This is a genomic window from Pseudomonas sp. NFX1 (genome assembly GCF_051123555.1).
In the GTDB taxonomy this organism is placed as follows: Bacteria; Pseudomonadota; Gammaproteobacteria; order Pseudomonadales; family Pseudomonadaceae; genus Aquipseudomonas; species Aquipseudomonas capeferrum.
Genome location: NZ_CP169366.1, coordinates 3,296,690 through 4,150,000 on the forward strand (window position 1 = coordinate 3,296,690; position 853,311 = coordinate 4,150,000).

At 63.0% G+C, this 853,311-nt stretch carries 769 protein-coding genes, 16 tRNA genes, 5 rRNA genes, 4 pseudogenes and 3 riboswitches (2 of these 797 only partly in view); of the genes and pseudogenes, 316 read left to right on the top strand and 478 right to left on the bottom strand.

All coding sequences use genetic code 11. The annotated features are described in order from the left end of the window. The 3 genes in view from DJ563_RS14780 to DJ563_RS14790 are tightly spaced (each overlapping or abutting the next) and all read left to right on the top strand, a layout consistent with a single transcriptional unit that may run on beyond the window. Window positions 1–461: the 3' portion of an HlyD family secretion protein gene (locus DJ563_RS14780; RefSeq protein WP_274099921.1), read on the top strand. It extends 604 nt beyond the left edge of the window; only the last 461 of its 1,065 coding nucleotides appear in the window; the start codon falls outside the window, past its left edge; the stop codon is at window positions 459–461. Then, window positions 458–2,029 (top strand): DHA2 family efflux MFS transporter permease subunit, encoded by a 1,572-nt coding sequence (locus tag DJ563_RS14785; RefSeq protein WP_434517946.1) that lies wholly within the window; start codon window positions 458–460, stop codon window positions 2,027–2,029. The genes DJ563_RS14780 and DJ563_RS14785 overlap by 4 nt, the downstream gene beginning before the upstream one ends. After that, complete coding sequence (locus DJ563_RS14790; RefSeq protein WP_274099922.1) at window positions 1,999–3,345, top strand: TolC family outer membrane protein; 1,347 nt, start codon at window positions 1,999–2,001, stop codon at window positions 3,343–3,345. Before DJ563_RS14785 ends, DJ563_RS14790 begins: the two co-directional genes overlap by 31 nt. On the opposite strand, the gene pcaQ is transcribed toward DJ563_RS14790, so the two are convergent. The 4 genes from pcaQ to DJ563_RS14810 form a co-directional block, all read right to left on the bottom strand. After that, entirely contained in the window at window positions 3,336–4,268 is a 933-nt protein-coding gene (gene pcaQ, locus DJ563_RS14795) for a pca operon transcription factor PcaQ (RefSeq protein ID WP_434517947.1), read from the bottom strand. The genes DJ563_RS14790 and pcaQ overlap by 10 nt on opposite strands. 147 nt (window positions 4,269–4,415) lie before the next feature. Then, window positions 4,416–4,778 carry a nitrite reductase small subunit NirD gene (nirD, locus tag DJ563_RS14800; protein ID WP_434517948.1) on the bottom strand — a complete coding sequence of 121 codons (363 nt, stop codon included), beginning with the start codon at window positions 4,776–4,778 and terminating at the stop codon, window positions 4,416–4,418. Next, window positions 4,778–7,330 (bottom strand): nitrite reductase large subunit NirB, encoded by a 2,553-nt coding sequence (nirB, locus tag DJ563_RS14805; RefSeq protein WP_434517949.1) that lies wholly within the window; start codon window positions 7,328–7,330, stop codon window positions 4,778–4,780. The genes nirD and nirB overlap by 1 nt, the downstream gene beginning before the upstream one ends. Before the next feature lie 241 nt (window positions 7,331–7,571). Next, window positions 7,572–11,603 carry a molybdopterin-dependent oxidoreductase gene (locus DJ563_RS14810; RefSeq protein ID WP_434517950.1) on the bottom strand — a complete coding sequence of 1,344 codons (4,032 nt, stop codon included), beginning with the start codon at window positions 11,601–11,603 and terminating at the stop codon, window positions 7,572–7,574. A gap of 278 nt (window positions 11,604–11,881) precedes the next feature. Between DJ563_RS14810 and map (DJ563_RS14815) the strand changes: the two genes are divergently transcribed. After that, on the top strand, window positions 11,882–12,658 hold the full coding sequence (map, locus tag DJ563_RS14815; RefSeq protein ID WP_274098563.1) for a type I methionyl aminopeptidase: 777 nt from the start codon (window positions 11,882–11,884) through the stop codon (window positions 12,656–12,658). Window positions 12,659–12,805: 147 nt separating this feature from the next. Here map (DJ563_RS14815) and DJ563_RS14820 read toward each other — a convergent pair. Together DJ563_RS14820 and DJ563_RS14825 are read right to left on the bottom strand one after the other, a co-directional pair. Further along, window positions 12,806–12,882 (bottom strand) — tRNA-Asp (locus DJ563_RS14820). 13 nt (window positions 12,883–12,895) lie between these two features. Beyond that, window positions 12,896–12,971: transfer RNA gene (locus DJ563_RS14825), tRNA-Val, on the bottom strand. Window positions 12,972–13,188: 217 nt separating this feature from the next. Here DJ563_RS14825 and rdgC point away from each other — a divergent pair. The 3 genes from rdgC to sugE all read left to right on the top strand — a co-directional run bounded on the left by rdgC (window position 13,189) and on the right by sugE (window position 15,610). Continuing rightward, window positions 13,189–14,109, top strand: coding sequence for a recombination-associated protein RdgC (rdgC, locus tag DJ563_RS14830; protein ID WP_274098562.1), 921 nt, complete (start codon window positions 13,189–13,191; stop codon window positions 14,107–14,109). Between the two features lie 103 nt (window positions 14,110–14,212). After that, window positions 14,213–15,178, top strand: a complete 966-nt coding sequence (locus DJ563_RS14835) for a bile acid:sodium symporter family protein (protein ID WP_033700778.1) — start codon at window positions 14,213–14,215, stop codon at window positions 15,176–15,178. A 114-nt stretch (window positions 15,179–15,292) separates the two neighbouring features. Beyond that, on the top strand, window positions 15,293–15,610 hold the full coding sequence (gene sugE / locus DJ563_RS14840; RefSeq protein ID WP_033700779.1) for a quaternary ammonium compound efflux SMR transporter SugE: 318 nt from the start codon (window positions 15,293–15,295) through the stop codon (window positions 15,608–15,610). Between the two features lie 10 nt (window positions 15,611–15,620). Here the strand turns inward: sugE and DJ563_RS14845 are convergent, their stop codons facing one another. Continuing rightward, on the bottom strand, window positions 15,621–17,498 hold the full coding sequence (locus tag DJ563_RS14845) for an MFS transporter (RefSeq protein WP_033700780.1): 1,878 nt from the start codon (window positions 17,496–17,498) through the stop codon (window positions 15,621–15,623). 143 nt (window positions 17,499–17,641) lie between these two features. Between DJ563_RS14845 and DJ563_RS14850 the strand changes: the two genes are divergently transcribed. Both DJ563_RS14850 and DJ563_RS14855 read left to right on the top strand, forming a co-directional pair. Continuing rightward, entirely contained in the window at window positions 17,642–18,820 is a 1,179-nt protein-coding gene (locus DJ563_RS14850) for an MFS transporter (protein ID WP_434517951.1), read from the top strand. A 132-nt stretch (window positions 18,821–18,952) separates the two neighbouring features. Beyond that, window positions 18,953–22,429, top strand: a complete 3,477-nt coding sequence (locus tag DJ563_RS14855) for a hybrid sensor histidine kinase/response regulator (RefSeq protein WP_033700781.1) — start codon at window positions 18,953–18,955, stop codon at window positions 22,427–22,429. Here the strand turns inward: DJ563_RS14855 and rmuC are convergent. Both rmuC and DJ563_RS14865 read right to left on the bottom strand, forming a co-directional pair. Then, on the bottom strand, window positions 22,401–23,774 hold the full coding sequence (rmuC, locus tag DJ563_RS14860; RefSeq protein WP_434519729.1) for a DNA recombination protein RmuC: 1,374 nt from the start codon (window positions 23,772–23,774) through the stop codon (window positions 22,401–22,403). The two genes, DJ563_RS14855 and rmuC, sit on opposite strands and share 29 nt — an antisense overlap. A gap of 213 nt (window positions 23,775–23,987) precedes the next feature. Continuing rightward, a complete protein-coding gene (locus DJ563_RS14865) occupies window positions 23,988–24,407 on the bottom strand; it encodes a tetratricopeptide repeat protein (protein WP_033701508.1) in 420 nt (139 codons plus the stop codon). Between the two features lie 952 nt (window positions 24,408–25,359). Here DJ563_RS14865 and DJ563_RS14870 point away from each other — a divergent pair. From DJ563_RS14870 to DJ563_RS14880, 3 genes are all read left to right on the top strand, one after another. Then, complete coding sequence (locus DJ563_RS14870; RefSeq protein WP_033700783.1) at window positions 25,360–25,584, top strand: hypothetical protein; 225 nt, start codon at window positions 25,360–25,362, stop codon at window positions 25,582–25,584. A gap of 249 nt (window positions 25,585–25,833) precedes the next feature. Further along, window positions 25,834–26,316, top strand: a complete 483-nt coding sequence (locus DJ563_RS14875; RefSeq protein WP_047581696.1) for a hypothetical protein — start codon at window positions 25,834–25,836, stop codon at window positions 26,314–26,316. Between the two features lie 146 nt (window positions 26,317–26,462). Beyond that, entirely contained in the window at window positions 26,463–27,728 is a 1,266-nt protein-coding gene (locus DJ563_RS14880; protein ID WP_434517952.1) for an OmpP1/FadL family transporter, read from the top strand. Window positions 27,729–27,769: 41 nt separating this feature from the next. Here DJ563_RS14880 and DJ563_RS14885 read toward each other — a convergent pair whose 3' ends face one another. Continuing rightward, window positions 27,770–28,699, bottom strand: coding sequence for a LysR family transcriptional regulator (locus tag DJ563_RS14885; protein WP_274098559.1), 930 nt, complete (start codon window positions 28,697–28,699; stop codon window positions 27,770–27,772). Between the two features lie 115 nt (window positions 28,700–28,814). On the opposite strand from DJ563_RS14885, the gene DJ563_RS14890 reads away from it, so the two are divergent. Beyond that, entirely contained in the window at window positions 28,815–29,075 is a 261-nt protein-coding gene (locus DJ563_RS14890) for a DUF2798 domain-containing protein (RefSeq protein WP_033700788.1), read from the top strand. Between the two features lie 15 nt (window positions 29,076–29,090). Here DJ563_RS14890 and DJ563_RS14895 read toward each other — a convergent pair whose 3' ends face one another. From DJ563_RS14895 to DJ563_RS14970, 16 genes are all read right to left on the bottom strand, one after another. Next, window positions 29,091–29,642, bottom strand: a complete 552-nt coding sequence (locus DJ563_RS14895; protein WP_434517953.1) for a glutathione peroxidase — start codon at window positions 29,640–29,642, stop codon at window positions 29,091–29,093. A 46-nt stretch (window positions 29,643–29,688) separates the two neighbouring features. Next, window positions 29,689–29,811: a hypothetical protein gene (locus tag DJ563_RS14900; protein WP_274098558.1), complete on the bottom strand. Its 123-nt coding sequence runs from the start codon at window positions 29,809–29,811 to the stop codon at window positions 29,689–29,691. Beyond that, window positions 29,808–31,010, bottom strand: a complete 1,203-nt coding sequence (locus tag DJ563_RS14905; RefSeq protein WP_434517954.1) for an MFS transporter — start codon at window positions 31,008–31,010, stop codon at window positions 29,808–29,810. The genes DJ563_RS14900 and DJ563_RS14905 overlap by 4 nt, the downstream gene beginning before the upstream one ends. A gap of 62 nt (window positions 31,011–31,072) precedes the next feature. Next, window positions 31,073–31,477 carry a MarR family winged helix-turn-helix transcriptional regulator gene (locus DJ563_RS14910; protein WP_274098557.1) on the bottom strand — a complete coding sequence of 135 codons (405 nt, stop codon included), beginning with the start codon at window positions 31,475–31,477 and terminating at the stop codon, window positions 31,073–31,075. A gap of 59 nt (window positions 31,478–31,536) precedes the next feature. Beyond that, window positions 31,537–32,718, bottom strand: a complete 1,182-nt coding sequence (locus DJ563_RS14915) for a glycoside hydrolase family 5 protein (protein WP_434517955.1) — start codon at window positions 32,716–32,718, stop codon at window positions 31,537–31,539. A gap of 108 nt (window positions 32,719–32,826) precedes the next feature. Further along, window positions 32,827–33,561 carry an adenosylcobinamide-GDP ribazoletransferase gene (locus tag DJ563_RS14920; protein WP_434517956.1) on the bottom strand — a complete coding sequence of 245 codons (735 nt, stop codon included), beginning with the start codon at window positions 33,559–33,561 and terminating at the stop codon, window positions 32,827–32,829. A 1-nt stretch (window position 33,562) separates the two neighbouring features. Then, window positions 33,563–34,129, bottom strand: coding sequence for a histidine phosphatase family protein (locus tag DJ563_RS14925; RefSeq protein WP_434517957.1), 567 nt, complete (start codon window positions 34,127–34,129; stop codon window positions 33,563–33,565). Further along, the gene (cobT, locus tag DJ563_RS14930) at window positions 34,126–35,181 is read right to left on the bottom strand and encodes a nicotinate-nucleotide--dimethylbenzimidazole phosphoribosyltransferase (RefSeq protein ID WP_434517958.1); all 1,056 of its coding nucleotides are present in this window, start codon (window positions 35,179–35,181) and stop codon (window positions 34,126–34,128) included. The genes DJ563_RS14925 and cobT overlap by 4 nt, the downstream gene beginning before the upstream one ends. After that, window positions 35,178–35,699, bottom strand: coding sequence for a bifunctional adenosylcobinamide kinase/adenosylcobinamide-phosphate guanylyltransferase (gene cobU, locus DJ563_RS14935; RefSeq protein WP_033700796.1), 522 nt, complete (start codon window positions 35,697–35,699; stop codon window positions 35,178–35,180). Before cobU ends, cobT begins: the two co-directional genes overlap by 4 nt. 1 nt (window position 35,700) lies before the next feature. Continuing rightward, window positions 35,701–37,155 carry a cobyric acid synthase gene (locus tag DJ563_RS14940; protein ID WP_274098553.1) on the bottom strand — a complete coding sequence of 485 codons (1,455 nt, stop codon included), beginning with the start codon at window positions 37,153–37,155 and terminating at the stop codon, window positions 35,701–35,703. After that, window positions 37,152–38,144 carry a threonine-phosphate decarboxylase CobD gene (gene cobD / locus DJ563_RS14945; protein WP_434517959.1) on the bottom strand — a complete coding sequence of 331 codons (993 nt, stop codon included), beginning with the start codon at window positions 38,142–38,144 and terminating at the stop codon, window positions 37,152–37,154. Before cobD ends, DJ563_RS14940 begins: the two co-directional genes overlap by 4 nt. Then, a complete protein-coding gene (gene cbiB, locus DJ563_RS14950) occupies window positions 38,137–39,045 on the bottom strand; it encodes an adenosylcobinamide-phosphate synthase CbiB (RefSeq protein WP_033700800.1) in 909 nt (302 codons plus the stop codon). Before cbiB ends, cobD begins: the two co-directional genes overlap by 8 nt. After that, window positions 39,042–39,692, bottom strand: a complete 651-nt coding sequence (gene bluB / locus DJ563_RS14955) for a 5,6-dimethylbenzimidazole synthase (RefSeq protein WP_186654565.1) — start codon at window positions 39,690–39,692, stop codon at window positions 39,042–39,044. Before bluB ends, cbiB begins: the two co-directional genes overlap by 4 nt. Then, window positions 39,689–40,984, bottom strand: a complete 1,296-nt coding sequence (locus DJ563_RS14960) for a cobyrinate a,c-diamide synthase (protein WP_434517960.1) — start codon at window positions 40,982–40,984, stop codon at window positions 39,689–39,691. Before DJ563_RS14960 ends, bluB begins: the two co-directional genes overlap by 4 nt. After that, on the bottom strand, window positions 40,981–41,601 hold the full coding sequence (gene cobO / locus DJ563_RS14965) for a cob(I)yrinic acid a,c-diamide adenosyltransferase (protein WP_434517961.1): 621 nt from the start codon (window positions 41,599–41,601) through the stop codon (window positions 40,981–40,983). The genes DJ563_RS14960 and cobO overlap by 4 nt, the downstream gene beginning before the upstream one ends. Before the next feature lie 120 nt (window positions 41,602–41,721). Further along, a riboswitch (cobalamin riboswitch) is annotated at window positions 41,722–41,943 on the bottom strand. A gap of 162 nt (window positions 41,944–42,105) precedes the next feature. Then, on the bottom strand, window positions 42,106–44,652 hold the full coding sequence (locus DJ563_RS14970) for a dermonecrotic toxin domain-containing protein (RefSeq protein ID WP_434517962.1): 2,547 nt from the start codon (window positions 44,650–44,652) through the stop codon (window positions 42,106–42,108). A gap of 145 nt (window positions 44,653–44,797) precedes the next feature. Here DJ563_RS14970 and DJ563_RS14975 point away from each other — a divergent pair, with 145 nt between their 5' ends. Next, a complete protein-coding gene (locus tag DJ563_RS14975) occupies window positions 44,798–46,114 on the top strand; it encodes a PQQ-dependent sugar dehydrogenase (RefSeq protein ID WP_434517963.1) in 1,317 nt (438 codons plus the stop codon). Window positions 46,115–46,154: 40 nt separating this feature from the next. Here DJ563_RS14975 and DJ563_RS14980 read toward each other — a convergent pair whose 3' ends face one another. The 5 genes from DJ563_RS14980 to DJ563_RS15000 form a co-directional block, all read right to left on the bottom strand. Next, complete coding sequence (locus DJ563_RS14980) at window positions 46,155–46,691, bottom strand: C40 family peptidase (RefSeq protein ID WP_274098892.1); 537 nt, start codon at window positions 46,689–46,691, stop codon at window positions 46,155–46,157. 138 nt (window positions 46,692–46,829) lie between these two features. After that, on the bottom strand, window positions 46,830–47,471 hold the full coding sequence (locus DJ563_RS14985; RefSeq protein WP_274098893.1) for a C40 family peptidase: 642 nt from the start codon (window positions 47,469–47,471) through the stop codon (window positions 46,830–46,832). 127 nt (window positions 47,472–47,598) lie between these two features. Further along, complete coding sequence (gene hda / locus DJ563_RS14990; RefSeq protein ID WP_027595859.1) at window positions 47,599–48,306, bottom strand: DnaA regulatory inactivator Hda; 708 nt, start codon at window positions 48,304–48,306, stop codon at window positions 47,599–47,601. Between the two features lie 150 nt (window positions 48,307–48,456). Further along, window positions 48,457–49,530, bottom strand: a complete 1,074-nt coding sequence (locus DJ563_RS14995; RefSeq protein WP_434517964.1) for an AI-2E family transporter — start codon at window positions 49,528–49,530, stop codon at window positions 48,457–48,459. A 12-nt stretch (window positions 49,531–49,542) separates the two neighbouring features. Next, window positions 49,543–50,598, bottom strand: coding sequence for a DUF2066 domain-containing protein (locus DJ563_RS15000; protein WP_434517965.1), 1,056 nt, complete (start codon window positions 50,596–50,598; stop codon window positions 49,543–49,545). Between the two features lie 385 nt (window positions 50,599–50,983). On the opposite strand from DJ563_RS15000, the gene purM reads away from it, so the two are divergent. From purM to DJ563_RS15020, 4 genes are all read left to right on the top strand, one after another. Further along, window positions 50,984–52,042: a phosphoribosylformylglycinamidine cyclo-ligase gene (gene purM, locus DJ563_RS15005; RefSeq protein ID WP_033700811.1), complete on the top strand. Its 1,059-nt coding sequence runs from the start codon at window positions 50,984–50,986 to the stop codon at window positions 52,040–52,042. Beyond that, a complete protein-coding gene (gene purN, locus DJ563_RS15010; protein ID WP_095064095.1) occupies window positions 52,042–52,695 on the top strand; it encodes a phosphoribosylglycinamide formyltransferase in 654 nt (217 codons plus the stop codon). The genes purM and purN overlap by 1 nt, the downstream gene beginning before the upstream one ends. A gap of 8 nt (window positions 52,696–52,703) precedes the next feature. Beyond that, window positions 52,704–53,414: a DUF3108 domain-containing protein gene (locus tag DJ563_RS15015; RefSeq protein ID WP_033700814.1), complete on the top strand. Its 711-nt coding sequence runs from the start codon at window positions 52,704–52,706 to the stop codon at window positions 53,412–53,414. Window positions 53,415–53,587: 173 nt separating this feature from the next. After that, on the top strand, window positions 53,588–53,770 hold the full coding sequence (locus tag DJ563_RS15020; RefSeq protein WP_033700816.1) for a hypothetical protein: 183 nt from the start codon (window positions 53,588–53,590) through the stop codon (window positions 53,768–53,770). A gap of 45 nt (window positions 53,771–53,815) precedes the next feature. On the opposite strand, the gene DJ563_RS15025 is transcribed toward DJ563_RS15020, so the two are convergent. From DJ563_RS15025 to DJ563_RS15055, 7 genes are all read right to left on the bottom strand, one after another. Further along, window positions 53,816–54,355, bottom strand: coding sequence for a DUF2058 domain-containing protein (locus DJ563_RS15025; protein ID WP_033700817.1), 540 nt, complete (start codon window positions 54,353–54,355; stop codon window positions 53,816–53,818). Window positions 54,356–54,379: 24 nt separating this feature from the next. Continuing rightward, the gene (mazG, locus tag DJ563_RS15030; protein WP_434517966.1) at window positions 54,380–55,213 is read right to left on the bottom strand and encodes a nucleoside triphosphate pyrophosphohydrolase; all 834 of its coding nucleotides are present in this window, start codon (window positions 55,211–55,213) and stop codon (window positions 54,380–54,382) included. Window positions 55,214–55,273: 60 nt separating this feature from the next. Further along, a complete protein-coding gene (gene relA, locus DJ563_RS15035) occupies window positions 55,274–57,514 on the bottom strand; it encodes a GTP diphosphokinase (RefSeq protein WP_033700819.1) in 2,241 nt (746 codons plus the stop codon). Window positions 57,515–57,610: 96 nt separating this feature from the next. Beyond that, window positions 57,611–58,969, bottom strand: a complete 1,359-nt coding sequence (gene rlmD, locus DJ563_RS15040; protein WP_274098897.1) for a 23S rRNA (uracil(1939)-C(5))-methyltransferase RlmD — start codon at window positions 58,967–58,969, stop codon at window positions 57,611–57,613. After that, window positions 58,970–59,869, bottom strand: a complete 900-nt coding sequence (gene cysM, locus DJ563_RS15045) for a cysteine synthase CysM (protein WP_274098898.1) — start codon at window positions 59,867–59,869, stop codon at window positions 58,970–58,972. An 87-nt stretch (window positions 59,870–59,956) separates the two neighbouring features. Next, the gene (locus DJ563_RS15050) at window positions 59,957–61,354 is read right to left on the bottom strand and encodes a sensor histidine kinase (RefSeq protein WP_274098899.1); all 1,398 of its coding nucleotides are present in this window, start codon (window positions 61,352–61,354) and stop codon (window positions 59,957–59,959) included. 3 nt (window positions 61,355–61,357) lie between these two features. Further along, the gene (locus DJ563_RS15055; protein WP_434517967.1) at window positions 61,358–62,074 is read right to left on the bottom strand and encodes a response regulator transcription factor; all 717 of its coding nucleotides are present in this window, start codon (window positions 62,072–62,074) and stop codon (window positions 61,358–61,360) included. Between the two features lie 195 nt (window positions 62,075–62,269). Between DJ563_RS15055 and DJ563_RS15060 the strand changes: the two genes are divergently transcribed. From DJ563_RS15060 to DJ563_RS15075, 4 genes are read left to right on the top strand one after another with little or no spacing between them, the layout of a single operon-like run. Continuing rightward, a complete protein-coding gene (locus tag DJ563_RS15060; protein ID WP_434517968.1) occupies window positions 62,270–65,026 on the top strand; it encodes a response regulator in 2,757 nt (918 codons plus the stop codon). Between the two features lie 48 nt (window positions 65,027–65,074). Next, complete coding sequence (locus DJ563_RS15065; RefSeq protein WP_274098901.1) at window positions 65,075–66,064, top strand: 2-hydroxyacid dehydrogenase; 990 nt, start codon at window positions 65,075–65,077, stop codon at window positions 66,062–66,064. A gap of 31 nt (window positions 66,065–66,095) precedes the next feature. After that, the gene (locus DJ563_RS15070) at window positions 66,096–66,533 is read left to right on the top strand and encodes a hypothetical protein (protein WP_033700828.1); all 438 of its coding nucleotides are present in this window, start codon (window positions 66,096–66,098) and stop codon (window positions 66,531–66,533) included. Then, window positions 66,530–66,934, top strand: a complete 405-nt coding sequence (locus tag DJ563_RS15075; protein ID WP_033700829.1) for an META domain-containing protein — start codon at window positions 66,530–66,532, stop codon at window positions 66,932–66,934. The genes DJ563_RS15070 and DJ563_RS15075 overlap by 4 nt, the downstream gene beginning before the upstream one ends. Before the next feature lie 33 nt (window positions 66,935–66,967). On the opposite strand, the gene DJ563_RS15080 is transcribed toward DJ563_RS15075, so the two are convergent. Then, the gene (locus tag DJ563_RS15080) at window positions 66,968–67,432 is read right to left on the bottom strand and encodes a TlpA disulfide reductase family protein (protein WP_434517969.1); all 465 of its coding nucleotides are present in this window, start codon (window positions 67,430–67,432) and stop codon (window positions 66,968–66,970) included. Between the two features lie 85 nt (window positions 67,433–67,517). Between DJ563_RS15080 and arsC the strand changes: the two genes are divergently transcribed. From arsC to DJ563_RS15095, 3 genes are read left to right on the top strand one after another with little or no spacing between them, the layout of a single operon-like run. Then, window positions 67,518–67,871, top strand: coding sequence for an arsenate reductase (glutaredoxin) (gene arsC, locus DJ563_RS15085; protein WP_434517970.1), 354 nt, complete (start codon window positions 67,518–67,520; stop codon window positions 67,869–67,871). Next, on the top strand, window positions 67,868–68,473 hold the full coding sequence (gene wrbA, locus DJ563_RS15090) for an NAD(P)H:quinone oxidoreductase (protein ID WP_434517971.1): 606 nt from the start codon (window positions 67,868–67,870) through the stop codon (window positions 68,471–68,473). The genes arsC and wrbA overlap by 4 nt, the downstream gene beginning before the upstream one ends. Next, the gene (locus DJ563_RS15095; protein WP_274098904.1) at window positions 68,466–68,879 is read left to right on the top strand and encodes a DUF2069 domain-containing protein; all 414 of its coding nucleotides are present in this window, start codon (window positions 68,466–68,468) and stop codon (window positions 68,877–68,879) included. The genes wrbA and DJ563_RS15095 overlap by 8 nt, the downstream gene beginning before the upstream one ends. 30 nt (window positions 68,880–68,909) lie before the next feature. On the opposite strand, the gene DJ563_RS15100 is transcribed toward DJ563_RS15095, so the two are convergent. Then, entirely contained in the window at window positions 68,910–69,581 is a 672-nt protein-coding gene (locus DJ563_RS15100; RefSeq protein WP_047581654.1) for a DNA-3-methyladenine glycosylase I, read from the bottom strand. 4 nt (window positions 69,582–69,585) lie between these two features. Beyond that, entirely contained in the window at window positions 69,586–70,410 is an 825-nt protein-coding gene (ttcA, locus tag DJ563_RS15105; protein WP_033700837.1) for a tRNA 2-thiocytidine(32) synthetase TtcA, read from the bottom strand. Between the two features lie 262 nt (window positions 70,411–70,672). Here ttcA and DJ563_RS15110 point away from each other — a divergent pair, with 262 nt between their 5' ends. Together DJ563_RS15110 and DJ563_RS15115 are read left to right on the top strand one after the other, a co-directional pair. After that, on the top strand, window positions 70,673–71,272 hold the full coding sequence (locus DJ563_RS15110; protein ID WP_033700838.1) for a Yip1 family protein: 600 nt from the start codon (window positions 70,673–70,675) through the stop codon (window positions 71,270–71,272). A gap of 140 nt (window positions 71,273–71,412) precedes the next feature. Continuing rightward, a complete protein-coding gene (locus DJ563_RS15115; protein ID WP_274098906.1) occupies window positions 71,413–71,907 on the top strand; it encodes a SprT family zinc-dependent metalloprotease in 495 nt (164 codons plus the stop codon). A gap of 92 nt (window positions 71,908–71,999) precedes the next feature. Here the strand turns inward: DJ563_RS15115 and fpr are convergent, their stop codons facing one another. After that, window positions 72,000–72,779, bottom strand: coding sequence for a ferredoxin-NADP reductase (gene fpr, locus DJ563_RS15120; RefSeq protein WP_033700840.1), 780 nt, complete (start codon window positions 72,777–72,779; stop codon window positions 72,000–72,002). Window positions 72,780–72,899: 120 nt separating this feature from the next. Here fpr and finR point away from each other — a divergent pair, with 120 nt between their 5' ends. Then, window positions 72,900–73,826, top strand: a complete 927-nt coding sequence (gene finR, locus DJ563_RS15125) for a LysR family transcriptional regulator FinR (RefSeq protein WP_033700841.1) — start codon at window positions 72,900–72,902, stop codon at window positions 73,824–73,826. Here the strand turns inward: finR and DJ563_RS15130 are convergent. The 3 genes from DJ563_RS15130 to DJ563_RS15140 form a co-directional block, all read right to left on the bottom strand. After that, entirely contained in the window at window positions 73,823–74,185 is a 363-nt protein-coding gene (locus tag DJ563_RS15130; protein WP_027595832.1) for a diacylglycerol kinase, read from the bottom strand. The two genes, finR and DJ563_RS15130, sit on opposite strands and share 4 nt — an antisense overlap. Before the next feature lie 73 nt (window positions 74,186–74,258). Beyond that, window positions 74,259–74,909, bottom strand: coding sequence for a response regulator transcription factor ErdR (gene erdR / locus DJ563_RS15135; protein WP_274100168.1), 651 nt, complete (start codon window positions 74,907–74,909; stop codon window positions 74,259–74,261). Window positions 74,910–75,132: 223 nt separating this feature from the next. Continuing rightward, window positions 75,133–75,843: a tRNA-uridine aminocarboxypropyltransferase gene (locus DJ563_RS15140; protein WP_033700842.1), complete on the bottom strand. Its 711-nt coding sequence runs from the start codon at window positions 75,841–75,843 to the stop codon at window positions 75,133–75,135. 217 nt (window positions 75,844–76,060) lie between these two features. Between DJ563_RS15140 and DJ563_RS15145 the strand changes: the two genes are divergently transcribed. Then, complete coding sequence (locus DJ563_RS15145) at window positions 76,061–76,480, top strand: quorum-sensing-regulated virulence factor family protein (RefSeq protein WP_274100167.1); 420 nt, start codon at window positions 76,061–76,063, stop codon at window positions 76,478–76,480. A gap of 8 nt (window positions 76,481–76,488) precedes the next feature. On the opposite strand, the gene DJ563_RS15150 is transcribed toward DJ563_RS15145, so the two are convergent. Beyond that, on the bottom strand, window positions 76,489–76,701 hold the full coding sequence (locus DJ563_RS15150; protein ID WP_033700845.1) for a hypothetical protein: 213 nt from the start codon (window positions 76,699–76,701) through the stop codon (window positions 76,489–76,491). 304 nt (window positions 76,702–77,005) lie between these two features. Here DJ563_RS15150 and DJ563_RS15155 point away from each other — a divergent pair, with 304 nt between their 5' ends. Beyond that, entirely contained in the window at window positions 77,006–78,124 is a 1,119-nt protein-coding gene (locus tag DJ563_RS15155) for an LOG family protein (RefSeq protein WP_274100166.1), read from the top strand. Between the two features lie 203 nt (window positions 78,125–78,327). Here the strand turns inward: DJ563_RS15155 and recX are convergent, their stop codons facing one another. The 4 genes from recX to DJ563_RS15175 form a co-directional block, all read right to left on the bottom strand. Beyond that, on the bottom strand, window positions 78,328–78,798 hold the full coding sequence (gene recX, locus DJ563_RS15160; RefSeq protein WP_186662981.1) for a recombination regulator RecX: 471 nt from the start codon (window positions 78,796–78,798) through the stop codon (window positions 78,328–78,330). Window positions 78,799–78,820: 22 nt separating this feature from the next. Continuing rightward, window positions 78,821–79,888: a recombinase RecA gene (gene recA / locus DJ563_RS15165; RefSeq protein WP_434517972.1), complete on the bottom strand. Its 1,068-nt coding sequence runs from the start codon at window positions 79,886–79,888 to the stop codon at window positions 78,821–78,823. A gap of 103 nt (window positions 79,889–79,991) precedes the next feature. Further along, a complete protein-coding gene (locus DJ563_RS15170; protein WP_434517973.1) occupies window positions 79,992–80,474 on the bottom strand; it encodes a CinA family protein in 483 nt (160 codons plus the stop codon). 53 nt (window positions 80,475–80,527) lie between these two features. After that, window positions 80,528–81,595, bottom strand: coding sequence for a hypothetical protein (locus tag DJ563_RS15175; protein ID WP_434517974.1), 1,068 nt, complete (start codon window positions 81,593–81,595; stop codon window positions 80,528–80,530). Window positions 81,596–81,779: 184 nt separating this feature from the next. Between DJ563_RS15175 and mutS the strand changes: the two genes are divergently transcribed. Both mutS and fdxA read left to right on the top strand, forming a co-directional pair. Then, window positions 81,780–84,353, top strand: a complete 2,574-nt coding sequence (gene mutS / locus DJ563_RS15180) for a DNA mismatch repair protein MutS (protein WP_434517975.1) — start codon at window positions 81,780–81,782, stop codon at window positions 84,351–84,353. Between the two features lie 140 nt (window positions 84,354–84,493). Next, on the top strand, window positions 84,494–84,817 hold the full coding sequence (gene fdxA / locus DJ563_RS15185) for a ferredoxin FdxA (RefSeq protein WP_027595821.1): 324 nt from the start codon (window positions 84,494–84,496) through the stop codon (window positions 84,815–84,817). Window positions 84,818–85,317: 500 nt separating this feature from the next. Here the strand turns inward: fdxA and rpoS are convergent, their stop codons facing one another. The 8 genes from rpoS to DJ563_RS15225 all read right to left on the bottom strand — a co-directional run bounded on the left by rpoS (window position 85,318) and on the right by DJ563_RS15225 (window position 92,464). Beyond that, window positions 85,318–86,325: an RNA polymerase sigma factor RpoS gene (gene rpoS / locus DJ563_RS15190; protein ID WP_033700853.1), complete on the bottom strand. Its 1,008-nt coding sequence runs from the start codon at window positions 86,323–86,325 to the stop codon at window positions 85,318–85,320. Window positions 86,326–86,433: 108 nt separating this feature from the next. Next, complete coding sequence (locus DJ563_RS15195; protein ID WP_047581647.1) at window positions 86,434–87,291, bottom strand: peptidoglycan DD-metalloendopeptidase family protein; 858 nt, start codon at window positions 87,289–87,291, stop codon at window positions 86,434–86,436. Between the two features lie 193 nt (window positions 87,292–87,484). Then, a complete protein-coding gene (locus tag DJ563_RS15200; RefSeq protein ID WP_162181156.1) occupies window positions 87,485–88,123 on the bottom strand; it encodes a protein-L-isoaspartate(D-aspartate) O-methyltransferase in 639 nt (212 codons plus the stop codon). Between the two features lie 35 nt (window positions 88,124–88,158). Next, complete coding sequence (surE, locus tag DJ563_RS15205; RefSeq protein WP_274099758.1) at window positions 88,159–88,908, bottom strand: 5'/3'-nucleotidase SurE; 750 nt, start codon at window positions 88,906–88,908, stop codon at window positions 88,159–88,161. Then, window positions 88,896–89,954, bottom strand: a complete 1,059-nt coding sequence (gene truD / locus DJ563_RS15210; protein WP_274099757.1) for a tRNA pseudouridine(13) synthase TruD — start codon at window positions 89,952–89,954, stop codon at window positions 88,896–88,898. Before truD ends, surE begins: the two co-directional genes overlap by 13 nt. Then, window positions 89,951–90,424 carry a 2-C-methyl-D-erythritol 2,4-cyclodiphosphate synthase gene (gene ispF / locus DJ563_RS15215; protein WP_274099756.1) on the bottom strand — a complete coding sequence of 158 codons (474 nt, stop codon included), beginning with the start codon at window positions 90,422–90,424 and terminating at the stop codon, window positions 89,951–89,953. The genes truD and ispF overlap by 4 nt, the downstream gene beginning before the upstream one ends. 64 nt (window positions 90,425–90,488) lie before the next feature. After that, on the bottom strand, window positions 90,489–91,343 hold the full coding sequence (gene fghA, locus DJ563_RS15220) for an S-formylglutathione hydrolase (protein WP_274099755.1): 855 nt from the start codon (window positions 91,341–91,343) through the stop codon (window positions 90,489–90,491). A gap of 8 nt (window positions 91,344–91,351) precedes the next feature. Continuing rightward, window positions 91,352–92,464, bottom strand: coding sequence for an S-(hydroxymethyl)glutathione dehydrogenase/class III alcohol dehydrogenase (locus DJ563_RS15225; RefSeq protein WP_033700860.1), 1,113 nt, complete (start codon window positions 92,462–92,464; stop codon window positions 91,352–91,354). 107 nt (window positions 92,465–92,571) lie between these two features. Between DJ563_RS15225 and DJ563_RS15230 the strand changes: the two genes are divergently transcribed. After that, entirely contained in the window at window positions 92,572–93,468 is an 897-nt protein-coding gene (locus DJ563_RS15230) for a LysR substrate-binding domain-containing protein (RefSeq protein ID WP_186654503.1), read from the top strand. Window positions 93,469–93,470: 2 nt separating this feature from the next. Here the strand turns inward: DJ563_RS15230 and ispD are convergent, their stop codons facing one another. From ispD to rpsB, 23 genes are all read right to left on the bottom strand, one after another. Continuing rightward, entirely contained in the window at window positions 93,471–94,178 is a 708-nt protein-coding gene (ispD, locus tag DJ563_RS15235; RefSeq protein ID WP_274099754.1) for a 2-C-methyl-D-erythritol 4-phosphate cytidylyltransferase, read from the bottom strand. Beyond that, window positions 94,175–94,456 carry a cell division protein FtsB gene (gene ftsB, locus DJ563_RS15240; protein ID WP_004375443.1) on the bottom strand — a complete coding sequence of 94 codons (282 nt, stop codon included), beginning with the start codon at window positions 94,454–94,456 and terminating at the stop codon, window positions 94,175–94,177. Before ftsB ends, ispD begins: the two co-directional genes overlap by 4 nt. 169 nt (window positions 94,457–94,625) lie before the next feature. Beyond that, window positions 94,626–95,915, bottom strand: a complete 1,290-nt coding sequence (gene eno / locus DJ563_RS15245; protein ID WP_274099753.1) for a phosphopyruvate hydratase — start codon at window positions 95,913–95,915, stop codon at window positions 94,626–94,628. 154 nt (window positions 95,916–96,069) lie between these two features. Continuing rightward, the gene (gene kdsA / locus DJ563_RS15250) at window positions 96,070–96,915 is read right to left on the bottom strand and encodes a 3-deoxy-8-phosphooctulonate synthase (RefSeq protein WP_033700864.1); all 846 of its coding nucleotides are present in this window, start codon (window positions 96,913–96,915) and stop codon (window positions 96,070–96,072) included. Between the two features lie 3 nt (window positions 96,916–96,918). Continuing rightward, a complete protein-coding gene (locus DJ563_RS15255; protein ID WP_033700866.1) occupies window positions 96,919–98,547 on the bottom strand; it encodes a CTP synthase in 1,629 nt (542 codons plus the stop codon). 268 nt (window positions 98,548–98,815) lie between these two features. Continuing rightward, window positions 98,816–100,099, bottom strand: coding sequence for a tRNA lysidine(34) synthetase TilS (gene tilS / locus DJ563_RS15260; protein WP_434517976.1), 1,284 nt, complete (start codon window positions 100,097–100,099; stop codon window positions 98,816–98,818). Window positions 100,100–100,154: 55 nt separating this feature from the next. Next, entirely contained in the window at window positions 100,155–101,102 is a 948-nt protein-coding gene (locus DJ563_RS15265) for an acetyl-CoA carboxylase carboxyltransferase subunit alpha (protein WP_033700869.1), read from the bottom strand. A 105-nt stretch (window positions 101,103–101,207) separates the two neighbouring features. Beyond that, window positions 101,208–104,732 (bottom strand): DNA polymerase III subunit alpha, encoded by a 3,525-nt coding sequence (gene dnaE / locus DJ563_RS15270; protein ID WP_434517977.1) that lies wholly within the window; start codon window positions 104,730–104,732, stop codon window positions 101,208–101,210. A gap of 84 nt (window positions 104,733–104,816) precedes the next feature. Then, entirely contained in the window at window positions 104,817–105,440 is a 624-nt protein-coding gene (gene rnhB, locus DJ563_RS15275) for a ribonuclease HII (RefSeq protein ID WP_434517978.1), read from the bottom strand. 1 nt (window position 105,441) lies between these two features. Then, window positions 105,442–106,569 carry a lipid-A-disaccharide synthase gene (lpxB, locus tag DJ563_RS15280; RefSeq protein ID WP_434517979.1) on the bottom strand — a complete coding sequence of 376 codons (1,128 nt, stop codon included), beginning with the start codon at window positions 106,567–106,569 and terminating at the stop codon, window positions 105,442–105,444. A 1-nt stretch (window position 106,570) separates the two neighbouring features. Beyond that, window positions 106,571–107,347, bottom strand: coding sequence for an acyl-ACP--UDP-N-acetylglucosamine O-acyltransferase (gene lpxA, locus DJ563_RS15285; RefSeq protein WP_033700874.1), 777 nt, complete (start codon window positions 107,345–107,347; stop codon window positions 106,571–106,573). After that, complete coding sequence (gene fabZ, locus DJ563_RS15290) at window positions 107,344–107,784, bottom strand: 3-hydroxyacyl-ACP dehydratase FabZ (RefSeq protein ID WP_008094893.1); 441 nt, start codon at window positions 107,782–107,784, stop codon at window positions 107,344–107,346. The genes lpxA and fabZ overlap by 4 nt, the downstream gene beginning before the upstream one ends. A gap of 113 nt (window positions 107,785–107,897) precedes the next feature. Further along, window positions 107,898–108,953: a UDP-3-O-(3-hydroxymyristoyl)glucosamine N-acyltransferase gene (gene lpxD, locus DJ563_RS15295; protein ID WP_033700876.1), complete on the bottom strand. Its 1,056-nt coding sequence runs from the start codon at window positions 108,951–108,953 to the stop codon at window positions 107,898–107,900. A 1-nt stretch (window position 108,954) separates the two neighbouring features. Then, a complete protein-coding gene (locus DJ563_RS15300) occupies window positions 108,955–109,458 on the bottom strand; it encodes an OmpH family outer membrane protein (RefSeq protein WP_027595800.1) in 504 nt (167 codons plus the stop codon). 44 nt (window positions 109,459–109,502) lie between these two features. Beyond that, on the bottom strand, window positions 109,503–111,851 hold the full coding sequence (gene bamA, locus DJ563_RS15305; RefSeq protein ID WP_274098293.1) for an outer membrane protein assembly factor BamA: 2,349 nt from the start codon (window positions 111,849–111,851) through the stop codon (window positions 109,503–109,505). A 74-nt stretch (window positions 111,852–111,925) separates the two neighbouring features. After that, window positions 111,926–113,278 carry an RIP metalloprotease RseP gene (rseP, locus tag DJ563_RS15310; protein ID WP_274098292.1) on the bottom strand — a complete coding sequence of 451 codons (1,353 nt, stop codon included), beginning with the start codon at window positions 113,276–113,278 and terminating at the stop codon, window positions 111,926–111,928. A gap of 60 nt (window positions 113,279–113,338) precedes the next feature. After that, entirely contained in the window at window positions 113,339–114,529 is a 1,191-nt protein-coding gene (gene ispC, locus DJ563_RS15315; protein WP_033700880.1) for a 1-deoxy-D-xylulose-5-phosphate reductoisomerase, read from the bottom strand. Beyond that, the gene (locus DJ563_RS15320) at window positions 114,526–115,341 is read right to left on the bottom strand and encodes a phosphatidate cytidylyltransferase (protein WP_186654483.1); all 816 of its coding nucleotides are present in this window, start codon (window positions 115,339–115,341) and stop codon (window positions 114,526–114,528) included. The genes ispC and DJ563_RS15320 overlap by 4 nt, the downstream gene beginning before the upstream one ends. Beyond that, complete coding sequence (gene uppS / locus DJ563_RS15325) at window positions 115,341–116,096, bottom strand: polyprenyl diphosphate synthase (protein ID WP_033700882.1); 756 nt, start codon at window positions 116,094–116,096, stop codon at window positions 115,341–115,343. Before uppS ends, DJ563_RS15320 begins: the two co-directional genes overlap by 1 nt. Before the next feature lie 15 nt (window positions 116,097–116,111). Then, window positions 116,112–116,669, bottom strand: a complete 558-nt coding sequence (frr, locus tag DJ563_RS15330; RefSeq protein WP_274098291.1) for a ribosome recycling factor — start codon at window positions 116,667–116,669, stop codon at window positions 116,112–116,114. After that, window positions 116,666–117,409 carry a UMP kinase gene (gene pyrH, locus DJ563_RS15335; RefSeq protein ID WP_016392310.1) on the bottom strand — a complete coding sequence of 248 codons (744 nt, stop codon included), beginning with the start codon at window positions 117,407–117,409 and terminating at the stop codon, window positions 116,666–116,668. The genes frr and pyrH overlap by 4 nt, the downstream gene beginning before the upstream one ends. A gap of 176 nt (window positions 117,410–117,585) precedes the next feature. Further along, the gene (gene tsf, locus DJ563_RS15340) at window positions 117,586–118,449 is read right to left on the bottom strand and encodes a translation elongation factor Ts (RefSeq protein ID WP_033700885.1); all 864 of its coding nucleotides are present in this window, start codon (window positions 118,447–118,449) and stop codon (window positions 117,586–117,588) included. A gap of 186 nt (window positions 118,450–118,635) precedes the next feature. Then, window positions 118,636–119,373 carry a 30S ribosomal protein S2 gene (gene rpsB, locus DJ563_RS15345; protein WP_027595792.1) on the bottom strand — a complete coding sequence of 246 codons (738 nt, stop codon included), beginning with the start codon at window positions 119,371–119,373 and terminating at the stop codon, window positions 118,636–118,638. Window positions 119,374–119,719: 346 nt separating this feature from the next. On the opposite strand from rpsB, the gene map (DJ563_RS15350) reads away from it, so the two are divergent. The 3 genes from map (DJ563_RS15350) to dapC are packed head-to-tail and all read left to right on the top strand — an operon-like array spanning window position 119,720 to window position 124,461. Beyond that, on the top strand, window positions 119,720–120,502 hold the full coding sequence (map, locus tag DJ563_RS15350; protein ID WP_274098290.1) for a type I methionyl aminopeptidase: 783 nt from the start codon (window positions 119,720–119,722) through the stop codon (window positions 120,500–120,502). A gap of 37 nt (window positions 120,503–120,539) precedes the next feature. Further along, window positions 120,540–123,242, top strand: a complete 2,703-nt coding sequence (locus DJ563_RS15355) for a [protein-PII] uridylyltransferase (protein ID WP_274098289.1) — start codon at window positions 120,540–120,542, stop codon at window positions 123,240–123,242. A gap of 22 nt (window positions 123,243–123,264) precedes the next feature. Further along, window positions 123,265–124,461: a succinyldiaminopimelate transaminase gene (gene dapC / locus DJ563_RS15360; RefSeq protein ID WP_274098288.1), complete on the top strand. Its 1,197-nt coding sequence runs from the start codon at window positions 123,265–123,267 to the stop codon at window positions 124,459–124,461. A gap of 37 nt (window positions 124,462–124,498) precedes the next feature. Here dapC and DJ563_RS15365 read toward each other — a convergent pair whose 3' ends face one another. Further along, complete coding sequence (locus tag DJ563_RS15365) at window positions 124,499–126,145, bottom strand: Na+/H+ antiporter (protein ID WP_434517980.1); 1,647 nt, start codon at window positions 126,143–126,145, stop codon at window positions 124,499–124,501. A 365-nt stretch (window positions 126,146–126,510) separates the two neighbouring features. On the opposite strand from DJ563_RS15365, the gene DJ563_RS15370 reads away from it, so the two are divergent. From DJ563_RS15370 to DJ563_RS15385, 4 genes are all read left to right on the top strand, one after another. Continuing rightward, window positions 126,511–126,858, top strand: a complete 348-nt coding sequence (locus DJ563_RS15370) for an ArsC family reductase (protein WP_274098297.1) — start codon at window positions 126,511–126,513, stop codon at window positions 126,856–126,858. Window positions 126,859–126,900: 42 nt separating this feature from the next. Beyond that, window positions 126,901–127,935: a 2,3,4,5-tetrahydropyridine-2,6-dicarboxylate N-succinyltransferase gene (gene dapD / locus DJ563_RS15375; protein ID WP_186654464.1), complete on the top strand. Its 1,035-nt coding sequence runs from the start codon at window positions 126,901–126,903 to the stop codon at window positions 127,933–127,935. Between the two features lie 78 nt (window positions 127,936–128,013). Continuing rightward, window positions 128,014–129,219, top strand: coding sequence for a cysteine desulfurase (locus DJ563_RS15380; protein WP_274098286.1), 1,206 nt, complete (start codon window positions 128,014–128,016; stop codon window positions 129,217–129,219). After that, entirely contained in the window at window positions 129,216–129,626 is a 411-nt protein-coding gene (locus DJ563_RS15385) for a SufE family protein (protein ID WP_274098285.1), read from the top strand. Before DJ563_RS15380 ends, DJ563_RS15385 begins: the two co-directional genes overlap by 4 nt. Before the next feature lie 119 nt (window positions 129,627–129,745). Here the strand turns inward: DJ563_RS15385 and tcdA are convergent, their stop codons facing one another. Further along, on the bottom strand, window positions 129,746–130,555 hold the full coding sequence (gene tcdA / locus DJ563_RS15390; RefSeq protein WP_095064085.1) for a tRNA cyclic N6-threonylcarbamoyladenosine(37) synthase TcdA: 810 nt from the start codon (window positions 130,553–130,555) through the stop codon (window positions 129,746–129,748). A gap of 133 nt (window positions 130,556–130,688) precedes the next feature. On the opposite strand from tcdA, the gene DJ563_RS15395 reads away from it, so the two are divergent. The 4 genes from DJ563_RS15395 to DJ563_RS15410 all read left to right on the top strand — a co-directional run bounded on the left by DJ563_RS15395 (window position 130,689) and on the right by DJ563_RS15410 (window position 135,732). Then, window positions 130,689–133,280 (top strand): glycosyltransferase, encoded by a 2,592-nt coding sequence (locus DJ563_RS15395; protein WP_274098284.1) that lies wholly within the window; start codon window positions 130,689–130,691, stop codon window positions 133,278–133,280. A gap of 93 nt (window positions 133,281–133,373) precedes the next feature. Further along, entirely contained in the window at window positions 133,374–134,525 is a 1,152-nt protein-coding gene (dapE, locus tag DJ563_RS15400; protein WP_033700897.1) for a succinyl-diaminopimelate desuccinylase, read from the top strand. Beyond that, window positions 134,525–135,337, top strand: coding sequence for a putative RNA methyltransferase (locus tag DJ563_RS15405; RefSeq protein WP_186662968.1), 813 nt, complete (start codon window positions 134,525–134,527; stop codon window positions 135,335–135,337). Before dapE ends, DJ563_RS15405 begins: the two co-directional genes overlap by 1 nt. Before the next feature lie 17 nt (window positions 135,338–135,354). Next, window positions 135,355–135,732 (top strand): hypothetical protein, encoded by a 378-nt coding sequence (locus DJ563_RS15410; RefSeq protein WP_434517981.1) that lies wholly within the window; start codon window positions 135,355–135,357, stop codon window positions 135,730–135,732. Between the two features lie 90 nt (window positions 135,733–135,822). Here DJ563_RS15410 and DJ563_RS15415 read toward each other — a convergent pair whose 3' ends face one another. Then, on the bottom strand, window positions 135,823–136,032 hold the full coding sequence (locus DJ563_RS15415) for a cold-shock protein (protein ID WP_027595776.1): 210 nt from the start codon (window positions 136,030–136,032) through the stop codon (window positions 135,823–135,825). A 233-nt stretch (window positions 136,033–136,265) separates the two neighbouring features. On the opposite strand from DJ563_RS15415, the gene plsB reads away from it, so the two are divergent. The 3 genes from plsB to DJ563_RS15430 all read left to right on the top strand — a co-directional run bounded on the left by plsB (window position 136,266) and on the right by DJ563_RS15430 (window position 139,950). After that, window positions 136,266–138,752, top strand: a complete 2,487-nt coding sequence (gene plsB / locus DJ563_RS15420) for a glycerol-3-phosphate 1-O-acyltransferase PlsB (protein WP_434517982.1) — start codon at window positions 136,266–136,268, stop codon at window positions 138,750–138,752. A gap of 76 nt (window positions 138,753–138,828) precedes the next feature. After that, the gene (locus tag DJ563_RS15425) at window positions 138,829–139,227 is read left to right on the top strand and encodes a YbaY family lipoprotein (RefSeq protein ID WP_434517983.1); all 399 of its coding nucleotides are present in this window, start codon (window positions 138,829–138,831) and stop codon (window positions 139,225–139,227) included. A 33-nt stretch (window positions 139,228–139,260) separates the two neighbouring features. Beyond that, window positions 139,261–139,950: a DUF4197 domain-containing protein gene (locus DJ563_RS15430; protein WP_033700903.1), complete on the top strand. Its 690-nt coding sequence runs from the start codon at window positions 139,261–139,263 to the stop codon at window positions 139,948–139,950. 76 nt (window positions 139,951–140,026) lie between these two features. Here DJ563_RS15430 and DJ563_RS15435 read toward each other — a convergent pair whose 3' ends face one another. Then, window positions 140,027–143,092: an efflux RND transporter permease subunit gene (locus DJ563_RS15435; protein ID WP_434517984.1), complete on the bottom strand. Its 3,066-nt coding sequence runs from the start codon at window positions 143,090–143,092 to the stop codon at window positions 140,027–140,029. A gap of 6 nt (window positions 143,093–143,098) precedes the next feature. Then, window positions 143,099–144,199, bottom strand: a complete 1,101-nt coding sequence (locus DJ563_RS15440; protein ID WP_274098281.1) for an efflux RND transporter periplasmic adaptor subunit — start codon at window positions 144,197–144,199, stop codon at window positions 143,099–143,101. 233 nt (window positions 144,200–144,432) lie between these two features. Between DJ563_RS15440 and DJ563_RS15445 the strand changes: the two genes are divergently transcribed. Continuing rightward, window positions 144,433–145,074 carry a TetR/AcrR family transcriptional regulator gene (locus tag DJ563_RS15445; protein ID WP_434517985.1) on the top strand — a complete coding sequence of 214 codons (642 nt, stop codon included), beginning with the start codon at window positions 144,433–144,435 and terminating at the stop codon, window positions 145,072–145,074. A gap of 35 nt (window positions 145,075–145,109) precedes the next feature. Here the strand turns inward: DJ563_RS15445 and DJ563_RS15450 are convergent, their stop codons facing one another. Continuing rightward, a complete protein-coding gene (locus tag DJ563_RS15450) occupies window positions 145,110–145,886 on the bottom strand; it encodes a class I SAM-dependent methyltransferase (protein ID WP_274098372.1) in 777 nt (258 codons plus the stop codon). 103 nt (window positions 145,887–145,989) lie between these two features. On the opposite strand from DJ563_RS15450, the gene DJ563_RS15455 reads away from it, so the two are divergent. After that, window positions 145,990–146,610, top strand: a complete 621-nt coding sequence (locus tag DJ563_RS15455) for a hypothetical protein (RefSeq protein WP_033700909.1) — start codon at window positions 145,990–145,992, stop codon at window positions 146,608–146,610. 12 nt (window positions 146,611–146,622) lie between these two features. Here the strand turns inward: DJ563_RS15455 and DJ563_RS15460 are convergent, their stop codons facing one another. From DJ563_RS15460 to ppc, 7 genes are all read right to left on the bottom strand, one after another. Beyond that, a complete protein-coding gene (locus tag DJ563_RS15460) occupies window positions 146,623–147,312 on the bottom strand; it encodes an extensin-like domain-containing protein (protein ID WP_434517986.1) in 690 nt (229 codons plus the stop codon). 6 nt (window positions 147,313–147,318) lie between these two features. After that, window positions 147,319–148,149 carry an isocitrate lyase/PEP mutase family protein gene (locus tag DJ563_RS15465; RefSeq protein WP_274098370.1) on the bottom strand — a complete coding sequence of 277 codons (831 nt, stop codon included), beginning with the start codon at window positions 148,147–148,149 and terminating at the stop codon, window positions 147,319–147,321. A gap of 28 nt (window positions 148,150–148,177) precedes the next feature. Next, entirely contained in the window at window positions 148,178–149,047 is an 870-nt protein-coding gene (locus tag DJ563_RS15470; RefSeq protein ID WP_434517987.1) for a DUF72 domain-containing protein, read from the bottom strand. A gap of 3 nt (window positions 149,048–149,050) precedes the next feature. Next, window positions 149,051–149,347, bottom strand: a complete 297-nt coding sequence (locus DJ563_RS15475) for a hypothetical protein (protein ID WP_274098368.1) — start codon at window positions 149,345–149,347, stop codon at window positions 149,051–149,053. Between the two features lie 131 nt (window positions 149,348–149,478). Next, a complete protein-coding gene (gene tsaB, locus DJ563_RS15480) occupies window positions 149,479–150,153 on the bottom strand; it encodes a tRNA (adenosine(37)-N6)-threonylcarbamoyltransferase complex dimerization subunit type 1 TsaB (protein ID WP_274098367.1) in 675 nt (224 codons plus the stop codon). Between the two features lie 86 nt (window positions 150,154–150,239). Then, on the bottom strand, window positions 150,240–150,890 hold the full coding sequence (adk, locus tag DJ563_RS15485; protein WP_033700916.1) for an adenylate kinase: 651 nt from the start codon (window positions 150,888–150,890) through the stop codon (window positions 150,240–150,242). 257 nt (window positions 150,891–151,147) lie between these two features. Continuing rightward, window positions 151,148–153,775 carry a phosphoenolpyruvate carboxylase gene (ppc, locus tag DJ563_RS15490; RefSeq protein WP_274098365.1) on the bottom strand — a complete coding sequence of 876 codons (2,628 nt, stop codon included), beginning with the start codon at window positions 153,773–153,775 and terminating at the stop codon, window positions 151,148–151,150. Between the two features lie 181 nt (window positions 153,776–153,956). Between ppc and DJ563_RS15495 the strand changes: the two genes are divergently transcribed. The 3 genes from DJ563_RS15495 (at window position 153,957) to DJ563_RS15505 (ending at window position 155,825) form a co-directional block, all read left to right on the top strand. Next, window positions 153,957–154,301, top strand: a complete 345-nt coding sequence (locus DJ563_RS15495; protein WP_033701512.1) for a pilin assembly protein — start codon at window positions 153,957–153,959, stop codon at window positions 154,299–154,301. A gap of 271 nt (window positions 154,302–154,572) precedes the next feature. After that, entirely contained in the window at window positions 154,573–154,986 is a 414-nt protein-coding gene (locus DJ563_RS15500) for a DUF4398 domain-containing protein (RefSeq protein ID WP_027595759.1), read from the top strand. Between the two features lie 50 nt (window positions 154,987–155,036). Then, entirely contained in the window at window positions 155,037–155,825 is a 789-nt protein-coding gene (locus DJ563_RS15505) for an OmpA family protein (RefSeq protein ID WP_274098364.1), read from the top strand. 94 nt (window positions 155,826–155,919) lie between these two features. Here the strand turns inward: DJ563_RS15505 and DJ563_RS15510 are convergent, their stop codons facing one another. The 15 genes from DJ563_RS15510 to DJ563_RS15580 all read right to left on the bottom strand — a co-directional run bounded on the left by DJ563_RS15510 (window position 155,920) and on the right by DJ563_RS15580 (window position 171,957). After that, window positions 155,920–156,246 carry a hypothetical protein gene (locus DJ563_RS15510; protein ID WP_033700920.1) on the bottom strand — a complete coding sequence of 109 codons (327 nt, stop codon included), beginning with the start codon at window positions 156,244–156,246 and terminating at the stop codon, window positions 155,920–155,922. Further along, window positions 156,243–157,166, bottom strand: a complete 924-nt coding sequence (locus DJ563_RS15515) for an alpha/beta hydrolase (protein WP_274098363.1) — start codon at window positions 157,164–157,166, stop codon at window positions 156,243–156,245. The genes DJ563_RS15510 and DJ563_RS15515 overlap by 4 nt, the downstream gene beginning before the upstream one ends. Then, complete coding sequence (locus DJ563_RS15520; protein ID WP_033700922.1) at window positions 157,138–158,415, bottom strand: flavohemoglobin expression-modulating QEGLA motif protein; 1,278 nt, start codon at window positions 158,413–158,415, stop codon at window positions 157,138–157,140. Before DJ563_RS15520 ends, DJ563_RS15515 begins: the two co-directional genes overlap by 29 nt. Window positions 158,416–158,448: 33 nt before the next feature. Beyond that, on the bottom strand, window positions 158,449–158,997 hold the full coding sequence (locus DJ563_RS15525; protein ID WP_274098362.1) for a hypothetical protein: 549 nt from the start codon (window positions 158,995–158,997) through the stop codon (window positions 158,449–158,451). Between the two features lie 30 nt (window positions 158,998–159,027). Further along, a complete protein-coding gene (locus DJ563_RS15530) occupies window positions 159,028–159,732 on the bottom strand; it encodes a TetR/AcrR family transcriptional regulator (RefSeq protein WP_274098375.1) in 705 nt (234 codons plus the stop codon). Window positions 159,733–159,855: 123 nt separating this feature from the next. Then, window positions 159,856–161,358 (bottom strand): lysine--tRNA ligase, encoded by a 1,503-nt coding sequence (gene lysS, locus DJ563_RS15535; protein WP_274098361.1) that lies wholly within the window; start codon window positions 161,356–161,358, stop codon window positions 159,856–159,858. Between the two features lie 72 nt (window positions 161,359–161,430). Continuing rightward, window positions 161,431–162,526, bottom strand: a protein-coding gene (gene prfB / locus DJ563_RS15540) for a peptide chain release factor 2 (RefSeq protein WP_274098360.1) whose coding sequence is annotated in 2 segments (ribosomal slippage) — window positions 161,431–162,453 and window positions 162,455–162,526 — 1,095 coding nt in all. Because the reading frame shifts where the segments join, the coding sequence is not laid out codon by codon here. A 170-nt stretch (window positions 162,527–162,696) separates the two neighbouring features. Next, window positions 162,697–163,701, bottom strand: coding sequence for a Wsp signal transduction system regulator diguanylate cyclase WspR (wspR, locus tag DJ563_RS15545; protein ID WP_274098359.1), 1,005 nt, complete (start codon window positions 163,699–163,701; stop codon window positions 162,697–162,699). Between the two features lie 51 nt (window positions 163,702–163,752). Next, window positions 163,753–164,766 (bottom strand): Wsp signal transduction system protein-glutamate methylesterase WspF, encoded by a 1,014-nt coding sequence (wspF, locus tag DJ563_RS15550; RefSeq protein ID WP_434517988.1) that lies wholly within the window; start codon window positions 164,764–164,766, stop codon window positions 163,753–163,755. Then, window positions 164,763–167,054, bottom strand: coding sequence for a hybrid sensor histidine kinase/response regulator (locus DJ563_RS15555; RefSeq protein ID WP_274098357.1), 2,292 nt, complete (start codon window positions 167,052–167,054; stop codon window positions 164,763–164,765). Before DJ563_RS15555 ends, wspF begins: the two co-directional genes overlap by 4 nt. Then, window positions 167,051–167,716 carry a chemotaxis protein CheW gene (locus DJ563_RS15560; RefSeq protein WP_186662961.1) on the bottom strand — a complete coding sequence of 222 codons (666 nt, stop codon included), beginning with the start codon at window positions 167,714–167,716 and terminating at the stop codon, window positions 167,051–167,053. The genes DJ563_RS15555 and DJ563_RS15560 overlap by 4 nt, the downstream gene beginning before the upstream one ends. Further along, window positions 167,713–168,987, bottom strand: coding sequence for a CheR family methyltransferase (locus tag DJ563_RS15565; protein ID WP_434517989.1), 1,275 nt, complete (start codon window positions 168,985–168,987; stop codon window positions 167,713–167,715). The genes DJ563_RS15560 and DJ563_RS15565 overlap by 4 nt, the downstream gene beginning before the upstream one ends. Further along, a complete protein-coding gene (locus DJ563_RS15570; RefSeq protein ID WP_274098355.1) occupies window positions 168,984–169,502 on the bottom strand; it encodes a chemotaxis protein CheW in 519 nt (172 codons plus the stop codon). Before DJ563_RS15570 ends, DJ563_RS15565 begins: the two co-directional genes overlap by 4 nt. Before the next feature lie 5 nt (window positions 169,503–169,507). Further along, on the bottom strand, window positions 169,508–171,130 hold the full coding sequence (locus tag DJ563_RS15575) for a methyl-accepting chemotaxis protein (RefSeq protein WP_434517990.1): 1,623 nt from the start codon (window positions 171,128–171,130) through the stop codon (window positions 169,508–169,510). A 128-nt stretch (window positions 171,131–171,258) separates the two neighbouring features. Beyond that, a complete protein-coding gene (locus DJ563_RS15580) occupies window positions 171,259–171,957 on the bottom strand; it encodes a tellurite resistance TerB family protein (RefSeq protein WP_274098353.1) in 699 nt (232 codons plus the stop codon). Between the two features lie 217 nt (window positions 171,958–172,174). Here DJ563_RS15580 and ydcS point away from each other — a divergent pair, with 217 nt between their 5' ends. From ydcS to DJ563_RS15605, 5 genes are all read left to right on the top strand, one after another. Further along, window positions 172,175–173,326, top strand: a complete 1,152-nt coding sequence (gene ydcS / locus DJ563_RS15585) for a putative ABC transporter substrate-binding protein YdcS (RefSeq protein WP_434517991.1) — start codon at window positions 172,175–172,177, stop codon at window positions 173,324–173,326. Window positions 173,327–173,413: 87 nt separating this feature from the next. Continuing rightward, on the top strand, window positions 173,414–174,454 hold the full coding sequence (locus tag DJ563_RS15590; RefSeq protein WP_274098352.1) for an ABC transporter ATP-binding protein: 1,041 nt from the start codon (window positions 173,414–173,416) through the stop codon (window positions 174,452–174,454). A gap of 1 nt (window position 174,455) precedes the next feature. Next, window positions 174,456–175,388: an ABC transporter permease gene (locus DJ563_RS15595; RefSeq protein WP_434517992.1), complete on the top strand. Its 933-nt coding sequence runs from the start codon at window positions 174,456–174,458 to the stop codon at window positions 175,386–175,388. Continuing rightward, window positions 175,378–176,184: an ABC transporter permease gene (locus tag DJ563_RS15600; RefSeq protein WP_434517993.1), complete on the top strand. Its 807-nt coding sequence runs from the start codon at window positions 175,378–175,380 to the stop codon at window positions 176,182–176,184. The genes DJ563_RS15595 and DJ563_RS15600 overlap by 11 nt, the downstream gene beginning before the upstream one ends. 17 nt (window positions 176,185–176,201) lie before the next feature. After that, on the top strand, window positions 176,202–177,626 hold the full coding sequence (locus DJ563_RS15605) for a gamma-aminobutyraldehyde dehydrogenase (RefSeq protein WP_434517994.1): 1,425 nt from the start codon (window positions 176,202–176,204) through the stop codon (window positions 177,624–177,626). Between the two features lie 122 nt (window positions 177,627–177,748). Here the strand turns inward: DJ563_RS15605 and DJ563_RS15610 are convergent, their stop codons facing one another. From DJ563_RS15610 to DJ563_RS15620, 3 genes are all read right to left on the bottom strand, one after another. Next, window positions 177,749–178,855, bottom strand: a complete 1,107-nt coding sequence (locus DJ563_RS15610; protein ID WP_274098348.1) for an NADH:flavin oxidoreductase/NADH oxidase — start codon at window positions 178,853–178,855, stop codon at window positions 177,749–177,751. Between the two features lie 272 nt (window positions 178,856–179,127). Then, window positions 179,128–180,837, bottom strand: coding sequence for a single-stranded-DNA-specific exonuclease RecJ (gene recJ / locus DJ563_RS15615; RefSeq protein WP_033700945.1), 1,710 nt, complete (start codon window positions 180,835–180,837; stop codon window positions 179,128–179,130). Between the two features lie 12 nt (window positions 180,838–180,849). After that, window positions 180,850–181,392 (bottom strand): YaeQ family protein, encoded by a 543-nt coding sequence (locus DJ563_RS15620; RefSeq protein WP_274098346.1) that lies wholly within the window; start codon window positions 181,390–181,392, stop codon window positions 180,850–180,852. Between the two features lie 132 nt (window positions 181,393–181,524). On the opposite strand from DJ563_RS15620, the gene DJ563_RS15625 reads away from it, so the two are divergent. Further along, a complete protein-coding gene (locus tag DJ563_RS15625) occupies window positions 181,525–182,724 on the top strand; it encodes a CaiB/BaiF CoA transferase family protein (RefSeq protein ID WP_274098345.1) in 1,200 nt (399 codons plus the stop codon). Between the two features lie 15 nt (window positions 182,725–182,739). Next, the gene (locus DJ563_RS15630) at window positions 182,740–183,615 is read left to right on the top strand and encodes a TIGR02285 family protein (protein WP_274098344.1); all 876 of its coding nucleotides are present in this window, start codon (window positions 182,740–182,742) and stop codon (window positions 183,613–183,615) included. 160 nt (window positions 183,616–183,775) lie between these two features. Here DJ563_RS15630 and DJ563_RS15635 read toward each other — a convergent pair whose 3' ends face one another. The 6 genes from DJ563_RS15635 to xerD all read right to left on the bottom strand — a co-directional run bounded on the left by DJ563_RS15635 (window position 183,776) and on the right by xerD (window position 189,380). Next, window positions 183,776–184,057, bottom strand: a complete 282-nt coding sequence (locus DJ563_RS15635; protein ID WP_033700949.1) for a DUF3509 domain-containing protein — start codon at window positions 184,055–184,057, stop codon at window positions 183,776–183,778. 79 nt (window positions 184,058–184,136) lie between these two features. Then, complete coding sequence (locus DJ563_RS15640; protein WP_274098343.1) at window positions 184,137–184,553, bottom strand: response regulator; 417 nt, start codon at window positions 184,551–184,553, stop codon at window positions 184,137–184,139. A gap of 160 nt (window positions 184,554–184,713) precedes the next feature. Then, window positions 184,714–186,123, bottom strand: a complete 1,410-nt coding sequence (thrC, locus tag DJ563_RS15645) for a threonine synthase (RefSeq protein WP_033700952.1) — start codon at window positions 186,121–186,123, stop codon at window positions 184,714–184,716. Window positions 186,124–186,182: 59 nt separating this feature from the next. Next, complete coding sequence (locus DJ563_RS15650) at window positions 186,183–187,487, bottom strand: homoserine dehydrogenase (protein ID WP_274100435.1); 1,305 nt, start codon at window positions 187,485–187,487, stop codon at window positions 186,183–186,185. Window positions 187,488–187,569: 82 nt separating this feature from the next. Further along, window positions 187,570–188,331 carry a thioredoxin fold domain-containing protein gene (locus DJ563_RS15655; RefSeq protein WP_033700954.1) on the bottom strand — a complete coding sequence of 254 codons (762 nt, stop codon included), beginning with the start codon at window positions 188,329–188,331 and terminating at the stop codon, window positions 187,570–187,572. 152 nt (window positions 188,332–188,483) lie between these two features. After that, window positions 188,484–189,380: a site-specific tyrosine recombinase XerD gene (gene xerD / locus DJ563_RS15660; RefSeq protein WP_186654342.1), complete on the bottom strand. Its 897-nt coding sequence runs from the start codon at window positions 189,378–189,380 to the stop codon at window positions 188,484–188,486. A gap of 68 nt (window positions 189,381–189,448) precedes the next feature. On the opposite strand from xerD, the gene DJ563_RS15665 reads away from it, so the two are divergent. Continuing rightward, window positions 189,449–191,275, top strand: coding sequence for a cation:proton antiporter (locus DJ563_RS15665; RefSeq protein ID WP_274100437.1), 1,827 nt, complete (start codon window positions 189,449–189,451; stop codon window positions 191,273–191,275). 3 nt (window positions 191,276–191,278) lie between these two features. On the opposite strand, the gene DJ563_RS15670 is transcribed toward DJ563_RS15665, so the two are convergent. The 6 genes from DJ563_RS15670 to ffh form a co-directional block, all read right to left on the bottom strand. Further along, window positions 191,279–191,686 (bottom strand): acyl-CoA thioesterase, encoded by a 408-nt coding sequence (locus tag DJ563_RS15670; protein WP_009683444.1) that lies wholly within the window; start codon window positions 191,684–191,686, stop codon window positions 191,279–191,281. A 100-nt stretch (window positions 191,687–191,786) separates the two neighbouring features. Continuing rightward, entirely contained in the window at window positions 191,787–192,137 is a 351-nt protein-coding gene (gene rplS / locus DJ563_RS15675; RefSeq protein ID WP_008094487.1) for a 50S ribosomal protein L19, read from the bottom strand. A gap of 43 nt (window positions 192,138–192,180) precedes the next feature. Beyond that, a complete protein-coding gene (trmD, locus tag DJ563_RS15680) occupies window positions 192,181–192,933 on the bottom strand; it encodes a tRNA (guanosine(37)-N1)-methyltransferase TrmD (protein ID WP_033700958.1) in 753 nt (250 codons plus the stop codon). A 3-nt stretch (window positions 192,934–192,936) separates the two neighbouring features. Next, the gene (rimM, locus tag DJ563_RS15685; RefSeq protein WP_016501231.1) at window positions 192,937–193,473 is read right to left on the bottom strand and encodes a ribosome maturation factor RimM; all 537 of its coding nucleotides are present in this window, start codon (window positions 193,471–193,473) and stop codon (window positions 192,937–192,939) included. Window positions 193,474–193,478: 5 nt separating this feature from the next. Then, window positions 193,479–193,730, bottom strand: a complete 252-nt coding sequence (rpsP, locus tag DJ563_RS15690) for a 30S ribosomal protein S16 (protein ID WP_016501232.1) — start codon at window positions 193,728–193,730, stop codon at window positions 193,479–193,481. A 235-nt stretch (window positions 193,731–193,965) separates the two neighbouring features. After that, complete coding sequence (gene ffh, locus DJ563_RS15695) at window positions 193,966–195,342, bottom strand: signal recognition particle protein (RefSeq protein ID WP_033700960.1); 1,377 nt, start codon at window positions 195,340–195,342, stop codon at window positions 193,966–193,968. A 262-nt stretch (window positions 195,343–195,604) separates the two neighbouring features. Here ffh and DJ563_RS15700 point away from each other — a divergent pair, with 262 nt between their 5' ends. The 3 genes from DJ563_RS15700 to DJ563_RS15710 all read left to right on the top strand — a co-directional run bounded on the left by DJ563_RS15700 (window position 195,605) and on the right by DJ563_RS15710 (window position 199,210). Further along, on the top strand, window positions 195,605–196,414 hold the full coding sequence (locus tag DJ563_RS15700; protein WP_033700961.1) for a cytochrome C assembly family protein: 810 nt from the start codon (window positions 195,605–195,607) through the stop codon (window positions 196,412–196,414). Window positions 196,415–196,423: 9 nt separating this feature from the next. After that, window positions 196,424–197,629 (top strand): transporter associated domain-containing protein, encoded by a 1,206-nt coding sequence (locus DJ563_RS15705; protein ID WP_033700963.1) that lies wholly within the window; start codon window positions 196,424–196,426, stop codon window positions 197,627–197,629. A gap of 279 nt (window positions 197,630–197,908) precedes the next feature. Then, on the top strand, window positions 197,909–199,210 hold the full coding sequence (locus DJ563_RS15710) for an MFS transporter (protein WP_339465833.1): 1,302 nt from the start codon (window positions 197,909–197,911) through the stop codon (window positions 199,208–199,210). Between the two features lie 38 nt (window positions 199,211–199,248). Here the strand turns inward: DJ563_RS15710 and purT are convergent, their stop codons facing one another. The 5 genes from purT to DJ563_RS15735 form a co-directional block, all read right to left on the bottom strand. Then, window positions 199,249–200,430, bottom strand: a complete 1,182-nt coding sequence (gene purT / locus DJ563_RS15715; protein ID WP_434517995.1) for a formate-dependent phosphoribosylglycinamide formyltransferase — start codon at window positions 200,428–200,430, stop codon at window positions 199,249–199,251. Window positions 200,431–200,506: 76 nt separating this feature from the next. Continuing rightward, a complete protein-coding gene (locus DJ563_RS15720; RefSeq protein WP_033700966.1) occupies window positions 200,507–200,974 on the bottom strand; it encodes a VUT family protein in 468 nt (155 codons plus the stop codon). Between the two features lie 79 nt (window positions 200,975–201,053). After that, the gene (locus tag DJ563_RS15725) at window positions 201,054–201,260 is read right to left on the bottom strand and encodes a DUF1289 domain-containing protein (protein WP_033700967.1); all 207 of its coding nucleotides are present in this window, start codon (window positions 201,258–201,260) and stop codon (window positions 201,054–201,056) included. Then, entirely contained in the window at window positions 201,253–201,777 is a 525-nt protein-coding gene (locus DJ563_RS15730; protein WP_033700968.1) for a gamma carbonic anhydrase family protein, read from the bottom strand. The genes DJ563_RS15725 and DJ563_RS15730 overlap by 8 nt, the downstream gene beginning before the upstream one ends. A gap of 57 nt (window positions 201,778–201,834) precedes the next feature. After that, window positions 201,835–202,434, bottom strand: coding sequence for a CoA pyrophosphatase (locus DJ563_RS15735; RefSeq protein ID WP_033700969.1), 600 nt, complete (start codon window positions 202,432–202,434; stop codon window positions 201,835–201,837). A 125-nt stretch (window positions 202,435–202,559) separates the two neighbouring features. On the opposite strand from DJ563_RS15735, the gene DJ563_RS15740 reads away from it, so the two are divergent. The 4 genes from DJ563_RS15740 to DJ563_RS15755 all read left to right on the top strand — a co-directional run bounded on the left by DJ563_RS15740 (window position 202,560) and on the right by DJ563_RS15755 (window position 210,082). Beyond that, window positions 202,560–203,111, top strand: a complete 552-nt coding sequence (locus DJ563_RS15740) for an NUDIX hydrolase (RefSeq protein WP_274098198.1) — start codon at window positions 202,560–202,562, stop codon at window positions 203,109–203,111. A gap of 21 nt (window positions 203,112–203,132) precedes the next feature. Next, entirely contained in the window at window positions 203,133–203,687 is a 555-nt protein-coding gene (locus DJ563_RS15745; RefSeq protein WP_274098199.1) for a L,D-transpeptidase family protein, read from the top strand. 161 nt (window positions 203,688–203,848) lie between these two features. After that, a complete protein-coding gene (locus tag DJ563_RS15750; protein ID WP_434517996.1) occupies window positions 203,849–205,528 on the top strand; it encodes a ShlB/FhaC/HecB family hemolysin secretion/activation protein in 1,680 nt (559 codons plus the stop codon). Between the two features lie 27 nt (window positions 205,529–205,555). Next, window positions 205,556–210,082 (top strand): hemagglutinin repeat-containing protein, encoded by a 4,527-nt coding sequence (locus tag DJ563_RS15755; protein WP_434517997.1) that lies wholly within the window; start codon window positions 205,556–205,558, stop codon window positions 210,080–210,082. A 207-nt stretch (window positions 210,083–210,289) separates the two neighbouring features. Here the strand turns inward: DJ563_RS15755 and gspN are convergent, their stop codons facing one another. The 12 genes from gspN to DJ563_RS15815 are packed head-to-tail and all read right to left on the bottom strand — an operon-like array spanning window position 210,290 to window position 220,750. Beyond that, window positions 210,290–210,949, bottom strand: a complete 660-nt coding sequence (gene gspN, locus DJ563_RS15760) for a type II secretion system protein N (RefSeq protein ID WP_434517998.1) — start codon at window positions 210,947–210,949, stop codon at window positions 210,290–210,292. Beyond that, entirely contained in the window at window positions 210,946–211,332 is a 387-nt protein-coding gene (gene gspM, locus DJ563_RS15765; RefSeq protein WP_434517999.1) for a type II secretion system protein GspM, read from the bottom strand. The genes gspN and gspM overlap by 4 nt, the downstream gene beginning before the upstream one ends. After that, window positions 211,329–212,414 carry a GspL/Epsl periplasmic domain-containing protein gene (locus DJ563_RS15770; protein ID WP_434518000.1) on the bottom strand — a complete coding sequence of 362 codons (1,086 nt, stop codon included), beginning with the start codon at window positions 212,412–212,414 and terminating at the stop codon, window positions 211,329–211,331. Before DJ563_RS15770 ends, gspM begins: the two co-directional genes overlap by 4 nt. Beyond that, a complete protein-coding gene (locus DJ563_RS15775; protein ID WP_274098205.1) occupies window positions 212,411–213,001 on the bottom strand; it encodes a type II secretion system protein in 591 nt (196 codons plus the stop codon). The genes DJ563_RS15770 and DJ563_RS15775 overlap by 4 nt, the downstream gene beginning before the upstream one ends. Beyond that, the gene (locus DJ563_RS15780; RefSeq protein ID WP_434518001.1) at window positions 212,998–213,366 is read right to left on the bottom strand and encodes a type II secretion system protein GspI; all 369 of its coding nucleotides are present in this window, start codon (window positions 213,364–213,366) and stop codon (window positions 212,998–213,000) included. The genes DJ563_RS15775 and DJ563_RS15780 overlap by 4 nt, the downstream gene beginning before the upstream one ends. Beyond that, a complete protein-coding gene (gene gspH, locus DJ563_RS15785; protein ID WP_434518002.1) occupies window positions 213,363–213,800 on the bottom strand; it encodes a type II secretion system minor pseudopilin GspH in 438 nt (145 codons plus the stop codon). The genes DJ563_RS15780 and gspH overlap by 4 nt, the downstream gene beginning before the upstream one ends. A 2-nt stretch (window positions 213,801–213,802) precedes the next feature. Further along, window positions 213,803–214,237 (bottom strand): type II secretion system major pseudopilin GspG, encoded by a 435-nt coding sequence (gspG, locus tag DJ563_RS15790; protein ID WP_434518003.1) that lies wholly within the window; start codon window positions 214,235–214,237, stop codon window positions 213,803–213,805. A 17-nt stretch (window positions 214,238–214,254) separates the two neighbouring features. After that, window positions 214,255–215,457 carry a type II secretion system inner membrane protein GspF gene (gene gspF / locus DJ563_RS15795; RefSeq protein WP_274098208.1) on the bottom strand — a complete coding sequence of 401 codons (1,203 nt, stop codon included), beginning with the start codon at window positions 215,455–215,457 and terminating at the stop codon, window positions 214,255–214,257. 3 nt (window positions 215,458–215,460) lie between these two features. Next, a complete protein-coding gene (locus tag DJ563_RS15800; RefSeq protein ID WP_434519730.1) occupies window positions 215,461–216,909 on the bottom strand; it encodes a GspE/PulE family protein in 1,449 nt (482 codons plus the stop codon). Then, complete coding sequence (gspD, locus tag DJ563_RS15805; RefSeq protein ID WP_434519731.1) at window positions 216,909–218,666, bottom strand: type II secretion system secretin GspD; 1,758 nt, start codon at window positions 218,664–218,666, stop codon at window positions 216,909–216,911. The genes DJ563_RS15800 and gspD overlap by 1 nt, the downstream gene beginning before the upstream one ends. A 21-nt stretch (window positions 218,667–218,687) precedes the next feature. Continuing rightward, window positions 218,688–219,113, bottom strand: coding sequence for a pilus assembly protein PilZ (locus DJ563_RS15810; RefSeq protein ID WP_095064066.1), 426 nt, complete (start codon window positions 219,111–219,113; stop codon window positions 218,688–218,690). Then, on the bottom strand, window positions 219,110–220,750 hold the full coding sequence (locus DJ563_RS15815; RefSeq protein WP_434518004.1) for a lipoprotein UxpA: 1,641 nt from the start codon (window positions 220,748–220,750) through the stop codon (window positions 219,110–219,112). Before DJ563_RS15815 ends, DJ563_RS15810 begins: the two co-directional genes overlap by 4 nt. A gap of 225 nt (window positions 220,751–220,975) precedes the next feature. On the opposite strand from DJ563_RS15815, the gene DJ563_RS15820 reads away from it, so the two are divergent. Then, window positions 220,976–223,054: a PhoX family protein gene (locus DJ563_RS15820; RefSeq protein ID WP_274098210.1), complete on the top strand. Its 2,079-nt coding sequence runs from the start codon at window positions 220,976–220,978 to the stop codon at window positions 223,052–223,054. 141 nt (window positions 223,055–223,195) lie between these two features. Here DJ563_RS15820 and gspK read toward each other — a convergent pair whose 3' ends face one another. Then, window positions 223,196–224,161: a type II secretion system minor pseudopilin GspK gene (gene gspK, locus DJ563_RS15825; RefSeq protein WP_434518005.1), complete on the bottom strand. Its 966-nt coding sequence runs from the start codon at window positions 224,159–224,161 to the stop codon at window positions 223,196–223,198. A 147-nt stretch (window positions 224,162–224,308) separates the two neighbouring features. Between gspK and tatA the strand changes: the two genes are divergently transcribed. From tatA to tatC, 3 genes are read left to right on the top strand one after another with little or no spacing between them, the layout of a single operon-like run. Continuing rightward, entirely contained in the window at window positions 224,309–224,542 is a 234-nt protein-coding gene (gene tatA, locus DJ563_RS15830; RefSeq protein ID WP_434518006.1) for a twin-arginine translocase TatA/TatE family subunit, read from the top strand. Then, window positions 224,542–224,832 carry a Sec-independent protein translocase protein TatB gene (tatB, locus tag DJ563_RS15835; protein WP_274098213.1) on the top strand — a complete coding sequence of 97 codons (291 nt, stop codon included), beginning with the start codon at window positions 224,542–224,544 and terminating at the stop codon, window positions 224,830–224,832. The genes tatA and tatB overlap by 1 nt, the downstream gene beginning before the upstream one ends. Next, a complete protein-coding gene (gene tatC, locus DJ563_RS15840) occupies window positions 224,829–225,587 on the top strand; it encodes a twin-arginine translocase subunit TatC (RefSeq protein ID WP_434518007.1) in 759 nt (252 codons plus the stop codon). Before tatB ends, tatC begins: the two co-directional genes overlap by 4 nt. 43 nt (window positions 225,588–225,630) lie before the next feature. Here the strand turns inward: tatC and DJ563_RS15845 are convergent, their stop codons facing one another. Together DJ563_RS15845 and purL are read right to left on the bottom strand one after the other, a co-directional pair. Next, window positions 225,631–225,942 carry an NGG1p interacting factor NIF3 gene (locus DJ563_RS15845; RefSeq protein ID WP_110741613.1) on the bottom strand — a complete coding sequence of 104 codons (312 nt, stop codon included), beginning with the start codon at window positions 225,940–225,942 and terminating at the stop codon, window positions 225,631–225,633. Between the two features lie 3 nt (window positions 225,943–225,945). Continuing rightward, window positions 225,946–229,845, bottom strand: coding sequence for a phosphoribosylformylglycinamidine synthase (purL, locus tag DJ563_RS15850; RefSeq protein ID WP_434518008.1), 3,900 nt, complete (start codon window positions 229,843–229,845; stop codon window positions 225,946–225,948). A gap of 298 nt (window positions 229,846–230,143) precedes the next feature. Between purL and mltF the strand changes: the two genes are divergently transcribed. Further along, on the top strand, window positions 230,144–231,601 hold the full coding sequence (mltF, locus tag DJ563_RS15855; RefSeq protein ID WP_033701000.1) for a membrane-bound lytic murein transglycosylase MltF: 1,458 nt from the start codon (window positions 230,144–230,146) through the stop codon (window positions 231,599–231,601). 55 nt (window positions 231,602–231,656) lie between these two features. Here the strand turns inward: mltF and tadA are convergent, their stop codons facing one another. From tadA to DJ563_RS15890, 7 genes are all read right to left on the bottom strand, one after another. Further along, complete coding sequence (gene tadA / locus DJ563_RS15860; RefSeq protein WP_186654254.1) at window positions 231,657–232,136, bottom strand: tRNA adenosine(34) deaminase TadA; 480 nt, start codon at window positions 232,134–232,136, stop codon at window positions 231,657–231,659. Then, window positions 232,136–233,518 carry a multicopper oxidase family protein gene (locus DJ563_RS15865; protein WP_274098216.1) on the bottom strand — a complete coding sequence of 461 codons (1,383 nt, stop codon included), beginning with the start codon at window positions 233,516–233,518 and terminating at the stop codon, window positions 232,136–232,138. Before DJ563_RS15865 ends, tadA begins: the two co-directional genes overlap by 1 nt. Window positions 233,519–233,665: 147 nt before the next feature. Beyond that, window positions 233,666–234,703, bottom strand: a complete 1,038-nt coding sequence (locus DJ563_RS15870) for an NAD(P)/FAD-dependent oxidoreductase (protein WP_434518009.1) — start codon at window positions 234,701–234,703, stop codon at window positions 233,666–233,668. A 136-nt stretch (window positions 234,704–234,839) separates the two neighbouring features. Further along, window positions 234,840–236,417 (bottom strand): glutamine-hydrolyzing GMP synthase, encoded by a 1,578-nt coding sequence (guaA, locus tag DJ563_RS15875; protein ID WP_027595681.1) that lies wholly within the window; start codon window positions 236,415–236,417, stop codon window positions 234,840–234,842. A 119-nt stretch (window positions 236,418–236,536) separates the two neighbouring features. After that, on the bottom strand, window positions 236,537–238,006 hold the full coding sequence (gene guaB, locus DJ563_RS15880; RefSeq protein ID WP_027595680.1) for an IMP dehydrogenase: 1,470 nt from the start codon (window positions 238,004–238,006) through the stop codon (window positions 236,537–236,539). An 86-nt stretch (window positions 238,007–238,092) separates the two neighbouring features. After that, window positions 238,093–238,650 (bottom strand): hypothetical protein, encoded by a 558-nt coding sequence (locus tag DJ563_RS15885; protein WP_033701006.1) that lies wholly within the window; start codon window positions 238,648–238,650, stop codon window positions 238,093–238,095. Window positions 238,651–238,696: 46 nt separating this feature from the next. Further along, complete coding sequence (locus DJ563_RS15890; protein ID WP_434518010.1) at window positions 238,697–239,452, bottom strand: sulfite exporter TauE/SafE family protein; 756 nt, start codon at window positions 239,450–239,452, stop codon at window positions 238,697–238,699. 97 nt (window positions 239,453–239,549) lie between these two features. Between DJ563_RS15890 and DJ563_RS15895 the strand changes: the two genes are divergently transcribed. The 4 genes from DJ563_RS15895 to leuA all read left to right on the top strand — a co-directional run bounded on the left by DJ563_RS15895 (window position 239,550) and on the right by leuA (window position 244,816). Next, window positions 239,550–240,452 carry a LysR family transcriptional regulator gene (locus DJ563_RS15895; protein ID WP_434518011.1) on the top strand — a complete coding sequence of 301 codons (903 nt, stop codon included), beginning with the start codon at window positions 239,550–239,552 and terminating at the stop codon, window positions 240,450–240,452. A gap of 112 nt (window positions 240,453–240,564) precedes the next feature. After that, window positions 240,565–241,944: an exodeoxyribonuclease VII large subunit gene (gene xseA, locus DJ563_RS15900; RefSeq protein ID WP_033701011.1), complete on the top strand. Its 1,380-nt coding sequence runs from the start codon at window positions 240,565–240,567 to the stop codon at window positions 241,942–241,944. A gap of 3 nt (window positions 241,945–241,947) precedes the next feature. Continuing rightward, a complete protein-coding gene (locus DJ563_RS15905; protein ID WP_434518012.1) occupies window positions 241,948–242,775 on the top strand; it encodes a peptidoglycan DD-metalloendopeptidase family protein in 828 nt (275 codons plus the stop codon). A gap of 367 nt (window positions 242,776–243,142) precedes the next feature. Continuing rightward, entirely contained in the window at window positions 243,143–244,816 is a 1,674-nt protein-coding gene (leuA, locus tag DJ563_RS15910; RefSeq protein WP_033701014.1) for a 2-isopropylmalate synthase, read from the top strand. A gap of 252 nt (window positions 244,817–245,068) precedes the next feature. Here leuA and DJ563_RS15915 read toward each other — a convergent pair whose 3' ends face one another. Genes DJ563_RS15915 through zwf form a run of 3 tightly spaced genes read right to left on the bottom strand, consistent with a single transcriptional unit; the run spans window position 245,069 to window position 247,930 of the window. After that, the gene (locus DJ563_RS15915; protein ID WP_033701015.1) at window positions 245,069–245,743 is read right to left on the bottom strand and encodes a bifunctional 4-hydroxy-2-oxoglutarate aldolase/2-dehydro-3-deoxy-phosphogluconate aldolase; all 675 of its coding nucleotides are present in this window, start codon (window positions 245,741–245,743) and stop codon (window positions 245,069–245,071) included. 17 nt (window positions 245,744–245,760) lie between these two features. Then, window positions 245,761–246,474, bottom strand: a complete 714-nt coding sequence (gene pgl / locus DJ563_RS15920) for a 6-phosphogluconolactonase (RefSeq protein ID WP_434518013.1) — start codon at window positions 246,472–246,474, stop codon at window positions 245,761–245,763. Then, on the bottom strand, window positions 246,461–247,930 hold the full coding sequence (gene zwf, locus DJ563_RS15925; RefSeq protein WP_033701019.1) for a glucose-6-phosphate dehydrogenase: 1,470 nt from the start codon (window positions 247,928–247,930) through the stop codon (window positions 246,461–246,463). Before zwf ends, pgl begins: the two co-directional genes overlap by 14 nt. 211 nt (window positions 247,931–248,141) lie before the next feature. Here zwf and hexR point away from each other — a divergent pair, with 211 nt between their 5' ends. Further along, the gene (hexR, locus tag DJ563_RS15930) at window positions 248,142–249,005 is read left to right on the top strand and encodes a DNA-binding transcriptional regulator HexR (protein WP_172960401.1); all 864 of its coding nucleotides are present in this window, start codon (window positions 248,142–248,144) and stop codon (window positions 249,003–249,005) included. On the opposite strand, the gene DJ563_RS15935 is transcribed toward hexR, so the two are convergent. The 11 genes from DJ563_RS15935 to edd form a co-directional block, all read right to left on the bottom strand. Beyond that, on the bottom strand, window positions 248,998–249,852 hold the full coding sequence (locus tag DJ563_RS15935) for a D-hexose-6-phosphate mutarotase (protein WP_047581462.1): 855 nt from the start codon (window positions 249,850–249,852) through the stop codon (window positions 248,998–249,000). The genes hexR and DJ563_RS15935 overlap by 8 nt on opposite strands. A gap of 117 nt (window positions 249,853–249,969) precedes the next feature. After that, the gene (locus DJ563_RS15940) at window positions 249,970–251,313 is read right to left on the bottom strand and encodes a carbohydrate porin (protein WP_434518014.1); all 1,344 of its coding nucleotides are present in this window, start codon (window positions 251,311–251,313) and stop codon (window positions 249,970–249,972) included. Window positions 251,314–251,354: 41 nt separating this feature from the next. Next, entirely contained in the window at window positions 251,355–252,509 is a 1,155-nt protein-coding gene (locus DJ563_RS15945) for an ABC transporter ATP-binding protein (RefSeq protein ID WP_434518015.1), read from the bottom strand. Window positions 252,510–252,512: 3 nt separating this feature from the next. Continuing rightward, window positions 252,513–253,358 (bottom strand): carbohydrate ABC transporter permease, encoded by an 846-nt coding sequence (locus DJ563_RS15950; protein WP_274098110.1) that lies wholly within the window; start codon window positions 253,356–253,358, stop codon window positions 252,513–252,515. Then, a complete protein-coding gene (locus tag DJ563_RS15955; RefSeq protein WP_434518016.1) occupies window positions 253,351–254,259 on the bottom strand; it encodes a carbohydrate ABC transporter permease in 909 nt (302 codons plus the stop codon). The genes DJ563_RS15950 and DJ563_RS15955 overlap by 8 nt, the downstream gene beginning before the upstream one ends. Before the next feature lie 72 nt (window positions 254,260–254,331). Continuing rightward, window positions 254,332–255,618: an ABC transporter substrate-binding protein gene (locus tag DJ563_RS15960; protein ID WP_274098112.1), complete on the bottom strand. Its 1,287-nt coding sequence runs from the start codon at window positions 255,616–255,618 to the stop codon at window positions 254,332–254,334. A gap of 104 nt (window positions 255,619–255,722) precedes the next feature. Next, window positions 255,723–256,949: an AGE family epimerase/isomerase gene (locus DJ563_RS15965; RefSeq protein WP_434518017.1), complete on the bottom strand. Its 1,227-nt coding sequence runs from the start codon at window positions 256,947–256,949 to the stop codon at window positions 255,723–255,725. Between the two features lie 102 nt (window positions 256,950–257,051). Further along, window positions 257,052–258,506, bottom strand: a complete 1,455-nt coding sequence (locus DJ563_RS15970; RefSeq protein WP_274098114.1) for an ATP-binding protein — start codon at window positions 258,504–258,506, stop codon at window positions 257,052–257,054. Further along, window positions 258,487–259,212, bottom strand: a complete 726-nt coding sequence (gene gltR / locus DJ563_RS15975; RefSeq protein ID WP_274098115.1) for a two-component system response regulator GltR — start codon at window positions 259,210–259,212, stop codon at window positions 258,487–258,489. The genes DJ563_RS15970 and gltR overlap by 20 nt, the downstream gene beginning before the upstream one ends. A 77-nt stretch (window positions 259,213–259,289) precedes the next feature. Further along, window positions 259,290–260,249, bottom strand: coding sequence for a glucokinase (locus tag DJ563_RS15980; protein WP_434518018.1), 960 nt, complete (start codon window positions 260,247–260,249; stop codon window positions 259,290–259,292). Continuing rightward, entirely contained in the window at window positions 260,246–262,072 is a 1,827-nt protein-coding gene (edd, locus tag DJ563_RS15985) for a phosphogluconate dehydratase (protein WP_434518019.1), read from the bottom strand. The genes DJ563_RS15980 and edd overlap by 4 nt, the downstream gene beginning before the upstream one ends. 263 nt (window positions 262,073–262,335) lie before the next feature. Between edd and gap the strand changes: the two genes are divergently transcribed. The 6 genes from gap to DJ563_RS16015 all read left to right on the top strand — a co-directional run bounded on the left by gap (window position 262,336) and on the right by DJ563_RS16015 (window position 268,991). Then, entirely contained in the window at window positions 262,336–263,337 is a 1,002-nt protein-coding gene (gene gap, locus DJ563_RS15990; protein WP_274098118.1) for a type I glyceraldehyde-3-phosphate dehydrogenase, read from the top strand. A gap of 136 nt (window positions 263,338–263,473) precedes the next feature. After that, entirely contained in the window at window positions 263,474–263,986 is a 513-nt protein-coding gene (locus tag DJ563_RS15995) for an RNA polymerase sigma factor (RefSeq protein ID WP_186657139.1), read from the top strand. A 91-nt stretch (window positions 263,987–264,077) separates the two neighbouring features. Next, window positions 264,078–265,040 (top strand): FecR family protein, encoded by a 963-nt coding sequence (locus DJ563_RS16000; RefSeq protein WP_274098119.1) that lies wholly within the window; start codon window positions 264,078–264,080, stop codon window positions 265,038–265,040. A gap of 150 nt (window positions 265,041–265,190) precedes the next feature. Continuing rightward, complete coding sequence (locus DJ563_RS16005; RefSeq protein ID WP_274098120.1) at window positions 265,191–267,779, top strand: TonB-dependent receptor; 2,589 nt, start codon at window positions 265,191–265,193, stop codon at window positions 267,777–267,779. 150 nt (window positions 267,780–267,929) lie between these two features. Next, a complete protein-coding gene (locus tag DJ563_RS16010) occupies window positions 267,930–268,523 on the top strand; it encodes a biliverdin-producing heme oxygenase (protein ID WP_033701040.1) in 594 nt (197 codons plus the stop codon). A gap of 54 nt (window positions 268,524–268,577) precedes the next feature. After that, complete coding sequence (locus DJ563_RS16015; RefSeq protein ID WP_274098121.1) at window positions 268,578–268,991, top strand: YbaN family protein; 414 nt, start codon at window positions 268,578–268,580, stop codon at window positions 268,989–268,991. Here DJ563_RS16015 and arcD (DJ563_RS16020) read toward each other — a convergent pair. Continuing rightward, window positions 268,971–270,398, bottom strand: coding sequence for an arginine-ornithine antiporter (gene arcD, locus DJ563_RS16020; protein WP_033701042.1), 1,428 nt, complete (start codon window positions 270,396–270,398; stop codon window positions 268,971–268,973). The genes DJ563_RS16015 and arcD (DJ563_RS16020) overlap by 21 nt on opposite strands. Before the next feature lie 435 nt (window positions 270,399–270,833). On the opposite strand from arcD (DJ563_RS16020), the gene arcD (DJ563_RS16025) reads away from it, so the two are divergent. From arcD (DJ563_RS16025) to gltS, 7 genes are all read left to right on the top strand, one after another. Beyond that, complete coding sequence (gene arcD / locus DJ563_RS16025; protein WP_186657128.1) at window positions 270,834–272,261, top strand: arginine-ornithine antiporter; 1,428 nt, start codon at window positions 270,834–270,836, stop codon at window positions 272,259–272,261. A gap of 32 nt (window positions 272,262–272,293) precedes the next feature. Continuing rightward, window positions 272,294–273,547, top strand: coding sequence for an arginine deiminase (arcA, locus tag DJ563_RS16030; RefSeq protein ID WP_033701046.1), 1,254 nt, complete (start codon window positions 272,294–272,296; stop codon window positions 273,545–273,547). A 70-nt stretch (window positions 273,548–273,617) separates the two neighbouring features. Further along, window positions 273,618–274,628, top strand: coding sequence for an ornithine carbamoyltransferase (locus DJ563_RS16035; protein WP_016485079.1), 1,011 nt, complete (start codon window positions 273,618–273,620; stop codon window positions 274,626–274,628). A gap of 127 nt (window positions 274,629–274,755) precedes the next feature. After that, complete coding sequence (arcC, locus tag DJ563_RS16040) at window positions 274,756–275,685, top strand: carbamate kinase (protein WP_033701047.1); 930 nt, start codon at window positions 274,756–274,758, stop codon at window positions 275,683–275,685. 56 nt (window positions 275,686–275,741) lie between these two features. Then, on the top strand, window positions 275,742–276,110 hold the full coding sequence (locus DJ563_RS16045) for a DUF5064 family protein (RefSeq protein ID WP_274098122.1): 369 nt from the start codon (window positions 275,742–275,744) through the stop codon (window positions 276,108–276,110). A 99-nt stretch (window positions 276,111–276,209) separates the two neighbouring features. Then, a complete protein-coding gene (locus tag DJ563_RS16050; protein WP_274098134.1) occupies window positions 276,210–277,718 on the top strand; it encodes a sigma-54-dependent transcriptional regulator in 1,509 nt (502 codons plus the stop codon). 137 nt (window positions 277,719–277,855) lie between these two features. After that, window positions 277,856–279,034, top strand: a complete 1,179-nt coding sequence (gene gltS, locus DJ563_RS16055; protein ID WP_434518020.1) for a sodium/glutamate symporter — start codon at window positions 277,856–277,858, stop codon at window positions 279,032–279,034. A gap of 78 nt (window positions 279,035–279,112) precedes the next feature. Here gltS and DJ563_RS16060 read toward each other — a convergent pair whose 3' ends face one another. Both DJ563_RS16060 and DJ563_RS16065 read right to left on the bottom strand, forming a co-directional pair. Continuing rightward, window positions 279,113–280,285: an MFS transporter gene (locus tag DJ563_RS16060; protein ID WP_274098124.1), complete on the bottom strand. Its 1,173-nt coding sequence runs from the start codon at window positions 280,283–280,285 to the stop codon at window positions 279,113–279,115. Beyond that, window positions 280,278–281,090, bottom strand: coding sequence for an alpha/beta fold hydrolase (locus tag DJ563_RS16065; RefSeq protein ID WP_274098125.1), 813 nt, complete (start codon window positions 281,088–281,090; stop codon window positions 280,278–280,280). Before DJ563_RS16065 ends, DJ563_RS16060 begins: the two co-directional genes overlap by 8 nt. 122 nt (window positions 281,091–281,212) lie before the next feature. Here DJ563_RS16065 and DJ563_RS16070 point away from each other — a divergent pair, with 122 nt between their 5' ends. From DJ563_RS16070 to DJ563_RS16125, 12 genes are all read left to right on the top strand, one after another. Then, entirely contained in the window at window positions 281,213–281,719 is a 507-nt protein-coding gene (locus DJ563_RS16070; RefSeq protein WP_033701052.1) for a MarR family winged helix-turn-helix transcriptional regulator, read from the top strand. Between the two features lie 25 nt (window positions 281,720–281,744). Further along, on the top strand, window positions 281,745–282,683 hold the full coding sequence (locus tag DJ563_RS16075) for a LysR family transcriptional regulator (protein WP_033701053.1): 939 nt from the start codon (window positions 281,745–281,747) through the stop codon (window positions 282,681–282,683). Between the two features lie 127 nt (window positions 282,684–282,810). Then, on the top strand, window positions 282,811–283,743 hold the full coding sequence (locus DJ563_RS16080; protein WP_274098126.1) for a TauD/TfdA family dioxygenase: 933 nt from the start codon (window positions 282,811–282,813) through the stop codon (window positions 283,741–283,743). Next, on the top strand, window positions 283,740–285,221 hold the full coding sequence (locus DJ563_RS16085; RefSeq protein WP_274098127.1) for an AMP-binding protein: 1,482 nt from the start codon (window positions 283,740–283,742) through the stop codon (window positions 285,219–285,221). Before DJ563_RS16080 ends, DJ563_RS16085 begins: the two co-directional genes overlap by 4 nt. Before the next feature lie 10 nt (window positions 285,222–285,231). Then, window positions 285,232–285,831, top strand: a complete 600-nt coding sequence (locus DJ563_RS16090) for a thermostable hemolysin (protein ID WP_434518021.1) — start codon at window positions 285,232–285,234, stop codon at window positions 285,829–285,831. Window positions 285,832–285,879: 48 nt separating this feature from the next. Beyond that, window positions 285,880–287,073 carry a multidrug effflux MFS transporter gene (locus tag DJ563_RS16095; RefSeq protein ID WP_274098129.1) on the top strand — a complete coding sequence of 398 codons (1,194 nt, stop codon included), beginning with the start codon at window positions 285,880–285,882 and terminating at the stop codon, window positions 287,071–287,073. A 294-nt stretch (window positions 287,074–287,367) separates the two neighbouring features. Further along, window positions 287,368–287,751, top strand: coding sequence for a glycine cleavage system protein GcvH (gene gcvH, locus DJ563_RS16100; protein WP_434518022.1), 384 nt, complete (start codon window positions 287,368–287,370; stop codon window positions 287,749–287,751). A gap of 11 nt (window positions 287,752–287,762) precedes the next feature. After that, window positions 287,763–290,618 carry an aminomethyl-transferring glycine dehydrogenase gene (gene gcvP / locus DJ563_RS16105; RefSeq protein ID WP_434518023.1) on the top strand — a complete coding sequence of 952 codons (2,856 nt, stop codon included), beginning with the start codon at window positions 287,763–287,765 and terminating at the stop codon, window positions 290,616–290,618. Window positions 290,619–290,679: 61 nt separating this feature from the next. Further along, entirely contained in the window at window positions 290,680–292,056 is a 1,377-nt protein-coding gene (locus DJ563_RS16110) for an L-serine ammonia-lyase (RefSeq protein WP_434518024.1), read from the top strand. 27 nt (window positions 292,057–292,083) lie between these two features. Further along, a complete protein-coding gene (gene gcvT / locus DJ563_RS16115) occupies window positions 292,084–293,205 on the top strand; it encodes a glycine cleavage system aminomethyltransferase GcvT (RefSeq protein WP_434518025.1) in 1,122 nt (373 codons plus the stop codon). Between the two features lie 357 nt (window positions 293,206–293,562). Further along, the gene (locus tag DJ563_RS16120) at window positions 293,563–293,775 is read left to right on the top strand and encodes a cold-shock protein (protein WP_033701061.1); all 213 of its coding nucleotides are present in this window, start codon (window positions 293,563–293,565) and stop codon (window positions 293,773–293,775) included. Between the two features lie 96 nt (window positions 293,776–293,871). After that, window positions 293,872–294,360, top strand: coding sequence for an RDD family protein (locus DJ563_RS16125; RefSeq protein ID WP_033701063.1), 489 nt, complete (start codon window positions 293,872–293,874; stop codon window positions 294,358–294,360). 43 nt (window positions 294,361–294,403) lie between these two features. Here the strand turns inward: DJ563_RS16125 and lptG are convergent, their stop codons facing one another. Both lptG and lptF read right to left on the bottom strand, forming a co-directional pair. Continuing rightward, the gene (lptG, locus tag DJ563_RS16130; RefSeq protein WP_033701064.1) at window positions 294,404–295,465 is read right to left on the bottom strand and encodes an LPS export ABC transporter permease LptG; all 1,062 of its coding nucleotides are present in this window, start codon (window positions 295,463–295,465) and stop codon (window positions 294,404–294,406) included. Next, complete coding sequence (gene lptF / locus DJ563_RS16135; protein ID WP_274100645.1) at window positions 295,458–296,573, bottom strand: LPS export ABC transporter permease LptF; 1,116 nt, start codon at window positions 296,571–296,573, stop codon at window positions 295,458–295,460. Before lptF ends, lptG begins: the two co-directional genes overlap by 8 nt. 301 nt (window positions 296,574–296,874) lie before the next feature. Here lptF and DJ563_RS16140 point away from each other — a divergent pair, with 301 nt between their 5' ends. The 5 genes from DJ563_RS16140 (at window position 296,875) to rlmF (ending at window position 303,325) form a co-directional block, all read left to right on the top strand. Continuing rightward, entirely contained in the window at window positions 296,875–298,368 is a 1,494-nt protein-coding gene (locus DJ563_RS16140) for a leucyl aminopeptidase (protein WP_047581429.1), read from the top strand. 50 nt (window positions 298,369–298,418) lie between these two features. After that, window positions 298,419–298,847 carry a DNA polymerase III subunit chi gene (locus tag DJ563_RS16145; RefSeq protein WP_434518026.1) on the top strand — a complete coding sequence of 143 codons (429 nt, stop codon included), beginning with the start codon at window positions 298,419–298,421 and terminating at the stop codon, window positions 298,845–298,847. A 5-nt stretch (window positions 298,848–298,852) separates the two neighbouring features. Then, a complete protein-coding gene (locus DJ563_RS16150) occupies window positions 298,853–299,218 on the top strand; it encodes a hypothetical protein (RefSeq protein ID WP_033701069.1) in 366 nt (121 codons plus the stop codon). 146 nt (window positions 299,219–299,364) lie between these two features. Continuing rightward, complete coding sequence (locus DJ563_RS16155; protein WP_434518027.1) at window positions 299,365–302,211, top strand: valine--tRNA ligase; 2,847 nt, start codon at window positions 299,365–299,367, stop codon at window positions 302,209–302,211. A gap of 163 nt (window positions 302,212–302,374) precedes the next feature. After that, entirely contained in the window at window positions 302,375–303,325 is a 951-nt protein-coding gene (gene rlmF, locus DJ563_RS16160; protein WP_274100418.1) for a 23S rRNA (adenine(1618)-N(6))-methyltransferase RlmF, read from the top strand. 52 nt (window positions 303,326–303,377) lie between these two features. Here the strand turns inward: rlmF and DJ563_RS16165 are convergent, their stop codons facing one another. Then, entirely contained in the window at window positions 303,378–303,659 is a 282-nt protein-coding gene (locus tag DJ563_RS16165) for an HU family DNA-binding protein (protein ID WP_003255106.1), read from the bottom strand. 394 nt (window positions 303,660–304,053) lie between these two features. On the opposite strand from DJ563_RS16165, the gene yejK reads away from it, so the two are divergent. Then, window positions 304,054–305,061 (top strand): nucleoid-associated protein YejK, encoded by a 1,008-nt coding sequence (gene yejK, locus DJ563_RS16170; protein WP_033701074.1) that lies wholly within the window; start codon window positions 304,054–304,056, stop codon window positions 305,059–305,061. A gap of 18 nt (window positions 305,062–305,079) precedes the next feature. On the opposite strand, the gene DJ563_RS16175 is transcribed toward yejK, so the two are convergent. The 4 genes from DJ563_RS16175 to DJ563_RS16190 all read right to left on the bottom strand — a co-directional run bounded on the left by DJ563_RS16175 (window position 305,080) and on the right by DJ563_RS16190 (window position 307,980). Beyond that, a complete protein-coding gene (locus DJ563_RS16175) occupies window positions 305,080–305,361 on the bottom strand; it encodes a GIY-YIG nuclease family protein (RefSeq protein WP_274100419.1) in 282 nt (93 codons plus the stop codon). A 17-nt stretch (window positions 305,362–305,378) separates the two neighbouring features. Further along, the gene (locus DJ563_RS16180) at window positions 305,379–305,867 is read right to left on the bottom strand and encodes a nuclear transport factor 2 family protein (protein ID WP_274100420.1); all 489 of its coding nucleotides are present in this window, start codon (window positions 305,865–305,867) and stop codon (window positions 305,379–305,381) included. Between the two features lie 168 nt (window positions 305,868–306,035). Further along, window positions 306,036–307,316, bottom strand: coding sequence for a CynX/NimT family MFS transporter (locus DJ563_RS16185; protein WP_274099529.1), 1,281 nt, complete (start codon window positions 307,314–307,316; stop codon window positions 306,036–306,038). 13 nt (window positions 307,317–307,329) lie between these two features. Then, window positions 307,330–307,980 carry a FadR/GntR family transcriptional regulator gene (locus DJ563_RS16190; RefSeq protein WP_434518028.1) on the bottom strand — a complete coding sequence of 217 codons (651 nt, stop codon included), beginning with the start codon at window positions 307,978–307,980 and terminating at the stop codon, window positions 307,330–307,332. Between the two features lie 138 nt (window positions 307,981–308,118). On the opposite strand from DJ563_RS16190, the gene DJ563_RS16195 reads away from it, so the two are divergent. After that, window positions 308,119–309,300, top strand: coding sequence for an alkaline phosphatase family protein (locus DJ563_RS16195; RefSeq protein ID WP_434518029.1), 1,182 nt, complete (start codon window positions 308,119–308,121; stop codon window positions 309,298–309,300). 87 nt (window positions 309,301–309,387) lie between these two features. Here DJ563_RS16195 and hisC read toward each other — a convergent pair whose 3' ends face one another. The 10 genes from hisC to DJ563_RS16245 form a co-directional block, all read right to left on the bottom strand. Continuing rightward, window positions 309,388–310,434, bottom strand: a complete 1,047-nt coding sequence (gene hisC / locus DJ563_RS16200) for a histidinol-phosphate transaminase (protein WP_274099532.1) — start codon at window positions 310,432–310,434, stop codon at window positions 309,388–309,390. Window positions 310,435–310,436: 2 nt separating this feature from the next. Beyond that, a complete protein-coding gene (hisD, locus tag DJ563_RS16205) occupies window positions 310,437–311,762 on the bottom strand; it encodes a histidinol dehydrogenase (RefSeq protein ID WP_274099533.1) in 1,326 nt (441 codons plus the stop codon). Window positions 311,763–311,898: 136 nt separating this feature from the next. Beyond that, window positions 311,899–312,534 (bottom strand): ATP phosphoribosyltransferase, encoded by a 636-nt coding sequence (hisG, locus tag DJ563_RS16210; RefSeq protein WP_033701084.1) that lies wholly within the window; start codon window positions 312,532–312,534, stop codon window positions 311,899–311,901. A 171-nt stretch (window positions 312,535–312,705) separates the two neighbouring features. Continuing rightward, complete coding sequence (gene murA, locus DJ563_RS16215) at window positions 312,706–313,971, bottom strand: UDP-N-acetylglucosamine 1-carboxyvinyltransferase (RefSeq protein WP_033701085.1); 1,266 nt, start codon at window positions 313,969–313,971, stop codon at window positions 312,706–312,708. A 23-nt stretch (window positions 313,972–313,994) separates the two neighbouring features. Next, complete coding sequence (locus DJ563_RS16220; protein WP_003255121.1) at window positions 313,995–314,234, bottom strand: BolA family protein; 240 nt, start codon at window positions 314,232–314,234, stop codon at window positions 313,995–313,997. Window positions 314,235–314,353: 119 nt separating this feature from the next. Next, window positions 314,354–314,656 (bottom strand): STAS domain-containing protein, encoded by a 303-nt coding sequence (locus DJ563_RS16225; protein ID WP_274099534.1) that lies wholly within the window; start codon window positions 314,654–314,656, stop codon window positions 314,354–314,356. Further along, window positions 314,653–315,300, bottom strand: a complete 648-nt coding sequence (locus DJ563_RS16230) for an MlaC/ttg2D family ABC transporter substrate-binding protein (RefSeq protein WP_274099535.1) — start codon at window positions 315,298–315,300, stop codon at window positions 314,653–314,655. The genes DJ563_RS16225 and DJ563_RS16230 overlap by 4 nt, the downstream gene beginning before the upstream one ends. Window positions 315,301–315,309: 9 nt before the next feature. Next, entirely contained in the window at window positions 315,310–315,795 is a 486-nt protein-coding gene (mlaD, locus tag DJ563_RS16235; RefSeq protein ID WP_016501327.1) for an outer membrane lipid asymmetry maintenance protein MlaD, read from the bottom strand. Then, entirely contained in the window at window positions 315,795–316,592 is a 798-nt protein-coding gene (mlaE, locus tag DJ563_RS16240; protein ID WP_033701089.1) for a lipid asymmetry maintenance ABC transporter permease subunit MlaE, read from the bottom strand. Before mlaE ends, mlaD begins: the two co-directional genes overlap by 1 nt. Continuing rightward, window positions 316,592–317,401 (bottom strand): ATP-binding cassette domain-containing protein, encoded by an 810-nt coding sequence (locus DJ563_RS16245; protein WP_033701092.1) that lies wholly within the window; start codon window positions 317,399–317,401, stop codon window positions 316,592–316,594. Before DJ563_RS16245 ends, mlaE begins: the two co-directional genes overlap by 1 nt. A 248-nt stretch (window positions 317,402–317,649) precedes the next feature. Here DJ563_RS16245 and DJ563_RS16250 point away from each other — a divergent pair, with 248 nt between their 5' ends. From DJ563_RS16250 to DJ563_RS16295, 10 genes are all read left to right on the top strand, one after another. Then, window positions 317,650–318,624 (top strand): KpsF/GutQ family sugar-phosphate isomerase, encoded by a 975-nt coding sequence (locus tag DJ563_RS16250; RefSeq protein ID WP_274099536.1) that lies wholly within the window; start codon window positions 317,650–317,652, stop codon window positions 318,622–318,624. Further along, window positions 318,625–319,149 (top strand): KdsC family phosphatase, encoded by a 525-nt coding sequence (locus DJ563_RS16255; RefSeq protein ID WP_033701094.1) that lies wholly within the window; start codon window positions 318,625–318,627, stop codon window positions 319,147–319,149. It begins immediately after the preceding gene. A gap of 8 nt (window positions 319,150–319,157) precedes the next feature. After that, window positions 319,158–319,730: an LPS export ABC transporter periplasmic protein LptC gene (lptC, locus tag DJ563_RS16260; RefSeq protein WP_033701095.1), complete on the top strand. Its 573-nt coding sequence runs from the start codon at window positions 319,158–319,160 to the stop codon at window positions 319,728–319,730. After that, on the top strand, window positions 319,717–320,241 hold the full coding sequence (lptA, locus tag DJ563_RS16265) for a lipopolysaccharide transport periplasmic protein LptA (RefSeq protein ID WP_274099537.1): 525 nt from the start codon (window positions 319,717–319,719) through the stop codon (window positions 320,239–320,241). Before lptC ends, lptA begins: the two co-directional genes overlap by 14 nt. Further along, window positions 320,242–320,967, top strand: a complete 726-nt coding sequence (gene lptB, locus DJ563_RS16270; RefSeq protein ID WP_033701098.1) for an LPS export ABC transporter ATP-binding protein — start codon at window positions 320,242–320,244, stop codon at window positions 320,965–320,967. 175 nt (window positions 320,968–321,142) lie between these two features. Further along, window positions 321,143–322,636: an RNA polymerase factor sigma-54 gene (locus DJ563_RS16275; protein WP_274099538.1), complete on the top strand. Its 1,494-nt coding sequence runs from the start codon at window positions 321,143–321,145 to the stop codon at window positions 322,634–322,636. Window positions 322,637–322,715: 79 nt separating this feature from the next. Further along, window positions 322,716–323,024 carry a ribosome hibernation-promoting factor, HPF/YfiA family gene (hpf, locus tag DJ563_RS16280; protein ID WP_274099539.1) on the top strand — a complete coding sequence of 103 codons (309 nt, stop codon included), beginning with the start codon at window positions 322,716–322,718 and terminating at the stop codon, window positions 323,022–323,024. A gap of 12 nt (window positions 323,025–323,036) precedes the next feature. Continuing rightward, window positions 323,037–323,501, top strand: a complete 465-nt coding sequence (gene ptsN, locus DJ563_RS16285; protein WP_033701102.1) for a PTS IIA-like nitrogen regulatory protein PtsN — start codon at window positions 323,037–323,039, stop codon at window positions 323,499–323,501. Window positions 323,502–323,503: 2 nt separating this feature from the next. Then, window positions 323,504–324,358 carry an RNase adapter RapZ gene (gene rapZ, locus DJ563_RS16290; RefSeq protein ID WP_033701103.1) on the top strand — a complete coding sequence of 285 codons (855 nt, stop codon included), beginning with the start codon at window positions 323,504–323,506 and terminating at the stop codon, window positions 324,356–324,358. 20 nt (window positions 324,359–324,378) lie between these two features. Next, the gene (locus tag DJ563_RS16295) at window positions 324,379–324,651 is read left to right on the top strand and encodes an HPr family phosphocarrier protein (RefSeq protein ID WP_033701105.1); all 273 of its coding nucleotides are present in this window, start codon (window positions 324,379–324,381) and stop codon (window positions 324,649–324,651) included. Window positions 324,652–324,656: 5 nt separating this feature from the next. Here DJ563_RS16295 and DJ563_RS16300 read toward each other — a convergent pair whose 3' ends face one another. The 6 genes from DJ563_RS16300 to pmbA form a co-directional block, all read right to left on the bottom strand. After that, window positions 324,657–325,550 carry a ZIP family metal transporter gene (locus tag DJ563_RS16300; RefSeq protein ID WP_099452996.1) on the bottom strand — a complete coding sequence of 298 codons (894 nt, stop codon included), beginning with the start codon at window positions 325,548–325,550 and terminating at the stop codon, window positions 324,657–324,659. Window positions 325,551–325,561: 11 nt separating this feature from the next. Beyond that, window positions 325,562–326,173: a superoxide dismutase gene (locus DJ563_RS16305; protein ID WP_434518030.1), complete on the bottom strand. Its 612-nt coding sequence runs from the start codon at window positions 326,171–326,173 to the stop codon at window positions 325,562–325,564. A 1-nt stretch (window position 326,174) separates the two neighbouring features. Continuing rightward, on the bottom strand, window positions 326,175–326,636 hold the full coding sequence (locus tag DJ563_RS16310; protein WP_033701108.1) for a hypothetical protein: 462 nt from the start codon (window positions 326,634–326,636) through the stop codon (window positions 326,175–326,177). 21 nt (window positions 326,637–326,657) lie between these two features. After that, on the bottom strand, window positions 326,658–328,034 hold the full coding sequence (locus DJ563_RS16315; RefSeq protein ID WP_434518031.1) for a class II fumarate hydratase: 1,377 nt from the start codon (window positions 328,032–328,034) through the stop codon (window positions 326,658–326,660). After that, complete coding sequence (locus DJ563_RS16320) at window positions 328,027–328,428, bottom strand: hypothetical protein (RefSeq protein WP_033701111.1); 402 nt, start codon at window positions 328,426–328,428, stop codon at window positions 328,027–328,029. Before DJ563_RS16320 ends, DJ563_RS16315 begins: the two co-directional genes overlap by 8 nt. 137 nt (window positions 328,429–328,565) lie before the next feature. After that, a complete protein-coding gene (gene pmbA / locus DJ563_RS16325) occupies window positions 328,566–329,912 on the bottom strand; it encodes a metalloprotease PmbA (protein WP_274099582.1) in 1,347 nt (448 codons plus the stop codon). 108 nt (window positions 329,913–330,020) lie between these two features. On the opposite strand from pmbA, the gene yjgA reads away from it, so the two are divergent. After that, complete coding sequence (yjgA, locus tag DJ563_RS16330; protein WP_033701114.1) at window positions 330,021–330,542, top strand: ribosome biogenesis factor YjgA; 522 nt, start codon at window positions 330,021–330,023, stop codon at window positions 330,540–330,542. A 34-nt stretch (window positions 330,543–330,576) separates the two neighbouring features. On the opposite strand, the gene tldD is transcribed toward yjgA, so the two are convergent. The 8 genes from tldD to mreB all read right to left on the bottom strand — a co-directional run bounded on the left by tldD (window position 330,577) and on the right by mreB (window position 341,692). Further along, window positions 330,577–332,016: a metalloprotease TldD gene (gene tldD, locus DJ563_RS16335; RefSeq protein WP_274099581.1), complete on the bottom strand. Its 1,440-nt coding sequence runs from the start codon at window positions 332,014–332,016 to the stop codon at window positions 330,577–330,579. Window positions 332,017–332,018: 2 nt separating this feature from the next. Then, window positions 332,019–332,870, bottom strand: a complete 852-nt coding sequence (locus tag DJ563_RS16340) for a carbon-nitrogen hydrolase family protein (RefSeq protein ID WP_434518032.1) — start codon at window positions 332,868–332,870, stop codon at window positions 332,019–332,021. An 8-nt stretch (window positions 332,871–332,878) separates the two neighbouring features. Beyond that, window positions 332,879–336,700, bottom strand: a complete 3,822-nt coding sequence (locus DJ563_RS16345) for a YhdP family protein (RefSeq protein ID WP_434518033.1) — start codon at window positions 336,698–336,700, stop codon at window positions 332,879–332,881. 82 nt (window positions 336,701–336,782) lie between these two features. Further along, the gene (gene rng, locus DJ563_RS16350; RefSeq protein WP_274099578.1) at window positions 336,783–338,240 is read right to left on the bottom strand and encodes a ribonuclease G; all 1,458 of its coding nucleotides are present in this window, start codon (window positions 338,238–338,240) and stop codon (window positions 336,783–336,785) included. 54 nt (window positions 338,241–338,294) lie between these two features. Continuing rightward, window positions 338,295–338,906, bottom strand: a complete 612-nt coding sequence (locus DJ563_RS16355) for a Maf family protein (protein ID WP_274099577.1) — start codon at window positions 338,904–338,906, stop codon at window positions 338,295–338,297. 33 nt (window positions 338,907–338,939) lie between these two features. Beyond that, a complete protein-coding gene (gene mreD, locus DJ563_RS16360) occupies window positions 338,940–339,428 on the bottom strand; it encodes a rod shape-determining protein MreD (protein WP_274099576.1) in 489 nt (162 codons plus the stop codon). Further along, the gene (mreC, locus tag DJ563_RS16365; protein WP_434519732.1) at window positions 339,428–340,459 is read right to left on the bottom strand and encodes a rod shape-determining protein MreC; all 1,032 of its coding nucleotides are present in this window, start codon (window positions 340,457–340,459) and stop codon (window positions 339,428–339,430) included. Before mreC ends, mreD begins: the two co-directional genes overlap by 1 nt. 195 nt (window positions 340,460–340,654) lie before the next feature. Then, window positions 340,655–341,692: a rod shape-determining protein MreB gene (gene mreB / locus DJ563_RS16370; protein WP_003255163.1), complete on the bottom strand. Its 1,038-nt coding sequence runs from the start codon at window positions 341,690–341,692 to the stop codon at window positions 340,655–340,657. A gap of 204 nt (window positions 341,693–341,896) precedes the next feature. Between mreB and gatC the strand changes: the two genes are divergently transcribed. The 5 genes from gatC to DJ563_RS16395 all read left to right on the top strand — a co-directional run bounded on the left by gatC (window position 341,897) and on the right by DJ563_RS16395 (window position 346,760). Next, entirely contained in the window at window positions 341,897–342,184 is a 288-nt protein-coding gene (gatC, locus tag DJ563_RS16375; RefSeq protein ID WP_027595588.1) for an Asp-tRNA(Asn)/Glu-tRNA(Gln) amidotransferase subunit GatC, read from the top strand. 15 nt (window positions 342,185–342,199) lie between these two features. After that, window positions 342,200–343,651, top strand: coding sequence for an Asp-tRNA(Asn)/Glu-tRNA(Gln) amidotransferase subunit GatA (gene gatA, locus DJ563_RS16380; RefSeq protein WP_434518034.1), 1,452 nt, complete (start codon window positions 342,200–342,202; stop codon window positions 343,649–343,651). Between the two features lie 11 nt (window positions 343,652–343,662). Then, window positions 343,663–345,108, top strand: coding sequence for an Asp-tRNA(Asn)/Glu-tRNA(Gln) amidotransferase subunit GatB (gatB, locus tag DJ563_RS16385; RefSeq protein ID WP_033701124.1), 1,446 nt, complete (start codon window positions 343,663–343,665; stop codon window positions 345,106–345,108). A 174-nt stretch (window positions 345,109–345,282) separates the two neighbouring features. After that, window positions 345,283–345,657, top strand: a complete 375-nt coding sequence (locus DJ563_RS16390; protein ID WP_033701125.1) for a septal ring lytic transglycosylase RlpA family protein — start codon at window positions 345,283–345,285, stop codon at window positions 345,655–345,657. 59 nt (window positions 345,658–345,716) lie between these two features. After that, a complete protein-coding gene (locus DJ563_RS16395; RefSeq protein WP_274099882.1) occupies window positions 345,717–346,760 on the top strand; it encodes a calcium/sodium antiporter in 1,044 nt (347 codons plus the stop codon). A gap of 51 nt (window positions 346,761–346,811) precedes the next feature. On the opposite strand, the gene DJ563_RS16400 is transcribed toward DJ563_RS16395, so the two are convergent. The 4 genes from DJ563_RS16400 to DJ563_RS16415 form a co-directional block, all read right to left on the bottom strand. Beyond that, on the bottom strand, window positions 346,812–348,173 hold the full coding sequence (locus DJ563_RS16400) for an amino acid permease (RefSeq protein WP_274099875.1): 1,362 nt from the start codon (window positions 348,171–348,173) through the stop codon (window positions 346,812–346,814). A gap of 56 nt (window positions 348,174–348,229) precedes the next feature. Then, a complete protein-coding gene (locus tag DJ563_RS16405) occupies window positions 348,230–349,171 on the bottom strand; it encodes an AEC family transporter (RefSeq protein WP_033701128.1) in 942 nt (313 codons plus the stop codon). A gap of 172 nt (window positions 349,172–349,343) precedes the next feature. Then, window positions 349,344–349,904, bottom strand: coding sequence for a response regulator transcription factor (locus DJ563_RS16410; RefSeq protein ID WP_033701129.1), 561 nt, complete (start codon window positions 349,902–349,904; stop codon window positions 349,344–349,346). Continuing rightward, entirely contained in the window at window positions 349,904–351,160 is a 1,257-nt protein-coding gene (locus DJ563_RS16415) for an ATP-binding protein (protein ID WP_033701130.1), read from the bottom strand. The genes DJ563_RS16410 and DJ563_RS16415 overlap by 1 nt, the downstream gene beginning before the upstream one ends. A 201-nt stretch (window positions 351,161–351,361) precedes the next feature. Here DJ563_RS16415 and DJ563_RS16420 point away from each other — a divergent pair, with 201 nt between their 5' ends. The 8 genes from DJ563_RS16420 to DJ563_RS16455 all read left to right on the top strand — a co-directional run bounded on the left by DJ563_RS16420 (window position 351,362) and on the right by DJ563_RS16455 (window position 361,344). Beyond that, window positions 351,362–352,078, top strand: a complete 717-nt coding sequence (locus tag DJ563_RS16420) for an SIMPL domain-containing protein (protein WP_274099876.1) — start codon at window positions 351,362–351,364, stop codon at window positions 352,076–352,078. Window positions 352,079–352,407: 329 nt separating this feature from the next. Further along, a complete protein-coding gene (locus DJ563_RS16425; RefSeq protein ID WP_434518035.1) occupies window positions 352,408–354,033 on the top strand; it encodes an ABC transporter substrate-binding protein in 1,626 nt (541 codons plus the stop codon). Between the two features lie 280 nt (window positions 354,034–354,313). Next, window positions 354,314–355,693, top strand: a complete 1,380-nt coding sequence (locus DJ563_RS16430) for an OprD family porin (protein ID WP_274099878.1) — start codon at window positions 354,314–354,316, stop codon at window positions 355,691–355,693. Between the two features lie 84 nt (window positions 355,694–355,777). Continuing rightward, window positions 355,778–357,373, top strand: coding sequence for an ABC transporter substrate-binding protein (locus tag DJ563_RS16435; protein WP_434518036.1), 1,596 nt, complete (start codon window positions 355,778–355,780; stop codon window positions 357,371–357,373). A gap of 76 nt (window positions 357,374–357,449) precedes the next feature. Continuing rightward, a complete protein-coding gene (locus DJ563_RS16440) occupies window positions 357,450–358,460 on the top strand; it encodes an ABC transporter permease subunit (protein WP_016485006.1) in 1,011 nt (336 codons plus the stop codon). Window positions 358,461–358,470: 10 nt separating this feature from the next. Beyond that, window positions 358,471–359,397 carry an ABC transporter permease subunit gene (locus DJ563_RS16445; RefSeq protein ID WP_274099880.1) on the top strand — a complete coding sequence of 309 codons (927 nt, stop codon included), beginning with the start codon at window positions 358,471–358,473 and terminating at the stop codon, window positions 359,395–359,397. Window positions 359,398–359,407: 10 nt separating this feature from the next. Then, entirely contained in the window at window positions 359,408–360,376 is a 969-nt protein-coding gene (locus DJ563_RS16450; protein ID WP_033701138.1) for an ABC transporter ATP-binding protein, read from the top strand. Beyond that, on the top strand, window positions 360,376–361,344 hold the full coding sequence (locus DJ563_RS16455; RefSeq protein ID WP_434518037.1) for a peptide ABC transporter ATP-binding protein: 969 nt from the start codon (window positions 360,376–360,378) through the stop codon (window positions 361,342–361,344). Before DJ563_RS16450 ends, DJ563_RS16455 begins: the two co-directional genes overlap by 1 nt. 213 nt (window positions 361,345–361,557) lie before the next feature. Here the strand turns inward: DJ563_RS16455 and DJ563_RS16460 are convergent, their stop codons facing one another. Continuing rightward, a complete protein-coding gene (locus DJ563_RS16460) occupies window positions 361,558–362,451 on the bottom strand; it encodes a hypothetical protein (protein WP_434518038.1) in 894 nt (297 codons plus the stop codon). Window positions 362,452–362,651: 200 nt separating this feature from the next. On the opposite strand from DJ563_RS16460, the gene DJ563_RS16465 reads away from it, so the two are divergent. The 4 genes from DJ563_RS16465 (at window position 362,652) to DJ563_RS16480 (ending at window position 366,438) form a co-directional block, all read left to right on the top strand. Then, window positions 362,652–363,461: a helix-turn-helix domain-containing protein gene (locus tag DJ563_RS16465; RefSeq protein ID WP_434518039.1), complete on the top strand. Its 810-nt coding sequence runs from the start codon at window positions 362,652–362,654 to the stop codon at window positions 363,459–363,461. 64 nt (window positions 363,462–363,525) lie between these two features. Continuing rightward, on the top strand, window positions 363,526–364,932 hold the full coding sequence (locus tag DJ563_RS16470; protein WP_434518040.1) for an NAD(P)/FAD-dependent oxidoreductase: 1,407 nt from the start codon (window positions 363,526–363,528) through the stop codon (window positions 364,930–364,932). Window positions 364,933–364,964: 32 nt separating this feature from the next. Next, the gene (locus DJ563_RS16475; RefSeq protein WP_434518041.1) at window positions 364,965–365,306 is read left to right on the top strand and encodes a cupin domain-containing protein; all 342 of its coding nucleotides are present in this window, start codon (window positions 364,965–364,967) and stop codon (window positions 365,304–365,306) included. Between the two features lie 52 nt (window positions 365,307–365,358). Continuing rightward, window positions 365,359–366,438 carry a polyamine ABC transporter substrate-binding protein gene (locus tag DJ563_RS16480; RefSeq protein ID WP_274099790.1) on the top strand — a complete coding sequence of 360 codons (1,080 nt, stop codon included), beginning with the start codon at window positions 365,359–365,361 and terminating at the stop codon, window positions 366,436–366,438. A 125-nt stretch (window positions 366,439–366,563) separates the two neighbouring features. On the opposite strand, the gene DJ563_RS16485 is transcribed toward DJ563_RS16480, so the two are convergent. The 3 genes from DJ563_RS16485 to DJ563_RS16495 all read right to left on the bottom strand — a co-directional run bounded on the left by DJ563_RS16485 (window position 366,564) and on the right by DJ563_RS16495 (window position 368,895). Beyond that, a complete protein-coding gene (locus DJ563_RS16485; protein WP_033701146.1) occupies window positions 366,564–368,147 on the bottom strand; it encodes a peptide chain release factor 3 in 1,584 nt (527 codons plus the stop codon). Between the two features lie 102 nt (window positions 368,148–368,249). Next, the gene (locus DJ563_RS16490; RefSeq protein WP_033701147.1) at window positions 368,250–368,579 is read right to left on the bottom strand and encodes a helix-turn-helix domain-containing protein; all 330 of its coding nucleotides are present in this window, start codon (window positions 368,577–368,579) and stop codon (window positions 368,250–368,252) included. Next, complete coding sequence (locus DJ563_RS16495) at window positions 368,563–368,895, bottom strand: type II toxin-antitoxin system RelE/ParE family toxin (protein WP_258714449.1); 333 nt, start codon at window positions 368,893–368,895, stop codon at window positions 368,563–368,565. The genes DJ563_RS16490 and DJ563_RS16495 overlap by 17 nt, the downstream gene beginning before the upstream one ends. Window positions 368,896–369,330: 435 nt before the next feature. Here DJ563_RS16495 and DJ563_RS16500 point away from each other — a divergent pair, with 435 nt between their 5' ends. Genes DJ563_RS16500 through DJ563_RS16515 form a run of 4 tightly spaced genes read left to right on the top strand, consistent with a single transcriptional unit; the run spans window position 369,331 to window position 372,773 of the window. Next, window positions 369,331–370,044: an ABC transporter permease gene (locus tag DJ563_RS16500; RefSeq protein ID WP_033701148.1), complete on the top strand. Its 714-nt coding sequence runs from the start codon at window positions 369,331–369,333 to the stop codon at window positions 370,042–370,044. Between the two features lie 13 nt (window positions 370,045–370,057). Beyond that, a complete protein-coding gene (locus DJ563_RS16505) occupies window positions 370,058–370,969 on the top strand; it encodes a glycine betaine ABC transporter substrate-binding protein (protein ID WP_095064044.1) in 912 nt (303 codons plus the stop codon). After that, window positions 370,966–371,619: an ABC transporter permease gene (locus DJ563_RS16510; RefSeq protein ID WP_008090677.1), complete on the top strand. Its 654-nt coding sequence runs from the start codon at window positions 370,966–370,968 to the stop codon at window positions 371,617–371,619. The genes DJ563_RS16505 and DJ563_RS16510 overlap by 4 nt, the downstream gene beginning before the upstream one ends. Continuing rightward, window positions 371,616–372,773, top strand: coding sequence for an osmoprotectant ABC transporter ATP-binding protein OsmV (locus tag DJ563_RS16515; protein WP_033701154.1), 1,158 nt, complete (start codon window positions 371,616–371,618; stop codon window positions 372,771–372,773). Before DJ563_RS16510 ends, DJ563_RS16515 begins: the two co-directional genes overlap by 4 nt. 111 nt (window positions 372,774–372,884) lie before the next feature. Here DJ563_RS16515 and DJ563_RS16520 read toward each other — a convergent pair whose 3' ends face one another. From DJ563_RS16520 to DJ563_RS16530, 3 genes are all read right to left on the bottom strand, one after another. After that, on the bottom strand, window positions 372,885–375,314 hold the full coding sequence (locus tag DJ563_RS16520) for a TonB-dependent siderophore receptor (protein WP_274099789.1): 2,430 nt from the start codon (window positions 375,312–375,314) through the stop codon (window positions 372,885–372,887). 107 nt (window positions 375,315–375,421) lie between these two features. Beyond that, window positions 375,422–376,384 (bottom strand): FecR family protein, encoded by a 963-nt coding sequence (locus tag DJ563_RS16525; protein ID WP_434518042.1) that lies wholly within the window; start codon window positions 376,382–376,384, stop codon window positions 375,422–375,424. Window positions 376,385–376,404: 20 nt separating this feature from the next. Further along, window positions 376,405–376,890: a sigma-70 family RNA polymerase sigma factor gene (locus tag DJ563_RS16530; protein ID WP_274099787.1), complete on the bottom strand. Its 486-nt coding sequence runs from the start codon at window positions 376,888–376,890 to the stop codon at window positions 376,405–376,407. Window positions 376,891–377,396: 506 nt separating this feature from the next. On the opposite strand from DJ563_RS16530, the gene DJ563_RS16535 reads away from it, so the two are divergent. Continuing rightward, window positions 377,397–378,560: a type III PLP-dependent enzyme gene (locus DJ563_RS16535; protein WP_434518043.1), complete on the top strand. Its 1,164-nt coding sequence runs from the start codon at window positions 377,397–377,399 to the stop codon at window positions 378,558–378,560. Between the two features lie 153 nt (window positions 378,561–378,713). Here DJ563_RS16535 and DJ563_RS16540 read toward each other — a convergent pair whose 3' ends face one another. Together DJ563_RS16540 and DJ563_RS16545 are read right to left on the bottom strand one after the other, a co-directional pair. After that, window positions 378,714–379,463 (bottom strand): tetratricopeptide repeat protein, encoded by a 750-nt coding sequence (locus DJ563_RS16540; RefSeq protein WP_274100473.1) that lies wholly within the window; start codon window positions 379,461–379,463, stop codon window positions 378,714–378,716. A 3-nt stretch (window positions 379,464–379,466) separates the two neighbouring features. Further along, the gene (locus DJ563_RS16545; RefSeq protein WP_095064040.1) at window positions 379,467–380,147 is read right to left on the bottom strand and encodes a Fe2+-dependent dioxygenase; all 681 of its coding nucleotides are present in this window, start codon (window positions 380,145–380,147) and stop codon (window positions 379,467–379,469) included. Window positions 380,148–380,368: 221 nt separating this feature from the next. Between DJ563_RS16545 and DJ563_RS16550 the strand changes: the two genes are divergently transcribed. Next, the gene (locus tag DJ563_RS16550; RefSeq protein WP_434518044.1) at window positions 380,369–382,681 is read left to right on the top strand and encodes a TonB-dependent receptor; all 2,313 of its coding nucleotides are present in this window, start codon (window positions 380,369–380,371) and stop codon (window positions 382,679–382,681) included. A 102-nt stretch (window positions 382,682–382,783) separates the two neighbouring features. Then, a complete protein-coding gene (locus tag DJ563_RS16555) occupies window positions 382,784–385,339 on the top strand; it encodes a PepSY domain-containing protein (protein ID WP_434518045.1) in 2,556 nt (851 codons plus the stop codon). Window positions 385,340–385,436: 97 nt separating this feature from the next. Here the strand turns inward: DJ563_RS16555 and DJ563_RS16560 are convergent, their stop codons facing one another. From DJ563_RS16560 to trmJ, 21 genes are all read right to left on the bottom strand, one after another. Beyond that, the gene (locus tag DJ563_RS16560) at window positions 385,437–386,228 is read right to left on the bottom strand and encodes an amidohydrolase (RefSeq protein ID WP_434518046.1); all 792 of its coding nucleotides are present in this window, start codon (window positions 386,226–386,228) and stop codon (window positions 385,437–385,439) included. Further along, entirely contained in the window at window positions 386,216–387,364 is a 1,149-nt protein-coding gene (locus tag DJ563_RS16565; protein ID WP_033701171.1) for a pyridoxal phosphate-dependent aminotransferase, read from the bottom strand. The genes DJ563_RS16560 and DJ563_RS16565 overlap by 13 nt, the downstream gene beginning before the upstream one ends. A 118-nt stretch (window positions 387,365–387,482) precedes the next feature. Beyond that, entirely contained in the window at window positions 387,483–388,946 is a 1,464-nt protein-coding gene (der, locus tag DJ563_RS16570; RefSeq protein WP_033701174.1) for a ribosome biogenesis GTPase Der, read from the bottom strand. A gap of 117 nt (window positions 388,947–389,063) precedes the next feature. Next, on the bottom strand, window positions 389,064–390,206 hold the full coding sequence (bamB, locus tag DJ563_RS16575; protein ID WP_033701523.1) for an outer membrane protein assembly factor BamB: 1,143 nt from the start codon (window positions 390,204–390,206) through the stop codon (window positions 389,064–389,066). Between the two features lies 1 nt (window position 390,207). Beyond that, window positions 390,208–390,849 carry a tetratricopeptide repeat protein gene (locus tag DJ563_RS16580; protein WP_033701175.1) on the bottom strand — a complete coding sequence of 214 codons (642 nt, stop codon included), beginning with the start codon at window positions 390,847–390,849 and terminating at the stop codon, window positions 390,208–390,210. Window positions 390,850–390,888: 39 nt separating this feature from the next. Next, window positions 390,889–392,178, bottom strand: a complete 1,290-nt coding sequence (hisS, locus tag DJ563_RS16585) for a histidine--tRNA ligase (RefSeq protein ID WP_186656982.1) — start codon at window positions 392,176–392,178, stop codon at window positions 390,889–390,891. A gap of 25 nt (window positions 392,179–392,203) precedes the next feature. Continuing rightward, the gene (ispG, locus tag DJ563_RS16590) at window positions 392,204–393,313 is read right to left on the bottom strand and encodes a flavodoxin-dependent (E)-4-hydroxy-3-methylbut-2-enyl-diphosphate synthase (RefSeq protein WP_033701177.1); all 1,110 of its coding nucleotides are present in this window, start codon (window positions 393,311–393,313) and stop codon (window positions 392,204–392,206) included. A gap of 3 nt (window positions 393,314–393,316) precedes the next feature. Then, on the bottom strand, window positions 393,317–394,354 hold the full coding sequence (locus DJ563_RS16595; RefSeq protein ID WP_274098482.1) for a RodZ domain-containing protein: 1,038 nt from the start codon (window positions 394,352–394,354) through the stop codon (window positions 393,317–393,319). Further along, on the bottom strand, window positions 394,351–395,112 hold the full coding sequence (gene pilW, locus DJ563_RS16600; protein WP_274098483.1) for a type IV pilus biogenesis/stability protein PilW: 762 nt from the start codon (window positions 395,110–395,112) through the stop codon (window positions 394,351–394,353). Before pilW ends, DJ563_RS16595 begins: the two co-directional genes overlap by 4 nt. A gap of 14 nt (window positions 395,113–395,126) precedes the next feature. Beyond that, window positions 395,127–396,272, bottom strand: a complete 1,146-nt coding sequence (gene rlmN / locus DJ563_RS16605; protein ID WP_033701180.1) for a 23S rRNA (adenine(2503)-C(2))-methyltransferase RlmN — start codon at window positions 396,270–396,272, stop codon at window positions 395,127–395,129. A gap of 28 nt (window positions 396,273–396,300) precedes the next feature. Continuing rightward, complete coding sequence (gene ndk / locus DJ563_RS16610; RefSeq protein ID WP_033701183.1) at window positions 396,301–396,726, bottom strand: nucleoside-diphosphate kinase; 426 nt, start codon at window positions 396,724–396,726, stop codon at window positions 396,301–396,303. Window positions 396,727–396,816: 90 nt separating this feature from the next. Next, the gene (gene iscX, locus DJ563_RS16615; protein WP_003248529.1) at window positions 396,817–397,017 is read right to left on the bottom strand and encodes a Fe-S cluster assembly protein IscX; all 201 of its coding nucleotides are present in this window, start codon (window positions 397,015–397,017) and stop codon (window positions 396,817–396,819) included. Window positions 397,018–397,027: 10 nt separating this feature from the next. Beyond that, window positions 397,028–397,369, bottom strand: coding sequence for an ISC system 2Fe-2S type ferredoxin (fdx, locus tag DJ563_RS16620; protein WP_258714445.1), 342 nt, complete (start codon window positions 397,367–397,369; stop codon window positions 397,028–397,030). 3 nt (window positions 397,370–397,372) lie between these two features. Beyond that, window positions 397,373–399,235, bottom strand: coding sequence for a Fe-S protein assembly chaperone HscA (gene hscA, locus DJ563_RS16625; RefSeq protein ID WP_434518047.1), 1,863 nt, complete (start codon window positions 399,233–399,235; stop codon window positions 397,373–397,375). 42 nt (window positions 399,236–399,277) lie between these two features. Then, the gene (hscB, locus tag DJ563_RS16630) at window positions 399,278–399,799 is read right to left on the bottom strand and encodes a co-chaperone HscB (RefSeq protein ID WP_274098485.1); all 522 of its coding nucleotides are present in this window, start codon (window positions 399,797–399,799) and stop codon (window positions 399,278–399,280) included. An 8-nt stretch (window positions 399,800–399,807) separates the two neighbouring features. Continuing rightward, window positions 399,808–400,131: an iron-sulfur cluster assembly protein IscA gene (gene iscA, locus DJ563_RS16635; protein WP_033701188.1), complete on the bottom strand. Its 324-nt coding sequence runs from the start codon at window positions 400,129–400,131 to the stop codon at window positions 399,808–399,810. Window positions 400,132–400,159: 28 nt separating this feature from the next. After that, window positions 400,160–400,546 carry a Fe-S cluster assembly scaffold IscU gene (iscU, locus tag DJ563_RS16640; RefSeq protein ID WP_003248539.1) on the bottom strand — a complete coding sequence of 129 codons (387 nt, stop codon included), beginning with the start codon at window positions 400,544–400,546 and terminating at the stop codon, window positions 400,160–400,162. 46 nt (window positions 400,547–400,592) lie between these two features. Beyond that, the gene (locus DJ563_RS16645; protein ID WP_033701189.1) at window positions 400,593–401,807 is read right to left on the bottom strand and encodes an IscS subfamily cysteine desulfurase; all 1,215 of its coding nucleotides are present in this window, start codon (window positions 401,805–401,807) and stop codon (window positions 400,593–400,595) included. Between the two features lie 47 nt (window positions 401,808–401,854). Then, window positions 401,855–402,346 carry a Fe-S cluster assembly transcriptional regulator IscR gene (gene iscR, locus DJ563_RS16650; RefSeq protein ID WP_027595541.1) on the bottom strand — a complete coding sequence of 164 codons (492 nt, stop codon included), beginning with the start codon at window positions 402,344–402,346 and terminating at the stop codon, window positions 401,855–401,857. A 179-nt stretch (window positions 402,347–402,525) separates the two neighbouring features. Beyond that, a complete protein-coding gene (gene cysE / locus DJ563_RS16655; RefSeq protein WP_033701190.1) occupies window positions 402,526–403,311 on the bottom strand; it encodes a serine O-acetyltransferase in 786 nt (261 codons plus the stop codon). A gap of 3 nt (window positions 403,312–403,314) precedes the next feature. Then, window positions 403,315–404,070 (bottom strand): tRNA (cytosine(32)/uridine(32)-2'-O)-methyltransferase TrmJ, encoded by a 756-nt coding sequence (gene trmJ / locus DJ563_RS16660; RefSeq protein ID WP_274098486.1) that lies wholly within the window; start codon window positions 404,068–404,070, stop codon window positions 403,315–403,317. A 151-nt stretch (window positions 404,071–404,221) separates the two neighbouring features. Between trmJ and suhB the strand changes: the two genes are divergently transcribed. Next, window positions 404,222–405,040 carry a type III secretion system regulator SuhB gene (gene suhB / locus DJ563_RS16665; RefSeq protein WP_033701193.1) on the top strand — a complete coding sequence of 273 codons (819 nt, stop codon included), beginning with the start codon at window positions 404,222–404,224 and terminating at the stop codon, window positions 405,038–405,040. Window positions 405,041–405,163: 123 nt separating this feature from the next. Here the strand turns inward: suhB and DJ563_RS16670 are convergent, their stop codons facing one another. Further along, a complete protein-coding gene (locus DJ563_RS16670) occupies window positions 405,164–405,757 on the bottom strand; it encodes an acyl-homoserine-lactone synthase (protein ID WP_186662908.1) in 594 nt (197 codons plus the stop codon). A 138-nt stretch (window positions 405,758–405,895) separates the two neighbouring features. On the opposite strand from DJ563_RS16670, the gene DJ563_RS16675 reads away from it, so the two are divergent. Next, a complete protein-coding gene (locus DJ563_RS16675; protein WP_027595536.1) occupies window positions 405,896–406,126 on the top strand; it encodes a hypothetical protein in 231 nt (76 codons plus the stop codon). 3 nt (window positions 406,127–406,129) lie between these two features. Here DJ563_RS16675 and DJ563_RS16680 read toward each other — a convergent pair whose 3' ends face one another. After that, a complete protein-coding gene (locus DJ563_RS16680) occupies window positions 406,130–406,846 on the bottom strand; it encodes a LuxR family transcriptional regulator (protein ID WP_052040694.1) in 717 nt (238 codons plus the stop codon). Window positions 406,847–407,185: 339 nt separating this feature from the next. Between DJ563_RS16680 and DJ563_RS16685 the strand changes: the two genes are divergently transcribed. After that, window positions 407,186–408,607, top strand: a complete 1,422-nt coding sequence (locus tag DJ563_RS16685) for a class I adenylate-forming enzyme family protein (protein WP_434518048.1) — start codon at window positions 407,186–407,188, stop codon at window positions 408,605–408,607. 55 nt (window positions 408,608–408,662) lie between these two features. Here the strand turns inward: DJ563_RS16685 and DJ563_RS16690 are convergent, their stop codons facing one another. The 6 genes from DJ563_RS16690 to queA form a co-directional block, all read right to left on the bottom strand. After that, the gene (locus tag DJ563_RS16690) at window positions 408,663–409,211 is read right to left on the bottom strand and encodes a glycine zipper 2TM domain-containing protein (protein ID WP_274098488.1); all 549 of its coding nucleotides are present in this window, start codon (window positions 409,209–409,211) and stop codon (window positions 408,663–408,665) included. A gap of 119 nt (window positions 409,212–409,330) precedes the next feature. Further along, a complete protein-coding gene (gene secF / locus DJ563_RS16695; RefSeq protein ID WP_274098489.1) occupies window positions 409,331–410,239 on the bottom strand; it encodes a protein translocase subunit SecF in 909 nt (302 codons plus the stop codon). Window positions 410,240–410,249: 10 nt separating this feature from the next. Then, the gene (gene secD / locus DJ563_RS16700) at window positions 410,250–412,112 is read right to left on the bottom strand and encodes a protein translocase subunit SecD (protein WP_033701200.1); all 1,863 of its coding nucleotides are present in this window, start codon (window positions 412,110–412,112) and stop codon (window positions 410,250–410,252) included. Between the two features lie 64 nt (window positions 412,113–412,176). Then, window positions 412,177–412,512, bottom strand: a complete 336-nt coding sequence (yajC, locus tag DJ563_RS16705) for a preprotein translocase subunit YajC (RefSeq protein WP_027595530.1) — start codon at window positions 412,510–412,512, stop codon at window positions 412,177–412,179. Window positions 412,513–412,554: 42 nt separating this feature from the next. Continuing rightward, window positions 412,555–413,670, bottom strand: a complete 1,116-nt coding sequence (tgt, locus tag DJ563_RS16710) for a tRNA guanosine(34) transglycosylase Tgt (RefSeq protein WP_077068621.1) — start codon at window positions 413,668–413,670, stop codon at window positions 412,555–412,557. A gap of 14 nt (window positions 413,671–413,684) precedes the next feature. Then, window positions 413,685–414,734, bottom strand: coding sequence for a tRNA preQ1(34) S-adenosylmethionine ribosyltransferase-isomerase QueA (queA, locus tag DJ563_RS16715; protein ID WP_033701201.1), 1,050 nt, complete (start codon window positions 414,732–414,734; stop codon window positions 413,685–413,687). 107 nt (window positions 414,735–414,841) lie between these two features. On the opposite strand from queA, the gene DJ563_RS16720 reads away from it, so the two are divergent. The 4 genes from DJ563_RS16720 (at window position 414,842) to DJ563_RS16735 (ending at window position 417,859) form a co-directional block, all read left to right on the top strand. Next, window positions 414,842–414,926, top strand: a tRNA-Leu gene (locus DJ563_RS16720). 352 nt (window positions 414,927–415,278) lie between these two features. Further along, window positions 415,279–416,160, top strand: a complete 882-nt coding sequence (locus DJ563_RS16725; RefSeq protein WP_434518049.1) for a hypothetical protein — start codon at window positions 415,279–415,281, stop codon at window positions 416,158–416,160. Between the two features lie 482 nt (window positions 416,161–416,642). Next, a complete protein-coding gene (locus DJ563_RS16730) occupies window positions 416,643–417,290 on the top strand; it encodes a serine protease (RefSeq protein ID WP_274098501.1) in 648 nt (215 codons plus the stop codon). Window positions 417,291–417,379: 89 nt separating this feature from the next. Then, on the top strand, window positions 417,380–417,859 hold the full coding sequence (locus tag DJ563_RS16735; RefSeq protein WP_274098492.1) for a GNAT family N-acetyltransferase: 480 nt from the start codon (window positions 417,380–417,382) through the stop codon (window positions 417,857–417,859). A gap of 11 nt (window positions 417,860–417,870) precedes the next feature. Here DJ563_RS16735 and DJ563_RS16740 read toward each other — a convergent pair whose 3' ends face one another. Beyond that, window positions 417,871–418,167 carry an addiction module antidote protein gene (locus tag DJ563_RS16740; protein WP_274098493.1) on the bottom strand — a complete coding sequence of 99 codons (297 nt, stop codon included), beginning with the start codon at window positions 418,165–418,167 and terminating at the stop codon, window positions 417,871–417,873. Then, on the bottom strand, window positions 418,164–418,457 hold the full coding sequence (locus tag DJ563_RS16745; protein ID WP_434518050.1) for a type II toxin-antitoxin system RelE/ParE family toxin: 294 nt from the start codon (window positions 418,455–418,457) through the stop codon (window positions 418,164–418,166). Before DJ563_RS16745 ends, DJ563_RS16740 begins: the two co-directional genes overlap by 4 nt. A gap of 221 nt (window positions 418,458–418,678) precedes the next feature. On the opposite strand from DJ563_RS16745, the gene DJ563_RS16750 reads away from it, so the two are divergent. Further along, on the top strand, window positions 418,679–419,569 hold the full coding sequence (locus tag DJ563_RS16750; RefSeq protein WP_274098495.1) for a bestrophin family protein: 891 nt from the start codon (window positions 418,679–418,681) through the stop codon (window positions 419,567–419,569). Between the two features lie 29 nt (window positions 419,570–419,598). Here DJ563_RS16750 and phnE read toward each other — a convergent pair whose 3' ends face one another. Genes phnE through DJ563_RS16770 form a run of 4 tightly spaced genes read right to left on the bottom strand, consistent with a single transcriptional unit; the run spans window position 419,599 to window position 422,838 of the window. Beyond that, entirely contained in the window at window positions 419,599–420,366 is a 768-nt protein-coding gene (gene phnE, locus DJ563_RS16755; RefSeq protein WP_434518051.1) for a phosphonate ABC transporter, permease protein PhnE, read from the bottom strand. Further along, window positions 420,363–421,190 (bottom strand): PhnE/PtxC family ABC transporter permease, encoded by an 828-nt coding sequence (locus DJ563_RS16760; protein ID WP_274098496.1) that lies wholly within the window; start codon window positions 421,188–421,190, stop codon window positions 420,363–420,365. The genes phnE and DJ563_RS16760 overlap by 4 nt, the downstream gene beginning before the upstream one ends. Beyond that, window positions 421,184–421,987, bottom strand: a complete 804-nt coding sequence (locus DJ563_RS16765; protein WP_434518052.1) for a phosphonate ABC transporter ATP-binding protein — start codon at window positions 421,985–421,987, stop codon at window positions 421,184–421,186. Before DJ563_RS16765 ends, DJ563_RS16760 begins: the two co-directional genes overlap by 7 nt. Beyond that, window positions 421,984–422,838: a putative selenate ABC transporter substrate-binding protein gene (locus DJ563_RS16770; RefSeq protein WP_274098498.1), complete on the bottom strand. Its 855-nt coding sequence runs from the start codon at window positions 422,836–422,838 to the stop codon at window positions 421,984–421,986. Before DJ563_RS16770 ends, DJ563_RS16765 begins: the two co-directional genes overlap by 4 nt. Window positions 422,839–422,965: 127 nt before the next feature. Between DJ563_RS16770 and selD the strand changes: the two genes are divergently transcribed. Together selD and mnmH are read left to right on the top strand one after the other, a co-directional pair. Next, window positions 422,966–424,000, top strand: a complete 1,035-nt coding sequence (gene selD, locus DJ563_RS16775; RefSeq protein WP_434518053.1) for a selenide, water dikinase SelD — start codon at window positions 422,966–422,968, stop codon at window positions 423,998–424,000. Continuing rightward, window positions 424,000–425,097, top strand: a complete 1,098-nt coding sequence (mnmH, locus tag DJ563_RS16780) for a tRNA 2-selenouridine(34) synthase MnmH (protein WP_274098500.1) — start codon at window positions 424,000–424,002, stop codon at window positions 425,095–425,097. Before selD ends, mnmH begins: the two co-directional genes overlap by 1 nt. A 105-nt stretch (window positions 425,098–425,202) precedes the next feature. Here the strand turns inward: mnmH and DJ563_RS16785 are convergent, their stop codons facing one another. From DJ563_RS16785 to hmpA, 14 genes are all read right to left on the bottom strand, one after another. After that, the gene (locus tag DJ563_RS16785) at window positions 425,203–425,586 is read right to left on the bottom strand and encodes a lysozyme inhibitor LprI family protein (protein WP_434518054.1); all 384 of its coding nucleotides are present in this window, start codon (window positions 425,584–425,586) and stop codon (window positions 425,203–425,205) included. A 20-nt stretch (window positions 425,587–425,606) separates the two neighbouring features. Next, a complete protein-coding gene (locus DJ563_RS16790) occupies window positions 425,607–426,146 on the bottom strand; it encodes a hypothetical protein (protein ID WP_274100545.1) in 540 nt (179 codons plus the stop codon). 135 nt (window positions 426,147–426,281) lie between these two features. Further along, a complete protein-coding gene (locus tag DJ563_RS16795) occupies window positions 426,282–426,845 on the bottom strand; it encodes a GNAT family N-acetyltransferase (RefSeq protein ID WP_274100544.1) in 564 nt (187 codons plus the stop codon). 196 nt (window positions 426,846–427,041) lie between these two features. After that, window positions 427,042–427,497 carry an REP-associated tyrosine transposase gene (locus DJ563_RS16800; protein ID WP_274100543.1) on the bottom strand — a complete coding sequence of 152 codons (456 nt, stop codon included), beginning with the start codon at window positions 427,495–427,497 and terminating at the stop codon, window positions 427,042–427,044. A gap of 250 nt (window positions 427,498–427,747) precedes the next feature. Then, window positions 427,748–428,131 carry a YkgJ family cysteine cluster protein gene (locus tag DJ563_RS16805; RefSeq protein WP_274100542.1) on the bottom strand — a complete coding sequence of 128 codons (384 nt, stop codon included), beginning with the start codon at window positions 428,129–428,131 and terminating at the stop codon, window positions 427,748–427,750. Window positions 428,132–428,301: 170 nt separating this feature from the next. Then, window positions 428,302–429,429 carry a hypothetical protein gene (locus DJ563_RS16810; RefSeq protein WP_434518055.1) on the bottom strand — a complete coding sequence of 376 codons (1,128 nt, stop codon included), beginning with the start codon at window positions 429,427–429,429 and terminating at the stop codon, window positions 428,302–428,304. 114 nt (window positions 429,430–429,543) lie between these two features. After that, entirely contained in the window at window positions 429,544–430,752 is a 1,209-nt protein-coding gene (alaC, locus tag DJ563_RS16815) for an alanine transaminase (RefSeq protein ID WP_434518056.1), read from the bottom strand. Between the two features lie 337 nt (window positions 430,753–431,089). Continuing rightward, window positions 431,090–431,977 (bottom strand): heme o synthase, encoded by an 888-nt coding sequence (gene cyoE, locus DJ563_RS16820; protein WP_047583869.1) that lies wholly within the window; start codon window positions 431,975–431,977, stop codon window positions 431,090–431,092. An 11-nt stretch (window positions 431,978–431,988) separates the two neighbouring features. Next, complete coding sequence (gene cyoD, locus DJ563_RS16825) at window positions 431,989–432,321, bottom strand: cytochrome o ubiquinol oxidase subunit IV (RefSeq protein WP_033701225.1); 333 nt, start codon at window positions 432,319–432,321, stop codon at window positions 431,989–431,991. After that, complete coding sequence (cyoC, locus tag DJ563_RS16830; protein ID WP_033701226.1) at window positions 432,321–432,944, bottom strand: cytochrome o ubiquinol oxidase subunit III; 624 nt, start codon at window positions 432,942–432,944, stop codon at window positions 432,321–432,323. Before cyoC ends, cyoD begins: the two co-directional genes overlap by 1 nt. Window positions 432,945–432,947: 3 nt before the next feature. Then, on the bottom strand, window positions 432,948–434,966 hold the full coding sequence (gene cyoB, locus DJ563_RS16835; protein WP_274100228.1) for a cytochrome o ubiquinol oxidase subunit I: 2,019 nt from the start codon (window positions 434,964–434,966) through the stop codon (window positions 432,948–432,950). A gap of 3 nt (window positions 434,967–434,969) precedes the next feature. Next, a complete protein-coding gene (gene cyoA, locus DJ563_RS16840) occupies window positions 434,970–435,914 on the bottom strand; it encodes a ubiquinol oxidase subunit II (RefSeq protein WP_274100227.1) in 945 nt (314 codons plus the stop codon). A 558-nt stretch (window positions 435,915–436,472) separates the two neighbouring features. Beyond that, window positions 436,473–436,979, bottom strand: a complete 507-nt coding sequence (locus DJ563_RS16845; protein WP_033701229.1) for a disulfide bond formation protein B — start codon at window positions 436,977–436,979, stop codon at window positions 436,473–436,475. 353 nt (window positions 436,980–437,332) lie between these two features. After that, a complete protein-coding gene (gene hmpA, locus DJ563_RS16850; RefSeq protein WP_156310420.1) occupies window positions 437,333–438,511 on the bottom strand; it encodes an NO-inducible flavohemoprotein in 1,179 nt (392 codons plus the stop codon). 154 nt (window positions 438,512–438,665) lie between these two features. Here hmpA and norR point away from each other — a divergent pair, with 154 nt between their 5' ends. The 15 genes from norR to DJ563_RS16925 all read left to right on the top strand — a co-directional run bounded on the left by norR (window position 438,666) and on the right by DJ563_RS16925 (window position 481,841). Continuing rightward, on the top strand, window positions 438,666–440,216 hold the full coding sequence (norR, locus tag DJ563_RS16855) for a nitric oxide reductase transcriptional regulator NorR (protein WP_434518057.1): 1,551 nt from the start codon (window positions 438,666–438,668) through the stop codon (window positions 440,214–440,216). A gap of 186 nt (window positions 440,217–440,402) precedes the next feature. After that, window positions 440,403–464,744 carry a BapA/Bap/LapF family large adhesin gene (locus DJ563_RS16860; RefSeq protein WP_434518058.1) on the top strand — a complete coding sequence of 8,114 codons (24,342 nt, stop codon included), beginning with the start codon at window positions 440,403–440,405 and terminating at the stop codon, window positions 464,742–464,744. Between the two features lie 64 nt (window positions 464,745–464,808). Next, on the top strand, window positions 464,809–466,245 hold the full coding sequence (locus DJ563_RS16865) for a TolC family outer membrane protein (RefSeq protein WP_274098672.1): 1,437 nt from the start codon (window positions 464,809–464,811) through the stop codon (window positions 466,243–466,245). Continuing rightward, complete coding sequence (locus tag DJ563_RS16870) at window positions 466,242–468,404, top strand: type I secretion system permease/ATPase (RefSeq protein ID WP_047582717.1); 2,163 nt, start codon at window positions 466,242–466,244, stop codon at window positions 468,402–468,404. The genes DJ563_RS16865 and DJ563_RS16870 overlap by 4 nt, the downstream gene beginning before the upstream one ends. Continuing rightward, window positions 468,401–469,585 carry an HlyD family type I secretion periplasmic adaptor subunit gene (locus DJ563_RS16875; protein WP_033701238.1) on the top strand — a complete coding sequence of 395 codons (1,185 nt, stop codon included), beginning with the start codon at window positions 468,401–468,403 and terminating at the stop codon, window positions 469,583–469,585. The genes DJ563_RS16870 and DJ563_RS16875 overlap by 4 nt, the downstream gene beginning before the upstream one ends. A 117-nt stretch (window positions 469,586–469,702) precedes the next feature. Continuing rightward, on the top strand, window positions 469,703–470,602 hold the full coding sequence (locus tag DJ563_RS16880; protein ID WP_274098671.1) for a chemotaxis protein: 900 nt from the start codon (window positions 469,703–469,705) through the stop codon (window positions 470,600–470,602). Window positions 470,603–470,690: 88 nt separating this feature from the next. Then, on the top strand, window positions 470,691–471,002 hold the full coding sequence (locus tag DJ563_RS16885) for a hypothetical protein (protein ID WP_033701241.1): 312 nt from the start codon (window positions 470,691–470,693) through the stop codon (window positions 471,000–471,002). Next, complete coding sequence (locus tag DJ563_RS16890) at window positions 470,999–471,733, top strand: YkgJ family cysteine cluster protein (protein ID WP_434518059.1); 735 nt, start codon at window positions 470,999–471,001, stop codon at window positions 471,731–471,733. Before DJ563_RS16885 ends, DJ563_RS16890 begins: the two co-directional genes overlap by 4 nt. A gap of 160 nt (window positions 471,734–471,893) precedes the next feature. Continuing rightward, the gene (locus tag DJ563_RS16895) at window positions 471,894–473,057 is read left to right on the top strand and encodes an efflux RND transporter periplasmic adaptor subunit (protein ID WP_434518060.1); all 1,164 of its coding nucleotides are present in this window, start codon (window positions 471,894–471,896) and stop codon (window positions 473,055–473,057) included. Then, window positions 473,054–476,146 carry a multidrug efflux RND transporter permease subunit gene (locus DJ563_RS16900; RefSeq protein WP_274098668.1) on the top strand — a complete coding sequence of 1,031 codons (3,093 nt, stop codon included), beginning with the start codon at window positions 473,054–473,056 and terminating at the stop codon, window positions 476,144–476,146. Before DJ563_RS16895 ends, DJ563_RS16900 begins: the two co-directional genes overlap by 4 nt. Window positions 476,147–476,155: 9 nt before the next feature. Further along, entirely contained in the window at window positions 476,156–476,830 is a 675-nt protein-coding gene (locus tag DJ563_RS16905) for a heavy metal response regulator transcription factor (RefSeq protein WP_274098667.1), read from the top strand. Continuing rightward, window positions 476,805–478,217: a heavy metal sensor histidine kinase gene (locus DJ563_RS16910; RefSeq protein ID WP_434518061.1), complete on the top strand. Its 1,413-nt coding sequence runs from the start codon at window positions 476,805–476,807 to the stop codon at window positions 478,215–478,217. The genes DJ563_RS16905 and DJ563_RS16910 overlap by 26 nt, the downstream gene beginning before the upstream one ends. A 130-nt stretch (window positions 478,218–478,347) precedes the next feature. Then, entirely contained in the window at window positions 478,348–478,572 is a 225-nt protein-coding gene (locus DJ563_RS16915) for a hypothetical protein (protein ID WP_033701248.1), read from the top strand. A gap of 204 nt (window positions 478,573–478,776) precedes the next feature. Next, window positions 478,777–480,111: an OprD family porin gene (locus tag DJ563_RS16920; RefSeq protein WP_434518062.1), complete on the top strand. Its 1,335-nt coding sequence runs from the start codon at window positions 478,777–478,779 to the stop codon at window positions 480,109–480,111. A 233-nt stretch (window positions 480,112–480,344) separates the two neighbouring features. Continuing rightward, the gene (locus tag DJ563_RS16925) at window positions 480,345–481,841 is read left to right on the top strand and encodes a diguanylate cyclase domain-containing protein (protein ID WP_434518063.1); all 1,497 of its coding nucleotides are present in this window, start codon (window positions 480,345–480,347) and stop codon (window positions 481,839–481,841) included. Here DJ563_RS16925 and DJ563_RS16930 read toward each other — a convergent pair. Beyond that, a complete protein-coding gene (locus DJ563_RS16930; RefSeq protein ID WP_274098663.1) occupies window positions 481,838–482,314 on the bottom strand; it encodes a ferritin-like domain-containing protein in 477 nt (158 codons plus the stop codon). The genes DJ563_RS16925 and DJ563_RS16930 overlap by 4 nt on opposite strands. A gap of 201 nt (window positions 482,315–482,515) precedes the next feature. Between DJ563_RS16930 and DJ563_RS16935 the strand changes: the two genes are divergently transcribed. Then, window positions 482,516–482,737, top strand: a complete 222-nt coding sequence (locus tag DJ563_RS16935; RefSeq protein ID WP_095064025.1) for a DUF3820 family protein — start codon at window positions 482,516–482,518, stop codon at window positions 482,735–482,737. Window positions 482,738–482,772: 35 nt separating this feature from the next. On the opposite strand, the gene DJ563_RS16940 is transcribed toward DJ563_RS16935, so the two are convergent. The 3 genes from DJ563_RS16940 to ptsP are packed head-to-tail and all read right to left on the bottom strand — an operon-like array spanning window position 482,773 to window position 488,308. After that, window positions 482,773–484,512: a PTS fructose-like transporter subunit IIB gene (locus DJ563_RS16940; RefSeq protein WP_274099288.1), complete on the bottom strand. Its 1,740-nt coding sequence runs from the start codon at window positions 484,510–484,512 to the stop codon at window positions 482,773–482,775. Continuing rightward, window positions 484,509–485,456 carry a 1-phosphofructokinase gene (gene pfkB, locus DJ563_RS16945; RefSeq protein ID WP_434518064.1) on the bottom strand — a complete coding sequence of 316 codons (948 nt, stop codon included), beginning with the start codon at window positions 485,454–485,456 and terminating at the stop codon, window positions 484,509–484,511. The genes DJ563_RS16940 and pfkB overlap by 4 nt, the downstream gene beginning before the upstream one ends. Next, window positions 485,456–488,308, bottom strand: coding sequence for a phosphoenolpyruvate--protein phosphotransferase (ptsP, locus tag DJ563_RS16950; protein ID WP_434518065.1), 2,853 nt, complete (start codon window positions 488,306–488,308; stop codon window positions 485,456–485,458). Before ptsP ends, pfkB begins: the two co-directional genes overlap by 1 nt. A gap of 287 nt (window positions 488,309–488,595) precedes the next feature. Between ptsP and cra the strand changes: the two genes are divergently transcribed. Both cra and DJ563_RS16960 read left to right on the top strand, forming a co-directional pair. Beyond that, complete coding sequence (cra, locus tag DJ563_RS16955) at window positions 488,596–489,591, top strand: catabolite repressor/activator (RefSeq protein WP_162525082.1); 996 nt, start codon at window positions 488,596–488,598, stop codon at window positions 489,589–489,591. A gap of 2 nt (window positions 489,592–489,593) precedes the next feature. Next, window positions 489,594–490,370: a TatD family hydrolase gene (locus DJ563_RS16960; RefSeq protein WP_047582730.1), complete on the top strand. Its 777-nt coding sequence runs from the start codon at window positions 489,594–489,596 to the stop codon at window positions 490,368–490,370. A gap of 19 nt (window positions 490,371–490,389) precedes the next feature. Here DJ563_RS16960 and ampE read toward each other — a convergent pair whose 3' ends face one another. From ampE to DJ563_RS16975, 3 genes are all read right to left on the bottom strand, one after another. Then, on the bottom strand, window positions 490,390–491,220 hold the full coding sequence (gene ampE, locus DJ563_RS16965) for a regulatory signaling modulator protein AmpE (protein ID WP_274099293.1): 831 nt from the start codon (window positions 491,218–491,220) through the stop codon (window positions 490,390–490,392). Next, on the bottom strand, window positions 491,217–491,783 hold the full coding sequence (ampD, locus tag DJ563_RS16970) for a 1,6-anhydro-N-acetylmuramyl-L-alanine amidase AmpD (protein ID WP_047582731.1): 567 nt from the start codon (window positions 491,781–491,783) through the stop codon (window positions 491,217–491,219). The genes ampE and ampD overlap by 4 nt, the downstream gene beginning before the upstream one ends. Before the next feature lie 86 nt (window positions 491,784–491,869). Further along, the gene (locus tag DJ563_RS16975; protein ID WP_434518066.1) at window positions 491,870–494,035 is read right to left on the bottom strand and encodes a DUF1631 domain-containing protein; all 2,166 of its coding nucleotides are present in this window, start codon (window positions 494,033–494,035) and stop codon (window positions 491,870–491,872) included. A gap of 242 nt (window positions 494,036–494,277) precedes the next feature. Here DJ563_RS16975 and nadC point away from each other — a divergent pair, with 242 nt between their 5' ends. Beyond that, window positions 494,278–495,126, top strand: a complete 849-nt coding sequence (gene nadC / locus DJ563_RS16980) for a carboxylating nicotinate-nucleotide diphosphorylase (protein WP_186660227.1) — start codon at window positions 494,278–494,280, stop codon at window positions 495,124–495,126. A 63-nt stretch (window positions 495,127–495,189) separates the two neighbouring features. Here the strand turns inward: nadC and trxB are convergent, their stop codons facing one another. Further along, window positions 495,190–496,152, bottom strand: a complete 963-nt coding sequence (gene trxB, locus DJ563_RS16985; RefSeq protein ID WP_033701267.1) for a thioredoxin-disulfide reductase — start codon at window positions 496,150–496,152, stop codon at window positions 495,190–495,192. Window positions 496,153–496,481: 329 nt separating this feature from the next. Between trxB and cysZ the strand changes: the two genes are divergently transcribed. Further along, on the top strand, window positions 496,482–497,210 hold the full coding sequence (gene cysZ, locus DJ563_RS16990; protein ID WP_186660229.1) for a sulfate transporter CysZ: 729 nt from the start codon (window positions 496,482–496,484) through the stop codon (window positions 497,208–497,210). A 141-nt stretch (window positions 497,211–497,351) separates the two neighbouring features. Here cysZ and DJ563_RS16995 read toward each other — a convergent pair whose 3' ends face one another. Continuing rightward, window positions 497,352–497,783 (bottom strand): methyl-accepting chemotaxis protein, encoded by a 432-nt coding sequence (locus DJ563_RS16995; protein ID WP_371925420.1) that lies wholly within the window; start codon window positions 497,781–497,783, stop codon window positions 497,352–497,354. A gap of 156 nt (window positions 497,784–497,939) precedes the next feature. Continuing rightward, a pseudogene (locus tag DJ563_RS17000) lies at window positions 497,940–498,668 on the bottom strand (PAS domain-containing protein); the annotation flags it as partial. Window positions 498,669–498,846: 178 nt separating this feature from the next. On the opposite strand from DJ563_RS17000, the gene DJ563_RS17005 reads away from it, so the two are divergent. Continuing rightward, window positions 498,847–500,064 (top strand): glycosyltransferase family 4 protein, encoded by a 1,218-nt coding sequence (locus DJ563_RS17005; RefSeq protein ID WP_274099296.1) that lies wholly within the window; start codon window positions 498,847–498,849, stop codon window positions 500,062–500,064. Window positions 500,065–500,073: 9 nt separating this feature from the next. On the opposite strand, the gene DJ563_RS17010 is transcribed toward DJ563_RS17005, so the two are convergent. Both DJ563_RS17010 and DJ563_RS17015 read right to left on the bottom strand, forming a co-directional pair. Then, window positions 500,074–500,556, bottom strand: coding sequence for a glutathione peroxidase (locus DJ563_RS17010; protein WP_274099297.1), 483 nt, complete (start codon window positions 500,554–500,556; stop codon window positions 500,074–500,076). A gap of 145 nt (window positions 500,557–500,701) precedes the next feature. Then, window positions 500,702–501,187, bottom strand: a complete 486-nt coding sequence (locus tag DJ563_RS17015; RefSeq protein ID WP_016501463.1) for an FKBP-type peptidyl-prolyl cis-trans isomerase — start codon at window positions 501,185–501,187, stop codon at window positions 500,702–500,704. Between DJ563_RS17015 and DJ563_RS17020 the strand changes: the two genes are divergently transcribed. After that, window positions 501,186–501,488, top strand: coding sequence for a DUF3565 domain-containing protein (locus DJ563_RS17020; protein WP_095064021.1), 303 nt, complete (start codon window positions 501,186–501,188; stop codon window positions 501,486–501,488). The genes DJ563_RS17015 and DJ563_RS17020 overlap by 2 nt on opposite strands. A gap of 32 nt (window positions 501,489–501,520) precedes the next feature. Beyond that, the gene (gene pta, locus DJ563_RS17025) at window positions 501,521–503,608 is read left to right on the top strand and encodes a phosphate acetyltransferase (protein ID WP_274099298.1); all 2,088 of its coding nucleotides are present in this window, start codon (window positions 501,521–501,523) and stop codon (window positions 503,606–503,608) included. A gap of 42 nt (window positions 503,609–503,650) precedes the next feature. Here the strand turns inward: pta and DJ563_RS17030 are convergent, their stop codons facing one another. The 10 genes from DJ563_RS17030 to DJ563_RS17075 form a co-directional block, all read right to left on the bottom strand. Then, on the bottom strand, window positions 503,651–504,370 hold the full coding sequence (locus DJ563_RS17030) for an OmpA family protein (RefSeq protein ID WP_047582740.1): 720 nt from the start codon (window positions 504,368–504,370) through the stop codon (window positions 503,651–503,653). 109 nt (window positions 504,371–504,479) lie between these two features. Then, entirely contained in the window at window positions 504,480–505,124 is a 645-nt protein-coding gene (locus DJ563_RS17035) for an MBL fold metallo-hydrolase (protein WP_274099299.1), read from the bottom strand. An 8-nt stretch (window positions 505,125–505,132) separates the two neighbouring features. Continuing rightward, window positions 505,133–505,480 (bottom strand): type II toxin-antitoxin system ChpB family toxin, encoded by a 348-nt coding sequence (locus tag DJ563_RS17040; protein ID WP_434519733.1) that lies wholly within the window; start codon window positions 505,478–505,480, stop codon window positions 505,133–505,135. Beyond that, complete coding sequence (locus tag DJ563_RS17045; RefSeq protein ID WP_434518067.1) at window positions 505,477–505,755, bottom strand: AbrB/MazE/SpoVT family DNA-binding domain-containing protein; 279 nt, start codon at window positions 505,753–505,755, stop codon at window positions 505,477–505,479. Before DJ563_RS17045 ends, DJ563_RS17040 begins: the two co-directional genes overlap by 4 nt. Before the next feature lie 182 nt (window positions 505,756–505,937). Further along, window positions 505,938–506,630: a sensor histidine kinase gene (locus tag DJ563_RS17050; protein WP_033701279.1), complete on the bottom strand. Its 693-nt coding sequence runs from the start codon at window positions 506,628–506,630 to the stop codon at window positions 505,938–505,940. Continuing rightward, complete coding sequence (locus DJ563_RS17055) at window positions 506,627–508,234, bottom strand: tetratricopeptide repeat-containing response regulator (protein ID WP_033701281.1); 1,608 nt, start codon at window positions 508,232–508,234, stop codon at window positions 506,627–506,629. Before DJ563_RS17055 ends, DJ563_RS17050 begins: the two co-directional genes overlap by 4 nt. Before the next feature lie 172 nt (window positions 508,235–508,406). After that, on the bottom strand, window positions 508,407–511,124 hold the full coding sequence (locus DJ563_RS17060; protein ID WP_274098194.1) for a LuxR C-terminal-related transcriptional regulator: 2,718 nt from the start codon (window positions 511,122–511,124) through the stop codon (window positions 508,407–508,409). A gap of 278 nt (window positions 511,125–511,402) precedes the next feature. Continuing rightward, window positions 511,403–512,767, bottom strand: coding sequence for a DUF1329 domain-containing protein (locus tag DJ563_RS17065; protein ID WP_033701284.1), 1,365 nt, complete (start codon window positions 512,765–512,767; stop codon window positions 511,403–511,405). Window positions 512,768–512,792: 25 nt separating this feature from the next. Further along, window positions 512,793–514,679: a DUF1302 domain-containing protein gene (locus DJ563_RS17070; RefSeq protein WP_274098193.1), complete on the bottom strand. Its 1,887-nt coding sequence runs from the start codon at window positions 514,677–514,679 to the stop codon at window positions 512,793–512,795. Window positions 514,680–515,012: 333 nt separating this feature from the next. Further along, window positions 515,013–516,695 (bottom strand): fatty acid--CoA ligase, encoded by a 1,683-nt coding sequence (locus DJ563_RS17075; protein ID WP_434518068.1) that lies wholly within the window; start codon window positions 516,693–516,695, stop codon window positions 515,013–515,015. 216 nt (window positions 516,696–516,911) lie between these two features. On the opposite strand from DJ563_RS17075, the gene DJ563_RS17080 reads away from it, so the two are divergent. The 3 genes from DJ563_RS17080 (at window position 516,912) to DJ563_RS17090 (ending at window position 519,783) form a co-directional block, all read left to right on the top strand. Further along, window positions 516,912–517,877: a 2-hydroxyacid dehydrogenase gene (locus DJ563_RS17080; protein ID WP_274098191.1), complete on the top strand. Its 966-nt coding sequence runs from the start codon at window positions 516,912–516,914 to the stop codon at window positions 517,875–517,877. A gap of 54 nt (window positions 517,878–517,931) precedes the next feature. After that, a complete protein-coding gene (locus tag DJ563_RS17085; protein ID WP_274098190.1) occupies window positions 517,932–518,930 on the top strand; it encodes a class I SAM-dependent methyltransferase in 999 nt (332 codons plus the stop codon). 39 nt (window positions 518,931–518,969) lie between these two features. After that, window positions 518,970–519,111, top strand: a riboswitch (yybP-ykoY riboswitch). 90 nt (window positions 519,112–519,201) lie between these two features. Continuing rightward, window positions 519,202–519,783, top strand: a complete 582-nt coding sequence (locus tag DJ563_RS17090) for a TMEM165/GDT1 family protein (RefSeq protein ID WP_177326489.1) — start codon at window positions 519,202–519,204, stop codon at window positions 519,781–519,783. A gap of 60 nt (window positions 519,784–519,843) precedes the next feature. On the opposite strand, the gene DJ563_RS17095 is transcribed toward DJ563_RS17090, so the two are convergent. The 4 genes from DJ563_RS17095 to DJ563_RS17110 all read right to left on the bottom strand — a co-directional run bounded on the left by DJ563_RS17095 (window position 519,844) and on the right by DJ563_RS17110 (window position 521,838). Next, a complete protein-coding gene (locus DJ563_RS17095; RefSeq protein WP_033701292.1) occupies window positions 519,844–520,659 on the bottom strand; it encodes a M48 family metallopeptidase in 816 nt (271 codons plus the stop codon). A gap of 97 nt (window positions 520,660–520,756) precedes the next feature. After that, window positions 520,757–521,377: an SOS response-associated peptidase gene (locus DJ563_RS17100; RefSeq protein WP_274098189.1), complete on the bottom strand. Its 621-nt coding sequence runs from the start codon at window positions 521,375–521,377 to the stop codon at window positions 520,757–520,759. Between the two features lie 15 nt (window positions 521,378–521,392). Continuing rightward, window positions 521,393–521,653: a putative signal transducing protein gene (locus DJ563_RS17105; RefSeq protein WP_274098188.1), complete on the bottom strand. Its 261-nt coding sequence runs from the start codon at window positions 521,651–521,653 to the stop codon at window positions 521,393–521,395. After that, window positions 521,653–521,838, bottom strand: coding sequence for a CPXCG motif-containing cysteine-rich protein (locus DJ563_RS17110; RefSeq protein WP_033701296.1), 186 nt, complete (start codon window positions 521,836–521,838; stop codon window positions 521,653–521,655). Before DJ563_RS17110 ends, DJ563_RS17105 begins: the two co-directional genes overlap by 1 nt. Window positions 521,839–521,960: 122 nt before the next feature. Here DJ563_RS17110 and DJ563_RS17115 point away from each other — a divergent pair, with 122 nt between their 5' ends. Continuing rightward, the gene (locus DJ563_RS17115; RefSeq protein WP_434518069.1) at window positions 521,961–523,130 is read left to right on the top strand and encodes a 1-acyl-sn-glycerol-3-phosphate acyltransferase; all 1,170 of its coding nucleotides are present in this window, start codon (window positions 521,961–521,963) and stop codon (window positions 523,128–523,130) included. 33 nt (window positions 523,131–523,163) lie between these two features. On the opposite strand, the gene DJ563_RS17120 is transcribed toward DJ563_RS17115, so the two are convergent. Next, window positions 523,164–523,424: a hypothetical protein gene (locus DJ563_RS17120; protein ID WP_274098186.1), complete on the bottom strand. Its 261-nt coding sequence runs from the start codon at window positions 523,422–523,424 to the stop codon at window positions 523,164–523,166. 160 nt (window positions 523,425–523,584) lie between these two features. On the opposite strand from DJ563_RS17120, the gene DJ563_RS17125 reads away from it, so the two are divergent. Continuing rightward, window positions 523,585–523,791, top strand: coding sequence for a hypothetical protein (locus tag DJ563_RS17125; protein ID WP_033701299.1), 207 nt, complete (start codon window positions 523,585–523,587; stop codon window positions 523,789–523,791). A gap of 65 nt (window positions 523,792–523,856) precedes the next feature. Here the strand turns inward: DJ563_RS17125 and DJ563_RS17130 are convergent, their stop codons facing one another. Further along, window positions 523,857–524,441, bottom strand: coding sequence for a YajG family lipoprotein (locus DJ563_RS17130; protein ID WP_274098185.1), 585 nt, complete (start codon window positions 524,439–524,441; stop codon window positions 523,857–523,859). 144 nt (window positions 524,442–524,585) lie between these two features. Here DJ563_RS17130 and DJ563_RS17135 point away from each other — a divergent pair, with 144 nt between their 5' ends. Together DJ563_RS17135 and mqo are read left to right on the top strand one after the other, a co-directional pair. Further along, the gene (locus tag DJ563_RS17135) at window positions 524,586–524,819 is read left to right on the top strand and encodes a hypothetical protein (protein WP_033701301.1); all 234 of its coding nucleotides are present in this window, start codon (window positions 524,586–524,588) and stop codon (window positions 524,817–524,819) included. A gap of 602 nt (window positions 524,820–525,421) precedes the next feature. After that, window positions 525,422–526,927 (top strand): malate dehydrogenase (quinone), encoded by a 1,506-nt coding sequence (gene mqo / locus DJ563_RS17140; RefSeq protein WP_434518070.1) that lies wholly within the window; start codon window positions 525,422–525,424, stop codon window positions 526,925–526,927. A 63-nt stretch (window positions 526,928–526,990) separates the two neighbouring features. Here the strand turns inward: mqo and DJ563_RS17145 are convergent, their stop codons facing one another. From DJ563_RS17145 to DJ563_RS17160, 4 genes are all read right to left on the bottom strand, one after another. Continuing rightward, window positions 526,991–527,281, bottom strand: a complete 291-nt coding sequence (locus DJ563_RS17145) for a PA4642 family protein (RefSeq protein ID WP_434518071.1) — start codon at window positions 527,279–527,281, stop codon at window positions 526,991–526,993. 68 nt (window positions 527,282–527,349) lie between these two features. Next, on the bottom strand, window positions 527,350–527,820 hold the full coding sequence (locus DJ563_RS17150; RefSeq protein ID WP_274098183.1) for a hypothetical protein: 471 nt from the start codon (window positions 527,818–527,820) through the stop codon (window positions 527,350–527,352). A gap of 65 nt (window positions 527,821–527,885) precedes the next feature. After that, complete coding sequence (locus DJ563_RS17155; RefSeq protein ID WP_186660257.1) at window positions 527,886–528,359, bottom strand: WbuC family cupin fold metalloprotein; 474 nt, start codon at window positions 528,357–528,359, stop codon at window positions 527,886–527,888. 2 nt (window positions 528,360–528,361) lie between these two features. Beyond that, on the bottom strand, window positions 528,362–528,919 hold the full coding sequence (locus DJ563_RS17160) for a hypoxanthine-guanine phosphoribosyltransferase (protein ID WP_033701308.1): 558 nt from the start codon (window positions 528,917–528,919) through the stop codon (window positions 528,362–528,364). Between the two features lie 160 nt (window positions 528,920–529,079). Here DJ563_RS17160 and upp point away from each other — a divergent pair, with 160 nt between their 5' ends. After that, window positions 529,080–529,718, top strand: coding sequence for a uracil phosphoribosyltransferase (gene upp / locus DJ563_RS17165; RefSeq protein WP_033701309.1), 639 nt, complete (start codon window positions 529,080–529,082; stop codon window positions 529,716–529,718). Between the two features lie 2 nt (window positions 529,719–529,720). Further along, entirely contained in the window at window positions 529,721–530,986 is a 1,266-nt protein-coding gene (locus DJ563_RS17170) for a uracil-xanthine permease family protein (RefSeq protein ID WP_033701311.1), read from the top strand. 51 nt (window positions 530,987–531,037) lie between these two features. Here the strand turns inward: DJ563_RS17170 and hemH are convergent, their stop codons facing one another. Beyond that, window positions 531,038–532,051, bottom strand: coding sequence for a ferrochelatase (hemH, locus tag DJ563_RS17175; RefSeq protein WP_434518072.1), 1,014 nt, complete (start codon window positions 532,049–532,051; stop codon window positions 531,038–531,040). Between the two features lie 13 nt (window positions 532,052–532,064). Further along, entirely contained in the window at window positions 532,065–532,970 is a 906-nt protein-coding gene (locus tag DJ563_RS17180; protein WP_274098180.1) for a TIGR01777 family oxidoreductase, read from the bottom strand. Window positions 532,971–533,156: 186 nt separating this feature from the next. Here DJ563_RS17180 and DJ563_RS17185 point away from each other — a divergent pair, with 186 nt between their 5' ends. The 5 genes from DJ563_RS17185 (at window position 533,157) to DJ563_RS17205 (ending at window position 538,235) form a co-directional block, all read left to right on the top strand. After that, window positions 533,157–534,143 carry an NAD(P)/FAD-dependent oxidoreductase gene (locus DJ563_RS17185; RefSeq protein WP_274098179.1) on the top strand — a complete coding sequence of 329 codons (987 nt, stop codon included), beginning with the start codon at window positions 533,157–533,159 and terminating at the stop codon, window positions 534,141–534,143. A gap of 106 nt (window positions 534,144–534,249) precedes the next feature. After that, a complete protein-coding gene (locus DJ563_RS17190) occupies window positions 534,250–535,218 on the top strand; it encodes a YbgA family protein (protein ID WP_274098178.1) in 969 nt (322 codons plus the stop codon). Next, window positions 535,208–536,107, top strand: a complete 900-nt coding sequence (locus tag DJ563_RS17195) for a MerR family transcriptional regulator (protein WP_434518073.1) — start codon at window positions 535,208–535,210, stop codon at window positions 536,105–536,107. Before DJ563_RS17190 ends, DJ563_RS17195 begins: the two co-directional genes overlap by 11 nt. Continuing rightward, window positions 536,098–537,540, top strand: coding sequence for a deoxyribodipyrimidine photo-lyase (gene phrB / locus DJ563_RS17200; protein ID WP_434518074.1), 1,443 nt, complete (start codon window positions 536,098–536,100; stop codon window positions 537,538–537,540). Before DJ563_RS17195 ends, phrB begins: the two co-directional genes overlap by 10 nt. Continuing rightward, window positions 537,537–538,235 (top strand): SDR family oxidoreductase, encoded by a 699-nt coding sequence (locus DJ563_RS17205; RefSeq protein WP_434518075.1) that lies wholly within the window; start codon window positions 537,537–537,539, stop codon window positions 538,233–538,235. Before phrB ends, DJ563_RS17205 begins: the two co-directional genes overlap by 4 nt. 68 nt (window positions 538,236–538,303) lie before the next feature. Here DJ563_RS17205 and DJ563_RS17210 read toward each other — a convergent pair whose 3' ends face one another. The 6 genes from DJ563_RS17210 to hemA all read right to left on the bottom strand — a co-directional run bounded on the left by DJ563_RS17210 (window position 538,304) and on the right by hemA (window position 543,654). Next, the gene (locus DJ563_RS17210; protein ID WP_274098175.1) at window positions 538,304–538,822 is read right to left on the bottom strand and encodes an acyloxyacyl hydrolase; all 519 of its coding nucleotides are present in this window, start codon (window positions 538,820–538,822) and stop codon (window positions 538,304–538,306) included. A 106-nt stretch (window positions 538,823–538,928) separates the two neighbouring features. Continuing rightward, window positions 538,929–539,726: a glutamate racemase gene (gene murI, locus DJ563_RS17215; RefSeq protein ID WP_274098174.1), complete on the bottom strand. Its 798-nt coding sequence runs from the start codon at window positions 539,724–539,726 to the stop codon at window positions 538,929–538,931. Then, on the bottom strand, window positions 539,719–540,474 hold the full coding sequence (locus DJ563_RS17220) for a molybdopterin-synthase adenylyltransferase MoeB (RefSeq protein ID WP_033701323.1): 756 nt from the start codon (window positions 540,472–540,474) through the stop codon (window positions 539,719–539,721). The genes murI and DJ563_RS17220 overlap by 8 nt, the downstream gene beginning before the upstream one ends. Then, a complete protein-coding gene (prmC, locus tag DJ563_RS17225) occupies window positions 540,468–541,298 on the bottom strand; it encodes a peptide chain release factor N(5)-glutamine methyltransferase (protein WP_434518076.1) in 831 nt (276 codons plus the stop codon). The genes DJ563_RS17220 and prmC overlap by 7 nt, the downstream gene beginning before the upstream one ends. Next, on the bottom strand, window positions 541,298–542,380 hold the full coding sequence (gene prfA / locus DJ563_RS17230) for a peptide chain release factor 1 (RefSeq protein ID WP_186660275.1): 1,083 nt from the start codon (window positions 542,378–542,380) through the stop codon (window positions 541,298–541,300). Before prfA ends, prmC begins: the two co-directional genes overlap by 1 nt. Then, entirely contained in the window at window positions 542,377–543,654 is a 1,278-nt protein-coding gene (gene hemA, locus DJ563_RS17235) for a glutamyl-tRNA reductase (RefSeq protein WP_033701328.1), read from the bottom strand. Before hemA ends, prfA begins: the two co-directional genes overlap by 4 nt. A gap of 333 nt (window positions 543,655–543,987) precedes the next feature. Between hemA and DJ563_RS17240 the strand changes: the two genes are divergently transcribed. The 8 genes from DJ563_RS17240 (at window position 543,988) to ychF (ending at window position 550,776) form a co-directional block, all read left to right on the top strand. Continuing rightward, window positions 543,988–545,709, top strand: a complete 1,722-nt coding sequence (locus tag DJ563_RS17240) for a tetratricopeptide repeat protein (protein ID WP_274098172.1) — start codon at window positions 543,988–543,990, stop codon at window positions 545,707–545,709. 4 nt (window positions 545,710–545,713) lie between these two features. Beyond that, window positions 545,714–546,331, top strand: coding sequence for a lipoprotein insertase outer membrane protein LolB (lolB, locus tag DJ563_RS17245; RefSeq protein WP_033701330.1), 618 nt, complete (start codon window positions 545,714–545,716; stop codon window positions 546,329–546,331). Window positions 546,332–546,334: 3 nt separating this feature from the next. Then, window positions 546,335–547,195 (top strand): 4-(cytidine 5'-diphospho)-2-C-methyl-D-erythritol kinase, encoded by an 861-nt coding sequence (gene ispE, locus DJ563_RS17250; RefSeq protein WP_274098170.1) that lies wholly within the window; start codon window positions 546,335–546,337, stop codon window positions 547,193–547,195. 19 nt (window positions 547,196–547,214) lie between these two features. After that, a tRNA-Gln gene (locus DJ563_RS17255) sits at window positions 547,215–547,289 on the top strand. Between the two features lie 47 nt (window positions 547,290–547,336). Next, window positions 547,337–548,278, top strand: coding sequence for a ribose-phosphate pyrophosphokinase (locus tag DJ563_RS17260; protein ID WP_003247410.1), 942 nt, complete (start codon window positions 547,337–547,339; stop codon window positions 548,276–548,278). A 118-nt stretch (window positions 548,279–548,396) separates the two neighbouring features. Further along, window positions 548,397–548,990, top strand: a complete 594-nt coding sequence (locus tag DJ563_RS17265; protein ID WP_274098169.1) for a 50S ribosomal protein L25/general stress protein Ctc — start codon at window positions 548,397–548,399, stop codon at window positions 548,988–548,990. 79 nt (window positions 548,991–549,069) lie between these two features. Next, window positions 549,070–549,654 carry an aminoacyl-tRNA hydrolase gene (gene pth / locus DJ563_RS17270; RefSeq protein WP_008099045.1) on the top strand — a complete coding sequence of 195 codons (585 nt, stop codon included), beginning with the start codon at window positions 549,070–549,072 and terminating at the stop codon, window positions 549,652–549,654. Window positions 549,655–549,675: 21 nt separating this feature from the next. Continuing rightward, the gene (gene ychF / locus DJ563_RS17275) at window positions 549,676–550,776 is read left to right on the top strand and encodes a redox-regulated ATPase YchF (RefSeq protein ID WP_033701333.1); all 1,101 of its coding nucleotides are present in this window, start codon (window positions 549,676–549,678) and stop codon (window positions 550,774–550,776) included. Window positions 550,777–550,914: 138 nt separating this feature from the next. Here the strand turns inward: ychF and DJ563_RS17280 are convergent, their stop codons facing one another. The 4 genes from DJ563_RS17280 to DJ563_RS17295 form a co-directional block, all read right to left on the bottom strand. Next, the gene (locus tag DJ563_RS17280) at window positions 550,915–552,213 is read right to left on the bottom strand and encodes an MFS transporter (RefSeq protein ID WP_274098195.1); all 1,299 of its coding nucleotides are present in this window, start codon (window positions 552,211–552,213) and stop codon (window positions 550,915–550,917) included. 91 nt (window positions 552,214–552,304) lie between these two features. Continuing rightward, window positions 552,305–552,778, bottom strand: a complete 474-nt coding sequence (locus DJ563_RS17285) for a RidA family protein (RefSeq protein ID WP_274100658.1) — start codon at window positions 552,776–552,778, stop codon at window positions 552,305–552,307. Window position 552,779: 1 nt separating this feature from the next. Continuing rightward, window positions 552,780–554,408 carry a hydantoinase B/oxoprolinase family protein gene (locus DJ563_RS17290; protein ID WP_274100659.1) on the bottom strand — a complete coding sequence of 543 codons (1,629 nt, stop codon included), beginning with the start codon at window positions 554,406–554,408 and terminating at the stop codon, window positions 552,780–552,782. A 10-nt stretch (window positions 554,409–554,418) separates the two neighbouring features. After that, window positions 554,419–556,506: a hydantoinase/oxoprolinase family protein gene (locus DJ563_RS17295; protein WP_410926878.1), complete on the bottom strand. Its 2,088-nt coding sequence runs from the start codon at window positions 556,504–556,506 to the stop codon at window positions 554,419–554,421. A 235-nt stretch (window positions 556,507–556,741) separates the two neighbouring features. On the opposite strand from DJ563_RS17295, the gene DJ563_RS17300 reads away from it, so the two are divergent. Further along, entirely contained in the window at window positions 556,742–557,446 is a 705-nt protein-coding gene (locus tag DJ563_RS17300; protein WP_274100039.1) for a FadR/GntR family transcriptional regulator, read from the top strand. A gap of 21 nt (window positions 557,447–557,467) precedes the next feature. On the opposite strand, the gene DJ563_RS17305 is transcribed toward DJ563_RS17300, so the two are convergent. From DJ563_RS17305 to ycaC, 7 genes are all read right to left on the bottom strand, one after another. Next, a complete protein-coding gene (locus DJ563_RS17305) occupies window positions 557,468–558,520 on the bottom strand; it encodes a DUF2955 domain-containing protein (RefSeq protein ID WP_434518077.1) in 1,053 nt (350 codons plus the stop codon). Next, window positions 558,510–559,607: an HlyD family secretion protein gene (locus DJ563_RS17310; RefSeq protein WP_274100041.1), complete on the bottom strand. Its 1,098-nt coding sequence runs from the start codon at window positions 559,605–559,607 to the stop codon at window positions 558,510–558,512. Before DJ563_RS17310 ends, DJ563_RS17305 begins: the two co-directional genes overlap by 11 nt. Then, entirely contained in the window at window positions 559,604–561,124 is a 1,521-nt protein-coding gene (locus DJ563_RS17315; RefSeq protein ID WP_434518078.1) for an efflux transporter outer membrane subunit, read from the bottom strand. The genes DJ563_RS17310 and DJ563_RS17315 overlap by 4 nt, the downstream gene beginning before the upstream one ends. Window positions 561,125–561,137: 13 nt before the next feature. Then, on the bottom strand, window positions 561,138–562,235 hold the full coding sequence (locus DJ563_RS17320; protein ID WP_186662868.1) for an AI-2E family transporter: 1,098 nt from the start codon (window positions 562,233–562,235) through the stop codon (window positions 561,138–561,140). 39 nt (window positions 562,236–562,274) lie between these two features. Continuing rightward, on the bottom strand, window positions 562,275–563,471 hold the full coding sequence (locus tag DJ563_RS17325; protein WP_434518079.1) for a monovalent cation:proton antiporter-2 (CPA2) family protein: 1,197 nt from the start codon (window positions 563,469–563,471) through the stop codon (window positions 562,275–562,277). Window positions 563,472–563,506: 35 nt separating this feature from the next. Continuing rightward, a complete protein-coding gene (gene ppk2, locus DJ563_RS17330; RefSeq protein ID WP_033701341.1) occupies window positions 563,507–564,325 on the bottom strand; it encodes a polyphosphate kinase 2 in 819 nt (272 codons plus the stop codon). 111 nt (window positions 564,326–564,436) lie between these two features. Then, entirely contained in the window at window positions 564,437–565,057 is a 621-nt protein-coding gene (gene ycaC / locus DJ563_RS17335; RefSeq protein WP_033701343.1) for an isochorismate family cysteine hydrolase YcaC, read from the bottom strand. Between the two features lie 453 nt (window positions 565,058–565,510). On the opposite strand from ycaC, the gene DJ563_RS17340 reads away from it, so the two are divergent. The 4 genes from DJ563_RS17340 to DJ563_RS17355 all read left to right on the top strand — a co-directional run bounded on the left by DJ563_RS17340 (window position 565,511) and on the right by DJ563_RS17355 (window position 570,367). After that, the gene (locus DJ563_RS17340) at window positions 565,511–565,900 is read left to right on the top strand and encodes a YybH family protein (RefSeq protein WP_434518080.1); all 390 of its coding nucleotides are present in this window, start codon (window positions 565,511–565,513) and stop codon (window positions 565,898–565,900) included. A gap of 92 nt (window positions 565,901–565,992) precedes the next feature. After that, window positions 565,993–567,492 (top strand): purine-cytosine permease family protein, encoded by a 1,500-nt coding sequence (locus DJ563_RS17345; protein ID WP_434518081.1) that lies wholly within the window; start codon window positions 565,993–565,995, stop codon window positions 567,490–567,492. 13 nt (window positions 567,493–567,505) lie between these two features. Continuing rightward, complete coding sequence (locus DJ563_RS17350; protein ID WP_434518082.1) at window positions 567,506–568,936, top strand: aldehyde dehydrogenase family protein; 1,431 nt, start codon at window positions 567,506–567,508, stop codon at window positions 568,934–568,936. Between the two features lie 213 nt (window positions 568,937–569,149). Then, on the top strand, window positions 569,150–570,367 hold the full coding sequence (locus DJ563_RS17355) for a DUF3422 domain-containing protein (RefSeq protein WP_434518083.1): 1,218 nt from the start codon (window positions 569,150–569,152) through the stop codon (window positions 570,365–570,367). 29 nt (window positions 570,368–570,396) lie between these two features. On the opposite strand, the gene DJ563_RS17360 is transcribed toward DJ563_RS17355, so the two are convergent. The 3 genes from DJ563_RS17360 to DJ563_RS17370 are packed head-to-tail and all read right to left on the bottom strand — an operon-like array spanning window position 570,397 to window position 574,589. After that, entirely contained in the window at window positions 570,397–572,799 is a 2,403-nt protein-coding gene (locus DJ563_RS17360) for a DUF3772 domain-containing protein (protein WP_434518084.1), read from the bottom strand. 56 nt (window positions 572,800–572,855) lie between these two features. Continuing rightward, window positions 572,856–573,914: a bifunctional DNA-binding transcriptional regulator/O6-methylguanine-DNA methyltransferase Ada gene (gene ada / locus DJ563_RS17365; protein ID WP_274099970.1), complete on the bottom strand. Its 1,059-nt coding sequence runs from the start codon at window positions 573,912–573,914 to the stop codon at window positions 572,856–572,858. A 48-nt stretch (window positions 573,915–573,962) separates the two neighbouring features. After that, window positions 573,963–574,589 carry a DNA-3-methyladenine glycosylase family protein gene (locus tag DJ563_RS17370; protein WP_033701352.1) on the bottom strand — a complete coding sequence of 209 codons (627 nt, stop codon included), beginning with the start codon at window positions 574,587–574,589 and terminating at the stop codon, window positions 573,963–573,965. 172 nt (window positions 574,590–574,761) lie between these two features. Here DJ563_RS17370 and DJ563_RS17375 point away from each other — a divergent pair, with 172 nt between their 5' ends. Together DJ563_RS17375 and DJ563_RS17380 are read left to right on the top strand one after the other, a co-directional pair. After that, on the top strand, window positions 574,762–575,277 hold the full coding sequence (locus tag DJ563_RS17375; RefSeq protein WP_274099971.1) for a sigma-70 family RNA polymerase sigma factor: 516 nt from the start codon (window positions 574,762–574,764) through the stop codon (window positions 575,275–575,277). Next, the gene (locus DJ563_RS17380) at window positions 575,264–576,220 is read left to right on the top strand and encodes a FecR domain-containing protein (RefSeq protein ID WP_434518085.1); all 957 of its coding nucleotides are present in this window, start codon (window positions 575,264–575,266) and stop codon (window positions 576,218–576,220) included. Before DJ563_RS17375 ends, DJ563_RS17380 begins: the two co-directional genes overlap by 14 nt. Before the next feature lie 11 nt (window positions 576,221–576,231). On the opposite strand, the gene DJ563_RS17385 is transcribed toward DJ563_RS17380, so the two are convergent. The 3 genes from DJ563_RS17385 to DJ563_RS17395 form a co-directional block, all read right to left on the bottom strand. After that, window positions 576,232–577,389, bottom strand: a complete 1,158-nt coding sequence (locus DJ563_RS17385) for an MFS transporter (RefSeq protein ID WP_033701357.1) — start codon at window positions 577,387–577,389, stop codon at window positions 576,232–576,234. 78 nt (window positions 577,390–577,467) lie between these two features. Beyond that, on the bottom strand, window positions 577,468–577,611 hold the full coding sequence (locus DJ563_RS17390) for a hypothetical protein (RefSeq protein WP_167334465.1): 144 nt from the start codon (window positions 577,609–577,611) through the stop codon (window positions 577,468–577,470). 138 nt (window positions 577,612–577,749) lie between these two features. Next, on the bottom strand, window positions 577,750–578,964 hold the full coding sequence (locus tag DJ563_RS17395) for an MFS transporter (protein ID WP_033701358.1): 1,215 nt from the start codon (window positions 578,962–578,964) through the stop codon (window positions 577,750–577,752). Between the two features lie 183 nt (window positions 578,965–579,147). Between DJ563_RS17395 and DJ563_RS17400 the strand changes: the two genes are divergently transcribed. Both DJ563_RS17400 and DJ563_RS17405 read left to right on the top strand, forming a co-directional pair. Beyond that, on the top strand, window positions 579,148–580,080 hold the full coding sequence (locus DJ563_RS17400) for a FecR family protein (protein WP_434518086.1): 933 nt from the start codon (window positions 579,148–579,150) through the stop codon (window positions 580,078–580,080). A gap of 95 nt (window positions 580,081–580,175) precedes the next feature. Next, window positions 580,176–580,252: transfer RNA gene (locus DJ563_RS17405), tRNA-Met, on the top strand. Between the two features lie 116 nt (window positions 580,253–580,368). Here DJ563_RS17405 and DJ563_RS17410 read toward each other — a convergent pair. Further along, window positions 580,369–580,986, bottom strand: a complete 618-nt coding sequence (locus DJ563_RS17410) for a LysE family translocator (RefSeq protein ID WP_033701361.1) — start codon at window positions 580,984–580,986, stop codon at window positions 580,369–580,371. Between the two features lie 120 nt (window positions 580,987–581,106). On the opposite strand from DJ563_RS17410, the gene DJ563_RS17415 reads away from it, so the two are divergent. Next, complete coding sequence (locus DJ563_RS17415; protein ID WP_434518087.1) at window positions 581,107–582,024, top strand: LysR substrate-binding domain-containing protein; 918 nt, start codon at window positions 581,107–581,109, stop codon at window positions 582,022–582,024. On the opposite strand, the gene DJ563_RS17420 is transcribed toward DJ563_RS17415, so the two are convergent. From DJ563_RS17420 to DJ563_RS17435, 4 genes are all read right to left on the bottom strand, one after another. Then, a complete protein-coding gene (locus DJ563_RS17420; protein ID WP_434518088.1) occupies window positions 581,964–582,548 on the bottom strand; it encodes a D-Ala-D-Ala carboxypeptidase family metallohydrolase in 585 nt (194 codons plus the stop codon). The genes DJ563_RS17415 and DJ563_RS17420 overlap by 61 nt on opposite strands. 75 nt (window positions 582,549–582,623) lie before the next feature. Then, entirely contained in the window at window positions 582,624–583,262 is a 639-nt protein-coding gene (can, locus tag DJ563_RS17425) for a carbonate dehydratase (RefSeq protein ID WP_033701363.1), read from the bottom strand. 51 nt (window positions 583,263–583,313) lie between these two features. Further along, the gene (gene rimI / locus DJ563_RS17430) at window positions 583,314–583,769 is read right to left on the bottom strand and encodes a ribosomal protein S18-alanine N-acetyltransferase (RefSeq protein WP_274099977.1); all 456 of its coding nucleotides are present in this window, start codon (window positions 583,767–583,769) and stop codon (window positions 583,314–583,316) included. Continuing rightward, window positions 583,766–584,551 carry an energy transducer TonB gene (locus tag DJ563_RS17435; RefSeq protein ID WP_274099978.1) on the bottom strand — a complete coding sequence of 262 codons (786 nt, stop codon included), beginning with the start codon at window positions 584,549–584,551 and terminating at the stop codon, window positions 583,766–583,768. Before DJ563_RS17435 ends, rimI begins: the two co-directional genes overlap by 4 nt. 236 nt (window positions 584,552–584,787) lie before the next feature. On the opposite strand from DJ563_RS17435, the gene mksB reads away from it, so the two are divergent. From mksB to mksF, 3 genes are read left to right on the top strand one after another with little or no spacing between them, the layout of a single operon-like run. Next, the gene (mksB, locus tag DJ563_RS17440) at window positions 584,788–586,077 is read left to right on the top strand and encodes an Mks condensin complex protein MksB (protein ID WP_434518089.1); all 1,290 of its coding nucleotides are present in this window, start codon (window positions 584,788–584,790) and stop codon (window positions 586,075–586,077) included. After that, entirely contained in the window at window positions 586,067–586,774 is a 708-nt protein-coding gene (mksE, locus tag DJ563_RS17445) for an Mks condensin complex protein MksE (protein ID WP_033701368.1), read from the top strand. Before mksB ends, mksE begins: the two co-directional genes overlap by 11 nt. After that, window positions 586,771–589,602 (top strand): Mks condensin complex protein MksF, encoded by a 2,832-nt coding sequence (gene mksF / locus DJ563_RS17450; RefSeq protein WP_186660311.1) that lies wholly within the window; start codon window positions 586,771–586,773, stop codon window positions 589,600–589,602. The genes mksE and mksF overlap by 4 nt, the downstream gene beginning before the upstream one ends. 127 nt (window positions 589,603–589,729) lie before the next feature. Here the strand turns inward: mksF and DJ563_RS17455 are convergent, their stop codons facing one another. From DJ563_RS17455 to rplU, 5 genes are all read right to left on the bottom strand, one after another. Further along, window positions 589,730–590,191, bottom strand: a complete 462-nt coding sequence (locus DJ563_RS17455; RefSeq protein ID WP_047582786.1) for a CreA family protein — start codon at window positions 590,189–590,191, stop codon at window positions 589,730–589,732. Next, window positions 590,188–591,306 (bottom strand): glutamate 5-kinase, encoded by a 1,119-nt coding sequence (gene proB, locus DJ563_RS17460; protein ID WP_434518090.1) that lies wholly within the window; start codon window positions 591,304–591,306, stop codon window positions 590,188–590,190. Before proB ends, DJ563_RS17455 begins: the two co-directional genes overlap by 4 nt. A gap of 85 nt (window positions 591,307–591,391) precedes the next feature. After that, on the bottom strand, window positions 591,392–592,618 hold the full coding sequence (gene cgtA, locus DJ563_RS17465) for an Obg family GTPase CgtA (protein WP_033701372.1): 1,227 nt from the start codon (window positions 592,616–592,618) through the stop codon (window positions 591,392–591,394). 188 nt (window positions 592,619–592,806) lie between these two features. Beyond that, entirely contained in the window at window positions 592,807–593,064 is a 258-nt protein-coding gene (gene rpmA, locus DJ563_RS17470) for a 50S ribosomal protein L27 (protein WP_008092023.1), read from the bottom strand. 38 nt (window positions 593,065–593,102) lie between these two features. Beyond that, the gene (rplU, locus tag DJ563_RS17475; RefSeq protein WP_003247466.1) at window positions 593,103–593,417 is read right to left on the bottom strand and encodes a 50S ribosomal protein L21; all 315 of its coding nucleotides are present in this window, start codon (window positions 593,415–593,417) and stop codon (window positions 593,103–593,105) included. Window positions 593,418–593,662: 245 nt separating this feature from the next. Here rplU and DJ563_RS17480 point away from each other — a divergent pair, with 245 nt between their 5' ends. The 3 genes from DJ563_RS17480 to DJ563_RS17490 all read left to right on the top strand — a co-directional run bounded on the left by DJ563_RS17480 (window position 593,663) and on the right by DJ563_RS17490 (window position 595,489). Then, window positions 593,663–594,631: a polyprenyl synthetase family protein gene (locus tag DJ563_RS17480; RefSeq protein ID WP_033701373.1), complete on the top strand. Its 969-nt coding sequence runs from the start codon at window positions 593,663–593,665 to the stop codon at window positions 594,629–594,631. 119 nt (window positions 594,632–594,750) lie between these two features. Next, entirely contained in the window at window positions 594,751–595,092 is a 342-nt protein-coding gene (locus DJ563_RS17485) for a zinc ribbon domain-containing protein YjdM (protein WP_274100704.1), read from the top strand. Between the two features lie 151 nt (window positions 595,093–595,243). Then, window positions 595,244–595,489, top strand: a complete 246-nt coding sequence (locus DJ563_RS17490; RefSeq protein ID WP_003256316.1) for a PA4570 family protein — start codon at window positions 595,244–595,246, stop codon at window positions 595,487–595,489. Between the two features lie 26 nt (window positions 595,490–595,515). Here DJ563_RS17490 and DJ563_RS17495 read toward each other — a convergent pair whose 3' ends face one another. From DJ563_RS17495 to DJ563_RS17515, 5 genes are all read right to left on the bottom strand, one after another. Beyond that, entirely contained in the window at window positions 595,516–596,133 is a 618-nt protein-coding gene (locus DJ563_RS17495) for an FKBP-type peptidyl-prolyl cis-trans isomerase (RefSeq protein WP_033701378.1), read from the bottom strand. Window positions 596,134–596,218: 85 nt separating this feature from the next. Beyond that, on the bottom strand, window positions 596,219–596,524 hold the full coding sequence (locus DJ563_RS17500; RefSeq protein ID WP_033701379.1) for a DUF6482 family protein: 306 nt from the start codon (window positions 596,522–596,524) through the stop codon (window positions 596,219–596,221). 109 nt (window positions 596,525–596,633) lie between these two features. Then, entirely contained in the window at window positions 596,634–597,122 is a 489-nt protein-coding gene (locus DJ563_RS17505; RefSeq protein ID WP_016501546.1) for a TIGR00645 family protein, read from the bottom strand. 178 nt (window positions 597,123–597,300) lie between these two features. After that, on the bottom strand, window positions 597,301–597,639 hold the full coding sequence (locus DJ563_RS17510; protein WP_274100358.1) for a hypothetical protein: 339 nt from the start codon (window positions 597,637–597,639) through the stop codon (window positions 597,301–597,303). A 162-nt stretch (window positions 597,640–597,801) separates the two neighbouring features. Beyond that, complete coding sequence (locus DJ563_RS17515) at window positions 597,802–600,240, bottom strand: Lon protease family protein (protein ID WP_274100357.1); 2,439 nt, start codon at window positions 600,238–600,240, stop codon at window positions 597,802–597,804. A gap of 254 nt (window positions 600,241–600,494) precedes the next feature. Between DJ563_RS17515 and DJ563_RS17520 the strand changes: the two genes are divergently transcribed. The 4 genes from DJ563_RS17520 to DJ563_RS17535 all read left to right on the top strand — a co-directional run bounded on the left by DJ563_RS17520 (window position 600,495) and on the right by DJ563_RS17535 (window position 603,911). Beyond that, window positions 600,495–600,983, top strand: a complete 489-nt coding sequence (locus DJ563_RS17520; protein WP_033701382.1) for a DUF3015 domain-containing protein — start codon at window positions 600,495–600,497, stop codon at window positions 600,981–600,983. Window positions 600,984–601,058: 75 nt separating this feature from the next. Continuing rightward, window positions 601,059–602,912: an Lnb N-terminal periplasmic domain-containing protein gene (locus DJ563_RS17525; protein ID WP_033701384.1), complete on the top strand. Its 1,854-nt coding sequence runs from the start codon at window positions 601,059–601,061 to the stop codon at window positions 602,910–602,912. A gap of 78 nt (window positions 602,913–602,990) precedes the next feature. Beyond that, window positions 602,991–603,347, top strand: coding sequence for a hypothetical protein (locus DJ563_RS17530; RefSeq protein ID WP_274100359.1), 357 nt, complete (start codon window positions 602,991–602,993; stop codon window positions 603,345–603,347). Window positions 603,348–603,413: 66 nt separating this feature from the next. Then, window positions 603,414–603,911, top strand: a complete 498-nt coding sequence (locus tag DJ563_RS17535) for a GreA/GreB family elongation factor (protein ID WP_434518091.1) — start codon at window positions 603,414–603,416, stop codon at window positions 603,909–603,911. A 67-nt stretch (window positions 603,912–603,978) separates the two neighbouring features. Here the strand turns inward: DJ563_RS17535 and gdhA are convergent, their stop codons facing one another. The 3 genes from gdhA to DJ563_RS17550 all read right to left on the bottom strand — a co-directional run bounded on the left by gdhA (window position 603,979) and on the right by DJ563_RS17550 (window position 607,970). Next, entirely contained in the window at window positions 603,979–605,319 is a 1,341-nt protein-coding gene (gene gdhA, locus DJ563_RS17540; protein ID WP_186662856.1) for an NADP-specific glutamate dehydrogenase, read from the bottom strand. A 324-nt stretch (window positions 605,320–605,643) separates the two neighbouring features. Continuing rightward, entirely contained in the window at window positions 605,644–607,311 is a 1,668-nt protein-coding gene (ettA, locus tag DJ563_RS17545; protein ID WP_027594531.1) for an energy-dependent translational throttle protein EttA, read from the bottom strand. 260 nt (window positions 607,312–607,571) lie between these two features. Beyond that, the gene (locus DJ563_RS17550) at window positions 607,572–607,970 is read right to left on the bottom strand and encodes a hypothetical protein (protein ID WP_047582799.1); all 399 of its coding nucleotides are present in this window, start codon (window positions 607,968–607,970) and stop codon (window positions 607,572–607,574) included. 271 nt (window positions 607,971–608,241) lie between these two features. On the opposite strand from DJ563_RS17550, the gene DJ563_RS17555 reads away from it, so the two are divergent. The 4 genes from DJ563_RS17555 (at window position 608,242) to DJ563_RS17570 (ending at window position 615,253) form a co-directional block, all read left to right on the top strand. Next, the gene (locus DJ563_RS17555; RefSeq protein ID WP_434518092.1) at window positions 608,242–612,072 is read left to right on the top strand and encodes a sensor domain-containing protein; all 3,831 of its coding nucleotides are present in this window, start codon (window positions 608,242–608,244) and stop codon (window positions 612,070–612,072) included. Between the two features lie 171 nt (window positions 612,073–612,243). Beyond that, on the top strand, window positions 612,244–613,497 hold the full coding sequence (glyA, locus tag DJ563_RS17560; protein WP_274099808.1) for a serine hydroxymethyltransferase: 1,254 nt from the start codon (window positions 612,244–612,246) through the stop codon (window positions 613,495–613,497). 142 nt (window positions 613,498–613,639) lie between these two features. Next, window positions 613,640–614,230: a hypothetical protein gene (locus tag DJ563_RS17565; RefSeq protein ID WP_274099807.1), complete on the top strand. Its 591-nt coding sequence runs from the start codon at window positions 613,640–613,642 to the stop codon at window positions 614,228–614,230. A 69-nt stretch (window positions 614,231–614,299) separates the two neighbouring features. Next, on the top strand, window positions 614,300–615,253 hold the full coding sequence (locus DJ563_RS17570; protein WP_274099806.1) for an arsenic resistance protein: 954 nt from the start codon (window positions 614,300–614,302) through the stop codon (window positions 615,251–615,253). 100 nt (window positions 615,254–615,353) lie between these two features. Here DJ563_RS17570 and DJ563_RS17575 read toward each other — a convergent pair whose 3' ends face one another. The 4 genes from DJ563_RS17575 to DJ563_RS17590 form a co-directional block, all read right to left on the bottom strand. After that, on the bottom strand, window positions 615,354–617,711 hold the full coding sequence (locus DJ563_RS17575) for a TonB-dependent siderophore receptor (RefSeq protein WP_274099805.1): 2,358 nt from the start codon (window positions 617,709–617,711) through the stop codon (window positions 615,354–615,356). A 117-nt stretch (window positions 617,712–617,828) separates the two neighbouring features. Next, on the bottom strand, window positions 617,829–618,758 hold the full coding sequence (locus tag DJ563_RS17580) for a FecR family protein (RefSeq protein WP_434518093.1): 930 nt from the start codon (window positions 618,756–618,758) through the stop codon (window positions 617,829–617,831). A 5-nt stretch (window positions 618,759–618,763) separates the two neighbouring features. Next, complete coding sequence (locus DJ563_RS17585) at window positions 618,764–619,261, bottom strand: RNA polymerase sigma factor (RefSeq protein ID WP_274099803.1); 498 nt, start codon at window positions 619,259–619,261, stop codon at window positions 618,764–618,766. A 127-nt stretch (window positions 619,262–619,388) separates the two neighbouring features. Then, window positions 619,389–620,318, bottom strand: a complete 930-nt coding sequence (locus DJ563_RS17590) for a malate dehydrogenase (RefSeq protein WP_274099802.1) — start codon at window positions 620,316–620,318, stop codon at window positions 619,389–619,391. Window positions 620,319–620,548: 230 nt separating this feature from the next. Here DJ563_RS17590 and DJ563_RS17595 point away from each other — a divergent pair, with 230 nt between their 5' ends. From DJ563_RS17595 to DJ563_RS17605, 3 genes are all read left to right on the top strand, one after another. Further along, window positions 620,549–621,055, top strand: coding sequence for a sigma-70 family RNA polymerase sigma factor (locus tag DJ563_RS17595; RefSeq protein WP_274099801.1), 507 nt, complete (start codon window positions 620,549–620,551; stop codon window positions 621,053–621,055). Beyond that, on the top strand, window positions 621,052–622,008 hold the full coding sequence (locus DJ563_RS17600) for a FecR domain-containing protein (RefSeq protein WP_434518094.1): 957 nt from the start codon (window positions 621,052–621,054) through the stop codon (window positions 622,006–622,008). The genes DJ563_RS17595 and DJ563_RS17600 overlap by 4 nt, the downstream gene beginning before the upstream one ends. Before the next feature lie 564 nt (window positions 622,009–622,572). Continuing rightward, the gene (locus DJ563_RS17605; protein WP_434519734.1) at window positions 622,573–624,918 is read left to right on the top strand and encodes a TonB-dependent siderophore receptor; all 2,346 of its coding nucleotides are present in this window, start codon (window positions 622,573–622,575) and stop codon (window positions 624,916–624,918) included. A gap of 183 nt (window positions 624,919–625,101) precedes the next feature. Here the strand turns inward: DJ563_RS17605 and DJ563_RS17610 are convergent, their stop codons facing one another. Then, window positions 625,102–625,329 (bottom strand): hypothetical protein, encoded by a 228-nt coding sequence (locus tag DJ563_RS17610; RefSeq protein ID WP_274100608.1) that lies wholly within the window; start codon window positions 625,327–625,329, stop codon window positions 625,102–625,104. A gap of 579 nt (window positions 625,330–625,908) precedes the next feature. Here DJ563_RS17610 and DJ563_RS17615 point away from each other — a divergent pair. Together DJ563_RS17615 and DJ563_RS17620 are read left to right on the top strand one after the other, a co-directional pair. Beyond that, window positions 625,909–626,469, top strand: coding sequence for a hypothetical protein (locus DJ563_RS17615; RefSeq protein ID WP_274100607.1), 561 nt, complete (start codon window positions 625,909–625,911; stop codon window positions 626,467–626,469). Between the two features lie 292 nt (window positions 626,470–626,761). Beyond that, complete coding sequence (locus DJ563_RS17620) at window positions 626,762–628,021, top strand: IS256 family transposase (RefSeq protein ID WP_434518095.1); 1,260 nt, start codon at window positions 626,762–626,764, stop codon at window positions 628,019–628,021. A 409-nt stretch (window positions 628,022–628,430) separates the two neighbouring features. Here the strand turns inward: DJ563_RS17620 and arfB are convergent, their stop codons facing one another. Continuing rightward, window positions 628,431–628,844: an alternative ribosome rescue aminoacyl-tRNA hydrolase ArfB gene (arfB, locus tag DJ563_RS17625; protein WP_401075087.1), complete on the bottom strand. Its 414-nt coding sequence runs from the start codon at window positions 628,842–628,844 to the stop codon at window positions 628,431–628,433. Window positions 628,845–629,733: 889 nt separating this feature from the next. On the opposite strand from arfB, the gene DJ563_RS17630 reads away from it, so the two are divergent. From DJ563_RS17630 to DJ563_RS17640, 3 genes are all read left to right on the top strand, one after another. Continuing rightward, on the top strand, window positions 629,734–631,566 hold the full coding sequence (locus DJ563_RS17630; RefSeq protein WP_434518096.1) for an AAA family ATPase: 1,833 nt from the start codon (window positions 629,734–629,736) through the stop codon (window positions 631,564–631,566). Between the two features lie 516 nt (window positions 631,567–632,082). Next, window positions 632,083–633,798, top strand: a complete 1,716-nt coding sequence (locus DJ563_RS17635) for an Eco57I restriction-modification methylase domain-containing protein (RefSeq protein WP_434518097.1) — start codon at window positions 632,083–632,085, stop codon at window positions 633,796–633,798. A gap of 40 nt (window positions 633,799–633,838) precedes the next feature. Then, window positions 633,839–634,600, top strand: a complete 762-nt coding sequence (locus tag DJ563_RS17640; protein WP_434518098.1) for a PaeR7I family type II restriction endonuclease — start codon at window positions 633,839–633,841, stop codon at window positions 634,598–634,600. A gap of 234 nt (window positions 634,601–634,834) precedes the next feature. Here DJ563_RS17640 and DJ563_RS17645 read toward each other — a convergent pair whose 3' ends face one another. The 6 genes and pseudogenes from DJ563_RS17645 to DJ563_RS17670 all read right to left on the bottom strand — a co-directional run bounded on the left by DJ563_RS17645 (window position 634,835) and on the right by DJ563_RS17670 (window position 641,257). Continuing rightward, complete coding sequence (locus tag DJ563_RS17645) at window positions 634,835–635,653, bottom strand: hypothetical protein (protein ID WP_434518099.1); 819 nt, start codon at window positions 635,651–635,653, stop codon at window positions 634,835–634,837. 1,035 nt (window positions 635,654–636,688) lie between these two features. Next, a complete protein-coding gene (locus DJ563_RS17650) occupies window positions 636,689–637,546 on the bottom strand; it encodes an HNH endonuclease (protein WP_434518100.1) in 858 nt (285 codons plus the stop codon). A gap of 5 nt (window positions 637,547–637,551) precedes the next feature. Beyond that, the gene (locus DJ563_RS17655) at window positions 637,552–639,078 is read right to left on the bottom strand and encodes an AAA family ATPase (RefSeq protein ID WP_434518101.1); all 1,527 of its coding nucleotides are present in this window, start codon (window positions 639,076–639,078) and stop codon (window positions 637,552–637,554) included. A 172-nt stretch (window positions 639,079–639,250) separates the two neighbouring features. Beyond that, window positions 639,251–640,403: pseudogene (locus tag DJ563_RS17660) on the bottom strand (IS3 family transposase). 297 nt (window positions 640,404–640,700) lie between these two features. Next, window positions 640,701–640,776: transfer RNA gene (locus tag DJ563_RS17665), tRNA-Thr, on the bottom strand. A 70-nt stretch (window positions 640,777–640,846) separates the two neighbouring features. Continuing rightward, window positions 640,847–641,257 carry a pilin gene (locus DJ563_RS17670; RefSeq protein WP_033701422.1) on the bottom strand — a complete coding sequence of 137 codons (411 nt, stop codon included), beginning with the start codon at window positions 641,255–641,257 and terminating at the stop codon, window positions 640,847–640,849. Between the two features lie 217 nt (window positions 641,258–641,474). Between DJ563_RS17670 and DJ563_RS17675 the strand changes: the two genes are divergently transcribed. Genes DJ563_RS17675 through yacG form a run of 4 tightly spaced genes read left to right on the top strand, consistent with a single transcriptional unit; the run spans window position 641,475 to window position 644,372 of the window. Then, complete coding sequence (locus DJ563_RS17675; RefSeq protein WP_434518102.1) at window positions 641,475–642,683, top strand: type II secretion system F family protein; 1,209 nt, start codon at window positions 641,475–641,477, stop codon at window positions 642,681–642,683. 2 nt (window positions 642,684–642,685) lie between these two features. Beyond that, window positions 642,686–643,552, top strand: a complete 867-nt coding sequence (locus DJ563_RS17680) for a prepilin peptidase (protein ID WP_434518103.1) — start codon at window positions 642,686–642,688, stop codon at window positions 643,550–643,552. Then, the gene (gene coaE / locus DJ563_RS17685; protein WP_047582819.1) at window positions 643,552–644,175 is read left to right on the top strand and encodes a dephospho-CoA kinase; all 624 of its coding nucleotides are present in this window, start codon (window positions 643,552–643,554) and stop codon (window positions 644,173–644,175) included. Before DJ563_RS17680 ends, coaE begins: the two co-directional genes overlap by 1 nt. Further along, complete coding sequence (gene yacG, locus DJ563_RS17690) at window positions 644,172–644,372, top strand: DNA gyrase inhibitor YacG (RefSeq protein ID WP_047582821.1); 201 nt, start codon at window positions 644,172–644,174, stop codon at window positions 644,370–644,372. The genes coaE and yacG overlap by 4 nt, the downstream gene beginning before the upstream one ends. 186 nt (window positions 644,373–644,558) lie before the next feature. Here yacG and DJ563_RS17695 read toward each other — a convergent pair whose 3' ends face one another. After that, window positions 644,559–645,242, bottom strand: coding sequence for an energy-coupling factor ABC transporter permease (locus DJ563_RS17695; RefSeq protein ID WP_434518104.1), 684 nt, complete (start codon window positions 645,240–645,242; stop codon window positions 644,559–644,561). Window positions 645,243–645,352: 110 nt separating this feature from the next. Here DJ563_RS17695 and DJ563_RS17700 point away from each other — a divergent pair, with 110 nt between their 5' ends. The 4 genes from DJ563_RS17700 to DJ563_RS17715 all read left to right on the top strand — a co-directional run bounded on the left by DJ563_RS17700 (window position 645,353) and on the right by DJ563_RS17715 (window position 648,155). Then, window positions 645,353–645,784: a hypothetical protein gene (locus DJ563_RS17700; RefSeq protein WP_434518105.1), complete on the top strand. Its 432-nt coding sequence runs from the start codon at window positions 645,353–645,355 to the stop codon at window positions 645,782–645,784. 55 nt (window positions 645,785–645,839) lie between these two features. Continuing rightward, window positions 645,840–646,469 (top strand): DUF1780 domain-containing protein, encoded by a 630-nt coding sequence (locus tag DJ563_RS17705; protein ID WP_013970766.1) that lies wholly within the window; start codon window positions 645,840–645,842, stop codon window positions 646,467–646,469. A 132-nt stretch (window positions 646,470–646,601) separates the two neighbouring features. Then, window positions 646,602–646,775 carry a DUF3094 family protein gene (locus tag DJ563_RS17710; RefSeq protein ID WP_013970765.1) on the top strand — a complete coding sequence of 58 codons (174 nt, stop codon included), beginning with the start codon at window positions 646,602–646,604 and terminating at the stop codon, window positions 646,773–646,775. A gap of 84 nt (window positions 646,776–646,859) precedes the next feature. After that, on the top strand, window positions 646,860–648,155 hold the full coding sequence (locus DJ563_RS17715) for an NAD(P)/FAD-dependent oxidoreductase (protein ID WP_033701435.1): 1,296 nt from the start codon (window positions 646,860–646,862) through the stop codon (window positions 648,153–648,155). A gap of 142 nt (window positions 648,156–648,297) precedes the next feature. On the opposite strand, the gene DJ563_RS17720 is transcribed toward DJ563_RS17715, so the two are convergent. From DJ563_RS17720 to rluD, 6 genes are all read right to left on the bottom strand, one after another. Continuing rightward, a tRNA-Lys gene (locus DJ563_RS17720) sits at window positions 648,298–648,373 on the bottom strand. A gap of 6 nt (window positions 648,374–648,379) precedes the next feature. Further along, a tRNA-Pro gene (locus DJ563_RS17725) sits at window positions 648,380–648,456 on the bottom strand. Window positions 648,457–648,460: 4 nt separating this feature from the next. After that, window positions 648,461–648,536 (bottom strand) — tRNA-Asn (locus DJ563_RS17730). Between the two features lie 422 nt (window positions 648,537–648,958). Then, complete coding sequence (gene clpB, locus DJ563_RS17735) at window positions 648,959–651,523, bottom strand: ATP-dependent chaperone ClpB (RefSeq protein ID WP_274099678.1); 2,565 nt, start codon at window positions 651,521–651,523, stop codon at window positions 648,959–648,961. Window positions 651,524–651,683: 160 nt separating this feature from the next. Beyond that, window positions 651,684–652,424 (bottom strand): peptidoglycan editing factor PgeF, encoded by a 741-nt coding sequence (gene pgeF, locus DJ563_RS17740; protein ID WP_274099677.1) that lies wholly within the window; start codon window positions 652,422–652,424, stop codon window positions 651,684–651,686. Beyond that, window positions 652,421–653,383, bottom strand: coding sequence for a 23S rRNA pseudouridine(1911/1915/1917) synthase RluD (rluD, locus tag DJ563_RS17745; RefSeq protein WP_033701534.1), 963 nt, complete (start codon window positions 653,381–653,383; stop codon window positions 652,421–652,423). The genes pgeF and rluD overlap by 4 nt, the downstream gene beginning before the upstream one ends. 147 nt (window positions 653,384–653,530) lie before the next feature. Here rluD and DJ563_RS17750 point away from each other — a divergent pair, with 147 nt between their 5' ends. The 10 genes from DJ563_RS17750 (at window position 653,531) to DJ563_RS17795 (ending at window position 663,284) form a co-directional block, all read left to right on the top strand. Then, entirely contained in the window at window positions 653,531–654,550 is a 1,020-nt protein-coding gene (locus DJ563_RS17750; protein WP_033701439.1) for an outer membrane protein assembly factor BamD, read from the top strand. Between the two features lie 94 nt (window positions 654,551–654,644). Next, window positions 654,645–654,875, top strand: coding sequence for a PP0621 family protein (locus DJ563_RS17755; RefSeq protein ID WP_033701440.1), 231 nt, complete (start codon window positions 654,645–654,647; stop codon window positions 654,873–654,875). Between the two features lie 254 nt (window positions 654,876–655,129). Beyond that, complete coding sequence (locus tag DJ563_RS17760; protein ID WP_186660609.1) at window positions 655,130–655,894, top strand: FadR/GntR family transcriptional regulator; 765 nt, start codon at window positions 655,130–655,132, stop codon at window positions 655,892–655,894. Between the two features lie 90 nt (window positions 655,895–655,984). Further along, on the top strand, window positions 655,985–657,187 hold the full coding sequence (locus DJ563_RS17765) for an ABC transporter substrate-binding protein (RefSeq protein ID WP_274099676.1): 1,203 nt from the start codon (window positions 655,985–655,987) through the stop codon (window positions 657,185–657,187). Between the two features lie 65 nt (window positions 657,188–657,252). Then, window positions 657,253–658,113, top strand: coding sequence for a branched-chain amino acid ABC transporter permease (locus DJ563_RS17770; RefSeq protein WP_033701444.1), 861 nt, complete (start codon window positions 657,253–657,255; stop codon window positions 658,111–658,113). 2 nt (window positions 658,114–658,115) lie between these two features. Further along, window positions 658,116–659,135, top strand: a complete 1,020-nt coding sequence (locus DJ563_RS17775; RefSeq protein WP_033701446.1) for a branched-chain amino acid ABC transporter permease — start codon at window positions 658,116–658,118, stop codon at window positions 659,133–659,135. Next, window positions 659,135–659,887 (top strand): ABC transporter ATP-binding protein, encoded by a 753-nt coding sequence (locus DJ563_RS17780; RefSeq protein WP_033701448.1) that lies wholly within the window; start codon window positions 659,135–659,137, stop codon window positions 659,885–659,887. Before DJ563_RS17775 ends, DJ563_RS17780 begins: the two co-directional genes overlap by 1 nt. Further along, the gene (locus DJ563_RS17785; protein ID WP_186660615.1) at window positions 659,887–660,582 is read left to right on the top strand and encodes an ABC transporter ATP-binding protein; all 696 of its coding nucleotides are present in this window, start codon (window positions 659,887–659,889) and stop codon (window positions 660,580–660,582) included. Before DJ563_RS17780 ends, DJ563_RS17785 begins: the two co-directional genes overlap by 1 nt. A gap of 13 nt (window positions 660,583–660,595) precedes the next feature. Further along, complete coding sequence (locus DJ563_RS17790; protein WP_434518106.1) at window positions 660,596–661,873, top strand: Zn-dependent hydrolase; 1,278 nt, start codon at window positions 660,596–660,598, stop codon at window positions 661,871–661,873. Window position 661,874: 1 nt separating this feature from the next. Beyond that, window positions 661,875–663,284, top strand: coding sequence for an amidase (locus tag DJ563_RS17795; RefSeq protein WP_434518107.1), 1,410 nt, complete (start codon window positions 661,875–661,877; stop codon window positions 663,282–663,284). A gap of 71 nt (window positions 663,285–663,355) precedes the next feature. On the opposite strand, the gene thiO is transcribed toward DJ563_RS17795, so the two are convergent. From thiO to DJ563_RS17820, 5 genes are read right to left on the bottom strand one after another with little or no spacing between them, the layout of a single operon-like run. After that, window positions 663,356–664,453, bottom strand: a complete 1,098-nt coding sequence (gene thiO / locus DJ563_RS17800) for a glycine oxidase ThiO (protein ID WP_274121930.1) — start codon at window positions 664,451–664,453, stop codon at window positions 663,356–663,358. A gap of 55 nt (window positions 664,454–664,508) precedes the next feature. Beyond that, window positions 664,509–664,898, bottom strand: coding sequence for a type IV pilin protein (locus DJ563_RS17805; protein WP_434518108.1), 390 nt, complete (start codon window positions 664,896–664,898; stop codon window positions 664,509–664,511). Between the two features lies 1 nt (window position 664,899). Continuing rightward, on the bottom strand, window positions 664,900–665,364 hold the full coding sequence (locus DJ563_RS17810) for a hypothetical protein (protein WP_434518109.1): 465 nt from the start codon (window positions 665,362–665,364) through the stop codon (window positions 664,900–664,902). Further along, window positions 665,361–666,008, bottom strand: a complete 648-nt coding sequence (locus DJ563_RS17815; RefSeq protein WP_274099834.1) for a PilW family protein — start codon at window positions 666,006–666,008, stop codon at window positions 665,361–665,363. Before DJ563_RS17815 ends, DJ563_RS17810 begins: the two co-directional genes overlap by 4 nt. After that, window positions 666,005–666,211 (bottom strand): prepilin-type N-terminal cleavage/methylation domain-containing protein, encoded by a 207-nt coding sequence (locus tag DJ563_RS17820; RefSeq protein ID WP_033701457.1) that lies wholly within the window; start codon window positions 666,209–666,211, stop codon window positions 666,005–666,007. Before DJ563_RS17820 ends, DJ563_RS17815 begins: the two co-directional genes overlap by 4 nt. Before the next feature lie 109 nt (window positions 666,212–666,320). On the opposite strand from DJ563_RS17820, the gene DJ563_RS17825 reads away from it, so the two are divergent. After that, window positions 666,321–666,812: a GspH/FimT family pseudopilin gene (locus DJ563_RS17825; RefSeq protein WP_274099833.1), complete on the top strand. Its 492-nt coding sequence runs from the start codon at window positions 666,321–666,323 to the stop codon at window positions 666,810–666,812. On the opposite strand, the gene ispH is transcribed toward DJ563_RS17825, so the two are convergent. The 6 genes from ispH to murJ all read right to left on the bottom strand — a co-directional run bounded on the left by ispH (window position 666,813) and on the right by murJ (window position 674,148). After that, window positions 666,813–667,760 carry a 4-hydroxy-3-methylbut-2-enyl diphosphate reductase gene (gene ispH / locus DJ563_RS17830; RefSeq protein ID WP_274099832.1) on the bottom strand — a complete coding sequence of 316 codons (948 nt, stop codon included), beginning with the start codon at window positions 667,758–667,760 and terminating at the stop codon, window positions 666,813–666,815. A gap of 14 nt (window positions 667,761–667,774) precedes the next feature. Beyond that, the gene (gene fkpB / locus DJ563_RS17835; protein WP_033701461.1) at window positions 667,775–668,212 is read right to left on the bottom strand and encodes an FKBP-type peptidyl-prolyl cis-trans isomerase; all 438 of its coding nucleotides are present in this window, start codon (window positions 668,210–668,212) and stop codon (window positions 667,775–667,777) included. Further along, window positions 668,205–668,720, bottom strand: coding sequence for a signal peptidase II (gene lspA, locus DJ563_RS17840; RefSeq protein WP_019473244.1), 516 nt, complete (start codon window positions 668,718–668,720; stop codon window positions 668,205–668,207). Before lspA ends, fkpB begins: the two co-directional genes overlap by 8 nt. After that, window positions 668,713–671,544 carry an isoleucine--tRNA ligase gene (ileS, locus tag DJ563_RS17845; RefSeq protein WP_156310587.1) on the bottom strand — a complete coding sequence of 944 codons (2,832 nt, stop codon included), beginning with the start codon at window positions 671,542–671,544 and terminating at the stop codon, window positions 668,713–668,715. The genes lspA and ileS overlap by 8 nt, the downstream gene beginning before the upstream one ends. Continuing rightward, window positions 671,541–672,491, bottom strand: a complete 951-nt coding sequence (gene ribF / locus DJ563_RS17850) for a bifunctional riboflavin kinase/FAD synthetase (protein WP_033701465.1) — start codon at window positions 672,489–672,491, stop codon at window positions 671,541–671,543. The genes ileS and ribF overlap by 4 nt, the downstream gene beginning before the upstream one ends. Before the next feature lie 118 nt (window positions 672,492–672,609). Next, window positions 672,610–674,148: a murein biosynthesis integral membrane protein MurJ gene (murJ, locus tag DJ563_RS17855; protein ID WP_274099830.1), complete on the bottom strand. Its 1,539-nt coding sequence runs from the start codon at window positions 674,146–674,148 to the stop codon at window positions 672,610–672,612. Window positions 674,149–674,396: 248 nt separating this feature from the next. Between murJ and rpsT the strand changes: the two genes are divergently transcribed. Next, entirely contained in the window at window positions 674,397–674,675 is a 279-nt protein-coding gene (gene rpsT, locus DJ563_RS17860; RefSeq protein ID WP_003247625.1) for a 30S ribosomal protein S20, read from the top strand. A gap of 116 nt (window positions 674,676–674,791) precedes the next feature. On the opposite strand, the gene DJ563_RS17865 is transcribed toward rpsT, so the two are convergent. The 10 genes from DJ563_RS17865 to DJ563_RS17910 form a co-directional block, all read right to left on the bottom strand. Continuing rightward, a complete protein-coding gene (locus tag DJ563_RS17865) occupies window positions 674,792–677,092 on the bottom strand; it encodes an MlaD family protein (protein ID WP_434518110.1) in 2,301 nt (766 codons plus the stop codon). Then, the gene (locus DJ563_RS17870; RefSeq protein WP_033701470.1) at window positions 677,085–677,708 is read right to left on the bottom strand and encodes a paraquat-inducible protein A; all 624 of its coding nucleotides are present in this window, start codon (window positions 677,706–677,708) and stop codon (window positions 677,085–677,087) included. Before DJ563_RS17870 ends, DJ563_RS17865 begins: the two co-directional genes overlap by 8 nt. Continuing rightward, window positions 677,695–678,354, bottom strand: coding sequence for a paraquat-inducible protein A (locus DJ563_RS17875; protein ID WP_033701471.1), 660 nt, complete (start codon window positions 678,352–678,354; stop codon window positions 677,695–677,697). The genes DJ563_RS17870 and DJ563_RS17875 overlap by 14 nt, the downstream gene beginning before the upstream one ends. A 150-nt stretch (window positions 678,355–678,504) precedes the next feature. Beyond that, window positions 678,505–678,620: ribosomal RNA gene (rrf, locus tag DJ563_RS17880) — 5S ribosomal RNA — on the bottom strand. A gap of 132 nt (window positions 678,621–678,752) precedes the next feature. Further along, window positions 678,753–681,644, bottom strand: a 23S ribosomal RNA gene (locus DJ563_RS17885). Window positions 681,645–681,888: 244 nt separating this feature from the next. Then, window positions 681,889–681,964, bottom strand: a tRNA-Ala gene (locus tag DJ563_RS17890). A gap of 26 nt (window positions 681,965–681,990) precedes the next feature. Beyond that, window positions 681,991–682,067: transfer RNA gene (locus DJ563_RS17895), tRNA-Ile, on the bottom strand. A gap of 86 nt (window positions 682,068–682,153) precedes the next feature. Further along, window positions 682,154–683,690: ribosomal RNA gene (locus tag DJ563_RS17900) — 16S ribosomal RNA — on the bottom strand. Together the 16S, 23S and 5S rRNA genes with 2 tRNA genes alongside form the textbook arrangement of a ribosomal RNA operon. A 725-nt stretch (window positions 683,691–684,415) precedes the next feature. After that, a complete protein-coding gene (locus DJ563_RS17905; RefSeq protein ID WP_033703351.1) occupies window positions 684,416–685,909 on the bottom strand; it encodes a CoA-acylating methylmalonate-semialdehyde dehydrogenase in 1,494 nt (497 codons plus the stop codon). Window positions 685,910–685,982: 73 nt separating this feature from the next. Beyond that, on the bottom strand, window positions 685,983–687,329 hold the full coding sequence (locus DJ563_RS17910) for an aspartate aminotransferase family protein (protein WP_274100464.1): 1,347 nt from the start codon (window positions 687,327–687,329) through the stop codon (window positions 685,983–685,985). 118 nt (window positions 687,330–687,447) lie between these two features. Here DJ563_RS17910 and DJ563_RS17915 point away from each other — a divergent pair, with 118 nt between their 5' ends. The 6 genes from DJ563_RS17915 to DJ563_RS17940 all read left to right on the top strand — a co-directional run bounded on the left by DJ563_RS17915 (window position 687,448) and on the right by DJ563_RS17940 (window position 693,276). Continuing rightward, window positions 687,448–688,365: a LysR family transcriptional regulator gene (locus tag DJ563_RS17915; protein ID WP_186682074.1), complete on the top strand. Its 918-nt coding sequence runs from the start codon at window positions 687,448–687,450 to the stop codon at window positions 688,363–688,365. A 90-nt stretch (window positions 688,366–688,455) separates the two neighbouring features. Beyond that, window positions 688,456–689,118, top strand: coding sequence for a TetR/AcrR family transcriptional regulator (locus tag DJ563_RS17920; RefSeq protein ID WP_186660716.1), 663 nt, complete (start codon window positions 688,456–688,458; stop codon window positions 689,116–689,118). Window positions 689,119–689,127: 9 nt separating this feature from the next. Continuing rightward, window positions 689,128–689,712, top strand: a complete 585-nt coding sequence (locus DJ563_RS17925) for an IMPACT family protein (RefSeq protein WP_033703355.1) — start codon at window positions 689,128–689,130, stop codon at window positions 689,710–689,712. 370 nt (window positions 689,713–690,082) lie between these two features. Beyond that, window positions 690,083–690,769 carry an SDR family oxidoreductase gene (locus DJ563_RS17930; protein ID WP_033703357.1) on the top strand — a complete coding sequence of 229 codons (687 nt, stop codon included), beginning with the start codon at window positions 690,083–690,085 and terminating at the stop codon, window positions 690,767–690,769. A 120-nt stretch (window positions 690,770–690,889) separates the two neighbouring features. Further along, the gene (locus DJ563_RS17935; protein WP_434518111.1) at window positions 690,890–692,245 is read left to right on the top strand and encodes an 8-oxoguanine deaminase; all 1,356 of its coding nucleotides are present in this window, start codon (window positions 690,890–690,892) and stop codon (window positions 692,243–692,245) included. Window positions 692,246–692,328: 83 nt separating this feature from the next. Beyond that, window positions 692,329–693,276 carry an adenosine deaminase gene (locus DJ563_RS17940; RefSeq protein ID WP_434518112.1) on the top strand — a complete coding sequence of 316 codons (948 nt, stop codon included), beginning with the start codon at window positions 692,329–692,331 and terminating at the stop codon, window positions 693,274–693,276. A gap of 19 nt (window positions 693,277–693,295) precedes the next feature. Here DJ563_RS17940 and DJ563_RS17945 read toward each other — a convergent pair whose 3' ends face one another. Then, window positions 693,296–694,009 (bottom strand): transcriptional regulator, encoded by a 714-nt coding sequence (locus tag DJ563_RS17945; RefSeq protein WP_434518113.1) that lies wholly within the window; start codon window positions 694,007–694,009, stop codon window positions 693,296–693,298. Between the two features lie 528 nt (window positions 694,010–694,537). Between DJ563_RS17945 and DJ563_RS17950 the strand changes: the two genes are divergently transcribed. Then, window positions 694,538–694,735 (top strand): hypothetical protein, encoded by a 198-nt coding sequence (locus DJ563_RS17950; protein WP_033703362.1) that lies wholly within the window; start codon window positions 694,538–694,540, stop codon window positions 694,733–694,735. Here the strand turns inward: DJ563_RS17950 and DJ563_RS17955 are convergent. Together DJ563_RS17955 and DJ563_RS17960 are read right to left on the bottom strand one after the other, a co-directional pair. Next, complete coding sequence (locus DJ563_RS17955; protein WP_033703364.1) at window positions 694,686–695,867, bottom strand: multidrug effflux MFS transporter; 1,182 nt, start codon at window positions 695,865–695,867, stop codon at window positions 694,686–694,688. The two genes, DJ563_RS17950 and DJ563_RS17955, sit on opposite strands and share 50 nt — an antisense overlap. 103 nt (window positions 695,868–695,970) lie before the next feature. Beyond that, window positions 695,971–696,168 carry a heavy-metal-associated domain-containing protein gene (locus DJ563_RS17960; RefSeq protein ID WP_033703365.1) on the bottom strand — a complete coding sequence of 66 codons (198 nt, stop codon included), beginning with the start codon at window positions 696,166–696,168 and terminating at the stop codon, window positions 695,971–695,973. 142 nt (window positions 696,169–696,310) lie between these two features. Between DJ563_RS17960 and DJ563_RS17965 the strand changes: the two genes are divergently transcribed. The 5 genes and pseudogenes from DJ563_RS17965 to DJ563_RS17985 all read left to right on the top strand — a co-directional run bounded on the left by DJ563_RS17965 (window position 696,311) and on the right by DJ563_RS17985 (window position 701,671). Next, a complete protein-coding gene (locus tag DJ563_RS17965) occupies window positions 696,311–696,697 on the top strand; it encodes a hypothetical protein (RefSeq protein WP_274100030.1) in 387 nt (128 codons plus the stop codon). A 52-nt stretch (window positions 696,698–696,749) separates the two neighbouring features. Beyond that, the gene (locus DJ563_RS17970; RefSeq protein ID WP_434518114.1) at window positions 696,750–699,149 is read left to right on the top strand and encodes a heavy metal translocating P-type ATPase; all 2,400 of its coding nucleotides are present in this window, start codon (window positions 696,750–696,752) and stop codon (window positions 699,147–699,149) included. Beyond that, the gene (gene cueR / locus DJ563_RS17975; RefSeq protein ID WP_033703368.1) at window positions 699,146–699,556 is read left to right on the top strand and encodes a Cu(I)-responsive transcriptional regulator; all 411 of its coding nucleotides are present in this window, start codon (window positions 699,146–699,148) and stop codon (window positions 699,554–699,556) included. Before DJ563_RS17970 ends, cueR begins: the two co-directional genes overlap by 4 nt. Before the next feature lie 327 nt (window positions 699,557–699,883). After that, window positions 699,884–700,813 (top strand): annotated as a pseudogene (locus DJ563_RS17980) (HAMP domain-containing protein); the annotation flags it as partial. A 129-nt stretch (window positions 700,814–700,942) separates the two neighbouring features. Continuing rightward, complete coding sequence (locus tag DJ563_RS17985) at window positions 700,943–701,671, top strand: methyl-accepting chemotaxis protein (protein WP_371856447.1); 729 nt, start codon at window positions 700,943–700,945, stop codon at window positions 701,669–701,671. 64 nt (window positions 701,672–701,735) lie between these two features. On the opposite strand, the gene DJ563_RS17990 is transcribed toward DJ563_RS17985, so the two are convergent. Then, complete coding sequence (locus tag DJ563_RS17990) at window positions 701,736–702,515, bottom strand: AraC family transcriptional regulator (RefSeq protein ID WP_274100028.1); 780 nt, start codon at window positions 702,513–702,515, stop codon at window positions 701,736–701,738. 71 nt (window positions 702,516–702,586) lie between these two features. Beyond that, window positions 702,587–703,864, bottom strand: coding sequence for an acetyl-CoA C-acetyltransferase (locus DJ563_RS17995; RefSeq protein WP_274100027.1), 1,278 nt, complete (start codon window positions 703,862–703,864; stop codon window positions 702,587–702,589). Window positions 703,865–703,982: 118 nt separating this feature from the next. Here DJ563_RS17995 and DJ563_RS18000 point away from each other — a divergent pair, with 118 nt between their 5' ends. From DJ563_RS18000 to DJ563_RS18035, 8 genes are all read left to right on the top strand, one after another. Next, window positions 703,983–705,335, top strand: a complete 1,353-nt coding sequence (locus tag DJ563_RS18000; RefSeq protein WP_434518115.1) for a 3-oxoacyl-ACP reductase — start codon at window positions 703,983–703,985, stop codon at window positions 705,333–705,335. Between the two features lie 2 nt (window positions 705,336–705,337). Then, window positions 705,338–706,189 (top strand): MaoC family dehydratase, encoded by an 852-nt coding sequence (locus tag DJ563_RS18005; protein WP_274100524.1) that lies wholly within the window; start codon window positions 705,338–705,340, stop codon window positions 706,187–706,189. 87 nt (window positions 706,190–706,276) lie between these two features. Then, complete coding sequence (locus tag DJ563_RS18010; protein ID WP_274100525.1) at window positions 706,277–706,582, top strand: MazG-like family protein; 306 nt, start codon at window positions 706,277–706,279, stop codon at window positions 706,580–706,582. Continuing rightward, window positions 706,579–707,328 (top strand): methyltransferase, encoded by a 750-nt coding sequence (locus DJ563_RS18015; protein ID WP_033703375.1) that lies wholly within the window; start codon window positions 706,579–706,581, stop codon window positions 707,326–707,328. Before DJ563_RS18010 ends, DJ563_RS18015 begins: the two co-directional genes overlap by 4 nt. Before the next feature lie 22 nt (window positions 707,329–707,350). Then, window positions 707,351–707,986 (top strand): DUF4136 domain-containing protein, encoded by a 636-nt coding sequence (locus DJ563_RS18020; RefSeq protein WP_434518116.1) that lies wholly within the window; start codon window positions 707,351–707,353, stop codon window positions 707,984–707,986. A 19-nt stretch (window positions 707,987–708,005) separates the two neighbouring features. Then, window positions 708,006–708,575 (top strand): DUF4136 domain-containing protein, encoded by a 570-nt coding sequence (locus DJ563_RS18025; protein WP_434518117.1) that lies wholly within the window; start codon window positions 708,006–708,008, stop codon window positions 708,573–708,575. 196 nt (window positions 708,576–708,771) lie between these two features. Beyond that, window positions 708,772–709,242, top strand: coding sequence for a prepilin peptidase (locus DJ563_RS18030; protein ID WP_434518118.1), 471 nt, complete (start codon window positions 708,772–708,774; stop codon window positions 709,240–709,242). Between the two features lie 119 nt (window positions 709,243–709,361). After that, a complete protein-coding gene (locus tag DJ563_RS18035) occupies window positions 709,362–710,138 on the top strand; it encodes a response regulator (RefSeq protein ID WP_434518119.1) in 777 nt (258 codons plus the stop codon). Between the two features lie 41 nt (window positions 710,139–710,179). Here DJ563_RS18035 and DJ563_RS18040 read toward each other — a convergent pair whose 3' ends face one another. Beyond that, complete coding sequence (locus DJ563_RS18040; RefSeq protein ID WP_434518120.1) at window positions 710,180–711,853, bottom strand: ShlB/FhaC/HecB family hemolysin secretion/activation protein; 1,674 nt, start codon at window positions 711,851–711,853, stop codon at window positions 710,180–710,182. 93 nt (window positions 711,854–711,946) lie between these two features. Next, window positions 711,947–714,301, bottom strand: a complete 2,355-nt coding sequence (pbpC, locus tag DJ563_RS18045; protein WP_434518121.1) for a peptidoglycan glycosyltransferase PbpC — start codon at window positions 714,299–714,301, stop codon at window positions 711,947–711,949. A gap of 77 nt (window positions 714,302–714,378) precedes the next feature. Here pbpC and DJ563_RS18050 point away from each other — a divergent pair, with 77 nt between their 5' ends. Further along, the gene (locus DJ563_RS18050) at window positions 714,379–714,672 is read left to right on the top strand and encodes a hypothetical protein (protein ID WP_033703383.1); all 294 of its coding nucleotides are present in this window, start codon (window positions 714,379–714,381) and stop codon (window positions 714,670–714,672) included. Between the two features lie 203 nt (window positions 714,673–714,875). Here DJ563_RS18050 and DJ563_RS18055 read toward each other — a convergent pair whose 3' ends face one another. After that, complete coding sequence (locus tag DJ563_RS18055) at window positions 714,876–719,786, bottom strand: alpha-2-macroglobulin family protein (protein ID WP_434518122.1); 4,911 nt, start codon at window positions 719,784–719,786, stop codon at window positions 714,876–714,878. Window positions 719,787–719,951: 165 nt separating this feature from the next. On the opposite strand from DJ563_RS18055, the gene DJ563_RS18060 reads away from it, so the two are divergent. Then, complete coding sequence (locus tag DJ563_RS18060; RefSeq protein ID WP_274097465.1) at window positions 719,952–721,289, top strand: MATE family efflux transporter; 1,338 nt, start codon at window positions 719,952–719,954, stop codon at window positions 721,287–721,289. Between the two features lie 87 nt (window positions 721,290–721,376). Here the strand turns inward: DJ563_RS18060 and DJ563_RS18065 are convergent, their stop codons facing one another. The 6 genes and pseudogenes from DJ563_RS18065 to DJ563_RS18090 all read right to left on the bottom strand — a co-directional run bounded on the left by DJ563_RS18065 (window position 721,377) and on the right by DJ563_RS18090 (window position 726,685). Continuing rightward, on the bottom strand, window positions 721,377–721,832 hold the full coding sequence (locus DJ563_RS18065) for an REP-associated tyrosine transposase (RefSeq protein ID WP_434518123.1): 456 nt from the start codon (window positions 721,830–721,832) through the stop codon (window positions 721,377–721,379). Window positions 721,833–722,086: 254 nt separating this feature from the next. Next, window positions 722,087–722,260: pseudogene (locus DJ563_RS18070) on the bottom strand (REP-associated tyrosine transposase); the annotation flags it as partial. A 152-nt stretch (window positions 722,261–722,412) separates the two neighbouring features. Beyond that, window positions 722,413–724,326 (bottom strand): arginine decarboxylase, encoded by a 1,914-nt coding sequence (speA, locus tag DJ563_RS18075; RefSeq protein WP_434518124.1) that lies wholly within the window; start codon window positions 724,324–724,326, stop codon window positions 722,413–722,415. A gap of 152 nt (window positions 724,327–724,478) precedes the next feature. Beyond that, complete coding sequence (locus DJ563_RS18080) at window positions 724,479–724,850, bottom strand: translation initiation factor Sui1 (protein WP_186660677.1); 372 nt, start codon at window positions 724,848–724,850, stop codon at window positions 724,479–724,481. 231 nt (window positions 724,851–725,081) lie between these two features. Continuing rightward, on the bottom strand, window positions 725,082–725,615 hold the full coding sequence (locus DJ563_RS18085) for an NUDIX hydrolase (RefSeq protein WP_274097464.1): 534 nt from the start codon (window positions 725,613–725,615) through the stop codon (window positions 725,082–725,084). A 2-nt stretch (window positions 725,616–725,617) separates the two neighbouring features. Beyond that, window positions 725,618–726,685 (bottom strand): DUF2333 family protein, encoded by a 1,068-nt coding sequence (locus tag DJ563_RS18090; protein WP_274097463.1) that lies wholly within the window; start codon window positions 726,683–726,685, stop codon window positions 725,618–725,620. 249 nt (window positions 726,686–726,934) lie between these two features. Here DJ563_RS18090 and DJ563_RS18095 point away from each other — a divergent pair, with 249 nt between their 5' ends. From DJ563_RS18095 to accC, 6 genes are all read left to right on the top strand, one after another. Beyond that, window positions 726,935–728,296, top strand: coding sequence for a diguanylate cyclase (locus tag DJ563_RS18095; RefSeq protein ID WP_274097462.1), 1,362 nt, complete (start codon window positions 726,935–726,937; stop codon window positions 728,294–728,296). 1,315 nt (window positions 728,297–729,611) lie between these two features. Then, entirely contained in the window at window positions 729,612–730,391 is a 780-nt protein-coding gene (locus DJ563_RS18100) for a methyl-accepting chemotaxis protein (RefSeq protein WP_371856448.1), read from the top strand. A 130-nt stretch (window positions 730,392–730,521) separates the two neighbouring features. Beyond that, a complete protein-coding gene (locus DJ563_RS18105; protein ID WP_274097460.1) occupies window positions 730,522–732,300 on the top strand; it encodes a protein-disulfide reductase DsbD in 1,779 nt (592 codons plus the stop codon). Between the two features lie 179 nt (window positions 732,301–732,479). After that, complete coding sequence (gene aroQ / locus DJ563_RS18110) at window positions 732,480–732,932, top strand: type II 3-dehydroquinate dehydratase (protein WP_033703396.1); 453 nt, start codon at window positions 732,480–732,482, stop codon at window positions 732,930–732,932. A 99-nt stretch (window positions 732,933–733,031) separates the two neighbouring features. Further along, window positions 733,032–733,490: an acetyl-CoA carboxylase biotin carboxyl carrier protein gene (accB, locus tag DJ563_RS18115; RefSeq protein WP_274097459.1), complete on the top strand. Its 459-nt coding sequence runs from the start codon at window positions 733,032–733,034 to the stop codon at window positions 733,488–733,490. Between the two features lie 17 nt (window positions 733,491–733,507). Next, window positions 733,508–734,863 (top strand): acetyl-CoA carboxylase biotin carboxylase subunit, encoded by a 1,356-nt coding sequence (gene accC / locus DJ563_RS18120; protein WP_033703398.1) that lies wholly within the window; start codon window positions 733,508–733,510, stop codon window positions 734,861–734,863. A gap of 149 nt (window positions 734,864–735,012) precedes the next feature. Here the strand turns inward: accC and DJ563_RS18125 are convergent, their stop codons facing one another. Beyond that, a complete protein-coding gene (locus DJ563_RS18125) occupies window positions 735,013–736,866 on the bottom strand; it encodes a sigma-54-dependent Fis family transcriptional regulator (RefSeq protein WP_434518125.1) in 1,854 nt (617 codons plus the stop codon). Between the two features lie 283 nt (window positions 736,867–737,149). On the opposite strand from DJ563_RS18125, the gene DJ563_RS18130 reads away from it, so the two are divergent. From DJ563_RS18130 to DJ563_RS18155, 6 genes are all read left to right on the top strand, one after another. Beyond that, window positions 737,150–738,205 carry an ATP-NAD kinase family protein gene (locus tag DJ563_RS18130; protein WP_434518126.1) on the top strand — a complete coding sequence of 352 codons (1,056 nt, stop codon included), beginning with the start codon at window positions 737,150–737,152 and terminating at the stop codon, window positions 738,203–738,205. 22 nt (window positions 738,206–738,227) lie between these two features. Continuing rightward, the gene (locus DJ563_RS18135) at window positions 738,228–739,205 is read left to right on the top strand and encodes a thiamine pyrophosphate-dependent dehydrogenase E1 component subunit alpha (protein ID WP_033703401.1); all 978 of its coding nucleotides are present in this window, start codon (window positions 738,228–738,230) and stop codon (window positions 739,203–739,205) included. Window positions 739,206–739,238: 33 nt separating this feature from the next. Then, the gene (locus DJ563_RS18140) at window positions 739,239–740,261 is read left to right on the top strand and encodes an alpha-ketoacid dehydrogenase subunit beta (protein ID WP_434518127.1); all 1,023 of its coding nucleotides are present in this window, start codon (window positions 739,239–739,241) and stop codon (window positions 740,259–740,261) included. Beyond that, a complete protein-coding gene (locus DJ563_RS18145) occupies window positions 740,258–741,364 on the top strand; it encodes an acetoin dehydrogenase dihydrolipoyllysine-residue acetyltransferase subunit (RefSeq protein WP_434518128.1) in 1,107 nt (368 codons plus the stop codon). Before DJ563_RS18140 ends, DJ563_RS18145 begins: the two co-directional genes overlap by 4 nt. 185 nt (window positions 741,365–741,549) lie before the next feature. Then, window positions 741,550–743,283: a C13 family peptidase gene (locus tag DJ563_RS18150; RefSeq protein ID WP_274097453.1), complete on the top strand. Its 1,734-nt coding sequence runs from the start codon at window positions 741,550–741,552 to the stop codon at window positions 743,281–743,283. A 27-nt stretch (window positions 743,284–743,310) separates the two neighbouring features. Next, window positions 743,311–743,955 (top strand): oxidoreductase, encoded by a 645-nt coding sequence (locus DJ563_RS18155; protein ID WP_274097452.1) that lies wholly within the window; start codon window positions 743,311–743,313, stop codon window positions 743,953–743,955. 9 nt (window positions 743,956–743,964) lie between these two features. Here DJ563_RS18155 and DJ563_RS18160 read toward each other — a convergent pair whose 3' ends face one another. The 4 genes from DJ563_RS18160 to DJ563_RS18175 form a co-directional block, all read right to left on the bottom strand. Then, window positions 743,965–744,252, bottom strand: coding sequence for a YceK/YidQ family lipoprotein (locus DJ563_RS18160; protein WP_033703407.1), 288 nt, complete (start codon window positions 744,250–744,252; stop codon window positions 743,965–743,967). Beyond that, window positions 744,249–744,878 (bottom strand): flavin prenyltransferase UbiX, encoded by a 630-nt coding sequence (gene ubiX / locus DJ563_RS18165; protein WP_033703408.1) that lies wholly within the window; start codon window positions 744,876–744,878, stop codon window positions 744,249–744,251. Before ubiX ends, DJ563_RS18160 begins: the two co-directional genes overlap by 4 nt. Beyond that, entirely contained in the window at window positions 744,875–746,224 is a 1,350-nt protein-coding gene (gene mpl, locus DJ563_RS18170; protein WP_434518129.1) for a UDP-N-acetylmuramate:L-alanyl-gamma-D-glutamyl-meso-diaminopimelate ligase, read from the bottom strand. Before mpl ends, ubiX begins: the two co-directional genes overlap by 4 nt. Window positions 746,225–746,290: 66 nt before the next feature. After that, entirely contained in the window at window positions 746,291–748,213 is a 1,923-nt protein-coding gene (locus DJ563_RS18175; protein WP_434518130.1) for a sigma-54-dependent Fis family transcriptional regulator, read from the bottom strand. Window positions 748,214–748,468: 255 nt separating this feature from the next. On the opposite strand from DJ563_RS18175, the gene exaC reads away from it, so the two are divergent. The 9 genes from exaC (at window position 748,469) to DJ563_RS18220 (ending at window position 757,611) form a co-directional block, all read left to right on the top strand. After that, window positions 748,469–749,989, top strand: coding sequence for an acetaldehyde dehydrogenase ExaC (gene exaC, locus DJ563_RS18180; protein WP_274097450.1), 1,521 nt, complete (start codon window positions 748,469–748,471; stop codon window positions 749,987–749,989). A 175-nt stretch (window positions 749,990–750,164) separates the two neighbouring features. After that, window positions 750,165–751,613 carry an ethanolamine permease gene (gene eat, locus DJ563_RS18185; RefSeq protein ID WP_434518131.1) on the top strand — a complete coding sequence of 483 codons (1,449 nt, stop codon included), beginning with the start codon at window positions 750,165–750,167 and terminating at the stop codon, window positions 751,611–751,613. Between the two features lie 49 nt (window positions 751,614–751,662). After that, complete coding sequence (locus tag DJ563_RS18190; protein ID WP_033703413.1) at window positions 751,663–753,057, top strand: ethanolamine ammonia-lyase subunit EutB; 1,395 nt, start codon at window positions 751,663–751,665, stop codon at window positions 753,055–753,057. 8 nt (window positions 753,058–753,065) lie between these two features. Next, entirely contained in the window at window positions 753,066–753,884 is an 819-nt protein-coding gene (gene eutC / locus DJ563_RS18195) for an ethanolamine ammonia-lyase subunit EutC (RefSeq protein ID WP_274097447.1), read from the top strand. 108 nt (window positions 753,885–753,992) lie between these two features. Then, complete coding sequence (locus DJ563_RS18200) at window positions 753,993–754,451, top strand: GNAT family N-acetyltransferase (protein WP_274097446.1); 459 nt, start codon at window positions 753,993–753,995, stop codon at window positions 754,449–754,451. A 189-nt stretch (window positions 754,452–754,640) separates the two neighbouring features. Then, window positions 754,641–755,288 (top strand): DedA family protein, encoded by a 648-nt coding sequence (locus DJ563_RS18205; protein WP_033703417.1) that lies wholly within the window; start codon window positions 754,641–754,643, stop codon window positions 755,286–755,288. A gap of 8 nt (window positions 755,289–755,296) precedes the next feature. Continuing rightward, window positions 755,297–756,112: a zinc-dependent peptidase gene (locus tag DJ563_RS18210; RefSeq protein WP_033703418.1), complete on the top strand. Its 816-nt coding sequence runs from the start codon at window positions 755,297–755,299 to the stop codon at window positions 756,110–756,112. A gap of 92 nt (window positions 756,113–756,204) precedes the next feature. Beyond that, window positions 756,205–756,732 (top strand): inorganic diphosphatase, encoded by a 528-nt coding sequence (gene ppa, locus DJ563_RS18215; RefSeq protein ID WP_016497835.1) that lies wholly within the window; start codon window positions 756,205–756,207, stop codon window positions 756,730–756,732. A 177-nt stretch (window positions 756,733–756,909) separates the two neighbouring features. Next, complete coding sequence (locus tag DJ563_RS18220; protein ID WP_274097445.1) at window positions 756,910–757,611, top strand: LexA family transcriptional regulator; 702 nt, start codon at window positions 756,910–756,912, stop codon at window positions 757,609–757,611. A gap of 287 nt (window positions 757,612–757,898) precedes the next feature. On the opposite strand, the gene DJ563_RS18225 is transcribed toward DJ563_RS18220, so the two are convergent. Beyond that, complete coding sequence (locus DJ563_RS18225) at window positions 757,899–760,838, bottom strand: TonB-dependent receptor domain-containing protein (RefSeq protein ID WP_434518132.1); 2,940 nt, start codon at window positions 760,836–760,838, stop codon at window positions 757,899–757,901. A gap of 188 nt (window positions 760,839–761,026) precedes the next feature. Here DJ563_RS18225 and DJ563_RS18230 point away from each other — a divergent pair, with 188 nt between their 5' ends. From DJ563_RS18230 to DJ563_RS18265, 8 genes are all read left to right on the top strand, one after another. Next, the gene (locus tag DJ563_RS18230; RefSeq protein ID WP_033703427.1) at window positions 761,027–761,566 is read left to right on the top strand and encodes a sigma-70 family RNA polymerase sigma factor; all 540 of its coding nucleotides are present in this window, start codon (window positions 761,027–761,029) and stop codon (window positions 761,564–761,566) included. Beyond that, window positions 761,559–762,503 (top strand): FecR domain-containing protein, encoded by a 945-nt coding sequence (locus DJ563_RS18235; protein ID WP_274097443.1) that lies wholly within the window; start codon window positions 761,559–761,561, stop codon window positions 762,501–762,503. Before DJ563_RS18230 ends, DJ563_RS18235 begins: the two co-directional genes overlap by 8 nt. Before the next feature lie 29 nt (window positions 762,504–762,532). Next, window positions 762,533–763,423, top strand: a complete 891-nt coding sequence (locus tag DJ563_RS18240; RefSeq protein ID WP_434518133.1) for an alpha/beta hydrolase — start codon at window positions 762,533–762,535, stop codon at window positions 763,421–763,423. A gap of 161 nt (window positions 763,424–763,584) precedes the next feature. Continuing rightward, window positions 763,585–763,726: riboswitch (FMN riboswitch) on the top strand. A gap of 80 nt (window positions 763,727–763,806) precedes the next feature. Then, the gene (gene ribB / locus DJ563_RS18245) at window positions 763,807–764,457 is read left to right on the top strand and encodes a 3,4-dihydroxy-2-butanone-4-phosphate synthase (protein WP_434518134.1); all 651 of its coding nucleotides are present in this window, start codon (window positions 763,807–763,809) and stop codon (window positions 764,455–764,457) included. 369 nt (window positions 764,458–764,826) lie between these two features. Beyond that, on the top strand, window positions 764,827–765,069 hold the full coding sequence (locus DJ563_RS18250; protein ID WP_033703432.1) for an exodeoxyribonuclease VII small subunit: 243 nt from the start codon (window positions 764,827–764,829) through the stop codon (window positions 765,067–765,069). Continuing rightward, window positions 765,066–765,953, top strand: coding sequence for a (2E,6E)-farnesyl diphosphate synthase (gene ispA / locus DJ563_RS18255; RefSeq protein ID WP_274097440.1), 888 nt, complete (start codon window positions 765,066–765,068; stop codon window positions 765,951–765,953). Before DJ563_RS18250 ends, ispA begins: the two co-directional genes overlap by 4 nt. Window positions 765,954–766,049: 96 nt before the next feature. Then, window positions 766,050–767,945: a 1-deoxy-D-xylulose-5-phosphate synthase gene (gene dxs / locus DJ563_RS18260; protein ID WP_274097439.1), complete on the top strand. Its 1,896-nt coding sequence runs from the start codon at window positions 766,050–766,052 to the stop codon at window positions 767,943–767,945. Window positions 767,946–768,072: 127 nt separating this feature from the next. Further along, a complete protein-coding gene (locus tag DJ563_RS18265) occupies window positions 768,073–769,947 on the top strand; it encodes a TonB-dependent receptor domain-containing protein (RefSeq protein ID WP_434518135.1) in 1,875 nt (624 codons plus the stop codon). Here DJ563_RS18265 and DJ563_RS18270 read toward each other — a convergent pair. The 12 genes from DJ563_RS18270 to nrdR all read right to left on the bottom strand — a co-directional run bounded on the left by DJ563_RS18270 (window position 769,925) and on the right by nrdR (window position 778,658). Beyond that, window positions 769,925–770,737, bottom strand: a complete 813-nt coding sequence (locus tag DJ563_RS18270) for a cobalamin-binding protein (protein WP_274097437.1) — start codon at window positions 770,735–770,737, stop codon at window positions 769,925–769,927. The two genes, DJ563_RS18265 and DJ563_RS18270, sit on opposite strands and share 23 nt — an antisense overlap. Continuing rightward, entirely contained in the window at window positions 770,737–771,156 is a 420-nt protein-coding gene (locus DJ563_RS18275; RefSeq protein WP_434518136.1) for an MFS transporter, read from the bottom strand. Before DJ563_RS18275 ends, DJ563_RS18270 begins: the two co-directional genes overlap by 1 nt. Beyond that, complete coding sequence (gene ribA / locus DJ563_RS18280) at window positions 771,153–771,770, bottom strand: GTP cyclohydrolase II (protein WP_033703440.1); 618 nt, start codon at window positions 771,768–771,770, stop codon at window positions 771,153–771,155. Before ribA ends, DJ563_RS18275 begins: the two co-directional genes overlap by 4 nt. A 160-nt stretch (window positions 771,771–771,930) precedes the next feature. Continuing rightward, complete coding sequence (locus DJ563_RS18285) at window positions 771,931–772,674, bottom strand: substrate-binding periplasmic protein (protein WP_274097436.1); 744 nt, start codon at window positions 772,672–772,674, stop codon at window positions 771,931–771,933. Window positions 772,675–772,690: 16 nt separating this feature from the next. Next, window positions 772,691–773,194 (bottom strand): phosphatidylglycerophosphatase A family protein, encoded by a 504-nt coding sequence (locus tag DJ563_RS18290; RefSeq protein WP_033703443.1) that lies wholly within the window; start codon window positions 773,192–773,194, stop codon window positions 772,691–772,693. After that, the gene (gene thiL, locus DJ563_RS18295) at window positions 773,191–774,159 is read right to left on the bottom strand and encodes a thiamine-phosphate kinase (protein WP_186661107.1); all 969 of its coding nucleotides are present in this window, start codon (window positions 774,157–774,159) and stop codon (window positions 773,191–773,193) included. The genes DJ563_RS18290 and thiL overlap by 4 nt, the downstream gene beginning before the upstream one ends. 18 nt (window positions 774,160–774,177) lie before the next feature. Beyond that, the gene (nusB, locus tag DJ563_RS18300) at window positions 774,178–774,678 is read right to left on the bottom strand and encodes a transcription antitermination factor NusB (RefSeq protein ID WP_033703445.1); all 501 of its coding nucleotides are present in this window, start codon (window positions 774,676–774,678) and stop codon (window positions 774,178–774,180) included. Beyond that, window positions 774,675–775,151 carry a 6,7-dimethyl-8-ribityllumazine synthase gene (ribH, locus tag DJ563_RS18305; RefSeq protein WP_003255395.1) on the bottom strand — a complete coding sequence of 159 codons (477 nt, stop codon included), beginning with the start codon at window positions 775,149–775,151 and terminating at the stop codon, window positions 774,675–774,677. The genes nusB and ribH overlap by 4 nt, the downstream gene beginning before the upstream one ends. Before the next feature lie 91 nt (window positions 775,152–775,242). Beyond that, complete coding sequence (ribBA, locus tag DJ563_RS18310) at window positions 775,243–776,334, bottom strand: bifunctional 3,4-dihydroxy-2-butanone-4-phosphate synthase/GTP cyclohydrolase II (protein ID WP_033703446.1); 1,092 nt, start codon at window positions 776,332–776,334, stop codon at window positions 775,243–775,245. A gap of 18 nt (window positions 776,335–776,352) precedes the next feature. Then, the gene (locus DJ563_RS18315; RefSeq protein WP_033703448.1) at window positions 776,353–777,018 is read right to left on the bottom strand and encodes a riboflavin synthase; all 666 of its coding nucleotides are present in this window, start codon (window positions 777,016–777,018) and stop codon (window positions 776,353–776,355) included. Window positions 777,019–777,060: 42 nt separating this feature from the next. Then, window positions 777,061–778,191 carry a bifunctional diaminohydroxyphosphoribosylaminopyrimidine deaminase/5-amino-6-(5-phosphoribosylamino)uracil reductase RibD gene (gene ribD / locus DJ563_RS18320; RefSeq protein ID WP_274097434.1) on the bottom strand — a complete coding sequence of 377 codons (1,131 nt, stop codon included), beginning with the start codon at window positions 778,189–778,191 and terminating at the stop codon, window positions 777,061–777,063. Window positions 778,192–778,193: 2 nt separating this feature from the next. Further along, window positions 778,194–778,658 carry a transcriptional regulator NrdR gene (gene nrdR / locus DJ563_RS18325; protein ID WP_016393425.1) on the bottom strand — a complete coding sequence of 155 codons (465 nt, stop codon included), beginning with the start codon at window positions 778,656–778,658 and terminating at the stop codon, window positions 778,194–778,196. A 105-nt stretch (window positions 778,659–778,763) separates the two neighbouring features. On the opposite strand from nrdR, the gene DJ563_RS18330 reads away from it, so the two are divergent. Genes DJ563_RS18330 through trxA form a run of 3 tightly spaced genes read left to right on the top strand, consistent with a single transcriptional unit; the run spans window position 778,764 to window position 780,780 of the window. Then, a complete protein-coding gene (locus tag DJ563_RS18330; protein WP_274097433.1) occupies window positions 778,764–779,216 on the top strand; it encodes a YbaY family lipoprotein in 453 nt (150 codons plus the stop codon). Next, the gene (locus tag DJ563_RS18335; protein WP_186661117.1) at window positions 779,217–779,876 is read left to right on the top strand and encodes a class I SAM-dependent methyltransferase; all 660 of its coding nucleotides are present in this window, start codon (window positions 779,217–779,219) and stop codon (window positions 779,874–779,876) included. 31 nt (window positions 779,877–779,907) lie between these two features. Continuing rightward, the gene (gene trxA, locus DJ563_RS18340) at window positions 779,908–780,780 is read left to right on the top strand and encodes a thioredoxin (RefSeq protein WP_033703453.1); all 873 of its coding nucleotides are present in this window, start codon (window positions 779,908–779,910) and stop codon (window positions 780,778–780,780) included. A 16-nt stretch (window positions 780,781–780,796) separates the two neighbouring features. Here trxA and DJ563_RS18345 read toward each other — a convergent pair whose 3' ends face one another. Beyond that, window positions 780,797–782,347 carry a hypothetical protein gene (locus DJ563_RS18345; RefSeq protein WP_434518137.1) on the bottom strand — a complete coding sequence of 517 codons (1,551 nt, stop codon included), beginning with the start codon at window positions 782,345–782,347 and terminating at the stop codon, window positions 780,797–780,799. A 99-nt stretch (window positions 782,348–782,446) separates the two neighbouring features. Then, on the bottom strand, window positions 782,447–782,791 hold the full coding sequence (locus DJ563_RS18350; RefSeq protein ID WP_047583494.1) for a hypothetical protein: 345 nt from the start codon (window positions 782,789–782,791) through the stop codon (window positions 782,447–782,449). Window positions 782,792–782,924: 133 nt separating this feature from the next. On the opposite strand from DJ563_RS18350, the gene DJ563_RS18355 reads away from it, so the two are divergent. From DJ563_RS18355 to DJ563_RS18375, 5 genes are all read left to right on the top strand, one after another. Further along, entirely contained in the window at window positions 782,925–783,494 is a 570-nt protein-coding gene (locus tag DJ563_RS18355) for a DUF2796 domain-containing protein (RefSeq protein WP_434518138.1), read from the top strand. Further along, window positions 783,495–784,205, top strand: coding sequence for an ATP-binding cassette domain-containing protein (locus DJ563_RS18360; protein ID WP_434518139.1), 711 nt, complete (start codon window positions 783,495–783,497; stop codon window positions 784,203–784,205). Beyond that, window positions 784,205–785,470: an ABC transporter permease gene (locus DJ563_RS18365; protein WP_434518140.1), complete on the top strand. Its 1,266-nt coding sequence runs from the start codon at window positions 784,205–784,207 to the stop codon at window positions 785,468–785,470. The genes DJ563_RS18360 and DJ563_RS18365 overlap by 1 nt, the downstream gene beginning before the upstream one ends. Before the next feature lie 8 nt (window positions 785,471–785,478). Next, on the top strand, window positions 785,479–786,051 hold the full coding sequence (locus DJ563_RS18370) for a DUF3299 domain-containing protein (protein ID WP_434518141.1): 573 nt from the start codon (window positions 785,479–785,481) through the stop codon (window positions 786,049–786,051). A gap of 109 nt (window positions 786,052–786,160) precedes the next feature. Continuing rightward, window positions 786,161–786,844: an OmpW/AlkL family protein gene (locus DJ563_RS18375; protein ID WP_014589498.1), complete on the top strand. Its 684-nt coding sequence runs from the start codon at window positions 786,161–786,163 to the stop codon at window positions 786,842–786,844. On the opposite strand, the gene DJ563_RS18380 is transcribed toward DJ563_RS18375, so the two are convergent. After that, window positions 786,832–788,055, bottom strand: a complete 1,224-nt coding sequence (locus tag DJ563_RS18380; protein WP_434518142.1) for an MFS transporter — start codon at window positions 788,053–788,055, stop codon at window positions 786,832–786,834. The genes DJ563_RS18375 and DJ563_RS18380 overlap by 13 nt on opposite strands. 99 nt (window positions 788,056–788,154) lie before the next feature. Here DJ563_RS18380 and DJ563_RS18385 point away from each other — a divergent pair, with 99 nt between their 5' ends. After that, a complete protein-coding gene (locus tag DJ563_RS18385; RefSeq protein WP_274097425.1) occupies window positions 788,155–788,598 on the top strand; it encodes a winged helix-turn-helix transcriptional regulator in 444 nt (147 codons plus the stop codon). 35 nt (window positions 788,599–788,633) lie between these two features. Here DJ563_RS18385 and DJ563_RS18390 read toward each other — a convergent pair whose 3' ends face one another. From DJ563_RS18390 to DJ563_RS18400, 3 genes are all read right to left on the bottom strand, one after another. Continuing rightward, window positions 788,634–789,566: an NAD-dependent epimerase/dehydratase family protein gene (locus DJ563_RS18390; RefSeq protein ID WP_033703465.1), complete on the bottom strand. Its 933-nt coding sequence runs from the start codon at window positions 789,564–789,566 to the stop codon at window positions 788,634–788,636. After that, window positions 789,559–790,443, bottom strand: a complete 885-nt coding sequence (locus DJ563_RS18395) for a sugar nucleotide-binding protein (RefSeq protein ID WP_033703467.1) — start codon at window positions 790,441–790,443, stop codon at window positions 789,559–789,561. Before DJ563_RS18395 ends, DJ563_RS18390 begins: the two co-directional genes overlap by 8 nt. A gap of 119 nt (window positions 790,444–790,562) precedes the next feature. Continuing rightward, a complete protein-coding gene (locus DJ563_RS18400; protein WP_033703468.1) occupies window positions 790,563–791,372 on the bottom strand; it encodes a helix-turn-helix domain-containing protein in 810 nt (269 codons plus the stop codon). 178 nt (window positions 791,373–791,550) lie between these two features. On the opposite strand from DJ563_RS18400, the gene DJ563_RS18405 reads away from it, so the two are divergent. Both DJ563_RS18405 and DJ563_RS18410 read left to right on the top strand, forming a co-directional pair. Next, entirely contained in the window at window positions 791,551–792,993 is a 1,443-nt protein-coding gene (locus DJ563_RS18405; protein ID WP_033703469.1) for an alanine/glycine:cation symporter family protein, read from the top strand. A 72-nt stretch (window positions 792,994–793,065) separates the two neighbouring features. Then, window positions 793,066–794,085 carry an asparaginase gene (locus tag DJ563_RS18410; protein WP_434518143.1) on the top strand — a complete coding sequence of 340 codons (1,020 nt, stop codon included), beginning with the start codon at window positions 793,066–793,068 and terminating at the stop codon, window positions 794,083–794,085. Between the two features lie 2 nt (window positions 794,086–794,087). On the opposite strand, the gene DJ563_RS18415 is transcribed toward DJ563_RS18410, so the two are convergent. The 10 genes from DJ563_RS18415 to DJ563_RS18460 form a co-directional block, all read right to left on the bottom strand. Continuing rightward, window positions 794,088–794,183, bottom strand: a tRNA-Sec gene (locus DJ563_RS18415). A 6-nt stretch (window positions 794,184–794,189) separates the two neighbouring features. Then, window positions 794,190–796,112 (bottom strand): selenocysteine-specific translation elongation factor, encoded by a 1,923-nt coding sequence (gene selB, locus DJ563_RS18420; protein ID WP_434518144.1) that lies wholly within the window; start codon window positions 796,110–796,112, stop codon window positions 794,190–794,192. Continuing rightward, window positions 796,109–797,536, bottom strand: a complete 1,428-nt coding sequence (gene selA / locus DJ563_RS18425; protein WP_274100711.1) for an L-seryl-tRNA(Sec) selenium transferase — start codon at window positions 797,534–797,536, stop codon at window positions 796,109–796,111. Before selA ends, selB begins: the two co-directional genes overlap by 4 nt. A gap of 144 nt (window positions 797,537–797,680) precedes the next feature. Continuing rightward, window positions 797,681–798,607 carry a formate dehydrogenase accessory protein FdhE gene (gene fdhE, locus DJ563_RS18430; RefSeq protein WP_047583468.1) on the bottom strand — a complete coding sequence of 309 codons (927 nt, stop codon included), beginning with the start codon at window positions 798,605–798,607 and terminating at the stop codon, window positions 797,681–797,683. Window positions 798,608–798,611: 4 nt separating this feature from the next. After that, window positions 798,612–799,268: a formate dehydrogenase subunit gamma gene (locus DJ563_RS18435; RefSeq protein ID WP_434518145.1), complete on the bottom strand. Its 657-nt coding sequence runs from the start codon at window positions 799,266–799,268 to the stop codon at window positions 798,612–798,614. Then, the gene (gene fdxH, locus DJ563_RS18440) at window positions 799,265–800,215 is read right to left on the bottom strand and encodes a formate dehydrogenase subunit beta (protein WP_033703475.1); all 951 of its coding nucleotides are present in this window, start codon (window positions 800,213–800,215) and stop codon (window positions 799,265–799,267) included. Before fdxH ends, DJ563_RS18435 begins: the two co-directional genes overlap by 4 nt. Then, complete coding sequence (gene fdnG, locus DJ563_RS18445) at window positions 800,215–803,283, bottom strand: formate dehydrogenase-N subunit alpha (RefSeq protein ID WP_434518146.1); 3,069 nt, start codon at window positions 803,281–803,283, stop codon at window positions 800,215–800,217. The genes fdxH and fdnG overlap by 1 nt, the downstream gene beginning before the upstream one ends. A 666-nt stretch (window positions 803,284–803,949) precedes the next feature. After that, complete coding sequence (locus DJ563_RS18450) at window positions 803,950–804,723, bottom strand: SDR family NAD(P)-dependent oxidoreductase (RefSeq protein ID WP_274098734.1); 774 nt, start codon at window positions 804,721–804,723, stop codon at window positions 803,950–803,952. Between the two features lie 22 nt (window positions 804,724–804,745). Continuing rightward, window positions 804,746–805,531: a sulfite exporter TauE/SafE family protein gene (locus tag DJ563_RS18455; protein WP_033703479.1), complete on the bottom strand. Its 786-nt coding sequence runs from the start codon at window positions 805,529–805,531 to the stop codon at window positions 804,746–804,748. 31 nt (window positions 805,532–805,562) lie between these two features. Continuing rightward, complete coding sequence (locus tag DJ563_RS18460; protein ID WP_274098735.1) at window positions 805,563–806,588, bottom strand: TauD/TfdA family dioxygenase; 1,026 nt, start codon at window positions 806,586–806,588, stop codon at window positions 805,563–805,565. A 443-nt stretch (window positions 806,589–807,031) separates the two neighbouring features. On the opposite strand from DJ563_RS18460, the gene DJ563_RS18465 reads away from it, so the two are divergent. Continuing rightward, window positions 807,032–808,420, top strand: coding sequence for a PLP-dependent aminotransferase family protein (locus DJ563_RS18465; protein WP_434518147.1), 1,389 nt, complete (start codon window positions 807,032–807,034; stop codon window positions 808,418–808,420). Window positions 808,421–808,548: 128 nt separating this feature from the next. Continuing rightward, the gene (locus DJ563_RS18470) at window positions 808,549–809,043 is read left to right on the top strand and encodes a GlcG/HbpS family heme-binding protein (RefSeq protein ID WP_077068794.1); all 495 of its coding nucleotides are present in this window, start codon (window positions 808,549–808,551) and stop codon (window positions 809,041–809,043) included. 110 nt (window positions 809,044–809,153) lie between these two features. Here DJ563_RS18470 and DJ563_RS18475 read toward each other — a convergent pair whose 3' ends face one another. Both DJ563_RS18475 and DJ563_RS18480 read right to left on the bottom strand, forming a co-directional pair. Next, window positions 809,154–809,705 (bottom strand): single-stranded DNA-binding protein, encoded by a 552-nt coding sequence (locus DJ563_RS18475; protein ID WP_033703483.1) that lies wholly within the window; start codon window positions 809,703–809,705, stop codon window positions 809,154–809,156. Between the two features lie 9 nt (window positions 809,706–809,714). After that, window positions 809,715–811,109, bottom strand: a complete 1,395-nt coding sequence (locus tag DJ563_RS18480) for an MFS transporter (RefSeq protein WP_274098737.1) — start codon at window positions 811,107–811,109, stop codon at window positions 809,715–809,717. A gap of 129 nt (window positions 811,110–811,238) precedes the next feature. Here DJ563_RS18480 and uvrA point away from each other — a divergent pair, with 129 nt between their 5' ends. Next, window positions 811,239–814,073 (top strand): excinuclease ABC subunit UvrA, encoded by a 2,835-nt coding sequence (gene uvrA, locus DJ563_RS18485; protein WP_274098738.1) that lies wholly within the window; start codon window positions 811,239–811,241, stop codon window positions 814,071–814,073. Window positions 814,074–814,141: 68 nt separating this feature from the next. On the opposite strand, the gene bfr is transcribed toward uvrA, so the two are convergent. The 52 genes from bfr to DJ563_RS18745 all read right to left on the bottom strand — a co-directional run. Next, complete coding sequence (gene bfr / locus DJ563_RS18490; RefSeq protein ID WP_434518148.1) at window positions 814,142–814,606, bottom strand: bacterioferritin; 465 nt, start codon at window positions 814,604–814,606, stop codon at window positions 814,142–814,144. Between the two features lie 162 nt (window positions 814,607–814,768). After that, window positions 814,769–816,208, bottom strand: a complete 1,440-nt coding sequence (locus tag DJ563_RS18495; protein WP_274098739.1) for a catalase — start codon at window positions 816,206–816,208, stop codon at window positions 814,769–814,771. Window positions 816,209–816,380: 172 nt separating this feature from the next. Further along, the gene (gene rplQ / locus DJ563_RS18500; protein WP_003255451.1) at window positions 816,381–816,767 is read right to left on the bottom strand and encodes a 50S ribosomal protein L17; all 387 of its coding nucleotides are present in this window, start codon (window positions 816,765–816,767) and stop codon (window positions 816,381–816,383) included. Window positions 816,768–816,809: 42 nt separating this feature from the next. Beyond that, window positions 816,810–817,811, bottom strand: a complete 1,002-nt coding sequence (locus tag DJ563_RS18505) for a DNA-directed RNA polymerase subunit alpha (RefSeq protein ID WP_003255452.1) — start codon at window positions 817,809–817,811, stop codon at window positions 816,810–816,812. Window positions 817,812–817,833: 22 nt separating this feature from the next. Next, on the bottom strand, window positions 817,834–818,454 hold the full coding sequence (gene rpsD / locus DJ563_RS18510) for a 30S ribosomal protein S4 (RefSeq protein ID WP_009681977.1): 621 nt from the start codon (window positions 818,452–818,454) through the stop codon (window positions 817,834–817,836). Between the two features lie 15 nt (window positions 818,455–818,469). Then, complete coding sequence (rpsK, locus tag DJ563_RS18515) at window positions 818,470–818,859, bottom strand: 30S ribosomal protein S11 (protein ID WP_003255454.1); 390 nt, start codon at window positions 818,857–818,859, stop codon at window positions 818,470–818,472. An 18-nt stretch (window positions 818,860–818,877) separates the two neighbouring features. Beyond that, window positions 818,878–819,234, bottom strand: a complete 357-nt coding sequence (rpsM, locus tag DJ563_RS18520) for a 30S ribosomal protein S13 (RefSeq protein WP_003255457.1) — start codon at window positions 819,232–819,234, stop codon at window positions 818,878–818,880. A gap of 131 nt (window positions 819,235–819,365) precedes the next feature. Continuing rightward, on the bottom strand, window positions 819,366–819,482 hold the full coding sequence (gene rpmJ, locus DJ563_RS18525) for a 50S ribosomal protein L36 (protein ID WP_002555468.1): 117 nt from the start codon (window positions 819,480–819,482) through the stop codon (window positions 819,366–819,368). Window positions 819,483–819,510: 28 nt separating this feature from the next. Beyond that, on the bottom strand, window positions 819,511–820,842 hold the full coding sequence (secY, locus tag DJ563_RS18530; RefSeq protein WP_003255459.1) for a preprotein translocase subunit SecY: 1,332 nt from the start codon (window positions 820,840–820,842) through the stop codon (window positions 819,511–819,513). Further along, complete coding sequence (rplO, locus tag DJ563_RS18535; RefSeq protein WP_003255461.1) at window positions 820,843–821,277, bottom strand: 50S ribosomal protein L15; 435 nt, start codon at window positions 821,275–821,277, stop codon at window positions 820,843–820,845. 3 nt (window positions 821,278–821,280) lie between these two features. Beyond that, window positions 821,281–821,457, bottom strand: coding sequence for a 50S ribosomal protein L30 (gene rpmD, locus DJ563_RS18540; RefSeq protein WP_008089798.1), 177 nt, complete (start codon window positions 821,455–821,457; stop codon window positions 821,281–821,283). A 2-nt stretch (window positions 821,458–821,459) separates the two neighbouring features. Continuing rightward, a complete protein-coding gene (gene rpsE / locus DJ563_RS18545) occupies window positions 821,460–821,960 on the bottom strand; it encodes a 30S ribosomal protein S5 (protein WP_003255465.1) in 501 nt (166 codons plus the stop codon). Between the two features lie 3 nt (window positions 821,961–821,963). Then, the gene (rplR, locus tag DJ563_RS18550; RefSeq protein ID WP_008089801.1) at window positions 821,964–822,314 is read right to left on the bottom strand and encodes a 50S ribosomal protein L18; all 351 of its coding nucleotides are present in this window, start codon (window positions 822,312–822,314) and stop codon (window positions 821,964–821,966) included. Window positions 822,315–822,324: 10 nt separating this feature from the next. Continuing rightward, window positions 822,325–822,858: a 50S ribosomal protein L6 gene (rplF, locus tag DJ563_RS18555; protein ID WP_003255469.1), complete on the bottom strand. Its 534-nt coding sequence runs from the start codon at window positions 822,856–822,858 to the stop codon at window positions 822,325–822,327. Window positions 822,859–822,870: 12 nt separating this feature from the next. Further along, on the bottom strand, window positions 822,871–823,263 hold the full coding sequence (gene rpsH / locus DJ563_RS18560) for a 30S ribosomal protein S8 (RefSeq protein ID WP_027594873.1): 393 nt from the start codon (window positions 823,261–823,263) through the stop codon (window positions 822,871–822,873). 209 nt (window positions 823,264–823,472) lie between these two features. Further along, the gene (gene rpsN, locus DJ563_RS18565; RefSeq protein WP_012316516.1) at window positions 823,473–823,778 is read right to left on the bottom strand and encodes a 30S ribosomal protein S14; all 306 of its coding nucleotides are present in this window, start codon (window positions 823,776–823,778) and stop codon (window positions 823,473–823,475) included. Between the two features lie 13 nt (window positions 823,779–823,791). After that, complete coding sequence (rplE, locus tag DJ563_RS18570) at window positions 823,792–824,331, bottom strand: 50S ribosomal protein L5 (RefSeq protein ID WP_003255474.1); 540 nt, start codon at window positions 824,329–824,331, stop codon at window positions 823,792–823,794. Between the two features lie 20 nt (window positions 824,332–824,351). After that, the gene (rplX, locus tag DJ563_RS18575) at window positions 824,352–824,666 is read right to left on the bottom strand and encodes a 50S ribosomal protein L24 (RefSeq protein WP_003255476.1); all 315 of its coding nucleotides are present in this window, start codon (window positions 824,664–824,666) and stop codon (window positions 824,352–824,354) included. A gap of 11 nt (window positions 824,667–824,677) precedes the next feature. Then, window positions 824,678–825,046 carry a 50S ribosomal protein L14 gene (gene rplN / locus DJ563_RS18580; protein WP_002555479.1) on the bottom strand — a complete coding sequence of 123 codons (369 nt, stop codon included), beginning with the start codon at window positions 825,044–825,046 and terminating at the stop codon, window positions 824,678–824,680. A 23-nt stretch (window positions 825,047–825,069) separates the two neighbouring features. Beyond that, window positions 825,070–825,336, bottom strand: coding sequence for a 30S ribosomal protein S17 (rpsQ, locus tag DJ563_RS18585; protein WP_023534981.1), 267 nt, complete (start codon window positions 825,334–825,336; stop codon window positions 825,070–825,072). Between the two features lie 2 nt (window positions 825,337–825,338). After that, window positions 825,339–825,530: a 50S ribosomal protein L29 gene (gene rpmC, locus DJ563_RS18590; RefSeq protein WP_002555481.1), complete on the bottom strand. Its 192-nt coding sequence runs from the start codon at window positions 825,528–825,530 to the stop codon at window positions 825,339–825,341. After that, window positions 825,530–825,943, bottom strand: a complete 414-nt coding sequence (rplP, locus tag DJ563_RS18595) for a 50S ribosomal protein L16 (protein ID WP_003255479.1) — start codon at window positions 825,941–825,943, stop codon at window positions 825,530–825,532. Before rplP ends, rpmC begins: the two co-directional genes overlap by 1 nt. A gap of 12 nt (window positions 825,944–825,955) precedes the next feature. Then, window positions 825,956–826,642, bottom strand: a complete 687-nt coding sequence (gene rpsC / locus DJ563_RS18600; RefSeq protein WP_003255481.1) for a 30S ribosomal protein S3 — start codon at window positions 826,640–826,642, stop codon at window positions 825,956–825,958. A 13-nt stretch (window positions 826,643–826,655) separates the two neighbouring features. Beyond that, entirely contained in the window at window positions 826,656–826,988 is a 333-nt protein-coding gene (gene rplV, locus DJ563_RS18605; protein ID WP_003103908.1) for a 50S ribosomal protein L22, read from the bottom strand. 11 nt (window positions 826,989–826,999) lie between these two features. Then, window positions 827,000–827,275 carry a 30S ribosomal protein S19 gene (gene rpsS, locus DJ563_RS18610; protein ID WP_003255482.1) on the bottom strand — a complete coding sequence of 92 codons (276 nt, stop codon included), beginning with the start codon at window positions 827,273–827,275 and terminating at the stop codon, window positions 827,000–827,002. Between the two features lie 16 nt (window positions 827,276–827,291). Beyond that, the gene (rplB, locus tag DJ563_RS18615; protein ID WP_008089816.1) at window positions 827,292–828,116 is read right to left on the bottom strand and encodes a 50S ribosomal protein L2; all 825 of its coding nucleotides are present in this window, start codon (window positions 828,114–828,116) and stop codon (window positions 827,292–827,294) included. Window positions 828,117–828,130: 14 nt separating this feature from the next. Continuing rightward, complete coding sequence (gene rplW / locus DJ563_RS18620) at window positions 828,131–828,430, bottom strand: 50S ribosomal protein L23 (protein WP_003255484.1); 300 nt, start codon at window positions 828,428–828,430, stop codon at window positions 828,131–828,133. Then, on the bottom strand, window positions 828,427–829,029 hold the full coding sequence (gene rplD / locus DJ563_RS18625; protein WP_003255485.1) for a 50S ribosomal protein L4: 603 nt from the start codon (window positions 829,027–829,029) through the stop codon (window positions 828,427–828,429). The genes rplW and rplD overlap by 4 nt, the downstream gene beginning before the upstream one ends. 12 nt (window positions 829,030–829,041) lie before the next feature. After that, window positions 829,042–829,677, bottom strand: coding sequence for a 50S ribosomal protein L3 (rplC, locus tag DJ563_RS18630; RefSeq protein WP_027594871.1), 636 nt, complete (start codon window positions 829,675–829,677; stop codon window positions 829,042–829,044). Window positions 829,678–829,757: 80 nt separating this feature from the next. Continuing rightward, a complete protein-coding gene (gene rpsJ / locus DJ563_RS18635; RefSeq protein ID WP_003186070.1) occupies window positions 829,758–830,069 on the bottom strand; it encodes a 30S ribosomal protein S10 in 312 nt (103 codons plus the stop codon). A 141-nt stretch (window positions 830,070–830,210) separates the two neighbouring features. After that, window positions 830,211–831,404 carry an elongation factor Tu gene (gene tuf / locus DJ563_RS18640; protein WP_434518149.1) on the bottom strand — a complete coding sequence of 398 codons (1,194 nt, stop codon included), beginning with the start codon at window positions 831,402–831,404 and terminating at the stop codon, window positions 830,211–830,213. A gap of 27 nt (window positions 831,405–831,431) precedes the next feature. Then, entirely contained in the window at window positions 831,432–833,579 is a 2,148-nt protein-coding gene (gene fusA, locus DJ563_RS18645; protein WP_274099795.1) for an elongation factor G, read from the bottom strand. Between the two features lie 30 nt (window positions 833,580–833,609). Next, entirely contained in the window at window positions 833,610–834,080 is a 471-nt protein-coding gene (gene rpsG, locus DJ563_RS18650) for a 30S ribosomal protein S7 (RefSeq protein ID WP_008089143.1), read from the bottom strand. Window positions 834,081–834,186: 106 nt separating this feature from the next. After that, window positions 834,187–834,558, bottom strand: a complete 372-nt coding sequence (gene rpsL / locus DJ563_RS18655; RefSeq protein ID WP_003255492.1) for a 30S ribosomal protein S12 — start codon at window positions 834,556–834,558, stop codon at window positions 834,187–834,189. A gap of 211 nt (window positions 834,559–834,769) precedes the next feature. Then, on the bottom strand, window positions 834,770–838,969 hold the full coding sequence (gene rpoC / locus DJ563_RS18660; RefSeq protein ID WP_033703491.1) for a DNA-directed RNA polymerase subunit beta': 4,200 nt from the start codon (window positions 838,967–838,969) through the stop codon (window positions 834,770–834,772). A 64-nt stretch (window positions 838,970–839,033) separates the two neighbouring features. Further along, entirely contained in the window at window positions 839,034–843,107 is a 4,074-nt protein-coding gene (gene rpoB, locus DJ563_RS18665; RefSeq protein ID WP_047583916.1) for a DNA-directed RNA polymerase subunit beta, read from the bottom strand. A gap of 220 nt (window positions 843,108–843,327) precedes the next feature. Then, window positions 843,328–843,693 carry a 50S ribosomal protein L7/L12 gene (gene rplL, locus DJ563_RS18670; protein WP_033703494.1) on the bottom strand — a complete coding sequence of 122 codons (366 nt, stop codon included), beginning with the start codon at window positions 843,691–843,693 and terminating at the stop codon, window positions 843,328–843,330. A gap of 78 nt (window positions 843,694–843,771) precedes the next feature. Further along, window positions 843,772–844,272, bottom strand: a complete 501-nt coding sequence (gene rplJ, locus DJ563_RS18675) for a 50S ribosomal protein L10 (protein ID WP_027595468.1) — start codon at window positions 844,270–844,272, stop codon at window positions 843,772–843,774. A gap of 197 nt (window positions 844,273–844,469) precedes the next feature. Further along, window positions 844,470–845,165, bottom strand: a complete 696-nt coding sequence (rplA, locus tag DJ563_RS18680; protein ID WP_033703496.1) for a 50S ribosomal protein L1 — start codon at window positions 845,163–845,165, stop codon at window positions 844,470–844,472. After that, window positions 845,165–845,596, bottom strand: a complete 432-nt coding sequence (gene rplK / locus DJ563_RS18685; RefSeq protein ID WP_003255500.1) for a 50S ribosomal protein L11 — start codon at window positions 845,594–845,596, stop codon at window positions 845,165–845,167. The genes rplA and rplK overlap by 1 nt, the downstream gene beginning before the upstream one ends. Window positions 845,597–845,715: 119 nt before the next feature. Continuing rightward, window positions 845,716–846,249, bottom strand: a complete 534-nt coding sequence (nusG, locus tag DJ563_RS18690; RefSeq protein ID WP_003255501.1) for a transcription termination/antitermination protein NusG — start codon at window positions 846,247–846,249, stop codon at window positions 845,716–845,718. Window positions 846,250–846,258: 9 nt separating this feature from the next. After that, window positions 846,259–846,627, bottom strand: a complete 369-nt coding sequence (gene secE, locus DJ563_RS18695) for a preprotein translocase subunit SecE (protein WP_027595465.1) — start codon at window positions 846,625–846,627, stop codon at window positions 846,259–846,261. Window positions 846,628–846,671: 44 nt separating this feature from the next. Continuing rightward, a tRNA-Trp gene (locus DJ563_RS18700) sits at window positions 846,672–846,747 on the bottom strand. A 54-nt stretch (window positions 846,748–846,801) separates the two neighbouring features. Further along, entirely contained in the window at window positions 846,802–847,995 is a 1,194-nt protein-coding gene (gene tuf / locus DJ563_RS18705; RefSeq protein WP_028614144.1) for an elongation factor Tu, read from the bottom strand. 78 nt (window positions 847,996–848,073) lie between these two features. Further along, window positions 848,074–848,149 (bottom strand) — tRNA-Thr (locus tag DJ563_RS18710). A 29-nt stretch (window positions 848,150–848,178) separates the two neighbouring features. Beyond that, a tRNA-Gly gene (locus DJ563_RS18715) sits at window positions 848,179–848,252 on the bottom strand. A gap of 24 nt (window positions 848,253–848,276) precedes the next feature. Further along, window positions 848,277–848,360 (bottom strand) — tRNA-Tyr (locus DJ563_RS18720). Window positions 848,361–848,512: 152 nt separating this feature from the next. Further along, on the bottom strand, window positions 848,513–848,938 hold the full coding sequence (locus tag DJ563_RS18725) for a hypothetical protein (protein WP_434518150.1): 426 nt from the start codon (window positions 848,936–848,938) through the stop codon (window positions 848,513–848,515). A 7-nt stretch (window positions 848,939–848,945) separates the two neighbouring features. Continuing rightward, window positions 848,946–849,695, bottom strand: a complete 750-nt coding sequence (locus DJ563_RS18730; protein WP_274100717.1) for a pantothenate kinase — start codon at window positions 849,693–849,695, stop codon at window positions 848,946–848,948. Then, complete coding sequence (birA, locus tag DJ563_RS18735) at window positions 849,685–850,644, bottom strand: bifunctional biotin--[acetyl-CoA-carboxylase] ligase/biotin operon repressor BirA (protein WP_274100716.1); 960 nt, start codon at window positions 850,642–850,644, stop codon at window positions 849,685–849,687. The genes DJ563_RS18730 and birA overlap by 11 nt, the downstream gene beginning before the upstream one ends. Before the next feature lie 155 nt (window positions 850,645–850,799). Beyond that, window positions 850,800–850,915 (bottom strand): 5S ribosomal RNA (gene rrf, locus DJ563_RS18740). Between the two features lie 132 nt (window positions 850,916–851,047). After that, a 23S ribosomal RNA gene (locus DJ563_RS18745) occupies window positions 851,048–853,311 on the bottom strand; it runs 629 nt beyond the window's last position.

The window sequence follows — 853,311 nt, forward strand, 5'->3', positions numbered from 1 at the left end:
CCGAATCGGCCTTGGCCCTGGCCCGTATCGAGCTGCAGGATACCCGGCAGGCCTCGCCCCGGGCCGGGGTCATCGTGCACAAGGATGTGCAGCCTGGGCAATTCGTGGTGGCCGGGCAAAAGCTGCTGAGCCTGGTCAGCACCGAGCGCATGTGGGTGGTGGCCAACTTCAAGGAAACCCAGATCGGCCGAGTACGGGTCGGCCAACCGGCACGCATCAGCGTCGACGCCTTTCCGGGGCAACAGCTCGAGGGTGTGGTGCACAGCCTGGTACCGGCCACCGGTGCGCGGTTCTCGCTGCTGCCGCAGGAGAACGCCACCGGCAACTTCACCAAGGTGGTGCAGCGCATCCAGGCACGGATCGAGTTCCGGCAACTGCCCACGGCCATGCAGCAGGCACTTAGCCAAGGCATGAGCGTGTTCGTCGAGGTCGATACCCGCGACAGCGGGCAGGCACTATGAAGTCGCCCTGGCTGGTGGCCGTGACGGTGACCTTGATCTCGATGATGGAGCTGCTCGACGTGACCATCGTCAACGTCGCCATTCCGAGCCTGATGGGCAGCTTTGGCGCGTCGGTGGACGAAATCTCCTGGATCTCTACCGGTTACATCGTGGCCAATGTGGTGATCCTGCCAGCCAGCGGCTGGCTGTCTGCCTGGTTTGGCCGGCGCCGCTACTACCTGGTGTCGTCGGCGCTGTTCGTGCTGGCGTCGCTCGGTTGCGCCGTGTCCCAGGAGCTCTGGCAACTGGTGCTGTGGCGCGTGATACAAGGCCTGGCCGGGGGCGGACTGCTAGGCATCTCGCAGGCGATCATCTATGACGTGTTCCCCAAGGAGAAGGTCAGCTCAGGCATGGCCTTGTATGGCGTCGGGGTGATGATGGGGCCGACCCTCGGCCCGTCGGTGGGGGGCTACCTGATTGATGAGTTCTCCTGGCACTGGATCTTCCTGATCAACCTGCCCATTGGTGCGCTGGCCCTGCTGCTGGCCTGGCTGTGCGTGGGCGACTCGCCCAACGAGCGCCGCCCGCAGAGCATCGACTACCTGGGCTTCCTGTTGCTTGCCGTCGGTGTCGGCAGCTTGCAGATCCTGCTGGAGCGCGGCGAGCACTGGGACTGGCTGGAGTCGGACCTGAGCCTGCTGTGCCTGGCCCTGGCGCTGCTTGGCCTGGTGGGCTTCTGTTACTGGGAGCGGCGGGTGAGCAACCCGATCGTCAACCTGGCGCTGTTCAACAACCGCGAGTTCCTGCTGGGTTCGGTGTGCGCCTTCTGCGTCGGTTTCGGCCTGTACAGCACGCTGTTCATGGTGCCCCTGCTGCTGCAGACGCTGCTCGAACAAAGTGCCTACCAGAGCGGCCTGGTGATCTTCCCTGGGGCCCTGGCCAGCGCGGTAAGCACCCTGGTAATCGGCAAGCTGTCGCAGGAAAACCGCATCGATGAGCGCTACTTCATCTGCGTGGGCATCCTGGTCTACGGCTACGCCATGTACCTGCATACCCAGTTCACCCTGCAGAGCAACCCCGACACACTGTACTGGCCGCTGATCATCCGGGGGTTCGGCCTGGGCATGATCTTCGTGCCGCTGACCAACCTGGCCATGCGCCAACTGCCGGTACAGCTGATCTCGGTAGGTTCCGGCGTGCTCAACCTGATGCGCCAGCTCGGTGGCAGCGTCGGTATCGCCATCGCCGCCACCCTGCTCACGCGTTTTTCCTGGGCGCGCTACCGGCAGCTCGCCGAGCATGTCGACGAAAACCGCCTGGTCACCAGTGGCTGGGACCTGGCCAGCCTCGACCCGCGGCGGCTCTCCACCGAGCTGCTCGGCGCTGACCAGGCCAACGCCCTGCTGGCCTTCGTCCAGGCCCGGGAGCAGGCGCAGATGCTCGGTTTCAGCATGCTCTTCGGCCTGCTCGGTGCAGTGATGCTGGTCGGCGTCCCGATGGTGCTACTGATGCGCAACCCCCGCCAACACAAGCCCTCACTTGCAAAGGAGTCCGCGACGTGCTCGGACAATGCACACGAATCCGCCTAGCGGTGCTGATACTGGCGCTGGTCTGCGCCAGCCCCGTACAGGCCCGCGACCTGTACCAGACCTACCAGCAGGCCCTGGGGCATGACATGGCCTATGCCGCCGCCCAGCAACGCCAGCTGGCGGCTGCACAAAAGGCCCCGCAGGGGTTGGCCACGTTGCTGCCGCACCTGTCCCTGGAAAGCGGCGCAGCCTGGGTCGACCGCGAACACAGCGGGGCGGCCAGCCGCAACCGCGACAACTCCAATGCCTACGCGCTGGTATTGATCCAGCCCCTGCTGCGCTGGCAGAACGTCATCGGCCATGAACAGGGCAAGGCCCTGGCAACGGCGGGCGAAATCGACCTGCTGGCCGCGCGCCAGGACCTGATACTGCGCGTGGCCGACGCCTACTTCGAGCTGTTGCTTGCCGAAGACCAACTGGGCACCAGCCGCCAGCAGGTGCAGACCCTTGGCCAGCAACTGGACAAGGCACAGCGCTTTCGGCGCGAGGGCTCGGGGACCGAAAACGAAGTGCAGCGCATCCAGGCCCGCTACGACCTGGCGCTGGCCGAACAGATTGCCGCCGGTAATGCCTTGCGCCTCAACCAGCAGGCATTGGCGAGGCTGACGGGCAGCACGCCGGGCGAGTTGGCCAGGCTCGACGACGAGGTGGCGTTCAGTGGCCCGCAACCGGCACGGCTGGATGCCTGGACCGACCAGGCACGCCAGCACAACCTGAAGGTGCAGGCCGCCGAGGTGCGCCAGCTGATCGCCGAGCAGGAAGTGGAAAAACAACGAGCCGGCCACCTGCCGACCCTCGACCTGGTGGCCGCGCATGGCCGGTTTGCCTCGGTCGGTGGCAGCCTTTACGACGTTACCGTACCCGAGGAGAAATACACCCAGACGGTGGTTGGCGTGCAACTGAGCGTGCCGCTGTATGCCGGTGGCGGTACTCAGAGCCGTACCCGCGAGGCGCGTGCCCTGCAGGGCGCGGCGGAAGATGAACTGGAAGATGCACGGCGCGAAGCTGATTTCATGGCGCGCCAGGCCTACCTCAACCTGACGGGCGGCATCAGTCAGTATCAGGCCCTGCAACAGGCCATGCGCTCCAGCCAGAGTGACCTGCGGATCACCACGCACGCCTTCGAGGCAGGCGCGCGCATCAGCAGCGACGTGCTGGATGCCGAGCAGCAGCTAACCCGCACCCGCCTGCAACTGGCCCGCCAGCGCTACGCTATCTTGCAGGCGCAGCTACGCCTGATGGCGGCCAGCGGCAGCCTGAGTGATGACAACCTCAAGGCGCTCAGTGCCCTGCTGACAGCACGGGTTCAAGGGTAGCTACCCTCGCGGTACTGCCCCGCCACCTCGCGCAGCACCTCGCACACCCACTGCCCCGGCAGGCTCTGCGGCGAGGCGGCATTGCGACAGATGCCGACCGAGCCGCCCGGCTCGCGCACGCCCAGGTCGAGTTCGACCAGTTCGCCACGGCCAAGGTCGATCAGCACGGCGTCGCGCGGTGCCACCCACACGGCATCACTGCCCAGCAGATAGCGGCGGCTCAAGGCCAGCGACAAGGTCTCCAAGCGTTGCGCCGGCAGCTGCACACCACATTGAACGAACAGGCTGTCGGCGTGCTGGCGAATGGTGGTGCCGGGGGGTGGCAAGACCAGCGGATAGCGCCCCACCTGCGCCCGCTCCACTGGCGTGGTGGCCAGCAGCGGGTGCCCCGGCCGCACGACCAGGCTCATCGACTCGCTGTACAGGTGCTCGAACGACAGGCCTTGAATCTGCGGGCTGTCGGTCATGCGCCCGACCACCAGCTCCAGCTCACCCAGGCGCAATTGCCCGAGCAACTGCGCACTGGCCCCGGTCACCACGCTGATCAGCAACGCCTCATGACGCTGATGCAGGCGGCACAGCACTTCGGGCATCAACAAGCCCTCGACGGTAGAGAGCACGCCAATGCGCACTTGCGACGGCGCCCGTGCTTCGCCGCGCAGGCTGCTCACGCCATCGCGCAAGGCCTGTACGCTGGGCCCGGCGTAGCGCATGAAGCGGGTGCCGGCCGGGGTCAGTTCGACGCCGTGCCGGCTGCGTTCGAACAGGCGTGCTTCCAGCAGCTCTTCGAGTTCCTTGAGGGTCTTGGAAATCGCTGGCTGGCTGATCGCGAGGCTGTCGGCAGCCCTGGCCAGGCTGCCCTGCCGGGCGATCTCCAGGAAGCACAGCAGGTGGCGGTACTTGATGCGGGTGTCGAGGTTCATGGCCTGAAGCTTACCGCATTGGGGGGGTGGGCAGTGCTCGCCGCAGCGTTTTTGTCGCCTGGGAGATCGAGCGCCGCGCGGGCGGCGCTCGATCTCCCATACGGCGAAAATCCAACGGCGAACAGCATCCGGGGCTTCAACAATTCATCACGCCACCGCCAGCTCCACCGCTTCACCATTGATCCGCACCGGCCACACCCGCAGCCGCTGCGCGGCATCCTCCAGGCAATGCCCGCTGTGCAGGCTGAAATGCTGCTTGTAAAGCGGCGCCGCCACCACCAGCTGGCCCTGCACACTCCCCACCAGCCCACGGCCGATGATGTTGGCCCCCGAGCGCGGGTCACGGTTGTCCAGCGCATACAACGCCTGCTCCTGCCCTGGCAGATAGAACAGCGCCACCTGGGCACCCTCGTGCCACACCACCACGCCGGAATCGGCAACCAGGTCGCGGGCCTGGCAGACCGTTTGCCAGTTGGGTTGGTGCGCTACAGCAGTACTGGACAGGTTCATCAGACAGCCTCCTCGGCAGTGGGGATCAGGTGCAACGCTGCAGCAGGGCGGCGTTGTTCGCGCTCGCGGACGAAGTGCACGTCCGGGTCGGCGCGGTGGTCGTTGACGAAGGTGCGGAAGCGCTTGAGCTTTTCCGGGTCGTTGAGGGCGTTGGCCCATTCGCATTCATAGTGATCGACCACATGCTGCATCTGCGCTTCCAGTTCGGCTGCCAGGCCCAGGCTGTCGTCGAGGATCACCTGCTTGAGGTAGGCCAACCCGCCCTCCAGGTTTTCGCGCCATACCGAGGTGCGTTGCAGCTTGTCGGCGGTGCGGATGTAGAACATCAGCACGCGGTCGATCAGGCGTACCAAGGTCTCGTCGTCCAGGTCGGTGGCGAACAGCTCGGCGTGGCGCGGGCGCATGCCGCCGTTGCCGCAGACGTAGAGGTTCCAGCCCTTGTCGGTGGCGATCACGCCGATGTCCTTGCTTTGCGCCTCGGCGCATTCGCGGGTGCAGCCGGATACCGCGAACTTGAGCTTGTGCGGGCTGCGCAGGCCCTTGTAGCGGTCCTCCAGGCGCAGGGCCATGGCGACGCTGTCCTGCACGCCATAACGGCACCAGGTGCTGCCCACGCATGACTTCACCGTGCGGGTCGACTTGCCGTAGGCATGGCCCGTCTCGAAGCCGGCCTCGATCAACTCGCCCCAGATCAGCGGCAGTTCGTGCAACTGGGCACCAAACAGGTCGATGCGCTGGCCGCCGGTGATCTTGGTGTACAAGTCGTACTTCTTGGCCACCTGGCCGATGACGATGAGCTTGTCGGGGGTGATTTCACCGCCCGGTATGCGCGGCACCACCGAGTAAGTGCCGTTTTTCTGCATGTTGGCCATGAACGTGTCGTTGGTGTCCTGCAGCGGTACCAGCGCCGGGTCCATGATCGGCTGGTTCCAGCACGAAGCAAGGATATTGCCCACCGCCGGCTTGCAGATAGCGCAGCCGACATGGCCTTTGCCATGGCGCACGAGCAGGTCATGGAAAGTGCGGATACCGCCAACCCGTACCAGCCCGTAAAGCTCCTGGCGGGTGTAGGCAAAGTGTTCGCAGAGGCTCTTGTCGACCGTCACGCCGCGGGCCGTGAGTTCGTGCTCGAACACTTGCTTGAGCAGGGCTGCGCAGCCGCCACAACCGCTGGCCGCCTTGGTGCAGCCCTTGACCGAGGCAAGGTCGCTGCAGCCGCTGTCGATAGCGGCGCAGACCGCGCCCTTGCTGACGTTGTGGCACGAGCAGATGGTCGCGCTGTCGGGCAGGGCGTCGGCACCCAGGGCCGGCGCGCCGCCCGTTTGTGGCAGGATCAACGCGGCCGGGTCGGCAGGCAGGGCTATACCGTTCTGCGCGTACTGCAACAGGGTGTCGTAGTAGCTGTTGTCACCCACCAGCACCGCGCCCAGCACATGCTTACCGCTGGCATCCACCACCAGCCGACGGTAGGCGGCGTTGGCTTCGTCGATGAAGCGGTAGCTGCGCGAGCCTGGCGTGGCGCCATGGGCATCGCCGATCGAGCCGACATCCACGCCCAGCAGCTTGAGCTTGGTCGACATGTCGGCACCGGTGAAGGCAACCGCAGCATCCCCCGCCAGCAGCGCCGCCAGGTTACGGGCCATGCTGTAGCCCGGCGCAACCAGGCCGAACACGCTGCCGTTCCACGAGGCGCACTCGCCGATGGCGAAGATGCGCGCATCGCTGGTGCGACAGTGGTTGTCGACCACCACCCCGCCTCGCGCGGCTATGTCCAACCCGCATGCGCGGGCCAAGGCGTCCTGCGGGCGGATACCGGCGGAGAACACGATTAGGTCGGTTTCCAGGTGTTCGCCGCCGTCGAAGTTCATGCGGTAGCGATAGCCCTCACCGGCACTGATCGACTGGGTGGCGCGGGACAGGTGCACGCCCACGCCCAGGGCCTCGATCTGTGCCTTGAGCGCCGCACCGCCCTCGCTGTCCAGCTGCACCGGCATCAAGCGTGGGGCGAACTCCACGACATGCGCTTCCAGGCCCAGGGACTTGAGTGCATTGGCCGCCTCCAGGCCCAGCAGGCCGCCACCCACCACCACACCACGCTGGGCATTGCTGGCGGCGGCGCGGATTGCATCGAGGTCGTCGAGGGTGCGGTAGACCAGGCGGGCGTTGCCGCTGGACCCTTCGATCGGCGGGACGAACGGGTAGGAGCCGGTGGCCAGTATCAACTGGTCGTACGCGTAGCGGCCTTGGGTGGTAACCACCTCGCGGCGCGTGCGGTCGATCTCCACCACCGCTTCGCCCAGGTGCAGGTGCACGCCTTGGCTGGGGTAGAAACCCTGCTCGCACATCGCCAGGGTCTCGGCGCAGCTGCCGCCGAAGTATTCGGAGAGGTGCACACGGTCGTAGGCACGCTGGCGTTCTTCACCGAACACCCGCACCTCGAAGTGCTGCAAGGCGCCACGCTCGATCAATTGCTCGACGCAGTGGTGGCCGACCATGCCGTTGCCGACAATCACCAGTTGCTCTCGTTGCCTGCCGTTCGCTGTTGCCGTCATAGCCGATCCTCGATCAAAAAAAAACGCCTGGAGCGGAAGCTCCAGGCGCCTTTGCCTGTACTCATCAGGGTGTGCCCCTGGTTGATCGCCGTTGATCAGTGGGGCGTGTTGTGAACGTGATAAAGCAGGGAATGTGCCAAATGCTGTATCGCCTGTTTAAACGCGACAGGGCCAGAAAAGTCATCGGACAGCCCAGAAAAAACCGCACAGCCAAGGTGCACCCCTCCCCATCCCGGTGCACTCAGTACACATCGCGCCGATAACGCTTGGCCTTGCTCAACCCCTCGACATACGCATCCGCCGCGGCCTCGCTCATGCCCCCGTGCTCGGCGACGACCCTGCGCAGCACGCTGTCCACATCCTTGGCCATGCGCTTGGCATCACCGCACACATAAAAGTACGCACCCGCCTCCAACCAACGCCAGAGGTCAGCGCCCTGCTCGTGCAGGCGCTGCTGCACATAGATTTTCTCGACCTGGTCGCGGGAGAACGCGGTATCCAGACGCAAGTGGCCTGTCGCTTGCCATGTCTGCAACTGTGCCTGGTAATAGAAGTCGCTGGCCGCATGCTGCTCGCCGAAAAACAGCCAGTTGCCCCCGCGTGCCCCACGCGCTTCTCGTTCTTCGAGAAACGCCCGAAACGGCGCGATGCCGGTGCCCGGCCCAACCATGATCACCGGCACGCTATCGTCCTCGGGCAGGCGAAAATGCTTCGATGCCTGCGGAAAAATCGCCACCTTGATGCCGTGCGCGCGGTCGGCGAGGTAGGTCGAGCAGGCCCCTTTGCGTTGTCCGTAACGCACCGTCGAGACGGTCAGGTGAACCTGGCCAGGGTGCGCCAACGGGCTGGAACTGATCGAGTATAGGCGCGGCTGCAAAGGTTTGAGCAGGTCGAGCCAGGTGGCCAAGGGCAGGTCCTGGGGAAACTCGCGCAGCACATCCGCCAACTGCCGCCCCCACAACCAGTTTTGCAGCTCGGCCTTGTGCTCGGGCTGGAGCAACCGGCGCAGGGGCTCGGCGCTCTGGCTGAACACCTGCAACTGCGCCGGGGTGACCTTGGCGATTTCCAGGTGCGCCTCCATGGCATCGGCCAGCGGCAGTGCGGCCTGGCCTTTGACCTCGACCAGGGTCTGGCCATCGAGCCGCATCAGCGCCAGCAGCTCTTCAACCAGCGCCGGGCAGTTGCGCGGCCATACGCCGAGGGCGTCGCCCGCCTGGTAGCTGAAAGTGCTGCCGGCCAGGTCGAACACCAACTGGCGCGTCTCCTTGCTGGCACCCGGAGCATTGAGCACGCGGTTCTCCAGCAAGGTGGCCGACCATGGCTGCTGCTTGCTGCAAGCCTGCGCAGGCGAAGGCGCGCCGCTGGCCTGGGGCGCGGCGGCGTCAGCCAACTGCGCCAACAAGGCGTCGAGCCAGGTGGCGAATGCCTCATCGTAATCCGGCTCGCAATCCACCCGTTGCAGCAGCCGCCGCCCACCCAGCTCGGCCAGGCGCTGATCAAGCTTGCGGCCAAACCCGCAGAACTGGTCGTAACTGGAATCGCCCAGGGCCAATACGGCATAGGGCACATCGGCGCAGTGGCCGCCCTCCTCGCCTTGCAGTGCCTGCCAGAACACCGCCGCGCTGTCGGGCGCGTCGCCATCACCGAAGGTACTGGCGATCAGCACCACACTGGCAGCACCGCGCAACTGCTGCGGGCTGAGTGTATCCATGCAGTTCAGGTGCACCGCCAAGCCAGCACCACGCAGGCGCTCGGCACAGCGCTCGGCCAGCGCTTCGCCGTTACCGGTCTGCGAGGCCCACAGCACCTGGTGCTGCGGCACCTCCAGCGCCCGGCTGGGCAGCGCCGAAGGCTGCGCGAACACGCCCGCCAGCAGGCCATCGACGAACAACCGCCGGTTGGCGGCCAGTGGCGCGCTGGCTGGCAGGCTTGGCACACCCTCGGCGCGGGCTTGCTCCAGGCCGAGCAAGAAGCCCTGCAGGTAATGGCGCTCTTGCTCGGCCAGCGCCGGGGCCGGCAGGTTGTCCAGGCCAAGCAGACGAGACAGGGTGGCGGTGGGCATGCGGGCAAGCTCCGGGTGGGCAGTGGCGCCGCTCAGGTCGAGGGCGTCGATACGTTCGCCGGCAACCCGCTCAAGGGCCACGGCGCAGTGTTTGAAGGCGGGCTGCAGCGACAGTGGGTCGACCGCATCACAGGTGACGGCATTGATGGTCAACTGCTCGCCGATCAGGTCGTTCCAGTGAAACGGCGCGAAGCAATTACCTGGCATGACCCGGTCGCTGATGCGCGCCGGCAGCACGGCCTGACCACGGCGCGAGCGAATGGCCACCTGGTCCTTTTCGGCGATGCCAAGCCGTGCGGCGTCCTCGGGATGCATTTCGATGAAAGGGCCAGGCTCCAGCTTGTTCAGCGCCGGCACCTTGCCGGTCTTGGTCAGGGTGTGCCACTGGTGCTGCACGCGGCCGGTGTTGAGCACCAGGGGGTAGGCGTCATCCGGCAACTCCGCTGCCGGCAACCAGGGCCGGGCGAAAAAGCGTGCCTTGCCGCTGGCGGTGGGGAACGCCAGCGCCGGGCGCTGGCCCTGGGCGTCGTGCAGCAGCGTCTGGCTGCTGCCATCGTTCAGGTAGCGCAATGGGCTGCGGGCGCTGTCACGCCCTGGTGCGCATGGCCACTGGCGCGGCTGCGCACGCAGGTCGGTGTAGCCGATGCCGCGCAGGTCGTAGCCGGTAGCGGGGTTATGGAAGCGGCGAATCTCGTCGTACACCGCTTCGGCATCGGCGTAATCGAACGCGTCGGCATAGCCCATTGCGCAGGCCACCCGGGCGATGATCTGCCAGTCCGGCAGGCTCTGGCCAGGAGGCGCCACGGCGCGTGGCATCAAGGTGAGGTTGCGCTCGCTGTTGATCATCACGCCCTCACCTTCGGCCCACAGTGCCGCAGGCAGGAGGATATCGGCGTAGCGGTTGGTCTCGGTGTCGAGAAACGCATCCTGGGAGATCACCAGCTCGGCCTGGCGCAGGCCGTCGATCACCTGCTGGCGGTTGGCGACGCTGGCCACCGGGTTGCTGCAGATGATCCAGCAGGCTTTCACGTCCCCTGCTTTCAGCTGTTCGAACAGCGCCACCGTACCCTCGCCGCCTTCGCTGCGCAGGCTGCCTGGTGGCAGTTGCCACTGCTGTTCGACGAACGCGCGGTCGCCTTCCACCAGCGCCGAGCGCTGGCCTGGCAGGCCGGGCCCCATGTAGCCCATCTCGCGGCCGCCCATGGCGTTGGGTTGGCCGGTCAGCGAGAAAGGCCCGCTACCGGGGCGGCAGATAGCGCCGGTGGCCAGGTGCAGGTTGCACAGGGCGTTGCTGTGCCAGGTACCGTGGATGCTCTGGTTCAGGCCCATGGTCCAGCAGCTCATCCAGTCGTTGGCACGGCCGATCCATTCGGCGGCCTTGATGATGTCGGCCTCGGCCAGCCCGGTGATGGCGGCCACGCGCTCGGGGCTGTAGTCATCGAGGAAGGCTGGCAGTTCGTCCCAACCGTCAGTGTGGCGAGCGATGAACTCGGGGTTGGTGTGGCCGTTGCGGTGCAGCAGATGCAACAGGCCGTTGAGCAAGGCCATGTCGCTGCCGGGGCGTACCTGCAGGAACAGGTCGGCCTTGTCGGCGGTGGCGCTGCGCCGCGGGTCGACGACGATCAGCTTGGCGCCGGCCTTGACCCGGTCCAGCAGACGCAGGAACAGAATCGGGTGGCAGTCGGCCATGTTGGCGCCGATTACCAGGAATACGTCAGCGTGCTCGAAGTCCTGGTAACTGCCAGGTGGGCCATCGGCACCGAGCGACAGTTTGTAGCCACTGCCGGCGCTGGCCATGCACAGGCGCGAGTTGGACTCGATATGGCGGGTGCGGATAAAGCCCTTGGCCAGTTTGTTGGCCAGGTACTGGGCCTCCAGCGACATCTGCCCGGACACATACAGCGCCACGGCATCCGGGCCGTGCTGGTCAACGATGCCGCGCAGGCGCGCGGCGGTGGCCGCAATGGCCTGGTCCATGCTGGTGCGCACCGGCGGCTGGCTGCGCTGCTGACGCAGGTAGGCATCCTCCATGCGCCCGGCGGCGGTCAGCGGCACGTGCGCGGTCAGGCCCTTGGTGCACAGGCGGCCAAAGTTGCTGGGGTGCTGCTTATCGCCGCTGATCTTGCTGACCTTGCCATCGGCAACGCGCATGACGATGCCGCAGCCGACGCCGCAATACGGGCAGACACTGCGAACTTCGCTGCTGCTCATGGGCCGGTCTCCTTGGGGAAACGCAAAAGGCGCCGGCTGCCCCGGCTTGCATGGCAAGCGGGGCAACACGGCGCCTTTGTCGTGAAGAGGTGTGGGCAATCGGCATTGATTGCCCTGGGTAGGGGTCAGTCAGCAATTAGCGGGCCAGCTGTGCGGGCCTCTTCGCTGGCGGCCCGCGCGCCCGTGCGGGGCCGGTTTGCCGCACCATGCGGTGGCACCGCGAAGGCCCATGGCGCTATGCTGGGGCACATTTCTGCCAGAGTTACTGCCTTCTCCCCATGTCCCAGGTGATCCTCAAAACCCCCGCCCAACTCGACCTGATGCGCAACGCCGGCCGGTTGCTGGCCCAAGTGTTCGCTGAACTCGATGGTTTCATACGCCCCGGCGTGACCACGATGCAGATCAACGACCACGCCGAGCGCTATATCGTCGAAACGCTCAAGGCTCGGCCGGCAAGCAAGGGCCAGTACGGTTTCCCTTACGCTCTGAATACCTCGGTGGACCACGTGGTGTGCCACGGCATGCCGAAGGCGGATGAGGTGCTCAACGAGGGGTCGATCATCAATGTCGACATCACCCTTGAACAAGGCGGCTACATCGCCGATTCGTCGAAAATGTACTGCATTGGCTCGATCAACGACGAGGCGCGTCGGCTGGTCGAAACGACCTACGACGCCCTATGGAAAGGCATCGAGCAAGTGCGCCCCGGAGCGACACTTGGCGACATTGGCCATGCCATCCAGGTACATGCCGAGGCTGCCGGCTATAGCGTGGTGCGCGAGTATTGCGGCCATGGCATTGGCCAGCAGATGCACGAAGGGCCCGAGGTGCTGCATTTTGGCCAGCGCGGCATGGGTATGAAGCTCAAGCCCGGGATGGTGTTTACCATCGAACCGATGATCAACCAGGGCGGGCGTGGCACTCGGACCTTGAAGGATGGTTGGACGGTGATTACCCGCGACCATGCGCTGTCGGCGCAGTGGGAACATACGGTGGCGGTGACCGAAGCAGGGGTTGAAGTGCTGACGTTGCGCGAGGAAGAACGCATGCGTTGATGCGGCATTGCACCGCCAACGCCGGCCCGCTACCACAGGGGCCGTGCTGTACCGCAGAACGTCTAAAAAAGCAGAAACAAAAAAAGCGACCCTAAGGTCGCTTTTCCTGTAACTTCCGGGTGTTCAGTGGGCCCTGGAAGTTGAATATGGCGCAGCGGACGGGACTCGAACCCGCGACCCCCGGCGTGACAGGCCGGTATTCTAACCAACTGAACTACCGCTGCGCTATACATCGAGTGGTGGGTGATGACGGGATCGAACCGCCGACCCTCTGCTTGTAAGGCAGATGCTCTCCCGGCTGAGCTAATCACCCTTTCGTCTCGGTGTGGCGCGCATTCTACGGATGAGCCCCCACCCTGGCAAGCACTTTTTTCGACTTTCTTAAAAAAAATTTCGAAGCCTTTCAAAGACCTAGCAACGCTGGTCTTTTCTTCTTCTATATATAGGTGCTGGCCCTCTGACAGGGTTGGACGGGAACCACTGCTCGGAGAATAATGCCCGCCTCATGCATTAAGGAGAGATTGCCCCCCATGTGGTTCAAGAACCTGCTGACCTACCGCCTGACCCAGGATGTTCCATTCGAAGCCGAAGCGCTGGAAACCGCCCTGGCCAGCAAGCCGGCCCGTCCCTGCGCCAGCCAGGAGCTGAACACCTATGGCTTCGTCGCGCCGTTCGGCAAGGGCGAAGACGCTCCCCTGGTGCACGTCAGCGGCGAGTTCCTGCTGATCGCCGCGCGCAAGGAAGAACGTATCCTTCCAAGCAGCGTGGTCAATGACGCCGTCAAGGAAAAGGTCGAAGAGATCGAGACCGAGCAGATGCGCAAGGTCTACAAGAAGGAACGCGACCAGATCAAGGACGAGATCATCCAGGCCTTCCTGCCGCGTGCCTTCATTCGTCGCTCTATGATCTTCGCCGCCATCGCGCCGCGCCTGGGCATGATCCTGGTCAACTCGGCCAGCGCCAAGCGTGCCGAAGACCTGCTGTCGACCCTGCGTGAAGTGATGGGCTCGTTGCCGGTACGCCCGGCAACCGTGAAGATCGCACCCGTTGCCACCATGACCGACTGGGTCAAGTCGCAGCAAGCCGCCGAAGGCTTCTATGTACTGGACGAGTGCGAACTGCGCGACACCGCCGAAGACGGTGGCATCGTGCGCTGCAAGCGCCAGGACCTGACCAGCGAAGAAATCCAGCTGCACCTGAGCACCGGCAAGGTGGTCACCCAGCTGGCCCTGGCCTGGCAGGACAAACTGTCGTTCGTGCTGGACGACAAGATGGTCATCAAGCGCCTGAAGTTCGAAGAGCTGCTGCAAGAGCAGGCAGAACAGGATGGCGGCGATGAAGCCCAGCAGCAGTTCGATGCCAGCTTCCTGCTGATGATGATGACCTTTACCGAATTCCTGCCGGTGCTGTTCGAGGCATTGGGTGGGGAGGAGATTCCGCAAGGGGTCTGAGTGGCATGAAATGTCGGGGCTGGGCTGGGACGTATTCTCAGCCAGTACCGCCCCGCGAAGAGGCCCTCGAAAACTACATCTCTATAAGTACAAGGACCTGCCCATGCGTGCCCTCGCCGCCCTCAGCCGCTTCGTCGGCAATACCTTTGCCCTCTGGGTGCTGGTGTTTGCCGTGCTGGCCTTCCTGCAACCGCAATGGTTCATCGCCCTGAAAGTGGCCATCGTACCGTTGCTGGGCCTGGTGATGTTCGGCATGGGCCTGACCCTCAAGCTCGATGACTTCGCCGCCCTCGCCCGCCAGCCCTGGCGGGTGATGCTGGGGGTGGTGGCGCACTTCGTGATCATGCCAGGCATGGCCTGGCTGCTGTGCCAGCTGTTCCACCTGCCGCCCGAGATTGCCGTGGGCGTGATTCTGGTCGGCTGCTGCCCTAGCGGCACGGCTTCGAACGTGATGGTCTGGCTGTCCAAGGGCGACCTGGCGCTGGCGGTGGCGATTGCCGCCGTCACCACCCTGCTCGCCCCGCTGCTGACCCCGGCGTTGATCTGGTTCCTGGCCTCGGCCTGGCTGCCGGTCTCGTTCATGGACATGTTCTGGTCGATCCTGCAGCTGGTCATGCTGCCGATCGTGCTCGGCGTGCTGGCCCAGCGCCTGCTGGGCGCGCGGGTGCAGGCGGCGGTGCAGGTGCTGCCACTCGTGTCGGTGGTGAGCATCGTCATGATCGTCTGTGCGGTGGTGGCGGCCAGCCAGGCGAAAATCGCCGAGTCGGGCCTGCTGATCATGGCCGTGGTGATGCTGCACAACAGCTTCGGCTACCTGCTGGGTTACCTCACCGGCAAGCTCTGCAAACTGCCCCTGGCCCAGCGCAAGTCGCTGGCACTGGAGGTGGGCATGCAGAACTCAGGGTTGGGGGCAGCCTTGGCGGCGGCGCATTTCTCGCCATTGGCGGCGGTGCCGAGCGCGCTGTTCAGCGTTTGGCACAATATTTCGGGGGCGCTGCTGTCGACCTGGTTCCGCCGTATGGAAGCGCCTTTGCCGGTAGATGAACGTGGCGAACCTGCCAGGCACTGACTTGCCCAGCCATCAGAAAATGTGCACCCTATTGCCCACTGTGGGGACGGCCTCACGACGCACCGCGTGACCATTCCGGGGACGGCCCCATCGTTGGCAACAATGGAGGCACCTATGTCCTGGATCATCCTGTTTTTCGCCGGCCTGTTCGAGGTCGGCTGGGCGGTAGGCCTGAAGTACACCGACGGCTTCAGCCGCCCGCTCCCCACCGTGCTTACCGTCGGCGCCATGGTCATCAGCCTGGGCCTGTTGGGCCTGGCCATGAAAGAACTGCCACTGGGCACCGCCTACGCCATCTGGACCGGCGTTGGCGCCGTGGGCACGGTGATCGCCGGGATCATCCTGTTCGGCGAGTCCATGGCCCTGGTACGGCTGGTCAGTGTGGCGCTGATCATCTGTGGCCTGATCGGCCTGAAAGTCAGCGCCAGCTGACCACGCCCGTTTAACGCAGGTCGCCGCGCAAGCGGCTGACCTGCTCGCGCAACAACTCAGGCTGCGCTGCTTCCACCGGGACTGCGGCGCCGGCCACGATGGTCACCCGCGACCACAAGCGCTTGAAAAAACCCTTGCCCGGATCACGGCTGAAAAAGCTGCCCCACAGCCCCTGCAACGCCAGGGGAATCACCGGCACCGGGGTTTCACCGAGAATCCGGCTGACCCCACCCTTGAACGCATCGATCTCGCCGTCGCCGGTCAACTTGCCCTCCGGGAAGATGCACACCAACTCACCCGCCGCCAGGTATTCGGCGATGCGCGCAAAGGCGCGCTCGTACGTGCCCTCATCCTCGCTGCGCCCGGCAATCGGGATGGCGCCTGCGGTGCGAAACACGAAGTTGAGCACCGGCAGGTTGTAGATTTTGTAGTACATGACGAAGCGGATCGGCCGGCGGATCGCGCCGCCGAGCAGCAGGGCGTCGACGAACGAGACATGGTTGCACACCAGCAGCGCCGCACCTTCGTCGGGGATGCGTTCGAGGTCGCGGTGCTCCACGCGGTACATCGAGTGGCTGAGCAGCCAGATCAAAAAGCGCATGGTGAACTCGGGCACGATGCTGAAGATGTAGGCGTTGACCGCGATGTTGAGCAACGACACCACCAGAAACAGCTGCGGGATGCTCAGCTCGGCCAGCCCCAGCAGCACGATGGTGAGCACCGCCGACACCACCATGAACAAGGCATTGAGGATGTTGTTGGCAGCAATTACCCGGGCCCGCTGGTCCTCGGCCGTGCGCGCCTGGATCAGCGCATACAGCGGCACGATGTAGAAGCCGCCGAACACCCCGAGCCCCACGATCGACAACAGAATCCACCAGGCCTGGCTCATGCCCAGCAGCGCCAGCCAGTCGTGCGGCACAGGCGCAGCCGGCACATCGCCGGAATGCCACCACCAGAGCAGGCCGAACAGGGTCAGGCCAAACGAGCCGAACGGCACCAGGCCGATCTCCACCTTGCGCCCGCTCAGCCGCTCGCACAGCAGCGAACCCAGAGCAATGCCCACCGAGAACAGGGTCAGCACCAGAGTGACCACCGTGCCGTCGCCGTGCAGCCAGTCCTTGGCGTACGCCGGGATCTGGGTCAGGTAGATGGCGCCGACGAACCAGAACCAGGAGTTGCCGACGATCGAGCGCGACACCGCAGGCGTCTGCCCCAGGCCCATGCGCAGGATCACCCAAGACTGCTTGAAGATGTTCCAGTCCAGTTGCATCTGCGGCGACACGGCGGCGGCCCGTGGGATCCAGCGGCTGGCCAGGTAGCCCAGCACGGCCGTGCCGACCACGCCACCCGCCACCACCGTGGCATAGCTGCCCGACGACATCATCACACCCGCGCCGATGGTGCCGGCCAGGATGGCCAGGAAGGTGCCCATCTCCACCAGCCCGTTACCGCCCACCAGCTCTTCTTCACGCAGGGCCTGGGGCAAGATCGAGTACTTCACCGGCCCGAACAGCGCCGAATGGGTGCCCATGCCAAACAGGGCTACCAGCATCAGCGCCAGGTGGTTGGTGATAAAGCCCAGCGCGCCAATGGCCATGATGCCGATCTCGGCCAGCTTGATCGCACGGATCAGCGCGTCCTTGGCGAACTTCTCGCCAAACTGCCCACCCAGTGCCGAGAACAGAAAGAACGGCAGGATGAACAGCAAGGCGCACAGGTTGACCCAGATCGAACGGTCACCGTCGCCCAGGCTGAGCTTGAACAGGATCGCCAGGATCAGCGACTGCTTGAACAGGTTGTCGTTGAACGCACCCAGCGACTGGGTGATGAAAAACGGCAAGAAGCGCCGCTTGCCGAGCAAGGTGAATTGCGAGGGATGACTCATCGTCCTTGTTCCTGAGGGGCTTTTAGCGTTGGAGGCGCGCCGGGCGCAGAAAGCCACAAATCTGCAGGGTAAAGCCTACTGCTGACAAGCCCCCTGCAGACTTATGCTGATACCCGGCAACCCCCAACGACAAGGAAGTGGCAATGCTCGCCGCCCTCAAGCGCTACCCAGCGGCCGTACGCCTGCTGCTCGCCACCACCTTTGCTTTGACCCTGGCCCGCGCCCTTACCCTGCCCTACCTGGTGGTATACCTGGCAAACAACTTCCAGCTGTCGGTGAGCGAGATCGGCCTGTTGATTGGCGGCGCGCTGATCATCGCTTCGCTGCTGAGCTTGTATGGCGGCCACCTGGTGGACACCGTACGCACTCACACGCTGGTGGTCGTCAGCACCCTGGTGTTTACCCTGGCGTTCGTCGGCGCCATGGCCAGCCGCTCGGCCGCGTTGTTCTTCCTGTGTCTGGTACTGATCAACCTGGCCCTGGCCGTGGTCGACATTGCCGCCAAGGCGGGCTTTTGCGCGCTGTTGCCGGTGGCAGAACGCGCCGAGGTGTTCGCCATCAAGTACACCTTGAGGAACGTCGGCTACGCCGTCGGCCCGTTGCTGGGGGTGGCCATGCTGGAGCTGGACGACCACCTGCCCTTCGTCGCCTCGGCGTTGATCGGCCTGGGGACGGGCCTGGCCTACCAGCGCCTGGGCGACCGTGGCCTGCAGGCCGCGGCCCCGGCACAACCGCGGGCCGCTTTTGCGCAAGTAGCGCTGGGCCTGGCCCGTGACCGGCGGCTGGTGTACTTCACCTTGGGCGGTGTGCTCAGCGCCGTGGTGTTCGGCCAGTTCGGGGCCTACCTGTCGCAGTACCTGATGGTGACCACCAGCCCGGCCGAGGCGGCGCGCCTGGTCGGCTACCTGGTGACGACCAACGCCGTCACGGTGATCGCCCTGCAGCACCTGATCGGCAGGCGCATCAGCCGCCAGCACCTGATGCCCTGGCTGCTGGCCGGCATGGGCCTGTTCATCGCCGGGCTGCTGGGCTTTTCGCTGGCAGACTCGGTGCTGGCATGGTGCCTGGCAATGCTGGTGTTCACCCTGGGTGAAATCATCGTGATCCCCGCCGAATACATGTTCATCGACCTGATCGCGCCGGAGCACCTGCGCGGGGTGTATTACGGCGCGCAGAACCTGTCCAACCTGGGCACGGCGCTGGGGCCGGTGATGGTGGGCATTGCCTTGGGCCAGTGGTGGCCAGGGGCGATCTTCTACCTGCTGGTAATGTCGGTGATACTGGCGGCAGTGTTCTACTGGATGGGCACCCGCAGGCATTGATTTTGGCGCTGCCGCTTGAGCAACGCCCTGCGACGACTCGCCACTGCGACCATCGTCTGCGCTGACGAACCGCCGCCTGCGTGCCAGACTGGTTGATCGGGACCGCGTTATCTTTTTTGCTCCGGAGTTTTCATGTCGTTGTCCAGCGGGCTGATCGCCGTGGTCGCCCTGGCCTATATGGCCATCATGTTCGCCATCGCCTTTTACGGCGACCGCCGCAGCACACCGTTGCCGCCGAAGCTGCGTGCCTGGGTGTACAGCCTGTCGCTGGCCGTGTACTGCACCAGCTGGACCTTCTTCGGCGCGGTCGGCCAGGCCGCCGAACAGCTTTGGGCATTTCTGCCGATCTACCTGGGCCCGGTGCTGCTGATGATCTTCGCACCCTGGGTACTGCAGAAGATGGTGCTGATCAGCAAGCAGCAGAACATCACCTCGATCGCCGACTTCATCGCCGCGCGCTACGGCAAATCACAGACCCTGGCGGTGGTGGTGGCGCTGATCTGCCTGGTCGGCGTGCTGCCCTATATCGCCTTGCAGCTCAAAGGCATCGTGCTGGGCGTCAACTTGCTGATCGGTGCCAATGCCGATGCCACCGGCACCCGGGTGCAAGACACCGCACTGGTGGTGTCGCTGGTGCTGGCGCTGTTCGCCATCGTCTTCGGCACGCGCAGCCTGGATGTGACCGAGCACCACCGCGGCATGGTGCTGGCAATCGCCTTCGAGTCGTTGATCAAGCTGCTGGCCTTTCTCGCCGTGGGCATCTTCGTGGTGTTCAACCTGTACGACGGCTTCGACGACCTGTTCAGCCAGGCACGCCAGTCGATCCAGCTGGAAAGCTATTGGCAAGAGACCATCAATTGGCCCTCGATGGTGGTGCAGACCGCAGTGGCCATGATGGCGATCATCTGCCTGCCGCGGCAGTTCCATGTCACCGTGGTGGAGAACATCGAACCGCAGGACATGCGCCTGGCCCGATGGGTGTTCCCGATGTACCTGGCCCTGGCCGCGCTGTTCGTGGTGCCGATCGCCCTGGCCGGGCAGATGCTGTTGCCCGGTACGGTGATGTCCGACTCGTTCGTCATCAGCCTGCCTCTGGCCGAAGCCCACCCGAGCCTGGCCCTGCTGGCCTTCATCGGCGGCGCCTCGGCCGCCACCGGCATGGTCATCGTCGAGGCCGTGGCCCTGTCGACCATGGTTTCCAACGACATGCTGCTGCCCTGGCTGCTGCGCCGCAACAATGCCGAGCGGCCATTCGAAGCCTTCCGCCACTGGATGCTCTCGGTACGGCGGGTGACCATCGTGGTCATCCTGCTGCTGGCGTATGTCAGCTACCGCCTGCTGGGCTCCACCGCAAGCCTGGCGACCATCGGCCAGATCGCCTTCGCCGCGGTGACCCAGCTCACCCCGGCCATGCTCGGCGCGCTGTACTGGAAGCAGGCCAACCGGCGCGGCGTGTTCGCAGGCCTGGCCGCCGGCATCTTTCTGTGGTTCTACACCCTGGTGCTGCCCATTGCCGCCCACAGCGTGGGCTGGTCGCTGGCGCTGTTCCCGGGCCTGGCGTGGCTGCATGGCAACCCGCTGAACCTGCCGATCAGCCCGCTGACCCAGGGCGTGGTGCTGTCGCTGGCGGGTAACTTCACGCTGTTCGCCTGGGTTTCGGTGCTGTCGCGCACGCGGGTGTCGGAACACTGGCAGGCCGGGCGCTTCATCGGCCAGCAGACCAGCGCCCGGCCCAGCAGCAAACCGCTGCTGGCCGTGCAGATCGACGACTTGCTGACCCTGGCCTCGCGCTTCGTCGGCGAAGAACGTGCCCGGCAGAGCTTCATCCGCTTCGCCTACCGCCAGGGCAAAGGCTTCAACCCCAACCAGAACGCCGACGGCGACTGGATCGAACACACCGAACGCCTGCTCGCCGGTGTGCTTGGCACCTCGTCGACCCGCGCCGTGGTCAAGGCCGCCATCGAAGGCCGCGACATGCAGCTCGAAGACGTGGTGCGCATCGCCGACGAAGCCAGCGAGGTGCTGCAGTTCAACCGCGCGCTGCTGCAAGGCGCTATCGAAAACATCAACCAGGGCATCAGCGTGGTCGACCAGAACCTGCACCTGGTGGCCTGGAACCGCCGTTACCTGGAGCTGTTCAACTACCCTGACGGGCTGATCAGCGTCGGCCGGCCGATTGCCGACATCATCCGCTACAACGCCGAACGCGGCCTGTGCGGCCCGGGTGAAGCGCAGGTGCACGTGGCCCGACGTCTGCACTGGATGCGCCAGGGTCGCGCGCATTCTTCCGAGCGGTTGTTCCCCAACGGCCGAGTCATCGAACTGATCGGCAACCCGATGCCCGGCGGCGGCTTCGTCATGAGTTTTACCGACATCACCCCGTTCCGCGAAGCCGAACAGGCGCTTCGCGATGCCAACGAGGGCCTGGAGCAACGGGTGGCGGAGCGCACCCATGAGCTATCGCAGCTCAACCAGGCGTTGTCCGAAGCCAAGAGCCAGGCCGAAGCCGTGAGCAAGTCCAAGACCCGCTTCCTGGCCGCGGTCAGCCACGACCTGATGCAACCGCTGAACGCCGCGCGGCTGTTCTCCGCCGCCCTGTCGCAGCAGGCCGAAGGCATGAATGACGAGGCCCAGCAACTGGTGCAGCACATGGACAGCTCGCTGCGCTCGGCCGAAGAACTGATCAGTGACCTGCTGGACATCTCGCGCCTGGAGAACGGCAAGATCACCCCGGACGCCAAGCCGTTCGCCCTCAATGAGCTGTTCGACACCCTGGGCGCCGAGTTCAAGGTACTGGCCGCCGAAAAAGGGCTGGAATTCCGCCTGCGCGGCAGCCGCCTGCGGGTCGACAGCGACATCAAACTGCTGCGCCGGGTGCTGCAGAACTTCCTGACCAACGCCCTGCGCTATGGCAAAAGCCCGATTCTGCTCGGTGCCCGTCGCCAGGGTGAGCGCCTGTGGCTGGAAGTCTGGGATCGTGGCCCCGGCATCGCCGACAACAAGCTGCAGGAGATTTTCCAGGAATTCAAACGCCTGGACAGCCACCAGACCCGCGCCGAGAAAGGCCTGGGCCTGGGCCTGGCGATCGCCGATGGCCTGTGCCGGGTGCTCGGCCATTCGCTCGAAGTGCGCTCGTGGCCCGGCAAAGGCACGGTGTTCCGCGTCAGCGTGCCGATTGCCCGCCAGGCGGCACCCGCACCGAGTGCGCCGGTGGAACAGTCTGGGCAGCCACTGGCCGGGCTGAACGTGCTGTGCATCGACAATGAAGACAGCATCCTGATCGGCATGAACAGCCTGCTCAGCCGTTGGGGCTGCCAGGTCTGGACCGCGCGCAACCGCGCCGAATGCGAGGCTTTGCTGACCAAGGGCATGCGCCCGCACCTGGCGCTGGTGGACTACCACCTGGACGACGGCGAGACCGGCACCGAATTGATGGGCTGGCTACGCGCACGGCTGGGCGAGCCGGTGCCTGGGGTGGTGATCAGCGCCGACGGCAGTAAAGAGACCATCGCCCTGGTGCATGCGTCAGGCCTGGATTACCTGGCCAAGCCGGTCAAGCCGGCCGCCTTGCGCGCCCTGCTCAATCGGCATCTGAGCCTGGTTCAGTAAGCGCTTCGCCCGCCGGGGTTTCATCGGACAGCGCCCGTTCCAGCAGGTCTGCCGGCAGGCTCTTGCTGGCACGGGCGCCAAGCAACTTGAGCTGTTCGCTGCGGCTGACCAGGTTGCCACGCCCCTCGCACAGTTTGTTGCGCGCTGCGGCATAGGCCTTGTCTACCTGCTGCAAGCGGCTGCCCAGTTCGTCCAGGTCCTGGATGAACAGCACGAACTTGTCGTACAGCCAACCGGCGCGCTCGGCAATCTCGCGGGCGTTCTGGCCTTGGCGTTCCTGCTTCCACAGGCTGTCGATCACCCGCAGGGTGGCAAGCAGCGTGGTCGGGCTGACAATCACGATGTGCCGGTCGAAGGCTTCCTGGAACAGGTTGGGCTCGGCCTGCAGGGCTGCCGAGAAGGCGGCCTCGATGGGCACGAACAGCAGCACGAAATCCAGGCTGTGCAAGCCTTCAAGGCGGCTATAGTCCTTGCTCGAGAGGCCTTTGACGTGGCTGCGCAACGACTGCACGTGCTGCTTGAGCGCGGCCTCGTCATTGCTGCCGACGAACTGCTGGTAAGCCGTGAGGCTGACCTTGGCGTCCACCACCACCTGCTTGTCGCCAGGCAACATGATCAGCACATCGGGCTGGAAGCGTTCGCCATCGGCGCTCTTGAGGCTGACCTGGGTCTGGTATTCGCGGCCCTTCTCAAGGCCGGCGTGCTCCAGTACCCGCTCAAGGATCATCTCGCCCCAGTTGCCCTGGGTTTTCTGGCCCTTCAAGGCCTGGGTGAGGTTGGTGGCTTCATCGGACAGGCGCTGGTTGAGCTGCTGCAAGCGCTCCAACTCTTTGCCCAGCGAGAAACGCTCGCGTGCTTCCTGCTGGTAGCTTTCCTCGACGCGCTTCTCAAAGGCCTGGATGCGCTCCTTGAGCGGGTCGAGCATTTGCCCCAGGTGCTGCTGGCTGGTCTGGGCAAAGCGTTGCTCGCGCTCGTCGAAGATTTTCGTGGCCAGGTCGGAGAACTGCGCGCGCAGGGTGTCACGGGCCTCTTGCAGGTCATCGAGACGCTGTTGGTGGCTCTCCTGCTGCTCGCGCAGTTCGGCGTCCAGCCGTGCGGTCTGGGCTTCCAGGCGCCGTAGCTCGGCTTCACGGTTGGCGCGTTCAAGGCTCCAGGCGTGGGCGGCATCGCGGGCGTTGTCGCGGTCGATCTGCAACAGTTCCAGTTCACGGCCCTGGGCTGCCAGCTGGGCTTGCTTGACGGTGTTGGCTTCGCTGAGGTCACTGATCTCGTCGCGACCGGCCTCCAGTTGCGCCTGCAGCCCGGCCAGGGACAGTTGGGCGGCGTTGAGGCGCTCTTCGAGCAGGGCCTGTTCACCCTGCCGGGACGCCTGGCGACGCTGCACCTGCATGAGCCAACCCAGGCAGGGCACTGCACCCACCACCAAGCCCAGCAGAATGCTGGCCAGATCCACTGTCATGGTTACCCCGATCGAACCTTGATGAATGCTGCGCAGCTTATCAGCCTGAGAAGCAGGTTGCCTGTGCCTGCAACAGGGCCGCTGGCGGCAATGCAGCGTTCAACCTGAAAACCACTGCCCCAGCAGCCGCCGCGCTTCCTGCGAGCCCTGCGCCGCCGCCAGTTCCAGCCAGTAGCGGGCCTGCTCGGGCGCGTTGGCCTGGCATAACCTTGCATACTCCAGCTGTGCGCGCCGATCACCGGCACGGGCGGCTTGACGCAGCAGTTCGTGGCCGATGCGCCGGTCCCGGGCGTTGCCGCAATCACGGCACAGCATCTGCCCCAACCGGCTCTGGGCTACCACGACGCCTTGGCGGGCCGGCTGTTTCAGCAGGCGACCAGCCAGGTGCTTGACCTGAGGCTTGTCACCCAGGCGCGGGCTGTCGAGCAGCCACAGGGCCACTTTCAGGGAAAAGCGTTTGGGTGGGGGCACTGACGACGCATCAGCCGGGTTGGCGAGGTGTTTACTGCGAAACTTCATGAGCAACAGGAAAGGTAACTCGAAAGGCGCGCCACTCTACTCCATTTTTCCTGGCGTGGCCTGTCGATTTATGGAGGATTGAAAAATAATTTCGATGATCTTTTCTTGACGTTTTCAAGTGGATGACCAACCGGTCTACGGGCGCCCGAAGATTGTCAGACAGTTCCCTGGCTTGCTGGCACGCCCGTCCTAGAGCAAGCGCTCGGGACAATCCACAGTTCCTGTGGATAACTCGGTGGACAACCCCCTTCGGTGGCCCCAAAACCCCCGTGAATTGGGGGCTCCAGTCAAACTGACGATTTTTTCACCAGCAAAAATTAGTGTTTTTTTTCATTGACTTAGCCCCCCAGTCAAGTCATTGGCGAGGCTCTCAGCGCCTGTTGCCGCCGTGTTACAGCTTGCGCGCCAAATGTGCACAAGTGCACCACAAGCCCTCATTCGAGTGCACAAAATGAGTACATCCACGGCAATGCCAGCCATTTGCCCCTCTTCACAGCATGCGAAAGAAGCGCCATACTGCTCGGCTAACCTGCACCCTTGCAGAAACATTTGCCAAACCGTTCTATTCTCGGTAAGGTGTGCCTCGTTAGTACCAAGCTGAAAGTCAATTGGCCTTAAGCGTCCTTGCAGAATCGCTCCCCCAACAGCGAAGCCTGCTGAAACCAGGACCGGCCCACTCGATGATTCCTTCGCCAGCCATACGCTGCCCAAGCTCGAATCACCTAGCAGATTGATCAGGATCCCACCCCGATGGCCTAGAACCTTGGCCCCGGTGTGCTGCCTGCCCTCTTAAGTACCTACCAGTCAGCCCAAGCGCCCACTATTTGATTGCGCTCCCTCTGGCTGCTTTGTTCCAGTCAGGTTCGTTCGTCCCTTAATAAAGGCGTCACTGGAACGTTTCTATCATGCACGGATCATATCCTCCGTGTTTAAAGCAGGAACCTCCAATAATATGCAAACTCATCCGCACATTCAGGCTGCCATTGGCACCCTCTCCCAGGCCTTCTCGCCGTTGAAGTGCCTTATCGTTGCCCCTCGCAAGGGCAGCTTCAGCTTTACCCTGGTGGACGAACACGGCGTCGCCTGCCACACCGAACGCCTGTACGCCGATCAGTACAGCCGCAAGGAACCCCTGCAGGCGGTAATCGCCCGGACGCGTCAGTCGCTCACTGCGTGAGCGGCGAATACCTCGGTATTCAAGCGCTGAATCGCTGTTTCGACACCCTGCCCGATCGTTCTTGGCGTAATTGCCGCACGGCATATAGCCAAGGACGTCAGGCAGCAATCGATTTAAAAACAGCTCTTTACACCACGATTATCACACTACACTTCAACTCGAGCGGTGCTAACCGCTTCCGGCGGGCCTGATCATTCACCAGCTGCCAAGCTCCAGCGCCCGTCCGGCCCTTACTTGCTCGAGGGCATTATGGGTATCGCTGCGAATGAATTGTGTCTGTATGTGATCCGGCCAACCCTGGTCTACCTGAACCGTCACTGCCCTAGCGCCGAAGCGTTGTTACTGGGCATTGCCGCCAGCCAGTCGGCACTCGGCTCAGCCTTGCACGACCGACGTGGCCATGGCCTCTACCGCATCGGCGAAACCCGCCACCAGGCGCTCTGGGACGAGTATCTCGCCCGCGACCCGGACCTCGCCAGCCTGGTCCGTGGCCTGGCCAGCCAACACGCCTTTCTCGGCGGCCCCCACCTGGAACTCACGGTAAACCTGCGCTACTCCACCGCCATTGCCTGGATGCTGGTCGAAGCCCAAGCCACGGCGCTGCCGGCGGCTGACGACCTGCTGGGCCTGGCGCGTATCTGGCGGCAGGTTTTCCACCCCCAAGGTCGCCTGCGTGACTTCACTCAAGCCTGGCACACCTGCATAGATCAGAGATTGCCTCAGGCATCTTAGGAAACGCCCTACAGCATTACTGGAAAAAATGGAATTTTGGTCGGATTGTCCTACAAAACCGCTCTATCTCCTGTGATTGAGGCTATAGCGCGGCGCGCGATTTGTTGGTAGCTTTTCGCCCCGGAGATCCCAAGGAGTTTCTAATAATGAAAAAAGTAATGCTCAAAACCTCCCTCGGCGTAGCCGTTGCGCTTGCTTCCAGCCAACTGCTCGCCAGCGGCTTTGCCCTGAACGAACAGAGCATCAGCAGCATGGGGACAGGTTTCGCGGGACGTTCTTCTTCTGCCGATGATGCCAGCACCGTGTTTGGCAACCCGGCCGGCATGTCCCGCCTCAAACGCGAACAGATCACCGTGGGCGGCGCCGCCGTCATCGCCAAGTCCGATATCTCGGGCCGTGGCAGCAACCTCGGGGGGGAAACCGACGGTGACATGGTGCCGCTGGTCGGCGTACCGATGGGGTACTACGTCAAGCCGATCGATGATCACTGGAGCGTCGGTTTCGGCGTCTACGTGCCCTTCGGCCTGGTGACCGACTACGGCAGCGACGATGCCGCCCGCTACTGGGGCAAAAAGAGCCACGTCGAGGTCGTGACCTTCCAGCCAACCATCAGCTACGCCTTCAACGACAAGGTCTCGATCGGTTTCGGCCCAACCATCAACCGCATCAAGGGTGAACTGGGTTCGAGCCTGATCAACCCCTTCACCCCTGGCCGCAACGATGGTGAAGTGAAGATCAAGGGCGACGACACCGCCGTGGGTTACAACATCGGTATCCTGGTCCAGGCCACCGACAGCACCCGCGTCGGCCTGACCTACCACTCGATGGTCGACTACAAGCTCGAAGGCAAGACCCGCGTCAGCACCCCGCTGATCGGGCCGTTCAACGGTAACAAGTTCGACGCCACCCTGAAGATCAAGACGCCAGAGTCCGTTGACCTTTCGGTCACCCACGAACTCGACGACCAGTGGACCCTGTACGCAGGCAGCACCTGGACCCGCTGGAGCCGCCTGAAAGACATCACCGTGCAAAACGATGTGCCAGCGCCACTGGCCGGCTCCGCGTTCCAGACCATTACCGAAGAGCAGAACTGGCACGACACCTGGGCACACGCCATCGGCGCGTCCTACAAGGTCAACAAGGAGTGGGTACTGCGTACCGGCTTCACCGTCGACCAGTCGCCAACCAACAACCACGACCGTTCACCGCGCATCCCGACTGGCGATCGCAAGGTGTTCAGCCTGGGTGCGGGTTGGAGCCCGAGCGAAGACATGACCATCGACGTGGCCTACTCCTACCTGTGGGAGGAAGACACCAAGGTCAACCAGGTCAGCGCGACCAAAGGCAGCTACCAGGCCAAGTACGAAAACAGCGCTCACGGCGTCGGTGCCTCCCTCACCTACCGCTTCTGAGTCATCCCGCGCATGGAGAAACCGCCCCTGTGGCGGTTTTTTCATGCCTGGACCTGCCAGCTGTCACCCAGGCATTCGCGCAGGTAGTCCGTGAAGGCACGTACCTTAGCGGTCATGGCGAAACGATCGGCCAGGCACAGGTAGATATCCATCGGCTCGGCCTGGGCATAGGCCTGCCCGCTGTCGCTGTATTCGAACAAAGGCACCAGTTCACCCGTGGCCAGGTAAGGCTGAACGATGAAGGCTGCCAGCCGGGTGATCCCGCCATCGTGTAGCGCCATCTGGGTCAGGGCATCGATATCGTCGCTGATCAGCACGGTGCCGAACTCTGCCTCGAAACGCATGCCGTCGCGCATGAAGCCCCACCGCAGGAAGCGGCCATCCACCGGGTAACGGAACACCAGGCAGCGGTGCTCGCGCAGGGCCTCGGGCGTGGCAGGTACACCGGCGCTGGCCAAGTAACCGGGCGAGGCGCAGCAAATGAAGGGGATACGCGCGATGTGCCTGGCCAGCAGCTGGTCTTCCAGTTGCGGGGCGATGCGCAGGCTGACATCCACATCTTCGCGCGCGTGGTTGACCCGTCGATCAGTCGTTACCAATTCTATCGAAAGCTGCGGGTAACGGGCACTGAATGCCGGGATCAACGGCGCCAGCACATGGCGACCGAAGGCGGAGGTCGACGCAATGCACAGGCGGCCCTGGGGCTCACTGTCGGGCGTGGTGACGGCGAGCTCGGCCTGGGCCAGATCACGCTCTACCTGCCTGACCCGCTCGTAATAGAGCGTACCCGCCGGCGTCAGCGCCATGCTGCGCGTGGTACGGCTGAGCAAGCGCACCTGCAGATGCGCTTCAAGCCGTGCCAGGTTCTGGCTCACTGCCGCCGGGCTGAGCCCCAGGGTGCGCGCACCCGCAGCGATGCTACCGGCTTCGACTACCTTGATGAAGCTGCGAATAGCATTGAGCAGGTCCATGTTGCGCCCTTTGGATTCGTAAGAATCTCTTTATAAAGAACTCAACCACGGTGGTCTACAAGCCCGGCAGAGGTGATTGCTAACCTGCGCCCTCACTTACTGTTCTGGAGTTCGCATGAACGACCTGTCCCCGACACGCAGCCGGCGCAAACTGCGCCCCAGCGCCACACCCTACGTTTTCGCGTTCTACATGTCATCGATCATGGCGCTGCTGATGTGCTTTGTGATCACGGCCGCCAATGCTGGGGTGAATCCGCAGTACCTGGGCAATGTGCTGAAGGCGTACCAATTGGCCATGCCGGTGGCGTTTGTCTGCGTGTTGATGGTCAGGCCGCTGGTGGTGCGGCTGGTGGCGATCACTGTTCACCCTCATTGAATCGAAGGAAAAGCACTACGGCTGCGATGCGATGGCCTTCTCGATCGCAGCCCTGAAGGCAGGGTCATCCGGCTTGGTCAGGCTGGAAAAATTGCCGATCACCTTGCCCTTGCGGTCCACCACGTACTTGTAGAAGTTCCACTTCGGCGCACTGCTCTGGTTTGCCAGCTCGCTGAACAGCGGTATCGCATCCTTGCCGCGTACTGCCTGGGCCTTGGTCATGGTGAAGGTCACGCCATAATTGGCGTAGCAGACGTTGGCAATTTTTTCGCTATCGGGGTCTTCTTGCTTGAAGTCATTGGAGGGTACACCAAGCATCTCCAGCCCCTGCTCGTGGTACGCCTTGTACGTTGCCTCCAACCCCTCGAACTGCGGCGCGAACCCGCAATAGCTGGCCGTGTTGACCACCACCAGCGGCTTGCCGGCAAAGCGCTGACACAGGTCGACCTGCCCCTTGCCACGCAACTCCGGCAGGCTGCCCTGCAACAAGGCAGGGCAATCTCCGGCCCAGCTCGACGTGGCGGCAAGCAGGCCCAGCACAGGCACCATCAACCAATGTGCACGCATCGTTCGTTTCTCCGGCAAGACAATCCATGAACTTGCAGGGTAGCGCTTAACAAACGCTCATGCCCAGTTGCATCAACGCCAGCCCACCCTTGTGCCAGCCCCACCATACCAGCGCCAGCAGAGCGACAGCGGCAGCGGCCAGCAGCCCCTGGGCCAGATAGCGATTCATGCGGCCTGGGCCTGCAGGCGGGCGACCGGGCGCTCACGTACCGGCCAGCTGAGCGCCGCAGCCAGCAGGCTGAGCAGCACCGAAATTTGCCAGACGAGGTCGTAGTTGCCCGTGCGGTCATACACCACCCCGCCCAGCCAGCCACCCAGGAAGGCGCCCAACTGGTGGAACAGGAACACGATGCCGCCCAGCATCGACAGGTTGCGCACGCCAAACAACGTCGCCACCGTGCCATTGGTCAGCGGTACGGTAGACAACCAGAGCAAGCCCATGGCGATGCCGAACAGGTAGGCACTGACCTGGGTCACAGGCGCCCAGAGGAACAACACGATCACCACCGCGCGCAGCAGATACAACCCAGTGAGCAAGCGCGGCTTGGACATGCGCCCACCCAGCCAGCCGGCGGTGAAGGTGCCGACGATGTTGAACAGGCCAACCAGTGCCAGCACCGTGGTACCAGTGGTGGCAGCCAGGTGCTGATCGACCAGGTAGGCCGGCAGGTGCACCCCGATGAACACCACCTGGAAGCCGCAAACGAAGAAACCCAGCGCCAGCAACCAGAACCCCGAATGCGAGCAGGCCTCACGCAGGGCCTGGCCCAGGGTCTGCTCAGCGCCATGGCTAGGCAGCGGGCGGTCGCGCAACATGCCGACCAGGGGCACGATCAATGCCACCAGCAGGCCCAACACCAGCAGCGCAGCGGACCAGCCCAGCCACTCGATCAGGCCAAGCGTGCCTGGCAACATGGCGAACTGGCCGAATGAACCGGCAGCACTGGCAATACCCATCGCCATGCTGCGTTTCTCGGCAGGCACGGCGCGCCCGACCACACCCAGGATGACCGAGAATGAGGTGCCGGAAAGGCCGATGCCGATCAGCAGCCCCGCACTCAACGACAACGACCAGGGCGAATCGGCCATGCCCATCAGGACCAACCCGACGGCGTACAGGATGCCGCCGATGATCACCACCCGCGCCGCCCCCAGGCGGTCGGCCAAGGCACCGGCGAAAGGCTGCGCCAGCCCCCACACCAGGTTCTGCAAGGCGATGGCGAAGGCGAACACCCCACGCCCCCAGCCAAAGTCGGCGCTCATCGGCCCCAGGAACAGGCCAAAACCGTGTCGCACACCCAAGGACAGCGCCAGAATCAGCGCTGCCCCCATCAATACCCACCCGCTGGTTCGCCACACCGAAGTCATTGTCGTTATCTCCAGCACTTCGCAAGGTTTACGGGTATATACCCGTTTATAGTCGTATCACTTCAGGCCAGCTGTTCCAGCAAACGTACCAACTCATCGCGCTGCCCAACACCCAGGCGCTCGACCAGCAGTTCTTGAGCCTGCTCCCAGGCCGGGTAAGCCGCCTGCAACAGCGCCTTGCCTGGCTCGGTCAGCAGCACCACACGGTTGCGCTGGTCATCGCCGTCAGCCAAGGCCACCAGGCCATCGGCTTCCAGCACCCGCAGGTTGCGCCCCAAGGTACTGCGTTCAAGGCCCATGGCCTCGGCCAAGGTGGTAATGCTGGGGCGGTCGAGGCGCTGCAAGTGGCGCAACAGGGAAAACTGGGCGACATTGACGCCGAAGCCGGCAAGGGCCTCGTCATAATGCCGGCTCACCCCACGGGCGGCTCGACGTAAATGGGTGCAGATGCATTCACTGGTCAACATGGATACGTGTATATACCCGCATCATGAGTGTTGCAAGAAATTTCAACTATCAGCGAAAGTCATTCAGGCTTCAGGCGTTTGCTGATCGGCTCGAACTCCGCCGTAGCCTTGCGTGCCAGAGGGTCCGGCGCGCCCTGATCAATGGCTTGCCAGTAGCGCCACGGCACCTTGGCACTGCCCAGCTCGTAGTCCATGCCATCCCAACTGTCTTCACGGAAGCTGTAGAACGCCCAGTGCAACTGGTTGCTGTCTAGCACTGTAAGAACGTCTTCCAGGTAGCGCTGGCAGCCTGGCAACCGGCGCATGCAACCGAACTCCCCCACCACCAGGCGTGAGCGTGGCACGTGCATCGCTTCGCTCCAGGCCAGCGGTTGTTGCAGGTATTGCTGTACACGCTGGCCATCCCACTGCTGCGTCTGCCCGGCGAACGGTACAGGGCCGGGGTAGGCAAAGGGTTGCTTGCGCGTCATGTTCGGCGCACTGGTGGCGGAATAGGGTTCGTACATGTGTACGCTGTACAGCACCCGGCTGTCTGTCAGCGGCGCGGGCCAGTAACCAAAGGCATCGGCGGCGGCATACCAGCCTGCATCGACCATGATCGGTGTGTCTGGGTCCTGTTCACGGATGGCCGCCACCAACTGCTCATACAGCGCTGGCAAGTCACGGGCGGTACCTTGCGCTTGTGCATACCAGCGCTTCATCTGCTCAGGGGCAGCATGTTCGGCCAGGCCACCGTGTTGTTCGGGGGCGGGTTCATTGATCAGGTTGTAGGCCGCGATGGCGGGATGGTCCTTCAATTCACGCGCCAGGTCCCGCCAGAACGCAGCGGCCTGCGACCAGTAGCGTTTGTCTTGCCAGAGGCGGTCGTCAAACTGGCCCTGGTTGTTCTGCGACCATCGCATGCCAGGCAGGGAAAGGGGGGCAATGACGACCTTGAGCCCGGCCAGATGAGCACGGTCGAGCACAGCACGCAGTTGAACCACATCGGTTGCGGGCAGGCCTTGATAGTCATCAGCGCTACCCAGCAGGAAGTCGCGCTGCGCCGGCTGCCACTTGTCATAAGACAGCCGAACCCAGGTAGCGCCATAGGCACGCAAGGCATTGAAGTAGGCTTGGTCGGGAGCCAGCCGATTGAAACTGTTGCCGCCGTGGCGGGGCGTATCCCAGAAGCTGATCAGATCAGCAGCGGTGACGGGCAAGGCGAGAAAAGCAATCAGGCTGGCAAAGATCCAGTGGCGCATAAAGGGCCTCCCTGGCCGCGTGAATGGGAGGCCGATGATAAACCCAAGTCTATGATGGGCGTGGCTGCGGTTACGTTGCTGGAAGTTTCTTCGCCCTGCTGCAGTCGCTCAGAGAGCGAGTGCCAGCCCCATCACCACGGTCAGCTCCAGCAACTCCAGCATCGCCCCGGCGGTATCGCCGGTCGTGCCACCCAGACGCCGGCACATGACATGCCGCAGCCAGGCGAACACGCCCAGCACCGCCACCAGTACCCAGATCACGGGCCAACCCCCAACGGCAAGGCACAAGACGGCGCTACCCGACAAGACCCACCCGGCAGCAGCACGTGGCAAATGCTCGGCCAGCGCCTGCCCCAACCCCCCGGGCCTTACATAAGGCGTGCAGAGGAACAAGCCAAGCATCGCCGCCCGGCCAACCACCGGCGCCAGGATCAGTTCCACCCCCACCCCATACTCGACCAATGCCCACAAGGCGCAGAATTTCAGCAGCAGCACCAGCACCAGGGTCACCACGGCAATCGGCCCGCTGCGGGGGTCTTTCATGATCTGCAGCGTGCGTTCACGGTCATCGAAACCACCGAGCCAGGCATCGGCGCTGTCGGCCAAGCCGTCCAGGTGCAGTGCGCCGCTGAGCAACACCCAGAGCGTCAGCAGCATTGCTGCATGCAGGGCCGTGGGCGCGCCGTACAGAAGATGGTTGGCCAGCCACAGCAGCAGACCGAACAGCAGCCCTACCAGGGGGTAGCACAACAGCGAGCGGCCCACTTGGCGTGGCTCGGGCATACCGGGCAAGCGCACCGGCAGGCTGCTGAGGAACTGCAAGGCAATCCAGAACGCCAGCATTTCAGTGCGCCTCGGCCCATTGGCCGTCGTCACGCAGCACCAGGCGGACCAATGCGCCGTGGGCAACTTCCACCTGCAGCAAGTGTTCCCTGGGCATGCCACGCGCCCGGGCCAGCAACAGGCGCATCACGCCGCCGTGGGTGACCAGCAGCACACGCTTGCCGGCATGCTGCTGGCCCAGCCGCTCGACGCCAGCCAGAACGCGCTCGGCAAACGCCTCGACCGGCTCACCATTGGGCGGCGTACACGCGTAAGGGTCGGCCCAGAAACGCCCGAGGGCGTCGGCCTGGTCTTCCATGATCTGCGCCGCGCTGCGCCCTTCCCAATCACCGAAATGCAGCTCCTGCAGATCAGCCTCGCGCTGTACCGGCAGGTGTAGACGCGCCCCCAGCTCGTCGGCAAACCGTGCACAACGCTGCAAGGGCGAGCTGACCAGCACCTGCCATGGGCCAGCCTCGGCGACGGCGTCACGCATCTGCGCCCAGCCCTTTTCGGTCAGGGCATCGTCAAGGCTGCCACGCAGGCCACCTTGCTCCGTTTCGCCGTGGCGCAGCAGGTCGAGGATCATGCCGGGCGGTCCGCCACGGCGGCCTCGGCAAATGTCGCCATCTGCCCGTGCAGTGCGCAGGCCAGGCGCAACAAAGGCACCGCCAGGGCGGCACCGCTGCCCTCACCCAGGCGCAGGCCCAGCGCCAGCAGCGGTTCGGCCTGCAGTGCTTCGAGCAGGGCCTTGTGCCCTGGCTCCGCGCCCTGGTGGGCAAACAGCAGCCATGCCCGGGACTGCGGGTTGAGGCGCACCGCCACCAGTGCGGCGACACTGCAGATGAAGCCGTCCACCAGCACCGCAATACCTTCTTGCGCGCAGGCGATGTAGGCGCCGGCCAAGGCGGCGATCTCGAAACCACCAACGCATGCCAGCGCCTGCAGCGGGTCGTCCGCGCGCAGACCATGCAGGATCAGCGCTCGCTCGATGACTTCGGCCTTGTGCCGCACACCGGCGGTGTCCAGGCCAGTGCCCGGGCCGCTCAGCTCACGGGCCGGGCAACCCAGCAGGTTGCTGGCCAGGGCGGCGGCAGCTGTGGTGTTGCCGATGCCCATTTCGCCGCCGATGAACAACTGCGCACCCTGTTCGGCCGCCCGCAGGGCGCTGTCACGGCCCGCCTCAAGCGCGGCCTGCAACTGGCGCTCGGTCATCGCGGGGTGGCGGGCGAAGTTGGCGGTGCCGGCGCCCAGGCGCAAATGCCTCACGCCGGGCAGCTCCAGCGCAGGGTCGATGGTACCGAGGTCGACCACTTCCAGGCTGGCGTGCAGCTGGCGAGCCAGCACGCTGATCGCCGCGCCACCGCCGACGAAGTTGCGCAGCATCTGCCCGGTCACCGCTTGCGGGTAGGCTGAAATGCCTTCCTCGACCACGCCGTGGTCACCGGCGAAAATGGTGATGGTGAGCTGGTCCAGTGCGGGCCGCTCACGGCCTTGCAGGCCCGCCAGGTGCACAGCCAGGCCTTCCAGCTGGCCGAGCGAACCGGCAGGTTTGGTCAGCTGCTGCTGACGGGCGCGGGCCTGGTCCATGGCGGCGTTGTCGAGGGGTTGGCAGGCGTCACGCCACCAGGCTTGAGTCATAGTGCAGGTCCTTTGAGCATAAGGGGCAGGCCAGCCACGGTCAGTACCACGCGCTGACAGCGTTCGGCAACGGCCTGGTGCAACCAGCCGGCCTGGTCGACATAGCGCCGGGTCAGTTCGCCCATGGGCACCACACCCAGGCCGGTTTCGTTGCTGACCAGAATGAGGGTACCCGGCAACTGCTCAAGGCAGTCGAGCAGCGCATCACGCTCCTCGGCCAGGCGCTGGTCGTCGTCGAGCATCAGCAGGTTGGTCAGCCACAGGGTCAGGCAATCCACCAGCAGGCAACGCCCTGCGGCTGCTTCGCGGCGCAGCACGGCAGCCAGCGCCAGGGGCTCTTCAATCAGCCCCCAGTCGGCAGGCCGGCGCTGGCGATGCAGGCGCACGCGTTCGTTCATTTCGCCGTCCAGCGGCTCGCTGGTGGCGATGTAGGTCACCGGCAGGCCGCTGTCGCTGGCCAACTGTTCGGCCAGGCGGCTCTTGCCGGAGCGCGCACCACCAAGGATCAGGTTGCGCATTTCAGGCGACTCCACACAGTGTGCGCAGGTGCGCGGTGTCCAGGTGCTTTTCCACCAGGTCCGCCAGGCGCTCGATGTCACGTTCGCGCAGGGCCTGATAGTCGATGGTCTGTGCGTCCGCCAGCCCGGCCCAGCGCAACAGCGCGGCGCACGACTCGCTGCCTTCGAACAGGCCATGCAGGTACGTGGCGAGGACCTGCCCGTCGGCACTGATGGCACCGTCGCAGCGCCCGTCATCAAGCTGCACGGCAGGCTGTTCCAAGGCCGCGCCTTGGGTGACGCCGGCATGGATCTCGTAGCCGGACACCGGCGCCTGTTCCAGGGTCAGGGTACCGGTGACGTTGCGCAGTTGCTTGTCGGCCTCCAGCACCGTGGCGTATTCGAGCAGCCCCAGCCCTGGGCTGGAGCCCGCCGGCCCTTCCAGACCCAGCGGGTCGTGCACCTGCGCCCCGAGCATCTGCAAACCGCCGCAGATACCAATCAGCTTGCCGCCGTAGCGCAAGTGGCGGGCAATGGCGGTATCCCAGCCGCGCTCGCGCAACTGCGCCAAGTCGCCACGCACGCTTTTCGAGCCGGGCAGGATGATCAGGTCGGCAGGCGGTATCGGTTGGCCCGGCCCGATGAATTGCAGGTCCACTTGTGGGTGCAGGCGCAGCGGGTCGAAGTCGGTGTGGTTGCTGATGCGCGGCAGCACCGGCACGATCACCTTCAATACACGCTCATGCTTGGCTGCCTGGCGTACATCTATGCCGTCCTCGGCCTCCAGGTGCAGGTCGGTGACATAAGGCAACACACCCAGCACCGGCTTGCCGGTGCGCGCTTCCAGCCAATCCAGGCCTGGCTGAAGCAGAGCGATATCACCGCGAAAGCGGTTGATGACAAAGCCCTTGACCCGTGCCTGCTCACTCGGCGACAGCAATTCGAGGGTGCCGACAAGGTGCGCGAAGACCCCGCCGCGATTGATGTCAGCCACCAGAATCACCGGGCAGTCCACCGCTTCGGCAAAGCCCATGTTGGCGATGTCGCCGGCACGCAGGTTGATCTCCGCAGGCGAGCCTGCGCCTTCGACCATGACCACCGGGTACGCAGCGCTCAGGCGCTGGTGCGAGGCCAGCACGGCCTGCATGGCGATGGCCTTGTAGTCGTGATAGGCCACTGCATTCATGCTGGTGACCGCGCGCCCGTGGATGATCACCTGGGCGCCGGTGTCGCTGTTGGGCTTGAGCAGCACCGGGTTCATGTCGGTGTGCGGCACCAATCGGCAAGCCTGGGCCTGTACGGCCTGGGCCCGGCCAATTTCGCCACCATCGGCGGTAACCGCGCTGTTGAGCGCCATGTTCTGCGGTTTGAATGGCACCACGCCGACGCCCTGACGCAGGAGCCAGCGGCACAGCGCGGTCACCAGCGTGCTCTTGCCGGCATCGGAGGTGGTGCCTTGCACCATGAGCGTGGTCATGCCGTTTCCTTTTGATAGTCGGTCAGGGCCTGGGCCAGGCGTTGTTCGTCCGCAGTGCAGGCAGGCAAGCCCAGGCGCACGGCGGCTGGCAGCGCGAACAGGCGAACCAGGATGCCGCGCCGGGCGAGAAAGTCATGCAGGTGCGCGGCACGTTCGCTGCGCACGTACTGGAACAGGTCGCAGCCACCGCTCGGGGCCAGGCCGGTGCTGCGCAACAAGGCAGCGAGCCGCTGGCTGCTGGCGGCGCAGCGGTCGATCTGCAACAGGTGGGCGGTGTGGTCGGCAAAACAGGCCTGAGCCAGCACCCGCGTCGGGCCACTGATAGTCCAAGGGCCAAGCAGCTCTGCCAGGCGCTGCAGCAGGCTTGCTTGAGCCGCAACGAAGCCCAACCGGACACCGGCCAGGCCAAAGAACTTGCCAAACGAACGCAGCACGATCAGCCCTGGCCGCTCGGCGCAGTCGACCACGCTATGAGCGGGGGTGTTGTCCATGAACGCTTCGTCGACCACTAGCCAGCCTCCGCGGGCTGCCAGGCGGCCATGCCAGTTGAGCAGGCGCTCGCGGCTGACCTGGCGGCCGGTCGGGTTGTTGGGGTTGACCAGCACCAGCACATCGAGGCTGTCGAGCGCGCCCTCGACCTCAGCTTCATCCAGCTCCAGCAACTGATGCCCTGCCCGCTGCCAGGCGTGCAGATGCTCGGCGTAGCAAGGGGTCAGCACGCCGACCCGGCCAGCCGGGCGCAACAACGGCAAGGCCTGGATCGCGGCCTGCGAGCCGGCTACCGGCAGTAGCTGGCGAGTGCCGTAATACTGCCGCGCGGCCTCTTCCAGGCCGTCTTCGGTCTCCGGCAGGCGCGCCCAGGCGTCGAGGGGAATCGGCGGGATCGGGTAAGACCAAGGGGCGATGCCGCTGGACAGGTCGAGCCAGTGTTCACGCGCGATGCCGTATTGATGCACCGCACGTAGCAGACGACCACCGTGTTCAAGCATTCCAGTAAGCCCCCAGGCAAATCACCAGTACCCACAGCCACACACCTCGCTGCACCAGGCTCCAGCCGCGCTCGATGGCGTCGGCATCGGCCATCGGCCCTTCGCCCAGGCGTGGCCGCTCGTGCAGCTCACCGTGGTAAACCGCCGGGCCGCCGAGTTCGACCGCCAGCGCGCCGGCACCGGCCGCCATCACCGGGCCTGCGTTGGGGCTGTCCCACAGTGGCCCCTGGTTGCGCCAGCAGGCCAGGGCCAGGCGGGTCTTGCCGAGCAGCGCGTAGGTCAGCGCCACCAGCCTTGCGGGAATATAGTTGAGCACATCGTCGATACGCGCCGCGCACCAGCCAAACCGCTCGAAACGCTCGTTGCGATAGCCCCACATGGCATCCAGGGTATTGCTCAGCCGGTACAACACCACACCGGGCGCGCCAGCCAGCACAAACCAGAAGAGCGCGGCGAACACAGCATCGCTGCCGTTCTCCAGCACCGATTCGGTGGCTGCCCGGGCCACGGCGGGCTCGTCCAGCTCGCGGGTTTCGCGGCTGACCAGGTAGCCGACCCGCCGCCGTGCCTCTTCCAGGTCGCCTTGGCGCAACGCGTTGGCCACCGGCAACACATGTTCGCCAAGGCTGCGCAGCCCCAGGGCGCAATACAGCGCCAGCACGTCCACCAGCCAGCCGATGTACGGCAGCCAGGACAGGATCAATGCGACCAGGGTCAGCGGCACCACGGCAATGAACCACGCGCTCACCCCGTGGCTGCGCCAACCGCGCCCGCCAGCGTTCAGGCGGCGCTCCAGGTTGGCGGCCATGTTGCCGAACGCCACCAGTGGATGACGCCGTTGCGGCTCGCCCAGCAAGGCATCCAGGGCCACCCCGGCCACGGTCAGCAAGGCAACGCTCATGGCCGCTCTCCCCATTGGTTGTGATAAAGCATGTCACTCAAGGGGCGTTGTTCGGCCCAGTTTTCCTGCACCAGCATTGGCGCCGGATAGAATTCGGTCACAGGCCCCAGGCACAGCACGGCCACCGGCTTGGCGCCGGCAGGCATGCCCAGCAGCTCGGCCAGGGCCAGCGGGTCGAACAACGACACCCAGCCCATCCCCAGGCCTTCGGCTCGCGCCGCCAGCCACAGGTTCTGGATGGCACAGGCCAGCGAGGCGAGGTCCATTTCCGGCAAGGTGCGACGGCCGAAGATGTGCGGCTCGCGCTGGTCCATCAAGGCGGCCACCAGCAGCTCGGCACAATCGTTGATGCCTTCGACCTTGAGGGCCATGAACGCATCGGCTCGTTCACCCAGGGCATCGGCGGTGCGTACCCGCTCCTCCTCGACCAGCGCCTGGATGCGCTCGCGCAGGCCACGCTGGGTGATACGGATGAACCGCCAGGGCTGCATCAGCCCGACGCTGGGTGCCTGATGCGCCGCGGCCAACAGGCGGCCAAGCAGCGCCGGGGCCACCTCGCCACCGGCGAAATGACGCATGTCGCGGCGCTCGCCGATGGCCCGGTACACGGCGGCGCGCTCGGCGTCGCTGAAAGCGTGTTGGCTCATGGTCGCAGCAGCGCCGCCGCCGCGTCAGGGTTGGAGGGGAAGTAGAAGTGCACGTAGGATGCCGTCAGGCGTCCCAGGCGATACACCGCCTCGTTGCCACGCCCGCCGTTGGGGCTCAGGCCACGCGCGATCGGCGTCAGCTCGGTGCTGGTCAGGGAGTGGTGGTAGGTATGCCCGCGCAGGGTACCTTCCGGCAGCTCCACGGCCTGCAAGGCCAGGGCTGCAAGGCGTTTCTGCATGGTCGCCTCGCCCGCCAGCAAGCCGAGCAGTTCGGCACGCTCCCCCGCCACATCGGTCAGTGCGTCGAGCAGGTAGAGCATGCCGCCGCATTCCGCCAACAAGGGCTTGCCCTGCCCGTGATGGTCACGGATCGCCACGCACATGGCGGTGTTGGCCGCCAACGCGTGGTGGTGCAGTTCGGGATAGCCGCCCGGCAGGTACAGGCTGTCCACGGTTGGCAGTTCACGGTCATGCAGTGGCGAGAAAAACACCAGTTGCGCGCCCAGGTTGCGCAGCAGGTCGAGGTTGGCACCGTAGGTGAAGGCAAACGCCTCGTCCCGGGCCACGCCGATGCGCACACCGGCCAATGACGCGGCGGCCGGCTGTAGCTCGGGCTCGGCAAACGCCACCGGTGGCGGTAAAGCAGCATCGCAACTGGCACCCAGCGCTTCGGCCGCAGCATCCAGGCGGGCATCCAGGTCGTTCAGTTCGCTGGCTTGGACCAACCCCAGGTGGCGGCTGGGCAGTTCGATACCCCGCTCACGCGACAAGCCGCCATACCAGCGCAACCCCTCGGTCAGGCTGCCTTCAAGCAGTTGCGCATGGCGCAGACTACCGACCCGGTTGGCCAGCACACCGGCGAACGGCAGGTCGGCCTGGTAACGAGCCAGCCCCAAGGCCAGGGCACCGAAGGTCTGGGCCATGGCCGTGCCGTCGATTACCGCCAGCACCGGCACGCCGAAGTGGCGCGCCAGGTCGGCGCTCGACGGAGTACCGTCGAACAGCCCCATGACCCCTTCGATCAGGATCAGGTCGGCCTCCCCGGCTGCGTCCCACAGCAGGCGGCGGCTTTCCTGGGCGCCGATCATCCACAGGTCGAGCTGGTAGACCGGCGCGCCGCTGGCACGTTCGAGGATCATCGGGTCGAGAAAGTCGGGCCCGCATTTGAACACCCGGACCTTGCGCCCAAGGTTACGGTGCAGGCGGGCCAAGGCGGCGGTGACGGTGGTCTTGCCCTGGCCGGAAGCCGGCGCTGCAATCAATACCGCCGGGCAGTGTCGCACTTGAGTCACAGTTCGACGCCTTTCTGCGCACGGATACCCGCCTGGAAGGCGTGCTTGAGCATGCCCATCTCGGTGACGGTATCGGCCAGCTCGATCATTTCAGGCTTGGCCGCGCGGCCGGTGACGATCACGTGCTGCATCGGCGGGCGGGCCTGGATGTCGGACAGCACCTGGTCGAGGTCGAGGTAACCATGCTTGAGGGCGATATTGAGTTCATCGAGCACCACGAACTGCACGGTCGGGTCCTGCAGCAGCTGGCGCGACACCGCCCAGGCGGCTTCAGCGGCGGCAATGTCACGCTGGCGGTCCTGGGTCTCCCAGGTAAAGCCTTCGCCCATCACGTGATAACGCACCTGTTCGGGGAAACGCCGGAAGAACAGCTCTTCGCCAGTGCTGTTGCGGCCTTTGATGAACTGCACCACGCCGCACTGCATACCATGGCCCAGGGCACGGGCGAGCATGCCGAAGGCCGAGCTGCTCTTGCCCTTGCCATTGCCGGTCAGCACCAGCAGCAGGCCGCATTCGTTGGGGGAATTGGCGATACGCTCGTCGATGATCGCCTTTTTGCGCTGCATGCGCGCCAAGTGGCGTTCGTCGCGTTCGGTGGGTTCGGTGGGTTCGCTCATCAGGGGTCTCCGCAGGCTGACGCCACGCGAACGGCGGCGACAGGTCGATAGGCAGGCAGACACAGAGCGCGCAGGAGCAGTGGCCGTAGGCCACGGTGCACCGCGCATCACCCTCCGTGATGCCGTTGGCTGTATCAGGCCGGTCTCCGGGCTTGCGAGCGGGCCTTGGCCCGGGCCTGCGCGCCTTCCCGGATGCTGGCATCCAGTGGCTGTGCGCGACCTTTGACTCACCTACCGTTGCGGGGGCAGCGCCGGAATCGCGCCTTTGCTGGCGCCCACCGGCTTCCCAGTTTCACCCTGCTCAGTCGAGGCTGGCAGGGCACCTGAAACACGCCGCGAAGGTTAGAGGGTTGGGCCGGGAGCGTCAATCGCACGGGGGGGATTTGGGTGGGCGGTTTGGCTTGAGTGGTTGCTGAGGCATAAATCGAGCGCCGCCCACGCGGCGCTCGACCTTACAGGCGCTGAAAAACCATCGCCACGCACCCGCGAACGGCAATCGCCCCCTCACTCTGGGAAGAATCGGTCCACCAATGCCGGTGTCCTGACCTGCGCCCTATATTCCGCCAGATCAAAATCAAGCCCGGTACGCAGATCATAAACCGGCCCCAAGGCAGGCCTGATCGTCTGCTTCAAGGTGACTTTGATAAAGCGGTAGTTATCCCCATAAACCTGCTGCAACCCGTCGATGCGAAAGTAATTGCCAGGCAGGAACAGCGTTTCGACCTCTTCCGGAAAAGACGAAAAGGCGCTGATCGGGGTTGCCCCGTGGTACTCCCCAGCAGGCAACTCGAACACCACTGAACTGTCATCGAACAGCCCTGACACGCCCCCCGGCACATTCGGGTAAGGCAAGCATGCGAACTCGGTCACCATGTAAGGGTTTTCGGTAAACGAAGTGAAGTCGGTATTGACCAGCACATCCCCAACCCGCAGCTCCCCGTTTCGATAGCGCTCCCCACCCGTACCCCGCGACCGATGGCCACCCCGGTAAAGCCTGACGTGGTTACTTTTGGGCAATTGCTCGATGCTATCGGCAAGGTGGGCGATATAGTCATCCTCATCGCCATAGCGATAGCTGCCCGAACGGAACACATCGTTCACTTTCGACTCATCGCTGGTGTAATAGTCGATCACCGCATTGAAGTATTCAGGGCCGTAGTGATAGGAGTAGTGCGTGCGACCCGCGATCTTCACACAATCCAGGTTCCGCTCATCGATGTCGGGTGCCCGACCGCGCGGCAGTTCAACGATTGGCCATGACTTCAACAACGCCTTCTGCCGCTCCAGCGCAAAACCGGACAACTTCTTGCTCTGCGGCCCATTCGCCAGCGTGTAGCTATCCCAGAACGGTGAAGCCGTGCTCTGCATACCCTCCACCGCTGGCGGCGCACCGCCGAGCAACCGCGGCGGTGCCAACAGCTCCCATTCGCCCGCTTCGTTCAAACGCACGGGGTGAAGGGGACTGAAGGCAAACGGATTATCCGCCGGAACCACCAACCACACCGTCAGTTCATGGCTGTATCGCACACGGTAAGGCTGACTCTGCAGGGTAATCCAGCAACTGCCATCGGCATTCACATGAATGCCACGCAAGCGGCCCGCCTCGGCCGCCTCCGCGGTGAGCACGGTGTTGGCCTCTTGCAACTCCACCGGCAGGGTGGTCAAGTCCGCCACCTGCCAGTGCGCAAGTGACACGCCGGTTTCATGGGGAGGCGCCTCATAAGACAAAGAGGCGAAACTCGACTGGAAGCTGATATCCAGCAGGTTCATGCTGGCGAACACACTTTCGAGCATTGCCGCGCGCAGTGCGTACTTGCGGCTCTGTTCATCGCCGGCGTGCAGGGCTTCATCCACATCGAACGCCACCTTGCCAGCACTGGCACCGAGCAGCATCAGCGACATCGGCCAACCCAAAGGCGCAAAGCTGCCAAACACTTTCAGAAACGCCGAAAGATAACCACTGAACATGGCCCTGCGCAGCCCGGCATTGTCCTGCATCAAGCGCGCATTGGCCTGCATCTCGAGCTTTGCCTGATCGGCCAGGTAAGTGAAACAATCCATGCCGAGCGAGCGTTTGAACAGCGTCAAGGCGATCGCCGCAGCTTCATCCGAACGGCTCCCGGCGATCCCTTGCAGGTGAACCTTTATCAACTGCCTGGCGGAGGAATCGTGCGGGTTACTGTGTGCCCCCGCGACAAACGCATCGAGCGTGTCGTTCGACTGCAACTGCAAGCAGAGCCAACCCGCCATGGCAACGTCAGAATCGAACCCCTTCAACGCTTCGCCGGACCAGGGCATATAGGCCAGGCACCGACCGTCTGCGGCGACCAGGCTGAAAAGACAGTACCTGTCACCTGCACCGAACGCATAGCGATTGACCGTCAAGACGTTGCGCGTTGCATCCCGTTGAAGACTGGCAAGCGTTGGCAACTCATCATCGGCCAAATCGTCGGCCGCCATTGCGCGCAAGCGCTCCCAATCGAGGGGCGTTATCCTGCCTGCACCCAATGCACCAGCCCCCTGCGCCAACAGGTTGACCTTGGCCAGCACACGAAAATTGCCTGTGTAGTCTGACCAGAACCGCTCGATGCCCTCGCGGTAGCGCACCGCAAAATCCAGCGCCCACAAGTCCTTCTGGACTTCACTGCCCAGCATCGGGACCTCATTGCGCTCGTCGTAGAGAACCGCATGCGGGCCCTGACGATAGAAACCGCCGCGCAGGTCGAGTTCGTCGCTGGCGTCCTGAAAGTAAAGGTCGAACCGATTGATCAGCAGCTCTTGCAACACCATGGACTTCTGTGGCGGCCCATTGTGCTGCCAACCGGTGAACGCACGGGGGCTGGAACTCTCGCTATTGAACTGATGCCACCAGACGAACCGCGGGTCCATCTCCCTCCCTGTATGCTTGCGCAACAGTTGCGCGGCATGCCTGCTCGACAACGCATAGGGGTCTGGGTAGTCGCGTACGATGTCATCCACCAACTGTACCAGGGGCCGTGTTGCATCCAGCACTTCGAGACTGCGGATCGCTTTCTGGTGAATTTCGCTCATGGGCTACTCCTGACCTTGATTGTCGAGCCCCTATCCTTGCTGCCCGCGCCCACCCAGAGTGGTAGTTACCTGCCGCCTATGGCTGAACCAGTCATGCTGCGCCGTGCTCTGAATAATGAGAGATCATCTTCTGAGGGCGGCGAACATGCGGCATATCGGTTACGTCTTACCTTGGGCGCTGAGCGCCTGCATGGTGGGCTGCGGCGACACAGCTCTGTTGAACGTCAGCGAAGGAAGCGGCCCCTCGCCGCAGTTGCCCGAACCCAATGCAACGCTGATTCCGACCATCAACATCGCCCCTGCCATCGGCTGGCCGGACGGCGGCAAGCCCAAGGCTGCAACGGGCACGCAGGTAGTGGCCTTCGCCGACAAACTCGACCACCCACGGTGGCTCTATGTACTGCCCAACGGTGACGTGCTGGTAGCCGAAACCAACGCGCCGCCAAAACCCGAGGACGGCAAAGGCCTGCGCGGCTGGGCCATGGGCAAGGCGATGAAACGTGCCGGCGCCGCTGTACCCAGCGCCAACCGCATCACCCTGCTGCGCGATGCCGATCATGATGGCGTCGCAGAAATTCGCAGTACCTTCCTGCAAGGCCTGAATTCCCCATTCGGCATGGCGTTGGTAGGCAAGGACTTCTATGTGGCCGACACCGACAAGCTGCTGCGCTTTCACTACGAGCCCGGGGCCATGCAGATACGCGACAAGGGCCAGCAGGTGGTCGAGCTACCCGGCGGGCCGCTCAACCATCACTGGACCAAGAACGTGATCGCCAGCCCAGATGGCAAGAAGCTCTACGTGACGGTTGGCTCCAACAGCAATGTGGGGGAAAACGGCCTGGACAAGGAACAAGGGCGGGCGGCGATCTGGGAGGTGGACCCTGCCAGCGGCCAGCAGCGCTTGTTTGCCAGCGGCCTGCGCAACCCCAATGGCCTGGCGTGGGAGCCACACACCGGCGCACTGTGGACGGCAGTCAACGAGCGTGACGAAATCGGTAGCGACCTGGTGCCGGACTACATTACCTCGGTCCAGGACGGCGGCTTTTATGGCTGGCCCTATAGCTATTACGGCCAGCACGTTGACCAGCGGGTCCAGCCTCAGGCACCGCAGAAGGTCGCCCATGCGCTGGTGCCGGACTATGCCGTCGGCCCGCACACGGCCTCATTGGGGCTGACATTCGCCGAGCCAGGTGTGCTGCCAGCGCCTTTCGGGCAAGGCGCATTCGTGGGCCAGCACGGGTCATGGAATCGCAAGCCACACAGTGGCTACAAGGTGATTTTCGTGCCGTTCGACAGTAGCGGCAAGCCTGCCGGCAAGCCCGTCGACCTGCTCACCGGGTTTCTGGATGGCAATGGCAAGGCCATGGGCCGACCGGTGGGCGTGATCAACGATCAGCGCGGTGGGGTGCTGGTGGCGGATGACGTGGGCAATATGATCTGGCGGGTGAGCGCTGCGCGGTAACGGTGAGTCAAGGCGGCCTTGCCGGGCCGCCTTCAGGCGATCAGGGGTTTTGCGCCAGATGACCCTGGGGAATCACCCGCTTGGCCTGCAGGTAAGCCTTGGCCCAGTAACTGTTGGACAGGTAGTCCAGGCGCACCGTGCCACCGGTGGACGGTGCGTGCACGAAACGCCCCTCCCCCACGTAGATGCCGGCATGGCTGACCTGCGACCCGCCACTGGTGGCAAAGAACACCAGGTCACCTGACTGCAGCGCCTTCGCATCCACAGTCGGCGCGCGCATGACGATCATCTCCCGCGTCGAGCGCGGCAAGCTGATACCGGCGGCATCACGGTAGACATACTTGATCAGGCCACTGCAATCGAACCCGGAGTCGGGCGTATTGCCGCCCCATCGGTAAGGGGTGCCCACCAGCCCGATCGCGCGGATCAACACGTCGTCGGCAATCGGCGAAGCATCAGGCTGTTGGCTGTAGGAGACCTGCGGCTTGACCACAGGAGCCGGCGCAGGCGCGCGGCTGGAGCAGGCAGCAAGCAATGCCACCAGGGAAAGGAATGCGAAGCGCGCCATCATTACCATGGCCAGAACATCCTGTCTGAGACCGCTGGACCGCAGCCGAAAAGTGTTGAGAATTTAGATTAGACGCTTTCTGTAAATGCGCACGGCGGCGAGCTTTTTTAAAGCATCGCCGCCGTGGCACGGTACATCATCGGGGTATCAGTTGCGCGCGATGTTGGTCGGCGCCATCGCCAAGGCTCGCTTGGCTTCGATGAAGGTCTTGCTCCAGTAGCGATCACCGAGGCTGTCGATGCGCACACCACCGCTGCGGCGGCTGCTGGAGTGGATGAACTGGTTGTCACCCAAGTAGATGCCGGCATGGCTGACCCGGCCGCGGCCATTGGTGCTGAAGAACAGCAGGTCGCCTGGCTTGAGCTTGTTACGGGCCACTTTCGGGGCATCGACGTTGATCATTTCACGCGTCGAACGCGGCAGGGTCATGCCGGCTTCTTCGCGGAACAGGTAACCGATGAAGCCGCTGCAATCGAAGCCTGACTTCTCGGAGGTACCACCGAAGCGGTAGCGGGTGCCGATCAACGACATGCCGCGCTCGAGAATGCTGTCAGCCAGAACCGGCAGCTGATAAGGCTTGCTGTTGCTGGAGAAGGCCTCCAGGTCATCTTCGGTGGCCAGCTCTTCCGGTTCGCCGAATACGGACGAAGGCGAGGCTTTGGCCTTGAACGCCGATTGTGCGGCGATCGGGGTGTGTTCCTGGGGCTGGGATACCGGGCCTTGGGCCGCGCAGCCGAAAAGCAGGGTCACGAGTGCGAGGGGCACGAGGGGTGCGAAGCGCTTTAGCATGGGCACGACCGTGTCTGTAATCCTTTAGAAGGGGGAAACTATGCCCTCTATCATGGCCATTTGCAAATTTTATCGAAAAAGATGTGACTTTTTCGTTTTGCCGCTCTAGCCCAGGATTTTCAGGGGCTTACCAGCCCAGGGTTTCTTTCAGGAAAGGGATGGTCAGCTTGCGCTGCGCCTGCAGGGATGCCTGGTCGAGGCGTTCGAGCAGATCGAACAGTGCGCTCATGCTGCGGGTACCGCGGGTAAGGATGAAATGCCCAACCTCATCGGTGAGGTGCAGGCCACGGCGCGAGGCCCGCAGTTGCAGGGCACGCAGCTTGTCTTCATCGGACATGCCACGCATCTGGAAGATCAGTGCCAGGGTCAGCCGCGACTTGAGGTCGGCCAGCTTGATGGGCAGCTCGCGCGGCGAGCTGGAGGCCGCCAGCAGCAAACGACGGCCACTGTCACGCAGGCGATTGAACAGGTGGAACATGGCCTCTTCCCAGTCGGCTTTGCCGGCAATTACATGCAGGTCGTCAATGCACACCAGCTCGTACTGTTCGAGGTGATCGAGCAATTCGACACCGCGCTCGAGCAGTTGCGCCAACGGCAGGTAGACGGCGGGTTCGCCCAACTGCTGGAAGCGGTGGGTAGCGGCCTGCAACAGGTGGGTGCGGCCGACACCCTGCTTGCCCCACAGGTAGATGAGGCTCTCGGTCCAGCCGGCGTCGGCTTCGCATAGGCGCTCGACGTAGCCCAATGCCGCAGCATTGGCGCCCGGATAGTAGTTGATGAAGGTGGCGTCATCGCGCAGGCGCACACCCAGGGGCAACTGGATCGGTGGTTTCATGCTCGCGGGTGGTCGCTGGGACCACAGGGGGCCTTTGGTGGACAGTGTGCAAAGTCTATACCCGCAACGCGGGCGGCACAATCAGGGAGCAGAAGAGCACAAGCAAAATCAACGGCTTGCGACCTACTCTGCTCGGTCTGACTGGGTAATTTACAACTGCGGATCGACATCGGCGTCATATATGTCCGACTCTTTGTACAGATCATGTACATGACGTAGCAGCACCATGATCACTGCCGCCACCGGCAGCGCCAGCAGCACACCGGTGAAGCCGAACAACTCGCCACCGGCAAGAATGGCGAAGATCACCGCCACCGGGTGCAAGCCGATACGGTCGCCCACCAGCAACGGCGTCAGCACCATGCCTTCCAGCGCCTGGCCGACCATGAACACCGCAACGATGCCCAGCATCGGATACAGCTCGCCACCGAACTGGAACAGGCCGGCGACCAACGCCGCACCAATACCGATGATGAAGCCCATGTACGGCACGATGGCTGCCAACCCCGCCAGCATGCCGATCAACAGGCCGAGTTCGAGCCCCACCAGCATCAGCCCTGCCGAGTAGATGACGCCCAGCGCGAGCATCACCATCAATTGGCCGCGGACGAACGCGCCCAGGACTTCATGGCATTCTTGCGCCAACCCCACTATTTGCGACTCGCGCTGGCGCGGCAGCAGGCTGCGCAGCTTGGCCATCATCAGGTCCCAGTCACGCAGCAGGTAGAACCCCACCACCGGGATCAGCACCAGGTTGGCCAGCCAGGCCATCAAGGCCAGGCTCGAAGCCGTCGCCTGGGACAGCACGATGCCGACGATGTCGGTGGTCTGGCCCATGTGCTCGCCAATGGCAGCCTTGATCTTGTCGAACTTCCAGAAGCCATCGGCCAGGCCAAGGCGGTGTTGCACCCAAGGCAACGCCTGGTGCTGCAGCCAGTCGAGCATCTGCGGCGCCAACTCGTACAGGCGCACCAACTGCTTGGCCAACATCGGCACCAGCACCAGCAGCAGGGCCATGAACACCAGGGTGAAGAGGCTGAACACCACCACCACGCCCCAGGTGCGTGACAGCCCCAGGCGCTCCAGGCGGTCAACCAGAGGGTCTGCCAGATAAGCCAGCAGAATGCCGATCAGAAACGGGGTAAGAATGTTGTGCAGGCTATATAACAGCACGGCGATCAGCAGTGCCGCACCCAGCCAGATCCAGCGGCGCATATCGGTCACGGTCGGCACTCCTTACCAGCGAAAACGCAGGCCGTCGAACGGCTTGGGTACTGCGGGCTGCTCCGCGGCAGCGCCAGGTACGGGCGCGGGGGCCACGGGTGCAGCGGGAGCCTGCTCGGCCGGCACTTCCTGCAGCTTGGCCAGCCCCAGCTGGGCACGCAATTGTTCGCGGTTGGCGGTGACACCGTAGGTCAGCGTGCTGCCTTCGGCCATCTTCAGTCGCGCGCCGTACGGTTCGAGCACCCGGCTCAATTCGGCGTAGCGCTGCAGGTTCATTCCCTGCACCTGGAGCTGCAGCTGGCTGCTGGCGCCAGGGCGGGTTACATAGCGCGGCGCCAGGCGGCTGCTCACCGCCAGCATCACCGCGTCGGCCAAGGCCGCCTGGTCGGCGCCCTCGGCATTACCCTGCTCGCGCTGGTCGCCCACCCACAGCTGCCATTTGCCTTGCCATTTGCCATCCGCTTCATGGGCGTGGACCGCCAGCAGTGCATCGGCCGCGTAGCGCTCGGACGCTTCGCGCAGCGGCGCTGGGTCACTGGCCTCGATCTGCTTGGCGTTGGCCACCAGTTGCTCCTGCAGGTCGGCCAGCGGCAAGCGCAATGGCAAGCCTCGGTGCTGGGCCGCACGGCGCAGCGGCTGGGCAGTGGCCTGGCCGTCGCCGACCAGGTTGCTACCGTCGACGCTGTCGTTGAGCCACCAGCCGATGATCGACGGCCGGTTGCTGCCCCACAGGGCCAGGCCGGCCTTGCGCAAGGCACGTTCGGTACTGCCGGGGTCGAACTCGACCAGCACCGATTCGGGCGGGCCGGCTTCGGTACCGACCTGGTTGATGATTTGCTGCGGGTCCTTGCGCAACTCCGCCAAAGCCGGGTTTTGCGCCGCTTTCGGGTCGCCGGTCAGGCGCAGAATCAAAGTATCGAGGGCCTTGCCGGTTGCCTGGGTACGGGCTTCGGCGCCCTGCCCTGCAAGCGGCTCACGCACTTGGTAGAGCCCGGAGACGGTTTCGGCCTGGGCGGCGACAGCCATCAGGGCAAGGCATCCCGCTGCCAGATGTTTGAGAAGATGCATGAAGGATTCCTGTCCAGAAACTAGGTGAAACGGGCCGTTAACGTGCAGGTTGTGACCGCGGTGGAACGAAAAATGCTCCTCTATGGCTACACCTTATACAGGGGGGCGCGTGACTGCCAGGCGCAGGCCGTGGGAATTTGTAGACCACACAAACCTCAAACCCTACCTCTGCTCCCAAAAAACCCAAGCAAGCCCCCTACCCCCATCACCTTTTTAACGCTTTCGACCCCTGCCCGTCGGCCTGAGGATGGCCGCTGCACGGCAACCCTGATAAAATCGCGCGCCTTCGCAGACCTCTGACGTTTCAGGCAGCCGCCGCTTACACAGCCGGCCTTGGCCGTCATGGTCGTTTTTAAGAATCCCTCCCTCCTAAAGGCCTGGATCAATGAGCAAGCAACCCTCCCTGAGCTACAAGGACGCCGGTGTAGACATCGACGCCGGCGAAGCACTGGTCGAACGCATCAAGGGCGTGGCAAAACGCACCGCACGCCCTGAAGTCATGGGTGGCCTGGGCGGCTTCGGCGCCCTCTGCGAGATCCCGGCCGGCTACAAGCAGCCGGTTCTGGTCTCCGGCACCGACGGCGTCGGCACCAAGCTGCGCCTTGCCCTGAACCTGAACAAGCACGACAGCATCGGCCAGGACCTGGTCGCCATGTGCGTCAACGACCTGGTGGTATGCGGTGCCGAGCCACTGTTCTTCCTCGACTACTACGCCACTGGCAAGCTCAACGTCGACGTCGCCGCCACCGTGGTCACCGGCATCGGTGCCGGCTGTGAACTGGCCGGTTGCTCGCTGGTCGGTGGCGAAACCGCCGAGATGCCTGGCATGTACGAAGGCGAAGACTACGACCTGGCCGGCTTCTGCGTCGGCGTCGTGGAAAAGGCCGAGATCATCGATGGCTCCAAGGTCGCCACCGGTGACGCGCTGATCGCCCTGCCATCTTCCGGCCCGCACTCCAACGGCTACTCGCTGATCCGCAAGATCCTCGAAGTGTCCGGCACCGACATCGAGAACACCCAGCTCGACGGCCAGCCACTGACCGACCTGCTGATGGCGCCGACCCGCATCTACGTCAAACCGCTGCTGCAACTGATCAAGCAGACCGGCGCAGTCAAGGCCATGGCCCACATCACCGGTGGCGGCCTGCTGGACAACATCCCGCGCGTACTGCCAAAGAACGCCCAGGCCGTGGTCGACGTGGCCAGCTGGCAGCGCCCGGCGGTATTCGACTTCCTGCAGGCGCAAGGCAACGTTGACGAGCATGAAATGCACCGCGTACTGAACTGCGGCGTCGGCATGGTCATCTGCGTGGCCCAGGACCAGGTTGAAAACGCCCTGAACGTGCTGCGTGCAGAAGGCGAACAGCCTTGGGTCATCGGCCGCATCGAGCAGGCCGCCGAAGGCGCCGCCCAGGTCGAGCTGCAGAACCTCAAGGCACACTGATGCCGAGCAAGACCTGCAATGTAGTGGTACTGCTGTCGGGTTCCGGCAGCAACCTGCAAGCCCTGATCGACAGCTGCCGCAGTGAAGACAGCCCGGTGCGCATCCGTGCGGTGGTTTCCAACCGCGCCGATGCCTACGGCCTGCAGCGCGCTGCAGCCGCTGGCATCGATACCGCCGTACTGGACCACACCGGCTTCGACGGCCGCGAAGCCTTCGATGCGGCGCTGATGGCACGCATCGACGGCTTTGCACCCGACCTGGTGGTGCTGGCCGGTTTCATGCGCATCCTCAGTGGCGGTTTCGTGCGCCACTATCAGGGCCGCCTGCTCAATATCCACCCGTCGCTGCTGCCCAAGTACAAGGGCTTGCATACCCATCGCCGGGCCCTGGAGGCAGGCGACGCCGAGCATGGCTGCAGCGTACACTTCGTCACCGAGGAACTCGATGGCGGCCCACTGGTCGTACAGGCTGTGGTACCGGTGACGTCGGACGACACCGCTGAAAGCCTGGCCCAGCGGGTTCACCACCAGGAACACCAGATCTACCCGCTGGCGGTGCACTGGTTCGCCGAAGGACGCTTGCGTCTGGGTGAACACGGTGCGTTACTGGATGGCCAGCCTCTGGCGGCCAGCGGTCACTTGATTCGACCCTAGGAGAATTTATGCGTCGCGCCCTGCTCTTGGCTCTCGCCGTGCTCGCCCTGCCCCTCCAGGCAGCTGATCTGAAGCCTTTCTCGGCCAGTTACACCGCCGACTGGAAGCAGCTGCCCATGAGCGGCACCGCCGAACGCAGCCTGGTCAAGAATGCCAATGGTACCTGGGACCTCAATTTCCGGGCTTCCATGATGATCGCCAGCCTGACCGAGCAAAGCACCCTGCGCCTGGAAAACGACACCCTGCTGCCGCAGAAGTATCACTTCGAACGTGGCGGCCTGGGCAAGGCGAAGAAGGTCGACCTGAACTTCGACTGGAACAGCAAGAAAGTCACCGGTAGCGACCGTGGCGATGCCGTCAGCCTGCCGCTCAACCGCGGCGTGCTCGACAAGTCGTCCTACCAGCTGGCGCTGCAGCATGACGTGGCCGCCGGCAAGAAGAGCATGACCTACCAGGTGGTAGACGGTGACGAGATCGACACCTACGACTTCCGCGTACTGGGCACCGAGAAGGTCACCACCAAGACCGGCCAGGTCGATGCGGTCAAGGTCGAGCGCGTGCGCGACCCGAGCCAAAGCAAGCGCATCACCGAGCTGTGGTTCGCCAAGAACTGGGACTACCTGCTGGTGCAACTGCGCCAGGTCGAAACCGATGGCAAGGAGTATGTGATCGTGCTGCAGGATGGCACGGTCGATGGCAAGGCGGTGAAGGGTAACTGATCAACCGCAGCCTGAAGCACCTGCAGCCCCGCCTTGTGCGGGGCTTCTTTTTGCCTGGCCGCCCTTACATGAAACTTGTTTCATGCCCGGTTTATTTACTTAGGCTGCTAACAAACTCTATAAAGAAGACCTGCGACACAGTGCCGCAGCCAACTGAAAAGTGGAGTTTACCGATGACAGTCCAAGTAACCGAACGCGACGAATCGAAAATGTCCCACGAAGGCCTGGCCGCTGGCGTGCGGATCTGGGATGTGCACCAGCAGGGCCAACTGGTCGGAATGTTCCACAACGAACATGAAGCCCACCAGTATCGGGTAGAGCTCGAAGACCTGGAAAACCTACGCGCCACGCAATGACACCGCCTTCAAAAAAAAACCCCGCCTAGGCGGGGTTTTTCATGCTTACCACATCAGGTCGTCAGGGATCTTGTAAGCCGCATAAGGGTCATCCTCGTTGGCCTCTTCGACGTGGGTGTTGAGTAGCAGCACGCGATGCGGGTCGCGCTCCTGGATCTTCACCGCCGCCTCACGCGGAATCACCTCGTAGCCGCCAGCGAAAGAGACCACCGCCAGCGAGCCATTGCTCAGCTTGCTGCGCATCAGGGCATTGACGGCAATGCGCTTGACCTTCTTGTCGTCGACGAAGTTGTAGTAGTCCTCGCTGTTGAGCTTGGGCAAGCGAGTCGCTTCGATCAACTGCTTGACCTGCGCGGCGCGGGCCTTTTGCTCGGCCTTCTCCTGCTGCTGGCGGTTCAGCTCCTGGTCACGCTTGGCCTTGTCAGCCATGGCTTCCTTGGCGAGGCGCTGCTGGGTGTCATCCACCTCGACCTGGCCTTTGTGCTCCAGGCGCTTTTGTTTCTTTTCGGCTTTGTTGGTCTGCGAGACCTGTTTCTGGTTGACCAGACCGGCTTTGAGCAATTGGTCGCGAAGGGAAAGGCTCATGAATTCACTCACTTATGCAACAGCTCAGCCGCAGCTGGGCAGGTTCTTTTCCTGACGTTTGGCTTCACCCCAAAGGGCATCCAGCGCGTCAAGGCTACAATCTTCGATGGGCCGACCGCTGTCGCGCAATGCCTGTTCGATAAAGCGGAAACGTCGCTCGAACTTGCGGTTGGCGCGGCGCAGGGCATGCTCCGGGTCTTGCTTGAGGTGGCGGGCCAAGTTGACGGTGGCGAACAGCAGATCGCCGACCTCGTCTTCTAGCGCATCGGCATCACCGTCGGCCATGGCCTGCAGGACTTCATCCAGCTCCTCGCGGACCTTGTCCAGCACCGGCAATGCGTCAGGCCAGTCGAAACCGACCGTGGCCGCACGCTTCTGCAGTTTGGCTGCCCGCGACAGCGCCGGCAATGCCGCTGGCACATCATCGAGCAGCGACAGCTGTTCAGGCTCGCTCTTTTCGGCGCGCTCTTCGGCCTTGATCTGTTCCCAGCGCAACTTGACCTGGGCCTCGCTCAAGCTGGGCGTGCCCACCGGCGCGTACAGCTCGCCGGTGGGGAATACGTGCGGGTGGCGGCGGATCAGCTTGCGGGTGATGCTGTCGACCACCCCGTCAAAGGCGAAGCGCCCCTCTTCCCGGGCCAGTTGGCTGTAGTAGACCACCTGGAACAACAGGTCGCCCAGCTCACCCTGCAAGTGCTCGAAATCGCGGCGCTCGATGGTGTCGGCGACCTCGTAGGCTTCTTCGAGGGTGTGCGGGACGATGCTGGCGTAGTCCTGCTGCAAATCCCACGGGCAGCCATGTTGCGGGTCACGCAGGCGGGCCATGAGGTGCAGCAGGTCTTCGAGGGTGTAGGTCATTAAGCAGATCCTTCGGTGGTGGCTGCTCGCGGGTAAACCCGCGAAGCTGCCACCACAGTCTCAAGGCGTACGGTTACGCCGCGTCTCGATGATGTTCGGCAACTGCGAGATCCGCCCCAGCAAGCGCCCGAGCGCATCCAGGCCCGGAATTTCGATGGTCAGCGACATCAACGCCGTGTTGTCTTCCTTGTTCGAGCGGGTGTTGACTGCCAGCACGTTGATCTTCTCGTTGAGCAGCACCTGCGACACGTCACGCAGCAAGCCTGGGCGGTCGTAGGCACGGATGACGATGTCGACCGGGTAGGTCTGCACCGGGATCGGCCCCCAACTGACCTGGATCATCCGCTCCGGCTCCTTGCCTGCCAGTTGCAGCACCGAAGCGCAGTCCTGGCGGTGGATGCTCACACCCCGGCCCTGGGTGATATAGCCGACGATGGCATCACCTGGCAGCGGCTGGCAGCAGCCGGCCATCTGCGTCAGCAGGTTGCCGACACCCTGGATCTGGATATCGCCGCGCTTGCCGGTACGCGGGCCGGTGGGCTTGCGTTGCACCAGCTCGATCTGCTCGATGCGCTCAGGCTCGAGCAATTGCTGGGCGGCGTTGACCAGGTGCGCCAGGCGCAGATCACCCGCACCCAGCGAGGCGAACATGTCTTCGGCAGTCTTGACGTTGGTCTTCTCGGCCAGGCGCTCGAAGTCCACCTGGGGCAGGCCCAGGCGGCTGAGTTCACGTTCGAGCAAGGTCTTGCCGGCCGCCACGTTCTGGTCGCGTGCCTGCAGCTTGAACCAATGGACGATCTTCGCCCGTGCCCGCGAGGTGGTGACGTAGCCCAGGTTGGAGTTCAACCAGTCACGGCTGGGGTTGCCGTGCTTGCTGGTGATGATCTCGACCTGCTCGCCCGTCTGCAGGCTGTAGTTGAGCGGCACGATACGCCCGTTGATCTTGGCGCCGCGGCAGTTGTGACCGATTTCGGTGTGCACCCGGTAGGCGAAGTCCAGCGGTGTGGCGCCCTTGGGCAGGTCGATGGCATGGCCGTCGGGGGTGAACACGTAGACCCGGTCCGGCTCGATGTCGACCCGCAGCTGTTCGGCCAGGCCACCGATGTCACCCAGCTCTTCATGCCACTCGAGCACCTGGCGCAGCCAGGAAATTTTCTCTTCGTAGTGATTGGAGCTGGGCTTGACGTCGGTGCCCTTGTAGCGCCAGTGCGCGCACACGCCCAGCTCGGCTTCCTCGTGCATGCCATGGGTACGGATCTGCACCTCCAGTACCTTGCCCTCGGGGCCGATCACCGCCGTGTGCAACGAGCGGTAGCCGTTCTCCTTGGGGTTGGCGATGTAATCGTCGAACTCCTTGGGGATGTGCCGCCACAGGGTATGCACGATGCCCAATGCGGTGTAGCAGTCGCGGATCTCCGGGACCAGTACGCGCACTGCGCGCACATCGTAGATCTGGCTGAATTCCAGGCCTTTGCGCTGCATCTTGCGCCAGATCGAATAGATGTGTTTTGCCCGGCCACTGATATCGGCATTCACGCCGGTAGCCAGCAGTTCGTTCTGCAGCTGGTTCATCACGTCGCTGATGAAGCGCTCGCGGTCCAGCCGGCGCTCATGCAGGAGCTTGGCGATCTGTTTGTACTGGTCGGGTTCGAGGTAGCGGAAGGACAGGTCTTCCAGCTCCCACTTGATGTGACCGATACCCAGGCGGTGAGCCAGTGGTGCATAGATGTCGAACACCTCGCGCGCGACACGCAGGCGTTTATCGTCGTCGGCAGCCTTGACCGCGCGGATCGCACAGGTGCGCTCGGCCAGCTTGATCAGCGCCACGCGCACATCGTCGACCATGGCCACGAGCATCTTGCGCAGGTTCTCGACCTGCGCCTGGGAGCCCAGCACCAACGATTGGCGTGGGCTAAGGCTGGCGCTGATGGCCGCCATGCGCAGCACGCCATCGATCAGTTTGGACACCACCGGCCCAAAGCGCTGACTGACTTCGGCCAAGGTGACTTTGCCTTCGCGCACCGAGCGGTAGATGACGGCCGCTACCAGCGAATCCTGGTCGAGCTTGAGGTCGGCGAGAATTTCGGCGATCTCCAGGCCCGCCTGGAAACTGGACGTACCGTCGGCCCAGGAATGCTTGGCAGGGTTACCCTTTCTCTCGACTTCGTGAGCGAACTCGCAGGCTTCTTTGAGCTCCGCGCGATTCAGGGCCGAATCGACGCTTACTACATGATCCAGCCATGCTTCGAGATTGATACTGCCGTCGGTGTTGACCGGCTGGTGCACTCTCACCTGTACCATCTTTGTTTTACCTTTCCATACAGCGCACCACGCGGGTACGCAGGCTTCCACCGTGTGGCCGCCATTCCCTGGCAACCGCACCAACGGGCCAGTTTGCTAGCCCGCTTCGAATAACGCCATGGCCTCGACATGCGCCGTCTGAGGAAACATGTCGAGAATCCCGGCCCTTTTTAACCGGTACCCCTGACCGACCAGCACCTGGGCGTCTCGCGCCAGCGTGGCCGGGTTGCACGATACGTAGACCAGCCGCTTGGCCTTGAGGCGGGCGATATCTCGCACCACCTCGAAAGCACCGTCGCGCGGTGGATCCAAGAGTACCGCAGAAAAGCCTTCGGCGGCCCATTCGGCACCTGCCAAAGGCTGCGATAAATCGGCCTGAAAAAACCGTGCGTTATGCACATTGTTGTTCCGGGCATTGGCCGCGGCCCTATCGACCATGGCCTGCACACCTTCCACCGCCACCACTTCACGGGCCTGGCGAGCCAACGGCAGGGCAAAGTTGCCCAGGCCGCAGAACAGGTCCAGCACACGCTCATCGGCCGTGGGTGCGAGCCAGGCCAGGGCCTGCTCGATCATCGCCGTGTTGACCTGGGCGTTGACCTGCACGAAGTCGCCGGGGCGCCAGGCGAGTTCCAACTGCCAGGGCTCAAGGGCAAAGCCCAGTTTCGCGGCCGTGTCCATGGGCGCCGGCTCACCTTCGCCCTGCAGCCAGAGCTGCGCCCCGGCCTCGCTGCAAAATGCCTGCAGGCGTGCCAGGTCATCTTCCGCCAGCGGCGCGACATGGCGTACCAGCACGGCTTCGGCAGTGCCGCTGAACAGCTCGACATGGCCGATTACCTGCGGTTTGCTCAACGCACGCAAGGCGGTCGGCAAGTGACGCAGAATCGACTGCAAGGGCTGTACCAGCACCGCGCATTCGTCGATGGAGATGATCTCCTGACTGGCTTCGGCACGGAAGCCGACTTCCAGCTGACGCGCCTTGATGTCCCAGCGCACGGCTACCCGCGCCCGGCGTCGGTAGCCGAATTCCGGGCCGCTCAGCGGGGCGGCCCATGCTTCGGGTTGTACGCCGGCAACCCGCTGCAGTTGCTCGGCCAGCGTGCGCTGCTTGAGCGCCAGTTGCCCTTCGTGGGGCAAATGCTGCAGGTTGCAGCCACCACAGCGGGCATAGTGCCGGCACGGCGCCTCGCGCCGTTCGGGGCTGGCCTGCAGCACGCGTTCCAGGCGCGCCTCCACCACCTTGCCGCGGGCATTGAGCACGCGGGCCTCGACGGCCTCACCGGCCAACGCGCCGCTGACGAACCAGGTACGCCCTTCATGGAATGCGATGCCACGGCCGTCACCGGCCAGGCGCTCGATATCCAGGCGCTGTTTCTTGCCCACGGGAACTTGGGGGCTACGGTTGCCACCGGCTGGCTGGAAGCGCAGGCCGCTGTTGCTTTTCTTCTTGGACATTTAGCTCGGGTCAAACAGGCCAGTGGACAGGTATCGGTCACCACGGTCGCAGATGATTGCGACCATTACCGCATTTTCCACCTCGTGGGACAGGCGCAGCATCGCCGCGACTGCACCACCGGAAGACACGCCGCAGAAAATGCCCTCTTCACGGGCAAGGCGGCGGGTGATGTCTTCGGCTTCCTGCTGCGACATATCGACCACGCGGTCCACGCGGCTGGCGTCGAAGATTTTCGGCAGGTATTGCTCCGGCCACCGGCGGATGCCCGGGATCGCCGAGCCTTCCATCGGCTGCAGGCCGATGATCTGCACCGCCGGGTTCTGCTCCTTGAGGTACTGCGAGCAGCCCATGATGGTGCCGGTGGTCCCCATGGAGCTGACAAAATGGGTGATATTGCCCTGGGTCTGTTGCCAGATCTCCGGGCCGGTGCTGTTGTAGTGTGCGATCGGGTTGTCGCCATTGGCAAACTGGTCGAGCACCAGGCCGCGGCCTTCGGATTGCAGCTTCTCGGCGAGGTCACGGGCACCTTCCATGCCCTCCTCCTTGGTCACCAGGATCAACTCGGCGCCGTAGGCCGTCATGGCGGCCTTGCGTTCGGCGGTGGAGTTGTCCGGCATGATCAGGATCATCTTGTAACCCTTGATCGCTGCCGCCATCGCCAGGGCGATACCGGTGTTGCCCGAGGTGGCCTCGATCAGCGTGTCGCCAGGTTTGATCTGGCCGCGCAGTTCGGCGCGGGTGATCATCGACAGCGCCGGGCGGTCCTTGACCGAGCCGGCGGGATTGTTGCCTTCGAGCTTGAGCAGGAGCGTGTTGCTGGTCTCTCCGGCAATGCGCTGCAGGCGAACCAGGGGCGTATTGCCGACGCAATCGGCGATGGTTGGGTACTGCAAGGTCATGGCGTATTTCACAATCCGGACGGCAGGGGCGCCTATCATACCGGCAAACCTTTCCCGGCCATATCACGCAATCTGTGATGCATATAGCTACACGCTATAAGCGGGGCGCTGCGGCCGCTTGTCGCCCTGTTCGCGGGCAGCGGGTTCATGCAAGGGCAGGCGCATCCACAAGCGCAGGCCACGCTTGCCATTCTCCGCCCACAAGGTCCCACCTTGGCGCTGGATAGCGCTGCGTGCAATGCTCAAGCCCAGGCCGAACCCGCCGTCGCCGGGGCGCGAACCATCCAGCCGGGAAAACGGCGCGAAGATCCGTTCCAGGTCCTCCTCGGCCACGCCCCTGCCTTCATCCTCCAGCCACAGCCACCAGTGGTTGCCCTCGCGCTGCCCGCCGAGGCGTACCAGGCCGTCGGCCGGCGAGTGACGGATGGCATTGCGCAGCAGGTTTTCCAGCGCCTGGGCCAGGTAATTGAGATTGCCCTGCACCCAGCAACTGGCGGGCAGTTCGCAGCGCAGCCGCGCGGGTGACCAGCCGCTTTCGTAACTGGCATCTTCGGCGAGCAGGTCCCACAGCGCCTGGACCTGGATCGGCTCCAGGTTCATCGGCGCGCGCTCGGCGTCTTGCCAGGCCAGTTGCAAGGTGCCCTCGACCAGTTGCTGCATGCAGTCCACCTCACGCGCCAGCCGCTCGCGCAGGCCCTGCAGGTCGGTTTCGCCATCACAGGCCACACGCAGTCGGCTGAGGGGGGTGCGCATTTCGTGGGACAGGTCGCGCAACATCTGCTGCTGCAGGGCCACCGTGCCCTGCAGCCGGTCGGCCATCTGGTCGAACGCCCGGGCCAGTTCGCCAAGCTCGTCATGCCGGGCAATGGTGCGCGGGTCGAGGCGCGCCGACAGTTGGTCGGCGCGCCAGGCATTGGCCTGCTCACGCAACTGGTTGAGCGGCACGATCAGCATGCGGTAAAGGCCCACACACAGCAGCAAGGTGAACAGGCCAGGGATGATGCCGTTGGTCACCACCCGCCACAGCACACGGTACTGGCCGGGGTTGAGGCGCTCGGGCAGCTCGATCACCAGCATGCCCTGCTCCGGCGCCCCCGGGAATGGAATGCGCAGCCAAGGTTGGTCGACACTGCGCCGGCTCATGGGCCAGTCGACGCTGCGCAGGCGCGTCAGCCTTTGCATGATGTCGGAGCGCAGGGTGGCGCTGTCGAGCGGCCGCAAGTTGCTGTCGAGCACGCCGACCCAGCCGCGCTCGCGCTGGTGCATCTCGCCCACCCACTGGTCCAGCCCTGCTCGCCCACCGCTGCGCCAGGCCCGTTCGGCCTCCGCCGCGTAGCCGCGCAGCAACTGCCGCGCCGGCTCGGAAAGGAAGGCGTTCTGGGTTTCCATGTGCCGGCCCCAGGTGTAGCTCAGGCCGATCATCAGCAGGCAGAAGCCCACCAACAGAATGGCCAGCTTCCAGAACAGTGAATGGCGGTCGAGCATGGCTTACTCCATTTCGCTGGCGCTAAGCACGTAGCCCTTGCCCCAGACGGTGCGGATCTGCCGCTCCTGGTAGCCGATACCCTTGAGCTTGCGGCGGATCTGGCTGACGTGCATGTCCAAGCTGCGATCATGCCGCGAGTAACCCCGCTGCAGAACCTGCTGATAAAGGAAGGGTTTGCTCAGCACCTCATCCAGGTTGCGGTTGAGGATCTCGAGCAGCCGATATTCGCTCGGGGTGAGGCCGGCCAGGCGCCCTTCGAGCCGCACATCGCTGAGCGCTTCGTCGAACTGCAAACCGCCTGAAACGGCTTCCTGCTGCGGCTGATGACGCCGCTCCAGGGCCACACGCCGCAGGATCGCCTCGATGCGCACCTGCAGTTCGGCCATGCTGAAGGGCTTGGGCAGGTAGTCGTCGGCGCCCCGCTGAAAACCGCTGATACGATCGGCCTCGGCGCCCAGCGCCGACATCAGGATCACCGGCGTGGCGCTGCGCAGGCGCAGCTGGGCCAGTGCATCCAGGCCGTTGAGCCCGGGCAGCAGGATGTCCATGAGCACCACATCGAAGGCCTGACGGCCTGCCGCTTCAAGGCCTTCGAGGCCATTGCGGCACCAGGTCACCTGGAAGCCACCCCGCTGCAGCTCTTCGTGCAGATAGGCGCCCAGTACCGGGTCATCCTCGATGGCGAGGATGTTGGAAGTGTGAATAGCTACGGGATTCATTGGCAACTGTCATGCATTCTCAATTGCGCAATTATTGAGCATCCGCTCGGCTGTAAGCAACCGCCCTGCGACCAATGCCTTGCCAAGGCCACGAAAAGACAGACAAATGAGTGCAATACCTGAACAGGCGGAGTAACTTCCCGGCTTGGTCCGTCACGCGGTTGACGGCGTCCAGGCACATGACAGGAGCCAAGTGTGCTCGATCGTTTGGGAATCAGAAGCCGGGTCCTGCTGTTGGCCCTGCTGCCTGCCGGCCTGATGGCGCTGGTACTGGGCAGTTATTTCACCTGGTTGCAGCAAAGCGATTTGCGCACCCAGCTGCTGCAACGCGGCAAGATGATCGCCGAGCAACTGGCGCCACTGGCTGCGCCCGCCATGGCCCGCCTGGCGCCCGCGCAACTGGAGCGGATTGCCGCACAGACCCTGGAGCAGGCCGATGTGCGCGCCGTCGCCTTCCTTGCCCCGGACCGCACGCGCCTGGCCCATGCCGGCCCGAGCATGCTCAACCAGCCGCCAAGCGGCGGCACCGGCACCCAGTTGCTGCAACGCACCGGCAATGATGCCACCCGCTACCTGATGCCGGTCTTCGGCCACCACCGCGACCTGGCCACCGATGCGGTGCCGGCCGAGGCCGAACGCCTGCTGGGTTGGGTCGAAATCGAACTGTCGCATGACGGCACCCTGCTGCGGGGCTACCGCAACCTGTTCACCAGCCTGTTGCTGATCCTCGCCTGCCTGGCCCTCAGCGGCCTGCTGGCCCTGCGCATGAGCCGCACCATCAACGACCCGATCAAGCGCATCAAGCACACGGTCAATCAGCTCAAGGACGGCCACCTCGACGAACGCCTGCCGGCCATGGGCAGCCATGAGCTGGACGAGCTGGCCCGCGGCATCAACCGCATGGCCGAGACCCTGCACAGCGCCCATGAAGAGTTGCAGCACAGCATCGACCAGGCCACCGAGGACGTGCGCCAGAACCTGGAAACCATCGAGATCCAGAACATCGAGCTGGACATGGCCCGCAAGGAAGCCCTGGAGGCCAGCCGGATCAAGTCGGAGTTCCTGGCCAACATGAGCCACGAGATCCGCCCCCCCCTCAACGGCATCCTCGGCTTCACTCACCTGCTGCAAAAAAGCGAACTGACGCCGCGCCAGCTGGATTACCTGAGCACCATCGAGAAGTCCGCCGACAACCTGCTGGGGATCATCAACGAGATCCTCGACTTCTCCAAGATCGAGGCCGGCAAGCTGGTGCTCGACAGCATTCCGTTCAACCTGCGCGACCTGGTCCAGGACACCCTCACCATCCTCGCCCCTGCCGCCCACGCCAAGCAGCTCGAACTGCTCAGCCTGATCTACCGTGACACCCCGTCGTCACTGATCGGCGACCCGCTGCGGCTCAAGCAGATCCTCACCAACCTGGTGAGCAACGCCATCAAGTTCACCCGCGAAGGCACGATCGTCGTGCGCGCCATGCTCGAGGACGAACGCGAAGACAGCGCACAGCTTCGCATCAGCGTGCAGGACACCGGTATCGGCTTGTCTCCGCAGGATGTGCGCACCCTGTTCCAGGCCTTCAGCCAGGCCGACAACTCGCTGGCTCGCCAGCCCGGTGGCACCGGCCTGGGCCTGGTGATTTCCAAGCGCCTGATCGAGCAGATGGGCGGCGAGATCGGCGTCGACAGCACGCCGGGTGAAGGCTCGCAGTTCTGGATCAGCCTCAACCTGCCCAAGGCCCACGACGATGCCGAAGACCTGCCGCTGCAACCGCTGCTGGGGCGGCGCGCGGCCATCGTCGACAGCCATGAGCTGGCGCGCCAGGCACTGGAGCATCAGCTTGAGGACTGCGGCCTGAGCGTCAGCCTGTTCGCTTCTTTCGATCAGTTGCTGCATGCCGTGCAGGCCGCCCACCAGGCTGGCCACCCGTTCGACTTCGCGGTGCTCGGCGCCAACCTGGGCAACCTCACACCAGAGCAGCTCGGGGAATATCACCTGCACCTTGAGCGCTACCAATGCCAATGCGTGGTGTTGTGCCCGACCACCGAGCAGGCGCTGTATCACCCCTACCTGCCCAATGGGCATGGCCAGTTGCTGTCCAAACCGACCTGTACGCGCAAGTTGCGCCGGCTGTTGCTGGAGCTGGTGCAGCCACGTCGCCCGCTCGGCGAACCAAACGTCCACAGCGGCCAGCGTCAGCCGAAGATCCTCTGCGTCGATGACAATGCGGCCAACCTGCTGCTGGTGCAGACCCTGCTCGAAGACCTCGGTGCCGAGGTACTGGCAGTGGACAATGGCTATGCGGCGGTGCAGGCAGTACAGGACGAGCCGTTCGACCTGGTGCTGATGGACGTGCAGATGCCCGGCATGGACGGCCGCGCCTGCACCGAGCAGATCCGCCTGTGGGAAAACGCCCAGAGCGGCAGCCCGCTGCCGATCGTCGCCCTCACCGCGCATGCCATGGCCAACGAGAAACGCGCCCTGCTGCATGCTGGCATGGATGACTACCTGACCAAGCCGATCAGCGAGCGGCAGTTGGCCCAGGTGGTGATGAAGTGGACCGGCCTGAGCCTTGGCATGCCACAGCAGGAGCGCCTGGCAGAACAACTGGCCAACAGTGACGAACTGAAGGTGCTGGACCCTGAGGAGGGCTTGCGCCTGGCAGCCGGCAAGCCCGACCTGGCGGCCGACATGCTGGCCATGCTGCTGGCGTCGCTGGAGTCCGATCGCGAGGCGATACGCGCTGCGCGTGAAGCGCACGATCACACCACGCTGATCGAGCAGGTACACCGCCTCAACGGCGCTTCGCGTTATTGCGGCGTGCCGCAATTGCGGGCGGCATGCCAGCGCAGCGAGACCTTGCTCAAACAGGAGCATCCGCTTGCGCAGCAGGCACTGGATGAGCTGGACAGCGCGATCAACCGGCTGGCCTGCCAGGCTCACCTGAATGCCTGACAGGCCAGGCGGCTACAATCCCCAGACCCTCGCAAAGGAAGCCCGACCATGCGCGCCCTGTTGTTCAGCAGCCAGCACTACGACCAGGAGAGCTTCACCCAGGCCGCCGTCGGCACCCCATTGGACCTGCACTTCCAGCCTGCCCGCCTGACCCTGGACACCGCGCCCCTCGCCGATGGCTACGAGGTGGTCTGCGCCTTCATCAACGATGAACTCGACGCCCAGGTGCTGGCGCGCCTGGCTGCGGGCGGCACGCGCCTGATCGCCCTGCGCTCGGCGGGCTACAACCATGTCGACCTGAACGCCGCCCAACGCCTGGGCCTGGCCGTGGTAAGGGTACCGGCCTACTCGCCACACGCCGTGGCCGAGCACGCCGTGGCCCTGATCCTCGCCCTCAACCGGCGGCTGCACCGGGCCTACAACCGCACCCGCGAAGGCGACTTCACCTTGCACGGCCTGACCGGCTTCGACCTGCACGGCAAGACCGTCGGGGTGGTCGGCACCGGCCAGATCGGCGTTGCCTTCGCCCGCATCATGGCCGGCTTCGGCTGCCAGTTGCTGGCCTACGACCCCTACCCCAACCCGGAGCTGCTGGCCCTCGGCGCCCGCTACCTGGCACTGCCCGAGTTGCTGCGCGAGGCGCGCATCATCAGCCTGCATTGCCCGCTGACCGAGCACACCCGGCACCTGATCAACGCGCAGAGCCTCGCGCAGTTGCAACCCGGGGCGATGCTGATCAACACCGGCCGTGGAGCCCTGGTCGACACCCCGGCACTGATCGACGCGCTCAAGAGCGGCCAACTCGGCTACCTTGGCCTGGATGTGTACGAGGAAGAGGCCCAGCTGTTTTTCGAAGACCGCTCCGACCTGCCACTGCAAGACGACGTGCTGGCCCGGCTGCTGACCTTCCCCAACGTGATCGTCACCGCCCACCAGGCCTTCCTGACCCGCGAAGCCCTGGACGCCATCGCCACCACCACGCTGGACAACATCAACTGCTGGATGGCTGGCAATCCACAGAATCTGGTATTGGGTTAATGCTAGGATACGCGGCATTTCTGGAGGACCCATGGTCGAGCACGATTTCCGCTACACCCTATTCAACCCGCAACACACCCTGATCGAGTGCCGCGCCCTGGTACCCGGCCGCTATCAGGTGACCGGCAACGGCGGTTCGATGCACAAGGGCGACACTTTGCTGGTCACCCTCAAGGGCAGCAAGGACTTGTCCATGCGCCTGTCCGTGGAAAGCGTGCGACACCTGATCAACCCGCGCGGCCAGTGGGTCGCCGTGGCCAGCGGCCCGGTGTTCAACGAACTGGAAATCCTCAACTGGCAGGTCGCGTGCGACCAGTGCGACGCACTGCTGGATTTCGAGTTCGCGGTGGACGCCAAGCTCGGCAAGAAAGCCCGCCAACCGGCTGCCAGCGCACGTATCGCTGAGCTGGGCTGGGCCAGCCGTGGCGAAAAGCACCTGTGCCCGCGTTGCCAGGAGAGCGCTGCGTGAAAAATCTGCTGACCGGCGTGCTGATTGCCACCGGCCTGCTCGGCTGCGCCGCGCAACCGTCGAAGCTGCAGCAGGAGCGCAGCTATGTGCTGGAGTGGATCGGCGAGCGCCCGCTGATTGACTACAGCCACCTCACCCTGACCCTGGCCAGTGATGGTCGCGCGTATGGCAATGGTGGCTGCAACCACTGGTTTGCACCCTATACGCTGGACGGCGAGCAGCTGAGTTTCGGCAAAGTCGGCAAGACCCGCAAACTGTGCGCACCGGCGCTGATGGAGCAGGAAAAACGCTTCTTGCAGGCGCTGGAGACCGTACAGCGCTGGGATGTGTCGCCGGTTGAGCAGATGCGCTTCTGGCCGGCCGAGGGCAAGCCATTGCGGTTCTGGCCTGAGGAAGGCTGAAGGTAATGGGGCTGCTGTGCAGCCCCATTTACATCAAGCGCCCTTCAGCGCCTTGATCTTGGCCTGCAGCCCTTCCAGGGTCTGCTCACCCATCAGTTGCTCACGCACCTTGCCCTTGTCATCGATGATGTAGGTCACCGGCAGCGCCTCGCTGCGTGGCAGCTCATAACGCTCGGCCGGGTCCTGCGCCAGCACCGTAAAGCCGATGCCCAAGGTGTCGGCAGCCTGCTTCAGGTCCTGGCCCTGCAAGCCATCGAAGTTCACCCCAACCACCTTGATACCATCCGCTGCCCATTGCTTGGCCGCCGCGTTCAGTTCAGGGATTTCGGTACGGCACGGGCCGCACCATTCGGCCCAGTAGTTGAGCACCAGCCAGTGCCCCTCGACCTGCTCGGCCTTTACCGTGTTGCCGTGTTGGTCCACGCCGTAGTCGGCACCGCAACCACCGAGCAAAAGGCTCGCGGTGATGGCCAGTACTGCTGCCAAACGCCTTGCCATGGGTCAATCCTTCTCGAAGTTTCAAGCAAATGGTTCAGTCGCTGCGGTTAGAATAGCCGCCACACCCAGCTGGATGCGACCCGACATGACTGACCTGACGCTCTATCATAACCCGCGCTGCTCTAAATCCCGCGGCGCGCTGGAACTGCTCGAAGCCCGCGGCCTGGCGCCAACCATCGTGCGCTACCTCGAAACACCGCCGGACACCGCCACCCTGGCGGCCCTGCTCGGCAAGCTGGGGATCGCCCCGCGCCAGCTGCTGCGCACCGGCGAAGACGAATACAAGGACCTGAACCTGGCCAACCCGGCCCTGACTGACGCGCAACTGATCGACGCCATGGCCCAGCACCCCAAGCTGATCGAACGGCCGATCCTGGTGTCCGGCGACCGCGCCGTGATCGGCCGCCCACCGGAGAAGGTGCTGGAGATCCTTCCGTGAACCAGCCCTTCATCCTGGTGTTGTATTACAGCCGCCATGGTTCCACCAGCGAGATGGCCCGGCACATCGCCCGCGGTATCGAAATGGCCGGCATGGAGGCACGCCTGCGCACGGTGCCGGCGATTTCCACCGAATGCGAAGCCGTAGCCCCGGACATCCCGGCCAGCGGCGCGCTGTACGCCACCCTCGACGACCTGCGCCATTGCGCCGGCCTGGTGCTGGGCAGCCCGACCCGCTTCGGCAACATGGCCGCGCCGCTGAAGTACTTCCTCGACGGCACCAGCAGCCTGTGGCTGGGCGGTGAGCTAGTCGGCAAGCCGGCTGGGGTGTTCACCTCCACCGCCAGCCTGCACGGTGGCCAGGAAACCACCCTGCTGTCGATGATGCTGCCGCTGATGCACCACGGCATGCTGGTGATGGGCCTGCCCTACAGCGAATCGGCATTGCTCGAAACGCGTGGCGGCGGTACACCGTACGGCGCCAGCCACCATGCCGGTGCCGACGGCAAGCGTGAGCTCGATCAGCACGAAATCACCCTGTGCCGCGCCCTCGGCCAACGCCTGGCAACCACGGCCAAGGCCCTGGAGGCCGCGCGTGGCTAGAAAGCCCAAGGTGTTGCCGCCACTAGACTGGCTGGCACCGCGCCTGCGCCTGACGCGGGCGTTGAGCCTGGCCTGCTTTTTTGGGCTGATGGCGTTGCTGGTGGCGAACAACCTGTGGTTCGCCAACTTGCACGGGGCACGGGTCGAGGTGATTCTGGCGGTCGAGCTGGTGCCGCTGCTGTTGCTGCTGCCGGGTATGCTCACGGGCAGTGCCCGGGCGCATGCCTGGACCTGCTTTGTGGTGAACATCTACTTCATCAAGGGGGTGCTGGCGGCGTTCGACCCGGCGCGGGCGGTGTTTGGCTGGATTGAGGTGATCGTGAGCCTGGGGCTGTTCGTCAGCGCGCTGCTGTTCGTGCGCTGGAAGTTCCAGCATGAGCGGCGCCTGGCGGGCGAAGGGGCTTGAGTTCAGGGCTGCTTTGCAGCCCCCGCAATTTCAGTGGTTGACGGTATGCGCCAGCATCACCGACAACTGGCACAACGGCCGCCCGCTCTCTTCGTGCCACTGGTTGAACGCCTGCTGCACCAAGGCCAGGTCTCGCTGGCTGGTCGGTTGCTTGTCAATCACCTTCTGCGCAATCAGCGCGGCGGCCATGTCGTCGGTCGGGATAAACGTATCCTTGCCGACCATGCGCAAGAACCGCGGTGCCGACAAGCCGCCCAACTGGTTGCCCTGCTTGGCCAGATACTTCCACAAGCCGACGATGTCGGTCACCGGCCAGTCGGCGATGAACGCGCCGAAACTGCCCTTCTCCTTTGCCACATCAAGCACCATCTGCGCATTGCGCGGCACGCTCTTGAGCTTGCCCAGGTGGCGGATGATGCGCTCGTCCTGCATCAACCGCTCCAGGTGCTCGGCGCCCATCAGCACCACCTTGTGCGGATCGAAGCCAAAGAACACTTGCTCGAACGCCGGCCACTTGGCATCCACCAGGCTGTGCTTGAGCCCGGCGCGGAACACGCGTAGGGCCAAGGTCGACAGGTAGCGATCGTCACTGATGTCACGCAGTTGCGCAGGCGTGCGTGGCTGCGGCAGAAAGGCCTCAAGGGCCTGGGCCGAGCCGAAGCGGTTCAGGCAGTACTCATGCAGCCACTGGTAATCGCGCATGGGGTCAGATATTCAGCACGTCAAGAAAACGCGGCGTGGCGCTTTCGTCGATCTTCAGGCTGGTGAAGTCGAACAGGTTGCGGTCCGCCAACTGCGACGGCGCGACGTTCTGCATGGCGCGGAAGATGCTCTCGGTACGGCCCGGGTGCTTGCGCTCCCACTCCACCAGCATGTCCTTGACCACTTGGCGTTGCAGGTTTTCCTGCGAGCCGCACAGGTTGCACGGGATGATAGGGAATTCGCGCATGTCCGAGTAGGCCTGGATGTCCTTCTCGCTGCAGTAGGCCAGTGGGCGGATCACCACGTTACGGCCATCGTCGGCACGCAGCTTGGGTGGCATGCCCTTGAGCGAGCCATTGAAGAACATGTTGAGGAAGAACGTCTCGACCATGTCGTCGCGGTGGTGCCCCAGCGCCATCTTGGTCGCGCCGATTTCGTCGGCGAAGGTGTACAAGGTGCCACGGCGCAGGCGCGAGCACAGCGAGCAGGTGGTCTTGCCTTCGGGGATCAGTTCCTTGACCACCGAGTAAGTGTCTTTCTCGACGATGTGGTACTCGACGCCCAGGGTCTTGAGGTAGGCCGGCAGCACGTGTTCGGGGAAGCCGGGCTGCTTCTGGTCCATGTTCACCGCCACGATCTCGAACGAGATCGGCGCCACCTTCTGCAGGTGCAACAGAACGTCGAGCATGGTGTAGCTGTCCTTGCCGCCGGACAGGCAGACCATGACCTTGTCGCCATCCTCGATCATGTTGTAGTCGGTGATGGCTTCGCCGGCGAGACGACGCAGGCGTTTTTGCAGTTTGTTCTGGTTGACCGAGAGGGTGCCCATAGCGCTTGGATCCGCGAGGTGTGACAAAAGCCGGCTATTTTACGCACAAACCGCGCGGCGCTGTAGGCATTCCGATAAAGACTTCAAGGTAATCAGCAGGCGCCCTTACAGCGCAATTTGCTCTAAAAAGCGCGGTTTGTGCAGGTAACGGCTTCCTATACTGCGACATAAGGCCACATTACCGCTTGCATTGGTGTTCGGGCCTCGGGCCGCTTGCGCTCCATCTGGGGGGCGTTTGGCAACATTGAGAGGAGTGATCGGCATGATTCATCACGTTGTGGGGCTGTTTACCCATCCCGATCAGGAATGGCGGGAAATTCGTGGCGAAGAAGAATCCATCAGCCACATGTACCTGACGCACACCTTGATCCTGGCGGCGATCCCTGCCGTTTCCGCATTCATCGGTACCACCCAGGTCGGCTGGGTGATTGGCGACCGGCCGGCAGTGATGCTGACCATGGAAAGCGCCATCTGGATGAGCATCATGTCCTACCTGGCGATGCTCGCCGGGGTGGCGGTAATGGGCGCGTTCATCCACTGGATGGCGCGCACCTACGATGCCAACCCGTCCATGGCGCAGTGCATTGCCTTCGCCACCTACACCGCCACGCCGTTGTTCCTCGGCGGCCTGGCGGCGCTCTACCCGCACCTGTGGCTGGGCATGCTGCTCGGCACTGCAGCCATCTGCTACACCGTGTACCTGTTGTATGTCGGCTTGCCGACGTTCATGAACATTCCATCCGATGAAGGCTTCCTGTTTTCCAGCTCGGTGCTGGCGGTAGGCCTTGTGGTACTGGTGGCGATCATGGCCGCGACCGTGATCATCTGGGGACTGGGCGTGGGGCCCGTCTACACCAACTAGAGCAGCCCAACGAGATCCAACCAACACTGGGGCATCAACCAGAGGCCGCCGCAAGGCGGCCTCTGGCTGTGCGCTGACCGGTGGCTCGGCAAGCCGCCAAGGCTTGCGGCATAATGCCGGGCAAGGAGAATTGCCCCGCCATGCCAGAGCTGCTCAGACAACGCGTCGAAACCTGTTACCAGCAAGCCGAAACCTTCTTCAAACGCCCCTTCCCGCGCCCGGAAGTCAGCTTCAAACTGCGCGGCCAGAAGGCCGGCGTTGCCCACCTGCACGAGAACCTGCTGCGCTTCAACCTGCAGCTTTACCGCGAAAACCAGGACGACTTCCTGCGCCAGACTGTTGCCCACGAGGTGGCGCACCTGGTGGCTCACCAGCTGTTTGGCGAGCGCATCCAGGCCCATGGCGAAGAGTGGCAACTGATCATGCGTGGGGTGTATGAGCTGCCACCCAACCGTTGCCACAACTATGAAGTGCAACGGCGCGTGGTAACCCGCTACATTTATCGCTGCCCGTGCCCGCAAGGTGATTTCCCGTTTACCGCACAGCGGCACAAGCTGGTGCGCCAGGGGCGGCGGTATCTGTGCAAGCGGTGCCGGGAGATTCTGGTGTACAGCGGCGAGACGCGCGTCGAATAGCCCACACCGACCTTCCCCCCACAAACAGCACCTCCCTCAGCAGCAATAAAAAAGGCGACCCGAGGGTCGCCTTTTTCGTACCAGCCTGCGCCTTACTTCTCGACGAAGGCACGCTCGATCAGGTAGTCACCCGGCTCGCGCATACGGGCGGAGACTTTCAGGCCGAAGCTGTCCAGCACTTCGCTGGTCTCATCCAGCATGCTTGGGCTGCCGCAGATCATCGCACGGTCGTCCTGCGGGTTGATCGGCGGCAGGCCGATGTCGCTGAACAGCTTGCCGCTGCGCATCAGGTCGGTCAGGCGGCCCTGGTTCTCGAACGGCTCGCGGGTCACGGTCGGGTAGTAGATCAGCTTGTCGCGTACCGACTCGCCGAAGAACTCGTTCTGCGGCAGGTGCTCGGTGATGAACTCGCGGTAGGCCACCTCGTTCACATAACGCACGCCGTGAACCAAGATCACCTTCTCGAAGCGCTCGTAGGTTTCCGGGTCCTGGATGACGCTCATGAACGGCGCCAGGCCAGTGCCGGTGCTCAGCAGGTAGAGGTGCTTGCCCGGGTTCAGGTCGTCAAGGACCAGGGTGCCGGTAGGCTTCTTGCTGATGATGATCTCGTCGCCTTCCTTCAGGTGCTGCAACTGGGAAGTCAGCGGGCCGTCCGGCACCTTGATGCTGAAGAATTCCAGGTGCTCTTCCCAGTTCGGCGAGGCGATGGAATAGGCGCGCATGAGCGGGCGACCGGTTTCCTGCTGCAGGCCGATCATCACGAACTGACCGTTCTCGAAGCGCAGGCCCGGGTCACGGGTGCACTTGAAGCTGAACAGAGTGTCGTTCCAGTGGTGCACACTGAGGACACGTTCGTGGTTCATGTTGCTCATCGATGGGGCTCCTGAAGAAAGACGCAGCGCGCGCAAAACGCGCAGTTGCGCGATAGTTTAGGGGCAGCGACAATATCTGTTAACTGAATTATCAAGATATGTGTTATCGGTTATATAGATATGCGATTCACACTCCGTCAGCTTCAAGTCTTCGTCGCCGTGGCCCAGCATCAAAGCGTCTCTCGAGCCGCCGGCCTGCTGTCGCTGTCGCAGTCGGCTGCCAGTACCTCCATCACCGAGCTTGAGCGCCAATCCAGCTGTCAGCTGTTCGATCGCGCCGGCAAACGCCTGAGCCTCAACGCCCTGGGCCATCAACTGCTGCCGCAGGCCGTGGCCCTGCTCGACCAGGCCAAGGAGATCGAAGACCTGCTCAATGGCAAGTCCGCCTTTGGTTCGCTGGCGGTCGGCGCCACACTGACCATCGGCAACTACCTGGCGACCCTGCTGATCGGCAGCTTCATGCAGGTGCACCCGGAAAGCCAGGTCAAGCTGCACGTGCAGAACACTGCGCATATCGTGCACCAGGTCGCCCACTACGAAATTGATCTGGGTCTGATCGAAGGCGATTGCAACCACCCTGACCTTGAAGTTCAGCCCTGGGTCGAGGACGAGCTGGTAGTGTTCTGCGCGCCACAACACCCCCTGGCGACGCTAGGCCACGCGGATATCCAGACATTGTCCCAGGAAGCCTGGATTCTTCGCGAGCAAGGCTCCGGTACACGCCTGACCTTTGACCAGGCCATGCGCCATCATCGCGCCAACCTCAACATCCGCCTGGAGCTGGAACACACCGAAGCCATCAAGCGCGCGGTGGAGTCAGGCCTGGGCATCGGCTGCATCTCGCGCCTGGCCCTGCGCGATGCGTTCCGCCGCGGAAGCCTGGTACCGGTGGAAACGCCGGAGCTGGACTTGATGCGCCAGTTCTACTTCATCTGGCACAAGCAGAAGTACCAGACGTCGGCCATGCGCGAGTTTCTTGAGTTGTGCCGCAACTTCACCGCAGGCTTTACCCGCAGTGACGAGATCGTGCTGCCACCAATCGCCTAGAGCAGAATCACACCCCAGACCAGGGCAACCATGGTCAGCGCCACCAGTTGCGCGGCGCTGCCCATGTCCTTGGCGTTTTTCGACAAGGGGTGGCGCTCAAGCGAGATACGGTCGATGGCGGCTTCCACCGCCGAGTTGAACAGCTCGACGATCAGGCCCAGCAGGCACACCGCGATCATGATCGCCCGCTCTGCGCGGCTGACCGGCAGCCAGAAGGCCGTCGGGATCAGCAGCACGTTGAGCAGTACCAGCTGGCGGAATGCGGCCTCGCCCTTGAAGGCGGCGCGCAAGCCGTCCAGCGAATAGCCGGCGGCGTTGAAGATGCGTTTGAGGCCGGTCTGGCCTTTGAATGGCGACATGTGCGTCACTTCACCGATAAAAGGCCGGCAGACTAATCCAGCGTGGGTCAAAAAAGCGTGAAGAAGCAGCCAGTTAGTGGCTGGCAACCGATTCAAGTTGTTGCAGCAACAAGGCTGCCTGGGTGCGAGTACGCACGCCCAGCTTGCGGAAGATCGCCGTCACGTGGGCCTTGATGGTGGCCTCCGAGACGCTGAGCTCGTAGGCGATCTGCTTGTTCAGCAAACCTTCACAAACCATGGTCAGTACGCGGAACTGCTGCGGCGTGAGGCTGGCCAGCCCTTCGCTGGCAGCCTTGGCCTCGGCCGAAACGTCGACTTTCTCGAACGCCTGCGGTGGCCACCAGACCTCGCCGTCCAGCACCTTGCGCACGGCGTCCTGAATCACTTCCAGCGGGCTGGACTTGGGGATGAAGCCACTGGCGCCAAATTCGCGCGACTTGACCACAACCGCTGCTTCTTCCTGCGCCGATACCATCACCACGGGGATCTGCGGGTATTGCCCACGCAGCAGGACCAGCCCGGAAAAGCCATAGGCGCCCGGCATGTTGAGGTCCAACAGCACCAGGTCCCAGTCGGCTTTTTCGCTCAGGCGGCTTTCCAGTTCGGCAATACTCGCAACCTCAACCAGGCGTACATCGGCGCCAAGGCCCAGGGTAACAGCCTGGCGCAGGGCGCCACGAAACAGCGGGTGGTCATCGGCAATCAGGATTTCGTAAGTGGCCATCGATCTAAGGATCCTGTTTTGTGCCAGGCGCGTGCGGGGTAGTCAGGGCGCTTGGCGGAAAGGCACGGCAAAGTCCGGGGTAACAGCATTTTCGGCGTGCCCGAATCGGCGCCAAGGATGCCGAGCACGGTCGGGGTGGTCAAGCCAATTGCCCTGCCGTCCTCGCCCACCCTGGCTGCCAGCCCCGTCATTATGAACCAATCCGGCGTCACTGCCCCTTGGACTATAGGAAGGTATGCAAACGCTGATGCGCGTCGTCCTGCTCGTCCAGCGGCAAATGCCGCTTGGCGCTCAGGTAGTGCAAGCTGAACACGTCCAGGTAGGCGTCCAGGGCCTGCGAGGCACGCTGATCGCCAGCCAGCTCCAGGCACATGGCGGCCACTTCCGCCGTGCAGAAGTGGTCGTCACGCTTGGAACGGCGCAAGCGGTAGCGCGACATCTGTTCGGCTTCAAGGCTCAGCACCGGGAAGCGGTCCAGGTACGGGCTCTTGCGAAACATCTTGCGCGCCTCGGTCCAGGTGGCGTCGAGCAGTATGAACAAAGGCCGTTTACCGGGCTCGCGCACCACCTGGTTGACTACCCGCTCCTGGGCAACGAACTCGCCGGGGAAGACGATATAGGGCTGCCATTGAGGCTGTTCGAGCAGCGCCAGCAGGTTGTCATCGACTGCTGTGCGCTGCCAGCCGAAGGCCGAGGTATCCTCGACCAGGTCGGCAATCAGCCAACCGGTGTTGGTCGGCTTGAGTGGCTCGGTGTCGTGCATCAGCAGGCACACACCCGACTCCGCCGGCACCCGGGGCTTCCAGGCACACAGGCAATGGCTGGCAATGACCCGGCATTGCGGGCAACGGACGGCCCGAGAACCCCGGGCAATGAACGGCTTGTTGCTGCGGGCCAGGCGTTCGGCGCGCAGGCGCGCTACCGCGTGGCTCATGCTGGCAGGCCTTTGGAAAGGTTGAAGATGAACACTGCGAGGGCTCGGAAACACAAAACGCAAGTCTACCAGAGCGGGCGTCATTTGCCGTGCAGCGGGACTGGCCGGGCCCTTATAATCGACACTTTGGCGTACCCGACCAGCCGTCAAGCGCCCCTCAGGGAACGCCACCTGCCGGCGCATGTCAAACCGCCAGTCAATGAACCAGGAGAGATACATGCTGCGCCTTATCGTCCCGACCCTGAGCCTTTTGCTCACCCTGCCCCTGGCGGCCCAGGCGGCGTCCAAGCAGGACTACGATCTGAACAAGATGCTGCAGAAGGTCGCCAAAGAGAGCAGCGTCGGCACGCCCCGCGCCGTCAACGAAGACATCCTTGACCAAGGCTACACCGTAGAAGGCAAGGCCCTGGTCAACCACCTGAGCGTGCGCCAAAGCCATGCCGAGCGCATGCAGGGCAACCCGGACCAGGTCCGCAGCCAGTTGGGAGACAGCGTTTGCCGTAACAGCGGTTACCGCAACCTGATGTCCAAGGGCGCTGTGATGGTCTATCGCTTCACGGTGTACAAGACCAACCAGCCAGTCATGGACCAGGCATTCGATGCCGCCAGCTGCGTTGCGGGCAACAAAAAGAAGTAACCGATGACCTAGACCACCCGCTGGTCATCAGGCGCGCGCCACTGCTCTTCTTCGGCATCGGCGCGCAATTCTGCCAGAAGCGCCTGCAGGTAGCGTGACTGGCACTCCAGCTCCGAAAGCCTGCGACGACACTCTGCCTCAAGGCTCAGGTGGTGCACCTGCGCCGCATTTTCCAGCTGCTGATAGAGCTGCTGGTCCACCTCGATGATCAAGCGATGCATACCGCCACCTCCTGCATCGATACGTTTCGCTTCCCCAGTTAACCAAACCCTCAGCACCATTGGGTGCGCGCCGACCAGCGGCTGCTGCAATGACTGCGGCACGATCAGGCGCGAGGGTCTAGATTGATATCGAGTACACCCGAATCGACGAGATGGATTGATTGCCACTGCACCCTGGCCTTGAAGGCCTACTGCAACGCTCGAACTGCACACTCGAGCATCAGCAGCCAGCGACGCATGCAGTGTCGCGGCCGGGACACACCATCGACCCGGTCAGAGGTTTTGCTGCAAAAGGAGACGTTGAATGCCTTTCCAACCCAATGAGCTGTTGTTCAATCATTTCAGGGACAACAACATCGACCTGAGCAAGATCGACGAACAACTGCAACTGGTTGCACCGAACAGCCCCAACCTGCCCCTGTACCGCGACATGATGCTGACCATCCTGCGCATGGCCCACGACGACACCGACCGCTGGAGCGCCAAGATCACCCTGCAGGCGCTGCGCGAGCTGGACCACTCGTTCCGCGCCCTTGAACGCTACAAGGGCCGACGCAAGGTGACGGTATTCGGCTCGGCCCGAACGCCACTGGAACACCCGATGTACGCCCTGGCCCGCGAGCTGGGCGCCACCCTGGCCCGCTCCGACCTGATGGTCATTACTGGCGCCGGAGGTGGCATCATGGCTGCAGCCCACGAAGGGGCCGGTAGCGAACACAGCCTGGGCTTCAACATCACCCTGCCCTTTGAGCAGCATGCCAACCCCACGGTGGACGGCACCGACAAACTGTTGCCCTTCCACTTCTTCTTCATTCGCAAGCTGTTTTTCGTCAAGGAAGCCGATGGCTTGGTGCTCTGCCCGGGCGGGTTCGGCACGCTGGATGAAGCACTCGAAGTGCTCACCCTGATCCAGACCGGCAAGAGCCCATTGGTGCCGGTGGTGTTGCTCGACTCACCCGGTGGCAGCTTCTGGCGCGATTGCCTGGCCTTCATCAGCCGCCAGCTCGAAGAGAACCGCTACATCCTGCCCACCGACCTCAAGCTGGTGCGCCTGGTGCACAGCGCCGATGAGGCGGTGGAGGAAATCAACCAGTTCTACAGCAACTACCACTCCAGCCGCTGGCTAAAGAACCAGTTCGTGATTCGCATGCATCACCCGCTCAGCGAGGCTGCGCTGTACGACATTCAGGAAGGTTTCGCCGATTTGCGCCTGAGTGGCAAGTACCACCAGCACGCCGACAGTGGCGCGGAGCATGAGGTAGGTAACTTCAGCCACCTGACCCGGCTGTCGTTCGCCTTCAACGGCCGCGACCAGGGCCGTCTGCGCGAGCTGGTGGACTTCATCAACCTGCCGGAGAACTGGGCCAAGCCGCAGCCCATGCACACGACCCAGCGCGCCAGGGAGGCGTTGAAGGTCAATTGAACCACCCACCGCCGGGCGGGGGTAAATCGGCCTCTGCGAATATCGCGGCCTCTGTAGGAGCGGCCTTGCCGGGGCGCCGGACCGGTCGGAAAGGGGCGCGTAGCGGCCCCAGGTTCTGTGTCGTTGCAGGGGGGCCGCTGCGCAGCCCTTTCCGACCGGTCCGGCGCCCCGGCAAGGCCGCTCCTACAAGGAACCGTGAGGTTTCAATAATCGTCGAGGTCGCGACCACTGAGCAAACGGCTGATCATCTCCATGGAGAAACCACGGTAGGCCAGAAAGCGGGTCTGCTGGCCACGGCTGCGGGGGTCATGGGGGCGCTGGCCGGCAAACTTGCGCTGCCAGACATCCATCAGCCGCTGCGCCCAGTCCACACCGCTTTCACGCAATGCCTGATCGATATCGCCACGCGCCAGGCCGCGCTGGCCAAGCTCTTCGCGTATACGCGCAGGGCCATAGCCGGAATTGGAGCGATACCGAATGAAGCTTTCGAGGTAGCGGGCTTCGCTGAGCAGCCCTTCTTCGGCGAGCCGGTCGAGCTCAGGCTCGATCAACTCATCCGAAGCGCCGCGCTGACGCAACTTGCGCGTCAGCTCGACGCGACCATGCTCACGTCGCGCGAGCAGGTCCATGGCTGTCCGCCGAATGGCGACGGGGGTGTCGAGTACGGCGGACATAATCGGCTATCTACAACCGCTATCAATAACCGGCTTCGGCATCAGCCACGTCGTCGGCCTTGGCCTCGACTGCGGCAGCCTTGCCTGCTTCGGCGCCAGCACCAGCCTTGAGCAGCTTCTCGCGGATCTGCTTCTCGATCTCGGCGCCAATGGCCGGGTTCTCAGCCAGGTACTTGGCGGCGTTGGCTTTACCTTGGCCGATCTTGTTGCCCTGGTAGGCGTACCAGGCACCGGACTTCTCCACCAGCCCCTGAGAAACACCCAGGTCGATGATCTCGCCGTTGCGGTAGATGCCCTTGCCGTAGAGGATCTGGAACTCGGCCTGACGGAACGGCGGCGAGACCTTGTTCTTGACGATCTTGACGCGGGTTTCGCTGCCGACCACTTCGTCGCCTTCCTTGACCGCGCCGGTACGGCGGATGTCCAGGCGCACGGAGGCGTAGAACTTCAGGGCGTTACCACCGGTGGTGGTTTCCGGGCTGCCGAACATCACGCCGATCTTCATACGGATCTGGTTGATGAAGATGACCAGGCAGTTGGCGTTCTTGATGTTACCGGTGATCTTGCGCAGCGCCTGCGACATCAGACGGGCCTGCAGCCCCACGTGCATGTCACCCATCTCGCCTTCGATCTCGGCCTTGGGGACCAGAGCAGCCACGGAGTCGACGATGATCACGTCAACCGCGTTGGAACGCACCAGCATGTCGGTGATTTCCAGGGCCTGCTCGCCGGTGTCCGGCTGCGAAACCAGCAGGTCGTCGACGTTGACACCCAGCTTGCCGGCGTATTCCGGGTCGAGGGCGTGCTCGGCGTCGACGAAGGCGCAGGTGGCGCCGTTCTTCTGGGCTTCGGCAATGACCGACAGGGTCAGGGTGGTTTTACCCGAGGACTCCGGGCCGTAGATTTCGACGATACGGCCTTTTGGCAGGCCGCCGATACCGAGAGCAATGTCCAGGCCCAGGGAACCGGTGGAGATGGCCGGGATGCCAGTGCGCTCGTGGTCGCCCATGCGCATGACCGCGCCCTTGCCGAATTGGCGTTCGATCTGACCCAGGGCCGCAGCCAAGGCGCGTTTCTTGTTGTCGTCCATTGAAATCCTCACGTGTTCGACTTGGCCCTGATGGCCGGAATACCTGTATAAGTAGCCAGTATTATTCCACAGCGAAGCGCGCGAGCAAACCCCTGTCGTCGATTTACTCGGCACCAAGCTGTAACAAGCCGTCTAGCGCGGCGATCACCGTTTGTCGGCGCACCGCATCGCGGTCGCCGTCAAACTGGCGGCGTTCGCTGAAGACATGGCTGCCATCGGCCCAGGCCAGCCACACGGTGCCCACCGGTTTGGCCGGCGAGCCACCGTCTGGCCCAGCCACCCCGCTCACCGCCACGGCAAACCGTGCGCCGCTGGCGGCTTGCGCCCCGCGGGCCATGGCTTCGACCACTTCCTGGCTGACCGCACCCACCTGGCCGAACAGCGCCTCGGGCACCCCCAGCTGGCGGGTTTTCTGGGCATTGGAGTAGGTCACGTAGCCGGCTTCGAACCAGGCCGAACTGCCGGGGATGCGGGTGATGGCCTCGGCGATGCCGCCGCCGGTGCAGGATTCGGCGGTGGTCACCTGGGCATTGAAGCGGCGCAGGTGTTCGCCCAGGCGGGCGGCAAGGGTGGTGATCGGGTCCATGGCAGGCTCCTTGAAGACTGGGCACTACCCTACCACCCCATGACCCGTAGGCCTCAGGAAACCTTCAGGCTGTCCCGGGCAATCGCGCTGAACGCAAGCTCGTCGCGCTGCCCAAGGCGAGGCAGCCCGGCTGGCCACTCCTGGCTCCAATCCAGGCCGCCCAGCTTGCGCATGTCCTCGATCGCCGAGCGCCACCAGATCACCTTGCAAGCACGCTGGTAATCGTCACTGCCGAGGACACTGCCATAAAGAAGTTTGCGGCCGATACCGCGCAGCTCCGGTGGCACGCGCTTGAGGCTCCACTTGACCGATAGCCGGTTGAGCCAGGACGGCACCGGGCGATGCGCCGGCACCTTCAAGGCCAGGCCAGGCATCTTGGCAGCAAAGTGTTCACCGTGACGGGCGAAGAAGATCTCGAGGATGGCGTGGATGTACTGCTTCATTGCAAAGTAGTGGCTGATCACGCCACGCGCCTGGTTGATCTGCGCCCCGTGCAACTCGAACGAGAAAGCGATCTGCTCGATGGTGTGCAACGCTTGCGCGTAGGGCGTCCATGCATCGATACGCTGGATCGCACGCTCGGCGATACCGGCGTTGTCACGGGTAAAGCCCATGACGCCGCTGTTGCACAGCTGCAGCTCGGCGGCCGGCGCAGCGCCATCACGGGCAAGCCCTGTGGTGAAGCCCCGGTAGTAGTCACTGCGTGACGCCTCGGCCCAGCTCATCTCGATTTCGTCTACCAGGTACTGCCCGACATCTACCTGGCTGAACAGCTTCTGCGGCGATTGCAGGAAAACCGTGTCGGTATCGATGAACACCGTCTTGTCCGCCCATTGCCCGGCATGGGCAATGGCGCAGGCCTTGCGCCGATGCGTGTAGCCACCGTCCCCGGTCCAGGCGTGCAGAGTCTGCTCATCCAGCGCGATCACCTCGACGGGCCACCCTGCGAAGGCCTGCGGCTGGTCGGTCAGCACACGGATTACCGGCAGCTCGGCCGGCTTGCAGCGAGCCAGGGCTGTGAGGATGCTGAACTTGGCCTCCAGCTGATAAATCCGGCGCTCACCATAAAGGAGGTAGATCAGCTGTTGCTTTACATAAGGGACACTGTTGGACAGGTTCATCTACGTCACGGCTGGGGGCAGGCAAAAAGGCCGAGCATTCTAGTGGAGTAATCGGCGAAGCTCCATCACTGCCCGCCGAACTGCGCGCACATGCCCTACCGCAGCCGCCTGCATCTGGATGAAAAAGCCTGTACCATTGCCGGTTTTACCATCGCCAACCAGATCACCCGCTGTAAGGCCCTGAATGTCTGATCTCTCCGCACACACCCCGATGATGCAGCAGTACTGGAAGCTGAAGCACCAGCACCCGGACCAGCTGATGTTCTACCGCATGGGCGACTTTTACGAGATCTTCTACGAAGATGCGAAGAAAGCCGCGAAACTGCTGGATATCACGCTGACCGCGCGCGGTCAGTCGGCCGGCCAGTCCATCCCCATGTGCGGCATTCCCTTCCATTCGCTCGAAGGTTACCTGGCCAAACTGGTCAAGCTCGGCGAATCGGTGGTGATCTGCGAGCAGATTGGCGACCCTGCCACCAGCAAGGGCCCGGTGGAACGCCAGGTGGTGCGCATCATCACCCCCGGCACGGTCAGCGACGAAGCGCTGCTCGACGAGCGCCGCGACAACCTGATCGCCGCCCTGCTGGGCGATGAGCGCCTGTTTGGCCTGGCGGTGCTGGATATCACCAGTGGCAACTTCAGCGTGCAGGAGATCAAGGGCTGGGAAAACCTGCTGGCCGAGCTCGAACGCATCAACCCGGTCGAGCTGCTGATCCCCGACGACTGGCCGCGTGACCTGCCCGCCGAGAAGCGCCCCGGCGCGCGACGCCGTGCGCCTTGGGACTTCGACCGCGACTCGGCACGCAAGGCGCTGTGCCAGCAGTTCGCAACCAAAGACCTCAAGGGCTTTGGCTGCGACAAGCTGACCCTGGCCATTGGCGCTGCCGGCTGCCTGCTGACCTACGCCAAGGAAACCCAGCGTACCGCCCTGCCGCACCTGCGCAGCCTGCGCCACGAACGCCTGGACGACACGGTGATCCTCGACGGCGCCAGCCGCCGCAACCTGGAGCTGGACATCAACCTGGCGGGCGGGCGCGACAACACCCTGCAGTCGGTGATCGACCGCTGCCAGACCGCCATGGCCAGCCGCTTGCTGAGCCGCTGGCTGAACCGCCCGCTGCGTGACCTCAAGGTGCTGCAGGCGCGCCAGGACTCGATCCGCTGCCTGCTCGACGGCTACCGCTTCGAAAAACTGCAGCCGCAGCTCAAGGAAATTGGCGATATCGAGCGGATCCTCGCCCGTATCGGCCTGCGCAATGCCCGGCCACGCGACCTCGCCCGCCTGCGTGATGCCCTCGGCGCCCTGCCCGAGCTGCAGAACGCCATGGCCGAGCTGGAAGCCCCGCACCTGGCGCGCCTGGCGGCCATTACCGGCACCTACCCGGAGCTGGCCAGCCTGCTGGAGCGGGCAGTGGTCGACAACCCGCCGGCGGTGATCCGTGACGGCGGCGTGCTCAAGGCCGGCTACGACAATGAGCTGGACGAGCTGCTGGCGATCAGCGAGAACGCCGGCCAGTTCCTGATCGACCTGGAAGCCCGCGAGAAAGCCCGTACCGGCCTTGCCAACCTAAAGGTCGGCTACAACCGCGTGCACGGCTACTTCATCGAGCTGCCGACCAAGCAGGCCGAACAGGCCCCTGGCGACTACATTCGCCGCCAGACCCTCAAGGGCGCAGAGCGCTTCATCACGCCGGAGCTCAAGGCGTTCGAGGACAAGGCACTGTCGGCCAAGAGCCGCGCCCTGGCCCGCGAGAAGATGCTCTACGATGCCTTGCTCGAAACCCTGATCAGCCACCTGGCACCGCTGCAGGACAGCGCCGCCGCCCTGGCCGAGCTGGACGTGCTGAGCAACCTCGCCGAGCGCGCACTGAACCTCGACCTGAACTGCCCCCGCTTCGTCGACGAGCCGTGCCTGCGCATCGAACAGGGCCGGCACCCGGTGGTCGAGCAAGTGTTGACCACGCCGTTCGTGGCCAACGACCTGGGCCTGGACAACAGCACCCGCATGCTGATCATCACCGGCCCGAACATGGGCGGTAAGTCCACCTACATGCGCCAGACCGCACTGATCGTACTGTTGGCGCACATCGGCAGCTTCGTACCGGCAGCCCAGTGCGAGCTGTCGCTGGTGGACCGTATCTTCACCCGTATCGGCTCCAGTGATGACCTGGCCGGCGGGCGCTCGACCTTCATGGTCGAGATGAGTGAAACCGCCAATATTCTGCACAACGCCACCGACCGCAGCCTGGTGCTGATGGACGAAGTAGGCCGCGGCACCAGCACCTTCGACGGCCTGTCGCTGGCCTGGGCCGCCGCCGAGCGCCTGGCCCAGCTGCGGGCCTACACGCTGTTCGCCACGCACTACTTCGAACTCACGGTACTACCGGAGAGCGAACCGCTGGTGGCCAACGTGCACTTGAATGCCACCGAACACAACGAGCGAATCGTCTTCCTGCACCACGTACTGCCAGGCCCTGCCAGCCAAAGCTACGGCCTGGCCGTGGCACAACTGGCCGGGGTGCCCACTGCCGTGATCCAGCGTGCCCGCGAGCACCTGGGCCGCCTGGAAACGGCGAGCCTGCCACACGAGCAGCCGCACAGCATCAAGGCCAAGGACGCGCTACACGTCCCGCACCAGAGCGATCTGTTCGCCAGCCTGCCACACCCGGCCATCGAGAAGCTGGGCAAGCTGGACCTGGACGACATGACCCCTCGCCAAGCTATCGAAATGCTATATCAACTAAAGAACCTGTTATAACGGCGCCCACTACAAGCTGGTAGAATCCGCCGCGGTTTGCTGGTGCTGCAGGTTATTAGCCTGGCCTGCAGCCACATACCCGTAAACCGCGCGGCCCTGAGAGGAAGGGCCGCCGCCGTCGCCTGAGGAGAGAACTAGAAATGACCTTCGTCGTCACCGACAACTGCATCAAATGCAAATACACCGACTGCGTGGAAGTCTGTCCGGTGGACTGCTTCTACGAAGGCCCGAACTTCCTGGTCATCCACCCGGACGAGTGCATCGACTGCGCACTGTGCGAGCCGGAATGCCCAGCGCAAGCCATTTTCTCGGAAGACGAAGTGCCATCGGGCATGGAGAACTTCATCGAGCTGAACGCCGAACTGGCGGAAATCTGGCCAAACATCACCGAGCGTAAGGACGCCCTGCCCGACGCTGAAGAGTGGGATGGCAAGACTGGCAAGATTGCAGACCTGGAGCGCTGATAGCGCCCGGAAACGAAAAAGGCCCATGCGGGCCTTTTTTCATTTTCAGCAGGCAAAAAAAGGGGCGGTTTGACCCGCCCACATTTTTTTCCGTAGTCCCTGATTGTCCCAAACATCGTCCTGATGAAATCGCTTCTTGCGATGTCCTTGGCCTTCTCCCTGAAAGCCTGTGCATGTCCGTGTGCACAGTTCGAATACTAGCGATTTCAGGGGGGCAGACAACCGCAGAACCTCACAGGATATTGCCGCGGACACATTTCCTCGCATCCAAATAAATCATGTTTTTCAATGAGTTAGGATTAAACCGGATCTGAAAACGACAATGATTTACTGATGGTTGCATAGATAGCTTACAAAACAAGTAAGCAATCGCTTACACGCAATGTTACTGGGGTGGCGCATTACACAATGCCGGCTGGCAGCTACGGTGCAGCAGTGCTGTTGCGCGCATACAAAAACGCCCCGAACTGTCGGGGCGTCTTGTGCTTGCGAACAGCGTGTTACTGGAACAACGACTCGCTGGACAGACCGTTCTTCTCGAGGATCTCGCGCAGACGCTTGAGCCCCTCTACCTGGATCTGCCGTACACGCTCACGGGTCAGGCCGATCTCCAGGCCAACATCCTCCAAGGTGCTGCTCTCGTGCCCGCGCAGACCAAAGCGACGCACTACCACCTCGCGCTGCTTGTCGGTCAGCTCACCCAACCACTGATCGATGCTCTGCGACAGGTCGTCATCCTGCAGCAGCTCACACGGGTCGGTCGGGCGGTCATCGGTGAGGGTATCGAGCAGCGTCTTGTCCGAGTCTGGGCCAAGGGAAACGTCCACCGAAGAAACCCGCTCATTGAGCCCCAGCATGCGCTTGACCTCAGCGACAGGCTTCTCCAGCAAGGTTGCGATTTCTTCTGGCGAAGGCTCGTGGTCGAGCTTCTGGGTCAGCTCCCGCGCGGCACGCAGGTAAACGTTGAGCTCCTTGACCACATGGATCGGCAGGCGAATGGTGCGGGTCTGGTTCATGATCGCCCGCTCGATGGTCTGGCGAATCCACCAGGTCGCATAGGTCGAGAAACGGAAACCACGCTCCGGGTCGAACTTCTCGACTGCGCGGATCAGCCCCAGGTTGCCTTCCTCGATCAGGTCGAGCAACGACAGGCCGCGATTCACGTAACGACGGGCAATTTTGACCACCAGGCGCAGGTTGCTTTCGATCATGCGCTTGCGGCCGGCGGGGTCGCCTTTTTGCGACAGGCGCGCAAAATGCACTTCCTCCTCCGGCGACAGCAGAGGCGAGAAGCCGATTTCGTTGAGGTACAACTGGGTAGCATCAAGTGCCCGAGTGTAATCGATGTACTTGTGCTGCTTGAGCGAAGAGCCGGACTTGGCCCTGGTCCGAACCGAAGGTACAGCAGGTTCGTCTGACACCACATCCGTTTCCAAAACGATGCCCGTCTCCATTAGGAGGACGTCATCGTCGATGTCAAACTCCGGCGCTTCTTTATTGAGAGCCATTGTTATAGTCCTTTGCTGAGTTCGAACTCAGACTCGAGCGGCACCTGTATCCCTGGCAGCGCTGGAGCCTGTCCCCTCTACATCACAGGAACAGGCCGGGTACAACAATCAACGGCGTGGCAGGAACTGGAGTGGATCGACGGGTTTGCCCTGGCGGCGAATCTCGAAATGCAGCTTCACCCGATCAGTGCCCGTGGACCCCATTTCAGCAATCGACTGCCCAGCCTTGACCTGCTGCCCCTCCCGAACCAAAAGCCTGCGGTTGTGACCGTAGGCACTGACGTAGGTATCGCTGTGCTTGATGATGATCAGCTCGCCGTAGCCCCGCAAGCCACTCCCGGCGTAGACCACTGCACCACCAGACGCAGCAAAAACAGGCTGTCCCAAATCACCGGCGATATCAATGCCTTTATTCAAACTACCGTTTGAAGCAAATTTTCCAATCAGCACGCCGTTGGCCGGCCAGGTCCAGCCCCCCACCGCACGCTCTGCAGCCGGCACGGTAGCCACCACCGGCGCAGGGGTTGTCGGGGCCGTGGTTGCCGGCTTGGTGGTGCTGGCAGGTGCGCTGCCGGCGCTGCCAACAGGCCGACGGATGACCGTGGTCTTGCTCGAGGACGACGGGCTGGACACCACCGTGGTGCTGCCCGTGGAACCGCTGCTGAATCGAATCGGCTGGCCGGGGCGAATGGTATAAGGCGCCGGGATGCCGTTACGGGCAGCCAGCTCCTTGTAGTCCCAGCCGTAACGGAAGGCGATGGAGAACAGCGTATCGCCCGGCTTGACGATGTATTGCCCGGAGGTCACCGTCGGCCGCTTGGGCGCTGCATTGTTACGGTCGACCACCCGCGCACTCGTCGAGCTGGTGCTGGAGCAACCCGCCAGCAAGGTGCCCATGGCCAGTGCAAGCACCAGAAGCTTGAAACCCGCCCAATCCTTGCGCTGCCGAATGCCTGTGTGCCCCACCCGCGCTCCCCTCATGGTGCCGAATACCGAAATAACGATAAGAAATGCAATATTGTTGCAATTATAACCGAGCCCACCTGCATTAGGTGGACGGCTGCAAAGGGCCGCTACCGGCAGCGCCATAGCGGATCACCCCGCCAGATAGACAGGGCGATGGCGCAAGAATTCGTCGCTGCCGTAAATATTCCGTGGTTCAGGCCAGCGGGCCATTGAGCAACGGCACGAAGCGCACGGCCCCGAGGACACGCCGGGAGAACCCGTGCTCCTCGCGCACGATCAGCATCAACTGCTGCGCCTCGCCTGCCGGGCCCACCGGGATCACCATGCGCCCGCCTGGCGCCAACTGGTCGAGCAGTGCTTGTGGCACTTCGGGCGCCACTGCGGTGACGATGATGCCATTGTAGGGTGCCAGCGCCTGCCAGCCCTCGCAACCATCCCCCCAGCGGAACACCACGTTACGCAGGTTCAGCTCCACCAGGCGCTCCTTGGCGCGATCCTGCAGCACCTTGATGCGCTCCACCGAGAACACCCGCTCGACCAGTTGGGCAAGTATCGCCGTCTGGTAACCCGAGCCAGTGCCGATCTCCAGCACCTTGTCCAGCGGCCCGGCTTCAAGCAGCAGCTCGCTCATGTGCGCCACCATGAACGGCTGCGAGATGGTCTGGTTGTGGCCGATAGGCAGTGCGGTGTCTTCGTAGGCGCGATGCGCCAAGGCCTCGTCGACGAACAGGTGGCGCGGGGTACGGCGGATCGCGTCGAGCACCTTGGTGTTCGCCACGCCCTCCTCGCACAGGCGCTGTATCAGCCGCTCCCGGGTGCGCTGGGAGGTCATGCCGATACCCCGGCGCAGCATATCGTCCTCGCGCATCAGAGCAGGCCCTCCAGCCAACCGTCGAGCTGTTCGAAAGCATCATTGAAGGTGCGGTCGAGCTGCAGCGGGGTGATCGATACGTAGCCTTGCATCACCGCGTGGAAGTCCGTGCCAGGGCCACCGTCCTCCGCATCACCGGCCACGGCAATCCAGTAACCTTCCTTGCCGCGCGGGTTGACCACCTTGGTCGGTGCCGCCGCTCGCGCCCGGTGACCGAGGCGGGTGAGCTGGATGCCACGGATATGCTCCAGCGGCAGGTTGGGGATGTTGACGTTGAGCACGGTACGCGGCGGCAACTGCAGGCGCGACTGCGCCTCCACCAGGCGCCGGGCGATGTAGGCTGCGGTGGGCAGGTTGTCGGGCTGGCGCGACAGCAACGAAAACGCCAGCGACGTGTTGCCCAGGAAGCGGCCTTCCAGCGCGGCAGCGACGGTACCCGAATACAGCACGTCGTCGCCCAGGTTGGCCCCCAGGTTGATCCCCGACACCACCATGTCCGGCGCCTGCGCCAACAGCCCGTTGAGCCCCAGGTGCACGCAATCGGTCGGCGTGCCGTTGAGGCTGATGAAGCCGTTGGCCAGGGTCTGCGGATGCAGCGGCCGGTCCAGCGTCAGCGAACTGCTGGCGCCGCTCTTGTCTTGATCCGGGGCAATTACCACGCACTCGGCGTAATCCACCAGCGCAGCATGCAGCGCGGCGAGGCCTGGTGCGGTAACACCGTCGTCGTTCGAAATCAGAATACGCATGGGCTGTCCGTCTGCCCTGCCGGCACCAGATCCACGACTTCGCGCACTACTACGGTGGCGAAGCATCCGGCCGGAAGGACGAATTCCAGTTGCAGGATATCAGGCTCCGGATAATGCCACGTCAGGCCGCCAATAGGGAGCCGCAGAATGCGCCGTTCGTGATCCATGCCCGCTTGGGTCAGCCAATGACAAAGTGCCGGCTGCCGCGCCGCGACTGCAGCTTCCAACTCGCCAGTGGCACCCGCGGCGGGCGTTTCGCCCTCGCCCCACAACGCACCGGTGGGATGCAGATCGAGAATATCCAGCCGCGGATCTGAACATTCCTGCTCTGTAGCAGGAAAGAAACTACGGCTAGTGGTGAATGCCAGGAGGTCCCCGACCTGCGCACGTGCCCAGCTACCCTCGGCAACACGGGCGGCGAGGATCTGGTTGAACAGGTAGCTGCGCCCCGCCGAGAGCAGGCGCGAACGCACGTTGCGCTGCTCGGGCAGGGCTTTGCGTGCGGCCCAGTCGAGCGCGTCGTGGACATTGCCACCAGCATGGCCGAAGCGCTGGCTGCCGAAGTAGTTCGGCACACCGTGCTGCTTGAGCGCTTCCAGGCGCGCGTCCAGCGCCTGATGATCGGCGGCAAGGCCGGTCAGGCGGAGGGTGAAGCCGTTGGCCGAATGCGCGCCACGCTGCAGCTTGCGCTGGTGGCGTACCTGTTTGAGCACGCGCAGGCTGGCATCCTCGGCACGCGACAGGTCGGGGTCGGCCTTGCCGGGCAGGTGCAGGCTGAACCACTGACGGGTCAGGGCCTGGCGGTCCTTGAGCCCGGCATAGCTGATCGAACGGGCCGGTACGCCAGCGGCGCGGGCCAGTCGGCGGGCGGCTTCTTCAGTGTTGAGGTCGCGTTTTTCAACCCACAGCCACAGGTGCTCACCTTGGCCGGACAACGGAATGTCCAGCACCTCGTCGACCTGGAAGTCTTCAGCCACGGCCTTGAGTACCGCAGTCCCCAGGGGTTCGCCCGATGCGCGCGGGCCCAGCAGTTCCAGTTCGGTCATGCTGGCAGCAGCAGGGCCACCGCGTGCACGGCGATACCCTCCTCACGGCCGGTGAAGCCCAGCTTCTCGGTGGTGGTGGCCTTGACGTTGACTTGGTCGAGTTCCACCTGCAGGTCCTCGGCGATCAACTGGCGCATGGTCTCGATGTGCGGCGCCATTTTCGGTGCCTGGGCGACGATGGTGGCGTCGACATTGCCCACCTTCCAGCCCTTGGCCTGGACGATGCCGACCACATGGCGCAACAAGGCACGGCTGTCGGCGCCCTTGAACTGCGGGTCGGTGTCGGGGAAGTGCTTGCCGATGTCACCCAACGCAGCGGCGCCGAGCAAGGCATCGCTCAGAGCGTGCAGCAGCACGTCACCGTCGGAGTGGGCCAGAAGGCCATGTTTGTGGGGGATACGGACCCCGCCCAGGGTAATGAAATCACCGTCACAGAAACGGTGCACATCGTAGCCATGGCCAATACGCATAGAAAAACGCCCTGATTGAGTCAGGGCGTGATTCTACCTGCTTTGTGCCGTATTGGGGCTGCGCTTATACCCGGCCCAGTGCCGCCGCGTGATGACGCAAGTGCGCGTCGATGAAGCTGGCGATGAAGTAGTAGCTGTGGTCATAGCCAGGCTGCAGACGCAGGGTCAGCGCGTGCCCACCTTTGCGCGCCGCTTGCTCCAGCGCCTCGGGTTTGAGCTGCTTCTCGAGGAAGTCGTCACGGTCGCCCTGATCCACCAGCAACGGTGGGCAGCTACCTGCAGGCGTTTCCGCCAGCAGCACACTGGCATCCCACTCGCGCCAGCGTGCACGATCGTCACCCAGGAAGCGGCTGAAGGCCTTTTCGCCCCACGGGCAATCCATCGGGTTGCTGATCGGCGAAAACGCCGATATCGAGCGGTAGCGCCCCGGGTTGCGCAAGGCACACACCAATGCGCCATGCCCCCCCATCGAGTGGCCACTGATGCTGCGCTGGTCGGACGCCGGGAAGTGCGCCTCGATCAGGGCTGGCAGTTCCTCCACCACGTAGTCATGCATACGGTAATGCTGCGCCCAGGGTTGCTGGGTGGCATTGAGGTAGAAGCCGGCCCCCAGGCCAAAGTCCCACGCGCCGTCGGGGTCGCCGGGCACCTGCTCGCCACGCGGGCTGGTGTCGGGCGCGACGATGATCAGCCCAAGCTCGGCAGCAAGGCGCTGGGCGCCGGCCTTCTGCATGAAGTTCTCGTCGGTGCAGGTCAGGCCGCTGAGCCAGTACAGCACCGGCAGCTTCGCGCCCTGTTCGGCCTGTGGCGGCAGGTACACGGCAAACACCATGTCGCAGCCGAGCACCTTGGAGTGATGACGGTACCGCTTGTGCCAGCCGCCGAAGCTCTTCTGGCAAGAGATGTTGTCCAGGCTCATGGCAGACCTCAGAAGTGGATCACGCTACGGATGCTCTTGCCTTCATGCATCAGGTCGAAGGCCTTGTTGATGTCTTCCAGGCCCATGGTGTGGGTGATGAACGTATCCAGCGGGATCTCGCCCTTCTCGGCCATGTCGACGTAGCTTGGCAGCTCGCTGCGCCCGCGCACACCACCGAACGCCGAACCGCGCCAGACGCGACCGGTCACCAGTTGGAACGGACGGGTGGCGATTTCCTGGCCGGCACCGGCAACACCGATGATGACCGACTCGCCCCAGCCCTTGTGGCAGCACTCCAGGGCCGCGCGCATCAGTTGCACGTTACCGATGCACTCGAAGGAGAAGTCCACGCCGCCATCGGTGAGGTCGACGATCACTTCCTGGATCGGGCGGTCGTACTCTTTCGGGTTGATGCAGTCGGTGGCACCCAGCTGGCGGGCGATTTCGAACTTGGCCGGGTTGATGTCGATGGCGATGATGCGCGAAGCCTTGGCCTTGACTGCGCCGATGATCGCCGACAGGCCGATGCCGCCGAGGCCGAAGATGGCCACGGTATCACCGGGCTTGACCTTGGCGGTGTTGAGCACGGCACCGATACCGGTGGTGACGCCGCAACCGAGCAGGCAGACCTTCTCCAGCGGGGCTTCCTTCTGGATCTTGGCCACGGAAATTTCCGGCAGCACGGTGTACTCGGAGAAGGTCGACGTGCCCATGTAGTGGAACAGCTGCTGGCCTTTGTAGGAGAAGCGCGTGGTGCCGTCGGGCATCAGGCCCTTGCCCTGGGTGGCGCGAATGGCTTGGCACAGGTTGGTCTTGCCCGAACGGCAGAATTTGCACTGGCCGCACTCCGGGGTGTAGAGCGGAATGACATGATCGCCCACGGCCACGGAGGTCACGCCCTCGCCCACCGCCTCGACGATCGCGCCACCTTCGTGGCCAAGGATCGAGGGGAAGATCCCTTCCGGGTCAGCACCGGACAGGGTATAGGCGTCGGTGTGGCAGACACCGCTGGCAACCACGCGCAGCAGCACTTCGCCGGCCTTGGGCATGGCCACGTCCACTTCGACGATTTCCAGGGGTTTCTTGGCTTCGAAGGCTACGGCAGCACGGGACTTGATCATCAAAGGTCTCCAGACAGAAGGTCAGTTCAGTCTCGCAGTGTAATTCATGCTTTTTTGATGAATAATCCAGACAAAGACAAAACATTATTGCCATGCAGGGATAATCAATGAGCAGCCGCTGGGAAGGCATCGACGAATTCGTTGCGGTGGCCGAGTCTGGCCAGTTCACCGCCGCAGCTGAGCGCCTGGGTGTGTCGTCCTCGCATATCAGCCGTCAGATCGCGCGGCTGGAGGAGCGTCTGCAGACGCGCCTGCTGTACCGCAGCACCCGGCGCGTCACCTTGAGCGAAGCCGGGCAGACGTTCCTGCAGCACTGCCAACGCCTGCAGGATGGCCGTGAAGAAGCCCTGCGCGCGATGGGCGACCTGGCCAGCGAGCCCAAAGGCTTGCTGCGCATGACCTGTGCAGTGGCCTATGGCGAGCGTTTCATCGTGCCACTGGTGACGCGCTTCATGGCGCAGTACCCGCAACTGCGGGTTGAAGTGGAACTGAGCAACCGCACGCTGGACCTGCTGCATGAAGGCATGGACCTGGCCATTCGCCTCGGCCGGCTGGCCGACTCCAGGCTGGTTGCCGCCCGCCTGGCACCGCGGCGCATGTTCCTGTGCGCCTCGCCGGCTTATCTGGAGCGCTACGGTCGGCCGCACAGTCTGTCGGAACTGGCCCGGCACAACTGCCTGATTGGCAGTTCGGACCTGTGGGCGCTGCTGCAGGACGGCCGCGAGATCAGCCAGCGGGTGCAGGGCAACTGGCGCTGCAACAGCGGGCAAGCCGTGCTGGACGCGGCTTTGCTGGGGATGGGCCTGTGCCAATTGCCGGACTATTACGTGCTGGAGCACCTCAACAGCGGTGCGCTGGTGTCACTGCTGGAGGCACATCAGCCACCGAATACGGCAGTGTGGGCGCTGTACCCACAGCAACGGCATCTGTCGCCGAAGGTTCGGCGGCTGGTGGATTACCTGAAAGAAGGGCTGGCGGGGTTGCCGGAGTATCGACTGGGCTGACTTCAGCGCCGCCCAGCCCAGCGCTGGCGCAACCACTCCAAATCTTCCGGCCGGGTCACCTTGATGTTGTCGCTGCGGCCCTCGACCAGCCGCGGCGCCTGGCCGGACCATTCGATGGCTGACGCCTCGTCGGTGACCACCACATCGGAAACCAAGCACTCGGCCAGCGCTCGGTGCAAGGCGCCGAGGCGGAACATCTGCGGTGTATAGGCCTGCCAGATGGTGCTGCGGTCTACGGTGGCCGTGACCCGACCCGTAGCATCGGCACGCTTCAATGTATCGCGTGCCGGTACTGCCAACAGGCCGCCAACAGGGTCATTGGCCAATGCTGACAACAGTTTGTCCAGGTCGGTACGCGCAAGGTTCGGCCGCGCAGCATCGTGCACCAGTACCCAGTCGTTGTCCGAAGCCCCTTGCGCATGCAGCAGCAGCAAGGCGTTGAGCACCGAGTCGGCGCGCTCGCGGCCACCCGCCGCGCGCTGGATGCGCGGGTCGCTGGCGCAGCGCAGGCCGGGCCAGTACGGGTCATCTTCGGCAATGCTGACCACCACGCCCTTGAGCGTGGGGTGGCCAAGAAAACAGTCGAGGCTGTGCTCGAGAATAGTCTGCCCGGCCAGCTCCAGGTACTGCTTGGGGCGGTCGGCAGCCATGCGGGCACCAACGCCCGCAGCAGGAATCACGGCCCAGAAGGCCGGTAATGTATCAGTCATTTTTGCGGCAACTGGAAGAGGGTTTCGCCCTCTTTGACCATCCCCAATTCATGACGAGCCCGTTCTTCCACGGTCTCCATACCTTTCTTCAACTCCAGGACTTCTGCATCAAGCACGCGGTTACGTTCAAGCAGACGCTCGTTTTCGGCATGCTGCTCGGCGATCTGCTGCTTGAGCTCGGTCACTTGCGCCAGGCTGCCGTTGCCCACCCAAAGGCGGTACTGCAGGCCACCCAACAGCAGAAGCAGAACGAGGAACAACCAATAGGGACTGCGCATCAAGGTATCCAGGTTAAAAAGACCGCCGCGTACTGTTCACTTCGGGGCCTCGAATAGCACGAAGCCTGGCCGAGGCCAGGCTTCGTCGACAGAAACCCGTTGGAAGTGTAGGAACATTCAGTACGAATGTTCCGACAGCTCCGGCTGCTGTCTTTTTACCATCTCTTGCTTAACCGCGAAACTCGGTACGACCACGGTAAACCGCCTTGGCACCCAGTTGCTCTTCGATGCGCAGCAGTTGGTTGTACTTCGAAACGCGGTCGGAACGGCACAGCGAACCGGTCTTGATCTGGCCGGCAGCAGTACCCACGGCCAGGTCGGCGATAGTCGAGTCTTCGGTTTCACCGGAACGGTGCGAGATCACCGCGGTGTAGCCGGCAGCCTTGGCCATCTGGATGGCTTCCAGGGTTTCGGTCAGCGAACCGATCTGGTTGAACTTGATCAGGATCGAGTTACCGATGCCCTTCTCGATGCCTTCCTTGAGAATCTTGGTGTTGGTCACGAACAGGTCGTCACCGACCAGTTGCACCTTTTCGCCGATCTTGTCGGTGAGGATCTTCCAGCCAGCCCAGTCGGACTCGTCCAGGCCGTCTTCGATCGAGATGATCGGGAAGCGCTCGGTCAGGCCTTTCAGGTAGTCGGCAAAGCCTTCGGCGTCGAACGACTTGCCTTCGCCGGACAGGTTGTACTTGCCGTCTTCGTAGAATTCGGAAGCCGCGCAGTCCAGGGCCAGGGTCACGTCGGTGCCCAGCTTATAGCCTGCTTTTTCCACGGCTTCAGCGATGGCCGCCAGGGCGTCTTCGTTGGACGCCAGGTTCGGCGCGAAGCCGCCTTCGTCACCAACGGCAGTGTTCAGGCCGCGAGCCTTCAGTACCGCCTTGAGGTGATGGAAGATTTCGGTGCCCATGCGCAGGCCGTCGGAGAAGGTCTTGGCGCCAACCGGCTGCACCATGAACTCCTGGATATCGACGTTGTTGTCGGCGTGCTCGCCACCGTTGATGATGTTCATCATCGGAACCGGCATCGAGTACTGGCCCGGGGTGCCGTTCAGGTTGGCGATGTGCGCGTACAGCGGCAGGTCCTGGTCCTGGGCAGCGGCCTTGGCGGCAGCCAGGGAAACAGCCAGGATGGCGTTGGCGCCCAGCTTGGCTTTGTTCTCGGTACCGTCCAGGTCGATCATGGCGCGGTCCAGAGCCTTCTGCTCGGAAGGGTCCTTGCCCAGCAGCAGGTCGCGGATCGGGCCGTTGATGTTGGCGACGGCCTTCAGCACGCCCTTGCCCAGGTAACGGCTCTTGTCGCCATCACGCAGCTCCAGCGCTTCGCGCGAGCCGGTAGAAGCACCGGACGGCGCGCAAGCGCTACCGATGATGCCGTTGTCGAGCAGTACATCGGCTTCCACGGTGGGGTTGCCACGCGAATCGAGAACTTCACGACCTTTGATGTCGACGATTTTTGCCATTGTTGTAAGCACTCCAGAATTGACGAAAACAACGCAGCTTAGGAAATCCTTGCACTTCACCAGGCGGGGTATGCAGCAGGCAGGCCTGATAAAAGCACTCCCTGACCAAACGGTCAGGGAGAGAACGGGCGGTACTTTACCCGAGAAATGAGCTTTACGCGGTTTCTACCGTCGGAAAACTTTTCACCAGGTCGTCCAATTGCTTGAGCTGGGCCAGGAACGGCTCCAGCTTGTCCAGGCGCAGGGCGCATGGACCATCGCACTTGGCGTTGTCCGGATCGGGGTGGGCCTCGAGGAACAGACCAGCCAGGCCCTGGCTCATGCCGGCCTTGGCCAGGTCGGTGACCTGGGCGCGGCGGCCACCGGCAGAGTCCGAGCGGCCGCCCGGCATTTGCAGGGCGTGGGTCACATCGAAGAATACCGGGTACTCGAACTGCTTCATGACGCCGAAGCCGAGCATGTCCACTACCAGGTTGTTGTAGCCGAAGCTCGAACCACGCTCGCAGAGGATCAACTGATCGTTACCGGCCTCTTCACACTTGGCCAGGATGTGTTTCATCTCCTGGGGTGCGAGGAACTGAGCTTTCTTGATGTTGATCACCGCGCCGGTCTTGGCCATGGCCACCACCAGGTCGGTCTGGCGCGACAGGAAGGCCGGCAACTGGATGATGTCGCAGACCTTGGCCACCGGCTCGGCCTGGTAAGGCTCGTGCACGTCGGTGATCACCGGCACGTTGAAGGTGCGCTTGATCTCTTCGAAGATCTTCAGCCCCTCTTCCATGCCCGGGCCACGGTAGGACGCCACCGACGAACGGTTGGCCTTGTCGAAGCTGGCCTTGAACACGTACGGGATACCGAGCTTCTCGGTCACCCGCACGTACTCTTCGCAGACCTTCAGGGCCAGGTCACGGGACTCCAGAACGTTCATGCCGCCGAACAGGACGAACGGCTTGTCGTTGGCGATCTCGATGTTACCGACGCGAATGATCTTCTGGGTCATTGATCAGGCCTTGTTCTTCTGAGCCAGGGCTGCCTTGACGAAGCCACTGAACAGCGGGTGGCCGTCACGCGGGGTCGAGGTGAACTCCGGGTGGAACTGGCAGGCGACGAACCATGGGTGGTCCTTGGACTCGACCACTTCCACCAGCGCGCCGTCTTCGGAACGACCGGAGACCACCAGGCCAGCGTCGAGCAGCTGTGGCAGCAGGTTGTTGTTCACTTCGTAGCGGTGACGGTGACGCTCGGTGATCACGTCCTTGCCGTAGCAGTCGTGAACCTTGGAACCCGAGACGATCTGGCAATCCTGTGCGCCCAGGCGCATGGTGCCGCCCAGGTCGGAGGCTTCGGTGCGGGTCTCGACGGCACCGGTGGCATCGGCCCACTCGGTGATCAGGCCGACGACCGGGTGGCCGCTGTTGCGGTCGAACTCGGTGGAGTTGGCGTCCTTCCAGCCCATCACGTTACGGGCGAACTCGATCACGGCAACCTGCATGCCCAGGCAAATACCCAGGTACGGCACCTTGTTCTCACGGGCGTATTGCACCGCAGTGATCTTGCCTTCGACGCCGCGCAGGCCGAAACCGCCCGGTACCAGAATGGCATCGGCGCCTTCGAGCAGGCTGGTGCCCTGGTTCTCGATGTCTTCGGAGTCGATATAGCGCAGGTTGACCTTGGTACGGTTGGTGATGCCGGCGTGGCTCATCGCTTCGATCAGCGACTTGTACGCATCCAGCAGCTCCATGTACTTGCCGACCATGGCGATGGTCACTTCGTGCTCTGGGTTGAGCTTGGCGTCGACCACTTTGTCCCACTCGGACAGGTCGGCGCTGTTGCACTGCAGGCCGAAGCGCTCGGTGACGAAATCATCCAGGCCCTGAGCATGCAGGATGCCCGGGATCTTGTAGATGGTATCGGCGTCTTCCAGCGCAATCACCGCCCGCTCTTCAACGTTGGTGAACTGGGCGATCTTGCGACGCGACGAGCTGTCGATCGGGTGATCGGAGCGGCATACCAGCACGTCAGGCTGCAGGCCGATGGAGCGCAGCTCCTTGACCGAGTGCTGGGTAGGCTTGGTCTTGGTCTCGCCAGCAGTGGCGATGTACGGAACCAGCGTCAGGTGCATCAGCATCGCGCGCTTGGCGCCGACTTCGAAACGCAACTGGCGGATGGCCTCGAGGAACGGCTGCGACTCGATGTCGCCGACGGTACCGCCGATTTCCACCAGGGCCACGTCGGCATCGCCGGCACCCTTGATGATGCGACGCTTGATCTCGTCGGTGATGTGCGGGATGACCTGGATGGTCGCGCCCAGGTAGTCACCACGACGCTCTTTGCGCAGCACGTGCTCGTAGATGCGGCCAGTGGTGAAGTTGTTGTTCTGGGTCATGGTCGTGCGGATGAACCGCTCGTAGTGGCCCAGGTCAAGGTCAGTCTCGGCGCCATCATGGGTGACGAAGACTTCACCGTGCTGGAACGGACTCATGGTGCCAGGATCGACGTTGATGTACGGATCCAGCTTGAGCATGGTGACCTTGAGCCCCCGCGCTTCCAGGATGGCCGCCAGGGAAGCCGAGGCAATGCCTTTCCCCAATGAAGAAACAACACCGCCCGTGACGAATATGTAGCGCGTCATGAAAAACCCTAGAAGTCTGCGTTAAGGCGGCCAGCGCCGCCGGAGAAAGCGAAGGAAGGCCGAAGCCCCCGATCACCTGCGTCAATCACAGTGCATCTCGAAAAACTGCCGCGTCTGTACAAACCAGGGTATCCCCGGCATGGAGCTCGCTCGTCATTTCCAGAATCAGCCCAGCAAAAAACTGCGTGGTAATCGGCAACTGCTGTGTTTCCGAGGAACGCACAGAAGTTGTATCAAGAAGGGAGGGTAGTCTACCGGAATGTACCCTTCAGCTCAAACCTTGCGCGTTCGTCGGAGGCAGCCAATGCAGCTGGCAATCCGCCTGGCCGAGTTCGGGCAGATTGGCCACTGCCAGCAAGCGCTCGCCCTGATACAGCAATGGCAGGCGCGCACGCACGAAATGCGGCACCTGCAGTGCGTTGAGCAAGCGCTTCAGGTCGCGCCGGCCACGCCCTGCAAGTTCAAGCACTTCACCGCCCTGACGATAGCGGATACACAGCCCGGCCAGGGGCTGGGACGCAGTCAACCGCACACTGCCGTTGCCTGGCAGTGCCAGCACCGCAGAGGGCTCGGGCCAGGCGAACTCGCCTTGCGGTGCCTGCAGCCAGTCACCGCTCAACCACCAGATACGGCCGTTGCTGCGCAGCAACCGGCCGTCGGCCAGGCGCCAGACCGGCTGGGCGTCGGCTGCGGCATCACGCAGATCGGCCCAGCCAGCCCAGTGACGCGCGTCGGGCAACCGGGTGCGAGCGCTGAGCCAGTATTGCAGGGCATTGCGCTGACGAGCGGGCGTCAGCGCCGTGAGCACCGCAAGGTCGAGGGAATCCAGCCGCGCCCAGGGCGCAGCAGCGCCCTCCCCGGCCTTGGCCAGATCGGCCTGGGCCACTTCATCCAGCAGCCCCAGCGCTTCACCCAGGTGCTCGGCGCAACGGGCCAGGTTCTGGCTGGCCTGCGGCCAACGCTGCTGCAGCACGGGGAACACTTCGCCGCGCAAATAATTGCGGGCAAAGGCGGTGTCGCTGTTAGAGGGGTCTTCAATCCAGCTCACCCCCTGGGCTTGGGCATACGCCTGCAACTGTTGGCGCGCAATCGCCAGCAGTGGCCTGGCCAGCGTGCCCTGCCCCAGCGCCCGCTCGGCCGGCATCGCGGCCAAACCGCGCAGGCCGGTGCCACGCAACAGACGAAAGAGCAAGGTTTCTGCCTGGTCTTCGCGATGTTGCCCGGTGAACAGCACTTCACCGGGGCCGAGCAGTTGCTTGAATGCCGCGTAACGGGCATCGCGGGCAGCCTGCTCGAGGCTGGCACCGGGCGCGACCTGGACGTGCATCACGCTGAGCGGGATGCCCAGCGTGGCGCAGACATGCGTGCAGTGCGCCGGCCAGGCGTCAGCCGCAGGCTGTAGACCGTGATGGATATGGATGGCGTGCAGAGGAGGCGCTGGGTGAGTACGGGCGTAATCGGCCAGCAGGTGCAGGAGGACGGTAGAGTCGAGGCCGCCGGAGAAAGCGACGTGCCAGGTGGGGGCTTGAAGCCAGGGGGTGAGGTTGAGCATGAGGGCCTCACACGGCTTGGAATCGCTGGGGCCGCAAAGCGGCCCCAGTGATGCATCAGAGGCCGTAGCTCATCAGGCGCTCGTAGCGACGGGCCAACAGCGCGTCATTATCAAGCTTGCCAAGCATGTCCAACTGCTGCACCAGATCAGCACGAATGCTTTCCGCCATCTGCGCCGGGTCACGGTGGGCGCCACCCAGCGGCTCCTGGATGACCTTGTCGACGATGTTCAGGCTCTTCAGGCGCTCGGCCGTGATGCCCATGGCCTCGGCGGCATCGGCAGCCTTGTCGGCGGTCTTCCACAGGATCGAAGCGCAACCTTCTGGCGAGATCACCGAGTAGGTGGAGTACTGCAGCATGTTCAGCTGATCGCACACACCAATGGCCAGCGCACCGCCAGAACCACCTTCACCGATCACGGTGGCGATGATTGGCGTCTTCAGGCGCGCCATGACGCGCAGGTTCCAGGCGATCGCTTCGCTCTGGTTGCGCTCTTCGGCGTCGATGCCCGGGTAGGCGCCCGGTGTGTCGATGAAGGTCAGGATCGGCATCTTGAAGCGCTCGGCCATTTCCATCAGGCGGCACGCCTTGCGGTAGCCCTCCGGGCGTGGCATGCCGAAGTTGCGGCGCACTTTCTCGCGCACTTCACGGCCCTTCTGGTGGCCGATGACCATTACCGCCTGACCATCCAGGCGAGCGGTACCGCCCACGATCGCGGCGTCGTCGGAGAAGTGGCGGTCACCGTGCAGCTCTTCGAATTCGGTGAAGATGTGCTGCAGGTAGTCCAGGGTGTATGGACGACGCGGGTGACGGGCCAGCCGGGCGATCTGCCAGCTGGTCAGGTTGCCGAAGATGCTTTCGGTCAGGGTATTGCTCTTGTCTTGCAGACGGGCAATTTCATCGCTGATGTTCAGCGAGTTGTCGTTACCCACCAGGCGCAGCCCTTCGATCTTGGCTTGCAGGTCGGCAATCGGCTGTTCGAAATCGAGGAAATTCGGGTTCATAGGCATCCGTCTTGGGTCTACGGCCAGGCGGCCGGCCGGTTGATCCGTTTGGCGCCCTACCTTAAGGGATCGGGCGCATTCAGGTCGAGATTAAAATTCGTCGATTCAACGATATTGCAGGAAGACGTTCTCACGCCCGAACTGGTCACGCAGTGCCTGAATCAGGCCGTCCGCCGGGTCGATCGACCATTCATCGGCGAACTGCAGCATGGCCTTGGCGTCACTGCCGGTGTACTCCAGGGTGATCGGGCAGCCGCCGCGGTGCCGGGTGATCAGCTCACCCAGCCAGTTCAGGCGGTCGCCCTTGAGCGCGTCATGGGCGACTTTCAGGCGCAGGCTTTCGGCCAGACGCGTGCGGGCATCTTCCATGGTCATCACCTGCTTGACCCGCAGGCGCAAGCCACCGGAGAAGTCATCGTTGCTGACCTCGCCTTCGACCACGACCATGGCATCGTTCTGCAGCAGTGACTGGGCAGCCATGAAGGAGTCGGCAAACAGCGACGCCTCGATACGCCCAGAGCGGTCATCGAGGGTGACGAAGCCCATCTTGTCACCCTTCTTGTTCTTCATTACCCGCAAGGCAATGATCATGCCGGCGATCGTCTGCGACTCGCGGGACGGCTTCAGGTCGATGATGCGCTGGCGGGCGAAACGGCGAATCTCGCTTTCGTACTCATCGATCGGGTGGCCGGTAAGGTACAGGCCAAGCGTGTCCTTCTCGCCTTTGAGGCGCTCTTTGAGGGTGAGTTCGCGGACCTTGCGGTGGTTGGCATAGACGTCCGAATCGGCCTCCACGAACAACCCACCGAACAGGTCGACATGGCCGCTGTCGGCGGTACGTGCGGTCTGCTCGGCAGACTTGACCGCCTCTTCCAGCGCCGCCAGCAAGGTTGCGCGGTTGCGGTCGATGTTGGCCTGGTAGGCCTTGATTTCGTCATGGAAGTACGGGCCGAGGCGGTCCAGTGCACCACTGCGGATCAGGGCATCGAGGGTGCGCTTGTTAACGCGCTTGAGGTCGACACGCTCACAGAAATCGAACAGGTCCTTGAACGGCCCGCCCTGCGCACGCACTTCGACGATGGCTTCGACCGGCCCCTCGCCCACGCCCTTGATCGCGCCCAGGCCATAGACGATACGGCCATCGTCGTTGACGGTGAACTTGAAGTCGGAGGTGTTCACATCGGGCGCGTCGAGGCGCAGCTTCATGCTGCGCACTTCCTCGATCAGCACCACCACCTTGTCGGTGTTGTGCATATCCGCCGACAACACCGCCGCCATGAACGGCGCCGGGTAGTGGGTCTTGAGCCAGGCGGTCTGGTACGACACCAAGCCATAGGCGGCAGAGTGGGATTTGTTGAAACCGTAACCGGCGAACTTCTCTACCAGGTCGAAGATGTTACCTGCCAGGTCACCATCAATGCCGTTATTGGCGCAACCTTCGATGAAACCGCCGCGCTGCTTGGCCATTTCCTCGGGCTTTTTCTTACCCATGGCACGACGCAGCATGTCGGCACCGCCCAGGGTATAGCCGGCCATGACCTGGGCAATCTGCATCACCTGCTCTTGATACAGGATGATGCCGTAGGTGGGCGCCAGTACCGGCTGCAGGCCGTCATACTGGTAATCCGGGTGCGGGTAGGCCAGCTCGGCGCGGCCGTGCTTGCGGTTGATGAAGTCGTCCACCATGCCCGACTGCAGCGGGCCCGGGCGGAACAGCGCCACCAGTGCGATAAGGTCTTCCAGGCAGTCCGGCTTGAGCTTCTTGATCAACTCCTTCATGCCGCGCGATTCGAGCTGGAACACTGCCGTGGTCTCGGCTTTTTGCAGCAGCTCGTAAGTCTTGCGGTCATCCAGCGGAATGAAGTCGATGTTCAGGTCCGGCAGGTCCTGCTTGGCCTGCTCACGGTTGATCGTCTCCATCGCCCACTTGATGATGGTCAGTGTGCGCAGGCCGAGGAAGTCGAACTTGACCAGCCCGGCGGCCTCGACATCGTCCTTGTCGAACTGGGTCACCAGGCCGCCGCCTTCTTCGTCACAGGCGATCGGCGAGAAGTCGGTGAGCTTGGTCGGGGCGATTACCACGCCACCGGCGTGTTTGCCGGTACCGCGGGTGACCCCCTCGAGCTTGAGGGCCATGTCCCAGATCTCGCGGGCATCTTCGTCGCCCTTGAGGAAGTCACGCAGGATTTCTTCCTGCTCGTAGGCCTTCTCCAGGGTCATGCCGACTTCGAAGGGGATCATCTTCGACAGGCGGTCGGCCAGGCCGTAGGACTTGCCCTGCACCCGCGCCACGTCGCGCACCACCGCCTTGGCGGCCATGGTACCGAAGGTGATGATCTGGCTGACCGCGTTACGCCCGTAGGCATCGGCCACATATTCAATGACCCGGTCGCGGCCATCCATGCAGAAGTCGACGTCGAAGTCGGGCATGGATACACGTTCAGGGTTGAGGAAGCGCTCGAACAGCAGGTCGTAGGCCAGCGGGTCGAGGTCGGTGATCTTCAGCACGTAGGCGACCAAAGAACCGGCACCCGAACCCCGGCCCGGGCCCACCGGCACACCGTTGTTCTTGGCCCACTTGATGAAGTCCATAACGATCAGGAAGTAGCCCGGGAAGCCCATCTGGATGATGATGTCCAGCTCGAACTTCAGGCGGTCCAGGTAGACCTGGCGCTTTTCTTCATAGTCTGGCGTGGTCTCCTTGGGCCAGAGCACCGCCAGGCGCTCCTCCAGGCCTTCATGGGAGACATGGCGCAGATAATCGTCGATGCCCATGCCGTTGGGCGTGGGGAAGTCGGGCAGGAAGTGCTTGCCCAACTGCACCTGGATGTTGCAACGCTTGGCGATTTCGACGGTGTTGGCGATGGCGTCGGGCAGGTCGCTGAACAGCTCGGCCATTTCGTCCGAGCTCTTGAGGTACTGCTGGTCACTGTAGTTACGCGGGCGACGCGGGTCGTCCAGGGTCCAGCCCTCACCGATGCAGACACGGGTTTCGTGGGCATCGTAGTCGGCCTGCTTGATGAAGCGCACATCGTTGGTCGCCACCAGCGGTGCGCCAACCTTGTCGGCCAGTGCCACGGCGGCGTGCACGTATTCTTCGTCGCGCGCGCGGTTGGTGCGCTGCACTTCGACGTAGAAGCGCTCGGGGAACATGCCCAGCCAATCGCGCAGCAGCGCTTCGGCCTCTTCAACCCTGCCGCCCAGCAGCGCCGCGCCGATGTCGCCTTCCTTGCCGGCGGACAAGGCGATCAGGCCCTCGCTGGCGGGGGCGATCCATTCACGCTGCAGAATCACCAGGCCATTACGCTGGCCTTCGACCCAGCCCCGCGAAATCAGCTCGGTGAGGTTGCGATAGCCCGTGGGGTTCATCGCCAGGAAGCAGATGCGCGACAACGGTGCTTCCGGGTCGGCCCCGGCCAGCCACAGGTCGGCACCACAGATCGGCTTGATCCCGGCGCCCATGGCGGACTTGTAGAATTTCACCAGCGAGCACATGTTGCTCTGGTCGGTGATCGCCACCGCCGGCATGTTCATCCCCGCCAGCGCCTTGGCCAGCGGTTTGATCCGCACCAGACCGTCGACCAGCGAGAATTCGGAGTGCACGCGAAGGTGAACGAAGGGAACCGACATGGATGATCCTGTAGCAGAACGACAAGGGCGGGATTGTAGCGTAAAAACGAGGGTATTTTGGGGCCGCTGCGCGGCCCTGGCAGGCTAAATCAAGGAATCGACAACGCCTTCGCGCGCTTCCCAAGCCGCCCGCACAGGCGCAAAGGAACGCCGATGAATGGGCGTTGGCCCAAGCCGCGCCAGGGCCTCAAGGTGCACCGGCGTCGGGTAGCCCTTGTGCCCACCGATGCCATAACCGGGGTAGATCAGCTCGAACGCGCTCATCTCCCGGTCACGTGTCACCTTGGCCAGGATCGAGGCCGCCGCGATCGCCGGCACCTGGCTATCGCCCTTGATCACCGGCGCCGCAGGCACTGCGAGTTTCGGACAGCGGTTACCGTCGATCAGTGCCAGCTTGGGCGTAACGTGCAGGCCCTCGACCGCGCGCTGCATCGCCAGCATGGTGGCCTGAAGGATGTTCAGGCGGTCGATTTCGTCGACCTCGGCGCGGGCAATGCAATAGCTCAGTGCCTTTTCGCAGATTTCGTCGAATAACGCTTCGCGCTTGGCTTCGGTGAGCTTCTTCGAATCATTCAGGCCCAGGATCGGCCGTGCCGGATCGAGGATCACCGCAGCGGTGACCACCGCACCGCACAGCGGGCCACGGCCGACTTCATCGACACCGGCGACCAGGTCTTCGACCAGGTTGAAATCGAGTCCTATTTGCATGTCAGCGATCCTTGAGCAAAGCCAGCACCGCCTCGGCCGCCTGGTTGGAGGCGTCCCGGCGCAGGGTGCGGTGAATCTCGTCGAAACGTTCGGTCTGCTGGCTGCCGTCGGCCACCAAGGGGGCCAAGGTCTGCGCCAGGGCTTCGCTGGTGGCGTCATCCTGCAACAGTTCAGGCACCAGCGCACGCTGGGCCAGCAGGTTGGGCAACGACACGTAGGGGCTTTTCACCAGGCGCTTGAGAATCCAGTAGGTCAGCGGCGCCAGGCGGTAGGCCACCACCATGGGCCGCTTGTACAGCAGGGCCTCCAGGGTGGCGGTACCCGACGCAATCAGCACCGCATCACAAGCCGCCAAGGCCTGGTGTGACTGGCCGTCGAGCAGAGTCAGCGGCAGCTCGCGCCCTTCGAGCATCTGCTCGACCTGGGCACGCCGCGCGGCATTGGCACACGGCAGCACGAAACGTACACCTGGCACCCGCTCGCGCAAGCGCTCGGCCGCATCGAGGAACAGCGCGCCAAGGCGCCCGACCTCACCGCCACGGCTGCCTGGCATCAGTGCAACCACCGGGCCGGGCCCCAGGCCAAGCTCACTGCGCGCCGCCTGCCGATCCGCTTCGAGGGGGATGGTGTCGGCCAGCGGGTGGCCGACAAAGCGCACCGGCACACCCTGCTCTTCGTAGAACCGCGCCTCGAACGGCAGCAGTGTCAGCATCAGGTCGCAGCCTTGACGGATCTTCAGCACGCGCTTCTGCCGCCAGGCCCACACGGAAGGGCTGACGTAGTGCACGGTCTTGATACCGGCCTGACGAAGCTTCAATTCGATATTGAGGGTGAAATCCGGGGCGTCGATGCCGATGAACACATTGGGCTTTTCGGCGATCAGCGCCTGGATCAGCAGTTTACGGCGCTTGAGCAGCTCACGCAGGCGCCCCAGCACTTCGACCAGGCCCATCACGGCCAGGCGCTCCATGGGGAAATAGGACTGTAGGCCTTCGGCTTCCATCAAGGGGCCGCCAACGCCGATGAACCGCACGTCGGGATGGCGGGCCTTGAGGGCGCGCATCAAGCCGGAACCGAGAATATCGCCGCTGGCCTCACCCGCGACCAGGGCTACGCAAAGCTGGGCCATGTCAGCGCGTGATGCCGCGTGCGGAATTCAGGATCGACTGACGGAACAGCTCGACCTCGGGGTGCTGGGCTGCCGGCTCGTCCAGCGCCTTGATTGCATCTTCGACGGTCAGGCCCTGACGATAGACGATCTTGTAGCAACGCCGCAGGGTATGAATGACCTCGTCGCTGAAACCCCGGCGGCGCATGCCTTCGAAGTTCATGCTCCGGGCTTCGGCCGGGCTGCCGAACACCGTGACGAAGGCCGGCACGTCCTTGCCGATCGCCGTGCCCATGCCAGAAAACGCATGAGCACCGATATGGCAATACTGGTGCACCAAGGTGTACCCGGACAAAATCGCCCAGTCGCCCACGTGCACATGCCCGGCCAACGCGGTGTTGTTCACCAGAATGCAATGATTGCCGATGACACTGTCGTGACCGATGTGCGCATAGGCCATGATCAGGTTGTGATCGCCCAGGGTGGTTTCGGCACGGTCCTGAACGGTACCGCGGTGAATGGTCACGCCTTCGCGGATCACATTGTGATCGCCAATCACCAGACGGGTCGGCTCACCCTTGTACTTGAGGTCAGGAGTGTCTTCGCCGATCGAGGAAAACTGGTAGATACGGTTGTGCTTGCCGATACGGGTCGGCCCTTTGAGCACCACATGCGGGCCAATGATGGTGCCCTCCCCGATTTCGACATCGGGGCCTACGATCGACCACGGGCCCACCTCGACACCATCGGCCAGCTTGGCCGATGGGTCGATGATGGCCCGTGGATCAATCGAATTCATAGGGAGCGTTCCGCGCAGGTGATCTGTGCCGAGCATACAGGCTTGCCGTCGACCAGGGCGCGGCATTCGAATTTCCAGATCATGCTCTTGCGGCTGAGGAACTTGGCTTCCAGCACAAGCTGGTCACCCGGCAATACCGGCTGACGGAAACGCAGTTTGTCGGAACCGACAAAGTAGTACAGGGTGCCGTCAGCCGGCTTGGCATCGAGCATCTTGAAACCGAGAATACCGGCCGCCTGGGCCATGGCCTCGATGATCAGAACGCCCGGCATGATCGGGTGGGCCGGAAAATGGCCATTGAAGAACGGCTCGTTGATGCTGACATTCTTGTAGGCACGAATGCTCTGGGCCTCGAAGTCCAGATCCGTCACGCGGTCCACCAGCAGGAACGGGTAACGGTGAGGCAGGTATTCGCGAATCTCGTTGATGTCCATCATTTCGGGGGGAAGCCTGTAATAAGAATAGGGAGCGCAGGTGCTGACCACGCGCTCCTTTTGCAGTCCAAAGAGGAGCCAGCTAGCGTCTGTTCACTCTTGCTCAGGGAATGGTATCAGCCTTCTGATGCCGGCTGGCCACCTGAGGTCACGGTATCGATGCGCTTTTCCACCTGCTGGAGACGCTTGGCCATGTCGTCCAGGTGGCGGATACGCGCGGCGCTCTTGCGCCAGTCAGCCAATGGCTGCATGGCTGTGCCGGAAGAATAGGCACCCGGTTCGGTGATCGATCGGGTCACCATGGTCATGCCAGACACAAAAACGTTATCACAGACGTCAATATGGCCCACCATGCCGACACCGCCCGCAATGGTGCAGTGCTTGCCGATGCGCGTGCTGCCGGAAATGCCAACACAGGCAGCCATCGCCGTGTGCTCGCCGATCTGGACGTTATGGGCGATCTGGATCTGGTTGTCGAGCTTGACCCCGTCGGCAATGCGCGTGTCCGACAGCGCACCACGGTCAATGGCCGTGTTGACGCCGATTTCCACATCATCACCGATGGTCACGCCGCCGATCTGGGCAATCTTGCGCCACACGCCCTTCTCGTTGGCGAAGCCGAAGCCCTCGCCACCGATCACCGCACCCGACTGGATGACGACACGCTTGCCGATGGTCACGTCATGGTACAGGGTGACCCGTGGCGCCAGCCAACCACCCTCACCGATGACGCAGCGGGCACCGACCACGCAATGAGCACCGATGCTGACATTGGCCGCAATTCGCGCACCGCTCTCGACGACCGCGAACGGGCCGATGCTGGCACTGGCATCCACCTGTGCATCTTCAGCCACCACGGCGCTGGGATGAACTCCCGCCACAGCCTTGGGCTTGGGATCGAACAGATGGGAAATGCGTGCATAGGCCAGGTACGGATCAGCGACGATCAGTGCGTTGCCGGCAAAGCCTTCAGCATCCGCAGCCTTTAGCAGTACCGCTGCCGCCTGGCTGTTATCCAGGAATTTGCGGTACTGCGGGTTGGCGAGGAAGCTCAATTGACCGGGCCCGGCCTCCTGCAAGGTGGCCAGCCCGGTAATCTGCAGCGCCTCAGGCCCCTTGAGGGTGGCCCCGAGGGCTTCGGCCAACTGGCCAAGCGTCATGGTCAAGGTCATATCAACGGGCTTGGTTCATGCGCTCGATGACTTGGCGGGTGATGTCGTACTGAGGTTTGACATCGATGACCGCGCCACGCTCGAGGACCAGGTCGAAACCGCCCTTCTTGATCACTTCCTCGACAGCGCCGTCCAGCTTGGGCTTGAGCTGCTTGAGCATGTCGCGATCAGCAACGGCCTTGGCTTCGTTCAGTTCCTTGGACTGGAACTGGAAGTCGCGGGCCTTTTGCTTGAACTCGAGCTCCAGGCGCTCACGCTCCTGCTGCTGCATCTTGTCGCCGCCCTTGATCAGGCGGTCCTGGATGCCCTTGGCGCTGCTTTCCAGGCTCTTGAGCTTGGTCAGTTGCGGGCCGAATTTTTTCTCGGCATCGACCGCATACTTCTTGGCGGCATCCGATTCAAGCAGGGCCATCTGATAGTTCAGGACGGCAACCTTCATTTCGGCGAAAGCCGGGGTGGCGACCAGCGCCGCGGCCAAGATGGCCAGTTGAGTCAACTTACGCACGATGCACTCCTGGATAAACCGTTGTCGTTATGCAAGGGCCGACCTTAGAAGGTCTGGCCCAGAGAGAATTGGAACACCTGGGTATCGGCGTCGTCCGGTTTCTTGATCGGCATCGCCAGGCTGAAGCTCAACGGGCCCAGCGCAGTAATCCAGGTCACACCCAGGCCCACGGAGCTGGCCATGTCCGAGAAACCGACCTTGGCGCAATCAGGCTTGGAACCGCAATTGGTGTCGAACACGTTACCCACGTCCCAGAACACGGAAGTGCGCAGCGAACGTTGGTCTTTGACGAACGGCAGCGGGAACAGCAGTTCTACACCACCCTGGACCAGCACGTTGCCACCGAACGGCAGCGGATCCTGATCCGGGTCTTCGATAGTGCCCGGGTTGGTACCCCTACTCGGCGTGCTGCGCGGCCCCAGGCTGCTGTCCTTGAAGCCACGGACGGAGTTGAAGCCACCCGCGTAGTAGTTCTCGTAGAACGGCAGGCCGGAAGTGCCACCGAAACCATCACCATAGCCCAGTTCAGTGTGCAGGCGCAGGGTGTATTCGTTATTGATCGGCTTGAACAGCTGGCCGCGGTAGTCAAGCTTGTAGAACGACAGGTCGCTGCCCGGAATGGTCGACTCCAGGGTCAAGCTCTGGGAGTGACCACGGGTAGCCAACACGCCTTTGTTCAAGGTCGACTCGGACCAGCCGATCGACGCTTTGAAGTTGAGGAAGCTGTCGCCCTCTTCTTCGAGGAAATTGAAGATCTCGTCAACGGTGTACTTACCGGTCTTGATCTTGTCCTGCTGAACGCTCAGGCCGTAGGTCAGGCGTGAGGTCTCGCTGATCGGGTAACCCAGGCTGACGCCAGCGCCAAGGCTGTCGACCGCATAGCTGGCAACGTCGACATCGAGGTCGTCGTAGTCGGTGCTGCGGTAGAAGGCGTTGTAGCCCAGGCTGACGCCGTCTGCGGTGAAGTAGGGGTCGACGAAACCGAAGTTGTATCGGGTCTGGTACTCGGAACGGGTCAGGCCGATGGAGACCTTGTTACCCGTACCCAGGAAGTTGCTCTGGCTGATCGAGCCGCCGAGGATCAGGCCGGCGCTCTGGGCGAAACCGACGCTGGCGGTGATCGAGCCGGAGGCTTGTTCTTCGACGCTGTAGTTGACGTCGACCTGGTCATCGGTGCCGGGCACCGGTGGCGTTTCGACGTTGACTTCCTTGAAGAAGCCCAGACGCTCAAGACGGGTCTTGGACTGGTCGATCAGGTAGGTCGAAGCCCAGCCGCCTTCCATCTGGCGCATCTCGCGACGCAGCACTTCGTCTTCGGTCTTGGTGTTGCCGCGGTAGTTGATGCGGTTGACGTAGGCACGCTTGCCCGGGTCGACCACGAACATGATATCGACGGTGTGGTCTTCATCATTGGGCTGCGGCACGCCATTGACGTTGGCGAAGGTATAGCCTTCGTTACCCAGGCGACGGGTGATCAGCTCGGACGTGGTGGTCATCACCTTGCGCGAGAATACCTGGCCCGGCTGCACCAGCAGCAGCGACTTGACCTGGTCTTCAGGAACCTTGAGGTCACCGGAGAGCTTCACGTCACGGACGGTGTACTTCTCGCCTTCGTTGATGTTGACGGTGATGTAGACGTGCTTCTTGTCTGGCGTGATGGACACCTGGGTAGAGGCGATATCCATGTTGATGTAGCCGCGGTCCAGGTAGTAGGAACGCAAACGCTCCAGGTCACCGGACAGTTTTTCACGGGCGTACTTGTCGTCGTTCTTGAAGAACGACAGCCAGTTGGTGGTTTTCAGCTCGAACAGCTGCGACAGCTCTTCGTCGTCGAAGACGTTGTTGCCCACCACGTTGATGTGCTGGATGGCGGCGACGGTGCCTTCGTTGATCTTGATTTTCAGCGCGACGCGGTTGCGCGGCTGCGGCACGACTTCGGCGTCGACCTCGGCCGAGTAGCGGCCCTGGGCCACGTACTGGCGCTGCAGCTCGTTACGCACACCTTCGAGGGTGGCGCGCTGGAAGATTTCGCCTTCAGCCAGGCCCGACTGCTTCAGGCCCTTCATCAGGTCTTCGGTGCTGATCGCCTTGTTGCCTTCGATTTCGATGCTCGACACCGACGGGCGCTCGACCACGTTGATGATCAGGACATTGCCATCGCGGTTCAGCTGGATGTCCTGGAAGAAACCGGTCTTGAACAGGGAACGGGTCGAGTCCACGAGGCGCCGATCGTCGGCCTGGTCGCCCACGTTAAGGGGCAAGGCACCGAAGACGCTGCCGGCGGATACCCGCTGCAGGCCGTTGACACGAATATCGGAGATGGTGAAGGACTCGGCGTGAACTTCAGCGATCATCAGTGCGGAGAGGACCGCAGTTAGCAGCAGACGTTTCATGAAGTCCTTTTATTCCAACTGGCAATAAACAACCCGCCGCAAAAAGACGGCGGGTTCGCAATTGAGCGAAGCTTTTAAAGTCGACCCAGATCGTTGATCAGGGCGAGCAACATCACCCCTATGACCAAACTGATACCGATCTGGACCCCCCAACCTTGTACCCGGTCCGACAGCGGACGACCGCGCGCCCACTCAACCAGGTAAAACAGCAAATGCCCCCCATCCAGTACTGGAATGGGCAGCAGGTTAAGAACCCCCAGGCTTATGCTCAGGTAGGCCAGGAAATTCAGGAAATCCCCCACGCCGGACTGGGCTGAAGCGCCCGCCACTTTAGCAATGGTTATCGGTCCGCTCAAGTTTTTTACCGAGAGCTCTCCGAACAGCATTTTCTTCAGCGACTCGAGGGTCAGGACACTCATGTTCCAGGTGCGCGACAAGCCCTCGCCCACCGCTTCCAGCGGGCCATAGCTGACTTCGCGAAGCATGTTGGCAGGCCATTCGCCACCTTTTACCCCTGCCCCCAGGTAGCCGCCCGAGGCCTTACCCTCGCCCCGCTGCGCCAGGGTTACCGGCACATCCAGGGCAGCGCCGTCGCGCTCCACACGTACCACCACCTTGGCATGCGGGCGGGCGCGCACGGCATCGACCACCTGCTGCCATTCGGTGACGACCACACCGTCGATGGCCAGCAACTTGTCGCCCGTCTTCAAGCCCGCCGCTGCGGCCGGCCCTTTCGATTCGATTTCGGCCAGCACCGGCACGATCACCGGGCGCCAGGGGCGCAAGCCCAGGGACTGGATAGGGTCCGGTTCGTCAGCGCCTTTCAGCCAGTGGTCCAGCTTGATCTGCAGTTGACGCTCGGCGCTGGCGCCTTCATCGCGCACGCCCACCTGCAGGGTGCCGCTCTCGCCCAGGCGGCGCACCAGTTGCAGGTTGACCGCTGACCAACCGCTGGTCGGTTTGCCATCGATGGATACAATTTCCTGACCAGCGGCCAGGCCTGCCGAGGCTGCCAGGCTGTCTACCTCGACCCCACCGATGACCGGGCGGATCTGCTGGGTGCCGAGCATGGCCAGCAGCCAGAAGAACACGATGGCCAAGAGGAAATTGGCAATCGGCCCTGCTGCGACGATGGCAATGCGCTGACGCACGGATTTGCGGTTGAACGACTGGTCGGCCAGCGCAGGCGGTACATCGCCTTCGCGCTCGTCGAGCATCTTGACGTAGCCACCCAGCGGGATCGCTGCCACCACGAACTCGGTACCCTGCCGATCATGCCAGCGCAGCAGCGGCGTGCCGAAGCCTACCGAAAAACGCAGCACCTTGACGCCGCAGCGTCGGGCCACCCAGAAGTGGCCGAATTCGTGAAACGTGACCAGAACACCCAACGCCACCAGGGTGCCGACAATCATGTAGAGCGCAGTCATATCTTTCTCCAGATGACGTTCAGCAGAACGACGTTTCGCACAAGCCCTGGCAGGCCTGCATCAGTGACCGTGACGCCTCAACCACTCGCGGGACAACTCCCGCGCACGCTGGTCGGCGGCAAATACCGCGTCCAACGATGCCAGTGGCACTACGGGCTCCTGATCGAGCACCTGTTCGATCATACCCGCGATCTCCGGGAAGCGGATACGCCGCTGCAGAAATGCCTCGACCGCCACTTCGTTGGCCGCGTTGAGCACTGCGGGCGCGCTGTTGCCGGCCTCGGCAGCCTGCCGCGCCAGGCGCAGGCAAGGGAAGCGCTGTTCGTCAGGGGCCTGGAAATCCAGACGCGCGATGGCGAACAAGTCCAGCGGGGCAACCCCGGAATCAATACGCTCTGGCCAGGCCAGCGCGTTGGCGATAGGCGTGCGCATGTCGGGATTGCCCAACTGGGCGAGCACCGAACCGTCCACGTAATCCACCAGCGAGTGGATCACGCTCTGCGGGTGCACCACCACCTCGACCTTGGCGGGCGAAGCATCGAACAACCAGCACGCCTCGATCAACTCCAGGCCCTTGTTCATCATGCTGGCCGAATCCACGGAAATCTTGCGACCCATGGACCAGTTGGGATGGGCGCAGGCCTGTTCCGGGGTGACATCGGCCAGGGCCGCATGCGGTGTTTCGCGGAACGGGCCGCCCGACGCGGTGAGCAGGATGCGGCGCACCCCAACCTGGCTCAGGCCACGGGCATAGTCACCCGGCAGGCACTGGAAGATCGCATTGTGCTCGCTGTCGATCGGCAACAGCACGGCACCACTGCGCCGCACCGCCTCCATGAACAGCGCGCCGGACATCACCAGCGCCTCCTTGTTGGCCAGCAGCACCTTCTTGCCCGCCTCGACGGCCGCCAAGGTCGGTCGCAGCCCGGCCGCGCCCACGATGGCCGCCATGACCGCATCCACTTCCGCCGCCGCAGCCACCTGGCACAGCCCCGCCTCGCCTTCCAGCACCTGCGTGGCGCAACCCGCTGCCGCCAGGCCGTCACGTAAACGTGCAGCACCCTCGGCACTTGGCACCACCGCAAACTCGGGACGATGGCGCACGCACAACGCCAGCAACTCATCGATGCGCGAATAGCCGCTCAATGCGAAAACCGAGTAGCGCTCGGGGTGACGCGCGATCACATCCAGCGTGCTCAGGCCAATGGAGCCTGTGGCGCCAAGCACGGTGATGCGTTGCACTGCACTCACATCACACCCCATTCAGCAGCCCACAGCAACACCGCAAACAGCGGGATAGCTGCGGTCAGGCTGTCGATGCGGTCAAGCACGCCACCATGGCCGGGCAGCAGGTTACTGCTGTCCTTGATGCCGGAACGCCGCTTGAACATGCTTTCGGTCAGGTCACCGATCACCGAGGCCATGACCACCAGCGCCGCGCCCAGCAGGCCCAGCAAAATCTGGCCGATGCCCCAGTCGCGACTGATACCGACTGCCAGGGTGATGACCAGGCTGACGGCCAGGCCGCCATAGACGCCTTCCCAGCTCTTGCCCGGACTGACCTGCGGCGCCAGCTTGCGCTTGCCGAAGGCTCGGCCAGAGAAATAGGCACCGATGTCGGCGGCCCATACCAGCACCATCACCGACAGGATCAGCCAGTTGCCCAGCGGCCAGTGCTTGAGCAGCACCAGGCCCTGCCACGCCGGCAGCAATACCAGCAGGCCGATCAGCAGGCGGCAGGCCGCACTGGCCCACAGTTCGCTGCTGCGCGGGTAGGTCAGCACCAGCCAGGTGGCCAACGCCCACCAGATCACCGAAGCACCGAGCACCCAGGGCGCCAGGTCAGGCATCAGGTGCAGCAGCATCAGCGCACCGCCGACGACGGCGGCATAGGCAATGCGCAGCGGCTGGGCCATCAACCCAGCCAGGCGCGCCCACTCCCAGGCCCCGAGGGTGACCACGAAGCCGATGAACAGGGCGAAATCCCCACCGTTGAGCAGGAAGAAGCCACCCAGCGCGACCGGCAGCAGGATCAGCGCGGTAATGATGCGTTGTTTAAGCATTAAGCACGAGCTCCAGCCTCGACCTGCTCGCTGGTCTTACCGAAGCGGCGCTGGCGCGAAGCGAAATCGGCCAGGGCATTGCGCATGGCCTCGTGTTTGAAGTCCGGCCAGTACAGGTCGGAGAAATACAGCTCGGCATAGGCCAGCTGCCACAGCAGGAAATTGCTGATGCGCCGCTCGCCACCGGTACGGATACACAAGTCGGGCAACGGCAACTCGCCCGTGGACAGGCAAGTTTGCAGCAGACCCGGCGTAATGTCGTCCGGGCGCAGATGGCCGGCCTGTACTTCCCGCGCCAGGCGCTGGGCAGCCTGGGCGATGTCCCACTGGCCACCGTAGTTGGCCGCGATCTGCAAGATGAAGCGGTTGTTGCCGGCGGTCAGCGCTTCAGCCTCACGCATGGCAGCCTGCAGCTCGGGATGGAAGCGTGAGCGATCGCCGATGATGCGCAAGCAGATGTTGTTCTCGTTGAGGCGGCGAGCCTCACGGCGCAAGGCCGAGAAGAACAGCTCCATCAGCGCACCGACTTCTTCGGCGGGGCGTTGCCAGTTCTCGCTGGAGAAGGCGAACAGGGTCAGCACCTCGACCCCCGATTCGGCACAGACTTCGATGACCGCGCGAACGGCATCGACGCCAGCCTTGTGCCCGGCAACGCCGGGCAACAGGCGCTTCTTCGCCCAGCGGTTGTTGCCATCCATGATGATCGCGACGTGTCGCGGCACCGAGGACGGCGCCGCTGGCTTGGTCTTTTCCATTAAAAAACCTCGGCCTTAAACGGCCAACAGGTCCTTTTCCTTGGCTTTGAACGCCGCGTCGATTTCAGCGACGAACTTGTCGGTGAGCTTCTGGATCTCGTCAGCAGCGCGACGTTCTTCGTCTTCGCTGATTTCCTTGTCCTTGGTCAGTTTCTTCAGGTCGGCGAGGGCATCGCGGCGCACGTTACGCACGGCAACCTTGGCATCTTCGGCAACGCCGCTGGCCTGCTTGGTGTAACCCTTGCGGGTTTCCTCGGTCAGGGCCGGCATCGGTACGCGGATGGTGGTACCGGCGCTGGACGGGTTCAGGCCCAGGTCGGAGGTCAGGATGGCCTTTTCAATGGCTGCGCTGAGGTTCTTGTCGTGGGCGACGATCTTCAGGGTGCGGGCGTCTTCGACGGAAATCGCAGCCACCTGGTTCAGCGGCATCTCGCTACCCCAGGCAGTCACCTTGACGCTGTCCAGGATGCTTGGGTGGGCGCGACCGGTGCGGATAGCGGCCAGGTGGCGACCCAGCGCCTCGATGGACTTGCCCATGCGGTCCTGGGCGTCTTTCTTGATAGCGTTGATCATTTTTGAACTTCCTCGATCAGAGTTCCTTCCGCGCCGCCATGCACGATGTTCAGCAAGGCGCCGGGCTTGTTCATGTTGAAGACGCGCAACGGCATCTTGTGGTCGCGGCACAGACAGATTGCCGTCAGATCCATCACACCCAGCTTGCGATCCAGCACTTCATCGTAGGTCAGATGATCGAACTTCTCGGCATGCGGGTCCTTGAATGGATCTGCAGTGTATACACCATCGACCTTGGTTGCCTTCAATACCACGTCGGCATCGATTTCGATGGCGCGCAGGCAAGCGGCGGAGTCGGTGGTAAAGAACGGGTTGCCGGTACCGGCAGCGAAGATCACGACCTCTTTGGCATTGAGGTGGCGCATGGCTTTGCGGCGATCATAGTGATCGGTTACGCCAACCATGGAAATGGCCGACATGACGATGGCGGTAATGTTTGCCCGCTCCAGCGCGTCGCGCATGGCCAGGGCGTTCATCACGGTCGCCAGCATGCCCATGTGGTCACCGGTGACGCGGTCCATGCCGGCTGCACTGAGCGCCGCACCACGGAACAGGTTGCCACCGCCGATCACCAGACCTACCTGAACACCGATGCCGACCAACTGGCCGACCTCCAGTGCCATGCGATCCAGGACCTTGGGGTCGATCCCGAACTCTTCCGAGCCCATCAGGGCCTCGCCGCTAAGTTTGAGTAGAATGCGTTTATAGCGAGCCTGATAACCACTGCCCTGCTGAGCCATTGCGAATCTCTCCTGCGGCGTTTGTAAAATTCTGCGGGCTGTTTGAGCCTGCGTGTAACTCTAACGTGACGCAGCGACTGCGTCAGCGAGGAACGGTTCTGAAAACCACTCCCGCTTTGACAAAGAGGCTGCGCGCGTGAGCGGGCAGCCTCTTTGGGGCGACAGACGGGTCTGTCTTACTGCTTGGCAGCAGCCAGCTGAGCAGCAACTTCTTCAGCGAAGTTGTCGACCGGCTTCTCGATGCCTTCGCCTACTTTGAAGTAGGTGAAGGAAACGATTTCAGCGCCGGCTTTCTTGGCCAGTTCGCCGACTTTGATTTCCGGGTTCATGACGAAGGCCTGTTCAACCAGGCTGGCTTCGGCCAGGAACTTGGAAATACGGCCTTTGATCATGTTCTCGACGATGTTCTCAGGCTTGCCTTTGATCTTGTCTTCGTTCAGCTGCAGGAAGACCGCCTTCTCACGCTCGATAGCCTCAGCCGAGACTTCCGATGGCAGCAGGAACTCTGGGTTGCTGGCAGCCACGTGCATGGCGATTTCTTTGGCCAGTTGAACGTCGCCGCCCTTCAGCACAACAGCAACACCGATCTTGTTGCCGTGCAGGTAGGTACCGACAACGTCACCCTCAACGCGCACCAGGCGACGGATGTTGACGTTCTCGCCAACCTTGGCAACCAGGGCTTCGCGAGCCGCTTCACGGGAAGCGATCAGCGGAGCGGCATCGGTCAGCTTCTCGGCGAAGGCTTGCTCGACGCTTTCAGCAACGAAGTTCTTGAAGTCGTCTTGCAGGGCCAGGAAGTCGGTCTGCGAGTTCACTTCCAGCAGAACGGCGGACTTTTCGTCGGCCTTGATGGCGATAGCGCCTTCAGCAGCAACGTTGCCAGCCTTTTTGGCAGCCTTGATGGCGCCGGAGGCACGCATGTCGTCAATGGCTTTTTCGATGTCGCCGCCGGCCTTGGTCAGCGCCTTTTTGCAATCCATCATGCCTTCGCCGGTACGCTCGCGCAGTTCTTTGACCAGCGCCGCAGTAATCTCTGCCATTTCAAAATCCTCTTGGAAAGTTTTTCAACCATTCCACCCGCTCGTCACGGGCGTTCAATTCTGCAAATCCGCTGCTTTCATCTCAGCAGGCCCATAGTGCGGGGCCGTTGCTGACAGCAGGATTTCAAGGTGGCAAAAAGGGGGCAGAGCCCCCTTTTTGCGTGCCAAGTAGACGCCAGGCGTCAATTACTCAGCAGCAGGTGCAGCCGCTTCTTCAGCGTAGACTTCGGTGCCGCCAGCAACGTTGTTGCGGCCGCGGATGATGGCGTCAGCCATCGAAGTCATGTACAGCTCGATAGCGCGAATGGCGTCATCGTTACCTGGGATGATGTAGTCAACACCTTCCGGGCTGCTGTTGGTATCGACAACGCCGATAACCGGGATGCCCAGCTTGTTGGCTTCGGTGATAGCAATGCGCTCGTGGTCAACGTCGATCACGAACAGGGCATCAGGCAGGCCGCCCATGTCCTTGATACCACCCAGGCTGCGGTCCAGCTTTTCCAGATCGCGCGAACGCATCAGGGCTTCTTTCTTGGTCAGCTTGGCAAAGGTGCCATCTTCGGCCTGAGTTTCCAGGTCGCGCAGACGCTTGATCGAAGCACGGATGGTTTTGTAGTTGGTCAGCATGCCGCCCAACCAGCGGTGGTCAACGTATGGCGAACCGGCACGAGCAGCTTGCTCGGCGACGATCTTGCCGGCGGAACGCTTGGTGCCGACGAACATGATCTTGTTCTTGCCCTGGGCCAGGCGCTCTACGAAGGCCAGAGCCTCGTTGAACATCGGCAGGGTTTTTTCCAGGTTGATGATGTGGATCTTGTTACGCGCGCCGAAAATGTACTTGCCCATTTTCGGGTTCCAGTAACGGGTCTGGTGACCGAAGTGCACACCGGCCTTCAGCATATCGCGCATGTTGACTTGGGACATGATAGTTCCTTGGTAAGTCGGGTTGGGCCTCCACGCATCCCAATGACCAACCCGCAAATTCTGCAATTCGGGGCACCCAGGTCATCGTGTCGACACGTGTGTGGGTTTAAGGCTAACGGGGTCTACCCCGAAAGCGGCGCATTTTATACCACAGACCGCGAGCGAACGGAACCCGAATACTGTTGCGTCCGTCAGCGGCTTTTGCAGCACCCAGGCTTTCAGGCCAGAATGCCCTCTATAGACAGCAGCTTGGCCGCCTTTATCCCGACCGATTGCCGCCCTGCTCTGCTAGAATCCGGCCTTTCCCGTTTGTTCGCGCCGTGCACGGCGCCGTAGAGAGCCTGTAATGACCGTCACCATCAAGACCGCAGAAGACATCGAGAAGATGCGCATCGCCGGCCGCCTGGCCGCCGACGTGCTGGAAATGATCGAAGAGCACGTCAAGCCCGGTGTCACCACCGAAGAACTGGACCGCCTGTGCCACGACTACATCGTCAACGTCCAGCAGGCCATCCCGGCGCCGCTCAACTACAAGGGCTACCCCAAGTCGATCTGCACCTCGATCAACCATGTGGTCTGCCACGGCATCCCCAACGACAAGCCGCTCAAGGACGGTGACACGCTGAACATCGACGTCACCGTGATCAAGGACGGCTACCACGGCGACACCAGCCGCATGTTCCACGTCGGCAAGGTACCCGTGTGGGCCGAGCGCCTGTCCCAGGTCACCCAGGAATGCATGTACAAGGCCATCGAACTGGTCAAGCCTGGCTGCCGCCTGGGCGACATCGGCGAAGTGATCCAGAAGCACGCTGAAAAGAACGGCTTCTCGGTGGTGCGCGAATTCTGCGGCCATGGCATCGGCAAGGTATTCCATGAAGAACCGCAAATTCTTCACTACGGCCGCGCCGGCACCGGCATGGAACTCAAAGAAGGCATGACCTTCACCATCGAGCCGATGATCAACCAGGGCAAGGCCGACACCAAGGTGCTGGGCGACGGCTGGACCGCCATCACCAAGGACCGCAAGCTCTCGGCCCAGTGGGAGCACACCCTGGTGGTGACCGCTACCGGCTACGAGATCTTTACCCTGCGCAAGGACGACACCATCGCGCGCACCTCGGCCTGAGTCCGCGCCAGGCACCCCACGACAGGAACGCGACGCAATGCCCCAGGTGGATCCCGAGCTGTTCGACCGCGGCCAGTTCCAGGCGGAACTGGCCCTCAAGGCGAGCCCTATCACCGCCTTCAAGAAAGCCATCCGCCAGGCTGGCGAGGTGCTCGACAAGCGTTTTCGCGATGGCCGCGAGATCCGCCGACTGATCGAGGACCGCGCCTGGCTCGTCGACAACATCCTGCAGCAGGCCTGGAACCAGTTCGACTGGGGCGACCAGCACGGTATCGCCCTGGTCGCTGTGGGCGGCTACGGGCGCGGTGAACTGCACCCGCACTCGGACATCGACCTGCTGATCCTGCTGGGCGCCGCCGAGCACGAGCAGTACCGCGAGGCCATCGAGCGCTTCCTCACCCTGCTGTGGGACATCGGCCTGGAAGTGGGCCAGAGCGTGCGCACCGTCGACGAGTGTGCCGAACAGGCGCGTGCGGACCTGACGGTCATCACCAACATGATGGAAAGCCGTACCATCGCCGGCCCCGAAGCCTTGCGACAACGCATGCTCGAAGTCACCAGCACCGAGCACATGTGGCCAAGCAAGGAGTTCTTCCTGGCCAAGCGTGCCGAGCTCAAGGCCCGTCACCACAAGTACAACGACACCGAGTACAACCTTGAGCCCAACGTCAAGGGCTCACCCGGTGGCCTGCGCGACATCCAGACCGTGCTGTGGGTGGCCCGCCGCCAATACGGCACCCTGAACCTGCACGCACTGGCAGGCGAAGGCTTCTTGCTGGAAAGCGAGAATGAACTGCTGGCCTCCTCCCAGGACTTCCTGTGGAAGGTGCGCTACGCCCTGCACATGCTGGCCGGGCGCGCCGAAGACCGCTTGCTGTTCGATCACCAGCGCAGCATCGCCGCGCTGCTGGGCTACAGCGACGAAAACCCCAAGCGCGCGATCGAACAGTTCATGCAGCAGTACTACCGGGTGGTGATGAGCATCAGCCAGTTGTGCGACCTGATCATCCAGCACTTCGAGGAAGTCATCCTCGCCGACGATGACAGTGGCACTACTCAGCCGCTGAATGCGCGCTTCCGCCTGCACGACGGCTATATAGAAGCGACCAAGCCGAACGTGTTCAAGCGCACGCCGTTCGCCATGCTGGAAATTTTCGTGCTGATGGCCCAGCATCCGGAGATCAAAGGGGTACGTGCCGACACCGTGCGCCTGCTGCGCGAACACCGCCACCTGATCGACGAAACGTTCCGCCACGATATCCGCAACACCAGCCTGTTCATCGAGCTGTTCAAGTGCGAGATCGGCATCCACCGCAACCTGCGGCGGATGAACCGCTACGGCATTCTTGGCCGCTACCTGCCGGAGTTCGGCCTGATCGTCGGGCAGATGCAGCATGACCTGTTCCACATCTATACGGTCGATGCGCACACGCTCAACCTGATCAAGCACCTGCGCAAACTGCAGTACACGCCGGTTTCCGAAAAATTCCCGCTGGCCAGCAAGCTCATGGGCCGCCTGCCCAAACCCGAGCTTATCTACCTGGCCGGGCTTTACCACGACATCGGCAAGGGCCGCCAGGGTGACCATTCGGAGCTGGGCGCGGTGGACGCGCAAGCGTTCTGCGAGCGCCACCAGTTGCCCGCCTGGGACAGCCGCCTGATCGTCTGGCTGGTGCTGAACCACTTGGTGATGTCCACCACCGCCCAGCGCAAGGACCTGTCCGACCCGCAGGTGATCAACGATTTCGCCTTGCACGTGGGTGACGAAACCCGCCTGGACTACCTCTACGTGCTGACCGTGGCCGACATCAACGCCACCAACCCGAGCCTGTGGAACTCCTGGCGTGCCAGCCTGCTGCGCCAGCTCTACACCGAAACCAAGCGCGCACTGCGCCGTGGGTTGGAAAACCCGCTGGACCGTGAAGAGCAGATTCGCCAGACCCAGAGCGCGGCACTGGACATCCTGATCCGCGAAGGCACCGACCCGGACGACGTGGAACAGCTCTGGTCGCAGCTGGGTGACGACTACTTCCTCAAGCACACCGCCGCCGACGTGGCCTGGCACAGTGACGCCATCCTCCAGCAGCCCGCTGACGGTGGGCCACTGGTGCTGATCAAGGAAACCACCTCGCGTGAGTTCGAGGGCGGCACGCAGATCTTCATCTATGCCCCCGACCAACACGACTTCTTCGCCGTGACCGTGGCGGCCATGTCGCAGCTCAACCTGAACATCCATGACGCGCGGATCATCACCTCGAGCAGCCAGTTCACCCTCGACACCTATATCGTGCTCGACAATGACGGTGGCTCGATCGGCGACAACCCGCAGCGGGTCAAACAGATTCGCGATGGCCTGACCGAAGCGCTGCGCAACCCCGAGGACTACCCGACGATCATTCAACGTCGGGTGCCGCGTCAGCTCAAGCACTTCAACTTCCCGCCGCAGGTCACCATCCTCAACGATGCCCAGCGGCCAGTGACCATCCTCGAGATCACCGCCCCCGACCGCCCGGGCCTGCTGGCCAGGATCGGGCGCATCTTCCTGGAGTTCGACCTGTCGCTGCAGAACGCCAAGATCGCCACCCTTGGCGAGCGCGTGGAAGACGTATTCTTCATCACCGACGCCGACAACCAGCCGCTGTCCGACCCGCAGCTTTGCAGCCGCCTGCAGGAGGCTATCGTGCAGCAGCTGCAGGCCGGCCAGGCGAGCGATGCCAGCCCTACCCGCGTGACCTTTTAACGATTGACGAGACCTTGCGCCGATGAACCATGCCCTGACCCAGCTTCAGCCCTACCCGTTCGAGAAACTCCGTGCCCTGCTGGGCAGCGTAAAGCCTGCGGCGGACAAACGCGCCATCGCCCTGTCGATCGGCGAGCCCAAGCACGCCTCGCCGGCGTTCGTCGCCCAGGCCATGACCGACAACCTCGACAAGCTGGCGGTGTACCCCAGCACCCTTGGCCTGCCAGCCTTGCGCCAGGCCATCGGCCAGTGGTGCGAGCGTCGTTTCGGCGTGCCGGCCGGCTGGCTGGATGCCGACCGCCACATCCTGCCGGTCAACGGCACCCGTGAAGCGCTGTTCGCCTTCACCCAGGCCGTGGTCAACCGCGCCGATGATGGCCTGGTGGTCAGCCCGAACCCGTTCTACCAGATCTACGAGGGCGCGGCCCTGCTGGCAGGTGCCACCCCGCATTACCTGCCGTGCCTGGAAAACAACGGTTTCAACCCAGACTTCGATGCCGTGCCCGCCGACGTCTGGCAGCGTTGCCAGATCCTGTTCCTGTGCTCGCCGGGCAACCCCACTGGCGCGCTGGTGCCGATGGACACCCTGAAGAAGCTGATCGCTTTGGCCGACGAGCACGATTTCGTGATTGCCGCCGACGAGTGCTACAGCGAGCTGTACTTCGACGAAGACGCGCCACCCCCGGGCCTGCTCAGCGCCTGCGCCGAGCTAGGCCGCAGCGACTTCAAGCGTTGCGTGGTGTTCCACAGCCTGTCCAAGCGCTCCAACCTGCCTGGCCTGCGCTCGGGCTTCGTGGCAGGTGATGCCGAAATCATCAAACCCTTCCTGCTGTACCGCACCTACCATGGCTGCGCCATGCCCGTGCAAACCCAGCTGGCCAGCATCGCGGCCTGGCAGGATGAGGCGCATGTGCGCGACAACCGTGACCAGTACCGGGCCAAGTACGCTGCCGTGCTGGATATCCTGCAGCCGGTGATGGATGTGCAGCGGCCCGATGGCAGCTTCTACCTGTGGGCCAAGGTACCGGGCTGCGATGCTGCGTTCACCCGCGACCTGTTCGAAACCGAGCATGTGACCGTGGTGCCCGGGTCGTACCTGTCGCGTGAAGTGGATGGCGTCAACCCCGGCGCTGGCCGGGTGCGCATGGCGCTGGTTGCGCCGTTGGCCGAATGCATCGAGGCGGCTGAGCGAATTCGCGCGTTCCTGCAGAATCGCTGATCGAGCTGAAGGGGGCGCTTGGCGCCCCTTTCGCTACCTACCTGACAGCCCCCAGGTTCGCCTCGCTCATATCCAGCTCACCCAGCACCTGCCGCACCACCTCATCGCCCACCAGGTGCTGGCGATGCAGGTTGTACAACTCCAGCCGCTGCGCCCGCAGCGCACGCAGGCGCAAACGCCGCTCAAGCAAGTCCATCTGCTCAGCCAGGCCCCGCGCCTCGGCCGTGTCGTTGTAACTGTTCAGCTCGTCGCGGTACTCCGCCATCAGCCGCGCCTTAAGCTCGGTTGCCAAGGTCGCCTGGGCCGCATCCTGCGGTGCATTGGCATCGATCACCTCCTCCGCTTCCAGCGCATGAATCGCAGCCTCTGCGGTACGCCGCCAGGCTTCCAGCACTTCCTGGTGCAGGCGCTCGTCGGGGCTTTTGGTCACACCGCGCAGCAGGATCGGCAAGGCGATACAGGCACTGATCAGCGACAACAGGATCACCCCGGCCGCAATGAAAATCAGCAGGTCACGCTCGGGGAAGGCTTTGCCCGCCCCCATCAGCAGCGGCACCGACATCACACCGGCCAAGGTGACCGCACCGCGTACGCCACCGAGGGTCAGCAACCAGCAGGAACGCGCCGTGGGCATCAGCACCAGCGCCGGCTTGCCGCGCCAACGGCGCACCACCCCAATGGCCCGCCAGATGCTCTGCACCCAGATGAACCGCAGCAGGATCAACGCGGCAAAGATCGCCAGCACATCCAGGCAGCGCCAGGCCAGGGTCGGCCACACGCTGGGCTCGTGGCTTACCACGGCCTTGATGATGTCCGGCAACTGCAAGCCGAGCAGCAGGAAGATCAAGCCATTGAAGGCAAACTCCAGCAACGACCACACACTGCGGTTGAGCAGGCGGGTGCTGGTCTGGCGTGGCAGCAGGTCGAGCCAGCTCTGCATCATGCCGGCAGCTACCGCCGAGAGGATGCCGGACACGCCCAGGCGCTCGGCCAGTACGTAAGCGGCAAAGGGCAGCAGCAGCATGAACACCACGTGGGTAGCCGGGTCGTCCCAGCCCCGCGCGATCATCCAGGTGCGCAGCCGGCCGATCAGCCAGCTCAGCGCAACGCCGACCGCCAGGCCGCCGAGGGCAACCAGGACGAAACTGAAGCTGGCATCGGCCAACGAGAACACCCCGGTGATCGCTGCGGCCAAGGCAAACTTGAACGTCACCAGGCCCGAGGCATCGTTCATCAACGCTTCGCCCTGCAGCATGTGCATCAGCGGTGTCGGCAAGCGGTCCTGGGCGATGGCCGAGACCGCCACGGCATCGGTCGGCGACAGCACGGCCGCCAGGGCGAAGGCGACAGCCAGCGGGATGCTGGGCAGTAGCCAGTGAATGAAGTAACCGGCGCCCACCACGGTGAACAGCACCAGGCCCACGGCCAGCGCCACCACTGGGCCACGAATGCGCCACAGCTCGCGCTTGGGAATGCGCCAGCCGTCGGCAAACAGCAGCGGTGGCAGGAACAGGAACAGGAACAGTTCAGGGTCCAGGGCCACGTGCAGGCCCAGGGTCGGCCAGGCTAACAAGGCACCGGCGGCGATCTGCACCAAGGGCAGCGGCAGCGGAATGATTCGGCCGACCAGTTTTGACACGCTTACCAGCGTCAGCAGGATGAGGACGGTATAGGCTGACTGCATCGGTGAAAGCTTCCTTTATGAATCAATAACTACAGCGGGGTGAAACATCGCCATTGAAACAATATGTTAGCGGCGAGTGGGGATTCTGGACCGCTGCACCATAGTCGCAAGTGGCACATGAATATGTAACACAATGCTGCGTGTGTTTGCGCGATGGGGGGGCATGGCGGCAGAGCTCTGGCGCCTGTGAGATCGAGCGCCGCGCGGGCGGCGCTCGATTTCATAGGCGCCAAAAAACCCGAACCTTACCCTATACCCCCCATTCGCCCACACCCCGTGGCGCTCACCACATCGTTCACGCATAATCCCGCGACTGACATTCGAAAATGGAGAGATTGGGGCAGCCTGTGGCCTCAATGTACACAATGACCTACACGCTCTACGGCATCAAAGCCTGCGACACCATGAAAAAGGCGCGCACCTGGCTCGAAGACAAAGCCATCGGCTACGAATTCCACGACTACAAGACCCAAGGCATCGACCGTGACAGCCTGAAGCGCTGGTGCGACGAACACGGCTGGGAAGTCATCCTCAACCGTGCCGGCACCACCTTCCGCAAGCTCGACGATGCCAGCAAGGCCGACATTGACCAAGCCAAGGCCGTCGAACTGATGCTGGCCCAGCCGTCGATGATCAAGCGTCCGGTACTCGACCTTGGCACGCGCACATTGGTCGGCTTCAAGCCGGACCTGTACGCCGCCGCACTGGCCTGAGCCCGTCACCGCTCAATACCCTATTTCGCACGAGGTAATCACATGTCCAATACTCTGTTCAGCCTGGCCTTCGGTGTCGGCTCCCAGAACCGCCAGGGCACCTGGCTGGAAGTCTTCTACGCCCAACCTCTGGTCAACCCAAGCGCCGACCTGATCGCCGCCGTTGCCCCGATCCTGGGCTACGAAGGCGGCAACCAGGCCATTGCGTTCAGCAACGGGCAAGCGGCGCAACTGGCCGAAGCCGTGAAAGGTGTCGATGCCGCCCAGGCCGCCCTGCTGACCCGCTTGGCCGAAAGCCACAAGCCGCTGGTCGCCACCTTGCTGGCCGAAGACACAGCGCTGACCTCGACCCCAGAGGCCTACCTCAAGCTGCACCTGCTGTCGCACCGCCTGGTCAAGCCGCACGGCGTGAGCCTGGCCGGCATCTTCCCGCTGCTGCCGAACGTTGCCTGGACCAACCTGGGCGCCGTCGACCTGGCCGAGCTGGCCCAACTACAACTGGAAGCGCGCCTGAAGGGCGAGCTGCTGGAAGTGTTCTCGGTTGACAAGTTCCCGAAAATGACCGACTACGTGGTCCCGGCCGGCGTGCGTATCGCCGACACCGCCCGTGTGCGCCTGGGCGCCTACATCGGCGAAGGCACCACCATCATGCACGAAGGCTTCGTCAACTTTAACGCCGGCACCGAAGGCCCGGGCATGATCGAAGGCCGCGTGTCGGCAGGCGTGTTCGTCGGCAAGGGTTCGGACCTGGGCGGCGGCTGCTCGACCATGGGCACCCTGTCCGGCGGCGGCAACATCGTCATCAAGGTTGGCGAAGGCTGCCTGATCGGTGCCAACGCCGGTATCGGCATCCCGCTGGGCGACCGCAACACCGTCGAAGCCGGCCTGTACATCACTGCCGGCACCAAGGTGAACCTGCTGGACGAGCACAACGAGCTGGTCAAAGTGGTCAAGGCCCGCGACCTGGCCGGCCAGACCGACCTGCTGTTCCGCCGCAACTCGCTGAACGGCGCTGTGGAATGCAAGACCCACAAGTCGGCCATCGAGCTGAACGAGGCGCTGCACGCCCATAACTGAGAACCTTCCACGGTTTGAAGTGATAAGATCGGGTCTGGCGTAATGCCAGACCCGTTTTTCATTCCAGGCCCCGCGAACATGTTCCAGCCCTCCCCCTGGCGTGCCGATTTCCCCGCCATCGACGCCCTGCAACGGCAGCACCAGACCTACCTGGACAGCGCCGCCACCAGCCAGAAACCGCAAGCCCTGCTCGATGCCCTGAGCCATTACTACGGCCGTGGCGCGGCCAACGTGCACCGCGCCCAGCACTTGCCCGGCGCGTTGGCGACCCAGGCGTTCGAAACCAGCCGCGACAAGGTTGCCGCCTGGCTCAATGCCGCCGACTCGCAGCAGATCATCTTCACCCACGGCGCCACCTCGGCCTTGAACCTGCTGGCCTACGGCCTGGAACACCGCTTCGAAGCCGGCGACGAAATCGCCGTCAGCGCCCTGGAGCACCATGCCAACCTGCTGCCGTGGCAACAGCTGGCCCGGCGACGCAACCTGCGCCTGGTGATCCTGCCGCTGGACGTGCAGGGCCGTATCGACCTCGATCAGGCACTGCAACTGATCGGGCCACGCACGCGGGTACTGGCGGTCAGCCAGCTGTCCAACGTGCTCGGCACCTGGCAACCGCTGCCGGCCTTGCTGGCCCACGCCCGGGCGCAAGGCGCGCTGACCGTGGTCGATGGCGCCCAAGGCGTGGTGCACGGCCGTCATGATGTGCAGCAGTTGGCCTGCGATTACTATGTGTTTTCCAGCCACAAGCTGTACGGCCCGGAAGGTGTCGGCGTGCTCTACGGCCGCAGCCAGGCGCTGGCGTTGCTGCGTCACTGGCAATTTGGCGGTGAAATGGTGCAACTGGCCGAGTACCAGAGTGCCAGCTTCCGCCCCGCGCCACTGGGGTTTGAAGCCGGAACCCCGCCCATCGCAGGTGTTATCGGCCTGGGCGCGACACTCGATTACCTGGCCAGCCTCGACGCCCATGCGGTCGAACGGCATGAGTCCAGCTTGCACCAGCACTTGCTGCGTGGCCTGGCCGACCGCGATGGCATCCGGGTGCTCGGTGCACCGCAGACGGCGTTGGCCAGCTTCGTCATCGAGGGGGTACATAACGCAGACATCGCCCACCTGCTGACCGAACAAGGCATCGCCGTGCGTGCCGGTCATCATTGCGCTATGCCGCTGCTCAAGGGGCTGGGGCTGGAGGGGGCGATTCGAGTGTCGCTGGGGCTGTATAACGACAGCGATGACCTGCAACGCTTCTTCGAGGCGCTGGATCAAGGGCTGGAGTTGTTGCGATGAATGTGCCGACACCTGCCCGCGAAGCACTGGAACAGTTCGAACAGGCCCGTGGCTGGGAACAACGTGCACGGCTGCTGATGCAGTGGGGTGATCGGCTTGAGCCGCTGAGCGATGCGGACAAATGCGAGCGCAACCGCGTGCATGGCTGTGAAAGCCTGGTGTGGCTGGTGGCTGAGCCGCATGACGGCCAGTGGCAGTTCAAGGCCAGCAGCGATGCACGGTTGTTGCGCGGGCTGCTGGCGTTGCTGCTGGTGCGGGTGCAGGGCTTGGCCAGCAGCGAGCTGGCTGAACTGGATCTGCGGGCCTGGTTCAACCAGCTAGGGCTGGAACGGCAGCTGTCACCCTCGCGCAGCAATGGGCTACATGCGGTGTTGCAGCGCATGGCCGAGCTGGTTTCTGTCAGTTGAATCGGCGTTGGATTCTTCGCGGGGCTAGCCCGCTCCCACAAGAACCCGCTCATCAATGAGTTAACGGGCTACTGTGGGAGTGGGCTTGCCCCGCGAAAATGCTGCACAGATCGTGCGCCTTACTCGGGCTTGACCCGCTCCGAAGGCCGCCGGGCACCTGCCACAAGCTTTTCCACGGCCTTGCTCGCCGCCACCATGGCAAAGGTCGCAGTCACCATCATCACCGCACCAAACCCGCCCGAGCAGTCCAGGCGCACGCCTTCACCGACGAAGCTCTTCTGCAGGCAAACGCTGCCATCCCCCTTGGGGTAGCGCAGCTGCTCGCTGGAAAACACACACGGCACACCGTAGTTGCGGCTGACATTGCGCGAGAAGTTGTAGTCGCGGCGCAAGGTCGAGCGTACCCGCGAGGCCAGCGGGTCGTTGAAGGTCTTGTTGAGGTCACCGACCTGGATCTGCGTCGGGTCGATCTGCCCACCTGCGCCACCGGTGGTGACGATGGCGATCTTGCGGCGCTTGCACCAGGCGATCAGTGCGGCCTTGGCCATGACACTGTCGATACAGTCGATGACACAGTCGAGCCCTTCGGTGATGTACTCGGCCATGGTTTCGCGGGTCACGAAGTCAGCTACCGCATGCACAGTACACGCCGGGTTGATCGCCCGCAGGCGCTCGGCCATGACTTCAACCTTGGGCCTGCCCACCTGCCCTTCCAGGGCATGGGCCTGGCGGTTGGTATTGCTCACGCAGACATCGTCGAGGTCGAACAGGGTAATTTCGCCCACGCCACTGCGGGCCAATGCCTCGGCCGCCCAGGAGCCGACCCCGCCGATACCGACGACCGCCACATGGGCCAACTTCAGCCGTTGCAGGCCATCGTCGCCGTACAACCGGGCAACGCCGGCAAAGCGTGGATCTTCTGTGCTCATCTTGCTACCCCGAAGCTCATACCCCAAAAAACGGCGCGCATTATATGCCAATGGCACCCGTAGCCTCCATCGTTAGGAAAGTGCCTACCAATCCTGCTTTAATATTCACTCAATTCGACAGACTTGGACGACAATGTCATCACGCAAATTCGGCCTCAACCTGGTCGTGGTCCTGGCCATCGCTGCGCTATTCACCGGGTTCTGGGCGCTGATCAACCGCCCGGTGTCCGCGCCCGCCTGGCCGGAACAGATCTCCGGCTTCTCGTATTCGCCGTTCCGTCTGGGCGAAAGCCCGCAAAAGGGCCAATACCCCAACGACGACGAGATGCGCCAGGACCTGGAGCAGATGAGCAAGCTGACCGACAGCATCCGCATCTACACCGTAGAGGGCACCCAGGCCGATATCCCGCGCCTGGCCGAAGAATTCGGCCTGCGGGTGACCTTGGGCATCTGGATCAGCCCGGACCTTGAGCGCAACGAGCGTGAAATCGCCAGCGCCATCGAACTGGCCAACACCTCGCGCAGTGTGGTGCGGGTAGTAGTGGGCAACGAGGCACTGTTCCGCGAAGAAGTCACACCGCAAGCCTTGATCCAGTACCTGGACCGGGTACGCGCGGCGGTCAAGGTGCCGGTCACCACCAGTGAGCAATGGCATATCTGGAAGGAAAACCCGGAGCTGGCCAAGCACGTCGACCTGATCGCCGCGCACATCCTGCCTTACTGGGAATTCGTGCCGATGAAAGACTCGGTGGAATTCGTGCTCGACCGCGCCCGCGAGCTCAAGCAGCAGTTCCCACGCAAGCCACTGCTGTTGTCGGAAGTCGGCTGGCCGAGCAACGGCCGTATGCGCGGTGGCGCCGATGCCACCCAGGCCGACCAGGCCATCTACCTGCGCACCTTGGTCAACACCCTCAACCGCCGCGGCTACAACTACTTTGTCATCGAGGCCTACGACCAGCCTTGGAAGGCCAGCGACGAAGGTTCGGTTGGCGCCTACTGGGGCGTGTTCAACGCCGAACGCCAGCAGAAGTTCAACTTCGATGGCCCCGTGGTCGCCATCCCGCAGTGGCGGGCCCTGGCGGTGGCGTCGGTGGTACTGGCGATGATTGCCCTGGCCGTGCTGCTGATCGATGGTTCGGCCTTGCGCCAGCGTGGCCGCACCTTCCTGACCTTCATCACCTTCCTGTGTGGGTCGGTGCTGGTGTGGATCGCCTACGACTACAGCCAGCAATACAGCACCTGGTTCAGCCTGACCGTCGGCGTGCTGCTGGCGCTGGGGGCATTGGGCGTGTTCATCGTGCTGATGACCGAGGCCCACGAACTGGCGGAGGCGGTATGGATTCACAAGCGACGGCGCGAGTTCCTGCCGGTGCAGGCCGACAGCGCCTACCGGCCCAAGGTGTCGGTGCATGTACCGTGCTACAACGAGCCGCCCGAGATGGTCAAGCAGACCCTCGACGCCCTGGCCGCGCTGGATTACCCCGACTATGAAGTGCTGGTGATCGACAACAACACCAAGGACCCGGCCGTGTGGGAGCCGCTCAAGGCGCACTGCGAGAAGCTCGGCGAGCGCTTCAAGTTCTTCCACGTCGCGCCGTTGGCCGGCTTCAAGGGCGGCGCACTCAACTACCTGCTCCCGCACACCGCCAAGGACGCCGAAGTGATCGCGGTGATCGACTCGGACTACTGCGTCGACCGCAACTGGCTCAAGCACATGGTGCCGCATTTCGCCGACCCGAAGATCGCCGTGGTGCAGTCGCCGCAGGACTATCGCGACCAGCACGAAAGCGCCTTCAAGAAGCTGTGCTACAGCGAATACAAGGGCTTTTTCCACATCGGCATGGTGACCCGCAACGACCGTGACGCGATCATCCAGCACGGCACCATGACCATGACCCGCCGCTCAGTCCTGGAAGAGCTCGGCTGGGCCGAATGGTGCATCTGCGAGGATGCCGAACTGGGCCTGCGGGTATTCGAGAAAGGCCTGTCGGCCGCCTACGCCCACAACAGCTACGGCAAGGGCCTGATGCCCGACACCTTCATCGACTTCAAGAAGCAGCGCTTCCGCTGGGCCTATGGCGCCATCCAGATCATCAAGCACCATGCCGGCGCCCTGCTGCGCGGCAAGGGCAGCGAGCTGACCCGTGGCCAGCGCTACCACTTCCTGGCCGGCTGGCTGCCGTGGGTGGCCGACGGCATGAACATCTTCTTCACCGTCGGCGCATTGCTGTGGTCGGCGGCGATGATCATCGTCCCGCACCGGGTCGACCCGCCGCTGATGATTTTCGCCATCCCGCCGCTGGCGCTGTTCTTCTTCAAGGTCGGCAAGATCATCTTCCTGTACCGCCGGGCGGTCGGGGTCAACCTCAAGGATGCCTTCGCCGCGGCGCTGGCGGGGCTGGCGTTGTCGCACACCATCGCCAAGGCGGTGTTGTACGGGTTCTTCACCAGCAGCATGCCGTTCTTCCGCACGCCGAAGAACGCCGACAGCCACGGGGTGCTGGTGGCCCTCTCCGAAGCACGTGAAGAGCTGTTCATCATGTTGCTGCTTTGGGGCGCGGCTCTGGGCATCTTCCTGGTGCAAGGGCTGCCAAGCTCGGACATGCGCTTCTGGGTGGCGATGTTGCTGGTGCAGTCGTTGCCGTATCTGGCGGCGTTGGTGATGGCGTTGCTGTCTTCGCTGCCAAAGCCTGCGGACAAGGTTGCACAGCCACAGCAGGCCTGAAAATCCGGGGGCGCTTTGCGCCCCATCGGCCCGCCTGTTTGATATAAGATAACGCCCCTCGTTTTTCCGCCTTGCCTTGCCCCGGAGTTCCCCATGACGGCCCCTGCCGAGCTCTCGCCTACCCTTCAACTGGCCTGCGACCTGATCCGTCGCCCCTCGGTCACCCCCGTCGATGCCGACTGCCAGGCACAAATGATGAATCGCCTGGGCGCCGTGGGCTTCACCCTCGAACCCATGCGCATCGAGGATGTCGACAACTTCTGGGCCACCCATGGCAACCAGGAAGGTCCGGTGCTGTGCTTCGCCGGCCACACCGACGTGGTGCCGACCGGCCCGGTGCAGCAGTGGCAGCATGAGCCGTTCGAAGCGCTGATCGATGCCGACGGCATGCTCTGCGGCCGTGGCGCCGCCGACATGAAGGGCAGCCTGGCCTCGATGGTGGTGGCCAGCGAGCGTTTCGTGCGTGACTACCCGGGCCACCGCGGCAAGGTCGCCTTCCTGATCACCAGCGACGAAGAAGGCCCGGCCCACCACGGCACCAAGGCCGTGGTCGAGCGCCTGAAAGCGCGCAACGAGCGCCTGGACTGGTGCATCGTCGGCGAGCCTTCGAGCACCAACCTGCTCGGCGACGTGGTCAAGAACGGCCGCCGCGGCTCGCTGGGCGCCAAGCTGACCGTACGTGGCAAGCAAGGCCATGTGGCCTACCCGCACCTGGCGCGCAACCCGATCCACCTCGCCGCCCCCGCCCTGGCAGAACTGGCGGCCGAACACTGGGACGAAGGCAACGCCTTCTTCCCGCCGACCAGCTTCCAGATCTCCAACCTCAACTCCGGTACTGGCGCCACCAACGTGGTACCCGGCGAACTGACCGCGCTGTTCAACTTCCGCTTCTCCACCGAGTCGACCGTCGAAGGCCTGCAACAGCGGGTAGCGGCGATCCTCGACAAGCATCAGCTTGAGTGGAGCGTCGAGTGGGCGCTGTCTGGCCTGCCGTTCCTCACCGAACCGGGCGAGTTGCTCGATGCCGTGTCGGCCAGCATCAAGGCAGTCACCGACCGTGATACCCACCCCTCCACCAGTGGCGGCACCTCGGACGGCCGGTTCATCGCCACCATGGGCACCCAGGTGGTCGAACTCGGCCCGGTCAACGCCACCATTCACCAGGTCGATGAGCGGATCCTGGCCAGCGACCTCGACTTGCTGACCGAGATCTACTACCAGACCCTGGTCCGGTTGCTCGCCTGATGCTCGCCTGCCCCCTCTGCCAGGCAGCCCTGACACCGCTCGACAACGGCGTGGTGTGCCCTGCGGGCCACCGCTTCGACCGTGCGCGCCAGGGTTACCTGAACCTGCTGCCGGTGCAGCACAAGAACAGCCGTGACCCCGGTGATAACCAGGCCATGGTCGAAGCCCGTCGCGACTTCCTCGACGCCGGCCACTATGCCCCGGTGGCCCGCCGCCTGGCCGAGCTGGCCGCCGAGCGCCAGCCCGGTGCCTGGCTGGACATCGGTTGCGGTGAAGGCTATTACACCGCACAGCTCGCCAACGCCCTGCCCGATGCCGACGGCTATGCCCTGGACATCTCGCGTGAGGCGGTCAAGCGTGCCTGCCGGCGTGATCCAGCGGTTACCTGGATGGTCGCCAGCATGGCCCGCGTGCCCCTGGCAGATGCCAGCTGCCAGTTCATCGCCAGCGTGTTCAGCCCGCTGGACTGGGCCGAAGCCAAACGCCTGCTCAGCCCCGGCGGCGGCTTGATGCGGGTCGGCCCGACCAGCGGCCACCTGATGGAGCTGCGCGAAGTGCTCTACGATGAAGTGCGTCCGTATGCCGATGACAAACACCTGGCCCTGGTGCCGGAGGGCATGGCCCACGCGCACAGCGAAACCCTCGAGTTCCGCCTGAGCCTCGCGGCGCCCAAGGCACGCGCCGACCTGCTGGCCATGACCCCGCACGGCTGGCGCGCCAGCGCCGAAAAACGGGCACAGGTGATCGACCAGCCCGAGCCGTTCGAGGTCACGGTTTCCATGCGTTATGACTATTTCGTGCGCCAAGACTGAGCACACCCGGAGCCCTTATGCGCCAACCTGATATCGAGATTTACCTGAAGGACGCCGACGTCGACCACAAGCAGATTGCCGACTGGCTGGCCCAAGCCGTGGGCCCGTGCAGCGAGTGGCAGCAGAAAGGCCAGACCTTCAAGTGCAAGGCCGGTAACATTCCAGTCACCTGGTTACCCAAGGCTGTGGGGAAATGGAACAGCCTCTACATGGAAAGCGACCAGACCCCGTGGGCTGATGACATCGCCTGCGCCCGCGCGGCGCACGCCGCACTCGGCGTCGAAGTCCGCTGCGCACCGGGTGGCTGGGTCGAGGAAGACGGTGAAGAAGATGCCGATCGCTGGGTTCGCATCAGCGCCGACGGTGAAGAGGAAATCACCTGGCGCACTTCTTGAGCTGCAAGCTTTAAGCTGCAAGCGCCAAGACGGATCGCATCAGGCTGCAAGTACACGGTCACTTGCAGCTTGAGGCTTACAGCTTGAGGCTCAGAGCCCTACTACGTCCTCGGCTTGCAGGCCTTTCTGGCCCTGCACGCAGGCGTACTCGACCTGCTGCCCTTCGACCAGGGTACGATGCCCCTCACCGCGGATCGCCCGATAGTGGACAAACACATCCGCACCACCTTCGCGCTGAATGAAGCCATAGCCCTTGGCATCGTTGAACCACTTTACATTCCCAGTCTCACGAGACGACATCTGAACTACTCCGGATTTTTTATTGTGAAGATCGCCTTGTAGGCACGCAGTCATCACCACGTGCCGACGCCGCTTGCCGAAATATCCTGCAAGTGGCAGGCCGAGTATATGACACAGATTAAAAAAAATTGATGACGGCCCCGCTTTTTGCCGATTTTTGCTGAACTTGCGCACATACGGCAGACTAAATGGCTGGATACTCACCTGAAAATCATACCCAGGGCACACACCCCATGACCCGTTCCCCCCTGCGCCGCCTGATCTTCGGCGCCCTGCGTCGCCTGTTGTACCTGTGGGTGCGCTCCGAGACCATCAACCAGTCGTCGCTGACGCTCAAGCTCGACCGCAGCCGCCCGGTGTTCTATGCCCTGCCCTCGCCCTCACTGACCGACCTGGCGGTACTCGACCGCGAATGCACCAAAGCGGGGCTGCCACGCCCGGTGTTGCCGGTGGCCGTGGGCACACTGCAGGAGCCGGCGGCGTTCTTCTACCTGACGCCCGACCCCGACTGGCTGGGCCGCCAGGACAAGAGCGGCGCCCCGCCCACCCTCGAACGCCTGGTCGCAGCGGTAAGCCAGCATGCCGAGGAAGATGCGCAGATCATCCCGGTGAGCGTGTTCTGGGGGCAGACCCCCGCCAGTGAGTCCAGCCCATGGAAGCTGCTGTTCGCCGACAGCTGGGCGGTCACCGGGCGCCTGCGCCGGCTGCTGACCGTGCTGATACTGGGGCGCAAGACCCGCGTGCAGTTCTCTGCCCCGATCCACCTGCGCGAGCTGGTCCAGCACAACAAAGGCCATGAGCGCACCGTGCGCATGGCCCAACGCCTGATGCGCGTGCACTTTCGCAACCTCAAGACGGCAGTCATCGGCCCCGACATCTCGCACCGGCGCAACCTGGTCAAAGGCCTGGTCCATGCCCCGCAGGTGCGCCAGGCCATCAGCGACGAGGCCGAACGTGAGGGCATCCCGCTGGCCAAGGCCGAAGCCCAGGCACTGCGCTATGGCAACGAGATCGCCTCGGACTACACCTACACCGCGATCCGCTTCCTTGAAGTGGTACTGAGCTGGTTCTGGAACAAGATCTACGACGGCATCAAGGTCAACCACATCGAGCAGGTGCAGGGCATCGCCCCTGGCCACGAAGTGGTCTACGTGCCCTGCCACCGCAGCCACATCGACTACCTGCTGCTGTCCTACCTGCTGTTCCGCAACGGCCTCACCCCACCGCACGTGGCGGCCGGCATCAACCTCAACATGCCGGTGGTCGGTAGCCTGCTGCGCCGTGGCGGGGCGTTTTTCATGCGCCGTACCTTCAAGGGCAACCCGCTTTATACCGCTGTGTTCAACGAGTACCTGCACACGCTGTTCAGCAAGGGCTTCCCGGTGGAGTACTTCGTCGAAGGTGGCCGCTCGCGCACCGGGCGCATGCTGCAGCCGCGCACCGGCATGCTGGCGATCACCCTGCGCAGCTTCCTGCGCTCTTCGCGCACGCCGATCGTCTTCGTGCCGGTGTACATCGGCTACGAGCGCGTGCTCGAAGGCCGCACCTACCTGGGCGAGTTGCGCGGCGCCAGCAAGAAGAAGGAATCGATCTTCGACATCTTCAAGGTGTTCAGCGCGCTCAAGCAGCGTTTTGGCCAAGTCTATGTCAACTTTGGCGAGCCGATCCGTTTGGCCGGCTTTCTCGATGCGCAGCAACCCGGCTGGCGCGAGCAGGAGTATGGCCCGCAGTTCCGCCCAGCCTGGCTGAATGAAACCACCACACGCCTGGGTGAAACCGTAGCCCGCCACCTCAATGGGGCTGCGGCGATCAACCCGGTCAACCTGGTGGCCCTGGCGCTTCTGTCCACCAGCCGCCACGCCCTCGACGAATGCGCCCTGTGCCGCGTGCTCGACCTGTACCTGGCGCTGTTGCGCCAAGTACCGTATTCGCCCCACACCACCTTGCCCGAGGGTGACGGCCTGGCGCTGATCGAGCATGTGAAGGGCATGAAGCTGCTGGCTGAGCAGAAGGACGCCTTGGGCCGCATCCTGTACCTGGATGAAGCCGATGCGGTGCTGATGACCTACTACCGCAACAACGTCCTGCACATCTTCGCCCTACCGGCGCTGCTGGCCAGCTTCTTCCTCAGCAGCTCGCGGATGAGCCGCGACCTGCTTGGCCAGTATGTCAAAGCGTTGTACCCGTACCTGCAGGCCGAGCTGTTCCTGCGCTGGGCACCCGAGCAACTGGACGAGGTGATCGACCAGTGGCTGGCGGCGCTGGTGGAGCAAGGGCTGCTGCGCCAGGAAAACGATGTGTACCTGCGCCCGGCCCCCAGCTCGCGCCCGTTCGTGTTGCTGACCTTGCTGGCCCGCAACATCACCCAGACCCTGCAGCGCTTCTACATGGCCACGTCGCTGCTGCTCAACAGCGGCCAACACAGCCTGAGCGCCGAAGCACTGGAAGACCTCTGCGTGATGATGGCCCAGCGCCTGTCGATCCTGCATGGCCTGAATGCCCCGGAGTTCTTCGACAAGAGCCTGTTCCGCCACTTCATCCAGACGTTGATCGAGCAAGGGGTGCTGCAAGCGGACGCGCAAGGCAAGCTGGGCTATCACGACAAGCTCGCCGAGCTGGCCGAAGGGGTCGCCAAGCGTGTGCTGTCGGCAGAGCTGCGGCTGTCGATCCGCCAGGTGGCCTTGCATCGCGACGATGCCCTGGAAACTTCGGCCCTCTAAGGCTTCATCTGCCGCGCAAATCCGTTAAAGTCCTTGGCGTTGGCCACAAGCCAACGCCACGGACAACGGAGATTCCATGAAAAAGCTCGTAATGCTGTGTTGTGCATCCCTGCTCGCAGCCTGCTCCAGCCACACGCCGTCGCCCCAGGCGAGCCTTGAGGGTGAAGTCTTCTACCTGCAGCGCATCGCCCTGCCGCCCACCGCCACTCTCAGCGTGGAGCTGCAGGATGTGTCGCTGATGGACGCCCCTGCCGTCACCCTGGCGCGCCAGGCCGGCCCGGTCAAAGGCAACGTGCCACTGCCGTTCCACCTCACCTACGATCCGGCCCAGGTCAAGCCTGGCCACCGCTATGCGTTGAGTGCCCGTATCGAGCTGGACGGCAAGCTGCTGTTCATCAACACCGAGCATCACGGCGTCACGCTGGATGGCAGCGACGTGCAGCCAGTACGGGTCAAAGTCGACCCCGTGCGCTGATACCCGCCTATTTCTGTTCAAAAGGAAAGCTTCATGATTCGCTCCTCCCTGCGTTTCACCGCCCTGTGCGCCGGCCTGCTGCTGTCGGCCAGCGCCCTGGCCCTGTCGCTTGGCGACCTGACCCAGAAGGACGCCAGCGGTGGCCTGAAAGACGCCCTGACCCAGGGCGCGCAGATTGCCGTCAAGCAGCTGAGTGCTCCCGGCGGCTTCAGCAACAACCCGGACGTGCGCATCGAGTTGCCGGGCAACCTCGGCAAGGCCGCCAAGGCCATGAAGATGTTCGGCAAGGGTGACCAGGTTACAGCCCTGGAAGACAGCATGAACAAGGCCGCAGAGGCGGCGGTACCGCAAGCCCAGGCAATCCTGGTAGATGCGGTGAAGAACATGAGCGTGACCGATGCCAAGGGCATCCTCAGCGGTGGCGACGACTCTGCCACCCAGTACCTGAACAAGAGCAGCCGCGAGCAGATCCGCGCCAAGTTCCTGCCGATCGTCAAGGCGGCGACCGACAAGGTTGGCGTGGTTCAGCAATACAACAACTTTGCCGGTCAAGCTTCAGCCCTGGGGCTGGGCAGTGCCAAGAGCGCCAATGTCGAGAGCTACGTGACCGAAAAGGCCCTGGATGGCCTGTTTGAAATGATCGCCAAGCAGGAGCAGAGCATTCGCCAGAACCCGGCCGAGGCCGCTACCAGCCTGGCCAAAAAGGTATTTGGCGCACTGTGATGCCAAAACGACAAGGCCGCTCCTGCGCAGGAGCGGCCTTGTGTCGCGAAAGGAGGGCAAAGCCCTCCCAGCGGCCTCAGCCCTTCCGGACCCTGAACCACGCCGCATACAACGCCGGCAAGAACAGCAACGTCAACGCCGTCGCAACGATCAACCCGCCCATGATCGCCACCGCCATCGGCCCATAGAACACGCTACGCGACAACGGGATCATCGCCAGCACCGCCGCCAGTGCCGTCAGCACGATCGGCCGGAAGCGCCGTACCGTAGCCTCGATGATCGCCTGCCAACGCTCCATCCCCGAGGCGATGTCCTGTTCGATCTGGTCCACCAGAATCACCGAGTTGCGCATGATCATCCCGGCCAGGGCAATGGTGCCGAGCATGGCCACGAAGCCGAACGGCTGGCGGAACACCAGCAGGAACAAGGTCACGCCAATCAGCCCCAGGGGCGCGGTAAGGAACACCATCACCGTGCGCGAGAAACTGCGTAGCTGGATCATCAACAAGCTCAACACCACCACGATGAACAGCGGCATACCGGCATTCACCGATTTCTGCCCGCGCTCGGAATCTTCCACGGTGCCGCCCACCTCGAGCAGGTAGCCATCCGGCAGCTTGGCCTTGACGTCGCTTAACGTCGGCTCGATCTGTCGCACCAGGGTCGCCGGCTGCTCCTTATCGTAGATGTCGGCACGCACGGTCACCGTTGGCAGGCGGTTGCGGTGCCAGATGATGCCTTCCTCAAAGCCGTACTCCAGGGTTGCCACCTGCGACAGCGCCACGCTCTGGCCGTTGTCGGTGGGCAGCGCCAGGCTGCCCAGATTAGCCAGGTCGCCACGCTCTTTCTGCGTGCCGCGCAAAAGGATCTCGATCAGTTCGTTGTCCTCGCGGTACTGGCTGACCGTGGTGCCGGTCAGCGAGCTGCGCAAGAAGCTCGACAGGTGCGCGGTACTCACGCCAAGGGCGCGGGCGCGGTCCTGATCGATGGCCAGGAACACCGCCTTGCTTGGCTCCTCCCAGTCCAGGTGCACGTTTACCACGTGCGGGTTCTCGCGCACCTTGTCGGCCACTTCGCGGGCCAGGGCGCGCACCTTCTCGATATGCTCGCCGGTCACCCGGAACTGCACCGGGTAACCCACGGGTGGGCCGTTTTCCAGGAGCGTGACGCGGGCGCGCAAGTCAGGGAACTGCTGGTCGACGGTATCGATCAGCCAACTGCGCAGCCGTTCGCGCTCTTCCATCGATTTGGCCAGCACGACGAACTGGGCAAAGCTGGCAGCCGGCAGCTGCTGGTCCAGCGGCAGGTAAAAGCGCGGCGACCCGGTGCCCACATAGGCCACATAGTTGTCGATGCCGTCCTGCTGCTTGAGCAGCACCTCCAGTTGTTTGACCCGCTCGGCGGTATTGGCCAGCGACGCGCCTTCGGCCAGCTTCAGGTCGACCATCAGCTCTGGGCGCCCGGAAGCCGGGAAGAACTGCTGCGGCACGAAGCGGAACAGCAGGATGCTGCCAACGAACGCTGCGAGGGTCAGCAGAATGACTGTCTTGCGACGCCGCACGCACCACTCGACCACGCGCCGTACACGTTGATAGAACGGCGTGGCGTAAGGGTCTGGCGCATGCCCATCGCTGCCATGACGGGCAGCATGCAGCTTGGCCAGGTCCGGCAGCAGGCGTTCGCCCAGGTAAGGGACAAACACCACCGCCGCAACCCAGGAGGTCAGCAGCGCAATGGTCACGACCTGGAAGATCGAACGGGTGTACTCGCCCGTGCTCGACGCCGCCGTGGCAATCGGCAAGAAGCCGGCAGCGGTAATCAAGGTACCGGTCAGCATGGGGAAGGCCGTACTGGTCCAGGCGTAGCTGGCCGCCTTGAACCGGTCGTAGCCCTGCTCCATCTTGATCGCCATCATCTCCACGGCAATGATCGCGTCGTCCACCAGCAAACCCAGCGCCAGCACCAGCGCACCGAGCGAAATCTTGTGCAAGCCGATGCCGAAATAGTGCATGGCGGCAAAGGTCATGGCCAGTACCAACGGAATGGCCAATGCCACCACCAGCCCGGTGCGCAGGCCCAGGGAGAAGAAGCTCACCAGCAGGACGATGACCAGCGCCTCGACCAGTACCTGGACGAACTCACCGACGCCGGCCTTGACCGCAGCCGGCTGGTCAGAGACCTTGCGCAGCTCCATACCGGCCGGCAGGTTGCGCGCCAGGCGCTCGAACTCGCCCTCCAGGGCTTTGCCCAGCACCAGGATGTCGCCGCCGTCCTTCATCGAGACGGCCAGGCCGATGGCGTCTTCACCCATGAAGCGCATGCGCGGCGCGGGTGGGTCGTTGAAGCCGCGGTGCACCTCGGCTACGTCACCAATGCGGAAGGTGCGATCGCCCACCCGAATCGGGAACTGACGAATTTGCTCGACACTGTCGAAGCGGCCGCTGACCCGCAGTTGCAGGCGCTCGCTGGGCGTCTCGAAGAAGCCCGCCGTGCTGACCGCGTTCTGCTCCTGCAGGGCCTGCTGAACGGCTTCCAATGGCACGCCGAGGGTCGCCAGCTTGAGGTTGGACAGCTCGATCCAGACCTTCTCGTCCTGCAGCCCGACCAGCTCGACCTTGCCCACATCCTTGACCCGCTGCAGCTGGATCTGGATGCGGTCGGCGTAGTCCTTGAGCACCGCATAGTCGAAGCCCGTGCCGGTCAGCGCGTAGATATTGCCGAACGTGGTGCCGAATTCGTCATTGAAGAACGGGCCCTGGATTTCCGGCGGCAAGGTGTGGCGGATGTCCGCGACTTTCTTGCGGATCTGGTACCACAGCTCGGGGATATCCTTGGAATGCAGCGAGTCGCGGGCCATGAAGGTCACCTGCGACTCGCCCGGGCGGGAGAACGAGACGATCTTCTCGTACTCGCCGGTCTCCATCAGCTTCTTCTCGATGCGCTCGGTGACCTGGCGCGACACTTCCTCGGCGGTGGCGCCGGGCCACACGGTGCGCACGACCATGGCCTTGAAGGTGAACGGCGGGTCCTCGCTCTGGCCCAGCTTGGTGTAGGACATGGCGCCAATGGCAGCCAGCAGGATCATCAGGAACAGTACGATCTGGCGATTGCGCAGCGCCCAGGCGGAAAGGTTGAAACCCATCGGGACTTACTCCTTGGCCGTCAGGTTCACTACACGGTTGGTGCGATCCACGGGGCGCACCTCCTGCCCCTCGCGCAACACATGGCCCCCGGCGGCGACCACCCAGTCGCCCGGTTTCAAGCCTTCGAGCACCGGTACACTGTCAGAGCCATACGGCCCCAGGCGCACTACCGTGCGTTCCAGGCGGCGGTCCTGGCCGACCCGCCAAACATAGGCTTGGCCGTTTTCTGCAGTGACCGCCGACAACGGCACTGCCAGTGGGATCAGCCCTTCATGGGCGATGAAAACACGTGCGCTCTGGCCCAGCTCGGCGGGCGCCTTGGCCGAGGTGAAGGCGATGCGTGCGGCGAAGGTTCGCGAACGTGGGTCGGCTGCCGGCGAGAGTTCACGGATACGCCCGTCGAAGCGCTCGCCGGGGTGCGACCACAGCTCCACGCTGACGCCTTGGCCCACGGCAAAACGGGAAAATTGCTGCTCCGGCAGGCCGATGACCACCTCACGCTCGCCGTCTGCGGCCAAGGTGAACACGGTCTGCCCGGCCGCGACCACCTGGCCGACTTCGACCTGGCGCTTGGCGATGACACCGGCCTGCGGCGCACGCAGCACCGCATACTCGGCCTGGTTGCCGGCCACATCGAACTCGGCCTTGGCTTGTTTCAGGCGGGCCATGCCGGCGCGGTACAGGTTTTCGGCATTGTCGTATTGCGAGTGGCTGACCATTTGCCGGTCCAGCAGCTTCTGGTAGCGATCACGCTCGGCGCGCACCAGCGACAGGTTGGCTTCGGCGGCGGCCATCTGGGCACGATTGGCTTCCAGTTGCAGGCGCACATCCTGTGGGTCCAGCTCGGCCAGCGGCTGCTCGGCCTTGACCCGCTGGCCCTCTTCGACCAGGCGTTTGCTGACTTTGCCGGCAATGCGGAAGGCCAGCTCCGGTTCGAAGCGCGCGCGCACTTCGCCGGGGTAGCTGTCGGCAGCCGCTTCGGCCGGCTGTGGCTGAATCACCAGTGCCGGGCGCGGCGCGGCGGGTGGCGCGGCTTCCTGGCCGCACGCCGCAAGGAGCAGGGCGACGGCAGTGGGCAGAGCGATGGACAAGGCATGGCGCAACATGATGAATCCTTTCGCGAAGAGCACATCGAATATTTATACTGGCGGGTATATTAAATCAGGGAATCGGCGCCGGGAAGGGTGTCTGTGGTGGTTTTTGCAGGGTGGGGCTTGAGGCCTCTGGCGCCAAACACCTCCCGCCCCAACACAACTGTCCAGTGACAGACAGCACGTATTGCATGGACACTTTCACCGAAAGGCGTCCAACCCGCTAAGATGAGCGACTCTTCAACAAGATGCAGACTCCAATGCCCAACGACGCACCCATCGGACCAGGCCGGCCCAAGGACCTGGCCAAACGCGAGGCGATCCTCGAAGCGGCCAAGACACTGTTCCTCAGCCTTGGCTATGCCAACACCAGCATGGATGCGGTCGCTGCGGCGGCAGGTGTTTCAAAACTCACGGTGTACAGCCACTTCAACGACAAGCAGACGCTGTTCTGCTCGGCGGTCATGGCAACCTGCCAGATCCAGCTACCGGACCTGCTGTTCGAGTACCCCGAGGGGGCACCGGTGGACGAGGTACTGCTGACCATCGCCCGTAACTTCCAGGCGCTGATCAGCAGTGACGAAGCAGTCAAGCTCAGCCGCCTGATCATGGCCCAAGGCAGCCTGGACCCAAGCTTTGGCGAGTACTTCTACGAAGCTGGGCCCAAGCGCGTGCTGGCGGGAATGGAAGCGCTGCTGCGCGGGGCGGATGAGCGCGGGTTGCTGCGCATCGACAACCCGTTGTGCGCCGCCGAGCACTTCTTCTGCCTGGTCAAGGGCGCACCGGATTATCGGTTGCTGCTCGGCTGCGCCGGGCCGCTGGAAGGGGATGAAGCCGAGGCGCATGTGCGGGAGGTGGTGGGGGTGTTCATACGCGCCTTCCACCCCTGATTGGCCGACAACACCCGAATCGGCATGCATTCCGTTCAGGCCTTCAACGCCTTCTTCGGATAAATGTCATACCGGCTCGACTTGCCCTCCAGGCTGTGGCTCGGCTTCGGCCCGTCGATGATCGGCGCCTTGCGCGGCCGTTTCACCACCACCCGGTGGCTGGCAAGCGCCAAAGCGGCTTCGAGCAAGGCCGGGGCATCCAGGTCATCGCCGACCAGTGGCCGGAATACGCGCATCTCTTTTTTCACCAGCGCGCTTTTGTCCCGGTGCGGGAACATCGGGTCGAGGTAGATCACCTGCGGCGGCTCCCCTTCCCAGGCACGCATGCGCTCGATGGCATTGCCGGTCAGCAGGCGCATGCGCCCAACGATCGGGCCCACCTCGTCATCGGCCCGGGCCCGCGCCAGGCCGTCTTCCAGCAATGCGGCAATCAGCGGCTGGCGCTCGATCAGGGTCATCTGGCACCCCAGGCTGGCCAGCACGAACGCATCCTTGCCCAGCCCCGCCGTGGCATCGAGCACCTGCGGCCGTACGCCCTGGGCGATGCCCACCGCCTTGGCGATCATCTGGCCGTTGCCACCGCCAAACTGGCGCCGATGCGCGGCCTGGCCGTCGACGAAGTCCACCCGCACCGGCCCAGGCGCCTGCGGGCCCAGTTGCTGGATCTGCAAGCCTTCAGCGCCCACCTGCACGGCAAAACCCGCAGCATCGTCCTGCAGCGGCAGGCCCAGGCGCTCGGCCCACGCCGTAGCCTGTTGCGCATACTCTGCCGACATCGCTTCGACCCTGATACCCGCGCCTTGCTCTTCCATCGTCCACACCTAAAAAATCAAACCAAGCCCTTATGAATCGGCAACCACGGCCGATACAGGCAATATCCCGCTATTCTGCCAGAGCACAACGCGCGCGACTGCCATGACAGATACTCTTCCCATCGGTTTGACCTACCTGTCGCCTGTCGGCCACTACGGTCAACAGAATACCCAGACCCTCGGGGGCGTCAGCCACCTGTGGCAGGATTTCTTTGCCCGCGCCATGGCCGAGCAACAGGCAGAGGAAGCGGACAGCGTCAGCCAGTCGTTCGTCCAGTACGATCAGCACAGCGGCGAGCCGGTCGGCGGTGCCAGGGCGCTGGCGCTGATCGATGCCCAGCGTGCGCTGCCGGTGCACGACACCGAAATCGCACCTCCCGAGCCACTGTTCCTGCCCAAGGCCGAGCTGGAAGCCAACCTGCTGGAGCCCGCCGCCGAGCCGTTCAGCGCCATCGAGTTGATCGAACAGCAGCGTGAACTCGACCTGAGCAACAGCTGGTTGCGCCCGGTGGTCATGAGCCAGGGTCACCCACTTGCCGAGCCCGGCCCAGGCCCCTCCCCGCGCCCGCTGTTCCTGCCTATCGCCGAATTCGAGACGAACCTGCTGGACCCGGCCCCCGAACCCTTCGACGAAACCACGCTGGCCAAGCAGCAGAATGACCTGGCGTTCGACATCCACTGGGCGCGCCCGGTGGTGCTGAACAACGTTCGCGTTCACGCCTGAGGTTGCGCAAGCTCAGCGGCAGATCTGCCAGCGGCCCATATCGAGGTGGAAGTGATTGTGGTGCGCGGCGTTGTAGTCAGGCCCCAGCACGGTACTGAAGCGTTCACAGGCCACCTGCTGCACCTGACGAAGGAATTCAGCTTTCTGCCCCGCCGCCTGCCAGTCCCGAGCCAGTACGATGCGCTGCCCGTCCTGCAAGCGAAAACCACTGATGTCCAGGGCATTGGCGCTGGCGTGCTGACTGAGCCGGCCTTGTTTGCGGTGATAGACATTGCGGCAGGCAAAACTGCCCAGGTGGTCAACCTGCGTCACCCGCTGCCCCAATACTCGCTGCGCCACCGGTTGCAGCCCATGCTGCTCGAACAGCGCGTAGGCTACCGCCAACGGGCAACTGGCCAGGAAGCTGCTGCTGAGCCGCGCCTGACCGCCCTCGATGCGCCATACGTTGCGCAGCGGGCAATTGGCCGAGGCCGGACTGTCGGCTTGCGCCCGGTACCGCAGATCGCTGGTTTCCAGTGCCTGACGGCATAGCGCGGGGTCATCGCGCAGGCGCGACAGCTTGAAGGTGGTGAGCAGGTTCGGCGGCTGGCGCACGTCCAGCGGCGCCCAGGGGTTCCAGGCAGCCGGCAGGCGCCAACCAAAATGCCAGACCAGGCCTGCCAGCAGCGACAGGCCCAGCAGCAGTGCCAGCAAGGCACGCACGGCGATTCAGCGGCGGAACAGGTCGTTGAGCTGGGCGAAGGGCAGCGCCTGTTCACCGTAGCCGAACGTGCCCTCGTCACGAATCTCCAACGCGGCCCGGTGGAAAGCCCCCAGTGCCGCACGGGCCAGCGACGAGCCGACACTGATGCGGCGCACCCCAAGGTCTTGCAACTGGTTGACGCTCAGGGTCACGCCCGCCAGCCCCATCAGCACATTGACCGGCTTGGGCGCCACCGCCTGCACTACCGCGCGAATTTCTTCGACGGTGCGCAGCCCTGGCGCGTAGAGCACATCGGCCCCGGCCTCGGCATAGGCTTGCAGGCGCAGGATGGTGTCGTCCAGGTCCAGGCGCCCGTGCAGCAGGTTTTCGGCACGGGCGCACAGGGTGAACGGAAACGGCAGGCTACGCGCTGCCTGAACCGCCGCGCGTACGCGTTCTACAGCCAGGCCATGGTCATAGATAGGGGCTTCACTGCGCCCGCTGGCGTCTTCGATGGAACCCCCTACAAGACCCGCCTCGGCGGCCCGCAGGATGGTCTGTGCGCAGTCTTCGGGCAGGTCGCCGAAGCCGTTCTCCAGGTCGGCAGCAACCGGCAAGGCCGTGGCATCGACAATGGCCCCGGCGTTATCCAGGGTTTCGTCCAGGCTCAAGGCACCTTCGGCATCCGGTCGGCCCAGGCTGAACGCCAGGCCCGCGCTGGTCGTGGCCAGCGCCTCGAAGCCCAGGCTGGCCAGCAACTTGGCGGAGCCGGCATCCCACGGGTTGGGGATGACGAAGGCGCTGTCACGTTCGTGCAGTGCCTTGAAGGCTTCGGCTCGCAGGGTTTGCACATCCATGGTCTCAACCTCAGGCAGTCAGGAGTGGTCAGAGTAGTCCCAGTTGTTCGACCTCAGGGGCGCGTGGCAATTCCGGCAAAGGTGCAAGGCCAGGCAGGCGCTGCATCAGACGCTGATGAAAACGCTGGGCCAACGCCGCGGCCAGGCGGTTATCCGAGGTGTGCAGGAAGATGTAGGGGCTACGACCTTCCTCGACCCAACTGGCCACCTTGGCCACCCAGGGCGTCAGGAAGGCTTCATTGGCTTCAAGCTGCGGATGGCCAATGAAACGTATCTGCGGATGCTGGCTGAAGGCGGCCGGGCGTGGCGGCACCTTGGGCTTCTTGGCCTGGGCATGCAGCACGGCGGGCTCGCGCGAAGTGCAACTGAACAACGCCCGCGGGTCGAGGCAGATGCGCTCGACACCACGCTCGAGCAGCAGCCGGTTGAGCTGCCGCTCCTCTTCACCGCGCGCAAAAAAGGCCTCGTTGCGCACTTCGACGGCCAACGGCACGCCCACTTCATCCAGAAAACAGCTCAACTCTGCCAGGCGCGAAGGCCCGAATAGCGCAGGCAACTGCAGCCAGTAAGGCGATACCCGTTCACCCAGCGGTGCCATCAAACGGGTGAAGGCAGCGGTCGCGTCCAACTGGTCACGCAGGTCCCCCGCATGGCTGACCTCGCGGGGGAATTTGGCGGTGAAACGAAAGTGCGCCGGCATCGTCTGCGCCCAGCGTGCCACGGTGGCGGCTGCGGGGCTCGCGTAGAAGGTGGTATTGCCTTCGACCGCGTTGAACACCTGGCTGTACAGGCCAAGGTACTCAGCGGCTCGGGCATCGGCGGGGTACAGGTAGTCGCGCCAGGCGTTTTCGCTCCATGACGGACAACCCAGAAAATAAGGCAGAAGAGAAGGAATCATCCCTCAAATGTACAGGTCGAGCCCCAGTACTTCCATGTCCCAATCGGTAAAACCGGCCGTGCTCAGGTAGCTGGCCAACGCAGTGGCGGTACGCCGGTCACGGGCGCGAGGGAAGACCATGTCTTGCTGACGGGCTGGCAGGCCACCGCTGCGACGGCGAATGGCCGCCTCCTGGGCCAGTTCACCCTGCTCGCCGCTGTCGATGACGTCGGCATCTTCGATGGCCTCATCGCGCACCGACGCTTTGCGCGGTGTGCGCTTGATCGGGTAGGACTGCGATGAGAAACCGTCGATACGCATGGCGTGAACACTCAGAACCGATGATGGCAATTTAGCAGCATCAGGGTTCCGTCGCTAATGCTTGAGTGATAACTGGACCACAGTTCGCGCGAAAGGTTTTATCGTCATCGGCGATAACCGACGAACAACACTCAACGCTTCTTGGGTGTCGCTACATTATCGCGCAAGTACACAGGTTGCGCCTGCTCGGCGGCGATCGCCTCGCCGCGCGCCCAGGCAAAGCTGGCCAGGCTGAGGATATCCAGGGCATTGGGCAACGCCGCCGCATTGCTGGCGGCGACTTGCACAGCCAGGCGCTCGGCATAGCCCCAACCGGTACCGGCACCGAACCACTCGGCGCTGCTGGCGTCGGGCAGCGCCACGCGCTCGGGCGGCAGTACCGCTTCCTGGCCAACCAGGCGCATTTCGCCGGCGCTGGCCTGGTAACAGCCCCAGTACACTTCGTCCATGCGCGCATCGATGGCGGCCGCCACGTGCTGCGCACCCTGCTCGCGCAACGCACCTTGCGCCAGCGCGGCCAGATTGGACACCGGCAGCACCGGACGCTCAAGGGCGAACGCCAGGCCCTGGACCACACCGATGGCGATCCGCACGCCGGTGAAGGCCCCCGGGCCACGGCCGAACGCGATGGCATCCAGCGTATTCAAGGCCACCCCCGAGTCAGCCAGCAGCTGTTTGATCATCGGCAGCAACTTCTGCGCGTGCTGACGTGGGATCACCTCGTAATGGCTGGTTACCTTGCCGTCATGCAACAAGGCGACGGAACAGGCTTCGGTGGCGGTATCCAGGGCCAGCAGGGTGGTCATCGAACGGGTTTCCAGGTGCAGGGAAAAGAGCGCCAGTATAAACGACAACGGCCCGCAAGCGGGCCGTTGTGATGCAAGGCGATGGATCAGCTCAGGGCTGCCAGTACCTTGGCGGTGATAGCGTCGACCGAGCCGACACCTTCGATGTGGCTGTACTTCGGCTTACCAGCATTTGCAGCCGACAGCTTCTGGTAGAACTCGACCAGCGGCTTGGTCTGGGTGTGGTAGACCGACAGGCGATGACGCACGGTTTCTTCCTTGTCGTCGTCGCGCTGGATCAGGTCTTCGCCGGTCACGTCGTCCTTGCCTGCCACTTTCGGCGGGTTGTACTGAATGTGGTAGGTGCGGCCCGAGGCCAGGTGCACACGGCGACCGGCCATACGGCCAACGATTTCTTCATCGTCAACGGCGATTTCGACCACGGCGTCGATGTCGACACCGGCGGCGACCATGGCTTCGGCTTGCGGAATGGTCCGTGGGAAGCCGTCGAACAGGCAGCCGTTGGCGCAATCCGGCTGGGCGATGCGCTCCTTTACCAGGCTGATGATCAGATCGTCGGAGACCAGCTGGCCGGCATCCATGACTTTCTTCAGTTCCAGGCCCAGCGGGGTACCGGCCTTGACGGCGGCACGCAGCATGTCACCGGTGGAGATCTGTGGAATACCGAACTTCTCGGTGATGAACTTTGCCTGAGTACCTTTACCGGCCCCGGGAGCTCCCAGCAGAATTACGCGCATCTCGTGCTCCTCAAATTTTTTTATGAAATTCAATGGATTCGGCAACCAGGGCCAAGTCCGGAAAATCGGGTATGACCATAAATCGGTCAGAAGGCTGCTCAAGATACACAGCGCCCGGCAGCCAGACAAGCGTCCCAAAGTTGCAGGAATGCGCCACTTGCGACCTGCCCGGCAAGCGGTTGCGCTCAGCGCAACCGCCCTCCCCGTTCCTGATTACCTCCCTCCTCACACCTGCGCCTGGCAAACCAGAGGCGGCCTCAGCCGGTGTTGCGCAGGCCCGCGGCAATGCCCGCCACGGTGACCAGCAAGGCCTGTTCCAGCGGGCTGTCCAGAGCGGCTTCGCGCCTGCGCGAGCGCGCCAGCAGCTCGGCCTGAAGGCGGTGCAGCGGGTCCAGGTAAGTATTGCGCAGGCTGATGAATTCCAGGGTCTCGGGGCTGTGCGCCAGTAGCACCGGCTGCCCGGTCAAGCCCAGTACCACCTGGCAGGACTGCGACAATAGGTCGCGCAGGTGCACACCTAAAGGAAGCAGGTCCGGTTGCACCAGACGTTCGTCGTAGGCCTCGGCGATTTGTGCATCGGCCTTGGCCAGCACCATCTCCAGCATGTCGATACGGGTGCGGAAGAACGGCCATTGTTCGCGCATCTGCGCCAACAGTTCGCCCTGGCCGCGTTGCAAGGCATTGTTCAAGGCGGTTTCCCAGCCCAGCCAGGCTGGCAGCATCAGGCGCGTCTGGGTCCAGCCGAAGATCCACGGGATGGCCCGCAGGCTCTCGATGCCGCCGGCGCGGCGCTTGGCCGGGCGGCTGCCCAAAGGCAGGCGCCCCAACTCCTGCTCCGGCGTCGACTGGCGGAAATACTCGACAAAATCGGGGTTGTCGCGCACCACGCTACGATACGCCTGCACCCCATCAGCAGCCAGTTGGTCCATCACCTCACGCCAGGCAGGCTGCGGCGGGGGTGGCGGTAACAAGGTGGCTTCCAGCACGGCCGCCAGGTACAGGTTGAGGTTTTGTTCGGCAATGCCGGGCAAACCGAACTTGAAGCGGATCATCTCGCCCTGCTCGGTGGTGCGGAACCGCCCAGCCACCGAACCCGGTGGCTGCGACAGGATCGCCGCGTGCGCCGGGCCGCCGCCACGGCCAACGGTGCCGCCACGGCCGTGGAACAACAGCAACTCGACTTGATGCTCGCGGCAGATGCGCACCAGGTTTTCCTGGGCCCGGTACTGCGCCCAGGCGGCTGCCGTGGTGCCAGCGTCCTTGGCGGAGTCGGAATAGCCGATCATCACTTCCTGCGGGCCGCGCAGGCCGGCGCGATAGCCCGGCAGGCCAAGCAGGCGCTGCATCACCGGGCCGGCGTTGTCCAGGTCGGCCAAGGTCTCGAACAGCGGTACCACCCGCATCGGGCGGGTCAGCCCGGCTTCCTTGAGCAGCAGTTGCACCGCCAGCACATCCGACGCGGCACCGGCCATGGAGATGACATAGGAGCCCAATGAAGCGGCCGGGGCCGCCGCAATTTCCCGGCAGGTGGCCAGCACCTCGGCGGTTTCCGCCTGGGGCTGGAAGTGCGCTGGCAGCAGCGGCCGGCGGTTTTTCAGTTCGGCCAGGAGGAACGCGATACGTTGCTCTTCATCCCAGTCGGCATAGCGCCCCAAGCCCAGGTAATCGGTGATCTCGGTCAGGGCATCGCGGTGCCGGGCAGCGTCCTGGCGCACGTCCAGGCGCCCCAGGTACAGGCCAAAGGTCACGGCCCGGCGCAGGCAGTCGAGCAGCGGCCCTTCGGCGATCACGCCCATGCCGCATTCATGCAGCGATTGATAGCACAGCTCAAGCGGCGCGATCAGGTCGCGGTTGTCCACCAGCACTTCGGCACCGGCGGGCTGGCTGCTGGTCAAGGCGGCATGCGCCCAGGCGCGGGTCGCCCGCAGGCGCTCACGCAATTGCTTGAGCACGGCGCGGTAAGGTTCGGCGCTGTCGCCGACTCGCTCACGCAGCGCGCTGCTGGCGTGTTGCATGGACAATTCTGCAGCCAAGGCGTCGATATCGCGCAGGAACAGGTCGGCCGCCATCCACCGCGCCAGCAACAGCACTTCGCGAGTGACTGCGGCCGTGACATTAGGGTTGCCGTCGCGGTCGCCGCCCATCCAGGAGGCGAAGCGGATCGGTGCGGCCTCCAGCGGCAGGCGCAGCCCCGTGGCATCGTGCAGCGCCTTGTCGACCTTGCGCAGGTGGTTGGGGATGGCCTGCCACAACGAATGTTCGATCACCGCAAAGCCCCACTTGGCCTCGTCCACCGGGGTCGGCCGAGTACGGCGGATCTCTTCGGTGTGCCAGGCTTCGGCGATCAGCCGGCGCAGGCGCTCGCGCACCTGCTGGCGCTCGCCAGGGGTCAGGTCGCGATGGTCCTGGGCTGCCAACTGAGCGGCGATGGCGTCGTACTTCTGGATCAAGGTGCGCCGCGCGACCTCGGTGGGGTGGGCCGTCAGCACCAGCTGGATATCCAGCTTGGCCAACTGCCGGGCCAAGGCGTCGTTGCCGTGCCCGGCCTGCTTCAGGCGTGCCAGCAGCTCGGGCAGCACCCGCGCTTCGAATGGCTCTGGCTGGTCGGCATCGCGACGGCGGATCAACTGATACTGCTCGGCCATGTTGGCCAGGTTGAGAAACTGGTTGAACGCCCGGGCCACCGGCAGCAAGTCTTCATCGGCCAGGTCCGCCAGGGTCGAGCTCAATTGCTCGCCGGCCACCCGGCGGTCCGCCTTGGCGCTGTGACGAATGGCCTCGATCTTCTGCAAAAACGCATCGCCGTGCTGCTGACGAATGGTTTCGCCGAGCAACTCCCCCAACACATGGACATCTTCACGCAAACGCACATCGATATCGGTCATTGGCCCTCTCTGTGGCGCAGCCTTGGCGCACTCGTTCAGGAAACAGCACTGGGCCAAGAGTGCCCATAGCCAAGCGTCGATGGCAAGCGCCCAAGCCAAGCCGCGATCGGCAAAGCAAACTAAAGTGCAAGCAGAGCACTCCGATCCAATGCAGCCCTTCGAGGCGTAGACAGAGGTCATCATGAAAATCCGTGAACTCGCCCAGCACTGGGAACAGAATGCCGCAGGTACCCTGAGCCGTACCGGCCATGTACTGCATCTGGACCTGGAGTCGGAGGCGCGCCTGGCCGCGCTGATCGACATGTACCCCAAACGTACCGCCGAAGAACTGCTCGGCGAACTGGTGGCGGCAGCCCTTGAGGAACTGGAAGCCAGTTTCCCTTATGTACAGGGGCGCCAGGTCATCGCCACCGATGAAGAAGGTGACCCGTTGTTCGAAGACATCGGCCCTACCCCTCGCTTTCTGTCCTTGTCCCGTCGGCACCTGCATGAACTCAGCAGCACTGCTGACGACAGCGAAACATAACCACCCCCCTGTTCCGGGCCTGCAAGGCCCGGAATACCGCGCATGGCGCTGAAAGTTCCAGGCAAATCTCACTGACCAATCAGTCAGAAAAAGTTATCCGTCAACGGCACTTTTTTCTGAACTATTCGAAAAACGCCCGAGTCCGAGCAAATAGCCATCACGCTAAAACCCTGCACACTGCCCTCGTGCACCGTTCAGCTGAAGTACACGGCAACTGTCAGGGAATAAGCGATGGACTGCTACGGACATCGTCGTTATCAGGAGTGATCCAATGGAGCTGACCACCATGAAGACCCGCACTTTCAAACCGTCATCCACTCATGTGCGCGGGTTCAAGCTGGCCGCGCTGGCCCTGGGCAGTAGCCTGGTCCTGGCCGGCTGTGCGGGCAACCCGCCCACCGAGCAGTATGCCGTTACCCAGTCCGCCGTGAACTCTGCCGTCAGTGCCGGCGGTACCGAGTTCGCCGCCGTTGAAATGAAAGCGGCCCAGGACAAGTTCAAGCAGGCTGAAATCGCCATGCATGACAAGAAGTACGACGACGCCAAGCGTCTGGCCGAACAAGCCGAATGGGACGCCCGCCTCGCCGAACGCAAGGCTCAGGCGGCCAAGGCCCAGAAGGCCGTGCAGGATGCCCGCCAGGGCGTTCAGGACGTACGTGAGGAAGGCCTGCGCAGCGCTCAATGAGCCCTGCCCGACTTCCCTTAGCCTTCGCACTCGATCAAAGGATGAACACTATGCGCAAACACGTCATGATTCCCGCCCTGCTGGCCCTGAGCGTCGGTCTTGCTGCCTGCTCGCACGACCCGAACGCCAACCTTGAATCGGCCCGCACCAACTTCTCCGCGCTGCAGAGCGACCCGCAGTCGACCAAGGTCGCGGCGCTGGAAACCAAGGATGCCCAGGACTGGCTGAACAAGGCCGACAAGGCCTATATGGATCGCGAGGACCAGAAAAAGGTCGACCAACTCGCTTACCTGACCAACCAGCGGGTCGAGGTCGCCAAGCAGACCATCGCCCTGCGCACCGCCGAAGGCGAACTGAAAAACGCCTCCGCCCAACGCGCCCAGGCCAAACTGGATGCCCGCGATGCGCAGATCGCCAAACTGCAGGACAGCCTCAATGCCAAGCAGACCGACCGCGGTACGCTGGTCACCTTCGGCGACGTGCTGTTTGACTTCAACAAGGCCGTGCTCAAGAGCAACGCCTACCCTAACGTGACCAAGCTGGCCCAGTTCCTTCAGGAGAACCCGGAGCGCAAGGTGATCGTAGAGGGCTACACCGACAGCGTCGGCTCGGCCAACTACAACCAGACCCTCTCCGAGCGCCGCGCCGCTGCCGTGCGCATGGCGCTGGTACGTGCAGGCGTAGACCCAGCACGCATCGTCGCTCAGGGCTACGGCAAGGAGTACCCGGTGGCTGACAACGGCAGCAACTCGGGCCGTGCGCAGAACCGTCGGGTAGAGGTGACCATCTCCAACGACAACCAGCCGGTGGCACCGCGCTCGGTGAGCCAGGCGCAGTAAGGCTGGCTAGTTGAAAGAAAAAACCCCGCCTTGATGGCGGGGTTTTTCATTGGTCTGCCCGCGAAAGGTCAGGTGCAGCAACGCAGATTGCAGCTCACTGCACCTGCTGCGGTGTGTCCTCGCCCATGCAACGCACCGCACGCTTGCGGTCGTCGACCAACACGCCGGTCAGGCCTTTCTGTTGGGTATCGAACAGCACCAGCACACCGTCCACGCACTGGGCCACCTGTGGCGCCGGGTCGAGCGAGACTTTGTAATCCTCGCCTGGCAGGGTCTTGAGCATGGTGAAATCCTGCAGCAACAGGGCATCTTCAGGCTTGGCGAAATGCAGGTAACCGTAGTACCAGAGGGCCCCCACCGTCACGATGATGCTGCCGACGCCGGTCAGGATCAGCGGGATGGCGTTGCGTTCTTCACTCATTGCTTGTTCTTCTCGTCAGGGTAATTGGGCACTTCGGCAAGCCGCCGCAGGCCGTTGAAATGACTAGGGTCGTCCAGAAAGCGCAGCATCACCTGGCGCCACACCGGGTCGGCGAAGGTCTGCACATGGCCACCACGGGTCAGTTGCAGTACCCGCGGCGGTGGCGCGTGCTGGTACAGGCGGATGCCGTTATCCATCGGCACCAGGTGGTCGTCGATACTGTGGAAGAACAGCTTCGGCGGGCCGTCCAGGCGCTCGACCGAACGGATCGCACTGTCACCGTCGGGCACCAGCCACGACAGCGGCACCTGCAATGGCCAGGTCATCCACGACGTACTCAGGGCGAACCGCCCGACCGCACGGTAGCTGGCCGGCACGCCATCGAACACCAGTGCGCTGAAGCGCTGGCGCTGTTCGGGGTGGGCCGCCAGGTAGTGGATGGCCATGGCGCCGCCCAGGCTCTGCCCCAGCAGCACCAGCGGCTTGCCCTTGACCTCGGGCGCCTGGTCCAGCCAGCCCAAGGCCGCCGCAATGTCCTGGTAGACCTCCGGCAAACCCGGTTTGCCCTGAGACAACCCATAACCCCGGTAGTCGACCATCAGTACCTGGTAACCCTGCTCCGGCAGCCAGTAGCTGCCCCCCAGATGGCCGGCCAGGTTGCCGCCGTTGCCATGCAGGTGCAACACCGTGCCCTTGACCTCGACCCCGGCCTTGGCCGGCAGCCACCAGCCATGCAGACGCACACCGTCGGCGGTGGTCAGAGTAACGTCCCGGTATTCCAGCTTGGCCCGTTCCGGTGTGAACGGTTGGCCCGGCTCGGGGTAGAACAGCAGGCTGCTGCACCCGCTCAGGCCCAGCAGGAGCACACCGAGTACCAGCAGGCGGCAGCGTTCAGAGAATGTTCGCGTAGTCGGCTTCAATGCGATCCAGGCTCAGGTGGTTGAGGAAGTTGGAGAAGCACATCCAGGCCGACAACGCGTTGAGGTCGCGGAACTGTTCGGGCAAGTACTTGGGCGGTTCCACCAGCCCTTCCTCGACCAGTTGGCGCAGGGTACGCATGTCTTCCAGGGTGGTCTTGCCGCAGAACAGCAGCGGGATCTGCTCGAGTTTGCCCTTCTTCACGGCCAACTGAATGTAGTTGTAAACCATGATGAAGCCCTTGAGGTAGGACAAGTCCTTGGTGAATGGCAGCCCATTGGGCACCGAGCCGCGGAACACCCGGCTGGCGTTGCTGTAGCTCTGCGCCATTTCGAAGCCCTGGGCGCGGAAGAACTCGAACACCTGAAGGAAATCGGCGCCTTCCTCGACCATGTGGATGGCGCGTGTGCGGTTGGTGAGCTTGCGCAGGCGGCTGGGGTAAGAGGCGAAGGCAATTACCTCCATGAGAATCGCCAGCCCTTCCTGCGTCACCGTCGACGAGGGTGGCCCTTTGGCCAGGAAGGTGCAAATCGGCTGGTTGAGGCCGTTGAGCGTGGTACCGACATGCACCAGCCCCTCATGCACCTCCAGCGCACGCACGTCGCGGCTGTTGAACATGGCGTCGGCGCGCACCTTGATGTAGTCGGCACCTGCCGCTGCGTCGGCGACGATGCCGTCGGACTCGAACACACGGATGGTTTCTTCGGCTTCACCGAACACCTTGTTCAGGCGGCGCTGGAGGATGTCTACGGCCTCCTTGGCGGTGAGGTTCTTGGGCTCGTCCTTGAGGTCGCCACGGCCATCGATGTTGTTCAGGTAGTCCGAGAGCATCAGGCCCAGGTCGGCCAGGGTCGGGTCACCGGCATGGAAGGCGTCGGAGGCGGCGCCGTAGAGCTCCTGCGAGATCAGCCCGAAGTCTTCGGTGCCACGCGCCTCGAGCATGCGCACCACCATGCGGTACTCCTTGCACATGCGCCGCATGATCTGCCCGACGGGGTTGAACTGGCCCAGCCGGCGGGTGATGTCGCGCTCGATGCTCTGGAACTCGGCCTTGACCGCACTGGAGTCGAACGACAACGGGCGCGACTGGTAATAGGCGCGGTCTACGGCAGGTGGCTCTTTGCCCTTGGCCTTGAGGAAGCCGTGGCGGATGTTGTCGTCCCACTTCACCGCGTCGAGCACACGAATGGGGGTCTGCGCCGCGACGATGCGGTCGGACAGTGCACGGATGGTCTGTTGGTACTCGTCCACTGAGGACTCCTTGCTAGAGGGCAGTACAGGCAACTACTTGCCGCTGCGCTGGAAGCGCGCCACCTCGACGAACAGGTCGGAGTTGGCCGGGTCGTCCAGATAGGCCAGCACCCGCGCCGATGGGCTGTCGATCAGCACGCCCTCACCATTGTCTTCCGGCACCTCGGTGCTGCGCCCGGTCAGTTCTTTCTTCTCGACAGCCTGCTGCACCTGCTCGACATCGAGGTTGTACACCACCAGTTCCTTGCCATCGATGACTTCGAAACCGCCAATCAGGAAATTACCGCCCAGGCGCTTGGGCACGCCGGCCGAGAGGTACCAGCGATTGCCGTGGCGCGACACGGTGAACACATACTCTTCGGGGGCCTTGCCCTTGGCCGTGGCCACGGCCTTGTAGGCATCGCCGCCACTGCGGCTGATCGCAAGTTTCAGCGGCTCGCCCCAGGCGTCCTTGCTGCTCCATTTGCCGAGCAGAGCCTTGGGCGCGGCCTGGTTGCTCGGCAACGGCTCGTGAAAGGTCACCAGACAACCGCCCAGCAGCAGGAATGACAGAGTCAACAACACCACACGCCAGGCTTTCATCAGGTTCTCCTTGAAAATTCAGGTCTGTGCTCAGGCCGATGCCAACACCAGGTGCAGGTAACGGGTAAGCATAGCGAGCATCTGCCCATCGGCTTGCGCGTTCGCATCCTTGAGCAGGCCCTGATATTCCATCTGCTCGATAATCGCCGTCAACATCTGGGCGTCCTGTTCCGGTTGCCGCGACCCGACCACCTGCAGCAACTGTCGGGTACCGTGCAGAAGGATCTGCTCGTGGGCGCACACCAGTTCGGCCAGGCGTGGGCACAGCAGCGCCTCCTGGCGGAACGCCTGCTCGGCCATGAGGAAGTCGCGGCGATTGAGCAACTGGCGGGACACATAGTCAGCGGTCATGCGCGCCACTTCGTCGGCCAGCCGCGCCCTCGCCTGCGAGCTGCCATCGCCCTGGGCCAGCATCTGGCGCAGCACTACCTCGGTGTTGGCCCAGAGCTTGGCCATGTAGGCGGCGCTGCGCTCGACGTACTGGGCGAAGGTATCGGTGAGCAGGTCCTCGATGTCCTTGAAGTAATAGGTGGTGGCCGACAATGGCACACCCGCCTCGGCGGCCACCGCGCGGTGGCGCACACCACGTACACCATCGCGCACGACGATGCGCATGGCGGCGTCGAGGATCAGTTGGCGGCGCTGCTCGCTGCCTTGGCGGGCAGTCTTGCGGCCTTGGTATTGCACGCTTTCGGCGACGGCGGTGGCGATGCCGGCGGCGCCTTGCGGGGCGATTACGGGGGACACGGGGTTACCTCACGGACGGTGTGCTGGCTGCGCCGGCGCTTTTGCGGCTACAGGTAACATAAAGCTTCAGGCACGAAAAAGCCGCCCCTAGAGGCGGCTTTCTCAGATCACTCAGGCCTGCGGACGCATATGTGGGAACAGGATCACATCGCGAATCGACGGCGAGTTGGTCAGCAGCATCACCAGGCGGTCGATGCCGATACCTTCACCGGCGGTCGGCGGCATGCCGTACTCCAGGGCACGGACGAAGTCGGCATCGTAGTGCATGGCTTCGTCGTCACCGGCATCCTTCTCGGCCACCTGGGCCAGGAAGCGCTCGGCCTGGTCTTCGGCATCGTTGAGCTCGGAGTAGGCGTTGGCGATCTCGCGGCCACCGATGAACAGCTCGAAGCGGTCGGTCACGGCCGGGTTCTGGTCGTTGCGACGGGCCAGCGGCGAGACTTCGAACGGGTATTCGGTGATGAAGTGCGGCTGCTCCAGCTTGTGCTCGACCAGCTCTTCGAAAATCATCACCTGCAACTTGCCCAGGCCTTCATGGCCGAGCACCTTGGCACCGGCTTTCTTGGCGATGTCACGGGCCTTGTCGACGTCCTGCAGGTCGGCGGCGGTCAGCTCGGGGTTGTACTTGAGGATCGAGTCGAATACCGACAGGCGCACGAACGGCTCGCCAAAGTGGAACACCTTGTCGCCGTACGGTACGTCGGTGCTGCCCAGCACCAGCTGTGCCAGCTCGCGGAACAGTTCCTCGGTGAGGTCCATGTTGTCGTTGTAGTCGGCATAGGCCTGGTAGAACTCGAGCATGGTGAACTCGGGGTTATGCCGGGTCGAAACGCCTTCGTTACGGAAGTTGCGGTTGATCTCGAAGACCTTCTCGAAACCACCCACCACCAGGCGCTTGAGGTACAGCTCCGGTGCGATGCGCAGGAACATGGCCATGTCCAGGGCGTTGTGGTGGGTTTCGAACGGCTTGGCCGCGGCGCCGCCGGGGATGGTCTGCAGCATCGGCGTTTCGACTTCGAGGAAGTCGCGCTCGATCAGGAACTTGCGGATGTGCGAGATCACCTGCGAGCGAACGCGGAAGGTGTGGCGGGTTTCTTCGTTGACCATCAGGTCGACGTAACGCTGACGGTAGCGCTGTTCGGTGTCGGTCAGGCCGTGGTGCTTGTCGGGCAGCGGGCGCAGCGACTTGGTCAGCAGGCGCACGTTGGTCATTTCGACGTACAGGTCGCCCTTGCCGGAACGGGCCAGGGTGCCTTCGGCGCTGATGATGTCGCCCAGGTCCCAGGTCTTGACGGCGGCCAGGGTTTCTTCTGGCAGGGTCTTGCGGTTGACGTAGACCTGAATACGGCCGGTCATGTCCTGGATGACCATGAACGAGCCACGGTTGAGCATGATGCGCCCGGCAACCTTGACCGGAATCGCTGCAGCTTCCAGTTCTTCCTTGGTCTTGTCGGCGTACTGCTTCTGCAGGTCGTTGCAGTAGCTGTCGCGACGGAAGTCATTGGGGAAGGCATTGCCCTTGGCGCGCTCTGCGGCAAGTTTTTCCTTGCGCAGGGCGATCAGGGCGTTTTCTTCCTGTTGCAGGTCTTGCGGTGCGCTATTGAGGTCGCTCATGTGGTCACATCTTCCATCAGGGAATTCATTGCCCTCGCCCGCAGGCGAGGGTCTTCTCAGCAGGAGTGAAGCTTACAGGCCCTGTTTCAGGCTGGCTTCGAGGTATTCGTCGATGTCGCCGTCGAGCACCTTGTTGCAGTCGCTGCGCTCAACGTTGGTGCGCAGGTCCTTGATCCGCGACGCGTCGAGCACGTACGAGCGGATCTGGTGGCCCCAACCAATGTCCGACTTGCTGTCTTCCAGGGCTTGGGAAGCGGCGCTGCGCTTCTGCATTTCCAGCTCGTACAACTTGGCCCGCAGCATTTTCATGGCGGTGTCTTTGTTGGCGTGCTGGGAGCGTTCGTTCTGGCAGCTGACCACGGTGTTGGTCGGCACGTGGGTGATACGTACCGCCGAGTCGGTGGTGTTGACGTGCTGGCCACCGGCGCCGGAGGAGCGGTAGGTGTCGATGCGCAGGTCGGACGGGTTGATCTCGATCTCGACCTTGTCGTCGATCTCGGGCGATACGAACACGGCCGAGAACGAGGTGTGGCGACGGGCGCCGGAGTCGAACGGGCTCTTGCGCACCAGGCGGTGCACGCCGATTTCGGTACGCAGCCAGCCGAAGGCGTATTCGCCTTTGATGTGCACGGTTGCGCCCTTGATACCGGCGACTTCACCTTCGGACAGTTCCATGATGGTGGCATCGAAGCCGCGCTTGTCCGCCCAGCGCAGGTACATGCGCAACAGGATGTTGGCCCAGTCCTGGGCTTCGGTGCCGCCGGAACCGGCCTGGATGTCCAGGTAGGCGTTGTTCATGTCCATCTCGCCGCTGAACATGCGGCGGAATTCCAGTTTGGCGAGGGAGTCTTCCAGGCGCTGCAGTTCGGCGACCACGTCGTCGACGGTGCCTTCGTCGTTCTCTTCGACGGCCATGTCCAGCAGGTCGCGGCAATCGTTCAGGCCACCGGCGAGTTCATCCAGTGTGCCGACGATGGTTTTCAGCGACGCAAGCTCACGGCCCAGTTCCTGGGCGTACTCGGGCTTGTTCCAGACGCTGGGGTCTTCCAGCTCGCGGTTGACTTCGATCAGGCGGTCATGCTTGTGATCGTAGTCAAAGATACCCCCGAATGGACTGGGAACGCTCGGTGAGGTCCTTGATGGTGTTCAGGATCGGTTGGATTTCCATGGGGGGAGGCTCTCGTGCGAATTCGGTGAAAAGCCTGCGAGTATAACTGAGTCAGACGCGGGGCGGCAGACCCGCCGGGCGGTAGGTTTGGGGGATTTACGATGTGTTGGGCCATAGGCTTTCGGCGCCAGAGAGATCGAGCGCCGCGCGAGCGGCGCTCGATCTCGCCCTCAGGCAATCCCCACCTGATTACGCCCGCTGTTCTTGGCCTGGTACAAGCCCTTGTCCGCCGCCGAAATCAGCTGCCGGCAATGCCCGCCAACCGCCGGCGTCTGCGTCGCCAGGCCAATGCTCACGGTCAACCGCGCATCAGCCGCCGGCGCCGTATGGGCAATACCTAACCCCACCACGGTCTGGCGCAATTTCTCGGCAATCAGCCGCGCGCCACCCGGGGACGTATTGGGCAGCACCAGGGCAAACTCCTCGCCCCCATAGCGCGCCGGCAGGTCAGTCGGCCGCGAACACGAGCCGCGAATCGCTTCGGCCACCTGGCGCAACGCCTCGTCACCCGCCAGGTGGCCGAAATTATCGTTGTAGGCCTTGAAGTAGTCGACGTCGATCATCAGCAACGACAGCTGCTGCTGCTCGCGCATGGCCCGGCGCCACTCCAGCTCCAGGTACTCGTCGAAATGGCGCCGGTTGGAAAGCCCGGTCAGGCCATCGGAATTCATCAGCCGCTGCAGCATCAGGTTGGAATCGAGCAACTGTTGCTGGCTCACGCGCAGGGCGCGGTAGGCTTCGTCACGCTGGAGCAAGGTCAGGTAGGAGCGCGAGTGGTAGCGAATACGCGCCACCAGCTCGATGTTGTCCGGCAACTTGACCAGGTAGTCGTTGGCCCCCGCAGCAAACGCCGCGCTCTTGACCAGCGGGTCTTCCTTGGTCGACAGCACGATGATCGGGATATCCTGGGTGGCGGGGTTGTTGCGGTACTCGCGCACCAGGGTCAGCCCATCCAGGCCCGGCATGATCAGGTCCTGCAGGATGACCGTCGGCTTGATGCGCATGGCCTGCGCCACGGCCTGGTGCGGGTCGGCGCAGAAGTGGAAGTCGATGTTGTCTTCGTGGGCCAGGCCACGACGCACCGCTTCGCCGATCATCGCCTGATCGTCGACCAACAGGACCATCGCCGAGTTTTCATTGGCGGTCGCGAAACCTTCGATCGGTAGATCATTCATCCCTATTCACCTGATCACTGCCGGCCAGGCGGCGTGATTCAATACATATCGTCATTTTGCAAAGAATTCCATCAAGCGCCCGGCTATTCGCTCCAGCGGGCGGATTTCCACCGCCGCGTCGATCGCTGCGGCGGCCTTGGGCATGCCGTACACGGCACTGCTGGCCTGGTCCTGGGCGATGGTCAGGAAGCCTTGCTGGCGCATCAGTTTCAGGCCTCGGGCACCATCGCGGCCCATGCCCGTGAGCAGCACACCTACAGCATCGCCGCTCCAGTAGCGCGCCACGCTCTCGAAGAACACATCGATCGAGGGCCGGTAGATTTCGTTGACGGGTTCGGCAGTGTAGGCCAGCTGGCCGTTTTTCAGCAGGCGGATATGGTGGTTGGTGCCCGCCAGCAACACCTGCCCCGGTTGCGGCGGCTCGCCCTCGCAGGCCAGGCGCACCGGCAGGCCTGCCGCGCTGCTGAGCCATTCGGCCATGCCGGCGGCAAACACCTGGTCGACATGCTGGACCAGCACGATGGCCGCCGGAAATGCAGGGGGCAAGCCCTTGAGCAGCACCTCCAGGGCAGCCGGGCCGCCCGCCGACGAGCCGATGGCCACCAGCCCGCGCCGCTGTGACGCTTCGCGCAAGGGCGTGGCAACCGGGCGCGCGGCCGGCGCGCGCTGCTGGCCGATCAGCCAACTGATATTGAGGATCTTGCGCAGCAACGGCGCCGCCGCCTCACGGGCATCGCCCGCCCCCAAGGCCGGGGTATCGACCACATCCAAGGCGCCATGGCCCATGGCCTCGAATACCCGGTGCACGTTCTGTTTGCGGTCGACCGTGACGATCACGATGGCGCAGGGGGTTTCGGCCATGATCCGCCGCGTCGCCTCCACCCCGTCCATCACCGGCATGATCAGGTCCATGAGGATCAGGTCGGGCAACTGCTCGGCGCAGCGCTGCACCGCCTCGGCGCCGTTGCCCGCCACCCAGATCACCTGGTGCGCAGGCTCGAAGGCCAGCGCCCGGCGTAACGCCTCGACCGCCATGGGCATGTCATTGACGATGGCGACCTTCATCCCTGAGCACCTCCGATCAGCTCCACCACAGCATCCAGCAACGCATCGTCGTGGAAACTGGCCTTTGCCAAATAGTAGTCGGCGCCAGCGTCCAGGCCACGCCGTCGGTCTTCCTCACGGTCCTTGTACGACACCACCATCACCGGCAGCGATTGCAAGCGCTGGTCGCGGCGCACCAGGGTGACCAGCTCGATGCCATCCATGCGCGGCATGTCGATATCGGTGATCAACAAGTCGAAGTCGTCGCCGCGCAAGGCGTTCCAGCCGTCCATGCCATCTACCGCCACCGCCACGTCGTAACCGCGGTTGCCCAGCAGCTTGCGCTGCAGCTCGCGCACGGTGAGCGAGTCATCGACCACCAGGATGCGTTTGCGCACTGCACCCCGGGCGCCACTGCTGCCCCGCTCGATGCGCTCCAGGCTGCCGGTACTGAGCAGTTTTTCTACCGAGCGCAGCAGGTCTTCGACGTCGATGATCAACACCACCGAGCCGTCGTCGAGCAAGGCGCCGGACGAGATATCCTGGACCTTACCCAAGCGCGGATCGAGGGGCATCACCACCAGCACCCGCTCACCGATCAAGCGCTCCACGGCAACCCCATAGAGTTGCTCGCGTTCGCGAATAACCACCACCCGCAGGCTGCGCTCATCGTCCTGCCCTGCCGGGCGGTTGAGCAACTGGCTTGCCGCCACCAGGCCGATGTGCCGCCCTTCGTGCCAGAAGTGCTGGCGCCCTTCGATCTGCACGATCTGTTCGGCGGTCACCTCCAGGGTGCGTTCGATATGCGCAAGCGGGAAGGCATACGCTTCGCCGCCCACTTCCACCACCAGGCTGCGCACCACCGAGAGGGTCAGCGGCACCTGCAGGTGGAAGCGGCAGCCCTGCCCCGCCGATTGCGTCAACTCGATCGAGCCGCGCAGCTCGCGGATCATGTGCTGCACGGCATCCAGGCCAACCCCGCGTCCAGACACCTCGGTCACGGTGTCGCGCAGGCTGAAACCGGGCAGGAACAGGAACGTCATCAGCTCCGCCTCGCTCATCCGGGCCACCGTGTCGGCCGGCGACATGGCACGCTCGACGATCGCGCTGCGCAGGCGCTCCAGGTCGATACCGGCGCCATCGTCGATCAGCTCAAGGCTGAGCATGCCGGCCTGGTGCGAGGCGCGCAGGCGAATCACGCCCTCCTGCGCCTTGCCTGCCAGCAGGCGCCGCTCGGGCAGTTCGATGCCGTGGTCGACCGCATTGCGCAGCAGGTGGGTCAGCGGTGCTTCGAGTTTTTCCAGCACATCGCGGTCGACCTGGGTCTTTTCGCCTTCGATGACCAGGCGCACCGGCTTGCCCAGGGAGCGCCCAAGGTCACGGACCATGCGGCTCTGCCCGGCCAGTACGTCAGCGAAAGGCCGCATCCGGCAGGCCAGGGCCGTGTCATAGAGCAACTGCGCGCGCTGGCTGGCCTGCCAGCCGAATTCGTCAAGGTCGGCGGCCTGCTGCTGCAAAATCTGCTGGGTTTCGGCCAACAGGCGCTGGGTCTGGGCCAGGGCTTCGAGCACTTCGCTGCTCTGGCCACTGTCTTCCAGTTGCATGCGCAAACCATCGAGGGCCTGCATGCCTTGGCCATGCATGCGCTTGAGGCGCTGCAAGGTGGCCAGGTAAGGCTTGAGCCGCTGGGTTTCCACCAGCGACTTGCTGGACAGGTCGAGCAAGCTGTTGAGGCGGTCGGCGGTGACCCGCAGCACCCGCTCTGCGCCTTCGCCAGCGCGTTTGCCAGCCTTGCGCCGTGGCACGGGTTCAAGCTCGAATTCCACCTCCATGGCCTCGGGTGCCAGCGGCAAGGGCTCGACGGGCGTGGATTGTACAGGCGCTGCCGGCAATGCCGTTGGCATTGGCACCGGCGCGGCGCCTGGGTCCAGCAGGCTGGCCATCTGCGCGAGGAACACCGGCAGCGTCGCTTGCGCGGCGGTGTCGCCTGGCGTGGCGATGCGCATCAACAGGTCGGTGCCCTGCAGCAACGCATCGATATGCTCGGCGCTCAGCCGCAAGCGGCCTTCCTGGGCAGCCACCAGGCAGTCTTCCATTACATGGGCAACGCTGACGCCAGCGTCTACCCCGACAATGCGCGCGGCCCCCTTCAGGGAGTGGGCCGCGCGCATGCAGGCTTCCAGCTGGTCGGCCTGGGTGGGATTGCGCTCCAGGGCCATCAGGCCGGCGCTGAGTACCTGGGTCTGCGCCTCGGCTTCCAGGCTGAACAGCTCGAGCAACGATGCGTCGCGCATTTGCTCTGGGGTCATGACAGGCTCCGCTGCACGGCAGACAGTAATTGTTGATCGTCCAGCACGCGCACGCTGCGGCCACGCCACTGCAGCACCGCTGCGGTGAAGCGCGTGGTGTCCTGGCCGCTGTCCAGCAACGCCGGGTCAAGCCGATGAATGCCGTCGATCTCTTCGACTGCCATCACCACCGGCCCACCTTCGGCGGCCAGAATCAGCATGCGCGGCATCTCGCGGCCGCTGCGCTGTTGCCCGGCAGTCGGTTGCACCCCCAGCAGGTCAGCCAGCGAAAGGCATGGCACCAACGCGCCACGCACGTTGGCGACGCCTTGCAATACCCGCGAACGCTGGTGCGGTAGCGAATGCACTGCCTGCAAGGGGGCGATTTCTGCCAGGCAGGCGGTCGCCAGGGCCAGCCATTCTTCGCCGAGCCTGAACAACAGCAGGGAGTGGCCGACTGATTGCTCGGCGGCTTGCGCCGCAACGGCCTGGTCATCCTGCAGCAGAGCGTAACGGTCGAGCAGGCGCGTGGCGGCAGCGGCATAGACGTCGCAGTTGCGGCAATGGATGTGCTGCTCCAGCAGCGGGCACTGTTTGTCACCGTGCACGCCGATGCGGTTCCAGCAGTCGTCGATGCGCTCGTCGGCCTGGGCAAGCAGTTGCATCGCGGATTCACCCCTCATCGTTCAGACTCCCGACCGACCCGTGCGGCACGCGCCTGCAAACGCTGCGCACCGGCCAGGTCGCCCTGGGCCGCGAGCAACGCCGCCAGGTGTACCAGGGCCTCGGGGTGCTGCGGTTCGAGGTACAGAGCCTTGCGATAATGGGTAAGCGCCTGGCCGGCATCGCCTTCGGTATCGCTGAGCAACCCCAGCCAGTAGTAAACCTGCGCGGTCGGCGCGAACTGGCTCAAGTAACGCTGGCAAGCGGCGCGCGCCTGCGCACTGGCACCGGCGTTGGCATGCTGGGCAATGCTGGCCAGCAATTCGGCCTCGCTCTCGCCCTTGCTGTCGTGCGCCAGCGACGCCTTGGCAGTGGCCACAAGGGGCCGCAACGGCCGCGTCAGTGACGGGGTCGTGGGCGGGTACACGGGCATGGCCAAAGGCGGCAGCGTGCGCCTGACGGGTGGCGCGGGTGGCACGGCGACCGGCGCGCGGTCGCCCTCCTGGCGCACGTAGGCGAATGACTGCGCAATGCCCAACGGGCGCATCCCCAGCCGCGCCAGCAAGCTGCCTTCGGCAGGCCCGATGAACAGCACGCCCTGCGTGTGAGTCAGGCGCTTGAGCACCTCGAACACGCGCTGCTGCGTGGGCACGTCGAAATAGATCAACAGGTTGCGGCAGAACACGAAATCGTACAGGCCATCGCGGCTGGCCAGTGCCGGATCCAGCACATTGCCTACCTGCAGGCTGACCTGCTGGCGCACCCGGCCCTGCAAGCGGTGGCCGTCATCGAGCGCATCGAAAAAGCGCTCGCGAAAACCCAGGTCGCTGCCGCGAAAGGCATTGCGCCCGTAGACCGCCTGTTCGCCCTTGGCCACCGAAATGGGGCTGATGTCGATGCCATCGATCATGAACGAGCCAGGGCTCATGCCGCCATCCAGCAGCGCCATGGCCAGTGAATAGGGTTCTTCGCCGGTCGAGCACGGCAGGCTGAGCAGCCGCACCGGGCGTGCGCCGGCCAGTTGGGCCAGGCGTTTATGGGCAAGCCCGACCAGGGCCGTGAACGATTCGGGGTAACGGAAGAACCAGGTCTCGGGGACGATGACTGCCTCGATCAAGGCCTGTTGCTCGTCCGCCGATTGCTGCAGGCGCAGCCAGTAATCGTCCAGGTCTGCCGCGTTCACGGCAACGCAGCGCTGGCGCAAGGCGCGCTCGACCATGGACGCCCCCACCGACTCCACATCCAGGCCGATACGCTCGCGCAGGTAGCGGAAGAAACGCTGTTCAGTCATGTCGGCACTCCTTGCCCTGGTGCACCGCTGTGATCGGCAAACACCAGCTCGCGCACGGCGTCCGTCAGCAGGTCATCGACTTCGATCAGTTGCAACAGGCCCAGGTGGTCCTGGCGCACCGGGCCCAGGTAGGGGGCGTCGGCATTGTCCAGGCCATACGGCTGGAAGTCTTCGCGGCGGCAGCGCAAGGTTTCGGTCGCCTGCTCAAGGATCAGCCCGAGTTGCAGGTTGCCCCGGTAACGCACCAGCACCAGACGCGTGCTGGTACGTTGCGCTGCGGCCTGGCCAAAGCTCAGCGCCGACAGGTCGACCACCGGCACCAGCGCGCCGCGATGCGCGAGAATACCCGCGACCCACGCCGGCGCCTGGGCGATCGGCTTCAGCGGCCGACGCGGCAGCACCTCGACCACCTCGTGCACGTCCAGGGCAAAGCGCTGATCAGCGATGCGAAACAGCAGGTACAACGTGCCCTTGGCGTCGCCCGCCGGCGCGGCGTGGGGTTGCAAGTCGTTCATCGCCGTCAGACTTTGAAACGCGACACGCCGCCGCGCAGGCCTGCCGCCACCTGGCTGAGCTCGTCAATGGCAAAACTGGCCTGGCGCAGCGACTCGACCGTCTGGGTACTGGCATCGCTGAGCTGGGCCAGTGCCTGGTTGATCTGCTCGGCACCGGTGGCCTGGGCCTGCATGCCTTCGTTGACCATCAACACACGCGGCGCCAGGGCCTGCACCTGATGGATGATCTGGCTGAGCTGCTCGCCCACCTGCTGGACCTCGAACATGCCGCGGCGCACTTCTTCGGAAAACTTGTCCATGCCCATCACCCCTGCCGAGACAGCCGACTGGATCTCACGCACCATCTGCTCGATGTCGTAGGTGGCCACGGCAGTCTGGTCGGCCAGGCGGCGCACTTCGGTGGCCACCACGGCGAAGCCACGACCATACTCGCCGGCTTTTTCAGCCTCGATGGCGGCATTGAGCGACAACAGGTTGGTCTGGTCGGCCACCTTGACGATGGTCACTACCATCTGGGTGATATTGCTGGCCTTCTCATTGAGGATGCCGAGCTTGGCATTGACCAGTTCCGCGGCGCCCATCACCTGGTGCATGGTCTCTTCCATGCGCGCCAGGCCTTGCTGGCCGGAGCCGGCCAGGCTCGAAGCCTGATCGGCGGCAGAGGTGACCTCGGTCATGGTGCGTACCAGGTCACGCGAGGTGGCGGCGATTTCCCGCGAGGTGGCGCCGATTTCAGTGGTGGTCGCGGCGGTCTCGGTCGCGGTGGCCTGCTGCTGCTTGGAGGTGGCGGCGATCTCGGTCACCGAGGTGGTCACCTGCACCGATGAACGCTGGGCCTGGGACACCAGGTTGGCCAGCGCCTCGGCCATTTCGTTGAAACCGCTTTCGATGGCGCCGAACTCGTCCTTGCGGTCCAGGCTCAGGCGCATGCTCAGGTCACCCGAGCGCAACCGGTCGAGGGCGTGAACGATACGCTGCATGGGCGCACTGATGGCGCGCATCAGCAGCAACCCGCAGATGCCGGCGGCAACAATTGCCAGCAGCAGCGAAATCATCATGCTGCCCTTGGCCGTGCTCACGGCGCTGACGATGTCGTGGGTGGCAGCTTCGGCCGAGGCCCGGTTGTTCTCGATCACATCGTTCAGGTGCTTGCGGCCATCGACCCAGGCCGGGGTGAGCACCTCGTTGATCAGCCGTTCGGCTTCGACATAATTGCGCTGGCGGTAGGTGTCCAGCACCTGGCCGACGACCTTGATGTAGTTTTCTTCCAACTGCACGAAGCTATCGAAGCGCGTCTGGTCGGCGCGGTCCTGAATGGTCTCCTGGTAGCTGGCCATATGTTGCTTGAGGCGATCCTCGAAGCTCTTGAACAGCTCCAAGTCCGCCGACGTGATTTCGCGATGGTTGGACAAACCCACCAGTTGCTGGCTGGTGACGTAGCTGTCGACCCAGGCACTGCGGATCATGGAGCTGTAGTAGACCCCGGGAATGCTGTCTGTGCCCACTGCCTGCTCGGCACTTTCGATCGCCACCAACCGCGAGTAGGCGGCGACGATCATCAGCAGCATGATGGCGATGATCACGGCGAAACTTGCCAGGATCCGTTGGCGCAACGTCCAGTTCTTCACATTCAGCCCTCAGGAATTCACAACGAGCGGGGAAAATCGCCGAAGTATAGCCCAGGCATCCTACGCTTTTGCGGCTGAAATGCGGGGTATTCAGGCATCCTTGCCTGATGGACAAGCCAAGCCGTGTGCTATTGGCCTGCGCCAAGCCGTACCTGGTGCTCCAGTTCCTGGCGCAAGGCTGGGTCCAGGCGCAACTGGCGGGCCAGTTCGTCCAGGTAGGCACGTTCCATGAAATGCTCCTGGTCGACCATCATCACACTGGCCAGGTACATCTCGGCGGCCATTTCCGGCGTTTGCGCGGCACGCGCCACCTCGGCCGGGTCCAGCGGTTTGTTCAGCTCGGCGTGCAGCCATTGCTGCAATTCACCGTCCGTGTCCAGGCGGGTGAATTCGCCTTCGATCAAGGCCCGCTCGCGCTCGTCGATATGGCCATCGGACTTGGCCGCTGCCACCAGCGCCCGCAGCACCGCCTGGCTGTGCTGCTCGGCCTGGGCCGGCGGCAGGCGGTCGAGGGTCTGCGGCTCGGGCGCTTGCCCTGCCCCCTGCTGGCGCGCCTGCCAGTTGCCATAGGCCTTGTAGGCCAACACCCCGAGTGCAGCGAGGCCACCGTACGTCAGGGCCTTGCCGCCGTATTTGCGGGCCTTCTTGTTACCCAGCAACAGGCCCAGCGCCCCTGCCCCCAACGCGCCGCCACCGACACCGGACAACAGGCTGCCGAGGCCGCCGGCGCCCGCGCCTGGCTTGCCTGAGCCCGCTTTGCCGGCCTGGCTGTCGAGCAGTTGCTGGCCAGACTTGAGCAGTTGATCGAGCAGTCCGCGGGTGTTCATTGAAGTGCCTCCAGACGTTGCAAAAGGACAGCCAGATTAAGCCTTGCCCGAGCGATCGCCACGGGGGGATTTGCTTCCGGATGTTGCATTGGCCAGCAAAAAGCCAACTAGACTCGATATCGCCAATACCTCGCACAATCGCACTACGCTTATAACAAGCGTTTCACGGCTTGCTTGATGACTGCCCCGACCAAGATCTCCAATAAGAGGGAACACCATGTCAGCGCACAACACCGCATTGCTCGGCGCCCTGACCGGCGCGTTGCTGGCCAGCGCCAGCCTGCAGGCCGCCGAACCGCTCAAGGCCTTGGGAGCCGGCGAGGGGCGCCTGGATATCGTCGCCTGGCCCGGCTACATCGAGCGGGGTGAAAGCGACAAGGCCTACGATTGGGTCACCGGCTTTGAAAAGGAAACCGGCTGCAAGGTCAGCGTCAAGACGGCCGCCACCTCCGATGAAATGGTCAGCCTGATGACCAAGGGCGGCTACGACCTGGTCACGGCCTCGGGCGATGCGTCGCTGCGGCTGATCGCCGGCAAGCGAGTGCAACCGATCAACACCGCGCTGATCCGCAACTGGAAGAACATCGACCCGCGCCTGCAGAACGGCGGCTGGTACGTGGTCGACAAGCAGGCCTACGGCACCCCGTACCAGTGGGGGCCAAATGTGCTGCTGTACAGCACGCAGGTGTTCAAGCAGGCGCCGACCAGCTGGGGTGTAGTCTTCGAGCCGCAGGACCTGCCCGATGGCAAGCCGAACAAAGGCCGCGTGCAAGCCTACGACGGGCCGATCTACATCGCCGATGCGGCGCTGTACCTGAAGTCGGCCAAGCCGGAACTGGGTATCCAGGACCCCTACGAACTGAACGAGACCCAGTACAAAGCCGTGCTCGAACTGTTGCGCCAGCAACAGCCGTTGATCCACCGCTACTGGCATGACGCCACGGTGCAGATGAGCGATGTGAAGAACGAAGGCGTGGCGGCCTCCAGCTCCTGGGGCTACATGGTCAACGGCCTGAAAGCAGAGAACCAGCCGGTGGCCTCTACCATACCCAAGGAGGGCGCCACGGGCTGGGCCGACACCACCATGTTGCACAGCGAGGCCAAACACCCCAACTGTGCCTACAAGTGGATGGACTGGTCATTGCAACCGAAGGTGCAGGGTGATGTGGCCGCCTGGTTCGGCTCATTGCCAGCGGTGCCGGCGGCCTGCACCGGCAGCGAACTGCTGGGCGCCGAAGGCTGCAAGACCAATGGTTTCGACAACTTCGACAAGATCGCCTTCTGGAAGACGCCGCAGGCGCAGGGCGGCAAGTTCGTGCCTTATAGCCGCTGGACGCAGGACTACATCGCGATCATGGGCGGGCGCTGAGGTCGATTGAGCCTGTACCGGCCTATTCGCGCTGCAGCCCCGCGAAACCGCCGGTACAGGCAACACAGCAACAACTGAGTACCGGCCATGCCCCTAGCAGTCCAGTTCACCCAGGTTTCCCGCACCTTCGGCGAGGTCAAGGCCGTCGACCAGGTCAGCATCGACATCATGGATGGCGAGTTCTTCTCCATGCTCGGCCCCTCCGGGTCGGGCAAGACCACCTGCCTGCGCCTGATCGCAGGCTTCGAGCAACCTGACAACGGTTCGATCCGCATCCATGGCGTGGAAGCCGCCGGGGTGCCGCCCTACCAACGCGACGTCAATACCGTGTTCCAGGACTATGCGCTGTTCCCGCACATGAACGTGCGCGACAACATCGCCTATGGCCTCAAGGTCAAAGGCGTGGCCAAGGCCGAACGGCATGCCCGCGCCGACGAGGCCCTGGCGATGGTGGCGCTGGCCGGTTACGGTGCGCGCAAACCGGCGCAGCTGTCCGGCGGCCAGCGCCAGCGCGTCGCCCTCGCCCGCGCACTGGTCAACCGCCCACGAGTGCTGCTGCTCGACGAGCCGCTGGGGGCGCTGGACTTGAAGCTGCGCGAACAGATGCAGGGCGAACTGAAAAAGCTGCAGCGCCAGCTGGGCATCACCTTCATCTTCGTCACCCACGACCAGACCGAAGCCCTGTCGATGTCCGACCGCGTGGCGGTGTTCAACCGCGGCCGCATCGAACAGGTCGACACCCCGCGCAACCTGTACATGCAGCCGGCTACTACCTTCGTCGCCGAATTCGTCGGCACCTCGAATGTGGTGCGTGGCGAGCTGGCCGAGCAGCTCAACGGCAGCTCCGCGCCGTTTTCCATCCGCCCCGAGCATATCCGCCTGGGCGAACATGCCGCCGACAGCCATGAGGTGCAGGTCAGCGGCCTGCTGCACGATGTGCAGTACCAGGGCAGCGCCACCCGCTTCGAACTGCAACTGGACAGCGGCCAGCTGCTGACGGTGAGCCAGGCCAACGACCGCTGGCAGGCCCACGCGCAAACTTGGCAGGCCGGCCAGCGGGTGCAAGCGCACTGGCCCCGTGAAGCGATGACGGCACTGCTGGAAACCGTACTCGACGAGGGCCGCTGAAATGAACGCGCCCACTGCCAGCCCAGGCCCGTTGCGCCGCTTTGCCAACCTGCTTTACCGGCGGCCCAACCTCTACCTGGCGCTGCTGCTGATCCCGCCGTTGACCTGGTTCGGGGCGATCTACCTGGGCTCGTTGCTGAACCTGCTGTGGCAAGGTTTCTATACCTTCGACGACTTCACCATGGCGGTGACCCCGGACCTGACCCTGGGCAACTTCGCTGCGCTGTTCAACCCGTCGAACTTCGACATCATCCTGCGCACCCTGGGCATGGCCGTGGCGGTGTCGCTGGCCAGCGCGGTACTGGCCTTCCCCATTGCCTATTACATGGCGCGCTACACCAGCGGCAAGACCAAGGCCTTTTTCTACATCGCGGTGATGATGCCGATGTGGGCCAGCTACATCGTCAAGACCTATGCCTGGACCCTGCTGCTGGCCAAGGGCGGCGTGGCCCAATGGTTCGTCCAGCTACTGCACCTGGATGGCCTGCTGCAGGCGCTGTTGACGGTGCCAGGCATTGGCGGCAGCACCCTGTCGACATCACACCTGGGGCGTTTCATGGTGTTCGTGTACATCTGGCTGCCGTTCATGATCCTGCCGATCCAGGCCTCGCTGGAGCGCCTGCCGCCGTCGTTGCTGCAGGCCTCGGCAGACCTGGGAGCAAGGCCCGGGCAAACCTTCTGGCAGGTGACCCTGCCGCTGTCGATCCCCGGTATTGCCGCAGGCTCGATCTTCACCTTCTCGCTGACCCTGGGCGATTTCATCGTGCCGCAGCTGGTCGGCCCGCCCGGCTACTTCATCGGCAGCATGGTTTACGCCCAGCAAGGGGCGATCGGCAACATGCCAATGGCCGCCGCGTTCACCCTGGTGCCCATCGTGCTGATTGCGCTGTACCTCTCCATCGTCAAGCGCCTGGGGGCATTCGATGCACTCTGAACATGCATCAACGGGTCTGCGCCTGGCGGCCTGGGGCGGGTTGCTGTTCCTGCACTTCCCGATCCTGATCATCGTCCTCTACGCCTTCAACACCGAAGACGCAGCGTTCAGCTTCCCACCCAAGGGGTTCACTCTGAAGTGGTTCACCGTGGCCTTCGCCCGCCCCGACGTGCTCGAAGCCATCAAGCTGTCGCTGCAGGTCGCCTGCCTGGCCACGTTGATCGCCCTGGTACTCGGCACCCTGGCCTCGGCGGCGCTGTACCGGCGCAGTTTTTTTGGCAAGGAAGGTATTTCGCTGATGCTGATCCTGCCGATTGCTCTGCCTGGCATCATCACCGGTATCGCCCTGCTCTCGGCGTTCAAGCGTCTGGGCATCGAGCCTGGCCTGTTCACCATCGTGGTCGGCCACGCCACCTTCTGTGTGGTGATCGTCTACAACAACGTCATCGCCCGCCTGCGGCGGACCTCGCAAAGCTTGATCGAGGCCTCGATGGACCTTGGCGCAGATGGCTGGCAGACCTTCCGCTACATCATCCTGCCCAACCTCGGCTCGGCGCTGCTGGCAGGCGGCATGCTGGCCTTCGCGTTGTCGTTCGACGAAATCATCGTTACCACCTTCACCGCCGGGCACGAACGCACGCTGCCGATCTGGTTGCTCAACCAGCTCAGCCGCCCACGCGACGTGCCGGTAACCAACGTGGTCGCCATGCTGGTGATGCTGGTGACCATGCTGCCGATCCTTGGCGCCTATTACCTGACCCGCGGCGGCGAAAGCGTGGCGGGCAGCGGCAAATGACCCTGGAGGAGTCCCTCATGCAAACGCACATGCTGATCAACGGTCGCCTGGTAGCTGGCGACGGGCCGGCCTGGACCGTGCTCAACCCCGCCCAGGGCAGCGCCCTGGCGCAGATCAACGAGGCCACCGAGGCCCAGGTCGACAGCGCCGTGCGTGCCGCCGACCTGGCCTTCGACAGCTGGTCGCAGGCCAGCCCCAAAGACCGTTCCCTGGCCCTGCTGGCGCTGGCCGACACCATCGAGCAGCATGGCGAAGAACTGGCCCGGCTCGAATCGCAGAATTGCGGCAAGCCTTTCAGCGCGGCACTGAATGACGAAATACCGGCAATCGCCGATGTCTTCCGTTTTTTTGCCGGCGCAGCGCGCTGCCTGGGCGGCTCGGCGGCCGGCGAGTACCTGCCGGGGCACACATCGATGGTCCGCCGCGACCCGCTGGGCGTGGTCGCCTCGATCGCGCCGTGGAACTACCCGCTGATGATGCTGGCCTGGAAGGTCGCACCGGCACTGGCCGCCGGTAACACGGTGGTGATCAAACCGTCCGAACTGACGCCGCTGACCGCGCTGCGCCTGGGCGAACTGGCCCAGGGCCTGCTACCGCCCGGCGTGCTCAACATTCTCTTCGGCCGCGGCCAGACAGTCGGCACGCCACTGGTTACCCACCCGAAAGTGCGCATGGTGTCACTCACCGGTTCGATCCCTACCGGCGCGCACATCATCAGCGCCACGGCCGACAGCGTGAAGCGCATGCACATGGAGCTGGGCGGCAAAGCGCCGGTGCTGGTGTTCGACGATGCCGACATCGACGCCGCCATCGACGGTATCCGCATGTTCGGCTTCTACAACGCCGGCCAGGACTGCACCGCCGCCTGCCGCCTGTATGTGCAGGACGGTATCTACGAGCAGTTCGTGCAGCGCCTGGGTGACGCCGTCGCAAGCCTCAAGCCCGGTTTGCAGGAGGCCGAGGACACCGAGCTGGGGCCACTGATCAGCGCGCAACACCGCGACAAGGTTGCCGGGCTGGTGCAGCGTGCCATTGCCCAGCCGCATATCCGCCTGGTGACCGGCGGCAAGGCGATTGCCGGCGACGGCTTCTTTTTCGAGCCGACCGTACTGGCCGATGCCCTGCAGGATGACGAGATCGTGCGCAACGAAGTGTTTGGGCCTGTGGTGTCGGTCACCCGCTTTACCGACGAGGCCCAGGCGCTGGAATGGGCCAATGACTCCAACTATGGCCTGGCATCATCAGTGTGGACCCGCGACACCGGCCGCGCTCATCGCCTGGCGGCGCGGCTGCAGTATGGCTGCACGTGGGTGAATACCCATTTCATGCTGGTCAGCGAAATGCCCCATGGCGGACAGAAGCATTCGGGGTATGGGAAGGATATGTCGGTGTATGGGCTGGAGGACTACACCTGCGTGCGGCATGTGATGATCAAGCATTGAGACCACCGCGGCGTTAGCAGGAACCTGTGGGAGCGGGCGTGCCCCGCGAAGCAGGCACCGCGAAGGATGGCACGGGCTTCGCCCGTGTTCGCGGGGCAAGCCCGCTCCCACGGGGGTCATTATCAGTCCCGCAAATCCGACTCATGGATAGGGTTGGCCCGGCTGGTAGCCCGTTGATACTGCGCCGGCCAGGTGGCCTTGTTGCCCCCCAGGTCATCATCGGCATGCAGCGGCCAATACGGGTCACGCAACAATTCGCGCGCCAGGAAGATGACATCGGCCTGCCCGGTGCGCAGGATGTGCTCGGCCTGCGCCGGTTCGGTGATCATGCCCACCGTGCCAGTGGCAATCTCGGACTCCTTGCGCACGCGCTCGGCAAAGCGGGTCTGGTAGCCAGGGCCCGTGGGGATCTCGGCGTTGACCGACGTGCCCCCGGACGAGACATCGATCAGGTCCACACCCAGCGCCCGCAGACGACGGGCCAGCTCTACGGTTTCGTCAGGGTTCCAGCCGTCTTCGACCCAGTCGGTCGCCGATACCCGCACGAACACGGGCAGCTCGGCAGGCCAGACATCCCTCACCGCCTGGGTGACTTCGAGGGTCAGGCGGATACGGTTTTCAAAGCAACTGCCATAGTCGTCACGCCGTTGGTTGCTCAGCGGCGAGAGAAACTGATGCAGCAGGTAACCATGCGCCGCATGCACCTCGACCACCTTGAACCCCGCTGTCAGAGCGCGCCGGGCGGCGTCGGCAAACGCCTGCACGATGCCGGCGATCTCCCCTGTCGACAGCTCGTGAGGCACCGCATGTTCAGGGTCGAAGGCGATCTTTGACGGCCCGACCGGCTGCCAGCCGCCCTCTTCGACCTTCACGCTGCCATGCTTGCCCAACCAGGGCCGATGGGTGCTGGCCTTGCGCCCGGCGTGGGCCAGTTGCAGGCCTGGCACGGCGCCCTGGGCGGTGATGAAACGGGTGATGCGCTGCAGTGGGGCTATCTGCTCGTCATTCCACAGGCCGAGGTCTTCGGCGGTGATACGCCCGTCAGGGGTTACCGCTGTGGCTTCGGCAATGATCAGGCCGGCGCCACCGACGGCGCGGCTGCCCAGGTGGACAAGATGCCAGTCGTTGGCCAGGCCATCGATGGCGGAATACTGGCACATCGGCGAGACCGCGATGCGGTTGGGCAGCGTCAGCTGACGCAGGGTGTAAGGCTCGAGCAGCAAGCTCATGAGGGCACCTCCCAAGGACTCCAATGGTGATCCGGCCCGGGCACTCAATTACACGTCCGTGGCCCGGGTCCGGTCTATGTTCAGACTAGACCAGATTGGGTGGGGGGGAGGTTCCATGGGATTTGGGGTGAGGTGAATGAGGCATGGCTTTGGAGGGTATGTGGGGCGGCAATGTGCAGAGCGACAGGTTTGCAGCGCCTATGAGATCGAGCGCTGCGCGGGCGGCGCTCGATTTCCGTTACCCCACAAAAATCAAGGCAAGCACCTTGCCGTCAACGCGGCTCCATGTGGGCAATCATCAGCTGCACACTTTCATTGCCACGAAACTCGTTCACATCCAGCTTATAGGCCAGCTCCACCCAGCGCACCGTCGGGTTCGGCCACACCTCGCGGTCGACGCCGAAGGCAATGCCATCCAGCCGCACCGAACCGCACTCGCTCTTGAGCACCACCTTCAGGTGCCGCTCACCCACCACACGCTGCTCGACCAGCTGGAACACACCATGGAACAGCGGCTCCGGGAAGTGCTGCCCCCAGGGCCCGGCATGGCGCAAAGCCTTGGCCAGGTCGAGGTGGAACTCCTCCACCGCCAGGCTGCCATCGGACAGCAATCGGCCAGTCAGGTCCTCTTCGCACAGCTGGCGCCGCACTTCTTCGTCGAATGCCTCGGCAAAGGCCGGGAAGTTGCCCTCAGGCAGCGACAACCCCGCCGCCATGGCATGGCCGCCGAACTTGCTGATCAACTGCGGATGACGCGCCGCCACCGCATCCAGCGCATCGCGAATATGAAAACCAGGTACCGAGCGCGCTGAACCCTTGAGCATGCCGTCGCCAGCATCGGCAAAGGCAATGGTTGGCCGGTGATAGCGCTCCTTCAGGCGCGAAGCGAGAATACCGATCACGCCCTGGTGCCAGTCGGCATCGAACAGGCACAAGCCATACGGCATGGACTCGACCGGCAAATCCTTCAACTGGGCCAGCGCCTCACGCTGCATGCCCTGCTCGATGGACTTGCGGTCCTGGTTGAGATCGTCCAGCTGCTGGGCCATGTCCTGGGCCAAGGCCGCGTCTTCGCACAGCAGGCACTCGATGCCCAGGCTCATGTCGTCCAGGCGCCCGGCCGCGTTCAAACGCGGGCCAAGGATGAACCCCAGGTCGGTCGAGGTGATGCGCCGGTGGTCACGGCGGGCCACTTCCAGAATCGCCTTGAGCCCCGGCCGTGCGCGGCCGGCACGAATGCGCTCGAGGCCCTGGTGCACCAGAATGCGGTTGTTGGCGTCCAGCGGCACCACGTCGGCGACACTGCCCAGCGCCACCAAGTCGAGCAGCTCGCCGATATTCGGCTGTGCTTGGTTCTGGTAGCGCCCCAGGCTGCGCAGGCGTGCGCGCAAGGCCATGAGCACATAGAAGATCACCCCGACCCCGGCCAACGACTTGCTCGGGAAGTCGCAGCCCGGCTGGTTCGGGTTGATGATCGCATCGGCGTCGGGCAACTGCTCACCCGGCAAGTGGTGATCGGTGACCAGCACCTTGAGCCCCGCTGCCTTGGCTGCCGCCACGCCGTCGACACTGGAGATACCGTTGTCGACAGTGATCAGCAATTGCGGTTGGCGCTGCAGCGCCACCTCGACGATCTCCGGGGTCAGGCCATAGCCGAATTCGAAGCGGTTGGGCACCAGGTAGTCGACATGGGCCGCGCCCAGCAAGCGCAGGCCCAGCACACCCACGGTACTGGCGGTGGCGCCGTCGGCATCGAAGTCGCCGACGATGAGGATGCGCTGGCGCTGGTCGAGCGCTTCGACCAACAGGTCCACCCCCGCCTCGATGCCTTTGAGCTGCTGGTACGGCAACAGCCGCGCCAGGCTCTTGTCCAGCTCGGCCTCGCTCTGCACGCCGCGGGCGGCATACAGGCGGGTCAACAAGGGTGGCAGGTTACCCAGAAATGGCAGGGTCGACGGCAGGGGGCGAGGTTCGATGCGCATAGGGGCTTCGGCTCAGCCGCGCTCGCCAAGCAGCCACTGCAGCTGCACTTCGTGCTGGCCACGGTCGTCGGTGACGAACACTGTGCCTTCGCTGATCATTACGTCCCACTTGATGCTGCGCGGCATGTCGGTAGCCAGGGTCTCCAGCACCTCTTGCGGCACAGCGGCAATGTTCAGGTTCTTCAGGTTCTTGACCGCAGGCACCACTTTGGTTTCCCACACTCGCAGGCTACCGTAGGCCAGCAGGCTGGTGCGCTCGGTGCGGCGGGAACACCAGGTCAGGCGGTCGGCATCCGGCTGGCCGACTTCGATCCAGTGCAAAACGCGATCGTCCAGGCTCTTTTCCCACAATGCCGGCTCATCGACATCCGACAGACCGCGACCAAACGACAGCTGCTCGTTGTACCAGAGCGCATAAGCCAGTAGACGCACCGCCATACGCTCTTCGGTTTCCGACGGGTGACGAGCAATGGTCTGCTTGACGCTTTCGTACACGTTGCGATCGAGGTCGGTCAGATTCAGTTCGAATTTGTAGGTGGTGGACGGCTGGGCCATGGTCGACGGGCTTCTTGCGCAAAGAAAAGTGACACAGTCTAACCGATCCTGCCCTTCGTTGCGCCGCGGCAGTATCTGCGGCTTCGGAGCTATGATAAAACCACGGCTCTGCCCAGTTGCCACGGATGCCCCATGCCTACGCCCAGCAAACCCCTCGCCGGCCTGAAAGTCATCGAACTCGGGACCCTCATCGCTGGCCCGTTCGCTTCGCGCATCTGTGCCGAGTTCGGCGCCGAGGTGATCAAGGTCGAGTCACCCGATGGCGGCGATCCGCTGCGCAAATGGCGCAAGATGTACGAAGGCACGTCGCTGTGGTGGTTCGTGCAGGCGCGCAACAAACAGTCGCTGACCCTCAACCTCAAGCACCCGGAAGGCCTCGAGATCCTCAAACGCCTGTTGGCCGACGCCGACATCCTGATCGAAAACTTCCGCCCCGGCGTGCTGGAAAAACTCGGCCTGGGCTGGGACGTGCTGCACGCGCTCAACCCGCGCCTGGTCATGGTGCGCCTGTCCGGTTTCGGCCAGACCGGGCCGATGAAAGACCAGCCAGGCTTTGGTGCCGTGGGCGAGTCCATGGGCGGCCTGCGCTACATCACGGGCTTCGATGACCGCCCGCCGGTGCGCACGGGTATTTCCATCGGTGACTCGATTGCCGCCCTGTGGGGAGTGATCGGCGCGTTGATGGCCTTGCGTCACCAGGAAGTCAACGGCGGCCAGGGCCAGGTTGTGGACGTGGCGCTGTACGAGGCGATCTTCGCCATGATGGAAAGCATGGTCCCGGAATTCGACGTCTTTGGTTTCATCCGTGAGCGCACCGGCAATATCATGCCGGGCATCACCCCCTCCTCCATCCATACCAGTGCCGATGGCAAGCATGTGCAGATCGGCGCCAACGGCGATGCGATCTTCAAGCGCTTCATGCAGGCCATCGGCCGCGCCGACCTGGCCGATGACCCCACGCTGGCCACCAACGATGGCCGCGACCTGCGCCGGGACGAGCTGTACGGGGTAATCGACCGCTGGGCCAACAGCCAGCCCCTGGACCAGCTGATGCAGGTGCTCACCACCGCCGAAGTGCCAGCTAGCCGCATCTATTCGGCCGAAGACATGTTCAATGACCCGCAATACCTGGCACGGGAGATGTTTCTGCAGGCACGCCTGCCAGACGGCAAACCCTTCAAGATGCCAGGCATCGTGCCCAAGCTTTCGGAAACGCCCGGTTCCACCGAATGGGTCGGGCCGGCGCTGGGCGAACACACCGAAGCACTGCTCGCTGCCCTGGGCTACGACGCAGCCGCCATCGCCGGCCTGCGCGAAGCAGGCGCGGTCTGACCTCTGCTGCCGCCGATGCGAGTTGCCTGCTGGTTGCGCCCCCTGCTCCTGCTGTGCGGGCTACTGCCCGCACTGGCCATATTGCCCGCCGCGGCCAAGGAGCGTATCTGGTGGCTGGTTCGAGACCTGCCGCCGTTCACCATTTTCGAAGGCCCGGAGAAAGGCCAGGGGGTGGTTGATCGCCTGCTGCCGCAGTTGATCGCGCAGATGCCCGAATACGATCACAGCATCGTCCGGGTCAACCGCGCGCGGGGTATCCAGATGCTTCAGGACGCCAGCAGCTTCACCTGCGACCCGACCCTGCTGTGGACGCCGGAACGCGCCAGGTACGTGCATTTTTCCATGCCGTTACTGGGTGTAATGAGCGGCGGGCTGGTGGTCCGCAAGGAAGACGAGGCACTGCTTGCGCCGTTTCTCACAGGCCACGAAGTCGATCTGCATGGGCTGTTGAACAAGACCACGTTGAAGCTCGGTATCGTCGCCGAGCGCAGCTATGGCACGCAGATCGATGAGGTTCTGCGTCAGCTGCCAGACGCGTCGCTCAGCCGCCACTACGGCAACGATGCCACCGCCAACCAACTGCAGATGCAGCGACTGGGCCGCCTGCACATGGTGATGGGGTACTGGCCAGAGGTGCGTTACCTGATCCAGCAGCAAGGCGGGTCACTGGCGGACTACCAATTCCACCCTGTGCAAGGCGTGGATCCTTACCAGTTTCTGCATGTAGGTTGCTCGAACTCGCCACTGGGGCGCGAGGCCATTACGCACATCGACCAACTGCTGCCCACGCTGCGTCGGGAGACCTTGCCGGGGCTGTATGCACGGTGGCTGGACCCGCAGTTGCAGGAAGACTACCTGGAGCAGAGCAAGCAGTTTTTCAAAAGCGAATAGGCGTTTGCCCATGCCTGCGTGAATCACGCAAAAAAAGAAACCCCGGACGCTGGGGAGGACGCCCGGGGCCAATCTAAAGTCCTTGGAGACTTCCCGGAACAGCCTGCCAACACCGGAGCAAAGCGCTGGCTGGCTACCCTTACTGTGTCTGAAAGCCGGGTCAGGCAAAGGTTCCCTGAGGTTGCTGGCGCTGTTGCAACGCAGCAATGACACAAGGCTGCAATCGCCCTTCGGCAATCTGCAGATCACGGTGCAGACCATCCACCACGTCAATCAGCAGGCGCTGCTCCTGCAATTGGCGCAGGCTTACCGTGCGCTGCAGGGTGATGCCTGCAAGGCTGTCAAATACGGTCAATTGACGATTGCCATTGGCATCAGCGATGCCCAGGTGGGTTTGATATGGGGTCAGGGCTTCGTTGAGCAGTCTGCAGATTCTTTCCATCCGGATCACTCGCTGCGTGGTGGGCTATAGAGAAACTGACCAACAAGCGCAGCGTAAAGTTCGAGACGCTGGCGCTGTTTCAGTGAGCATGCGGTGCAGACGTGACAGTTTGAGTACGCCTGCCCAGGCACTGAAGCGCACGCTGCAGGTGCGTCATGGACAGCGGCCAGGGCAGCTCGGCAATCACCCAAAGCCCCCGTTGTTTGGCCTCCAGGGCAAGATTGTGCTGGTCGGGTGCTGCCTGACCCACGAACATCAAGGCGCGCAACGCAGGCATGCCAGCGAGCCGTTTCAATACGGCATGCCCTGCCTTTGTGGGCATCGCGTGGTCGAGGATCAGCAAGTCAGGGCAGCGGCCAGCGGACAGGCAGGCGCGCAGGTCGACCGCGTCCTCGATGATGCGCACGTCGAATATACCTTGGGCGTTGAAGGCCTGATGCAGAAGAATCTGGTGGGAAGGGCGTGCCTGGTGAATCAGCACGTAAGGCCTGGACATGAGCCGCTCCTGAAGAAGGAAGGACCCGCAAATCTAGGCAAGACGTCGAGCGGTTTAAATAGGAAAAGTCTGAAACAGCGCAAGGAAGCAGCGACAGAGCGAAGCTGCTGCGCAACCCAACGCCGGCTTGCCGGCGATGGGTTATGTGGCGGTCCTGGCGTTAAAGCGGCTTGCCGCGGTTACCGTGCTGGCTGACAAAGCCCTGAACGGCCTTCAGGTCATTGGCCAGCACCGTGCAGCGCTCTTCGCGGCTGAACAGGTCGACCAGGTGCGCAGGCAACTCCAGCGCCTTGCCCACACCGGCCTTCTCTACCGCTTCCGGGAACTTGACCGGGTGCGCAGTACCCAGCACCACCATTGGCGTGTCCAGGCTGCGGCGGCACTCGCGGGCGGCCTTGACGCCGATCGCGGTATGCGGGTCGAGCACTTCACCGGTGCTGGCGAACACCTCGGCGATGGTCTCGCAGGTTTGCTCGTCACTGACGGCCAGCGAGTCGAACAGCTTGCGCGCCTCGGTCCAGCGGTCTTCGTCGACGCTGAAGCCGCCACCCTGCTTGAAGTTCGCCATCAGCTCGGCAATGGCAGCACCATTGCGGCCATGCAGGTCGAACAGCAGGCGCTCGAAGTTGGACGACACCATGATGTCCATCGACGGCGACAAGGTCGCGTGCAGGGTTTCCTTGACGTACTGGTTGCCGCTCATGAAGCGGTGCAGGATGTCGTTACGGTTGGTGGCCACCACCAGCTGGCTGATCGGCAGGCCCATGTTGCGCGCCAGGTAACCGGCGAAGATGTCGCCGAAATTACCGGTAGGCACCGAGAACGCCACCGAGCGGGCTGGCCCGCCCAACTGCAGGGCTGCGTGGAAGTAGTAGACGATCTGGGCCATGATCCGCGCCCAGTTGATCGAGTTGACTGCCACCAGGCGGGTGCCCTTGAGGAACGACTGGTCGGCGAAGCTGGCCTTGACCATCTCCTGGCAGTCGTCGAAGTTGCCTTCGATGGCGATGTTGTGGATGTTGTCGCCGAAGATCGTGGTCATCTGCCGACGCTGTACTTCCGACACACGCTGGTGCGGGTGCAGGATGAAGATGTCGACGTTGTCGCAACGGCGGCAACCTTCGATGGCGGCAGAACCGGTATCACCGCTGGTGGCGCCAACGATCACCACGCGCTCGCCGCGCTTGACCAGCACGTGGTCGAGCAGGCGGCCGAGCAACTGCAGGGCAAAGTCCTTGAACGCCAGGGTCGGGCCGTGGAACAGCTCCATGACCCACTCGTTCGAATTCAACTGGCGCAGCGGCGCCACGGCCGCGTGAGCGAACGCGCCGTAGGTTTCCTCGAGGATCTTCTTGAAGTCGGCATCGGCGATGCTGCCGGCAACGAACGGGCGCATCACGCGGAAGGCCAGTTCGTGGTATGGCAAGCCAGCCCAGGAAGCGATCTCTTCCTGGGTGAAGCGTGGCAGGTTTTCCGGGACGTACAGGCCGCCGTCGCTGGCAAGGCCAGCCAGCAGCACATCTTCAAAGTTCAAGGCCGGTGCCTGGCCGCGGGTGCTGATATAGCGCATGGTGCAAACCTTCGAGACTGGGGGCCGGGGCCGCTGGCGCGGCCCGTCGGCACTCTTCGTTAATTAAGCTGTTCGACGCGGATGCGCACGACCTTGCCAACCACATCCTGCAGGGCTTCCAGAGCGACGATGGCGTCGTTGATGCCTTGCTCGACCACGCGGTGGGTCAGCAGGATCATCGGCACCAGGCCATCCTGTTCTTCGGCTTCCTTCTGCATGATCGATTCGATGTTGATGCCACGCTCCGACAGGATGCTGGCCACCTGAGCCAGAACACCAGGGTGATCCTTGGCCTGGATGCGCAGGTAGTAGGCACTTTCGCAGGCCTCGATCGGCAGGATCGGGTGCGACGACAGCGAATCGGGCTGGAAGGCCAGGTGCGGCACGCGGTTTTCCGGGTCGGAGGTCATGGCGCGGACCACGTCGACCAGGTCGGCCACCACCGACGAAGCGGTCGGCTCCATACCGGCACCGGCGCCGTAGTACAGGGTCGAGCCAGCGGCGTCGCCGTTGACCATGACTGCGTTCATCACGCCGTTGACGTTGGCGATCAGGCGGTCGCTCGGGATCAGCGTCGGGTGCACGCGCAGCTCGATACCTTCGGCCGTGCGGCGTGCCACACCCAGGTGCTTGATGCGATAGCCCAGGGCCTCGGCGTAGTTCACGTCAGCGGTGGTCAGCTGGGTGATGCCCTCGGTGTAGGCCTTGTCGAACTGCAGCGGGATACCAAAGGCAATGGAGGCCAGGATGGTCAGCTTGTGCGCAGCATCGATGCCTTCGACGTCGAAGGTCGGGTCGGCTTCGGCATAGCCCAGGGCCTGGGCTTCAGCCAGTACATCCGGGAAGGTACGGCCCTTCTCGCGCATTTCGGTGAGGATAAAGTTGCCAGTGCCGTTGATGATGCCGGCCAGCCAGTTGATATGGTTGGCCGACAAGCCTTCACGGATGGCCTTGATCACCGGGATGCCGCCGGCAACCGCCGCTTCGAAGGCGACGATCACGCCCTTCTCGCGGGCCTTGGCGAAGATTTCGTTGCCGTGCACGGCGATCAGCGCCTTGTTGGCGGTGACCACGTGCTTGCCGTTTTCGATGGCCTTGAGTACCAGGTCACGGGCGATGGTATAGCCACCGATCAGCTCGATGACAATGTCGATCTCCGGGTTGCTCGCAACGTCGAACACATCAGCGGTAATGGGGGTACCGGTAATCTGGCAGTTCGGGTTCGGCGAGCGCATGGCGATCTGGGCCACTTCAATACCGCGCCCGGCACGGCGGGCAATCTCCTCGGCGTTGCGCTGAAGTACATTGAAGGTTCCGCCACCGACGGTCCCCAACCCACAGATGCCTACTTTGACCGGTTTCACTGTGAACTCCCCATTGAACGGCCGGCACCTGCGCCGACCGTGAAACATGCCGTCACCCCATGACGACGGCGTACTGAATAGATTACTTGGCTGCTTGCTGCTGGCCGGCCAGGGCCAGCTTGGCCACTTGCGGCGCCGGCTGGTAGCCCGGGATCACCTGGCCGCTTTCAAGGACGATCGCCGGCGTGCCGTTGACGCCGATCGACTGGCCCAGCTGGAACTGCTTGCTGACCGGGTTAGCGCACTTGGCCGCCTTGATTTCCTTGCCATCGACCATCTTGTCCAGCGCCGCGCGGCGGTCGCTGGAACACCAGACTGCCTGCAACTGCTCGTCACCCGGCGAACCGAGGCCCTGACGCGGGAAGGCGACATAGCGCACTTCGATACCGCGACGGTTCAGCTCCGGGACTTCGGCGTGCAGCTTGTGGCAATACGGGCAGGTGGTATCGGTGAACACGGTGATGTGCGACTTGGTCTCGCCTTTGGCAGGATAAACCACCATCTCGGCGGCTGGAATGCCATTGATGAGCTTGGCGACACCTTGACGCTCGGTCTTCTCGGTCAGGTTGACCGGCTTGCCGTCCTGGATCTGGTACAGGTAGCCCTGCATGACGAACTGGCCGTCAGCACTGGCGTACAGCACACGGCCGCCCTGCAGCTTGACTTCATACAGGCCGTTGAGCGGGCTGCTGGCAACGCTTTCTACCGGCACTTCCAGTTCGAGGTTCTGCAACGACTTGCGGATGGCCTGCTCGGCACCGGCATTGCTGTCGGTTGCCGCGGCAACGGCAAAGGTACTGGCCAGCGCCAACGCGGCGGCGGCGAAAATCTGGGTCAAACGCATGGGAACTCCTGAAGGCGGACAGGGGCCGGAGGGCGTCACCTGCAAAAAAACGCGGTGACCGTGCGGCCCTTGGTGCAAACCGCTCAAGCCTACCACATCACACCACCGTTGAAGGGGTCTGCGGATACCGGCCGGCGGAACATGAAAATCATTCATCCACGCGGGTGATGCTGGGCGTGCAGCTGCTGCAAACGGGCCTTGGCCACGTGGGTGTAGATCTGCGTGGTCGACAGGTCGCTGTGGCCCAGCAGCATCTGCACCACGCGCAGGTCGGCACCGTGGTTGAGCAGATGGGTCGCGAAGGCATGCCGCAAGGTGTGGGGTGACAACGCCTTGTCGATACCGGCAACCCGTGCGTGGTGCTTGATCCGATGCCAGAAGGTCTGGCGGGTCATCTGCTCGCCGCGCAGGCTGGGGAACAGCACATCACTGGGGCGGCCGTTCAACAGCTCGCTGCGGCCATCGCGCAGGTAGCGCTCCAGCCACACCACCGCCTCTTCACCCATCGGTACCAGCCGCTCCTTGCTGCCCTTGCCCATGACCCGCAATACGCCTTGGCGCAGGTTGACCTGGTCGAGGGTCAGGCTGACCAGTTCGGTAACCCGCAGGCCGCAGGCATACAGGACTTCAAGCATGGCGCGGTCGCGCTGGCCGATGGCTTCGCCGAGGTCCGGCGCTTGCAGCAGTGCTTCGACGTCGGCTTCGGACAAGGATTTCGGCAAAGGCCGGCCCAACTGCGGCATCTCCACCTGCAAGGTGGGGTCGATCGCCACCAGCTTTTCGCGCAGCAGGTAGCGAAAGAAGCCACGCAGGCCAGAGAGAAAGCGTGCGGTGGAGCGCGGTTTGTAGCCTTGGTCAAGGCGCCAGGCCAGGTGATCGAGGATCAGCTCGCGACCGGCGTCGGGCAAAGCCACGGTGTGTTCCTGGAGCCAGCCGTTGAACAGCGCCAGGTCGCTGCGATAGGAGACCCGGGTGTTGTCCGACAGGCCTTTTTCCAGCCACAGGGCATCGAGAAACTGGTCAATCAGGGGGTGGTCTAGGGCGGGCATGAAAACTCGGTGGCAAACGACGAAATGACGCTTAGTCTTTCATAACAGCGCCAGCATAGGGAGCCCGCATGAACGAACAGCAGATCCTTCTCAGCATCGGTGGCATCGGCGCCGCCGCCCTGGCCTGCCAGTGGCTCGCCTGGCGCCTGAAACTGCCGGCCATCCTCTTTCTGCTGCTGACCGGCATCACTGTCGGCCCGCTGCTCGGCTGGCTCGACCCGCAGGCCTTGTTCGGCCCGTTGCTGATGCCGCTGGTGTCCCTGGCCGTGGCGCTGATCCTGTTCGAGGGCAGCCTCACCCTGCACGTGTCGCAGTGGCGCGATATCGGCAGCGTGGTGCACCGCCTGGTCACCGTCGGCGCGCTGTCGACCTGGCTGGTGATCGCGCTGGCGACCCACTGGCTGCTGGGTTTCGACTGGCCGCTGGCGATCCTGTTCGGCACCTTGACCCTGGTCACCGGGCCGACGGTGATCGTGCCCATGCTGCGGGTAGTGCGGCCAAAAGCAACGATCGCCAATATCCTGCGCTGGGAAGGCATCGTCATCGACCCGATTGGCGCGCTGCTGGCCGTGGTGGTGTACAGCTTCATCATTGCCAGTGCCGATGGCAATGGCCTGATCCAGAGCCTGGGTACCTTTGCCGGGGTGATCTTCTGCGGCACTGCACTGGGCGCAGCCGGCGGCTGGTTGCTGGGCCAGGTCATGCGCGAACAGTGGCTGCCGGAGTACCTGCACAACCTGGCGTCGCTGGCAGCGGTGCTGGGCATCTTCATCGCCGCCAACCAGATCGTGCACGAATCAGGGCTGCTGGCGGTGACGCTGATGGGCATGTGGCTGGCCAACATGCGCGGGGTGGATGTGCGGCAGATCCTGCACTTCAAGGAGAACCTCAGCGTGCTGCTGATCTCCGGCCTGTTCATCCTGCTGGCCGCGCGCCTCGACCTGCACGCCTTGCTCGGGCTGGGCCCGGCGGTGCTGGCGTTGCTGCTGGTGATCCAGTTGCTGGCACGGCCGCTGAACGTCTTCGTGTCGACGCTGGGCTCCTCGCTGAACTGGCGCGAGCGGGCCTTGCTGGCCTGGATCGCCCCGCGCGGCATCGTCGCCGCCGCGGTATCGGCGATCTTCGCGATCCGCCTGCACGAGGCCGGCCATCAGGATGCGCTGTTGCTGGTGCCGCTGACCTTCGCCGTGATCATCGGCACCGTGGTGCTGCAGAGCGCCACGGCAAGGCCGCTGGCGCGCCTGCTCAAGGTCGCCGAGCCTGCCCCCAGCGGCTTTCTCATCGTCGGCGCCAACGGGCCTGCGCGCACCCTCGGCAAAGCCCTGCAACAATTGGGTTGCCGTGTACTGCTGACCGATTCGAGCTGGGAAAACATCCGCGCCGCGCGCATGGACGGCTTGCCGACCTACTTTGGCAACCCGGCCTCGCAGCATGCCGATGCACACCTGGACCTGGTCGGCCTCGGCCACCTGTTGGGGCTGTCGCCGGCCGGCGAGATCAACGCCCTGGCCTGCGCCCGCTTTCGCCATGACTTCGGCCACAGCCGCCTGTTCGTACTCGCCAGCGGCCTGGAGAAACAGCGCAGTGACAAGCACCGGGCCAGCGAGGAGCACCGCGGCCACCTGCTCGGTTCAAGCGCGATGACCTACCAGCAACTGGCGAATCACTTGCACCGCGGCGCCGAGCTGTACAGCACCCACCTGACCGAGGGCTTCGACTGGGAAAATTATCAGGCACTGCATGGCGAACGCGCGCACCTGCTGTTCGCCCGTGACGCCAATGGCTGGGTGCATGTAGCGAGCCCGGACAACCCACTCACGCCGCAGTCGGGCTGGACCTTGGTCGCCCTGGTCGAGCCGCTGCCGGTCGCCGATGCTGCAACCACGCCAGGTTGAGCGTCAGGCCTGGGGCAACACCGGCACCGGGCGCTTGTCTTCGTCGATGGCGACAAAGCTGAACACACCATGGATCGCCCGTTCGCGGCCATCCAGGTACATGTTCTCGACGAACACATCCACTTGCACCTGCAAGCTGGTGTTGCCCACCTTGATCACCGTGCCCACCAGCTCGACGATCGAACCCGCCGGGATCGGGTGCTTGAAGTCGATGCGGTCGGTCGAAACCGTCACCAATGGCAAGCGGCAGAAGCGTGTGGCGGCGATGAACGACACTTCGTCCATCCAGGCCAGCGCGGTGCCGCCAAACAGGGTGTTGTGGTGGTTGGTGGTGTTGGGGAACACCGCCTTGGTCACGCGGGTTACCGACAGCTCGGTGCGGCGCTGGATTTCCTGGTCTCGGGTAGTCATGTCTGGTCACATCGCTTTCTTAAGTTTCAAAACGCAAAAAAGCAGCCCGAAGGCTGCTTTTTTTCTCGCTAGGCGGCCATGGCCACCGGGCAAACTGTACTCAGGACAGTTTTTCCTTGATGCGAGCGGCTTTGCCGGACAGGTCGCGCAGGTAGTACAGCTTGGCTTTACGCACGTCACCACGACGTTTCACGGCCAGGCTGTCGATTTGCGGGCTGTAGGTCTGGAAGGTACGCTCAACACCAACGCCGCTCGAGATCTTGCGCACGGTGAAGGCGCTGTTCAGACCACGGTTACGCTTGGCGATAACAACGCCTTCGAACGCCTGCAGACGGGAACGCTCACCTTCCTTCACTTTAACCTGGACGACAATGGTGTCGCCTGGTGCGAAGGTCGGGATTTCCTTGCTCATCTGCTCTGCTTCGAGCTGCTGGATGATTTTGTTAGTCATGCTGTGCTCCTAAGGTGGACAAACGTGATCCACCATCGATACGTTAACTATCGTTCCGCTCGCGGAGGTATTCCTCGAGCAGCTTTTTCTCTTCTCCAGAAAGTGAGCGACTTTCCAGAAGATCGGCGCGTCGTTCGAAGGTCCTACCAAGGGACTGCTTCATCCGCCATCGCCGGATATGTGCATGGTTGCCACTTAGCAACACGTCGGGTACACGCTGATCCGCATACACCTCAGGTCGGGTGTAGTGCGGGCAATCCAGCAAGCCATCGGTGAAGGAATCTTCCTCCGCCGAGCCTACATGCCCTAAAGCTCCGGGCAGCAGCCGCGTAACCGCATCGATCAGTACCATGGCCGGCAGCTCACCACCGGAAAGCACATAGTCACCAATCGACCACTCTTCATCGACATGAGCATCAATAAAACGCTCGTCAATGCCTTCATAACGGCCGGCGATCAGGATCAGAGATTCCTGTTCGGCCAAGCCTTTGACCGCTTGCTGATCCAGCTTGCGGCCTTGTGGCGAAAGGTAGATCACCTTTGCCGCTGCTCCGGTCGCTTGCCTGGCACTGGCCAGTGCATCTTCCAGAGGCTTGATCTTCATCACCATCCCCGGACCACCGCCAAAAGGCCGATCATCCACCGTGTGGTGGCGATCACTGGTGTAGTCCCGCGGATTCCAGCAAGTGACTTGCAACAAGCCCTGCTTCACCGCGCGGCTGGTAATGCCGTACTCCGTAATGGCCGAGAACATCTCGGGGAACAACGTGATGACTTCTACGCGAAGGTTACCCATCAGTTAGAAATCCGCGTCCCATTCGACCCGCATCACACCGGCTTCAAGGTCGACTGCCAGCACACATTGCGCCGTATAGGGCAACAAGCGCTCACGGTCATCCAGGCTGCCTGCACAAGGCTTGACCACCATTACATCGTTCGCGCCGGTCTCCAACAGGTGATCAACCGTGCCGAACAGCTGTTCGTCCTGGTTGATGACTTTCAGACCGACCAACTGGTACCAGTAGTACTCGTCGTCCGTCAGGTTGGGCAAAAGGCTGCGCGAGATGCAAATCTCGTAACCGCTCAGAAGACGCGCTTCGTCACGATCGTCGAGCCCTTTGAGCTTGGCGACCAGCTCCTTTTTATTGGAACGGCCACTGACCAGCTCTACCTGCTTGACCGACCCTTCGCGCCGAAGCGTCCAGTTACGGTAATCCAACAGGTTTTCAATCGGATCGGTAAAGGAATACACCTTCACCTCGCCGCGAACGCCGTGAACCGAAAAAATCTTGCCAACGACGATGAGGTCGTCAGCCTTTTCTGGCGTCGCGTTCATACAGTTCAGGCAGCAGCCTTGGCAGCTTCCTTCAGCAGCTGAGCAACACGCTCAGACGGCTGTGCGCCGATGCTCAGCCAGTGAGCAACGCGATCTTGTTTAACGGACAGACGAACTTCCTGACCACGAGCGATCGGGTTGAAGAAGCCAACCTGTTCGATGTGGGAGCCGTCACGCGGGTTACGCGAGTCGGTTACGGTCAGTTGGTAAAACGGGCGCTTTTTGGAGCCGCCACGGGCAAGACGAATGGTAAGCATTGAACATCGTTCCTGTAGTCGGTGCTGCAAATCATGATGCACAGCGGGCACACGGGTGCCCGAAAGGCCGCACATTCTCAAGGAATATCCGGACATTTGCAAATGCCTTTTTACTTCAAATAAAAAGGCCAGCCTGCTGATCTGCTATTAAGCCGCCTGCTCATGAGGCGACAGTGTTCCCGCCGAAGCGGGTTCCGGCCAGCGGCGGGCTTGCCGCCACTGGCCTGAATCGGTTTTACAGCTTGGGCATGCCGCCGCCAGGCATCATGCCGCCCAAGCCGCGCATCATCTTGGCCATGCCGCCCTTGGCAGAGAATTTCTTCATCATCTTCTGCATCTGCTTGTGCTGCTTGATCAGCCGGCCGACGTCCTGCACCTGGGTGCCGGAGCCGATGGCGATGCGGCGCTTGCGCGAACCGCTGAGCAGCTCAGGGTCACGGCGCTCGGCCGGGGTCATGGAGTTGATGATCGCTTCCATCTGTTTGAACTGCTTCTCGGCCGCGCCCTGGGCGTTGCCCATCTGCGACAGGTTGACCCCGCCAATGCTCGGCAGCTTGTCCATCAGGCCGCCCAGGCCGCCCATGTTCTTCATCTGCTGCAGCTGGTCGCGGAAGTCTTCGAGGTCGAAGCCCTTGCCCTTCTTCAACTTCTTGGCCAGCTTGTCAGCCTTGGCCTTGTCGATGGTCTGCTCGGCCTGTTCGATCAGGCTGAGCACATCGCCCATGCCGAGGATGCGCGACGCGACGCGGTCGGGGTGGAACGGCTCGAGGGCCTCGGTCTTCTCACCCATACCGATGAACTTGATCGGCTTGCCGGTAATGGCCCGCACCGACAGTGCGGCACCGCCACGGGCATCACCGTCGACCTTGGTCAGCACCACGCCGGTCAGCGGCAGGGCTTCACCAAAGGCCTTGGCGGTGTTGGCGGCGTCCTGGCCGGTCATGGCATCGACCACGAACAAGGTCTCGACCGGCTTGACCGCGGCATGCAGCGCCTTGATCTCGTCCATCATGTCGGCGTCGATGTGCAGACGGCCGGCGGTGTCGACGATGACCACGTCGATGAACTTGAGCTTGGCTTCGCGAATCGCCGCTTCAGCGATGGCGACAGGCTTCTGGCTGATGTCGGACGGGAAGAAGGTCACGCCGATGTCGTTGGCCAGGGTTTCCAGCTGCTTGATCGCCGCCGGGCGGTAGACGTCGGCCGACACCACCATCACGCTCTTCTTCTTGCGCTCTTTAAGGAAGCGCGCGAGCTTGCCGGCGGTGGTGGTCTTACCCGCACCCTGCAAGCCAGCCATCAGCACCACGGCCGGTGGTGCGGCGTTCAGCGCGAGGTCTTCGTTGGCCGCGCCCATCAGGCTTTCCAGCTCGGCCTGGACAATCTTCACGAAGGCCTGGCCCGGGGTCAGGCTGCGCGACACTTCGGTGCCGACCGCACGCTCCTTGACGCTGTTGACGAAATCCTTGACCACCGGCAAGGCAACGTCGGCCTCGAGCAACGCCATGCGTACTTCGCGCAGCGTGTCCTTGATGTTGTCTTCAGTCAGCTTGGCCTTGCCGGTGACATGGCGCAGCGTCTGTGACAGGCGGTCGGTCAGGTTTTCGAACATGGTGATCCTTTCTGGCCCAGTAAAAGCCGAGGTTTGTCAGGCGCCGAGGGGGAAATGCACACCCCCAGGGCACAGCAAGGCGGCGATTATAGCGAAGTGCGACGGCGGCGCACACCTTGGCTTCCAAGCGGCAAGCTCAAAGCTGCAAGCCACAAGGAAAAGCCCCCAGCCTGCACATCAGCCCTTGCTTGTAGTTTGCGGCTTCCAGCTTGCAGCTCACTATGCCAAACTCCGTCTCTTTAAGGCTCGCCAACCAGGACTTATGTTCTCCTCACCCAGCCTCATCCCCAACCTGATCGCCGCCGGCCTTTATATAGCTGCGACCCTCTACCAGGGTTCGCACCTGGCCCAGGGCCGCAAGTCCGACAAACGGCTGCTGGGCTTGCTCGGTGCCCTTGCTGTGATCGCCCAGAGCGGCGCCCTGTTCTTCCAGCTGATCACCCCGCTGGGCCTGAGCCTCGACTTCTTCAGCGCCGCCAGCCTGATCGCCGTGGCGGTCATCACTCTGACCCTGCTGGCGTGCCTGCGCATCCCGGTGGAAAACCTGCTGGTGCTGCTGTTCCCGCTGGGTGCGGTCACGGCGCTGCTGGCCCAGTTCGCGCCACCGGGCACCGTGCCGCTGATCAACGAAGAGCCCGGCATCCTCGCGCATATCCTGCTGTCGATCCTGGCCTACGGCCTGTTCACCATTGCCGTGTTCCAGTCGCTGCTGCTGTTGCTGCAGGACCGCCAGTTGAAAAACAAGCACCCGTCCGGGCTGATCCGCAACTTCCCGCCGCTGCAAACCATGGAAAGCCTGCTGTTCGGCTTCCTCTGGGCCGGCTGGTGCCTGCTCTCGCTGTCGCTGATTTCCGGCTGGCTGTTCCTCGATAACCTGTTCGCCCAGCACCTGGTGCACAAGACCTTGCTGGCCTGCGTCGCCTGGGTGGTGTTCAGTGTTCTGCTGTGGGGCCGCACCCGCCTGGGTTGGCGTGGCCACAAGGCGATCCGCTGGACGCTGGCCGGTTTCTGCCTGCTGATGCTGGCCTATTTCGGCAGCAAGCTGGTCCGCGAATTCATCTTGCATATCTGACGGCCGCCCATGGACACCCTGCCGTACGCCCCGCTATTCGGCACCCTGGCACTGGCGCTGCTGTGGTCGGCGCTGTTCAGTGCCGTGGATGCCGCACGCCTGCAACTCAATGGCTCGCTACGCAATGGCGACGACGGGCAAGCCCCCCTGCCCGCCCAGGCACTGGTGCTGTGCGCCAGCCTGGGCAAGCTGCTGGTACTGGGCCTGGCCTGCCTGATCGGCCAGCGCTACAGCGGCGAACACGGTTTCTGGCTGGCCGGGCTGGGCGCCACCCTGGCCTTGCTGGTGTTTGCCGAGTTCCTGCCGCGGCGCCTGGCGCGGCGTAACCCACAGGCGTTCGTCAGCCTGGGTGCCAGCCTGCTGAAGGTGCCGTTGGCCATCCTGCAGCCACTGGCCTGTCTGCTCGATGGTTGCGCCAAGCTGATCCTGCGCCCGTTCCGCGCGCAGCCTACGGCGGTGGCCCTGCACCCACAGCAAGATGACGACTTCGACGAAGACGAAGCGCACGAGCCAGTGCGCCACGGGCTGCTCGATGGTTTGCAGTCGCTGGACAAAGTCACCGTCAACGACATCCTGGTGCCGCGCAACGAAGTCGATGGCATCAACCTGGACGAGCCGATCGAACGCATCATCGAGCAGTTGATCGTCAGCCGGCACACCCGGCTGCCGGTCTATCACAACGATATCAACCAGGTTGAAGCGATCCTCAATACCAAGCTGATCAGCCACCTGCTGCCCAGGGCAGAGCTGACCCTGGAGAAGCTGCACGGCGCCTGCTACGAACCCTACTTCGTCCCGGAAAGCACACCCCTGCAGATGCAGCTGCTGAACTTTCACAAGCAGCAACGCCGCCTGGGCGTCGTGGTGGACGAATACGGCGAAGTGCTGGGCATCGTCACCCTGGAAGACATCCTCGAAGAAATCGTTGGCGAATTCGAAGACGAACAGGGGCTGGACAACCCGCACGTACACCCCCAGGCCGACGGCACCTTCGTCATCGAAGGTACCGCCTCGCTGCGCGAGATCAACCGCACCCTGGGCTGGCACCTGCCTTGCGATGGCGGGCCGAAAACCCTCAACGGGTTGGTCACCGAAGCGCTGGAAAGCATCCCGGAAAGCGCGGTTTGCCTGAAGATCGGCCGATATCGCCTGGAAATCCTCGAAACAGAGGACAATTGCGCCAGCAAGGTACTGGTGTGGACCGTGACCCGCTAGCTATACTCGGGCCACGCTTACCCAGCCCCGCCGTCCCGCCTGCTACCCGCACCCGGCGCCCCACGGCCAGTCCGCTCCACTGACACGCCCTGCGGCCCTGTTTCAATACCCCGAACAGTACCCGCGCCCGCCCCTACCCCCCCTTGGGCTATCGTCAGTCGAGCGAGCAAAAGAACAATACGCTTCGGCGTCCGCGCAACGGTGCCTGCCCATTGATGCAGCACGCACCCTCGCGGATCAAGCCCGTGGCGCACGACCAGACTGTTAGGGACCTACTTAATGACCACCAGCAGCACCTATGCCCAAGCGCCTGCCGCGCCGGTCAACTCGCCCGCGCGGGTGGCCACCGCCAGCTTCATTGGCACTGCCATCGAGTTCTACGACTTCTACGTTTACGCCACTGCCGCCGCGCTGGTGATCGGCCCGGTGTTCTTCCCCTCCGGGTCGGGCACCGCGCAGATGCTCGCGGCCTTTCTGACCTTCGGCATCGCCTTCCTCGCCCGCCCGCTGGGCTCGGCATTGTTCGGCCACTTTGGCGACCGTATCGGCCGCAAATCGACCCTGGTGGCGTCGCTGCTGTTGATGGGCGTCTCCACCACCGCCATCGGCGTGCTGCCCGGCTATGACAGCATTGGCGTGTGGGCGCCGATCCTGCTTTGCCTGCTGCGCTTCGGCCAAGGCCTGGGCCTGGGTGGCGAATGGGGCGGCGCGGCGCTGCTGGCGACCGAAAACGCACCACCGGGCAAGCGCGCCTGGTTCGGCATGTTCCCGCAGCTGGGCCCTTCGATCGGCTTTTTGGCTGCCAACGGCTTGTTCCTGACCCTGGCCCTGGTGCTCAGTGACGAGCAATTCCGTGAATGGGGCTGGCGCATTCCGTTCCTGCTCAGCGCCGCCCTGGTACTGGTGGGCCTGTATGTGCGCCTCAAGCTCGAAGAGAGCCCGGTATTCGCCAAAGCCATTGCCCAGCATGAGCGCGTGAAGATGCCGGTGGTCGACCTGTTCGCCAAGCACTGGGTGCCAACCCTGCTGGGTGCTGCGGCGATGGTGGTGTGCTACGCGCTGTTCTACATCTCGACGGTGTTCTCGCTCAGCTACGGCGTGACCACGCTGGGTTACAGCCGTGAGACGTTCCTTGGCCTGCTGTGCTTTGCGGTGGTCTTCATGGCCCTGGCCACGCCACTGTCGGCCTGGCTCAGCGACCGCTACGGGCGCAAGCCGGTATTGATCGTCGGTGGCCTGCTGGCGGTGGCTTCGGGCTTTACCATGGAACCGCTGCTGACCTCGGGCTCGACCACAGGGGTGGCGCTGTTCCTGGCCATCGAGCTGTTCCTGATGGGGGTGACCTTCGCGCCAATGGGGGCGTTGCTGCCCGAGCTGTTCCCGACCCACGTGCGTTATACCGGCGCGTCGGCGGCGTATAACCTGGGGGGCATCGTGGGGGCTTCAGCGGCGCCGTTCTTTGCCCAGAAGCTGGTGAGCATGGGCGGCTTGAGCTGGGTGGGCGGGTATGTTTCGGTGGCGGCGGTGATCAGTCTGATTGCCGTGCTGTGCCTTAAAGAAACCCGGCATACCGAACTGTGAAGACGCTGGGGGCGCTTTGCGCCCCCAGCCATTTCAGATCAGAACTCGACCTTGACCGCCTGCGAAGCACGGGTCGCCTTGGCCCGCGCCGCTTCGATCGATTCGTCACGCGCCAGGCACACGCCCATGCGGCGCTGGCCGTTGATTTCCGGCTTGCCGAACAGGCGAATGGCCGTATCCGGCTCGCTCAGCGCAGCACCGAGGTTGGCGAAACTGGTCTGCTGCGATTGACCCTGCGGCAGAATCACCGCCGACGCCGACGGCCCGAACTGGCGCACCACCGGGATCGGCAGGCCGAGAATGGCGCGGGCGTGCAAGGCGAACTGCGACAGGTCCTGGGAGATCAAGGTCACCAGGCCAGTGTCGTGCGGGCGCGGCGACACTTCGCTGAACCACACCTGGTCGCCCTTGACGAACAACTCCACGCCGAACAGGCCACGCCCGCCCAGTGCATCGGTGACCGCCTTGGCCACTCGTTGCGACTCGGCAAGGGCCTTCGGGCTCATGGCCTGGGGCTGCCACGATTCCTGATAGTCACCTTTCTCCTGACGATGGCCGACAGGCTCGAGGAAGGTGGTGCCGCCGACATGACGCACGGTCAGCAGGGTGATTTCGTAATCGAAGTCGATGAAGCCCTCGATGATCACCCGGCCCTTGCCGGCACGCCCGCCTTCCTGGGCGTAGTCCCAGGACTGCTGCAGGTCGGCATCGCTGCGCAGCAGGCTCTGGCCCTTGCCCGACGAGCTCATCACCGGTTTGACCACGCACGGGTAGCCGACATCGGCCACGGCCTTGGCGTAGTCTTCGTAGGTGTCGGCGAAGTGGTACGGCGAGGTCGGCAGGTCCAGCTCTTCGGCAGCCAGGCGCCGGATGCCTTCACGGTTCATGGTGAGCTGGGTGGCACGGGCCGTGGGCACCACGGTGAAACCTTCGCTCTCCAGTTCGACCAGGGTCGCGGTGGCGATGGCTTCGATCTCGGGGACGATGTAGTGCGGCTTCTCGGCCTCGATCACCGCGCGCAAGGCAAAGCCATCGAGCATGTTGACCACATGGCTGCGGTGCGCCACCTGCATGGCCGGCGCATTGGCGTAGCGGTCCACGGCGATCACTTCGACGCCCAGGCGCTGCAGCTCGATCACCACTTCCTTGCCCAGCTCACCGCAGCCGCAGAGCAGTACACGGGTCGCGGTGGGCGACAATGGGGTTCCGATACGGGTCATTTCAGGTCCTCGAAGGCGTCCGGGGCTGCGCCAGGCTAAGCGCCGCCCGCTGAAAAAGGACCCGTATTCTACACCATCAACCGACCGCGGCAGCCCGCCGGGCGCGAAATGCCATGGCCAGCCAAACGGCGGTGACACCGGCGAACTTAGAGGCCATGGCCGTGCCGATCACGGCAGGGGTCAGCGCGCCGATCATGCCGAAGAAAATGAAGGTATCGACCGGAATGCTCAACGCCGAGCTCAGCCACAGGCGGTCACGCAGGGGCCGACGAGTGATGCTGAACACCAGCCAGTCGATCAGCTCGGAAACGAAGAACGCCGTGGCGCTGGCCAGGGCGATGGCAGGCTCAGAGGTGATGTAGGACAGCACCAGGGCCACCAGCATGGCGACCAGGGCGCCATGCCCGAAGCGGGTCTGCACCATGTCGCGCAGGATGAACACCAGGCCACCCCAGGCGGACCAGATGATGTCCAGGTGCGGGGCGCTGGAAAAGGCGTAGTTGATCAGCACTACGCTGCTGATATAGGCGATGAGATAGAACATGGCGGGTAATCTGTGGGCAAGCCGTACAGATTACCGCTGGCTGCTTCGCGGGTAAACCCGCGAGGCAGCCAGCGCCGAATCATTGCCCCATGATCAACCCAGCGGCCACCGCCCGCTCATGGCACAGCTTCAGTACGGCGCGACGCTCGGTGTTGTCCATCCGCCCCCAGCGGCCGATTTCGGCCACGGTCCGCTGGCAGCCGGTGCAGATATCCTGCTCGTCCAGCGCACAGATGCTGACGCAAGGCGAAGCGACCGGACGTTCGACGGCAATGACCTCACTCATCGTCAGCCACCAGTTCGCGCGCATAGCGCTGGGCATTGTGCACATAGTGCGCGGCACCGGCCTCGATCATGCGCATCTGCTGCTCGCTCAGTTCACGCACCACCTTGCCCGGCGAGCCCATCACCAGCGAACCGTCAGGGATCTCCTTGCCCTCGGGGATGAGCGCATTGGCGCCGATGATGCAGTGCTTGCCGATGCGGGCCCCATTGAGGATCACCGCATTGATACCCACCAGGCTGTAATCGCCGACCGTGCAGCCATGCAGCATGGCGTTATGGCCGACCGTCACGCCCTTGCCCAGGGTCAGCGGCGAACCCATGTCGGTATGCATCACGGTGCCGTCCTGGACATTGCTGTCCTCGCCGATGTCGATCAGCTCGTTGTCACCGCGCAATACAGCGCCAAACCACACGCTGGCACGGGCCTGCAGGCGCACGTTGCCGATCACGGTGGCGTTGGGCGCGATCCAACTGGTGGGGTGGCTGTCGACCCGCAGGTCGCCCAGGCGATATTTCATGCTCGCTCCTCAGGATAAACGGCGGCGGTTTGTAGCAGACGGCGGGGTGGGCCCCGCTCAGATCTCGATGTAACGCTCCGGGGGTTGATGCAGGCTGATGCCGGCGTCATACAGCAGGTTGACCAGCTCGACGATCATGATCGCCGACAACCCCCAGATCTTGTATTCGCCGTAGCGGTAACTGGGCACATACCAACTGCGGCCCTGGTAATCGATACGGTGGGTATGGTCGCGGGGGTCTTGGCGAAAGAACTCCAGCGGCACGGTGAATACTGCCGCGATCTCGGCATCATTGGCGCGGTACTCGACGAAATCGGGAATAAGCCCGACGAATGGCGTCACTTTCAGGCCGTGCAGCGAGATCAGCGGGCTGAGCGGGCCAATCACTTCCACCAGCCCAGGGGGCAGGCCGATTTCTTCTTCGGCTTCGCGCAGGGCGGTAAACACCAGGTCCGGGTCTTCAGGGTCGCGCCGGCCACCGGGGAAGGCAACTTCGCCACCGTGGGTCGACAAGCCCTTGGCGCGCAGGGTCAAGACCAGTTCGGGCGCTTCGCTGCGGGTAATGGGCAAGAGTACCGCCGCTTCGGGAAACCGTCGGTCGGTTTCCAGTGATGCGGGTTCATGGTTGCTCATTCGGCGAAGTAGCTCGTCCAGCATTGCGCACTCTCGTATCCAAGGCCTGTCTTGCATGATGCACCAAAGCCGAGAAGCACCCAAGCCCTGTGCGCTTGCGGCCGCCCGGCTGCCACGCCAAGATAGCCCTGTCATAAGGGAAGATAAGCATGAAATTCTGCAGCGCGTGCGGCCAGCCGGTCATTCAGCGGATACCCGAGGGCGATAGCCGCCTGCGGTATGTCTGCGAGTATTGCCAGACCATTCACTACCAGAACCCCAACATCGTGGCGGGGGTCCTGCCCACCTGGGGCAGCCAGGTGCTGCTGTGCCGGCGCGCCATCGAGCCACGCCGTGGCTACTGGACCTTACCGGCCGGGTTCATGGAGAACGGCGAGACCCTCGACCAGGCCGCCCGTCGTGAAACCGTCGAAGAAGCCTGCGCCCAGGTCGGGCCCATGAGCCTGTACCAGTTGTTCGACCTGCCGCACATCAACCAGGTGCATGTGTTCTTCCGCGCCGAACTGGCCGACCTGCGCTTCGATGTGGGTATCGAGAGCCTGGAAGTGCGGCTGTTCGAGGAGCATGAGATACCGTGGAGCGAGCTGGCTTTCCGCACCGTCACACGCACACTAGAATGCTACTATCGCGACCGCATCGGGCAGCACTACCCCATAGGCCATGAGTACCTGCCACCGATGAATGTCACGTCTACCACCTAACGTCATCAGGGATACCGTTTCATGCGCTGGTTGCTCGCCCTTTTCTGCCTTTGCGTTACCTCGGTGTCCCAGGCGGCCTTCACCGAGACCATCGTGCGCAAGCCCCTGCCGGCAGCGCAAACACCGTCGCCCTCGCAGCAGGCCATGCAACCGCTGATCGACAAGGTGCTGGTGATCAAGTCCGAGCGCCGCCTGCAACTGATCAGTCGCGGCGAACCGCTCAAGACCTACCGCATTTCCCTGGGCAAGCAGCCCAAGGGCGCGAAGGAACGCGAAGGCGACCGCAAGACCCCCGAAGGCCTCTATTGGCTGGACTGGCGCAAGCAGAGCGACCGCTTCAACCTCGCCATGCACATCTCCTACCCCAACATCAAAGATGCCGCACGCGCCACCCGCGAAGGCGTGAGTGCCGGCAGCATGATCATGATCCACGGCACACCGGTCAATGATGACTACCCCGAGTGGTACTTCCACACACTGGACTGGACCGAAGGTTGCATCGCCATGCGCAACCACGACATGCAGGAGGTCTGGGAGCTGGTCAAGGACGGTACATTAATCGAGATTCGTCCCTGACACGTCCTGCATGCCGAGTCATCCTGTAGGAGCTTTCGCACCTTAAATGAGAACCCGCCTGACAGCCGCTTAGGCAGGGTACTGCATCCAAGCCAATCACTTAATTCTTAGCATCCACGCAGACGAATACGAAATCCGTACGTCCTCTGCGGGGTGCTTGAATGCCGTACCGAATTCTCATCATTGCCTGCAGGCTGCTGGTCTGCTGCCTGACCGTCGTGATGACCAGCGCCCTGGCATTGGCCGACGACCTGGCCAGCCAACAGTTGCGCGATCAGCAGCAAACGCTGCGACAACTGGAACAGCAACAACGCCTTGAGCGCTGGCAACGGGTGCCTGCCGCGCAAGGTAATCAGCACAGCCAGAGTGCACAGACTGCCGACAGCCACTGCTGGGCGGTGAGCGGCGTGCGCCTGGCCGGCCATCGACACGTGTCGGGGACAGCACTGGAGGCGACCGTGGTGCCGCTGATGCAACCTTGCATGGGCATCGTCGATATCAACCGCCTGCTCAAGGCCATTACCCAGCGCTATGTCCAGGCCGGCTATCCGACCAGCCGCCCCTACTTGCGCCAGCCCCCCGAAGATGACGCCCCGCTGGATATCGTCATCAGCGAAGGTTTTGTCGAGTCGATCGAGCTCGGTGCCGACCTGCCCCTTTCCTTGCGCGGCGCTTTTCCTGACGTACTGGGGCAGCCGCTGTACCTTCCCGACCTGGAGCAAGGGCTCGACCAATTGAACCGCCTGCGTGCCTACGACTTGAGTGCCGACTTGCTCCCCGGCGAACTGCAAGGCGGCACTCGCGTGCGCGTTCAGCCCTACAAAGTCGCCTCTCGGTGGCATCTGGACGGCCGCCTGGACAACCGCGGCAGTGAACTGACCGGCCGCCATCGCCTGAACCTCGGGGTCGGCCTGGACAGCCCGCTGGGCCTTAACGACGACCTGCGCCTGTGGCTGGCCAGCACCGTCTTCGATGCGCCGGGCACCAGCACGGGCATCACGGTGTACTACAGCATCCCCTACGGTCCGTGGACATTCGCCTTCAACGCCAGCCAGTTGCGTTACCACGCCCCCATCCCGCACGGGCAACAGACCAGCAGTGGCCGCAGCCGCTTCCAGGGCGTGAGCGCCGAGCGCGTGCTGTGGCGCAATCAGCAGGGCATGCTCAGCGCCAGCGCCCGGGTGGACCGCAAGCAGATGGTCAACCGCACCGGTGGCGTTGTCGTCGACTTGCAGAGCCCTACCCTCACCAGCGTCGAGGCCGGCCTGCAGTGGCTCTGGCTTGAGAACGGACTGTGGAACGGGTATGTGGGGGTCGCCCACGGCCTTGAGGGGCTGTCCAAGGACAACCCGGCCATGCGCAGCAACGGGCTGCGCAGCGATTTCGTCAAATATCGCGCCTCCCTCCTGCACCTTCGCCAAGGAGCAGCAGCGCAGCCCTGGCGCTGGCAAAGCGAACTGGGGTTGCAGTACAGCCCCGACCCACTGCCCGCCGTCGAACAACTGCTGGCCAGCGACGACTCGGCGGTACGCGGGTTCCGCCTGCACACTTACGCCGGCGCCACTGGCGCGGCCTGGCGCAACACCTTGAGCCGCCCGCTGAGCCCCGCCTGGGCGGCACCGTTGCAAGTGCGCCCCTACGTCGGCCTCGACCTCGGCTGGACCCGACTCGCCAGTGACAGCCCCGTCCTGCGCCTGGCCGGTGCAGCGGCCGGCATCGAAGTGAGCCTGCCCGACAGCCGCCTGCGCCTCGATTATCAACGCGCCCTGTACACCAGCGACCGGCCCCGCACGCTTCTGGAGCCGGGCTTCTGGGTACTGGAGTGGCACCTGAACATCTGATTCACCCACAACAAAGAGAACGAGAACATGCAAACACTCTCGCAGTTGACGTATACCCACCCCAATACCTTGCGTTGGGCCATCTTCCTCGCCCTGCTCGGCTCCAGCACCGCGCAGGCCACGGGTGGCCTGGAAGCGGCCAGCGGCCCGGCAGGCACCCCGCTCATCAACAACGGCCATGGCGTCCCGGTCATCGACATCGTTGCACCCAACGCTGGCGGCCTGTCGCACAACCAGTTCCTCGATTACAACGTCGGCAACCCCGGCGTGGTGCTGAACAACGCCACGCAGGCGGGCCAGTCGCAACTGGCCGGCGCCCTTGCGGCCAACCCGCAGTTCCAGGGCCAGGCCGCCTCGACCATCCTCAATGAGGTGATCAGCCGCAACGCTTCGCTGATCGAGGGGCCGCAGGAAATCTTCGGCCGCCCGGCCGACTACATCCTGGCCAACCCCAATGGCATCACCCTCAACGGCGGCAGCTTCATCAACACCACCCGCGCAGGCTTCGTGGTCGGCACCCCGGAATTCGAGGACCAGCAACTCAAATACCTCGACACCCTCAACGCCAGTGGCTCCCTGCAGGTACTCGACGACGGCCAGAGCAACAGCACCGGTGCCCTTGACCTGATCGCGCCGCGCATAGACAGCAAAGGCTTGCTCATGGCTGCCAATGAACTGAACGTCACGGTTGGCCGCAACCGCATCGAGCACGCCAGCGGGCAGGTGGTCGAACACCTGCCCGGCGAACAGGGCAGTGTCGATGCCACCCTGTTCGGTGCCATGCGTGCCGGGCGTATCCGCGTGCTGAGCACCGCTGAAGGCGCGGGGGTGCGCATGGGGCCGGCAAAGGTGCATGCCAGCGACGGTATCGACATCCATTCGGCCGGCGACCTGCACATCAGCGGCAAGGCGGACAACCCCAGCGAACTGCACAGCGAACGGGGCGCACTGAACCTCAGCGCCGCGCAAGACCTGACCCTGCGGGCCGTCGATGGGCAGGCGCAACAGGTGGTGGTCAAGGCCGGCCAGTCACTCACCCTGGATGCCGACAGCCTGGCAAACACTGAACACGACCGCGAAAACTGGAAGAATAAGTTTCTCTTCATCACCCGCGAAACCTACAACCGCGAGCGCACCACCACCCAAAACCAGCAGCACGGCACGCAGTTGCGCGGCCAAGACAGCGTAACGCTGCAATCGGGCGCTGACATGCGCCTGGTAGCCGCCGATGTGAAGGCGGGCGGCGAATTGAGCGTCGACAGTGCCGGCAAGCTGGACATCGTGGCAGGCATCGACAGCCAGCACATCAAAGAACAGGTACGCCACCGCAAGGACTTGTGGCGCGGTGACAGCGACACCGAGCAAACCCGGGAAACAGCCCGGGGCAGCACGTTGAATGCCGAGCGCATGGCCCTCACTGCGGCCGATACCCTCACGCTTCAAGGCAGCACGCTGCACAGCAACAGCGACATGCAGATCAAGGCGCGACAAGTCGAGATCGGCACCACTGCACTGCAGGACAGCGGCACACAGCGCAACTACCGCGGCGACCTGGTCTCCGGGACCTTCTTTGGTGATCGCAAGGGTAATGACAGCCAAGGGCAGACAGTGGTTGGCAGCAATGTGACGGCAGACGGCAAGCTGAACGTGACGGCCGACCAGGTCACCATCAAAGGCAGCAAGGTGCACGGCAAGGAAGATTCGGTGCTGTACAGCGAAAAGGGCCTGCTGGCGATCGAGGCCGACCACGGCAGCAGCACGTCGACTGACCATCAGAGCAACAGCAAACTGTTCGGCCTGATCGGCAGCGATAGCAAGGACACCGCACGCAAGGACCAGGTACTGCTCAGCGACGTTTCGTCCAGCAGTAACCTGCGCCTGGCCAGCGCCGAGGAACTGCGCATCCACGGGGCAAAAATCGAAGCCGGCAAGCACCTGCAGGTGCAGGCCAAGGGCGACCTGACGATCGACAGCGCGCAGTCGCGCAGCGAAACACAAACCGATCAACAGCAACGCGGCTTCACTGTCGGCGCCAAGCAGACCCAGGAGGCACAGGACGGCAAACCGCAATCACGCCAGTACGAAGCCAGCGTGGGCTACCAGGTCGCCAACACGACGGGCAAGGTGCAGGAAACAACGCAGGTCGCCAGCGAACTGAAAGGCGCTTCGGTCGAACTGCAAAGCGATGCCCACCTGCAGGTCAATGGCTCCAAGGTCGTGGCAAGCGCTGGCGACCTCACTGTGGCCGCCAAACAGGTCAGCCTTGGCGCAACCCGTAATGAACGCGAGTCCGTCAGCAACGACAGCCAGAGTGGAGGCAGCTTGAAAGTGACAGGGGGTATCGATCGGCTGGGCAGTGCCTTCGCAGGCCATCACAACACCCAAAGCCAGCTCGAACGCGACAGCACCGTCCAACGCAGCGAGTTGCAGGCCAGTGGGGACGTGAAGCTGGACGCCGAGCGTTTGCTTACCGAAGCGGCGCGCGTCGAAGCCGGCCAGCAACTGAAAGTAACCGCCAAGCACATCGAGAACCGTGCCGTGCAAGATACCCAAGAGCGTGAAAGCGTCACCGACAACTGGGCAGGCAGCCTGGGCGCCAGCGTCGAATACCGTGACCTGACCCGCCCCATCGAACGGCTGGTGCTGGGCGAAGAGGCGGCGCGCTTCCAGCAGGGCTCGCCTGAAGACGCGATGGTGGCGCCAAGCGCCGGTGCCGACATGACCATAGACCACCTCAAGCGCCTGGAAAACCAACGCCGCGGCTTTGCCCAGGTGAGTGAGTTGTCGGGGGCTGCAGTCGAGGTCAAGGCCGATGTCATCGATGACCAGGGCACCGCGTGGAAGGCTAACGCCGGCAAGCTCTTGATCGATGCCACGCAGCACCACCTGAGCGCCGCCGAAAACACCCAGGCCGATACCGTGCAGCGCCTGGCCTATGGCGGCGATGCCCGCGTGGACACCAGCACCGGCAACGATCTCAATGTACGCATTGCCGGTAAAGGCGGCTCGCTGGATAAACACGACCTGGCCAGTACCGCCGTGCCCGGCAGCCTCTATGGCCAACAGGGTATCCAGGTGCAGTTGGGCAGCGATGGCAAGTACGAGGGCACGCGCATCGACGATGGCGACGGCGCTGTGGTGATGCACAGCGGCGGCACGCTGTCGTTGCCGCAGGCCACTGACCGTAACAGCCAGGCATCAAAGCAGCTTGACGGCAATGCCTGGGCCAAGGTCGGCAACCGCCCCGGCAGCACCGGCGTCGACACCCGTGGCTACCTGGATCACAACCAGCAGAACAGTGCGCAGACCAAGGCGCAGGTGGCGCAAATCGACGCCAAGGGCGCTGTGCATCTGAGCAGTGAGGCTGACCTTGTATTGGAAGGCACGCGTATCGGCAGCCGTGAAGCCAAGGTCGGCGATACCGTGCTGGAAAGTGGTGGCCGCTTGCAGGTCACTGCGGCCAGCAATACCCAGCAGGCCAAGGGCGGCAGCCTGGGTGGCGGCCTGGAGCTGGCAGCCAAGAGTGGCGCGACCAAAGGTGGCGGTGTCGGCGGTCACTTCAACCATGGCAAGCAGAACGAAGACGCCAGCCAGGCCGTCAATGCCAGCTTCGAAAGCGCGGGCAAGCTCACCCTCAGCAGCCGTGCCCGGGAGGACATCGCCGTGCACCTTGAGGGCCTGCAAGCCTCGGCCGAACAGATCGAGCTCAACGCCGCAGGCGGCGGCATGCTGATCGAAGCTTCGAGCGACCGCGAGCAACGCGACAACCTCGACATCACGGCCGGTGCCGGCTTCAACATGGCCAAGGGCGCTACCGATACCCTCGGCCTGCATGGCCGCGCCCAGGTGGCGCTGGACAAACGAGACAACCACACGTGGAATGCCAGCCAACTGCGCGCCGAAAAAATCCAGTGGCAAAGCCGTGGCGACACGCGCATCGAAGGTGCCAGCCTGGAAGCCGGGCGCATTACCGGTGATGTTGGCGGCGACCTGCGCGTTGCCAGCCGCAAGGACCGCGTCGACAGCTTGAGCGTGAAAGGCGACCTGCGCCTGAGCCAGGAGAAGAACCCGCAGGGCTACACCAACGCCGCCAACGCGCTGGCTGGGCCGCTGAGTGACAAAATCGGCAAAAAAGCCGGCGCTGCCTTGAGCAAGGCCGATCCTGGTTTTTCCCCGACTTTGCGCCTGGATGTATCACACCAACAGCGCGACACCGTGACCAGGCAGGCCACGCTCAAGGGCAGTGAAGGGCTTGATCTCAAGGTCGGTGGCGATGCCCGCCTGGTGGGCGCCCGGCTGCAATCGGGCAAAGGCGCTGTCGAGTTGAAGGCCAATGCCGTTACCCGTGAAACCTTGAATGGCAGCGACTACCGCCGCGATGTGTCGATCGATGCGTCCAACTCGCCGGTGGACCTGGGCACTGCGGTGGCCGAATTCACCAAGGGCAAGGGCGCTGCAGACGGGGAGAATGCGCTTGACCTGGGCCTACTGCGCACCAGCGGGCACAACCGCAGCGAGCAGTGGGTATCGAGCGTTCAAGGCAAGGCGGAATAACCCGTTGCCCGTCGACGCTTTCATGAACCCATCCATGACGTGATGACTTGGCCGGGATCCTGTAGGAGCGGGCTTGCCCCGCGAATAAGCCGCGCGGTGCCTGGCACCGGCTTGGCCGGTGTTCGCGGGGCAAGCCCGCTCCCACAGACCCTCCGTATAAATCAATAAGTTAGCGATCCATCAATGGCCGCGACCTCATTCAAGTGATTACCACCTGATCAGCCGCTGCCCCGTTGTCGCCTCTGGCCCCAGCCATTGCGCACCGCGCAGCAGCGGCGTCAGGGCGGCATCGGGCTGCAGCGCGAGGGTGACCTGGGCCTGTCGCTCCAGCAGGTGCGCATCCACCTGCAACTGATGCTGCCCCTGCTGCACCAACTGCCCCAGCACATGCCAACCACCTCGGCACTGCACCTCGAGCCATCCCTGCCCTAACCCCAACGACCAGGGTTCACTCAGCGCCAGGTCCGCGACACTGATACGCCCCTCGGCAGCCTGGCATTGCCGCCCCGCACCGTGCACCCGCAGCGTACCCTGCCATTGCCCGACCAGGCGATAGGCCGCAGGCACAGTCACTTGTGCCGCTGCGGGCTGAACCTCAAGCCCCCAACGCCAAGGCCAGCCTTCAACCCGCACCTGCCAGGCCTGCCCCTGAAAGCCCAATGCCCCTTGGCCCTGCAAACGCCAAGGCTGCACGGCCCACTGCAATGGCCCGAACGGCCCAAGTTGCGTCGCCTGCCCCTGCCACAAGCTGCCGCTCACTCCCGTAGCCTGCAGGCCGAACCCACGCACCAGCCAACTGGCCGGCAGCTCCACCAGCAAGGTCAGCACGAACACCAGCAGCAGCCACGCCACGCCGCCCCGGCTCATGGCCGCAGCACCAGGTCAAAACGCAGGCCGTTGGGGGCTTGCTCCAACCCCCACTGCAACGGTTGCGCGCCCTCGCTCTGCAGCGAAACGACCCAGCCCAGCAGGGCCTGCTCATCGGCCACCTGACCCTGCATGTGCCAGGCTTCACCCTGTGCGACCACTTCCTGCAACTCGATGCGCCGCGCTTGCGCCGATTGGTGCAGACGCTCCAAGCTCAGCGGCGCGCCCCCCTGCAAACCTGCCGCCTTCTGCGCCAACGCCCGCCATTGGCCAAGCGCGTGCCATTGCGCCAGACCTTCGCGTACAACCAGCACGCTCGACAGCAGCGCAATCAGCCCCCCGGCCAGCGCCAGGCGATGACGCTGTACCCAGTCCCGGTTCATGTCGCCACCTCCAGGTCGAAAACCACACGGGTCGACGATGCATCCCCGTTCACTTGCACCTGTGCCCCGACAGCACTGGCCATCTCGCCCCAGGGCGGTGCGGCCCCCTCCCCCTCCAGGCGCACATGCCAGCGTTGGCCGTCGAAGCGCACGGCTTGCAGGCGCCAGCCGGGATGCTCTAGTAACCAGGCCTGCAAGCGCCCCTGCAAGTCTGCCAACTGACGCACACGCAATTGCTGCTGCAGTTCGGCTTCGCGCAGGCGCTTGAGCGCCTGCGCCGCCTGCCGCGGCCCTGCCTGCTCGCCGGTCACGGCAAGCACCTGGGCTTGCCAGAGCTGCACCTGGCGCCATTGCTGGACCAACCACAGACTGCCCCAGGTGCAGGCCAGCAGCAGGCAGGCGGCAAGCAGCTGACGCTGCGCTCGCGAGGGGCCAACAAAGGTGCGAGGTCGTCGCTGCTCGAACAGGCCAGGCAGGCTGTCGAGCGGCGCCAACTCGTCGGGCCAACGCCCCTTGAGCGGCACCCTGCGCAGTTGCGGCCAGGGTTCGACCCGCACATCGCCCAGCACATCAGGCCAGGCCAACCAGCGTTCGCCCGCGCCTTCGCTCAGCCCCTTCATCAAGCTGAACCCGCCCGGCTTCTGCCAGCACCAGGCCACACCCGCTTCAGGAGCAGGCAGCAACTGAAATTCGGCCCAGCAACACTCGACCGACACCCCCCATTCCACACACTGCCCGCGCCAGCCCTCCAGATGCTGACGTGCCACGGTCAGTAGCCGCACCTGCCCGGCTTCACGGCCCAAACATCCACACACCACCTCATCCGCGCTCTGAAGCAAGCAGTCTTCAAGCAACAATGGCCATTCTTCACGCCTGAGCCCCGGCGGTGCGGGCAACTGGAAGTGGCTGCAGTGCTCGGCAGGCACGATCAACGCCACCCGCGCCTGCAGGTTCGCCGGGGGCTCGCCCTGCCCCTGGCGCTGCGCGATACCGCCCTCGACCAGCAGCCAGTCCCAAGGGCTGCCTGGGCGCAACAACAGCCAAGGCCGGGCCGGCGAACGTCGACGCCAATCAACCTTCATGAACGCCCCCAGGGAATAACGAACGTGCAGACATACGGTGCTCCATCACGCTGCAGCTCCAGGCGCACACCACGGCCGGGGTGCGCCGGTTGATCGGAAGGCCAGGGCTGCCAGCGGCCGCCCTGGTGATACAGAACGTTCACCTTGCTCACCCCTTCAAGTTGCTCGCGCAACACCCAGCGCGCAGCAGTCGCGGCATACAAGTCGGCCGAACTCTCCAGCAACAGACGCTGCTCGCGCGCCTCGAAGCGCAAGCGCTGGCGCTGTAGGCGCGACCCGCCTTCAGCTTCAGGCAGGCCGGTGGCCGCCACCCACAGCAGTTGGCCGTTCGCGGGTTGCCAATCGAACCAGCGGCTGGCCAAGGGCAGACGCTGTTCGTACACCCGGCGCAGCACCGGGCTGTCGAGGCGCCGCTCCAGCGCCAGGCAAAAGTCCAGCACCGAGGTTTGCTGGCTGCTCACCTGCAACCGCTCACGCACCTTCAGCCAGCCGTTGACCAATGCCGCCAGCATGATGCCGAGCAGCGCGGTCAGGGCCAGGGCGACCATCAGTTCGATCAGGGTAAGGCCTGCCTGATGCCGCTTCATGGGCGCTCCAGAAATACACTGTATTGGCCAAGCGGCAGCCGCTGGTCGCGGTCGCCGAACATCTGCAGTTCGCCCCGGCGCAGGTCACGCACGCCGGTGCGGCGCAACTGCATCTGCCAATGGCACAGTTGGCCGCCCTGGCTCAGTTGGCCGCCCACCTGGTTGCTGGCCGGCCAGTACTGTTCGACGACGAAACGGGCTTGCAGCTCGCGCGCGCACAGCAGGCCAAGGCGGTGCTGCTGCAGGTTGTCCTGCACCGCCAAGCGCTGGCGCAGGACCTGGCTGGTGATCACCGCCAGCACGGCGGCAATCGCCAGGGCCACGGTCACTTCCAGCAGGGTGAAACCGCGCTGCTGGCGCTTCATGGCAGTGGCGCCATCTGTAGCTTGCCATCCCGGCGCCAGGCCCATTGCTGGCTGCCCTCGGCCCCGTGCCAGCGCACCGAGCCTGGCTGAGCCCAGCCTTGCGGCGTGAACAGAAGCTGCGGCTGCGCGCTGGCGGGCCAGTCCGGGCGCAGGCCCTTGGGCCAGTCGCCGAGCGCGACGGTCTCGACCACCCAGGCGTTGCCCTCGCGGCGGACAAACTCCGGCCGCTGGCCAGTCCAGCGCAACCCGCGCAACTGCCCGGCATGGCGGGCCAGGGCCGCCTGGGTCCGGGTTTCGGCCGCCAGGCGTTGCAGCGCTTGGTCGACATTCGTCTTGCCGCTGTCGAGCCAGGCCACCGCCAGGGTGGTCATCAACCCGGCGATGGCCAGCACCACCAGCAATTCGATCAGGCTGAAGCCTTGTTCACGGCGCACCCTTACAGCGCCCAGTTACCCAGGTCGGCATCCTGCCCTTCGCCGCCAGGCACACCATCGGCACCCAGCGAATAGACATCAACGCGCCCATGCTCGCCAGGCATGCGGTACTGGTACGGCGTCCCCCATGGGTCTTGCGGCAGGCGGCGCACATAGCCATCGCTGCGCCAGGCACGCGGTAGCGGCGCCTGCTCGGGCTTTTTCACCAGCGCAGCCAAGCCTTGCTCGTTACTGGGAAAACGCAGGTTATCCAGCCGGTACATGTCCAGCGCCTGTTCGAGTGTGGCCAGGTCTGCCATGACCTTCTGCCGCATGGCCTTGTCCTGGTTGCCGAGCACGCTGGGGGCGACCACGGCGATCAACAGGCCGATGATGAAGATCACCACCATGATCTCCATGAGGGTGAAGCCACGCTGACGGTTACGACGATGGTGCATGGAAGTACTCCTTGTGTTCACAATTGCAGGCCCTGGTTGAGTTGCATGATCGGCAGCAGCACCGCCAGCACGATGAACAGCACCACGGCGCCCATCACCAGAATCATCAGCGGTTCGAAAAGCGCCATGGCGGTGTCCACCTGGCGGGCGAAACCGCGCTCTTGGTCGTCGGCCACCCGTTCCAGCATGTCGGCCAGGGTGCCGCTGGCCTCGCCACTGCCGACCATGTTCACCAGCAACGGCGGAAACTGTTGGCAGGCATCCAGCGCGCGGTGCAGGCTGGTGCCGCCCTGCACCTGCTGGCGCACCTGCTCCATGGCCAGGCGGATGCGCCGGTTGGAAACTGTCTCGGTGGCCACCTGCAGGGCTTCGAGCAGGGCCACGCCGCTGCTGCTGAGAATCGCCAGGCTACGTGCCAGCCGCGCGCTTTCCAGTACCTGCAACAGGCCGCCCACACGCGGCAGGCGCAACAGCAACTCATCACGGCGCAGGCACCAGTGCGGCTTGCGCAGCAGCCAGCCACCGAGCAGCGTCAGCAGCATCGCCAGGCCCAGCAACCAGGGCCCGGCGTGCACCAGCCCCTGGCTCAGGCCGATCAGCAAGGCGGTTATCAACGGCAGGCTCTGCCCGGCGTGGGCAAACTGCTCGGTGAGCTTGGGCACGACGAAGGTCATCAGGCCGATGACCACGGCAAGCGATACACCCATCAGCACACAGGGGTAGATCAATGCAGTACGCGCCTTGTGCTGCTGGCGTTGCACCTGTTCCAGGTGATCGGCCAGGCGCGTGAGCACCTGGGCCAGGCGCCCGGAGCGCTCACCGGCCTCGACCAGCGCACAGTACAGGCCGCTGAACGGCGCCCCCTGGCGGGCCAGGCTGCGCGCCAGCCCCAGGCCTTCGGCGAGCGAACCGCGCAAGGCCACCAGCACGCTGTGCAAGGCAGGCTGGCGCAGTTGCCGTTCGAGGGTGGCCAGGGCATCGACCAAGGGGATGCCTGCACCGGTCAAGGTCGCCAGCTGGCGGGTCAGTTCGCACAGTTGCGCACGGCTCAGGCGCTGGCGGCGGGGTTGCCGCACGCCTGCCTCGTGGCGCTGCAACTGGCGGGCGAACAGGCCCCGCTCACGCAACAGCTGGCGCGCATGGCGCTCGCTGTCGGCCTGCAGGCTGGCCTTGTAGGTCTTGCCGGCCAGGTCGACGGCTTGATAACGATAGGTCGGCATGGCTCAGCCCTGTACCACGCGCAGCACTTCGGCCAGGCTGGTCTCGCCACGCGCCAGGCAATCGCTGGCCATGGCTACCAGGCTGCGCCGACGGTCGACCAGGTAGTCCTGCATGGCTTGTTCACTGGCGCCGTCGTACAGCAGCGCGATCAGGCCGGGGTCAAGCTCGACGAATTCGTACAGGCCCAGGCGCCCGACATAGCCGCTGCCCTGGCACTGCTCGCAACCGACGGCGTGGTAACTGCTGCCCAGCGCACACAGCTCGGGCCACAAGTCACGTTCGGCGGTTTGCAGCGGCTGCGCCACCGCACACTGGCACAGCCGCCGCACCAGGCGCTGCGCCAGCACACCGCGCAGGCACGACGCGATCAGAAAGGGTTCAATGCCCATGTCACGCAGGCGGGTCACCGCCCCCACCGCACTGTTGGTGTGCAGGGTCGACAACACCAGGTGGCCGGTGAGGCTGGCTTGCACGGCAATCTGCGCGGTTTCCTGGTCACGGATTTCGCCGAGCATGATCACATCCGGGTCCTGGCGCAGGATGGCGCGCAGGCCACTGGCAAAGGTCAGCCCGGCGCGTGGGTTGATGGCCGTCTGGCCGATGCCGGCGATGGCGTACTCCACCGGGTCTTCGACGGTGAGGATGTTGCGGCTGCCATCGTTGAGGCTGTTGAGGCTGGCGTACAGCGTGGTGGTCTTGCCCGAGCCGGTGGGGCCGGTGGACAGCACGATGCCATTGGGCCGCGCCAGGCAACTGCGCAGACCTTGCAGCACGGCGGCCGGCATGCCCAGGTTGTCCAGCGCCAGCAGGCTGGCCTGCTTGTCGAGCACGCGCATCACCACCCGTTCACCGTGAATGCCCGGCAGCGTCGAGACCCGCACATCGACCTCGCGCCCTGCCGCCCGCAAGGTGATGCGGCCATCCTGGGGCTGGCGTTTCTCGGCGATGTCCAGCCGCGCCATGACCTTGATGCGTGACACCAGCATCGCCGACAGCGCCCGGGGCGGGCGCAGCACCTCGCGCAGGTGGCCGTCGACCCGCAGGCGCACTACCAGGCTCTGTTCGAAGGTCTCGATATGGATATCCGAGGCACGCAGGCGCAAGGCCTGGCCGAACAGCCCGTTGATCAGGCGAATCACCGGCGCCTCGTCATCGCTTTCGAGCAAGTCCTCGATGCGCGGCATCTCGCTCATCAGGCTGTCCAGGTCGACCTGGTCGCCGATACCTTCGATCAGCGCTGCGGTGGCCGCATCGCCGCCCTGATACAGCTGTGCCAGTTGCTCGTCGAATGCTGCGGGCTCCAGGTAGGCCAGCGCACCGGGCTGGCCATGCACCCGCAGCAGCTCCTGCAACACCTCGCTGTCGGCGTCGCGGCGCAGCCACAATTGCCAGCCGTCTTGCCCGGGGGTCATGGCCAGGCCTGCCTGGCGTGCCAGCCGATAGGGCAACATCACCAGTTACCGCCGTCCAGGCGCGCCCGGCTGGCGGGGAACACCTGCAGCAGCGGCGTGGTGCCTTCAGCACCGGCAAGGTCCGGCAGTTGCAGCGGGGTGGTCTGCTGCAGGGTGCGGTACTTGCCTTCGCTGAGCCCGGCCAGGCTCGGCCCATCGCGCAGGATGCGCGGGCGAATGAAGACCATCAGGTTCTGTTTGGTGTTCTTGCTGGCGTCGGAGCGGAACAGGCGGCCCAGGTAAGGGATGTCACCCAGCAGCGGTACGCGCTGGTTGCTGGTACTCAGCTCGTCGCTGATCAGGCCGCCCAGAATCACCAGGCCGTTGTCTTCGACCATGACCTTGGTCTTGATCTCACGCTTGTTGGTGATCACATCGCTGGCAGCGCTGGAGTCGGCAATCGACGAGACCTCCTGAACGATGTCCAGGCGCACGCTGTTGTCGATGTTGATCTGCGGTTTGATCCGCAGCTTGACCCCGACCTCCTTGCGCTCGATGGTCTGGTAGGGGTTGGCGTTGTTCTGCGTCACCGAGCCGGTGACGAAGGGCACTTCCTGGCCAACCAGGATCGACGCCTCGGCGTTGTCCAGGGTCAGCAAGGTTGGCGTGGACAGCAAGTTGAAGCCGCTCTTGCCCTTGAGCGCATTGACCAGCATGGCGAAGTTGAAACCGCCGCCGAAGTGGCCGATGCCGGCAGTGGCCCCGGCGGTGGCAGACAACAGCTTGCCCAGTGCCTCGGTGTCTTCGCCGGCGGCAGCCCCGGCGATGTTGGCGATGTTCACCCCGTTGCTGCCGAAGTTGACGATACCGGCACCGAACTTCTCATCGGCGAACAGCCACTGCACACCCAGCTCCTGGGCACTGCTGTCGGACACCTCGGCGATGATCGCCTCGACCACCACCTGGGCACGGCGGATATCCAGCTGCTCGACGATGGCACGGTAGGCGGCCAGCTCGCTGTCGGGGCCGACCATGACTACAGCGTTGGTGCCCTCTTCGTATTCCAGGCGAATGCCCGAGCCACCGGGGGCGGCCATCACCGGCCGGTCCTTGGCTTCGCCCTCGGCCACGCCTTCTGCCGGCGCCATGCCTTCCTGGCTGAGCCCGCGCAGCACCTTGACCACTTCACTGGCCGTGGCGTGCCGCAAGTAGATGACTTGGGTACTGCTGCTGCCCGCCGTCTCGCTGGGGCGGTCGAGCTGACGCAGCAGGCTGGCGATGCGTTCGAGGTTGCTGCGCCAGTCGGTGACGACCAACTGGTGCGCCGCCGGGTACGGGGTGATCACCCCAACCCGTGGGTCGATCAATGGCTTGAGTATGCCAAGCACCTGCTCGGTGGCAGCGTTGCGCACATTGAATACCCGGGTAGCCACGCTGTCGCTGCCTTCGCCCTGCTGCCCGGCAGGCTCCACCGGCACCGGCTCCAGGCGCGCCGCCTGGTCAGGGACGATCTTCACGCTGCCATTGGGCAGGTCGACGGTGGCGTAGCCCTGGGCGCGCAGTTGGGCGAGGAAGATGTCATAGATGGCATCGGCGTCGTGCAGGTCGACGGTGCGCACGGTGACCTTGCCCTTGACCCGCGGGTCGACGATGAACGTGGTACCGGTGATGCGCGACACGCTGTCGATGAATTCACCCAGCTCGGTGTCGACGAAGTTCACCTCGTACATCGGCGTGCCGTCGTCATCGAACACCGGCTCCTCGGCGCTCGCAACCGGCAGGCCCACGGACAAGGCCAGGCTCAGTGCAGCCGCCATGCAGTATCTAACAGGCATCGTTCATCCTTGCCGTTTGAGGCCGGTCACGGCGGGGCGTGGCGGCCAGGGCAGGCGTTCGCGCCGCCCCTGGTTATTGAAAATCAGGCCATCGCTGTCGATGTCCTGCAGCACGATCCCCGGTGCCAGGCGCTGGCCGCGGGCCAGGGTCCGCACCTGTTGTTCGTAACGCAGCACCACCACGCTGGCCGACAACGGCTGGGCCTTGAGGCCCCCGAGGTAGTGCAGGGGCAAACGGGTGATGACGATCGCGCCGTCGTCGACGGGCGCTTGCCAGTGGCCGACCATCAACCCCGGCAGTTGCGTCTCGGTGGCCGGCGAGCGGCTGGCCGGTTGTGGCTGGCGGCCCAGTTGCAACACGCACTGTGCAGCGAGCCAGCCGGCCAGGGTCAGGCAGCCACCGGTGATCAGCCGCGAAGCGAAGCTCACGAGGCCATCTGCCGGGGGTGCCAGCCTGGGTGACCCTGCACATAGCGCACTTCGGGCCATTGCAGCGCTGTCAGTTGCCAGTCAGGCGTCTGCCGTGCCAGCCAGGCCTCTACCCGTTGCCAGAGCGGCTCGCCGGCCTGCGACGCGAACTGCAGGCCAAACGTACGGCACAACCCCTCGGTCGGCTGCAGGCCGCTGATGCGTTTGCCCTGGGGGCTGTAGCTGACTTGCCAGGCCTGGCCCTGCCAGCGCGGCAGGTCCTGGCTGTTGTCCAGCAGCAACGGGTCGCCGAACAGCTGTTCTGCGGCATTTTCCAGCACTTGCTCGACCTGCCGGGCTGGAGCCTCGACCACCGGGGCCGGGTAACCGCCGGTCAGGCTGATCAGGTGCTCACGGGTAATCGCTGTACCTGCCGCCAACGGGCAGTCGTAACGCAGGCCCGGCAGCAACACTGGCAGGCTGCCGTCATCGGCCAAAGCCTGATGCAGCAGGCGGTCCCAGCTGCCGCCACGGGTGTCACGCCGCCACAGCGCCTGGGGCGCCCGGGCCAGCGGTTGATCGAGCCACGCCGCGTGGCCGGCGCGCTGTTGGTTCAACTGCGCCTGCAATTGCCCGGCACGCACCTGCGCTGCCGGTGAAAGCGTCTGTTCGAACGCCGGGAAGAAGCGCCCCTCGAACTGCCATTGCCCCGCCACCTGCTGGCAGCGCAAGCGAAATGCACCGCTGCCCCGGCAGCCGGCGAACAGCACAGGCACGCGGCGGCCGCTGGCCTGGGTGGCCTGCACCGGCGTTGGCCACAGGTCCTGGCCACGTGCGCACAGCAACAGGTCGATGGCCGGCAGCCGTTCAGCCAGCCACAGCCCCGGCCCGGTACCGACATCGGCCAGGGCCACCACCAGGTCGGCCTCGCGCCGGGCCTGTTGGAAAACCGGCAGCAAGGCCTGATACCACTGTTTGAGGGAGGCTTTCTGGTCTTGCGCGTAAGGGTCGGTGACGCCGACCACGGCAATGCGCGCGCCGCCCCGTTCGAACAGCTGCAGGGGTTCGAGCCCAAGGGCCTGGCGTTGTTCGTCAGCGAGCCCGGCGCCCAGCGTAGTGGCAGACGCCTGGCGGTAGAGTGCTGCGCTGCGTTGTGGCCAGAGCACGCGCTCGTCACTGCTGACCCGCGCTTCGCTGCCCAGCAGTTGGCTGCCCTGCACGCCACTTTCACCCTGGGTCAGGTAGGCCAGGCCGCTGCCATTCCAGCCTTGGCCGTTCTCCAGGGTCAGGCTGTTGCCTGCACCGGCCTCGCCACGCAATTGCTCCAGCAAGGCGGCGAGTACGGCATAGCCACCCAGGTTGGCCTCGTCGGCCCGGCCGGCATCGAGCAGTGGCGCCAGCTGCGGAAAGGCGATGCTGGCGCTGGCACCGGTCATCCACGGCGCACGCCCGAGGTGGCTGACCGGCCCCAGGCGCGTCGCCGGAACCACAGCCCGGCCGGGTTGGCGAGCATCAAGGGTGTCGGCGACATACAGCAAATCAAGGTTGGCGCTGCCTGCGCGCTGCCCTGGCAAGGCGGAACAGGCGCCGAGCAAGGGTGCCAAGGCACCGACGCCCATCCAGCTGATCACTTCGCGCCTGTTCACACTGCTTGCCATCGAGCCCGCCATCCTTAACCAAGTTCACGTTGGGCTCCGGATGTTGCGGCGTTCGCATGACAGTTTGATGGCAGAAATCCGACAGCAATTCCGAATTGATCTGTCAGGCTCGAAAGTAAGAACGTGTAGTTTTAAGCGCGCATTCATATTTCTGCCAAGGAATCATCATACTTGCGCTCTAAAGTCGCGGTTTCCTCCAACTCAGCCAAACATAAGGACACCCTGATGAGTCGAGATACCGGCGACAACCTGGACCGGAACCACAGCGGCAATCTGCCGATGGCCAGCGTCATGGACGCTTACCTCAGCCGCCGCAGCATCATGCGTGGCAGCCTGGGCGCCGCCATCGCCATGATCGCCGGTACCGGCCTGACAGGCTGCTTCGACGGTGGTGGCGGTTCCGATCACGATGATCCTGTCACCGAGCCACCGGTGACCGAACCACCCGTAACCGAGCCAGAAGTGCCGAAACTGGCACTGGGCTTCCAGTCCATCCCAGGCTCGCGCACCGATGCCTGTGTCGTCGCGGCAGGCTACAGCGCCTACGTGCTGGCGCCGTGGGGCACCCCGCTGAACAGCAATGCCAACCCGTGGAAGTCCGATGGCAGCAACACCTCGACCGACCAGGCCAATGCCATGGGCATGCACCACGACGGCATGCACTTCTTCCCTATCAATGGCAGCTCCGAAGACGGCTTGCTGGCCATCAACTTCGAGTACATCGACGCGGCCGCCCTGCACCCGGCCGGCCCGACCGTTGATGTCAACGGCAAGCGCCCGGTCGAAGAAATTCGCAAAGAGATCAACGCCCACGGCGCTGGCGTGGTGCGCCTGCAGAAGGTCAGCGGGCGCTGGCAGGTGGTCGACAACGACCCACTGAACCGTCGCTTCACCACCGCCTCGCGCATGGAAATCACTGGCCCGCTACGCGGCACCGACCACGTCAAGACCAAGTACTCCAGTGCCGGCACCCACTGCCGCGGCACCAACAACAACTGCGGCAACGGCTACACCCCATGGGGCACTTACCTGACCTGTGAAGAGAACTGGCCGGGCATCTTCGTCAACAAGGGCACCCGCCCTGAAGACCAGCGCCGCATCGGCGTGGGCACCTCCAGCGGCCAGTACAAATGGGAAAGCGCTGCCGGTGACAGCACCGAAGTGGCCGACGAATTCACCCGTTTCGACGTCACCGTCAAAGGCGCCAGCGCCACCGACGACTACCGCAACGAAGCCAGCACCTACGGCTACATCGTCGAAATCGACCCGTACAACAACGCCACCCTGGCCACCAAGCGCACAGCGCTGGGCCGCTTCCGCCACGAAGGCTGCTGCCCGGGCCTGCCGGTGGCCGGCAAGCCGCTGGTCTGGTACATGGGTGACGACTCAAACAACGAGTACCTGTACAAGTTCGTCTCCACCGCCGTGTGGGACGCCGCCGATGCCAGCCCGGCCGACCGCCTGGCCACCGGTGCCAAATACATGGACCAGGGCAAGCTCTACGTGGCCCGCTTCAATGCCGACGGCACAGGTGTATGGCTGCTGCTCGACGTGGCCACGGCCACCACCGGCGGCAGCACCCTTGGCGCGCTGTACGGCGACCTGCCGGGCATCATCCTCAACACTCGCGGTGCGGGCGATGCCGTGGGCGCGACCCCGATGGACCGCCCGGAATGGACCACAGTCAACCCGCTCAATGGCGATGTCTACCTGACCCTGACCAACAACAGCGCGCGCACCCCGGAAAAAGTCGACGCCGCCAACCCGCGTGGCCCGAACCGTCACGGCCACATCATCCGCTGGCACGACAGCGACGATCAGCTGAGCTTCACCTGGGACATTTTCGTGTTTGGCGCCAACGCTGCCGGCACCGCCGACATCAACCGCTCCGGGCTGACCGAGCTGAACCAGTTCGCCAGCCCCGATGGCATGAGTTTCGATAGCCGCGGCGTGTTGTGGTTCGAGACCGACAACGGTGAGAGCACCCTGACCGATTACACCAACGACCAGTTGCTGGCGGTGATCCCGACAGACCTGGTGGATGCCACGGGCAAACAGGTGCCAGTCAACGCGCAGAACCAGGTGGACCTGCGGCGTTTCTTCGTTGGGCCGAACGGCTGCGAGGTGACGGGGATTGCCTTCAGCCCGGACAACAAATCGATGTTCGTGAACATCCAGCATCCGGAGAACTGGCCGTATACCGACAAGGCTACCGATGCTACGCCGGCAGGCGCTACGGTAAGGCCGCGGGCTTCGACGGTGGTGATTCAGCGTGATGATGGCGGGGAGATCGGCACCGCCTGACCGGGAGCTGGTCAGTCAGCCTTGCGCTGGCTGTACCGGCCTCTTCGCGGGGCAAGCCCGCACCCACAAGCAACCCCCTAGCCTCAAGGACAGTGGGGTACCTGTGGGAGCGGGCTTGCCCCGCGAAGAGGCCGCCAAGGTTCACCAGAGCATCGGCTCCCGGCTACGCACCCGCACCTGCTGCGCCGGCACCCGCGCATGCCACTGCACCACCCCCAGCGCCTCGACCTGAAATGCGCTGCGCATCACCCGCCCCTCCTCTTCAAACGACAGCTGCAACAGAAAATGCCCACTGTTGAGCAGCAATCCTTCGCTCAACCGTTCGAACGTCTCGTCATCCACCGCCCCCAACGCCTGGCGCAGCGCAGCGGCATCCACATACCCCGACGCCGGCCGGCCAGTGACGATGCGGCTGAGCAGCGCGCGCGGATACCGCCCCTCGTACAACGCATCGAGCAAGGGTAGATGCTCCAACCCCAGGGCATTGGCGTTCAGGCGCCAGCCGGTGGTCTGCGGCAACGCGCACAGCATCGGGTAGCGGCCCTGACGCGTGGCATCCGGCTCCAGCAGCAGGTTCAGCTCGCTGGTGTCGAGCATCGGTTGGTTAGCCGCCAGGCGCGCTGGTTGCTGGCGCAGGTACTGGGCACTTTCGGCCCCTTGCAGGCGGGTATCGTTGTCCGTGTCGAGCCAATCGGCCAGGGCATCGACCAGGCGTTCTGCCGCCATGTCGTCGCCCAGCAGGCGGCGCAACTGGCGCTCGGCGCGTTCACCATCAGCACCGAGCAAGGCGTTCACGTTAAAGCACGTGTGCTGGTCGCGCACCCGCAGTTGCGCCTGGCCTGCGCCAAAATCGTAGTCCAGCGGCTGCCCACGCAACGCCTGCCAGAACAACGGGCTAAGCCGCCAGGCCGGGTCGCGCAGCGCCTGCTCGGCATAGGCCAGGCCGGCCTGTTCCATCGCCCGCACCTGCACCCGTTGGTGCAACAGGCGCACTTCATCGACCTGGCGCCGGCCATCCTCCACCAGCCAGGCCATACCAGCCGCGAGCATCGCCAACACCACCATTACCATCAGCAGGGCCGCGCCCTGCTGTCGTCTGCCGCCCATCCGCGTGCGCCTCTCATGGCCCGTAAAAGCGCCAGTCAACACGCCGGTTGTTGCAGGTAGATGGCAATGGCGCTTTCCGTCATGTTCACGTCATCTACACGAGGCAGGATTGCCCTTCCTTTTCATGGCCTTACAGGAGTAGTCGCAATGGGTGGCATTGGCATCTGGCAACTGGTGATCGTACTGATGATCGTATTCCTGCTGTTTGGTACCAAGCGCCTCAAGGGCCTGGGCAGCGATGTTGGCGAGGCGATCCAGGGGTTTCGCAAGTCCATGGGCGGTGACAACGAAGCCAACCCGTCCGGCCCGGTTCAGGTGCAGCAGCAGGCACCGCTGGCCGGCCAGGCTACGGCGCAGTCGCAAACGGACCGTCAGGCCTGATGTTCGAGGTAGGCTTCAGCGAGTTGCTGCTGGTTGGCATCGTCGCACTGCTGGTGCTCGGGCCCGAGCGGCTGCCGGTTGCGGCGCGCACGCTCGGGCGCGGCCTGGGCCAGGCGCGCAGGGCCATGCACGGCCTGCGCGCACAGATGGAGCGGGAGATCGAGTTGCCCAACTTCGACAGTGCGCCCCTGCAGCGCCTTGAGCAGGACATTCGCCAGGGCATCAGCCTTGCTGCGCAACCGGCCAATGACCCGGCAACCGTCCCAGTGCCCAGGGAGAATGCCTCATGAGCCTCGCCATGGACCCTGCGGCAGCGATGCCGCTGACCGAGCACCTGCGCGAGCTGCGCAAGCGCCTGGTGCGCTGCCTGGCAGTGGTCGCGTTGGTATTCGCAGGGCTGTTCCCCTTCGCCCAGCCCCTCTACACACTGATCTCCGAACCGCTGCGCCGCTTCCTGCCAGAAGGCGCCAGCATGATCGCGACCAGTGTCACCTCACCCTTTCTGACCCCTTTCAAGCTGACAGCAATGTGCGCGTTGTTCGTCGCCATGCCGCTGTTGCTGCACCAGGCGTGGGGGTTTCTGGCGCCGGGCCTGTACCGCCGCGAACGGCGCATTGCCCTGCCGCTGCTGGTGTCGAGCATTTTGCTGTTCTATGCCGGCATGGCATTCGCGTTCTTTCTGGTGTTCCCGATGATGTTCGGCTTTTTCGCCAGCGTGACGCCCGATGGCGTGGCGATGATGACCGACATCAGCCAATACCTGGACTTCATCATGGCGCTGTTCCTGGCGTTCGGGCTGGCGTTCGAGATCCCGGTGGCAACCTTCATCGTGGTCTGGGTGGGGCTGACGGATGTGGCAACGCTCAGGCGCAGCAGGCCCTACGTGATTGTCGGGTGTTTTGTGGTGGGGATGATTCTGACGCCGCCGGACGTGTTTTCGCAGACGATGCTGGCGGTGCCGATGTGGGTGCTGTTCGAGGTGGGGTTGTTGGCATGTGCGGGGTTGCGGCGAGGCGAGCAAGGCCGCGAGATTGTGGCCGGTTGAAAGGGCCTCTTCGCGGGTAACCCCGCGAATCGGCTGATGCGGTCTAGAACTCGGCGAGCCGCCAGACCTCGTAGGCTGGCGTCTCGTACGGGTGGCTCTGCTTGAGCGCAGCGACGACCTGAGCGATCAGGTCGTCGGCCACCACCAGCTCCACCTTCCACTCCTCCACCACCTCGACCTGCCCGGCTTGCCCGAGAAATGGCTGGCTGCCATCCAACGGGCGAAACTGGCCTTGGCCCAGGGTTTGCCAGGCGCAGTGGTCATAGTCACCGATGCGTCCGCCGCCAGCGGCAAACACAGCGGCCTTGACCACCTCGACATGGCTGGCCGGGACGAAGAAGGCGAGCTTGTACACGCCTTAGTTCACCCAGACCCGCGCGTTGCGGAACATACGCATCAGCGCGGCATCTTCCTGCCACTCATCCGGGCGCCAGGAGTTCTGCACGGCGCGGAACATACGCTCCGGGTGCGGCATCATGATGGTCACGCGGCCGTCGCGGCTGGTCAGGCCGGTGATACCACGCGGCGAACCGTTCGGGTTGGCCGGGTAGGTTTCGGTGACCTTGCCGTGGTTGTCGACGTAGCGCAGGGCCACGCAACCGGACACGTCGGCTTCCAGCAATGCCGCTTCGTTGGCGAACTCGGCATGGCCTTCGCCGTGGGCGATGGCGATCGGCATGCGCGAACCGGCCATACCCTGCAGGAAGATCGAGTTGGACTTCTGCACCTCGACCATGGCCACACGGGCTTCGAACTGCTCCGAGCGGTTACGCACGAAGTGCGGCCAGAACTCGGTGCCAGGGATCAGCTCGTGCAGGTTGGACATCATCTGGCAACCGTTGCACACGCCCAGGGCGAAGCTGTCGGTACGCTCGAAGAAGGCCTGGAAGGCATCGCGGGCACGGGCGTTGAACAGCGCCGACTTGGCCCAGCCTTCACCGGCACCCAGCACGTCGCCGTACGAGAAACCACCGCAGGCAACCAGGCCCTTGAAGGCTTCGAAGTCGACACGGCCAGCCAGGATGTCGCTCATGTGCACGTCGATGGCGGCGAAGCCGGCGCGGTCGAAGGCGGCAGCCATCTCGACCTGGCCGTTGACGCCCTGCTCACGCAGGATCGCCACTTGCGGGCGCACGCCTTTCTTGATGTACGGCGCGGCGATGTCGTCATTGACGTCAAAGCCCAGCTTGACCGACAGGCCCGGGTTGTCTTCTTCGAGCAGCGCGTCGAATTCCTGGTCGGCGCATTCGGCGTTGTCACGCAGGCGCTGAACCTGGTAGCTGGTCTCGGCCCACTGGCGTTGCAGCAGGCGACGGTCGCCTTTGAACAGCTCCTCGCCGTTCAGGCGCACGACCACTTCGCTGTTGTTGATCGGCTGGCCGATCACCGCGACGCAGTCTTCACCCAGGCCAGCGGCGCTGAACTGAGCCAGTACGTCTGGCGTGGCATCCTGGCGAACCTGGATCACCGCACCCAGCTCTTCGTTGAAGAGGATGGCGGCGACTTTTTCGGGCTTGCTGGTCAGCGTGTCCAGCTCCAGGTCGAGGCCGCAATGGCCGGCGAAGGCCATTTCCAGCACGGTGGTCATCAGGCCACCGTCGGAACGGTCGTGGTAGGCCAGCAGGTGGCCGTCGGCGTTGAGGCCCTGGATCACGGCGAAGAAGGCCTTGAGGTCTTCGGCATCGTCGACGTCCGGTGCGGCATTGGCCAACTTGCCGTGGGTCTGCGCCAGGATCGAGGCGCCCATGCGGTTCTGGCCGCGGCCCAGGTCGATCAGGACCAGGTCGGTTTCGCCCTTGTCCATGCGCAGTTGCGGGGTCAGGGTTTTACGGATGTCGGTGACCGGGGCGAAGCCGGTGATGATCAGCGACATCGGCGAGGTCACGCTCTTCTCGACACCGTCTTCGCTCCACTTGGTCTTCATCGACATCGAGTCTTTGCCGACCGGGATGGTGATACCCAGCTCAGGGCACAGCTCCATGCCCACGGCCTTGACCGTGTCGTACAGACGGGCATCTTCACCGGGGTGGCCGGCGGCGGACATCCAGTTGGCCGACAGTTTGATGTCGGACAGTTTTTCGATCTGCGAGGCCGCCAGGTTGGTCAGGGTTTCGCCGATGGCCATGCGGCCGGACGCCGGGGCGTCGAGCAGGGCCAGCGGGGTGCGCTCACCCATGGCCATGGCTTCACCGGTGTAGACGTCGAAGCTGGTAGCGGTAACGGCGCAGTCGGCCACCGGCACCTGCCATGGGCCGACCATCTGGTCGCGGGCCACCAGGCCAGTGATGGTGCGGTCGCCAATGGTGATCAGGAAGCTCTTGCTGGCCACCGCAGGGTGGTGCAGCACGCGCTCGACGGAGTCGGCCAGCGACAGTGTGCTTGGGTCGAACTCATCGCCAAGCTCGGCTTCGCGGGTGACCGAACGGTGCATGCGCGGCGGCTTGCCCAGCAACACGTCAAGCGGCATGTCTACCGGGGTGTTGGCGAAGTGGCTGTCGGTCACGGTCAGGTGCGGCTCTTCAGTCGCCTCGCCGACCACGGCGAACGGGCAACGCTCGCGCTCACAGATGGCCTGGAAGCGGTCGAAGTCGACGGCGCTGACGGCCAGCACGTAACGCTCCTGCGATTCGTTGCTCCAGATTTCGTGCGGGGCCATGCCCGGCTCGTCGTTGGGCACGTTGCGCAGTTCGAAGCGGCCACCACGGCCACCGTCGTTGACCAGCTCAGGGAAGGCGTTGGAAATACCCCCCGCGCCGACGTCGTGGATGAAGGCGATCGGGTTCTTGTCACCCAGCTGCCAGCAGCGGTCGATGACCTCTTGGCAACGGCGCTCCATTTCCGGGTTTTCGCGCTGTACCGAGGCGAAGTCCAGGTCGGCGGAGCTGGCGCCGGTGGCGACCGACGAAGCCGCACCGCCACCCAGACCGATCAGCATGGCCGGGCCGCCGAGCACGATCAGCTTGGCGCCGACGGTGATCTCGGCCTTCTGCACGTGCTCTTCACGGATGTTGCCCATGCCGCCGGCGAGCATGATCGGCTTGTGGTAGCCGCGCACTTCTTCGCCGTGGGGGGTGTTGATCGCCTGCTCGAAGGTACGGAAGTAACCGGTCAGGGCCGGGCGACCGAATTCGTTGTTGAACGCAGCGCCACCCAGTGGGCCTTCGACCATGATGTCGAGGGCGTCGACGATGCGCTCAGGCTTGCCGTACGCCTGCTCCCATGGCTGCTCGAAGCCCGGGATGCGCAGGTTGGACACGGTGAAGCCGGTCAGGCCAGCCTTGGGCTTGGCGCCACGGCCGGTGGCGCCTTCGTCGCGGATTTCGCCGCCGGAGCCGGTGGAGGCACCGGAGAACGGCGCGATGGCGGTCGGGTGGTTGTGCGTCTCGACCTTCATCAGGATGTGCACCGGCTCCTGCACCGCGCCGTACTGGCGGGTTTCAGGGTTCGGGAAGAAACGGCCGGCAACGTTGCCGACGATCACCGAGGCGTTGTCCTTGTACGCAGACAGCACGCCTTCGCTGTGCATCTGGTAGGTGTTCTTGATCATGCCGAACAGGCTTTTCTCCTGCGCCTGGCCGTCGATGTCCCAACTGGCGTTGAAGATCTTGTGGCGGCAGTGCTCGGAGTTGGCCTGGGCGAACATCATCAGTTCGATGTCGTTCGGGTTGCGCTTGAGGCCCTGGAAGGCGTTGACCAGGTAGTCGATCTCGTCTTCGGCCAGGGCCAGGCCCAGGTCGACGTTGGCCTTGGCCAGCGCATCGCGGCCACCGGCGAGGATATCGACCGAGGTCATCGGCTTGGGCTGGGCGTGGCTGAACAGGTCGGATGCCTGCTCCAGCTGGGCCAGCACGCGCTGGGTCATGCGGTCGTGCAGCTCGGCGGCGACGGCCTGTGCGTCGGCCTCGCTCAGGTTGCCGGCAACGTAGTAGGCGATGCCGCGCTCGAGGCGCTGGATCGACTGCAGGCCGCAGTTGTGGGCGATGTCGCTGGCCTTGCTGGCCCAGGGCGAAATGGTGCCCAGGCGCGGCACGACCAGGAACAGGCGGCCGGTCGGCTCCTGTACCGGCACGCTCGGGCCGTACTTGAGCAGACGGCCCAGCACCTGCTGCTGGTCGGCGGTCAGCTCGCCATCGACATCGGCGAAGTGGGCGAATTCGGCATACAAACCAGTAACAGCGGGGACTTTCTGGCTCAGTTGCTCGAGTAATTTACCGTGGCGAAAGGCAGAAAGGGCAGGAGCGCCGCGCAGGATCAACATCGTCGGGACAGCCTCAGGAAGGGGTGTGCTTAGAGGCCGTGCATTCTAGCCTAATTCCGCGGCTTTCGGCACCCGCCAGAGGGCAATGCTGCCGGGCGGCGGAACCGGACTTCGGGGTCAAAAAAAAGCGACCATCTGCAAGCGGCAAGCGGCAAGAAAAAAGCGACCTGCGCGCCACCTGCTTTTTTCTTGCCGCTTGCAGCTCGCGGCTTGCAGCTTCCATCACAGAACGCGGTACCAGACAAGCTAACCGTTGTCGAGATATGGCGGCCCTCGTCCTTTGCGTATACTGCAAGCTATGTTCGCCCATACTGCTCTGCGCCAGCGTTGCGCCAAATGGCTTCTCGCAACCGGACTCTTTCTGATGCTCGGTGCCTGTGTTGAAAAACCCAGCACCCTAGAGCGCGTGAAGGAGGATGGCGTGCTGCGCGTCATCACCCGCAACAGCCCGGCCACCTATTTCCAGGATCGCAACGGCGAAACCGGCTTCGAATACGAACTGGTCAAGCATTTCGCCGACGATCTCGGCGTAAAGCTGCAGATCGAGACCGCCGACAACCTCGACCAAGTGTTCGACGAACTGGGCAAGCCCTCCGGCCCGGTGCTGGCCGCCGCCGGCCTGGTCAGCAGCGAGCGGCGCAAGGCCCAGGCAAAATTCTCTCACCCTTACCTGGAAGTCACCCCACAGGTCATCTACCGCAACGGCCGCTCCCGCCCCACCGAGGCCAAGGGCCTGGTCGGCAAGAAGATCATGGTGCTCAAGGGCAGCAGCCATGCCGACCAGCTGGCCGAGCTGAAAAAACAGTACCCAGGCCTGGAATACGAAGAATCCGACGCTGTCGAGGTGGTCGACCTGCTGCGCATGGTCGATGAAGGCCAGATCGACCTGACACTGGTCGATTCCAACGAACTGGCGATGAACCAGGTGTATTTCCCCAACGTACGGGTCGCCTTCGACCTGGGCGACACCCGCGATCAGCGCTGGGCGGTGGCGGCCGGTGAAGACAACAGCCTGCTCAACGAGGTCAACGAGTTCCTCGACAAGGCCCAGAAGAACGGCACCCTGCAGCGCCTCAAAGACCGCTACTACGGCCATGTCGATGTACTCGGCTATGTCGGCGCCTACACCTTCGCCCAGCACCTGCAGCAGCGCCTGCCCAAGTACGAGAAGCACTTCAAGAGCTACGCCAAGGTCGAGCAGGTCGACTGGCGCCTGCTGGCGGCCATCGGCTACCAGGAATCCATGTGGCAGCCGGAAGTCACGTCCAAGACCGGCGTGCGCGGCCTGATGATGCTGACCCAACGCACCGCGCAGGCCATGGGCGTGTCCAATCGCCTGGACCCGAAGCAGAGCATCCAGGGTGGTGCCAAGTACTTCATGCTGATCAAGCAGCAGCTCGACGACAGCATTCAGGAACCCGACCGCACCTGGTTCGCGCTGGCCGCCTACAACGTCGGCAGCGGCCACCTGGAAGACGCCCGCACCCTGGCCAAGCGTGAGAAGCTCAACCCGAACAAGTGGCTGGACGTGAAGAAGATGCTGCCGCGTCTGGCGCAGAAGCAGTGGTACAGCAAGACCAAGTACGGTTATGCCCGTGGCGGCGAGCCGGTGCACTTCGTGGCCAACATCCGCCGCTACTACGACATCCTCACCTGGGTGACCCAGCCGCAGCTCGAGGGCCAGATGGCCGAAGGCAACTTGCATGTGCCCGGGGTCAACAAGGACAAGCCGGCAGAGCAGTCGCCGCCGATGTGACCGTTGCCGGCCTGGCCACTGTCGATCTCCTGCCCCGCGAAGAGGCCCGCACTGACTAGCGCATGGCCCGCCGAGCTTTGAAAAACTCGCTCAAGATCGCCCCGCACTCCTCGGCCAGCACCCCACCCTCCACCATCACCCGATGATTGAGGAAACCCTGGCCAAAGAACTGCCCCTGGCTCTGCACGATCCCTGCCTTGGGCTCCAGCGCCCCGTACACCACCCGCGCTACCCGCGAATGCACGATCAACCCCGCGCACATGCTGCAGGGCTCCAGGGTCACATACAGCGTGCTGCCCGGCAGTCGATAATTGCTCGCTGACTTGGCGGCTGCCCGAATGGCGACCATTTCGGCATGGGCGCTGGGGTCACTGTCGACGATCGGCCGGTTGAAGCCCTGCCCGATCACCTGGCCATGCTGCACCAGCACCGCCCCCACCGGCACCTCACCCATCGCCGCCCCTTCGGCGGCCAGTGTCAGGGCCAGGCGCATGAATTCTTGATCGCGGCTGCGATCGATGATTTGCGGGCGCATCAGACCACCGTGATCGCGGCCATCAGGCCGGTTTCCATGTGGTCGATGACGTGGCAGTGGAACATCCAGGTACCTGGGTTATCCGCCACCAGCGCGACCTGGGCGCGCTCGTTCTTGCCCAGCAGGTAGGTATCGGTGAACCACGGTTCGACGATCTCACGGCGGTTGGAAGCGATCACCTTGAAGCTCATGCCGTGCAGGTGGATCGGGTGCTGGTACTGGGTCATGTTCTTCAGCTCGAAGATGTAGCTCTTGCCCTTCTGCAGCGTCGCGATGGGCCGGTCGGCGCAGGTCTTGTCGGTGATGTCCCAGGCCTGGCCGTTGATCTGCCACAGGCTCGGCGGCCTGCCATTCTCAGTGTTGACCGAGACCTTGCCGACCCATTCGAAATTGAAGTTGAGCTTTTCGGCATTCTCCAGGTCCGGCTCGGCCACCGGGTTCGGTGGCAAGGCTGGCGGCCAGTCGCTGGGGGCGTCGTTGCTGGCCACCGAACGCAAGGTACCCAGGCGCACGAAGCCATCGCGCAGGGATATTTCCTCTCCCGCCACGGGAATGCGAATCGCCAGGCAGATACGCATGCCTGGCCCCAGCCAGTAATCCTCGTCCAGTGACCGTGGGGTGACCGGGTTGCCGTCGAGCGCGTAGATCTTTGCCTCGCAGTTGCCCTTGAGGTTCAGGCGGTAGGTCCAGGTGTTGTCCAGGTTGAGCAGGCGCAAGCGCACCACTTGGCCGGCGGGCAACTCGGTCACCGAATCGGGCTGGCCGTTGATGGTGATCAGGCGCCCGGCAGTGCCGTTGCGCGCGGCCTCGCGGGGGATGCTGAACGGCAGCCAGGCGCCCTGCTCGTCGACGTGCCAGTTTTTCAGGCTCAGGGTGCGCTCGTGCAGAAACCCGGTAGGCTCGCGCTCCTCGACGATCAGCGGCCCGACCAGCCCGCGGCCAAGCTCTTCGGAGCTGCTGACGTGCGGGTGGTACCAGTAGCTGCCGGCATCCGGCACGCGGAACTTGTAGTCGAAGTACTCGCCAGGCTTGACCGGCAGTTGCGACACATAGGGCACGCCGTCCATTTCCAGCGGCAGGCGGATGCCGTGCCAGTGGATGGTGGTTTCGACCGGCAGGTGGTTGATGAAACGCACTCGCAGCCAGGTACCCTGGCGCACCCGCAATTCGGTGCCCGGCGCCGACGGGCCAAAGGCCCAGGCCTCGGTCTTGAAGCCCGGCACCAGCTCCACTTCCAGGGGCGCGGCGATCAGTTCGTAGTCGTGCCCGGCATTCTCGTCCTCGACCTTGCCCAGCCAGTACCGCGCCGCGCCTCCGGCGCCCAGGCCTACCACAACCAGGCCGGTGAGGCCCTTGAGCATTTGTCGACGGGTGAAGGACATCGGTGCGGGTACCTCGTTTCGGCGCAATCAAGCTGCCAGCATGGCTGGCGATGAAGGGCGAATACGATACACCTGCAAATGGGAAAGATTAAGTGAAGTCTTGTCGCAGAGGGCGAGCGCTGCGCAAGGCAACTTCATTGACCTCGCTCATGCGCCAAGAATGTCTTCACTCACAAGCCTGCCGAGCAAGGGCGCGAGAATCATGCCAGGATGCGCGACGGCAGCGTACAAGCCTTCGACGTTCGGCAAGAAGGTCCGCAGGGGCATGCTGTCGCGGGTCTTGGGCCGGTCTACCGCCTTGATCGACTGCAGCGTGATCCCCCCCTGCAGCGCAAACAGATCGCCGATCGCCTTGATACTGCTGCGCCCCAGCTCAGCCAGCCCAGCCTCGCCATCGCTTGGCAAATCGGCGGCCGACACTAACCCGCCCCCCAGACTCGGACGCAGCTCCAGCGACCCGGCACATAGCAAGTGGCGCAGCGCCAGCCCAGCCGCCTCGAAGCGCAGCAATACCGCCGGTTCCTCGTAAATGGGCAGGCAAATACCCAATGGGCTGGCAAGTGCTTGCGCCCCCATGGCATTGGCAAGCACGACAATATCCGCGGCAACCACACCTTGCTCGGTGCGCACGCCGATCACGCGCTGGCCCTGCACCTCGACTGCCAACACCCGCGCATCGCCGCGCACAACGGCGCCCTCGTCCTGAGCGGCGGCCAGCAGGCGTCGCGTCAACGCGTCAGGCTCGACAGCAAAGTCGTCCGGGGCCCAGATGGCCATTTCTGGCAGTTGCACCAGCCCCGGCTGCAACGCGCGGATGGCCTCGCTGCCGACAGCCGCCATGTTCACCCCCGCTGCTTGCTGCTCGGCGAGCATCGAGCAGGTTTGCAGCTGATCATCGAGCCATATCAAGGCGCCTTGTGCGGCGACAGGCAAGGGCCCGAGCAACGCTTCCAGTCGGCCAAACTCACCCAGCGCCTGCTGTTCCAGGGCGAAGCTGGCAGGCTGCTCGGAGGGGATTCGGCTGCCGGTGCCCACCCAGCCATAGGAATGGCCGGTAACGCCCCTGGCGGGCGCACTGTCGCGCTCCAGCACAGTGACCCGGGCATGCCCGGACAGATGCCAGGCAATCGACGCCCCGAGGATGCCGGCACCGATCACGACCACGCGGGGGGCTTTGCCTGCCATGGCGCTTTGCTCTCCTGAGAAGGTAAAGCCAAGCAGTGTGCGCAAAGGCACGGCTGAAGTCTGTTAAAAAGCGTATTCGCCCAGCAACGGGGCCTGGATACAACAAGGGCGCCTTGCGGCGCCCCTGTGGCTCAACTCATTCCCACTCGATGGTGGCAGGCGGCTTGCTCGAGACGTCGTAAGTGACGCGCGAAATGCCTTCGATTTCGTTGATGATACGGCCGCTGACGGTTTCCAGCAGCTCGTACGGCAGGTGTGCCCAACGCGCGGTCATGAAGTCCACGGTCTCGACGGCACGCAGGGCCACGACCCAGGCGTAGCGACGGCCGTCGCCAACGACACCCACCGACTTGACCGGCTGGAACACCACGAACGCCTGGCTGGTCTTGTGGTACCAGTCAGCCTTGCGCAGCTCTTCGATGAAGATGTGGTCGGCGCGACGCAGGATGTCGGCGTATTCCTTCTTCACTTCACCCAGGATGCGCACGCCCAGGCCCGGGCCCGGGAACGGGTGGCGGTAGACCATGTCGTACGGCAGGCCCAGCTCCAGGCCGATCTTGCGCACTTCGTCCTTGAACAATTCGCGCAGCGGCTCGACCAGCTTGAGGTTCATTTCCTCAGGCAGGCCACCGACGTTGTGGTGCGACTTGATCACGTGGGCCTTGCCGCTTTTGGCGCCAGCCGACTCGATCACGTCCGGGTAGATGGTGCCCTGGGCCAGGAACTGGATGTTGTCCAGTTTGCTGGCTTCGGCATCGAAGATGTCGATGAAGGTGCGGCCGATGATCTTGCGCTTCTTCTCCGGGTCCGCTTCGCCTTCCAGGTTGCCCAGGAACTGCGCCTCGGCGTCGGCACGGATCACCTTGACGCCCATGTTCTCCTTGAACATGGCCATCACCTGGTCGCCTTCGTGCAGGCGCAGCAGGCCGTTGTCGACGAACACGCAGGTCAGCTGGTCGCCGATGGCGCGGTGCAGCAGCGCGGCAACCACGGACGAGTCGACGCCGCCAGACAGGCCCAGCAGGACGTTGGCCGAACCGACTTGCTCACGCACCTGGGCGATGGCGTCTTCGACGATGTTGGACGGGGTCCACAGGGCTTCGCAGCCGCAGATGTCCTGGACGAAGCGCGAGAGGATGCGACCACCTTGCTTGGTGTGGGTCACTTCCGGGTGGAACTGCACGCCGTAGTAGCCGCGCGCATCGTCGAACATGCCGGCGATCGGGCAGCTCGGGGTGCTGGCCAGCACGTGGAAGTCGCCCGGCATCTGGGTGACCTTGTCACCGTGGCTCATCCAGACGTCCAGGCCCAGTACGCCGTCAGCGTCCACGTGGTCTTCGATGCCGTCCAGCAGGCGGCTCTTGCCGACCACGTCAACGCGGGCGTAACCGAATTCGCGCAGGTCCGACCCGGTAACCTTGCCGCCCAGTTGCTCGGCCATGGTCTGCATGCCGTAGCAGATGCCCAGCAGCGGTACGTTCAGGTCGAACACGGCCTGCGGCGCGCGCGGGCTGTTGGCTTCGTGTACCGACTCGGGGCCGCCGGCGAGGATGATGCCGCGCGGGTTGAATTCGCGGATCGCTTCATCGTCCATGTCGAACGGATGCAGTTCGCAGTACACGCCGATTTCGCGCACACGGCGGGCGATCAGCTGGGTGTACTGGGAACCGAAATCGAGGATCAGGATGCGGTGAGCGTGAATGTCGAGGGCCATGACTCAATCTCTGGTGCAACTGCAAGCATCTAGCTGCGAGCTGCAAGTTGATCGGGGAAAACGCGGTAGCTGCTGCAACGCAACTACCGCTTGAAGCTTGCTACTTACCGCTGCAGGCCTCAGCCGACCCGGTAGTTAGGGGCTTCTTTGGTGATCTGCACGTCATGCACGTGGGACTCGGCCATGCCGGCACCTGTGATGCGCACGAACTCCGGCTTGGTACGCATCTCTTCGATGGTCGCGCTGCCGGTATAGCCCATGGACGAACGCAGGCCGCCCATCAGCTGGTGGATGATCGCAGCCAGGGCGCCCTTGTACGGCACACGGCCTTCGATACCTTCCGGTACCAGCTTCTCGGCACCGGCCGAGGAGTCCTGGAAGTAACGGTCGGAAGAGCCCTGCGCCTGTGCCATGGCACCCAGCGAGCCCATGCCGCGGTAAGCCTTGTAGGAACGGCCCTGGAACAGTTCGACTTCACCCGGGGCCTCTTCGGTACCGGCGAACATCGAACCCATCATCACGCAGGAAGCACCGGCAACGATGGCCTTGGACAGGTCACCGGAGAAGCGGATGCCACCGTCGGCGATCAGCGGCACGCCAGTGCCTTCCAGCGCGGCAGCGACGTTGGCGATGGCGCTGATCTGCGGTACGCCGACACCGGCGACGATGCGGGTGGTGCAGATCGAACCTGGGCCGATGCCGACCTTGACGGCGTCAGCGCCAGCTTCAGCCAGGGCCTTGGCCGCAGCGCCGGTGGCGATGTTGCCGCCGATCACCTGAACCTGCGGGTAGGTTTCCTTGACCCAACGCACGCGGTCGATCACGCCTTTGGAGTGACCGTGGGCGGTGTCGACCACCACCACGTCAACGCCGGCGGCAACCAGGGCGGCTACGCGCTCGCCGGTGTCCTTGCCGGTACCGACGGCGGCGCCGACGCGCAGGCGACCTTGGTCGTCCTTGCTGGCCAGCGGGTAGGCCTTGGCTTTTTCGATGTCCTTGACGGTCATCATGCCCTTGAGGCTGAACTTGTCGTCGACGATCAGGACTTTTTCCAGGCGGTGCTTGTGCAGCAGCTCGCGGACTTCGTTCTTGTTGGCGCCTTCGCGCACGGTGACCAGACGCTCTTTCGGCGTCATCACATCGCGGACCTTGGCATCCAGACGGGTTTCGAAGCGCACGTCACGGGAAGTGACGATGCCGACCAGGTCGCCGTTTTCCAGCACCGGAACACCCGAAATGTTGTTCAGGCGGGTCAGGTCGAACAGGTCGCGCACGGTGGCGTCTGCTTCGATGGTGATCGGGTCCTTGACCACGCCAGCCTCGAACTTCTTGACCTTGCGGACTTCGCCGGCCTGCTGTTCGATGGTCATGTTCTTGTGGATGATGCCGATGCCGCCTTCCTGAGCCATGGCAATGGCCAGACGCGCTTCGGTCACGGTATCCATGGCAGCGGAAACCAGCGGAATGTTCAGCTCGATGCCACGAGTCAAACGGGTCTTGAGACTGACTTCATTGGGCAGTACCTCGGAATAGCCAGGTACAAGGAGGATATCGTCGAAGGTCAGGGCTTCTTGGCTGATACGCAGCATCGCGGGGGCTCCCGGGCGGGAAAAATGGAAGCGCGCCATTATACTCATCCACGGCGCGCCGCTCAATGCAAAATAAGGGCCTTCGGTCAGCCTTGTGGCAGTTTTACCTGCACCACGGCCACTGGCTGGTCCAGCCAGTCGGCGAAGCTGTCGAGAAAGGCCTGGGTGAACCCGGCCTCGCCCCAGTTGTTGAAGATGAACCCCAGGTTGGAAAAGGCACATGGCTGCAGGTAAAGAAAGCCGTTGATGTCGTCTTCGAAGCCGCACAGCGGGCAGGTGAAGTTGTCACTGACCCCTGGCATCCACTCTTCCAGGCTCTCGAACAACGGCTCGCCGACCTCGCGCCGGCACTCCGGGCAGCCGGCTTCTTCGAGAAAACCGTTGGTCGGGGTGTAGATGCAGCGCTTGAGCATGATCTCCAGGCCGTTGGCTTGTTCGCCGAACGGCAGTTTGTCCGGGTGCAGGGCCACCTTGCGCGCACCGTCGGCCAGGGCATGGCCCATGCGGTTGCCGGTGCGACCGCAGGTGGTGAGTTGTTCCTCGATGACTTTCTCGCGCACCAGCCAGCGCACGATCGCCCGGGCGCGGGCCTCGTGAGCCGGGACGGTGGAAAGCTTGGGGACGATGATGCTCTGGGTGTTCATTAAGGAGGCAAGCCTGCGAACTGCGGTAATGCAGCAATTCTACCGCTCACAGGCTCAGGTAGCGACCGATCATGGCCAAGCCGCTGGCCAGCACCAGCCAGGTGACCAGGCGCACAAAAGCCTCGCGGGACAGCTTCAGGGTCAGCCGGCGCCCGACCCACAGGCCGACGAACATCACCGGCAACAGGCAGGCAGCGAGCAACAGCAGGCTGCTGTCGGCGTAGACCCCGGCAATCAGAAACAGCGACAGGCGCACCACGGTGCTGCAACTGATCAACGCGCTCTGGGTAGCGCGCACCTGCTCTTTCGCCTCCAGGCGCGCGCTCAGATAAAGGGCATAGAGAAACCCGCCACTGCCGAACAACGCACCGAACAAGCCCCCCACCGTGCCCATGGGCACCGCCCAGAAGCCTGAAAGGTTCGCCGGGCGCACCCTCACCGCCAAGCCATAGACCGCATAGGCGCTGACGAACAACCCCATCAGCAACAGCAACACGTCAGCCTTGAGCCGCAGCAGAAACACCACGCCCAGGGTGCAGCCTATCGCCATGAAGGGCAGTAGACGCAGCAGTTCGCCACGCACGACATCCCGGCGCGACGGCAGCAGGTTGCCAAAGGCCGCCACGAAGTCCAGCAACACCAACAGCGGGATGATGCGCGACAGCGGCATGAAGTGGATCAGCACCGGGCCGGCCACCAGCGCGGTGCCGAAACCGGCAATGCCGAAGACGATGTAGGCCAGGCCGACACCGAGCAGGATGGGCAGCCAATCGAGGCCGGAGAATGGCAACTGGGTGAGCATGGCGTGTGTTCCTGGAAGGTCATGCAAAGGTTAGCCAGCCATGAGCCATGCCGACTAATATGCCTTTTCGCCATTACCTATCTCGAAAAGGCATGACATGACGTCGATCCGCCAGTTGCGTTACTTCGTGGAGATCGCTGAAAGCGGTAGCTTCAGCGTTGCCGCCGAGCGGCTGTATATCGCCCAATCGGCGCTGAGCCGGCAGATCAAGGAGCTGGAGCAGCACTTGGGTACGCCGTTGTTCGAACGTACCGCCCGGCGGCCACGGCTGACGCTTGCTGGGGACGCCTTTTTGCAGCGTGCCCGCCGCTTGCTGGCCGACCTGGCGCACGCTGAGCGTATCACCCGTGACGTGGGGGATGGCTTGCAAGGCAGCTTGCGCCTGAACCATTCCAGTACCGTGCCGCTGACCGGGCCGCTGCTGGCTCGCCTGGGCTGTTACTTGCAGGGCCACCCAGGGATCTCGCTGGAAATCGCGCAGCAGTCGTCGGAGGCGCAGCTGGAGGATATTGCCGCTGGGCGGCTGGATATCGGCCTGCTGCGGCTGCCGGTGCTGCGCCAGCATGAGGGGGTGGTGCTGCATGAGCTGTTCAGCGAGCCGTTGTTGCTGGCCGTTGCGGCGGGACACCCTTTGGCTGAAGAGGCAGTCGTGCGACTGGAGCAGTTGCGTGGGGAGCGGTTCATCTCTATCCCGCACCGTGATCGTGGCGGTTTGAGCTACCTGTCGGCGTCGTTGTGCATGGAGGCTGGGTTCTTCCCGCAGGCGGCCCAGGTGGTTTCACGCAAGACCACGCAATTACAGCTGATTCAGGCGGGGTTCGGGGTGGCGCTATTGCCTGAATGCATGCGTGATATTGCGCCGGCATCGGTCAGATTCGTGGGGTTGGGGGAGCCTTGTGAGAGTACCGTGGCATTGGCCTGCAGGCGCGATGCGGGGGTGATGGTGCGGCAGTTTTTGGCGGCGATGTTGGGGGGGGTGATGGGGGCCCGTAGTGCATGACGGTGGTTATTCGGCGCCCTGCACCTGGCAGCCCCACCCCCTCCAATCCTCCCAGCCCCAACCCCAGCCCCAACACAGACAACCGCCCCCGATGTCCTTTATGATGCCCGCCATGATCAGAGACCCTTTCGAACGACTCGGCCTGGACCGCGAGGTCCTCACCGTCAGCCAGCTCAACGGCCGCGCCCGGGTGCTGCTGGAAGACGTGTTCCGCAGCGTCTGGGTGGAAGGCGAGATTTCCAACCTCGCCCGCCCGGCCTCCGGCCACATGTACTTCACCCTCAAGGACAGCGGCGCCCAGGTGCGCTGCGCGCTGTTCCGCCAGAACGCCACGCGGGTCCGCCAGGCCCTGCGTGACGGCCTGGCGGTGCGGGTGCGCGGCAAAGTCTCGCTGTTCGAAGGGCGTGGCGATTACCAACTGATCCTCGACACCGTCGAAGCGGCCGGTGACGGTGCGCTGCGCCTGGCGTTCGAAGCACTGAAAGAGAAACTCGGCGCCGAGGGCCTGTTCAGCGCCGAACGCAAGAAACCGCTGCCGGCACATCCGCAACGCATCGGCATCATCACCTCGCCCACGGGCGCGGTGATCCGCGACATCATCAGCGTATTCGGCCGCCGCGCCCCGCAAGTCGAGCTGAACCTGATACCCACAGCCGTGCAGGGCCGCGAATCCATCGCCCAGATCGTGCGCGCCGTGCAACTGGCCGACAGCCTTGGTTTCGATGCGCTGATCCTGGCACGCGGCGGCGGCTCGCTGGAAGACCTGTGGAGCTTCAACGAAGAAGCCGTGGCCCGCGCCGTGGCCGCCTGTGTCACGCCTATCGTCAGTGCCGTCGGCCATGAGACCGACGTGTCGATCTGCGATTTCGTCGCCGACGTCCGCGCGCCCACCCCGTCCGCCGCCGCCGAACTGCTGGCCCCCGACAACAGTGGCTTGCAGCACCGCCTCGACAGCCTGCAGCGGCGCCTGCTGCTGCGCATGCAGAACCGCCTGAGCCACGACCGCCTGCGCGTGGAGTCGCTGGCCCGGCGCCTGCGCCACCCAGGCGAGCGCCTGCGCCAGCAGGCCCAGCGCCTGGACGATCTGGACATGCGCCTGCGTCGCGCTTTCCTCGGCAACCTCAACCAGCGCCGCGAGCGCCTGGGGCGCCTTGATACCCGCCTGGCCGCGCAGCACCCGGGGCGCACCCTGAAGCTGCTGAACCAGCGCCTGGACAGCCTTGCCGAACGCCTGCCCCGGGCCATGCGCGAGGTGCTCAAGGACCGCCGCCAGCGCTTCCAGGCCCAACTGCAAACGCTGCAAGTGGTCAGCCCGCTGGCCACCCTCGCCCGCGGCTACAGCATCCTGCTCGATGAGCGCGGCCAGGCCATCCGCAGCGCCGAGCAGACCCACAACGGCCAGCGTCTGACCGCTCGCCTGAATGAAGGCGAACTGCAGGTGCGGGTCGAAGACAACCACCTGACGCCCGTTACCCTCTCACTACTGGACTGACCCATGCCCCGCCTGTTCGCGCCCCTGCTCGCCCTTTCCCTGCTGTTGCTGGCCTGCGGCGCCCAGGCCAGCTACATCACCCGTACCTTGAACAAGCCGGTGCCCGGTGGCGTGGCAGTGGTTGACCTGGGGCCTGCCAGCACGGCGCCGAATGCGCGCTTTGACGGCAAGCCGGTGCTGGTGGTCAAGGAACAGGACAACTGGCTGGCGATCGTCGGCATCCCGCTGACCCAGAAGCCCGGCACCGCCGTACTGAGCCAGGGCGGCCGCAGCCTGCCCTTCACGGTCGCGAGCAAGAAGTACCCCGAGCAGCGCATCACCCTGAAGAACACGCGGCAGGTCAACCCGAACCCGGCCGACCTCAAGCGCATCGAGGGCGAACTGGCCGAACAGATCAAGGCCTACCGCAGCTTCAGCCCGGCCCTGCCGAGCAACCTGATTCTCGACAAGCCGGTCAACGGCCCGCTGTCGAGCAAGTTCGGCGTGCGCCGCTTCTTCAATGGCGAAGAGCGCAACCCGCATGCCGGCCTGGACTTCGCCGTGCCCGCCGGTACGCCCATCAAGACCCCGGCCAATGGCAAAGTGATCTTGGTGGGTGATTATTTCTTCAACGGCCGTACCGTGTTCGTCGACCATGGCCAGGGCTTCATCAGCATGTTCTGCCACATGTCGAAAATCGATGTGGCCGTGGGGCAGGCGCTGCGCCGCGGTGAGGTGGTTGGCCGGGTTGGCTCGACCGGGCGGGCTACCGGGCCGCACATGCACTGGAATGTCAGCCTGAATGATGCGCGGGTGGACCCGGCCATCTTCATTGGTGCATTCCAGCCCTGATAAGGCGGGCTTCTTCGCGGGGTTACCCGCGAAGAAGCCCGCGCTGACACCCCACTTCCCTTGTCTTGCGCCATCAAAACCTACAGCGCAAAAACCTGAAAGCCTCTCAGCAATAAGCGCTACAAAATCTCGCAATCCAGCTTTTTTTAAGCATTCCTCTCAATTTTTCGCGAACACTTGCCATCCCTCACCCCGCTGGCTTAGGGTTGAAGCATGAAAACCTCCAGCACCCTCATTCTGCTCCGACAACATCGCAGCCTCTGCCTGGTCAGCGCACGACTACCAGGTTGAATCGCGTCGCCTCGCCTCTTCATCTCGTTATTGCTCGGCAGGCCCGATCTCGGCCGCATACAAAAGGATTGCTTCCATGACCATGCTCAAAGACCCTTCGAAGAAATACCGCGCCTTCCCGACCATCGACCTGCCTGATCGCACCTGGCCATCGAAAACCATCACAGCAGCGCCGATCTGGTGCAGCTCCGACCTGCGTGATGGCAACCAGTCGCTGATCGAGCCGATGGATGCGGAGAAGAAGCTGCGTTTCTGGAAGACCTTGGTGCAGGTTGGCGTGAAGGAGATCGAAGCCTCGTTCCCGTCCGCTTCGCAAACCGACTTCGACTTCGTGCGTACCCTGATCGAAGACGGCCACATCCCGGACGACACCACCATCCAGGTGCTCACCCAGGCCCGTGAAGACCTGATCGCCCGTACCTTCGAATCGCTGCGTGGGGCCAAAAAGGCCATTGTCCACCTGTACAACGCGACCAGCCCGTCGTTCCGCCGCATCGTCTTCAACCAGGACAAGCAAGGCGTGAAGGACATCGCCGTGAACGCGGCCAAACTGTTCGTCAAGTATGCTGCCCAGCAGCCGGACACCCAGTGGACCTTCCAGTACTCGCCCGAGACCTTCAGCGCCACCGAGCTGGAGTTCGCCAAGGAAGTCTGCGACGCGGTCATTGAAGTGTGGAACCCAACCCCTGAGCACAAGCTCATCCTCAACCTGCCAGCCACCGTGGAAGTCGCCACGCCAAACATCTACGCCGACCAGATCGAGTGGTTCTGCCGCAACATCAGCCGCCGTGACAGCGTGATCATCAGCCTGCACTGCCACAACGACCGTGGCACCGGCATCGCCGCCACCGAGCTGGGCCTGATGGCCGGCGCCGACCGCGCCGAAGGCTGCCTGTTCGGCAACGGCGAGCGTACCGGCAACGTCGACCTGGTGACCTTGGCACTGAACCTCTATACCCAAGGCATCGACCCACAACTGGACTTCTCCGACATCGATGGCGTGCGCAAGGTAGTCGAAGAGTGCAACCAGTTGCCGGTGCACCCGCGTCATCCGTATGTCGGCGACCTGGTTCACACTGCGTTCTCCGGCTCGCACCAGGACGCAATCCGCAAAGGCTTCGCCAAGCAACAGGAAGGCGAGCTGTGGGAAGTGCCGTACCTGCCGATCGACCCGGCCGACATCGGCCGCAGCTACGAGGCGGTGATCCGCGTCAACAGCCAGTCGGGCAAAGGCGGCATCACCTACCTGCTCGAACAGGAATACGGCATCAGCCTGCCACGCCGCATGCAGATCGAATTCAGCCAGGTGGTCCAGGGTGAAACCGACCGCCTGGGCCTGGAAATGACTGCCAAGCAGATCTACAGCCTGCTGCAGAAAGAGTACCTCCAGGCCAACGCCCCGTATGCACTGGTCAGCCACCGCCTGCAGGAAGAAAACGGCCACAGCGCCGTGGAAGTGGAAGTCGCTGGTGAAGGCGAAACCACCCTGCACTGGCGCGGCAAGGGCAATGGCGCCCTGGAAGCCCTGGTGGCTGGCTTGCCGATTGCCGTGGAGATCATGGATTACAACGAGCATGCCATCGGCGCCGGCACCAACGCCAAGGCGGCGGCCTACATCGAACTGCGAGTAGCCGGCGGCCGCCCGGTGCATGGTGTGGGCATCGACGAGAACATCACCACCGCCAGCTTCAAGGCATTGTTCAGTGCGCTGAACCGCTCGCTGAGCCAGCAAGAGGCCAAGGCGGCGTAAGCTGCGGTTTGATGGCCAAGAGCCCGCATCCTTGATGCGGGCTTTTTTATTGCCCGAACTGGCCCTTTCGCGGGGCAAGCCCGCTCCCACAGAACCTGTGGCACTGGGAATTACCTGTTGGGCTGTCAATTATCTGTGGGAGCGGGCTTGCCCCGCGAAGAGGCCAGCACCGGCAACACCAAACCTGCAGGCAAAAAAAAGGGGCGCCGACCAAGCGCCCCATAAGCCGTAAAGCACACAACACATTCAGTTTCAGTCCAGCAGCGCAATCGCCTCGGCACTGCACGCTTCGATCCGCGCCCAATCGCCGTTCTTGATCCAGCTACTGTCGAGCATCCAGGTACCCCCCACACACATCACATTGGGCAACGCCATGTAGTTGCGCACATTGGCCGGGTTCACCCCGCCAGTCGGGCAGAAGCGGATGTCGCCGAACGGGCCGCCAAACGCCTTGATCGCTGCCACGCCACCGCTGATTTCCGCCGGGAACAACTTGAACCGACGGTAGCCCAGGGCGTAGCCCATCATGATTTCGGACGGCGTACTGATGCCCGGCAGCAGCGGGATGTCGCTGTCGACACCCGCCTGGAGAATGTCCTGGGTGATGCCTGGGGTGACCACGAACTGCGCACCAGCCGCTTCGACCGCCGCGAACATGCTGCGGTCGAGTACGGTACCCGCACCGATGCACAGCTCTGGTCGCTGTTCGCGCAGCACCTGGATCGCCTTCAGGCCGTGCTGGGAGCGCAGGGTCACCTCAAGGGTACGAATGCCACCTGCGGCCAGCGCGTCGGCCAGCGGCAGGATGTCTTGCTCACGGGCGATGGTGATCACCGGCAGGATGCGCGCCTTGTCGCAGATCGCGTCGATCCGGGCGGCTTTGTCGGCCATCGAGAGCAGAGTCTGTGGGCGTTCAAGGGTGGTCATGACTGTGGATCCTTGGCTCATGGGCACCAGTAGATGTCCAGGGGGTCGTGGAGAAAGGCGCGTATCGGCATTTCGGTAAGGTCATTGCCCGCCAGCGCGGCGCGCAGGGTAGCGAGTTTGTTCGGGCCTTGCACGGCCAGCGCGATGAAGCCAGCACTGGCCAGCAACGCGCGGGTCATCGACAGGCGCTGGTGCGGCACGCTGGGCGCCAGCATCGGCAGGCAGCGGCGTGGGCTGCTGGCGGCCAGGCCGTCGTCCAGTTTGGGGCTGCTGGGGAACAGCGAGGCGGTATGGCCATCGTCGCCCATGCCCAGCACCAGCACGTCGATGGCCGGCAGGTCTGCCAGTGCCTGATCGGCGTTGGCCGCCGCGAGTTCCAGGTTCTCGGCCTGCTGGTACAGGCCAATGAAGCGGGCCTTGGCCGCCGCGCCCTTGAGCAGGTGACGGGCCAGCAGGCCGGCGTTGCTGTCGGCATGCTCCACCGGCACCCAGCGCTCATCCGCCAGGCTTACGGTCACTTTCGACCAGTCCAGCGCCTCGGCAGCCAAGCGCTCGAGAAACGGCACCGGGCTGCGCCCACCGGACAACACCACGCAAGCCTGGCCTTTTGCGGCAATTGCCGCCCGCAACCGCTCGGCCACATCGCGGGCCAGCGTTGCCGCCAGGGCCTTGCCATCGGCCAGTTCATGCGCCTTTACCGCCGCCGGCAATTGCAGTTCAGATATCGCCATACCACGCCCTCCCGTCTCGTGTGATCAGTGCGATCGAGCTCATCGGCCCCCAGGACCCCGCCGCGTATGGCTTGGGCGCATCACCTGCGCTTTGCCAGCCGGCGATCAACTGGTCGCACCATTTCCAGGCATATTCGATTTCATCCTTGCGCACGAACAGGTTCTGGTTGCCGCGCATCACCTCGAGCAACAGGCGTTCGTAGGCATCCGGAATCCGCGCGCTGCGCCAGGCATCGGAAAAATTCAGCTGCAATGGGCCACTGCGCAGTTGCATGCCCTTGTCCAGGCCTTGCTCCTTGGTCATCACCCGTAAAGAAATGCCTTCGTCCGGTTGCAGGCGGATGATCAGCTTGTTACCGACCTGCAAACGTTGTTCCGGGGCGAAGATGTAGTGCGGGGTTTCCTTGAAGTGGATGACGATCTGCGACAGCTTCTGCGGCATGCGCTTGCCGGTACGCAGGTAGAACGGCACGCCCGACCAGCGCCAGTTGCGGATATCGGCACGCAGGGCGACGAAGGTCTCGGTGTCGCTCTGGGCGTTGGCGTTGTCTTCTTCCAGGTAGCCGGGCACCGGCTTGCCGTCGCTGTAACCGGCGATGTACTGGCCGCGCACCACACGGGTGCTCAAGCCATCGCCGGTGATCGGCGCCAGCGCCTTGAGCACCTTGACCTTCTCGTCACGAATGCTGTCGGCCGAGAGCTCGCTGGGCGGGTCCATGGCAATCAGGCACAGCAGCTGCAACAAGTGGTTCTGGATCATGTCGCGCAGTTGGCCGGCCTTGTCGAAATAGCCCCAGCGGCCTTCGATGCCGACTTTTTCGGCCACGGTGATCTCCACATGGGAGATGGAATTCTGGTTCCACTGGGTTTCGAACAGGCTGTTGGCAAAGCGCAGCGCGATCAGGTTCTGCACCGTCTCCTTGCCCAGGTAATGGTCGATGCGATAGACCCGGCTCTCGGGGAAGAACCGCGCCACCGCATCGTTGACCCGGCGCGACGACTCCAGGTCGTGGCCGATCGGCTTTTCCAGCACCACGCGGGTGCGCGCTGCCAGGCCGGCCCTGTCGAGGTTTTCGCAGATGGCGCCGTAGACTGCAGCCGCCGTGGCGAAGTAGGCAATCAAGGGCAACTCGCCTGGCAACTGCTCGGCCAGCGCCTGGTAGCCCTCAGGCTGGAGGAAGTCCAGATGCTGGTAGCTCAGCCGGCCCAGGAAGCGGCCGAGCGCGGCGGGCTCGATGTCGGCATCGGCGACGTGCCGACGCAGGTGCGCTTCGATGGTGTGCAGGTGCTCCTGCGCGCTGCCGCTCTCGCGTGCCAGCGCCAGCAGGCGGGTGTCCGGGTGCAGCAGGTTGGCACGGTCGAGCTGATAGAGCGCTGGAAACAGCTTGCGCAATGCCAGGTCGCCCAGGGCGCCAAACAGGGCAAAGGTGCAAGGTTCGACACTGATCGCAGCCATGATGTTGGTTCTTTCCTAAAGTTGGTCTAGGAATACCGCTTTCACATACGGTTTTCAAGGGGTAATGTAGTAAAACTAACAACATTACCGACGAATACTACAGACAAGTGGTGCGGCACACGCACCGACAGTACGATAGACGACCGTGCAAAAGGCCCGCTGCTCCGTCAGCCGGCTGTCTTCCCGACCCAAGGACACACCCATGGACCGCGTGCGAAACCTCCTGGAACAGATCCAGGGACGCCTCGACGAGCTGAACAAGGCCGAACGCAAAGTCGCCGAAGTCATCCTGCTCAACCCGCAACAAGCCACCCGTTTCAGCATTGCTGCACTGGCCCAGGCGGCCAAGGTCAGCGAACCGACCGTCAACCGCTTCTGCCGGTCGTTCGGCGTCAGCGGCTACCCCGAGCTCAAGCTGCAGCTGGCGCAGAGCCTGGCCAGTGGCGCTGCCTATGTGAGCCGCGCCGTCGAGGCCGACGACGACCCTGCTGCCTACACCCAGAAGATTTTCGGCAGCGCCATCGCCTCGCTCGACAGCGCCTGCCAGCAACTCGACCCGCAGCAGGTCAGCCGCGCCGTGGACATGATGATCCAGGCCAGGCAGATCCACTTCTTCGGCCTTGGCGCCTCGGCGCCGGTGGCCCTGGATGCCCAGCACAAGTTCTTCCGCTTCAACCTGGCGGTGTCGGCCCACGCCGACGTGCTGATGCAACGCATGCTGGCCTCGGTGGCCCACACCGGCGACCTGTTCGTGATCATCTCCTACACCGGGCGCACCCGCGAGCTGGTCGAGGTGGCGCGCGTGGCCCGTGAAAACGGCGCTTCGGTACTGGGCCTGACCGCTGCCGGCTCGCCGCTGGCCCAGGCCTGCAGCCTGAGCCTGCACATTCCACTGCCGGAAGACACCGACATCTACATGCCGATGACCTCGCGAATCATCCAACTGACCGTGCTCGACGTGCTGGCCACCGGCATGACCCTGCGCCGCGGCGTGGACTTCCAGCCGCACCTGCGCAAGATCAAGGAAAGCCTCAACGCCAGCCGTTACCCGATCGAGGACGACGAACTCAACTGAGCCGGTGCGCCTGCAAACGCAAGTGCGCGCGCTGCCCCGGGGCCAGGCTCAGGCCCTCGCCACTGCCACTGGCGGCTTCGACACAGACGAAGCCCTGGCACTCGCGACCGGTCACGCCCATCAGCGGGCGGTTGCCCGGGTGCCAGACCACGGTGTCATCGCTGTCACCGGTGTCGATGCACAGTTCGCGCTGCCAGGCCGGGTCCTGCAGCTGCACCCGCGGGGTACCCGGATAGACTTTCTGGCAGCCACCCTTGAGCTTCAGCGCACCTTCCTCGCGGCAGGCCTGCCGGCTCAGGCGGTCGTAGCCTTCGATATCCTCAAGCCCAGACAGCGCTATCTCGGACACGTCACTGATACGCCAGTAAGCCAGCAGCGCATGGCTCAACTGGCACGGCTCGCTGTCCTGGTGCTCGGTACTCAGGCGCAGTTCCATGCGGCTGCCAAGCCGTGCATGCAGGTCGACCTGCCAGTCGCACAGGTCCAGGCGCCACTTCAGTGTCACACCCTCCTCGTCCTCGCGGCTGTCCACCAGCTTCCAGTCCAGCAGGCGCGCCCAGCCATGGGCCGGCCACAGGTCCTCGCTGGGGTGGCGGCCGTACCACGGCCAGCACACCGGCACACCACCCCGAATCGCCCCCACCTGCGGCCATTGCTCGGCGCACCACAACCAGGGCTTTTCGCCAGCGGGTTGAAAGTGCAGCAGCTGCGCGCCCTGCCGGCTGAACACAGCCTGGCAGAGAGGGTGGTCGATGATCAGGACATCGCGCTGCTGGTAACGCTCCCACTCGAATGTCGGCCTGGGCCGCTGTGCGGAAAAGAAGCGATGTAGCGGATGTTCGGGCATGGTTCCAAGCTCTTGTTGTTTGAGATAGCGCTGTCTCGGCCTATCCCCGACAACCACTGCAAGCCAGTGGATGCCGGGAGCCGAAATTGGATTGGCGTAAATTTACAACAAATGTGCTCAGAATGACGACTGAATCTTCAAACCAGCGACCAGCGCGTTGTCCACCTCATCCACCCCGCCCGGGCTCTTGATGTATTGCAGGTTGGGGCGCACGGTCAGCCAGTTGGTGACGTGAAAGCCGTAATACAGCTCGGCGTTGTACTCGGTGCGCTGTAGCGGCACGAAGCCCGGGTTGTCGTAATCATTGATGCCGCTCTGGGCATTGAGCTGCTCGGCACGCTTCTTCACATCGTCGTTGACGTGAATGCGGGCGATCCCAAACCCGATATCGTCCTTGGGCCGGGCATCGAAGGCGCCTTTGTACACCAGCCCGACCTGCTGGTAGTTGTCGACCACGTTGGTGGCCTTGTCGTGCACGGTGAAGTTGGCAAACAGGCTGAGACCACGACTGGCATCGCCGCCCTGGGCGGTCACCTGCTGCTGCGCAACCACCCACCAGCCATGTTTGCTGGAGTGCGACTTGAAGCCCGCGCCGCTGATGCCTTGCGGGTTGCCATTGACGTCTTCGTAGATGTCTTCGGCATCCGCCGTGCTGTAGTAGTAGCCGAGGCGGTACTCGCCCGGCAGGCCGTTGACCTGGGGTGACCAGACCGCCTCCACCGGCAGGATCGCGCCCTTGGTGCCGCTGCCGCTGAGCTTGAAGCCGTTGCCGGTTTCCAGGTTCGAGGGGTTCTGCTCGAACGCGCCAACCTGCACGAAGAACTCAGGCGTGATGTTGTACTTGACCCGCAGCGCCCACTGGCTGACTGGCCAGTTGTACCAGATGCCGCCCACCCAGTTGCCCACCTGCGAGCCGCAGAAGGCCAGGTTCTGGAAGTCACAGGGGAAGCTGTTGAAGTCTTCACCCTCGCCGAAGCGGCCGAATTTCACATCCAGGGCACCGTCGAAGTACTTCTGCTTGATCCACATCTGGGTCAGCCGCCAGGTCTGGCCGCGGCCCCACACTTCCTGTACCGAACTGAACTGGCCGGCACGCGGGTCGCTGATGCGGTCGTTGGACAGGTTGCGGCCGCTGCGCTCGGTGATCGCCAGCTTGAACTCGGTGTCGTGCCAGCCAAAGATCTTTTCCAGGTCCAGGTGCGCACCCAGGGCAAACTGGTCGCTGTAGCGTGCGGTCTTGTCGTCGTTGTAGCCGCCGTTGAGGTTGCCCGCCACCTCGCCTACGTAGTCGAGGGTGAAGTCATAGCCTTTGTCCAGCAGCTCGGTGCGGGTACCGCCCCAGTCGCCGGTCATCCATTTCGACTCGCTGGAGAAGGCCTCGGCGGCTTGCGCCCCGCTGCTGCCAACCACGGCAAGCAAGGCCAGTGAGCCCAAGGTCCTGATGCGATTGCGCTGTTCCATCCCTTTGCGTCCTCTTTTTTCTTATTGATGGTGTAGACGATTCAACGGCTCTTGAAGTGAGTCACGTTGTCCTTCACTGAAGCGTTGGCGTTGTCCAGGCTCAGGCGTTCGCCGCTGGCGGCGTCAAACAGCAGTACCCGTGCCGGGTCGAACTGCAGGTTCAGGCTGTCGCCGACCTTGCACGCCACATCCGGCGCCAGGCGGCAGCAGACCTTGGTCTGGTTGAGGGTGACGAACACCAGCAGGTCCGGCCCGGTGGGCTCGGTAACCTGGACGTCGGCGCGGATGCCGGGCAGGCCATTGCCCTCTCCCGTGCCCAGGGCAATCTGCTCGGGGCGGATGCCGAGGATGATCTCGCGCCCGTCCAGTTCAGCGCCGGCCACGCCCAACGGCAGCTCGCAACGCGCCTGGCCGCTGTCGAGCAGGGCCAATAGGCGCCCGTCCTGCCGAGCCAGGCGCACCGGAATGAAGTTCATCGGTGGCGAACCGATGAAACTGGCGACGAACTGGTTCGCCGGGTCGTTGTAGATCTGCTGCGGGGTGCCGAACTGCTGGATGATGCCGTCCTTCATCACCGCCACTTTGTCGCCCAGGGTCATGGCCTCGATCTGGTCATGGGTGACGTACACCGTGGTGGTCTTCAGGCGCTGGTGCATCAGTTTCATTTCGGTGCGCATCTCGACCCGCAGCTTGGCGTCGAGGTTGGACAACGGCTCGTCGAACAGGTAGATCTTCGGCCGCCGGGCCAGCGCCCGGCCCATGGCCACGCGCTGCTGCTGGCCGCCGGAGAGCTGGGCAGGCTTGCGTGAGAGCAGGTGCTCGATCTGCAGCAGCTTGGCCACCCGCGCCACCTCCTCGTCGATGGCGGCCTGGGGCATCTTGCGGATCTTCAGGCCGAACTCGATGTTCTCACGCACGCTCATGGTCGGGTACAGCGCGTAGGACTGGAACACCATGGCGATGTCACGGTCCTTGGGGCTCATGCCGCTGACGTCCTGCTCGTCGATCAGGATGGCACCGCCGGTGATCTGCTCAAGGCCGGCGATGCAGTTCATCAAGGTCGACTTGCCACAGCCCGAGGGGCCGACCAGGATCAGGAACTCGCCGTCCTTGATCGACAGCTGGATGTCCTTGAGGGTGTCCGGCAAGCCGCTACCGTAGGTCTTGTTCACATTGCGAAGTTCAAGCGTTGCCATGACTTACCCCTTGACGGCGCCGGCCGTGAGGCCGCGGACGAAATACTTGCCTGCCACCACATAGACCAGCAGGGTTGGCAGGCCGGCGATCATTGCCGCCGCCATGTCGACGTTGTATTCCTTGGCCCCGGTGCTGGTGTTGACCAGGTTGTTCAGGGCCACGGTGATCGGTTGCGAGTCACCACTGGCGAACACCACACCGAACAGGAAGTCGTTCCAGATCTGGGTGAATTGCCAGATCAGGCAGACCATGATGATCGGTGTCGACATCGGCAGGATGATGCGCCGGAAGATGGTGAAGAACCCGGCACCATCCAGGCGCGCAGCCTTGACCAGCGCATCGGGGATGCTCACGTAGAAGTTGCGAAAGAACAGCGTGGTAAAGGCCAGGCCGTAGACCACATGCACCAGCACCAGGCCGCTGGTGGTACTGGCCAGGCCCAGTTTGCCAAGGGTGAACGAGGCCGGCAGCAGCACGGTCTGGAACGGCAGGAAGCAGCCGAACAGCAGCAGGCCGAAGAACAGTTGCGAGCCCCGGAAGCGCCACATCGACAGCACATAGCCGTTGAGCGCACCGATGGCCGTGGAGATCAGCACGGCGGGCACGGTGATCATGATCGAGTTCCAGAAGTACCCGTTGACCGTGCCCCACGCCTTGACCCAGCCGACGCCACTGACCACGGTCGGCCAGCTCAACAGGTTGCCGCTGCTGATGTCTTCGGGGGTCTTGAAGCTGGTCAGCAGCATGACTACCAGCGGCACCAGGTACAGCAGCACGGCAATCAGCAGCACGGCGTGGATGGCGATGCGGCTGATGCTCAACGCCGGTTTTTCGGCAGGGCTATGCATGGCGTTTGCTCCGCAGCTCCGAATACAGGTAAGGCAGGAGGATCGCCAGGATCGCCCCGAGCATGAGGATGGCACTGGCCGAGCCCATGCCCATCTGGCCGCGGCTGAAGGTGAACGAGTACATGAACATCGCCGGCAGGTCGGACGAGTACCCCGGGCCACCGGCGGTCATCGCGGCCACCAGGTCGAAGCTCTTGATGGCGATGTGCGAGAGGATCATCACGGCGCTGAAGAACACCGGGCGCAGGCTTGGCAATACTACGGTCCAGTAGATGCGCGGCAGGCTGGCGCCGTCCATCTGCGCGGCGCGGATGATCGACTGGTCGACGCCACGCAGGCCGGCGAGGAACATTGCCATGATGAAGCCCGAGGCTTGCCACACGGCGGCGATCACCAGGCAGTACACCACCCGGTCGGGGTCGATCAGCCAGTCCAGGCGAAAGCCTTCCCAGCCCCAGTCGCGCAGCAGTTTGTCCAGGCCCATGCCGGGGTTGAGCAGCCACTTCCAGGCGGTGCCGGTGACGATCATCGACAGCGCCATGGGGTAGAGGTAAATGGTGCGGATGAAACCCTCGCGGCGTATGCGCTGGTCGAGCAACACCGCCAGCAGGACACCGATGGCCAGGCTGATGCCAATGAACAGGCCCCCGAACACCAACAGGTTCTTGCTGGCCACCCACCAGCGGTCGTTGTCGAACAACCGGGCGTATTGCGCCAGGCCCGCCCACTTGTAGGTCGGCAGAAAGGTCGAGGTGGTGAAGGACAGTATGAAGGTCCACAGGATGTAGCCATAGAAGCCCACCAGAACGATGAACATGCTCGGCGCCAGCACCAGTTTGGGTAGCCAGCGCTGCAGAGCGTCCAGGGGTGAGGCCCGCAGTTGCGCGGTAGTTGTGGTCATGATCTGCTTCCCAAACGATTGAGAGCTCCGCCCCCCGTGGGGGCGGGCCTGGTTTACACCTTTGGGGATCGGTTACCGGGCCGACTTGATCGCCGCCGCCAGCTTCTTCGCCGCATCGGCCGGGTCGGCCTTGGGGTCGTTGATGTAGTTGGTCACCACATCGAAGAAGGCGCCCTGCACCGCCAGCGTGGTGGCCATGTTGTGCGCCATGCTAGGTTGCAGGCCACCGCTTTTGGCGTCGGCCAGGAAGTCCTTGGCAGACGTCTGCGCGCAGGCGTCGAAGCCATACTTGCCCATATCGGCAAGCATGTCGTTACGCACCGGGATCGACCCTTTGTTGGTACTGAAGACCTTCTGGAAGTCCTGACCCAACACGTTGCGGGCGATGTCCTGCTGGCCGGCAGCCGTGCCTGCGTCCTTCTGCTTGAACACCACCAGCGAATCGATGTTGTACAGGAACGCTTTGTCGGTACCGGGGAACGCGACGCACTGGTAATCCTTGCCGGCGGTCTTGTGCGCCAGGGTCCACTCGCTCTTGGCCCAGTCGCCCATGATCTGCATGCCGGCCTTGCCATTGATGACCTTGGCCGCTTCCAGATTCCAGTCCTGGCCTTTGCCGTCAGGGTCCATGTAGGTGGCGACCTTCTTCAGCTCGGTCAGCGACTTGACCATTTGCGGCCCGGTCAGCGTTGCTTCGTCGAGGTCGACCAGGGCTTTCTTGTAGCCGTCCGCCCCCATCACCGACAGCACCACGCTTTCGAACACCGTGCTGTCCTGCCAAGGCTGGCCACCATGGGCGAGCGCAATGAAGCCGGCGGCCTTGAGCTTGTCGGCGGCGGCGTAGAATTCGTCGAGGGTGGTCGGCGCCTTGTCGATGCCGGCTTTCTTGAAGACGTCGGGGTTGATCCATAGCCAGTTGATGCGGTGGATGTTCACCGGTACGGCCACGTAGTCACCGTCGTACTTCACGGTGTCGGCGACTTTCTTGTCGAGCAGCGAGTCCCACTTCTCTTCTTTGGCGACATCCTTGAGCACATCCGTGTCGAGCAGGCCGGTGGCGGCCCACTCCTGAATGTCGGGCCCCTTGATCTGGGCAACGCCTGGCGGGTTGCCGGCCACGGCGCGGCTCTTGAGCACGGTCATGGCGGTGGCGCCGCCACCGCCGGCGACTGCACCATCCTTCCAGGTGAAGCCATCCTTCTCGACCTGGGCCTTGAGCACATCGACAGCCGCTTTTTCACCACCCGAGGTCCACCAGTGCACCACTTCGACACTGCCTTTGGCGTCGGCAGCGAGGGCACTGAGCGGGAACAACGAGGCGAGGGAGATCGCGGCAGCGAGGCGGAGAGTCGAATTCATCGGAATACCTTTCTTGTTGTTATGCCGGGCAAGTCGATCGCTTGCATTGCATGGAGTCTAATCAGAGCGGTCGCTGCGCCAGGTAACGAAGCGATGCGTGAATGTCATCGTTTGGTTACATTGCGCGCCAGTGCGCTCGCCAGGCTCGGTGCCAACGGCAAGGTGGGCAACAGCACAGCCTGATAGGCGTGATAGAGGTCTGGCTTGCCTGCCCAGATAGCCGCTGCAGGCTGGTTGCCAGGGTCGAGTTCGTGGTGCCAGCTTCCACCGGCGCGGTCGATGAAGTGGCTGTTGATGAATGCCCAGAAACAGCGGTACCAGCCCGCATACTGCTGCTCGTCGGTGCGCCGCAGCAAGGCTGCCGCACTGGCGCACGCTTCGGCATGCACCCAGTGCAGGCGCTCGCGCACCCTGGGCTGGTTGTCCCAGCCCAGGGTGTAGACGATGCCCTCGGCGCCATCGACGTTCCAGGCATGCCGGCAGGCGTTGGCGAACAGCGCTCGCGCACTGGCCAGCAGCCACGCCGGCGTAGACAACCCGGCCAAGTGCCGTGCAGCCTCCAGGTGCAGAAGCAGGCGTGACCATTCGAACGCGTGGCCAGGTGTCGCGCCATAAGGCCGGAAGTGATCGGTGGGGTTGGCCTGATTGTATTCAGGCAGCGGTTGCCAGTGCGCATCGAAATGTTCGACCACGCGGTAGTCGCTGGCAGCCGCATGGCCTTGAATGATGCGCTCGACGATGCGCAGGGCGCGCTGCAGCCAGAGCGCATCGCCGGTCACATCCGCCAGGGCGAGAAAGGCCTCGGTGGCGTGCATGTTGCTGTTGGCACCACGGTAGGCTTCCGGTTGCTGCCAGTCGCTGGCAAAGGACTCGCACAACGCCCCCTCTGCCTCGCTCCAAAAGCGTTCCTCGATGACCCGGATCGCCTCCTCCAGCACACCCTGCGCACCGCTGGCACCGGCTACCACTGCCGAGCTTGCGGCCAGCGCGACGAAGGCATGCAGGTAGGCCGCCTTGCCGTTGCCACCCTGCCCTTGCGGGCGATCGAACCAACCGCCGTACGTGGCGTCATGCAACGGCCCGCGCAAGGCCCGTACGCCATGCGCCACCAATGCCAGGCAGCCTGGTACACCCTGGAGGTGCGCCAGGGCAAAGCTGTGGGTCATGCGCGCAGTTGTCAGGGTTTCGGCAAGGGCCGAAGGCGGCAACTGGCCACGGGCGTCGAGATTGGCGAAGCCTTCAGGCACTTGCGAGGCCATCGCGAACGCCAGCAGCCGCCACCCTTCGTGGGTGAGCCAGGCGGTATGTTCCAGCGAATCGATAGAGTCCATGCAGCCACGTCTTCCATGCCAGAGGTGTGCAGAGTCTAGCCAGCCGTCCTGGCTGGGATGTCACGAAGGCCTGCCGTTGTGTCACCGATCAGTGACATACCCTCAGTCCAGGCTGCGGGGTAGATGAAGGGTCACGCGCAACCCGCCCTCGCGCAAGTTGAGCAGGCTCACTTCTCCGCCATGGCTATGGGCGATGTTGCGCGCAATCCCCAACCCCAACCCGTACCCCTGCTGCTGCCCGGCCAGCCTGAAATGCGGCACGAACACCTGCTCCTGCTGTTGCTGCGGCACCCCCGGCCCCTGGTCATCCACCTGCAGGACAAAGCCCTCGTTGCTGTCGATGATGCGCAGGCGTGCCCGCTCGCCATACTTGATGGCATTGTCGATCAGGTTGCCGATGCAGCGGCGCAAGGCCAGCGGCTTGCCCGGGTACGGCGCCAGCGCCTGGCCTTCGACGGTGATGCGGCCATCGCCCAGGTAGGGCTCGGCGAGAATCTCCAGTACCTGGTTGAGGTCGACCGGCTCGATGTTCTCGTGAATGTCGGTGTCTTTTACGCACTGCAAGGCGCCTTTGACCAACAGCTCCAGTTCATCCAGGTCTTGGCTGAACTTGGCTTGCAGGCGCTCGTCTTCCAGCAGTTCGACACGCAGCCGCAGGCGGGTGATCGGCGTGCGCAGGTCGTGGGAAATGGCGCTGAACAACTGGCTGCGCTCGGTCAGGTAGCGGCTGATGCGCTCACGCATGCTGTTGAACGCCCGCCCCACCTCGACCACCTCGCTACCACCGCCCTCTGGCACTGGCGCCACATCGGCACCCAGCGACAGGTCCCGCGCGGCGCGCGCCAAGCGCTTGAGCGGCCAGCTTTGCCAGTGCACCAGCAGGCCGATGAACAGCAGCAGCAAGGCCGTCGTCATAACGATGAAGCCGATTTGCTGACGCGGCAGGCGTTCGGCTTCCAGGCTGGTATACGGCTCGGGCAGCAGCGAGGCGATGTACAGCCACTCGCCGTCGCCCAGGCGAATCTGCGTGACCAGCACCGGGGGGTTGAGTGGCTCCAGGGTCAGCGAATAATGGGCCCAGGAACGCGGCAGCTCATCCAGCTTAAGGCCACTGTTGAAGATGCGCAGGTCATCAGGGGCGACGAACTCCACGGAAATCTCCATCTGCGCGCCCAGCCGCTCGTGCAGCACCTGCTGGAACACATCAATAACCGCCTGCTTGCGCGGTGTTATGGGCAATACCGGCATGTCCAGCGGCTTGTCGTTGAGCGACACGAAAAAACGCGTACCGCCCATGCTGCGCAACTGGTCCAGCACCATCGGCCGATAGGCCACTGGCAAAGAACGGAAATAACTGACGCTGGCACTCATCGAATGGGCCAGGCTGCCGGCACTGGCGCGCAGGCCTTGCAACTGGCTGGCACGTAACTGGGCGACCCAGATGACGCTGGACAAGCCCTGCGCCAGCAGTACCACCAGCAAGGTCAGCAGCAGCATGCGCCCCAGCAGCGAGCGTGGCAGCAGGCGCCAGCGCCGCTCAGCAAGCACAGCAGACATGGGCAGCCAGCAGGTAACCACTGCCACGCACAGTGCGGATCAGCCGCGGCGGCTTGTCGGTGTCGCGCAAGCGCTGGCGCAGGCGGCTGACGGCCATGTCGACGATACGGTCCAGCGGCATCGGCTCACGGCCACGGGTGGCATTGCCGATGGTGTCGCGGTCGAGGATCTGCTGGGGGTGATCGAGAAACAGCTTGAGCAAGGCGAAGTCGGCGCCAGACAAGATCACCTCTTCGCCATCGCGGTGGAACAGGCGGTGGCTGACCGTGTCCAGGCGCCAGTCGTCGAAGGCCAGCACGGCACTGCTCGGCGCCGCCTGGCCGAACTCGGCACGGCGCAACAAGGCCTTGATTCGCGCCTGCAGCTCACGCGGGCTGAAGGGTTTGCCCAGGTAGTCGTCGGCGCCCAGTTCCAGGCCGATGACCCGGTCGGCTTCGTCGGAGCTGGCGGTGAGCATGATGATGGGCACCCGCGCCTGGCGCGGGTGCTGGCGCACCCAGCGGCACAGGCTGAAGCCGTCTTCATCGGGCAGCATCACATCGAGGATGACCAGGTCGCAGGCGGTGCTTTCAAGGGCCTGACGAAAGCCCTTCCCGTCGGCCTCGGCGTGAACCTGGAAGCCGGAACGACTCAGGTAGGTTTGCAACAGCTCACGGATTTCCTGATCGTCGTCGACCATCAGGATGGATTTTCCGGCAGTGCTCAAAGTGTCCCGCCCTCTTGTTATCACAGGTCTTTCGCCTGCTGTTTCGATATTGGAGCCGCAAAGCGGACCCCTGTGTTCTACTGATCCAGCACCTGCTGCAAAGCCACCCCCGCCCCCAGCAACCCGGAAAACTCCGCCGTCACCAGCCACACCGGCACCCCGGCAAAATACCCGCTCATGCAGCCCTTGTCGGCAAAGCTCGCGGCAAACCCGCTACGCAAAAACAGCTCGGCAAACCGCGGGATCACACCGCCGACAATGTAAACCCCACCCCGCGCGCCCAGGGTCAGAACATTATTACCGACCACCCGCCCCAGGAAGCGGCAGAACTGCTCGACCACCGCTAACGCCCGCGGTTCGCCGCCCAGGGCGGCATCGGTAATATCGGCTGGGGTCTTGTGTCGCGGTATGTCGCCGTCCAGCGCGCAGATGGCTTGATACAAGCGCACCAGGCCACCGCCACTGAGCACCGTCTCGGCACTGACATGGCCAATCTGGCCATGAATCTGCTGGTGGATCGCCGCCTCACGGGCATTGCCCACCGGCAGGTCGACATGCCCACCCTCACCCGGCAACGCCTGCCAATGCTGTTCACCCAGGCGCAGCAGGCTGCCGACACCAAGGCCGGTACCCGGCCCGATCACCAATGCAGGCCGCAGCGGGTCCGCCTGGCCAGGGCAGACTTCGCGGAACTCGCCCGCTTGCAGGCGCGTCATGCCCAAGGCCATGGCCGTGAAATCGTTGATCAGCAACAGCTGCTCGACCTGCAGGGTCTTGCAGAACGCATGCCGGCTCAGCCGCCAATGGTTGTTGGTGAAGCGAAACTCATCGCCATCGACCGGCCCGGCGACGGCCAGGCACACCGCCGAAAGGCCGCCACGGGCAATGCCCCGATCGTGCAGGTAGGCTTCAATCGCCTGCTCGGGGCTTGTGTAGTCAGCGGTGGCGAAGACCTTCACCTGGTACAGCTGGTTGTCACGCCACAACGCAAAGCGGGCATTGGTGCCACCGATGTCGCCAACCAGCAGGTCCTTCATTTGAGGTTCTCCAAGGCCGAGGTAAAGGCGCTGGCGCCTTGCTCGGCCGAGCTGAACGCCATGCGCATGAAGCCGAACAGCTCGCGCCCGCAGCCCAGGTCGTTGCCCTGAGGCGCTGGCGGCAGGTCGCGGCTGGCCAGTTCCTGGGCCGAAACCCTGAGCTGCAGCGTGCCTTCGACACCATCGACCCGCACGATATCACCATCGCGCACCCGTGCCAGCGGCCCACCGTCAAAGGCTTCGGGGCAAACGTGGATGGCAGCCGGGATCTTGCCCGACGCGCCCGACATGCGCCCATCGGTGACCAACGCAACCTTGTAGCCGCGGTCTTGCAGCACACCGAGGAACGGCGTCAGTTTGTGCAGCTCCGGCATGCCGTTGCAACGCGGCCCCTGGAAGCGCACCACGGCCACGAAATCGCACTCCAGCTCGCCGGCCTTGAAGGCGTCGGCCAACGACTGCTGGTCGTGGAATACCCGCGCCGGGGCTTCAACCACCTGATGCTCGCGGGCGACTGCGGAAACCTTCATCACCCCACGCCCAAGGTTGCCTTCCATCACCCGCAGGCCGCCTTCGGCCGAGAATGGCCGCGCCACCGGGCGCAGGATGGTCTCGTCCAGGCTGTGCAGCGGGCCTTCGCGCCAGACCAGCTTGCCGTTGTCGAGGAACGGCTCCTGGGTGTAGCGGCGCAAGCCGTGGCCCGCGACGGTGTTGACGTCTTCGTGCAGCAACCCGGCATCGAGCAGCTCGCGGATCAGGAAGGCCATGCCGCCAGCGGCCTGGAAGTGGTTGATGTCGGCTTTGCCATTGGGGTAGACGTGGGACAGGGTCGGCACCACCTCGGACAGGTCGGCCATGTCCTGCCAGGTGAGCTGGATGCCCGCCGCCTGGGCGATCGCCGGCATGTGCAGGGTGTGGTTGGTCGAACCGCCGGTGGCATGCAGGGCGACGATGGAGTTGACCAGCGATTTTTCGTCGACGACCTCGCCCAGCGGCATGAAACTGCCGCTGGCCTTGGTCATGCGCGTGACCTGCTGCGCGGCCTCGGCAGTGAGCGCATCGCGCAACGGCGTGTAGGGGTTCACGAACGAGGCGCCCGGCAGGTGCAGCCCCATCACTTCCATCACCAGCTGGTTGGTGTTGGCGGTGCCGTAGAAGGTACAGGTGCCGGGGCTGTGGTAGGAGTTCATCTCCGACTCCAGCAGCTCCTCGCGGCTGGCCTTGCCCTCGGCATAGCGCTGGCGCACGTCGGCCTTCTGCTTGTTGGAGATGCCCGACAGCATCGGGCCACCTGGCACGAAGATGGTCGGCAAGTGCCCGAAGCGCAGCGCACCCATCATCAGCCCAGGGACGATCTTGTCGCAGATGCCGAGCATCAGCGCGGCGTCGAACATGTTGTGCGACAGGGCCACGGCGGTGGACATGGCGATCACTTCACGGCTGGCGATGGCCAGCTCCATGCCCGGCTCGCCCTGGGTCACACCATCGCACATGGCCGGCACGCCGCCGGCGAACTGGCCGACCGAGCCGACTTCACGCAGGGCCTGTTTGATCTGCTCTGGGAAGTGCTGGTACGGCTGGTGCGCCGAGAGCATGTCGTTGTAGGCCGAGACGATGGCGACGTTGGCCGCGTTCATCAGCCGCAGGCTCTGCTTGTCCTGGGCGCCGCAACCGGCCACGCCGTGGGCGAAGTTGGCGCACTGCAGGCTGGCACGCATGGGTCCGTCACTGGCCGCGCCGCGAATCAGCTGCAGGTAGCGTTCACGGGTGGCACGGCTGCGTTCGACCAGCCGTTGGGTGACCTCAAGGATGCGCGGGTGCATGTACTGGACTCCAGGCTAACTGTATGGGCGGCTTACCGGGCATTTCCCCTCCAAACGATTGCGACCTAGGCTCTAGAAAAGGGCCTTGGAGGCATCGCTGAGAGGCCTGCCCGACCACTCGTTGTATGTTTAAACAAAATACTGCCACTAAAAAGGCTTGTTTTCTATCTGATAGTGAATAATCTTGTAATTCCAACAACAAAACCGTTTCAGTGAAGCCCCTTTGTGCCACAGGCCTCACTCGGACCGCCAGAGGTAACGCCATGACCCTTCGCATCGCCATCAATGGATTCGGCCGCATAGGGCGCAATGTCCTTCGCGCACTGTATACCCAAGGCTACCGCCAGGACCTGCAGGTCGTCGCCATCAACGACCTGGGTGACAGCGCCATGAACGCCCACCTGCTCAAGTACGACAGCGTGCACGGCACCTTTGACGCCAGCGTCGAAGCCGATCATGAAAGCCTCACGGTCAATGGTGACCGTATCGCTGTCAGTGCCATCCGCAACCCGGCCGAGCTGCCCTGGAAGGCCGAAGCGATCGATGTGGTATTCGAATGCACCGGGCTGTTCACCGACCGGGCCAAGGCTGCCGCGCACCTGGCTGCGGGGGCTGGCAAGGTGATCGTTTCGGCACCGGCCAAGGGGGCTGACGCCACCGTGGTGTACGGGGTCAACCATGACGTGCTGCGCGCGTCGCACCAGATCATTTCCAATGCCTCCTGTACCACCAACTGCCTGGCGCCGATCGCCCAGGTGCTGCACCGCGAGTTCGGCATCGAACAAGGCCTGATGACCACCATCCATGCCTACACCAACGACCAGGTGCTGACCGACGTCTACCACAGCGACCCCTACCGTGCGCGCTCGGCCACCCAGTCGATGATCCCGAGCAAGACCGGCGCCGCCGAAGCCGTGGGCCTGGTGCTGCCGGAACTGGCCGGCAAGCTGACCGGCATGGCGGTACGGGTGCCGGTGATCAACGTGTCGCTGGTGGACCTCACCGTCAACCTCAAGCGTGACGCCAGCGCCGACGAGGTCAACCAGCTGTTCCAGGAGGCCAGCCGGCACTCCAAGGTATTGGGCTACAACGCGTTGCCATTGGTTTCGTGCGATTTCAACCACAACCCGTTGTCGGCGATCTTCGATGCCAACCATACCCGGGCCAATGGGCGCATGCTCAAGGTGCTGGCCTGGTATGACAACGAATGGGGCTTCTCCAACCGAATGCTGGATAACTGCCTGGCGTTGTGCAGCGCACGCTGAGCCCACTTGGCCCCGTCGCCGGCTTGCCGGCGACAGGGCCAGACGACAATCTTTACCATTTCTAAACACTTCCAGGCTTGACCTTTGGTACAGATGATAAGCATTATCATTAACCTTTCGTCGGCCAGGTCCCCCTGTGAGTCAGTCCCGGTTCAACTCCGTTTTCCTCGTCCAGCGCCTCACCCTGCTGCGTACCCTGCAACGCATGGTGGGCAACCCCAGCACGGCCGAGGACCTGCTGCAGGAAACCTACCTGCGGGTTTCCCGTGCGCTGAGCGAACGGCCCATCGAACATATCGAACCGTTCGTGTTCCAGACCGCGCGCAACCTGGCCCTCGACCATTTGCGCGCACGCCGGGTGCAGTCACGCATGCTGGTCGACGACGTGCCCGACGAGGTGCTGCACAGTGTCGCTGCGCCCGCCAGCAGCAGCGAGGACGCCGCCCACGCCGAGCAGTTGCTCAAGCACCTGAGCGTCAGCCTCAATCAACTGAGCGAGCGCCAGCAGCGCATCTTCATCCTCAGCCGCCTGCATGGCGCCACCTACCTGGAAATTGCCGAGCAACTGAACGTCTCGGCCAGCACGGTGCAGAAGGAGTTGAAACTGATCATGGCCATCTGCATGGGCGTCGCCGACCGCCTCAAGTGAGGCGACCGTCGGCCAGCCGGGCAACGCAAAGCGCTTGCCACACCCTGCCTTAGCCTTGATGATTCGTGAACAACCCTTGCAAGGATTCACCGTGACCGACCGCCCTGTCCCTCGCCCGACACCTGCCGGGCCCAACGCCCGTGCCCGTGCCATGGACGAGGCACTGGACTGGCTGGTACGCCTGCAATGCGCCGATGCGCACGACGCCCAGGCCTTCGAAGCCTGGCTCAGCGCCGCACCGGAAAACGCCGAAGCCTATGTCGAAGCAGAAGCGCTGTGGAATGGCACGCCATTGCACCAGGCGGCCGCGCAGCTGCATCAGGGCCAACGTCGATCCCTGCGCGGGCGCCTGCGCAGCCACTGGAAGCCCTTGGCCACCGCCGCTGTGCTGCTGGTCGGCCTGTTCACCCTCGGCAACCTGCCCATGCGCCTGCAGGCCGATCACCTGACCGTAGTGGGCGAACGGCAGCGCCTGCAACTGGACGACGGGGCGAAAGTGCTGCTCAACACCAACTCGGCGTTCGCCAGTGACCTGCGGGAAGGGCGCCAGGTCGCGCGCCTGCTGCAGGGCGAGGCTTACTTCCAGGTGCCCGAGGGCGCGCAAGGGCCGCTCGAAGTCCAGGCCGGCCCGCTACGGGCCCAGGTGCGTGACACCGACTTCGCCGTGCGTTACCTCGACGGCGAAGCCCAGGTGCGGGTGCAGCGCGGTGATGTCGACCTGCAGGCCGCCAGCGACCAGCGCATCCGCCTCAGCGCCGGCGACAGCATCAGCGTCGGCCCCCAGGGCTTTGGCCAGCGCCAGCGCGCGGACATGCAAAAGGACCTGGCCTGGATCGACGGCCGCCTGGTGTTCGAGAACTGCCCGCTGAGCCAGGTGCTGGCCGAGGTCAGGCGCTACTACCCGGGCTGGATCATCAACCGCAATGCCGGCCTGGAAGACGTCGCGGTCACTGGCAACTATCGCCTCGACCAACCGCTGGAAACCCTGCGTGCCCTGGCCCACATCACCTCTGCCCAGTTGCACGAATACCCCGCTGTGGTGATCCTCAACTGAGTTGCCACTGCAGGTGCTGCGACTGCGATAAATTATTTTTACGCGATCGCGCTACCCCGCCCGTCTCGTTATAGCCAATGCAACTGATTCTTGTTTGATAACAAGAACGGTCATCACCTATAACAGTTCGCGCGTCTGGGAGCGCTTTCGATGTCCACAGGTCCAACTCGCCCGTCCACACTTTCCCGCCGCACAGGGCAATTGTCCCTGCTGAGCCTGGCCCTGCTCGCCTGCGGCGCCTGCAGCCTGCCGGCCCTGGCCGCCGAACCTGCCCAGGCCAGCAGCCCGCGCATGGGTGACTATCGCTTCAGCATCGGCCAGCAGCCACTGGTCTCGGCCATCAATGCCTTCAGCCAAGTCACCGGCTGGCAGGTCGGCTTCAGTGCCGAACTGGCCGATGGCGTCGCCTCGCCAGGGGTGCAGGGCTCGCTGCCGCCGGAGGCCGCACTCAAGCGCCTGCTCAAGGGCACCGGCCTTGGCTATCGCAAGATCGGTAACGGCAATGTGGTGCTTGAACGCCAGACCACGGGCAATATCATCGCCCTGCAGCAGGTGACCGTCAGTGCCACCCGCAGCGCCCAGGACGTCAGCCAGGTGCCGAGCACCGTCAGCGTGCAGACCCGCGAGCAACTGGACCGACAGAACGTCAACAACATCCAGGACCTGGTGCGTTACGAGCCAGGCGTTTCGGTGGCCGGTACCGGCCAGCGCAGCGGCCTGAACGGCTACAACATCCGCGGCATCGACGGTGAGCGGATCCTCACCCAGATCGACGGTGTGTCGATCCCCGACAGCTTCTTCTACGGCCCTTACGCCCAGACCCAGCGCAACTACGTCGACCCCGAGATCGTCAAGCGAGTGGAGATACTGCGCGGCCCGGCGTCGGTGCTGTACGGCAGCAATGCCATCGGCGGCGCGGTCAGCTATTTCACCCTCGACCCGGACGACATCATCAAGCCCGGCAAGGACGTGGGTGCGCGCCTCAAGACCGGTTACAGCTCGGCCGACGAAAGCTGGCTGACCTCCGCCACCGTCGCCGGCCGCCAGGGCAACTTCGACGGCTTGCTGCACCTGAGCCAGCGTAATGGCCACGAGACCGAGTCCTACGGTGGCCACAGCGGTGACGGCCTGGCCCGCACCGAGGCCAACCCGCAGGACGTGCGCACCACCAACGTGCTGGCCAAACTGGGCTGGAACTACGCTGACGATGCGCGCCTGGGGTTCACCTACGAGCGCTACAAGGATGACCGCGACCAGAACATCCTCAGTGCGGTGGGTGGGCCGTTCATTCCAGGCTTTGGTGCCATGAATTCCTATCGTATGCGCCAGGGCAACGATACGGTGACCCGCGAGCGCTTCGGCATCAACCATGAATTCGGTCTCGATAGCTTGGTCGCCGACCATGTCAAATGGAGCCTCAACTACCAGATTGCCAAAACCGATCAAACCACCGATGAGCTGTATGTCGCCTCGGGTCGGCAGGTACTTCGTGAACGTCAGACCACCTACAAGGATCGCCAATGGGTCTTTGATGCCCAGCTGGACAAAGCCTTCAGCATCGGTGCAACCGATCATTTGCTGACCTACGGCACCACGCTCAAGCATGAAAAGGTCACCGGTTCCCGTAGCGGTTCGGGCACTTGCCTGAACGTTGGCGGCACTTGCACCGCCATCGGGCAGGACAGCGCTCGCGACGGTCAGGTGCTGGTCAGCGACTTCCCGGACCCGACCATCAACACCTACAGCCTGTTCGTCCAGGACGAGATCCGCTGGAACAACTGGACCTTCATGCCAGGCGCACGCTATGACTACACGCACATGGAGCCCAAGTTCACCGATGCTTTCCTGCGTGGCCTGGAGTCCACCGGCACGGCACCCACCTCGCAGGACGACTCGGACAAGAAGTGGCACCGCGTCTCGCCCAAGTTTGGCCTGACCTACGCGTTCAACGACAATTACACCTGGTACGGCCAGTATGCCGAAGGCTTCCGCACGCCCACGGCCAAGTCCATGTACGGCCGCTTCCAGAACCTGGAGCAAGGCTACCGCGTAGAGGGCAACCCGGGCCTCGAACCTGAAAAGAGCAAAAGCTACGAAACCGGCCTGCGTGGCAACTTCGACGCGGGTAACTTCGATGTGGCGGTGTTCTACAACAAGTACCGCGACTTCATCGATGAAGATGCCGTGCAAAGCGCCAACCTGGAGCAAACCTTCCAGGCCAACAACATCAAGCACGCCACCATCAAAGGCGCCGAGGTCAAGGGCCGCCTGAACCTGGATCACTTCGGCGCGCCGCAAGGCCTGTACACCCAGGGCTCGATTGCCTACGCCTATGGTCGCAACGATGACACCGGCCAGCCGTTGAACACCGTCAACCCACTCAAGGGTGTGTTCGGCCTGGGTTACGAGCAGCAAAACTACGGCGGCCTGCTGAGCTGGACGCTGGTCAAGCGCAAGACTCGCGTGGACGACACTCACTTCTACGCACCCGATGGCGCCAGTGCCAAGTTCCGCACCCCGGGCTATGGCGTGCTGGACCTGACCGGTTTCTACAAGGTGACCGACGACGTCACCATCAACGCCGGCCTGTACAACCTCACCGACAAGAAGTACTGGCAGTGGGATTCGGTACGCAGCTACGACGGCCAGGGTGAGGCTGCGGTAACCCAGCCAGCCAACATGGACCGCCTGACCATGCCGGGGCGCAACTTTGGCATCAATGTAGTGTGGGATATCTGATCCTTTGGGTAGGCCTTGAGCGTTGCAGCGTCTGCGAGATCGAGCGCTGCAACCCTCAAGGCCACCATCAAAAAAACCCAGTTTTTTTACTGTCCCGCCCCCGCTATTTCGTCTTGTATCTAGACGCCCCTTTTTCCAAGGACTGCCCCCATGACCGAACGCCCAGCCCTGCGCTCCCAGCGCCTCAACCAGATCACCCACGCCCCGCACACCGAGCTGGATGCCCTGGTCAAGGCCCACGCCCCCTTCGACAGCCGTGAAAACTTCGCCCGCTTCGTGGTTGCCCAGTACCTGTTCCAGTCCGAACTCAAGGCCTTGTACAACGACCCGCAATTGATCGCCATCGTCCCCGACCTGGCCGAGCGTTGCCGCGCCGAACAGGCCCGCCTGGACCTCGCCGACCTCGACACCGAAGTGCCCGGCGCAGTCCCTGGCGCGGTACAAAATCCGAGCCTGGGTGAGGCCATGGGCTGGATCTTCGTCTCCGAAGGCTCCAAACTGGGCGCTGCGTTTCTGATCAAGCGTGCCGTGGCCCTTGAGCTGTCCGACAGCTTCGGTGCCCGCCACCTGGGCGAACCGGCCGGCGGCCGTGCCGAGGGCTGGAAACAGTTCACTCGCATCCTCGATGGCCTGGCGCTGTCGGCCGAAGAAGAGGCCGCCGCCGAGCGGGGCGCGGTCGCAGCCTTCGAGCGCTTCACCGAGTTGCTCAAGCACGCCTATGCGGCGGATGCCGCGCTGGTTTGACACGCTGTACCCGGCCACCCCACCGGTGGCCGAACCGTTTTTCGCAGTGAGACCATGACCCAACCTGCCCGCTCGAAACTCGCTCGCCTGCTGTATGGAATCCTGGCTTACGTAAGCCTGGGGGTTGGCCTGGTCGCGATCGTCATTCCCGGCCTGCCGACCACCGAGTTCATCCTGCTGGCCGCCTGGGCAGCCACCCGCAGTTCACCGCGCCTTTCTGCCTGGCTGGAGAATCACCGGTTGTTCGGGCCGATTCTGTTCAACTGGCGCAATGGCAAGGTAATCCAGCGCCGGGCCAAGGTCAGCGCCACCATCAGCATGCTGCTGTGCGCAGGCCTGATGCTGACCTTCCTCGAACACCACTGGCCGGTGTTTCTGGCGATCGGCGGCATGACCCTGGGCAACCTGTGGATCTGGTCGCGCCCAGAACAAGCTTGCGTAGCCGGGTCACAAGCTCAGCAACCCTGAATACAGGGCATAGGCCGCTAGCGCAGCGCCAGCCAGCACCGCAGCGAAAATCAGCTTCTCCCACGTGGTGAACAGGGTCTGCCCCTGCTCGTGCTTGGCCCTGGCAAACAGAATCACACCGGGGGCATACAACAGCGCCGACAGCAGCAGGTACTTGAGCCCACCGGCGTACAGCAACCACACTGCATACAGCAGGGCGACCATCGCCACCAGCAGGTCCTTGCGCCGCAGGCCCGCTTGCCCGGCGTAGGAGTCTCCACGCAGCGCCAGCAACACCGCATACGCCGCCGACCACAGGTAAGGCACCAGAATCATCGACGAAGCCAGGTAGATGAGGCTGGTGTAGGTCCCGGCCGAAACCAGGGTGATCAGCAAGAAGCCCTGGATCATGCAGTTGGTCAGCCACAGGGCATTGGCCGGTACATGGTTGGCGTTTTCCTTGGCCAGAAAGCGCGGCATGGTCTTGTCACGCGCGGTGGCGTACAGGATCTCGGCGCACAGCAATGCCCATGAAAGCAAGGCGCCGAGCAGCGAAACGGCCAGGCCGATACTGATCAACAATGCGCCCCACGGGCCAACGATGTGTTCGAGCACCGACGCCAATGACGGGTTCTGCAGCCCGGCCAGCTCCGGTTGGGTCATCACTCCCAGCGACAGCACGTTGACCAGCACCAGCAGCGCCAGCACGCCCAGAAAGCCGATCACCGTGGCCTTGCCCACATCCGACCGGCGTTGTGCACGCCCGGAGTACACACTGGCGCCTTCGATGCCGATGAACACGAACACGGTCACCAGCATCATGTTGCGCACCTGGTCCAGCACATTGCCGAACTGCGGGTTGCTCAAGCCCCAGATATCACGGGTGAAGATGTCGGCGCGGAAGGCAAACGCCGCGATGACGATGAAAATCAGCAACGGCACCACCTTGGCCACGGTGGTCACCTGGTTGATGAACGCCGCTTCCTTGATGCCGCGCAACACCAGAAAGTGCACAGCCCACAGCAGCAGCGAGGCGCAGCCGATGGCGATGGGCGTGTTGCCCTCGCCAAACACCGGAAAATAGAACCCCAGCGTACTGAACAGCAGCACGAAATAGCCGACGTTGCCGAGCCAGGCGCTGATCCAGTAGCCCCAGGCCGAAGAGAAGCCCATGTAGTCACCAAAACCGGCCTTGGCGTAGGCATACACGCCCGAGTCCAGTTCAGGCTTGCGGTTGGCCAGGGTCTGGAACACGAAGGCCAGGGCCAGCATGCCAACCGCCGTGATGCCCCAACCGATCAGTACCGCGCCGACATCGGCACGCGCCGCCATGTTCTGCGGCAGCGAGAAGATCCCGCCACCGATCATCGAACCCACCACCAGTGCGATCAGCGCGCCCAGGCGCAGCTTCTGTCCCGGTTCGCTCATGTGCCTCCCTTTTTTTCACCCGCTGTCATTCGTTTGAAACAGCCATGCCGGCCATATTAAGCGCGGTGGCTTATATGGGTTAACGCCATAAAAGCTATAGCACTCATAACTGCTTTGTCTATGCCAACCCTCTGTAAAAATTAGCAGCTGCCCAGCAACTAGGGAAGAAACTGTTAAAACTCGAAATTCTTGTGAAAAATTTGCGAAAGCCTCAAAAACGGCTAGCTTCAAGCAGCGCAGGCCGAACAGAGCGTTTGCTCTAGTAGGACATGGAGGTGCCAGCCCACAAGGCCTGCGGCAAAGCTGTCGGCACTCTCCAGGAGCCATGTGAAGGATTTTTCCTACTTCACATGACCATGAACTGACCCAAGTCAGCGAATGGCCCCGGCGTCGGATTTATTCTGTCGTCAACTTTCTCCTGGCAGGAGTTGTTAAATGTCTGATTCATCCGGAAAATTAAAACTTGGTGCGCTAGTTGCACTTGTAGTGGGTTCAATGATTGGTGGCGGGATCTTCTCGCTGCCCCAAAACATGGCGGCCAGCGCGGGGGTTGGCGCGGTGCTTATCGGTTGGGCCATCACCGCGGTCGGCATGCTGACCCTGGCGTTCGTGTTCCAGACCCTGGCCAACCGCAAACCTGACCTGGACGGCGGCGTTTACGCCTACGCCAAGGCCGGTTTTGGTGACTACATGGGCTTCTCTTCAGCCTGGGGTTACTGGATCAGTGCCTGGTTGGGCAACGTCGGTTACTTCGTGCTGCTGTTCAGCACCCTCGGTTACTTCTTCCCGATCTTCGGTGAGGGCAACACCCCCGCCGCGATCATCGGCGCTTCGATCCTGCTCTGGGCCGTACACTTCCTGGTCCTGCGCGGTATCAAGGAAGCGGCGTTCATCAACCTGGTCACCACCGTGGCCAAGATCGTGCCGCTGGTGCTGTTCACCCTGATCTGCCTGTTCGCCTTCAAACTCGACGTGTTCACCGCCGACATCTGGGGCCTGGGCACACCGGAGCTGGGCAGCGTGATGAACCAGGTGCGCAACATGATGCTGGTCACCGTCTGGGTGTTCATCGGCATCGAGGGCGCGAGCATCTTCTCGTCACGGGCGGAAAAACGCGCTGACGTGGGCAAGGCCACCGTCATCGGCTTCGTCACCGTGCTGCTGTTCCTGGTGCTGGTCAACGTGCTGTCGCTGGGCATCATGACCCAACCGGAACTGGCCAAACTGCAGAACCCGTCGATGGCCGCCGTGCTTGAACATGTGGTCGGCCACTGGGGTGCGGTGCTGATCAGCGTCGGCTTGATCATCTCGCTGCTCGGGGCACTGCTGTCGTGGGTGCTGCTGTGCGCCGAGATCATGTTCGCCGCCGCCAAAGACCACACCATGCCGGAGTTCCTGCGCCGCGAAAACGCCAATCAGGTGCCGGCCAACGCCCTGTGGCTGACCAACGCCATGGTGCAGATCTTCCTGGTCATCACGCTGTTCTCCAGCAGTACCTACCTGTCGCTGATCTACCTCGCCACCTCGATGATCCTGGTGCCTTACCTGTGGTCGGCGGCGTATGCATTCCTGTTGGCACTGCGCAACGAAACCTACGAGCAAGCCTTGGCCGAACGCAAGAAGGACCTGTTCATCGGCGCCATCGCTCTGCTGTACGCCATCTGGCTGCTGTACGCCGGCGGCGTGAAATACCTGCTGCTCTCGGCTCTGCTGTATGCCCCGGGGGCCATCCTGTTCGCCAAGGCCAAGCGCGAGGTTGGCCAACCTATCTTCACCAACGTGGAAAAACTGATCTTCGCGGCCGTGGTCGTCGGCGCCCTGGTGGCTGCCTATGGCCTGTACGACGGCTTCCTGACCCTTTGACCCACGTCTTCGCACACATGGAGGAATGAACAATGTCCGCTGAAAAACAGAAGTACGGTGTCCACTCCGAAGCCGGCAAACTGCGCAAAGTGATGGTCTGCTCCCCAGGCCTGGCGCACAAGCGCCTGACCCCGAGCAACTGCGATGAGCTGCTGTTCGACGATGTGATCTGGGTCGACCAGGCCAAGCGCGACCATTTCGACTTCGTCACCAAGATGCGCGAGCGCGGCGTCGATGTGCTGGAAATGCACAACCTGCTGACCGACATCGTGCAGGACAAAGAGGCCCTGAAGTGGATCCTCGACCGCAAGATCACCCCTGACACCGTCGGCGTAGGCCTGACCAACGAAGTGCGCAGCTGGCTCGAAGGCCTTGAGCCACGCCATCTGGCCGAGTTCCTGATCGGCGGCGTGGCAGGCCAGGACCTGCCGCAGAGCGAAGGCGCCGATGTGGTCAAGATGTACAACGACTACCTGGGCCACTCCAGCTTCATTCTGCCACCACTGCCCAACACCCAGTTCACCCGTGACACCACCTGCTGGATCTACGGCGGCGTCACGCTCAACCCGATGTACTGGCCGGCGCGACGCCAGGAAACCCTGCTGACCACCGCCATCTACAAGTTCCACAAGGAGTTCACCGGTGCCGACTTCCAGGTCTGGTACGGCGACCCGGACAAACAGCACGGCAACGCCACCCTCGAAGGCGGTGACGTGATGCCAATCGGCAAGGGCATCGTGCTGATCGGTATGGGCGAGCGCACCTCGCGCCAGGCCATCGGCCAATTGGCGCAGAACCTGTTCGCCAAAGGCGCGGTGGAAAAAGTCATCGTCGCCGGCCTGCCGAAATCGCGCGCCGCGATGCACCTGGACACCGTGTTCAGCTTCTGCGACCGCGACCTGGTCACGGTCTTCCCGGAAGTGGTGAAAGAGATCGTGCCGTTCATCATCCGCCCCGACGAAAGCAAGCCTTATGGCATGGACGTGCGTCGCGAGAACAAGTCGTTCCTCGACGTGGTCGGCGAACAACTGGGCGTCAAGCTGCGTGTGGTCGAAACCGGTGGCAACAGCTTTGCCGCCGAACGCGAGCAGTGGGATGACGGCAACAACGTGGTGGCCGTGGAGCCCGGCGTGGTCATCGGCTACGACCGCAACACCTACACCAACACCCTGCTGCGCAAGGCCGGTATCGAGGTCATCACCATCAGCGCCGGCGAACTTGGCCGGGGCCGTGGCGGCGGCCACTGCATGACCTGCCCGATCGTGCGCGACCCGCTCGACTACTAACGACCATCACACCCGGCCGCCTCCACAAGACTGCGGCCGGGCACCTCACCGAATTCAAGGAGACACCGTCATGGCGTTCAATATTCACAACCGCAACCTGCTCAGCCTCGAACATCACACCACGCGCGAGCTGCGCTACCTGCTGGACCTGTCCCGCGACCTCAAGCGCGCCAAGTACACCGGTACCGAACAGCAGCACCTGAAGGGCAACAACATTGCCCTGATCTTCGAGAAGACCTCGACCCGCACCCGCTGCGCCTTCGAAGTCGCGGCTTATGACCAGGGCGCCAACGTCACCTACATCGACCCCAACTCCTCGCAGATCGGCCACAAGGAAAGCATGAAGGACACCGCCCGCGTACTCGGGCGCATGTACGATGCCATCGAGTACCGTGGCTTCAAGCAGGAAATCGTCGAAGAACTGGCGAAGTTCGCCGGCGTGCCAGTGTTCAACGGGTTGACCGACGAATACCACCCGACCCAGATGATCGCCGACGTGCTGACCATGCGCGAGCACAGCGACAAGCCACTGCACGACATCAGCTACGCCTACCTGGGCGATGCCCGCAACAACATGGGCAACTCGCTGCTGCTGATCGGTGCCAAGCTTGGCATGGACGTGCGCATTGCCGCGCCGAAGGCGCTGTGGCCGCATGACGACCTGGTCGAACGTTGCAAAAAGTACGCTGAAGAAAGCGGCGCCCGCATCACCCTGACCGAAGACCCGAAAGCTGCGGTCAAGGGCGTGGACTTCGTGCACACCGACGTGTGGGTATCGATGGGCGAGCCGATCGAAGCCTGGGGCGAACGCATCAAGCAGCTCAAGCCTTACCAGGTGAATGCCGAGCTGATGAAGTCTACCGGCAACCCGCGCACCAAGTTCATGCACTGCCTGCCGGCCTTCCACAACTCCGACACCAAGGTCGGCAAGCAGATTGCCGAACAGTACCCGGACCTGGCCAACGGTATCGAAGTGACCGATGACGTGTTCGAGTCACCGGCCTGCATCGCCTTCGAGCAAGCGGAAAACCGCATGCACACGATCAAGGCGATCCTGGTGTCGACCCTGGCTGACCTTTAAAAGCTAGTAGCTACAAGCCGCAAGCTCCAAGCCACAAGAAAGGCGGCTCATAACTCCGACCCGCCTTATCTTGCAGCTTGAAGCTTGAAACTTGAAGCTTGAAGCCATCCACACAAGGACATTCCCCATGCGTATCGTTGTTGCATTGGGCGGCAACGCCCTGCTGCGTCGCGGCGAGCCCATGACCGCTGACAACCAGCGCGCCAATATCCGCACCGCCACCGAGCAGATCGCCAAGATCCACCCCGGCAACGAGCTGGTCATCGCCCACGGCAACGGCCCGCAGGTAGGCCTGCTGTCGCTGCAGGCGCTGTCTTACAAGCCGGACGAAGCCTACCCGCTGGACGTGCTCGGCGCCGAGACCGAAGGCATGATCGGCTACATGATCGAACAGGAGCTGGGCAACCTGCTGGCGTTCGAAGTGCCGTTCGCCACACTGCTCACCCAGGTTGAAGTGGACGCCAACGACCCCGCCTTCAAAGACCCGACCAAGTTCATCGGCCCGGTCTACAGCAAGGAAGAGGCCGAGCGCCTGGCCAAGGAAAAAGGCTGGGTGGTCAAGCCCGACGGCGACAAGTACCGCCGCGTGGTGGCCAGCCCCAAACCCAAGCGCATCTTCGAGATCCGCCCGATCAAGTGGCTGCTGGAAAAGAGCAGCATCGTGATTTGCGCCGGCGGCGGTGGCATCCCCACCATGTACGATGAAAACCGCAAGCTCAAAGGCATCGAAGCAGTCATCGACAAGGACCTGTGCTCTGCCCTGCTGGCCGAGCAATTGGAAGCCGACCTTCTGATCATCGCCACCGACGTCGATGCGGCCTACATTGACTGGGGCAAGCCCACGCAAAAGGCCATTGCCCAGGCCCACCCCGACGAACTCGAACGCCTGGGCTTCGCCGCCGGCTCCATGGGGCCAAAGGTGCAAGCGGCCAGTGACTTTGCCCGTAACACCGGCAAAGTGGCGGTGATCAGCTCGCTGGAAAACATCGAGGACATCGTCAAAGGCACCGCCGGCACTCGGGTTTCCACCGCCACGCCTGGGATCAGCTACCGTTGAATGCAGTGGGCGGGCGCCTGGCGCCCGCCATTTTCGACCTTCCAAAGGAGCTTGCCATGGCCCAGTACCACCCTGGTCATGTACACATCGAGCGCAGCGCGCTGAACACCAATGACCACAGTTATGACCTGAACATCGAATACGAGGCAGCGTCGGATCCCAAGGAAGGCAGAGGCATTCAGTTCCACATGCATGGCAGCATCGAAGGCAAGACGGTGGACGAGAAGTTCTTCCTGCCCAAGGACCAGGTGCTGCCCAGTTTCCTCATGCTGCTGACCCGCAAGGCCCAGTCCTACCTGGCCCCACCGAAGAAATTCGAGAACCTGGGGTCACCGCACAAGATCTATGACTTCATGTTCAGCGATATTCGCGAAAAACTCGAGGTGAAGTCGGGCGACCCGATCAAGCCTGAACATCTGGAGTAACAATGAACTGGGGCTGCTGTGCAGCCCCGGCAGTGTTGGGCCAAGCCCACCTATCAAGGCATACTACGGCCCTCCCCGGCCATGACCAACCGCCTCCCCATGCGCATCCACGTCAGCTTCATCGACCGCGTCGGCATCACCCAGGAAGTCCTCGCCCTGCTCGGTGCCCGCCACCTCAACCTGGACGCCGTGGAGATGGTCCCGCCGAACGTCTACATCGACGCCCCGACCCTCAGCCCCGCCGTGCTCGAAGAGCTGCACGACGCTTTGTTCGACGTGCAAGGCGTGCAGTCGGTGGATGTGGTCGACATCCTCCCGGGCCAACGCCGCCACCTGCAGCTCGATGCCCTGCTCGCGGCCATGAGCGACCCGGTACTGGCCGTGGACAGCGCAGGCCTGGTGTTGCTGGCCAACCCGGCGCTGATTGCCCTGTGCGGGCGCGAATCGGCCGGGCGCTCGGTGGGCGAACTGTTCGGCGACAACGGCCTGCTGCAAGCCCTGCAGGACAACAATTTCCACCTGCCGATGCGCGAAATGCAGCTCAACGGCCAGAGCCTGTTGCTCGACGCCACGCCCATCACCAATGCTGGCGGCCTGCTGACCCTGTACCCACCTACGCGCATGGGGGAACGCCTTTCGGCGTTGCACCATGACCATGCTGAAGGGTTCGACGCGCTGCTCGGCGAATCACCGGCCATCCGTACCCTCAAGGCGCGTGCCTTGCGCGTTGCAGCCCTTGATGCGCCCTTGCTGGTACACGGCGAGACCGGCACCGGCAAAGAGCTGGTGGCCCGCGCCTGCCATGCCATCAGCAGCCGCCACGCTGCGCCGTTCCTGGCCCTGAACTGCGCCGCGCTGCCCGAGAGCCTGGCCGAGAGCGAGCTGTTCGGCTATGCCCCAGGCGCCTTTACCGGCGCGCAACGGGGTGGCAAACCCGGGTTGATGGAGCTGGCCAACCAAGGCACGGTGTTTCTCGACGAAATCGGCGAAATGTCGCCGTACCTGCAGGCCAAATTGTTGCGTTTTCTCAGCGACGGCAGCTTCCGCCGCGTGGGTGGTGACCGTGAGGTGAAGGTGGATGTGCGGATCATCAGCGCTACCCACCGCGACCTGGAGCACATGGTGGCCGAAGGCACCTTCCGTGAAGATTTGTTCTACCGCCTTAACGTGCTCAACCTGCAAGTGCCGCCCTTGCGTGACCGTGGCCAGGACATCCTGATGCTGGCGCATTTCTTCATGCAGCAGGCCTGCACGCAGATTCAGCGCCCAGCTTGCCGCCTGACCCCGGCCACCCATTCGGCACTGCTGGCCAACCCTTGGCCAGGCAACGTGCGGCAACTGCAGAACGTGATTTTCCGCGCGGCGGCCATTTGCGAGAGCAACCTGGTGGACATTGGCGACCTGGACATCGCCGGCACCTCGGTGGCCCGTGGCCAGGATGGCGAAGTGGCGAGCCTGGAGCAGGCCGTGGCGGACTTCGAACGGGAGCTGTTGCAGCGTTTGTATGCCAGCTATCCGTCGACACGGCAGTTGGCCGGCAGGCTGCAAACCTCACACACTGCCATTGCACAGCGGCTGCGCAAGTACGGCATATCGGGAAAATCATAAGATTTGTTGAAAAATCAGCACGCGCCTCGGAATTATCCTACGCACAGTGCCAATACTTACCTCAGCGTGACTGCGTAGAATAGGGGTGTTCGCCCGTGGATATAAAAGAGCACCCTGATGTTTGAACTAACGGCACCTTGGTAGCGGCTTCTTTAGTATTGTTATTAGGCCGTGGCCTGGTCGCACGCGTGGGTTTCTTACGCGCCTACAATATACCGGAGCCCGTCGCCGGCGGCCTGGTCGTTGCCTTTTGCCTGTTAGGGCTACGGCACTTTGATATTCACGTGCAGTTCGATACTTCCCTGCAAACCCCCTTGATGCTGGCGTTTTTCGCCACCATTGGTTTAAGCGCAGACTTTGCCAGCCTGAAAAAGGGTGGGCGTGTCGTCGCCATCTTCCTGCTCGTGGTGACCGGCCTTCTGCTGGTACAAAATGCCATGGGCATCGGGCTTGCCACGGCATTGGGCCTCGACCCGCTGATGGGCCTGCTGGCCGGCTCGGTCACCCTGTCCGGTGGCCATGGCACAGGCGCCGCCTGGGGCGCGACGTTCAGTGAGCAGTATGGCCTGGCCTCGGCCTCCGAGCTGGCGCTGGCTGCTGCAACCTTTGGCCTGGTGCTGGGCGGCCTGATCGGTGGCCCGGTCGCCCGCCTGCTGGTCAAGCGTGTTCATACCAGCGGCATCGAGCAGGCGCAGCCACAACAACCCAGGGGCTTTGAACAACCCAACGAAGAGCGCCTGATCACCTCTTTCAGTTTTATCGAAACCCTCGCGCTGATTGCCGTCAGCTTACTCGCAGGCTCGTTGCTCAATGGCCTGTTAAAGGGAACTGCATTTGAACTGCCCACGTTTGTTTGCGTCTTGTTTGTCGGTGTCGTGTTGCGCAACGGGCTTTCAGTTTTGGGCGCGTACCGCGTGTTCGAACGTGAAGTTTCAGTATTGGGCAATGTCAGCCTTTCACTGTTTCTGGCCATTGCGCTGATGTCGCTTAAATTATGGGACCTGGCCGCACTGGCGTTTCCGTTCTTTATGCTGCTGGCCATGCAAGCACTGGTCATGGCCTTGTTTGCAATCTTCATTACGTTCAGGGTCATGGGCAGTAATTATGACGCGGCAGTATTGGCGGCGGGGCACTGTGGTTTCGGCCTGGGCGCTACGCCGACCGCCATTGCCAATATGCAGGCCGTGACGCAACGTTACGGCCCTTCGCATATAGCCTTTCTCGTGGTACCGATGGTGGGGGCGTTCTTCATCGATATCATCAACGTGATCGTGATCAAGGTGTATTTGGCATTGCCCTTCTTCACCGCGCTTTAAAGACCCGCCAGCGGTATGCGTGCGGCCGAACTGGCACACACGCTCGGTAACCGGAATAGGCGCGTCAGCCTTGCCGATTCAAGCCTGACGAACCATGGCTTCTTTTTGCCGCAACGGCGGACGCAACAGTGTACTCAACCCCAGCAGTACGAAGGCGCCAATCATCATCACCGCCCAAGCCCAGTGCAATGAGCTGAGCTGGTCACGCACGATACCGGCGAGCAGTGGCATGCTGGCGGCAATCAGATACCCACCACCTTGCACGAACGCCAACAGCGCGCCGGCCTTGGCCGGTGAATCCGCGTGGTCCATGGCAACGATCAACGAGAGTGGAAAAAGCGCCCCAATGCCCAGGCCCAGACACACGGTGGCCACGGCCGCCAACGCTACCGGCGCGACCATCAGGCAGGCCAACCCTGCTATCAACAGCAAAATGACCCACACCAAGGGGTATCTGCGATCCGCAAAGCGCTGGATCAAGGATGATACGAGCAAGCCGGCGAGCACTTCGGTGACGGTCAATGCCCCCAGCAGGTAACCCGCCTCGGCTGCTGTCCACCCCAACTCGATGTAGAACGGCGGCAACCAGGCCAGCACCAAGGTGTAGGCACCTGTGCCAATGCCGAAGAACAGCAACAGCAACCAGGCCCGCGCGCTACGGTAGGGCAATGTGGCCGACACCTGTCTGCCAGGGGTCCTACGCGCTAGCAGCAGCCAGACGATCAGGGCGACCAATGCCGGGACGGCAGCGTAGCCCAACGACAGTTGCCAGCCGAACAGGCCCGCGCCAGGTGCTGCCGTGGCGGCGGCCAACGCAGCACCCGCCATGATACCGGTGGTGAACAATCCCATCAGCATGCCAGCACTTTGCGGATGGCTGCCCTTGAGGAACGCCGGCATCAGCGCCTGAATGATCGCAATGCCGATACCACCCAGTGCCGCTGTGGCGATGAGCGCTTCGGCAGTGCTGACGTAGGCGCGTGCAGCGCAGCTCAACGCAATCAGCACAATGCCTGCAGCCACGCCCGTGGTCTCACCGACCAGACGCAGCAGCCAGGGGCCGGACAACGCGAACACGCCCATCATCATCACCGGCAAGGTCGTCAGCAGGCCGGCTTGGGTGTTGCTCAGCCCCAGGTCGTGCTGCAGCAATTGCAGCAGCGGGCCGATGGCAGCCATGACTGGGCGCAGGTTCAAGCCGATCAGTATCGCCAGCAACCCGACGCAGGCTTTGTTGGGGGTATCAGTCATGATGGAGGGGCTCCTGCAGGAACGCACCGGTTGCCTGGTTGAATGCCTGTGCGAGCGGTACGTTGAATACGTGCCCTTCGCCCGCGAGGGTGGCCAGGCGAGCGTGACCGATGTTGTTGCAGATGGCTTCGGCTTCGGCACTCGGGCTGATCGGGTCAAATTCTGCGGCGAGTACCAGTGTAGCGGCCTGAATACGTTGCAAATCGCCAGTCAGGTCGTATTGCTTCATGCCCTCGCACCAGCGGATCTGGTTGTGCGCCCGTAACTGCGCGGCCTGGGCGTGCCACGCCTGGTAAAGCCGCTGACCACGGGGCGAGGCGGCGAAGTCCGCACCGACCAATGCGGGCCAGCTCGACTTGAAGCGTTTCAGGCAACCATCCTGCTTGCCCAAGGCGGCCGCCCACTCGCTGAGCAGCCCTTTGCGATGTGCAGTGTTCATGCTGGCGAACGTGCCGGCAACGATCAGTTTCTCTACTGCGTGCGGTGCATGACAGGCCATCTCAAGGGCCACCATGCCGCCCAGGGACAAGCCGATCAGCTGGACGCTGTCGAGCCCGAGGTGGTCCAGCAGCGCCAGCATTTCCAAGGCTTGGGCACGGGCGGTGATGCCTTCGGGAGCATCACTGGATGCCCCGTGCCCTAGCAGGTCGGGTACGATGACACGATGCCCGAGGCCAAGCAGCGCGCTGAGCTGCGGCATCCACGCCCTGCCGCTGTTGGCAAAGCCATGCAGCAGGAGCACAGGGCTGCCGGAGCCGGTGTCATGATAATAGTGACGATGCTGTCCATGTATGAAAAAAGCCATGCTGCCTCCTGATCCTTGAGCTTCACCGCGCCAAGATAGCTTAACGTTAAGATTGTTAAAAGGCGCGGGGGTTCAGAAGGTGCGTTGGTTAAAGATTTCCAGGTTCAACGATGAGTGCAGCAATGAACGATCATGTCGATTTCGTCGTCGCGCAGTGGGCGCAGGCGATGCCTTCCGTGGATGTTTCCTCCATGGAAATCTTTGGCCGAATGGCGCGTATCAGCAAGCACCTGGAGCGCATGCGTGCAGAAGCCCTGGCGCAGTATGGCTTCAAGGAGGGCGAATTCGACGTCCTGGCAACCTTGCGCCGTGCAGGGGCACCCTACCGCCTGACGCCAACCGAGCTGTATCGCTCGTTGCTGATAACGTCCGGCGCGATGACCAACCGCTTGACGAGACTGGAAAGCGCCGGGATGGTCGAGCGCATTGCCGACAATCAAGACAAGCGCAGCTCCCAGGTGGCCCTCACAGCACAGGGCAAGGCATTGATTGATAAGGCAGTCCTTACCCATACTGAGATCCAGGAGCTGGTACTGGCCCCCCTGAGCGCCGAGCAGCGTGAACTATTCGCACAGCTGTTGAAGCAAATGCTCGCTCATCTGCCAGGTGAGGGTGCGCCCAGGCAATGAACTGGAAAATTCAGGAGGAATTTTCATGCTTCACAGCAATTACCTGAAGCAATTGGATCTGCAGGACATCGTGGTATTCATCAACCTGCTCGAACTGCGCAGCGCCAAGCGGACTGCCGAATTGATGAATATCAGCCAGCCCACCGTCAGTTATTGCCTGAAGCGCCTGCGCGGGTGCTTCGACGACACCTTGTTCTCGTCTTCGCAAGGGGTGCTGAAACCCACCACCAAAGCGGAAAAGATTGCGCCGTACCTTCGCGTGGTGGTCGAATCCGTCAACCGCTGCGCCGAGGACGACAGCAGCGCCTCGCCACAAGCACAGCGCAAGATCTGGCGCATCTGCGCGCCCGAGTATTTCGAACTTTCCTTCTTGCCGCAGGCGCTGGCGGTACTGTCACGTACACACGGCAATACCTCGCTGCACCTCGATCGCTTAAGCCGTGACCTGCCGGTGGACCGGCTGATTTCAGGCGACATCGACATTGCCATCGGCTTCGGCCCGGGCTATCACCAGATGCACCCCGAGCTGCAATGGCAACCGGTGCTCAGTGATGATTTCGTGTGCGTGACCAGCCAAGGCATGCTGGCCAGTGAAGAGGCCATGAGCCTGGACGAGTTCTGTGCTTCGCCCCATGTGTTCCCGACACCGTGGATATCGGAAAAGAACATGGTCGACAGCTGGCTGGACAAGGTTGGCCGATCACGCAACGTGCTGGTGCGCGCCAATGGTTATCAGGCCTGCGTGAATATTGTGGCCGCCGTGCCAGCCACGGTGGCACTGCCCGCACGCCTGTTGCCGCACCTGCGCATCGCACCTGGGCTGAAGGTCTGCACACCGCCGCTGGGCTTCCCCAGTTTCACCCTCGACATGATCTGGTCGCGCGATCGCAGCGACAGCAAGGATATTTCCAGCCTGCGCGCACTGGTCGAAGCGGTGGCGCAAACGCTGTTGACGGAACGATGACCCCGCTTTATTAAATTTTCCCAAGGCGTTTAAATTTCTTAAAACCAGCAGCTTGTTCTTTTCACTTACTGTGAGGTTATCGGGTAGCGATGATCTACCTGACCCACAGTTCAAGGAGGAATAAGTCATGCTGGCGCACGTACAATCCACGGTGTTTCCGTTCTATCGACAACCGACACCGTGCTACGGTTTCGAATGTATCTATGCCGTCGACCGCACCCTGCGGGTAGGCGATTCGATTAACAGTGCGACACTCTATGAAGACCTCGCCCACAGTGGCGCCATTATCTACCGCGACTTTGCCGATACACTGCCGGACTTCAACGAGTTCGTCAGCGCGCACTCCGCTCGCGTGACATTCGACCCTGCCCGCAAAGCCGCTACGTCCAACACGGCAGAAATCGAGGCCGGTGTGAATGAAATGGGGCTGCACCGTGAGAACGGTAACTTGCCATTCAACCCCGACCTGCAGTGGTTCTACTGCCTGGAGCCTGCAGCAGTGGGCTCTGAAACGACCCTGTGCGACGGCCAACGGGTACTGTTCGACTTGTCTGCGAAAACCCGAAAGTGTTTTGAGAACCGTGAAATTCGTTACAGCCGGCGCATACCCTGGAACAATGTAAAACGTTTTCTGAGCATTGAACTGCAACTGCCCATCGATGACATTACCGACGAGCACTTGCACCAGGTCAATCAACAGGTCAGTGGCCAAACCTATCGCCGCATCGATCAGAACCTGATTGCGTCCGAACTGATTATCTCGGCGGTTGAAACCAGTTGCTTCAGCGGCAAGCAAGCGTTTTGCAATTCAATGCTCGGCCCCAGCGTCAACTATGAACCGCCGCTTATCACCTGGGCCGATGGCGAGGATATCGCCCTGGATATATGGGACGAGATCAAAGAAGTGACCGCCCGCAATACGTATAGCCACTTCTGGCAGAAGGGCGACCTGGTGGTGATCGACAACACGCGCGTGATGCACGGGCGCCGGCGCCTGGATGACCCTTCTCGGCGCATATTCGGCGCGCAAAGCTATCGCATTGGAGGTATCGGCCAATGATCAGCCAAAAAATGCAGGACTACCTGGCCGCCACACCAGACCGCGTAGTGATCAAGGAAATGAACGGTCGCGCCTACACTTTGCACGAATTGCGCCGTGACGTGATGCGACTGGCCAGTGCACTGGAGGGGCGGGTTGGCCGCTGCGAACGCAAAGTGTTTGGCATCGCCATGCGCTCTTGCTACGAGTGGGTGTACACCTTGTTGGCGATTCAAAAAGTGGGCGGTGTGTTGCTACCGGTGCCCATCGAATTTTCCGACGACCAGATCGGCAGCCTGCTGGGCAAGGCGGCGGCAGTGTTCGTCAGCGATGAGCAAACCGCCGGCCGCCTGCACGCTATTCTGCCGGACAAGGCGTGCTTCATCCCCGCGCAACTCATGCACGACACCATCGGTGACGAGTGGCGCCAGGAGGACGAGCTCATCCCGGACGGGATTGTTTCGATCATCCACACGTCGGGCACCACCTCCAAACCCAAAGGGGTGATGATCCGCGACGAGGCAGTCGGGCTGCTGGTCGATAACGTGATGAAGCGTCTGCCACAACAGCCGCTGCACTACTTCTCGATCGTCCCCATGAGTCTGCTGATCGAGCAGGTGCTGGGGGTGTTCATCCCGATTCTTTCGGGCGGCACGTTGACCCTCATGCCCAAAGGCATGACCGAATACGGCGCAGCCAGCGGTAACGCACGGCAGTACCTGCAGCTGATTGCGCCCAACCAGCCGAACTTCCTGTACCTGCCGCCCAAGCTGCTGGAAGAGGCCAACCTGCTGCTCGAGCACTGCTCGGTCGAGGAACTGTTCGGGCCACAACGCCCGCACATCATCACCGGCGGCGCGAAAATTCCGGTGACGGTCCTGGAAGCCCTGGAGGCGCACGGCGTACAGGTGTTCGAAGCCTATGGCCTGAGCGAGAACTCTTCGATCATTTCGCTCAACTCACCGGCGCAACGGCGTATCGGGTCGGCAGGCACCTTGCTCGATGGTATCGAACCCAAGCTGGTCGACGGTGAATTGCTGGTCCGCACGCCGACCCTCTGTGCCGGTTACTACAACGCCGACGATACAGCCTGCGACCTGTCCGACGGTTATCTGCATACCGGCGATATCGCCGAATTTCGCGACGGCTATCTGTACATCACCGGCCGCAAGAAGCACGTGATCATCCTGTCTACCGCACGCAACATCTCGCCCGAGTGGGTCGAGAACGTCTACAAGGAGAGCGCCCTGGTAGACGACATGATCGTCATGGGTGAAGGCAAGGACGAGCCCTGCGCCATCGTCTTGAGCAGCGCCTGCGCAGACTCGGTCCGCCAGGAAATGGCGCGCCTGGAGCACCGGCTCGCCGACTTTGCCAGGGTCAGGCAGATTCGCGTCATCGCTGACATCGCCACCTTCCGTGATCAGTTCTACACGGTCACGGGGCGGCCACGCAGGGCCGAGATCGAAGCCCGGTTCATCGACCAGATGTACGCCTGAGGAAGCCACCATGTACATCGTGCGTAATTTCTACAAAGGCCGACCTGGCTACCGATGCCTGCAGGAAGCGGTACGTGCCCACTACCTCAAGCACTATGGCGCGACGCCAGAGCCACAGCCCGATCTGTTCGTCTGCCTGACCGGCGCCAACGGTGGGGCACCAGGCTATGCCTGTGCGGGGATCAGCTACGGCGATTCCGGCAAGCTGTTCAGCGAGTACTACCTGGATCAGAGCCTGGATGAGCGCTACCACATCGATCGGGCACGCATTGCCGAAGTTGGCGCGTTCGCCTCGTTTCATAGCGGCAGTGGGGCCGGGAAGTACCTGCTCAACAACGTGATCAAGACACTGGCCCTGCGAAATTTCGGCTTGGTGGTACTGACCGCCACCGAACAGGTGCGGCAATTGCTGATCCCCCTCGTAGACACCCTCGAGGACCTGGGCGGTGCCGACCGCAACAAGCTCAGGGACCCTGGCGTCAACTGGGGCAACTACTACGACCACGGACCACGGGTGGTGGCTTCGCGCCTGTCTGCGCCGAGTACCTGGGGCAATGCCCCCGCCCTGGCCCTGAGCCAGCCGCATTTCACCTGCCAGGCATCCGCCTGACCACATCTGGCTCCGGGCATGGCCGTGCCCGGAGCACTGGAGGTAACCATGAACACAAGCAAGCGTTACGAGAATTTCATCGTGTTCCTTGCTCCCCTGATCAATAGCGTCGGGGGGATCGCCATCGACCTGTATGCGCCCAGCATGCCGTCAATCGGACATGAGCTGGGCGCCAGCCCGTCGCTCATGCAGAACACCATCACCATCACCTTGCTGTTCTATGCCATCGGCCAGCTATTTTTCGGCATCATGACCGATGCGCGCGGGCGCCGGCCGGCGGTTATCCTGGGCCTGGCGCTGTTCCTCAGCGGCAGCCTGCTGGCCACCTTCTCGACCTCCATCGAAATGCTGTTGGTCGCCCGCGCACTGCAAGGTTTTGCGATTGGTGCATGCCAAGTGGTTGCCCGTGCCTTGCTGGTCGATATCGTCAAGGGCCCGCGTTTCTATGTGGCCATTATCTATCTGAGCCTGGCGTTCGGCCTCGGGCCCGTCATCGCACCGTATGTGGGCGGCATGATCGAGGTCTACCTGGGCTGGCGCTACAATTTCGTCCTGTATGCGGTCTATGCCGTGATCGTGATGGCGTTCGTCTTGGCCGGGCTCAAGGAATCGCTGCCCGCCACTGCCCGTCGCAGTGCCATGCAAACCCTGGTTGGCTACCGGTGCATCCTGGCTGACGGGCGCTTTCGCTCGTCGGTAATCGTACTGGGCGCAAGTTTCTCGGCGTTTTTGCTGTGGAACGTGATTGGCCCGCATATCGTCCAGGAGCGGCTGGGCCACGACGCACAATACTTCGGCACCACGGCACTGGCGGTGGGCAGTTGCTATCTGGTCGGGACGCTGGTCAATCGTGCGTTGATCCGCAGGGTCCAGGCGGCCACGTTGATGTGGACGGGCATGCTGCTGTTCCTGCTCGGCGTGTTGAGCATCGCCGCCATGCCTGCTGGGTTGAACCTGGTCAGCATCCTGGGTGGCATCATGCTTGTCGCGTTCGGCCAGGGCTTTATCTTCTCCAACGCCATGGCCCGCTCCATGTCCCTCTTCCCCGACCGCGCAGGGGTGGCGGCCAGCCTGCAAGGCTGCCTGATGCTGGTATTCGGGTCGCTGGCTTCGGGCATCGTCAGTGCGCTGCCCTTGGCGTCGAACCTGGCGATCGCGGGCGTGTTCCTGGTGCTCTGGCTGATCTCGCTGTCGGGGATGCTGACGGTGCGCCTGCAACAGCGTCAAGCGTCGCCAGCCTGAGCCAGGTGTAGCCCGACAGGCTTGGATGATGTGAATGTATTGATTTCGATACATCGTATTGAAATCAATACACCCCAACTCCGATGTGTATCTGTAAGGGTTTGCCGCGACTAGCGATTTGGGCCGTGGGTGTTCTGTATCGATTTCATTCCATCCCTATTTTCAACACGCCTTCGACTATTTATCAAGCCATTGATTTATAAGCTTTTTATTTTATTGGCCACATTTTTGCTACAGGAAATCCAACAAGTGCGTGGCTAACCACGCCTACCGCCCTGCTTTCGAGGATTTCCCATGAGCGAGTTGCGTTTCACCGAAGATCACGAATGGCTGCGCGTCGAAGCCGACGGCAGCGTCACCGTGGGCATCACCGCCTTCGCCCAGAACGCCCTCGGCGATGTGGTCTTCGTGCAACTGCCAGAGCTGCAGCAGTACGAAAAAGCAGCCGAAGCCTCCACCGTCGAATCGGTCAAGGCCGCCAGCGGCGTGTACATGCCACTGACCGGTGAAGTGGTCGCCGTCAACGAAGGGCTCAATGACAGCCCTGAGCTGGTCAACGAAGACCCGATGGGCGAAGGCTGGTTCTTCCGCTTCATCCCGGCCGACATGAGCGAAGTGACCGCCCTGCTCGACCAGGACGCCTACGACCGCCTGATCAAAGCCAACGACGACGCCTGAGGAACTACACCATGACCATCAACCTCGGCACCGCCAACGAATTCATCGCCCGCCACATCGGCCCACGCGCCGCTGACGAACAGGCCATGCTCGCCACCCTGGGCTTCGAGTCGCTGGACGCAATGACCGCTGCGGTCATCCCCGACAGCATCAAGGGCACCAGCGTGCTCGGCGCAGAAGATGGCCAGAGCGAAGCCGACGCCCTCGCGGCGCTGAAAGCCATCGCCGGCACCAACCAGCTGTTCAAGAGCTACATCGGCCAGGGTTACTACAACACCCACACCCCGGCACCGATCCTGCGCAACCTGCTGGAAAACCCCGCCTGGTACACCGCCTACACCCCTTACCAGCCCGAGATTTCCCAAGGCCGCCTGGAAGCGCTGCTAAACTTCCAGACCTTGATCAGCGACCTGACCGGCCTGCCGATCGCCAACGCCTCCCTGCTCGACGAAGCCACCGCCGCTGCCGAGGCCATGACCTTCTGCAAACGCCTGTCGAAGAACAAGGGCAGCCATGCGTTCTTTGCGTCGGTACACTGCCACCCGCAGACCCTCGACGTGCTGCGCACCCGTGCCGAGCCGCTGGGCATCGACGTGGTGGTCGGCGACGAACGCGAACTGACCGATGTAAGCGCCTTCTTCGGCGCACTGCTGCAGTACCCGGCCAGCAACGGTGAAGTGTTCGACTACCGCGAACTGGTCCAGCGCCTGCACGCGGCCAACGCCCTGGTGGCCGTGGCGGCCGACCTGCTGGCCCTGACCCTGCTGACCCCGCCGGGCGAGTTCGAGGCCGACGTGGCCATCGGCAGCGCCCAGCGCTTCGGCGTGCCACTGGGCTTCGGTGGCCCGCACGCGGCCTACTTCGCCACCCGTGATGCCTTCAAGCGCGACATGCCGGGCCGCCTGGTAGGCGTGTCGATCGACCGCTTCGGCAAGACCGCCCTGCGCCTGGCCATGCAAACCCGCGAGCAGCACATCCGCCGCGAAAAGGCCACCAGCAACATCTGCACCGCCCAGGTGCTGCTGGCCAACATCGCCAGCATGTTCGCCGTGTACCACGGCCCGGAGGGCCTCAAGCGCATCGCCCAACGCACCCACGCACTGACCGCCATCCTCGCCGCCGGCCTCAAGGCCATGGGCATCCAGGTGGTCGGCCAGAGCGCGTTCGATACCCTGACCCTGGCAACCGGCGAAGCCACCGCCAGCCTGCACGCAAAAGCCCGCACCCAGCGCATCAACCTGCGCCAGGTCGATGCGGGCCATGTCGGCCTGTCGCTCGACGAAACCACCGCCCAGGCGGACGTTGAAGCGCTGTGGCAACTGCTGGCCGGCGACCAGCCGCAACCCGACTTCGCCACCCTCGCCGCCAGCACCGGCTCGTTGCTGCCTGCCGGCCTGCTGCGCCAGTCGGCGATCCTCGAACACCCGGTGTTCAACCGCTACCACAGCGAAACCGAGCTGATGCGTTACCTGCGCCGCCTGGCCGACAAGGACCTGGCGCTGGACCGCAGCATGATCCCGCTGGGTTCGTGCACCATGAAGCTCAACGCTGCCAGTGAAATGATCCCGGTCACCTGGGCCGAATTCGGCAACCTGCACCCTTTCGCCCCGGCCGAACAGAGCCAGGGTTACCTGCAGATGACCACCGAGCTGGAAGCCATGCTGTGCGCCGCTACCGGCTACGACGCGGTGTCGCTGCAACCCAACGCCGGCTCCCAGGGCGAGTACGCAGGCCTGCTGGCCATCCGCGCCTACCACCGCAGCCGCGGCGAGGCCCATCGCGACATCTGCCTGATCCCGTCCTCGGCCCACGGCACCAACCCGGCGACCGCCAACATGGCGGGCATGCGTGTGGTGGTCACCGCCTGTGATGCCCGTGGCAACGTCGATGTCGAGGACCTGCGGGCCAAGGCCATCGAACACCGCGAGCGCCTGGCCGCCATCATGATCACCTACCCGTCGACCCACGGCGTGTTCGAGGAAGCGATTGGCGAAATCTGCGCGATCATCCACGACAACGGCGGCCAGGTTTATATCGACGGCGCCAACATGAACGCCATGGTCGGCCTGTGCGCCCCGGGCAAGTTCGGCGGCGACGTTTCGCACCTGAACCTGCACAAGACCTTCTGCATCCCCCACGGCGGTGGCGGCCCGGGCGTCGGCCCGATCGGCGTCAAGTCGCACCTGGCGCCGTTCCTGCCGGGCCATGCGCAGCTGGAGAACCCGCAGGGCGCGGTGTGCGCCGCGCCGTTCGGCAGCGCCAGCATCCTGCCGATCACCTGGATGTACATCCGCATGATGGGCGGTGCCGGCCTCAAGCGCGCCTCGCAAATGGCGATTCTCAACGCCAATTACATCGCCCGCCGCCTGGAAGAGCACTATCCTGTTCTGTACACCGGTGGCAATGGCCTGGTCGCCCACGAGTGCATCCTCGACCTGCGCCCGCTCAAGGACACCAGCGGCATCAGCGTCGACGACGTGGCCAAGCGCCTGATCGACTTTGGCTTCCACGCCCCGACCATGTCCTTCCCGGTGGCCGGCACGCTGATGATCGAGCCGACCGAAAGCGAGGCCAAGGAAGAGCTGGACCGCTTCTGCGACGCGATGATCCAGATCCGCGAAGAAATTCGTGCCGTGGAAAACGGCAGCCTGGACAAGGACGACAACCCGCTGAAAAACGCCCCGCACACCGCAGCGGAACTGGTTGGCGATTGGGCCCATGGCTACAGCCGCGAGCAGGCTGTGTACCCGCTGCCGAGCCTGGTGCAAAGCAAGTACTGGCCACCGGTCGGCCGGGTCGACAACGTGTTCGGCGACCGTAACCTGGTCTGCGCCTGCCCGTCGATCGAGAGCTATCAGGACGCCTGAGGCGGTCTGTAGAACGTTGGGGCTGCCGCGCGGCCCCAAAAAGTTCAAAAGGAGGCACACCATGTCACTGAGCGTCTTCGACCTGTTCAAGATCGGCATCGGCCCCTCCAGCTCCCACACGGTCGGCCCCATGCGCGCCGCTGCACGCTTCGCCGAAGGCCTGCGCCGCGACGGCCTGCTGGCCGACACGGTCAGCGTCAAGGCCGAGCTGTATGGCTCACTCGGCGCCACCGGCAAGGGCCACGGCAGCGACAAGGCAGTATTGCTTGGCCTGGAAGGCGAGCACCCCGATACCGTCGACACCGAATCCATCCCCGCCCGCCTGCAGGCGATCCGTGACAGCGGCCGCCTGCGCCTGCTCGGCGATCACGAAATCGACTTCATCGAAAAACAGCACCTGGCGATGATCCGCAAGCCACTGGCCTATCACCCCAACGGCATGATCTTCCGCGCCTTGGACAGTGCCGGTTTGCAAATTCGCAGCCGCGAGTACTACTCGGTGGGCGGCGGTTTCGTGGTCGACGAAGAGGCCGCCGGGCACGACCGCATCGTCGAGGACAGCACGGTACTCACCTATCCGTTCACAACCGCCAAGCAATTGCTCGGGCACTGCACTGCACACCATCTGTCGGTGAGCCAGGTGATGCTGGCCAATGAGGCGGCCTGGCGCCCCGAGGCCGAAACCCGCGCCGGTCTGCTGCGGATCTGGCAAGTGATGCAGGATTGCGTCGAGGCCGGTTACCGGCATGAGGGCATTCTGCCGGGCGGGCTCAAGGTCAAGCGCCGGGCCCCGGCGCTGTACCGCCAGCTCAGCCAGCACCCGGAAGCCAGCCTGCGTGATGCACTCTCGGTGCTGGACTGGGTGAACCTCTATGCCCTTGCGGTCAACGAGGAAAATGCCTACGGCGGGCGCGTGGTCACCGCGCCGACCAACGGTGCGGCGGGCATCGTCCCGGCGGTACTGCACTACTACATGCGCTTTGTCCCAGGCGCCAGCGAAGACGGCGTGGTGCGTTTTCTGCTCACGGCGGCGGCAATCGGCATCCTCTATAAGGAAAACGCCTCCATCTCGGGTGCCGAAGTCGGCTGCCAGGGCGAGGTCGGCGTGGCCTGCTCGATGGCTGCCGGGGCCCTGTGCGAAGTCATGGGCGGTACCGTGCAACAGGTGGAGAACGCCGCCGAGATCGGCATGGAACACAACCTGGGCCTGACCTGCGACCCAATCGGCGGGCTGGTCCAGGTGCCCTGCATCGAGCGCAACGCCATGGGCTCGGTGAAGGCGATCAACGCCGTGCGCATGGCCTTGCGCGGCGACGGGCAGCACTTCGTGTCGCTCGACAAGGTCATCCGCACCATGCGCCAGACCGGCGCCGACATGAAAAGCAAATACAAGGAGACCGCCCGCGGCGGTCTGGCCGTCAACATCATCGAATGTTGACCCGATAACAACACCAAGGAGTCACCGATGTCCGAAACACTGCTCAAGACCCCGCTGCACGCCCTGCACCTGGAGCTGGGTGCGCGCATGGTGCCATTTGCCGGCTATGACATGCCGGTGCAGTACCCGCTGGGCGTGCTCAAAGAGCACCTGCACACGCGTGAGCAGGCTGGCCTGTTCGACGTCTCGCACATGGGCCAGATCATCCTGCGCGGCAGCGAGGCGGCCCAGGCACTGGAAAGCCTGGTGCCGGTGGATATCGTCGACCTGCCAGTGGGCACGCAGCGCTATGCCATGTTCACCAACGAGCAAGGCGGCATCCTCGACGACCTGATGGTCGCCAACCTCGGTGACGACGTGCTGTTCCTGGTGGTCAACGCCGCCTGCAAGGACCAGGACCTGGCCCACCTGCAAAAACACATCGGCAGCCGCTGCGAGATTGAGCCGCTGTTCGAGGCCCGCGCCCTGCTGGCCCTGCAAGGGCCGGCTGCGGTCAAGGTGCTGGAGCGCCTGGCCCCGGAAGTGGCCGGCATGACCTTCATGCAGTTCCGCCCGGTGACCTTGCTGGGTGAAGCCTGCTACGTCAGCCGCTCGGGCTATACCGGTGAGGACGGTTACGAGATCTCGGTGCCGGCCCATGCCGCCGAGGCGCTGGCCCGACGCCTGCTGGCCGAGCCAGAGGTGCAACCGATAGGCCTGGGGGCGCGTGACTCGCTACGCCTGGAAGCCGGCCTGTGCCTGTACGGCCACGACATGAACAGCACGACCACGCCGATCGAAGCCAGCCTGTTGTGGGCCATCTCGAAAGTGCGCCGCGCCGACGGTGCCCGCGCCGGTGGTTTCCCGGGTGCCGAGGCGATCTTCGCGCAACAGCAACAGGGCGTGGCACGCAAGCGCGTCGGCCTGCTGCCGCAGGAACGCACGCCGGTACGTGAAGGTGCACCGATCGTCGATGCAGCCGACCAGCCAGTGGGCGAAGTTTGCAGCGGTGGCTTTGGCCCAACACTGGGCGCCCCTGTCGCAATGGGCTATATCGACAGCGAACATACCGCACTAGACACACCACTGTTTGCACTTGTACGCGGCAAGAAGGTGGCCTTGAAAGTCAGCAAAATGCCTTTCGTGGCACAACGTTACTACCGCGGCTGAAAGCAAGACGTGAAGTGTTTGAACAGGTTTGTCATATTCGATTTCGAACCTGTTCAATAACGAATGAACATGGCGCCAGCCCAGGCGCCATGCCGTCTCCGACAAATTGTTCGGCTATCGGCGAAAGCCCGTTTTTCCAGAGGAGCAAGGGCTTGTTTTTTTCTCGGGAGTTGGCGTAGAGTCACTGCACTGTGTTTGCATGGGTCGCAACAGTTCGTGACCTGGGCCAGTAGCCGCGATCTGCTACAACCCGTTCGACGTCTCTTACTTTCCAGCAACCCAGCCCAGTAAGCTTTCATGCCAATACGTCATGAAAGTCACTGTTATCAAATTAATAGATTCATAGGAAATAAGAAAATGGCACAGCGTCAGAACGGTACCGTCAAGTGGTTCAATGACGAGAAAGGTTACGGTTTCATCACCCCAGAGAGCGGTCCGGATCTGTTCGTGCACTTCCGTGCCATTCAGGGCAACGGCTTCAAAAGCCTGAAAGAAGGCCAGAAGGTTACCTTCGTAGCCGTTCAAGGACAAAAAGGCATGCAGGCTGACGAAGTCCAGCCAGAAGCCTGATAATCCATAAAAAAGAGCCCTTGCGTTGACGCGCAGGGGCTTTTTTTTGCCTGCAGTTCCCTAGAATGAGCCTTTGCCATCCGGAGCTGCTGCGCAATGTCCAAGCCCCCCCTCATGCCTCAGGGTAACTTTCCACCTGCTGGGCTAGGCCGCCGGCTGGCGGCGATGTTCTATGACTTCCTGCTGTGCACTGCCCTGCTGATCGTGACGGCGGGCGCGTACAAGATGATCCAGATGGCGATCATCGGTGAGGCCCGCATGCGTGCGCTGACCGACGCCGGTGCGCTGGATGGCGACCCGCTGTTGTCGACGATCCTGCTGTTCGCGCTGTTCGGTTTCTTTGCCAAGTTCTGGACCCATGGCGGGCAGACGCTGGGCATGCAGGTATGGGGCGTGCGCGTGCAGAACGCCGATGGCAGTGCCATCAGCCTGTGGCAGGCGCTGTTGCGCTTCGTGGTCTCGATCGCTTCCTGGCTGTGCCTGGGTCTGGGGTTTTTCTGGGCGTTGATCGACAAGCGCAAACGCGGCTGGCATGACATCTATTCCGAGACCCAGCTGGTGCGGGTACCCAAGCAGAAGAAATGAAAAAGCCGACCCTGAGGTCGGCTTTTGTGCATCGTTCAGGTCATCAACCTGCTCGGCGTAGTAACCACACCCCTGCCAGTGCACACACCGCGGCCGGTATCACCACCGCCAGCAGCGGCGGGAAGCCGAACACCTGGCTCGAAGGGCCAAGCAAGTCCTGGGCGATGCGGAACACGAAGCCCACCAGCACGCCGGTGAACACCCGCTGGCCCAAGGTTACAGAACGCAGTGGGCCGAAGATGAAGGAAATCGCCATCAACACCAGCGCTGCGGTTACCGCAGGCTGCAGCACCTTGGTCCAGAACGCCAGCCAGTAGCGAGCGTTGTTCAAGCCTTGGTCCGACAGGTAGTGGATGTAATCCCAAAGCCCGGTGATCGACAGCGACTCCGGGGCCAGGATCACGGTATTGAGCAGTTGCGGCGTGACCGAAACATCCCAGCGCTCTTGCGGCGTCGTCACCACTTCGGTGTGGTCGCCACGGAAATACGTGGTGCGCACATCGCTTAGCAGCCAGTGGTCGTCGTTGTACTGCGCCCGACGGGCAAAGCTGGAGGTGACGATCTTGCGCTCGTCGTCGAAGCGGTAGCGGGTCACGCCCAGCAACAGGCCATTGGGCTGCACGGCGTTGATGTGCACGAACTCCTCGCCCTGGCGGTGCCACATACCACGCTTGGAGCTCTGCGCTTCACCACCGCCCTGGGCCAGCGAACGGTCTGCCTGGGCCTTGTTTTCGGTAACCGGCGCCACGTACTCGCCAATCAGCACACCCACCAGCATCAGCACCAGCATCGGCTTCATCACCGCCCAGACGATGCGGCCGATGGAAACCCCCGCCGCACGCATGATGGTCAGCTCGCTGCTGCTGGCCAGGCTGCCCAGGCCGATCAGGCAACCGATCAGCGCCGCCATCGGCAGCATTTCATACAAGCGCCGGGGTGCGGTCAGCAGCACGAAGTTGCCCGCTTCCATGACCGTGTAGGTGTCGCTCAGGTCGCTCATCTCATCGATGAAGGCAAACAGCGAGGCCAGGCCGAGGATGATCCCCAGCACGGCCAGAATGGCCATCAGCACGCTTTGGCCGATGTAACGATCCAGCTTACCCATGGGCCACCTCCGCACGACGTGCGGCGCGCTTCAGGCGCAGCGGCTCCCAGTACATCAGCCCAAGGCCGATCAGCAGGAACAGCCCGTGCACCCACCACATGCCCAGGGCGATCGGCAGTTTGCCCTTCTCGAGGGCGCCGCGTACGGAAATCAGCATTGTCAGGTAGGCCATGTACAGAAGAATCGCCGGCAGCAATTTGAGGAAGCGGCCCTGGCGCGGGTTGACCCGCGACAGCGGCACCGCCAGCAGGGTCACGACGAAGACCAGAATCGGCAAGGACAGCCGCCATTGCAGCTCGGCACGTTCGCGCAGGCCCTTCTGGCCAATCAGCTGCGAAGTGGGGATGGCCTCACGCTCGGTCACTTCTTCGCTGACTTCAGGCTTGGGCAGCAGTACCCCGTAGGTGTCGTACTTGATCGCACGGTAATCGGCCTGGCCTGGGTTGCCGTCGTAACGGTAGCCGTTTTCGAGAATCAGGTAGCGGTTGCCGTCGGCCTGGATTTCCTGGTGGCCTTTTTCGGCAACCAGCACGGACGGCGCCCGGTCCTTGGTCTTGTCCTGGTTGAAGCGCTTTTCGGAGATGAACACCCCGGCCAGGTTGACGCGATCATCCGACAGCTCTTCGGTGTAGGTCACCCGCGAGCCATCGCGCAGGGTCTGGAAGCGCCCCGGCACCAGGGTATCGAACTCGGTCAGGGCATCCTGCTGGCTGATGATCTGCTGCACCTGGGAAACGCCCAGCGGCGCCAGGCTCAGGCTCAGCCAGGCAACCAGCAAAGCGACCAGGGCAGCCGGCGCCATGGTCATGCCAAGCAGGCGCTGCTGGCTCATGCCCGTGGCCGAAAGCACGGTCATTTCGCTTTCGAGGTACAAGCGGCCATACGCCAGAAGGATGCCGAGGAACAGCCCCAACGGCAGGATCAGCTGCAAGAAGCCCGGCAGGCGGAAGCCCATGATCAGGAACAGCACGCTCGGGTCGAGCACGCCTTGGGCGGCCTGGGCCAGGTACTTGATGAAGCGCCCGCTCATGATGATCACCAGCAGCACTGCGCTGACGGCGCTCAAGGTCACCAGGACCTCGCGGGAGAGATAACGAAAGACGATCAAACCAGACACTCCTGGGTTGTCAGGGCGGACTGCCAAACAATGGCGCCAGACAATGACTTAGTACAGCCAAGACCAATGCCGGTTCGCCATAGGCGAACCTCCATGTAAAGTGCGCGCATTATCCTGTGATTGACCGCCCCTGTCACTTGGCCGCGCATGAAGCCGCAAAACAGGGTTGTCAGCAGCCTTGCCGCAGGCTCAAACTGGCAGCTTTTCCACGGGTACGCGACCACGCGGCCTGGCCCGCCCAGAGCGCTGGAACACAAAGCGCCAACTGTATCGATCATTCGGGGACCCTGACATGGAACTGGTTGTAAAAAGCGTAGCTGCTGCATCGGTAAAAACCGCCACTCTGGTCGTACCAGTTGGTGAAGGCCGCAAGCTCGGCGCTGTTGCCAAGGCCGTCGACCAAGCCTGCGAAGGTGCCATCAGCGCCGTGCTCAAGCGTGGCGACCTGGCAGGCAAGCCGGGCCAGACCCTGCTGCTGCAGAGCCTGCCGGGCCTGAAGGCCGAGCGTGTGCTGCTGGTTGGCAGCGGCAAGGACGAAGCCCTGGGCGATCGCGCCTGGCGCAAGCTGGTCGGCAGTGTCGCCGGCGTGCTCAAAGGCCTCAACGGTGGTGACGCCGTACTTGCCCTGGACGATGTCGCCGTCAGCAACCGCGACGCCCACTACGGCAAATACCGCCTGCTGGCCGAGACCCTGCTCGACGGCGAGTACGTGTTCGACCGTTTCAAAAGCCAGAAGGCCGAGCCACGTGCCCTGAAAAAGGTCACCCTGCTAGCCGACAAGGCGGGCCTGGCCGAGGTCGAGCGCGCCGTCAAGCACGCCACTGCCATCGCCACCGGCATGGCCTTCACCCGCGACCTGGGCAACCTGCCGCCCAACCTGTGCCACCCAAGCTTCCTCGCCGAGCAGGCCAAGGAACTGGGCAAGGCACACAAAGGCCTCAAGGTCGAAGTGCTCGACGAGAAGAAGATCAAGGACCTGGGCATGGGCGCGTTCTACGCCGTGGGCCAGGGCAGCGACCAGCCGCCACGCCTGATCGTGCTCAACTACCAGGGCGCCAAGAAGGCTGACAAGCCGTTCGTGCTGGTGGGCAAGGGCATCACCTTCGACACCGGTGGCATCAGCCTCAAGCCAGGCGCCGGCATGGACGAGATGAAGTACGACATGTGCGGCGCCGCCAGTGTGTTCGGCACCCTGCGTGCGGTGCTCGAACTGCAGCTGCCGATCAACCTGGTGTGCCTGCTGGCCTGCGCCGAAAACATGCCGAGCGGCGGCGCTACCCGCCCAGGTGACATCGTCACCACCATGAGCGGCCAGACCGTCGAAATCCTCAACACCGATGCCGAAGGCCGTCTGGTGCTGTGCGATACCCTGACCTACGCCGAACGCTTCAAGCCCCAGGCGGTGATCGACATTGCCACCCTGACCGGCGCCTGCATCGTTGCCCTGGGCAGCCACACCTCGGGCCTGATGGGCAACAACGACGACCTGGTCGGCCAGTTGCTCGATGCCGGCAAGCGCGCCGACGACCGTGCCTGGCAGCTGCCGCTGTTCGACGAGTACCAGGAGCAACTGGACAGCCCGTTCGCCGACATGGGCAACATCGGTGGGCCGAAGGCCGGCACCATCACGGCGGGCTGCTTCCTGTCGCGCTTCGCCAAGGCCTACAACTGGGCGCACATGGACATCGCCGGCACCGCCTGGATCAGCGGTGGCAAGGACAAGGGCGCCACTGGCCGCCCGGTCCCGCTGCTGACCCAGTACCTGCTCGATCGCGCTGGCGCCTGATGCCGTGAGACCGGTGGCGCCATGCGCGCCACCGGCCGGCAGACCCCACCATGAGCAAAGTCGATTTCTACATCCTGCCCACCGATTCCTTGTCGGCGCGGCTCGATTTCGCCTGCAAGTTGTGCGACAAAGCCTGGCGCCTCGGCCACCGGGTCTACTTGCATTGCCAGGACGCCGAGCAGCGCAGCGAACTGGACCAACGTCTATGGCACTTCAAAGGCGAGGCTTTCGTGCCTCACGACCTGGCGGAGCTGCACGCTGATGCCACCGTGGCCTTAGGGCTTGCCGAGGATGCCGGGCAACACCGTGACCTGCTGATCAACCTGGGGGCTGGCGTACCCGCGTTCGCAGGGCAGTTCGAACGGGTTGCCGAAATCGTCGTCGAGGAACCGAGCATCCGCCAATCGGCCCGTGAGCGGTTCCGTTTCTACCGTGAACAGGGCTATGCTCTGCAAGACCACCGCTTACAGCGACTTTGACGACGATGGACAAGCCCTCCCCTTTGCCCGACTCCGCCCACCTGCTCGATGACCTCGAGTCGATCCGCCAACTGCTGGGCGACGCCGACCTGCAACCGCCGCTGCTGACCGAGACGGTGGAACAGATCCCGTTGTTGCTCGACGAGCCTGGCGGCAATGCCGCACCTGCCGTCGCGCCTGCCGTCGCTGAACCTGAGGAAGATTCGCAAACCCGCCGCCAGGACACCCTGTTGCACCTGGAAAGCGAGTTGCGCGCGGCAGCGCAGGCGATCATGCAAGACGTGATCAATGACTTCACCCCGCACATCGAGAACGAGATCAAGCGTCGGCTGGATGCGCGCATCGAACGTTTGATCAAGCGCTCCGAGTAAACCGGCCCCTCGCATGCCCCTCTTCGCGGTTTTACCCGCGAAGAAACCACCGCCCGCCTGCAGATGACAGCCGCGTGTCGCCTGCGGCCCCCACCTTGGTTATACTTCCCGGCTTTCCCGAATAAATGCACAGGGTCCCGCCGCGCATGGATAAGACCTACCAGCCGCACGCCATCGAAACTTCCTGGTACAACACCTGGGAGTCCGAGAACTATTTCGCTCCACAAGGTGCAGGCGAGTCCTACACCATCATGATCCCACCGCCGAACGTGACCGGCAGCCTGCACATGGGCCATGGGTTCAACAACGCGATCATGGACGCCCTGATCCGCTTCCGCCGCATGCAGGGTCGCGACACCCTGTGGCAGCCGGGTACCGACCACGCCGGTATCGCCACGCAGATGCTGGTCGAGCGTCAGCTCGAAGCCAAAGGCCAGAGCCGTCATGACCTGGGCCGCGAACAGTTCCTGGAAAAAGTCTGGGAGTGGAAGGATCAGTCCGGCGGCAACATCAGCCGTCAGATCCGCCGCCTGGGCTCGTCGGTCGATTGGAGCCGTGAGCGCTTCACCATGGACGATGGCCTGTCCGAAGCGGTCAAGGAAGCCTTCGTGCGCCTGCACGAAGACGGCCTGATCTACCGCGGCAAGCGCCTGGTCAACTGGGACACCAAGCTGCACACGGCAATCTCCGACCTCGAAGTGGAAAACCACGACGAGAAGGGCCACCTGTGGAACCTGCGCTACCCGCTGGCCGACGGCGCCAAGACCGCCGAGGGCAAGGACTACCTGGTGGTTGCCACCACGCGTCCGGAAACCCTGCTGGGTGATGCGGCTGTCGCGGTCAACCCGACCGACGAACGCTACCAGGCCCTGATCGGCAAGTTCGTCGAGCTGCCGCTGGTCGGCCGCCGCATCCCGATCATCGCCGACGACTATTGCGACCCTGAATTCGGCACCGGCTGTGTGAAGATCACCCCGGCTCACGACTTTAACGACTACGAAGTCGGCAAGCGCCACAACCTGCCGCTGCTGAACATCTTCGACAAGAACGCGATGGTCCTGGCCAGTGCCCAGGCCTTCAACCTCGACGGCAGCGTCAACGAGCAGGTCGACACCACCCTGCCCGCCCAGTACGCCACCCTCGACCGCTTTGTCGCGCGCAAGCAGATCGTCGCCGACCTGGACGCCCAGGGCCTGCTGGTCAGCATCGACGACCACGCCCTGAAAGTGCCGAAAGGCGACCGTTCGGGCACCGTCATCGAACCGTGGCTGACCGACCAGTGGTACGTCTCCACCAAGCCGCTGGCAGAGCCTGCCATCGCTGCCGTGGAAGATGGCCGCATCCAGTTCGTGCCCAAACAGTACGAAAACATGTATTTCTCCTGGATGCGCGACATCCAGGACTGGTGCATCAGCCGCCAGCTGTGGTGGGGCCACCGCATCCCGGCCTGGTACGACGAGGCCGGCCAGGTCTATGTCGGCCGCGACGAGGCTGAAGTACGTGCCAAGCACAACCTGGGCGCCGACGTTGTCCTGCGTCAGGACGATGACGTGCTGGACACCTGGTTCAGCTCGGGCCTGTGGACCTTCTCCACGCTGGGCTGGCCGGAACAGACCGAGTTCCTCAAGAAGTTCCACTCCACCGATGTGCTGGTGACCGGCTTCGACATCATCTTCTTCTGGGTTGCGCGCATGATCATGCTGACCATGCACCTGATCAAGAACGAGGACGGCACCCCGCAGGTTCCGTTCAAGACCGTGTACGTGCACGGCCTGGTGCGTGACGGCCAGGGCCAGAAGATGTCCAAGTCCAAGGGCAACGTCCTTGACCCGCTGGACATCGTTGACGGCATCACCCTCGACGCCCTGCTGGAAAAACGCACCAGCGGCATGATGCAGCCCAAGCTTGCCGAGAAGATCGCCAAGCAGACCAAGGCCGAGTTCCCTGAAGGCATCGCCAGCTACGGTACCGACGCCCTGCGCTTCACCTTCTGCTCGCTGGCCTCCACCGGCCGTGACATCAAGTTCGACATGGGCCGCGTCGAAGGCTACCGCAACTTCTGCAACAAGATCTGGAACGCCGCCCGCTACGTGCTGGACAAGGGCGAGGACTGCGGCCAGAACGGCGAAGCCTGCGAGCTTTCGCTGGCCGACCGCTGGATCATCTCGCAGTTGCAGCGTACCGAAGCCGAAGTGACCCGCCAGCTCGAGCAGTTCCGCTTCGACCTGGCCAGCCAGGCCCTGTACGAGTTCATCTGGAACCAGTACTGCGACTGGTACCTGGAGCTGTCCAAGCCGGTGCTGTGGGACGAGAACGCCCCCGTCGAGCGCGCCCGCGGCACCCGTCGCACCTTGGTGCGTGTGCTGGAAGTGGCACTGCGCCTGGCGCACCCATTCATGCCGTTCATCACCGAAGAAATCTGGCAGCGCATCGCGCCGCTGGCCGGCGTCCAGGGCAAGACCATCATGCTGCAGCCGTGGCCGGTGGCCAACGAAAGCCGCATCGATGCTGCCGCCGAAGGCGACATCGAGTGGCTCAAGGAACTGATGGTCGGCCTGCGCAATATCCGCGCCGAAATGAACATCGGCCCAGGCAAGCCGCTGCCACTGTTCCTGAAGAACGCCAATGCCGATGACCAGCGTCGCCTGCAGGAAAACGAAGCCCTGCTGAAGAAACTGGCCAAGGTCGAGTCGTTCACCGTGCTCGGCGATGCCGACGAAGCGCCACTGTCGGCCACCGCGCTGGTGGGCGATCTGCAGGTGCTGGTGCCCATGGCCGGCCTGATCGACAAGGACGCCGAACTGGCTCGCCTGAACAAGGAGATCCAGCGTCTGCAGGGTGAAGTCCAGCGCGTCGGCGGCAAGCTGTCCAACGCGGCCTTCGTTGACAAGGCACCGCCTGCGGTGATCGAAAAGGAACGCGCCAAGCTGGCCGAGTCCGAACAGGCCCTGGCCAACTTCACCGAGCAGCATGCGCGTATTGCTGCGCTGTAACAATCTGATAGACCGCTGGGGCCGCTTTGCGGCCCTTTCGCGACACAAGGCCGCTCCTACAGGGACGGCGCCGGTTTGAAGGGCGCCGCTATCCTGTAGGAGCGGCCTTGTGTCGCGAAAGGGCTGTAAAGCAGCCCCACGGCCTGCAACACCGGATCCGACCATGACCGAAAAACCCACCCTGCACCCGCGCAACCGCCACCAGGGTCGCTACGACTTCCCCAGCCTGATCAAGGCCCACCCCGACCTGGCCCGCTTCACCATCACCAACCCGCACGGCAAGCCCAGCATCGACTTTGCCAACCCCGAAGCGGTACGGGTGTTCAACCGCGCTCTGCTCAAGGCCCAATACGGCATCCAGCACTGGGACATTCCCGCCGACTACCTGTGCCCACCCATCCCCGGGCGCGCCGACTACATCCACGTGCTCGCCGACCTGCTGGGCGATGACAACGCCGGCGAGATCCCCAAAGGCGCCCAGATACGCGTACTGGATATCGGCGTGGGGGCCAACTGCATCTACCCGCTGATCGGCCACAGCGACTACCGCTGGCGCTTCCTGGGCTCGGACATTGACCCCGTGGCATTGGCTTCGGCCAAGGCCATCGTCCAGGCCAACGGCCTGAACAAAGCCATCAGCTTGCGCCAACAGGCCAACCGCACGCACATCCTCAGCGGCCTGCTGCAGGACGACGAGCGCTTCGACCTGACCCTGTGCAACCCGCCCTTCCATGCTTCACGCGAGGAGGCCACCCGCGGCAGCCAGCGCAAGTGGAAGAACCTGGGCAAGCAGGACCCCAAGCGCAAACTGCCCGTGCTCAATTTCGGCGGCCAGAACAACGAACTGTGGTGCGAGGGCGGCGAGATCCGCTTCGTGACCCAAATGGTCGGGGAAAGCGCGCAGTACGGCGCAAGCGTGCTGTGGTTCACCAGCCTGGTGTCCAAGGCCAGCAACCTGCCAGGCATCGAGGCGGCGCTGAAAAAGGCCGGCGCCCAGGCCGTGCGCATTGTCGAGATGGGCCAAGGGCAGAAGCAGAGCCGCATGGTCGCCTGGAGCTTCCAGGACGCCAACGCTCGCCAGGCCTGGCACGCGCGACGCAAAACGCAAGGATGAAAAAAAACCGCGTCCGGGCAAGCCGGACGCGGTTTGGTCAACGCTTCAACAATTACTTGTTGATGGCGTCGGTCAGCACTTTGGCTGGGACGAACTTGACGACTTTCTTGGCAGCGATTTCGATGGCAGCGCCAGTCGAAGGGTTGCGGCCGGTACGGGCAGGACGCTCGGAGACTTTCAGCTTGCCGATGCCTGGCAGGGTGATTTCAGCGCCGTTTTCCAGTTGGTCAGCAACGATCTGGCCCAGTTGCTCCAGTGCGTTCTTGGCGGTGGCTTTTGGCGCGGCGATCGACTCGGCGATGTCGGCAATCAGTTGGTCTTTGGTCAATGCCATGGTGATGTTCCTTCCCTATCAAATTCAGTAGTTATGCAGCGAGCTACGACGTGATCGGGCCAGCCCCTGAATTCTGGAGGGCCGCGCCAATTCGGGTATGTAGATACGTAAATCGGCGTTTGGTTCGACACGACGCTAGCGTGCTGCCAGCAATGCGCCACACGAGGGGCGCAAGACCGCGCAAAGCTACCACAGGAATAGATAAATATCCGCTGCGCACATCGATTTAATGCAGGTTTTTCAGGGGTTTTGGCTTAAAACGCAAAAAACTGAACAAAAAACGAACAACCGGCATTTCTGCCAACATCCGGCCACTGCATCGCCTTGTCTCTGGGGTAAACTGGACGACTTTTGCAGCGCGGCCGTGCACCGCCCCAGACTCGCCGAGGACTTCATGCCAATTCGTCATTGCATCGTTCACCTGATCGACAAGAAGCCCGATGGCAGCCCCGCCGTGCTGCATGCACGCGACACCGAGCTTGGCGCCTCCGATGCCATCGAAAACCTGCTGGCCGACCTCAACGACAGTTACAACGCCAAGCAAGGCAAAGCGTGGGGCTTCTTCCACAGTGAGTCGGGCGCCTACCCACTCAGTGGCTGGCTGAAGCAGTACCTGGATGCGGAAAAAGACTTCGCCGCGTTCAGCCGTGTTGCCGTCGAACACCTGCAAAAGCTGATGGAAGAGTCCAACCTCTCCACCGGCGGGCACATTCTGTTTGCCCATTACCAGCAAGGCATGACCGACTACCTGGCCATCGCCCTGCTGCATCACAGCGAAGGCGTGGCAGTGAACGCCGAACTCGACGTGACGCCATCGCGCCACCTGGACCTCGGCCAGTTGCACCTCGCAGCGCGCATCAACCTGTCCGAGTGGAAGAACAACCAGAATTCCAAGCAGTACATCTCGTTCATCAAGGGCAAGAACGGCAAGAAAGTCTCCGACTACTTCCGTGACTTCATCGGCTGCCAGGAAGGCGTCGACGGCCCCGGCGAAACCCGCACCCTGCTCAAGGCCTTCAGCGACTTCGTCGAGAGCGAGGACCTGCCCGAAGCGTCGGCCCGCGAGAAGACCCAGACCCTGGTCGACTACGCCACCAGCCAGACCAAGCTGGGCGAGCCGGTTGCCCTGGACGAGCTGTCCAGCCTGATCGATGAGGACCGCCCCAAGGCGTTCTACGATCACATTCGCAACAAGGACTACGGCCTGTCGCCGGAAATCCCTGCGGATAAACGCACCCTCAACCAGTTCCGCCGCTTCACCGGGCGTGCCGAAGGGCTGTCGATCAGCTTCGAGGCGCATTTGCTGGGGGACAAGGTGGAGTATGACGAAGTGGCGGGCACCTTGATCATCAAGGGGCTGCCGACGCAGTTGGTGGACCAGTTGAAGCGGCGTAAAGATTGATATCGCCGGGGGCGCACGCTAAACCTGATAAGACGCCACCAGCGCCTCCTTGGCCGACTTGCGCAGCCGCTTCACCAGGCGCTCCTGGCGCAACGCTTCGCCTTTGTCCGGCCACTGCTCGACATACACCAGCGCCTGCGCCGGGCTGGTCTTGAAGTAACGCGCGCCCTGCCCCTTCTGATGCGCCATAAAGCGCCGCTGCGGGTCGTCACTGATCCCGCAGTACAGCGACCCATTAGCCGCCCGCACCAGGTAGACATACCACGGTTTGACGGCCTGACTCAGTACTTCTTCGCTCACGACAGCTGCTCTTTGTGTTACGGAGTGGGTACGTTGCCGTGCTGGTGCTGGTAAGCCCGCAGCCCCTTGAACGCCTGCTGGCGTACCTTGTTCTGCAACAGCGGCGTCCAGCCGAGCAGCACCCCTGGCGCGCCCAGTGCCTGACGCGACCAGCGCCAGAGGTCGAAACTGTCGTCATGCTGACAGATCAACCCGTCACGGATGACAAACCGCGCCTGGATATCGTTGACCACGGTGCGGCCGGTCTGGCTGAACAGGTAGCTCGCGACCCAGTGCGCGCTACCACTGTGCGCATCCGCGCGAACGTTGTCGAACTTCAGGGTGAAGCCCTTGGCGCGCGTGGTCAGCATCCGCCACATGTCGCCAGCATCCTGACCGCGCAGGGTGCCGAAGACCGGGTCGCTGAACACGATGTCGTCGCTGTAGCAGGCCACCATGGCCTCGGCGTCCAGGCGCTGGAAGGCCTGGTAGAAGCGGGTGATCAGCTCGCGGTTGGCATCGCTCATGAGGGCAGGTCCGTCCTGGGAATAGAAGGATGCAAGATAATCTGCCCGCTGCGCTTGCGCCAGTGCTGGCCCTTTCGCGGGGCAAGCCCGCTCCCACAAGTACTTCACAAACTTCATTTGTGGGAGCGGGCTTGCCCCGCGAAAGGGCCGGCATGGACAGAATCAGCATCAGACTTTTTCGCTGGTCACCTGCACATGCAACGCGCGCCCTGCGCCAAGCCCGAAACCAATAGCACCTATGCCCAGCACGGCAAAAATCCACCCCACTGCCGCCCAGCCACCGGTCATATCGTGCACCAGGCCCACTGCAAACGGCCCCATCGACGCCAGGGTGTACCCCACCCCCTGTGCCATGCTCGACAGGTTCGCCGCCACATGCGCGTCCTTCGAGCGCAGCACGATCAAGGTCAGCGCCAGGGCAAAGGTGCCGCCCTGCCCCAGGCCCAGCAGTACAGCCCAGCCCCACAGCCCTGAGATCGGCGCATACAGGCAACCGAACAAGCCGGCCAAGGTAACCAGCATGACGATCACGATAGCCAGGCGCTGATCCTTGCCGCGTGTTGCCAGCCAAGGCGCACTGAGTGAGCTGACCAATTGCACGATCACCGACCCCGACAACACCAGCCCCGCCTCGGTCGGGCTCAGGCCGCGGCCAATCAGAATCGACGGCAACCAGCCGAAGACGATATAGGCCAGCGATGACTGCAGGCCCATGTACAAGGTCACCTGCCAGGCCAAGGGGTCGCGCCAAAGGCCACGCACCCGATAAGCAACCTTGTGCAGGCCGTGTCCTTGGCGCGCCTGGGGTAGCCAGACGAGCATGGCCAGCAGAGCCGGCACCGCCCAGAAGCCTAGCCCCAGCGCCCAACTGCCCTCGTAGCGTTGAGCCAGGGGCACCGTGGCGCCGGCTGCCATGGCTGCGCCCAGGCACAGGGCCATGGTGTACACGCCGGTCAACGTCCCGGCGTGCTGCGGGAAATCGCGCTTGACGATGCCCGGCAACAGCACGCCGATGATGCCAATACTGGCGCCGGCCATGAGGCTGCCCAGGAATACCCCGGCCGTCCCAAACGCGCTGCGCACCACAATGCCCAAGGCCAAGGTGAGGAGAATGCCGAAAATCACCCGCTCACTGCCAAAACGCCGCGCCAGGACCGGCGCCAGCGGCGCAAACAAGCCCAGACACAGCACCGGCAAGGTGGTCAGCAGGCCCGCCTGCGACGCGCTCAGGCCCAAGCCCTCGGAAACCAGGCCGAGTACCGGGGCCATGCTCGACAACGCCGGGCGCAGGTTCAGCGCCACCAGCACCAGGCCCAGCAGCAACAGCCAGGGCCTGCGCAGCAGCACAGGCTGCTGCTGAACCTGCTCGTCATCGGCTTCGGCGTCGATCAACAGTTCGTCGAGTTCCCGCTCGCCGGTGGGGGTGCTACGGGTGATGGATTCAGCCATGGCCTTCTCTGGGTCAGGATTCGATGAGGGTGCGGCTCAGGCGCTTGGCCCGCTCCGCATCACGTTGTTCGATGGCATCGAGGATTTCCCCGTGCAGATCGAACGTGGACTGGCAGCGTGGGACGGTGGTCATGTTGTGTTGCAGCGCTGCCGCCACCACACCGGAGAAATACCGGTACAACTCACTCAATGCAGGGTTGTGGGCGGCATCGACCAGGCGCTGGTGGAACACCAGGTCGCAGGTCACGTAGGCATCGATGTCGCCGTGAAAGTGCCCGGCACTGCCTTCAAGGGCTTCACGCAGCGCCTTCAGGTCTGCGTCGGTGCGGCGCAACGCCGCCAGGCCGATGGCCTCGGTCTCGAGGATATGGCGGGTTTCCCGCGCCTGTTCAGGCGTGCAACGCGACATCGCCTGCACAGCCAACAGCGGGTCCTGCACAGCACGCAGATAACTGCCATCGCCCTGCCTGATCTCCACCAGGCCACTGAACGCCAGCACGCGCATGGCCTCACGCACGGTGTTGCGGCTGATGCCCAGCGCCTGGGCCAGCTCAGGCTCGGTCGGCAGTCGCTGCCCTACCTGCCAGTCGCCCTGAAGGATGCGCTCACGCATGCGCTCCACGGCGAGTTCGACCAGGGAACGCTTGGTCAACTCTACGCTCATCACATTCAACCAATCATCCGATGAATTACCGAAGCTTAATGGATGGCGCTCCGGACGGCAAACCACCTGGTATTTCTGCCAGTTGTGAGCAGCGCACTTTATTGCAACGCTCGCTGTACCTTCCAAGGATGCCTCTCCATGCGACTATCAGCCTTGCTTCTGCTGACGTTGGCCTTGCTGGCAGGTTGCGGACCGGCGCAAAAAGGGCCTGAACCGAAAACCCTGATCGTCGGCATCGAAGGTGTGCAATTCGAACAGTACGAGGCATTGGGCGATGCCACCCACCTCAAGCAACGTCTGTATTACGCGTACACCTATACCGGCGGCATCACCGGCAAGCCCAGCGAGCAGCCCACCCTCAGCGGCCCAGGCTGGGTCACCTTGCTCACTGGGGTCTGGAGCAACAAGCATGGCGTTGACTCCAATGCCGAGTCGCTGCGGGTCGACCCGGCATTTCCCAGCTTGTTCAAGCGGCTGCGTGAGGCACTGCCGACGGCCCACCTCGCCAGTGTGGTGCACGGGTCGCCAATCAACAGCGCATTTTTGCTCGAAGATGCCCATGGCAACGATGTGCGCGAAAGCGGCTTGTCCGATGAACAGGTCACCCTGCGAGCACTGCAGATTCTCGGCAGCACGCCTGCCGACTTCACCTTCATTGAGCTGGGCGAACCTGATGAAGCCGGCCACGCTGCAGGCTTCGGCGAGCGCTACCAACAGGCACTGCGCAATGCCGATAACCGGCTGGGGAGACTGCTGGACAAGGTCGACGAACGGCGCCGCAATCACCCGCAAGAAGACTGGCTGGTGATTGTCAGTACCGACCATGGCCGCGACTATCGGGGCAAGGGCCATGGTGGCGTCACCGAGCAGGAAAAGACCACCTTCATCGCCAGCAACAAACCGATGAACGAAGAGCTGACCGAGCCCATCCTCCCAGAAGAAAACCCCGGGCCAAACAACCTGTATTGCCTTGCCGCGCAGACCTCGGTGGCGCCCACCGTCCTGCGCCACATGGGCCAGGCGCTGCAAGCCCAGTGGCTACTGGACGGCCCCCCCCTGCTGGGTGAGGCAGGTGCGCGCAAGGCCAGGGCCGATGAAGCCAATGCGCGTCTGCGCTGGCACAGCAGCGCCAAGGGCTACCTGACCATCCTCAAGAACGGGCATGTGGTTGCACAAGTACCGGCTGCGGCCGGGCAATGGACCGACCCGGACGGCATGGATACCGTCAACGACTACGTGCTGGTACTCGATGGCACCCCGGTGGCGGTGCGGAACAGGCCTGCCGGCCAACCCTACAACATCGAGGAAGTGGCCTACTGAACGTTGCGCCCTGAATGAAAAACCCCGCCTGGCAGCCAGTGCCAGGCGGGGTTCGATCAAAGCGGACGGCTGCTTGAGCCTGCCTGATCAGTTCAGCGCATCGAGCAATGCCTGGTTCATATCCGGCGTACCGATGGTAATGCGCAGGAACTGGGCAATCCGCGCCTGCTTGAAGTGCCGCACGATCACCCCCTGCTCACGCAGGCGCGCCGCCAATTCGGCCGCATCCTGTTGCGGGTGACGAGCGAAGATGAAGTTGGCCGCCGACGGCAGCACCTCGAAGCCCTTGGCAGTCAGTTGCTCGACCAGCACTTCCCGGCTGTCGATCACCTTGCGGCAGGTTTCTTCGAAGTAGGCACGGTCTTCGAACGCCACGGCCGCACCGACGATCGCGGCACGGTCCAGCGGGTAGGAGTTGAAGCTGTTCTTGATCCGCTCCAGCGCCTCGATCAGGTCCGGGTGGCCGACCGCCAGGCCAACGCGCAAACCCGCCAGCGAGCGCGACTTGGACAGGGTCTGGGTGACCAGCAGGTTGTCATATCGGTCAACCAGGCTGATGGCCGTCTCGCCACCAAAGTCGATGTAGGCTTCATCCACCACCACTACCGAATCACGGTTGGCTTGCAGCAGTTGCTCGACCGCCTGCAATGGCATCAGGCAGCCGGTGGGCGCGTTAGGGTTGGGGAAGATAATGCCGGCGTTAGGCTTGTTGTAGTCCTCGACACGGATCTGGAACTGCTCGTCCAGCGCCACCTGCTCGAAGGCGATGCCATACAGGCCGCAGTAGACCGGGTAGAAGCTGTAGCTGATGTCCGGGAACAACAGCGGCGCGTCGTGCTGGAACAAGCCGTGGAAGATGTGCGCCAGCACTTCGTCCGAACCGTTGCCGACGAAGACCTGGCCAGGGGTTACGCCGTAGTACTCGGCCACCGCCTGCTTGAGCCGGTCACCGTTCGGGTCCGGGTACAGGCGCAGGTTGTCGTTCAGCTCGCCACGCATGGCTTCCAGCGCCTTGGGCGACGGGCCATAAGGGTTTTCATTGGTGTTGAGCTTGACCAGGCGGGCCAGCTTGGGTTGCTCGCCCGGCACGTAAGGCACCAGGTCCTTGACGAAGGGGCTCCAGAATCGACTCATGCTCAGTTCCCCTTGTCTTGGGTCAGGATACGGTATTCGGCGCTGCGGGCGTGGGCCGTCAGCGATTCGCCACGGGCCAGGACCGAGGCGGTGTGGCCCAGCTCGGACGCGCCCTGCTCGGAGCAGAAAATGATCGACGAACGCTTCTGGAAGTCATAAACCCCCAGTGGCGAAGAAAAGCGCGCGGTGCCGGACGTCGGCAGCACATGGTTGGGGCCTGCGCAGTAGTCACCCAGCGCTTCGCTGGTGTGGCGGCCCATGAAGATCGCGCCGGCGTGGCGGATCTGCGGCAGCCAGGCTTGCGGGTCGGCGACCGACAGCTCCAGGTGCTCGGGGGCGATCCGGTTGGCCACTTCGATGGCCTGCTGCATGTCACGCACCTGGATCAGCGCGCCGCGGCCATTGACCGACTTCTCGATGATCTCGGCGCGCTCCATGGTCGGCAGCAGCTTGTCGATGCTGGCGGCGACGCGGTCGAGGAACTCGGCATCCGGGCTGACCAGGATGGCCTGGGCGTCTTCATCGTGCTCGGCCTGAGAGAACAGGTCCATGGCGATCCAGTCCGGGTCGGTCTGGCCGTCACACACCACGAGAATTTCCGACGGGCCGGCGATCATGTCGATACCGACTTGGCCGAACACGTGGCGCTTGGCGGTCGCCACGTAAATGTTGCCGGGGCCGACGATCTTGTCCACCTGCGGCACGCTCTCGGTGCCATACGCCAGGGCGGCGACGGCTTGGGCACCGCCGACGGTGAACACGCGGTCAACACCAGCAATGCAGGCGGCAGCCAGCACCAGTTCGTTGACCTCGCCACGCGGGGTCGGCACCACCATCACCACCTCGGTCACACCTGCGACCTTGGCCGGGATGGCGTTCATCAGCACCGAGGACGGGTACGACGCCTTGCCGCCGGGCACATACAGGCCGGCACGGTCCAGCGGCGTGACCTTCTGGCCCAGCACGGTGCCGTCGGCTTCGGTGTACTGCCACGAGTCCTGCTTCTGCCGCTCGTGGTAGATACGCACTCGGTTGGCGGCCTTTTCCAGCGCCTCACGCTGCACCGGGGTGATGCGGGTCAGCGCCAGCTCAAGGCGCTCGCGGCCCAGGATCAGGTCTTCGATGCGGGTGGCCTGAACACCATCGAAACGCTGGGTGAACTCCACCAGCGCCGCATCGCCACGCTCGCGCACGGCCTTGATGATGTCGAGCACGCGCTGGTTGACCGCGTCATCAGACACACTTTCCCAGCTCAGCAGATGATCCAGATGTCGGGCGAAATCCGGATCAGCGGCGTTGAGACGGGCAATTGCAGTGGACACGGTCATGGCGAGGGCCTCGATTATTAGCGAATGCTCAGGCGCCCTAGGCTACCAGTCCATCCGCGCGGGCACCTGAGAAAAGTGGCTATGACGCGGATAGACGGGCGCGACAGCGAAGGCCGCGCGCAGGAGGTAGAGAGTCTTAGCCGCGGTGTCGCGATTCGACAGCTTTGCGCAGGGTGTCGATCAGGCTCTGGATACGGGCATGCTGCATCTTCATGGAGGCTTTGTTGACCACCAGGCGCGAGCTGATCGTGGCGATCATTTCCTGTGGCTCCAGGCCGTTGGCGCGCAGGGTGTTGCCGGTGTCGACCACGTCGATGATCTTGTCGGCGAGGTTGATCAGCGGGGCCAGCTCCATCGAGCCATACAGCTTGATGATATCGACCTGACGGCCTTGCTCGGCGTAGTAACGCTTGGCAACGTTGACGAACTTGGTGGCTACGCGCAGGCGGCCCTTGGGCTCGGGTGCACCAACCACGCCAGCGGTCATCAACTTGCAGCAGGCGATCTGCAGGTCCAGCGGCTCGTACAGGCCCTGGCCGCCGTACTCCATCAGCACGTCCTTGCCAGCCACACCCAGGTCGGCGGCACCATGCTCGACATAGGTCGGCACGTCGGTGGCACGCACGATCAGCAGGCGCACGTCGTCCTGCGTGGTGGGGATGATCAGTTTACGGCTCTTGTCCGGGTTCTCGGTCGGCACGATACCGGCCTCGGCCAGCAATGGCAGGGTATCGTCGAGAATTCGGCCTTTGGATAGCGCGATGGTCAACATGGGAAACGTCGGTCCTTAAGCGGCTACTGCCGACCGGGCGTAAAGCCCGGTCGCATACAATTCGTGTGTGGGAGCGGGCTCGCCCCGCGAACACCGGCAAAGCCGGTGCCATAACCGCGGTGGCTGCTTCGCGGGGCAAGCCCGCTCCCACACCCTGCCCCCTGCAGACTCTTAACCCGGTACGCGACGGATCTTCGCGCCCAGCATCTGCAGTTTTTCTTCGATGCACTCGTAACCACGGTCGATGTGGTAGATGCGATCGATCAGGGTATCGCCATCGGCAACCAGTGCCGACAGCACCAGGCTGGCCGAAGCACGCAGGTCGGTGGCCATTACCGGGGCACCTTTGAGCGCCTTGACGCCCGTGACGATGGCCGTGTTGCCTTCGACCTGGATCTGCGCGCCCATGCGGTGCATTTCGTAGACGTGCATGAAACGGTTTTCGAAGATCGTCTCGATCACCGCACCAGTGCCTTCGGCGATGGCGTTGAGCGAGATGAATTGCGCCTGCATGTCGGTCGGGAACGCCGGGTAAGGCGCGGTGCGCAGGTTCACAGCCTTGGGCCGCTTGCCGTGCATGTCCAGCTCGATCCAGTCTTCGCCGGTGTTGATGTCGGCGCCCGCTTCCTTGAGTTTTTCCAGTACCGCTTCAAGGATGGTCGGGTCGGTGTCCTTGACCTTGACGCGGCCACCGGTGACGGCGGCGGCGACCAGGTAGGTACCGGTCTCGATACGGTCGGGCATGACCCGGTAGGTGGCCGAGTGCAGGCGCTCGACGCCATCGATGGTGATGGTGTCGGTGCCGGCGCCCTGAATCTTGCCGCCCATGGCGTTGATGAAGTTGGCCAGGTCGACCACTTCAGGCTCGCGCGCGGCGTTTTGCAGTACGCTGCGACCCTTGGCCAGGGCTGCGGCCATCATGATGTTCTCGGTACCGGTCACACTGACGGTATCGAAGAAGAAGTGCGCACCGCGCAGGCCACCTTCAGGCGCCTTGGCCTTGATGTAGCCGGCTTCGACTTCGATCTTCGCACCCATGGCTTCCAGGCCACGGATGTGCAGGTCGACAGGGCGCGAACCGATGGCGCAACCGCCAGGCAGGGCCACTTCGGCCTCGCCGAAGCGCGCGACCATAGGGCCCAGCACCAGGATCGAGGCGCGCATGGTCTTGACCAGCTCGTACGGCGCGACCAGCGTCTTGATGGTACGCGGGTCGATTTCCACCGACAGCTTCTCGTCGATCACAGGCTCAATGCCCATGCGCCCGAACAGCTCGATCATGGTGGTGATGTCGTGCAGGTGCGGCAGGTTGCCCACGGTGACCGGGCCGTCAGCCAGCAGGGTCGCCGCCAGAATCGGCAGGGCCGCGTTCTTCGCGCCCGAAATGCGGATCTCGCCGTCAAGGCGAGCGCCGCCAGTAATAATCAGTTTGTCCATTGGAGTCTCGCCGCCAAGTTGGCTCAGGTGCGCTCAGCCCAGGCTGCGCTGCTGAAAAATTTCATGGTTACCGCATGGATGCTGCCATTGGCGATCCAGGGATTAAGGTGAGCATAGATCGCCTGTTGACGCTTGACCGGGCTCAGGCCAGCCAACTCGTCGCTGATCACGTTCAACTGGAAGTTGCAGCCTTCGCCTTCAACTTCGACCCGGGATCCCGGCAATTTTTCTTCAAGGAAGCTTTTAACTTCTACGGCCTGCATGCTCAACCTCAATCGGCGCCCGATGCGCACGGGTCGGCCATCATACAAAAAAGCCCCTCGCCTGCGAAGCCCACTGAAGGTTTGCGCTGACCGAGGGGCCATCCATCCGTGTCAGGCCATCAATTGGCCAGCACTTCATCGAGGTCGTAGACCTCGGCAATCTCCCGCATGTCTTCGGGCATTCCACGCACTTCGCAGACCTTGCCAGTGGCCTGGCCATCGCGGATGAACGCCAGCAGCAGCGACAGGCCGACGCTCGACGACTTGTCCACCGCCGAGCAATCGAGGATCAGGCGAGGCTCTTTGGAAGCCTCGACCAGCGCCTTGCCTTGCTTGCGCAAGGCCGGGCCACTGCGATAGTCCAGCACGCCTGCCAGGCGCAGTACGCCCGGCTCGGCCATGCTTACGCCGGTTTCACTCATTTCACGACCTTATCGGACGATTGATCGGCTTCCTGCTTGGCCTTGGCCACTTCGCCTGCCCAGCCGTCGATGGTCTTGTCCAGGTTGTTGCCGTTGCGCTGCATGGCGTCGGCGAACTGGTCGCGGAACAGCTTGCCGATGTTGATGCCGTTGACGATGACGTTACGCACCTTCCACTCGCCGGCGATGTTCTCCAGGGTGTACTGCACCGGGTATACCGCACCGTTGTTGCCCGTCACCTTCATGCCGACGCTGGCACGCTTGCCGTCATCGGCCTTGGCCTGATCGACGACAATGCCCTGGTTGTTGTATTCCAGCAGGGCGTTGCCATAGAACTGCATCAGGCTGCGCTTGAAGTTTTCCTGGAAGCGCTGCATCTGCTCAGGCGTGGCCTTGCGCGAGTACTTGACGGTCATGATGCTGCGCGAAATACCGTCCGCGTCCACCACCGGGCCCAGGATGCGGTTGAGCGCATCGTAGAAGGCGCTGGGGTTGGACTTGTACTGCTCCTTGTTGGCCTTGAGGTCACCCAGCAGTTCGTTGGTCGTGCCTTGAACCACCTCGTGGGGCGTCTGTGCCGCCAGGGTCAGCAGGGGGAAGGCCGCCAGCAGGACCAGCAGGCCACGTCGCAGGATCGAAATCATGGAAACTCCTTAATTAGCCGGTTGCGCTTCTTTCGGTTCCTTGCCAACGGAGTTGAGCAGGAACTTGCCAATCAGATCTTCCAGCACCAGGGCCGACTGGGTGTCGTGGATGGTCGCGCCATCCTTGAGCACCTGATCTTCGCCGCCCACGCTGATGCCGATGTACTTCTCGCCCAGCAACCCGGCGGTCAGGATCGAGGCAGTGGAGTCGGTCGGCAGGTTGTCGACGGTCTTGTCCAGCTGCAGCGTCACCCGACCGGTGTAGGAATCACGGTCCAGATCGATGGCGGTGACCTTGCCGATCGTCACACCGGCCATGGTCACTTTAGCTCTGACCGTCAAACCGGCGATATTGTCGAAGTACGCATAAACTTTATAGGTATCGCTGCTCGGGCTGGCCGACAGCCCGCTGACACGCAGGGCCAGCAGCAGCAGCGCCAGGATCCCGGCCAGGAGGAACAGGCCGACACCGATTTCCAGGGTGCGGTTTTGCATCAGAAATCTCCAAACATCAAGGCGGTCAGAATAAAGTCCAGACCCAGGACTGCCAACGAGGCATAGACCACGGTCTTGGTGGTGGCGCGGCTGATCCCTTCTGAGGTGGGCTCACAGTCGTACCCCTGGAACACGGCAATCCAGGTGGTGACGAAGGCGAACACCAGGCTTTTGATCAAGCCGTTCAACACGTCGTCGGTAAAGGAAACACTGTTCTGCATGTTGGCCCAGAACGAGCCCTCGTACACGCCCAGCCAGTCGACTGCGACCCACGAACCACCCCAGATGCCGACCACGCTGAAGATCAGCGCCAGCAGCGGCAGCGAGATGAAACCGGCCCACAACCGCGGCGCGATGATGTACTTGAGCGGGTCGACGCCGATCATCTCGAGGCTCGACAACTGCTCGGTGGACTTCATGTTGCCGATCTCGGCGGTCAGCGCGGAGCCCGCACGGCCAGCGAACAGCAAGGCGGTCACCACCGGCCCGAGCTCCCGCAGCAGGGTCAGGGCAACCATCTGCCCGACCGCCTGCTCCGAACCGTACTTGGTCAGGATGCTGTAACCCTGCAGCGCCAGCACCATGCCGATGAACACACCGGACACGGCAACGATCGCCAGCGACAGCACGCCCACCGAATACAGCTGCTTGGTCAGCAGTTGGAAACCACCGCCAATGCCGCCACGCCCGACCAGCGCGTGAAACAGGAACAGGCAGGAACGCCCGAGCACCGCCACCACGTCGATCGCCGAGCGACCGAACAGGCGAACACGTTCGAGTAAGGATTTTCTGCGCATCAACGCGCCCCCAGCAGGTCGGCGCGGTAATCAGGCGCGGGAAAATGGAAGGGTACCGGACCGTCCGGATCGCCCTTCATGAACTGGCGAATACGCGGGTTGTCCGAGCCCATCAGTTCGTCGGGCGTGCCCTGCCCCAGCACCTGACCATCACCGACCACGTAGATATAGTCGGCAATGCTGGCGGTTTCGGCCAGGTCGTGGGACACGACAATGCTGGTGATGCCCAGTGCATCGTTGAGCAGGCGGATCAGGCGCACCAATACGCCCATGGCGATCGGGTCCTGGCCGACGAACGGCTCGTCATACATGAGGATCTGCGGGTCCAGGGCAATCGCACGGGCCAACGCCACCCGGCGCTTCATGCCACCGGACAGCTCGTCGGGCATCAGGTCGATGGCACCGCGCAGGCCCACGGCCTGCAGCTTCATCAGCACGATGTCACGGATCATTTCTTCCGACAGCTGGGTATGCACGCGCAGCGGGAAGGCGACGTTCTCGAACACATCGAGGTCAGTGAACAGCGCGCCACTCTGAAACAGCACGCCCATCTGCTTGCGCGCGTCGAACAGGTCGCTGCGCGACAGCGTCGGCAGGTTCTGCCCCGCTACCCACACCTCACCACCGGACGGGCGCAACTGCGCGCCCATCAGGCGTAGCAACGTGGTCTTGCCGCAACCCGATGGCCCCATGATGCCGGTGACCTTGCCGCGCGGGATGCGGATGTCGACATTGCTGAAAATGCTGCGCGAACCGCGCTTGAAGGATACCCCCTTCAACTCGACCGCGTAGGCGCTATCCACACTCATCTAGACTCCTTGCTAGTGCAGCCTCGTCCTAATGGACGCCGGCCCTCTTCTTGAAGGCACACGCGCCCCTGGCAGGCCGAATAGCGGCGAACTATAGCACCGCTGACAGCGCCGCCCCAAGGCCGGGGAACGAGTCGTTCAGCCCGGAGACAGGCTTTGATGACATTCGCCACAGCAATCGAAAGGGTGAGGGTTTCTTTCATTGCGGCTATAATCGCCGCCTTTTCATCAGGCATTGCTTTTTCGACATGAGCCAATCCAGCGAGCTGATCCAATCCGCCCAACGCACCTTGCGCCTGGAACTCGAGGCCGTAGAGGCCCTGTTGGCGCGCATCGACGACAATTTCGTCAAGGCCTGCGAACTGATCCTGGCAAGCACGGGCCGGGTCGTCGTGGTCGGCATGGGCAAGTCCGGGCACATCGGCAACAAAATCGCCGCCACCCTGGCCAGCACTGGCACGCCTGCGTTTTTCGTACATCCGGCCGAAGCCAGCCATGGCGACATGGGCATGATCACCCGCGACGATGTCATCCTGGCCCTGTCGAACTCCGGCAGCACCGCCGAAATCGTCACCCTGCTTCCTTTGATCAAGCGCCTGGGCATCAAGCTGATCAGCCTCACCGGCAACCCTGACTCGCCCCTGGCCCAGGCCGCCGAGGTCAACCTCGACGCCCGCGTTGCCCAGGAGGCCTGCCCGCTGAACCTCGCGCCGACCTCCTCCACCACGGCATCGCTGGTACTGGGCGATGCCCTGGCGATCGCCCTGCTCGAAGCCCGCGGCTTCACCGCCGAGGACTTCGCCTTCTCGCACCCCGGTGGCGCGCTGGGCCGTCGCCTGCTGCTCAAGGTCGAGAATGTCATGCATACCGGCGACGAACTGCCCCAAGTGGCACGCGGCACCCTGCTCAAGGACGCACTCCTTGAAATGTCCCGCAAAGGCCTGGGCATGACCGTGATCGTCGAAGCCGATGGCACCCTGGCCGGAGTGTTCACCGACGGCGACCTGCGCCGCAGCCTCGATCGCAACATCGACGTGCACACCACGCTGATCGACGACGTGATGACCGTGCACGGCAAGACTGCCCGCGCCGAGATGCTCGCCGCCGAAGCCTTGAAGATCATGGAAGACCACAAGATCGGCGCTCTGGTGGTCGTGGACCGCGACGACCGGCCGACCGGTGCCCTCAACATGCACGACCTGCTGCGCGCCGGAGTGATGTAAATGAACCAGAACCTCATGCAACGGGGCAAGGCCATCAAGCTGGCGGTGTTCGACGTCGACGGCGTGCTCACCGACGGTCGCCTGTATTTCCTCGAAGATGGCAGCGAATTCAAGACCTTCAACACCCTCGATGGCCAGGGCATCAAGATGCTCATGGCCTCGGGCGTAACCACCGCCATCATCAGCGGGCGCAAGACCCCGGTGGTCGAGCGCCGGGCGAAGAACCTCGGTATTCCTCACCTTTTCCAGGGCCGCGAGGACAAATTGGTGGTTCTTGACGGCCTGCTCGCCGAACTGGGCCTAAGCTATGATCAGGTCGCCTATCTGGGCGACGACCTGCCAGACTTGCCGGTGATTCGCCGCGTGGGCCTGGGCATGGCGGTAGCCAACGCCGCGCCGTTCGTTCGCCAGCACGCCCAGGGCGTAACCCAGGCACGCGGCGGCGAAGGGGCCGCCCGTGAATTCTGCGAACTGATCATGCAGGCCCAGGGCACCCTGGACGCTGCCAACGCCAACTACCTGTAAGGCTGCCCATGTTCAGCAAGAAAGTCCGCAACTTTGCGCTGCTCGGGGTCATCGCCGCCCTGCTGGTGGCGATCGGCTACTGGAACGTCAGCCCGGAAAGCTTCCTCGACAAGCCGGTGAGCCAGGTCGACGATAGCGCTATCGACTACTACGCGACCAACGCTCATAGCCTGCAATTCTTGCCCGACGGCAAATTGCAGTATGAAATGACCGCCGACAAGGTCGAGCACCTCAAGGCCAGCGAAATCACCCTGCTGACCACGCCCGACCTGCATATGTACCGCGGCACCGAATACCCGTGGCACGTGCAGAGCGCCCGCGCCGAGGTCAACCCGGACGGTACCGAGGTCGAGCTGATCGACCAGGTACGCGTTGCCCGCACCGACGAAAAGCAGCGTGAGACCATCATTACCAGCTCACGCATGACCGTGTTCCCGCAGAAGCAATATGCGCAGACCGAGCAAGCCGTTAGAATCGACGGCGCCGGTGGCACAACTACGGGCAAAGGAATGAAAGCGTATTTGAAAGAAGGCAGGATGGACCTGCTCTCTAACGTAAGAGGACAGTATGAGGCTCGTTAAAACCCTCCCCCTTTTGCTCAGCCTGAGCGCAGCACTGGGAAGCGCGAGCGCCTTCGCACTGCCGAACGACCGTGATCAGCCGATCCGCATCCAGGCCGACAATGCCCATCTGGACGACAAGCAGGGTGTGGCCACCTACACCGGCGATGTGATCATCACCCAGGGCTCGATGAAAATCACAGGCAACACCGTGACCATCACCCGCTCCCCCACCGGCGATATCGACGTGGTGACCTCGGTGGGCAACCTGGCCTACTTCGAGCAGCAGCAGAGCGCCGCCAAGCCGGACAAGATGAAGGGCTGGGGTGTGACTATCCAGTACCAGTCGCAGAAGGACCTGGTGATCCTCACCGACCGCGCCAAGGTCGAAAACGAAGGCAACACCACCGAAGGCGAGAAAATCGTCTACAACACCCAGACCCAGGTGGCGACCGCCGGTCGTGGTGGCAACGTGACTACACCGCGCCAGCGTATCGACATGGTGATCCAGCCCAAGAAGAAGGCCGAGTAAATGGCAACCCTCAAAGCCCAGCACCTGGCCAAGAGCTACAAGGGTCGGCAGGTCGTGCGCGATGTCAGCCTGTCGATCGACAGTGGCCAGATCGTCGGCCTGCTCGGCCCCAACGGCGCCGGCAAGACCACCTGCTTCTACATGATCGTCGGCCTGGTCCAGGCTGAGCAAGGGCGCGTGCTGATCGACAACCTCGATGTCAGCCACCAGCCCATGCACGGTCGCGCCCGCGCCGGTATCGGCTACCTGCCGCAGGAAGCCTCGATCTTCCGCAAGCTGTCGGTGGCCGACAACATCATGGCGATCCTCGAGACCCGCAAGGAACTCGACCGCGACGGCCGCCGCAAGGAGCTGGAAAGCCTGCTGCAGGAGTTCCATATCAGCCACATCCGCGACAACCTCGGCATGAGCCTCTCGGGTGGCGAACGCCGCCGCGTCGAGATCGCCCGGGCCTTGGCAACCGCACCGAAGTTCATCCTGCTGGACGAACCTTTCGCGGGTGTCGACCCGATTTCGGTCGGCGACATCAAGCAGATCATCCACCACCTCAAGGCCAAGGGCATCGGTGTACTGATCACCGACCACAACGTGCGCGAGACCTTGGATATCTGCGAAACCGCCTATATCGTCAATGATGGCCGACTGATCGCCGAAGGCGATGCCGAGACCATCCTGGCCAACGACCTGGTCAAAGAGGTTTACCTGGGTCACGAGTTCCGACTCTGACCCCGGGACGCACCCGGAGCACCGGCAAATAACCCTTGACGGGGTTTAAGTTGTTACGGTGCTCTAGGCAAACGCTACAATTTAAGGCATAAAACTTGCTTGAATTTGGCGCTCCGGCGCCCTCGTGTAGTGGATGGCGCATGCGCGCCGGCGAACAAGGTATTAAGCCCCTGCCATGAAACCATCGCTCGTCCTAAAAATGGGCCAGCAACTGACGATGACTCCTCAGTTGCAACAGGCCATCCGCCTTCTCCAGCTCTCCACCCTGGACCTCCAACAGGAAATCCAGGAAGCGCTGGAGTCGAACCCGATGCTCGAACGTCAGGAAGACGGCGAGGACTTCGACAATAGCGACCCGATGGCCGATAACGCCGAGAGCAAACCGGCCGCCGAAGCCCAGGACAACAGCTTCCAGGAAAGCACCACCAGTGCCGAAAACCTGGAAGACGGTGAGTGGAGCGAGCGCATCCCCAACGAGCTGCCGGTCGATACCGCCTGGGAAGACATCTACCAGACCAGCGCCAGCAGCCTGCCTAGCAACGATGACGACGAGTGGGACTTCACCACCCGTACATCGGCCGGCGAGAGCCTGCAAAGCCACCTGCTGTGGCAGCTGAACCTGGCGCCGATGTCGGATACCGATCGCCTGATCGCCGTCACTCTGATCGACAGCATCAATGGCCAAGGCTACCTGGAAGACACCCTGGAGGAGATCTGCGCCGGTTTCGACCCTGAACTGGATATCGAGCTGGACGAAGTCGAAGCGGTCTTGCACCGCATCCAGCAGTTCGAGCCTGCCGGCGTCGGTGCACGCAACCTCGGCGAATGCCTGCTGTTGCAACTGCGTCAGCTGCCGGCCAGCACCCCCTGGATGGCCGAGGCCAAGCGCCTGGTCACCGACTTCATCGACCTGCTGGGTGGCCGCGACTACAGCCAACTGATGCGGCGCATGAAGATCAAGGAAGACGAACTGCGCCAGGTCATCGAACTGGTGCAAAGCCTCAACCCGCGCCCCGGTTCACAGATCGAATCGAGCGAGCCCGAGTACGTCGTGCCTGACGTCATCGTGCGCAAGGACAGTGAGCGCTGGCTGGTCGAGCTGAACCAGGAAGCGATCCCGCGGCTGCGCGTCAACCCGCAGTACGCAGGCTTTGTCAGACGCGCCGACACCAGCGCCGACAACACCTTCATGCGTAACCAGCTGCAGGAAGCGCGCTGGTTCATCAAGAGCCTGCAGAGCCGCAACGAAACGCTGATGAAGGTCGCCACGCAGATCGTCGAGCATCAGCGCGGTTTCCTCGACCATGGCGACGAAGCGATGAAGCCCTTGGTGCTGCATGACATTGCCGAAGCGGTGGGCATGCACGAGTCGACCATTTCGCGGGTCACCACGCAGAAATACATGCACACGCCCCGCGGCATCTACGAACTGAAATACTTTTTCTCAAGCCATGTGAGCACCGCCGAAGGCGGAGAATGCTCGTCCACGGCGATCCGCGCGATCATCAAGAAACTGGTTGCGGCGGAAAATCAGAAAAAGCCATTGAGTGACAGCAAGATCGCTGGTTTACTGGAGGCACAAGGCATCCAGGTAGCCCGTCGCACCGTCGCCAAGTACCGCGAGTCTCTCGGCATCGCACCGTCGAGCGAACGCAAGCGACTGATGTAGCCCCTGGTATGTGCCACAGCGTTTGCGGGGCAGGTGCAAGACCTGCCTCTTTATGCACGGGCAACAAAGGAGAAGCTGTATGCAAGTCAACATCAGTGGACACCATGTAGAAGTCACCCCGCCGCTGCGCGACTATATCGAGCAGAAACTCAAGCGCCTGGAGGGTCACTTCGACAAGATCACCAATGTGACCGTCATCATGAAAGTCGAGAAGCTGCAGCAAAAGGTCGAAGCGACCCTGCAGATTCCGGGCGGCGAAGTGGTTGCCAATGCCGAACACGAAGACATGTATGCAGCAATTGACGCCTTGGCCGACAAGCTCGACCGCCAACTGAAAAAACACAAGGAAAAACAGCAAAGCCTGCTGCAAGGTACGGCTGCCCGCTGATCCCCCTCATCCATGATCCGACTTGAAACCATCCTGACCCCCGGCCGTTCCCTCGTGAACGTGCCGGGCGGCAGTAAGAAGCGCGCCCTCGAAAAGGTCGCCACTGTCATCGCCGACCAAGTGCCAGAACTGGAGATGCAAGACGTCTTCGAAAAACTGGTCGCCCGTGAAAAACTCGGCTCGACCGGGTTCGGCAACGGCATCGCCATCCCCCACTGCCGGCTCGAAGGATGCACCGCCCCCGTCAGCGCCTTGCTGCACCTGGAGGCACCGATCGACTACGACGCCATCGATGGCGCGCCCGTGGACCTGCTGTTCGTCCTGCTGGTGCCCGAAGCTGCCACCGATGCGCACCTGGAACTGCTGCGCCAGATTGCCAGCATGCTCGATCGCAAAGAGGTTCGTGATCGTCTGCGTGCCGCCAGCAGTAACGAGGCCCTGTACCAGGTTGTCCTGGACGTCCAGAGCGAGCCCTGAACATGCGTCTGATCATCGTTAGCGGCCGGTCCGGCTCCGGCAAGAGCACCGCCCTCGATGTGCTGGAAGACAACGGTTTCTATTGCATCGATAACCTGCCCGCCGGCCTGCTACCGCAGTTGGCGGAAAACGCGTTGATCAATACCGAGTTGCTGCAACCCAAGGTCGCCGTGTCGATTGACGCGCGCAACCTGCCGAGCCACTTGTCGCGTTTCCCCGAACTGCTCGAAGAGGCCCGAGCACGGCACATCCAATGCGACGTGCTGTACCTGGACGCCGACGAGGATACCCTGCTCAAACGCTTCTCCGAGACGCGCCGGCGCCACCCGCTGACCAATGCCAACCGTTCCCTGGCAGAGGCGATACGGGTCGAGAGCGACATGCTGGGCCCGATCTCCGATCTGGCTGACCTGAAAATCGACACCACCAGCCTCAACCTTTACCAACTGCGCGACTCGATCAAGCTGCGCCTGCTCAACCAGCCAGAGCCTGGCACTGCGTTCCTGGTCGAATCGTTCGGCTTCAAGCGCGGCATGCCGGTCGATGCCGACCTGGTGTTCGATGTGCGCTGCCTGCCCAACCCCTATTGGAAGCCCGAGCTGCGTGAGCACTCCGGCCTCGACCAGCCGGTGATCGACTACCTCGCCGCCCAGCCAGATGTCGAAGAGATGTTCAACGACATTTCAAGCTACCTGCTCAAATGGCTGCCCCGCTTCGCCGCCAGCAACCGCGCCTACGTCACCATCGCCATCGGCTGCACCGGCGGCCATCACCGCTCGGTGTACCTGACCGAACGCCTCGGCGAGCTGCTGCAGCAATCACTGAAAAACGTCCAGGTCCGCCACCGCGACCTCTAGCCCACAGGATCCACCCCACGATGCCCGCCTGCGAAATCACCATCATCAACAAGCTGGGCCTGCATGCCCGGGCGGCAGCCAAGTTCGTCGGCGTGGCCGGGCGCTTTCCCTGCCAGGTGCGCGTGGGCCGCGCGCCCGACAAGCTGGTGGACGGCAAAAGCATCATGGCGGTGATGATGCTCGCGGCAGGCAAAGGCACCCAGGTGCACCTGCTGACCGAAGGCGAACAGGACAACGAAGCGCTGGAAGCCTTGATCGAGCTGATCAACAACTACTTCGACGAAGGCGAGTAAACCGCTCAGGACATCGCGGTATCCATCACCATCATCAGGCAGAAACCGATACACAGCCCCAAGCTGGCCAAGCGGTGATGCCCATTGCTGCGCGACTCAGGGATGATTTCCTGGGTCACCACCAACAGCATCGCCCCCGCCGCACACGCCAACCCCAACGGCAGCAGCAACTCGGCAACGTTGACCAGCCAGGCACAGATCACCGCAGCCACGGGTTCGACCAGCCCTGAAGCGGCTCCGATCAGAAATGCCTTGAACCGCGGCATGCCCGCCCCCGCCAACACCAGCGCTATCACCAGGCCCTCAGGCACATCCTGCAAGGCGATGCCCATGGCCAGGCTATCGGCATCCGCCATGCCGCCACCCGCCGACACGCCGATGGCCATGCCTTCGGGAATGTTGTGGGCAATGATGGCAATCACGAACAGCCAGATTCGCGCGGCGATCACTGGCTGGTTATCCGTGCCGACCAAGGCTTCCGGCGAGGCGCCGGAAACCTTGAGGTCGACCAGAAACAGGCACAAGGCGCCGAACATCAAGCCAAAGCTGATCAGGCCGCCCGCGCCCCAGGGGCTGAAGCCGATACCCTGGGCCGCTTCCAGCCCCGGAATGATCAGGGAAAACGCGGTGGCCGCCAGCATCACGCCGGCGCCGAAGCCCAGCAGCGTGTCGGCCAGGGCCACCGGCATGTTACGTATCACCAACACCGGTACCGCGCCCAGCGCCGTCCCCAACGCGCACAGTGCGCCCCCCTCGAGGGCGCGCAACATGCGCGGTTCCAGGCCCAGCCAGGCAATGCCCTGCGCCAGCAACAGCGCAGTGCCGACCAGCAACAGCAAGGTTCCTATCGCCAGGCGAAACAGACGCACGCTGCTGACGGACAACACCTGTGAACGCATACCGGATCGACTCACTTCAAGGCTTCGAGATAACGACGTTCTACTTCCGCCCAGTCGACGACGTTGTAGAAGGCACCGATGTATTCAGGGCGACGGTTCTGGTACTTGAGGTAGTAAGCGTGTTCCCACACGTCCAACCCCAGGATCGGCGTATTAGCGTGCATCAGCGGGCTGTCCTGGTTGCCGCTGCTTTCAACCACCAGCTTGTTTTCCGGGGTGACGCTGAGCCAGGCCCAACCACTGCCGAAGCGGCTCAGTGCAGCTTTGGTGAACGCGTCCTTGAAGGCATCGAAACCACCCAGCTCGGCTTCGATCGCCTTGGCCACCTGACCGTGCGGCTGGCCGCCACCCTGTGGCGCCATCACGGTCCAGAACAGCGTGTGGTTGGCGTGGCCACCCCCTTGGTTGATCACCGCAGCCTGCAGCTTCTCTGGCAACTGCTTGACCGCGCCGACCAACTGTTCCACCGGCCACTCGGCCCATTCGGTGCCTTCGATAGCGGCGTTGAGGTTGTTGATATAGGTCTGGTGATGCTTGCTGTGGTGAATCTCCATGGTCTGGGCATCGATGTGCGGTTCCAGCGCATCGTAGGCATAGGGCAACGCAGGCAAGGTGTGTGGCATGTCAGTGGATTCCGTAAGCGTGGGGTCTGGGTGTCACGTCTGCCTTCGCCGCCAGCGCGCTGGCCTCGGGTGCGTGACGGTTGAGCAGGCGCTCGGTGCGCGGGTACTGGCCGTACTCGGCGATGAAATTCAGCAACTCGGTGTAGGTGCGCCCACTGTGGCGCAGCGCGGCATCGCGCAGTGCCTGGGGCAAGCGGGCCTCCTGGCTGGCCTGCAGCAGGCGCTGATGCGCAGAGCACAGGTAGTCGGCGCTCTCGTGCGGCTGGTTCAGGCGCAGGTGCAGGTCGGCCAGGTTGTGGTGAGCGATGACGAACACCGCCACCGCTTCGTCGACGTCATGCCAGCGCTCGAACAGCACCTGGGCCAACGCCAGGGCTTGCAGGTAGTGTTCCCGTGCATCGACCCACTCACCTTGCTCGAACAGGTGGTTGGCCATTTCGGTGGTGCGTTTCCAGTGCTGCATGACGTGTCTCCTGCGCCGGGGTCAGATCCCGCCGGCGGTGAGTTTTTCCGGGTCGAGCAGCGCTTCCAGCTGGTCGAGCGACAAGTCGGTATGCTCCAGCGCCACATCGATGATCGGGCGGCCCTGCTTGTAGGCGGTCTTGGCGATTTCGGCGGCCTTGAGATAGCCGATGATCGGGTTCAGCGCCGTGACCAGGATCGGGTTGCGCGCCAGCGCCTCTTTGAGCTTGCCTTCATTGACCTTGAACGTGGCGATGGCCTTGTCGGCCAACAAGCGGCTGACGTTGGCCATCAGCTCGATGCTTTCCAGCAGGTTGCGGGCGATCACCGGCAGCATCACGTTCAGCTCGAAGTTGCCCGACTGGCCGGCGATGGCGATGGTCGCGTCATTGCCGATGACCTGCGCAGCCACCATGGCGGTGGCTTCCGGGATCACCGGGTTGACCTTGCCCGGCATGATCGAAGAGCCAGGCTGCAGGCCTTGCAGTTCAATCTCGCCAAGGCCGGCCAACGGGCCGGAGTTCATCCAGCGCAGGTCGTTGGCGATTTTCATCAGCGCCACCGCAGCAGTCTTGAGCTGGCCGGAAAGGGCTACGGCGGTGTCCTGCGAGCCAATCAGGGCAAACAGGTTCTGCCCAGGCGTGAACTCGACCTGGGTCAGGGCACTGAGCTGGCGAGCGAAACCGGCAGCGAACTGTGGGTGGGCGTTGATACCCGTGCCCACGGCCGTACCGCCCTGGGCCAGCGCCTGCAGGCTCGGCAGGGTCGCCTCGATGTGCGCCTGCGCGCCTTTGATTTGTGCTGCCCAACCGTCGAGCACCTGGCTCATACGCACGGGCATGGCGTCCATCAGATGGGTACGGCCGGTCTTGACGAACGGGTGTACTTGCTGCGATTTGGCCTCGATCACCTGTATCAGGTGACGCAACGCCGGCAGCAGTTGCTCATGCAGCGCCAGGGCGGCACTGACATGGATGGTGGTCGGGATGATGTCGTTGCTGCTCTGGCCGCAGTTCACATGGTCGTTGGCATTGACCGCATCACCCAGTACGCGGGTCGCCAGAGTGGCGATCACCTCGTTGGCGTTCATGTTCGAACTGGTGCCGGAACCGGTCTGGAACACATCCACCGGGAAGTGCTGGATGAAATCTTCCGCCAGCAGTTGCTCTACTGCCTTGACGATGGCCTGACCCTGCTCGGCGCTCACCTGCTCCAGCTCGATGTTGGCCTTGGCCGCTGCGGCCTTGGCCAGCAGCAATGCGCGAATGAACTGGGCCGGCATGCGCTGGCCGCTGACCGGGAAGTTGTCGACCGCGCGCTGGGTCTGGGCGCCATACAGGGCCTCGGCAGGCACCTGCAGCTCACCCATGCTGTCACGCTCGATACGGGTATTACTCATCGTCTAGTCCTTGCATCAGTTCATCGGGAGAAATCGAAGGCAGCAGCACGCAATTGGCCAATTGCAGGGCGTAGGGCTGCCAGCGCTGGTTCTGTTCGCGGCGGTCGAGGTTGCGCAGGTCGAGCAAGGGTCGCCAGGCCTGGTCCAGGCACAGGCAGCGCCAATGCCAGGGCAGCATGCGGTCGCAAGCGGTATCCAGGAGCAGGCGGAAGGAGGTCAGGGCCACCGTCCATGGCAAGGTTTCGGTGCAGCACACCAGGTAGCGGCCTTCGGCCAGGTAGTGCTCGATCAGGCGCGGCTCATCGGGCTCGAGCGCGCAGCGAATGCGCCGGCTGAGCCAGCGCCAGTTTTCCAGGTAGGGCAACTCGTGGAGGACGGATTTCATGAACACCATCGCCAAGCAACTGGGTAATGATATTCATTATTAAGTGATAAATAGAATCACTTCAAGAGGGCATCGACCAAAGCAGGGAGCAAGCAGGCATAAAAAAACCCGGCGCGCAGGCCGGGTTTAGCAAATCAGGCGGCCACTCAGCTGCCGGCAACGGTCATCCGTTCGATCAGCACCGAGCCCGTGTGAATATTGCTGCGAGTCTCAAGATCGCTACCGATCGCCACGATTTGCTGGAACATGTCCTTCATGTTCCCCGCGATGGTCACTTCCTGGACCGCATGCTGGATCTCGCCGTTCTCGACCCAGAAGCCTGCAGCACCACGCGAATAGTCGCCCGTGACCATGTTCAGACCATGCCCCATCAACTCGGTCACCAGCAAACCACGCCCCATGCGGCGAATCAGGGCAGCCTGGTCCTCGACGCCGTGGGTCACATACAGGTTGTGCACACCACCGGAGTTGGCCGTGCTCGGCAGGCCGAGCTTGCGCCCGGAATAGGTACCCAGCAGGTACGACACCAGCTCACCTTTGTCGACGAACGGTTTGGCGTAGGTCGCCAGGCCGTCACCGTCGAACGCAGCACTGCCCAAGGCCCGGGGAATATGCGGGCGCTCATCGAGGGTCAACCAGCTTGGGAACAGGCGCTGCCCAATGGTGCCTTCAAGAAACGACGACTTGCGGTACAGGTTGCCGCCGGAGATGGCCGACAGGAAGCTGCCAAACAGGCCGCCGGCGAGCTCTGCCGAGAACAGCACTGGCACTTCGCACGTCGGCACCGGGCGCGCGCCGAGACGGCTGGCCGCACGCTGGGCCGCACGCTGGCCAATGCTGCTTGGGTCGGCCAACAAATTGCCCTGGCGGTTTACGTCATACCAGTAGTCACGCTGCATCTGGCCATCACCCTCGGCGATCATCACGCAGCTCAGGCTGTGTCGGGTCGAGGCGTAGCTGCCGATGAAGCCGTGGCTGTTGCCATACACTCGGCACCCTTGGTGAGTGTTGAGCGTGGTGCCATCGGCATTGAGAATGCGCGGATCGGCGTCGAACGCCGCGGCCTCGCAGGCCAGGGCCATCTCGATCGCTTTCTCGGGTTCGATGCCCCAGTCGTGGTAAAGGTCCAGGTCCGGGATATCGCGGGCCATCAGCGCGGCGTCGGCCAAGCCGGAGCATTCGTCTTCGGACGTATGCTTGGCGATCGCCAGGGCGGCGGCAACGGTTTCGCGGATCGCCTCGGGGCCACTTGCCGAGGTACTGGCCGAGCCTTTGCGCTGGCCGACATAGAGGGTGATGCCAAAGCCCTGGTCACGGTTGAACTCGACCGTTTCGACCTCGCGCTGACGCACCGTGGTGGACAGGCCCTGCTCCAGCGAGACCGCCACTTCACAGGCACTGGCGCCCTGGCGACGCGCTTCGGCGATAATCGCTTCGACCTGCTCCTGCAAGGCTGGCAGGTCTTTCGGACCTACGCTCTGGACTGCACTCATGGTTCTCTCCACTCAAATTCTGCGTTCGGCGAGGGTCATTCTACGACCGGGCCGGACAAGCGGCCCCCGACTGGTTATCATGGCGGCGATTTCTAGCGGACTGCCACCATGGTTGATTCAAACGACGACGCCTTCGACGGCGAAAAAAGCAAAACCCAGATCAAGCGCGAACTGCATGCACTGGTCGAACTCGGCGAGCGCCTCACTACGCTCAAGGCCGACACCCTGGCACGCCTGCCGTTGACCGACGAGCTGCGCAAGGCGCTGGCCGAGGCCAGCAAGCACACCGCTCACGGTGCCCGCAAACGCCACATGTCGTTTGTCGGCAAGCTGATGCGTGTGCAGGACCTGGATGCCATCCATGCCTTGCTCGAACAGATGGACAGCTCGACCCGCCAGTACAACGAGCGTTTCCACGGCCTGGAGCGCTGGCGCGACCGGTTGATCGACGGCAATGACGAAGACCTTGAACGCTTCGTCAACGAGTACCCCGATACCGATCGCCAGCAAATGCGCTCGCTGATCCGCCATGCCCAGCACGAGAAGGCGCGTAACAAACCGCCTGCCGCCGCGCGCAAGGTGTTCAAGTACATCCGCGACCTCGACGAGCTGCAGCGCGGATTGCGCTGATTGCCCAGGGGCTGCTGCGCAGCCCCCATGCCTGTCACGCCCCGGTCCCGCCGACGGTGATCGCATCGAGTTTCAGCGTCGGCTGCCCGACCCCTACCGGCACCGACTGCCCATCCTTGCCGCACGTACCGACGCCACTGTCCAGCGCCAGGTCATTGCCGACCATCGATACCCGGCTCATCGCCTCCGGCCCGTTGCCAATCAACGTTGCACCCTTGACCGGCGCGGTGATTTTGCCGTCTTCGATCAGGTAAGCCTCACTGGTGGAGAAGACGAACTTGCCGCTGGTGATATCCACCTGGCCACCGCCCAGGTTGGCGCAATAGATGCCCCTCTTCACCGAAGCGATGATTTCCTGCGGGTCGCTTTCGCCCGCGCGCATGTAGGTGTTGGTCATGCGCGGCATCGGCAGATGGGCGTAGGATTCGCGGCGGCCATTGCCGGTCACGGCCATGCCCATCAGGCGGGCGTTCAGTTTGTCCTGCATGTAGCCTTTGAGCACACCGTTCTCGATCAGCGTGGTGCACTCGGTCGGGGTGCCTTCGTCATCCACGCTCAACGAACCGCGGCGGCCTTCAAGGGTGCCGTCGTCGACGATGGTGCACAGTTTCGACGCCACCTGCTCACCGATCCGGCCGCTGAACGCCGAGCTGCCCTTGCGATTGAAGTCCCCTTCCAAGCCATGGCCCACCGCTTCATGCAACAACACGCCCGACCAGCCCGAACCCAGCACCACGGGCAAGGTGCCCGCCGGGGCAGGAATCGCCTCCAGGTTCACCAGTGCCTGACGCAACGCCTCACGGGCATAACCCATGACCTTCTCTTCGGTGAAGAAGCGGTAGTCGGTACGCCCGCCGCCACCCTGGCCACCGCGCTCGCGGCGGCCATTGTGTTCGACGATGACGCTGACGTTGAAGCGCACCAGCGGGCGCACGTCGGCGGCGAGGCTGCCATCGGCCGCCGCGATGAGAATGCGCTCCCAGACCCCGGCCATGCTCACGCTGACCTGCTGGATACGCGGGTCCAGCGCCCGGGTGGCGGCGTCTACACGCTTGAGCAGGTCGACCTTCTCGGCGCGGCTGAGCACATCCAGAGGGTTGTCCGGCGCATACAGGGCCGTCACATCCTGGCTGCGGAAAGCCTGGACCGTCCCATTCTGCCCGGCACGGGAGATCGAACGCGCGGCACGGGCCGCCGAGGTCAGTGCCTCCAGGTTGATGGCGTTGCTGTAGGCGAAGCCGGTCTTTTCACCGGACTGGGCACGCACGCCGACGCCTTGGTCGAGGTTGAAGCTGCCCTCTTTGACGATGCCGTCCTCCAGCGCCCAGGTTTCCGAGATCTGGCCCTGGAAATACAAGTCGGCGGCATCGATGCCCGGGCCGGCCAACTCACCCAGCACAGCCTGCAGGCTGTCCAGGGTCAACCCGCCTGGGGCCAGGAGCTGCTCGCTGACGGTGGATAACATCTGGCTCATAGTCACTCCGAGGTGTGCGCAGGCCGCAAGGCGTCCTGCGAGAAAAAGCGCCGGTGCGAAACCACCGGCATGCGCGCCCGAATGGACGCTTGTTCATCAGTGTCGCGCTCGGCGAGCAATACCGCTTCGCCCTGCGCCTGCTGCGCAACGATCCGCCCCCAGGGGTCGACGATCGCTGCATGGCCATGGGTTTCCCGTGGGCCTGGATGGGTGCCGCCCTGCGCTGCGGCCAACAGGTAGCACTGGGTCTCGATGGCACGCGCGCGAATCAGCACGTCCCAGTGCGCCGCGCCCGTCACCGCAGTGAAGGCGGCTGGCGCGGTGATCAGCTCGGCCCCGGCAGCGCGCAAGGCACTGTACAACTCGGGGAAGCGCAGGTCATAGCATACGCTCAGGCCCACGCGCCCCACCGGGGTATCGGCCACCACCACCTGCGCGCCATGGGCATAGTCGTCGGACTCGCGGTAACGGCCGCGGTTGTCGGCGACGTCCACGTCGAACAGGTGCAACTTGTCGTAGCGTGCCGCCACTTCACCGTGTTCATCGATCAGCAGTGAGCAGGCATGGGCCTTGGCATCAGGCTGGCCGACCGGTGGCAACGGCAAGGTGCCGGCGACAATCCATAACTTGAGGTCTCGCGCGGTGCGTTTCAACCACGGCAGGATCGGCCCTTCGCCCAAGGCTTCGGCGCGGCCGATCACTGCAGCATCCTTGCGCCCCATGGCGGCGAAGTTTTCTGGCAGCACGGCCAGGCGTGCGCCACCGAACGCGGCCTGCTCAAGCAGGGCGCCAGCACGCTGCAGGTTGGCCAGCACGTCGTCCTGGCTGACCATCTGGATCACCGCTGCCTTCATGAAGACTCCTAGCGCGATTTCTCGAAAGGTTTCACAAATGTGATTCTAGGCTCTTTCCACGGCCCCTCGACGCGGTAATGCACGCTGGCAAAGCGTGATACCCGGTCGCCGATCAAGCGATCGACCAGGAACAGCGCGCCCCCCACCGCAGGTGCGCCGATGATCAGGGCGGCCAGCGGCAGGTTGTTGGTCACCGGCAGGCTCACCTGCAGGTTGGCATCCACCCGGTCACGGACCAGGTCGAGGGTACCGTCTAGCTCGAAGTTGCTCGACGGGCCGGTAACGGTAATCGGCTCGCGGGTCACGTAGACGCCATTGCTGGCCACCAGCAGGCCCTTGACCCGATCATAGGCCAGGCCTTTGTCGAACAGGTCGGAAAAGTCCAGGCGCAAGCGGCGGCCGATGGAGTTGAAGTTGAGCAGGCCGAACACGCGCAGGGCCTGGGCACTGCCTTCGACTTCGACGAACTGGCCGGTGCGCAGGGCGGCATCCATGCTCCCGGAGAAGCGGTTCAAGCCCACCCAGGCAGGTGAGCCCGGCCAGCGGCCGTCGACATCCAGGCGGAAATCGCGGCTGGTCACGGTGGGGGCAAACCCCCACGCCTTGAGCACATCGGCCAGGTTCTTGCCGTCCAGGCGCCCTTTGTACCAGCTACTGCTGCTGCCCGGCGGGCCTTCCCAGCCACCGCCGCCATCGATGCGCAGGCCCTTGAAGTCAAGGTCGATATCGTCTGCCGATACGCCACGCGCGGTCGGGCGCAACTTGATCGATGCGCTGCCGTAGAGGTCGTCGCCGCGGTAGAGCTTGTCGATGCTCAGGTCCAGGGCAGGTACCTTGCGCGGGTCGAATGATGCCAACGGGTCGGGCCCCTCCTCGGCCTGCGCCTGGGCCGGGTCCGCAGCCGGCAGGCGCAAGGTCTGCAGGCGCACCGACATGGGCGCGGCCTTGGCGTCGGGTACGCGCGCGTTGCCGATGACTTCCTTGCTGTCCAGGCGCAGGTCCCACGCCGGGCCACCACGGGCCAGACGCACCACCGCCTGATTCAGGTCCATGCCGAAGGCTTTGAGCTGGCCGATGCTCAGGTCGACGCTTTGCAGGCTCTGCCGGGCACTGCCACCGGGGTCGTCACCGCCCAGGCTGGCCATCTGCGCTTGCCACGGCGCCAGGTCCAGTGTTTCCAGGTGCCCGCGTACCCGCAGCCCCTGGCCGCTTGGCACTTGCGCCTGGCCTGTGCCCAGCAGCAGCTCACCGCGGCCCTGGGCCAGTTTGTCGCCGGGCGCGGCATAGGCAAAGCGTGCAAGGTCGGCATAGCTGGCGTCGAAGCGCCGCTCCTGGCCCTGCAGGTTCATGCTGAAGCGGCTATCGCGGGTATCCGCCGCAGCCTTGCCGAAGGGTGCCGGCAAATCGATCGCCAACCCCTTGAGCGACGAGTTGACGTTCAGGCTGTTGTCCCGGCTACCCAGGTTGACCTGCAACTGATAGGGCAGCTCGCCCGAGGCAGGCAACGCCTGGTTGAACTGCAGCCATTCGGTCAGCGCTTTCAGCGAAACCTGGCCGTTGGCGTTGATGCGGGTCTGCATCTGCCCTGGCTCGCCCTCGGCGACGATCTGCGCGGTCACCGGTTTGCCGAACGCCTGCAGGCTGATGTCCTTGCCGCTCAGGCCCTTGTCGAAGTCAAAACTGAAGTCGCCCTTCAGGCGGTTCAGCTCCAGGCTTGGCGGGGCCACCTTGAGGCGGGCGTCAGCGGTGGCGAAGTCCACCTTGACCTTGGGCCGCTGCCCATGTGCCAGGGGGATATCGAGCTTGACCTTGCCCTTGAGCGGGCCCTCGCCTTCCCAACCGGCGAAGATCTCACCCGTGCCGATCGGGGCTTCCTTGAGAATTTTCAGGCCGTCACCCAGGCTGCCGTCGAAATCGCCATCCAGGTACAGATGGCTATGCTGGTCGCCTTCGACGTGGGGGATGTCGACACTGACGTCACTCACCTTGGTATCGAGCAGCAGGCCATGGTGGGCCTTGATGCGCACACCACTGTCTTCGATCAGCACGTCACCGTCGACCTGCTGCACTTGAGGCCAGCCGGGCTGGAAGTCCAGCGCCGCGTCACGCACCTTGAAGAACAGGCTGATACTGCGCGCCTCCGGGGTGGCGCCGTGGTTCAGCGAACCCTGGTACTGGAAGTAGCCCTCATCCACGGTGCCCTTGACGATCGCACTGCGCAGCCATTCGTCGAGGGCCGGGCTGAGTACTTCCGGCAAGTATTTGGCGGTGTATCGGCCATCGCCCTCGGTCAACCCGACCCGCAGGTCCATGTAGTCCTCGCGGCCCTCTTCGAACAGCAGGCGGATCAGGAAGTCACCGGCGATCTTGCCCTCCTCGCCCAGCACCTTGAGGTACGGCGCGACGAGGGTGAAGCCTTGCTGGTCGAGGGCCCAGGTCAGGCGGGCATTGGCCTGCTGGTAATGCCAAGGTTTGGCGAAGATCGGGTACAAGTGCAGCATGAAGGCGTCGGTGTCGAGCCGCAGCTCGCCATGGCCCAGGTCGCCGCTGATGCTGCCACTGACGTTGCCGGCCGCCGGGGCACCGTGGTAGGCGTTGAAACCGACCTGCTCCAGGTTGGCGGCAAATTGCAGGCGCTGGTCGCCCTCGGCCTTGGGCCGCGCCTCAAGGCGCAAGTTGCGCAGCGCGCCGGTGACCTTCAGGCCATCGACCACAGCCATGAGGTTATCCGGCAGCGGTGCCAGGGCATCGATCAATGGGGTCAGCGGAGTGAGGTCAAGGCGGTCGGCCTGCACTTCCCAGCGCTCGTCGGCCGGGGCCTGCCCAGGGCGCTGGCGTAACTGCAGATGGGATTCCCAGCGGGTCTTGCCGATGCTCATGGCCAGGGAATCGACACTCACATCGAAGCCTTGCGGGCTACGCTGGAACCAGGCGGCCAGCGCCAGGTTGTCCACGGTTGCGGCCTTGCGCCCGGCATAGGCGCCTTGCAGCTTCGGCGCATTGAGCCGGACCACCGCGTGCTGCAACTGGCCTTGGCGCCAGTCGACCCAGAACTCGCCCCCGGCGCGCAGTGCATCAGCGTGCCACTGGCCCAGCAGGCGCGGCGGCAACCAGCGCGCCCAATCGCTCTGCGGCAGGCTCAGGTAAGCGGCAACCTCAGCGTCTTGCCAGGCGTTGGCCGACGCACGGCTGCGCAGGTTCAGCGCCAGGGGCTGGCCGTCCGGCAGGGTTGCGCGCACGTCGAGGGCCTGGCGCGAGGCACCGGCCTGCAGGCCGGCACTCACATACGTCAAGGTCAGGGGGTCGCGCTGCCAGGGCTGCAAGGTAACCTGGCTGTCGAATACATCGATACGCCCCAGTTGGCGCAGGCGCTGCAGCAGCTCGGCGGGGTCGAGGGGGGCATCGTCTTTTTTCGGCAGCCCTTCGAGGTTCCAGGCGCCTTGCTCATCTTCGCGCAGGATCAGTTGCAAGCCGCCTAACTGAATACGCGCCAGGCGTACCTCGCGGGAGGTCAGGCTGGCCCATAAGTCCGGCACCAGCTTGACGTCGTCCAGGCGCAACGCGGTGGCGCCTTCGCCCAATTGCAGGTCGCGAACGCGCAGCACAGGCGCCAGCCCGCTCCAGCGCCCCTCAAGGGCACCGACATGCACTGGCAGGCCCAACGCCTGTTCGGCCTTGCTCTCGACATCGGCTCGGTACTCGGCCACCAGCGGCACCAATTGCCGGCCGAGGCTGACATACAACGCCACCAGCACCGCCAGCAGCGCACACAAGCCCAGCCCCCAGCGAGTCAAGGCGACAAGAACGCGGTTCAGACGTCCCATGGCCATGGCCCTCCAGGTCGTTTATCCATGATGGCCCCAAGTACCGGTTTTGCCAGCCCGGCCATCCTGTGCTGCGTTTTGGTAAGCCTCAGAGCAGCACCACATCGTATTGTTCCTGCGAGTACATCGACTCGACCTGGAAGCGGATAGTTCTGCCGATGAAGGTTTCAAGCTCCGCCACGTTGCCGGACTCCTCGTCCAGCAGGCGGTCGACCACTTTCTGGTTGGCCAGTACGCGGTAGCCCTCGGCCTGGTAGGCGCGGGCTTCGCGAAGGATCTCACGGAAGATTTCGTAACAAATGGTCTCGGGGGTTTTCAGCTTGCCACGGCCCTGGCACCCCAGGCAGGGTTCGCAGAGCACCTGCTCGAGGCTCTCACGCGTGCGCTTGCGGGTCATCTGCACCAGGCCCAGCTCGGTAATGCCGATGATGTTGGTCTTGGCGTGATCACGTTCGAGCTGCTTTTCCAGGGTGCGCAGCACCTGGCGCTGATGCTCTTCATCTTCCATGTCGATGAAGTCGATGATGATGATGCCGCCGATGTTGCGCAGGCGCAGTTGCCGGGCAATGGCGGTAGCGGCCTCGAGGTTGGTCTTGAAGATGGTCTCCTCAAGGTTGCGATGGCCGACGAAGGCACCGGTGTTGACGTCGATGGTGGTCATCGCCTCAGCGGGGTCGACCACCAGATAGCCACCGGACTTGAGCGGCACCTTGCGCTCCAGGGCACGCTGAATCTCGTCTTCGACGCCGTACAAGTCAAAGATCGGCCGCTCGCCAGGGTAATGCTCGAGCCGATCGGCAATCTCCGGCATCAATTCGCCGACGAACTGCGTGGTTTTCTGGAATGTTTCCCGCGAGTCGATGCGGATTTTCTCGATCTTCGGGTTGACCAGGTCGCGCAGGGTACGCAGGGCCAGGCCAAGGTCTTCGTAAATCACCGTGGGCGCGCCGCAGGTCTGGATCTGGCTGCCGATCTGTTCCCACAGGCGGCGCAGGTAGCGAATGTCCTGCAGGATCTCTTCGGCGCGAGCGCCTTCGGCGGCAGTGCGCAGGATGAAGCCGCCGGCGTCCTTGATGTTCTCGCTGTCCATGCAGCTGCTGACTACCTGCTTGAGGCGATCACGCTCGGCTTCGTCTTCGATCTTGAGGGAAATACCGACATGGCTGCTGCGCGGCATGTACACCAGGTAGCGCGAAGGGATCGACAACTGCGTGGTCAGACGGGCGCCCTTGGTGCCGATCGGGTCCTTGGTCACCTGTACCACCAGCGCCTGGCCTTCATGCACCAGCGCGGTGATATTCTCTACCGCCGAGCCTTCGCGCTGGGAAATTTCCGAGGCATGGATGAAGGCGGCCCGCTCCAGGCCGATGTCGACGAACGCCGCCTGCATGCCGGGCAGCACGCGTACCACCTTGCCCTTGTAGATATTGCCGACGATGCCGCGGCGCTGGGTGCGCTCGACGTGCACTTCCTGCAGCACCCCGTTTTCCACCACCGCCACACGTGACTCCATCGGGGTGATGTTGATCAGGATCTCTTCACTCATGGCAGGCTCTCGTCAAAGGTCTTGGATAATGATGGATCGCGCAGGCAGCGCTGGCTACTGCGGCTTTGTTACCTCTGGAGAAAGCGCAGGCAGTTGCCAGCAGGCGATGCCAAACCCGGCGAGCAGCTCGGCGGTCTCGCTCAGCGGCAAACCCACCACCGCAGAGTAACTGCCTGCAAGGCCGGTGACGAACACTGCGCCCAGCCCTTGGATGGCGTAACCGCCGGCTTTGTCTACAGGCTCACCGCTGGCCCAGTAGCGCGCTGCTTCATCGGCGCTGATGGCACGAAAGCGCACGCTGCTGGTGACGCACAGGCTCAGGGTGCGCACGCCATCGCTCAGGGCGACAGCGGTCAAAACCTGATGTTCGCGGCCAGACAGGTCGGCCAGCATGGCCAGGGCATGTTCGCGGTCTTCCGGTTTGCCGAGAATACGGCCATCGAGGACCACTGCGGTGTCTGCGCCCAGCACCACCGCCGGGCCCTGCAGGCTGGCAAGGCCAGCCTCGGCCTTGGCCCGGGCGAGGCGCTCGACATAGGCCTGGGCACCTTCATTGGCCAGCGGGGTTTCATCGATGGGGGCGCTAACGGTAGTGAACGGTACGCCGATCTGAGTCAGCAGTTCACGACGACGGGGCGAGCCAGAGGCCAGGTAAAGCGGGTTCATGTAGACATCTCCCTGTCAGTCGCGGCAACGCCGTCAATTTATGTGCAAGCGTCGGCGCAGGTCGCGCAGGGCAAAGCTGATCCATGGCCAGAGCAAGGCGCTGATGACCGCCGACCACACCAGCGCCAGGGTCGGCAGGCGGTTGCCGGTCAGCGCGCTGAGCCATAGCTGTATCAGCTGGGCGATGCCGAAGATCACCAGAATCACCAGGCTCTGCTGCCACATGGGGAATATGCGCAGGCGCTGCTGCAGAGACAGCACCAAGAAGGTGATCAGGGTCAGGATCAGCGCGTTCTGCCCAAGCAACGTGCCATACAGCACATCCTCGGCCAGGCCCAGCACGAAGGCCGTGGTCATGCCGACCTTGCTCGGCACGGCGAGGGTCCAGAACGATACCAGCAGCGCCAGCCACATGGGCCGGAACACTTCCATGAACTGGGGCATGGGCGAGACACTGAGCAGCAGGCCAATGGCGAATGTCAGCCAGATGACCCAGCCGTTGTTGCGGCGTGATGCAGCCATCATTGCCTCCGGGGTTGGGCGGGCGCTGCCGCTGGCACGGCGGGTGCCGCAGGCGCTACAGGCGCAGCAGCGGGCGGCGTGGCAGGGGCTGCCGGTGTTGCGGGCGCGACGGGCGCGGTGGCGGTACCGGCAGGTGCGGCCTGCTCGCCATTGGCGCCAGGCTGAACACCCACCGCGGTGCCCTTGCGGTCGGCCTCTTCCTGCGCAATCGCCGCGTCAGTGGCGCGCTGTTCCGGGGTACGCCGGTCACTGAACACCAGCAGCATGTAGCGGCTGCGGTTGAGTGCGGCGGTAGGGATGGCGCGGACAATGGCAAACGGCTGGCCGGAGTCGTGAATCACTTCGTTGACCGTGGCCACCGGGTAGCCGGCCGGGAAGCGCTGGCCCATGCCGGAGCTGACCAACAGGTCGCCTTCCTTGATGTCGGCGGTATCGGCCACATGGCGCAGTTCCAGACGCTCCGGGTTGCCGGTACCGCTGGCTATGGCGCGCAGGCCATTGCGGTTGACCTGCACCGGAATGCTATGGGTGGTATCGGTCAGCAACAGCACCCGCGAGGTGTAAGGCATCAATTCGACCACCTGGCCCATCAGGCCGCGGGCGTCGAGCACCGGCTGGCCGAGGAACACACCATCGCGCTCACCCTTGTTGATCAGAATGCGGTGGGTGAACGGATTGGGATCGACGCCGATCAGCTCGGCCACTTCGACCTTTTCGTTGACCAGGGCCGAAGAGTTGAGCAACTCACGCAAGCGCACGTTCTGCTCGGTCAGGGCCGCCAGCTTCTGCAGGCGCCCCTGCAACAGCAGGGCCTCGGTCTTGAGCTTTTCGTTTTCCGCGATCAGTTCGGTACGGCTGCCGAACTGGCCCGCCACGCCTTGCCACAAGCGCTGCGGCAAATCGGTGATCCAGTACGATTCCATCAACACCATGCCCATCTGGCTGCGCACAGGCTTGAGCACGGCAAAGCGCGCATCGACCACCATCAACGCGATCGACAGCACCACCAATACGAGTAGACGAACGCCCAGCGAAGGGCCCTTGGAGAAAAGCGGTTTAATGGGCCGTTCCTCGTGGACGACTCAGGAGGTCATTGGACATGGGACAACGCACCAGCCTGGTTGCGGGTTGACGGAAACGACGCCCAAACGGACGCCAGCCCAGCGCATACAGGTAGCACTGTGCGTGCTACCTGTAAACCGGGCGCTCATGAGCCGCGAGCAGGATCACTCGCTGGAGAGCAGGTCCATCGCGTGCTTGTCCATCATCTCCAGGGCGCGACCGCCGCCACGGGCGACACAGGTCAGCGGGTCCTCGGCGACGATCACCGGCAGGCCGGTTTCCTGGGCCAGCAGCTTGTCGAGGTCGCGCAGCAGTGCGCCACCACCGGTCAACACCAGGCCGCGCTCGGCGATGTCGGAGGCCAGCTCCGGCGGCGACTGCTCCAGGGCGCTCTTTACCGCCTGAACGATGGTCGCCAGCGACTCCTGCAGCGCTTCGAGCACTTCGTTGGAGTTCAGGGTGAAGGCACGCGGTACGCCCTCGGCCAGGTTACGGCCACGGACATCGACTTCGCGCACTTCGCCGCCCGGGTAGGCGGTGCCGATTTCCTGCTTGATGCGCTCGGCGGTGGACTCGCCGATCAGGCTGCCGTAGTTGCGGCGCACGTAGGTGACGATGGCTTCGTCGAAGCGATCGCCGCCAACCCGCACGGATTCGGCATACACCACACCGTTGAGGGAGATCAGCGCGATTTCGGTGGTACCACCGCCGATATCGACGACCATCGAGCCACGGGCCTCTTCAACCGGCAGGCCGGCACCGATGGCGGCGGCCATTGGCTCTTCGATCAGGAAGACTTCGCGGGCACCGGCACCCAGGGCCGACTCGCGAATCGCACGGCGCTCTACCTGGGTCGACTTGCACGGCACGCAAATCAGCACGCGAGGGCTGGGCTGCAGGAAGCTGTTCTCGTGAACCTTGTTGATGAAATACTGCAACATTTTTTCACAAACGCTGAAGTCGGCGATGACGCCGTCCTTCATCGGACGAATGGCAGCAATGTTGCCGGGCGTACGGCCCAGCATGCGTTTGGCTTCGGTACCGACGGCGACGACGCTTTTCTGATTGCCATGGGTACGGATGGCAACAACCGAGGGCTCATTCAGGACGATACCGCGCTCACGCACGTAAATAAGGGTGTTGGCAGTACCCAGGTCGATGGAAAGATCGCTGGAAAACATGCCACGCAGTTTCTTGAACATGGGAAAGTGACCCTGGGGAAAGCGTGGGTAAAAAAGTGCGGCAAACTCTAACAATGGCAGGGATTTTGGGCAAGGAGCCAATATGTTAAATTGGTCGTTTTTCCGAGCACGCCAGCAGATGATCGCGGCCGTATGACCGCTAGAATGCCGACATGTTCCTCATCACGGACCTTATTCCGTTCTTTGTTTCCCCTGGAGATCCCCATGGCGCTTGAACGCTGCGACGTGGAAAAGATCGCCCATCTGGCCCGTCTGGGCCTGAATGATGGCGAACTGCCACGTATTACCGATGCACTGAACAGCATTCTCGGGCTGGTCGACCAGATGCAGGCGGTCGACACCACGGGCATCGAGCCCCTGGCCCACCCCCTGGAGGCCAGCCAGCGACTGCGTCCCGACCAGGTCACCGAAAGCAACCAGCGCGAGGCCTACCAGGCCATCGCACCCTCGACCGAAAGCGGTCTGTACCTGGTTCCCAAAGTCATCGAGTAAGGGATAGAGCCTGCCATGCATCAATTGACCCTGGCCGAGATCGCCCGCGGACTCGCCGACAAGTCGTTTTCTTCCGAAGAGCTGACGGGCGCCCTGCTGGCGCGCATCAAGCAACTCGACCCGCAAATCAACAGCTTCATCAGCGTCACCGAAGAGCTGGCCCTGGGCCAGGCCCGTGCCGCCGACGCCCGCCGCGCCACTGGCGAGGCCGGTGCACTGCTGGGCGCGCCGATCGCCCACAAGGACCTGTTCTGCACCAACGGTGTACGCACCAGCTGCGGCTCGAAGATGCTCGACAACTTCAAGGCGCCGTACGATGCCACCGTGGTCGCCAAGCTGGCCGAAGCCGGCATGGTCACCCTGGGCAAGACCAACATGGACGAATTCGCCATGGGTTCGGCCAACGAATCCAGCCACTATGGCCCGGTGAAGAACCCGTGGAACCTCGAGCACGTGCCTGGCGGCTCGTCCGGTGGTTCCGCTGCTGCCGTCGCCGCGCGCCTGCTGCCAGCCTCCACTGGCACCGACACCGGCGGCTCGATCCGACAGCCGGCAGCGCTGACCAACCTGACCGGCCTGAAACCGACGTACGGTCGTGTTTCGCGCTGGGGCATGATCGCTTACGCCTCCAGCCTCGACCAGGGCGGCCCGCTGGCCCGTACCGCCGAAGACTGCGCGCTGCTGCTGCAAGGCATGGCCGGTTTCGACGCCAAGGACTCCACCAGCATCGAAGAACCGGTGCCGGACTACAGCGCCAATCTCAACGCCTCGCTGCAGGGCCTGCGCATTGGCCTGCCGAAGGAATACTTCGGCGCCGGCCTCGACCCGCGCATCGCCGAACGGGTGCAAGCCAGCGTCAAGGAGCTGGAAAAGCTCGGCGCCGTGGTCAAGGAAATCAGCCTGCCGAACATGCAGCATGCCATCCCGGCGTACTACGTGATCGCGCCCGCTGAAGCGTCCTCCAACCTGTCGCGTTTCGACGGCGTGCGTTTCGGCTACCGCTGCGAAGCCCCCAAAGACCTGACCGACCTGTACAAGCGTTCGCGTGGCGAAGGCTTCGGCGCCGAAGTGCAGCGCCGCATCATGGTCGGTACCTACGCCCTGTCGGCCGGCTACTACGACGCCTACTACGTCAAGGCGCAGCAGATCCGCCGCCTGATCAAGAACGACTTCATGGCCGCGTTCAACGACGTCGACCTGATCCTTGGCCCGACCACGCCGAACCCGGCCTGGAAGCTCGGCGCCAAGAGCAGCGACCCAGTCGCCGCCTACCTTGAAGACGTCTACACCATCACCGCCAACCTGGCTGGCCTGCCCGGCCTGTCGATGCCGGCCGGCTTCGTCGATGGCCTGCCCGTTGGTGTGCAGTTGCTGGCGCCGTACTTCCAGGAAGGCCGCCTGCTCAACGTCGCGCACCGCTACCAGCAAGTGACCGACTGGCACACCCGTGCCCCCAACGGCTTCTGAGGAGTTCACACATGCAATGGGAAGTTGTGATCGGGCTGGAAATTCATACCCAGCTCGCTACCCAGTCGAAGATCTTCTCCGGCAGCGCCACCACCTTCGGCTCCGAGCCGAACACCCAGGCCAGCCTGGTTGACCTGGGGATGCCCGGCGTACTGCCGGTGCTGAACCAGGAAGCCGTGCGCATGGCCTGCATGTTCGGCCTGGCGATCGACGCCGAGATCGGCAAGCGCAACGTGTTCGCGCGCAAGAACTACTTCTACCCCGACCTGCCCAAGGGCTACCAGATCAGCCAGATGGAGCTGCCGATCGTCGGCAAGGGCCACCTGGATATCGCCCTGGAAGACGGCACCATCAAGCGCATCGGGGTTACCCGTGCGCACCTGGAAGAAGACGCCGGCAAGAGCCTGCACGAAGACTTCAGCGGCTCTACCGGCATCGACCTGAACCGTGCCGGCACGCCGCTGCTGGAAATCGTCTCCGAGCCGGACATGCGCAGCGCCAAGGAGGCCGTGGCCTACGTCAAGGCCATCCACGCCCTGGTGCGCTACCTGGGCATCTGCGACGGCAACATGGCCGAGGGCTCGCTGCGCTGCGACTGCAACGTGTCGATCCGTCCCAAGGGCCAGGCCGAGTTCGGCACCCGCTGCGAGATCAAGAACGTCAACTCGTTCCGCTTCATCGAGCGTGCGATCAACAGCGAGATCCAGCGCCAGATCGACCTGATCGAGGACGGTGGCAGGGTCATCCAGGAAACCCGCCTGTACGACCCGAACAAGGACGAGACCCGCTCCATGCGCAGCAAGGAGGAAGCCAACGACTACCGTTACTTCCCCGACCCGGACCTGCTGCCGGTGGTCATCGAGGACAGCTTCCTCGACACCATCCGTGCCGGCTTGCCCGAGCTGCCACCGCAAAAGGTCGAGCGTTTCCAGAGCCAGTACGGCCTGTCGGCCTACGATGCCAACGTGCTGGCCTCCAGCCGTGAACAGGCGGACTACTTCGAAGAAGTGGTGAAGATTGGCGGCGACGCCAAGCTGGCCGCCAACTGGGTCATGGTCGAGCTGGGCAGCCTGCTGAACAAGCTGGGCATCGAGATCGACCAGGCGCCGGTCAGTGCCGAGCAGCTCGGTGGCATGTTGCTGCGGATTCGCGACAACACCATCAGCGGCAAGATTGCCAAGACCGTGTTCGAAGCCATGGCCGCCGGTGAAGGCGATGCCGACAGCATCATCGAAAGCCGCGGCCTGAAGCAGGTTACAGACACCGGTGCAATCGAGACGATGCTCGACGAGATGCTGGCTGCCAACGCCGAACAGGTCGAACAGTACCGCGCCGCCGACGAGGCCAAGCGTGGCAAGATGTTCGGCTTCTTTGTCGGCCAGGCGATGAAAGCGTCGAAGGGCAAGGCCAACCCTGGGCAAGTGAACCAATTGCTCAAAGCCAAGCTCGAAGGCTGAGCTGAAAAAAGCGGCGAGGGCTTTGCCCTCGTTCGCGAGGCCAGTCGGATCGCCGCACCGCCGCTCCCACAGGTATTGCGCAGCCCAGTAGCTGTGGGAGCGGCGGTGCGGCGATCCGACTGGCCCCGCGAAGGGCCGCACAGCAGCCCCAACGGCAGCACCGGAGCTTTCGACTTGCTAAAACGATCCCTCGGCACCCTCGCACTCTTCTCCCTGCTGGCCGGCTGCGCCAGCCACGACATCGACCCTCGCGGCTACAACCAGACCGGTACCGCCTCCTATTACGGCGCCCGCCACCACGGCAAACGCACGGCCAGTGGCGAGCCTTTCAACCAGCATGGCCTCACCGCCGCTCACCGCAGCCTGCCCTTCGGCAGCAAGGTGCTGGTCACCAACCTTGCCAACCAACGCAGCGTGGTGGTGCGCATCAACGACCGCGGCCCGCATACACGTGGCCGGCTGATCGACCTGTCACGCGCCGCAGCAGAAAAAATCGGCATGCTCCGTAGCGGAACGGCGCGCGTCCGGGTACAAGGTCTGAGCGACTGACCGACTGGAGCCCGACCATTTTCGACCTCGCCACCCTTCCCACCTTCAGCCTCCTGCAACTGGGCGTCGCCCTCGTGCTGCTGGCCTGCGGTGCAGAGCTACTGGTACGTGTGGCCCTGCGCCTGGCCCTGCGCCTGCACGTGCGGCCATTGATCATCGGCCTGAGCCTGGTGGCCTTCGGCAGCACCGCGCCGCAGCTCACCGTAAGCCTGCAGGCTGCCTACCAAGGCGCACCCGATGTCGCAGTCGGCAGCGTGATCGGCAGCAATATCTTCAACGTGCTGGTGATTCTCGGCCTGGCCGCGCTGATCATCCCGCTGCGCGTATCACGCCAGCTGGTGCGCCTGGATATCCCCCTGATGATCGTCGCCAGCGCGCTGGTGTATGCGCTCGCCGCCAATGGCTACCTGGGCCGCTGGGAGGGCCTGTTGCTGTTGCTGACGCTGGTGGGCTACCTGGGCATGCTCTGGCACCAATCGCGGCATTACGCCCGCACCTACCCCGCGCCCAGCTTCATCACCGTCAGCGGCGCACGCTTCTGGTCTGGCGCCCTGTTGCAGATTGCCCTCGGCCTTGGCCTGCTGAGCCTGGCCGGGCACCTGCTGCTGGAAGCCGTCGTCGAGGTGGCGACCGACCTGGGGCTGTCCGAACGCATCATCGGCCTGACCGTGGTGGCGGTGTGCACGTCGCTGCCAGAGCTGGCGGCGGCGATGATCGCCGCCCTTCGCGGCGAACGGGAGATCGCCGTGGGCACGGTGATCGGCAGCAACCTGTTCAACCTGCTGGGTGTATTGGGGCTGACTGCGTTGATCACGCCAGAGCCGCTGTCGATCTCACCCAACGCACTGGCCTTTGACTTGCCGGTGATGCTGGGTGTGGCGGCGCTGAGCCTGCCGGTGTTTTATTCGGGGTACCGGATTACCCGCGCTGAAGGCTTGGTGTTCCTTTGCCTGTACCTGGCCTATGGGCTGCATGTGGTGGCCTTTACCACCGGCATGCCACTGGCCGGGCGCCTGGAACGGCTCATGCTGTTTTATGTGCTGCCGGTGCTAGCGGTGGTGTTGCTGTATACCACCGTGCGTGCCTGGCGCCGACAGCATTGAGGTGCCATAAGGGGTAGCGTCAAGGCGGCCAGGCTCAAGCCAGGTGCTTTGTCAGCCCCTCGCCTGCCGCGCCTTCTTCAACCGGAACGCCACCCACAGCACCGCGATCCACCCCGGAATCAACATCACCGAAATACGAATCGGCGGCGTCAGGTACATCACCACCAGAATCAGCACGATGAAGGCCAGGCACAGGTAATTGGTGATCGGGTGCCCCCAGCTCTGATAAAACGGGGTAATGCCCGCGCCCAGTTTGGCCTTGCGGAACTTCAGGTGGGTAATGCTGATGCTCGCCCAGTTGATCACCAGCGCCGACACCGCCAGGGCCATCAGCAAACCGAAGGCTTCCCCCGGCATCAGGTAGTTGATCAATACGCACAGGCCAGTGGCGAACGCCGAAACGCCCAGCGCCGTCAGCGGGACGCCACTGCGGCTGACCTTGAGCAACTGACGCGGCGCATCGCCCTGGCTGGCCAGGCCGAACAGCATGCGGCTGTTGGCGTAGACACAGCTGTTGTAAACCGACAGCGCAGCCGTCAACACCACGACGTTGAGGATGGTCGCCACCAGGTCGCTGTCCAGCTCATGGAAGATCATCACGAACGGGCTCCCCCCCTGCACCACCTTCTGCCATGGGTACAGCGACAGCAGCACCGCCAAGGCGCCAATGTAGAAAATCAGGATGCGGTAGACCACCTGGTTGGTGGCCTTGGGGATGCTCTGACGCGGGTTGTCCGCCTCGGCAGCGGTGATACCCACCAGCTCCAGCCCACCGAAGGAGAACATGATCACGGCCAGGGCCATGACCAGGCCAGTGACGCCGTTAGGGAAGAAACCACCGTACTGCCACAGGTTGGCCACGCTGGCATCCGGGCCGCCATGGCCGCTGCTCAGCAGCCAGGCACCAAAGCCGATCATGCTGACGATGGCCACCACCTTGACCAGGGCGAACCAGAACTCCATCTCACCGTAGACCTTCACCTGCGTCAGGTTGATGAGGTTGATGACCACGAAGAAGATCGCCGCCGTCGCCCAGGTAGGGAAGTCTGGCCACCAGTACTGCACATAGATGCCCACCGCCGTCAGCTCGGCCATGCCCACCAGCACGTACACCACCCAGTAGTTCCAGCCCGAGACGAAGCCTGCAAATTCGCTCCAGTACTGGTGAGCAAAGTGGCTGAAGCTGCCGGCGACCGGCTCTTCGACCACCATTTCGCCAAGCTGGCGCATGATGAAGAAGGCCATCAGGCCGGCAATGGCATAGCCCAGCAAAACGGAAGGGCCAGCCAGCTGAATGGTCTGGGCGATCCCCAGAAACAGCCCCGTGCCGATGGCCCCACCCAGCGCGATCAGCTGGATATGGCGGTTCTTCAACCCGCGCTGCAAGCGCTCGGGCGTGCTCTGGTCTTGCATGAAGTGTCCTTTAGCTCAGTGAGGCAGTGTTATTGCTGTTATTTGCAGTCAAGGATCTAGATCCATCCGCCCCACTGCAAGATGAAAATACCGATATTGGTGGTGATCGCCGCCATTAGCGTCGTGATCACGATGATCGAGGCAGCCAATTCATGGTTGCCATTGGCCGCCCGTGCCATCACGTAGCTGGCCGCAGCGGTAGGGCTGCCGATGTACAGGAACAGGATGCCCAGCTCGGCACCGCGGAAACCGCACAGCCAGGCACCCAAAGTGCCGACCAACGGCAACCAGACCATCTTCACCAGGCTGGCATCGATCGCCAGCCTGCCACTGTCACGCAGCGCCGCCAGCGACAGGGTACCGCCAATGCAGATCAGCGCCAGCGGCAGGGTCATCTGCGCCAGGTAGTCGCCCGAGGTGAGCAACCAGTTAGGCAGCGGCACCTGGCCGTAGGCCATGGGCGTTGCCACCAGCACACTGAGGATCAAGGGGTTGCTGAAGATGCTCTTGCAGATGCTCCACGGGTCGGACTTGAGGTCCGGGCTGTACACCGCCAGCACCACCGCCGACAGCGAGTTGTACATGAGGATCACCAGGCCTGCCAGTACCGCCCCTAGCGAGATACCGTAGTCGCCGTACAGGCTGGCGGCCAGCGCCAGGCCGATCACGCCGTTGTTGCCGCGAAATGCGCCTTGGGTGTAGATGCCGCGGTCTGCCGGCGGGCAACGCCAGAGAGCCAGGCCCCAGGCCACGGCGAAGCCGACCAGGGTAGCAGCGACGAAATACAGGATGACGCCGGGTTTGACTGCGGCCGCCAGGTCGGCGTGGTAGATGCCCAGGAACAGCAGCGCCGGCATGCAGACATTGAACACCAGCTGCGACGCGACACGGTTGAAGTTGTCGTCGATCAGGTGGATGCGTTTGAGCAGTATGCCCATGAACAGCATGGCGAAGACTGGCGCCGTGATGTTCAGCGTCTGGATAAGAAGGGCGAGCATGCGATCCTGCAGGGAGTTGCCGTCAGGGGGCTAATGATACGTCAACGGCTGCGAGTTGCGGGGATCAGGATGCGATACAGAGACGTGTCTGACAGCCAGGGACCGTTCGCGGGGCAAGCTCGCGCCCATAATTTGTGGGAGCGGGCTTGCCCGCGAACGGGTCAGCGCCGGCTTAGCGCCGAACCGGTCGCTTCTGCAGCTTGCGCTGCAAGGTCCGCCGGTGCATGCCCAACGCCCGCGCCGTGGCCGAGATATTGCCTTCGTGTTCGTTCAGCACGCGCTGGATGTGCTCCCACTGCAGGCGGTCGACCGACATCGGGTTTTCCGGCACCAGGGCATCCAGGTCAGCGTGCTCGGAAAGCAGCGCCGCGAGTACATCGTCAGCATCGGCCGGCTTGCACAGGTAGTTGCAGGCACCGCGTTTGACTGCCTCGACTGCGGTGGCGATGCTCGAGTAACCGGTGAGGATCACCACCCGCATCTCCGGGTCCAGCTCCAGCAGCTTGGGCAGCAGCACCAACCCCGAGTCACCTTCCATCTTCAGGTCCAGCGTGGCGTAGTCCGGCAGGTCCTGCTGGGCCAGGATCAGCCCCTCCTCGGCCGAGCCTGCGGTGCTCACGCGGAACCCGCGGCGGCTCATGGCGCGCGCCATGACCCGGGTAAAGGTGGCATCGTCATCCACCAGCAGCAGGTGCGGCAGCTCTTCGCCTTCAACCTGGATATCTTCACTCATCATTCATCTCCTCGCTTGCCATGGGGCAGGCGCAGTTCGGTCAGGGTGCCACCCTGCTCATGACTATAGAGTTTCACCGAACCGCCCGCACGCGTCACGCTGGCCTTGCTCAAGAACAGGCCCAGGCCGAAGCCTTTGCCCTTGGTGGTAATAAAGGGTTTGCCAATCGCTTCGGCGATTGCCGGGGGCACACCAGGGCCATGGTCACGAATGCTGATGACAATGTCCTCGGCGTCCCAGTCCAGGCGCACCTCAAGGTCGTCCGGGCACGCGTCGGCTGCATTGTTCAGCAGGTTCAGCAGGGCCTGGGTCAGGTCAGGTGGCGGCGTCAGCCGGGGTACCTGGCCATCCCTGAGCCGCTGGAAGCGGTAGCTGGCCTCGGGCCGCATCAGGTGCCAACGGTTGAGCGCCTCGTCCAGCCAGACGGTGACGTCCTGCTCGACCATTGCCAGGCGGCGGTTGGCCTCGGCGGCACGCACCAGTTGCTGCAAGGTTTCTTTGCACAGTTTGACCTGGTCCTGAAGGATCTGCAGGTCTTCCTGCAACAAAGGGTCCGGGTGGTCCTGGCGCATTTCGTTAAGCAGTACGCTCATGGTCGCCAGCGGTGTGCCCAGCTCATGGGCAGCGCCGGCGGCCTGGGTGGCCACGGCCAGCAATTGCTCATCGCGCAGGCTCTCTTCACGGCGCTCGGAGCGCAGTTGTTCCTGGCGCCGCAGCTCCTCGGCCATGCGCGCGGCAAAGAAGGTGATGACTGCGGCTGCCAGGGCGATGCTCAGCCACATGCCGTAGACCTGCATCTTGTCCCGCGCCATCGGCAACCCTTCAAGCGGGTAGAACTGCACCAGCAGCAGGCTGTAGGCCGTCAGCGCGATGCCCGAAAGGATCAACGAATACAGCCAAGGCAAGGTCACTGCGGCAATGGCCAGCGGCACAAGGTAATAAGAAACGAACGGGTTGGTCGAGCCGCCGGAGTAATACAGCAAGGCACTGTGGATCAACAGGTCGCAGGCAAGCTGCAGTGCATACTCAAGTTCAGTGACCGGCAGCGACAGGCGCAGGCGCAACGCGGTAAACGCACACAGGATGGACGACAGCGCCAGCGTCGCTGCCAGCGAAAACCATGGCAAGGGCAGCAGGTCGGTCCAGTAGGCGACGCCCACCGAGCCTGCCTGGGCAGCCAGGACCAGCACGCGGATGACAGTCAGGCGCCAGAGGTTCTGACGGGTAGCGGACAACGGTTGTACGTCAGCGAGCATGAGCTCTCCTGATGAGTGCTCCAGAAAATCGGCTGGAGTATACCGAAGCCGGGCGCCTCGCTGCAGCGATGCGGCAAAGCGCCACACTTTGTCACAGGTGCATAGTGGCACTTTTGAACCCACTACACTGTTCCCGGTCTGATGGGCCATGCGTGGAATGGATACCAGATCCCACGCCCTTTTATTGCCAAGGAGTCTTACATGCAAATCCCTCGTCGCGGCACTGCCCTGATCCTGTCGTGCGGGCTGCTCGCCAGCCTGCCTGCGCTGGCGGCCGAAGAGCCGCGCTTCAACCAGGTATCGCTGCGTGCCGAAGTCAGCAAGGAAGTGCCGCGCGACCTGATGGTCGTGACCCTCTACAGCGAAGCGCAGAACACCGACCCGGGCAAGCTTGCCAAAGAGATCACCGAGACCATGAACAAGGCTGTGCAGCAGTCTCGCCAGGTCAAGGATGTGAAGATCAGCCAGGGCAGCCGCAACAGCTACCCGGTGTACGACAGCAAAGGGCAAAAGATCACCGGCTGGCGTGAACGTGCCGAGCTGCGCCTGGAGAGCGCCGACTTCCCAGCCCTGTCGCAACTGACCGCCGACCTGCTGCAAACGCTGAAAATGGGCGGCATGGACTTCTCCATCGCCCCGGCCACGCGCAAGGCCAGCGAGGACGACCTGCTCAAGGACGCCGTCAATGCCTTCAAGGCACGCGCTCAGTTGGCCACCGAGGCACTGGGTGGCAAGGGCTACAAAGTGGTCAACCTCAACCTCAACAGCAGCGGTTACCCACGCCCTTATATGCGCAGCGCACCGATGGCCATGAAGGCCATGGCGGGTGACGAAGCGGCACCGGCGCCGGATATCGAGGCGGGCACCAGCGAAGTCAGCATGAATGCCGATGGCTTGATCGAAGTTCAGATGCCTTGAGGCACAAGGGGGCGCGTTGCGCCCCTTTCTGAGCGGCCCCTGCGCCCGGCAAGGCCACTTTTAGCGTTTTCAGACATCTCCTACGCACCCTGACGGTGCATGCCTACATTTCCCTCCCCCCGAAACATTCAGCAAAAAGCCATCATTTTGCCCTCGCAAACGTTCAACTTCGCCGAAAGTTATACCGATGCGACATCCATGTACGGCCGTACCACCTTTCTGGCGCCAACTATCCTTCCGAGTGTTGCATTGGGAATAGCGCCTGCATAAGTATCCTCAGGTCGGCTCACGAGGCCACCTCAATCAAAAATGACAACAATGAGGCCACCATGCTCAAACACGCAGTCATTCCGTTCCTGCTTGGCGCAGGTTTGCTCGCTGGCGCACCCCACACCCACGCGGCGTCCAACCTGGTGTTCTGCTCCGAAGGCAGCCCCGCCGGCTTCGACCCAGGGCAGTACACAACGGGAACCGACTTCGACGCCTCGGCCGAGACCGTGTTCAACCGCCTGACCCAGTTCGAACGTGGCGGTACCGCCGTGATTCCGGGCCTGGCGACAAAATGGGAAGTGTCCGACGACGGCAAGGCCTACACCTTCCACCTGCGCGAAGGGGTCAAGTTCCACACCACTGACTACTTCAAGCCAAGCCGCCCATTCAATGCCGACGACGTGCTGTTCACCTTCAACCGCATGCTCGACAAGGACCACCCGTTCCGTAAGGCCTACCCCACCGAGTTCCCCTACTTCACCGACATGGGCATGGACAAGAACATTGCCAAGCTGGAGAAAGTCGACGAACACACGGTCAAGTTCACCCTCAACGACGTCGACGCCGCGTTCATCCAGAACCTGGCAATGAGTTTCGCCTCCATTCAGTCGGCCGAGTACGCCGACCAGTTGCTCAAGGGTGGCAAGGCCGCCGACCTCAACCAGAAGCCGATCGGCACCGGCCCGTTCGTGTTCAGCAAGTATCAGAAAGACGCGCAGATCCGTTTCAAGGGCAACAAGGACTACTGGAAACCCGAAGACGTGAAGATCGACAACCTGATCTTCGCCATCACCACCGATGCCTCCGTGCGCATGCAGAAGCTGAAGAAGGGCGAGTGCCAGGTCACCTTGTTCCCGCGGCCGGCGGACATCGAGCCGCTCAAGGCCGACAAGAACCTGCAGATGCCGCATCAGGCCGGCTTCAACCTCGGTTACATCGCCTACAACGTGATGGACAAGATCAAGGGCAGCGACGCGCCCAACCCCATGGCCAAGCTCGAAGTGCGCCAGGCACTGGACATGGCGGTGGACAAGAAGAAGATCATCGAATCGGTTTACCAGGGTGCCGGTCAGTTGGCGGTAAACGGCATGCCGCCCACCCAGTGGTCCTATGACGACAGTATCAAGGACGCCACCTACGACCCGGAAAAGGCCAAACAGCTGCTCAAGCAAGCCGGCATCAAGGAAGGCACCGAGGTCACCCTGTGGGCCATGCCGGTGCAACGCCCGTACAACCCCAATGCCAAGCTGATGGCTGAAATGCTGCAAGCCGACTGGGCCAAGATCGGCATCAAGGCAAAAATCGTCAGCTATGAATGGGGCGAGTACATCAAGCGCTCAAAAGGCGGCGAACAAGGCGCCATGCTGATTGGCTGGAGCGGCGACAACGGTGACCCGGACAACTGGCTGGGTACCCTGTACGGCTGCGATGCCATCGACGGCAACAACTTCTCCAAGTGGTGCTACAAGCCTTACGACGACCTGATCAAGCAGGCCAAGGCCACCTCGGACCAGGCCAAGCGCACCGAGCTGTACCAGCAGGCGCAGCACATCCTCAAGGAGCAGGTGCCGATCACCCCGATCGCCCACTCCACCGTGTACCAGCCCATGAGCGCCAAGGTGAAGGACTTCAAGATCAGCCCGTTCGCGTTGAACGCCTTCTACGGCGTCAGCGTGGACAAATAGGGTAGATCCCGGTACCCGCCAAGCGGCGGGTGCCAGCCCCGTCAGATCCGATCACAGCATACCGCCCCGCCGCCATCCGCAGCGGGATCGGCGAACTGTTGCTGCCATTCGTACCCCGAGGCGGCGACACAGTGTGAGTGTTGATTAGGCACTAGCCGCTACAAACAACACCCCTCCCCCTGATTAGCCCGGCAACCCCGGGCAACTCTGGCAACACCGCAGCAACACGCCCGGCTCACAAGGCCGGTAATAACTAGAAAAAGGAAAGGGAGTTTTCACCTTGAGACTATTCACCTCAACCGCACTGGCATTGACCCTCGGCAGCGTCTGCTCCGTGGCCGAAGCCGAACCCCAAAGCCAGGCCTACGTCCCCCTCAGCCTCAAGACCAGCAGCGAACAAGACCAGGCGACCGGCTTCATCGACGGCCAAAGCGTCTCTGGCAGCACCCGCAACTGGTATGCCCGCGAGCGCGCCACCCGCGCGCCGCTCTGGAAGTACTACAAGCGCGACGGTACTCGCCACGACACCCACAGCCGCGAGAACTGGCTGCAGGGCACCATCCTCAACTACAGCTCGGGCTTTACCCAAGGCACCGTGGGTTTTGCCGTCGAAGCCGCCGGCTACAACGCCATTGCCCTGCAACAAAGCCGCGAGGCGATCGCCGGGCCCAACAACCGCACGCTGACCCACAGCGACGGCGACCCCGTCGGCCAGTGGAGCAAACTGGGCCTGGGCAACATCAAGGCCCGGGTGTCGAACACCACCCTCACTCTCGGCCGCCAGTCGGTGGACACGCCGATGATCGCCTACATCGGCAACCGCGCCCTGCCATCGAGTTTCCAGGGCGCCTTCTTGCACAGCGCCGAATTCGACAACCTGTCGTTCGACCTGGGCACCTTCGACCGCGTCTCGCCCCGTACCGAACAGAGCCTCAGCAAGTTCCGCACCGAGTACGGCGCCGCCGGCGTCGAGACCGACCGCGCCAGCACGGCCGGGGTCAACTACCAGCCGTTCAAAAGCCTGAGCACCAGCCTGTACGCCACCAAGGTCGACGACTTCTGGAACCAGTACTACTTTGGCGCCAACCACGTGCTGGGCGACAGCGCCGTGCTCAGCCTGAGCACCGGCCTGAACTACTACAAGACCGTGGATGCAGGCAGCAAGAAGATGGGCGAGATCGACAACGACACCTACAGCCTGTCGCTCGCCCTCACCCACCAGGCCCACACCCTCAGCGCGTCATGGCAACAGGTCAACGGCAACGAGTACTTCGACTACCTGCACGAAACCAACGGCATCTACTTGGCCAACTCGCTGCTCTCGGACTTCAACGGCCCGAACGAGAAATCGCTGCAGCTTTCCTACGTGCTGAACATGGCGCCGTATGGCGTGCCGGGCCTCAAGTTCAACCTGTACAACGCACGCGGTTGGGGCATCGATGGCACCCATTACCGGGGCACTGCCTATGACGTCAACGGCATGGACGGCGAGACCCACTACGAGTGGGGCGTCGGCACCAGCTACGCCGTGCAGAGCGGCCCGCTGAAGGACACCAGCATCCGCGCCACCTACACCGCGCACCGCGCCAGCAAGGCGCAGGCCGATGGCAGCCTGGACGAGTTCCGCCTGGTGACCACCATTCCGTTCAACATCCTCTGACCGATGACGCCACGGCCTGCTTCACCCAGTGAAAAAAACAGGCCGTGGCGGCTACGCTGGAATCAATGCTTGCAGGGAGTAATCATGAAATCGCTACCGCTCCACGCTGCCTTGGCAGCGCTCATCCTGGGCAGCGCCGCGCCGCTTGCGGCCAAGCCGCTGGTGGTGTGCACCGAAGCCAGCCCCGAGGGTTTCGACGTCGTCCAGTACACCACTGCCGTGACATTCGATGCCTCGTCCGAAACGCTGTTCAATCGCCTGGTCGATTTCACACCTGGGACTACCGACATCCAGCCAGCCCTGGCCGAGCGCTGGGACATCTCAGCCGATGGCCTGACCTACACCTTCCACCTACGCCAGGGGGTGAAGTTCCACACCACCGACTACTTCACCCCAACCCGCGACTTCAATGCCGATGACGTGCTGTGGAGCCTGCGCCGCCAACTCGACCCGCAACACCCCTGGCACGACAAGACCAGCGTCGGCTACCCGTATTTCGAAAGCATGGCCTTTGGCAAATTGCTCAAGTCGGTGGACAAGACCGACGATCGCACCGTGGTCATCACCCTGACCCGCCCTGAAGCACCGTTTCTGCGCGACATGGCCATGGGCTTCACCTCGATCTACTCGGCCGAGTACGGCGACCAGTTGCTCAAGGCTGGCAAGACCGGCGACCTCAACAGCAAGCCGATCGGCACCGGCCCGTTCATCTTCCAGCGCTACAACAAGGACGCCCAGGTCCGCTACAAGCCCAACCCGGACTATTTCCGTGGCAGGCCACCGGCCGATGCCCTGATCTTCGCCATCGCCAACGACAGCAACGTACGCCTGCAAAAGCTGCGCGCCAACGAATGCCAGGTGGCGTTGTACCCCAAGCCTGAGGACGTGCCGTCGATCAAGGCCGACCCCAAGCTCAAGGTGGCCAATACCGAAGCACTGGTCACCGGCTATATCGCCATGAACACCGAACACAAATACCTCAGCGACGTGCGTGTGCGCAAAGCCATCAACATGGCCTTCGACCGCCAGGCCCACGTCGACCAGCTGTTCGGCAAAGGCAATGCCGTGGTCGGCATCAACCCCTATCCGCCGAGCATGATCGGCTTCAACCGCGACAACCAAAACCCACCGCGCGACCTCGACCAGGCACGTGCGCTGCTCAAAGCGGCCGGTGTGCCGGACGGTACGGTCATCACCCTGTTCACCCGCAACGGCGGTGGCCCTACCAACCCCAACCCACGGCTGTCGGCGGAAATGCTCCAGGCCGACCTGGCCAAGGTCGGCATCAAGCTCGACATTCGCGTCATGGAGTGGGCAGAGATGCTGCGCCGGGCCAAAAGAGGCGAAGCCGACCTGGTTTCCACAGGCTGGGCAAGCGACAACGGCGACCCGGACAATTTCCTCACCCCGCTGCTCAGTTGCGAGGCGGCGAAAAATGGCGAGAACTACGCCCGCTGGTGCAACTCGAAATTCCAGGCGCTGATCAACCAGGCCCGTGAGGTGACCGACAACGGCGAGCGTGCAAGGCTCTATAGCGAGGCATTGAAGGTGTACGATGACGACCAGCCCTGGATCAGCATGGCCCACCCCAAGATATTTACCGCCATGCGTGAGAACGTGGAGGGTTACGTGATCAACCCTCTGACCAACAACAACTTCGCCACCACCAAGGTGAAGTAGAAAAACAACGACCGCTGGCAGCCCACACGGGGACCAGCGGCACTGCCGTACAACGGCTGATGAGGTAACCCCGACAATGTTGAGTTTTATTGCCCGGCGCCTGGGCCTGCTGATCCCGACCTTTTTCGGTATCACCTTGCTGACCTTCGCGCTCATACGCCTGATCCCCGGCGACCCGGTGGAAGTGATGATGGGCGAACGCAGGGTCGACCCCGAAATGCACGCCCAGGCCATGGAGCGCCTGGGCCTGAACAAGCCGCTGCCGGTCCAGTACCTGGACTATGTGGGCAAGCTCGCCCAGGGTGACCTGGGTGAATCGCTGCGCACCCGCGAAAGCGTGTGGACCGAATTCCTCACCCTGTTCCCCGCCACCTTGGAGTTGGCCTTTGCCGCGCTGCTGTTCGCCGGCATCGTCGGGTTGCTGGCCGGGGTGATCGCCGCGCTCAAGCGCGGCTCGCTGTTCGATCACGGGGTCATGGGCATTTCGCTCGCCGGTTACTCCATGCCGATCTTCTGGTGGGGGCTGATCCTGATCATGTTCTTCTCGGTCAGCCTGGGCTGGACGCCGGTGTCCGGGCGCATCGACCTGCTCTACGACATCGAGCCGAAAACCGGTTTCATGTTGATCGACACCCTGCTCAGCGACGAAGAAGGCGCGTTCAAGGACGCTGTGATGCACCTGATCCTGCCGGCCATCGTGCTGGGTACCATTCCGCTGGCGGTGATCGCCCGCATGACCCGCTCGTCGATGCTCGAAGTGCTGCGCGAAGACTACATCCGCACCGCCCGCGCCAAAGGCCTGTCACCGGCTCGCGTGGTGTTCGTTCACGGCCTGCGCAATGCCCTGATCCCGGTGCTCACTGTATTCGGCCTGCAGGTCGGCACGTTGCTGGCCGGTGCGGTGCTTACCGAAACCATCTTTTCCTGGCCGGGCATCGGCAAATGGCTGATCGAAGCCATCGGTGCCCGTGACTACCCCGTGGTCCAGAACGGCATCCTGTTGATCGCCTGCCTGGTGATTCTGGTCAACTTCGTCGTGGACATCCTCTACGGCCTGGCCAACCCACGCATCCGTCATCAGCGCTGAGGCCCCCGCCATGACCAGTCCACTTGCAAAACCCGTCACACCGGCCATCCCGGTGGACCAAAGCCTGCTCTACCCCTCGCCGTACAAGGAATTCTGGCACGCCTTCTCGCGCAACAAGGGCGCGGTGATGGGCCTGGCCTTCATGTGCCTGGTGGTGTTCTGCGCCCTGTTCGCCCCCTGGGTCGCCCCACATGACCCGAGCGAGCAGTACCGCGACTTCCTGCTGACCCCGCCGGTGTGGCTCGAAGGGGGTAACTGGCAATTCATCCTCGGCACCGACGAGCTGGGTCGCGACCTGCTGTCGCGGTTGATCCAGGGTGCCCGGTTGTCATTGCTGATCGGCTTGTCGTCGGTGGTGATTTCGCTGATCCCGGGGATTCTGCTGGGCCTGCTGGCCGGCTTCTTCCCGCACTTGCTCGGCCCCTCGATCATGCGCCTGATGGACGTGATGCTGGCCCTGCCGTCGCTGTTGCTGGCGGTGGCCATCGTCGCCATCCTCGGCCCCGGCCTGCTCAACACGGTGATCGCCATCGCCATCGTCTCGCTGCCCGCCTATGTGCGCCTGACCCGCGCCGCAGTGATGGGTGAACTGAACCGCGACTACGTCACCGCCGCCCGCCTGGCCGGTGCCAGCCTGCCGCGCCTGATGTTCGTCACTGTGCTGCCCAACTGCATGGCGCCGTTGATCGTGCAAGCCACCTTGAGTTTCTCTTCGGCGATCCTCGACGCCGCGGCCCTGGGCTTCCTGGGCCTGGGCGTGCAACCGCCGACCCCCGAGTGGGGCACCATGCTGGCCTCGGCCCGCGACTACATCGAACGCGCCTGGTGGGTGGTCAGCCTGCCTGGGGTGACCATTCTGCTCAGCGTGCTGGCAATCAACCTGATGGGCGACGGACTGCGCGATGCGCTGGACCCGAAACTCAAGAACGCCGCCTGAGGAGAACGCCATGTCACTGTTGCAGATCAACAACCTCAACGTGCGCTTCGGCGACGCCAACGCGGTACCCGTGGTCGACGGCCTGGACCTGGCAGTGGATGCCGGCGAGATCCTGGCCATCGTCGGCGAATCCGGCTCGGGCAAATCGGTCACCATGATGGCCTTGATGGGGCTGATCGACGCCCCCGGGCGCATCACCGCCGATACCCTGACGTTCAACGGCACCAACATGCTCAAGCTCAGCGGCCGGCAGCGGCGCAAGGTGGTGGGCAAGGACATCGCCATGGTCTTCCAGGACCCGATGACCGCGCTCAACCCAAGCTACACCGTAGGTTTTCAGATCGAGGAAGTACTGCGCCAGCACCTGGGCCTGAAGGGCAAGGCGGCGCGCCAGCGTGCCCTGGAGTTGCTGAAAAAAGTCGAGATCCCGGCCGCAGAAAGCCGCCTGGACGCTTACCCGCACCAATTGTCCGGCGGTATGAGCCAGCGCGTGGCGATTGCCATGGCGATTGCCGGTGAACCCAAGCTGCTGATCGCCGATGAGCCGACCACGGCCTTGGATGTCACCATCCAGGCGCAGATCATGGAGCTGTTGGTGAACCTGCAGAAGGAGCGCAACATGGCGCTCATCCTGATCACCCATGACCTGGCCGTGGTGGCCGAAACCGCGCGACGTGTCTGTGTGATGTATGCAGGCCAGGCCGTGGAAGTGGGCCAGGTGCCAGAGCTGTTCGACGTGCCAGCGCACCCCTACAGCGAAGCGCTGCTGGCGGCGATCCCCGAGCACAGCCTGGGTGCCGAGCGCTTGGCGACCCTGCCCGGCATCGTCCCCGGCCGCTATGACCGGCCGCAAGGCTGCCTGCTGTCGCCGCGCTGCCCCTACGTGCAGGACAACTGCCGGCAACAGCGCCCCCCCCTCGCCCCCCAGGCGCATAGCCTGGTGCGTTGCTTCTACCCGCTGAACCAGGAGGTGGCGTGATGGCCGTCGTACTCACTGCCCGCGAGCTGACTCGCCATTACGAAGTGTCCCGTGGCCTGTTCAAGGGCCACGCCCTGGTGCGCGCGCTCAATGGCGTGTCGTTCGAACTGGAGGCCGGCAAGACCCTGGCCGTGGTCGGCGAGTCCGGCTGCGGCAAGTCGACCCTGGCCCGCGCGCTGACCCTGATCGAAGAGCCCTCGTCCGGCTCGCTGCAGATCGCCGGCACCGAGGTAAAAGGCGCCAGCAAGGCTGAACGCAAGCAACTGCGCCGTGACGTGCAGATGGTCTTCCAGAGCCCTTATGCCTCGCTCAACCCACGGCAGAAGATCGGCGACCAGTTGGCCGAGCCACTGTTGATCAACACCTCGTTGAGCAAGGCCGAACGGCGCGAGAAAGTGCAGAGGATGATGGAGCAGGTCGGCCTGCGGCCCGAGCATTACCAGCGTTACCCGCACATGTTCTCGGGCGGCCAGCGCCAGCGTATCGCCCTGGCCCGGGCGATGATGCTGCAGCCCAAGGTGCTGGTGGCGGACGAGCCGACGTCGGCGCTGGACGTGTCGATCCAGGCGCAGGTGCTGAACCTGTTCATGGACCTGCAGAAGGAATTCAATACGGCCTATGTATTCATCTCGCACAACCTCGCGGTGGTGCGGCATGTGGCGGACGACGTGTTGGTGATGTACCTGGGGCGGCCGGCGGAGATGGGGCCTAAGGCGGACATCTACGAAAAGCCGCTGCATCCTTATACACAGGCATTGCTGTCAGCAACGCCGGCGATTCACCCAGACCCGTTGAAACCGAAGATCAGGATTGTCGGTGAGCTGCCCAACCCATTGAACCCGCCGGATGGGTGTGCCTTTCACAAGCGCTGCCCGTATGCGACGGAACGGTGTGGGAAGGAGGTGCCGGCGTTTCGGCAGGTAGGGACGCGGCAGGTGGCCTGCCACTATGCGGAGCAGTTTCTCTAGATCGGTGTGAGTTTTTTCGCGGGGCAAGCCCGCTCCCACAGGTACCTCGCCTGGTTGGGACATGCGAGGTACCTGTGGGAGCGGGCTTGCCCCGCGAAGGGGCGCAAAGCGCCCCCAAAAATCTCAATGCATGAATATCGCAATCAGGATAATCACCGGAATCGGCACCCCAATCATCCACAGCAGTAATGAGCGCATGATGTTTCTCCTTACTTAACGTTGAATGGTACGACGCGCGGTGTAGTCCACCCCTTCCCCTTCCCCTTCCAGCCATACAACGCGATCACGCTGACGGCCACCGAGCAGCGCGGCGAGGCTGGCGAAGAATGCCCCACACAGCAGTGCGACGAAGGTCCACAGGGCCGTCCAGGCCGCCACTTTAGCTGCCGTATCAGCGGCTTGCTGCACCTCTACCTTGGCCTGTTGAACCTGAGCGAACACTTGATCGACCCGTGCCTCGGCCTCGGCCTGGCTCAGGCGGGTACGCTGGGCCACCAGTTGCGCCAGGTAAGCGCGGTCACCTTCGGCCAGCGTCCCTTGCGCGATGGACTTGGCAATAATGCGCGCCGCAATACCATTGGCTGCGTCGTCACTGACAGGTGCCGGGCCATCATTGCGGAACAGGCTGTCAACGAAATAGGCATTGGGATCAGGCTTTGGCGCCATGCTGGCAGCAGCCCCTACCGCGCTTGCCCCGGCCTGTGCACCGGCAGTGGCAAGGCCACCAGCGGTGCTCAGGATCAACATGGCCGCCACCAGCGTGGCCACTGCCCAGGCGAGGAAGCCATGGGCCGTATCACGAAAATACACTTCATCACCGTGCAGATTGGCCCACTTCACCCGCAGCCGACCGGCGATATAGCCGCCCAAGCCTGAGGCGAAGATCTGTGTCAGTAGCAGCCAGATGATCGCCGAAACACCCAGGGTCTGGGCGCTGGCGCCTTCATCAGCCCAGGGCGAGGTAGCCGCGAAGCCTAGCCCCGCACCCAGCACCACAAGGATCAATGACAACGCGGCAGCCGCTGCGGCCCCCGCGAAAATGGCCGCCCAGGACACGCCAGAGCGATGCTGTGAATCGACATACGGGTAATCGGCAGAGGGGATCATGGTTTTTCGCCTTTGTAGTGATCGACAAGTCCGTTCGCCCTAGAGCCGGTGCAGGGGATGTGCCAGTTGTGTCAAAAAATGACACCCAACTGAATCAATGACTTAAATCACTGGGCCAACCAAGGACCGTGCAAAATGCCGGATTCACCACACGCCAACGCCGTGTTCTGCAATGCCGGTTGATCTGGCACTATCTGCCCATGACCTCCCAGTACCCAACCGACGGCCCGCAGCAAACGCCCATCACCGCCGAAACCGTGATGCGCTACCACTTGTGCTGGAAGCACCGCGACCTCGACGGCGTGATGGCGCTCTACCACCCCGACGTCCAGTACCACGACTTCTTCCAGAACCGCGTGCTCGGCTTCGACGCCCTGCGCGACTACGTGAGCGTCTGCCTGCCCCATGAAGCCGGCGAGGACATCGTCCACAGCGACCGAATCCGCGTCGATGGCTGCACTGCATTCATCCAGTACCAGGTCACGGTGCAGGGTGGTGAAGGCCTGGTGGCGTTCCAGTCCAGCGAGGCGATCACCGTCAAGGACGGGCTGATCTGGCGCGTCAACGAATACGCCACGCTGGTCCGGCAGAACCACCGAGGGCAAGCCGGCAGCGGCCCGCGTCCGGCCACCAGCCGACTGGGCCTTTCACCGCGCCAGCTGTCAACCATGGCCCAGGACCTGGAGAGCTACTTCCAGCGTCAACGCCCCTACCTCGACCCTGAACTGGACTTGCAGCAGGTCGCCGATGCCAGCGGCTACAGCCGCAACCAGATCTCCTACCTGCTCAACCAGGTGCTTGGCCAAAGCTTCTACCGCTACGTGAACCAGGCGCGGCTACAGCACCTGATGGCCAGCCTGAACGACGACAGCGTCGAGGCAACGATCGATGAGCTGGCGTTCAGCGCGGGCTTCAATTCGCTATCGGCGTTCTACAAGTGCTTCCGTGAACAGACCGGGCTCACACCCAAGGCCTACCTCAAGCAAATTTCCCTGCGTGCACGCACGTAAGACAGCCCTCCCCAAACGCCACTAGGATCGCCCACAGACCTTGACGGATGTGGAGCCGAACCTGATGCAACCCCTGCGCACGCTCAGCCTGTGGATGGACCAGCTCGACGAGCCGCTGTGCGCGCGCCCGGCACTGCGCGACGACCTTGACGTTGACGTGTGCATCATCGGCGCCGGCTACACCGGCCTGTGGACCGCGTACTACCTCAAGCGCCAGGCGCCCCAGCTGAACATTGCCGTGATCGAAGCCAACATCGCCGGCTTCGGCGCCTCTGGGCGCAATGGCGGCTGGCTGATGGGCAACCTGCTCGGCGAAGACCGCCTGCTTGCCGCGCTGTCGCCGCAACAACGCCGCGTCAGCATCGACGTGCTGCATGGCATCCCCGATGAAGTCCACACCGTGCTGCAACGCGAAGCCATCGACTGCGACTACCGCAAAGGTGGCGTGCTGTACTGCGCCGCCCGCTACCCGGAACAGGAACGCAGCCTGCGTGCCTACCTCGACGACCTGTACCGCCAGGGCATGACCGAGGATGATTACCGCTGGCTGCGCCCCGAGCAACTGGACGCACAACTGCGGGTGAGCAACGCCTACGGCGCGATCTACAGCCCGCACACCGCGACCATCCAGCCCGCCAAGCTGGCCCGTGGCCTGGCCCGAGCGGTAGAGGCGCTGGGCGTGCCGATCTACGAGAACTCCCCTGCCATCGACTGGCAGCCCGGTGAAGTTCGCACCCCCTTGGCGCGCATCCGCTGCCAGTGGACGGTGCCCGCCGTGGAAGGTTATGCCGCCAGCCTGCCACCTTTGGGCAAGCATCAGCTACCGGTGCAGAGCTTGCTGGTGGCGACCGAGCCACTGCCCGATTCGACCTGGGAGCAGATCGGCCTGGCCCAGGGCCAAGCCTTCAGCGAAAGCAGCCGCCAGGTTACCTACGGCCAGCGCACCGCCGACAACCGCCTGGTGTTCGGCGCCCGTGGTGGCTACCGCTTCGGTGGCCGCCTGCGCGAAGACTTCACCCTGACCGAAGCCGAAGTCGAACTGCGCCGCTACCTGTTCAGCGAGCTGTTCCCGCAGCTCAAGCATGTGCGCATCACCCACTCCTGGGGCGGCAACCTGGGCATGGCCCGACGCTTCCGACCGCACATGCTGTGCGACCGCCAGCGCGGCATCGCCTTGGCCGGCGGCTACGGCGGCGAGGGGGTCGGCGCCACCAACCTTGGCGGGCGGACGTTGGCGGCACTGATCCTCAACCAGCACAACGCACTGACCGCGCAACCCTGGGTACTCGACAACCGCCCGTTGTCGAGCCTGGCCAGCTGGCCACCCGAGCCCTGCCGCTGGTTGGGCTACAACGCGATCATCCAGAGTTTCGTCCACGAGGACCGCACCCTCGCCAACCGCGCCAGCGCACCGTGGCGGCGGCGCCTGGCCAGCTCACTGGCAGATTTCATGGAAGGCTTCATGCACTGACTTACCGTTCACCTACACAGGATCCACCGGTCATGAGCATCACCCACTTCAAACACACCGAAAGCGCCGTTCTTGAAAGCTCCAACCCGGTCGCAGTGCCGCTCGGCGAGCCCGTGGCGGTGACCTCGGTCACCTGCGTGGAGCGCAGCGATGGCGTCGAAACCGGCATCTGGGAGTGCAGCCCCGGGCGCTGGCGACGGCAGATCGTGCAACAAGAGTTCTGCCACATCATCAAGGGCCGCTGCACCTTCACCCCCGACGGTGGCGAGCCCCTCTACATAGAAGCCGGAGACGCACTGACGCTACCGGCCAACAGCACCGGCACCTGGGACATCCTGGAGACCGTGCGCAAGACTTACGTGCTTATTTTCTGATCCGCTGATCGCCTGCCTTCGATAACAACAGACAAAGCAAGGTAAACCCGACATGCGCACCCTTCTTCTTGCACCTCTGATGCTGGCCGTCAGCATGGCCAACGCCGCCGACACGGTGAAGATCTACAACTGGTCCAGCTACGTCGCGCCCGACACCCTGAAGCACTTTCAGCAAACCACCGGCATCAATCCCACCTACGACGTGTACGACAGCAACGAAACCCTCGATGGCAAGCTGATGACCGGTAATTCCGGCTACGACGTGGTGTTTCCGTCCAACCACTTCATGGCCCGGCAGATCCAGGGCAAGGCCCTGAAGAAGCTGGACAAGTCGCAGTTGCCCAACTGGCAAAATCTCAACCCGGTGCTGCTCAAGGCACTGGAGGTCAACGACCCGGGCAACCAGTACGGCTTCCCATACCTCTGGGGCAGCACGGGCATTGGCTACAACATCGACAAGGTCAAGGCCGTCCTCGGCGACAACGCGCCGCTGGACTCATGGGACCTGATCTTCAAGCCCGAGTACATGAGCAAGCTGAAAAGCTGTGGCGTCGCAGTGCTGGACAACGGACCCGAGCTGCTGCCGATTGCCTTGCACTACCTGGGCTTGCCGCATCACAGCCAGGACCCGAAGGACTACGAGAAGGCCAAGGACTTGCTGATGAAGGTGCGGCCGTACATCAGCTACTTCCATTCATCCAAGTACACCGGTGACCTGGCCAATGGCGATATCTGCGTGGTGGTGGGCTTCTCCGGTGATGTGCTGCAGGCGAAAAACCGCGCTGATGAAGCGAAGAATGGGGTGAAGGTGGGCTATTCGATCCCCAAGGAAGGCGCGCCGATGTGGTTCGACATGGTTGCCATGCCGGCCGATGCCCCGGATGAGAAGGCGGGTTATGCCTACATGAATTATCTGCTGCAACCGGAGGTGATGGCCAACATCAGTAACCACGTGCAGTACGCCAACGGCAACCTCAAGGCTGACGGCCTGGTGGACCCGGCGATGAAGGGCAATACAATGATTTACCCCAGTGACGAAGTGATGGGCAAGCTGTATGCGCTGGAGGCGATGCCGGCCAAGCTCGACCGCATTCGCACCCGGATCTGGACCAGTATCAAAGCCGGAAACTGACAACAGCTGCAAGCTTCAAGCTTCAAGCTTCAAGCTTCAAGCTTCAAGCCGCAAGCTACAAGAAAGGCGGGCCAATACAGGCTCGCTTCCACTTGTAGCTTCCAGCTTGAGGCTCGAAGCTGCTTTTAGTGGTGCTCGCGAGTAGCGCGGAATTTCACATCCGGCCAGCGCTCTTCCATCAACGCCAGGTTGACCCGGGTCGGCGCCAGGTAGGTCAGGTGGCCGCCACCGTCGATGGCCAGGTTCTCCATGGCCTTGGTCTGGAATTCCTCAAGCTTCTTCTTGTCATCACAGCTGATCCAGCGCGCCGACCACACGGTGATCGGCTCGTAGGCGCACTCGACTTTGTACTCTTCCTTCAAGCGGCTGGCGACTACGTCGAACTGCAGCACACCGACCGCACCGAGGATGATGTCGTTGCTGCGCTCGGGGAAGAACACCTGGGTCGCCCCCTCTTCGGCCAGCTGCTGCAGGCCCTGGCGCAGCTGCTTGGACTTGAGCGGGTCCTTCAGGCGCACACGGCGGAACAGCTCCGGAGCAAAGTGCGGGATACCGGTGAAGCCCAGTGCTTCGCCTTCGGTGAAGGTGTCGCCGATCTGGATGGTGCCGTGGTTGTGCAGGCCGATGATATCGCCGGCAAAGGCTTCTTCCAGCTGCTCGCGCTCGGACGAGAAGAAGGTCAGTGCGTCACCGATGCGCAGGTCCTTGCCGGTACGCACGTGGCGCATCTTCATGCCCTTCTCGTACTTGCCCGAGCAGATGCGCATGAAGGCGATACGGTCACGATGTTTCGGGTCCATGTTCGCCTGGATCTTGAACACGAAGCCTGTGAACTTCTCTTCTACCGGCTCCACGGTACGCTCGTGCGCCACACGGGCCAGCGGGCGCGGCGCCCAGTCGACAACGGCGTCGAGCACATGGTCGACACCGAAGTTGCCCAGTGCGGTACCGAAGAACACTGGGGTCAGTTGGCCGTTGATGAACTCGTCCTGATCGAATTCATGGCAGGCGCCCTGCACCAGCTCAAGCTGTTCGAGGAAGCGATCATATTCGTCACCCAGGTGCGCGCGCGCTTCATCGGAATCAAGCTTCTCGATGATTTTTACCTCGGTACGCTCATGGCCGTGGCCCGGGGTGTAGACGATGATGTAGTCGCCGGCCAGGTGGTACACACCCTTGAAGTCGCGGTAGCAACCGATCGGCCAGGTGATTGGCGCGGCCTTGATCTTCAGCACCGCCTCGATTTCGTCGAGCAGTTCGATCGGGTCGCGGATATCACGGTCGAGTTTGTTGATGAAGCTGACGATGGGCGTGTCACGCAGGCGGCAGACGTCCATCAGGGCGATGGTCCGCGGCTCTACACCTTTACCGCCGTCGAGCACCATCAGCGCCGAGTCCACCGCGGTCAGGGTGCGGTAGGTGTCTTCCGAGAAGTCTTCGTGGCCGGGGGTGTCGAGCAGGTTGATCATGTGCTCGCGGTACGGGAACTGCATCACCGAGGTGGTGATGGAGATGCCGCGCTGCTTCTCCATTTCCATCCAGTCGGAGGTGGCGTGGCGGTCGGACTTGCGCGACTTCACGGTACCGGCGACGGCAATGGCCTTGCCCATCAGCAGGAGCTTCTCGGTGATGGTGGTCTTACCGGCGTCGGGGTGGGAAATAATTGCGAAAGTGCGGCGCTTCGCGACTTCGGCGGCCTGGTTGGTCATGGGAAATCGCCTGACTGGGGGATTCGAAAAGGGGCAATATCATACCTGAGTTTGGCCGGGGACCAAAATTTGATCCCCGCCCCCCGTCGAGCGGATGCTGAGTTACTTGCTGCTAGTGGCGCTATCGGTGAACCCATCCAAGGTGACAGGAGGGCGACCCGGCATGCGCGCCACCAGCTCAAGCGTCCCCCCCATCGCTTCAACATAGCTGCGCAGTGTAGAAATCAGCATATCGGAGCGATTTTCGACCTTGGAGATGTTGCCCTGCCTGATATCCAGCCTTTCGGCCATGCTTTCCTGGGTCAGCTCAAGCTGCTTGCGCAACGCCTGCAATGTCATCTCTTCGCGTATCAGCTCACGCCCTCGCGCTTCGGCTGCCACCTGCAGTTCCAGTGGCAAACTCTCAATGACCTCATCAAGTGTCTTGGACATTGCTATCTCCTTCTCGTAAATACTTGTCGAAACGATCATCGGCCCGCTTGATCAGTCTCCGGTAAAACAGTGCTTCGCTGAGTCCCGTCTTATTTCCAGCTACCAGAGCTACGGCTTTACGCGCTGGGTCAAAAGCAAATGCAACACGCCAGACTCCATCACACGCAGAAAATCTCAGCTCTTTCATGTTGTTGTGACGAGACCCCTTCAGTGTGTCCACCCTCGGCCTACCCAGGGTTGGCCCTTGAAACTCCAATAGCCTCAGATGGGCCACGAGCTCTTTCTGGACCTGCTTGTCGAACCCTTCGAACTCCACGACGAATTCGGTACAGAAATGTATCGACCAAGACAAAATATACCCCCCAAAGAATATTCCTTCAAATTGATATCAAGGAAATCGAGAGAGGAATTTTGTCCATCAGGACAAATGGATCGAAAGCAGGTAAACCAACGCCTTAAGGTAGGAATTGCGCTGTTTTTTCGTACGAAAGTTCACTGACCCAGTGATTAACACTGGCCAAATGCCGCCTCAGATGGGAACCTTTACGCCCTCGGAGACGTCCACTCCCCTGCAACCCGCTTCGCTTGGGGACTGGTTTCATCAGCTTTTTCGGGCCCGACGGGGTTCGGCTCATGGCCTGATCGCTGCCTTGCGCACGCATCACGCTGCTACTCGCGAACACACCCACCGCCGCCAGTGATGGCCGGCAAAAAAAGAAGTGTGCTCGCCGACAACACAAGGAGTCCGCCTGTGGCTACACGCTACGGAAAAGGGCTGTTGGGATGCGCCACCGTGCTCGTCATCCTGGCCCTGCTGATCCACTGGATCGGCATCGACACGATCGCGCGTTACCGCGACGATCTTGGGTTCTACCTGCAAGCGCACCTGGTACTGGTGCTGGCTTCGATGGCGGCGGCGTTGGCCGTGGGCATCCCCGCCGGCATTGCGTTAAGTCGACCGCACCGGGTCGACAAAGCCGAACGCTTCATGCAGTTCTTCAACGTTGGCAACACCATTCCCCCTCTGGCCGTTCTGGCCATCGCGCTCAGTATCCTGGGCATCGGCGCCGGGCCCGCGATCTTCGCGCTGTTCCTCGCCTCCCTCCTGCCCATCGTGCGCAACACCTACGAGGGCCTGAAAAACGTCCCCGCCTCGCTCAAGGAAGCCGCCACCGGCATCGGCATGACCCCGCGCCAGCAACTGTGGCAGGTGGAATTGCCCAATGCCGTGCCGATCATCGTCGGCGGTGTGCGTGTGGCCCTGGCCCTGAACGTGGGCACCGCGCCCCTGGCGTTCCTGATCGGCGCCAACAGCCTGGGCAGCCTGATCTTCCCTGGCATCGCCCTGAACAACCAGCCGCAGCTGCTGCTGGGCGCCGCTTGTACGGCGCTGCTGGCACTGCTGCTCGACGCGCTGGTGAGCTTCTCCAGCAGGCGCTGGCTGGAACGTGGCCTGGCCCAATAAGAAGAGGGAACGTATGAAGAAGAGAATCGCCTTGCTGCTGGGCGCGGCCCTGCTGTTCGCAGGGTTTGCCCAGGCAGCGGACAAACCGCTGATCCGCATCGGTGCGCGGGTGTTCACCGAACAGACCGTGCTTGCCGAAATCACCGCCCAATACCTGCGCGCAAACGGCTTCGATGTGCGCGTGACCACCGGCCTTGGCAGCAACATCGCCCGCCAGGCACAAGAGACCGGCCAGCTCGACCTGATGTGGGAGTACACCGGTGTATCGCTGGTGTCATACAACCACATCGACGAACGCATGCCCAACGCCGAGGCCACCTACGCCAAGGTCAAGGCACTGGACGCGAAAAAGGGCCTGATCTGGCTGACCCCCTCGAACTTCAGCAACACCTATGCCCTGGGCCTGCCCAAGCAAGTGGCCGAAGCCTACCCGCAGGTGAACTCGATCAGCGACCTCAACCAGGTGCTGCGTGATGAACACGACCGCACCCACCTGGTGGCCCTGGACACCGAGTTCGCCAACCGCCCTGATGGCCTGGTAGGCCTGCGCGAGCTGTACGGCTTGCCGCTGGACCGCCGCAACATCCGCCAGATGGATGGCGGCCTGGTGTACACGGCCATGCGCAACAACCAGGTGTTCGCCGGCCTGGTCTACACCACGGACGGGCGCCTGAACGCCTTCGACCTCAAGCTGCTGGACGACGACAAGCACTACTTCCCCGACTACACCGCCGCCCCGGTGGTGCGCAAAGCCGTGCTCGACGCCAACCCCAACCTGGCCACCCTGCTCAAGCCGCTGGCCGAGCAGCTCGACGACGAAACCATGCGCCAGCTCAACGCCCAAGTCGACGTCGAACACCAGAACCCCACCGCCGTGGCCGCAGCCTTCCTGCGTGAGCATCCTTTGAAGGAGGTACAGCCATGAGCCTGCTCGACACCTTCGCCCACCTCGACTGGGCCCAGGTCCTGCAACTGACCTGGCAACACATCATGCTGGTCGGCATCGCCGTCAGCCTGGCCATCCTCGTCGGCGTGCCACTGGGCATCCTGATGACCCGCTTCCCGGCCGTCGCAGGCCCGCTGCAGGCCAGCGCCACGGTGCTGCTGACCATTCCCTCGATCGCCCTGTTCGGCCTGCTGCTGCCGTTCTATTCCAAGTTCGGCCAAGGCCTCGGCCCGCTGCCGGCGATCACTGCGGTATTCCTCTATTCACTGCTGCCGATCCTGCGCAACACCTACCTCGCCCTGACCAACGTCGAGCCCGGTATCCGTGAAGCCGCGCGGGGTATCGGCATGACCTTCGGCCAACGCCTGCGCATGGTCGAACTGCCGATTGCGGTGCCGGTGATCCTCGCCGGCGTGCGCACCGCCGTGGTGATGAACATCGGCGTGATGACCATCGCCGCGACCATCGGTGCCGGTGGCCTGGGCGTGCTCATCCTGACCTCCATCAGCCGCAGCGACATGTCGATGTTGCTGGTCGGCGCCGTGCTGGTCAGCCTGCTGGCGATCATCGCCGACCTGCTCCTGCAAACCCTGCAACGTGCCCTGACTCCAGAAGGACTGCGCTCATGATCGAACTCAAGAACCTCAGCAAAACCTTCAACGTCAACGGCAAGGATGTCAAAGCCGTCGACGCGGTCAGCCTGACCGTCAACGAAGGCGAAATCTGCGTATTCCTCGGCCCCTCGGGCTGCGGCAAGAGCACCACGCTGAAGATGATCAACCGCCTGATCACGCCCACCTCCGGCCAGGTGTTCATCAATGGCGAAGACACCAGCGGGCTGGACGAAGTCACCCTGCGCCGCCACATCGGCTACGTGATCCAGCAGATCGGCCTGTTCCCCAACATGACCATCGAGGAGAACATCACCGTGGTCCCGCGCCTGCTCGGCTGGGACAAGCAGAAGTGCCACGACCGCGCCCGCGAGCTGATGCACATGATCAAGCTCGAGCCAAAGCAGTACCTGCAGCGCTACCCGCGTGAGCTTTCCGGTGGCCAGCAGCAGCGTATCGGCGTGATCCGTGCGCTGGCTGCCGACGCGCCGGTGCTGTTGATGGACGAGCCGTTCGGCGCAGTCGACCCGATCAACCGCGAGATGATCCAGAACGAGTTCTTCGAGATGCAGCGGGCGTTGAACAAGACCGTGATCATGGTCAGCCACGACATCGACGAAGCGCTCAAGCTGGGCGACAAGATCGCCATCTTCCGTGCCGGCAAGCTGTTGCAGCTGGACCACCCGGACACCCTGCTGGCGCACCCGGTGGATGACTTCGTCAGCAACTTCGTCGGCCAGGACAGTACCTTGAAACGCCTGTTGCTGGTGCGTGCCGAAGACGCGGCGGACAACGCCCCGTCAGTCAGCCCGGACACGCCGGTGAGCGATGCGCTGGAGCTGCTGGACGAGCACGACCGCCGCTACGTGGTGGTGACCGATGCGCAGAACAAGGCGCTGGGCTATGTGCGCCGGCGCGACATGCACCGCCAGCAAGGGGCCTGTGGCGACTTCCTGCGCCAGTTCAATGCCACCGCATCGCACGATGAGAACCTGCGCATCCTGCTGTCGCGGATGTACGAGTTCAACCGGGCGTGGTTGCCGGTACTGGATGCCGAGCAGGTGTTTTTGGGCGAGGTGACGCAGGAGTCGATTGCGGCTTACTTGAGCTCGGGGCGATCACGCGGGGCGAAGACCAGCATCGTGTCGCCGGCTGAGGCGGTGGTTTCCTGATTTTTTGGGGGCGCTTTGCGCCCCTTTCCGACCGGTCCGGCGCCCCGGCAAGGCCGCTCCTACACACATCTGTGGGGAGCGGGCTTGCCCCGCGAATGGGACGACGCTGTATCAGAACCCTACACTGGCCTGCACATAAAAGGTCCGAGGCTCACCCACATAGAGGCCAGCATTGTTGTCGCTGGAGCGGGTGAAGTACTGCTTGTCGAACAGGTTCTTCACCCCCGCCGCCACCTTCAGGTTGGCCATCTGCGCCCCGAAGTCATACCCCCCACGGGCATGCCAGGTCACGTAACCCGGAATATCCCCATACTGCCCATCGGCACTCGGCTCGGTGATGTAGTCACCATTGAAGCTGCCATCACTATTGATCCCGGTGCCCGGTGCACGCTGCTTGGATTGGGCATAGGCGTCCAGGTTCCAGGTCCAGCGGTTGATCGCATAGCGCACGCCGGCAGTGGCCACCTGGCGTGAGTAGAACGGCAGGTCACGTCCCTTGAAGCCGGGAATCTCCCCCTCGTATGTGGCGCGGGTATAGGTGTAGCCGCCATTCACCGACAAGCCTTCGAGCCGCGGGTCCAGGCCGGCCAGGTCATAACGCACCGACGCTTCGATACCCTGGTGCTTGGTGGCGCCCAGGTTGGTCCAGCCGACATCGTTGCTGATGTACTGCAGCTCGTCATCGAAGTCGATGTAGAACGCTGTCAGTTCACCGGCGAAGCCGCCGTTGTCATAGCGCGTACCCACTTCATAAGTCTTGGCCTTTTCCGGTTCCAGCCCGTTGGCCGTGCTGTTGCCGGTACCGCCCTGGCCCAGCTGGAAGTACTGCAGGCTGCCGAACGAGGTCTCGTAGTTGGCGAACACCTTCCAGGCATCGGAGAGGTGGTACATCACGCTCAGTGCCGGCAGCGGTTCGTTGCTGGTGATGCTGCGCTTCTTCTCTGCCACCGGGCGGTTGTTGGCGTCCAGCACCGGGCGGTCGCGCCAGTCGGTGTTGATGTGCTCGAAGCGGATGCCTGGGGTGATGGTCCAGTTGCCGACGTCGATCTTGTCGTCGATGTAGTAGGCGCTGGCCTCGGTGCCGCCGCTACGGTCCTGGAACACATGGCCGTCAGAGGTCGGGGTGGGCGTCGGCACGTTGTCGATCAGCGCCAGGCGGGTCGACTGCTCGCGCATGGCCTCTTTCAGGTAGCGGTAACCCACACTGACTTCCTGGGTAGTGGGGCCGGCGAAGAAGATCCGCGACAGGCGCGGTTCGATGGCGAAGGTGTGGTAGTTGCGCGGGTACGACGACAGGGTCTTCATGTCACGCGAGGCGATGGCGCTGCCACGGAAGCTGTCGGTGTAGTAGGTCAGCACTTCGAACTGGGTAGCGTCGTCGAGCTGGCGCTGCCACTTGAACGACACATCCTTGCGCCGGCCGGCGAAGTAGTCGTAGTCGCGCAGCGACTGGTACGGGTTGCTGTCGTACTGGGCCTGGGTCAGGCCACCGGGCATGTCGGCACGGCCATCGTAGTAATGGAAGTTGAGCCAGAACTCGTCAACGTCAGTCGGGGCCCAGTGGGTCTTGAGGATCACGTCGTCGATGTCGTTGCCGTTGTTGCTCTCGCGGTAACCGTTGCCGTTCACCCCGGTGTACAGCAGCGCCACGCCCATGCCGTTGTCGGCGGTGCCGCCGACGAAGGCCGACTCGGTGTGCTTCCAGCCGCCATGCTGCGAGGTTTCCAGGGTGGTGGAAAGCTCAGCCGAGGCCTTCTCGGGGATCGCCCGGGTGACGAAGTTGATCACCCCGCCGACGTTCTGCGGGCCGTAGCGCACAGAGCCTGCGCCGCGCACCACGTCGATGCTGTCCAGGTTGCCCGAAGAGATCGGCGCCATCGACAGCTGCGGCTGGCCATAAGGGGCGAACGCCGCCGGGATGCCATCGATCAACACGGTCGAGCGGGGCGACAGCCGCGAGGTCAGGCCGCGCACGCCAACATTCAGCGACAGGTCGCTGCCACCGGTGCCGTTGGAGTCCTGCACCTGCACGCCAGGGATGCCGCGCAGCACGTCGCGAACGTTCATTGCACCCTGCTCGACCATGGCCTCGCGGCGCACCACGGTGCGCGCGCCGGGATGGTTCTGCACCACAGCCTGGTCGGCATCGCCCAGCCAGTCACCGACCACCTTGATGTCGGTGGGCGCCAGCTCCAGGCTACCGCTGCCCAGGTCGAGGGTGGTCGGCAGCGGCTTTACCACCACCGTGTCCTGGGCCATCTCGAAGGTCAGCCCGCTGCCTTGCAGCAACTGTTGCAGCGCCTGCACCGGCGCCAGGTTGCCGGACACCGCCGGGGCCTGTTTGCCGGCCACAAGCTCAGGGCTGTAGAACAGTTGCAGGTTGGTCTGCTGGCCCAATTGGCTCAGCGCCGAGGCCAGCGGTTGTGCCTGGATCTGGATTGCGCCGCCAGCCTGTTCGGCGTGGCTGTTGACGGCCACGGCACTGACCGCGAGGGCCAGCGCCAGGGCGCGAAAGCGTGGCAAGGATTTGTTGTTGTTCACGTCGTCAGACATCCTGAAGTGCGGGATAAACGCCAACCGCATGCAAATGTAAATGCTTGGCAGTTGCAGCTGGCGAGGAAGACGAACGAGCTCAAAAAAACCTGAATCTATTTCGCGATTATTTCGCGAGAGCCGTCTTCATGGGCTTTGATGGCCACCGGCAAGATGCTCGGCAAGGCCCGCAGCAGTGCATCGGTGTCGTCGGTGCTGAAGGTGCTTGAGAGGCGCATCTGTGCCACCTTGCCGGGGGCAACACGCAGCGGCTGGGTGCGGTAGCGGGAAACTTCGGCCACCACCTCGGCCAGGGTGGCGTTGTCGAACACCAGTTTGCCCTGGCGCCAGGCGGTCAGAGCAGCGGTATTGACCGCGTAGGGCGTTGCCACCTTGCCTTGTGCATCTATATGCGCGCCCAGGCCGGCCGTCAGTTGCGCCAGCGAAGCATCCCTGCCCTGCACGCGTACCGAGCCTTGCTCGACCACCACGCGGGTAGCGGCCGGGTCCAGCCGTACATCAAAGCGGGTGCCGGTGACGGTCACGCTGCCTTGGGCCGTGTCGACCACGAACGGTCGGCTGCTGTCGTGGGCGACGATGAACATCGCCTCACCGGCGTTCAGTTGAATGTGCCGCCGCCCCGCGCTGAAATCGACCTGCAACTGCGTACCGCCGTTGAGCGCCAGCTGCGAGCCGTCCGGCAGTTCGACCTGGCGGCGCTCACCGAAGGCAGTCTGTAACTGGTCCTGATGATTGAGGCGCTGGTACTGCCAGCCACTCCAGCCGAGCCCCAGGGCAACCACTGCCACACCGGCCGCCAAGGCCTGGCGCAGCAAACGCCGCCGAGGCAGCTGGCGCACGGGCTCTGGCGCGCACAGGGCATCGAGGCGCTGGCGCGGTATGAAGTCGGCGGCGCGCCAGAGGCTGGCGAGCTGCTGGTATTCTTCGCGATGGCGTGGGTCCGCCTCCAGCCACCCTTGCAAGCGGGCCAGCAGCTCGGCATCCCGCGGCGCATCCTGCACGCGGGCGAACCATTCGGCCGCCTGCTCGCGGACGCTATCGGTACCGTGCTGGTTCATCGAAAAGGTCTCCTGACTCATCATGCCGACACATCCAGGTGCTCACGCAGGTGTCGGAGGGTGCGGATCATATACTTTTCGACCATGTTCTTGCTCAAGCCCATGCGCTCGGCAATCTCGGCCTGGGTCAGGCCTTCGAGCTTCTGCCAGATGAACACCCGTCGGCAGTTGAGCGGCAACTCGGCCAGCGCCCGCTCGACACTGTCGGCCAGCTCCAGCGCGTGTACGTAGGCTTCAGGGTCACCACTGTGGCTGGCGCTTTCCTCAAAGGCCTCCAGCCCCATTGCCTGGCGCCGGTCTTCGCGGCGAAATCCGTCCACGGCAATGTTGCGGGCGGTCTGGTGCAGGTAGGCACGGGGTTGCTCGACCTGTTCGCGGGGGTTTTCCAGGACCCGTACGAAGGCATCATGAGTGAGGTCCTCGGCCTGCTGACGACTGCGCAGCTTGCGCGTCCAGGTGCCGATCAGCTCATGGTAGTGGTCGAGGAAGCCTTTGGGTCCGGACACGGTCGGGGTTCGTCAGGGAGGCAGAGAAGGGTGCGAATAGTAATGTTTCTCATCAAACACGGCAAATCCGTCAGTCGGTAACAAAAAATTTATACGGATTTCAGGCACTGCAGTGCCAGGAAAATGTGGCCATAAATATGAACACCTCAGGGCCATTCGCGGGTGAGCCCGCGCCCACAGGATTAGCGCAATCCCTACGGGAGCGGCTTCACCCGCAAAAGGGCCGAAACGGTCCATTCCACAATATTTAACGCTTCAACCATCCCAGGGAACATCTGCCGGTCACATGAGTCGGTTATTCAAATGGCAGGTCGTCGATCCGCGACGAACATGCCCGGATTGCCTGTTGATCTTGCATTCTTCACGCCCTAAAGTGCGCGCCGAACGTCCATGCTGGAAACGATCCATCCGGCTCAAGTACTGAGTAGGCGAACCAAAGTGGGGATACGGAGGACGTTCAGTTTGCAGCCACTTATCTTTTCAGTTTGCCCATGGAGTCCCTGAGCATGTCGATCCAGGTCGAAGACTATTTCGCGCGTGACACCTTCCAGAAAATGAAGGCGTTCGCCGACAAGCAAGAAACCCCGTTCGTACTCATCGATACCCAGATGATCAGCAAGGCCTACGACGACCTGCGCGCCGGTTTCGAATTCGCCAAGGTCTACTACGCAGTCAAGGCCAACCCGGCGGTCGAGATCATCGACCTGCTCAAAGACAAAGGCTCGAGCTTCGACATCGCCTCGATCTACGAGCTGGACAAAGTGATGGACCGTGGCGTCAACGCCGACCGCATCAGCTACGGCAACACCATCAAGAAATCCAAGGACATCCGCTACTTCTACGAGAAGGGCGTGCGCCTGTACGCCACCGACTCGGAAGCCGACCTGCGCAACATCGCCAAGGCCGCGCCGGGTTCCAAGGTTTACGTGCGTATCCTCACCGAAGGCTCCACCACTGCAGACTGGCCGCTGTCGCGTAAATTCGGCTGCCAGACCGACATGGCCATGGACCTGCTGATCCTCGCCCGCGATCTGGGCCTGGTGCCTTACGGCATTTCCTTCCACGTCGGTTCGCAGCAACGCGACATCAGCGTGTGGGACGCGGCCATCGCCAAGGTCAAGGTGATCTTCGAGCGCCTGAAGGAAGAAGACGGCATCGAGCTGAAACTGATCAACATGGGTGGCGGCTTCCCGGCCAACTACATCACCCGTACCAACAGCCTGGAAACCTACGCCGAAGAGATCATCCGCTTCCTGAAGGAAGACTTTGGTGACGACCTGCCGGAAATCATCCTCGAGCCAGGCCGTTCGCTGATCGCCAACGCCGGCATCCTGGTCAGCGAAGTCGTGCTGGTAGCGCGCAAGTCGCGTACTGCGGTCGAGCGTTGGGTGTACACCGACGTGGGCAAATTCTCCGGCCTGATCGAAACCATGGACGAGTCCATCAAGTTCCCGATCTGGACCGAGAAGAAAGGCGAGATGGAAGAAGTGGTCATCGCCGGCCCGACCTGCGACAGCGCCGACATCATGTACGAGCACTACAAGTACGGCCTGCCGCTGAACCTGGCGATCGGCGACCGCCTGTACTGGCTGTCGACCGGTGCTTACACCACCAGCTACAGCGCGGTGGAATTCAACGGCTTCCCGCCGCTGAAGGCCTACTACCTGTAATGAAGAACGGGGCCGAAAGGCCCCGTTTTCATGTGTGTGTCAATGCCGGCCTCTTCGCGGGACAAGCCCGCTCCCACCGGACCCTGCTGTGCCACAGGAACAGATAACCTGTGGGAGCGGGCTTGCCCCGCGAAGAGGCCGGCACTGTAGACATCATTCCCGACGCTGTTCGAGTTCCTCGGCGTATCCGGCAGCATACCCCACCAGCAACGGTCCAGCGCCCTGCAGAGTGGCCACTGCACTGCGCAGAAAATTCACATTCCCCTCAACCCGCGCACGCTCCAGCCAAGGCCCAGCCTCAGCCACCTGCCCACGTTCGACCAGTACCAGCGCCAGGCTGAACATGCCGCGAAAGTCCCCCGCCTCTGCCGAGCGCCGATACCAGCGCACCGCCCGCGCCGGGCTGGGCGCCGTGGCGATGCCTTGTTCCAGGTAACGCCCGTACAGGTTCATCGACTTGGCATGCCCAAGGTGCGCGGCCTTCTCGTAACAGAGCAATGCCTGGGCCTGGTTGGCTGGCACCCCTCGCCCGGTGGCCAGCAGGTTGCCCAGGTTGTAAAGGCCCCAGCCCAGCCCTGCGTCGGCTGCACGCGCATAGTGGATGGCCGCCTGCGAAAGGCTTACCTCACCCCCCCAGCCATGCTCCAGGCAACGCCCGAGCATGTTGTGCGCCATGGCACTGCCGGCCTGGGCGGCGATGCCGAACCAGCGCCGGGCCACACCGGCATCGGCTTCGATGCCACGCCCGTCGAGCAGAATCTGCCCCAGCAGCAACTGTGCCTCGACCGCCCCCTGCCCCGCTGCCGCCAGGATCGCCTGGGCAGCCTTGCCGGGGCTGTCTTCGAGCATGGCCTTGAGGCCTGCAACATCCACCACTTCTTCACGACGCAATTGGTATGACACGTCTCAGACCTCAGCCCAGCGGCGCAGCAGGTTGTGGTAGGTACCCGTCAACTGCAGCAGCGAAGGGTGCTCGGGCACATCGGCGGTGAGTTGCTGGATGGCATTGTCCATCTCGAACAACAGCGCCCGCTGGCTGTCTTCACGCACCAGGCTTTGCGTCCAGAAAAACGCAGCATAGCGCTGGCCGCGTGTCACCGGGTTGACCTTGTGCAGGCTGGTGCCGGGGTACAGCACCAGGTCGCCGGCCGCCAGCTTCACCTGCTGCACGCCATAGGTGTCCTGGATCACCAGTTCGCCGCCGTCATAACTGTCCGGGTCGCTGAGGAACAGCGTTGACGACAGGTCGGTACGCACCCGCTCCGCGCTGCCCTTGGGCTGGCGCAGGGCATTGTCGATGTGAAAGCCGAAGTTGCCGCCTTCGCGGTAGCAATTGATCAGCGGTGGAAAGACCTTGTGCGGCAGCGCTGCCGACATGAACCGCGGCGTGTTCCACAGGCGGTCGATCAATGCGCTGCCGAGCTCCTTGGCCAGCGGGTGGCCTTCAGGCAACTGCAGGTTGTGCTTGGCCTTGGCCGACTGATAACCCGCCGTGACCTTGCCATCGGCCCAGTCAGCCTGCTCCAGGGCCTCACGGATACGCGCGAGTTCGTCGGCATCGAACAGGCCGGGAATGTGAAGCAGCATGGCGGCGGCACCTGAGCAAATGTAAAGGCGTCAATGATATTGATTACCTTTTACACACCACAAGCCCCATTCGCCGCTTAAGACGTTTCAGCCGACGAAAACCGTAACGGCAAACTGTAAAGATTGTAAATTATTCACGAATGGTAACGACTCTCAATTGTTAGTCACAATTGCTTACATTAAGATCCGCCGCCTTATCACCTTGGGGAAGGTCCTTACCAATGCGTCACTACGTGCCATCTGCTGTGAGTTCGCCACGCCTGATCGTGACCGCCATCGGCGTCGCCATCACTGCCTCGACCGCCTACGCTGCCGAGCCTGCCGCCAACCGTGCCGTTACCCTTGATGCCACCAGCGTCAACGGCAAGGCCGAACAGGCCAGCACCGACTACAAGGTCGAGAAAGCCTCGTCGCAGAAGTACACCGCGCCGCTGGTCGATACACCGCGCTCGGTCACGGTGATCCCGCAGCAGGTCATCAAGGACACCAACGCCCTCAGCCTGCAGGACGCCCTGCGTACGGTACCTGGCATCACCTTTGGTGCCGGTGAAGGCGGCAACCCCCAGGGCGACCGCCCGTTCATCCGCGGCTTCGACGCCCAGGGCGATACCTACCTGGACGGCGTGCGTGATACCGGCGCGCAAACCCGTGAGATCTTCGCCATCGAGTCGGTGGAAGTGGCCAAGGGCCCGAACTCGGCCATCGGTGGCCGAGGCGCCGCAGGCGGCACCATCAACCTGGTGAGCAAGCGTGCGCACCTGGGCAACTCGCTGGACGGCGCCTGGACCTGGGGCAGTGACCAGACCCAACGCTACACCTTCGATGGCAACTACCAGTTCAGCGACACCGTCGCCGGTCGTCTCAACCTGATGACCCACGAGAGCAACGTCGCCGGCCGTGACAAGGTCAATTACGACCGCTGGGGCATCGCCCCGTCCCTGGCCTTCGGCCTGGGCACGCCGACCCGCGTCAACCTCGACTACTACCACCTGGAAAGCGACGACCTGCCGGATTCGGGCATCCCGTACACCATCCCGACGACGGGCAGCGGCGGGCGCACCTCGGCGCACCCGAGCAAGCCGAACGACGGTGGCGACAGCGACAACTTCTACGGCCTGACCGGCCGTGACTTGCGCAAGAGCCGGGTCGACATCGCCACCTTCGCGATCGAACACGACCTGACCGACTCGCTGACCGTCAAGAACACCCTGCGCCATGGCAACAGCATGCAGGACTACATCCTGACCCAGCCGGACGACAGCAAGGGCAACGTCAACAACGGCAGCGTCTGGCGCCGCGCCAACAGCCGTGTCGGCAACACCGCCACTACCACCAACCAGACTGACCTGTTTGGCGAGTTCTACCTGGGCGGCATGAAGAACAGCTTCTCCACTGGTATCGAGCTGAGCCGCGAAGAGAGCAAGCGTTCGTCCTACACCGTCGACACCGATACCGTGCCGGGCGGCAGCGCCAACAGCAACTGCACCCCAGGCATGATCGGCGCCAGCAGCGGTTACAACTGCACCTCGCTGAGCAACCCGAACCCGGACGACCCTTGGAACGGCAACATTGCGCGCAACTACGCGGGCACCGACACCAAGAGCAATACCCGCGCGCTCTACGTATTCGACACCCTGGAGCTGACGCCTGACTGGCTGCTGAACATGGGGCTGCGTTACGACCACTTCGACACCCAGTACCGCACTTACGATGCCGCCGGCGCTACCGTGGTGAACAGCAAGGGCGTTGCTTCCAAGGGCCGTGACACCAGCGAGTTCATCACCGGCCAGCTGGGCCTGGTCTGGAAACCGGCCGAAAACGGCAGCATCTATGTCTCCTACGCCACCTCCGCAACGCCACCCGGCGCAATGCTGGGTGAAGGCACCGAAGGCAACCCGCTGGGCAACACCAGCGACCGCGCCGGCAACCTGCTGAGCAGCGACATGGAGCCGGAAGAAACCACCAACTACGAGATCGGCACCAAGTGGGACCTGCTCGACCAGCGCCTGTCCCTGGCCGCCGCGCTGTTCCGCACCGAGAAGGAAAACGCCCGCGTGCAGGTGGATACCACCAGCTACGAAAACGTCGGCGAAACCCGCGTGCAGGGCATCGAGCTGTCGGCCAGCGGCAAGCTGACCGACAAGTGGCAGGTCTTCGCCGGTTACACCTACATGCAGGCCCGCCAGATCGACGGCGGCCCGCTGGGCAAGGCCAACGACGGCAACCAGCTGCCGAACACGCCGAACAACAGCGCCAGCCTGTGGACCACTTACGCGATCACGCCGAAGCTCACCGTCGGTGGCGGCGCGTTCTATGTGGATGACGTTTACGGCAGCGTGGCCAACACCACCATGGTCGACAGCTATGTACGTTACGACGCCATGGCGGCCTACAAGCTGACCAAGAACGTCGACCTGCAGCTGAACGTGCAGAACCTGACCAACGAGGTGTACTACGACAAGGCGTTCTCCACCCACTTCGCCAACCAGGCGGCGGGCCGGACCGCATTGTTGACCACCAGCGTCCACTTCTAAAGCAGCAACCCGGAGCCCCGTTCATTCCAGTGAGCGGGGCTTTTGCGTACCAAGGCATAATGCACGCCGCGCAGGTTGCGGCAGCACGACAAGGTGATCGATGTGGTGAAGAAGACGCTGTTCCAATTGCACTGGTTCTTTGGCATCACCGCTGGCCTGGTGCTGGCCTTGATGGGGATCACCGGGGCGATCTGGTCGTTTCAGGAAGAACTGCTGCGTGCGTTCAATGCCGATGTGCTGAAGGTCGAAGTGCGCCCCGAGGGCGTGCTGCCGCCCGCCGAACTGGTGCAGCGGGTCGAGGCTGCGAAAGGCGAGAAGGTGTCGATGCTGTGGGTCGACCTTCATCAGGGCAACGCAGCGCGTATCTTCTTCACCCCACCGCCGGGTCAGCGCCGCGGCGAGCTGCGCTATGCCGACCCGTACACCGGCGAGCTCAAGGGCGACGTGGCCGGGCAGGACTTCTTCAACCTGATGCTCAACCTGCACCGTTTCCTGGCCATGGGCGACAGTGGCCGGCAGATCACCGGCGCCTGCACCCTGATGCTGATCTTCTTCTGCCTCTCCGGCCTGTACCTGCGCTGGCCGCGCAAGGCGCTCAACTGGCGGGTCTGGCTGACCTTCGACTGGGCCAAGAAAGGCCGCGCCTTCAACTGGGACCTGCACGCCGTGGCCGGTACCTGGTGCCTGCTGTTCTATCTGTTGTTCGCCCTCACCGGCCTGTTCTGGTCCTATGAATGGTATCGCCAAGGCCTGAACTCGCTGCTGGCCGACGCGCCGGCAGCAGGCCAGCAGCAAAAACGCGGCGAAGGCCGTGGCCGCCATGGGCCACAGAAGGTCGACAAGAACGCACCACCGCTGGTGGTCGACTACGACGCCATCTGGGCCAGCCTCAAGGCTGCCGCAGGCCCGGGCCTGGCCGCCTACAACTTGCGCCTGCCACCGGCAGGTGGGCAACCGGCCAACCTGTTCTTCCTGCGGGACAACGCTGCGCACCCGCGCGCCTTCGACACCCTGGTGCTGGACCCGGCCACCGGCCAGGTGAAAAACCACGACCGCTACGCCGACAAATCCTTCAAGGCGCAGTTGCTGCAGAGCGTTTACGCCCTGCACGTGGGCGAGTACTTCGGCCTGCCAGGGCGCATCATCGTCACCGTCGCCAGCCTGACCATGCCGCTGTTCTTCGTGACGGGTTGGCTGCTGTACCTCGACCGCCGCCGCAAGAAGCGCCAGGTGCGCGCCGCCCGCGGCAGCGTCGACAGCGTCAACGCCGGCAGCGACAGCTGGTTGGTCAGCTTCGCCAGCCAAAGCGGCTTTGCCGAACAGCTGGCCTGGCAGAGTGCCGGGCAGTTGCAGGCTGCAGGCCTGCCGGTGCAGGTCCGCGCCTTGGCCGAACTGGGCGAGGATGACTTGCGCCAAGCTCGCCGTGCACTGTTCGTGGTCAGTACGTTTGGCGACGGGGAAGCCCCTGACAGCGCCCGCGCGTTCGAACGCAAGGTGCTTGGCCAGCCCTGGGCGCTGAACAACCTCAACTACGCAGTGCTCGCCTTGGGCGACCGTCAGTATCCGCACTTCTGCGGTTTCGCCCGGCGCCTGCAGGCCTGGTTGGCTGAGCGCGGCGCCAGCACTGCGTTCAGCCCGGTAGAGGTGGACAGCGCCGACCCGGCGGCCCTGCAGCAATGGCAGCAGGCACTGGCGCAACTGACCGGCGCTCAGCCAGTAACGGCCTGGCAGCCAGCAAGCTTCGGCAACTGGACACTGGTGCAACGCGCACTGATGAACCCGGGCAGCCAAGGCCAGCCGGTTTACCTGATCGGCCTGCGTGCCGAAGCGCCCGCCAGCTGGCAGGCTGGTGACCTGGTGGAAATCTTGCCGCGCAATGGTCAGCCGCGGGTCGATGCCTTCCTCCACGGCCTGGGCCGGAATGCCGACACGACCGTGCAGCTCGACGGCCTGAGCGAAACCTTGGGTCAGGCGCTGGCCAGCCGCCAGCTGCCGAGCCGGCGCGATCACCTGGTGGGGCTGCACGCCCAGGCGCTGGTCGATGCGCTGGTACCGATCGGCACGCGTGAATACTCCATCGCCTCGATCGCCAGTGACGGTGTGCTGGAGTTGATCGTGCGCCAGGAACGTCACCCCGATGACACCCTCGGCCTGGGTTCCGGTTGGCTGACCGAGTACCTGCCGGTGGATGGCGCGCTTGGCTTGCGCCTTCGCCGCAATAGTGGCTTCCACCTGCCCGCGTCGCCGGTGCCGATGATTCTGATCGGCAACGGTACCGGGCTGGCAGGTCTGCGCAGCTTGATCAAGGCACGCATCAACGCGGGCGAGCAGCGCAACTGGCTGTTGTTCGGGGAGCGTAACCGGGCCCACGACCTGCTATGCGGTGATGAGCTGCAAGGCTGGCTGGGCAGCGGTGACCTGGCGCGCTTGGACCTCGCGTTTTCGCGGGATCAGGCAGAGAAGGTGTATGTGCAGGATGTGTTGCTGCAGCAGGCCGAAGCGGTCAAGCGCTGGGTCGCCGACGGGGCCTGTGTGTATGTCTGTGGCAGCCTGCAAGGGATGGCTGCCGGTGTTGATGCCGCGCTGAAGGGCATTCTCGGAGAAACGTTGGTCGAGCAATTGATCGAAGAGGGGCGCTATCGGCGGGATGTGTACTGATCACTGCCACAACTGATACAGCCCGTCTTTGTGTAGGAGCGGCCTTGCCGGGGCGCCGGACCGGCAAGGCCGCTCCTACACAAGGGCCGGTGCTGACTCAGTGAAGCTCGAAAGTATCAGCATCCAGGTTAGCCGGGAACTTGCTGCGGTAAGCCGCCAGCTCCGCCGCCCGCAACACCACCGTGAATACCCCGTCCGCCTCGCCCGCGCTGAGCAGGCTCTCGCCCTGGAAGTCCAGCACCTGGCTGTCACCCGAATAAGCGAAGCCCTTGCCATCGGTGCCCACGCGGTTCACCGCCGCCACATAACACAGGTTCTCGATGCCGCGGGCCGGCAGCAGGCGGTTCCAGTGCTGGCGGCGCGCGGCCGGCCAGTTGGCGGTATACAGCAACAGGTCGGTGTCCTGGGCATCGCGGCTCCACACCGGGAAACGCAGGTCGTAGCAGATCAGTGGGCGCACCCGCCAGCCCTTGATCTCGAACTGCACCTGGCGTTCGCCCGGGGTGTAGTACTTGTGCTCACCGGCCATGCGGAACAGGTGGCGCTTGTCATAGTGCAGGATCTCGCCATCCGGCCGTGCCCAAAGCAAGCGGTTGCGGTGGCTGCCATCGGCGGCCTGGATGATCACGCTGCCGGTGACCACTGCGTCGATCCGCTTGGCCTGGGCCTTGAGCCATTTGTAGGTGGGGCCGTTCTCAGGCTCGGCCAGGCGTTGCGACTCCATGGAAAACCCAGTGGTGAACATCTCGGGCAGGATCACCAGGTCGACATCACCTGCCTGGTCGAGCAATACCTCGAAATGCGCATAGTTGGCCTCGCGGTCATGCCAGGCCAAGGTGGTTTGCACCAGAGCGATTTTCAGGTTGGGCAGTGCACTCAGATCGCGCATAGTTTTTCCGCTGCTTGACGCAGCGTCTCCTCACGTTTGGCAAAGCACAGGCGCACCAGGCGTTGCTCGGGGATAGGTTGCTGGTAGAACACCGACACCGGAATGGTCGCCACGCCATGCTCACGGGTCAGCCACAGCGCCATGTCGACGTCGTTCAGGTCCGGGCGGATCTGCGAATAGTCCACCAGTTGGAAGTAGGTGCCCGCCGCGCGGCGGAAACTGAAGCGCGAACCCGCCAGCAAGTCGCAGAACAGGTCGCGCTTGGCCTGGTAGAAGCCGGGCAGTTGGTCGAGGTGCTCGGGGTGCTCGGCCATGAAGTCCGCGAGCGCGCACTGCAAAGGCGTCACCCCGCAGAAGTTGACGTACTGGTGCACCTTGCGCAGCTCTGCACTCAGGGCCGCTGGCGCAATCACGTAGCCGGTCTTCCACCCCGTCACATGGTAGGTCTTGCCGAACGAACTGACCACGAAGGCACGGCTATACAGCTCGGCATGGGCCAGCACGCTGGCGTGGCCTACACCGTCGTAGACCAGGTGTTCGTAGACTTCATCACTGACCAGGTAGATATCGCGCTCGGCAATCAGCCGCGCCAACTGGTCCAGGTCTTCTCGGGTGATCAGCGCGCCGCTGGGGTTGTGCGGCGAATTGAGGATGACCATGCGTGTGCGCGGGCTCAGGGCATCGCTGAACTTCTGCCAGTCGATGCGGAAGTCGCCGTCACTGAGCTGTACATGCACGCAACGACCGCCGGCCAGCTCTACGGAAGGTTCATAGCTGTCGTAACAAGGGTCGAAGACGATCACCTCGTCACCGCTGTGGATCACCGCCTGAATGGCGCAGAAGATCGCCTCGGTGGCACCGGGGGTGATGGTCACTTCCTGATCGGCATCGACCTTGGCCCCATACAGGCGCTCGACCTTGGCCGCTACCTGCTGGCGCAGGGCCGGCAGGCCGGTCATCGGCGCGTACTGATTATGCCCGGCGGCCACATGCCGGCCCACTGCATCGAGCAGGGCCTGCGGGCCATTGAAGTCGGGGAAACCCTGGGAGAGGTTGAGCGCACCGGTCTGCACGGCGAGCTGGGACATGGTAGTGAAGATGGTCGTGCCGACATTCGGCAGTTTGCTGCGGATCATGGAGCCCTCTTTCCTGGGGACTGAGAGCTATAAGCTACAAGTTTCAAGCCACAAGAAAAAGCGGCATGCATCACCGCCTGCTTTTTCTTGCAGCTTTGAGCTTGTAGCTTGCCGCTAGTTAGCGCTTGTCGCGGCGCTTCTTCTCGGCCTTCTTGTGGTGCGACATCAAGCGGCGCTTCTTGTTGACCTGGCGATCGGTGAGGGTGTTTTTCTTGCCCTCGTACGGGTTTTCACCCCCCTTGTACTCGATACGGATCGGCGTACCGACCAGCTTGAGCACGCGGCGATAGGTGTTTTCCAGGTAACGCGAGTACGACTTGGGAATGCTGTCGGTCTGGTTGCCGTGGATCACGATCAGCGGCGGGTTGGCACCCCCCAAGTGCGCATAGCGCAGCTTGATGCGGCGGCCATTGACCAGCGGCGGCTGGTGCTCGCTCACGGCGTCTTCGAGGATCTGCGTCAGGCGGCTGGTCGGCCAGCGGGTCACCGCCGACATGAACGCGGCCTGTACCGACTTGTACAGGTTGCCCACGCCCGTGCCGTGCAGCGCGGAAATGAAGTGGATGTCGGCGAAGTCGACGAAGAACAGCCGGCGCTCCAGCTCGGTCTTCACGTAGGCGCGCTCACCCGGCTCCATGCCATCCCACTTGTTCAGGGCGATGACGATGGCGCGGCCGGCTTCGAGGGCGAAGCCCAGCAGGTTCAGGTCATGGTCGACCACCCCTTCGCGGGCATCCATGACGAAGATCACGACGTTGGCGTCCTTGATCGCCTGCAGCGTCTTGACCACGGAGAACTTCTCGACTTCCTCGTGGATCTTGCCGCGCTTGCGCACCCCGGCGGTGTCGATGAAGGTGTACTTGTCGCCATCACGCTCGAACGGGATGTAGATACTGTCACGGGTAGTACCCGGCTCGTCGTAGACCACCACGCGCTCTTCGCCGAGCATGCGGTTGACCAGGGTCGACTTGCCGACGTTCGGGCGGCCGATGATGGCGATCTTGATGCCATCCTTTTCGCTCGGGCCAGGGATGCGCACGGCTTCCTCGCCTTCGGCGACGTCCTGGTCCAGCGCTTCGTCTTCGGCATCGCGCGGCAGGTGGCCGAGCACGGCTTCCATCAGGGCGCTGATACCACGGCCCTGGGAGCCCGCCACCGGGATGGCGTTGCCCATGCCCATCGGCGAGAACTCGGCGCGGGCGACGTCAGGGTCGATGTTGTCGATCTTGTTGGCGACCAGAATCGCCGACTTGTTCCGCTTGCGCAGGTGCTCGGCGATCATCAGGTCTGCTGCGGTCATGCCCGCACGGGCATCGACCAGGAACAGCACATAGTCGGCTTCTTCGATGGCCATGAGCGACTGCTCGGCCATCTTCTCGTCCATGCCCACTTCGTCACCGGTGATACCACCGGTGTCGATCAGGATGAAGGAACGACCCTGCCAGGAGGCATCACCATACTGGCGGTCACGGGTCAGACCCGACAGGTCACCGACGATGGCATCGCGGGTTTTGGTCAGGCGGTTGAACATGGTGGATTTGCCGACGTTCGGCCGTCCCACCAGGGCGATTACGGGAACCATGCGGCTCTCCACTCTTGAATTCTTGAAAATGCAAAGGCCGCTGCAAGGCAGCGGCCGGAGTATGTGCGGCGTTTCCTACACCGCGGCTCAAGCCCGTTGGCGGACTTGAGCTTAGCTTCAGCGGACGGTCAGTGCCTCGAGCTTGCCGCTGTTGCCGAAAACGTAGATGGTGTCGCCGACCACCAGGGGCCGGGCGCGCAGGCCATCACTGTCGATTCGCTCGCGACCGACGAAGCGGCCATCGACCTGGCTGAGCAGGTGCAGGTAACCCTCGAAGTCACCTACAGCCACGTAGCTGGAGAACACTTCCGGTGCCGACAGCTGACGGCGAGCCATGGAATCGTTGGTCCACAGGGCGCTGGAAGAGCGCTCGTCGACACTTTCAACGGTACCCGAGGCTTCGCTGACATAGACGTTACCGTAACCCTGGGCGACACCCACGTAGCTGGAAGCATCACGCTGCCACAGCACACGGCCGCTTTCCAGGTCCAGGCCCGCTACGCGGCCCTGGTAGGTGCTGACGTACAGGGTACCACCGGACAGCAGCAAGCCGCCGTCGATATCCACTACGCGGTCCAGCTCGGAACGCCCCTGCGGGATGGCCACGCGGCTCTCCCACACCGGCACGCCGTTGCTGATATCCACCGCGATCACTTTGCCGGTGGACAGGCCGGCAACCGCCATGCGGTTGGTCACGATCGGCGCACCGGTGCCCCGCAGGGTCAGCACGGCCGGGGTGCTTTCATAGATCCAGCGGCGGTCGCCGGTCGCGGCATCGAGGCCGATCAGGCGGTCGTCCTGGGTCTGCACCACCACCACGTCACCATTGTTGGCCGGTGGTGCCAGCACTTCACTGGTCACGCGTGAGCGCCAGCGCTCTTCACCGGTGCTGGAGTCCAGCGCGATGACTTCGCCTTTGAGGGTACCGAGCATGACCAGCCCGTAACCCACACCGACAGCGCCCGACACCTGCAGGTCGAGGTCTTTCTTCCAGGCTACGTCGCCGGTGATACGGTCGAGGGCGAAGACTTCGCCGTTGACGTCGGAGGCATAGATACGGTCGTTTTCGATGGCCGGTACCAGGGTGTTGTACGTCTCGCCCTGGCCGTCACCGATCGAACGGCTCCACTGCTTCTTCAGTACCACTTCCTCGGTGAACTTGGTCAGCTCGGCCGGGGGCAGTTCCTTCTTGCTGTTGCTGCTGCAACCCGCGGCCAGAACGGCCAGGGTCAGCACTGCTGCTTGTTTCCAACCGATCACGTCAGGCGTCCCCTTTGGCCAGGTCATCCAGCTTCAATTGCAGGCCACCGACCGCCGCCTCATCGGACAGCGCGGCCTTGGCTTTTTCATAAGCGCTGTGGGCATCGTCGGCGCGACCAAGCTGTACCAGCAGGTCACCCTTCAATTCTTCGCGGCTGGCCAGGAACGCCTTGTCGGCGTCGCCGTCGAGCAGCTTGAGGGCCTCGTCGGCCTTGTCCTGGGCAGCCAGTACACGGGCCAGGCGCTGGCGCGAAATCTCGCCAAGCGTGGTATCGGCTGGCTTGTCCAGCACACCCTTGAGCTCGGCGGCGGCGTCGTCGAGCTTGCCGCTCTCGACCGCGACCTTGGCCACGAACAGGCTGCCATACTGGGCGTAGGCGGTACCGCCGAATTCGCTCTTGAGCTTGCCGGCCAGTTCCGCGACCTTGGTCGCGTCTGGCTGGCCGCTTGGCGTCAGGCTGGTCTCAAGCAATGCCTGGTACAGCTGCGAGGCACCTTGCGACTGGTTGTTCTGGTACTTGTGCCAGGTATTCCAGCCCAACACCACCACGCCGGCCAGCAGGGCACCGGTCAGCAGTGGCTTGCCGTTGCGGTTCCACCAGTCCTTGACCCCTGCCAGGTCATCATCATCTGTACTCGACACCCCAATACTCCTTTTCGCCTATTCGCTTGTTGAACCGCGTTACGCCTGAGCGATTGCGGTTTCCAGGTGCTCAGCCAGAGCATCCCAGGCAATGTTCTGTTGTTCGCCCTGGCCACGCAGGGGCTTCACGCCGATTTCCTGCTTGGCCAGCTCGTCGTCGCCAAGAATCAGGGCCAACAGCGCGCCGCTCTTGTCGGCTTTCTTGAATTGGCTCTTGAAGCTGCCGCCACCAGCGTTGACCACCAGGCGCAGGCCCGGCAGGCGATCACGCAGGCTTTCGGACAGACGCAGGCCAGCCAGCTCTGCCTGTTCACCGAAGGCGCAGAGGTAGACATCGACCTGACGGCTGATCGACTCGGGCACCTTGCCCAGGGTCTCCAGCAGCAGAATCAAGCGCTCGATACCCATGGCGAAACCTACACCAGTGGTCGGCTTGCCGCCCATCTGCTCGACCAGGCCGTCGTAGCGGCCACCGGCACAGACGGTGCCTTGGGCACCGAGCTTGTCGGTCACCCACTCGAACACGGTCTTGCTGTAGTAGTCCAGGCCACGCACCAGCTTGGTGTTGATCACGAACGGGATGCCGGCCGCATCCAGACGGGCTTTGAGGCCCTCGAAGTGCACGCGGGACGCTTCGTCCAGGTAATCTTCGAGCTTCGGTGCACCGACCAGCACCGCCTGGGTGTTCTGGTCCTTGCTGTCGAGGATGCGCAGCGGGTTGCTCTTGAGGCGACGCTGGCTGTCTTCGTCCAGCTGCTCAAGGCGTGCCGACAGGAACTCGACCAGGGCATCACGGTAGCGCGCACGGGCTTCGCTGGTGCCCAGGCTGTTGAGCTCGAGCTTGACCGCGTCCTGGATGCCCAGCAGGCCCCACAGGCGCCAGGTCAGCATGATCAGCTCGGCGTCGATGTCCGGGCCGTCGAGGTTGAACACTTCCACGCCGATCTGGTGGAACTGGCGGTAACGGCCTTTCTGCGGGCGCTCGTGGCGGAACATCTGGCCGATGTACCACAGCTTCTGCACCTGGCCGTTGCCGGTGATGCCATGCTCCAGCACGGCACGCACGCAGGCGGCGGTACCTTCAGGACGCAGGGTGAGCGAATCGCCGTTGCGGTCCTCGAAGGTGTACATCTCTTTTTCGACGATGTCGGTCACTTCACCGATGGAGCGTTTGAACAGCTCGGTGAACTCGACGATCGGCGTGCGGATCTGGCTGTACCCGTAGGTATCCAGCAGACCGGCCACGGTGCCTTCGAAGTAGCGCCACAGTGGCGACTGTTCTGGCAGGATGTCGTTCATGCCACGGATGGCTTGCAGCGATTTGCTCACGAAAAGTCCTTACGAATGCTGTGTGTCAGCCACGGGCGATCAGCGCCGCGTCGGCCTCGGCCTTCTCGGCCGCTTTCTGGCGGATGAGCTTCTCGAGCTCATCGACCAGGTTGTCATTGGTCAGCTTCTGCGCCGGTTTGCCGTCGATGTAGATCAGGTTCGGCGTACCGCCGGTCAGCCCTACATGGGCTTCCTTGGCTTCGCCGGGGCCGTTGACCACACAACCGATCACCGCCACGTCCAGCGGTACCAGCAGGTCTTCCAGGCGCCCTTCCAGCTCGTTCATGGTCTTGACCACATCGAAGTTCTGCCGCGAGCAGCTCGGGCAGGCGATGAAGTTGATGCCACGCGAACGCAGGTGCAGCGACTTGAGGATGTCGTAGCCGACCTTCACTTCTTCGACCGGGTCAGCGGCCAGGGAGATACGAATGGTATCGCCGATGCCCTCGGCCAGCAGCATACCGAGGCCGACGGCGGATTTCACCGTCCCCGATCGCAGGCCACCGGCTTCGGTGATGCCCAGGTGCAGGGGCTGGATGATCTGTTTGGCCAGCAGGCGATAGGCTTCGACGGCCATGAACACGTCGGAGGCCTTGACGCTGACCTTGAAGTCCTGGAAATCCAGGCGGTCCAGGTGCTCGACATGGCGCAACGCCGACTCGACCAGCGCCGCTGGGGTCGGTTCGCCGTACTTCTTCTGCAGGTCCTTTTCCAGGGAGCCTGCGTTGACGCCGATACGGATCGGGATACCGCGGTCACGGGCGGCATCGACCACCGCGCGTACACGGTCTTCACGGCCGATGTTGCCCGGGTTGATACGCAGGCAGTCGACACCCAGCTCGGCCACGCGCAGCGCGATCTTGTAGTCGAAATGAATGTCGGCGACCAGCGGCACGCTCACCCGTTGCTTGATGCGGCCGAATGCCTCGGCGGCGTCCATGTCCGGTACCGAGACGCGCACGATGTCGACACCGGCATCGACCAGACGCTGGATCTGGCCGACGGTGGCGTCGACATCGTTGGTGTCGGTGTTGGTCATGCTTTGCACCGCGATGGGCGCATCACCACCCACCGGCACATTGCCGACCCAGATTTTGCGGGATTCGCGACGTTTGATCGGAGATTCGCCGTGCATGACTTACTGTCCCAACTTCAGGCGAGCAGTCTCGCCACTGGTGAACGGAGCAACATCGACGGCCTGGCCGTTGTAGCTGACCTGGGCGCCACGGGCAAAGCCCAGGCGTACCGCGAACGGCGGTTTGCCGGTCAGCTCGAGGTTGTCGCCCTTGCGCTTGACCGCGCTGAACAGCACCTTGCCGTTGCCGTCGGAGACCTGGGTCCAGCAATCGGCAGTGAACTGGATGGCGACCTTGGCGCTACCGGCAGGTACTGCGACCGGTGCGGCCGGCTCGGCGGCGGCTACCACAGGGGCAGCAGCGACAGGTGCCGTGGCAGCAGGTGCTACTGCAGCAGGTGCTGGCGTTGGCGCAGTGGCTGCGGCGGGCACTTGTGCCTGCGCGGCCGGGGCTGGCGTTGCGTTTGCAGCTGGGGTTTGCGCAGGGCTGGCCGGCGCTTGCTCGGCGGCGGCAGGCGGCTGTTCGCCAGCGGCCTGTTCCAGCGGCAACGGTGCGCTTTCAGGTTGCTGGCCTGCCGTCACGGCCTGGTCTTCAGGCTCGTCCAGCGGATGGATCTGCGTGGTGCCGTCGGCGCTCTCGACCTCGACGTGCTCCAGGGCGATCTTGGCCAGGTCCTTGCCCCGCAAGCTGCCCTGGTCCTGCCACCAGACGAAACCACCACCGACCACTGCCACCAGCAGCAGCAGGCTGACACCGCGCAGGATGTTGTGCGACAGGCGCACCGGTTCTTCGATGCGGCCCAGCGAATGCACTTCACTGCCCTTGGCATGGGTACCGGTGTACTGGTCGAAGGCCTCGACCAACGCGGCCTGGTCCAGGTCCATCAGTTTGGCATAGGCGCGGATATAGCCACGGGCGAAGGTGTGCCCGGGCAGCTTGTCGAAGGCGCCGGTTTCCACGTGGTTCAACGAACTGACAGTGAGGTTGAGCTTGCGGGCCACCTCGGCTTGTGACCAGTCCCGCTTCTCACGGGCCTGGCGCAAAAGCTCACCGGGGTTCTGGCCAGGCGCTACTGCTACTTCGGGATGCGCGGCGTTCATCGTTGCTCCGACAGGTATTGCTGATATTCCGGCGTACCGGGATAAAGTCGTTGTAATTGCTGGCCCAGGTCGGCCAGTGTGCCCTGCTCGTCGAATACCCGGGCAAGGCGGCTGCCCAGCAGAAGGCTACGGGCGTCATGGTCGCTCAACCGGCTGAAACGATCGTAGTAGTCCAGGGCCGGCACATAATGCCTGTTTTCGTAGGACAACTCAGCCATTTCCAGCAACGCTTTCGGTTGCTGCGGGTTGAGTTGCAACGCTTTGAACAGATATGTGTGGGCCTGGTCACGACGTTCGAGCTTCAGGGCAGTCAGGCCAAGGTTCTCGTACACGCGGGAGCGTTCAGGATACAGGGTATCGGCGCTGGCCAGGCGAAACATCTGCTTGGCCTCGGCAAATCGCCCCTGAGCATAAAGGAAACTGCCGTAATTGTTGCGAATTCGCGTATCGCCAGGGCGTGCCTGCAGGGCTTTTTGAAAGTGTTTCTCCGCCAACCCCGGCTCACCCTGCGCCTGAAACACCAGCGCCAGGGCGGCGTGTGCGCCGGCATCGCTGGCGTCGAGGGCGAGGGCTTTGCCCAGCGGCGCCTTGGCCTGCTCGGTCAGGCCTTGTTGCAAATACCCCAGCCCAAGCTGCACATAAGCCCTGCCCGCCTCTTCCCGCCCCTGCCGACTGGCCAGCGGATCGCCCGCGCCGCCCGACACGCAGCCGGCCAGCAGCAAAAGCGCAAGGATCGACAGCGCGGCGCGCAGGCTCATGGCTAGGTTCTCGGTCAGTGGCGCGCGGCGCTGTCTGGCAGCTCGGCGTCGGCAGACAACTGGCGCACGGCGATGTAGCGCTCACTGCGGCGAGTACGGTCGTTGACCTGGCCGACCAGCTGACCACAGGCGGCGTCGATGTCCTCGCCACGGGTGGTACGGGTGGTGACGTTGAAGCCGCCGTGGTGCAGCAGGTCCTGGAAGCGGCGGATAGCATTGTTGCTAGGGCGCTCGTAACCGGAATGCGGGAACGGGTTGAACGGGATCAGGTTGATCTTGCACGGCACGTCGCGCAGCAGCTCGATCATCTGTGCAGCGTGCTCGGGCTGGTCGTTGACGTCCTTGAGCAGGGTGTACTCGACCGTCAGCACGCGCTTGCCGCCCAGGGTGGCCATGTAGCCCATGCACGACTCCAGCAGCACCTTCAACGGGTACTTCTTGTTGATCGGCACCAACTGGTTGCGCAGCGCGTCGTTCGGCGCGTGCAGCGACAGGGCCAGCGACACGTCGATGTGCTTGGCCAGCTCGTCGATCATCGGCACCACGCCCGAGGTGGACAAGGTGACGCGACGCTTGGAAATGCCATAGCCCAGATCATCCATCATGATCTTCATGGCGGCGATGACATTGTCGAAGTTCAGCAGAGGCTCGCCCATGCCCATCATGACCACGTTGGTAATCGCGCGGTCGACTTTGGCCGGGACGGTCCCGAAGGATTTGTTGGCAAGCCACACCTGGCCGATCACTTCGGCGGCGGTGAGGTTGCTGTTGAAGCCTTGCTTGCCGGTGGAGCAGAAACTGCAATCCAGGGCGCAGCCGGCTTGCGACGAGACGCACAAAGTGCCGCGGTCGTCGGTGGGAATGTAGACGGTCTCGACGCAGCTGCCGGAGGCAACGCGGATCACCCATTTACGGGTGCCGTCGGCGGAAATGTCTTCACTGACCACTTCCGGTGGGCGAATTTCGGCAACAGCCTCGAGCTTTTCGCGCAAGGCCTTGCCGACATTCGTCATGGCGGCGAAATCATCGACGCCAAAATGGTGAATCCATTTCATCACCTGGCCGGCACGGAAGCGCTTCTCCCCGATAGAGTCGAAGAATTGTTCCATTTCCGGCTGGGTCAGGCCCAACAGGTTGATTTTGCCAGTAGATGTCGTCATGGATTCACCCTCACCCGTAAGCTTTCGCTTAGCGAGTGGTTACCTCGGTAGCAGCGAAGAAGTAAGCGATTTCGCGAGCAGCAGCAGCTTCGGAGTCCGAACCGTGAACGGCGTTGGCGTCGATCGACTCGGCGAAGTCAGCACGGATGGTGCCGGCAGCAGCTTCTTTAGGGTTGGTAGCGCCCATCAGCTCACGGTTCAGAGCGATGGCGTTTTCGCCTTCCAGAACCTGAACGACAACCGGACCGGAAGTCATGAAGGCAACCAGGTCGCCGAAGAAGCCGCGCTCGCTGTGCTCAGCGTAGAAGCCTTCGGCTTCTGCTTTGGACAGTTGCTTGATTTTCGAGGCAACGATTTTCAGGCCGGCGTCTTCGAAGCGAGTGGTGATCTTGCCGATGACGTTTTTGGCAACTGCGTCAGGCTTGATGATCGAGAAAGTACGTTGAACAGCCATGGAAAACTCCAGAAATATGAGTGTTGCGAAAAATTAAACCCGCGAATTATACGCGGGTTCCAGGGGATTGCCTAACCTGCAGCGTCGCGCTTAGTCGGCTTCATCAATCCAGGCCGCCTGGATGGCCTCGAGCACTTTCTCACCGCCGCGTGACGGATCGTCGCTGAACTCTGGCAATGCCAGCACCCAGCGGTGCAGATCGACGAAATTCACATAACGAGGATCGACTTCCGGCTTGCTTTCTGCAAGCTGGATGGCGATCTCAAGTACATCAACCCATTTCAGACTCATGCAAAAATCCTCAGTGGGGCGCTTCGGCAGCGTGGTTGAGCGAATACTTGGGGATCTCTATGGCCAGGTCCTGGTCACCGACGACTACCTGGCAGCCGAGGCGCGACTGGGCCTCCAGGCCCCAGGCCTTGTCCAGCATGTCCTCTTCCAGCTCGTCGGCTTCATCGAGCGAGTCGAAACCTTTGCGAACAATGCAGTGACAGGTGGTGCAGGCCTTTACGCCACCGCAGGCGCTTTCCATCTCGATGTGATGGTCGTGGGCCAGCTCCAGGATGTTGGTCCCGGGCGCGACCTCCACGGTCAGCCCCTCCGGGCAGAACTTCTCATGCGGCAGGAATGTCACCAGCGGCATCGGTTACTCCTCGATCTCATTCAGGTTGCGCCCGGCCAGTGCGGCTTTGACCGTCGAATCAAGGCGACGGGCGGCAAATGCATCGGTCACCTGCGACAGACGCTTGGTCTGTTGCTCGATGGCAGGACCATCGGTGCCGGTCAGCAAATCACGTAGTTCTTGCATCTGGAATTCAATGGCTTCACGTTCTTCGCTGCTGAGCAGCCGCTCGCCATCGGCGTCCAGGGCGCCCTGCACCGCTTCGAGCAGACGCTCGCCATCAACCTGGTGTTCACGCAGCTGACGCGCCTGCTTGTCGTTGCCTGCGTGCTCGAACGAATCCTTGAGCATGCGGGCGATCTCGCCGTCGGTCAGGCCGTAGGATGGCTTGACCTGAATGCTGGCCTCGACCCCCGACCCCAGTTCGCGAGCCGCGACGCTGAGCAGGCCATCGGCATCGACCTGGAAGGTCACGCGGATCTTCGCGGCGCCGGCAACCATCGCCGGGATGCCGCGCAGTTCGAAGCGCGCCAGGGAGCGGCAGTCGCTGATCAGCTCGCGTTCGCCCTGCAGCACGTGGATCATCATGGCCGACTGGCCATCTTTATAAGTGGTGAACTCCTGGGCACGCGCCACCGGAATAGTGGTGTTGCGCGGAATCACTTTCTCCATCAACCCACCCATGGTCTCAAGGCCCAGGGACAGCGGGATGACATCGAGCAGCAGCAACTCGCCACCTTCGCGGCGGTTGCCAGCCAAGGTGTCGGCCTGGATGGCAGCACCGATGGCCACCACCTGGTCCGGGTCGATCGAGGTCAGCGGGGTGCGGCCGAACAGGCTGCCGACAGCGTCACGCACGCGGGGTACGCGGGTCGAACCGCCCACCATCACCACGGCACCGACCTCTTCCAGCTCGACGCCGCTGTCGCGCACGGCGCGGCGGCAGGCCTTGAGGCTGCGGGCGACCAACGGTTCGATCATGGCTTCAAAGGCCGCACGGCTCAGCTCGCCCTGCCAGGCACCGTGGCGGACACTGACTACGTCGGCATCGGTCAGGGCTTCCTTGGCGGCGCAGGCGGCCTGCAGCAGCTGGCGCTGGGTGGCCGGGTCCAGATCGGAGGACAGGCCAGCCTGCTCGATGATCCAGCCAGCAATGGCATGGTCGAAATCATCGCCGCCCAAGGCGGTATCGCCGCCGGTGGCCAGGACTTCGAAGACACCGGCCGTCAGGCGCAGGATGGAAATATCGAAGGTACCGCCACCCAGGTCATAGATGGCCACCACGCCTTCGGCGTTCTGGTCCAGGCCATAGGCCACGGCCGCTGCGGTCGGCTCGTTGAGCAGGCGCAGTACATTGAGGCCGGCCAGGCGCGCAGCGTCCTTGGTGGCCTGGCGCTGGGCGTCGTCGAAATAGGCCGGCACGGTGATCACCGCCCCCACCAGATCGCCGCCGAGGGTTTGCTCGGCGCGCTCACGCAGCACCTTGAGGATATCGGCGGACACTTCCACCGGGCTTTTCGGCCCCTGGACGGTATCGATGAACGGCATGTGCGACTCACCGCCAATGAAGCGGTAAGGCAGCTGTTCGCCCAGTTGCTTGACGTCGGCCAGACCACGCCCCATCAGGCGCTTTACCGACAGCACGGTGTTCAGTGGGTCGCTGGAAGCGGCATCGCGCGCAGCCTGCCCGACTTCGCTGCGCCCTTCGAGGTAGCGCACCGCAGACGGCAGAATGACATTACCCTGCGCATCGGGCAGGGGCTCGCTGCGACCGCTGCGCAAGGCAGCGACCAGAGAATTGGTGGTACCCAGGTCGATACCCACCGCCAGGCGACGCTGGTGCGGCTGAGGGGTCTGACCGGGTTCGGCGATCTGCAGTAGGGCCATGCTTATCTGAATACCTTAGGCGTCATCACGAAAGACACCGGGTTAATCGTCGAGGCGCTCTTCCAGTTGGCGCACTTCTTGGGCGAGCTTGTCGAGGAATTGCATGCGGCGCATCAGGCGCTCGGCCTTCTCGCGCTCGTCTGCAACGTCCCAACAGGCGGCGAAGTCCTCGTTCAGCGTGTCCTGGGCGGCCTTGAGGCGCTTCTTGAACACGCCGACACCCTCAAGGTCGGCTTCGTCCTGCAGCTCTTCGAGCTCTTCACGCAACTGCATCTGCTGCAACAGGAAGTCGGGGTCGTGGACCGTGACTTCCTGAGGCACTTCATGGCCACCGATGGCCAGCAGGTAGCGGGCTCGGCGCGGCGCATTGCGCAGGGTCTGGTAGGCGTCGTTGAGGGCTGCGGATTTTTCCAGCGCTACGCGCTGCTCACGCTCGGAGGCGTCGGCAAAGCGATCAGGATGGACTTCGCGGGCCAGCTCGCGGTAGCGAGTGGCCAGCTTGTCGAGATCCAGGCGGAAGCTTGGCTGGAGGTCAAACAGTGCGAAATGACAAGGAGTACCCACAGCCAGCCTCAGACGTTGAAGCTTTCGCCGCAGCCACACTCACCGCGCACGTTGGGGTTGTTGAACCTGAAGCCTTCGTTCAACCCTTCCTTGACGAAGTCCAGTTCGGTGCCGTCGAGGTACACCAGGCTCTTGGGATCGATGATCACCTTGACGCCATGGTTCTCGAACACCGTGTCTTCGTCAGCCAGCTCGTCGACGAACTCCAGCACGTAGGCCAGGCCCGAACAACCGGTGGTGCGCACGCCCAGGCGAATACCTTCGCCCTTGCCGCGCCCCTCGAGGGAACGCCGCACATGGTTGGCGGCGGCTTCTGTCATGCTGATAGCCATCAGAACTCCTTACCTCGCAACAGGCGACTTAGATCAAGCCTTTCTTCTGCTTGTAATCGCGTACGGCTGCCTTGATGGCATCCTCGGCGAGTACCGAGCAGTGGATCTTGACCGGCGGCAACGCCAGTTCTTCGGCCAGCTGGGTGTTCTTGATGGTTTCGGCTTCGTCCAGGGTCTTGCCCTTCATCCACTCGGTGGCGAGGGAGCTGGAGGCGATGGCCGAACCGCAGCCGTAGGTCTTGAACTTGGCGTCTTCGATGACGCCCTGCTCGTTGACCTTGATCTGCAGACGCATCACGTCACCGCAGGCCGGCGCGCCGACCATGCCGGTACCGACATCCGGGTCCTCGGCATTCATCTTGCCGACGTTGCGCGGGTTTTCGTAGTGGTCGATGACCTTTTCACTGTATGCCATGGTGCAATTCCTTCCTCATCAGGGAGCCGCTCTTGCCGGCGACTGCTTAGTGGGCGGCCCACTCGATCTTGGAGATGTCAACGCCGTCTTTGTACATGTCCCACAGCGGCGACAGCTCACGCAATTTGTTAACGGCCTCGCAGACTTTCTGCGCGGCGTAGTCGACTTCTTCTTCAGTAGTGAAGCGGCCGAAGGAGAAGCGGATCGAGCTGTGCGCCAGCTCGTCGTTGCGGCCCAGAGCGCGCAGTACGTACGACGGCTCGAGCGAAGCGGAGGTACAGGCCGAACCGGACGATACCGCGATGTCCTTCAGCGACATCAGCAGCGACTCACCTTCGACGTAGTTGAAGCTCAGGTTCAGGTTGTGCGGTACACGGGCGGTCTGGCTGCCGTTGACGTACAGCTCTTCGAGGTCCGAAACCTGCTTGAAGAAGCGGTCGCTCAGGGCCTTGATGCGCACGTTTTCGCTGGCCATCTCTTGCTTGGCGATGGCGAACGCCTCGCCCATGCCGACGATCTGGTGGGTTGGCAGGGTGCCCGAACGCATGCCGCGCTCATGGCCACCGCCGTGAATGATTGCCTCGAGGCGCACACGCGGCTTGCGGCTGACGTACAGCGCGCCGATGCCTTTGGGGCCGTAGACCTTGTGCGCCGAGAACGACATCAGGTCGACCTTCAGCTTCTGCACATCGATTTCGACCTTGCCGGCCGACTGAGCGGCGTCGACATGGAACAGCACGCCGCGCGAGCGGGTCAGTTCACCAATGGCGGCGATGTCGTTGATCGAGCCGACTTCGTTGTTGACGTGCATCAGCGAGACCAGAATGGTGTCGTCGCGCAGCACAGCCTCGACCATGGCCGGGGTGACGATACCGTCTTCGCCTGGCTCCAGGTAGGTGACTTCGAAACCTTCACGTTCGAGCTGGCGAGCGGTGTCCAGGACCGCCTTGTGCTCGATCTTGGAGGTGATGATGTGCTTGCCCTTGGTCTGATAGAAGTGCGCGACACCTTTGAGTGCGAGGTTGTCGGACTCGGTGGCACCGCTGGTCCAGACGATTTCACGCGGATCGGCGTTGATCAGTTCGGCGACCTGGCGACGACCGTTCTCGACCGCTTCCTCGGCTTTCCAGCCGAAGACGTGGGAGCGCGAAGCCGGGTTACCGAAGTTCCCGTCGACCAGCAGGCAGTCGGCCATCTTCTGGGCGACACGTGGGTCGACCGGGGTGGTCGCGGAGTAATCGAGGTAGATCGGCAACTTCATGGATATCTCCTATCAGGCGGTGGCGTCGCTCGTCGCTGTTATAAAGGTCAGTCGACGGCGGACGTCTCAATCTTGTCCAACTGGGCGGATCGGCCTGCGACACGACGCAGGTCCTGGCGCTGGGCGACTTCCTGCACCTCACGGCGCTTGACGAGGTCGGCCAGGCTGATGCCGCTGAGGAATTCATGGATCTGCTGGCTGAGATCGCACCACAGGTGGTGGGTCAGGCAGGTATCACCGGCATGGCAATCCCCAAGGCCCTGGCAACGGGTGGCATCGACCGATTCATTGACCGCGTCGATGACCTGAGCCACCTGGATGGTTTCCATGCCCCGCGACAGCTGATAGCCACCGCCTGGACCGCGCACACTGGATACCAGGCTGCTGCGGCGCAGCTTGGCGAACAGCTGCTCCAGATAAGAGAGGGAAATGCCCTGGCGCTCGGAAATGTCGGCCAAAGACACGGGCCCATGCTGCGCGTGTAACGCCAAGTCAAGCATGGCTGTCACGGCGTATCGGCCTTTAGTAGTCAGTCGCATGGCTATTGGGTACCACGGGAGTTACAGGATGTGAGCGAGTATGCGATTCCCGAGCATTTAAGTCAACTATTAGACCTACTGCTTTAGTCGGGTTTTACATCGGGAGGCGGGCGCGATTGTAGCAGACGAGGGGCGTGAGCACACGCCCCGTATGTCACCACGGCTTCAGCGCGACGCGATCAATGCGACTGAGTGTCGCGCTGGGCGGCCTGGGCAGCCTCGGTGAAGTCATCCTCCGGCAGCGCCGGCAACTCCTTGGCACAGTAGTCGCTGCCCATCTTGGTCAGCGCGCCGCACATGCCCTCCAGGCGCTCATCCACCGCTTGCAGGTGGTCGAGCATCTGCCCGATGGCACGTGCGACCGGATCTGGCATGTCGCCACTGACGCCATACGCATCGAAGCCGATCTTCTCGGCCATGGCCTTGCGCCGGGCTTCGACTTCGTTTTCTTCGCTCTTGACGATGATGCGGCCCGGGATACCGACTGCGGTCGCCCCTGCTGGCACGGCCTTGGTCACCACCGCATTGGAGCCGATCTTGGCCCCGGCACCTACGGTGAACGGGCCCAGCACCTTGGCCCCCGCCCCCACCACCACGCCGTTTTCCAGGGTCGGATGGCGCTTGCCTTTATTCCAGCTGGTGCCGCCCAGGGTCACACCCTGATAAAGCGTGACGTCATCGCCGATCTCGGCGGTCTCGCCGATGACGATCCCCATGCCGTGGTCGATGAAGAAACGCCGGCCAATGGTGGCGCCAGGGTGGATCTCGATCCCGGTCATCCAGCGCCCGAAGTTCGACACCAGCCGGGCCAGCCATTTGAAATCACGCGTCCACAAGGCATTGCCCAGCCGGTGCAGCCAGATGGCATGCATGCCCGGGTAGCAGGTCAGCACCTCGAAGGCGTTGCGCGCTGCCGGGTCACGATGGAATACGCTTTGAATATCTTCACGCAGGCGTTCGAACATCTGTCAGTCCTTCCTTTTATGCGGTTCGCCCCGAGCCACTTTCTGGGTCTCGGTGAGGATGCCGCGCAAAATGCTCATTTCCGGACGGTTCACCGAGCTGCGCCCGTACAGCCGGCGCAGGCGCGCCATCAGGTGCTTGGGCTTCTCGGGATCAAGGAAGCCGATGTCCACCAGGGTCTTTTCCAGGTGGTCGTAGAACAGCTCCATTTCGTCCATGGTCGCCAGCTCGCTGGCGTCGGCCTTCTCGACTTTCGCCGGGGCATCCTCGGCTGCGAGCCAGGCCATGCGCACCTCATAAGAGAGCACCTGGACCGCGGCGGCCAGATTCAGCGAGCTGAAGTCGGGGTTCGAGGGAATGTGCACGTGGAAGTGACATCGCTGCAGTTCGTCGTTGGTCAGGCCGGCGTGTTCGCGACCGAACACCAGGGCGATTTCCTCGCCACCCAGCGCATGCTCCACAGCCTTAGCCCCGCATTCGCGAGGGTCGATCAACGGCCAGGGGATGCTGCGCTCGCGGGCACTGGTACCCATCACCAGGTTACAGCCGACCAGCGCCTGCTCGAGGCTATCGACGACCTGGGCGCTACCCAGCACATCGTCGGCGCCGGAGGCCCGGGCACTGGCTTCGGCATCGGGAAACGCTTTTGGCTGCACCAGCACCAGACGCGACAAGCCCATGTTTTTCATGGCACGCGCAGCGCCGCCGATGTTGCCGGGGTGGCTGGTATTGACCAGAACAACACGAATATTTTGCAGCACGGTGTTGTGCTCTCAGAGGCAGATATCAGGGCCTTCGATCTTACAGAACCGACAGACGTAACGCCATGAAAGCAAATGTGACACTTCTGCCGTCAAAGTTTTCTGCTAGAATGATCGGCTTTCTTCTTTAACATCTCCAGGTGACCCGCCCATGCAGCCTATGCTGAATATCGCCCTGCGCGCCGCTCGCAGCGCCAGTGAACTGATTTTCCGCTCCATCGAACGCCTGGATAGCATCAAGGTCGATGAGAAAGAGGCCAAGGACTACGTTTCCGAAGTCGATCGCGCCGCCGAACAGAAAATCGTCGACGCCCTGCGCAAGGCCTACCCGAACCACTCCATCCAGGGTGAAGAGACCGGCATGCACGCGGGCACCGGCGAAGAAGGCAAGGACTACCTGTGGATCATCGACCCACTGGACGGCACCACCAACTTCCTGCGCGGCATCCCTCATTTCGCTGTCAGCATCGCCTGCAAATACCGTGGTCGCCTTGAGCACGCTGTGGTTCTCGACCCGGTTCGCCAGGAAGAATTCACCGCCAGCCGTGGCCGTGGCGCCCAGCTCAATGGCCGTCGCCTGCGCGTCAGCTCGCGCACCAGCCTGGAAGGCGCCCTGCTGGGCACCGGTTTCCCGTTCCGTGACAGCCAAATGGCCGACCTGGACAACTACCTGGGCATGTTCCGCGCCCTGACTGGCCAGACTGCAGGCATCCGCCGCGCAGGCTCCGCCAGCCTGGACCTGGCCTACGTCGCCGCCGGCCGTTTCGATGCGTTCTGGGAGTCGGGCCTGTCCGAGTGGGACATGGCTGCAGGCGTACTGCTGATTCAAGAAGCAGGCGGCCTGGTCAGCGACTTCAACGGTGGCCACGACTTCCTCGACAAGGGCCACATCGTCGCGGGCAACATCAAGTGCTTCAAGGCAGTACTCACGGCTATCCAGCCGCACCTGCCAGAGAGCATGAAACGCTAAGTACCGTTGGCGTTATAAAGAAGCACCCCTCGGGGTGCTTTTTTTATGGCGACGTATTGTGCTCGACACTTCACCCGCCTTACAACGTATTGATATAACAGCCGCACGGCAGCTGCGGCCTATTCAATGGCAGTTATTCTTGATTGCGGCCTCCAATGCCGAGGTCGTCTTCTCATTCAACTCGATGCGCAACGCCACCGCACGCTCGACACCAATTTGCAACGCCGGGCCGAAGCGGCTGATATCCAACCCCAGGCGGATCAACATTTTCTCGACCCCCACCGTGGTCACCGTGACAAACTGTTCCACACCACAACCGATGGCATAATTGACGATCGCATGAATGGCCTGCGTGGTGCCCTGGGAGAAGCCGAACCGATTGCCGTCTGGCAGCTCGATGGCAAAGCGGCTCAGCTCCCAGATAGCGTCGGAGCACGGTGCAGGATGCCCATGCAGCAGTTCGGGGAAGGTATGCGCCAGCATGTTCGGGCCCGTGGTCGGCAGTATCCGCCAGCACCCACAGACATAGCCCGCCTCGTCATCGCGGTTGATGATCATGTAATAGGGGTCGAGCGCATCGTAGCCATCGATCTCCATGTCATTGATCAGCGGGATATCCCACATCTTTTTAACTTTGAAGATACGCGCCCGAAGTTTATGCATGGCATTCAGCGCTTGCGGGTCGATGTTAGTGCGGCGATCAATGGAGATAAGCATAGGGGCAATTACCGGCAGGGGTTTGAATTGCCACCCACGGTATATTCATGCCGGTTAAATAAAATCCTACCTAATTTGGGAGGTGGTCGACATTAACCAGACTTGTTAATTTTTCGGCTTTTGCAGGATTGATTCCCGATGAAGCTACTCAATACCTCAGCTGTGCGCGAGGTCGCCCATCAAGCCATCAGCCTGCGCCTGGGCCTCAAGCAGAGCCAGACCGAATTCTGGTCAAGGTTCGGCATCAGTCAGGCCTGCGCCAGCCGCATCGAATGCACCAGCCAAGTGCCCGCCCCGGTGTATATCCTGCTGCGCCTTTACCTCAGCGGCCGCCTGGAGGAAAGCGACCTGGCCCAACGCCCGCAGTGACACTCAGGGCGTGATCGATTTTTGCTGGATGGCCTTGAGCACCGCCATCTGGCGCGAGCTGACCTGGAACTTGCGGCGGATGTTCTTGAAGTGGAAGTCGATGGCCGAGGTCGTGCACGACAGAATCATCGAGATTTCCCAGGTGGTCTTGCCTGCTGCGCTCCACTGCAGCACCTCTTTTTCGCGGCTCGTCAGGTGCACGGGTGTGGAGCATTCGATGCGCGCCTTGAGCATCCCCTCCATCGCGTAATCGCGCAGCAGGGTCGCCATAGGCAAGGACTCGATCATCGTAGCGGTCGCTCGTGGGCCACTTTCGGAGGGCTTCAGGCAGAGCATGCCGGCCTCGCCGCGCGGACCATGCAGGGGCAGCGCAAGGCCTTGCTGCAAGCCATGTGCGGCAGCTTCTTCGAAGAATTCCGACTCTGAGGGACGGCGGTAGTTGTCCCGGTCCCAGAGCAGTGGCCGGTTTGCATTCAGGCAGTGCTGAACCACCGGATCGACCGCAGCGTAGGACTCGGCGTCGTAACGTGTGCGCCACGCATCAGGGTAGTCGCTGTAGATCAGCACCTGCTGATTGGCGTCAGTGGGCGCAGGCTTGAGACCGATCAGAAAGTTCGAGTATCCCAGCTTGCGGGTCAGGATTTTAAGGTGAGCCAGCCAGTCCTCAAAGCGCTCCATTTCGCTGAGTCGTAGCAGCTCATCCATTACCAGTAGGGTCATTCCCTTCCTCGTAGGCACCGTTTGACGGTGGTCTCATGGCGAGACAACACGCGAGGGAATATCGACTCCCTCATTCAGGTGGGTCGATAAGATAGTTACATGGCACATTGAAATCAACGTGCATGGAGTGCCCGCCGACGAGAAGCAAGCGGTCGCAGACACTAATCAGTTGCTCAACCCGCCACAACCTCCCTGTTCTGGGAGGTACCAGGCGCTGCGCGCAGCCTATTTACTAGCGTGGCACCAGCCTGCACCGGCAGGCAGCACCACGATGCACATGGACGGCACGGGAAAACACCTGAAGCTGTATTTCGGCTGACCCACAAGGAGCCCTCCTGCATGTTCCAGCAACAGTTCTTCAGTATGGTTGCGCGCCATCGCGACTACCCGGCGGTCGTCGACAGCCATGGCAAAACCCGCAGCTACGGCGAACTGCTGCAGGACATCGACCAGTTGCGCGCCAGGCTGCATGCCGCAGGCCTGCGCGAAGGTGATGTAGTAGCCACGCAACTGGGCAACAGTACCGGTTATGTGGCGCTGCTGTTTGCCATGGCAAGCCTGGGGCTGATTCACTGCCCCGTGAGCGTGGCCAGCAGCATCCACCAGCGGGCAATGCGCCTGGGCCAGGTCGGCGCCGCCCTACTGATTACCGAAGCCGGCATCGTGCCCGCGGGTCTTGGTGTACCAGGCTTTACCCTCTATTCGCCTACACCTGTCAACCTCAAGACCCCAGCCTGGCGCGACTGTGCCGGGCTGATGCGCATGCAGGAAACCTCAGGCAGCACCGGCGCACCCAAACTTGCGCTGTGGCGCCAAGACCGGCTGTACCGGGAAATCATGCATTGGGTAGACAGCGCCGGCCTGGACGCCGGTGCGCGCTACCTGAATATCCATAGCCTCGATGGCGGGCATGCGGTAGACCTGCATGTATTCCCGGCCTTGCTGACGGGCGCGACGCTGTACCTGGGTGACGCGACCCAAGTTGAGAACACCCTGCGCACCCTGCACGAACAGCGTATCAGCGTGATGAGCGCACTGCCGTCGCAGTACCTGGAGCTGTCCCAGGCCGCACAGAACACCGGCATCCGCCTGCCAGCACTGAGCAAACCTTTCTGCGGCGGCGCCTACCTGGACGACCATGTGGTGCTGGAAAGCGAGCGCCACCTGGGCGTGCACCTGAAAAGGATCTACGGCTCGACGGAGTTCGGCATGGTCCTGGCAAACTTCACGCCTACCCTGCAGGTCGGCTGCGGCATGCGCCCGGTAGGTGATGTCGAGGTGACGCTGGAACCGCTGGACCCCGCACAACCGGAGGTAGGCGAAATCATCGCCCGCTCCACGCACCGCGGCTCGGGGTACTTCCCACCTGCACCGATCCCTTGCGAGGACCAGGCCTATGCCACCGGCGATATCGCCCGGCGCCTTGCCGACGGCAGCCTGATGCCGCTGGGGCGCGCGACGGATGCCCTGCTCACGCAACAAGGCATGCAGTTTGCCCCCGCCCTGGAAGCGCAGATCGCACAGGCCATGAAGTTCGAGCGCGTGGTGGTACTGGTAGACGAGCAGGATCGCCGGCGCGCCCATGTGATCGTGCAAGGCAACACGGCTGACGCACATGAGCGGTTGGCGGAACTGACCGGGGGGCTGGAACGCCTGGGCATTAGTGCCAGTATCGCAGTGCTCGAACGGATACCCATGACGCCGACCGGCAAGCCGGACCGTGTCCGGCTTCGCAAGCACCTAGGCGCACAACTACGCTAGGCCGCATTGGGAGCGGGCTTGCTAGCCCGCCCCTTCTAGCTCGGCAATATGAGCTTTACTGCCCGGCCTGGTTCTCACTGAGAATCAGCTTGCCATTCTTGTCCAAGGGGATGGTCGAGCCCGGCTCGCGGTCCATCTTCACCTGCCCCACCTGGTCACCAATGGTGTACTTCACGTTATAACCAACGACCTTGTCGCTGATGTCATTGACCGTATTGCAGCGGGTTTGCGTCGTGGTGTAAGTGTCACGCTGCTGCATGCCTTCCTGCACCTTGTTACCGGCATAGCCACCACCGACCGCACCGGCCACGGTGGCGATCTTCTTGCCAGTACCGCCACCAATCTGGTTACCCAGCAGGCCACCGGCCAGGGCACCCACGACGGTACCGGCGATCTGGTGCTGGTCCTTGACCGGCGCCTGACGCGTCACGGTGACGTCCTTGCAGACCTCACGCGGTGTCTTGACCTGCTGCTTGATCGGCTGCACATCGGTGACCTGGGCGTACTCCGGCCCTTTGTTCACCAAGCTGTAGGTCGCCACAGCACCTCCGGCAGTTACACCGACAGCACCCAGTACCGCACCCACCAGCATTGATTTATTCACCTGAACCTCCTGATCTTCCCTGCGGGACATAGCCCGCCTTCTCCCTGCCTTGGAGCAAAAAAAAAGGCGCGAGTTCAATACTCGCGCCTCTTGATTCGCCAAACGGCGTAGGAAAGCCCTTACGGACGCTCGTCCACGCCTTCGGTCTTGGCTGGCGGAATCAGGTCTTCACTGTTCAGGTTCAGCCAGATCAGTACCACGTTGGCGATATAGATCGACGAGTAGGTACCGGCCATGACCCCGATGAACAGCGCCAGCGAAAAGCCGAACAGGTTGTCGCCACCGAAGAACAGCAGTGCGGCGATGGCCAGCAAGGTCGACACCGAGGTGGCGATGGTACGCAGCAGGGTCTGGGTGGTCGAGACGTTGATGTTCTCGATCAGCGACGCCTTGCGCATCACACGGAAGTTCTCACGCACCCGATCGAACACGACAATGGTGTCGTTGAGCGAGTAACCGATGATCGCCAGCACCGCCGCCAATACCGTCAGGTCGAAGGTGATCTGGAAGAACGACAGGATACCCATCGTCACCACCACGTCGTGGATCAGCGAGATGATCGCGCCCACGGCGAACTTCCACTGGAAGCGGAAGGCCAGGTAGATGAGGATGCCGCCCAGGGCCAGGAGCATGCCCATGCCACCCTGGTCACGCAGTTCTTCACCCACCTGCGGGCCTACGAACTCGACGCGCTTGAGCGTGGCCGGGTTGTCGCCGCCGGCTTTTTGCAGTGCCTCGGCTACCTTGCTGCCCAGTTGCGGGTCATCGCCCGGCATACGCACCAGCAGGTCGGTGGTTGCGCCAAAGCTCTGCACCACGGCCTCGTGGAAGCCGGAGTTGACCAGTTCGGCACGTACCGCCTTGAGGTCGGCCGGGCGCTCGTAGGTCAGCTCGATGAGCGTACCGCCGGTGAAGTCCAGGCCAAAGTTCAGGCCCTTCTGCCACCAGCTGAACAGCGCCAGGACGGTGAGGAGCACAGTGATGGCGAACGCGACATTGCGCACGCCCATGAAGTTGATGGTTTTCATCGCAGCTCCCTCAAACCCACAGCTTCTTGATGTCACGCCCGCCGCAGGTCAGGTTGACCATTGCGCGGGTCACCATGATGGCGGTGAACATCGAGGTGAAAATCCCGAGGGACATGGTGACCGCAAAGCCCTTGACCGGGCCGGTACCCATGGCGAACAGGATGCCGCCGACCAGCAGGCTGGTCAGGTTGGCGTCGATGATCGCGGTAAAGGCGCGGTTGAAACCTTCATGGATGGCGCGCTGCACCGACATGCCGGCTTTGAGCTCCTCACGGATACGCGAGAAGATCAGCACGTTGGCGTCTACCGCCATACCCATGGTCAACACGATACCCGCGATACCCGGCAGGGTCAGGGTCGCGCCCAGCAGCGACATCAGCGCCAGCAGCAAGACCATGTTGCCCGCCAGGGCGATGGTGGCGATCACGCCGAAGCCGCGGTAGATGGCGATGATGAACAGCGAGACGAACAGCATGCCCCACAGCGACGCATCAATACCCTTGGTGATGTTGTCCGCACCCAGGCTTGGGCCAATGGTACGTTCTTCAGCGAAGTACATCGGCGCAGCCAGACCACCGGCACGCAGCAGCAGGGCCAGCTCGGACGATTCGCCTTGGCCGTTCAGGCCGGTGATGCGGAACTGGCTACCCAGTGGCGACTGAATGGTCGCCAGGCTGATGATCTTCTTCTCTTCCTGGAAGCTCTGTACCGGCACTTCCTTCTCGACGCCGTCGACGGTCTGCTTGACGTAGCGGGTGACCGGTTTCTGCTCGATGAAGATCACCGCCATGCTGCGCCCGACGTTGCTGCGCGTGGCACGGCTCATCAGCTCGCCGCCGTGGCCATCCAGGCGGATGTTCACTTGCGGGCGGCCATGCTCATCGAAGCTGGCCTGGGCGTCGGTAACCTGGTCACCGGTGATGATCAGGCCACGCTCGACCGGGGCGGAGCGGCCGCCCTCGCGGAACTCGAAGACCTCGGTGGTTGCCTTGGACGCGCCAGGTTCGGCACCGAAGCGGAACTCAAGGTTAGCGGTCTTGCCGAGGATACGCTTGGCTTCGGCAGTGTCCTGCACGCCTGGCAGCTCGACCACGATACGGTTGGCGCCCTGACGCTGAACCAGCGGCTCGGCCACGCCCAGCTCGTTGACGCGGTTGCGCACGGTGGTCAGGTTCTGCTTGATCGAGTATTCGCGGATCTCGGCGACTTTCGCCTGAGTCAGCGCCAGACGCAGCACGGCGAGGTCATTGCGCTCGGTGGCAGTCAGGTCGAAATCGGAGAAATTCTTGCGGATCAGGGCACGTGCCTGCTCGCGGGTTGCATCGTCAGCGAAGCCCAGCATGATGCCGCCATCCTGCTGAGGCAGGCTGCGGTAGCGGATGCGCTCTTTGCGCAGGAGGGTTTTGACCTCCCCTTCATACACCTTCATACGGGCGGTCATGGCCTTGTCCATGTCCACTTCCAGCAGGAAGTGCACACCACCGGACAGGTCCAGGCCCAGTTTCATCGGGCTTGCACCCAGGTTACGCAGCCATTGCGGAGTGGTCTGGGCCAGGTTCAGGGCCACGACGTAATCATCGCCCAGTGCCTTGCGCACTACATCCTTGGCTGGAAGCTGGTCTTCCTGGTTGGTCAGGCGAATCAGCGCACTGCCCTTCTCACCCAGGCTGGCGCCCTTGACGGTGATACCGGCATCGGTCAGCGCCTTGGAGACGCGATCGAGGTCGGCCTGGTTTACCTGCAGCGCCGAACTGGCACCACTGACTTGCACCGCCGGATCATCCGGGTAGAGGTTGGGAGCGGAATAAATAAAACCGATCGCCAGTACCAGCAGGATCAGTGCGTATTTCCACAGAGGGTATTTGTTCAGCATCACGCCGCCCGTTCAAGACGCGGGGCGCGTTGCGCGCCCCGACTGGAAAAATAAAACCGGTAACTCAGATAGCCTTGAGCGTACCTTTTGGCAGGGTCGCGGCGATGGCGCCCTTCTGGAACTTCAGCTCGACGGTGTCGGAAACTTCCAGCACCACGAAATCATCGGTGACCTTGACGATCTTGCCGGCGATGCCGCCGTTGGTGACAACTTCGTCACCTTTTTGCAAGTTGCCCAGCAGGTTCTTCTGCTCTTTGGCGCGCTTGGCCTGTGGACGCCAGATCATCAGGTAGAAGATGACCAGGAAGCCGACCAGGAAGATCCACTCGAAACCGGTACCGGCTGGGCCGGCGGCAGGTGCTGCTGCGTCCGCGTAAGCGGCGGGAATCAGAAAGCTCATGAGGCACTCCATTACTGAGTTTTAATATTTAAGTGCTGACAATCAGCCCAAAGGCGGCACAGGCAGCCCGCGTTTGGCGTAGAAGGCGTCGACAAAGGCGGCCAATTTACCCTGTTGAATAGCCTCGCGTAAACCGGCCATCAAGCGCTGGTAATGGCGCAAGTTGTGGATGGTATTCAGCATGCTGCTCAACATTTCGCCGCATTTATCCAGGTGGTGGAGATACGCGCGGGAGAAGTTGGTGCAGGTATAGCAATCGCAGGTCGGATCCAGCGGCGACTCATCGTGGCGATGGAACGCATTGCGGATCTTGATCACCCCGGTATCGACGAACAGATGGCCGTTGCGCGCGTTACGCGTCGGCATCACGCAGTCGAACATGTCGACGCCGCGGCGCACACCCTCAACGAGATCTTCCGGTTTGCCTACCCCCATAAGGTAACGAGGTTTGTCAGCAGGCATCTGGTCCGGCAGGTAGTCCAGCACCTTGATCATCTCGTGCTTGGGCTCGCCCACCGACAGGCCGCCGATGGCCAGGCCGTCGAAGCCGATGTTTTCCAGGCCTTCCAGCGAGCGCATGCGCAGGTCCTGGTACATGCCGCCCTGGACGATGCCGAACAGCGCCGCAGTGTTGTCGGCGTGGGCGTTTTTCGAGCGCTGGGCCCAGCGCAGCGACAGCTCCATGGAGGTGCGCGCCACGTCGTGCTCGGCCGGGTAAGGCGTGCACTCGTCGAAGATCATCACCACGTCCGAGCCCAGGTCACGCTGGACCTGCATGGACTCTTCGGGGCCCATGAACACTTTGGAGCCATCGACGGGCGAGGCGAAGGTCACGCCTTCCTCTTTGATCTTGCGCATGGCGCCGAGGCTGAACACCTGGAAGCCACCGGAGTCGGTGAGGATCGGGCCTTTCCACTGCATGAAGTCGTGCAGGCCGTTGTGCTTCTTGATCACCTCGGTGCCCGGGCGCAGCCACAGGTGGAAGGTGTTGCCCAGGATCATCTCGGCGCCGATGGCCTCGATGTCGCGCGGCAGCATGCCTTTGACCGTGCCGTAGGTGCCTACCGGCATGAACGCCGGGGTTTCCACGGTGCCACGGGGGAAGGTGATGCGACCACGACGGGCCTTGCCGTCGGTGGCCAGCAGTTCGAAGGACATTCGACAGGTGCGACTCATGCTTGATCCTCGGGCCCGCGTGGCGCCGGATTGCGGGTGATGAACATGGCATCACCGTAACTGAAGAAGCGGTACCCCTGCTCGACCGCAGCCGCGTAGGCGGCCATGGTCTCGGGGTAGCCGGCGAAGGCCGAGACCAGCATCAGCAGCGTGGACTCCGGCAGGTGGAAGTTGGTGACCAGGGCATCGACCACATGGAATGGCCGGCCCGGGTAGATGAAGATGTCGGTATCGCCGCTGAAGGCCTTGAGCACGCCATCACGCGCCGCGCTTTCCAGCGAGCGCACGCTGGTGGTGCCCACGGCCACCACACGCCCGCCGCGAGCACGGCAGGCCTCAACGGCATCCACCACATCCTGGCTCACTTCGAGCCACTCTTTATGCATGTGGTGGTCTTCGATCTTGTCGACCCGCACCGGCTGGAAGGTGCCCGCGCCGACGTGCAGGGTCACGAAGGCCCGCTCCACGCCCTTGGCGGCAATCTGCTCCAGCAGCGCCTGGTCGAAGTGCAGGCCGGCCGTGGGCGCTGCGACCGCACCGGCACGCTCGGCGTAGACGGTCTGGTAGCGCTCACGGTCGGCGCCCTCGTCGGGGCGGTCGATATAGGGCGGCAGCGGCATGTGCCCGACGCGTTCGAGCAGTGGCAGCACCTCTTCGGTGAAACGCAGCTCGAACAGCGTCTCGTGGCGCGCGACCATTTCGGCCTCGCCACCGCCATCGATGAGAATCTGCGCACCCACCTTGGGCGCCTTGCTGGAGCGCACGTGGGCCAATACCCGGTGGCTGTCGAGCACGCGTTCGACCAGCACTTCCAGCTTGCCGCCGGAGGCTTTCTGGCCGAACAAGCGCGCCGGGATAACCCGGGTATTGTTGAATACCATCAGGTCGCCCGGGCGCAAATAGTCGAGCAGATCGGTGAATTGCTGATGTACCAAGGCGCCGCTCGGCCCATCGAGGACCAGCAGACGGCTACCATGGCGCTCGGCCAGAGGGTGGCGGGCGATCAGGGAATCGGGGAGTTCGAAGGAAAAATCGGCGACGCGCATGATGATGTTCGGTTCGGCAGGGCCGGGAAGTTTAGCCCAATGTGTGAAAATTGACCATGAAACCCGATTGACCGACCCGAGGCACCTCTCTATACTGCGCGCCACAAGCCCTGATGGCGGAATTGGTAGACGCGGCGGATTCAAAATCCGTTTTCGAAAGGAGTGGGAGTTCGAGTCTCCCTCGGGGCACCAAAATCCAGAAAAAACCGACCTCATGGTCGGTTTTTTTGTGCCTGGCGTTTAGCAATCCTGAAGCACCGTCGCACGGCCCCTTGGCACAACTGCCCTCTGCTCCGTCTCAGCCCCCTTCCCTACGCTGGCCCTTGCCTTCATCCCTCGTGCAAGGAGCCGCAAAATGAAAATGAACCTGCCATGCACCCTGGCCATAACCCTAGCCTGCCTGGGCAGCCTATCGGCCAATGCATCATCATCACTGCAAGCACACACCCTGAGTCACTACACCGGCCGGTGTCTCGATCTCGCCCATCACACGGGCACGGATACAAACTGCGAGGTATCCGCCGTCGTCAGGGTCGGCGATCAGTTGCTCTTCGCCAATGACAAACCCATCCAAGGCCACGCTACGTCTGCGATCTTCTCCATTACCATTGAAGACCTGGAGGGCAGCACACCGTTGCCCTTGAACTTCGATAACCTCACCTACGCACGCAGCACCCTGATCGATGCTGCACAGAAGCTCGAAGGCCTGACGACGTTCACACTCGACGATACCCACTACGCGGTCGCCAGCAGTGCCTTCACCCGAGCGCAAAACCCTGCGTTCAACAAGATCCTGTACTGGCCTGTGGATAACCCGGCTCACACCCGGCAACTGGGTGCAGTCGAGGCCATTCGTGAGCAGATCAGCGCGATCGTAGGCGAGCCATTCTTCCAGGTCGAAGGCCTAGCCATCGGCCCTGCGAACACCCTGTTGCTTGGCATTCGCCAACAAGGCAGCGACTACACGACAGCTCATCCCGTGTTCACCATCGTGCAGGCGCCGATCACTGTGCAGGCTGATGAGCTCGTGATCAGTGGCGCCTTCGAACTGGCCTATCAATTCGAACCGCGCGTGCAGGGCGACGACAGACCACTGAGCCTTTCCAGCCTGGAATACGACCCCTTCAACAAGCGCCTGCTGGCCACCACCAGCCATGAGCAGGGTGACCAGATTGGTGGCTATTTGTGGGCATTGCCACTGTCACTGCTTGAACCGGACAGCTCGGGGATACCGCTACCGTTTCTCGGGCCCGACGGCTCGCCCTTGTGGTTCGATAACAAACCGGAAGGCGTTGTAGCGTTGAATGCCCGCCAGGTAGTGGTGGTTCACGATGATGACCGGGTTCAGGTCGCCGATTCTGCGCACGGCAAGGCCAAGTTGGCCAACGAGTTCACCTATAGCGTGATCGAATTGGGCAATCCGTGAAGCTTGCGCAGCCTGGTCCATGAGGGTCAGACAGCCATCCGGGCCTGTGAGCGCCTCGTAGGCGTGGCCGGCCCGGCCACCATCGCCGTTTTTATTGGAAGACCTCTACAGATCCGAGATCCCTTCTGCGTGTGAAGGCTTTCAGATTTTTGCAGATGTCATCGCAGCTCCGGATTCAGCCCAATACAGCTCAAATAGAGCTCAAATAGAGCTCAATACAGCTCATCACCCTCCATGCGACTGATGAGTACAGGATAATCGCGCCCTTGATCCCCATCAAATTGACGCCGCGTGCCTGACTACCGGGCCTGCAGCCATGCCTGGAATCTATTGGCTAGCCTCCTCCCCCCTACTTAAGATGATACTCGTCGGATATATGCACAAAGTATTGCCAGAGTGATATCACTTGGCCATATTTGCGCTCCCATTTTTCCATGACTGTGTGACACATGAAAACAACCGTGCCCTGTCTGGCGGCAATGATGCTGCTGAGTGGGTGCAATGGAGTGCCAACGTCCTACGTCTCCGATCCCGTCTACAGCCAGGCTTTCGTGGTCACCTCAGGTGCTCCGCTGCCGATGTTGCTGATGGCCAGCGCCATCCAGTGGAACGAAGACTACGCAGTGACCGCAAAACACACACCCTTCCTGCGCAACGTGGTCCACGAGGGCCTCGGTGATGTCGTGTTCTTCAAGCACAAGGCGCGTGAGGTACCGCATTGGCGGCAATACGTGCCGGGTGAGTCGGTGACGGCGGTCGGCTTCAACAGCCTGATGATTCCCGTACAGGGCAAGGGCCATGCCCTGCCATCACTGGTACGCCTCGAAGGCACCCCGGGCAGTGTCTTCTACTCGTTGCACGACGGCCCGATGGTCAAGGGCATGTCGGGCGGGCCGGTGTTCGCCGATGACGGCCAGGTGGTGGGTATCAATGTCGCGTTCATCCCCAAGAACGAGATCGACGTACGCGCTCGCCCGGACCTCGCCGATAAAGAGCGCGTCAGCGTGTTCATGTCGTACAGCGAGATCGACAAGGAATGGCGGCGCTTCCAGTACCTGCTGGCACGCAAGGCCAAACCGCATGCGCCTGCCGCGATCAAGGGGTTTGTGGCGGTGGCCGCCAAACCTTGAACGGCGGCCAGGCGCTCCCGACAGGCCCGCGCCCACATGCGCAGTGCTACGCTGTGAGCGCCAGCCACACGCCTGTAAAAGGACCTGCCATGCACCTCAGCCACCGCCCTGTACAGCCCAATGACATCCCCGCCATCTGCTGCTTCCCTCAAGGCCCGGACGAACTGTTCTACATGTTCCCCAAGGCCACCTACCCGCTCACGCCTGCGCAACTGACCGACGCCATCGCCCAGCGCAACGGGTCCACGGTGGTGGAAGGCGGCGGCATGGTGCTGGCCTTCGCCAACTTCTACAAAGCCGAGCACGGCGGTGTATGCGCCCTGGGCAACGTGGTCGTGGCCCCAGCGGCCCGCGGCCACGGTGTGGCCAGCTACCTGGTCAACGCCATGGTCGAGCTGGCCCGCAAGCAGTTTGCGGCACGGGAGGTTTGGGTGTCGTGCTTCAATCACAACACGGCGGGGTTGCTGCTTTATCCACAGATGGGCTTTGTGCCGTTCGGCATCGAGGCGCGCCAGGCGCCGGATGGGAAGCGGGTGGCGCTGGTGCAGATGAGGCAGGTGTTGAATTAGTCTGCAAACAATCAGTGAGACGCCGCGTGGGGCTGCACAAAAAGCTCCACACCCAGAGCACGTATGACTTTGATAACGGTATCAAAGCGAGGTTTCGCTCCTGGGCTGAGCGCTTTATATAGGCTCTCTCGGCCTAGTCCACTCTGCGCAGCGATTTGTGTCATTCCTCGTGCCCGAGCGATATGACCGATTGCCCGGATAATTTCATCTGTATCGCCATCGGATAGAACCTGGCAGAGGTACTCACTGATCGCCGCATCACTGTCCAACAAGTCGGCCATCTCAAAAGGGATCAATTTTTCGCTCATTTCATGTCCTCCACCAGCTTCCTGGCGTTAAGAATATCGGCGGTTTGGGTGGATTTGTCTCCACCTACCAGCAGAAAAATCACGCTCGCCCCCTTGCGTGTGAAATACACTCGATAGCCTGCCGAAACATTGATACGAAGCTCATTCACACCTCCTCCAAGACACTTGTAGTCACCCAGATTTCCACTTGCCGCGCGTTCCAATCTACGACCGACTGCAAGCTTGGCTCTCAAGTCTCTCAAGCTGGCGAGCCAAAGGACAAAGCACTCAGTTTGTTGAACAGCATACATCAAGTCAGCACCACTCGTATCCTTTTGGATACACCAATTCAAGATCTGGAAGCAATCAACCTTGCCGTTTCTCCTTTGCAAAGAAAATTCAGGAACGTCCTATACCTGAGTCAGCTTTTTCTTTTGAACACGCCTGCAAACATCTCTTGCAACATCCGATACCGAACCTTCAAAGCCCCTCGGCGTCCGATCCTTCATCCCCGCGTACCGAGGTACCCCGTGTGAAAGAGATCATCGCCCGCAAGTACCGCCTGGTCGTGAAGACCATCGGTTACATCGGCTGGTCGCTGTTCTGGCTGCTGATCTGGGATGTGCTGGTCACTATCGACTTCATGCTGTTCTTCAACAGCAAGTTCACCCTGCCGCTGATTCCATTGACCTTGCTGGGTTCGGCGCTGGTGGTGCTGGTGAGCTTTCGCAACAGCAGTGCCTACAACCGCTGGTGGGAGGCGCGCACGTTGTGGGGTGCGCTGGTCAACAGTTCGCGCAGCTTTGCCCGGCAGACGCTGACATTGATCGACGACCCCGACGATAGCCTGAACCCGGCCAAGGCCACCTTGCTGCGCCGCCATATCGCCTATGTGAACTGCCTGGCGGCACACCTCAAGGGTGACCGCTGCCCGGATGAACTGATGGCGTTCATCCCCCCGGCGGAGTTCGAGCGGCGCAACCGCTCGAACAACTTCGCCAATGACATCCTCAGCGGCTCGGCGGCCCTGCTGGCGCGGGAGTACCAGGCCGGGCGCCTGGACAGCATCCGCCTGGCGCGGCTGGAGTCGACGCTGGTAGACCTGTCCAATGCCCAGGGCGGGATGGAGCGGATTGCCAATACACCGCTGCCCTACCCTTATGTGTATTTTCCACGGCTGTTCATCACGCTGTTCTGCCTGATCGTGCCGGTGGGGCTGGTCGAGTCGTTGGGCTGGTTTACCCCGCTGGCCTCGACGGTGGTGGGGTTCATGCTGCTGGCCATCGAACGCATCGGCACTGACCTGCAGAGCCCGTTCCGGTTCAGCGAGCACCAGATCCAGATGGATACCATCTGCGAGACGATCGAGCGCAACCTGGAGTCGATGCAACGGGAGGCGCAGCATGGGGAACGGGTGACCTGACGGCTGTCGGGGCCTCTTTGCAGCCCCGATCAGGCGCGCACATAGCGCTGGCGCAGCACATCACTCAACGCATCCACCAGCAACACCAGCACCAGCATCGCCAGGATCACCGTGCTGGCCTGCGCCTCCTGGAACAGGCTCAAGGTGGTATAGAGCATCTGCCCCAAGCCACCCGCCCCGACAAACCCCAGCACGCTGGCCATGCGGATGTTGTTCTCCCAGCGGTACAGGCTGTAGGCCAACAACTGCGGCCACAGGTTGGGCAAAGTGCCAAAGCAGAACGCCGCTACTTGGCTGCCACCCTGCAAACGAATGGCGGCCGCAGGCTCGGCTGGCGCGTTCTCCAGGGCCTCGGCAAACAACCGGCCCAGCACCCCGGCGGTGTGTAACGCCAGGGCCAGGGTGCCGGCATTCGGGCCAAGCCCTGCTGCCAGCACGGTGAGCGCCGCCCAGACCAGCTCCGGGATGGCCCGCAAGGCATTGAGCAGCACCCGCGCCGCGGCCTGCAGCGGCCAGCCGAACCGGCCCGCCGCCGGCAACGCCAGCAGCATCCCCAGCACCACCGCCAGCAAGGTACCCAGGCCAGACATTGCCAAGGTCTCCAAGGCGCCACGCCCCACCGCACGCAAATGCTCGGCGGACAGGTCTGGCTGCAGGAAGCGCCGCGCATACTCGGCCATCTGCCCCAACCCGCCGTCACCCACCAGCGCCTGCAGGTCCAGCTCCAGGTACGCGAACGAGGCCACCACCGCTGCCACAAGCGCGCTGAGCACCAGCAGGTTGATCACCCGGTTCATGCCAGCCTCGCCCGCAGGAAGCGGCTGAGCACGTCAGCAAAAGACACCAACAACAGGAACGTCAGCAGCATGCTCGCCACTTGCGCACCGGCAAACATGCGCATCGACAGGTCGATCTGCTGCCCCAGGCCGCCGGCACCGACAAAGCCCATCACCACCGAAGCCCGCACCGCGCACTCCCAGCGGTAGACGGTGTAGGACACCACCTCCGACACGGCATTGGGCAAGATGCCGTAGAAGAAGGCCATCAGCCGGCCACTGCCCGCCTGCAACAGCGCATGGGCCGGGCGCTGGTCGACCGACTCGAAGATTTCCGCATAGACCTTGCCGAGCATCCCGCTGTAGGTAATGGCGATGGCCAGCACACCGGCCGTTGGCCCAAGCCCCACGGCCCGCACGAACAGCAAGGCCCAGACGATTTCCGGCACGCTGCGCAGAAAGATCAGTAGCCCGCGCACCGGCATGCGCAGCACCCGCGACCACAACCCGGCCCGGCCGCCGCGCGAGGCGGCCCGCAACGACAAGGCGCGGCTGGCCAGCAGGCTGGTCGGCACCGCCAGCAGCAGCGCCAGGGCCATGCCGGCCGTGGCCACGGCAAGGGTCTGCAGCGTGGCCTCGAACAACAGCAGCAAAAACTCGGCATCATGTGCCGGTGGCCAGAACGCCCGGGTGAAACTGGCGATCTGCTGACGGTTCTCGGCCTGCCACAGCACACCCGGGTTCAGCTCGCTCAACTGCACACCCGGCCATAACACCGCCAAGGCCAGCAGGGTCAGCAGCAACCGTGCCAGCGCCGCTGGGTCGCGGGTATCGGCCTTCAGCATCGCGGGATCTGTACCGTCAGCGCAGGCGTAGGCCCCGGCGTAGGCGGCGGCGCCAATTGTTCGTTGGCGTAGAGTGCCGCCAGCATCTGCGGGCTGACGGCTGCCGCCGGGCTGTCGAACACCACCTGCCCCTCACGGATACCGATCACCCGCGGGAAGTGGGCCAATGCGAGTTCGACCGCATGCAGGCTGGCCACCAGCGTGACGCCATTGGCCTGGGCGTGACGGTTGAGCAATGCCAGGCTGTGGTCGGCCAGCACCGGGTCCATCGCCGACACCGGCTCGTCGGTCAGCAGCAGTGCCGGCCGCTGATACAACACCCGGGCGATGCCCACCCGTTGCAACTGGCCGCCAGACAGCTGCCCGCACTGCACGAACAGCTTGTCGGCCAGCCCCAGTTCTGCCAACGCCTGGCGCACGCCTGCTACATCGGTCGGGTACAACAGGTTGAGCAAGCCACGCAAGGTGCCCCACTGCCCCAACCGCCCCGCCAGCACCGCCGTGACCACCCGTTGGCGCGGCGGCAAGGGCGGCGCCTGGTGCACCAAGCCAACCCGCGCCCGCAACCGCTGACGCGCCCTGCCAGACAGCTCCCAGGGAAGTTCACCGAACAGCTCCAGCCCCCCGTCACTGGGCTGGATAGCGGTGGCCATCAGGTGCAGCAAGCTGGACTTGCCCGCCCCTGACGGGCCGATAATCGCGACCCGCTCGCCCTGCTCGATACTCAGGCTCACCGCTTCAAGCGCACGCACCTGGCCGTGGCGCAGGCTGGCACCGTGCAAACGAATAGCCGTCACTTGAGCAGGCCGGCCTCGCGCGCGGCTTGTTCGGTGCCCAGGTAGTTCTCAGGTTTGGTCTCGATGAAACGGCTGGCGGCCTGCAGGTCGAGAATCGCCTTGTGCTCGGGGTTGGCCGGGTCGAGGTCGAGGAATGCCTTTTTGATCTTCGCCTTGAGTGCCGGGTCCATGTTGCCGCGTACGGTCCAGTTGTAGTCGAAATAGGTGGGCGTGGTGGCGAACACCTTGACCTTGCTGGTATCGACCTTGCCGGCATCCACCAGCTTCTGCCAGACACTGGCATTGAGCACCCCAGCATCGACCTTGCCCGCCTGCACCCAGGCTGCGGTGGCATCGTGGGCACCGGAGTACGCCACACGGCTGAAGTAATCCTCAGGCTTTATCTTGTCCTCTTTGAGCATGAAGTAACGCGGCATCAGGCTGCCCGAGGTGGACGAGATCGACCCGAACGCGAACGACTTGCCCTTGAGGTCGGCCAGGCTCTTCACATTGGGGTTGGCGGTGATGAACTTGGACGTGAACTGCGCGTCCTGCTCACGCTGCACCAACGGCGTGGCATTGGGGTCTTTGAGGTGCACCTGGACAAAGGTGAAGCCGCCCAGCCAAGCCAGGTCGAGGCGGTCCGAGGCCAGCGACTCGACCACCGCCGGGTAGTCGGAGACCGGCACGAACTTCACCTCCATGCCCAGCGTGCGGGACAAGTACTCCCCCAACGGCTTGAACTTGCGTTGCAGTTCAGTCGGTGCTTCGTCGGGGATGGCACTGACCCGCAGCGTTTCTGCGGCCTGGGCGACAACGGCACAGCAGGACAACACGAGGCCGGCGACGAGCGCCAGAGGGGGTTTGAGCATGGGCATTCTCCGGGACAGTGGCGGGGTAAGGGGCGGCTGCCACGCCGTCCGAGCAAAGTATAAGGGGCCACGGCGTAATGACCAGCTTTGCTACAATCGCGCAACAATTTGATCTGCTGAGGAACGTATGAGCGAGCCAATCCGCCTGACCCAGTACAGCCACGGCGCCGGTTGTGGCTGCAAGATCTCCCCCAAGGTGCTGGATGTGATCCTTGCCGAAAGCGGCGCCCAGGCCCTGGACCCCAAGCTCTGGGTCGGCAACGCTTCACGCGACGACGCCGCCGTGTATGCCCTGGACGAGGAACGCGGCGTAGTCTCGACCACCGACTTCTTCATGCCGATCGTCGATGACCCCTACGACTTCGGCCGTATCGCCGCCACCAACGCCATCAGCGACATCTACGCCATGGGCGGCGACCCGTTGATGGCCATCGCCATCCTCGGCTGGCCGGTCAACGTGCTGCCGCCGGAAGTCGCCCGCGAAGTGATTCGCGGCGGGCGTGCGGTGTGTGCCGAAGCCGGCATCCCGCTGGCCGGCGGCCATTCCATCGATGCCCCAGAGCCGATCTTCGGCCTGGCCGTCACCGGCGTGGTCAGCAAGCGCCACCTCAAGCGCAACGACACCGCCACTGCAGGCTGCCAACTGTACCTGACCAAGCCGCTGGGCATCGGCATCCTCACCACCGCCGAGAAAAAGGCCAAGTTGCGTGAACAGGACCAGGGCCTGGCACGCGACTGGATGTGTACCCTTAACACCCCCGGCAGCCGCTTCGGCAAGCTCGAGGGTGTCATGGCGATGACCGACGTCACCGGCTTCGGCCTGCTGGGCCACCTGGTGGAACTGGCTGAAGGCAGCGGCCTGACTGCCCGGCTGAACTACGCCGCAGTCCCCCGCCTGCCGAGTGTCGAGCATTACCTGGCCGAGGGCTGCATCCCAGGCGGCACGCTGCGCAACTACGACAGCTATGGCCACAAGATCGGCGCCTTGAGCGATGAGCAAAAGCACCTGCTGTGCGACCCGCAGACCAGCGGTGGCCTACTGGTGGCGGTCAGCCCTGAGGGTGAAGCGCAGTTTCTGGCTGTGGCCGCCGAACTGGGCCTGGCACTGGCACCCATCGGCACCCTGGTCGAGCGACAGGGCCATGCAGTCGAGGTGCTTTGATGCGCCCCGACTGCACCGACTATCGCCAGCTGTTCTTGAACGACGTGCCGATGATGGACATGCGCGCGCCCGTCGAATTTGCCAAAGGTGCCTTCCCGGGTGTCGTCAACCTGCCGCTGATGAACGATCTGGAGCGGCAGAAGGTCGGCACCTGTTTCAAGCAGCAGGGCCAGGCCGCCGCCATCACCCTCGGCCACCAGCTGGTCAGAGGCACGACCAAGCGTGAGCGCCTGCACGCCTGGGCCAGCTTTGCCCAGGCCCACCCCGACGGCTATCTGTACTGCGCCCGCGGTGGCCTGCGTTCGCTGATCGTCCAGCAGTGGCTGCGGGATGAAGCCGGCATCGCCTACCCCCGCGTCAAGGGCGGCTACAAGGCCATGCGCACCTTCCTGCTAGATACCACCCAGGACGCCGTGGAGCACTGCGATTTCGTCCTGCTGGGGGGCCTTACCGGCACCGGCAAGACCGATGTGTTGCAGCAACTGAGCAACGTGCTCGACCTTGAAGGCCACGCCAACCACCGCGGTTCCAGCTTCGGCAAACGCGCCACGGCGCAACCTGCGCAGATCGACTTCGAAAACAAACTGGCCGTCGATGTGCTGAAAAAGCGCGCACGCGGCATCGAGCAGTTCGTGCTCGAAGATGAAGGCCGTATCGTCGGCAGTTGCACGGTGCCGCTGGCGTTGTACCAAGGCATGCAGCAGTACCCGTTGGTGTGGCTGGAGGACAGCTTCGAGAACCGTGTCGAACGTATCCTGCGCGACTACGTGGTCAACCTGAGCGCCGAATTCGTCGCACTGCATGGCGAAGAGCTGGGGCGCCGGCTGTTCGCCGAGCGCATGCTGCAGAGCCTGGCCAATATCCACAAGCGCCTGGGCGGTGAGCGGTTCCAGCGGTTGTCGGCGGTCATGCATGAAGCGCTGGACGAGCAACTGCGCTGTGGCTCGGTGGATTTGCACAGGGGTTGGATCGAAGGGCTGCTGACGGAGTATTACGACCCGATGTATGCCTATCAGCGCGATGCCAAGGCCGAGCGTATCGAGTTTGCCGGGGACGCTGTAGAGGTGCGCGAATACCTCAAGGCCCGCTCGTCGTAGGAGCGGCCTTGCGTCGCGAAAGGGCTGCGTAGCGGCCCCAGATTTCAGCTTCGCCGCGAATATTTTGGGGCCGCTACGCGCCCCTTTCGCGACGCAAGGCCGCTCCTACACGGGCCCCAACACCCGCTCCAGCTCCGCCGCCCGGTCACGGGTCATGTCCATCACGCATGTGCCGCCTTCCAGCTGCGCCATGGTCCCGCCACTGGCCTGCACATGGAACATACGGTTGCCATCACGGTAGGCCATCCACTTGCGCTGTACATCCCGAAGGCTCTTCTGCTGCCCGGCATCCAGCTTGCCCATCAGTTGCTTGTACACCCGGTTCAGGCGCTGGTCCTGCACGTGGGTCTCGGCGTTGATGCACTCGCTCATGGCCAGGGTGCTGGAGGCCTTGTCCATGCACTGCCCATAGGCCGGCGTATAGTCGTCCGCCACAGCCAGCGGCAGCACGCAGGCCAGTGCCAGGCCTGCCAGGTAATGCTTGATCATGCAAACCCTCCTTGTGAGTATCAAAATGACTGCGGTTGCTCCGGCGGCATCAGCACCTTGCCCGGCTCGAAACGCAACGACGGCATCTGCGTGGCGGCATACAACGCCACCCCCAGCGCAGCAATCAAGGCCACATCAAGCCAGCGCCAGCCAGGCATGTCGGCTGCGCTGCGGGCCTTCCAGCAATGCCAGGCCTGGCCCGCGCAGAACACCACGATTGCTGCCAACCACAGATAGAAGCCCGCACCAAAGCCGGTGCGGGCATTGAAGTCGTAGCTCTGGCTGTCTGGCAGGCGGTCGATGCCAAAGCTGCTGGCGGCCAGATACAGCGCGGCCAGCCCGCACACCAACGCCATCCGACGGAACCGCTGGTGGGCAAGAATTGCCACCGCCAACAACGGGTTGGCAAACCACTGGTACAACCCGAACGGCATGCCCCATGGCCCGTACAGCAACATCTGCAAGGCCGGCATGTGGCGGCCGCCACTCATCAGCGCGCCATCGAAAAAAAGTGCGAGCAGGTACAGAAGCAGGCTGATGCTCAGGTAGAAAACGGGCAAGGGGCACACCTGGGGAAAACGGGACAGGCTGCGACCATAACCCAGGCCCTGCCCCGCTTCCAGATCTAAGTAGGTGCCGCGAAAGGCCTACTACGGTGGTGTGATACCGGGCGGGCGTTGATGCTCGCTACAGCATCAAGCAACAGGTGGCTCCAGCAGCAGGCCGTAGATACCCGAGTCGGACAGCTCGCCGGCCACGCACCAACGCGCCCGCAAGGTACCTTCGAGCACGAAGCCTTGACGCTCCAGCGTGCGTGCCGAGCCCTGGTTGCGCGGGTCGATTTCGCCCTCAAGGCGGCGCATGTGCAGGGTATGGGCAAGGTAGTCGATGAAGCAGGTCAATGCTTCGTCCATGTAGCCCCTGCCCTGCACGGCGCTGGCCAGGCAGTAGCCGATTTCGCCACGACGGGAAACGTCGTCGATATTGAACAGTTGGACCATGCCGATCAGTTCGCCGTTGTCACGGCGGTACATGCCTAGCTTGAGCTGGTCGCCATTGGCATAGGCTTCACGGTCAGCGGCCAGTGCGCTTTGGGCCTCGGCGAGGTCTTGCCAGGGTGCATGATGCCAATAACGCATGACCTCGGGGTCGGCCATGATCGCCAGCCATTGCGCGGCATCGCCATGACGCATCGGGCGCAATTGCAGGCGGGGGCTGTCGAGGCAGAGGTCACTGGGGAAACTGCGGGGTGGGGTCACGCCGGATCTCCTGTCCATTGCTGGGGAGATGACAGTTTAACGTCAAGCGGGGCGGCTGGGGGATGCCTTGGGGTTTTATAGTGTTTTTGGGATCATTTGGGGGTCTTGCGGTGGGGCGCAAATCGAGCGCCGCCCCCGCGGCGCGGGATTTCAACCCTGCAAACCCTGCGACATACCCTTGGCACTCCAGCACCACTCACAGCCAGACCGCATCCCAATGTGGATAATCACCAGCTCTAGCTACCAAACCAGCTCTTATCGGATTGGCAATGATGTATCTGGCGACCCTGATTATTTCTTCATCATGGCGCAAAGCGTGATCGTGATAACCAGCCTGCCAGATGGGTGCAACCTTTGCTCCGGCTTTGCGCAAAGCATGGCTGGATCGGGACTTGAATCGTTGCATCAATGTCCTGAGCGTCACTTCTTTCAGCTCCAGCAGCCAATGTATATGGTCAGGCATTACTACCCAGGCCAACGATCGGCAGTGGTGCTCCTGATCTGCTCTGCGAAGGTGATGGATCACCAGGCGTGCAAACCGGAAGTTCCGGAACAAGGGGCGACGCAGGTGGGTAACTGAAGTCAGTATGTAAAGCCTGCCAGGCTCAGAACATCTTCCACGACGGAGCAGGCAGCCATGAGGGTTGGCCATGCGGTCATCCTTGAACAAGTATTTACTGGAGCAGGATAGTCATGGCTTGGTAGCGGGGCCGGGGATTAGGTTTACAGGATGTGAGGGTGTAACTGCAGGGCTGGGGACTGCATCATGGCCACTGGGGGCTTGGTTGGGTTTTGCGGTGTGGCGTAGATCGAGCGCCGCGCGGGCGGCGCTCGATCTCAAGAGCGCTGCCCGACAGGCCATTCAGGATGACCCTCTCGCGGGTACAGGCCACTCAGTAACCTCAAGCCACCTCAGCCCCGTCATCCGGCCAATGCGGCTCGTTAGCCCCTGGTGGGGTCAGCGGCGGTAGCCCATAGGCCGCGCGAGCATCGTCGCAGCTAGGGTTATGCACCCCACCCTCCCACGACGCTTCAAACTCTCGGCAAGGGCTCGAGCGGTTGGCGTAAATGGTACACGCCACCTCTTTGCCGATCTCGCCCGCAAGGCCCACGCAGCGGCAAGGCTTGGCATCGGTGCCAATCATGGCAACCCGGGTGGGGTTGATCTGCACCACCAGGTCGTCAGGCACAACGCCCCCGGCAGACTGGCATTCGCCCCAGAAGAAGGACACACGGAAGTACCCGCAGCAGGCGCCGCAGTCAAGGCAAGGATTATATTCGGACATGAGGCCACGGAGGGAAGGTTGTTGTTATCGGGGCAGGGCCCGCTGCGCCATTTTCAATCCAACCGGGGCCGGCTGGATAGAGGGGCAATGCAAAAAAAATCGCCGCTGATCCGGGAAGCCCGAAGCCCGAAAAACAGGCGGCCAGCCCACTGGATGGCCGCCCGCCTGACCTATCGCAGGGCCTTGTAAGTGCTGGCATCCCAGTGTTGCAGGCCAAGGCCTTCGCCTGGGTCATAGCTTTCGCCGCTCACTTGGCTGAAGTGCGCCTGGGCTTCGCCGCAGTGCACCAGCCGGTCGTCCTTGCTGCCTTCGGTGATGACGGTATACGACTGGCTACGCATGGCCTGGTAGTGCTCATCGGCAGTGGCCATGGCCAGGTGATGCTGCATCAACTGGTCGTCATCCAGCGCCAGTCGCTTGCCCAACTCGACACCCCAACGGGTCAGGCAGACTTCGGCGAAATGCCGCACGATCAACCCAGGCTCGATCAACACCTTGCCATCGCCCGCGCCATCGACCGACGCATTGCCGACCAAGGTGGCATGCCGGCCCGGCATCGGATAAATGCATATGTGCGTGCCGCTCTCTACAGAGGGGATCACGCAGGCAAAACCTTTGGAGCGCTCATCCCGCGAATAGAAACCGACGTACTCTCTGACATTGCCCGCCAGTTTCACCCGTTGCGTGTGGATGTTGCCAATCCCTGGCACCGGGTCGATGGCAAAGATGTTGACCGGGATATCCCGCAGCACCGGGTCTTGCGCCATCGCATTGGCCAGCATATGGCAACTGATACCACCCCGGCTCCAGCCCACCAGGTTGACGTGGGTGGGCAGGCGCGGCTTGCGGAACATGCTGATGATCTGCTCCTGCAGCTCCTGTGGGGTTGGGTGGCGGTCTCCATAGTCGTAGGTTCGCCAGAACCAGGATGCCGTTGCGGACGCATCCGGGATCGGTACGCCCGCGTCTTTGAGCCTTGTGTACGCTTCCTCGCTGAGCTTGGTGCGCTGCCAGTTACTTTCGCCTTTGATGACCTGCAGCACATGGTTCACGTTTTCGTCCCAACCGCGACCGAACAACTGGCCACTCCAGTTGAAGTAGCCACCCGGCTCGACGAACAGGTTGTCGTCCTGAAGGTTGCCGCTGCCAGGCCCATCGACTGCAATCCAATGGGCGAACTCGCGCCCCTGATCGTTGCTGGCCAACGTCGAGACCAGTTCACCGTTCCAGAAATTGGGGTTTGCTTCATCGAAACGGTTGGAAGCGGTACCGCAGAAATAGGCTGTGAATACACTCATTTGAATACCTGAACAGGAAGAAATGAGTGCTGAAGGTATTGGTGTGCATGACGGGCAGGAATACGGAAGGCCAGCCTACTGCCCGATGGGGGCCGCGTAGCGGCCCCGGGCGATTTACTTGCGGGTCAGGCCATCGGCCCTGAACATCTGGCGGATACCGCGGATCGCCTGGCGAATACGGTCCTGGTTCTCGATCAGGGCAAAACGCACGTGGTCGTCGCCATAATCACCAAAGCCGATGCCTGGCGACACACAGACCTTGGCCTCGGCCAGCAGCTTCTTGGAAAACTCCAGCGAGCCCAGGTGCGCATACTCCGGCGGAATCTTCGCCCAGACGTACATCGACGCCTTGGGGTTTTCGACCATCCAGCCCAGCTCGTGCAGCCCCTTCACCAGCAGGTTACGGCGCTGACGGTACTGCTCGGCGATGTCCCGCACGCACTGTTGGTCACCTTCCAGCGCGGCGATGGCGGCCACCTGCAAGGGCGTGAAGGTGCCGTAGTCGTGGTAGCTCTTGATGCGTGCCAGGGCATTGACCAGCTCTGGGTTGCCCACCATGAAGCCGATACGCCAGCCGGCCATGTTGTAGCTCTTGGACAAGGTGAAGAATTCCACCGCGATGTCCTTGGCCCCGGGCACCTGCATGATCGACGGGGCTTTCCAGCCGTCGTAGACGATATCGGCGTAGGCCAGGTCATGCACCACCAGCACGTCATACTGCTTGGCCAGGGCCACCACCCGCTCGAAGAAGTCCAGCTCGACGCACTGCGCGGTGGGGTTGGACGGGAAGCCGAGGATCATCATCTTCGGCTTGGGGATGGACTCGCGTATGGCCCGCTCGAGCTCATTGAAAAAATCCACACCCGGCACCAGTGGCACCGAACGCACCTGGGCGCCGGCAATCACTGCACCATAGATGTGGATCGGGTAGCTGGGGTTGGGGACCAGCACCGTGTCGCCCTGGTCGAGGGTAGCGAGCATCAGGTGGGCCAGGCCTTCCTTGGAGCCGATGGTGACGATGGCTTCGCTTTCCGGGTCGATGTCGACCTCGTAGCGCTCCTTGTACCAATTGGAGATGGCCCGACGCAGGCGCGGAATGCCGCGGGAGGTGGAGTAGCCGTGGGTGTCTTCGCGCTGGGCGACCTGCACCAGTTTCTCGACGATGTGCGGGGGGGTGGCGCCATCGGGGTTGCCCATGCTCAGGTCGATGATGTCTTCGCCACGGCGGCGGGCGGCCATCTTGAGCTCGGCAGTGATGTTGAAGACGTAAGGGGGGAGACGATCGATGCGCGCGAAGCGGCGCGGCAAACCTGGGTTGGCCATGGTTTCCTCTGCAGACGTAAGCGCCCGGAACCGTCCGAGCGACGTTGGCCGACATAGCGGCCTGGATCAGAAGATAATGCCGAAACAGGATACCTGTAAAGGACAATTTCCTGTTTTATTATATTTTTTCAGATGTATTTTTTGAAAATTGGAATTTTATGTTTTCAGGGCCGGCCTCTTCGCGGGGCAAGCCCGCTCCCACAGGGTTATACACAGGCATTGGGACTTGCCCTACACCTGTGGGAGCGGGCTTGCCCCGCGAAGAGGCCGGCACAGGAGAGCACCCATAAAAAAACCCCGGCACATGGCCGGGGTTTTCGTGTAACAGGCAGCGGTATCAGCGTGCGTAGGTCATCAACACGTCCGCAGCGGTCTGGCTGTCCACCGACATCATCACGCTCAGGGCAGTGACAGTGAGGATGGAGAAGCCGAACACCTTGCGGGCCCACTTGCTGTCGTCCTCGGCCTTGTAGCCACCCCAGGCCATGTACAGCCAGTACAGGCCCATGGCTGCCGCCACGGCCATGTAGCCGAGGCCGGCGTAACCGCCGAGGGTAAGCATCAGGGTCGCGAGCACGAAGGCCAGCACGTACAGCACGATCTGCTTCTTGGCAGCAAGAATGCCGCGCGCCACCGGCAGAACCGGGATGTTGGCAGCGCTGTAATCCTTGAAGCGGAAGATGGCGATCGCGAAGCTGTGCGGCATCTGCCACAGGCTGAACATCACCAGCAGGGTCACTGCAGCCAGGTCGAAGCTGTTGCTGACGGCGCAGTAGCCGATCACCGGAGGCATGGCACCGGACAGGCTGCCGACCAAGGTGCCGTGCACCGATTTACGCTTCAGCCAGAGGCTGTAGAAACCGACGTAGACGATGAAACCGATCAGCGCACAGAACGCCGACAGTGGGTTGGCCTGGACATACAGCAGGCTGAAACCCGCCACCCCAAGCAGGGTGGCGTAGATCAGCGCGAGGGTCAGCGACATGCCGCCCTGGACCATGACGCGGTTCTTGGTACGTTCCATCTTGATGTCGATGTCGCGGTCGATGCAGTTGTTGAACACACAACCGGACGCCACCACCAGGGAAGTACCAACCACCACCGCCAGGAACAGGGCGAAGTCCACATGGCCCTTCGCGGCAAGGAAGAATCCGCCTGCCACGGAAAGCACGTTACCGAAAATGATCCCCGGTTTGGTGATTTGGATAAAGTGCTTAACGGACATGCAGTCTTACCTCACTTGGCCATCATTTCGATGTGGATGTTGAACATGATCCACAGCGACAGGCCGACCAGCAGTGCAATTACCATGGCGGTGAACAGGAACGTCGACACGTTGGAACGCTGCTCTTGCGAGCGGTCCATGTGCAGGAAGTACACAAGGTGCACTACCACCTGGATGACGGCCATGGCCACCACGACCAGGACGGTCAGGTTCTTCGGCAGGCTTGGGAACATCACCAGGCCGAACGGGATCGCGGTCAGGATGATCGACAGAACAAAGCCGACCATGTAGGACTTCACGCTACCGTGATTACCTTCGTGATGAGTGTCGTGTGCGTTAGCCATTACAGAACCCCCAGCAGGTAAACGACGGTGAATACGCAGATCCAGACCACGTCCAGGAAGTGCCAGAACAGGCTCAGGCAGCTCATGCGGGTCTTGGCGGTCGGCGTGATGCCGTGCTTGTTGATCTGGTACATCATGATTGCCATCCAGATCAGGCCAGCAGTCACGTGCAGGCCGTGGGTACCGACCAACGCGAAGAACGCCGACAGGAAGCCACTGCGCTGCGGGCCGAAGCCCTCGGCGATCAGGTGATGGAACTCATAGATCTCCATCGCGATGAAGCCTGCACCGAACAGGAAGGTCACAGCCAACCAGCCCAGTACACCTGCTTTATTGCCAGCGAACATCTTCAGCATGGCGAAGCCGAAGGTGATCGAGGACAGCAGCAGGAACGCGGTTTCTACCAGCACGAAGTCGAGCTGGAAGATGTCATGACCCGACGGGCCGCCGGCAAAACTGCCGGACAGCACCGCGTAGGTGGCGAAGAGCGACGCAAACAGGATGCAGTCGGTCATCAGGTACAGCCAGAAACCGAGTACGGTCATCTGGCCCGAGTCGTGGTGGTGGTCGTCATGCCCATGGTCGTGACCATGAGCAGCGCCGTGCATTACTTGACTGGACATTGATTACACCCGCTCAAACGATTCGACACGTGCGCCGGCAGGCAGAGCACCTGCTTTGGCCAGCGCTTTCATGCGCTCGCCTTCGATGCGCGCCACTTCTTCGGCCGGAACCATGAAGCCCTGGTCGTCACGCGCGGCGTGGCGAACGAAGACAGCGATGGTTGCAACCAGGCTTGCGCCAACCAGCCACCAGATGTGCCAGATGAAGGCAAAGCCGAAGACGGTCAGGAACAGGCCCATGAACAAACCGGTAGAGGTGTTGCTCGGCATGTGGATGGCGTCGAACTTGGTTGCCGGCTTGTAGGCAACGCCGGTTTCCTTGGATTCATGCCATGCATCCAGACCAACCTGCTCAGGCATGTGGGCGAAGTTGTAGAACGGAGGTGGCGACGAAGTCGACCATTCCAGGGTACGACCGCCCCATGGGTCGCCGGTCACGTCCAGGTTCTGGTTGCGGTCGCGGACCGAAACGTAGAGCTGGATCAGCTGGCAAGCGATACCGAACAGGATCAGCACGGCGCCGACAACGGCTACGTACAGGTAGGGTTCCCACAGTGGGTTGTCGGAGTGGTTCAGACGACGGGTCATGCCCATGAAGCCCAGGGCGTACAGCGGCATGAACGCAACGTAGAAGCCCGAGATCCAGAACCAGAAGGCAGCTTTGCCCCACTTCTCGTTCAGGGTGAAACCGAAGGCTTTCGGGAACCAGTAGGCGAAGCCGGCAATGTAGCCGAATACCGCACCACCGATGATCACGTTGTGGAAGTGAGCAATTACGAACAGGCTGTTGTGCAGAACGAAGTCAGCACCTGGTACTGCCAGCAGAACGCCGGTCATGCCACCGATGGAGAAGGTGATCATGAAGCCCAGGGTCCACAGCATCGGTGCGGTGAAGCGCACACGGCCCTGGTACATGGTGAACAGCCAGTTGAACAACTTCACACCCGTCGGAATGGAGATCAGCATCGTCGCCAGGCCGAAGAAGGTGTTGACGCTGGCGCCGGCACCCATGGTGAAGAAGTGGTGCAGCCATACCGCGAAGCCCAGGATGGCGATTGCGCCCGATGCGTAGATCATCGAGTGGTGGCCAAACAGACGCTTGCCGGAGAAGGTCGAAGTCACTTCCGAGAACACGCCGAAGGCCGGCAGGATCAGGATGTAAACCTCAGGGTGACCCCACGCCCAGAACAGGTTGACGTACATCATCGGGTTCCCACCAAGCTCGTTGGTGAAAATGTGGAAGTCCAGATAACGGTCAACAGTCAGCAGAGCGAGTGCAGCGGTCAGAATCGGGAAGGAAGCAACGATCAGCACGTTGGCCCAGGTGCAGGTCCAGGTGAAGATCGGCATGTCCATCAGTTTCATGCCAGGTGCGCGCATCTTCATCACGGTGACGAGGAAGTTCACACCGGTAAGCGTCGTACCCAATCCGGAGAGCTGTAGCGCCCAGATGTAGTAGTCGACACCCACTCCAGGGCTGTACTGAATGCCCGCGAGCGGCGGATAGGCAACCCAACCGGTCTTGGCGAATTCGCCGACGCCCAGGGAGATGTTGACCAGCAGCACGCCTGCCAGCAGCAGGTAGAAGCTCAGGGAGTTCAGGAACGGGAAGGCAACGTCACGTGCACCGATCTGCAGAGGAACCGCAAGGTTCATCAGGCCGGTGAAGAACGGCATCGCCATGAAGATGATCATGATCACACCGTGAGCGGTGAAGATCTGGTCATAGTGTTCAGGCGGCAGGTAGCCTTCGGAGCCGCCGGTAGCAGCAGCGAGCTGTGTACGCATCATGATCGCGTCGGCAAAGCCGCGCAGCAGCATGATCATCGCGACGATGATGTACATCACCCCGATTTTCTTGTGGTCGACAGTCGTCAACCACTCGGTCCACAAGTAGGTCCACTTGCGGAAATAGGTGACAAGACCGACGACAGCGATACCACCGAGCGCGATCATGGCAAGCGTCACCATGACTATCGGCTCGTGATAGGGTATCGCCTCCAGGCTTAATTTACCGAACATCTCTTACTCCTCTGCCCCGGCAGCTGGTTGCATACTCGATTCCACACCCTTGGTAGTGGCCAGATCTTTGCTGCCTGCTTCTTCGTGGACCGGCTTGCCGCGGTTCATGCCTTCGTACTTGTCGACGATGGTCTGGAACAGCTCTGCTGGTGCCTCGCTGTACAGCGCGACTGGGTTGTATTCGCTAGGCTTGGCCAGAGCTTCGTACTCGGCTTTGCCCAGTTTCAGCGGCGACTGCTTCACTTCGGCGACCCACTTGTCGAAGTCTTCCTGGGAAGTAGCAGTAGCCTTGAATTTCATGCCGGTGAAACCAGCACCGCTGTAGTTGGCGCTGATACCGTCAAACACACCGTTCTCGTTGGCGATCAGGTGCAGCTTGGTGGTCATGCCGGCCATTGCGTAGATCTGGCCACCCAGGCCCGGGATGAAGAACGAGTTCATCACGGCGTCGGAGGTGACGCGGAAGTTGACCGGGGTGTTAGCCGGGAAGTTGATCTTGTTGACCGTCGCGATGCCCTGCTCCGGGTAGATGAACAGCCACTTCCAGTCCAGTGCGACCACGTCGATCTGGATCGGCTTGACGTCCGAATCCAGCGGACGATACGGGTCCAGCTTGTGGGTGGACTTGTAGGTGACATAACCCAGCGCGATGATGATCAGGATCGGGATGATCCACACCGCAGCCTCGATCTTGGTCGAGTGCGACCAGTCAGGCGTGTAGGTCGCAGCCTTGTTGGAAGCACGGTACTTCCAGGCGAACGCCACGGTCATGATGATGACCGGAATCACCACCAGCAGCATCAGGCCGGTAGCGATGAGGATGAGGTTCTTTTGCTCAATGCCGACCTGACCTTTCGGGTCGAGCAGGGTCCAGTTGCACCCACTGAGTAAAAGCATGCCTAAAAAGGGCAATATGCCAAACAGTCTGGGGTAACGCTTTTTACTCATCTCACGACCTCTAGATCAGCTTGCTTCAATGCAATTTGTGTTTTGGTAGCCAACACTTCGTCCTGCCAAGTGAGGCATTTCGCGCCCGTACTCGCTCCTGCCTGGGGTCCGACTGCAGGACCTTGGCTCAAGCGTGTTAGCGGTGCTTATGGTTTCGTAGGCAACAGGCCTGTACTTCAGACCAAGTCCATTTGGTGCGGGAAAACGCGGAGGGGTGTCCGCTCGGTATCGCCGCTGGGCGAAACTTGACGAAGTCAGCAAAAGGGAGCGCTGGGGCTTCCTTCAATCCTGCGACTCGCAAGCAGTGCCGAACGGAAATTGGGGGCGATTGTAGATAGGTCGCCAACCCTTGACTATGACTTATTGAGCAACAGTCTTTTACAGAATATGTAACAATGCACCCCGAAGAATCAACTTCGCGACAGTTTGTCGCACCCCGCCCGGTAGCCCTCAAAGCCGCATTCTACAAGGCTTCGTGATTGATCTGGATCAAGCAGGGAGCAACTTTCTGCGCATCTCACGCGGTGCAAAAGACCTCACACAATTCGGGACTTTTGTCTAAGACTGACGTCGGTTGCGGTAGATACCCAGCGGTACCAGAATGGCGGTGAGCACGAACGCGACCAGTGCCCATTGCGCCAGCGACAGACCGAGGATCGGTGGGTACGGCGTGCTGCAGAAGCCGTCGACCTGGAACGCCAGTGGCCACAGCTTGGCCAGGGGCAGGTCATCGACGATCGGCTGCAGGGTATCGATGCCGCAACTGACCATGGGGTTGGCGAGTATATACACATGGTTGCCGGCCGCAACGATTCCGCCCACCGCGCTGAGCACCACCAGGCCTTCGAACAAGGTCAGGCTGCGGCGCCCCGGCATCGCGGCGGCGATGAAGGCGAACACGGCGATAAACAGAAGGGCATAGCGCTGCAGGATGCACAGCGGGCAAGGCGCCTCGCCCAGCACCACTTGCATATAGAGGGCGCCACCGATCAGCGACAGGCAGATCAGCCCTAGCAGCACCAGAAAGCGCCGTTCCCGATTCAGGCGCGATGTTTGTTCGTTCATTGCCGATTCCTTCGATGGATAGTGGCCGCGTGGTCCGCCTGCCTGTGCGCAATTCTACACGCTGGGCAGGGCCTTTTGAGCGTGCCGAGGTGGCGGCGTGATGGCACTGCGCGGGTTATCCGGAGATGGCTGAGACCGGCCTTGGCGACGTCGGTTCAACGCCCCACGGCAAAAAAGCGGCTACCCGGGTGCCGCACAGGGCAAGCCCCTCGACACCCGGGAGTGAAGGATACCGTGATTAAAGGAGGATTAAAGATGAAAGGTTCTGGGCCTGTTTCATCTCTCCTTTATATAGATGAGTTGCTCTGGGCAGGCGCGGCCTTGTCGGGGCGACTGCCCACAATAAGCGCAGGTTACTCCAGCGCCGCCGCCGGCCCGAAGAACTCGTAGCGGCTCTGCTGTTCAGGCACGCCCAGGCCCTTGAGGTGACGTTTGATCACCGCCATGAAGCCCTTGGGCCCGAGGAAGTAGGCATCGACGTCACGCTCACGCCCCAGCCACTGAGCCAACAGCTCCTGGCTCAGCAGGCCCACGGCATCTGCCTGGTCGTCGGCATCCTGCTCTGCGTAGCAATAGAAGCGCTTGAGCTGCGGGTGGCGCTCGGCCAGCCCATCGATCCAGTCACGAAAGGCGTGCACGGCACCGTTGCGCGCGCAGTGGATGAAATGCACCGGGCGCTGGGTTGCAAGCGCCGCTTCAAGCATCGCCAGGGTCGGGGTGATACCCACACCGCCACTGATCAGCACCAACGGCTTGTCGCTGGCGGCCAGGGTAAAATCGCCCGCTGGCGGGAACAGTTGCAACGTCTCGCCCACAACCAGTTCGTCGTGCAGGTAATTGGAGACCTTGCCACCGGCTTCGCGCTTGACGCTGATGCGGTATTGCTTGCCGTCGCACAGGGCCGACAAGGAGTAGTTGCGACGCTGCTCGGCACCGTCAATGAACAACTGCAGGCCAATGTACTGCCCTGGCTCGGCTTTGAGCACCGGCTTGCCATCCACCGGCGCAAAGTAGAACGAGACGATCTCGCTGCTCTCTTGCTCGCGGCGTACCAGGCGAAACGCGCGGGTACCGCGCCAGCCACCGGCGGCTTGTTCCTTCTCTTTATAGAGGCTTTCTTCGGCGCCGATGAGGATGTCGGCCAACTGGCCATACGCGGCGCCCCAGGCAGCGATCACTTCAGGGGTGGCGATTTCCTTGCCGAGCACTTCTTCGATGGCACGCAGCAGGCAGCTGCCTACGATCGGGTAGTGCTCCGGCAGGATCTGCAGCGCGACGTGCTTGTTGATGATCTGCCCGACCAGGCCACCGAGCTGTTCGAGCTGGTCGATGTGGCGGGCATACATCAGCACGCCGTTGGCCAATGCTCGTGGCTGGTCGCCGCTGGCCTGGTGGGCCTGGTTGAACAGCGGGCGTACTTGCGGGTATTCGTTGAGCATCATCTTGTAGAAGTGGGTGGTCAGTGCTTCGCCGCCGCTTTCCAGCAGGGGGACGGTGGCCTTGATGATTGCACGTTGTTCGGCATTGAGCATTGCTACGACTCCTGAGCCTGTGGCTTGAAATGATTGCATTAGGCATTTCACCAATCGTGCCAACTTTTATCGCCAGCAAAATCAGGAGGTTGACGCAGACCATGTCAAAATGACCTAGGCCGGCGTATAGTCATTTTGACCAATAGGAGTCCTTATGACAGCAAAGCCCCTGCTTACCGCCCTCCTCCCTCTGGTCAGCGACCTGTCCCGCGATCTGAGCGACCAGGAACGTTACCGTCGACTGCTTCAGGCCATGCGTGGGCTGTTGCCTTGCGACGCTGCCGCGCTGCTGCGCCTGGACGGTGAGTGGCTGGTGCCTCTGGCGGTGGACGGGCTGAGCGCCGATACCCTGGGCCGACGCTTCAAGGTCAGCGAGCACCCGCGCTTCCAGATCCTGTTAAGCCGCCCGCAACCCACTCGCTTCCCTAGCGATTCGGAACTGCCCGACCCCTACGACGGCCTGGTCATCGCCGCCGATGCCGACCTTGAAGTGCATGACTGCATGGGCTGCCCCCTGATGGTCGATGAACGCCCGTGGGGCCTGCTGACCCTCGACGCACTCACCCCAGGGCAGTTCCAGAGCCTGGAACTGGATGCCCTGCAGGCCTTCGCCAGCCTGGCCGCCGCCACGGTGACGGTGGCCGAGCGCATCGAGCACCTGGCCCTGCGTGCAGAAGACGAACACCACCGCGCCGAGATCTACCGCCAGGCCAGCACCCAGGACAAGCAGCTGATTGGCCAGAGCGCCGCGCACAAACGCCTGGAAGAGGAGATACGCCTGGTCGGCAGCAGCGAACTGACCGTGCTGATCACCGGTGAGACCGGCGTCGGCAAAGAGCTGGTGGCCCAGGCCCTGCACCAGGCCAGCAACCGTGCCGACAAGCCCCTGGTCAGCCTCAACTGCGCCGCATTGCCCGACACCTTGGTGGAAAGCGAACTGTTCGGCCACGTGCGCGGCGCCTTCACCGGCGCCCATGGCGAACGCCTTGGCAAGTTCGAGCTGGCCAATGGCGGCACGCTGTTCCTTGATGAAGTCGGTGAACTGCCACTGACGGTGCAAGCCAAGCTGCTGCGGGTGCTGCAGAGTGGCCAGCTGCAACGCCTGGGGTCGGACCGTGAGCACCGGGTCGACGTGCGCCTGATCGCGGCCACCAATCGTGACCTGGCAACAGAAGTTCGCGACGGCAACTACCGCGCCGACTTCTACCATCGCCTGAGTGTGTACCCGCTGCACGTGCCGCCGCTGCGTGAACGTGGGCGTGATGTGCTGCTATTGGCGGGCTATTTCCTCGAACAGAACCGTTCGCGCCTGGGCCTGAACAGCCTGCGCCTGAGCAGCGAAGCCCAGGCCGCGCTGCTGGCCTACGACTGGCCAGGCAACGTGCGTGAGCTGGAACACCTGATCGGTCGCTCGGCACTCAAGGCGCTGGGCCAGCACCCCGATCGGCCACGCATCCTCACCCTGGATGCCATTGACCTGGACTTGCGTGCCGCCCCCGCGTTGCACCCCCTGCCCTCATCCACCCCGCTGCAAGCGGCGTCATTGCCCGAGGGTGGGCTGCGTGCAGCCATGGATGACTACCAACGCCAGGTCATCGAAAACTGCCTGCAACGGCACGCAGAAAACTGGGCCGCCGCTGCGCGCGAACTGGGCCTGGACCGCGCCAACCTCAGTCGGCTGGCACGTCGGCTGGGGCTTCGCTGAGGGCTATCTACCAAAGGATTAACCCAGAAAGCCATCTGGTTGCTTCCTGCTGGGCTGCTATATCTCCCTAACCACCGGTATCACGGCCGTCATGGTCGAGGCTGCGCGCAACACGTTCTTTCACGTTGCGCCGGCCCTGGGTCGCGAAGTCGAGCCAGTGTAGCCGCACACCAGCAGGGAGCATCCATGGACAACATCGTCGTCGCCGATAAGCAATCCGCAGTCGCCACCCAGAGTGCCTGGGGCAATGTCAGTCTCAACGGGCCAGGCGTCGTGCAGATGCCGGTTTCTCCCGATAAAGTGGCAACCGTAACCCAGCGCGGGCAAGACCTGATCGTCACCTTGAAATCGGGCGAGAAGGTCACTATCGGCAACTTCTTCGCCGTGGATCAGGCGGGGGTCGGCAGCGACATCGTCTTCGTCGGTGAAGACGGCACCTTGTGGCATGCGAACTACGATGCAGCAGCATTCACTGGCTTTACCTTCGACGAAGTGGCTTCGCTGGATGAACTGGTCGCGGGTATCGGTGTGGCCGGTAGCGAGATGCCCACCTGGGCGATTGCCGGGCTCAGCCTGCTGGGTATCGGCGGCGCGGCGGCCGCTGCAGACAGCAGTGGCGGTGGCAGCAGCGGCAGCTCGGACCCGGGCGATACCACCGCCCCTGCCACGCCCATCGACCTGCTGGTGTCCCCCGATGGCCTGCGCCTGACTGGGCGTGGCGAAGCTGGCACCACGGTGAACATTCGCGACGCTGCGGGCAACCTGATCGGCAGCGGCACGGTGGGTGCCGATGGCAGTTTCAATGTGTCGCTTACCCCCCCGCAGATCAACAGCGAGAACCTTCAAGTCACCCTGACCGATGGCGCGGGCAATGTCTCGGCCCCAGGCAGTGTCACCGCCCCGGATGCAACAGCCCCCGTGGCGCCGACCGAGCTTGCCATCAACGAACAGGGTACAACCCTCACCGGCCGTGCCGAGCCCGGCTCCACGGTAGCGGTGCGGGGCGCCGGTGGCGTGCTGCTGGGCAGCGCGGTGGCCGGTGCCGACGGGCAATTCAGCATTGCCTTGCAGCCGCCGCAGACCGATGGTCAGGCCCTGGAAGTGACCGCCCAGGATGCGGCTGGCAACACTTCGCCGGCCGCTGGTATCACGGCCCCGGATGTCGAAACACCGCCCGACACTACCCCGCCGGATGCGCCAACCGACTTGCTGATCGCCCTGGCTGGGCGGCAACTCAGCGGCCGCGGTGAAGCAGGCACCACGGTGCAGGTGCGTGACGCCGCCGGCAATGTGCTGGCGACCGGCACCGTCGGTGCAGACGGCACCTTCGTGATCGCGCTTGACCCTGCCGTGATCGACGGCAGCACCCTGCAAGTGACCCTGACCGATGCCGCCGGCAACGTTTCGCAGCCGGGCTCGGTCGTTTCGCAAGATTTGCTGCCACCGGCACAGCCGACCGACTTGGCCCTGGCCGAAGGCGTAACGCTTACCGGTCGCGGCGAGCCTGGCGCCACTGTTCAAGTTCGGGACGCAGCGGGCACAGTGATCGGCACCGGCCTGGTAGGCGCAGATGGCAGCTTCAGCCTGACGCTCTCCCCAGCTCAAGCCAATGGCGAGGCGCTGGATATCCGCCAGGTGGATGCCGCTGGCAATACCTCCGCTCCGCTGCAATTCGATGCACCGGACATTACGCCGCCTGCTGCCGTCAGTAACATCGTCGTCGGTGCCGGAGGCGTGGCCCTGAGTGGTCGTGGCGAGCCGGGTGCCACGGTTGAAGTGCGCGATGCCAATGGCAATGTGATTGGCACCGGTACGGTATTGGCCAACGGCACGTTCCTGATCGACTTGGACCCTACCGTACAACCTGGCGAACACTTGAGCCTGGTGCAGACCGACCCGAGCGGTAACGCTTCGGTTGCCTTTGAATACGATGTGCCACAGACCACCGCGCCGGCCAGCCCGAGCGGCTTGGCCATCGACGCCGACGGCACCACCCTCACCGGTACCGCCCCAGCCGGCAGCCGCGTGGAAGTGCACGATGCCAATGGCACGCTGATCGGCAGCGCCATTGCCGGTGCCGACGGCACCTTCACTATCGAGCTCAATCCGGCCCAGGCCAACGGCGAACTGCTGGACGTAGTCGCCATCGATGACACAGGGCTTTCGTCCCTGCCTACGCAGATCACCGCGCCAGACATCACCGCGCCGGCCGCACCGAGTGAGCTGGCCGTCAGCGCTGACGGCACTGTTATCACTGGCCGCGCCGAACCGGGCAGCACCGTCCGTATTCTTGCCGCCGACGGTACCGAATTGGGCAGCGCCCTGGTCGGCCCAACCGGCGTGTTCAACATCACCCTCGCTCCGCCGCAAGTCGACGGCGAAGTACTGCAAGCCACCGCAACCGACGCCGCAGGCAATACCTCGACAGCCAGCTCCGTCACCGCGCCGGATATCGACGGCGGTGATACCACGCCACCGGAGGCACCGACCAACCTGGTAATCGGCCTCGCTGGCGCGCAGCTTAGCGGCCGCGGCGAAGCAGGTACCACCGTTCAGGTACGTGATGCTGCCGGCAATGTACTGGCGACCGGCACCGTCGGTGCAGACGGCACCTTCGTGATCGCGCTTGACCCTGCCGTGATCGACGGCAGCACCCTGCAAGTCACCCTGACCGATGCCGCTGGCAACGTTTCGCAACCGGGCTCGGTCGCTTCGCAAGATTTGCTGCCACCGGCACAGCCGACCGACTTGGCCCTGGCCGAAGGCGTAACGCTTACCGGTCGCGGCGAGCCTGGCGCCACTGTTCAAGTTCGCGACGCAGCGGGCACAGTGATCGGCACCGGCCTGGTAGGCGCAGATGGCAGCTTCAGCCTGACGCTCTCCCCAGCTCAAGCCAATGGCGAGGCACTGGATATCCGCCAGGTGGATGCCGCTGGCAATACCTCCGCTCCGCTGCAATTCGATGCACCGGACATTACGCCGCCTGCTGCCGTCAGTAACATCGTCGTCGGTGCCGGAGGCGTGGCCTTAAGTGGTCGTGGCGAGCCGGGGGCCACTGTCGAAGTGCGCGACGCCAACGGCAATGTGATTGGCACCGGTACGGTATTGGCCAACGGCACGTTCCTGATCGACTTGGACCCCGCCGTACAACCTGGCGAACACTTGAGCTTGGTGCAGACCGACCCGAGCGGTAACGCTTCGGTTGCCTTTGAATACGATGTGCCACAGACCACCGCGCCGGCCAGCCCGAGCGGCTTGGCCATCGACGCCGACGGCACCACCCTCACCGGTACCGCCCCAGCCGGCAGCCGCGTGGAAGTGCACGATGCCAATGGCACGCTGATCGGCAGCGCCATTGCCGGTGCCGACGGCACCTTCACTATCGAGCTCAATCCGGCCCAGGCCAACGGCGAACTGCTGGACGTAGTCGCCATCGATGACACAGGGCTTTCGTCCCTGCCTACGCAGATCACCGCGCCAGACATCACCGCGCCGGCCGCACCGAGTGAGCTGGCCGTCAGCGCTGACGGCACTGTTATCACTGGCCGCGCCGAACCGGGCAGCACCGTCCGTATTCTTGCCGCCGACGGTACCGAATTGGGCAGCGCCCTGGTCGGCCCAACCGGCGTGTTCAACATCACCCTCGCTCCGCCGCAAGTCGACGGCGAAGTACTGCAAGCCACCGCAACCGACGCCGCAGGCAATACCTCGACAGCCAGCTCCGTCACCGCACCCGATATCGACGGCGGCGACACCACGCCGCCTGACGCCCCCGTTGATCTGGTGATCGGCCTCGCGGGTCATCAACTCACTGGCCGTGGCGAAGCGGGCACTACCGTGCAGGTGCTTGATGCTGCCGGCAATGTGCTGGCGACCGGCACCGTCGGTGCAGATGGCACCTTCTTGATCGCGCTTGACCCTGCCGTGATCGACGGCAGCACCCTGCAAGTCACCCTGACCGATGCCGCTGGCAACGTTTCGCAGCCGGGCTCGGTCGCTTCGCAAGATTTGCTGCCACCGGCACAGCCGACCGACTTGGCCCTGGCCGAAGGCGTAACGCTTACCGGTCGCGGCGAGCCTGGCGCCACTGTTCAAGTTCGCGACGCAGCGGGCACAGTGATCGGCACCGGCTTGGTGGGCGCCGATGGCTTGTTCAGCGTCACCCTCGCCCCGGCTCAAGCAAACGGCGAAGCCCTGGACATCCGCCTGGTGGATGCCGCTGGCAACAGCTCGACCACGCTGCAATTCGATGCCCCGGACATTACTCCGCCTGCCGCAGTAAGCGGTATTGTCGTCGGCGCTGGCGGCCTTGTACTGAGCGGTCGCGGTGAAGCTGGGGCCAGCGTCGAAGTGCGTGATGCCAACGGCAATGTGATCGGCACCGGCACCGTGGCCGCCAATGGCACCTTCATCATCAACCTCAACCCCGCCGTTCAACCCGGCGAGCACTTGAGCCTGGTGCAGACAGACCCGAGCGGTAACGCTTCGGTTGCCCTTGAATACGATGTGCCCCTGATAACAGCCCCAGCCAGCCCGAGCGACCTGGCCATCGATGCCGACGGCACCACCCTCACCGGTACCGCCCCAGCCGGCAGCCGTGTGGAAGTCCATGATGCCAACGGCACGTTGATCGGCAGCGCCATTGCCGGTGCCGACGGTACTTTCACTATCGGGCTCAACCCCGCCCAGGCCAACGGCGAACTGCTGGATGTAGTCGCGATCGATGACACAGGGTTGTCGTCCCTGCCTGCGCAGATCACCGCGCCAGATATCACCGCGCCGGCCACACCGAGTGAACTGGCTGTCAGCGCTGACGGCACTGTTATCACCGGCCGCGCCGAACCGGGCAGCACCGTGCGTATTCTTGCCGCCGACGGCACCGAACTGGGCAGCGCCCTGGTCGGTCCGACTGGTGTGTTCAACATCACCCTCGCTCCGCCTCAGGTCGATGGCGAAGTGCTGCAAGCCACCGCAACCGACGCCGCAGGCAATACCTCGACAGCCAGCTCCGTCACCGCACCGGACATCGACGGCGGCGATACCACGCCGCCTGACGCCCCTGTTGATCTGGTGATCGGCCTGGCTGGCCATCAACTTACCGGCCGTGGCGAAGCAGGCACCACCGTGCAGGTGCGTGACACCGCCGGCAATGTACTGGCAACGGGCACCGTCGGTGCAGATGGCACCTTCGTGATCGCGCTTGACCCTGCCGTGATCGATGGCAGCACCTTGCAAGTCACCCTCACCGATGCCGCTGGCAACGTTTCGCAGCCGGGTTCGGTAACCTCGCAAGACCTGCTGCCACCGGCACAACCCACCGACCTGGCCCTGGCCGAAGGCGTGACTCTTACCGGTCGCGGCGAACCGGGCGCCACTGTTCAAGTACGCGATGCAGCGGGCACGGTGATCGGCACCGGCCTGGTGGGCGCAGATGGCAGCTTCAGCCTGACGCTCTCCCCAGCTCAGGCCAATGGCGAGGCGTTGGATGTCCGCCAGGTGGATGCCGCCGGCAACAGCTCTGCGCCGCTGCAATTCGATGCCCCCGACATCACCCCGCCGGATGCGGTCAGCAACATCGTTATCGGCGCCGGCGGCCTGGCCCTCAGCGGTCGTGGCGAAGCAGGCGCTACCGTGGAAGTGCGCGACGCCGATGGCAACCTGCTTGGCCGCGGTGTAGTCGGCGCCAATGGTACGTTCCTGGTCAACCTGGACCCGGCTGCGCAACCGGGCGAACAGCTGAGCCTGGTACAGGTTGACCCAAGCGGCAACGCGTCGACCGTGGTGGAGTTCGATGTCCCTCTGACGACTGCACCCGCCAGCCCGAGCGGGCTGGCCATCGATGCCGATGGCACCACCCTTACCGGTACCGCCCCGGCCGGTAGCCGTGTGGAAGTCCACGATGCCAATGGCACGTTGATCGGCAGCGCCATTGCCGGTGCCGACGGCACCTTCACTCTCGAGCTCGACCCCGCCCAGGCCAACGGCGAACTGCTGGACGTAGTCGCCATCGATGACACAGGGCTTTCGTCCCTGCCTGCGCAGATCACCGCGCCGGACATCACTGCTCCAGCCGCACCAAGCGAGTTGGCTGTCAGCGCTGACGGCACTGTCATTACCGGCCGTGCCGAACCCGGCAGCACCGTGCGTATTCTTGCCGCCGACGGCACTGAACTGGGCAGTGCCCTGGTTGGCCCAACCGGCGTATTCAACATCACCCTCACTCCGCCTCAGGTCGATGGTGAAACGCTGCAAGCCACGGCGACCGACGCTGCTGGCAACACTTCGCTTACCAGTTCGGTCACTGCGCCGGATATCGACGGGGTCGACACCACACCACCGAGTGCACCGACCAACCTGGTGATCGGCCTCACTGGCTCGCAGCTCAGCGGCCGTGGCGAAGCGGGCACCACCGTGCAGGTGCGTGATGCTGCCGGCAATGTGCTGGCGACGGGCACTGTGGGTGCAGACGGCACTTTCGTGATCGCGCTTGACCCTGCCGTGATCGACGGCAGTACCTTGCAAGTGACCCTGACCGATGCCGCTGGCAACGTTTCGCAGCCGGGCTCGGTCGCTTCGCAAGACCTGCTGCCACCGGCGCAGCCGACCGACTTGGCCCTGGCCGAAGGCGTAACACTTACCGGTCGCGGCGAGCCGGGCGCCACTGTTCGGGTTCGCAACGCAGCGGGCACGGTGATCGGCACCGGCCTGGTGGGCGCCGATGGCCTGTTCAGCGTCACCCTCGCGCCGGCCCAGGCGAACGGTGAGGCATTGGACATTCGCCAGGTGGATGCTGCTGGCAACAACTCCGCCCCGCTGCAATTCGATGCTCCGGACATTACGCCGCCTGCGGCTGTCAGCAACATCGTCGTCGGCACCGGAGGCGTGGCCCTGAGTGGTCGCGGCGAGCCGGGTGCCACGGTTGAAGTGCGCGACGCCAACGGCAATGTGATTGGCACCGGCACCGTATTGGCCAACGGCACCTTCCTGATCGACCTCGACCCTGCCGTACAACCTGGCGGGCACCTGAGCCTGGTGCAGACCGACCCGAGCGGTAACGCTTCGGTTGCCTTTGAATACGATGTGCCCCTGATCACAGCGCCAGCCAGCCCGAGCGACCTGGCCATCGATGCCGACGGCACCACCCTCACCGGTACCGCGCCGGCCGGCAGCCGCGTAGAAGTGCATGATGCCAATGGCACGCTGATCGGCAGCGCCATTGCCGGTGCCGATGGCACCTTCACTCTCGAGCTCAACCCCGCCCAGGCCAACGGCGAACTGCTGGACGTGGTCGCCATCGATGACACAGGGCTTTCGTCCCTGCCTGCGCAGATCACCGCGCCGGACATCACTGCTCCAGCCGCACCGAGCGAACTGGTCGTCAGCGCTGACGGCACTGTCGTCACCGGCCGCGCCGAACCCGGCAGCACCGTACGTATTCTTGCCGCCGACGGCACCGAGCTGGGCACTGCCCTGGTCGGCCCGACCGGCGTGTTCAACATTACCCTGGATCCGCCGCAAGTCGACGGCGAAGTCCTGCAAGCCACCGCAACCGACGTTGCGGGCAATACCTCGACAACCAGTTCCGTCACCGCGCCGAACATTGACGGCGGCGACACCACGCCACCGGAGGCGCCGACCAACTTGGTGATCGGCCTCGCTGGCGCGCAGCTCAGCGGCCGCGGCGAAGCAGGTACCACCGTGCAGGTACGCGATGCTGCCGGTAATGTACTGGCGACCGGCACCGTGGGTGCAGACGGCACCTTCGTGATCGCGCTTGACCCTGCCGTGATCGACGGCAGTACCTTGCAAGTGACCCTGACCGATGCCGCTGGCAACGTTTCGCAACCAGGCTCGGTTACCTCGCAAGACCTGCTGCCACCGGCGCAGCCAACCGACCTGGCACTTGCCGAAGGCGTGACCCTTACCGGTCGTGGCGAGCCGGGCGCCACTGTTCAGGTGCGTGACGCCGCAGGCAACGTGATCGGCACCGGCGTAGTGGGCGCCGATGGCCTGTTCAGCGTCACCCTCGCCCCCGCCCAGGCGAACGGTGAGGCATTGGACATTCGCCAAGTGGATGCCGCTGGCAACAGCTCGACCCCGCTGCAATTCGATGCACCGGACATTACCCCGCCTGCCGCAGTCAGCGGTATTGTCGTCGGTGCTGGCGGCCTGGTGCTGAGCGGTCGTGGCGAAGCGGGTGCCAGCGTCGAAGTGCGCGATGCCGACGGTAATGTGATCGGCACCGGCACGGTGGGCGCCAATGGCACCTTCACTATCAATCTCGACCCGGCCGTACAACCCGGCGAACAGCTAAGCCTGGTACAGAGCGACCCGAGCGGCAACGCTTCGGTTGCCCTTGAATACGATGTGCCGCTTACCACCGCCCCAGCCAGCCCGAGCGGCCTGGCCATCGATGCCGACGGCACCACCCTCACCGGTACCGCCCCAGCCGGCAGCCGTGTGGAAGTGCATGATGCCAATGGCACGCTGATCGGCAGCACCATTGCCGGTGCCGACGGCACCTTCACCCTGGAACTCACCCCGCCGCAAGCCAACGGCGAACTGCTGGATGTGGTGGCCATCGATGACACGGGCTTGTCGTCCCTGCCTGCGCAGATCACCGCGCCAGACATCACCGCGCCGGCCGCACCTGCCGAATTGGCCGTCAATACCAACGGCACCGTCATCACTGGCCGCGCCGAGCCGGGCAGCACCGTGCGCATTCTTGCCGCCGATGGCACTGAACTGGGTAATGCCCTGGTTGGGCCGACCGGTATTTTCAGCATCACCCTTGACCCGCCACAGGTCGATGGTGAAGTGCTGCAAGCCACCGCAACCGACGCTGCTGGCAATACATCTACAGCCAGCTCCGTCACCGCGCCGGACATCGACGGCGTCGACACCACACCACCGAGTGCACCGACCAACCTGGTGATCGGCCTTGCCGGCACCCAACTTAGCGGGCGTGGCGAAGCGGGCACCACCGTGCAGGTGCGTGACGCCGCCGGCAATGTGCTGGCGACCGGCACCGTCGGTGCAGATGGCACCTTCGTGATCGCGCTTGACCCTGCCGTGATCGACGGCAGCACCCTGCAAGTCACCCTGACCGATGCCGCTGGCAACGTTTCGCAGCCGGGCTCGGTCGCTTCGCAAGATTTGCTGCCACCGGCACAGCCGACCGACTTGGCCCTGGCCGAAGGCGTAACGCTTACCGGTCGCGGCGAGCCTGGCGCCACTGTTCAAGTCCGCGACGCAGCGGGCACAGTGATCGGCACCGGCCTGGTAGGCGCAGATGGCTTGTTCAGCGTCACCCTCGCCCCGGCTCAAGCAAACGGCGAAGCCCTGGACATCCGCCTTGTGGATGCCGCTGGCAACAGCTCGACCCCGCTGCAATTCGATGCACCGGACATTACCCCGCCTGCCGCAGTCAGCGGTATTGTCGTCGGTGCTGGCGGCCTGGTGCTGAGCGGTCGCGGCGAAGCGGGTGCCAGCGTCGAAGTGCGCGATGCCGACGGTAATGTGATCGGCACCGGCACGGTGGGCGCCAATGGCACCTTCACTATCAACCTTGACCCAGCCGTACAACCCGGCGAACAGCTAAGCCTGGTACAGACCGACCCGAGCGGCAACGCTTCGGTTGCCCTTGAATACGACGTGCCACAGACCACCGCGCCAGCCAGCCCGAGTGGCCTGGCCATCGATGCCGACGGCACCACCCTCACCGGTACCGCGCCGGCCGGCAGCCGTGTCGAAGTGCACGATGCCAATGGCACGCTGATCGGCAGCGCCATTGCCGGTACCGACGGCACCTTCACCCTCGAACTCAGCCCGGCCCAGGCCAATGGCGAGTTGCTGGATGTGGTGGCTATCGATGACACGGGCTTGTCGTCCCTGCCTGCACAGATCACTGCGCCGGACATCACTGCTCCAGCCGCACCGAGTGAACTGGCCGTCAACGCCAACGGCACTGTCGTCACTGGTCGCGCCGAACCCGGCAGCACCGTGCGTATTCTTGCCGCCGACGGTACCGAATTGGGCAGCGCCCTGGTCGGCCCGACCGGCGTATTCAACATCACCCTCAATCCGCCTCAGGTCGATGGCGAAGTGCTGCAGGCCACGGCGACCGATGCCGCTGGCAACACCTCGCTTGCCACCTTCGCCACGGCACCGGATATCGACGGCGTCGACACCACACCACCCAGTGCACCGGCCAACCTGGTGATCGGCCTTGCCGGTACCCAGCTCAGCGGCCGTGGCGAAGCGGGCACCACCGTGCAAGTGCGTGATGCCGCAGGCAATGTGCTGGCGACGGGTACCGTGGGTGCAGACGGCACCTTCGTGATCGCGCTGGCCCCTGCCGTCATCGATGGCAGCACCTTGCAAGTCACCCTCACCGATGCCGCTGGCAACGTTTCGCAGCCGGGTTCGGTAACCTCGCAAGACCTGCTGCCACCGGCACAACCCACCGACCTGGCCCTGGCCGAAGGCGTGACCCTTACCGGTCGCGGCGAACCAGGCGCCACTGTTCAAGTACGCGATACAGCGGGCACAGTGATCGGCACCGCCCTGGTGGGCGCCGATGGCCTGTTCAGCGTCACCCTCGCCCCCGCTCAAGCAAACGGCGAGGCACTGGATATCCGCCTGGTGGATGCCGCCGGCAACACCTCCACCCCGCTGCAGTTCGATGCTCCGGACATCACCCCACCTGGCGCAGTCAGCAACATCGTCGTCGGTGCCGGCGGCCTGGCCCTGAGCGGCCGTGGCGAAGCGGGTGCCAGCGTTGAAGTGCGCGATGCCAATGGCAATGTGATCGGCACCGGCACGGTACTGGCCAACGGCACCTTCCTGATCGACCTCGACCCGGCTGCACAGCCTGGCGCGCAACTCAGCCTGGTGCAGACCGACCCAAGCGGCAACGCCTCCGAAGCCCTGCTGTACGACGTACCCCTGACCACCGCGCCGGCCAGCCCGAGCGACTTGGTAGTGGCCGAAGACGGCACCAGCATCAGTGGTAATGCCCCGGCTGGCACCCGTGTTGAAGTGCATGATGCCAACGGCACCCTGGTCGGCAGCGTGGTGGCGGGTGCCGATGGCACCTTCACCGTCATCCTCGACCCGGCCCAGGCCAACGGCGAACTGCTGGATGTGGTGGCCATCGATGACACAGGCTTGTCTTCCCTGCCTGTGCAAATCGCAGCACCGGACATCACTGCCCCAACCGCCCCAAGCGAGCTCGCCGTGAGCGCGGACGGCAGCACAGTCACCGGCCGCGCCGAACCGGGCAGCACCGTGCGTATTCTGGCCGCTGACGGCAGCGAACTGGGTACTGCCCTGGTCGGCCCGACCGGCACCTTCAACATCACCCTCGATCCGCCGCAAGTCGATGGGGAGGTGCTGCAGGTCACCGCGACCGATGCTGCAGGCAATATCTCAACAGCCGGCACAGTCACGGCGCCGGACATCGACGGCGGTGACACCACGCCACCCGAGGCACCCACCAACCTGGTGATCGGCCTCGCCGGCAGCCAGCTCAACGGCCGCGGCGAAGCCGGTGCCAGCGTGCAGGTGCGCGATGCCGAGGGCAATCTCCTGGCCACTGGCACGGTCAACCCGGATGGCAGCTTCCAGCTCACCCTGGACCCAGCCGTGAACGACGGCAGCACCCTGCAAGTGGTACTGACCGACGCCGCAGGCAACGCCTCCGAACCCGGCTCGGTCGTCTCGCCAGACCTGCTGGCCCCTGAGCAACCGACCGGCCTGGCCCTGGCCAACGGCGTAACCTTGACCGGTAGCGGCGAACCGGGCGCCACGGTGCAGGTCCGCAATGCTGCTGGCGACCTGATCGGCACCGGCCTGGTCAACGACAACGGCAGCTTCAGCCTCACACTGTTCCCTGCGCAGGCCAATGGCGAGGCCCTGGATGTGCGCCTGGTGGATGCCGCCGGCAACAGCTCCACCCCACTGCAATTCGATGCCCCGGACATCACCCCACCGGCGGCAGTCAGCAACATTGTCGTCGGCGCCGACGGCCTGGCCCTGAGCGGTCGGGGCGAAGCGGGGGCCAGCGTCGAAGTGCGTGACGCCGATGGCAACCTGATCGGCACCGGCACCGTTGGCGAAAACGGCACCTTCCTGATTGACCTTGCGCCAGCAGCCCAACCGGGCGCGCAACTGAGCCTGGTGCAGACCGACCCAAGCGGCAACGCCTCCGAAGCCTTGCTGTACGACGTACCCCTGACCACCGCGCCGGCCAGCCCAAGCGACCTGGTGGTGGCCGAAGACGGTACCAGCATCAGTGGTAGCGCCCCAGCCGGTACGCGCGTGGAAGTGCATGATGCCAATGGCACCTTGGTCGGCAGTGTCGTGGTCGGCGCCGAAGGCACCTTCACCGTCATCCTCAACCCGGCCCAAGCCAACGGCGAGCTGCTCGACCTGGTGGCTATCGATGGCACCGGCGCATCGTCGCTGCCAGTGCAAGTGGGCGCACCCGACATCACCGTGCCCGCCACACCGACCGAACTTGCCGTCAGCACCGATGGCAGCGTGGTTACCGGGCGTGCCGAAGCTGGTAGCACCGTGCGGATCCTGGCGGCCGATGGCACTGAACTTGGCAGTGCACTGGTTGGCCCGACCGGCATCTTCAACATCACCCTCGACCCACCTCAGGTCGACGGTGAGGTGTTGCAAGTGACGGCCACCGACAACGCTGGCAACAGCTCCACGGCGGGAACCGTCACGGCCCCTGACATCGACGGCGGTGACACCACCCCACCGGAGGCACCAACCAACCTGGTGATCGGCCTCGCCGGCAGCCAGCTCAACGGCCGCGGCGAAGCCGGGGCCAGCGTGCAGGTGCGCGATGCCGAGGGCAATCTCCTGGCCGCCGGCACGGTCAACCCGGATGGCAGCTTCCAGCTCACCCTGGACCCGGCCGTCAAAGACGGCAGTACCCTGCAAGTGATACTGACCGACGCCGCAGGCAACGCCTCCGAACCTGGCTCGGTCATCTCGCCAGACCTGCAGGCACCCGAGCAACCGACCGGCCTGGCCCTGGCCAATGGCGTGACCTTGACCGGTAGCGGCGAGCCGGGTGCCACAGTGCAGGTCCGCGACGCTGATGGCGACCTGATCGGCACGGGCCTGGTCAACGACAACGGCAGCTTCAGCCTTACGCTGTCGCCTGCACAGGCCAATGGCGAAGCCCTCGACATCCGCCTGGTGGATGCCGCCGGCAACACCTCTGCTCCACTGCAGTTCGATGCCCCGGACATCACCCCACCAGCAGCGGTCAGCACCATCGTGGTCGGTGCCGACGGCCTGACCCTCAGCGGCCGCGGCGAAGCCGGGGCCAGCGTCGAAGTGCGTGACGTCGATGGCAACCTGCTGGGCAGCGGTACCGTGCTTGCCAACGGCACCTTCCTGGTCGACCTCGACCCCGCCGCACAACCGGGTGAACGCCTGAGCCTGGTCCAGACCGACGCGGCCGGCAATGCCTCTGAAGCCCTGCAATACGATGTGCCGCTGGCCACCGTACCCACCAGCCCAAGCGAGCTGGTGGTCGCTGAAGACGGCACCAGCATCAGCGGTAGCGCCCAGACCGGCACCCGCGTAGAAGTGCATGATGCCAACGGCACCCTGGTCGGCAGCGTGGTGGTCGGTGCCGAAGGCACCTTTACCGTCGTGCTCACACCCGCACAGGCCAATGGCGAACTGCTGGATGTGGTGGCCATCGACAGCACCGGTGCATCGTCCCTGCCGGTACAAGTCAGCGCACCGGACATCACCGCCCCCGACACACCCACCGAACTCGCCGTCAGCACCGATGGCAGCGTGGTCACCGGGCGTGCCGAAGCCGGCAGCACCGTGCGGGTTCTGGCAGCCGATGGCACCGAGCTGGGCAGTACACTGGTCGGCCCAAGCGGCGCCTTCAGCGTCACCCTCACCCCACCCCAAGTCGATGGCGAACAACTGCAAGTCACTGCCACCGATACCACGGGCAATAGCTCGACAGCCGGCACCATCACCGCGCCGGATATCGACAACGGCGGCGACACCACGCCGCCAGAGCCGGCCACCGATCTGGTGGTCAGCGATGACGGGCGCACCGTTTCTGGTCGCGGCGAACCTGGCGCGACGATCGAGGTGCGCAACGACCAGGGCCAACTGCTGCAAAGTGGCACGGTAGGCCCTGACGGCGACTTCACCGTCCAACTGCCGTCGGCGGTTGTAGACGGTTCGTCCCTGCAAGTGACCTTGACCGATGCCGCCGGCAACGTTTCGCAACCAGGCTCGGTGGACACACCAGACCAGGTTGCCCCGCTGCAACCCACCGACCTGCTACTTACCGAAGGCAACAGCCTTACCGGTAGCGCCGAACCGGGCGCGCGGGTGAACGTACGTGACGCCTCGGGCGACTTGATCGGCAGCGCCATCGTCGAGCCCGACGGCACCTTCACCCTGACCCTGAACCCTGCCCAGGCCAATGGCGAGACCCTGGCCATCACCGTGGTCGACGCCGCCGGCAACACCTCGGTGCCGTTGAGCTACGTGGCACCGGACATCACCGCGCCAGCGATCATCACCGACGTCGTCGCCGGTGCTGGCAGCCTGGCCGTGTCCGGTCGCGGCGAAGCCGGCGCCGAGGTGGAAGTGCGGGATGCCGGTGGCACTGTCATCGGCACCGGCACGGTGGCCCCGAATGGTACCTTCGTGATCGACCTCGCCAACCCATTGGCCGCTGGCGAGTCCATCGTACTGGTGCAAACCGACGCCGCTGGCAACACCTCGGTGGGCATCGACGTCATCGTTGCCGATGCACCGCTGCCCGAAAGCCCGAGCGCTCTGGTGCTGGCGCCTGACGGTTCATCCATTAGCGGCACTGCCCCAGCGGGCACGCAAGTTGAGGTGCGCGACGCCCAGGGCACTGTCATTGGCAGCGTCCAGGCAGGCACCGACGGCAGCTTCACCATCGGCCTGACACCGGCTCAGGCCAACGGCGAAGTGCTTGATGTGGTCGCCGTCGATACCGATGGCAACAGCTCGCTGCCGACCCAGATCACCGCACCCGACATCACCCCGCCCAACCAGGCCAGCGACCTGCAGCTCAGCGCCGATGGCAGCGTCCTCACCGGGCGCGGCGAGCCCGGCACCACCGTGCAGGTCATCAACGCCCAGGGCGATGTGCTGGGTAATGCCCAGGTCGGCGACAACGGCGTCATCAGCGTTATCCTGACCCCCGCGCAAACCGACGGCCAGGAACTGGACGTGGTACTGCGCGACCCCGCAGGCAACACCTCCAGCGCAACCGTCAACGCGCCTGACCTGGATGGCCCGCTGCAGCCTTCGGGCCTGGCCATCGATACCGCCGGCATCCACCTCACCGGGCAGGGCCAGAGCGGTTCGATCGTGACCGTGCGCGCCGAGGACGGCACCGTGCTGGGTACCGCCACAGTGGCTGCCGACGGCCGCTTCGACGTCACCCTCAACCAGCCGCAGCGCAATGGCGAAAGCCTGACCGTGGAAGCCACCGACAACCTGGGCAACAGCGCAGGCCCGGTCAACTTCACGGCGCCCGATACCACGCCTCCGCAAGTGGTCACTGGCGTCGCTATCGATGACGCAGGCACCACCGTCACCGGCACCGGTGAACCCGATGCCACGGTCATCGTGCGGGGGCCGGACGGCACCGTACTGGGCAGCGTCGTGGTCGGTGCGGGCGGCACCTTCGAAATCACCCTGGACACGCCGCAAACCAACGGCCAGGCACTGACCGTTGAGCAACGTGACCCCACCGGCAACCTGTCCACCGCCGTCACCCTGCCGGCACCGGACAGCGAAGCGCCAGACACCCCGACAGGCCTCACCTTGTCGGGCGATGGCCGCACCCTTAGCGGCACCGGCGAGCCGGGTGCGCAGGTTACCGTCACCGGTACGGCTGGCGCGATTGTGGGCACCGCCGTGGTCGAGGCCGACGGCAGCTTCCGCGTAAGCATCGACCCGCCACAACTCAACGGGCAGACCCTGTCCGTCACCCAGGCTGACGGCGCCGGCAATGACTCGACGCCTGGCACCGTGACCGCGCCTGACCTCGAAGCACCGGCAGCGGCGCAAGGCCTGGGCCTGAACCCCGAAGGCACGGTACTCAGTGGCCAGGGCGAACCGGGTAGCACCGTGGAAGTGCGCAACGCAGCCGGCGACCTGCTGGGCACCCTCCCGGTGGGCGAGGACGGCACCTTCAGCGTCACCCTCACGCCCGCCCAGACCAACGGCGAAGTGCTGTCGGTGGTACTGATCGACAGCGAAGGCAATGCATCGCCATCGGCCACCTTTACCGCCGATGACAGCACTGCCCCCACCGCACCGGACGGGCTCTCCATCACCCCCGGCGGCAACGCGATCCAGGGCACCGGCGAGCCGGGCTCGACCGTCGAAGTGCGCACCCCCGACGGCACCTTGGTGGGCAGCGTGGTTGTACCGGCTGGCGGCCAGTTCACCGTACCGCTGGCCCCTGCGCAGCTCGATGGCCAGGCGCTGGACGTGACCTTGACCGACGCCGCTGGCAACCAATCCCTGGCTACCCAGATCATCGCACCGGACGTCACGCCGCCAGCACTGCCCACCGACGTGGTGGTCAGCCCGGATGGCACCACCGTTACCGGCAACGCGCCAGGCGCCACTTCGGTGACGGTGCGGGACGCGGACGGCAACGAAACCACCGAGCCGGTGAACCCCGACGGCAGCTTCAGCGTGACGCTGCCGACCCCGCAGACCAATGGCGAAAGCGTGACCGTGGTAGTCACCGACGGCGCCAACAACGGCTCCGCGCCGATCACCATCACCGCACCCGACACCACCGACCCACTGCCGGCCACGGGGGTCACCGTCAGCCCGGATGGCAGCATTGTCGGCGGCGGCGCCGAACCTGGCAGCACGGTGGTCATCCGGAACCCGGACGGCAGCGAACGCGGCAGCGAAACCGTGGGCCCGGACGGTACCTTCGTGGTACCGGTCAGCCCGCCACTGACGGCGGGCGAAACGGTCGACGTGGTAGTGATCGACCCCGCCGGCAACGAGTCCACCCCGGTCTCGCTGGACGGCCCGGATGGCACCGAAGCCGCCACCCCAAGCGGCCTCGCCCTCAGCGCCGATGGCTTCCTGCTGATCGGCCAGGGTACCGTCGGGTCGCTGATCACCGTGACCGCCGGCGGCACCACCCTGGGCACGGCGACGGTTGGCAGCGATGGCACCTTCCGGGTGTTCTTCCAGAATGCCCAGCTCAATGGCGAGACCCTTGTGGTCACCGCTCGCACCTCGGTCGATGGCAATCCGTCGGTACCGGCCACCCTCGTGGCCAACGACAGCACAGCGCCGGATGCGCCGACCCAGGTTGCCATCGACCGTACCGGCAGCACGCTGACCGGCCAGGGCGAAGTGGGTGCGACCGTTCGCGTGGTCAATGCCCAGGGCGACGTGCTTGGCACCGCGACTGTCGGCAGCAATGGCTTGTTCAGCATCAGCTTCGCGCCACCGCTGGCCAATGCGCAAAACCTGATCATCACCCAGGCCGATGGCGCGGGTAACGTCTCGCTCGCGGCCACCCTGCAGGCACCTGACCTGCAGGCGCCGCTGGCAGCCAACAACCTCAGCCTCAACAGCGCGGCCACCGTGCTCAGCGGCGAAGGCGAAGCCGGTGCCAACGTCACCGTGCGTGATGCCAGCGGCGCGATCCTGGCCACCGGCACCGTCAACCAGAACGGCCAGTTCCAGATCACCCTGCCGAGCGCGCAAACCGCCGGCAGCCCCTTGCAGGTCACACTCAGCGATGCTGCGGGTAACGTGTCTGGCCCTGCCAGCATGGCGACGCCAGACCGCACACCGCCTGCCGCCATCAGCAACCCCGTCCTCAGCCAGGACGGCCGGCAGCTGTCGGGCAGCGGTGAAGTGGGCGCCACGGTTCAGGTACGCAATGCCGCCGGCACCGTGCTCGGCACCGCTGTGGTCGGGGCCGATGGGCGCTTCACGGTGGTGTTCGACACACCGCAGGCCAACGGCCAGGCCATCGGCGTCACGCAAGTGGATGCTGCTGGCAATACCTCGACGGCAGTCAACGTCAGCACCCCTGACCTGACCCCACCCGCGCCGCTGACCAATGTGGTGCTGAACAACAACGGCCTGACCCTGAGCGGCCTCGGTGAAGCAGGCGCCAGCGTGACCGTGCGCGGCCCGGATGGCACCATCATCGGCACCGGGCTGGTGGCCGCCAACGGCAGCTTCACACTGACGCTCGACAACGCACAGCTCAACGCCCAGCACTTGAGCGTGACCCAGACCGACGCGGGCAACAACACCTCCACTGCAGTGGCAGTCACCGCGCCGGACTTCACCCCACCACCGGCACCGACCACCCTGGCCCTGGCTGCCACCGGCCTGCAACTGACCGGTAACGCGGAAGCAGGCAGCACCGTGACCGTGCGCGATGCCGCAGGTAACGTGCTCGGCACTGCGGTAGCCGGCAGCAATGGCACCTTCCAGGTCACCCTGAGCAGTGCCCAGACCAACGGCCAGACCTTGCAGGTAACCGCCACCGATGCCGCAGGCAACGTGTCGCCGGCCGCGCCTTACACCGCAGCCGATACCACGCCACCTGCCGTCGTGACCAACCTTGCTGTCGCGGCCAATGGCGCGACCCTCACCGGCACCGGCGAAGCCAACGCCACAGTCACCGTTCGCGCACCGGACGGTACCGTGCTAGGCACCGCCACCGTCGGGGCCGATGGCCACTTCAGCGTGGCCCTGTCACCGGCTGCCATCACCGGCGAAAGCCTCAGCGTGGTGCAGGCCGATGCCGCGCAGAACGTTTCGCCTGCGCAAACCGTCACCGCCCCGGGCGTGCTGGCGCCGGATACACCCGACAACCTGGTGCTGGCTGCCGATGGCCTGGCAGTGACCGGCACGGCAACCCCAGGCAGCACAGTGAACGTGTATGGCCCCAATGGCGTATTGCTGGGTACGGCCCCGGTCGCCAACGACGGCACCTTCACGGTCAACCTCGGTAGCGCCCAGGCCAACGGCGAAGTGCTGCAAGTCAGCGCCGTAGGCACCGACGGCAGCACCTCGCTGCCGGCCAGCCTGCAAGCGCCCGACACCACCGCACCGCTGCCACTGACCAATGTCGTGCTGTCCAGCGACGGGCTGGTGCTCAGTGGCCGCGGCGAGCCGGGTGCCACCGTCACCGTGATCGGTGAGGGCGGCATCGATCTCGGCACCGGTCTGGTCGATGCCAATGGCAACTTCAGCATTGGCCTTGGCAGCGCGCAGATCAACGGCGAACAGCTCAGCGCCAGCCAGTCCGATGTTGCCGGCAACGAGTCCAACAGCGTCAGCCTCACCGCGCCTGATCGCGTGGCACCCGATGCCGCCGAGAACCTGGCCTTCGCCGGGGGCGGCAGCCTGCTCAACGGTACCGGCGAAGCGGGCGCCACTGTCCGCGTGCTGGCTGCCGATGGCAGCGTGCTCGGCACTGCGGTCGTGCGTGGCGACGGCAGCTTCCAGGTAGACCTCGGTACGCCGCAGGCCAACGGCCAGCAGGTGCAAGTGGTGCTGACCGATGCCGCCGGCAACCAGTCGGATGCCAGTGCCATCACCGCGCCAGACACCACGCCACCTGCCGCACCGACCGAGCTTGCCATCTCCAGCGATGGCATCACCCTCACCGGCCGCGGCGAGGTTGGGGCAGAGGTCATCGTCACCGCGCCGAATGGCGACGAAGTCGGCAGGGCCACGGTCGACGCCAGCGGGCATTTCACCGTCACCCTGACCCCGGCGTTGGGTAACAGCGAGCTGCTCAGCTTCACCCAGACCGACGCTGCCGGCAACGTGTCGGCGGTGGCCACCCTGCAGACCCCAGACTTCACCCCGCCCGCCGCGCTCACCGAGGTCGACATCAGTGTCGACGGCAGCGTGGTGACCGGCCTGGGCGAAGCCGGGGCAACCGTCACCGTGCGCAACACTGCGGGCACCGTGCTGGGCTTTGGCACCGTGCAGGCCGACGGCAGCTTCCGCGTCGAGCTGACACCCGCGCAGATCAACAGCGAACCGCTGTCGGTACAGCAGGCCGACCCACCCGGCAACATCAGTGCGCCGGTCAACATCCTGGCGCCCGACCTCACGCCACCAGCGCCTGCGACCGAGCTGCGGCTCAACGTGGCGGGCGACCAGCTCAGCGGCGTCGGCGAAGCGGGTGCTACCGTTCGCGTCTACGTCGGCATCACCCAGATCGGCACCATCGAGGTCGGTGCCGACGGCAAGTTCGTGGTCGACCTGAGCTCGGCGCAGCTTGACGGGCAGGTGCTGCAAGTGACCCTGACCGATCCGCGCGGCAACGTCTCGCCGATCAGCACGACAACCGCAGCTGACGTTACCCCGCCAGCCACAGTGATCGCCGTGATCAACGACAGCGGCACCCAACTGGTTGGTACCGGTGAAGCCGGCGCTCGCGTCACCGTGGTAAACAACAATGGCGACCTGCTTGGCCAGGTGACAGTCGACCCGGACGGCACCTTCGTGCTCGACCTGAACGCTGCGCAGATCAACGGCCAGACCCTGACCCTCATCGCCCAGGACGCCACCGGCAACCCGTCCGCGCCACTGCAAGTGACCGCACCGGACCTGACGCCACCGCTACCACCGACCGACTTGTTGCTCAACCCGGCCGGCACCTCGATGACGGGTACTGCCGAAGCAGGCACCACCATCACCGTTCGCGGGCCGAACAACGCGGTGGTCGGCACGGTGGAGGTACCTGAAAACGGCCAGTTCACCGTCACCATCAACCCGGCCCAGAACAATGGCCAACTGCTGACCGTGGTGTCCACCGACGATGCCGGCAACGCCTCGCTGCCTGCCAGCTACCAGACCAACGACACCTCGCCACCTGCCGTGGTCACGGACATGGCCATCAACAACACCTTCAACGTGCTGACCGGTAAAGGCGAACCCAATGCGACGGTCACCGTCAGCCGCGGCGGCATCGTGCTGGGCACTGGCGAGGTGGATGCTGCCGGCAACTTCCAGGTAACCCTGGTGCCGGCAGCCGGCAGCCTTGCCACGTTGGCGGTGACGCAGTCTGACGGCTTCAACACCTCGGCGGTCGCAACCTATATCACGCCACTGCTGGCACCACCGGTGCCGCCCACCAACGTGACCCTGGGCAGCGACGGCCTGACCCTGTCGGGCAACGCGCCGAGCGGCGTCGGCATCCGCGTGTACGATGCCGCAGGCAACCTGATCGGCACGGGCGGGGCCACGCTCAATGGCACCTTCACCCTGCAACTGAACACGGCGCAGCTCAATGGCCAGCACCTTAGCGTGACGGCGGTGGCACTGGTGGGCGGCGAATCGCAACCGACCTTCGTCCAGGCCGCCGACATCACGCCACCGGCCAACCCGCTGGTGACCGGCCTGTCCACCAACGGCCTGGTACTTACCGGTACCGGTGAGGCCAATGCCACGGTGACCGTGCGCGATGCCGCCAACAACGTGCTCGGCACCGGGGTGGTGAACGCCGGTGGCGTGTTCAGCATCAACCTGAGCACGCCGCAGCTCAATGGCCAGGTATTGGGCGTGAGCCAGGCCGATGCGGCCGGCAACGCGTCTGGCAGCACCAGCTTCACGGCTATCGATGTACAGCCGCCTGCTGCGCCTACCAACCTGGTCATCAACGGTACGGGTACCGAGCTCACAGGGCGTGGCGAGGCCGGTGCGACCGTGACCGTGCAAGGCCCGAACGGCCCGCTCGGCTCGGCCGTGGTGCAACCTGACGGTACCTTCACAATCACCCTGACCACCGCGCAAAATGATGGGCAATTGCTGGTCGTACGCCAGTCCGACCCTTCCGGCAACCTGTCCGCCAGCATCAGCCTGACGGCGCCGGACACCACGCCACCGGCAGCGCCGCTGGCAACCATCAACGCCAACGGCACGGCCGTCAGCGGCTCTGGCCAGGTCGGCAGCACCGTCACCGTGCGCAACAGCGCAGGCACCGTGCTGGGCACTGCAACAGTGGGCAGCAACGGCCTGTTCGTGGTCAGCCTGACCGCGGCGCAGATCGACAACCAGGCCCTGAGCGTCACCCTCACCGACGGTGCGGGTAATGCCTCGACCGGCACTGCGCTCACCGCACCTGACCTGACCCCACCTGCGGCCGCCAGCAACCTGGTGATCAGCGCCGACGGCAGCAGCATCACCGGCAGTGGCGAAGTGGGTGCCACCGTCACCGTGCGCAGTGCCAACGGCACCGTGCTGCAGACGGCGGTGGTGCAACCGGACGGCAACTTCACCGTGGCCCTGAGCCCGCCTCAGGACAACGGCCAGTTGCTGTCGGTCACCCTCAGCGACGGGCGCGGCAACGTGTCCGGCAACGTCAACATCACCGCGCCTGACGTCGACGCCAATGCCCCGGTGATCGCCAGCGACAACCTGGTGACCGCCGAGGTCAACCTGGCCCCGGTGGTCAGCTCGCGGACTTATCAGGACAGCTTCACAACCTTGCTGGCGGGCTTCACCAAGACCTACACCTGGACGGTCAATGCCGGTACCACCGTGGACCCGACGCTGACCCTGAACACCAGCAGCGCGCTGTCCCTGCTCGACAACGCGACCTTCACCCTGCAGGTGAAGAACGCTGCCGGTAACTGGGTGACCTTGGCCACTGGCACCAGCCAAGGCCTGCTCGACCTGATCCTGCTGCCGCTGGGCCAGGGCATCCGCGTTGATATCGGCGTGCTGCAGGCGGGGGACTATCGCCTGACCGTCGGCAGTGGCGGCATCGGCCTGATTACCAACGTGACCACCACGCTGGACATCGAGACCACCAGCCTCACGCAGTTCACCGGCACCGGCACGGCAAAATCGGGCAACGTCATCACCGACGTCGGCACCGACGGCGCCGTCGACGCCCTTGGCCCGGACAGCGCCGCCGTCCTTCAGGTCATGAAGAACGGCAGCTATGTCTCGGCGGGCAGCGCCACCACGGTGCAGGGCTTGTACGGCACCCTGGTGATCCGCGGCGACGGCAGTTACACCTACACGCCTAACGGCAGCCCATCGAGCGTCGGCAAGGTCGATGTGTTCAGCTACCAGCTGCTGCATGCCAACGGCGCGTCCGATGCCGCCAACCTGTATGTGCGCATCGACAGCCCACAAGCCACGGAAATCTGGAGCGACAGCAACTACGGCGCACCGGCCACGGTGGTCGACGCGGTCAACGATGCCGGTACCAGCCACCTCACCCTGGCCAACCGGGTAGACACCAGCAGTGCCACCCTGGGCACGTTCGGCCTGCCGTTGATTGGTTCACGCCAGGCTCTCTACACCACCAGCGTTGCCGGCGACACCACAGCCAATCTGCAAGTGGTGGTCAACTCCACCAACCTGTTGAGCCTGCTCAATGGCACCACCATCGACCTGCTCAAACTCAACCCGGCTACCGGCCAGTACGTGCTGGTGCAGTCGGTCGGCGGCGGCTCGCTGATCAGCCTGCTCGGCGGCGGTGCGGGCTACACGTTCCAGAACCAGGGCGCCGGCAGCTACCAGGTACGCGTCACCGCAGGCGGCATCGGCCTGGCCAGCTCGATCACCACCAGCCTCAACGCCACCACCACCCACCTGACCGAGTTCGTGGTCAGCGGCGCCACCGCGGTCACCGGCAACCTGTTGGCCGACGACAACGTCGGCTCGCCATTGACCGTGCTGAGTGTGATGACGGCGGCCAATACCTACACCATCCCGGGCTACAACGGGGTCAGTGTGGCGGGCAACTACGGCACCTTGCTGGTGCACGCCGATGGCAGCTACACCTACACCCTCAACGCCGGGCTGACCAATGCGGTGATCGGCCAGCATGAAACCTTCACCTACGAACTGACCCACCCCAACGGCACCACCGACACCGCCAACCTCACCATCAACCTGGACAACGCCGCCAACTTCACCGCCACCACCTCGCTGCTGGCCGACACCGGCGACGAAGGTGTGGCACTGGCCAGCATCGCGGCGGCAGCCTCCAGCGAAGTGATCGCCGGCACCGACGGCAACGACCACCTCGATGGCAGCCAGGGCGGCCACATCACCCTGCAAGGGGGTGCGGGCGACGACACCTTGGTGGTGGTCGACCAGAACTTCGCCAGCGTCGATGGCGGCACCGGTACCGACACCCTGCTGTGGGGCGGCGGTGATGCCAGCATCGACCTGGGTAACCTGGTCGGGCGGGTGCATGACATCGAAGTGATCGACCTCAACGACACCAGCTCGGTGGCGCTGACCCTGAACCTGGCGGACGTGGTCGCGATCACCGAAACCGGCACCGACACACTGGTCATCAAGGGGGATGAAAACGACTCGGTTCACATGACGGACAACTGGGCGCTGGTCGGGAACCAAACCGCCGACGGCATCGACTATAACCAATACACGGCCCAGGAGGATCCAAGCCAGCACCTGTGGGTGCAGAACGGTATCCATGTCGTCTGAGGCCGCTGCAACCCCGCCGGGCCATCGCCCGGCGGCAAGGACGGAACAGCAGTAAGGGAACTATGTGAAGCGAAGCAGTCCGCTGTCACCGCTGTTGCTGGGAGCCTTGGGGCTCCTGGCCCTGAACTTCAACACGGCTGCCCAGGCGGCCGATGACATCGACCCACAACTGCGCCAGATCGGGCCATCACTGTTACGTGATGCGCCCGATGCAGTGCCCGCCCGCCCTGCCATCGGCATGGCCCCCGTCGCCAATGGCGACCGCCTTGGCCTGACCGAAGCGGTGCTGCAAGCCGCGCAATGGCACCCAAGCATCGCCGAAGCCATCGGCAACCTCTACAAGCAAGGCGAAGGCATCAATGTTGCCCGCGCCGGTTACTACCCGCAGATTTCCGGCGGTGTACGCACAGGCTATGACACCGGCTACGGCGGCGACCGCAACAGCCAGGCGCTCAACCTGTCGCTCAAGCAGATGCTCTACGACTTCGGCAAGGTCGACAGCGCCGTCAGCGCTGCCCAGGCCGCCGCCGCCCGCGCCCAGGCCAATATCCTGCTGGTGGTTGACGAACTGGCCCGCGACACCGCCTATGCCTGGGTCGAAACCCGCCGCTACGAACAACTGATCACCATTGCCCGCGACCAGATCCGCGGGGTCGGCGACATCGCCGGCATGGCTCGCCAACGCAGCGACATGGGCGCCAGCACCCGCTCCGACGTGGTCCAGGCCGAGTCCCGCGTGGAAAGCGCGCGCGCCACCCTGGAGGAATACCAGTCACAGTACGAACGCTGGCGCTCGACCCTGGCATCGTTGCTGGGGCGGGTCACGCCACCGGCGCTGGCCGAAGCATCGCCACCCGAGCTGAACCAGGCCTGCAAGCGCCCGGCACAAGGCGACGACCGCTTGCCCGCCGTGCTGATGGCCTTGGCCCAGCGTGCCCAAGGCCAGGCCGAACTGGCCCAGGCCAAGGCCGAAGCCTACCCCACCGTGTCGCTGCAGCCGCAGATCAACCACTACCTGGACAACGACTACGACCGCGACAACTCGCGCATGGACCGCACCCAGGCGGGCATCTACCTGAACGTCGAGGTGCCCATCTACCAGGGTGGTGCCATCAGCGCCCGCAGCCGCGCCGCCGGCCATGCGCTGACTGCCGCCGACTCGGCCGAGGATGCCGCCCGCCTGCAGGCCCGCCGCGGCCTGGCCGAGGCCATGGCGCAGACTTCGGGGCTGGGCCGTCGGCTCAGTTCGCTGGAGGCCCGTCAGGTCAGCATTCAGGAGGCCCGCATGCTGTACGGCCGGCAGTACCTGGACCTGGGCACCCGGCCCCTGCTCGACCTGCTCAACGCCGAGCAGGAAATCTACCAGTCACGCTTCGAACTCGCCGGCACCCGCTCCGACCTGCTGCGCCTGGATGTCGACTGCCTTTACAACACCGGCGCCCTGCGCACGGCCTTCGGGCTCGAGGGGCGTAACCTGCAAGGTGTGGAGATCCAGCCATGAACGAATCCGTCAATGTGACCCTGCCCAGCCAGCCCCCGGAGCAAACGGCCCAGCAACGGCCAGACCTGGGGCCTTGGCTTGAGGTCATGCTCCAGGTCGCGCACCACTACCGCCTGGACGTGTCGCCGCAACGCATACGCTTGGCGGCCGTCGAAGATGCCCGCCCACTGGATGAAATTCTTCGCCACATGGCCCGCCAGGCCGGGCTGGCGCTGCGCTTCGTGCGCTTCGATGCCAAAGGCCTGCGGCAATGGCGCACGCCGCTGGTACTGGAACTCGACGACGGCCAGTTGGCAGTGGTCGAGTCGGTAACCGAAGAGGACGACCTGGCGGTGGTCTTCGCCGGTGACCAGGGGCTGACCTCACGGCTGCCACGCGACACGCTCAAAGGGCGCATCACCCGGGTTGCCCTGCTGCGCCCGGCGCGGCCGTTGCGCGATGTGCGCACCGACGACTATACCGCCCCCTACGACCGCCACTGGTTCGCCCGCATCGTGTTGCGCGACCTGCGCCCGTATGGGCAGGTGATGGTCGCCTCGCTGGTGGCCAACGTGCTGGCCCTGGCCGGCGTGCTGTTTTCCATGCAGGTGTACGACCGGGTGATCCCCGCCGAGTCACTGCCCACGCTGTACGTACTGTTTGGCGGTGTGGTGCTGGCGCTGGTGTTCGACTTCAGCATGCGCCTGCTACGCCTGAAGGTGACCGACCTGCTGGGCAAGCGCGCCGACCTGCGCGTCTCCGACCTGGTCTATGGGCATGCCTTGCGCCTGCGCAATTCGGTGCGGCCCAAGTCGACCGGCTCGTTCATCTCGCAGTTACGCGAGCTGGAGTCGATCCGCGACCTGATCACCTCGAGCACCGCCACGGCCCTGGCCGACCTGCCGTTCTTCCTGTTGTTCCTGTTCGTCTTCTGGCTGATCGGCGGCGTGCTGGTGTTCATCCCGCTGGTGGCGTTGCTGGCCATGGTCCTGCCCGGCCTGCTCGCGCAACGGCGCCTGGCCCGCCTGGCCAATGCCTCGATGCGTGAGTCGGCGCTGCGTAACGCCATGCTGGTTGAGAGCATCCAGGGCCTGGACGAAATCAAGGCACTGCAAGCCGAGGCACGCTTCGAGCGCCAATGGAACCAGTACAACGCCGCGTGCGCCCACACCAACCTGCGCCTGCGCACCCTGACCAACGGCCTGGTGACCTGGACGCAGAACGTGCAGGGTGCGGTGTTTGCGGTGGTCATCGTCATCGGCGCACCGATGGTGATCGCCGGCGACCTCACCACCGGTAGCCTGGTGGCGGCGTCGATGCTGTCGTCGCGCATGATGGCGCCGCTGGCACAATTGACCCATGTACTGACCCGCTGGCAGCAGGCCAAGGTGGCTCTGCAAGGCCTCGACAAGTTGATGCAATCACCCGTCGATCACCCTGAAAACGAAGCCCGGGTACACCTGCCGGCCATTCGCGGCGAGTATCAGCTGCGCCAGGCCAACTTCCGCTACAGCCCGGAAGCCCCGCCCGTCCTGAGCATCGCCCAGCTGGACATCCAGCCGGGTGAACGCATCGCCGTGCTCGGCCGTAACGGTGCCGGTAAATCCACCCTGCTGCAGGCCCTGGGCGGTGCCATGGACTTGGTCCAGGGCGAAATCAACCTGGACGGCATCGCCCTGGCCCACCTCGACCCTGCCGACCTGCGCCGCGATGTCGGCCTGCTGCCGCAGTACTCGCGGCTGTTCCACGGCACCCTGCGGGAAAACCTTACCCTGGGTGCCGGCCAGGCCAGTGATCAGGAGTTGGTCGCCGCCCTGGCCGCCACGGGGGCGCTGGACTTTGTCCGGCGGCTGCCCAAAGGCATGGACCACTTGATCCTGGAAGGCGGCGTGGGCCTGTCCGGCGGCCAACGCCAGGCCCTGGTGCTGTCACGCCTGCTGGTGCGCCAGCCGCAGGTGCTGTTGCTGGACGAACCCACCGCATCCCTCGACGACATGACCGAACGCAAGCTGCTGGATAACCTCGAACGCTTCTGCCAGGGCCGCACCCTGGTGATCGCCACCCACCGCCTGAGCGTGCTGCAGCGGGTCGACCGGATCCTCGTGCTCGATGGCGGGCGCATCGTCATCGACGACAAACGTGATGCCGCGCTGGCGAAACTGCAAGGAGCCCAGGCATGAGCAACCATGAACTCCCGGCGTCCTACCTGGACGGGCAGGACGACCAGGCAGTGTTCCGCGCCGGCCGTATCATCACGATCTGTGCGCTGATGCTGGCAGCGTTCCTGGCCTGGGCGGCCTGGTTCGAGGTGACCGAAGTGTCCACCGGCACCGGCAAGGTGATCCCCAGTTCACGCGAGCAGGTGATCCAGTCGTTCGAGGGCGGCATCGTCGCGCAGATGAGCGTGGCCGAAGGTGACCTGGTCGACCGCGGGCAGGTACTGGCCCAGCTCGACCCGACCAAGACCTCCTCCAGCGTCGGCGAAAGCGAAGCCAAGTACCGCGCGGCCAAGGCCAGCCAGGCCCGCTTGCAGGCCGAAGTGACCGGCAAGCCATTGGTGTTCCCCGACAGCCTGCGCGACTCACCTGACCTGATCGACGCCGAGACCGCGCTGTACCAGACCCGCCGCCGTGGCCTGGAGCAGACCCTGGCCGGTATCGAGGACTCGCTGCAACTGGTGCGCAGCGAGCTGAAGATCACCGAGAACCTGGCGAAGATGGGCGCCTCGAGCCGGGTCGAGGTGATCCGCTTGAACCGCCAGCGCTCGGAACTGCAGCTCAAGGCCAACGAAGCGCGCTCCGATTACCTGGTGCGTGCACGCGAGGAACTGGCCAAGGCCAGCGCCGAGGCCGACAGCCTGTCCGAGGTGATCCGCGGGCGCAGCGACTCGCTGACGCGCCTGACCCTGCGCTCACCGGTGCGCGGCATCGTCAAGGACATCGAGGTCAATACCTTGGGCGGTGTGGTGCAGCCCGGTGGGCAAGTGATGAAGATCGTGCCGATGGACGAACGCCTGCTGATCGAGACCCGCATTGCACCACGGGACATCGCCTTCATCCACCCCGACCAGGCGGCCAAGGTCAAGATCAGTGCCTATGACTACTCGGTGTACGGCGGGCTGGAAGGCAAAGTAGTCGGCATCTCGCCGGATACCCTGCAGGACGAGGTGAAGCCGGAGATCTACTACTACCGGGTGTTTATCCGCACCGAGCAGGACAGCCTGCAGAACAAGGCCGGCAAGCACTTTGCGATCGTGCCCGGGATGATTGCCACGGTGGATATCCGCACGGGCGAGAAGACCATCCTCGACTACCTGATCAAGCCGTTGAACCGGGCCAAGGAAGCCCTGCGCGAACGGTAATCGGGGGGGCGCTTTGCGCCCCACGCTCCATCAGGCCAGGCATCGACAACACGCCCACTAAAGCCCGACGCAAATACGCCGATAACCCGTTATCCCCCTATTCCCACGAAGGTCACCATGGCCACGCAAAATGCCCGCGCGGATTCGCTGTCCCTGCTGCTGTTCACCCTGCGCAGCGGCAAGCTGATGGCAATCAACCTGCTCAAGGTCAGCGAGATCATCCCCTGCCCTTCACTGACCAAGCTGCCCGAATCGCACCCCCATGTGAAAGGTGTGGCCACCCTGCGCGGCAACTCGCTGTCTGTCATCGACCTGTCCCGCGCCATCGGCGAGCGCCCGCTGGCCGACCCGGACGGCGGCTGCCTGATCGTCACCGAGATCAGCCGCTCGCGCCAGGGCCTGCATGTACAGGCCGTGAGCCGCATCGTGCATTGCCTGAGCACCGACATCAAACCGCCGCCCTTCGGTTCGGGCAACCGCTCGTTCATCACCGGCGTGACCCGGGTCGACAACGCGCTGGTGCAGGTACTGGACATCGAGAAGGTCATCCATGCCATCGCCCCGCCTGCCGCCGAGCCACAGCACGGCGCCCTGACCGAAGAAGACGCAAGCCTGCTGGCCGCCGCCAACATCCTGGTGGTGGACGACAGCCAGGTGGCCTTGCAGCAGTCGGTGCACACCCTGCGCAACCTGGGCATCGAATGCCATACCGCACGCAGCGCCAAGGACGCCATCAACGTGTTGTTGGAACTGCAGGGCACCGCGCAGGAGATCAACATCATCGTCTCCGATATCGAGATGTCCGAAATGGACGGCTATGCTTTCACCCGTACCCTGCGTGAAACGCCCGATTTTCAGCACCTGTATATCCTGCTGCACACCTCGCTCGACAGCGCCATGAGCAGCGAAAAAGCCAGGCTGGCGGGGGCCAATGCCATCCTTACCAAGTTCTCCTCACCGGAGTTGACCGATTGCCTGGTGCTGGCGGCGCGGGCAGTGGTGTTTGCCGAGCGTTGATACATCAAGCGACAAACTCCCCGGCTTGCCGTCGGGGGTGACTCGGGCATAATTCGCTCCCCTCGGAAGATATTTGCCGGAATCGCGTATGAAGTTTTTCAGCTCCCTCCTAGTCGCCTGCGCGCTGTTCAGCGGTGTCGCCCAGGCCTCCAGCAGCCAGGCCTGGAACGAGCAGCGCCAGCAGATGCTCAAGGCGTGCCTTGCCGCCAGCCAGTTCAAGGACGCCCATGCGCGCGGCAAGCCCGCCGAATTCGACGACCAGGTCGGCATGAGTGCCCTGCTGATCGAAGGCGTCTACCCGCAAAAGCACATGCAGCAACGTAGCGGCACCGAATTGTGCCTTTACGACCGCCAGCACCAGCGCGCGTTCGTCAGCGAATGGAACCCGGAAGCCAAGTGACCGACAACCTGCGTTTCGCCTGCACCGGCTGCGGCAAGTGCTGCACCGGCCACCATGTACCGCTGACTCTTGACGAGGCGCGCCAATGGGCGGCGTCTGCGGGCCAGGTGGTGGTATTGATCGAAGCCTTCGTGGCCGATGGCCCGGGCATGCCGGAGGAGCAACGCGAGCATGTGCTGCGCCGCTCCCACCCGGTGGCCTGCGGCGACACGGTCGCTCGCGTCTCGGTGACCTTCGCGGCCTTCAACCCGGGGCGCTGTCGCAACCTCGACGACAATGACCTGTGCACCATTTACGACGCGCGCCCGCTGGTCTGTCGCATCTACCCGGTGGAAATCAACCCGCATATTCCGCTGCGACCCGAGAACAAGGACTGCCCGACCGAGGCTTGGCAGCAGGGGCCGGCGCTGATTCATGGCAGCCAGCTGGCCGACGCGGAGCTGGCGGCGCTGGTGGAGGCTTCGCGCCAGGCGGATCGTGATGACATCGCGGCCAAGGTTGCGGTTTGTCAGGCGTTGGGCATGACTACCAGTGCGCTGAAAGGGAACGGGTTTACGGCTTATCTGCCGGAGATGGGGGCTTTTGCGGCAGCGTTGGCGCAGGTGCCGGAGGATAATGGGGCGCGGTGGACGCTGCATGTGCAGGATGAAGCGTTGACGGCCCGCTTGCGGGGGGTTGGGCTGAGCACGATCTCTGAAACGCCGGTTTATTACGCGTTTATTGGGTTTTGAGGGGGTAACGCGGATTGCGGGGGGCCCCACCACAAAACCTTCGCCAAACCCAAAACTGTCACCGCTGTCAGCCAGCCGTCATGCTGCCGACCCTCTCCAGGGGCTATAAGCTTGAGTACAGACAACCGTCTCCCCCCTCTGGCCAAGGTGCCCGCCCCCGATGCGACGTCCGTCCCGCTCTGTCACCCTTGCCGCCTTGGCGCTGCTCATTCTGGTAGCGCTGGGCGTCTGGTTCAGCCAGCGTCAACCAGCGCCCGCCCCCCGCGCCCAGGCAGCGATCCCCGTGCGCGTGGTCAGCGTCACCCAACAAGACGTGCCGCGCTATACCAGCGCCATCGGCTCGGTGCTGTCGCTGCACAGCGTCGAAATCCGCGCACAGGTAGAAGGCGTGCTGACCCAGGTGCTGGTCAAGGAAGGCCAATGGGTAAAGGAAGGCGACCTGCTGGCCACCCTCGACGACCGTTCGATCCGCGCCAGCCTCGACCAGGCGCGCGCGCAGCTCGGGCAGAGCCAGGCGCAGATCCAGGTCGCCGGTGTCGACCTCAAGCGCTACCGCCTGCTGAGTACCGATGACGGGGTATCCAAGCAAACCCTCGACCAGCAGCAGGCCCTGGTCAACCAGTTGCAGGCCACGGTCAAGGGCAACCAGGCCGCCATCGCCAACGCCGAAGTCCAACTGTCCTACACGCAGATCCGCTCACCGGTGACTGGCCGGGTCGGTATCCGTAACGTCGACCCCGGCAACCTGGTGCGCAGCAGCGACACCCAGGGCCTGTTCAGCGTGACCCAGATCGACCCGATCGCCGTCGAGTTCGCCCTGCCGCAACAGATGCTGCCCACCCTGCAAAGCCTGCTCAAGGCGCCTAATCCGGCATTGGTGCAGGCCTATATGGACGCCGACGGCGAACGTAGCCTGCTCGGTGAGGGCCACTTGGCGCTGATCGACAACCAGATTTCGGCGACCACGGGCACGGTGCGGGTAAAGGCCGAGTTCGACAACAAGGACGGGCGCCTGTGGCCCGGCCAACTGGTTACCATTCGCTTGCGCACGGCAATGCAAGAAGACGCCCTGGTGGTGCCGCCACCCGTGGTGCAGCGCGGCGTCGACGGCCATTTCGTCTACCGCCTGGACGGTGACAAGGTGACCAGCGTGCCGGTCAAGGTGCTGTACCAGGACAGCGGGCTGAACGTTATCGCCGGGGTCAAGGCAGGCGAGCGCCTGGTGCTCGACGGCCAGTCGCGGCTCAAGCCTGGTTCGCGGGTCGAAGTCACCACCGATGCGCCGGCCCCCGCAGAAATGGCCGACGGCCGGAGCCAGCCATGAACGCGCGCAACGGGGTTTCGGCCTGGTGCATCGACCACCCGATCGCTACCTTGCTGCTGACTTTCGCCCTGGTGCTGCTGGGCGCCATTGCCTTCCCCCGCCTGCCGGTGGCTCCGCTGCCCGAGGCCGACTTCCCGACCATTCAGGTCACCGCCCAGTTGCCAGGGGCCAGCCCGGAAACCATGGCCTCGTCGGTGGCCACGCCGCTGGAGGTGCAGTTCAGTGCCATCCCCGGCATGACCCAGATGACCAGCAGCAGCGCGCTGGGGTCGACCAACCTGATTCTGCAGTTCACCCTCGACAAGAACATCGACACGGCGGCCCAGGAAGTCCAGGCCGCGATCAACACCGCCACTGCCCGCTTGCCGCAAGACCTGCCCAACCCGCCGACCTGGCGCAAGGTCAACCCGGCCGACAGCCCGGTGCTGGTGCTGACCGTCAGCTCGAACCAGATGCCCGGCAATGACCTGAGCGATTACACCGAAACCCTGTTGGCACGCCAACTGAGCCAGATCGACGGGGTCGGCCTGATCAATATCACCGGGCAATTGCGCCCCGCCATCCGCGTGCAGGCGCAACCGGAGAAGCTGGCAGCCATCGGCCTGACCCTCGCCGACCTGCGCCTGGCCATCCAGCAGACCAGCCTCAACCTGGCCAAGGGCGCGCTGTACGGCGAGCACAGCGTGTCGACCCTCGCGGCCAACGACCAGCTGTTCCACCCCGAGGACTACGCCCAACTGATCGTCTCGTACCGCGACGGTGCGCCGGTGCACCTGCGCGACGTGGCCAAGGTGATCAACGGCGCCGAAAACGCCTACGTCAAGGCCTGGTCCGGGGACCAGCCGGGGTTGAACCTGGTGATCTTTCGCCAGCCCGGCGCCAATATCGTCGACACCGTGGACCGGGTGCTGGCCGCCCTGCCCAAGCTGCAGGAAATGCTCCCCGCTTCAATCGAGGTGTCGGTCCTGCAGGACCGCACCCAAACCATCCGCGCCTCGCTGCACGAAGTGGAGCTGACCCTGATGATCGCTGTGGCCCTGGTGATCGGGGTCATGGCGCTGTTCCTGCGTCAATGGTCGGCGACCCTGGTGGTGTCCAGCGTGCTCGGGGTGTCGCTGATTGCCAGTTGCGCGCTGATGTACGTACTCGGTTTCAGCCTGAACAACCTGACCCTGGTGGCCATCGTCATTTCGGTGGGGTTCGTGGTGGACGATGCCATCGTCGTGGTGGAAAACATCCACCGCCACCTCGAAGCGGGGGACGACAGCCGCACGGCGGCACTCAAGGGCGCCGGCGAAATCGGCTTCACCGTGGTGTCGATCAGTTTCTCGCTGATTGCCGCATTCATCCCGCTGCTGTTCATGGGCGGGGTGGTCGGGCGTCTGTTCAAAGAGTTTGCCCTGACCGCCACAGCCACCATCCTGATTTCGGTGGTGGTCTCGCTGACCCTGGCACCCACCCTCTGCGCGTTGTTCATGCGCCGCCCGGCCGGCGAGCAGCACGGCGGCTTTGGCGAGCGCCTGGTGAGGTGGTACGAAAAAGGCCTGAACCGCGCCCTGGCCCATCAGCGCCTGACCCTCGGCGTGTTCGGCCTGACTCTGGCCCTGGCCGTGGTGGGTTACGTGGCCATCCCCAAGGGCTTCTTCCCGCTGCAGGACACCGGCTTCATTCTCGGCACCAGCGAAGCGGCGGCGGACGTGTCGTACCCTTCGATGATCGAAAAGCACCAGGCCCTGGCCAAGATCATCGAAGCTGACCCGGCCGTGCGTGCGTTTTCGCACTCGGTCGGCGTCACCGGCAGCAACCAGACCATCGCCAATGGCCGCTTCTGGATCGCCCTCAAGCCCCGCGGCGAGCGCGATGTCTCGGCCAGCGAGCTGATCGACCGGCTGCGGCCCAAGCTCGCCCAGGTGCCGGGCATCGTCCTGTACATGCGCGCTGGCCAGGACATCAACCTCAGTTCCGGCCCGTCGCGCACCCAGTACCAGTACGTGCTCAAGAGCAACGACGGCGTGGCATTGAACCTGTGGACCCAGCGCCTGACCGACCGCCTGCGTGAAAACCCGGCACTGCGCGACCTGTCCAACGACCTGCAACTGGGGGCCAGCGTCACCCGCATCGACATCGACCGCCAGGCCGCCGCGCGCTTCGGCCTGACCACCACCGACGTCGACCAGGCGCTGTACGACGCCTTCGGCCAACGGCAGATCAGCGAATTCCAGACCGAGACCAACCAGTACAAAGTGATCCTGGAACTGGACGCGCGCCAGCGTGGCAAGGCCGAGAGCCTCAACTATTTCTACCTGCGCTCGCCCCTGAGCAACGAGATGGTGCCGTTGTCTGCCGTGGCCCACGTTGCCGCGCCCAGCACCGGGCCGCTGTCGATCAGCCACGATGGGCTGTTCCCGGCTGCCAACCTGTCGTTCAACCTGGCCCCTGGCGTGGCCTTGGGCGATGCGGTGAGCATCCTGGAGCGCACCCAGCGCGAACTGGGCATGCCCGACTCGATCAGTGGCAACTTCCAGGGCGCGGCCCAGGCCTTCCAGAGCTCGCTGTCGAGCCAGCCGTGGCTGATCCTCGCCGCCCTGGTGGCGGTGTACATCATTCTCGGGGTGCTCTACGAGAGCTTTGTCCACCCGCTGACCATCATCTCGACCCTGCCCTCGGCGGGCCTGGGCGCGCTGATCCTGCTCTGGGCCATGGGCCAGGACTTCAGCATCATGGGCTTGATCGGCGTGGTGCTGCTGATCGGCATCGTCAAGAAAAACGGCATCCTCTTGATCGACTTCGCCCTTGAAGCCCAGCGCCATCACGGCATGACGCCCGAGCAGGCGATCCATCAGGCCTGCCTGACGCGCTTTCGGCCGATCATCATGACCACCCTGGCCGCGCTGCTCGGCGCGGTGCCGCTGATGTTCGGTTTCGGCGCTGGTGCCGAGCTGCGCCAGCCGCTGGGTATCGCCGTGGTCGGCGGGTTGCTGGTGAGCCAGGCCCTGACGCTGTTCACCACCCCAGTCATATACTTGGCCCTGGAGCGCCTGTTCCATCGCCGTCGGGCCGCCAACGCGGCCGCGCCAAGTGCCAGTTGAGACAAGACCATGCGTGTGCTGATCATCGAAGACGAAGAAAAAACCGCCGATTACCTGCATCGCGGCCTCAGCGAGCAAGGCTTTACCGTGGACCTGGCGCGTGACGGCATCGACGGCCTGCACCTGGCCCTGGAAGGTGACTATGCGGTAATCGTGCTCGACGTGATGCTGCCGGGCCTGGACGGCTACGGCGTGCTGCGCGCCTTGCGGGCGCGCAAGCAGACGCCGGTGATCATGCTGACCGCCCGCGAGCGGGTCGAAGACCGCATCCATGGCCTACGCGAAGGGGCCGATGATTACCTGGGCAAGCCCTTTTCCTTCCTTGAACTGGTCGCCCGCCTGCAGGCCCTGACCCGCCGCAGCAGCAGCCACGAACCGCTGCAGATACAGGTCGCCGACCTGTGGATCGACCTGATGGCACGTAAGGCCAGCCGGGGCGGCCAACGCCTGGACCTGACCGCCAAGGAGTTCTCGCTGCTCAGTGTGCTGGCCCGCCGCCAGGGCGAAATCCTGTCCAAGACCGCGATTGCCGAGCTGGTCTGGGACATCAACTTCGACAGTGACGCGAATGTCGTCGAAGTGGCGATCAAGCGCCTGCGCGCCAAGCTCGACGGGCCATTCGACCACAAGCTGCTGCACACCATCCGAGGCATGGGCTATGTCCTGGAAAACCGTGCGGGCTAACTCCATCGCACTGCGCCTGTCGGTGCTGTTCATCCTGGTGGCAGTGAGCGTGTTCCTGCTGATCGGTACGGCGCTGTACCGCCAGGTCGATCGCAGCCTCGACCTGCTGCCGGCCGCCGAGCTGGATGCGCGTTTCAGTGTGCTGGAGTCCACCCTCAACCGTTTCGGCACGGCCGATCACTGGGCCAAGGTCAGCAACAAGCTCAACCTGCTCAGTGAAGAGGACAAGCGCATCCGCTTCTGGGTAGTCAGCAGCGACCCGGCCTACGACTATGGCCACCCCAGCGAGCTGGTTCGCGCATTTGCCGAAGGCCCGCCGGGCATGCGCGACCTGCGCCTGCCCGGCCAGCCCTACCCTTACAAGGTGCTGGTCAGCGAGTTGCCGGCGCTGGCCGAGCGCCCACCGCTGCGCTTTCTGATCGGCATCGACACCGAGACCTTCTGGCAGGCGCAGCACAGCCTGCTGGTGGCCATCGTTGGCTTGGCGGTGCTCGGCGTGCTGCTGGCCTCGGTGCTCGGCTACTGGGTGGCGCGCATCGGCCTGCGCCCGTTGCTGGCACTGTCCAACGAAGCCCAGGCATTGGCGCCGCCACGCTTGGACGGGCGCCTGCAAACCCACGACCTGGCCCCGGAGCTGGCGCAGTTCGCCGGGGCCTTCAACGCCGCGCTCGACCGCGTCAGCCAGGCCTACTCACGGCTGGAGGCGTTCAACGCCGACGTCGCCCACGAGCTGCGCTCGCCGCTGACCAACCTGATTGGCCAGACCCAGGTGGCGCTGACCCGCGGCCGCAGCGCCGAGCACTACTTCGAAGTGCTGCAATCGAACCTCGAAGAGCTGGAGCGCCTGCGCAGCATCATCAACGACATGCTGTTTTTGGCCAGCGCCGACCAGGGCAGCAAGGCCACCGCACTGACCCAGGCCTCGCTGGCCGAGGAAGTGGCGACCACGCTGGACTACTTGGACTACATCCTCGAAGACGCACAGGTCCGCGTCGCGGTCAGTGGCGATGCCCAGGCGCCCATCGAGAAAGCCCAGCTGCGCCGGGCGCTGATCAACCTGCTGAACAATGCCGTGCAGCACACCGCGCCCAACCAAGTGATCCAGGTGCGGATCGACAGCGGGCCGGGCCAGGTCAGCATCGCCGTGAGCAACCCGGGGCCGGCGATCGAAGACGCACACCTGCCGCTGCTGTTCGAGCGCTTCTATCGGGTGGATGCAGCGCGCAGCAACAGTGGGGGTGGCAACCATGGTTTGGGCTTGGCCATCGTCAAAGCGATTGCGTTGATGCATGGCGGCGAGGTTTTTGTACGCAGCGAAGCAGGCGCCAACACCTTCGGCATTCGCCTGCCAAGCGCTCAACTGCGCGGGTTTGCCGCAGAAGCCTGAGCTTTCGCCGCATGATCGTTACCTTTTGCGCAACAGTGCTTATCGTACTTCGCTCTGTTTCAAGTGCCCTGAAGGGACTAACTTTAGCCCTGTCCTCATTAGCACTTGCATCGCAAGAAGGTAGTTTCAAATGTCCAACAGTATGGGTATTGCCAGCGTCTTCGTCCTGTCTTCCCTGTTGTTGTCGCCCCTGGCCATGGCCGAAGAATCCCCAGCTTTCGTCGCCCGTAATGCAGAGCTCGCCGCCGTCCATCAAGAGGCCCGCGACGCTGTAGCCGCACAACAGGCCGATGCCGTAAAAGACGCAAACCAGACCGCTTCCAAGGTGTCCAGCGACGCCAATGCCGACAGCTGATCGGCCGCCGTACCTGCTCCCGTTTTCCCTTGGCTACGCCATGGGCACCTTAGGTGCCGATATGTTAGCCTTTTAAAGCCGCTGCCAATCAGCGGCTTTTTTTATGTGTTTTAACTATCAGCCCGGCGGCAACGTCACTCATAAGAAAGTTGCACATTCAAAAATAAAAACTGCCCCACCGTCAGACCAAAGGAGCTAGTACCGGTGCCTTCCGCGTTTCGCTTTACCCCGTTGTTCATTGCATTGACTGCAACGATGCCTTTCGCCGCCCAGGCAGATGAAGACAAGGCTGATGGCTTCATCGAAGGGTCTTCCCTGAACCTGCATTTTCGTAATGCCTACTTCAACCGCGACAACCACAATGCCGGCGCGCGCGACACCCGCGAGTGGGGCCAGGGCGCAGTGGCGCGCTTCGAGTCGGGCTATACCCCCGGCGTGATCGGCTTCGGCGTGGACGCCCATGCCATGCTGGGCCTCAAGCTCGATGGCGGTGGCGGCCATGCTGGCACCAGCATTCTGCCGCAGCATGTGAAGGACGACGGCGAACTGGGCGCGGCCCCGCATTCGTTCTCTACCGCAGGTGCAGCAGTCAAACTCAAGGGTTTTGACACCGAGCTGAAGGCCGGTGACCTGTTCCTCACCAACCCGGTGATCGCCGGTGGCGAAACCCGCATGCTGCCGCAGACCTTCCGCGGTGTGAGCCTGACCAACACCAGCATCGACGGCCTGCTGCTCGAAGGCGGCCAGGTCAGCTTCACCAAGCCGTACAACCAGAGCGGCCACCGCCGCATCGACACCTACTACGGCTCGCTGGACGAACACGACAAGAGCAAGCACCTGAACTGGGCCGGCGCAGCGTGGAGCGGTAGCGAAAACATCACCGCCAACCTGTACGCCGCCGAGCTGAAGGACATCTGGAACCAGTACTACGCCGACTTCGACTACACCTATGTGGTCAACGACCTGGTCAGCCTCAACCCGGGTGTGCACTTCTACCACACCCAGGACACCGGCCAGGCCCTGCTGGGCAAGATCGACAACAATACCTACAGCGTGCACTTCACCGTCAACGCCGGGTTCCACAGCGTCACGGCTGCCTACCAGCGGGTCAATGGCGATACGCCGTTCGACTACATCAACCTGGGCGACAGCGTGTACCTGGACAACTCGCGCATGTACTCGGACTTCAACGCGCCCAACGAGCGCTCGTGGAAGCTGCAGTACGGCTACAACTTCGCAGGCCTGGGCATCCCCGGCCTGAGCACGACGCTGTCGTACTCGCGCGGCGAGGCAGACCTGACCAAAGCCGACCAGAACAACACCCATTACGACTACTACCGCGCCGATGGCAAGAATGCCATCCACTGGGAGCGTGACCTGGACGTGAAATACGTGTTCCAGGAAGGCGACTTCAAGGACCTCTCGGTGCTGGTGCGTTACGCCGCCCACCGGGGCAGCCAGGGCTATGCGTCGATCGACAGCAACAGCGACAACGACGAACTGCGGGTGATCGTCGATTATCCGTTGAACGTGTTCTGACCTGAGTTAGGCGCGAGGGCGACGCTGTTAGGGGATCAGGGGCGCACGGGTGCATGTCTTGATTGTTCCAGCGCCCTCTAGATCGAGCGCCGCCCGCGCGGCGCTCGATCTCACAGGCACCGCCCACTTCCAGCCAAACAAGCGCGTGATTCCGTCGGACAAATCTTGTCCGACAATCCCCAGTTCCCTAGAATGTTGCCGCCGCGAATGGCCCTGCCTCAGCAGTAGCGAGCATGCTCACCCGATCACCGCGTTTCGCACTCTACAGGTCGCACCCCGAGCTGATCCTCAACCTGGGCAGTTGCCTTGCCGTGCTCGCCATCGTGGCCATCGTCAGTTACCTGCTGGCCCGTGAGCGCGAAAGCGTCGAACTGTCGGCCATCCGCGCCTCCAACAACATCGTCCAACTGATCGAAAGCGACATCCTGCGCAACGCCGAGCTTTACGATCAGTCGTTGCAGGGCTTGATCTGGGCGGTCGGGCGCAAGGAACTGCCGGAGATCCCCGGTGTGCTACGCCAACGCCTGTTGTTCAATGAAGCGTTCGTCGACCGCAAGCGCGGTGACGTGCTCTGGCTCGACAAGCAAGGCAACGTGGTGGGCGATTCCACCAGCACCGTACCGCGCAAGGCCAACTTCAGCGACACCGGGGTGTTCCAGGCCCATTTACACAATGCCGACCTCGGCTTGCTGGTTGGCCCGCCGTTCAAGGCCAGGCTGGGCGACCTGGACTGGTGCATCAGTTTCAGCCGGCGCATCTCCGGCCCCGATGGCGAATTTGCCGGCCTGGTGGCGGGCGCCCTGCGCCTCTCGTACTTCAGCGAACTGTTCAAGCGCCTGGACATCGGCGATGACAGCAGCATCAACCTGTTCAATACCGACGGCCAACTGCTGGCCCGCCAGCCCACGCGCCCGCAAGACCCGCTGATCGGCACCCTCTATGCCGAGCGGCCCAACTTCAAGCGCATCCTTGGCGAGCGCAGTGGCAGCTTCACCGCCCGCTCCGCCACCCACGGCACCTCACGCATGTACACCTTCGCCCGCGTGGCCGACTTGCCACTGATCGTGTTGGTGGTGCACTCGGCCGACGAAGTGTTCCAGTCGTGGCGGCGTACCGCAATTGTGGTCGGCGTGGCCACGGGCGTGCTGTGCATGGGCCTGCTCTGGCTGACCTTGTTGCTGGGCCGCGAACTGCGCCGTCGCCACGAGGCCGAGTTGGGCCTGGCAACACTGGCCGCCACCGACAGCCTGACCGGCCTGGCCAACCGCCGTCGGCTGGATCAGGTGCTGCGCCTGGAGTGGGCGCGCGCGCAACGCAACCACAAACCGTTGGCAGTGCTGATGGTGGATGTGGACCATTTCAAAGCGTTCAACCAACGCCACGGCCATGCCGGGGGTGACCATGCACTGCGTGAAGTAGCCAAGTGCATCGAGGCCTGCATCAGGCGGCCGGCGGACCTGGCGGCGCGTTATGGTGGGGAGGAGTTTCAGGTGATCTTGCCCGAGACCGATCTGACCGGGGCGCGGCTGCTGGCCGAACGTATTCGCAGCAGCGTGGCGGCGCTGGCGCCGTTTGCCAATGACACCCGCGCAGTGACGGTGAGCATCGGCATAGGCCTGTACGAAGCAGGCCCCCAGTACGATCTGGCGAGCGTACTGGGGGCTGCGGACGAGGCGCTCTACCGGGCAAAGGCCAATGGCCGCAACCGGGTAGAGGGGCCTACGCTTTAGGAACGGGCGCGGGCGGCGTTACGCAGTGCCTTGACCTGGTCGTGGTTACGCTGCACACCTTGCAGCTGTTTTTCCACCAGGGCGTAGCTCGGATCGCTGGCAGCACGGCCCAGTTTGACCAGTTTCTCACGGGCTTCCTTGTAGGCTTTCAGGGCATGGTCCTCGCCCCGCTCGACCTCGTTCAGCACGGCCTCTTCATCCTTGCCGGTGACCATCGCCTTGAGGTTGACCCAGCCACGGTGCAGGTCACCGCTGATGCTGGTGGATGTCTCAGGGTCGCCACCCAGGCGGCGTACTTCGCTTTGCAGCTCGCCGGCGGCGTTGCCACATTCACCGGCGCGCTGGACGAAGAAGGCTTTCAGCTCGGGGTTTTTCACATCATCGGCCGAGGCCTTGAAGCCTTTTTCGCCATCCTTGCTGTATTCGATCAAGTCGTTGAGCACATCGATCACGTCTTTGTTGGGGTTGCTCATGTTCACGAACTCCTTGGCAGGTGATAGTCATCTGTAATGGAGCAGCGTTCGTGCCAACCCTTGTTTTAGAATTAAATCCTTTTAAATCAATTACTTAAATAATCGCCCAACCATGCCCGAAGCGGCGTTCTGCATGATTGCCGCTTGGGCCTTCGTGCAGATTGCAGTATGGTCGGCGCTTTTCCACAGCCAGGTGCGCCGATGAAACCGGAAACCCTCGAACTGCTGGTCACCCGGACCATGCCCTTTGGCAAGTACCAGGGCCGCATCATTGCCGATTTGCCGGGCGACTACCTGGCCTGGTTTGCGCGCAAGGGCTTCCCGGCCGGGGAACTGGGGGGGTTGTTGGCGCTGATGCATGAAGTCGATCATAACGGGCTGATGGACTTGCTGGAGCCGTTGCGGCGCAAACATCAGCGGTAGGCAGGGGGGCTGCTGCGCAGCCCCAGAACGCTCGATTACCCCTTCACCGGCACCACTGCCAGTTCCACCTGCTCGCGCTTCTTGATCACCGCGTACACCACCGCCGTCAGCAGGCTCCCCGCCACGATCGCCAGCAGGTACAGCAACGCATGGTTGATCGCGTTGGGGATCAACAGCACGAACAGGCCCCCGTGCGGCGCCATCAGCTTGCAGCCGAAGTACATCGACAACGCACCGGTCAAGGCACCCCCGGCGACACTGGCCGGGATCACTCGCAACGGGTCCTTGGCGGCAAACGGGATGGCGCCTTCGGAAATGAAGCACAGCCCCAGGGCCAGCGCGGCCTTGCCCGCCTCGCGTTCGCTCTGGGCAAACTTGTGGCGGGCGATGAAGCTGGCAATCCCCAGGCCGATCGGCGGCACCATGCCGGCAGCCATGGTCGCCGCCATGGGGGCATAGCTCGACGAGGCCAGCAGGCCCACCGAAAAGGCATAGGCGGCCTTGTTGATCGGCCCGCCCAGGTCCACGCACATCATGCCGCCAAGCACCAGCCCAAGCAGGATGGCGTTGGTGGTGCCCATGCTGTCGAGAAATTGCGTCAGCCCTTCGAGCATCGCCGCCACTGGCTGGCCGACCACATAAATCATCACCAGGCCGGTGAACAGGCTGGCCAACAGCGGAATGATCAGGATCGGCTTGAGCGCCTCCAGGCTGCTCGGCAGCCGTGCCCAACGGGCAATGGCCTTGGCGCTGTAACCGGCGAGAAACCCTGCAATGATGCCGCCGATGAAGCCGGCCCCCAGGGTGCTGGCCAACAGACCACCGATCATGCCGGGCGCCAGGCCCGGGCGGTCGGCGATCGACCAGGCGATGTAGCCGGCCAACAGCGGCACCATCAGCTTGAACGCCGCCTCGCCGCCAATCTGCATCAAGGCCGCCGGCAAGGTGCCGGGCTCTTTGTAGGCTTCGATACCGAACACGAACGACAACGCGATCAACAGGCCGCCGGCTACCACCATCGGCAGCATGAACGACACCCCGGTGAGCAGGTGCTTGTACACCCCCGTCTTCTCACCCTTCCCGGCGCTGGAGGCCGCAGCGGCATCGGCGGCATGTTCGACCTTGGCTTCGGCCAGGGCCTTGTCCAGGGTGGCGCCAGCCTGCTTGAGGGCGATGCCGGTGCCGCAGCGGTAGATGCGCTTGCCGGCGAAACGCGCCGTGGGCACTTCGATGTCGGCGGCCAGCAGCACCACGTCGGCCTCGGCGATGGCTTGGGCGGACAGTGGGTTACGCGCGCCTACCGACCCTTGAGTCTCCACGGTAAGTTGGTAGCCCTGCTGCTGCGCGGCCTGCTGCAAGGCCTCTGCGGCCATGAAGGTGTGCGCGACGCCGGTCGGGCAGGCAGTCACCGCGACGATCCGCGTGCCAGCGCCACTCACCGCGACCGGGCTACCGGGCACCTCGGCCAACAGCTGGGCCTTGGCCGCCGCCTCGTCGAGAAAACCCTCGCGGTCGGCCAACGCCTGGGACGGTGTGCTCTGGTACACGCGCTTGCCGACAAAACGGGCCAGGTCCACTGGCCCGGTGCTGACCACCAATACCCAGTCGGCTTCGCTGATCTGTGCCGGCGTCAGCTGCCGCTCGGGGTGCTCGGCGTCCTCCACCTCGACGCTGGTGCTCCAGCCACGACGCTGGGCAGCCGCCGCCAGCAGGCGCGCGCTCAGCACGCTGGACACCTGGCCGTTGGGGCAGGCGGTGACAATGGCAATGTTCATCGGCAACCCTCTTGTTGTTCTGTCACTTGCACGCCCGCTTCCAGGCGTGCCAGTTGCTCGCGGTCACGAATGCCGAAACCGACCTGGGTCACGGCCTGGGCGGCGATGGCGGTGGCTCGGCGCAAGGTCTGCGCGGGCGCCTCGCCAAGCAGCAGGCCATGGACCATGCCCGCCACCAGCGAATCCCCCGCGCCCACGGTGCTGGCAACCCGCACCTTGGGCGGCTGGGCATGCACGGCCAGGTCGCGGGCGAACCAACTGACGCCCTGCTCGCCGGCGGACACCACCACATGCTCGACGCCACTGGCCAGCAGGCGTTCGGCCGCTGCGCGTTGCTGCGCCGGGCTTTGCACCGCCAGGCCAAGCACCTCGCCAAGTTCGTCGGTATTGGGTTTGACCAACCACGGCGCGCATTGCAGGCCGGCACGCAGCGCTTCGCCACTGCTGTCCAGGGCAATTTTCAGGCCCTGAGCCTTCAGTTGTTCGAGCAACTGGCGGAACCACTCAGGGCTGATACCGCGGGGCAGGCTGCCGGCCACCACCACCGCATCATGCCCAGCGGCGACCTGCTCCAGCCGCCGCAGCAACGCAACGCGGGCGGCCTCGTCGACCTCTGGCCCCTGGCCGTTGATGTCGGTCACGCGGCCATCGGCTTCGACCAGCTTGATGTTGCTGCGCGTCTCGCCCGCTACGCGGACAAAGCAATCGGTAAAACCACGCCAGTCGATCAAGGCTTCGAACGGCTGCAGGTTGCCCTGCCCGAGGAAGCCGCCAACGGTGACGCTGTGGCCCAGATCGGCCAGTACCTGGGCGACGTTCAGCCCTTTGCCGGCGGCATGACTGTGCTGCGCCTGGCTACGGTTGACGTGCCCTGGGCGCAAGGTATCGAGGCCGATGGTGATGTCCAGCGCCGGGTTCAGGGTGAGGGTGAGGATCTTGGCCATCAGTAACGCTCCACCAGCGCGCGAACCGCCGCGGCGCTGTCTTGTTGCAAGGCCTCGCGCGCCAGGGCGCGGGCCGTCTGGTGATCGGCCTGGCGGACCAGGGCCTTGACTTCGGCAATGCTGCGGGCGGCGACGCTCAACTCGTCAACGTCCAGGCCAAGCAGCACGGCGACCGCCTGCGGGTCGGCGGCCAGCTCACCGCACACGCCCACCCACTTGCCTTCGGCATGGGCAGCGCGCACGGTCATGTCGATCAGGCTCAACACCGCCGGGTGCAGGCCGTCGGCCTGAGCCGACAGGCTCGGGTGGCCACGGTCGATGGCCAGGGTGTATTGGGTCAGGTCGTTGGTGCCGATGCTGAAGAAGTCCACTTCGCGGGCCAGCTGCGGTGCCAGCAGGGCCGCCGAGGGCACCTCGACCATGATGCCCAGTTGCAGGTCGGCCACCGGAATTTCCTCACGCAGGCGATCGACCATGGCCCGCGCTTCACGCCATTCGTGCACCTGGCCGACCATCGGGAACATGATCCGCAGCGGGCGCTGGTCGGCAGCGCGCAGCAAGGCGCGCAGCTGGTCTTCCATCACCTGTGGGCGCTGCAAGGTCAAACGCACACCGCGCACCCCGAGGAAGGGGTTGTCTTCGGCAGCGATCGGCCAGTAAGGCAGCGGCTTGTCGCCGCCGACATCCAGGGTGCGCACCACCAGCGGCCGCCCACCCAGGCCGTCGAGCACGCGGCGGTACTCGGCTTCCTGGGTGGCCACGTCCGGCGCCTGGGGGTGGGCCATGAAAATCAGCTCGGTGCGCAGCAAGCCGACGCCTTCTGCGCCCTGCTCCACGACCTTGTCGATACCGCTGCTCTCGCCGATGTTGGCAAAGACTTCGACGGCATGGCCATCACGGGTAACAGCCGGTTCATGACGGTTGGCCCAGGCCGCCTGCAGGCGCTGTTCACGCTGGTCGCGCTCGGCCAGGGCGCGTTGCAGTTCGGCGGCGGCTGGCGCGATGTTCACCACACCGCGTTGCCCATCGAGCAACAATGGCGTGCCGCCATCGAGCAGCAGAATCGCTGCACCGGCGCCGACCACCGCCGGGATGCCCAAGGCGCGGGCGACGATGGCACTGTGAGCAGTCGCCCCGCCCTGGGCGGTGACGATGCCGGCGACCCGGCTTGGGTCCAGCCTGGCCACATCGGAAGGGCCGACCTCGGTCATCACCAGTACATACGGCTGGTCGGGCTCGACCTGCGCCTGCACGCCGCACAACTGGGCCAGCACGCGGCGGCCGATGTCGCGCAGGTCGGCGGCACGCTCGGCGAGCAAGGCGTCGTGCAGCGACTCCTGCTGCCGGGCGGCCGCCTCGATCACCGCCATCCATGCCGCAGGGGCGCTCTCGCCTTGGGCCAGGCGCTGCTCGACATCATCAGCCAACGCCGGGTCGGCGAGCATTTCCTGGTGGGTGACGAAAATCTCGCCGATGGCCTTGTCGCTGCGCTGGACCAGCGCTTGCAACTCGCCGTTTACCGTTGCCAGGGCCTCGCGCAGCTTGACCCGTTCCTGGGCGGGGGACTCACCGCGCAGCGGGTAGTCGATGTCGCGCTCGACGCAGACGTGCGCCGGGCCACTGGCAATGCCGGGGGCCGCGCCGACGCCCTGAATTCGGCTACCTGCGGCGGGTGCCTGCAGCACCTCCTGCGGCGGGACGGCAACCGCTGCAGCGCTTTGCGGCAGCGGCTCGACGTCCTCGCCCAGGCCCTGCTCGATGGCCGCCAGCAGCACCGGCAGCGCATCAGCGGCAATGCCGGGTTCGGCAATCAGTTCCAGCTCCTGACCACGGCGGGCACCGAGGCTGAGCAACTTGCTCAAGCTCTTGACCGACACGGCGGGTTGCGCGCTGTCGGTCAGGCGCACACGGACTTCGCCCTCAAACCCCTTGGCCAGTTGTGCCAGCACCTTGGCCGGGCGGGCATGCAAACCATGCGAGTTGGCCAGCACGATGCGCGCGCTGGGCCAATCTGCCGGCGCCTCGCCGCCCAGCACCTGCAGTACCGCGCGGCTGCTGGTGGCCTGGTAGAGCATTTGCCCGCGCCCTTCGATCAGCACTTCGCACAGGCGCTCGAGCAAGGCCTGATGGGCAGCGCCAAGGCTTGCCAGGCAGAACAGGCCGTTGAGCGGTTGGTCGCGGTAACGCAGCGGTTGCTGCGGGGTAATGAATGCCAGGCCAGGCTGGCGCACCTGGCGCTCGCTGTGCAGCCACCACAGGCCCTCGCCCAGTGGCAGCGGCTCGGCCTGTTGCAGCACGGCGGCAAAGCCACTGTCGACGCAACCGGCGCGCTGCAGCAAGCGCGCACCGCGCCAGGCCAGTTCGTCGAAGTCTTCGGCCGGCAGGTTCAGGCCGACCAGTTGCGCATCCAGCGCCAAGGCTTGCGGCGCACCTTGCAACAACTTGAGCAAGGCCTCGGCAGAGCTGGCCCGGCGCAGCGCTTCGGCGAGGTCGGTCTCGCCCAGGGCGCGGGTCAGCAGTTGCAGCAAGCGCAAGTGTTCGTCAGAGCGGGCAGCGATACCGATGGCCAGGTAGACCACCTGGCCATCGCCCCAGTCCACGCCCTCGGGGAACTGCAGCAGACGCACCCCGGTGGTATGCACCAGGTCGCGGGTCTGCGGGGTGCCGTGGGGGATGGCAATGCCCTGGCCGAGGAAGGTCGAGCCCTGCGCCTCACGGGCCTGCAGGCCTTGCAGGTAACCCTCGGCGACCAGGCCGTCGGCAACCAGTTGGTCCGCCAGCAGGCGCAATGCCTCGGCCTTGTCCGCGGCCTTCTGGCCCATGGCTATCTGCCCTGTGGCGAGCTCGAGCATGACCTTCTCCTTTTACAGTGCCCAAAGTCGGGTACTGAGGTTATTGTTGTGAAATTCACGAAAACGGCCAGTTCAACAGCCGTGCACAGACGGCAGCCAAGGCAGAATATTTGGCAGCTGAAACGTTTAACCTGACCAGGCGGCCACGTTACTCGATAATCTCCCCAGGAAAAAGCCCCATCCTGTCGGACAATTGCGACAATGGTCGTCTGCGCGCGGTGGCAACTCCGGGTCAAACTACCCGGTCAGGCCTCGCAGCCAGCCCCGGTAATAATAAGGAAAATTCGGTGAAACTCAGCGATATCGCCCGTCTGGCCGGTGTGTCCGTGACCACTGCCAGCTACGTCATCAATGGCAAGGCCGAACAGCAGCGCATCAGCAGCGGCACTGTCGAGCGCGTGCGCGCGGTGGTCGAAGCCCATGGCTTCACGCCCAACCCGCAAGCCGCCGGCCTGCGCAGCCGACACACCCGCACGTTGGGCTTCATTCTCCCTGACCTTGAGAACCCCAGCTACGCCCGCATCGCCAAGCAACTGGAACAAGGCGCCCGAGCCCGGGGCTATCAGTTGCTGATTGCCAGCAGCGATGACCAGCCCGACAGCGAGCGCCAGTTGCAGCAACTGTTCCGCGCCCGCCGTTGCGATGCCCTGTTCGTCGCCAGCTGCCTGCCGGTGGAAGACGACAGCTACCGTGAGCTGCAGGACAAGGGCCTGCCGGTGATCGCCATCGACCGCCGCCTGGACCCAGCGCACTTCTGCTCGGTCATCAGCGATGATCGCGATGCCAGCCGCCAGCTGGCGGCCAGCCTGCTAAGCGCTGCCCCGCGCAGCATCGCCCTGATCGGCGCGCGCCCAGAGCTTTCGGTCAGCCAGGCCCGTGCCGGCGGCTTCGATGAAGCGCTGCAGGGCTATGCCGGTGAAGTGCGGCGTTACCAGGGCGAGGCATTCAGCCGCGAATGCGGCCAGCGCCTGATGCAGCAACTGATCGACGAGCAAGGGGGGTTGCCCGACGCCTTGGTCACCACCTCCTACGTGCTGCTGCAAGGCGTGTTCGACACCCTGCAGGCGCGCCCCGCCGACTCGCGCCAGCTGCAGCTGGGCACCTTCGGTGACAATCAACTGCTCGATTTCCTGCCGCTTCCGGTCAATGCCATGGCCCAGCAGCACGGGCTGATTGCTGCCACCGCACTGGAGCTGGCCCTGGCTGCAATCGAGGAAAAACGCTACGAACCCGGCGTACACGCCATCGGTCGAACCTTCAAGCAACGGATCACAGCGGGCTGAGCATGCGCCTGATCGACACCCACACCCACCTCGACTTCCCCGACTTCGATGCCGACCGCCCGCGCCTGCTGGCCAACGCGGCGGCGCGAGGGGTTGAACGCATGGTGGTGCTGGGGGTGTATCAGGCGAACTTCCAGCGGGTATGGGACCTGGCCTGCGCCGAGACGCAGGTGTTTGCAGCCCTTGGGCTGCATCCGGTCTATCTCGACCAGCATCGCCCCGAGCACCTTACCCAACTGCGCGACTGGCTGGACCGCCTGCGCGGCGACCCGCGCCTGTGCGCTGTGGGTGAGTTCGGGCTGGACTACTACCTCGAAGCACTGGACAAGGGCCGCCAACAGGCGCTGTTCGAGGCCCAGTTGCAACTGGCCTGCGACTTCGCACTGCCCGCCTTGCTGCATGTGCGCCGCAGCCACGCCCAGGTGATTGCCACGCTCAAGCGCTACAAGCCGGCGCGGGCGGGGGTGATCCATGCGTTTGCGGGCAGTTACGAAGAAGCGCGTGAATACATCAAGCTCGGGTTTCGCCTTGGCCTTGGCGGGGCAGCCACCTGGCCCCAGGCGTTGCGGCTGCGCAAAACCCTGGCACGGCTACCGCTGGAGAGCGTCGTGCTGGAGACCGATGCGCCGGACATGGCCCCGGTGATGTACCCGGGTGAGCGCAACAGCCCGGAGCACTTGCCTGAGATCGCGGCGGCGCTGGCGCAGGTGATGGGGGTCGATGTCGAGCAACTGGCCGCCGCCAGCAGCCGCAATGCCTGCGAGCTGTTTGGCTGGTAGCCAGCTAACCTGGGTAGGCTCAGACCAACACCGTCCACAACGCGAACCCGGCGTACCACAGCACCGCGCAGCGCAACAGCAACTCCCACAGGCTGTCCAACCGGCTCAACCCACGCTGGCTGTCTTCTTCCTCGGGAATATCGTCGGCAATCCGGCCGACCCGGGCCACCAGGTGCCCGGCGCTGATGTGCCAGTTGAGCAGTTCGTGCAGCATGACGCGGGTCACCGCGACGAAATTGCCGACCAGCGCGAAGCTCAAGGCCAGCACCCGCACCGGCAACCAGTCCATGATGTGCCGCAATTGCTCGGCACGCGCCTTGAGCGCAGGCTGATTGCTGTGCTCGCCGCACAGCGCCAGCAGGCGATAGGCCAACGCAGCACCTGGGCCGAGCACGAAATACCAGAAGATAACGGCAAAGAAGCTTTGGTAAGCCTGCCACAGCAAATAGCCCTGCACGCGCACCAGCAAGCTGTGGGGGTCGTCGGCCACCAGGCCCAGATCGCGCTCGGCAACGTGCAGCGCGGCCTGATCATCACCGCGCCGCCAGGCATCGCGAAACGGCCCCAGCGCCGCCTTCGCATCGCCGCGGCCCAGGCTGTAGACCAGCACCAGCAGGTGTACCGGCAATGCCAGCAGGCCATAGGCCACCGGCTCCAGCACATGCAGCAGCAATACCAGCACCGCTACCGGCGCCAGCACCAGAATGGCCAGCGTCCACCACGGCTGCACCTTGCCGCTGCGCTCCAGGCGCACCATCTCGCCCAGGAAAAAACCATCGCGCTGTACTTGATGGCGCAGTGCCGAGAACTTCTCGACCCACAGCGCCAGCAGCAGAACCAGAAAACTCATGGGTAGTCCTCGTTATCCTTCACGGTTTGGCGATAGCGACCCCAGTCGAATGCCGGGCCTGGGTCGGTCTTGCGCACCGGCGCAATGTCGCTGTGGCCCTGGATGCGCGCCAGGCCGATGACCGGCCAGGCGCTGCGGATCTGCCGGGTAAGCTGCGCCAGCGTGGCGTACTGGGCATCGGTGTAAGGCAGGTCGTCAGTGCCTTCGAGTTCGATACCGATGGAAAAGTCGTTGCAGCCTTCACGCCCGTCGAAGCTGGAGACGCCAGCATGCCAGGCGCGGTCGAGCAACGACACAAACTGGGTCACGGCACCATCGCGCTCGACGAACAGGTGCGCCGACACCGTCAGCTGGCAGATGCTCTGGAAATAGGGGTGCTCATTGGCGTCCAGGCGGTTCTGGAAGAATTCCTGAACCTTGCCGGTGCCGAAACACGCGGGCGGCAGGCTGATGTTGTGGATCACCAGCAGGGATATCGACTCGCCCTCGGGGCGCGCGTTGAAGTTCGGCGAAGGGCAGTGGGTGATTCCGTGGAACCAGCCGGTGGCACGGTCCAATTGCATGGGGGCAGATCCTGAAAAACGCCGGGTACAGAACAGCAGTATGCCCTGCGGGCGAGGCCGTTTGCATGTGAATCATTGTAAGGGGGTCAATGCACCTGCTGTTGCCGCAGCCCTTTAAGCACCGACTCCAGCGCTCGTTCGAACAGCAAGCCGTCATCGAGCACCCGCGCATCCCCCCGCTGCAGCGCCTGGGCCAGGCTGCCAGTGCTCCATTCTCGCACCTTCATGCCCGTGCGATTGGCGAAGACCAGCCGATCATTGCTGTCGATACGTGCCACCAGCTTGCAGCGCAGTGGGTCGTCTTCATCGAACACCTCGACCCAGGTGCCGATACGCAGGCGCTGCACCTGGCGCAGTTGCGCGGCGAACCCGTCGGCAATGTGCAAGGGCGCACAGGCCGGCTCTTCGGCAAGCGCCAGGACGATGTCCTCGGCTACCCGTACCTCTTGCAACGCCGGGTGGTCATCGGCCAATGGCGGTAAGCAAGCCGAGCAGGCACGCAGGTGCAATTGCTCCAGTTGCTGGAAGAAGTCGCGGGTGGCGGACGAGTCCAGCGCTACGCCAGCCAGGCCTTCACGCAAGGCCTTGAGCAGGCCTGGCACCTGTTGCAGCAGTTGCTCGCAGGCCTGATGCGGGGCAATGCTGGCGAGCAGGGTGTCCATGGTGGCCAGGGCATCACGCCACACCTGCGAGCCTTCGCCCTGCTTGAGCCACGCCAGCAGCAGCACCTGGCTCCAGGCCTGCACCAGCATCTGCACCACCACCTGCGGCAATAGCCGCCCGCGCAGACGCTGGTTGAGCACCTGCTGCACCCGCAGGCGGGCCTGCAAGGTGCGCGCCCGGCCCTCTTCGGCGTCGCGCGTGCGCTGCTCGAGCAGATCGTTGCGGCGGCGCTCGTCGTGGCTGAAGGCAAGGAACTCGTCGAGCAGTTCGGCGAACAGGCACGCGTCCTCGGTGTAATCGTTGAGCAGGCGCTGAATGATTCGCTCCACCCGCAGATGCAAACTGTCGCGCAGGCCCTCACCGCCCTGCTCCCAGCCGATCGCAGCAGCAGCGATCTCGTTGAGCAGGCGGCGGGCCGGGTGGCTGGCACGGCTGAACAGCCCCTTGTCGAGCAGCGCGACCTTGAGCAGCGGGATATGCAAACGCGCGATCAGCGCCCGCAGGCTGGGCGGCAGGTTGTGGTCATTGTGGATATAGCCGAACAGCAAGCCTACCAAGTTGATCATGTCTTCATCGGCGGTGGCGATGCGCCGGCGGGTGCCACTGCGCACACTGACGCGCAACAGCAGTTGCTCAAGCTGCTGGCCGAGTTCGAAGTCATCTGCCGCCTGGGTGGCGGGCACATAGTGTTGCAGGTGCGAGAGCAGGCGCAGCAGGTCGCCGGTGCTGATCGGCTGGGCAGCGGCCACAGCCTGCAACCGCGGTGCTATCTGCCCACGCGCCGGGGCCAGCAGTGCCTGCAGCGAAGCAAAGTACGCTTGCCCCGCACTGTCCGCGCCCACCTGCCCCTGTGCCTCCAGGTTTGCCGGCCGGCGCCCGGGCCCCATGCGCCGGTCCTCGGCACGCCGACGCGGTGCGGGTTGCAACTCGGGCAGTACGCCGGCGGCGGCCAGCAACTGGTTGGCCTCTGCATAAAGCACATCCACATCACGCAGCACGTAGCGCTCGAAGAGCTTGAGCAACACCAGCTTCACCCGCAAACCGACCCCCAGGTTGCGGCCCGCTTCGAGAAAATAACCGCACAAGGCAGCAGGCCCGACCGGGTTCTGCCGCTCGCCTACAGGGCGATCGAGCAAGGCCTGCAAGCGCAGGCCCAATTGCTGGAGGGCAACGCCGTCACGCGAGAGCACCCGCGCAACCATCCCTTCAAGCGCCGATGCACGCTCCAGTTGCGCCTTGCTGGCGGCACTTTGCGTTTCTCCCAGGCACCCCAAGGGGTCCACCTTGCCGATGCTGGCGAAGGTGTCGTAGAAGGTATCGAGAAAGCCCCGCTCGATGCTTTTGCGCTTCAGGCGCAAGTCGCGCATCGCTTCAAAATACAGGTTCTGGTCGCAGCGCTCGAAGGCCTTGTCGGCCATCTCGAACAGGGTGTCGTCGGCGTTGTCGAACAAGGCTTGCAGGCCTTGGCGCAATTGCAGTGCAGCCTTGTCGCGCACTTGCAGGAGCAATACCGGAAGGCAAGGCAGAGGCGTGCGCGCCCCTCTGTCGATGGCTGCCGCCAGCGGCACCACCTTGCCTTCTTTATGCATCCCGAACTCCTTGCAGGCTCGCTTGCCCGAGCGGGCAATAATTCGTCAAAGCTATGACGCCAAATACTGGGCACTATTATCGGCAAAAAATCTGATAGCTGCCAGCGCCGTTTCGCGTGCAGGCAAATGACCCTGCTTTGCCGCAGATGCTCACACCGACCGACCAAAGGTCACCCGCCAGGGCGCTGTACACACCGGCCCCCTGCCCTATAATCGCCGGCATCTAGCTTGTGGAGCCGACCATGCCGAACCTACGCCTCGCCGACCTGACCGCCGAAATCGAAGCCAACGTGCGCCGCGCGCTGCTGGAGGACATCGGCAGTGGCGACATCACCGCGCAGCTGATCCCGGCCGAGCGCCTGGCCAAGGCGACCATCATTACCCGCGAAGACTGCGTGATCGCCGGCACCGCCTGGGTCGACGCCGTGTTCCGCCAGCTCGACCCGCGGGTAGCCGTGCACTGGCAAGTTGCCGACGGCGACCGCGCGCTGGCCAACCAGCCGCTGTTCCACCTGGAAGGCCCGGCACGCTCGCTGCTCAGCGGTGAGCGCAGTGCGCTCAACTTCTTGCAGATGCTGTCTGGCGTCGCCACGCGCGCGCGCTTTCTGGCCGACCTGGTCGACGGCACCCAGGTGCGCCTGCTCGACACCCGCAAAACCCTGCCCGGCCTGCGCCTGGCGCAAAAGTACGCAGTCACCTGTGGCGGTTGCGACAACCACCGCATCGGCCTTTACGATGCCTTCCTGATCAAGGAAAACCACATCGCCGCCAGCGGTGGCGTGCCTGAAGCGGTGGCAGCAGCGCACCGCATCGCCCCTGGCAAGCCGGTGGAAATCGAGGTCGAAAGCCTGGACGAACTGCGCCAGGCCCTGAGTGCGGGGGCGGATATCATCATGCTCGACGAGCTGACCCTGGATGAAATGCGCGAAGCCGTACGCATCACCGCAGGCAAGGCCAAACTTGAGGCCAGCGGCGGCGTCAACGAGAGCACCTTGCGGGTGATTGCCGAAACCGGCGTCGATTACATCTCCATTGGTGCCATGACCAAGGATGTGAAGGCGGTGGACTTGTCGATGCGCTTGAGCCTCTGAAGGCGCAGAAAATTGCAGGCATGAAAAAACCGGCCAGATGGCCGGTTTTTTTCGAGCGTCGGATCAGAACGAGGCGTTGGCCAAGCCGTCCAGGTAACGCTCGACGTCCAGCGCCGCCATGCAGCCTGCACCGGCCGAGGTGATGGCCTGACGGTAGACGTGGTCGGCCACGTCGCCCGCTGCGAACACACCTTCGACATTGGTGGCAGTGGCGTTGCCTTCACGGCCGCCATTGACCACCAGGTAGCCGTCCTTGAGGGTCAGCTGGCCTTCGAACAGCGACGTGTTCGGCGTGTGGCCAATGGCGATGAACACGCCGTCGACCTTGATTTCGTCGCTGCTGCCATCGTTGTTCTTCAGGCGCGCACCGGTCACGCCCATGTTGTCACCCAGTACTTCGTCCAGGGTGGCGTTGAGCTTGAGCTCGATCTTGCCTTCGGCCACGCGGGCGTTGAGTTTGTCGACCAGAATCTTCTCGGCACGGAAGGTTTCGCGACGGTGAACCAAGGTCACCTTGCTGGCGATGTTGGCCAGGTACAGCGCCTCTTCAACCGCGGTGTTGCCGCCGCCGACAACGGCTACCGGCTTGTTGCGGTAGAAGAAGCCGTCACAGGTCGCGCAGGCCGAAACACCCTTGCCCATGAAGGTTTCTTCCGACGGCAGGCCCAGGTAGCGGGCGCTGGCGCCAGTGGCAACGATCAGCGCGTCGCAGGTGTAAGTGCCACTGTCACCTTGCAGGGTGAATGGCTTGTTGGCCAGGTCGACAGCGTTGATGTGGTCGAAGACGATCTCGGTCTCGAAGCGCTCGGCGTGCTCTTGCATGCGCTGCATCAGGGCTGGGCCGGTCAGGCCATGGGGGTCGCCCGGCCAGTTGTCGACTTCGGTGGTGGTCGTCAGCTGGCCACCGGCCTGCATGCCGGTGATCAGCAGCGGCTTGAGGTTGGCACGGGCGGCATAAACTGCGGCGCTGTAACCGGCAGGGCCGGAACCGAGGATGATGACGCGCGAATGACGTACTTCAGACATGTCGAACTCCTGTCGAGCCGGCCGCACGGGGCCAGCATCGGTGTGCCGGCGGTGCCAGCTGGAATTTAAAAAGGACCCACGCAACCTTGGGGAAGGCTACTACGCGTCGGTCCAGAACCTAAAAGTTGAGCGCACTGTAGCGAGGTCGCAAAGATTAAGGAAATATCCTTCGACAATCCACCTCATAGGCATCGTCTATTCAGCAATTTCATTCACGAAAAATGCCCTGGTGCTTTTGTTACAGCCGGTTTCGCCGACATCGCCCGCCTTTCGTCGGCGCAACAAACTCGGTAAGGTCAGCGCGTTTTCCTTATGTTCGGAGTGTCTCGATGCAAGCCCCTGTCCTCTCTGGCCCCCAGTATCTGCGCGAAGGCCTGAAACTGGTGCTGAGCCCGAACCTGCGGTTGTTCGTGCTGCTGCCCCTGGCGGTCAACCTGCTGCTGTTCGGCGGCCTGATCTACTTTGCCGGCCACCAGTTCAGTGTGTGGGTCGACGCGCTGATGCCGACCCTGCCAAGCTGGTTGAACTTCCTCACGTACATTCTCTGGCCACTGTTCGTCGCCCTGGTGGTGCTGATGGTGTTCTTCACCTTCACCCTGGTGGCCAACGTCATTGCCGCACCGTTCAATGGTTTTCTGGCCGAAAAGGTCGAAGTGGTGGTGCGCGGCGAAGACAATTTCCCCGCGTTCAGCTGGGCTGAGCTGGTGGCCATGGTGCCGCGCACCTTTGGCCGCGAGATGCGCAAGCTGGGCTACTTCCTGCCCCGGGCGATCGGCCTGTTCATCCTGTCGCTGATCCCCGTGGTCAACGTGATCGCGGCGCCGCTGTGGCTGATCTTTGGGGTATGGATGATGGCTATCCAGTACATCGACTACCCGGCGGACAACAACAAGATGAGCTGGCAGGACATGCTCGCCTGGCTGCGCAGCAAGCGCTGGCAGTCGCTGGGCTTTGGCGGCATCACCTACTTGGCGCTGATGGTGCCGGTGGTGAACGTGCTGATGATGCCGGCGGCGGTGGCCGGTGCCACCCTGTTCTGGGTACGCGAGCGTAACTGAGCCTGGCACGCGCTGGTGTAGGAGCGGCCTTGCGTCGCGAAAGGGTCGCGTAGCGGCCCCAGGTTCTGTGGCGCAGCAAAAATCGCCGGGGCCGCTACGCGACCCTTTCGCGACGCAAGGCCGCTCCTACAACAACAACAATCACTGAGCCAGTCGGCTGGAAAACTGCCCCACCACGTCCACCACCCGCTTCGCCCCGTCCTGAATCTCGACGATCACGTTGCCAGTCTCATCGGCAAGCGCAAGCCCCTGCTCGGCCTGGCGCTTGCTGGTGTCGATGATCGCCACCGCAGCCTGGGCCAATTGCTCGTTCTGCTGCACGACCCGGGCAATCTCCTCGGTGGCAGTGCTGGTACGCGAGGCCAACTGGCGTACTTCGTCGGCGACCACGGCAAACCCCCGCCCCTGCTCCCCCGCACGGGCTGCCTCGATGGCGGCGTTGAGCGCCAGCAGGTTGGTCTGCCCGGCAATGTCGCTGATGGTCTTGATGATCGAGCCGATCACCCGCGACTGAGTGTCCAGCGCCTGGATACCCTCGGCCGCCTCCTGCATCGACGCCTCCAGCCCACGCATGACGCTTACGGTTTGCGTTACCACCTCGGTGGCCTTGCGCGCGCTGGTGTCCGTGCCCAGCGAAGTGTTGAAGGCGATGTCCGCCGCCTCGGCAACTGCCTGCTCCTGGTTGACCTGGTCGGTGATCACGGTGGCAAATTTGACCACCTTGTACAGCACGTCATGGGCATCAAAGATCGGGTTGTAGGACGCCTCCAGCCACACTACCCGGCCATGGGCGTCGATGCGCTTGAAGCGTTCAGCGATGTATTCGCCCCGGCGCAGCTTGTCCCAGAACGCCTGATAACCTGGCGAATTGGCTTCTGCAGGCTCACAGAAGATGCGGTGATGCTTGCCGCGGATCTGCTCGAGGCGGTAGCCGACCGAGGTCAGAAAGCGTTCGTTGGCAGTCAGGATGGTGCCATCGAGGCCAAATTCGATCACGGCGGTCGAGCGCATCAATGCCTTGATCAGGCTTTCGTGCTCGCGTGAGGTTTCGATGGTGCGGGTAAGGTCGCTCGAGTGCAGGGTGAAATACTTGATGCGCCCTTCGCTGTTCTTCACCGGCTGCAGGATGGAGCGCAGCCACGCTTCCTGGCCATTGCCACGCAGCAGGCGGAACGCCCCGTTGAGGTGCTCGCCACGGCTGATGGCGCTTTTCATGCGCTGATAGAAATCCAGCGTCTTCACATGGGCCGGGACAATGTCCTCGAGTTTGCGTCCAAGCAGTTGGTCGGCACGGTAGAGCATCTCGCTCTCGAAGTTGCCGTTGACCATCTCGATCCGTCCTTGGGGGTCGAGCTGGAGCACCAGCATCTCGCTGTCGAGGCTGCTCTTGACCTGTTCGACCGACAGCAGGTCTTCACGCAGTTGCTGGATTTCTTGCTTGAGCTTGTTGTTGAACATTCCCGCTCTCCTGGAGCGCAGCACGTAATCGAATGCATCTTCATCGGCTGGCGGTGGCAGGTTCTTGAGCACCCTGCAGGCAAATATTCACACCGTTGAAACAACCGGCGATCAGGCGTCACCTGCACGTCACAAGGCCGTCACATGCGCGCAATGCTGCAGGCGGACACTTTTTGTCATGAATACACCCGCCCTGCGTATCACCCTCGTCAGCGAAACCTTCCCACCGGAGATCAACGGTGTCGCCAATACCCTTGGCCGCCTCAGCGAAGGGTTGCGCCAACGCGGGCATGACATCGAGATCGTGCGCCCACGCCAAGCCGGCGAAGCGCCGGTGCACAACGACCCGCAACTGATGCTATGCCGCGGCTGGGGCTTGCCCGGCTACCCCGGCCTGCAATGGGGCGAAGTGTCCATGCACAAGCTGCTGCGGCGCTGGCGCAGACAACGCCCGGATGTGCTGTACATCGCTACCGAAGGGCCATTGGGGCTGAGTGCGCTGCGCGCGGCACGGCGCCTGGGGGTGCCGGTGGTCAGCGGTTTCCATACCAACTTCCCGCAGTACTCCGGCCAATATGGCTTGGGTTTGCTGGCACGCCTGCTCACCCACTACCTGCGCTGGTTCCATCGCCGTACGGCCATCACGCTGGTGCCCAGCATCAGCCAGCGCCTGGAGCTTGAACGCCGTGGTTTCGAGCGCCTGGAACTGCTGGCCCGCGGGGTCGATGCCTGCCTGTTCAACCCGGCCCGGCGCAGCCAGGTGCTGCGTGAAAGCTGGGGGCTTGGCCCGGACGATATCGCCGTGCTGCATGTCGGGCGCTTGGCGGCAGAAAAGAACCTGGGGCTGCTGCGCCCGTGCCTGGACGCGCTGAAGCAGACTTATCCACAGAAGCGCCTGCGCCTGATCGTGGTCGGCGACGGCCCACAGCGCGCCGCCCTTGAACAACAGGTGGCTGATGCCGTGCTCTGTGGCGCCCAGCGCGGTGAGGCACTGGCCGAGCACTATGCCAGCGGTGACCTGTTCCTGTTCCCAAGCCTGACCGAAACCTTTGGCAACGTGGTACTCGAAGGCATGGCTTCGGGGCTGGCGGTGGTGGCCTACGATGAGGCGGCGGCCGCGCAACATCTTCGTCATGGGCACAGCGGCGCGCTGGCCATGCCCGGGGACCAGGCGGCCTTTATCGATGCCGCCTGCTGGCTACTGGAAGAGGAAGAAACCCTGCGCCGAGTACGCCTGAATGCCCGTCAACACGCCAGCCGCCAAGGCTGGCCGGCGATTGTCGAGCAGTTCGAGGGCTATCTGTATGGTGCCTGCAAACAACGCGCAGGCGCGGCGCAACAGGCCCCGGGCACTGCGCTGGCGATCAAGCCAGGTTCGACAGCCCCGCGCGGCTGAGCAAAAACCTTAGCCCAGGGCCTTCTCGATGGCCTGAACCACGGTAGGGTCATCCGGCGCAGTGCGCGGCGAGAAGCGCGCCAGCACGCGGCCGTCCTTGCCTACCAGAAACTTTTCGAAGTTCCAGCTGATGTCACCGGGGAATTCGGCCCCCTCCCCCGCCAGCAGGCGATACAGCGAGTGGCGTTGCGGCCCATTGACCTCCAGCTTGGCGCCCAAGGGGAAGCTGACACCGTAGTTGAGGCTGCAGAATTCCTGGATTTCCTTCTCGCTGCCAGGCTCCTGGCCGGCAAACTGGTTGCAGGGCAGCCCCAGCACGCTGAAACCCTTGCCCTTGAACTGCTGTTGCAGCTTTTCCAGCGAAGCGTATTGCGGCGTCAGGCCACACTTGGAGGCAACGTTGACCACCAGCACCACTTGGCCCTTGAACGGTGCGAGGGGCAGATCCCCGCCGTTCAGTGCCTCCAACTTCAGGTCGTGAAATGCACTCATGATGTATTCCCCTCTCAGGTTCCCGATGGCCGCGTGGGCAAAATCCGCCCAATAAAAAAGCGCTCGTCCAAGCCGTCCACCTCCCATTGGGAAGGCAAATGGCTTGCCCGAGCGCCTGGCGACTCTCTGAGCTTAGCGCAGAAAATCAGTGGTGATGGCCACCTTCACCGTGGATGTGACGGTGAGCGATTTCTTCTTCGCTGGCATCACGCACGTCTACAACCTTGACCTGGAAGGTCAGGCGCTGGCCGGCCAGCGGGTGGTTGCCGTCAACGGTAACGTCGTCGCCGTCGAGGTCGCGAATGGTGACGATCTGCATCTGGCCATCCGGCGCCGAGGCGTGGAACTGCATGCCGACTTCCAGCTCGTCGACGCCTTCGAACAGGCTGCGGTTCAGGGTGCTGACCAGCTCGGCCAGGTATTCACCGTACGCGTCTTCCGGCTCGATGGAGACATTCAGCTCGTCACCGGCCTGTTTGCCTTCCAGGGCTTTTTCCAGGCCCGGGATGATGTTGCCGGCACCGTGCAGGTAAACCAGCGGCGCGCCACCGGCGGAGCTGTCGATGGTCTCCCCGGCGTCGTTGGTCAGGGTATAGTCGATGGAGACAGCCTTGTTGGCGGCGATCAGCATGGGGCAAGACCTTTTGCAAAAGTATGTAGAGCGGACAAGTGTAACCAAGCCATCGCCCGATTGCGAACGCGCCTCGGCCGAGGAACAGCCCATCAGTCGGATCACCGGCTTCCATCAGGACGAAGAAGGCCACTGGGTGGTCGAGTTGTCGTGCGGCCACACTCAGCACCTTCGCCACCAACCCCCTTGGCAGGCGCGCCCGTGGGTGCTCGATGCCGCTCAGCGCCAGCAGCGCATCGGCCAGGCTTTCGCCTGTGGCTGGTGTGCACAGGCGGCCGATAGCGCTACCCTTGGCCGTTGATTCCTTGCACCGCTTTATTTCGAGAAGCACGCATGCAAACATTTTTCATTGCGCCGACCGACTTTGGTGTCGGCCTGACTTCAATCAGCCTGGGCCTGGTTCGCACCCTTGAACGCGCAGGCCTGAAGGTCGGTTTTTTCAAGCCGATCGCCCAGCCTCACCCCGGCGATACCGGCCCCGAGCGCTCCACCGAACTGATCGCACGGACCCACGGCATCAAGCCGCCCAAGCCGTTGAGCCTGGCGCACGTCGAGCGCATGCTCGGCGATGGCCAACTTGACGAACTGCTCGAAGAAATCATCCGCCTGTACCAGCAAGCCTGCGTGGGCAATGACGTGGTAGTGGTCGAGGGCATGGTGCCGACCCGCCACGCCAGTTACGCGGCGCGGGTCAACCTGCACCTGGCCAAGAGCCTGGATGCCGAGGTGATCCTGGTGTCGGCGCCGGAAAACGAGGTCCTCAGCGAGCTGTCCGGCCGGGTCGAACTGCAGGCCCAGCTGTTCGGCGGCCCACGCGACCCGAAAGTGCTCGGGGTGGTCCTCAACAAGGTGCGTACCGAAGAAAGCATGGCGGACTTCGCCACGCGCCTGCGCGAGCACTCGCCGCTGCTGCGCGGCAACGACTTCCGCCTGCTGGGCTGCATCCCTTACCAGCCCGAACTGAACGCCCCGCGCACCCGCGATGTGGCCGACCTGCTTGGCGCCCAGGTGCTCAACGCCGGGGACTACGAGCAGCGGCGCATGAGCAAGATCATCATCTGCGCGCGTACCGTGGCCAACACCGTGCCATTGCTCACCCCTGGCACCTTGGTGGTGACCCCCGGTGACCGTGACGACATCATTCTGGCCGTGAGCCTGGCAGCGATCAATGGCGTGCCCCTGGCCGGCCTGCTGCTGACCAGCGACAGCAAGCCCGATGCGCGTATCCTTGGCTTGTGCCGCGGCGCCTTGCAAGCCGGCCTGCCGATTCTTTCGGTGAGTACCGGTTCGTACGACACGGCCAACCAGCTCAATTCACTGAACCGCGAGATCCCCGTGGATGACCGCGAGCGTGCCGAGTTCATCACCGATTTCGTCGCCAGCCACCTCGACGCTGCCTGGCTGCATCAGCGCTGTGGCACGCCACGTGAGCTGCGTCTGTCGCCTGCGGTGTTCCGCTATCAGTTGATTCAACGCGCACAACAGGCCAACAAGCGCATCGTCCTGCCCGAGGGCGCCGAGCCGCTGTTGGTGCAGGCGGCGGCGATCTGCCAGGCCCGTGGCATCGCGCGTTGCGTACTGCTGGCCAAACCCGAGGCAGTCGAAGCCGTTGCCCGCGCCCAGGGCATTACCCTGCCGCCAGACCTGGAAATACTCGACCCGGAGCTGATTCGCGGGCGCTATGTCGAACCGATGGTCGAGCTGCGCAAAAGCAAGAACCTCAATGCGCCCATGGCCGAGCAGCAGCTGGAAGACCCGGTGGTGATCGCCACCATGATGCTGGCCCTGGATGAGGTCGACGGCCTGGTCTCGGGCCTGGTGCATTCCACCGCCAACACCATCCGCCCGGCCCTGCAGCTGATCAAGACGGCGCCAGGTGCCAGCCTGGTATCTTCGGTGTTCTTCATGCTGTTCCCCGAGCAGGTGCTGGTGTACGGCGACTGCGTGATGAACCCGCACCCCAGTGCCGCAGAACTTGCAGAAATCGCCCGGCAGAGCGCCGAATCGGCACAGGCCTTCGGCATCGCGCCGCGGGTGGCGATGATCAGTTATTCAAGTGATTCGGCGAGCGATGAAGAAGTCGAGAAGGTGCGTGAAGCAACACGCCTGGCACAAAGCGCGGAACAGGATCTGCTGATCGATGGGCCGTTGCAGTATGACGCTGCGGCCAACCCGGCCATCGCCCGGGAACTGGCACCGAACAGCCCGGTTGCCGGGCGAGCCACGGTGTTCGTCTTCCCCGACCTCAATACCGGCAACACCACGCACAAAGCGGTGCAGCGCAGTGCCGATGGGGTCAGTCTGGGGCCGATGCTGCAGGGGTTGCGCAAGCCGGTGAACGACTTGCCGCGCGGGGCTCAGGTGGACGATATCGTGCACACCATCGCCCTGACGGCGATTCAGGCCAGCGTCGTGCGCTGAAGCCTTGGGGCTGCTTGGCAGCCCCAAGGCGACCCTCATGACTTACGGATACTGCTGAACCTGCCCTTGCTGGTCATACTGCTGACCTGGGATCGGCTTCAGGTTGACCTCCACGCGACGGTTCTGTGCCCGGCCGTTGGCGTCGGCGTTGCTGGCGATCGGCTGGTCCGGGCCCATGCCACGTACCGAAATGCGCGAAGCATCCACACCCTGCGAAGTCAGGTAGGTGCTGACCGCCTGCGCGCGGCGCTGGGACAGGTCCATGTTGTGCTGACGGCTGCCGGTGCTGTCGGTGAAGCCGACCACTTCGATGGTGTTCTGGTTGAACTGCTTGAACGAGCCAGCCAGGTTGTTCAGCGGCGAGTAGAAGCTTGGCGCGATGTTGGCCGAGTCGGTGGCGAAGGTGATGTTGCCTGGCATGATCAGCTTGATCTGGTCGCCCTGGCGCTGCACCTCGACGCCGGTATTGGCCATTTGTGCGCGCAGTGCGGCTTCCTGCTTGTCGGCGTAGTAGCCGTAACCGGCTGCTGCGGCACCCACTGCGGCTGCGCCGATCAGTGCACCTTTACCCCGGTTGTTGTGGTCGATGGCGGCACCGGCGACAGCGCCGGCCAGCGCGCCCAAGCCGCCGTACTTGGCGGTCTTGCTCATCCCCGTGGAGCCCTGCGCCTGACCCTGGTTGTCGTACGGGTTCTGGCTTGCGCAGCCAGTCATCAGGGCTGCAGCGGTTGCGACGATAATCAGACGACGCATGGTGAACATGGACAAGCTCCTACTGAAATTCATAAATGCGGCAGACCGCGAATGGATCTATGCCAGCCTTGGATTGCCAAGCGGCAGAAAAATTCCATGAACACGTTTTCACGCAGGTTCATGCCCGCACGAACGGGTTCTCGCGCATCTCGTCACCCAGGCGGGTGTCTGGCCCGTGGCCTGTGACCACGATGGCCGTTTCATCCAGCCGGTACAACCGCTCCTTGATCGAACGAACGATAGCCCGCTGATCACCGCCCCACAAATCGGTGCGGCCAATACCGCGACGGAACAAGGTATCGCCGGCAATCAACAGCTTGGCATCGGCGAACCAGAAGCTCATCGAGCCGGGCGTGTGCCCCGGGGTATGCAAGGCCACGCCACAACCACAGGCCAGTTCCTCGTCATCGCTCAGCCAGCGGTCTGGGGCAGGCACCGGGGTGTAAGGCACGCCGAACATCTGGCACTGCATCTCCAGGTTGTCCCACAGCGACTGGTCGTCTTTGTGCAGGTGCAATGTCGCGCCAGTCAGTTCCTTCAACTTGCCCGAGGCGAGGAAGTGATCGAAATGCGCGTGGGTGTGGATGATGCTTACCAAGGTCAGGCCATGGGCTTGCAGGCGGGCGAGGATCTTCTCCGGGTCACCGCCTGGGTCGACGACGATGGCCTTTTTGCTCAGCGGGTCGCCGATCAGGGTGCAATTGCACTGCAGGGGGCCTACGGGGAAGGTTTCGCGGATGAGGGCTGAGGATAGATTTTCCATAGGGACCATTATTCAAAGAGGGTTTGTACGCGAGCCAGTGCATCAAGGATGACCACCTCGGGCACAGCCTCGACACGCTGGGCCTTTCTGGCCTCCAGATCCACTGTGCGTATCTGGTTACAGAGCATGACCCCTTGCGTCTGCGTACCCGCGCCGCTAAGCGTCACTGCGAACCCTGCATGCCTTGCGAAATCCCCACCCTGGGAGATCGGCACGATCACTGCGAGCCCCGCAGCATTGAAGGCCGAGGGTGTAAGCACCAATGCGGGTCGCCCTGCGCCTTGCTGCTCTCGTCCGACAGCGGGATCAAGGTTGATACGAACAATATCGCCTCTGGCGAATTTAACCCGCTTCACACTTCCCGCCCCACTGGGCGCATCGCGTTCCAAGCGGCCATGTCCTCTGGCTCTGGTGCCGTGAGATCACACTGAGCCATCAACTCTTCAAGGGTGTATTTAGGTTTGGACCTGACAGGCTTGAGCACCAGCGTTTCACCGGCCGTATCCAAGCTAAGGGTTGAGCCGACACCAAGGTGCAGCTGCTTGAGCACCGCTGCAGGGAGGCGAATGGCCGCGCTATTGCCCCACTGCTGAATCTTGATCTGCATAAGTATCTCCCAAGGTAGATACATACTAGAAATCCTCCATGCGATTGCAAGTGAAATGTAGAAACGTCGTATCTACATTGTCACTCGCCTGGCTGGAAAAAAGCCCAGCTACCACAAGAAGGAAATCCCTCACATCGTCTTGGGAATCGACGCTAGGGCCGCAATAAAAGGCAACACCTGATCACGCGAAATGGCCACGAGAACGATCAAGGCAAAAACAACCTGAACAACCCGCCCCCAAGCGCCCCGCCATTGGAAATCTCGATGCGCCCCTTCACCCCATCGCTCTCATGCAGCGCCGCGATCCGCGCAGCGAAGTACAGGCCCAGGCCAGTACTGCCACTGTGTGAATCGATCCCCTGGATGAACTCTTCCTGGCGTTCGAGCATGCGCTGTGGATAACCCGGGCCGTCATCGTTGACGCAGATCACCAGTTGGTTGGCTTCTTCCTCGATGCTGATCAACAAGGCATGCCCGGCAAAACGGGTGGCGTTGGTGATCACGTTGGCGATCACCGACGCGACCAGTTCGCGGTCGAAGAAGCCCAACGGGTTGTCGGTGTCGATACGCCAGGTGGCGAGGATGTCGTTGTGCTTGAGTACTTCCTGATGGGCAGCCAACTGGGCTTCGATGAAGTCGTCCAGCTCGTGGTAGTCCGGGCAGACCGGCAGCTGGTTGACACCCAGTTTGTACAGCCCCAACAGTTGCACCAGCATACCGTTGAGGTGGCGGAACTCGTGCTCCATCACCCCTTGCTCGGTGCCAGTGCGCAACTCTTCGGGCAAGCGCGCCAGCCACTGGTCATGGGACTGGATCAGCGCTGACAGGGAGTTTTTGAGGTCGTGCACGGTGGAGGCGATCACCGTGGAAAAATCCAGCCCCTGATTGTCTTGATTCATGCGCCGAACACTCGGATGTGCAGTTTGCCATAGCGGTCATAGCGGTTGTCGCTGGCCGGGATGCCGGCAACGCTGGTCAAGGCGTTGCGGCATTCCTGCATGATCGCAGGCTGTGGGTCATCCCCCCCGATGCGCAGCAGCGCCTGGGCGGTGTTGAGGGCGATGCTGATGTTCTTCGGTTGCAAGGCCAAGGCCTTGCGGAACAACTGCAGCGCTTCGTCGAGCTGACCTCCCTGGTAACTACGCACTCCCTGGCGGTTGAGGGTTACGGCTTCGGTGATCGCATTGAGTACGGCCGGATCATCCGTCAGCTTGGCCACCTTCTGCATGACCTTGGGGTCATCGCCATAGCTTTCCACACAGCTTTTGAGCACCCCGATCGCGGCCGCTTCCTGCCCTGACGCCTGCAGTTGGGCAGCCACTGTCAGCGCGGCATCGACCGAGAAGAACTGTTCCATCTTGTCCAGACGCTGCATGGCCTGCTCGGTGAGCTTGGCGGCCGTCTCGGCGTCACCGGCCTGCTGCAGGCTCGCGGCTTTCATCATCCGGGCGCGCACCTGCAAGCCTTGATCCTCGGGGTTTTCCTTGGCCACTTCACTGAGCACGGTGTTGATCTCGACGCGGGTCCGGGCGTCCAGGCCAAAGCCTGCGTTCTTGCTCATCAACGCCTGCACCAGGCCCAGGTTGTTCTCGGCATCCTTGTAGCGCGAACTCTGCCCCTGGTTCACCGCATGGCGGAACGCTTTCGAGGAGGTTTCAAAGTCCTCGTTGCCCAGCGCCAGCTTGCCCAGCGTGGCCTGCCGGCGTACCGACAGCGGCGACAGGCGCACCGCTTCTTCCAGCATGTTCTGCGCGCGCTTGTTCTCGCCCTGCGCCACCAGCACTTCGGCCATGCCGTCGTACAGGCCCGGCATGATCGGGAAGGCCTTCAGTGCCTGCTCGTACACACCCTGAGCCTGGGCATTCTGGCCACGCTTGTGCATCAGGCTGCCCAGCGCCGAGTACACCCACGGCTGCGGGCGGCTGGCGAGAATGGCCTTGAGGAACTTTTCCAGCTCGTCAAAGCGATTGAGGTTGCGCAGGGCATCGGCCCGGTAGCGCAGGCACAAAGGGGCGAAGCGCGGGTCCTTCTTGCACAGCTCGGCGCAGGCCGCCAGGACTTCGGCCGGGCGACCGCGGTCCAGGGCCTGGAGGATCGGCTTGAGCAAGGTCTTGCGCTGGAACAGCTTCTCGACGCGCTGGGCCAGGCCTACCCGGTTGAACGGCTTGGTCAGGTAGGCATCGGGCTCATGCTCGATGGCACTGAGGACGATGGCCTGGCTGCTCTCGGCCGTCACCATGATGAACACGCACTCATGGCTGATGTGCTTGTCGAGGATCAGGTCTTCGAGCACCTGCTGGCCGTTTTTCTTGCCGTCGCCCAGGTGGAAGTCCTGCAGGATGAAGTCATAACGTTTCTGCGCGCACATGCGCAGGGCCTGCTCGCCGCTGTCGGCAGTGTCCACATCGCGCACACCCAGTTCGCGCAACATGGAACGTGTCGACGTACGAAAGTCGGTGAAGTCGTCGACGATCAGAAAGCTCTTTTGCCCGTACTGCAGCATCAACACGACCTGTATTGGGATGATTGAAAAATCGCGCAAGGCGATGCATACCACCGAATGCTGTATCGGCAGCCGGTCGGGAAAGATGAGGGTAGAGCATGCAGCGCGCTAAACAATTGCGCGCAGTGGCCTCAAGCCATTACTTTAGCGAGCAAACCCCGCGAGGGCTACCTCAGGCCAGCAAGCCCAACGATTTGGCCTTGGCCACCGCTTGCGTCCGGCGCTCGACGCCCAGCTTGCTGTTGATGTGGCTGGCATGGGTCTTGACGGTATGCAGCGAGATGAACAGCCGTTCGCTGATCTGCTGGTTGGAACACCCCTGCGCGATCAGCTCGAGCACAGCCCGCTCCCGACCACTCAACGCCTCGCCGCCGCCGCTGCTGACCACAGGTAATGGCGGCAGGCGCTTGAGCAGTTCGGCCTGCACCGCGCAACCGGGGTGAGCTGCAAGCTGCTCGTGCAGCCACTGTGGGTGTTTTTCGAGCAACGTTTGGAAGGGGTGCAGCACGCCGCCCTGCGCGGCTTCGAGCGCCTTGGGCAGCAGCCCGGCAGCTTGCGCGTCACGGCCCTCCCCTAATAGCAGGGCAACCCACTGGCACAGTGCGCTGACGGCCAGCAGCATGCCGCCACTGACCAAACCCCGTTCGACCAGCCCCGACAGGCGCTGAATAGATTCATCTGTACGCAGCTGGATACGCGCCAGCAACGCCTGCTGCAATTCGATATGCAGTGGCAGCAACGGATGAAACTCCGGGGCCGCTGCGGGCTGCTCGCCGCCGTAGGTCTGCCCCAGCCGCAGCAACCACGACTCGGCAAGGTCGGTACGCCCTTGCGCCAGCCACAGCTCGCACTTGACCAGGGTAATCATGGCCAGGTAGTAAATCGGCGGAACGTCCCAGATGTGCATCAGCCGCTCCGCCTCGGCCAGCTCGGCGAACGCTTCGGCGAAGTGGCCCTCGCGGCCATCGAGCGTCGCAATCACACAGTGGCCGATCAGCACGCTGATGTCCCGGCAGGCCCGCGCTTCACCCAGCCCCGCACGCAGGCGCGCACGACCTTGGCCGGCTTGCAGGCGCGAAACCAGCAGGTAGCCCTCGTACAGGGTCAGCCGCGCCCGCACCGCATACAAGCGCTGCCCCGACAGCCCCTGCAGGCGCTGCAAGCCTTGGCGCACTTCGTCCAAGGCCCGCAACACTTCACCACGGGCATGCAGCACCCGCGCCCGATCATAGTGCGCCAGGGCCTCGAACAGCGGGTTGCCAACACGCTGGGCCAGCTCCAGGGCTTCGCGGTTCCAGCCCCGCGCATGCCAGAAGTCGGCATCGGCAATGGCCAGGTTAGACAGTGTCGAAAGACACACCAGGCGCTGGCCATAACGCTTGCACGGCAGGCTTTGCAGCGCTTCACCGCAATAAGCCAAGGTGCGCTCGCGATCACCCCGACCGCGCGCGATGACGCCGCTCAGCGCCAGCCACTGGGCCAGCATCGACTTCTGCGCGGTCGCCGACGGCGCAGGCAGAAAACGGCTGAGGTAACCGGCCAGTTCTTCGGCCGCATCCAGCTGGCAAGCCAACCCCAACGCCCAGCTATACAGCACGATCAGCCGCGGCGTACTGATCAGCAAGCTTTCTGGCAGGTCCATCTTCCAGCGCAGCAGCATGCCGACGTTCTGCTCGGCCAGCAGTTGCTCCTCGGAAAGGCTCTGCACCAGGTCGGCAGCGACATCGAGGTGGCCGGCACGCAGCGCCTGTTCAACCGCCTCATCCAGCAAGCCTTGGCCCTCGAACCAGCGGCAGGCACGCAAATGCAGGCCCGCCAGCGGTTCGCTGGCCTGGCGGCTACGCAACAGATCGGAAAACAGGTGGTGGTAACGAAACCAGTGACCGTGCTCGTCCAGCGGCACCAGAAACACCTGGTGAGCCTGCAGGAAGCGCAGGACAGCGGCACTGTCCTCGCGGCCACGCAGGGCATCGCAGAGGGACGCGCAGAAGCGCTCCTGGCTCGCCGTGTCGTACAGAAAGGCCTGTACGTCCGCCGGCAGGATCTCGATGACTTCTTCCAGCAAGTAATCGCGTATCAGCCCTTCGCCGCCATGCAAGGCGTGGGGCAAGGCATGCTCATCGCCTGATTCGCTGGCCGCCAGCTGCCAGAAGCGCAGCCCGGCCACCCAGCCGTCACTGCGCTGGATCAGGTTGTCCAGTGCCTGGCCACGCAGGCCGGTGGGTTGGCGGCCGATCACCGCCAACGACTCGTCAGGCGTCAGGCGCAGCTCCTGCTCGTTGAGCTCGACCAGTTGCCGGGACAGACGCAAGCGAGCCAGGTGCCAATCCGGGCGCTGGCGGCTGGTGATCAACAGCACCAGGCCGTTGGGCAAGTGATTGAGGAAAAACTGCAGGCAACTGTCGAGAACCGGCCCTTGCGCCAGGTGATAGTCATCCAGCACCAGCAGCAGGGGCGTATCGGCTTGCAGGTACTGCGCCAGCTCGTCGAGCAGGCCGTCGATCCACTCCTCGAAGGCGAATGGCTGGTGGCGTTGGCGCATTTTCAGCAAGCCCATGGCCTGGCCACCCAAGGCGGGGCAGTACTGCTGCAGGCCTTCGAGCAGCCGTTCGAGAAAACGCCCGGGGTCGGCATCGCGCTGGCTCAGGCCAAGCCAGAGGCTTCGCCAGTGCTCGGGCAGTGCTTCGCAGAACTCGATGGCCAACGAGCTTTTACCAAAGCCCGCTGGCGCGTTGACCAGCAGCAACCGCCCATTCAGGCCTGCTTGCAGGCGCTGACACAGACGTGCACGCGGCACATGGCCGTCCGGCAGCGGTGGCCGGAAGAAACGCCCGTCCAGCAGGCCGAGGGCCTGGCTGGCGAATCCATGCGTACGGGACAGATCTGTCATGGCCGGCTCATTCTGATGGGAAGACAACGGCGATACGGATGCTTGCGAGACTAGCGGGTAACGCAGCGCATTTGAAGATGATGGGCGCAATTGCGCTGTAAAAGACTACGACAAAAAGCAACAACGCTGATGGACGAGCGCTAGACCGGGGCTTTGGCGGAATATTCACCGGCCTTATCGCGGCCCTGCAGGTGGCCGCGAATTGCGCAGTGGCTTAACAGAAACGCCCCGGCAAGCCGGGGCGTTCTGGGGATCACACGGAGTTGCAGGTTATCAGCTCAACGAATACCCGACTGACGCAGGGCCGCTGGCTGGAAGTCGGCTTTGCTGGCACTGAAGCCAAAGTCGTAAGCGCGCTTCTCTTCGTTCTTCATGCCCAGCGCCAGGTAACGCCCCGACTGCAGGTCGTAGATGGTTTCCAGGGTGTACCAAGGCACCTCTTTGTTGTAATACGGCTGGGAATGGGCTTCGGAAACGCGCCACAGCTGGCCACGACCGTCGTACTGGTCGATCACTGCAGCCTGCCAGGTGTCTTCATCGATGTAGAAGTCACGCTTGGCGTAGATGTGCCGCTGGCCCGGTTTGAGGGTTGCGACCACGTGCCAGACGCGGCGCAGCTCGTAACGGGACAGGTCCTGGTTGATGTGCCCGGCCTTGATGATGTCGGTGTACTTCAGCTTGGGGTCATCCAGCTTGAAAGCGTTGGAGGCGATGTACAGCTCCTTCTTGCCTTCCAGCTTCCAGTCGTAGCGGTCTGGCGCCCCGTTGAACATATCCAGGTTGTCCGAGGTACGCAGGCCGTCGGCAGCGGTACCCGGGCCGTCGTACGACACTTGCGGTGCCTGGCGTACGCGACGCTGGCCGGCGTTGTAGATCCACGCCTTGCGCGGCTCTTTCACCTGGTCGAGGGTTTCGTGCACCAGCAGCACGGTCCCGGCCAGACGAGCGGGCGCGGTCACTTCCTGCTTGAAGTAGAAGAGGATATTGCCCGGGTTGCTCGGGTCGTAATCCTTCATCTTGTCGCGGAAGACGAACTGGTCGGAGAAGTACACCGGGTTGAAAGAGCCGTTCTGCTGTGGCGTTGCCTGGGTTACCAGGCGGCTGACACTGCCCCCCCGGTAGCGGGTAATGTGGTTCCAGATCACTTCCAGGCCGCTTTTCGGGATCGGGAACGGCACCGCCGTGTCAAAGTTGTTCAAGCCGTTGCCGCCTTCCACCAGCGTGGTCTGGGTGGCGTTTTTCTTGATGGCGGCGAACACGTCGGCAGGTACCGTGGAGCCGCGATGGGTCTTGAATACCGGGATCCTGAAGCTGTCCGGATAGCGCTTGAACATGGCCAGCTGGCCCGGCGAAAGCTTGTCCTTGTACTGATCGGCGTTCTGCGCAGTGATGGTGAACAGCGGCTTGTCACTGCCATACGGGTCGGCCAGGAAGCCCTTGCCGTCGACGCTACCCGCCGTCTTCGACAGCGGCTCCCACGGGCCGATCGAGCCATCGGCGTTGCCGGCCTTTTCGGCGCCCATCGGGGTCAGGGTACTGCCCAACTTGGCCGCCTCGTCGGCGGATACCGCAGCCATGACGCTGGTCGCCAGCAGGGACAGGCCCAGTACACCGGCTTGCAGCAGACTTCTGGTCTTGTTCATGTTGTGTCGTCCTGAATCAGTATTCTTAGAAGTTCACGCCGAAGCTGAGGGCGACGAAGTCGCGGTCATCCACGGTGCTGTACTTGCCGTCGAAGAAGTTGGTGTACGACAGGCTCGCCGTATAGGTGTTCTGGTACTCGGCGTCCAGGCCCAGGCTGACGGCCTTGCGGCCTTCCTCGAAGTTGGCACCCGGGCCAGGCGAGTAGCCGGAAACGTCATGCGACCAGGCCACGCTGGGCTTGAGGTTGACCCCGGCGAAGACGTCGTTGTAGTCCCAGATGACCCGGGCGCGGTAACCCCAGGAGGTGCTGGTGGTGTAGCCGTCGTTCTCGCATTTGCGATTCAGGTTGGTGGTGGATGCCCCAGCACCCGCGCCAGCGATGGTGCTGCCATTGAGTGCCTGGCAGGTGTCCGCACCGCCGGTGGCAGGCAGCGGGCCAGGCCCGAATACCGGGTCACGGCCGTAGCGGGTCTCGCGTGCGTTTTCCAGGCCGCCAACGTGGGTAACCCCAACTTCGCCCACCACAGTCATGCGGCTGGCGCCCATTACCTGGTCGAAGAAATGCGTCAGCGTGGTCTGGAACTGGGTGATTTCCTTGCGCCGGTAGCCGTGCAGGTCTTGGCCGGGGGTACCGGAGAGCAGCGAAGCGTTGGTCAGTGCGCCACCAATCGGACGCACGCCCGAGAATAGGATGTCGGTGGTATTCAGTTGCACAGGGGCATTGGGGCGATAGCTGACTTCACCACTCCAGGCCGTACCCGTAGGCAGCGTAGTGGAGAAGCTCAGGCCGTACAGGCGGATGTCCTCGGGGTACTCGACGAAGTACTCGGAGTTACCAGCCACAATCAGCGGTGCCAGCGCTCGCAACTGTGCAGGCAGCGCGCTCAGGCCGGCGAACACCGACGGTGGTGCGCCGGTGGCGCTGAAGATCGGCGCGCGGCTGTGGTAGTTCATGAAGTAGGCACCGAACTCGGTGTCCAGCGGGTCGAACATGTAGCGCAGAGCCACGCCGAACTGGCCGCTGTCGCGGGCATCACGGTCGGCGCCGCGGCGCACCATCACCCCTTCTTCGTTGATGTTCACGCCCTGGGTGGCGAGGAATTGCTGGGCTGCGCCCGGCACCGTGCGGCTGCTGTTGAGCACGCGCAGGTTGTCGGTACAGCCGTCGGCGATGATGTCTGGCTGGGAGAAGAACGTGCCGCAGTTATCGACGACGGTCTGGTCCCATTCGATCTGATAGAAGGCCTCGGCCGACAGGTTATCGGTCAGGCTCTGGGAGATGTAGAACATGTTGACCGGGATCAGGCCTTCCTTGATCTCGGCCCCCGGGCGGCGGAACGCGGATACGTCGATCGGGTTGATCGAGTTGATGCCGCCGCCGATGAAGGTACTCTCACCCCAACTGACAACCTGCTTGCCCAGGCGCACCGAGCCTGGCATGTCGCCAATCGAATAGTTGTGATAGACGAACGCATCGAGCAGTTCGGCACCGGAAGACTTGGCGCCTTCCTTGCGGTTGGAGTCGCTGATGTCCTTGAACTCGCGGCCTTCGTCCTTCAGCTCGAAGTCGTACCAGTACTTGCCGCGCACGAACACACCGGTGTCGCCGTACTTGAGTTCGAGGTCGTGGATACCCTTGAAGATCTTGGAGAACGTTTCGCCCTTCTTGAAGTTCAGGTGGCCATCGTCCGAGGTCTGCGACAGGCCCTTGCCGCCGTTGTTCACCCCGATCAGGTTCTTGTTGGGGTTGGCCGTCGACCAACTGGCGCCGATGGAGAGCGACGAGTCGAACTGGCCTTCGATTTCACCAATGTTGAAACTGACAGCGAAAGCAGGACTTGCGAGCGTGGAAGCAAGGCTGACGGCCAGGGGCAACTTGGCCCGGCGCCAGAACAGGTTTGCAGATTTCATCGACGCTACTCCATGTACTTTTTTGTTATGGCAGTGAGTCCTTTCAGAAACGGCCCGTGGGACCGGTATGCAGGCTTGCGCCTGCGGCAACACGGCTTGCGCGTGTCGCCCTCCCCCATTCCTGAAAATCCCCTGGCCTCGACTATAGCCAGCAAGGCACAGGCGCTTGATCCCTCTAAAGTGTGATTTGCGCTCCGTGCCGCCAACTCGCTCCGACGTTTTTCTTCGTGACGCGCTGGCAGTGCTGAAGCATGGCGCATTTTGGCTGTTTGGCAAGGCGCCGGGCTCTCTAGCATGCGGGTCGTGTTCTGACGTACACGACCCCCACTGTGCTTACAGAGTCGACAGGAACGCGCTGTTACTGGCCTGCCACTGGACGATGTCCTGGCGGATGCGTTTCTTGTCGAGTTTGCCGACACTGGTCTTGGGAATTTCAGTAACAACGGCGATCTGGCTTGGAATTGCCCACTTGTTGATATGCCCCTCTTCAACGAAAGGCTTGAGGTGGTCCTTGAGCGACTTGGCATCAATGGCCTGCCCGTCGCGCACCACCAGCAGGGCAAAGGGCCGCTCGCCCCACTGCGGGTCGGCGACACCCACCACCGCCACTTCGCGCACCGCCGGGTGACGGCTGATCAGGTCTTCGAGGTCGAGCGAAGATACCCACTCGCCGCCGGTCTTGATCACATCCTTGATGCGATCGCGGATATCGATGTAACCCATGCCATCGAGGGTCGCGACGTCACCGGTGTGCAGCCAGCCACCCTGCCACAGCTCTTGGCTCTTTTCCGGCTCTTTGAAGTAGCCCATGGTCAGCCACGGCGCACGCAGCACCAGTTCACCCTGGGTCTCGCCATCGGCCGGGAGGAAATTGCCCTCGCCGTCGACGATCGCCGCTTCCACCAGGGGCACCGGCACGCCGGCCTTGATCCGGTAGGAAATGCGCTCATCCTCGCTGCCGGCCTGCAGTTCGTCGTTCAGGTGCGCGGCAGAAATCAACGGGCAGGTCTCGGACATGCCGTACGCCGCCGTCAACTGGATACCGCGCGCCAGTGCAGCCTGGTACAACGAACGGTTAAGCGAACTGCCGCCGATGATGATCTTCCAGCCACCGAAGTCCTCGCCCTGGGCGCTGGGGCAATTGAGCAGCATCTGCAGGATGGTCGGCACGCAATGGGAGAAGGTGACCTTCTCTTCACGCCACAGCTTGACCAGCATGTCCGGCTCGTAGCGCCCCGGGTACACCTGCTTCATGCCAAGCATGGTGGCGGCGTAAGGGATGCCCCAGGCATGCACGTGGAACATCGGGGTGATGGGCATGTACACATCGTTGCTGCCCAGCAGGCGCACGCTGTCGATGCTGCCGGTCACCGAGGCTTCAGCCAGGGTGTGCAGCACCAGTTGCCGATGGGTGAAGTACACCCCCTTGGGGTTGCCGGTGGTACCTGTGGTGTAGAAGGTGGTGGCCACCGAGTTCTCGTCGAAATCCGGGAAGTCGTAGCGTGGGCTGGCGGCGGCGAGCAACTGTTCGTACTCGCCGACCAGGTTGGGCAGCGCGGCGGTCTTGTCCGGGCCATCGGTCAGCAGCACGGTCTTGTCGACCGTCGTCAACTGACCGGCGATGGCCTGGTAGAGCCCGACGAAGTCACTGTTGACCAGGACCACCCGGTCTTCGGCGTGGTTCATGGTGTAGAGGATCTGTTCCGGTGACAGGCGCACGTTGATGGTGTGCACCACCGCGCCGATCATTGGGATGGCGAACATGCATTCCAGGTAGCGATGGCTGTCCCAGTCCATCACCGCCACCGTGTCACCGGCTTTGACCCCGGCTTCGGTCAGAACATTGGCCAGGCGAGCGATACGCTCGTTGAGCTGTGGATAAGTCAGGCGCAGCTGATCGCGATAAACGATCTCGCGGGTTTTCTCGTAACGGCTGCCGGACATCAGCAGGCGTTTGATCAGCAGCGGGTAGGCGTAGGCGCCTTCGGCGGGTTTGATGATGCGGGTCTGCAACATGGGTATCCCTTTTCTGAAAAGCGGGCCGGACAAGTCTGGATCTACTGTAGTAGCTCAATGTGACGGTCAAATCAGCCGAAGGAATGATTTGGGCCGTTGAGGTATGAGTGGCAGGCGTTGACGCGCGGTAACCGCGGGCTAGACACTGCGGCTAACCCCTTCGGGCTTTGCACCGAAACCCATGCCCCATTTCCCGCCCCGCCACCGGAGAACCCCATGCCCAGCCCGCGTCGTGCCGTGTTCCTCGATCACCAGTCCCTGGACCTGGGTGACCTTGACCTGTCGCCCTTGCAATCGCAGTTCGAGGCGTTCGAGCTGTTTGCCGCCACCCGCCCGGAGCAGGTCGCCGAACGCCTGCAGGGCGCCGTCGCGGTGATCAGCAACAAGGTCATGCTCGATGCCGCAGCCCTTGCGGCCAACCCGCAGCTCAAGCTGATCCTGGTGGCCGCCACCGGCACCAACAATGTCGACCTGGCAGCGGCCCGCGCCCAGGGTATTACGGTGTGCAACTGCCAGGGCTATGGCACGCCGTCGGTGGCCCAGCACACCCTCGCCCTGCTGCTGGCCCTGGCCACGCGCCTGTGCGACTACAACCAGGCGGTGGCTGACGGCCAATGGGCCAAGGCCAGCCAGTTCTGCCTGCTGGACTTCCCCATCGTCGAGCTGGAGGGCAAGACCCTTGGCCTGCTCGGCCATGGCGAGCTGGGCGGCGCGGTGGCACGCCTGGCGGAAGCCTTTGGCATGCGCGTGCTGAGCGGGCAGATCCCCGGCCGCCCGGAGCGCGCCGACCGCATGCCGCTGCAAGACCTGCTGCCGCAAGTCGACGCGCTGACCCTGCACTGCCCACTGAACGAGCATACCCGGCACATGATCGGGGCCGACGAGCTGGCCCTGCTCAAGCCCGGTGCCCTGGTGGTCAATACCGCCCGAGGGGGACTGATCGACGAGCAGGCCCTGGCCGACGCCCTGCGCCAGGGCCACCTCGGTGGCGCCGCCACCGACGTGCTCAGCGTCGAGCCGCCGGTCAACGGCAACCCGCTGCTGGCAGGCGATATCCCCCGGCTGATCATCACCCCGCACAGTGCCTGGGGTGCAGTGGAGTCGCGCCAGCGCATCGTCGGCCAGCTCAGCGAGAATGCCCAGGCCTACTTCACCGGTCAGCCACGCCGCGTGGTCAGCTGAGCGCAGCGTTAGCCTCTGCTACACTGCGCGACTTTTTTCCAGGAGGCGTCGTCCATGGACCCGCGCAGTGAAGTGTTGCTCCGCCAGGCGGACCTGTTCCAGGGCCCGCTGCTGATCGCCGGTGCGCCCGCCGACGATCTGCTCGGCCACCTGCCCATGGCCCATGGCTGGACCTGGCATGCCGGCGACCAGGCCATGCTCGAAGGGCGCTTTGCCGGCCGCAGCCACTACGGTGTCGAACCGCCCCCGGTGGCCTTCGACAGCGCCGTGCTGTTCCTGCCCAAGTCCCGCGAGCTGGCCGCCTACCTGCTCAACGCCCTGGCGTCGCGCCTGGCCGGGCGTGACCTGTACCTGGTCGGGGAGAAACGCGGCGGTATCGAAGGCGCGGCGAAGCAGCTGCAGGCCTTTGGCAAACCGCGCAAGCTCGACAGCGCCCGGCATTGCCAGTTGTGGCAGGTAACCGTCGACCAGGCGCCAGCGGCCACGCCGCTGCAAAGCCTGGCCGAGCGTTTCGAGCTCGACCTCGAAGACGGCCCACTGCAGGTGGTCAGCCTGCCGGGCGTGTTCAGCCATGGCCGCCTCGATCGCGGCACCGCATTGCTGCTCAAACACCTCGATGGCCTACCGAGCGGGCATGTACTGGACTTCGGTTGTGGTGCCGGCGTGCTGGGCGCCACGGTGAAACGCCGCTATCCGCAAAGCCGGCTGACCTTGCTGGACGTGGACGCCTTCGCCGTGGCGGCCAGCCGCCTGACGTTGGCCGCCAACGGCCTGGAAGGTGAAGTGATCAGCGGCGATGGCATCGACGCGGCCCCCACCGACTTGAGCCTGATCCTGAGCAACCCGCCGTTTCATACCGGGGTCCACACCAATTACCAGGCGTCGGAGAACTTGCTGAAAAAATCCAGCGTTCATCTGCGAAAAGGTGGCGAAATGCGCCTGGTGGCGAACAGCTTCCTGCGTTACCAGCCGCTGATCGAAGGGGCGTTGGGGAACTGCCAGGTACGCGCCGAGGCCGACGGTTTTCGTATCTACCAGGCAACACGCGGTTAAAAACAGCGCTTGCCGAAACCGATTCGGCTAGGCAGAATCCGCACCGTCCTAGGGGAGTAGTCTCCCGCGAGCACCCAGCTCGCCCGGCACGCGTCAACATACTTGGCCCACAGGCCATGGCGCGTGCGACCCGCTATGCAGCGCCTGCATAGAGAGATCCGCACAGACGGATCCGCGGTTTGACAAGACCTATGACACGCACACCTTACCCGGGGCGGGAAGGCTGTACGTGTCATAGCCGTGTCGACCCGCCCCCGTAGGAAACCTGATGCTGGAATCCCTGCTGGTCCCCACCGCCATCGTTGCCCTCGCCGAAATCGGCGACAAGACGCAACTGCTCGCGCTCATCCTCGCTGCCCGCTTCCGCAAGCCTTGGCCGATCATCGCCGGTATCATCGCCGCCACCCTGGCCAACCATGCCGCCGCTGGCGCCGTGGGTGCGTGGGTCGGCGGGTTCTTCAGCGACTCGGCGCTGCACTGGATCCTGGCCGCCAGCTTCACCGCCACTGCACTGTGGACGCTGGTGCCGGACAAGATGGATGACGATGAAAACCCCGCGCGCCGCTTCGGCCCATTCCTGACCACACTGATTGCGTTCTTCCTGGCCGAGATCGGCGACAAGACCCAAGTGGCCACGGTGATGCTTGCAGCACAGTACCCGCACCTGATCATGGTCATCATCGGCACCACCCTGGGCATGCTGATTGCCAACGTGCCGGTGGTACTGGCGGGTAACTTTGCGGCGGATAAACTGCCATTGACGCTGATTCGTCGCCTGGCGGCTACCGCGTTCATCGTGCTGGCGGTCGTGGCCGTTTACTCGGCGATGAAAGCCAGTGGCTGGGTGGGGTAACACAAAGCTGGGGGCGCTTTGCGTTGCAAAAGGGCCGCAAAGCGGCCCCCTTGGCAATGCTTACTTCTTGGCCGCCTGATACAACGGCATCACCTTCGGAATGGCTGCCTGCAACGAGGCGATACGGCTCTCGGACGCCGGGTGAGTGCTCATGAACTCAGGCGGCGCGCCTTCGGATGCCTTGCTCATCTTGTTCCACAAGGTGATCGCCGCGTTCGGGTCGTAACCGGCACGCGCCGACAGCTCCAGGCCGATCAGGTCCGCCTCGTTCTCGTTGGAACGGCTGTTGGGCAGGGTCATGGCGTAGTTCACCACGGTATCAGCCAAGGCCATGCTGCTCTGGCCCAACCCGAAGAGGGCGCCCGCGCCCTGACGGGCCATTTCCACACCATAGGCCTTGGACATCGCTTCGCGGCTGTGCTCACGCAAGGCGTGGGCGATCTCGTGGCCGACCACCGCTGCAATCTCGGCATCGGTCAGCTTGAGCTGGTCGATCAGGCCGGTGTAAACGATGATCTTGCCGCCAGGCCCGCAGTTGGCATTGAGCTCATCGCTCTTGATCACGTTGACTTCCCACTTCCACTGGGCAGCATCCGGGCGAAAGATCGGCGCCTGGGCGATCAGTCGGTCGGCGATGACCTGCACGCGCTTGGCGTCGGCGCTGGACTTGTCCAGCACGCCTTTGTTCGACGCCTCACCGAGGGTCTGCTGATAGGACTGGGCGTACATCTGGTTGACCTCATCGGTCGAGAGCATGCTGAACATGTACTGCTTGCGCTCGACACCGACGGCCCCGCCGCTGGTCGTATTTACCGACTGGCAGCCTGCCAGAAGGATACCGGCGCTCAACAGACTGACAACAAATGACTTACGCATGAAAACACTCCCTTTTACATGCGGCGTATCCTAGGCCTAGTCGCCCAGGCCCGCCATAGCCGCAGGGAAGAATTTTACCGGCACTGCGGCCAGCGCATCAGGCCGGGGTCAGGCATTCTGGCGCATCGAGCTTCGGGTCATTGACGAAATGCGCCAACGCCCGCTCACGCAACGTGGCCGGCGGGCTGGCCAGCAATTCATGCAACCGCACCATCGGCGTATCAGGGTCCAGCCAGGCCGCCCGCCCCGCCTCATCCAGAATCAACGGCCGGCGCTGGTTCATGGCCGCCTGGGTCACTACCGCGCAACTCAACCAGACCTGGTCCTGTACCGGATACGCCTCCCACACTGCCGCGAAATACAGCGAAGCCCCCTCCCCTGGCGTCAGCCAGTACGGGCGTTTGCGCACAGTACCGCGCCATTCATAGAAGCCATTGGCTGGCATCAGGCAACGGCGCTGGCGAAACGCCTCGCGAAACATCGGTTGCTCGGCAAGGGTTTCGGCGCGGGCATGGGCAGGCGTACGGGAAAGGTCGGTGAGCCAGGCCGGGGTCAGCCCCCAGCGCGCCTTGGCGAGTTGCTGCTGGCCGTCGAGCTGGCGCTGAATCAGCACCGAAGCACCCGGCGAGATATTCCATTGGGCCGGCTGGCCGGCCGGAAAGCCCGGCAGACTGGCAAGGGCCTGGGGCCAGCGAAACAGGGCGTAACGTCCACACATGAGCGAATTCTGAACCTAGCAGATCAAGGTACCGGGATAGCTCTCCGGTTCGTCGCCAACCAGTGGCTGGGCAGCATTGTACGCATCGATCAGCTGCCGTGCGTATTCGGCCTGCTCGTCGGGCACGGCCAGCGCCAGCAAGCCCTGCATCGGTAGCTCACCGGCAGCACCGACCAGGTCGCGCCCAATCAAATGTACCGAGACACCTTCACTGGCCAACATGCCCACCAGCATTTCGGCCTCCAGCAAACTCTCCGGTTCGTAGATTCGCTGCATCAGGCATCGTCCTCGCGTCTGACCTCAAGCATCCATTCGTCACCGTGCACCTGCAAAATGAACACCACAGGCTGGCAACACACTTGGCAATCCTCGGTGTAGCGCTGGTCGCCACCGGAAATATCGACAGTGGTTTCCACACGTTCGCCGCAATAAGGGCAATCATAGAAGTCGGTTTCCAGCATCGCGGCCTCCGCAGTGACTTATGCGTATAATTGCCGGTCTGATTACAGGGCCTGCGTGTGTTCGAGCCGTTTTTCGGACCCCGTCCCTACCTTATTACCCTAGCCGTTTCCAACAAGAGAGCATGATGGGCGAATTCGATGCCATCCGACCGTACGACGACGCTGAGGTCCCTGCCGTGCTGGCACGCCTGCTCAGCGACCCGGCATTCCTCGATATCCTCACCCACTTCCGCTTCCCGCGTACGGCTGGCCCCCTCGGATGGCTGCTCAAGCCGCTGATCGCCCGTCGCCTGCGCAAGGAGTTCGCCGGCGTCACCTGCGTCTCGACCTTGCAGGACAAAGTCGAGTACTACGTCGATCAAACCATCGAACGCGCCACTGACGGGGTCACCTACTCGGGCGTCGAGCAGCTCAAGGCCGGCACCGCATACCTGTTCCTGGCCAACCACCGCGACATCGTCATGGACCCGGCCTTCGTCAACTACGCCGTGTACCACGCCGGCCTGCCGACCCCACGCATCGCCATTGGTGACAACCTGCTGCAAAAGCCTTTCGTCAGCGACATGATGCGCCTGAACAAGAGCTTCATCGTGCACCGCTCGCTCAGCGGTCGTCGCGAAAAGCTGGCGGCCTACCAACTGCTCTCGGCCTACATCAACCACTCGATCCGCAACGATACTGCGTCGATCTGGATCGCCCAGGCCGAAGGCCGCGCCAAGGACGGTGACGACCGCACCGACTCGGCGATCCTCAAGATGTTCCACATGAGCCGCAAGGACGAACCGTTCGGCGCGGTCATCCAGAGCCTTAACCTGACGCCGGTGTCGATCAGCTACGAGTACGACCCCTGCGACCAGGCCAAGGCCCGTGAACTGTACATCCGCGCCACCACCGGCACCTACAAGAAGGCGCCAGGCGAAGACGACAACAGCATCGCCAAAGGCATCACTGGCTACAAAGGCCGTGTGCACATCAACTTTGCAGCGCCGGTGACCGAATACTTCGAAGACACCAAGCAACTGGCGGCCGAAATCGACCGGCAGATCCTCGGCGGCTACCGGCTGTTCCCGGTGCACTATCTGGCCTACGCGATGTGGGACGAAAAGGATGAGGCACTGCAGGTGCCGAGTGCCGAGAAGGTGTTCCCGGCCGAAGAGTTGTCGCGAGCCAAGGAAGAATGGCAACGGCGCCTGGAGGCATGCCCCGAAGAGCAGCGGCCGTACCTGGTGTTGCAGTATGCGACGCCGGTGCGCAACCAGTACCAGGTCAGGCAGCAGGCACCGGTCGCCTGATCAACCTTGGGGCTGCTCTGCGGCCCCAGGTTTTCAGACCCAGGTACTGAACCAGGACAACAACAGCGCCAGGGCCAGGCACGAAAACCCGAGAATATAGAAGTAACGCGGCACCCTCAGGTCAAACGCATCCACCACCCCTTCATCCACCGCCAGGCTTTCACGCGTGACCGCCTCGCGCCGCCGTGCGCTGTGCAGCAGCAGGCCGCCTGGGCAGGTCATCAGCAATGCCAGCAGGTTGATCAGCTTGGTGGGATGGGCGGCCAGAAACCCCCAGAGCACTTGCAACGACATCACGCAACCTCGGTTTGAACGACAGCGAAGGCCGGCATTCTACCCAAGTCCGACCCAGGCGCCCGGCCTGGGCGACAAAGTGTCACTAAATTTCATCTGTCACATGCTCGTCATCAGAACAGGCCACCCTGTCGGCCTTTCCCCGATCCGGAGCTTGTTCATGCTGCACGCCGAAAACCAGGACCGCCTCTATCTCGTTGCCCAGAGCGACGAACAACAGGCGTTGATCGACGGTTTCGCCATCAATGTGCAAGACCGGCAGTGGCTGGTCTATTGCGCATTGGGCGGGCATGCTCATGAAGACTTGCCAGAGGTGGATGTTGCCACCGGTTTCAGCGTGCTGGATTTCCACATCCAGGCGGCCTGAAGCCCGCAGCCGCCAACAAAAAACCCGCTGCCAGGCAGCGGGTTTTTTGTAAGGCAACTGAACGCTTACTCGGCCAGCACCTGCCCGATGGTCGGGTCTTTGAACAGGCGGGTCAGGGCATCGCTCAGCACATCGCTGACCAGCTTGGTGTTGGTTTCCTGGTTCGGCGCCATGCCGAAGCGCTGATCCAGCGAGGCGCCGTAACGGCCGCTGTAGCGGCGGTTGGCGTTGGCCACGTCGGCACGGAAGGTGGCGCCGATGGTGGCCTCGGTCACGTACAGGTTGTCCTTGGGCGACTGGTATTTCAGCTCGGCCAGGGTCACGGTCAGTTGCGGCGCATTGTTAGCGTTCGGCGTCGGGGTGAAACCGAGCAGGCGTACAGCGGCTTCGGCCTGGGCCTGCAGCTTGGGCAGCACATCATTGCCACTGACGCTGATGGTGCTGGTCTCGGGGTACATGCCACCGCGAGTGCCCAGGGACTGCGAAGCCCGACCATCAACCACCTTGACCACCACCGGCTGACCATGGCCGACAGGTGCGAGCTGGGCGGTGAGCTTGGGTTGCGGGCTGAGTTGTTGCGGGCTGTGGGCACATCCGACCAGGCTGAGGCTGGCCACGGCGATCAAACCGAACAACAGACGTTGCAACATGCGCGTTTCTCCAGAAAATGCGGCTAAGGCGCACAGTATACCCAGCCTCGCACAGGCCAGTCATCGCCAAGGCTGCGCTGTCACAATCGTTTCATGCCCCTGCCGTTATCCTTGGCCCAGCCCTAACACACAGGACTCACCGCCATGGCCTCGCTCTGGACCCTGCTCTTCCAACGCCCGCGCCACCGCCCCTATGCCCACCTTGACGCCGACGGCAAATGCCTGGCGTTCAAGCACTGCAGCCAGCCGCCAAGCGGCAGTGGCTGGGTGCAGGTCAGCGAAGTGCAGCTCGCCTGGCTGGGCCGCCAATTGCCCGCCAGCGCTCGGGTTTGCGCGCGCGCAAACAACCGTTGGCATCAACGCAGCCTGCCGGCCTGACAAACGCTGCAATAAAAACCACGAATAACGACCTTTCTGCCCGCGACATCGCTATAATCTCCCCCCGATTATAAGGACGTCTCCTGATCGGGCCCCGCATTTGCCGCTTGACCCCGGCACCTTCACCGCTTCGCCCACAGAGAGCCTTCCACTCAGGTCTTGCATCGGCTGTCGTGCCTGCTTTTCCGGCCCTTCGCACTGCATGAACCTGTGGGTTGCCATCGCGCAGTCCCCTTTTGAGGTTCACGTCTCCAAAAGAGCGTGAAAAAACGGTTTTTCACAACTTCACGAGAGTGTGGCGAGCAAATGAACAGTCTGGCATGTGCAAAAGCAGCAGATGTGTCCCGAACAGCCCTGAACAGGCGGCAACTGCGCTCATCCCGGATGAGTATCTGAGGCCGCTCCATAACGCACGCACGACACCTTGACCATAAGTCGAATTGCCGCACCTGTGGCAAACGGGGTTCAATACCTGAACCCGAAGACTGATTGGCGGTGTCCGCGGAAGTTGCAAGAACTGCGAAAAGTCGGACATGGCGATCCTGGCAAACCCAGGTCCTATGCTGTCAATTAGGTAGCTGTAGATTGTGGAGACGCGTTAAATGGCGCAGAACGAATCGGTTGATGTAGTACTGGTAGGCGCGGGCATCATGAGTGCCACCCTGGCCGTACTGCTCAAGGAGCTCGACCCGACCCTGAAGCTTGAGGTCGTCGAGGCGATGGACTCCGGGGCCGCGGAAAGCTCCAACCCCTGGAACAACGCAGGTACCGGCCACGCTGGCCTGTGCGAGCTTAACTACACGCCCCAGGCCGCCGATGGCAGCATCGACATCAAGAAGGCCGTGCACATCAACACCCAGTTCGAGGTCTCGCGCCAGTTCTGGGCCTACCTGAGCAAGAAGAGCAACTTCGGCTCGGCGCGTGCTTTCATCAACCCTGTCCCGCACCTGAGCTACGTCGAAGGTGAAAAGGGTGTGTCCTTCCTCAAGAAGCGCTTCGAGCTGCTCAAGCAGCATCACGCCTTCACCGAGATGGAATACACCGAAGACAAGGCCGTGATGAAGGACTGGATGCCGCTGATGATGCCCGGCCGCCCGGCCGACCAGCACATCGCCGCCACCCGCGTGGCGAAAGGCACCGACGTCAACTTCGGCGCGCTGACCAACAAGATGCTCAAGCTGCTGGCCGACACCCCGGACACGCAGGTCAAGTACAGCAAGAAAGTCGTCGGCCTGCGCCGTAACGGCAGCGGCTGGACCGTGAGCATCAAGGACGTCAACAGCGGCGGCAGCCGTGAAGTCGACGCCCGCTTCGTGTTCCTCGGCGCCGGCGGCGCGGCCCTGCCGCTGCTGCAGCTTTCCGGCATCCCCGAGAGCAAAGGCTTCGGCGGCTTCCCGGTCAGCGGCCAGTGGTTGCGCTGCGACAACCCGGAAATCGTCAAACTGCACCAGGCCAAGGTCTACAGCCAGGCCGCAGTCGGCGCGCCACCGATGTCGGTGCCGCACCTGGATACCCGCGTGGTGGACGGCAAGACCTCGTTGCTGTTCGGCCCTTACGCCGGCTTTACCACCAGGTTCCTCAAGCATGGCTCGTTGATGGACCTGCCGCTGTCGGTACGCATGGGCAACATCGGCCCGATGCTGGCCGTGGCCCGCGACAACATGGACCTGACCAAGTACCTGGTCAGTGAAGTGATGCAGTCGATGGAGCAACGCCTGGAATCCCTGCGTCGCTTCTATCCGCAGGCTAAAGCCGAAGACTGGCGCCTGGAAGTGGCCGGCCAACGCGTGCAGATCATCAAGAAAGACCCGAAAAAAGGCGGCATTCTGCAGTTCGGTACCGAGCTGGTCTCGGCTCAGGACGGCAGCCTGGCGGCGCTGCTCGGCGCATCGCCGGGTGCTTCGGTCACCGTTTCGATCATGCTCGAACTGATCGAGCGCTGCTTCCCCGAGCAGGCCAAAGGTGCCTGGGCTGCCAAGCTCAAGGAGATCTTCCCGGCTCGCGAGAAGACCTTGGCAACCGATGCTGCGCTGTACCGCAAGATCAGTGCCGACAACGATGCGGCCCTGGAACTGGTAGAAGACAGCCCGGCCCAGCATTACGCCTGAGCTGGCTGAAACGAAAAAACGCCCCTCGGGGCGTTTTTTTGTGCCTGCGATACAGGCTACACATCAGCCCCGGGCTTTTTCGATGACCTCGATGTACTCCGGCGCACCGCGCTGGTCGGCGATCGCCTCGACAAAGGTCTTGCCGTGCTCGTCCCTGCCATCCAGGTCCAGGCCAGCTTCGACGAAGAAGCGGACGAAACGCTCGAAGTCGTCGATGCGCAGACCACGGTAGGCCTTGATCAGCTTGTGCTGAGAAGGCGAAGTCACGCCATCGGCCGGTTCGAACTGAAGGAACGCCTTGATGTAGTCGTCGCTGATTTCGTCACCGATTACCTGTTTCTTGTCTTTACGCATTGCCGACTCCAACTGGACCATCACGGAATTTCGAAGGCCGGCAGTTTACCCCCCGCAGGGCGCGCGCCTCAACGCGTACGTACGGTCCCGGTGTGCAGGTCGGCCCAGATATGGCCGTTGCCATAGGTCAAAAACTGCACATAGAGCGTCTCGCTGCGCAAAAGGTCCATGATCACGCGGTAATCGCTGACCGGGTAATTGAGGCTCAAGGTGCGGTTTTTTTCGTCATAGACCGGTTTTTTCAAGCTTTTGCCGGGCTCGCCATCGAAGGTCAGCAGCACCTGGGCAAGGGTAGCGCCCTTGCTCAGCGGCTTGCCCTTGAGGCGCATCTGCAACGAGGCGGTGATCGGGATCGGCTGCTGGTCGGACTGGCGCTGGGCACCTACAACGACCGAATAATCGGTCACCTGCAGCAGTTGCTGACCGGTCGGCGCTTCCTGGCGCAACGACAGGTCATCGGGCGGCAGAAACTGGCTGTGCAGCGGTGCTGCACCAAGCGGCAGGCTGACCGCCAGCAGGAGGGGAACAATCGCACGCATGTGAGGCTCCTTGGCATGAACAGGCACTCTAGCATGCTGTGTTCAGCCTGTACCGGAGCCGCCGCTCAATCGAACTGCGCGCGCATCCAGGCCTGGTACTCGGCCACGCCTGCTTCGCCTTCGCGTGGCGCCCAGTGCGCATGCTCGCCCTCGCCCACCGGCCGGTACGGCCCGGCCTTGCACTCGAACAAGATGCTGTCTGGCTCCAGCACCACCAACCCATGGTAGGTACCGGGTGCCAGGTCCACGCCCAGGCAGTCACCGCCAGCCTGCAGCACACGCTTGTCGGTCAGTGCGCCCTGCTCATCGAAAATCAGCAGGCCAAGGCGCCCCTTGAGCACGATCAGTGCTTCGGCCTTGTCGTCATTAAGATGCCGATGCGGCGGGATGTACGTGCTCGGCTGCAACCCGACCGCCATGCGGTGGCAGGGCTCTTCCATCTCGTGGAAATTGTGGTGCTGCCGCCCGCGAGGGTTGGCGGCAGCCTTTTGCGCCAGCCCAGCGAACAGCGATTGGTCGATGAACGCGGGCTGGCGCATGGTCACAGCCCCTTGACGGCGAAGATGCCGTTGGCGTTGCGCCAGTAGCCTTTGTAATCCATGCCATAGCCGAAGATGTAGCGATCGACGCACGGCAGGCCGACGTAGTTGGCCTTGAGGTCCGGGCTGGCCTTGCGGTCGTGGTCCTTGTCGATCAGCACCGCAGTGTGCACCGAGCGAGCGCCGGCATGCTTGCAGAACTCGATGATGGCGCTGAGGGTGTGGCCTTCGTCGAGGATGTCGTCGACGATCAGCACGTCACGGTCGATGAACGAGACTTCAGGCTTGGCCTTCCAGAACAGCTCGCCGCCGCTGGTCTGGTTGCGGTAGCGGGTGGCGTGCAGGTACGACGCTTCCAGCGGGAACTGCAGGTGAGTCAGCAGCTTGCCGGTGAAAATCAGGCCGCCATTCATCACGCAGAAGACCACCGGGTTCTTGTCGTGCAGGTCTTTGCAGATCTGCTCGCCGACCTTGGCGATGGCCGCTTCGACTTCGGCTTCGTTGTACAGACAGTCAGCTTCGCGCATGACTTGACGGATGTGCTCGAGATCGGCGGACATTGCGCTCTCCGGGGGTATTTTGGAAAAGCGGGCAAAGGTACGCATCCGCTCGTCACAGATCAAGCATTTATGGACTAACGTCCAAAAGGACTACACGACAGCACAGGTTGAATAGATTAATCTAGCGCGGTTTTTTTGCCCGCCTTTCGGAGCCCCCCCTATGCCCACTCGTGAGATCCGCCATCCGCTGATCCGCCACAAGCTCGGCCTCATGCGCCGTGCCGACATCAGCACCAAGAATTTTCGCGAACTCGCCCAGGAAGTCGGCGCGCTCCTGACCTATGAAGCCACTCAAGACCTGCCGCTGGAAACCTACGAGATCGACGGCTGGTGCGGCAAGGTGCAGGTCGAAAAAATCGCCGGCAAGAAGATTACCGTGGTGCCGATCCTGCGCGCCGGTATCGGCATGCTCGACGGCGTGCTCAGCCTGATTCCGGGTGCCAAGGTCAGTGCCGTTGGCGTCGCGCGCAACGAGGAAACCCTCGAAGCCCACACCTACCTGGAAAAGCTCGCGCCGGATATCAACCAGCGCCTGGCCTTGATCATCGACCCGATGCTGGCCACCGGCGCCTCGATGGTCGCCACCATCGACCTGCTGAAAAAGGCTGGCTGCAAGGAAATCCGCGCCATGGTCCTGGTCGCAGCACCGGAAGGTATCGACGTGGTGGAAAAAGCCCACCCCGACGTACAGATCTACACCGCCTCGATCGACCAGCGCCTCAACGAGCACGGCTACATCGTGCCGGGCCTGGGTGATGCCGGCGACAAGATCTTCGGCACCAAGCAAAAGGACGCCTGACCATGCAGGACGGCTTCAACGACCCGCTCTGGCGCCAGGTCGTTTCGGGCGCGCAGATGCTCTTCGTGGCATTTGGCGCGCTGGTGCTGATGCCACTGATCACCGGCCTCGACCCGAACGTCGCGCTGTTCACTGCCGGCATCGGCACGCTGCTGTTCCAGCTGGTCACTGGCCGCCAGGTGCCGGTGTTCCTGGCGTCGAGCTTTGCCTTCATCACCCCGATCATCCTTGCCAAGGGCCAGTTCGGCCTGGCCGAGACCATGGGCGGCGTGATGGCCGCAGGCTTCGTCTACACCTTCATGGGGCTGATGGTCAAAATCAAAGGCACCGGTTTCATCGACCGCATGCTGCCGCCCGTGGTGATTGGCCCGGTGATCATCTCGATCGGCCTGGCCATGGCACCGATCGCCGCCAACATGGCCATGGGCAAGGGCGGTGATGGTGCTGCGCTGATGCCTTACCAGACCGCCATGCTGATCTCGATGCCGGCGCTGCTGACCACCTTGATCGTTGCGGTGTTCGGCAAGGGCATCTTCCGCCTGGTACCGATCATCTCCGGCGTGCTGGTGGGCTTTGCCCTGGCGTTCGCCTTCGGTGTGGTCGACACCGCCAAGATTGCCGCCGCGCCTTGGCTGGAGATCCCCAACTTCACCGCGCCGGCGTTCAACTGGCAGGCCATCCTGTTCATCGTGCCGGTGGCGTTGGCACCGGCGATCGAACACATCGGCGGGGTGATCGCCGTGGGCAGCGTGACCGGCCGCGACTACCTGAAAAAGCCCGGCCTGCATCGCACCTTGCTGGGTGATGGCCTGGCGACCACGGCTGCCGGCCTGTTCGGTGGCCCGCCCAACACCACCTACGCCGAAGTGACCGGTGCGGTGATGCTGACCAAGAACTACAACCCGAAGATCATGACCTGGGCGGCGATCTTTGCTATCACCCTGGCCTTCATCGGCAAGTTCGGCGCGCTGCTGCAGAGCATTCCGGTACCGGTCATGGGCGGTATTCTGTGCCTGCTGTTCGGTTCGATCGCGGCGGTGGGCATGAACACCATGATCCGCCACAAGATCGACCTGGCCGAAGCGCGCAACCTGGTGATCGTTTCGGTGACCCTGGTGTTCGGCATTGGCGGGGTCTTGATCGGCAGCGGTGACGGCCCGGACGACTGGGGCCTCAAGGGTATTTCCCTGTGCGCCGTAGTGGCCATTGCCCTGAACCTCATTCTGCCGGGCAATGACGGCTGGAAGAACAAGAAGCTGGATGTGTAAGAGCGGCCTTGCCGGACCGCTCGCAAAGGGCCGCAATGCGGCCCTTTCCATTCAAGCCTTTTCGCACATCCCCGCCAACACCCGCACCCACTCCGGGTGATCATTCAGGCACGGCACCAGCACCAACTCCTCGCCCCCCGCCTCGATGAACTGCTCCTTGCCGCGGTCGCCAATCTCTTCCAGCGTCTCGATGCAATCGGCAACGAACGCCGGGCACATCACCAGCAGCTTCTTCACCCCCGCCTTGCCCAGCTCATCCAGCCGCGACTCGGTATAAGGTTCGATCCACTTGGCCCGGCCCAAGCGCGACTGGAACGACACCGACCACTTGCCGTCAGGGATGCCCATCTTCTGGGCAAACGCCTTGGCCGTGGCCAGGCACTGACCGCGATAACACACGGCGCGCATCTCGGCGCTGGCGTCCTTGCAGCAGTCCGCCGCTTGGAAGTCATGCGTGCCGGTAGGGTCGAGCTTCTTCAGGTGCCGCTCCGGCAACCCATGGAAACTCAGCAACAGATGGTCGTAATCCTGCTCCAGATAGGGCCTGGCACTGGCCACCAGCGCGTCGATGTAGTCGGGATGATCGTAGAACGGCTGCAGCACACGCATCTGCAGCGGCAGCTGGCGTTCGCTGATGGTCTGCTTCGCCTGCTCGACCACCGTGGTGACCGTACTGTCGGCAAACTGTGGATAAAGCGGTGCCAGGGTAACCGTGCGCACGCCCTGGGCGGCCAGGCGCTCGAGCACCTCGGGCAATGCCGGCTGGCCATAGCGCATGGCCATCTCCACCGGGCCATGGGGCCAGTGCTCGACCATCGCAGCCTGCAGACGGCGGGTCAGCACCACCAGTGGCGAACCGTCCTCCCACCAGATGGAGGCGTAGGCGTGCGCCGACTGTTCCGGGCGCTTGATCAGGATCAGCGACACCAGCAAGCGCCGCACCGGCCAGGGCAGGTCGATCACGTACGGGTCCATCAGGAACTGGTTGAGGTAACGGCGTACATCGGCCACCGAAGTGGAGGCCGGGGAACCCAGGTTGACCAGCAGCAGGGCGTGATCAGTCATGCAGCGTCCTTTGTCAGAGGCGGCTGGACAAGTCGTCCAGGGCCGATTGCAGATCGTTGAAACGGAAGGTGAACCCTGCCGCCAGCAAGCGCACCGGGCGCGCCCGCTGGCCACCGAGCAGCAGCGTCGACAACTCGCCAAGGCCAGCCTTTAGCAACAGTGCAGGCACGGGCAGCACGGCCGGCCGGTGCATGGCCCGGCCCAGGCGCTTGGCGAACTCGCGGTTGCGCACAGGCTCTGGGGCGCAGGCATTATAAGGACCGCTGGCGTCCTTGTGCTGCAAGAGAAAATCAATCAGGGCGACCTGGTCGTCTATATGGATCCAGGGCATCCACTGCCGGCCATCGCCCAACGGCCCGCCCAGCCCCAGTTTGAAAGGCAGGCGCAGGCGCGACAAAAAGCCGCCATCGCTGGCCAGCACCAGCCCCGTGCGCACCAGCACCACCCTGATGCCTTGTGCCTGCGAACGCTGGGCGGTTTCTTCCCAGGCGATGCACAGCTGGCTGGCAAAATCTTCGCGGACCGGCTGCGATGCCTCGGTCAGTTCGCGCTCACCGCCATCCCCGTACCAGCCCACCGCAGACCCGGAGATCAGTACCTCCGGGCGCTGTTCACGGCTGCCCAGCCAAGCCAGCAACTGCTCGGTCAGGGTGACCCGGCTGGCCCACAGCAGGTTGCGCCGGGCACCGGTCCAGGGCCGATCGGCAATCGGCGCGCCGGCCAGGTTGATGACCGCATCCAACGGGTCATCTGCCTCCAGCTCTTCCAGCCGGGCGATGCCACGCACCTGGCTACCGCACAGTTTCGGCACCTGCTCGGGCTGGCGGCTCCAAACCGTAAGGCGATGGCCCTGGCCGAGCCAGAGCTGGCACAGGTGCCGGCCTATCAAACCGGTGCCGCCTGTCAGCAATATATGCATGGCTGTGTCCTCGCAGAATGCGGCAGTGGTCTATTTTTAGAACAAGGCACTTTTTTGACCCGACGCTCTCGGATAAACATAGGCCAACCTGCTCCATAAAGCGGAATAACCTTATACAAAAGTTGTGCATTGTACAGGTTTGCCTGACAGCGTAGTCTGCTCACAGCAAGGTTTGAAGAGGCCATCATGACAGTACCTATTGCCATCATCGGTGCCGGTATCGCCGGTCTGTCCGCCGCCCAGGCGCTGCAAAAGGCCGGGCAATCCGTGCATTTGTTCGACAAAGGCCACGGCAGTGGCGGGCGCATGGCCAGCAAGCGCAGCGACGCTGGCGCGCTGGACCTCGGCGCCCAGTATTTCACTGCCCGTGACCGGCGTTTCGTCGATCAGGTCCAGCAATGGGTGGCTGCGGGTTGGGCCGAGCAATGGAAGCCGCAACTGTACAACTACCGCGACGGCGAACTCACACCCTCCCCGGACGAGCAGACTCGCTGGGTAGGCGTGCCGCGCATGAGCGCCATCACCCGCGGCATGCTCAAGGATGTGACGGTCAACTTTGGCTGCCGCATCGCTGAAGTGTTCCGCGGCAAGCAGTACTGGCACCTGCAAGACACCGAAGGCTGCAGCCACGGCCCGTTCAGCCGCGTGGTGATCGCTGTGCCTGCGCCACAGGCGACGCCGTTACTGGCCTCTACGCCCAAACTCGCTGCCGTGGCCGCCGGTGTGCAGATGGAGCCTACCTGGGCCGTCGCCCTGGGCTTCCAGACGCCACTGGACACCCCGATGCAAGGTTGCTTCGTGCAGGACAACCCGCTCGACTGGCTGGCCCGCAACCGCAGCAAGCCCGGGCGTGACGAGCACCTCGACACCTGGGTGCTGCATGCCACGTCGAACTGGAGCCGGCAGCATATCGACCTGCCCAAGGAAGAGGTGATCGAGCAGTTGTGGGGCGAATTCGCCGAACTGGTCGGCTGCGTGGTGCCGGCCCCCACCTTCGCCCTCGCCCACCGCTGGCTGTATGCACGCCCCACCAGCCACCATGAGTGGGGCGCCTTGGCCGATGCCGATCAAGGCCTGTACGCCTGCGGCGACTGGTGCTTGTCCGGGCGCGTCGAGGGTGCCTGGCTGAGCGGCCAGGAAGCCGCTCGCCGGCTGCTGGAGCATCTCGACTGAACGGGCGCTGAGCCTGTACAAAAAAATCAGTTTGCATAACGCCAAGGCTGTGCTGGAATAAACTTGTACAAAATAGATATCGCGTACAAGTTTACCGGAGACAGCCATGCAAGCCCCTTCCGCCCACTGCAAGCCTCGCATCGCCATCAGCGCCTGCCTGACCGGGCACAGTGTGCGCTACAACGGTGGGCACAAAGCATCCGACCTTTGCCGCGCGCAACTGGAAGCGCACTTCGAATGGCTGCCCGTTTGCCCTGAAGTCGCTATCGGCCTCGGTGTACCGCGCGACCCTATTCGCCTGGTAGGCGACCCAGAGCAGCCGGAAGTGGTCGGTACCCGCAACCCCGGCATGGACCTCACCGGCCCGCTGCGCACCTATGGCGAGCAGATGGCCGGCGAGCTCGACGATATCTGCGGCTATATCTTCATGCAGAAGTCGCCTTCCTGCGGGTTGGAGCGGGTCAAGGTTTACCAGGATAACGGCCACCCTGCGTTGCATGGCGGACGCGGTGTATATGCCCAGGCCTTCTGCAACCTTCGCCCGGACCTGCCGGTGGAGGAAGAAGGCCGCCTGCATGACGCAGTGCTGCGCGAAAACTTCATCAGCCGCGTGTACGCCTATGCCGATTGGCAGCGCCTGCTGGCCGAAGGCCTGAGCCGCGGCGCGCTGGTGCGGTTTCACTCGCGCTACAAGTACCTGCTGATGGCCAACAACCCCCATGCCTACCGCACCCTGGGGCGACTACTGGGCAGCATGAGCCGGGATGACGACCCGCAGCAGGTCGGCCCACACTATTTCAGCCAGCTGATGCAGGCCCTGCGCCGCTGTGCCAGCCGCGGCACGCATTGCAACGTACTGCAGCACCTGAGCGGTTACTTCAAGGATGCCCTGACCCAGCAGGACAAGGCCGAACTGCAAGCCATCATCAGCCAGTACCAACAGGGCGTGGTGCCGCTGGTGGTACCGCTGACCCTGCTCAAGCACCACCTGCGCAAGCATCCAGACCCATACTTGATGCAGCAGGCCTACCTGCAGCCACACCCCGAAAGCCTGGGGTTGCGCAATGCCGTCTGAGGCCCTGCTAGCGATCGGCGAACTCGCTCGCCGCACTGGCGTCAACCCGGTCACCCTGCGGGCCTGGGAGCGCCGTTACGGCCTGCTCAAGCCACAGCGCACCGCAAAAGGGCATCGCTTGTATTGCGCTGAGCAGATCGAGCGCGTGCAGGCGATCCTGGCCTGGCTGCATCGGGGCGCATCGGTGGGGCAGGTGCGCGAATTACTCGAAAAACCGGCCAGCACCGCCCCACAAAGCAACTGGCAGGCGCGACAGGCGCAGTTAATCGAGGCTATCGCCACCCTCTCGCAGCGGGCACTCGACCAGCAACTCAACCAGGCCATGGCGCTGTACCCCGCGATTACCCTGTGCGAGCAGTTGCTGCTACCCCTGCTCGACAGCCTGGACCTGCGCTGGCGCAACTATTTCAATGCACGGCTTGAGCAAGTGTTCTTCCACAGCTGGCTGCGCAGCAAACTCGGCGCCCGGGTGTATCACGACAACCAGCTGCTGCAGGGTGCGCCAGTGCTGCTGGCCGAAGACAGCGTACGCGCCTTCGACCCTGAGCTGTGGCTGTGTGCCTGGCTGCTCAGCAGCAACGGCATCCCTGTCGAGGTGCTTGAACAGCCGGTGGGTGGCCCGCAACTGCAACGGGCCATCGCCGCGCTGCAACCGCGCGCCCTGCTGCTGCACTTGGGGCCACGCATCGACATCAAGGCCTTGCAGCGCACGCTGCAGGGTACGCCGGGGGCAAAACTGCTGGGCGGCGCCACGCTCGCCCTGCATGAGGCCCAACTGAACGCCCTCGACCTCCCCGACCTGTTCCTGTTCGATACCCCGCAGGCGGCATTGCGTTTGCTTCAAGGCAATGACCGCCGGCCTGTAGAGATGAATGCACCATGCAATTGATCTGGCTGCGCAGCGACCTGCGCATCGACGACAACACCGCCTTGAGCGCCGCCTGTGAGCGCGGCCCGACCGTCGCCCTGTGGTTGCTCAGCCCCGGCCAATGGCAGGCTCACGACGACGCCGCGTGCAAAGTCGACTTCTGGCTGCGCAACCTGCGCGACCTACGCCAGGCACTGGGCACGCTCAACATTCCTTTGCTGATCCGCTCGATCGACAGGTGGGATCAGGCATCAGATGCAATAATGGCAGTATGCCACCAACATCGGATCGATAGCGTGCACTGGAACGACGAGTACGGCATCAACGAACAGCGCCGCGACCAGGCTGTGCGGGCACGGCTGGAACAATCAGGCGTGCAGGCGCACAGCTACCTCGACCAGCTGTTCTTCCGCCCTGGCACCATTCTTACCCGCAGCGGTGACTACTTCCAGGTCTTCAGCCAATTCAAGAAAAGCTGCCTGGAGCATCTGCACCGCAGCCTCCCCGCGCGGGCCCCACGGTTAAAGCCCCAGGCGCCTCTGGCGATCGCCAGCGACCCGCTACCTGAACATGTGCAGGGCTTCGACCCCGTACCACGTGCCTTGCGCGAGAGTTGGCCAGCGGGCGAAGCCGAAGCGCACGCACGGCTGTCGCGTTTTCTCGATGAGCGGGTGGAAGACTACCAACACCAGCGCGACCTCCCGGCCAAGCCCGGCACCAGTGAGCTCTCCGCCTACCTGGCCGCTGGGGTGATTTCGCCCCGGCAATGCCTGCACGGGGCCTTGGCCAGCAACCGTGGCGAGTTCGACAGCGGCAGCACCGGCATCCAGACCTGGGTCAACGAGTTGCTTTGGCGGGAGTTCTACAAGCACATCCTGGTGGGTTATCCACAGGTATCCCGTCACCGCGCCTTCCGCGCCCAGACCGAAGCCCTTGCCTGGCGCGATGCACCTGAAGACCTCGCCGCCTGGGAACAGGGGCGCACCGGCTTTCCGATCATCGATGCCGCCATGCGCCAATTGCTGCATACCGGCTGGATGCACAACCGCCTGCGCATGATCGTCGCCATGTTCCTCAGCAAGAACCTGCTGATCGACTGGCGCAAAGGCGAGCGGCATTTCATGCGTCACCTGATAGACGGTGACCTGGCAGCCAACAACGGCGGCTGGCAGTGGAGCGCGTCTACCGGCACCGACGCCGTGCCCTACTTCCGCATCTTCAACCCGGTTTCGCAGTCTCAGCGCTTCGATCCGCAGGGGCGCTTCATTCGGCACTGGGTGCCGGAACTGCAGGCGCTGGATGATAAAGCCATTCATCAGCCATTAAAGGCTGCGGATCTTTTTGCCAACAATTCGTATCACAATCCAATAGTCGATCTCGGCAGCAGTCGCCAGCGCGCATTAGAAGCCTTCAAAGGCCTTCCGCGCCGGCAGCATCAGGGGGCAGTATCGTGAATAGAGCTCGCAGTGTCTGGGTGACAGGGGCCACTAACGGATTAGGGCTGGCATTGGTACAACAGTTGCTCGAACAGGGGCACCGGGTAGCCGCAAGCGGCAGGGAATGTGAAGCACTGGACACACTGGGCGAACGCTACGGCACGCAATTGCTGCGCCTGCCGGGCCAGTTGCAGGCGCTGGACCAGGTCGAGGCAGCCAGCAAGCTGCTGTTGGGCAACTGGGGGTCACTGGACTGCCTGATCGTCAATGCCGGCACCGGTGAGTATGTGGCCGACGCCATACCTGATGCCGAGCTGTTCGAGGCCATCGCTGCCAGCAACCTGCTGGCCAGCGAACAATGCCTGGCCAGCGCCTTGCCGCTGCTGACCAAGGGTGAAGCGCCTCAGGTAATGGCGATCCTCAATCGCTATTCGGCCTCGCAGCTGTTTGCGCCCACACAGGTTTCCAGCGGTTTCAACAGCACCGCGCAGTGGTTTCGCGAGCAACGCCAGGTACTGGACCAGCTGCAGATCAGCCTGACGGTGGTGGCGCCGCAATCATTGAAGACACCCGTGACACCGGCGCAGGCAATGCCGGAGATGTGGACAGCGCAGAGCGCTGCCGAAGAACTGCTGCGGCGATTGCCGCTGCGTGAACCCGAACTGGTGCTGGAGACGCTGGACACAAGCAGCTTGTGGCCGTTACCGCGCTGACACAGGGTTAGGGAAATGTTGCTGCAGTGGGAGCGGGCTCACCCGCTCTCACTGCCCAAGCAGAAGGGTTACAAGGCCATACGGTAATGCAGGCTGTAACTCTCCACACCATCGTTGGGCTGCTTGATACCGGCGTTGGAATAGTGGATGGCGCGCACACCAATCTCATGCCCACCGGCAAAGCGTAAACCGAAACCGATCCGGTCCTCGAACTGGAACGCCGAGCCTAGCTCGTTGCTTTCGAGCTCGGTGCTGGAGAAGGCCGCGACACCGATGCCCGCCTCGATATAAGGCTTCACCGACTCCCCGGCAAACTCATAGACGAACACCGGCGCAAACGACAGGCTGTGGTTGCTCGCCGTCTCGTCACCCTGCCAGTAGGTATAAGCCCCATCCCAATAACCGGTGAGACGGCCAACGCTGGTCTGCCACCAGCTTGCCTCCCAGTTCGACTGCAACCCCAGCCGGTAGACCATGGTCGAGTCACCGGTCTGCCCCACCGAAAATGAAACATCGGCAGCCTGCGCCGACCCCACTTGCCCCAAGGTAAAGACGGCAGCCGCCGCCAAGCCGAGCAGTTTCCTCATAAGAAACATCCTTCTTCCTGATGCTGTTGTTAGTGTTCGCCTCTTGCCAGGCAAATCGGTAGAAATCGGCAGTGGTACGATAGTTCAGCTGCTTTTGACGTTTTTTTCACAACGCAAAGCTTTGCACACTGTCGGACTTATGCCACAGCAACGGTAGGATTTTTCTCAGAGTTTGCGGGTCGGCACTGGTCCAGAAGCGGGTATCCAGTGCCGGGCCCTCGGCGAGCAGGTCGTTGGTGTCCAACAGCCGTTGCAACTGGCGCGCCACGGCGGCGCCGGTATCGATGATGGCCACGTCTGCCGGCACCATGTCGGCCAGCAAGGGGCGCAGGAAGGGGTAGTGGGTGCAGCCAAGAATCAGCGTATCGCAGCCGGCATCCAGCAGTGGCTGCACAAACCCGAGTAGCAACTGGCGCAACGCGGGGCTGCCCAGGTCACCGGTTTCAATCAGCTCTACCAGCCCTGGGCAAGGCTGGGTGACCACCCGTACATCGCTGGCGAAGCGGTCGAGCAATGCCGCGAACTTGGCGCTCTGCAAGGTCCCGGTAGTGGCCAGCACCCCGACCACACCGGAGCGGGTGGCGGCGGCTGCAGGCTTTACCGCAGGCTCCATGCCCACCAGCGGCCACACCGGGTACAGCTCGCGCAGGTCGGCAACAGCTGCCACCGTGGCAGTATTGCAGGCCAGGACCATGGCTTTGGCACCTTGCTGCTGGAAGAATTCGGCAATGCGTCGGCAGCGTTGGCGGATGTAGTCCGCCGACTTCTCACCGTAGGGCACATGACCGCAATCGGCCACATACAGCAGGGTTTCGTTGGGCAGCAGGCGCTGGATCTCGGCAAGCACCGACAAACCGCCGACCCCCGAATCCATCACGCCAATCGGCGCCGAACGCTCAGCCATCGCGCTTGCCGCAGACGGCGCAGGCCGGGTCGCGCTTGACCCGCAGTTCACGTATGCGCGTGCCGAGGGCATCGATCAGCAGCAGGCGGCCCACCAGTGGCTCGCCGAACCCGGCCAGCAGTTTCATGGCTTCCAGCGCCTGCAGGCTACCGACCAACCCCACCAGCGGGCCGATCACGCCGGCTTCGCTGCAGGTCAGCTCATCCTCGCTGCCATGGCCGTACAGGCAGTGGTAGCACGGGCTGTAGTCACGCCGTGGGTCGAACACCGAAAGCTGGCCCTCGAGGCGGATCGCCGCCCCACTGACCAGCGGCTTGCCAGCAGCGACGCAGGCGGCATTGACCGCCTCGCGCGTGGAAAAGTTGTCGGAGCAGTCCAGCACCAGGTCGACCGCAGCCACCGCTGCGGCCAGCGAGTCTTCGTCCAGCGCCTGGCGGTGGGCGACCAGGCTGATCTCTGGGTTGATCGCCCCCAGGCGCTGCAGCGCCGAGTCCACCTTGCTCATGCCGACGCTGTCGCTGTCGTGCATCACCTGGCGTTGCAGATTGGTCAGGTCGACGGTGTCGAAATCTGCCAGGTGCAGCTCGCCCACGCCCGCCGCAGCCAGGTACAGCGCCACAGGTGAACCCAGCCCACCGAGGCCGACGATCAGTGCCTTGCTCTGCTTGAGGCGCAACTGGCCGTCGATATCGATCTGCGCCAGCAGCACCTGACGGCTGTAGCGCAACAGTTCCTGATCACTCAGCATGGCAGGCGCCCCAGGGTAATGCGTTCATGGCTGCCCAGGTCGATGCGGCTGGCAACCTCGGCAAAGCCTTGTTCAGTCAGCAAGGCGCGCACCGCCGCTGCCTGATCATAACCATGCTCCAACAGCAACCAGCCGCCTGGCAGCAAGTGCTGCGGGGCCTGGGCAATGATCAGCCGCAGGTCGTCCAGGCCATCGGCACCTGCCACCAGTGCGCTGCTGGGTTCGAAACGCACATCGCCAGCGGCCAGGTGGGGGTCTTCGCTGGCAATGTAGGGGGGGTTGCTGACAATCAGGTCGAAACGCTCATCGCCGAGCTGGTCAAACCAGTGGCTGACGCGCACCTGCACATTGCCCAGCCCCAGGCGCTGGCGGTTGCGCTCGGCCAGCGCGGCGGCCTCCTCGACACGGTCCACCGCCATCACTTGCCAGGCCGGGCGGTCGCCGGCCAGGGCCAGGGCGATGGCCCCGGTGCCGGTGCCCAAGTCGAGCACCTTGGCAGGTGTCGCAGGCTGAAGCTCCAGGGCGGTCTCGACCAGCAGCTCGGTGTCCGGGCGCGGGATCAGCGTATGCGGTGCCACTTCCAGGTCGATCTTCCAGAACCCCTGCTGCCCAAGGATATACGCCACCGGCTCACCGCTGCGGCGGCGCTGCAGGTAACCGGCATAAGTGTCGGCCGCTTCGCTGCTGACGATGCGCTCGGGCCAGGTATGCAGGTAGCTGCGCGACTTGCCGATGGCTGCGGCCAACAACAGTTCGGCGTCCAGCCGCTCGGTGGGCGATTCGGGCAACTGCGCATTGCGCAGCAAGCTGGCGATGATGGTCATCAGTCCCCCAGGGCGGCCAGTTGATCGGCCTGGTATTCGGCCAACAGCGGTTCGATCACGGCGTCGACGCCACCGGCAAGGATGTCGTCCAGCGAATACAAGGTCAGGTTGATGCGGTGATCGGTTACCCGGCCCTGTGGATAATTGTAGGTGCGGATACGCTCGGAGCGGTCACCGGAGCCCACCAGCAGCTTGCGCTCACTGGCGATGGCATTCTGCGCGGCGCTGGTCTGCATGTCATTGAGCTTGGCCGACAGCCAGGACATGGCACGGGCACGGTTCTTGTGCTGCGAGCGTTCTTCCTGGCACTCGACCACGATACCGGTGGGCAAGTGAGTAATGCGAACCGCCGAGTCGGTCTTGTTGATGTGCTGGCCACCGGCCCCGGAAGCGCGGTAGGTGTCCACGCGCAAGTCGGCCGGGTTGATCTCGATCACTGCCTGCTCATCCGGTTCGGGCAGCACGGCCACGGTGCAGGCGGAGGTGTGGATGCGCCCCTGCGACTCGGTCTCGGGCACCCGTTGTACACGGTGCGCGCCAGACTCGAACTTGAGCTTGCCGTAAACGTTTTCGCCTTCGACGCGGGCGATGATTTCCTTGTAGCCGCCGTGTTCGCCTTCGTTCTCGGACAGAATCTCCAGGCGCCAGCCACGCTTTTCGGCGTAGCGCGAATACATGCGGAACAGGTCACCCGAGAAGATCGCCGCCTCGTCGCCACCGGTGCCGGCGCGGATTTCGAGGAACACGTTGCGCCCGTCGTTGGGGTCCTTGGGCAGCAGCATGCGTTGCAGCTGCGCCTCCATCGCCAGCAGTTGCTCCTTGGCTTCGCGCACTTCCTCCACGGCCATTTCGCGCATATCCGGGTCGCTGTCCTTGAGCAGCGCCTGGGCACCTTCAAGGTCGTCCTGGACTTTGCGCCATGCCTGATAGGCCGTGTGAACCGGCTCGACTTCGGCGTATTCGCGGGAATAAGCACGGAAACGCGTCTGGTCGCTGATGACCTCAGCGTCACCGAGCAGTGCGGTCAGTTCTTCGAAGCGGTCCTGGAGAATATCCAGTTTGTTCAGCAGCGACGCTTTCATTGCAGGGATTTGTCCGTCGAGCCCTCGTTGAGGGCAAAGAGTTCCTGGGCCATGGCCAGCGCATCGAGGCGGCCCTCGGCCGAGAGCTTTTTCAACTGCACGCTGGGCGCGTGCAGAAGTTTGTTGGTCAGGCCCCGGGCCAGCTGGGCCAGCACGTCCTCGGGGTTGCCGCCGTTGGCCAGCAGGCGCTGGGCTTTTTGCAGCTCTTCATCGCGCAGGCGCTCGCTTTGCTGGCGGTAGGCCTTGAGCACGTCCACCGCAGCCAGCTCGCGCAGGCGCACCATGAAGTCTTCGGCGCCCACCGACACCAGCTCTTCGGCAGCCTGGGCCGCGCCCTGGCGGCTCTTGAGGTTTTCTGCGACTACGTCGTGCAGGTCATCGACGGTATAGAGGTAGACGTCGTCGAGCTCGCCCACTTCGGGTTCGATATCACGCGGCACGGCGATGTCGACCATGAAGATCGGCTTGTGCCGGCGTTGTTTCAGCGCGCTCTCGACCGCGCCCTTGCCAAGGATCGGCAACTGGCTGGCGGTGGAGCTGATGACGATGTCGCTGTTGGCCAGTTCCTGGGGGATGTCGGCCAGCAGCACGGCATGTGCGCCGAACTGTTCGGCCAGCGTACTGGCACGCTCCAGGGTACGGTTGGCCACCACGATCCGGCGCACACCCTGCTCATGCAGGTGGCGGGCGACCAGGGTAATGGTCTCGCCGGCCCCGATCAGCAGGGCCTGGCTGCGGCCCAGGTCACTGAAGATCTGCCGCGCCAGGCTCACCGCGGCGAACGCCACCGAAACCGGGTTTTCGCCGATCGCGGTGTCGGTGCGCACCTGTTTGGCGGCACTGAAGGTGGCCTGGAACAGGCGCCCAAGCAGTGGGCCAACGGTACCGGCCTCACGCGCCACGGCGTAGGCGGACTTCATCTGGCCGAGGATCTGCGGCTCGCCGAGCACCAGCGAATCGAGGCCAGAGGCCACGCGCATCATGTGCCGCACCGCATCGTGCTCTTCATGGATGTAGGCGCTGGCGCGCAGTTCATCCAGGCTCAGCCGGTGGTAATCGGCCAGCCACAGCAGTACGGCCTCGGCAGACAGGTGGTCCTGCTCTATATAAAGCTCGCTACGGTTGCAAGTCGACAGGATCGCCGCTTCACGGCTGGCGGTCAGTCGGCAGAGCTGTTGCAGGGCGTCCACCAGCTGCTCTGGGGTAAACGCCACGCGCTCGCGTACGTCTACCGAGGCAGTCTTATGGTTGATACCAAGTGCAAGAAAGGCCATGCAAGGTCGCTGGTTGTGACGAGAAGCCGATAATTGTCCTCTTTCGCAGGTTTTAGAACAACCACCGTTCGCTATTGTCGTGTAGGAGCGGCCTTGCGTCGCGAAAGGGCTGCGCAGCGGCCCCGGCAATATCTCTGACAAACCTGAAAACCTGGGGCCGCTACGCACCCCTTTCGCGACCCAAGGCCGCCCCCACAGGCCACCCCCCACACAGGTGGCGGAACCTGGGCGCCCCTGCCATGGTCGCAGTTAAGCAAATGCTTCGCAGGTGGGTTTGCCCCCGCGCTTGTGTCATCATGCTCCGACCGCCGGTGAGTCCTTTTAAGCCTTTCTATGAACAGACACTACGCACTGCTGCTTGCCTTCGCCCTGCTCCAGGGTTGCCAGAGCCTGGCCCCGCAAAAAGCCGAGCCACCCGCTGCCGAAGCCGGCAAGGGCGAGGCCGAAAAAACCGTGGTGTACGGTTCGTTCAAGCAAGACACCCTTTATAGCCTGTTGGTGGCGGAGCTGGCCGGCCAGCGCAACCGCTTCGACATCGCCTTGGCCAACTACGCCGACCAGGCCGAAAAAACCCAGGACCCTGGCGTTTCCGAACGCGCCTACCGCATCGCCGAGTACCTCGGCGCCGACGAGCCGGCCCTGGAAAACGCCTTGATCTGGGCCCGCAACGACCCGGACAACCTCGACGCCCAGCGCGCCGCCGCCATCCAGCTGGCCCGCGCCGGTCGCTACGACGATGCCATGGTCTACATGGAAAAAGTCCTGCAGGGCCAGGGCGATACCCACTTCGACTTCCTCGCCCTGTCGGCCGCCGAGACCGACCAGAGCACCCGCGACGGCTTGCTGCAGAGCTTCGAACGCCTGCTGGTCAAGTACCCGGAAAACAGCCAGCTGGTGTTCGGCAAAGCGCTCCTGCTGAACCAGGACGGCAAGGCTGAGGAAGCGCTCGAACTGCTCGAGGCGCACCCACCGCAAAACGGCGAGATTGCCCCGATTCTGCTGCGTGCCCGCCTGCTGCAAGCGCTCGACCGCGGCAAAGAGGCGCTGCCCCTGCTGCGTGGCGCGATCCGCGACAACCCGGATGACAAACGCCTGCGCCTGACCTACGCCCGTACCCTGGTTGAGCAGGACCGCATCGCCGATGCCAAAGGTGAGTTCATCAGCCTGGTCCAGCAGTACCCCGAGGATGACGAGCTGCGCTACTCGCTGGCACTGGTATGCCTGGAAAACAAAGACTGGGATGAAGCCGAGGGCTACCTGCAGGAGCTGGTCGAGCGCGACAGCAACGTCGACGCCGCCCACCTGAACCTGGGCCGCATCCGCGAGGAGCGCCACGACCCCGAAGGCGCCTTGCGCGAATACGCCCTGGTCGGCACCGGCCCTGACTACCTGCCGGCGCAGCTGCGCCAGGCCGACATCCTGATTGCCAACGGCCGCGGCACCGAGGCTTCGCGCCTGCTCGCCGAAGCCCGCGAGGCCCAGCCGGACTATGCCATCCAGCTGTACCTGATCGAATCGGAAAGCTACAGCAACAACAACAAGGACGCCCAGGCCAACCAGGTGCTGCAACAAGGCATCCAGCGTTACCCGGACGACCTCAACCTGCTGTATACCCGCGCCATGCTGGCCGAAAAGCGTGATGACCTGCCGCAGATGGAGAAAGACCTGCGCGCCATCATCGACCGCGAGCCGGAAAACGCCATGGCCCTGAACGCCCTGGGTTACACCCTGGCCGACCGCACCACCCGCTACGCCGAAGCCAAGGCGCTGATCGACAAGGCCCACCAGCTCACCCCGGATGACCCGGCGGTGCTCGACAGCCTGGGCTGGATCGCCTACCGCCAGGGCAACCTGGACGAAGCCGAAGGCTACCTGCGCCAGGCCCTGGAACGCTTCCCCGACCACGAAGTGGCTGCGCACCTGGGCGAAGTCCTGTGGGCCAACGGCAAGCGCCGCGAAGCCCGCCAGGTCTGGGCCAAGGCCTTCGAAGCCCAGCCCGACAGCCCCATCCTGCGCAAGACCGTACTGCGCCTGACCGGATCAGAGACCCTTTAACGCCATGTTCCTGCGCCATTGCATCACCTTCACCCTGATCGCCCTGCTCGCGGGCTGTGCCGGCTTCGGTAGCCGTGAAGCCCTGCAAGGCCATGGCGACCCGCAGCAGTGGCGCCAGCACAAAGCGCAACTCAGTACCCTCGATGGCTGGCAGATCAGCGGCAAGGTCGGCATCCGCGCCCCGCGCGATTCCGGCAGCGGCACGCTGTTCTGGCTGCAGCGCCAGGACTACTACGACATCCGCCTGGCCGGGCCATTGGGCCGTGGCGCTGCCCGCCTGACCGGCCGCCCCGGCGGCGTGGTGCTGGAAGTGGCCAACCAGGGTCGCTACGAAGCCACCAGCCCGGAAGCACTGCTGGAAGAACAACTGGGCTGGCAACTGCCGGTTTCGCACCTGGTCTGGTGGGTACGCGGCCTGCCCGCGCCCGACAGCAAGAGCCAGCTGACCCTGGACGGCGACAGCCGCCTGGCCAGCCTGCAACAGGATGGCTGGCAGGTGCAGTACCTGAGCTATACCGAGCAGAACGGCTACTGGTTGCCCGAGCGCCTGAAACTGCACGGCAAGGACCTCGACGTGACGTTGGTGGTCAAGGACTGGCAGCCGCGCCAGCTGGGGCACTGATCGATGACCACCCTGACCCTGCCCGCCCCGGCCAAGCTCAACCTGTGGCTGCACATCATCGGCCGCCGCCCGGACGGTTACCACGAGCTGGAGACCGTCTTCCAGTTTCTCGACCACGGCGACGAGCTGAGCTTCGCCCTGCGTGAAGACGGCGTGATCCGCCTGCACACCGACATCGAGGCGGTGCCCCACGACAGCAACCTGATCGTGCGTGCCGCGCGCAAATTGCAGGAACAATCCGGCACCCGCCTTGGCGCCGACATCTGGCTGACCAAGGTCTTGCCCATGGGCGGTGGCATCGGCGGCGGCAGCTCGGACGCCGCGACCACGCTGCTGGCGCTGGCGCACTTGTGGCAGCTGGACTGGGATGAAGATCGCCTGGCCGGCCTGGGCCTGACCCTCGGTGCCGACGTGCCGGTGTTCGTGCGCGGCCACGCGGCGTTCGCCCAGGGTGTGGGCGAGCAACTGACCCCGGTCGACCCGATCGAGCCCTGGTATGTCGTGCTGGTGCCGCAAGTGTCTGTCAGTACTGTAGAAATTTTTTCACATCCGCAGTTGACACGTGATTCCCTCCCCCTTAAGATGCGCCCCGTTCCCGAGGGAAACAGTCGAAATGACTGCCAACCGGTGGTAGAGCAGAGTTACCCAGAAGTTCGCAATGCGTTGAATTCACTGGGCAAATTCACTGAAGCTCGATTAACCGGCACTGGAAGTTGTGTGTTTGGGGCCTTCCCAAGCAAAGCCGAAGCTGATAAAGTTCTGGCCCTTCTTTCAGCGACCCAAACAGGGTTTGTGGCGAAAGGAAGCAATGTTTCGATGTTGCATCGCAAGCTGCAAAGTCTGGTCAAGAAGTCGAGTGCCTAGCGCTCGCAGCAACAGATACAGGGGCGTCGCCAAGCGGTAAGGCAGCAGGTTTTGATCCTGCCATGCGTTGGTTCGAATCCAGCCGCCCCTGCCATTTTCCTATACTCATCCAGGTATACCCTCAGCCTTCAGGTACTGCGCGTGTCCAAGATGATGGTCTTTACGGGGAACGCTAACCCCGATCTGGCTCGGCGTGTCGTACGTCAGCTGCATATCCCTCTCGGTGACGTCTCTGTCGGTAAATTCTCCGACGGCGAGATCAGCACTGAGATCAATGAAAATGTCCGCGGTAAAGACGTCTTCATTATTCAGCCGACCTGTGCCCCGACCAACGATAACCTGATGGAACTGGTAGTGATGGCCGACGCCTTCCGCCGCTCCTCAGCATCCCGAATCACCGCCGTGATTCCTTACTTCGGATACGCCCGCCAGGACCGCCGTCCGCGTTCGGCACGTGTAGCCATCAGCGCCAAAGTTGTCGCTGACATGCTCACTGTCGTGGGTATCGACCGTGTACTCACCGTCGACCTGCACGCTGACCAGATCCAGGGTTTCTTCGATATCCCAGTCGACAACATCTACGGCTCGCCCGTATTGGTCGACGATATCGAAGACCAGCGTTTCGAGAACCTGATGATCGTCTCCCCGGACATCGGTGGTGTCGTGCGCGCACGTGCCGTCGCCAAGTCCCTGGGTGTCGATCTGGGTATCATCGACAAACGCCGCGAGAAGGCTAACCACTCCGAGGTGATGCACATCATCGGCGACGTCGAAGGGCGCACTTGCATCCTGGTAGACGACATGGTCGACACCGCCGGCACCCTGTGCCACGCGGCCAAAGCCCTGAAAGAACACGGCGCTGCCAAGGTTTACGCCTACTGCACGCACCCTGTCCTGTCGGGCCGCGCGATCGAGAACATCGAGAAGTCGGTACTGGACGAGCTGGTGGTGACCAACACCGTTCCGCTGTCCGCCGCTGCTCAAGCCTGTGACCGTATCCGCCAGTTGGATATCGCACCGGTTGTCGCTGAAGCGGTACGCCGCATCAGCAACGAAGAATCGATCAGCGCGATGTTCCGCTAAGCGGAACACGTGTTGATGTGAAGCGCCCCGCCCCAGCATTTGTTGGGGCGGGGCTTTTTTGCCATTCCCGTTGGCGCTGGTCGCAAACGCCCTCGGGAGGCTATTTTGGAGAAACAAAATGACTGATTTCACGCTGAACGCCAAAGTGCGTACTGACCTGGGGAAAGGTGCGAGCCGCCGCCTGCGTCACTCGCTGAGCATCCCTGCCGTTGTCTACGGTGGCGATAAAGAAGCGCAATCCCTGACCATCGTGTCGAAGGAAATCGCCAAGCTGTTCGAAAACGAAGCTGCCTACAGCCACGTGATCGAGCTGAACGTTGACGGCGCCAAGCAAAACGTCATCGTCAAGGCCATGCAGCGTCACCCAGCCAAGCAATTCATCATGCACGCTGACTTCGTTCGCGTCGTTGCTGGCCAGAAGCTGACTGCCAAGGTTCCGGTTCACTTCATCGGCGAAGAAGCGCCGGTCAAGAAAGGCGGCGAGATCTCCCACGTTGTTTCCGAGATCGAAGTTTCCTGCGAAGCCAAAGACCTGCCTGAGTTCATCGAAGTTGACCTGGCTAACGCTGAAGTCGGCACCATCATCCACCTGTCGGACCTGAAAGCTCCGAAAGGCGTAGAGTTCGTCGCTCTGGCCCACGGTGATGACAAGGCTGTTGCCAACGTTCACGCGCCACGCGTTGCTCCAGAAGCAGAAGGCGCTGCCGAGTAATCCACTCGCACGCCGGTGTTGATCGGGTTACAGTGCCGCGCGCCCTGTAACCCACCAACTCCAAGGAAGAGCCCCTGACGTGACCGCCATCCAGTTGATCGTTGGCCTGGGTAACCCCGGCCCCGAATACGAACAGACCCGGCATAACGCAGGGGCTCTTTTCGTTGAACGCATTGCCAGCGCCCAGCGCGTCTCGCTGACCGCTGACCGCAAGTATTTCGGCCTGACGGCTAAATTCAGCCATCAGGGCAACGACGTTCGTCTGCTCATCCCCACCACCTACATGAACCGTAGCGGCCAGTCCGTGGCGGCCTTGGCCAATTTCTTCCGCATCAAGCCGGAAGCGATTCTGGTGGCGCATGACGAACTCGACCTGCCTCCGGGCGTCGCCAAGCTTAAACGCGGCGGCGGCCATGGCGGGCACAACGGCCTGCGCGACATCATCGCGCAGCTCGGCAACCAGAACGACTTCCACCGCCTGCGGCTTGGCATCGGCCACCCGGGTGACGCCAAACTGGTCTCCAACTTCGTCCTGGGCCGCGCGCCGCGCGCCGAGCAGGAGAAGCTCGACGCCAGCATCGATTTTGCCCTCGGCGTGCTGCCAGATGTCCTCGCTGGCGATTTCGCCAAGGCGATGCGCGAGCTGCACAGCCAGAAGGCCTGATTTCCTAGAGAGGGAATACCCATGGGTTTCAATTGCGGCATCGTCGGCCTGCCCAACGTCGGCAAGTCCACCCTGTTCAACGCCTTGACCAAGTCTGGCATCGCGGCGGAGAACTTCCCTTTCTGCACCATCGAGCCGAACAGCGGGATCGTGCCGATGCCCGACGCGCGTCTGGCTGCCCTGGCAGAGATCGTCAAGCCTAACCGCATCCTGCCGACCACCATGGAATTCGTCGACATCGCCGGCCTGGTGGCAGGCGCTTCGAAAGGTGAAGGCCTGGGCAACAAGTTCCTCGCCAACATCCGCGAGACCGACGCCATCGCCCACGTGGTGCGCTGCTTCGAAGACGAGAACGTGATCCACGTTTCCAACAGCGTCGACCCCAAGCGTGACATCGAGATCATCGACCTCGAACTGATCTTCGCCGACCTCGACAGCTGCGAGAAGCAACTGCAGAAGGTTGCCCGCAACGCCAAGGGTGGCGACAAGGAAGCCCTGGCGCAAAAGGCCATTCTGGAAAAGCTGATCCCGCACTTCACCGAAGGCAAGCCTGCGCGCAGCCTGATGAAGCACATGGCTGACGACGAAAAGGCCGTCATCCGTGGCTTCCACCTGCTGACCAGCAAGCCTGTGATGTACATCGCCAACGTCGCTGAAGACGGCTTCGACAACAACCCGCACCTGGACGTGGTCAAGGCCATCGCCGAGGAAGAAGGCGCGGTCGTGGTACCGGTGTGCAACAAGATCGAAGCCGAAATCGCCGAGCTGGACGACGGTGAAGAGAAGGACATGTTCCTCGAGGCCCTGGGCCTGGAAGAGCCTGGCCTGAACCGCGTGATCCGCGCCGGTTACGAGCTGCTTAACCTGCAGACCTACTTCACTGCCGGTGTGCAGGAAGTACGCGCCTGGACCGTCCGCATTGGCGCCACCGCGCCACAGGCTGCTGGCGTGATCCACACCGACTTCGAAAAAGGCTTCATCCGCGCTGAAGTAGTGGCGTATGACGACTTCATCCAGTTCAAGGGTGAAAGTGGCGCCAAGGAAGCCGGCAAGTGGCGTTTGGAAGGTAAAGACTACATCGTCAAAGACGGCGATGTGATGCACTTCCGCTTCAACGTCTGACGGGCGGCCGTGGGCTCCACGGCAACCGCTGAATCGAACCCCCCCGTGCTCGCCTAGCGACACGGGGGTTTTCGTTTTTGCTCACAGCGGCGTCTCAGGTACGGCCCTTGCGCAGGCTTTACCAGCGACTACGGGATGTCACGCAGGCTTGGGCCACCTCCCCTCTTCCACTTCCTCTGCCTGCTCCGCCGGCTTCTCAGGCCGGGCCATGAACATGATCACCGCCGCAGCGCACAGGTCCAATGCCGACAGTGCGGCGAACAGCGGTCCGTAACCGATCTTGGTCACCAATACGCCCATGATCGCCGTGTACAGCGCGGCCCCCAGAAACCCGCACATACCGATCAAGCCCGCAGCGGTGGCGACGTCGTTCTTGTCGAAGGAGTCCGAGGTCATCGAGTAGAGCGCGCAGGACAACATCTGGTGCGCGAACCCGCCCACGCACAGCAGCATGATCGCGGTATAGGGGCTGCCGGCCAAGCCTACGCAGCCGGGTGCGATCATGCACAGGCAGCCGGTGACCATCACCAGTTTGCGCGAGGTGAACAGCGATACCTTGAAGTAGCGATGGTAAAACGGTGAAAGGTAGCCGCCCACCACGCTGCCCAGGTCTGCGGCCAGAAACGGCAGCCAGGCGAACAGCGCGATCTGCTTGATGTCCATGCCGCGTTCATGCATCAGGTACAGTGGGATCCAGGCATTGAACACCTGCCAGGCCGGGTCGGCCATGAACCGGGCGATGGCCACTGCATAGAAGTTGCGCCGTTTCAGCACGTTGCGCCACTGCGCCTTTTGTTTGGGCTGGTCGCGAAACTTCGCCTCCTGGCCGGCGTAGATATAGTCGCGCTCCTCGGCATGTAACTGCGGATGCTCCGCTGGCGGATGATAGAGCCATAGCCACAACCCGCCCCAGATCAGGCCGAACACACCGGTCATGATAAACGCCAGTTGCCAGCCGCTGCTGAGGATTGCCCAGACTACCAGGGGTGGCGCCAACAGCGCGCCCAGCGCGGAACCGATGTTGAACCAGCCCAGCGCCACCGAGCGCTCCTTGGCCGGGAACCATTCAGCAGTGGTCTTGATGCCAGCAGGGTAACCGGCGGCCTCCGTCATGCCCAGCAGCCCGCGGAAGAACGCCAGGCTCTGCCAACCAGTCGCCAATGCCGCCAGGGCACAGGAGATCGACCAGGCGATGGCGAAGAGGGCGAAGCCCAATTTGATACCGATGGCGTCGATGATGTACCCCGCCACAGGTTGCATCACGGCATAGCCGAGGGTCCAGGCCACCACTACCCAGGAGTACTCCTCGGTGGTCATGTTCATCTCGACCATCATGGTGGGCGCAGCCACCGAAAGGGTATTGCGGGCCAGGTAGTTGATGATCAGGCCAATGATCATCAACCCCACTACCCACCAACGTAAGCTTTTTATCTTCATGGTCTACACGCTCTTGTTTTTATTGGTGTGTGAGGGCGCGCAGGAGCCTGCGCGCCCTGTTCAAGGCTGAAGATGGGCTTGCGTGTGGCGGTCAGGCCAGTTCGAATACCGCGTCCACCTCCACCGCAAAACCTCTGGGCAAGGAGCTCACGCCAATAGTCGTGCGGGTATGCTGGCCACGCTCGCCCAATACTTGCACCAGCAATTGCGAGGCGGCATCGATGACCGCGCCGGATTCGGTGAAGTCATCCACCGCATTGACGTAACCGCGCAGTTGCACGCAGCCTTTGACCTGCGCCAGGTCGCCCTGCACTGCCTGGGCCACATGCGCCAGCACGTTGAGCGTGCACAGCCTGGCCGCTTCGCGGGCTTGGCTCAGGTCGATGTGCACGCCGACCTTGCCGATGAACAGCGCCTGGCCATCGCGCTTGGAGCCTTGGCCGGAAACGAACAGCAAGTTGCCGACGCGGCGGGTGGCGACAAAGGGGTTGTTGCCCGGTACCACTTCGGGCAACTGCAGGCCCAGTTGCTCGACCCGCATGGCAAATGATTGATGGACGCTCATGTCAGTTACCCTCGCGCACATATTCGAAGGCAAGGTCCTGCGCCAGCGCTGCTGGCGAACGCTCCGCCACCGGGCCGTAGCCACCACCACCGGGCAGTTCCAGCACCAGTCGTTTACCGCCCGGGACATACTGGCGGCCCTTGGTGGCCAGGCGTGTGCCGTCGTCCAGCCGCACCACGCCGGGCGCGCCGTTTTCACCCCCTTCACGGCCGCGTGCCGGGTGGGCGACACGGTCGAACATGGCGTTGAACCAGATTTCATAACCATCCTTGGGTGCAATCTCGACCACCTGCCCCAGCCCGCCGCGGTACTTGCCAGCACCACCAGAACCTTCGCGCAGTTCCTTGCGCCAGAACACCACCGGCCCGACCTGCTCGGTGGCCTCGATCGACATCGACTGCACTCCACTGGGGAACGCTGTGGCACTGGGCCCGTCAAGGCCTGGGCGCGCGCCCATACCGCCACTATTGAACAGCAGCACCTCGGCGCCTTCCGAGCCTTCGCCGGGCTGTACCGGGCGCACACTGACGTGCAGGTTCCAGAGTGCCCCAGCCCCTTCGGCAGGAATCTGCCCCGGCAGCAGTTGATGGATCGCCCCTAGCACCGCGTCCGGCACCAAATGCCCGAGCACATGGCGCACCGACACTGGCGCAGGCCGTTGCGCATTGAGGATGCAATCGGTGGGCGCCACCACTTTGAACGGCTTCAGCGATGCATGGTTGTTGGGAATATCCGGAGCGATCGCACACTTGATGCCGTAGCAGGCATACGCCGTCGAGTAGATCAGCGGGCAGTTGATGCCTTTTTTGCTCGGCCCGGATGTGCCGGCGAAATCCACGGTGATCTGGTCTTTGGCGACGGTCAGCGCCACGGCGATGTCGATCGGTGTGTCGTAGCCGTCCACCCGCATCAGGTTTTGATACAGCCCCCTGGGCAAGGCATTGATGCGCTCAAGGGTCGCCGCGTGGCTGCGCTCGAAGACAAACTGCGACAGGTGCTCGAGGTCTTCCAGGCCGAACTCGCCCATCATGTCCATCAGGCGCCGGTGGCCGATTTCATTGCAGGCCGCCAACGAGTAGATGTCACCCACCACCTGGCGGCTTTCGCGTACGTTGTTGCGGATCAGATTCACCAGGTCACGGTTCACCGTACCCCGCTCGGCAAACTTCATGATCGGGATGAAAATCCCCTCCTCGTATACCTCATTGGCGTCCGGGCCGAAGCCACGGCCGCCCACATCCACCACGTGGGCGGTACAGGCGAAGAAGCCGACCAGCTTGCCAGCGCGAAAGCTGGGCGATACCACGGTGAAGTCGTGCAGATGGCCTGTGCCCTTCCAGGGGTCGTTGGTGATGTACACATCGCCCTCGAAGAGGTGATCGCGGCCGATATCACGAATGAAATGGCCGACCGCCTCAGCCATGGCGTTGACGTGCCCAGGCGTGCCCGTCACCGCCTGGGCGATCATTTCGCCGGCCTGGTTGAACACGCCGGCAGACAGGTCGCCGGACTCGCGCACGCTGGTGCTGAAGGCTGTACGGATCAGCGTCAGGGCCTGCTCTTCGACCACCGAGATCAGGCGGTTCCACATGATCTGCATGCGCACATCGGTCAGGGTTTGTTGGCTCATGGTGTACTCCTCAGGCCTTCACGGCGCGCAGCAGCAGGCAACCGTCAGCCTGCATGATGGCTTCACGGCTGGCGGTAACGATGGTGGTAGTTTCACGTTCGGTGATCACGGCCGGGCCAGCTACCCAGTCGCCGGCACGCATGTGCTCGCGGTCGACCACGGCGGCAGTCTGGAAACCCTCCAGGCGTGCGTCGAACAAGCGGCGCTTACCGCTGATGCGCGCCGGCCCTGACTTTTCGGTCAGCGACCGCTGCTGCGGCTTGGCGACGGCAGAGCTTGCACGCAACGACCAACTGACCACTTCGATATCCAGCCCATCGATCGTGCGGCCAAAGAAGGCTTCGTATTCACGGTCGTAACCGGCCTTGAGGGCCTGCCCGTCTGCCCCGCCCAATTGCTCCACCGGGACGTTCACCGGCAACTCCCAGCCTTGGCCGACGTAACGCATGAATGCCATGCACTCAAGCGTAGGCTCGGCGCTGCCGGCCCCGGTGCGTACAAAGCTACTGGCCTCTTCGATCAATTCGTCAATGATCTGCTTGGCCTTGACCGCATCGAAGCTGCTCAGGCGCATGTAGGCACTGCGCACGCTCTCGAAGCCGAACGGTGCGCGTAAAAAGCCGATCGCCGAACCTACACCGGCGCCAGGCGGGATCAGCAGGTCTGCCACCGCAAGCTTTTCGCACAACCGGGCGGCATGCAGCGGCGCCGCACCGCCAAATGCGATCATGGTGAACTCGCTGAGCTCCTTGCCGTTCTCCACAGCGTGCATGCGCGCCGCGTTGCTCATGTTTTCATCGACCACTTCGCTCAAGCCAAAGGCAGCGGTGGCCTGGTCTACCTGCAAGGGGCCGCACAGGGCTTTGTCCAGCGCAGCGCTGCTGGCGTCGCTGTGGAGGGTGATCGAGCCCCCGGCAAAAGCTTCCGGGTCCAGCCGCCCCAGCAGCAGGTCGGCATCGGTCACGGTCGGCTGCTCGCCGCCACGCCCGTAGCAGGCCGGCCCGGGTTCGGAGCCGGCGCTGTGCGGGCCGACGCGAATCTGGCGCATGGCATCCACACTGGCAATGGAGCCGCCACCGGCGCCAATCTCGACCATCTCGATCACCGGGATGGAAATGGGCATACCGCTGCCCTTCTTGAAGCGCCAGGTCCGCGCCACCTCGAAGGTGCGCGATGTTTTCGGCACTTGCTGCTCGATCATGCAGATTTTCGCGGTGGTGCCGCCCATGTCGTACGACAGCACCTGGTTCAGCCCGTAGCGTGCTGCCACATCGGCGGCGAAGATCGCGCCTCCGGCCGGGCCGGACTCCAGCAGCCGCACCGGGAAGTCGATGGCGCTTTGCACGCTGATAATGCCGCCGCCCGAATGCATCATGTACACCGGGCAGACCACGCCTTCGTGTCCCAGGCGCTGCACCAGGCGGTTGAGGTAAGAGGCGATCAGCGGCTTGACGTAGGCATTGGCGCACACGGTGTTGAAGCGCTGGTATTCGCGCATCTGTGGCGACACTTCAGACGATATCGACACCTGCAGTTGCGGCGCGATTGCGTGCAGGCAATCGCGAACGGCGCATTCATGATCGCCGTTGAGATAGCTGTGCATGAACCCCACCGCCACGCTTTCGTAGCCTGCATCCACCACGCGCTGGCACAGCGCACGGGCCTGCTCCATGTCCAGCGGTTTGCCCACACTGCCGTCGGCCATTACTCGCTCGGCCAGCACAAAACGGTCGTTGCGCGGTACCAACGCGGTGGGCAGCACGATGTTCAGGTCGTACTGCTCGAAACGGCTTTCAGTACGCATTTCGATGACGTCGCGAAAGCCCTCAGTGGTAATCAAGGCGGTACGTGCGCCGCGTCGCTCGATCAGTGCGTTGGTGGCCAGGGTAGTGCCATGGATCAGCGTGTCGATGGCGGCGAGTTCGACTTCAGCCTGCTCGCACACCTGCTTCAGGCCATCGATGATCGCTTGCTCGGGGTTGCTGTAGTTAGTCAGAACCTTGGTCGAGTACAACCGGTCTGCGACCTCCATGGCAACGTCGGTGAACGTGCCACCAATGTCGACACCGGCGCGAATGGATTTTCCGTCTCTTGTCATTATTGGTCTCCGGGAAAAACAACTGCTGGGTTAGGCGCCTCTGTGGGGTGTGAGGCGTCCCAAGTGTTATTACAGAGATATAATTACCTGTCAAACACGCCCAGCAGTGATAATATCTCTACCTTGATCCTGATTTGATTTCACCGACAAGGTCTCGCCTTGCCCGGCGCAAAGCGATACACCTAAACTCGCCGTGTGCAGAGCCATGACGCTGGAGAGCTGTTTGAATACCTTGATGACCCAAACCACCGAATGGATTCGCAACAAGATCGACAAGGAAGGGCTGAAGCCTGGCGACAAGCTGCCCACACTGAATCAGCTGGCCAGTGAGTTGGGGGTAAGCCGTACAGTGGTGCGTGATGCGGTCATCGCACTGGCGGCCGATGGCGTGCTGGAGTCACGCCACGGTGTTGGCGTATTTGTGCTAGGCCCGCAGGCGCCCGCCGCCGAGGTGGCCCTGCTGGATGCAATGCTCGCCCCGCTCGCGAGCATCAAGGCAACCTTCATGGACCTGCTCGAATTACGCATGGCACTGGAAGTACACGCCTGCGGGCTTGCCGCGGCCCGTCGTAGCTGGGCGCAGGAGAACACAATCTGGGACGCCGCCGCTGCATTCGAGCAGGCCGCAGATGACGATGCCCGGCTGGACTTATGTGATGCGGCGTTTCATCAGGCCATCGCCGAAGCCACTAACAACGCTGCCTTCATCGAAGCATTCAAGGTGCTGTGCGTGAAGATCACCCCGCGCCCGGCGTTTTCCCGCGAGGTTGACCCGATGCTGATCACCCCGCAGTACGTAGAGCAATCAGTGACCGAACATCGCGCGATTTGTGAAGCCATCAGCGCGGGTGATGCCGAACGTGCACAGCAGGCCATGCGCGCGCACCTGGCGCGTGGGCACCGCCGCTATCGCAATCTGGCCGTCGCCTCTGCGCAGTGATCGCTGCCCCTGCACGCCGTTTCAGAGCCTGGTGCTGGCGTCCGCAGGTGCGCCCGCCATACCGGTGCGCGGCCGCGCCCTGCGCCTGTCGATCCAGATCAGCAAGACGCTGGCATACACCGAGACAGCCAAGAACAGCGCCATGCGCACGGCAAAGGCCCGGTACACGTCCTGCCCTGCCGCGCTGTCCTGCACAGACTGCCCCAGCAGAATCAGCATCGTACTCAGGCAACTGACCCAGTAGGCAGGGCCGTGCCGCGTCGCCACCGCCCGGTAGAGCCGCCGGGCCTGCCAGAGGGTGAACAGCAACACCCACAGAAAGAACATCCACAGGTGCACGAACAGGCTCAAGGCACCCCACAGCAGGATCGCCAGCAGCCCGGCCAGCAGGGTCGAACCAATCAGCTCTCGGCTGGCATTGCGGGCATGGGTTTCGCCGGCCTGCTGGCCCAGGCTCACCGACTTCATGATCAGCGGCATGAATGCATCCGGGGCAATCAGCGCCAGCAAGAACGCCGGCATGACGATCAGCGTGGCACGCAGTGCAACCCAACTGGCACGCGCGCTGGCGAGCGGTGGCGGGGACGGTTGCGCGGGGGCATCGGCAGGTTCGGGAAACAGCACATGCGCCAGCGCCGTGCCCAGCGCCGCCAACAGCATGCCTTTGGCTAACGCCTCGACCACCGACAGCGCCAAGGTGAAATCATGGGTGCCGGCTGCGGCGATCATGGTCAGGCCGATCACCAGCAGGTTGGCCACCAAGCCATTGCCGCCCTTGAGCGCGTAACGCAGCACCAGAAACACCCCAACGCCGACCAACAGCACCCCACTCACCGGGGCATGGCGCAGCAGCGGAATCAGCAACAAGCCACTGCCACAACTGAGCAGCACCAGCACCGCCAACGCCGGTGCCGCGCGCAACGGCAGCGGCTGGCTGCGGGTGGCCAACAGCAGCACCGCAAACACCGGGGCCAGGATCGGCACGGGCAGGCCGATGCCGAAGCTGACCGCCAGGCACAGCGCCACGCCCCAGGCCAGGCGTAGCGCCCGCAGGCGCCGCCACTCAATAGGCATACGACAGCCAGCTCATCAGCCACATGAACACGCGGCCCAGCACGTTCAGCGGGTTGCCCTCGCTGGGCAGCGCCATGACTTCGGCCTGGCCGCCGACCCGCAACCCGGTCTTGTCCTCCAGCTGGTCACGGTCCAGCTCGACGATCACCGGAAAACGCTGCGCCGAGCGCAGCCACTCGCGGCTGTTCTGCACGCTCGGCAGGGTACCCGGCGGGCTGCCCTGCCCCACGCTGACGCCATACCCAATGCTGCGTATGCGCCCCTTCAGCACGACCCCGGGCAGCGCATCGAGCACAACCAGCACCGCTGTGCCGGGCCGCAGGCGGCCGAGGTTGTTTTCGGTCATGTCGGCGCTGATCCACACGTCATGGATCGCGATCAGGGTCATCATCGGGCTGCCGGCCGCCACATAATGGCCAACGTCTGTGCGCAGGTCAGTGATCAAACCGTTGGCATCGGCGCGCACCACGGTCCGGGCCAGATCCAGACGGGCCTTTTCCACATTCGCCGCAGCGCTGCGCAACTGGGCGTTGTCTGCCTGTGAACCGCCCTGCTGTTCACGTGCCCGCTCGACTTCGGCACGGGCCGCCGCCACCTGGCTGATGGCTTGGTCGCGCGTGGCCTGGGCCCCTTCCAGGCGGCGCACCGACACCGTGCCTGGGTCTTCCTCGATCAGCCGCTTGAGCCGCTCGGCATCCTGGCGCGCCTTGCGCTCGTTGGCCTGGGCCGCCAGCAACGCCGCCTTGGCCGAATCGATGCCGGCGGTGTTGGCGCCGATCTGCCTGCGCACGGTATCCAGGTCGGCCTCGGCGCGAGCCAGCGCAATGCGGTATTGCGCCGGGTCCAGCTCGAACAGCACCGCGCCTTGGCGTACCTCCTGGTTGTTGCCCACGGCCACGCGCTTCACTGGGCCGGCCACCTCGGCGCTCACGGGCACCACGTAGGCTTGCAGGCGAGCCTGCTGGGTGTAAGGCGTGAAACGGTCTGCCAACAGGTACCAGAGCAGGCTTATGGCAATCAGCAGCAATACCCAGCGCATGCCACGATCAGGCGCTTGCGGGGGCGGTGTTTGCGGGGCGTCGCTCATTTCGGTTCACCGGGTTGCTGTGCGGTAGGGGGTGGCGCGTCCAGCAGGTCTCCCCAATCGGTGCGTTGCTGCATCTGTCGACGCGTGGCCGGGTCGACCGCTGCACGGCCTGGCTGCCAACCGCCGCCCAGGGCCTTGTACAAGGTCACCACGCTGCTGACGGCATTGCCGCGGCTGACCAAGTAACCGTCTTGTTGCTGCAGCAGCAGTTGCTGGGCATCGAGCACCCGCTGGAAGTCGGCAAAGCCTTCGCGGTATTGCGAGGTGGCCAGGCTCAGCGAGCGCTGCGCGGCTTGCGAGGCCTGGTCGCGAATACCCGCGCTCTGCAACGAGCGCACCAGGCCGCTGGCTGCATCGTCGGCCTCGCGGGCGGCTTCGCGCACGCCCTGCTGATACAGCTCGATCAGTTGCTGCAAGCGGGCATCCTCCACGCGCACGGCGTTCTTGCGCCGGCCATAGTCGAACGGGTTCCAGATCAGGCCAGGGCCGGCGGCGAGGTCGAAACTGTCGGGCAGGTGGCTGGCCGTCACGAAGCTCCAGCCGATGCTGCCCAGCAGGCTCAGCTGTGGATAAAGGTCCGCTTCGGCCACGCCCACCAGCGCCGACTGCGCCGCGACGGCCTGCTCGGCGGCACGGATGTCCGGGCGTCGCAGCAACAAGCGGGCGGGAACGTCTTGCAACAGTGCCCGGTCTGGCAGCGGCAACTGCCCGTAGCGCGGTTGCAACTCCGGCAGTGGCCCCGGTGGCCGCCCAAGCAGCGAGCACAGCACATTGCGCAGGGCATTGAGCTGGTTTTCGAACTCGGGGATGGTCGCCTGCGTCGCCAGGTACTGGGTGCGTGCCTGCTGCCAGTCGAGCTCATCATGCTCGCCATGGCGGAACAACCGCTCGGTAATCTCCAGGCTGCGCGCCTGGCGCTTGGCGTTTTCCTCGGCAATGGCCAGGCGCGCCTCGGCGGTACGCAAGGCAAAATAGGTGTCGGCCACCTGTGCACGCAACAACAGCATGGCATCGGCGTAGTTGGCCTCGGAGGCAAAATAAAGGGCGTCGGCCGCCTCGATGGCACGGCTGAAGCGCCCCCAGAAGTCGATCTCCCAACCAATGTCGAAGCCCACGCTGGACTGCCAGAACACCGAATCACGGGCGCTGGCGGTGCCGGACTGGTCCTGCTTGAGGTAGAGGCTTTGCGCGCGCCACTGCTGCAGTTGTGGATAACGCCCGGTCTGCACGATGGCCAGTTGCGCACGTGCCTCGGCGACGCGCAGCCCGGCCACGCGCAGGTTGGTGTTGTGCGCATCGGCTTGGGCGATCAGCGCATCCAGTGTCGGGTCGGCGAACACCGCCCACCACTGGCGAAAATCCGGCGCCGCGGCGCTACGGCTGGCCTGCTCCAGCAGCGGGGTGCTCCAGGTGTCCAGCCAGGGCGATTGCGCCGGCGGGTAGTCCGGACCGACCTGCGTACAGCCTGCCAGCAAAGCCACCAGGCCCAGTGCGCGGCGCCAGCGAGGTGCGGGCATGCCAGGCCCCGGCTCAAGCCGACGGTTCGGCAGGGTCTTCCGGCACCTGCAACGCCACCCACTGCCAGAACAGCACATAGGTCACGCCCAGAATCACCGGGCCGATGAACAGGCCAATGATGCCTTTGACCACCATGCCGCCCAGCGCACCGATCAGCACCACCGGCATCGGCACATCCACGCCGCGCCCCAGCAACAGCGGCTTGAGCACGTTGTCGGCGAGGCCGGCGACGAAGGTGTAGATGGCAAACACGATGGTCGCGACGGTGAAGCCTTCGGCATGGAATACATAGGCGATGACCGGTAGCGTGATCAGCGTGGCCGGCGCCTGGGCGATGCCCAGCATAAGGATGGCGATTGCCAGGATCCCCGCGCCCGGCACGCCCTTGACCACAAAACCCACGCCTATCAGCAGCATCTGGATGAAGGCAATGCCGATCACACCCTGGGCGACGGCGCGAATGGTGGCGGTGCACAGCCTTGCAATGGGCTTGCCGCGCGACTCACCGGAAACCCGAATGGCAATGCGCTGCGCCGCCACTTCGCCGCGCTCGCCGAAGGCCATGATCACCCCCGAGATGATGATCGCCGCGATGAACATCAAGAATGCCCCCCCGGCACTGGCAGCGGCGCCCAACAACACACGCCCGGCATCCTTGAGCTGCGGCATCACGCTGTTGAGCACGCCGCTCAGGCTCTCGGAAGCCGCCAGCCACAAGGCATACACGCGCGGCCCGATCAGCGGCCAGGTGGCCACCGACTCCGAAGGCGTCGGCACGCTCCAGGCACCGCTTTTGAGCAGTGTCACCAAGCCGTCCACAGACTCGCTGATCGACACCACCACCAGGTAGATCGGCACCAGCAACACCACCAGCACCAAAAGCACCACCAGCGTTGCCGCATAGCCGTCCTTGAGCCCCGTGCCGCGTTTGATGCGCTGGTGCAGCGGGTACAGGGTCACCGCCAGGATCACCGCCCACAGCATCAATTCCAGAAAGGGCTGAAACACCTGGAAGGCGAAGATCACCAGGGCAGCCACCAGGCCTGCCTTGATCAATACATCGAGCAGGCCCCGCGACAGGGCACTGTCCAGCTTGAAACTCGGCTGCATGCTTCACCTCCGCACATTCATTTCGCCAACGGGTGCAGTTCAGTGGTCGGTTTGACGCTCAGGCGGGGACGCCTCAGCGTCGCTCAACTGCCGTGTCAGGCCCATCATCACCAGCGGTACCACAGCCATCGACAGGGTGATGGCCAGCACCAGCAGGTCGTGAACCTGCTGCTCCAATACCTGGTGCTCACGCGCCAGTTTGAACACCACGAAAGCAAACTCGCCGCCCGACGCCAGGACCACGCCCAGGCACAGCGCCTGGGCCCGGTTCAACCCGCCGGCCGTGCGGCCCAGGGCAACCAACAGTGGCAGCTTGATGCCCACCAGCAGCAGCGTGAGCCCAAGCACGGCCAAGGGCATGCCGAACAACAGGCGCAAGTCTGCACTCATGCCCACGCCGACAAAGAACAGCCCGAGCAGCAACCCTTTGAGCGGCTCGATCTGGGTTTCCAGTTCGTGGCGAAACGGCGACTCGGCCATCAATACGCCGGCCAGGAATGCGCCAAGGGCCATCGATATGCCTACATGCTCCATCACCCAGGCGGTACCCAACACCACCAGCAACGCAGTAGCCGTGGACAGCTCCGGCAACCCGGAGCCGACTGTCCATTTGAAAATCGGGGTCATCAAGTAGCGGCCGCCGATAATGATCACGCCGATGCCGAGCGCCACGGCCAGCAGCGGCCAGTTGCCTTCATCTGCATGGCTGACATCACCGCCAAGCAAGGGCACTACGGCAATCAGGGGGATGGCGGCGATGTCCTGGAACAGCAGAATCGCCACGGCCAGTCGGCCGTGGGGCTTGCCCAGGTCCTTGCGCTCGGCGAGCACCTGCAAGCCGAACGCCGTTGATGACAGCGCAAGCCCCAGCCCCAGCACGATGGCCGCCGGCTTCGACTGGCCAAATACCCCATAGGCGAGCAGGCCAAGTGCGGCGGCGGTCAGCCCGACCTGCAACGAGCCGATGCCGAACAGGGCGCGGCGCATGGTCCACAGGCGGCGGGGCGAGAGCTCAAGGCCAATCACGAACAGCAGCATCACCACGCCCATCTCCGACAAGCGGGCGACGTTGTCCGGGTTGCCCAGCAAGCCGAGCACCGAGGGGCCGATCAGGATGCCGGCCAGCAGATAGCCAGGCACTGCCCCCAGTTTCAAACGTTGCGCCAGTGGCACCAGAAGCACCACGGCCAGCAGGAACACCACCGTCGCCTGCAGCAGGCTGCCGTCATGTGGCATAGGATTTCATCCTTTAGGCTCCCCGCAAGAGGGGGTCAGAAGCGCTCTTCGACCACCTTGAACGGATAGGCCACCGCCTTGTACTTGCCGACCTTGCCGCGCTTGGGCAACTTCACGACCTGGTCGCGGGTGATGTCCTTGTACGGAATGCGAGTGAGCAGGTGGCTGATGATGTTCAGCCGCGCCCGCCGCTTGTCGTTGGAATGGGCCATGAACCAGGGTGCCCAGGAGGAATCCGAGGCGGCGAACATCGCGTCGCGCGCTTTGGTGTAATCATCCCAGCGGCTATACGACTTCAGGTCCATGGGTGACAGTTTCCACAGCTTGCGCCCATCGCTGATGCGGTCCTGCAGGCGGCGGGTCTGCTCTTCGGCGCTCACTTCCAGCCAGTACTTGATCAGGATGATCCCCGACTCGACCATCATCTTCTCGAACAGCGGCACCACCATGAGGAACTTGTCGGCTTGTTCATCGCTGCAAAAGCCCATCACCCGCTCGACGCCGGCGCGGTTGTACCAACTGCGGTCGAAGATCACCACTTCGCCCGCAGCGGGCAGATGGCCCAGGTAGCGTTGCACGTACATCTGCGACTTTTCCCGCTCGGTCGGTGCCGGCAGCGCCACCACACGGAATACTCGCGGGCTGACACGCTCGGTGAGGGCCTTGATGGTCCCACCCTTGCCCGCGCCGTCCCGGCCTTCAAAGACGATGCACACCTTCAGGCCCTTGGCCACGACCCATTCCTGCAGCTTCACCAACTCGACGTGAAGCTGCTTGAGCGCCTTCTCGTAGGCCTTGCCGCCCAACTTTTCCGGCTGTGCCTGTGGGGTCTTCTTCCTGGCTGACTTCGACATGGGTCGCTCCCGGCGGCGAATGAAGGTTCAGTATGGTCGATCCACGGGGGTTTGCCGCTTCGCTTGCTACCACAGCACCGCCCCCTTTGGAGAGGGCGGACAATGGCCGGGTTATTTGGCCAGCTTGTTGTAACTGGTCATCAGGTTGCGGTAGTCGGGAATGTGGTTGGCGAACAACGTCCCCAGCCCTTCAACGTCGTTGCGCCAGTCGCGGTGCAGCTCGCAGGCGACACCGAACCAGGTCATCAGTTGCGCCCCGGCGGCCTCCATGCGGCGCCATGCCGAATCGCGGGTCAACTCGTTGAAGGTGCCAGAGGCGTCGGTGACGACGAAGACCTCGAAGCCCTCCTCAAGGGCCGACAGTGCCGGGAACGCCACGCACACTTCGGTCACCACGCCAGCGATCAGCAGTTGCTTCTTGCCCGTGGCCTTGACGGCCTTGACGAAGTCTTCGTTGTCCCAGGCGTTGATGTTGCCGGGGCGGGCAATGTAGGGGGCGTCGGGGAACTGCTCTTTGAGCTCGGGGACCAGCGGGCCATTGGGGCCGGTTTCGAAGCTGGTGGTGAGGATGGTCGGCAGCTTGAAGTACTTGGCCAGGTCCGACAGGGCCAGAACATTGTTCTTGAAACGGTCCGGGTCGATGTCCCGTACCAGCGAAAGCAGGCCGGTCTGGTGATCGACCAGCAGGACTGCGACGTTGTTCTTGTCCAGACGCGTGTATTGGAAGGCCATGGTGGAGCTCCTTGCATCAGCGGATTGGGAGTATCAGCGTAGGCAAGGATGAGCGACTGCGGTAACCGTCAGTCGGGTCCGTTCTTGAGATCGAGCGCCGCCCACGCGGCGCATCGCGAGCGAAGCTCGCTCCTACATTTGTTCCGGGCCAGTCACGCCTGCGCCATCGCGCGCTAGCCCTTGTTTGTACGCCTCGATATTCAGGTGAGCGCCAAGGGGCCGCGCGCGGTGGCATCAGGAATAACTGGCCCGAAACAAATGTAGGAGCGAGCTTCGCTCGCGATGCGCCGCGTGGGCGGCGCTCGATCTCATAGGCGCCAAAACAGCCAAGGCGAGCCCCCACCGCTCACTTCACAATTTCCTGAACTGATTATTTGCCCCCAGCGATTTTTCCCCTCGCCCACCGCCACCAGAATCGCTCACCACAATCACAAAAACCGTGAGGCCACTCCCGTGGACCAGACACTCCAGGTACGGCAGGCCGCCGCCGACCTCGTCGATGCCTTTGCCAGCAACGACACCGCTCGCTACTTCGCCTGCTTCAGCGAAGACGCCACCTTCCTCTTCCACACCGTGGCCCAACCGCTGTTATCGCGCCGCGCCTATGAAGACCTCTGGGCCCAGTGGCAGGCCGAAGGCTTCGCCGTGCTGGCGTGTGAATCGGGCAATGTCCAGGTCAGCCTGCAAGGCGACGTGGCAATCTTCATGCACGATGTGGCCACGCATATCCGTATCGCCGGTGAAGAACACCAGTTGGCCGAACGCGAGACCATCGTGTTCCGCCGCCACGGCGAACGCTGGCTGGCCTGCCATGAGCACCTGTCGGTCGTCACCACCGCCTGAACCTTCTTTTGCGGCCTTGCCGCTCTGCCATCGCACCCACAATAAGGCCCGCGCACCGCGCCGGCCGACAACAACCGCGCTGGAGCATCACCATGAGCCAATCGACCGGTATCGAGACCAACGGTGTCGAACAGATCCCCGACGATCAACGCCACGCCGCCCCGCTAGACCTGTTCCGCCTGATCTTCGGCGGTGCCAATACCTTTGCCACTGCCGTGCTGGGCAGTTTCCCGGTGCTGTTCGGGCTGTCGTTCCAGGCCGGGGTCTGGGCAATTTTGCTCGGGGTCGGCATCGGCGCCATCATCCTCGCCCCCATGGGCCTGTTCGGTGCGCTCAACGGCACCAACAACGCGGTGTCTTCGGGCGCGCACTTCGGCGTGCACGGGCGTATCGTCGGCTCGTTCCTGTCGTTGCTCACCGCCGTGGCGTTCTTCTCGCTGTCGGTGTGGAGCTCGGGCGATGCCCTGGTCGGCGGTGCCAAGCGCTTGGCCGGCTTGCCGGAAACCGACCTGACCTTGGGCCTGGCCTATGGCCTGTTCGCGGTGCTGGTGCTGGTGGTGTGTATCTTCGGCTTCCGCTTCATGCTGTGGGTCAACAAGATTGCCGTGTGGGCGTCGAGCCTGCTGTTTCTGCTAGGCATCGTCGCCTTCGCCGGGCCGTTCGATGCGGGCTACGCCGGCAGCGTCAACCTCGGCCAGGCGGGTTTCTGGGCCGCCTTCGTCGGCGCGGCGATCCTGGCCATGAGCAACCCGGTCTCGTTCGGTGCCTTCCTCGGCGACTGGTCGCGTTACATCCCGCGGGCAACCCCCAAGCCGCGCATCATGCTGGCCGTGATCGCCGCCCAGGCCGCGACGCTGATCCCCTTCCTGTTCGGCCTGTGCACCGCCACCCTGGTCGCCAGCCAGGCGCCGGATTACATCGCCGCCAACAACTACGTCGGCGGCCTGCTGGCGGTCTCGCCTAGCTGGTTCTTCCTGCCGGTGTGCCTGATCGCGGTAATTGGCGGCATGTCCACCGGCACCACCGCGCTGTATGGCACCGGCCTGGACATGTCCAGCGTGTTCCCGCGCCTGCTCAGCCGTGCCGGCGCCACCTTGCTGATCGGCGTGCTGGCGATCGGTTTCATCTTCATTGGCCGCTTCACCTTCAACCTGGTGCAGAGCGTGTCGACCTTCGCCGTGCTGATCATCACCTGCACCAGCCCCTGGATGGTGATCATGATCCTCGGCCTGATCACCCGCCGCGGCTTCTACCATGCCGATGACTTGCAGGTGTTCACCCGTGGCCAGCGCGGCGGCCATTACTGGTTCACGCACGGCTGGAACTGGCGCGGCATGGGGGCGTGGATCCCCAGCGCGGCGGTCGGCCTGTGCTTCGTCAACTTGCCGGGGCAGTTCGTCGGCCCGCTGGGCGACCTGGCCGGCGGCATCGACCTGAGCCTGCCGGTAACCTTGGGGCTGGCCGGGGTGCTTTACCTCGTGCTGCTCAACCTGTTCCCTGAACCTGCTGGCGTGTATGGGCCTGATGGCCCGCGCTGGGTGCGCTGCAAAAGCACCCCGCATACGCCGCTAATCACTGCCGAAATAGCCTGACTGGAGTCTGCCCATGACCACTTCTCACTACATCGCCGGCCGCTGGGTCGAAGGCCAAGGCAGCGACTGCATCAGCGTCAATGACCCTGCCATGGGCCTGCCCTTTGCCGAATTGATGGCCGCCAGCGTCGCCCAGGTCGACCAAGCCGTGGCTGCCGCCCGCGAAGCTCTGCCCGCCTGGAAGCAGACCAGCGCCAGCCAGCGTGCTGCGTACCTGCGCGGCTTTGCCGAGCAGCTCGGGCAACGCCGCGAAGCGTTGGTCACCCTGCAGATGCGCAACAACGGCAAGCCGCGCCACGAGGCCGAAATCGACCTGGACGACGCGATTGCCACGTTCAATTACTACGCCGACCTGGCTGAGCAGTTGCCGCAGAAAAACTGCGACGTACCCCTGGCCGCGCCTGGCTTTACTGCCCGCACCCGCCTGGAGCCGGTTGGCGTGGTCGGCCTGATCGTACCGTGGAACTTCCCGCTGGTGACCAGCGCCTGGAAGCTTGCCCCGGCCTTGGCCGCAGGCTGCACCGTGGTGCTCAAGCCCTCGGAAGTTACCCCGCTGATGGAGCAGACCTACGGCCAGATCGCCGATACCCTCGGCCTGCCCGCAGGTGTGCTGAACATCGTCAACGGCAAGGCCGAAACCGGCGCCGCGCTGAGTGGCCACAATGGCCTGGACAAGTTGTCGTTCACTGGCAGCAACAGCGTCGGTAGCCAGGTGATGCGCAGCGCTTCGGCGCAGTGCCGGCCGGTGACCCTGGAGCTGGGCGGCAAGTCGGCGATCGTGGTGTTCGATGATTGCGATGTCGAGCAGGCGGTGGAATGGATTGTCGCCGGCATCAGCTGGAACGCCGGGCAAATGTGCTCCGCCACCTCGCGCTTACTGGTGCAGGACGGCATTGCCGATGCACTGCTGCCGCGTTTGCAGGCTGCACTGGAGAACCTGCGGGTGGGCAACCCGTTGAGCGAAGAAGTGGACATGGGGCCGCTGACCAGCCAGGCGCAGTGGCTGAAGGTTGCCAGCTACTTTGCCACTGCTCGCGAAGAGGGCCTGCAGTGCCTGGCCGGTGGCAAAGCGCTGGACCGTGACGGCTGGTTTGTCAGCCCGACGCTGTATGTGGACGTGCCGGCAGACAGCCGCCTGTGGACCGAAGAAATTTTTGGCCCAGTGCTTTGCGCACGCCGCTTCGCCACCGAAGCGCAGGCAATTGCCGAAGCCAACGACAGCCGCTTCGGCCTGGTCGCCACCGTTTGTTCAGCGGACCTGGAACGCGCAGAGCGGGTGGCCGATGCCCTGGAAGTTGGCCATGTGTGGATCAACTCGGTGCAGGCGGTGTTCGTCGAAACGTCGTGGGGCGGCACCAAGGGCAGCGGCATTGGGCGAGAGCTCGGGCCTTGGGGGTTGTCGGGGTATCTGTCGGTGAAGCATGTGACGCGCTGCCTGGGCTGATATCGCTGGGGCCGCATTGCGGCCCTTTCGTCGGCAAAGCCAACCCCTACAGGGATAGCGCCAGCACTCGAATGGCGCGCCAACCTGTGCGAGCTGGCTTGCCGGCGAAGAGGCCAGCACAACCAATAGAAATCTCCCCCGCGTGACTTTCCCCTCCCCCCGCCAAGTCCCACTCCCTGGTACCCCACAATCACAACACCAGGCCGGACCACCATGCACCCTCAACGCACCGCCTTGCACAACGAGCTGCACGCCCGCCCGTCGCTGTATTTCGATGGCCCTGCGCATGTCTTCCACCTCGCCCTGCTGGGCGGCGATGCCGCCTGTACCGCGCTTTTGCAGCGCTGCTGCCCGCAGGCTGCAGATGCCGGCGCTGCGCAAGGCATCACCCAGCTCGATGGCCACCCGTTCAAGTGGGAGCGCCATACCGAGTTCTTCACCCTGACCCTGGTAGTGCCCTGCTCGGCCGCCGACACCCAATGGCAACCGCTGCCTGCGGTGCTGGCCGATGCCATCGCGCCCCAGGCGGCGCAATTGATCAACGCGGTGCAAGTGCTGGTGCGCGACGAGCAGGACCTGAACCTGCCCGATTACGGCTTCAAGGACCCGTGCGGCTCCTGCGTCGGCGGTGGCGATGCGGTGGTGTGGAGCGACTTTCGCCTGACCGCCGACGGCACCAACCGCTTCCTGTTCATCAACCGCCGCCTCAATGCCTACCGCCAGGGCCGCATGATCCGGCGCCTGCTGGAGATCGAGACCTACCGCATGATGGCCTCGCTGACCCTGACCACGGCCAAGGCCCTGAGCCAGGAACTGGACGCCTTCGACAAGACCCTGGTGAGCCTTTCCGAACGCAGTGCCGGGGGCGATGGCCGCGACTCCAAAGGCCTGCTCGACGCCATCGCCCACCTGTCGCGGCAGGTGGTCAGCCGCACCGTGAAAACCCGCCATCGGTTCGGCGCCACGCAAGCTTATGCGCAGCTGGTGTTCGAGCGCCTGGGCGAATTGCGCGAGAGCCATGTGGGCGATTGCCAACGCCTTGGGGTGTTCATCGAGCGCCGTTTCAAACCAACGGTGCGCTACTGCGCGGCGACCGAGCAACGGCTGGAACAGCTGGCGAAGAACGTCGCCAACCTGGGTGACCTGCTGCAGGCGCGGGTACAGGTGGAGATGGAAGAACAGAATGCGGGGATTCTGCACAGCCTCAATGCCCGGGCCGATGCCCAGGTGAAGATCCAGCGGGCGGTGGAGGGGCTGTCGATCATCGCCATCACCTATTACCTGCTGAACCTGTTCAAGCTGCTGTATGGCGGGTTGAATGTGCTGGGGTTGGAGCTGACGGCGAAGGATGCGCTGATGGCGATGGCGCCGCCGGTGTTGCTGGTGCTGCTGGTGATATTGCTGCGGATCAGGCAGGCCAAGCAGCATTGAAGCGGGGGGCGCTGGGCGCCCCCCAAAACTCACGCCGGCTCGTCAGCCGGGCGCGAACCTTCCTGCAGCAACACCATGCTCTGCGGCGAAGACAAGGGGATCCCCTCATCACGCAACCGCCCAAGAATGGTGAACAGCAGGTCACTGCGGGTGCCGGACACCTGCCGCGGCCCGGCCACGTAACCACTGACCGCAATCACCATGCCACTGCTCGTCAGGTCCTTGAACGACACCGAACTCGCGGGTGCATCCAGTATCGCTTCGTGCTCGTGATACGCCGCCAGCAGCAGGTCGCGCACGCGGTTGGCATCGGTTTCCAGTGGCAAGGTCAGGGTCACGCTGACCACCCCAAGGGCATTGCCCATGGTCACGTTGCGCACGTTCTGTGAAATAAACTGCGAGTTGGGCACGATCACTGTCGAACGGTCAGACATCTGAATCTCGGTGGCGCGCACGTTGATGCGGCGGATGTCACCCTCGACACCGGCCAGGCTGACCCAGTCGCCCACCTTCACCGGGCGCTCGGTAAGCAGGATCAGACCCGAGATGAAGTTCTGCACGATCTGCTGCAGACCAAAACCGATACCTACCGACAACGCACTCACCACCCAGGTCAGGCTGGTCAGGTTGATACGCAGGGTCGACATCACCAGCATGGCCAGGAACAGGAAGCCGAGGTACCCCACCAGGGTCACCAGCGAGGCACGCATGCCGGCGTCCATGTCGGTTTCCGGCAGCAGGCGCTCGCTCAACCAGCGCTTGAGCACACGGATGCCGAACATGCCGCCGAAGAACATCGCCACGGCCAGCAGGATGTCCTGCGGCACGATGTTCAAGTTGCCGAGCATCTTGCCACCGGTGCCATCCCAATCCCCCAGGCTGAGCAGCAACTCACCAGGGCTGGTGCCCGAAGGCGTGAAGGCCAGCAGCACCGCCAGGAACAGCAGCACGGTGCGGCCGATGCCAGCCAGAATGGTGCTGGCCTGGGCTTGATGGCGCGGTGCCAGGCCCAAGGTCGATGCCAGGGCCAGGCCGCCCGGCTGGCGGGGCGACAGCAGGGTTTCGCACAGGTCACCGAGGAAGGTGGTCAGCAGGTAGGCACAGGTCGCCACCACGCTGATCCACAGCAACTTGGCCGTGAGGAAGTACGCCAGGGTCAGGAAACCGGCCAACAGGGCCAGCACGATCAGCCCCACCCACACCACGAGGACGAAGGGGATCAGCCCCGCCAGGCCAGTCGGGCGTTCCAGCTCATGCTTGCGCAAGGTTCGGCGGTAGCGCAGCAAGGCCACCGAGAAAATCACCGCCACCACCAGTGCAGTCAGGCCGTTGGTCGCCACGGTCAGCGCCAGGCTGGTGCCGATTACGCTGTTGATGCGCTCCTGGGTCAGCAGCACCATCAGCGCCAGGGCCAGCAATTTAGGGAACCAGCCCAGGGCGCTGGCCACCTCATCGTGGATCGGCGGCAAGCGCCAGGACGGGCGCTGCAGCATCAACATCGCGCGGCCCAGGCCCGAAATGAAGGCGCTGAACACCACCAGGGTAAGGATGTGGTTAGCCAGGCTGGCGATATCTGTGCCCAGCTCGGCGCTGCTTTCCAGGCCCCAGCGCAGCAGCGACACAGAGCCGGCGATGGTGCCCAGCGTCGCCAGGCTGACGCTCAGGGCCAAGGCGCTGCGGCGCAGGCGGCCTTCTGGTAGCCAGCGCACCATCGCGTTCGCCAGCAGGCGTTCGAGCAGCCGGCGAACCAGCGTCCACACCAGGATGGCCGCCACCAGGCTGCTGAGGAAGAACCAGCGATGTTCGGCACTGAACGCGCTGGCCACGGCATCGGCCGCCTCGCCACGCAGGTCGCGCAGGCGCGCCACGTCTTCATCGGTGGGGCGAATCAGCGACTGCCAGAACGCCGGGGTCAGCGGGCTGGTGGCGCGGCTGGTGACCTGCGAGTTGAACTGGCTGCGGCGCAGGTTGACGATCTGCGTGGACAGGTCCCGGGCCGACTGGGTCAGCTTGGTAGCCTGCTCCTGCTCGGCCAGGACGGTCTTTTTCTGGGCTTCGAGGTCCTTGCGCTGAAGGGTGATGCTGGCGGGTTCGTCCGGCTGCTGCGGGCCCAGCACCTTGAGCTTGTCGTCCAGGCCTTGCACGTCGGCGGTACGCAGCGCACCAAGGGCATCGGCCTGCCGCTGAACCTGTATGGCAGCCTGGCGCAGTTGCGAGAGCACATCGTCATTGGCGCTGCTGGTCACGCCTTGGCGGATCAGGTCGAGACGATCACTCAACTGCTCAAGGCTCGCGTTCTCATCGAGCACCGGCAGTTCGGCAGCCGCCAGGCTGGAGACTGCCGGGGCCGGGGCGGACCAGGCCGGGGTGGCCAACGCCACCATCAGGGCCAATGCGCCTAGGCAATAACGGGCAAGGCTGACACGCCTCATCGAACAATCCTCTATGCATTTCGATTTGGCGGGGGATTCTACGCGGCTTCACGCGATCAGGAGAGTGCCGTTTCTCGCTTGAGCAGTTGCTGCTTGCGCTCCACACCCCAGCGATAGCCGCTGATGTCGCCGTCGCGGCGTACCACCCGATGGCAAGGAATGGCCACGGCAATGCGGTTGGCCGCGCAGGCCATGGCCACGGCACGGACCGCCTTGGGTGCGCCGATACGCTCGGCGATGTCGGTGTAGCTGACCCGACAGCCGGCAGGTACCTCACGCAAGGCCTGCCAGACCCGCTCCTGAAATGCCGTGCCCTGGACATCCAACGGCAGCGCCAGACCCAGCGTGGGGGCTTCCACAAAGCCCACCACCTCGGCGACCACCCGCTCGTATTCGCTATCACCGCCGATCAGCCGGGCGTTGGGGAACTGGTCCTGAAAGGCCTGCAACAGTGGCTCGGGGTCATCGCCCAGCAGAATCGCGCAGATACCCTTCTCGCTCTGGGCCACCAGAATCGCCCCCAGCGAACACTGGCCCAGCGCAAAGCGAATGGTTGCCCCTGCCCCGCCGGCACGGTAGGCCTTGGGGCGCATGCCCAGGCGCTGCCCGGCACTTTCGTAGAACCGGCTGTTGGAGTTGTAGCCGGCGTCGTAGATGGCATCGGTCACCGAGCGCTGATCCTGTTCCAGGTGCTCACGCAGGCGTCGGGCGCGAAATGCCGAGGCGTAGGCCTTGGGGGTGAGGCCGGTTTCGGCCTTGAACAGACGGTGCAGGTGAAAGGGGCTGACTGCCAGTTGCGCGCTGAGTTGATCCAGGTTTGGCCCACTGGCAGCGCCCTCGATCAGCCGGCAGGCACGCGTCACCAGTTCGCTGCGCCGGGTTGCGCTGGCACCGCTGTCACCCGCGCAACGCTTGCAGGCGCGGTAGCCGGCGGTTTCGGCGGCGGCGGTATCGTCGTAGAACGCGATGTTTTCGCGCTTGGCCATGCGCGACTTGCACCCTGGGCGGCAGTAGATACCCGTGGTGCGTACGGCATAGACGAAGTGGCCGGCGGCGGCGCTGTCACGGGCCTGCACGGCTTGCCAGCGCTGCTCGGGGGTGGTGTAGGGTTTCATCGCGGGTTACCTCTTGTCTGTCTCGCCTGTACCACCAATGCAAAAACATCAGGCCCGCCACAGGTACCAGGCTGCCACGGTCCGGTACGGGCACCAGCCACCGCCCAGCGAGCGCATCTGCGCCGGCGTCGGTGCTTTCTCCAGCCCCTTCAGTCGACGATATCCCTCGCGTACCGCGAAGTCGTCGACCGGCAGAATGTCCGAGCGCTCAAGGCTGTAGATCAGCAACATCTCCACCGTCCAGCGCCCGACCCCACGCAGGGCCACAAGGCGTTCGATCAACGCTTCGTCAGCCATGGCCAGCGCCTCCTGGCGGCTGGGTACCAAACCCTCGAGCCGAGCCTGGGCAATGCCCTGCACGGTGGCCGTCTTGCTCGCCGAGAAGCCGCATGCGCGCATCGCCTCAGGCGTTACAGCCAGCAATTGTTCCGGGGCGGGAAAACTGCCCTCGGGGAACAGCGCCAATAGTCTGCCCAGAATCGACTCGGCGGCGCGGGCATGCAACTGCTGGTAGGCAATTGCCCGTACCAGTGCCTCATAAGGCTCGCGCCCCGGCGTCGCCTGGTGCAGGCACGGCCCGATCGCGGCAATGTGCCGTGCCCAGTCCGGGTCCGATGCGGCCAGGTGCCGGCTGGCCTCGCGGTAAGCTTCGGGCGAAAGGTCAGCCAGAATCATTGCGCCTCCAACAGGTCGATGACAGGCCCAGCTTAGCCCAACCGTTCATCGGTGAAACGCCGGATCTTGCGCGGCTAATTCCTGGCATACCATTGATCCGCGCCGCGCTCCGCGCATAGAATTGAGAACTATTCACAATCACGCACGCTCACCGGATCAGGCCTTCGCTACGATGCAGACCACCGACACGCTCAAGCCGACCGAGGTTGCTCTGCTCTATCAGTCCCACCACGCCTGGCTCAGCGGCTGGCTGCGCAGCCGGGTCGGCTGCCACGAGCATGCCGCCGACTTGGCCCAGGATACCTTCGTGCGGCTGTTGCGCGCCCGCCAGGCTTCGCCGCTCAAGGAGCCCCGCGCCTACCTGAGCGCCATCGCCCGCGGCCTGATGATCGACCAGTTCCGCCGCCGCGCCCTGGAGCGGGCCTACCACGAAAGCCTGGCCCTGCTGCCCGAAGCCGAGGTGCCCAGCGAAGAACACCGGCTGGTCATTCTCGATACCCTGGAGCGCCTCGACCGCGCCCTGCACACGCTGAAGCCGCGTACACGTCAGGCCTTTCTGCTGGCCCAGATCGACGGGCTGAGCATCACGCAGATCGCCCTGCAGCTGGATGTGGCCCGCGTGACGATCGAGCGCGACCTGGCCAAGGCCCTGGGTGTCTGCTACCGGTTGCGTTATGTCGACCTCTGACAGCGCGCCCGCACAGGCTCAGGTCGACCAGGCCATCGACTGGCTGGTGAAGCTGCGCTTCGACAGCCCCAGCCCACGTACCGAGCGGCAATTCCAGCAATGGCTGGCCAGCCATCCGCACAACCCCAAGGCCTGGCAGCGCGTCAGCAACCTCAGCGACGAATTGGCCGGGCTGCCCAAGGCCCTGAGCCGCAGCACCCTCGACGCCAGCCAACGCCAGCGCAGCCGCCGCCGTGACCACCTCAAACTACTGGCGCTACTGGCCGCCAGCGGCAGCCTGGGCTGGGCCGCGCGCGAACCGTTGGGCCTGCCGCAGCTACTGGTAGACAGCAGCACCGCCACGGGCGAACGCCGGCAATTGCACGGCAGCGATGGCAGCCGCATCCAGCTCAACACCGACAGCGCCATCGACCTGCGCTACAGCGCCGAACAACGTCAGCTTGAGCTGATACGGGGCGAGGTGAGCCTGGACAGCAACGCCAACGACAACCGCCCTTTCCGCATCGATACCCGCGTTGGCACCCTGGGCACCCGCGACGGGCAACTGCTGCTACGCGAAAACGACAAGGGCTTGCTGCTGGCAGTACGCGGTGGCGAGGTGACGTTGTTCCCCGCCTCTGCCCACGCACGGTTGGTGCATGCCGGCGAAACGCTGCAAGTGCAGGCCAACGGCAACTTGCAGGCCGTCAGCCTGCACAGCGACCCTTGGGGCTGGACCGACGGCGTGCTCAGCGTGCAGCAGATGCCGCTGGGGGAATTTACCGCCGAACTCTCGCGCTACCGCCCGGGCCTGCTGCGCTGTGCTGACGACGTGGCAAACCTCAAGGTCTCCGGCACTTACCAACTGGCCGACACCGAGCAGATTCTGAAACTGCTAGCCCGCAGCCTGCCGGTGCGGGTCAACTACCGCACGCGTTACTGGGTGAGCATCGGCGCCGCCTGAAAAACCTGTGATCAGTCCGCCACTGCGCGCAACCGCCCTGCCCGCCGGTACGACTGCCGGGCAAAGCAGACAAACAGCCCCGCCATCAGCGCCAGCGCCATCGGCAACCCGTGCGGCGCCACATCCATCGCCGCGCCGCTGACCAGCGGCCCGACCAGGCTACCCACTCCCCACAGCAGGCCGACACTGGCATTGGCTGTGACCAGGTCCTGCCCTTTGAAGCGCTGCCCGATCAGCACCAGCGCCAAGGTGTAGATGCCCCCCGCCACAGCGCCCAGCACCACCAGCAGTGGCCACAGCAACCAGGTCATCTGCAGCAACCACGGCAGGCCGATGCCGATCAGCATCGCCACCAGGCCGCACACCAGGTGCAGGCCGGTGCGCTCGACCCGGTCGGCCAACCAGCCCAATGGCAGCTGGAACAGCATGTCGCCGGCAAACACCACCGTCACCATCAGCGCCGCCACGCCTACGGCAAAGCCATGGCTGGTGGCATACACCGGCAGCAGCGACAGCACCACGGCATCGAAGAAGGAGAAGAACAGCACCGCCACGCACAAGGCTGGCGCCACGCGGAAGAAGCCGGCAAGGCCAAAGCTCTTTTCGCCTTCTTCATGTTCCACATAGTCGTTGGGCACCGTCAGCACGATGCACAGCAGAGCCAGGCCATAGCAGGCGGTGACCACGCCGGTGATCCATGGGCTGTTGGCCCCCAGCACAGCCAGCATCGCCGGGCCGAGTACCTGGAAACCGGTAAAGCTGGTGGCGTACAGGGCCATGATCTTGCCGCGATTGTGCTCGGGGCACAGCTCGTTGACCCAGGACTCGCCCAGAATGATGGCAACCCCCATGCCGATGCCCAGGCCCAGACGCAGCAGCGCCAGCAGCCAGATCGAGTCGAAGGCCGACTCCAGCAAGGCGATGCTGACGGTGCACAGGCTGAAGCACAGCAGGTAGATGGTACGACGGGTCAACAGCCGGCAGCAGGCGTCGACCATGAACGCCGAGAGCATCATCCCCGCTGCGGGGATGGCCGAGATAATGCCGATTTCCAGGGTGCCTGCGCCGGCCTCATGCAGGCGCAACGACACCAACGGCAGGCTGGCCCCCAGGCTGAAGCCCACCACCGACACGGCGAACAACAGGCCCGCCAGCAAACGCATGTTCATTTACCACTCCTTGCAAACCGAAAAGACGAGCAAACACGAGCGCGCACGCCAGGGCGGCGGACGACGCAAAAGCGCAGATCAGTTCAGGGCAAGGTGTGGCGAGAAGGTGAAGGCAAACAGCACGCTGCGCCGACGCTTGAGCACCGTGTCACTCGGCCACGCACGACGCAGTGCCTGCAGTGCAGGCTGGCGAGCATTTGGCAGGGACGGGTTACGGCGCATTGCTTTGACTACGCAGGTTGGAGAAAAGAGGCGGCACTCTAGGCCAAGCCAGGTGGAATCGTCAATCCAAGGGCCGCTCGCAATCCCTGTAGGAGCAGCCTTGCGTCGCGATGGGCTGCGCAGCAGCCCCCAAACGCCTCAGCGCTTACGAGTACTAGGCAAAAACACCGCCAACAACCCGAACAACGGCAGGAACGAGCACACCCCATACACATACTCGATACCGCGCAGGTCCGCGACATAGCCAAGCAGTGCAGCGCCAATCCCACCGAAGCCGAACATCAAACCGAAGAAGATCCCGGCAATCATGCCCACGCTGCCCGGCACCAGTTCCTGTGCATACACCACAATGGCGGAAAACGCCGATGCCAGGATGAAGCCGATCACCACGCTCAGCACCGTGGTCCAGAACAGGTCGGCATACGGCAGCGCGAGGGTGAAGGGGGTAACCCCCAGAATGGAGAACCAGATCACCGCCTTGCGCCCGATACGGTCACCGATCGGCCCGCCAAAGAACGTACCCGCAGCCACCGCGCCCAGGAACAGGAACAGGTGCAGTTGCGAGCTGGCCACCGAAACGTCGAACTTCTCGATCAGGTAGAAAGTGAAGTAGCTGGTGAAGCTGGCCATGTAGAAGTACTTCGAGAACACCAGCAGGCCCAGCACGATCAGCGCCGCGATCACCCGCTTGCGCGAGATGCCATGGGTAGCCTGCACGGCCTTGCGCGCCTTGGCCTGGTTCAGGTGCTCCTTGTACCAGCCCCGCAGCATCAGGGTCACGGCGAAGAAGAACAACCCCGCCAGGCCGAACCAGGCGACGTGCGTCTGCCCGAACGGGATGACGATGGCCGCCGCCAACAGCGGCCCAAGCGCCGAGCCGGTGTTACCGCCCACCTGGAAGGTCGACTGGGCCAGGCCAAAGCGCCCACCCGAGGCCAGACGTGCAATGCGCGAGGTCTCTGGATGGAAGGTGGACGAGCCGATGCCGACCAGCGCCGAGGCCAGCAGGATCATCGGGAAACTGCCGACAAAGGCCAGCATGACGATGCCCACCAGTGTGCACAAGGTGCCCAGCGGCAGCAGGTTCGGCGCAGGCCGACGGTCGGTAAAGAAGCCCACCCAAGGCTGCAGCAACGAGGCAGTGATCTGGAAGGTCAGGGTGATCATGCCGATCTGGGCGAAGCTCAGGTCGTAGTTGGCTTTGAGCATCGGATAGATGGCTGGCAGCACCGACTGGATCAGGTCATTGATCAGGTGCGCCAGGGCGCAGAAACCGATGATGCGCATCACCAACGGGTTGGCAGGGTTCGCCGCTGCGCTGGTGGAAGCCGTGGAGGTGCTACTGGTGGCCATGTGCCTGAATCTCCGTCCTCAGATTTAGGATCCGATTATCAGGAAACAAATAGATACATAGCTACCTTTTTTATCCCTCCGTCGCGACGTACTTGTAAATGGTTCTCAATATATTTAGCATCCTCGACTCATTCCCCTGTCATCGTTGGGCGAAACGGCCCCTATCGTGAGCAGACCGATCCCATGAGCCCGATCCCCGCCAAACAATTCCAGCCCGACCCCCAGCAGGAAGCTCTGGAGTGGTTCTCCCGTTTGCGTCAGCCCGGGTGTAACGAAGGCGAACGCCAGGTGTTCGCCGCCTGGTGCCAGGAGCCGCAAAACGCCCAAGCTTACGCTGAGCTGGAAACCTTCTGGCAACAGCTGCAACCCGCACCGGCTCGCCCGCGACCCCGGCAGATAACGGCGCGCCGCAGCCACCTGGGCAAATGGCTGGCGCTGGTGTTTCTACTGGTGCTGGGCGCATTGGCCTACCTGTACTGGCCGCTGATGCAACGCCTGGGCAGCGAAATGCACACCGACGTTGGCGAACGCCGCAGCCTGCGCCTGGCCGATGGCTCGACCGTGCACCTGGACAGCGCCAGCGCGATGAACGTCGACCTGCGCGGGCGTACCCGCCAGTTGCACCTGGTACAAGGCCAGGTGTACCTCGAAGTACTGCTCGATGGCCGCGCCATGGAGGTGGACGTGGGCGAGGCGCGCATCCAGGTATTCGGTACCCGCCTGCAAATTGCCCGCTTTGCCGACCACAACGAACTGGTGGTGCTCAGTGGCAAGGCGATGGTGGTCCAGGGTGGCGAACAGCGCCTGGTCTCTGCCGGCGAACGGGTGACATTCGATGCCACACGGATCGACCCTGTACAAAAAGCCGACATGAAGACCGCCGACAGTTGGCGCAACGGCCGCCTGCGCGCCACCGACATGCCGCTAGGGCAGGTGCTGGAACGCCTGGCGGGTTACCAGGGGCAACGCCTGTGGATACTCGACGAGCAGGCCGCCCATCGGCGCGTGAGCGGCGACTTCAGCCTCGACCGCCCTGCCGAAAGCCTTGCCGCACTGGCCAGCACCCAGCAATTGCAGCTGCAGGGCGTGCTCGGCCACTGGCTGATCGTGCGCTGAGGCCGGCCCTGGCGGCTAAGTTTTTGAAAGCGTGCAAATTTTTTTTGAAATGAGTGTTGACAGAGGGGCATCACAAGGGAATAATGCGCGCCATTGGCTACATAGCTCAGTTGGTTAGAGCATAGCATTCATAATGCTGGGGTCCGGGGTTCAAGTCCCTGTGTAGCCACCAAACATGATAAAGGGCTTACCGAAAGGTAGGCCCTTTTTCTTTGCCTGCGAAAAAGCACAGCCTGAGCTGTTTGGGCGCGGCCTATATGGCCAGCACCCCTACTTGCAATCGTCACATCAACGCACACCTGTGACTGCCACCGCCAAGCCCAGGCCGATCAATGCCAGCCCGATCACCCGGTCCACCAGCCGCTGTCGCTCGATCATCGCCTTGCGCAACGCCGTGCTGGAGAAAAACACGGCCACCAGGCTGAACCATAGCCAGTGGGCAAAGGACATGAACGCGCCGTAGGCGAAGTCCAGTGCCAACGGGCTGCCCGGCTGCACCACTTGCGTGTAGGCGCTGATGACGAAGAGCATGGTCTTGGGGTTCAAGGCATTGGTGAGAAAGCCGGTACGCAGCGCGGCCGCAAGGCTGGCGCCAGTGTGCCGGTCGATACCGTCGAGGCTGATGCGCGCGGTATTGGTCAGCGATTTGTAGCCTAGGTAGACCAGGTAACCCGCGCCTACCACCTTCATGCACAGGAACAGCGTCGGGCTCTGGCTGATGATCACCGCAATGCCCAGCACGGTGTACAGCACATGCACCTGCACGCCCAGTGCAATCCCCACCGCAGCCGCCAGCCCGGCCTTGCGGCCCTGTGCATAACTGCTGCGGGTGACCATGGCGAAGTCGGCGCCGGGGCTGATGACAGCGAGGACGGTGAACAGGGCTACGGCGATGAGTTCGGTCATTGGCGGGTCTCGATAGGCGATGAAAATGCACAGACGCGCCGATTATCCTGGGCTTATTAACTGAGAAAAATCGATTTATAGTGGCGGTTATCCGCTCGTTTTTCTCACAGAAAGCACAACATGAAACTGCCGCCCCTCAACGCGTTCCGCTACTTCGACATCGCCGCCGAAACCGAAAGCTTCGTGCGCGCCGCCGAGCGCCTGCATGTCACCCATGGCGCGGTCAGCCGTCAGGTACGCCTGCTCGAAGAAAGCCTCGGCGTCGAACTGTTCGAGCGCCGCAACCGGGCCATTTTCCTCACCGCCGCCGGCCGCGCCCTGCAGGGCACCACCCAGGCCATCTTCGAACAGCTCGAAGGCGCCGTGCAGCGCCTGCAACAGCAGGCCAGCGACAATGTGCTGGTGCTCTCCTGCGAGCCCACCATCGCCATGCGCTGGCTGATCCCGCGCCTGCCCCGCTTCAACGCCGCCCACCCCGACCTGCAACTGCATCTGGTAGCCGCCGGTGGGCCGGTGGACTTCGCGCGCAGCGGCGTCGACCTGGCGCTGCGCCGCGATGACTTCCATTGGGACCGCCAACTCCATCACCGCAAGATCTGCGACGAATGGATCGGCCCAGTGTGCCGCCCCGGCGCCGTCACCGGCCTGGATGGCCAACGCCTGCTGCACAGCCGCACGCGGCCCAGCACCTGGCCCACCTGGCTGCGCCTGAGCACGCAACGGGCCAGGCACACCGAGCGCAGCGACTATGAGCATTTTTACCTGTCGATCCAGGCCGCCAGTGCGGGCCTGGGCCTGGCCATGGGCTCAGCGCTGATGGTGCGAGACGAACTCGACAGCGGCCAACTGCAGGCACCCTTCGGCTTCTTGCGCGACGGCTCTGCCTATCACCTGCTCAGCCCGCAGCCGCTGGACGATGGCGGCAAGCGCCAGCGTTTTGCCGAGTGGGTGATCGATGAATGCGAGGCCTGCCTGGTTCACCTGGGCCTGGCGCAGAACGACGAGCCCGCACTGCCATCGCCACCCCAGGTGCGATAGCCAGCGGTGTCGATGTGGATGCGACCTGACGGATAACGGCCCAGGCCCATGTTCCAGGCCTGGCCGTGTTGTTGCCAGAAACTGCAAAGCGGGTTGGGGTCGGCCCAGGCCGGCAACAGGATATCAACGGCGAATGCGCGGGTATGGGCGCTACCCACGGCACCGCCCGCACATCGGTTGAGGCTGGGGTCGCGGTAGGCCGAGACCACTTCGAACTGGCGCAGGATGCCCTGGTCGTCGAGGGTGTTGAGCAATGACAGCGTCGAGCGCACTGCGGGCCATTGGCTGGCAGGTGGCACGGCGAAGGGGGATGCCCGGCACAGCTTCCAGTCAGAGGCCGAGCGAAGCAGTTGATGGATCGGCACCACCCCGTACAGCCGGGCATCCACCAGCATTTCGCGGAAGGGGCGTGTTTGATGATCGCCGGCCCATTGGGCGAACATCCACAGGTCGCGGTCATCGGCGTGCGCCACACTGACCACCCACATGCCCATCGCCATCAGCAGCCACTTCGCGCCTGTCATCCCCACTCCCCTGCTCAACGAGATCGAACACCCTGTTTCAAGTTATGTAAGCAGAAACGCAGGGCAACACACCGCCTACTCCAACGCCCGCAACCGATACTGCGGTGGCAGTTGGGCAAAGCCGCTGATGGTGGTGTCCAGGCTCTTCCAACGCCCGTCCTTGATGCCATAGATGCAACCATGCACCGACAGCTCCTGCCCGCGATGCCAGGCGTTCTGCACGATGCTGGTGTGGGCCACGTTGGCGACCTGCTGGATGACGTTCAGCTCGCACAGGCGATCGACCTGCGCCTCTTCGGTTTCCAGCTTGGCCAGTTCGCCGCGCTTTTCGTAGTACAGGTCGCGGATCGAACGCAGCCAGCCGTCGATCAGGCCGAGCTGGCGGTCCTGCATGGCAGCGCGCACGCCGCCGCAACCGTAGTGGCCGGTGACCAGGATGTGTTTGACCTTGAGCACTTCGACGGCGTACTGGATCACCGACAGGCAGTTCAGGTCGGTGTGCAGCACCACGTTGGCGACATTGCGGTGGACGAACAGGTCGCCAGGCAGCATGCCGACGATTTCATTGGCCGGCACGCGGGCGTCGGAGCAACCGATCCAGAGGAACTCGGGGGTTTGCTGACGGGCCAGTTTGGCAAAGAAATCGGGGTCACGCTGGGTGATGGCATCGGCCCAGCGTGCATTGTTGTCGATCAGTTCCTGCAGGTCGTGCATGGTCTTGCCTCATCAGGTTGTACCTGTGTGACAAGGCCTGCACCCGAGGGGTCACTCCTCGAACAGGGTGCAGGCCATCACCAGGGCATCTTCACGGCCGCCGGCCATCGGGTAGTAGTCACGGCGGCGACCGATTTCGTTGAACCCGAAGCGCTCGTACAACCGATAGGCCGACTGGTTGCTGGCGCGCACTTCCAGGAAGCATTCGCGGCCGTTGAGCTGGTAGGCCCGCGCCATCAGGTGCTCAAGCAGACGCAGGCCCAGGCCGAACCCTTGGTTCTCGGGCTTGACGGTGATGTTGAGCAGGTGCGCCTCGTCGATGATCACATTGATCACGCCATGGCCGACCTGCTGCTGGCCGTCGAACATCAGCCACACTTCGTAGGACTTGAGCGCATCCTGAAAGATTCCGCGGGTCCAGGGATGGCTGAACGCGGCATATTCGATCTTAAGCACGGCATCCAGATCCGCCTCGGTCATCGGGCGGAAACTGATCGAGTCACTCATTCAACGCTCTTCCAGCGCGCCATCAGCTGGCGCATGGCTTGCCAGACGTCCGCCTTGCGTTGCGGCTCGTCCATCAACAGTTCAAGGCCCGGCAAGGCCCAGGCATCGCCCAGGCCCTCAAGCTTCAGTGTTTGGTAGTAGGTGTGCGCGTCGGTATTGCCGGCAAAGCGCAGCGCGGGCAGGCCGATCAGCCACAAGCAGGTGCAGGGTGCCTCTTCCAGGCGCGCCTGGATGAACCCCTGGACGAAATCGCGTGCAGCGTCCGGGCCTTGGTCCATGTTGCCGCGCACCAGCAGCGGCCAGCGCACCGGCTCACCGATGATCTGCGGGGCGTCGGGCAGGCCGGCGGCGCGCAGCATGTCCTTGAGCAGCAGGTAGGACGGGTCGCGGCTCTGGAACGGCTGGCCGGTGGCCAGTTCCACCAGCAGCAGGCAGTTGCCGGCGCGCAACAGTTGCAACGAGAAGCGCGGTGGCGGCACCGGCACCGGGCGCGGTGCGGGGGCTGGCTCTTCGGCTTCGACGGGCTTGGCGGCAGGCTTGGGGGTGCTGCCTGGGCGCGGAATCTCGATTTTCGGGCGTTCGCCGCTGCGCGCCTGGGGGGCGGCAGCGGCTTCGTTGGCGGCGGGCGCTGGTTTGACGTCGAAGTCGAGGTCTTCGACCGGGGCCACCGGCAACAACAGTTCGGGGCGCGACGGTGCGGCGAACGGCAGTTCGGCGCGCGGCAGCCAGTGCACCACTTGCATGGCGGAAAGGTAGGCGCGGCGACGGGGTTCGGTCAGCACGAGGCGGGTATCCGGGGGGTTATATCAATCGGGCATTGTAACGCGTACGGTGGGGTTTTTGCAGCGCCCGGGAGACCGAGCGCCGCGCGGGCGGCGCTCGATCTTCCAATCGCCAAAGCCCTCCCGCCATACACACAAATAAACAAAGGCCATTTCTCATTACAGACCAAGGGGTGAAATCCTCCCCCCCGTATGCAGTACAATCGCCCCCTTTTTCTTGGCAACGAGTCGAAGCCATGATCGAACCCAAGCGCGTCCTGCGCGCCCTAGCCGAACACTGGGCCCTGATCGAGCCGCTGTGCGAACGTTTCGACCAGGGCACCCTGAGCCTGGTCGAACTGCGTCAGCATGTGGCCCGCCAGCAGGTCGAGAGTACCCCGCAGGACATCACCCAGCTGCTCGACGTGTGGATCCGCCTGGATATCCTGGTGCCGGTGGCCAAGAGCCCGAACCGCTTCGAGCTCAACGCCCAGATCCACGACTTCCTCGCCTACCTGCGCCGCGAACACCGCTTGGGCCTGTGCCTGGAGATCGAAGCCTACCTGCGCCACCTGGAACGCCTTGCCGGGCACATCCAGGATGCCTTCGACAACCGCGATAGCGACGACCTGGCGCGCCAGTTGCGCCTGCTCGACATGCGCGTGCGCGATGTGCTGAAGAAGCTCGACAACGACGAGCAGGCGCTGGTGGCCGTGGCCGAGCGGGCCAAGACCAGCAACCGCCAGATCCCGCTGCGCCAGCGCTACGCTGAAGTCCTCGCAACCTGGGACGAGTACGTCGAGCCGATGATCCAGCTGGTCAACGCCGACGGCGCCTTCGAACAAGGCGTGCGCAAGGTCGAAACCGTGCTGCTGCGCCTGCTGGGCGAGCAGGCGCGCCTGGGCCACCTGGTCGACGACGACATGCTGCTGCGCACCCACGCGCGCATCCTGGAAATGCAGACCAGCGCCCAGCTGACCCTGCGCCACGCCCGTGAACTGCTGCTGCCACTGCGCGAAGAAGCGCGCCGGCACAACGCCGTGACCCGTGGCGCCGCCCTGGCGCTGTCGGTGATCCGCCGCAAGGGCATCGATGCCGTGCCGCAAGCGGCCATGCCGATGTTCACCCGGCCGCAGAGCACCTTCCTCGGCAGCGCCAGCCAGGTCGAGGCCTACGTCTACGCTTTGGCCCGTTTCGAGCCCAAGCCTGCGCGCTTCCCCAAGGCGCACAAGACCGACAAAGACCCGTTGCCGCGCGCGCCACGCACGGTCAAGGAAATGCTCGAACGCTGCGAGCAGGCCCTGCCGCTGCCCGACCTGATGGTCTGGCTGCTGGAGCAGGAGCCCGACGGCGCCACCGACGAACTGCTGTACTGGTTCTCGCGCCTGTCGCGCGAGAAGCGCTTCCAGCGCGAGCGCCTCGAACGCCGCGACTACACCACCCACGAACACCTGGTCAGCCTGCGCTCGTTCGCCCTGACGTCCAGCCGTAAAGACGTCGCCACAACGACTGCCGAATCCAACGCGAGCCCAGCCAATGCATCTTGATCTTTCCGAACTGTCCCAGCTCGCACCGATCTTCCGCGAGCTGTTCAAAGGTTTCCACGTCAGCCGCCGTGACCCCGAGCTGTACGCTCAGCTGTCGAACTTCCAGGACCAGTACCGCACACTGTTCAAGGCCCTGGGCTTCGAACTGGTGTGCGACACCCGTGGTTTCTATTACTTCGTGCCCGAGCTTGCCGCCGCGCAGGTCAACAAGACCGCCCAGCGCCTGTCGCTGTTCACCTTCATCCTGGTCGAGCACCTGGCCGACCAGGGCCGCGACCCAATGGCCGTGCTCGACGGCGGCAGCATCGGCCGCGACGAGCTGCCATCGCTGCTGGAAAAGTACCGCGACCTGTTCCTGCAGGCCGAAGTGCAAACCGTCGAAGAGCTGGAAGAAAAAATCCTGCGGCGCATGACCCAGCTCGGCTTCGCCTTCGAGGAAGGCGGTATCTACCGCTTCCTGCCGCCGATGCACCGCTTCCTCGACGTCTGCCTCTCGGTGCAGCAGGACCGCGACCTGGCCGCCACCCTGCACAGCGACCTGCCTTTGCCGACCCCGGTACTGGCCGAGGAAGAAAGCCCGGAGCAACTCAACCGCACCGACGACCCGCTCGACCTGTCGCCATTCGAAGGCGACGAGAGCGAAGAGGACGCCCTGGCCCGGGCCATCCGCGAAGAGCAACAGGAGATTGACGCATGAGCCAGGAACGCTACGGCATCCGCCGCTTCGCTTTGCTCAACACCGCCGGCTACAGCCTTGGCCTGTTCCCGCTGGAGCACCCGCTGTCGGTGTACGGCGCCAACAACCTGGGTAAATCGGCCTCGATCAACGCCCTGCAGTTCCCGATCCTGGCGCGTATGTCCGACATGAGCTTCGGCAAGTACAGCCTGGAGCAGTCGCGTCGCTTCTACTTCGCCAGCGACACCTCGTACATCCTCTGCGAACTGAACCTGCCCCACGGCCCGCACGTGATCGGCGTGGTCGGCCGCGGCCCGGGCGGCGGTTTCGGCCACCAGTTCTTCGCCTACAAGGGCGAACTGGACCTGGCCCATTACCAGAAGAACGACACCTGTCTGCGTCAGAAAGAGCTGTTCACCAACCTCGAGCGCCTGGGCCTGAAGGCCTACGAGCTCAAGCCCGACGAGCTGCGTCGGCTGCTGGTCGGTGGCCACACCTCGGTGCCGCTGGACCTGACCATGATCCCGCTGCGCTCGACCAGCGAGCAAAGCCTGAAAACCTTCCGCGCGCTGTTCATCAACCTGCTGCACATGCGCGAGATCACCGCAGCCAAGCTCAAGCAGCTGTTCCTCGACGCCTTCGAGCACAGCCTGCGCTCGGGCAGCGTCGACTACATCGCGGCCTGCGAAGAAGCCTTCCGCGACGTGCGCCGCATGGAGCAGGACTACAACGCCCTGGTCGCCGCCGGCCCGCTGGTCGAAGCCCTCGCCGGTGGCGTTGCCCAGCGCGATATTCTGCGCGGCAAGCTGCACCGCCTCTCGCCCCTGCTCGACAACCTGCTGGGCACGTGGCAGGAATATGCCATGGCGCGCAAGGAAGAGCTGGTCATCCAGTCCGAGCACTACCGTGGCGAACAGGACCGGCTGCAGAACGACCAACGCGGAGGCACCCAAGAGCTGATGCGCCTGGAGCGCGAGATCACCGGCATCCAGCGCTGGCTCGGCGAGCTGTCGGTGCTCAAGCGCCGCTTCGCCCTGGTCGATGACGTCAAGGTCCTGGAGCAGCAGTTGCTGGCCGCCAAGGATGCCCACGACGAACTGGCCGGCGCCCTGGCCCAGTCGCGGCAGTTCTCTGCCGAAGACCTGGACGAGCGCGTACGCGACCTGGAAAAACGCGTCAAGCAGGTCAAGCAGCAGCTCGACCACGCCGACAACAACAGCTATGCCCGCCTGCGCGAAGAGTTCTCGCAGCAGGACGTCGACCGCCTGATGCGCCTGTTCAACGGCGCGCTGTTCAGCTTGCCGCTGGGCGAGCGCGGCATCGAACTGGACGACAGCGACCTGTGGGTGAAGTCGCTGGAAGCGGTGCTCGATGGCTTCAAAGGCGAGCGCTTCGAGGCACCAGGCCTTTCCATCGATATCTCGCACATCGACCCACCGGCCCTGCAGGCGCTGGCCGACCGCGCCGCCCTGCGCGACCAGAAGGACCGCCTGGAGCGCGAGCTCAAGCAGCTCAAGACCCAGCAGGCCGTGGCCGCCGACCGCTCCGCCTCCAAGGCGCAGACCGAAACCCTGTACCAGGCCGTACTGGATGCGCAGAAGGCGCTGGAAGACTTCCGTCGCAGCGAAACGCTGGCGGCCGAAGAGCCCGAGAAACTGGAGCACCTGTCACAACTGGAAGCGGCCCAGGACGAGCTCAAACGCTCCAGCGATGCCTTCACCGAGCGCGTCCAGCAACTGTCGGCCAAGCTGCAACTGGTCGGCCGCCAGCTCGGCGACCTGGAGTCCAAGCAGCGCACCCTGGAAGACGCCCTGCGCCGCCGCCAGCTGCTGCCGGCCGACCTGCCTTACGGCACGCCGTTCATGGAAGCGGTCGACGACTCGATGGACAACCTGCTGCCGATGCTCAACGACTACCAGGACAGCTGGCAGGGCTTGCAGCGGGTGGACAACCAGATCGAGGCGCTGTACGCCCAGGTGCGCCTCAAGGGCGTGGCCAAGTTCGACAGCGAAGACGACATGGAGCGCCGCCTGCAACTGCTGGTCAACGCCTACGCGCACCGCACCGATGAGGCCCTGACCCTGGCCAAGGCGCGCCGCGCCGCAGTCACCGACATCGCCCGGACCCTGCGCAACATCCGTAGCGACTACGACAGCCTCGAGCACCAACTGGCGCTGTTCAACCGCGAGATCAACAAGCGCCAGGTGTCCAACCTGCAGAGCTTCCGCGTGGTGCTGGCACCGAACAAGGAAGCGCTCAAGCACATCGACCAGATCATCCACAGCGCCGGCCAGTACGAGGAAGGCGAAACCCTGTCGGTGTTCGACCTGACGCAGAACTCCGACCAGGACCACAAGAACGAAGAGGCCAAGGAGTACCTGGCACGGCTGGTGGCGGCCAACCACAACCAGCTGGGCCTCAAGGACCTGTTCGAACTGGCCTTCGAGATCACCAAGGTCAATGGCCAGCCGGTGATCCACGCCGACATCGACGGCGCCGCGTCCAACGGCACCACCATGACCATCAAGGCGCTGACCAACATGTACTTGTTGCTGCACCTGATGGACCGTGACCTGGCCGGGCGCATTCGCCTGCCGTACTACCTGGACGAAGCAGCGGATATCGACGAGCGCAACCAGGCGGCACTGCTGGAGACCAGCTTGCAGCTGGGCTTCGTACCGATTCTGGCGAGTGTGAAGCCACAGGTATCGGCGCACGTGGCGATCGACCTGGAAGGTGGCAGCGGGCCGAACGGCATCTACATCGACGAGGCGGACTGGAAGTTCATCAGCCGGCTGGATGAGGTGAGGAAGGTTGTGCGTGAGGATCAGGCCGAAGAGTTGGCCTGAAGAATCTGGGGCCGCTTTGCGGCCCTATCGCGACACAAGGCCGCTCCTACAGGGGTATGCGTTTCCCTGTAGGAGCGGCCTTGTGTCGCGAAAGGAGGCCGAAGGCCTCCCAAAATCTACCAGGCTATCAATGCGCCCAAGGCAAGATCGGAATCGCCGTCACCGCATTCTGCGGGCTGCCTTCGATCATGCGGTCGCTATACACCAGGTACACCAAGGTATTGCGCTTCTTGTCGAGGAAGCGCACCACCTGCATGGTCTTGAACACCAGCGAGGTGCGTTCCTTGAACACTTCTTCGCCGTCTTTGAGCTCACCCTTGAAGTTGATCGGCCCCACCTGACGGCAGGCAATCGACGCCTCGGCACGGTCCTCAGCCAGGCCCAGGCCGCCCTTCATGCCGCCCGTCTTGGCGCGCGACAGGTAGCACGTCACACCCTCGACCTTGGGGTCGTCAAAAGCCTCGACCACAATACGGTCGTTCGGCCCGAGGAACTTGAACACGGTCGACACCTGGCCAACCTCTTCCGCTGCGGCCAGCATCGGCAGTGCCAATGCCGCCACGGCAATCACCCGCTTGAACCTATTCATACCAGCACCAGGTTGTCGCGGTGCACCAGCTCCGGCTCGGCGCTGTAACCGAGCAGGGTCTCGATGGCATCGGACGACTGGCCGATGATTTTCTGCGCTTCCAGGGCGCTGTAGTTGGCCAGGCCGCGGGCCACTTCAAGGCCGTCCGGGCCGACGCATACCACCATCTCGCCACGCCGGAAACTGCCCTGCACGGTCTTCACGCCAACCGGCAACAGGCTCTTGTTGGCCTGGCGCAGTGCCTGCACGGCGCCGGCGTCGAGCACCAGCGTGCCACGGGTTTGCAGGTGCCCGGCCAGCCACTGCTTGCGCGCAGCGAGCATGCCGCGCTCAGGCGACAGCAAGGTGCCCAGGCGCTCACCGCCCTTGAGGCGATCAAGCACGCGCTCGATGCGGCCACCGATGATGATGGTATGCGCACCGGAACGTGCCGCCAGGCGCGCAGCGCGCAGCTTGGTCTGCATGCCGCCACGGCCCAGCGCGCCACCGGTGCCACCGGCCACGGCGTCGAGCGCCGGGTCGTCGGCACGGGCTTCATAGATCAGCTGGGCTTCGGGGTTGTTGCGCGGGTCGGCGTCGAACATGCCGTCGCGGTCGGTGAGAATCACCAGCAGGTCAGCTTCCACCAGGTTGGCCACCAGCGCGGCCAAGGTGTCGTTGTCGCCGAAGCGGATCTCGTCGGTGACCACGGTGTCGTTTTCGTTGATCACCGGCACCACGCCGAGGTCGACCAATGTGCGCAGGGTGCTGCGCGCGTTCAGGTAACGTTTGCGGTCGGACAGGTCGTCATGGGTCAGGAGGATCTGCGCAGTGTGCTTGCCGTGCTCGCCGAAGCTCGACTCCCAAGCCTGCACCAGGCGCATCTGGCCGATCGAAGCGGCGGCCTGCAGCTCGTTCATCGCGCTCGGTCGCGAGGTCCAGCCCAGCTGGCTCATGCCCGCTGCCACTGCCCCCGAAGAGACCAGCACCAACTCCACGCCTGCCTCACGCAGCGCGACCATCTGCTCGACCCAAACGGCCATTGCGCCGCGATCCAGGCCTTTGCCATCGGCGGTCAACAGCGCACTGCCAATCTTCACGACCCAGCGCTTGGCGCCCGTCACCTTGCTTCGCATCTTCTTCCAACCTATGTCGAATCTGTAGATACAGTGGATACAAAAACGCCGCTCCAGAGAGCGGCGTTTAGTGTACTGCAACCGGTCAGTCGCGCACGTAAATGATTTCCGGGCCGTCTTCGTCGTCCTCGAAATCATCGTCCCAACCGTCATCGTCGCCGATGTCGTGGACGCTCTTGACGCCTGTGCGACGCAGGGTACGGGCGTCGTCCAGGGCCTGCAGCTGGGCGCGGGCTTCGTCTTCGATGCGCTGGTCGAGGTCGGCCAGCTCGGCGGCGAAGACCGGGTCGTTGGCCAGGCGGTCGGCGCGGTCTTCGAGGTAGCGCATCAGGTCGTGGCTGAGCTTGTCGGTGCCCTGCTTGGAGATGGCCGAGATCACATAGACCGGGCCTTCCCACTGCAAGCGCTCGACTACTTCCTTGACCCGCTCGTCGCGCTCGTCGTCCATGACCATGTCAGACTTGTTCAGCACCAGCCAGCGCTCACGCTCGGCCAGCGACGGGCTGAAGCGGGTCAGCTCGTTGACGATCACTTCTGCGGCATCGGCCGGGCTGCTTTCGTCCAGCGGCGCCATGTCGACCAGGTGCAGCAGCACGCGGGTACGCGCCAGGTGCTTGAGGAAGCGGATACCCAGGCCGGCACCGTCGGATGCGCCTTCGATCAGGCCGGGGATGTCGGCAATGACGAAGCTCTTCCAGCGGTCGACGCTGACCACGCCCAGGTTCGGCACCAGGGTGGTGAACGGGTAGTCGGCGACTTTCGGCTTGGCAGCCGACACCGAACGGATGAAGGTGCTCTTGCCAGCGTTTGGCAGGCCGAGCAGGCCGACGTCGGCCAGGACCTTCATTTCCATTTTCAGGTCGCGCTGATCACCTGGCTTGCCCGGGGTGGTCTGACGCGGCGCACGGTTGGTACTCGACTTGAAGCGGGTGTTGCCCAGGCCGTGCCAGCCGCCTTGGGCGACCATCAGCTTCTGGCCAGGGGTGATCAGGTCACCGATCACTTCCTGGGTGGTGGCGTCGATCACCGTGGTGCCGACCGGCACCCGCAGGAACAGGTCTTCACCCTTCTTGCCGGTGCAGTCGGTGCTGCCACCGTTGGCGCCACGCTGGGCCTCATGGTGACGGGTGTAGCGGTAGTCGACCAGGGTGTTGAGGTTTTCGTCGGCAACCATGTACACCGAACCGCCGTCACCACCGTCGCCGCCGTTAGGGCCACCGTTTTCGATGAATTTTTCGCGACGGAAGCTCATGCAACCGTTACCGCCGTCACCGGCTTTGACTCGAATCGATACTTCGTCAACAAACTTCATTAAAACCGCCCCTCGTCTTCCGACGAGCTGAATACTTAAAAAACCTGAGGCTCTTGCAAAAATGAGCGCGGCGGCCCCGTACGACCGTAGAAACCCACGCCGGCAGCCCATACAAACAGCTTTGCAAGAGGCTCACCACAAACGAAAAAGCCCCGTCGCATGACGGGGCTTCTGGAGCGACGTCGCGATTAGGCTGCGACGATGCTCACGTAACGGCGGTTGAACTCGCCTTTCTTCTCGAACTTGATCACGCCTTCGATCTTGGCGAACAGGGTGTGATCCTTGCCCATGCCAACGCCGTAGCCGGCGTGGAACTGGGTGCCGCGCTGACGGACGATGATGTTGCCGGCCTTGACGACCTGGCTGCCATACATCTTCACGCCAAGGCGTTTCGATTCTGAGTCGCGACCGTTACGGGTACTACCACCAGCCTTCTTGTGAGCCATGGTTCAATTCTCCAAATAAATTCAGGGGATCTAGGGGATTAAGCCTGGATGCCGGTGATTTTGATCTCGGTGAACCACTGGCGGTGGCCCATACGCTTCATGTGGTGCTTACGACGACGGAACTTGATGATGCGGACTTTATCGTGACGGCCTTGCGAAACGACTTCAGCAACAACTTTAGCGCCGGCGACGACTGGAGCGCCGATGGTGACTTCTTCACCGTTGGCAACCAGCAGAACGCGATCGAAAGTCACGGATTCGCCAGTGGCGACTTCCAGTTTTTCGATCTTGAGGAATTCACCTTCAGCGACTTTGTACTGCTTGCCGCCGGTAACGATTACTGCGTAAGACATGGGTATTTCTCCGATAATCCTGCTCACCCAGCGCTTTATATGATGAGTATTGGCTGGCATGGCTGCATGGGGCTGGAACGGCCCGGTGCAATTGCGTAAGGCAGGTGCTGCCCAGGAAGTTAGGGTGCGCGATTGTACGCAACCCCGGTTTTGCTTGCAAGTACCGCCCCCGTGGCGCTGGCACCGCGCCTTGACACACCGGGACCCGCGACCTAGCATGCCGCGCAACGTCAATGGAGCAGCCGATGCAACCCCAAACCTTCTACCGCGCGGTGGCTGATGATTTCAGCGCCGTCGACGAGATCATCAAGAAGCAGCTGACCTCGCGCGTGCCGCTGGTATCGAAGATCGGCGACTACATCACGTCGGCCGGTGGCAAGCGCCTGCGTCCCCTGCTGGTCCTGCTGTGTGGCAAGGCCCTGGGCCGCGAAGGCGACGACCTGCGCCTGCTGGCAGCGACCATCGAGTTCCTGCACACCGCCACCTTGCTGCACGACGACGTGGTCGACATGTCCGGCATGCGCCGCGGCCGTTCCACCGCCAATGCGCTGTGGGGCAACGCACCGAGCGTGCTGGTGGGCGACTTCCTTTATTCGCGCTCGTTCGAAATGATGGTCGAACTGGGTTCGATGCCGGTCATGCAGATCCTCTCCAAGGCCACCCGCGTCATCGCCGAGGGTGAAGTGCTGCAGCTGTCGCGCGTGCGCGATGCCAGCACCACGGAAGAGGTGTACATGGAGGTCATCCGCGGCAAGACCGCCATGCTGTTCGAGGCCTCGACCCACAGCGCCGCCGCGCTGGCCGGCGCCAGCGACGCGCAGCGCGAAGCCCTGCGCACCTTCGGCGACCACCTGGGTGTGGCCTTCCAGCTGGTCGACGACCTGCTGGATTACAAGGGCGACTCGCAGACCCTGGGCAAGAACGTCGGTGACGACCTGGCCGAGGGCAAGCCGACCCTGCCGCTGATCTACACCATGCGCGAAGGCACGCCCGAACAGGCTGCGCTGGTGCGCCAGGCGATCCAGAAGGGTGGCCTTGAAGACCTCGAGCAGATCCGCGCGGCGGTCGAAGCCTCGGGCGCGCTGGACTACACCGCGCAGATGGCCCGTGACTACGTGAAGCGGGCCATCGAGTGCCTGGAAGTGCTGCCGGCCAGTGAATATCGCGATGCGTTGATCGAGCTGAGCGAGTTTGCGGTAGCGCGTACGCACTAACATCGCGCCACCTTCATCGCGGGCTTGCCCGCGATGCTTTTGCAAGGACAAAACACTTCACAGAGAAAACCTTATACAATATGGGCCTTTTCAACCGCCTGTCTGTTTAAGGAACCGAAGTGAGCACTTTGCCGCCCTGCCCCAAATGCAATTCCGAATACACCTACGAGGATGGCACCCAGCTGATCTGCCCCGAGTGCGCGCACGAGTGGTCGGCCAACGGCGAAGCCGAAGCCGCCAGCGATGACGCGGTGAAAAAGGATTCGGTCGGCAATGTGCTGCAGGACGGCGACACCGTCACCGTGATCAAGGACCTCAAGGTCAAGGGCTCGTCCCTGGTGGTCAAGGTCGGCACGAAGGTCAAGAACATCCGCCTGTGCGACGGCGACCACGACATCGATTGCAAGATCGACGGCATCGGCGCCATGAAGCTGAAGTCCGAGTTCGTGCGCAAGGTCTGACCCTCGGGTGCGACGGGGCTACCTTTCTGGTGGCCCTGACAGATCCTGCAACAGGGTCACTGCACCATTCGGCAAAAATACGCCAATAGACCCTTGCTATTTTGATAATAAGAATTATTCTCATTGGAACTGCTATCCAAGGAGAATAGCCATGACCTATCTGATCGACGCCTGGCTGGACCGCCCTCACCCTTACCTGCGCATCTTGCATCGCGAGACCGGCGAAGTGTGCGCGGTACTTGAAGAAGAAGCCCTTGATGAACTGCGCGACCAGGGCGACCTGGACATGAGCGGGCTGAATTCGAGTGAACCTGGGGTGCTCAAGGAGCTGGTGCGAAATTTGTTTCTGTTCTGCTATGCGCGGGCGTTGCGCCCTGGGGGGACGGATTGGAACTGAGGCCGGCTAAGCCGGCCCCATAGGCATTACAGAACGTCGAGCAGCTCGACGTCGAACACCAGTACGCTGTGCGGCGGGATGCTGCCAACGCCTTGGGCGCCGTAGGCCAGCTCGCTCGGCACGTACAGGCGCCATTTGCTGCCAGCGTTCATCAGCTGCAGGGCTTCGGTCCAGCCAGCGATCACGCCGCCTACCGGGAATTCAGCCGGCTGGCCACGCTCGTAGGAGCTGTCGAACACGGTGCCATCGATCAGGGTGCCGTGGTAGTGGGTACGCACGTTGCTTTCGCGCGTCGGCTTGGCGCCTTCACCTGCGGTCAGCACTTCGAACTGCAGGCCCGAAGCCAGAGTGGTGATGCCTTCGCGCTTGGCGTTTTCGGCCAGGAATTCCTTGCCGGCGCCAGCTGCTGCTTCGGCCTTGGCTGCTGCCTCGGCTTGCATGATGTCGCGGATGACCTTGAAGCTGGCCGACAGGTCGGCTTCGCTGACGCGGCTGTCGGCGCCGTTGAAGGCGTCGGTCAGGCCGGCCAGGATGGCGTCCAGGCTGACACCTGGTGGTGGGTTGTCACGCAGTTGGCCACCCAGCTGACGGCCGATGCCGTAGCTGACGCGGGTTTCGTCGGTAGACAGGTTGAGTTCGGACATTGTCGTGCTCCACTGCAGGGCGCAGTGAAGCCGCGCCCTTGATGAAAAGGGCGAGCAGCCTAGCACACTGGGGCGCCTGGAGCAGCTACCAGGCCGAACGCTGGGAAATCGGTACTTTCAGGTCTTCTTCGGGGTGCGTGCCCATGCCGCACATTTCGTCCTGCACTGACCAGTGCAACAGGTTTAGCGACAGCAATGGAAGGGCTTTGAGCAGGTCACGCGCTTCTTCCACGGAGTGCACGCGCAAGCGTTGCCCGCGGCTGTCGGAAAGCGGATGCGCACGGCCCTTGACCCGGGCCTCAAGCAGGTAATCACCACCTTCGATAGCGATCAGGTTGAGTTCGTCGACATGGCCAACCCTGGCCTCGGTATTGAGCTGATGCAGGTTCATGAGAGCACCTCGCAGCGGGAACCGCATGAGTGCTCATTTTTTGTACAGGGCCAGGGAATACACAAGGTAAAACTGACGCCACTCGTCAGTTTTACCCAATCAGGCGGGCTCAGTGCTTGGTGAGCTTGTCCAGGTAACCCATGCAGAAGGCCGACACCACGAAGGTCATGTGGATGATCACGTACCACATCAGGTAGTCGGTGGAGATGTTCTGTGCGTCCATGAACACGCGCAGCAGGTGAATCGACGAAATGGCCACGATCGATGCAGCAACTTTCATCTTCAGCGAAGATGAGTCCATCTTGCCGAGCCAGTTGAGTTTCTCTTTGCTGTCGTCAATGTCCAGTTGCGAGACGAAGTTCTCGTAGCCGGAAATCATCACCATCACCAGCAGGCCACCCACCAGCGACATGTCGATCAGCGACAGGATCACCAGAATCAGGTCGGCTTCGCTCAGGGCAAATACATTGGGCAGGACGTGAACGACTTCCTGGAAGAACTTCAGGGCCAGGGCCAACAGCCCGAGGGACAAGCCGAAGTAGATAGGGGCGAGCAGCCAGCGCGAGGCATACATCGCATTTTCGAGAATACGTTCCATGGAGGGTAGGGACTCGTCAGGTGACTAAAAAAGCGACGGCGAGTATAGCCAGCCACCTGCTGCAGCAAAAGCCCGGCTCCGCTGCGCAGCCCAATCGCGACACAAGGCCGCACCCACCGACCTCTGTGGGAGCGGCCTTGTGTCGCGAATGGGGCTGCGCAGCGGCCCCAGCAATCGCCTAGCTTTCCGGATGGAACTGATAATCCCCCAGGTTACGACAGCGCTCGCCATTGATGCGACGCAACTGGGCCTGCAGGTGCAGGCACCAGATCTGCGGGTCTTCGCAAACCTGATACCCGTGTAGCGTCAGGCTGTCGACAATGGCATTGAGCACCGACTCGGCCACCAGCGGCCCGTGAAACGGCCCCTGGGCCTTGATGGCCGAAGGTTGCTCGCCGGCCATGCCGGCGGCGAACAACAGCGTCCACATGCCGTTGTCGCCGGCCAGTGGGCGGATGCTGCATTCGATGCGGGTCACCAGGCCCAGGCACTGGCGAGTAAGGCTGAGGTTGCGCATGGCCGCGTCCCCTCCAATGAGCCCTGTTCAGCCTGAAACCCTCAGGCTGTTTCCATCCTGAACGCTGATACCGTCCTAAGTTCCAGCATAGAGGAACAGCACAGAAAGTTGGAAAACCGGCGCTGAACGGTAGCACATCGCCGCCAGCGCCGGTTTATTGACTTAGGCCGGTTTAGCCTGCGCAATCACCTCTTCCAGGCGTTCCTTTTCTGCCTCTTTGATGTCCTCTTCGCTGATCATTTCTGCGATTTCGCGCAGGCGCTCAACCACGCGGGCGTTGACGCTACCCTCGGTGAACTCGCCATTTTCATCCGCCGTGCCGGCCTCCTCGCCCACCAGCAGGCTCAGCGCCTCGTCGGCCTGGCTGACCGCATACACGTGGAACTGCCCGCCTTCGACCGCCTGCAATACCCGCTCGTCGAGCATCAGCGTGGCCACGTTGGCACGCGGGATGATCACGCCTTGATCGCCGGTCAGGCCGCGCGCCTCGCAGAGCCGGAAGAAGCCCTCGATCTTCTCGTTGACCCCACCAACTGCCTGCACTTCACCGAACTGATTGATCGAACCGGTGATGGCAAAGCATTGCTTGAGCGGCGTGCGCGACAACGCCGAGATCAGCGTGCACACCTCACCCAGCGAGGCACTGTCACCGTCGACATAACCGTAGGACTGCTCCAGGGCAATGCTCGCCGAAATGGCCAGCGGGAACTCCTGGGCGTAGCGGCTACCCAGGTAGCCGGTGAGGATCATCACGCCCTTGGAGTGGATCGGCTGGCCCAGGTTGACCTCACGCTCGATGTCGACGATGCCGCTGCCGCCGGGGTAGACCGTGGCCGAGATGCGCGCCGGCATACCGAATGCCGAGTCACCTACCTCCAGCACCGTCAGGCCGTTGCACTTGCCGATGGCCGCGCCTTCGGTGTCGATCAGGATGATGCCGGCGAGCATGTCGTCCAGCACCCGCTGCGACACACGCCCGGTGCGGGTGGCCTTGGCCTTGAGCGCACGCTCGATGTGCCCGGCGTCGGTCATCTCGTCGCTGGCCAGCTGGCGGATGAAATCGGCCTCGCTGACCAGCTGGAACAGGTCACCGATGCGTGCCGACAGCCGCGACTGGTTTTCCGCCAGCCGGGCGCTGTAGGTGGCCAGGCGCGCCACGGCGTCGCTGGTCAGCGGCGCCATGCCTTCTTCGTTGGTGCGAGTACGCAAGAGCTGGGCAAATTGCTCCAGGTTCTCGTCGATCATGGGCATGTCTTCGTCGAAGTCCACCAGCACCCGGAACATTTCCTGGAAGTCCGGATCATGGTCCTGCAGCGCGTAATAGAGCTGACGCGAGCCGATGATCACCAGCTTGACGTTGAGCGGGATCATCTGCGGCGTCAGGCTGACGCTCGCCACCCGGCCCAGCTCGCCCAGCGGCGACTCCATCTTCAGCTTGCGCGACTGCAGCGCCCGCTTGAGGGCATCCCAGACGAAGGGCTCGCCGAGCATCTTCTCGGCTTCAAGAATCAGGAAGCCGCCGTTGGCCCGGTGCAACGCCCCCGGGCGCAACTGGCGGTAGGAGGTGTACAGCGCGCCCTGGTCGGTGCTGTATTCGATCCGGCCAAACAGGTTGTCGTAGGTCGGGTGCGGCTCGAACACCACCGGCGCGCCACCGTCGTGGTGATGCCCCACCACCAGGCTCGGCGCGTATTGCTCTTCGAGCATCTTGCGCGCCACGGCGTCGGTCTTGCTGTCATCGACCAGTTGCTCGACCACGGTGCGCAGCAGGTTCAACTGCACCGACTGCAGGTAGGCGCAGACCGCCGCGTTCTCGGCGTACTTTTCCGACAGCGGCGCCAGCAGCGGCTGTAGGGCCAGGGTAATGGTTTCTTCGTTGAGCTGGCGCAGCTGGTTGTTCGACTCACGCTTCCACTGCGGCAGGCTGGCCAGCTCTTCGTTGAGGCGCTCCTCGAGCAGGGCGATGTCTTCGTGGAACTGCTCACGCACCGCTTCCGGCAGTTGCGCGAACTCGGCCTCGTCCAGCGCCTTGCCTTCGGCCATTGGGGTGAAGGCGACGTTACTGGCGTCGCGGTACAAGGCCACGTCTTTTTCCAGCGAAGCGCGCTCGATCACATCCAGGGCGCGGTCATAACGCTGGTTGAAGGCGCGGTCGATGGCGCCCTTCTTCTGCTGGTACGACGGGTGCTCGAACACCGCCGGGAAGGTCGACAACAGGTTGTCGATCAGCCCACTCATGTCGGTGATGAATTCACCAGCGGTGCCCGAAGGCAGCTCCAGGGCACGCGGCTCGCGGGTGTCCTCGTAGTGGTTGACATATACCCAGTCGGCGGGGGTGTGTTGGCGCTTGCCCTCGGCCTTGAGGTAGCGCTTGACGAACGAGAAGCGGCCGGTGCCGGGCTCGCCCATCACATACACGTTGTAGCCAGGGCGGGGCATGGCCACGCCGAATTGCAGGGCCTCGACTGCTCGCTCCTGGCCCAGGACACCTCGAAACGGCTCCAGATCGTCAGTATGGGTAAAAGCAAACTGCTCGGGGGAAAAACGCCGGGTCAGGGCTTCAGGCGCAAGACGCAGGCGCGCAGCGACAGGATCGGGCATTGGGTTTCCTTACTTCGGCGGGGCGGATACGCAGCATTCTGGCGCTGCCCGCGCGCGCCTTGCAAGGCTCGGCGGGACTTTATGTCGCAGTCGCGATAACACAGCGCTTCAGGCAAATTTTTCGCAATCAACAACGCAACCTTTAGATCGTGCCTAAACTCCAAGCTGCGCGGGTGGGTGAAAAGCTTTCCCGCCTGGCAACCGAGTTGCCAGAAACCCTGACCCTTGGTTAAGACAAATAGAGAACAAATGCTATGAAACGGATTCTTCTGGGTACTCTGTTCACCGTGGTCTCCCTCAATGCCATGGCCGAAGCGCCTGGCGGCCCGAACTGCGGCTGGGGCAACATGCTGTTCGAAGGCCAGCGCGGTACGCCGGCCCACTTCCTGGCTTCCACCACCAACGGTACCTCCGGTAACGCCACCTTCGGCATGACCTCCGGCACCAACGGCTGCTCCACCAAGGCTTCGCTGACCTATGGCGGCAAGTCCTGGTTTGCCATGAACGGCATGATGAACGAACTGTCCGAAGACATGGCCATGGGCAAAGGCGAGGCTCTGACCACCTATGCCGTGGTACTGGGTGTAGCGCCTGAAGACCGCACCTACTTCGAGTCGGTCACCCACCAGCACTTCAACCAAATCTTCAGCAGCGCCGACGTCACGGCCGAAACCGTGCACAGCAACACCCTGGCGGTGCTGAAGAGCGACCCACGCCTGGCCAAGTACGCAACCGAGGCTTAAGTGCAGCTTGCCCCGCCCCACCTCCGGGGCGGGTTTCGCCTTTTTTTCGGCATCGTGAAGAAGTAGTTGCCCGATATGCTCAAACGCCTCGCTTACCTGGCGCTGTGTGCCTGCGCCCCTGTTCATGCTGCGCCTGCGCTGGATGAAGGCCGTATTCAGCAACTGGCCAGTACCCCCTACTGGATCGCCCTGGGCCACTACGAGACTGCCAAGCTCGGTGGCTGGCGAAGCTATGTGGACGACACCCGGTTCTTTCTCGCCGAGGATGGCGCGCACCACCCGGACCAGGAGCTGCGGGCCACGGTGCAGGCGCTGTATGCGCCGGCCAGCCTGGGCGACAAGCATGCCCAATGCGTCTTTCCGGCACGCACCCGTTGGCTCAAGGAACAACTGGGGCTGACTGACCTGCCGCAGCCCGACTGCCAGGAATTCAAGACCTGGTACACCTCGATCGACCCGCACAGCGCCGCGCTGATCTTCCCGGCGGCCTACCTGAACAGCCCATCGTCGATGTTCGGCCATACACTGCTGCGCATCGACCAGTCCACCACCCACAGCGACGACACCACGCTGCTGAGCTACGCGATCAACTTCGGCGCCTACATCGAAGGCAGCGACAACAGCATCCTGTACGCCTGGAAGGGCCTGATGGGCGGCTATCCAGGCCTGTTTGCGCTGATGCCGTACCAAGAGAAGCTGTCCGAGTACCGCAGCCTGGAAAACCGCGACCTGTGGGAGTACAAGCTGGACCTCACCCCGCAAGAGACCGGGCGCATGGTCGAGCATGTGTGGGAGCTCAAGCAGATCCAGTTCGATTACTTCTTCTTCGACGAGAACTGCTCATACCGCCTGCTGGAACTGCTGCAAGTAGCCCGGCCGAGCCTGGACCTGACCTCGCAGTTTCCGCTGACCGCCATCCCCACCGACACGGTCAAGGCGGTGCGCCAGTCTGGCCTGGTGGCCAGCGTCAACTACCGGCCTTCGCGCGAACGCGAACTGCTGGCCCGCGCCGAGCCTTTGGCCCCCCACGAAAAGCAGCAGGTACTGGCGGTCAGCGCCGATACCGCGCAGCTGCAAAGCCCGGCCTTCACCGCCCTGCCGCGCGAGCGCCAGGCGCTGGTGCAGGACGCCGCCTACCGCCTGGAGCGTTACCGCGCCAACGGCCAGGAGCGCGACCCGGGCCAGGCCACGCGCAGCTTCGAGCTGCTGCGGGCGATCAACCGCAACCCCCCACCAGCGCTGGATATCGAGCGCCCCGGGCTGCCCGAAGATGGCCATGACTCACGCACCTGGCAGCTCGGTGTCGGCACGCGGGAAGACCGCGCCTACGCCGAGTACGGCCTGCGCATGGCCTATCACGACCTCAACGACAACGCCTACGGCTTCCCGCTGGGCGCGCAGATCGAGATCTTGCAGCTCAAAGTGCGCCAGTACGAAGGCAACGACTGGCAGGTACAGCGCCTGGACCTCGCCACCATTCGCTCCCTGACGCCGCGCAACGCGCTGCTCAAGCCCTGGTCATGGCAAGTGACCGGCGGCCTGGAGCGGGTGCCGGGCAAGCATGACGACGAGGTGCTGGTAAGCCATGTGAATGGCGGTGCCGGCGGTACCTGGCAACTGGCCGATGGCTTGCTGGGCTTCGCCTTGGGCACGGTACGCGTGGAGCACCACAACGACTTCGCCGAATTCATTTCCCCGGCGGCGGGTTTCAACGGCGGGCTGCTGTGGCGCAACGGGCTGGGCAACATGACGCTGGAGGCCAAGGGCGATTTCTTCACCAATGGCGAGGTGCGCCGCAGTGTAAGCCTGAACCAGCAATGGGAAATCAGCCGCAACCTGGGCCTGCGGCTAAGTGCATCGCGTGAGTTCAGCCACCTGGCGACGGCGCAGAACGAGGTGATGCTGGAGCTGAAGTGGTACCACTACTGACTCTTTGACACTGTATTGACAGCCCACCGACAAACCGCCACCTAGACTCTCCCGCATCAACTGGAGGGTCTGGTGGCTATGTCGCGGTACTGGTTAGGCCTGTGCTTTGCCTTTTTGCTGTCTGGGTGCGCAACGACCCACGAACAGATGCTCGACCACGGTTACCCGCCCGCCTACGCCGATGGCTTCCAGGATGGCTGCAGCAGCGGCCGCCAGGCTGCCGGGCTGATGGTCGGCGACTTTCGCAAGGACGTGCCGCGCTACCTGCACAACCGCCAGTACGAAAGTGGCTGGGACGATGGTTTTCGCCAGTGTCACGCCCTGCAGAACAGCGAAGAGCAGCGTCAGTACCGCGACCGCTACTGGGACCAACGCGACCGTGACTGGGAGCAGGAGAAAGACCGCGGCGCTGCGCGGGCCTACCGCCACCCCTAGGTCGCAATCGGACATCCTTTGAAACCGGCGGCCTGCCATCATGGTCTTCAGCACAAGGAGGCCACCATGAGCCGAGCATTCGTCAACGAAGACCAGGCCGCCGCCCAGGCCGACCAGCCGGTAGAGCGGCGGGTCAGCGAGCAGCCCAACTACGTCACGGCCCTGGGCCTGGCACAACTGCAGCAACGGGTGGCCGAACTCAACACATTGCGCAGCCAGCTGCAGGCCCAGGGCGAGCGTGCCGACAAGCAGCGCCTGGCCGATGCCGAGCGTGACCTGCGCTACTTCAGCGCCCGGGTGCAGAGTGCCCAGGTGGTGCCAGCCGCCACTTCGCGGAGCAAGGTACAGATTGGTAGCCGGGTGAGGTTTGTCGATGAGCACGACCAGGCGCACGAGGTGCAGCTGGTTGGGGAAGATCAGGCCGATGCGGGGCGCGGGTTGATCAATTGGGGGTCGCCGCTGGGGCGGGCTTTGCTAGGCGCGGGGCCTGGGGATGAAGTGGTTTGGCGGCGGCCGGTAGGAGATCAGATGATCGAGGTGGTCGCCATCGAGGGTGAGGCTTGAGGGCCGCCCCCACACCTGTAGGAGCGGCGGGCCGATGGGGCCGCAAAGCGGCCCCATCGGTTTTGGATCAGACCACGCCCTGCGCCAGCATGGCATCAGCCACTTTCACAAAGCCGGCGATGTTCGCGCCCTTGACGTAGTTGATCTTGCCGTCAGCCTCTTCACCATAGTGAACACAGGCATGGTGAATCGACTGCATGATGTTGTGCAGCTTGCTGTCCACTTCACCGGCCGTCCACAGCAGGCGCATGGCGTTCTGCGACATCTCCAGGCCCGACACGGCCACGCCGCCGGCGTTGGACGCCTTGCCCGGGGCGTACAGGATGCCCGCGTCCAGGAAGATATCCACAGCCGCGAGGGTGGTCGGCATGTTGGCGCCTTCGGCCACGCAGAAGCAGCCATTGCGCAGCAGGGTGCGGGCGTCTTCGGTGTCCAGCTCGTTCTGCGTGGCGCACGGCAGGGCGATGTCGCACGGCAGGCTCCACGGGGTCTGGCCCTTGCGGAACTCTAGGCCGAACTCGCCCGCCAGGGTGCTGAGGCGGCCACGCTTGACGTTTTTCAGCTCCATCACGGCGTCCCACTGGGCGTCGCTCAGGCCCGCTTCGGCGTACAGAGTGCCCTCGGAATCGGACAGCGAGATGACCTTGCCGCCCAGGTCCATGACCTTGCGCGCGGCATACTGGGCCACGTTGCCCGAGCCGGAAATGGCCACGCGACGGCCATCGATGCGCAGGTCGCGGCGCTTGAGCATCTCCTCAGCGAAGTAGACGCAGCCGTAGCCGGTGGCCTCTGGGCGAATCAGGCTGCCGCCATAGGTCATGCCCTTGCCGGTCAGCACCGAGGTGAACTGGTTGGCCAGGCGCTTGTACTGGCCGAACATGAAGCCGATCTCGCGGGCGCCCACGCCGATGTCACCGGCTGGCACGTCGACGTCGGCACCGATGTGGCGGTACAGCTCGCTCATGAAGGCCTGGCAGAAGCGCATCACCTCTGCATCGCTCTTGCCCTTCGGGTCGAAGTCCGAGCCGCCTTTGCCGCCACCCATGGGCAGCGAGGTCAGGGAGTTCTTGAATACCTGCTCGAAGGCCAGGAACTTGAGCACGCTCAGGTTGACCGACGGGTGGAAGCGCAGGCCGCCCTTGTACGGGCCGATGGCGCTGCTCATCTGGATGCGGTAGCCGCGGTTGACCTGGACCTTGCCCTGGTCATCGACCCAAGAAACGCGAAACAGCACCGCGCGCTCGGGTTCGACCATGCGCTCCAGGATACCGGCCTGCAGGTAATGGGGGTTGGCTTCGAGGAACGGCCAGAGGGTGCGCAAGACTTCTTCCACTGCCTGGTGGAACTCAGGCTGGGCAGGATCGCGTTGCTTGAGGCGCGCGAGGAAATTATCGACAGATTCGACCATGGTAGACATCTCACCAAGAGGGATTGGACTTATTGGTTTTTTTTCGAATGTACCAAGAAGCAATCGCACGAGAACAGGGCGTAATGTCGTTTTTTTGAAATTATTTGGTGCGTTTTATATAAATGTATACAAAATTGATGGATTGTTGTTAGCAGGTCGGGCCTCTTCGCGGGGCAAGGCCGCTCCCACAGGATCTATGAAAGGCCCCAGAGCACTGGACATTTTGTGGGCGCGGGCTTGCCCCACGAAGGGGGTGGCACCCCTTTATGCCAGGCACAAAAATGGGGCCCCTGAGGGCCCCATTCTTGTGCATCCAAAACGGGCTTACTGGGCCAGCTTCTTGTGCCGTACACGGTGCGGCTGGGCAGCAGCATCGCCCAGGCGCTTCTTGCGGTCAGCTTCGTACTCGGTGTAGTTGCCTTCGAAGAACATCACGTTCGAGTCGTCTTCGTACGCCAGGATGTGCGTGGCCACACGGTCCAGGAACCAACGGTCGTGGGAAATCACGATCGCGGCGCCCGGGAAGTCCAGCAGGGCTTCTTCGAGCGAACGCAGGGTTTCGACGTCAAGGTCGTTGGACGGTTCGTCGAGCAGCAGGACGTTACCGCCCTCCTTCAGGGTCAGGGCCAGGTGCAGACGGCCACGCTCACCACCGGACAGGTCCTTGACGAACTTCTGCTGGTCGCCGCCCTTGAAGTTGAAGCGGCCAACGTAGGTGCGCGACGGAATCTCGTAGTTACCGATGCGGATCTGGTCGGAACCGTCGGAGATCTGCTGGAACACGGTCTTGCTGCCGTCCAGGTCTTCGCGGCTCTGGTCGACACAGGCCAGTTGCACGGTTTCGCCGATCTCGATGCTGCCCGAGTCCGGCTGCTCTTTGCCCATCAGCATGCGGAACAGGGTCGACTTACCGGCGCCGTTACCACCGATCACGCCGACGATGGCGCCTTTGGGCATGGCGAACGACAGGTTGTCGATCAGCACGCGATCGCCATAGCCTTTGGAAACGTTCTTGAACTCGATGACCTTGTCACCCAGGCGCGGGCCGGCCGGGATGTAGATCTCGTTGGTTTCGCTGCGCTTCTGGAATTCCTGCGACTGCATTTCTTCAAAGCGCTGCAGACGTGCCTTGGATTTGGACTGGCGGGCCTTGGCGCCTTTGCGCACCCACTCCAGTTCCTCTTTCATGGCCTTCTCGTGAGCGCTCTGCTGCTTGGATTCCTGCGCCAGACGGTCCGACTTGGCTTCCAGCCAGCCCGAGTAGTTGCCTTCGTACGGGATACCGGCGCCGCGGTCCAGTTCGAGGATCCAGCCGGCGACGTTGTCGAGGAAGTAACGGTCGTGGGTAATCGCTACCACGGTGCCGGGGAAGTCGTGCAGGAAGCGCTCCAGCCAGGCCACCGAGTCGGCGTCCAGGTGGTTGGTCGGTTCGTCGAGCAGCAGCATGTCGGGTGCCGACAGCAGCAGGCGGCACAGGGCCACACGGCGCTTTTCACCACCGGACAGGTGTTCGATTTTCGCGTCCCAGGCCGGCAGGCGCAGGGCGTCGGCGGCAACGTCCAGCTGGCGCTCGAGGTTGTGGCCGTCGGCAGCCTGCAGGATCGACTCGAGCTTGGCCTGCTCGGCGGCCAGCTTGTCGAAGTCGGCGTCGGGTTCTGCGTAAGCCGCGTAGACCTCGTCCAGGCGAGCCTGGGCGTCCTTGATGACGCTGACCGCTTCTTCGACTACTTCACGTACGGTCTTGGCCGGGTCGAGTTGCGGTTCCTGCGGCAGGTAGCCGACGTTGATGTCGGGCATCGGACGGGCTTCGCCGTCGAATTCCTTGTCGACGCCCGCCATGATCCGCAGCAGGGTCGATTTACCCGCGCCGTTCAGGCCGAGCACGCCGATCTTGGCGCCTGGGAAGAACGACAGGGAGATGTTCTTGAGAATTTCGCGCTTCGGCGGCACGACCTTGCTCAGCCGATGCATGGTGTAGACGTATTGAGCCAAAACCAAGCCCTCTAAATAGGTAAAGACATCGACGAACGCCCCGGCAATGGGCCAGGGGGATGTGTTTACGGGGTGTCATTGAACAAAGTCGACCATTCTACGCCAACGCGCGGCGTTGCATAGGAGGGCCGGGTGGGGGATCAACAGGGGGCCGCTATACGGCCCATTCGCGGGACAAGCCCGCCCCTGCAGGTCGATTGCTGCTGTGGGAGCGGGCTTGCCCCGCGAATGGGCCAGCAAACACGATTGCCCGAAAAGGCTCAGACGTGACGCTGTTTGGCCTTGCCCCGCGGCAACCGGCAACCGCCACCCTGCTCGGCCAGGCGCGCGGCCCAGGCAGACTTGACGCTGAAGCCGCCCTTGCGGGCAGGCTGCTCGGCGGCCTTGGCCGGCTTGGCGGCAGGCTTGCTGACGGCCTGGGTAGCCGGCTGTTTCACCACGGGCGCCGCCGCAACCGGTGCTGCTGCCGCCTTGGCGGTCTTGCGCAGTTCGGCCAGCGACGGGGCCTTGCTTTTCGAGGCGGCTGCCGCCTCGGGTTTGACCAGCGAACGCTGGCACGACTTGCAGGATACGTCCTCGGTCACGGCAGTGCTGACAAGGGTCTGACTGCTGCGCCCACAGGCGGAATCGAGGCCATTGGAGGAAAAGTGAGTAACCAAAACCGAACATCTCCGAAGCGTTGTCATTGAAGCGGGCGGCATTCTCGCACAGGTTGCAGGGGCTTGCCGAACCACGGGGGCGCGACCACGACCGTCGGCAGGCCGAGCGCCAGCGGACAACCGGGCTGGCACTTTGCCATAATCCTAGGCATGCTAGCCGGTTTAGGGTGTCCGGCCTTATAGTGCGCCACCGCGGTCTGGCAACCAGACACCGGCACCCACCGTGCATGATCAATCCCTGCCATCGCCAGCCCAATCGCAGGACCAACGCTTGACCAATCTCACTCATCCGTCGTCGCTGCGTCCCGCTTCACTGGCCCCCGCCGCTTCCCTGCGCGGGTCGATCAAGGGTGCGCTGGCCCTGTTGGCCCTGATTCTGCTGGGCCTGCTGCTGTGGCAGCTGTTCGCCCAGTTCCGCCATACCCAGGCCGACCTGCGCAAGCAAAGCCTGGAGGCCACTGCGGAGCTTGCCGACCACCTCAGCCTGAACATGGCGCTCAAAGCCCAGCAGGCGGTGAATGTGGTGCAGCCCTACGTCAATGCACCGACGCCCGCCGCCCTGCCCAGCCTGCTCGACACCCTGCGCGCACGCCTGCCCGCCCTGCGAGACCTGGCCTGGCTGGACAGCAGCGGGCAGATCCGCGCCGACAGCCTGGCCGGCAGCCCAGACCGCCCATTGATTGGCGAGCTGCTGACGTTGAACCAGGGGCGCCCCTACTTCTTCGCCAACTCGGCAGACAACCGCACCATCTACCTGTTGCTGCGCCAGTCCACCGAACAGGACCGCGGCTATTGGCTGCTGCGCCTGTCCGAGGCGTATTACCGTACCCTCACCGTGCACCTGGACAACCCGGGCCACCCGCTGTGGCTGCTGGAAAACAGCCGCAGCGGCGCGGTGCTGGAGCGCCATGCCACTGCGCAGACCAGCACGGCGCCGCTGCAGAGCGTGATGCTGGCGTTCATCGACAACAGCACCTGGCAGCTGCGCGGCCTGTTCGACGCCGAGCTGGCCCAGCAGAAGTTGCTACCGGCACTGATCGGCAAGTGCATGCTGGTGCTGTTTTGTGCCCTGCTGCCGGTGCTGGCGTTGATCAACATGCGCCGCCGCCAACGCGCGCTACAGGAAGACCGCCGGCGATATCAGGAAATCTTCGAAGGCACCGGCGTTGCCCTGTGCGTGCTCGACCTCTCCAGCCTGCCCGGCCAGCTCGACCGCTACCACCTGCGCAATCACGCGGCCCTCAAGCACAGCCTGGCCCTGGACCCGAACCTGCGCCGCTCGCTGCTGCAGGAGTTGAAGATCACCGAGATCAACCAGGTGGCGCGCCAGTTGCTCAATGTCGAGTGCCACGAGGGTGCCTGGCAGCGCCTGATCGACGGCAGCGGCGATGGCCGTGACAGCATCGGCATGCAACTGATCGATGCACTGATCGAACAACGCTCGCTGCTGGAGCTGGAAGTGCGCCTGCCGGCGCCGCTGGGCGGCGAACTGCACCTGTGGCTGATGGCCCGCCTGCCGCTGCAGCGCCGCGACTACCAGGCGGTGATCCTCAGCATCAGCGACATCACCAGCCGCAAGCAGGTGGAGCTGTCGCTGCTCGAACGCGAGAGCTTCTGGTCGGACGTGGTGCGTACCGTGCCCGACCAGCTCTACGTACAGGACGTGCCCAGCCAGCGCATGATCTTCAGCAACCGCCACCTCGGCCAGACCCTGGGCTACAGCCGCACCGAGCTGGCGCAGATGGGCGACCGGTTCTGGGAATTGTTGCTGCACCCCGAAGACGCCGCGCACTTCCAGGCGCTGCGCCAGCATCAGCGTGAAACCGGCCACAGCGAACCACTGCACTGCCAGTTGCGCTTCCGTCACCACGACGGCAGCTGGCGTTGCTACGACATTCGCGAACAGGTGCTGACCCGCGACCACGCTGGCCTGGTGACGCGCATCATTGGCGTGGGCAAGGATGTCACCGTGCAGATCGAGGCCAGCCAGTCGCTGCGCGACAGCGAACAGCGCTACCGCATGCTGGCCGAAAGCATCAGCGATGTGATTTTCTCCACCGACAGCCAGCTGCAGCTGAACTACGTCAGCCCCTCGGTAAAAGCGGTACTGGGCTATCAGGCCGAGTGGATCTTCGACAACGGCTGGCAATCGATCATCGCCAACCCGGCCCAGCTGACCGGCATCTACAGCCTGATGGAGCGCGTCAGCAATGCCATGGGCGACCGCGAGCAACTGGCCCAGCTACGTAGCCAACTGCCGACTCAACTGTTCCTGTTCGACTGCCTGCGTGCCGATGGCCGCAAGATCCCGATCGAACTGCGCCTGGTGCTGGTGTGGGACGACCAGCAGCACTTCGAAGGCGTGCTCGGGGTAGGCCGCGACATCAGCCAGCAACGCCGCGCCGAAAAAGACCTGCGCATGGCCGCAACGGTATTCGAGCACTCCACCTCGGCCATCCTCATCACCGACCCGGCCGGCTACATCGTCCAGGCCAACGAGGCATTCAGCCGGGTCAGCGGCTATGCGGTCAGCGACGTGCTCGACCAACTGCCCGGCATGCTCACCGTCGAGCAACAGCAGGAAGGCCACCTGCGCTACGTGGTCAAGCAACTGCACCAGCGCGGCAGCTGGGAAGGCGAAGTGTGGCTCAAGCGCCGTGACGGCGACCATTACCCGGCCTGGGTCGGCATCACTGCGGTGCTCGATGACGAAGGCGACCTGGCCAGCTACGTGTGCTTCTTTACCGACATCAGCGAGCGCAAGGCCAGCGAACAGCGCATCCACCGCCTGGCCTACTACGACGCCCTCACCCACCTGCCCAACCGCACCCTGTTCCAGGACCGCCTGCACACGGCCCTGCAGCAGGCCGACCGGCAAAAGGCGTGGGTGGTGCTGATGTTCCTCGACCTGGACCGCTTCAAGCCGATCAACGACTCCCTCGGCCATGCCGCGGGCGATCGCATGCTCAAGGACATGGCCCTGCGCCTGCTGGCCTGCGTGGATGACGACGACACCGTGGCGCGCATGGGTGGCGATGAGTTCACCTTGCTGCTGCAACCGCGCACAACCCGTGAAATGGCCCTTAACCGCGCCATTCATGTGGCCGAGAACATCCTCGCCAGCCTGGTACGGCCTTTCGTGCTGGAAAATCGCGAGTTCTTTGTCACCGCCAGTATCGGCATCGCCCTCAGCCCGCAGGATGGCAGCGAGCTGAGCCAGTTGATGAAGAACGCCGACACCGCGATGTACCACGCCAAGGAACGCGGCAAGAACAACTTCCAGTTCTACCAGGCGGAAATGAACGCCAGCGCCCTGGAACGCCTGGAGCTGGAGAGCGACCTGCGCCATGCCATGGAGCAGAACGAGTTCATCCTCTATTACCAGCCGCAGTTCAGCGGCGACGGCAAGCGCCTGACCGGCGCCGAAGCCTTGCTGCGCTGGCGCCACCCGACCCGTGGCCTGGTACCACCGGGTGATTTTATCCCGGTGATCGAAGAGCTGGGCCTGGTGGTGGATGTCGGCGACTGGGTGCTGCGCGAAGCCAGCCGCCAGCTCAAGGCCTGGCACAAGGCCAAGGTGCGGGTGCCGAAGGTGTCGGTGAACATCTCGGCGCGGCAGTTCTCCGACGGCCAGCTGGGCACGCGCATTGCCACCATCCTGGAAGAAACCGGGCTGCCACCGGCATGCCTGGAGCTGGAGCTGACCGAAAGCATCCTGATGCGCGAGGTCAACGAGGCCTTGCAGATTCTGGCCAGCCTGAAAAACCTTGGCCTGAGCATTGCGGTCGACGACTTTGGCACGGGTTACTCGTCGCTCAACTACCTCAAGCAGTTCCCGATCGACGTGTTGAAGATCGACCGCACCTTCGTCGACGGCCTGCCCGAGGGCGAGCAGGATGCGCAGATTGCCCGGGCGATCATCGCCATGGCGCACAGCCTGAACCTGGCGGTGATCGCCGAGGGCGTCGAAACCCATGAGCAGCTGGAGTTCTTGCGCGAGCATGGTTGCGACGAGGTGCAGGGCTACCTGTTCGGGCGGCCGATGCCGGCGCATCAGTTCGAGGCGCAGTTCAGCAACGAGACCCTGTTCATGTTCCAGTAACACCCGCTCCAACCGCAAAAAAAACGGACTTGAGAGTCAACTCCAGCCCAGTCAGGGCGCGGCTTGCAACATGAGTCCCATTGGTCCGCGACTTGACGTCACTTCATATGCCAGGCGCGAAGCAATCGGTTAGAATGCCCCCCCAATTCAGCCCGATCCTTGAGGACCGCCATGTTCAGCCGTGATTTGACCATTGCCAAGTACGACGCCGAGCTCTTCGAAGCCATGCAGCAAGAAGCTCTGCGCCAGGAAGAGCATATCGAGCTGATCGCTTCGGAAAACTACACCAGCCCGGCTGTCATGGAAGCCCAGGGTTCGGTACTGACCAACAAGTACGCCGAAGGCTACCCAGGCAAGCGCTACTACGGTGGTTGCGAGTACGTCGACGTGGTCGAGCAACTGGCCATCGACCGCGCCAAAGCGCTGTTCGGCGCCGACTACGCCAACGTTCAGCCGCACGCTGGCTCCCAAGCCAACGCCGCGGTCTACCTGGCCCTGCTGTCGGCCGGTGACACCATCCTGGGCATGAGCCTGGCCCACGGCGGCCACCTGACCCACGGCGCCAGCGTCAGCTCCTCGGGCAAGCTGTACAACGCCATCCAGTACGGCATCGACGGCAACGGCCTGATCGACTACGACGAAGTCGAGCGCCTGGCTGTCGAACACAAGCCGAAGATGATCGTTGCCGGCTTCTCGGCCTACTCGCAGGTGCTGGACTTCCCACGCTTCCGCGAAATCGCCGACAAGGTCGGTGCCTACCTGTTCGTCGACATGGCCCACGTTGCCGGCCTGGTTGCCGCTGGCGTGTACCCGAACCCGGTGCCGTTCGCCGACGTGGTGACCACCACCACCCACAAGACCCTGCGCGGTCCACGTGGCGGCCTGATCCTGGCCCGTGCCAACGCCGACATCGAGAAGAAGCTGAACTCCGCCGTCTTCCCAGGCGCCCAGGGCGGCCCGCTGGAGCACGTGATCGCCGCCAAGGCCATCTGCTTCAAAGAAGCCCTGCAGCCTGAGTTCAAGGCGTACCAGCAGCAAGTGGTGAAAAACGCCCAGGCCATGGCCAGCGTGTTCATCGAGCGTGGTTTCGACGTCGTTTCCGGCGGCACCCAGAACCACCTGTTCCTGCTGTCGCTGATCAAGCAGGAAATCTCCGGTAAGGACGCCGACGCTGCACTGGGCAAAGCCTTCATCACCGTGAACAAGAACTCGGTACCGAACGACCCACGTTCCCCGTTCGTCACTTCGGGCCTGCGTTTCGGCACCCCGGCTGTGACCACCCGTGGCTTCAAGGAAGCCGAGTGCAAGGAACTGGCCGGCTGGATCTGCGACATCCTGGCTGACCTGAACAACGAAGCGGTGATCGACGCCGTGCGTGAGAAGGTCAAGGCCATCTGCAAGAAGCTGCCGGTTTACGGCAACTGATTGGCGTTAGCCTGATGTGAAAAGCCCGGCCTTGTGCCGGGCTTTTTCGTTTTGCGCAGCTTCGCGGAACCTGTTCCAGATGGGTACCCAACCCAAGACCCCCTAGCCTGCGGCCTCCCCCACGCCAAACCGGAGGCCTTCCATGGCGGATCATATAGCGCGTTCTTTCACGGCTACCCTGCAGATAGCCGAATCACCGGTGAACAGCCTGGACTGCCTGACCACAGGGCCAGTGACCCTGGTCACACCACGCTATGCACCGGGCCAGGCATTTGACGGAGCCCGGGCGCTGGGCATGCTCAACGGCACGGAAGAAGACTGGCAGCACGGCCAGGAGTCAGGGCTGATCACGTTCGACAAGGGCGCCACGCCCTGTGCGCTGCTGCTGTACTTTCGCCACAGCGATGCAGGTTACAGGCTGTATGTACGCAGCGGCCCTCATCTGGGTAAAAGCGTGTTCACGAACGTCGACGGGCAGGTGACCCTCAGAACCTCAAAGTCGAGGGAGCCCAGCTTGTGGAGCCTGATCGATGCGCAAACCGGCAGCGCCTTCGACCTGACACTGCTCGAAGATGGCCGCCGCGAAATCCAGTTGATCAGCAGCGAAGGCCACCCTCTGGAAATTCACAACCTATACCCTGTCGGCGGCTTTCTTGCGTGTTATGCCGAGGCCCAGCCATGCACCCTGAGCCTGTTGATCGAACAACGCGGGGTAGACTGGCTCGACACTTGATATCGCCTGCACGCGCCCCACGTATTACCCTGTGCCGCTTCGACCACCGAGCGCGCACAGGACCCTGCCTTGACCAGAGAGCAACTCGAAACCCACCAGATCCCGCTCTACTTTGCTGCCGTGCTGGTTGCCGCGGCCTTCGGCCTGCTGGCCCCTGACGCCGCTCACCCCCTGCAAGCCCTGATCACCCCTGCCATTGCCGTGCTGATGTACGCGATGTTTCTGCAGATCCCCTTTCTCGACCTGCGCCAGGGCCTTGGCAACCGCCGCTTCATCAGTGCACTGCTGGTGGCCAACTTCATCCTTGTGCCACTGCTGGTATGGGCAATCACCCGCGGCCTGGTCGCGCACCCGGCCATCCTGATCGGTGCCCTGTTGGTGTTGCTGACACCGTGCATCGACTACGTGGTGGTGTTCACCCATATCGGCAAAGGCGACTCACGCCAGACACTCGCCGCAACGCCCGTGCTGTTGCTGGTGCAACTGCTGCTGTTGCCGGTGTACCTGGGGTTGATGTTGGGTGACGGCGACGAGGTGGCGATTGCCATTACCCCATTCGTGGAAGCGTTTGCCCTGTTGATCGTGTTGCCGCTGCTGCTCGCCGTGCTGACCAGCGCCAGCGCCCGTCGCTCACGTGTGGCAGCGGCATGGAACGACGCCTGGGCGTGGCTGCCAGTACCGGCGATGGCACTGGTGCTGGTGGTGGTGATCGGCTCGCAGATCGCTGCCGTGCTCCACGATTTGGCGCGCTTGCTGCCGGTGATCCCGGTGTACATCGGCTTCATGCTGCTGGCGCCGCTGATCGGCTTTGCCACGGCGCGGCTGATGCGTTTGCCGGTGCCCGAAGTGAGGTCGGTGACCTTCAGTGCGTCCACCCGCAACTCGCTGGTGGTGCTGCCGCTGGCGCTGGCGTTGCCAGAAGACTTGCGCGGGTTGGCGGCGGCGGCGGTGATTACCCAGACGCTGGTGGAGTTGGTGGGGGAGTTGATTTACGTGCGCGTCGTGCCGGCGCTCGTGCGCTGATCCTTGCCTGATAGAGCAGCCACGAAGCCTGTGGGAGCGGGTTCACCCGCATGGCACCGGCTAAGCCGGTGTTCGCGGGGCAAGCCCGCTCCCACTGGAACTACCAGTTATAAGTTACCGTGCCATAGACCGTACGTTGCTGCCCGTACTGGCAGCCCATGTCACTGAAGCAACCCGCCACATACTCCTTGTCGAACAGGTTGCTGGCATTGAGCGCCAGCTCCACGCCCTTCAGCGACGCATCCAGCTGGCCCAGCGGGTAGCTGACCATCGCATCCACTACTGCGTAGCTGTCGACCTTGAAGCTGTTCTGCGCATCGCCATAGGTGCTGCCCACATAGCGTGCACCTGCGCCAAGGCGCAGCCCGGCCAGCGGCCCGCCCTGCAGCTGGTAGTCCGCCCACAGCGAGGCCATGTGCTCTGGCGTGCGGAACGGCGTCTTGCCCTTGTTGCCGCGTTCGGACTGGGTCACCTCGACGTCGTTCCAGGTGTAGCTGCCGATCAGGTTCAGGCCGGGGGCCACTTCGGTCTTGGCCTCCAGCTCCACGCCGCGTGAGCGCACCTCGCCTTCCTGGCGGCTGAAGCCGTTGATGTTCTCGGTCTGGTTCTGCTTGGTCAGCTCGAACAGGGCAACGGTATACAGGCTGTTGCCACCTGGCGGTTCGTACTTGAGACCCAGCTCGTACTGCTTGCCGGTTTCCGGGTCCAGCTGGGTGCCGTCGGCCGTGGTGCCCATCACCGGCAGGAACGACTCGCTGTAGCTGGCATACGGTGCCAGGCCATTGTCGAACAGGTAGACCAGCCCGGCGCGGGCGCTGAACTGCTCGTCCTTCTGCGTTTGCGGGGCGCGGTCGTCCTTCTGGTTGGCGGCCCAGTCATAACGCCCACCCAGCAGCAAGACCCAGTTGTCGACCCGCACCTGGTCCTGCAGGTAAATACCGGTCTGGGACAGCTTCTGCTGGTAGCTGGCGTGGCTGAACGGGACCGTGTTCAACGGCTGGCCATAGACCGGCTGAAAGGGGTCGAAGCTTTGCAGGATGAAGTCCAGCGACTGGGCCTGGTCGAACTTGCCGTTGTTGTAGTCCACCCCGGTCAACAGCGTATGTTCCAGCCCCCCCGTGGCGAAGTTGGCCTGTACCTGGGTGTCCTGGGTGAACAGCCGGCCATCGCCCTTGCGCTGGTCACTGTAGCGCGAGTACTGGCCGCTGCCGGCCGGGCCGAACAGGGCGATTTCGCTGCTGGCCTGGCGGTAGTAGCTGTAACGCACGTTCTGACGCAGCGTCCACACCTCGTCGAAGTGGTGCTCGAACACATAACCCAGCGAGGTCTTCTCGTTGGTCATGAAGTCGTAGGCGCTATCGCCCACATACGTGTCGCGGTCCAGCCGCCCGCGCGCGTCGCGGAACACCGTGCCCGTGGCCGGCAGCGCATTGGCGAAGTTGCCGGTCTGCTTCTGGTATTCGCCGAGCAAGGTCAGCTCGGTATCGGCGCTGGGCCGATAGCTCAGCGCCGGGGCAATGTACTGGCGGCGGTTGGTGATGTGGTCGGTCTGGGCGTCCGCCTCGCGGAACAGGCCGGTCAGGCGATAGCTCCAGATACCCTCGTCATCCAGCGCATCGCCCAGGTCGAAGGCGCTTTGCTGGTAGCCCAGGTTGCCCGCCTGCAATTGCACCTCATGCAACGGCTGCTGAGTGGGGCGTTTGCTGACCAGGTTGATCTGGCCACCGGGGTCCGAGGCACCGTACAGCACCGAACTGGCGCCACGCAGCACCTCGATGCGCTCCAGGCCATAAGGCTCTGGCGCGTCCCAGCCGAGAAACTCCGGCAAGAAGGTGCGGGTGCCGTCACGCAGCATACGGCCGGTGCCTTGCTGGAAACCACGGATGGACAGCTGGTCGACGACGAACTGCGGCCCGGCCAGCTCGGTGTTGACCCCGGGCGTATAACGCAGGGCCTGGGCCACGGTCTTGGGTTGCTGGGCCTCGATCTGCTCACGGGTGATGACCGACACCGAGGCCGGGGTTTCGATCAGGGGGGTGTCAGTTTTGCTGCCGACCGACGAGCGCTTGGCCACGTAGCCATCGTCCGGGCTTGCCGAGCTGTAGGCCTGGCCGACGATCGACGTGCTGCCCAGCTCCAGTGCCCCGGTAGCTTGCGCGGCCCTCTCCAGGGTGACGCTGCCGCTGCCGGTGGCGCGCCAGGTCAGGCCACTGCCCTGCAGCAGCGCCGACAACGCCGCCTCCGGCTCATGCCGCCCGTTGATGCCACGGCTGCTCTTGCCCAGCACCAGGTTGCCATCGAAGATCACCTGCAACCCGCCCTGCGCCGCCAGGCGATTGAGCGCACTGGCCAACGGCTGCGGCGCGATGTCGAAGTCACGCGGCTCGGCCATGGCCAAGGCTGGAATCAAGGCACACAGCAACGAAATCGACGCCCTGCAAAAATGCGCTCGGTACATCAACACTCCCCCCTATTCAAATACGAAGCATTCGTTTTTGTAGAGGGAAGACGGACGACCTCGCATCACCCGTAAAAATAATTCACATCATTTTCATTGAGGCAGCACGCTGGCCACTCAACCACGCGCCTTGAACACCAGCAGATAATCCGAATACCGCCGTATGCTCAAGCCAAACGCCTGCTCCAAGGTCGCCAACCCCTCATCCAGCCGGTCCAGCTGGAACGTGCCGCTGACCTTCAGCCCCCGCAACTGCTCATCCCCGATCAGCAACCACCCCGGCCGGTAGCGCTCCAATGCCTTGAGCACCTGCGCCAGCGGCGCCTGCTCGAACACCAGCCGGCCCTCCTGCCAGGCCAACGCACTGTCCACATCCAGCCGATGCCTGGCCCCCAGCCCATCCGCCTTGCGGCCAATGGCCTCGCCCGCCGAAAGCTCGACCCGGTCCAGTGCATCCGTGACCGCCACCCGCCCGCGCTTGACGACGACTTCCACCGCCTCGCCCTCGCGGCGGACGGCATACACCGTGCCCAGCGCCGTGGCCTGCACTTCGCCTGCCCGCACTTGGAACGGCCGCGCCGGGTCATGCGCCACATCGAACAGCGCCTCACCCTTGCGCAGCGTGATGCGCCGGGCCTGGGCACTGAGCTCGACATCCACCGCCGACTCCGCATCCAGGGTAATGCGCGAACCATCGGCCAACGCCACCACCCTGCGCTCCCCTACCCCGGTCCGGTAGTCCGCGCCCCACTGCCCCTGCCAGGCCAGCAAAAGCCCCACCCCTAGCACCAGCACCGCCGCACTGGCCAACGCCCACGGCCGGGCCGGCGCCCGCCGGCGTACCGGCGCCACAAGCTGCCCGCTCAACGCCCACACCCGGCGCGCTTCGACGAACGCCTGCTGATGCTCCGGCGCCTGCGCGCACCAGGCACGCGCCGCTTCGACATCACCCGGCCGGACGTCACCCGAGGTCAGGCGCACGACCCAACCCTGCGCCATGCGGCGCACGTCAGGTGAAGGGTTCAGGGAGGCGGCAGGCTTGTGCATGGCCATCAACGTTGCAAGCTGTGGGCAAGAAAGTCCAGCGCGATGGCCAGCTGCTTCTCGACCGTACTGACAGACACCCCCAACTGCCGGGCGACCTCCTTGTGCGCGACCCCTTCCAGGCGGCACAGCAAGAAAATCTCCTGGCAACGCGGCGGCAGGCGCTTCAACGCCTCGGCCATCGACGCCAGCTCCCGCCGCGCCGCCACCTCGGCGAACGGCTCGGGGCTTTCGCCCGTCACTTCGTAGAGGTAGGCCATGCCTTCTTCATGCTGCCCCCGCGTACCCCGGCTGCGGGCGTGGTCGATGACCAGGTTGCGGGCGATGCGAAACAACAGGCTGCGCAGGTTCAGCACCGGGCCCTGCGGGGGCTGGCGCAGCATGCGCAGGTAGGTTTCCTGCACCAGGTCGGCGGCGGTGTCGGTGTTGCGAAGCTGCCGGTAGAGGAATGAGCGCAGTTCCCCGGCATGGGTCTTGAAAGCCAGCTCCAGCTCTTCGGTCTTCATGCTCGGGGTCGATACCGGTGGGGGCGAAGCGGCTGACTTTAACGATAAGGGTTTTCATTTACAACGGGGCGAGCGCAAGCCATGAAGCGCAATAGCCAATCTCCCCTTGCGCTCGCCTATGCCCTGCTCACAAGGCATTCATTTCAGCAATATCGCGCAGCACCTGGTCTGCAGAGTGGTCGAACATCGCCTGCTCCTGCGCATCCAGCGGCAACTCGATGACCCGCGCAATCCCCTCCCCGGCCAGTACACAAGGCACACCCATGGCAATACCTGTGCGCCCGTACTCGCCCTCCAGCACCGCGACCGCTGGCAAAATGCGGTTTCGCCCATTGGCGATCGCATCCACCATCTGCGCAATGGCCACGCCCGGCGCGTCGCAGGCACTGCCCAGCTTCTTCAGCCCCAGAATCTCGCCGCCACCCTGGCGGGTGCGCTGCACGATGCGCTCTATCTGCTCACTGGACAGGAAGTGCGCCAATGGCACCGACCCGACCGCGCAGTAGCGCATCAGCGGCACCATGCTGTCGCCATGCCCGCCCAGCACCAGGGCCGTGATGTCCCGAGCGGAAAACCCCGTTTCCTCGGCAATGAAACACTTCATGCGCGCGGTATCCAACACCCCCGCCTGCCCGAACACCTTGTTGCGGCCCAGCCCGCTGCGCGACCAGGCACGATAGGTCAGCACATCGACGGGGTTCGACACCACCAACACGGTCGCCGCCGGCGCATGCTGTTTGATGTCCAGCAGGATGCCGTCGAGAATGGGCAGGTTGATGCTCAATACATCCTGGCGCGACTGGCCAGGCTTGCGCGGCACCCCTGCCGTAATCACCACCAGGTCAGACCCCGCCAGCATTTCGGCCTTGGCCCCGCCCTGAACCCGGGTATCGGAACCCGATTCGACCGCCGCCTGCCAGATATCCAGCGCCTTGCCTTGTGCCAACTCACCCTGCACATCGATCAACATCAACTCATGGCACAACTCATCCCGGGCGATGACCTGAGCCGCCGCCTCGCCGACCAAGCCGGCACCCACAATGGATAGTTTGTTCACCTGACACCTCCCAGCGGCGCGCGCCACCAGGAACACGCCTGCGTATACACAGAAGTATTGCCTGCCAGGGCTAAAAGGCCACCCCGTGATTGATACCCGTCGGCTGAGCAGTTTGAGCCGCGCCAGGATGCAGTTCAGCCGATTCCTGCATCGGCTGTTTCCAAAGTCGCCCTCGCCCCACTACAATTGCAACTCATTCCTATCTGCAACTCATTCATGGGAAGAGGAAAGTGCCCACTGACGCCCCGTTGCAACCACTGGATAGCCTGTATCGCGACCACCACGGCTGGCTGCAAGGCTGGCTGCGTCTGCGCCTTGGTGATCGTGAGCGGGCCGCAGATATCGCGCAAGACACGTTCCTGCGCCTGCTGGTGACACGGCGCCTGCCGGCGCAGAGCGATGGGCGCCGGTTCCTGGCGCAGATCGCCCGCAACCTGGTCATCGACCAATGGCGCCGCCAACGTATCAAGCAAGCTTACCTGGAGAGCCTCGCCGCCCTGCCCGAGCCGGAAACCCCGTCGCTGGAAACCCGTGCCATCGTGATCGAAACCCTGATGCAGATCGACGCCATGCTCGACAGCATGCCCGCGAAGGTGCGCGAGGCGTTTCTGCTGTCGCAGTTCGAAGGGCTGACCTATAGCCAGATCGCCGAGCGCCTCGAGGTCAGCGTCAGTTCGGTGCAAAAGTACATGCTGCGCGCCATCACCGCCTGCTATCAGGTGCTGTACGCCGAATGAAAACCACCAGCGAAGCGCCCGTCGCCTCTGCCATCGTCGAGCAGGCCAGCCATTGGCTGATGCTGCAATGGGGTGGCGAGCTGGACAAGGAACAACAGCGTCGCTTCGCTGAATGGCGCACTGCAGACCCGGAACATGATCGTGCGTGGCAGCGCCTGGAGCACCTGCAAAACACCCTGAGCGGTGTGCCCACAGATACTGCGCTGGCGGTGCTGCGTGAGCTGCCCGATGCGCGCCGCCGGCAGACGCTGAAACTGCTCGGCGCGCTGCTGTTGGCCGGGGGCAGCAGCTACCTTGCCCAATCGCAACTACCCTGGCGCGAGGCCATCGCAGACCTGCGCAGCGGTACGGGCGAACGCCTGCAGCGCACGCTGGCCGATGGCAGCCGGCTTAGCCTGAACAGCGGTAGCGCGGTGGATATCCTGTTCAGCGCGAGCGAGCGACGCATTCGCCTGCTCGCGGGGGAGTTGCTGCTCGACAGCGGCCATGACCCAGCGCAACGCCCCTTGATCGTGGACACCGCCGCAGGGGAAATCCAGGCGCTGGGCACGCGCTTTTGCGTGTACCAACGTGGCGACAAAAGCCAGGTCGATCTGTTCGAGGGCGCGCTGGAACTGCGCCCGCTTCAGGCCCGCGCCACGCGCCTGCAAGCCGGACAAGGTTGCTGGTTTACCGCGACCCGGTTCGGTGACATCGCGCCAGCAAACCTCAACGCCATCGCCTGGCACGATGGCAGGCTTATCGCCGAACGCATGCCGCTGGGGCAGTTCGTCGCCGAACTGGCTCGCCATCGCCGCGGCATGCTGCGCTGTGACCCGACCATCGCCGGCCTGCCGCTAACGGGCGTTTTTCCCTTGGCGGACACAGACCGCGTACTGACTGCACTTGAGCAGTCCCTGCCGGTAAAGGTGCACAGGCTGACGAGCCTCTGGACCACGATCAGTCCTGCGTAGCGGGCGTTACACGCGACGATAAAGTCGGGGATGGGGTGAAGGCGGCTAAGTGCTTGTCTTGGGCTTGCAGGTGGGGCGGAGATCGAGCGCCGCCCGCGCGGCGCATCGCGAGCTAGCTCGCTCCTACATTTGTTTCGGTCCAGTTATTCCTGAGGTATTGGCGCGCGGCCCTTTGGTGCCCGCCTCAATATCGCGTCGGACAAACAAGGCGGTCGCGCGCTCAGGCACAGGCGTGACTGGCCGAAACAAATGTAGGAGCGAGCTAGCTCGCGATGCGCCGCGCGGGCGGCGCTCGATCTTCGGCCCCCTAAAAATACCAAGCCAGGCACCCGGTCGCCCCAAATACAATCTCCAGGCATCCACAACCCACCCAAAAAAATGCTGCTGCCCCTTGTCGGTTTTGCCGACTTGTCCGGGATACCTCTTGAATCCAACCAAGAAGCATTCTCAAGAGGAACGTCAAGAGTGCCGTATCTGCCCACAACCACCTGTTCTCGACTGAGCCTTGCGGTGCGCCGCAGCCTGTTTGCCGGCTTGCTCTGCACCAGCCCACTGCTGCTTGCAATGCCCGCAGCACCGGCTGACGCCAGCGAGCAAACACACAGCTACGCCATCCCCGCTGGCGGCCTGGACCAGGCGCTGAACCGCTTCGCGAGCGAGGCCGGTATCTTGCTTTCTGCCGATGCCCAGCTCACCGCCGGCAAGCGCAGCGCTGGCCTGAACGGCAGCTATTCCGTTGCAGATGGCCTGGCCCAGTTGCTGGCCGGTACCGGCCTTCGCGCATTCAACAGCGGTGGCAACTACACGGTGGAGGTCGCAGCGGGCAGCGGTGGCGCCCTGGAGCTGGAGGCGACCAACGTCATCAGCAACCAGCTCGGCACCGTCACCGAAGGCACCGGCTCTTACACGCCCGGCACCATCGCCACGGCCACCCGCCTGGTACTCAAACCCAGGGAAACCCCGCAGTCGATCAGCGTGGTCACGCGCCAGCACATGGATGACTTTGCCCTCAACAGTGTCGACGCGGTGATGCGCCACACCCCGGGCATCACCGTGTCGGCCTACGACACGGACCGGACCAACTACTATTCCCGCGGTTTCTCGATCAACAACTTCCAGTACGACGGCATCCCCTCCGCCGTGCGCAACGTCGCCTACTCAGCCGGCAACTCCCTGAGCGACATGGCCATCTACGACCGCATCGAAGTGCTCAAGGGCGCCTCCGGCCTGCTCAGCGGCGCCGGCTCGCTGGGCGGTACCATCAACCTGGTACGCAAAAAGCCCACCGCCGACTTCCAGGGCCACGCCACCCTGGGCGCGGGCTCGTGGGACAACTACCGCAGCGAACTGGATGTCAGCGGCCCGCTGACCGAAACCGGCAACGTCCGCGGCCGGGCCGTGGTTGCCTACCAGGACAAGCACTCGTTCATCGACCGCTATTCGAGCCAGAACTCGGTGTTCTACGGCATCGTCGAGTTCGACCTGTCGCCCGATACGCTGCTGACCGTGGGCGCCGACTACCAGGACAACGACCCCAAGGGTTCCACCTGGTCCGGCAGCTTCCCGCTGCTCAATTCCAAGGGCGAGCGCAACGACGCCAAGCGCTCGTTCAGCAACGCAACCGACTGGAGCAGCTGGCAGCAGTACACCCGCACGGTCTTCGCCACGCTTGAGCACGACATGGGCGGCGGCTGGGTGACCAAGCTGCAACTGGACCACAAGTACAACGGCTATGACGCGCAGATGGGCGCCATCCAGTTCGACCAGCCGCAGCCCGACGGCAGCGCCGAAATCAACGCGCAACGCTACAAGGGCGACACCACCAGCGACTCGGCCGACCTGTATGTCAGCGGCCCGTTCAGCATGCTCGGCCGCGAGCACGACCTGGTGCTCGGCGGCTCCATCAGCAAGGCCCACTGGGATGGCAAGGGTTACTGGGACGAAACCTTCTCGGTACCCAACCGCGTGGACTACAACAACTGGCACGGCAACCTGCCCAAGCCCGACTGGGGGCCGGTGTCGCAGCGCACCGACGACGTGATCCGCCAGACCGGCGTCTACCTCACCACCCGTCTGAACGTCACCGACGACCTGAAAGTGCTGCTGGGCGGCCGCGTGGTCAACTACAGCCTGACCGGCCTGACCCCGACCTACACCGAGTCCGGACGCTTCATACCCTATGCCGGCGCCATCTACGACCTGAATGAAAACTTCTCGGTCTACGCCAGCTACACCGACGTGTTCATGCCGCAGGAAAACTACAACCGCGACCGCGACAACAAACTGATCGAGCCGGATGAAGGCGAGAACTACGAAATCGGGGTCAAGGGCGAGTTCTTCGACGGCCGCCTGAACGCCAGCCTGGCCTACTTCGAGGTCAAGGAAACCAACCGCTCGGTGCCGGACGACGCCTACAACAACCTGACCCCTACCCCATCCAACTACGCGTTCAAGGGCAGCAAGGCGACCACCAAGGGCTACGAGCTGGAAGTGTCCGGCGAACTGGCCCCAGGCTGGCAGGTGCAAGGCGGCTACACCCACAAGGTGGTGCGCGACAGCAACGACGTGAAGCTCTCGACCTTCGAGCCCGAAGACCAGTTCAGCCTCTACACCACCTACAAGCTCACCGGCGACCTAGACAAAATCACCCTTGGCGGTGGCGCACGCTGGCAGAACAAGGCCTGGCAGCAGATCTGGAACAACCCCAAAGGCGTGAACGAGGACATCACCCAGGAATCGTACTGGGTGGTGGACCTGATGACCCGCTACCAGATCACGCAGAACCTGTCGGCGACGCTTAACGTCAACAACCTCTTCGACAAGTACTACTACACCAACGTCGGCTTTTATAACTCGGCCATCTACGGCGAACCGCGCAACGTCATGGTTACGACCCGCTGGGACTTCTGATAGCGGTGCCAGCCTGGAATACACGAAGACCCAGGCTGGCCTTGGTGGGCACAACTGCCTTGCTCAAACTTCCAAAACAGCCATGCCCCCCGTGGGAGCGGGCTTGCCCCGCGAACACGGGCGAAGCCCGTGCCATCCACCACAGTGCCTGCTTCGCGGGTAAGCCCGCTTGCACCGGGCCAACTAATCGCCCGGATCCTGCCCCTTCAGCTCCATCACCTTCCCACACTGCTCACTGGCCAACCGGCTGATAATCCGAATCGCCTGATGGATACCAGCCGTGTTGCGAAAGCTCAGCTGCGGGTTGTGTTCGCACTCCAGCATCTCGTCGTGCTGCACCAAGGCCTCGCCTAGCAGCTCGAGGGTCCAGGCGTAGCTTTGGATGGTGGTGAGGCGTTCGTGGTCAGTCATGGGGGGCCTCCTGGGGGTTGGAGGTGGCGCAGGATTGGGTGTCGATGGGGTAGAAACGGTGGGGGTTGCGGGCCGGCGCGGGGCGGCGGCGGAGAACGAATGCGAGGATCCTTGATGGATTTAAGGTGAGCATGCATGAGACTCCAAGTTTTAATTGGAGCTGCCACGATCCTTCCTACGGGATTGGGTGGCAGCTGTGCATGGGGTAGGAATACCGGGAAACTTGGAACCCGGCCAGGCCGAAGCCTGCCCACACACAGCCGCCATGACACAGCACGGCAGGCACAAAAAAAGCGCCAGCTGTGGTGCAGGGGCGCCTAGTGCATGCGCCAAGTTTACCAACGGGTTCCTACGCCCGGTCACGGAATTTGCCGCGACTCGGGGAATTTATCGCCTCGTTTCAGGTAGGGCAAGGTTCTTGGTTGTGGGAAACGTCCCATTGTTTTGTACGAATGCACAGGGAAACAAAACCGTAGCGTGCAAGGCAGGGAGGATGATGGACCATGGCTATTCACGCTCAACATTTCACCCTGACAGCCGTTAAAGCTCGTTGAGTCATACACAACGATGAGAACGGTTATGAAGCGAGTCGAACGGGATTTCATTACGCTATTCAACTGTTTGTGGTACCGCGATTTTCCGGTTACCGAGGCAAACGATCTAGCGGGGCGCGCCGACTGGACAATTCACCTTGGATTGGTAGTGCGTCAGTGCGCAACGCTTCTTGGCGCAAGGGCGTTGTTTGAACAAGGTGGACGCACCGACGCTGTGCTGCGGTATCCAGAAGGCGACACACTTTCGTTCGTCGAGTGGGAATGGAAACGGGCACATACGGATATCAATGAGATTTCCAAGCTGCTTGAGCGCGCCGGCAAAGCAGTGTTCCAGACCTTTATCGGCTATAGCAGGATCGAAGACATTGCGCTCACGTTGGAGCGAATCCACACGCAATGGCAGGACGCGGACAAGCCACTGATGGTATTCCTGATTACGTACGAGCTGTCTGGTCGTAGCCGTCATTTCATGGAGCTGCAGACGTACATGTTTGCAAGGGGAAAATACAAGAAAGTACGTGCTCAGCCGGCGTTGCCTTGGAAGGTGAATCGGGCGAAGGCTAACAGTGCATCTGATGAGGCGTGATTACTGCTGCTTACCCTAGTGCGGTGTTTTCAGAAGTACCAATGAAAATTGCTCAAGGCCCGTGCCGCACGAGCGACTGAGGCCAGGATGTCCTCGGCTTTTTTATGGTTCTTCACGGAATGTTGGGGAAGTGAGGCTGCTATGTGCTTGTCGGGAGGTAGGGTGATGGCGGCTAGGTGCCTGTCTTTGGCTTGGAGGTAGGGCGGAGATCGAGCGCCGCCCGCGCGGCGCATCGCGAGCGGGGGTGTCAGAAATTTTGTGTTCGGGCATAACATGAGTAAGAGGTGCATGTATGCCAACCAAAAAGAAATCTGAGCGCCAACCGGCGCGTGAGCTGCCGAAGCTCCCGAAGGAACTGCTTGATCAATTACCCGACACGCTGATGACTGCAGAAGCCATCGAAGAGGCCTCTGCGGCGTTCAAGAAGGCGCTGATCGAGCGAGCCCTGAACGCTGAGCTGGGTTATCACTTGGGCTATCCGTCGGGCGCGCAGCGCCCGGAGGATGAAACCAACCAGCGTAACGGTAAGAGCGGTAAGACGGTGCTCACCGGCGATGGCCCGATACGCCTGGATATTCCGCGCGACCGTAACGGCAGTTTCTCGCCGATTCTGATCCCCAAGCATGAGCGCCGTTATACCGGCTTCGACGACAAGATCATTGCCATGTATGCCCGTGGAATGACGGTCAGAGAGATCCGCGCGTTTCTTTCCGAGCAGTACGGCACGGAGGTTTCGCCCGATTTCATCAGCTCTGTGACCGACGAGGTCATGGAAGAAATTGGCGCGTGGCAACAGCGCCCATTGGAGCCGATGTACCCAGTCATTTTCTTTGATGCGCTGCGGGTGAAGATCCGCGAAGAAGGCTTGGTGCGCAGCAAGGCCATTTACCTGGCGTTGGGCGTTTTACCCGACGGGACGCGCGATATCCTGGGCATCTGGATCGAGAACACCGAGGGTGCGAAGTTCTGGATGAAGGTGTTCAACGACCTCAAGACGCGCGGCGTCGAGGACGTGCTGATTGCCGTGACCGATGGCCTCAAGGGCATGCCAGAGGCCCTCAGCGCGGTGTTTCCAGAAACAACACTGCAGACATGCATTGTGCATCTGATTCGCAACAGCCTGGACTACGCGGCTTGGGACAAGCGTCGAGCACTGGCCAAGGCGCTGAAGCCTATTTATCAGGCCATCAACGCAGAAGCGGCCGAGCAGGCATTGGATGAGTTTGAAAACGGGCCCTGGGGCAAGCAGTATCCAACGGTCGTGGCCGCCTGGAGACGCGCGTGGGATCGGGTGATTCCATTCTTTGTTTTCCCGCCTGCCATCCGGAAAGTGATCTATACCACCAACGCCATCGAGAGCATCAATGGTCAGCTACGCAAGATCATCAAGACCCGTGGCCACTTCCCGAACGACGATGCAGCCACCAAACTGATCTGGTTGGGGGTGCGAAATATCACGGCAAACTGGGGATCCGCAGCGCATGATTGGAAAAGTGCGATGAATCAATTTGCGATTCTGTACGGGGATCGGTTCATCAGGCCGACCTGGTGAAAAACAGGGCCTGCCTGGCGGCAGGCCATTACCGGCCCGCACACAAAAAAACTGACAGGCCCTCGCGAGCAAGCTCGCTCCTACATCCGTTTCGGGCCAGTTATTCCTGAGGCATTGGCGCGCGTCCCCTTAGCGTCCGCCTCAATATTGTGTCGTACAAACAAGGCGGTCGCGCGCGCTGGCACAGGCGATACTGGCCCGAAACAGATGTAGGAGCGAGCTTGCTCGCGATGCGCCGCGCGGGCGGCGCCGGATCTGATAGGCGCTGAAAATGCCAAGCCAGGCACCTGGTTGCCCCGAATACAATCTCCAGGCATCCCCCCTTAAAAAAGCCGAGGACATCCTGGCCTCAGTCGCTCGTGCGGCACGGGCCTTGAGCAATTTTCATTGGTACTTCTGAAACACCGCACTAGAACTCCACCTTACCCCGCCCCGCCTTGACAGTGCTGCGCCTGGCTTTTCCTTCGAGGCGGCGGGTCTTCGAGCCGAGGGTCGGTTTGGTGGGGCGGCGTTTCTTCTCGGTCTTGCCGGCAGTGATGATCAACTCGGCAAGACGCGCCAGTGCGTCAGTGCGGTTCTGCTCCTGGGTGCGGTACTGCTGGGCTTTGATGATCAACACGCCGTCACCGGTGATGCGACTGTCACGCAGCGCCAGCAGCCGCTCCTTGTAAAACTCGGGCAGCGACGAGGCGGGAATGTCGAAGCGCAGGTGCACGGCGCTGGACACCTTGTTGACATTCTGCCCGCCTGCGCCTTGCGCGCGGATGTATGTCAGTTCGATGTCGGCATCTGGCAGATGCACGTTATTCGAGATGGTCAGCATGGCATGGCCTTTGTCATTGCCTTCCATTATCACAGCCTTCGCCGCTGGCCTACAGAACAAAAGACGTTTGACCTCACCACAGTGGTCGAGACGTTCTACTCCGCCATTGCCAATTCGTACAACACTGCTCCCAGCTAGGACACTTGGACTGGGGTGTTTCCCTCCAACCTCAGTCTGCGGAATAACTCAGCAGCAGGTCGTAGTGAGAAAACTGGGTCATCTCAAAATTATCTCTAAACGGAAAAAACGTTATCTAGAAAAAAATCGGCTTCCCCCCCGTAAACATTGGTCCAAACCGAATCAACAGATACCCACTATCTAGAAAAGTCTGTAACGCTAAGTGGAAAACCGCGCCCTCTCAAGTCAAAAGCACGCAGATCAACAGCGTAAAAACAGCCACAAAAAAACCCGCACAAGGCGGGCTTCTTAGCAGGGCCAACAAGCGAAAAATCGCCATTGGCCAATCTGAATGTGGTGCGGAGACAGGAATCGAATCCGGACGACAGAAGTCAAATAAACAAAGGCTATTTACCGTTCCGCTTTCCATTAAGGTACTCAATTAGGCACTCATAGCCACGAGACACCTGCTTACCAGGCAAATCCAACGTAAATCTTGGGATGGCGAAATGATGCCTATGTGCCACCCACTCACCCTGGCGCTTTGCCATCCTCCACCTATAATCGATGCGCACCCGAGCGACTAACCACACCGCAGCTACCTACAGGTTGTGATTCGAAGATCCACTGGCTCAGTGGAGGGACGGGTTCACATCGATGCCTGAGGCCTTGATGACATTTCCTTCCGGCAGAATGTACGTCACTTTTTGCCGTTGAGGACTGACAGCGGTTGGTAAGGAAACGAAGACATACACAGATCAGGGATCTCACGATGCGCCTTAAGACCGTCAAGCTCAGTCATTTTCGCGGCTATAGCACACCCACCGTCATTCCTATCGATTCATCTATGACCGGTATTGTGGGTCGAAACGATTTTGGGAAGTCGACCATCCTGGAAGCACTGGCCATCTTCTTCGACAGCGCGGACATCAAACCCGACAAGAGTGATATGAACTGCTTCAGTCTAGCCGAGGGTCACACTCAGTTCGAGATTGCCTGCGAGTTTGACGACCTTCCTGAGGCTTTGGTGCTGGATGAAAATGTACACACCTCGCTATCGCAGGAATACCTGCTGAATGCGGCTGGCGTCCTTGAGGTAGTCAAAACGTTCAAAGCGAGCACCGGCAAACTGGACAGTACAGCCATCCGCTGTGAGCATCCGTCTGATAAAGCCCTCGCTAGCCTACTCAGTCTGAAAATGGTCGACCTGAAAAAGCTCGGCGCACAATATGAGATCGCTGATCGAGTAGCAGATCAGCGGGTGGCTTCCCAATGGCGGAAAGCCATTCGCGATGCGGCCGGAGATGTTGCCTGCCAAGAGACACTTCTTGATGTAGGCAAGGGGATGTCCACAGAAGGTAAATCTGTTTGGGATAAAATCGAGGCGCTGCTGCCAACTTTCGCGCTCTTCAAGGCGGACAGGGAGAGCAGTGACGGTGACGCCGAAGCCAAAAACCCTCTACAGCAGGCGGTCAAGGAAGCCCAAGCTGCGCTACAGGAGCAGATCAGTGAGCTAGAGCGGCAGATCGAGAGCAGTGTGTTGGACGTTGCTGGACGCACCCTCGACAAACTTCGAGAAATGGCTCCGGAGTTGGCTAATGAATTGACTCCCCGTTTCAAAGAAAAGCCCAAGTGGAGCTTCAGCTTTACTCTTGAGGGCGAGAATGGCATCCCCATAAATAAACGTGGCAGCGGGGTACGTAGGCTCATTTTGCTCAATTTCTTCCGAGCTGAGGCCGAAAAAAATGCAGTTGCTGGTAGCCCACGCAACGTGATCTACGCAATCGAAGAGCCGGAAACCTCACAGCACCCCAACTATCAGATGATGCTGATGAAGGCCCTTCTGGAGCTATCCAATCAAACCAATAGGCAAATCATCGTCACCACCCACGTCCCTGCTTTAGCTGGCCTGATGCCCATCGACGGCATCCGTTACGTAACCAAGGACGAACAAGGCGTCCCCATTGTAAAAATGCCAACCAAGGAAGTACTAACGGAAGCCGCCGAGAGTCTGGGCGTACTACCCGAGACAGGAATGGAACGAGCAAAAGGGGTCGTCCTGGTGGAGGGCAAGTCCGACGTCACCTTCCTCCGTCACACTTCAAATACCCTCAAAGCAGGCGGACACCTCCCATCCAGCTTGGAAGACGCGGGAATCGTCCCGATCCTAATCGGTGGCTGTGGCAGCGTTAAGCATTGGGTAACCCTCAATCTTGCGGACGACCTTGGACTGCCTTGGTGCGTGTTTTTGGACTCCGATGTTGGCGGAAGCCCGGAGCAGGTTGCAGCTATATTGAAACGTAAGCAGGAAGTCGAGGGACAGGGACGAGCGTTCTACTCGACGCGTAAACGTGAAATCGAAAACTACTTGTGCCCCGATATGATCGATGCCCAAAGCGGAAAAAGGGTTACGTTCACAGACACTTGCGACGCCAAGAAAATCATCGGCAAGGCAGTTGGCATGAAGCCAGACGATGTGATTGACAAGTTCTGGCCGTTAATGACAGCTACGCAGATCATTGATCGCTCCACGTATCATGACAATGGTGTAGATCGCGCTGAACTCAAGGACCTGTTGGAGAATCTGCTCAAGCTAGTCGCCTGACCTCTGCCACTGCTAACGAGCCTTACAGGCAGCAGTCGCTGCGCGGCCGTACGCCTCGGATTGACCACGGACGGCCGACCTCAACCTGTTTCGAACCAAATCGAAACAGGATGTCCTCCCTCCCGCGACTTTCGAAACACCCACGCAACCTTCCCGGTATGACGACGGCGCGTCAGGTAGGACGTCGATAGAATCAGGCTAGGTGGTCGTACCAATGACGACCAAGCTCTAGAACGGAAGCGAGATGGGCGCTGACCTCAGCATGTGCATTCCCTGTCATTCCGATCTGGTGTCGACCACAGCTTCTGCATGTCGATCAGTTCGTCGTTGGTCATCCCGTAACACTCTCGGAAAAGGATTCAGGTATCCTAGATCGTTTGCGGGAACCCTACGTGTCGCCCTCAAGGCAGCCCCCAACACCCCAAAATAGGCCATCAAATTGCAGATGACCATGGCCACGGGATCCCCTTGAAAGCACTTTTTCTACGGCATTTTCCGCAATCGACGAGGTAGACGATGCACACGCAGCCAATTTTCTTTCAGGCTTCGTTCCCCCAGGTGGAGTGCCCGATTGCCACTGCGACGGAAGCCTTGGCATCGGGTGGAGGCATCGAAGCACTAGGTGCGATTTTTACTCGTAGCGAGGTCGTGAATTTTATTTTGGATCTCGCTGGGTATACCAGTGATAAGCCGCTTCACAAACAAAGATTGCTAGAGCCATCTTTCGGCGCAGGCGACTTTCTCTTGCCTGCCATTGAGCGTTTGCTTACTGCTTGGCGTGCAGATGAGGAGAGAGAGTCTGGTATTGAAAGTTTAGCAAATGCAATCTGTGCCGTTGAGCTTCATCGCGACACATTTAGCAGAACTTATTCGGCAGTAATCGACCTACTTGCACAGAATGGATTTTCACCAGATTCAGCTGAGAAACTAGCCGACGGGTGGCTAACTCAAGATGACTTCCTCCTTCAGCCCCTCGAAGTAGGCTTTGACTATGTTGTAGGTAACCCACCGTACGTGAGGCAAGAGCTCATACCCGCACCGCTGCTCGCGGAATATCGTCGCCGCTACAAAACCCTATATGACCGTGCTGACCTGTATGTTCCCTTCATCGAGCGCTCACTGTCACTTCTGACTAAATGCGGGAATCTAGGCTTCATATGTGCAGATCGCTGGATGAAAAACAAATATGGTGGCCCTCTGCGCCAGATGGTTGCTGATAGTTTTCACCTTAAGATCTATGTGGATATGACAGACACACCTGCATTCCATACGGATGTCGTCGCCTATCCCGCAGTAACGATTATATCTAGAGCGAAAGCGGGAAAAACTATGGTTGCGCATCGGCCAGCCATTGAAAAAAACAGCCTGACAGCGTTAACGCATAAACTTTTATCCAAAGAGAAAACAGCACAATCGGTAGATGTTAGGGAAATAGCTAAAGTTACCAACGGGGCTGACCCATGGCTATTGGAGTCATCTGACCAAATCGCTCTAATACGTAGACTGGAGAATGAATTCCCCAGCTTGGAGGACTCAGGCTGCAAAGTAGGCATAGGCGTAGCTACAGGTGCAGACAAAGCCTTTATTGGTCCATTTAACTCATTAGATGTTGAACCGGATAGAAAGCTTCCGCTTGCGACTACAAAAGACATAGTTTCAGGAGAAGTAGCATGGACGGGGCTTGGCGTAATAAACCCGTTTAAGGACGAGGGTGGGCTTGTCGACCTGGACAATTATCCTCGATTAAAAAAATACCTAGAGGCACGCCGGGACGTTATTGCAAGTCGTCATTGCGCAAAAAAAACACCCGCTAGCTGGTATAAAACCATTGATAGAATCACTCCTTCACTCACGGGCAAACAAAAGCTTCTAATCCCTGATATCAAAGGAGAAGCTCACGTTGTCTATGAGGCAGGGGAGCTTTACCCACACCACAATTTGTATGTTGTGACATCGGAATCTTGGAACTTACGAGCATTGCAAGCTGTTCTGATGTCAGCCGTATCTAGGCTATTCGTAGCAACGTACTCTACGAAGATGCGAGGTGGCTTCCTGAGATTCCAGGCTCAGTACCTTCGGAGAATTAGACTTCCTCTATGGAAAACTATTCCTGAAGAGCTACAAAGAGAATTGATCCATGCAGCAGAAAGCCTAGACATCAATGCGTGTAACGTGGCGACATTCAAGATCTATGGCATGACTACAGAAGAAATCAGAGCAATCGGCGGGTAGTGCCTGCTGCATTACTAAATATCTAATTAAAGGATTAAACGTGAATTTTGACTGGCTGGATGAACGAGTCAAAGACGCCATCGGCAAGTTTTGGACTACGCGAGATGGTGGAAAAGGTGTCTTGGCAGGCAAAACACTGGACGCTTTCGTTCATATTATAGAGAAAACCGTCCGAGATAGCGGTCTAAAAGACGCAAAAGCATACACGGGCAGAAATACGTCGCAGCTCCCCGGCTTCTTCAGACCGCATAAGTGCTGGGACGTAGTTATTATAGACAATGGAAAACTTATTGCTGCGGTTGAATTCAAGTCTCAAGTTGGGTCAATCGGCAACAACTTCAACAACCGTACCGAGGAGGTTCTAGGTAGCAGCTTAGACCTTCGAACCGCCATTGAAGAATCCGCATTCGGCGAGGACGCCAATATATTTACAGGATATATCATCGTAGTAGAGGACAGTGCCGAAAGCCGTAAAACCCCAAACATAGGCATGACATACTTTCCTGTTATGAGTGGCTTCCTACTGGACGAGTCTACCCGGGAGACTTTGTACATCCCGCGCAAAGACACAACCTACCCACGCGCTAAAGGTATATCCTACATTGATCGCTACGATGTGATGTGTAAGAGATTAATGATGAAAGGCTTGTATACCGCCACCGCCCTAATAGCAGCACCTAAAGAAACACCGACCAATGGAAGCTACACTAGCATTAGCGCGCAAACCAGCATGCAAACATTCATCCTAAAGCTTGCCAAACACTGCGAAGTCGTCGACAACATCAATCAGCAAAAAATATAACAAGCTGGTAAAAATACCAGTATAGCTCAGCATCCACCCGCAGAGTTACGGCGTGCTGGAAACAGCCGAGCTAACGCACACCGTTCTAAGCGCCCTGTTCTTGGGTGAGCGCACACATAGTGCTCACCCAAGAAGTTAAACACGCGCACCGAGGCTATTCCCAGCTTTTATCTTATGTAGTCGGCGAGTTCATTAAATACTAACCGACATCACGACACAGTAGCTTTGAAGGCGCTAGGGGTTACCAGCCATCTTACGCGCATAATTGCGATCACTGAGGTCCTTCTTGGGGTCAGCTTTAATCCAAGCTATCGGTTTTTCACAATTAATACAGGTCAACATCTGTTTGTCACTACTTAAAGAATAGAGCTTCGCGATGGGTCCCTCTCCGACTTTCAAACTGGCTTCCACTACCTCAAAGCTTGGAAGCTCATAGCTAAGGCGATCCATTGTTTCATATCTGAAAGACCAAATTCTAACTTGCTTGCTGCGCCAGATACTCATGATAGTCAACGGATCATATTTAGTAGCACGCTGATACACCCAGTCGCCTTCGAACGATGTCAGCTTCCGGGCTTCTATATCCCTACGCCCCTTCTCCAAAGCCTCCTTTTGCATCTTTTCCAGCTCAGCGTTCAAGGCCTCTTCTCTTTTGCGAACCTGCTCCTTAAGTAACTGATCTAGGTCATAGGGCCCTTTTTGGTCGTAACTCCAGACAAGCCCATCTGCCCTCAAACCGAGCACCCTACAGTTGAGGCATACCAAACTTCGCTCATCCACATTACGCTTCATCACCAATCGTAGCGAACTATTTTTATCGTCAAGGAGGAGCTTCCCATCCTTTTGCGAAACTTTGAGCTTACCCACCGGCTTAATACCAGATGCGACAATATCTGCGAAAATCTCCGCCTCATCACCATGGATATTCAGCACCATTGCGCCTTTTGAGCTTTGCTCCTGATATCTATAAGCCCCAGTGAAATCCTCGCCACCGCATCCAGTAATGACCGCACCGGCAATAGCCACCGAAGCAAATTTAAACAGCGTACGCATAACATTCTTCCATTGAGTAATTATTACCTAAAGGCGATGCGTCACAGAGCGACTTCACTTCAACATCACAGACCTACGTGATGTGGCTCCATATGGTTGAGTTGCGCGATAAAGAGCTCGGCGCGGAATTCGTCCAGTCGCAACAGCATCGGCATACGGTACAAACGCAGGACGTTACCCTCTCTAGCAATGAGCACAGATCGCGCAACAGAAGCCGACCACCTCATAGCTGGAAACAAACAGCTCACGATCACCAGTTCGTTTAGATTCGCGCGCATCATTGATTGCGCCCCCTCCGCTCTAGCCATTCAGCTAGAACCCACAGCGCAATCCCCACCACCCACAGCACGACGATGACCCAGAGCGGTGCAGTCCAGTGAGAGCCCACACCGAAGCCTGCACCTGCAAGCCCAAGACACAACAAAACGGTTCTCATACGGAGCGCCTCCTATCATGATGAGTGGCCACGCTAACCGATGATTTCGTGTGTCATCGTCACTCCAACAAAAATCGCCAACTCCCAGGATGGGGGTTGGCCACAGTATGCTGGTGGGATTTGAGTGGCAGTCAGTGGCGTCATTACACCTCCGCTATGACTGCCGGTCGAATGTCAGTGGTTTTTTGAAGATTCCCAGTGAACGCGTAGATCAAGCCCAGGTGCGAGCGACGCCCCCGTTGGGTAATCTCATAACCCGGACAAAGGCCCTTGAGATATTCATAACGCTTTTTCTGGGTATGACTCAACCCCTCCGAATCCAAATGAGGGGTGTATTGCTGATTGCCGAAGGCGTGATGATGGTGGGTCATGCTGGCGTGCGTCACCGTTGGTGATGTCATCGCCAGCACCAGAACGCTCGCTGCCGTCCCTCTTACCCGAACGCTTCTATAAGCCTCAGCCAATCGTGATCGGTATCACGAGCTACACTGCCGCTGGGCTGAAGGTGCAACCATTGAGCTAAGATATGCCCCCACGCCGCACCTAAATTAATACAAAGGAACTTATAATATATATTCACGCTTTGCAAAAGCGTCTCTTCAAAGCGCGAACCCGCCGCTACAGTACCAGTCATTATTTACAAGAGCAGCATACATGGCCGTCATCCATGAGTTTTGATGTTTCGCCCGCTCTACTGTTAAAGTTTCGTTCAACTGCTTTCTAATTTCATCAATGGAGTCTTGCTGGTGATACATTTTCAAACGAGGGCTTAAGGTAGAAAGCTCTTCTGCCGCCTCGACCGCATATCTTTTTTTCAAACCAAATTCTTTAAAATGCGTCCGCACACGCTTTTTCTGCTCTGCGCTCCAGACTAATGGACAAGAAACATAAAATTCAATCGATGCCGGCATTGATTCGATAACACGAGCAAACAACCACTGCTCTTTATAAAATGCTCCCCTATCGAAATAAGGATGAAGGGGCTGTTCCGCAGCCAGCGCTGCGGCCGAAGTGCGCTTTCCACCCTCATTACAGTCGCGACACGCTGGAACAAGGTTCACAACCAAGGTTGAAAATTGCGGAAATTTAGCTTTAGGTAAATAATGATCCAAAGTATAGACATGACCAAAACCACAATATGGACATTTTTGATTAGGAGCGCTGACCATCAAAGCATCGTAATAAACACGGGCCGCCTTATTCTTACCAACGAAATATTGCGTATAAAGAGAATAAAACTCCCCCTTCGTTACTCCCGAGGTCACGACGTCTGCTTTCCCGCCCTTAAAACTAGAAAATTTATATAAGTTAGCAGCCCGGGCATTTTCCACGTATTCAGCCGCCTGGACTAAATGGCTTGGAGCAAAAGCCTGGAACTTCGCGACTAACGCAGGATCTGAAATACCACTGATGCACTCTATCAAAACTTCCAAAGGATCATACAGCGGTTGAGTCAAGACCCTCATAGATCCGCCTCCGACCTGTTTGAATTCGCAATTAATGAACGCAAGATAGATCGCCCTTCAAAACCTAACTGACCGCCATACTCACTTATGATCTGATCATAGTTTTTACCCTCACTTACGGAGTCCCTGAGCATGGCATGAAAACCAGAGTTGGCCACTTCCAGCCCAAATACTTCGCGGGTAAGAGTCCCCACATTCTCTCCAAATGTCTCGTTCTCCGGACGACATGCGCCGCCCTCCAGGCGGACACGATGCAATTTCCAAACGCAGGACCGAGGTACCTCCTGAAGCACCACTGGTGAATGCGTAGCTATGATTGCAACCCCGTTCCTTTCAATCAACAGATCAGACAATGTTCGAGTGAACGCCGAGAGCAGGGGAGGGTGTAAATGACTCTCAGGCTCATCAAGCAATATCAGAGTTTTCTCTTCAATGTGGGCGATGAGTCGCGTCAAAGTTAACAGTACGATAGCATGTCCAGAGCTCATCCTCAGATAGACATCTGAGAGCCTTTGATCAAACTCGTCCTCGTCCATGAATGGCAAAATGTCAAGTATGCCAATTTCCTTAAAATTAACATCCGAATTCAGCTTCGCAACCGAGTCAACCCATAGATCCCGCTTCCCATGGTTGTCCATGCAAGCATGAAAACTGGATATAAAGTCCTCGCACAAATCTTCCAAACCCTTTAGCCCACCTTCTCCTATACTCTTCAATCCAATATAGAAGTTACGCACACCTTGGGCACTATCCCTTTGATCACTAGGAGGGTCAAAGGGATCAAAAGCGCTAAATGAAACAGAGATCACACAGCTAAAATAGCTATCACTGATAGGTTGCTTTCCAAAGCCGTCGAGATTGTAAAATTGCCCATTCCTCAGTTGGCGGCCAGGTTCAATAACCGAGCGCACCATCTGGTTCAGCACAGTTGTCTTTCCAACTCCATTTCTGCCGATTAACACGTGCATATTAGTCGGTGGCTTTGACCCTGGCTCAATGGCGAAAGCCAACTTCATTGCTGACATTTTCTTCGTGGCCTTACGCTCAAACTCGAAGTCAAAGCTCGTGAGTGCGCTCCCCCCATCTAGTATTCTTTTAAACTGATGAAGAATCGAAGACATACTAGTATATCGAAGCAGCGAAGTTACAAATACGCTTTCACCTTTAACTTCATCCAAACGGCCTTGAAGCCAGACAACGTCTTGCAAACCGATGAGAATCTCTTGAGCGATATCTGAATCAAGAGCAGCTAGATTTGAGTAGTAATCCAAGTCTTGCCCCAAAGAAAAATACTCTCTTCCCAACCCATCAAAGGAGGTATCAAGATCATCTTTAGTCCATCCTTCTTTTTGTCCGACCCTCCCGATTTTTACACTTCCAAGATCAAACTCTTCCCCGTCTGAGTCATGATAACTAACGAAGAATTGAGTTTTAAATCCAAAATCATCCCAGTTATTCACTCGCAACGTGACGTGGTTGGTTCTCCGCTTTGAGGTACTGGTGACTGAAAATACTAACGCCATTTATAACTTCCCTGCTGTAAAAATTCGTATGTACGGTCCCATGATCCTATCAAACCAGATGAACCCTTCAGATGTCAAAATGACATTGCGCCCAAGGTAACCTGCTTTTATTCATGCCGGTGTGGTCCCGTCTGGGGCTGAGGCAGTACCGTACTGAATCGCCCCTGGTTTGCTAGACACTCTCCAAGCTCAGAAAATAGCGTTTCTCATACTCTACTGGCGACAGCTGCATAGCACTGCTGTGTCGGCGTTTAGGGTTATAGAACATCTCAATGTAATCGAAAATATCACTTCGAGCTTCGTCACGCGTTGCGTAGATCTTTCGCCGGATTCGCTCCCGCTTCAAAAGCTGGAAAAAGCTCTCGGCCACGGCGTTGTCATGGCAGTTTCCTCGGCGACTCATGCTGCTAATCACGTTGTTGGCCTTCAAGAAACTTTGCCAATCCGAGCTACTGAACTGGCTACCTTGGTCTGAGTGGATCATCACTTGCTGCTGTGGCTTGCGTCGCCACACGGCCATCAGCATGGCGTCGATGGCTAGGTCGCTGCACATCCTGGGCTTCATTGACCAACCGATGACTTGGCGAGAGAACAGATCCAGCACAACCGCCAGGTACAGCCAACCTTCATAGGTACGGATGTAGGTGATATCGGTCACCCAGACCTTATTCGGCTCACTGACCTTGAACTGCCGCGCGAGGTGGTTGGGCGAGGCCACTGTTGGTTTTCCACCGTAAAACCCTGGCCGCCGCCGATAGCCCGTTTGCGAACGCAGTCCCTCTGCTTGCATCAAACGACCGACTCGATTCCGCCCACACATGTCTCTCCTAGCTCTCGCAGGTCATCGTGAATTTTGCGATAGCCATACACGCCTCCGCTTTCTAACCAGGCATGCTTGATCAAGCCAAGCAGGCGTTGATCTTCTTTGCCTCGGGCAGATTGAGGCTCGGCCAGCCAAGCGTAGTAGCCGCTGGGATGCACCTTGAGGGTTTGGCAAAGGCGACGCACTGGATAATCCGTCGAGTGCTTCTTGATGAAGGCGTACTTCAGCCGCACTCCTTGGCAAAGTACGCGGCGGCCTTCTTTAAGATGTCTCGCTCTTCCGTCACGCGCTTGAGTTCAGCGCGCAGCTTACGCAGCTCAGCCTGCTGATCATCGTCTTGCTGACGCTGTTCTTGGGGTTTGCTGTAGAGCTTGATCCAAGCGTAAAGGCTGTGAACGGACATGCCCAGGCGCTGGGCAACATCGGCGACAGGCTTGCCTTTCTCGGTCACTTGCTTGACCGCTTCGATCTTGAATTCTTCAGGGTAACGCTGACGACTCATGGCACTTCCTATTTGGGCCTCATTATGAGGCTTGGAGGTGTCTACGAAACCAGGGGCGATTCATCCGTCAGCAAGGCCAAAGTCCTTTTCGCGGGGTGCAGCGTTCTTCACTTGCAGCGCTGTCAAAGGCATGCGAGTACCCATAGATAATTGAACAGCGCAAAGGTACTCGCAGGGGTACTCAGATAACAAGGGCTGGGATGAGATCGGATGGCACTGCATGAAACAGAAAGCCCGCACTAGGCGGGCTTCTGAGGGGTTTCATGCGACTGCTTGGCACTGCATGAATCTATTGACTGGTGCCGGAGACAGGAATCGAACCTGCGACCTTCGCGTTACGAGTGCGCTGCTCTACCGACTGAGCTACACCGGCGTGTAGCGCAACGTACCACTGCCGCACCCGTTACGCAAACCCCTGTTTCCCCTCGTTTATTGCCCTGCCCTCAAGCCCCTTTGCAACCACTCGGCGCGAGGTCTTCCTCGATGTTGGTGGTGCAGCCCCACCCAGTAGCCGAGCGGGTCAGGGTCAGGGCTTTGCCAACCACGGTGGCCGGTGCATCCACCAGTGTGCACACAATGCTCCCGGTGCCGGCAGCTGCGTTGCCGCTGGCGGTAATCGCGCAATGCGCTGTCGCCGGTTGCCCACCCAGCGCGCCTACATCCGCCACATCCTTGCCTTCGTTCAAGCGCAGGTCCATGGCCGTCTTCAGCGCCGAAATCTCCAGCAACCCGGCTGCGGCCTTGGTGCGGGACTGGTGGTTGGTGTACATCGGTATGGCGATGGTCGCCAGAATGCCGATGATCGCGACGACGATCATCAGTTCGATCAGGGTGATACCGCGTTGCCCTTTCATGAACGTTTTCCTTGTTTGATACGCATACACATTGGGGTCACTCTCGGCCCCAGGCTGGCAGCGGCGCAGTAGGCCTGAACAGACACCTTTTGTCACCCCTGCCAGCCTGGGCGTCATCTTCGCTGAACTACTCTAGTGAGCATCAGGGAAGCACGCCCTCTCATGGACGCGGCAAGCTGTTTCGAGGCTTGTCGTACGGGCAAAAAAGGACCTTTGCATGAACCCTTCGATACGTCTTTACGCCTGGCAGGGCACCAACGCTGATGGCCTGGCCGTCAGTGGGCAAATGGCTGGGCGCAGCCCGGCTTATGTGCGCGCCGGGTTGCTGCGCCAGGGCATTCTGGTGGCGCGTTTGCGGCCTGCTGGCGGGCGGGCGTGGCGTTGGCCGAAGCGGCGGGAGAAAACCGACCCGGCGGGTTTCAGCCGGCAGTTGGCGACGTTGCTTAAAGCCGGGGTGCCGCTGCTGCAGGCGTTCGAGGTGATGGGGCGCAGTGGCTGTGATGCGGCGCAGGCGGCGTTGCTGGTTCGATTGAAACAGGATGTGGCATCGGGGCTGGGGCTGGCGGATGCGTTGCAGCGCCACCCGGGGTGGTTCGATACGTTGTACTGCAACCTGGTGCGTGTGGGTGAGCAGTCCGGCACGCTCGACCGGCAGCTGGAGCAACTGGCGGACATGCTGGAACAGCGCTTGGCACTGCACAAGAAGCTGCGCAAGGCGATGATCTACCCGCTGCTGTTATTGCTGACCGGGTTGGGTGTGTCGGCGGTTTTGTTACTGGAGGTGATCCCCCAGTTTCAAAGCCTGTTCGCAGGGTTTGATGCGGCACTGCCGGCCTTTACCCAGTGGGTGATCGACTTGTCCACAGGGCTGGGGCGTCATGCACCGATGTTGCTGGTAAGTGCGGTGCTGTTGGCTGTGGCTGGGCGCGAGCTTTACCGCAAGCACAGGCCGGCGCGCTTGTGGATAACTCAGCGGGTGTTGGGCCTGCCGGTGTTCGGCAAGCTGCTGGGGCAGGCGGCGCTGGCACGTTTTGCGCGCAGCCTGGCAACGTCTTATACGGCTGGGGTGCCGCTGCTGGATGCCTTGGGTACGGTGGCCAAGGCCAGTGGTGGCGAGCTGCATCAACAGGCGATCCAGCGCTTGCGCCAAGGCATGGCCAATGGGCAGGGGCTGAACCAGGCGATGGCGGCAGAGCCGCTGTTCCCGCCCTTGTTGGTGCAGCTGGTGGCCATCGGTGAGTCCAGTGGCACGCTGGACCAGATGCTGGAAAAGGCCGCCAGCCACTACGAGGAACAGGTCAGCCAGGCGCTGGACCAGTTGACCAGCCTGCTGGAGCCGGCCATCGTGCTGGTCCTGGGCCTGCTGGTTGGCGGCCTGGTGGTCGCGATGTACCTGCCGATCTTCCAGCTGGGTAGCTTGATCTGAACATGACTTTATGGACCTTCCTGGCGATGGAGCCGGTTTACTTCATCACCCTGGCGACCGTGCTCGGTCTGTTGGTGGGCAGTTTTCTCAACGTTGTGGTGTACCGCCTGCCGATCATGCTGGAGCGCCAATGGCAGCGTGAGGCACACGAAGTGCTGGGGCTGCCGGTGACCGAGCACGAGCGTTTCGACCTGTGCCTGCCGGCCTCGCAGTGCACGCAGTGCGGGCACCGGATACGGGCGTGGGAAAACGTCCCGGTGCTCAGCTACCTGGCGTTGCGCGGGCGCTGTTCGGCCTGCAAACAGCGCATCAGCGTGCGTTACCCGTTGGTCGAGGTGGGTTGTGCGCTGCTGTCGATGGTGGTGGCCTGGCGCTACGGGGCCAGCGTCGAGGCACTGGTGCTGCTGCCGCTGACCTGGAGCTTGCTGGCCCTGAGCTTGATCGACCATGACCAACAACTGCTGCCCGATGCCATCGTGCTGCCGGGGCTGTGGCTTGGGCTGATCGTCAATTACTTCGGGGTATGGGTGCCCTTGCCCGATGCCGTATGCGGCGCGGTGGTCGGGTACCTCAGCCTGTGGACGGTGTACTGGCTGTTCAAGCTGGTTACCGGCAAGGAAGGCATGGGCTATGGCGACTTCAAGCTGTTGGCGCTGCTCGGCGCCTGGGGTGGCTGGCAGGTACTGCCGCTGACCTTGTTGCTGTCGTCGGTGCTTGGGGCGCTGGTTGGGGTGTACCTGCTGCGGGTGCGCAAGCATTCCATGGGTACGGCCATGCCATTTGGGCCCTATCTGGCAATTGCGGGGTGGATTGCCGTGCTCTGGGGTGATGAAATATACGCCTCTTACATGCAACTGCTTGGATTCTGATGACCACTGCAGCTTTCACCCCTTGGATTCTGGGCCTGACCGGCGGAATCGGCAGCGGCAAGAGTGCCGCCGCCGAGCGCTTCGTCGAGCTTGGCGTGCACCTGGTCGATGCCGACCAGGCGGCGCGCTGGGTGGTCGAGCCTGGGCGACCGGCGCTGGCCAGCATTGTCGAGCGCTTCGGCCCTGGCGTGCTGCTGGACGATGGCCAACTCGACCGCGCGGCCTTGCGCCAGCTGATTTTCGCCGACCCGGCGCAGCGCCAGTGGCTGGAGGCGTTGCTGCACCCGCTGATCGGGCAGGAGATTTTCAGCTACCTGGCCAAGGCTGAATCGCCTTATGCCGTGTATGTGTCACCCTTGCTGATCGAGTCGGGCCAGTATCGCAAGACCCAGCGAGTGCTGGTGATCGATGCGCCGCAGGCGTTGCAGGTGGAACGTACGCTGCAGCGGGACAACACCAGCCCGGAGCAGGTGCAGGCCATTCTCAATGCGCAGCTGGCCCGCGAAGAGCGGCTGCGTCATGCCGACGATGTGGTGGTCAATGACCGCGACCTTGCCGCGTTGCACGAGCAGATCGACCGTCTGCATCATTTTTACCTGACTTTACGAGGAGGCCAGCCATGAGCCAGCCATTGACCGTCGACTGCCCTACCTGTGGCGCACCTGTGGAATGGAACGAGAAAAGCACGTGCCGGCCGTTTTGCTCTGATCGCTGCAAGCTGATCGACCTGGGGGCCTGGGCGGCTGAAGAGCACAAGATCGCGGGGTCGGAAGAGTCCGAGGATGAGCTGTATTCGGGGGACCTGGAGCCGCGGCACTAAGCCTCTGTATTGGCACTCTGCATTGGCACTCTGCATTGGCCCTCTGTAGGAGCGGCCTTGCGTCGCGAAAGGGCTGCGCAGCGGCCCCGGCAATATTTGTGGTGGCACTGAAACCGGGGGCCGCTGCGCAGCCCTTTCGCGACGCAAGGCCGCTCCTACAGGGGTCGTGCAGCGTGACTGGGCCGCTCAACGTTCATCTTCTTTCCACGGCGCCTGCAGGTACCGCGTGCGGTTGAACGTTTCCAGCCACTCCGGGCAAAACACCACCAATGCACTGATCACCATGCCGTTGATGAACGCCTCGGGGAACATCATCAGCCACAGGTAGCCGACAAAGTCACTCAGCCACTCCGGCATGGCAAAGCGCCCGTCCAGCCACAAAATCCCCAACCCGGCCAACACACACACCAGCACCGTCAACGCTGCCGGAAAAAACCCTGAACAAAAGATATACACAAAGAGGTTTCGCGGTTGCGCACGCTCGACCGCCATGGCGCAGAGTTCGGTAATCAGTACCGGCAGGCCAATCAACAGCAAGCCGTTGACGCCCAGCGCCGCCAGGTCCTGACGCCCCAGCGCCAGCAACCCCAACTGCGCAAGAAAGCCCCCCAGAACCGCCAGCGGCCAGTCCAGCAGCAAGGTTACGGCCGTCATGCCAATGAAGTGATACGACACGCCCGTATCAAAATCGCGCCTGACCAACCACAGGGCAAACAGGCAGAACACCGTCCCAAACAGCAGGTGCTGGCGACGCCGGTCGGTGAACAGCTCTACCCAGCGGGCGCGGCTGGCCGCCCAGAGCAACAGCGGCACGTAACCCAGCCAGCCCAGCGTGAGGCTGGTGCCTGACAACACCTGTGCACTGATCACCTGGTAAACACCCCTTTCAGCCTTGTGGATAAAAGTGAGTCTACACCCATTCTCCGTTTCACCCGGCTGCGGTAGGCTGGCGCCTCCCCGCGATGCAGGACGCATTCAAAATGCCGGAAGGAACCAACCTCGCACTGCTGCTGGCAGCGCTGCTCAACGCTGTGATCGGCCTGTTGCACCTGGCCATTATCGTGGTCGGCCCGCGCTGGTACCGTTTGTTCGGCGCTGGCGAGCACATGGCTGTGGCGGCGGAAAAAGGCCGCTGGTACCCGGCGCTGATCACGGCGGCCATTGCGGCTGTGTTGCTGGCCTGGTCGGCTTACGCGTTGTCTGCTGCCGGGGTTATCGGGCGCCTGCCCTTGCTGCTTCCGGCCATCTGCCTGATCACCGTGGTGTACCTGGCGCGCGGGCTGCTTGGCCCGTGGTTGTTGGCCGGCACCGGGCGCACGCGGCGTTTTATCGTGGTCAGCTCGCTGGTCTGCCTGGGGTTTGGCCTGGTGCACCTGCTGGGGGTTGTTCAGCAATGGCCGGTGTTGAGCTGATTTCTACGCACAAACAGCATCTTACCGTCATCGATTAGCGTCTAAGCTTGTCTGCATGGATGACTCAGACTACCTGCGCCTGCTTACCATCCAGGCCGAACAAGCCAATGCGTTTCTGTCCAATGCACGCAAATGGGAGCGTGAGCGTTGGGTATGCCAACGCCTGCTGCAAGGGTTGAACATCCCCTACCGCAGCGAAGACTTCACCCCGGCCGGCCAGGAGCCGCCGGATGTGCTGTTCCGCGATGCGGCATTCGAGGTGTTCTTCGTGCTGGACGAGGGCCGCCGCCTGAACGATGAGTGGCGCGAAGAGCTGCAGCGCCGGCGCAGTGCGTTTTCCCTGGCGCAACTGGTGCGCCGCGAAGCACGCCCGCGGCGGATCAGCGCCACGGAACTGCTCGGGCGCCTGGCGCCGACCTTGCGCAAAAAAGCGCACAACTACCGCGAACGCGGGCTGGAGCTGAACGAGCTGGACATCATCGCCTTCGCCAGCCTCAAGCGCGAAGTGCTCGACCTCAACACCCACTTCCCGCCCCCTACCGAATACCTGCGCCAAGGTTGGCGCTCGTTGTCGCTGGTCGGGCCGACTTTCGCCCGGGTGTTGTTCGCCCACCCCGATGCGCCTGACTTTTTACGCGGCAACCTGGGGCGCAGCATCGTCTTCGATGTGGGCATCAGTCTTTGATCCAGTGCAGCGACTCTTTGCGATGGCGTACACTCGGCGCCAGCGATAGAACGCATTATCATTTGTTCCAAGCGCTTGCACGAACGCTGTAGCGTTTGTGCAGTCACATACGTCTATCTGACGAGGCCCACCATGACCAGCCGACTGAACCCGGAAGATCAGCGTCGTGTCGATGAGTATCTACGAGCCCCCCAGCACCAAGTCGAGCGCAGGCCCTTCCGGCCATGGCTGCTCCTGGTGCTGGTGGTGGCCGTGACCATTGGTCTGGGCCTCATTAGCCGCCTGTTGAGTGGACTGGTGCTATGAGCTGCCTTGCGCTCGCCCTCTCCTCATGCAGTTTGCGGCCGGCCCCCAGGGCCAAGAATTCCGTAAACCTTATGAGATATCCCCATGACTCATCGCATCGTGATTGTCGGCGGCGGCGCCGGCGGCCTGGAACTGGCGACCCGCCTGGGTAAAAGCCTGGGCAAGCGCAAGCAAGCCGACATCACCCTGGTCGACGCCAACCTGACGCACATCTGGAAGCCACTGCTGCACGAAGTGGCAGCCGGCTCGCTGAACTCCTCGGAAGATGAACTGAACTACGTGGCCCAGGCCAAGTGGAACCACTTCAACTTCCAGCTGGGGCGCATGAGCGGCCTGGACCGTGAAGGCAAGCAGATCCAGCTGGCCGCCACCCTCGACGAAGAGGGCCGCGAGCTGGTGCCTGCGCGCACGCTGAGCTACGACACCCTGGTCATTGCCGTGGGCAGCAACACCAACGACTTCGGCACCCTGGGCGCGGCGCAGCATTGCCTGTTCCTGGATACCCGCAAGCAGGCCGAGCGCTTCCACCAGCAACTGCTCAACCACTACCTGCGTGCTCACGCCGGTGACGTGGCCAGCGAACAGATCAGCGTGGCCATCGTCGGCGCCGGTGCTACCGGTGTGGAGCTGGCCGCCGAGCTGCACCACGCCGCCCACGAACTGGCCGCCTATGGCCTGGATCGCATCCAGCCCAAGGACATGCACATCACCCTGATCGAGGCTGGCCCGCGGGTATTGCCTGCGCTGCCTGAGCGCATCAGCGTGCCGGTGCACAAGACCCTGGAAAAACTCGGGGTGAAGGTGATGACCAATGCGGCGGTCAGCGAAGTGACCGAGGATGGGCTGAAAACCAAGGATGGCGAAGTGATCCAGGCCAGCCTCAAGGTGTGGGCGGCGGGTATTCGTGCACCGGGCTTCCTCAAGGACATCGATGGCCTGGAAACCAACCGCATCAATCAGCTGGTGGTGCGCCCTACCCTGCAGACCACCCGCGATGACAACATCTTCGCCTTTGGTGACTGCGCCGCATGCCCGCAACCGGGTACCGACCGCAACGTGCCGCCACGGGCACAGGCTGCACACCAGCAGGCTTCGATGCTGGCGCAAAGCTTGAAGGCGCGGCTGGAGAACAAGGCGCTGCCGACGTATGCATATAAGGACTACGGGTCGCTGGTATCGCTGTCGCGCTTCTCGGCGGTGGGTAACCTGATGGGCAACCTGATGGGCAGCGTGAAGCTGGAAGGCTGGCTGGCGCGGATGTTTTATGTGTCGTTGTACCGCATGCACCAGATGGCGCTGTACGGGTTCTTCCGCACGGCGATGATGATGCTGGGTAGCAAGATTGGGCGCGGTACTGAGCCGCGGTTGAAGTTGCACTGACAGAATGCTGGGGGCGCTTTGCGCCCCTTTCCGACCGGTCCGGCGCCCCGGCAAGGCCGCTCCTACAACAGATGCCGGCGCGGCCTTTGTAGAATTCGAGGCAAAAGAAAAAGGGCATCTCTGTCGAGATGCCCTCTTTACATGGTGGGTCGTGTAGGATTCGAACCTACGACCAATTGGTTAAAAGCCAACTGCTCTACCAACTGAGCTAACGACCCTGAAAATGGTCGGGGTGAGGGGATTCGAACTCCTGACATCCTGCTCCCAAAGCAGGCGCGCTACCGGACTGCGCTACACCCCGAGATTGGCTCCGCGACCTGGACTCGAACCAGGGACCCAATGATTAACAGTCATTTGCTCTACCGACTGAGCTATCGCGGAACTGAACTTCGGTACATCTTTACTACTTCGAAGTCTGTGTTAGCTTCGATCTCTTTGGCTATCCGCTTTCGCGTTGTCGCTGCTGAGGCCGGCTATTCTACATTCTTCGTTTTGCTTGTCAACCCCTTTTTTTCATTCAACTTACTGATTTGTAAGTTGTTTTGCTAACACCGATGTTGCTGGTGATTCGCTTAGTGCCTGACAGCGGGGCGTATATTAGGTGCACTCGATTTTTGATGCAAGCAAATTTTTCAAAATTTTCAGCAAGTTATCAAAAAAAGTTGGAAGCCCCCGATTTTACGGGCCTCGAGCCTGCCTCTATGCGAGTAAACCCGCCCCCACAGGGGCTGCAGCAGCCTGTAAAAAACCCTTGGCCGTAAAAAAGCCCCGCATGTGCGGGGCTATTTTTTTCGCCAGCGGGATCAGGCAAACAAGATTTCGTCGCCTTCCACCCGCGCAGTAATCGCTGTACCTGGCAAGAATTTGCCAGAAAGGATCAACTGCGCCAGCGGGTTTTCGATCCAGCGCTGAATCGCACGCTTCAGTGGCCGTGCGCCATACACCGGGTCGTAACCGACTGCGATCAGCTTGTCCAACGCCTCAGGGCTCAGGCTAAGCGACAGCTCACGCTCAAGCAGGCGGCTACGCAGGCGGCCCAACTGGATCTCGGTGATGCCGGCGATCTGCTCGCGGCCCAGGGGCTCGAACACGACCACTTCGTCGATCCGGTTGATGAACTCCGGACGGAAGTGCGCACCCACCGCATCCATCACCGCCGCACGCTGTGCTTCGCGATCCCCCACCAGCTCCTGGATCTGCGCCGAGCCCAGGTTGGAGGTCATCACGATCACGGTGTTGCGGAAGTCCACCGTACGGCCGTGGCTGTCGGTCAGGCGGCCATCTTCAAGCACCTGCAGCAACACGTTGAACACGTCCGGGTGTGCCTTCTCCACCTCGTCCAGCAGCACCACCGAGTAAGGCTTGCGCCGTACCGCTTCGGTCAGGTAACCGCCCTCCTCGTACCCTACATAGCCGGGTGGTGCACCGATCAGGCGAGCCACGGAGTGCTTCTCCATGAACTCGGACATATCGATACGCACCATGGCCTCTTCGGTGTCGAACAGGAACTCGGCCAGCGCCTTGCACAGCTCGGTCTTGCCCACACCGGTCGGGCCGAGGAACAGGAACGAACCACTGGGCCGGTTCGGGTCGGACAATCCGGCGCGGGAGCGGCGCACGGCGTTGGCCACCGCAGTCACGGCTTCGTGCTGGCCGATCACGCGCTGGTGCAGCAGGTCTTCCATCTTCAGCAGCTTCTCGCGCTCGCCTTCGAGCATCTTGGCAACCGGGATGCCGGTCCACTTGGACACCACTTCGGCAATCTCTTCCTCGGTGACCTTGTTGCGCAGCAGCTGGTTTTCCGACTTGCCGTGCTGGTCGACCATCTGCAGGCTGCGCTCCAGGTCCGGGATCACCCCGTACTGCAGCTCGGCCATGCGGCTCAGGTCGCCTTTGCGACGGGCGGCTTCGAGCTCCTGGCGGGCCTGCTCGATCTTCTGCTGGATCTGCGCCGAGCCTTGCACTTCGGCTTTCTCGGACGCCCAGATCTCTTCCAGGTCGGAATATTCACGCTCCAGCCGCTCGATTTCCTCGTGGAGCTTTTCCAGGCGCTTCTTCGCGGCTTCGTCTTCTTCCTTCTTCAGCGCCTGGGACTCGACCTTCAGCTGAATCAGGCGACGGTCCAGGCGGTCGAGCACTTCCGGCTTGGAGTCGATCTCCATGCGGATGCGGCTGGCCGCTTCGTCGATCAGGTCGATGGCCTTGTCAGGCAGCTGACGGTCGGTGATGTAGCGGTGGCTGAGCTTGGCCGCAGCAATGATTGCGCCGTCGGTAATGGCCACCTTGTGGTGCACTTCATAGCGTTCTTTCAGGCCACGCAGGATGGCGATGGTGTCTTCCTCGCTCGGCTCTTCCACCAGCACTTTCTGGAAGCGCCGCTCCAGGGCCGCGTCCTTCTCGATGAACTGGCGGTACTCGTTGAGCGTGGTGGCGCCAACGCAGTGCAGCTCGCCACGGGCCAGGGCCGGCTTGAGCATGTTGCCCGCATCCATGGCGCCCTCGCCTTTACCGGCGCCGACCATGGTGTGCAGTTCGTCGATGAACAGGATGATCTGGCCTTCCTGCTTGGACAGCTCGTTAAGCAGCGACTTCAGGCGCTCTTCGAACTCACCGCGGTACTTGGCGCCGGCGATCAGTGCCCCCATGTCCAGCGCCAGCAGGCGCTTGCCTTTGAGGCCATCGGGCACTTCACCATTGATGATGCGCTGGGCCAGGCCTTCGGCGATGGCGGTTTTACCCACGCCAGGCTCACCGATCAGCACCGGGTTGTTCTTGGTACGGCGTTGCAGCACCTGCACGGTACGGCGGATTTCGTCGTCACGGCCGATCACCGGGTCAAGCTTGCCTTCTTCGGCACGCTTGGTCAGGTCGACGGTGTACTTGTCCAGGGCCTGGCGCGACTCTTCGGCGTTGGCGTCGTTGACCGCCGCGCCGCCACGCAGGTTGTTGATGGCGTTTTCCAGGGCTTTCTTGGTCACGCCCTGGCTCAGCAGCAGCTTGCCGAGCTTGCTGTTCTCGTCCATGGCGGCGAGCAGCACCAGCTCGCTGGAAATGAACTGGTCGCCCTTCTGCTGGGCCAGGCGGTCGGCCTGGTTGAGCAGGCGCGCCAGGTCCTGCGACATGTTCACGTCGCCCGTCGGGTTCTGGATTTTCGGCAGCTGGTCGAGTTCTTTCACCAGTGCCTGGCGCAGGCTGTTGATGTCGAAGCCGACTTGCATCAGCAGCGGCTTGATCGACCCGCCCTGCTGTTCAATCAGCGCCTGCACCAGGTGCAGGGGCTCGATGGCAGGGTGGTCCATGCCAACCGCCAGGGACTGGGCATCGGATATTGCTAATTGAAGCTTGCTGGTTAAACGGTCTATTCGCATGGGGATACCTTCCTGTAAGGGCAGGTCGGAGCGATGGACAGCACCTTTAATGAAGAAACCTGCCTGAGATGACCTTATAGATAAGGCTTATTCTGGAAGTTTCAAGCGTAGCGGGGTTGACGGAGATCAACCTGATGGATTAGCGGTGTGGCCGGAGCAGTCAGCGGGGGGCTAACCAGACCAATGAGGCAAACCGCCCACCTTGCGGGGTACGGCGATACGAGAAGAACCGTTGATCGCTGACCGTGCACAAGCCACCGCCATACACAGCCGTCACCCCGCGCGCCGCCAGGCGAATACGCGCCAGCGCATAGATGTCGGCCATCAGCTTGCCCGGCCGCTCACCCGCAACAAAGGCAGCCGCTGCCTCCGGGTGCACCGCGGTAAAGGCATCACGCACTTCCAGGCCCACTTCGAACGCCTGCGGGCCGATCGCCGGGCCCAGCCACACCAGCACGTCTTCAGCCGGCACGGCCAAACGGTCGAGGGTCGCTTCCAGCACCCCGCCCGCCAACCCGCGCCAGCCGGCATGGGCCGCTGCCACACGGGTGCCTGCACGGTCGCAGAACAGCGCAGGCAGGCAATCGGCAGTCATCACGGTGCAGGCGATGCCAGGCTGGTCAGTCCAGCTGGCGTCGGCCTCGGCCACCACGGCCGGGTCGGCATCCGCCACGGCCAGGCCATGCACTTGCTTGAGCCAGGCAGGCTGGATGGCGAACGCATCGCTCAGGCGGTGGCGGTTTTCGGCGACGGCGGCAGGGTCATCACCAACGTGATCACCCAGGTTGAAGGTGTCAAAGGGCGGCAGGCTGACGCCGCCCTGACGCGTGGTGACACAAGCGCGAACCGAGGCCGGGGCCGGCCAGTCGGGAAATAGCAGCGCCTGCGTCAGACCACTCATCCGATAAAGCTCTCGCGGTCTTCGTTCAGCAGCGTCAGCAACCAGAGGAAGTCATCCGGCAAGGGCGATTCCCACTTCATGACTTCACCGGTAATCGGGTGGGCCAATGCCAGGAAACGCGCATGCAGCGCCTGGCGCGGGAAGGTCTTGACCGCCTCGACCATGGTTGGGCTGGCAGCCGGCGGTATGCGGAAGCGCCCACCGTACGTCTGGTCGCCGACCAGCGGGAAACCAACGTGGGCCATGTGCACACGGATCTGGTGGGTACGGCCGGTTTCCAGCTTGACCCGCACGTGGGTGTGCGAACGGAAGCGCTTGAGCACACGGTAGTGGCTGACCGCCGGCTTGCCGCCGTCGGTTACCGCCATGCGCTGGCGCATACCGCCATGGCGACCGATCGGGGCGTCGATCTTGCCGCCGGCGGTCACCACACCAATCACGATGCACTCATAGATGCGGCTGACCTTGCGGCTTTGCATCTGCTCGACCAGGCGGGTCTGCGCTTGCAGGGTCTTGGCCACCACCATCAGACCGGTGGTGTCCTTGTCCAGGCGGTGCACGATACCGGCGCGTGGTACGTTGATGATGTCTGGCACGTGGTGCAGCAAGGCATTGAGCAAGGTACCGCTGGCATGGCCGGCGGCCGGGTGCACAACCAGCCCGGCAGGCTTGTTGATCACCATGATGTGGTCGTCTTCGTAGACGATATCCAGCTCGATGTCTTCTGCGATCCACTCGCCCTGGGCCTCTTGTTCGGCCTCCAGAACAAGCACAGAGCCACCATAGACGGTGTCTCGAGGGCGCACGACGGCGCCATCGACCGTCAGGCGGCCCTCTTTGATCCACGTAGTAAGCCGCGAACGCGAGTACTCGGCGAACAATTGGGCGGCGACCTGGTCGAGGCGTTGACCGCCCAGATCGGACGGTACCTCTGCGCTAAGTTGAATGATCTCGGACATGCTCGATTCGGCGGGCGCACAGCCTTTGGTTTCGGCTGCGAGCTTGTGGTTAAATACGGCTTCTTTTGTCCCGGGGTTGGCCGGGGCGCTCATCATAACAGGACGGCACCGCCCAAGACAGCGGCCGTCAAAGGGACGCAAGCCGCCATGCAAGTGAAACACCTGCTGCTGATCGCCATCCTCGGGCTTACCGCGGCCTGTTCCTCTAACAAGGAAGTCATTGACGAGAACCTCAGCGAAGCCGAGCTGTACCAGCAGGCCCAGGCTGACCTGGATAATTCCAGCTACACCAGCGCGGTGAACAAGCTCAAGGCCCTGGAGTCGCGTTACCCGTTCGGCCGTTATGCCGACCAGGCGCAGCTCGAGCTGATCTACGCCAACTACAAGAACACCGAGCCGGAGGCCGCCAAGTCCGCCGCCGAGCGTTTCATCCGCCTGCACCCGCAGCACCCCAACGTCGACTACGCCTACTACCTCAAGGGCCTGACCTCGTTCGACCAGGACCGCGGCCTGCTGGCGCGCTTCCTGCCGCTGGACATGACCAAGCGTGACCCGGGCGCCGCGCGCGACTCGTACAACGAGTTCGCCCAGCTGACCAGCCGCTTCCCGAACAGCCGCTACGCGCCAGACGCCAAGCAGCGCATGATCTACCTGCGCAACCTGCTGGCCTCCTACGAAATCCACGTGGCCGACTACTACCTGGGCCGTCAGGCTTATGTGGCCGCCGCCAACCGTGGCCGCTACGTGGTCGAGAACTTCCAGGAAACGCCGTCGGTCGGCGACGGCCTCGCGATCATGGTCGAGGCCTACCAGAAGATGCACCTGGACGAACTGGCCGCTACCAGCCTGGAAACCCTCAAGCTCAACTACCCCGACCACCCGAGCCTGGCTGACGGCGAGTTCCAGCCCAAGCAGACCGAGTCTGACGGCCGTGGCTGGTTGTCCAAGGCAACCCTGGGCCTGATCGAAACTGATACCCCGCTGCCGCCAGGCGAAACCCGCGCCAACCAGGACGTGGTCAAGCAGTTCCAGGACGCTCGCGCCGAGATGCCGCAAGAGCTCCTGCCGAAGGACGAAAACGGCGATGTGATCCTGCCGGAAGGCCCGAAAGAAGCCGAACAGGACCGTTCGTGGTTCAGCTACATGACCTTTGGTCTGTTTGACTGAGTGTGTCGAAACGTAGAAAGGGAGGCCTGAGGCCTCCCTTTTTTATTGGCTGCGTCCTAGACTGTGGCCTTCTTCATTCGACAAGCTGGACACCATGGTTCGCCTACTTTTCTGGATCGCCCTGATCGCCGCCGCGTTCTGGCTGTGGCGCAAGTTCAAGATCAGCCAGCAATCGCAACCGGAGCACAAACTCGACGACCCGCTGAAGATGGTGCGCTGCGCCCATTGCGGCGTGCACCTGCCCAATGACCGGGCGCTGCAGCAGGGCAAAGAGTGGTATTGCAGCCAGGCTCACCTGCAACAGGGGCCTGGCCAATCGCGTTGATTCAGTACCGGCCTCATCGCGGGGCAAGCCCGCTCCCACAGTTTAAATGCATGCCTTCAGCGCAGCCGTAGCCTGTGGGAGCGGGCTTGCCCCGCGAAGAGGCCGGCACTGATGATGCGATCAATCCGATTAACCACATATCCCTCCCCGACCCTTTCGCACCATTTACGACCCCTCCCCCTCCGCCAGCATTGACCCACCCGGGCAAAATTCGCTAAATCCTATTTATCCGCATAAATATGAAAAATAGCGAAATGCTCAAACCCAAACGCAAGCGCCAGAAGCTGTCCGACGTCATCGTCGAATCGGTCAAGCGCTCGATCGTCACCGAGGCCCTGCACCCCGGCGACCGGCTGCCCACCGAGCGCGAGCTGATGGAGCATTTCGAGTGTTCCAAAGGTACCGCCCGCGAAGCGCTCAAGGCCCTGGAAGTCGAGGGCCTGGTCAGCACCCGCACCGGCCCCAGCGGCGGCGCCTACCTCAACGAGGTCGGCACCGAGCCGGCCAGCCGCGCCCTGCGCAACCACCTGCACTTCCAGCACCTGGATGGCGAGCAGGTGTACCAGTTGCGCAAGGTCATCGAGGTGGAGCTGGCCGTGTCGGTCATGGGCCAGCTGAGCGAAGCCGACTACGCCGCGCTGCAAGCCAACATCGATTTCTGCAGCACCCCGGAAGACAGCGAAGAGGGCCAGCGCGAGCAACGCCTGGCCGAGCTGGAATTCCACACCTTGCTGGCGCATCGCTGCCCCAACCCGCTGCTGCGCTTCATGGCGGTGTTCCTCAACGACCTGCTGCGCGACCTGGTGGTGCTGAAAAAGGCCTACCTGCCCAAGCGCCAGCAGTTTGCTGCGGCCAACATCGGCTACCACAAGCAACTGTTGCTGGCCCTGCGCGCCAGCGACGAACCCGCCGTACGCCGGTTGATGCACGAACACATGTGCGACGCCGAACACCACATGACCGCGCTGGAAGGCGAGGTTGCCCGCAACTTCCTGCTGGAGTTCGACCACCACCACTGATCCGCCTGGACAGAGGCCTGCACACAGGCCCGGCCGCACCCGCTTTGTCATTGCCACTCCTGCCTAATAACCACAACCAAGGAGTTACTCATGCAAAGACGTACCCTGCTCAAGGCAGGCCTTGCCCTGGGTGCCTTAGGTAGCCTCCCGTTGGGAGCGCACCGGGCATTCGCCGACGAACCGCTGACCTTCTACGGGCTCAAGTCCATGTCTGGCCCCTTCGCCAGTTACGGCAAGTACGCCGACATGGGTTCGCGCCTGGCCATCGCCGAGTACCCGCAGCTACTCGGGCGCCCGCTCAAGTACAAAGTCATCGACACCGAAGGCAACGCCGGCAAGGCGGTGCGCAAGGTACAGGAAGCCATCGGCCAGGATGGCGCGCGCTTTTTCCAGGGCTGCACGCTGTCGTCCTCGGCGCTGGCAGTATCGAAGGAAATCCACAAGGCCGGCGGCGTGTTCATGACGCCGGTCGGCGCCGACGAAATCACCGGCAAGGACTGCAACGCGTCGACCTTCCGCTGGTCGGTACCCACCTATGGCGCCATCCGCGAAACGCTGGTGCCGATGATCCGCCAACTGCCGCAGGCCAAGCGCTGGTACACCATCACCCCGCAATACGTGTTCGGTGATGCGTTGCTGGAAAACGCCCGCAAGGTGTTCGCCGAGTTGGGCGTGGAGCACATCGGCAACAGCTACCACTCGCTGCAAGAGCAGGAGTTTTCCGGTTACCTGACCAACGCCATCGCCGCCAAACCCGACGTGCTGGTGCTGCTGAACTTTGGCAGCCAGTCGTCCAACGCGCTGCGCCAGGCGGTGAACTTCGGCATCAAGGACCGCATGAAGGTGCTGCTGGTGTGGTCGGCGGGGCTCGACCAGTTCCAGGAGCTGGGCAGCGACGTGCTCGAAGGTGTGTATCTGGGCGCGCAGTACTGGCACCAGGTCGACACGCCACTGAACAAGCTGCTGGTCGCCGCCACCCGCAAAGCCTACGGCATCAACCCCAACTACCCGTTGGCGGCCGACTACATCGGCACCAAGGTGATGCTCGACGCCATTACCAAAGCCGGCAGCCTGGACGGCGCCAGCGTCTGCGCCGCCTTGCAGGGCATGCGCTTCCAGGGTCCGACCGGCGAAGAGCTGATCCGCCCGGGCGACCACCAGGTGCTCAAGGACTACTACCTGTTGCGCGGCAAGCCCCAGGCGCAGATGCGCGACGAGGACGACCTGGCCGAAATCATCAGCGCCGGCCGCTCGTTCATCGAAGTCGACCACACCGGTTGCGCCCTGGCCTGAAGCCGCGGCGTTAGTCAAAACCACTCGTACAGGCAGCCGCACCACGCGCTGTCGAGGGCACACTCATGCTCGATTTGTACCTGTTCCAACTGCTCAACGGCCTGGGCCTGGGGATGATCTACTTCCTCATCGCCGTGGGCCTGACGATCATTTTCGGCCTGCTCAACTTCGTCAACTTCGCCCACGGCGCGTTCTTCTTGCTGGGCGCCTACCTGTGCTACACCGCGGTGGCGATTACCGGCAACTTCTGGCTGGCGCTGCTGATTGCCCCACTGGCGGTGGCGGCGCTGGCCTGGGCGGTCGAGCGCCTGCTGATCAAACGCATCTATCACTTGCCGCACACCTTCCAGATCCTCGTCACCCTGGGCATCGCGCTGATCATCCAGGAGGCCTCGGTGCTGATCTGGGGCCCGGTGGGCAAGAACATCGCCGTGCCACCGGAGCTGCGCGGGGTGCTGATCCTCGGTGACTTCATCTACCCATACTACCGCCTGTTCCTCATCGGCTTCGCCGCGCTGATCGGCCTGGGCCTGTGGCTGCTGCTGGAGCGCACCCGCTTCGGCGCGCTGGTCCGCGCGGGTAGCGAAAGTACCGAAACCGTTTCGCTGCTGGGCACCAATATCTTCCGCCTGTTCTCCCTGACCTTCGCCCTGGGCGTGGGCCTGGCAGGCGTGGCGGGCGTGCTGTTCGCGCCGCTGCGTGGCGCGCAGCCCTTCGTCGGCCCGGAAATCCTCGGCATCGCCTTCGTGGTGGTGGTGATCGGCGGTATGGGTTCGTTCGGCGGTGCGCTGGTCGGCGGGCTGCTGGTGGGGGTGGTGCAAAGCATGATGAGCAGCCTCTGGCCGCAAGGCGCCAGCCTGATGATCTACGGCGCCATGGCGGCGGTGATCCTGGTTCGTCCCTATGGCCTGTTCGGGAGAGCATGACGATGAGCAATAAAACTGCATTGCCCATGGGCCTTGGCCGCACGCCTGCCCTGCTGTTGCTGGTGCTCGCCAGCCTGGTGGCGCTACCGCTGATCTTGCCGTCGGCCACCCTGGCCACCGAGATCCTGATCTTTGCGCTGGCGGCGCTGGCCTGCAACCTGCTGCTCGGCTACACCGGCCTGTTGTCGTTCGGCCAGGGCATCTTCTTCGGCGTGGGCGCCTATGGTGCGGCGCTGCTGATGATCCACCTGAAGTGGGGCATGCTCGGTGCCTTGTTCGGCGCAGCGGTGTTCGGTGCCTTCCTGGCGCTGCTGGTGGGCGCCCTGGCCATCCGCCGCACAGGCATCTACTTCGTCATGCTGACCCTGGCGTTCAGCCAGATGGCCTACTTCCTGGCCTACACCCTCAGCGGCTGGACCGGCGGTGACAATGGCCTGCTCGACGTGCCGCGGCCCAACATCGAAATCGCCGGCCATGTACTGGTCGACCTAGCCGACCCTCGGCACTTCTATGTGTTTGTCGCGGTGCTGTTCCTGCTGATCTTCGCCGGCGCCCTGCGGGTGATCCGTTCGCCGTTCGGCAGCACCCTGCTAGCGATCCGCGAGAACGAAACCCGCGCCGCCGCCATCGGCTACGACACGCGCCACTTCAAGATCCTGGTGTTCATGCTGTCTGGCGCCATCACCGGCATCGCCGGGGCGCTGTACGCGATGCTGCTGCACTTCGCACCGCTGTCGAACATCGACCTGATGATGAGCGAAAACATCCTGATCATGACCATCGTCGGCGGCACCGGCTCGCTGTTCGGCTCGCTGCTGGGGGCTGGCGCCATCGTGGTGCTGGGCGATGTGCTGTCGGAGCTGTGGCCACGCTGGCTGATGCTGCTGGGGGCGATCCTGATCCTGGTGGTGGTGTTCATGCGCGGTGGTTTGTGGGGCGGGCTGGCGGCACTTGGCAAGCGCTTGCTGGCGTCGCGTACGGCTGATGACAAGGCCCCGGCCAAGACCAAGGAGACCTTGTGATGAGCGATTACCTGCTGGAAACCCGCAACCTGGAGCTGGCCTACGGGCCGTTCAAGGCGGTTGCAGGCGTCGACCTGAAAGTCCGCGCCGGCACCATCCACACCGTCATCGGCCCCAACGGCGCCGGCAAGACCAGCCTGTTCCACTGCCTGACCGGCGAGCGCCAGGCCACCGCCGGCAAGATCCTCTTCAACGACCGCGACATCATCCGCAAGCCGTCCCACGGCCGGGTGGCACTGGGCATGGCGCGCTCGTTCCAGCTCACCAGCCTGTTCCAGAACCTGTCGGTGCGCGAAAACCTGCGTCTGGCTGCCCAAGGCCGCGACGGCCTGGGCGCGCTGAACTTCTGGCGCAGCGTGGAGCACAAGCGCAGCCACTGGAACACCGCCGACCAGGTGCTCGAGCGCCTGAAGCTCACGGCCCGCGCCGAGACCCTGGCCGGCGAGCTGTCGCACGGCCAGCAGCGGGTACTGGAAGTGGGCATGTCGATCTGTGCCAAACCGACCCTGCTGATGCTCGACGAGCCCACCTCGGGCATGGGCATCGACGATATCCCGGTGATGACCGACCTGATCAGCGACCTGGGCCGCGACCATACCGTGCTACTGATCGAGCACAACATGAGCATCGTCATGTCGATCAGCCAGCGCATTACCGTCATGAGCCACGGCCAGATCCTGGTCGAGGGCACCCCGGAACAGGTGCGCAACGACGAACGCGTGCGTACCGCCTACCTTGGAGAGGCCGCCTGATGCTCAATGTCGAATCGATCCATTCGTACTACGACAAAAGCCACGTGCTCGAAGGGGTTTCGCTGCAGGTCGGGGACGGCGAGCTGGTGACCTTGCTGGGCCGTAACGGCGCCGGCAAGACCACCACCTTGCGCAGCATCCTCGGCATCGTGCGCCCACGTCAGGGGCAGATCAGTTTCGACGGCCAGCAACTGGTCGGCCGCGAAATCTTCGACATTGCCCGCCAGGGCATCGCCCTGGTACCCGAGCATCGCGGCATCTTCCGCCAGCTCAGCGTCGAGGAGAACCTGAAGATCGCCGTGCGCAAGGGCAGCCGCTGGCAGCTCGAAGACGTCTACAGCATGTTCCCGCGCCTTAAAGAGCGGCGGCGCAACGGCGGCTTCGCCCTCTCTGGCGGTGAGCAGCAAATGCTGGCCATCGCCCGCGCCCTGCTCAACGGCCCCAAGCTGCTGATTCTCGATGAGCCCACCGAAGGCCTGGCCCCGGTGATTGTCGACGAGCTGGTGAAGATCCTGCGGCGGATCAAGGGCGAAGGCCTGTCGATCCTGCTGGTGGAGCAGAACCTGATGGTCTGCGACGCCCTCGCCGACCGCCACTACGTACTGGAACAAGGCCGTGTGGCCTACCAGGGCAGCGCCGCGCAGTTCCGCGACGACCCAAGCATCAAGAACCGCTACCTGGCCCTGAGCGCCTGAAAGGAGAATGCCCATGAATACCCGCATCGACCCCTCGCAGCACTTGCTCGGCCAAGGCGCACAGGTCAGCCGCGAGCGCCTCTGGCAATCATTGATGGACCTGGCCCAACTCGGCGCCACCGCCAAGGGGGGCGTATGCCGCCTGGCGCTGACCGACCTCGACCGCCAGGCCCGCGACCTGTTCGTGCGCTGGTGCACCGAGGCCGGCTGCACCGTCAGCATCGACGCCATCGGCAACACCTTTGCCCGCCGCCCAGGGCGCAACCCGGCCTTGCCGCCGGTCATGACCGGCAGCCATATCGACACTCAGCCTACCGGCGGCAAGTTCGACGGTTGCTACGGGGTAATGGCCGGGCTGGAGGTGATCCGCACCCTCAACGACCTGCAACTGACCACCGAAGCGCCCCTGGAAGTGGTGGTGTGGACCAACGAGGAAGGTTCGCGCTTCCCGCCGTGCATGATGGGCTCGGGGGTGTTCGCCGGTAAGTTCGGCCTGCAGGACACCTTGGACAAGGTCGATGACCAAGGCCTGTCGGTAGGTGCCGAGCTGGCCCGTATCGGCTATGCCGGCCCGCGCGTGCCCACCGGGCATGCCGTGGGCGCCTATTTCGAAGCGCACATCGAACAGGGCCCGGTGCTGGAAGACCAGCGCACCACCATCGGCGTGGTCCAGGGCTGCCTGGGGCAGAAATGGTTCGACCTGGTGCTGACGGGCGTCGAAGCCCACGCCGGCCCCACCCCGATGCACCTGCGCAAGGACGCCCTGGTTGGCGCCGCCGAAGTGGTCGCGGCGGTCAACCGTGTGGCTCACGCCCATCAGCCGCATGCCTGCGGCACGGTGGGCTGCCTGACCCTGCACCCGGGGTCGCGCAATGTGATTCCGGGCCAGGTGCACATGACCCTCGACCTGCGCCACCTCGACCCCACCCACCTGGCCGCCATGGTCGCCGAGGTCCGGGAGGTGATCGAAGCCAGCTCGGCACGGCACGGGCTGCGTTTCGAGCTGACGCCGACGGCCGACTTCCCGCCCCTGTACTTCGCCGAGCAGTGCGTCGATGCCGTGCGCCAGGGCGCACGCGCGCTGGGCCTGAGCCATATGGACATTGTCAGCGGCGCCGGCCACGACGCCATCTTCCTGGCCGAATTGGGCCCGGCCGGGATGATTTTCGTGCCGTGCGAAGGTGGCATCAGCCACAACGAAATCGAAAACGCCGCGCCCCAGGACTTGGCCGACGGCTGCGACGTATTGCTGCGCGCCATGTTCCAGGCCGCCAATCAGGGAGCGCATTGAGATGACCAGCAAGACTGCCATCGGCGAATTCACCGCCGTCGAACTGCTTGAACTGTACCAGCGCCGGCAGCTGTCGCCGGTCGAGGTGATCGACGATGTACTGGCGCGCATCGACCAGCACAACCCGGCGGTCAACGCTTACTGCCACGTGGACGGTGAAGGCGCCCGCGCCGCCGCCCACGCCAGCGAACAACGCTGGCAACGCGGCGAGCCCTGTGGCCGCCTGGACGGTGTGCCCGCGTCGATCAAGGACCTGACCCTGACCCGTGGCATGCCCACGCGCAAGGGTTCCCGCACCACCAGCGGCGCAGGCCCGTGGGACGTCGATGCGCCCTTCACTGCATTCATGCGCGAAGCCGGTGCGGTGCTGGTCGGCAAGACCACGACGCCGGAGTTTGGCTGGAAGGGGGTAACCGACAACCCGCTTTACGGCATCACCCGCAACCCCTGGGATACCCGCCTGACGGCAGGTGGCTCCTCCGGTGGCGCGGCGGCGGCGGCCGCGCTGAACCTGGGCGTGCTGCACCAGGGCAGTGATGCCGGTGGCTCAATCCGTATCCCCTGTGCCTTTACCGGCACCTTCGGTATCAAGCCCACTTTCGGCTACGTGCCGCAATGGCCGGCCAGCGCCATGACCGTGCTGTCGCACCTCGGGCCAATGACCCGGACTGTCGACGACGCAGTGCTGATGCTCGACTGCGTAGCCCGCCCGGATGCCCGCGACGGGCTGGCCGGGGCACCGCGGCAGGCACCATGGCTGGGCGAGGGCCAGGACCTCAGCGGTTTGCGCATCGCCTACAGCGCCGACTTCGGCTACGTGCAGGTCGACCCGCAGGTTCAGGCACTGGTCGCGCAAGCAGTGCAACGCCTGGCCCGGCTGGGGGCGCAGGTGGAGGAAGTCGACCCGGGCTTTGCCGACCCGTTGGAGACCTTCAACACCCTGTGGTTCGCCGGCGCGGCGCGGCTGGCCAGTGCCTTTGGCGATGAACAGCGGGCACTGCTCGACCCAGGGCTGCGCGGAATTGCCGAACAAGGGGCGCGGGTTGGCCTGAGCGAGTACACCCAGGCGCTGGAAGCACGAGCTGAGCTGATTGCGCGGATGAATGCCTTTCACCAGCGCTACGACGTGCTGGTGTCACCGATGCTGCCGAGGGTGGCGTTCGAGGCAGGGCATGATGTGCCGCCGGGGTCGGGGATGGCGCAGTGGATGGAATGGACGCCGTTCAGCTACCCGTTCAACTTGACCCAGCAACCGGCGGCCTCGGTGCCGTGCGGGTTTACCCGCGAAGGGTTGCCAGTGGGGTTGCAGGTGGTCGCCGGGCGGTTTGCCGATGAGCAGGTGCTGCGGGTGTGCAAGGTGTATGAGCAGCACTATCCGAGCCGGCATTTGCAAGCGCCGATAGTGGCGTGAAGGCTGAATGATCCCGCCCCTGTAGGAGCGGCCTTGCGTCGCGAAAGGCCCGCAACGCGGGCCCGGCAATCTCAGCCCAAACGCCCCGCCGGCGCATACGGCGCCGGATCAATGATCGGCGCCCCCCCCGTCAGCAAGTCAGTAAACAACTGGCACGAAGCCGGCGCCAGCACCAACCCATTACGGTAATGCCCGCAGTTCAACCACAACCCGTCATGCCCCGGCACCGGCCCAATATACGGGATGCCTTCAGGCGACCCCGGCCGCAGCCCCGCCCAGTGCCCTACCACCGTGGCATCCTTGAGCTGCGGCAACAGCTCTAGCGCCGAAACCTTCAGGCTGGCCAGTGCTTCCTCGGTCGGGGTCTTGTCGTAGCCGGCATGCTCCAGCGTGCTGCCCACCAGAATATGCCCGTCACGGCGCGGGATCGCATAGCGCCCCTTGGCCAGCACCATGCTCGGCAAGAAGTCCTCGGCGCACTTGAACAGAATCATCTGCCCCTTCACCGGCGCCACCGGCAGCTCAAGGCCAAGCGTGCGCAGCAGGTCGCCACTCCAGGCGCCAGCACTGAGCACCACGTCATCGGCCTGCAGCACACCGTCCGCCGTCTGCACGCCAGTCACGCGCCCAGCGTCCTGAACAAAGCCGGTGATCTGGCAGTGCTCGCGCAAGGTCACGTTGGGCAATGCCAGCAATGCAGCCTTCAGCGACTTGACCAGCCGCGGGTTACGCACGTTGGCCACGCCCGCCATGTAGATGGCGTGCTTGAAGCCCGGGCCCAGTATCGGCACCGCGTCATAGGCCGCCGAAATATCCACGGCACTCAGTGGCCGCCCCTCGCGTGCCGCCCAGGCCAGCGCTTCGGCCTCGTCGTCCAGGTCGAGCCAGTACAAGCCGGTGGTGTGGACTTCTGGGTCAATACCCGTGCTGGCGAACAGGTGCTCGCCCAGCTGTGGATAGAAGTCCTGCGACCAATGCGCGAGGGCGGTCACTGCCGGGCTGTAGCGCCAAGGGTACAGCGGCGAGACGATGCCGCCGCCTGCCCAGGACGACTCTCGCCCGACCTCGCCCTGGTCACACACCACCACCTGCCCGACGTGCGCCGCCAGGTTGAACGCCGTCAGCAGGCCGATAACCCCGCCACCGACCACCACTACTTGCTTGCTCATCTGTCGATCCAAACACCTGAAGTAAAACCGCGATGCACCGGGCACCATTCATGCTTCAGCTTCCCCAGCACTGCTCGCTGCTGTCCAGGCTGCCCAGGTTGCTGTGCATGCCAACATGATCGAGCTGAAAGTCACCGCAACGGTCCTGCGCCATCAGCCCATGCGGCAACCTGCGGGCGAGCAACAAGAAGGTGTCGCTGTCGCGCTGGGCGTGCAGGCTGTAGTAACGGTTGCCGCTGGGCAGTGCCGGGTCGCCTTCGGCGTATTGGCCGGTGCGAACGCGATGGCGCTCCAGGCGCATGGCGGCATCCTGCAGCAGACCGACCACTTCGCTGCGTGCGGCGCGCCGAAGCTGCTCGCTGTAACTGGGGTAGGCAATGGCTGCCAGAATGCCGGTCATGGCCACGACAATCAACAACTCGATCAGGCTCAGGCCTTGCTGCATGTCAGGGTTCCCTCAATCGTTGTCGCCAAAGGAGGCGCCGCGCTTTTTCGCCTGACAGCGCATACACCGCTTCCAGTACATGCCGCGACCGGGCTTGCCGGCTGACGGCGGTCACCCTGAACAAGGTGGCCTGCTGGCCCTCGGGCAGGTGCGTGGCACGGTCACTTTGGCCAAGGTTCTGCACCTGGAAGAAGCCGCTTGCGGTGCCCTGCCAGTTGCCCTGCAAGTCATGCGGCCGAGGTGGTGGCTGGCAGGCCTGGCACGCAGGGAGCGGTGACAGTTGTAGCTGGGCGGCACCTGCCAGCAATGCCTGCTCGGCTTGCTCGAGTGCCTCGAAACCGTCACGCCACAAGCCAGCCATGCGGGTCTCCACCAGCGCATCGCGCAGGGCCGAGGCCGCAAGCAAGCCAAGCAGCAAGCTCAGCACCAGTGCCAACAGCAACACCACACCGCGCTGGCGCTTCATGGGCCGGCCAGCGGATTGCGCAGCGCCACGCTCAAGGCATGCTGCTGCTCGATACCCAGGGTGGGCTCGAACAGCGTCAGGTGCACATCCACCCGCCCACCTTGCGGCGCCTCGACAAACGCCACACGCATCTCACGCACATGGTCGACCAGCGGCTGGCTAGCCCCTCGCCGCCGGAACCGCAAGGTCGTGCCATCCAGCACATAGAGGTACTGGCTTATGGGGATTGCCAAGGGGTGCTGGCTGCCATCAACTCGCCCGCTGTGCACATGAGCCTCGTCGATGCAGTTGGTCAGCAGCGTCCAGTCCGGGGCACCGGTGTGCCCGGGCAGCTCGGCCACTACCAGGCTCAGGCTGTTCGCGCCCACCTGCAGGGGCTGGGCGAAGGCTTGAAGCGCTAGCGAGTCGGTAAAGTCGTCGGGCTGCAGGCGCAGGCAGCCGAACATGCCGGCCATGCGAATGTCCTGGGCCATGCGTTGCAATGCCAGGCGGGCATCAGCCTGCAAGCGTGCGGACGCGCCCTGCAGGCGCCAAGTGTCATGGGCAGACACGAACAATTGGCTGGCCGCTGCCAGCAGCAGCAAACCGATGGCGAGTGCCAGCACCCCCTCGATCAAACCGAAGCCGCCTTGTGTGCGGCTCATGGCTGCGCCTTCGGCTCGCCTGCGGCCCTGGCCCGTTCCTGCCGGGTGTGCGCCAACAAGGCGGCCTGCGCGTCGTGCCGCGCGCTGTCGGTTGCCTGCAGTGCGCGCACCTGCAAGGCGCCAGCGGCAAACATGCCCACCGCCACCACCACCATGGCCAGTAATACCTCGAGCAGCGTCATGCCCCCTTCCATCGCTCGCATCCCTGCGCCCCCTGCGACTTTTCCTGCAACTGATTACTCACTGGGCGACTGGATCAATTGCCCGGCGACCTTGAAGCTGAAGCGAAGCACTTCCAGGGAGAAATGCACGGTGCGGCAACAGGGTGCAACACTGATACAAATGATGTTGGCGCTGGCCATGGCGGCCGTTCTGATACAACTGGGGATGCCGGCCTACCGCGACCTCTCCGACGACTTACACAGGGCAGCCGCAGCGCGCGACCTGGCGCAAGCATTGCGCAGCGCGCGCAGCCACGCGTTGCTGCAAGGCCAGGCGGTGCTGGTGCTGCCGTTGGAAAGTGATTGGGGCAAGGGCTGGCGCGTGGTGCTAGCGCACAATCAGCAGGCACTTCGTGAGCAGCGTCTGTTACGGCCTCTGAGGATTGTCGCGAATACCGCAGAGCAGGTGAAGTTCAGCGCACTGGGCGTGCCGCAGGGGCGCAACGCCAACTTGCTGGGTGGCACCTTGCACATATGCCAGCCTGGCGCAGCGGCCAGCCAGTACCGGGTGGTACTGGCGACCAGCGGCAGGGTCAGCCTGCGCACAGATGAACTAAGTGAGCCCTTGTGCGCAGGTTCCTGATCAGATCAGCGAGCGAACCCGCAGCTCTTTGGGCATGGAGAACGTGATGTTCTCCTCGCGCCCATCCAGCTCTTCTGCGCCGGTGGCGCCCCAGGCCTTGAGCTGCTCGATCACACCGCGCACCAGCACTTCAGGGGCCGAAGCACCCGCTGTGATGCCGATGCGGGCTGCGTCATCGAACCAGGCACGTTGCAGGTCCTCGGCACCGTCGATCAGATAGGCCGGGGTGCTCATGCGCTCGGCCAGCTCACGCAGGCGGTTGGAGTTGGAGCTGTTCGGGCTACCAACCACCAGCACCACGTCACACTCACCGGCCAGTTGCTTGACCGCATCCTGGCGGTTCTGGGTGGCGTAGCAGATGTCGTCCTTGCGCGGCCCACCGATGTTCGGGAAGCGCGCACGCAGGGCGTCGATGACACGGCTGGTGTCATCCATCGACAGCGTGGTCTGGGTGACGAAGGCCAGGTGGTCCGGGTCGCGCACCTGCAGCTTGGCGACATCGTCCTCGTCTTCGACAAGGTAGATGGCGCCGCCGTTGCTGGCGTCGTATTGCCCCATGGTGCCTTCGACTTCCGGGTGCCCCTCGTGGCCGATGAGAATGCACTCACGGCCGTCGCGGCTGTACTTGGCGACTTCGATATGCACCTTGGTCACCAACGGGCAGGTGGCGTCGAACACCTTCAGGCCACGCCCAGCGGCTTCCTGGCGCACGGCCTGGGAAACACCATGGGCACTGAAGATGACGATGACGTCATCCGGCACCTGGTCCAGCTCTTCGACGAAGATGGCACCGCGGTTACGCAGGTCTTCGACCACGAACTTGTTGTGCACCACTTCATGGCGCACGTAGATCGGCGGGCCGAAGACTTCCAGGGCACGGTTGACGATCTCGATCGCCCGGTCGACCCCCGCGCAAAAACCGCGAGGGTTGGCGAGTTTGATTTGCATGCTCGGCTCCAGGCTTACAAGGCCTTCACGTCGAGGATCTGCACCTCGAAGCTCAGGGTCTTGCCAGCCAGTGGGTGATTGAAGTCGATGGTCACCTGCGCGTCATCGAAGGCTTTGACCACGCCCGGCAGCTCGGCGTTTGCGGCGTCGTTGAAGATCACCAGCAGGCCTTCGGACAACTCCATATCGGTGAACTGCGAACGCGGCATGATTTGCACATTCTGCGGGTTCGGCTGGCCGAAGGCGTTTTCCGGGGCCACGGTGACGGTGCGCTTGTCGCCGGCCTTGAAGCCGAACAGCGCGGCTTCGAAACCTGGCAGCAGGTTGCCGTCACCTACCTTGAACACGGCAGGCGACTTGTCGAACGTGCTGTCGACGGTGTCGCCGTTTTCCAGGTGCAGTGCGAAGTGCAGGGTGACTTCGGTATTCTGGCCGATACGGGTGTCAGTCATGGACCGGATCCTCGGACTTCTTGCTCTTGAACATATCCAGCGCCAGCATCACCGCGCCAACGGTGATGGCGCTGTCGGCCACGTTGAAGGCCGGGAAGTAATGGCGGTTTTGCCAGTGCACCAGGATGAAGTCGACCACATGGCCCAGGACGACGCGGTCGTACAGGTTGCCAATGGCGCCACCCAGCACCAGCGCCAGCGCCACGGCCAGCCAGGTTTCGTTGCGCCCCAGGCGCTTGAGCCACACCACCAGTACGGCACTGACCACTACGGCGATCAGGGCGAACAGCCAGCGCTGCCAGCCAGCGCCATCAGCGAGGAAGCTGAAAGCGGCGCCGGTGTTGTAGGCCAAGGTCCAGCTGAAGTAGTCAGGGATGACCACAATCTGCTGGTACATGGTCAGAGCGTTGTTGAAATACAGCTTGGTGGCCTGGTCGAGGACCAGGACCAGCAAGCTCAGCCAAAGCCATGCAAGGCGCCCGAAGCGCCCCACTGCCGGGTTAGGCATAGTGACGCACCTCGCCCGAACCGGTCAGGTTATCAACGCAACGGCTGCAGATTTCCGGGTGCTCCGGGTGGCTGCCGACGTCGGCGCGGAAGTGCCAGCAACGGCCGCACTTGGCATGGCCGGACTTGACCACTTTCAGCTTGAGGCCTTCGACTTCGGTAGCCACGGCGTCAGCCGGTGCCTGCACGAACGGCACCACGCTCGCAGCCGAGGTGATCAGCACGAAGCGCAGCTCGTCGCCCAGCTTGCTCAGGTCGGCGCTCAGGCCTTCGTCGGCGTACAGGGTGACTTCGGCCTGCAGGTTGCCGCCGATGACCTTGGCAGTACGCTGGTTTTCCAGCTCCTTGTTGACCGACGCCTTGACCGCCATGACGCGATCCCAATAGGCACGGTCCAGCTCGGTGCCTTCCGGCAACTCGCTCAGGCCCTGGTACCAGCCGTTGAGCATCACCGACTCGTTGCGCTCGCCCGGCAGGTACTGCCAGATTTCGTCAGCGGTGAAGGCCAGGATGGGTGCGATCCAGCGCACCAGCGCCTCGCTGATGTGGTACAGCGCCGACTGGCACGAACGACGGGCGACACTGTTGGCGCCGGTGGTGTACTGGCGGTCCTTGATGATGTCGAGGTAGAAGCCACCCAGCTCCTGCACGCAGAAGTTGTGGATCTTCGAGTAGACGTTCCAGAAACGGTACTCGCTGTAGTGCTCTTCCAGCTCGCGCTGCAGCAGCAGCGTCCGGTCCACTGCCCAACGGTCCAGGGCCAGCATGTCCTCGGGGGCCAGCAGGTCGCGGGCCGGGTCGAAGCCCGACAGGTTGGAAAGCAGGAAGCGCGCGGTGTTGCGGATACGCCGGTAGGCGTCGGCGCTGCGCTGCAGGATCTGCTCGGAAACCGCCATCTCACCGGAGTAGTCGGTGGCCGAAACCCACAGGCGCAGGATGTCGGCACCCAGGGTGTTGTTGACCTTCTCCGGCTCGATGGTGTTGCCCAGCGACTTGGACATCTTGCGGCCGTTTTCGTCCACGGTGAAGCCGTGGGTCAGCAGCTCGCGGTACGGCGCGTGGTTGTCGATGGCGCAACCGGTCAGCAACGAGGAGTGGAACCAGCCACGGTGCTGGTCGGACCCTTCCAGGTACAGGTCGGCGACCGGGCCGGTGGCGTGGCCGATGTCGTGCGAACCCCGCAGCACGTGCCAGTGGGTGGTGCCAGAGTCGAACCACACGTCCAGGGTGTCGGTGATCTTGTCGTACTGGCCGGCTTCGTCACCGAGCAGTTCGGCGGCGTCCAGCTTGAACCAGGCCTCGATGCCCTCTTGCTCGACGCGCTTGGCCACGGCTTCCATCAGCTCGACGGTGCGTGGGTGCAGCTCGCCGGTCTGCTTGTGCAGGAAGAACGGGATCGGTACACCCCAGTTGCGCTGACGCGAGATGCACCAGTCCGGGCGGTTGGCGATCATCGAATGCAGGCGCGCCTGGCCCCAGGCCGGGACGAACTTGGTTTCTTCGATGGCCTTGAGCGCGCGCTCACGCAACGGCTCGCCGGTGCTTGGCTGCTTGTCCATGCCGACGAACCACTGCGCGGTGGCGCGGTAGATCAGCGGGGTCTTGTGGCGCCAGCAGTGCATGTAGCTGTGGCTGATGGTTTCGGTGTGCATCAGCGCGCCGACTTCGCTCAGCTTCTCGACGATGGCCGGGTTGGCCTTCCAGATGAACTGGCCGCCGAAGAAGTCCAGCGACTCGACGTACACGCCATTGCTCTGCACCGGCGTGAGGATGTCGTCGTTGACCATGCCGTAGCGCTTGCAGGTGACGAAGTCGTCTTCACCGTAGGCGGGCGCGGAGTGAACCACACCGGTACCGGCGCCCAGCTCGACGTAGTCGGCCAGGTAGATCGGCGACAGGCGGTCGTAGAACGGGTGACGGAAGTTGACCAGCTCCAGGGCCGAACCCTGGGCGGTGGCGATGACCGAGCCTTCCAGGTTGTAACGCTTGAGGCACGCCTCGACCAGCTCTTCGGCCAGTACCAGCAGGCGCTCGCCGGTGTCGACCAGGGCGTACTTGAACTCCGGGTGGATGTTCAGCGCCTGGTTGGCCGGGATGGTCCACGGGGTGGTGGTCCAGATCACGATGGCGGCGGGCTTGGCCAGCGAGGCCAGGCCAAAGGCGGCGGCCAGCTTGTCGGCATCGGCGGCCGGGAAGGCCACGTCGATGGTCTGGGATTTCTTGTCGGCGTATTCGACCTCGGCTTCGGCCAGTGCCGAACCGCAATCGAAGCACCAGTTCACAGGCTTGAGGCCCTTGAACACGAAGCCTTGCTTGACCATTTCGGCCAGGGCACGGATTTCACCGGCCTCGTTGGCGAAGTTCATGGTCTTGTAGGGGTTGTCCCAGTCGCCCAGCACACCCAGGCGGATGAACTCGGTCTTCTGCCCTTCGATCTGCTCGGCGGCGTACTCACGGCACAGTTCACGGGTGCGGTCGGCAGACAGGTGCTTGCCGTGGGTGACCTCGACCTTGTGTTCGATCGGCAGGCCATGGCAGTCCCAGCCCGGCACGTAGGGCGCATCGAAGCCCGCCAGGGTCTTGGAACGGACGATCATGTCCTTGAGGATCTTGTTCAGCGCATGACCGATGTGGATCTTGCCGTTGGCATAGGGCGGGCCGTCGTGCAGGACGAACTTCGGACGATCCTTGCCAATTTCGCGCAGCTTCTGGTACAGGCCAATGCTGTCCCAGCGCTGCAGAATCTGCGGTTCGCGCTGAGGCAGGCCGGCCTTCATCGGGAAGGCGGTGTCCGGAAGGTTTAGCGTGGCTTTGTAGTCGGTCATTTCAGGCTCTTCGTTAGCGGTTGAGCGTGCCAATGTGCACGTGCGGCGGCGATGTCCGCGTCGATCGCCGACTTCAGCGCCTCAAGGGAGGCGAATCGCTGCTCTTCACGCAGCTTGTGGTGGAACTCCACCGTCAGACGCCGGCCATACAGGTCACCGGCATAATCCAGAAGATGAATCTCCAGGTGCGGGCGCCCATCACCGGCAACGGTGGGGCGCACGCCGATATTGCCGACACCCGGCCAGGCCTTGCCGTCGATTTCGATGCTGGCCAGGTAAACCCCGGACAGCGGCACGCGGCGGCGCTTGAGCTGGATGTTGGCGGTGGGCGTGCCGAGTTGGCGCGCCAGTTTCTGGCCGTGCAGGACCCGGCCAGTGATGCGGTACGGGCGGCCCAGCAGGTGCTCGGCCAACTCGAAGTTACCTTCGGCCAGGGCCTTGCGCACTTCGGTGCTGCTGACCCGCAGGCCGTCCTGGATTACGGTGTTGGCGGCTTCGACGGTAAACCCGTACTTGTCGCCCGCCTCGACCAGGAAGGCGAAATCGCCCGCGCGGTCGCAGCCGAAGCGGAAGTCGTCGCCCACTTCGAGGTGACGAACGCCCAGGCCGTCGACCAGGATGGCCTTGACGAATTCATCGGCGCTGAGTTTGCTCAGGCGCTGATTGAACGCCAGGCACAACACCCGGTCGATGCCTTCGGCAGCCAGCAGCTCGATTTTGTCGCGCAGCCGCGCCAAGCGCGCCGGCGCGGTATCGGGGGCAAAGTATTCGCGCGGCTGTGGCTCGAAGATCACCACGCAGGTCGGCAGGCCAAGTGCTTGGCCACGCTCGCGCAAACGCGCCAGGATAGCCTGGTGGCCGCGGTGAACCCCGTCGAAGTTGCCAATGGTGGCGACACAGCCCCGGTGCTCGGGGCGCAGGTTGTGAAGACCTCGAACCAGCTGCATAACGCGCTTCTTGCTCATAAAGTGGCCGATTATAACCACACCCGGGCGCCGGTGACAGGCAGCAGCGCCCGGGGGTGACGTGGAATGCGAAAAACCGACGCCTGACGTGCGCTTGGCTTCAGTGCAGGGCCTTGCGGGCGAAATGCCGAGGCCGGAAGCCGCACAGGTACAGGCAGCCGAAATACGTGACGATACCTGCCAGGATCAACGCCCCGAGACGCACGAAGCGCTCGAGCATGCCACCCTGCTCCCAGGCCGGCATATAGTGCATGCCCGCCAGCAATACCGCCGACATCAATGTCACTGCCAACACCAGTTTGAACAGGAACCTGGTCCACCCGGGTTGCGGTTCGAACAGCCCTTGGCTGCGCAGCTTCCAGAACAGCAGGCCGGCATTCAGGCAGGCCCCGAGGCTGATCGCCAGGGCCAGCCCGGCATGTGCCAGCGGGCCGACCAGGGCCAGGTTCAACAATTGGGTGCAGACCAGCGTAAACACCGCGATCTTCACCGGCGTGCGGATATTCTGCTGCGCATAGAAGCCGGGTGCCAGTACCTTGACCAGAATGATCGCCAACAGGCCCACAGAATAGGCGACCAGGGCGCGCTGGGTCATGGCCGCATCGAACGCGCTGAACTTGCCGTACTGGAACAGCGCCACGGTCAGCGGCTCGGCGAGGATGGCCATGGCCAGGGTGCAGGGCAATACCAGCAAAAAGCACAGGCGCAGGCCCCAGTCGAGGATACGTGAGTACTCTTCGCGGTCTTTATTAGCGTAAGTCTTGGCCAGGGTAGGCAGCAGGATGGTGCCCAACGCCACGCCCAGCACGCCGGACGGCAGCTCCATGAGCCGATCGGCGTAGTACATCCACGACACCGAGCCGGCCACCAGGAACGAGGCGAAGATGGTGTTGATGATCAGCGATATCTGGCTGACCGAGACCCCGAGAATCGCCGGCAGCATCTGCTTGAGCACGCGCCATACACCCGTGTCGCGCAGGTTCAGGCGGGGCAGCACGAGCATGCCGATCTTCTTCAGCGCCGGCAGTTGATACACCAGCTGGGCCAGGCCGCCCGCCAGTACACCCCAGCCCAACGCCATGATCGGCGGGTCGAAATACGGCGTGAGTACCACGGCGAAAAAGATCATCGCCACGTTCAGCAAGGTCGGGGTAAACGCCGGGACCGAGAAGCGGTTCCAGGTATTGAGGATCGCACCCGCCAGGGACGACAGCGATATCAGCAATATATAAGGAAACGTCACCCGCAACAGGTCGGTGGTGAGTGCGTATTTTTCGGCACTGTCGACGAACCCTGGCGCGGTCGCCCACACCACCCAAGGCGCGGCAAGGATGCCAACGACGGTGACCAGTGCCAGGACCAGGGTCAGCAGACCGCTGACATAGGCAATGAAGGTACGGGTCGCCTCATCGCCCTGCTGGGTCTTGTACTCGGCCAGGATGGGCACAAAAGCCTGCGAGAACGCACCTTCGGCGAAGATCCGTCGCAGCAGGTTGGGCAACTTGAAGGCGATGAAAAAGGCATCAGTGGCGATGCCGGCACCAAATACACGCGCCAGGATGGTGTCGCGCACAAAGCCCAATACCCTGGAAATCATGGTGATCGAGCTGACCGCAGCCAGAGATTTCAGCAAATTCATCGAAAAGATTCACGTCAGAGACAGAGGACGCTGCAGAGAGCGTTCGAATGTGCGATACTCCCGCGCCTTCGCAGGGGAGCCAAAATTCCCGAGTTTACAGGTCGCGCAGCAGAAAGGAATCTTTCCCTCTTGTTGGCGCACCGCTCGGCGGAACCTTGCAGGTGGCCTTGACATCCGTTCGACTGATCGGCATGATTCGCGGCCTATTTTGTTTGCTATTTACCTAAAGTCTTTCGAGGAGCTCGACGGTGGCCAACACACCTTCCGCCAAGAAACGTGCAAAACAGGCTGAGAAGCGTCGCAGCCACAACGCCAGCCTGCGTTCCATGGTCCGCACCTACATCAAGAATGTAGTTAAAGCCATCGACGCAAAAGACGCTGAAAAAGCGCAAGCCGCTTACGTTCTGGCTGTACCAGTAATCGACCGTATGGCCGATAAAGGTATCATCCACAAGAACAAAGCTGCTCGCCACAAAGGCCGTCTGAATGGCCACATCAAGGCGCTGAAAGAAGCTGCAGCTGCCTAAGCGACATGCTTGTCAAAAAACCGACCCTAGGGTCGGTTTTTTGTTGCCTGCGATTTAACTGTTTACCCGCGCGCTTCTAGCAGGAGCGCCCTTGCCGGGGCGCCCCTCCTGTTGAATCACTTGGCGATCGGGATCTTCGGCGCCCACTGCAGCCACTGATCCTCGGCCTTTTCGAACAGGGCAAAGGTCTGCTGCGGCCGCGCCGGGTTGCCCATCTGCTCGCCATCCGGCGTGGCAAAGGCAATACCGCCATCGATAAGCGTCTCCAGCGATTCGGTACGCACCGTGGCTCCCTTGAACAGCCCCCAATCGAAACCAAACCCGCTGCTGTTCCAGAAGCGGCTGCCACTGCGCACCAAGGCGGCATAGCGCGGCTCGATAAGGATATGTATCAGCACGCGGTCGGCACTCTGGCCCAGCTCGAAGCCTGTCACCTTGCCTACCGCGACCTCACGATAAGTAACCGGCACACCCGGCTTGATCGAGCCGCGCCGCGGGGCGCTGAGCGTCAACGGCAGGCCAACTTCCGGCCCTGCAACCTGCGGGGCATCGGCCAGGGCAATGAAGTCGCGCTGGGTGCCCTTGTCCTTGGCCGCCGGCTGCACTTCCAGGTACTGCCCACCAATCAAGGTGTCGAGGTTTTCGGTGCGCACCAGGCCCAATGCAGGCTTGACCACCCAGAATTGCGTACCGACGCGTGCAATACGCTCCGCAGCTTCGGTAATGCGCGCCCGCAACATCACGGCCTGTAAGTCTGCAGTCAGGTCGACACTTTCGATGCTGCCGACGTCCAGACCACGGAAGCGAATCGGCGTACCTGGCTTCAAGCCGTCGGCTCGGTCCACACGAATGGTGATCAATGTACCCGCCCGGTTAACCGCCTCCTGGCTCTCATGCAGCCGGAAGCGCGGGATATGGCGCTTGAGCACCACATCGGGCCTTGGCGTGTCGAAGGCGATACCACCCGCCATGAGCGTCTGCAGTGACTCGCTTTTGATCTTGATGCCCGACAGACCACCGGTCAGGGTAATGCCACTGACATTCCAGAAGCGCGACGAGCCGTTCACCAGCTTCTCGTACTCCTTCTCGATATGCACACCGATCAGGATGCGGTTGCTGTTACGCGCAAACTGGTAGCTCTGCACGCTGCCCACCTTCACCTGGCGGTACATCACCGGACTACCGATTTCCAGCGAGCCCAGGGTATCGGCGAACAGCACCATGTGCAGGCCCGGCGCCTTCAGGTCAAGCGGCGGCGCCTTGGGCCGTGCCTCGAACTCCCGCAGCGGCTTGTCGCCTTTCTCCCCGGGGCGAATGGCAATGTAGTTACCTTTTACCAAGGCCTCCAGGCCGGTAATGCCCGCCAGCGAAATGGACGGCTTGACCACCCAGAACTGCGTACCTTCGACCAGGTAGTCCTCGGTGAGTGGGTCGAGGGTCAGCTCGGCCATGGCGCTGCCCAGGTTGTCTTCCATCTTCAGCGCTTTCAGCGAGCCGACCTGGATCCCCTTGTACATCACCGGCGTGCGACCGGCCTGCAGGCCTTCGTAGTCACTCAGCTTGACCTTGATGCGGATACCGGCCTGGGCTGCATCGAAGTCTTCATACAGGCGAAACGGCAGGCTGGGGTCGGTTGGCGGGCTGTCCTTGCGGTATTCCGGCGTCGCAAAGGCAATACCGCCGGCGACGATGCTCGACAGCGACTCGCTGCGCACCTTCACGCCCGACAGGCTGGCATCGATACTGATACCGCTGGCATTCCAGAAACGCGTGTGTTTGCGCACCAGGCTGGCGTAGGCCGGCTGGATAAACACTTTGATCTCGACAGTGTCCTGGTCATCGGAAAGCCGGTAACTCTTCACCCGGCCGACCTGGATCTGTTTATAGAACACAGGGCTGTCGCGATTGAGCGAACCCAGCCGTTCGGCCTTGAGTGTCAGGTGCAAGCCCGGCTCACTGTCAGACAAGGGCGGCGCCGTAGACAAGGCCTTGAAGCGCTTGGCCTTCTCCCCTTCGCCAGGGCTGACGGCGATGTAGTTACCCGAGACCAGGGTTTCCAGGCCGGAAATACCCGCCAGGCTGACGCTTGGCTTGACCAGCCAGAAGCGCGTCCCGGTAGTCAGGTGCGGCTCGGCTGCCTTGTTCATTTCAATGGTGGCAATCACACCCTGGTTGGCACCCTTGGCATCCAGCACCAACGCCGTCACCTTGCCGACAGGCATGCCCTTGTAGATGACTTCGGTCTTGTTGGCGACGATCCCTTCACCCGTGGTAAAGCGAACCTCGATTTCTACACCCGCATCACGGTAGGCCTGCCATGCCAGCCAGCCCCCGATCATCAACGCGATCAGCGGCAGGATCCAGATGGCCGACCAGTTCGAAGCTGGGCGGGTTTTTGCCGTAGGCAGGTCACTCATGGTCGTCATCCGACTCCGTGTTATCCCAAATCAGTCGGGGATCGAAAGTTAAAGCAGCAAGCATCGTCAGAATCACCACACTGGCGAAGGCGACAGCGCCCAGGTTGGCTTCGACACTGGCTATTCGCCCGAAATTCACCACCGCCACCAGGATGGCGATGACGAAGATATCGAGCATGGACCAGCGCCCAATGAATTCGATAAAGCGGTACATCAGGATCCGTTGGCGCGCCGAAAGCGGCTGGCGGCGCTGAACCGAGTACAGCAACAAGCCAATACCCACCAGTTTGAAGGTAGGTACCAGAATACTGGCGATGAACACCACGGCAGCGATGGGCACCATGCCGTGCTTGAGCAGGGTAATGACGCCGGACATGATGGTATCGGGGCTACCCTGACCAAGGGTGCTGACAGTCATGATCGGCAACAGGTTGGCAGGGATATAGAGAATGGAGGCCGCAATCAGCAACGCCCAGGTACGCACGATGCTGTTCGGCCGACGGCCATGCACAATGGCCCCACAGCGCGTACACGTCTGCGAGGCGCTGTCGGCCTCCTGCCTGTTCAATTGGTGACACTCATTGCAGACCAGGATGCCTGCATCAATCGCCCGCATGGAGATCCTCCCCCGAAAGCGCACTCCAGATCTGATGCGGTGACATCACCACTTCGAGCCATACCTGAATCAACAGCAGACTGATGAAACAGAACAGCCCCAACCCCACGGTCAGTTCAGCCAGGTCCACCAGTTTGACGATCGCAACCAGCACGCCCATGAAGTAGACCTCGAGCATGCCCCAGTCGCGCAAGTGGTGATAGATGCGGTAGAACAACAGGCCATAGCTGCGGCCTACATCCAGCCGAATGCTCAGCAGTACCGCCAACTGGCACAGCAGCTTTGCCAAAGGAATGGCCATGCTGCACAGGAAGACCACCACGGCCACGCCGCGCATTTGTGAATTGTACAGGCCCACTACCCCGCTCCAGACCGTGTCGTCCGAAGTCTGGCCAAGCAGGTGCAGCTGCATGATCGGCAGAAAGTTGGCTGGCACGAAAAGCAGTAATGCCGTCAGTACCAGGGCCAGGCTGCGGTTGACCACATTGTGCCGGTGGGCGTAAAGCTCATAACCGCAGCGCGGGCACAGGGCTTTTTCATCGTGCTGCAGCACTGGCTTGCGCAGCAACAGGTCGCATTCGTGACAAGCAACGAGTTCGTCCAGCGGCAAGTGGGCCAGTGCTTCGGGTTCGACAGGGTTGGGCATATCGAGCTTCTGAAAGGATGCGTGGGCTCTATTCTAGTGATCTGGCTCGAAATGTGGGAGGCGACTATTGACCGGTTTGAGCCCGGTTTTTGTGCGAGACAAAGACAAAACCCCTACCTGCTTGCGCAGATAGGGGTTTTGCGAAATGAATCTTGACGATGACCTACTCTCACATGGGGAGACCCCACACTACCATCGGCGATGCATCGTTTCACTACTGAGTTCGGGATGGGATCAGGTGGTTCCAATGCTCTATGGTCGTCAAGAAATTCTGTTGCCAGAACGTCCAGATGGACAGCCCAGCGAATTCGGATATGTGATTTGTGATGGGCATTCGAACTTTCGGTTCGTGTGTCTTCACCACCGCAATCTGCATGAGCAAATTGCTTGGGTGTTATATGGTCAAGCCTCACGGGCAATTAGTATTGGTTAGCTCAACGCCTCACAGCGCTTACACACCCAACCTATCAACGTCGTAGTCTTCGACGGCCCTTCAGGGGATTCTAGATCCCAGTGAGATCTCATCTTGAGGCAAGTTTCCCGCTTAGATGCTTTCAGCGGTTATCTCTTCCGAACATAGCTACCCGGCAATGCCACTGGCGTGACAACCGGAACACCAGAGGTTCGTCCACTCCGGTCCTCTCGTACTAGGAGCAGCCCCTCTCAAATCTCAAACGTCCACGGCAGATAGGGACCGAACTGTCTCACGACGTTCTAAACCCAGCTCGCGTACCACTTTAAATGGCGAACAGCCATACCCTTGGGACCGGCTTCAGCCCCAGGATGTGATGAGCCGACATCGAGGTGCCAAACACCGCCGTCGATATGAACTCTTGGGCGGTATCAGCCTGTTATCCCCGGAGTACCTTTTATCCGTTGAGCGATGGCCCTTCCATACAGAACCACCGGATCACTAAGACCTACTTTCGTACCTGCTCGACGTGTTTGTCTCGCAGTCAAGCGCGCTTTTGCCTTTATACTCTACGACCGATTTCCGACCGGTCTGAGCGCACCTTCGTACTCCTCCGTTACTCTTTGGGAGGAGACCGCCCCAGTCAAACTACCCACCATACACTGTCCTCGATCCGGATAACGGACCTGAGTTAGAACCTCAAAGTTGCCAGGGTGGTATTTCAAGGATGGCTCCATGAGAACTGGCGTCCCCACTTCAAAGCCTCCCACCTATCCTACACAAGCAAATTCAAAGTCCAGTGCAAAGCTATAGTAAAGGTTCACGGGGTCTTTCCGTCTAGCCGCGGATACACTGCATCTTCACAGCGATTTCAATTTCACTGAGTCTCGGGTGGAGACAGCGCCGCCATCGTTACGCCATTCGTGCAGGTCGGAACTTACCCGACAAGGAATTTCGCTACCTTAGGACCGTTATAGTTACGGCCGCCGTTTACCGGGGCTTCGATCAAGAGCTTCGCTTGCGCTAACCCCATCAATTAACCTTCCGGCACCGGGCAGGCGTCACACCCTATACGTCCACTTTCGTGTTTGCAGAGTGCTGTGTTTTTAATAAACAGTCGCAGCGGCCTGGTATCTTCGACCGGCATGGGCTTACGGAGCAAGTCCTTAACCCTCGCCGGCGCACCTTCTCCCGAAGTTACGGTGCCATTTTGCCTAGTTCCTTCACCCGAGTTCTCTCAAGCGCCTTGGTATTCTCTACCTAACCACCTGTGTCGGTTTGGGGTACGGTTCCCAGTTATCTGAAGCTTAGGAGCTTTTCTTGGAAGCATGGCATCAACCACTTCGTCGCCTAATGGCAACTCGTCATCAGCTCTCGGCCTTGAAATCCCGGATTTGCCTAAGATTTCAGCCTACCACCTTAAACTTGGACAACCAACGCCAAGCTGGCCTAGCCTTCTCCGTCCCTCCATCGCAATAACTGCAAGTACAGGAATATTAACCTGTTTTCCATCGACTACGCTTTTCAGCCTCGCCTTAGGGACCGACTAACCCTGCGTCGATTAACGTTGCGCAGGAAACCTTGGTCTTTCGGCGTGGGAGTTTTTCACTCCCATTGTCGTTACTCATGTCAGCATTCGCACTTCTGATACCTCCAGCAAGCTTCTCAACTCACCTTCACAGGCTTACAGAACGCTCCTCTACCGCATCATCATAAGATGATACCCGTAGCTTCGGTGCATGGTTTGAGCCCCGTTACATCTTCCGCGCAGGCCGACTCGACTAGTGAGCTATTACGCTTTCTTTAAAGGGTGGCTGCTTCTAAGCCAACCTCCTAGCTGTCTAAGCCTTCCCACATCGTTTCCCACTTAACCATGACTTTGGGACCTTAGCTGACGGTCTGGGTTGTTTCCCTTTTCACGACGGACGTTAGCACCCGCCGTGTGTCTCCCATGCTCGGCACTTGTAGGTATTCGGAGTTTGCATCGGTTTGGTAAGTCGGGATGACCCCCTAGCCGAAACAGTGCTCTACCCCCTACAGTGATACATGAGGCGCTACCTAAATAGCTTTCGAGGAGAACCAGCTATCTCCGAGCTTGATTAGCCTTTCACTCCGATCCACAGGTCATCCGCTAACTTTTCAACGGTAGTCGGTTCGGTCCTCCAGTCAGTGTTACCTAACCTTCAACCTGCCCATGGATAGATCGCCCGGTTTCGGGTCTATACCCAGCGACTAAACGCCCTATTAAGACTCGCTTTCGCTACGCCTCCCCTATTCGGTTAAGCTCGCCACTGAATATAAGTCGCTGACCCATTATACAAAAGGTACGCAGTCACCTAACAAGTAGGCTCCCACTGCTTGTACGCATACGGTTTCAGGATCTATTTCACTCCCCTCTCCGGGGTTCTTTTCGCCTTTCCCTCACGGTACTAGTTCACTATCGGTCAGTCAGTAGTATTTAGCCTTGGAGGATGGTCCCCCCATATTCAGACAAAGTTTCTCGTGCTCCGTCCTACTCGATTTCATTGATAAGAGATTTTCGTGTACGGGGCTATCACCCACTATGGCCGCACTTTCCAGAGCGTTCCACTAATCTCAAACCAACTTAAGGGCTGGTCCCCGTTCGCTCGCCACTACTAAGGGAATCTCGGTTGATTTCTTTTCCTCAGGGTACTTAGATGTTTCAGTTCCCCTGGTTCGCCTCTTGCACCTATGTATTCAGTACAAGATACTCAGCTTATGCTGAGTGGGTTCCCCCATTCAGAGATCTCTGGATCACAGTCTGTTTGCCGACTCCCCAAAGCTTATCGCAGGCTACCACGTCTTTCATCGCCTCTGACTGCCAAGGCATCCACCGTATGCGCTTCTTCACTTGACCATATAACCCCAAGCAATCTGGTTATACTGTGAAGACGACATTCGCCGAAAATTCGCATGCTGCTCGATTAAGAGCAAATCACAAATTTTACCTTAGCCTGATCCACTACCAGTGAAAGTAGTGTTCAGTCTATTTCTATCACATATCCGAATTTTTAAAGAACGATCTGACAAAAGCCAGAAATCAACATTCATCACCGAATGTTCATTTCTAAGTTCTGAGCAGTGCTGCGAAACCTGAAGAGTGGTGGAGCCAAGCGGGATCGAACCGCTGACCTCCTGCGTGCAAGGCAGGCGCTCTCCCAGCTGAGCTATGGCCCCGTATTTTGTAGGCCGCACCAAGTAATTGGTAGGTCTGGGCAGATTTGAACTGCCGACCTCACCCTTATCAGGGGTGCGCTCTAACCAACTGAGCTACAGACCTATAACAGGGTCGCGTTACAGCATCGTCTTTATACAAAGAATCAAGCAATTCGTGTGGGAGCTCGTCAGCAGGCTGATGTCGTCGATTAAGGAGGTGATCCAGCCGCAGGTTCCCCTACGGCTACCTTGTTACGACTTCACCCCAGTCATGAATCACACCGTGGTAACCGTCCTCCCGAAGGTTAGACTAGCTACTTCTGGTGCAACCCACTCCCATGGTGTGACGGGCGGTGTGTACAAGGCCCGGGAACGTATTCACCGCGACATTCTGATTCGCGATTACTAGCGATTCCGACTTCACGCAGTCGAGTTGCAGACTGCGATCCGGACTACGATCGGTTTTGTGAGATTAGCTCCACCTCGCGGCTTGGCAACCCTCTGTACCGACCATTGTAGCACGTGTGTAGCCCAGGCCGTAAGGGCCATGATGACTTGACGTCATCCCCACCTTCCTCCGGTTTGTCACCGGCAGTCTCCTTAGAGTGCCCACCATAACGTGCTGGTAACTAAGGACAAGGGTTGCGCTCGTTACGGGACTTAACCCAACATCTCACGACACGAGCTGACGACAGCCATGCAGCACCTGTGTCAGAGTTCCCGAAGGCACCAATCCATCTCTGGAAAGTTCTCTGCATGTCAAGGCCTGGTAAGGTTCTTCGCGTTGCTTCGAATTAAACCACATGCTCCACCGCTTGTGCGGGCCCCCGTCAATTCATTTGAGTTTTAACCTTGCGGCCGTACTCCCCAGGCGGTCAACTTAATGCGTTAGCTGCGCCACTAAAATCTCAAGGATTCCAACGGCTAGTTGACATCGTTTACGGCGTGGACTACCAGGGTATCTAATCCTGTTTGCTCCCCACGCTTTCGCACCTCAGTGTCAGTATCAGTCCAGGTGGTCGCCTTCGCCACTGGTGTTCCTTCCTATATCTACGCATTTCACCGCTACACAGGAAATTCCACCACCCTCTACCGTACTCTAGCTTGCCAGTTTTGGATGCAGTTCCCAGGTTGAGCCCGGGGCTTTCACATTCAACTTAACAAACCACCTACGCGCGCTTTACGCCCAGTAATTCCGATTAACGCTTGCACCCTCTGTATTACCGCGGCTGCTGGCACAGAGTTAGCCGGTGCTTATTCTGTCGGTAACGTCAAAACAGCAAGGTATTCGCTTACTGCCCTTCCTCCCAACTTAAAGTGCTTTACAATCCGAAGACCTTCTTCACACACGCGGCATGGCTGGATCAGGCTTTCGCCCATTGTCCAATATTCCCCACTGCTGCCTCCCGTAGGAGTCTGGACCGTGTCTCAGTTCCAGTGTGACTGATCATCCTCTCAGACCAGTTACGGATCGTCGCCTTGGTGAGCCATTACCCCACCAACTAGCTAATCCGACCTAGGCTCATCTGATAGCGCAAGGCCCGAAGGTCCCCTGCTTTCTCCCGTAGGACGTATGCGGTATTAGCGTCCCTTTCGAAACGTTGTCCCCCACTATCAGGCAGATTCCTAGGCATTACTCACCCGTCCGCCGCTGAATCGAAGAGCAAGCTCTTCTCATCCGCTCGACTTGCATGTGTTAGGCCTGCCGCCAGCGTTCAATCTGAGCCATGATCAAACTCTTCAGTTCAATACTGCTTGGGTTTTTAAGAAACCCTAAACTTGGCTCAGCAATCTCAAATGACTATGTGATTTCTCGCATGGTCACTTGTGATGCTGATAATCTTTGTGACTATCAGTCCATACTCACAAGCACCCACACGAATTGCTTGATTCAATTTGTTAAAGAGCGGTTGGCTAAGAGCTTTTCGTCTCAACCGAGGGGCGCATTCTACGCTTTCCTCATTTGCTGTCAAGCGTTTATTTTGAAGTTTTTTGCGAGAAACTCGTTTAGCTTCAAACACTTGACTCGCTGCGATCTCTCGTAGCGGGAGGCGAATCATACAGCGTTTAGAAGCGCTGTCAACCACCATCTTAACCGCTGACGATCTTTCGATCGGAGCACTTCCATCACTACCTGGCTCGATCAACCCTTTGAATCTCAAGGAGTTTTTCGTTCCGACTACGCTGGAAGTGGGGCGCATTATAAGGGGATTCGAAATCGCGTCAACCCTTAATTTCAAGAAAGTGACATTTAGAGGGTGTATGGACCGAATACAAGGCTGACAGGTGCCCGCCATTACCCTTTCGGCGCCTATGAGATCGAGCGCCGCCCGCGCGGCGCATCGCGAGCGAGCTCGCTCCTACATTTGTTTCGGGCCAGTTATTCCTGAGGGATAGGCGCGCGGCGCCTTGGTGCCTGTCTCGATATAGAAAACGGGGAGGCCTTCCGGCCTCCCCGCTTCACGTCACGCCTTAAAGGCTAGGGAACGCAAACTGCGACGCCTCATGGCTAGCCCGCTGCGGCCAGCGCTGGGTGATCGCCTTGCGGCGGGTATAGAAGCGCACACCATCCGGCCCATAAGCATGCAGGTCACCAAACAGCGAACGCTTCCAACCACCAAAGCTGTGATAAGCCACCGGTACTGGCAGCGGCACGTTCACACCAACCATGCCCACTTCGATCTCGTCACAGAACAGGCGCGCCGCCTCACCATCACGGGTGAAGATGCAAGTGCCGTTGCCATACTCGTGATCGTTGATCAGTTGCATGGCCTGCTCCAGGCTATTCACCCGCACCACGCACAGCACGGGGCCGAAGATCTCTTCTTTATAGATGCGCATCTCCGGGGTCACCTTGTCGAACAAGGTGCCACCCACGAAGTAACCATCCTCATTACCCGCCACACGGAAGCCACGGCCGTCCACCACCAGCTTGGCGCCAGCAGCCACACCGTCGTCGATATAGCCAACCACCTTGTCACGGGCAGCCGCCGTTACCAGCGGGCCCATGTCCAGGCCACAAGAAGTACCCGCACCGATCTTCAAGGCTTTGATCTGGGGCTCCAGCTTGGCGATCAGGGCATCTGCAACCTGGTCACCCACGCACACCGCCACGGAAATGGCCATGCAACGCTCACCGCACGAACCGTAGGCAGCTCCCATCAGGGCGCTGACGGCGTTGTCCAGGTCAGCATCAGGCATCAGCACGGCATGGTTCTTCGCACCACCCAGCGCCTGGACGCGTTTGCCGCGCTTGGTGCCTTCGGCATAGATGTACTCGGCAATCGGCGTCGAACCTACGAAGCTCAGGGCTTTTACCTCTGGGGCCTCGATCAGTGCATCCACCGCTTCCTTGTCACCGTGCACCACGTTGAGGATGCCCTTCGGCAGGCCAGCCTCCAGCAGCAGTTGCGCGATGAACAGGGTCGAACTCGGGTCACGTTCGGAAGGTTTGAGGATGAACGCGTTACCGCAGGCAATGGCCAGCGGGTACATCCACAGCGGGACCATGGCCGGGAAGTTGAACGGCGTAATGCCGGCAACCACGCCCAGTGGCTGGAAGTCGGACCAGGCGTCGATGTTCGGGCCCACGTTGCGGCTGTACTCGCCTTTGAGCACTTCCGGTGCTGCGCAAGCAAACTCGACGTTCTCGATACCGCGCTTCAGCTCGCCCGCAGCGTCTTCCACAGTCTTGCCGTGCTCTTCGCTGATCATCTGCGAGATGCGTGCTTCGTTCTGCTCCAACAGTTGCTTGAAACGGAACATCACCTGGGCACGTTTGGCCGGCGGTGTGTTGCGCCAAGCCGGGAACGCCGCCTTGGCCGAGTCGATGGCTTCCTGCACGGTCGCACGGCTGGCCAGTTCGACCTTGCGCACGGCCTGGCCGGTCGACGGATTGAAGACATCGGCGGTGCGCTCACCCTTGGTAACCAGCTCGCCGTTGATCAGGTGCTGAACAATGCTCATGCATAACTCCAGATAAAGAGGGGTGTTACAAGCGCGTGATCACCTCACGCGCCTGTCGTCATATTCGCGAAGATCAATCGATCAGGTTCAGGGTCTCGCCCACTGCGTCGAACAGGCGGTCCAGTTCCTGCGGCTGGGTGTTGAAGGTTGGGCCGAACTGCAGGGTGTCGCCACCAAAGCGAACATAGAAGCCCGCCTTCCACAGCTTCATCGCCACTTCATAAGGGCGCACGATCGCATCGCCATCGCGGGCAGCGATCTGGATCGCGCCGGCCAGGCCGTAGTTGCGGATGTCGACGACGTTCTTCGTGCCTTTTACGCCGTGCAGCAGCTTCTCGAAGTGCGGCGACAGTTCGGCAGCGGCCTGCACCAGGCTTTCCTTCTGCAGCAGGTCCAGCGCGGCGAGGCCGGCGGCGCAGGCCACAGGGTGGGCCGAGTAGGTATAGCCGTGGGGGAACTCCACCGCGTATTCCGGGGTGGGCTGGTTCATGAAGGTCTGATAGATCTCGGTGCTGGCAATTACCGCACCCATCGGGATGGCGCCGTTGGTCACCTGCTTGGCGATGCACATCAGGTCTGGCGTTACGCCGAAAGCTTCAGCACCGGTCATCGCGCCCATGCGGCCGAAACCGGTGATCACTTCGTCGAAGATCAGCAGGATGTTGTGCTGGGTGCAGATCTCGCGCAGGCGCTTGAGGTAGCCCTTCGGTGGCGGCAAAACACCTGCCGACCCCGCCAGCGGCTCGACAATCACCGCCGCGATGTTCGAGGCATCGTGCAGCTCGATCAGTTTGAGCATCTCGTCGGCCAGGGCGATGCCACCCTCTTCCGGCATGCCCTTGGAGAAGGCGTTGACCGGCAGCACGGTGTGCGGCAAATGGTCGACGTCCAGCAGCTGGCCGAACATCTTGCGGTTGCCGTTCACGCCACCCAGGCTGGTACCGGCGATGTTCACGCCGTGGTAACCGCGGGCACGGCCGATGATCTTGGTCTTGCTCGCCTGACCTTTCAGGCGCCAGTAGGCACGCACCATCTTCAACACGGTATCGGCGCACTCGGAACCGGAGTTGGTATAGAAGACGTGGTTCAGGTCACCCGGAGTCAGCTCGGTGATCTTTTCAGCCAGCTGGAACGACAGCGGGTGGCCGAACTGGAAGGCTGGGGAGTAATCCAGGGTGCCAAGCTGACGGGTTACCGCTTCGGTGATTTCCTTGCGGGTATGCCCGGCACCGCAGGTCCACAACCCAGACAAGGCGTCGAAAATCTTGCGCCCCTTGTCATCCACAAGGTAGTTGCCTTCAGCCGCCACGATCAGGCGTGGGTCGCGATGGAAATTGCGGTTGGCGGTGTAGGGCATCCAGTGCGCATCCAGCTTGAGCTGGCTGGCGATACCGGTGTGGGCGGTTTCGGGCATGTTCATCGGCGGTTCCTCGGAAGACGATTAGGCAACGATGGATGTTGTTGCAGCTAAATTGGCACGGCGATAAAGTCTGAAAAAGCCTGCATTTCTAATCTTCAGATAGGGCAACACTAAACTAATGAGCCGACGCCCCGACCCACTCGCTCAAGTCAGCGATTTTGACATTCGCCTGTTGAAGATCTACCGCAGCGTCGTCGAGTGCGGCGGCTTCTCGGCAGCCGAGAACGTGCTCGGGATCGGCCGCTCGGCCATCAGCCAGCAGATGAACGACCTAGAGCAGCGCCTGGGCCTACGCCTGTGCCAGCGCGGCCGTGCCGGTTTTTCCCTGACCGAGGAAGGCCGCGAGGTCTACCATTCGGCCTTGCAGTTGCTCAGCGCCCTGGAGAGCTTCCGTACCGAGGTCAACGGGCTGCACCAGCACCTGCGCGGCGAGCTGAACATCGGGCTGACCGATAACCTGGTGACCCTGCCGCACATGCGCATCACCCATGCACTTGCCGAGCTCAAGGACCGCGGCCCTGACGTGCGCATCAACATCCGCATGATCGCCCCCAGCCAGGTCGAGCACGGCGTCCTCGACGGCAGTCTGCATGTTGGCGTGGTACCGCAGACCATCGCCCTGTCAGGCCTTGAATACCAACCGCTGTATAGCGAGCGCTCGCTGCTGTATTGCGCGGTCGGCCACCCGCTGTTCTACGCCGACGATCACCAGATTGACGACGATAGGCTTAACAGCCAGGAAGCCATCACCCCAACCTTCCGCCTGCCGGCCGATATCCAGGCCCACTACCAGGCGCTGCATTGCACGGCCAGCGCGTCGGACCGCGAAGGGATGGCGTTTCTCATCCTCACCGGGCGCTACATCGGCTACCTGCCAGACCACTACGCCAGCTTCTGGGTGCAGCAAGGCCGGCTGCGTGCCCTCAAGCCCCGCCAGCGCTTCTATGACCTGAGCCTGAGTTGGGTGACACGCAAAGGGCGGCGGCCGAACCTGGTGCTGGAGAGCTTCCTGGATAGCCTGGCTGCGACACGCTGATGCCAGTCTCTGACGCAAACGCTTGTCACTTCGGCGCAGGCAGGTAATCTTGTCCGACAGCCGCTGCCACTGACCCGTACGGAATCGTCCATGACCCTTGAAGTCCCAGCGCATCGCCTCTCCGCCTCGGGCAAGCCCGCCGGCCGCATCCGCCAGAAGAACGAACAGGCCATCATCCAGGCCGCCGAAGACGAATTCGCCCGCCATGGCTTCAAGGGCACCAGCATGAACACCATTGCCCTGAAGGCCGGTTTGCCCAAGGCCAACCTGCATTATTACTTCACCAACAAGCTGGGCCTGTACATTGCCGTGCTGAGCAACATCATCGAACTGTGGGACAGCACCTTCAACGCCTTGAGCGTCGAGGACGACCCCGGCGAAGCGCTGAGCCATTACATCCGCACCAAGATGGAGTTCTCGCGGCGCAACCCGCAGGCCTCGCGGATCTTCGCCATGGAGGTGATCAGCGGCGGCAGTTGCCTGAACGAGTACTTCAGCGCCGACTACCGCGAGTGGTTCCGTGGCCGGGCAGCGGTGTTCCAGGCCTGGATCGAAGCGGGCAAGATGGACCCGGTCGACCCGGTGCACCTGATCTTCCTGCTCTGGGGCAGCACCCAGCACTACGCCGACTTCGCCACGCAGATCTGCCAGGTCACCGGCCGCAGCCGCCTGACCAAGCAAGACATGGAAGACGCCAGCAACAACCTTATCCACATCATTCTCAAGGGGTGCGGCATCAAGCCGAGTGCCTGACAGCCATTTATGCCTTCTACCCTGCTCGACCTCTGCGAGTTTCGTGAAGAAATCCGCAAAAGCCGTTTCATCACCCTCGCCGGCCCGATTACCAGTGCTGCCGAGGCGATGAGCTTCATCGAACGCCACAGTGACCTGGCCGCGACCCACAACTGCTGGGCCTGGAAGCTGGGCGGCCAGTACCGCAGCAATGACGATGGCGAGCCGGGTGGCACCGCCGGTCGCCCGATCCTGGCGGCCATCGAAGCGCAAGACTGCGATCAGGTGGTGGTGCTGGTGATCCGCTGGTACGGCGGCATCCAGCTGGGCACCGGAGGCCTGGCCAGGGCCTATGGCGGCGGCGCCAACAAATGCCTGCAACAGGCTCCCAAGCGGTTGTTGGTGCAACGCAGCGAATTCACCTGCAGTTGCAGCTTCAGCGAGCTGGCGTTGCTGAAGCTGCGCCTGGCAGAGGCTGACGGCCTGGTGCTGGATGAACAGTTCACCGCCAATGGCGTAGACCTGCACATTGCGGTGGGTGAAGCCCAGCTGGCCGCGCTGCAACAGCAGCTGGCCGACCTGAGCCGTGGGCGCATACTGCTCGAAGCACGCTGAACATTACGCACATGAACTGTGGGCCTGCCTGTGGATAAGCTTGGGGCACTCTCTTGCAGGCTAGGGTTCTCAAGGCCCGCAGAGCTTTGATCATATTTTGATCACTATTTGATGACAGCTGCAAATGACTGAAACCCTGAGGGTTATCCCCAAACCCGATTCACAAGGCGGCCCCGGCAACCCGTGTGGCTTGCACACAATAACTGTGGAACAGCCTGTGGATAACCCGTTAGCCAACAGGCCAAACGCCCAGCCACACAAGGGCTGGCGCAACTGATCATTAATTAACCAAAGGCGGGCAAGGCGGCAATTGCCAGTCTGCAGTATCCTCAATACCTTTCTTTTGCAATCGATCAAGGAGCGCGTCCACATGGCCACCGCAAAAACCGCACTCATCATCGGCGCCTCCCGTGGGCTTGGCCTGGGCTTGGTGCAACGCCTGCAAGAGGACGGCTGGAACGTCATCGCCACGGTGCGCGACCCGCAAAAGGCCGGCGCCTTGGCCAGTGTCCCCGGTGTGCGCATCGAGCAGCTGGAGATGAATGACACCGCGCAGCTCGACGGGCTGAAGCAACGCCTGCAAGGCGAAGTGTTCGACCTGCTGTTCGTCAACGCCGGCGTCATGGGCCCGCTGCCACAAGACCTGGAAACCGTCCGCAACCAGGACATCGGCGACCTGTTCATGACCAACGCAGTGGCGCCCATCCGCGTCGCCCGGCGCCTGGTCGGCCAGGTTCGCGAGGGCAGCGGCGTGCTGGCCTTCATGAGCTCGATCCTGGGCAGCGTGACCGTGCCGGACGGCGGTGAAGTCTGCCTGTACAAAGCCAGCAAGGCGGCGCTGAACTCGATGATCAACAGCTTCGTGGTCGAACAGCAGCGCCCCGGCCTTTGCGTACTGGCCATGCACCCTGGCTGGGTGAAGACCGACATGGGCGGCGAGAACGCCGAGATCGACGTACTCACCAGCACCCGCGGCATGCTCGAGCAGATCAAGGCGCAAAGCGGCAAGGGCGGCCTGCGCTTCATCAACTACAAAGGTGAGCCCCTGACCTGGTGAATTGAAAGCTGCGTGGCGAGGCAGTAGACTCGATGCCTCGCCCCCGCGGCGGACCTGGATCAGCAGACAGGGCAACACTGAGCTGGCTAACCTGAACCCACTTTCAGAGGAGCCGGCACCATGCCTGCGACCCGCATCTGGTTGAAATCCCCGCTTGCCATCTTCACCGCCAACGACACCGACGCCCGTGGCGGGCTGGTCATCGAAGACGGCCGTATCACACAGCTTCTGGCCCTCGGCGAAAGCCCCAGCCAACCCTGCGACCAAGTGTTCGATGCCCGCGAGCATGTGGTCACCCCGGGCCTGATCAACACCCACCACCACTTCTACCAGACCCTCACCCGGGCCTGGGCACCTGTGGTCAACCAGCCACTGTTCCCCTGGTTGAAGACGCTGTACCCGGTGTGGGCACGCCTGACCCCCGCGAAACTGGCACTGGCCAGCCAGGTAGCACTGGCCGAACTGCTGCTGTCGGGTTGCACGACCGCCGCCGATCACCATTACCTGTTCCCCCAAGGCCTGGACAATGCCATCGACGTGCAAGTCGACGTGGTGCGCCAGCTGGGCATGCGCGCGATGCTGACCCGCGGCTCGATGAGCCTGGGCGAAGACGACGGCGGCCTGCCCCCGCAGCAAACGGTGCAACAGGGCGAGGTGATTCTGGCCGACAGCCAGCGGCTTATCCACAGCTACCATGAACGCGGTGACGGTGCGCAGATCCAGATTGCCCTGGCGCCCTGCTCGCCCTTCTCGGTCACGCCTGAAATCATGCGGGCCAGCGCCACGCTCGCCGAAGAACTGGACGTGCGCCTGCACACCCACCTGGCGGAAACCCTCGATGAGGAAGACTTCTGCCTGCAACGCTTCGGCCTGCGCACAGTGGACTACCTGGACAGCGTCGGCTGGCTCGGCCCACGCACCTGGCTGGCTCACGGCATTCACTTCAATGCCGACGAAATCGCCCGCCTGGGCGCGGCCGGCACCGGCATCTGCCACTGCCCGAGCTCGAACATGCGCCTGGCCTCGGGCATCTGCCCGACCGTGGACCTTGAAGCCGCCGGTGCCCCGCTGGGCCTGGGCGTCGACGGGTCAGCCTCCAACGATGCCTCCAACATGATCCTCGAAGCCCGTCAGGCCCTGTACCTGCAGCGCCTGCGCTATGGCGCCGAGCAGATCACCCCGGAGCGTGCCCTGGGTTGGGCGACACGGGGTTCGGCACGCCTGCTCGGGCGCCAGGACATTGGTGAGCTGGCCGTTGGCAAGCAAGCCGACCTGGCAATGTTCAAACTCGACGAGCTGCGCTTCTCGGGCAGCCATGACCCGCTGTCGGCGCTGCTGCTGTGCGGAGCCGACCGCGCCGACCGGGTCATGATCGGTGGCCAGTGGCGGGTGGTCGACGGCCAGATCGAAGGCCTGGATATCCAGGGCCTGATCGCCAACCACCGCCAGGCCGCCGCGCAACTGATCGCCGGTTGAGCCAACACAGGGCCTGGCCGGGCGCATTGCCTGGCCAGGCCCTGTAGAATGGCGGCAACCGTACCTGATCGAGATAACCACCTATGTATGACTGGTTGAACGCCCTGCCCAAGGCCGAACTGCACCTGCACCTGGAGGGCTCGCTGGAGCCCGAGCTGCTGTTTGCCCTGGCCGAGCGCAACAAGATCGCCCTGCCCTGGGCCGATGTAGAGGCACTGCGTGGCGCCTACGCCTTCAACAACCTGCAGGAATTCCTAGACCTCTATTACCAAGGCGCGGATGTATTGCGTACCGAGCAGGACTTCTACGACCTGACCTGGGCCTACCTGCAACGCTGCAAGGCGCAGAACGTCATCCACACCGAACCCTTCTTCGACCCGCAAACCCATACCGACCGCGGTATCCCTTTCGAAGTGGTGCTCAACGGCATCAACCAGGCCCTCAAGGATGGCCGTGACCAGCTGGGCATCAGCAGTGGCCTGATCTTGAGCTTCCTGCGCCACCTCAGCGAAGAAGAAGCGCACAAGACACTCGACCAGGCCCTGCCCTTCCGCGATGCGTTCATCGCCGTAGGCCTGGACAGCTCTGAAATGGGCCACCCGCCTAGCAAGTTCCAGCGTGTGTTCGACCGCGCCCGCAGCGAAGGCTTCGTCGCCGTTGCCCACGCCGGTGAAGAAGGCCCGCCCGGATACATCTGGGAAGCCCTGGACCTGTTGAAGATCAAACGCATCGACCATGGCGTGCGCGCCATCGAAGACGAGCGCCTGATGCAACGCATCATCGACGAGCAGATCCCCCTGACCGTCTGCCCCCTGTCAAACACCAAGCTCTGCGTGTTCGACCACATGCGCCAGCACAACATCCTGGACATGCTCGAACGTGGGGTGAAGGTCACGGTCAACTCGGACGACCCTGCCTACTTCGGCGGCTACGTCACCGAAAACTTCCATGCCCTGCACACTCACCTGGGCATGACCGAAGACCAGGCCCGCCGCCTGGCGCAAAACAGCCTGGACGCGCGGCTGGTCTGATTGGCGGGTGGCGTTGCGGTCAGCCGACCTGCAACGTCGTGACGCGGGCAATGCGATTGATGTGCTGGATGCCCAGCGCCGAGATATGCAATGCCCGCGTATCCTCGGACTCGCGCATCCAGCCGGACTGCAGAAACAGCCTGAACAGGGCCTGCCCGAGCACGCCCCCCAGGTGAGGGCCCTGGTTGTTCCAGTCGGTGCAGCGGCAGATCACGCAACCCCGTTGCTGGTGTGGCGCCAGGGCGTCGATGTAAACGCCCACCAGCGCCAGCTCTGCCCGCCCTCGCTCACTGACCATCAGTTGACGGTCGGTGCCCTCCAGCCAGCCGGCCGCGACCAGCCGTTGGTACAACTCGCCGGCAAGCTCCCCCCCCAGATGGTCACCGCAACGCCGCGCCCTGCGTAGCGACATGGGCAGTTGCGTGGCAGTTGCCTCGGGCGGGTGCGCTTTGGCGCTGCACAACTGCACGCTGGCCAATGCCTCCACCGCAGCCCCCACCTGCGGGGTAGCCAAGCGGAAGTAGCGTTTACGCCCGCGCGCTTCGTGCCTGAGCAAACCGGCCGAAGACAGCAACGAAAGGTGGGCGCAAGCGGAGGATGACGTCAACCCGGTCATCATCGCGAGCTCGTTCGCCAGGCGCGGCGTGCCGTCGATCAACGCCCAGAGCATGGCACTGCGCTTGGGGTCGGCCATCAGGCTGGCGATCTGGCTGATACTGCTGACTGCGTTCATATCCCTGTAACTCCCTGCACGTTCACATGTGGATGCAATGGCCAACCCTGGCAACGCGGATCGCCTGCCTGATAATTGCCAGTACCGACAGGGAAACCCCTCTCGCTGACACTGGCTCTAGGGGGCAGTATAAGCCGCAGAAAACCCCGCTCAGGCAGCCAGCGGATGCGGCCCGCCTGTCTGAAGTCCATTGGGTATGCCTACCCATGCGAGATGATGTGCAGGTTCGTGGAACGCGCCGAAACCGCGCAGATGAACAATGCCCCAGAACTTTGCGGGGCACAGACAGGGCATGAGGAAAAATCGCCCGGAGTACGTTCGGATGCGGCCGACAGCGGGCTTCCATAAATAGCGCAAACAAAAGCGAAGCTTCTACATGCTTCCAGGCATTACACCCGGGCAGCATGAAGTAATGTGGGAAATAACAGCGCCACTGACCGTCAGTCAGAACGCAGATACCGGTCATGGCATGCACAGGGCACAGCGCTACACTTCATCCGCTCTCAACCCCATTGGAGGTATGCCGCGATGAAAATTGTCGTCAGTGCGTCGAGCCGCAACCCGATCTGCCCCTGGCAGGTTCAGCTCGACCAACACGTGGTCAGTTTCCGCAGCGAGGCCGAAGCACGTGCCTTCGTCGCCACCTTGGAAACCCGCCTGCAGGCGCCCCACCCGCTTACGCAGGCCGCCTGGCCTGCAAGCGCCGGGTCAGCAGCGCGACACTGACCACCAGTGCCCCGCACAGGCTGATCACCAGTGTCATCGGCACCGCACTGCCATCGTGCAACAACCCGACCAATGCCGCTGCGCCCGCGGCGACGCTGAACTGCAGGCAGCCCATCAATGCCGAGGCGCTGCCTGCCCGTGCACCCTGCCCACTCATGGCGCAGGCCGAGGCATTGGGGATGATGCAGCCCAGGCTTGCGATGCACACGAACAACGGCACCAGCAGCGGCCACAATTGGCTCGGCCGCAGCGCGGCAACGCCAAGCAACAGCAAACCTGCGGCCAGGTACATCCACACTGCGCGCACCAGCAAGAAAGCCGGGCCACGCTTGGCCAGCAAGCGTGCATTGACCTGCGCCACGAGGATAAAACCTGCCGCATTGGTGCCGAACAACCAGCCGTAATGCTCGGCAGGCACGCCATACAGCTTGATGAAGACGAAAGGCGAGCCGGCGATGTAGGCAAACATACCGGCAATGGCAATACCACCGGTCAAGGCATGGCCGAGGAACACCCGGTCATTGAGCAGGCGCAGGTACTGGCGCAACGCCCCCGACAGCGGTTGGCGCGGCATGTCCGCCGGCAGGCTCTCCGGCAGGCCCAGGCTGACCGCCAGCAGGCAGGCGGCACTGAACAGGCTCAGCACCAGGAAGATCGACTGCCAGCCCGCCAGGTTCACCAACACCCCGCCCAGCATCGGCGCGAGGATCGGCGCCAGGCCCATCACCAGCATCAGTTGCGAAAACACTTTGGCCGACGCCACCGGGTCGCACTTGTCACTGACGATCGCCCGCGACAGCACCATCCCGGCGCAGCCGCCCAGCGCCTGGACGAACCGCGCCAACACCAGGGTATCGAGGTTGGGGGCATAGGCGCACGCCAGCGAGGCCAGGGTAAACAGTGTCACGCCAAACAGCAGAGGCTTGCGCCGCCCGAAGCGGTCGGCCACCGGACCATACGCCAACTGGCCGATGGACAGGCCAAGGAAGTAGGCGGCCAAGGTGGTCTGGACGTGTTTTTCATCGGTGGCGAAAGCCTGCGCCATGGCCGGGAAGGCGGGCAGGTAAAAGTCGATCGCCAAAGGCCCGAACGCACTCAATGCGCCCAGGATCAGCACCATTCGCAGGTTCATCAGGAATCCATAGCAGGCTAAGCAAGTGCGTAAGTCTACCTGCTAAGGGCTCCATCAGCATGAAAACATTTGCAACAAAAGGGGCACCAAGCGCCCCTGGGCATCAGGCCACTTCGGCTTGATAACCCTCGTCACGGATCGCCGTGAGGATCTGCTCCACCGCCATCGCACTCTGCACCCGCACCTGCTTGCCCGCCAGGTCGACCTCGACCTGAGCCGCGGCATCTTGCGCCTGCACTGCCCGGGTCACCGCTTTGACACAATGGCCACAGGTCATGCCTTGTACATTGAACACTTGCATGGGGTTACCTCCTTCAGGTTTTGACGCAGTTTCAAGCTTGCCATCGGGTCAAGGTCAAGCCCTTGCAAGCGCCCGGGCTGGAAATCCGCGCTCACGTCGGCCAAGCTGCGCCTTTGACGATCAGGCAAGCAGGAGATTTTTCATGTTCAGGGCAGCATTGGGCGTCGTCGGGCTTTTGAGCGCGCTGGCTGCGGTGCCACCGGCCAGCGCCGAGGGCAACTCTGACTACAGCGTATTGATCATCTCCCGGGAGCGCCTGGAAGTGGCCACCAGTTGCGAAATTGGCGTCTACCTCAACGACCAGCTTTCCGGGCGCATGTTCCAGGAGCAGTCCACCTCCTTCAACCTGCCACCCGGCCCAGTGGATGTGCGCCTGCGCCTACTGCCAGGGCAAGCGCCCGGTTGCGCTGCGGGTATCGAAGACCAGCGCAGCACGCGTTTGAACCTGCAGGCGGGCCAGATCAACAAATACCGGATTGCCATGGGCCACAATGGGCTGGAATTGAAGCGCGCCGGCCTCGGCTATTGACCTTGCCTACGTGGCAAGGTTGATGCTGGAGGCCAATCCAAGGAGGACAGCCATGCCCGCATCCACCACGTTCGACCTGCCGATTTCCGGCATGACCTGCGCCAGCTGTGCCGGCCGGGTCGAGCGCGCCCTGCGCAAGGTCGACGGCGCTGAACAGGTCAGCGTCAACCTTGCCACCGAACAGGCCCGGGTTCAGGCCCCGGCCAGCAGCCTGCCGGCCTTGCTCGACGCCGTGCGCGAAGCCGGCTACGGCGTACCCACCCGCACCGTCGAGCTGCAGATCGGCGGCATGACCTGCGCCAGCTGCGTCGGCCGTGTCGAACGCGCGCTCGGCAAACTGCCCGGGGTCGAGCAGGTCAGCGTCAACCTGGCCAGCGAACGCGCGCACCTCGAGGTGCTCGCGGCCCTCGACGACAGTCTTTTGATCAACACCGTGGAAAAGGCCGGCTACAGCGCCAGCCTGCCGCATGCGGGCAAGGATGAGCAGGGCGATGCCCAGCGCCGCCTGCGCAACGAACGCCTGGCCGTCGCTGCTGCCCTGCTGCTGGCCCTGCCGCTGGTGTTGCCGATGCTGGTGCAGCCCTTCGGCCTGCACTGGATGCTGCCCGCCTGGGCGCAGTTTGTGCTGGCAACGCCCGTGCAGTTCATTCTCGGTGCGCGCTTCTATGTGGCGGCCTGGAAGGCCGTGCGTGCCGGTGCCGGCAACATGGACCTGCTGGTGGCCCTGGGCACCAGTGCCGGCTACGGCCTGAGCCTGTACCAATGGGCACAAGCCCCGGCCGGTATGGCGCCACACCTGTACTTCGAAGCCTCGGCCGTGGTCATTGCCCTGGTCTTGCTGGGCAAATACCTCGAAAGCCGCGCCAAGCGCCAGACCGCCAGCGCCATCCGCGCCCTTGAAGCCCTGCGCCCCGAACGCGCGGTGCGCGTGATAGATGGCCGTGAGGAAGATGTGGCGATCGCCCAGTTGCGGCTCGGTGACCTGGTAGTGGTCAAGCCCGGTGAGCGGTTCCCAGTCGATGGCCAAGTCGAGGAAGGCAGCAGCCACGCCGACGAGGCCCTGATCAGCGGTGAGAGCCTGCCGGTGCCCAAACAACCTGGCGACCCCGTCACCGGTGGCGCCATCAATGGCGAAGGTCGTCTGCTGGTGCGCACCCAGGCACTGGGCACTGAAACCGTGCTGGCTCGCATCATCCGCCTGGTCGAAGATGCCCAGGCGGCCAAGGCGCCCATTCAGAAGTTGGTGGACCGGGTCAGCCAGGTCTTTGTCCCGGCCGTGCTGGTGATCGCGCTGGTCACCCTGATTGGCTGGTGGCTGGCCGGCGCCCCGCTGGAAACCGCGCTGATCAACGCGGTCGCCGTGCTGGTGATCGCCTGCCCCTGTGCGCTCGGCCTGGCCACGCCGGCGGCGATCATGGCCGGCACCGGCGTGGCCGCCCGCCACGGCATCCTGATCAAGGACGCCGAGGCCCTGGAGCGTGCCCATGCGGTCAACCGGGTGGTCTTCGACAAGACCGGCACCCTCACCTCCGGCAGCCCCCGGGTGGTCCACAGCCAGGCGCTGGTCGGCAGCACCGCCGAGCTGCACCGCTTGGCCGGCGCCCTTCAGCGCGGCAGTGAGCACCCGTTGGCCAAGGCCGTGCTGGATGCGTGCGCCGAGCAGCAGTTGGAGGTGCCTGCGGTGGTCGACAGCCAGTCGCTGACCGGGCGGGGTATCGCCGGGCACGTGGAAGGCCGTGATCTGGCCCTGGGCAATCGCCGCCTGCTTGATGAAAGCATGTTGCAACCCGGTGGCCTGGCCGCCAAGGCCCACGCCTGGGAAGCCGAAGGCCGTACGCTGTCGTGGCTTGTGGAGCGCGGCGCACAACCCCGGGTGCTGGGCCTGTTCGCCTTCGGCGACAGCCTCAAGCCGGGTGCTGCGCAGGCTATCGATACCCTGCACGCCCAACATATCAGCAGCCACCTGCTGACCGGCGACAACCGCGGCAGCGCCAAGGTGGTTGCCGACGCCCTCGGCATCGACGACGTGTACGCCGAAGTGCTGCCAGCCGACAAGGCCGCCACCGTGACGGCGCTCAAACAGGACGGCGTGGTGGCAATGGTAGGCGACGGCATCAACGATGCCCCGGCCCTTGCTGCGGCCGACATCGGCATCGCCATGGGCGGTGGCACAGACGTGGCCATGCAGGCCGCCGGCATCACCCTGATGCGCGGTGACCCCCGCCTGGTACCGGCAGCCCTGGAGATCAGCCGCAAGACCTACGCGAAGATCCGCCAGAACCTGTTCTGGGCGTTCATCTACAACCTGGTCGGTATCCCCTTGGCCGCGCTGGGTTACCTCAACCCGGTACTGGCCGGCGCCGCCATGGCCCTGTCCAGCGTCAGTGTGGTCAGCAATGCGCTATGGCTGAAGACCTGGAAACCCACCAGCAGCACCCAGGAGGCTCCATGAACATCGGCCAGGCCGCCCGCCGCAGCGGGCTCAGCACCAAGATGATCCGCTATTACGAGTCCATCGGCCTGCTCAAGCCGGCCACCCGCAGCGACAGCGGCTACCGCCTGTACCAGCCAGAAGACCTGCACAGCCTGGCGTTCATCAAGCGCTCACGCGATCTGGGGTTTTCCCTGGAAGAGGTCGGCAAACTGCTGACGCTCTGGCAAGACCGCCAGCGCGCCAGTGCCGACGTCAAGGCGCTGGCCATGCAGCATATCGACGAGCTGAACCGGCGCATCGAAGAGCTGGTGAGCCTGCGCGATACCCTCGGCGATCTGGTTTCCCACTGCCAAGGGGATGAGCGGCCGGACTGTCCGATCCTCAAGGATCTGGCCAACGGCAAAGTGAGCGAATGTTGCCGCTGAGCCGCGCGGCGAGGCTTTGGTATGCCATATTCGCCTAAACACGACCGAATCATCGCCTGCTGCGACATTCCCTAATAAATACGGGCATTTGCCTTCATCTAATCCCGGGCGCTGCCGATGCAGTAACTACCTGCCTCGTGTGTCGACAATATAAAAATTCCGGGAGCGTCGATGAGCATCAAACAGAAACTGACCTGGGCATTCGCGGTCATCGCCGGCTTGCCCATCGTTCTCGTGGCCACCTTGGTGGTCCTCAACCTGCGCGGCGAAGCCCGCGATGGATTCCTCGACAGCAGCAGCCGGGAAATTCGCCAGGTCAGCAACGCGATGAACATCTTCTTCCAGGGCATCAACCAGAACGTCGAATACCTGGCCTCGCAACCGATGATCGCGGCCACGGGCAACAACCTGAACAAGTTCATGAGCGCCAACCCGTCATACGAACTGGGCGATCAAGACAAGCAAGTGCTCGAATTCTTCACCCGCCTGGCCGATTCGCACCCGGGTTACGCCTACCTTTCCTACGGTGTGAGTGACGGCGGCTATGTCGGCTGGCCGGCGGGGCAGAAGTTCGTCAACTACGACCCGCGCCCTCGCCCCTGGTACCAGTTGGCCATGGCCAACCCAGGCAAGACCCTGCGTACCGGCGCCTACTACTGGGCTGCCGACGACGCCGTGCTGGTGAGCACCGTGCGCGCCGTGGCCAACCAGCTTGGCAACCCGGGCGGCGTGGTCAACATCGACGTTTCGCTCAAGGGCCTGACGCAGATCGTCCAGCAGATCAAGCTGGGCGAAAGCGGCTACCTGATGCTGGTGGAAAACAACGGCAACGTGATGGTCGACCCGCGCGATGCCAGCCACAACTTCAAGCAACTGGGCAGCTTCGGCGACGGCTATGCCGCCCTGGCCAAGGCAGGTAAAGGCTTGGTCGAGGTCGAGCTGAACGGCGTGCGCTACATGGCCAACATCTACCCCGACGAACAACTGGGCTGGACCTTCATCGGCCTGATCGAGCAGAGCGAGGTGATGCAGACCACCACCCGCCTGACTTGGCTGATCGGCACCATCGCACTGGTGCTGGCAGCACTGTTCGCCGTGGTCGGTGCAGCCTTCGCCAAGCTGATCGTGCGCCCGATCAACAGCGTTACCAGCGGCCTGGAAGACATTGCCCAGGGCGAAGGCGACCTGACCCGCAACCTTGAAGTACGCGGCCGTGACGAAACCGCCCAACTGGCCAACTGGTTCAACCAGTTCCTCGGCGCGATTCGCAGCCTGATCCAGCACATCGGCGCTGCGGCCAGCAAGATCCTCAGCACCTCCACCAGCTCGACCCAGGTGTCCAACGACATGGCCGAGGCTGCCGGGCGCCAGCGTGAAGCCGTGGACATGGTTTCCACTGCCTTCCACGAAATGGTCGCCACCGCCAACGAAGTCGCCCGCTCCTGCAGCCAGGCGGCGCAGTCGGCCGACAGCGGCCAGCAGCAGGCCCGTGAAGGCCAGCAGCAAATCGATGCGGCGGTGCACAGCGTCGATCGCCTGAGCCAGGAAATCGAGCAATCGGCCCAGTCGATCCAGCAACTGGAGCGCGACAGCAACGCCATCCAGTCGATCCTCGGCACCATCCGCTCGATTGCCGAGCAAACCAACCTGCTGGCGCTCAACGCCGCGATCGAGGCCGCCCGCGCCGGTGAACAGGGCCGGGGCTTCGCCGTGGTTGCCGATGAAGTGCGGGCGCTGGCCAAGCGTACTGCCGACTCCACCGCCGAGATCGACGGCCTGCTGGGCAACCTGGCCAGCCGCACTGCCGAAGTCGCCGAGCAGATGCACGCCAGCCTGGAAGTGTCGCAGCAATCGGTCAGCCGCATTGGCCTGGCCCGCGACAGCTTTGGCCAGATCCGTGAGTCGGTGGATGTGATTCGCGACATGAACACGCAGATCGCCACGGCGGCCGAAGAGCAGCACCAGGTAGCCGAGGACATCAACCGGCACATCAGCCAGATCCACGGCGATGCGCAACTGGTGGCCGAACTTGCCCAGGCTGCGCGGCAGGACTCGCAAAGCCTGGCAGGGCTGTCCAACGAACTGGATGCACTGGTGCGACGCTTCCGCACCTGATCGGCCAACCGGCCTCTGTTACCGGCCTCTGGGGTTTACCCAGGCCGGTACAGGGCGCTGGAGGTTAAAACTTCAGCTCCCCCGGCGTCGCTCCGAACAATTGCTTGAACGCTGCGATGTAAGCCGAGGTCGAGTCATAACCGCAGCCCAACGCCGCCTCCGTCACGTTATCCCCCGCCTCCAGCAACGCCAGCGATGACAACAGCCGCATACGCTGCCGCCAGTTGCGAAAACTCAACCCGGTCTCCCGCTGAAACAGCCGCATCAGCGTCTTTTCCGAACATGCCAGTTGCTGCGCCCATTGCTGCAGGGTCTGTGGCTGGTCTGGCGCCGCGATCAGGCCATTGCACAGTGCCAGCAACCCTGGATGGCGTGGCAGCGGCAACGAGAAGCCCACCTCGGGCAACGTGCGCAACTGGTCGAGCAGCACCGCGACCAATCGCGCCTCGGCGCTGTCATCTTCCGGGTAGTCTGCCGGGAGCAGGCAGAACTGCTTGATCAACTCCCGCGCCAACGGCGTCACCTCCAGCACCCGGCAGTGCTCCGGTGCCCACGGGCAGGCATCGCGGCGAACGTACAGGCTGCGCATTTCGGCCTGCATCGATGTCACCACCTCGTGTTCGGCATCCGCAGGCACCCACACGCCCCACTGGGGGGGCGCGAAATAGCTGCCTTCGCGGGTGTATACACCCAGCACGCCGCTGATGGCGTAGGAGAACTGCACCCAATCGTGCTGATGGCGGGTGGTCCAGGAACCGGCACCGAGGCTTTCGGCGCGGGCATACAGCGGCCTGGGCAGATGGTCCAATGCGGGGATGGGCCGTGGGTGTCCGATGATCGGCATGGCGGTTTCTTGTAGTTCTGATCGGACAAGCCTAACAGCTGGGGGGATGACTGTGGCGCCATCCCGCAAGATCACCGCTCGACGATGACCGTCACCCCTTGCCCACCCGCCGCACAGATCGAGATCAACCCCCGCCCCTTGCCTGCCGTCGCCAGCAGCTTGGCCAGGTTGGCCAGCACCCGCCCACCCGTCGCCGCGAACGGATGCCCCGCCGCCAACGAACTGCCCTTGACGTTGAGCTTGCTGCGATCGATCGCGCCAAGCGCTGCGTCCAGCCCCAGCCGCTCACGGCAATAGTCCGCGTCCTCCCAGGCCTTGAGCGTACACAACACCTGGGCCGCGAACGCTTCGTGGATTTCGTAGTAGTCAAAGTCTTGCAGGGTCAGGCCATTGCGCGCCAACAAGCGCGGCACCGCATACACCGGCGCCATCAACAGGCCTTCGCGGCCGTTGACGAAATCCACCGCAGCGGTTTCGCCGTCTACCAGATAGGCCAGCACCGAGAGCCCCTGTTCCTGCGCCCATGCTTCGCTGCCCAGCAGCACCAGCGAAGCACCGTCGGTCAACGGCGTGGAATTGCCTGCCGTCAGCGTGCCCAAGCCGCTGCGGTCGAAGGCTGGCTTGAGCGTGGCCAGTTGTTCCAGGGTCAAGTCCGGGCGCAGGTTGTTGTCACGGCCCAAAGCCAGAAAAGGCGTGAGCAGGTCATCCTGCCAACCTTCGGCATAAGAAGCTGCCAACCGTTGGTGGCTGAGCAAGGTCAGTTCGTCCTGTGCACTGCGCTCGATCCGCCAGGCCTGCGCCATTCGCTCGCAATGCTCGCCCATCGACAGGCCTGTGCGCGGCTCGCCATTGCGGGGTAACTCAGGTTTCAGGTGGCCAGGGCGCAACTTGAGAAAGGGTTTGAGCCGTTCAGCCAGGCTTTTGCCCCGGTTGGCCTCCAGCAGGATGTGGCGCAACCCTTCGTTGACGGCAATGGGCGCATCGGAGGTGGTATCCACGCCGCCCGCAATGCCGCTGTCGATCTGCCCCAGGGCAATCTTGTTGGCCACCAGCAGTGCAGCCTCCAGCCCCGTGCCGCAGGCCTGCTGGATGTCGTAGGCCGGTGTGCGCGGCGACAAGCGTGAACCGAGCACGCATTCGCGGGTCAGGTTCATGTCACGCGAATGCTTGAGCACCGCGCCTGCCACCACTTCGCCCAGCTGAAGCCCATGCAAGCGGTAGCGCTCGATCAGGCCCTCGAGGGCGACGGTAAGCATCGCCTGGTTGCTGGCGGTGGCGTAGGCGCCATTGGAGCGGGCGAACGGGATTCGGTTGCCGCCCAGGATCGCGACCCGGCGAGGTGAACGCATGCGCATGTTCCTCCTGAAACAATTTAAACCGTACAGCCTAGGTGTTTTTACCGCATTCGAACGACCTTGCCACAAAGTTGGTCCACACTTTCAAGCTTGCCTTCAGGGAGACCCACTCATGAGCGATCGCTACCTCGGCTTTGCCAACTCCAACCTCGGCCGCCGCCTTGTGGATGCCCTTGGCCTGCCACACCCGGCCCCGCTGGAGCGCTGGCAGGCCGGCCGCCTGCGCCCGGTGGAGGGCGCCCTGGTAATCGGTGGCGGGCCACTGACCAGCAGGGTCGAGGCCATCGCCCCGCGCCTCACCGACGAACTCTACAGCTTCAATGCCGAAGGCTTGCAGGCACAGGCCTGGGTCGCGGGCCTGGGGCCGAAGCTCAAGGCCGTGGTGTTCGATGCCACTCATCTGTCCGACAGCGACGAGTTGAAGCAGTTGCGCGAATTCTTCCAGCCATTGCTGCGCAGCCTGGCGCCTTGCGCCCATGTGGTAATCCTCGGCCGAGCCCCGGAGAGCCTCGACGACCCACTGGCCAGTGTCGCGCAACGTGCACTTGAAGGTTTCAGCCGCTCGCTGGCCAAAGAGCTGCGCAACGGTGCGACCGCGCAGCTGCTGTATCTCGCTGAAGGTGCCGAAGACCAACTGGAAGGTGCACTGCGTTTTTTCCTCTCGCCCAAGAGCGCGTTCATTTCTGGCCAGGTCCTGCGCCTTGAAACCTGCGCCAGCCAGGTCGAGGATTGGACCCGCCCGCTTGGCGGCCGTCGCGCCCTGGTGACCGGTGCGGCACGCGGTATAGGCGCGGCAATCGCCGAAACCCTGGCGCGCGACGGCGCTGAAGTGGTGCTGCTGGATGTGCCGCAAGCGCGGCAAGACCTCGAAGCCCTCGCCGCGCGGCTAGGCGGCCAGGCGCTGGGCCTGGACATCTGCGCCAACGACGCAGCAGCGCAACTGCTCGAAGCACTGCCTGGGGGGATCGACATCGTGGTGCACAACGCAGGCATCACCCGGGACAAGACGTTGGCCAACATGACCCCGGAATACTGGGACGCCGTGCTGGCGGTAAACCTCAAGGCGCCGCAGGTGCTTACCCAGGCGTTGTACGACGCTGGCGCGCTCGGCGACAACGCGCGCATCACCCTGCTGGCCTCGGTCAGCGGCATCGCCGGTAACCGTGGGCAGGCCAACTACGCGGCGAGCAAGGCCGGGCTGATCGGCTTCGCCGAAGCCTGGGCGCCAAAGCTCGCCGAGCGCGGTGCCAGCATCAATGCCGTGGCCCCCGGCTTCATTGAAACGCACATGACCGCCGCCATGCCCATGGGGCTGCGCGAGGCCGGGCGCCGCTTGAGCTCACTGGGCCAGGGCGGGCGGCCACAGGATGTTGCCGAGGCCATCGCCTGGCTCAGCCAGCCGGGTTCCGGTGCGGTCAATGGCCAGGTCCTGCGGGTCTGTGGCCAGGCACTGATGGGAGCCTGACCATGAGCAGACATTGGCACGACCTGCACGCCCCGGACTCACGCGCCAGCCTCTACCTGCGCGCGGCCAGCAAACGCAAAATCAGCGGCGACAGCCTGCCGAACACAGGCCTGCGCTGCGTCGTTCGGGCCCAGCCCGACAACCTTGCGGCCTACCGCCGGCTCTGCCACTTCACCGACGATGGCCGCTTGCCGGGCACTTATCCACATGTCATGGCCTTCCCCCTCCAGTTGCAGCTGCTGACCGGCCACGACTTCCCCTTCCCACTGCTCGGGCTGGTGCATCTGTATAACCGCATCGAGGTGCTGCGCCCCCTGGGTGGCATCGATGGGTTACGGTTTGCGGTGTACGCCGACAACCTGCAACCTCATGCCAAGGGCGGCACCTTCGACCTGATCACCGAAGCCGAAGATGGCCTGGGCCTGCTCTGGCGCGAAACCAGCCGCATGCTGGTACGCGGGCTGCACCTGGAAGGCCAGGCCAGTGAGCTGGCAGAGCACGAACCGGGCCCACTGACAGAGGCGAGCCGCTGGTATGCAGACAGCGATATCGGCCGGCGATACGCCAAGGTGTGCGGGGACTACAACCCCATTCACCTGAGCGCCGCCAGTGCGCGACTGTTCGGGTTTCCCAAGGCCATTGCCCATGGCATGTGGAGCCAGGCCATGGCGCTTGCGGCGTTGCGCGGGCACCTGCCGAGCAGTGGCTATGGCTTCGAGGTGGACTTCCTGAAGCCGGTGCGGTTGCCATCGGAGGTGGTGCTCAGTGCCAGTGAGGCCGGGCCCGCAGGGGAACTGCGGCTGGATGGGCATGGCGAGTTGCTGCACATGCTCGGGCGTTGGGATCAGCTCTAGGCCGTGTGGCGGCTGCGCAGCCGTCCCCGAATCCTCTTGCTTTGCATCGGACCTGCGCCGAAGCTATGCGGCATTAGGAGAGCCCCGATGAACCTGCAAGAACTCACCGAACGCCTGCACCGGATCCGCGACAACAACGACTGGCGCGGCTTCCACAGCCCAAAGAACCTGGCCATGGCCGCCAGCGTCGAAATGGCCGAGCTGGTGGAAATCTTCCAGTGGCTGAGCGAAGACCAATCCCGCCAGTTGCCCGCCGATAAACTCGCCCACGCCGGCCAGGAGGTGGGCGATGTGGTCCTCTACCTGTTGTTGCTGTGCAGCGAGCTGGGCCTGGACATGGACCAGGTGGTACGGGCCAAACTGGCCGACAGCGAGAGGCGCTTCGCGCGATGAACGACCGTCACTTCGATGAACTGGCCACCCGCTTCGCGGAAAAGATCTACGGCGGTGCCAAAGGTGCAATTCGCCTGGCCGTGCTGCAAGCCGACCTGGCCGAAACATTGCCCGACCGCCCGCTGCGCATTCTCGATATCGGCGCAGGCCTGGGCCACATGGCCCTGTGGCTGGCTGAGCGCGGCCACCAGCTGACCCTGGCCGAGCCCGCCGCGCCCATGCTCGACGGTGCCCGTGCGCGCTTTGCCGAAGCGGGCCAGACGGCCACCTTCATCCAGGCGCCGTGGCAGGACCTGCTCGGCCAACTCACCGAACCCTACGACCTGGTGCTGTGCCACGCTGTGCTCGAATGGCTGGCCGAACCCGAAAGCATCCTGCCCGTGCTGCATCAGCTGACTGCCCCCACCGGGTGGCTTTCACTGGCCTTCTACAACCGCGACGCGCTGGTCTATCGCAACCTGCTCAAGGGCCATTTCCGCAAGTTGCGCAGCAACCGCCTGGAAGGTGAAAAGCAGAGCCTGACCCCACAGAAACCACTTGATCCACGTGAGCTCAAGGCGCAACTTGAGCCTATGTGGCAGGTCGAAAGCCAGAGTGGTGTCAGGGTGTTCCACGACTACATGCCCAAGGAGTTCCAGGCCAAGGCCGAACTGCTCGACCTTCTGGAAATGGAACTGGCCCACCGCAGGCACCCAAGCTTTGCCGGGCTCGGTCGCTACCTGCACTGGATCTGCCGCCCCCGCTGACCCCGCCCGCCGGGAGGAATACATGCCGTACCGTCTGTTGTGCCTGGCCCTGCTGCCCCTCGCCCTGGCTGGCTGCCAGGGCAGCAACCCGTATGTCGCCAGCGGCCGCCCGATACCGCCCGCGCCTGCTGCGGCTGCCACCACCTTCGACGCCAGTGCCTACCCGGCACCGCCCCGTGACTATGGGCACTATCGCAGCTGGAGCTGGCGTGGCGGCCAGTTGCCCAGCGGCACGGCCAATGCCGACCCGGCGCAACTGGCCGATGCCATCAGCGGCGCGCTCGACCAGCATGGCCTGCGCCCGGCACGGGGCAGCACCGGCGATTTGCTGGTAAGCGCCGACATGCGCCTGGAAAAACGCCTGCGCCAAGTGCGCGACTATGACACCTACGACCCCTACTACGGCCCCTACCCCTATGGCGGTGTTGGTTATGGCGGCTACCGCAATGGCTACGGTGCCTATGCCAGCGTACCGATCGTGCGCACCTACGAGGTCGAGGTGATGGTGGTGCGCATCGATCTGTTCGACGCGCGCAACGGCCAGCCGGTGTGGAGCGCCAGTGCTGAAAGCAATAGCGACAAGGACTCGCCGCGTGATCGCGAAAGTGCCTTGCGTGATTCTGTGCACAAGGCGCTCAGCGGCTATCCTCCCAGTTAACGTCTAACGGAGAACCATCATGTTGCGCCGTCTCGTTCTACTGTCATTTGCGCTATTACTTGCGGCCTGCTCCAACAACAACGTCCAGCAGGATTTCGACGCCAGCCGCGATTTTGCCGCCTATCGCAGTTGGGCGTGGCAAGAACCCGGCTTGCAGTACCGCCCGGACGACCCTCGAATCAAGAGCGACCTGACCGAGCAGCGCATTCGCCAGGCCGTTGCCGACCAGCTCGACCAGCGGGGCCTGCGCCCGGTGCAGGGCACGGCACGGCCTGACCTTAACGTACGCACGTACCTGATCGTCGAGCAGCGCCAGCAACAGATCACCACCAACTATGGCGGTGGGTGGGGTGGCTACTGGGGCGGCTACTGGGGCGGCCCGATGTACAACGAAACTCGCAGTGTCGACTACAAGGTCGCCACCATTCAGGTCGACATGTTCGATGGGCATGACGGCAAGCTGGTGTGGCGCGGCAGTGCCGAACAGATCATGAACAATTACCCGCCAAGCCCGGAAGAACGCAATAGCGCCATTCACAATACCGTGGCCAAGGTATTGGCCAATTACCCGCCGGGCAGCAAGAAGTAGCAGTTAGTGGGAGCGGCCTTGCATTGCGATAGGGCCGCTCTCACAAAAGCGCTGCGCCAACCGCGACATAATCCATTTCGACCACGCCTTTTTCCGTTGCCAACTGCACTCCCCCGCACGTTCCCGTCTATCTTCAGTTAAGGAAACCTGACTGACCGGGTAGAAGTGTTCAACAATTAGGGAAGGCGACCTGCCAATGCAAAGCATTGTTCTCTTGATGTGGCTTGCCTTGTGCTCCGAACAGGATGTGCGTCAACGCCAGATATCCAACTTGCTGACCCTCGGCGTCGCGGCCTGCGCCCTGACTTGGCTGTTCGCTACCGGCCACAGCTGGATCGGCGCCGAGGCCAGCGATGCCGGTTGGGCGCTGGCCATCGTCATGCTGCTGACCCTGCCCGGCTACATGCTCGGGCGCTTCGGGGCCGACGACGTCAAGCTGATGGGCGCCCTGGCCCTCGCCACCAGCCCGCAATATGTACTCGGCACCTTCATCGGGGCCGGGGTCACGGTGCTGCTGTGGCTGCTCACCCGTCGCCGCTTGTGGACCCTGCTCAACCCCAAAGTAAAGAAGCGCTTGCAGGCCCTGACGGAGCAGATGGGCGACAAACAAGCCTTCGTGCCCTACGTACTGGCGGGGTTTCTTCTGACAGCGGTATGGATCCAATAATCATATTTGTGGTCCGATAACTTGTACGGGCCTTGTACAGACTCGCAAAGTACGACTACTTTTAAGCTGCCAGAGCGTCTGGCCCGGGAGCAGGGCCGATTACGAACAGGGAGTTGATCGTGAACAAGCCGTCGAGTGAAGTGAAGGTGCTGGTGGTCGATGACCAGCCATTGATCGTCGAGCAACTGTGTGAATTTCTCGAAAGCCAAGGTCACCCTTGCGTCCCTGCCAATTCCACCGACCAGGCCATCGAGCGCTACCTGGCCGATCAAAGCATTGGCCTGGTGGTGTGCGACCTGCACATGCCGCAGCGCGATGGCATCGAACTGGTCCGCGCACTGAAGGACATTGCCGGCACCAAGCGCATGTTCGAAGCGATCATGCTGACCGGCCGTGCAGACAAGCAGGACGTGATCCGTGCCTTGCGTGCAGGTTTTGCCGACTACTATCAAAAGCCCATGAACCTCGTCGAACTGCTCGAAGGCGTTCGCCGCCAGGAGCAGGCATTGCTCGAGCGCCAGCGCAACCTCAAAGAGCTGGGCGGCCTGAACCAGCGCCTGCAGGACCTGGCATCGTCCGTTGACGAGCTCTACCACGACCTTGAAAAGGCCCGCGGCCAGGGTGTGCATCGGCGTGCCAATGATGTCGAGGAAGGCGAAAGCGAGCTGCCAGCGGTGTTCGAGAAGTTGTCGCCGCGCCAACTGGAAGTGGCGCGGTTGGTCAGCAAAGGCAAGACCAACTACCAGATCGCCTGCGAACTGGGCATCACTGAAAACACCGTGAAGCTCTATGTGTCCCAGGTGCTGCGCCTGACCCACATGCACAACCGCACGCAACTGGCGCTGGCGCTGACGCCGAGTTCTTCCCCGGTGCATCAGCGCTTTACCGCGCACTGACCACGAACGCCGGTGTTGCGCAGGAGCGTATCGAGCGGGGTTCATTGCATCTGATAGGTGAAGCTGAGCGTCACGCGTGGCGTTCGGCTCAGGCTGTCCAAGGCAGCATCCGCCAGAGGTTTCGCTACTTCCACAGCAACATCGAAATAACGCCCATCCCCCAGCCGCAGCCCCAGCGCAGCAGACGCCATCCGGGCATCCTTGACCCTGCCGGCGTTGTACCAGGCACGCGCTGCATCGAGCACCGCATAAGGCTGCACCACCTTAAGCCAGCCGCCGCTGTGCCGAACGCTGTAGTTGAGCTCGTACGCCACACCCCAGCCCTTGTCCCCTGCTGCCTGGTCACGGGGGTAACCACGGCCGAAACCCTGCCCACCAAACACCGCCCGTTCGCTGTCGGGTAGTTTGTCGTCGCTCCAGTACAGGGCGCCCGACACTACCCCCTGCCAAGCGTCGAACAGGGTATCGCTCTGCAACCCCGAAAGGCGCAACCGCAAGAAGTCGAGGTCATAGTCGGCGTCGCTGCGCGCGCCGAGGTAATCCAGGCCTTGATAGACCCCGGCACTGACGATCCGCAAGCGGCGAGCCTCGGCCTTGCGCCAGTTGCCCTCGAATGACAGCGCCCGTACGTAGTTATCGTATTCGCGCACCGGCAAACGCCCCGCAGGCCGATCTTCGAGATGCTCGCTGACCGCGTAGAAGCGCCCCATCACCGTCAGCCACTCATCCGGCCTGACGATCAGTGGTTGGCCTAGGCCTACCGAATAACGCTCGCTTTCCCGCTTCTGCGTGAGATCGCTGCCGTCATCCAGGCGAATACGGGTGCCCGGCGTGCTGCGATAGCGCGAAGCAGATACCAACAACTGGCTGCCTTCGGCGTCCAGGTACTGGCTGTAAGCCAAACGCTGGTAATGGGCCTGATCATCCCCGGGAGGCAGCAGCAGGCTTGCCTGGACCTGTTCGGCATAGCGGGTCTGGGCATTGCTGGCCACGGTGAACAGCGCCTGGGCGTCCTCACGGCTGCCATCGTTCACGGTAACGCCAGCGGCAAACGGCCTACGCCGCGCGTGCACCGTCAGGTGAGCGGCACCCTCAGGCGAATGCGCCGCGGTCAGTTCAGCGTCGAGCGCAACGCCGGGGATGCGTTCGGCAATGCCGATGTAGCGGTCCAGCGTTTCACGTGTGAGCGGCCGTTCGGCTTGCAAACGTTGCAGCAACTGCTCCAGGTAACGGCGGGCCGAGCCGATGTCGCCTTGCAACCGGTAGCCCTGGATATAGCCCTCCACCAGCACCACCTGGACGCGACCGTCTGCGACATCCTGCGGTGGCAGGTAGGCATACGAGAGCAGGTAACCGTCCTGCCGATAGCGTTGGGTGAGGCGCTCGGTGAACTGTTGCAACTCGCCCAGTGTGGTCTCGTGCCCTATCAGCGGCTGGTAGTGGTCGCGCAGCTCGCTCAGGGGCAACACCGTGCCGCCCTCGAAACGCACCTTGTGCAACACCAACCGGGTGTTTGCAGGTGCCCAACCAGCCGTATTGGCATCCGGCAGCGCCAGCCGCAGGCGCGCAGTGTCGGGGCGGTAGGTGTCTATCGGCAGGTTGGCGGCAGGCAGCCGACGCTCGTTTTCATGGCTGTCGAGGAACACCGGCAACGCCTCTGCCTGGGCCAGCAATGCCCACGGCAGCAATAACAGAGGCACGACCAGAAGACGCATAGGACGCTCCATGATCCCTCGGGTACCGCGGCGCCAGCCGGTCACACCCGTCACTTGCAAAGCGTAGGTGCTGGCCCGGCAATCGTCGAACGGCTACTCGCTGACCTGAAACGCCACCCGCGCGGTCTCGCCACTTTCATCCAGCGCGCTGAGCTCGATCTGCCCGGCGCGGTCGAAGCGCACCAGCAGGCTGTCCTGGCCCAGGGTCTCGCCCAACGGCTGGCCATTCAGGAACCACCAGCGCCGGCCACCCCCGCCAAGGGCAGAAACGTGCAACTGCAACGGCTCGCTGCTGGTTGCCGGGCGGCGCAGGTTGTCACCTGGGCGCACACCGACGATGGACAGGGGCGGCGCAGTCGCCGGTGCCTGCGGCGGGCAGGCCGGGTCGACTGCCGGCAAGCGCGCCGCACGCCGCTCGACGCGGGGCAGCCACGGCTCCAGCGGCGCAGGCCAGAGGGCGATGTCGCGCACCTTGGCCCCCGGGCAACTGCCATCGACGCGCAGCCCTTGCGCATTGGCCCAGACGCGTTCGCGCAAGCCCATCCCGAGCGGTTGGTCGGCCGCCTGCAAGGTCGGCGGCGTGGTGCCGTCGAGGGTCCAGGCAAAACGCTGGCGACGGCAGTTGGGGTCTTGCCGATTCATCTGCTGGCCCAGCGGCCAGCAGATGGCTGCCACGCCGATGGTATCGGGCACCTGCTCGACCGGCACGCGGATACCGCGCTGGGCGTCGCGGTTGCTCAGCAAGTCATGCACCTGAAGCATCAACGGCGCCGCCGAGGCCAGGCCGAACTGCCCAGGCACCGGCGTGCCGTCAGGGCGGCCGATCCAGACACCGATCAGGTAGCGCGGCCCGACGCCAATCGACCAGGCATCACGGAAGCCATAGCTGGTGCCGGTCTTCCAGGCCAACTGTGGGCGCTGCACGAGTTCGGCGTGCGGGTCACGGTCCGGCCGCGCCTGGCCACTGAGAATACGCCGGATGATCCACGCCGCCCCCGGCGACAGCAGGCGCCGCTCCAGCAACGGGTCCTGGGGCTGCAGGCGGATGCGCGCACTGTTGCCGGCCCGGGCCAGCGCCGCATAGCCGCCGACCAAATCTTCCAGGCGACTGCCCGCACCGCCGAGGATCAGCGACAGGTTGGGCTCGGCCAGGGGCGGCAGCATCAACGGCACGCCGGCCACACGCATCTGCGCCGCGAAGCGTTTCGGGCCATAGGCTTCCAGCAACTGCACCGCCGGCAGGTTGAGTGACAGGGCCAGGGCCGAACTGGCCGACACCGGCCCGCTGAAGCCCATGGAGAAATTGCCAGGCCGATAGTCACCGTAACGCCTGGGCACATCCTGCAGCAGCGATTCGGAGTGGATAAGCCCGTCATCCAGGGCCATGCCGTAGAGGAACGGTTTGAGCGTCGAGCCGGGCGAGCGCAAGGCGCGCACCATGTCGACATGGCCGTAGCGTCGCTCATCGCCCAGGTCGATCGACCCCAGGTAGGCGCGCACCGCCATGGTCTGCGCATCCACCACCAGAATCGCCGCCGACGTGCGCTCCGGCAGGCGTGCACGCCAGCCCAGCAGCAGGTCTTCGAGGCGCCGTTGCAGGGACGCGTCGAGTGTGGTGCGAATCAGCGGCGGGCTACCGGCCGTGTTCAGCCGCCGCGCCAGCAACGGCGCCAGGGCCGGTTCTTGCCGCGGCGCCAGCAGCAAGGGCTCCTCGGCGGCCTCCTTGAGCTGCCGGGCGGGCCAGACCTGGTACTCGGCCAGCCGCTGCAGCACCTTGTCGCGCGCACGCTGGGCACGTTCGGGGTGGCGGTCCGGGCGCAGGCGGCTGGGTGCCTGGGGCAGCACCGCCAGCAGCGCCGCCTCGGCAGGTGTCAGATGCTTGGGCGACTTGCCCAGGTACGCCCAACTGGCAGCCGCCACCCCCTGCAGGGTGCCGCCAAAAGGGGCGCGGTCAAGGTAGATCTGCAGGATTTCGCGCTTCGACAGGTGCCACTCCAGCTGCGCCGTACGCCATAACTGGCGCAGCTTGCCGGCCAAGGTGCGGTCATGCGGGTCGAGCAGGCGCGCCACCTGCATCGACAACGTGCTGCCGCCCGACACCACGCGCCCGCCGCGCAGGTTCAGCCAGGCCGCGCGGGCCAGGGCCAGCGGGTTGACCCCGGGGTGGCGATAGAACCAGCGGTCCTCGTAGGTCAGCAGTGCCTGCAGGTATAGCGGCGAGACCTCATCCGGGCTGACCGGATAGCGCCATACGCCCTCGGCGTCGGCAAAGCGCCACAATGGCGTGCCGTCTTCGGCCAGCACCACCCGCGCCAGGTCGTCGCCTGGCATGGGCAGCGGCCAGATACGGTCAGCCAGCCACAGCAGGCAGACAGCTAGCACGAGGGTGATAACGCCGGCACGGACAATCCTGCCCGCACGCGTGCGCGGCCGCGCTAAGCTTGGCATCGGGAACCGACTTGGCCAACTGATGGCCAAAGGCTTGGAAACGGCAAACTCGCCGACGTGTCGATCAGGAAGCAACTATGCATGTAGAAGGTTTTTTCGAGTGGCTGGGCCAGGCACTGGGTTCGTTGATCCGAGTTATCGTCGACGCATTGAGCGGGCTGTTCAACCTGCTGGCCAATGCCGGGGGCAATTTCATCGATGGCCTGGCGCGCACGCTGGGCATGGACACCTCGCTGGTCAGCATCCTTGCCCTGGTGGTCGGCCTGATGCTGCTGTACTCGGCCATCCGCGCCTTCATGCGGGCGTCGATCATACTCGGGATCATCTGGCTGGTGCTGGGGTTGTGGGTGATGAGCTGGGTGATTCACTGAGGCCCTGCCGCCCCTCGCTTTGATGTGTTTTTGGTGTGTGTGTGTAGGAGCGGCCTTGCGTCGCGAAAGGGCTGCGAAGCGGCCCCAAGATTTCGGCGTTAACCTTGATATCGCTGGGGCCGCGGATATCGCTGGGGCCGCGCTGCGGCCCTTTCGCGACGCAAGGCCGCTCCTACAAACCAAGCACGCGGGGCAGCTGCGGCTTAGCGGGCGTTGACGGTCATCTCGCCCTGCCCCTCGCCCACGGCCTGCAGGTTCGGCCGGTACATCGACTCGACCTGCGGCGGCGGTACCCGATAGGTGCCCGGCGTCACCGCCCGTGCCAGGTACAACAGGTGCGTGGTGCTATAGCCATCGAGCTTGAGCGCGGCCACATAACGGTCATCACGGTACTCCTGATGCACCACGCTGGCATTCTGCATCGACTCACGCCACTCCTTTACCGCGCTGCTCGCGTTGTCCAGGCTGGCGGCGCTCTGTGCCAAGTTCTGGTTTTCCAGCTCCAGCCCCGCCGGCAGCAAGTCGACCACCAACGCATCCGGCACACGCTCTTTGGCCTTGAGCGCCAGGTGCACCAACACCAGGTCGCCACTGCGCAGGTTGTGCAGGTCCAGCGGCTGGCCGTTCATGCCCAGGTACTCGCGACGAATCTCCATGCCATTGCCGCCGGCCGCTGGCGCCTGGCGTGGGTAGCCAGAAAGGGTCAGCTGCTGGTAAAGCGTTTCGCTGCCTTCGTTTTGCACCGTCAACGGCGAAGCCAACAACGGGCCTTCGAGCTTCAGGCCCGACGCTGCATTGTCGAGCTCGCGGATTTCGCCTGCGCTGTCCAACCGCGCCTGCCACTTGCCCTCCGGCTTGCCGAGCAAACCACGGCCGGCAAGGAACAGCGCGTTGCGTTCCTGGGTCGACAGCCAGCGGTTGGCCGCCAGCTCGTCAGACAGCGCGAACAAGCGTTGGTCGACCTGATTGCTGGCCAGGTTGCTTTCCTGCAACAGCGCCAGGATCAACGCCTGGTCACGCAGGGTGCTGCCGTAGTCGGCCATCCAGCCCTTGCTGCGGCCGATGCCCAACCCGGCTTGCAAGGCCTGCTCGGCGCGCGGTTTGTCGCCCATCTTGTCCAGCGCCACCGCCAGTTGCACCAGTGGTAGACCCGAGCGGGCGTCGGCGCGGCGTTCGAACAGCCCGCGCAAGGCGCCCAGCGGTGCCTGCTGGCTGCGTGCCAATACCAGCGCGGCATAGGCCTGCACGGCGAAGCGGGTGTGGTCGGCGCTCTCGCTGTAGTCGACTTCGATCAGGTTGCGTTCCTGCAGGTAGCGCAGCAGGCGTTCGTTGGCTTTCTTCAGTGCTTCGGCCGGCACGCCGTAGCCCTGGTCACGGGCACGCAGCAGGAAGTCGGTGACATAGGCGGTCAACCAGTACTCCTCCTCGCTGTCCGAGCTCCACAGGCCAAAGCTGCCGTTGTAACGCTGCATGCCCAGCAGGTGCTCGATGCCCATCTCGATCTTGCGTTTGCGCACTTCGGCCGGCTCGCCCTTGATGCCCAGGCGCTTGAGGCTTTCGGCATCGGCGTACAGCGACGGGTACAGCCCGCTGGTGGTCTGCTCCAGGCAGCCATACGGGTAGGCTTCGAGGGCGCGGATCTGTTCGGCCAGGTTCAGCGGCGGCCGGCTCGACAACACCAGGCTGGCTTCAAGGCCCGCCGGTTCGAAGGCCGCCAGGTCAGCCTCGGGCAGCGCCCATGGCTGGTCCTTCAGCGCTACCCGGTAGTGCTTGAGCATTGCCGGGTAGGCCGGGCGCACGCCCAAGGTCCACTCACGCTCGAAGGCAGTGGCCGGCTCGTTCGGCAATTGCAGGCCATTGACGCGCACCTTCACCTTGCCCTGGCCCAGGCCCCCCTGGGCCTGCACCGGGATCATCAGCGTCGAGCGCTGGCCTTCAGCCAGGGCAACGCTTTGCACAGCGCTGGTGGCCAGGCTCAACTGGCCTTCGGTGCTGATTTCGACATTCAGTTGCTGGGCTTGGCCGGACAGGTTGGCCAGGTCCAGCGCCAGGCTGGTGCGGTCGCCGCCCGCGAGGAAGCGCGGCGCCGAGAGTTCGGCGATCAATGGGGCGGCGACCACGGTCTTGCCCTCGGCCATGCCGAAGTGGTCCTCGGTCCAGGCCTGGGCCATCAGCCGCAGCTCGCCGTTGAAGTCGGGGATATCGACCGTGGCCTGGCCTTCGCCCTTCTCGTCCAGGGTCACCGGCAGGCTCTGTTGCGCGACGATGGTCACCGTGGTGTTGGGGCGTTTGCCACCCTTGGCCATGGCGGCGTCACCACCAAATGCCAGGCTGGCCAGGCGGCCCTGGCCGGCCTCGATCAACTGGCCGTAGATATCCAGTTGGTCAGCGCCATAGGCCTTGCGACCGAACAGGCTGGCGAACGGGTCGGGGGTCTTGAAATCGGTGATGTTGAGGATGCCCACGTCAACCGCAGACAACAGCACATGCACCTGCTGCCCCGCCGCGGGTGCACTGCCATCGGCCTTGGCCACCTTGAACTTCACCGTCAGCGGCTGTTTGGGGCGCATTTTTTCCGGTGCCTGCAGGCTGACCGCAAGCTTGCGCTCGGCCCGGTCCAGCGGCAGGTGCAGCACGCCCACGGCGCGTTTAGGCGTGGCATTGGCCTTGCGCTCGCCGGGGCGAATCACCAGGGCGCTGATGTACAAGTCGTGGCGTGCCCATTGCTTGTCCAGTTGCACGTCGAAGGTCTTGCCCTCGGCCGGCACGTCGATTTCCTGCCACCACAGCGGGCCATCGCTGGACTCGATCATCAGGTAGCCGCTGCCGGCTGCCGGCGGCGTCACCGTGACCTTGGCCGAGGCACCATCGGCGTAGGAGGGTTTGTCCAGGGCCAGCTTGACCTGGTCCGGGCGCACCGCGCCGCCTTCGGCGTTGTCCTGGGCGCGGTAGCCGGCCCAGAAGCGCTCGCTGGAGACCAGGCCGGTTTCCGGGTCTTCGACTTCGACCCGGTAAGGGCCCCACTCGACCTGGAACGACAACTTGGCGGTCGAGCCGGCCTTGACGCTGACGGTCTGCTCGCTCTGGGTGAGGTATTTCTCGTTGTAGTTGTAGCTCCAGCCGTCGCTCTGCGAGTAGTTCCAGTAGTAGTCACGGCGCTCGCGGATCAGCCGCACCTTGAGGTCGTTGGCCGCAAGCTTCTTGCCGTCACGGTCGGCGACCAGGAACTCGAATTCCACCGGGCCGTCACTGTCAGTCTCCTCCCCCTCGAACAGGCCGCGCAGGCCAGGCAAGCGCTCGGCCGGCCAGATCGGCTGTTCCAGGCGACGGGTGATCGGCCTGCCGCCGGACTCCTGCAGGCTCGCCTGCACGGTCAGTTGCAGCGGCGAGCGGGCTTCTGCCCAGCGGGTTTCGATATCGACCACCGCCTTGCCGGCCTGGTCGAGGGTGACTTCGTCCAGCTCCAGGTCCTGGTTCAGTTCGGTTTCGGTGACCGAGCCGAACTGGTAACCCGGCAGGGCGGGCACTGCTTCGCGCAACGGGCGCACGTAGGCCTGGCCACTCAAGCGATTACCTGCGGCAGGCGCGCCGTAGAGGTAGCGGCCATCGACCTGGATGTGCGCGTTCTGATCAGGCGCAAGCGGCGTGCTGCTGCCTTTGAGCTCCAGCGCCAGGCGCTCGGGGAGGAAGTCTTCGACAAGAAACTCGTAGACCTGCTTGCGCCCGCCCCCCAAATCGAGCAGCAATTGCCAGCGACCGGTCGGTGCTTCACTGGCCAGTTGCAACTGGTACTGGTACAGGCCATTGCCATCGGCCTCCCAGACAAACTTGCGGCTGACCTGCTCGTCAGGGCGGCGTACTTCCACGCTCACGGGCTGAGCCTTGACCGGCTTGCCATCCTGATCGCGCAGCAGGCCGTTGAGCAGCACGGTCTCGCCGGGGCGATACAGGTCGCGGGGGCCGAAGATGAACAGTTGCAGAGGGTTGGCCTGAGGGCCGGTGATGTCGAATTCGGCCAGGTCCAACGCTGCGGTGTTCAGGCGCAGCAAGGTGGTGTGCACGCCCTGGGTGGCAATCAGGGTATCGGCCTTGGGCGTGATCGGCAGCTGGGCGTGGCCTTCGCCATCGGTCTTGGCCTGGGCCAGCAGCTTGCCCTTCTCATCGTGTATCTCAAGGTTGACGTCTTTCATCGCCTTGCCCCCTTCCAGGGCCTGGGCGAACACGTCGAGGCGGTCGCGGAAGCGGTGCGCAGAGACGCCGATGTCGCTGAGGCTGAACAGGGTGGCCGGCTGCGAGTAATCGTAGGTACCCGAGGCACGCATCACCGCCAGGTAGACACCCGGCGCCTGCAGCGGCTTGATCCCGGCGATCGGCAGCAACACGGTTTCGCGGGTGTTGCGCGCCGGGTTGAGGTCGAAGCGGCCGCTGTAGACCAGCTCGGCCATGTCGAGGGTTTCTTTGGACTGGTAGTAGTACAGGCTGCTGTTGCGCCCCCAGTTGACCAGGAAGGTCGACAGCATCTCGGGCTTCACACGGAAGAATTCGACATCGACCTTGTCGACGTTGAGGGCGATCACCGGCAGGCCTTCGGCCAGGCGCGTGGGCAGCAGCGAGCCGCGGCTGGCAAAGCCGATGGTCGGCTGCATGTCGCGGGTTTCCAGGCGGGTCACCGACTCGCTGTCGAGCTGCTGCCCGTTGACCGCCAGCAGGCCTTTGTCGACGGTCAGCACCAGCTTGCGCTGCGGCTCGAGGTGGCGCAGGCGCAGCTCCATCTGGTTGTCGGAGAGTTCCCAGGCACCATCGACCTTGCCTTTGACAGTGTCGACCAGGTGCAGCTTGGCGGCGAATTCCTGTTTGGCATCCAGCGGCGCCGAGAAGCTGATCGACAACGCGCTGGCGCCATCGAGCTGCACTTCCGAGACATCCAGCACCGTCAGCGCGCGGCCCTCGTAGCGCTTGGCGAGCACGGCAGGGTCTTCGCGCTTGGCCGGTTGCACCTCGGCGGGCGTGGTGGCTGCCGGTTTCTCGGCCGGCGCCGGTTTGTCCGGCGCGGATGAGTCACAAGCACTGAGCAACGCCAGCGCGCAGGCCAGCAACAATCCTTTGTTGAACATGGTGTGGGAACTCTTTGGCAGCGTGTACGTGAGGGCAGCAACTATAGCGCAACGCCGGGCGCATCACCCGAGGTCGAGCGCCAGGTGAGACCGCGTTCGCGCGCATTGGTTGCCTGGCCGGTACACTATGGCCTGCAAACGCTGCCCCATGGCCCTAGGACACCGATGAGCTCCCTCACCACCGACTGGCGCGACCGCCCTACCCACCGCAAGGTCTGGGGCCTGGCCGCACCGATGATCCTTTCCAACATCTCGGTACCACTGGTGGCGCTGGTCGACAGCACCGTCATTGGCCACCTGCCCCATGCCCATCAGCTGGGCGCAGTGGCGGTGGGCGCCACCCTGTTCACCTTCATGGTCGGCCTGATGGGCTTTCTGCGCATGGGCTCTACCGGTTTTGCGGCCCAGGCTGCCGGCCGCGGCGACGGCGCAGCGTTGCGCCAGGTGCTGGTGCAAGGGCTGCTGCTGGCCTTGGGCTTTGCCGTGATCATCGGTCTGCTGGCGCTGCCCTTCAGCCAGCTTGCACTTCATGCGATGCAGCCCAGCGCGGCGTTGCAGCAATCCACCGAGGCTTTCTTCCACACTCGCCTGCTCGGGCTGCCTGCGGCCCTGGCCAGCTATGCATTGGTCGGCTGGTTCCTGGGCACCCAGAATGCCAGGGCGCCGCTGGCCATTCTGCTGACGACCAACCTGCTGAACATCGTACTCAACCTGTGGTTCGTGCTCGGCCTGGACTGGGGGGTGCTGGGTTCGGCGCGGGCGTCGGTGATTGCCGAATGGAGCGCCGCGCTGCTGGGGCTGGCCCTGACCCGCCCGGCCCTGCGCGCTTACCCCGGGCACATCGCCTGGGCGGCGTTGAAGCGCTGGCAGGCCTGGCGACCACTGCTGGCCGTCAACCGCGATATCTTCCTGCGCAGCCTGGCCTTGCAGTTGGTGTTTCTGTTGATCACCGTGCAGGGCGCACGCCTGGGTGAAGCGACGGTGGCCGCCAACGCGTTATTGCTCAATGGCCTGCTGCTGACCGCCTACGCCCTTGATGGCCTGGCCCATGCTATCGAAGCCTTGTGCGGGCACGCCATTGGTGCGCGCGACCACAATACCCTGCGCCGCGCGTTGGTCGTGGCGTGTGGGTGGTCGCTGATCACCAGCGTCGGGTTTGCCGTGTTGTTCCTGCTGGGGGGCCACTTGTTCATCGACCTGCAGACCGATATCGACAGCGTGCGGGCGGCGGCTTATCCGTACCTGCCGTATCTGGCGGTGCTGCCATTGGTGGCGGTGTGGAGTTACTTGCTGGACGGGCTGTTCATCGGCGCCACACGGGCCAGGGAAATGCGCAATGCGATGCTGGTTTCGGTGGTGATTGCGCTGCCGGTGGCGTGGGGCATGAGCGGGTTTGGCAACCATGGGTTGTGGCTGGCGTTTCTTGGCTTCATGGCGTTGCGGGCGGTGACGCTGGGGTGGGTTGGGTGGCGGTTGCAGCAAAAAGGGTTGTGGGTTCGGTAGTGCCGGGGCCGCTGCTATTGCGGTTATGCGATGCCTGTAGGAGCGGCCTTGCGTCGCGAAATGAGGGCGCAGCCCTCACCTGCTGACCTATAGCCACACACAATCCCAATGTGAATACTCGCCAGCACGCTGCACCAGACCGGCACGAATGGGATTGGCGATGATGTAACGCGCAGCGGCTTTTACATCGTCTTCTTTGCGTAGTGCCCGATCATGGTAACCCCGTTGCCAGATATGCCGACGTTCTGCACCCAGCCGATAAAGAGCACAGCTGCTTCTGGATTTGAACGCGCACATCAGGCTTCCCAAACTGATGGGGCCAAGTTCGATCAACCAATGAAGATGATCTGGCATAAGTACCCAAGCAAGCGTTTGGCAGCTGCCTTCTTGATCAGACAGGCGCAACTGCTGAATCACCGCTCTGGCGAACCAGATGTTGCAAAACAATGGAAAGCGGCTGCGGGTAACAGCAGTCAGTAGGTAAAGACGACCGGGTTCGGAGACTCGGCCAATGCGTAAACGGTGATTGCCTTGGCTGTCCATGCCGTGCTCCTTTGAATATTGCATTCAAAGGTAGTCATGGTGATTCAGTAGACGATGTACGGATCATTTCCGGGTGTGACCTCGGTGAGGGCTTTGCCCTCATTTCGCGACGCAAGGCCGCTCCTACAAAAGCACCGCGATCCCATGCAGGGTTGTAGGTTCGGTAGTGCCGGGGTCGCTGCTATTGCGGTTATGCGATGCCTGTAGGAGCGGCCTTGCGTCGCGAAATGAGGGCGCAGCCCTCACCTGCTGACCTATAGCAACACACAATCCCAATGTGAGTACTCGCCAGCACGCTGCACCAGACCGGAACGAATGGGATTGGCGATGATGTAACGCGCTGCGGCTTTTACATCGTCTTCTTTGCGTAGTGCCCGATCATGGTAACCCCGTTGCCAGATATGCCGACGTTCTGCACCCAGCCGATGTCAGCAGGTAAAGACCGGGTGTGATCTCGGTGAGGGCTTCGCCCTCATTTCGCGACGCAAGGCCGCTCCTACAAAAGCACCGCGACCCCGTGCAGGAGCGGCCTTGCCGGGCGCCGGACCGCTCGGAAAGGGCCGCTAAGCGGCCCCAACGATCAGGACGACAAGTACGAAGAGCGGGTCAACCCAAGGCGCAAGGCATCAAGGTACTGGGTCCGCTCACGCGCGCTGATCTTGGCGCTGGCCACCTTGTCGCGGTAGTGAGTCATCAACTCCTCCGGCGACAAGTGCACGTAACGCAGCATGTCTTCGATGGTGTCGTGGGTCTCGATACCGGCGTGGTACACGCTGCCATCGGCGTTCTGGTAGATGTTCACCGAGTCGGTGTCACCGAACAGGTTGTGCATGTCGCCCAGGATCTCCTGGTAGGCGCCGACCAGGAACACGCCCAGCAGGTAGTCCTCACCCTCATTGAGCGCATGCACCGGCATGCTGGTCTCGATGCTCTGCTCGTCGACGTACTGGTTGATCTTGCCGTCGGAGTCACAGGTCAGGTCTTGCAGCACCGCACGACGCAGCGGCTCTTCATTCAGACGATGCAGCGGGATGATCGGCAGCACCTGGCCGATGGCCCAGGTGTCCGGCAGGCTCTGGAACACCGAGAAGTTGCAGATGTACTTGTCGGCCAGCTTGTCGTTGAGCTCGTCCAGCACCTGACGGTGCGAACGCTGGCGCGCCTTCAGCGAGTTGTGCAGGCGACGGCACACGGCGAAGTAGCACTGCTCGGCCAGGGCCTTCTCGGCCAGGCTGATCTTGCCATCGGCATACTGCGCCGCCACGTCACCCATGTAATGGGTGGCGCGCCAGTAAGTCTCGGTGACCATCTCGATATCGGTCGGGCCGAGCAGGTCGGCCAGCCACTGCACGGTCTGCGGCAGGGCCTCTTTGTTCTCGATGGTCGGCACGTCGTCGTTGTGTTTCTCGACGTCGGTCACCTGGATCACCAGCATGGCGTGGTGCGCGGTCAGCGAACGGCCGCTCTCGGAGAAGATGTGCGGGTGCGGCAGGCCCTGCGCGTCGCAGAACTCCTTGAGCATGCCCACCACCACGCCGGCATAGTCATCCATGTCGTAGTTGATGGAACTGGCATTGCGCGAGTGGGTGCCGTCGTAGTCCACACCCAGGCCACCGCCGACGTCGATGTGATCGACCGGCAGGCCCAACGCACGCAGCTCGCCGTAGTAACGGATGGCTTCCTTGAAGCCGTGCTGGTAGTCGGCCAGGTTGGCGATCTGCGAGCCCATGTGGAAGTGCAGCAGGCGGATGCCTTGGTCCAGGCCGGCATCGCGGAAGCGTTGCACCACCGAAATCAGCTGGGCGGCAGACAACCCGAACTTGGACTTCTCGCCACCGGTGTCCGCCCACTTGCTCGACGCCAGCGAAGACAGGCGCACACGCAAGCCCACCTGCGGCTTCACCTTCAGCTCGGCGGCCTCCTCGATCACCAGGGCGACCTCGGACTCCTTCTCGATGACGATGAACACGTTGTGGCCCAGCTTCTGGCCCATCAGCGCCAAGCGAATGAACTCGCGGTCCTTGTAACCGTTGCAGACGATGGTGCCGCCCTTCGGCGCCAGCGCCAGCACCGCCAGCAGCTCAGGCTTGGAGCCGGCCTCAAGGCCGATCGAGACGTTCTGGGTGGCGATGATGTTTTCCACCACCGCTTCCTGCTGGTTGACCTTGATCGGGTACAGCGCGGTGTACTGGCTCTGGTACTCCAGACGCGCGATGTTGGAGTCGAACGCACCGGTCAGCTGGCGTACGCGGTCTTGCAGGATATCGGGGAAGCGCACCAGCAACGGCAACGACAGGCCGCTCTGGCGCAGCTCGTCGACCTGCTCGAACAGGTCGATCGGCGCGCTCTGGGGGCCATTGGGGCGCACTTCGACGCGCCCGGCTTCATTGATGGCGAAATAACCAGCGCCCCAATGGCGGATGCCGTAAACACTGCGGCTGTCGGCCACGGTCCATTGGCTACCATCGTCTTTGCGTGTGCGTCGTACGGACATTCAAGTCCCCTATAGATAAGTCGAAGACACTGCCCCAACGAAAGGGCCGGCGCAGTGTAAAAGCTGAAAATGACGGTTCGTCCGGTTCAGGGGTAGACCCTGCCAACAGGAACGAGTTTAGAAAGCACTGGGCAAAAAATCGCGCGTTGGCCTCAGCCGCCGGACTTTTTAGCTTTGAAACCCTGTTTGGTCAGCTCGCCGATCAACAGCTCGACATGGTCGCCCTGAATCTCGATAACCCCATCCTTCAAGGCGCCACCGGTACCGCAGCGGCGCTTGAGCGTGGTGGCCAGCTCCTTGAGCTGATCGAGGGGCAGCGGCACGCCGGTGACAGTGGTCACGGTCTTGCCACCGCGGCCTTTGCTTTCACGGCGCACACGGGCAATACCATCCCCTTCGGGGACGACTTGCTGCTTGCAGGTGCAGGCATCCACCGGCTGGCCACAGTCGGGGCAATGCCGACCGGCATCGGTGGAGTAAACAAGACCGCCAAGGGCGGCGAAGGAAGAAGCTTTCTTGGCCACTTTTGTTCCTCTGTGCTGAGGACAAAAACTGGTCGGCGGGAGCCGACCGCGAAGCCCCACTCTGGCAGGGGCGGCGCTACTGCCGCAAGATCCTGCGGCAGCCCGAAAAGGGCGCGCAGTGTAACGATAAATCGGGGGCTTGTGTAGGAGCGGGTTTACCCGCGAACAAGGGCGTAGCCCTTGCCATGAAACGCAGGTGTCTGGGACGGCCTCTTGCGGCTAAACCCGCACCTACAGACTGGCTCTATACCGCTGCAACGCCGCCAACGAGTCCGGGCAATACGGCATGCCCAGGCTTTCTGCCTGGGCCTGCTCCAGGCTGATGAACCGCGCCTCACTCACCTCCTCCGGCTGCAAGCGCAAAGGCGCATCGGACACCGCCGAATACACCGCACACCACAAGCGGTTATCAGGCTGGTCGAAGTAGAAGCGCTCATGAAAGCGCAATGCAACGCCATCGACACCCAGCTCTTCGGCCAACTCCCGGGCAGCCGATTCGGCATACCCCTCGCCCGCCGTCACCATGCCGCCTGCTGCCACATCCCAATACCCAGGGTACAGCGCCTTGCTCAAGGTACGCCGGTGCACGCACAACTCACCGGCGCCATTGAACAGCAAGATGAACGTGCAACGGCCGATCAGGCCGCGTTCACGCAGTTCAGCCCTGGGCAGCGCACCCAGTACCTGATCGGCCTCGTCGACCCAGGCGACCAGCTCACGGTCGGAAGCCGCACGGTGGGCGGCTTCCTTGGTGCTGATGGCCACTATCAGCCCTGCGACAGCAACTGACGCAGGTCGATGACCGCAGCGTTGGCGCGGGAGATGTAGTTGGCCATGACCAGCGAGTGGTTGGCCCACATGCCAAAGCCGCTGCCATTCAGCACCATCGGGCTCCACAGCGCTTCCTGCGAGGCTTCCAGCTCTCGGATGATCTGGCGCACGCTGACGGTGGCGTTCTTCTTCGCCAGCACGTCGGCGAAGTCGACCTCGATGGCACGCAGCAGGTGCGACAGCGCCCAGGCTTGACCACGGGCCTCGTAGAACACGTTGTCGATCTGCAGCCATGGGGTTTCGACCAGCTCCTCGTCAACCTGCGGCGCCTGGCCAGGTTGCACCGACTCGGTCTTCAGGGTGGTGTTGAGCTTGACCCGGCCAACGCTGGCCGACAGGCGCTGCGACAGCGAACCCAGGCGGGTGGCCACATCGCCCAGCCAGTTGTTCAGGTTGTCGGCACGGGTGTAGAAGATCGCGCCCTTGTCGCCAGCGGCGAGGCGGGTCTGGTAGCGGTTAAGCGACTTGATGCCTTCTTCGAATTCCGACTCGCTCGACGGCAGGATCCAGCTCTTGTTGTCGAAGTTGAAGCGCGGCTCGGCCTTGGCCAGGTCGGCGTCTTCGGTGGACTGCGACTGCGAACGGGCGAAGTCCTTGCGCAGGGCACGGGACAGGTCGCGGACCTGAACCAGCACGCCGTATTCCCAGCTCGGCATGTTGTCCATCCACAGCCCCGGCGGGAAGCGGTCGTTGGAGATGTAACCGCCCGGCTTGTTCAGCAGGGTACCGGCGACAGTCTTGAGGGTTTCGATGGTGGTGTAGCCGACCACCATCTGCTGGCCATTGCGCTCGGCCGCGGTCTGGGCGTTCTGCTGCACCGGGAACAGCTCCGGCTCCTGGCTCCAGTACCAGCCGAGGCCGATGCAGACCAGCAGGTACAGGCCGATCAGGGTACCCAGTGCACGGCTCCAGAGCCCGCCCAGGTAGCTACGGGCAGCGGCGCCACGGCCATCAACACGCTCGCGGGGTTCGGCTTTGGCCTCGCGGTTTTTCCAGTCCAGCATGGCATTGTCCTTAATCAGTCTCGACGGTTCAGGGGCTTTGACCACAGGCGTGCGCCAGGGTGCCACGGCAAGCCCGCGTCGCTGCACTATAAAGCAGACACTGCCGTACGCATAAGCGACCAGTGGGTCGGTAACTGAATATTCGTTCTAAACCCTTTGTTGATGGAGGGCACTCACCCAAAGGTAAAGAGCTGCTAGCATAGAGCCATCATCGAACCTGCATACCACCCACCCAAAAGTAGCCAGGACATGAGCCAAGCAGTCGATCCGAGCCAGCAGTGCCCCGCCCAGCACCTGTCGCGTACCGGCCTGCGCAAGGATGACCCGCTCAACCAGGTGCCGCTGCCCCTGCGCAAGCCGGTGTACATCCTTTTGCAGGACCACGAGCGTGCCCAGCGCCTGGCCCAACAGCTGGAGTTCTTCGGCCTTGGCGTGCAGGCCCTGTTCAGTGCCGATGCCTTCCACGCATCGCTCAGTGAATGCCCGCCTTCGGCCATCGTCATGGACGTGGACTTCACCGGTAGCGGCCAGGGCCTGCTCCTGGCAGCCCAAGCTCAGGCCCAGCAGGGTTTGCCACAGCCCATTCCGCTGCTGTTCTTCAGCCATCACGAAACCGATACCCCTACCCGCCTGGCGGCGGTGCGCGCCGGCGGCAAGGAATTCCTCACCGGCACGTTGGAAGCCTCCAGCCTGCTGGAGAAGGTCGAACTGCTGACCAGCGCGACCCCGCACGACCCGTTGCGGGTATTGATCATCGACGACTCGCGCACCCAGGCCCTGCACACCGAACGGGTGCTCGCCAGCGCGGGCATGATCACCCGCAGCCTGACCGACCCGATCCGCACCATGGCAGAACTGGCCGACTTCCAGCCCGACCTGATCATCCTCGACCTGTACATGCCGGCCTGCACCGGCCCGGAGCTGGCCAAGGTGATCCGCCACAATGACCGCTACGTCAGTGTGCCGATCATCTACCTGTCGGCCGAGGACGACCTGGACAAGCAGCTCGATGCCATGAGCGAGGGCGGCGATGACTTCCTGACCAAGCCGTTTCGCTCGCGCCACCTGATCACCACCGTGCGCAACCGTGCCGCCCGAGCTCGCCACCTCAAGTCACGCATGGTCCGCGACAGCCTTACCGGGCTGTACAACCACACCCACATCCTGCAATTGCTCGAAGACTGCAGCTACCGCGCCCGGCGCGAGCAGCAGCCGCTGAGCTTCGCCATGCTCGATATCGACCGTTTCAAGCAGATCAACGACCGCCACGGGCACCCGATGGGCGACCGGGTGATCAAGAGCCTGGCACTGTTCCTCAAGCAACGGCTGCGCAAGACCGATTTCATTGGCCGTTATGGTGGCGAAGAGTTCGCCATCGTCATGCCCAATACCGCACTGGATGCCGCGCACAAGGTGCTGGAAGAGATCCGTCGGCGGTTTGCCGAAATTCTTTATCCGGCGCAGCCGCGTGACCTGAACTGCACGTTTAGCGCAGGCGTGGTGCAGCTGGACGATGAGCTGGATGCGCTGACCATGGCCAGTGCGGCTGACGAGGCGTTGTACCGGGCCAAGCATGCGGGCCGTAACTGCGTGGTGCGGGTCGAACCCTAGGCCAATGCAGCGGCCAATAAAGGCCAAATGCCATCTATTTCTCACAGCGAGCCCCAGCGGTCATCACTGCGTAACAAAACCGCAATAACTTCAGGCGCTTACTTCTCCCACTCCCCGCAGGAAGTTCGCGGCTATGCGCCTGAAGTGGCTGACCAATTTCAACACCCTGTTGCTGGTGACCGTCTGCATCGCCCTGGGCGCGACCCTGTGGTGGTCGCAGCGTGCCCTGGAGCGCCCCTATCAGATGATGGAGCGCTACCTGGGCCTGTCCCAGCAGTTCCAGAACCAGGCTGCGCGCAACATTCAGGCCTACCTGGGCAGCGGTGACGCCTTGCGCCACGCCGCCGCCATGGAGGCCAACCAGCAGTTGCAGGCGGCTTTGGCCGAATGGCCCGAGGCGTTGGCTGGCACACTGCGCCCCAGCCTCGACAGCCTGCAGGCCTTTACCGCCGACGAACTGCTGGCCGCCGGCAAGCTGGCCGGTGACCCGCAAGCGCTGCTGTTGCAAGCCGAGCGCGAACTGGGGGCCAACTTCGAACAATTGGCCGGCTACGCCCGGGACAGCGGCAATCCCGAGGCCGACCACTACCTGCTGCCGCTGCTCGACGCCACCGTACACCTGGGGCGCCTGTCGCTGGCCCGCGACAAGCTGGTCAGCAGTGGCCGCCCTGAACTGGCCGATGAAGTGGAGCGCGAGCTGCAACTGATCCGCGTCCAGGCCCAGGCCATCGACAGCCTGCCGTTGCTTGGCGTGACCCGAGCAGCCGAGTCCAGTGCCGACGATTTCGCCGCCATGATGGGCCTGCAGACCCAAGCCAGCGAGCAGCAGGAAGACATCGCCGTCGGCCTCAAGCGCGAACTGCTAAGCCTGCTCAATCGCTACCCGGCCGAACTGCAACGCACCCGCGAGCAGATCGAACGCCGCGCGACCCTGGCCGCCAGCGCGGGCCAGCGCCTGGAAGCGGTGCAACAGGCCATCGCCGGGCTGGAGCCGCAGGTCCGCGGCGAGCATGCCCGGATCGCCGCCGAAGTGCGTATCAGCCAAGGCCTGATGATCGGCCTGATCCTGCTGATCGCCCTGCTCATCGACACCCTGCAGCGGCGCTTGGCGCGAACCCTGACCAGCCTGGCCCCGGCCTTGTCGCACTGGGCCGAGGGTAATTTCGCCGAACCCATCGCCCTGGGCAAGACCAACCGCGAGCTGCACGACATCCAGGAATCGCTCAACCGCCTGCGCCAGTACCTCGTGGCCCTGGTCGGCACCCTGCGCCACAACGCCGAGCAGGTGGCAGGCAGCAGCCACGCCCTGGCCGGTATGAGCGCCGCCCTGCACGACGGCGCCGAGCGCCAGGCCGGCGATACCGGGCAGATCCGCGACGCGCTCGCTGAACTGGAAGCGACCATCCAGCAAGTGGCCGGCGATGCCAGCGCCGCCGCCGATGCCAGCCATGATGCAGGGCGTGCGGTGGAACGCGGCCAGGCGGTGATCGGCCAGAGCTTGTCCGGTTTGCGTGAGCTGGTCGACGAGGTGCAGGGCAATGCCCGCATGATCGAACAGCTGGCCGAAGAGTCCGCCACCATTGGCGGTGTGCTGACGGTGATTCGCTCGATTGCCGAGCAGACCAACCTGCTGGCCCTCAATGCCGCGATCGAAGCTGCGCGCGCCGGCGAGATGGGCCGCGGCTTTGCCGTGGTGGCTGACGAAGTGCGCTCTCTGGCACAACGCACCACCGGTGCGACGGGCGAGATCCAGGCGCTGATCGATCGCTTGCAGCAGGCGGCCAAGGGCTCGGTGGCGGGCATGCGGGCGCAGCTCGAACATGCCGAGGCCACTGCCAGCCAGGCCCAGGCCGCTGACGGTGCGCTGGACGAAATTGTCCGCGCCATTGGCACCATTGCCGATACCGCCGTGCGGATTGCCGATGTCACGGCTCAGCAGAGCGGCGCGGTGAGCGAGATTCGCGACCATAGCGAGCGGATTCATGCCCTGGGTGAGGACAATTTGCAGCGCATTGGCGAGGGGCGCGAGCAAGGCGAGCAATTGCTGAACCTGGGCAGCGAGCTGAGCACGGCTGTGCGTGCGTTCAGGGTCTGATCGTCTGCCTGTGGGGCCGGTACAGGCGATACAAGCAACAGCGGCCATGTGTCGCTCGCCCAGACGCCACACGCCAAATCCAGACCAACTCCGTTATCATGCCCCGCACGTTCCACCTCGCGAGTCCGCCATGCGCCGCCTGTTTCTCCTGCTGTTCCTGCTGCTGGCCAGCCCTGCCTTCGCTACGGGCCTGCTCGACAACCGCCCAAGCGCCACCCTCGGCGCCGCTTCCCTGTCCAACGCCGCAGATTTCCTGCCCGTTCACGAAGCCTTCAAGCTCAGCCTGATCCAGGCCGACGCCCAGCACATCAAACTGCGCTTCGTCGCCACCGACGGCTACTACCTTTACCGCCACCGTTTCCAGTTCCGCACGGAACCGGCCGACGTGGCCCTGGGCACGCCCAACATCCCCAAGGGCGAAGCCAAGCACGACGAATTCTTCGGTGACGTCGAGGTGTATCACGGTGTACTCGACATCGAACTGCCCCGCACCGATCCACGCGCGTTCACCCTGTTGGTGGGTTACCAGGGGTGCGCCGACAAGGGCCTGTGCTACCCGCCGGAAACCGAGCGCCTGAGCATCGACGGCGAAGGCGGTGCCGCCGCTGTTGCGCCGGCGGCTGGTGAACAGGGCTGGAACTGGAAATCGCTGTTGCTGTTCTTCCTCGCCGGCGTCGGCCTGACCTTCACCCCCTGCGTACTGCCGATGCTGCCGATTCTCTCGGGCGTGGTCCTGCGTGGCCAGGTCGGTGGGCTGCGCGGGCTGGCGCTGTCACTGGCGTACATCCTGCCGATGGCGGTCAGCTTCGCAGTACTGGGCGCACTGATGGGCCTGTTCGGTGCCGGCCTCAACCTGCAGGCGCGCCTGCAGTCGGCTTGGCTGCTGGTGCCCTTCGCGCTGTTTTTCGTGGTGTTCGCCCTGGCCATGTTCGGCCTGTTCGAGCTCAAACTGCCGCAAGCCTTGAGCAACCGTCTCGACAACGTCGCCAGCCGCACCAAGGGTGGCTCGTTGCTCGGCGCAGCGGTACTGGGCGTCCTTTCCAGCCTGCTGGTGTCGCCGTGTGTGTCGGCACCGCTGGCCGGTGCCCTGCTCTATATCAGCGCCAGTGGTGATGCCTTGGGCGGTGCGCTAAAACTGTTCGCCCTGGGCCTTGGCATGGGTGCGCCGCTGCTGCTGGTGGCTACCGGCGGCGCGGCCTGGCTGCCGAAGAGCGGCCCGTGGCTGAACACGGTTAAAAACGCCATCGGTGTGCTGCTGCTGGGCCTGGCCATCGGCCTGCTCAGCCGCGTGCTGCCCGGGCCGCTGACCTTGCTGCTGGTCGGCTTCCTGGCCGGCGGTGTGGCAGTGTTCCTCGGCGCCGTGGAGTTCGTCATCAAAACCCCGCGCCAGCGCCTGGCACAACTGCTGGGCCTGGCCTTGCTGATGTACGCCCTGGCCTGCTGGTACGGGGCGCTCAATGGCCAAGGCGACCCGCTGCGCCCCTTGCCTGCGCCGGGTGTGGCTGCTGGCAGTGCTGGCCCAACCGCCCCTGCGGATGCCTGGCAGACCATCACCACCCCCGCCGCGCTGGACGCCGCCCTGGCCCAGGCCAAGGCCGCCGGCCAGCCGGTGCTGCTCGACTGGTACGCCGACTGGTGCATCAGCTGCAAGGTGATCGAGCACGAAGTGCTCAGCGCCGCGCAGGTCCAAGCGCAGCTGGGCGCGTTCAAGCTGCTGCGCTTCGACATCACAGAAAGCAACGCCGAGCAGCGCACCCTGCTCGATCGCTACCAACTGTTCGGCCCGCCCGCGCTGTTGTTCTTTGCAGCGAACGGCAGCGAAATGACCAGCGATCGGGTGGTTGGCGAGATAAACGCCGGCGATTTTGCCGAGGTTCTGGCGCGCGTGCGCGGCAAACTCGGTCTATAACTTCCGGCGGGCCGCAGAAAAACCTCGGTACAGTGACCGGATTTAATCATCCGGTCACATACTTCGCGCGAATCTCGGACATCGTGCTGGCTATTGCCGGGAACTGGACACTTGCCGTCGCTTTGCGGCACACTCGCCGCGCTGTGTCGAATTGCCCTACAAATCCAAGGAATCCGCAGATGGCTACGCTACTGGTGCTTCACGGCCCCAACCTCAACCTGCTCGGTACCCGCGAGCCGGGCCACTACGGCGCCGTGACCCTGGCCCAGATCAACCAGGACCTGGAGCAACGTGCCCGCGCCGCAGGCCACCATCTGCAATACCTGCAGAGCAATGCCGAATACGAACTGATCGACCGTATTCACGCCGCACGCAACGAGGGTGTGGACTTCATCCTGATCAATCCGGCTGCTTTCACCCACACAAGTGTCGCATTACGTGACGCATTGCTTGCGGTGAGCATCCCATTCATCGAAGTGCACCTGTCCAACGTGCACAAACGCGAACCGTTCCGTCACCACTCCTACTTTTCCGATGTGGCCGTAGGGGTGATTTGCGGCCTGGGCGCCAGCGGTTATCGCATGGCCCTGGAGTCCGCGCTGGAACAACTGGCTGCCAACGCACAGCCCTGATGACAGAGACCCTGGCCTAAGTGGGCCGGGGTTTGAGAGAAACGTTCTAGACACGTTTTCAATTACGCCCCCTGACCGAACCTTGGGAGTTGATGATTAATGGATATCCGTAAAGTCAAGAAACTGATCGAACTGCTGGAAGAGTCTGGCATCGACGAACTGGAGATCAAGGAAGGCGAAGAGTCGGTCCGTATCAGCCGTCACAGCAAGACCCCAGCAGCTCAGCAGTTCTACGCACCGGCCCCGATGGCTGCCGCACCTGTAGCCGCCCCGGCCGCTGCCGCTGCTGCCCCGGTCGCCGAAGCCGCTGCCCCGGCCCTGAAAGGCACCGTGGTGCGTTCGCCGATGGTCGGTACCTTCTACCGCAAACCATCGCCGACCTCGCCGAACTTCGCTGAAGTTGGCCAGTCGGTGAAAAAGGGCGACACCCTGTGCATCGTCGAAGCCATGAAGATGATGAACCACATCGAAGCCGAGTTCGGCGGTGTCATCGACGCCATCCTGGTAGAAGACGGCCAGCCGGTTGAGTTTGACCAGCCGCTGTTCACCATCGTTTGAACCGCGGAGAGCCAACGATGTCTGCGAAGCTCGAAAAAGTCCTGATCGCCAACCGCGGGGAAATTGCCCTGCGGATCCTGCGTGCCTGCAAAGAGCTGGGCATCAAGACCGTCGCCGTGCACTCCACGGCTGACCGCGAACTGATGCACCTGGGTCTTGCAGACGAGTCGGTCTGCATCGGTCCTGCGCCCTCCAAAGGTTCCTACCTGCACATCCCGGCGATCATCGCTGCCGCCGAAGTCACTGGCGCCACCGCGATCCACCCGGGCTACGGCTTCCTGGCTGAAAACGCCGACTTTGCCGAGCAGGTAGAAAAATCCGGTTTCGCCTTCATCGGCCCGAAAGCCGACACCATTCGCCTGATGGGCGACAAGGTTTCGGCCAAGGACGCGATGATCAAGTCGGGTGTTCCGACCGTACCGGGCTCTGACGGCCCGCTGCCGGAAGACGAAGAAGTCGCCCTGGCAATCGCCCGTGACGTCGGCTACCCGGTGATCATCAAGGCCGCCGGTGGCGGTGGTGGTCGCGGCATGCGTGTGGTGCACAAGGAAGAGGACCTGATTTCCTCGGCCAAACTGACCCGTACCGAAGCCGGTGCTGCGTTTGGCAACCCGATGGTCTACCTGGAGAAGTTCCTGACCAACCCACGTCACGTGGAAGTTCAGGTACTGTCCGACGGCCAGGGCAACGCCATCCACCTGGGCGACCGTGACTGCTCGCTGCAGCGCCGTCACCAGAAGGTACTGGAAGAAGCGCCGGCACCGGGCATCGACGAGAAGGCCCGTCAGGAAGTCTTCAAGCGTTGCGTCGATGCGTGCATCGAAATCGGCTACCGCGGTGCGGGTACTTTCGAGTTCCTGTACGAGAACGGCAACTTCTACTTCATCGAGATGAACACCCGTGTACAGGTTGAGCATCCGGTGTCGGAAATGGTCACTGGCATCGACATCGTCAAGGAGATGCTGAGCATCGCCGCTGGCAACAAGCTGTCGTTCCGCCAGGAAGACGTGGTGATCCGTGGTCACTCCCTGGAGTGCCGGATCAACGCCGAAGACCCGAAGAAGTTCATCCCGAGCCCAGGCACGGTCAAGCACTTCCACGCCCCAGGTGGCAACGGCGTTCGCGTCGATTCGCACCTGTACAGCGGTTATTCGGTTCCACCGAACTACGACTCGCTGATCGGCAAGCTGATCACCTACGGCAAGGACCGCGAAGAAGCGATGGCGCGCATGCGCAATGCGCTGGACGAGATCGTCGTCGACGGCATCAAGACCAACATCCCACTGCACCGCGACCTGGTGCGTGATGAAGGTTTCTGCAAAGGCGGCGTCAACATTCATTACCTCGAGCACAAACTGGCTAGCCAGGAGTGATTGTGTAGTGTGATGTGATGAAAACCCCGGACTTGTTCCGGGGTTTTTTATTGGCTGCAGGAAGTCGGTGATGCTGGTGGGTGCATGCCTTGAGGGGTGTGTTGCCTATGAGATCAAGCGCCGTCACCGCACAATCCCCCAAACAAGCCTCACCCTTTCATCCGCGGCATCTCGATACGATGCTCATGCACCCGCCGATACAACGTCGCCCGCGAAATTCCCAACGCCCGCGCCGCATCCGCCGGCTTCCAGCGATGCCGGATCAAGGCATCGAGCAACAGCTGCCGCGCCGGGCTGGAAAGGCCACGGTCGCCAGAGGGCAACGCATCGCCACGCACCTCCTGCGGCAAATCCTCAAGCCTCACCCAACCGCCTTCACTCACCGCACAGGCATAGCGCAACACCTGCCGAAGCTGGCGCAAGTTGCCCGGCCAGCGGTACAGCAACAGCGCCTGCAATGCATCATCCGCCAGCACCACCTCGACACCGCACGCCTCCGCTTCCTCGGCCAACAACTGATGAACCAACCCCAACCGGTCCTCCCGATCCCGCAGCGGCGGTAACTCGAACCTGGCGTTGGCCAGGCGGAAATACAGGTCCTCGCGAAAACGCCCGTCCGCCACCATCGCCGCCAGATCCCGGTGCGTCGCGCAGATCACCTGGATATCCACCCGCTCACGCCGCGCAGCCCCCAATGGCGCCACCTCGCCCTCGGCCAGCACGCGCAGCAGGCGGGTCTGCAGATTCAGCGGCATGTCGCCGATCTCGTCGAGGAACAACGTGCCGCCATCAGCCTGCTGCAAAAGCCCCTGCATGCCTTTGCTGGAAGCCCCGGTGAACGCCCCGGCCACATAACCGAACAGCTCGCTCTCGATCAGGCTCTCGGGGATGGCTGCGCAGTTCAGCGTGACGAAGGGCCCTTCACGCCGCAGGCTTTGCTGGTGCAACTGACGGGCGAAAACCTCTTTGCCGGCGCCTGTCTCACCCTGCACCAGCACCGCCAGGTTGCAGTCCTTGACCCGCGTGGCCAGGCGCAAGTGCTGCTCGATGCGCGCATCCTGCGCCTGGCGCAACCGCTGCGCTTGCGGGCGCCGTTGCGGTGCGCTGACCCGGCCATACAGCTCGCCCCAGCCAGGCAGGCGTTGCGCCGAGGCCTCGTTGATGCAGCGCAGTTGGCCCGGGTCGAACAGTTCGCCGATATGCTCGGGCAAGCGGCCCAGACGCTCCACCAGCCGCTGGCGGGCCAGGCTGTTGAGCGCCTGCAGACGGCCGTCGGCATCCCAGGCCAGCAGGTAATCCGGCTGGCTCTCGACGTAGCCCGGTGTGCCATGCGCACGCATGACCCAATGGCCCTGGGCGCTGTGCATGAAAAACGCGTTTTCGATCTCGCGCGCAGTCTGCTCGACCAACTGCCGGATCAGGTGCTGGCTGCGGCGATCATCCGGGGACTGCAAGGCGGACACATCCACCACGCCAAGCAGCTCGCCGAGCGGGTCGAACACCGGCGCCGCGGTGCAGGTCAGGCCGATGAAGGCGGCGCGAAAGTGATCGCGCTTGTGCACCGTGACCGGCGCCTTGCTGGTCAGCACCGCCGCCACCCCACAGGTGCCCTCCTCGCCCTCCGACCAGCACGTGCCGAGGTACAGCCCGGCCTTGCGGCAGTCGTTGCGGATGGCCGACTCGACCCGGTAATCGATGGTCTGCCCCTGGGCATCGGTGAGCAGAACGCAATAGTCAGCGCCGCGCACCCGTTCATGCAGCCGCGCCACCGCATCGCTGGCGATGCGCAAGAACAGCTCGGCGCGTTCGCGGCATTCGTTGAGCAGGCTTTGGGAAAGGATACGTGGCCCCTGCTGCGAGCCTGGATCGAGGCGATACAGGTCCATGGAGCGGCGCCAGGAGTCGAGGATCAGCGGCGGCACCGGCGCCTGGGGCAGGCGATCGGCGTTTTTCAGCACCCGGCTGACGCAGTCGACATGGGCTCGGGAGTTCGCGGCAAGCATTCAGGCCCTCCGGTTCTCGTTGCTGTTTTTGTCGTTGTGCGGCCATTAAGCGCTTCCGAGCATGCCCCGACAAGCACTGTGTGATTACCGGTTGGCTTGAGACGCTGCGTCTCAGCGTCTCGGCAAACACGGCCCCGGCGTGGCACGCGGCGTCTCGCAGGGGCCGCCTGGCACATGCCTGGCGTTATGCTGCAACCGCTCTAAGGCGGCCACTTCAGGCCTGCCGAGCAAAGCTGGCACCCACCTTGCTCTGCCCATGGCAAACAAGAATATGAGGTGCGCCATGCCGCAACCCACCCCGACTGTCGGGATCATTGCCAACCCTGCCTCCGGCCGCGACCTGCGCCGCCTGACTGCCAGTGCCGGGCTCTATTCGAGCACCGACAAGGCTTCGGCGATCCAGCGCCTGCTCGCCGCCTTCGGTGCCACCGGCATCGACAAGGTTCTGCTGCCCACCGACATGACCGGCATCGCCGCCGCCGTGCTCAAGGCCAGCCAAGGCCCGGGCGCTCGCGATCAGCACTGGCCGACCCTCCAGATCATCGACCTGCCGTTGACCCAGACCGTTGCCGATACCCGCCTGGCCACCCGGCGCATGGTCGAGCAAGGCGTGACGATGATCGCAGTACTCGGCGGCGATGGCACCCACAAAGCCGTCGCTGCCGAGGCCGGCGACACGCCACTGCTGACGTTGTCCACCGGCACCAACAATGCCTTCCCTGAATTGCGCGAAGCCACCAGCGCCGGCCTGGCCGGCGGCCTGCTCGCCAGCGGCCGCGTGCCCGCCAGCATCGGCTTGCGCCGCAACAAGCGCCTGCTGGTGAAGGTGCCCGAGCAGCAGTTGGCCGAGTGGGCCCTGGTGGAAGTCGCCGTGTCGCCCCAGCGCTTCATCGGCGCCCGGGCCCTGAGCCGCAGCGAAGACCTCAGCGAAGTATTCGCCTGCTTCGCCGAACCCCACGCCATTGGCCTGTCCGCCTTGTGCGGCCTGTGGTGCCCGGTTTCACGCCTGGACGCTCACGGCGCCTGGGTACGCCTGAACCCTGGCGCCGAACAGGCCCTGCTCGCACCACTGGCGCCCGGTGTGCTGCAAGGCTGTGGCATCACCGCCAGCGGCCCATTGACGCCCGGCGTCGCCCATCGCCTGAGCCTGGCCAGCGGCACGCTGGCCTTGGACGGCGAGCGCGAGATCGAATTCGCCGAACACGACACCCCCACCATCACTCTGGACCACCAAGGCCCCCTGACCGTGGACGTCGAGGCCGTACTGGCCCACGCCGCCCGCCATCACCTGCTGGCCGTCCCGCGCGGCCACCGGCTACACCCTGCAACCGCGTGTTGAGACAACCCTGGAGAACAACAAGATGTCCAATCAACTCAGTACCGAACAACTGCTGCATGCCTATGAAGTGATGCGCACCATCCGCGCATTCGAAGAGCGTCTGCACGTGGAGTTCGCCACCGGCGAGATCCCCGGGTTCGTCCACCTCTATGCTGGCGAGGAGGCCTCCGCCGCAGGGGTCATGGCCCACCTGCGCGACAGCGACTGCATTGCCTCGACCCACCGCGGGCACGGCCACTGCATCGCCAAGGGCGTGGATGTGTACGGCATGATGGCCGAGATCTACGGCAAGAGAACTGGCGTATGCGGCGGCAAGGGCGGCTCCATGCACATTGCCGACCTGGAAAAGGGCATGCTCGGCGCCAACGGCATCGTCGGGGCCGGCGCGCCGCTGGTTGCCGGTGCTGCCCTGGCCGCCAAGCTCAAGGGCCGCGACGACGTGTCGGTGGCCTTCTTCGGCGACGGCGCCTCCAACGAGGGCGCCGTGTTCGAAGCCATGAACATGGCCGCGATCATGAACCTGCCGTGCATCTTCGTCGCCGAGAACAACGGCTACGCCGAGGCAACGGCCTCGAACTGGTCGGTGGCCTGCGACCACATTGCCGACCGCGCCGCCGGTTTCGGCATGCCGGGTGTGACCATCGACGGCTTCGATTTCTTCGCCGTGTACGAGGCCGCCGGCGCCGCCATCGAACGGGCGCGTAGCGGGCAAGGGCCCTCGCTGATCGAGGTCAAGCTCAGCCGCTACTACGGCCACTTCGAAGGTGACGCGCAAACCTACCGCGCCCCGGATGAAGTGAAGAACCTGCGCGAAACCCGCGATTGCCTGATGCAGTTCCGCAACAAGACCACCCGCGCCGGCCTGCTCAGTGCCGAACAACTGGACGCCATCGACGCCCGTGTCGAAGACCTGATCGAAGACGCTGTGCGCCGCGCGAAATCCGATCCCAAGCCACAGCCCGCCGACCTGCTCAGCGACGTCTACGTCAGCTACCCCTGAGCCGCGGATTACAAGAACAAGAGGAGAATCACCATGGCAAGAAAGATCAGCTACCAGCAGGCCATCAACGAAGCCCTGGCCCAGGAAATGCGCCGTGACAGCACCGTGTTCATCATCGGTGAAGACGTCGCCGGCGGTGCCGGTGCCCCTGGCGAAGAGGATGCCTGGGGCGGCGTGCTGGGCGTGACCAAAGGCCTCTACCACCAGTTCCCAGGCCGGGTACTGGATGCGCCGCTGTCCGAGATCGGCTATGTCGGCGCCGCCGTGGGTGCCGCGACCCAAGGTCTGCGCCCGGTGTGCGAACTGATGTTCGTGGATTTTGCCGGCTGCTGCCTGGACCAGATCCTCAACCAGGCCGCCAAGTTTCGCTACATGTTCGGCGGCAAGGCGGTGACCCCGCTGGTGATGCGCACCATGTACGGCGCCGGCCTGCGCGCGGCGGCCCAGCACTCGCAGATGCTCACCTCGTTGTGGACGCACATCCCCGGGCTGAAGGTGGTCTGCCCCTCTTCGCCGTACGATGCCAAGGGCCTGCTGATTCAGGCGATACGCGACAACGACCCGGTGATCTTCTGCGAGCACAAACTGCTCTACAGCATGCAGGGCGAAGTGCCGGAAGAGGTCTACACGGTGCCGTTCGGTGAAGCCAACTTCCTGCGCGACGGCGACGATGTGACCCTGGTGACCTACGGGCGCATGGTCCATGTGGCCCTGGAGGCCGCCAACAACCTCGCCCGCCAGGGCATCGACTGCGAAGTGCTGGACCTGCGCACCACCAGCCCGCTGGATGAAGACAGCATTCTCGAAAGCGTTGAGAAGACCGGCCGCCTGGTGGTGATCGACGAAGCCAACCCGCGCTGCTCGATGGCCACCGACATCAGTGCACTGGTGGCGCAAAAAGCCTTCGGCGCCCTCAAGGGCCCGATCGAGATGGTCACCGCGCCGCATACGCCGGTGCCGTTCTCCGACGCCCTGGAAGACCTGTACATCCCCGACGCGACGAAAATCGAGGCCGCCGTGCGCAAGGTAATCGAAGCCGCAAGGAGTGCCGCATGAGCCAGATCCATACGCTGACCATGCCCAAGTGGGGCTTGTCGATGACCGAGGGCCGGGTGGATACCTGGCTCAAGCAGGAAGGTGACGCCATCAGCAAGGGCGACGAAGTGCTGGACGTCGAGACCGACAAGATCAGCAGCAGCGTCGAAGCCCCCTTCAGCGGTGTACTGCGCCGCCTGGTGGCCAAGCCGGATGAAACCCTGCCGGTCGGTGCGCTGCTGGCGGTGGTGGTCGAAGGCGAAGCCGACGAGGCCGAGATCGACGCCGTGGTGCAGCGCTTCCAGGCCGAGTTCGTCGCCGAAGGTGGCGCAGACCAGGCGCAGGGCCCAGCCCCGCAAAAAGCCGAAGTGGGCGGCCGCCTGTTGCGCTGGTTCGAACTGGGCGAAGGCGGTACGCCGCTGGTGCTGGTGCACGGCTTTGGCGGTGATTTGAACAACTGGCTGTTCAACCACCCGGCGCTGGCCGCCGAACGCCGCGTCATCGCGCTCGACCTGCCCGGGCATGGCGAGTCGGCCAAGGCGCTGCAACGCGGGGACCTGGATGAACTGAGCGAAGCGGTACTGGCACTGCTCGACCACCTGGAGATCCCCCGGGCCCACCTGGCCGGGCATTCGATGGGCGGTGCGGTCAGCCTCAACGTGGCACGCCTGGCGCCGCAGCGGGTGGCAAGCCTGAGCCTGGTGGCCAGTGCCGGGCTAGGCACAGCGATCAACGGCCAGTACCTGGAAGGCTTCGTGGCCGCTGCCAACCGCAATGCACTCAAGCCGCAGATGGTGCAGCTGTTTGCCGACCCGGCGCTGGTTACCCGGCAGTTGCTGGAGGACATGCTCAAGTTCAAGCGGCTGGAGGGTGTCGACGCGGCGTTATGCCAACTGGGGTCGGCCATTGCCGAAGGCGACCAGCAGCGCCACGACCTGCGGGGCGTGCTGGGGCAGCACCCGGCGCTGGTGATCTGGGGCGGGAAGGACGCGATCATCCCGGCCAGCCATGCCGACGGGCTGGAGGCCGAAGTACTGGTGCTGCCAGATGCTGGCCACATGGTGCAGATGGAGGCGGCCGAGGAGGTGAATCGGAGGATGGGGGCGTTTTTGCGGGGGCATTGAAGGGGGGGGCGTGCAGGTGTTCGCCTTGGGATGTGCAGCGCCTATGAGATCGAGCGCCGCGCGGGCGGCGCTCGGTCTCATAGGCGCCGAAACAATCAAGGCATGCACCGTCCGCCCCCACTCGTTCACTGTCTCAACCCCCCATTCTGCGTCATACTCGGCAGACCTATTGCCCGGTCTCCACCATGCGTCCATTGCTCCCCATCACCTTGGTCCTGTTGCTTGCCGCGTGCGGAGATGGCGAATCGCTATTGCCTCCGGACGCACGCCTGCCCGACGGCGGGCGCTACCGGGGTGAGGTGGTTGACGGCCTGCTGCAGGGCGAGGGGCGCATCGACTACCCAAACGGCAGCTGGTACGCCGGCGGCTTCAAAAATGGCCAGTGGCATGGCCAGGGCGAGTGGCACGGCCAGAACGGTGAAGTCTACCGGGGCCAGTTCGCCGAGGGCCTGTTCCAGGGCCTGGGTGACCTGACCACGCCGGGCAGCCACTATGCCGGTACTTTCAAGCACGGCCGGCGCGACGGCGAAGGCACCCTCAAGCAAGCCGACCAGACCTACCGCGGCCAGTTCAAGGACGACCAGTACGAAGGCGCGGGCGAGCTGGAGCTGGCCGACGGCAGCCGCTACCAGGGCCTGTTCGCCAAAGGCAAACCGAACGGTGCCGGGGTGCGCAGCGATGCCAGCGGCAACCAGTTCAGCGGCCGTTTCGTCGATGGCCTGCTGCAAGGCAGCGGCACCTACGACAGCGTCGACGGCGAACAGTACATCGGCGAGTTCAAGGACAACCGCCTGGAAGGCCGCGGGCGCTATGAAAGCGCCGACGGTGACGTCTGGATCGGCGCGTTCAAGGACGGCTCATTGATTGGCGAGGGCGAACTGCTCGGCAGTGATGGCAGCCACTACAAGGGCGGTTTCGTCGACTGGCACCTGTCTGGCCAGGGCAGCCTGCAGCTGGCTGACGGCAGCAAGTACACCGGTGGCTTCGAAAACGATGCCTACCACGGCCACGGCCGACTGACCCTGGCCAACGGCAAAGTCGAGGGCGGCACCTGGGTCAACGGCGTACGCGTGCGCGACGAAAAGGGCGCGCTGTTGCCCGACCCGCTGGACCTGGCCCTGCTCAACCAGGGCCACCTGCTTGAAGACGCGCTGGCGCGGGTACCGCACACCGCGCCGGCGATCCAGTTGTACAGCCTGGTAGTGGCCGGCGACGGCCAGCAAAGCGTATTCCTGCGCGAAGCCGACTATGTCAGCAACATGCTCAAGGTCCGCTTTGGCGCCCGCGGCCAGGTCACGCTGGTCAATCACCGCGACCATATGGCCAGCCGCCCCATGGCCACCCGCGAGAACCTCACCCGCGCCGCCCGCACCTTGGCCGAGCGCAGCGGCCCCGAGGACCTGGTGTTCATCTACCTCACCAGCCACGGCAGCCAGGACCACCAACTGGTGCTCGACCAGCCGCGCCTGCAACTGGCCGACCTGCCCGCCGACGAACTGGCCAGTGCCCTGGCACCGCTGAAAGATCGCGACAAGATAATCGTCATTTCCGCCTGCTATTCAGGGGGCTATATCGCCCCGCTCAAGGATGATCGCACGGTGATCATGACCGCCGCCCGCGCCGACCGGGTGTCGTTCGGCTGCTCGGAAGAAGCGGATTTCACCTACTTTGGCGATGCCCTGTTCGCCGAAGCGCTGAACCAGACCGACGACCTGAAACAAGCGTTTGAACTGGCGCGCGCCAGCGTTGCCGAAAGAGAACAAAAGGAAGGTTTCGAGGCCTCGGAACCGCAGCTTTGGGCGCCGCCAGCCGTACTGGCACACTGGCAGCACCTAAGACGGCAACAGGCCGAAGAAGCGTTACGCAATGCTGCACAGGCCACCGTGGAGGAGCAGGCAAAAAAGCCGGCCAACCACTAAGCTTGTGTGTAACAAGGGAGAGACATCATGTATTTGACGCCTCAGCATGTCCTGCTTGCCGGTGCCACGGGTCTGACGGGTGAACACCTGCTCGACCGCCTGCTCAACGAGCCGACCATCAGCCGGGTACTGGCGCCTACACGCCGGCCACTGGCTGAACACCCACACCTGGAAAACCCGGTGGGTGATCCGGCGGTGTTCCTACCGCAACTGGCTGGGCGGGTGGATATCGCCTATTGCTGCCTGGGGACCACACTCAAGCAGGCTGGCTCCGAGTCGGCGTTCCGCGCCGTGGACCTGGACATGGTAGTGGCCTTCAGCAAACGTGCCCGCGAGCTGGGTGCGCGGCATCTGCTGGTGGTCAGCGCACTCGGCGCCGACCCTAAGTCATCGATTTTCTACAACCGGGTCAAGGGCGAAATGGAAGAAGCGCTCAAGGCCCAGGACTGGCCGCAACTGACCATCGTCCGGCCCTCGCTGCTGCTAGGGGACCGCATCGAGCCTCGGCTCGGCGAACAGCTGATTTCGCCGCTTTCCAAGCTGATACCTGGCAAGTACCGGGGTATCGAGGCTTGCACACTGGCACGGGCGCTATGGCGCTTGGCGCTGGAAGAAGAAGACGGGGTGCGGGTCATCGAGTCGGATGAACTGCGCCGGCTGGGCAAGATATAGCGTAGGCAATCAAAGGCCGCCGGTAGCCTGGAAGCCGACCCCCGCTGCCGTCAGCAGTGATAACGGCAGCAGCAGGGTGTCCAGCAACATACTGCCGGGCAGGTCCAACCCTGGGTATCCCGGGGCCTCAGCCCCGAAGTGATCCTTCGGGCAGCACCCGCCATTCATCACATACAGGTCCAGCCGGGTGCCGGCGTACACCACCGGTGCGCCCGGCTTGTTGGCATCCAGCGTGCGCACCGTGGCACATCCACTCAGCAGCGTCAGCGCCACCAGCCCCGACAGTGCGCGTTTCAATCATCCGCCCCAAAGTGATGCTCGCCCCAACGCGGCAGCATGTCCTGGGGGATGTCCAGCAGGTTGAGAATGCGCGCTACGACGAAATCGATCAGGTCGTCGATGGTCTGTGGCTGATGGTAGAAGCCCGGGGCCGCCGGCAGAATGACCGCACCCATCTGCGAGAGCTTGAGCATGTTCTCCAGGTGGATGGTCGAGAACGGCGCCTCGCGCGGTACCAGAATCAACTGACGGCGCTCTTTGAGGGTGACGTCGGCGGCACGCTCGATCAGGTTGTTGCAAGCACCGGTGGCAATCGCCGACAAGGTGCCGGTGGAGCATGGCACCACCACCATCGCCGCCGGCGCGCCGGAGCCCGAGGCCACCGGCGACATCCAGTCTTCCTTGCCATACACGCGGATCTGCCCATCGGCAGCGCCGGTGTACTCGGTCAGAAACGCCTGCATCGCCTGGGGCTTGGGCGGCAGCAACACGTCGGTTTCGGTAGACATCACCAGCTGCGCGGCCTTGGAGATGAGGAAGTGCACCTCGCGGTCCTCGCGCACCAGGCAGTCGAGCAGGCGCAGGCCATATTGAGCGCCAGAGGCGCCCGTCATGGCCAGGGTGATGCGCTGCGGCCCGCTCACTTGAGCGCCTCGGCCAACTTGCCGTGCAGGCCGCCGAAGCCGCCGTTGCTCATGATCACCACGTGGGTGCCTGGGCGGGCCTGGCCCTTGATGCGCTCGATGATCGCCTCCAGGCTGTCGGCGACCACGCTCGGCACCTTGCACTGCGCTGCCGTGGCGGCCAGGTCCCAGCCCAGGTTGGCCGGGGCGTACCAGATCACCTGGTCGGCGTCGTTGACGCTTTCCGGCAGGCCGTCACGGTGGGCGCCCAGCTTCATCGAGTTGGAACGTGGCTCGATCACCGCGATCACCGGCGCTTCGCCCACACGCTTGCGCAGGCCGTCGAGGGTGGTGGCGATGGCGGTCGGGTGATGGGCGAAATCGTCATAGATGGTCACGCCCTGCACCTCGGCGACCGTCTCCATGCGCCGCTTGACGCTCTTGAAGGCGCTCAGCCCGGCGATGCCCATGGCTGGCACCACGCCTACATGGCGCGCGGCGGCCAGGGTGGCCAAGGCGTTGGCGACGTTGTGCTGCCCGGTCAATGGCCAGTCGACCACGCCTTGGGCCTCGCCCTCGAACAGCACTTCAAAGCGCGCACCATCGGCACTGAGCAGGCGCGCCTGCCACTGCCCGCCTTCACCGGTGGTTTGTACCGGGGTCCAGCAGCCCATGCCGATGACGCGTTCCAGCGCCTGCTCGGTGGTGGGGTGAATCACCAGGCCTTCGCTCGGGATAGTGCGCACCAGGTGGTGAAACTGCCGCTCGATGGACGCAAGGTCAGGGAAGATGTCTGCGTGATCGAATTCAAGGTTGTTGAGGATGGCCGTGCGCGGGTGGTAGTGGACGAACTTCGAACGTTTATCGAAGAACGCACTGTCGTACTCATCGGCCTCGACCACGAAGAACGGGGTGTCGCCCAGGCGCGCCGACACCGAGAAGTTCTGCGGCACACCGCCAATCAGGAACCCCGGGCTCATGCCGGCGTGCTCCAATACCCAGGCCAGCATGCTGCTGGTGGTGGTCTTGCCATGGGTACCGGCAACGGCCAGTACCCAGCGGCCCTGCAGCACGTGGTCGGCCAGCCACTGCGGGCCGGAGACGTAGGGCAGGCCCTTGTTCAGCACGTACTCCACCGCCGGGTTGCCCCGCGACATGGCATTGCCGACCACTACCAGGTCGGGTGCCGGGTCTAGCTGAGCCGGGTCATAGCCTTGGGTCAGCTCGATGCCCTGGGCTTCGAGCTGGGTGCTCATCGGGGGATAGACATTGGCGTCGGAGCCGGTGACGCGGTGGCCAAGCGCTTTGGCCAGCACCGCCAGGGAACCCATGAACGTGCCGCAAATACCGAGAATGTGAATATGCATGGTCGACCTCGCAAAACATCGAGGCAGGGTAGCCCAGGGCGCAGGAAATCGCACCCGCTGTTTCGCTCAGCCGGCCCGTGCTATGCCGTGTTTGCGCAGTTTTCGATACAAGGTATTGCGGCTGATGCCCAGATGCTCGGCGACGCGGGTCAAGTGCCAGCGGTTTGCCTCCAGTACCGTCAGCAGGGCTTGGCGCTCGGCGTCTTGTAGCGGCGGGCTTGGGTTGCGGTCGGGGTATGCAGTAGTCGCGGAAGATGGGGGGGCGGTGTTGTGGAAGATGGTCGGTAGGTCGGCAGATTCGATGCGGCCGTTGTCGCAGAGCGCTACCAGGGTGCGCAGTGTGTTGCGCATCTGCCGCACGTTGCCGGGCCACGGGAACTGCAGCAACGCGTGCCGTGCATCAGGCGCGATCTGCAGGGGCTGCCCCTGCGCTTCCTGATGCAGCAGAAAGTCCAGCAACTGGCCCTTGTCACTACGCTCGCGCACCGCCGGCAGGGCCACTTCCAGGCCATTGAGGCGGTAATACAGGTCCTCGCGGAACGTGCCCTGCGCCACCCGCTCCAGCAGGTCGCGGTGGGTCGCACTGACGATGCGCACGTCAACGGCCTGGGGCTCGCCGCCAATCGGTACCACCTGGCGCTCTTCCAGCACCCGCAACAGGCGCGTCTGCAAGGCCAGCGGCATGTCACCGATCTCGTCCAGCAGCAACGTACCGCCATCGGCCTGCAACAACTTGCCGCGCATGCCTTCCTTGCGCGCGCCGGTAAAGCTACCACCGCGATAACCGAACAGCTCGCTCTCGATCAGGCTCTCCGGAATAGACGCGCAGTTGACCGCCACGAACGGTTTGCCGCTTCGCTGGCTGGCCTGGTGCACCGCCTGCGCGAAGGCCTCCTTGCCGCAACCGGTCTCGCCGCGCAGCAGCAGCGGCACATCACGTTCGAACACCCGCACACAGCGGCGAAAGTCATTTTGCAACGCCGGGTCGAGCAGGCAGATGCCGGGTTCTGCTTCGCGCGGGGGCCGAGGGTGGCCGAGCGGCACCGACCACACCGGCGTGCGCGCCTGGCCACGCAGGCTGGCGAACACCTGGCGACCGTCACGCGTGTGCAACGGCCAGACGGTACTGCCGCCGGGTACGGCGCGGCTGAACAGTTCGTCGAGGCTGCAGGCAAAAAAACGCTCCACCGGCTTGCCCAGCACGCCCCCGCGCACGGTACCCAGCAAGTTGAGTGCACTCTGGTTGGCCGCGCAGATCCGCCCATCAGCCTCGAAGGCCAGCAAGCCCTCGCTGAACAAGCCGACCGACTCGGCGTGCAGATGAAAACGCAGCAGCCATTGCTGTTCGAAATGACGCAGGAAGTAACAGCTCTCGATCATCTTGGCCGACAGGTTGACCAGGGCCATAGTGTGGAACTGGCTCTGACGCGAGACATCCGGCCGCGCCGACGACACGTCGAGCACCGCCAACAGATCGCCATGCGGGTCGAACACCGGGCTTGCCGAGCAGGTCAGGCCGGTGTGGCGGCCACGAAAATGCTCGTGCTGATGAATGGTCAGTGCCTGGCGCTCGACCAGGCAGGTACCGATGCCGTTGGTGCCTTCGCGCGCCTCGCTCCAGTCTGCGCCCAGCCACAACCCGGCCCGCTCGAAGATACGCCGCTCGGTGGGTGCGCTGACACAGTTGAGGATCACCCCGCGGGCATCGGTCAGCAGCACCGCATGGCCGGCGCCAGAGAGCTGCTGATGCAGGCTGTTCATCTCGCTGTCGGCAATTTTCAGTACCTGGCGCAGGCGCTCGCGGCTTTCCAGCAGGCGCCCGTGCTCAAGCACCACAGGGGCTTCGATCAGCGTCGGGTCGAGGTGGTGCTCCTCAAGACAACGCAGCCAGGAACGCGCGATGGCCGGGTCACTGCCGCCCTCCCCAGCTTCACCATGGGCAACGGTGTGCACTTGCTGGGCATGGCGACTCAGGTGGTTGCTCTGCATTTGTTGTCGTTCTCCGCAGATAGAGCGTTCAGCCAGCATCCTCCACCCGGCAGGGCTTTGCAATGCAGCGTACCGCTGCGTGTCGCAAACGGTACAAAGTGTCACCCAGGCCGTGCCAGCCCTGGCGCAGCGGTCGCCGGCGAACCCCACAGAACCGTCCCAAGTGGTTGATTTTGATGGCCCTCAAAACACTGGCCCAACCTTTGCTCTACGCTTTTCAACTCCCTAACAAACACAATAGCCAGGAGACACACCATGCGTTACGCACATCCCGGTACCGACGGCGCGAAGGTTTCCTTCAAGAGCCGCTACGGCAACTACATCGGTGGTGAGTTCGTAGCACCGGTCAAGGGGCAGTACTTCGAAAACACCTCCCCGGTGAATGGCAAGCTGATCGCAGAGTTTCCCCGCTCCACTGCCGAAGACATCGACAAGGCCCTGGATGCCGCCCACGCCGCCGCCGACGCCTGGGGCCGCACCTCGGTCCAGGACCGTTCCAATGTTCTGCTGAAGATCGCCGACCGCATCGAACAGAACCTTGAAGTGCTGGCCATTACCGAAACCTGGGACAACGGCAAGCCGGTCCGCGAAACCCTCAATGCCGACATCCCGCTGGCGGTCGATCACTTCCGTTACTTCGCCGGCTGCATCCGCGCCCAGGAAGGCGGCGCCGCCGAGATCAACGAAGGCACCGTCTCCTATCACATTCACGAGCCACTGGGCGTGGTCGGGCAGATCATCCCGTGGAACTTCCCGCTGCTGATGGCCGCCTGGAAACTCGCCCCGGCCCTGGCCGCAGGCAACTGCGTGGTGCTCAAACCCGCCGAGCAGACGCCGCTGGGTATCACCGTACTGATGGAACTGATCGGCGACTTGCTGCCCAAAGGCGTGCTCAACGTGGTTCAGGGTTATGGCCGCGAAGCGGGCGAAGCGTTGGCTACCAGCAAACGTATCGCCAAAATCGCCTTTACCGGCTCGACCCCGGTCGGCTCGCACATCATGAAATGCGCTGCCGAGAACATCATCCCGTCCACCGTCGAACTGGGCGGCAAGTCGCCTAACGTGTACTTCGAAGACATCATGCAGGCCGAGCCAAGCTTCATCGACAAGGCCGCCGAGGGCATGGTGCTGGCGTTCTTCAACCAGGGCGAAGTGTGCACCTGCCCGTCGCGTGCGCTGGTGCAGGAGTCGATCTACCCGCAGTTCATGGAAGTGGTGATGAAGAAGGTCCTGCAGATCAAGCGCGGCGACCCGCTGGACACCGACACCATGGTCGGCGCTCAGGCGTCGCAGCAACAGTTCGAGAAGATCCTGTCGTACCTGGAAATCGCCAAGGAAGAAGGCGCCGAGCTGCTGACCGGCGGCAAGGTGGAAAAACTCGAAGGCGCGCTGTCGACCGGTTACTACATCCAGCCGACCCTGCTCAAGGGCAACAACCGCATGCGGGTGTTCCAGGAGGAAATCTTCGGCCCGGTGGTCAGCGTCACCACCTTCAAGGACGAAGCCGAAGCACTGGCGATTGCCAACGACACCGAGTTCGGCCTCGGTGCCGGCGTGTGGACCCGCGACATCAACCGCGCCTACCGCATGGGCCGCGGCATCAAGGCCGGCCGCGTGTGGACCAACTGCTACCACCTGTACCCGGCGCATGCCGCGTTCGGCGGTTACAAGAAGTCCGGCGTTGGCCGTGAGACCCACAAAATGATGCTCGATCACTACCAGCAGACCAAGAACCTGCTGGTGAGCTACGACATCAACCCGCTGGGCTTCTTCTAGAAAAACAGCTTCAAGTTGCAAGCTACAAGCTGCAAGAAACAGCGGGTACAGCACCCAACTGCTTTTTCTTGAGGCTTGTAGCTTGCGGCTTGTAGCGCCATGGCTCGCTTCCTGCAGTACCCATCACCATCGGCCGGAACCTCTCCGGCCACCAAGAAAAACAACAGGTGAAACTATGCCCAGCGATCATTCCGGCAATGCGCCGGCAGGCTCTTCCGTCGACTTCGAAAAGGTCGGTTCAGACTATTTCCAGCAACGTGAACTGAAAAAAGGCGCCGCCGGCTGGGTATTGCTGGTCGGCCTTGGGGTCGCCTATGTGATCTCCGGCGACTACGCCGGGTGGAACTTCGGCCTGGCCCAAGGCGGCTGGGGCGGCATGTTCCTCGCTACCCTGCTGATGGCCACCATGTACCTGTGCATGTGCTTCTCGCTGGCCGAACTGTCGTCGATGATCCCCACCGCAGGCGGTGGCTACGGCTTCGCCCGCAGCGCATTCGGCCCTTGGGGCGGCTTTCTCACCGGTACGGCCATCCTCATCGAATACGCCATTGCCCCTGCGGCGATCGCCGTGTTCATCGGCGCCTATTGTGAATCGCTGTTCGGCATCGGCGGCTGGGTCATCTACCTGGCCTTCTACATCGTGTTCATCGGCATCCACATCTTCGGGGTGGGTGAAGCGTTGAAACTGATGTTCATCATCACCGCCATCGCCGCCATTGCCCTGGCCGTGTTCCTGGTGAGCATGGTGCCCCATTTTGATGCAGCCAACCTGTTCGACATCGCCAAGACGGACGCCGTAGGCGCCAGCAGCTTCCTGCCGTTCGGCTATGTCGGCGTGTGGGCCGCGATCCCCTATGCGATCTGGTTCTTTCTTGCCGTCGAAGGCGTGCCCCTGGCCGCCGAAGAAACCAAGAACCCGAAACGCGACCTGCCACGCGGCCTGATCGGCGCGATGCTGGTATTGCTGGCCTTCGCCCTGCTGATTCTGGTGGTCGGCCCTGGCGCTGCGGGCTCCGAAGCACTCAAGGCCTCGGGCAACCCGCTGGTCGAGGCACTGTCCAAAGCCTATGGCGGCTCCACCTGGATGGGCAGCTTCGTCAACCTGGTGGGCCTGGCAGGCCTGATCGCCAGCTTCTTCTCGATCATCTATGCCTATTCACGGCAGATCTTCGCGCTGTCGCGTGCGGGCTACCTGCCGCGCAAACTTTCCCAGACCAACAAGAGCAAGGCACCGGTACTGGCGCTGATCATCCCCGGCCTCATCGGTTTCGGCCTGTCGCTGACCGGCCAGGGTGACCTGTTGATCCTGGTCGCGGTGTTCGGCGCGACGCTGTCCTACGTACTGATGATGGCTGCGCACATCACCCTGCGTATCCGCCGGCCGAAGATGGAGCGGCCGTATCGCACCCCGGGCGGCATCTTCACCTCCGGCGTTGCCCTGGTATTGGCGTGCATCGCCGTGGTGGCGGGCTTCCTGGTCGACCCACGGGTTGTGATTGGCGCTGCGGTGATCTATGGAGTATTAATTGCCTACTTTGCTTTCTACAGCCGCCACCACCTGGTAGCGGGCACACCGGAAGAGGAATTCGCCGCGATCCAGAAGGCCGAAGAGGCCCTGAACTGATCGCCGACACCCGCCGCGGGCCAGCCCCGCGGCGCTCTGGAGAATCTGTATGGCAAGTTTCGTACACACGGTAGGCCACCTGGTCTACCGCTTCGACAGCCTCAAGGACGTGATGGCCAAGGCCAGCCCCGCACGTTCGGGGGATTTCCTCGCGGGTGTCGCCGCCAGCAATGACGGCGAGCGGGTCGCCGCGCAGATGGCCTTGGCCAACATCCCGCTCACGCACTTCCTGAACGAGGCGCTGATCCCCTACGAAGCGGACGAGGTCACCCGCCTGATCATCGACACCCACGACGCCCAGGCCTTCGCGCCGGTCAGCCACCTGACCGTGGGCGGCCTGCGCGACTGGCTGCTCAGCGAGGAGGCCGACGAAGACAGCCTGCGTGCCCTGGCACCGGGCCTGACACCGGAGATGGCGGCGGCAGTGTCGAAGATCATGCGCGTTCAGGACCTGATCCTGGTGGCGCAGAAAATCCGCGTGGTCACCCGTTTTCGCGGCACCATGGGCCTGCGTGGGCGCCTGTCGACCCGCCTGCAGCCCAATCACCCAACCGACGAGCCAGCCGGGATTGCCGCCAGCATTCTCGACGGCCTGTTGTACGGCAACGGCGACGCCATGATTGGCATCAACCCGGCCACCGACAGCATCGCCTCGATCTGCGCCCTGCTGGAGATGCTCGACGCCATCATCCAGCGCTACGACATCCCCACCCAGGCCTGCGTGCTGACCCACGTCACCACCTCGATCGAAGCGATCAACCGGGGCGTACCGCTGGACCTGGTATTCCAGTCGATCGCCGGCACCGAAGCAGCCAACGCCGGCTTTGGCATCAACCTCAACGTGCTGCAGGAAGGCTACGAAGCGGGCCTGTCGCTCAAGCGCGGCACCCTCGGGCAAAACCTCATGTACTTCGAAACCGGCCAGGGCAGCGCCCTGTCGGCCAACGCCCACCATGGCGTCGACCAACAGACCTGCGAGACCCGCGCCTACGCCGTGGCCCGGCATTTCAAGCCGTTTCTGGTCAACACCGTGGTCGGCTTCATCGGCCCGGAGTACCTGTACAACGGCAAGCAGATCATCCGCGCCGGCCTCGAGGACCATTTCTGCGGCAAGCTGCTTGGCGTGCCCATGGGCTGCGACATCTGCTACACCAACCACGCCGAAGCTGACCAGGACGACATGGACACCCTGCTGACCCTGCTGGGCGTGGCCGGTATCAACTTCATCATGGGCATCCCAGGCTCCGACGACATCATGCTCAACTACCAGACCACCTCGTTCCATGACGCGCTGTATGCGCGCCAGACCCTGGGCCTCAAGCCCGGCCCGGAATTCGAGGCGTGGCTGGCGCGTACCGGCATCTTCACCCAGGCCGATGGCCGGGTGCGCTTCGGTGAAAACCTGCCGCCGGCATTCCGCCAGGCCTTGGCACAGCTTGCATAGGGATGACCATGGACCATCGCACAGTAACCCCCGACAACCCCTGGCTGGCCCTGCGCACCCTGACCCCGGCCCGTATCGCCCTGGGCCGCGCCGGCACCAGCCTGCCGACCGGTGCACAACTGGACTTCCAGTTCGCCCACGCCCAGGCCCGCGATGCCGTGCATCTGCCGTTCGACCATGCGGGGCTGACGGCCCAGCTTACTGAGCGCGGGCGCGAAAGCCTGGTGGTGCACAGCGCCGCCAGCGACCGCGACCAGTACCTGCAACGCCCCGACCTGGGGCGACGGCTGAACGAAGACTCGATTGCGGCCCTGCGTCAGCATGCCGAGGCCAACCCGGGCGGTGTCGACCTGGCCATCGTGGTCGCCGACGGCCTCTCGGCCCTGGCCGTGCACCGTCACACCCTGCCTTTTTTGACCCGCTTCGAGGAACAGGCCGCAGCCGACGGCTGGACCAGCGCCCCGGTAGTGCTGGTGGAGCAGGGCCGGGTGGCGGTGGCCGACGAGGTGGGCGAGTTGCTCGGTGCACGGATGACCGTGATGCTGATCGGCGAACGTCCAGGCTTGAGCTCGCCCGACAGCCTCGGCCTGTATTTCACCTACGCACCACGGGTCGGCCTGACTGACGCCTACCGCAACTGCATCTCCAACGTGCGCCTGGAAGGCCTGAGCTACGGCATGGCGGCCCACCGCCTGCTGTATTTGATGCGTGAGGCCTGTCGCCGGCAGCTTTCCGGGGTGAATCTGAAGGACGAAGCCGAGGTCCATAGCCTCGACAGCGATACCCCCGCCAGCCAAAAAGGAAACTTCCTACTCGGAAAAGAGTAAAAATCATGTCACGGAAGGCGGATTGCGCTTCTCGCCCGCATTGGGCAGCATGCTGTCGAGCGCGACTTGCAAACCGCTGTTTCCCCAAATGGATCCTGAGGGCCGCACATGCGTATCATCAAGGCAACCCTGGAACACCTCGACCTGCTGACCCCGCTGTTCGTCAAATACCGCGAGTTCTATGGGCAATTGCCCTACCCGGACAGCTCGCGCAGCTTTCTGGAAAAACGCCTGAAACGCGATGAGTCGGTGATCTATCTGGCGCTGCCCGACGACGACGACGGCAAGCTGCTGGGCTTCTGCCAGCTGTACCCAAGCTTTTCGTCGCTGTCGCTCAAGCGCGTGTGGATTCTCAACGACATCTACGTAGCCGAGGACTCGCGGCGCATGCTGGTGGCCGACCACCTGATGCGCGAAGCGAAGAAGATGGCCAAAGAGACCAATGCCGTGCGCATGCGGGTTTCGACCAGCGCCAATAACGAGGCGGCGCGCAAGACCTACGAGTCCATCGGTTTTCGCAAGGACACCGAGTTCGAGAGCTACATCCTGCCGATCCAGCCGGATTGACCTGTTCCGGCCGCTTCGCGGGTTCAGCCGCGAAGCGGCCAGTGCAGGCCATGCCGCCTCCGGTAACCCCCCGCTACAAACTCCCCGGGCATGATCCTCACTTCGCCGTATAATGGCCCACTTGTCATGTGTGAAAGTTTACCCATCCCCAGGTAACTGAGCCTACGCCCAAGAACACAGGTGCTGTACATGGATTTCAACCCGCTGGACCTTATCCTGCATCTCGATGCTTACCTCGATCTGCTGGTCACCAATTACGGTCCCTGGATCTACGCCATCCTGTTCACCGTGATCTTCTGCGAAACCGGCCTGGTGGTGATGCCGTTCCTGCCGGGCGATTCGCTGCTGTTCATCGCAGGCGCCGTGGCGGCCGGTGGCGGCATGGACCCGGTGCTGCTGGCGGGCCTGCTGATGGCCGCGGCAATCCTGGGTGACAGTACCAATTACGTGATTGGCCGAACGGCCGGCGAGCGGTTGTTCAACAACCCTAACTCGAAAATATTCCGCCGCGACTACTTGCAGCGCACCCACGAATTCTATGAGCGCCATGGCGGCAAGACCGTGACCCTGGCGCGCTTCCTGCCGATCTTGCGCACCTTTGCGCCGTTCGTCGCCGGCATCGCCCACATGCACTACCCGCGTTTCCTGGGCTTCAGCGTCGCCGGTTCGCTGCTGTGGGTGGGTGGCCTGGTGACCTTGGGTTACTTCTTCGGCAACGTGCCGTTCATCAAGCAGCATCTGTCGTTGATGGTGGTCGGCATCATCTTCCTGTCGCTGGTGCCGATGGTGCTCGGCCTGCTGCGCGGTCGCCTGGGCCGTACAGCCAAGGCGCACTGACCACCGCCATGTGGTCTTTCAGCGCCTGGCGGCGCCAGCGTACCCTGGCGCGCTACCCGATCGCCCCCGAGCAATGGCAGGCCGTTCGCGAGCACTTGCCGTTGCTCGACGGCATCAGCGCCGAAGAAGACCACTGGTTGCGCGAAGCCTGCATCCTGTTTCTGCACGAAAAGCACCTGACCACCCTGCCCGGTGTCGAGCCAAGCGACGAGCAGCGCCTGTTCCTGGCCGCCCAGGCCCAGCTGCCTTTGCTGCACCTGGGCGAGCTGAACTGGTACCAGGGCTTTCACGAGATCATCCTCTACCCCGACGACTTCAAAAGCCCCCAGCGCCACCGCGACGCCAGCGGCGTGGAACACGTGTGGGACGGCGAGCACAGCGGCGAAGCCTGGCAACAGGGCCCGGTGATTCTGGCCTGGAACGGTGTGCTGGCCAGCGGTGGGTGGGAGGCCTACAACCTAGTCATCCATGAGCTGGCGCACAAGCTCGACATGCTCAACGGCGATGCCAACGGCCTGCCGCCGCTGCACAGCGGCATGCCGGTGGATGAATGGGCGAGTGCCATGCAACAGGCCTATGACGACCTCAATCGCCAGCTGGACCTCAACCCCGACGCCGAAACCGCCATCGACCCGTACGCGGCGGAAAACCCGGCGGAATTCTTTGCCGTCACCAGCGAATATTTCTTCAGCGCCCCCGACCTGCTGCAGCAGGCCTACCCACAGGTGTACCAGCAACTGTCGCTGTTCTACCGCCAGGACCCTTTGGCGCGCCTTGGCCGGTTGCAGGCCGAACACCCCGCTTACCGCGAAAGCCACGCCTGACGCGGCCGCACATCAGGCCAGGCGTGGCATGCCCTGGCGGAATGTGCCTATAATCGCCGCCACTTTTTGGTCAAACACGGGGGCACTGCCCAATGAGCTACAGCAAGATTCCGGCGGGCAAAGACCTGCCGAACGACATCTACGTCGCCATCGAGATCCCGGCCAACCACGCGCCGATCAAATACGAAATCGACAAGGACAGCGACACCCTGTTCGTCGACCGTTTCATGGCTACCCCGATGTTCTACCCAGCCAACTATGGCTTTATCCCGAACACCCTGGCCGACGACGGTGATCCGCTGGACGTGCTGGTCGTGACCCCGTACCCGGTTGCCCCAGGTTCGGTCATCCGCGCCCGCCCGGTCGGCATCCTGAACATGACCGACGACGGCGGCGGCGACGCCAAGGTCATCGCTGTTCCGCACGACAAGCTGTCCCAGCTGTATGTCGACGTCAAGGAATACACCGACCTGCCGGCCCTGCTGATCCAGCAGATCGAGCACTTCTTCGCGAACTACAAAGATCTCGAGAAGGGCAAGTGGGTCAAGATCGAAGGCTGGGATGGCGCCGACGCCGCCCGCGCCGCGATCACCAAATCGGTTGCTGCCTACAAAGGCTGATACCGATTGCTGAAAAACCCCGCCCAGGCGGGGTTTTTTATGCGCTCACGATGGCCCTGCCAGTAAAAAGTCCTACGTCGCCCTACTCCAACGCCCTACAACCAAGCACTTTTCGCACAAAGCGCATCAACACCCGGTTCATATCCGCGCTGGCACTCGGCCGCTACACTCGCGGCCATGAACACATCCGGTGACCGCCTCAAAGCCCTGCTTCACGAATGTGGCTTGACCCCTTCCGATTTCGCCGCCCAACGCAGCGTCACACCCCAGCACGTCAACAACTGGTTCAAGCGCGGTGTTCCGTTGGCGCGTCTCGACGAAATGGCCGACCTGTTTTGTGTACACCGCCGCTGGCTGCGCAGTGGTGAAGGCCCCAAGCACCCCAACCCGATCTTGCGCAGCGGCCCACCACCGCCCACCCACGACACCCCGCCCTCCCCGCTGTCGGCCCACGGCGGCCGGATGCTGCAAGTGCCCCTGCACGAACTGCGCAACGGCCGGCTTGCCCCGGTTGCCAGCAAATACCTGCGCCTGCCCAGCAAAGCACTGAAGACCTTGGGCGTTGCCGCAGACCAGGCCATCTGCCTGGCCATGCCTGCCGCCAACATGGCCCCGCTGATCCCGCAGGAGGCTACCTTGGCTGTGGACCTGGGCATGACCCAGGTAATCGAGGGCGAAACCTACGCCCTGCTGCACAATGGCACGCTCAGGGTAAACAACCTCAGCCTCGGCCAGCATGGCACCCTGTACCTGCACAGCCACGACCGGCGCAACTACGCCGTCGAGCGCTACACCCGCGCCCAACGCCAGGCACAGGGCCTGGAGATTCTCGGCTGGGTTTTCCACTGGTCGCATTTCCGCCGGCAGCGCCCCGGCTGAAACACACTGTGCCATTTTTTGCTGGGCATCCTGCGCGAGCCCTTGTATGCTACGCGGCACATTTAGCCCCGACCGGCGCAAGCCGCGGTCCAGAGGGCTCGGCGACACCCCATACGGGCGTTTGCCATCTCTATCAGGTCCTTGTGACCACACAGTTAAGGCGGTTGCGGCTTACCATAAATTAGTCGGAAGCGTCCCCGAGAAGCCGGCCACAAGCCGGCTTTTTAATGCCTGCAGAAAATGCAGGACGATGGCAAAACCCGCTGCGCCATCGCCCTCACCTCCCTTCAGAACCGCGTCACCATCCCCATCCGCACTGTGCGCCCCGATGCCGGCATGAAGCTCTGCGCCAGCGGATCGAGGTAGTAGCGATCGGTCAGGTTCTGCAGCGAAACATTCACCTCGGTGTTCTCCAGCAACTTGTACTTGAGGAACAGATCGAACAGTGCCACCGAGCGGTACTCGACCTGCGGCGTGGTGGCGCCTGACTGCCAGGGTTTGTCGAGGGTGCTGGTGGGCCCGGAGGTATAGGTAACGCGCCCGCCCACCGTCAACGCCTCGTCGAAGAAGCGCAGGCCGGTGGTCAGGTTGCCTGAGAAGCGCGGCGGGTTCTGGGTGTTGGTGTAGGAGCCCATGAAGCTGCCCGGGGTGCAGTTGGGCGTGTCCTGGGTCTTCTGGTAGGGGTTGGCCGTGGCGCGCAGTTTGCTGGCAAACGCCGTGTCGCAGGTTTCGGTCTTGAGGTAGTAAGTGGCCGACAGGTCGGCGAATACGCGGCCGGCATCGTAGTGCGATTGCAGCTCAAGGCCACGGGTGCTGAAGCTGTCGGTGTTGCTGAAGGTCATCTGGCCCCACAAACCTGGGCTTGGGTCGTAGTAGCGGGTGATGTAATTCTTGATGTGGTTGTCGAAGAAGGCCAGTTTGATCGCCGCCGAGTCGTGCGCGGTAAAGAGGTTGTCGCGCAAGGCGCTGACGCCGATTTCCCAGCTCTGCGAGCGTTCAGGCTTGAGGCTTTTGCCGGGGGTGACTTGCTGGGTGCCCTGGCTGGTCTCGAACAGTGAAGGCAGGCGCAGGCCTTGGGTGTAGGTGACGTAGAAGAACGTGTCGGGTATCAGCTCGACATTGATGCCGAAAGCCGGCGCGAAGCCGCCGCCGCTACTGCTGCCCTGCGGTGTGTGGTCGTAGCCTGTGACCACGCTGCTGATGCCTTCTGGGTTGACCTCCACGCGGGTCGCACCGAAGTCGTTGAAGCGCACGCCGTTGAACGGCTCGTTGCTGTTGCCGAAGACGATGCCGTTGTTCAGGCGCGGGTCGGTGGCGTCGGTGTACTGGCCGTTCTGGTCGGGGAACCAGGTCATGCTGCCCCAGCCCTTGGGGCCGCTCGCCGAGATATAGCGCACCTCGCGATCCTCACGCCGGGCGCTGGCCAGCACGGTGTTGTCCTTGGTGCGGAAGTGGCTGTACCGGCCACCACCCCACAGGGTCAGTTGCTCGATCGGTTGGTACTCGAGCTTGCCGTTGAAGCTGAACTCCTGCCTGGATGCATCGCGCAGGGTGCGGTTGGCATCGATGTCGTGCTGGGTGATCAGCACATTTTTCTGCGGTTGCAGGTCTTCAAGCTGGAACGCACCGCCCAGGTCCAGCGTGAAGTCGCCATGGGCGGTCTGGAATTTGGAGACGTTGTTCAGGTCGCCGCCGATACGGCGGTTGTCCTGGCGTGTCCAGCTGCGATCCGTACGAAACAGCTGGGAAACCGGCGCAGTCCATGACGAACTCAACGTGCTGGTCTTGGCGTCGGTCATCCACAGGTTGCTGGTCAGGTCGACCCACGGGTTGCCGGCAGGCAGGTAGTGATAGCGCGCGGTGTAGGTATCGATCTTCACCTCGCCCAGGGGGTACTGGTAGATACCCGCAGTGCCGTAGCGGTAGATGTCAGAAGGCATGATTTCGGCGCTGCGCCCATCGTAGCGGCGGTAGCCCAAGTCCAAGGTATGATCGTCGGCGATGCGCCAGGTGGCCTTGAGCAGGTACGAGTCGGTTTTCGAGGAGGAGTTGAGCACTTCCTCGCCCGCGTTGTAGGTGCTCGCCACGCTGGGCTGTTCACTGCCGTACTGGTTATAGATGCGGTAGCGGTCCTGGCCCTTCTTGCCGGAGAAATAGTTACCTTGATTGCGGTGCGCATATGCCGCCACCACGTCCAGGCGCTCGTTGGTGAAGGCAAACGCGGCGCTTCCAGATTCAGCCTCGGAGCCGAACAGGCTGGCGCGGTTGTCGCGGGGTGGTGCGGTGAGGTTTTCATCCTTGGCGCTGGCGCTGCGATGAGCGGGGGCTACGCCGTTGTCCCAGAGGTCGCCCTTGAGGCGCACGCCGACCTGGTTGCCGTCGACCAGAATGTCCTGCACGCCGATAGTCTGCATTTCAACCGTTCCGCCAATCGCCCCAGACTTGGTCGACGGACCTTTGTTCACAGTCAGGCTGCTGATCAGGTCGGGGTCGATGTAACTGCGTTGCTGGGTGCCGCCATAACCGCGATAGACGTCCAGGGCCTGCTCCGAACCATCGACCTTGACTGCCACCCGGCTCTGCCCCTGGATGCCGCGGATGTTGACGTCCAGGGCACCGCCATTGCGCGTGTCACCGACCTGCACGCCGGGCACGCCGTTGAGCAGATCGCCTGCGGAAACACGGCCGAAGCGATCGATCTGTTCGCTGTTCAGGTGCACCGAAGAGCGTGGCGCCCTGTAGGTATCCGCCTCTGGCCCCTGGGCGGCGGCCTCGACCATCGTCGGCGATAACTCGGCCGCCGCATTCGGCGCAGCGCCCTGGGCGATCAGCACGTAGCTCCCGGTCGAACTCGGCACCAGTTGCAACCCGGAGTTGGCCAGCAACCGCTGGATACCCTCGCTGACTGTATACCGGCCCTTCAAGGCCGGCGCCGTACGGCCACGGGTCAACTCAGGGTCGTAGGACACCAGTAGCCCGGACTGGCTGGTGAAGCTGCCCAGGGCTGCGCCCAGCGGGCCCGGGGCAATGTTGTAGTCACGCGGTGTGGCATCGTCCAGGCGGGTGGCGGCGAGCGCAGCTGTGCCGGTGTCCTGGGCCAGGGCCAGGCTGCTGTTCAACAGGCCGGCGCCGCAGCAGCCGATCATCGTGCAACGCAGGGCAAACGTGATGGGCGCCAGGCTAAGTCGAGGGCGCGGAGCAGGTGAAGGACAACGTACTGGGAGCATGCTTATCTCGCTCGTAGGGTTTGCGCCCACCACTGGCTGCGGGCTCTTACCTCCTCTGTCGCACGAGATCGAAAAAAGGATATGGGTGCATGAGCACCGGCTGAATTTACCGATTCGGCCTTGTGATCTGAGCAATTCTAGTGATAATGGTTTTCATTTGCGACAGTCATGTACCGATTCAACCGACGATGAATGCGCCCTTTTCCCCGCCGAACAGTACCGAGCCGTGCAGCGTCGAGACGCTGTACATCGAGAATCACGCCTGGTTACGCAACTGGCTCGCCTACCGGCTGAGGTCGTGGGGGCGCGGCGTGGCCGATGATCTGGCGCACGATATCTTCTTGCGGGTGCTGACCAGCCGAGAGGGCGCGCGGGCCGAACCGATCCGCCAGCCACGCGCCTACCTGACCCGCATCGCCAATTGCGTACTGGTCAGTTGGCGCCGCCGGCAGTCGCTGGAACGCGCCTGGCTCGAAGCCCTGCTGCTGCTGCCAGAACCCGAGCACCCTTCGCCTGAGCTGCAAAGCGTGATCCTGGAAACCCTGCACGAGATCGATGCGCTGCTCGACACCTTGCGCCCACGGGTCAGGCAGGCGTTTCTGATGGCGACGCTGGACGGCATGAAGCAGAAGGACATCGCCGTAGCCCTGAACATCGCATTGCCGACCGTCAAGAAGTACATCCACGAGGCCTACCTCACCTGCCTGACGCAGATGCCCGATGAATAGCGGCACTACCACGCTTGACGCTGCCATCCCCCAGCAGGTGCTTGCCCAGGCGGCCTCCTGGCTGATGCTGATGCAGGAGGGGCCGTTGCTGCCGGCCCAACAGCGCGAGCTGGAGCGCTGGCGGCTTGCCAGTGCCGACCACGAGCGCGCGTGGAAACGGGCGCAGCACCTGCTCACGCGCCTGGGCAGCGTGCCACCCACGCTGGCCAAGCAGACCTTGGACCGCCCGACGGGCAGGCGCGCCGTGCTGCGCGGGCTGCTCCTGCTGCTCGGCGCCGCTCCCCTCAGTTGGTGGGCATGGCGCTCGCAGGCCGGCGACTACCGGACGTCGCTGGGTGAGCGCCAGCACGCACGGCTGGCCGACGGCACGCAGATCACCCTCAACAGCGACAGCGCGGTGGACGTGCTGTTCGATAGCGCGCAACGCTTGCTGCACCTGCGCCGGGGCGAGCTGTACATCGTTACCGCTGCCGACCCCCGTCCACTCCTGGCGCAGACCCAGCAGGGCCAGTTGCTTGCCCTGGGCACGCGGTTCAGCGTGCGCCAACTGGCCGATGAAACCGTGCTCGCCGTTTATGAAGGTGCTGTGCAAGTACGCCCCGAGCACGCCAGCGTAGCGCCAGGTGAGCACATCATCCGGGCCGGGCAACAAGTACGCTTCAACCGTGAGCGCCTGGGCAGCATCGAGGCGGTGCGGGAAACCACCCTGGCTTGGCGCAACGGGCTGCTGGTGGCCGACGACATGCCGCTGCGCCAGTGGACCCAAGAACTGACGCGCTACACCGACCAGCACCTTGAATGCGACCCTGCCCTGGGCGAGCTGCGGGTGTCTGGCACGTTCCCGGTCGATGACTTGCCACTGGCCTTGGCCATGCTGGCGCAAACTTACACGCTGCAGGTTCGCCAGACCGGCCGGCAGGTGTTTATCAGCCGTTGACCACCCCATACGACCGAGCGAGATTCCCGATGAGCAAGATGCCCCTGTACCTGGCCATGGCGCTGGCCCTGGCTGCGCCCGCCGCTTTGGCGAAGCCGGAACGCGAGCAGAAGATGGACACTTCACTGCTGCAGCGCCAGGACCTGGCCTACCGCTTCAGCCAGCTGGACCTGGATTCGGCCGACGGCCAGCGCCATTACCGCCTGTGGGTCGGCAAGCCGGACCGCCCTGCCCCCGCCGCAGGCTACCCGGTGCTGTGGATGCTCGACGGCAATGCCGCGTTGGGCGCCCTGGACAGCGCGCAGCTGAGCAAGCTCGCCGCCGGCCAGGCGCCGTTGCTGGTGGCCGTGGGTTACCAGACCGATCAGCGAATCGACCGAGCCGGGCGGACCTATGACTACACCCCGTCGGTACCTGGGCAGGCGCAGCAGCGTGACCCGCTGACCGGCCAGCCCAGCGGCGGCGTGGATGCGTTCTTCGACCTGCTGAGCCAACGCATGCGGCCGAGTGTGGCCGCCGTGGCGCCGATCGACCTGCAGCGGCAAACACTGTGGGGGCATTCCTATGGCGGCCTGGCGGTGCTGCATGCGCTGTTTACCCGGCCGGCCGAGTTCAGTGACTATGCGGCGGCCAGCCCGTCGTTGTGGTGGCGTAACGGGGTGATTGTTGGCGAAGCTCAGGGGCTGCAACAGCGTTTGGGTGATCATCGCCCGAGGTTGCTGCTGATGCGTGGTGGCGACGAGCCTTCGAGCCCGCGTGCATCTATGAAAAACGATGGGGAACGGCCGGCGCAGGCGCTGATAGAGGACCTGGCCGACGTGCAGGGTTTGCAGGTGCGGTTTGAACGGTTTGACGGATTGGGGCATGGGCCGATGTTGCCGGCCTCGCTGAAGAAAGTGATCGACGAGATGTCTCGGTAAACCTGTACCGGCCTCCTTCGCGCGGCAAGCCCGCGCCTGTAGGATCACCACGGGCGCTGAGGGCAATGGAGCCCTTCTGCCGCTTCAGTTTCCCCGCCGAAGGTCGCCTAAGGTCTTAGTCGCGCGGGTTGCCAGCAGGGTGGCACTGTGCTGTATGCTTGGCCGGTCTTCAGGGCGGGGTGCAAGTCCCCACCGGCGGTAAATCGAAAGATGAGCCCGCGAGCGCCCCGGCCATGCCGGGGGTCAGCAGATCTGGTGAGACTCCAGAGCCGACGGTCATAGTCCGGATGAAAGAAGGCGTCAGGCAGGGGCCATTCGGGCGCCTCTGCGCGCGCGTTTTGTTCGCCCCGAGACGTTCATCGATCATTCACGAGGAGCGTTTCATGTCACCTATGCTGCAAAAGCAATTCCCCAACATTTCTGCCGCCATCGCCGCCTTCCAGGCCGGGCGCCCCGTGCTGCTGCTGGACGACGACGACCGCGAGGACGAAGCGGACATCATCGCCGCCGCCGAAAACATCTCGTTGCAAACCATGGCCATGATGATTCGCGACTGCAGCGGCATCGTCTGCCTGTGCCTGGACGAAGCCACCGTGGACGCACTGCAGCTGGCGCCGATGGTGCAGAACAACCAGGCGCGCCACGGCACCGGCTTCACCGTCACCATCGAAGCGGCCGAAGGCATCACCACCGGCGTTTCGGCGCACGACCGGATTACCACCATCGCGGCGGCGCTGAGCTCGACAGCCGAGCAACGCCATATCGTCAGCCCTGGGCACGTGTTCCCGCTGCGTGCGCGCAACGGCGGGGTGCTGACCCGTCGTGGCCATACCGAGGGTTCGGTAGACCTGGCGCGCCTGGCCGGGTTGCGGCCGGCAGCGGTGCTGTGCGAGCTGATGAACCCCGATGGCAGCATGGCCCGCGGGGAGCAGGTGGCGGTGTATGCGCGGCAGTACAATTTGCCGGTGCTGACCATTGAAGAGCTGGCGCGGTATCGCGAGGCGATGGTGGCCCGCGAAGCCGCTACGGTTTGATGGCTTGCAGGCGCTTGGTTTGAGGAAGATGGCGCCTCTGAGATCGAGCGGCGCCCGCGCGCCGCATCGCGAGCTAGCTCGCTCCTACATTCGTTTCGGCCAGTCACGCCAGTTCCATCGCACGCGACCGCCTTGTTGTACGACGCGATACTGAGGCGGGCGCCAAGGGGCCGCGCGCCAATGCCTCAGGAATAATTGGCCCGAAACAGATGTAGGAGCGAGCTAGCTCGCGATGCGGCGCGCGGGCGCCGCTCGATCTCAACAACGAAACAGAAATCGCGTCGTAACTCTCCTCGACCATACAAGTTTGCTCCCCCCGCCCTGCTCTGCTAACGTCGCGCCGTTAAGAACGCCACCGAGACAGCCGCCATGGCCCGCAAAAAAGCCTCCCTCGATTTCGAGCAATCCCTCGCAGACCTGCAAGCCCTGGTCGAGCGCCTGGAGAACGGCGAGTTGTCGCTGGAAGATTCGCTGGCCGCCTTCGAGCAAGGCATCGCCCTGACCCGCGATTGCCAGGGCGCACTGGCCCAGGCCGAACAGAAAGTGCAGATTCTTCTGGAACGCGATGGTGAGCTGGCAGCCCAGCCCTTCGACGCCGAGCCGCAAGCATGATCAACAACTACCAGGCCAACTGCCAGGCCCGCGTCGACGCCGCCCTCGAACCCCTGTTCGAAGCGCCAACCAAGGAGCTCGAGCGGCTCTACGCTGCCATGCGCTACAGCGTGATGAACGGCGGCAAGCGTGTGCGCCCGCTGCTCGCCTACGCGGCCTGCGAAGCGTTGGGTGCGCCTGCCGAACAGGCCAATGGCGCGGCCTGCGCGGTCGAGCTGATCCACGCGTACTCGTTGGTGCATGACGACCTGCCGGCGATGGACGATGACGACCTGCGCCGCGGCCAGCCCACCACCCACAAAGCCTTCGACGAAGCCTGCGCCATCCTGGCCGGTGACGGCCTGCAGAGCCTGGCCTTCAGCGCCCTGCTCGACCCGCGCCTGAGCCCGCAGTCCGACACCCTGCGCCTGGCCATGGTCCAGGCCCTGGCCAAGGCTGCCGGCCCGGCGGGCATGGTCGGCGGCCAGGCCATCGACCTGGGGTCGGTGGGTATCAAGCTGGACCAGCAAGCGCTGGAATTCATGCACCGGCACAAGACCGGTGCGCTGATCGAAGCCAGCGTGCGCCTGGGCGCCCTGGCCAGCGCCCGCGCCGAACAGGCGCAACTGGATGCCTTGCAGACCTACGCACAGGCCATCGGCCTGGCGTTCCAGGTGCAGGACGACATCCTCGACGTAGAAAGCGACACCGCCACCCTGGGCAAGCGCCAGGGCGCCGACATCGCCCGTGACAAACCGACCTACCCGGCCCTGTTGGGCCTGGAAGCCGCCAAGGCCTATGCCATCGAACTGCGCGACCAGGCGCTGGTCGCATTGCAAGGGTTTGGGGAAAATGCCGAGCCCCTGCGGGCGCTGGCACGCTATATCGTCGAACGCCGCAACTAAGCACCGACGCCAATCCCGCACAACCCGTGGTCGAATGGGCACTTTTCCCACAATGGGGTAAACTGCCGCGTCTTCACACCTATAACGACTCGCCTGATGCCCACGACGTTTCAAGAGATCCCCCGCGAACGCCCGGTCACGCCGTTGCTCGACCGCGCTGACACGCCTGCCGGCCTGCGCCGGCTGGCCGAAGCCGACCTGGAGACCCTGGCCGACGAGTTGCGCCAGGAACTGCTCTACACCGTGGGTCAGACCGGTGGGCATTTTGGCGCCGGCCTGGGCGTCATCGAGCTGACGATCGCCCTGCACTACGTCTTCGACACCCCGGACGACCGGCTGGTGTGGGACGTCGGCCACCAGGCCTACCCGCACAAGATCCTCACCGGCCGCCGCCAGCGCATGCTCAGCCTGCGCCAGAAGGACGGCATCGCCGCCTTCCCGCGCCGCAGCGAGAGTGAATACGACACCTTCGGCGTCGGCCACTCCAGCACCTCGATCAGCGCAGCGCTGGGCATGGCCATCGCCGCCCGCCTGCAGAACAGTGCACGCAAGTCGATCGCGGTGATCGGCGACGGCGCCCTGACCGCCGGCATGGCTTTCGAGGCGTTGAACCACGCCCAGGAAGTCAACGCCGACATGCTGGTGATCCTCAACGACAACGACATGTCGATTTCGCGCAATGTCGGCGGCCTGTCCAACTACCTGGCCAAGATCCTCTCCAGCCGCACCTACGCAAGCATGCGCGAGGGCAGCAAGAAGGTGCTCTCGCGCCTGCCTGGCGCCTGGGAAATCGCCCGCCGCACCGAAGAATACGCCAAAGGCATGCTGGTCCCAGGCACCCTGTTCGAAGAACTGGGCTGGAATTACATCGGCCCGATCGACGGCCACGACCTGCCGACCATGATCGCCACCCTGCGCAACATGCGTGACCTCAAGGGCCCGCAGTTCCTGCACGTGGTGACCAAAAAGGGCAAGGGCTTCGCCCCGGCCGAGGTCGACCCGATTGGCTACCACGCCATCACCAAGCTCGAACCTGCCGACAAGCCCGCCACGCCGAAGAAGCCCAGCGGGCCCAAGTATTCCGCTGTGTTCGGCCAGTGGCTGTGCGACATGGCCGCGAGCGACAAGCGCTTGGTCGGCATTACCCCGGCGATGAAGGAAGGCTCCGACCTGGTCGACTTCAGCGAACGCTACCCGGAGCGCTACTTCGACGTGGCGATCGCCGAGCAGCACGCGGTGACCCTGGCTGCAGGCATGGCCTGCGAAGGCAGCAAACCGGTGGTGGCGATCTATTCGACGTTCCTGCAGCGCGCCTATGACCAATTGATCCACGACGTGGCGGTGCAGAACCTCGATGTGCTGTTCGCCATCGACCGCGCCGGCCTGGTAGGCGAAGACGGCCCGACTCACGCCGGCAGCTACGACCTGTCGTACCTGCGCTGCATCCCCGGCATGCTGGTGATGACCCCGAGCGACGAGAACGAGCTGCGCAAGATGCTCACCACCGGCCACCTGTACAACGGCCCGGCGGCGGTGCGCTACCCACGCGGCACCGGCCCCAACGCGCCGATCAGCAGCGGCCTTGACCCCTTGGAGATCGGCAAGGGCGTCATCCGCCGCCAGGGTGAGAAGGTCGCCTTGCTGGTGTTCGGCGTGCAGCTGAGCGAGGCCTTGCAGGTTGCCGAGCAGATCAATGCCACAGTGGTCGACATGCGCTTCGTCAAGCCGCTGGACGAGGCACTGGTACTCGAACTGGCTGCCAGCCATGAGCTGCTGGTAACCATCGAAGAAAACGCCATCATGGGCGGTGCGGGGGCTGCCGTGGGCGAGTTCCTGGCCAGCCAGGCGGTGACCAAGCCGCTGCTGCACCTGGGGCTGCCAGACCTTTATGTCGAGCATGCCAAGCCTGCGCAGATGCTGGCAGAGTGTGGGCTGGATGTGGCTGGGATCGAGGCTTCGGTCAAGGCTCGGATGGCCAAGCTCGGGCTGTAGTAATCCTTGGGGCCGCTTTGCGGCCCATTCGCGGGACAAGCCCGCTTCCACAAGTACATCACTCTTCTCGAGAACAGTGACAAACCTGTGGGAGCGGGCTTGTCCCGCGAATAGTCTGGAACTGCCCATGAAAATCCCGAGCTTCACCGCCACCCTCCTGTGCCTGCCACTTCCGCTCCTGGCCGCTGAACGCGACAACGCCCTGAAACTGCCCGACGTCCTGATCAGCGCCAACCGCCAGGTCGAGTCGCGCACCGCCACCAGCGCCGCCAACACCGTCTTCACCCGCGCCGACATCGACCGCCTGCAACCCACCGGCGTCACCGACCTGCTGGCCCGTGTCCCAGGCGTGCAAGTGGCCCCCACCGGCGGGCGCGGCAGCGTGCCCGGCATTTTCATCCGCGGCACCAAGGCGGCGCAGAGCCTGGTACTGGTGGATGGCGTGCGCATCGCCAACGCCACCTCTGGCGACAGTGGCCTGCAGTTTCTCGACGTTGACCAGATAGAGCGTGTCGAAGTGCTGCGCGGCTCCCGCTCGGCGGTATACGGCAGCGACGCCATGGGTGGCGTGATCCAGATCTTCACCCGGCGCAGTAGCGGCCCCGGGCTGCAGCCACGCCTGCGCCTGGCCGCCGGCAGCAACCAGACCTGGCAGCGCAGCCTGGGCCTGTCCGGGGGCGACGGCGCCACCCGCTTCAACCTGGGTGCCAGCCTGGACGAGACTGCCGGCATCGACGCCACCGGCCCCTCCTTTGCCAGCGACGGCGATCATGATGCGTACCGCAACAAGTCACTCAACCTGAGCCTCAGCCACACCTTCGGCGAACGCTTCGAGGCCGGCCTGAACCTGCTCGACAGCCGCGGGCGCAGTGAATACGACAATCCGTACGGTGGCTTTGACCCGGTCACCTTCGAAAGCTTCGGGCAAAAACCCTACACCGACTTCAGCGTCAGCAGCCTGGGCACTTACTTCGACGCCCAGCTCAACGACACCTGGCATTCGCGCCTGGAGCTTGCCCACAGCGAAAACCGTGACGACAAACGCGACAAGCTCAGCGCCGAGCGCTTCGTGTTCAACACCTATCGCGATCAGGTTACCTGGCAAAACGACCTGGCCCTGGGTGAGCAGCACAACCTGTTGATCGGCGGCGATTGGTACGAAGACCGCGTGCACGCCAGCACCGATTTCAACGAGGACAACCGCTGGAACCGCGCCGCCTTCATTCAGCATCGCTACATGGGCGAGCGGTTCTCCACCGAACTGGGGGTGCGCCGTGACCAGAACCAGCAGTTCGGCGGCCAGACCACCTGGAGCGGTAGCCTAACCGTGCCCTTGAACGCGCACAATGATGTGCTGCTGTCCTACAGCGAAGGCTTCCGGGCACCGACATTCAATGACCTGTATTACCCAGAGTTCAGCAACCCCGACCTGAACCCGGAGCATTCCCGAAGCTACGAACTGCAATGGCGCGGCCAGCTTACCGCCGACAGCCGCCTGGAGACCTCGCTGTACCGCACCGACCTGCGCGACGCGATCATCTTTGGCCAGGACTCGATCCCACGCAATGTCGCCTCGGCGCGGGTCAACGGGTTTGAACTGTCGCTCGATCAGCAATGGGGCGCGTGGCGCAGCCAGCTGGGCCTGGCGCTGATCGACCCACGTGACCGCGACAGCGGCCATACCCTCGCCCGCCGTGCCCGCCGTACCGTGAGCCTGGACCTGGACCGCGCATTCGGGCCGTTCAGCGTGGGCGGGAGCTGGCAAGCCGTCAGCAGCAGCTACGATGACGAAGCCAACCGCAACCGGCTCGCTGGCTTCGGCCTGCTCGGCCTGCGGGGTAGCTGGGCAGCAACGGATGAGCTGAAACTGGAAGCGAAGCTGGACAACCTGCTGGACCACAGCCACAGCCGTGCCCTGTACAGCTACGAGGGGGCCAGCCACGGTTACCGCGAGGAAGGCCGCACCGTGCTGCTGAGCGTCACCTGGACGCCGGCGCTCTAGCGTCGAGCAACGCACACAGGCGCGCGGTGGCCTCGATCATCTGCCCACTGGGCCGCTCCAAGCCCTTGTCCGGCACCACCAACAGACGATCACTGGCCACAGCACTCAGACGTGGCCAAGCGTCCCAGCTTGCCAGCTGCGCCTGGTCACCCGCGAGAATTACCTGGGGGTCCTGCAGCAATACAGACTCCACGCTCACTTGGGGCGCAGGCTGACTCAGATCGGCGAAGACATTACGCGCGCCGCACACGGCCAGGGCATCGCTGACCACTTGCCGGCCACCCAGGGTGTACAACGGCTTGTCCCAGACTTGATAGAACACCCGCAGCGGCTGCTCACGCCGATACTGCTGACGCAGGTGCCGCAGCCTGTCGCGCAAGGTTTGCGCATAGTGCCGACCCTGCTCGTCACGGCCGACGCGCTGGGCGATGGCTTCGATCTGATCGATCAATTGGTCGACGCTATGGGGCTCGGCGCTGAACGTGGCGATGCCCAGGCGCTTGAGCTGATCACGCTGCGCTGGCGCGACACTGCCCGGCCACAGCAGCAGCAAGTCAGGCTTCAAGCTGAGCAGGCGCTCCATGTTCAGTTGCCCCAGGCGGCCCACTGAGGGCACATCCTGCAGCGCAGGCGGGCGCTCGCCGCCGTCGAGCATGCCGACCAGCAGGTCATCGGCCTGCAGCTCGAGCATGATCTCGCTCATCGAAGGCGCCAGGCTGACCACCCGCAGCGGCTCAGCCGCGCTGGCGGCACAGGCGCACAGCGCCAGCAGCCAGAGGAAGACGCGCATCAGCCCAGCTGACGCGGAATGCGGTACAGGTAGAGCACGACCACCGTGGAAAGTGTCAGAAGAATCTGCGGCACCGCCTCCAGCCCCACCAGCACCGACAGCGCGGCGACCCAGGCAGGGAAGCAGGCATACAGCATGGCCAGACGCCGCACCCGCGCCAGCTCGATCCAGGCTGCCGGCTCCTCGCTGCTGCCGAGCACCTTGGCGGTACTGATCAAGGCACGCTTGTAAGCGCCAAAGCGCGGCAGGCTGAGGAACATGGTCGCCGCACCGGCGATGAACAACGGCATGGCCAGCACCGGGATCAATGGATCACCGCCACCAAAAGCCCAGGCCATCACCGGCAGCGGCACCAGGCCGATCGCCAGGTATTGCCACCAGGCCAGGGCCAGGCGCCGCTTGACCTCGGCGCGGGTCACGCCTGGGGCACCTCGCCCTGGTGTTCGTTGCCCAGCATGTGGCCGAGCTTGCCGGCCTTGGTGGCCAGGTAGTAACGGTTGTGCGGGTTGTGTCCGGTATGCAGCGGCACACGTTCAGCGACGACGATGTTCATGTCGGTCAGCGCCTTGACCTTGCGCGGGTTGTTGGTCATCAGGCGCAGGGCCTTCACCCCCAGGTGCTCGAGCATCGGCAGGCAGATGGCATAGTCGCGCTGGTCGGCGGCAAAGCCCAGGCGTTCGTTGGCTTCGACGGTATCGGCGCCGCCGTCCTGCAGTTCGTAGGCGCGGATCTTGTTCAACAAGCCAATGCCGCGGCCTTCCTGGCGCAGGTACAGCAGCACGCCACGGCCTTCACGGGCGATGGCCTGCAAGGCAGCTTCCAGTTGCGAGCCGCAGTCACAGCGCTGGCTGAACAGGGCATCGCCGGTCAGGCACTCGGAATGCAGGCGCCCCAGCACCGGCTCGCCGTCCGCGATATCACCCAGGCTGAGCACCACATGCTCACGGCCGGTGGCTTCGTCGAGAAAGCCATGCATGGTGAAGGTCGCAAAGGGCGTCGGGAGTTTAGAGGCGGCAACAAAGACGACGGGCACGTTGTGCTCCTGGCATAAGTAGGAAATTTCTGTTGCGGCGATTGTATCAGCAGGTCGGCACCTGTGCGCTGGCTGAATACCGTCGCTTAAGATCGAAAAGTTCGATGCTTAGCAGAGCCCCGCCCTCAAGACGCCGAGCCTGTATGGGAGCGGGTGGCGCTCACTGCGGCTGGCTGTCGGTGGTGAACGGATACGGCTGTTTCCAGTGCTCGAAAATCGGCTTCAATTCACCGCTGCGCACCAGCTCGGCCATGCGCTTGTCGAACAGGTCGCGCAGTGCCTTGGACTTTTCGTTGTGGGCAAATGCTAGGTACAGCGGCAGCTCGGCGACATGGGTCTTACGAAAACGCGCAGGCTCCGCCGCCTGGCCCAGCACGTAGTCGACCTCGGTCAACGCATCGATGTAGAAGTCCACTCGGTCGTGTTCGAGCATCGGCAGAATGCCTTCACGACGCTGGATTTCGCGGAAGTTGTGCGCATTGGGCAGATAGCTGGCGTAGTCGTAGCCGCGCACCCAGGCCAGGCGATACTGGCCGACCGTGCCAGGCGTGGGCACAGGCTTGCCGGCAAGCCCCAGGGCATAGATATGGTCCATGTCGAAGTGCCAACGCGGGTAGAGGTTGTCGTCAGCCTCGTCCTTGTAGGAGCCGACCCAGGCATCGGCCTCGCCCCGTTTGACCAGCCCCACCGCACGGCTGTAAGGCGCGCTCTGGGTAACGACCTTGACCCCGGCAGGCTCGAACACCTTGCGCAGTACATCCCAGGCGACCCCGCTACCGTCGGCGTTGGTGTAGTCGAGCCATTCCTCGCTGACCAGATGGACCTGCTTCGGCACACCTTCGGCCGCCCCCACCCAGGGAGCAAAACCCAGCAGCATTGCCAACAGCACAGTCCTTATGGCCATCTACGCGCTCCCTGTTTCAGGCAACCGCCCACACCAGAACCTGCATACCCAGCCAGGCGAACACGCCGGCCAGGACATCGTCGAGCATGATCCCGACCCCGCCATGCACATGGCGGTCGATCCAGCGAATCGGCCATGGCTTGAGGATGTCGAAGAAGCGGAACATCAGGAACCCCGCCAGCAACCATTGCCAGCCTTCCGGCACCAGCCAGAGGGTGATCCACATGCCGACCATCTCGTCCCAGACAATGCCTTCATGATCGTGCACGCGCAAGTCATTGGCGACTTTGCCGCACAACCAGAAGCCGAACAGCATGGTCACGCCCAGCAGCAGCCAGTAACCCCAGTCCGGCAGCATCTGCCACAACGGAATGAACGGTATGGCCACCAGCGAGCCCCAGGTGCCCGGCGCCTTGGGCAAGGTGCCGGAACCGAAGCCGAAGGCGATGAAGTGCCATGGGTTGCGCCAGACCGAGGGCGGAACGAACTCCGCAGGCACCTGGTTGGGGTGATCGGTCACGGTGTCTCCCTAAAATGTTGATAGCCGCGTTGCCGCGGGGTGATGTCCTGGCCCTGCCGGTCACGCAGGCTGACGCCTTGGCCCTCGAGCACGCGCCCGATGACATGAAAGGCCGCCAGGCCTTGCGCCTGCAGGGATGAAAGCTGCGCCGGCGGCAAAGTGAACGCCAGCACATAGTCGTCGCCACCGGTCAGGGCCGCCTGCACGGCGGCCTCATGGCCGAGCAAACCCTGCAGAGCGGATGACATCGGCACCTGCTCCAGGTTCACCTCGAGCGCCACGCGGGAAGCCTTGGCAATATGCCCGCAGTCGGCCAACAGGCCGTCGGAGATGTCCAGTGCCGCGCTGGCTCGCCCGCGCAACAGTTGCCCCAGGGCGAACTGCGGCGAAGGTGACCAGTAGTGATCGAGCAGCGGCTGGGCCAGTGCGGCCTCGGCCTGGCGCTGGCCCAGGACCAACGGCAAGGCGCCGGCGGCGTTGCCCAGCTCCCCCCCTACACACAAAAGGTCACCGGGGCGAGCACCACCACGGCGCAACGCCTGCCCGGCCGGCACACGGCCGAACACGGTCATGGTGATACTCAAGGGGCCGCGGGTGGTGTCACCGCCTATCAGGCTCAGCTGGCAACGCCGGGCCATACGGTTAAGGCCGTCAGCGTAGGCTTGCAGCCAGTCGGCGCTGACATCGGGCAAGGTCAGGGCGAGGGTGAAGCCGATGGGGGTGGCGCCCATCGCCGCCAGGTCACTGGCGGCCACGGCCAACGAGCGCTGGCCAAGCAACAAGGGGTCGCAGACCGCAGGGAAGTGCACGCCGGCCACCAGGGTGTCGGTGGACACCGCCAGTTGCTCGCCCGCAGGCAAATCCAGCAGCGCGCAATCGTCACCGATGCCCAGGGCCACGCCTTCACCACCTTGCGCACAGGGCGCGGCGGCGAAGTAATGGCTGATCAGCTCGAACTCACCCATGGTCGGCCAGCGCCGGGATCAGCGCTTGTTCGCCTTGGCTTCCGCTTCGCGCAGCGAAGGGGCGAGCTTGTCCAGCACGCCGTTGACGAACTTGTGGCCGTCGGTGGCACCGAAGACCTTGGCCAGCTCGATACCTTCGTTGATCACCACGCGATACGGTACATCGACGCGCATCATCAGTTCCCAGGTGGACAACCGCAGCACAGCCAGTTCGACAGGGTCGAGCTCTTCCAGCGCCAGCGCCAGGCAAGGCTTCAGGGCCGCGTCGATCTCGTCCTTCTTGGCCGGGACCCCATGCAGGATCTCGCGGAAGTAGGCGCCATCGACATCGGTGAAATCGTTATCGACCCGGAACTGCGCTTCGATCTCGTTTACCGACTGACGCGCCATGTGCCACTGGTACAGCGCCTGTGTCGCGAGCTTGCGGGCTTCGCGGCGCTTGGCGCTCTTCGAGGGCTTGCCGGCATCCGCAGGTTTTGGATCGCGCGGGTTGAAACGATCGCTTTCGTCGCTAATCACTTGGCCTCCAACTGCGCCAGCAGGCTGACCATTTCCAGAGCGGACAGGGCAGCTTCAGCACCTTTGTTGCCAGCCTTGGTGCCGGAACGCTCGATGGCCTGTTCGATGGAGTCGACGGTCAGAACGCCGAAGGCCACCGGAACACCGAACTCCATGGACACCTGGGCCAGGCCCTTGGTGCATTCGCCCGCCACGTATTCGAAGTGCGGGGTACCACCGCGGATCACGGCGCCCAGGGCGATGATCGCGTCGTACGCGCCTTGCTGGGCGACCTTCTGTGCTACCAGCGGGATTTCGAACGCGCCCGGGGCACGGATGATGGTGATGTCGCTTTCGCTGACACCGTGGCGTACCAGGGCATCAACAGCACCGCTTACCAGGCTTTCGACGACGAAGCTGTTGAAGCGGCCAACCACCAAAGCATAGCGACCTTTGGGGGCGATGAAGGTACCTTCGATGGTCTTCAGGGTCATTCCGATGTTCTCATGTTCAAGAGCGAGGCCGCATACAAGCGGCCTCGGCAGGGGTCTGGACTCGAGTAGAGGGCGTCAATGCCGCCTCAAGTCACTCGGAGGGCACGTATTCTACAACTTCCAGATCGAATCCGGATATCGCATTGAACTTCATCGGCGAACTCATCAGGCGCATCTTGCGCACACCGAGGTCGCGCAGGATCTGCGAACCGGCACCGACGGTGCTGTAGGTGGTCGGCACCTTGGTCGGTGCATCACCCGCGCTTTCGCGGATGTGCGCCAGCAGCACGTCGCCGTCCAGCGGGTGGCCCAGCAGCAGTACCACGCCGCTGCCAGCTTCGGCCACGGCAGCCATGGCGGCGCGCAGGCTCCAGCGGCCCGGTTGCTTGACCAGCAGCAGGTCACGCAGCGGGTCCATGTTGTGCACGCGCACCAGGGTCGGCTCTTCGGCGCAGATATTGCCCAGGGTCAGGGCCATATGCACGTCGCCTTCCACCGCATCGCGGTAGGTGACCAGGTTGAACTCGCCCAGTTCGCTCTCCACCGGCTGCTCGGAGACGCGTTGTACGGTGCGCTCGTGGATCATGCGGTAGTGGATCAGGTCGGCGATGGTGCCGATCTTCAGGCCGTGCTCGGCGGCGAACACTTCCAGCTCGGCGCGGCGCGACATGGTGCCGTCATCGTTCATCACTTCGCAGATCACGCCGCTCGGCTCGAAGCCGGCCATGCGCGCCAGGTCGCAAGCGGCCTCGGTGTGGCCGGCGCGGGCCAGGGTGCCGCCCGGCTGGGCCATCAGCGGGAAGATGTGGCCCGGGCTGACGATGTCCTCGGCCTTGGCGTCCTTGGCAGCGGCAGCTTGCACGGTACGTGCGCGGTCGGCAGCGGAAATGCCGGTGGTGACACCTTCGGCGGCCTCGATCGACACGGTGAACTTGGTGCCGAAGCCGGACCCGTTGCGCGGCGCCATCAGCGGCAGCTTGAGCGTTTCGCAGCGCTCGCGGGTCATCGGCATGCAGATCAGGCCACGGGCATGCTTGGCCATGAAGTTGATGTGCTCAGGCAGGCAGCACTCGGCCGCCATGATGATGTCGCCTTCGTTCTCGCGGTCTTCGTCATCCATGAGGATGACCATTTTGCCCTGGCGGATGTCTTCGACCAGTTCTTCGATGCTGTTGAGCGCCACTCGGCACCCCCTTCTCAATCAGGATTTCAAGAAGCCGTTGGCGGCCAGGAAGCTTTCGGTAATGCCACTGCCCTTGCTCGGTTCGCCAGCCTTGTCGCCCAGCAGCAGACGCTCCAGGTAACGGGCCAGCAGGTCGACCTCAAGGTTTACCCGACGCCCTGCGCGGTAGTCGGCCATGATGGTTTCGGACAGGGTGTGCGGGACAATGGTCAGCTCGAACTCGGCGCCATTGACCTCATTGACCGTCAGGCTGGTGCCGTCGACGGTGATCGAACCCTTGTGGGCGATGTACTTGGCCAGCTCCTTGGGTGCACGCACGCGGAACTGGATAGCGCGGGCGTTATCGCTGCGCGAGATGATTTCGCCGACACCGTCGACGTGGCCGCTGACCAGGTGGCCGCCCAGGCGGGTGGTGGGGGTCAGGGCCTTTTCCAGGTTGACCTTGCTGCCGCTCTTGAGGTCGATGAAGGCGGTGCGTTTGAGGGTCTCGACGCTGACGTCGGCCCAGAAGCCATCGCCCGGCAGTTCGACGGCGGTCAGGCATACGCCGTTGACGGCGATGCTGTCGCCGAGCTTGACGTCACCCAGGTCGAGCTTGCCGGTCTCGACGTAGACGCGCACGTCGCCACCTTTGGGGGTCAGGCTGCGGACAGTGCCGATGGATTCGATGATACCGGTGAACATGGGGTCTTCCTCAAGAACGGGTTGCGCAGGGCAAGCCTGGCATTATACGCCGGGCGCCGGCAGGGGGATGGCCGTGACCCGCCAGTCATCGCCCACTGCGCGCATTTCGGTAATTTTCAGTCGCGGCGCTTCGCTCATCGTTGCCAGGGGCCACTCCAGCAGCGGGCGGGCCTGGGAGCCCAGGAAGGTACCGGCGACGAACAACTGGTACTCGTCGATCAGGCCTTGCCGGGCGAACGCACCGGCAAGGCCCGCGCCGGCTTCCAGCAGAATCTCGTTGACGCCACGCTGGGCCAGCACACGCATCAACGCGGGCAGGTCGACCTGGCCATCGGCGCCTGGCAGGCTCAGCAGCTCGTGGCCCGCTTCGGCGTACCGCGCATCTGCTGCGGCAGCCGTCACCACCAGGGCCGGGCCGACCAGGAAGAACGGCGCATCCAGCGCCAGCCGCAGGCGGCCATCGATCAGCACGCGCAGCGGCGTGCGGCTTAATGCCAGGGCACGGGTTTCATCATCCAGGCCAAGCTCTGCGCCACGCACGGTCATGCGTGCGTTATCGGCCAGCACGCTGGCGGCACTGGTGAGCACCACACTTGAACGGGCGCGCAGGCGCTGCACCGCAGCACGGGCGGCGGGGCCGGTGATCCATTGGCTTTCGCCGCTGGCCATGGCGGTGCGGCCGTCCAGGCTCATGGCCAGCTTGGCCCTGACGAACGGCAGGCCGTGCTCCATGCGCTTGAGAAAGCCTGGGTTGAGGGCCCGAGCCTCGGCTTCGAGCACGCCGCTGTGGACCTCGATACCCACCGCTGCCAGGCGCCGCAGCCCCTGCCCCGCTACCTGTGGGTTGGGGTCCTGCATCGCCGCCACCACGCGGGCCACGCCGGCCTTGACCAGTGCTTCGGCGCACGGCGGCGTGCGGCCATGGTGGCTGCAGGGTTCGAGAGTGACGTAGGCACAGGCGCCGCGGGCACGCTCACCGGCCTGGCGCAGGGCATGCACCTCGGCATGCGGCTCACCGGCGCGCACGTGCCAGCCCTCGCCCACCACCTCGCCATCGCGCACGATCACACAGCCCACGCGCGGGTTGGGGTGGGTACTGTAGACACCCTTGCGAGCCAGTTCCAAGGCACGGGCCATGTAGTGGGCGTCGAGAATCGCGGTCTGGCTGGGCATGCTCACTCTTTGGCTGGCTCACGGGCCAGGCGGTCGATTTCTTCGCGGAATTCGTCGAGGTCCTGGAAGCGTCGGTACACCGAGGCGAAGCGGATATACGCCACTTCGTCGAGCTTGCGCAGCTCGGCCATCACCAGTTCACCCACCACCAGTGACTTGACCTCGCGCTCGCCGGTGGCGCGCAGGCGGCTCTTGATGTGCGCCAGCGCCGCTTCCAGGCGCTCGACGCTGACCGGGCGTTTTTCCAGTGCCCGTTGCATGCCTGCACGCAACTTGTCTTCGTCGAAGGGCTGGCGCGTGCCGTCTTGCTTGATCAGCCGAGGCAGCACCAGTTCGGCAGTTTCGAAGGTGGTGAAACGTTCGCCGCAGGCGACGCACTCGCGACGGCGGCGCACTTGCTCGCCCTCGGCGACAAGACGAGAGTCGATGACCTTGGTGTCGTTGGCACCGCAAAAGGGACAGTGCATGGTGGCAGGCAACAAAAAAAGGGAGGGCCATGGTAGCGCATCCCACTGGCAAGACAAGCCAAAGGGGTTAACATCCAGGGAAATCTGCCCCTGAAGGATGACCCAATGCACCATCGAGCGCTCGTCGTGCTGTGCTGCGCCGCCTTGCTTGCCGCTTGCGGTAGCGACCGGCCCAAGCCCGAACAGGCCCAGGCGCCCGCGCCAGCAAAATCGGCCAAGAAAACCCAACCCCTTGGCCCGCTGCCCGCCTACCAGCGCGAACTGAGCGGTACCTTGCTGGAAATCCCGGCCGGGGCCGATGTGGAACTGGCCCTGCTGGTCATCGACGAACGCGACCGCCCGCAACGCCTGCTGGCCAGCAGCAACCTGAGCGGCACCGGGCAGGCGCTGCCTTACCAGTTGCGCTTCAACCCCGAGGCTTTTCCGGCCGGTGCCCGGGTAGAGCTGCGTGGCCGTGCCAGCCGCTCTGGCCAGCTGATCATGCACCTGCCGCCGGTACGCATTACCCAGGCACAGACCCAGGCCACCGGCCCGCTGCGCTTCGAAAAGGCACCGTAAGTGGCACCCCTGGCACTGCAACAAGCCCTCAGCGGCCTGATCGGCGAAGCGCGCCTGGTGGCCAGCGAGCTGCCTGAATGCGAACTGAAGCTCTGGCTGATCGACGACCAGAACATGGACCGCGCGTTCAGCAGCGAAGAAACCCGGCGCATCCTCGAAGAGCCACCCTACTGGAGCTTCTGCTGGGCCAGCGGCCTGGCCATGGCCCGTTACCTGGCCGCACACCCGCACTGGGTGGCCGGCAAGCGCGTGCTCGATTTTGGCGCCGGCAGCGGTATCGCCGGCATTGCCGCAGCCCGCGCTGGCGCCTTGGAAGTGGTGGCCTGCGACCTCGACCCGCTGGCCCTCGACGCCTGCCGCGCCAACGCGGCGCTGAACGGGGTGGCGCTGGGTTACAGCAGCGATTTCTTCGCCGAGGACGACCGCTTCGACCTGATCCTGGTCGCCGATGTGCTGTATGACCGCGCCAACCTGCCCCTGCTCGACGCCTTCCTCGGCCGTGGTCGCCAGGCCCTGGTGGCGGACTCACGGGTTCGCGACTTCTGCCACCCGCTGTACCGGCAATTGGGCGTGCTCGACGCACTTACCCTGCCGGACCTGGCCGAGCCCCACGAATTCCGCCGGGTCAGCCTGTACCACGCTAGCCGCGAGCCTTTATAGTGGTGCCATTCACGAGTTTGCGAGAGTCGCGATGAGCCAAGACACGCCGTACATTTTCGACGCCACCGATGCCACCTTCCAGCAACTGGTCATCGAGAACTCTTTCCACAAGCCGGTGCTGGTGGACTTCTGGGCCGAGTGGTGCGCCCCGTGCAAGGCGCTGATGCCCTTGCTGGCGAAGATCGCCGAGGGTTACCAGGGCGAGCTGCTGCTGGCCAAGATCAACTGCGACGTAGAACAGCAGGTGGTCGCCCAGTTCGGCATTCGCAGCCTGCCGACCGTGGTGCTGTTCAAGGACGGCCAGCCGGTTGATGGTTTTGCCGGTGCGCAGCCGGAGTCGGCGATCCGCGCGCTGCTCGAACCGCACGTGCAGATGCCTGCCGCCCCTACCGCTTCGCCACTGGAGCAGGCCAAGGCCCTGTTCGCCGAGAGCCGTTTTGCCGAAGCCGAAGCGCTGCTGCAGGCGCTGCTTGGCGAAGACAACAGCAATGCCGAGGCGCTGATCCTGTACGCCCGTTGCCTGGCCGAACGGGGTGAATTGGGCGAAGCTGAAGTGGTGCTGGACGCGGTCAAGACCGACGAACACAAGGCAGCCCTGGCCGGTGCCAAGGCGCAGTTGACCTTCCTGCGCCAGGCCGCCAGCCTGCCGGAAGTTGCCGACCTCAAGAGCCGCCTGGCGCAGAATCCGCTGGATGATGAAGCCACTTACCAACTGTGCATTCAACAGCTGGCGCGTCAGCAGTATGAGCCAGCGCTGGAAAGCCTGCTCAAGCTGTTCCAGCGCAACCGCGGGTACGAGAATGGTCTGCCGCACAAGACGCTGCTGCAGGTGTTCGAATTACTGGGCGGCGATCACCCCTTGGTCGGTGCGTATCGGCGCAAGCTTTTCGCCGCGATGTATTGAAGCGACAAGACCACTTTTATCGTGGGTCGCTCATGGCGACGAATGTGTCGACATCCATCAGTGGGACAGGGATCACGATGAAAGCCCAATACCAGTAACGCTGTCGTTCATCCGGCTCAATGGCCTGAACCACCGAGAATGTACTGCTGTGGCCTGGGGTGAACGTCCCATCCTGGGCCATGCGACCATCCCCAGCGACCACTTGCCACTCTATCACCTGGGGGTCGACCTCTACCTGAGCGCCCCCGGTGCCGATGTAGTACAACCTTAGCGATACACGCCCGTTGTCGTTGCGCACCCTGAAAAAATGCGTAGGGAACGCGTTGATAATCACGAAGGTGGAGTGAAAAACACGCCCGTAGTAACGGCTTTCCAGCACATCGATGGTCAATAGCTCGCCAAGACTGGCTTTGAGCGCACAGGGTTTCTGCGTCTTGCCATCCTGATCGTATTCAGGTTGAGGATCTGCCGGCGGGCAGTACCAGCAGCCCGAACGATCAGGCTCGTAACGCCCCTCGGAAGATTCGCCAAGCTGCCATGACACACCGGGCAGCGTTTGCGGCGTGAGCGTCACATGGGTCCGGCTGCGCACACCATCCACGACTTTGATCAACGGCTCGGCGTGATACATGTTCTCCGCGTTGACGGCCGCTGGCGGGCTGAAAAACCGGTCCTTGTACCAAGCGGAGGTCACGGGCGCGGACCTGTCAACGCTGAGACTTCTGATCCCGCCTTCCGGATAGAGCAGGCTGGCAAGCCCCATGAAGTGCTGGTTGGGCGGTGCGGACCTGGGGATGATACGGTCATCCACGAGTGCCCGGGCAATATGAACCTCTTCGCCGAGCGCCCAGGCACCGTCCACCGGAATGCGGCCGCCAGGCTCTGCCTGGTAGGTCATATAGAGGTTGCAGGCCATGGTGAAAGTGTCCCATTGGCTCAGTTCAGGCACCATGCGAATGGCAAAATACAGTGGCTTGATCAGCCAGTCACTCCCAGGTTCGATGGACAGCCGGCGCATCCTGATGACCCGACGCTCGTCCGGTAACGCTTCAAATCGCGCGCGAAAACCCTCTGCGGCTTCTTCGTCGCGCTTCAAGGATTCGAGATAACCCAAAGCAAAAGTCGATCCCCTGGCCACCTGGAGCCTGAGGACCTTCTCGGCATCCAGCGTGCCGACAAACGCATCGAAGTGGAACTGCTGATGCAAATAGTAGGGTTCGCCCGCCTCTACGGCTGTGAGCTCGCTGACTTTGCGGATGACTTCGCCAAGATCCCTGCGTATGGAAGTACGCACGAACCTGGCCAGCCTCCGGCGAATGAGGATGGGCCGTTCATGAGGATAGGGTTGAAACTCGAGCCAAGGCAGGCCGAGCAATCCCGTGCAATGCTCCCAGCTTGTACCCGGGCTGATGACGCGCTCGAAGTCAAAGGCTTCGGTGTCTTCAGGGCGCGTGTCACCCACGCCTCGATGCCACACCGCATAACTGTAATTGACTGGCCTGGAGTAGAAATCAAGCCGTACTTTCCAGCCGAACAAATCGTACTGAGACCGCATTTCATCGCTCATCTGCCGATGCTCCTGAACGGGCGAGGCCTATTCTAAGAACACAAGCAGCGATGCAACTACTGGCAGATTTACCAGGTCCGAGGCGGGTCGAGCTGCGGGCTAACCAAGCCAGGTAAACACGGGGGCATCTGCACCACTCGTCACCTTGACCTGCGCGCAATGGCGCAGACGGACCAACAGCCGTTTGGCCTGCGCCGGGCTTTCGCCCAGTGCTTCAAGACGGTCCAGCAGTTGCGGGCCATTGAGTTGCCCCGCCTGGCGCAGCAACGCTTGCGCTGCGGCCCAGATGCGGTCGTCCTGGCGCGGCGCGCCCGTCACTTCGTCAGGCGTTTCTCGGGGCACCGCTGGCACTCCGAGCTGTCCGCCCAACTGCGCCCATTCTGCCGGCTCCAACTCGATGGACAAATCCACCGGCCAATCTCCAATCTTTCCGCGAATTCGCACGATCTTTTCCTTGAGCACAGGTCAATGTGGCCATGCTACAGCAACATGAAACCTGCACCACACAGGCTGGCGGCGTAGAGAAAAGTTGTTATAACATTACCAAATCATTCCCAGCCTGCTCCTGGAGCCTTCCATGCGTCGCCTGCTGCTCGCCTTGCCCTTCGCCCTGCTGCCCCTTTCCATAGCGCATGCCCACGATGACCATGATCACGCCCATGGCACCCTCGGCGCCCACGAGCACGGCGTGGCCAAGCTCAATGCCGTGCTGGATGGCAATACCCTGGAGCTGGAGCTGGACAGCCCGGCCATGAACCTGGTCGGCTTTGAACATGCCGCCAGCAGCGATGCCGACAAGGCCAAGGTGGCCGCCGTGCGCCAGCAACTCGAACACCCCTTGCAACTGTTCGGGCTGGCCGCGGCTGCCGGCTGCAAGGACGATGCACAAGCGCTGGAAAGCCCCCTGTTCGGCGACGCGCCGAAAGCCGACGACAATGGCGACGAACAAGAGCACGGCCATCAACACAGCGACATCGGTGCGCATTATCAACTGACCTGCGCGAACCCGGACACGCTCACCCAGATCGACCTCGCCCCCCTGTTCAAAGCCTTCCCGGCAACCCAGAAGATCAATGTGCAACTGATCGGCCCGACAGGCCAGAAAGGCGTGGAAGCAACGCCTGCCAAGGCTGCGGTTGCGTTCTGAATGAGCCAGCCGCTGATCGAACTGCATGACCTGGTCTTCGCCTGGCCAGGCCAGCCGGCCCTGCTGGATATTCCCGCCTTTCATCTGGCGGCCGGCGAGGCGCTGTTTCTCAAAGGCCCAAGCGGCAGTGGCAAGACCACCCTGCTGGGCCTGCTGGGCGGGGTGAATCTGCCTGGCCAGGGCAGCATTCGCCTGCTTGGCCGCGACCTCGGCAACCTCGGCCAGGGCGCGCGCGATCGCTTCCGGGTCGACCACACCGGTTACATCTTCCAGCAGTTCAACCTGCTGCCGTTTCTTTCGGTGCGCGAAAACGTCGAGCTGCCCTGCCGCTTCTCGCGTAGCCGAGCCACACGGGCGGCCGAGCGCCATGGCAGCGTCGATAACGCTGCCGCCACGCTGCTTGCCCATCTGGGCCTGGGTGACCCGGCCCTGCTCGCCCGTCGCGCCGACAGCCTGTCGATCGGCCAGCAGCAACGGGTTGCCGCCGCACGGGCGCTGATCGGCCAGCCCGAACTGGTGATCGCCGACGAACCGACCTCGGCCCTTGATGCCGACACCCGCGAAGCGTTCATCCGCCTGTTGTTCGACGAGTGCCGCGCGGCCGGCGCCAGCCTGTTGTTCGTCAGCCATGACCAGAGCCTGGCCCCCCTGTTCGACCGGCACCTTTCCCTGGCCGAACTCAACCGCGCCGCCAAGCCCCGGGAGGCCTGATGTACCTGCTTCGTCTTGCCCTGGCCAGCCTGGCCAACCGCCGTTTCACCGCCTTCCTTACCGCGTTCGCCATCGCCTTGTCGGTGTGCCTGTTGCTGGCCGTGGAGCGGGTACGCACCGAGGCCCGCGCCAGCTTCGCCAGCACCATCAGCGGCACCGACCTGATTGTCGGCGCCCGCTCGGGGTCGGTGAACCTGCTGTTGTATTCGGTGTTTCGTATCGGCAACGCCACCAACAACATCCGTTGGGACAGCTACCAGCACTATGCCCAGGACCCACGGGTAAAGTGGGCGATCCCCATTTCGCTCGGCGACTCGCACCGCGGCTATCGCGTGATGGGCACCACCAGCGACTATTTCAGCCATTACCAATATGGCCGCAGGCAGCACCTGGAACTGAGCCAGGGCCGTGCGTTCGCCGACGACCCGTTCGAAGTGGTGCTCGGCGCCGAGGTGGCCGAGGCGTTGCACTACCGGCTCGGCGAAAAGCTGGTGCTGGCGCATGGCGTGGCGGCCATCAGCCTGGTCAAACACGACGACAAACCCTTCACCGTGGTCGGTGTACTGAAACGCACCGGCACCCCGGTCGACCGCACCCTGCACATCAGCCTGGGCGGCATGGAGGCCATTCACGTCGACTGGCACAACGGCGTGCCGGCCCGTGGCGCCGGGCGCATCAGCGCCGAACAGGCCCGCAGCATGGACCTGCAACCCGCCGCCATCACCGCGTTCATGCTCGGCCTGAACAGCAAGATCGCCACCTTCAGCCTGCAACGAGAAATCAACGAGTACCGCAACGAACCCTTGCTGGCGATTTTGCCCGGGGTTGCCCTGCAAGAACTGTGGAGCCTGATGGGTACCGCAGAGCAGGCGCTGTTCGTGGTCTCGCTGTTCGTGGTGCTGACCGGGTTGATCGGCATGCTCACGGCCATTCTTACCAGCCTCAACGAACGCCGCCGGGAGATGGCGATCTTGCGTTCGGTAGGTGCCCGCCCCTGGCATATCGCAGGGCTGCTGATACTCGAGGCGCTGTCGCTGGCAGTGGTGGGGATCGTGGCCGGGCTGGGGCTGTTGTACGCTGGCATCGCCGTGGCGCAGGGCTATGTGCAGGCCAATTACGGCTTGTTCCTGCCACTGGCCATGCCCAGTGCTCACGAGTGGACGCTGTTGGCTATCATCCTTGGCGCAGCATTGCTGATGGGCAGCGTGCCGGCCTGGCGTGCCTACCGGCAGTCGCTGGCCGATGGCTTGTCGATTCACCTTTGAGAACCGTCATGACCTCGAACCTCACCGCCTGCTTCGCGGGTTTACCCGCGAAGCGGCCAGTGCACGCCGTGCAGATCGTCCTGCTTGTGCTGCTCACGCTGGCGTTACCTGCCTGGGCCACCGACCCTCGCGAACTCGACTGGCCCGCACTGATCCCGGAAGGCGCACCCGTCATCCCGCCGCAGCTGGCGCCACTGCACGACCTGTCACAACTGAGCGACGCCCTGTCTGCCGAGTCGGCCCCCGCCGCCCACCAGCAGGCGCCGAATGCACCGGTGGTGCAAAGCCTGGACGGCCAGCAGATCAAACTGCCCGGCTATATCGTGCCGTTGGAAGTCAGCGAGGAAGGCCGCACCACCGAGTTTCTGCTGGTGCCCTACTACGGCGCCTGCATTCACGTGCCCCCGCCGCCCTCGAACCAGATCGTGCATATTTTCAGCGAGATGGGTGTGCGCATCGAAGACCTCTATCAACCCTACTGGATCGAGGGAAAGCTGCAGGTCAGAGCCTCCAGCAGCGAGCTGGCCGACGCCGGATACCAGATGGAAGCCGAGAAAATATACGCTTATGAGCTGAAGTGAGAACTGTTTCGAATTCGTTACGACGCTTCTTTGAGCTGGATCAAACTTTCTGTTTAGACGACTCCGTACCATTGGACTACTCGATTATTAATGTCCTCTGGGAGCTTCCATGAACAAGTCCTTGCTTGGCGCCTCGCTTGTGGCCCTTGCTCTTGCCGCCCCTGCCGCCCACGCCTACCAGGCGGGCGATATGATTCTGCGCGCCGGCGCCATCACTACCGCGCCGAACGAAAGCAGCGGCGACCTGAAGTTCGATGGCAACAAGGTGTCGGGCACCAAGGCGACCCTGGACAGCGACACCCAGCTGGGCCTGACCTTCGCCTACATGCTCACCGACCACATCGGCCTGGAGTTGCTGGCGGCCACCCCGTTCAAGCACACCGTCGGCGTCAAGGGCCTGGGCGGCGGCCTGGACGGCAAGCTGGCCGACATCAAGCAACTGCCACCGACCCTGTCGCTGCAGTACTACCCGATGGAACCCAACTCCAGGTTCCAGCCGTATGCCGGCGTGGGCATCAACTACACCCTGTTCTTCGATGAAGACCTGAGCAGCGCACGCAAGCAACAGGGCTTCAGCAACCTGAAACTGCAGGATTCGGTGGGCATCGCTGGCCAGTTGGGCATGGACTACATGCTGACCGACAACCTGCTGGTCAACGCCTCGGTCTGGTACGTCGACATCGACACCAAGGCCAGTGTCAACGGCCCGACCGCACTGGGCTACAGCAAGACCAAGGTCGACGTCGACGTTGACCCGTGGGTGTACATGGTCGGCCTTGGCTACAAGTTCTGATCCTGGGCAGGGAGGGCGGCCACGGCCGCACTCCCGGTGCTCGACACTAGCCAGCAGCCCAGCGCTGTGGCACTGATCCCCGCCCCCAACCCGCACACCGCAGCCCATCCCCAACGGGCATAGACCCAGGTCGCCAGTACCGCACCCAGCCCGCTACCCAGCGAATAACAGCACATGTAGGCGCCAATCAGCCGGCTCGCCAGGGCGCTGCGCCCGGCCAGCAACAGGCTCTGGTTGGTGACATGCACCGCCTGCACCGCGAAATCGAGCAATACCACACCCAGCAGAAACGCCAGTAGAGAGTGCTCGACGAACGCCGTCGGCAGCCACGACAGCGTCAGCACGCCCAAGGCCAGACCGGTGGTGCGATCGCCCCGCCCTTGGTCGGCCAGGCGACCGGCCCGGGCAGCGGCCAAGGCCCCCGCCACACCCGCCAGGCCAAACAGCCCGATCTGGGTATGGTTGAGCGCCAGCGGTGACGCACTCAGCGGCAGCACCATGGCGCTCCACAGCACGCTGAAGGCGGCGAAGATCAATAATCCGTACAACCCTCGCTGGCGCAGCAGCGGGTCTTGTCTGAACAAAGCGAACAGCGAGCCGATCAGCACCAGGTAACTGGACCGCTGCGCCGCAGGCCGGGTGCCAGGCATGCCGTTCCAGAGCAGCCCGGCCATCAGCACCAGCACCCCGGCTGCGGCAAAATAGACGACGCGCCAGCCGGCCACGTCGGCGACCACGCCAGACACCAGACGCGCCAACAGAATGCCCAGCACCACCCCGCTGGTGACGGTGCCCACCGCCTGCCCCTGTTGCGCGGGCGTGGCCAGGGTCGCGGCATGCGCCACCATCACCTGCACCATGACCGCCATCAGCCCGACCATGGCCAGCGCCACCAGCAGCACCGCCCAGCCCCATGCCATGCCGACCGCCACCAACGCCAGGGCCGAGACCAGCAATTGGCCGATGATCAGGCGCTTGCGGTCGATGAGGTCGCCTAACGGCACGATCAGCAGCAAGCCCAGCGCATAACCCGCCTGGGTAGCACCCACCACCCAGCCGATGCGCTGCTGCCCTACCCCAAGGTCCAATGCCATCGACTCAAGCAGTGGCTGGGCGACGTATACGGTGGCCACGGCCATGGCACAGGTGAGCGCCAGCAACAGGGTCATTGATCGGGTCAGATGGGGCGGTGAAGTGCTTGAGCGGTGCATAGGGTATCCCTTCCAACTGGTTTCAAATTAAAACCACATGTAGATTTTTAGCAAATGTGGTTTTAATCTGCAACCAGAACAATCGAAGAGTATTGGCTGATGCTTAACGAAACAAACGCACAATGCCCGGTAGCCCGAGCCCTCGAAGTGCTCGGTGACCGCTGGGCGCTGATGATCTTGCGCGATGCCTTCGATGGTTTGCGCCGCTTTAGCGAGTTTCAGAAAAACCTGGGGTTGGCCAAGAACATCTTGGCGTCACGCCTGAAGTTGCTGGTCGAGAGTGGCTTGCTGCAGCTGCAGCCGGCTTCGGATGGGAGTGCCTACAAGGAATACGTGCTGACCGAGAAGGGCCGCTCGGTGTTTGCGCTGGTGATTGCCTTGCGCCAGTGGGGTGAGCGCTTTTTGTTCGAAGCGGGTGAGGCGCGCTCGGCACTGCTGGAGCAGGCCACAGGGCAGGCGATCGCCCCGCTGCAAGTGCGCACTGAGGATGGCCGGGTGTTGCGGCCGGAAGATTGCCAGCGCAGGTTGGTGCGCCACGGATAACTCCGTGGCCACCTTGCCACAGCGTCAGGCGGCTTTCAGGCCTTGCCGAGCAGCCGTGACAAACCTTCGACCAACGGCGTTGCCTGCGGGAAGTCGAAGCGCGCCAGCAAGCGCTGGTTATCCGCCCGTGAGTGGCGGATATCGCCCGAGCGCGCCGCGCCATAACTGATCGCAGGCAGGCTGCCGATCACCTTTTCCAGCGCCGCCAGCAGTTGGTTGAGCGACGTGGCCTGGTTCAGCCCGATATTTACCGCCCCCTCCTCGACCTGCTGCTGCTCCAGCGCCTGGATCATCACTTGCACCAGGTCCCCGACATAGAGGAAATCGCGGGTCTGCTCGCCATCACCGAACACCGTGATCGGCAGCCCTTGGGTGGCACGCTCGCTGAAGATGCTGATCACGCCGGAATACGGCGAGGAAGGGTCCTGGCGCGGGCCGAAAATATTGAAGAAGCGGAAAACCACCGGCTCCAGGCCGTGCTGACGGCGGTAGAAATCCAGGTACTGCTCACTGGCCAGCTTATCCACAGCATAAGGCGTCAGCGGTGCCTTGGGCGTGTCTTCGGCTATCGACTCGCCTTCGCCGTTGTTGCCATACACCGCAGCGCTGGACGCGAACAGTACCCGGCGCACACCGTGCACGCGCATGGCTTCGCAGACATTGAGGGTGCCGATGAAATTGCTCTGGTGCGTCTTCACCGGGTCTTCGACCGAGGCCTGCACCGACGCCACCGCCGCCAGGTGCACCACTGCGCTGCAGCCCGCGGCCGCACGCGTGACCAGGCCGGCATCGGCGACATCGCCTTCGATCAGTTCCAGGCGCGGGTGCGCGATCTGCAGGTTGTCCCGCCTGCCGGTGGACAGGTCGTCGAGAATGCGTACGGCGTAACCCTTGTCCAACAGCGCATCGCACAGGTGAGAGCCTATGAAGCCGGCACCGCCGGTGATCAGGATGGGGGCGTCAGCCATGGCGGTAGAAACGGTCCAGTAGAGGTGGCAGGCCAGCGCGCCAGGCGCGCGGCTTGATACCGAAGGTGTGAAGGATTTTCTTGCAGGCCAGCACCGCGTGCTGTGGCTCTTCGCTGGCATCCGGCCGCGCGGCATGGGCCTGCGGCGTAGGGGCCTGCACCGCCAGCTGACGGTACTGGCCGGCCTCGGCAAGAATCGCCTGCCCCAGCGCCAGCGGCGTGGTCGCCTCGTTGCCAGCGTAGTGGTAGGTGCCCCACAGCGGTGCGCTGCAATCGAGCTGCTTGAGCACCGACAGGATCACCCGGGCCGCATCGTCGACCGGCGTCGGGTTGCCGCGCCGGTCATCGGCCAGCAGCAACTCCTGGGGTTGCTCGGCACGGGTCAGGAAGCGCCCGAGCGTACCGTCGACGCTCTCGTCGAGCAGCCAGCCAAAGCGCAGCAGCACATGTTGCGGGCACGCCGCACGCACGCTCTGCTCGATACGCCAGAGTGCCTGGCCACGCAGGCCCAGCGGCACCGGCTCGTCCTTCTCGCTGTAGGCCGTGGCCCGCGAGCCATCGAAAACCCGGTAGCTCGAAGGCTGCACCAAGGTGATCTGGTGGTGCTGGCACAACTCTGCCAGCCGCTCCACCGCCCGCTCCTGCTGGGCCAGGCGCTGTTCGCTGACCGACTCGGCCTGGAACCAGTCGAAGTAATAGGCCAGGTTGACCAAGGCATTGGGGCGGTGATCGTCGAGCAGCTGAGTGAGGCTGGCCGGGTCCCAGCCGTTTTCCGGCGGGCGCGGTGCCAGGAATGCGATGTCCTCTTCAGCCCCGAGACGAATCAGCGCTTGCCCGAGGGCATTGCCACCACCCAACAGCATTAGGCGCATACGCATAGAGTCAGCAGATCCGGAGAGGTTGATTGAGGGAAAGGGGTCATTTTGCGGTTTCCTGCCCGGGAAGTCCAACACGGGTGGGTGGCTGCCCTGACGCCATCCCCTGCCCTTGCCAAAACCTATTCGATCTCGAACAACCCATTACTCAACGGCCCCACACTCAACCGTTCGCGCACGTCGTCATCGATGCGCGGGTCATCCGGCCGGTACAGCTTGACCTGGCGATAGGCATTGATGCGGTTGATCTCTTCGCCCAGGTACTCCCACACCACGCGGGTGCAGGCCGGGTTGCGCCGGTCGCCGCTGGAGACACCGGTCTTGAGGCCGTTCAGGCGGGTGATGCGGCTCTTGAAACTGGGGATGAGGATGGTCTGGCTCATCTCGTTGAGGGTCAGCGACTCGTAGTCGATCAGGAACATTCGGTCTTGCAACTGAAACGCCGCGCCCAGGTAGCGGCAACGTACCTCGGCGTGCAGGTCGGTGGCGCTGCTGCGCTCCTGACGCTCCTGGCGCTCGAACAGGAAGCGGCCGCGCTCTTCGCGCAAGTGCACCAGCGACAGCAACACCGAGCCCGGTACCGACATGCAGTTGGAGTACTCGAAGTAGTAACCGCAGTAGCGCGACAGGTTGCCGGCGTGCTCGTGCAAGGGCCGGAACAACTCACTGATCGGGTCGCTGGGCTGATCGGCGACGGCCGACACCCGGGCACCGATCAGCCGGGAGAACTGCTCGGGGGGCACGTTCAGTTCGTAATCCTCGACGCCGAAGAAATCGCCGATGCGCTTGAGGTTGAAAGCCGTCGGACGGCTCTGGCCGCTCAGGTACTTGTTGAACTGCGCGCGGTTGATCGACAGCTGCCGGCAAACTTCCGAGATAGAGCGGTAGTGGCTGCAGGCCAGTTTGAGGTTGGTAGCGAAATGCTCGCTCATGCAGGGGCTTCCAGGTGACGCGAATGGCGCAAGTGTAGCATCAGGTCGCATCAACTCAGAACAGAATGCGAAATTGTAACCACTCTTGTCATGGCCAACCATGCGCCCCAACGCATAGCGGCGCGCCTGCCGCCCGCTGTCTTTCCACACGAAGAATAAGAATCGAGGTCATTTCCCAATGCTCGAAGCACTCAACGATTTCCTTTCGGGGAAACTACTCATCGTGCTGATCGTCGGACTCGGCAGCTACTTCACCATCCGTTCGCGGTTCGTGCAGTTCCGTCATTTCGTGCACATGTTCAGTGTGTTCAAGGAATCGCTGCGCGGCCAGGCAGGCCAGCTGAGTTCGTTCCAAGCCCTGATGCTGAGCCTGGCCGGCCGCGTGGGCGCCGGTAACATCGCCGGTGTCGGTATCGCCGTGACCCTGGGCGGCCCGGGTGCCGTGTTCTGGATGTGGGTCACCGCACTGGTGGGCATGTCCAGCAGCTTCTTCGAATGTACCCTGGCCCAGGTGTACAAGCGCGCCGATGGCGATGGCCTCTACCGTGGTGGCCCGGCCTATTACATTCAGCACGGCCTGAAACTGAAAAGCATGGCCGTGGTGTTCTCCATCCTGCTGCTGGTCACCTATGGCTTCGCCTTCATGGGCTTGCAGTCGTACACCGTGACCCACTCGCTGGAAAACGCCTTCGGCTTCGCACCGAGCCACACCGGTATCGCCCTGGCGGTGCTGCTGGCCGTGGTGTTCATCGGTGGCATCAAGCGTATCGCCGCTGTGTCGGACCTGCTGGTACCGATCAAGACCCTGGCCTACATCGGCGTGACCCTGTACGTGATCGGCACCCAGATCGAACACGTGCCTGCCATGCTGGAAACCATCTTCAAGAGCGCCTTCGGCCTTGACCCCGCATTCGCCGGCCTGCTCGGCAGCGCCATCGTCATGGGCGTGAAGCGTGGCGTATTCGCCAACGAAGCGGGCCTGGGCAGTGCACCGAACGTTGCCGCAGTGGCCGCCGTTAAACACCCTGGCGCCCAGGGCGTGGTCCAGGCGTTCAGCGTGTTCCTCGACACCTTCGTGATCTGCACCTGCACCGCGCTGCTGATCCTGCTGTCGGGCTTCTACACCCCGGGCTTCGAAGGTGATGGCATCGTCCTGACCCAGAACTCGCTGGCCGCCGTGGTTGGTGACTGGGGCCGCCTGTTCGTCAGCGTGGCGCTGTCGCTGTTCGTGTTCACCTGCATCCTCTACAACTACTACCTGGGCGAGAACAGCCTGCAGTTCCTCAGCCGCAACCGCGTGGTGCTGCTGGTGTTCCGCGCCTTGGTACTGGCGTTGGTGGTGTGGGGTTCGGTGCAGGACCTGTCGACCGTGTTCGCCTTCGCCGACATCACCATGACCTGCCTGGCCTTCGTCAACCTGGTGGCCCTGGCCCTGCTGTTCAAGGTCGGCCTGCGGGTGATGCGCGACTACGACGACCAGCGCAAAGCGGGCATCAAGCAGCCGGTGTTCGATTCTGCCAAGTTCGCCGACCTGGACCTGGACCGCGACGCCTGGCCTGCCAACCCGCAGGTGGAAACAGCCACTGACAAAGCCGTTGGCCAAGCCCAGCCGCAGCGCTGATACTCTCCCCTGCCCAGCCGCCCCACCTGCGGGCGGCTCTTCTTTCTCCGCTCACCGCTACGGATGTTCTCCATGCGCGCAGTAAAGAATCTTCTCGTCCTGTACACCGGCGGCACCATCGGCATGCTCGAAACCCCTGAAGGCCTGGCGCCAGCGGGCGGTTTTGACACGCGGATGCGCGAGCACTTCGCGCAAATGGCCGATGCCCCCCAGCTGCAGTGGACATTGCAGGAAATGAACCCGCTGCTCGACAGCGCCAACATGCAGCAGCACAACTGGCTGGCCATGCGCGATGCCATCGTCGAAGCGGTGGACGTTGCCGGCCACGATGGCGTGCTGGTGCTGCATGGCACCGACACCCTGGCCTACAGCGCGGCGGCGTTGTCGTTCCTGCTGCTTGGCTTGCCGGTGCCGGTATTGCTGACCGGCTCGATGCTGCCAGCCGGCGTGCCGGGCAGTGATGCCTGGGACAACCTGTGCGGCGCGCTGCGCCAGTGCGAGCAAGGCCTTGAAGAGGGCGTGCAGCTGTACTTCCACGGCCAGTTGCTGCATGGCTGCCGGGCGTCGAAGCTGCGCAGCGAGGCCTTTGATGCCTTTGCCGCGCTGCCGCGTCATCGCGACGGTGAGCGTGCCACTGCCCTGCCTGCCGAGCTTGGCTACAAGCACCCACGTCAGCCGGTCAACCTGGCGCTGATGCCAGTGTTTCCTGGCTTGCAGGCCGGGCATTTGCGGGCGCTGCTCGACAGCGGCGTGCAGGGGCTGTTGCTGGAGTGCTATGGCAGCGGCACGGGGCCATCGGATGACCAAGCCTTGCTTGATGCGCTGCAGGCGGCGCGTCAGCGGGGTGTGATGCTGGTTGCGATCAGCCAGTGCCCGGAAGGGTCGGTGGTGTTCGATACCTACGCAGCGGGCAACCGCCTGCGTGGCGCAGGCCTGGTAAGCGGCGGCGGCATGACCCGTGAAGCGGCGTTGGGCAAGATGTTTGCGCTGCTGGGGGCGGGGCTGGATGCTGCAGCGGCAGAGCAGTGGTTTGCGCTGGATCTGTGCGGCGAGAGGGGTTGCTCCGCGAAGAGCCCCGAACAGTCAGAATAAAGTGGCGGAAGGCAGCGGGAGTCGAACCTGCCCGGGAACGGCTGCCGTCCCCAACCGGGTTTGAAGCCCGGCCGCGCCACCGGGCGCGATTGCCTTCCTTGAACTCAGTGCCTGGCCTGCTGCTGGGCCAGGGCGCTGTCGGCGCGGATGTAACGCTGGTCGGCCACCCTGCGGGTCAGGCCGATGCGGTCGAAATATTCCAGAATCTGCACACTGCGTTTGCGACCGATGCCCAACATATCGCGAAACGCCGCCACCTGCACTATCGGCGCTTCATTCGCCTGGCCAAGCAGCAACGCGGCCATGCGCTGGATCGTCGCCGCCGGGTAGAACAGGTCGCGTACCACCTGGTGCACCAGCCCGAGCCTTGCCAGCTTGCGCAACAGCAGGCGTACATCCGCTTCGGCGCAGCCCGCTTCATTGGCCAAGGCCCTGACCCACGGTGGGTCGAATTGCCCCTCCAGCAAACATGGCTCCAGCCTCGCCCACAATGCGTTGTCGGCCTCGCTCAACTGCACCTTGTGATCGGGCAGATGCAACCAAGGCCCGCTGCTGGAAACCTGCCCTTCATCGAGCAGTTCATCCAGCAGGCTGACAAACGCCGGGCGCTCCAGCGGCAAGGCCGCAAAGCGTCGCAAGCGGTCGCGGTCCGGGCCGAGCTGGTCGGGCTCCTGCTGGTGAAACAGCGCCAGCTGCGCCAGCAGTTGCTGCTTGAGGGCGCACCACTGGGCATCGGCAAACAACAACTGCCCCTGGCGCGTGGCAATCACCTGCACCTCCGCCGGCAACTGCCAGCTGGCCCGCAGGCGGTTGAACTGCCGCTCCAGCCGCTGCGGGTCAAGCCCTCCGGCAGCGGTGGCAAGCAAGGCCGGTAACGCCTGCTCCAGATCCTCGGTATCACGCAGCACCTGCAACTGGCGCAGCCGGGGCTCGCTGCGACGCTGCCGGCTGGGCGCAAACGGGTCGAGTACCCGCCCGCCCCCTAGCGTGCGCTGGGCGCGCTGATCGCGCAGCACCAGCCGATCGCCATGCACGGCCTGCAGCGGCGCGTTGAGTAGCAACTGGGCAAACATGCGCTGGCCTGCCTGCAGTACTTCGCCTTCGAGCAATGCCACGCGGGCAGTCACATCCTGGGTGCCCAAGTGGACGTGCACGGCGCTGAAATGCTCGAACGGGCGGGGCTCGCCGGCAAGCAGCGTGAGCTCGATATCCACCCGGACACTGGGCGCATGCAGCCACTCGGGCACCAGCCAGTCACCCCGGTGTACCTGCTCGACCGCCAGCCGCTCGGCCGCGATGTTCAACGCCACCCGCTGGCCCGCTTCGGCCACCAGCGCCGCTTGGCTCTGCGCATGCAGGCCACGCACGCGCACGGGTTTGCCCGCCTTGCCCAACAGCAAGGTATCGCCGGCACGGACCTGGCCGGCCAATGCCGTGCCGGTGACCACCACGCCGGCACCGGAGACGGCGAAAGCACGGTCGATGGCCAAGCGAAAACCACCGCGCACACTGCGCTGCCGCACCCGCCCTTGAGCCTGCAGCAGCGCCTGGCGCAACGCCGCCACCCCCTCGCCCGTGACGCTGGAAAGGGCAAACTGCGGCGCGCCCGCATAAGGCCCGGGCGCCAGCAGCGCGGCAACCTGCGCTTGCACCTCCGCCACCCGCGCGGGCGCTACCCGGTCGCACTTGCTGACCGCCACCAGTGCCTGGGGGATGCCCAGCAATTGAATGATCGCCAGGTGCTCGCGAGTCTGCGGCATGACGCCGTCGTCCGCGGCCACCACCAGCAACACCAGGTCGATGCCGTGGGCACCCGCCAGCATGTTGTGGATAAAACGTTCGTGGCCGGGGACGTCGATGAAGCCGGTCAGTGGCGCACCTTCGGCCAGGGCTGCATAGCGGTAGCCGAGATCGATGGTCATGCCGCGCTCGCGCTCTTCCTGGCGATGGTCACCCGCCTGCCCGGTCAGGGCGTGCAGCAGCGCGGTCTTGCCGTGGTCGATATGGCCGGCGGTGCCAACGATCACTGCACCGGCCCCAGTTGCAGGGCCGGCAGTTGCGCCAACCACTGGGCTTCGTCGTCCAACTGGCGCAGGTCGAGCCACAGTGCATCGTCGTCGATGCGCCCAAGCACCGGTACCGGAAGGTTGCGCAAGGCCCGCTCCAACACATGCAGGCTACGCCCGCGCAGCTTCTTCGACACCCGCGGGCGCAGGCACAGCGCGGCGCTGGGCAGGCGTGCAACCGGCTGGCTGCCGCTGCCGATCATGCCCAATGTCGGCTCCACGCTGACGGCCCACTGTGCGTCGAGGCGAGCCTTGAGTTCCGGTGCCAGGCGCTCGGCCTGGGCCTGGATTTCGGCCTGGCTGCGGGTCAGCAGGCGCAGGCTGGGCAGGCGCTCGGCCAGCCGGTCGGGGTTGCGGTACAGCGCCAGCACCGCCTCAAGCGCGGCGAGGGTGATCTTGTCGACGCGCAGCGCGCGTTTGAGGGGGTTTTTCTTGATCTTGGCGATCAGCGCCTTGCGCCCGACGATGATCCCGGCCTGCGGGCCGCCCAGCAGCTTGTCGCCGCTGAAGGTGACGATATCGGCGCCGTCGGCCAGGGCCTGGCGCACGGTCGGTTCGGCGGGCAGGCCCCAGCGGGTCATATCGAGCAGGCTGCCACTGCCCAGGTCTTCGAGCAGGGGCAGGTCATGTTGGTGGGCAATGTGCGCGAGTTCGGCGGTGGGCACCTGAGTGGTGAAGCCCTGGATGCTGTAGTTGCTGCAGTGCACGCGCATCAGCAGGCCGGTACGCGGGTTGATCGCGCCTTCGTAGTCGCGGGCATGGGTGCGGTTGGTGGTGCCGACTTCGTGCAGGCGCACGCCGGCGCGGGCCATGATGTCGGGGATGCGGAAGGCACCGCCGATCTCGATCAGCTCGCCCCGGGAGATGATGCCCTCCTTGCGCGCGCCCAGGCTGTTAAGCGCCAGCAGCACGGCGGCAGCGTTGTTGTTGACCACGGTGACGGCTTCGGCGCCGGTCAGCTCGCGGATCAGCCCTTCGATCAGGTCGTCGCGGTCACCGCGCTTGCCGGTGGCCAGGTCGAACTCCAGGTTGAGCGGGTAGCGGGCGGCGGTCTGCATGGCTTCGATGGCTTCTTCCGGCAACAAGGCGCGGCCGAGGTTGGTGTGCAGCACGGTGCCAGTGAGGTTGAACACGCGGCGGACCTGGCTACGTTGCTGGGTGGCCAGGCGCTCGCCGGTGCGCCCCAACAGCACGTCTGCGGCCAGTTCGGCGGTGCTGAGTTGGCCTTGGCGGGTGGGTTCGCGCAGGTCGTCGAGCAGTTGGCGCAGCGTATTCAACACGGCGTCGCGGCCATGGCGGTCGATCAGCGGGAGGCAGGCCGGGTGGCGCAGGAGGGTGTCGATGGAAGGCAGGCGTGGGGCGTTATCGGCGAGGCTTGAAGACATCAGGTACTACCTTGAGCTGGTCCGTTGTCTGTTCTGGCCCTTTCGCGGGGCAAGCCCGCCCCCACAGTTTTCGGAAAAAGCGCAGTACCTGTGGGAGCGGGCTTGCCCCGCGAAAAGGGCGACTCGAACTTGCAGTGTAGACACTCAGCCACCACCCGGCGCCAGCATCAGGTTCGGTGCCAGACGATGAAAGCCTTCCTCATCCAAGCGCATATCCAGTGCCAGGCTGGCCAAGTCATCGGCCAACGGCTCGGCCGCCGCATCGTTTTCCAGATAACTCTGCTTCAGGTAGCTGTTGCACCCCGGGCAGCACTCGGCCCGTAGCGGCGCCTTGCCCGGCGCATGGCGATCATCCTCCAGGCTGGTATAGCGCAGGCCCTTGCTCGACTCGCAATACACGCACTTGACCCGCACCACATGCCACTCGCAGGCACACAACGAACACGCCAGGTAACGCAGGCCGTTGTGCTTGCCACGGTTGCGCACCACTCCGGCCATCGCCGGCGAGCCGCAGGCCGGGCACTGGGCCTGGCTGCCAGAGGGCTTGAGCTCGGCGGCGGGCAGCGCCAGCAGCCAGCTGAACCACGCGGCTTGTAGCGCGGCGCCGAGAAACGGCACCAACGCTGCCGGCACGGCGTCGAACTGCCCAGCCAGCAAGGCGATGCCCCACCCCTTGCGCTGGCTGTCGTCACTGTCGCGCAGTGCCTGCAACGCCACAGCCAACGGGCCGCTGGCCTCTTCGTCAAAGTGCTCGATCAACGCCTGCATCCACGCCAGCCACGGCCCTTCGCGCACCAGGCTGTCGGCTGCAAGGGGCGGCAGACCATGGCTTATGCACAGGCGCTGACGCGCTTCGGCCACCGGTAAACCACTGGGCGGGTTATCCACAAGCTGCTGCTGGAAGCGGCACAGCCAGGCGATCAGGCGCAGGTAATCGCCAAGGGCATTACCCACTGCCAACTGCTCCAGCCGCTCGGCACGCTGGGCGAACAAGTCCTTGGGCGGCAGATGAATGAACGGCGGCGCCACCGCCGACGCTTCGATCTGCCCGGGTTCGAGTATCGTGCTCACACGCTCATCCTTCTTTACGTCCGTGATCGCCCGGCGTCTTGTCGCCAGTCACGTCGCGGTACCACAACTGATGGTGTTTGCGCGCCCAGGCGCGGCTGACCCAGCCATGCAGCATGGCGCCGATCGAGCCTTTGATCCAGATACCGGCGTAGATGTGCACGATGATGCTGAGGATCAGCACGAAGCCTGCCAGTGCATGGGCAAGCGACGCTACGCGTATCGCGCCAATATCGAAGTAAAGGCTGAAATACGCGCGCCAGATCACCACACCGCTGATCAACAGCACCAGCATGCACACCAGCAGCGTCCAGAACAGCAGCTTCTGCCCGGCGTTGTACTTGCCAATAGGCGGCACGCCGTCTTCCCGGTTGACCATCACCCGGTCGATGCGGCGCAGCCACAGGCGGTCGTTGGCGGTGATGAAATTGGCGCGCCAGAAGCGCACTACCAGGCCAAGGAAGAACACGAACATCGCCACGCCCATGAACGGGTGCAGGATGCGTGTCCAGGGCCCGCCGCCGAACAGGTGGCTGAGCCAGAACAGCGCCGGGTGGAACAGCGCCAACCCGGAAAGCCCGGCCAGGAAGAACAAGATGGCGACGATCCAGTGGTTGGTCCGTTCGTTGGCGTTGTAGCGCAGGATGGGTTTGTTGTCGTTCATGGCCGCTGCTCCCCTTGCCCACCGGGCTGCTTCGGATCGTAGACATGCACTGCCGGGTCCACCTGGTGCACGCTGTCATCGGGCGGTGTGGGGTGTTCGTCCTCTTCGACCCGCTGCGGGCCGACCCGCACATAGTGGAAGAACCCGGCCAGCACCGCCGCGCCCATGGCCAGTAGCGCCAGCGGTTTGGTGAAGCCCTTCCACAAGCCCACCAGCGGGCTGATCACCGGTTGGTCCGGCAGGCCGGCGTACAACTTGGGCGTGTCGGCATGGTGCAGCACGTACATCACGTGGGTGCCGCCGACGCCGTCCGGGTCATACAGCCCGGCGTTGTCGTAGCCGCGCGACTTGAGGTCGACGATACGCTCGGCGGCATGCACCTTCATCTCGTCCTTGGTGCCGAACACGATCGCCCCGGTCGGGCAGGTTTTCACGCAGGCCGGCTCCAGGCCCACGGTCACGCGGTCGGAACACAGGGTGCATTTGTACGCCTTGTGGTCCTTCTGCGAGATGCGCGGGATATTGAACGGGCAGCCGGTGATGCAGTAACCGCAGCCGATGCAGTGGTCCTGGTTGAAGTCGACGATGCCGTTGGCGTGCTTGATGATTGCCCCCGGGCTCGGGCACGCCTTCAGGCAGCCTGGTTCGGCGCAATGCATGCAGCCGTCCTTGCGGATCAGCCACTCCAGGTTGCCATCGTCGCGCTCGTGCTCGGTGAAGCGCATCAGGGTCCAGGTCTCGGCCGTGAGGTCCTGGGGGTTGTCGTAGGTGCCGTGGTTGTGGCCGACCTCGTCACGCAGTTCGTTCCACTCCGAGCACGCCACCTGGCAGGCCTTGCAGCCGATGCACTTGGTGGTGTCGATCAGCTTGGCGACTTCCTGCTGCTGGCGTACCGACGGCGGTACGGTAGTGGTGGCCGAGCGGGCGATGATGTCTTGGCTGGCCATCAGAGTTTCTCCACTTTGACGAGGAACGACTTGGACTCCGGCGTCTGGGTATTGCCATCACCCAGGAACGGCACCAGGGTGTTGGTCAGGTAGCCGTGCCGGGTCGCCCCGGTGAAGCCCCAGTGCAGCGGGATGCCGATCTGGTGCACGGTCTGGTTGTTGACCTGCAGCGGGCGAATCCGCTTGGTCACCACCGCCACCGCATCGATATGGCCGCGCTTGCTCGACACCCGCACCCGGTCACCCGCCTTGATGCCCTTCTCGTTCGCCAGCACCTCGCCAATCTCGACGAACTGCTCGGGCTGGGCGATGGCGTTGAGCCGGCAATGCTTGCTCCAGAAGTGGAAGTGCTCGGTCAGCCGATACGTGGTCGCCGCGTAGGGGAATTCATCATGGGTGCCGAGGGTGTCCCACACCGAATCGAAGATCCGCCCGGCCGGGTTGCTGGTGGCCTTCTTGTTCTGCGGGTGCAGTGGGTTGATGCCGATCGGTGTTTCGAACGGCTCGTAGTGCTCGGGGAACGGGCCTTCGGCCATCTTGTCGATGGCGAAGAAGCGCGCTACGCCTTCAGGGTTCATGATGAACGGGTTCATCCCGGCTTCCGGTGGCGAGTCGACCTTGAAGTCGGGCACGTCGGTGCCGGTCCAGGCCTTGCCGTTCCACCACACCAGGCGCTTCTTCTCTGGGTCCCATGGCTTGCCTTGCGGGTCGCTGGAGGCACGGTTGTAGAGGATGCGGCGGTTGGCCGGCCAGGCCCAGGCCCAGTTCTGCACCTGGTGCATGCCATACGGGTCGCTGTTGTCACGGCGGGCCATCTGGTTGCCTTGCTCGGTCCAGCAGCCGGCGAAAATCCAGCAGCCAGACGCCGTGCTGCCGTCGTCCTTGAGCTGGCCGAAGCCCGACAACTGTTGCCCGCCCTTGAGCACGGCGCCGGTCGGGTCGGTGACGTCGGTCACGGCCCAGCCGTTCATTTCCTTGGCCAGCTCCTCCGGGGACGGCTCTTCAGGGACCTTGTACGGCCAGCTGATGTTCATCAGGGCATCAGGGTAGGCGCCGCCCTCGGCCTGGTAGCGGTGGCGCAGGCGCAGGAACAGTTCACTCATGATGTGCACGTCGGTGCGGGTCTGGCCTGGGCCGTCGGCGCCCTTCCAGTGCCACTGCAGCCAGCGGCTGCTGTTGACCAGCGAGCCGTCCTCTTCGGCAAAACAGGTGGTGGGCAGGCGGATCACTTCGGTCTGGATGTTGGCCGTGTCGACGTCGTTGAACGGCCCGACGTTGCGCCAGAACTCCGAGGTTTCGGTGGCCAGCGGGTCCATGATCACCAGCCACTTGAGCTTGGCCAGTGCTGCGGTGACGCGGTTCTTGTCCGGCAGCGCGGCGATCGGGTTGAAGCCCTGGCAGATGTAACCGTTGACCTTGCCCTGGCTCATCATCTCGAACATGCGCAGCACGTCGTAGGCCGGCACATCGAGCTTGGGCAGCCAGTCATAGCCCCAGTTGTTTTCTGCCGTGGCATTGGCGCCATACCAGGCCTTCATCAGGCTGACGTGGAACTTGCCGTAGTTCTGCCAGTACGACAGCTGCCCCGGGCGCAGCGGCTTGGAGGCGCGCTTGTCGATGAAGGCGGCGTAGTCCTGTTCGGCATCGCCGGCCAGGGTCAGGTAGCCCGGCAGCGAGTTGGACAGCAGGCCGAGGTCGGTCAGGCCCTGGATGTTGGAGTGCCCGCGCAGGGCGTTGACCCCACCGCCCGGCATGCCGACGTTACCCAGCAGCAGCTGGACCATGGCCGCACTGCGGATGATCTGCGCGCCGATCGAATGCTGCGTCCAGCCCAGCGCGTAGAGAATCGTCATGGTCTTGCCCGGCGCCGAGCAGGTGGCGATCTCTTCCCAGATCTTCATCATGGCGTCCTGCGGCATGCCACAGGTCATGCTGGCCAGTTCCGGGGTGTAGCGGCTGTAGTGCTGCTTCATCAACTGGAACACGCAACGCGGGTGTTGCAGGGTTGGGTCTACTTTGGCAAAGCCGTCCTCACCCAGCTCGTAGCCCCAGCCGGACTTGTCGGCATACACGCGCTTGGCGGGGTCGTAGCCGCTGAACAGCCCGTCCTCGAAGCCATAGCTTTCTTTGACGATGAACGACACGTCGGTGTAGTTGCGCACGTATTCGTGCTGGATCTTGTCGGTGCTCAGCAGGTAGTTGATCAGCCCGCCCATGAAGGCGATGTCGCTGCCGGTGCGAATCGGTGCGTAGTAGTCCGCCACCGAGGCGGTACGGGTAAACCGCGGGTCGACCACGATCAGGCGCGCCTTGTTGTGCGCTTTGGCCTCGGTCACCCACTTGAAGCCGCACGGGTGCGCTTCTGCTGCGTTGCCACCCATCACCAGGACCAGATTCGCGTTAGCGATATCGGACCAGTGGTTGGTCATGGCGCCACGGCCGTACGTCGGGGCAAGACTTGCCACCGTCGGGCCATGTCAGACACGTGCTTGGTTATCGAACCCCAGCATGCCTGTTGCGCGGACGACCTTGTGGGTCAGGTAGCCAGCCTCGCTGGAGGCGGCGGAGGCAGCAAGAAAACCGGTGGTGAGCCAGCGGTTGACGGTTTGCCCCTGGGCGTTTTTCTCGATGAAGTTGGCGTCGCGGTCCTGCTTCATCAAGTGGGCGATGCGGTCGAGCGCCTCGTCCCACTCCACCCGCACCCATTCCTTGCTGCCCGCCTTGCGCACTTCGGGGTACTGCAGGCGGCTCGGGCTGTGGATAAAGTCCAGAAGGCCTGCGCCTTTGGGGCACAGCGTGCCGCGGTTGACCGGGTGGTCTGCGTCGCCTTCGATGTGGATGATGTTCTGTTTGACGTTTTTGCCCGCATCGCCCTGGCTGTACATGATCAGGCCGCAGCCGACCGAGCAGTAGGGGCAGGTGTTGCGGGTTTCGATGGTGTGCGCCAGCTTGAAGTGGCGTACCTGCTCGGCGAAGGCCGGCGTCGGGGCCATGCCCAACGCCGCCAGGCTAGAGCCTCCAAGGCCGACGGCGGCGACCTTGAAGAATTGCCGACGGTTGAGGTCCATCGTGCACTCCTGATCAGGTGGTGGACGCACGGAACATGGCCGGCGCCTTTTGGTAGTCATCACGGTGGCGGGTTTTTGATGGCCGCCAATGGATAAGACTAGTCAAGAATCGGGAAGGTGCGATGACGTGGGTCAGGGGAGGGGTTGGGAATCGGTGTGGGGCTGACAGATGCTCGCCACAACAGCTTCAGCGCCTGTGAGATCGAGCGCCGCCCGCGCGGCGCATCGCGACGCAAGGCCGCTCCTACATTTGTTTCGGGCCAATTATTCCTGAGGCATTGGCGCGCGGCCCCTTGGCGCCCGCCTCGATATCGCGCCGTACCAACAAGGCGGTCGCGCGCAAATGTCACAGACCTCATTGGCCCGAAACAGATGTAGGAGCGGCCTTGCGTCGCGAAGCGCCGCGCGGGCGGCGCTCGATCTCACAGGCGCTGAAGCTGTTGTGGCGAACACCCCGTGCCCACCCTTTTCTCCCGACATGCACCTCACAGCCAACAAACCCACCCGCCGTAAGACATTTCTGAACCTGAAACCAAATGCTACAGGTTCCAGCCACTTAGGAGGTTGCATTGATCTCACTGGCCTCTTCGCGGTAAACCCCACAAGATCCCGCGAAGAGGCCATCAGCCGCCATGGCGCCAGTTGGCCCAAACGATAACGGGGCAATCAAGCAGCGCCCAACGGCCTAGGCAGATCGCGCACCACATTAAGCGCCGCACTGCTCTGCGCCACCGGCATGATCTCGATGGTATTGATATTCACATGCGCGGGCTGGTCTGCAATCCAGGCCACCGTGGCCGCGATATCCTCCGGCAGAATCGCCTCCACATCACGGTACAGAGCCTGCACGGCCTCCACATCGCCCTTCAGGCGCACCAGCGAAAAATCGGTGCCCGAGCACAGGCCCGGTTCAATGTTGCTCACCCGAACACACGTACCGGCCAGGTCGGCACGCAGATTGAGGCTGAACTGGCGAACGAATGCCTTGCTGGCGCCATACACGTTGCCGCCTGGGTAGGGGTAAGTGCCGGCAATGGAGCCGATGTTGATGATCATCCCGCTGTCCGCCGCCACCATCTGCGGCAGGATCTTGTGGGTGACCATGGCCAGCCCGGTGACATTGGTGTCGATCATCCGCTGCCAGTTTTCGGCGCTGCTGGCCTGGGCGCGGTCGACGCCCAGCGCCAGCCCGGCGTTGTTCACCAGCAGGTCGATCTGCAGCGACGCATCACGGATCTGCTCGACGGCCTGCTCAAGCGACACCGGATCGGTGACATCCAGGGCCAGCGGGATGAAATTGACCCCCAGTTCACCCTCCAGTGCCTGCAGTTTATCCATGCGCCGGGCACCACCGATCACGCGATAGCCCTTGGCAACCAAGGTACGACAGATGGCACGGCCAAACCCCGAGGAGGCGCCGGTTACGAATGCGGTTTTCATCAGTTATCTCCGGTTGGGTAAGTCAGACCAGGTACTTCACGCCCAGGCTGGTGAACAGGCACAGCATCGAGAACACCAACACCTTGCGCACCACGTCGTTGCCTTTGCGCAAGGCCAGCGCACTGCCCATGTGGTTACCGAGAATGTTGCAGGCCACCAGTGGCAGGGCCAGCAGGTACACAACCTTGCCGGCCATGATGAACGCCACCAGTGCGCCGATGTTGGACGCGAAGTTGAAGGTCTTGGAGTTGGCCGAGCTGGACACCAGGTCCATGCGCAGCAGGTAGTGGAAGGCGATGATGAACATGCTGCCGGTGCCGGGGCCGAAGAAACCGTCATAAAAGCCGATGGTCAGGCAGGTCAGCGGCACCACGGTGTACAGCACCCGTGGAGACAGCTCGCGCTCCTCGACCGGGCGGTCCTTGGGGGTGAGGAAGATCAGGATGCCGACCGGGATCAGCGCCAGGATGATCTTGCCCACGGTCTCCTGGGAGATCGACACAATCAGGTGCGCCCCCAGGTAGGCCCCGAGCAACGAGAACGGCACGCCGACCAGCGCCACCTTCCAGACCATCTTGCTGTTGGCCAGAAAGTTGCGAATGGCCGCCAGCGTGCCCAGGGTGCTGACCAGTTTTTCTTGCCCCAGGGCCACTTGCGGCGGCATGCCCACCAGCAAAAACCCGGGGACCAGAAACAGCCCGCCACCGCCAGCAATGCTGTCGACGAAGCCGGCAATGAACGCGATCGCCCCCAGCATCAGGATCGCCAGCAGCCAGTGTTCCGCCCAGAAAGCGCCTAACAGTTCCATAGCATTACTTCCATCGAGTGGTTGAGTGAGATCAGGAGCGCACTTCGTAGAGGTGATCGGCGCGGGTGAAATGCACACGGTTCAGGTCGTTGACCGCGAACAGGCGCATCAGCCAGCGGTCGGCACCGTCGTTTTGCGGCTCGAAGCCATCACGGGCATGCAACACGCGCTGGTTCTTGAACACCATGAAGTCGCCCGGCAGCAGCAGGTGCGGCTCATCGAAGCGGCGGGTTTCCAGCACGCCGCGCAGGCTGGCCAGGGCTTGCTCGGCACGCAGGTTCAGCCCGTGGGTGTTTTCGCTGTCGAAACGGCACAGCCACTCGTCCGCGTTGCCACGTGCCAGCACGGGCAGCTCCGCGGTGCAGCGCCGATTGGCGGTGAACGAGTCGGGGCGGCGAATTTCGAACTGTGGCTGGCAAAGCTCGCGCACGCTGGCCGCGGGCAGCGCCGCCACTACGGCATCGAGGTTGACCAGGGTTGTGCTGATACGCGGGTCACAGCGCATGCCGAAGAACGACAGGTACTCCGGGCAGCACGAAGCGCTGCCCAGTGGCTCGGACGACAACGGCAAGTCGGGGTTGTCGACGTGGTAGGAAAAGCGCAGCCGCGAGCCGTGGGAGCTCTTGTGGCTGGACGAGGTACGCGCCGGGATGACATGGCGGAACAGGCGCCCGTCGTTCTCCCCTTCATAAACGATCGGGTTGATCCCCATCAGGCTCTGCATGGTCAGGCTGACCAGGCAGGCTATCGGCGTGCTGCGCGGGCTGAGTACCCCGGAGTACGGCGTAGGGGGAACGTCGCGGTCGCGTGGGCAGTTGCGCACGATCATGCAGGTCAGCTGCGGGTCTTCGACGAAGCCACGAATCTGTTGGCAGAGTGCTTTGCCCAGCACTTCCTGTGCCTGGTCCTTGAGCTGCGGATAGAGCTCTTTGCTGGTTTCAAAATCGAGGGGGGTATTGTTCAGTACGGTTTGCCAGGCACTTGAAGTCACCCAAGGCAGGCGAATCTCCAGTGAAGTCTGAGGCTCGGCTGCTTGTTGCAGGTGTGCGCTTTCCATTTCGAGTGTTAGTCCATTGAGCTAGCTTGTGGCCATTCGGTGTCGTGCTAAGCCGGGCAGAGGCGGCAGACATTGTCTTTTTTTTGAAGCCGTTCACAGCTGTGCGATGGGGGTGGCGGAGGCAGAAAGGGCACCCGTCAATTGCATCGACTCAATCATTGTAATTACAAAAATAGAATCGACTCAATTTATTTCATCAGCAAGAAAGAACATCGATTGAATCGATTCAATCAACTTATTGATTTCAAAAGATTTCTGGAAAAACCGCCGTAGACACGCGTGCCTAGTGCCGAGTACAGACGGAACGCGATTCGCCCCTTCCTCCGTTTTTGTTTAGCGAAACCACCTCAATCGGTGCAATTTACCTAGAAAAAAACACAATTACTCCTATCAGACCTTTCGTGCTAGGCTTTCGCGTTCTTGCAGCTTCTGGTGCCATTTCCATGTGGGTTCCTCACTACAGCGACCTGGCACAGCCGGTCTATCTGATGATCGCCGACGCCCTTGAACAGGACATCGGCAGCGGCCGACTGACCGCTGGCGAACGCTTGCCGACACTCAAGGACCTGGCCGAATCACTGAACGTGACGCCTGGCACCATCGGCCGAGCCTATGACGAAGCGGCCAAACGTGGCCTGGTGGTTGGCGAGGTAGGGCGCGGCACCTTCGTGCTGCAGCAACGCCAGGCGCAGGCCCCGGCAGCACGCCCCTTGATGCCGCCAGCCGAACGCGAGAGCGGGCAGATCGACCTTTCGATCATCAAGCCCAATGACGCGCACATGACCGACTGGCTGCGCGGGGCAATAAACGAACTGGCCGCGTCACCCGACCTGGCCCAGGTGCTCGATTACGTCACCGAGGGTGGCCATGCGACGCACAAGCAGGCCGGTGCGGCCTGGATCCAGCGCTGGATGCCTGAAGCCAACTGGCAGCAGGTAGTGCTGACCTCGGGTGCCCAGCATGGCCTGCTGGTGGCCATCAGCAGCCTGTCCAAAGGCGACGACGTCATACTGTGCGAGTCGTTCTGCTACCCAGGCATCATTTCGCTGGCCCATAGCATGGGGCGCCGCCTGCGCGGTGTGGCCATGGACGAACACGGCCTGATTCCCGAGGCCTTGCGCGCAGCGTGCGTAGAACACCGCCCTTCCCTGCTGGTGTGCGTCACCACCCACCAGAACCCGACCAACTCGATCATGCCCCACGCGCGCCGCGAAGCCATCGCCGCCATTGCCCGCGAGTTCGACCTGTTTATCGTGGATGACGATATCTACGGTTTCCTGGAGCCAGCACCTGGCTACAAGCCCTTGGCCGCCTATGCACCCGAACGCTCGGTATACCTCACCAGCTTGTCCAAGAGCGTGCTGCCAGCGCTGCGTATCGGCTACCTGTATGCCCCGCCGCAAACCCTGTCGCGGCTGTCGTCGATGGTGCGCAGCAGCGTGTGGATGCCATCGCCGTTGATGGCACAACTGGCCAGCAACCTGATCAACAGCGGCATGGCCGAGCAACTGGTGCAGGTGCAGCAGGACGAAGCGGCCACGCGCCAGCAGATGGCCCGTGAAATCCTCGGCAAGTACAAGATCCGCAGCCAGCCCTACAGTTTTCATCTCTGGCTGGAGCTGCCCGAACCCTGGACCAGCGACGAATTTGCCAACCTGGCGCGCAACAATGGCGTCACCGTGGTCAGCGGCAGCCAGTTCCTGCCTGAACGCAGCGCTGCCACCTGTGGCGTGCGTATCGCCCTGATGACGCCGAGCCGTTCGGAACTGGGCTTTGCCCTGACCAAGCTGGTCAGCCTGCTGGATTCGCCGGAGCCGCGGCTTTTCTACTAGGCGAATGACCTTGGACGGCTCGCTGCCGTCCTTTTGAGACAGGCCGACATCGGTTTCAGAAACGGACTACATCAACAAACGCCAGTCGCCTGCTAGGTTGCCCGAAAAATCCTAAGGGTAATGCTTGCATGAAAACCTATTACGGCCGTGCCAGTCTCCTCATGTGCTCGCTGTTGCTGGCGGCACCCTCGCTGGCTGATCCCCTGACAGCAGCCCCGCCTCCCTCCGCCTCGATCACTGCCGAAGCCGCCCGGGCAATGGCCTCAGCCGCCGAACGCGCTGCCCAGGCCGAGGGCTTTGCCATCGTCATCAGCATTGTCGACAACCATGGCAACCTCAAGCACTTCCACCGCATGGACGGCACCAGCAGCGGCAGCATCCAGGTCGCAAAGCTCAAGGCCGCGACTTCCGCCCGTTTCCCGCTTGCCTCCAGAACACTTGCAGAGCGCAGTGCTGCCCTGCCAGCGAATCCCTATGCGTCACTGCCTGGCTTCACACTACTGGGGGGTGGCCTGCCAATCATGGATGCGAATGGCCAGCATATCGGCGGCATCGGTATCAGCGGGGCTACGCCGGAGCTGGATGTGCAGTTTGCCCAGGCAGCGCTGGATGGCGATGCCTGACGCTCGGGGGGCTTACCTTTCATTTGCGCCCGTGAAGTTTCCTCGCACTAAAAAAAACCCAGGGCAAATGCCCTGGGCTTTCGATGTAGCGCGACGCCTAACCGCTCTGATCAGAACGGAATATCGTCATCAAAGCTGTCAAAGTCAGCGGCCGGCTGCGGCGCTGGCTGCTGCGGCGCTGGGCGCTGAGGAGCCTGTTGCGGGCGCTGGGCCTGCTGACGTGGTGGCGCCTGGTTGTATTGTTGCTGCTGGCCACCCTGGTTGTAGTTGTTACCACCACCTTGATTGTACTGGTCGCCGCCACCTTGCTGGTTCTGCGGACGGCCGCCCAGCAGCTGCATGGTGCCCTGCATGTCGACGATGATTTCGGTGGTGTAGCGCTTGATGCCGTCTTTTTCCCACTCACGGGTCTGCAGCTTGCCTTCGATGTACACCTGCGAACCCTTGCGCAGGTATTCGCCGGCGATTTCGGCAACCTTGCCGAACATCGACACACGGTGCCACTCGGTACGCTCGACCTTCTGGCCCGACTGCTTGTCGGTCCACTGCTCGCTGGTAGCCAGGCTCAGGTTGGTCACGGCGTTACCGTTGGGCAGGTAGCGGACTTCGGGATCCTGGCCACAGGTGCCGACCAGAATGACTTTGTTAACCCCACGGGCCATAACGTTCTCCTAGGCTTCGCACGCCGAAGAGGCTGGGTTCACCAGACGCTCGAGGGTCGTACGGTCCAAAATTTTCGTATCCAGTTTGATATAGATGGCGGCTTCTTCTTCCACCACAACGGCGTCGGTTACACCCGGCACGGCCATCAGGCGTTCGGTCAACCCGGCTTCCCGGACTGCCTCGGGCGTCAACGGCATGCGCAGGCTGGTCACATACGGCGGCTCGTTCATGCGCAAGGCAACGACCAGCCACACGGCACACAGCGCCGCACACCCCAGAAACACCATGTTCAGCCCACCGTGCTGGAACAACCAGCCACCGAGGATTCCGCCTAGGGCGGCACCCAGGAACTGGCTGGTGGAATACACCCCCATCGCCGTTCCCTTGCCACCCGCAGGCGACACCTTGCTAACCAGCGAAGGCAGCGAGGCTTCCAGCAGGTTGAATGCAGTAAAGAATACCACGGTGCCAATCACCAGTCCGCGCAAGTTGTCAGCCCACTGCCAGAAGAACACCTCCACCAGCAGCAACACACTGACCGCTCCGGCCAGCACGCGTTTCATCTTGCGCTTCTTCTCGCCATAGATGATGAACGGCACCATTGCAAAAAATGAGATGAACAGCGCGGTCAGGTACACCCACCAGTGTTCTTCCTTCGGCAGGCCGCCCCGTTCGACGAAGGCCAGAGGCAGCGCGACGAAGCTGGCCATGAGGATGGCATGCAGGACGAAGATACCGACATCCAGGCGCAGAAGGTCCGCATGGCGCAGGGTTGGGCCGAGCGCCTGGCGCGCAACACCCGACTCGCGGTGCTGCAGGGTGCTGTGGGAATTAGGCACGACGAAGGCGATCAGCAGGATACCGACCAGGGCAAGCCCCGCCGTGGCAAGGAACAATCCTGACAAGCCGAAGGCACTGGTCAACAGTGGCCCGACGACCATGGCGACGGCGAACGACAGGCCGATGCTCATGCCGATCATGGCCATGGCCTTGGTGCGGTGTTGCTCGCGGGTAAGGTCGGACAGCAGCGCCATGACCGCCGCGGAAATCGCCCCCGCGCCCTGCAGAATGCGCCCGGCGATCACGCCCCAGATAGAGTCGGCCTGGGCCGCCAAAATGCTGCCCAGGGCGAAGATCACCAGCCCCAGGTAGATCACCGGACGCCGCCCGATGCGGTCGGACACCATGCCGAACGGGATCTGCAGTACCGCCTGGGTCAGGCCATAGGCGCCAATGGCCAGGCCGATCAGCGCGGGCGTGGCGCCTGCCAGGTCCATGCCGTAGGTGGCCAGCACCGGCAAGACCATGAACATGCCCAGCATACGAAAGGCAAAGACCAGGGCCAGGCCGCTTGCGGCGCGGGTTTCGCTGCCACTCATGCGCTCGTTGTGGGTGTCGTGCATGGATTAACCTCGTGTGAACCGGCGGCGATTCTATCAGTCCGACAGCTAGACGGCATATACGCGACGCTTTGCCGCGTAATGGCAGCGCGCCGTATACTTCCTTGTTTATGCCCGCCGAGCGAGGCCGCAGTGGACAAGATCCTGATTCGTGGGGCACGTACCCACAACCTGAAGAACATCGACCTGACCCTGCCGCGGGACAAGCTGATCGTGATCACCGGCCTGTCCGGATCCGGCAAGTCCTCCCTGGCGTTCGACACGCTGTACGCCGAAGGCCAGCGCCGCTATGTCGAATCGCTGTCGGCCTATGCCCGGCAGTTCCTGTCGATGATGGAAAAGCCCGACGTCGACACCATCGAAGGGCTCTCCCCGGCCATCTCCATCGAGCAGAAGTCGACGTCGCACAACCCGCGCTCTACCGTGGGCACGATCACCGAGATCTACGACTACCTGCGCCTGCTTTATGCCCGCGTCGGCACTCCGCGCTGCCCGGACCACGACATCCCGCTGGAAGCGCAGACCATCAGCCAGATGGTCGACCTGGTACTGGAGCGCCCAGAAGGCAGCAAGCTGATGCTCCTGGCCCCGGTAATCCGCGAGCGCAAGGGCGAGCACCTGGCGGTGTTCGACGAGCTGCGCGCCCAGGGCTTCGTCCGCGCACGGGTCAACGGCAAGCTCTACGAGCTCGATGAGCTGCCCAAGCTGGACAAGCAGAAGAAGCACAGCATCGATGTGGTGGTAGACCGCTTCAAGGTCCGCGCCGACCTGCAGCAGCGCCTGGCCGAGTCGTTCGAGACTGCGCTCAAGCTGGCCGACGGCATCGCGCTGGTGGCGCCGATGGACGATGAGGAAGGCGAAGAGATGATCTTCTCCGCCCGCTTCGCCTGCCCGGTCTGCGGCCATGCGATCAGCGAGCTGGAACCCAAGCTGTTCTCGTTCAACAACCCGGCCGGTGCCTGCCCGACCTGTGACGGCCTGGGCGTCAAGCAGTTCTTCGACACCAAGCGCCTGGTCAATACCGAGCTGACCTTGGCCGAGGGCGCGATACGTGGCTGGGACCGGCGCAACGTCTATTACTTCCAGATGCTCGGCTCGCTGTCCGCGCATTACGGGTTCAGCCTGGAGGCGCCGTTCGGCGAGCTGTCGGCCGAGCACCAGAAGGTGATCCTGCAAGGCAGCGGCAAGCAGAGCGTGGACTTCAAGTACCTCAACGACCGGGGCGACATCGTCAAGCGCTCGCACCCGTTCGAAGGCATCGTGCCGAACCTGGAGCGGCGCTACCGCGAAACCGAGTCGGCCACGGTGCGTGAAGAGCTGGCCAAGCTGCTCGGCACCCAGCCCTGCCCCGACTGCCGCGGTACCCGCCTGCGGCGCGAGGCCCGCCACGTGTGGGTTGGCGAGAAAACCCTGCCGGCAGTTACCAACCTGCCCATCGGTGAAGCCAGCAACTACTTCGGCGAGCTGACCCTGACCGGGCGCCGAGGCGAAATTGCCTCGAAGATTCTCAAGGAAATCTGCGAGCGCCTGCAGTTTCTGGTCAACGTCGGCCTGGACTACCTGACACTGGACCGCAGCGCCGACACCCTGTCGGGCGGTGAAGCCCAGCGCATCCGCCTTGCCAGCCAGATCGGCGCGGGCCTGGTCGGGGTGATGTACATCCTCGACGAACCGTCCATCGGTCTTCATCAACGCGACAACGACCGCCTGCTGGCCACCCTCAACCACCTGCGCGACCTTGGCAACACGGTAATCGTGGTGGAGCACGACGAGGATGCTATCCGCCTGGCTGACTACGTGGTGGACATCGGCCCGGGGGCCGGGGTGCATGGCGGCCAGATCGTCGCCGAGGGCACGCCTGAAGAGGTCATGGCGCACCCTGACTCGCTGACCGGCAAGTACCTGTCCGGGCGCAAGAAGATCGCCGTGCCGGCCAAACGCACACCGCGCGACAAGAAGCTCTCGCTGAAACTCAAGGGTGCCCGCGGCAACAACCTGCAAAACGTCGACCTGGAAATCCCGATCGGCCTGCTGACCTGCGTGACAGGCGTATCGGGTTCGGGCAAGTCAACGCTGATCAACAACACCTTGTACCCGCTCGCCGCGACCGCGCTGAACGGTGCCAGCAGCCTGGAAGCCGCGCCGCACAGCAGCATGGACGGCATGCAGCACCTGGACAAGGTGGTCGATATCGACCAGAGCCCGATTGGCCGCACACCGCGCTCCAACCCGGCAACCTACACCGGTATCTTCACGCCTATCCGCGAACTGTTCTCGGGCGTGCCCGAGTCGCGCTCGCGCGGCTATGGCCCCGGTCGCTTCTCGTTCAACGTCAAAGGGGGCCGGTGCGAAGCCTGCCAGGGCGACGGCCTGATCAAGGTCGAGATGCACTTCTTGCCGGACATCTACGTGCCGTGCGATGTGTGCAAGAGCAAGCGCTACAACCGCGAAACCCTGGAGATCAAGTACAAGGGCAAGAACATCCACGAGGTGCTGGAAATGACCATCGAGGATGCCCGCGAGTTCTTCGATGCGGTGCCGGCACTGGCGCGCAAGCTGCAAACGCTGATGGACGTGGGCCTGTCGTACATCAAGCTGGGGCAGTCGGCGACGACCTTGTCCGGCGGTGAGGCGCAGCGGGTGAAGCTGTCGCGCGAGCTGTCCAAGCGTGACACCGGCAAGACCCTGTACATCCTCGACGAGCCGACCACCGGCCTGCACTTTGCCGATATCCAGCAGTTGCTCGATGTGCTGCACCGCCTGCGCGACCACGGCAACACCGTGGTGGTGATCGAGCACAACCTGGACGTGATCAAGACGGCCGACTGGCTGGTGGACCTGGGGCCGGAGGGTGGCTCCAAGGGTGGGCAGATCATTGCCTGCGGTACACCGGAAGAGCTGGCCAAGATGAAGCAGTCCTACACCGGGCATTACCTCAAGCCGCTGTTGGAGCGTGACCGGGCCTGATCCGCCTGTGCATAAAAAAACCCCTGGTACCGTAGGTGCCAGGGGCTTTTTCGCGGGCTGTGGATAACTTACATCTGCGACTGCAGGTAGTTCTCCAGGCCGATCAACTTGATCAGGCCCTGCTGCTTCTCCAGCCAGTAGGTGTGATCTTCTTCAGTGTCAGCCAGCTGCGCGCGCAGGATGTCGCGGCTGATGTAGTCCTTGTGCAGCTCGCACAGCTCGATGCCTTTGCACAGCGCGGCACGCACCTTGTATTCGAGCTTGAGGTCAGCCTCGATCATTTCCGGCACGGTGCTGCCCACTTCGAGGTCATCGGCACGCATGTCGGGGGTACCTTCGAGCATGAGGATGCGGCGCATCAGCGCGTCGGCGTGCTGCGTCTCTTCTTCCATCTCGTGGTTGATGCGCTCGTAGAGCTTGGACAGGCCCCAGTCTTCATACATACGCGAGTGAATGAAGTACTGGTCGCGTGCTGCCAGTTCGCCCTTCAGCAACGTGACGAGGTAGTTGATTACGTCCGGGTGACCTTGCATCGCCCTGCTTCTCCATGTGAAAACATCAATGGACATAGTGTGAACCAGGTTGTGCTCGCGGTCACGGATAAATGCGCAATAACATGCAAAAAATCGCCTAAACAGTAGTGATATTCATTGAAAAACCGCCCAAATGAGGGCGGTTCTTCTTATCACTTCGAGTTAGGCGAGATTCACGCCCAACGCCTTGGCAACGCCCTCACCGTAGGCTGCGTCAGCCTTGAAGAAGTACTGGAGCTGGCGCTGGATCACATCCTCGCTCACCCCAGCCATGGCACCGGCGATATTACTGATCAGCAAGGCCTTCTGCTGTTCGTTCATCAGGCGGAACAACGCACCGGCATGGCTGTAGTAGTCGTTGTCCTCGCGGTGATCGTAGCGATCAGCCGAACCATTGAGAGCCAGTGCAGGCTCGGCATGGCGTGGGGACTGCTTGGGCGCGTCGCCGTAGCTGTTGGGCTCGTAGTTCGGCGCACTGCCGTAGCTGCCCGTGGCCATCGAACCGTCACGCTGGTAGCTGTTGACCGGGCAGCGCGGTGCATTGACCGGCAGTTGCTGGTGGTTGGTACCCACGCGGTAGCGGTGCGCATCGGCGTAGGCGAACACGCGACCTTGCAGCATGCGGTCTGGCGACAGCCCCACGCCAGGGACCATGTTGCTAGGGCCGAACGCGGCCTGCTCGACTTCTGCGAAGTAGTTGAGCGGGTTGCGGTTGAGCTCCAGCACACCCACCTCGATCAGCGGGTAGTCCTTTTGCGACCAGGTCTTGGTCACGTCGAACGGATTCTCGTCGCGGCTCGCCGCCTCGGCTTCACTCATCACCTGAATGCACACGGTCCAGCGCGGGTAGTCGCCACGCTCGATGGCCTCGAACAGGTCACGCTGGGCGTAGTCCGGGTCTGTGCCGGCCAGGCGTGCAGCATCGGCTGGGGCGAGGTTCTTGATGCCTTGCTGGGTCTTGAAATGCCATTTGACCCAGGTGCGCTCACCTTCAGCACTGATCAGGCTGTAGGTGTGGCTGCCGAAGCCGTGCATGTGACGATAGCCGTCCGGAATGCCGCGGTCGGAGAACAGGATGGTGACCTGGTGCAATGCCTCGGGGGAGTGCGACCAGAAGTCCCACATCATCTGGGCGTTCTTCAGGTTGGATTGCGGGTGGCGCTTCTGGGTGTGGATAAAGTCCGGGAACTTGAGCGGATCACGGATGAAGAACACCGGGGTGTTGTTGCCAACGATGTCCCAGTTGCCTTCCTCGGTATAGAACTTCAGCGCAAAACCACGCGGGTCACGCTCGGTGTCGGCCGAACCCCGTTCGCCACCGACGGTGGAGAAACGCAGGAAGGTTTCAGTCTGTTTGCCGACCTGCTCGAACAGCTTGGCGCTGGTGTATGCGGTGATGTCGCGGGTAACGGTAAACGTGCCATAGGCACCCGAACCCTTGGCGTGAACACGACGCTCGGGGATGTTCTCGCGGTTGAAGTGGGCGAGCTTCTCGATCAGGTGGAAATCGTCGAGCAGCAGCGGGCCGCGGGGGCCGGCAGAGCGGGAGTTCTGGTTGTCAGCTACAGGTGCACCGCTGGCGGTGGTGAGAATCTTGCTCATGGGCTCTCCTTATCGGTCTTGAAGTGCCGGCTAATCGGCTTGGATAGGAGTATTGACGAGCGGTTGTTTCAGGACAAATTCATTACATGACTTGTATCAATAGAAATTAACAATACGTGCACAAACAAAAAACCGGGCACTAGGCCCGGTTCTTTGTAGCAGACAGAACGTCTTACTCGGCAGCTTCTACAGCACCACCGACTGGACGATCAACCAGCTCGACGTACGCCATAGGCGCGTTGTCGCCAGCGCGGAAACCGCACTTCAGGATGCGCAGGTAGCCGCCCTGACGGGTGGCGTAACGCTTGCCCAGATCGTTGAACAGTTTGCCAACAGCGGACTTCGAACGGGTACGGTCGAAGGCCAGACGACGGTTAGCAACGCTGTCTTCCTTGGCCAGGGTGATCAGCGGCTCGGCAACGCGGCGCAGTTCCTTGGCTTTCGGCAGGGTGGTTTTGATCAGCTCGTGCTCGATCAGCGACACTGCCATGTTCTGGAACATAGCTTTGCGGTGAGAGCTGGTACGGCTCAGGTGACGTCCACTTTTACGATGACGCATGATTCATTCCTTACCAAACACTACGTTCGGTGATTACGACGATCAGGCGGTCGCCTTGTCGTCTTTCTTAAGACTTGCAGGCGGCCAGTTGTCGAGGCGCATGCCGAGAGACAGACCACGAGAGGCCAGGACGTCCTTGATTTCAGTCAGGGACTTCTTGCCCAGGTTAGGAGTCTTCAACAGCTCTACTTCGGTACGCTGAATCAGGTCGCCGATGTAGTAGATGTTCTCCGCCTTGAGGCAGTTGGCCGAACGTACAGTCAGTTCCAGGTCGTCAACCGGACGCAGCAGGATCGGATCGATCTCGTCTTCCTGCTCGACAACAACCGGCTCACTGTCACCTTTGAGGTCGACGAACGCGGCCAGCTGCTGTTGCAGGATGGTCGCAGCGCGGCGGATAGCCTCTTCAGGATCCAGGGTGCCGTTGGTTTCCAGATCAATGACCAGCTTGTCCAAGTTGGTACGCTGTTCAACACGGGCGTTTTCGACCACATAGGCGATACGACGCACCGGGCTGAACGAAGCGTCCAACTGCAGACGGCCAATGCTACGGCTTTCGTCTTCGTCGGTCTGACGGGAGTCGGCCGGCTCGTAACCACGACCACGAGCTACGGTGAGCTTCATGTTCAGGGCGCCATTCGACGCCAGGTTCGCGATTACGTGATCGGGGTTGACGATCTCGACATCGTGATCCAGCTGAATATCGGCAGCGGTAACCACCCCCGAACCCTTTTTCGACAAGGTCAGCGTAACTTCGTCACGACCGTGCAGTTTGATAGCCAGGCCTTTCAGGTTCAACAGGATTTCAATGACGTCTTCCTGAACACCTTCGATCGCGGAGTACTCATGGAGTACGCCATCGATCTCGGCCTCGACTACTGCACAGCCAGGCATGGAGGACAACAGGATGCGGCGCAGCGCGTTGCCCAGGGTATGGCCGAAGCCACGCTCGAGAGGCTCGAGCGTGATCTTGGCGCGGGTCGGACTGACTACCTGCACATCAATGTGGCGGGGAGTCAGGAACTCATTTACCGAAATCTGCATGGATGCACCTATTTTCTAGCCCTTACTTGGAGTAGAGCTCGACAATCAGGTTCTCGTTGATGTCGGCGGACAGGTCGCTGCGAGCAGGAACGTTCTTGAAAACGCCCGACTTTTTAGCAGCATCCACATCAACCCACTCAACGCGGCCACGCTGGGCGCACAGTTCAAGGGCTTGAACAATGCGCAGCTGGCTCAGCGACTTCTCGCGAACCGCGACCACGTCACCCGGACGAACTTGGTAGGATGGAATGTTTACAGTCTTACCGTTGACGCTGATCGCTTTGTGCGAAACCAGCTGACGGGACTCGGAACGAGTCGAGCCGAAGCCCATACGGTAAACGACGTTATCCAGACGGCACTCGAGCAGTTGCAGCAGGTTCTCACCGGTTGCGCCTTTTTTCGAGGCAGCAGCTTGGTAGTAACCGCGGAACTGACGCTCCAGAACACCGTAGATACGACGGACTTTTTGTTTCTCGCGCAGCTGGGTACCGTAGTCGGACTGACGGCCACGGCGCTGGCCGTGGATACCTGGGGCTGCTTCGATGTTGCACTTCGATTCCAGAGCGCGAACGCCGCTCTTCAGGAACAGATCGGTGCCTTCACGACGAGACAGTTTGCATTTTGGACCAATGTAACGTGCCATTCTTCTGTCTCCTGATTACACGCGACGCTTCTTCGGCGGACGGCACCCGTTATGCGGGATTGGCGTCACGTCGGTGATGCTGGCGATCTTGTAGCCGCAGCTGTTCAATGCACGAACGGCGGACTCACGACCTGGACCTGGACCCTTGACGTTAACGTCGAGGTTCTTCAGACCGTATTCCAGCGCAGCTTGACCAGCACGCTCAGCAGCAATCTGAGCTGCGAACGGGGTGGATTTGCGCGAACCACGGAAACCCGAACCACCGGAGGTCGCCCAGGACAAAGCATTGCCCTGACGGTCGGTGATGGTCACGATGGTGTTGTTAAAAGAAGCGTGGATGTGGGCGATGCCATCAACCACTGTCTTTTTGACTTTCTTACGAGGACGAGCAGCAGGTTTTGCCATGTCTATATTCCTGGGCGGTTACTTGCGGATCGGCTTACGCGGGCCCTTACGGGTGCGTGCGTTGGTCTTGGTGCGCTGACCGCGAACCGGCAGACCTTTACGATGACGCAGGCCGCGGTAGCAACCCAGGTCCATCAAGCGCTTGATCTTCATGTTGATGTCACGACGCAGGTCACCTTCGGTGGTGAACTTCGCGACTTCGCCACGCAGGGTTTCGATTTGCTCGTCGCTCAGATCCTTGATCTTAGCGGCTGGGTTTACACCAGCGTCTGCACAGATCTTCTGCGCAGTTGTGCGACCGACACCATAGATGTAGGTCAGCGAGATAACAGTATGCTTGTTATCTGGAATGTTGACGCCTGCAATACGGGCCATTCAGTGGGACTCCAATTGACAGCTACCTACGCCCCGGAAGCCAAGAAATAGGGCGCGAGATAATATCGCTGTAGAAACGAATAATCAACCCAGCAGCACACTAGCTGCTGGGTTTGAAGCGACGATCACAATCAGCCTTGGCGCTGTTTGTGACGCGGTTCCGCGCTGCAGATCACTCGTACGACGCCTTCGCGACGGATGATCTTGCAGTTACGGCACAGCTTTTTCACCGATGCACGAACTTTCATTACCGACTCCTCGAACCTTAGGGGCGTATCAGCGCAGCAAACCGCTGCCACCGTAGCCTTTCAGGTTGGCTTTCTTCATCAGGGATTCGTACTGGTGCGAAACGAGGTGCGATTGTACTTGGGACATGAAGTCCATCACAACCACTACCACAATCAGCAACGAGGTCCCGCCAAGGTAGAACGGCACATTTGCTGCCACCACCAGGAACTGGGGCAGAAGGCAGACGGCCATCATGTATAGAGCACCGAACATGGTCAAACGGGTCAGAACGCCATCAATGTAGCGCGCCGACTGCTCACCAGGACGGATACCCGGAATAAAGGCACCGGACTTCTTCAGGTTTTCCGCTACGTCTTTCGGATTGAACATCAACGCTGTGTAGAAGAAGCAGAAGAAAATGATCCCTGCACTAAACAGCAAAATGTTCAACGGCTGACCAGGAGCGATCGACTGCGAGATGTCCTGCAGCCAGCCCATACCTTCGGACTGACCGAACCAGGCACCCAGCGAAGCCGGGAACAGCAAAATGCTGCTGGCGAAAATGGCCGGGATAACCCCTGCCATGTTCACCTTCAACGGCAAGTGGCTGGTCTGCGCAGCGAAGACCTTGCGGCCCTGCTGACGCTTGGCGTAGTGAACGGCGATACGACGCTGACCACGCTCAATGAACACCACGAAACCGATAATCGCTACTGCCAGCAAACCGATAGCGACCAGGGCGAAAATGTTGATATCGCCTGTGCGCGCAGACTCGAAAGACTGCCCGATTGCTCTCGGAAGACCGGCAACGATACCCGCGAAGATCAACATCGAGATACCGTTGCCCACACCGCGCTCGGTGATCTGCTCGCCCAGCCACATCATGAACATCGCGCCTGCCACAAACGTGGAAACCGCGACGACATGGAAGCCTAGACCGGCAGAAAACGCCACGCCCTGGTTGGCCAGGCCAATGGACATGCCAATGGCTTGGACCAGCGCCAGAATAACGGTGCCGTAGCGGGTGTACTGGCTGATCTTGCGACGGCCAGCTTCACCTTCCTTCTTCAACTGCTCCAGTTGCGGGCTGACCGCCGTCATCAGCTGCATGATGATCGATGCCGAAATGTACGGCATGATCCCCAGTGCAAAGATGCTCATGCGCTCAAGCGCACCACCGGAAAACATGTTGAACAAGCTAAGAATGGTCCCCTCATTCTGCCGAAACAGATCCGCCAAACGGTCCGGATTGATGCCTGGAACCGGGATGTGCGCACCTATCCGATAGACGATGATCGCCATGAACAGAAAGCGCAGACGAGCCCAGAGTTCCGACATCCCGCCCTTACCGAGCGAAGAGAGAGCACCTTGCTTAGCCATTTATTCCTCGAATTTGCCGCCAGCTGCTTCGATAGCCGCACGCGCACCCTTGGTGGCTGCGATGCCCTTGATGGTGACTGCGCGAGTAACTTCGCCAGACAGCATGATTTTCACACGCTGAATGTGCTGGTTGATCACGTTGGCATCCTTCAGGGATTGCACGGAGATCACGTCGCCTTCCACTTTGGCCAGCTCGGACAGACGCACTTCTGCGCGGTCCATGGCTTTCAGCGAAACGAAGCCGAATTTCGGCAGACGACGGTGCAGCGGCTGTTGACCGCCTTCGAAGCCCGGAGCGATCGAACCACCCGAACGGGAGGTCTGACCTTTGTGGCCACGGCCGCCGGTCTTACCCAGACCGCTACCGATACCACGACCCGGACGATGTTTTTCGCGACGGGAACCCGGCGCTGGACTCAGATCATTGAGTTTCATCGATTAACCCTCGACGCGCAGCATGTAGTAAGCCTTGTTGATCATCCCGCGATTCTCGGGAGTATCCTGGACTTCTACAGTGTGACCGATGCGACGCAGACCCAGACCCTTAACGCACAGTTTGTGGTTAGGAATACGGCCCGAGACGCTCTTGATCAGCGTTACTTTAACGGTTGCCATGATCAGAAGATCTCCTCGACGCTCTTGCCGCGCTTGGCAGCAATGGATTCAGGAGATTGCATGGCTTTCAGACCCTTGAAGGTGGCGTAAACCACGTTCACTGGGTTGGTCGAACCGTAGCACTTGGCCAGAACGTTCTGAACACCAGCAACTTCCAGGACAGCACGCATTGCGCCGCCGGCGATGATACCGGTACCTTCCGAAGCAGGCTGCATGTAAACCTTCGAGGCGCCGTGGGCAGCCTTGGTGGCGTACTGCAGGGTAGTGCCCTTCAGGTCAACCTGGATCATATTGCGACGAGCAGCTTCCATGGCTTTCTGGATCGCGGCTGGTACTTCGCGCGACTTGCCACGGCCGAAGCCAACACGACCTTTACCATCACCTACCACGGTCAACGCGGTGAAGGTGAAGATACGGCCGCCTTTTACGGTCTTGGCAACGCGGTTAACTTGAACCAGCTTCTCGATGTAGCCTTCGTCGCGCTTTTGATCGTTATTTGCCATAACTTAGAACTCCAGCCCGCCTTCACGAGCAGCATCAGCCAGCGCTTTGACGCGGCCATGGTACTTGAAGCCGGAACGGTCAAAGGCAACTTGAGATACACCGGCGGCTTTCGCACGCTCAGCTACCAGCTTGCCAACCTTAGTGGCCGCGTCGATGTTGCCAGTGGCGCCATCACGCAGGTCTTTGTCCAAGGTCGAGGCGCTTGCCAGAACCTTGCTGCCGTCGGCCGAAATGACCTGGGCATAGATGTGCTGCGAGGAGCGGAACACGCACAGGCGCACGACTTCGAGTTCGTGCATCTTGAGGCGTGCTTTGCGAGCGCGACGCAGTCGAGTAACTTTTTTGTCGGTCATTTGCTAGGCCCTACTTCTTCTTGGCTTCTTTACGACGGACTACTTCGTCCGCGTAACGCACACCTTTACCTTTGTAAGGCTCTGGCGGACGGAAGTCGCGGATTTCAGCGGCCACCTGACCTACCAGCTGCTTGTCGATACCCTTGATCAGGATGTCGGTCTGGCTAGGTGTTTCAGCGGTGATACCGGCTGGCAGTTCGTAGTCCACTGGGTGCGAGAAGCCCAGGGCCAGGTTCAGGACGGTGCCCTTGGCCTGAGCCTTGTAACCAACACCGACCAGCTGGAGCTTACGCTCGAAGCCTTGGCTTACGCCTTGGACCATGTTGTTGACCAGAGCGCGGGTAGTACCGGCCATGGCGCGAGCTTGCTGGTCACCATTGCGAGCGACGAAACGCAGCTCACCAGACTCTTCGGTAACTTCAACAGACGAGTGAACGTTCAGTTCGAGAGTGCCTTTGGCACCCTTCACCGAAAGCTGCTGGCCGGCGAATTTGACTTCGACACCAGATGGCAGCTTAACGGGGTTCTTAGCGACGCGAGACATGTCTATCCCCCCTTAGAACACTGTGCAGAGAACTTCGCCGCCGACGCCGGCAGCGCGCGCAGCGCGATCAGTCATCACACCTTTGTTGGTGGAGACAATAGACACGCCCAGACCGCCACGTACTTTCGGCAGATCGGTGACGGCCTTGTACTGGCGCAGGCCTGGACGGCTGGAGCGCTTCAGTTCCTCGATGACCGGACGGCCTTCGAAGTACTTCAGTTCGATCGACAGGGAGGGCTTGGCTTCGCCACTGACTTGGTAGCCAGCGATGTAACCTTCATCCTTCAGAACTTTGGCAACCGCAACCTTCAGCGTAGAGGAAGGCATGCTCACGACGGACTTTTCAGCCATCTGGGCATTACGGATGCGAGTTAGCATGTCCGCTAACGGGTCCTGCATACTCATGGGCTAGATGCTCCTGATACAAGAATTATTAGCCTTGCGGCTATCACAACCACCCGAGCGGGTTGGGTAAAAAACCCAGGCTCAGGTGAGCCGGTCATTCTAGACACAAGGCAGAAACGAAACAAGCCCCATATAGGGGCTTGTTTGTTGGCGAGGTCACCGGCGGTCGGAAGATTGCTCCCCTTCCACCGGGATCACACCTGCAGCGATTACCAGGAGGCCTTGACCAGACCTGGTACGTCACCACGCATTGCCGCTTGACGCAGCATGTTACGGCCCAGGCCGAACTTACGGTATACACCGTGAGGACGACCGGTCAGGCGGCAACGGTTGCGCAGACGCGCAGCGCTGGCATCACGTGGCTGCTTCTGCAGAGCGACAACGGCAGCGAAACGCTCTTCAGGAGAGGCGTTCAGGTTGACGATGGTCGCTTTCAGCTCAGCACGCTTTTTGGCGAACTTGGCTACCGTGAGCTGACGCTTCAGCTCGCGGTTTTTCATGCTCTTCTTGGCCATTTTCCTACTCCAATCAGTTGCGGAACGGGAATTTGAAAGCACGCAGCAGAGCGCGGCCTTCGTCATCCGAACGAGCAGTGGTGGTCAGGGTGATGTCCAAACCGCGCAGAGCATCGATCTTGTCGTAATCGATTTCCGGGAAGATGATCTGCTCTTTCACGCCCATGCTGTAGTTGCCACGGCCATCGAAGGACTTGGCATTCAGGCCGCGGAAGTCGCGAACCCGAGGCAGGGAGATCGCCAGCAGGCGGTCCAGGAATTCGTACATCTTGTCGCTACGCAGGGTCACCTTGACGCCGATCGGCCATCCTTCACGGACTTTGAAGCCCGCGATGGATTTACGAGCGAAAGTCACGACCGGCTTTTGACCGGTGATCTTTTCCAGGTCGGCAACAGCGTGCTCGATGACTTTTTTGTCGCCGATCGCTTCGCCCAGACCCATGTTCAGGGTGATTTTGGTAACGCGCGGAACTTCCATCACGTTCGACAGCTTAAGTTCTTCCTTAAGCTTGGGAGCGATTTCGTTCCGGTAAATCTCTTTCAGTCGTGCCATGGTCTTCTACCTAGCAGTGTTCAAGCATCAACCGCTTTTTGGGTCGACTTGAAGACACGAATTTTCTTACCGTCTTCTACTTTGAAACCAACGCGGTCAGCCTTGTTGGTTTCGCCGTTGAAGATGGCAACGTTGGAAGCGTGCAGAGGCGCTTCTTTCTCGACGATACCGCCCTGAACGCCCGCCATCGGGTTAGGCTTGGTATGACGCTTGACCAGGTTCACACCACCGATAACCAGACGGTCATCAGCAAGAACCTTCAGCACCTTACCGCGCTTACCTTTGTCTTTGCCGGCGATCACGATGATCTCGTCGTCACGACGAATCTTTTGCATGTCGGATCTCCTTACAGCACTTCAGGGGCGAGCGAGACGATCTTCATGAACTTCTCAGTACGAAGTTCACGGGTCACTGGCCCGAAGATGCGAGTGCCGATCGGCTCTTGCTTGTTGTTCAGCAGAACAGCAGCGTTGCCGTCGAAACGAATGATGGAACCGTCAGCGCGACGTACACCGTGACGGGTACGGACGACAACAGCGGTCATCACCTGGCCTTTTTTGACCTTACCGCGCGGAATTGCTTCCTTGACGGTTACTTTGATGATGTCACCGATGCCAGCGTAACGACGGTGCGAACCGCCGAGTACCTTGATGCACATGACGCGACGAGCGCCGCTGTTATCGGCCACATCGAGCATGGATTGAGTCTGAATCATAAAATTTCTCCGACCCCTAGCCCTTAGACTTCAACAGCGCGTTCGAGGACTTCAACCAGTGCCCAGGACTTGGTCTTGGCCAGCGGACGAGTTTCGGTAATCGAAACTTTGTCGCCGATCTTGCACTGGTTGGTTTCGTCGTGCGCGTGCAGCTTAGTCGAACGCTTAACGTATTTACCGTAGATCGGGTGCTTTACGCGACGCTCGATCAGAACGGTGATGGTCTTGTCCATTTTGTCGCTGACGACACGGCCAGTCAGCGTACGGACGGTTTTTTCAGCTTCAGCCATGATCACTTACCTGCCTGCTGGTTGAGCACAGTTTTCACGCGAGCGATGTCACGCTTAACTTGCGAGAGCAGGTGCGACTGCCCCAACTGGCCAGTTGCTTTCTGCATGCGCAGATTGAACTGGTCGCGCAGCAAGCCGAGCAGTTGCTCGTTCAGCTGCTGTGCCGATTTTTCACGAAGTTCATTCGCTTTCATCACATCACCGTCCGCTTAACAAAGGAGGTGGCGAGAGGCAGCTTTGCAGCAGCCAGGGCGAAAGCTTCGCGCGCCAGCTCTTCAGAAACACCCTCGATCTCGTACAGGACTTTGCCTGGCTGGATCTGGGCAACCCAGTATTCCACGGAGCCCTTACCTTTACCCATACGAACCTCGAGAGGCTTCTTGGAGATCGGCTTGTCCGGGAACACACGGATCCAGATCTTGCCGCCACGTTTAACGTGACGGGTCAGAGCACGACGTGCCGACTCGATCTGGCGGGCGGTGAGGCGACCGCGAGCAACAGCTTTCAGGGCGAATTCGCCGAAGCTGACTTTGCTACCGCGCAGTGCCAGACCACGGTTGTGGCCAGTCATCTGCTTGCGGAATTTTGTACGCTTTGGTTGCAACATTTGGCGTACCCCTTACTTAGCAGCTTTTTTACGAGGCGCTGGTGCTTGTGGTTTCAGTTCTTCTTGGCGACCACCAATAACTTCGCCTTTGAAGATCCAAACCTTCACACCGATCACACCATAAGTGGTGTGAGCTTCGTAGGTGTTGTAGTCGATATCGGCACGCAGGGTGTGCAGAGGCACACGACCTTCGCGATACCACTCGGTACGAGCAATCTCGGCGCCGCCGAGACGACCGCTCACCTGGATCTTGATGCCCTTGGCACCAATACGCATGGCGTTCTGTACGGCGCGCTTCATGGCGCGACGGAACATTACGCGGCGTTCCAGCTGCTGAGCTACGCTCTGCGCAACCAGCATAGCGTCGAGTTCCGGCTTGCGGATCTCTTCGATGTTGATGTGCACAGGCACACCCATCTGCTTGGTCAGGTCCTGACGCAGCTTCTCGACATCCTCACCTTTCTTACCGATAACGATACCGGGACGAGCAGTGTGGATGGTGATGCGTGCAGTTTGAGCCGGACGATGAATATCGATACGGCTTACGGACGCGCTTTTTAGTTTGTCTTGGAGGTACTCACGTGTTTTCAGATCCTTCAACAGGTAATCTGCGTAAGTAGCACCGTCTGCGTACCAGACGGAGGTGTGCTCCTTGACGATTCCCAGGCGAATGCCAGTGGGATGTACTTTCTGACCCATCTGATCGACTCCGTTACTTGTCCGCAACCTTGACAGTGATATGGCAAGACCGCTTGACGATGCGATCAGCACGGCCTTTGGCACGTGGCATGATGCGCTTCAGCGAACGCCCTTCGTTGACGAAGACGGTGGAGACCTTCAGGTCATCAACGTCTGCGCCTTCGTTGTGTTCGGCGTTGGCAACGGCCGACTCGAGGACTTTCTTCATGATTTCAGCGGCTTTTTTGCTGCTGAAGGCCAACAGGTTGAGCGCTTCGCCCACCTTCTTCCCGCGGATCTGGTCGGCGACCAAGCGGGCTTTCTGGGCGGAGATGCGAGCGCCCGACAACTTAGCGGCTACTTCCATTTCCTTACCCCTTAACGCTTGGCTTTCTTGTCAGCCACGTGCCCGCGATAGGTGCGGGTACCGGCGAACTCGCCCAGTTTGTGGCCGACCATGTCTTCGTTCACGAGAACTGGGACATGTTGGCGACCGTTATGAACCGCGATGGTCAGACCGACCATTTGTGGCAGGATCATCGAGCGACGCGACCAGGTTTTAACTGGCTTGCGATCGTTCTTCTCCACCGCCACTTCGACCTTCTTCAACAGGTGAAGATCGATAAAAGGACCTTTTTTCAGAGAACGTGGCACTGTCGTATCCCTCTAGTTACTTGCGACGACGGACGATCATGTTGTCGGTACGCTTATTACCACGGGTTTTAGCACCCTTGGTTGGGAAGCCCCATGGCGATACCGGATGACGACCACCAGAGGTACGACCTTCACCACCACCATGTGGGTGGTCAACCGGGTTCATGGCAACACCACGAACGGTTGGGCGAACGCCGCGCCAGCGTTTGGCACCAGCTTTACCCAGCGAACGCAGGCTGTGCTCGGAGTTCGAGACTTCGCCCAGGGTCGCACGGCACTCAGCCAGTACTTTACGCATCTCACCGGAGCGCAGACGCAGAGTCACGTAGACGCCGTCACGAGCGATCAGCTGAGCCGAAGCACCAGCGGAACGAGCGATCTGAGCACCTTTACCCGGCTTCAGTTCGACGCCGTGAATGGTGCTACCTACTGGGATGTTGCGCAGCTGCAGGGAGTTACCGGCCTTGATTGGGGCCAGGGCACCTGCGATCAGCTGGTCGCCAGCGCTCACGCCTTTAGGGGCGATGATGTAGCGACGCTCACCGTCTGCGTAGCACAGCAGGGCGATGTGAGCAGTACGGTTTGGATCGTATTCGATACGCTCGACAGTGGCTGGGATGCCATCTTTGTCGTTGCGACGGAAGTCGACCAGACGGTAATGCTGCTTGTGACCACCACCAACGTGACGAGTGGTAATGCGGCCATTGTTGTTACGACCACCAGACTTCGATTTCTTCTCGAGCAGCGGTGCGTGAGGAGCGCCTTTATGGAGCTCCTTGTTGACCACCTTGACCACGAAACGGCGGCCAGGGGAAGTCGGTTTGCATTTAACGATTGCCATGATGCACCCCTTCCTTACTCAGCACTGCTGCTGAAATCGAGATCTTGGCCTGGCTGAAGGGAGACAATTGCCTTCTTCCAGTCATTACGCTTGCCCAGACCACGTGCGGTACGCTTGGTTTTACCCAGAACGTTAACGGTCGACACGTTTTCAACTTTTACGTTGAACAGGCCTTCGACAGCTTTCTTGATTTCCAGCTTGGTTGCGTCGGTAGCAACCTTGAATACGAACTGGCCTTTCTTCTCAGCCAGAACGGTAGCCTTCTCGGAAACGTGCGGGCCAAGGAGGACTTTGAATACGCGTTCCTGGTTCATCCCAGCAGCTCCTCGAATTTCTTCACGGCCGAGACAGTGATCAACACTTTCTCGTATGCGATCAGACTGACCGGGTCGGAACCTTGAACGTCACGTACATCGACGTGCGGCAGGTTGCGAGCAGCCAGGTACAGGTTCTGATCAACAGCGTCCGAAACGATCAGAACGTCGCTCAGACCCATGCCGTTCAGCTTGTTCAGCAGATCTTTGGTTTTCGGTGCTTCAACAGCGAAGTCCTGAACCACGACCAGACGGTCGCTACGCACCAGCTCGGCGAGGATGGAGCGCAGAGCTGCGCGATACATCTTCTTGTTGAGCTTTTGCGAGTGATCTTGAGGGCGAGCTGCGAAGGTAACACCACCGCCACGCCAGATCGGACCACGAGTGGTACCAGCACGAGCACGGCCAGTACCCTTCTGACGCCATGGGCGCTTACCGCCACCAGCCACGTCGGAACGGGTCTTTTGCTGCTTGGTGCCCTGACGGCCGCCGGCCATGTAGGCCACGACTGCTTGGTGAACCAGCGTCTCGTTGAATTCGCCACCGAAAGTCAGTTCGGAAACTTCGATCGCCTGAGCGTCATTTACATTAAGTTGCATGTCAGTTTCCCCTTAACCGCGAGCCTTGACAGCCGGACGTACAACCACGTCGCCGCCAGTAGCGCCAGGAACGGCACCCTTGATCAGCAGCAGGTTGCGTTCAGCGTCTACGCGTACTACTTCCAGGGACTGAACAGTCACGCGCTCGGCGCCCATGTGGCCGGACATTTTCTTGCCCTTGAACACACGACCAGGAGTCTGGCACTGGCCGATGGAGCCTGGGACACGGTGCGACACGGAGTTACCGTGGGTGTTGTCCTGACCACGGAAGTTCCAGCGCTTGATGGTACCGGCGAAGCCTTTACCTTTGGACTGACCAGTAACGTCTACCAGCTGGCCTGCAGTGAAGAGTTCAGCTTTGATCGAGTCGCCAGCCTGGAACTCGCCTTCTTCAAGGCGGAACTCCCAGACACCGCGACCAGCGGCAACGTTCGCTTTAGCGAAGTGACCTGCCTGAGCAGCAGTCACACGCGAAGCACGACGCTCGCCGACAGTGACTTGCACTGCACGGTAGCCATCGGTTTCTTCAGTCTTGAACTGGGTGACGCGATTCGGCTCGATCTCAATGACCGTGACCGGAATGGAGACACCTTCTTCGGTGAAAACGCGGGTCATACCGCATTTACGACCGACTACACCAATAGTCATGTTGTAACCTCATGAGTGTACGGGGCTTTCACCCGCTATGGCCGCCCATTTCAGAGCGTTACACGGACAAGACCGAAGTCTTAGCCGAGGCTGATCTGCACTTCCACACCTGCCGCGAGATCAAGCTTCATCAGCGCATCAACGGTTTTATCCGTTGGCTGGACGATGTCCAGAACGCGCTTATGAGTGCGAATCTCGTACTGGTCACGCGCGTCTTTGTTGACGTGCGGGGAGACCAGAACGGTGAAACGCTCTTTGCGGGTAGGCAGTGGAATTGGACCACGCACTTGTGCACCAGTACGTTTCGCGGTTTCCACGATTTCCTGGGTGGATTGGTCGATCAGGCGATGGTCGAAAGCCTTCAACCTGATACGGATTTGCTGATTTTGCATTGGATTTCAGACTCCAGGCTGTTCCCAACGGACGCACTACGCCCGCTAAAAGGAGGCGTGATTCTATAGACGGCTCAATTTAGTGTCAACCCAATAAAAAAAACCCCCGCTGAGCGGGGGTTTTTTCAATCGATCGAGTGATTACTCGATGATTTTGGCTACGACGCCGGCGCCGACGGTACGACCGCCTTCACGGATAGCGAAGCGCAGACCGTCTTCCATTGCGATGGTCTTGATCAGAGTGACAGTCATCTGAATGTTGTCACCTGGCATTACCATTTCAACGCCTTCCGGCAGTTCGCAGTTACCGGTCACGTCAGTGGTACGGAAGTAGAACTGAGGACGGTAGCCTTTGAAGAACGGAGTGTGACGGCCGCCTTCTTCCTTCGACAGGACGTAGACTTCTGCGGTGAACTTGGTGTGCGGCTTGACCGAACCTGGCTTGACCAGAACCTGGCCACGCTCAACGTCGTCACGCTTGGTACCACGCAGCAGAACGCCGCAGTTCTCGCCAGCACGACCTTCGTCCAGCAGCTTGCGGAACATCTCAACACCGGTGCAGGTGGTGGTGGTGGTGTCACGCAGACCAACGATTTCCAGCGGATCTTGAACGCGGACGATACCACGCTCGATACGGCCGGTAACAACGGTACCACGACCCGAGATCGAGAATACGTCTTCGATTGGCATCAGGAACGGCTTGTCGATAGCACGCTCTGGCTCTGGGATGTAAGCATCCAGAGTTTCAACCAGTTTCTTGACGGCAGTGGTGCCCATCTCGTTGTCGTCTTTGCCTTCCAGCGCCATACGAGCCGAACCGATGATGATCGGGGTGTCGTCGCCTGGGAAGTCATAGGTGGACAGCAGGTCGCGAACTTCCATCTCGACCAGTTCCAGCAGCTCAGCGTCGTCTACCAGGTCAGCCTTGTTCAGGAAGACCACGATGTACGGAACGCCAACCTGACGGGACAGCAGGATGTGCTCACGGGTTTGTGGCATCGGACCATCGGCGGCCGAGCAAACCAGGATCGCGCCGTCCATCTGGGCAGCACCGGTGATCATGTTCTTCACGTAGTCAGCGTGACCTGGGCAGTCGACGTGAGCGTAGTGACGGATCTTCGAGTTGTACTCGACGTGCGCGGTGTTGATGGTGATACCGCGAGCTTTCTCTTCTGGAGCGCTGTCGATCTTGTCGAAATCAACGACTGCCGAACCGAAAACTTCGGAGCAGACGCGAGTCAGAGCTGCGGTCAGAGTGGTCTTACCGTGGTCAACGTGGCCGATAGTGCCGACGTTAACGTGGGGAAGGGAACGATCAAATTTTTCTTTAGCCACGACAGTGAACCTCTTGCCTAAAGGGGATTAGCCTTGTTTTTTAACGAGTGCTTCGACGATGTTCGACGGAGCTTCGGCGTATTTGGAGAATTCCATGGAGTAGCTTGCGCGACCCTGAGACATGGAACGAACGTCGGTCGCATAACCGAACATCTCTCCGAGCGGAACTTCAGCACGAACGACGCGGCCGGAGACCGAATCATCCATACCCTGGACCAGACCACGACGACGGTTCAGGTCACCCATCACGTCACCCAGGTAGTCTTCCGGGGTTACAACTTCGACCTTCATGATCGGCTCGAGAACCACGCCACCGCCCTTCTGGGCCAGTTGCTTGGTTGCCATCGAAGCAGCGATTTTGAACGCCATTTCGTTGGAGTCGACGTCGTGGTACGAACCGTCGAATACCGTGGCCTTCAGGCCGATCAGAGGATAGCCGGCAACGACGCCGTTCTTCATCTGCTCTTCGATACCCTTCTGGATCGGGGCGATGAATTCCTTAGGAATCACACCACCAACGACTTCGTTGGAGAACACCAGACCTTCGGTGATGTTGCCTTTGTCGTCCTGATCCGGCTCCGAGAAACGGATCCAGCAGTGACCGAACTGACCACGACCACCCGACTGACGAACGAATTTGCCTTCGATTTCGACGTTGGACTTGGTGATCTTCTCGCGGTACGAAACCTGCGGCTTGCCGATGTTGGCTTCGACGTTGAACTCGCGCTTCATGCGGTCAACGAGGATATCCAGGTGCAGCTCACCCATACCGGAGATGATGGTCTGGCCGGTTTCTTCGTCGGTCTTGACGCGGAACGACGGGTCTTCCTGGGCCAGCTTGCCCAGTGCGATACCCATCTTTTCCTGGTCTTGCTTGGTCTTCGGCTCTACCGCTACCGAGATCACAGGCTCCGGGAAGTCCATACGCTCGAGGATGATCGGCTTGTCGGCGTTGCACAGGGTGTCACCGGTGGTGACGTCCTTCATGCCGATCAGAGCAGCGATGTCGCCTGCCAGTACTTCTTTGATTTCTTCACGCTGGTTGGCGTGCATCTGCACCATACGACCAACGCGCTCTTTCTTGCCTTTGACCGAGTTGATCACCGAGTCGCCGGACTGCAGCATACCCGAGTAAACACGGACGAAAGTCAGAGTACCAACGAACGGGTCGGTGGCAATCTTGAACGCCAGAGCCGAGAACGGCTCGTTGTCGTCGGCATGACGCTCGTCGAAGTCAGCCTCGACCAGCTCGTCCTTCGGCTTCTCGATCAGGTCAGGGTGGATACCCTTGATCGCAGGAATCTCGGTCGGAGCAGGCAGGAAGTCGATGACGGCGTCGAGAACCAGGGGAACGCCCTTGTTCTTGAACGACGAACCGCAGACGGCCGGAACGATCTCGCTGGCCAGGGTGCGCGCACGCAGACCGGCTTTGATTTCGTCGACGGTCAGCTCTTCGCCTTCCAGGTACTTGTTCATCAGCTCTTCGCTGGACTCGGCAGCCGCTTCAACCATGTTCGCGCGCCATTTTTCGGCCAGCTCGAGCATGTCCGCAGGAATTTCTTCCTCGCGGTAGGTGGTGCCTTTGTCGTCGTCGTTCCAGTAGATAGCCTTCATCTTGATCAGGTCGACCTGACCCTGGAAGTTATCTTCCGAACCGATGGCCAGCTGAACAGGAACCGGGGTGTGACCCAGACGGTTCTTGATCTGACCAACAACGCGCAGGAAGTCAGCGCCAGCACGGTCCATCTTGTTCACGTAAACAACACGTGGAACGCCGTACTTGTTGGCCTGACGCCATACGGTTTCGGACTGCGGCTCAACGCCGGAGGTACCGCAGAACACAACGACCGCGCCGTCGAGTACACGCAGCGAACGCTCTACTTCAATGGTGAAGTCAACGTGGCCGGGGGTATCGATGACGTTTACGCGGTAGTTGTCGTACTGACCAACAGAACCCTTCCAGAAGGTGGTAACGGCAGCGGAGGTAATGGTGATACCCCGCTCCTGCTCCTGCACCATCCAGTCGGTGGTCGCGGCGCCGTCGTGCACCTCGCCCATCTTGTGGCTCAGGCCTGTATAGAACAGGATCCGCTCGGTAGTGGTGGTCTTGCCCGCGTCAACGTGGGCACAGATACCAATGTTACGGTAGCGGTTAATTGCTGTAGTACGAGCCATAAAGCCCTCGCAAAATGATTGATGCTTGAATTAGAAGCGGTAGTGCGAGAACGCTTTGTTGGCTTCGGCCATACGGTGAACGTCTTCACGCTTCTTGACTGCAGCACCTTTGCCTTCAGCAGCATCCAGCAGCTCGCCAGCCAGGCGCAGAGCCATCGACTTCTCGCCGCGCTTGCGGGCGTAGTCTACGAGCCAGCGCATTGCCAGAGCATTACGACGGGATGGACGAACTTCAACCGGGACCTGGTAAGTGGCACCGCCGACACGACGGGACTTTACTTCGACCAGCGGAGCGATGGCGTCGAGAGCTTTCTCGAAGATTTCCAGGGGGTCGCTGTTCTTGCGCTCTTTGACCTTGTCCAGTGCACCGTAAACGATGCGCTCGGCCACGGCCTTTTTGCCGCTTTCCATCACGTGGTTCATGAACTTGGCGAGGATTTGGGATCCGTATTTAGGATCGTCCAGAATCTCACGTTTTGCTGCTACACGACGTCTTGGCATGATAAGCCCTCAAACGGTCTTCAGGTTAGCCCGGGACGTGGGTCTGCGACCCCTGCCCGACCTTACTCTTATCGACTCAAAAAAATGGATGTGTGCAAACGGCCGATTACTTCGGACGCTTGGTACCGTACTTCGAACGACCCTGGTTACGGCCTTTAACGCCCGAAGTATCCAGAGAGCCGCGAACGGTGTGGTAACGAACACCTGGCAAGTCTTTTACACGGCCGCCACGGATCAGGACGACGCTGTGCTCTTGCAGGTTGTGGCCTTCACCGCCGATGTACGAGGAAACCTCGAAACCGTTGGTCAGGCGAACACGGCAAACCTTACGCAGTGCCGAGTTAGGTTTTTTCGGCGTGGTGGTGTACACGCGGGTGCACACGCCACGACGTTGCGGGCAGTTCTGCAGCGCAGGAACGTCGGACTTCTCGACCGAACGCTTACGCGGCTGACGTACCAGCTGGTTGATAGTTGCCATCTACTAGCTCCACTGATTGTCTTGCGACTCTATTGTCTTGCAAGAAAGCCAAAAATTGGCGAGACGGAGCCTCACCAAATTTAAGGGTACAAAAGTCTACGGAGGATCTTGCACCCAGTCAAGACGAGGCCCCGGCCATCCCCGCCCGGTCATCGGCAACAATTTATGTCGCCGACGGCCGTTCGGGGCTTGCCGGGGCCCTGCCCTGTACTTAGTTACCGCTGGAATTCAGCGCTTCGGTCAGTGCGGCTTCAACCTCACTGGCGCTCACACGCAGCGGTTTGTCGGCTTCACGGCGACGCTTGCGCTCGCTGTGGTAGGCCAGACCGGTACCGGCCGGGATCAGACGACCCACGACCACGTTCTCTTTCAGGCCGCGCAGGTAATCGCGCTTGCCGGTGACGGCCGCTTCGGTCAGTACGCGGGTGGTTTCCTGGAAGGAAGCCGCGGAGATGAACGATTCGGTCGACAGCGACGCCTTGGTGATACCCAGCAGCACGCGCGAGAACTTCGAGATGAACTTGTCTTCGCTGGCCAGACGCTCGTTCTCGACCAGTACGTGAGTCAGTTCCATCTGGTCGCCCTTGATGAAGCTGGAATCACCCGACTCGGCAATCTCGACCTTACGCAGCATCTGACGCAGGATGGTCTCGATGTGCTTGTCGTTGATCTTAACGCCTTGCAGACGGTAAACGTCCTGAATCTCGTTGACGATGTACTTCGCCAGCGCGCTCACACCCAGCAGACGCAGGATGTCGTGCGGATCGCTCGGGCCGTCGGAGATAACTTCGCCGCGGTTTACCTGTTCGCCTTCGAAGACGTTCAGGTGGCGCCACTTCGGAATCAGCTCTTCGTACGGATCGCTACCGTCGGTCGGGGTAATGACCAGACGACGCTTGCCCTTGGTCTCTTTACCGAACGCGATGGTGCCGCTGACTTCAGCCAGAATCGAGGCTTCTTTCGGACGGCGCGCTTCGAACAAGTCGGCGACGCGCGGCAGACCACCGGTGATGTCACGGGTTTTCGACGTTTCTTGCGGGATCCGCGCGATAACGTCACCAACACCGATCTGAGCACCGTCAGCCACGCCGACGAGGGCGTTGGCCGGCAGGAAGTACTGAGCCGGTACGTCGGTACCTGGCAGGTACAGGTCCTTACCGTTGGCATCGACCATCTTGATTGCCGGACGGATTTCCTTGCCTGCGGCAGGGCGATCCTTGACGTCCAGAACTTCGATGTTGGTCAAACCCGTCAATTCGTCGGTCTGACGCTTGATGGTGATGTTTTCTTCCATGCCCACGAAGGTCACGGTACCTTTCAGCTCGGTAACGATCGGGTGGGTGTGCGGGTCCCACTTGGCGACGATGGCGCCAGCTTCGACCTTGTCACCTTCCTTGACCGAAATCACCGCACCGTAAGGCAGCTTGTAACGCTCACGCTCACGACCGAATTCATCGGCAATGGCCAGCTCGCCGGAACGCGATACGGCAACCAGGTTGCCATCGGCGCGCACGACATGCTTGAGGTTGTGCAGACGAACCATACCGCCGTTCTTCACCTGGACGCTGTCGGCAGCCGAGGTTCGGCTTGCAGCACCACCGATGTGGAACGTACGCATGGTCAGCTGGGTACCCGGCTCACCGATCGACTGTGCAGCGATAACGCCGACAGCTTCACCGATGTTGACCTGGTGACCGCGAGCCAGGTCACGACCGTAGCACTTGGCGCAGATGCCGTAGCGAGTTTCGCAGTTGATCGGCGAACGCACGATAACTTCGTCGATGCTGTTCAGCTCGATGAACTCGACCCACTGCTCGTCGACCAAGGTACCGGCCGGAACGATGACGTCCTCGGTGCCTGGCTTGAACACGTCACGGGCAATGACACGGCCCAATACGCGCTCACCCAGCGGCTCGACAACGTCACCGCCTTCGATGTGCGGCGTCATCAGCAAGCCGTGGTCGGTGCCACAGTCGATCTCGGTCACGACCAGATCCTGCGCAACGTCTACCAGACGACGAGTCAGGTAACCGGAGTTCGCAGTCTTCAGTGCGGTATCCGCCAGACCCTTACGAGCACCGTGAGTCGAGATGAAGTACTGCAGTACGCTCAGACCTTCACGGAAGTTCGCGGTGATCGGCGTCTCGATGATCGAGCCGTCCGGCTTGGCCATCAGGCCACGCATACCTGCCAGCTGACGGATCTGTGCAGCGGAACCCCGCGCACCGGAGTCAGCCATCATGTACATCGAGTTGAAGGACTCTTGCTCGACTTCGTTGCCTTCGCGGTCGATGACCTTCTCTTTCGAGAGGTTGGCCATCATCGCCTTGGACACTTCGTCGTTCGCCTTGGACCACAAGTCGATGACCTTGTTGTACTTCTCGCCCTGAGTTACCAGGCCGGAGGCGTACTGGCTCTCGATTTCCTTCACTTCGTCGGTAGCGGTACCGATGATGCGGGCTTTTTCGTCCGGGATAACGAAGTCGTTAACACCGATCGAAACGCCGGAAATGGTCGAGTAGGCAAAACCGGTGTACATCAGCTGGTCAGCGAAGATAACGGTCTCTTTCAGACCAACCACGCGGTAGCACTGGTTGATCAGCTTGGAGATCGCCTTCTTCTTCATCGGCTGGTTGACCACGTCGTACGGCAGACCTGCCGGCACAACCTGGAACAGCAGCGCACGGCCGACAGTGGTGTCGACGATACGGGTGTTCTTGGTGACGCTACCATCGCGGTCATTCACGGTCTCGTTGATACGGACCTTGATTTTCGCGTGCAGGGCAGCTTCGCCGGCGCGGAATACGCGGTCGACTTCCTGCAGGTCAGCGAATACGCGACCTTCGCCCTTGGCGTTGATGGCTTCACGGGTCATGTAGTACAGACCCAGTACAACGTCCTGCGACGGAACGATGATTGGCTCACCGTTGGCTGGCGACAGGATGTTGTTGGTCGACATCATCAGCGCGCGCGCTTCGAGCTGGGCTTCCAGCGTCAGCGGCACGTGAACGGCCATCTGGTCACCGTCGAAGTCGGCGTTGTACGCCGCACAGACCAACGGGTGCAGCTGGATCGCCTTACCTTCGATGAGCACAGGCTCGAACGCCTGGATACCCAGACGGTGAAGGGTCGGTGCACGGTTGAGCAGTACGGGGTGTTCGCGGATCACCTCGGCGAGCACGTCCCATACCTCTGGCAGCTCGCGCTCGACCATCTTCTTGGCAGCCTTGATGGTGGTCGCCAGACCACGCATTTCCAGCTTGCCGAAAATGAACGGCTTGAACAGCTCGAGGGCCATCTTCTTCGGCAGACCGCACTGGTGCAGACGCAGGGTCGGGCCTACGGTAATTACCGAACGGCCGGAGTAGTCCACACGCTTACCGAGCAAGTTCTGACGGAAACGACCTTGCTTACCTTTGATCATGTCAGCCAGGGACTTCAGCGGACGCTTGTTCGAGCCAGTGATGGCGCGACCGCGACGGCCGTTGTCCAGCAGGGCGTCGACCGCTTCCTGCAGCATGCGCTTTTCGTTGCGCACGATGATGTCCGGCGCCGACAGATCGAGCAGGCGCTTCAGACGGTTGTTACGGTTGATCACCCGACGATACAGGTCGTTCAGGTCGGAGGTCGCAAAGCGGCCGCCATCCAGCGGAACCAGCGGACGCAGGTCCGGCGGCAGTACTGGCAGGACGGTCAGGACCATCCACTCAGGCAGGTTGCCCGAGCCCTGGAAAGCTTCCATCAGCTTCAGGCGCTTGGACAGCTTCTTGATCTTGGTTTCCGAGTTGGTCTGCGGAATCTCTTCGCGCAGGCGGCCAATCTCGTGCTCCAGGTCGATAGCGTGCAGCAGCTCGCGGACAGCCTCGGCACCCATGCGGGCGTCGAAATCGTCACCGAACTCTTCCAGCGCTTCGAAGTACTGCTCGTCGTTCAGCAGCTGACCCTTTTCAAGGGTGGTCATGCCTGGGTCGATAACGACGTAGCTCTCGAAGTAGAGAACGCGCTCGATATCACGCAGGGTCATGTCCATCAGCAAGCCGATACGGGACGGCAGCGACTTCAGGAACCAGATGTGGGCAACCGGCGAGGCCAGTTCGATGTGCGCCATGCGCTCACGACGAACCTTGGCCAGGGCAACTTCAACGCCGCACTTCTCGCAGATCACACCGCGGTGCTTGAGGCGCTTGTACTTGCCGCACAGGCACTCGTAGTCCTTGACTGGGCCAAAGATCTTGGCGCAGAACAGGCCGTCACGCTCAGGCTTGAACGTACGGTAGTTGATGGTTTCCGGCTTCTTAACTTCACCGAACGACCACGAACGGATCATTTCAGGCGACGCCAGACCGATGCGGATGGCGTCGAACTCTTCGACTTGACCCTGGTTTTTCAGCAAATTCAGTAGGTCTTTCAAGGCCTTTCCTCCTGGCGGAGCAGGAAGCGGGCTGTGCCAGCCCCGCTCCCCTTCGCGTCACGTGTTATTCGGTTTCCAGATCGATATCGATACCGAGCGAACGGATCTCTTTGATCAACACGTTGAAGGACTCGGGCATGCCCGGCTCCATACGGTGATCGCCATCCACGATGTTCTTGTACATCTTGGTACGGCCGTTCACGTCGTCCGACTTCACTGTGAGCATTTCTTGCAGGGTGTATGCCGCGCCGTATGCTTCCAGCGCCCACACTTCCATCTCCCCGAAACGCTGACCACCGAACTGCGCCTTACCACCCAGCGGCTGCTGAGTAACCAGGCTATAGGAACCAGTGGAACGCGCGTGCATCTTGTCGTCCACCAAGTGGTTCAGCTTGAGCATGTACATGTAACCAACGGTCACAGGACGCTCGAATTTGTTGCCGGTACGGCCGTCGAACAGCACCATCTGGCCGCTTTCTGGCATGTCTGCCAGTTTCAGCATGGCCTTGATCTCGCTTTCCTTGGCACCGTCGAAGACCGGGGTAGCCATAGGCACGCCCTTCTTCAAGTTATGCGCCAGGGCAAGGATCTCTTCGTCGGTGAACTCTTCCAGGCTTTCCTGACGACCGCCGATCTCGTTGTAGATCTCGGTGAGGAACACGCGCAGCTCAGCAGCTTTGCGTTGCTCTTCGATCATCCGGTCGATCTTCTCGCCCAGGCCTTTGGCCGCAAGGCCCAAGTGGGTTTCAAGGATCTGACCAACGTTCATACGCGAAGGTACGCCCAGCGGGTTCAGTACGACGTCGACCGGAGTACCGTTGGCGTCGTGCGGCATGTCTTCGACCGGCATGATCACCGAGACCACACCTTTGTTACCGTGACGACCAGCCATCTTGTCGCCCGGCTGGATGCGGCGGCGGATAGCCAGGTAGACCTTGACGATCTTCAGTACGCCCGGTGCCAGGTCATCGCCTTGCTGCAGCTTGCGCTTCTTGTCTTCGAACTTGTCATCCAGCAGACGACGGCGATCGACGATGTAAGCCTGAGCTTTTTCCAGCTGCTCGTTCAGAGCATCTTCGGCCATACGCAGTTTGAACCACTGGCCGTGCTCCAGACCGTCCAGTACTTCGTCAGCGATCACGGTGCCTTTCTTCAGGCCCGCACCACCGTCGACCACTTGGCCGTTCAGGGCGGAACGCAGACGCTCGAAGGTTGCACCTTCGACGATGCGGAACTCTTCGTTGAGGTCCTTGCGGATCTCGTCCAGCTGCATCTTCTCGATGGCCAGGGCGCGGCTGTCGCGCTCAACGCCGTCACGGGTGAAGACCTGAACGTCGATGACAGTACCTTTGGTGCCGGTTGGCACACGCAGGGAGGTGTCTTTGACGTCGCTTGCCTTCTCACCGAAGATTGCGCGCAGCAGCTTCTCTTCCGGAGTCAGTTGGGTCTCGCCTTTCGGAGTGACCTTGCCGACCAGGATGTCGCCAGCGCCGACTTCGGCACCCACGTAGACGATACCGGCTTCGTCCAGCTTGTTCAGCGCAGCTTCACCCACGTTCGGGATGTCTGCGGTGATTTCCTCTGGGCCAAGCTTGGTGTCACGCGCCACACAGGTCAGTTCCTGGATGTGGATCGTGGTGAAGCGGTCTTCCTGAACCACACGCTCGGACAGGCAGATGGAGTCTTCGAAGTTGAAGCCGTTCCACGCCATGAACGCGATGCGCATGTTCTGACCCAGTGCCAGTTCACCCATATCGGTGGACGGGCCGTCGGCCATGATGTCGTGACGCTTGACCACATCACCTTTGCTGACCAGCGGACGCTGGTTGATGCAGGTGTTCTGGTTCGAGCGGGTGTACTTGGTCAGGTTGTAGATATCTACACCTGCTTCACCGGTCTCGACTTCGTCATCGGCAACACGCACGACGATACGGCTGGCATCGACCGAGTCGATCACGCCGCCACGACGGGCTACGACGCAGACGCCGGAGTCACGGGCAACGTTGCGCTCCATGCCGGTACCTACCAGCGGCTTGTCAGCGCGCAGGGTCGGTACAGCCTGACGCTGCATGTTCGAACCCATCAGTGCACGGTTGGCGTCGTCGTGTTCGAGGAACGGAATCAGCGACGCTGCGACCGAGACAACCTGCTTCGGCGAAACGTCCATCAAGGTGACGTCTTCCGGCGCCTTGACGGTGAATTCGTTCAGGTGACGAACCGCTACCAGCTCATCGATCAGTTGCTTCTTCTCGTTCATCGCGGCCGAAGCCTGGGCGATGACGTGATCCGCTTCTTCAATGGCCGACAGGAACACGATGTCGTCGCTGACCACGCCTTCCTTCACCACGCGGTACGGGCTTTCCAGGAAGCCGTACTGGTTGGTGCGGGCATAGGCTGCCAGGGAGTTGATCAGACCGATGTTCGGACCTTCAGGGGTCTCGATCGGGCACACGCGGCCGTAGTGGGTCGGGTGTACGTCACGGACTTCGAAGCCAGCACGCTCACGGGTCAGACCGCCAGGGCCGAGTGCAGAAACACGGCGCTTGTGGGTGATCTCGGAGAGCGGGTTGTTCTGGTCCATGAACTGCGACAGCTGGCTGGAACCGAAGAACTCTTTCACCGCCGCCGCTACCGGCTTGGCGTTGATCAGGTCTTGCGGCATCAGGCCTTCGCTTTCAGCCATCGACAGACGTTCCTTGACCGCACGCTCCACGCGCACCAGGCCAACACGGAACTGGTTCTCGGCCATCTCGCCGACGCAACGTACGCGACGGTTACCCAGGTGGTCGATGTCGTCGACGATACCTTTGCCGTTACGGATGTCGACCAGGGTCTTGAGGACCTCGACGATGTCTTCCTTGCTCAGCACGCCCGAACCTTCGATCTCGGTACGACCGATACGACGGTTGAACTTCATGCGGCCTACGGCGGACAGGTCGTAACGCTCGGCGCTGAAGAACAGGTTGTTGAACAGGGTCTCGGCAGCATCCTTGGTTGGCGGCTCGCCTGGACGCATCATGCGATAGATCTCGACCAGGGCTTCCAGCTGGTTGCTGGTGGTGTCGATCTTCAGGGTGTCGGAGATGAACGGACCGCAATCGATGTCGTTGGTGTACAGGGTCTCGATACGGACGACCTGCGCCTTGGCGACCTTGATCAGCAGCTCGGTGGTCATCTCGGTGTTGCACTCGGCGAGGATCTCGCCGGTAGCCGGATGAACGATAGCCTTGGCAGTGGTGCGGCCCAGGACGTATTCCATAGGAACGTCGAGCTGCTTGACGCCGGCTTTCTCGAGCTGGTTGATGTGGCGCGCAGTGATACGGCGACCCTGCTCGACAATGACCTTGCCGGTTTCGTCATGGATGTCCATGACCGCGACTTCACCACGCAGACGCTGTGGCACCAGTTCCAGGCTCAGTTTTTCGCCGGAAACGTGGAACACGTTGGTGGTGTAGAAGGTGTTCAGAACCTCTTCGGTGCTGTAACCCAGTGCGCGCAGCAGTACCGAGGCCGGCAGTTTGCGGCGACGGTCGATACGCACAAACACGCAGTCCTTCGGGTCGAACTCGAAGTCCAGCCAGGAACCGCGGTAAGGAATGATGCGAGCGGAGTACAGCAGCTTGCCGGAGCTGTGCGTCTTGCCACGGTCGTGGTCGAAGAACACACCAGGCGAACGGTGCAGCTGGGAAACGATCACACGCTCGGTACCGTTGATTACGAAGGTACCGTTCTCAGTCATCAGGGGGATTTCACCCATGTAGACTTCTTGCTCTTTGATGTCCTTGATCGCTTTGTTCGACGATTCCTTGTCGAAGATGATCAGGCGCACCTTGACCCGCAGTGGGACCGCGAAGGTCACGCCACGCAGGACACATTCCTTCACATCGAAGGCGGGTTCGCCCAGGCGATAGCCTACGTACTCCAGGGCAGCATTGCCGGAGTAGCTGATGATCGGGAATACCGATTTGAAGGCCGCGTGCAGGCCGACGTCGCGGAACTGATCCTTGGATGCTCCCGCTTGCAGGAATTCGCGATACGAATCCAGCTGGATGGCCAGGAGGTAAGGCACATCCATGACGTCCGGCAACTTGCTAAAGTCCTTGCGGATACGTTTTTTCTCAGTGTATGAGTAAGCCATCAGCGTTCCCCAGCTTGGTCACCTGCTTGTTTGGCTTCTCCCGGCGGGAGCAGCCAGAAAATCGTGCAAACCCCTTGGTTTGCGCCACCCACATGGGTGTCTTGCAGCTCGCTATCGGGGCCGATCTGATCGGCCACCAATAACGGAAAAAGGCCGGTGGCATAAGCCACCAGCCATCAGCCTTGTGCTCAACGCTCAGGCTGGCATCGCAAAGTCGAAATTACTTCAGCTCGACTTTAGCGCCTGCTTCTTCCAGCTTCTTCTTAGCGTCTTCAGCGGCTTCTTTCGAAACGCCTTCAGCTACGACCTGAGGAGCGCCGTCGACTTTCTCTTTGGCTTCTTTCAGGCCCAGACCGGTCAGTTCACGAACGGCCTTGATCACGTTTACTTTCTTCTCACCGGCTTCAAGCAGAACAACGTTGAATTCGGTTTGCTCTTCAACAACGGCAGCAGCAGCAGCTGGGCCAGCAGCGGCAACAGCAGCGGTAACGCCGAAGGTTTCTTCCATAGCTTTGATCAGCTCAACAACTTCCAGAACGGTTTTCTGGCCGATTGCTTCGATGATTTGCTCGTTAGTCAGGGACATGACTTAAATCCTGTATTGGGGTGACAGCCTTCGCAGCCATCAAATTAAACAAATGATTTTGAAAGAGGTTACGCCGCCTTAGGCAGCAGCAGCTTCTTTCTGGTCGCGAACGGCCGCCAGAGTACGAGCCAGCTTGCTGGTAGCGCCTTGAATCACGCTCATCAGACGTGCGATAGCTTCGTCACGGGTCGGCAAGGTAGCCAGTACATCGATCTGGTTGGCGGCAATGAACTTGCCGTCAAACGCAGCTGCCTTGATCTCGAACTTGTCCTGACCCTTGGCGAACTCTTTGAACAGACGAGCAGCAGCGCCCGGGTGTTCGTTGGAGAAAGCGATCAGGGTCGGGCCAGTGAAGGCGTCGTTGAGGACACTGAATTCAGTATCAGCAACAGCGCGCTTGAGCAGGGTGTTACGTACGACGCGTACGTAAACGCCAGCTTCACGAGCCTCTTTACGGAGTCCGGTCATTGCGCCTACAGTCACACCACGGGCATCAGCCACGACAGCGGACAGAGCGACTTTGGCAGCCTCGTTGACTTCAGCGACGATGGCCTTCTTGTCTTCGAGTTTAATTGCCACGGGTTTACTCCTGGTTTCTACCGTTTCATCTGGCCGAAGCCGGATGTCGTTTTGGTGTCTGATTCGATAACGAATCGGGAGCACCATCTGCGTAGGCTGGTGGTTTAAGACTTGCGTCGCCTACGGTCTTGGATAGCCCCCGCCAGGCAGGGACCCCAATTTTTGCTGGCAGCACGACACGTCGTGCCGCCATGGTCTTACGCGTTCAGCGAACCTTGGTCGATGACCAGGCCTGGGCCCATGGTGGTGCTCAGGGTAACGCGCTTGACGTAAATACCTTTCGAAGAAGCTGGCTTGATACGCTTCAGATCAGCGATCAGGGCTTCAACGTTTTCCTTCAGCTTGACGGCTTCGAAGCCGACTTTGCCAACGGAGGTGTGAATGATACCGTTCTTGTCGGTACGGTAGCGAACCTGACCAGCCTTGGCGTTTTTGACAGCGCCGGCTACGTCTGGAGTCACGGTACCAACTTTCGGGTTAGGCATCAGGCCGCGAGGACCCAGAACCTGACCCAGCTGACCTACAACGCGCATGGCATCAGGCGATGCGATAACAACGTCATAGTTCAGGTCGCCGGCTTTCATTTCAGCAGCCAGATCGTCCATACCTACACGATCAGCGCCGGCAGCCAGAGCGGCCTCAGCAGCTGGACCCTGGGTGAAGACGGCAACGCGTACGGTCTTGCCAGTGCCGTGTGGCAGCACAGTAGCGCTACGAACGACCTGGTCGGATTTACGCGGGTCAACGCCGAGGTTGACGGCAACGTCGAAGGATTCGCTGAACTTCACGGTGGACAGTTCGGCCAGCAGCACGGCTGCTTCTTCGAAGTTGTAGACTTTGCCAGCTTCGATTTTCGAAGCAATAGCCTTTTGGCGCTTGGTCAGCTTAGCCATTACACACCCTCCACGTTCAGGCCCATGCTGCGGGCAGAGCCAGCGATGGTGCGTACAGCAGCGTCCAGGTCAGCAGCGGTCAGATCAGCCTGTTTGGCCTTGGCGATATCTTCGAGCTGAGCACGGGTCACGGTACCGACTTTGACGGTGTTCGGGCGAGCCGAACCACTGGTCAGGCCAGCAGCTTTCTTCAGCAGAACCGAGGCAGGGGTGCTCTTGGTCTCGAAAGTGAAGCTACGGTCGCTGTAGACAGTGATGATCACAGGAGTCGGCAGGCCGGCTTCTTGACCCTGAGTACGGGCGTTGAAGGCCTTGCAGAATTCCATGATGTTCACACCGTGTTGGCCCAGTGCTGGACCAACGGGTGGGCTTGGGTTGGCCTGGCCGGCCTTAACTTGCAGCTTGATGTAAGCCTGAATCTTCTTAGCCATGAGCTACTCCAAAATCGGGTACGAACGCCAGAAGGCTCCCCGGATGACTTGCGTTTTATCCCAGTGACGACAAAACCCCGCAGCACACAGGGCTGCGGGGTATGGGATGCTTCGTCCGCCTAGACCTTTTCGACCTGGCTGAACTCGAGCTCTACCGGGGTAGAGCGACCGAAAATGAGCACCGCCACCTGGAGGCGACTCTTTTCGTAGTTAACCTCTTCGACACTGCCATTGAAGTCTGCGAACGGACCGTCAATGACTCGAACCACTTCACCTGGCTCGAACAGCGTCTTCGGCTTCGGCTTGTCGCTACCGTCAGCAACGCGACGCAGGATAGCCTCAGCTTCTTTATCAGTGATTGGCGCAGGCTTGTCTGCGGTACCACCAATGAAGCCCATCACACGAGGGGTATCCTTGACCAAGTGCCAAGTCCCTTCGTTCATCTCCATCTGGACCAGTACATAGCCAGGGAAGAATTTGCGCTCACTCTTGCGCTTCTGGCCGTTACGCATCTCAACGACTTCTTCGGTCGGAACCAGAATTTCGCCGAAACCGTCTTCCATGCCAGCCAGCTTGACGCGCTCGATCAGCGAGCGCATCACATGCTTCTCGTAACCCGAGTAAGCATGCACTACGTACCAACGCTTAGCCACGGGACACCCTTAGCCAACAATCAAGGAGACCGCCCAGCCGAGCAGGGAATCAAGACCCCACAACAGCAGCGCCATAACCAGAACTACAGCCACGACAATCAGCGTGGTCTGAGTGGTTTCTTGGCGGGTCGGCCACACGACTTTACGGATCTCGGTACGAGCTTCCTTCGCCAACGCAAAGAACGACTTACCCTTCGCAGTCTGCAAGGCAACAAAGCCAGCAGCCGCAGCCAGGGCGAGCAATGCAAGGACGCGATACAGGATTGGGGAGGCGGAGTAATATTGATTACCCACGACGCCAACAACCACCAAAGCAACTACAGCCAGCCACTTGAACAGATCAAAACGCGATTCTTGGGCTTCAGTTTTGGGAGTCATCGGGGAGGATCCTGTGAGAAGAAAGCCAATCACACCGAGGTGAATGGCAGGTCAGGAGGGAATCGAACCCCCAACCTACGGTTTTGGAGACCGTCGCTCTGCCAATTGAGCTACTGACCTGTAACGCTGTATCAGGCCGGCCATTATACCGGCCTGATCAAGTAAATCAACTACTTATTCGATAATTTTTGCTACGACGCCGGCGCCGACGGTACGACCGCCTTCACGGATAGCGAAGCGCAGACCGTCTTCCATTGCGATGGTCTTGATCAGAGTGACAGTCATCTGAATGTTGTCACCTGGCATTACCATTTCAACGCCTTCCGGCAGTTCGCAGTTACCGGTCACGTCAGTGGTACGGAAGTAGAACTGAGGACGGTAGCCTTTGAAGAACGGAGTGTGACGGCCGCCTTCTTCCTTCGACAGGACGTAGACTTCTGCGGTGAACTTGGTGTGCGGCTTGACCGAACCTGGCTTGACCAGAACCTGGCCACGCTCAACGTCGTCGCGCTTGGTACCACGCAGCAGAACGCCGCAGTTCTCGCCAGCACGACCTTCGTCCAGCAGCTTGCGGAACATCTCAACACCGGTGCAGGTGGTGGTGGTGGTGTCACGCAGACCAACGATTTCCAGCGGATCTTGAACGCGGACGATACCACGCTCGATACGGCCGGTAACAACGGTACCACGACCCGAGATCGAGAATACGTCTTCGATTGGCATCAGGAACGGCTTGTCGATAGCACGCTCCGGCTCTGGAATGTAGCTATCCAGAGTTTCGACCAACTTCTTGACGGCAGTAGTGCCCATCTCGTTGTCGTCTTTGCCTTCCAGGGCCATACGAGCCGAACCAATGATGATCGGTGTGTCGTCGCCCGGGAAGTCATAGGTGGACAGCAGGTCGCGAACTTCCATCTCAACCAGTTCCAGCAGCTCAGCGTCGTCTACCAGGTCAGCCTTGTTCAGGAAGACCACGATGTAGGGAACGCCAACCTGACGGGACAGCAGGATGTGCTCACGGGTTTGCGGCATCGGACCGTCGGCGGCCGAGCAAACCAGGATCGCGCCATCCATCTGGGCTGCACCGGTGATCATGTTCTTCACGTAGTCAGCGTGACCTGGGCAGTCGACGTGAGCATAGTGACGAATGTTCGAGTTGTACTCGACATGAGCGGTGTTGATGGTGATGCCGCGTGCTTTTTCTTCTGGAGCCGAGTCGATCTTGTCGAACTCAACGACTGCCGAACCGAAAACTTCGGAGCAGACGCGAGTCAGAGCTGCAGTCAGAGTGGTTTTACCATGGTCAACGTGGCCGATAGTGCCAACGTTCACGTGTGGTAGGGAACGATCAAACTTTTCCTTAGCCATCGATACAATCCTCCGCAGAAGAAATAGTCTTACGCTGATAAAACAAAGGCAGATATTTTCATATCTGCCTTGTTTATATGGAGCTCTTGAGCGGACTTGAACCGCTGACCTCACCCTTACCAAGGGTGTGCTCTACCAACTGAGCTACAAGAGCGAAACACTTTGCGCAAAACCCAGCAAACTTGGAGCGGGTAGCGGGAATCGAACCCGCATCATCAGCTTGGAAGGCTGAGGTTCTACCACTAAACTATACCCGCGGAGCTTGCGGCTCTCGCTAAAACTGGTGGAGGGAGAAGGATTCGAACCTTCGAAGCTCTCGCAACGGATTTACAGTCCGTCCCCTTTGACCGCTCGGGAATCCCTCCAGATGTGGCCGGCATTCTATGTGTCTGCCGCCCTAGTGTCAAGCTCTTTTTCAAATTTTTTCAATCAAATCTGAAACTTAGCTGCGTTGACACCGCTTCCAGTTCCGCCACCTGAGTGGTGTTCCCTGTGAAGCGGGCGCCATTCTATCAAGCTATTCGCCAGTTGCAATACCCTGGCAGAAAATAATTTTATGTTTTAAGTCTTTGAAATCGCTGGAAAGTGCTGCGAGTACGGTTTGGTCCAGCAACCGCTCGCTTTCCGGGGAAATCTTCAGCCACAGACCGTCGGCCCCCGGCAGCTGACCCGACACCGGCAATGCATTGATATCCAGGCTCAGCAAGCGCTGACGCAGTGCATCAAGCTGCTCTTTCCCCGCCAGGCCACCGACAACCAGGCACTCATCGCGACGACGGGCCGGTGTGGACACGCCTGTTTCACGCAGCAGGCGGATCTCTTGTTGATTACCTTTGTACAACGACAGCGGGGTGACGTCCTTGACCTTGAGCGGGGCTTCCTGTTGATGCCAGACGTAATAGAAGACGTTGAGCACCAGCAACAGCAGAAACAACCAACGCATAAGCACCTCAGTCCAATGGGCAGGCCATTGCCAGGCCAACGAATACCAGGTCAGGGACTACCCGTGCCTGCGGCGCAGCTTCACGCACCAACGGCGCATCCCCGCCGGTAAGGAACACGGTAAAATTCTCCCCCCACAGCGCACGCGCCTGTTCGAGCTGAGTCCGGGCAAAGCCTTGCAGCATTAATACGCAACCACGCTCCACGGCCTCGACGGTCGAGCGCCCCGGGGCAAGGCTGGTCAATGCACGCGCTGCCGAAGCATCGTCATAGCGGATACGTCGGGTATGTGTACGCAACTGACTACGCATCAGCGGCATCCCCGGACAGATATAACCACCCAGGTGCTCGCCATCGGCGGCAATGAAGTCAGCCTTGGCGGCGGTCCCCAGGTCGATCACGAGGCAAGCACCCTTGGCCAGGTGGAACGCACCCAACGCTGCGAGCCAGCGATCCATGCCCAGGCGTTGATAGTCTTCATAGCCATTACGCACCCCCGCTGCTTGCTGGGCAGGCTCTGCGACTTGCGCCACCACACGGAATGCCTGGCCGATCAGCGAGCAAAGTGCAGCAGTTTCTTCCTCGCTGCGCACACTGACGATACGGCAACCCGACAAACGCAGCGACGCCAAGGCACTGACCTCGGCCACCAGCGACTGATCCGAATCGACAATACCGCCGCCCACGATCGTAGCGTCGCCAGCATGAATGACCCGCCACTTGATAAAGCTGTTACCGCAATCGAGCTCAAGAATCATCACGCAACCTCAAACTGAGCTCACCACCGCTGAAGCTCTTTTCCACACCGTCGACCTCAAGGCGCAAGCCGCCCTGCCCGTCCACACCGAGCACTACCCCATCGATCCGGGTACTGCCGGCAACCAGCGATACGTTACGCCCCTGCCATAGATGCGCTTGCTCCCATTCCTCCTGGAATGCGGCAAAACCATAGCGGCGGTGACGCGCCAATTCATGTTGCAGTTGCTGGCTGAGCATCGCCACCAAGTGATTGCGATCAATTGCGGCGCCAACCTCACGTCGCATCGAGGTCCACGCCTGGTCGACCTGGTCATTGGTCTGCATGTTCACATTAATGCCAATACCAAGCACCACGTGACAGACGTCTGCCGGGTCGCCGACCAGCTCAAGCAAGATGCCCGTGATCTTCTGCCCACGCACAAGCACATCATTGGGCCATTTAAGTCCCACATCCTTTACGCCGAAACCTTGCAGCGTTCGCATTACCGCCAACCCCACCACCAGGCTCAGCCCTTCGAGCTGGCGCATGCCGCCTTCGACACGCAAGACGAGGCTGTAATAGAGGTTTTCTGCGAAGGGGCTTACCCATTGACGACCGCGGCGGCCACGCCCGGCATTCTGGCGCTCGGCCAGCACCAGAAAAGGAGCAGCCTGCCCCTCACCCGCAAGCCGCAGCCCTTCGGCATTGGTCGAATCGATGGTTTCGTGGATGAAAACTGGCCACTGCTCGCCCTCGGCAAACTCGGCGATCGCCTTCGCTTCGAGCAGGACCAGAGGCGCCGCTAACTGGTAGCCGCGGCCACGAACCTTGTGAATAGTGAGGTTCAGCTCGGTCTCCAGGTGCTGCAGCTGCTTCCAAACGGCGCTGCGACTCACCCCGAGGGCTGCCCCCAAGGCTTCACCGGAATGGAACCGGCCATCCTTGAGGAGATTCAACAACTTCAGCATGCCAGTCTCGACTTGGAATAAGGCTGGCATGATAGCTATGGGTAGTGGCCTTGCATAGGAGAAGGGCCGCCCGCAGATGCTACCAACAGGGAGTTTTCCAGCCGCAAAGACAAAACCCCTACCTGCTTGCGCAGATAGGGGTTTTGCGAAATGAATCTTGACGATGACCTACTCTCACATGGGGAGACCCCACACTACCATCGGCGATGCATCGTTTCACTACTGAGTTCGGGATGGGATCAGGTGGTTCCAATGCTCTATGGTCGTCAAGAAATTCTGTTGCCAGAATGTCCAGATGGACAGCCCAGCGAATTCGGATATGTGATTTGTGATGTGCATTCGAACTTTCGGTTCGTGTGTCTTCACCACCGCAATCTGCATGAGCAAATTGCTTGGGTGTTATATGGTCAAGCCTCACGGGCAATTAGTATTGGTTAGCTCAACGCCTCACAGCGCTTACACACCCAACCTATCAACGTCGTAGTCTTCGACGGCCCTTTAGGGGATTCTAGATCCCAGTGAGATCTCATCTTGAGGCAAGTTTCCCGCTTAGATGCTTTCAGCGGTTATCTCTTCCGAACATAGCTACCCGGCAATGCCACTGGCGTGACAACCGGAACACCAGAGGTTCGTCCACTCCGGTCCTCTCGTACTAGGAGCAGCCCCTCTCAAATCTCAAACGTCCACGGCAGATAGGGACCGAACTGTCTCACGACGTTCTAAACCCAGCTCGCGTACCACTTTAAATGGCGAACAGCCATACCCTTGGGACCGGCTTCAGCCCCAGGATGTGATGAGCCGACATCGAGGTGCCAAACACCGCCGTCGATATGAACTCTTGGGCGGTATCAGCCTGTTATCCCCGGAGTACCTTTTATCCGTTGAGCGATGGCCCTTCCATACAGAACCACCGGATCACTAAGACCTACTTTCGTACCTGCTCGACGTGTTTGTCTCGCAGTCAAGCGCGCTTTTGCCTTTATACTCTACGACCGATTTCCGACCGGTCTGAGCGCACCTTCGTACTCCTCCGTTACTCTTTGGGAGGAGACCGCCCCAGTCAAACTACCCACCATACACTGTCCTCGATCCGGATAACGGACCTGAGTTAGAACCTCAAAGTTGCCAGGGTGGTATTTCAAGGATGGCTCCATGAGAACTGGCGTCCCCACTTCAAAGCCTCCCACCTATCCTACACAAGCAAATTCAAAGTCCAGTGCAAAGCTATAGTAAAGGTTCACGGGGTCTTTCCGTCTAGCCGCGGATACACTGCATCTTCACAGCGATTTCAATTTCACTGAGTCTCGGGTGGAGACAGCGCCGCCATCGTTACGCCATTCGTGCAGGTCGGAACTTACCCGACAAGGAATTTCGCTACCTTAGGACCGTTATAGTTACGGCCGCCGTTTACCGGGGCTTCGATCAAGAGCTTCGCTTGCGCTAACCCCATCAATTAACCTTCCGGCACCGGGCAGGCGTCACACCCTATACGTCCACTTTCGTGTTTGCAGAGTGCTGTGTTTTTAATAAACAGTCGCAGCGGCCTGGTATCTTCGACCGGCATGGGCTTACGGAGCAAGTCCTTAACCCTCGCCGGCGCACCTTCTCCCGAAGTTACGGTGCCATTTTGCCTAGTTCCTTCACCCGAGTTCTCTCAAGCGCCTTGGTATTCTCTACCTAACCACCTGTGTCGGTTTGGGGTACGGTTCCCAGTTATCTGAAGCTTAGGAGCTTTTCTTGGAAGCATGGCATCAACCACTTCGTCGCCTAATGGCAACTCGTCATCAGCTCTCGGCCTTGAAATCCCGGATTTGCCTAAGATTTCAGCCTACCACCTTAAACTTGGACAACCAACGCCAAGCTGGCCTAGCCTTCTCCGTCCCTCCATCGCAATAACTGCAAGTACAGGAATATTAACCTGTTTTCCATCGACTACGCTTTTCAGCCTCGCCTTAGGGACCGACTAACCCTGCGTCGATTAACGTTGCGCAGGAAACCTTGGTCTTTCGGCGTGGGAGTTTTTCACTCCCATTGTCGTTACTCATGTCAGCATTCGCACTTCTGATACCTCCAGCAAGCTTCTCAACTCACCTTCACAGGCTTACAGAACGCTCCTCTACCGCATCATCATAAGATGATACCCGTAGCTTCGGTGCATGGTTTGAGCCCCGTTACATCTTCCGCGCAGGCCGACTCGACTAGTGAGCTATTACGCTTTCTTTAAAGGGTGGCTGCTTCTAAGCCAACCTCCTAGCTGTCTAAGCCTTCCCACATCGTTTCCCACTTAACCATGACTTTGGGACCTTAGCTGACGGTCTGGGTTGTTTCCCTTTTCACGACGGACGTTAGCACCCGCCGTGTGTCTCCCATGCTCGGCACTTGTAGGTATTCGGAGTTTGCATCGGTTTGGTAAGTCGGGATGACCCCCTAGCCGAAACAGTGCTCTACCCCCTACAGTGATACATGAGGCGCTACCTAAATAGCTTTCGAGGAGAACCAGCTATCTCCGAGCTTGATTAGCCTTTCACTCCGATCCACAGGTCATCCGCTAACTTTTCAACGGTAGTCGGTTCGGTCCTCCAGTCAGTGTTACCTAACCTTCAACCTGCCCATGGATAGATCGCCCGGTTTCGGGTCTATACCCAGCGACTAAACGCCCTATTAAGA

Excerpts from the sequence above, each read along its gene's own strand:
- DJ563_RS14785 (WP_434517946.1), top strand. The coding sequence starts at position 458 with ATGAAGTCGCCCTGGCTGGTGGCCGTGACGGTGACCTTGATCTCGATG.
- pcaQ (WP_434517947.1), bottom strand. The coding sequence starts at position 4,268 with ATGAACCTCGACACCCGCATCAAGTACCGCCACCTGCTGTGCTTCCTG.
- nirD (WP_434517948.1), bottom strand. The coding sequence starts at position 4,778 with ATGAACCTGTCCAGTACTGCTGTAGCGCACCAACCCAACTGGCAAACG.
- nirB (WP_434517949.1), bottom strand. The coding sequence starts at position 7,330 with ATGACGGCAACAGCGAACGGCAGGCAACGAGAGCAACTGGTGATTGTC.
- DJ563_RS14810 (WP_434517950.1), bottom strand. The coding sequence starts at position 11,603 with ATGAGCAGCAGCGAAGTTCGCAGTGTCTGCCCGTATTGCGGCGTCGGC.
- map (WP_274098563.1), top strand. The coding sequence starts at position 11,882 with ATGTCCCAGGTGATCCTCAAAACCCCCGCCCAACTCGACCTGATGCGC.
- rdgC (WP_274098562.1), top strand. The coding sequence starts at position 13,189 with ATGTGGTTCAAGAACCTGCTGACCTACCGCCTGACCCAGGATGTTCCA.
- DJ563_RS14835 (WP_033700778.1), top strand. The coding sequence starts at position 14,213 with ATGCGTGCCCTCGCCGCCCTCAGCCGCTTCGTCGGCAATACCTTTGCC.
- sugE (WP_033700779.1), top strand. The coding sequence starts at position 15,293 with ATGTCCTGGATCATCCTGTTTTTCGCCGGCCTGTTCGAGGTCGGCTGG.
- DJ563_RS14845 (WP_033700780.1), bottom strand. The coding sequence starts at position 17,498 with ATGAGTCATCCCTCGCAATTCACCTTGCTCGGCAAGCGGCGCTTCTTG.
- DJ563_RS14850 (WP_434517951.1), top strand. The coding sequence starts at position 17,642 with ATGCTCGCCGCCCTCAAGCGCTACCCAGCGGCCGTACGCCTGCTGCTC.
- DJ563_RS14855 (WP_033700781.1), top strand. The coding sequence starts at position 18,953 with ATGTCGTTGTCCAGCGGGCTGATCGCCGTGGTCGCCCTGGCCTATATG.
- DJ563_RS14865 (WP_033701508.1), bottom strand. The coding sequence starts at position 24,407 with ATGAAGTTTCGCAGTAAACACCTCGCCAACCCGGCTGATGCGTCGTCA.
- DJ563_RS14870 (WP_033700783.1), top strand. The coding sequence starts at position 25,360 with ATGCAAACTCATCCGCACATTCAGGCTGCCATTGGCACCCTCTCCCAG.
- DJ563_RS14875 (WP_047581696.1), top strand. The coding sequence starts at position 25,834 with ATGGGTATCGCTGCGAATGAATTGTGTCTGTATGTGATCCGGCCAACC.
- DJ563_RS14880 (WP_434517952.1), top strand. The coding sequence starts at position 26,463 with ATGAAAAAAGTAATGCTCAAAACCTCCCTCGGCGTAGCCGTTGCGCTT.
- DJ563_RS14885 (WP_274098559.1), bottom strand. The coding sequence starts at position 28,699 with ATGGACCTGCTCAATGCTATTCGCAGCTTCATCAAGGTAGTCGAAGCC.
- DJ563_RS14890 (WP_033700788.1), top strand. The coding sequence starts at position 28,815 with ATGAACGACCTGTCCCCGACACGCAGCCGGCGCAAACTGCGCCCCAGC.
- DJ563_RS14895 (WP_434517953.1), bottom strand. The coding sequence starts at position 29,642 with ATGCGTGCACATTGGTTGATGGTGCCTGTGCTGGGCCTGCTTGCCGCC.
- DJ563_RS14900 (WP_274098558.1), bottom strand. The coding sequence starts at position 29,811 with ATGAATCGCTATCTGGCCCAGGGGCTGCTGGCCGCTGCCGCTGTCGCT.
- DJ563_RS14905 (WP_434517954.1), bottom strand. The coding sequence starts at position 31,010 with ATGACTTCGGTGTGGCGAACCAGCGGGTGGGTATTGATGGGGGCAGCG.
- DJ563_RS14910 (WP_274098557.1), bottom strand. The coding sequence starts at position 31,477 with ATGTTGACCAGTGAATGCATCTGCACCCATTTACGTCGAGCCGCCCGT.
- DJ563_RS14915 (WP_434517955.1), bottom strand. The coding sequence starts at position 32,718 with ATGCGCCACTGGATCTTTGCCAGCCTGATTGCTTTTCTCGCCTTGCCC.
- DJ563_RS14920 (WP_434517956.1), bottom strand. The coding sequence starts at position 33,561 with ATGCTGGCGTTCTGGATTGCCTTGCAGTTCCTCAGCAGCCTGCCGGTG.
- DJ563_RS14925 (WP_434517957.1), bottom strand. The coding sequence starts at position 34,129 with ATGATCCTCGACCTGCTGCGCCACGGCGAAACGGAGCAAGGTGGCCTG.
- cobT (WP_434517958.1), bottom strand. The coding sequence starts at position 35,181 with ATGACTCAAGCCTGGTGGCGTGACGCCTGCCAACCCCTCGACAACGCC.
- cobU (WP_033700796.1), bottom strand. The coding sequence starts at position 35,699 with ATGCGCAACCTGATCCTTGGTGGTGCGCGCTCCGGCAAGAGCCGCCTG.
- DJ563_RS14940 (WP_274098553.1), bottom strand. The coding sequence starts at position 37,155 with ATGACCACGCTCATGGTGCAAGGCACCACCTCCGATGCCGGCAAGAGC.
- cobD (WP_434517959.1), bottom strand. The coding sequence starts at position 38,144 with ATGCTTGAACACGGTGGTCGTCTGCTACGTGCGGTGCATCAATACGGC.
- cbiB (WP_033700800.1), bottom strand. The coding sequence starts at position 39,045 with ATGAGCGTTGCCTTGCTGACCGTGGCCGGGGTGGCCCTGGATGCCTTG.
- bluB (WP_186654565.1), bottom strand. The coding sequence starts at position 39,692 with ATGAGCCAACACGCTTTCAGCGACGCCGAGCGCGCCGCCGTGTACCGG.
- cobO (WP_434517961.1), bottom strand. The coding sequence starts at position 41,601 with ATGAGCGAACCCACCGAACCCACCGAACGCGACGAACGCCACTTGGCG.
- DJ563_RS14970 (WP_434517962.1), bottom strand. The coding sequence starts at position 44,652 with ATGAGCGAAATTCACCAGAAAGCGATCCGCAGTCTCGAAGTGCTGGAT.
- DJ563_RS14975 (WP_434517963.1), top strand. The coding sequence starts at position 44,798 with ATGCGGCATATCGGTTACGTCTTACCTTGGGCGCTGAGCGCCTGCATG.
- DJ563_RS14980 (WP_274098892.1), bottom strand. The coding sequence starts at position 46,691 with ATGGTAATGATGGCGCGCTTCGCATTCCTTTCCCTGGTGGCATTGCTT.
- DJ563_RS14985 (WP_274098893.1), bottom strand. The coding sequence starts at position 47,471 with ATGCTAAAGCGCTTCGCACCCCTCGTGCCCCTCGCACTCGTGACCCTG.
- hda (WP_027595859.1), bottom strand. The coding sequence starts at position 48,306 with ATGAAACCACCGATCCAGTTGCCCCTGGGTGTGCGCCTGCGCGATGAC.
- DJ563_RS15000 (WP_434517965.1), bottom strand. The coding sequence starts at position 50,598 with ATGCATCTTCTCAAACATCTGGCAGCGGGATGCCTTGCCCTGATGGCT.
- purM (WP_033700811.1), top strand. The coding sequence starts at position 50,984 with ATGAGCAAGCAACCCTCCCTGAGCTACAAGGACGCCGGTGTAGACATC.
- purN (WP_095064095.1), top strand. The coding sequence starts at position 52,042 with ATGCCGAGCAAGACCTGCAATGTAGTGGTACTGCTGTCGGGTTCCGGC.
- DJ563_RS15015 (WP_033700814.1), top strand. The coding sequence starts at position 52,704 with ATGCGTCGCGCCCTGCTCTTGGCTCTCGCCGTGCTCGCCCTGCCCCTC.
- DJ563_RS15020 (WP_033700816.1), top strand. The coding sequence starts at position 53,588 with ATGACAGTCCAAGTAACCGAACGCGACGAATCGAAAATGTCCCACGAA.
- DJ563_RS15025 (WP_033700817.1), bottom strand. The coding sequence starts at position 54,355 with ATGAGCCTTTCCCTTCGCGACCAATTGCTCAAAGCCGGTCTGGTCAAC.
- mazG (WP_434517966.1), bottom strand. The coding sequence starts at position 55,213 with ATGACCTACACCCTCGAAGACCTGCTGCACCTCATGGCCCGCCTGCGT.
- relA (WP_033700819.1), bottom strand. The coding sequence starts at position 57,514 with ATGGTACAGGTGAGAGTGCACCAGCCGGTCAACACCGACGGCAGTATC.
- rlmD (WP_274098897.1), bottom strand. The coding sequence starts at position 58,969 with ATGTCCAAGAAGAAAAGCAACAGCGGCCTGCGCTTCCAGCCAGCCGGT.
- cysM (WP_274098898.1), bottom strand. The coding sequence starts at position 59,869 with ATGACCTTGCAGTACCCAACCATCGCCGATTGCGTCGGCAATACGCCC.
- DJ563_RS15050 (WP_274098899.1), bottom strand. The coding sequence starts at position 61,354 with ATGCTCGACCGCCATTCACTGTTCTGGAAGCTGGCCATTCTGTTGGTG.
- DJ563_RS15055 (WP_434517967.1), bottom strand. The coding sequence starts at position 62,074 with ATGAATCCCGTAGCTATTCACACTTCCAACATCCTCGCCATCGAGGAT.
- DJ563_RS15065 (WP_274098901.1), top strand. The coding sequence starts at position 65,075 with ATGCGCGCCCTGTTGTTCAGCAGCCAGCACTACGACCAGGAGAGCTTC.
- DJ563_RS15070 (WP_033700828.1), top strand. The coding sequence starts at position 66,096 with ATGGTCGAGCACGATTTCCGCTACACCCTATTCAACCCGCAACACACC.
- DJ563_RS15080 (WP_434517969.1), bottom strand. The coding sequence starts at position 67,432 with ATGGCAAGGCGTTTGGCAGCAGTACTGGCCATCACCGCGAGCCTTTTG.
- arsC (WP_434517970.1), top strand. The coding sequence starts at position 67,518 with ATGACTGACCTGACGCTCTATCATAACCCGCGCTGCTCTAAATCCCGC.
- DJ563_RS15100 (WP_047581654.1), bottom strand. The coding sequence starts at position 69,581 with ATGCGCGATTACCAGTGGCTGCATGAGTACTGCCTGAACCGCTTCGGC.
- ttcA (WP_033700837.1), bottom strand. The coding sequence starts at position 70,410 with ATGGGCACCCTCTCGGTCAACCAGAACAAACTGCAAAAACGCCTGCGT.
- DJ563_RS15110 (WP_033700838.1), top strand. The coding sequence starts at position 70,673 with ATGATTCATCACGTTGTGGGGCTGTTTACCCATCCCGATCAGGAATGG.
- DJ563_RS15115 (WP_274098906.1), top strand. The coding sequence starts at position 71,413 with ATGCCAGAGCTGCTCAGACAACGCGTCGAAACCTGTTACCAGCAAGCC.
- fpr (WP_033700840.1), bottom strand. The coding sequence starts at position 72,779 with ATGAGCAACATGAACCACGAACGTGTCCTCAGTGTGCACCACTGGAAC.
- finR (WP_033700841.1), top strand. The coding sequence starts at position 72,900 with ATGCGATTCACACTCCGTCAGCTTCAAGTCTTCGTCGCCGTGGCCCAG.
- DJ563_RS15130 (WP_027595832.1), bottom strand. The coding sequence starts at position 74,185 with ATGTCGCCATTCAAAGGCCAGACCGGCCTCAAACGCATCTTCAACGCC.
- erdR (WP_274100168.1), bottom strand. The coding sequence starts at position 74,909 with ATGGCCACTTACGAAATCCTGATTGCCGATGACCACCCGCTGTTTCGT.
- DJ563_RS15140 (WP_033700842.1), bottom strand. The coding sequence starts at position 75,843 with ATGAGCCACGCGGTAGCGCGCCTGCGCGCCGAACGCCTGGCCCGCAGC.
- DJ563_RS15145 (WP_274100167.1), top strand. The coding sequence starts at position 76,061 with ATGCTGCGCCTTATCGTCCCGACCCTGAGCCTTTTGCTCACCCTGCCC.
- DJ563_RS15150 (WP_033700845.1), bottom strand. The coding sequence starts at position 76,701 with ATGCATCGCTTGATCATCGAGGTGGACCAGCAGCTCTATCAGCAGCTG.
- DJ563_RS15155 (WP_274100166.1), top strand. The coding sequence starts at position 77,006 with ATGCCTTTCCAACCCAATGAGCTGTTGTTCAATCATTTCAGGGACAAC.
- recX (WP_186662981.1), bottom strand. The coding sequence starts at position 78,798 with ATGTCCGCCGTACTCGACACCCCCGTCGCCATTCGGCGGACAGCCATG.
- recA (WP_434517972.1), bottom strand. The coding sequence starts at position 79,888 with ATGGACGACAACAAGAAACGCGCCTTGGCTGCGGCCCTGGGTCAGATC.
- DJ563_RS15170 (WP_434517973.1), bottom strand. The coding sequence starts at position 80,474 with ATGGACCCGATCACCACCCTTGCCGCCCGCCTGGGCGAACACCTGCGC.
- DJ563_RS15175 (WP_434517974.1), bottom strand. The coding sequence starts at position 81,595 with ATGAACCTGTCCAACAGTGTCCCTTATGTAAAGCAACAGCTGATCTAC.
- mutS (WP_434517975.1), top strand. The coding sequence starts at position 81,780 with ATGTCTGATCTCTCCGCACACACCCCGATGATGCAGCAGTACTGGAAG.
- fdxA (WP_027595821.1), top strand. The coding sequence starts at position 84,494 with ATGACCTTCGTCGTCACCGACAACTGCATCAAATGCAAATACACCGAC.
- rpoS (WP_033700853.1), bottom strand. The coding sequence starts at position 86,325 with ATGGCTCTCAATAAAGAAGCGCCGGAGTTTGACATCGACGATGACGTC.
- DJ563_RS15200 (WP_162181156.1), bottom strand. The coding sequence starts at position 88,123 with ATGACCTCCCAGCGCACCCGGGAGCGGCTGATACAGCGCCTGTGCGAG.
- surE (WP_274099758.1), bottom strand. The coding sequence starts at position 88,908 with ATGCGTATTCTGATTTCGAACGACGACGGTGTTACCGCACCAGGCCTC.
- truD (WP_274099757.1), bottom strand. The coding sequence starts at position 89,954 with ATGACCGAACTGGAACTGCTGGGCCCGCGCGCATCGGGCGAACCCCTG.
- ispF (WP_274099756.1), bottom strand. The coding sequence starts at position 90,424 with ATGCGTATTGGCCATGGCTACGATGTGCACCGTTTCTGTGACGGTGAT.
- fghA (WP_274099755.1), bottom strand. The coding sequence starts at position 91,343 with ATGAGCCTGGACAACATCTCTTGCCAGAAGAGCTTCGGCGGCTGGCAC.
- DJ563_RS15225 (WP_033700860.1), bottom strand. The coding sequence starts at position 92,464 with ATGATCAAGTCCCGTGCTGCCGTAGCCTTCGAAGCCAAGAAACCCCTG.
- DJ563_RS15230 (WP_186654503.1), top strand. The coding sequence starts at position 92,572 with ATGAGCAGCCGCTGGGAAGGCATCGACGAATTCGTTGCGGTGGCCGAG.
- ispD (WP_274099754.1), bottom strand. The coding sequence starts at position 94,178 with ATGACTGATACATTACCGGCCTTCTGGGCCGTGATTCCTGCTGCGGGC.
- ftsB (WP_004375443.1), bottom strand. The coding sequence starts at position 94,456 with ATGCGCAGTCCCTATTGGTTGTTCCTCGTTCTGCTTCTGCTGTTGGGT.
- eno (WP_274099753.1), bottom strand. The coding sequence starts at position 95,915 with ATGGCAAAAATCGTCGACATCAAAGGTCGTGAAGTTCTCGATTCGCGT.
- kdsA (WP_033700864.1), bottom strand. The coding sequence starts at position 96,915 with ATGACCCAGAAGATCATTCGCGTCGGTAACATCGAGATCGCCAACGAC.
- DJ563_RS15255 (WP_033700866.1), bottom strand. The coding sequence starts at position 98,547 with ATGACGCGCTACATATTCGTCACGGGCGGTGTTGTTTCTTCATTGGGG.
- tilS (WP_434517976.1), bottom strand. The coding sequence starts at position 100,099 with ATGCTCAACCTCACCCCCTGGCTTCAAGCCCCCACCTGGCACGTCGCT.
- DJ563_RS15265 (WP_033700869.1), bottom strand. The coding sequence starts at position 101,102 with ATGAACCCGAATTTCCTCGATTTCGAACAGCCGATTGCCGACCTGCAA.
- dnaE (WP_434517977.1), bottom strand. The coding sequence starts at position 104,732 with ATGTCGGTTCCCTTCGTTCACCTTCGCGTGCACTCCGAATTCTCGCTG.
- rnhB (WP_434517978.1), bottom strand. The coding sequence starts at position 105,440 with ATGCAAATAGGACTCGATTTCAACCTGGTCGAAGACCTGGTCGCCGGT.
- lpxB (WP_434517979.1), bottom strand. The coding sequence starts at position 106,569 with ATGGCCCAGCTTTGCGTAGCCCTGGTCGCGGGTGAGGCCAGCGGCGAT.
- lpxA (WP_033700874.1), bottom strand. The coding sequence starts at position 107,347 with ATGAATTCGATTGATCCACGGGCCATCATCGACCCATCGGCCAAGCTG.
- fabZ (WP_008094893.1), bottom strand. The coding sequence starts at position 107,784 with ATGATGGACATCAACGAGATTCGCGAATACCTGCCTCACCGTTACCCG.
- lpxD (WP_033700876.1), bottom strand. The coding sequence starts at position 108,953 with ATGACCTTGACCATGACGCTTGGCCAGTTGGCCGAAGCCCTCGGGGCC.
- bamA (WP_274098293.1), bottom strand. The coding sequence starts at position 111,851 with ATGAAACGTCTGCTGCTAACTGCGGTCCTCTCCGCACTGATGATCGCT.
- rseP (WP_274098292.1), bottom strand. The coding sequence starts at position 113,278 with ATGACTGCGCTCTACATGATTGTCGGCACCCTGGTGGCGTTGGGTGTT.
- DJ563_RS15320 (WP_186654483.1), bottom strand. The coding sequence starts at position 115,341 with ATGCTTAAACAACGCATCATTACCGCGCTGATCCTGCTGCCGGTCGCG.
- uppS (WP_033700882.1), bottom strand. The coding sequence starts at position 116,096 with ATGGAAAAGACCAAGCCAGCGGCGCCGTCCTCGGTGCCGCGACACGTC.
- frr (WP_274098291.1), bottom strand. The coding sequence starts at position 116,669 with ATGATCAACGCTATCAAGAAAGACGCCCAGGACCGCATGGGCAAGTCC.
- pyrH (WP_016392310.1), bottom strand. The coding sequence starts at position 117,409 with ATGGCTCAGCAGGGCAGTGGTTATCAGGCTCGCTATAAACGCATTCTA.
- tsf (WP_033700885.1), bottom strand. The coding sequence starts at position 118,449 with ATGGCAGAGATTACTGCGGCGCTGGTCAAAGAACTGCGCGAGCGTACC.
- rpsB (WP_027595792.1), bottom strand. The coding sequence starts at position 119,373 with ATGTCCCAAGTCAACATGCGCGATATGCTGAAGGCCGGTGTGCACTTC.
- map (WP_274098290.1), top strand. The coding sequence starts at position 119,720 with ATGACCGTCACCATCAAGACCGCAGAAGACATCGAGAAGATGCGCATC.
- DJ563_RS15355 (WP_274098289.1), top strand. The coding sequence starts at position 120,540 with ATGCCCCAGGTGGATCCCGAGCTGTTCGACCGCGGCCAGTTCCAGGCG.
- dapC (WP_274098288.1), top strand. The coding sequence starts at position 123,265 with ATGAACCATGCCCTGACCCAGCTTCAGCCCTACCCGTTCGAGAAACTC.
- DJ563_RS15365 (WP_434517980.1), bottom strand. The coding sequence starts at position 126,145 with ATGCAGTCAGCCTATACCGTCCTCATCCTGCTGACGCTGGTAAGCGTG.
- DJ563_RS15370 (WP_274098297.1), top strand. The coding sequence starts at position 126,511 with ATGACCTACACGCTCTACGGCATCAAAGCCTGCGACACCATGAAAAAG.
- dapD (WP_186654464.1), top strand. The coding sequence starts at position 126,901 with ATGTCCAATACTCTGTTCAGCCTGGCCTTCGGTGTCGGCTCCCAGAAC.
- DJ563_RS15380 (WP_274098286.1), top strand. The coding sequence starts at position 128,014 with ATGTTCCAGCCCTCCCCCTGGCGTGCCGATTTCCCCGCCATCGACGCC.
- DJ563_RS15385 (WP_274098285.1), top strand. The coding sequence starts at position 129,216 with ATGAATGTGCCGACACCTGCCCGCGAAGCACTGGAACAGTTCGAACAG.
- tcdA (WP_095064085.1), bottom strand. The coding sequence starts at position 130,555 with ATGAGCACAGAAGATCCACGCTTTGCCGGCGTTGCCCGGTTGTACGGC.
- DJ563_RS15395 (WP_274098284.1), top strand. The coding sequence starts at position 130,689 with ATGTCATCACGCAAATTCGGCCTCAACCTGGTCGTGGTCCTGGCCATC.
- dapE (WP_033700897.1), top strand. The coding sequence starts at position 133,374 with ATGACGGCCCCTGCCGAGCTCTCGCCTACCCTTCAACTGGCCTGCGAC.
- DJ563_RS15405 (WP_186662968.1), top strand. The coding sequence starts at position 134,525 with ATGCTCGCCTGCCCCCTCTGCCAGGCAGCCCTGACACCGCTCGACAAC.
- DJ563_RS15410 (WP_434517981.1), top strand. The coding sequence starts at position 135,355 with ATGCGCCAACCTGATATCGAGATTTACCTGAAGGACGCCGACGTCGAC.
- DJ563_RS15415 (WP_027595776.1), bottom strand. The coding sequence starts at position 136,032 with ATGTCGTCTCGTGAGACTGGGAATGTAAAGTGGTTCAACGATGCCAAG.
- plsB (WP_434517982.1), top strand. The coding sequence starts at position 136,266 with ATGACCCGTTCCCCCCTGCGCCGCCTGATCTTCGGCGCCCTGCGTCGC.
- DJ563_RS15425 (WP_434517983.1), top strand. The coding sequence starts at position 138,829 with ATGAAAAAGCTCGTAATGCTGTGTTGTGCATCCCTGCTCGCAGCCTGC.
- DJ563_RS15430 (WP_033700903.1), top strand. The coding sequence starts at position 139,261 with ATGATTCGCTCCTCCCTGCGTTTCACCGCCCTGTGCGCCGGCCTGCTG.
- DJ563_RS15435 (WP_434517984.1), bottom strand. The coding sequence starts at position 143,092 with ATGGGTTTCAACCTTTCCGCCTGGGCGCTGCGCAATCGCCAGATCGTA.
- DJ563_RS15440 (WP_274098281.1), bottom strand. The coding sequence starts at position 144,199 with ATGTTGCGCCATGCCTTGTCCATCGCTCTGCCCACTGCCGTCGCCCTG.
- DJ563_RS15445 (WP_434517985.1), top strand. The coding sequence starts at position 144,433 with ATGCAGACTCCAATGCCCAACGACGCACCCATCGGACCAGGCCGGCCC.
- DJ563_RS15450 (WP_274098372.1), bottom strand. The coding sequence starts at position 145,886 with ATGGAAGAGCAAGGCGCGGGTATCAGGGTCGAAGCGATGTCGGCAGAG.
- DJ563_RS15455 (WP_033700909.1), top strand. The coding sequence starts at position 145,990 with ATGACAGATACTCTTCCCATCGGTTTGACCTACCTGTCGCCTGTCGGC.
- DJ563_RS15465 (WP_274098370.1), bottom strand. The coding sequence starts at position 148,149 with ATGGATGTGCAAACCCTGCGAGCCGAAGCCTTCAAGGCACTGCACGAA.
- DJ563_RS15470 (WP_434517987.1), bottom strand. The coding sequence starts at position 149,047 with ATGATTCCTTCTCTTCTGCCTTATTTTCTGGGTTGTCCGTCATGGAGC.
- DJ563_RS15475 (WP_274098368.1), bottom strand. The coding sequence starts at position 149,347 with ATGCGTATCGACGGTTTCTCATCGCAGTCCTACCCGATCAAGCGCACA.
- tsaB (WP_274098367.1), bottom strand. The coding sequence starts at position 150,153 with ATGACCACCCTGCTGGCCCTGGATACCGCCACCGAAGCCTGTTCCGTC.
- adk (WP_033700916.1), bottom strand. The coding sequence starts at position 150,890 with ATGCGCGTAATTCTGCTGGGAGCTCCCGGGGCCGGTAAAGGTACTCAG.
- ppc (WP_274098365.1), bottom strand. The coding sequence starts at position 153,775 with ATGACCGATATCGATGTGCGTTTGCGTGAAGATGTCCATGTGTTGGGG.
- DJ563_RS15495 (WP_033701512.1), top strand. The coding sequence starts at position 153,957 with ATGAAAATCCGTGAACTCGCCCAGCACTGGGAACAGAATGCCGCAGGT.
- DJ563_RS15500 (WP_027595759.1), top strand. The coding sequence starts at position 154,573 with ATGGAGCTGACCACCATGAAGACCCGCACTTTCAAACCGTCATCCACT.
- DJ563_RS15505 (WP_274098364.1), top strand. The coding sequence starts at position 155,037 with ATGCGCAAACACGTCATGATTCCCGCCCTGCTGGCCCTGAGCGTCGGT.
- DJ563_RS15510 (WP_033700920.1), bottom strand. The coding sequence starts at position 156,246 with ATGAGTGAAGAACGCAACGCCATCCCGCTGATCCTGACCGGCGTCGGC.
- DJ563_RS15525 (WP_274098362.1), bottom strand. The coding sequence starts at position 158,997 with ATGAAAGCCTGGCGTGTGGTGTTGTTGACTCTGTCATTCCTGCTGCTG.
- lysS (WP_274098361.1), bottom strand. The coding sequence starts at position 161,358 with ATGAGCGACCTCAATAGCGCACCGCAAGACCTGCAACAGGAAGAAAAC.
- wspR (WP_274098359.1), bottom strand. The coding sequence starts at position 163,701 with ATGAATGATCTACCGATCGAAGGTTTCGCGACCGCCAATGAAAACTCG.
- wspF (WP_434517988.1), bottom strand. The coding sequence starts at position 164,766 with ATGAAGGTCGCCATCGTCAATGACATGCCCATGGCGGTCGAGGCGTTA.
- DJ563_RS15555 (WP_274098357.1), bottom strand. The coding sequence starts at position 167,054 with ATGACCCCAGAGCAAATGCGCGACGCATCGTTGCTCGAGCTGTTCAGC.
- DJ563_RS15560 (WP_186662961.1), bottom strand. The coding sequence starts at position 167,716 with ATGAGGGGTGAATCCGCGATGCAACTGCTTGCCCAGGCCGACGAGCGC.
- DJ563_RS15565 (WP_434517989.1), bottom strand. The coding sequence starts at position 168,987 with ATGACTGAACAGCGTTTCTTCCGCTACCTGCGCGAGCGTATCGGCCTG.
- DJ563_RS15570 (WP_274098355.1), bottom strand. The coding sequence starts at position 169,502 with ATGAACGACTTGCAACCCCACGCCGCGCCGGCGGGCGACGCCAAGGGC.
- DJ563_RS15580 (WP_274098353.1), bottom strand. The coding sequence starts at position 171,957 with ATGAACACCCGCGGACTGCTCGATCAACTGCTCAAGTCTGGCCAGCAA.
- ydcS (WP_434517991.1), top strand. The coding sequence starts at position 172,175 with ATGTCAGCGCACAACACCGCATTGCTCGGCGCCCTGACCGGCGCGTTG.
- DJ563_RS15590 (WP_274098352.1), top strand. The coding sequence starts at position 173,414 with ATGCCCCTAGCAGTCCAGTTCACCCAGGTTTCCCGCACCTTCGGCGAG.
- DJ563_RS15595 (WP_434517992.1), top strand. The coding sequence starts at position 174,456 with ATGAACGCGCCCACTGCCAGCCCAGGCCCGTTGCGCCGCTTTGCCAAC.
- DJ563_RS15600 (WP_434517993.1), top strand. The coding sequence starts at position 175,378 with ATGCACTCTGAACATGCATCAACGGGTCTGCGCCTGGCGGCCTGGGGC.
- DJ563_RS15605 (WP_434517994.1), top strand. The coding sequence starts at position 176,202 with ATGCAAACGCACATGCTGATCAACGGTCGCCTGGTAGCTGGCGACGGG.
- DJ563_RS15610 (WP_274098348.1), bottom strand. The coding sequence starts at position 178,855 with ATGAGCTTGCTGCTCGAGCCTTACACCCTGCGTCAGCTGACGCTGCCC.
- recJ (WP_033700945.1), bottom strand. The coding sequence starts at position 180,837 with ATGCGCATCGAACCTCGCCCCCTGCCGTCGACCCTGCCATTTCTGGGT.
- DJ563_RS15620 (WP_274098346.1), bottom strand. The coding sequence starts at position 181,392 with ATGGCCCAGCCGTCCACCACCTACAAATTCGAACTGAATCTGACCGAC.
- DJ563_RS15625 (WP_274098345.1), top strand. The coding sequence starts at position 181,525 with ATGCCTACGCCCAGCAAACCCCTCGCCGGCCTGAAAGTCATCGAACTC.
- DJ563_RS15630 (WP_274098344.1), top strand. The coding sequence starts at position 182,740 with ATGCGAGTTGCCTGCTGGTTGCGCCCCCTGCTCCTGCTGTGCGGGCTA.
- DJ563_RS15635 (WP_033700949.1), bottom strand. The coding sequence starts at position 184,057 with ATGGAAAGAATCTGCAGACTGCTCAACGAAGCCCTGACCCCATATCAA.
- DJ563_RS15640 (WP_274098343.1), bottom strand. The coding sequence starts at position 184,553 with ATGTCCAGGCCTTACGTGCTGATTCACCAGGCACGCCCTTCCCACCAG.
- thrC (WP_033700952.1), bottom strand. The coding sequence starts at position 186,123 with ATGCGCTATATCAGCACCCGCGGCCAGGCACCGGCCTTGAACTTTGAA.
- DJ563_RS15655 (WP_033700954.1), bottom strand. The coding sequence starts at position 188,331 with ATGCGTTTGACCCAGATTTTCGCCGCCGCCGCGTTGGCGCTGGCCAGT.
- xerD (WP_186654342.1), bottom strand. The coding sequence starts at position 189,380 with ATGCCCGCCCTAGACCACCCCCTGATTGACCAGTTTCTCGATGCCCTG.
- DJ563_RS15665 (WP_274100437.1), top strand. The coding sequence starts at position 189,449 with ATGAACGAACAGCAGATCCTTCTCAGCATCGGTGGCATCGGCGCCGCC.
- DJ563_RS15670 (WP_009683444.1), bottom strand. The coding sequence starts at position 191,686 with ATGACTACCCGAGACCAGGAAATCCAGCGCCGCACCGAGCTGTCGGTA.
- rplS (WP_008094487.1), bottom strand. The coding sequence starts at position 192,137 with ATGACTAACAAAATCATCCAGCAGCTCGAAGCAGAGCAGATGAGCAAG.
- trmD (WP_033700958.1), bottom strand. The coding sequence starts at position 192,933 with ATGGGTAACCTTCGCGTAGAAGTCATCACGTTGTTCCCCGAGATGTTC.
- rimM (WP_016501231.1), bottom strand. The coding sequence starts at position 193,473 with ATGAACGCGACGCCAGAAAAGGCTGACGACCTCATCGTCGTTGGCAAG.
- rpsP (WP_016501232.1), bottom strand. The coding sequence starts at position 193,730 with ATGCTTACCATTCGTCTTGCCCGTGGCGGCTCCAAAAAGCGCCCGTTT.
- ffh (WP_033700960.1), bottom strand. The coding sequence starts at position 195,342 with ATGTTCGAAAACCTGACCGACCGCCTGTCACAGACGCTGCGCCATGTC.
- DJ563_RS15700 (WP_033700961.1), top strand. The coding sequence starts at position 195,605 with ATGTTCTCCTCACCCAGCCTCATCCCCAACCTGATCGCCGCCGGCCTT.
- DJ563_RS15705 (WP_033700963.1), top strand. The coding sequence starts at position 196,424 with ATGGACACCCTGCCGTACGCCCCGCTATTCGGCACCCTGGCACTGGCG.
- DJ563_RS15710 (WP_339465833.1), top strand. The coding sequence starts at position 197,909 with ATGACCACCAGCAGCACCTATGCCCAAGCGCCTGCCGCGCCGGTCAAC.
- purT (WP_434517995.1), bottom strand. The coding sequence starts at position 200,430 with ATGACCCGTATCGGAACCCCATTGTCGCCCACCGCGACCCGTGTACTG.
- DJ563_RS15720 (WP_033700966.1), bottom strand. The coding sequence starts at position 200,974 with ATGTTCTATCTCATCGCCTATATCAGCAGCGTAGTGCTGATCAACTAC.
- DJ563_RS15725 (WP_033700967.1), bottom strand. The coding sequence starts at position 201,260 with ATGAGTGAGGTCATTGCCGTCGAACGTCCGGTCGCTTCGCCTTGCGTC.
- DJ563_RS15730 (WP_033700968.1), bottom strand. The coding sequence starts at position 201,777 with ATGAAATATCGCCTGGGCGACCTGCGGGTCGACAGCCACCCCACCAGT.
- DJ563_RS15735 (WP_033700969.1), bottom strand. The coding sequence starts at position 202,434 with ATGCTGGACGAGCTACTTCGCCGAATGAGCAACCATGAACCCGCATCA.
- DJ563_RS15740 (WP_274098198.1), top strand. The coding sequence starts at position 202,560 with ATGAAATTCTGCAGCGCGTGCGGCCAGCCGGTCATTCAGCGGATACCC.
- DJ563_RS15745 (WP_274098199.1), top strand. The coding sequence starts at position 203,133 with ATGCGCTGGTTGCTCGCCCTTTTCTGCCTTTGCGTTACCTCGGTGTCC.
- DJ563_RS15750 (WP_434517996.1), top strand. The coding sequence starts at position 203,849 with ATGCCGTACCGAATTCTCATCATTGCCTGCAGGCTGCTGGTCTGCTGC.
- DJ563_RS15755 (WP_434517997.1), top strand. The coding sequence starts at position 205,556 with ATGCAAACACTCTCGCAGTTGACGTATACCCACCCCAATACCTTGCGT.
- gspN (WP_434517998.1), bottom strand. The coding sequence starts at position 210,949 with ATGAGCCGGGGCGGCGTGGCGTGGCTGCTGCTGGTGTTCGTGCTGACC.
- gspM (WP_434517999.1), bottom strand. The coding sequence starts at position 211,332 with ATGAACCGGGACTGGGTACAGCGTCATCGCCTGGCGCTGGCCGGGGGG.
- DJ563_RS15770 (WP_434518000.1), bottom strand. The coding sequence starts at position 212,414 with ATGAAGGTTGATTGGCGTCGACGTTCGCCGGCCCGGCCTTGGCTGTTG.
- DJ563_RS15775 (WP_274098205.1), bottom strand. The coding sequence starts at position 213,001 with ATGAAGCGGCATCAGGCAGGCCTTACCCTGATCGAACTGATGGTCGCC.
- DJ563_RS15780 (WP_434518001.1), bottom strand. The coding sequence starts at position 213,366 with ATGAAGCGCCAGCAGCGCGGTTTCACCCTGCTGGAAGTGACCGTGGCC.
- gspG (WP_434518003.1), bottom strand. The coding sequence starts at position 214,237 with ATGCACCATCGTCGTAACCGTCAGCGTGGCTTCACCCTCATGGAGATC.
- gspF (WP_274098208.1), bottom strand. The coding sequence starts at position 215,457 with ATGCCGACCTATCGTTATCAAGCCGTCGACCTGGCCGGCAAGACCTAC.
- DJ563_RS15800 (WP_434519730.1), bottom strand. The coding sequence starts at position 216,909 with ATGTTGCCCTATCGGCTGGCACGCCAGGCAGGCCTGGCCATGACCCCC.
- gspD (WP_434519731.1), bottom strand. The coding sequence starts at position 218,666 with ATGGCGGCTGCACTGAGCCTGGCCTTGTCCGTGGGCCTGCCGGTTGCG.
- DJ563_RS15815 (WP_434518004.1), bottom strand. The coding sequence starts at position 220,750 with ATGGCAAGCAGTGTGAACAGGCGCGAAGTGATCAGCTGGATGGGCGTC.
- DJ563_RS15820 (WP_274098210.1), top strand. The coding sequence starts at position 220,976 with ATGAGTCGAGATACCGGCGACAACCTGGACCGGAACCACAGCGGCAAT.
- gspK (WP_434518005.1), bottom strand. The coding sequence starts at position 224,161 with ATGGGCGGCAGACGACAGCAGGGCGCGGCCCTGCTGATGGTAATGGTG.
- tatA (WP_434518006.1), top strand. The coding sequence starts at position 224,309 with ATGGGTGGCATTGGCATCTGGCAACTGGTGATCGTACTGATGATCGTA.
- tatB (WP_274098213.1), top strand. The coding sequence starts at position 224,542 with ATGTTCGAGGTAGGCTTCAGCGAGTTGCTGCTGGTTGGCATCGTCGCA.
- tatC (WP_434518007.1), top strand. The coding sequence starts at position 224,829 with ATGAGCCTCGCCATGGACCCTGCGGCAGCGATGCCGCTGACCGAGCAC.
- purL (WP_434518008.1), bottom strand. The coding sequence starts at position 229,845 with ATGTTGATCCTGCGCGGCGCTCCTGCCCTTTCTGCCTTTCGCCACGGT.
- mltF (WP_033701000.1), top strand. The coding sequence starts at position 230,144 with ATGTTCGCCCATACTGCTCTGCGCCAGCGTTGCGCCAAATGGCTTCTC.
- tadA (WP_186654254.1), bottom strand. The coding sequence starts at position 232,136 with ATGCGCCCGCAAATCATCGATCGCAGCCGCGATCAAGAATTCATGCGC.
- DJ563_RS15865 (WP_274098216.1), bottom strand. The coding sequence starts at position 233,518 with ATGTCCTTCACCCGTCGACAAATGCTCAAGGGCCTCACCGGCCTGGTT.
- DJ563_RS15870 (WP_434518009.1), bottom strand. The coding sequence starts at position 234,703 with ATGGCAGGCAAAGCCCCCCGCGTGGTCGTGATCGGTGCCGGCATCCTC.
- guaA (WP_027595681.1), bottom strand. The coding sequence starts at position 236,417 with ATGGCCCTCGACATTCACGCTCACCGCATCCTGATCCTCGATTTCGGT.
- guaB (WP_027595680.1), bottom strand. The coding sequence starts at position 238,006 with ATGCTGCGTATCAGCCAAGAAGCCCTGACCTTCGACGATATCCTCCTT.
- DJ563_RS15885 (WP_033701006.1), bottom strand. The coding sequence starts at position 238,650 with ATGAACACCCAGAGCATCATCGTCCCCAAGCTTTCCACCGTCCCGGCT.
- DJ563_RS15890 (WP_434518010.1), bottom strand. The coding sequence starts at position 239,452 with ATGCTCACCCAGTTGCCATTCTCCGGCCTCGATTGGCTGCCCATCCTG.
- DJ563_RS15895 (WP_434518011.1), top strand. The coding sequence starts at position 239,550 with ATGACGTCGATCCGCCAGTTGCGTTACTTCGTGGAGATCGCTGAAAGC.
- xseA (WP_033701011.1), top strand. The coding sequence starts at position 240,565 with ATGATCAGAGACCCTTTCGAACGACTCGGCCTGGACCGCGAGGTCCTC.
- DJ563_RS15905 (WP_434518012.1), top strand. The coding sequence starts at position 241,948 with ATGCCCCGCCTGTTCGCGCCCCTGCTCGCCCTTTCCCTGCTGTTGCTG.
- leuA (WP_033701014.1), top strand. The coding sequence starts at position 243,143 with ATGACCATGCTCAAAGACCCTTCGAAGAAATACCGCGCCTTCCCGACC.
- DJ563_RS15915 (WP_033701015.1), bottom strand. The coding sequence starts at position 245,743 with ATGACCACCCTTGAACGCCCACAGACTCTGCTCTCGATGGCCGACAAA.
- pgl (WP_434518013.1), bottom strand. The coding sequence starts at position 246,474 with ATGGCGATATCTGAACTGCAATTGCCGGCGGCGGTAAAGGCGCATGAA.
- zwf (WP_033701019.1), bottom strand. The coding sequence starts at position 247,930 with ATGGCTGCGATCAGTGTCGAACCTTGCACCTTTGCCCTGTTTGGCGCC.
- DJ563_RS15935 (WP_047581462.1), bottom strand. The coding sequence starts at position 249,852 with ATGCCCGAACATCCGCTACATCGCTTCTTTTCCGCACAGCGGCCCAGG.
- DJ563_RS15940 (WP_434518014.1), bottom strand. The coding sequence starts at position 251,313 with ATGGAACAGCGCAATCGCATCAGGACCTTGGGCTCACTGGCCTTGCTT.
- DJ563_RS15945 (WP_434518015.1), bottom strand. The coding sequence starts at position 252,509 with ATGGCAACGCTTGAACTTCGCAATGTGAACAAGACCTACGGTAGCGGC.
- DJ563_RS15950 (WP_274098110.1), bottom strand. The coding sequence starts at position 253,358 with ATGCATAGCCCTGCCGAAAAACCGGCGTTGAGCATCAGCCGCATCGCC.
- DJ563_RS15955 (WP_434518016.1), bottom strand. The coding sequence starts at position 254,259 with ATGACCACAACTACCGCGCAACTGCGGGCCTCACCCCTGGACGCTCTG.
- DJ563_RS15960 (WP_274098112.1), bottom strand. The coding sequence starts at position 255,618 with ATGAATTCGACTCTCCGCCTCGCTGCCGCGATCTCCCTCGCCTCGTTG.
- DJ563_RS15965 (WP_434518017.1), bottom strand. The coding sequence starts at position 256,949 with ATGGACTCTATCGATTCGCTGGAACATACCGCCTGGCTCACCCACGAA.
- DJ563_RS15970 (WP_274098114.1), bottom strand. The coding sequence starts at position 258,506 with ATGTCTGCTGTGCTTGCTGAGCGGCGCTGGCGCCTGCTGCCACGCTCG.
- DJ563_RS15980 (WP_434518018.1), bottom strand. The coding sequence starts at position 260,249 with ATGAAGGACCTGCTGGTTGGCGACATCGGTGGCACCAATGCCCGCTTT.
- edd (WP_434518019.1), bottom strand. The coding sequence starts at position 262,072 with ATGCACCCGCGCATCCTTGAGGTCACCCAACGGCTGGTCGAACGCAGC.
- gap (WP_274098118.1), top strand. The coding sequence starts at position 262,336 with ATGACCCTTCGCATCGCCATCAATGGATTCGGCCGCATAGGGCGCAAT.
- DJ563_RS16005 (WP_274098120.1), top strand. The coding sequence starts at position 265,191 with ATGTCCACAGGTCCAACTCGCCCGTCCACACTTTCCCGCCGCACAGGG.
- DJ563_RS16010 (WP_033701040.1), top strand. The coding sequence starts at position 267,930 with ATGACCGAACGCCCAGCCCTGCGCTCCCAGCGCCTCAACCAGATCACC.
- DJ563_RS16015 (WP_274098121.1), top strand. The coding sequence starts at position 268,578 with ATGACCCAACCTGCCCGCTCGAAACTCGCTCGCCTGCTGTATGGAATC.
- arcD (WP_033701042.1), bottom strand. The coding sequence starts at position 270,398 with ATGAGCGAACCGGGACAGAAGCTGCGCCTGGGCGCGCTGATCGCACTG.
- arcD (WP_186657128.1), top strand. The coding sequence starts at position 270,834 with ATGTCTGATTCATCCGGAAAATTAAAACTTGGTGCGCTAGTTGCACTT.
- arcA (WP_033701046.1), top strand. The coding sequence starts at position 272,294 with ATGTCCGCTGAAAAACAGAAGTACGGTGTCCACTCCGAAGCCGGCAAA.
- DJ563_RS16035 (WP_016485079.1), top strand. The coding sequence starts at position 273,618 with ATGGCGTTCAATATTCACAACCGCAACCTGCTCAGCCTCGAACATCAC.
- arcC (WP_033701047.1), top strand. The coding sequence starts at position 274,756 with ATGCGTATCGTTGTTGCATTGGGCGGCAACGCCCTGCTGCGTCGCGGC.
- DJ563_RS16045 (WP_274098122.1), top strand. The coding sequence starts at position 275,742 with ATGGCCCAGTACCACCCTGGTCATGTACACATCGAGCGCAGCGCGCTG.
- DJ563_RS16050 (WP_274098134.1), top strand. The coding sequence starts at position 276,210 with ATGCGCATCCACGTCAGCTTCATCGACCGCGTCGGCATCACCCAGGAA.
- DJ563_RS16060 (WP_274098124.1), bottom strand. The coding sequence starts at position 280,285 with ATGACTGATACCCCCAACAAAGCCTGCGTCGGGTTGCTGGCGATACTG.
- DJ563_RS16065 (WP_274098125.1), bottom strand. The coding sequence starts at position 281,090 with ATGGCTTTTTTCATACATGGACAGCATCGTCACTATTATCATGACACC.
- DJ563_RS16070 (WP_033701052.1), top strand. The coding sequence starts at position 281,213 with ATGAACGATCATGTCGATTTCGTCGTCGCGCAGTGGGCGCAGGCGATG.
- DJ563_RS16075 (WP_033701053.1), top strand. The coding sequence starts at position 281,745 with ATGCTTCACAGCAATTACCTGAAGCAATTGGATCTGCAGGACATCGTG.
- DJ563_RS16080 (WP_274098126.1), top strand. The coding sequence starts at position 282,811 with ATGCTGGCGCACGTACAATCCACGGTGTTTCCGTTCTATCGACAACCG.
- DJ563_RS16085 (WP_274098127.1), top strand. The coding sequence starts at position 283,740 with ATGATCAGCCAAAAAATGCAGGACTACCTGGCCGCCACACCAGACCGC.
- DJ563_RS16090 (WP_434518021.1), top strand. The coding sequence starts at position 285,232 with ATGTACATCGTGCGTAATTTCTACAAAGGCCGACCTGGCTACCGATGC.
- DJ563_RS16095 (WP_274098129.1), top strand. The coding sequence starts at position 285,880 with ATGAACACAAGCAAGCGTTACGAGAATTTCATCGTGTTCCTTGCTCCC.
- gcvH (WP_434518022.1), top strand. The coding sequence starts at position 287,368 with ATGAGCGAGTTGCGTTTCACCGAAGATCACGAATGGCTGCGCGTCGAA.
- gcvP (WP_434518023.1), top strand. The coding sequence starts at position 287,763 with ATGACCATCAACCTCGGCACCGCCAACGAATTCATCGCCCGCCACATC.
- DJ563_RS16110 (WP_434518024.1), top strand. The coding sequence starts at position 290,680 with ATGTCACTGAGCGTCTTCGACCTGTTCAAGATCGGCATCGGCCCCTCC.
- gcvT (WP_434518025.1), top strand. The coding sequence starts at position 292,084 with ATGTCCGAAACACTGCTCAAGACCCCGCTGCACGCCCTGCACCTGGAG.
- DJ563_RS16120 (WP_033701061.1), top strand. The coding sequence starts at position 293,563 with ATGGCACAGCGTCAGAACGGTACCGTCAAGTGGTTCAATGACGAGAAA.
- DJ563_RS16125 (WP_033701063.1), top strand. The coding sequence starts at position 293,872 with ATGTCCAAGCCCCCCCTCATGCCTCAGGGTAACTTTCCACCTGCTGGG.
- lptG (WP_033701064.1), bottom strand. The coding sequence starts at position 295,465 with ATGGGTAAGCTGGATCGTTACATCGGCCAAAGCGTGCTGATGGCCATT.
- DJ563_RS16140 (WP_047581429.1), top strand. The coding sequence starts at position 296,875 with ATGGAACTGGTTGTAAAAAGCGTAGCTGCTGCATCGGTAAAAACCGCC.
- DJ563_RS16145 (WP_434518026.1), top strand. The coding sequence starts at position 298,419 with ATGAGCAAAGTCGATTTCTACATCCTGCCCACCGATTCCTTGTCGGCG.
- DJ563_RS16150 (WP_033701069.1), top strand. The coding sequence starts at position 298,853 with ATGGACAAGCCCTCCCCTTTGCCCGACTCCGCCCACCTGCTCGATGAC.
- DJ563_RS16155 (WP_434518027.1), top strand. The coding sequence starts at position 299,365 with ATGGATAAGACCTACCAGCCGCACGCCATCGAAACTTCCTGGTACAAC.
- rlmF (WP_274100418.1), top strand. The coding sequence starts at position 302,375 with ATGACCGAAAAACCCACCCTGCACCCGCGCAACCGCCACCAGGGTCGC.
- DJ563_RS16165 (WP_003255106.1), bottom strand. The coding sequence starts at position 303,659 with ATGGCATTGACCAAAGACCAACTGATTGCCGACATCGCCGAGTCGATC.
- yejK (WP_033701074.1), top strand. The coding sequence starts at position 304,054 with ATGCCAATTCGTCATTGCATCGTTCACCTGATCGACAAGAAGCCCGAT.
- DJ563_RS16180 (WP_274100420.1), bottom strand. The coding sequence starts at position 305,867 with ATGAGCGATGCCAACCGCGAGCTGATCACCCGCTTCTACCAGGCCTTC.
- DJ563_RS16185 (WP_274099529.1), bottom strand. The coding sequence starts at position 307,316 with ATGGCTGAATCCATCACCCGTAGCACCCCCACCGGCGAGCGGGAACTC.
- DJ563_RS16190 (WP_434518028.1), bottom strand. The coding sequence starts at position 307,980 with ATGAGCGTAGAGTTGACCAAGCGTTCCCTGGTCGAACTCGCCGTGGAG.
- DJ563_RS16195 (WP_434518029.1), top strand. The coding sequence starts at position 308,119 with ATGCGACTATCAGCCTTGCTTCTGCTGACGTTGGCCTTGCTGGCAGGT.
- hisC (WP_274099532.1), bottom strand. The coding sequence starts at position 310,434 with ATGAGTCGATTCTGGAGCCCCTTCGTCAAGGACCTGGTGCCTTACGTG.
- hisD (WP_274099533.1), bottom strand. The coding sequence starts at position 311,762 with ATGACCGTGTCCACTGCAATTGCCCGTCTCAACGCCGCTGATCCGGAT.
- hisG (WP_033701084.1), bottom strand. The coding sequence starts at position 312,534 with ATGTTGACCATCGCGCTATCCAAAGGCCGAATTCTCGACGATACCCTG.
- murA (WP_033701085.1), bottom strand. The coding sequence starts at position 313,971 with ATGGACAAACTGATTATTACTGGCGGCGCTCGCCTTGACGGCGAGATC.
- DJ563_RS16220 (WP_003255121.1), bottom strand. The coding sequence starts at position 314,234 with ATGCAGGCCGTAGAAGTTAAAAGCTTCCTTGAAGAAAAATTGCCGGGA.
- DJ563_RS16225 (WP_274099534.1), bottom strand. The coding sequence starts at position 314,656 with ATGAGTGAAACCGGCGTAAGCATGGCCGAGCCGGGCGTACTGCGCCTG.
- DJ563_RS16230 (WP_274099535.1), bottom strand. The coding sequence starts at position 315,300 with ATGATTTCGATCCTGCGACGTGGCCTGCTGGTCCTGCTGGCGGCCTTC.
- mlaD (WP_016501327.1), bottom strand. The coding sequence starts at position 315,795 with ATGCAAAACCGCACCCTGGAAATCGGTGTCGGCCTGTTCCTCCTGGCC.
- mlaE (WP_033701089.1), bottom strand. The coding sequence starts at position 316,592 with ATGCGCAGAAAATCCTTACTCGAACGTGTTCGCCTGTTCGGTCGCTCG.
- DJ563_RS16245 (WP_033701092.1), bottom strand. The coding sequence starts at position 317,401 with ATGAGTGTGGATAGCGCCTACGCGGTCGAGTTGAAGGGGGTATCCTTC.
- DJ563_RS16250 (WP_274099536.1), top strand. The coding sequence starts at position 317,650 with ATGAGCCAATCCAGCGAGCTGATCCAATCCGCCCAACGCACCTTGCGC.
- DJ563_RS16255 (WP_033701094.1), top strand. The coding sequence starts at position 318,625 with ATGAACCAGAACCTCATGCAACGGGGCAAGGCCATCAAGCTGGCGGTG.
- lptC (WP_033701095.1), top strand. The coding sequence starts at position 319,158 with ATGTTCAGCAAGAAAGTCCGCAACTTTGCGCTGCTCGGGGTCATCGCC.
- lptA (WP_274099537.1), top strand. The coding sequence starts at position 319,717 with ATGAGGCTCGTTAAAACCCTCCCCCTTTTGCTCAGCCTGAGCGCAGCA.
- lptB (WP_033701098.1), top strand. The coding sequence starts at position 320,242 with ATGGCAACCCTCAAAGCCCAGCACCTGGCCAAGAGCTACAAGGGTCGG.
- DJ563_RS16275 (WP_274099538.1), top strand. The coding sequence starts at position 321,143 with ATGAAACCATCGCTCGTCCTAAAAATGGGCCAGCAACTGACGATGACT.
- hpf (WP_274099539.1), top strand. The coding sequence starts at position 322,716 with ATGCAAGTCAACATCAGTGGACACCATGTAGAAGTCACCCCGCCGCTG.
- ptsN (WP_033701102.1), top strand. The coding sequence starts at position 323,037 with ATGATCCGACTTGAAACCATCCTGACCCCCGGCCGTTCCCTCGTGAAC.
- rapZ (WP_033701103.1), top strand. The coding sequence starts at position 323,504 with ATGCGTCTGATCATCGTTAGCGGCCGGTCCGGCTCCGGCAAGAGCACC.
- DJ563_RS16295 (WP_033701105.1), top strand. The coding sequence starts at position 324,379 with ATGCCCGCCTGCGAAATCACCATCATCAACAAGCTGGGCCTGCATGCC.
- DJ563_RS16300 (WP_099452996.1), bottom strand. The coding sequence starts at position 325,550 with ATGCGTTCACAGGTGTTGTCCGTCAGCAGCGTGCGTCTGTTTCGCCTG.
- DJ563_RS16305 (WP_434518030.1), bottom strand. The coding sequence starts at position 326,173 with ATGCCACACACCTTGCCTGCGTTGCCCTATGCCTACGATGCGCTGGAA.
- DJ563_RS16310 (WP_033701108.1), bottom strand. The coding sequence starts at position 326,636 with ATGCAGCACTGGAAACGCACCACCGAAATGGCCAACCACCTGTTCGAG.
- DJ563_RS16315 (WP_434518031.1), bottom strand. The coding sequence starts at position 328,034 with ATGAGTAATACCCGTATCGAGCGTGACAGCATGGGTGAGCTGCAGGTG.
- DJ563_RS16320 (WP_033701111.1), bottom strand. The coding sequence starts at position 328,428 with ATGGTGTTCATGAAATCCGTCCTCCACGAGTTGCCCTACCTGGAAAAC.
- pmbA (WP_274099582.1), bottom strand. The coding sequence starts at position 329,912 with ATGAGTGCAGTCCAGAGCGTAGGTCCGAAAGACCTGCCAGCCTTGCAG.
- yjgA (WP_033701114.1), top strand. The coding sequence starts at position 330,021 with ATGGTTGATTCAAACGACGACGCCTTCGACGGCGAAAAAAGCAAAACC.
- tldD (WP_274099581.1), bottom strand. The coding sequence starts at position 332,016 with ATGAGCCAGATGTTATCCACCGTCAGCGAGCAGCTCCTGGCCCCAGGC.
- DJ563_RS16340 (WP_434518032.1), bottom strand. The coding sequence starts at position 332,870 with ATGAAGGCAGCGGTGATCCAGATGGTCAGCCAGGACGACGTGCTGGCC.
- DJ563_RS16345 (WP_434518033.1), bottom strand. The coding sequence starts at position 336,700 with ATGGCCATGGGACGTCTGAACCGCGTTCTTGTCGCCTTGACTCGCTGG.
- rng (WP_274099578.1), bottom strand. The coding sequence starts at position 338,240 with ATGAGTGAAGAGATCCTGATCAACATCACCCCGATGGAGTCACGTGTG.
- DJ563_RS16355 (WP_274099577.1), bottom strand. The coding sequence starts at position 338,906 with ATGAACCCGCTTTACCTGGCCTCTGGCTCGCCCCGTCGTCGTGAACTG.
- mreD (WP_274099576.1), bottom strand. The coding sequence starts at position 339,428 with ATGGCTGCATCACGCCGCAACAACGGCTGGGTCATCTGGCTGACATTC.
- mreB (WP_003255163.1), bottom strand. The coding sequence starts at position 341,692 with ATGTTCAAGAAACTGCGTGGCATGTTTTCCAGCGATCTTTCCATCGAC.
- gatC (WP_027595588.1), top strand. The coding sequence starts at position 341,897 with ATGGCGCTTGAACGCTGCGACGTGGAAAAGATCGCCCATCTGGCCCGT.
- gatA (WP_434518034.1), top strand. The coding sequence starts at position 342,200 with ATGCATCAATTGACCCTGGCCGAGATCGCCCGCGGACTCGCCGACAAG.
- gatB (WP_033701124.1), top strand. The coding sequence starts at position 343,663 with ATGCAATGGGAAGTTGTGATCGGGCTGGAAATTCATACCCAGCTCGCT.
- DJ563_RS16400 (WP_274099875.1), bottom strand. The coding sequence starts at position 348,173 with ATGCAAGACCAGAGCACGCCCGAGCGCTTGCAGCGCGGGTTGAAGAAC.
- DJ563_RS16405 (WP_033701128.1), bottom strand. The coding sequence starts at position 349,171 with ATGCTCGCCCTTCTTATCCAGACGCTGAACATCACGGCGCCAGTCTTC.
- DJ563_RS16410 (WP_033701129.1), bottom strand. The coding sequence starts at position 349,904 with ATGAGTGAAGATATCCAGGTTGAAGGCGAAGAGCTGCCGCACCTGCTG.
- DJ563_RS16415 (WP_033701130.1), bottom strand. The coding sequence starts at position 351,160 with ATGCTCGCTGACGTACAACCGTTGTCCGCTACCCGTCAGAACCTCTGG.
- DJ563_RS16420 (WP_274099876.1), top strand. The coding sequence starts at position 351,362 with ATGCAAATCCCTCGTCGCGGCACTGCCCTGATCCTGTCGTGCGGGCTG.
- DJ563_RS16425 (WP_434518035.1), top strand. The coding sequence starts at position 352,408 with ATGCTCAAACACGCAGTCATTCCGTTCCTGCTTGGCGCAGGTTTGCTC.
- DJ563_RS16435 (WP_434518036.1), top strand. The coding sequence starts at position 355,778 with ATGAAATCGCTACCGCTCCACGCTGCCTTGGCAGCGCTCATCCTGGGC.
- DJ563_RS16440 (WP_016485006.1), top strand. The coding sequence starts at position 357,450 with ATGTTGAGTTTTATTGCCCGGCGCCTGGGCCTGCTGATCCCGACCTTT.
- DJ563_RS16445 (WP_274099880.1), top strand. The coding sequence starts at position 358,471 with ATGACCAGTCCACTTGCAAAACCCGTCACACCGGCCATCCCGGTGGAC.
- DJ563_RS16450 (WP_033701138.1), top strand. The coding sequence starts at position 359,408 with ATGTCACTGTTGCAGATCAACAACCTCAACGTGCGCTTCGGCGACGCC.
- DJ563_RS16455 (WP_434518037.1), top strand. The coding sequence starts at position 360,376 with ATGGCCGTCGTACTCACTGCCCGCGAGCTGACTCGCCATTACGAAGTG.
- DJ563_RS16460 (WP_434518038.1), bottom strand. The coding sequence starts at position 362,451 with ATGATCCCCTCTGCCGATTACCCGTATGTCGATTCACAGCATCGCTCT.
- DJ563_RS16465 (WP_434518039.1), top strand. The coding sequence starts at position 362,652 with ATGACCTCCCAGTACCCAACCGACGGCCCGCAGCAAACGCCCATCACC.
- DJ563_RS16470 (WP_434518040.1), top strand. The coding sequence starts at position 363,526 with ATGCAACCCCTGCGCACGCTCAGCCTGTGGATGGACCAGCTCGACGAG.
- DJ563_RS16475 (WP_434518041.1), top strand. The coding sequence starts at position 364,965 with ATGAGCATCACCCACTTCAAACACACCGAAAGCGCCGTTCTTGAAAGC.
- DJ563_RS16480 (WP_274099790.1), top strand. The coding sequence starts at position 365,359 with ATGCGCACCCTTCTTCTTGCACCTCTGATGCTGGCCGTCAGCATGGCC.
- DJ563_RS16485 (WP_033701146.1), bottom strand. The coding sequence starts at position 368,147 with ATGACCAACCAGGCCGCCGAAGTCGCGAAGCGCCGCACTTTCGCAATT.
- DJ563_RS16490 (WP_033701147.1), bottom strand. The coding sequence starts at position 368,579 with ATGTCCAAGACACTTGATGAGGTCATTGAGAGTTTGCCACTGGAACTG.
- DJ563_RS16505 (WP_095064044.1), top strand. The coding sequence starts at position 370,058 with ATGAAGAAGAGAATCGCCTTGCTGCTGGGCGCGGCCCTGCTGTTCGCA.
- DJ563_RS16510 (WP_008090677.1), top strand. The coding sequence starts at position 370,966 with ATGAGCCTGCTCGACACCTTCGCCCACCTCGACTGGGCCCAGGTCCTG.
- DJ563_RS16515 (WP_033701154.1), top strand. The coding sequence starts at position 371,616 with ATGATCGAACTCAAGAACCTCAGCAAAACCTTCAACGTCAACGGCAAG.
- DJ563_RS16525 (WP_434518042.1), bottom strand. The coding sequence starts at position 376,384 with ATGAACCAGCACGGTACCGATAGCGTCCGCGAGCAGGCGGCCGAATGG.
- DJ563_RS16535 (WP_434518043.1), top strand. The coding sequence starts at position 377,397 with ATGTCGATCCAGGTCGAAGACTATTTCGCGCGTGACACCTTCCAGAAA.
- DJ563_RS16545 (WP_095064040.1), bottom strand. The coding sequence starts at position 380,147 with ATGCTGCTTCACATTCCCGGCCTGTTCGATGCCGACGAACTCGCGCGT.
- DJ563_RS16550 (WP_434518044.1), top strand. The coding sequence starts at position 380,369 with ATGCGTCACTACGTGCCATCTGCTGTGAGTTCGCCACGCCTGATCGTG.
- DJ563_RS16560 (WP_434518046.1), bottom strand. The coding sequence starts at position 386,228 with ATGCGCGATCTGAGTGCACTGCCCAACCTGAAAATCGCTCTGGTGCAA.
- DJ563_RS16565 (WP_033701171.1), bottom strand. The coding sequence starts at position 387,364 with ATGATCCGCAGCAAACTGCCGAATGTCGGCACGACCATCTTCACTACC.
- der (WP_033701174.1), bottom strand. The coding sequence starts at position 388,946 with ATGGTTCCCGTAATCGCCCTGGTGGGACGGCCGAACGTCGGCAAATCC.
- ispG (WP_033701177.1), bottom strand. The coding sequence starts at position 393,313 with ATGCACGGCGAATCTCCGATCAAACGTCGCGAATCCCGCAAAATCTGG.
- DJ563_RS16595 (WP_274098482.1), bottom strand. The coding sequence starts at position 394,354 with ATGAACGCCGCGCATCCCGAAGTAGCAGTAGCGCCTGGCCAGAACCCC.
- pilW (WP_274098483.1), bottom strand. The coding sequence starts at position 395,112 with ATGAGCCTGCGCGCCGCGCTGTCGATCCTTGCGCTTTTGCTGCTGGCC.
- rlmN (WP_033701180.1), bottom strand. The coding sequence starts at position 396,272 with ATGACGACATCTACTGGCAAAATCAACCTGTTGGGCCTGACCCAGCCG.
- ndk (WP_033701183.1), bottom strand. The coding sequence starts at position 396,726 with ATGGCTGTTCAACGTACTTTCTCGATCATCAAGCCTGACGCAGTTGCC.
- iscX (WP_003248529.1), bottom strand. The coding sequence starts at position 397,017 with ATGAGTCTGAAATGGGTTGATGTACTTGAGATCGCCATCCAGCTTGCA.
- fdx (WP_258714445.1), bottom strand. The coding sequence starts at position 397,369 with ATGCCGCTGGTGACATTCCTGCCGCATGAGAAGTTCTGCCCGGAGGGG.
- hscA (WP_434518047.1), bottom strand. The coding sequence starts at position 399,235 with ATGGCCCTACTGCAGATCGCCGAACCCGGTCAGACCCCTCAGCCGCAC.
- iscA (WP_033701188.1), bottom strand. The coding sequence starts at position 400,131 with ATGGCTATCAGCATGACAGAAGCCGCCGCCAACCATGTGCGGCGTTCC.
- iscU (WP_003248539.1), bottom strand. The coding sequence starts at position 400,546 with ATGGCATACAGTGAAAAGGTCATCGACCACTACGAAAACCCGCGCAAC.
- DJ563_RS16645 (WP_033701189.1), bottom strand. The coding sequence starts at position 401,807 with ATGAAGTTGCCGATCTACCTCGATTACTCCGCGACCACCCCGGTCGAC.
- iscR (WP_027595541.1), bottom strand. The coding sequence starts at position 402,346 with ATGCGACTGACTACTAAAGGCCGATACGCCGTGACAGCCATGCTTGAC.
- cysE (WP_033701190.1), bottom strand. The coding sequence starts at position 403,311 with ATGTTCGAACGCCTGCGTGAAGATATTCAAAGCGTATTCCATCGTGAC.
- suhB (WP_033701193.1), top strand. The coding sequence starts at position 404,222 with ATGCAGCCTATGCTGAATATCGCCCTGCGCGCCGCTCGCAGCGCCAGT.
- DJ563_RS16670 (WP_186662908.1), bottom strand. The coding sequence starts at position 405,757 with ATGCTTATCTCCATTGATCGCCGCACTAACATCGACCCGCAAGCGCTG.
- DJ563_RS16675 (WP_027595536.1), top strand. The coding sequence starts at position 405,896 with ATGAAGCTACTCAATACCTCAGCTGTGCGCGAGGTCGCCCATCAAGCC.
- DJ563_RS16680 (WP_052040694.1), bottom strand. The coding sequence starts at position 406,846 with ATGACCCTACTGGTAATGGATGAGCTGCTACGACTCAGCGAAATGGAG.
- DJ563_RS16685 (WP_434518048.1), top strand. The coding sequence starts at position 407,186 with ATGTTCCAGCAACAGTTCTTCAGTATGGTTGCGCGCCATCGCGACTAC.
- secF (WP_274098489.1), bottom strand. The coding sequence starts at position 410,239 with ATGAAAACCATCAACTTCATGGGCGTGCGCAATGTCGCGTTCGCCATC.
- secD (WP_033701200.1), bottom strand. The coding sequence starts at position 412,112 with ATGCTGAACAAATACCCTCTGTGGAAATACGCACTGATCCTGCTGGTA.
- yajC (WP_027595530.1), bottom strand. The coding sequence starts at position 412,512 with ATGAGCTTTCTGATTCCCGCCGCTTACGCGGACGCAGCAGCACCTGCC.
- tgt (WP_077068621.1), bottom strand. The coding sequence starts at position 413,670 with ATGTCCTTCGAACTGCTGGCCACCGACGGCAAGGCCCGTCGTGGTCGC.
- queA (WP_033701201.1), bottom strand. The coding sequence starts at position 414,734 with ATGCGCGTCGCCGATTTTTCCTTCGAACTCCCCGATTCCCTGATCGCC.
- DJ563_RS16730 (WP_274098501.1), top strand. The coding sequence starts at position 416,643 with ATGCTGCTGAGTGGGTGCAATGGAGTGCCAACGTCCTACGTCTCCGAT.
- DJ563_RS16735 (WP_274098492.1), top strand. The coding sequence starts at position 417,380 with ATGCACCTCAGCCACCGCCCTGTACAGCCCAATGACATCCCCGCCATC.
- DJ563_RS16740 (WP_274098493.1), bottom strand. The coding sequence starts at position 418,167 with ATGAGCGAAAAATTGATCCCTTTTGAGATGGCCGACTTGTTGGACAGT.
- DJ563_RS16745 (WP_434518050.1), bottom strand. The coding sequence starts at position 418,457 with ATGTATGCTGTTCAACAAACTGAGTGCTTTGTCCTTTGGCTCGCCAGC.
- phnE (WP_434518051.1), bottom strand. The coding sequence starts at position 420,366 with ATGAACCGGGTGATCAACCTGCTGGTGCTCAGCGCGCTTGTGGCAGCG.
- DJ563_RS16760 (WP_274098496.1), bottom strand. The coding sequence starts at position 421,190 with ATGCTGAAGGCCGATACCCGCGACCCAGCGGCGCTGGCACGGTTGCTG.
- DJ563_RS16770 (WP_274098498.1), bottom strand. The coding sequence starts at position 422,838 with ATGCTCAAACCCCCTCTGGCGCTCGTCGCCGGCCTCGTGTTGTCCTGC.
- selD (WP_434518053.1), top strand. The coding sequence starts at position 422,966 with ATGAGCGAGCCAATCCGCCTGACCCAGTACAGCCACGGCGCCGGTTGT.
- mnmH (WP_274098500.1), top strand. The coding sequence starts at position 424,000 with ATGCGCCCCGACTGCACCGACTATCGCCAGCTGTTCTTGAACGACGTG.
- DJ563_RS16785 (WP_434518054.1), bottom strand. The coding sequence starts at position 425,586 with ATGATCAAGCATTACCTGGCAGGCCTGGCACTGGCCTGCGTGCTGCCG.
- DJ563_RS16800 (WP_274100543.1), bottom strand. The coding sequence starts at position 427,497 with ATGGCCAACCCTCATGGCTGCCTGCTCCGTCGTGGAAGATGTTCTGAG.
- DJ563_RS16805 (WP_274100542.1), bottom strand. The coding sequence starts at position 428,131 with ATGTCCGAATATAATCCTTGCCTTGACTGCGGCGCCTGCTGCGGGTAC.
- DJ563_RS16810 (WP_434518055.1), bottom strand. The coding sequence starts at position 429,429 with ATGAGTGTATTCACAGCCTATTTCTGCGGTACCGCTTCCAACCGTTTC.
- alaC (WP_434518056.1), bottom strand. The coding sequence starts at position 430,752 with ATGGCCAACCCAGGTTTGCCGCGCCGCTTCGCGCGCATCGATCGTCTC.
- cyoE (WP_047583869.1), bottom strand. The coding sequence starts at position 431,977 with ATGTCCGTTAAGCACTTTATCCAAATCACCAAACCGGGGATCATTTTC.
- cyoD (WP_033701225.1), bottom strand. The coding sequence starts at position 432,321 with ATGGCTAACGCACACGACACTCATCACGAAGGTAATCACGGTAGCGTG.
- cyoC (WP_033701226.1), bottom strand. The coding sequence starts at position 432,944 with ATGTCCAGTCAAGTAATGCACGGCGCTGCTCATGGTCACGACCATGGG.
- cyoB (WP_274100228.1), bottom strand. The coding sequence starts at position 434,966 with ATGTTCGGTAAATTAAGCCTGGAGGCGATACCCTATCACGAGCCGATA.
- cyoA (WP_274100227.1), bottom strand. The coding sequence starts at position 435,914 with ATGAGTAAAAAGCGTTACCCCAGACTGTTTGGCATATTGCCCTTTTTA.
- DJ563_RS16845 (WP_033701229.1), bottom strand. The coding sequence starts at position 436,979 with ATGAACGAACAAACATCGCGCCTGAATCGGGAACGGCGCTTTCTGGTG.
- hmpA (WP_156310420.1), bottom strand. The coding sequence starts at position 438,511 with ATGCTCAATGCCGAACAACGTGCAATCATCAAGGCCACCGTCCCCCTG.
- norR (WP_434518057.1), top strand. The coding sequence starts at position 438,666 with ATGACAGCAAAGCCCCTGCTTACCGCCCTCCTCCCTCTGGTCAGCGAC.
- DJ563_RS16860 (WP_434518058.1), top strand. The coding sequence starts at position 440,403 with ATGGACAACATCGTCGTCGCCGATAAGCAATCCGCAGTCGCCACCCAG.
- DJ563_RS16870 (WP_047582717.1), top strand. The coding sequence starts at position 466,242 with ATGAACGAATCCGTCAATGTGACCCTGCCCAGCCAGCCCCCGGAGCAA.
- DJ563_RS16875 (WP_033701238.1), top strand. The coding sequence starts at position 468,401 with ATGAGCAACCATGAACTCCCGGCGTCCTACCTGGACGGGCAGGACGAC.
- DJ563_RS16880 (WP_274098671.1), top strand. The coding sequence starts at position 469,703 with ATGGCCACGCAAAATGCCCGCGCGGATTCGCTGTCCCTGCTGCTGTTC.
- DJ563_RS16885 (WP_033701241.1), top strand. The coding sequence starts at position 470,691 with ATGAAGTTTTTCAGCTCCCTCCTAGTCGCCTGCGCGCTGTTCAGCGGT.
- DJ563_RS16895 (WP_434518060.1), top strand. The coding sequence starts at position 471,894 with ATGCGACGTCCGTCCCGCTCTGTCACCCTTGCCGCCTTGGCGCTGCTC.
- DJ563_RS16900 (WP_274098668.1), top strand. The coding sequence starts at position 473,054 with ATGAACGCGCGCAACGGGGTTTCGGCCTGGTGCATCGACCACCCGATC.
- DJ563_RS16905 (WP_274098667.1), top strand. The coding sequence starts at position 476,156 with ATGCGTGTGCTGATCATCGAAGACGAAGAAAAAACCGCCGATTACCTG.
- DJ563_RS16910 (WP_434518061.1), top strand. The coding sequence starts at position 476,805 with ATGTCCTGGAAAACCGTGCGGGCTAACTCCATCGCACTGCGCCTGTCG.
- DJ563_RS16915 (WP_033701248.1), top strand. The coding sequence starts at position 478,348 with ATGTCCAACAGTATGGGTATTGCCAGCGTCTTCGTCCTGTCTTCCCTG.
- DJ563_RS16925 (WP_434518063.1), top strand. The coding sequence starts at position 480,345 with ATGCTCACCCGATCACCGCGTTTCGCACTCTACAGGTCGCACCCCGAG.
- DJ563_RS16930 (WP_274098663.1), bottom strand. The coding sequence starts at position 482,314 with ATGAGCAACCCCAACAAAGACGTGATCGATGTGCTCAACGACTTGATC.
- DJ563_RS16935 (WP_095064025.1), top strand. The coding sequence starts at position 482,516 with ATGAAACCGGAAACCCTCGAACTGCTGGTCACCCGGACCATGCCCTTT.
- DJ563_RS16940 (WP_274099288.1), bottom strand. The coding sequence starts at position 484,512 with ATGAACATTGCCATTGTCACCGCCTGCCCCAACGGCCAGGTGTCCAGC.
- pfkB (WP_434518064.1), bottom strand. The coding sequence starts at position 485,456 with ATGGCCAAGATCCTCACCCTCACCCTGAACCCGGCGCTGGACATCACC.
- ptsP (WP_434518065.1), bottom strand. The coding sequence starts at position 488,308 with ATGCTCGAGCTCGCCACAGGGCAGATAGCCATGGGCCAGAAGGCCGCG.
- DJ563_RS16960 (WP_047582730.1), top strand. The coding sequence starts at position 489,594 with ATGCGCCTGATCGACACCCACACCCACCTCGACTTCCCCGACTTCGAT.
- ampE (WP_274099293.1), bottom strand. The coding sequence starts at position 491,220 with ATGAGTTTTCTGGTTCTGCTGCTGGCGCTGTGGGTCGAGAAGTTCTCG.
- ampD (WP_047582731.1), bottom strand. The coding sequence starts at position 491,783 with ATGCAATTGGACCGTGCCACCGGCTGGTTCCACGGAATCACCCACTGC.
- DJ563_RS16975 (WP_434518066.1), bottom strand. The coding sequence starts at position 494,035 with ATGCATAAAGAAGGCAAGGTGGTGCCGCTGGCGGCAGCCATCGACAGA.
- nadC (WP_186660227.1), top strand. The coding sequence starts at position 494,278 with ATGCCGAACCTACGCCTCGCCGACCTGACCGCCGAAATCGAAGCCAAC.
- trxB (WP_033701267.1), bottom strand. The coding sequence starts at position 496,152 with ATGTCTGAAGTACGTCATTCGCGCGTCATCATCCTCGGTTCCGGCCCT.
- cysZ (WP_186660229.1), top strand. The coding sequence starts at position 496,482 with ATGCAAGCCCCTGTCCTCTCTGGCCCCCAGTATCTGCGCGAAGGCCTG.
- DJ563_RS16995 (WP_371925420.1), bottom strand. The coding sequence starts at position 497,783 with ATGCGTGGGCTGGAGGCGTCGATGCAGGAGGCGGCCGAGGGTATCCAG.
- DJ563_RS17005 (WP_274099296.1), top strand. The coding sequence starts at position 498,847 with ATGAATACACCCGCCCTGCGTATCACCCTCGTCAGCGAAACCTTCCCA.
- DJ563_RS17010 (WP_274099297.1), bottom strand. The coding sequence starts at position 500,556 with ATGAGTGCATTTCACGACCTGAAGTTGGAGGCACTGAACGGCGGGGAT.
- DJ563_RS17020 (WP_095064021.1), top strand. The coding sequence starts at position 501,186 with ATGGGGCAAGACCTTTTGCAAAAGTATGTAGAGCGGACAAGTGTAACC.
- DJ563_RS17015 (WP_016501463.1), bottom strand. The coding sequence starts at position 501,187 with ATGCTGATCGCCGCCAACAAGGCTGTCTCCATCGACTATACCCTGACC.
- pta (WP_274099298.1), top strand. The coding sequence starts at position 501,521 with ATGCAAACATTTTTCATTGCGCCGACCGACTTTGGTGTCGGCCTGACT.
- DJ563_RS17030 (WP_047582740.1), bottom strand. The coding sequence starts at position 504,370 with ATGTTCACCATGCGTCGTCTGATTATCGTCGCAACCGCTGCAGCCCTG.
- DJ563_RS17035 (WP_274099299.1), bottom strand. The coding sequence starts at position 505,124 with ATGGAAAATCTATCCTCAGCCCTCATCCGCGAAACCTTCCCCGTAGGC.
- DJ563_RS17045 (WP_434518067.1), bottom strand. The coding sequence starts at position 505,755 with ATGTATCTACCTTGGGAGATACTTATGCAGATCAAGATTCAGCAGTGG.
- DJ563_RS17050 (WP_033701279.1), bottom strand. The coding sequence starts at position 506,630 with ATGAATCAAGACAATCAGGGGCTGGATTTTTCCACGGTGATCGCCTCC.
- DJ563_RS17055 (WP_033701281.1), bottom strand. The coding sequence starts at position 508,234 with ATGCTGCAGTACGGGCAAAAGAGCTTTCTGATCGTCGACGACTTCACC.
- DJ563_RS17060 (WP_274098194.1), bottom strand. The coding sequence starts at position 511,124 with ATGACAGATCTGTCCCGTACGCATGGATTCGCCAGCCAGGCCCTCGGC.
- DJ563_RS17065 (WP_033701284.1), bottom strand. The coding sequence starts at position 512,767 with ATGAACAAGACCAGAAGTCTGCTGCAAGCCGGTGTACTGGGCCTGTCC.
- DJ563_RS17070 (WP_274098193.1), bottom strand. The coding sequence starts at position 514,679 with ATGAAATCTGCAAACCTGTTCTGGCGCCGGGCCAAGTTGCCCCTGGCC.
- DJ563_RS17075 (WP_434518068.1), bottom strand. The coding sequence starts at position 516,695 with ATGTTGCAGACCCGCATCATCAAACCCGCCGAAGGCGCCTACGCCTAC.
- DJ563_RS17080 (WP_274098191.1), top strand. The coding sequence starts at position 516,912 with ATGCCCAGCCCGCGTCGTGCCGTGTTCCTCGATCACCAGTCCCTGGAC.
- DJ563_RS17085 (WP_274098190.1), top strand. The coding sequence starts at position 517,932 with ATGGACCCGCGCAGTGAAGTGTTGCTCCGCCAGGCGGACCTGTTCCAG.
- DJ563_RS17095 (WP_033701292.1), bottom strand. The coding sequence starts at position 520,659 with ATGCGTAAGTCATTTGTTGTCAGTCTGTTGAGCGCCGGTATCCTTCTG.
- DJ563_RS17100 (WP_274098189.1), bottom strand. The coding sequence starts at position 521,377 with ATGTGTGGACGTTACGCCCTGTTTCGCTGGCCCCAGGCCCTTGCCAGT.
- DJ563_RS17105 (WP_274098188.1), bottom strand. The coding sequence starts at position 521,653 with ATGCAGCGAATCTACGAACCGGAGAGTTTGCTGGAGGCCGAAATGCTG.
- DJ563_RS17110 (WP_033701296.1), bottom strand. The coding sequence starts at position 521,838 with ATGCTGGAAACCGACTTCTATGATTGCCCTTATTGCGGCGAACGTGTG.
- DJ563_RS17115 (WP_434518069.1), top strand. The coding sequence starts at position 521,961 with ATGATGGGCGAATTCGATGCCATCCGACCGTACGACGACGCTGAGGTC.
- DJ563_RS17120 (WP_274098186.1), bottom strand. The coding sequence starts at position 523,424 with ATGTCGTTGCAAGTGCTCTGGGGGTTTCTGGCCGCCCATCCCACCAAG.
- DJ563_RS17125 (WP_033701299.1), top strand. The coding sequence starts at position 523,585 with ATGCTGCACGCCGAAAACCAGGACCGCCTCTATCTCGTTGCCCAGAGC.
- DJ563_RS17130 (WP_274098185.1), bottom strand. The coding sequence starts at position 524,441 with ATGTTGCAACGTCTGTTGTTCGGTTTGATCGCCGTGGCCAGCCTCAGC.
- DJ563_RS17135 (WP_033701301.1), top strand. The coding sequence starts at position 524,586 with ATGGCCTCGCTCTGGACCCTGCTCTTCCAACGCCCGCGCCACCGCCCC.
- mqo (WP_434518070.1), top strand. The coding sequence starts at position 525,422 with ATGGCGCAGAACGAATCGGTTGATGTAGTACTGGTAGGCGCGGGCATC.
- DJ563_RS17145 (WP_434518071.1), bottom strand. The coding sequence starts at position 527,281 with ATGCGTAAAGACAAGAAACAGGTAATCGGTGACGAAATCAGCGACGAC.
- DJ563_RS17150 (WP_274098183.1), bottom strand. The coding sequence starts at position 527,820 with ATGCGTGCGATTGTTCCCCTCCTGCTGGCGGTCAGCCTGCCGCTTGGT.
- DJ563_RS17155 (WP_186660257.1), bottom strand. The coding sequence starts at position 528,359 with ATGCGCCAGCCCGCGTTCATCGACCAATCGCTGTTCGCTGGGCTGGCG.
- DJ563_RS17160 (WP_033701308.1), bottom strand. The coding sequence starts at position 528,919 with ATGTCCGCCGATCTCGAGCACATCCGTCAAGTCATGCGCGAAGCTGAC.
- upp (WP_033701309.1), top strand. The coding sequence starts at position 529,080 with ATGCCCACTCGTGAGATCCGCCATCCGCTGATCCGCCACAAGCTCGGC.
- DJ563_RS17170 (WP_033701311.1), top strand. The coding sequence starts at position 529,721 with ATGCAGGACGGCTTCAACGACCCGCTCTGGCGCCAGGTCGTTTCGGGC.
- hemH (WP_434518072.1), bottom strand. The coding sequence starts at position 532,051 with ATGACTGATCACGCCCTGCTGCTGGTCAACCTGGGTTCCCCGGCCTCC.
- DJ563_RS17180 (WP_274098180.1), bottom strand. The coding sequence starts at position 532,970 with ATGCATATATTGCTGACAGGCGGCACCGGTTTGATAGGCCGGCACCTG.
- DJ563_RS17185 (WP_274098179.1), top strand. The coding sequence starts at position 533,157 with ATGACAGTACCTATTGCCATCATCGGTGCCGGTATCGCCGGTCTGTCC.
- DJ563_RS17190 (WP_274098178.1), top strand. The coding sequence starts at position 534,250 with ATGCAAGCCCCTTCCGCCCACTGCAAGCCTCGCATCGCCATCAGCGCC.
- DJ563_RS17195 (WP_434518073.1), top strand. The coding sequence starts at position 535,208 with ATGCCGTCTGAGGCCCTGCTAGCGATCGGCGAACTCGCTCGCCGCACT.
- phrB (WP_434518074.1), top strand. The coding sequence starts at position 536,098 with ATGCAATTGATCTGGCTGCGCAGCGACCTGCGCATCGACGACAACACC.
- DJ563_RS17210 (WP_274098175.1), bottom strand. The coding sequence starts at position 538,822 with ATGAGGAAACTGCTCGGCTTGGCGGCGGCTGCCGTCTTTACCTTGGGG.
- murI (WP_274098174.1), bottom strand. The coding sequence starts at position 539,726 with ATGGCTGAGCGTTCGGCGCCGATTGGCGTGATGGATTCGGGGGTCGGC.
- DJ563_RS17220 (WP_033701323.1), bottom strand. The coding sequence starts at position 540,474 with ATGCTGAGTGATCAGGAACTGTTGCGCTACAGCCGTCAGGTGCTGCTG.
- prmC (WP_434518076.1), bottom strand. The coding sequence starts at position 541,298 with ATGACCATCATCGCCAGCTTGCTGCGCAATGCGCAGTTGCCCGAATCG.
- prfA (WP_186660275.1), bottom strand. The coding sequence starts at position 542,380 with ATGAAAGCGTCGCTGCTGAACAAACTGGATATTCTCCAGGACCGCTTC.
- hemA (WP_033701328.1), bottom strand. The coding sequence starts at position 543,654 with ATGGCCTTTCTTGCACTTGGTATCAACCATAAGACTGCCTCGGTAGAC.
- DJ563_RS17240 (WP_274098172.1), top strand. The coding sequence starts at position 543,988 with ATGAACAGACACTACGCACTGCTGCTTGCCTTCGCCCTGCTCCAGGGT.
- lolB (WP_033701330.1), top strand. The coding sequence starts at position 545,714 with ATGTTCCTGCGCCATTGCATCACCTTCACCCTGATCGCCCTGCTCGCG.
- ispE (WP_274098170.1), top strand. The coding sequence starts at position 546,335 with ATGACCACCCTGACCCTGCCCGCCCCGGCCAAGCTCAACCTGTGGCTG.
- DJ563_RS17265 (WP_274098169.1), top strand. The coding sequence starts at position 548,397 with ATGACTGATTTCACGCTGAACGCCAAAGTGCGTACTGACCTGGGGAAA.
- ychF (WP_033701333.1), top strand. The coding sequence starts at position 549,676 with ATGGGTTTCAATTGCGGCATCGTCGGCCTGCCCAACGTCGGCAAGTCC.
- DJ563_RS17280 (WP_274098195.1), bottom strand. The coding sequence starts at position 552,213 with ATGAAGATAAAAAGCTTACGTTGGTGGGTAGTGGGGTTGATGATCATT.
- DJ563_RS17285 (WP_274100658.1), bottom strand. The coding sequence starts at position 552,778 with ATGAGCGTCCATCAATCATTTGCCATGCGGGTCGAGCAACTGGGCCTG.
- DJ563_RS17290 (WP_274100659.1), bottom strand. The coding sequence starts at position 554,408 with ATGAGCCAACAAACCCTGACCGATGTGCGCATGCAGATCATGTGGAAC.
- DJ563_RS17295 (WP_410926878.1), bottom strand. The coding sequence starts at position 556,506 with ATGACAAGAGACGGAAAATCCATTCGCGCCGGTGTCGACATTGGTGGC.
- DJ563_RS17300 (WP_274100039.1), top strand. The coding sequence starts at position 556,742 with ATGACCCAAACCACCGAATGGATTCGCAACAAGATCGACAAGGAAGGG.
- DJ563_RS17305 (WP_434518077.1), bottom strand. The coding sequence starts at position 558,520 with ATGCCTATTGAGTGGCGGCGCCTGCGGGCGCTACGCCTGGCCTGGGGC.
- DJ563_RS17310 (WP_274100041.1), bottom strand. The coding sequence starts at position 559,607 with ATGAGCGACGCCCCGCAAACACCGCCCCCGCAAGCGCCTGATCGTGGC.
- DJ563_RS17315 (WP_434518078.1), bottom strand. The coding sequence starts at position 561,124 with ATGCCCGCACCTCGCTGGCGCCGCGCACTGGGCCTGGTGGCTTTGCTG.
- DJ563_RS17320 (WP_186662868.1), bottom strand. The coding sequence starts at position 562,235 with ATGCAGCCGAGTTTCAAGCTGGACAGTGCCCTGTCGCGGGGCCTGCTC.
- DJ563_RS17325 (WP_434518079.1), bottom strand. The coding sequence starts at position 563,471 with ATGCCACATGACGGCAGCCTGCTGCAGGCGACGGTGGTGTTCCTGCTG.
- ppk2 (WP_033701341.1), bottom strand. The coding sequence starts at position 564,325 with ATGTCGAAGTCAGCCAGGAAGAAGACCCCACAGGCACAGCCGGAAAAG.
- ycaC (WP_033701343.1), bottom strand. The coding sequence starts at position 565,057 with ATGGCCTTCCAATACACGCGTCTGGACAAGAACAACGTCGCAGTCCTG.
- DJ563_RS17345 (WP_434518081.1), top strand. The coding sequence starts at position 565,993 with ATGAGCCAATCGACCGGTATCGAGACCAACGGTGTCGAACAGATCCCC.
- DJ563_RS17350 (WP_434518082.1), top strand. The coding sequence starts at position 567,506 with ATGACCACTTCTCACTACATCGCCGGCCGCTGGGTCGAAGGCCAAGGC.
- DJ563_RS17355 (WP_434518083.1), top strand. The coding sequence starts at position 569,150 with ATGCACCCTCAACGCACCGCCTTGCACAACGAGCTGCACGCCCGCCCG.
- DJ563_RS17360 (WP_434518084.1), bottom strand. The coding sequence starts at position 572,799 with ATGAGGCGTGTCAGCCTTGCCCGTTATTGCCTAGGCGCATTGGCCCTG.
- ada (WP_274099970.1), bottom strand. The coding sequence starts at position 573,914 with ATGAAACCCTACACCACCCCCGAGCAGCGCTGGCAAGCCGTGCAGGCC.
- DJ563_RS17370 (WP_033701352.1), bottom strand. The coding sequence starts at position 574,589 with ATGATTCTGGCTGACCTTTCGCCCGAAGCTTACCGCGAGGCCAGCCGG.
- DJ563_RS17375 (WP_274099971.1), top strand. The coding sequence starts at position 574,762 with ATGCAGACCACCGACACGCTCAAGCCGACCGAGGTTGCTCTGCTCTAT.
- DJ563_RS17380 (WP_434518085.1), top strand. The coding sequence starts at position 575,264 with ATGTCGACCTCTGACAGCGCGCCCGCACAGGCTCAGGTCGACCAGGCC.
- DJ563_RS17385 (WP_033701357.1), bottom strand. The coding sequence starts at position 577,389 with ATGAACATGCGTTTGCTGGCGGGCCTGTTGTTCGCCGTGTCGGTGGTG.
- DJ563_RS17390 (WP_167334465.1), bottom strand. The coding sequence starts at position 577,611 with ATGCGCCGTAACCCGTCCCTGCCAAATGCTCGCCAGCCTGCACTGCAG.
- DJ563_RS17395 (WP_033701358.1), bottom strand. The coding sequence starts at position 578,964 with ATGGCCACCAGTAGCACCTCCACGGCTTCCACCAGCGCAGCGGCGAAC.
- DJ563_RS17400 (WP_434518086.1), top strand. The coding sequence starts at position 579,148 with ATGAGCCCGATCCCCGCCAAACAATTCCAGCCCGACCCCCAGCAGGAA.
- DJ563_RS17410 (WP_033701361.1), bottom strand. The coding sequence starts at position 580,986 with ATGACCGAACTCATCGCCGTAGCCCTGTTCACCGTCCTCGCTGTCATC.
- DJ563_RS17415 (WP_434518087.1), top strand. The coding sequence starts at position 581,107 with ATGAAACTGCCGCCCCTCAACGCGTTCCGCTACTTCGACATCGCCGCC.
- DJ563_RS17420 (WP_434518088.1), bottom strand. The coding sequence starts at position 582,548 with ATGACAGGCGCGAAGTGGCTGCTGATGGCGATGGGCATGTGGGTGGTC.
- can (WP_033701363.1), bottom strand. The coding sequence starts at position 583,262 with ATGCACGACCTGCAGGAACTGATCGACAACAATGCACGCTGGGCCGAT.
- rimI (WP_274099977.1), bottom strand. The coding sequence starts at position 583,769 with ATGAGTGACTCGATCAGTTTCCGCCCGATGACCGAGGCGGATCTGGAT.
- mksB (WP_434518089.1), top strand. The coding sequence starts at position 584,788 with ATGATCGAACCCAAGCGCGTCCTGCGCGCCCTAGCCGAACACTGGGCC.
- mksE (WP_033701368.1), top strand. The coding sequence starts at position 586,067 with ATGCATCTTGATCTTTCCGAACTGTCCCAGCTCGCACCGATCTTCCGC.
- mksF (WP_186660311.1), top strand. The coding sequence starts at position 586,771 with ATGAGCCAGGAACGCTACGGCATCCGCCGCTTCGCTTTGCTCAACACC.
- DJ563_RS17455 (WP_047582786.1), bottom strand. The coding sequence starts at position 590,191 with ATGAATAGGTTCAAGCGGGTGATTGCCGTGGCGGCATTGGCACTGCCG.
- proB (WP_434518090.1), bottom strand. The coding sequence starts at position 591,306 with ATGCGAAGCAAGGTGACGGGCGCCAAGCGCTGGGTCGTGAAGATTGGC.
- cgtA (WP_033701372.1), bottom strand. The coding sequence starts at position 592,618 with ATGAAGTTTGTTGACGAAGTATCGATTCGAGTCAAAGCCGGTGACGGC.
- rpmA (WP_008092023.1), bottom strand. The coding sequence starts at position 593,064 with ATGGCTCACAAGAAGGCTGGTGGTAGTACCCGTAACGGTCGCGACTCA.
- rplU (WP_003247466.1), bottom strand. The coding sequence starts at position 593,417 with ATGTCTTACGCAGTAATCGTTACCGGCGGCAAGCAGTACAAAGTCGCT.
- DJ563_RS17480 (WP_033701373.1), top strand. The coding sequence starts at position 593,663 with ATGCAACCCCAAACCTTCTACCGCGCGGTGGCTGATGATTTCAGCGCC.
- DJ563_RS17490 (WP_003256316.1), top strand. The coding sequence starts at position 595,244 with ATGACCTATCTGATCGACGCCTGGCTGGACCGCCCTCACCCTTACCTG.
- DJ563_RS17495 (WP_033701378.1), bottom strand. The coding sequence starts at position 596,133 with ATGTCCGAACTCAACCTGTCTACCGACGAAACCCGCGTCAGCTACGGC.
- DJ563_RS17500 (WP_033701379.1), bottom strand. The coding sequence starts at position 596,524 with ATGAACCTGCATCAGCTCAATACCGAGGCCAGGGTTGGCCATGTCGAC.
- DJ563_RS17505 (WP_016501546.1), bottom strand. The coding sequence starts at position 597,122 with ATGGAACGTATTCTCGAAAATGCGATGTATGCCTCGCGCTGGCTGCTC.
- DJ563_RS17510 (WP_274100358.1), bottom strand. The coding sequence starts at position 597,639 with ATGCGCAACCTCAGCCTTACTCGCCAGTGCCTGGGCCTGGTGACCCGC.
- DJ563_RS17515 (WP_274100357.1), bottom strand. The coding sequence starts at position 600,240 with ATGCCCGATCCTGTCGCTGCGCGCCTGCGTCTTGCGCCTGAAGCCCTG.
- DJ563_RS17520 (WP_033701382.1), top strand. The coding sequence starts at position 600,495 with ATGAAACGGATTCTTCTGGGTACTCTGTTCACCGTGGTCTCCCTCAAT.
- DJ563_RS17525 (WP_033701384.1), top strand. The coding sequence starts at position 601,059 with ATGCTCAAACGCCTCGCTTACCTGGCGCTGTGTGCCTGCGCCCCTGTT.
- DJ563_RS17530 (WP_274100359.1), top strand. The coding sequence starts at position 602,991 with ATGTCGCGGTACTGGTTAGGCCTGTGCTTTGCCTTTTTGCTGTCTGGG.
- DJ563_RS17535 (WP_434518091.1), top strand. The coding sequence starts at position 603,414 with ATGAGCCGAGCATTCGTCAACGAAGACCAGGCCGCCGCCCAGGCCGAC.
- gdhA (WP_186662856.1), bottom strand. The coding sequence starts at position 605,319 with ATGGTCGAATCTGTCGATAATTTCCTCGCGCGCCTCAAGCAACGCGAT.
- glyA (WP_274099808.1), top strand. The coding sequence starts at position 612,244 with ATGTTCAGCCGTGATTTGACCATTGCCAAGTACGACGCCGAGCTCTTC.
- DJ563_RS17565 (WP_274099807.1), top strand. The coding sequence starts at position 613,640 with ATGGCGGATCATATAGCGCGTTCTTTCACGGCTACCCTGCAGATAGCC.
- DJ563_RS17575 (WP_274099805.1), bottom strand. The coding sequence starts at position 617,711 with ATGTACCGAGCGCATTTTTGCAGGGCGTCGATTTCGTTGCTGTGTGCC.
- DJ563_RS17580 (WP_434518093.1), bottom strand. The coding sequence starts at position 618,758 with ATGCACAAGCCTGCCGCCTCCCTGAACCCTTCACCTGACGTGCGCCGC.
- DJ563_RS17585 (WP_274099803.1), bottom strand. The coding sequence starts at position 619,261 with ATGAAGACCGAAGAGCTGGAGCTGGCTTTCAAGACCCATGCCGGGGAA.
- DJ563_RS17600 (WP_434518094.1), top strand. The coding sequence starts at position 621,052 with ATGAAAACCACCAGCGAAGCGCCCGTCGCCTCTGCCATCGTCGAGCAG.
- DJ563_RS17605 (WP_434519734.1), top strand. The coding sequence starts at position 622,573 with ATGCCCGCAGCACCGGCTGACGCCAGCGAGCAAACACACAGCTACGCC.
- DJ563_RS17610 (WP_274100608.1), bottom strand. The coding sequence starts at position 625,329 with ATGACTGACCACGAACGCCTCACCACCATCCAAAGCTACGCCTGGACC.
- DJ563_RS17615 (WP_274100607.1), top strand. The coding sequence starts at position 625,909 with ATGAAGCGAGTCGAACGGGATTTCATTACGCTATTCAACTGTTTGTGG.
- DJ563_RS17620 (WP_434518095.1), top strand. The coding sequence starts at position 626,762 with ATGCCAACCAAAAAGAAATCTGAGCGCCAACCGGCGCGTGAGCTGCCG.
- arfB (WP_401075087.1), bottom strand. The coding sequence starts at position 628,844 with ATGCTGACCATCTCGAATAACGTGCATCTGCCAGATGCCGACATCGAA.
- DJ563_RS17630 (WP_434518096.1), top strand. The coding sequence starts at position 629,734 with ATGCGCCTTAAGACCGTCAAGCTCAGTCATTTTCGCGGCTATAGCACA.
- DJ563_RS17635 (WP_434518097.1), top strand. The coding sequence starts at position 632,083 with ATGCACACGCAGCCAATTTTCTTTCAGGCTTCGTTCCCCCAGGTGGAG.
- DJ563_RS17645 (WP_434518099.1), bottom strand. The coding sequence starts at position 635,653 with ATGCGTACGCTGTTTAAATTTGCTTCGGTGGCTATTGCCGGTGCGGTC.
- DJ563_RS17655 (WP_434518101.1), bottom strand. The coding sequence starts at position 639,078 with ATGGCGTTAGTATTTTCAGTCACCAGTACCTCAAAGCGGAGAACCAAC.
- DJ563_RS17670 (WP_033701422.1), bottom strand. The coding sequence starts at position 641,257 with ATGAAAGGGCAACGCGGTATCACCCTGATCGAACTGATGATCGTCGTC.
- DJ563_RS17675 (WP_434518102.1), top strand. The coding sequence starts at position 641,475 with ATGAACCCTTCGATACGTCTTTACGCCTGGCAGGGCACCAACGCTGAT.
- DJ563_RS17680 (WP_434518103.1), top strand. The coding sequence starts at position 642,686 with ATGACTTTATGGACCTTCCTGGCGATGGAGCCGGTTTACTTCATCACC.
- coaE (WP_047582819.1), top strand. The coding sequence starts at position 643,552 with ATGACCACTGCAGCTTTCACCCCTTGGATTCTGGGCCTGACCGGCGGA.
- yacG (WP_047582821.1), top strand. The coding sequence starts at position 644,172 with ATGAGCCAGCCATTGACCGTCGACTGCCCTACCTGTGGCGCACCTGTG.
- DJ563_RS17700 (WP_434518105.1), top strand. The coding sequence starts at position 645,353 with ATGCCGGAAGGAACCAACCTCGCACTGCTGCTGGCAGCGCTGCTCAAC.
- DJ563_RS17705 (WP_013970766.1), top strand. The coding sequence starts at position 645,840 with ATGGATGACTCAGACTACCTGCGCCTGCTTACCATCCAGGCCGAACAA.
- DJ563_RS17710 (WP_013970765.1), top strand. The coding sequence starts at position 646,602 with ATGACCAGCCGACTGAACCCGGAAGATCAGCGTCGTGTCGATGAGTAT.
- DJ563_RS17715 (WP_033701435.1), top strand. The coding sequence starts at position 646,860 with ATGACTCATCGCATCGTGATTGTCGGCGGCGGCGCCGGCGGCCTGGAA.
- clpB (WP_274099678.1), bottom strand. The coding sequence starts at position 651,523 with ATGCGAATAGACCGTTTAACCAGCAAGCTTCAATTAGCAATATCCGAT.
- pgeF (WP_274099677.1), bottom strand. The coding sequence starts at position 652,424 with ATGAGTGGTCTGACGCAGGCGCTGCTATTTCCCGACTGGCCGGCCCCG.
- rluD (WP_033701534.1), bottom strand. The coding sequence starts at position 653,383 with ATGTCCGAGATCATTCAACTTAGCGCAGAGGTACCGTCCGATCTGGGC.
- DJ563_RS17750 (WP_033701439.1), top strand. The coding sequence starts at position 653,531 with ATGCAAGTGAAACACCTGCTGCTGATCGCCATCCTCGGGCTTACCGCG.
- DJ563_RS17755 (WP_033701440.1), top strand. The coding sequence starts at position 654,645 with ATGGTTCGCCTACTTTTCTGGATCGCCCTGATCGCCGCCGCGTTCTGG.
- DJ563_RS17760 (WP_186660609.1), top strand. The coding sequence starts at position 655,130 with ATGCTCAAACCCAAACGCAAGCGCCAGAAGCTGTCCGACGTCATCGTC.
- DJ563_RS17765 (WP_274099676.1), top strand. The coding sequence starts at position 655,985 with ATGCAAAGACGTACCCTGCTCAAGGCAGGCCTTGCCCTGGGTGCCTTA.
- DJ563_RS17770 (WP_033701444.1), top strand. The coding sequence starts at position 657,253 with ATGCTCGATTTGTACCTGTTCCAACTGCTCAACGGCCTGGGCCTGGGG.
- DJ563_RS17775 (WP_033701446.1), top strand. The coding sequence starts at position 658,116 with ATGAGCAATAAAACTGCATTGCCCATGGGCCTTGGCCGCACGCCTGCC.
- DJ563_RS17780 (WP_033701448.1), top strand. The coding sequence starts at position 659,135 with ATGAGCGATTACCTGCTGGAAACCCGCAACCTGGAGCTGGCCTACGGG.
- DJ563_RS17785 (WP_186660615.1), top strand. The coding sequence starts at position 659,887 with ATGCTCAATGTCGAATCGATCCATTCGTACTACGACAAAAGCCACGTG.
- DJ563_RS17790 (WP_434518106.1), top strand. The coding sequence starts at position 660,596 with ATGAATACCCGCATCGACCCCTCGCAGCACTTGCTCGGCCAAGGCGCA.
- DJ563_RS17795 (WP_434518107.1), top strand. The coding sequence starts at position 661,875 with ATGACCAGCAAGACTGCCATCGGCGAATTCACCGCCGTCGAACTGCTT.
- thiO (WP_274121930.1), bottom strand. The coding sequence starts at position 664,453 with ATGAGCAAGCAAGTAGTGGTGGTCGGTGGCGGGGTTATCGGCCTGCTG.
- DJ563_RS17805 (WP_434518108.1), bottom strand. The coding sequence starts at position 664,898 with ATGCAGCAAGGCCTGAGCCTGATCGAGTTGTTGATTGTCGTGGCCATG.
- DJ563_RS17810 (WP_434518109.1), bottom strand. The coding sequence starts at position 665,364 with ATGAAGCGCCAGCGCGGTGTGGTGTTGCTGTTGGCACTGGTGCTGAGC.
- DJ563_RS17815 (WP_274099834.1), bottom strand. The coding sequence starts at position 666,008 with ATGAGCCGCACACAAGGCGGCTTCGGTTTGATCGAGGGGGTGCTGGCA.
- DJ563_RS17820 (WP_033701457.1), bottom strand. The coding sequence starts at position 666,211 with ATGCGAGCGATGGAAGGGGGCATGACGCTGCTCGAGGTATTACTGGCC.
- ispH (WP_274099832.1), bottom strand. The coding sequence starts at position 667,760 with ATGCAAATCAAACTCGCCAACCCTCGCGGTTTTTGCGCGGGGGTCGAC.
- fkpB (WP_033701461.1), bottom strand. The coding sequence starts at position 668,212 with ATGACTGACACCCGTATCGGCCAGAATACCGAAGTCACCCTGCACTTC.
- lspA (WP_019473244.1), bottom strand. The coding sequence starts at position 668,720 with ATGCCTAACCCGGCAGTGGGGCGCTTCGGGCGCCTTGCATGGCTTTGG.
- ileS (WP_156310587.1), bottom strand. The coding sequence starts at position 671,544 with ATGACCGACTACAAAGCCACGCTAAACCTTCCGGACACCGCCTTCCCG.
- ribF (WP_033701465.1), bottom strand. The coding sequence starts at position 672,491 with ATGCAGCTGGTTCGAGGTCTTCACAACCTGCGCCCCGAGCACCGGGGC.
- murJ (WP_274099830.1), bottom strand. The coding sequence starts at position 674,148 with ATGAATTTGCTGAAATCTCTGGCTGCGGTCAGCTCGATCACCATGATT.
- DJ563_RS17865 (WP_434518110.1), bottom strand. The coding sequence starts at position 677,092 with ATGAGTGACCTGCCTACGGCAAAAACCCGCCCAGCTTCGAACTGGTCG.
- DJ563_RS17870 (WP_033701470.1), bottom strand. The coding sequence starts at position 677,708 with ATGCGGGCGATTGATGCAGGCATCCTGGTCTGCAATGAGTGTCACCAA.
- DJ563_RS17875 (WP_033701471.1), bottom strand. The coding sequence starts at position 678,354 with ATGCCCAACCCTGTCGAACCCGAAGCACTGGCCCACTTGCCGCTGGAC.
- DJ563_RS17905 (WP_033703351.1), bottom strand. The coding sequence starts at position 685,909 with ATGAGCATTGTTCAGCACCTGATCAACGGCGAGCTGGTTACCAAGGGT.
- DJ563_RS17910 (WP_274100464.1), bottom strand. The coding sequence starts at position 687,329 with ATGAACATGCCCGAAACCGCCCACACCGGTATCGCCAGCCAGCTCAAG.
- DJ563_RS17915 (WP_186682074.1), top strand. The coding sequence starts at position 687,448 with ATGAGCCGACGCCCCGACCCACTCGCTCAAGTCAGCGATTTTGACATT.
- DJ563_RS17920 (WP_186660716.1), top strand. The coding sequence starts at position 688,456 with ATGACCCTTGAAGTCCCAGCGCATCGCCTCTCCGCCTCGGGCAAGCCC.
- DJ563_RS17925 (WP_033703355.1), top strand. The coding sequence starts at position 689,128 with ATGCCTTCTACCCTGCTCGACCTCTGCGAGTTTCGTGAAGAAATCCGC.
- DJ563_RS17930 (WP_033703357.1), top strand. The coding sequence starts at position 690,083 with ATGGCCACCGCAAAAACCGCACTCATCATCGGCGCCTCCCGTGGGCTT.
- DJ563_RS17935 (WP_434518111.1), top strand. The coding sequence starts at position 690,890 with ATGCCTGCGACCCGCATCTGGTTGAAATCCCCGCTTGCCATCTTCACC.
- DJ563_RS17940 (WP_434518112.1), top strand. The coding sequence starts at position 692,329 with ATGTATGACTGGTTGAACGCCCTGCCCAAGGCCGAACTGCACCTGCAC.
- DJ563_RS17945 (WP_434518113.1), bottom strand. The coding sequence starts at position 694,009 with ATGAACGCAGTCAGCAGTATCAGCCAGATCGCCAGCCTGATGGCCGAC.
- DJ563_RS17950 (WP_033703362.1), top strand. The coding sequence starts at position 694,538 with ATGAAAATTGTCGTCAGTGCGTCGAGCCGCAACCCGATCTGCCCCTGG.
- DJ563_RS17955 (WP_033703364.1), bottom strand. The coding sequence starts at position 695,867 with ATGAACCTGCGAATGGTGCTGATCCTGGGCGCATTGAGTGCGTTCGGG.
- DJ563_RS17960 (WP_033703365.1), bottom strand. The coding sequence starts at position 696,168 with ATGCAAGTGTTCAATGTACAAGGCATGACCTGTGGCCATTGTGTCAAA.
- DJ563_RS17965 (WP_274100030.1), top strand. The coding sequence starts at position 696,311 with ATGTTCAGGGCAGCATTGGGCGTCGTCGGGCTTTTGAGCGCGCTGGCT.
- DJ563_RS17970 (WP_434518114.1), top strand. The coding sequence starts at position 696,750 with ATGCCCGCATCCACCACGTTCGACCTGCCGATTTCCGGCATGACCTGC.
- cueR (WP_033703368.1), top strand. The coding sequence starts at position 699,146 with ATGAACATCGGCCAGGCCGCCCGCCGCAGCGGGCTCAGCACCAAGATG.
- DJ563_RS17985 (WP_371856447.1), top strand. The coding sequence starts at position 700,943 with ATGGTTTCCACTGCCTTCCACGAAATGGTCGCCACCGCCAACGAAGTC.
- DJ563_RS17990 (WP_274100028.1), bottom strand. The coding sequence starts at position 702,515 with ATGCCGATCATCGGACACCCACGGCCCATCCCCGCATTGGACCATCTG.
- DJ563_RS17995 (WP_274100027.1), bottom strand. The coding sequence starts at position 703,864 with ATGCGTTCACCTCGCCGGGTCGCGATCCTGGGCGGCAACCGAATCCCG.
- DJ563_RS18000 (WP_434518115.1), top strand. The coding sequence starts at position 703,983 with ATGAGCGATCGCTACCTCGGCTTTGCCAACTCCAACCTCGGCCGCCGC.
- DJ563_RS18005 (WP_274100524.1), top strand. The coding sequence starts at position 705,338 with ATGAGCAGACATTGGCACGACCTGCACGCCCCGGACTCACGCGCCAGC.
- DJ563_RS18010 (WP_274100525.1), top strand. The coding sequence starts at position 706,277 with ATGAACCTGCAAGAACTCACCGAACGCCTGCACCGGATCCGCGACAAC.
- DJ563_RS18015 (WP_033703375.1), top strand. The coding sequence starts at position 706,579 with ATGAACGACCGTCACTTCGATGAACTGGCCACCCGCTTCGCGGAAAAG.
- DJ563_RS18020 (WP_434518116.1), top strand. The coding sequence starts at position 707,351 with ATGCCGTACCGTCTGTTGTGCCTGGCCCTGCTGCCCCTCGCCCTGGCT.
- DJ563_RS18025 (WP_434518117.1), top strand. The coding sequence starts at position 708,006 with ATGTTGCGCCGTCTCGTTCTACTGTCATTTGCGCTATTACTTGCGGCC.
- DJ563_RS18030 (WP_434518118.1), top strand. The coding sequence starts at position 708,772 with ATGCAAAGCATTGTTCTCTTGATGTGGCTTGCCTTGTGCTCCGAACAG.
- DJ563_RS18040 (WP_434518120.1), bottom strand. The coding sequence starts at position 711,853 with ATGCGTCTTCTGGTCGTGCCTCTGTTATTGCTGCCGTGGGCATTGCTG.
- pbpC (WP_434518121.1), bottom strand. The coding sequence starts at position 714,301 with ATGCCAAGCTTAGCGCGGCCGCGCACGCGTGCGGGCAGGATTGTCCGT.
- DJ563_RS18050 (WP_033703383.1), top strand. The coding sequence starts at position 714,379 with ATGCATGTAGAAGGTTTTTTCGAGTGGCTGGGCCAGGCACTGGGTTCG.
- DJ563_RS18055 (WP_434518122.1), bottom strand. The coding sequence starts at position 719,786 with ATGTTCAACAAAGGATTGTTGCTGGCCTGCGCGCTGGCGTTGCTCAGT.
- DJ563_RS18060 (WP_274097465.1), top strand. The coding sequence starts at position 719,952 with ATGAGCTCCCTCACCACCGACTGGCGCGACCGCCCTACCCACCGCAAG.
- DJ563_RS18065 (WP_434518123.1), bottom strand. The coding sequence starts at position 721,832 with ATGGACAGCCAAGGCAATCACCGTTTACGCATTGGCCGAGTCTCCGAA.
- speA (WP_434518124.1), bottom strand. The coding sequence starts at position 724,326 with ATGTCCGTACGACGCACACGCAAAGACGATGGTAGCCAATGGACCGTG.
- DJ563_RS18090 (WP_274097463.1), bottom strand. The coding sequence starts at position 726,685 with ATGCTGGACTGGAAAAACCGCGAGGCCAAAGCCGAACCCCGCGAGCGT.
- DJ563_RS18095 (WP_274097462.1), top strand. The coding sequence starts at position 726,935 with ATGAGCCAAGCAGTCGATCCGAGCCAGCAGTGCCCCGCCCAGCACCTG.
- DJ563_RS18100 (WP_371856448.1), top strand. The coding sequence starts at position 729,612 with ATGAGCGCCGCCCTGCACGACGGCGCCGAGCGCCAGGCCGGCGATACC.
- DJ563_RS18105 (WP_274097460.1), top strand. The coding sequence starts at position 730,522 with ATGCGCCGCCTGTTTCTCCTGCTGTTCCTGCTGCTGGCCAGCCCTGCC.
- aroQ (WP_033703396.1), top strand. The coding sequence starts at position 732,480 with ATGGCTACGCTACTGGTGCTTCACGGCCCCAACCTCAACCTGCTCGGT.
- accB (WP_274097459.1), top strand. The coding sequence starts at position 733,032 with ATGGATATCCGTAAAGTCAAGAAACTGATCGAACTGCTGGAAGAGTCT.
- accC (WP_033703398.1), top strand. The coding sequence starts at position 733,508 with ATGTCTGCGAAGCTCGAAAAAGTCCTGATCGCCAACCGCGGGGAAATT.
- DJ563_RS18125 (WP_434518125.1), bottom strand. The coding sequence starts at position 736,866 with ATGCTTGCCGCGAACTCCCGAGCCCATGTCGACTGCGTCAGCCGGGTG.
- DJ563_RS18130 (WP_434518126.1), top strand. The coding sequence starts at position 737,150 with ATGCCGCAACCCACCCCGACTGTCGGGATCATTGCCAACCCTGCCTCC.
- DJ563_RS18135 (WP_033703401.1), top strand. The coding sequence starts at position 738,228 with ATGTCCAATCAACTCAGTACCGAACAACTGCTGCATGCCTATGAAGTG.
- DJ563_RS18140 (WP_434518127.1), top strand. The coding sequence starts at position 739,239 with ATGGCAAGAAAGATCAGCTACCAGCAGGCCATCAACGAAGCCCTGGCC.
- DJ563_RS18145 (WP_434518128.1), top strand. The coding sequence starts at position 740,258 with ATGAGCCAGATCCATACGCTGACCATGCCCAAGTGGGGCTTGTCGATG.
- DJ563_RS18150 (WP_274097453.1), top strand. The coding sequence starts at position 741,550 with ATGCGTCCATTGCTCCCCATCACCTTGGTCCTGTTGCTTGCCGCGTGC.
- DJ563_RS18155 (WP_274097452.1), top strand. The coding sequence starts at position 743,311 with ATGTATTTGACGCCTCAGCATGTCCTGCTTGCCGGTGCCACGGGTCTG.
- mpl (WP_434518129.1), bottom strand. The coding sequence starts at position 746,224 with ATGCATATTCACATTCTCGGTATTTGCGGCACGTTCATGGGTTCCCTG.
- DJ563_RS18175 (WP_434518130.1), bottom strand. The coding sequence starts at position 748,213 with ATGCAGAGCAACCACCTGAGTCGCCATGCCCAGCAAGTGCACACCGTT.
- exaC (WP_274097450.1), top strand. The coding sequence starts at position 748,469 with ATGCGTTACGCACATCCCGGTACCGACGGCGCGAAGGTTTCCTTCAAG.
- eat (WP_434518131.1), top strand. The coding sequence starts at position 750,165 with ATGCCCAGCGATCATTCCGGCAATGCGCCGGCAGGCTCTTCCGTCGAC.
- DJ563_RS18190 (WP_033703413.1), top strand. The coding sequence starts at position 751,663 with ATGGCAAGTTTCGTACACACGGTAGGCCACCTGGTCTACCGCTTCGAC.
- eutC (WP_274097447.1), top strand. The coding sequence starts at position 753,066 with ATGGACCATCGCACAGTAACCCCCGACAACCCCTGGCTGGCCCTGCGC.
- DJ563_RS18200 (WP_274097446.1), top strand. The coding sequence starts at position 753,993 with ATGCGTATCATCAAGGCAACCCTGGAACACCTCGACCTGCTGACCCCG.
- DJ563_RS18205 (WP_033703417.1), top strand. The coding sequence starts at position 754,641 with ATGGATTTCAACCCGCTGGACCTTATCCTGCATCTCGATGCTTACCTC.
- DJ563_RS18210 (WP_033703418.1), top strand. The coding sequence starts at position 755,297 with ATGTGGTCTTTCAGCGCCTGGCGGCGCCAGCGTACCCTGGCGCGCTAC.
- ppa (WP_016497835.1), top strand. The coding sequence starts at position 756,205 with ATGAGCTACAGCAAGATTCCGGCGGGCAAAGACCTGCCGAACGACATC.
- DJ563_RS18220 (WP_274097445.1), top strand. The coding sequence starts at position 756,910 with ATGAACACATCCGGTGACCGCCTCAAAGCCCTGCTTCACGAATGTGGC.
- DJ563_RS18225 (WP_434518132.1), bottom strand. The coding sequence starts at position 760,838 with ATGCTCCCAGTACGTTGTCCTTCACCTGCTCCGCGCCCTCGACTTAGC.
- DJ563_RS18230 (WP_033703427.1), top strand. The coding sequence starts at position 761,027 with ATGAATGCGCCCTTTTCCCCGCCGAACAGTACCGAGCCGTGCAGCGTC.
- DJ563_RS18235 (WP_274097443.1), top strand. The coding sequence starts at position 761,559 with ATGAATAGCGGCACTACCACGCTTGACGCTGCCATCCCCCAGCAGGTG.
- DJ563_RS18240 (WP_434518133.1), top strand. The coding sequence starts at position 762,533 with ATGAGCAAGATGCCCCTGTACCTGGCCATGGCGCTGGCCCTGGCTGCG.
- ribB (WP_434518134.1), top strand. The coding sequence starts at position 763,807 with ATGTCACCTATGCTGCAAAAGCAATTCCCCAACATTTCTGCCGCCATC.
- DJ563_RS18250 (WP_033703432.1), top strand. The coding sequence starts at position 764,827 with ATGGCCCGCAAAAAAGCCTCCCTCGATTTCGAGCAATCCCTCGCAGAC.
- ispA (WP_274097440.1), top strand. The coding sequence starts at position 765,066 with ATGATCAACAACTACCAGGCCAACTGCCAGGCCCGCGTCGACGCCGCC.
- dxs (WP_274097439.1), top strand. The coding sequence starts at position 766,050 with ATGCCCACGACGTTTCAAGAGATCCCCCGCGAACGCCCGGTCACGCCG.
- DJ563_RS18265 (WP_434518135.1), top strand. The coding sequence starts at position 768,073 with ATGAAAATCCCGAGCTTCACCGCCACCCTCCTGTGCCTGCCACTTCCG.
- DJ563_RS18270 (WP_274097437.1), bottom strand. The coding sequence starts at position 770,737 with ATGCGCGTCTTCCTCTGGCTGCTGGCGCTGTGCGCCTGTGCCGCCAGC.
- DJ563_RS18285 (WP_274097436.1), bottom strand. The coding sequence starts at position 772,674 with ATGGCCATAAGGACTGTGCTGTTGGCAATGCTGCTGGGTTTTGCTCCC.
- thiL (WP_186661107.1), bottom strand. The coding sequence starts at position 774,159 with ATGGGTGAGTTCGAGCTGATCAGCCATTACTTCGCCGCCGCGCCCTGT.
- ribH (WP_003255395.1), bottom strand. The coding sequence starts at position 775,151 with ATGACCCTGAAGACCATCGAAGGTACCTTCATCGCCCCCAAAGGTCGC.
- DJ563_RS18315 (WP_033703448.1), bottom strand. The coding sequence starts at position 777,018 with ATGTTCACCGGTATCATCGAATCCATCGGCACTGTCCGCAGCCTGACC.
- ribD (WP_274097434.1), bottom strand. The coding sequence starts at position 778,191 with ATGCCCAGCCAGACCGCGATTCTCGACGCCCACTACATGGCCCGTGCC.
- nrdR (WP_016393425.1), bottom strand. The coding sequence starts at position 778,658 with ATGCACTGTCCCTTTTGCGGTGCCAACGACACCAAGGTCATCGACTCT.
- DJ563_RS18330 (WP_274097433.1), top strand. The coding sequence starts at position 778,764 with ATGCACCATCGAGCGCTCGTCGTGCTGTGCTGCGCCGCCTTGCTTGCC.
- trxA (WP_033703453.1), top strand. The coding sequence starts at position 779,908 with ATGAGCCAAGACACGCCGTACATTTTCGACGCCACCGATGCCACCTTC.
- DJ563_RS18345 (WP_434518137.1), bottom strand. The coding sequence starts at position 782,347 with ATGAGCGATGAAATGCGGTCTCAGTACGATTTGTTCGGCTGGAAAGTA.
- DJ563_RS18355 (WP_434518138.1), top strand. The coding sequence starts at position 782,925 with ATGCGTCGCCTGCTGCTCGCCTTGCCCTTCGCCCTGCTGCCCCTTTCC.
- DJ563_RS18360 (WP_434518139.1), top strand. The coding sequence starts at position 783,495 with ATGAGCCAGCCGCTGATCGAACTGCATGACCTGGTCTTCGCCTGGCCA.
- DJ563_RS18365 (WP_434518140.1), top strand. The coding sequence starts at position 784,205 with ATGTACCTGCTTCGTCTTGCCCTGGCCAGCCTGGCCAACCGCCGTTTC.
- DJ563_RS18370 (WP_434518141.1), top strand. The coding sequence starts at position 785,479 with ATGACCTCGAACCTCACCGCCTGCTTCGCGGGTTTACCCGCGAAGCGG.
- DJ563_RS18375 (WP_014589498.1), top strand. The coding sequence starts at position 786,161 with ATGAACAAGTCCTTGCTTGGCGCCTCGCTTGTGGCCCTTGCTCTTGCC.
- DJ563_RS18380 (WP_434518142.1), bottom strand. The coding sequence starts at position 788,055 with ATGCACCGCTCAAGCACTTCACCGCCCCATCTGACCCGATCAATGACC.
- DJ563_RS18385 (WP_274097425.1), top strand. The coding sequence starts at position 788,155 with ATGCTTAACGAAACAAACGCACAATGCCCGGTAGCCCGAGCCCTCGAA.
- DJ563_RS18390 (WP_033703465.1), bottom strand. The coding sequence starts at position 789,566 with ATGGCTGACGCCCCCATCCTGATCACCGGCGGTGCCGGCTTCATAGGC.
- DJ563_RS18395 (WP_033703467.1), bottom strand. The coding sequence starts at position 790,443 with ATGCGTATGCGCCTAATGCTGTTGGGTGGTGGCAATGCCCTCGGGCAA.
- DJ563_RS18400 (WP_033703468.1), bottom strand. The coding sequence starts at position 791,372 with ATGAGCGAGCATTTCGCTACCAACCTCAAACTGGCCTGCAGCCACTAC.
- DJ563_RS18405 (WP_033703469.1), top strand. The coding sequence starts at position 791,551 with ATGCTCGAAGCACTCAACGATTTCCTTTCGGGGAAACTACTCATCGTG.
- DJ563_RS18410 (WP_434518143.1), top strand. The coding sequence starts at position 793,066 with ATGCGCGCAGTAAAGAATCTTCTCGTCCTGTACACCGGCGGCACCATC.
- selA (WP_274100711.1), bottom strand. The coding sequence starts at position 797,536 with ATGTCTTCAAGCCTCGCCGATAACGCCCCACGCCTGCCTTCCATCGAC.
- DJ563_RS18435 (WP_434518145.1), bottom strand. The coding sequence starts at position 799,268 with ATGAACGACAACAAACCCATCCTGCGCTACAACGCCAACGAACGGACC.
- fdxH (WP_033703475.1), bottom strand. The coding sequence starts at position 800,215 with ATGGCCAGCCAAGACATCATCGCCCGCTCGGCCACCACTACCGTACCG.
- DJ563_RS18450 (WP_274098734.1), bottom strand. The coding sequence starts at position 804,723 with ATGAAAACCGCATTCGTAACCGGCGCCTCCTCGGGGTTTGGCCGTGCC.
- DJ563_RS18455 (WP_033703479.1), bottom strand. The coding sequence starts at position 805,531 with ATGGAACTGTTAGGCGCTTTCTGGGCGGAACACTGGCTGCTGGCGATC.
- DJ563_RS18460 (WP_274098735.1), bottom strand. The coding sequence starts at position 806,588 with ATGGAAAGCGCACACCTGCAACAAGCAGCCGAGCCTCAGACTTCACTG.
- DJ563_RS18465 (WP_434518147.1), top strand. The coding sequence starts at position 807,032 with ATGTGGGTTCCTCACTACAGCGACCTGGCACAGCCGGTCTATCTGATG.
- DJ563_RS18470 (WP_077068794.1), top strand. The coding sequence starts at position 808,549 with ATGAAAACCTATTACGGCCGTGCCAGTCTCCTCATGTGCTCGCTGTTG.
- DJ563_RS18475 (WP_033703483.1), bottom strand. The coding sequence starts at position 809,705 with ATGGCCCGTGGGGTTAACAAAGTCATTCTGGTCGGCACCTGTGGCCAG.
- DJ563_RS18480 (WP_274098737.1), bottom strand. The coding sequence starts at position 811,109 with ATGCACGACACCCACAACGAGCGCATGAGTGGCAGCGAAACCCGCGCC.
- bfr (WP_434518148.1), bottom strand. The coding sequence starts at position 814,606 with ATGCAAGGTCACCCGGACGTAATCAACTACCTCGTCACGTTGCTGAAG.
- DJ563_RS18495 (WP_274098739.1), bottom strand. The coding sequence starts at position 816,208 with ATGAGCAAGATTCTCACCACCGCCAGCGGTGCACCTGTAGCTGACAAC.
- rplQ (WP_003255451.1), bottom strand. The coding sequence starts at position 816,767 with ATGCGTCATCGTAAAAGTGGACGTCACCTGAGCCGTACCAGCTCTCAC.
- DJ563_RS18505 (WP_003255452.1), bottom strand. The coding sequence starts at position 817,811 with ATGCAGATTTCGGTAAATGAGTTCCTGACTCCCCGCCACATTGATGTG.
- rpsD (WP_009681977.1), bottom strand. The coding sequence starts at position 818,454 with ATGGCACGTTACATTGGTCCAAAATGCAAACTGTCTCGTCGTGAAGGC.
- rpsK (WP_003255454.1), bottom strand. The coding sequence starts at position 818,859 with ATGGCAAAACCTGCTGCTCGTCCTCGTAAGAAAGTCAAAAAGACAGTG.
- rpsM (WP_003255457.1), bottom strand. The coding sequence starts at position 819,234 with ATGGCCCGTATTGCAGGCGTCAACATTCCAGATAACAAGCATACTGTT.
- rpmJ (WP_002555468.1), bottom strand. The coding sequence starts at position 819,482 with ATGAAAGTTCGTGCATCGGTGAAAAAGCTGTGCCGTAACTGCAAGATC.
- secY (WP_003255459.1), bottom strand. The coding sequence starts at position 820,842 with ATGGCTAAGCAAGGTGCTCTCTCTTCGCTCGGTAAGGGCGGGATGTCG.
- rplO (WP_003255461.1), bottom strand. The coding sequence starts at position 821,277 with ATGAAACTCAATGATCTGAGTCCAGCGCCGGGTTCCCGTCGCGAAAAA.
- rpmD (WP_008089798.1), bottom strand. The coding sequence starts at position 821,457 with ATGGCAACCGTTAAAGTAACGCTGATCAAGAGCGTCTCGGGCCGTATT.
- rpsE (WP_003255465.1), bottom strand. The coding sequence starts at position 821,960 with ATGGCAAATAACGATCAAAAGCGCGACGAAGGCTACATCGAGAAGCTG.
- rplR (WP_008089801.1), bottom strand. The coding sequence starts at position 822,314 with ATGACCGACAAAAAAGTTACTCGACTGCGTCGCGCTCGCAAAGCACGC.
- rplF (WP_003255469.1), bottom strand. The coding sequence starts at position 822,858 with ATGTCTCGCGTCGCTAAGAACCCCGTTAAGCTGCCATCTGGTGTCGAA.
- rpsH (WP_027594873.1), bottom strand. The coding sequence starts at position 823,263 with ATGAGTATGCAGGACCCGTTAGCGGACATGCTAACTCGCATCCGTAAT.
- rpsN (WP_012316516.1), bottom strand. The coding sequence starts at position 823,778 with ATGGCCAAGAAGAGCATGAAAAACCGCGAGCTGAAGCGTCAGCTCACG.
- rplE (WP_003255474.1), bottom strand. The coding sequence starts at position 824,331 with ATGGCACGACTGAAAGAGATTTACCGGAACGAAATCGCTCCCAAGCTT.
- rplX (WP_003255476.1), bottom strand. The coding sequence starts at position 824,666 with ATGCAAAAGATTCGTCGTGACGACGAGATCATCGTGATCGCCGGCAAA.
- rplN (WP_002555479.1), bottom strand. The coding sequence starts at position 825,046 with ATGATTCAGACTCAATCCATGCTCGATGTGGCCGATAACAGCGGCGCT.
- rpsQ (WP_023534981.1), bottom strand. The coding sequence starts at position 825,336 with ATGGCTGAAGCTGAAAAAACCGTCCGTACGCTGACTGGCCGTGTCGTC.
- rpmC (WP_002555481.1), bottom strand. The coding sequence starts at position 825,530 with ATGAAAGCGAATGAACTTCGTGAAAAATCGGCACAGCAGCTGAACGAG.
- rplP (WP_003255479.1), bottom strand. The coding sequence starts at position 825,943 with ATGTTGCAACCAAAGCGTACAAAATTCCGCAAGCAGATGACTGGCCAC.
- rpsC (WP_003255481.1), bottom strand. The coding sequence starts at position 826,642 with ATGGGTCAGAAAGTACATCCCACTGGCATTCGCCTGGGAATCGTCAAG.
- rplV (WP_003103908.1), bottom strand. The coding sequence starts at position 826,988 with ATGGAAGTAGCCGCTAAGTTGTCGGGCGCTCGCATCTCCGCCCAGAAA.
- rplB (WP_008089816.1), bottom strand. The coding sequence starts at position 828,116 with ATGGCAATCGTTAAATGCAAACCGACTTCCCCTGGCCGCCGTTTCGTG.
- rplW (WP_003255484.1), bottom strand. The coding sequence starts at position 828,430 with ATGAACCAGGAACGCGTATTCAAAGTCCTCCTTGGCCCGCACGTTTCC.
- rplD (WP_003255485.1), bottom strand. The coding sequence starts at position 829,029 with ATGCAACTTAATGTAAATGACGCTCAGGCGATCGAAGTTTCCGAACTG.
- rplC (WP_027594871.1), bottom strand. The coding sequence starts at position 829,677 with ATGACTATTGGTGTAGTCGGTCGTAAATGCGGTATGACCCGCGTTTTC.
- rpsJ (WP_003186070.1), bottom strand. The coding sequence starts at position 830,069 with ATGCAAAATCAGCAAATCCGTATCAGGTTGAAGGCTTTCGACCATCGC.
- fusA (WP_274099795.1), bottom strand. The coding sequence starts at position 833,579 with ATGGCTCGTACTACAGCAATTAACCGCTACCGTAACATTGGTATCTGT.
- rpsG (WP_008089143.1), bottom strand. The coding sequence starts at position 834,080 with ATGCCAAGACGTCGTGTAGCAGCAAAACGTGAGATTCTGGACGATCCT.
- rpsL (WP_003255492.1), bottom strand. The coding sequence starts at position 834,558 with ATGGCAACTATCAACCAGCTGGTACGTCAGCCGCGTAAGCGTTCGGTC.
- rpoB (WP_047583916.1), bottom strand. The coding sequence starts at position 843,107 with ATGGCTTACTCATACACTGAGAAAAAACGTATCCGCAAGGACTTTAGC.
- rplL (WP_033703494.1), bottom strand. The coding sequence starts at position 843,693 with ATGTCCCTGACTAACGAGCAAATCATCGAAGCAATCGGCCAGAAAACC.
- rplA (WP_033703496.1), bottom strand. The coding sequence starts at position 845,165 with ATGGCTAAGCTGACCAAGCGCCAAAAGGCTATTGCTTCGAAAATCGAA.
- rplK (WP_003255500.1), bottom strand. The coding sequence starts at position 845,596 with ATGGCTAAGAAGATTCAGGCTTACATCAAGCTGCAAGTTAAGGCCGGC.
- secE (WP_027595465.1), bottom strand. The coding sequence starts at position 846,627 with ATGACTCCCAAAACTGAAGCCCAAGAATCGCGTTTTGATCTGTTCAAG.
- tuf (WP_028614144.1), bottom strand. The coding sequence starts at position 847,995 with ATGGCTAAGGAAAAGTTTGATCGTTCCCTACCACACGTGAACGTTGGC.
- DJ563_RS18725 (WP_434518150.1), bottom strand. The coding sequence starts at position 848,938 with ATGCGTTGGTTGTTTCTGCTGTTGCTGGTGCTCAACGTCTTCTATTAC.
- DJ563_RS18730 (WP_274100717.1), bottom strand. The coding sequence starts at position 849,695 with ATGATTCTTGAGCTCGATTGCGGTAACAGCTTTATCAAGTGGCGGGTC.
- birA (WP_274100716.1), bottom strand. The coding sequence starts at position 850,644 with ATGCTGAAGTTGTTGAATCTCCTCAAGGATGGCCGGTTCCATTCCGGT.